At 62.3% G+C, this 922,746-nt stretch carries 799 protein-coding genes, 9 tRNA genes, 9 rRNA genes, 1 other RNA gene, 10 pseudogenes and 4 riboswitches (2 of these 832 running past the window's edge); of the genes and pseudogenes, 317 read left to right on the top strand and 511 right to left on the bottom strand.

Annotated elements, in window-relative coordinates; genetic code table 11:
- The 3 genes in view from HH213_RS16675 to HH213_RS16665 are tightly spaced (at most 47 nt apart) and all read right to left on the bottom strand, a layout consistent with a single transcriptional unit that may run on beyond the window.
- Window positions 1-828, bottom strand: partial view of a DUF979 domain-containing protein gene (locus HH213_RS16675; RefSeq protein WP_169112948.1) — the 5' portion only. 129 nt of this gene lie to the left of the window's left edge; the window shows 828 of its 957 coding nt (coding positions 1-828); it begins with the start codon at window positions 826-828; its stop codon lies off the left edge, out of view.
- The gene (locus HH213_RS16670; protein ID WP_169112947.1) at window positions 825-1,514 is read right to left on the bottom strand and encodes a DUF969 domain-containing protein; all 690 of its coding nucleotides are present in this window, start codon (window positions 1,512-1,514) and stop codon (window positions 825-827) included. Before HH213_RS16670 ends, HH213_RS16675 begins: the two co-directional genes overlap by 4 nt.
- Window positions 1,515-1,561: 47 nt before the next feature.
- Window positions 1,562-3,883, bottom strand: a complete 2,322-nt coding sequence (locus HH213_RS16665) for a TonB-dependent receptor (RefSeq protein WP_110847209.1) — start codon at window positions 3,881-3,883, stop codon at window positions 1,562-1,564.
- A gap of 473 nt (window positions 3,884-4,356) precedes the next feature.
- Here HH213_RS16665 and HH213_RS16660 point away from each other — a divergent pair, with 473 nt between their 5' ends.
- From HH213_RS16660 to HH213_RS16645, 4 genes are all read left to right on the top strand, one after another.
- Window positions 4,357-5,352 (top strand): BMP family lipoprotein, encoded by a 996-nt coding sequence (locus HH213_RS16660; RefSeq protein ID WP_110847210.1) that lies wholly within the window; start codon window positions 4,357-4,359, stop codon window positions 5,350-5,352.
- A 76-nt stretch (window positions 5,353-5,428) separates the two neighbouring features.
- Window positions 5,429-6,958: an ABC transporter ATP-binding protein gene (locus HH213_RS16655; protein ID WP_161043617.1), complete on the top strand. Its 1,530-nt coding sequence runs from the start codon at window positions 5,429-5,431 to the stop codon at window positions 6,956-6,958.
- Window positions 6,955-8,028, top strand: a complete 1,074-nt coding sequence (locus HH213_RS16650; protein ID WP_371875675.1) for an ABC transporter permease — start codon at window positions 6,955-6,957, stop codon at window positions 8,026-8,028. Before HH213_RS16655 ends, HH213_RS16650 begins: the two co-directional genes overlap by 4 nt.
- A gap of 7 nt (window positions 8,029-8,035) precedes the next feature.
- Window positions 8,036-9,007 carry an ABC transporter permease gene (locus tag HH213_RS16645; protein WP_110847213.1) on the top strand — a complete coding sequence of 324 codons (972 nt, stop codon included), beginning with the start codon at window positions 8,036-8,038 and terminating at the stop codon, window positions 9,005-9,007.
- On the opposite strand, the gene HH213_RS16640 is transcribed toward HH213_RS16645, so the two are convergent.
- Window positions 9,004-9,585 (bottom strand): NUDIX domain-containing protein, encoded by a 582-nt coding sequence (locus tag HH213_RS16640; protein WP_169112946.1) that lies wholly within the window; start codon window positions 9,583-9,585, stop codon window positions 9,004-9,006. The genes HH213_RS16645 and HH213_RS16640 overlap by 4 nt on opposite strands.
- 69 nt (window positions 9,586-9,654) lie before the next feature.
- On the opposite strand from HH213_RS16640, the gene HH213_RS16635 reads away from it, so the two are divergent.
- A complete protein-coding gene (locus tag HH213_RS16635) occupies window positions 9,655-10,410 on the top strand; it encodes a DeoR/GlpR family DNA-binding transcription regulator (protein WP_169112945.1) in 756 nt (251 codons plus the stop codon).
- Here the strand turns inward: HH213_RS16635 and HH213_RS16630 are convergent.
- Window positions 10,400-10,771 carry a c-type cytochrome gene (locus tag HH213_RS16630; protein ID WP_110847216.1) on the bottom strand — a complete coding sequence of 124 codons (372 nt, stop codon included), beginning with the start codon at window positions 10,769-10,771 and terminating at the stop codon, window positions 10,400-10,402. The two genes, HH213_RS16635 and HH213_RS16630, sit on opposite strands and share 11 nt — an antisense overlap.
- A 64-nt stretch (window positions 10,772-10,835) precedes the next feature.
- Between HH213_RS16630 and HH213_RS30175 the strand changes: the two genes are divergently transcribed.
- On the top strand, window positions 10,836-11,045 hold the full coding sequence (locus tag HH213_RS30175; RefSeq protein WP_229263032.1) for a hypothetical protein: 210 nt from the start codon (window positions 10,836-10,838) through the stop codon (window positions 11,043-11,045).
- Window positions 10,985-11,746, top strand: coding sequence for a transporter substrate-binding domain-containing protein (locus HH213_RS16625; RefSeq protein ID WP_229263031.1), 762 nt, complete (start codon window positions 10,985-10,987; stop codon window positions 11,744-11,746). The genes HH213_RS30175 and HH213_RS16625 overlap by 61 nt, the downstream gene beginning before the upstream one ends.
- Before the next feature lie 38 nt (window positions 11,747-11,784).
- Here HH213_RS16625 and HH213_RS16620 read toward each other — a convergent pair whose 3' ends face one another.
- From HH213_RS16620 to puuE, 10 genes are all read right to left on the bottom strand, one after another.
- Window positions 11,785-12,849 (bottom strand): S1/P1 nuclease, encoded by a 1,065-nt coding sequence (locus tag HH213_RS16620; RefSeq protein ID WP_169112944.1) that lies wholly within the window; start codon window positions 12,847-12,849, stop codon window positions 11,785-11,787.
- Window positions 12,846-14,069 carry a phospholipase D-like domain-containing protein gene (locus HH213_RS16615; RefSeq protein WP_169115223.1) on the bottom strand — a complete coding sequence of 408 codons (1,224 nt, stop codon included), beginning with the start codon at window positions 14,067-14,069 and terminating at the stop codon, window positions 12,846-12,848. The genes HH213_RS16620 and HH213_RS16615 overlap by 4 nt, the downstream gene beginning before the upstream one ends.
- Window positions 14,069-15,766 (bottom strand): bifunctional metallophosphatase/5'-nucleotidase, encoded by a 1,698-nt coding sequence (locus HH213_RS16610; protein ID WP_169112943.1) that lies wholly within the window; start codon window positions 15,764-15,766, stop codon window positions 14,069-14,071. The genes HH213_RS16615 and HH213_RS16610 overlap by 1 nt, the downstream gene beginning before the upstream one ends.
- 132 nt (window positions 15,767-15,898) lie before the next feature.
- Window positions 15,899-18,292: a TonB-dependent receptor gene (locus tag HH213_RS16605; RefSeq protein WP_169112942.1), complete on the bottom strand. Its 2,394-nt coding sequence runs from the start codon at window positions 18,290-18,292 to the stop codon at window positions 15,899-15,901.
- Window positions 18,293-18,737: 445 nt separating this feature from the next.
- Window positions 18,738-20,174 carry an amidohydrolase family protein gene (locus tag HH213_RS16600; protein WP_169112941.1) on the bottom strand — a complete coding sequence of 479 codons (1,437 nt, stop codon included), beginning with the start codon at window positions 20,172-20,174 and terminating at the stop codon, window positions 18,738-18,740.
- A 12-nt stretch (window positions 20,175-20,186) separates the two neighbouring features.
- Window positions 20,187-21,494: a guanine deaminase gene (guaD, locus tag HH213_RS16595; RefSeq protein ID WP_169112940.1), complete on the bottom strand. Its 1,308-nt coding sequence runs from the start codon at window positions 21,492-21,494 to the stop codon at window positions 20,187-20,189.
- A gap of 30 nt (window positions 21,495-21,524) precedes the next feature.
- A complete protein-coding gene (gene xdhC / locus HH213_RS16590; RefSeq protein WP_169112939.1) occupies window positions 21,525-22,670 on the bottom strand; it encodes a xanthine dehydrogenase accessory protein XdhC in 1,146 nt (381 codons plus the stop codon).
- Window positions 22,670-25,003, bottom strand: coding sequence for a xanthine dehydrogenase molybdopterin binding subunit (xdhB, locus tag HH213_RS16585; protein ID WP_169112938.1), 2,334 nt, complete (start codon window positions 25,001-25,003; stop codon window positions 22,670-22,672). Before xdhB ends, xdhC begins: the two co-directional genes overlap by 1 nt.
- Before the next feature lie 11 nt (window positions 25,004-25,014).
- Entirely contained in the window at window positions 25,015-26,484 is a 1,470-nt protein-coding gene (xdhA, locus tag HH213_RS16580; protein ID WP_169112937.1) for a xanthine dehydrogenase small subunit, read from the bottom strand.
- 7 nt (window positions 26,485-26,491) lie between these two features.
- On the bottom strand, window positions 26,492-27,445 hold the full coding sequence (gene puuE / locus HH213_RS16575) for an allantoinase PuuE (protein ID WP_169112936.1): 954 nt from the start codon (window positions 27,443-27,445) through the stop codon (window positions 26,492-26,494).
- Window positions 27,446-27,555: 110 nt separating this feature from the next.
- Between puuE and uraH the strand changes: the two genes are divergently transcribed.
- Window positions 27,556-27,909: a hydroxyisourate hydrolase gene (uraH, locus tag HH213_RS16570; RefSeq protein ID WP_169112935.1), complete on the top strand. Its 354-nt coding sequence runs from the start codon at window positions 27,556-27,558 to the stop codon at window positions 27,907-27,909.
- Here the strand turns inward: uraH and HH213_RS16565 are convergent, their stop codons facing one another.
- Window positions 27,910-29,802, bottom strand: a complete 1,893-nt coding sequence (locus tag HH213_RS16565) for an alpha/beta hydrolase family protein (RefSeq protein ID WP_169112934.1) — start codon at window positions 29,800-29,802, stop codon at window positions 27,910-27,912. It lies immediately after the preceding gene.
- Window positions 29,803-29,967: 165 nt separating this feature from the next.
- On the opposite strand from HH213_RS16565, the gene HH213_RS16560 reads away from it, so the two are divergent.
- Window positions 29,968-31,461, top strand: a complete 1,494-nt coding sequence (locus HH213_RS16560) for a tetratricopeptide repeat protein (protein ID WP_169112933.1) — start codon at window positions 29,968-29,970, stop codon at window positions 31,459-31,461.
- Window positions 31,452-32,084: a VOC family protein gene (locus HH213_RS16555; RefSeq protein WP_169112932.1), complete on the top strand. Its 633-nt coding sequence runs from the start codon at window positions 31,452-31,454 to the stop codon at window positions 32,082-32,084. Before HH213_RS16560 ends, HH213_RS16555 begins: the two co-directional genes overlap by 10 nt.
- Here the strand turns inward: HH213_RS16555 and HH213_RS16550 are convergent.
- Entirely contained in the window at window positions 32,078-33,409 is a 1,332-nt protein-coding gene (locus HH213_RS16550) for a chloride channel protein (protein ID WP_169112931.1), read from the bottom strand. The genes HH213_RS16555 and HH213_RS16550 overlap by 7 nt on opposite strands.
- A gap of 95 nt (window positions 33,410-33,504) precedes the next feature.
- On the opposite strand from HH213_RS16550, the gene HH213_RS16545 reads away from it, so the two are divergent.
- Window positions 33,505-33,984 carry a MarR family winged helix-turn-helix transcriptional regulator gene (locus tag HH213_RS16545; protein WP_169112930.1) on the top strand — a complete coding sequence of 160 codons (480 nt, stop codon included), beginning with the start codon at window positions 33,505-33,507 and terminating at the stop codon, window positions 33,982-33,984.
- A gap of 2 nt (window positions 33,985-33,986) precedes the next feature.
- Here HH213_RS16545 and HH213_RS16540 read toward each other — a convergent pair whose 3' ends face one another.
- Entirely contained in the window at window positions 33,987-34,628 is a 642-nt protein-coding gene (locus HH213_RS16540; RefSeq protein WP_169112929.1) for an NrsF family protein, read from the bottom strand.
- Entirely contained in the window at window positions 34,625-35,209 is a 585-nt protein-coding gene (locus HH213_RS16535; RefSeq protein ID WP_169112928.1) for a sigma-70 family RNA polymerase sigma factor, read from the bottom strand. Before HH213_RS16535 ends, HH213_RS16540 begins: the two co-directional genes overlap by 4 nt.
- 114 nt (window positions 35,210-35,323) lie before the next feature.
- On the opposite strand from HH213_RS16535, the gene HH213_RS16530 reads away from it, so the two are divergent.
- The 7 genes from HH213_RS16530 to HH213_RS16500 all read left to right on the top strand — a co-directional run bounded on the left by HH213_RS16530 (window position 35,324) and on the right by HH213_RS16500 (window position 41,889).
- The gene (locus HH213_RS16530) at window positions 35,324-35,926 is read left to right on the top strand and encodes a cytochrome b/b6 domain-containing protein (protein ID WP_110847235.1); all 603 of its coding nucleotides are present in this window, start codon (window positions 35,324-35,326) and stop codon (window positions 35,924-35,926) included.
- Window positions 35,927-35,999: 73 nt separating this feature from the next.
- Window positions 36,000-36,731 (top strand): molybdopterin-dependent oxidoreductase, encoded by a 732-nt coding sequence (locus tag HH213_RS16525; RefSeq protein WP_371875715.1) that lies wholly within the window; start codon window positions 36,000-36,002, stop codon window positions 36,729-36,731.
- A 54-nt stretch (window positions 36,732-36,785) separates the two neighbouring features.
- A complete protein-coding gene (locus HH213_RS16520; RefSeq protein WP_169112927.1) occupies window positions 36,786-37,016 on the top strand; it encodes a pentapeptide MXKDX repeat protein in 231 nt (76 codons plus the stop codon).
- Window positions 37,017-37,138: 122 nt separating this feature from the next.
- Entirely contained in the window at window positions 37,139-37,381 is a 243-nt protein-coding gene (locus HH213_RS16515) for a FlxA-like family protein (RefSeq protein ID WP_229263029.1), read from the top strand.
- A gap of 129 nt (window positions 37,382-37,510) precedes the next feature.
- On the top strand, window positions 37,511-38,791 hold the full coding sequence (locus HH213_RS16510) for an HlyC/CorC family transporter (RefSeq protein WP_110847239.1): 1,281 nt from the start codon (window positions 37,511-37,513) through the stop codon (window positions 38,789-38,791).
- 131 nt (window positions 38,792-38,922) lie between these two features.
- A complete protein-coding gene (gene pilB / locus HH213_RS16505) occupies window positions 38,923-40,653 on the top strand; it encodes a type IV-A pilus assembly ATPase PilB (RefSeq protein WP_169112925.1) in 1,731 nt (576 codons plus the stop codon).
- A gap of 12 nt (window positions 40,654-40,665) precedes the next feature.
- Window positions 40,666-41,889 (top strand): type II secretion system F family protein, encoded by a 1,224-nt coding sequence (locus HH213_RS16500; RefSeq protein ID WP_169112924.1) that lies wholly within the window; start codon window positions 40,666-40,668, stop codon window positions 41,887-41,889.
- Here the strand turns inward: HH213_RS16500 and HH213_RS16495 are convergent.
- The gene (locus tag HH213_RS16495) at window positions 41,872-42,651 is read right to left on the bottom strand and encodes a sensor histidine kinase (RefSeq protein ID WP_169112923.1); all 780 of its coding nucleotides are present in this window, start codon (window positions 42,649-42,651) and stop codon (window positions 41,872-41,874) included. The two genes, HH213_RS16500 and HH213_RS16495, sit on opposite strands and share 18 nt — an antisense overlap.
- 155 nt (window positions 42,652-42,806) lie before the next feature.
- On the opposite strand from HH213_RS16495, the gene HH213_RS16490 reads away from it, so the two are divergent.
- From HH213_RS16490 to HH213_RS16475, 4 genes are all read left to right on the top strand, one after another.
- Window positions 42,807-43,679 carry a prepilin peptidase gene (locus HH213_RS16490; RefSeq protein ID WP_169112922.1) on the top strand — a complete coding sequence of 291 codons (873 nt, stop codon included), beginning with the start codon at window positions 42,807-42,809 and terminating at the stop codon, window positions 43,677-43,679.
- Window positions 43,676-44,284 carry a dephospho-CoA kinase gene (gene coaE / locus HH213_RS16485; protein WP_169112921.1) on the top strand — a complete coding sequence of 203 codons (609 nt, stop codon included), beginning with the start codon at window positions 43,676-43,678 and terminating at the stop codon, window positions 44,282-44,284. The genes HH213_RS16490 and coaE overlap by 4 nt, the downstream gene beginning before the upstream one ends.
- Before the next feature lie 101 nt (window positions 44,285-44,385).
- Entirely contained in the window at window positions 44,386-45,141 is a 756-nt protein-coding gene (zapD, locus tag HH213_RS16480; RefSeq protein WP_161056074.1) for a cell division protein ZapD, read from the top strand.
- An 11-nt stretch (window positions 45,142-45,152) separates the two neighbouring features.
- A complete protein-coding gene (locus HH213_RS16475; protein WP_110847246.1) occupies window positions 45,153-45,326 on the top strand; it encodes a DNA gyrase inhibitor YacG in 174 nt (57 codons plus the stop codon).
- Between the two features lie 67 nt (window positions 45,327-45,393).
- Here the strand turns inward: HH213_RS16475 and HH213_RS16470 are convergent, their stop codons facing one another.
- From HH213_RS16470 to argJ, 3 genes are read right to left on the bottom strand one after another with little or no spacing between them, the layout of a single operon-like run.
- Window positions 45,394-45,786: an NUDIX domain-containing protein gene (locus HH213_RS16470; RefSeq protein ID WP_169112920.1), complete on the bottom strand. Its 393-nt coding sequence runs from the start codon at window positions 45,784-45,786 to the stop codon at window positions 45,394-45,396.
- Entirely contained in the window at window positions 45,783-46,652 is an 870-nt protein-coding gene (locus HH213_RS16465) for an ATP-binding protein (RefSeq protein ID WP_169112919.1), read from the bottom strand. The genes HH213_RS16470 and HH213_RS16465 overlap by 4 nt, the downstream gene beginning before the upstream one ends.
- Before the next feature lies 1 nt (window position 46,653).
- Window positions 46,654-47,904: a bifunctional glutamate N-acetyltransferase/amino-acid acetyltransferase ArgJ gene (gene argJ / locus HH213_RS16460; protein ID WP_169112918.1), complete on the bottom strand. Its 1,251-nt coding sequence runs from the start codon at window positions 47,902-47,904 to the stop codon at window positions 46,654-46,656.
- 327 nt (window positions 47,905-48,231) lie between these two features.
- Here argJ and HH213_RS16455 point away from each other — a divergent pair, with 327 nt between their 5' ends.
- From HH213_RS16455 to HH213_RS16445, 3 genes are all read left to right on the top strand, one after another.
- Window positions 48,232-49,449: a porin gene (locus HH213_RS16455; RefSeq protein WP_169112917.1), complete on the top strand. Its 1,218-nt coding sequence runs from the start codon at window positions 48,232-48,234 to the stop codon at window positions 49,447-49,449.
- 15 nt (window positions 49,450-49,464) lie between these two features.
- On the top strand, window positions 49,465-49,872 hold the full coding sequence (locus HH213_RS16450) for a type 2 periplasmic-binding domain-containing protein (RefSeq protein ID WP_110847251.1): 408 nt from the start codon (window positions 49,465-49,467) through the stop codon (window positions 49,870-49,872).
- Between the two features lie 111 nt (window positions 49,873-49,983).
- Entirely contained in the window at window positions 49,984-51,942 is a 1,959-nt protein-coding gene (locus HH213_RS16445; RefSeq protein WP_229263028.1) for an ATP-binding protein, read from the top strand.
- Between the two features lie 15 nt (window positions 51,943-51,957).
- Here HH213_RS16445 and HH213_RS16440 read toward each other — a convergent pair whose 3' ends face one another.
- Window positions 51,958-53,019: a DUF4351 domain-containing protein gene (locus HH213_RS16440; RefSeq protein ID WP_169112915.1), complete on the bottom strand. Its 1,062-nt coding sequence runs from the start codon at window positions 53,017-53,019 to the stop codon at window positions 51,958-51,960.
- A 136-nt stretch (window positions 53,020-53,155) separates the two neighbouring features.
- Here HH213_RS16440 and HH213_RS16435 point away from each other — a divergent pair, with 136 nt between their 5' ends.
- Window positions 53,156-53,578, top strand: coding sequence for a DUF4019 domain-containing protein (locus HH213_RS16435; RefSeq protein WP_169112914.1), 423 nt, complete (start codon window positions 53,156-53,158; stop codon window positions 53,576-53,578).
- 5 nt (window positions 53,579-53,583) lie between these two features.
- Here HH213_RS16435 and HH213_RS16430 read toward each other — a convergent pair whose 3' ends face one another.
- On the bottom strand, window positions 53,584-54,771 hold the full coding sequence (locus HH213_RS16430) for a sensor histidine kinase (protein WP_110847255.1): 1,188 nt from the start codon (window positions 54,769-54,771) through the stop codon (window positions 53,584-53,586).
- A gap of 82 nt (window positions 54,772-54,853) precedes the next feature.
- A complete protein-coding gene (secA, locus tag HH213_RS16425; protein ID WP_169112913.1) occupies window positions 54,854-57,637 on the bottom strand; it encodes a preprotein translocase subunit SecA in 2,784 nt (927 codons plus the stop codon).
- Window positions 57,638-57,860: 223 nt separating this feature from the next.
- Between secA and HH213_RS16420 the strand changes: the two genes are divergently transcribed.
- Entirely contained in the window at window positions 57,861-58,346 is a 486-nt protein-coding gene (locus HH213_RS16420) for a DciA family protein (protein ID WP_229263027.1), read from the top strand.
- A 4-nt stretch (window positions 58,347-58,350) separates the two neighbouring features.
- On the opposite strand, the gene lpxC is transcribed toward HH213_RS16420, so the two are convergent.
- Together lpxC and HH213_RS16410 are read right to left on the bottom strand one after the other, a co-directional pair.
- Window positions 58,351-59,286 carry a UDP-3-O-acyl-N-acetylglucosamine deacetylase gene (gene lpxC / locus HH213_RS16415; RefSeq protein ID WP_110847258.1) on the bottom strand — a complete coding sequence of 312 codons (936 nt, stop codon included), beginning with the start codon at window positions 59,284-59,286 and terminating at the stop codon, window positions 58,351-58,353.
- Between the two features lie 23 nt (window positions 59,287-59,309).
- Window positions 59,310-60,152, bottom strand: coding sequence for a DMT family transporter (locus tag HH213_RS16410; protein WP_169112911.1), 843 nt, complete (start codon window positions 60,150-60,152; stop codon window positions 59,310-59,312).
- 195 nt (window positions 60,153-60,347) lie between these two features.
- Between HH213_RS16410 and HH213_RS16405 the strand changes: the two genes are divergently transcribed.
- Window positions 60,348-61,421, top strand: coding sequence for a fumarylacetoacetate hydrolase family protein (locus tag HH213_RS16405; protein WP_169112910.1), 1,074 nt, complete (start codon window positions 60,348-60,350; stop codon window positions 61,419-61,421).
- Between the two features lie 77 nt (window positions 61,422-61,498).
- Window positions 61,499-61,945: a DUF2628 domain-containing protein gene (locus HH213_RS16400; protein ID WP_169112909.1), complete on the top strand. Its 447-nt coding sequence runs from the start codon at window positions 61,499-61,501 to the stop codon at window positions 61,943-61,945.
- Between the two features lie 28 nt (window positions 61,946-61,973).
- Here HH213_RS16400 and HH213_RS16395 read toward each other — a convergent pair whose 3' ends face one another.
- From HH213_RS16395 to HH213_RS16315, 17 genes are all read right to left on the bottom strand, one after another.
- The gene (locus HH213_RS16395) at window positions 61,974-62,477 is read right to left on the bottom strand and encodes a peroxiredoxin (RefSeq protein ID WP_110847262.1); all 504 of its coding nucleotides are present in this window, start codon (window positions 62,475-62,477) and stop codon (window positions 61,974-61,976) included.
- Window positions 62,478-62,559: 82 nt separating this feature from the next.
- Window positions 62,560-63,786 (bottom strand): cell division protein FtsZ, encoded by a 1,227-nt coding sequence (ftsZ, locus tag HH213_RS16390; RefSeq protein WP_110847263.1) that lies wholly within the window; start codon window positions 63,784-63,786, stop codon window positions 62,560-62,562.
- Between the two features lie 111 nt (window positions 63,787-63,897).
- Window positions 63,898-65,130, bottom strand: coding sequence for a cell division protein FtsA (ftsA, locus tag HH213_RS16385; RefSeq protein WP_110847264.1), 1,233 nt, complete (start codon window positions 65,128-65,130; stop codon window positions 63,898-63,900).
- A gap of 14 nt (window positions 65,131-65,144) precedes the next feature.
- On the bottom strand, window positions 65,145-65,948 hold the full coding sequence (locus HH213_RS16380; protein WP_110847265.1) for a cell division protein FtsQ/DivIB: 804 nt from the start codon (window positions 65,946-65,948) through the stop codon (window positions 65,145-65,147).
- Window positions 65,949-65,955: 7 nt separating this feature from the next.
- The gene (locus tag HH213_RS16375) at window positions 65,956-66,915 is read right to left on the bottom strand and encodes a D-alanine--D-alanine ligase (protein WP_110847266.1); all 960 of its coding nucleotides are present in this window, start codon (window positions 66,913-66,915) and stop codon (window positions 65,956-65,958) included.
- A 3-nt stretch (window positions 66,916-66,918) separates the two neighbouring features.
- Window positions 66,919-68,310, bottom strand: a complete 1,392-nt coding sequence (gene murC / locus HH213_RS16370) for a UDP-N-acetylmuramate--L-alanine ligase (RefSeq protein WP_169112908.1) — start codon at window positions 68,308-68,310, stop codon at window positions 66,919-66,921.
- Entirely contained in the window at window positions 68,307-69,386 is a 1,080-nt protein-coding gene (murG, locus tag HH213_RS16365; RefSeq protein ID WP_169112907.1) for an undecaprenyldiphospho-muramoylpentapeptide beta-N-acetylglucosaminyltransferase, read from the bottom strand. Before murG ends, murC begins: the two co-directional genes overlap by 4 nt.
- The gene (gene ftsW, locus HH213_RS16360) at window positions 69,383-70,603 is read right to left on the bottom strand and encodes a putative lipid II flippase FtsW (RefSeq protein WP_110847269.1); all 1,221 of its coding nucleotides are present in this window, start codon (window positions 70,601-70,603) and stop codon (window positions 69,383-69,385) included. Before ftsW ends, murG begins: the two co-directional genes overlap by 4 nt.
- A complete protein-coding gene (gene murD / locus HH213_RS16355; protein WP_169112906.1) occupies window positions 70,603-72,210 on the bottom strand; it encodes a UDP-N-acetylmuramoyl-L-alanine--D-glutamate ligase in 1,608 nt (535 codons plus the stop codon). Before murD ends, ftsW begins: the two co-directional genes overlap by 1 nt.
- The gene (gene mraY, locus HH213_RS16350) at window positions 72,210-73,379 is read right to left on the bottom strand and encodes a phospho-N-acetylmuramoyl-pentapeptide-transferase (RefSeq protein ID WP_110847271.1); all 1,170 of its coding nucleotides are present in this window, start codon (window positions 73,377-73,379) and stop codon (window positions 72,210-72,212) included. The genes murD and mraY overlap by 1 nt, the downstream gene beginning before the upstream one ends.
- Window positions 73,380-73,381: 2 nt before the next feature.
- Window positions 73,382-74,767: a UDP-N-acetylmuramoyl-tripeptide--D-alanyl-D-alanine ligase gene (locus tag HH213_RS16345; RefSeq protein ID WP_169112905.1), complete on the bottom strand. Its 1,386-nt coding sequence runs from the start codon at window positions 74,765-74,767 to the stop codon at window positions 73,382-73,384.
- Complete coding sequence (locus tag HH213_RS16340) at window positions 74,767-76,326, bottom strand: UDP-N-acetylmuramoyl-L-alanyl-D-glutamate--2,6-diaminopimelate ligase (protein ID WP_169112904.1); 1,560 nt, start codon at window positions 76,324-76,326, stop codon at window positions 74,767-74,769. The genes HH213_RS16345 and HH213_RS16340 overlap by 1 nt, the downstream gene beginning before the upstream one ends.
- Window positions 76,323-78,098, bottom strand: coding sequence for a peptidoglycan D,D-transpeptidase FtsI family protein (locus tag HH213_RS16335; RefSeq protein WP_110847274.1), 1,776 nt, complete (start codon window positions 78,096-78,098; stop codon window positions 76,323-76,325). The genes HH213_RS16340 and HH213_RS16335 overlap by 4 nt, the downstream gene beginning before the upstream one ends.
- Entirely contained in the window at window positions 78,095-78,370 is a 276-nt protein-coding gene (gene ftsL / locus HH213_RS16330; protein WP_110847275.1) for a cell division protein FtsL, read from the bottom strand. The genes HH213_RS16335 and ftsL overlap by 4 nt, the downstream gene beginning before the upstream one ends.
- On the bottom strand, window positions 78,367-79,338 hold the full coding sequence (gene rsmH / locus HH213_RS16325; protein WP_169112903.1) for a 16S rRNA (cytosine(1402)-N(4))-methyltransferase RsmH: 972 nt from the start codon (window positions 79,336-79,338) through the stop codon (window positions 78,367-78,369). The genes ftsL and rsmH overlap by 4 nt, the downstream gene beginning before the upstream one ends.
- 11 nt (window positions 79,339-79,349) lie before the next feature.
- Window positions 79,350-79,778 (bottom strand): division/cell wall cluster transcriptional repressor MraZ, encoded by a 429-nt coding sequence (gene mraZ / locus HH213_RS16320; RefSeq protein ID WP_110847277.1) that lies wholly within the window; start codon window positions 79,776-79,778, stop codon window positions 79,350-79,352.
- A 557-nt stretch (window positions 79,779-80,335) separates the two neighbouring features.
- Window positions 80,336-81,253, bottom strand: coding sequence for a LysR family transcriptional regulator (locus tag HH213_RS16315; RefSeq protein ID WP_169112902.1), 918 nt, complete (start codon window positions 81,251-81,253; stop codon window positions 80,336-80,338).
- Between the two features lie 111 nt (window positions 81,254-81,364).
- Here HH213_RS16315 and HH213_RS16310 point away from each other — a divergent pair, with 111 nt between their 5' ends.
- The gene (locus HH213_RS16310; protein ID WP_169112901.1) at window positions 81,365-82,147 is read left to right on the top strand and encodes an alpha/beta fold hydrolase; all 783 of its coding nucleotides are present in this window, start codon (window positions 81,365-81,367) and stop codon (window positions 82,145-82,147) included.
- Between the two features lies 1 nt (window position 82,148).
- Here the strand turns inward: HH213_RS16310 and glpK are convergent, their stop codons facing one another.
- Complete coding sequence (gene glpK, locus HH213_RS16305; RefSeq protein ID WP_169112900.1) at window positions 82,149-83,633, bottom strand: glycerol kinase GlpK; 1,485 nt, start codon at window positions 83,631-83,633, stop codon at window positions 82,149-82,151.
- Window positions 83,634-83,651: 18 nt separating this feature from the next.
- Window positions 83,652-83,987, bottom strand: an RNA gene (gene rnpB, locus HH213_RS16300) — RNase P RNA component class A.
- 120 nt (window positions 83,988-84,107) lie between these two features.
- Between rnpB and HH213_RS16295 the strand changes: the two genes are divergently transcribed.
- Complete coding sequence (locus HH213_RS16295; RefSeq protein ID WP_169112899.1) at window positions 84,108-85,823, top strand: thiamine pyrophosphate-binding protein; 1,716 nt, start codon at window positions 84,108-84,110, stop codon at window positions 85,821-85,823.
- On the opposite strand, the gene HH213_RS16290 is transcribed toward HH213_RS16295, so the two are convergent.
- Together HH213_RS16290 and HH213_RS16285 are read right to left on the bottom strand one after the other, a co-directional pair.
- Window positions 85,818-86,351, bottom strand: coding sequence for a hypothetical protein (locus HH213_RS16290; RefSeq protein ID WP_110847282.1), 534 nt, complete (start codon window positions 86,349-86,351; stop codon window positions 85,818-85,820). The two genes, HH213_RS16295 and HH213_RS16290, sit on opposite strands and share 6 nt — an antisense overlap.
- Window positions 86,352-86,424: 73 nt before the next feature.
- Window positions 86,425-87,516, bottom strand: coding sequence for a porin (locus HH213_RS16285; RefSeq protein WP_110847283.1), 1,092 nt, complete (start codon window positions 87,514-87,516; stop codon window positions 86,425-86,427).
- A 779-nt stretch (window positions 87,517-88,295) separates the two neighbouring features.
- Between HH213_RS16285 and HH213_RS16280 the strand changes: the two genes are divergently transcribed.
- The 7 genes from HH213_RS16280 to ggt all read left to right on the top strand — a co-directional run bounded on the left by HH213_RS16280 (window position 88,296) and on the right by ggt (window position 95,558).
- Window positions 88,296-89,243 carry a MerR family transcriptional regulator gene (locus HH213_RS16280; RefSeq protein ID WP_169112898.1) on the top strand — a complete coding sequence of 316 codons (948 nt, stop codon included), beginning with the start codon at window positions 88,296-88,298 and terminating at the stop codon, window positions 89,241-89,243.
- A 129-nt stretch (window positions 89,244-89,372) separates the two neighbouring features.
- The gene (ftsY, locus tag HH213_RS16275) at window positions 89,373-90,416 is read left to right on the top strand and encodes a signal recognition particle-docking protein FtsY (RefSeq protein ID WP_110847285.1); all 1,044 of its coding nucleotides are present in this window, start codon (window positions 89,373-89,375) and stop codon (window positions 90,414-90,416) included.
- A gap of 19 nt (window positions 90,417-90,435) precedes the next feature.
- Complete coding sequence (ftsE, locus tag HH213_RS16270) at window positions 90,436-91,092, top strand: cell division ATP-binding protein FtsE (RefSeq protein WP_110847286.1); 657 nt, start codon at window positions 90,436-90,438, stop codon at window positions 91,090-91,092.
- Window positions 91,089-92,009: a permease-like cell division protein FtsX gene (ftsX, locus tag HH213_RS16265; protein WP_110847287.1), complete on the top strand. Its 921-nt coding sequence runs from the start codon at window positions 91,089-91,091 to the stop codon at window positions 92,007-92,009. The genes ftsE and ftsX overlap by 4 nt, the downstream gene beginning before the upstream one ends.
- A 243-nt stretch (window positions 92,010-92,252) precedes the next feature.
- Window positions 92,253-93,140, top strand: coding sequence for an RNA polymerase sigma factor RpoH (gene rpoH, locus HH213_RS16260; RefSeq protein ID WP_371867993.1), 888 nt, complete (start codon window positions 92,253-92,255; stop codon window positions 93,138-93,140).
- Between the two features lie 154 nt (window positions 93,141-93,294).
- The gene (locus HH213_RS16255) at window positions 93,295-93,783 is read left to right on the top strand and encodes a hypothetical protein (RefSeq protein ID WP_169112897.1); all 489 of its coding nucleotides are present in this window, start codon (window positions 93,295-93,297) and stop codon (window positions 93,781-93,783) included.
- A gap of 11 nt (window positions 93,784-93,794) precedes the next feature.
- Window positions 93,795-95,558, top strand: a complete 1,764-nt coding sequence (gene ggt, locus HH213_RS16250; RefSeq protein WP_169112896.1) for a gamma-glutamyltransferase — start codon at window positions 93,795-93,797, stop codon at window positions 95,556-95,558.
- Here ggt and HH213_RS16245 read toward each other — a convergent pair.
- Window positions 95,555-95,818: a hypothetical protein gene (locus HH213_RS16245; protein ID WP_169112895.1), complete on the bottom strand. Its 264-nt coding sequence runs from the start codon at window positions 95,816-95,818 to the stop codon at window positions 95,555-95,557. The two genes, ggt and HH213_RS16245, sit on opposite strands and share 4 nt — an antisense overlap.
- A gap of 90 nt (window positions 95,819-95,908) precedes the next feature.
- Between HH213_RS16245 and lepB the strand changes: the two genes are divergently transcribed.
- From lepB to HH213_RS16220, 5 genes are all read left to right on the top strand, one after another.
- Complete coding sequence (gene lepB, locus HH213_RS16240) at window positions 95,909-96,598, top strand: signal peptidase I (protein ID WP_169112894.1); 690 nt, start codon at window positions 95,909-95,911, stop codon at window positions 96,596-96,598.
- Between the two features lie 58 nt (window positions 96,599-96,656).
- Window positions 96,657-97,397 (top strand): ABC transporter ATP-binding protein, encoded by a 741-nt coding sequence (locus HH213_RS16235; protein WP_169112893.1) that lies wholly within the window; start codon window positions 96,657-96,659, stop codon window positions 97,395-97,397.
- The gene (locus HH213_RS16230) at window positions 97,394-99,742 is read left to right on the top strand and encodes a CPBP family intramembrane glutamic endopeptidase (RefSeq protein ID WP_169112892.1); all 2,349 of its coding nucleotides are present in this window, start codon (window positions 97,394-97,396) and stop codon (window positions 99,740-99,742) included. Before HH213_RS16235 ends, HH213_RS16230 begins: the two co-directional genes overlap by 4 nt.
- Window positions 99,743-99,808: 66 nt before the next feature.
- Window positions 99,809-100,876: a DJ-1/PfpI family protein gene (locus HH213_RS16225; protein WP_169112891.1), complete on the top strand. Its 1,068-nt coding sequence runs from the start codon at window positions 99,809-99,811 to the stop codon at window positions 100,874-100,876.
- Window positions 100,873-101,868: a GlxA family transcriptional regulator gene (locus HH213_RS16220; RefSeq protein ID WP_169112890.1), complete on the top strand. Its 996-nt coding sequence runs from the start codon at window positions 100,873-100,875 to the stop codon at window positions 101,866-101,868. Before HH213_RS16225 ends, HH213_RS16220 begins: the two co-directional genes overlap by 4 nt.
- A 12-nt stretch (window positions 101,869-101,880) precedes the next feature.
- Here the strand turns inward: HH213_RS16220 and HH213_RS16215 are convergent, their stop codons facing one another.
- The gene (locus tag HH213_RS16215) at window positions 101,881-102,273 is read right to left on the bottom strand and encodes a RidA family protein (protein ID WP_110847296.1); all 393 of its coding nucleotides are present in this window, start codon (window positions 102,271-102,273) and stop codon (window positions 101,881-101,883) included.
- A 102-nt stretch (window positions 102,274-102,375) separates the two neighbouring features.
- On the opposite strand from HH213_RS16215, the gene HH213_RS16210 reads away from it, so the two are divergent.
- Window positions 102,376-103,278 (top strand): LysR family transcriptional regulator, encoded by a 903-nt coding sequence (locus HH213_RS16210; RefSeq protein WP_169112889.1) that lies wholly within the window; start codon window positions 102,376-102,378, stop codon window positions 103,276-103,278.
- On the opposite strand, the gene HH213_RS16205 is transcribed toward HH213_RS16210, so the two are convergent.
- A complete protein-coding gene (locus HH213_RS16205) occupies window positions 103,266-104,072 on the bottom strand; it encodes an NAD-dependent epimerase/dehydratase family protein (RefSeq protein ID WP_110847298.1) in 807 nt (268 codons plus the stop codon). The genes HH213_RS16210 and HH213_RS16205 overlap by 13 nt on opposite strands.
- 23 nt (window positions 104,073-104,095) lie before the next feature.
- Window positions 104,096-105,661 (bottom strand): galactarate dehydratase, encoded by a 1,566-nt coding sequence (gene garD, locus HH213_RS16200; protein WP_169112888.1) that lies wholly within the window; start codon window positions 105,659-105,661, stop codon window positions 104,096-104,098.
- 280 nt (window positions 105,662-105,941) lie between these two features.
- Between garD and HH213_RS16195 the strand changes: the two genes are divergently transcribed.
- The 6 genes from HH213_RS16195 (at window position 105,942) to HH213_RS16170 (ending at window position 116,447) form a co-directional block, all read left to right on the top strand.
- Window positions 105,942-106,646: a FadR/GntR family transcriptional regulator gene (locus HH213_RS16195; RefSeq protein ID WP_110847300.1), complete on the top strand. Its 705-nt coding sequence runs from the start codon at window positions 105,942-105,944 to the stop codon at window positions 106,644-106,646.
- 219 nt (window positions 106,647-106,865) lie between these two features.
- Window positions 106,866-109,586: a TonB-dependent receptor plug domain-containing protein gene (locus HH213_RS16190; RefSeq protein WP_110847301.1), complete on the top strand. Its 2,721-nt coding sequence runs from the start codon at window positions 106,866-106,868 to the stop codon at window positions 109,584-109,586.
- A gap of 94 nt (window positions 109,587-109,680) precedes the next feature.
- Window positions 109,681-110,493, top strand: a complete 813-nt coding sequence (locus HH213_RS16185; RefSeq protein WP_169112887.1) for a rhamnogalacturonan acetylesterase — start codon at window positions 109,681-109,683, stop codon at window positions 110,491-110,493.
- Window positions 110,490-113,105, top strand: coding sequence for a pectinesterase family protein (locus HH213_RS16180; RefSeq protein ID WP_229263026.1), 2,616 nt, complete (start codon window positions 110,490-110,492; stop codon window positions 113,103-113,105). The genes HH213_RS16185 and HH213_RS16180 overlap by 4 nt, the downstream gene beginning before the upstream one ends.
- 10 nt (window positions 113,106-113,115) lie before the next feature.
- Window positions 113,116-114,954 (top strand): glycoside hydrolase family 28 protein, encoded by a 1,839-nt coding sequence (locus HH213_RS16175; RefSeq protein ID WP_169112886.1) that lies wholly within the window; start codon window positions 113,116-113,118, stop codon window positions 114,952-114,954.
- Between the two features lie 8 nt (window positions 114,955-114,962).
- Window positions 114,963-116,447: a pectinesterase family protein gene (locus HH213_RS16170; RefSeq protein WP_217363442.1), complete on the top strand. Its 1,485-nt coding sequence runs from the start codon at window positions 114,963-114,965 to the stop codon at window positions 116,445-116,447.
- A gap of 228 nt (window positions 116,448-116,675) precedes the next feature.
- Here the strand turns inward: HH213_RS16170 and HH213_RS16165 are convergent, their stop codons facing one another.
- The 8 genes from HH213_RS16165 to HH213_RS16130 form a co-directional block, all read right to left on the bottom strand.
- Window positions 116,676-116,900 (bottom strand): hypothetical protein, encoded by a 225-nt coding sequence (locus tag HH213_RS16165; protein WP_146235919.1) that lies wholly within the window; start codon window positions 116,898-116,900, stop codon window positions 116,676-116,678.
- Between the two features lie 74 nt (window positions 116,901-116,974).
- Window positions 116,975-118,456: a glycoside hydrolase family 43 protein gene (locus HH213_RS16160; RefSeq protein ID WP_229263025.1), complete on the bottom strand. Its 1,482-nt coding sequence runs from the start codon at window positions 118,454-118,456 to the stop codon at window positions 116,975-116,977.
- A gap of 83 nt (window positions 118,457-118,539) precedes the next feature.
- The gene (locus HH213_RS16155) at window positions 118,540-119,418 is read right to left on the bottom strand and encodes an SMP-30/gluconolactonase/LRE family protein (protein ID WP_169112884.1); all 879 of its coding nucleotides are present in this window, start codon (window positions 119,416-119,418) and stop codon (window positions 118,540-118,542) included.
- A 1-nt stretch (window position 119,419) separates the two neighbouring features.
- Window positions 119,420-120,997 carry an aldehyde dehydrogenase (NADP(+)) gene (locus HH213_RS16150; protein ID WP_169112883.1) on the bottom strand — a complete coding sequence of 526 codons (1,578 nt, stop codon included), beginning with the start codon at window positions 120,995-120,997 and terminating at the stop codon, window positions 119,420-119,422.
- A gap of 76 nt (window positions 120,998-121,073) precedes the next feature.
- Entirely contained in the window at window positions 121,074-121,985 is a 912-nt protein-coding gene (gene kdgD / locus HH213_RS16145) for a 5-dehydro-4-deoxyglucarate dehydratase (RefSeq protein ID WP_169112882.1), read from the bottom strand.
- A 143-nt stretch (window positions 121,986-122,128) separates the two neighbouring features.
- A complete protein-coding gene (locus HH213_RS16140; protein ID WP_110847308.1) occupies window positions 122,129-122,869 on the bottom strand; it encodes a FadR/GntR family transcriptional regulator in 741 nt (246 codons plus the stop codon).
- Window positions 122,870-122,959: 90 nt separating this feature from the next.
- The gene (locus HH213_RS16135) at window positions 122,960-123,778 is read right to left on the bottom strand and encodes an HDOD domain-containing protein (protein WP_169112881.1); all 819 of its coding nucleotides are present in this window, start codon (window positions 123,776-123,778) and stop codon (window positions 122,960-122,962) included.
- Between the two features lie 15 nt (window positions 123,779-123,793).
- Window positions 123,794-125,212, bottom strand: a complete 1,419-nt coding sequence (locus HH213_RS16130) for a DHA2 family efflux MFS transporter permease subunit (protein ID WP_169112880.1) — start codon at window positions 125,210-125,212, stop codon at window positions 123,794-123,796.
- Between the two features lie 211 nt (window positions 125,213-125,423).
- Here HH213_RS16130 and HH213_RS16125 point away from each other — a divergent pair, with 211 nt between their 5' ends.
- Window positions 125,424-126,743, top strand: coding sequence for a porin (locus tag HH213_RS16125; RefSeq protein WP_110847311.1), 1,320 nt, complete (start codon window positions 125,424-125,426; stop codon window positions 126,741-126,743).
- A gap of 142 nt (window positions 126,744-126,885) precedes the next feature.
- Here the strand turns inward: HH213_RS16125 and HH213_RS16120 are convergent, their stop codons facing one another.
- From HH213_RS16120 to HH213_RS16105, 4 genes are all read right to left on the bottom strand, one after another.
- Window positions 126,886-127,467, bottom strand: a complete 582-nt coding sequence (locus HH213_RS16120; protein ID WP_169112879.1) for a TerD family protein — start codon at window positions 127,465-127,467, stop codon at window positions 126,886-126,888.
- A gap of 16 nt (window positions 127,468-127,483) precedes the next feature.
- Entirely contained in the window at window positions 127,484-128,182 is a 699-nt protein-coding gene (locus HH213_RS16115) for a TIGR00266 family protein (protein WP_169112878.1), read from the bottom strand.
- A gap of 24 nt (window positions 128,183-128,206) precedes the next feature.
- Window positions 128,207-128,782, bottom strand: coding sequence for a TerD family protein (locus HH213_RS16110; protein WP_110847314.1), 576 nt, complete (start codon window positions 128,780-128,782; stop codon window positions 128,207-128,209).
- A gap of 83 nt (window positions 128,783-128,865) precedes the next feature.
- The gene (locus HH213_RS16105) at window positions 128,866-129,915 is read right to left on the bottom strand and encodes a DUF475 domain-containing protein (RefSeq protein WP_110847315.1); all 1,050 of its coding nucleotides are present in this window, start codon (window positions 129,913-129,915) and stop codon (window positions 128,866-128,868) included.
- Between the two features lie 100 nt (window positions 129,916-130,015).
- Between HH213_RS16105 and nhaR the strand changes: the two genes are divergently transcribed.
- Together nhaR and HH213_RS16095 are read left to right on the top strand one after the other, a co-directional pair.
- Window positions 130,016-130,918 (top strand): transcriptional activator NhaR, encoded by a 903-nt coding sequence (nhaR, locus tag HH213_RS16100; RefSeq protein ID WP_110847316.1) that lies wholly within the window; start codon window positions 130,016-130,018, stop codon window positions 130,916-130,918.
- Window positions 130,919-130,993: 75 nt separating this feature from the next.
- Window positions 130,994-132,331 (top strand): hemolysin family protein, encoded by a 1,338-nt coding sequence (locus tag HH213_RS16095; protein WP_169112877.1) that lies wholly within the window; start codon window positions 130,994-130,996, stop codon window positions 132,329-132,331.
- A gap of 3 nt (window positions 132,332-132,334) precedes the next feature.
- Here HH213_RS16095 and HH213_RS16090 read toward each other — a convergent pair whose 3' ends face one another.
- The gene (locus HH213_RS16090; protein WP_169112876.1) at window positions 132,335-133,378 is read right to left on the bottom strand and encodes an AI-2E family transporter; all 1,044 of its coding nucleotides are present in this window, start codon (window positions 133,376-133,378) and stop codon (window positions 132,335-132,337) included.
- A gap of 14 nt (window positions 133,379-133,392) precedes the next feature.
- Window positions 133,393-133,989 carry an SCO family protein gene (locus HH213_RS16085; RefSeq protein WP_169112875.1) on the bottom strand — a complete coding sequence of 199 codons (597 nt, stop codon included), beginning with the start codon at window positions 133,987-133,989 and terminating at the stop codon, window positions 133,393-133,395.
- A gap of 73 nt (window positions 133,990-134,062) precedes the next feature.
- Here HH213_RS16085 and HH213_RS16080 point away from each other — a divergent pair, with 73 nt between their 5' ends.
- Window positions 134,063-134,329: a hypothetical protein gene (locus HH213_RS16080; protein WP_146235920.1), complete on the top strand. Its 267-nt coding sequence runs from the start codon at window positions 134,063-134,065 to the stop codon at window positions 134,327-134,329.
- Between the two features lies 1 nt (window position 134,330).
- Window positions 134,331-134,654: a hypothetical protein gene (locus tag HH213_RS16075; RefSeq protein ID WP_169112874.1), complete on the top strand. Its 324-nt coding sequence runs from the start codon at window positions 134,331-134,333 to the stop codon at window positions 134,652-134,654.
- Here the strand turns inward: HH213_RS16075 and cyoE are convergent, their stop codons facing one another.
- Genes cyoE through HH213_RS16055 form a run of 4 tightly spaced genes read right to left on the bottom strand, consistent with a single transcriptional unit; the run spans window position 134,655 to window position 138,059 of the window.
- A complete protein-coding gene (gene cyoE, locus HH213_RS16070) occupies window positions 134,655-135,551 on the bottom strand; it encodes a heme o synthase (RefSeq protein ID WP_110847321.1) in 897 nt (298 codons plus the stop codon).
- Between the two features lie 13 nt (window positions 135,552-135,564).
- Window positions 135,565-136,719 (bottom strand): COX15/CtaA family protein, encoded by a 1,155-nt coding sequence (locus HH213_RS16065; RefSeq protein WP_169112873.1) that lies wholly within the window; start codon window positions 136,717-136,719, stop codon window positions 135,565-135,567.
- A 4-nt stretch (window positions 136,720-136,723) separates the two neighbouring features.
- Window positions 136,724-137,344, bottom strand: a complete 621-nt coding sequence (locus HH213_RS16060) for an SCO family protein (protein WP_110847323.1) — start codon at window positions 137,342-137,344, stop codon at window positions 136,724-136,726.
- Window positions 137,328-138,059, bottom strand: coding sequence for an SURF1 family protein (locus HH213_RS16055; protein WP_169115219.1), 732 nt, complete (start codon window positions 138,057-138,059; stop codon window positions 137,328-137,330). The genes HH213_RS16060 and HH213_RS16055 overlap by 17 nt, the downstream gene beginning before the upstream one ends.
- Before the next feature lie 33 nt (window positions 138,060-138,092).
- Between HH213_RS16055 and HH213_RS16050 the strand changes: the two genes are divergently transcribed.
- Complete coding sequence (locus HH213_RS16050) at window positions 138,093-138,296, top strand: twin transmembrane helix small protein (protein WP_110847324.1); 204 nt, start codon at window positions 138,093-138,095, stop codon at window positions 138,294-138,296.
- Between the two features lie 129 nt (window positions 138,297-138,425).
- On the opposite strand, the gene HH213_RS16045 is transcribed toward HH213_RS16050, so the two are convergent.
- The 7 genes from HH213_RS16045 to HH213_RS16020 form a co-directional block, all read right to left on the bottom strand.
- A complete protein-coding gene (locus HH213_RS16045) occupies window positions 138,426-139,301 on the bottom strand; it encodes a cytochrome c oxidase subunit 3 (protein WP_371875674.1) in 876 nt (291 codons plus the stop codon).
- A gap of 14 nt (window positions 139,302-139,315) precedes the next feature.
- On the bottom strand, window positions 139,316-139,510 hold the full coding sequence (locus tag HH213_RS16040; protein WP_169112872.1) for a DUF2970 domain-containing protein: 195 nt from the start codon (window positions 139,508-139,510) through the stop codon (window positions 139,316-139,318).
- A gap of 1 nt (window position 139,511) precedes the next feature.
- A complete protein-coding gene (locus HH213_RS16035; protein WP_110847326.1) occupies window positions 139,512-140,051 on the bottom strand; it encodes a cytochrome c oxidase assembly protein in 540 nt (179 codons plus the stop codon).
- A gap of 1 nt (window position 140,052) precedes the next feature.
- Window positions 140,053-140,160: a cytochrome oxidase small assembly protein gene (locus HH213_RS29875; RefSeq protein WP_217363440.1), complete on the bottom strand. Its 108-nt coding sequence runs from the start codon at window positions 140,158-140,160 to the stop codon at window positions 140,053-140,055.
- Between the two features lie 2 nt (window positions 140,161-140,162).
- Window positions 140,163-141,752, bottom strand: a complete 1,590-nt coding sequence (gene ctaD, locus HH213_RS16030) for a cytochrome c oxidase subunit I (RefSeq protein WP_169112871.1) — start codon at window positions 141,750-141,752, stop codon at window positions 140,163-140,165.
- 15 nt (window positions 141,753-141,767) lie between these two features.
- The gene (gene coxB, locus HH213_RS16025) at window positions 141,768-142,997 is read right to left on the bottom strand and encodes a cytochrome c oxidase subunit II (RefSeq protein ID WP_110847328.1); all 1,230 of its coding nucleotides are present in this window, start codon (window positions 142,995-142,997) and stop codon (window positions 141,768-141,770) included.
- A gap of 281 nt (window positions 142,998-143,278) precedes the next feature.
- Window positions 143,279-144,202 carry a methyltransferase domain-containing protein gene (locus HH213_RS16020; RefSeq protein WP_169112870.1) on the bottom strand — a complete coding sequence of 308 codons (924 nt, stop codon included), beginning with the start codon at window positions 144,200-144,202 and terminating at the stop codon, window positions 143,279-143,281.
- 96 nt (window positions 144,203-144,298) lie between these two features.
- On the opposite strand from HH213_RS16020, the pseudogene HH213_RS30680 reads away from it, so the two are divergent.
- The 3 genes and pseudogenes from HH213_RS30680 to trmL form a co-directional block, all read left to right on the top strand.
- Window positions 144,299-144,523: pseudogene (locus tag HH213_RS30680) on the top strand (hypothetical protein); the annotation flags it as partial.
- A gap of 44 nt (window positions 144,524-144,567) precedes the next feature.
- Window positions 144,568-145,104, top strand: a complete 537-nt coding sequence (locus HH213_RS16015; RefSeq protein ID WP_371875714.1) for a ComF family protein — start codon at window positions 144,568-144,570, stop codon at window positions 145,102-145,104.
- A 20-nt stretch (window positions 145,105-145,124) separates the two neighbouring features.
- Window positions 145,125-145,595 carry a tRNA (uridine(34)/cytosine(34)/5-carboxymethylaminomethyluridine(34)-2'-O)-methyltransferase TrmL gene (gene trmL / locus HH213_RS16010; protein ID WP_169112869.1) on the top strand — a complete coding sequence of 157 codons (471 nt, stop codon included), beginning with the start codon at window positions 145,125-145,127 and terminating at the stop codon, window positions 145,593-145,595.
- On the opposite strand, the gene HH213_RS16005 is transcribed toward trmL, so the two are convergent.
- Both HH213_RS16005 and HH213_RS16000 read right to left on the bottom strand, forming a co-directional pair.
- Entirely contained in the window at window positions 145,577-146,521 is a 945-nt protein-coding gene (locus tag HH213_RS16005; protein WP_169112868.1) for a DMT family transporter, read from the bottom strand. The two genes, trmL and HH213_RS16005, sit on opposite strands and share 19 nt — an antisense overlap.
- Before the next feature lie 60 nt (window positions 146,522-146,581).
- Window positions 146,582-147,328, bottom strand: coding sequence for a helix-turn-helix domain-containing protein (locus tag HH213_RS16000; protein ID WP_169112867.1), 747 nt, complete (start codon window positions 147,326-147,328; stop codon window positions 146,582-146,584).
- Between the two features lie 188 nt (window positions 147,329-147,516).
- Between HH213_RS16000 and HH213_RS15995 the strand changes: the two genes are divergently transcribed.
- Together HH213_RS15995 and HH213_RS15990 are read left to right on the top strand one after the other, a co-directional pair.
- Entirely contained in the window at window positions 147,517-148,365 is an 849-nt protein-coding gene (locus HH213_RS15995) for a phage tail protein (RefSeq protein ID WP_169112866.1), read from the top strand.
- A 6-nt stretch (window positions 148,366-148,371) separates the two neighbouring features.
- Window positions 148,372-148,791 (top strand): phage tail protein, encoded by a 420-nt coding sequence (locus HH213_RS15990; RefSeq protein WP_169112865.1) that lies wholly within the window; start codon window positions 148,372-148,374, stop codon window positions 148,789-148,791.
- Here HH213_RS15990 and HH213_RS15985 read toward each other — a convergent pair.
- The 4 genes from HH213_RS15985 to HH213_RS15970 are packed head-to-tail and all read right to left on the bottom strand — an operon-like array spanning window position 148,788 to window position 151,818.
- Window positions 148,788-149,861 carry a helix-turn-helix domain-containing protein gene (locus tag HH213_RS15985; RefSeq protein WP_229263024.1) on the bottom strand — a complete coding sequence of 358 codons (1,074 nt, stop codon included), beginning with the start codon at window positions 149,859-149,861 and terminating at the stop codon, window positions 148,788-148,790. The genes HH213_RS15990 and HH213_RS15985 overlap by 4 nt on opposite strands.
- Window positions 149,858-150,148, bottom strand: coding sequence for a hypothetical protein (locus tag HH213_RS15980; protein ID WP_110847335.1), 291 nt, complete (start codon window positions 150,146-150,148; stop codon window positions 149,858-149,860). The genes HH213_RS15985 and HH213_RS15980 overlap by 4 nt, the downstream gene beginning before the upstream one ends.
- Window positions 150,145-150,627 carry a D-glycero-beta-D-manno-heptose 1-phosphate adenylyltransferase gene (gene rfaE2 / locus HH213_RS15975; protein WP_169112864.1) on the bottom strand — a complete coding sequence of 161 codons (483 nt, stop codon included), beginning with the start codon at window positions 150,625-150,627 and terminating at the stop codon, window positions 150,145-150,147. The genes HH213_RS15980 and rfaE2 overlap by 4 nt, the downstream gene beginning before the upstream one ends.
- Before the next feature lie 9 nt (window positions 150,628-150,636).
- The gene (locus HH213_RS15970; RefSeq protein WP_110847337.1) at window positions 150,637-151,818 is read right to left on the bottom strand and encodes a PilT/PilU family type 4a pilus ATPase; all 1,182 of its coding nucleotides are present in this window, start codon (window positions 151,816-151,818) and stop codon (window positions 150,637-150,639) included.
- A 100-nt stretch (window positions 151,819-151,918) separates the two neighbouring features.
- On the opposite strand from HH213_RS15970, the gene HH213_RS15965 reads away from it, so the two are divergent.
- The 3 genes from HH213_RS15965 to HH213_RS15955 all read left to right on the top strand — a co-directional run bounded on the left by HH213_RS15965 (window position 151,919) and on the right by HH213_RS15955 (window position 154,195).
- Complete coding sequence (locus HH213_RS15965; protein ID WP_161057424.1) at window positions 151,919-152,854, top strand: hydrogen peroxide-inducible genes activator; 936 nt, start codon at window positions 151,919-151,921, stop codon at window positions 152,852-152,854.
- Window positions 152,855-152,909: 55 nt separating this feature from the next.
- On the top strand, window positions 152,910-153,764 hold the full coding sequence (gene ubiA / locus HH213_RS15960; protein ID WP_169112863.1) for a 4-hydroxybenzoate octaprenyltransferase: 855 nt from the start codon (window positions 152,910-152,912) through the stop codon (window positions 153,762-153,764).
- 95 nt (window positions 153,765-153,859) lie between these two features.
- Window positions 153,860-154,195, top strand: a complete 336-nt coding sequence (locus HH213_RS15955) for an ElaB/YgaM/YqjD family protein (RefSeq protein WP_110847340.1) — start codon at window positions 153,860-153,862, stop codon at window positions 154,193-154,195.
- Window positions 154,196-154,300: 105 nt separating this feature from the next.
- Here the strand turns inward: HH213_RS15955 and proC are convergent, their stop codons facing one another.
- Together proC and HH213_RS15945 are read right to left on the bottom strand one after the other, a co-directional pair.
- Window positions 154,301-155,122, bottom strand: a complete 822-nt coding sequence (gene proC / locus HH213_RS15950) for a pyrroline-5-carboxylate reductase (protein ID WP_169112862.1) — start codon at window positions 155,120-155,122, stop codon at window positions 154,301-154,303.
- 3 nt (window positions 155,123-155,125) lie between these two features.
- Window positions 155,126-155,839 carry a YggS family pyridoxal phosphate-dependent enzyme gene (locus HH213_RS15945; RefSeq protein WP_169115217.1) on the bottom strand — a complete coding sequence of 238 codons (714 nt, stop codon included), beginning with the start codon at window positions 155,837-155,839 and terminating at the stop codon, window positions 155,126-155,128.
- 60 nt (window positions 155,840-155,899) lie between these two features.
- Between HH213_RS15945 and HH213_RS15940 the strand changes: the two genes are divergently transcribed.
- The 4 genes from HH213_RS15940 (at window position 155,900) to HH213_RS15925 (ending at window position 161,242) form a co-directional block, all read left to right on the top strand.
- Window positions 155,900-156,943, top strand: coding sequence for a type IV pilus twitching motility protein PilT (locus HH213_RS15940; protein ID WP_169112861.1), 1,044 nt, complete (start codon window positions 155,900-155,902; stop codon window positions 156,941-156,943).
- Window positions 156,944-156,955: 12 nt separating this feature from the next.
- Window positions 156,956-158,092, top strand: coding sequence for a PilT/PilU family type 4a pilus ATPase (locus HH213_RS15935; protein ID WP_169112860.1), 1,137 nt, complete (start codon window positions 156,956-156,958; stop codon window positions 158,090-158,092).
- A complete protein-coding gene (locus HH213_RS15930) occupies window positions 158,092-158,577 on the top strand; it encodes a glutathione peroxidase (RefSeq protein WP_169112859.1) in 486 nt (161 codons plus the stop codon). Before HH213_RS15935 ends, HH213_RS15930 begins: the two co-directional genes overlap by 1 nt.
- A 166-nt stretch (window positions 158,578-158,743) precedes the next feature.
- On the top strand, window positions 158,744-161,242 hold the full coding sequence (locus HH213_RS15925; RefSeq protein ID WP_229263023.1) for a putative bifunctional diguanylate cyclase/phosphodiesterase: 2,499 nt from the start codon (window positions 158,744-158,746) through the stop codon (window positions 161,240-161,242).
- On the opposite strand, the gene glcF is transcribed toward HH213_RS15925, so the two are convergent.
- From glcF to HH213_RS15910, 3 genes are read right to left on the bottom strand one after another with little or no spacing between them, the layout of a single operon-like run.
- The gene (gene glcF / locus HH213_RS15920) at window positions 161,234-162,457 is read right to left on the bottom strand and encodes a glycolate oxidase subunit GlcF (RefSeq protein WP_169112858.1); all 1,224 of its coding nucleotides are present in this window, start codon (window positions 162,455-162,457) and stop codon (window positions 161,234-161,236) included. The two genes, HH213_RS15925 and glcF, sit on opposite strands and share 9 nt — an antisense overlap.
- The gene (gene glcE, locus HH213_RS15915; RefSeq protein ID WP_169112857.1) at window positions 162,438-163,505 is read right to left on the bottom strand and encodes a glycolate oxidase subunit GlcE; all 1,068 of its coding nucleotides are present in this window, start codon (window positions 163,503-163,505) and stop codon (window positions 162,438-162,440) included. The genes glcF and glcE overlap by 20 nt, the downstream gene beginning before the upstream one ends.
- Before the next feature lie 2 nt (window positions 163,506-163,507).
- Window positions 163,508-164,986 (bottom strand): FAD-linked oxidase C-terminal domain-containing protein, encoded by a 1,479-nt coding sequence (locus HH213_RS15910; protein WP_169112856.1) that lies wholly within the window; start codon window positions 164,984-164,986, stop codon window positions 163,508-163,510.
- Between the two features lie 99 nt (window positions 164,987-165,085).
- On the opposite strand from HH213_RS15910, the gene HH213_RS15905 reads away from it, so the two are divergent.
- Window positions 165,086-165,640 carry a cob(I)yrinic acid a,c-diamide adenosyltransferase gene (locus HH213_RS15905; RefSeq protein WP_110847349.1) on the top strand — a complete coding sequence of 185 codons (555 nt, stop codon included), beginning with the start codon at window positions 165,086-165,088 and terminating at the stop codon, window positions 165,638-165,640.
- Here the strand turns inward: HH213_RS15905 and HH213_RS15900 are convergent.
- Window positions 165,637-166,377, bottom strand: coding sequence for a M48 family metalloprotease (locus tag HH213_RS15900; RefSeq protein WP_169112855.1), 741 nt, complete (start codon window positions 166,375-166,377; stop codon window positions 165,637-165,639). The genes HH213_RS15905 and HH213_RS15900 overlap by 4 nt on opposite strands.
- 64 nt (window positions 166,378-166,441) lie before the next feature.
- On the bottom strand, window positions 166,442-167,347 hold the full coding sequence (locus HH213_RS15895; protein ID WP_169112854.1) for a LysR family transcriptional regulator: 906 nt from the start codon (window positions 167,345-167,347) through the stop codon (window positions 166,442-166,444).
- 99 nt (window positions 167,348-167,446) lie between these two features.
- Here HH213_RS15895 and HH213_RS15890 point away from each other — a divergent pair, with 99 nt between their 5' ends.
- Window positions 167,447-168,715: an SGNH/GDSL hydrolase family protein gene (locus HH213_RS15890; protein ID WP_169112853.1), complete on the top strand. Its 1,269-nt coding sequence runs from the start codon at window positions 167,447-167,449 to the stop codon at window positions 168,713-168,715.
- Here the strand turns inward: HH213_RS15890 and dxs are convergent.
- From dxs to HH213_RS15875, 3 genes are read right to left on the bottom strand one after another with little or no spacing between them, the layout of a single operon-like run.
- Window positions 168,702-170,573, bottom strand: a complete 1,872-nt coding sequence (dxs, locus tag HH213_RS15885) for a 1-deoxy-D-xylulose-5-phosphate synthase (RefSeq protein ID WP_169112852.1) — start codon at window positions 170,571-170,573, stop codon at window positions 168,702-168,704. The two genes, HH213_RS15890 and dxs, sit on opposite strands and share 14 nt — an antisense overlap.
- Window positions 170,574-171,461 (bottom strand): polyprenyl synthetase family protein, encoded by an 888-nt coding sequence (locus HH213_RS15880; protein WP_110847354.1) that lies wholly within the window; start codon window positions 171,459-171,461, stop codon window positions 170,574-170,576.
- Window positions 171,458-171,721: an exodeoxyribonuclease VII small subunit gene (locus tag HH213_RS15875; RefSeq protein ID WP_110847355.1), complete on the bottom strand. Its 264-nt coding sequence runs from the start codon at window positions 171,719-171,721 to the stop codon at window positions 171,458-171,460. Before HH213_RS15875 ends, HH213_RS15880 begins: the two co-directional genes overlap by 4 nt.
- A gap of 328 nt (window positions 171,722-172,049) precedes the next feature.
- Between HH213_RS15875 and HH213_RS15870 the strand changes: the two genes are divergently transcribed.
- The 3 genes from HH213_RS15870 to HH213_RS15860 are packed head-to-tail and all read left to right on the top strand — an operon-like array spanning window position 172,050 to window position 174,946.
- Entirely contained in the window at window positions 172,050-173,150 is a 1,101-nt protein-coding gene (locus HH213_RS15870; protein WP_169112851.1) for an aromatic ring-hydroxylating oxygenase subunit alpha, read from the top strand.
- Between the two features lie 9 nt (window positions 173,151-173,159).
- Window positions 173,160-174,083: a DMT family transporter gene (locus tag HH213_RS15865; RefSeq protein WP_169112850.1), complete on the top strand. Its 924-nt coding sequence runs from the start codon at window positions 173,160-173,162 to the stop codon at window positions 174,081-174,083.
- 11 nt (window positions 174,084-174,094) lie between these two features.
- On the top strand, window positions 174,095-174,946 hold the full coding sequence (locus HH213_RS15860) for a sulfurtransferase (protein WP_169112849.1): 852 nt from the start codon (window positions 174,095-174,097) through the stop codon (window positions 174,944-174,946).
- 177 nt (window positions 174,947-175,123) lie between these two features.
- On the opposite strand, the gene HH213_RS15855 is transcribed toward HH213_RS15860, so the two are convergent.
- The 5 genes from HH213_RS15855 to polA form a co-directional block, all read right to left on the bottom strand.
- Window positions 175,124-175,312, bottom strand: coding sequence for a hypothetical protein (locus HH213_RS15855; RefSeq protein WP_110847359.1), 189 nt, complete (start codon window positions 175,310-175,312; stop codon window positions 175,124-175,126).
- A gap of 360 nt (window positions 175,313-175,672) precedes the next feature.
- On the bottom strand, window positions 175,673-177,697 hold the full coding sequence (locus tag HH213_RS15850) for a M13 family metallopeptidase (RefSeq protein ID WP_169112848.1): 2,025 nt from the start codon (window positions 177,695-177,697) through the stop codon (window positions 175,673-175,675).
- A gap of 307 nt (window positions 177,698-178,004) precedes the next feature.
- Complete coding sequence (locus HH213_RS15845) at window positions 178,005-178,709, bottom strand: ZIP family metal transporter (protein WP_229263473.1); 705 nt, start codon at window positions 178,707-178,709, stop codon at window positions 178,005-178,007.
- 162 nt (window positions 178,710-178,871) lie between these two features.
- Window positions 178,872-179,756, bottom strand: coding sequence for a dienelactone hydrolase family protein (locus HH213_RS15840; protein ID WP_169112847.1), 885 nt, complete (start codon window positions 179,754-179,756; stop codon window positions 178,872-178,874).
- Between the two features lie 73 nt (window positions 179,757-179,829).
- On the bottom strand, window positions 179,830-182,601 hold the full coding sequence (gene polA, locus HH213_RS15835) for a DNA polymerase I (RefSeq protein ID WP_169112846.1): 2,772 nt from the start codon (window positions 182,599-182,601) through the stop codon (window positions 179,830-179,832).
- Between the two features lie 198 nt (window positions 182,602-182,799).
- Between polA and HH213_RS15830 the strand changes: the two genes are divergently transcribed.
- Genes HH213_RS15830 through HH213_RS15820 form a run of 3 tightly spaced genes read left to right on the top strand, consistent with a single transcriptional unit; the run spans window position 182,800 to window position 184,973 of the window.
- Window positions 182,800-183,207 carry a hypothetical protein gene (locus HH213_RS15830; RefSeq protein WP_169112845.1) on the top strand — a complete coding sequence of 136 codons (408 nt, stop codon included), beginning with the start codon at window positions 182,800-182,802 and terminating at the stop codon, window positions 183,205-183,207.
- A gap of 27 nt (window positions 183,208-183,234) precedes the next feature.
- A complete protein-coding gene (locus HH213_RS15825; protein ID WP_169112844.1) occupies window positions 183,235-184,191 on the top strand; it encodes a homoserine kinase in 957 nt (318 codons plus the stop codon).
- Window positions 184,191-184,973 (top strand): BPSS1780 family membrane protein, encoded by a 783-nt coding sequence (locus tag HH213_RS15820; protein WP_110847367.1) that lies wholly within the window; start codon window positions 184,191-184,193, stop codon window positions 184,971-184,973. Before HH213_RS15825 ends, HH213_RS15820 begins: the two co-directional genes overlap by 1 nt.
- Here HH213_RS15820 and HH213_RS15815 read toward each other — a convergent pair.
- The 11 genes from HH213_RS15815 to thiC all read right to left on the bottom strand — a co-directional run bounded on the left by HH213_RS15815 (window position 184,970) and on the right by thiC (window position 197,504).
- Window positions 184,970-187,270 carry a UvrD-helicase domain-containing protein gene (locus HH213_RS15815; RefSeq protein ID WP_110847368.1) on the bottom strand — a complete coding sequence of 767 codons (2,301 nt, stop codon included), beginning with the start codon at window positions 187,268-187,270 and terminating at the stop codon, window positions 184,970-184,972. The genes HH213_RS15820 and HH213_RS15815 overlap by 4 nt on opposite strands.
- A gap of 33 nt (window positions 187,271-187,303) precedes the next feature.
- The gene (locus HH213_RS30555) at window positions 187,304-189,454 is read right to left on the bottom strand and encodes a M56 family metallopeptidase (RefSeq protein ID WP_169112843.1); all 2,151 of its coding nucleotides are present in this window, start codon (window positions 189,452-189,454) and stop codon (window positions 187,304-187,306) included.
- 124 nt (window positions 189,455-189,578) lie between these two features.
- Entirely contained in the window at window positions 189,579-190,685 is a 1,107-nt protein-coding gene (locus tag HH213_RS15805; protein WP_154356645.1) for an S-(hydroxymethyl)glutathione dehydrogenase/class III alcohol dehydrogenase, read from the bottom strand.
- 36 nt (window positions 190,686-190,721) lie between these two features.
- Window positions 190,722-191,654, bottom strand: a complete 933-nt coding sequence (locus HH213_RS15800) for a Gfo/Idh/MocA family protein (RefSeq protein ID WP_169112842.1) — start codon at window positions 191,652-191,654, stop codon at window positions 190,722-190,724.
- 99 nt (window positions 191,655-191,753) lie between these two features.
- Window positions 191,754-192,206 carry a response regulator gene (locus HH213_RS15795; protein ID WP_110847372.1) on the bottom strand — a complete coding sequence of 151 codons (453 nt, stop codon included), beginning with the start codon at window positions 192,204-192,206 and terminating at the stop codon, window positions 191,754-191,756.
- A 203-nt stretch (window positions 192,207-192,409) separates the two neighbouring features.
- Window positions 192,410-193,042 carry an ANTAR domain-containing response regulator gene (locus tag HH213_RS15790; protein ID WP_110847373.1) on the bottom strand — a complete coding sequence of 211 codons (633 nt, stop codon included), beginning with the start codon at window positions 193,040-193,042 and terminating at the stop codon, window positions 192,410-192,412.
- Window positions 193,043-193,112: 70 nt separating this feature from the next.
- Window positions 193,113-193,730: a thiamine phosphate synthase gene (gene thiE / locus HH213_RS15785; protein ID WP_169112841.1), complete on the bottom strand. Its 618-nt coding sequence runs from the start codon at window positions 193,728-193,730 to the stop codon at window positions 193,113-193,115.
- A gap of 13 nt (window positions 193,731-193,743) precedes the next feature.
- Window positions 193,744-194,625 carry a bifunctional hydroxymethylpyrimidine kinase/phosphomethylpyrimidine kinase gene (thiD, locus tag HH213_RS15780; RefSeq protein WP_229263022.1) on the bottom strand — a complete coding sequence of 294 codons (882 nt, stop codon included), beginning with the start codon at window positions 194,623-194,625 and terminating at the stop codon, window positions 193,744-193,746.
- Window positions 194,622-195,401, bottom strand: a complete 780-nt coding sequence (locus HH213_RS15775) for a thiazole synthase (RefSeq protein ID WP_169112840.1) — start codon at window positions 195,399-195,401, stop codon at window positions 194,622-194,624. The genes thiD and HH213_RS15775 overlap by 4 nt, the downstream gene beginning before the upstream one ends.
- A gap of 12 nt (window positions 195,402-195,413) precedes the next feature.
- Window positions 195,414-195,617 (bottom strand): sulfur carrier protein ThiS, encoded by a 204-nt coding sequence (gene thiS, locus HH213_RS15770; protein WP_169112839.1) that lies wholly within the window; start codon window positions 195,615-195,617, stop codon window positions 195,414-195,416.
- Window positions 195,618-195,620: 3 nt separating this feature from the next.
- Window positions 195,621-197,504: a phosphomethylpyrimidine synthase ThiC gene (gene thiC, locus HH213_RS15765; protein WP_169112838.1), complete on the bottom strand. Its 1,884-nt coding sequence runs from the start codon at window positions 197,502-197,504 to the stop codon at window positions 195,621-195,623.
- Window positions 197,505-197,579: 75 nt separating this feature from the next.
- Window positions 197,580-197,693: riboswitch (TPP riboswitch) on the bottom strand.
- A 93-nt stretch (window positions 197,694-197,786) separates the two neighbouring features.
- On the opposite strand from thiC, the gene HH213_RS15760 reads away from it, so the two are divergent.
- Entirely contained in the window at window positions 197,787-200,825 is a 3,039-nt protein-coding gene (locus HH213_RS15760; RefSeq protein ID WP_169112837.1) for a diguanylate cyclase domain-containing protein, read from the top strand.
- Here the strand turns inward: HH213_RS15760 and HH213_RS15755 are convergent.
- Entirely contained in the window at window positions 200,815-201,633 is an 819-nt protein-coding gene (locus HH213_RS15755; RefSeq protein ID WP_169112836.1) for a crotonase/enoyl-CoA hydratase family protein, read from the bottom strand. The two genes, HH213_RS15760 and HH213_RS15755, sit on opposite strands and share 11 nt — an antisense overlap.
- An 81-nt stretch (window positions 201,634-201,714) precedes the next feature.
- Here HH213_RS15755 and HH213_RS15750 point away from each other — a divergent pair, with 81 nt between their 5' ends.
- Entirely contained in the window at window positions 201,715-202,179 is a 465-nt protein-coding gene (locus tag HH213_RS15750; protein WP_110847380.1) for a (2Fe-2S)-binding protein, read from the top strand.
- A 10-nt stretch (window positions 202,180-202,189) separates the two neighbouring features.
- Window positions 202,190-204,313 (top strand): xanthine dehydrogenase family protein molybdopterin-binding subunit, encoded by a 2,124-nt coding sequence (locus HH213_RS15745; protein WP_169112835.1) that lies wholly within the window; start codon window positions 202,190-202,192, stop codon window positions 204,311-204,313.
- A gap of 151 nt (window positions 204,314-204,464) precedes the next feature.
- Here HH213_RS15745 and HH213_RS15740 read toward each other — a convergent pair whose 3' ends face one another.
- Window positions 204,465-204,998 carry a hypothetical protein gene (locus HH213_RS15740; protein WP_169112834.1) on the bottom strand — a complete coding sequence of 178 codons (534 nt, stop codon included), beginning with the start codon at window positions 204,996-204,998 and terminating at the stop codon, window positions 204,465-204,467.
- Between the two features lie 193 nt (window positions 204,999-205,191).
- Here HH213_RS15740 and HH213_RS15735 point away from each other — a divergent pair, with 193 nt between their 5' ends.
- The 3 genes from HH213_RS15735 to HH213_RS15725 all read left to right on the top strand — a co-directional run bounded on the left by HH213_RS15735 (window position 205,192) and on the right by HH213_RS15725 (window position 209,445).
- Window positions 205,192-207,987, top strand: coding sequence for a valine--tRNA ligase (locus HH213_RS15735; protein ID WP_169112833.1), 2,796 nt, complete (start codon window positions 205,192-205,194; stop codon window positions 207,985-207,987).
- A gap of 118 nt (window positions 207,988-208,105) precedes the next feature.
- On the top strand, window positions 208,106-208,771 hold the full coding sequence (locus HH213_RS15730) for a PEP-CTERM sorting domain-containing protein (protein ID WP_169112832.1): 666 nt from the start codon (window positions 208,106-208,108) through the stop codon (window positions 208,769-208,771).
- Between the two features lie 395 nt (window positions 208,772-209,166).
- Window positions 209,167-209,445 carry a PEP-CTERM sorting domain-containing protein gene (locus HH213_RS15725; RefSeq protein ID WP_169112831.1) on the top strand — a complete coding sequence of 93 codons (279 nt, stop codon included), beginning with the start codon at window positions 209,167-209,169 and terminating at the stop codon, window positions 209,443-209,445.
- Here HH213_RS15725 and HH213_RS15720 read toward each other — a convergent pair.
- The 3 genes from HH213_RS15720 to HH213_RS15710 are packed head-to-tail and all read right to left on the bottom strand — an operon-like array spanning window position 209,412 to window position 211,322.
- Window positions 209,412-210,389: a threo-3-hydroxy-L-aspartate ammonia-lyase gene (locus tag HH213_RS15720; protein WP_169112830.1), complete on the bottom strand. Its 978-nt coding sequence runs from the start codon at window positions 210,387-210,389 to the stop codon at window positions 209,412-209,414. The two genes, HH213_RS15725 and HH213_RS15720, sit on opposite strands and share 34 nt — an antisense overlap.
- Before the next feature lie 18 nt (window positions 210,390-210,407).
- Window positions 210,408-211,034: a helix-turn-helix transcriptional regulator gene (locus tag HH213_RS15715; protein ID WP_169112829.1), complete on the bottom strand. Its 627-nt coding sequence runs from the start codon at window positions 211,032-211,034 to the stop codon at window positions 210,408-210,410.
- Between the two features lie 36 nt (window positions 211,035-211,070).
- Window positions 211,071-211,322: a hypothetical protein gene (locus HH213_RS15710; RefSeq protein ID WP_110847386.1), complete on the bottom strand. Its 252-nt coding sequence runs from the start codon at window positions 211,320-211,322 to the stop codon at window positions 211,071-211,073.
- Between the two features lie 162 nt (window positions 211,323-211,484).
- Here HH213_RS15710 and HH213_RS15705 point away from each other — a divergent pair, with 162 nt between their 5' ends.
- Window positions 211,485-211,925 carry a DUF2147 domain-containing protein gene (locus tag HH213_RS15705; RefSeq protein WP_169112828.1) on the top strand — a complete coding sequence of 147 codons (441 nt, stop codon included), beginning with the start codon at window positions 211,485-211,487 and terminating at the stop codon, window positions 211,923-211,925.
- On the opposite strand, the gene HH213_RS15700 is transcribed toward HH213_RS15705, so the two are convergent.
- Window positions 211,926-212,687: a ThuA domain-containing protein gene (locus HH213_RS15700; RefSeq protein WP_169112827.1), complete on the bottom strand. Its 762-nt coding sequence runs from the start codon at window positions 212,685-212,687 to the stop codon at window positions 211,926-211,928.
- A gap of 67 nt (window positions 212,688-212,754) precedes the next feature.
- Between HH213_RS15700 and HH213_RS15695 the strand changes: the two genes are divergently transcribed.
- Window positions 212,755-213,126: a YbaN family protein gene (locus HH213_RS15695; protein WP_169112826.1), complete on the top strand. Its 372-nt coding sequence runs from the start codon at window positions 212,755-212,757 to the stop codon at window positions 213,124-213,126.
- Here the strand turns inward: HH213_RS15695 and HH213_RS15690 are convergent, their stop codons facing one another.
- From HH213_RS15690 to tyrS, 13 genes are all read right to left on the bottom strand, one after another.
- Window positions 213,127-213,876, bottom strand: a complete 750-nt coding sequence (locus HH213_RS15690; protein ID WP_169112825.1) for an SDR family oxidoreductase — start codon at window positions 213,874-213,876, stop codon at window positions 213,127-213,129. It abuts the gene before it with no gap.
- 89 nt (window positions 213,877-213,965) lie between these two features.
- Window positions 213,966-214,904 carry a LysR family transcriptional regulator gene (locus HH213_RS15685; RefSeq protein WP_169112824.1) on the bottom strand — a complete coding sequence of 313 codons (939 nt, stop codon included), beginning with the start codon at window positions 214,902-214,904 and terminating at the stop codon, window positions 213,966-213,968.
- Window positions 214,897-215,358, bottom strand: coding sequence for a YaiI/YqxD family protein (locus HH213_RS15680; protein WP_110847393.1), 462 nt, complete (start codon window positions 215,356-215,358; stop codon window positions 214,897-214,899). The genes HH213_RS15685 and HH213_RS15680 overlap by 8 nt, the downstream gene beginning before the upstream one ends.
- Entirely contained in the window at window positions 215,358-216,416 is a 1,059-nt protein-coding gene (gene ruvB, locus HH213_RS15675) for a Holliday junction branch migration DNA helicase RuvB (RefSeq protein ID WP_110847394.1), read from the bottom strand. The genes HH213_RS15680 and ruvB overlap by 1 nt, the downstream gene beginning before the upstream one ends.
- 27 nt (window positions 216,417-216,443) lie before the next feature.
- Complete coding sequence (gene ruvA / locus HH213_RS15670; RefSeq protein ID WP_110847395.1) at window positions 216,444-217,022, bottom strand: Holliday junction branch migration protein RuvA; 579 nt, start codon at window positions 217,020-217,022, stop codon at window positions 216,444-216,446.
- A gap of 20 nt (window positions 217,023-217,042) precedes the next feature.
- Window positions 217,043-217,594, bottom strand: a complete 552-nt coding sequence (ruvC, locus tag HH213_RS15665; protein WP_110847396.1) for a crossover junction endodeoxyribonuclease RuvC — start codon at window positions 217,592-217,594, stop codon at window positions 217,043-217,045.
- Window positions 217,595-217,756: 162 nt separating this feature from the next.
- The gene (gene purH, locus HH213_RS15660) at window positions 217,757-219,343 is read right to left on the bottom strand and encodes a bifunctional phosphoribosylaminoimidazolecarboxamide formyltransferase/IMP cyclohydrolase (protein ID WP_169112823.1); all 1,587 of its coding nucleotides are present in this window, start codon (window positions 219,341-219,343) and stop codon (window positions 217,757-217,759) included.
- 84 nt (window positions 219,344-219,427) lie between these two features.
- Window positions 219,428-219,661 (bottom strand): helix-turn-helix domain-containing protein, encoded by a 234-nt coding sequence (locus HH213_RS15655; protein ID WP_072788986.1) that lies wholly within the window; start codon window positions 219,659-219,661, stop codon window positions 219,428-219,430.
- Window positions 219,662-219,771: 110 nt separating this feature from the next.
- Window positions 219,772-220,740 carry a tRNA dihydrouridine synthase DusB gene (gene dusB, locus HH213_RS15650; protein ID WP_229263472.1) on the bottom strand — a complete coding sequence of 323 codons (969 nt, stop codon included), beginning with the start codon at window positions 220,738-220,740 and terminating at the stop codon, window positions 219,772-219,774.
- A gap of 168 nt (window positions 220,741-220,908) precedes the next feature.
- Window positions 220,909-221,559, bottom strand: a complete 651-nt coding sequence (locus HH213_RS15645) for a histidine phosphatase family protein (protein ID WP_169112822.1) — start codon at window positions 221,557-221,559, stop codon at window positions 220,909-220,911.
- A gap of 8 nt (window positions 221,560-221,567) precedes the next feature.
- A complete protein-coding gene (locus tag HH213_RS15640; protein WP_169112821.1) occupies window positions 221,568-222,041 on the bottom strand; it encodes a YbhB/YbcL family Raf kinase inhibitor-like protein in 474 nt (157 codons plus the stop codon).
- A gap of 3 nt (window positions 222,042-222,044) precedes the next feature.
- Window positions 222,045-222,491, bottom strand: a complete 447-nt coding sequence (gene dtd / locus HH213_RS15635) for a D-aminoacyl-tRNA deacylase (protein WP_169112820.1) — start codon at window positions 222,489-222,491, stop codon at window positions 222,045-222,047.
- On the bottom strand, window positions 222,488-223,741 hold the full coding sequence (gene tyrS / locus HH213_RS15630; RefSeq protein ID WP_169112819.1) for a tyrosine--tRNA ligase: 1,254 nt from the start codon (window positions 223,739-223,741) through the stop codon (window positions 222,488-222,490). The genes dtd and tyrS overlap by 4 nt, the downstream gene beginning before the upstream one ends.
- A 157-nt stretch (window positions 223,742-223,898) precedes the next feature.
- Between tyrS and HH213_RS15625 the strand changes: the two genes are divergently transcribed.
- Both HH213_RS15625 and HH213_RS15620 read left to right on the top strand, forming a co-directional pair.
- A complete protein-coding gene (locus HH213_RS15625; RefSeq protein ID WP_110847402.1) occupies window positions 223,899-225,293 on the top strand; it encodes a M23 family metallopeptidase in 1,395 nt (464 codons plus the stop codon).
- Window positions 225,294-225,394: 101 nt separating this feature from the next.
- A complete protein-coding gene (locus HH213_RS15620; RefSeq protein WP_169112818.1) occupies window positions 225,395-226,492 on the top strand; it encodes an anhydro-N-acetylmuramic acid kinase in 1,098 nt (365 codons plus the stop codon).
- A gap of 90 nt (window positions 226,493-226,582) precedes the next feature.
- On the opposite strand, the gene HH213_RS15615 is transcribed toward HH213_RS15620, so the two are convergent.
- Complete coding sequence (locus tag HH213_RS15615) at window positions 226,583-227,491, bottom strand: helix-turn-helix domain-containing protein (RefSeq protein ID WP_229263021.1); 909 nt, start codon at window positions 227,489-227,491, stop codon at window positions 226,583-226,585.
- A gap of 160 nt (window positions 227,492-227,651) precedes the next feature.
- On the opposite strand from HH213_RS15615, the gene HH213_RS15610 reads away from it, so the two are divergent.
- Genes HH213_RS15610 through HH213_RS15550 form a run of 13 tightly spaced genes read left to right on the top strand, consistent with a single transcriptional unit; the run spans window position 227,652 to window position 243,704 of the window.
- On the top strand, window positions 227,652-228,617 hold the full coding sequence (locus HH213_RS15610) for an ABC transporter substrate-binding protein (protein WP_169112817.1): 966 nt from the start codon (window positions 227,652-227,654) through the stop codon (window positions 228,615-228,617).
- Between the two features lie 18 nt (window positions 228,618-228,635).
- Window positions 228,636-229,661, top strand: a complete 1,026-nt coding sequence (locus HH213_RS15605; protein WP_169112816.1) for an amidohydrolase family protein — start codon at window positions 228,636-228,638, stop codon at window positions 229,659-229,661.
- A gap of 1 nt (window position 229,662) precedes the next feature.
- On the top strand, window positions 229,663-230,511 hold the full coding sequence (locus tag HH213_RS15600; protein WP_169112815.1) for an amidohydrolase family protein: 849 nt from the start codon (window positions 229,663-229,665) through the stop codon (window positions 230,509-230,511).
- A gap of 17 nt (window positions 230,512-230,528) precedes the next feature.
- Window positions 230,529-231,827: an MFS transporter gene (locus HH213_RS15595; RefSeq protein WP_169112814.1), complete on the top strand. Its 1,299-nt coding sequence runs from the start codon at window positions 230,529-230,531 to the stop codon at window positions 231,825-231,827.
- Window positions 231,828-231,853: 26 nt separating this feature from the next.
- On the top strand, window positions 231,854-232,840 hold the full coding sequence (locus HH213_RS15590) for a DODA-type extradiol aromatic ring-opening family dioxygenase (RefSeq protein WP_169112813.1): 987 nt from the start codon (window positions 231,854-231,856) through the stop codon (window positions 232,838-232,840).
- Window positions 232,841-232,859: 19 nt separating this feature from the next.
- Window positions 232,860-233,717 carry an HpcH/HpaI aldolase family protein gene (locus HH213_RS15585; protein ID WP_110847409.1) on the top strand — a complete coding sequence of 286 codons (858 nt, stop codon included), beginning with the start codon at window positions 232,860-232,862 and terminating at the stop codon, window positions 233,715-233,717.
- 1 nt (window position 233,718) lies between these two features.
- Complete coding sequence (locus HH213_RS15580) at window positions 233,719-235,347, top strand: acetolactate synthase large subunit (protein ID WP_169112812.1); 1,629 nt, start codon at window positions 233,719-233,721, stop codon at window positions 235,345-235,347.
- 16 nt (window positions 235,348-235,363) lie between these two features.
- Window positions 235,364-236,242 (top strand): substrate-binding domain-containing protein, encoded by an 879-nt coding sequence (locus tag HH213_RS15575; protein WP_169112811.1) that lies wholly within the window; start codon window positions 235,364-235,366, stop codon window positions 236,240-236,242.
- 41 nt (window positions 236,243-236,283) lie between these two features.
- The gene (locus tag HH213_RS15570; RefSeq protein WP_169112810.1) at window positions 236,284-237,849 is read left to right on the top strand and encodes a DUF1302 family protein; all 1,566 of its coding nucleotides are present in this window, start codon (window positions 236,284-236,286) and stop codon (window positions 237,847-237,849) included.
- Window positions 237,850-237,867: 18 nt separating this feature from the next.
- Window positions 237,868-239,208, top strand: a complete 1,341-nt coding sequence (locus tag HH213_RS15565; RefSeq protein ID WP_110847413.1) for a DUF1329 domain-containing protein — start codon at window positions 237,868-237,870, stop codon at window positions 239,206-239,208.
- Between the two features lies 1 nt (window position 239,209).
- A complete protein-coding gene (locus HH213_RS15560; protein WP_229263020.1) occupies window positions 239,210-240,436 on the top strand; it encodes a WD40/YVTN/BNR-like repeat-containing protein in 1,227 nt (408 codons plus the stop codon).
- Window positions 240,433-242,844 (top strand): efflux RND transporter permease subunit, encoded by a 2,412-nt coding sequence (locus HH213_RS15555; protein WP_169112809.1) that lies wholly within the window; start codon window positions 240,433-240,435, stop codon window positions 242,842-242,844. The genes HH213_RS15560 and HH213_RS15555 overlap by 4 nt, the downstream gene beginning before the upstream one ends.
- Entirely contained in the window at window positions 242,841-243,704 is an 864-nt protein-coding gene (locus HH213_RS15550; protein ID WP_169112808.1) for a helix-turn-helix domain-containing protein, read from the top strand. The genes HH213_RS15555 and HH213_RS15550 overlap by 4 nt, the downstream gene beginning before the upstream one ends.
- Here HH213_RS15550 and HH213_RS15545 read toward each other — a convergent pair.
- Entirely contained in the window at window positions 243,701-245,578 is a 1,878-nt protein-coding gene (locus HH213_RS15545) for a TolB family protein (RefSeq protein ID WP_169112807.1), read from the bottom strand. The two genes, HH213_RS15550 and HH213_RS15545, sit on opposite strands and share 4 nt — an antisense overlap.
- A 196-nt stretch (window positions 245,579-245,774) precedes the next feature.
- Here HH213_RS15545 and HH213_RS15540 point away from each other — a divergent pair, with 196 nt between their 5' ends.
- Window positions 245,775-247,013 (top strand): MFS transporter, encoded by a 1,239-nt coding sequence (locus HH213_RS15540; protein WP_169112806.1) that lies wholly within the window; start codon window positions 245,775-245,777, stop codon window positions 247,011-247,013.
- Window positions 247,010-248,176, top strand: coding sequence for a lactonase family protein (locus tag HH213_RS15535; RefSeq protein WP_169112805.1), 1,167 nt, complete (start codon window positions 247,010-247,012; stop codon window positions 248,174-248,176). Before HH213_RS15540 ends, HH213_RS15535 begins: the two co-directional genes overlap by 4 nt.
- Here the strand turns inward: HH213_RS15535 and HH213_RS15530 are convergent.
- On the bottom strand, window positions 248,145-248,810 hold the full coding sequence (locus HH213_RS15530) for a TetR/AcrR family transcriptional regulator (protein ID WP_169112804.1): 666 nt from the start codon (window positions 248,808-248,810) through the stop codon (window positions 248,145-248,147). The genes HH213_RS15535 and HH213_RS15530 overlap by 32 nt on opposite strands.
- Window positions 248,811-248,882: 72 nt before the next feature.
- On the opposite strand from HH213_RS15530, the gene HH213_RS15525 reads away from it, so the two are divergent.
- Both HH213_RS15525 and HH213_RS15520 read left to right on the top strand, forming a co-directional pair.
- Window positions 248,883-250,001: an FAD-dependent oxidoreductase gene (locus HH213_RS15525; protein ID WP_169112803.1), complete on the top strand. Its 1,119-nt coding sequence runs from the start codon at window positions 248,883-248,885 to the stop codon at window positions 249,999-250,001.
- Window positions 250,002-250,226: 225 nt separating this feature from the next.
- Window positions 250,227-250,679 carry a hypothetical protein gene (locus HH213_RS15520; RefSeq protein WP_169112802.1) on the top strand — a complete coding sequence of 151 codons (453 nt, stop codon included), beginning with the start codon at window positions 250,227-250,229 and terminating at the stop codon, window positions 250,677-250,679.
- 95 nt (window positions 250,680-250,774) lie between these two features.
- Here HH213_RS15520 and erpA read toward each other — a convergent pair whose 3' ends face one another.
- The 4 genes from erpA to rplM form a co-directional block, all read right to left on the bottom strand.
- Window positions 250,775-251,125 carry an iron-sulfur cluster insertion protein ErpA gene (gene erpA, locus HH213_RS15515; protein WP_110847420.1) on the bottom strand — a complete coding sequence of 117 codons (351 nt, stop codon included), beginning with the start codon at window positions 251,123-251,125 and terminating at the stop codon, window positions 250,775-250,777.
- 85 nt (window positions 251,126-251,210) lie between these two features.
- Entirely contained in the window at window positions 251,211-252,248 is a 1,038-nt protein-coding gene (gene argC / locus HH213_RS15510) for an N-acetyl-gamma-glutamyl-phosphate reductase (protein ID WP_110847421.1), read from the bottom strand.
- Between the two features lie 149 nt (window positions 252,249-252,397).
- Entirely contained in the window at window positions 252,398-252,790 is a 393-nt protein-coding gene (rpsI, locus tag HH213_RS15505) for a 30S ribosomal protein S9 (protein ID WP_110847422.1), read from the bottom strand.
- Window positions 252,791-252,799: 9 nt separating this feature from the next.
- Window positions 252,800-253,228, bottom strand: a complete 429-nt coding sequence (gene rplM, locus HH213_RS15500; protein ID WP_056157909.1) for a 50S ribosomal protein L13 — start codon at window positions 253,226-253,228, stop codon at window positions 252,800-252,802.
- A 222-nt stretch (window positions 253,229-253,450) separates the two neighbouring features.
- Between rplM and HH213_RS15495 the strand changes: the two genes are divergently transcribed.
- Window positions 253,451-253,876: an OsmC family protein gene (locus HH213_RS15495; protein WP_169112801.1), complete on the top strand. Its 426-nt coding sequence runs from the start codon at window positions 253,451-253,453 to the stop codon at window positions 253,874-253,876.
- Here HH213_RS15495 and cysS read toward each other — a convergent pair.
- The 3 genes from cysS to HH213_RS15480 form a co-directional block, all read right to left on the bottom strand.
- Complete coding sequence (cysS, locus tag HH213_RS15490; RefSeq protein WP_169112800.1) at window positions 253,873-255,243, bottom strand: cysteine--tRNA ligase; 1,371 nt, start codon at window positions 255,241-255,243, stop codon at window positions 253,873-253,875. The genes HH213_RS15495 and cysS overlap by 4 nt on opposite strands.
- 150 nt (window positions 255,244-255,393) lie before the next feature.
- Window positions 255,394-256,035, bottom strand: a complete 642-nt coding sequence (coq7, locus tag HH213_RS15485; RefSeq protein ID WP_110847425.1) for a 2-polyprenyl-3-methyl-6-methoxy-1,4-benzoquinone monooxygenase — start codon at window positions 256,033-256,035, stop codon at window positions 255,394-255,396.
- A 50-nt stretch (window positions 256,036-256,085) separates the two neighbouring features.
- Entirely contained in the window at window positions 256,086-256,520 is a 435-nt protein-coding gene (locus HH213_RS15480) for a hypothetical protein (protein WP_110847426.1), read from the bottom strand.
- Window positions 256,521-256,631: 111 nt separating this feature from the next.
- On the opposite strand from HH213_RS15480, the gene HH213_RS15475 reads away from it, so the two are divergent.
- From HH213_RS15475 to HH213_RS15460, 4 genes are all read left to right on the top strand, one after another.
- Entirely contained in the window at window positions 256,632-257,411 is a 780-nt protein-coding gene (locus tag HH213_RS15475; protein ID WP_169112799.1) for an ABC transporter ATP-binding protein, read from the top strand.
- Between the two features lie 3 nt (window positions 257,412-257,414).
- On the top strand, window positions 257,415-258,611 hold the full coding sequence (locus HH213_RS15470) for an ABC transporter permease (protein WP_110847428.1): 1,197 nt from the start codon (window positions 257,415-257,417) through the stop codon (window positions 258,609-258,611).
- A 180-nt stretch (window positions 258,612-258,791) separates the two neighbouring features.
- On the top strand, window positions 258,792-259,685 hold the full coding sequence (locus HH213_RS15465; protein WP_110847429.1) for an ABC transporter ATP-binding protein: 894 nt from the start codon (window positions 258,792-258,794) through the stop codon (window positions 259,683-259,685).
- Window positions 259,686-259,695: 10 nt separating this feature from the next.
- Window positions 259,696-263,280 carry an ABC transporter permease/M1 family aminopeptidase gene (locus HH213_RS15460; protein WP_169112798.1) on the top strand — a complete coding sequence of 1,195 codons (3,585 nt, stop codon included), beginning with the start codon at window positions 259,696-259,698 and terminating at the stop codon, window positions 263,278-263,280.
- 4 nt (window positions 263,281-263,284) lie between these two features.
- On the opposite strand, the gene HH213_RS15455 is transcribed toward HH213_RS15460, so the two are convergent.
- The 5 genes from HH213_RS15455 to HH213_RS15435 form a co-directional block, all read right to left on the bottom strand.
- A complete protein-coding gene (locus HH213_RS15455; RefSeq protein ID WP_110847431.1) occupies window positions 263,285-264,823 on the bottom strand; it encodes a methyl-accepting chemotaxis protein in 1,539 nt (512 codons plus the stop codon).
- A 137-nt stretch (window positions 264,824-264,960) separates the two neighbouring features.
- Window positions 264,961-265,449, bottom strand: coding sequence for a hypothetical protein (locus HH213_RS15450; protein ID WP_169112797.1), 489 nt, complete (start codon window positions 265,447-265,449; stop codon window positions 264,961-264,963).
- 90 nt (window positions 265,450-265,539) lie between these two features.
- On the bottom strand, window positions 265,540-266,022 hold the full coding sequence (locus HH213_RS15445) for a hypothetical protein (RefSeq protein ID WP_169112796.1): 483 nt from the start codon (window positions 266,020-266,022) through the stop codon (window positions 265,540-265,542).
- Window positions 266,019-267,029, bottom strand: a complete 1,011-nt coding sequence (locus tag HH213_RS15440) for an acyl-CoA desaturase (RefSeq protein WP_174864415.1) — start codon at window positions 267,027-267,029, stop codon at window positions 266,019-266,021. The genes HH213_RS15445 and HH213_RS15440 overlap by 4 nt, the downstream gene beginning before the upstream one ends.
- A gap of 26 nt (window positions 267,030-267,055) precedes the next feature.
- Window positions 267,056-267,376 carry an ArsR/SmtB family transcription factor gene (locus HH213_RS15435; RefSeq protein WP_110847434.1) on the bottom strand — a complete coding sequence of 107 codons (321 nt, stop codon included), beginning with the start codon at window positions 267,374-267,376 and terminating at the stop codon, window positions 267,056-267,058.
- Between the two features lie 180 nt (window positions 267,377-267,556).
- On the opposite strand from HH213_RS15435, the gene HH213_RS15430 reads away from it, so the two are divergent.
- Window positions 267,557-267,736 carry a hypothetical protein gene (locus HH213_RS15430; protein WP_169112795.1) on the top strand — a complete coding sequence of 60 codons (180 nt, stop codon included), beginning with the start codon at window positions 267,557-267,559 and terminating at the stop codon, window positions 267,734-267,736.
- Window positions 267,737-267,769: 33 nt separating this feature from the next.
- Here HH213_RS15430 and HH213_RS15425 read toward each other — a convergent pair whose 3' ends face one another.
- The 4 genes from HH213_RS15425 to HH213_RS15410 form a co-directional block, all read right to left on the bottom strand.
- Window positions 267,770-270,430 (bottom strand): DNA topoisomerase III, encoded by a 2,661-nt coding sequence (locus tag HH213_RS15425; protein WP_169112794.1) that lies wholly within the window; start codon window positions 270,428-270,430, stop codon window positions 267,770-267,772.
- Between the two features lie 187 nt (window positions 270,431-270,617).
- A complete protein-coding gene (locus tag HH213_RS15420; RefSeq protein ID WP_110847437.1) occupies window positions 270,618-271,082 on the bottom strand; it encodes a Smg family protein in 465 nt (154 codons plus the stop codon).
- Between the two features lie 43 nt (window positions 271,083-271,125).
- Window positions 271,126-272,244 carry a DNA-processing protein DprA gene (gene dprA, locus HH213_RS15415; RefSeq protein ID WP_443093321.1) on the bottom strand — a complete coding sequence of 373 codons (1,119 nt, stop codon included), beginning with the start codon at window positions 272,242-272,244 and terminating at the stop codon, window positions 271,126-271,128.
- 8 nt (window positions 272,245-272,252) lie between these two features.
- Window positions 272,253-273,356, bottom strand: a complete 1,104-nt coding sequence (locus tag HH213_RS15410) for a LysM peptidoglycan-binding domain-containing protein (protein ID WP_169112793.1) — start codon at window positions 273,354-273,356, stop codon at window positions 272,253-272,255.
- A 173-nt stretch (window positions 273,357-273,529) separates the two neighbouring features.
- On the opposite strand from HH213_RS15410, the gene def reads away from it, so the two are divergent.
- Both def and fmt read left to right on the top strand, forming a co-directional pair.
- The gene (gene def, locus HH213_RS15405) at window positions 273,530-274,072 is read left to right on the top strand and encodes a peptide deformylase (RefSeq protein ID WP_110847440.1); all 543 of its coding nucleotides are present in this window, start codon (window positions 273,530-273,532) and stop codon (window positions 274,070-274,072) included.
- A gap of 3 nt (window positions 274,073-274,075) precedes the next feature.
- Window positions 274,076-275,026, top strand: a complete 951-nt coding sequence (fmt, locus tag HH213_RS15400) for a methionyl-tRNA formyltransferase (RefSeq protein WP_169112792.1) — start codon at window positions 274,076-274,078, stop codon at window positions 275,024-275,026.
- On the opposite strand, the gene HH213_RS15395 is transcribed toward fmt, so the two are convergent.
- Window positions 275,027-275,383 (bottom strand): helix-turn-helix domain-containing protein, encoded by a 357-nt coding sequence (locus HH213_RS15395; RefSeq protein ID WP_229263019.1) that lies wholly within the window; start codon window positions 275,381-275,383, stop codon window positions 275,027-275,029. It abuts the gene before it with no gap.
- A 118-nt stretch (window positions 275,384-275,501) separates the two neighbouring features.
- Between HH213_RS15395 and HH213_RS15390 the strand changes: the two genes are divergently transcribed.
- The 4 genes from HH213_RS15390 to HH213_RS15375 all read left to right on the top strand — a co-directional run bounded on the left by HH213_RS15390 (window position 275,502) and on the right by HH213_RS15375 (window position 279,199).
- Window positions 275,502-276,140, top strand: coding sequence for an NAD(P)H-dependent oxidoreductase (locus HH213_RS15390; RefSeq protein WP_110847443.1), 639 nt, complete (start codon window positions 275,502-275,504; stop codon window positions 276,138-276,140).
- A gap of 130 nt (window positions 276,141-276,270) precedes the next feature.
- On the top strand, window positions 276,271-277,212 hold the full coding sequence (locus HH213_RS15385) for a hypothetical protein (RefSeq protein WP_169109986.1): 942 nt from the start codon (window positions 276,271-276,273) through the stop codon (window positions 277,210-277,212).
- On the top strand, window positions 277,209-278,507 hold the full coding sequence (locus HH213_RS15380) for a hypothetical protein (RefSeq protein WP_169112791.1): 1,299 nt from the start codon (window positions 277,209-277,211) through the stop codon (window positions 278,505-278,507). Before HH213_RS15385 ends, HH213_RS15380 begins: the two co-directional genes overlap by 4 nt.
- 11 nt (window positions 278,508-278,518) lie before the next feature.
- Complete coding sequence (locus tag HH213_RS15375) at window positions 278,519-279,199, top strand: FkbM family methyltransferase (RefSeq protein WP_169112790.1); 681 nt, start codon at window positions 278,519-278,521, stop codon at window positions 279,197-279,199.
- Here the strand turns inward: HH213_RS15375 and HH213_RS15370 are convergent.
- Window positions 279,189-280,058 carry a DUF2145 domain-containing protein gene (locus HH213_RS15370; RefSeq protein WP_169115201.1) on the bottom strand — a complete coding sequence of 290 codons (870 nt, stop codon included), beginning with the start codon at window positions 280,056-280,058 and terminating at the stop codon, window positions 279,189-279,191. The genes HH213_RS15375 and HH213_RS15370 overlap by 11 nt on opposite strands.
- Window positions 280,059-280,090: 32 nt before the next feature.
- On the bottom strand, window positions 280,091-280,549 hold the full coding sequence (locus HH213_RS15365) for a hypothetical protein (RefSeq protein WP_169112789.1): 459 nt from the start codon (window positions 280,547-280,549) through the stop codon (window positions 280,091-280,093).
- Between the two features lie 47 nt (window positions 280,550-280,596).
- On the opposite strand from HH213_RS15365, the gene HH213_RS15360 reads away from it, so the two are divergent.
- Complete coding sequence (locus tag HH213_RS15360; protein ID WP_110847447.1) at window positions 280,597-281,187, top strand: 2-hydroxychromene-2-carboxylate isomerase; 591 nt, start codon at window positions 280,597-280,599, stop codon at window positions 281,185-281,187.
- Here HH213_RS15360 and HH213_RS15355 read toward each other — a convergent pair.
- Together HH213_RS15355 and HH213_RS15350 are read right to left on the bottom strand one after the other, a co-directional pair.
- A complete protein-coding gene (locus HH213_RS15355) occupies window positions 281,170-281,397 on the bottom strand; it encodes a hypothetical protein (RefSeq protein WP_169112788.1) in 228 nt (75 codons plus the stop codon). The genes HH213_RS15360 and HH213_RS15355 overlap by 18 nt on opposite strands.
- Window positions 281,381-281,653, bottom strand: a complete 273-nt coding sequence (locus tag HH213_RS15350) for a BrnT family toxin (RefSeq protein WP_169112787.1) — start codon at window positions 281,651-281,653, stop codon at window positions 281,381-281,383. Before HH213_RS15350 ends, HH213_RS15355 begins: the two co-directional genes overlap by 17 nt.
- A gap of 239 nt (window positions 281,654-281,892) precedes the next feature.
- Here HH213_RS15350 and metH point away from each other — a divergent pair, with 239 nt between their 5' ends.
- Complete coding sequence (metH, locus tag HH213_RS15345) at window positions 281,893-285,654, top strand: methionine synthase (RefSeq protein WP_169115199.1); 3,762 nt, start codon at window positions 281,893-281,895, stop codon at window positions 285,652-285,654.
- Between the two features lie 40 nt (window positions 285,655-285,694).
- Here metH and HH213_RS15340 read toward each other — a convergent pair whose 3' ends face one another.
- Together HH213_RS15340 and HH213_RS15335 are read right to left on the bottom strand one after the other, a co-directional pair.
- Entirely contained in the window at window positions 285,695-287,029 is a 1,335-nt protein-coding gene (locus HH213_RS15340; protein ID WP_169112786.1) for an ABC transporter permease, read from the bottom strand.
- 11 nt (window positions 287,030-287,040) lie between these two features.
- Entirely contained in the window at window positions 287,041-287,994 is a 954-nt protein-coding gene (locus HH213_RS15335; RefSeq protein WP_229263017.1) for an ABC transporter ATP-binding protein, read from the bottom strand.
- Between the two features lie 119 nt (window positions 287,995-288,113).
- Here HH213_RS15335 and HH213_RS15330 point away from each other — a divergent pair, with 119 nt between their 5' ends.
- A complete protein-coding gene (locus tag HH213_RS15330) occupies window positions 288,114-288,491 on the top strand; it encodes an SPW repeat protein (protein ID WP_110847453.1) in 378 nt (125 codons plus the stop codon).
- Window positions 288,492-288,509: 18 nt separating this feature from the next.
- Here HH213_RS15330 and HH213_RS15325 read toward each other — a convergent pair whose 3' ends face one another.
- The 11 genes from HH213_RS15325 to rsmB form a co-directional block, all read right to left on the bottom strand.
- On the bottom strand, window positions 288,510-289,790 hold the full coding sequence (locus tag HH213_RS15325; RefSeq protein ID WP_169112784.1) for an EAL and HDOD domain-containing protein: 1,281 nt from the start codon (window positions 289,788-289,790) through the stop codon (window positions 288,510-288,512).
- Between the two features lie 80 nt (window positions 289,791-289,870).
- Complete coding sequence (locus tag HH213_RS15320; protein ID WP_169112783.1) at window positions 289,871-290,551, bottom strand: PAAR domain-containing protein; 681 nt, start codon at window positions 290,549-290,551, stop codon at window positions 289,871-289,873.
- Window positions 290,541-291,203, bottom strand: coding sequence for a hypothetical protein (locus HH213_RS15315; RefSeq protein WP_169112782.1), 663 nt, complete (start codon window positions 291,201-291,203; stop codon window positions 290,541-290,543). Before HH213_RS15315 ends, HH213_RS15320 begins: the two co-directional genes overlap by 11 nt.
- Entirely contained in the window at window positions 291,203-291,799 is a 597-nt protein-coding gene (locus HH213_RS15310) for a type VI secretion system amidase effector protein Tae4 (protein ID WP_110847456.1), read from the bottom strand. The genes HH213_RS15315 and HH213_RS15310 overlap by 1 nt, the downstream gene beginning before the upstream one ends.
- A 142-nt stretch (window positions 291,800-291,941) precedes the next feature.
- Complete coding sequence (locus tag HH213_RS15305) at window positions 291,942-292,706, bottom strand: class II glutamine amidotransferase (protein ID WP_169112781.1); 765 nt, start codon at window positions 292,704-292,706, stop codon at window positions 291,942-291,944.
- A gap of 39 nt (window positions 292,707-292,745) precedes the next feature.
- Window positions 292,746-293,003, bottom strand: a complete 258-nt coding sequence (locus HH213_RS15300; RefSeq protein ID WP_110847458.1) for a BTH_I0359 family protein — start codon at window positions 293,001-293,003, stop codon at window positions 292,746-292,748.
- 101 nt (window positions 293,004-293,104) lie between these two features.
- Window positions 293,105-293,524: a GTPase gene (locus HH213_RS15295; RefSeq protein ID WP_229263016.1), complete on the bottom strand. Its 420-nt coding sequence runs from the start codon at window positions 293,522-293,524 to the stop codon at window positions 293,105-293,107.
- A 2-nt stretch (window positions 293,525-293,526) separates the two neighbouring features.
- Window positions 293,527-294,243: a response regulator gene (locus tag HH213_RS15290; RefSeq protein ID WP_110847460.1), complete on the bottom strand. Its 717-nt coding sequence runs from the start codon at window positions 294,241-294,243 to the stop codon at window positions 293,527-293,529.
- Window positions 294,244-294,304: 61 nt separating this feature from the next.
- The gene (locus HH213_RS15285; protein ID WP_110847461.1) at window positions 294,305-296,599 is read right to left on the bottom strand and encodes a sensor histidine kinase; all 2,295 of its coding nucleotides are present in this window, start codon (window positions 296,597-296,599) and stop codon (window positions 294,305-294,307) included.
- Complete coding sequence (locus HH213_RS15280) at window positions 296,600-297,208, bottom strand: DUF4390 domain-containing protein (RefSeq protein ID WP_110847462.1); 609 nt, start codon at window positions 297,206-297,208, stop codon at window positions 296,600-296,602. It lies immediately after the preceding gene.
- Window positions 297,201-298,607 carry a 16S rRNA (cytosine(967)-C(5))-methyltransferase RsmB gene (rsmB, locus tag HH213_RS15275; RefSeq protein WP_169112780.1) on the bottom strand — a complete coding sequence of 469 codons (1,407 nt, stop codon included), beginning with the start codon at window positions 298,605-298,607 and terminating at the stop codon, window positions 297,201-297,203. Before rsmB ends, HH213_RS15280 begins: the two co-directional genes overlap by 8 nt.
- A gap of 126 nt (window positions 298,608-298,733) precedes the next feature.
- Here rsmB and HH213_RS15270 point away from each other — a divergent pair, with 126 nt between their 5' ends.
- The 8 genes from HH213_RS15270 (at window position 298,734) to HH213_RS15235 (ending at window position 305,341) form a co-directional block, all read left to right on the top strand.
- The gene (locus tag HH213_RS15270) at window positions 298,734-299,093 is read left to right on the top strand and encodes a hypothetical protein (protein ID WP_169112779.1); all 360 of its coding nucleotides are present in this window, start codon (window positions 298,734-298,736) and stop codon (window positions 299,091-299,093) included.
- A 116-nt stretch (window positions 299,094-299,209) separates the two neighbouring features.
- A complete protein-coding gene (gene argS, locus HH213_RS15265; RefSeq protein ID WP_110847465.1) occupies window positions 299,210-300,919 on the top strand; it encodes an arginine--tRNA ligase in 1,710 nt (569 codons plus the stop codon).
- Window positions 300,920-300,940: 21 nt separating this feature from the next.
- The gene (locus tag HH213_RS15260) at window positions 300,941-301,630 is read left to right on the top strand and encodes an SPOR domain-containing protein (protein WP_169112778.1); all 690 of its coding nucleotides are present in this window, start codon (window positions 300,941-300,943) and stop codon (window positions 301,628-301,630) included.
- A gap of 11 nt (window positions 301,631-301,641) precedes the next feature.
- Window positions 301,642-302,307 (top strand): thiol:disulfide interchange protein DsbA/DsbL, encoded by a 666-nt coding sequence (locus HH213_RS15255; RefSeq protein WP_110847467.1) that lies wholly within the window; start codon window positions 301,642-301,644, stop codon window positions 302,305-302,307.
- Window positions 302,308-302,309: 2 nt separating this feature from the next.
- Window positions 302,310-303,086, top strand: a complete 777-nt coding sequence (locus HH213_RS15250; RefSeq protein WP_169112777.1) for an SDR family oxidoreductase — start codon at window positions 302,310-302,312, stop codon at window positions 303,084-303,086.
- Complete coding sequence (locus HH213_RS15245) at window positions 303,083-303,895, top strand: biotin--[acetyl-CoA-carboxylase] ligase (RefSeq protein WP_169112776.1); 813 nt, start codon at window positions 303,083-303,085, stop codon at window positions 303,893-303,895. The genes HH213_RS15250 and HH213_RS15245 overlap by 4 nt, the downstream gene beginning before the upstream one ends.
- Complete coding sequence (locus HH213_RS15240) at window positions 303,892-304,644, top strand: type III pantothenate kinase (RefSeq protein WP_169112775.1); 753 nt, start codon at window positions 303,892-303,894, stop codon at window positions 304,642-304,644. The genes HH213_RS15245 and HH213_RS15240 overlap by 4 nt, the downstream gene beginning before the upstream one ends.
- Window positions 304,645-304,654: 10 nt before the next feature.
- A complete protein-coding gene (locus HH213_RS15235) occupies window positions 304,655-305,341 on the top strand; it encodes an SPOR domain-containing protein (protein WP_169112774.1) in 687 nt (228 codons plus the stop codon).
- Between the two features lie 14 nt (window positions 305,342-305,355).
- Here the strand turns inward: HH213_RS15235 and HH213_RS15230 are convergent, their stop codons facing one another.
- The 8 genes from HH213_RS15230 to HH213_RS15195 form a co-directional block, all read right to left on the bottom strand.
- Window positions 305,356-306,504 carry a septal ring lytic transglycosylase RlpA family protein gene (locus tag HH213_RS15230; RefSeq protein ID WP_169112773.1) on the bottom strand — a complete coding sequence of 383 codons (1,149 nt, stop codon included), beginning with the start codon at window positions 306,502-306,504 and terminating at the stop codon, window positions 305,356-305,358.
- Window positions 306,488-308,407: a penicillin-binding protein 2 gene (gene mrdA / locus HH213_RS15225; protein ID WP_169112772.1), complete on the bottom strand. Its 1,920-nt coding sequence runs from the start codon at window positions 308,405-308,407 to the stop codon at window positions 306,488-306,490. The genes HH213_RS15230 and mrdA (HH213_RS15225) overlap by 17 nt, the downstream gene beginning before the upstream one ends.
- Window positions 308,404-309,516 (bottom strand): rod shape-determining protein RodA, encoded by a 1,113-nt coding sequence (gene rodA / locus HH213_RS15220; RefSeq protein WP_110847474.1) that lies wholly within the window; start codon window positions 309,514-309,516, stop codon window positions 308,404-308,406. The genes mrdA (HH213_RS15225) and rodA (HH213_RS15220) overlap by 4 nt, the downstream gene beginning before the upstream one ends.
- Window positions 309,516-310,628: a rod shape-determining protein RodA gene (gene rodA / locus HH213_RS15215; RefSeq protein WP_110847475.1), complete on the bottom strand. Its 1,113-nt coding sequence runs from the start codon at window positions 310,626-310,628 to the stop codon at window positions 309,516-309,518. Before rodA (HH213_RS15215) ends, rodA (HH213_RS15220) begins: the two co-directional genes overlap by 1 nt.
- A 13-nt stretch (window positions 310,629-310,641) precedes the next feature.
- The gene (gene mrdA, locus HH213_RS15210; protein WP_110847476.1) at window positions 310,642-312,690 is read right to left on the bottom strand and encodes a penicillin-binding protein 2; all 2,049 of its coding nucleotides are present in this window, start codon (window positions 312,688-312,690) and stop codon (window positions 310,642-310,644) included.
- A gap of 15 nt (window positions 312,691-312,705) precedes the next feature.
- Window positions 312,706-313,218 (bottom strand): rod shape-determining protein MreD, encoded by a 513-nt coding sequence (gene mreD, locus HH213_RS15205; protein WP_110847477.1) that lies wholly within the window; start codon window positions 313,216-313,218, stop codon window positions 312,706-312,708.
- Window positions 313,215-314,546: a rod shape-determining protein MreC gene (mreC, locus tag HH213_RS15200; protein WP_217363439.1), complete on the bottom strand. Its 1,332-nt coding sequence runs from the start codon at window positions 314,544-314,546 to the stop codon at window positions 313,215-313,217. The genes mreD and mreC overlap by 4 nt, the downstream gene beginning before the upstream one ends.
- Window positions 314,547-314,640: 94 nt before the next feature.
- Window positions 314,641-315,684: a rod shape-determining protein gene (locus HH213_RS15195; RefSeq protein ID WP_072789105.1), complete on the bottom strand. Its 1,044-nt coding sequence runs from the start codon at window positions 315,682-315,684 to the stop codon at window positions 314,641-314,643.
- 255 nt (window positions 315,685-315,939) lie between these two features.
- On the opposite strand from HH213_RS15195, the gene gatC reads away from it, so the two are divergent.
- The 11 genes from gatC to HH213_RS15140 all read left to right on the top strand — a co-directional run bounded on the left by gatC (window position 315,940) and on the right by HH213_RS15140 (window position 324,387).
- The gene (gatC, locus tag HH213_RS15190; protein WP_110847557.1) at window positions 315,940-316,242 is read left to right on the top strand and encodes an Asp-tRNA(Asn)/Glu-tRNA(Gln) amidotransferase subunit GatC; all 303 of its coding nucleotides are present in this window, start codon (window positions 315,940-315,942) and stop codon (window positions 316,240-316,242) included.
- Between the two features lie 102 nt (window positions 316,243-316,344).
- The gene (gene gatA, locus HH213_RS15185; protein WP_169112771.1) at window positions 316,345-317,817 is read left to right on the top strand and encodes an Asp-tRNA(Asn)/Glu-tRNA(Gln) amidotransferase subunit GatA; all 1,473 of its coding nucleotides are present in this window, start codon (window positions 316,345-316,347) and stop codon (window positions 317,815-317,817) included.
- Between the two features lie 22 nt (window positions 317,818-317,839).
- The gene (gene gatB, locus HH213_RS15180; protein ID WP_110847480.1) at window positions 317,840-319,300 is read left to right on the top strand and encodes an Asp-tRNA(Asn)/Glu-tRNA(Gln) amidotransferase subunit GatB; all 1,461 of its coding nucleotides are present in this window, start codon (window positions 317,840-317,842) and stop codon (window positions 319,298-319,300) included.
- A 112-nt stretch (window positions 319,301-319,412) separates the two neighbouring features.
- A complete protein-coding gene (locus HH213_RS15175; RefSeq protein WP_146235924.1) occupies window positions 319,413-319,781 on the top strand; it encodes a hypothetical protein in 369 nt (122 codons plus the stop codon).
- Between the two features lie 83 nt (window positions 319,782-319,864).
- Window positions 319,865-320,260: a DNA-binding protein gene (locus HH213_RS15170; RefSeq protein ID WP_110847482.1), complete on the top strand. Its 396-nt coding sequence runs from the start codon at window positions 319,865-319,867 to the stop codon at window positions 320,258-320,260.
- The gene (locus tag HH213_RS15165; RefSeq protein WP_169112770.1) at window positions 320,257-320,649 is read left to right on the top strand and encodes a hypothetical protein; all 393 of its coding nucleotides are present in this window, start codon (window positions 320,257-320,259) and stop codon (window positions 320,647-320,649) included. The genes HH213_RS15170 and HH213_RS15165 overlap by 4 nt, the downstream gene beginning before the upstream one ends.
- Before the next feature lie 33 nt (window positions 320,650-320,682).
- Window positions 320,683-321,138 carry a MerR family transcriptional regulator gene (locus HH213_RS15160; RefSeq protein ID WP_169112769.1) on the top strand — a complete coding sequence of 152 codons (456 nt, stop codon included), beginning with the start codon at window positions 320,683-320,685 and terminating at the stop codon, window positions 321,136-321,138.
- A complete protein-coding gene (locus HH213_RS15155) occupies window positions 321,089-321,466 on the top strand; it encodes a carboxymuconolactone decarboxylase family protein (protein WP_169112768.1) in 378 nt (125 codons plus the stop codon). The genes HH213_RS15160 and HH213_RS15155 overlap by 50 nt, the downstream gene beginning before the upstream one ends.
- A gap of 58 nt (window positions 321,467-321,524) precedes the next feature.
- Window positions 321,525-321,896, top strand: coding sequence for a BlaI/MecI/CopY family transcriptional regulator (locus tag HH213_RS15150; RefSeq protein WP_161047948.1), 372 nt, complete (start codon window positions 321,525-321,527; stop codon window positions 321,894-321,896).
- A complete protein-coding gene (locus HH213_RS15145) occupies window positions 321,893-323,149 on the top strand; it encodes a M56 family metallopeptidase (RefSeq protein WP_169112767.1) in 1,257 nt (418 codons plus the stop codon). Before HH213_RS15150 ends, HH213_RS15145 begins: the two co-directional genes overlap by 4 nt.
- Complete coding sequence (locus HH213_RS15140; protein WP_169112766.1) at window positions 323,146-324,387, top strand: hypothetical protein; 1,242 nt, start codon at window positions 323,146-323,148, stop codon at window positions 324,385-324,387. Before HH213_RS15145 ends, HH213_RS15140 begins: the two co-directional genes overlap by 4 nt.
- Before the next feature lie 7 nt (window positions 324,388-324,394).
- Here the strand turns inward: HH213_RS15140 and HH213_RS30165 are convergent, their stop codons facing one another.
- The 3 genes from HH213_RS30165 to HH213_RS15125 all read right to left on the bottom strand — a co-directional run bounded on the left by HH213_RS30165 (window position 324,395) and on the right by HH213_RS15125 (window position 326,429).
- Window positions 324,395-324,541, bottom strand: a complete 147-nt coding sequence (locus HH213_RS30165; RefSeq protein WP_229263015.1) for a hypothetical protein — start codon at window positions 324,539-324,541, stop codon at window positions 324,395-324,397.
- A 537-nt stretch (window positions 324,542-325,078) separates the two neighbouring features.
- Entirely contained in the window at window positions 325,079-325,843 is a 765-nt protein-coding gene (locus HH213_RS15130; protein WP_169112765.1) for a MipA/OmpV family protein, read from the bottom strand.
- 7 nt (window positions 325,844-325,850) lie between these two features.
- Window positions 325,851-326,429, bottom strand: coding sequence for a porin family protein (locus tag HH213_RS15125; RefSeq protein ID WP_169112764.1), 579 nt, complete (start codon window positions 326,427-326,429; stop codon window positions 325,851-325,853).
- A 193-nt stretch (window positions 326,430-326,622) separates the two neighbouring features.
- Here HH213_RS15125 and HH213_RS15120 point away from each other — a divergent pair, with 193 nt between their 5' ends.
- Both HH213_RS15120 and HH213_RS15115 read left to right on the top strand, forming a co-directional pair.
- Window positions 326,623-327,300, top strand: coding sequence for a response regulator (locus tag HH213_RS15120; RefSeq protein ID WP_169112763.1), 678 nt, complete (start codon window positions 326,623-326,625; stop codon window positions 327,298-327,300).
- Window positions 327,297-328,613, top strand: a complete 1,317-nt coding sequence (locus tag HH213_RS15115) for an ATP-binding protein (RefSeq protein ID WP_169112762.1) — start codon at window positions 327,297-327,299, stop codon at window positions 328,611-328,613. The genes HH213_RS15120 and HH213_RS15115 overlap by 4 nt, the downstream gene beginning before the upstream one ends.
- Here HH213_RS15115 and HH213_RS15110 read toward each other — a convergent pair.
- From HH213_RS15110 to pyrE, 7 genes are all read right to left on the bottom strand, one after another.
- Window positions 328,589-329,329, bottom strand: coding sequence for a LytR/AlgR family response regulator transcription factor (locus tag HH213_RS15110; RefSeq protein ID WP_169112761.1), 741 nt, complete (start codon window positions 329,327-329,329; stop codon window positions 328,589-328,591). The genes HH213_RS15115 and HH213_RS15110 overlap by 25 nt on opposite strands.
- Window positions 329,326-330,372, bottom strand: a complete 1,047-nt coding sequence (locus HH213_RS15105) for a sensor histidine kinase (RefSeq protein WP_169112760.1) — start codon at window positions 330,370-330,372, stop codon at window positions 329,326-329,328. Before HH213_RS15105 ends, HH213_RS15110 begins: the two co-directional genes overlap by 4 nt.
- Window positions 330,369-330,938 (bottom strand): transcriptional regulator, encoded by a 570-nt coding sequence (locus HH213_RS15100; protein WP_169112759.1) that lies wholly within the window; start codon window positions 330,936-330,938, stop codon window positions 330,369-330,371. The genes HH213_RS15105 and HH213_RS15100 overlap by 4 nt, the downstream gene beginning before the upstream one ends.
- Window positions 330,935-331,495: a transcriptional regulator gene (locus tag HH213_RS15095; protein WP_169112758.1), complete on the bottom strand. Its 561-nt coding sequence runs from the start codon at window positions 331,493-331,495 to the stop codon at window positions 330,935-330,937. The genes HH213_RS15100 and HH213_RS15095 overlap by 4 nt, the downstream gene beginning before the upstream one ends.
- 117 nt (window positions 331,496-331,612) lie before the next feature.
- Entirely contained in the window at window positions 331,613-332,458 is an 846-nt protein-coding gene (locus HH213_RS15090; RefSeq protein ID WP_169112757.1) for an alpha/beta fold hydrolase, read from the bottom strand.
- Between the two features lie 16 nt (window positions 332,459-332,474).
- On the bottom strand, window positions 332,475-332,846 hold the full coding sequence (locus tag HH213_RS15085) for a hypothetical protein (protein ID WP_110847491.1): 372 nt from the start codon (window positions 332,844-332,846) through the stop codon (window positions 332,475-332,477).
- A 74-nt stretch (window positions 332,847-332,920) separates the two neighbouring features.
- On the bottom strand, window positions 332,921-333,595 hold the full coding sequence (pyrE, locus tag HH213_RS15080) for an orotate phosphoribosyltransferase (RefSeq protein WP_110847492.1): 675 nt from the start codon (window positions 333,593-333,595) through the stop codon (window positions 332,921-332,923).
- Window positions 333,596-333,674: 79 nt separating this feature from the next.
- Between pyrE and HH213_RS15075 the strand changes: the two genes are divergently transcribed.
- Window positions 333,675-334,448: an exodeoxyribonuclease III gene (locus HH213_RS15075; protein ID WP_110847493.1), complete on the top strand. Its 774-nt coding sequence runs from the start codon at window positions 333,675-333,677 to the stop codon at window positions 334,446-334,448.
- A 3-nt stretch (window positions 334,449-334,451) separates the two neighbouring features.
- Here HH213_RS15075 and HH213_RS15070 read toward each other — a convergent pair whose 3' ends face one another.
- Entirely contained in the window at window positions 334,452-334,883 is a 432-nt protein-coding gene (locus HH213_RS15070; RefSeq protein WP_169112756.1) for an ester cyclase, read from the bottom strand.
- A 90-nt stretch (window positions 334,884-334,973) separates the two neighbouring features.
- On the opposite strand from HH213_RS15070, the gene HH213_RS15065 reads away from it, so the two are divergent.
- Window positions 334,974-335,918 (top strand): LysR family transcriptional regulator, encoded by a 945-nt coding sequence (locus tag HH213_RS15065; RefSeq protein ID WP_169112755.1) that lies wholly within the window; start codon window positions 334,974-334,976, stop codon window positions 335,916-335,918.
- On the opposite strand, the gene HH213_RS15060 is transcribed toward HH213_RS15065, so the two are convergent.
- The 13 genes from HH213_RS15060 to HH213_RS15000 all read right to left on the bottom strand — a co-directional run bounded on the left by HH213_RS15060 (window position 335,875) and on the right by HH213_RS15000 (window position 348,340).
- The gene (locus HH213_RS15060; protein WP_169112754.1) at window positions 335,875-336,765 is read right to left on the bottom strand and encodes a pseudouridine synthase; all 891 of its coding nucleotides are present in this window, start codon (window positions 336,763-336,765) and stop codon (window positions 335,875-335,877) included. The genes HH213_RS15065 and HH213_RS15060 overlap by 44 nt on opposite strands.
- 1 nt (window position 336,766) lies before the next feature.
- A complete protein-coding gene (locus tag HH213_RS15055) occupies window positions 336,767-337,648 on the bottom strand; it encodes a M48 family metallopeptidase (protein WP_110847497.1) in 882 nt (293 codons plus the stop codon).
- Complete coding sequence (locus HH213_RS15050; RefSeq protein ID WP_110847498.1) at window positions 337,635-338,882, bottom strand: AmpG family muropeptide MFS transporter; 1,248 nt, start codon at window positions 338,880-338,882, stop codon at window positions 337,635-337,637. The genes HH213_RS15055 and HH213_RS15050 overlap by 14 nt, the downstream gene beginning before the upstream one ends.
- A complete protein-coding gene (metW, locus tag HH213_RS15045) occupies window positions 338,882-339,484 on the bottom strand; it encodes a methionine biosynthesis protein MetW (RefSeq protein WP_110847499.1) in 603 nt (200 codons plus the stop codon). Before metW ends, HH213_RS15050 begins: the two co-directional genes overlap by 1 nt.
- Window positions 339,481-340,596 (bottom strand): homoserine O-succinyltransferase MetX, encoded by a 1,116-nt coding sequence (gene metX, locus HH213_RS15040; RefSeq protein ID WP_229263014.1) that lies wholly within the window; start codon window positions 340,594-340,596, stop codon window positions 339,481-339,483. The genes metW and metX overlap by 4 nt, the downstream gene beginning before the upstream one ends.
- A 109-nt stretch (window positions 340,597-340,705) precedes the next feature.
- The gene (ptsP, locus tag HH213_RS15035) at window positions 340,706-342,454 is read right to left on the bottom strand and encodes a phosphoenolpyruvate--protein phosphotransferase (protein WP_169112752.1); all 1,749 of its coding nucleotides are present in this window, start codon (window positions 342,452-342,454) and stop codon (window positions 340,706-340,708) included.
- Window positions 342,455-342,498: 44 nt separating this feature from the next.
- On the bottom strand, window positions 342,499-342,768 hold the full coding sequence (locus HH213_RS15030) for an HPr family phosphocarrier protein (RefSeq protein ID WP_110847502.1): 270 nt from the start codon (window positions 342,766-342,768) through the stop codon (window positions 342,499-342,501).
- Window positions 342,769-342,807: 39 nt separating this feature from the next.
- Entirely contained in the window at window positions 342,808-343,215 is a 408-nt protein-coding gene (locus tag HH213_RS15025; protein ID WP_110847503.1) for a PTS sugar transporter subunit IIA, read from the bottom strand.
- A gap of 47 nt (window positions 343,216-343,262) precedes the next feature.
- Window positions 343,263-344,210 (bottom strand): glutathione synthase, encoded by a 948-nt coding sequence (gene gshB / locus HH213_RS15020; RefSeq protein ID WP_169112751.1) that lies wholly within the window; start codon window positions 344,208-344,210, stop codon window positions 343,263-343,265.
- Window positions 344,211-344,262: 52 nt separating this feature from the next.
- Window positions 344,263-345,564 (bottom strand): glutamate--cysteine ligase, encoded by a 1,302-nt coding sequence (gene gshA / locus HH213_RS15015; protein WP_110847505.1) that lies wholly within the window; start codon window positions 345,562-345,564, stop codon window positions 344,263-344,265.
- 127 nt (window positions 345,565-345,691) lie between these two features.
- Entirely contained in the window at window positions 345,692-347,230 is a 1,539-nt protein-coding gene (locus tag HH213_RS15010) for an ammonium transporter (RefSeq protein ID WP_110847506.1), read from the bottom strand.
- A 13-nt stretch (window positions 347,231-347,243) separates the two neighbouring features.
- On the bottom strand, window positions 347,244-347,582 hold the full coding sequence (locus HH213_RS15005) for a P-II family nitrogen regulator (RefSeq protein WP_090187216.1): 339 nt from the start codon (window positions 347,580-347,582) through the stop codon (window positions 347,244-347,246).
- An 11-nt stretch (window positions 347,583-347,593) separates the two neighbouring features.
- Complete coding sequence (locus HH213_RS15000) at window positions 347,594-348,340, bottom strand: TorF family putative porin (protein ID WP_174864414.1); 747 nt, start codon at window positions 348,338-348,340, stop codon at window positions 347,594-347,596.
- 276 nt (window positions 348,341-348,616) lie between these two features.
- Between HH213_RS15000 and HH213_RS14995 the strand changes: the two genes are divergently transcribed.
- Window positions 348,617-348,856, top strand: a complete 240-nt coding sequence (locus tag HH213_RS14995) for an accessory factor UbiK family protein (protein WP_169112750.1) — start codon at window positions 348,617-348,619, stop codon at window positions 348,854-348,856.
- 52 nt (window positions 348,857-348,908) lie between these two features.
- Here HH213_RS14995 and HH213_RS14990 read toward each other — a convergent pair whose 3' ends face one another.
- Window positions 348,909-350,006 (bottom strand): hypothetical protein, encoded by a 1,098-nt coding sequence (locus HH213_RS14990; protein ID WP_169112749.1) that lies wholly within the window; start codon window positions 350,004-350,006, stop codon window positions 348,909-348,911.
- 129 nt (window positions 350,007-350,135) lie between these two features.
- Between HH213_RS14990 and HH213_RS14985 the strand changes: the two are divergent.
- The 4 genes and pseudogenes from HH213_RS14985 to HH213_RS14970 all read left to right on the top strand — a co-directional run.
- Window positions 350,136-350,807 (top strand): annotated as a pseudogene (locus HH213_RS14985) (magnesium chelatase domain-containing protein); the annotation flags it as partial.
- An 89-nt stretch (window positions 350,808-350,896) separates the two neighbouring features.
- Window positions 350,897-352,717 (top strand): recombinase family protein, encoded by a 1,821-nt coding sequence (locus tag HH213_RS14980; protein ID WP_229263471.1) that lies wholly within the window; start codon window positions 350,897-350,899, stop codon window positions 352,715-352,717.
- A gap of 3 nt (window positions 352,718-352,720) precedes the next feature.
- Window positions 352,721-353,227, top strand: a complete 507-nt coding sequence (locus HH213_RS14975; RefSeq protein ID WP_169112747.1) for a hypothetical protein — start codon at window positions 352,721-352,723, stop codon at window positions 353,225-353,227.
- A 150-nt stretch (window positions 353,228-353,377) separates the two neighbouring features.
- Entirely contained in the window at window positions 353,378-353,722 is a 345-nt protein-coding gene (locus HH213_RS14970) for a hypothetical protein (protein WP_169112746.1), read from the top strand.
- Window positions 353,723-353,906: 184 nt separating this feature from the next.
- On the opposite strand, the gene HH213_RS14965 is transcribed toward HH213_RS14970, so the two are convergent.
- The gene (locus tag HH213_RS14965; protein ID WP_169112745.1) at window positions 353,907-354,626 is read right to left on the bottom strand and encodes a hypothetical protein; all 720 of its coding nucleotides are present in this window, start codon (window positions 354,624-354,626) and stop codon (window positions 353,907-353,909) included.
- Window positions 354,627-354,907: 281 nt separating this feature from the next.
- Here HH213_RS14965 and HH213_RS14960 point away from each other — a divergent pair, with 281 nt between their 5' ends.
- Complete coding sequence (locus HH213_RS14960; protein ID WP_169112744.1) at window positions 354,908-355,912, top strand: DNA-methyltransferase; 1,005 nt, start codon at window positions 354,908-354,910, stop codon at window positions 355,910-355,912.
- Window positions 355,913-355,973: 61 nt separating this feature from the next.
- Here the strand turns inward: HH213_RS14960 and HH213_RS14955 are convergent, their stop codons facing one another.
- Entirely contained in the window at window positions 355,974-357,596 is a 1,623-nt protein-coding gene (locus HH213_RS14955; protein WP_169112743.1) for a UvrD-helicase domain-containing protein, read from the bottom strand.
- Window positions 357,596-359,317 carry an ATP-dependent nuclease gene (locus HH213_RS14950; protein WP_169112742.1) on the bottom strand — a complete coding sequence of 574 codons (1,722 nt, stop codon included), beginning with the start codon at window positions 359,315-359,317 and terminating at the stop codon, window positions 357,596-357,598. Before HH213_RS14950 ends, HH213_RS14955 begins: the two co-directional genes overlap by 1 nt.
- Before the next feature lie 316 nt (window positions 359,318-359,633).
- Here HH213_RS14950 and HH213_RS14945 point away from each other — a divergent pair, with 316 nt between their 5' ends.
- The gene (locus tag HH213_RS14945) at window positions 359,634-360,170 is read left to right on the top strand and encodes a tyrosine-type recombinase/integrase (RefSeq protein ID WP_217363437.1); all 537 of its coding nucleotides are present in this window, start codon (window positions 359,634-359,636) and stop codon (window positions 360,168-360,170) included.
- A 68-nt stretch (window positions 360,171-360,238) separates the two neighbouring features.
- Window positions 360,239-360,970 (top strand): TIGR02391 family protein, encoded by a 732-nt coding sequence (locus tag HH213_RS14940; protein ID WP_169112740.1) that lies wholly within the window; start codon window positions 360,239-360,241, stop codon window positions 360,968-360,970.
- 410 nt (window positions 360,971-361,380) lie between these two features.
- On the opposite strand, the gene HH213_RS14935 is transcribed toward HH213_RS14940, so the two are convergent.
- The 4 genes from HH213_RS14935 to HH213_RS14920 form a co-directional block, all read right to left on the bottom strand.
- Window positions 361,381-363,561, bottom strand: a complete 2,181-nt coding sequence (locus tag HH213_RS14935; RefSeq protein WP_169112739.1) for a plasmid replication protein, CyRepA1 family — start codon at window positions 363,559-363,561, stop codon at window positions 361,381-361,383.
- A complete protein-coding gene (locus HH213_RS14930) occupies window positions 363,561-364,511 on the bottom strand; it encodes a hypothetical protein (RefSeq protein ID WP_169112738.1) in 951 nt (316 codons plus the stop codon). The genes HH213_RS14935 and HH213_RS14930 overlap by 1 nt, the downstream gene beginning before the upstream one ends.
- A 194-nt stretch (window positions 364,512-364,705) precedes the next feature.
- Complete coding sequence (locus HH213_RS14925; protein ID WP_169112737.1) at window positions 364,706-365,197, bottom strand: ribonuclease E inhibitor RraB; 492 nt, start codon at window positions 365,195-365,197, stop codon at window positions 364,706-364,708.
- Between the two features lie 138 nt (window positions 365,198-365,335).
- Window positions 365,336-365,887 (bottom strand): H-NS family nucleoid-associated regulatory protein, encoded by a 552-nt coding sequence (locus HH213_RS14920; RefSeq protein ID WP_169112736.1) that lies wholly within the window; start codon window positions 365,885-365,887, stop codon window positions 365,336-365,338.
- A gap of 503 nt (window positions 365,888-366,390) precedes the next feature.
- Between HH213_RS14920 and HH213_RS14915 the strand changes: the two genes are divergently transcribed.
- Complete coding sequence (locus tag HH213_RS14915) at window positions 366,391-367,164, top strand: hypothetical protein (RefSeq protein WP_169112735.1); 774 nt, start codon at window positions 366,391-366,393, stop codon at window positions 367,162-367,164.
- Window positions 367,165-367,281: 117 nt separating this feature from the next.
- On the opposite strand, the gene HH213_RS14910 is transcribed toward HH213_RS14915, so the two are convergent.
- The 5 genes from HH213_RS14910 to HH213_RS14890 all read right to left on the bottom strand — a co-directional run bounded on the left by HH213_RS14910 (window position 367,282) and on the right by HH213_RS14890 (window position 371,424).
- Window positions 367,282-367,623 carry a hypothetical protein gene (locus HH213_RS14910; RefSeq protein WP_169112734.1) on the bottom strand — a complete coding sequence of 114 codons (342 nt, stop codon included), beginning with the start codon at window positions 367,621-367,623 and terminating at the stop codon, window positions 367,282-367,284.
- Window positions 367,620-367,877, bottom strand: coding sequence for a DNA translocase FtsK (locus HH213_RS14905; protein ID WP_169112733.1), 258 nt, complete (start codon window positions 367,875-367,877; stop codon window positions 367,620-367,622). The genes HH213_RS14910 and HH213_RS14905 overlap by 4 nt, the downstream gene beginning before the upstream one ends.
- A 572-nt stretch (window positions 367,878-368,449) precedes the next feature.
- A complete protein-coding gene (locus HH213_RS14900) occupies window positions 368,450-369,562 on the bottom strand; it encodes a lysozyme inhibitor LprI family protein (protein ID WP_169112732.1) in 1,113 nt (370 codons plus the stop codon).
- 126 nt (window positions 369,563-369,688) lie between these two features.
- Entirely contained in the window at window positions 369,689-371,119 is a 1,431-nt protein-coding gene (locus HH213_RS14895; RefSeq protein WP_169112731.1) for an FG-GAP repeat domain-containing protein, read from the bottom strand.
- A gap of 89 nt (window positions 371,120-371,208) precedes the next feature.
- On the bottom strand, window positions 371,209-371,424 hold the full coding sequence (locus HH213_RS14890) for a helix-turn-helix domain-containing protein (protein WP_169112730.1): 216 nt from the start codon (window positions 371,422-371,424) through the stop codon (window positions 371,209-371,211).
- 202 nt (window positions 371,425-371,626) lie between these two features.
- Here HH213_RS14890 and HH213_RS14885 point away from each other — a divergent pair.
- The 4 genes and pseudogenes from HH213_RS14885 to HH213_RS14870 all read left to right on the top strand — a co-directional run.
- Window positions 371,627-372,493: pseudogene (locus tag HH213_RS14885) on the top strand (YifB family Mg chelatase-like AAA ATPase); the annotation flags it as partial.
- Between the two features lie 675 nt (window positions 372,494-373,168).
- On the top strand, window positions 373,169-374,869 hold the full coding sequence (locus HH213_RS14880) for a M1 family metallopeptidase (RefSeq protein WP_169112728.1): 1,701 nt from the start codon (window positions 373,169-373,171) through the stop codon (window positions 374,867-374,869).
- A gap of 8 nt (window positions 374,870-374,877) precedes the next feature.
- Window positions 374,878-375,363: a hypothetical protein gene (locus tag HH213_RS14875; protein ID WP_169112727.1), complete on the top strand. Its 486-nt coding sequence runs from the start codon at window positions 374,878-374,880 to the stop codon at window positions 375,361-375,363.
- A 141-nt stretch (window positions 375,364-375,504) separates the two neighbouring features.
- Window positions 375,505-375,846, top strand: a complete 342-nt coding sequence (locus tag HH213_RS14870) for a DUF1840 domain-containing protein (protein WP_110847511.1) — start codon at window positions 375,505-375,507, stop codon at window positions 375,844-375,846.
- Here the strand turns inward: HH213_RS14870 and HH213_RS14865 are convergent.
- From HH213_RS14865 to HH213_RS14850, 4 genes are all read right to left on the bottom strand, one after another.
- Window positions 375,843-379,637: a two-component regulator propeller domain-containing protein gene (locus HH213_RS14865; RefSeq protein ID WP_229263013.1), complete on the bottom strand. Its 3,795-nt coding sequence runs from the start codon at window positions 379,635-379,637 to the stop codon at window positions 375,843-375,845. The genes HH213_RS14870 and HH213_RS14865 overlap by 4 nt on opposite strands.
- A 173-nt stretch (window positions 379,638-379,810) precedes the next feature.
- Window positions 379,811-379,923: ribosomal RNA gene (gene rrf, locus HH213_RS14860) — 5S ribosomal RNA — on the bottom strand.
- Window positions 379,924-380,041: 118 nt separating this feature from the next.
- Window positions 380,042-382,914: ribosomal RNA gene (locus HH213_RS14855) — 23S ribosomal RNA — on the bottom strand.
- A 180-nt stretch (window positions 382,915-383,094) separates the two neighbouring features.
- Window positions 383,095-384,625: ribosomal RNA gene (locus HH213_RS14850) — 16S ribosomal RNA — on the bottom strand.
- Together the 16S, 23S and 5S rRNA genes form the textbook arrangement of a ribosomal RNA operon.
- Window positions 384,626-384,979: 354 nt before the next feature.
- On the opposite strand from HH213_RS14850, the gene cobT reads away from it, so the two are divergent.
- The 14 genes from cobT (at window position 384,980) to bluB (ending at window position 398,732) form a co-directional block, all read left to right on the top strand.
- Window positions 384,980-386,005 carry a nicotinate-nucleotide--dimethylbenzimidazole phosphoribosyltransferase gene (gene cobT, locus HH213_RS14845; protein WP_169112725.1) on the top strand — a complete coding sequence of 342 codons (1,026 nt, stop codon included), beginning with the start codon at window positions 384,980-384,982 and terminating at the stop codon, window positions 386,003-386,005.
- A 14-nt stretch (window positions 386,006-386,019) separates the two neighbouring features.
- Entirely contained in the window at window positions 386,020-386,802 is a 783-nt protein-coding gene (locus HH213_RS14840; RefSeq protein WP_169112724.1) for an adenosylcobinamide-GDP ribazoletransferase, read from the top strand.
- Window positions 386,799-387,332 carry a histidine phosphatase family protein gene (locus tag HH213_RS14835; RefSeq protein WP_169112723.1) on the top strand — a complete coding sequence of 178 codons (534 nt, stop codon included), beginning with the start codon at window positions 386,799-386,801 and terminating at the stop codon, window positions 387,330-387,332. Before HH213_RS14840 ends, HH213_RS14835 begins: the two co-directional genes overlap by 4 nt.
- A riboswitch (cobalamin riboswitch) is annotated at window positions 387,327-387,555 on the top strand. It overlaps the preceding gene by 6 nt.
- 73 nt (window positions 387,556-387,628) lie before the next feature.
- Window positions 387,629-389,485 (top strand): TonB-dependent receptor domain-containing protein, encoded by a 1,857-nt coding sequence (locus tag HH213_RS14830; RefSeq protein ID WP_169112722.1) that lies wholly within the window; start codon window positions 387,629-387,631, stop codon window positions 389,483-389,485.
- Window positions 389,486-389,542: 57 nt separating this feature from the next.
- Window positions 389,543-390,565, top strand: coding sequence for a FecCD family ABC transporter permease (locus HH213_RS14825; protein ID WP_169112721.1), 1,023 nt, complete (start codon window positions 389,543-389,545; stop codon window positions 390,563-390,565).
- Window positions 390,565-391,338 (top strand): ABC transporter ATP-binding protein, encoded by a 774-nt coding sequence (locus HH213_RS14820; RefSeq protein ID WP_169115191.1) that lies wholly within the window; start codon window positions 390,565-390,567, stop codon window positions 391,336-391,338. Before HH213_RS14825 ends, HH213_RS14820 begins: the two co-directional genes overlap by 1 nt.
- Window positions 391,335-391,940: a cob(I)yrinic acid a,c-diamide adenosyltransferase gene (gene cobO, locus HH213_RS14815; RefSeq protein WP_110850145.1), complete on the top strand. Its 606-nt coding sequence runs from the start codon at window positions 391,335-391,337 to the stop codon at window positions 391,938-391,940. Before HH213_RS14820 ends, cobO begins: the two co-directional genes overlap by 4 nt.
- Entirely contained in the window at window positions 391,934-393,223 is a 1,290-nt protein-coding gene (locus HH213_RS14810; RefSeq protein ID WP_169112720.1) for a cobyrinic acid a,c-diamide synthase CobB, read from the top strand. Before cobO ends, HH213_RS14810 begins: the two co-directional genes overlap by 7 nt.
- On the top strand, window positions 393,220-393,768 hold the full coding sequence (cobU, locus tag HH213_RS14805; RefSeq protein ID WP_169112719.1) for a bifunctional adenosylcobinamide kinase/adenosylcobinamide-phosphate guanylyltransferase: 549 nt from the start codon (window positions 393,220-393,222) through the stop codon (window positions 393,766-393,768). Before HH213_RS14810 ends, cobU begins: the two co-directional genes overlap by 4 nt.
- Window positions 393,769-393,770: 2 nt before the next feature.
- The gene (gene cbiB / locus HH213_RS14800) at window positions 393,771-394,730 is read left to right on the top strand and encodes an adenosylcobinamide-phosphate synthase CbiB (RefSeq protein ID WP_169112718.1); all 960 of its coding nucleotides are present in this window, start codon (window positions 393,771-393,773) and stop codon (window positions 394,728-394,730) included.
- Window positions 394,723-395,703, top strand: coding sequence for a threonine-phosphate decarboxylase CobD (gene cobD / locus HH213_RS14795; protein ID WP_169112717.1), 981 nt, complete (start codon window positions 394,723-394,725; stop codon window positions 395,701-395,703). The genes cbiB and cobD overlap by 8 nt, the downstream gene beginning before the upstream one ends.
- Window positions 395,700-396,623 carry a cobalamin-binding protein gene (locus tag HH213_RS14790; protein WP_371875704.1) on the top strand — a complete coding sequence of 308 codons (924 nt, stop codon included), beginning with the start codon at window positions 395,700-395,702 and terminating at the stop codon, window positions 396,621-396,623. The genes cobD and HH213_RS14790 overlap by 4 nt, the downstream gene beginning before the upstream one ends.
- 1 nt (window position 396,624) lies before the next feature.
- Entirely contained in the window at window positions 396,625-398,073 is a 1,449-nt protein-coding gene (locus tag HH213_RS14785; RefSeq protein ID WP_169112716.1) for a cobyric acid synthase, read from the top strand.
- The gene (gene bluB / locus HH213_RS14780) at window positions 398,070-398,732 is read left to right on the top strand and encodes a 5,6-dimethylbenzimidazole synthase (RefSeq protein ID WP_110850151.1); all 663 of its coding nucleotides are present in this window, start codon (window positions 398,070-398,072) and stop codon (window positions 398,730-398,732) included. Before HH213_RS14785 ends, bluB begins: the two co-directional genes overlap by 4 nt.
- Here bluB and HH213_RS14775 read toward each other — a convergent pair.
- On the bottom strand, window positions 398,729-400,441 hold the full coding sequence (locus HH213_RS14775; protein WP_169112715.1) for an alkaline phosphatase D family protein: 1,713 nt from the start codon (window positions 400,439-400,441) through the stop codon (window positions 398,729-398,731). The two genes, bluB and HH213_RS14775, sit on opposite strands and share 4 nt — an antisense overlap.
- 94 nt (window positions 400,442-400,535) lie before the next feature.
- Between HH213_RS14775 and HH213_RS14770 the strand changes: the two genes are divergently transcribed.
- The gene (locus HH213_RS14770) at window positions 400,536-401,966 is read left to right on the top strand and encodes a DHA2 family efflux MFS transporter permease subunit (protein ID WP_110850157.1); all 1,431 of its coding nucleotides are present in this window, start codon (window positions 400,536-400,538) and stop codon (window positions 401,964-401,966) included.
- Here HH213_RS14770 and HH213_RS14765 read toward each other — a convergent pair.
- The 7 genes from HH213_RS14765 to HH213_RS14735 form a co-directional block, all read right to left on the bottom strand.
- Entirely contained in the window at window positions 401,926-402,846 is a 921-nt protein-coding gene (locus HH213_RS14765; protein WP_169112714.1) for a phytanoyl-CoA dioxygenase family protein, read from the bottom strand. The two genes, HH213_RS14770 and HH213_RS14765, sit on opposite strands and share 41 nt — an antisense overlap.
- Window positions 402,847-402,913: 67 nt before the next feature.
- Window positions 402,914-404,917 carry a PEP-CTERM sorting domain-containing protein gene (locus tag HH213_RS14760; RefSeq protein WP_169112713.1) on the bottom strand — a complete coding sequence of 668 codons (2,004 nt, stop codon included), beginning with the start codon at window positions 404,915-404,917 and terminating at the stop codon, window positions 402,914-402,916.
- 105 nt (window positions 404,918-405,022) lie between these two features.
- On the bottom strand, window positions 405,023-407,053 hold the full coding sequence (locus tag HH213_RS14755) for an esterase-like activity of phytase family protein (protein WP_169112712.1): 2,031 nt from the start codon (window positions 407,051-407,053) through the stop codon (window positions 405,023-405,025).
- Between the two features lie 116 nt (window positions 407,054-407,169).
- A 5S ribosomal RNA gene (gene rrf, locus HH213_RS14750) occupies window positions 407,170-407,282 on the bottom strand.
- A gap of 118 nt (window positions 407,283-407,400) precedes the next feature.
- Window positions 407,401-410,274: ribosomal RNA gene (locus HH213_RS14745) — 23S ribosomal RNA — on the bottom strand.
- 179 nt (window positions 410,275-410,453) lie between these two features.
- Window positions 410,454-411,984: ribosomal RNA gene (locus HH213_RS14740) — 16S ribosomal RNA — on the bottom strand.
- Between the two features lie 287 nt (window positions 411,985-412,271).
- On the bottom strand, window positions 412,272-413,474 hold the full coding sequence (locus HH213_RS14735) for a YbfB/YjiJ family MFS transporter (protein WP_169112711.1): 1,203 nt from the start codon (window positions 413,472-413,474) through the stop codon (window positions 412,272-412,274).
- An 81-nt stretch (window positions 413,475-413,555) separates the two neighbouring features.
- Between HH213_RS14735 and HH213_RS14730 the strand changes: the two genes are divergently transcribed.
- Complete coding sequence (locus tag HH213_RS14730) at window positions 413,556-414,164, top strand: TetR/AcrR family transcriptional regulator (protein ID WP_169112710.1); 609 nt, start codon at window positions 413,556-413,558, stop codon at window positions 414,162-414,164.
- Here the strand turns inward: HH213_RS14730 and HH213_RS14725 are convergent.
- Window positions 414,151-414,426 carry an SDR family NAD(P)-dependent oxidoreductase gene (locus HH213_RS14725; protein WP_110850170.1) on the bottom strand — a complete coding sequence of 92 codons (276 nt, stop codon included), beginning with the start codon at window positions 414,424-414,426 and terminating at the stop codon, window positions 414,151-414,153. The two genes, HH213_RS14730 and HH213_RS14725, sit on opposite strands and share 14 nt — an antisense overlap.
- A gap of 188 nt (window positions 414,427-414,614) precedes the next feature.
- Between HH213_RS14725 and HH213_RS14720 the strand changes: the two genes are divergently transcribed.
- Window positions 414,615-415,511: an AraC family transcriptional regulator gene (locus HH213_RS14720; protein ID WP_169115189.1), complete on the top strand. Its 897-nt coding sequence runs from the start codon at window positions 414,615-414,617 to the stop codon at window positions 415,509-415,511.
- Here HH213_RS14720 and HH213_RS14715 read toward each other — a convergent pair.
- The 8 genes from HH213_RS14715 to HH213_RS14680 form a co-directional block, all read right to left on the bottom strand.
- Window positions 415,508-416,947, bottom strand: coding sequence for a GTPase domain-containing protein (locus HH213_RS14715; protein ID WP_169112709.1), 1,440 nt, complete (start codon window positions 416,945-416,947; stop codon window positions 415,508-415,510). The genes HH213_RS14720 and HH213_RS14715 overlap by 4 nt on opposite strands.
- A complete protein-coding gene (locus HH213_RS14710) occupies window positions 416,944-418,308 on the bottom strand; it encodes a DUF2868 domain-containing protein (protein WP_169112708.1) in 1,365 nt (454 codons plus the stop codon). Before HH213_RS14710 ends, HH213_RS14715 begins: the two co-directional genes overlap by 4 nt.
- A gap of 64 nt (window positions 418,309-418,372) precedes the next feature.
- Window positions 418,373-418,485: ribosomal RNA gene (gene rrf, locus HH213_RS14705) — 5S ribosomal RNA — on the bottom strand.
- A gap of 116 nt (window positions 418,486-418,601) precedes the next feature.
- Window positions 418,602-421,475 (bottom strand): 23S ribosomal RNA (locus HH213_RS14700).
- Between the two features lie 168 nt (window positions 421,476-421,643).
- A tRNA-Ala gene (locus tag HH213_RS14695) sits at window positions 421,644-421,719 on the bottom strand.
- A gap of 25 nt (window positions 421,720-421,744) precedes the next feature.
- Window positions 421,745-421,821 (bottom strand) — tRNA-Ile (locus HH213_RS14690).
- 81 nt (window positions 421,822-421,902) lie between these two features.
- Window positions 421,903-423,433, bottom strand: a 16S ribosomal RNA gene (locus tag HH213_RS14685).
- A 289-nt stretch (window positions 423,434-423,722) separates the two neighbouring features.
- The gene (locus HH213_RS14680) at window positions 423,723-424,499 is read right to left on the bottom strand and encodes an enoyl-CoA hydratase (RefSeq protein ID WP_110846637.1); all 777 of its coding nucleotides are present in this window, start codon (window positions 424,497-424,499) and stop codon (window positions 423,723-423,725) included.
- 69 nt (window positions 424,500-424,568) lie between these two features.
- Here HH213_RS14680 and HH213_RS14675 point away from each other — a divergent pair, with 69 nt between their 5' ends.
- Together HH213_RS14675 and HH213_RS14670 are read left to right on the top strand one after the other, a co-directional pair.
- Window positions 424,569-425,840, top strand: a complete 1,272-nt coding sequence (locus HH213_RS14675; protein ID WP_169112707.1) for an MFS transporter — start codon at window positions 424,569-424,571, stop codon at window positions 425,838-425,840.
- A 45-nt stretch (window positions 425,841-425,885) separates the two neighbouring features.
- Window positions 425,886-426,323 carry a universal stress protein gene (locus HH213_RS14670; RefSeq protein ID WP_169112706.1) on the top strand — a complete coding sequence of 146 codons (438 nt, stop codon included), beginning with the start codon at window positions 425,886-425,888 and terminating at the stop codon, window positions 426,321-426,323.
- On the opposite strand, the gene mltA is transcribed toward HH213_RS14670, so the two are convergent.
- Window positions 426,320-427,543 carry a murein transglycosylase A gene (gene mltA, locus HH213_RS14665; RefSeq protein WP_169112705.1) on the bottom strand — a complete coding sequence of 408 codons (1,224 nt, stop codon included), beginning with the start codon at window positions 427,541-427,543 and terminating at the stop codon, window positions 426,320-426,322. The two genes, HH213_RS14670 and mltA, sit on opposite strands and share 4 nt — an antisense overlap.
- A gap of 95 nt (window positions 427,544-427,638) precedes the next feature.
- A complete protein-coding gene (gene apaG / locus HH213_RS14660) occupies window positions 427,639-428,013 on the bottom strand; it encodes a Co2+/Mg2+ efflux facilitator ApaG/CorD (protein ID WP_110846633.1) in 375 nt (124 codons plus the stop codon).
- A 158-nt stretch (window positions 428,014-428,171) separates the two neighbouring features.
- On the opposite strand from apaG, the gene rpe reads away from it, so the two are divergent.
- The 7 genes from rpe (at window position 428,172) to trpC (ending at window position 434,304) form a co-directional block, all read left to right on the top strand.
- Window positions 428,172-428,837, top strand: coding sequence for a ribulose-phosphate 3-epimerase (rpe, locus tag HH213_RS14655; RefSeq protein WP_110846632.1), 666 nt, complete (start codon window positions 428,172-428,174; stop codon window positions 428,835-428,837).
- Between the two features lie 2 nt (window positions 428,838-428,839).
- The gene (locus tag HH213_RS14650; RefSeq protein ID WP_169112704.1) at window positions 428,840-429,523 is read left to right on the top strand and encodes a phosphoglycolate phosphatase; all 684 of its coding nucleotides are present in this window, start codon (window positions 428,840-428,842) and stop codon (window positions 429,521-429,523) included.
- A 214-nt stretch (window positions 429,524-429,737) separates the two neighbouring features.
- A complete protein-coding gene (gene trpE, locus HH213_RS14645; protein WP_110846630.1) occupies window positions 429,738-431,234 on the top strand; it encodes an anthranilate synthase component I in 1,497 nt (498 codons plus the stop codon).
- A gap of 1 nt (window position 431,235) precedes the next feature.
- A complete protein-coding gene (locus HH213_RS14640; protein WP_110846629.1) occupies window positions 431,236-431,799 on the top strand; it encodes an anthranilate synthase component II in 564 nt (187 codons plus the stop codon).
- 17 nt (window positions 431,800-431,816) lie between these two features.
- Window positions 431,817-432,854: an anthranilate phosphoribosyltransferase gene (gene trpD / locus HH213_RS14635; RefSeq protein WP_169112703.1), complete on the top strand. Its 1,038-nt coding sequence runs from the start codon at window positions 431,817-431,819 to the stop codon at window positions 432,852-432,854.
- A 2-nt stretch (window positions 432,855-432,856) separates the two neighbouring features.
- A complete protein-coding gene (locus HH213_RS14630) occupies window positions 432,857-433,498 on the top strand; it encodes a LysE family translocator (protein ID WP_169112702.1) in 642 nt (213 codons plus the stop codon).
- Window positions 433,498-434,304: an indole-3-glycerol phosphate synthase TrpC gene (trpC, locus tag HH213_RS14625; RefSeq protein WP_169112701.1), complete on the top strand. Its 807-nt coding sequence runs from the start codon at window positions 433,498-433,500 to the stop codon at window positions 434,302-434,304. Before HH213_RS14630 ends, trpC begins: the two co-directional genes overlap by 1 nt.
- Here the strand turns inward: trpC and HH213_RS14620 are convergent.
- From HH213_RS14620 to HH213_RS14590, 7 genes are all read right to left on the bottom strand, one after another.
- Window positions 434,301-435,473, bottom strand: coding sequence for a GGDEF domain-containing protein (locus HH213_RS14620; RefSeq protein WP_229263435.1), 1,173 nt, complete (start codon window positions 435,471-435,473; stop codon window positions 434,301-434,303). The two genes, trpC and HH213_RS14620, sit on opposite strands and share 4 nt — an antisense overlap.
- A gap of 144 nt (window positions 435,474-435,617) precedes the next feature.
- Window positions 435,618-437,438 (bottom strand): M61 family metallopeptidase, encoded by a 1,821-nt coding sequence (locus HH213_RS14615; protein ID WP_169115188.1) that lies wholly within the window; start codon window positions 437,436-437,438, stop codon window positions 435,618-435,620.
- Entirely contained in the window at window positions 437,438-438,004 is a 567-nt protein-coding gene (locus HH213_RS14610) for a nucleotidyltransferase family protein (RefSeq protein WP_169112700.1), read from the bottom strand. Before HH213_RS14610 ends, HH213_RS14615 begins: the two co-directional genes overlap by 1 nt.
- A gap of 5 nt (window positions 438,005-438,009) precedes the next feature.
- A complete protein-coding gene (locus tag HH213_RS14605) occupies window positions 438,010-440,232 on the bottom strand; it encodes a xanthine dehydrogenase family protein molybdopterin-binding subunit (RefSeq protein ID WP_169112699.1) in 2,223 nt (740 codons plus the stop codon).
- A gap of 10 nt (window positions 440,233-440,242) precedes the next feature.
- Complete coding sequence (locus tag HH213_RS14600; RefSeq protein WP_110846622.1) at window positions 440,243-440,701, bottom strand: (2Fe-2S)-binding protein; 459 nt, start codon at window positions 440,699-440,701, stop codon at window positions 440,243-440,245.
- A gap of 28 nt (window positions 440,702-440,729) precedes the next feature.
- Window positions 440,730-441,458: a DsbC family protein gene (locus HH213_RS14595; RefSeq protein WP_110846621.1), complete on the bottom strand. Its 729-nt coding sequence runs from the start codon at window positions 441,456-441,458 to the stop codon at window positions 440,730-440,732.
- A gap of 21 nt (window positions 441,459-441,479) precedes the next feature.
- A complete protein-coding gene (locus tag HH213_RS14590) occupies window positions 441,480-442,700 on the bottom strand; it encodes an FAD-dependent monooxygenase (protein WP_169112698.1) in 1,221 nt (406 codons plus the stop codon).
- Window positions 442,701-442,777: 77 nt separating this feature from the next.
- Between HH213_RS14590 and HH213_RS14585 the strand changes: the two genes are divergently transcribed.
- Window positions 442,778-442,853 (top strand) — tRNA-Phe (locus tag HH213_RS14585).
- Window positions 442,854-443,113: 260 nt separating this feature from the next.
- Window positions 443,114-443,905, top strand: coding sequence for an FkbM family methyltransferase (locus HH213_RS14580; protein WP_169112697.1), 792 nt, complete (start codon window positions 443,114-443,116; stop codon window positions 443,903-443,905).
- 45 nt (window positions 443,906-443,950) lie between these two features.
- Here HH213_RS14580 and HH213_RS14575 read toward each other — a convergent pair whose 3' ends face one another.
- Both HH213_RS14575 and HH213_RS14570 read right to left on the bottom strand, forming a co-directional pair.
- The gene (locus HH213_RS14575) at window positions 443,951-446,611 is read right to left on the bottom strand and encodes a M1 family metallopeptidase (protein ID WP_169112696.1); all 2,661 of its coding nucleotides are present in this window, start codon (window positions 446,609-446,611) and stop codon (window positions 443,951-443,953) included.
- 132 nt (window positions 446,612-446,743) lie between these two features.
- Entirely contained in the window at window positions 446,744-449,416 is a 2,673-nt protein-coding gene (locus HH213_RS14570; protein WP_169112695.1) for a WD40 repeat domain-containing protein, read from the bottom strand.
- A gap of 173 nt (window positions 449,417-449,589) precedes the next feature.
- Here HH213_RS14570 and trhP point away from each other — a divergent pair, with 173 nt between their 5' ends.
- A complete protein-coding gene (trhP, locus tag HH213_RS14565; RefSeq protein ID WP_169112694.1) occupies window positions 449,590-450,945 on the top strand; it encodes a prephenate-dependent tRNA uridine(34) hydroxylase TrhP in 1,356 nt (451 codons plus the stop codon).
- 83 nt (window positions 450,946-451,028) lie between these two features.
- Window positions 451,029-451,886 (top strand): CAP domain-containing protein, encoded by an 858-nt coding sequence (locus HH213_RS14560; protein ID WP_169112693.1) that lies wholly within the window; start codon window positions 451,029-451,031, stop codon window positions 451,884-451,886.
- 18 nt (window positions 451,887-451,904) lie between these two features.
- Here the strand turns inward: HH213_RS14560 and HH213_RS14555 are convergent, their stop codons facing one another.
- From HH213_RS14555 to HH213_RS14530, 6 genes and pseudogenes are all read right to left on the bottom strand, one after another.
- Window positions 451,905-452,441 carry a DUF2058 domain-containing protein gene (locus HH213_RS14555; RefSeq protein WP_371875703.1) on the bottom strand — a complete coding sequence of 179 codons (537 nt, stop codon included), beginning with the start codon at window positions 452,439-452,441 and terminating at the stop codon, window positions 451,905-451,907.
- A gap of 41 nt (window positions 452,442-452,482) precedes the next feature.
- The gene (locus tag HH213_RS14550; protein ID WP_169112692.1) at window positions 452,483-453,907 is read right to left on the bottom strand and encodes an efflux transporter outer membrane subunit; all 1,425 of its coding nucleotides are present in this window, start codon (window positions 453,905-453,907) and stop codon (window positions 452,483-452,485) included.
- Between the two features lie 13 nt (window positions 453,908-453,920).
- Entirely contained in the window at window positions 453,921-454,799 is an 879-nt protein-coding gene (locus HH213_RS14545) for an efflux RND transporter periplasmic adaptor subunit (RefSeq protein ID WP_169112691.1), read from the bottom strand.
- A 2-nt stretch (window positions 454,800-454,801) separates the two neighbouring features.
- On the bottom strand, window positions 454,802-455,008 hold the full coding sequence (locus HH213_RS14540; RefSeq protein WP_169112690.1) for a DUF1656 domain-containing protein: 207 nt from the start codon (window positions 455,006-455,008) through the stop codon (window positions 454,802-454,804).
- Window positions 455,005-457,064 (bottom strand): annotated as a pseudogene (locus HH213_RS14535) (FUSC family protein). The gene HH213_RS14540 and the pseudogene HH213_RS14535 overlap by 4 nt, the downstream one beginning before the upstream one ends.
- A 74-nt stretch (window positions 457,065-457,138) precedes the next feature.
- Window positions 457,139-457,588 (bottom strand): MarR family winged helix-turn-helix transcriptional regulator, encoded by a 450-nt coding sequence (locus tag HH213_RS14530; protein ID WP_229263434.1) that lies wholly within the window; start codon window positions 457,586-457,588, stop codon window positions 457,139-457,141.
- 117 nt (window positions 457,589-457,705) lie between these two features.
- On the opposite strand from HH213_RS14530, the gene HH213_RS14525 reads away from it, so the two are divergent.
- The gene (locus HH213_RS14525) at window positions 457,706-459,631 is read left to right on the top strand and encodes an alpha/beta hydrolase family protein (RefSeq protein WP_169112689.1); all 1,926 of its coding nucleotides are present in this window, start codon (window positions 457,706-457,708) and stop codon (window positions 459,629-459,631) included.
- Between the two features lie 50 nt (window positions 459,632-459,681).
- Here HH213_RS14525 and HH213_RS14520 read toward each other — a convergent pair whose 3' ends face one another.
- Together HH213_RS14520 and HH213_RS14515 are read right to left on the bottom strand one after the other, a co-directional pair.
- Entirely contained in the window at window positions 459,682-462,462 is a 2,781-nt protein-coding gene (locus HH213_RS14520; protein ID WP_169112688.1) for a M16 family metallopeptidase, read from the bottom strand.
- 114 nt (window positions 462,463-462,576) lie between these two features.
- Window positions 462,577-464,214, bottom strand: a complete 1,638-nt coding sequence (locus HH213_RS14515; RefSeq protein WP_169112687.1) for a M28 family metallopeptidase — start codon at window positions 464,212-464,214, stop codon at window positions 462,577-462,579.
- 142 nt (window positions 464,215-464,356) lie between these two features.
- Between HH213_RS14515 and HH213_RS14510 the strand changes: the two genes are divergently transcribed.
- From HH213_RS14510 to HH213_RS14500, 3 genes are all read left to right on the top strand, one after another.
- Window positions 464,357-465,319 carry a DUF2167 domain-containing protein gene (locus HH213_RS14510; protein ID WP_169112686.1) on the top strand — a complete coding sequence of 321 codons (963 nt, stop codon included), beginning with the start codon at window positions 464,357-464,359 and terminating at the stop codon, window positions 465,317-465,319.
- Window positions 465,320-465,323: 4 nt separating this feature from the next.
- Window positions 465,324-466,037 (top strand): site-2 protease family protein, encoded by a 714-nt coding sequence (locus HH213_RS14505; RefSeq protein WP_169112685.1) that lies wholly within the window; start codon window positions 465,324-465,326, stop codon window positions 466,035-466,037.
- A gap of 61 nt (window positions 466,038-466,098) precedes the next feature.
- A complete protein-coding gene (locus tag HH213_RS14500) occupies window positions 466,099-466,902 on the top strand; it encodes a DNA-formamidopyrimidine glycosylase family protein (protein WP_169112684.1) in 804 nt (267 codons plus the stop codon).
- Here HH213_RS14500 and HH213_RS14495 read toward each other — a convergent pair.
- Both HH213_RS14495 and HH213_RS14490 read right to left on the bottom strand, forming a co-directional pair.
- Window positions 466,844-468,349: a GntP family permease gene (locus tag HH213_RS14495; protein ID WP_169112683.1), complete on the bottom strand. Its 1,506-nt coding sequence runs from the start codon at window positions 468,347-468,349 to the stop codon at window positions 466,844-466,846. The genes HH213_RS14500 and HH213_RS14495 overlap by 59 nt on opposite strands.
- A gap of 132 nt (window positions 468,350-468,481) precedes the next feature.
- Window positions 468,482-470,491 carry an acyltransferase family protein gene (locus tag HH213_RS14490; RefSeq protein ID WP_169112682.1) on the bottom strand — a complete coding sequence of 670 codons (2,010 nt, stop codon included), beginning with the start codon at window positions 470,489-470,491 and terminating at the stop codon, window positions 468,482-468,484.
- A 96-nt stretch (window positions 470,492-470,587) separates the two neighbouring features.
- On the opposite strand from HH213_RS14490, the gene HH213_RS14485 reads away from it, so the two are divergent.
- From HH213_RS14485 to HH213_RS14470, 4 genes are all read left to right on the top strand, one after another.
- Complete coding sequence (locus tag HH213_RS14485) at window positions 470,588-471,754, top strand: TIGR04552 family protein (RefSeq protein WP_169112681.1); 1,167 nt, start codon at window positions 470,588-470,590, stop codon at window positions 471,752-471,754.
- Window positions 471,755-471,826: 72 nt separating this feature from the next.
- A complete protein-coding gene (locus HH213_RS14480) occupies window positions 471,827-472,816 on the top strand; it encodes a hypothetical protein (RefSeq protein WP_169112680.1) in 990 nt (329 codons plus the stop codon).
- Complete coding sequence (locus HH213_RS30460; protein WP_255458414.1) at window positions 472,813-472,944, top strand: hypothetical protein; 132 nt, start codon at window positions 472,813-472,815, stop codon at window positions 472,942-472,944. Before HH213_RS14480 ends, HH213_RS30460 begins: the two co-directional genes overlap by 4 nt.
- Before the next feature lie 469 nt (window positions 472,945-473,413).
- A complete protein-coding gene (locus tag HH213_RS14470; protein WP_229263433.1) occupies window positions 473,414-474,052 on the top strand; it encodes a hypothetical protein in 639 nt (212 codons plus the stop codon).
- 52 nt (window positions 474,053-474,104) lie between these two features.
- Here HH213_RS14470 and pepN read toward each other — a convergent pair whose 3' ends face one another.
- The 3 genes from pepN to HH213_RS14455 form a co-directional block, all read right to left on the bottom strand.
- Complete coding sequence (gene pepN / locus HH213_RS14465; protein ID WP_169112678.1) at window positions 474,105-476,738, bottom strand: aminopeptidase N; 2,634 nt, start codon at window positions 476,736-476,738, stop codon at window positions 474,105-474,107.
- Between the two features lie 85 nt (window positions 476,739-476,823).
- The gene (locus HH213_RS14460; protein ID WP_229263470.1) at window positions 476,824-478,857 is read right to left on the bottom strand and encodes a S9 family peptidase; all 2,034 of its coding nucleotides are present in this window, start codon (window positions 478,855-478,857) and stop codon (window positions 476,824-476,826) included.
- A gap of 164 nt (window positions 478,858-479,021) precedes the next feature.
- A complete protein-coding gene (locus HH213_RS14455) occupies window positions 479,022-479,279 on the bottom strand; it encodes a hypothetical protein (protein ID WP_110889079.1) in 258 nt (85 codons plus the stop codon).
- A gap of 98 nt (window positions 479,280-479,377) precedes the next feature.
- On the opposite strand from HH213_RS14455, the gene HH213_RS14450 reads away from it, so the two are divergent.
- The 3 genes from HH213_RS14450 (at window position 479,378) to HH213_RS14440 (ending at window position 481,648) form a co-directional block, all read left to right on the top strand.
- Window positions 479,378-479,956, top strand: coding sequence for a TetR/AcrR family transcriptional regulator (locus tag HH213_RS14450; protein ID WP_169112676.1), 579 nt, complete (start codon window positions 479,378-479,380; stop codon window positions 479,954-479,956).
- Between the two features lie 65 nt (window positions 479,957-480,021).
- Window positions 480,022-480,732, top strand: coding sequence for an SDR family oxidoreductase (locus HH213_RS14445; RefSeq protein WP_371875702.1), 711 nt, complete (start codon window positions 480,022-480,024; stop codon window positions 480,730-480,732).
- A 352-nt stretch (window positions 480,733-481,084) separates the two neighbouring features.
- Window positions 481,085-481,648 (top strand): hypothetical protein, encoded by a 564-nt coding sequence (locus HH213_RS14440; RefSeq protein WP_110846596.1) that lies wholly within the window; start codon window positions 481,085-481,087, stop codon window positions 481,646-481,648.
- On the opposite strand, the gene HH213_RS14435 is transcribed toward HH213_RS14440, so the two are convergent.
- From HH213_RS14435 to HH213_RS14425, 3 genes are all read right to left on the bottom strand, one after another.
- A complete protein-coding gene (locus HH213_RS14435; protein WP_169112675.1) occupies window positions 481,645-484,431 on the bottom strand; it encodes a TonB-dependent receptor in 2,787 nt (928 codons plus the stop codon). The two genes, HH213_RS14440 and HH213_RS14435, sit on opposite strands and share 4 nt — an antisense overlap.
- A 117-nt stretch (window positions 484,432-484,548) precedes the next feature.
- A complete protein-coding gene (locus HH213_RS14430; protein WP_169112674.1) occupies window positions 484,549-485,745 on the bottom strand; it encodes a glutamate carboxypeptidase in 1,197 nt (398 codons plus the stop codon).
- Entirely contained in the window at window positions 485,742-487,199 is a 1,458-nt protein-coding gene (locus HH213_RS14425; RefSeq protein WP_169112673.1) for a M20 family peptidase, read from the bottom strand. Before HH213_RS14425 ends, HH213_RS14430 begins: the two co-directional genes overlap by 4 nt.
- A gap of 107 nt (window positions 487,200-487,306) precedes the next feature.
- Between HH213_RS14425 and HH213_RS14420 the strand changes: the two genes are divergently transcribed.
- The 4 genes from HH213_RS14420 to HH213_RS14405 all read left to right on the top strand — a co-directional run bounded on the left by HH213_RS14420 (window position 487,307) and on the right by HH213_RS14405 (window position 493,607).
- Window positions 487,307-488,416 carry a GlxA family transcriptional regulator gene (locus HH213_RS14420; protein ID WP_229263432.1) on the top strand — a complete coding sequence of 370 codons (1,110 nt, stop codon included), beginning with the start codon at window positions 487,307-487,309 and terminating at the stop codon, window positions 488,414-488,416.
- Window positions 488,413-489,873 carry an MFS transporter gene (locus tag HH213_RS14415; RefSeq protein WP_169112672.1) on the top strand — a complete coding sequence of 487 codons (1,461 nt, stop codon included), beginning with the start codon at window positions 488,413-488,415 and terminating at the stop codon, window positions 489,871-489,873. Before HH213_RS14420 ends, HH213_RS14415 begins: the two co-directional genes overlap by 4 nt.
- Window positions 489,874-489,945: 72 nt before the next feature.
- Window positions 489,946-492,306 (top strand): S9 family peptidase, encoded by a 2,361-nt coding sequence (locus tag HH213_RS14410; RefSeq protein ID WP_169112671.1) that lies wholly within the window; start codon window positions 489,946-489,948, stop codon window positions 492,304-492,306.
- An 8-nt stretch (window positions 492,307-492,314) separates the two neighbouring features.
- Window positions 492,315-493,607 carry an alpha-amylase family glycosyl hydrolase gene (locus HH213_RS14405; RefSeq protein WP_169112670.1) on the top strand — a complete coding sequence of 431 codons (1,293 nt, stop codon included), beginning with the start codon at window positions 492,315-492,317 and terminating at the stop codon, window positions 493,605-493,607.
- A 99-nt stretch (window positions 493,608-493,706) separates the two neighbouring features.
- Here the strand turns inward: HH213_RS14405 and HH213_RS14400 are convergent, their stop codons facing one another.
- The gene (locus HH213_RS14400) at window positions 493,707-495,107 is read right to left on the bottom strand and encodes a M20/M25/M40 family metallo-hydrolase (protein WP_169112669.1); all 1,401 of its coding nucleotides are present in this window, start codon (window positions 495,105-495,107) and stop codon (window positions 493,707-493,709) included.
- Window positions 495,108-495,229: 122 nt separating this feature from the next.
- On the opposite strand from HH213_RS14400, the gene HH213_RS14395 reads away from it, so the two are divergent.
- Window positions 495,230-495,305: transfer RNA gene (locus HH213_RS14395), tRNA-Phe, on the top strand.
- An 86-nt stretch (window positions 495,306-495,391) separates the two neighbouring features.
- Here HH213_RS14395 and HH213_RS14390 read toward each other — a convergent pair.
- Window positions 495,392-496,486 (bottom strand): serine hydrolase domain-containing protein, encoded by a 1,095-nt coding sequence (locus HH213_RS14390; protein WP_169112668.1) that lies wholly within the window; start codon window positions 496,484-496,486, stop codon window positions 495,392-495,394.
- Window positions 496,487-496,644: 158 nt separating this feature from the next.
- Between HH213_RS14390 and HH213_RS14385 the strand changes: the two genes are divergently transcribed.
- On the top strand, window positions 496,645-497,613 hold the full coding sequence (locus HH213_RS14385) for a DUF4424 family protein (protein ID WP_169112667.1): 969 nt from the start codon (window positions 496,645-496,647) through the stop codon (window positions 497,611-497,613).
- Here HH213_RS14385 and HH213_RS14380 read toward each other — a convergent pair.
- The 3 genes from HH213_RS14380 to HH213_RS14370 form a co-directional block, all read right to left on the bottom strand.
- Window positions 497,610-498,128 carry a hypothetical protein gene (locus HH213_RS14380; protein WP_169112666.1) on the bottom strand — a complete coding sequence of 173 codons (519 nt, stop codon included), beginning with the start codon at window positions 498,126-498,128 and terminating at the stop codon, window positions 497,610-497,612. The two genes, HH213_RS14385 and HH213_RS14380, sit on opposite strands and share 4 nt — an antisense overlap.
- A gap of 90 nt (window positions 498,129-498,218) precedes the next feature.
- Window positions 498,219-499,085 carry a substrate-binding periplasmic protein gene (locus HH213_RS14375; RefSeq protein ID WP_169112665.1) on the bottom strand — a complete coding sequence of 289 codons (867 nt, stop codon included), beginning with the start codon at window positions 499,083-499,085 and terminating at the stop codon, window positions 498,219-498,221.
- 48 nt (window positions 499,086-499,133) lie between these two features.
- Window positions 499,134-499,613: a hypothetical protein gene (locus HH213_RS14370; protein WP_169112664.1), complete on the bottom strand. Its 480-nt coding sequence runs from the start codon at window positions 499,611-499,613 to the stop codon at window positions 499,134-499,136.
- Between the two features lie 206 nt (window positions 499,614-499,819).
- On the opposite strand from HH213_RS14370, the gene HH213_RS14365 reads away from it, so the two are divergent.
- Both HH213_RS14365 and HH213_RS14360 read left to right on the top strand, forming a co-directional pair.
- Window positions 499,820-501,076: a cupin domain-containing protein gene (locus HH213_RS14365; RefSeq protein ID WP_110846584.1), complete on the top strand. Its 1,257-nt coding sequence runs from the start codon at window positions 499,820-499,822 to the stop codon at window positions 501,074-501,076.
- A gap of 83 nt (window positions 501,077-501,159) precedes the next feature.
- Window positions 501,160-502,428, top strand: a complete 1,269-nt coding sequence (locus tag HH213_RS14360) for an Nramp family divalent metal transporter (protein ID WP_169112663.1) — start codon at window positions 501,160-501,162, stop codon at window positions 502,426-502,428.
- Between the two features lie 5 nt (window positions 502,429-502,433).
- Here HH213_RS14360 and HH213_RS14355 read toward each other — a convergent pair whose 3' ends face one another.
- Entirely contained in the window at window positions 502,434-503,348 is a 915-nt protein-coding gene (locus tag HH213_RS14355) for a LysR family transcriptional regulator (protein ID WP_169112662.1), read from the bottom strand.
- A gap of 195 nt (window positions 503,349-503,543) precedes the next feature.
- Here HH213_RS14355 and HH213_RS14350 point away from each other — a divergent pair, with 195 nt between their 5' ends.
- The 4 genes from HH213_RS14350 to HH213_RS14335 all read left to right on the top strand — a co-directional run bounded on the left by HH213_RS14350 (window position 503,544) and on the right by HH213_RS14335 (window position 506,658).
- Window positions 503,544-505,556, top strand: a complete 2,013-nt coding sequence (locus HH213_RS14350; RefSeq protein WP_169112661.1) for a S9 family peptidase — start codon at window positions 503,544-503,546, stop codon at window positions 505,554-505,556.
- 87 nt (window positions 505,557-505,643) lie between these two features.
- On the top strand, window positions 505,644-505,928 hold the full coding sequence (locus HH213_RS14345) for a type II toxin-antitoxin system RelE/ParE family toxin (protein ID WP_169112660.1): 285 nt from the start codon (window positions 505,644-505,646) through the stop codon (window positions 505,926-505,928).
- A gap of 12 nt (window positions 505,929-505,940) precedes the next feature.
- Window positions 505,941-506,207, top strand: a complete 267-nt coding sequence (locus HH213_RS14340; protein WP_110846580.1) for a HigA family addiction module antitoxin — start codon at window positions 505,941-505,943, stop codon at window positions 506,205-506,207.
- A 154-nt stretch (window positions 506,208-506,361) separates the two neighbouring features.
- On the top strand, window positions 506,362-506,658 hold the full coding sequence (locus HH213_RS14335; protein ID WP_169112659.1) for a HigA family addiction module antitoxin: 297 nt from the start codon (window positions 506,362-506,364) through the stop codon (window positions 506,656-506,658).
- Here the strand turns inward: HH213_RS14335 and HH213_RS14330 are convergent.
- Window positions 506,612-507,625 (bottom strand): LacI family DNA-binding transcriptional regulator, encoded by a 1,014-nt coding sequence (locus HH213_RS14330; protein WP_169112658.1) that lies wholly within the window; start codon window positions 507,623-507,625, stop codon window positions 506,612-506,614. The genes HH213_RS14335 and HH213_RS14330 overlap by 47 nt on opposite strands.
- Entirely contained in the window at window positions 507,612-508,427 is an 816-nt protein-coding gene (locus HH213_RS14325) for a polysaccharide deacetylase family protein (protein WP_169112657.1), read from the bottom strand. Before HH213_RS14325 ends, HH213_RS14330 begins: the two co-directional genes overlap by 14 nt.
- 245 nt (window positions 508,428-508,672) lie before the next feature.
- On the opposite strand from HH213_RS14325, the gene HH213_RS14320 reads away from it, so the two are divergent.
- The 5 genes from HH213_RS14320 to HH213_RS14300 all read left to right on the top strand — a co-directional run bounded on the left by HH213_RS14320 (window position 508,673) and on the right by HH213_RS14300 (window position 516,440).
- The gene (locus HH213_RS14320; protein ID WP_229263431.1) at window positions 508,673-511,576 is read left to right on the top strand and encodes a TonB-dependent receptor; all 2,904 of its coding nucleotides are present in this window, start codon (window positions 508,673-508,675) and stop codon (window positions 511,574-511,576) included.
- A gap of 99 nt (window positions 511,577-511,675) precedes the next feature.
- Complete coding sequence (locus HH213_RS14315) at window positions 511,676-513,205, top strand: tryptophan halogenase family protein (protein WP_169112655.1); 1,530 nt, start codon at window positions 511,676-511,678, stop codon at window positions 513,203-513,205.
- Window positions 513,206-513,216: 11 nt separating this feature from the next.
- Entirely contained in the window at window positions 513,217-513,918 is a 702-nt protein-coding gene (locus HH213_RS14310) for a SapC family protein (RefSeq protein ID WP_169112654.1), read from the top strand.
- Window positions 513,902-514,915: a cupin-like domain-containing protein gene (locus HH213_RS14305; protein WP_169112653.1), complete on the top strand. Its 1,014-nt coding sequence runs from the start codon at window positions 513,902-513,904 to the stop codon at window positions 514,913-514,915. Before HH213_RS14310 ends, HH213_RS14305 begins: the two co-directional genes overlap by 17 nt.
- Window positions 514,916-514,925: 10 nt before the next feature.
- Window positions 514,926-516,440 carry a tryptophan halogenase family protein gene (locus HH213_RS14300; protein WP_169112652.1) on the top strand — a complete coding sequence of 505 codons (1,515 nt, stop codon included), beginning with the start codon at window positions 514,926-514,928 and terminating at the stop codon, window positions 516,438-516,440.
- An 85-nt stretch (window positions 516,441-516,525) separates the two neighbouring features.
- Here HH213_RS14300 and HH213_RS14295 read toward each other — a convergent pair whose 3' ends face one another.
- The gene (locus HH213_RS14295) at window positions 516,526-517,416 is read right to left on the bottom strand and encodes a LysR family transcriptional regulator (protein WP_169112651.1); all 891 of its coding nucleotides are present in this window, start codon (window positions 517,414-517,416) and stop codon (window positions 516,526-516,528) included.
- Between the two features lie 109 nt (window positions 517,417-517,525).
- On the opposite strand from HH213_RS14295, the gene HH213_RS14290 reads away from it, so the two are divergent.
- Window positions 517,526-518,269, top strand: a complete 744-nt coding sequence (locus HH213_RS14290) for an SDR family oxidoreductase (protein WP_110846571.1) — start codon at window positions 517,526-517,528, stop codon at window positions 518,267-518,269.
- On the opposite strand, the gene HH213_RS14285 is transcribed toward HH213_RS14290, so the two are convergent.
- Both HH213_RS14285 and HH213_RS14280 read right to left on the bottom strand, forming a co-directional pair.
- Entirely contained in the window at window positions 518,266-519,009 is a 744-nt protein-coding gene (locus HH213_RS14285) for an MGMT family protein (RefSeq protein WP_169112650.1), read from the bottom strand. The genes HH213_RS14290 and HH213_RS14285 overlap by 4 nt on opposite strands.
- 4 nt (window positions 519,010-519,013) lie before the next feature.
- On the bottom strand, window positions 519,014-519,550 hold the full coding sequence (locus tag HH213_RS14280; RefSeq protein ID WP_308494541.1) for a superoxide dismutase family protein: 537 nt from the start codon (window positions 519,548-519,550) through the stop codon (window positions 519,014-519,016).
- A 171-nt stretch (window positions 519,551-519,721) separates the two neighbouring features.
- On the opposite strand from HH213_RS14280, the gene pulA reads away from it, so the two are divergent.
- From pulA to HH213_RS14265, 3 genes are all read left to right on the top strand, one after another.
- Window positions 519,722-522,859, top strand: a complete 3,138-nt coding sequence (pulA, locus tag HH213_RS14275; RefSeq protein WP_169112649.1) for a pullulanase-type alpha-1,6-glucosidase — start codon at window positions 519,722-519,724, stop codon at window positions 522,857-522,859.
- A gap of 75 nt (window positions 522,860-522,934) precedes the next feature.
- Window positions 522,935-523,225, top strand: coding sequence for a PsiF family protein (locus HH213_RS14270; RefSeq protein WP_169112648.1), 291 nt, complete (start codon window positions 522,935-522,937; stop codon window positions 523,223-523,225).
- A 225-nt stretch (window positions 523,226-523,450) separates the two neighbouring features.
- Window positions 523,451-525,904: a chemotaxis protein CheW gene (locus HH213_RS14265; RefSeq protein WP_229263430.1), complete on the top strand. Its 2,454-nt coding sequence runs from the start codon at window positions 523,451-523,453 to the stop codon at window positions 525,902-525,904.
- Between the two features lie 18 nt (window positions 525,905-525,922).
- Here HH213_RS14265 and HH213_RS14260 read toward each other — a convergent pair whose 3' ends face one another.
- Window positions 525,923-527,149: an MFS transporter gene (locus tag HH213_RS14260; protein WP_229263468.1), complete on the bottom strand. Its 1,227-nt coding sequence runs from the start codon at window positions 527,147-527,149 to the stop codon at window positions 525,923-525,925.
- A gap of 225 nt (window positions 527,150-527,374) precedes the next feature.
- Here HH213_RS14260 and HH213_RS14255 point away from each other — a divergent pair, with 225 nt between their 5' ends.
- The 3 genes from HH213_RS14255 (at window position 527,375) to HH213_RS14245 (ending at window position 531,902) form a co-directional block, all read left to right on the top strand.
- Window positions 527,375-528,019: a GIN domain-containing protein gene (locus tag HH213_RS14255; protein WP_169112647.1), complete on the top strand. Its 645-nt coding sequence runs from the start codon at window positions 527,375-527,377 to the stop codon at window positions 528,017-528,019.
- 90 nt (window positions 528,020-528,109) lie between these two features.
- Entirely contained in the window at window positions 528,110-530,377 is a 2,268-nt protein-coding gene (locus tag HH213_RS14250; protein WP_169112646.1) for a putative bifunctional diguanylate cyclase/phosphodiesterase, read from the top strand.
- A 25-nt stretch (window positions 530,378-530,402) separates the two neighbouring features.
- Entirely contained in the window at window positions 530,403-531,902 is a 1,500-nt protein-coding gene (locus HH213_RS14245) for a methyl-accepting chemotaxis protein (RefSeq protein WP_169112645.1), read from the top strand.
- Between the two features lie 8 nt (window positions 531,903-531,910).
- Here the strand turns inward: HH213_RS14245 and HH213_RS14240 are convergent, their stop codons facing one another.
- A complete protein-coding gene (locus tag HH213_RS14240) occupies window positions 531,911-532,777 on the bottom strand; it encodes a GIN domain-containing protein (protein ID WP_169112644.1) in 867 nt (288 codons plus the stop codon).
- 127 nt (window positions 532,778-532,904) lie between these two features.
- Here HH213_RS14240 and HH213_RS14235 point away from each other — a divergent pair, with 127 nt between their 5' ends.
- Together HH213_RS14235 and HH213_RS14230 are read left to right on the top strand one after the other, a co-directional pair.
- Window positions 532,905-533,267 (top strand): nucleotide pyrophosphohydrolase, encoded by a 363-nt coding sequence (locus tag HH213_RS14235; RefSeq protein ID WP_110846563.1) that lies wholly within the window; start codon window positions 532,905-532,907, stop codon window positions 533,265-533,267.
- Window positions 533,267-535,162, top strand: coding sequence for a sensor histidine kinase (locus tag HH213_RS14230; RefSeq protein WP_169112643.1), 1,896 nt, complete (start codon window positions 533,267-533,269; stop codon window positions 535,160-535,162). The genes HH213_RS14235 and HH213_RS14230 overlap by 1 nt, the downstream gene beginning before the upstream one ends.
- 9 nt (window positions 535,163-535,171) lie before the next feature.
- On the opposite strand, the gene HH213_RS14225 is transcribed toward HH213_RS14230, so the two are convergent.
- The 9 genes from HH213_RS14225 to HH213_RS14185 form a co-directional block, all read right to left on the bottom strand.
- Window positions 535,172-537,061 (bottom strand): DUF3857 domain-containing protein, encoded by a 1,890-nt coding sequence (locus tag HH213_RS14225; RefSeq protein ID WP_169112642.1) that lies wholly within the window; start codon window positions 537,059-537,061, stop codon window positions 535,172-535,174.
- A gap of 81 nt (window positions 537,062-537,142) precedes the next feature.
- Window positions 537,143-537,835 carry a hypothetical protein gene (locus tag HH213_RS14220; protein ID WP_169112641.1) on the bottom strand — a complete coding sequence of 231 codons (693 nt, stop codon included), beginning with the start codon at window positions 537,833-537,835 and terminating at the stop codon, window positions 537,143-537,145.
- Window positions 537,832-538,737, bottom strand: coding sequence for an alpha/beta hydrolase (locus HH213_RS14215; protein ID WP_169112640.1), 906 nt, complete (start codon window positions 538,735-538,737; stop codon window positions 537,832-537,834). The genes HH213_RS14220 and HH213_RS14215 overlap by 4 nt, the downstream gene beginning before the upstream one ends.
- A gap of 87 nt (window positions 538,738-538,824) precedes the next feature.
- A complete protein-coding gene (locus HH213_RS14210; RefSeq protein WP_110846558.1) occupies window positions 538,825-541,275 on the bottom strand; it encodes a TonB-dependent receptor plug domain-containing protein in 2,451 nt (816 codons plus the stop codon).
- A gap of 75 nt (window positions 541,276-541,350) precedes the next feature.
- Window positions 541,351-541,863 carry a RidA family protein gene (locus HH213_RS14205; RefSeq protein ID WP_169112639.1) on the bottom strand — a complete coding sequence of 171 codons (513 nt, stop codon included), beginning with the start codon at window positions 541,861-541,863 and terminating at the stop codon, window positions 541,351-541,353.
- A gap of 11 nt (window positions 541,864-541,874) precedes the next feature.
- A complete protein-coding gene (locus HH213_RS14200; protein WP_110846556.1) occupies window positions 541,875-542,288 on the bottom strand; it encodes a c-type cytochrome in 414 nt (137 codons plus the stop codon).
- Window positions 542,285-543,784 (bottom strand): flavin monoamine oxidase family protein, encoded by a 1,500-nt coding sequence (locus HH213_RS14195; protein ID WP_229263467.1) that lies wholly within the window; start codon window positions 543,782-543,784, stop codon window positions 542,285-542,287. Before HH213_RS14195 ends, HH213_RS14200 begins: the two co-directional genes overlap by 4 nt.
- 335 nt (window positions 543,785-544,119) lie before the next feature.
- On the bottom strand, window positions 544,120-545,943 hold the full coding sequence (locus HH213_RS14190) for a TnsB C-terminal domain-containing protein (protein WP_169112637.1): 1,824 nt from the start codon (window positions 545,941-545,943) through the stop codon (window positions 544,120-544,122).
- Window positions 545,944-546,288: 345 nt separating this feature from the next.
- On the bottom strand, window positions 546,289-548,499 hold the full coding sequence (locus HH213_RS14185; RefSeq protein WP_110846554.1) for a DEAD/DEAH box helicase: 2,211 nt from the start codon (window positions 548,497-548,499) through the stop codon (window positions 546,289-546,291).
- Between the two features lie 222 nt (window positions 548,500-548,721).
- Between HH213_RS14185 and HH213_RS14180 the strand changes: the two genes are divergently transcribed.
- The 8 genes from HH213_RS14180 (at window position 548,722) to HH213_RS14145 (ending at window position 554,550) form a co-directional block, all read left to right on the top strand.
- Entirely contained in the window at window positions 548,722-549,192 is a 471-nt protein-coding gene (locus tag HH213_RS14180) for a DUF4844 domain-containing protein (RefSeq protein WP_169112636.1), read from the top strand.
- Window positions 549,193-549,385: 193 nt separating this feature from the next.
- Complete coding sequence (locus tag HH213_RS14175) at window positions 549,386-550,198, top strand: APH(3')-I family aminoglycoside O-phosphotransferase (protein ID WP_169112635.1); 813 nt, start codon at window positions 549,386-549,388, stop codon at window positions 550,196-550,198.
- 398 nt (window positions 550,199-550,596) lie between these two features.
- The gene (locus HH213_RS14170; protein WP_169112634.1) at window positions 550,597-551,001 is read left to right on the top strand and encodes a hypothetical protein; all 405 of its coding nucleotides are present in this window, start codon (window positions 550,597-550,599) and stop codon (window positions 550,999-551,001) included.
- A gap of 44 nt (window positions 551,002-551,045) precedes the next feature.
- Window positions 551,046-551,453 (top strand): hypothetical protein, encoded by a 408-nt coding sequence (locus tag HH213_RS14165; RefSeq protein ID WP_169112633.1) that lies wholly within the window; start codon window positions 551,046-551,048, stop codon window positions 551,451-551,453.
- A 113-nt stretch (window positions 551,454-551,566) separates the two neighbouring features.
- On the top strand, window positions 551,567-552,118 hold the full coding sequence (locus HH213_RS14160) for a hypothetical protein (protein WP_169112632.1): 552 nt from the start codon (window positions 551,567-551,569) through the stop codon (window positions 552,116-552,118).
- Between the two features lie 245 nt (window positions 552,119-552,363).
- A complete protein-coding gene (locus tag HH213_RS14155) occupies window positions 552,364-552,918 on the top strand; it encodes a nucleotidyltransferase family protein (protein ID WP_169112631.1) in 555 nt (184 codons plus the stop codon).
- A 160-nt stretch (window positions 552,919-553,078) separates the two neighbouring features.
- Entirely contained in the window at window positions 553,079-553,579 is a 501-nt protein-coding gene (locus HH213_RS14150; protein ID WP_169112630.1) for a hypothetical protein, read from the top strand.
- 89 nt (window positions 553,580-553,668) lie between these two features.
- Window positions 553,669-554,550 (top strand): AraC family transcriptional regulator, encoded by an 882-nt coding sequence (locus HH213_RS14145; protein WP_169112629.1) that lies wholly within the window; start codon window positions 553,669-553,671, stop codon window positions 554,548-554,550.
- Window positions 554,551-554,570: 20 nt separating this feature from the next.
- Here the strand turns inward: HH213_RS14145 and HH213_RS14140 are convergent, their stop codons facing one another.
- Window positions 554,571-555,065: an OsmC family protein gene (locus HH213_RS14140; protein WP_169112628.1), complete on the bottom strand. Its 495-nt coding sequence runs from the start codon at window positions 555,063-555,065 to the stop codon at window positions 554,571-554,573.
- A 69-nt stretch (window positions 555,066-555,134) separates the two neighbouring features.
- Between HH213_RS14140 and HH213_RS14135 the strand changes: the two genes are divergently transcribed.
- On the top strand, window positions 555,135-556,115 hold the full coding sequence (locus tag HH213_RS14135; RefSeq protein ID WP_169112626.1) for an alpha/beta fold hydrolase: 981 nt from the start codon (window positions 555,135-555,137) through the stop codon (window positions 556,113-556,115).
- Between the two features lie 90 nt (window positions 556,116-556,205).
- Here the strand turns inward: HH213_RS14135 and HH213_RS14130 are convergent, their stop codons facing one another.
- From HH213_RS14130 to HH213_RS14120, 3 genes are all read right to left on the bottom strand, one after another.
- Entirely contained in the window at window positions 556,206-556,436 is a 231-nt protein-coding gene (locus tag HH213_RS14130) for a hypothetical protein (protein ID WP_110846543.1), read from the bottom strand.
- 43 nt (window positions 556,437-556,479) lie between these two features.
- On the bottom strand, window positions 556,480-556,695 hold the full coding sequence (locus tag HH213_RS14125; RefSeq protein ID WP_110846542.1) for a hypothetical protein: 216 nt from the start codon (window positions 556,693-556,695) through the stop codon (window positions 556,480-556,482).
- A 108-nt stretch (window positions 556,696-556,803) separates the two neighbouring features.
- On the bottom strand, window positions 556,804-557,607 hold the full coding sequence (locus HH213_RS14120) for an SDR family oxidoreductase (protein ID WP_110846541.1): 804 nt from the start codon (window positions 557,605-557,607) through the stop codon (window positions 556,804-556,806).
- A 67-nt stretch (window positions 557,608-557,674) separates the two neighbouring features.
- Between HH213_RS14120 and HH213_RS14115 the strand changes: the two genes are divergently transcribed.
- The 3 genes from HH213_RS14115 to HH213_RS14105 all read left to right on the top strand — a co-directional run bounded on the left by HH213_RS14115 (window position 557,675) and on the right by HH213_RS14105 (window position 563,367).
- Window positions 557,675-559,282 (top strand): M28 family peptidase, encoded by a 1,608-nt coding sequence (locus tag HH213_RS14115; RefSeq protein ID WP_169112625.1) that lies wholly within the window; start codon window positions 557,675-557,677, stop codon window positions 559,280-559,282.
- Between the two features lie 68 nt (window positions 559,283-559,350).
- The gene (locus HH213_RS14110) at window positions 559,351-562,596 is read left to right on the top strand and encodes a polymer-forming cytoskeletal protein (protein ID WP_169112624.1); all 3,246 of its coding nucleotides are present in this window, start codon (window positions 559,351-559,353) and stop codon (window positions 562,594-562,596) included.
- Window positions 562,597-562,665: 69 nt separating this feature from the next.
- Window positions 562,666-563,367: a dienelactone hydrolase family protein gene (locus HH213_RS14105; RefSeq protein ID WP_169112623.1), complete on the top strand. Its 702-nt coding sequence runs from the start codon at window positions 562,666-562,668 to the stop codon at window positions 563,365-563,367.
- Between the two features lie 5 nt (window positions 563,368-563,372).
- Here the strand turns inward: HH213_RS14105 and HH213_RS14100 are convergent, their stop codons facing one another.
- Window positions 563,373-563,876 (bottom strand): DUF2306 domain-containing protein, encoded by a 504-nt coding sequence (locus tag HH213_RS14100; RefSeq protein ID WP_161057131.1) that lies wholly within the window; start codon window positions 563,874-563,876, stop codon window positions 563,373-563,375.
- 119 nt (window positions 563,877-563,995) lie between these two features.
- Between HH213_RS14100 and HH213_RS14095 the strand changes: the two genes are divergently transcribed.
- Complete coding sequence (locus HH213_RS14095) at window positions 563,996-564,439, top strand: thioesterase family protein (protein ID WP_110846536.1); 444 nt, start codon at window positions 563,996-563,998, stop codon at window positions 564,437-564,439.
- 6 nt (window positions 564,440-564,445) lie between these two features.
- Here HH213_RS14095 and HH213_RS14090 read toward each other — a convergent pair whose 3' ends face one another.
- Window positions 564,446-564,937 carry a DUF3016 domain-containing protein gene (locus HH213_RS14090; RefSeq protein WP_110846535.1) on the bottom strand — a complete coding sequence of 164 codons (492 nt, stop codon included), beginning with the start codon at window positions 564,935-564,937 and terminating at the stop codon, window positions 564,446-564,448.
- A gap of 249 nt (window positions 564,938-565,186) precedes the next feature.
- Here HH213_RS14090 and HH213_RS14085 point away from each other — a divergent pair, with 249 nt between their 5' ends.
- The 6 genes and pseudogenes from HH213_RS14085 to HH213_RS14060 all read left to right on the top strand — a co-directional run bounded on the left by HH213_RS14085 (window position 565,187) and on the right by HH213_RS14060 (window position 573,909).
- Window positions 565,187-567,115 carry a PhoX family protein gene (locus HH213_RS14085; protein WP_169112621.1) on the top strand — a complete coding sequence of 643 codons (1,929 nt, stop codon included), beginning with the start codon at window positions 565,187-565,189 and terminating at the stop codon, window positions 567,113-567,115.
- 168 nt (window positions 567,116-567,283) lie between these two features.
- Window positions 567,284-568,348, top strand: coding sequence for a PQQ-dependent sugar dehydrogenase (locus tag HH213_RS14080; RefSeq protein ID WP_169112620.1), 1,065 nt, complete (start codon window positions 567,284-567,286; stop codon window positions 568,346-568,348).
- A 111-nt stretch (window positions 568,349-568,459) separates the two neighbouring features.
- Window positions 568,460-568,717 carry a hypothetical protein gene (locus tag HH213_RS14075; RefSeq protein ID WP_169112619.1) on the top strand — a complete coding sequence of 86 codons (258 nt, stop codon included), beginning with the start codon at window positions 568,460-568,462 and terminating at the stop codon, window positions 568,715-568,717.
- Window positions 568,718-568,965: 248 nt separating this feature from the next.
- Window positions 568,966-570,471, top strand: a complete 1,506-nt coding sequence (locus HH213_RS14070) for an HD domain-containing phosphohydrolase (protein WP_169112618.1) — start codon at window positions 568,966-568,968, stop codon at window positions 570,469-570,471.
- Window positions 570,472-570,524: 53 nt separating this feature from the next.
- Window positions 570,525-572,990 (top strand): annotated as a pseudogene (locus tag HH213_RS14065) (TonB-dependent receptor plug domain-containing protein).
- Between the two features lie 13 nt (window positions 572,991-573,003).
- Window positions 573,004-573,909: an SAM hydrolase/SAM-dependent halogenase family protein gene (locus HH213_RS14060; RefSeq protein ID WP_169112616.1), complete on the top strand. Its 906-nt coding sequence runs from the start codon at window positions 573,004-573,006 to the stop codon at window positions 573,907-573,909.
- Window positions 573,910-573,941: 32 nt separating this feature from the next.
- On the opposite strand, the gene HH213_RS14055 is transcribed toward HH213_RS14060, so the two are convergent.
- Entirely contained in the window at window positions 573,942-574,847 is a 906-nt protein-coding gene (locus tag HH213_RS14055) for an AraC family transcriptional regulator (RefSeq protein ID WP_169112615.1), read from the bottom strand.
- A gap of 95 nt (window positions 574,848-574,942) precedes the next feature.
- On the opposite strand from HH213_RS14055, the gene HH213_RS14050 reads away from it, so the two are divergent.
- Window positions 574,943-575,239 carry a hypothetical protein gene (locus tag HH213_RS14050; RefSeq protein WP_217363515.1) on the top strand — a complete coding sequence of 99 codons (297 nt, stop codon included), beginning with the start codon at window positions 574,943-574,945 and terminating at the stop codon, window positions 575,237-575,239.
- A 6-nt stretch (window positions 575,240-575,245) separates the two neighbouring features.
- Here HH213_RS14050 and HH213_RS14045 read toward each other — a convergent pair whose 3' ends face one another.
- The 3 genes from HH213_RS14045 to HH213_RS14035 form a co-directional block, all read right to left on the bottom strand.
- The gene (locus HH213_RS14045) at window positions 575,246-575,821 is read right to left on the bottom strand and encodes a hypothetical protein (protein ID WP_169112613.1); all 576 of its coding nucleotides are present in this window, start codon (window positions 575,819-575,821) and stop codon (window positions 575,246-575,248) included.
- A 78-nt stretch (window positions 575,822-575,899) separates the two neighbouring features.
- On the bottom strand, window positions 575,900-576,277 hold the full coding sequence (locus tag HH213_RS14040) for a nuclear transport factor 2 family protein (RefSeq protein WP_169112612.1): 378 nt from the start codon (window positions 576,275-576,277) through the stop codon (window positions 575,900-575,902).
- A gap of 1 nt (window position 576,278) precedes the next feature.
- A complete protein-coding gene (locus tag HH213_RS14035; RefSeq protein ID WP_110846526.1) occupies window positions 576,279-576,920 on the bottom strand; it encodes a hydrolase in 642 nt (213 codons plus the stop codon).
- A gap of 253 nt (window positions 576,921-577,173) precedes the next feature.
- On the opposite strand from HH213_RS14035, the gene HH213_RS14030 reads away from it, so the two are divergent.
- The gene (locus HH213_RS14030) at window positions 577,174-577,521 is read left to right on the top strand and encodes a helix-turn-helix domain-containing protein (protein WP_169112611.1); all 348 of its coding nucleotides are present in this window, start codon (window positions 577,174-577,176) and stop codon (window positions 577,519-577,521) included.
- Window positions 577,522-577,538: 17 nt separating this feature from the next.
- On the opposite strand, the gene HH213_RS14025 is transcribed toward HH213_RS14030, so the two are convergent.
- Entirely contained in the window at window positions 577,539-579,482 is a 1,944-nt protein-coding gene (locus tag HH213_RS14025) for a GAF domain-containing sensor histidine kinase (protein WP_169112610.1), read from the bottom strand.
- Between the two features lie 79 nt (window positions 579,483-579,561).
- Window positions 579,562-580,050 (bottom strand): hypothetical protein, encoded by a 489-nt coding sequence (locus HH213_RS14020; protein WP_169112609.1) that lies wholly within the window; start codon window positions 580,048-580,050, stop codon window positions 579,562-579,564.
- 564 nt (window positions 580,051-580,614) lie between these two features.
- Between HH213_RS14020 and HH213_RS14015 the strand changes: the two genes are divergently transcribed.
- Entirely contained in the window at window positions 580,615-581,007 is a 393-nt protein-coding gene (locus HH213_RS14015) for a hypothetical protein (protein WP_169112608.1), read from the top strand.
- Window positions 581,008-581,021: 14 nt separating this feature from the next.
- On the opposite strand, the gene HH213_RS14010 is transcribed toward HH213_RS14015, so the two are convergent.
- Both HH213_RS14010 and queC read right to left on the bottom strand, forming a co-directional pair.
- Entirely contained in the window at window positions 581,022-584,087 is a 3,066-nt protein-coding gene (locus HH213_RS14010; protein ID WP_110846521.1) for a sensor domain-containing diguanylate cyclase, read from the bottom strand.
- Window positions 584,088-584,795, bottom strand: coding sequence for a 7-cyano-7-deazaguanine synthase QueC (queC, locus tag HH213_RS14005; protein WP_169112607.1), 708 nt, complete (start codon window positions 584,793-584,795; stop codon window positions 584,088-584,090). It lies immediately after the preceding gene.
- Between the two features lie 193 nt (window positions 584,796-584,988).
- On the opposite strand from queC, the gene HH213_RS14000 reads away from it, so the two are divergent.
- Together HH213_RS14000 and HH213_RS13995 are read left to right on the top strand one after the other, a co-directional pair.
- Window positions 584,989-586,743, top strand: coding sequence for an autotransporter assembly complex protein TamA (locus HH213_RS14000; RefSeq protein WP_229263466.1), 1,755 nt, complete (start codon window positions 584,989-584,991; stop codon window positions 586,741-586,743).
- On the top strand, window positions 586,743-591,272 hold the full coding sequence (locus tag HH213_RS13995; RefSeq protein ID WP_169112604.1) for a translocation/assembly module TamB domain-containing protein: 4,530 nt from the start codon (window positions 586,743-586,745) through the stop codon (window positions 591,270-591,272). The genes HH213_RS14000 and HH213_RS13995 overlap by 1 nt, the downstream gene beginning before the upstream one ends.
- Before the next feature lie 198 nt (window positions 591,273-591,470).
- On the opposite strand, the gene HH213_RS13990 is transcribed toward HH213_RS13995, so the two are convergent.
- Entirely contained in the window at window positions 591,471-593,843 is a 2,373-nt protein-coding gene (locus HH213_RS13990; RefSeq protein ID WP_229263429.1) for an alpha/beta hydrolase family protein, read from the bottom strand.
- A 193-nt stretch (window positions 593,844-594,036) separates the two neighbouring features.
- Between HH213_RS13990 and HH213_RS13985 the strand changes: the two genes are divergently transcribed.
- Window positions 594,037-594,570, top strand: a complete 534-nt coding sequence (locus tag HH213_RS13985) for a CcdC protein domain-containing protein (protein ID WP_110846516.1) — start codon at window positions 594,037-594,039, stop codon at window positions 594,568-594,570.
- A 47-nt stretch (window positions 594,571-594,617) separates the two neighbouring features.
- On the opposite strand, the gene HH213_RS13980 is transcribed toward HH213_RS13985, so the two are convergent.
- The 5 genes from HH213_RS13980 to HH213_RS13960 all read right to left on the bottom strand — a co-directional run bounded on the left by HH213_RS13980 (window position 594,618) and on the right by HH213_RS13960 (window position 601,584).
- Complete coding sequence (locus HH213_RS13980) at window positions 594,618-597,449, bottom strand: ATP-binding protein (protein ID WP_110846515.1); 2,832 nt, start codon at window positions 597,447-597,449, stop codon at window positions 594,618-594,620.
- A 2-nt stretch (window positions 597,450-597,451) separates the two neighbouring features.
- On the bottom strand, window positions 597,452-598,234 hold the full coding sequence (locus HH213_RS13975; protein ID WP_229263428.1) for a hypothetical protein: 783 nt from the start codon (window positions 598,232-598,234) through the stop codon (window positions 597,452-597,454).
- On the bottom strand, window positions 598,227-599,588 hold the full coding sequence (locus tag HH213_RS13970) for a hypothetical protein (RefSeq protein WP_169112603.1): 1,362 nt from the start codon (window positions 599,586-599,588) through the stop codon (window positions 598,227-598,229). The genes HH213_RS13975 and HH213_RS13970 overlap by 8 nt, the downstream gene beginning before the upstream one ends.
- Before the next feature lie 81 nt (window positions 599,589-599,669).
- Entirely contained in the window at window positions 599,670-600,416 is a 747-nt protein-coding gene (locus tag HH213_RS13965; protein WP_110846512.1) for a DUF3108 domain-containing protein, read from the bottom strand.
- A gap of 1 nt (window position 600,417) precedes the next feature.
- Window positions 600,418-601,584 carry a DUF3108 domain-containing protein gene (locus HH213_RS13960; protein WP_169112602.1) on the bottom strand — a complete coding sequence of 389 codons (1,167 nt, stop codon included), beginning with the start codon at window positions 601,582-601,584 and terminating at the stop codon, window positions 600,418-600,420.
- A 121-nt stretch (window positions 601,585-601,705) separates the two neighbouring features.
- Here HH213_RS13960 and HH213_RS13955 point away from each other — a divergent pair, with 121 nt between their 5' ends.
- Window positions 601,706-602,458: a PhaM family polyhydroxyalkanoate granule multifunctional regulatory protein gene (locus HH213_RS13955; RefSeq protein ID WP_169112601.1), complete on the top strand. Its 753-nt coding sequence runs from the start codon at window positions 601,706-601,708 to the stop codon at window positions 602,456-602,458.
- Window positions 602,459-602,464: 6 nt separating this feature from the next.
- On the opposite strand, the gene HH213_RS13950 is transcribed toward HH213_RS13955, so the two are convergent.
- The 7 genes from HH213_RS13950 to HH213_RS13920 all read right to left on the bottom strand — a co-directional run bounded on the left by HH213_RS13950 (window position 602,465) and on the right by HH213_RS13920 (window position 611,089).
- On the bottom strand, window positions 602,465-602,647 hold the full coding sequence (locus tag HH213_RS13950) for a hypothetical protein (RefSeq protein WP_229257936.1): 183 nt from the start codon (window positions 602,645-602,647) through the stop codon (window positions 602,465-602,467).
- Between the two features lie 79 nt (window positions 602,648-602,726).
- Window positions 602,727-604,463, bottom strand: coding sequence for a tetratricopeptide repeat-containing response regulator (locus HH213_RS13945; RefSeq protein ID WP_229263427.1), 1,737 nt, complete (start codon window positions 604,461-604,463; stop codon window positions 602,727-602,729).
- Window positions 604,460-605,170 carry a sensor histidine kinase gene (locus tag HH213_RS13940; protein ID WP_169112600.1) on the bottom strand — a complete coding sequence of 237 codons (711 nt, stop codon included), beginning with the start codon at window positions 605,168-605,170 and terminating at the stop codon, window positions 604,460-604,462. Before HH213_RS13940 ends, HH213_RS13945 begins: the two co-directional genes overlap by 4 nt.
- A gap of 107 nt (window positions 605,171-605,277) precedes the next feature.
- Window positions 605,278-606,969: an FAD-dependent 5-carboxymethylaminomethyl-2-thiouridine(34) oxidoreductase MnmC1 gene (mnmC1, locus tag HH213_RS13935; RefSeq protein WP_169115173.1), complete on the bottom strand. Its 1,692-nt coding sequence runs from the start codon at window positions 606,967-606,969 to the stop codon at window positions 605,278-605,280.
- A 2-nt stretch (window positions 606,970-606,971) separates the two neighbouring features.
- Window positions 606,972-607,532, bottom strand: coding sequence for a DNA-3-methyladenine glycosylase I (locus HH213_RS13930; protein ID WP_169112599.1), 561 nt, complete (start codon window positions 607,530-607,532; stop codon window positions 606,972-606,974).
- 2 nt (window positions 607,533-607,534) lie between these two features.
- Window positions 607,535-610,372: a diguanylate cyclase gene (locus HH213_RS13925; protein WP_169115172.1), complete on the bottom strand. Its 2,838-nt coding sequence runs from the start codon at window positions 610,370-610,372 to the stop codon at window positions 607,535-607,537.
- Between the two features lie 219 nt (window positions 610,373-610,591).
- The gene (locus HH213_RS13920) at window positions 610,592-611,089 is read right to left on the bottom strand and encodes a winged helix-turn-helix transcriptional regulator (RefSeq protein ID WP_110846507.1); all 498 of its coding nucleotides are present in this window, start codon (window positions 611,087-611,089) and stop codon (window positions 610,592-610,594) included.
- 430 nt (window positions 611,090-611,519) lie between these two features.
- Here HH213_RS13920 and HH213_RS13915 point away from each other — a divergent pair, with 430 nt between their 5' ends.
- Complete coding sequence (locus tag HH213_RS13915) at window positions 611,520-611,837, top strand: hypothetical protein (protein WP_169112598.1); 318 nt, start codon at window positions 611,520-611,522, stop codon at window positions 611,835-611,837.
- A 22-nt stretch (window positions 611,838-611,859) separates the two neighbouring features.
- On the opposite strand, the gene HH213_RS13910 is transcribed toward HH213_RS13915, so the two are convergent.
- Genes HH213_RS13910 through HH213_RS13900 form a run of 3 tightly spaced genes read right to left on the bottom strand, consistent with a single transcriptional unit; the run spans window position 611,860 to window position 615,902 of the window.
- Complete coding sequence (locus HH213_RS13910) at window positions 611,860-612,879, bottom strand: Csu type fimbrial protein (RefSeq protein ID WP_169112597.1); 1,020 nt, start codon at window positions 612,877-612,879, stop codon at window positions 611,860-611,862.
- A complete protein-coding gene (locus HH213_RS13905) occupies window positions 612,876-615,155 on the bottom strand; it encodes a fimbria/pilus outer membrane usher protein (RefSeq protein ID WP_229263426.1) in 2,280 nt (759 codons plus the stop codon). The genes HH213_RS13910 and HH213_RS13905 overlap by 4 nt, the downstream gene beginning before the upstream one ends.
- Window positions 615,156-615,209: 54 nt before the next feature.
- Window positions 615,210-615,902: a fimbrial biogenesis chaperone gene (locus tag HH213_RS13900; RefSeq protein WP_229263425.1), complete on the bottom strand. Its 693-nt coding sequence runs from the start codon at window positions 615,900-615,902 to the stop codon at window positions 615,210-615,212.
- Between the two features lie 216 nt (window positions 615,903-616,118).
- On the opposite strand from HH213_RS13900, the gene HH213_RS13895 reads away from it, so the two are divergent.
- Complete coding sequence (locus tag HH213_RS13895; protein WP_161058348.1) at window positions 616,119-616,907, top strand: response regulator transcription factor; 789 nt, start codon at window positions 616,119-616,121, stop codon at window positions 616,905-616,907.
- On the opposite strand, the gene pnuC is transcribed toward HH213_RS13895, so the two are convergent.
- The 4 genes from pnuC to HH213_RS13875 all read right to left on the bottom strand — a co-directional run bounded on the left by pnuC (window position 616,908) and on the right by HH213_RS13875 (window position 621,480).
- Complete coding sequence (gene pnuC, locus HH213_RS13890; protein WP_110846501.1) at window positions 616,908-617,474, bottom strand: nicotinamide riboside transporter PnuC; 567 nt, start codon at window positions 617,472-617,474, stop codon at window positions 616,908-616,910.
- Window positions 617,475-617,540: 66 nt separating this feature from the next.
- Entirely contained in the window at window positions 617,541-619,538 is a 1,998-nt protein-coding gene (locus HH213_RS13885) for a hybrid sensor histidine kinase/response regulator (RefSeq protein WP_169112594.1), read from the bottom strand.
- Window positions 619,539-619,653: 115 nt separating this feature from the next.
- Window positions 619,654-620,763: a catalase family protein gene (locus tag HH213_RS13880; RefSeq protein ID WP_169112593.1), complete on the bottom strand. Its 1,110-nt coding sequence runs from the start codon at window positions 620,761-620,763 to the stop codon at window positions 619,654-619,656.
- Between the two features lie 75 nt (window positions 620,764-620,838).
- Window positions 620,839-621,480, bottom strand: coding sequence for a DJ-1/PfpI family protein (locus HH213_RS13875; RefSeq protein WP_169112592.1), 642 nt, complete (start codon window positions 621,478-621,480; stop codon window positions 620,839-620,841).
- A gap of 136 nt (window positions 621,481-621,616) precedes the next feature.
- Between HH213_RS13875 and HH213_RS13870 the strand changes: the two genes are divergently transcribed.
- Both HH213_RS13870 and HH213_RS13865 read left to right on the top strand, forming a co-directional pair.
- The gene (locus HH213_RS13870; RefSeq protein ID WP_169112591.1) at window positions 621,617-622,678 is read left to right on the top strand and encodes a sensor histidine kinase; all 1,062 of its coding nucleotides are present in this window, start codon (window positions 621,617-621,619) and stop codon (window positions 622,676-622,678) included.
- Window positions 622,675-623,376 (top strand): LytR/AlgR family response regulator transcription factor, encoded by a 702-nt coding sequence (locus HH213_RS13865; RefSeq protein ID WP_217363514.1) that lies wholly within the window; start codon window positions 622,675-622,677, stop codon window positions 623,374-623,376. Before HH213_RS13870 ends, HH213_RS13865 begins: the two co-directional genes overlap by 4 nt.
- On the opposite strand, the gene HH213_RS13860 is transcribed toward HH213_RS13865, so the two are convergent.
- A complete protein-coding gene (locus HH213_RS13860) occupies window positions 623,377-624,456 on the bottom strand; it encodes a HupE/UreJ family protein (RefSeq protein ID WP_169112590.1) in 1,080 nt (359 codons plus the stop codon). It abuts the gene before it with no gap.
- Between the two features lies 1 nt (window position 624,457).
- Complete coding sequence (locus tag HH213_RS13855; protein ID WP_169112589.1) at window positions 624,458-626,407, bottom strand: DUF3500 domain-containing protein; 1,950 nt, start codon at window positions 626,405-626,407, stop codon at window positions 624,458-624,460.
- Here HH213_RS13855 and HH213_RS13850 point away from each other — a divergent pair.
- From HH213_RS13850 to HH213_RS13835, 4 genes are all read left to right on the top strand, one after another.
- A complete protein-coding gene (locus HH213_RS13850) occupies window positions 626,394-626,555 on the top strand; it encodes a hypothetical protein (protein ID WP_169112588.1) in 162 nt (53 codons plus the stop codon). The genes HH213_RS13855 and HH213_RS13850 overlap by 14 nt on opposite strands.
- Before the next feature lie 226 nt (window positions 626,556-626,781).
- Window positions 626,782-628,014 carry an MFS transporter gene (locus tag HH213_RS13845; protein WP_169112587.1) on the top strand — a complete coding sequence of 411 codons (1,233 nt, stop codon included), beginning with the start codon at window positions 626,782-626,784 and terminating at the stop codon, window positions 628,012-628,014.
- A gap of 53 nt (window positions 628,015-628,067) precedes the next feature.
- Window positions 628,068-629,012, top strand: a complete 945-nt coding sequence (locus HH213_RS13840) for a dihydrodipicolinate synthase family protein (protein WP_110846494.1) — start codon at window positions 628,068-628,070, stop codon at window positions 629,010-629,012.
- Window positions 629,009-629,677: a GntR family transcriptional regulator gene (locus HH213_RS13835; protein WP_229263424.1), complete on the top strand. Its 669-nt coding sequence runs from the start codon at window positions 629,009-629,011 to the stop codon at window positions 629,675-629,677. Before HH213_RS13840 ends, HH213_RS13835 begins: the two co-directional genes overlap by 4 nt.
- Window positions 629,678-629,681: 4 nt before the next feature.
- On the opposite strand, the gene HH213_RS13830 is transcribed toward HH213_RS13835, so the two are convergent.
- The 13 genes and pseudogenes from HH213_RS13830 to HH213_RS13770 form a co-directional block, all read right to left on the bottom strand.
- On the bottom strand, window positions 629,682-630,455 hold the full coding sequence (locus HH213_RS13830; protein ID WP_169112586.1) for an enoyl-CoA hydratase: 774 nt from the start codon (window positions 630,453-630,455) through the stop codon (window positions 629,682-629,684).
- 67 nt (window positions 630,456-630,522) lie between these two features.
- Window positions 630,523-631,719 carry an acetyl-CoA C-acyltransferase gene (locus HH213_RS13825; protein ID WP_110846491.1) on the bottom strand — a complete coding sequence of 399 codons (1,197 nt, stop codon included), beginning with the start codon at window positions 631,717-631,719 and terminating at the stop codon, window positions 630,523-630,525.
- Window positions 631,720-631,730: 11 nt separating this feature from the next.
- Window positions 631,731-634,133: a 3-hydroxyacyl-CoA dehydrogenase/enoyl-CoA hydratase family protein gene (locus HH213_RS13820; protein ID WP_169112585.1), complete on the bottom strand. Its 2,403-nt coding sequence runs from the start codon at window positions 634,131-634,133 to the stop codon at window positions 631,731-631,733.
- A 12-nt stretch (window positions 634,134-634,145) separates the two neighbouring features.
- Window positions 634,146-635,935 (bottom strand): annotated as a pseudogene (locus HH213_RS13815) (acyl-CoA dehydrogenase C-terminal domain-containing protein).
- Between the two features lie 37 nt (window positions 635,936-635,972).
- Window positions 635,973-636,596: a TetR/AcrR family transcriptional regulator gene (locus HH213_RS13810; RefSeq protein ID WP_110846488.1), complete on the bottom strand. Its 624-nt coding sequence runs from the start codon at window positions 636,594-636,596 to the stop codon at window positions 635,973-635,975.
- A 260-nt stretch (window positions 636,597-636,856) separates the two neighbouring features.
- Window positions 636,857-637,240 carry an RNA-binding S4 domain-containing protein gene (locus HH213_RS13805; protein WP_110846487.1) on the bottom strand — a complete coding sequence of 128 codons (384 nt, stop codon included), beginning with the start codon at window positions 637,238-637,240 and terminating at the stop codon, window positions 636,857-636,859.
- The gene (gene clsB, locus HH213_RS13800; RefSeq protein WP_110846486.1) at window positions 637,237-638,400 is read right to left on the bottom strand and encodes a cardiolipin synthase ClsB; all 1,164 of its coding nucleotides are present in this window, start codon (window positions 638,398-638,400) and stop codon (window positions 637,237-637,239) included. Before clsB ends, HH213_RS13805 begins: the two co-directional genes overlap by 4 nt.
- Window positions 638,401-638,409: 9 nt before the next feature.
- On the bottom strand, window positions 638,410-639,228 hold the full coding sequence (locus tag HH213_RS13795; RefSeq protein ID WP_110846485.1) for an endonuclease/exonuclease/phosphatase family protein: 819 nt from the start codon (window positions 639,226-639,228) through the stop codon (window positions 638,410-638,412).
- A 64-nt stretch (window positions 639,229-639,292) separates the two neighbouring features.
- Window positions 639,293-641,158 (bottom strand): M10 family metallopeptidase C-terminal domain-containing protein, encoded by a 1,866-nt coding sequence (locus HH213_RS13790; RefSeq protein WP_169112584.1) that lies wholly within the window; start codon window positions 641,156-641,158, stop codon window positions 639,293-639,295.
- Window positions 641,159-641,320: 162 nt separating this feature from the next.
- Window positions 641,321-641,788 (bottom strand): dihydroneopterin triphosphate diphosphatase, encoded by a 468-nt coding sequence (gene nudB, locus HH213_RS13785; RefSeq protein ID WP_169112583.1) that lies wholly within the window; start codon window positions 641,786-641,788, stop codon window positions 641,321-641,323.
- 50 nt (window positions 641,789-641,838) lie between these two features.
- Window positions 641,839-643,638 (bottom strand): aspartate--tRNA ligase, encoded by a 1,800-nt coding sequence (gene aspS / locus HH213_RS13780; RefSeq protein WP_174864458.1) that lies wholly within the window; start codon window positions 643,636-643,638, stop codon window positions 641,839-641,841.
- Window positions 643,639-643,675: 37 nt separating this feature from the next.
- On the bottom strand, window positions 643,676-644,311 hold the full coding sequence (locus HH213_RS13775; RefSeq protein ID WP_110846482.1) for a DUF502 domain-containing protein: 636 nt from the start codon (window positions 644,309-644,311) through the stop codon (window positions 643,676-643,678).
- 29 nt (window positions 644,312-644,340) lie between these two features.
- Window positions 644,341-644,631 carry an FmdB family zinc ribbon protein gene (locus HH213_RS13770; RefSeq protein ID WP_169112582.1) on the bottom strand — a complete coding sequence of 97 codons (291 nt, stop codon included), beginning with the start codon at window positions 644,629-644,631 and terminating at the stop codon, window positions 644,341-644,343.
- Between the two features lie 242 nt (window positions 644,632-644,873).
- Between HH213_RS13770 and HH213_RS13765 the strand changes: the two genes are divergently transcribed.
- The 3 genes from HH213_RS13765 (at window position 644,874) to HH213_RS13755 (ending at window position 645,865) form a co-directional block, all read left to right on the top strand.
- A complete protein-coding gene (locus tag HH213_RS13765; protein ID WP_110846480.1) occupies window positions 644,874-645,080 on the top strand; it encodes a hypothetical protein in 207 nt (68 codons plus the stop codon).
- The gene (locus HH213_RS13760; protein WP_169112581.1) at window positions 645,080-645,418 is read left to right on the top strand and encodes a hypothetical protein; all 339 of its coding nucleotides are present in this window, start codon (window positions 645,080-645,082) and stop codon (window positions 645,416-645,418) included. The genes HH213_RS13765 and HH213_RS13760 overlap by 1 nt, the downstream gene beginning before the upstream one ends.
- 81 nt (window positions 645,419-645,499) lie before the next feature.
- Complete coding sequence (locus HH213_RS13755; protein ID WP_308494540.1) at window positions 645,500-645,865, top strand: YXWGXW repeat-containing protein; 366 nt, start codon at window positions 645,500-645,502, stop codon at window positions 645,863-645,865.
- 6 nt (window positions 645,866-645,871) lie between these two features.
- Here HH213_RS13755 and HH213_RS13750 read toward each other — a convergent pair.
- The 8 genes and pseudogenes from HH213_RS13750 to HH213_RS13715 form a co-directional block, all read right to left on the bottom strand.
- Window positions 645,872-646,464: pseudogene (locus HH213_RS13750) on the bottom strand (methyltransferase domain-containing protein).
- Between the two features lie 5 nt (window positions 646,465-646,469).
- The gene (gene ubiB, locus HH213_RS13745; RefSeq protein WP_169115163.1) at window positions 646,470-648,038 is read right to left on the bottom strand and encodes a ubiquinone biosynthesis regulatory protein kinase UbiB; all 1,569 of its coding nucleotides are present in this window, start codon (window positions 648,036-648,038) and stop codon (window positions 646,470-646,472) included.
- Window positions 648,035-648,643 (bottom strand): ubiquinone biosynthesis accessory factor UbiJ, encoded by a 609-nt coding sequence (locus tag HH213_RS13740; protein WP_169112580.1) that lies wholly within the window; start codon window positions 648,641-648,643, stop codon window positions 648,035-648,037. Before HH213_RS13740 ends, ubiB begins: the two co-directional genes overlap by 4 nt.
- 77 nt (window positions 648,644-648,720) lie before the next feature.
- Entirely contained in the window at window positions 648,721-649,632 is a 912-nt protein-coding gene (locus HH213_RS13735) for a Tim44 domain-containing protein (protein WP_169112579.1), read from the bottom strand.
- 14 nt (window positions 649,633-649,646) lie between these two features.
- Entirely contained in the window at window positions 649,647-650,381 is a 735-nt protein-coding gene (gene ubiE / locus HH213_RS13730; protein ID WP_169112578.1) for a bifunctional demethylmenaquinone methyltransferase/2-methoxy-6-polyprenyl-1,4-benzoquinol methylase UbiE, read from the bottom strand.
- An 86-nt stretch (window positions 650,382-650,467) separates the two neighbouring features.
- Window positions 650,468-651,754, bottom strand: a complete 1,287-nt coding sequence (locus HH213_RS13725) for an alpha/beta hydrolase family protein (RefSeq protein WP_169112577.1) — start codon at window positions 651,752-651,754, stop codon at window positions 650,468-650,470.
- A gap of 8 nt (window positions 651,755-651,762) precedes the next feature.
- Window positions 651,763-653,028 (bottom strand): LLM class flavin-dependent oxidoreductase, encoded by a 1,266-nt coding sequence (locus tag HH213_RS13720; protein WP_169112576.1) that lies wholly within the window; start codon window positions 653,026-653,028, stop codon window positions 651,763-651,765.
- Window positions 653,028-655,262 (bottom strand): TonB-dependent receptor, encoded by a 2,235-nt coding sequence (locus HH213_RS13715; RefSeq protein ID WP_169112575.1) that lies wholly within the window; start codon window positions 655,260-655,262, stop codon window positions 653,028-653,030. The genes HH213_RS13720 and HH213_RS13715 overlap by 1 nt, the downstream gene beginning before the upstream one ends.
- A gap of 210 nt (window positions 655,263-655,472) precedes the next feature.
- Between HH213_RS13715 and HH213_RS13710 the strand changes: the two genes are divergently transcribed.
- The 4 genes from HH213_RS13710 (at window position 655,473) to HH213_RS13695 (ending at window position 658,269) form a co-directional block, all read left to right on the top strand.
- Window positions 655,473-656,525, top strand: a complete 1,053-nt coding sequence (locus HH213_RS13710; RefSeq protein ID WP_169112574.1) for a LacI family DNA-binding transcriptional regulator — start codon at window positions 655,473-655,475, stop codon at window positions 656,523-656,525.
- An 8-nt stretch (window positions 656,526-656,533) separates the two neighbouring features.
- Entirely contained in the window at window positions 656,534-657,439 is a 906-nt protein-coding gene (locus HH213_RS13705) for a sulfonate ABC transporter substrate-binding protein (RefSeq protein WP_169115161.1), read from the top strand.
- Window positions 657,440-657,506: 67 nt separating this feature from the next.
- Window positions 657,507-658,010 carry a PIN domain-containing protein gene (locus HH213_RS13700; protein ID WP_169112573.1) on the top strand — a complete coding sequence of 168 codons (504 nt, stop codon included), beginning with the start codon at window positions 657,507-657,509 and terminating at the stop codon, window positions 658,008-658,010.
- Window positions 657,979-658,269, top strand: a complete 291-nt coding sequence (locus tag HH213_RS13695) for a hypothetical protein (RefSeq protein WP_169112572.1) — start codon at window positions 657,979-657,981, stop codon at window positions 658,267-658,269. The genes HH213_RS13700 and HH213_RS13695 overlap by 32 nt, the downstream gene beginning before the upstream one ends.
- A 3-nt stretch (window positions 658,270-658,272) precedes the next feature.
- On the opposite strand, the gene HH213_RS13690 is transcribed toward HH213_RS13695, so the two are convergent.
- From HH213_RS13690 to HH213_RS13675, 4 genes are all read right to left on the bottom strand, one after another.
- Window positions 658,273-658,725 carry a gamma-butyrobetaine hydroxylase family protein gene (locus tag HH213_RS13690; protein ID WP_169112571.1) on the bottom strand — a complete coding sequence of 151 codons (453 nt, stop codon included), beginning with the start codon at window positions 658,723-658,725 and terminating at the stop codon, window positions 658,273-658,275.
- Window positions 658,722-659,153, bottom strand: coding sequence for an HIT family protein (locus HH213_RS13685; protein ID WP_169112570.1), 432 nt, complete (start codon window positions 659,151-659,153; stop codon window positions 658,722-658,724). Before HH213_RS13685 ends, HH213_RS13690 begins: the two co-directional genes overlap by 4 nt.
- Window positions 659,153-663,169, bottom strand: a complete 4,017-nt coding sequence (locus HH213_RS13680) for a DUF3683 domain-containing protein (RefSeq protein ID WP_169112569.1) — start codon at window positions 663,167-663,169, stop codon at window positions 659,153-659,155. Before HH213_RS13680 ends, HH213_RS13685 begins: the two co-directional genes overlap by 1 nt.
- 234 nt (window positions 663,170-663,403) lie before the next feature.
- The gene (locus tag HH213_RS13675; RefSeq protein ID WP_169112568.1) at window positions 663,404-663,895 is read right to left on the bottom strand and encodes a YqaA family protein; all 492 of its coding nucleotides are present in this window, start codon (window positions 663,893-663,895) and stop codon (window positions 663,404-663,406) included.
- A 168-nt stretch (window positions 663,896-664,063) separates the two neighbouring features.
- On the opposite strand from HH213_RS13675, the gene ilvA reads away from it, so the two are divergent.
- The 8 genes from ilvA to HH213_RS30675 all read left to right on the top strand — a co-directional run bounded on the left by ilvA (window position 664,064) and on the right by HH213_RS30675 (window position 670,824).
- Window positions 664,064-665,599 (top strand): threonine ammonia-lyase, biosynthetic, encoded by a 1,536-nt coding sequence (ilvA, locus tag HH213_RS13670; RefSeq protein ID WP_169112567.1) that lies wholly within the window; start codon window positions 664,064-664,066, stop codon window positions 665,597-665,599.
- Between the two features lie 157 nt (window positions 665,600-665,756).
- Window positions 665,757-666,407: a zinc ribbon domain-containing protein gene (locus HH213_RS13665; RefSeq protein ID WP_169112566.1), complete on the top strand. Its 651-nt coding sequence runs from the start codon at window positions 665,757-665,759 to the stop codon at window positions 666,405-666,407.
- A gap of 59 nt (window positions 666,408-666,466) precedes the next feature.
- Window positions 666,467-667,300, top strand: a complete 834-nt coding sequence (gene queF, locus HH213_RS13660; protein WP_169112565.1) for an NADPH-dependent 7-cyano-7-deazaguanine reductase QueF — start codon at window positions 666,467-666,469, stop codon at window positions 667,298-667,300.
- Window positions 667,301-667,616: 316 nt separating this feature from the next.
- Window positions 667,617-668,099, top strand: coding sequence for a PTS sugar transporter subunit IIA (locus HH213_RS13655; protein ID WP_110846460.1), 483 nt, complete (start codon window positions 667,617-667,619; stop codon window positions 668,097-668,099).
- A gap of 55 nt (window positions 668,100-668,154) precedes the next feature.
- Window positions 668,155-669,090, top strand: coding sequence for an HPr(Ser) kinase/phosphatase (hprK, locus tag HH213_RS13650; protein ID WP_008444515.1), 936 nt, complete (start codon window positions 668,155-668,157; stop codon window positions 669,088-669,090).
- A gap of 224 nt (window positions 669,091-669,314) precedes the next feature.
- A complete protein-coding gene (gene rapZ, locus HH213_RS13645; protein ID WP_110846459.1) occupies window positions 669,315-670,175 on the top strand; it encodes an RNase adapter RapZ in 861 nt (286 codons plus the stop codon).
- A gap of 47 nt (window positions 670,176-670,222) precedes the next feature.
- A complete protein-coding gene (locus tag HH213_RS13640) occupies window positions 670,223-670,525 on the top strand; it encodes a type II toxin-antitoxin system RelE/ParE family toxin (RefSeq protein WP_169112564.1) in 303 nt (100 codons plus the stop codon).
- Window positions 670,507-670,824 carry an addiction module antidote protein gene (locus HH213_RS30675; RefSeq protein WP_371875701.1) on the top strand — a complete coding sequence of 106 codons (318 nt, stop codon included), beginning with the start codon at window positions 670,507-670,509 and terminating at the stop codon, window positions 670,822-670,824. The genes HH213_RS13640 and HH213_RS30675 overlap by 19 nt, the downstream gene beginning before the upstream one ends.
- Here the strand turns inward: HH213_RS30675 and HH213_RS13630 are convergent.
- The 9 genes from HH213_RS13630 to HH213_RS13590 form a co-directional block, all read right to left on the bottom strand.
- Window positions 670,797-671,861 (bottom strand): enoyl-CoA hydratase/isomerase family protein, encoded by a 1,065-nt coding sequence (locus tag HH213_RS13630; RefSeq protein WP_169112562.1) that lies wholly within the window; start codon window positions 671,859-671,861, stop codon window positions 670,797-670,799. The two genes, HH213_RS30675 and HH213_RS13630, sit on opposite strands and share 28 nt — an antisense overlap.
- Before the next feature lie 10 nt (window positions 671,862-671,871).
- Window positions 671,872-672,789 carry an alginate lyase family protein gene (locus HH213_RS13625; RefSeq protein WP_169112561.1) on the bottom strand — a complete coding sequence of 306 codons (918 nt, stop codon included), beginning with the start codon at window positions 672,787-672,789 and terminating at the stop codon, window positions 671,872-671,874.
- Window positions 672,790-672,847: 58 nt separating this feature from the next.
- Window positions 672,848-673,210, bottom strand: a complete 363-nt coding sequence (hpf, locus tag HH213_RS13620) for a ribosome hibernation-promoting factor, HPF/YfiA family (protein ID WP_110846456.1) — start codon at window positions 673,208-673,210, stop codon at window positions 672,848-672,850.
- Window positions 673,211-673,287: 77 nt separating this feature from the next.
- Window positions 673,288-674,760: an RNA polymerase factor sigma-54 gene (locus HH213_RS13615; protein WP_110846455.1), complete on the bottom strand. Its 1,473-nt coding sequence runs from the start codon at window positions 674,758-674,760 to the stop codon at window positions 673,288-673,290.
- Between the two features lie 11 nt (window positions 674,761-674,771).
- Window positions 674,772-675,524 carry an LPS export ABC transporter ATP-binding protein gene (gene lptB, locus HH213_RS13610; protein WP_110846454.1) on the bottom strand — a complete coding sequence of 251 codons (753 nt, stop codon included), beginning with the start codon at window positions 675,522-675,524 and terminating at the stop codon, window positions 674,772-674,774.
- A gap of 1 nt (window position 675,525) precedes the next feature.
- Complete coding sequence (gene lptA / locus HH213_RS13605) at window positions 675,526-676,128, bottom strand: lipopolysaccharide transport periplasmic protein LptA (protein ID WP_308494539.1); 603 nt, start codon at window positions 676,126-676,128, stop codon at window positions 675,526-675,528.
- Window positions 676,129-676,142: 14 nt separating this feature from the next.
- Entirely contained in the window at window positions 676,143-676,736 is a 594-nt protein-coding gene (gene lptC, locus HH213_RS13600; RefSeq protein WP_110846453.1) for an LPS export ABC transporter periplasmic protein LptC, read from the bottom strand.
- A 12-nt stretch (window positions 676,737-676,748) separates the two neighbouring features.
- Window positions 676,749-677,276 (bottom strand): KdsC family phosphatase, encoded by a 528-nt coding sequence (locus tag HH213_RS13595; RefSeq protein ID WP_174864412.1) that lies wholly within the window; start codon window positions 677,274-677,276, stop codon window positions 676,749-676,751.
- On the bottom strand, window positions 677,276-678,265 hold the full coding sequence (locus tag HH213_RS13590; RefSeq protein WP_110846451.1) for a KpsF/GutQ family sugar-phosphate isomerase: 990 nt from the start codon (window positions 678,263-678,265) through the stop codon (window positions 677,276-677,278). The genes HH213_RS13595 and HH213_RS13590 overlap by 1 nt, the downstream gene beginning before the upstream one ends.
- A 126-nt stretch (window positions 678,266-678,391) precedes the next feature.
- On the opposite strand from HH213_RS13590, the gene HH213_RS13585 reads away from it, so the two are divergent.
- Window positions 678,392-680,374: a monovalent cation:proton antiporter family protein gene (locus HH213_RS13585; protein ID WP_169112560.1), complete on the top strand. Its 1,983-nt coding sequence runs from the start codon at window positions 678,392-678,394 to the stop codon at window positions 680,372-680,374.
- An 80-nt stretch (window positions 680,375-680,454) separates the two neighbouring features.
- On the opposite strand, the gene HH213_RS13580 is transcribed toward HH213_RS13585, so the two are convergent.
- The 4 genes from HH213_RS13580 to ychF all read right to left on the bottom strand — a co-directional run bounded on the left by HH213_RS13580 (window position 680,455) and on the right by ychF (window position 685,327).
- Window positions 680,455-681,624, bottom strand: coding sequence for a GGDEF domain-containing protein (locus HH213_RS13580; protein ID WP_169112559.1), 1,170 nt, complete (start codon window positions 681,622-681,624; stop codon window positions 680,455-680,457).
- A 66-nt stretch (window positions 681,625-681,690) separates the two neighbouring features.
- Window positions 681,691-682,542 (bottom strand): MOSC domain-containing protein, encoded by an 852-nt coding sequence (locus HH213_RS13575; RefSeq protein ID WP_169112558.1) that lies wholly within the window; start codon window positions 682,540-682,542, stop codon window positions 681,691-681,693.
- Between the two features lie 4 nt (window positions 682,543-682,546).
- Window positions 682,547-684,166: an NYN domain-containing protein gene (locus HH213_RS13570; protein ID WP_169112557.1), complete on the bottom strand. Its 1,620-nt coding sequence runs from the start codon at window positions 684,164-684,166 to the stop codon at window positions 682,547-682,549.
- Window positions 684,167-684,235: 69 nt separating this feature from the next.
- Window positions 684,236-685,327, bottom strand: a complete 1,092-nt coding sequence (gene ychF / locus HH213_RS13565) for a redox-regulated ATPase YchF (RefSeq protein WP_169112556.1) — start codon at window positions 685,325-685,327, stop codon at window positions 684,236-684,238.
- 162 nt (window positions 685,328-685,489) lie between these two features.
- On the opposite strand from ychF, the gene HH213_RS13560 reads away from it, so the two are divergent.
- On the top strand, window positions 685,490-685,918 hold the full coding sequence (locus tag HH213_RS13560) for an acyl-CoA thioesterase (protein WP_229263465.1): 429 nt from the start codon (window positions 685,490-685,492) through the stop codon (window positions 685,916-685,918).
- Here the strand turns inward: HH213_RS13560 and HH213_RS13555 are convergent.
- Together HH213_RS13555 and HH213_RS13550 are read right to left on the bottom strand one after the other, a co-directional pair.
- The gene (locus HH213_RS13555) at window positions 685,911-686,174 is read right to left on the bottom strand and encodes a transcriptional regulator (protein ID WP_110846444.1); all 264 of its coding nucleotides are present in this window, start codon (window positions 686,172-686,174) and stop codon (window positions 685,911-685,913) included. The two genes, HH213_RS13560 and HH213_RS13555, sit on opposite strands and share 8 nt — an antisense overlap.
- A complete protein-coding gene (locus HH213_RS13550; RefSeq protein ID WP_169112555.1) occupies window positions 686,171-686,491 on the bottom strand; it encodes a type II toxin-antitoxin system RelE/ParE family toxin in 321 nt (106 codons plus the stop codon). Before HH213_RS13550 ends, HH213_RS13555 begins: the two co-directional genes overlap by 4 nt.
- Window positions 686,492-686,621: 130 nt before the next feature.
- Between HH213_RS13550 and HH213_RS13545 the strand changes: the two genes are divergently transcribed.
- The 3 genes from HH213_RS13545 (at window position 686,622) to HH213_RS13535 (ending at window position 693,285) form a co-directional block, all read left to right on the top strand.
- Complete coding sequence (locus HH213_RS13545) at window positions 686,622-688,436, top strand: DUF885 domain-containing protein (protein WP_169112554.1); 1,815 nt, start codon at window positions 686,622-686,624, stop codon at window positions 688,434-688,436.
- Window positions 688,437-688,516: 80 nt separating this feature from the next.
- Window positions 688,517-691,876, top strand: a complete 3,360-nt coding sequence (locus tag HH213_RS13540; protein WP_169112553.1) for a DUF2339 domain-containing protein — start codon at window positions 688,517-688,519, stop codon at window positions 691,874-691,876.
- On the top strand, window positions 691,873-693,285 hold the full coding sequence (locus HH213_RS13535; protein WP_169112552.1) for a DUF3999 family protein: 1,413 nt from the start codon (window positions 691,873-691,875) through the stop codon (window positions 693,283-693,285). Before HH213_RS13540 ends, HH213_RS13535 begins: the two co-directional genes overlap by 4 nt.
- Here HH213_RS13535 and HH213_RS13530 read toward each other — a convergent pair.
- The 8 genes from HH213_RS13530 to HH213_RS13495 all read right to left on the bottom strand — a co-directional run bounded on the left by HH213_RS13530 (window position 693,233) and on the right by HH213_RS13495 (window position 700,453).
- Window positions 693,233-694,510, bottom strand: a complete 1,278-nt coding sequence (locus HH213_RS13530) for an amidohydrolase (RefSeq protein ID WP_169112551.1) — start codon at window positions 694,508-694,510, stop codon at window positions 693,233-693,235. The two genes, HH213_RS13535 and HH213_RS13530, sit on opposite strands and share 53 nt — an antisense overlap.
- A 9-nt stretch (window positions 694,511-694,519) precedes the next feature.
- Entirely contained in the window at window positions 694,520-695,101 is a 582-nt protein-coding gene (pth, locus tag HH213_RS13525; protein ID WP_110846438.1) for an aminoacyl-tRNA hydrolase, read from the bottom strand.
- A gap of 81 nt (window positions 695,102-695,182) precedes the next feature.
- Window positions 695,183-695,788 (bottom strand): 50S ribosomal protein L25/general stress protein Ctc, encoded by a 606-nt coding sequence (locus tag HH213_RS13520; RefSeq protein WP_110846437.1) that lies wholly within the window; start codon window positions 695,786-695,788, stop codon window positions 695,183-695,185.
- Between the two features lie 130 nt (window positions 695,789-695,918).
- Window positions 695,919-696,869: a ribose-phosphate pyrophosphokinase gene (locus HH213_RS13515; RefSeq protein ID WP_110846436.1), complete on the bottom strand. Its 951-nt coding sequence runs from the start codon at window positions 696,867-696,869 to the stop codon at window positions 695,919-695,921.
- Between the two features lie 150 nt (window positions 696,870-697,019).
- Window positions 697,020-697,096 (bottom strand) — tRNA-Gln (locus tag HH213_RS13510).
- Between the two features lie 75 nt (window positions 697,097-697,171).
- Complete coding sequence (gene ispE, locus HH213_RS13505; RefSeq protein WP_169112550.1) at window positions 697,172-698,038, bottom strand: 4-(cytidine 5'-diphospho)-2-C-methyl-D-erythritol kinase; 867 nt, start codon at window positions 698,036-698,038, stop codon at window positions 697,172-697,174.
- Window positions 698,039-698,047: 9 nt separating this feature from the next.
- Complete coding sequence (locus tag HH213_RS13500) at window positions 698,048-698,662, bottom strand: outer membrane lipoprotein LolB (protein ID WP_110846434.1); 615 nt, start codon at window positions 698,660-698,662, stop codon at window positions 698,048-698,050.
- Window positions 698,663-700,453 carry a tetratricopeptide repeat protein gene (locus HH213_RS13495; RefSeq protein ID WP_169112549.1) on the bottom strand — a complete coding sequence of 597 codons (1,791 nt, stop codon included), beginning with the start codon at window positions 700,451-700,453 and terminating at the stop codon, window positions 698,663-698,665.
- 138 nt (window positions 700,454-700,591) lie between these two features.
- Between HH213_RS13495 and mutM the strand changes: the two genes are divergently transcribed.
- Genes mutM through mutY form a run of 3 tightly spaced genes read left to right on the top strand, consistent with a single transcriptional unit; the run spans window position 700,592 to window position 704,514 of the window.
- Window positions 700,592-701,425 carry a bifunctional DNA-formamidopyrimidine glycosylase/DNA-(apurinic or apyrimidinic site) lyase gene (gene mutM / locus HH213_RS13490; RefSeq protein ID WP_169112548.1) on the top strand — a complete coding sequence of 278 codons (834 nt, stop codon included), beginning with the start codon at window positions 700,592-700,594 and terminating at the stop codon, window positions 701,423-701,425.
- A gap of 17 nt (window positions 701,426-701,442) precedes the next feature.
- Window positions 701,443-703,371, top strand: coding sequence for a dynamin family protein (locus tag HH213_RS13485; protein WP_169115155.1), 1,929 nt, complete (start codon window positions 701,443-701,445; stop codon window positions 703,369-703,371).
- A gap of 12 nt (window positions 703,372-703,383) precedes the next feature.
- The gene (gene mutY, locus HH213_RS13480) at window positions 703,384-704,514 is read left to right on the top strand and encodes an A/G-specific adenine glycosylase (protein WP_169112547.1); all 1,131 of its coding nucleotides are present in this window, start codon (window positions 703,384-703,386) and stop codon (window positions 704,512-704,514) included.
- Here the strand turns inward: mutY and HH213_RS13475 are convergent.
- From HH213_RS13475 to HH213_RS13430, 10 genes are all read right to left on the bottom strand, one after another.
- On the bottom strand, window positions 704,511-704,873 hold the full coding sequence (locus HH213_RS13475) for a hypothetical protein (protein ID WP_110846430.1): 363 nt from the start codon (window positions 704,871-704,873) through the stop codon (window positions 704,511-704,513). The genes mutY and HH213_RS13475 overlap by 4 nt on opposite strands.
- A 9-nt stretch (window positions 704,874-704,882) precedes the next feature.
- On the bottom strand, window positions 704,883-705,122 hold the full coding sequence (locus HH213_RS13470) for a hypothetical protein (protein ID WP_110846429.1): 240 nt from the start codon (window positions 705,120-705,122) through the stop codon (window positions 704,883-704,885).
- A gap of 87 nt (window positions 705,123-705,209) precedes the next feature.
- The gene (locus HH213_RS13465) at window positions 705,210-706,346 is read right to left on the bottom strand and encodes a deoxyguanosinetriphosphate triphosphohydrolase (protein ID WP_169112546.1); all 1,137 of its coding nucleotides are present in this window, start codon (window positions 706,344-706,346) and stop codon (window positions 705,210-705,212) included.
- Window positions 706,347-706,349: 3 nt separating this feature from the next.
- Window positions 706,350-707,993, bottom strand: a complete 1,644-nt coding sequence (aroKB, locus tag HH213_RS13460; protein WP_169112545.1) for a bifunctional shikimate kinase/3-dehydroquinate synthase AroKB — start codon at window positions 707,991-707,993, stop codon at window positions 706,350-706,352.
- 12 nt (window positions 707,994-708,005) lie between these two features.
- Window positions 708,006-710,177, bottom strand: coding sequence for a beta strand repeat-containing protein (locus HH213_RS13455; protein WP_169112544.1), 2,172 nt, complete (start codon window positions 710,175-710,177; stop codon window positions 708,006-708,008).
- A 34-nt stretch (window positions 710,178-710,211) separates the two neighbouring features.
- Window positions 710,212-712,407 carry a type IV pilus secretin PilQ gene (locus HH213_RS13450; protein WP_110846425.1) on the bottom strand — a complete coding sequence of 732 codons (2,196 nt, stop codon included), beginning with the start codon at window positions 712,405-712,407 and terminating at the stop codon, window positions 710,212-710,214.
- Complete coding sequence (locus HH213_RS13445; protein WP_110846424.1) at window positions 712,404-712,940, bottom strand: pilus assembly protein PilP; 537 nt, start codon at window positions 712,938-712,940, stop codon at window positions 712,404-712,406. The genes HH213_RS13450 and HH213_RS13445 overlap by 4 nt, the downstream gene beginning before the upstream one ends.
- Window positions 712,937-713,617, bottom strand: coding sequence for a type IV pilus inner membrane component PilO (locus HH213_RS13440; RefSeq protein ID WP_110846423.1), 681 nt, complete (start codon window positions 713,615-713,617; stop codon window positions 712,937-712,939). The genes HH213_RS13445 and HH213_RS13440 overlap by 4 nt, the downstream gene beginning before the upstream one ends.
- Window positions 713,617-714,228, bottom strand: a complete 612-nt coding sequence (locus tag HH213_RS13435; protein WP_110846422.1) for a PilN domain-containing protein — start codon at window positions 714,226-714,228, stop codon at window positions 713,617-713,619. The genes HH213_RS13440 and HH213_RS13435 overlap by 1 nt, the downstream gene beginning before the upstream one ends.
- The gene (locus HH213_RS13430; protein ID WP_169112543.1) at window positions 714,228-715,304 is read right to left on the bottom strand and encodes a pilus assembly protein PilM; all 1,077 of its coding nucleotides are present in this window, start codon (window positions 715,302-715,304) and stop codon (window positions 714,228-714,230) included. Before HH213_RS13430 ends, HH213_RS13435 begins: the two co-directional genes overlap by 1 nt.
- 327 nt (window positions 715,305-715,631) lie before the next feature.
- Between HH213_RS13430 and HH213_RS13425 the strand changes: the two genes are divergently transcribed.
- Window positions 715,632-718,001, top strand: a complete 2,370-nt coding sequence (locus tag HH213_RS13425) for a penicillin-binding protein 1A (RefSeq protein ID WP_110846420.1) — start codon at window positions 715,632-715,634, stop codon at window positions 717,999-718,001.
- On the opposite strand, the gene cyaY is transcribed toward HH213_RS13425, so the two are convergent.
- Window positions 717,998-718,336 (bottom strand): iron donor protein CyaY, encoded by a 339-nt coding sequence (cyaY, locus tag HH213_RS13420; RefSeq protein WP_110846419.1) that lies wholly within the window; start codon window positions 718,334-718,336, stop codon window positions 717,998-718,000. The two genes, HH213_RS13425 and cyaY, sit on opposite strands and share 4 nt — an antisense overlap.
- A gap of 43 nt (window positions 718,337-718,379) precedes the next feature.
- Here cyaY and lptM point away from each other — a divergent pair, with 43 nt between their 5' ends.
- Window positions 718,380-718,559, top strand: coding sequence for an LPS translocon maturation chaperone LptM (gene lptM, locus HH213_RS13415; protein WP_110846418.1), 180 nt, complete (start codon window positions 718,380-718,382; stop codon window positions 718,557-718,559).
- Between the two features lie 5 nt (window positions 718,560-718,564).
- Entirely contained in the window at window positions 718,565-719,842 is a 1,278-nt protein-coding gene (lysA, locus tag HH213_RS13410; RefSeq protein WP_169112542.1) for a diaminopimelate decarboxylase, read from the top strand.
- Between the two features lie 37 nt (window positions 719,843-719,879).
- Here the strand turns inward: lysA and msrQ are convergent, their stop codons facing one another.
- From msrQ to HH213_RS13385, 5 genes are all read right to left on the bottom strand, one after another.
- On the bottom strand, window positions 719,880-720,482 hold the full coding sequence (msrQ, locus tag HH213_RS13405; RefSeq protein ID WP_169112541.1) for a protein-methionine-sulfoxide reductase heme-binding subunit MsrQ: 603 nt from the start codon (window positions 720,480-720,482) through the stop codon (window positions 719,880-719,882).
- Window positions 720,482-721,459 carry a protein-methionine-sulfoxide reductase catalytic subunit MsrP gene (gene msrP, locus HH213_RS13400; RefSeq protein ID WP_169112540.1) on the bottom strand — a complete coding sequence of 326 codons (978 nt, stop codon included), beginning with the start codon at window positions 721,457-721,459 and terminating at the stop codon, window positions 720,482-720,484. The genes msrQ and msrP overlap by 1 nt, the downstream gene beginning before the upstream one ends.
- Window positions 721,460-721,528: 69 nt before the next feature.
- On the bottom strand, window positions 721,529-722,683 hold the full coding sequence (gene ccsB / locus HH213_RS13395; RefSeq protein ID WP_169112539.1) for a c-type cytochrome biogenesis protein CcsB: 1,155 nt from the start codon (window positions 722,681-722,683) through the stop codon (window positions 721,529-721,531).
- Window positions 722,684-722,692: 9 nt separating this feature from the next.
- The gene (locus HH213_RS13390) at window positions 722,693-724,789 is read right to left on the bottom strand and encodes a cytochrome c biogenesis protein ResB (RefSeq protein ID WP_169112538.1); all 2,097 of its coding nucleotides are present in this window, start codon (window positions 724,787-724,789) and stop codon (window positions 722,693-722,695) included.
- A gap of 125 nt (window positions 724,790-724,914) precedes the next feature.
- Window positions 724,915-725,589, bottom strand: coding sequence for a c-type cytochrome (locus HH213_RS13385; protein ID WP_169112537.1), 675 nt, complete (start codon window positions 725,587-725,589; stop codon window positions 724,915-724,917).
- Window positions 725,590-725,737: 148 nt separating this feature from the next.
- Here HH213_RS13385 and yihA point away from each other — a divergent pair, with 148 nt between their 5' ends.
- Window positions 725,738-726,445: a ribosome biogenesis GTP-binding protein YihA/YsxC gene (gene yihA / locus HH213_RS13380; protein WP_110846411.1), complete on the top strand. Its 708-nt coding sequence runs from the start codon at window positions 725,738-725,740 to the stop codon at window positions 726,443-726,445.
- Window positions 726,438-727,454, top strand: coding sequence for a porphobilinogen synthase (hemB, locus tag HH213_RS13375; RefSeq protein ID WP_169112536.1), 1,017 nt, complete (start codon window positions 726,438-726,440; stop codon window positions 727,452-727,454). Before yihA ends, hemB begins: the two co-directional genes overlap by 8 nt.
- A 46-nt stretch (window positions 727,455-727,500) precedes the next feature.
- On the opposite strand, the gene HH213_RS13370 is transcribed toward hemB, so the two are convergent.
- From HH213_RS13370 to HH213_RS13345, 6 genes are all read right to left on the bottom strand, one after another.
- Window positions 727,501-728,412, bottom strand: coding sequence for a hypothetical protein (locus HH213_RS13370; protein ID WP_110846409.1), 912 nt, complete (start codon window positions 728,410-728,412; stop codon window positions 727,501-727,503).
- 147 nt (window positions 728,413-728,559) lie between these two features.
- Window positions 728,560-730,506 carry an FAD/NAD(P)-binding protein gene (locus HH213_RS13365; protein ID WP_169112535.1) on the bottom strand — a complete coding sequence of 649 codons (1,947 nt, stop codon included), beginning with the start codon at window positions 730,504-730,506 and terminating at the stop codon, window positions 728,560-728,562.
- A 69-nt stretch (window positions 730,507-730,575) separates the two neighbouring features.
- Window positions 730,576-733,725 (bottom strand): efflux RND transporter permease subunit, encoded by a 3,150-nt coding sequence (locus HH213_RS13360; protein WP_169112534.1) that lies wholly within the window; start codon window positions 733,723-733,725, stop codon window positions 730,576-730,578.
- Between the two features lie 3 nt (window positions 733,726-733,728).
- The gene (locus HH213_RS13355) at window positions 733,729-734,895 is read right to left on the bottom strand and encodes an efflux RND transporter periplasmic adaptor subunit (RefSeq protein ID WP_169112533.1); all 1,167 of its coding nucleotides are present in this window, start codon (window positions 734,893-734,895) and stop codon (window positions 733,729-733,731) included.
- Window positions 734,896-735,028: 133 nt separating this feature from the next.
- The gene (locus tag HH213_RS13350; protein WP_229263422.1) at window positions 735,029-736,387 is read right to left on the bottom strand and encodes an ATP-binding protein; all 1,359 of its coding nucleotides are present in this window, start codon (window positions 736,385-736,387) and stop codon (window positions 735,029-735,031) included.
- Window positions 736,384-737,112 (bottom strand): response regulator, encoded by a 729-nt coding sequence (locus HH213_RS13345; protein WP_110846404.1) that lies wholly within the window; start codon window positions 737,110-737,112, stop codon window positions 736,384-736,386. Before HH213_RS13345 ends, HH213_RS13350 begins: the two co-directional genes overlap by 4 nt.
- 193 nt (window positions 737,113-737,305) lie before the next feature.
- Between HH213_RS13345 and HH213_RS13340 the strand changes: the two genes are divergently transcribed.
- Window positions 737,306-737,857 carry a Spy/CpxP family protein refolding chaperone gene (locus tag HH213_RS13340; RefSeq protein WP_110846403.1) on the top strand — a complete coding sequence of 184 codons (552 nt, stop codon included), beginning with the start codon at window positions 737,306-737,308 and terminating at the stop codon, window positions 737,855-737,857.
- On the opposite strand, the gene dsbD (HH213_RS13335) is transcribed toward HH213_RS13340, so the two are convergent.
- Window positions 737,858-739,873 (bottom strand): protein-disulfide reductase DsbD, encoded by a 2,016-nt coding sequence (gene dsbD, locus HH213_RS13335; RefSeq protein WP_169112532.1) that lies wholly within the window; start codon window positions 739,871-739,873, stop codon window positions 737,858-737,860.
- A gap of 172 nt (window positions 739,874-740,045) precedes the next feature.
- On the opposite strand from dsbD (HH213_RS13335), the gene HH213_RS13330 reads away from it, so the two are divergent.
- Complete coding sequence (locus HH213_RS13330; RefSeq protein WP_229263421.1) at window positions 740,046-741,662, top strand: M20/M25/M40 family metallo-hydrolase; 1,617 nt, start codon at window positions 740,046-740,048, stop codon at window positions 741,660-741,662.
- A 50-nt stretch (window positions 741,663-741,712) separates the two neighbouring features.
- On the opposite strand, the gene HH213_RS13325 is transcribed toward HH213_RS13330, so the two are convergent.
- From HH213_RS13325 to HH213_RS13160, 34 genes are all read right to left on the bottom strand, one after another.
- Window positions 741,713-742,951: a PepSY-associated TM helix domain-containing protein gene (locus HH213_RS13325; RefSeq protein ID WP_169112531.1), complete on the bottom strand. Its 1,239-nt coding sequence runs from the start codon at window positions 742,949-742,951 to the stop codon at window positions 741,713-741,715.
- 51 nt (window positions 742,952-743,002) lie between these two features.
- On the bottom strand, window positions 743,003-745,168 hold the full coding sequence (locus HH213_RS13320; RefSeq protein ID WP_169112530.1) for a TonB-dependent siderophore receptor: 2,166 nt from the start codon (window positions 745,166-745,168) through the stop codon (window positions 743,003-743,005).
- Window positions 745,169-745,305: 137 nt separating this feature from the next.
- On the bottom strand, window positions 745,306-745,701 hold the full coding sequence (gene rplQ / locus HH213_RS13315; protein WP_110846398.1) for a 50S ribosomal protein L17: 396 nt from the start codon (window positions 745,699-745,701) through the stop codon (window positions 745,306-745,308).
- A 190-nt stretch (window positions 745,702-745,891) separates the two neighbouring features.
- A complete protein-coding gene (locus HH213_RS13310) occupies window positions 745,892-746,869 on the bottom strand; it encodes a DNA-directed RNA polymerase subunit alpha (protein WP_026637581.1) in 978 nt (325 codons plus the stop codon).
- A 110-nt stretch (window positions 746,870-746,979) separates the two neighbouring features.
- Window positions 746,980-747,603 carry a 30S ribosomal protein S4 gene (gene rpsD, locus HH213_RS13305; RefSeq protein ID WP_110846397.1) on the bottom strand — a complete coding sequence of 208 codons (624 nt, stop codon included), beginning with the start codon at window positions 747,601-747,603 and terminating at the stop codon, window positions 746,980-746,982.
- A 190-nt stretch (window positions 747,604-747,793) separates the two neighbouring features.
- Window positions 747,794-748,198, bottom strand: coding sequence for a 30S ribosomal protein S11 (rpsK, locus tag HH213_RS13300; RefSeq protein WP_072786827.1), 405 nt, complete (start codon window positions 748,196-748,198; stop codon window positions 747,794-747,796).
- 14 nt (window positions 748,199-748,212) lie between these two features.
- Window positions 748,213-748,578 carry a 30S ribosomal protein S13 gene (rpsM, locus tag HH213_RS13295; protein WP_090192434.1) on the bottom strand — a complete coding sequence of 122 codons (366 nt, stop codon included), beginning with the start codon at window positions 748,576-748,578 and terminating at the stop codon, window positions 748,213-748,215.
- 27 nt (window positions 748,579-748,605) lie between these two features.
- Window positions 748,606-748,719 carry a 50S ribosomal protein L36 gene (gene rpmJ / locus HH213_RS13290; protein WP_005663407.1) on the bottom strand — a complete coding sequence of 38 codons (114 nt, stop codon included), beginning with the start codon at window positions 748,717-748,719 and terminating at the stop codon, window positions 748,606-748,608.
- A gap of 34 nt (window positions 748,720-748,753) precedes the next feature.
- Complete coding sequence (infA, locus tag HH213_RS13285) at window positions 748,754-748,972, bottom strand: translation initiation factor IF-1 (RefSeq protein WP_005663428.1); 219 nt, start codon at window positions 748,970-748,972, stop codon at window positions 748,754-748,756.
- Window positions 748,973-748,993: 21 nt separating this feature from the next.
- The gene (gene secY / locus HH213_RS13280; RefSeq protein WP_110846396.1) at window positions 748,994-750,328 is read right to left on the bottom strand and encodes a preprotein translocase subunit SecY; all 1,335 of its coding nucleotides are present in this window, start codon (window positions 750,326-750,328) and stop codon (window positions 748,994-748,996) included.
- 30 nt (window positions 750,329-750,358) lie between these two features.
- The gene (gene rplO, locus HH213_RS13275; protein ID WP_110846395.1) at window positions 750,359-750,790 is read right to left on the bottom strand and encodes a 50S ribosomal protein L15; all 432 of its coding nucleotides are present in this window, start codon (window positions 750,788-750,790) and stop codon (window positions 750,359-750,361) included.
- Between the two features lie 27 nt (window positions 750,791-750,817).
- Complete coding sequence (gene rpmD, locus HH213_RS13270; protein WP_110846687.1) at window positions 750,818-751,000, bottom strand: 50S ribosomal protein L30; 183 nt, start codon at window positions 750,998-751,000, stop codon at window positions 750,818-750,820.
- A gap of 10 nt (window positions 751,001-751,010) precedes the next feature.
- Window positions 751,011-751,529, bottom strand: a complete 519-nt coding sequence (gene rpsE / locus HH213_RS13265) for a 30S ribosomal protein S5 (protein WP_072786822.1) — start codon at window positions 751,527-751,529, stop codon at window positions 751,011-751,013.
- 9 nt (window positions 751,530-751,538) lie between these two features.
- On the bottom strand, window positions 751,539-751,901 hold the full coding sequence (gene rplR, locus HH213_RS13260) for a 50S ribosomal protein L18 (protein WP_072786821.1): 363 nt from the start codon (window positions 751,899-751,901) through the stop codon (window positions 751,539-751,541).
- A 13-nt stretch (window positions 751,902-751,914) separates the two neighbouring features.
- Entirely contained in the window at window positions 751,915-752,448 is a 534-nt protein-coding gene (gene rplF, locus HH213_RS13255; protein WP_110846394.1) for a 50S ribosomal protein L6, read from the bottom strand.
- Window positions 752,449-752,458: 10 nt separating this feature from the next.
- The gene (rpsH, locus tag HH213_RS13250; RefSeq protein WP_110846393.1) at window positions 752,459-752,854 is read right to left on the bottom strand and encodes a 30S ribosomal protein S8; all 396 of its coding nucleotides are present in this window, start codon (window positions 752,852-752,854) and stop codon (window positions 752,459-752,461) included.
- 14 nt (window positions 752,855-752,868) lie between these two features.
- Entirely contained in the window at window positions 752,869-753,174 is a 306-nt protein-coding gene (gene rpsN / locus HH213_RS13245; RefSeq protein WP_110846392.1) for a 30S ribosomal protein S14, read from the bottom strand.
- Window positions 753,175-753,180: 6 nt separating this feature from the next.
- Window positions 753,181-753,720 carry a 50S ribosomal protein L5 gene (gene rplE, locus HH213_RS13240; RefSeq protein ID WP_019923483.1) on the bottom strand — a complete coding sequence of 180 codons (540 nt, stop codon included), beginning with the start codon at window positions 753,718-753,720 and terminating at the stop codon, window positions 753,181-753,183.
- A gap of 6 nt (window positions 753,721-753,726) precedes the next feature.
- Window positions 753,727-754,041, bottom strand: a complete 315-nt coding sequence (gene rplX, locus HH213_RS13235; protein WP_056151015.1) for a 50S ribosomal protein L24 — start codon at window positions 754,039-754,041, stop codon at window positions 753,727-753,729.
- A gap of 10 nt (window positions 754,042-754,051) precedes the next feature.
- Window positions 754,052-754,420, bottom strand: a complete 369-nt coding sequence (rplN, locus tag HH213_RS13230; RefSeq protein WP_008444317.1) for a 50S ribosomal protein L14 — start codon at window positions 754,418-754,420, stop codon at window positions 754,052-754,054.
- A gap of 267 nt (window positions 754,421-754,687) precedes the next feature.
- On the bottom strand, window positions 754,688-754,954 hold the full coding sequence (gene rpsQ, locus HH213_RS13225; protein WP_055937633.1) for a 30S ribosomal protein S17: 267 nt from the start codon (window positions 754,952-754,954) through the stop codon (window positions 754,688-754,690).
- Window positions 754,951-755,142, bottom strand: coding sequence for a 50S ribosomal protein L29 (gene rpmC / locus HH213_RS13220; RefSeq protein ID WP_092280170.1), 192 nt, complete (start codon window positions 755,140-755,142; stop codon window positions 754,951-754,953). Before rpmC ends, rpsQ begins: the two co-directional genes overlap by 4 nt.
- A gap of 12 nt (window positions 755,143-755,154) precedes the next feature.
- On the bottom strand, window positions 755,155-755,574 hold the full coding sequence (gene rplP, locus HH213_RS13215) for a 50S ribosomal protein L16 (RefSeq protein ID WP_090192443.1): 420 nt from the start codon (window positions 755,572-755,574) through the stop codon (window positions 755,155-755,157).
- A 2-nt stretch (window positions 755,575-755,576) separates the two neighbouring features.
- Window positions 755,577-756,356 (bottom strand): 30S ribosomal protein S3, encoded by a 780-nt coding sequence (gene rpsC, locus HH213_RS13210; RefSeq protein ID WP_110846391.1) that lies wholly within the window; start codon window positions 756,354-756,356, stop codon window positions 755,577-755,579.
- A gap of 9 nt (window positions 756,357-756,365) precedes the next feature.
- Window positions 756,366-756,698, bottom strand: a complete 333-nt coding sequence (rplV, locus tag HH213_RS13205; protein ID WP_174864456.1) for a 50S ribosomal protein L22 — start codon at window positions 756,696-756,698, stop codon at window positions 756,366-756,368.
- Window positions 756,695-756,970, bottom strand: a complete 276-nt coding sequence (rpsS, locus tag HH213_RS13200) for a 30S ribosomal protein S19 (protein ID WP_050409767.1) — start codon at window positions 756,968-756,970, stop codon at window positions 756,695-756,697. The genes rplV and rpsS overlap by 4 nt, the downstream gene beginning before the upstream one ends.
- A 9-nt stretch (window positions 756,971-756,979) precedes the next feature.
- A complete protein-coding gene (gene rplB, locus HH213_RS13195) occupies window positions 756,980-757,810 on the bottom strand; it encodes a 50S ribosomal protein L2 (protein WP_110846390.1) in 831 nt (276 codons plus the stop codon).
- Window positions 757,810-758,124: a 50S ribosomal protein L23 gene (rplW, locus tag HH213_RS13190; RefSeq protein ID WP_110846389.1), complete on the bottom strand. Its 315-nt coding sequence runs from the start codon at window positions 758,122-758,124 to the stop codon at window positions 757,810-757,812. The genes rplB and rplW overlap by 1 nt, the downstream gene beginning before the upstream one ends.
- Window positions 758,121-758,741, bottom strand: coding sequence for a 50S ribosomal protein L4 (rplD, locus tag HH213_RS13185; protein ID WP_090192447.1), 621 nt, complete (start codon window positions 758,739-758,741; stop codon window positions 758,121-758,123). The genes rplW and rplD overlap by 4 nt, the downstream gene beginning before the upstream one ends.
- 3 nt (window positions 758,742-758,744) lie before the next feature.
- Window positions 758,745-759,401 (bottom strand): 50S ribosomal protein L3, encoded by a 657-nt coding sequence (gene rplC, locus HH213_RS13180; protein ID WP_110846388.1) that lies wholly within the window; start codon window positions 759,399-759,401, stop codon window positions 758,745-758,747.
- Window positions 759,402-759,742: 341 nt separating this feature from the next.
- A complete protein-coding gene (locus HH213_RS13175) occupies window positions 759,743-762,433 on the bottom strand; it encodes a TonB-dependent receptor (RefSeq protein ID WP_169112529.1) in 2,691 nt (896 codons plus the stop codon).
- Window positions 762,434-762,730: 297 nt separating this feature from the next.
- Complete coding sequence (locus HH213_RS13170; protein WP_110846381.1) at window positions 762,731-765,508, bottom strand: TonB-dependent receptor plug domain-containing protein; 2,778 nt, start codon at window positions 765,506-765,508, stop codon at window positions 762,731-762,733.
- A 253-nt stretch (window positions 765,509-765,761) separates the two neighbouring features.
- Entirely contained in the window at window positions 765,762-766,751 is a 990-nt protein-coding gene (locus HH213_RS13165; protein ID WP_169112528.1) for a cupin-like domain-containing protein, read from the bottom strand.
- A 75-nt stretch (window positions 766,752-766,826) separates the two neighbouring features.
- Window positions 766,827-769,817, bottom strand: a complete 2,991-nt coding sequence (locus HH213_RS13160) for a TonB-dependent receptor (RefSeq protein ID WP_169112527.1) — start codon at window positions 769,815-769,817, stop codon at window positions 766,827-766,829.
- A gap of 236 nt (window positions 769,818-770,053) precedes the next feature.
- Between HH213_RS13160 and HH213_RS13155 the strand changes: the two genes are divergently transcribed.
- Window positions 770,054-771,265, top strand: a complete 1,212-nt coding sequence (locus HH213_RS13155) for an ROK family transcriptional regulator (RefSeq protein WP_110846378.1) — start codon at window positions 770,054-770,056, stop codon at window positions 771,263-771,265.
- 13 nt (window positions 771,266-771,278) lie between these two features.
- Here HH213_RS13155 and HH213_RS13150 read toward each other — a convergent pair whose 3' ends face one another.
- From HH213_RS13150 to rpsL, 7 genes are all read right to left on the bottom strand, one after another.
- The gene (locus tag HH213_RS13150) at window positions 771,279-771,992 is read right to left on the bottom strand and encodes a siderophore-interacting protein (protein ID WP_169112526.1); all 714 of its coding nucleotides are present in this window, start codon (window positions 771,990-771,992) and stop codon (window positions 771,279-771,281) included.
- Between the two features lie 32 nt (window positions 771,993-772,024).
- On the bottom strand, window positions 772,025-772,867 hold the full coding sequence (locus HH213_RS13145; RefSeq protein ID WP_169112525.1) for a DUF817 domain-containing protein: 843 nt from the start codon (window positions 772,865-772,867) through the stop codon (window positions 772,025-772,027).
- A gap of 114 nt (window positions 772,868-772,981) precedes the next feature.
- Window positions 772,982-773,299 carry a 30S ribosomal protein S10 gene (gene rpsJ / locus HH213_RS13140; RefSeq protein WP_005663509.1) on the bottom strand — a complete coding sequence of 106 codons (318 nt, stop codon included), beginning with the start codon at window positions 773,297-773,299 and terminating at the stop codon, window positions 772,982-772,984.
- Window positions 773,300-773,426: 127 nt separating this feature from the next.
- Window positions 773,427-774,617 (bottom strand): elongation factor Tu, encoded by a 1,191-nt coding sequence (tuf, locus tag HH213_RS13135; protein WP_110846314.1) that lies wholly within the window; start codon window positions 774,615-774,617, stop codon window positions 773,427-773,429.
- Window positions 774,618-774,688: 71 nt separating this feature from the next.
- A complete protein-coding gene (fusA, locus tag HH213_RS13130; protein ID WP_110846375.1) occupies window positions 774,689-776,794 on the bottom strand; it encodes an elongation factor G in 2,106 nt (701 codons plus the stop codon).
- A gap of 114 nt (window positions 776,795-776,908) precedes the next feature.
- Window positions 776,909-777,379 (bottom strand): 30S ribosomal protein S7, encoded by a 471-nt coding sequence (gene rpsG, locus HH213_RS13125; protein ID WP_110846374.1) that lies wholly within the window; start codon window positions 777,377-777,379, stop codon window positions 776,909-776,911.
- Window positions 777,380-777,485: 106 nt separating this feature from the next.
- On the bottom strand, window positions 777,486-777,869 hold the full coding sequence (gene rpsL / locus HH213_RS13120; protein WP_092281397.1) for a 30S ribosomal protein S12: 384 nt from the start codon (window positions 777,867-777,869) through the stop codon (window positions 777,486-777,488).
- Window positions 777,870-778,164: 295 nt separating this feature from the next.
- Here rpsL and HH213_RS13115 point away from each other — a divergent pair, with 295 nt between their 5' ends.
- Window positions 778,165-780,045 (top strand): phosphoethanolamine transferase, encoded by a 1,881-nt coding sequence (locus tag HH213_RS13115; protein WP_169112524.1) that lies wholly within the window; start codon window positions 778,165-778,167, stop codon window positions 780,043-780,045.
- Complete coding sequence (locus HH213_RS13110) at window positions 780,045-780,797, top strand: carbon-nitrogen hydrolase family protein (protein WP_169112523.1); 753 nt, start codon at window positions 780,045-780,047, stop codon at window positions 780,795-780,797. Before HH213_RS13115 ends, HH213_RS13110 begins: the two co-directional genes overlap by 1 nt.
- Here HH213_RS13110 and HH213_RS13105 read toward each other — a convergent pair.
- The 5 genes from HH213_RS13105 to HH213_RS13085 form a co-directional block, all read right to left on the bottom strand.
- A complete protein-coding gene (locus HH213_RS13105; RefSeq protein WP_169112522.1) occupies window positions 780,728-782,416 on the bottom strand; it encodes a methyl-accepting chemotaxis protein in 1,689 nt (562 codons plus the stop codon). The genes HH213_RS13110 and HH213_RS13105 overlap by 70 nt on opposite strands.
- A 90-nt stretch (window positions 782,417-782,506) precedes the next feature.
- Window positions 782,507-783,955 (bottom strand): TIGR01777 family oxidoreductase, encoded by a 1,449-nt coding sequence (locus HH213_RS13100; protein WP_169112521.1) that lies wholly within the window; start codon window positions 783,953-783,955, stop codon window positions 782,507-782,509.
- Window positions 783,952-784,572: a DUF4166 domain-containing protein gene (locus HH213_RS13095; protein WP_110846369.1), complete on the bottom strand. Its 621-nt coding sequence runs from the start codon at window positions 784,570-784,572 to the stop codon at window positions 783,952-783,954. The genes HH213_RS13100 and HH213_RS13095 overlap by 4 nt, the downstream gene beginning before the upstream one ends.
- A 54-nt stretch (window positions 784,573-784,626) precedes the next feature.
- Window positions 784,627-785,154: a GbsR/MarR family transcriptional regulator gene (locus HH213_RS13090; protein ID WP_110846368.1), complete on the bottom strand. Its 528-nt coding sequence runs from the start codon at window positions 785,152-785,154 to the stop codon at window positions 784,627-784,629.
- A gap of 42 nt (window positions 785,155-785,196) precedes the next feature.
- On the bottom strand, window positions 785,197-786,690 hold the full coding sequence (locus HH213_RS13085) for a MutS-related protein (RefSeq protein WP_169112520.1): 1,494 nt from the start codon (window positions 786,688-786,690) through the stop codon (window positions 785,197-785,199).
- Window positions 786,691-786,904: 214 nt separating this feature from the next.
- On the opposite strand from HH213_RS13085, the gene HH213_RS13080 reads away from it, so the two are divergent.
- The 8 genes from HH213_RS13080 (at window position 786,905) to HH213_RS13045 (ending at window position 797,828) form a co-directional block, all read left to right on the top strand.
- The gene (locus HH213_RS13080; protein WP_169112519.1) at window positions 786,905-788,173 is read left to right on the top strand and encodes an efflux RND transporter periplasmic adaptor subunit; all 1,269 of its coding nucleotides are present in this window, start codon (window positions 786,905-786,907) and stop codon (window positions 788,171-788,173) included.
- Between the two features lie 16 nt (window positions 788,174-788,189).
- Window positions 788,190-788,903: an ABC transporter ATP-binding protein gene (locus HH213_RS13075; protein ID WP_110846365.1), complete on the top strand. Its 714-nt coding sequence runs from the start codon at window positions 788,190-788,192 to the stop codon at window positions 788,901-788,903.
- A 10-nt stretch (window positions 788,904-788,913) separates the two neighbouring features.
- The gene (locus HH213_RS13070; protein WP_110846364.1) at window positions 788,914-790,227 is read left to right on the top strand and encodes an ABC transporter permease; all 1,314 of its coding nucleotides are present in this window, start codon (window positions 788,914-788,916) and stop codon (window positions 790,225-790,227) included.
- Between the two features lie 12 nt (window positions 790,228-790,239).
- Window positions 790,240-791,475, top strand: coding sequence for an ABC transporter permease (locus HH213_RS13065; RefSeq protein ID WP_169112518.1), 1,236 nt, complete (start codon window positions 790,240-790,242; stop codon window positions 791,473-791,475).
- A 50-nt stretch (window positions 791,476-791,525) separates the two neighbouring features.
- A complete protein-coding gene (locus tag HH213_RS13060; protein WP_169112517.1) occupies window positions 791,526-792,902 on the top strand; it encodes a sigma-54-dependent transcriptional regulator in 1,377 nt (458 codons plus the stop codon).
- Between the two features lie 110 nt (window positions 792,903-793,012).
- On the top strand, window positions 793,013-794,338 hold the full coding sequence (locus tag HH213_RS13055) for a sensor histidine kinase (protein ID WP_217363526.1): 1,326 nt from the start codon (window positions 793,013-793,015) through the stop codon (window positions 794,336-794,338).
- A gap of 12 nt (window positions 794,339-794,350) precedes the next feature.
- Window positions 794,351-795,127, top strand: coding sequence for a spermine/spermidine synthase domain-containing protein (locus HH213_RS13050; RefSeq protein WP_110846362.1), 777 nt, complete (start codon window positions 794,351-794,353; stop codon window positions 795,125-795,127).
- Between the two features lie 298 nt (window positions 795,128-795,425).
- Complete coding sequence (locus tag HH213_RS13045) at window positions 795,426-797,828, top strand: TonB-dependent receptor plug domain-containing protein (RefSeq protein ID WP_229263420.1); 2,403 nt, start codon at window positions 795,426-795,428, stop codon at window positions 797,826-797,828.
- Here HH213_RS13045 and pdxR read toward each other — a convergent pair.
- Window positions 797,776-799,308: a MocR-like pyridoxine biosynthesis transcription factor PdxR gene (gene pdxR / locus HH213_RS13040; RefSeq protein ID WP_169112515.1), complete on the bottom strand. Its 1,533-nt coding sequence runs from the start codon at window positions 799,306-799,308 to the stop codon at window positions 797,776-797,778. The two genes, HH213_RS13045 and pdxR, sit on opposite strands and share 53 nt — an antisense overlap.
- Before the next feature lie 83 nt (window positions 799,309-799,391).
- Here pdxR and HH213_RS13035 point away from each other — a divergent pair, with 83 nt between their 5' ends.
- Window positions 799,392-800,030: a pyridoxamine 5'-phosphate oxidase family protein gene (locus tag HH213_RS13035; protein ID WP_169112514.1), complete on the top strand. Its 639-nt coding sequence runs from the start codon at window positions 799,392-799,394 to the stop codon at window positions 800,028-800,030.
- 2 nt (window positions 800,031-800,032) lie between these two features.
- On the opposite strand, the gene HH213_RS13030 is transcribed toward HH213_RS13035, so the two are convergent.
- The 13 genes from HH213_RS13030 to HH213_RS12970 all read right to left on the bottom strand — a co-directional run bounded on the left by HH213_RS13030 (window position 800,033) and on the right by HH213_RS12970 (window position 815,962).
- Window positions 800,033-800,674, bottom strand: coding sequence for a glutathione S-transferase family protein (locus HH213_RS13030; RefSeq protein WP_169112513.1), 642 nt, complete (start codon window positions 800,672-800,674; stop codon window positions 800,033-800,035).
- Window positions 800,675-800,685: 11 nt separating this feature from the next.
- Complete coding sequence (locus HH213_RS13025; RefSeq protein WP_169112512.1) at window positions 800,686-801,513, bottom strand: helix-turn-helix transcriptional regulator; 828 nt, start codon at window positions 801,511-801,513, stop codon at window positions 800,686-800,688.
- 96 nt (window positions 801,514-801,609) lie between these two features.
- Window positions 801,610-802,503, bottom strand: a complete 894-nt coding sequence (locus HH213_RS13020) for a dihydrodipicolinate synthase family protein (protein WP_169112511.1) — start codon at window positions 802,501-802,503, stop codon at window positions 801,610-801,612.
- Window positions 802,504-802,537: 34 nt separating this feature from the next.
- The gene (locus tag HH213_RS13015) at window positions 802,538-804,310 is read right to left on the bottom strand and encodes a hypothetical protein (RefSeq protein ID WP_174864411.1); all 1,773 of its coding nucleotides are present in this window, start codon (window positions 804,308-804,310) and stop codon (window positions 802,538-802,540) included.
- A complete protein-coding gene (locus tag HH213_RS13010) occupies window positions 804,307-806,337 on the bottom strand; it encodes a DUF4175 family protein (RefSeq protein WP_169112510.1) in 2,031 nt (676 codons plus the stop codon). Before HH213_RS13010 ends, HH213_RS13015 begins: the two co-directional genes overlap by 4 nt.
- Window positions 806,321-807,430, bottom strand: coding sequence for a BatA domain-containing protein (locus HH213_RS13005; RefSeq protein ID WP_229263419.1), 1,110 nt, complete (start codon window positions 807,428-807,430; stop codon window positions 806,321-806,323). The genes HH213_RS13010 and HH213_RS13005 overlap by 17 nt, the downstream gene beginning before the upstream one ends.
- Complete coding sequence (locus HH213_RS13000; protein WP_169112509.1) at window positions 807,427-808,341, bottom strand: DUF58 domain-containing protein; 915 nt, start codon at window positions 808,339-808,341, stop codon at window positions 807,427-807,429. The genes HH213_RS13005 and HH213_RS13000 overlap by 4 nt, the downstream gene beginning before the upstream one ends.
- A gap of 7 nt (window positions 808,342-808,348) precedes the next feature.
- Window positions 808,349-809,350 carry an AAA family ATPase gene (locus HH213_RS12995; RefSeq protein ID WP_169112508.1) on the bottom strand — a complete coding sequence of 334 codons (1,002 nt, stop codon included), beginning with the start codon at window positions 809,348-809,350 and terminating at the stop codon, window positions 808,349-808,351.
- A 5-nt stretch (window positions 809,351-809,355) separates the two neighbouring features.
- On the bottom strand, window positions 809,356-809,979 hold the full coding sequence (locus tag HH213_RS12990) for a DUF4159 domain-containing protein (protein ID WP_169112507.1): 624 nt from the start codon (window positions 809,977-809,979) through the stop codon (window positions 809,356-809,358).
- Window positions 809,980-809,987: 8 nt separating this feature from the next.
- A complete protein-coding gene (locus HH213_RS12985; RefSeq protein ID WP_169112506.1) occupies window positions 809,988-811,325 on the bottom strand; it encodes a TldD/PmbA family protein in 1,338 nt (445 codons plus the stop codon).
- Between the two features lie 3 nt (window positions 811,326-811,328).
- Window positions 811,329-812,966 (bottom strand): TldD/PmbA family protein, encoded by a 1,638-nt coding sequence (locus HH213_RS12980; RefSeq protein ID WP_110846350.1) that lies wholly within the window; start codon window positions 812,964-812,966, stop codon window positions 811,329-811,331.
- A gap of 2 nt (window positions 812,967-812,968) precedes the next feature.
- Window positions 812,969-814,306, bottom strand: a complete 1,338-nt coding sequence (locus HH213_RS12975; protein WP_169112505.1) for a TldD/PmbA family protein — start codon at window positions 814,304-814,306, stop codon at window positions 812,969-812,971.
- 18 nt (window positions 814,307-814,324) lie between these two features.
- Window positions 814,325-815,962, bottom strand: a complete 1,638-nt coding sequence (locus HH213_RS12970) for a TldD/PmbA family protein (RefSeq protein ID WP_169112504.1) — start codon at window positions 815,960-815,962, stop codon at window positions 814,325-814,327.
- A gap of 301 nt (window positions 815,963-816,263) precedes the next feature.
- Between HH213_RS12970 and HH213_RS12965 the strand changes: the two genes are divergently transcribed.
- Window positions 816,264-817,076 (top strand): class I SAM-dependent methyltransferase, encoded by an 813-nt coding sequence (locus tag HH213_RS12965; protein ID WP_169112503.1) that lies wholly within the window; start codon window positions 816,264-816,266, stop codon window positions 817,074-817,076.
- On the opposite strand, the gene HH213_RS12960 is transcribed toward HH213_RS12965, so the two are convergent.
- On the bottom strand, window positions 817,073-818,209 hold the full coding sequence (locus HH213_RS12960; protein ID WP_229263418.1) for an NADH-dependent flavin oxidoreductase: 1,137 nt from the start codon (window positions 818,207-818,209) through the stop codon (window positions 817,073-817,075). The two genes, HH213_RS12965 and HH213_RS12960, sit on opposite strands and share 4 nt — an antisense overlap.
- A 36-nt stretch (window positions 818,210-818,245) precedes the next feature.
- Window positions 818,246-819,232, bottom strand: a complete 987-nt coding sequence (locus HH213_RS12955) for an aldo/keto reductase (RefSeq protein WP_169112502.1) — start codon at window positions 819,230-819,232, stop codon at window positions 818,246-818,248.
- Window positions 819,233-819,511: 279 nt separating this feature from the next.
- On the opposite strand from HH213_RS12955, the gene HH213_RS12950 reads away from it, so the two are divergent.
- Window positions 819,512-820,408: a LysR family transcriptional regulator gene (locus HH213_RS12950; RefSeq protein WP_308494538.1), complete on the top strand. Its 897-nt coding sequence runs from the start codon at window positions 819,512-819,514 to the stop codon at window positions 820,406-820,408.
- A 10-nt stretch (window positions 820,409-820,418) separates the two neighbouring features.
- Here HH213_RS12950 and HH213_RS12945 read toward each other — a convergent pair whose 3' ends face one another.
- From HH213_RS12945 to HH213_RS29870, 12 genes and pseudogenes are all read right to left on the bottom strand, one after another.
- Complete coding sequence (locus HH213_RS12945; RefSeq protein WP_169112500.1) at window positions 820,419-821,894, bottom strand: methyl-accepting chemotaxis protein; 1,476 nt, start codon at window positions 821,892-821,894, stop codon at window positions 820,419-820,421.
- A 157-nt stretch (window positions 821,895-822,051) separates the two neighbouring features.
- Window positions 822,052-823,671: a methyl-accepting chemotaxis protein gene (locus tag HH213_RS12940; RefSeq protein WP_169112499.1), complete on the bottom strand. Its 1,620-nt coding sequence runs from the start codon at window positions 823,669-823,671 to the stop codon at window positions 822,052-822,054.
- Window positions 823,672-823,684: 13 nt separating this feature from the next.
- Window positions 823,685-824,932, bottom strand: a complete 1,248-nt coding sequence (locus HH213_RS12935) for an EAL domain-containing response regulator (protein WP_229263417.1) — start codon at window positions 824,930-824,932, stop codon at window positions 823,685-823,687.
- Between the two features lie 8 nt (window positions 824,933-824,940).
- Window positions 824,941-826,026 (bottom strand): protein-glutamate methylesterase/protein-glutamine glutaminase, encoded by a 1,086-nt coding sequence (locus HH213_RS12930; RefSeq protein WP_110846341.1) that lies wholly within the window; start codon window positions 826,024-826,026, stop codon window positions 824,941-824,943.
- A complete protein-coding gene (locus HH213_RS12925) occupies window positions 826,023-826,544 on the bottom strand; it encodes a chemotaxis protein CheD (protein WP_174864410.1) in 522 nt (173 codons plus the stop codon). Before HH213_RS12925 ends, HH213_RS12930 begins: the two co-directional genes overlap by 4 nt.
- Window positions 826,541-827,350 carry a CheR family methyltransferase gene (locus tag HH213_RS12920; protein ID WP_169112497.1) on the bottom strand — a complete coding sequence of 270 codons (810 nt, stop codon included), beginning with the start codon at window positions 827,348-827,350 and terminating at the stop codon, window positions 826,541-826,543. Before HH213_RS12920 ends, HH213_RS12925 begins: the two co-directional genes overlap by 4 nt.
- Before the next feature lie 13 nt (window positions 827,351-827,363).
- Window positions 827,364-827,918, bottom strand: a complete 555-nt coding sequence (locus HH213_RS12915; protein WP_169112496.1) for a chemotaxis protein CheW — start codon at window positions 827,916-827,918, stop codon at window positions 827,364-827,366.
- Between the two features lie 12 nt (window positions 827,919-827,930).
- A complete protein-coding gene (locus HH213_RS12910) occupies window positions 827,931-830,102 on the bottom strand; it encodes a chemotaxis protein CheA (RefSeq protein ID WP_110846338.1) in 2,172 nt (723 codons plus the stop codon).
- Window positions 830,103-830,111: 9 nt separating this feature from the next.
- A complete protein-coding gene (locus tag HH213_RS12905; RefSeq protein ID WP_110846337.1) occupies window positions 830,112-830,408 on the bottom strand; it encodes an STAS domain-containing protein in 297 nt (98 codons plus the stop codon).
- Window positions 830,409-830,437: 29 nt separating this feature from the next.
- Complete coding sequence (locus HH213_RS12900) at window positions 830,438-830,806, bottom strand: response regulator (protein WP_110846336.1); 369 nt, start codon at window positions 830,804-830,806, stop codon at window positions 830,438-830,440.
- Window positions 830,807-830,819: 13 nt separating this feature from the next.
- A complete protein-coding gene (locus HH213_RS12895) occupies window positions 830,820-831,983 on the bottom strand; it encodes a methyl-accepting chemotaxis protein (protein WP_169112495.1) in 1,164 nt (387 codons plus the stop codon).
- A gap of 134 nt (window positions 831,984-832,117) precedes the next feature.
- Window positions 832,118-833,726: pseudogene (locus HH213_RS29870) on the bottom strand (methyl-accepting chemotaxis protein).
- 251 nt (window positions 833,727-833,977) lie between these two features.
- On the opposite strand from HH213_RS29870, the gene HH213_RS12870 reads away from it, so the two are divergent.
- Window positions 833,978-834,598: a Crp/Fnr family transcriptional regulator gene (locus HH213_RS12870; protein WP_229263416.1), complete on the top strand. Its 621-nt coding sequence runs from the start codon at window positions 833,978-833,980 to the stop codon at window positions 834,596-834,598.
- Window positions 834,599-834,644: 46 nt separating this feature from the next.
- Here the strand turns inward: HH213_RS12870 and panD are convergent, their stop codons facing one another.
- Entirely contained in the window at window positions 834,645-835,004 is a 360-nt protein-coding gene (panD, locus tag HH213_RS12865) for an aspartate 1-decarboxylase (protein ID WP_110846333.1), read from the bottom strand.
- Window positions 835,005-835,151: 147 nt separating this feature from the next.
- Here panD and HH213_RS12860 point away from each other — a divergent pair, with 147 nt between their 5' ends.
- On the top strand, window positions 835,152-836,882 hold the full coding sequence (locus HH213_RS12860; protein ID WP_169112492.1) for a GGDEF domain-containing protein: 1,731 nt from the start codon (window positions 835,152-835,154) through the stop codon (window positions 836,880-836,882).
- A 1-nt stretch (window position 836,883) separates the two neighbouring features.
- On the opposite strand, the gene HH213_RS12855 is transcribed toward HH213_RS12860, so the two are convergent.
- Both HH213_RS12855 and HH213_RS12850 read right to left on the bottom strand, forming a co-directional pair.
- A complete protein-coding gene (locus HH213_RS12855; protein ID WP_169112491.1) occupies window positions 836,884-838,497 on the bottom strand; it encodes a serine hydrolase in 1,614 nt (537 codons plus the stop codon).
- Window positions 838,494-840,335 carry a M1 family metallopeptidase gene (locus tag HH213_RS12850; RefSeq protein WP_110846330.1) on the bottom strand — a complete coding sequence of 614 codons (1,842 nt, stop codon included), beginning with the start codon at window positions 840,333-840,335 and terminating at the stop codon, window positions 838,494-838,496. Before HH213_RS12850 ends, HH213_RS12855 begins: the two co-directional genes overlap by 4 nt.
- Window positions 840,336-840,409: 74 nt before the next feature.
- Window positions 840,410-840,593: riboswitch (yybP-ykoY riboswitch) on the top strand.
- Between the two features lie 17 nt (window positions 840,594-840,610).
- Between HH213_RS12850 and HH213_RS12845 the strand changes: the two genes are divergently transcribed.
- Window positions 840,611-841,186 (top strand): TMEM165/GDT1 family protein, encoded by a 576-nt coding sequence (locus HH213_RS12845; protein WP_110846329.1) that lies wholly within the window; start codon window positions 840,611-840,613, stop codon window positions 841,184-841,186.
- Here the strand turns inward: HH213_RS12845 and HH213_RS12840 are convergent.
- Both HH213_RS12840 and HH213_RS12835 read right to left on the bottom strand, forming a co-directional pair.
- Entirely contained in the window at window positions 841,157-849,856 is an 8,700-nt protein-coding gene (locus tag HH213_RS12840; RefSeq protein WP_371875700.1) for a GH36-type glycosyl hydrolase domain-containing protein, read from the bottom strand. The two genes, HH213_RS12845 and HH213_RS12840, sit on opposite strands and share 30 nt — an antisense overlap.
- A gap of 221 nt (window positions 849,857-850,077) precedes the next feature.
- A complete protein-coding gene (locus HH213_RS12835; protein ID WP_169112490.1) occupies window positions 850,078-852,168 on the bottom strand; it encodes an aminotransferase class V-fold PLP-dependent enzyme in 2,091 nt (696 codons plus the stop codon).
- A 99-nt stretch (window positions 852,169-852,267) separates the two neighbouring features.
- Between HH213_RS12835 and HH213_RS12830 the strand changes: the two genes are divergently transcribed.
- The 3 genes from HH213_RS12830 to HH213_RS12820 all read left to right on the top strand — a co-directional run bounded on the left by HH213_RS12830 (window position 852,268) and on the right by HH213_RS12820 (window position 855,860).
- Window positions 852,268-852,744: an Lrp/AsnC family transcriptional regulator gene (locus HH213_RS12830; protein ID WP_110846326.1), complete on the top strand. Its 477-nt coding sequence runs from the start codon at window positions 852,268-852,270 to the stop codon at window positions 852,742-852,744.
- A 49-nt stretch (window positions 852,745-852,793) separates the two neighbouring features.
- Entirely contained in the window at window positions 852,794-853,963 is a 1,170-nt protein-coding gene (locus tag HH213_RS12825) for an HPP family protein (RefSeq protein WP_169112489.1), read from the top strand.
- A gap of 76 nt (window positions 853,964-854,039) precedes the next feature.
- Complete coding sequence (locus tag HH213_RS12820) at window positions 854,040-855,860, top strand: DUF885 domain-containing protein (protein WP_169112488.1); 1,821 nt, start codon at window positions 854,040-854,042, stop codon at window positions 855,858-855,860.
- Window positions 855,861-855,903: 43 nt separating this feature from the next.
- Here HH213_RS12820 and HH213_RS12815 read toward each other — a convergent pair whose 3' ends face one another.
- The gene (locus HH213_RS12815; protein ID WP_169112487.1) at window positions 855,904-856,317 is read right to left on the bottom strand and encodes an acyl-CoA thioesterase; all 414 of its coding nucleotides are present in this window, start codon (window positions 856,315-856,317) and stop codon (window positions 855,904-855,906) included.
- Between the two features lie 169 nt (window positions 856,318-856,486).
- Here HH213_RS12815 and HH213_RS30550 point away from each other — a divergent pair, with 169 nt between their 5' ends.
- Window positions 856,487-857,857 (top strand): sensor histidine kinase, encoded by a 1,371-nt coding sequence (locus HH213_RS30550; RefSeq protein WP_169112486.1) that lies wholly within the window; start codon window positions 856,487-856,489, stop codon window positions 857,855-857,857.
- Here HH213_RS30550 and HH213_RS12805 read toward each other — a convergent pair.
- From HH213_RS12805 to HH213_RS12740, 14 genes are all read right to left on the bottom strand, one after another.
- Window positions 857,842-858,456 carry a helix-turn-helix domain-containing protein gene (locus HH213_RS12805; protein WP_110846321.1) on the bottom strand — a complete coding sequence of 205 codons (615 nt, stop codon included), beginning with the start codon at window positions 858,454-858,456 and terminating at the stop codon, window positions 857,842-857,844. The two genes, HH213_RS30550 and HH213_RS12805, sit on opposite strands and share 16 nt — an antisense overlap.
- A gap of 114 nt (window positions 858,457-858,570) precedes the next feature.
- Window positions 858,571-862,803: a DNA-directed RNA polymerase subunit beta' gene (rpoC, locus tag HH213_RS12800; RefSeq protein WP_110846320.1), complete on the bottom strand. Its 4,233-nt coding sequence runs from the start codon at window positions 862,801-862,803 to the stop codon at window positions 858,571-858,573.
- Window positions 862,804-862,877: 74 nt separating this feature from the next.
- Window positions 862,878-866,987 (bottom strand): DNA-directed RNA polymerase subunit beta, encoded by a 4,110-nt coding sequence (gene rpoB / locus HH213_RS12795; RefSeq protein ID WP_169112485.1) that lies wholly within the window; start codon window positions 866,985-866,987, stop codon window positions 862,878-862,880.
- A 255-nt stretch (window positions 866,988-867,242) separates the two neighbouring features.
- The gene (gene rplL / locus HH213_RS12790) at window positions 867,243-867,617 is read right to left on the bottom strand and encodes a 50S ribosomal protein L7/L12 (protein ID WP_110846318.1); all 375 of its coding nucleotides are present in this window, start codon (window positions 867,615-867,617) and stop codon (window positions 867,243-867,245) included.
- A 94-nt stretch (window positions 867,618-867,711) separates the two neighbouring features.
- Window positions 867,712-868,245: a 50S ribosomal protein L10 gene (gene rplJ / locus HH213_RS12785; RefSeq protein WP_110846680.1), complete on the bottom strand. Its 534-nt coding sequence runs from the start codon at window positions 868,243-868,245 to the stop codon at window positions 867,712-867,714.
- Between the two features lie 252 nt (window positions 868,246-868,497).
- Window positions 868,498-869,196 (bottom strand): 50S ribosomal protein L1, encoded by a 699-nt coding sequence (gene rplA, locus HH213_RS12780; protein ID WP_110846317.1) that lies wholly within the window; start codon window positions 869,194-869,196, stop codon window positions 868,498-868,500.
- Between the two features lie 2 nt (window positions 869,197-869,198).
- Window positions 869,199-869,630, bottom strand: coding sequence for a 50S ribosomal protein L11 (gene rplK, locus HH213_RS12775; protein WP_090192334.1), 432 nt, complete (start codon window positions 869,628-869,630; stop codon window positions 869,199-869,201).
- A 121-nt stretch (window positions 869,631-869,751) separates the two neighbouring features.
- Window positions 869,752-870,369 (bottom strand): transcription termination/antitermination protein NusG, encoded by a 618-nt coding sequence (nusG, locus tag HH213_RS12770; RefSeq protein ID WP_110846316.1) that lies wholly within the window; start codon window positions 870,367-870,369, stop codon window positions 869,752-869,754.
- On the bottom strand, window positions 870,369-870,752 hold the full coding sequence (gene secE, locus HH213_RS12765) for a preprotein translocase subunit SecE (protein ID WP_110846315.1): 384 nt from the start codon (window positions 870,750-870,752) through the stop codon (window positions 870,369-870,371). The genes nusG and secE overlap by 1 nt, the downstream gene beginning before the upstream one ends.
- A 35-nt stretch (window positions 870,753-870,787) precedes the next feature.
- A tRNA-Trp gene (locus HH213_RS12760) sits at window positions 870,788-870,863 on the bottom strand.
- A gap of 64 nt (window positions 870,864-870,927) precedes the next feature.
- A complete protein-coding gene (gene tuf / locus HH213_RS12755; protein WP_110846314.1) occupies window positions 870,928-872,118 on the bottom strand; it encodes an elongation factor Tu in 1,191 nt (396 codons plus the stop codon).
- 85 nt (window positions 872,119-872,203) lie between these two features.
- Window positions 872,204-872,278 (bottom strand) — tRNA-Thr (locus HH213_RS12750).
- Between the two features lie 47 nt (window positions 872,279-872,325).
- Window positions 872,326-872,399: transfer RNA gene (locus HH213_RS12745), tRNA-Gly, on the bottom strand.
- 58 nt (window positions 872,400-872,457) lie between these two features.
- Window positions 872,458-872,542 (bottom strand) — tRNA-Tyr (locus HH213_RS12740).
- A gap of 196 nt (window positions 872,543-872,738) precedes the next feature.
- Between HH213_RS12740 and HH213_RS12735 the strand changes: the two genes are divergently transcribed.
- The gene (locus HH213_RS12735; protein WP_169112484.1) at window positions 872,739-875,993 is read left to right on the top strand and encodes an EAL domain-containing protein; all 3,255 of its coding nucleotides are present in this window, start codon (window positions 872,739-872,741) and stop codon (window positions 875,991-875,993) included.
- Between the two features lie 11 nt (window positions 875,994-876,004).
- Here HH213_RS12735 and HH213_RS12730 read toward each other — a convergent pair whose 3' ends face one another.
- The 3 genes from HH213_RS12730 to HH213_RS12720 all read right to left on the bottom strand — a co-directional run bounded on the left by HH213_RS12730 (window position 876,005) and on the right by HH213_RS12720 (window position 879,956).
- Complete coding sequence (locus HH213_RS12730) at window positions 876,005-877,588, bottom strand: DUF3369 domain-containing protein (RefSeq protein ID WP_169112483.1); 1,584 nt, start codon at window positions 877,586-877,588, stop codon at window positions 876,005-876,007.
- A gap of 78 nt (window positions 877,589-877,666) precedes the next feature.
- Window positions 877,667-878,698, bottom strand: a complete 1,032-nt coding sequence (locus HH213_RS12725) for a J domain-containing protein (protein WP_169112482.1) — start codon at window positions 878,696-878,698, stop codon at window positions 877,667-877,669.
- A gap of 106 nt (window positions 878,699-878,804) precedes the next feature.
- On the bottom strand, window positions 878,805-879,956 hold the full coding sequence (locus HH213_RS12720; protein WP_169112481.1) for a class I SAM-dependent methyltransferase: 1,152 nt from the start codon (window positions 879,954-879,956) through the stop codon (window positions 878,805-878,807).
- A 24-nt stretch (window positions 879,957-879,980) separates the two neighbouring features.
- Between HH213_RS12720 and HH213_RS12715 the strand changes: the two genes are divergently transcribed.
- From HH213_RS12715 to ttcA, 3 genes are read left to right on the top strand one after another with little or no spacing between them, the layout of a single operon-like run.
- The gene (locus HH213_RS12715; protein WP_169112480.1) at window positions 879,981-880,766 is read left to right on the top strand and encodes an SDR family oxidoreductase; all 786 of its coding nucleotides are present in this window, start codon (window positions 879,981-879,983) and stop codon (window positions 880,764-880,766) included.
- 23 nt (window positions 880,767-880,789) lie between these two features.
- Window positions 880,790-881,188, top strand: a complete 399-nt coding sequence (locus HH213_RS12710) for a dihydroneopterin aldolase (protein WP_110846308.1) — start codon at window positions 880,790-880,792, stop codon at window positions 881,186-881,188.
- Window positions 881,185-882,111: a tRNA 2-thiocytidine(32) synthetase TtcA gene (gene ttcA / locus HH213_RS12705; RefSeq protein ID WP_169112479.1), complete on the top strand. Its 927-nt coding sequence runs from the start codon at window positions 881,185-881,187 to the stop codon at window positions 882,109-882,111. Before HH213_RS12710 ends, ttcA begins: the two co-directional genes overlap by 4 nt.
- Window positions 882,112-882,124: 13 nt before the next feature.
- Here the strand turns inward: ttcA and HH213_RS12700 are convergent, their stop codons facing one another.
- From HH213_RS12700 to HH213_RS12685, 4 genes are all read right to left on the bottom strand, one after another.
- Window positions 882,125-882,670 (bottom strand): trimeric intracellular cation channel family protein, encoded by a 546-nt coding sequence (locus tag HH213_RS12700; protein ID WP_229263463.1) that lies wholly within the window; start codon window positions 882,668-882,670, stop codon window positions 882,125-882,127.
- 110 nt (window positions 882,671-882,780) lie between these two features.
- Complete coding sequence (locus HH213_RS12695) at window positions 882,781-884,556, bottom strand: M14 family metallopeptidase (protein ID WP_169112477.1); 1,776 nt, start codon at window positions 884,554-884,556, stop codon at window positions 882,781-882,783.
- Window positions 884,557-884,625: 69 nt separating this feature from the next.
- Window positions 884,626-886,122 carry a S41 family peptidase gene (locus tag HH213_RS12690; protein WP_229263415.1) on the bottom strand — a complete coding sequence of 499 codons (1,497 nt, stop codon included), beginning with the start codon at window positions 886,120-886,122 and terminating at the stop codon, window positions 884,626-884,628.
- 40 nt (window positions 886,123-886,162) lie between these two features.
- Window positions 886,163-887,056 carry a LysR family transcriptional regulator gene (locus HH213_RS12685; RefSeq protein ID WP_308494537.1) on the bottom strand — a complete coding sequence of 298 codons (894 nt, stop codon included), beginning with the start codon at window positions 887,054-887,056 and terminating at the stop codon, window positions 886,163-886,165.
- A gap of 130 nt (window positions 887,057-887,186) precedes the next feature.
- Between HH213_RS12685 and HH213_RS12680 the strand changes: the two genes are divergently transcribed.
- Window positions 887,187-888,386 carry an MFS transporter gene (locus tag HH213_RS12680; protein ID WP_229263414.1) on the top strand — a complete coding sequence of 400 codons (1,200 nt, stop codon included), beginning with the start codon at window positions 887,187-887,189 and terminating at the stop codon, window positions 888,384-888,386.
- Here HH213_RS12680 and HH213_RS12675 read toward each other — a convergent pair.
- The 5 genes and pseudogenes from HH213_RS12675 to hppD form a co-directional block, all read right to left on the bottom strand.
- Window positions 888,383-891,085, bottom strand: coding sequence for a TonB-dependent receptor plug domain-containing protein (locus HH213_RS12675; protein WP_169112474.1), 2,703 nt, complete (start codon window positions 891,083-891,085; stop codon window positions 888,383-888,385). The genes HH213_RS12680 and HH213_RS12675 overlap by 4 nt on opposite strands.
- 117 nt (window positions 891,086-891,202) lie before the next feature.
- Entirely contained in the window at window positions 891,203-893,287 is a 2,085-nt protein-coding gene (locus HH213_RS12670; protein WP_169112473.1) for a prolyl oligopeptidase family serine peptidase, read from the bottom strand.
- Between the two features lie 35 nt (window positions 893,288-893,322).
- Window positions 893,323-895,713 carry an FtsX-like permease family protein gene (locus HH213_RS12665; RefSeq protein WP_169112472.1) on the bottom strand — a complete coding sequence of 797 codons (2,391 nt, stop codon included), beginning with the start codon at window positions 895,711-895,713 and terminating at the stop codon, window positions 893,323-893,325.
- A 178-nt stretch (window positions 895,714-895,891) separates the two neighbouring features.
- On the bottom strand, window positions 895,892-899,467 hold the full coding sequence (locus HH213_RS12660) for an indolepyruvate ferredoxin oxidoreductase family protein (RefSeq protein WP_169112471.1): 3,576 nt from the start codon (window positions 899,465-899,467) through the stop codon (window positions 895,892-895,894).
- A 128-nt stretch (window positions 899,468-899,595) separates the two neighbouring features.
- A pseudogene (hppD, locus tag HH213_RS12655) lies at window positions 899,596-900,716 on the bottom strand (4-hydroxyphenylpyruvate dioxygenase).
- A 126-nt stretch (window positions 900,717-900,842) separates the two neighbouring features.
- Between hppD and HH213_RS12650 the strand changes: the two are divergent.
- Window positions 900,843-901,364, top strand: coding sequence for an Lrp/AsnC family transcriptional regulator (locus HH213_RS12650; RefSeq protein ID WP_110846297.1), 522 nt, complete (start codon window positions 900,843-900,845; stop codon window positions 901,362-901,364).
- On the opposite strand, the gene HH213_RS12645 is transcribed toward HH213_RS12650, so the two are convergent.
- The 12 genes from HH213_RS12645 to HH213_RS12590 all read right to left on the bottom strand — a co-directional run bounded on the left by HH213_RS12645 (window position 901,365) and on the right by HH213_RS12590 (window position 913,893).
- Window positions 901,365-902,117 carry an RNA-binding protein gene (locus tag HH213_RS12645; RefSeq protein WP_229263413.1) on the bottom strand — a complete coding sequence of 251 codons (753 nt, stop codon included), beginning with the start codon at window positions 902,115-902,117 and terminating at the stop codon, window positions 901,365-901,367. It lies immediately after the preceding gene.
- Between the two features lie 21 nt (window positions 902,118-902,138).
- Complete coding sequence (gene dsbD, locus HH213_RS12640; protein ID WP_169112470.1) at window positions 902,139-903,971, bottom strand: protein-disulfide reductase DsbD; 1,833 nt, start codon at window positions 903,969-903,971, stop codon at window positions 902,139-902,141.
- Entirely contained in the window at window positions 903,968-904,867 is a 900-nt protein-coding gene (locus HH213_RS12635) for an FAD:protein FMN transferase (RefSeq protein WP_169112469.1), read from the bottom strand. The genes dsbD (HH213_RS12640) and HH213_RS12635 overlap by 4 nt, the downstream gene beginning before the upstream one ends.
- 2 nt (window positions 904,868-904,869) lie before the next feature.
- Entirely contained in the window at window positions 904,870-906,000 is a 1,131-nt protein-coding gene (locus HH213_RS12630; protein ID WP_169112468.1) for a DUF3570 domain-containing protein, read from the bottom strand.
- Window positions 906,001-906,009: 9 nt separating this feature from the next.
- On the bottom strand, window positions 906,010-906,225 hold the full coding sequence (locus tag HH213_RS12625) for a DUF4266 domain-containing protein (RefSeq protein ID WP_169112467.1): 216 nt from the start codon (window positions 906,223-906,225) through the stop codon (window positions 906,010-906,012).
- Window positions 906,222-906,710, bottom strand: coding sequence for a TlpA family protein disulfide reductase (locus tag HH213_RS12620; protein ID WP_169112466.1), 489 nt, complete (start codon window positions 906,708-906,710; stop codon window positions 906,222-906,224). The genes HH213_RS12625 and HH213_RS12620 overlap by 4 nt, the downstream gene beginning before the upstream one ends.
- Window positions 906,707-908,830 carry a beta strand repeat-containing protein gene (locus tag HH213_RS12615; protein ID WP_169112465.1) on the bottom strand — a complete coding sequence of 708 codons (2,124 nt, stop codon included), beginning with the start codon at window positions 908,828-908,830 and terminating at the stop codon, window positions 906,707-906,709. Before HH213_RS12615 ends, HH213_RS12620 begins: the two co-directional genes overlap by 4 nt.
- A gap of 18 nt (window positions 908,831-908,848) precedes the next feature.
- A complete protein-coding gene (gene mrtJ / locus HH213_RS12610) occupies window positions 908,849-909,121 on the bottom strand; it encodes a JDVT-CTERM system glutamic-type intramembrane protease MrtJ (protein ID WP_229263412.1) in 273 nt (90 codons plus the stop codon).
- Window positions 909,122-909,249: 128 nt separating this feature from the next.
- Window positions 909,250-909,921: a GNAT family N-acetyltransferase gene (locus tag HH213_RS12605; RefSeq protein WP_110846290.1), complete on the bottom strand. Its 672-nt coding sequence runs from the start codon at window positions 909,919-909,921 to the stop codon at window positions 909,250-909,252.
- Window positions 909,918-911,171 carry a multifunctional CCA addition/repair protein gene (locus tag HH213_RS12600; protein ID WP_169112464.1) on the bottom strand — a complete coding sequence of 418 codons (1,254 nt, stop codon included), beginning with the start codon at window positions 911,169-911,171 and terminating at the stop codon, window positions 909,918-909,920. Before HH213_RS12600 ends, HH213_RS12605 begins: the two co-directional genes overlap by 4 nt.
- Window positions 911,172-911,175: 4 nt before the next feature.
- The gene (locus HH213_RS12595) at window positions 911,176-911,895 is read right to left on the bottom strand and encodes a glutathione S-transferase family protein (protein WP_110846288.1); all 720 of its coding nucleotides are present in this window, start codon (window positions 911,893-911,895) and stop codon (window positions 911,176-911,178) included.
- A 24-nt stretch (window positions 911,896-911,919) separates the two neighbouring features.
- Window positions 911,920-913,893 carry a lytic transglycosylase domain-containing protein gene (locus HH213_RS12590; protein WP_169112463.1) on the bottom strand — a complete coding sequence of 658 codons (1,974 nt, stop codon included), beginning with the start codon at window positions 913,891-913,893 and terminating at the stop codon, window positions 911,920-911,922.
- A gap of 31 nt (window positions 913,894-913,924) precedes the next feature.
- On the opposite strand from HH213_RS12590, the gene HH213_RS12585 reads away from it, so the two are divergent.
- A complete protein-coding gene (locus tag HH213_RS12585) occupies window positions 913,925-914,515 on the top strand; it encodes a 5-formyltetrahydrofolate cyclo-ligase (RefSeq protein WP_169112462.1) in 591 nt (196 codons plus the stop codon).
- A 71-nt stretch (window positions 914,516-914,586) separates the two neighbouring features.
- Here HH213_RS12585 and metF read toward each other — a convergent pair whose 3' ends face one another.
- From metF to ahcY, 3 genes are all read right to left on the bottom strand, one after another.
- Window positions 914,587-915,414: a methylenetetrahydrofolate reductase [NAD(P)H] gene (gene metF, locus HH213_RS12580; protein WP_169112461.1), complete on the bottom strand. Its 828-nt coding sequence runs from the start codon at window positions 915,412-915,414 to the stop codon at window positions 914,587-914,589.
- On the bottom strand, window positions 915,407-915,757 hold the full coding sequence (locus tag HH213_RS12575; protein ID WP_110846284.1) for a phage holin family protein: 351 nt from the start codon (window positions 915,755-915,757) through the stop codon (window positions 915,407-915,409). The genes metF and HH213_RS12575 overlap by 8 nt, the downstream gene beginning before the upstream one ends.
- A 109-nt stretch (window positions 915,758-915,866) precedes the next feature.
- Window positions 915,867-917,294: an adenosylhomocysteinase gene (ahcY, locus tag HH213_RS12570; RefSeq protein WP_169112460.1), complete on the bottom strand. Its 1,428-nt coding sequence runs from the start codon at window positions 917,292-917,294 to the stop codon at window positions 915,867-915,869.
- A gap of 28 nt (window positions 917,295-917,322) precedes the next feature.
- Window positions 917,323-917,390, bottom strand: a riboswitch (S-adenosyl-L-homocysteine riboswitch).
- A 115-nt stretch (window positions 917,391-917,505) separates the two neighbouring features.
- Here ahcY and HH213_RS12565 point away from each other — a divergent pair.
- Window positions 917,506-918,024 (top strand): hypothetical protein, encoded by a 519-nt coding sequence (locus HH213_RS12565; protein ID WP_169112459.1) that lies wholly within the window; start codon window positions 917,506-917,508, stop codon window positions 918,022-918,024.
- A 135-nt stretch (window positions 918,025-918,159) separates the two neighbouring features.
- On the opposite strand, the gene metK is transcribed toward HH213_RS12565, so the two are convergent.
- The gene (gene metK / locus HH213_RS12560; RefSeq protein ID WP_110846281.1) at window positions 918,160-919,326 is read right to left on the bottom strand and encodes a methionine adenosyltransferase; all 1,167 of its coding nucleotides are present in this window, start codon (window positions 919,324-919,326) and stop codon (window positions 918,160-918,162) included.
- A gap of 173 nt (window positions 919,327-919,499) precedes the next feature.
- Between metK and HH213_RS12555 the strand changes: the two genes are divergently transcribed.
- From HH213_RS12555 to dapF, 3 genes and pseudogenes are all read left to right on the top strand, one after another.
- Complete coding sequence (locus HH213_RS12555; RefSeq protein WP_169112458.1) at window positions 919,500-920,351, top strand: lysophospholipid acyltransferase family protein; 852 nt, start codon at window positions 919,500-919,502, stop codon at window positions 920,349-920,351.
- Window positions 920,348-921,226: an LpxL/LpxP family acyltransferase gene (locus HH213_RS12550; RefSeq protein ID WP_169112457.1), complete on the top strand. Its 879-nt coding sequence runs from the start codon at window positions 920,348-920,350 to the stop codon at window positions 921,224-921,226. Before HH213_RS12555 ends, HH213_RS12550 begins: the two co-directional genes overlap by 4 nt.
- 7 nt (window positions 921,227-921,233) lie before the next feature.
- A pseudogene (gene dapF / locus HH213_RS12545) lies at window positions 921,234-922,096 on the top strand (diaminopimelate epimerase).
- 5 nt (window positions 922,097-922,101) lie between these two features.
- Here the strand turns inward: dapF and HH213_RS12540 are convergent.
- On the bottom strand, window positions 922,102-922,746 hold the 3' portion of the coding sequence (locus tag HH213_RS12540; RefSeq protein WP_169112456.1) for a tetratricopeptide repeat protein. 795 nt of this gene lie beyond the right edge of the window; the window shows 645 of its 1,440 coding nt (coding positions 796-1,440); the start codon falls outside the window, past its right edge; the stop codon is at window positions 922,102-922,104.

Raw genomic sequence — 922,746 nt, 5'->3', positions numbered from 1 at the left:
ATTGGCCGCCATCGGCGTCATCAAGGTGCCGCAATAAGCGCTGAACATGCCGATCGCCGCCATCACCGCCGGATTGGCGTGATACACGCCGACCAGCACCGGAATCCCCACGCCCCCCGCCATCACCGGAAACGCCGCAAAGCCATTGCCCATGATGATGGTGAACAGCGCCATGCCGATGCAGTACACCGCCACCGCCACCAGCCGCACGTCCATATTGATGTACGACGTGACCACGTGCGCCACCGCCTTGCCCATGCCTGCGTCGGTGAACAATAGCCCAAGCACCGCCAGCATGTGCGGCAGCACCACCGCCCAGCCCAAATGATCGATCAGCCGGCGCGATTCGCGCATCGCCTGCAAGGGCGTGGAGCGCGTCAGCCAGCAGGCCGTGGCCACCGCGAACAGCGAGCCGCAACCCAGGCTGACCAGCGTGATGTTCTTCGGATCGAGCAGGAACAGGCCATCCCACTTCACATCCTTGAACAGCGTCGAGCCGATCACGGTGGTCAGTGGAATCAGCAGCGCCGGTATCAGCAGCTTGTGGCCGAGGCGCTGCGCGCTATCGCGCCGTTGTTCCGCCGTGCGTTCGCCGTAGCGGCCCAGCGTGACGCCGCCGAAACCGGCAATCAGCGCCATCGCCACCATCATCAGTCCCGCCGTCACCGGCGGCAGCTGTTCGCCGGCCAGGTAGACCACCGCGTACAAGGCCCAGAACAAGGCGCTGTTGTAACGGCGCGGATTATGCCGGTCGCGTAGCGCCATCCAGGCCACCATCAGCAGCATCGCCCCCAGCACATAGTAGAAGTATTCGACCTTGAGTATCATGCCGCGCTCCGTGCCAGATACCGGTCCAGACGGTACAGCCGCCACGAATGGATGATGAAGGCGCAGATGGCGGTCGGGATGCCCCATAGCGCCATGTGCAGCGGATCGACTTCCAGCCCTTCGCCGCGCAGGATGGTCTGCATCAGCACAATCGCGCCGAAGGCGACGAAGATATCCTCGCCGAAGAACAGGCCGACGTTGTCGGTGGCGGCGGCCATGGCGCGGATGCGGTAGCGCATCTCCATCGTCACATTCGGATAACGCACCTCGGCGGCGCCTTCCGCCATCGGCGCGATCAGCGGCCGCACCATATTGGGATGGCCGCCGATGCTGGTCAGGCCGAAGGCGGCCGCCAGTTCACGGATCGCCAGATACGCAATCAGCAGCCGGCCGGTGGTGGCGGACTTGATGCGCGCGATCGATGCCTGCGCATGCTCCTTCAAGCCATGCCGCTCCAGCAGGCCGATGGCGGCAATCGGCAGCAGCAAAATCATCGGCAGGTTGCGCGTCTTGACGAAGGCCGCGCCCAGCGTGGCCAGCAACTGCTCGACCGGCATGGCGGCGGCAAAGCCGGTGACAAAGCAAGCGGCGATTACCACCAGCACCGGATGCGCGCGCAGCACGAAGCCGGCGATGATGACGGCCACGCCCAGCAGCGGCCACAAATTAACGACAGTCTGATTCACACCTGGCTCCCAAAGAAAAATCCCCGCACGGAGCGGGGATTCTAACCTTAGAAGTTGACCTTGAAGGTCGCACCGTAGGTGCGCGGCTCGTTCAGCATCCCGGTCAGGTTGTCGAACTCAATTGCGCTCAGCAGTACGATCTTGTTGGTGATGTTGCGGCCGAAGGCTGCCACTTCATACTTGCCATCGCCCCACTTGTAGCCCACGCGCAGGCCGCCTTCGGTCAGCGGCTTGGCGGTGTACTCGGTGGCGGTGTACAGGAAGAAGTTGTACTTGCTGCGGTAAGTCCAGTCGGTCAGCGCATACAGTTCGCCATTCGCCACTTCGGTGCTGTACTTCAGCGTGAAGTTGGCCTGGTGACGCGGCGCGCGCGGCAGGTCATTGCCGTCGATCAGCGAGTAGCCAGGGAAGCCAGGCGCTGGGGCATTGGTCGGGGTGCAACCGAGGCCGGCGTTGTTGGCGACGTTGCCGCAGTACTGCACGCGCACGTTCTTGTCCTTGATCTCGGTATCGTTGAAGCTGTAACCGGCCGAGCCGCTGAAGCCGTAGCCCAGGTTGGCTTGCAGATCGAGCTCGATACCCTGGCCGGTGACTTTGTCGGCGTTGATCAGGCGGTTCATGTTGACGGTGCCGCTACCGGCGGTCAGCTGCTTGTCTTTCACGCGGTACTGGAACACAGCCGCACTCAGGCGGGCGCGGCGGTCGAACAGGTCCTGCTTGACGCCGGCTTCAAACGACAGCGCTTTCTCGGCGCCGGCCTGGGTCGGCACGTCGGTCAGCGCGCTCAGGCGACCCTGCATCGACGGGGCGCGGTAGCCAGTGGCGGCGCGCGCGAACAGGTTGGTGTTCTTGTCCAGCTCATAGGTGCCGCTCAGGTCCCAGCTGACGTTGTGGGTCTTGCTGTTCAGCGTGTTCGGCACGGTCACCAGCGTGTTGGTGGCGTCGAAGTCGGTGCGCGAGGCGAAGAAGTCCTTCTTGTCGTCCGTGTAGCGCAGGCCGCCGCGCACTTTCAGCTTGTCGGAGACAGCGTAGTTCAGCGAGCCGAAGGCTGCCCACGATTTCGATTTCTGGAACTGGCGCGAGTACGCCGGGCTTTGCGGATTGCCTGGCGACAGCGAATCGAAGGCGATACTGTCGATCTGGATCGATTCGTTGAAGTAGAACAGGCCGCCGATCCATTGCAGCGGGCCCTTGTAATTGGACTCGGCGCGCAGCTCTTGGGTGAACTGCTTATGGTTAGGCAGCAAGTCGGCCGTTTCGACTGGGAACGGAATGCGGCCGGGACCATACGGCGGCGCGAACACGGCGCCATAGCCGCCATCGACGTCGGCGCGGCTGTTGAAGTTCAGCTTTTCATAGCCGGTGATCGAGTGGTAGGTGATGTCGCCCAGGTTGTATTTCAGGCGGATGCTGCCGCCCTTGGTTTCCAGTTTCTGGTAGTTGACGCCGTCGGTCGGGTAGGAACCATAGTCGAAGCCGTCGACGATATCGTTGGTGCCCTGCTTGATGATGTTGGCGCGGAACAGCGTGGCGCTGCCGTGATAGTTACGCTGGTGGTAGTTGAACAGCGCGTCGAAGTCCTGGTTCGGCTTGACCAGCGCCTGCAGGCGGAAGGCGTTATCGCCGTAGCCTTCAAAGTCCTGGGTACCCTTGCCGGCGGTCGGATTGGTGTTGTGCACGCGGTCGTCGCGGTGCTGGCTGGTGCCGGAGAAGCGCAGCGCCACGGTGTCGCTGACCGGGAAGTTGAACGCGCCTTCCGCATTCTTGGCCGAGTAGTTGCCGATGCCCAGCGTGACATAGCCTTCCTGCTTGAAGACCGGCTTGGCCGAGTCGAACTTGATCACACCGGCCGGCGAGTTACGGCCGAACAGCGTGCCCTGCGGGCCGCGCAGCACCTCGACCTGGTCGGTATCGAAGATCGGGAAGCCCTTCAGCATGGCGTTTTCCTGGACGATGTCGTCCATCACGTAGCCAACCGGCTGCGAAGCGTTCAGGTCGAAGTCGGTATTGCCCAGGCCGCGGATGTAGAAACGCGGGAAGGCGCGGCCGTAGTCGGACTCGATGTTGAGCGACGGCGTGCGGCCGGACAGCACGCGGATGTCGCCGGCGCCGGCGGTCACCGCGTCCAGCTTGTCGCCCTTGATGGTGGCGATCGACATCGGCACGTCCTTGATGTTTTCCGCGCGGCGCTGGGCGGTCACGATCACCGTTTCCAGCTGGTTGGCGGTGGACGGCGTGGCGCCGGCGACCGGAGTGTCCTGTCCCTCAGCGGCTGCCGTTACTTCGGTGGCCAGGGCCGATTGCAGCGGAAAAGCGCTGGCGATGGCCAGGGCGATCATCGATCGCACTGCGAAACCTTGTTTGCTCATTGTGTCCTGCTCCCTGTTATGTCGTTGTGGTATTTGTTAATTACAAAACATGCTAGCACGGAAAAAAATGCAAGAAACGTACCTTTTGTATGACTTGATTCATATCTATTTTGAATAAATAACCAAGAAAAAATGAATTTGTCGTACATATTCGGGCTGATGCATAGTGGGAAATTGACCGCAGCGCAGGGCAAATAGCGGCTTGCTCTATGAAACAAGGTGATGGACAACGATCTGCCGGGCCCGTTTGTTTTTTCCAGACGGACAAAAAAGCAACAATATAAAAATATTTAATTTGGTGACGGCTGTTGTTGCGGTGCGACATGAAAGCACCATACTGCCAATCTGACAAGCTTTTAGCAAGTTGCTAGCACTTACTGCGTGGAATCAGGGATTTAGAGGAATAAACCGACCGCGATTTGCATCTAACGGCCAATAAAAATATACAATACCGTTCTTCCAGGAGCCTATTCATGAAACTTTCACAACTTAGTTTGACGGTTGCAGCACTGTTTATCGCTGCCAGCGCGTCCGCGGCTGACCCAAAACTGGGCATCGTGTATGACGCAGGCGGCAAGTTCGACAAGTCGTTCAATCAGTCCGCTTTCGAAGGCGCCACGCGCTTCAAAAAAGAGACCAACATCAATTTCATCGAGGTGCAAGCCTCCAGCGATACCCAGGCTGAACAGGTACTGCGCGGCCTCGCCCGCAAAAACCTCGACCTGATCGCCTCGATCGGCTTCGCCCAGCAGGCGGCCGTGCAAAAGGTCGCCAAAGAATTCCCGAAAGTCCGTTTCGTGCTGATCGACGGTGTGGCGCCAGGCGCCAACGTCAACTCCATCACCTTCAAGGAAGAAGAAGGTTCGTACCTGGTGGGTGTGGCTGCGGCCATGGCTTCCAAATCCAAGAAACTGGGCTTCATCGGCGGTGTCGATATCCCGCTGATCCGCACCTTTGCCTGCGGCTACGCGCAAGGCGCGAAAGCCGTCAATCCCAAGGTGGACGTGACCTCGAACATGGTCGGCACCTCCTCGGATTCGTGGAACAACCCGGCCAAGGGCGGCGAATTGGCGCGTTCGCAGTTCGACCGCGGCGTCGACGTAGTGTTTGCCGTGGCCGGCGGTTCGGGCCTGGGCACGCTGCAAACCGCCAAGGAAAAAGGCAAGCTGGCGATCGGCGTCGATTCCAACCAGAACAGCCTGTACCCTGGCTCGATCCTGACCTCGATGGTCAAACGCGTCGACAACGCCGTCTACGATTCCTTCATGCAGATGAAGAACGGCACCTGGAAGGCCGGCGTCACCGCCAAGGGCATCAAGGAAGGCGGCGTCGATTGGGCGCTGGACGAGAACAACCGCAAGCTGATCACGCCGGAAATCGAAAAGCGCGTGCTGGGTGCGCGCAAGGATATTATCGATGGCAAGATCAAGGTCATCGACATCCGCTCGGGCACTGCCTGCCCAGTCTAAAACCTGTTTGAACATTAAACGCGCCGCCGGGGAATTACCCCGCGCGGCGCGTTTTACTTAGATAAAAAACGATCCTATGCAGCCAGCAGTAGAATTTCGCGGCATCTCCAAGCATTTCGGAGCAGTCAAAGCGAACACGGACGTCAACTTCACCATCGCCAAGGGTTCCATCCATGGCCTGGTGGGCGAGAACGGCGCCGGCAAATCGACCCTGATGAGCATCCTGTACGGATATTACCGCGCCGACGGCGGGGAAATCCTGCTCGATGGCCAGGCGCGTCGCATCCACAACAGCCAGGAGGCGATTGCCCTCGGCATCGGCATGGTGCACCAGCACTTCATGCTGGTCGAGAACATGACCGTGCTCGATAACGTGATGCTGGGCAGCGAAGGCGGCGTGCGGCTCAAGGCCAAGCGCGCCAGCGTGGAAGCGGAACTGCGCGAAATCTGCGCCCGCTACCGCCTCGACGTCGATCCGCTGGCCACCATCCACGACCTGTCGGTCGGTGCGCAGCAGCGGGTCGAGATCCTCAAGCAGATCTACCGCAGCGCCAGCATCCTGATCCTGGACGAACCGACCGCCGTGCTGACCGCGCAGGAAACCGCGTCGCTGTTCGAGATCCTGCGCCTGTTCAAGGAACAGGGCAAGACCATCATCCTGATCACCCACAAGCTGCAGGAGATCCTGGACATCACCGACACCGTGACCGTGATGCGCGGTGGCCGCGTGATTGGCGCCGTGCCGACCGCCGGCACCACCAAGGAAGCGCTGGCCAATATGATGGTCGGCCGTCCGATCGAAAACAACCTGCCGCGCGCGCCGTACAACCCTGGCGCGCCGGTGCTGCACGTCGAGAACCTGCAACTGCGCGACGACCAGGACGTCAAGCTGCTGGCCGATATCGGCTTCACGCTGCGCGCCGGCGAGATCGTGGCGATTGCCGGCGTCTCCGGCAACGGCCAGAGCGAATTGATGGAAATCCTGGCCGGCATGCGCGTGCCGACTTCCGGCAAGCTGGCCTTCCTGGGCAAGGACCTGCCGTTCAATGGCCGCTCCGATCCGGACGGCCTGCCGCGCACCTTCCGCGAACTGGGCATCGCCCACGTGCCGGAAGACCGCCTGCGCGACGGCGTGGTGAAGGCCTTCTCGGTCATGCACAACACCATCCTCGGCTATCAGGATAAGCTGAAAAACAAGTGGGGCCTGCTCAACTTCAAAGCCATCGCGGCCCGCTGCGACGCCTTGATGAAGAGCTTCGACGTCCGTCCAAATAACCACGACCTGCGTATCGGCCTGCTCTCCGGCGGCAATCAGCAGAAGGTGGTGATCGCGCGCGAAGTGCTGGCGCAGCCGAAGCTGATGCTGGTCGGCCAGCCGACGCGCGGCGTGGACATCGGCACCATCGAAAGCATCCATGCGCAGCTGCTCAAGCTGCGCGACGAAGGCGTGGCGATCCTGCTGGTCTCCGTGGAGCTGGAAGAAGTGCGCGCGCTGGCGGACCGTATTCTGGTCATGTGCGGCGGCCGCATCACCGGCGAACTGAAAATTGAAGAATTCGACACTACCCGCATCGGCCTGCTGATGGGGGGCGAACACAAATCATGAATAAAGACCTGCCACGCTGGGCAACCGGCTTTGTAATGCCCCTTTTGAACCTGCTGTCGGCACTGTTGGTGACGGCACTGGTCATCCACCTGCTGGGCGAGAGCCCGACCGAATCGCTGGCGATCCTGGTCAACAGCGCCGTGGTCAATCCGGAAGGCTTGAGCTACACGCTGTTCTACGCCTCGACCTTCATCTTCACCGGCCTGGCCGTGTCGATCGCCATGGAAGCGGGCCTGTTCAACATCGGCGCCGAAGGCCAGATGTACTTCGCAGGCCTTGGCCTGACGCTGGCCATGCTGACCTTCGACAGTTCGCTGTCGGCCTGGTTGCTGATCCCGATCGGCATGCTGGGCGCCGCGCTGTTTGGCGCGCTGTGGGCCTTTGTGCCCGGCTATCTGCAAGCGAAACGCGGCAGCCACGTGGTGGTCACCACCATCATGTTCAACTACATCGCCGGCGCCTTGATGAACACCATCATCGTCAAGCTGGTGCCGGCCGGTGAGCAGAATCCGGCCAGCCGCGCGTTTGCCGCCGCCGCCGAGATGCCGCGCCTGAACCAGTGGTTCCCGATCCTCGGCGAGACGCCGCTCAACATCAGCTTCTTCCTGGCCATCATCGCGCTGGTGATTTATGGCGTGGTGGTGTCGCGTTCCTCGTGGGGCTTCAAGCTGCGCGCCACGGGCCTGAACAAACACGCCGCCCACTACGCCGGCATCCGCATCAGCAAGATGATCATCATCGTCATGCTGATCTCTGGCGCGCTGGCCGGCCTGGGTTCGGTCAACTCCATCATGGGCTCGACCCACTACCTGTCGCTGAACTTCGTCGGCGGCGCGGGCTTCATCGGCATCGCGATTGCGCTGATGGGCCGCCAGCATCCGGTCGGCATCTTCCTGTCGGCAGTCCTGTTTGGCGCGCTGACGCAGGGCGGTTTCGACCTGTCGCTGGAAAAGCAGAACATCCCGCCAGAGATGGTGATCCTGGTGCAAGGCCTGATCATCCTGTTCTGCGGCGCGATGGAAAACCTGTACGCGCCGGCCATCGCCAAAATGCTCAAACTGAAGAAGTGAGAACGATATGACTTTTGACGACCTCCATATCGGCAGTATCCTGGTATCGACCGTGCGCAATGCGCCGGTGCTGATTTTCGCCGGCATGGCCGGCCTGTTCGCCGAACGCTCGGGCGTGATCGACATCGGCCTGGAAGGCAAGATTCTGGCCTCGGCCTTCGTCTCGGCCGCCGTCGGTTTCGCCACGCAGAATCCATGGTACGGCGTGATGGCCGGGATCGTGGTGTCGATGCTGCTGGCCAGCCTGCAGGCTTACATCGCCATCACCCAGAAGGGCAACCAACTGGTGGCCGGCATCGCCATCAACATCGCCATGAGCGGCCTGACCTTTGTGGTGGCGCAGTACTTCTTCCAGCAAGGCGGCCGCACGCCGGACCTGGGCTCGGCGCGCCTGTTCGACGTGGTGCTGCCCGGCTCCGCCGCGGTGGAACACATCCCCTTCCTCGGCTGGTTCTACGCCCATCTGATCGGCGGCCACTCGGTGCTGGTGTACCTGGCGTTTGCGCTGGTGCCGCTGGTGCACTGGGTCGTGTATCACAGCCGCTTCGGCCTGCGCCTGCGCGCCTGCGGCGAGAACCCGCATGCGGCCGACGCGGCCGGCGTCAACGTCGAGCGCCAGCGCTACATGGCGATGCTGATCGCCGGTTTCCTGTGCTCGTTCTCGGGCGCCTATCTGTCGATCGTGCAGAGTGGCTTCTTCCTGCGCGATATGTCGGCCGGCGCCGGTTACCTGGCGCTGACCGCCATGGTGTTCGGTAACTGGCGTCCGCTGTACACCTTCCTCGGCTGCCTGATGTTCGGCTTCTTCGGCGCGGTGCAGATCCAGATCGAAGGCGTGGAGCTGCCAGTCATCGGCCGCCTGCCGGGCGCCATGATCCAGATGGTGCCGTACGTGCTGACCGTGATCGTGCTGGCCGGCCTGATGGCCAAGTCGGTGGCGCCGAAAGCGCTGGGCTCACCGTTCGTCAAGTCGCGCTAAGCGGCCAGTAAATGTAAGGCTGCGTATTGCAGCAGCATGATGGTTTTGCCGTCGGCGATCCGGCCGTCGGCGACCATCACCAGGGCCTCCGCCATCGGCAACTCCAGCACTTCGATATCCTCACCCTCCTCCGCAATACCGCCGCCGTCGCCGGTGCGTGACGCCGCATCGTATTCGCCAACGAAGAAGTACAGCCGCTCGGTCACCGAACCGGGACTCATGAAGGCTTCGAACACCTTGCGCACCTCGCTGACGCGGTAGCCGGTTTCCTCTTCCACCTCTGCTTTGATGCGCTCCTCCGGACTGGCATGGTCCAGCAGGCCGGCCGCCGTCTCGATCAGAAAACCGTCGTGTCCATTACCGTAAGTGGGAAAGCGGAACTGGCGCACCAGCAGCACCGTGCGCTGCGCGCGGTTGTACAGCAGGATGGTGGCGCCGTTGCCGCGGTCATAGGTTTCGCGCGTCTGGCGCTGCCAGCTGCCGTCGCGGCGGCGGTAGTCAAAGGTGGTCTTCTTCAGCAGGAACCAGTCGTCGGACAGGGTTTCTACCTGATGGATGCGGATACGGTCTTCGGGCATGGCGATCTCCTGGTTGCGTATTTTTACGATATCATGCAATATCGTGCAACATCAAGAAATTTCACGCATATGCTGACACGCCACCGTAAAGAACTGCTGCTCGCCCGTCTGCGCCAGGATGGGCAGATCGTCGCAAAATCACTGAGCGAGGAATTGGGACTATCGGAAGACACCATCCGCCGCGACCTGCGCGATCTGGCCAGCGAAGGCCTGCTGCAACGCGTGCATGGCGGCGCGCTGCCGGCCTCGCCAGCGATGGGCAATTTCGCCGAACGGCAGCGGATTTCCAGCGACGCCAAGCCGGCCATCGCGCGCGCCGCTGCGGCCATGATCGCGCCGGGACAAGTAGTGTTCATCGATGGCGGCACCACCGCCGTGCAACTGGCGCGCGCACTGCCACGGGATATGCAATGCACGGTGGTGACGCATAGTCCGTCGGTGGCGGTGGAACTGGCAGAACATCCGTTGATTGAAGTGATCCTGATCGGTGGCCGCCTGTTCAAGCACTCGATTGTGGCGATGGGACCATCGGCGCTGGAGGCCATTGCGCAGATCCGCACCGATATCTACTTCATGGGCGTGTGCAGCGTGCATCCGGAGAGCGGCATCAGTACCGGCGATTTCGATGAGGCGGGCGTCAAGCGCGCCATCAGCAATATGGCGCAGCGCACCGTGGTGCTGGCGTCGCCGGAAAAGCTGGACACCGCCTCCCCCTACCAGATCGCGCCGCTGTCGCAGGTCAGCGCCATCGTGGTCAACGACGACGCGCCGGAGGCGCTGCTGGCACGCTACCGCAGCCTGGACATCGACGTCATCAAGGCTTGAAGGTCTTCAGATATGCCATCACATCGGCCAGCTGCTGTTCGTCCTTGATGCCCCAGAAGCGCATGCTGGTTCCGGGCACCACATCGTGCGGCGCGCGCAGATAGGCGGTCAGCGTTTTTTCGTCCCACGTCAGCCCGGACTTCTTCATCGCGTCCGAATACTTGTAATCCTTGGTCGAGGCCGCGCGCCGGCCCACGATGCCATTCAGCTGCGGCCCATAGCCGCCACTGGCAAACGGCCCCACCGCGTGACAAGAAGCGCAACGCTGAAACAGCAACGCGCCACTCTTCGGATTGCCCACCGGCGCGGCGCCGGCGAGGGGCAGCGCAAATAACAATGCAATAAAAATAAATCGGTTCATGCCATTATTATGCACCGCGACGGCAGCGCTTGCCGGTAATGCGCCACAATGTCACACTTCGAGGATGAACCAGCCTTCACGTCCCCAAAAGCGCAATGCATCGTACCTATGGGTAGCTGCTTTGTGGCTGGCGGCCGGTGCATGTGGCGCGGTGACGGAAGTGGTGTATCCGCTGACCAGCCTTGACGATGCGGATAGTCGTTACGAATACGATTGGGCGGTGCTGCGCGTGGCGCTGCAAAAGACCACGCCGCGCTATGGCCGTTTGAACTGAAGCAGTCGACCCAGGCGATGTCGCCGCAGCGCGTGGCGCAAGAGCTGCTGACGCCAGGTGGCCGCATCAACGTCCTCGCACGCGCGACGTCGCCGGAGCTGGAGCGGCAATACATACCGGTGCGCCTGCCCATCGATAAGGGCCTGCTGGGCTACCGTATTTTCCTGGTGCGCTCTGCCGACCTGCCGCGTTTCGCGGCCGTGCACACGCTGGACGATCTGCGCCAGCTCCGCGTGGGGCAAGGCAGGGATTGGGTCGATGTGCCGATCCTGCGCAACGCCGGCTTCACCGTGGTGGAAGGCACCAGCTATAGGGGACTGTTTGCGATGCTGTCGGCCGGGCGCTTCGACTGGTTCTCACGCGGCATCGACGAAGCGCAACGCGAATATATCGAACGCCGCCCGAGCTATCCGGACATGGCGATGGAGCCGGCCTTGCTGCTACAGTATCCGCTGCCGCTGTACTTTTTCACGCGGCGCGACGCCGAAGGCAAGCTGCTGGCGCAGCGCATCAGCGACGGCATGGAGATGATGATCAAGGATGGTTCGCTCAACACCCTGTTCCAGCAGTTCAAGGGCGAGAGCATCAAGGCGGGCGGGCTGACGAAGCGGCGCGTGCTGCACATTAAAAATCCGCACCTGCCACCAGAGACGCCGTTGTCGCGCGGCGAACTCTGGTTCGATCCCGTTAAAGGCAAATAAACCAACGCCGTCATTCCCGCGCAGGCGGGAGCGACGGGTTACGGCCAGATAGCTTTCAGCACGGCGGCCAGATGGTAGCCACCCTGGATCAGCTGCGCCTTAGCGGCGGCCGACGATGGCACCGGATAGTTGTCCGGAATCGCCAGCGGCCACACGTTGTAGACATCACCGTTCTTGCTGGTCTGCTGCGCCATCGGACCCGGCACCACGTCGGCATACGCCAGCTTGGCCACCACCAGCGTCTGATCGGCCCACTCATACGGCCACGTCACGGGATCGCCGCTGTTTGGCGACACCACCGGATTGCCGGCGATGACCATCTGGGCGAACTGCTCCGGCGTGCGCGCACCAATGCGGCGGAAAGCGTAGTTGACCACCGTGGTGTCCCAGTACGAATGGAACGCGCGCGTGGTCTGCGGCGGACGCGCAGGCGTAGCAGGTGCAGGCTTGCTGTCATCCACCGGCGCGGCAGGAATCTGCTGCGTGCTGTTCGCCGTCAGCTTGATATCATCCAGCTGAAGATTATTGCCGCCCTGCGTGGCAAAGGCTTCCTTGTCGTCTAGCTGCTTCTGCGTCGGCAGCACGAAGCCGCCGTTCTTGCCGACGTAGCCCTCGCCCACATGCAGCGGCTGCGCGATATCGCCGGTCAGATGGGTCAGCATCAACAGCGCCTGGCGCGGCGTGAAGTTGTGCGGGTTGGTGGTCGCATTGCCCTTCCCTTGCAGTACGGCGATGCACTGCTTCAGCGTCTGCACGATATCATGGTCGGTGGTGCCGACGCCGTGGTCTTGATAGTGCGACAGCTGGAACGGCACGTCGGTGTAGTGGTATTCGCTGTGCTTCGGATTGGCGGTGGTGTAAGCCACCATCTCCTCCGTTTGCGGGCCGCAGTAAGTACCCTTGACGCAGTCGGCCCACGACGCCACCTTGGCCAGGCTCTCGCCCGGCAGCAGCAAGGCTTGTACCTGCTTCTCGGCGTTGCTGCCGACGATCAGCTGATCGGCAATCGCGCCAACCGCGCGGTGGCCGTCATTGCCCCACGCGTGGGCGTTGACGGAGACGAAGGCGCTGCTGAGCGCCAGTATGCATGCAAGCTTTTTCATTCGGGACTGCCTTTCGCTGGCTTTGGATATTGTTTGTTGATGTCGAGCGCTTGCGCGTACGACGACGACCAGGTCTGCTCATGCAGCGCGGCCAGGCGCTGCGCCATTTTCTCATTCCGCATCACCACTTCCAGATTGCGCGACAAGTCCATGTAGCCGCCGCTCCAGTTGCTGGTGCCGACCCAGGCGATCTGGTTATCGATCACCATGGTCTTGCTGTGGATGACGCGCGCGAACGGAATAAAACCGGTCGACGCCACCGGCAGCGTCACCACGCGGATTTCCACGTTCGGCAGGATCGCCAGGCTTTTCAGGTACACCTGCGCCGGATTTTCCAGGTTCCAGTTGGAGACCATCAGCTTGATCTTGACGCCGCGATTGGCCGCCGAACGCACCGCGTTGTCGATCACCGCATAATAAGGACGCGTGCCTTTCGGGCCGTAGCTCAACGGCGCGTAGTCCAGCAACTGGATGCGCACTTCGCTTTTCGCTTCCGCCAGCAGCGCCGGCAGGCCGGCCTCGGAATTGCCGACGCCCGCCGGGTTGTATTGCTGCGGGCTAGCCAGCAGGAAGGTGTCTTGATGAATGTTCGGCGCCACCGGCGTCGCATTCAACACCGGCACTGGCTTGCCTTGCGAGATCAGCGCCTGCGCATTCCAGTCCTGGTTAAAGATCGCCTGTACTTGCGCCACAACCTTCGGATCGGTGATGCGCAAGCCGGTTTCGTGGATGTGCTCAAACGAGCGCCAGTCGAAATTCTGGCTGCCGATGTAAGCGGTCGCGCCATCCACTACCAGGTACTTGGCGTGAATGATGCCGTTGCCGGTCAGCTTATTCACGTCCAGGATGCGGAAGTCCATATTCGGAATCGCCTTCAGGCGCTCAATGGTCGGCTTCTCCGACAGGCCCACGCCTTTTTGATCCAGCAGGAAGCGGATCTTAACGCCGCGCTTGCCGGCGGCTTCAAGATGCTCCACCACTTTTTCAAACACGCTGCCCGGCTTGATGACGGCGTAGAACTGGCCGATGACGATTTCGCTCTTGGCGTGATCAAACAGCTCGCTCCACACCTGCGCCGGATTGCGCAAGTCATCGCTATGCAGCGGCGTTTCCACCGGCGCGGTCTGCACCAGTTCAAAGCCGGGAATCGAAAACTCCGCGCGGGCCGGCGCAGCCAGCACGCTGGCCGCAACCAGGGCGGAAAGTAAAAGTCGACGCATCATTGTTCCTTTTGTACGTAACGCTTGAGCGGCGCCGCAGCGCCGGCTGGTTTGCCATCCTGTTCACGCCTGGCCAGATACTGGGTCAGCGCGTCGATGTCGCGAATGCTGGTCGGCGCGCGGTTGCTGCCGTTCTTGAAGGCCGGGAAGCCGTCGCCGCCTTCGGCCAGGAAGTTATTGGTCACCACCCGGTACGAGGTGTCCATCTCCAGCTTGGCGCCATTCAGCTTCACGGTGCCCGGCACGATCTTGCTGCCTTCCGGCTTGCTGGCGTCCCATTGATAGGTAAAGCCTTCCGACAGTTGCAGCAAGCCGCGCTTGGCGTCGCGGTCCTCCAGCCACTGCTCTTCCAGCAGTTCGATAATCTGCGACCCGCGCAGGTTCATCGCCACCAGCGTATTACCGAATGGCAGAACCGCCATCGCCTTGCCCAGCGTGACGCGGTTGCCGGCTACCGTCTCCAGATCCTGGCGAATGCCGCCCGGATTCTGCAGCGCGATCTGCGCGCCGTACGGACGGCCCGCCGCAAGCATCGAATCGGCCACCAGATCGCCCAGCGCGGACTCCTCGACGTGATCCTTGGCGCGTTTTACGCTCGGCACGGCGATGACCGCCACCGGACGCGCCAGCGCGGCAGCGCTTTGCTCGCGCGCCTTGTTCAGGTATGCCGTCAGCGCTGGATCGGCCGGCCACGTGCCCGGCACCATCACCTCCTGCCTGGCGCTGACCTCGCGCACGGTGTTGGTTGCGGTGTCCACTTGCAGCGTGATGCGGCCCAGCACATGGCCGCCCATATCGGACTGCGTCACCAGCCGGCCATCCACCTTGCACAGATAGCCCTGGTGCGAGTGACCGCTGATCACCAGACGAATCGCCGGATCGAGGCGCTTGACCACATCGACGATCGGTCCTTTCAGATTGCTGCAATCCTGCTGGTCAAATTTGTCGGTGGTGCGGCCGCCCTGGTGGATCAGCACCACGAACACGCCCACGCCCTGCTTGCGCAGTTCCGGCAGCTGGCGGTTGATGGCGTCCGCTTCGTCGACGAACTCCAGACCGGCGATACCCGAGGCCAGCGCCGACTCGGCGGTCGCGCGCAGCACGGTGCCGATGAAGCCGACCTTCACGCCATGCACGGTCTCGATCTTATACGCCGGCAGCACCGGCTTGCGGGTGCGCATGTCGATCACATTGGCGGCCAGATACTGGAACTGCGCGCCTTGATATGGACCGTCGAATTTGCACGCCTTGTCGGCGCGCGGCGAGGTGCAGCCGCCCTGCTGCTGGCGCAGCAGCTCAATGCGGCCCTGGTCGAATTCATGGTTGCCGACCGACGTCACGCGCAGGCCGAGCAGATTCATGGCGCCGATGGTCGGCTCGTCGGCCCACATCGACGAGATGGCCGGGCTGGCGCCGATCAGGTCACCGGCGCCGACCACCATCAGTTCCGGATCGTCCTTGCGCCAGGCTTGCAGCGCCGCGCCCAGCGTGTCGATGCCGCCGGCCTGGATGGTGCGCTCGCCGCCGCCAGCGGCGCTGTCCCAGACGTATTTGCTGGCTTCCAGATTGCCGTGGAAATCATTCAGCGCCACCAGTTGAACTTCGGTCACGCCCGGTGGCAGCGGCTGGCGCCATGCGCAGCCGGCCAACGCGGCCAGCAAGGCCGCGGTGATGAGGGTAGAGGTATGTGTTTTCATAAGGTGTGCAGCATAGCGTATTCAAGGTTCCGCCAGCAGTATGGAAACATTGCGGATACAAAGAAAAACAGGCCCTTGCGGGCCTGTGTCGTACTCACGATATGGCGGGCCGGAAGCCCGCCACCGGGACGATTAGTAGTCGCCAGAGAAGGTCAGCGACAGGAAGCGTGGTGCGCCAGCATAGTAGTAGATCTTGTTGGCGGTCACACCTGGGTAAGCCAGGGCGTTGGTAGCGGTTGCCGAGGCCGGGTTCAGGTACTGCTTGTTACCCAGATTGCTCACGTTCATGGTGATCTTCGGACGTTTCAGCCAGCCCTGGTTAGGGAAGGTGTAGCCAGCGTCCAGACCCAGCAGGGTGTAGCCGCCAACGTATTCGTCGTTGGTCATGGTGCTGTACTGACGCGCGGTGGTCTTCGCTTTCAGACGGCCGTAGAACGCGCCATCCTGGTACTCGGCGCTGACGCCGACTTTCCATTTAGGCGTCAGCGGGAACTCGTTACCCTTGGTCGCCAGAGGCGCGGCGCCTTTGGTGGTGGCCAGGTTGTCCTGCATTTCCGATTTCGAGTAACCCAGCGAGCCGTAGAACGCCCAGCCGTTGATCGGGGTGTTACCCAGTTCAACTTCGAAGCCGTTGTTACGCACGTTGCCGACGTTGGTGGTGGCCTTGGTGTCGGTTACTGGATCGTACGCGGTTGCCAGACGGTCCTTGAAGTAGATCGAGTACACGTTGAAGGTGGCGATGAAGTTCTTGTCCTGGTGACGGTAGCCGACGTCCAGGTTCCACGAGACTTCTTCTTTCACGTCATTGACGACGGTTGGCACGCCATTGACCAGTGCGACGTTACCGTTGTTTGGCAGGTAGATGAAGTTACCTGGCGCCTTCATGTTCTTGGCCAGCGATGCGTACAGTTGGTCGTCGTTGGTGACCTTGAAGCGCGCGCCCAGTTGCGGCAGGATATCGTCATAGGTACGCACAACGCTGTACTGCTTGCCCGACAGCGGCAGCGAACCTTCGTTGGCGAAGTTGGTGAAGTCGCGCTTGATGTGCGGGGTACGCACGCCGAAGTTCAGGGTCAGGCGGTCATCCATCGCGGTGTAGGTGTCCTGCACGAAAGCCTGGTAGGCGGTCGATACGGTCTTGACGTCGCGGTACACTTGCAGCTTGGTGCCGTCTGGACGGTAGATGTTGTTCGACTGCAGCCACGGATCGTAGGAACCGTCGTTGTTGATGGCGACCATCGGCGAGGTTTGCTCGTGGTTGGCGCGCTCGATCCAGGCGCCGGCCAGCAGCGTGTGGTTGCCCATGGTGTGGGTGATCGCGGCGCTGAAGCCTGGACGGCTGGTGCGGGTGAACGAACCTTCGGCCATCAGGACTTTATCCTTGGTGTCGCCGTCGCCGTTCAAGTCGATCGAACCGGTCTTGACGCCGGTGCCGGCGTCCTTGACGATGGCCACGTTGGCTTCGGTGATCAGCTGCTGCTGGGTGCCGCCGGTGCCGTAGCCGTACCACCAGTACGGGACGAATTTGATGTCGGTGTCTTCGTTCAGACGGAACTTGGCAGTGGCCGAAGCGATCACGTTACGGAACGGGTTCAGCGCCAGGCCGTAGTAAACCGGCGATGGTGCGGTGTCGTTCTGTGCGCCAGCGCCTGGGGTCACGTGGCCAGGGAACTTGGTGGTGTAGTCGTAGAAGTAACCGTTCGTCGCCAACTCCGCCTTGGTCATGCTCAGGAAGTTGTTGTTGATGGCTTCGTTGTACAGAATGGTGCCGTGGATGTAGTTGAAGCGATCCCAGTCGTAGTTGAAGCCGGCGTCGATGTGGTCGCGCTTGGCGCCGCCTTCGCCCTTCCACTTGTCCGCTTCAGCGTGCGAGGCGGAGATGAAGAACTTCGAGCGCTTGTCCGAGAACAGGCCGCTGTCGAAGCGGATGTAGGTTTTGGTCAGGTTCAGCTGGCCCAGGGTCTGCATCACGCGCACGCGTTGCTTGTCTTCCGGATTGCAGGTGGTGATGCCGAAGTTACCGCCGGTCGCGCCAACTTGTGGCGAGTCAACGTCGGTCGAACCTTGGGTCACGGTTTCGGAGCAGGTGTTTTCCTGGTCCACGTACTCTTGTGGGTAGACAGCGAACGAACCCGAGTCATTGACTGGTACGCCGTTGATGGTGGCGCCGATCTGGTCGGAGTTGAAGCCGCGCAGGGTCAGGCCGCCGCCGAACAGGCCGGTTGCGTCGTAGTTGAAGCTGTTCACTGCTGGCAGCATTTCCAGTGCTTCATAAGCATTGCCGGTTGGGCGCTGCTTTTCCAATTCTTCCGCAGTAATCGTCGAACGTGCTTTTGGCGCGTCTTCGGTCACCATCAGGCCCATACCCAGTTTTTTACCGGTGATGACCACTTCGGCCTTGCCTGGAGTAACAGCAGCTGGCTCGGCAGCTTCCTGTGCGAAAGCAGCGCCAGCCGACAGCGCGGCCAGGTGAGCTGCTACGGCGATTACGCTCAAGCGCAAGACCGGAGATTGTTTGGATTGCATTCAAAACCCCTTAGAGTGTTATATAAAAACGTGAGAAAACTTCCGAATTCGATACCGAAGAGCTAATTTTTCTCTGCACAAAGGCGAGAGTGTAATGGCCGAAAATGACACTGGCATGACAACAAAAGTTGCTAATTTGCTCTAACTATCTACCACTATTGCATGTCAAAACAGGCCCCGACAAATACGTTTTTGCTACACCATTGAGTGGAAAAACATATAAATGCGCGCCAAATGCTAATTAATTAGCAAGTTCAGAGGGATGCTGAGGTAGGGAACGGGCGGAATTATAAGAGCATCAGCTGCCGATGAATTTCGTTCATGGCAACTATTAGAGAGAAAACTCTGATGTGTAGCAAAACTGCGACAGAAAAACGCCGCAATTTTGATAAAAAGCAAAGCCGGCGGGACAGGCCGCCGGCTATTTGGAGGGGTTGTAGATCTTTTAACGTTTGGGTTTGGCGTCCGAGCCGGCGATCTCCGCCTCAAATTTGGCGAATTTACCGTCCAGGGCTTTTAAAAGACGTTGTTTATCCGCATCGGCCAGGAAAGAATAGCGAATACTGTCATACGACAGTTTTTTCACTTCCGCGTAATCCGGCTGGTAGCGCGCCGCGTACAGCACATATTCGCCGGATAAATTGTTACGCGAGACGCCAGCGTCGTCTGTGGACAACACATACGGCACGCCATATTTGCGGTACAGCGTCACCGGATGCGCCTGATCCTTGATGCCGAGAATGAAATCGTTGCTGCTCAGGTTGACCTCGACCGCGATCTTCTTATCATGCATTTCTTTCATGATCGTCAGCGGATTGCTCTCGTGGGCGATGTCCATGCCGTGGCCGATGCGGCTGGCGCCGGCCACCTCGATGGCGTCCTTGATGTGGAAGGTCAGGCCTTCCGGCGGCACCATGCCGAGCGACAGCTCACCGGCGTGCAGCGCCAGTTTGACGCTCGGATACTTCGCTTTCAGGAATTTGAACATCTGCATGTGCAGCGCGTAGTCGCGCATCGAGACGTTGACGCTTTCCTGTCCGACAATATTCACGCCGACGATCTTCGGATTCGAGGTCGCCAGCTTGAAGCTGGAGGCGATCTGCGCAAACACCTGCGACGGCGCCAGGAAGCGCAGCGCGAACGGCTGGTAACGCAGCGTGAAGTTGGCGTCGTCGATGCCGGCGCTGACCGTTTCGACGTTTTTCAGATAGGCGCCGATCCAGCCCTGGTAGGGCTGGTCCTGATCCAGTTTGGCGCTCAGCGCGGCAAAATCGGCGTCGCCAACGCCGCCGGCAAGCGCCTTCTTGTCAAAGTCCGCATCCTGCGCGATCGGCGCGATCTCGTAGATGGTTTCGATGTAGCTCAGGTTTTCCTGGATGGCGCGCTGCTTCAGGCGCTGCACGCCGTCCACCGCATTGGTCGACGCCACCGGGTTGAAATAGGCGAAGGTGTCGAAGAACTGGCGGTCCGGCGGCGACTGGATGCCGCTATGGTTGTAGAAGTCCTTGTCCGACCAGCGCTGCAGCAGGTTGGCCAGCACGGTGTTGTCGTTCATGACATCCTGGCCGGACAGGCAGCCGGCGGCAGGCTTGGTCTTCTCGATGGTGTAGCTGGTCTTGTTGACGCAGAAGCCTTCCTTATCCACCCACTCCAGATACTGCTCGGCGTAGATCGCGCCCGAGTAGTGGTGGTGCAGGTCGCCGCCCTTCGGCATCATGGTGAAGAACATCGTCAGTTCGGCCAGTTTCGGCTCCTTGCCCGGTGCGACCAGCGCGGCGAAGTGGCGCTTGGTAGCCTCTTCGTTGGCGTTGGCGGCGTGCGCCTGCGGCATGGCGCACAGCACGGCGGCGGCCAGCGCCAGGGCTTTGAGATTGTTCTTCATGTGTATCCTTAATTAAGTCGTTTCACGGACATGCACCTGGCGGCCCGCCGAATAGGTCGCGGCGATCGCGCGGTCGTCGCCCAGCAACGCCAACGCGAACAGCAGCTCTTCCAGGCTCTCCCTGCGCGCGGTACGGCGCTGCAACAGCGGCGTGGCTTGCGGATCGACGACGATGAAGTCGGCCTCCGCGCCGGCGGTGAAATTGCCGATCGTGCCTTCCAGCTGCATGCTGCGCGCCGCGCCCAGCGTGGCCAGGTAAAACATCCGCAAGGCCGGCAGGTAACTGCCCTTCAAGCGCGCTACTTTATAGGCTTCATTCATCGTTTGCAACATGGAGAACGAAGTGCCGCCGCCGACGTCGGTGGCCAGCGAGAGTAGCACGCCGGCGTCGTCGGCGCGTTCAAAGTCGAACAGGCCGCTGCCGAGGAACAGGTTGGAGGTCGGGCAAATGGCGGCGGCGGACTGGGTTTCGGCCATGCGCTGGCGGTCGCGTTCATTGAGCCAGATGCAGTGGCCATACATGGCGCGCGGACGCATCATGCCGTAGCTGTCGTAGACGTCGATGTAGCTGCGCGAATTGGGAAACAGCTCGCGCACCCACGCGCATTCGGCTTCGTTTTCCGACACGTGGGTCTGGATGAAGGTGTCCGGATAGGCAGTCGCCAGTTCGCCGGCCAGTTGCAGCTGGCGTTCGGTGGAGGTTGGCGCGAAGCGCGGCGTGATGGCGTACAGCGCGCGGCCGCGCTTGTGCCAGCGCTGGATCAGCGTCTCGGTGTCGCGCGCGCCGGATTCGGCGGTGTCGCGCAGGAAGTCGGGGCAGTTCCGATCCATCATCACCTTGCCGGCCACCATGCGCAAGCCGCGCTGTTCGCTGGCGGTGAAGAAGGCGTCCACCGATTGCGGATGCACGGTGCAGTAGACCATGGCGGTGGTGGTGCCGCATCGGAGCAGTTCATCGAGGAAGAACTCGGCCACGTTGGCAGCATGCACGGTGTCCTCGAACTGGCGCTCGGTCGGGAAGGTGTAGGTCTCCAGCCATGGCAGCAAGCCTTCCGCAGGGGACGCGATCATGTCGCTCTGCGGGTAGTGGACGTGGGTGTCGATAAAGCCTGGTATCAGCAGCTTGCCGCTGTAGTCGTGGACCACGGTGTTCGCTGGCAGCGTGGTGTGCAGCGTGGCGTAGTCGCCGGCTGCCTGCACTTTGCCGTCTGCGACGATCAGCAGGCCGTCTTCGTGCCAGTCATGCGATTTATCGCTGAAAGCCGGATCGGCGAGAAAGTGCAGCAAGCTGCCACGGTAGGCTTGCAGGTTGGTGGTCATGATGATCTTTCTTGAATCTGAATGCGTAGTTTAGCTTGCGACGGCCAGTCTTGCTGGCGCGCTGAGGGCGGCGATTTGCTGCTGCTCCCACACCATCAGCAACTGTGCACACACGGAGGCGGCGATGGCGGCGGGGAGTTTGCTGGAGATACCCGCCAGGCCGATGGGACAAACCATGTTGTCGATGCGGTCTTGCGGCAGTCCCCGTGCGGCCATGCGGCGCTCGAACTGCACGCGCTTGGTGTTGGAGCCTATGAGGCCGAACCAGCCGACGTCGTCGCGGGCCAGGATGGTTTCGCACAGCCGCTGGTCCAGCGCGTGGCTGTGGGTCATGACGAGGTAGCTGGCGTTGGCCGGGGCAGCGGCGACTGCGGCTTCCGGCATATCGGTTGCTTCGATAGCGACATTGGAAGGCAGGCTGGCAGGGAACATATCCTCGCGCTCGTCGACCCAGGTGACGGTGCACGGCAACTCGCCCAACATGCGCACGATGGCCGCGCCAACGTGGCCGGCGCCGAACAGCACCAGATGCGCGCGCGGCGCCAGGCAAGGATCGGCCAACCAGCGACGACCGGCCGCATCGCGCAGGATGTGCGTGCCGCGCTCGCGATCCAACGCTGGCGCGGCCGTGCGCACGCATGCCGCCACCACTGCAATATCGCAGCTGATGCCGCTCGTGCCGTCTATGCCACGCTCGATGCGATCGGCGCGGCCGCCCGCAGCGGCGCCGGCAACGATTGCGCTGTCCGCGTCGAGCAGCAGCGCCATAGCCGGGCCGTCGATGGCGCTGAGGCGCCAGTTGTCGTCGCGGCGGCGCTTGCGCAGGCCTGCCAGCACGTCGGCGAGTTCGTCGCCGATCAGCTCAAACGCCAGGTGCACCACGCCGCCGCAGCACTGCCCCAGCGTCGGCCCGAGTGCATAGCGCTCCAGCCGCGCACTGGCGCCCTTTGCCGCCACATCGCTCGCAGCCATGCCTTGGCCGGCCGCGCCTTTCAGCATCTCGCGCGCCAACTCCACCGCGCACATTTCCAGATGCCCGCCGCCGATCGTATCGTGCTGGCCGCGCGCCGTCACCAGCATCTTGGCGCCGGGTTCGCGCGGGCCGGAGCCCTCCACGATCGCCACGGTCACCAGCACTGCCGGTTCCAGTACCTGCGCTGTCAGCCACTCGTTCATTACGAAGCCATTTCCACCGCGGACACCGCCCGCAGAATCTCTTCACTGGTCGCCGGCGCGTTCAACGGCGGATTGACGCGGTGCCCGCCCACAGCGGAAATCGCATCCCGAATCGCAAAGAACACCGAAAACGGCAACAACAACGGCGGCTCGCCAACCGCCTTCGAGCGATGGATACTGTCCTCCACGTTGCCATTGTCGTACAGCTTCACACGAAAATCCTCCGGACAATCGGAGATGCCAGGAATCTTGTATGTGGAAGGCGCATGCGTCATCAACTTGCCCGCCGCATTCCACCACAACTGCTCAGTGGTCAGCCAGCCCATGCCCTGAATGAACGCCCCTTCCACCTGGCCGATATCAATGGCCGGATTCAGCGAACGCCCGGCGTCGTACAACGCATCGGCGCGCAGCAGTTTCCATTCGCCAGTCAGCGTATCGACCACCACCTCCGACACGGCAGCGCCGTAAGCGTAGTAAGAGAACGGATGGCCGTTCATTGTCTTCGGATTCCAGTGCAGGTTCGGCGTCGCATAGAAACCGTCGGACCACAACTGCACCCGCGCCAGATACGCCTTCTGCACCAGCTCCGCAAACAGCACCTTGTGGCCGTTGACGTGCACATGGTTATCGAAGAAGCGCACCGGCTGACCATCGTCATCGCCATATAGCTTGACCGCATACGCCGCCAATCGTTCGCGAATCTGCCGCGCCGCATCCTGCGCCGCCTTGCCATTCAGGTCCGCACCGGTGGACGCTGCCGTCGCCGACGTATTCGCCACCTTGCTGGTGTCGGTCGCCGTGATGCGTACGTGCGACAGGTCCAGGCCCAGTTCATGCGCCACCACCTGCAGCACCTTGGTGTTAATGCCCTGCCCCATCTCCGTGCCGCCATGATTGACCAGCACCGAACCGTCCACGTACACATGCACCAGCGCGCCGGCCTGGTTCAAATGCGTGACGTTGAAGGCGATGCCGAACTTCAGTGGCGTCAGTGCCAGCCCTTTCTTCAGCACCGGGCTGGAAGCGTTGTAAGCCTCGATCGCCTTGCGCCGCGTGCGATACTCGCTGGTCTGTTCCAGCTCCGCCGTCAGCGCCTCGATGACGTTATCGACAATCTCCTGGCCATACGGCGTGAGATTGCGCTCAGTCGTGCCGTAGAAATTCTGGCGGCGAATATCCAATGCATCACGTCCCAGATTGCGCGCGATTTCGTCGATGATGTACTCAATCGCAATCGCCCCCTGCGGGCCGCCGAAACCACGAAACGCCGTATTCGATTGCGTATTGGTCTTGCCGCAGCCGGCGCGGATATCCACGTCCGACAGATAGTAAGTATTATCGAAATGGCAGACCGCCCGCGTCGCCACAGGCCCCGAAAGATCGGCCGAGAAGCCGGCGCGCAAGGTCATATCCACTTTGGCGGCGAGGATCTTGCCGCTGTCGTCGTAGCCCACTTCGTATTCATAGAAGAAGCAATGGCGCTTGCCGGTGACCAGCATGTCATCATCGCGATCCGCACGCAGCTTGACCGGACGGCGCAACTTGGACGCTGCAATGCCGGCCGACGCCGCCCACAACGCCGACTGCGACTCCTTGCCGCCGAAGCCACCTCCCATGCGACGGCACTCCACCTGCACCTTGTGCGAGTGCACGCCGATGGCATGCGCCACCACATGCTGCATTTCGCTCGGGTGCTGCGTCGAGCACTGCACCAGCAGGCCGTTTTCCTCCTTCGGAATCGCATAGGCGATCTGGCCTTCCAGGTAAAACTGTTCCTGGCCGCCGACAAACAGCTGGCCCTTCACCACGCGCGGCGCCATCTCGAAGGCGGTCTGGTAGTCGCCGCGCGTCAGTTGCATCGGCGGCAGCACATACGAGTTGGCGGCCTTGGCTTCCTGCGGCGTGAAAATCGCCGGCAGTTCGTCATAGGCGATTACCGCGCGACGGGCGGCGCGGCGTGCATTGTCGTGCGTATCCGCCACCACGATGAAGATCGGCTGGCCGACATACAGCACTTCGCCGGCCGACAGGATAGGATCGTCATGAATGATCGGTCCGCAGTCGTTGGTGCCGACGATATCGGCCGCCGTGTACACCGCCACCACGCCCGGCGCACTGCGCACCGGCGCCAGATCCATCGCCGTGATGCGCGCATGCGCCTTGGAAGACAAACCCAATGCCGCGTGCAACGTGCCTTGCAACTCGGGGATATCGTCGGTGTAAGTGGCCTGGCCCAACACATGCAGCTCGGCCGATTCGTGCGGACGCGATACGCCCACGGCCTTCCATGCGGATTCCGCGATCGCGGCGGGAGCAACGGGTTGATTCATGACGGCTCCTTTCAGGCGCGGCAAGCGAAAGCGTTGACGGCATCGGCCGCAAGCGGTGCATCGGCGCGCGTCTCCAGCCAGAAGCGGCGCAGCAGGTTCTGCGCCGTCTGCATGCGATAGGTGCTGGACGCGCGCATATCCGACAGCGGTGCAAAATCCTGCGCCAGCTGGTCCATCGCCACGCGCAGATTGGTTTCACTCCAGGTCAGGCCGGTCAGCGACGCCTCGGCACGCGGCGCCCGGCGCGGCGTGCCCGCCATGCCGCCGAACGCAATGCGCGCATCCACCACATTGTCGCCATCCAGCGTGAACGCAAACGCCGCGCACACCGCCGAGATATCCTGGTCGAATCGCTTGGCCAGCTTGTAGGTACGGAATTGCACGTCCGCGCGCGGCAGCGGCACGCGCACGGCGGCGACGAATTCGTCGGCCTGCATATCCTTTTTCTGATAATCGAGATAGAAGGCTTCCAGCGCCAGCACGCGGCGGCCGGACGGACCTTGCAGCACCACTTCGCTGCCCAGCGCAATCATCCACGGCATCGAATCGCCAATCGGCGAACCATTGGCGACATTGCCGCCTAACGTGCCCGCATTCCGGATCGGCAGCGACGCAAAGCGCTGCCACAACTCGCCAAGCTGCGCCGGATACAGCTTGCACAGCGCTTCGTATGCTGCATTGAGCGACACGCCGGCGCCGATTTCCAGCATGCCGTCCTGCTGCTGCACGCGTTGCAGCGCGCTGACGTGGCCGAGATAAATGATATCGCCCAGTTCGCGCATCTGCTTGGTCACCCACAGGCCGATGTCGGTCGATCCGGCCAGCAGCGTCGCTTTCGGATGCGCAGCGCGCAGCGCCACCAGTTCTTCCAGCGTGCGCGGCGCGTGGAACGACTGGCCGCGCGCGGTGTAGGTGGAGCCGGCTTCGCGCTGCAAGGCTTGCAGCTGCTGCGTCAACGCCGCGCGATCGAACGACACTTTCGGCAGTTCGGTCATGCGGTGCGCCGCGTCGATGATCGGGCGATAGCCGGTGCAGCGGCACAGGTTACCGGACAGGCAGTCGTCAATCTCCTTGCGCTGCGCCGGCTGGCCGTCCTTATCCAGGTACATGCCCCACAAGGACATGACGAAGCCCGGCGTACAGAAGCCGCACTGCGAGCCATGACATTCCACCATCGCCTGTTGTACCGGATGCAGCGTTCCATCCGGCTGCTGCATGTCCTCCACCGTGAAAAGCGCCTTGCCGTCCAGCGTAGGCGCGAACTGGATGCAGGAATTCACCGCCTTCATCTCCAGCTGGCCGGCCGCATTCAGGCTGCCGACAACCACCGTGCAAGCGCCGCAATCGCCTTCGGCGCAGCCTTCCTTGGTGCCGGTGCAATGCAGATCCTCGCGCAGATGCTGAAGCACGGTGCGGGTTGGCGCGGCGTCGTGGATCTCCTGCACAGCGCCACGGAAGTAAAAGCGAATCGGTTCGGACATCACAATCTCATTCAGCAAATGGGTGGACCTTGCGCCAGTGTTCGGCGATATCGATACGGCGCGTGATCCAGACCTTGTCGTGGCTCTGCACGTAGTCGAGGAAACGCGCCAGCGCCGCCGCACGCGCCGGCCGGCCGACGATGCGGCAGTGCAGGCCGATGGACAGCATCTTCGGCTGATTCAATCCTTCCGGATCGCCCTCGGCGTACAGCACGTCGAAGGCGTCCTTCAGATAATCGAAGAACTGCGTGCCGGAGTTGAAGCCTTGCGCGGCGGCGAAGCGCATGTCGTTGGTGTCCAGCGTGTACGGCACGATCAGCTGCGGCGCGCTCACTGCCACGCCGTCGCTATTGGTGTAGCCGACCTTCTGCCAGAACGGCAGGTCGTCGCCGTAGTTGTCGGCGTCGTAGCGGAAGCCGCCGTGTTCCATCACCAGCTTGCGCGTCTGCGGCGAATCGCGGCCGGTGTACCAGCCTTGCGGCGCGCTGCCCGTCAGTTCGCGGATGATGTCCACCGCTTCCTTCATGTGCGCGCGCTCGGTGGCTTCGTCCATGTTCTGGTAGGTGATCCAGCGCAGGCCGTGGCAGGCGATTTCGTGGCCAAGTTGCTGGAACGCCGCCACCGCCTCCGGATGGCGTTTCAACGCCATCGACACGCCAAACACCGTCAGCGGCAGCTTGCGTTCCTCGAACATGCGCAGCAAACGCCACAAGCCGGCACGCGAGCCGTACTCGTACAGCGACTCCATGCTCATGTGGCGGTTGCTGAAGGAGGCCGCTCCGATGATCTCGGACAGGAAGGTCTCGGAGCCGGCGTCGCCGTGCAACACATTGTTCTCGCCGCCCTCTTCGTAGTTCAGCACGAACTGCAGGGCCACGCGGGCCTGGTTCGGCCACTGCGCATGCGGCGCTTTCGGGCCGTAGCCGATCATGTCGCGCGGGTAGTTGTCGTAAGTGGTCATGGCGCAGGCAAGTCTATGGGGAATATATCCTTAATCATATATGCCAATGCGCATGGCGGTATATGATTTGTACAATAGATACTCGTCACCTACGGATATAGGACCACACAATGGGCAAACTCAGCACGCACGTTCTCGACATCACCCAAGGCAAGCCGGGCGCCGGCGTCAAGGTGGCTTTATACGCGGTGGGGCCGGAGGGCCGCGAACTATTGAAGTCGGACGTGACCAACGCCGACGGCCGCTGCAGCACGCCGCTGCTGGAGGGTGACGCACTAAAACAGGGCAAATACGAGTTGGTGTTCAGCGCTGGTGCCTATTTCGACGTGCAAGGCGTCACCCTGCCGGAGCCGAAATTTATCGACGAGGTGACGTTGGCCTTTGGCGTTGCCGATGCCAGCCAGAATTACCATGTGCCGCTGGTCGTTTCGCCGTGGGCGTACTCGACCTATCGCGGCAGCTGATCAGCGCTGCTTGCCGAGGTACTTGGCAAAGAAGGTCTCCAGCCGGCGGTAGACTTCCGCCTGGTTTTCGGTGTCGTAGAAACCGTGGCCTTCGTAATCCACGTAGTACCACTCCGGCGGATGGCCAGCTTTTTCCAGCGCCGCCTTCATCAGGAAGGCATGCTCCTTCGGTGCGCGCTTGTCCTTGCCGCCGTGGATCAGCAGCACGCCGGCTTTGATGCTGGCCGCTTGCAGGTTCGGCGAATAGCGGTTCCACTCGGCCTTGTCCTCGCCAAATATGCGCTTGTTCCACGCAATGCGGCGGCTGTTGCCGGCGACCCCGTCCTCAGTCTGCAACAGGCCGACGTCATATACGCCGGCATACCCAACCGCGCACTTGAACAGGTCCGGCTCGCGCGCGGCCAGCATCAGCGCCGAGTAGCCGCCGAAACTGACGCCATAGACGCACATCTTCGAACCATCGACTTCGCCCTGCGCCACCGCCCATTTCACGCCATCGACCAGATCGTTCATGATCTTGCCGCCCCACTCGCGATAGCCCATGCGCTCAAAGCCGAAGCCACGCCCGCCCGAGGCGCGGAAATTCACCTGCAGCACAGCGTAGCCCCGATTGGCCAGGAACTGCGCGTCGCTGTCGAAGTACCAGCTGTCGCGTCTGCCGTAAGGGCCGCCGTGTGGGATCAGGATCAGCGGCGGCTTGTTCGCCGTCTTGAACGCCGGCAGCGTGAGGTAGCCATCAATCGTCACGCCGTCACGCGCCTGGAAGTTGATCGGCTGGCGCGTGGCCATCTGCTCCGGATCGATGTCTTCCATCGACGCGAACAGCATCTCGGCCTTGTTGGCCTTGCGGTTGTATAGATAATAAGCGCCGGGATCGCGATCGCTCACCACCCAGAACAGGACCTGATTCTGGTCCGCCGATTCACTCACCAGACTGACTGTGTGGTCCGGGAATTGGCGCGCCATATCCTGCAGCAAGGGCGTGTCCGGATTACTCGGGTCCAGGTAAGTGATTTTCGGCCGGCCGACGGCGGAATGCACCGCCAGCGGCGTGGAATCGGCGCCGCCAAACTCCAGCGTTCCCACATTGCCCAGCGCGTCCTCGGCCAGCAGTTTGCGGTTGCCGCCCGCCAGGTCTTCGCTGACCACTTTAACGCGGCCGTTATCCTCGGCCTGCCACGCATAAAAGCTGCGGTTGTCAGGCGAAAAGCCGAACGGCGTCAGGCGCGTGTCCTGCTTCTGCAGCGGAAATACTTCCCAGTCCGACGTGGTGTCATTCAGGCGCCACACGCGGGCGTGCCCTTCCTCATCAGTGCCGGTGGCAAAGCGCGGCTTGCCGGCATTGTCGACCACAAACGACGCGCTCGGCGATTTCAGCGTGGTGACCAGCTTGCGAATGCCGGTGCGGGTATCAAAGTCATACAGCGCGCTCTGGTCCAGGTCCCACTGGAAGGTGCCGACCAACAAGTGGTCATTCGCCGCCTTGTAGACGTAGACCGGATAGGCATAGCCATCATCGGGGGCGTAGCGGTTACGGCCGTACTGCGCCACGTTCCAGCCAAACAGATATTGCTGCTGTTTGCCGTCGTAGTCCATGGCCAGCAGTTCACCGGTGGACTGCGGCTGTTCACGGCTGCCCACCTCAATCGCCTTCTGCACCAGCACCCGCTTGTTGCTGACCCAGGTATAGTCGGCCGGCACCTCGAACACCGGCATGCGCACCATGCCCTCCAGCTTCAGATCAGGCAGGCTATAGAAGCTCACCATCGGCACCGTGCGCGCGCCAACCGGCACCCGCACCGTGATCGCCAGATGCTTGCCATCGGGCGACATCACCGGGTTGTAGTACTGGTCCATTTTGGCGAAGCTGGTCACCGGCACCAGGGGCGGCATTGCCTGCCCCAAGGCCATCAAGGGGAACGCGGTGGCAAGCATAAACAGAGGTCGGCGCATGGCGATTTAATGAAGTTGGCATTACTCAAATGCTAACACGCTGAACAATATTGTCAAATTGAAACAATTGGAGAGAATTCACGCATCGGCTAAGATGCGGACACTATGACTGAATCCCTGCTTGCCTCCCTCCTCCAACAAGCCGTCGAACTGCACCAGCAGGGGCGGTTCGAACCGGCGCAAGCCCTGTACCGGCAAGTGCTGGAACTCGATCCGCGCCGCTTCGACGCGCTGCATCTGCTGGGCGTGATCGCCCGCCAGCAGGGTGACGCGGCCGGCGCCATCGAACTGATCTCGCAAGCCATCGCCGTCGACAGCACGCAAGCCAACGCCCATTGCAACCTCGGCGTAGCCTGGCTGGATGCCGGCGACGCCGAACAGGCGCTGGCCAGCCATGAGCGCGCACTGGCACTGAATCAATCCTATGCGCTCGCCTGGAGCAATCGCGGCAACGCGCTGCGCAAACTTGGCCGTCTGGACGAGGCGCTGGACAGCTACCAGCACGCGCTGCGCATCCAGCCAAGCTATGCCGAAGCGCACAGCAACCGCGCCATCGTGCTGCAAGACCTGGGCCGCTATCTTGACGCGCTGGGCGCGGCCGAGGATGCGCTCAATATCAAAGACCGCTACGCCGACGCCTGGCTGGCGCGCGGCAATGCCCTGCACTGCCTGCGCTATCTGCCGGAAGCGGTGGAAAGTTTCGACCGCGCCATCCACCTGCGCCCGGACTGGGCCGAAGCCTACAGCGCGCAAGGCGCATCGCTGCAGCGCCTGGGCGAATTCGAAGCAGCGCTGGATAGCTTTGACCAGGCCCTGAAGCACAAGCCGGACTACGCGCTGGCCCACTACCAACGCGGCAACGCGCTGCGTTCGATGGAGCGGCGCGACGAAGCGATTGCCGCCTACCGCACCGCGCTGGCGCATGGCGACGATCCGCAAACCATCGCCTTCGCGCTGGCTTCGGTCGGCGCAGGCGCAACGCCGGCCACGCTGCCGAACGACTACGTGCGCTCGCTGTTCGACCAGTACGCCAATCACTTCGACCAGCATCTGACTGAAGTGCTGGGCTACCAGACCCCGGCTGTGCTGGACGCGCTGCTGCGCCATGTGGCGCCGGCATCGGAATTGTCCACCGTGGACCTGGGCTGCGGCACCGGCCTGTGCGCGCCCTACCTGCGCGCCTACTCGCGCCGGCTGGATGGCGTCGATCTGTCGCAGCAGATGCTGGACAAGGCGGCCGAGCGCGGCCTGTACGATTCGCTGACTTGTGCCGACCTCACCAGCTACCTGCACGGCCGCGACGCCAGCTGGGATCTGGCGGTGGCGGCCGACGTCTTTGTCTATATCGGCGACCTAGCGCCGGTATTCCGCGCGGTGCATGCGGCGCTGCGTCCTGGCGGCCGCTTCTGCTTCTCGGTCGAAGCCGGCGATGGCGCCGACTATATGCTGCGTCCATCCAACCGCTACGCCCACACGGAAGACTACTTGCGCCGCCTGGCCGCCGACAGCGGCTTCACCGTGCTGGCTACGCAAGCGCTGGATGCACGACAGGAAAACGGCGCGCCGATTGCCGCGCACGCTTTTTTGTTATGCAAATAGACCACATCTTCATTCGCGTATCGCCCGGAGGCGCCGAAGCCGAACTGCTGCGCGCGTTCGGCCTGAGCGAAGGCAGCGGCAACACGCATCCCGGCCAAGGCACGGCCAACCGCCGCTTCTTCTTCGCCAACGCGTTTATTGAATTGCTGTGGATTGCCGATGCGGAGGAAGTCGCCAACGCGCAGACCAGGCCGACCATGCTGCGCGAGCGCCTGTCGGCCGGCGATACCGGCGTGGCCTCGCCGTTCGGCATTTGCTTCCGTCCTGCCGTGCCGTTTGCCACCTGGGATTACGCGCCCGCCTACCTGCCGTCGGGGATGACCATCGGCATCGCCGACGCGCCGCTGTCGGAGCCGATGTGGTTCTCCACCTCGGCCGGCAAGGCGCCGCAACACTTCGCCGATGACCGCCGCCAGCCGCTGGATCATGCCGCCGGACTCGGCAGCATCACCAGTCTGCGTTGCACGATGCCGTCTCTGACCGCCTTCTCGCCAGCAGCGCTGGCCAGCGGCATCCAGTTGGCGCAAGGCGATGCACACCTGCTGGAAATCAGCTTTGACCACACAGCCCGTGGCCTGAGCAAGGACTTCCGCCCCGCCCTGCCGCTCGTCTTCCACTATTGAACGGCGGCCACGGAGGCCGTCGCATTGCTGAGTTGCTGTTGCGCCAGTACGCTGTACAGCGGCGCACTGATGACGCGTGACACGGTACGCGCCACCATCGCGCACGCCATCAGACTCAGCACCATTGAATGGCCGTCGACCATCTCCATTACGATGATGAACGAGGTCAACGGCGCCTGCGTGGCGGCGGCCAGAAAGCCAACCATGCCGAGCGCAATCAGCGCAGTGGCATTCGGTGAATGCAGCAACAACGCAATGTCATTGCCAATCGCCGCACCGATGGCCAGCGACGGCGCGAAGATGCCGGCCGGCACGCCCGACCAGGTGGTCAGCCAGGTGGCGACAAACTTTAACAGCAGGAACAGAGCCGGCAATGTCTCCTGTCCAGCCACCATATCGCGCGTATGGCTGTAGCCGCTGCCGAATGTGGCGCCGCCCGATACGAAGCCGATCACCGCCACCAGCAGCCCGCACACCGCTGCGAACAGCACCGGACGCGCACCACGCAAGCGTGACATGAAATCGCGTCCATTTCCGCTCAGGGAAGCTTGCAGCAGGCGCGAGAACAGGCCGCCAAGCCCGCCGCTGATCACGGCGACCAACAAGCCGGGGAGCAGCAACGACAGATCGATTCCGCTCGCATGAATAATGCCGAAATAGGTGGCGTTGCCATATACCGAGACCGCCATCAAACCCGCCAGCACGATGGCCGACATCAACAGCCCGCTGCTGCGCTGCTCCGGCGTGCGCGACAGCTCTTCAATCGCAAACATGATGCCGGCCAGCGGCGTATTGAATGCGGCTGCAATGCCGGCCGCGCCGCCCGCCACCAGCAAGCCGTGTGCGGTGACGGCGGTGCGCTCGGGCAGCCAGCGGCGCGCCGTCAGCATGATGCCGGCGGCGACCTGCACCGATGGTCCCTCGCGGCCCAGCGACAGGCCGGCCAGCAAGCCCCAGGTCGTCAACGCCACCTTGGCCACGCTCAGCTTGAAGGACACCAGCCTGCCCTGGGCCGGCGCTGACGCGGCGGGGTCCAGCGTGGCCATCACTTGCGGAATGCCCGATCCGGCCGCCGCAGCAAAGTAGCGGCGTGTGACCCAGACGATTGCTGCCGCACACAGCGGCGTCCATACCAGCGTGGCCCAGGGGTAGAGACGCACGACGTCCATGAACAGCCCAAGCGCTTCCTCTCCTAGCCAGGTAAAGGCAACCACCGTCAGGCCGGCGACGCAAGCGGCGGCGACCACAATGGCGCGGGTCGCCCACAGGCGCCAATCGCGAAATTCACGGTTGAAGGACGCGGTGATGTTGTGCTTGGTTTTCATGGGTGGCGGAAAAATACATTTGTACAAATATACTTTGCGCGAAACCGCTCTGTCAATTAAACTCGACGCCAATGTCTTTTTGTTAGTGTCCAGCCATGCATGAGAATCAACTGGACGCAGCGCCATCAACTCGCGTCCTGCGTCAATTCCGCATTGTCTTTAATGCGGTCAAAACCCATTTCCGCAACGTTGAGAAAGCCGCAGGCATCGGCGGCTCACAGCTGTGGGCGCTGAGCGTGATTCAGCAGCATCCGGGAATCGGCGTCAACGGACTGGCCAGCAAGATGGATATTCATCAGACCACCGCCAGCAATCTGGTCAAGACGCTGTTGGGGCAAGGGTTGATTGAACAGGCAAAAAGCAGCAGCGATCGCCGCATGGTGACGATGACGCTGTCGCCCGCCGGGGAGCGCAGTCTGGAAAAGGCGCCGATGCCATTTGCCGGCGTGCTGCCCGATGCGCTGGCGTCCATCGATGCCGCCACCCTGATCCGGCTGGAACACGATCTCGACATCCTGATTGCAGCGCTGGAAGCAGGCAACGCCGGCGCCGACACGCCGCTGTCCGACCTGTAACGCTACCAGGCCAGCACGCGTGGGCCGATCAAGGCGCCGAGCGCGGTCGGGATCAGCATGCCCAACAGATACCAGAAGCCGACAAATACCGGACTCATCTCAGGGCAATGCAGGCAATACACCAAGGCCGCCGTGGCGCCAGCTGCAAACCCTGCGGCCGCGCCAGCCAAACGCAAACGCGTCGGCGCCAGGCCACGCATGACGCGCAGTGCGGCAATGAATAGCGGCATGGACAACAGTGCGATCAGCAAAGGGCAGTAACGCCACGTCGCGCCCCAGAACAGCGGCGTGCGCGCCTCGGGACCGGCTTGCCACAGCAGGATCGCCGCGATGCACCACAACGCCGCCACCGGCGCACCAAGATACAAGGGCAGCGCCGCTATGCGCGCGCCCGGCGCGGCCAGACGCTTCGCCGCCAGCCAGCCAGCCCAAGCCAGCAACAGCGAGAACGACACTTTCAGCCAAAACGCCGGCAAGGCCGCCGCCTGCATCAGATCGCTGCGAACGCCCAGCAACACCAGCATCAGCACCACGCAGGCCAGCAAACCCGCAGACAACGGCAACAGGCTGGCCGTGAGCGGCCGCGGCGCGGGACGCACGTCCGGCCCGCTGGACAACATCATGATCAGGTCATCGGTCTTCATGTCGCTTCTCTTAAAATGGTCGCCAGTGCTTTCAAGCCCCGGTGGACCGAGACCTTGATGGCCGCATCCGACATCTGCAAGCTGTCCGCCGCCTCGCGTACCGACAAACCTTCCAGCTTGGTGAGAATGATTGCATCGCGCTGCTTCTCCGGCAGCAGCGCAAGTAACTTGGTCAGGTCGCGCCGGGCGTCGCCGGCCGCTTCGTCGCTACTGGAAAACAGCGCATGCTCCCCCTCGTCGACGTCGTCCAGCGAGTCGTGCAGGCTGTCCTGCCGGGCATGCCGCCGCAGCCAGTCGATCAGCTTGTAGCGCGCAATCGCGTACACCCAGGATGTCAACGGCACGCCGGTATCGTAGCTGAGGCGCTGATTGTGGATCGCCAATAGCGCCTCCTGTACCAGATCCTCCACCTCGTCCGGCCAGCGGCTCAGGCGCCGCCGCAAAAAGGCGCGCAAATGCGTTGCCGTCGCCTGCAGGAAGCGACGGTATGCCAGGGCGTCACCGGCCGTGCCTTGCGAGAACAAGGCATGCAGGCGTAATTCAGTGCTGCGTAAAGGATCCACCTCAGGTATTCGTTGCATCGCCGCCTTTGGTTACAGCCTGTGGCAAAAAAAATTTGATCACTTCCCTGTAACCGATGCCGGTGCGGCTGCGAACTACCTGTTATCGCCAACGACAATCCCGACCGATTCCGTATGAATGCCATCGCCGCACACAGCACCATCCATCCGCTCTGGCTGCGGCTGACGCATTGGCTCAACGCCACGGCGGTGCTGTTACTCGTCGCCAGTGGCTGGCGCATCTACAACGCCACGCAATTTTTCGACTTCGCCATCCCACGCGGTATCACCCTGGGCGGATGGCTGGGCGGCGCCTTGCAGTGGCATTTCGCCGCCATGTGGCTGCTGTTCGCCAACGGCATCCTGTATTTGCTGATCAACCTGTTCTCCGGTCGCCTGCGGCGTCAATTTTTCCCGATTATGCCACGCCAGGTACTGCGCGACCTCGGCGCCGCCTTGCGCGGAAAACTGGCCCATGCCGATCCGCGCCACTACAACAGCGTGCAACGGCTGGCCTATGTGTTCGTCATGGTCGACAGCGTGGTGCTGGTGCTGTCCGGACTGGTGCTATGGAAGTCGGTGCAATTTCCGCTGTTGCGCGAACTGGTAGGCGGCTATGAGGCGGCGCGGCGCGTGCACTTCTTCGCCATGGCCGGACTGTGCGGCTTCATCGTGGTGCATGTGGTGATGGTGGCGCTGGTACCGCGCACACTGCTGGCCATGCTGCGCGGCCGCTAATCATGAAAAGAGAGACATCCTGATGCAACGCTTTAAGAAACGCCAGATCGAGATTCCCGCCGAGGGCGCCGCCATGCTGGCAGACGCCATCGGCCGCATCGCCCAGCCATCCCGCCGCGCCTTCGTGCAGCGCAGCCTGACGCTTGGCGGCCTGACCCTGCTCACCGGTTGCGCACCCGACAACCAGGAAAGCATCGACGCGGCGCTGACCGGCATCTCGCGCTTTAACGACCGCGTCCAGGGCTTGCTGTTCGATCCCACCCGTCTGGCGCCGACCTATCCCGATTTCATGATCGCCCAGCCTTTCCCGTTCAACGCCTACTACGGCGAAGAGGAAATCCGCGAGGTCGATGGCGATAGCTGGCGGCTCGAGCTCAGCGGCATGATCGCCGACCGTAAGCCATGGACGCTAGCCCAACTGCGCGCCCTGCCCCAGCAGTCGCAAGTCACGCGCCACATCTGCGTCGAAGGCTGGAGCGCGATCGGCAAATGGGGCGGCGTGCCGTTCTCGCATTTCCTCCGCCGCGTCGGCGCGGACCTGAGCGCGAAATATGTCGGCTTCAAATGTGCCGACGACTACTTCACCAGTATCGACATGGCCACCGCCCTGCATCCGCAAACGCTGATGGCGCTGAGCTATAACGACCAGACCCTGCCGCCACGCTATGGCTTTCCGATGAAGCTGCGCATGCCGACCAAGCTGGGATACAAGAATCCGAAACACATCCAAGCCATCTTCGTCACCAATACCTACCCCGGTGGATATTGGGAAGACCAGGGCTATAACTGGTTCGGCGGCAGTTGACCGCCATGCAGTAGCAGTACCCACGTTGTCTCATTTACTCACAAAGGAAACATCATGAACAAAATCACCACCACCCTGATCGTCGCTTGCCTGATGATGTCCGGCGCCGTCTACGCCCAGGACGCGATGAAGAAAGACGAGATGTCCAAGGACGCCATGGCCAAGGACGGCATGAAAAAAGATGCCATGAAAAAGCCGATGCACAAAGACAAAATGGCCAAGGACGAGATGAAAAAGGACGACATGAAGAAGGATGAGATGGCTAAAGACGCGATGAAAAAATAGTGGCTGCGCCCGGCCACCACGCCGGGCACGCCTGAGTATCCGCCATGTCATCAGTCCCGACAGTAGCCGCTTCAGCGACCGCCTCTCCCTCCTATGGCGGAGGGGCGCCGTCCGCCACCAGTTTGCAGGCACAACTGGAGCGTTTTCAAAAACAGTTATCGGACTGCGTCAATTGCGCGTCCGCCAAAACCCCGCAAGGTAAGGCCGATATCCAGGCCATCTCAGCCCGCATCAGCCAGATTGAACAGCGCATCGCGCAGGCGCAAAGTCGCCCCGGCAGCCAGGCTGCCCCGCCGCCCGACGCCACATCGGCGGCCTCGTCCCCAACGACGGGCTATGGCGGCCTGATCGACGTCTTTGCCTGAGACGGCGCTCCCCGCCGCATGGACAAACTTGCATCCAACTCATCATTGACTTAGAATTCAAGACTGTTGCTTTCTGCTGGCGCCTGACCGGTTCGCCACCCTCCCATGCAAGATTCTTTACGGTGACCCTTGGATACCGTGCCCCTTTGGGTGCAATTGCTTGCACTCTTCTTACTGATCCTGTGTTCAGCCTTCTTCGCGATGGCGGAAACCGCTTTGATGGCGGCCAATCGCTATCGCCTGCGCCATGAAGCCAAGCGCGGCAGCCGACGCGCCGCCACCACGCTGTGGCTGCTCGACCGTACCGACAAGCTGCTGTCGCTGGTACTGATCGCCAATACGCTGTTCAACGCCGCCGCCACCGCGCTGGTCACCTCGCTGGCGATCCAGACCTTCGGCCACGACGATAACGTGATCACCGTTTCCACCGGCGTGGTGGCCTTCCTGCTGATTGTGTTCGCCGAGATTTCGCCGAAAGTCATCGGCGCCACCTTCCCGGAAAAAATCGCGCTGCCAACCAGCATGATCCTGAAGCCGCTGATGGCGCTGGCCAAGCCGATGATCTGGTTCGTCAACCTGTTCGTGTCGCAGCTGCTGAAAGTGTTCGGCATCAAGGCCGGCTCGCACGCCCACGATCCGCGCCTGTCGCCGGAAGAGCTGCGCTCGATCGTGCTGGAGGGAGGTAATTTCATCCCCCAAAAGCACAAGAGCATCCTGCTCAACCTGTTCGACCTGGAGACCGTCTCGGTCGAAGACATCATGACGCCGCGCGCGCAGGTCGAGGCGCTCAACCTGGAATTGCCGGTTGAAGAAATCAAGCGTGAGCTGACCACCTGCTACCACAACAAGCTGCCCGTCTACGAAGGCGAGATCAACCGCATCGTCGGCATCCTGCACGTGCGCAAGGCGGTCGCGCTGCTGAACCAGGAAGAAGAGCTGACCATCGAGCACTTCCGCGAACTGCTGACCACGCCCTATTTCATCCCGCAAGACACCCGCTTGTTCACCCAGTTGCAGTACTTCCAGGAGAACAAGGAACGGCTAGGCATCATCGTCGATGAATACGGCGAGGTGCAGGGCCTGGTCACGCTGGACGACATCATCGAAGAAATGATTGGCGAATTCACCACGTCCACGCCGGGCGCTGCCAAGGCCGACAGCTTCGGCTGGGACGGCAACGGCGAATGCCTGCTGGACGGCGCCACCCCGCTGCGCGATGTCAACAAGCGCCTCGGCCTCAGCTTCCCGCTCGACGGTCCCAAGACCTTGAACGGCATGCTGCTGGAACTGTTGCAAGAAATTCCAGACGCGCCAATCAGCATCAAGGTCGACCAGTGCATCATTGAAGTGGTGCAGGTGCACGACCAGGCCATCAAAGTCGTCAAATTGCGACGCCCACCCGGCCACTAGCACCGGTAAAACCACGCAAACGCGTGGGCGGGCGCAACAGAGCGGAGTAAAATCGGTTAAGCGGGCTTTACAAAAATAATGCCTGAGAGCATGATTGTGAGATTGCCTCCTCCAACCTGACCGACGCTTCTATGGCCGCAGTCCTCCCGAACGCAGTGCCAAGCGCCCCGATGCCGGGACTGGCGCGGGCATTGATGCAAGCAGGACGGCTTTCCGCCGTCCAGGCCGAAGCCTTGCAAAAAAAATCAGTCGCGGACAAGCAGGCTTTCATCGACGTGCTGCTGTCCAGCGGCGCGATTGAATCGAAGGCGCTGGCCGCCTTCTGCGCTGAAACCTTCGCCTACCCGCTGCTGGACGTCAATACGCTGAGCGTCGACGCCCTGCCCGCCAAGATCATCGACAACAAGCTGATGCAGACGCAGCGCGTGATCGCGCTGTCCAAGCGCGGCAACAAGATGTCAGTGGCGATTTCCGATCCGACCAACACGCAGGCGCTGGACCAGATCAAGTTCCAGACCGAGTCCACCGTCGAACCGGTGATCGTGGCGCACGACGCGCTGCTGCAACTACTGGCGCGCCTCAACAAGAGCAGCGAACAAAGCATTGCCGACCTGGCCGGCGACGAAGCCGAAATCCAGTTCGCCGAGGAAGAGGAAGTTGCCAGCGCCGCCGCCGACAACGCCGCCAACGAAGTCGAGGACGCGCCGGTGGTGCGCTTCCTCAACAAGATGCTGATGGACGCCGTCAACCTCGGCGCTTCCGACTTGCACTTCGAGCCGTTTGAAAAGTTCTACCGCATCCGCTTCCGCGTCGACGGCGTGCTGATGGAGCATGCGCAGCCGCCGATTTCGATCAAGGAAAAACTGGTCTCGCGCATCAAGGTGCTGGCCAAGCTGGACATCTCGGAAAAGCGCGTGCCGCAGGACGGCCGCATGCGCCTGATCGTCTCGCCGACCAAGACCGTCGACCTGCGCATCTCGACGCTGCCGACGCTGTTCGGCGAAAAGACCGTGATGCGGATTCTCGACGCCACCCAAGCGCAGATGGGCATCGACTCGCTCGGCTACGATCCCGACCAGCGCGAACTGCTGCTGGACGCCATCCAGCGTCCCTACGGCATGGTGCTGGTGACCGGCCCGACCGGCTCCGGCAAGACGGTGTCGCTGTACACCTGCCTCAACATTCTGAACAAGCCTGGCATCAACATCTCCACCGCCGAAGATCCGGCCGAGATCAACCTGCCCGGCGTGAACCAGGTCAATGTCAACGACAAGGCCGGCCTGACTTTCCCGGTGGCGCTGAAGTCCTTCCTGCGCCAGGACCCGGACATCATCATGGTCGGCGAGATCCGCGACCTGGAGACGGCCGACATCGCCATCAAGGCGGCGCAGACCGGGCACATGGTGTTCTCCACGCTGCACACCAACGACGCGCCGTCGACGCTGACTCGGCTGATGAACATGGGCGTGGCGTCGTTCAATATCGCCTCGTCGGTGATCCTGATTACCGCCCAGCGCCTGGCGCGCCGCCTGTGCAGCTGCAAGCAGCCGGTCGACATCACGCCCGAACTGCTGATCAAGGCCGGTTTCAAGCCGGAGGAGCTGGACGGCAGCTGGAAACCCTACGGACCGGTCGGTTGTGAACGCTGCAACGGCGGCGGCTACAAGGGCCGGGTCGGCATCTACCAGATCATGCCGATCACGCCCGCGATCGAAAACTTGATCCTGGCGCACGGCAACGCGATGCAGATCGCCGCGCAGTCGGAGGCGGAAGGCGTCAAGTCGCTGCGCCAGTCCGGGCTGGTCAAGGTCAAGGCCGGCCTCACCAGCCTGGAAGAAGTGCTCGGCTGCACCAACGAATAACGGGACAAGATCATGGCACTATCGCGCAGCGCGGGCAATCAGGTCAAGGAATCGGTCTTCGCCTGGGAAGGCAAGGACAAAACCGGCAAGACCGTGCGCGGCGAACTGCGCGCCGGCGGCGAGGCGGTGGTCAACGTCACGCTGCGCCGCCAGGGCATCATGGTCACCAAGGTCAAGAAGAAGGTGTACCGCTCCGGCAAGAAAGTCACCGACAAGGACATCACGCTGTTCACGCGCCAGCTGGCGACGATGATGAAAGCCGGCGTGCCGCTGCTGCAATCGTTCGACATCGTCGGCAAGGGCCACGGCAATCCGTCGGTGTCCAAGCTGGTGATGGACTTGCGCGCCGATATCGAAACCGGCACCAGCCTCAACCAGGCATTCCGCAAGTTTCCGCTGTATTTCGATCCGCTGTTCTGCAACCTGGTAGGCGCCGGCGAACAGGCCGGCATCCTGGAAGACCTGCTGACGCGGCTGGCGATCTACAAGGAAAAGACGATCGCCATCAAGAGCAAGATCAAGTCGGCGCTGACCTATCCGGTGTCGATCCTGGCGGTGGCCTTCCTGGTCACGGCGGTGATCATGATCTGGGTGGTGCCGGCCTTCAAGGAAGTGTTCACCAGTTTCGGCGCCAACCTGCCGGCGCCGACGCTGTTCGTGATGGCGCTGTCGGAATTCTTCGTCAAATGGTGGTACGTCATCTTCGGCGGCCTGTTCGCCGCCATTTATTTCTTCTTCCGCGCCTGGCAGCGCTCGCTGCAAATGCAGCGCTTCATGGACAAGCTGCTGCTGCGCCTGCCGGTGTTTGGCGAAGTGATCCGCAAAGCCACCATCGCCCGCTGGACCCGTACGCTGTCGACCATGTTTGCGGCCGGCGTACCGCTGGTGGAATCGCTCGACTCGGTCGGCGGCGCGGCCGGCAACGCCGTCTACCTGGACGCCACGCGCAAGATCCAGACCGAAGTGAGCACCGGCACCAGCCTGACGGTAGCGATGCAGAACGCCGACGTGTTCCCCAACATGGTCACGCAGATGGTCTCCATCGGCGAAGAATCCGGCTCGCTGGACGCCATGCTGGGCAAAGTGGCGGACTTCTACGAAGACGAAGTGGACGAGGCCGTGGCCTCGCTGTCGGCGCTGATGGAGCCGGCCATCATGGTTATCCTGGGCGTGCTGATCGGCGGCCTGGTGGTGGCCATGTACCTGCCGATCTTCAAGCTAGGCGCGGTGGTCTGACGGATGCAGCCACGCCGCCAGCCGGTGGCGCCAGCCCAGCTGGCGCGGCGTCTGATAGCACACGGCGCCGGGCACCTTGATCACCAGCTCGGTGCCCTGCTGCGGCAAGGTCAGCACATCGACGGTACCGGACAGCCGCGCAGCCCGCTCGCGCATCGCTGCCAGCCCGGCCAGCAGCGTCGAAGTAGCGGCGCCGTTGTCGCGCACATACACTGAAAAGAACTCGCAGCCGTACACCAGCTCCAGCTCGACACTGCTGGCCTGGGTATGCTGGAACGCGTGGTACAGCGCTTCGCGGGCGATGACGTACAGGTCTTCGCTGCGGTCGCCATTGAGCGGTGTCGACCGGCCACTGACGACCATGCTGAACGGGATGCCGAAATTGTCCTGTAGCGACTGGCCGATGGCCGCCAATGCCTGGCTCAACTTATCGCCATAGACCACCGGCACGCGCAGCGCCAGAATCTGGTGCCGGCCCTCGGCCAACACGTCGTCGGCCTGGTCGAGAATGTTGTCGATGGTGGCGCGCTCGGGGCTGTCGACCGCCAGCCGGTGGCCGACGCCCTGGAAGCGCAAAATCATACCCTGCATGCTTTGCAGCAGCGTGTCGTGCAGACTGGCGGCCACGCGCTCCCGTTCCGCCAGCTGGCGCAGGCGGTCTTCGTAGACGCGCCGCGCGCGCCGCCAACGCAGCAGCCCGGCGACGCCCAGCGCCACACAGGTCAGCAGTAGCCCGAGCAGCAAAATAATAGGTGACGACAAGATTTGCTCCGAGCGTGTAAACGGAGCAACCACCTTGCCATTGAACCAATGTTTTGACTATCTCCCGGACGGGGTAGTGCAATCGAAAAAGCAGCCGCAATGTTGCAGCAATGCTTTACACTGGGCGCCTGATCATTCACGCTTGTTGACGCCCCATGCTGCAATCGACCCTGCTGTTTGCCCCTGCTGGCGACCTGGCCATCAGTCTCATCGCCGGTTTGTTCGGCCTGCTGTTCGGCAGTTTCCTCAACGTCGTGATTCACCGCCTGCCTATCATGATGCAGCGCGAATCGGACAATTATGTGGCGGAAGAAAGCAACAAGCCGCTGCCGCACACCACCCGCTACAACCTGATGGTGCCGCGCTCGGCCTGCCCGCATTGCCAACACCAGATCACCGCCATGGAAAACATCCCGGTGATCAGCTGGCTTGCGCTGCGCGGCAAATGCAGCAACTGCAAGGCGCCGATTTCACCGCGCTACCCACTGGTCGAGTTGATGACCGGCGCGCTGTCGGCGCTGGTGATCTGGCGCTTCGGCAGCGGCTGGTCCGGCCTGGCCGGGCTGCTGTTCCTGTATCTGCTGATCGCCCTCACGTTCATCGACGCCGATACCCAGCTGCTGCCGGACGACCTGACCTATCCGCTGTTGTGGGCCGGCCTGCTGATGAACGTCAACGGCACCTACGTGCCATTGCAGGACGCAGTGATCGGCGCGGCGGTCGGCTATTTGGCGCTGTGGGCGGTGTACTGGCTGTTCAAACTAGCGACCGGCAAGGAAGGCATGGGCTATGGCGACTTCAAGTTGCTGGCCGCGCTCGGCGCGTGGATGGGCTGGAGCATGCTGCCGGCCATTATCCTGCTGTCGTCGGTGGTCGGCGCGGTGGTTGGCATCGGCCTGATCGTGTTTGCCAAGCGCGGCCGCAATAATCCGATTCCGTTCGGCCCCTACCTGGCGGCGGCCGGCCTGATCGCCATGCTGTACGGCGCGCCGCTGACCGCGCTCACCATGGGCATCGTCCATCCATGAGCAGCGTCCCGTTTGCCGTCGGCCTGACCGGCGGCATTGGCAGCGGCAAGAGCACCGTGGCCGACATGTTTGCGGCGCGCGGCGCCACCATCGTCGACACTGACCTCATCGCCCACAGCATGACCGCGCCGCAGGGTCCGGCCATGCCGGCCATCGTCGCCGAATTCGGCGCCGAGTTTGCCGACGCCAGCGGCGCCATGGACCGCGCCCGCATGCGCGAACTGGTGTTCAGCGACGCCGGCGCCAAGACGCGGCTGGAAGCCATCCTGCATCCGCGCATCCGCGACGCCGCGCTGGCGGCCGGCGCGGCCGCCACGGGCGCCTACGTCATCTACGCGGTGCCGCTGCTGATCGAATCGGGGACATGGCGTGCGCGCGTCGCACGCGTGCTGGCGGTAGACTGCGAGGAGCAGGTGCAAATTGCCCGCGTGATGGCGCGTAACAATTTGCCGGAGGCCCAGGTCCGCGCCATCATGGCGGCGCAGGTCAGCCGGACGCAAAGGCTGGCGGCGGCGGATGATGTCATTGTCAATAATGCAGGAATCGCGGAGTTGGAGGCCCAAGTCGAGCGCTTACATGCCTTATATCTGCAAATTCGCTGGTAATTTCGCAGATTAGGGCAATAATGCCTTCGCAACGTTTGTAATTTTGCTTGGCTTGCTTCAAAATCACGAGAATTCAGGTCCATCTATAGAGGGATGTTATTTTGATCGTCTACGAATATCCTTTCAACGAGCGCATCCGCACGTTGCTGCGCCTGGAGGATTTGTACGAGAAATTCAAGTTCTTTGTGCATCAAGAACATCCGATGCAGCACCACGTCGCGCTGTCCACCATCTTCGACATGCTGGAAGTCGCCGGCCGCGCCGATCTGAAATCCGACCTGCTGCAAGAACTGGAGCGCCAGCGCCAAACGCTGCTGGGCTACCGCATGAATCCCAACGTGGCGCCCGAGATGCTGGATGCGATCCTGTCCGAAGTGGACGGCGTCAGCAGCGCATTGGTGGCGGCACAGGGCAAAACTGGCCAGAACGTGCGCGACAACGAGTGGCTGATGAGCATCCGCGGCCGCACCATTATTCCCGGCGGCGCTTGCGAGTTTGATTTGCCGTCGTACTACGCCTGGCAGCAGCGTCCGGCCGAGGCGCGCTTTAACGACATCATTACCTGGTTCACGCCGCTGGCGCCGCTGTTTGATGCGCTGGCATTGGTGCTGCGCCTGCTGCGCGATTCGGGCGGTCCGGTGAAGATGATTGCGGTGGCCGGCAGCTATCAGCAGATGTTGCAGGGCAAGGTATATCAGATGCTGCGCTTGACCTTGGATGCGTCGCAGGGGGCGATTCCGGAGATTTCGGCCAACAAGTATATGTTGTGGGTGCGCTTCACGTCGCAAGGCGGCGACCTGAAACCCAAGCCGCTGGAAGATGATGTACCATTCGAGCTCACGCTTTGTAACTTCTAACGTACGCTCTCATGACCACTGTTGTTGAATGCCCGACCTGTTCCGCCAAAGTTGAGTGGAAACCGGAAAACAAGTATCGCCCGTTCTGCTCGGAACGCTGCAAGAAGATCGACCTCGGCGCCTGGGCTGAGGAAAAGTATGCGATTCCTGCAGCGCCGCCGAAAGACCCGCACGAAGAAGAGTAACCAGACCCGCACACCGGAGCCGGGGTCTGACCCCGCACGGGGTCAGACCCCTTCGTTTTTGCAGGGTTTAGCTGTAGCGCACCTGCTCCAGCCATTCCAGAAGCGGTATCGTCGCCGGCAGCAGCGGCTCCACCCCCACCGCACCCTGCCACGCGAACGCTTGGCCTTCCAGGCTTTGCGGTTCGCCTGACCAGTCGCGGCTGATGTAGAAATGCAGCCGCACGTGCGCGTGCGGATACACGTATTCCACGCCGCACCACTCCTCGGCGCTGTGGATTTGCAAACCCAGTTCCTCGACGAACTCGCGCTTCAACGCCTCCAGTATCGTTTCGCCCGGATCGACTTTACCGCCCGGGAATTCCCAATAGCCGTCGTACGGCTTGCCGGCCGGACGCTGTCCCAGCAGCACATCGCCATTCGGCTTGACCAAAATACCCACCGCCACATCGACCGGCTTCATGCCAGCTTCCCCGCGTAATCCTTGGCGAACTGCCACGCCACGCGGCCCGAGCGCGAACCGCGCTGCAAGGCCCAGCGCAAGGCATCGCCCCGCGCCGCCTCGATCTGCGCCTCGCTGCAGCCCAGCGAGGCCAGCCAGTGGCCGACAATCGCCAGGTAGTCATCCTGCCGGAACGGATAGAACGTCAGCCACAAGCCAAAGCGCTCGGACAGCGAAATCTTCTCCTCCACCGTCTCGCCCGGATGCAGGTCGCCGTTTTCGTCGTGCTTGTACGTCATGTTGTCGGACATGCGCTCCGGCAGCAGGTGACGGCGGTTCGAGGTCGCGTAGATCAGCACATTGTCCGACTGCGCCGAGATGCTGCCATCCAGCGCCACCTTCAGCGCTTTGTAGTCGCTCTCGCCCTCTTCAAACGACAGGTCGTCGCAGAAGATGATGAAACGCTCCGGCCGCGCCGCTACCAGGTCGACGATGTCCGGCAACTCGGCCAGGTCGGCCTTGTCGACCTCGATCAGGCGCAGGCCGTCCTTGGCGAACTGGTTCAGGCATGCCTTGATCAGCGACGACTTGCCGGTACCGCGCGCGCCGGTCAGCAGCACGTTGTTGGCCGGCTTGCCCGCGACGAACTGGCGGGTGTTCTGCTCGATCTGCTCTTTCTGCGGACCGATGTGCTGCAAGTCGTCCAGCGCGATGTTGGACACGAGCGCCACCGCCTGCAGATAGCTCGGGCCGTTGGCGCGTTTGCGCCAGCGGAATGCAAAGCCACGCTCCCACTCAGGCTGCGGCGCAGCCGGCGGCAGGATGGCTTCCACGCGCGCCAGCAGCGCCTCGGCACGCGCGAGGAATTGGTCGAGGGCGGCCGACATCTTACGAGCGGTAGTCGGCGTTGATCGACACGTAATCGTGCGACAGGTCGCAGGTGTACACGGTGGCCGTGGCGGCGCCGCGCGCCAGCTTGACGCGTACCGTGATCTCGCTCTGCTTCATGATGCGCTGACCGTCTTCTTCCTTGTAGTCCGGATTGCGGCCGCCGTTCTTGGCCACCCACACATCGTCCAGGTACAGGTTCAACTTGCTGACGTCGAGGTCGTCGACACCGGCGTAGCCGATCGCGGCCAGGATGCGGCCCAGGTTGGGGTCGGAGGCGAAGAAAGCGGTTTTCACCAGCGGCGAGTGGCCGATCGAATAAGCGATCTTGCGGCACTCTTCTACGTTGGCACCCTCTTCCACGATGATGCTCATGAACTTGGTGGCGCCTTCGCCGTCGCGCACGATGGCTTGCGCCAGGAACAGCGACAGTTCGGTCACGGCGTCGCGCAGCTGCGCGTATTCCGGCTGCTCGACCGAGGTGATCTCCAGCGCGCCGGCACCGGTGGCGATCAGCATGAAGGAATCGTTGGTCGAGGTGTCGCCGTCGATGGTGATGCAGTTGAACGAGTGATCGGCCGCATGCTTGACCAGCTGATCCAGCACCGGCTGCGCCACCTTGGCGTCGAACGCCAGGTAACCCAGCATGGTCGCCATGTTTGGCTTGATCATGCCGGCGCCTTTGGAGATGCCGGTCATGGTGACGGTGTGGCCGCCGATGGTGACGGTGCGCGAGCCGGCTTTCGGCTGGGTGTCCGTGGTCATGATGGCTTCGGCGGCGTTGTACCAGTTGTCGGCCTTCAGGCCGGCGATGGCTTGCGGCAGGCCGGCGATCACTTTGGCGGCCGGCAGCGGCTCCAGGATCACGCCGGTCGAGAACGGCAGGATCTGTGCCGCGTCCACGCCCAGCTGCGCGGCCAGCGCGGCGCAGGTTTCGTTCGCCAGCGACAGGCCCAGCTCGCCGGTGCCGGCGTTGGCGTTGCCGGTGTTGACCAGCAGCGCGGCAATTGGCTTGCCGCTGGCGCCGGAGTTAGCGCTTGCGGCCGCCAGGTGGGCCTTGGAGATCTGCACCGGCGCGGCGCAGAAGCGGTTCAGCGTGAATACGCCGGCCACGGTGGCGGTCGGCGCCAGCTTCATCACCAGCACATCCTTGCGATTCGGCTTCTTGATGCCGGCTTCGGCATAGCCGATTTCAATGCCCGCTACGGGCTTCAGGTCGGCGGCGATGGGCAGGGGGGAATTGACGGCCATATTCGTGATCTCGTGGGTGAAAAGAGGAGCCGCTATTGTAATACCTGATCCGCCGGCCGCGTGGCAGTAACCACCAGTACGCCGATAACAGAACATCAAATTTGTTAAAAAATTACTGGAGAGATATCGTACAACCTGCTGTTTTTACAGGTTTTTTTGCAGAAAAACCACATAAATTTAGTACGATCGTTCGGTTTATCGTTTTCCTCTTTCATGCTTTGAGGAAACTGATTTAAGGTGAGAACCGAATGCCCCATCCCCGCATTGTTCATAAATATAAAGACGGTACCACCGTCACACCGACAATAACCCCCTAGGAATGAACTCATGAAAAAGCAACTTTTAGTAGCTGCCGTACTGGCTGCCACCGCCGCCATGCAGGCGCAAGCTGGCGTAATGGATGACGGCAACCTGAGCATCAGCGGCTTCGGCACCGTGGGCGTGGCCAAGAGCAATACCGACGACGTAAAATTTGCACGCTACAACCAGGCCGACGGCGTCGGCGACAGCACCCGCATCGGCCTCGACACCAACCTCGGCCTGCAAGCCACCTACAAGATCAACGACTGGCTGTCCGGCACCGCGCAGGTGCTGACCCGCAAGGCCACCGAACACAGCTTCACCACTGACCTGACCTGGGCCTTCCTCAAAGCCCGCATCAACGATGAAGTGTCGGTTCGCGTCGGCCGCGTGGTGGTGCCGACCTTCCTGATTTCCGACTACCAGAACGTCGGCTACGCCAACACCATGATGCGTCCGCCGATCGAGATGTACAGCCAGAACCCGATTGAAAACTCGGATGGCGCCGACATCAACTACCAGCACGCCTTTGGCGAGCTGAACTTCACGGCCCAGGCCTTCGCCGGCGTCAGCCGCGGCAAGCTGTTCGTCTCCTCCGGCGCCGGTTCGACCGCCACCTACCGCGCACCAGCCGCCGGTTTGAGCGTGTCGGGCGAATACGGTCCGTTCCTGCTGCGCTTCGCCCATGCGCGCGCGGACATGCACATCAACGACCTGCAACCGATCAACGGCCTGACCACCACGCTCAACAGCGTCGGCTTCAAGCAACTGGCGTCGGACCTGACCTTCACCACCGGCAAGAAGATCGCCTTCACCTCGATCGGCGGCACCATGGACTGGAACAACATCGTGGCCCAGGCCGAGTACGCGCAGCGCCGCGCCAAGGAAGCGGTCTATCTGCCGGACACCAATTCCTGGTACACCATGGTTGGCTACCGCATCGGCAAAGTCCTGCCTTACTACGCCCATGCTTCGGCCAAAGGCGCCGGCAGCTCGGTCACCACGCCGGCCGCGCTGGCCCGCGTGCCAGCCCTGAACACCGCCGTCACCGGCCTGCTGGCGTCGGCCGAGCAAACCTCGGACATCGTCGGCGTGCGTTGGGACTTCGCCAAATCGGTCGCATTGAAAGTGCAGGTCGATCGCGTCAAGCCGAAAGCCAAATCGGGCCTGCTGATCAACGTGCCAGCCGCCGGCTACAACAAAGACGTTACCGTGGTCGCTGCCGGCCTGGACTTCGTATTCTGATCGGGAGACACCATAATGAAAAAATTACTCAGCGTTCTGCTGCTGTCCGCCCTTGGCGCAGCTGCCCTCCCGGCCTCGGCCGAAATCGTCGTCATCGTCAGCAAGCAGAATCCGGCCACGCGCATGTTCTCGGAACAGGCGTCGCAATTCTTCCTCGGCAAATCCAACCTGTTCACGCCGGTGGACCAGGCCGACGGTTCAGCCATCCGTAACGAGTTCTACAAAAAAGTAGCGGACAAGGACGCGGCGCAGGTCAAAGCGCTGTGGTCCAAGCTGGTGTTTACCGGAAAGGCCACGCCGCCGAAGGAATTTCCAAACAGTGCTGACGTCAAGAAAGCAGTTGCTGCCGATCCGAAAGCAATCGGGTATATTGACAAGTCGGCAGTTGACGATACCGTCAAAGTGATTTTGACCCTGCCTTAATCCAGGTCGCCCTGCCAGCCTGCTGCGCCATCCGCGCGGCAGGCGCGTGCGCTCCTGGCCTCGCCAAAAGGAGTGACCGTTTTGAGTTTATCGCTACGCGCGAAGTTTCTGATGCTCAGTGCCGTAGTGCAGGCCCTGGTGGTGGGCCTGCTGATCTGGAACGGCCTGCGGCTGATGAACCATGCGGTCAACAGCAATGCCGAACGCGTCGCCCAGGAATATGCAGTTACCCTCAATCTCTCCCTCGGCCCCTACGCCACGCGCGGACGGCTGCCCGAACTAAATAACTACCTCACCGAAATGTTGTCCGATCCGGACGACAGCTTCCTGCGCTATCTCACCATCCTCGACGAGCACGACAGCCCGATCATCGCTGTCGGCAAGCGCGACCAGCCGTTGCCCCCGCAACTGCGCCAGCCCGGCGCCAACTTCAAAGGCGCGCGCACGCTGATCGACGGCGCCACCCTGCACGCGCGCGCGCCGCTGCTGCTGGCCGACAACCGCATCGGCAGCATCAACTTCGGCCTCAGCACCAAAGACTTGCGCCAGGCGCGCGACGAGGTGCTGGTGCAGAGCTGCGTCATTGCCCTGTTCGGCTTTGCGTTAGGGGTGCTGATGTTCTACATTTTCACTTACGGCATCGGCCGCCGGCTGCAGGCGCTGACCGGGGAATCGCAACAGATGGCGCTGGGCGATTACAGCAAGGCGCTGCCGGTGCATGGCGACGATGAAATCGCTATCTTCACACGCACGCTCAACACCATGAGCGCGGCGCTGCGCGAGCGCATCGCGCAGCTGGAGCAATCGCAGCGGCGGCTGTCGGAATCGGAGGCACGGTTTAAAACGCTGTTTGACATGGCGCCGCTGCCGCTGACCGTGTCCGACCGCGAAGGCCGCATCGTCGCCGCCAACCGCGCCGTGCGGCACACCTTCGGCAGCGCCGCCGACAATATCGTCGGCAAACGCAGCAGCGAAGTGCCGTTCTGGGCCAGCGCGGTCGAGCGCGAACGCATCTGGCAAATCTATCGCACGGAAGGCGCTGTGCAAGGCGCGATTGCCGGCGTGTTGCTGCCCGACGGCAGCGTCGGCAGCGTCGCGATCTGGTCGTCATCACTGACCCAGGATGGCAGCGATGTCATCATCTGGGCGCTGCTGGACCTGACCGAGGAACTGAACGCCAAGCGCGAACTGAAGGATCTCAACGTCTCGCTGGAAAGCCGGGTGCGCGAACGCTCGGCCGCGCTGGAACGCGCCAACGGCGAGCTGAACGCCACGCTGCAAACGCTGCGCCATACGCAGCATGAGCTGCTGTCGTCGGAAAAAATGGCGTCGCTGGGTTCGCTGGTGGCCGGCATCGCGCATGAGCTGAATACGCCGATCGGCAACAGCCTGCTGGCCTCTACCGCGCTGCACGACCGCGTGCTGGACTTTGAACAGCAGGTCAGCGCCGGCAACCTGCGCCGTTCGCAGCTGACCGCGCACCTGGACGAGGTGTGCACCGCCAGCACCTTGATTTCCGGTTCGCTGCACAAGGCGGCCGAGCTGATCGCGTCGTTCAAGCAGATCGCGGTCGACCAGACCAATGACCAGCGGCGCGCGTTCGACCTGCTGGCGGCGGTGCAGGACACCATCGCCACCTACATGCCACGCCTGCGCCGGGTGCCGTGCGAAGTGACGCTGCAGATTCCGGCCGGGCTGGTGCTGGATTCGTATCCGGGCGGCCTGTACCAGATCCTCAACAACCTGATCACCAATGCACTGACGCACGCGTTTGAACAGCGCCACGGCGCCGCCATCACCGTCAGCGCCGAGCGGCTGGAAGGCGACAGCATCGCGCTGGCGTTCAGCGATAACGGCAGCGGCATGAGCGACGACGTGCTCAAGCGCGTATTCGATCCTTTCTTCACCACCAAGATGGGCCAGGGCGGCACCGGGTTGGGCATGAACATCGTCTACAACATCGTCACCGGCGTGCTGGGCGGGCGCATCAGCATTGACTCATCGCTGGGCGCCGGCACCACCATCCGCATGCTGCTGCCGCGCGTGGCGCCGCAGCGGGAGAATAAATAAGTTATCCGGGGTTACTTAGTCGAACACCTGTTTCAGCGATTGCGATTCCGGTAGCGCATCGCTCCAGGCTTCCAATTGCTCCAGCGTGGCTTTAGCCAGCTTGCTCCGCACAGTTTTAGGCAACGCGCCGAAACGGCGTGTGAGCTGCCGCTCAAGCAGCGCCAACGCGCCTTCCTTGCGGCCCAGCGCCAAGCCCTGCTCAATCCCTTGTTCCAAGCCTTGTTCCAGGCCTTGTTCGCGCCCTCTCTCCATGCCTTGCTCAAGGCCTTTCTTCAGGCCTTTGCGCCAGCCTTTGTCGATGAAAGCCTGTTCCAGTGGGCTGATCCATTCCATCTTCCGCTCCTTTTCCAGCTTAAGAAGAGCCCGCCAATAACGCTCCTGATGCAGTTCAGGCAAGGCCATCATCCAGTCGATTACTTTGAACAGCACAATTATGCGCTGTTTGCGCCACCCATGTTGATACAGAAGCTTGGTCAACTGCCACTTGGCTGCATAGAGCTGAGCAGGATCATGCCGGGCCTGCTGCGTGCGCAGGTGGGCCAATGTAATCCAGGCAAACGGATTGTGCGATGCGAGCAATTCCTCAGTACGGGCCGCATAGGACATTAGCTTGGCACTGGCGAAAGAGATACCCATCACCGTGCCAAGCACCTCATTATGGAATGCACGCGGAAGCCAGCGCGGATCGTCATCCGCCAGCAATACCAGGCTGGCGACCGGCTGCGCATATTGCGTGAAAATTCGGTAGTTGTAGTCGAGCACGCGTCGTGCCAGCGTCGCATCGCGCTGTGCCTGCACTTCCACATGGACCAGCACCCACTGTATCCGGCCGTCAAGGAGCGCCACTTCCACCAGCTTGTCAGCCACAAGACCATCTGGCTTGCCGCCAAGATTGATCCCGGCCAGTTCCTTGTCACGGAAGCGCGGCCGCTTGGTCCAATCGATCTCGGCACTCAGCACGGGGAAAAAGAAGCGCATGAAGGCCCGGAAAGCATGCGTCAACGCCGCCTTCCAAGGCGAGTCATAGCGAGCGGATGGGGCGGCGTTTGGCATCCGGCCAGTATCACCGAGCGCCATTGGACCGCCTTGACGCAATACAAAATCCCTGCGAACCCTACAGTTGGGTCGCCATTTTTTGCAGTTCATCGCATGCGGATGACTTGTCCGGGCAATCCAGCTTAGGATGTACTGAGTCCATTTACCCGGAGATTTAATGATGAAGAAAATGTCTTCCCTTGTGCTGGCTGCCATGCTGTTGGCCAGCGGCGGCGTGTTCGCCCAGGGCGCCAAGGAGGTGAGCGATGCGCGTGCCGCTACCGAGCGTTTCATGAAGCTGATGGATGCGGAAGAGTATTCCGCCGCCTGGAACAGCGGCGCCGAAAGCGTGCGCAAGGATATGCCCAAGCTCGCCTGGAACCTGCTGGCCACTACCGTCCATCTGCCGCTCGGCACGCTGAAAGGCCGTAGCTACAAGTCAGCCACCGTCAAGCCGGCCACCATCACCTTTGAGTATGTTGCCGACTACGAGAACAACCACAACGTCCGCGAAAGCGTGACCACTGTGCGCGAGAAGGATGGCGTATGGCGCGTTTCCGGCTACGGCATCCTGGCGGACGACAAGAAGCCGGCCCAGTAAGAGAATTACGCCTGCACCGGGCCGGCGATGCGGGCACGGTAAGTAAAAGTGGTGGCGTTGTCGGTCGAAATCACTTCCAGCACGCCGCCGTGCGAAATGGCGATCTCCGAGGCGATGAACAGACCCAGTCCGAGGCCTTGTCCACCGGTCGCATTGTCCGAACGCCAGAACGGCTTGAACAGCTGCGCCTGCTTCTCCTCCGGAATGGCCGGCCCACTGTTGCGCACCGATAGCTCAAACATGCCGTTGGCTTGCTGCACCTCCACCTGCACCGGCGCCGCCGGGCTGCCGTGGATGATCGCGTTCTTCAACAGATTGGACAACAGCTGCACCAGGCGCGGCGCATCGCAGAACAGCGCAATACCCTGCGGCAGCTCGGCGACAATCTGGCGTTGCGGGAACACGCTTTGCAGCTCAGCAATCGCCTGCTGCAGCGAGGTTTCCAGATGACTCTCGTGGCGCAGGTTGAGCGAGATGCCGCCGCCCATGCGCCCGCGCGCAAAATCAGTAACGTCATCAATCAGCGACGCGATGCGGTGGCTGCTGCGGTGCATGGTGTCCAACAGCGGCTTCAGCGATTCCGGCGCGCGCAGACGCAGGATTTCGGTGCCGTTCATGATGGTGCTCAACGGCGTGCGGATGTCGTGACCCAGCATGGCGATAAACTGCTCGCGCAACTTGGCGGTCTTCATCTCGTCGCTGAGGGCGGCCTGCGCCTCGTCCAGCACCACTTCGCTGGCCAGCTGACGGCTGATCAGGTCGGCAAACAGCATCAGCGTATTGCGCGTGGCTGTCTTGTTGAGCTCGGCTTTCTCCCGGTGCAGTCCGCACAGGGAGCCAAAATATTCGCCGCTGGGGCGGTACAGGGGAATCGAGAAATAGCTCTCGAAACCATAGATCCGGGGCGTATGGTGGTCGCGGTATTGCTCGCTTTCGCTGACCGAATCGATGATGACCGCGCAATGCGTATGTTGCACTTCCTGGCACAGCGTGGTGCTGATATCCAGTTCGCTGCCCGGTTCCAGTCCGTAACCGAGTTTATCCAGCACGGCGCAGGCATGCCACGACGTCGGCGTCACCCGCGCGATGCCGACGAAGCCCAGCCCGGTCAGCTCGGCCACCGCTTCGAGTATCGTCGGCACCGCGCTGATCTTCGCGATCGTCGCGATATCCGCATCCAAAGTCTGCTGCATGACGCGCCTCCGATATCTTGCCAAATAAAAAACCCGTAAAGCTTTTCAGCGTTACGGGTTTATTGTCTAACAGTCCGGCTTGTTACGCCAGCTTGCCGTGGCAGGCTTTGTACTTCTTGCCACTACCGCATGGGCATGGATCGTTGCGGCCGACCTTCAGGCCCAGTTCCATCAGCTGCTCGCCGCTCAGGTTTTGCAGTTCCGGCGGCAGACCGGCGTATTGCGGTGGCGCCAGCAGATCTTCCGGCGCCGCGCTCGGGTCGAAGGCGGCGTGCTGGTAGCTGACGTTTTCCACGTGCGACTGCTGCATCGCCGCTTCCGCCGCGTCGATCTCCTCACGCGACTGGATGCGCACGGTCATGATCAGCTTGACCACTTCGTTCTTGATCATTTCCAGCATCTGGCCGAACAGTTCGAACGCTTCGCGCTTGTATTCCTGCTTCGGATTCTTCTGCGCATAGCCGCGCAGGTGGATACCCTGACGCAGGTGATCCAGCGCCGCCAGATGCTCACGCCAGTGCGAGTCCACCGATTGCAGCATCACATTGCGCTCGAAGCCGCCGAACGATTCCTTGCCGACGATGTCGATCTTCGACTGATACAGCGCATCGGCAGCCGCGATCACGCGTTCCAGGATCTCGTCGTCGTTCAGGTTAGGCTCGGCTTCCACCATCGACACCAGCGGCAAGTCGATCTGCCATTCGGCAGCCAGGGCTGCCTGCAGGCCTTTCAGGTTCCACTGTTCTTCCACCGATTCCGCCGGCACGTATTCGCGCACCAGGTCGGTAAAGGCGCCGTGACGCAGCGACTGGATCAGTTCCGAAATATCGACCGCTTCCAGCAACTCGTTGCGCTGCTGGTAAATCACTTTACGCTGGTCGTTGGCGACGTCATCGTATTCCAGCAGTTGCTTACGGATATCGAAGTTGCGTGCCTCAACCTTGCGCTGTGCGGACTCGATCGAACGGCTGACGATGCCCGCCTCGATCGGTTCGCCTTCTGGCATCTTCAGGCGGTCCATGACGGCGCGCACGCGGTCACCGGCGAAGATGCGCAGAAGCGGATCGTCCAGCGACAGGAAGAAGCGGGACATGCCGGGGTCACCCTGACGGGCGGCACGGCCACGCAGCTGATTGTCGACGCGGCGCGATTCGTGGCGCTCGGTGCCGACGATATGCAGACCGCCAGCGGCCACCACTTGTTCGTGCAGCGCTTGCCAGCCGTCGCGCAGCGCCTGGGCCTGGGCGGCTTTGTCGGCGTCGCTCAGGTCCGGATTGGCTTCGATGAACTGGATTTGTTTTTCAACGTTACCACCCAGCACGATGTCGGTACCACGACCGGCCATGTTGGTGGCGATGGTGATGGCTTTCGGCGAACCGGCCTGGGCGATGATCTCCGCTTCGCGGGCGTGCTGTTTCGCGTTCAGCACATTGTGCGGCAGGCCGGCGCCGGTCAGGATGCTCGACAGCAGTTCCGAATTTTCAATCGAGGTCGTCCCCACCAGCACTGGCTGGCCGCGCTCGTAGCACTCGCGGATTTCCAGCATCATGGCGTTGTATTTTTCCTGCGCCGATTTGTACACCTGGTCCTGGCGGTCCTTGCGGGCGGATGGACGGTTCGGTGGAATCACCACGGTTTCCAGACCATAAATTTCCTGGAATTCGTAGGCTTCGGTATCGGCCGTGCCGGTCATGCCGGACAGCTTGGCGTACATGCGGAAGTAGTTCTGGAAGGTGATCGAGGCCAGCGTCTGGTTCTCGTTCTGGATCTTGACGCCCTCTTTCGCCTCGACTGCCTGGTGCAGACCGTCGGACCAGCGGCGGCCGGTCATCAGACGGCCGGTAAATTCATCGACGATTACCACTTCATTGTTCTGCACCACATAGTGCTGATCCTTGAAGTACAGCGCGTGTGCGCGCAGCGCCGCGTACAGGTGGTGCACCAGCGTGATATTGGCCGAGTCGTACAGCGAAGCGCCTTCCGGCAGCAGACCCATCTGGGTCAGAATGCGCTCGGCCTTTTCATGACCGGCTTCGGTCAGCAGCACCTGGTGGGCTTTTTCGTCCTTGGTGTAATCGCCTGGCACCTCGACCTTGCCCTTGCCGTCCGGGGTTTCTTCGCCGACTTGCAGCGTCAGCAGCTTAGGCAGCTCGTTGATCTTGTAGTACAGGTCGGTGTGGTTTTCAGCCTGGCCGGAAATGATCAGCGGGGTACGGGCTTCATCGATCAGGATCGAGTCGACTTCATCGACGATGCCGAAGTTCAGCACGCGCTGCACGCGGTCCTTGGCGTCGAACACCATGTTATCGCGCAGGTAGTCGAAACCGAATTCGTTGTTGGTGCCGTAGGTGATGTCCGAAGCGTAAGCCTGCTGCTTGGTGGCATGCTCCATCTGCGACAGGTTGATGCCGGTGGTCAGGCCCAGCCAGCTGTACAGCTTGGCCATGGTCTCGGCGTCGCGCTGCGCCAGGTAATCATTGACGGTCACGATGTGCACGCCCTGGCCGGACAGCGCATTCAGGTAGGCCGGCAGGGTCGCGGTCAGGGTCTTGCCCTCACCGGTGCCCATTTCGGCGATTTTGCCGTAATGCAGCACCATACCGCCGATCATCTGCACATCGAAGTGACGCATCTTCATCACGCGCTTGGACGCTTCGCGGCAGACCGCAAAGGCTTCCGGCAGGATCTGGTCCAGCGTCTCGCCATTGGCGATGCGCGCCTTGAAGGCGGGCGTTTTGGCTTGCAGCTCGGCGTCCGACAGTTTTTCCATTGCCGGTTCGAGCGCATTGATCTCGCGTACCGTTTTTTGGTATTGCTTGAGCAGGCGCTGATTGCGGCTGCCGAAAATCTTGGTCAGAAAAGACATGCTTGAGTTCTTGAAAAAACGCCGTTAAAAAAAGCTCTGCGCCTTGACGCACTGAGTTGGACTATGGCAAAAGACGGTGATTTTATCACGCGTCCGGGCGTACATTGGGATATTGGCCTATATAACAATAGCCGCTAGGTGAACAATGTCACAAAATCAACCCGATTTTAACCGCTGGTAAGGATTTTAGGGTGGGTGGGCGATCTGTGATATGTTTCGCCGCATGCGCTTCAACTCCTCCAATATCTCGCTCAAACGCCCCACTGCCGTCGGCGCCACCGACTTCCTGCGCCGCAACGACCGCATGGCGGCGCTGCTGCCGGCTGTCGAACGCATGGCGCGCCTGCAGAAGGATTGCGCCGCCTGCCTGCCCACCATGTTCAAGCACTGCGAAATCCTGGCGTTCGAGGACGGCCAGCTGGTGCTGTCGCTGCCGACCACGGCGCTGGCGGCCAAGCTGAAGCAGCAATTGCCCAAGCTGCAAGACACGCTGGCGCGGCGCGGCTGGCAGGTAGCCGCCGTCAAGCTCAAGGTGCAGATGACCAAGGCGGTCGAAATCAAGGAAAAGATGCGGGCGCTGGAACTGCCGCCGGCGGCGGTGGACGCCTTCGATCAGCTCAGCAGCTCATTGGAAGCCAGTCCGCAGAACAGCCAGCTGATCGACGCCGTCAAGGCCATGGTGGCGCGCCGCCGCGCCGGCGGCGGCTAACAACTTAAGTTAGTGCCCACTCACGCGCCATCTGGCGCACGTAGGATTGCGGCGCGGCGTCGTTGCTGTCGAAGGTGACGATTTCGTAGGCGTCCGGATGCTTGAGCAACTCCAGCAGCAGCTGGTTGTTCAGCGCGTGGCCGGACTTGTGCGCCTCGTAGCTGGCCAGCAACGGATGGCCGACCAGGTACAGGTCGCCAATCGCGTCGAGGATCTTGTGGCGCACGAACTCGTCTTCATAGCGCAGACCATCCGAATTCAGGATGCGGTACTCGTCCATCACAATCGCGTTTTCCAGCGAGCCGCCGCGCGCCAGGCCGATCCCGCGCAGCATTTCCACGTCCTGCATGAAGCCGAAGGTGCGCGCGCGCGCCACGTCGTGCACGTACGAGACATCGCCGAAATCCACATGCGCGCGCTGCTGCGTGCCGTCCACCGCCGGGTGATTGAACTCGATGAAGAAGTCCAGCTTGAAGCCGTCATGCGGCAGCAAACGCGCCCATTTTTCCTTGTCGCCCGTGCCTTCGCGGATTTCCACCGGCTTCAGCACGCGGATGAACTTCTTGGCCGCCGGTTGCTCCAGCACACCCGCCTGTTGCAACAAGAATACGAAGGACGACGCCGAGCCATCCATGATCGGAATTTCTTCGGCGCTGACTTCGATATACAAATTGTCAATCCCGAGCCCGGCGCAGGCCGACATCAGATGCTCGACAGTGGAGACGCGTGCGCCATCCTTGACCAGCACCGAGGCCATGCGGGTATCCCCCACCGCCATCGCGCTCGACGGGAATTCCACGATCGGGTCGAGGTCGACGCGGCGGAACACGATGCCGGTATCCGGCGCGGCCGGGCGCAAGGTCAGTTCGACCTTGGTGCCGGAGTGCAGGCCGACACCCGTGGTGCGGACCAGTTCTTTGATAGTGCGTTGTTTTAACATCAGGCGATTATAGCGAACTGTGGTCAAGGATGCTCGGCTTCAACATGGACCGCTTCGCGCCGCACCAGGTAGACGCCGCTGGCGATGATGATGCCGGCGCCGAGCAGCGTATAGCCGTCCGGCAGCGCCTGCCACAACAGCCAGTCGATCGCCACGCCCCAGGCCAGCGCCGTGTACTCGAACGGCGCCACGATCGACGCCTTGCCGGTGCTAAATGCCTTGGTGATGGCCAGTTGGCCGAAGAAGCCCGACAAGGCCAGCGCCAGCAGTATCCAGCCATGCTCGGCGCGCACCGGCACCCAGCTGTTGTACGACAGCGCCACCGCGCCGACCGCCATCAAGGTCAGCAGCCAGAACATCATAGCCTCGGTACTGTCGGTGCGCGCCAGCACGCGCGCGCTGATGGCCGACACCGCATAGCAGGCCGCCGCCGCCAGAATCGCCAGGCCGCCCAGCGACAGAAAGCCCGTGCCTTCGGGCCGCAGCACCACCAGCACGCCCAGCAGCCCGACCGCGATCGCCACCCACTGCCCGGCCACCACGTGCTCTTTCAGCACCCAGACAGAAAGCGCCGTAATCAGCGCCGGCGCGATGAAGAAGATCGAATACGCCTCGGCCAGCGACAGCGACTTCAGGCCGTAGGCAAAGGTAGTCAGCATGGCGATGCCGAGCACGGCGCGGAACACGTGCATCGGCCAGCGCACGCGCAGCACCGTCTTGAACGCGCCGCGGTACAGCATGTAGCCGCACAGCAGCGGCAGCGAACTGAGCGAACGTAGCGCCGTGACCTGCATGGCGGGATAATGGGCGGACAGCAGCTTCATGCTGGTGTCCATGAAGGAGAACATGGCAACCGCAGTCAGCATCGCGTAGATGCTGTGCAGATTTTCTTGACGACTGGACAGAGGAAGCTCCCGATGGAGAGAACGTCATCATGGCGACGCCCGGAGCCAGCACGGCGCGGGACGCCGTCGCTGCCATTATAGCAAGTGACCTAGCCGGTCATCGGCAGTGGCGTGAGATCGCATACAATCATCCGAAACTCACATCGGGAGACAGGCATGCAGGAAAATCGTCGTAATTTTCTCAAGCTGGGCGCCACCAGTGCAGCGGTGGGCGTGTTGGGGCAGGCGGCTGCGGCCGAGGTCGAGACCGAGGCGCCACAGATCGGCGCCATTGCGCCGCTGGCGGCCAAGCTGGGCCTGCGCCTGGTCACCTTCGCGCCGGGTCAGCATGACAAGCCGCGTGTCGGCGTCGTGTTCGATGACGGCCAGGTGATCGATGTCGGCGCCGAAGCCAAGCGGCAAAAGGTCAAGCTGGCGTTCGATCCCGATTCCATGCTGTCGCTGATCGATAGCGGCGACCCGGGCCTGGTGCAGGTGCATGCACTGGCCGAGCGCGCCGCCCTGCTGCGCATTATGCGTCCCACCGTCAACCACGTGCGCCTGCTGTCGCCGATTCCGCGTCCACGCGCCAACATCTACGCAGTCGGCTGGAATTACCTCGATCATTTTGAGGAAGGCAAAGCGGCGCGCGTCGACCGCGTGGTGAACGAGTACCCGGCCAATCCGGTGTTCTTCACCAAGGGCGTCAACACCATGAACGGCCCGTTCGACACCATCCCCTTCGACGCCAGCAACTCGACGCAGGTGGACTGGGAAGCGGAACTGGCGGTGGTCATTGGCCGTGGCGGACGCAACATCAAAGAAGAGCAGGCGATGAACCACGTGTTCGGCTACGCCGTCTATAACGACACCACCGCCCGCGACGTCCAGCAGAAGCGCCATGGCGGCCAGTGGTTCAAAGGCAAAAGCCTGGACGGTTATGGCCCGATGGGACCATGGATCGTCACAGCGGCCGGCTTGAATCTGGACGACGCGCGCATCATCAGCCGCGTCAACGGCGTGGAAAAGCAGAACGCCAGCTACAAGCAGATGTACTTCAAGATTCCGCGCATCATCGCCGAGTTATCGCGCGGCATGACGCTGGACGCGGGCGACATCATCACCACCGGCACGCCCTCCGGCGTCGGCTTCAGCCGCAAGCCGCCGGAATTCATGAAGCCCGGCGACGTGATGGAAACCGAAGTCACCGGCATCGGCGTCATCCGCAACGTCATCAAGGCGGAAGGCTAGTTTAGTTGCTGCAAATCAAAATTATTCGGTCATACGGATGACATGATGAGCTTCCCTGTTTCCACATGGAGCACGTCATGTCCAATTGTCAGAATTGCGGCGTGGAGAATCTCGCGGCCTTGGTCAACTGTACCGCTTGCGGAACAACCATGCCGCCAGCCGATCTGCCGGACGACATTTCGCAAATATGGCGCATACGCTTTGATTTGATCGAGAAGGCCGGTGGCCCTGGCCTGCCGATGCGTCAGCAACTCAGCTTTGGCGAACACTTCCGCATGACCTGGAATATCTGGGCGTTTCTTTTCGGCCCCTTTTACTTTCTCGTCAAAGGTATGTGGCGCAAAGCGCTCGTCTACTGGCTGCTGGGTTTTGTGCCACTCATGCTGATTGATTTGGCGTCGCCAGACAACGAATTGGGTCCACTGAAATTTGGCGTCAACATCGCAGCAGCGGCATGGTGCATGCTGCGTTCCAACACCGATTACTATCGCAAGCTGGTCTTGAAGGACAACGGCTGGTGGTAAAAAAACGGCGCCATTGGCGCCGTCTTGATTACAGCTGGCCCAACAGGGTTTCAGCGTTCGACACTTCGAACTTGCCGCCCTGTTCGACATTCAATTGCTTGACCACGCCGTCCACTACCAGCAGCGAGTAGCGCTGGGAGCGGGTGCCCATGCCGAACTTGCTGAAGTCGGCGTCCAGGCCCAGTGCTTTCGAGTATGCGGCGTTGCCGTCAGCCATGAAGCGGACGATGCCGGTGGCCTTCTGGTCGCGGCCCCAGGCGCCCATCACGAACGCGTCATTGACCGAGATGCACCAGATTTCATCCACGCCCTTGGCTTTGAATTCTTCCGCATGCTGCACATAACCCGGCACGTGCTGGGCCGAGCAGGTTGGCGTGAACGCGCCTGGCAGGCCGAAGATGGCAATGGTCTTGCCCTTGACCAGGTCCTGCACGTTGAACGTGTTCGGACCCAGCGAGCAGCCTTCGGTTTCGATTTCGATGTATTCGGACAAACTGCCTTCTGGCAATTGGTCGCCGATTTTGATGGTCATGGATGACTCCTTTATCTGTATCAATATAAAAAAAGCCGCACCCGAGGTGCGGCTCTTCCCGGAATAGAACCGGCAGTATGCCTTAATCGGCCTGTTTGCGCAGGAAGGCTGGAATGTCGTAGGTTTCCATGCCGTTCTTCTCCATCGCGCGCACCTGCTCGGAAGCCGATTCGCGACGCCATACCGCCGGCGCCTTCATGCCGTCGAAGGCTGGCGATGCGCCGCCGCCCATGCCGCCGGTGGCGCCCATCGACATACCTTGCGCCGCCGCCGCGCCACCCATGGCAGCCGATGGCATCATCGGGCTGTTGTGGGTGCCGGTACGCAGCATCTGCTGCGGCACCAGTTGCACGTGCTTCTTGGCTTTGCCCAGGCCGGTCGCAACCACGGTCACGCGGATGCTGTCGCCCATGTCGTCGTCGTAGGCGATACCTTGTGCGATCGACGCATCCGGCGCCGCAAACGCGCGCACGGCCGCCATGACTTCCTTGATCTCTTTACCTTTCAGGCCACGCGATGCGGTGACGTTCACCAGCACGCCGCGGGCGCCCGACAGATCGACGCCGTCCAGCAGCGGCGAGGCCACGGCTTGTTCGGCGGCGATGCGCGCGCGGTCCACGCCGGAGGCGGTGGCGGTGCCCATCATGGCCTTGCCCTGCTCGCCCATGATGGTTTTGACGTCGTTGAAGTCGACGTTGATGTGGCCCGGCACGTTGATGATCTCGGCAATACCGGCGACCGCGTTATTCAGCACATCGTCAGCGTGTTGCAGCCATTCGATCAGCGATTCGTCTTCGTAGATCTCTTCCAGCTTTTCGTTGAGGATCACGATCAGCGAGTCGACGTTGGCCGACAGCTGTTCCAGACCTTCATCGGCGATGTCCATGCACTTCTGGCCTTCGTGCGAGAACGGCTTCGACACCACGGCCACGGTCAGCGCGCCCAGCGACTTTGCCACTTCGGCCACGATCGGTGCCGCGCCGGTACCGGTGCCGCCGCCCATGCCGGCAGCGATGAACACCATGTGCGCGCCGCGCAGCGAGTCTTCAATACGCTGGCGCGATTCTTCCGCCAGCTTGCGGCCGACGTCCGGCTTCATGCCTGCACCCAGGCCGGTCTCGCCGATCTGGATGATGTTGTCGGCCTTCGAGGTGGCCAGTGCTTGCGCGTCGGTGTTGGCGGCGATGAACTCGACGCCCGACATGCCCTTGTTGATCATGTGCTGCACCGCATTGCCACCCGCACCGCCAACGCCGACGACCTTGATGACGGTGCCTAAAGCTGCGTTATCGACCATATCGAACTCCATGATGTGACTCCCTATCAGAATGCGGTTTCCAAGCGCCAGTCCTCATAATTGTAGGAGAACTGGAGATTGAAAACTGCGGTTTAATATAAAAAAATTTGTGTGTGCCCTGCCTCAGAAGTTCCCGAGGAACCATTCCTTCATGCGCTGCCAGACTGCCTTTACCGATCCATCCTGCCGCGTGACGATGTGACCACGCAGGTACTGCTTTTTCGCTTCCTGTAACAGGCCAAGCACGGTCGCGTAGCGCGGACTGCGCACCACGTCGGCCAGCTGGCCACGGTAGTCCGGCGTGCCAAGGCGCGCCGGCTTGAGGAATATGTCTTCCGCCATTTCGACCATGCCCGGCATGATCGCGGTGCCGCCGGTCAGCACGATGCCCGAGGACAGCACGCCTTCATAACCCGACTCGCGCACCACCTGGTGCACCATCGCGAACAGCTCTTCGACGCGCGGTTCGATCACCGCCGCCAGCGCCTGGCGCGACAGGTTGCGCGGACCGCGGTCGCCCAGACCCGGCACTTCCAGCGATTCGCCCGGATCGGCCAGCACCTGCTTGGCCACGCCGTAGCGGATCTTGATCTCTTCCGCTTCGGTGGTTGGCGTGCGCAGCGCCATCGCGATGTCGTTGGTGATCTGGTCGCCGGCGATCGGGATCACGGCGGTGTGGCGGATCGCGCCGTCGGAGAACACCGCAACGTCGGTGGTGCCGCCGCCGATGTCGATCAGCACCACGCCCAGTTCCTTCTCGTCGCCGGTCAGCACCGCGTCGGCGGAGGCCATCGGTTGCAGGATCAGGTCCGACACTTCCAGGCCGCAGCGGCGCACGCACTTGACGATGTTCTGCACCGCCGATACCGCGCCCGTGACGATGTGCACTTTGACTTCCAGGCGGATGCCGCTCATGCCGATCGGCTCGCGCACATCTTCCTGGCTGTCGACGATGAACTCTTGCGGCACGGTGTGCAGCAGTTGCTGGTCGGTCGGTATGTTAACCGCCTTTGCCGTTTCAATGACGCGCGCTACGTCGGTCGCCGTCACTTCCTTGTCCTTGATCGCCACCATGCCGCTCGAATTGAAGCTGCGAATATGGCTGCCCGCGATGCCGGCGTAGACATTGCGGATCTTGCAGTCGGCCATCAGCTCCGCTTCTTCCAGCGCGCGCTGGATCGATTCCACGGTCGCTTCGATGTTGACCACCACGCCTTTCTTCAGGCCTCGCGATTCGTGCTGGCCCAGGCCAATCACTTCGTGGCGTCCATCGGCCATCACCTCGGCCACCACGGCCACCACCTTGGAGGTGCCGATATCGAGGCCGACGATCAGGTTTTTCGCGTCTTTAGTCATTTCTTCTCTGCCTGCTAGTTATGCTTGGTGTCCGGTTTTTTCACTAATGGTTTTGGCTTCGCGCCTTCCGCTGGGATCTTCAATCCCTGCGCGCTCAACGCCAAACCGTTCTGGTACCGCATGTCGATCGTTTCTATATTGGGCAGATGCTCCACCAGCTGCGGATAAATGCCCACCAGCCGGTCTACCCTTTCCTTCAACGTGGTGCTGGTCTGTTCCCGTCCCAGCGCCACGCTCATTCCGTTATCCAGCCTCACCGTCCACGCATAGCGGCCCGACAGCGACAGCGCCTGCGGCACCAGCTTGAGCGGCGCGAACCAGTTGCGCAACTCGTCGTACCGCGACAGCACTTCCTTCTCGCTGCCGTCCGGACCATCAAACTCCGGCAGCGCGTGATCCTCTTCCGCCTCGGCCAGGTTGGCGGTGAACACATCGCCCTTGGTCGACAGCAGCCTGCCATCCTCGCCCCAGGTGCCCAACGCCTCATGCTCTTCCAGCGCCACGATCAGCTGGTCAGGCCATTCGCGGCGTACCGTTGCGCGGCGTACCCAGGGCACCGACTCAAACGCCTGGCGTACCGCATCCAGGTTGGTGGTGAAGAAGTTGCCCTTGATCCGACCCAGCGCGTTGTTACGCAGCGTCAGGTGATTCACATGCCGCAAATCGTCCTGCGGCCCGATACTCTCGATACGGATGGTGCGCAGGTTGAACATCGGCCGCTGCGACACCCACCACACGCCGGCTGCTATGCAGGCCAGCAGCGTCATCGCAACGATGCCGCTGGCGGTTGCATTCAAAGCCTTCGCGTCTTGCCACATCTACTGCTTATCCCTTCATCTTCAAACGCGCCGTGCGCAGGATTTCCACGCACAGGTCTTCGTAGCTGATGCCTTCCGCGCGCGCCGCCATCGGCACCAGCGAGTGGCTGGTCATCCCCGGCGAGGTATTCACCTCCAGCAGGAACGGCTTCTGGTCACGCTCGCGCAGCAGCACGTCGACGCGCCCCCAGCCCTCGCAGCCCAGCGCGCGGTAGGCTTCCACCGCGATGCGTTGCATCTCGGCGGTCAGCGCCTCGGGCAGCACGGCCGGGCAGTGATACTTGGTGTCGTCGGTGAAGTACTTGTTCTGATAGTCGTAATTGCCTTCCGGTGCGACGATCTCCACGATCGGCAGCGCGCGTGCAGCGGCGCCGCCACCCAGAATGGCCACCGTAAATTCGCGGCCGGTGACAAATTCCTCCGCCAGCACCGAGTCGTCCAGCGCCGCGGCAATGTCGTATGCGGCCTGGAAGGCGCCGGCTTCGCTGACCTTGGTGATGCCGATGGTCGAACCTTCATGCGGCGGCTTGACGATCAGTGGCAAGCCCAGATCGGCGGCGGTGGCCGCCAGGTCCGATTGCGCGTTCAGCACCGCGTAGCGCGGCGTCGGCAAGCCGGCGTTCAGCCACACGATTTTGGTGGTGATCTTGTCCATGCCCACCGAGCTGGCCATCACGCCGCTGCCGGTGTAGGGAATGCCCAGCAGTTCCAGCGCGCCTTGCAGGCTGCCGTCTTCGCCGTAGCGGCCATGCAGCGCGATGAACACGCGGTCGAACTTTTCCGCCGCCAGTTCGGCCAGCGAACGTTGGCCCGGATCGAAGGCGTGGGCGTCGATGCCCTTGCTCAGCAGCGCCGCCAGCACGCCGGCGCCGGACATATTGGATACTTCACGTTCCGCGGAACGGCCGCCAAACAGCACGCCTACCTTGCCGAATGATTTTGCGTCTTGAAGGTTCAGGGTACTCACGATTCAGACCTTTGGATAATTAGTCAGTTTGGCCGGGACGCCGCTGATCGAGCCTGCGCCCATGGTCATGACGACATCGCCGTCACGCACCACGCCCATGATGGTCTCCGGCATATCGCCGATCACCTCAACAAAAATCGGTTCCGTCTTGCCGCGTGCGCGCAATGCATGCGCCAGCGCGCGGCCATCGGCCGCCACCACCGGCGCTTCGCCGGCGGCATACACCTCGCCCAGCACCAGCACGTCCGGCGCGCCGAGGACTTTGACGAAGTCTTCGAACAGGTCGCGCGTGCGGCTGTAGCGGTGCGGCTGGAACGCCAGCACCAGACGGCGGCCCGGATAGGCGGCGCGCGCGGCGGCCATGGTCACTTCCATTTCCAGCGGATGATGGCCGAAGTCGTCCACCAGCGTGAATGCGCCGCCACCAGGAATGGCCACATCGCCATATTTGGTGAAGCGGCGGCCAACACCGGCAAAGCCAGCCAGGCCGGCTTGCGTGGCGCTGTCCGGGATATTGATCTCGCGCGCGATGGCGATCGCCGAGCAGGCATTCTGCACGTTGTGCATGCCTGGCTGGTTCAGCACCACGTCCAGGTCCGGATAGCCTTCCTGCTTGACGGTGAAGTGCATCTCCACACCGACGGCGCGCGCGTTCACGGCGCGCACTTCCGCATCTTCGGCGAAGCCGTAGGTGGTCACCGGCTTGGTCACCTGCGGCAGGATCGAGCGCACATGCGGATCATCGATGCACATCATGGCGCGACCGTAGAACGGCAGACGGTGCGTGAAGTGGACGAAAGCCTGCTTGAGCTTCTCGAAATCGTGCTCGTAGGTTTCCATGTGATCGGCGTCGATATTCGTGATCACTTCGATCATCGGCGTCAGATTCAGGAACGAAGCGTCCGACTCGTCGGCTTCCGCCACCAGGTATTCGCCGGTGCCCAGTTTGGCGTTGGCGCCGGCGCTGGTCAGGCGGCCGCCAATAACGAAGGTCGGATCGAGACCGCCCGCCGCCAGCACGGACGCCACCAGGCTGGTGGTGGTGGTTTTGCCGTGCGTGCCGGCGATGGCGATGCCGCGCTTCAGGCGCATCAACTCGCCCAGCATCAGCGCGCGCGGGACGATCGGCACTTTACGGCTGCGTGCCGCCACAACTTCCGGGTTGTCCTGCTGTACAGCTGTGGAGGTGACGACGACGTCCGCCTTGCCGATGTTTTCCGCCGCGTGGCCCTGATACACGATCGCGCCCATATCGGCCAGGCGCTGGGTGACAGCGTTACTGCCCAGGTCCGAGCCGGACACGGTGTAGCCCAGCGTGAGCAGCACTTCCGCAATGCCGCTCATGCCGCTGCCGCCGATGCCGACGAAGTGTATGTTCTGTACTTTGTGTTTCACAGCTTATCCAATGCTAATTCTTCCAATACCTGTGCGATTGCTTCATTCGCATCGCGCTTGCCGACCTCGCGCGCCGCCGTGGCCATGGCCAGGCAGGCGGCGCGGGTCAGCGTTTCCAACAGCGTCGCAACTGCTTGCGCGCTCAATTCCGTTTGCGGCATGTGAATCGCCGCCTTCTGTGCCGCCATCCACTGCGCGTTGTCGCGCTGGTGGCTGGTGGTCGAGGCCACGAACGGCACCAGCACGCTGGCCACGCCGGCCGCAGTCAGTTCCGACACCGTGATGGCGCCGGCGCGGCAGATCACCAGATCCGCAACGCTGTAAGCCGCAGCCATATCGTCGATGAAGTCGACCACGTTGGCCGTTACGCCGGCCTGCTGATACGCCGCCCGCAGCGCATCGATATTCTTCTTGCCCGACTGGTGGGTCACCAGCGGACGCTGGCCTTCCGGGATCAGCGCCAGCGCGGCCGGCAAGCTGTCGTTCAGCGCTTTGGCGCCCAGGCTGCCGCCCACCACCAGAATGCGCAACGGACCTTCGCGGCCGGCGAAACGCTCGGCCGGCGTTGCCATGTCCAGGATCTCCTTGCGCACCGGATTACCAGTGACCACTGCTTTACCTGCAGCGCTGCCGAAATTGGCAGGGAAACCAAAGCACACCCGGTCCGCGAACGGCACCAGCGTTTTATTCGACAGCAGCAGCGCCGCGTCGGCGTTCACCAGCACCAGCGGCGTGCCGCGCATGCGCGACATCAGGCCACCCGGCACGGTCACATAACCGCCCATACCCATCACAACGCTCGGCCTGCGGCGGCCGATGAAACTGAAGCAATCCTTGAACGCCTTGACCATCTTCAGCGCGCCGCCCAGCGAGTGCTTGATGCCCTTGCCGCGCATGCCGGTGAAGTGGATGCTGTCCATGGCGATGCCGTGCTTGGGCACCAGGTCCTGCTCCATACCGGTGGAGGTGCCCAGCCAGCTCACTTCCCAGCCGCGCGCGCGCATGGTTTGCGCGATCGCCAGGCCAGGGAAAATATGACCGCCCGTACCGGCCGCCATAATCATCAATCGTTTCATAGTCTGCCACCACGCATCAGAACCCGGTTCTCGTAGTCGATCCGGAGCAGGATCGCGAGTCCGACGCAGTTAATCACAACACCCGTGCCGCCATAGCTCATCAGCGGCAGGGTCAAGCCCTTGGTTGGCAGTAAACCCAGATTCACGCCCATGTTGATAAACGTCTGCACGCCGATCCAGATGCCGATGCCCTTGGCGGTAAGGCCGGCAAAGGTCTGGTCGATGGCGATGGCCTGGCGGCCGATATCGAAGGCGCGCTTGATGATCCAGTAGAACAGCGCGATCACCACCAGCACGCCGGCCAGGCCCAGTTCTTCACCGATCACCGCCAGCAGGAAATCGGTATGCGCTTCCGGCAAATAGTGCAGCTTCTCGACGCTGCCGCCAAGGCCTACGCCGAAAATCTCGCCACGTCCAAAAGCGATCAGCGAGTGCGTCAGCTGATAAGCCTTGTTCATCGCGTTGTCTTCTTCCCACGGATTGAGGTAGGCGAAGTAGCGCTCGCGGCGGAACTTGGACAGCGCGATGATGGAACCGAAGATCACCACCAGCACGGCGCCGATACCGCCGAACCAGATGGCATTGATCCCGCCCAGGAACAGGATGCCCATGGCAATGCAGACGATCACACCGAAAGCGCCGAGGTCCGGCTCCAGCAGCAGCAACAGGCCGACGAAGCCGACCGCCGCCGCCATCGGCATAAAGCCTTTGGTCAGCTTGTGCATGTATTGCTGTTTGCGCACCGTGTAGTCGGCGGCGTATAGCACGGCCACGACCTTCATCAATTCCGAAGGCTGGACGTTAAACACGCGCAGCGACAACCAGCGGCGGCCACCGTTGACCACCACGCCCAGGCCGGGAATCAGCACCGCCACCAATAACACCAGCGTGCCGATGAACAGGTACGGCGCGGCCTTCTGCAAGTCGGCGATGCGGATGCGGAACACGAACAGGCCGGCGATCAGCGACACGGCGATGAACATCGCCTGGCGCTGCAGGAAGTAGGTATTCTGCCAGCGGACATAGTTGGCGAACTTCGGCGAATCCGGCAGCGAGATGGATGCCGAGTACACCATCACCATCCCCAGCAGCATCAGCAACAGGGTGACCCAGACCAGCGGCTGGTCGTACTCCATCATCTTCGACTGCCGCGCGCGGCTATCCATCGGCGATTCGGCCGACTTGGCGCCAAAGCGGAATGGCAGCTGGAGCGGCATCAGATCTCCTGTCCCGCGTCGAGAGCGATGTCACGCACGGTGTCGATGAACACCTGGGCGCGATGCGCGTAGTTCTTGAACATATCCATGCTGGCGCAAGCCGGCGACAGCAGCACGGCGTCGCCGGCTTGCGCCAGTTCGCTGGCGCGCTTGACGGCTTGCGGCAGGTCGGTGCCGCAGTCTTCCAGCGCGACGCCGGTGTTTTGCAGCGCGGCGCGAATCTGCGGCGCGTCGCGGCCGATCAGCAGCACGGCGCGGGCAAACTGCGCGGTCGGGTCGGCCAATGGCGCAAAGTCCTGGCCTTTGCCGTCGCCGCCCATGATGACCACCAGGCGCTGGTTGGCGCCGGTGAAGGCTTTGCCCAGTCCATTCAGTGCGGCCACGGTGGCGCCGACGTTTGTGCCTTTGCTGTCGTCGTAGTATTCAACTTCATTGATGGCGCTGACCAGTTCCACGCGATGCGGCTGGCCGCGATATTCGCGCAGGCCGTGCAGCAGCGGCGCCAGCGGCAGGTCGATGGCGCGGCACAGAGCCAGCGCGGCCAGCGCGTTGGCGGCGTTGTGGACGCCGCGGATTTGCAGCGCGTCGGCCGGCATCAGGTTCTTGACGATGCATTCCACTGGCGGTGGCGGAGGATCGTTCTTTTTGCGCTTCTTCGGTTCGCCCTCTTCTTCGGCCGGAACGGCGGTGGCCAGCCACAGCACGCCGCGCTCGTTGTTCAGGCCAAGGTCGTCGCGCAGGACTGGCGCGTCCGTGCCGAAGGTGACGTTATGGCCGGTGGCGCTGGCCATGCGCATGGTGGTGGCGTCGTCGCGATTCAGGACGCGCACGGTATTGGCGGCAAAGATGCGGTGCTTGGCGGCGGCGTACGATGGCATGTCGCCGTGCCAGTCCAGGTGATCCTGTGTCACGTTCAATACGGTCGCCGCGTCGGCTTCCAGCGTGAAGGTGGTCTGCAGTTGGAAGGACGAGAGTTCGAGTACCCAGACTTCCGGCAGCTGCGTGGTGGGCGATGGCGCGTCGGCAGCAGGCGGAGCGACGGCGTCGTCGGCTGGCGCGGCATCGGATGCGTCCTGGCCGGCCGGGGCGGCCGGCGCTGGCGAGGCGTCCAGCACTTCACGCAGCACGTCCAGCGCAGCGGGGCTGATGTTGCCGGCCACGCGCACGGTCTTGCCGGCGCGCTCGCACAGCTGTCCGACCAGCGTGGTGACAGTGGTCTTGCCATTGGTGCCGGTGATGGCGATGACTTTCGGCGCGTAGCCGCGTTCCGCCTTCAGCGCTTCCAGCGCCTGCGCGAACAGTTCGATCTCGCCCCACACTTCAATGCCGGCGGCAGCGGCGGCCGGCGCAATCTCTTTCAAGTCGCGGCCTGGCGCCAGGCCCGGGCTGACGGTGACGAAGTCCACGCCTTCCAGCAGCGACGCGGCAAATGGGCCGGCGACAAATTCCGCATCCGGCACGGCGGCACGCAAAGCAGGAAGGCGATCCGGCGACTCACGCGTATCGGCCACGCGCACGCGCGCGCCGCTGCGGGCAAGCCACAGCGCCATCGCCAGGCCGGATTCTCCCAGCCCTAAAACCAGTGCGTTTTTGCCGTCGTAAATCATCAGCGCAGTTTCAACGTTGAGAGTCCAACCAGTACCAGAATCATCGTCACAATCCAGAAGCGAACGACGACCTGGGTCTCTTTCCAGCCTTTTTGTTCAAAGTGGTGATGCAGTGGCGCCATCAGGAACACGCGACGGCCGGTGCCATAACGCTTCTTGGTGTACTTGAACCACACCACCTGGATCATCACCGACACCGTCTCCGCAACGAAGATGCCACCCATGATGAACAACACAATCTCCTGACGCACGATCACCGCAATGGTGCCCAGCGCGCCGCCCAGCGCCAACGCGCCGACGTCCCCCATGAACACCTGCGCCGGATGGGTGTTAAACCACAGGAACGCCAGACCAGCACCAGCCAGCGCGCCGCAGAAGATAATCAGTTCGCCCGCGCCAGGAATATGCGGCAGGAACAGATACTTCGAATAGTTGGCGCTACCGGTCAGGTAAGCGAACAGGCCGAGGGCCGAGCCGACCATAATCGTCGGCATGATGGCCAGGCCATCCAGGCCGTCAGTGAAGTTAACGGCGTTGGACGAGCCGACGATGACACAGTAGGTCAACGCGATGAAGCCCCACACGCCCAGCGGATAGCTGATGGTCTTAAAGAACGGCACAATCAAGTCAGCCTTGGGCGGCAGGTCCATCTCGAAGCCGGAACGCACCCAGGCGAAAAACAGCTCGAACACCTGCGAAGTGCTCGGCGCCGACACCGAAAACGCCAGGTACAGCGCGGCGGCGATGCCGACCAGCGACTGCCAGAAGTACTTTTCGCGCGAACGCATGCCTTCCGGGTCCTGGTACACCACCTTCCGGTAGTCATCCACCCAGCCCACCGCGCCGAAGCCCAGCGTGACGATCAGCACAGGCCAGATCAAACGGTTAGACAAATCGCACCATAGCAGCGTGGAAATCGCGATCGACAGCAGGATCAACACACCGCCCATGGTCGGCGTGCCTTGTTTTTTCAGGTGGGTCTGCGGACCATCGGTACGCACGGCCTGGCCATACTTCATCGCGGTCAGCTTGCGGATCACGAACGGACCAGCGGCCAGGCCGATGAACAACGCCGTCGCGGTGGCGAACACCGCGCGGAACGTGATGAAGTTGAACACCCGGAGTAACCCGACGTCCTGCTGGAAAAATTGTGCGAGCCAGAGCAGCATGATTAGTGACTTTCCTTGTTAGCTTGTTGCGACCCAATCAAATGCTGCACGACCCGCTCCATTTTCATGAAACGGGAGCCCTTGATTAATACAGTTGCATCAGGCGATACCGCTGCTTCGACAGCAGCCAGCAAATCGCCAAAGTTTTCAAAATGACGAACACGTGCGCCGTTGATGTGCGCAGCCAGTTCGCCTGTAACCAGCACCGTTTCGATGCCTTTCGTTTGCGCGTACGCGCCGACTTCTTCGTGGAACTCGCGGCCCTGCGTGCCGACTTCGCCCATATCGCCAAGCACCAGAATGCGCGGCGCGGCGGCTTTCGACAGCACGTCGATGGCAGCGCGCACCGAATCCGGATTGGCGTTGTAGGTATCGTCGATGACCACCGCACCATTGGCGGCTTGTTTCTTCTGCAGGCGGCCGCTGACCGGCGCAAAGGTGTCGAGTCCCAGCTTGATCTTTTCCAGCGCGATGCCGGCGGCGTAAGTGCACGCCACCGCAGCCAGCGCATTGCGCACGTTGTGCTCACCGGCCGCTTGCAGGCGCACGAAGAACTGCTGCGTATCGGCCTCGCTTTCGCAGATAGTGATGAACATCTCGCTTTCGAAATCGCTGGCGCGGAAAGTGCAGCTGACTTCCGCTTCCTTGCTCAAGCCGAAGCGCAGCATGCGACGCCCGGCCGACAGCTCTTCCCACACCGGCGTGAACTCGTCGCCATGCGGGAATACCGCGACACCGTCGGTCGGCAGCGCGGCCAGCACGGCGCCGTTTTCGCGCGCGACTGCTTCCACGGTGTGCATGAATTCCTGGTGTTCGCGCTGGGCGTTGTTGACCATGGCAATGTTGGCGCCGGCGATGGCGGCCAGGCGGCCGATTTCGCCCGGATGGTTCATGCCCATCTCGATCACGGCCGAATGCTGGCTGGCGTCCATACGGAACAGCGTCAGTGGCACGCCGATTTCGTTATTCAGGTTGCCGCGCGTGGCCAGGCGGCCTTCTTCGCCGTGTGCTGCCGCCAGGATCGCGGAGATCATCTCCTTGACCGTGGTCTTGCCATTGCTGCCGGTGACGCCGATGACCGGCATGCTGAACTGCTTGCGCCAGTAGTTGGCGATCTGGCCCAGCGCCACCAGCGTATTCGGCACCACGATGGCCGGCAGCGTAAAGCCGTCCGGCAGTTCTTCGACGATGACGGCGGCGACGCCCTTCTCCGCTGCCTGCGGCAGGAAGCTATGAGCGTCGAACACTTCGCCGCGCAGCGCGACGAACAGATTGGCTGCGATGACACTACGGCTGTCGGTGGAGACGCCGTTGAATACAACTTCGCCGTCACCCACAAGGCGGGCGCCGGTCAGGGAAGGCAGAATTTGTGCGAGTGCTGCACGCATTAATTCGTCCTCATCATGGTTAAGCGTGCCGACAGCGCCAGTTGCGCATGATCGGCGTCGGAGAATGGCAGCTTCTTGCCTTTGATTTCCTGGTACGGCTCGTGGCCTTTACCGGCCAGCAGGATCACATCCGGCTTGGCCGCATGCTTGACTGCCGACAGGATGGCGGCGGCGCGGTCATCCAGCGCCTGCACCGTCGATGCCGGATTGTTCTGGTCCATGCCGGCCAAAATCTGTTCGATGATCGAATGCGGATCTTCGCTGCGCGGATTGTCGCTGGTGACCAGCACGTGGTCGGCGGCCTGCGCCAGCTTGCCCATCTGCGGACGCTTGCCCGGATCACGGTCGCCGCCGCAGCCGAACACGCACCACAGCTGGCCGCCGCGGTCGGTGGCCACAGGACGCAGCGCGGCCAGGGTCTTCTCCAGCGCGTCCGGCGTGTGTGCGTAGTCGATGACGATCAGCGGTGCATCATGGCCGCCGACTTGCTGCATGCGGCCCGGCGCCGGCTCCAGTGCTTCCACCGCTTCGATGGCGGCGCGCAGGCCCAGGCCTTTGGCCAGCATCGCGCCCATCACGCCGAGCGCATTGCTGATATTGAAGCCGCCCACCAGATGCGTGCGCACTTGCGCCACGCCCAGCGCGCACTCCAGATGGAATTCGGTGCCGCCGCTGCGGCCTGCGCGCAGCTGGCTGGCGCGCAGTATCAGCACGCCGTCGATGTCCGGACGCGCGGTGCTGTCGTGCAGCGTGTAGCCGATCAATGGAATCTCGCCGGCCAGCGGCGCAGCCTGCGCTTTCAGGTGATCGATGATGCGCACACCCGCTGGATCGTCCAGATTGACGACGGCGGTTTTCAGGCCAGGCCACTGGAAGAGCTTGAGCTTGGCCGCCTCGTAGGCTTCCATGGTGCCGTGGTAGTCCAGGTGGTCGCGCGTCAAGTTGGTGAACAGCGCCACGTCGAAGCGCATGCCCGACAGGCGGCCCTGTTCCAGGCCAATCGACGAGGCTTCAATCGCCAGCGAGGTCGCGCCTTTGTCGCGCAGGTCCGCCAGCGAACGCGCCAGCAGCACCGCGTCCGGCGTTGTGTAGCCGGTGACGTCGTAATCCACTTCACCGCGCGGACGGAACACGCCCACACCCAGCGTGCCAATGACGGCAGCCGGTTCGCCGCCGCGCGACAGGGCCTGGCCCAGCCACACGGCGCTGGAGGTCTTGCCGTTGGTGCCGGTAACGGCCACGGTGAACATGCCGGCATCCGGCTGCGCATAGAAAGCGTGCGCGATGACGCCGGCGTTCTTTTTCAGGTCCTCGACCGTCAGGTAAGGCACGCTCCACTTGTCGTTCCACGCAAAGCCAGCCGGATCGAGCACGATCAGCGCCGCGCCCTGTTCGATGGCGCCGTCGATAAAGCTGCGGCCATCGCCGGCGTCGCCCGGATAGGCAAAGAACACATCGCCCAGCTTGATGCGACGCGAATCCGACGCCAACTGCGCGCCTGGCGCCAGCTTGCGGATTGCGGCTGCAATAGCCAAAGGGTCGAAAGTAGAAGTCGTCACATGTTCCCCTGTGCTGCAGATTCAGGAATGATGATATGGGTCAGGTCCGAGTCCGGCGCCACGTTCTTGGCGCGCAGCGCCTGCGCCGCCAGTGCCGAGAACACCGGACCGGCGACGTCGCCGCCGACGTGCACCGGACCGCCCGGTTCGTCGATCATGACGGCGATGATGAAGCGCGGATTCGACATCGGCGCCATGCCGATGAAGTTACCAATATATTTGGATTGCGAGTAGCGGCCGTTGAGCACCTTCTGCGCGGTACCGGTCTTGCCGCCGACGCGATAGCCCGGCACTTGCGCCTTGACGGCGGAGCCGCCTGGCTGCGTGACCATTTCCAGCATTTCGCGCATTTCAGCGGCGGTCTTCGGGCTGACCACAGGCGTGCCATGCGGCGCCTCGGTCACTTTCTGGAACGACAGCGGAATGATGTCGCCATCGCGGGCGAAGATCATGTAGGCGCGCGCCAGCTGGATCAGCGACACCGAGATACCTTGGCCGAAGCTCATATTGGCTTGCTCGACCACGCGCCACGATTTATACGGACGCACGCGGCCCGCCACCGCACCGGGAAAGCCCCACTTCGGCTGCTGGCCGAAACCGACCTTGGTGAACATCTCCCACATATCCTGTGCCGGCATGCCCAGCGCGATCTTCGACGTGCCGATGTTGGAGGACTTCTGGATGATGGTCTGCACGTCGATCAGATAGTGCGGGTGCGTATCGTGAATGATATGGCCGCCGATCAGCGCCGAACCGGCGCCGGTGTCGAACATGGTATGCGGCGTGATGCGTTTCTCGTCCAGCGCCAGGCCCACGGTGAAAGGCTTCAGCGACGATCCCGGCTCGAAGGTGTCGGTCATCACGCGGTTGCGCAGCTGTTCACCGGTCAGCTTGGAGCGGTCGTTCGGGTTGTAGGTTGGCCAGTTGGCCAGCGCCAGCACTTCGCCGGTGTGCACGTCCAGCACCACGGCCGCACCGGCCTTGGCGTGGAACTTCTCCACCGCGTCCTTCACCTGCGTGAACGCGATGTACTGGATCTTGCTGTCGATCGACAGCGTCAAGTCCTTGCCGTCGTGCGGCTCGCGCACCGACTCGATATCTTCAACGATGTGGCCCAGGCGGTCCTTGATCACGCGACGGCTACCGGTCATGCCTTGCAGGGTTTTCTGCTGCGCCAGTTCCATCGATTCCTGGCCCTGGTCTTCAACGTTGGTGAAGCCCACCACGTGGGTTGTCACTTCGCCCTGCGGGTAGAAGCGCTTGTATTCCTTGCGGGTCTGGATGCCGTCGATATCCAGCTTCGCGATCTGGTCAGACACGTCCTGCTCCACCTGGCGTTTCAGGTAGACGAAGCTGCGGTCCGAGTCGAGTTTTTTCTGCAGCTCGGCGTCGGTCATGTCGAGCAGCTTGGCCAGCTGTTTCAGCTTGGCCGGCGGCGCTTCCTGCACGTCTTCCGGGATCGCCCAGATGGCCTTGACCGGCACCGACGACGCCAGCACCTGGCCGTCGCGGTCAGTGATCTTGCCGCGCGTCGCCGGCAGTTCCAGCGTGTGCATATAGCGGCTGGCGCCCTGCTTTTGCAGGAACTGGGTCGACACGCCCTGCAACCACAATGCGCGCACGCCCAGCGCCACGAAGGCGGCGAACAATACGAACAGCACCACGCGCGAACGCCAGGTCGGCAGACGCACTGCCAGCACTGGGCTCTTGGAGAAGGCCACGCCTTTGGAGGCGGCCACGCGGGAGGTGTTCACATTGTTGGAGCGGCTCATTTTGCTGGCTCCGGCGTCAGGTATTGGGTGCGCGCGGCGGTCAGCTGCGTCATGTTCAGATCGCGGCGCGCGATTTCTTCAATCCGCGCGTGTTTGCCCAGCGTCGACTGGTCCAGCTGGAACTGGGCCCATTCGATGTCCAGCTGGCGCGCCTGCGTCTGCGCGCGTTCCAGCTCGATGAACAGGTGACGCGCCTGGTACTGCGCGTTGACCAGCGACAGGCCGCACGCGACCAGCAACGCCGTCAACACCAGGTTGATCTTACCGCTCATGCAGCCTCCGCATCCGAAGGAATCGGCAGGCGGCGCGCCACGCGCATCACCGCCGAACGGGCGCGCGGATTGGCGTCGACTTCCTCGTCTGACGGCTTGATCTTGGCCAGCAGCTTGAGTTCCGGCTGCGGCAGGTCCACCGCGCGGATCGGCAGGCGGCGGTCGGGCTGCTCGACGTTGGCCTTGGAGGCGAAGAAGCGCTTCACCATGCGGTCTTCCAGCGAGTGGAAGCTGATGATGGCGATGATCGCACCCGGCGCCAGACTAGCGTAGGCCTGGGTCAGACCGACTTCAAGGTCTTCAAGCTCTTTATTGATGAAAATCCGGATAGCTTGAAATGTGCGGGTTGCCGGATCCTTGCCCTTTTCCCGAGTCTTGACCGCGCCTGCCACGATGCCGGCAAGCTGTCGTGTGGTTGAAATTGGCTCGACTGCCCTGCGAGCAACAATCGCCTTTGCAATCTGAAAAGCAAACCGTTCTTCCCCATATTCCTTTATCACCTTTTCCAGTGTCTGTTCGTTTTCAGTGGCGAGCCACTCCGCCGCCGACATACCGCGTGTGGTGTCCATGCGCATGTCGAGCGGGCCGTCGTTGCGGAAACTGAAGCCGCGCGCGGCGTCGTCCACCTGCGGCGACGAGATGCCCAGGTCGAGCAGGATGCCGTCCACCTGATCGACGCCGTTGGCCGCCAGCGACTCGCGCATGGTGGCAAAGCTGTCGTGGACGATGGTGAAGCGCGGGTCGTTGATCTGTTCGGCGGTGGCGATGGCCTGCGGATCCTTGTCGAACGCCACCAGGCGCGCCTTGGCGCCCAGCCTGGACAGGATCAAGCGCGAGTGGCCGCCGCGGCCGAAGGTGCCGTCGACGAACACGCCGTCGGCGCGCGCGCCGGCCAGCGCCAGCGCATCGACTGCTTCGTCTAGCAGCACCGTGCGATGCTGGAATTCAGGCACCGTTGTCGTGGTCATGAAAGGGGGCCTTAGAAGGAGAAATTGGCAAGTACATCAGGGGTGCCGGCCTCCAGGGCCTGCTGCTCTTTTTCCGCCATCTTGGCGGCGTCCCAGATCTCGAAGTGGGAACCCATGCCCATCATCATCACCTCTTTGTCCAGGCCGACGGCGGCGCGGAGTTCGGGCGAAATGAGGATGCGGCCGGCGGTGTCCATTTCCACGTCGGTGGCGTAACCGAGGAAAATGCGTTGCCAGGCGCGCGCTTGCAGGGGCCAGGCGGAGATCTGTTGACGGTGTTGTTCCCACACAGGACGGGGGAACAGCATGACGCAGCCGTCGGGATGGCGCGTCAGGGTGAGGCGGCCTTCACACTGGATCGACAGCGCGTCACGGTGCTTGGCAGGGATGGACATCCTGCCTTTGGCATCGAGATTGATTGCGGACGCGCCTTGAAACACGTGATTACCTTTTGACCTCAGTATGGTTAGCGGAGCATGAAACTATGGCCATTCGTATTTCATCTCCCCTGTCCGCTAAGTCAGGCAAAATTTCCCACAAAAAGACACTTTTTCACACAGATGCCCACTTTAGAGGATGCAAGAATCGTGGTCAAGCGCTTTCAGCCAATCGAAACAGGGATTTTATTAATGAAATTAAGGACTTAGCGCGATTCCTTGAAGCCAGCTAGAAACAAAATAGTTCGATAAATTAAGTACTTATGTAAGGTTGTGAAGGTGACACCTCATCTATACCCATGTGTTTTGGTTAAAAATTATGCGATTAAAAATAGTGATCTAAATGCATAAAGTTGCAAAGCACCAACATTGCGGTAGCAAATAGACAACCAGGGAATGGGCAGGGAAAATACGCGGGATAGAGACGAGAAGCGCATCAACAGCGCGCTCACGCGGAATGAGGGAACCTTCACAAAACACCAGCAACTAACTCAACTTTACTTCATGGCAACAGCGACAGCGCAACTTGTCTATACAAATTTTGCAGCGCATCAACGCTATTATACGCGCTGAAAATCGTCCCAAACAGGGTCGCCGGCAAAGGCGCCGGCCAGGTAATCGACAAAACTGCGCACCTTGGACGGCAAGTGGCGGGCGCTCGGATAAATCGCCTGCACCACCAGTTCTTCGGCAACGCAGCCGGGCAGCAGTTGCACCAGCCGGCCCTCGGCGATGGCGGGGCCGAATGCAAACGTCGGGCCGTAGGCGATGCCCAGGCCTGCCACCGCCATCGACAGCAACAGCTGCATATTGTTGGCTTGGGCGCGCAGCGGCCCGGCGATGGTGTGCACCTGCCGGGCGGCGTTGGTGATGTTCCAGTCGCCGGCGGTGACCGCGCCGCTGAAGGCCAGGCGTGGTGCATCGCGCAGATCGGCCGGGGTTTGTGGCGTGCCATGCAGCGCCAGCCAGGATGGCGCGGCGCAGAACACCATGCGGCACGGCGCCAGCCGGCGCGCCACCAGCTCGGAGTCCGGCAGCCGGCCGATGCGGATGGCGACGTCGATGCCGGCCGTGTGCAGGTCGGTGTACTGGTCGTCCAGGATCACTTCGGCCGTCACCTGGTCGTGCTCGGCCAGAAAGCCCGCTACCAGGTCGCCCATGTGCAAGGCGCCGAAGCTGACCGGGGCGGCGATGCGCAGCCGGCCGCGCAGGGTGGCGGCGTTGTCGCTGGCTTCCTGGTTGGCCTCTTCAAACTCTTCCAGGATACGCTTGCAGCGCGCGTAATAGGCCTGCCCGGCCTCGGTGATGCTCAGGCTGCGCGTGCTGCGCTGGAGCAGACGCACGCCGAGCTCAGCCTCCAGCCCGCCAAGGTATTTGCCCGCCATCGATGCCGACAGGCCGAACTTGCGCCCGGCAGCCACCAGACTGCCCTCTTCTACTGCCGCCACGAAGACGGAGATACACGCAAAACGGTCCACAGCAGCTCCATTCGATCACATTACGATCGATTTATGATAATGACAGGGGGATTATCACGTCATTTGCGCGAATCTACAATGGAGGCCAGTTATCCATCAAGGAGTATCGCCATGCATATCACCGTCAACAATATCCGGCTTCACGTCAGCGAACAAAGCGGCAAAGGGCCCGCGCTGGTCTTCCTGCACTACTGGGGCGGCTCGTCACGCACCTGGCAGGCGGTGATCGACGCCCTGCCAGCCGGCCGCCACACCATTGCGCCCGACCTGCGAGGCTGGGGCGATTCCGACGCGGCAGAGAACAATGCCTACGCCCTGACCGACTTCGCCGCCGACATCGAGCACCTGATTGCTGCGCTGACGCTGAAGCAGTACGTGCTGATCGGGCATTCCATGGGTGGCAAGATCGCCCAGCTGCTGGCGTCACGCCAGCCGCAAGGATTAATGGGATTGGTGCTGGTCGCGCCAGCGCCGCCGACGCCGCTGGCGCTGCCGCCGGAAGCGCGCGCCGCAATGGAAAGCGCCTACAACTCGCCGGAGTCGGTGGGCATGAGCATCGACCACATGCTGACCGCCAAGCCGCTCAGCGCCAGCCAGCGCGAACAAGTGATCGACGACAGCTTGCGCGGCGCCCCGCAAGCGCGCGTCGCGTGGCCCAACTACACGAGCCGCAAGGACATCAGCGATGCGGTACAGAAGATCGCCGTGCCGACCATCGTCATTGCCGGGGAACTGGATAAGGTGGATCCGGTAGAGGTATTACAGGCGGAACTGCTGTCGCGCATTCCGCAAGCGAGGCTGCATGTGCTGCCAGACACCGGCCACCTGTCGCCGCTGGAATCGCCACAGGACGTAGCTGAGGCGATCGACAACTTTGTCGCCTCGCTGGGCTAATTCAGTTTTCCCAATCCTTGGAGCGCTCGACGGCACGCGACCATTTGGCCAGCAATTCCGCGCGGCGGTCGCTGCTCATGGCAGGCTCGAAGCGGCGTTCGCAAATCCATTGCGCACCGATTTCCTCCTGCGTGTCCCAGAAGCCGACCGCCAGGCCGGCCAGATAGGCGGCGCCGAGCGCGGTGGTTTCGGTCACTTTGGGACGCACCACCGGCACGCCCAGCAAGTCGGCCTGGAATTGCATCAGCAGGTCGTTGCGGGCGGCGCCGCCGTCGGCGCGCACTTCGGTCAGCGGCAGTGACGCGTCTTTCTGCATCGCCGCCATCAGCTCGGCGCTCTGGTAGGCGATGGCTTCCAATGCGGCGCGCGCGATATGCGCACGCGTGCTGCCACGGCTCAGGCCGAACAGCGCGCCGCGCGCGTAAGCATCCCAGTGCGGCGCGCCAAGGCCGACGAAAGCCGGCACCATGAATACGCCGTCGCTGTCCGGCACGCTGGCCGCCAGCGCCTCCACCTCTGCCGACGATTTGATGATGCCCAGTCCGTCACGCAGCCACTGCACCGTGGCGCCGCCCATGAAGACGCTGCCTTCCAGCAGATAATCAGTGGCGCCATCGACGCGCCAGCCCACCGTGGTCAACAGGCGATTGTGCGACGCCACCGGGTGGCGTCCCAGATGCATCAGCATGAAGCAGCCGGTGCCGTAGGTGTTCTTGACCATACCCGGCTGATGGCAAGCCTGGCCGAAGGTGGCCGCCTGCTGGTCGCCGGCGATGCCGGCCACCGGTATCGGCGCGCCGAACAGATTGGCATGCGTGTTGCCCACTTCCTCGCTGGAGGAGACGATCTGCGGCAGCACCTGCTCCGGAATATCGAACAGGTGCAGCAGGTCAACATCCCAACGCATCAGGTGGATGTTGAACAGCATGGTGCGCGACGCATTGCTGACGTCGGTCACATGCTGGCCGGTCAGTTTGTATACCAGCCAGCTATCCACCGTTCCAAAAGCCAGCCCGCCCTGGCGCGCCTTTTCGCGCGCGCCGGGAACGTGATCCAGCAGCCACTTCAGCTTGGTGGCGGAGAAGTAGGCATCCAGTTCCAGCCCGGAGATATCAGTGATTTTTTTGGCCTTGCCGTCAGCGCGCAAGGCGTCGCAAATATCGGCCGTGCGGCGGTCCTGCCAGACAATGGCGGGGGCGATCGGTTCGCCGGTCTTGCGATCCCACACCACGGTGGTCTCGCGCTGATTGGTGACGCCGATGGCCAGCACGTCGTGCGCATTGACATGGTGATCGGCCAGCACCTTGCGGGCCACCGCCAGCTGACTCAGCCAGATGTCATGCGGGTCGTGCTCGACCCAGCCGGGATGGGGGAAATGCTGGGGAAATTCCTGCGCTGCGCAGCCACAAATCTGGCCCTGATGGTCAAACAGGATGGCGCGCGAACTGGTCGTACCCTGGTCCAGAGCAAGAATATATTTTTTCATCGCGAAAAAATGGTTGTTAGTTGAAGCAAGCCGATAGGCCGGATTTTGTTACGGCGCAGGCGAACCTGCGCTATGACAGCCATTCCTCTAGGCGCTGGATTACTCCAGCGCTCAAGCTTCCTACCCGCACGCTCCGCGAGCAGCATCATCGCGTGCCTATTTGGAATTGCACCAGGTGGAGGTTACCGCGTTTCACCGTAACTTAATACGCTCGTCTCTGTGGCCCTATTCCTCGCTTTATATCCCGTGAGGGACTTTCAGCGGACGGCCGTTAACCGTCACCCCGCTCTATGGAGTCCGGACCTTCCTCCCGTCAGGCATTACACGCTGACCAGCGGCTGTCTGGCTTGCTTCGGGCGCTATTGTACCAGTCCGCGCCTGCAAATCTGAAATTTGGTGTCGCCATTGCCAAAGCAGCGCGTCCGGCGCCGCCGTAGAATGCCGTGATACCTTCACCGCAAAAGGCTCACCACAATGACGCAACCATCCCGCACCGGCGGCCAGATCCTGGTCGACGCCCTGAAGATCCACGGCGTGGACACCGCCTTCGGCGTCCCCGGCGAAAGCTACCTGGACGTGCTCGACGCCCTGCACGATTCCGACATCCGCTTCATCATCAACCGCCAGGAAGGCGGCGCCGCCTTCATGGCCGATGCCTACGGCAAGATGACCGGCAAGCCAGGCATCTGCTTCGTCACGCGCGGCCCCGGCGCCACCAATGCCTCGATCGGCGTGCATACGGCGTTCCAGGATTCGACGCCGATGATACTGTTCATCGGCCAGGTCGGCAGCGACTTCATCGACCGCGAAGCCTTCCAGGAAATCGACTACCGCCGCATGTACGGCCAGATGGCCAAGTGGGTGACGCAGATCGACCGTGCCGACCGCATGCCGGAATACATCGCGCGCGCCTTCCAGATTGCCACCAGCGGCCGTCCCGGCCCGGTGGTGCTGGCGCTGCCGGAGGATATGCTGACCACCAGGGCCAGCGTGGCCGACACCCGCTGCTACCAGCCGGTGCAAGCCTCGCCGTCCGCCGCGCAGATCGACACCGTGCGCGGCCTGCTGGCCGGCGCCAAAAAACCGCTGCTGCTGTTGGGCGGCGGCGGCTGGAACCAGCAAGCCTGTGCCGACATCCAGCGCTTTGCCGAAGCTAATCAGCTGCCGGTCAGCTGCGCCTTCCGCTTCCAGGATTTGCTGGACAATGAACACCCGCAGTACATCGGCGATGTCGGCATCGGCATCAATCCCAAGCTGGCGGCGCGCGTGCGCGAGGCCGACGTCATCCTCGCCATCGGCCCGCGCCTGGGCGAGATGACCACCAGCGGCTACGCCCTGCTGCAAGCGCCGGTGCCAAGCCAGCGCCTGATCCACGTGCATGCGGATGCCGAGGAACTGGGCAGCGTCTACCAGGCGGAAGTGATGATCAACAGCGGCATGCCGCAGGTGGCGGCGATGCTGGCGGCCATGCAGCCGGTCGATGCCGGCGCCTGGCAACACACGGTGGCCGAAGCGCGCGCCGAGCTGAAAGCGTGGCAGCAGCAGCCGGCCATCTTCAAGGACGGCCAAGCGCCGCTGGACCTGTGGCAGGTGGTGCAACAGATCGACCAGTTGGCGCCGCATGACACCATCATCACCAACGGCGCCGGCAATTACGCCACCTGGGCGCACCGCTTCCACAGCTACGGCGGCATGCGCACGCAGCTGGCGCCGACCAGCGGCGCCATGGGCTACAGCGTGCCGGCCGGCGTGGCGGCCAAGATCATCGATCCGTCGCGCACGGTGATCACCTTTGCCGGCGACGGCGAATACATGATGAACGGCCAGGAACTGGCGACGGCAGTGCAATATCAGGCCGGCGTGATCATCATCGTGTTCAACAACGCCATGTTCGGCACCATCCGCATGCACCAGGAACGCGAGTATCCGGGCCGCGTGTCGGGCACCACACTGCACAATCCGGACTTCGCCGCGCTGTCGGTGGCCTATGGCGGTACGGGTGAAGTGGTGACGAGGACCGAGGAATTCGCACCGGCGCTGGAACGCGCACTGGCGCATACGCGGGAGCACAACCTGCCGGCGCTGATCGAGCTTCGCTACGACGGCAACCTGATCACGCCGGGCGCCACGCTGGAGACCATCCGCCAGCAGGCGGCGGCAGCGCAGGCCGCCAAATCTGCTAAGTCATAAGCCGGCGGTCGTGGTGGAGCCGCTGTCCTGCAGCGGCTTGTCTTCTTCTTTTTCCTTCTGGGGCTTGGGCACAGGGCAGGCACGGCACACGCCGGCCTTGCGGCCGAAGTCCGTCACCAGCGGCAGCCGCATCGGCACCGCCTCATCGCCGCAATAGCCGCCATCCAGCACCAGCGTCTTGCCGCCATCGGCCAGCTTGCCGCTAATGGTGCGTTCGTCTTCGTCCGGCGGGCGCACGGTGAAATACAGCTGCTGGCCGCGCGGATCGATGGTCACGTCGCTGGCCACCACCGGCCAGCTGAGGCCGCCGGCGGTATATTCATACAAAATCGTATCCACTTCGGCAAAGCGCTGCAGCGTGATGCGCTGGCCGCCGAATTCGCCGCTGTCGGCGTGGATGCATAAATCGGAAAACACCAGCATGCCGTAGCGCGGCAGCATGCCGGGCTTCTTGGTTGTCTTAGGGGCGGCCAGCACGGCGCAGGAGGCCAGCAGGATGGCGCCGGCAAACAGGGCACGTCGTGTCATTCTTTATCGCTTTCGGAAATGAACAACGGCTGCACAAGGCAGCCGTTGTTGAGTCTAAACCTGAATAATCAGATTAGAACGAGTGCTTCAGACCCAAGTTGAAGGCCTTGTCGCCCGTACCGGCTTCGGTGTTGTTACCAACGGTGTAGCCTGCGCCGTTTTTGTTTTTGATCTTAGCGTAAGCAACGTAGGTGCTGGTGCGCTTCGACAGAGCGTAGTTGTAACCGATGGCCCACTGGTCAGCGTCACGGTTGAACGACTCTTTGTCGTTCTTACGGATGTACGAAGCCATCACGGTGCCGGCTTCCGACACTGGTGCGGTCAGACCGATCAGAGCGTCCTGGCTGTCAGCGCTTTGAGCGAAGGTGTAACCGAACGCGTTGGTGGTTGCGGTTGCGCTAGCTGCGCCGTTGATTGGAGCCGAACCCTGGCCCTTGTCTTTCGAGAAGGCTGCGAAAACTTTCACAACTTTGAAGTCGTAGTTAGCAGCGACCAGCGAGTTGTGGCCAACACCGGCGGTTTTCAGTACCGTGGTGTCGTTGTTTTTCATGTTGTAAGCAACAGCAACGTTCAGAGGACCGTTGGCGTAACCCAGCGAGCCGCCAACTTGACGGGCAGCCGATGCGTCGCCCTGCTGTTCGCCCAGGCTGTACGAAACAGCGCCGGTGAAGCCGTTCAGGTTAGGGGTTTTGTACACAACAGCGTTCGAGTTGCGGGTCATGTAGCTGGCAACTGGGAACAGGTTTTTAGCGGTACCAGCGTAGCCCATTGCGAATGGATCACCAACGTCGCGCAGGGTTTCGTAGTACGGAGTGTACTGGCGACCCAGGGTCAGCGAACCAGCGGTTTTCGACGACAGGCCAACATAGGCTTCACGATTGAACAGGGTGCTGGTGGTGTTGTCCAGGGTGCCGTCGTCAACTTTAACGCCGGTTTCCAGTTTGAAGATAGCGCTCAGACCGCCGCCCAGATCTTCAGTACCTTTGAAGCCGATACGCGATGCCGAAGCTGCGCCGCTGGTCACTTTGGTGACGTTGCCTTGGGCGCCGCCACGTTCTGCGGTGATGCCAGCATCCAGGATGCCGTAGATGGTGACGTTCGACTGAGCGAATGCTGCGGAGCTGGTTGCTGCCAGTACGGCGATAGCGATAAGGGATTTTTTCATTACGTGTTTCCTTCAGTTGTGTTGCTGTAAAAATAAGCCAGTAGTGCGGCGTGTTCGGTGCTTCACGGCTTGTGCCGTTGTGTGCGTGAGGGCAAACTCCCCAGCTGCCACTGTGCATTCCAATCATGGAACACGTTCACTTGCTGCCGATCAATCTACGCCGGCTATTATCGCAGCGCCCTCATGGGGCGCCGGAGGCGGCACTATACTGATGCCAAGAAACTTCAACAAGTGTAAAACCATTCATACTGAATCGTCTGCATACTTGTCTGTTTTTCAAAGCAGCGGCATTTTACCGCATCGCAATATTTCCTGCCGATCAAGCGAAACAGGCCAGGTTTTCCGCACGATGAACACGGTGTGTACCACTTCTTCGTCGGACCAAGTAAAAATAGCCACATTGCTATTTCTGACGCTATTTTATACTGAACCCCCTGCACACTCCTCTCTACCAAATGGTAATAAGCTAACAATCCCTGACTTTGTTCGGCGGTTTTCTCAAGCAAAATAGGCCACAAACCAACTTTGCTCCTAGTATTACAGCTTTATTTGTGTAGTAAATTTTGTAAAAAGCGCAGGAAGTTGCATGACGTTACCGAATTGTAAGAAATTGCTACCTGTTGTATTCAGGAGACATATCGGTGCAGTTTTTTGCACCAACGCACAATTTTGGTGCATGAAATGGATTCACTTACTGGCAATTTTGCCGCCCGTTCTCATCAAAAACGCAGGTAAAATGCCAAAGCGCACCCCGCCCCCGTGCAGCTTGCCTATATCTGATGACTAATAAAGTTACCCCACAACTCGTACCCAGCAGCATTAGCGACGTCGAACGCGATACCGGCGTCGCCAAGGAAACCCTGCGCGTCTGGGAACGCCGCTACGACTTCCCGCAACCGCTGCGCGATCCCAATGGCGAGCGGGTCTATCCCATCGAACAAGTGCAAAAGCTGCGTCTGGTCAAGCGCCTGCTCGACCTGGGCTTCCGCCCCGGCAAGGTGATTCAGTACAGCACCGACGAATTGCAGGCGTTAACCGGCAAGGCCAGCGGCCAGGGCGACACGCCGCCGGCGCCGGCGCCGGAATTGCAAAGCTACCTGGATTTATGCAAGAGCCATCAGATGGAGGAGCTGCGCCGCCGACTGTCCCAGGCGCTGCTGATGATGGGGCTGAAGCGTTTCGTCATCGAACTGGTGGCGCCGCTGACGACGCTGATCGGCGAAGCCTGGGCCAGCGGCCAGTTGGCGACGTTTGAAGAACACTTATATACAGAGTCGCTGACGGTGGTAATGCGCAGCGCGATCTTTGCCATGCCGCCGGCCAATCACGGCAACTTGAGCGCACCGCGCATTTTGCTGACAACCTTACCGCAGGAGCGTCACGGCCTGGGCTTGCTGATGGCCGAAGCCATGTGCGTGGCCGAAGGCGCGCATTGCATTTCGCTGGGCGTGCAGACGCCGCTGCTCGATATCGTGGAAGCGGCGCGCGCGCAACGGGTGGACATCATTGCGCTGTCGTTCTCGGTGGCGATGAATCCGCGTCAGGCGCTGGATGGCTTGGCTGAGTTGCATACCCGGCTGGCCGGTTGCGCCGACCTGTGGGCGGGTGGCGGCAATACGGCGCTAAAAAAGCGCCGGCCGCCCTATGTGCGAGTGTTTGATCTGGCGGGTCTGGCCGGCGCGATTGCCGAATGGCGCGCGCGTGCCGCAATCTTGGCGGCTGGCTAGTACCCCGCACTCCGATCCGTCGCGGGGTCTGACCCGTACGGGTCAGACCCCTGTGCTTTGGCTGTGCGGGGTGGCGCTCTGGTAAAATAGGCAAATTCCCGTGCTGGCCAGCACCCCATTTACATATCCATGTTCAGCTTCTTCAAGAAAAAACCTGTCGCTCCCGAAGCGCCTGTGGCGCCTGTCGCCGCCCCGGCCGTGGTTTCCGCGACCACTCCCGCCGCCGTTACGCCCGACGTTCCCGACCTGCTGCCGATCGAAGAGCCGGCGGAACGTAAACAATCGTGGATGGCGCGCCTGAAAGCCGGCCTGTCCAAAACCTCCAACAACCTGTCGGTGCTGTTCATCGGCGCCAAGATCGACGACGACCTGTACGACGAGCTGGAAGCGGCGCTGCTGATGTCCGACGCCGGCGTCGACGCCACCGAATACCTGCTCACCGAACTCAAACGCAAAGTCAAGGAAGACAAGCTGCTGGACGCCGCCGCCGTCAAGGCCGCGCTGAAACAGCTGCTGATCGAATTGCTGACGCCGCTGGAGCGCCCGTTCGTGCTGGGCCGCCACACGCCGACCGTGATGATGATCTCCGGCGTCAACGGCGCCGGCAAGACCACCACCATCGGCAAGCTGGCCAAGCACATGCAGACGCACGGCCAGTCGGTGCTGCTGGCCGCCGGCGACACCTTCCGCGCCGCCGCCCGCGAGCAACTGATGGTCTGGGGCCAGCGCAACAACATCACCGTGATCTCGCAAGCCTCGGGCGATCCGGCCGCCGTGTCGTTCGACGCCGTGCAGTCCGGCAAAGCCAAGGGCATGGACGTGGTCATGATCGACACCGCCGGCCGCCTGCCGACCCAGCTGCACCTGATGGAAGAGCTGAAAAAAGTCCAGCGCGTGCTCGGCAAGGGTATGGACGGCGCACCGCACGAAACTCTGCTGGTGATCGACGGCAATACCGGGCAAAATGCGCTGGCGCAGGTGAAGGCCTTCGACGACGCCCTCAAGCTGACCGGCCTGGTGATCACCAAGCTGGACGGCACCGCCAAGGGCGGCGTGCTGGCCGCGATTGCGCGCGTGCGTCCGGTGCCGGTGTACTTCATCGGCGTGGGCGAGAAGATTGAAGACTTGCAGCCGTTTGTGGCTGCCGAATTTGTAGAAGCACTGCTTGGCTAATCCTACTCACCAGACCTCTATGATCGAATTCCGGAACGTCTCTAAACAATACTCCACCGATGTCATGGCGCTACGCGACATCTCCTTCACGGTGGAAAAAGGCGAACTGGTTTTCCTGGCCGGCCCTTCCGGCGCTGGCAAATCCACCCTGATGAAAATGATCGCCGCCATGGAGCGGCCGACTTCCGGCCAGGTCATCGTCAACGGCCAGGACATCAGCCGCATCAAGCCGGTGGCCGTGCCCTTCCTGCGCCGCAACTTGGGTTTGATCTTTCAACAACAGCGGCTGCTGACCGACCGCACCGTGCTGGCCAACGTCATGCTGCCGTTGCTGGTGACCGGCGCCTCCCACACGCAGGCCGAGCAGCGCGCCCGCGCCGCCCTCGATAAAGTCGGCCTCGGCGACCGCGCCAATGCCCAGCCGCTGGCCCTGTCCGGCGGCGAGCAGCAACGGGTATCGATCGCGCGCGCCATTGTCAACCGGCCGCAAGTGATCTTGGCCGACGAACCAACCGCCAATCTTGACCGCGCCAGCGCCAACAAAGTGCTGGATGCGCTGAAAGCCTTCAATTCGGTCGGCGTCACCTGCCTGATCTCCAGCCACGACGAACAGATGCTGGATGCCGCCGCGCGCGTCATCCACCTCAACCGTGGCCAGGTGGGAGAAGCAGCATGACCTACTGGTTCCGCCAACACCGCTATGCCTTATCCGCCGCGCTGGTACACCTGCGCCGTTCGCCGGGCAGCTTCCTGTTCAATATATTAGTCGTGGCGATCGCGCTGGCCCTGCCCTTCATGGGCGTGACGCTGCTGGACAATGTGCGGCCGATGTCGGAAACGCTGTCGGTCGATCCGGAAATCAGCGTCTTCCTGAAGCAGGACACGCCGCGCGACCAGGCCGAAGCGCTGGCCGTGCAGCTGCGCCAGACCGTCAAGGACAAGCAGGCCAAAATCGTCTTCACGCCACGCGAAAAAGCGCTGGATAACCTGAAAGACAAGAACGGCCTGGCCGATGTACTGGCCACGCTCGGCGACAACCCGCTGCCGGACAGCTACGTGCTGAAGCTGGACGCCTTCCGCAACGCCCAGGCCGGTGGCGACGTCGACCAGTTGGCCGAGCAGATCCGCGCGCTGCCGGGTGTCGATACCGTGCAGGTCGACTCGGCTTGGGTCAAGCGCCTGGCCGCGCTGATCAACATCCTGCGCCTGGCGCTGCTGCTGCTGGCGGCCACCTTGGGCACGGTGGTGGTGGCGGTGATCTTCAACACCATCCGCCTGCAGGTGCTGACCCAGCGCGAGGAAATCCTGGTGTCCAAGCTGATCGGCGCCACCGACAGCTTCATCCACCGCCCCTTCTACTACACCGGCGCGCTGCTGGGCCTGGGCGCGGGCGCACTGGCGCTGGGCGCCGTGACGGCGGCATTGCGGCCACTGAACACCGCGATTGCTGAATTTGCAAGGTTGTACGCATCCGAGTTTCAACTGGCGCCGCTGCCGCCGGCGGCCATGGCGGCCCTGCTGGCCCTGTCTGCCACGCTCGGCCTGATCGCCGCCCGCCTCTCGGTCAAGCGCCACACCGCCCGCCTTAACTGACATCCCCAGCCGTTTCGTGCGTCCGCGCACGGAACGCGCCATCCCCCAGGCTTAGGATGTTTTCCATCATTAAGCCCGCCCTAAGATCCATCGCGCATTCTAAACACATCGGGACTCCCGATAGTGTTCTACTATCAGGCCCATTTATTTTGGGTGATTGGCACTCATCGATAGAGAGTGCTAATATATGTCCATCAGAGTACATAAGTGCTCTCAAGCAGTATTCAAGCGAAGGAAACGAAAATGACTATGATGTCCGTGGTACCTGCCAAAAACAGTGCTCTGGGACTCGGGTTTAGTGGCAACCTGGGTAACCTGGATGCTTACATTTCGGCTGTCAATCGCCTGCCGATGCTGACGCATGACGAAGAGATTTCGCTGGCTAAACGCCTCAAAGACCAGGCTGACCTCGGCGCCGCCGAACGGCTGGTGATGTCCCACCTGCGCCTGGTGGTATCGATCGCCCGTGGCTACCTGGGTTATGGCCTGCCGCATGGCGACCTGATCCAGGAAGGCAATATCGGCCTGATGAAAGCGGTCAAACGTTTCGACCCGGATCAGGGTGTGCGTCTGGTGTCGTACGCCATGCACTGGATCAAGGCCGAGATGCATGAATACATTTTGAAGAACTGGCGTCTGGTCAAAGTAGCGACCACCAAGGCCCAGCGCAAGCTGTTCTTCAACCTGCGCAGCCACAAGACCGGCCTGGATGCGATGACGCCTGCCCAGATCGATCAACTGGCCAAGACGCTGGACGTCAAGCGCGAGGAAGTGATCGAAATGGAAACGCGCCTGAGCGGCCGTGACATCGCGCTGGAATCGCCGACCGATGATGAAGATGACAAGTTCGCGCCAATCGCCTACCTGTCGTCGGAAGCCTCCGAGCCGACCCGCGTGCTGGAAGCGGAACAGGTGACGCGTCTGCAATCGGAAGGACTGGAAGAAGCGCTGGGCAAGCTGGACGCCCGTTCGCGCCGCATCATCGAGTCCCGCTGGCTGGCGAACGACGACGGTTCCGGCGCCACGCTGCACACTTTGGCTGCGGAGTTCGGTGTATCGGCCGAACGCATCCGCCAGATCGAAGCCGCTGCGCTGAAAAAAATGAAAGGTGCGCTGGCTGCTTACGTCTAAGCCCGCACAGTAGTCTCCCCAGCTGCCGCCGGCGTTCGCGCCGCGCGGCACTTTTTTTGGCGCCTCCTTGAGCTAGCGCTGACCTCGTGCCGTTCGTGCGCCACGCTCATGGTCTTTTTGCTAAGCTTGCCTTCAATTGAGCAAGAGGTCTACCATGAAAACAACTATATTTCGTCAACTGATCGTGCTGCCATTGCTGGCCGCGATCATGGCCACCCTGTACGCCTGCGGCGCCGCTAACAGCCGCGCCCTTGCCGCGCCTGCGCATTTCACCACCGTCTATGTGCTGCGCCAGGGCGCCAGCGCGACCATCACCGGCGCCGCTGTCGCCAATCCCAGCGCCAGCATCGCCGCCAGCGCGCCGGTGGTGCGACTGGAACGTGTCAACGACAGCCGCTGCCACCCAGGCGCGGTGTGCGTCTGGGCGGGCTACATCAGCTTCAGCTTTGCGCTGCTGCAGCCGGACGGCAGCGCCAGCAACTTCGTCCTGTCCGACAACATGCCCAACGGCACGCCGAGCGTCACGCGCAATGGTTTGACCTTCACACTGGCTGGGTTCCAGCCGCAACAGGTGCCGGCGAAAAATGAGACGCCGCCGGATTATCAGGTAAGCTTAAAGGTGAGCAACATTAACCCACCTTAAAGCTTGCCCACATGACCCTCTCGTCCCGCGCCCGTCCCTTCCGTACCGTTCTCGTTTCCTCCATCATTGTTTCCCTGGCCTTGCCGGCCGCCGCCAAAACGCCGGTGGCCACCGGCACTGGCGGCGCTGTCGCCACCATCAGCGAGCAGGCGTCGCAAGCCGCCATCACCATCCTCAACCAGGGCGGCAATGCGATCGACGCCACGGTGGCGGCGGCCGCCACGCTGGGCGTGACCGATCCGTTCAGCTGCGGCATCGGCGGCGGCGGCTTCATGGTGATTTATCTGGCCAAGGACAAGCGCGTGATTACCATCGACCACCGCGAAACCGCGCCGGCCAGTTTCACGCCGACCGTGTTTCAGAAGGACGGTAAGGAATTGGACTTCGACACCGTAGTGGCCAGCGGCATGTCGGTCGGCGTGCCGGGCACGGTGCGCGGCTGGCATGAAGCGCTGGACCGCTACGGTTCGATGTCGTTCAAGCAGGTGCTGGCGCCGGCCATCGATGTCGCCAGCACGGGCTTCAAGGTCAGCGACAATTTCTCGCATCTGATCGAGGGCAACGAGGCCAAATTCGCCATGTTCCCCGCCACCGCAGCGCTGTATCTGAAGAACGGCAAAGCCCTGCCCGCCGGCAGCACGCTGCGCAATCCAGATCTGGCCAAGGCCTATCGCGAACTGGCCGCCGGCGGCGTCAAGGCCTTCTACAGCGGCAAAATGGCGCGCGCGGTGGTCGATGCAGTCAACGCCCCAGCCACCGCGCCGGGCAAGCAAGTCAGCGCCGGCAAGATGACGCTCTCCGACATGTCCAACTACGAAGCGCGCCTGCGCCAGCCGGTGCACAGCACCTATCGCGGCTACGATTTGTACGGCATGCCGCTGCCGAGCAGCGGCGGCGTGGCGGTGGCCGAGGCGCTGAATATCCTCGAAGGCTACGACCTCAAAGCCATGCCGCGCGCCAAGGCCGAACACCTGTACCTGGAAGCCAGCCGCCTGGCCTTCGCCGACCGCAACGCCTATCTCGCCGATCCCGAATTCATCGACGCACCGGTGGCCGGCCTGCTGAGCAAGGACTACGCCGCGCGCCGCCGTGAGCTGATCAATCCCGAGCAGGCCAGCGTGCAGGCGCCGGCCGGCGATCCGTATCCGTTCCAGAACGACGTCAGCGTGCCGCTGCGGCCCAACGCCAACAAGTTGATTGCGGAAGGCGCGCACACCACCCACCTGACCGTGTCGGACAAGGAAGGCAACATCGTCTCCTACACCTACACGATTGAATCGTGGGGCGGCAGCGGCATCGTGGTGCCAGGCTACGGCTTCCTGCTGAATAACGAGATGACCGACTTCGATTTCTCCGGTCCGGCGCCGAATGTGCCGGAAGCCGGCAAGCGCCCGCGCAGCAGCATGTCGCCGACCATCGCCTTCAAGAACGGCAAGCCGGCGTTCTCGGTCGGCAGTCCGGGCGGCGCCACCATCATCACTACCGTGCTGCAAACCATCTTCAACTACGTCGACCTGGGCATGAGCATGCCGGACGCGGTCAACGCGCCGCGGCTGTCAGAACGCAATGGCATGGCGACCGATGTGGAGCCGGGTTTCACCGGCAGCGCGCAGGCGCAGGCGCTGGAGAAAACCGGCCAGCACTGGAGCAAGACGCCGGAAGAAATCGGCGCCGCCAACGCGCTGGTGTTCAATCCCGACGGCACGGTAACGGCGGTCAGCGAAGGCCATCGCCACGGCGTCGGCAGCGCGCTGGTGCAGAAGACCGCGCACTAGGCCTGCAACGCCATCCACGCCTGCAAGGCGTCGACCGCCAGCTCGCACGCCAACAGGTGGCGCGGGCAGTCGCCGGTACAAAATAACGGCGACGGCGGATCGAGGCGGCTGACCGAGCGCACCAGCGTCGGCAGGTCCGCCAGTCCGCTGCGCCCCTCCTCCGGTTCGCTCATCAGCGCACGCATGCTATTGCCGACCAAGCCAGCCGCGTACTCGCGCACCTCGTCCGACAGCTGGAACGGCAGATCGTAAAGTTGCATGGAAACCCCGCGGCTAAGCCATGATTAAGAATTTGCTCACAATATTAATCCCGGCCACCTGGCAAGAACATCACTCACTTGGGAGAAGACATGAAAAAATGGATGCGCGCCAACAAGGGCTTTTTACTGTTCCTGATGTTGTTCGGGATTTTCCGCACTGCGGTCGCCGACTGGAACCCGATTCCCTCGTCTTCCATGCACCCCAACCTGCTGGAAGGCGACGTGGTGTTCGTCAACCGCCTGGCCTACAACGTCAAGGTGCCGCTGACCGACATCGTCATCCACCCTACTGGCGAACCGCAACGGGGCGACATCGTCACCTTCTCGTCGCCGGTCAACGGCACGCGGCTGATCAAGCGCGTGATTGCGCTGCCGGGCGACCGCGTCGAAATGCGCAACGATGAGCTGATCATCAATGGCCAGGCGGCCGACTACACGGCGCTCGGCCATGGCGTGGAAAACATCCAGGGCGTCGGCGACCTGGCCGCCGTGCAGGTCAGCGAATCCGTCGGCCAGAGCCGCCACGCGATCCAGTTTCTGCCGCAGATCAAGGCGCGCCGCGATTTCGCCGCGCTGGTGGTGCCGCCCGGCGAGTACATGATGTTGGGCGATAACCGCGACAACAGCGCGGACTCGCGCTACATCGGCCTGGTCCCGCGCGCGCTGCTGATCGGCCGCGCCGAACGCGTGCTGGCCTCGGCCGACATCACCGGCAACTGGATGCCGCGCACCGAACGCTTTGGCATGAGCCTCTATCCGAAGCAATCAGCAAAGCAGTAAGCCCCGCGCCAGCAGTGTTATGATGATGTAGTAATTTCATAACATTGCCGGTGTCTTCATGATCGAGTTTCAAGGCCTGTCCAAAGTCTACGGTAGCTTCAACGCCGTCAAACCCCTCACGCTTACCGTGCAGCGCGGCGAAGTGTTCGGCTTCCTCGGCCCCAACGGCGCCGGCAAGACCACCACCATCCGCATGATGATGGGCATCCTGGTGCCGAGCAGCGGCCGGGTGCTGATCGATGGTCTCGATTGCCACGCCGAGCCGGCCGAAGTAAAACGCCGCGTCGGCTATCTGCCCGACACGCCGGTCTTCTACGACTACCTGCGCGGCCGCGAGATCCTGCAATTCGTCGCCGAGATGCATGGCTACCCGCGCGTCGAAGCGGCGGAACGCAGCAACCGCCTGCTGGCGGAATTCGGCCTGACCGAAGCGGGCGAAGACTACGCCGTCAACTACTCGCTGGGCATGAAGAAGCGTCTCGGCCTGGCCTGCGCGCTAATCCACGATCCGGTGGTGCTGATCCTCGATGAGCCGATCAACGGCCTCGATCCGCGCGCCTCGCGCGATGTGCAGGAACGCCTGCTGGCGGCGGCGGCGCGCGGCGTCACCATCTTCGTCTCCACCCACCTGCTGGACATGGCCGAGAAGCTGTGCGACCGCGTCGGCATCATCCATCGCGGCGAACTGGTGGCCACCGGCACGCTGGACCAGATCCGCGCCGAGTCCTCCGCCAGCGGATCGCTGGAAGACGTATTCCTGAAGATCACCGACGAAGCCGTAGAAGAGACGCCGCAATGACCGCGCTGCACACCATCTGGCTGATGACGCGCATGCGCCTGACGCGCCAGCGCAACATGGTGTTCAACAACCTGTTCCGCTTCAAGAAGAAAAAGCCGCGCGACACCAGTGGCGGCAAGCGCAGCAGCCTGTGGGTGCTGACGGCGGTGATGGTGCTGTTCATGTCCTTCTCCTTCGTCAGCGTATCCAACAACGTGGTGCTCAACATGCAGTGCCAGTTGGTGCCCGCCAGTGAATGCCGCTTCATCGACGCCCATGGCGAACATCATACCGAACTGCACGTCGCCGAGGAGGAGCTGGCCACCGCGCCATTCGCGCCGGCGCTGATGAACGGCTTGACGATGGAACTCACCATGCTGCTGTTGATCGCCGTGCTGATGCCGCTGGGGAGCAGGGAGCTGGCGCAGCCGGACTGGGATCTGGAATGGCTGGTGACGATGCCGGTGAAGCGCAGCACACTGCTGTGGGGCCGCGTGTTGGAACGCAGCGCCAGCAACGTCGCCGGCTGGTTCGCGCTGGTGTCGGCGTACAGTGTCATCGCCTGGCACTCCGGCTACGCCTGGAGCGCGCTGCCCATCGCGCTGCTGGCGGCCGCCGTGCTGCTGCCACTGGCATCGATGCTGCACACGCTGGCCGACACCGGCCTGCGCATGTGGCTACCCGCCGCGCAGCTGCGCAACATGCAGGCGATCACGGGCTTGGTCAATCTGCCGCTGATCTACTTCGTCATGGCCCTTGGCATGCCGCAGGCGAATGCGTTTGCAATGGACTGGGCACGCGCGTCTCCGTCGTGGCTGCGTTGGACGCCGCCCGGCATGGTGCTGCAGGCGATCCAGGCGCAGGACGCAACGCAGCTGGCCGCAAGCGTGGCGCTGCTGCTAGCGCAAGTGATGCCGCTGATGTGGGGCGGTATGGCGCTGTTGCGTCATCAGCTGCGCCATGGCGTGGTCAATTCCGGCTCGCGCGAAAGTGTGCGCACCAGCACGCGCACCACGCTACCCAGCGCCGCCCCGCGCGGCATGGCGACGCTGCTGTCCACCGTGCTGTCGCCGATCAAGCGCCGCGAACTGCGCTTGCTGAGCCGCGACCGCAACTTCCTGTTCCAGACCTTGCTGCTGCCGATTATCATCGTCGGCAGCCAGATGATGTTCAACGGTAAACTCAATAGCCTGGCGGAGTTGGGCGATCACCACCTCGTGGCCGCCGCCATCGCCTTTGGCATCGGCGTCTACGTGCTGATGCTGTCGGCATTCCAGACGCTGAACAACGAAGGCCAGGTCCTGTGGCTGATGTACACCGTCCCGCGCTCGCTGGAAAGCGTGTTGAAGGAAAAGGCGCAGCTGTGGGGTGGGTTGACGATGGTGTATCCGGCCGTCGTCCTCGGCATCACCGCGTGGTACACCACGGATTTCGACTGGAGCATGCTGGTGCTGGTGCTGACGGTGTTCATCGGCATTCCGATCTACTCGATGATCGCCGTTTCGCTGGGCGTGTTCGCCTGCGATCCGCTGGCGGTGGATGCGCGCACGCGCGTGCGGCCAACCTACGTCTACCTCTACATGCTGCTGGCCAGCTTCTACACCTGGTCGATCTACAGCAACGTGTGGTCGCAAAAGCTGGTAGTGATGGTGCTGGTGGCGTCGATGGCGCTGGCGCTGTGGCAGAAAGCGCGCGATGCCCTGCCCTACCTGCTCGACCCTGCCGCCGCGCCGCCGGCGCGCGTCTCCGCCGCCGATGGCCTGATCGCCGCCACCGCCTTCTTCATTCTGCAAGGCCTGGCGCTGCTCATCATCGGCAAATCCGATCTGCGCGCCATGACCTTCGCATTCGGTATAGCCGGCGTGGTGATCTATCTGCTGATGCGCTTCGTCTACTGGCGCAACAAGGCGGCCGGCGTGCCGGTCATCGTGCGCGGCATGCACGCCGGCGTATCGCTGCGCAGCGCCGCCGTCGCCGCCGCTGCTGCGTGCGTGGTGGGCGTGCTGTATCTGACGCTGATGCAGCACACGGCGTTGTGGGTCGAACTGATGAAGGATGGGCCGAAGCTGGTCGGCGCGCGCGGCTGGGTTCTCGCGCTGGCCGTGGTGGCCGCGCCGCTGTGCGAGGAATTCATCTTCCGTGGGCTGATCTACGGCGGTCTGCGACGTTCAATGGCAGCGCCGCAAGCAATGCTGATGAGCGCCGCAATCTTCGCGGTGGTCCACCCGCCGGCGTCGATGCTGCCGGTGTTCGTGCTGGGACTCTGCACCGCCTGGGCCTATGAACGCAGCAAGACGCTGCTGGCGCCGATGCTGGTGCACGCTGCCTACAACGCCGTGATCCTGTCGCTGCAATTCTGGTGGTAGCAGCACTGGCAGGAATTGACTGTTTTATGTCATTCCGCAGCACGGGAGCGTGAAGATAATGGCCACATGCGATCATTACTCCTCTCCCTCCTGCTGTTCTGCCGTCTCGCCGTCGCCGGCGATATTCCAACCTATTCCAACCCGCATGCGCGCGCGCAGCCGGTCATCGCCGTGGTCGGCTACAACGGCGGCACCGAGCTGACCGACTTCGCGATTCCCTATGGCGTGCTGGCGCGCTCAGGCGCCGCACAGGTCATCGCCGTCGCCACGCAGCCAGGCCCGATGACGATGAAGCCCGCGCTGCGCATTCAGGCGCAAGACACCATAACCACCTTCGACGCTCGCTTCCCCGACGGCGCCGACTACGTCATCGTGCCGGCCGTCGTCAAGCCAAACGACGCCACGCTGGTGGCCTGGGTGGCGGCGCAAGGCGCCAAGGGCGCCACCATCGTCAGCATCTGCGACGGCGCGCTGGTAGTCGCCAATGCTGGCTTGTTCAAGGGCCGCCGCGCCACTGCGCACTGGGCCACCGGCGATTATCGCCGCGAGCATTATCCCGACACGGAATGGCTGTCCAACGTGCGTTACGTTGCCGACGGCCGCGTCATTTCCAGCGCCGGCGTCAGCGCTGCCATGCCGACCGCACTGGCGCTGGTGGAAGCCATCGCCGGCAACGCGCGCGCCAGCGCCGTGGCCCGCGACATCGGCGTCACCGACTGGAGTACGACGCACAACAGCGACATCTTCCATCCACGGCTGGGCGTCAATCTGGGCGCCTACATCACCGGCTACACCAATCAGTGGTTCCACTCGGCCGAGCGGATCGGCATCACCGTCGCGCCAGGCGTGGATGAAGTCACGCTGGCTTTCACAGCCGACGCGTGGGCGCGTTCCAAGCGCAGCCAGGTCTACACGATTGCCGACTCCACCAGCGCGTTGCCGACGCAGCACGGCCTGACCATCCTGCCCGATTACGCCGCCACCGACGCCGATGCGCCGCCAGCGCTGCCGACAACCGCCGCTGCCCTCCCGGGACAAGCGCTGGACCGCACACTGGAAGAACTGGCGCAGCGCTACGGCCACCGCACCGCCTTCCTGGTCGCGCTGGAACTGGAGTATCCTTCCTACCGATGAAAGCCCACACCACCCTGCGCGTCGTCCTGCTGGCCTATGACGACATGAACCTGCTGGACCTGAGCGGCCCGCTGCAAGCGCTGTCCACCGCCAGCAAGCGCCATAGCGGCAGCGGCACGCCGCTGTACGAAACCATCGTCGCTTCCGCCAGCGGCGGCTTGATCACCACCAGCGCCGGACTGCCGGTGATGACAGTATCCATCGCCGCCGTGGACGGCCAGCCCATCGACACGCTGATCGCGCCAGGCGGCTGCAAGGGCCAGGAATTCCACGCGCCATCGGCGCTGGTCAACTGGATCGCGCAGCAGGCGCCGCGCGTGCGGCGGCTATGCTCCGTGTGCACCGGTGCCTTCCTGCTGGCCGCAGCCGGACAACTGCTAGGCAAGCGCGCCGCCACGCATTGGGAATGGGTGGACCGCTTGCGCAAACTGCATCCGCAAGTCGATATCGACGCCGACAAAATCTTCATCAAGGACGGTGCGGTATGGACCTCGGCCGGCGTCAGCGCCGGCATCGACCTGACCCTGGCGCTGATCGAAGAAGACTACGGCCACCAGGTCGCCATCGAAACCGCGCGGCAGATGGTCATGTTCATCAAGCGTTCCGGCGGCCAGTCGCAATTCAGCGTGCCGCTGGCCGCGCAGTCACAGGAAGGCGGACGTTTTGACGCCCTGCACACCTGGGTGGCCGCTAACCTGCACGAGAACCTTACCGTGGAACGTCTGGCCGAACAAGCCGGCATGACGCCGCGCACCTTCGCCCGCAGTTACGCCAGCCAGCTGGGACGCACACCGGCCAAGATGGTAGAAGCGATGCGGCTGGAAGCCGCCTGCCGCGCATTGGAAAAGACGGCGCTGCCGCTGAAAACCATCGCGTCCAACACAGGCTATGTAGAAGAACAGAATTTGCGGCGCGTGTTTCAGCGCCAGCTGGGTGTCAGCCCCGGACAGTACCGCAGCCGGTTTTCCAGCCACGGCGCAGCTACCGCTTGAGCGGCCAGGCCGTCACGCTTTCAAGGCCGCGATTACCTTGATCTCGAAATCAAAGCCATACAGCCAGGTGACGCCAACGCCGGTCAAGGTTGGATGCGGCGCCTCGCCCCAGAACTCCTGCACAATGGGCCATGCGCGTTCGAACGTGGAAGCCGGATCGACCATGAACACCGTCACGTCGATCACATCGTCAAAGGTCAGGCCAGCCTCCGCCAGGATATCGTTCAGATTCTGAAACGCCAGCCGAACCTGCGCCTCCAGTTCCGGCTCCGGCGAGCCATCCGGCCGGCTGCCCACTTGCCCGGAGACGAACAGCAGGCCATTGGAACGGATCGCCGGCGAATAACGGTTCCGCTCATACAGCGCCTGGCGGCCGGGTGGAAATACAACGTCGCGAACAGTCATGATGAACTCCCTGAATAAGTAACACCACCACTCTACAACCAGGGCGCCGCCCGATAAACACGCAGGACGTACAATGACTGTTTGCGATTTCTACACAATCCCATGGACCGATTCGACACTCTGCTGGCCTTCGTGCGCGTAGTGGAAGCCGGCAGCTTTACCAAGGCCGCGCAGACGCTCCATATGAGCAAAACCACAGTATCGCAATTAGTGCAGCAGCTGGAGGCACGCTTGCAGGTCAAGCTGCTCCACCGCACGACCCGCCAGGTGAAGGTGACGCCGGAAGGCGCGGCCTACTATGAGCGCGTTTCTACTGTACTCGGCGACTTGCAGGATGCGGATGACGTGCTGGCCGGCGAACAGGCGGCGCCGCGCGGGCGCCTGCGCATCGATGTACCCAGCCCTTTCGCGCGACTGATCCTGATGCCGGCGCTGCCCGCGTTCCACCAGCGCTATCCGGAGATCCAGATTGCCATGGGCGTCAGCGACCGCAATGTCGATGTCATCGGCGAGAACGTCGATTGCGTGATCCGCGGCGGCGAGGTCACCGTGCCATCGCTGGTGGCGCGGCATGTGGCCGACCTGCAGCTGGGCGCCTACGCGGCGCCAGCCTATCTGAAGGCGATGGGGACACCAGAACACCCACGTGAACTGGAGGACGAGCCACACCGCATCGTCGGTTTTCTGCGCTCGGCCAGCGGCACCATCGCCGAGATAAAAATACGGCGCGGAGACGAATCGCTGGAACTGAAAGGCCGCTACGTCGTCGCAGCCGACGACGGCAATGCCTACATGGCCGCCGGCGTGGCCGGCATGGGCGTGCTGTGGGCGCCGCGCTACATGGCGGAACCGCACGTAAAAAAAGGCGAGCTGACTCCCCTGTTCGAAGAGTGGCAGCTCGCCCCGATGCCGTTATACCTCGCCTATCCGCAGAACCGTCATCTCAGCGCCAGGCTGCGGGTGTTCATCGCGTGGGTCGAGGAATTGGCACGTCAATCCTTGTAGCGTACTTCGGCCAGCGCAAACGCGCCGCCGTGGTAAGTCACGGATGCATTCTGGTCCGGATACTGGCCGCTGTCCGGGAAGCTGGCGTCAAACTGCGACGAGCTGTCCTTCGGCTTGTAGCCCAGATGCGCCGCCTTGCTGTTGTCCCACCACGCTACATCGTTGTTCGACATGCCGAACAAAATGGTGAAGCCCACGCGCGTCGCGAACAGCGACTGGCGCAATGCTTCCACCAGATCGTCGTAACTCAGCCAGGTGACCATCATGCGGCGGTCCTTCGGTTCCGGGAAGGAGGAGCCGATGCGCAGGCTCACGGTCTCCAGGCCGGTGCGGTCCCAGTAATAGCTGGCCAACTGTTCGCCGAAGCATTTGCTGACGCCATAGAACGAATCGGGACGCGTCGGCGCGGTGGCGTCGATGTAGTCGGTGTTGCGATAGAAGCCCACCGTGTGATTCGAGCTGGCGAACACGATGCGCTTGACGCCCAGCTTGTGCGCCGCCTCGTAGATATTGGCGGTGCCGAGGATGTTCGCGTGCAGGATGTTCTCGAAGGTGTTCTCGGTCGAGATGCCGCCGAAGTGCAGCACCGCCTCCACGCCTTCCATCATCTTCATGACGGCCGCTTTGTCGCCCAGGTCGCAGACGACGATTTCCTCGCCCTCGCGCGCTTCGCCCAGATCGGCGATGTCCGACAGCACCACCACATCAGCCCACGGCTTGATGCGGTCGCGCAGCACTTTACCGAGGCCGCCGGCGGCGCCGGTCAGCAGCAGTCGTTTGAATGGTTTTGCCATGCTTGTCTCCGTTATTTATTTTTTTACGTCACTGGGGCCGGGTTGAACAGCACCAGTGCATTATGCAGCTTCCATTTTTCGGCCCACGTCTCTTTGCCGCTGGCGACGTCCAGCAGCATCTGGAACAGCTCCCAGCCGACATCGGCGATGGTGGCTTCGCCGCTGGCGATGCGGCCGGCGTTGATGTCCATCAGATCATGCCAGCGGTTGGCCAGGTCGTTGCGGGTGGCGACTTTAATCACCGGCACTTCGGCCAGGCCGTACGGCGTGCCGCGGCCGGTGGTGAACACGTGCAGGTTCATGCCGGCCGCCAGTTGCAGCGTGCCGCAAATGAAATCGCTGGCCGGTGTGGCGGCGTAGATCAGGCCTTTCTGCGTCAGCTTCTCGCCTGGCGACAGTACACCCGAAATTGGCGAACTGCCCGACTTGACGATCGAGCCCATGGCTTTTTCGACGATGTTCGACAGGCCGCCCTTCTTGTTGCCCGGCGTGGTGTTGGCGCTACGGTCAACGCCGCCGCGCGTCAGGTAAGCGTCGTACCAGGCCATTTCGCGGATCATGGCCTCGGCCACTTCCGGCGTGGTGGCGCGCGAAGTCAGTTGGTCGATGCCGTCGCGAACTTCGGTCACTTCCGAGAACATCACGGTGGCGCCGGCGCGCACCAGCAAATCGGTGGCAAAGCCCACAGCCGGATTGGCGGTCACGCCGGAGAAGGCATCGCTGCCGCCGCATTGCACGCCCACCACCAGCTCCGAAGCCGGCACGGTTTCGCGCTGGCGCTTGTTCAGCTCCGCCAGGTTTCTCTCGGCCTGCTTCATGATCGAATCGATCATCGACATGAAACCGACGTGCTGCGCATCCTGCAGACAGACCAGGCCAGGATCGGCGCCGCCGGCGTTCTGGATCGGGATCGAACCTTTCGGGAACAAGCGCGTCGGCTGCAGTTTTTCGCAACCGAGGCTGACCACCATGGCCTGGCCGCCGAAGTTCGGGTTCAACGCGATGTTACGGATGGTGCGGATCGGGATCGGCGCGCCCGGCGCGTCAATCGCCACGCCGCAGCCGTAGGTGTGCTCCAGGCCCACCACGTCGTCGACGTTGGGGTACTTCGGCAGCAGCTCGCTCTTGATCCGCTCCACCGCAAATTCCACCACGCCCGACACGCACTGCACGGTGGTGGTGATGGCCAGGATGTTACGCGTGCCGACGCTGCCGTCCGGATTGCGGAATCCCTGGAAGGTGTAGCCTTCCAGCGGGTCCATTGGCGGCGGCTTGATGGTGGCGATCGGCAGGCCTTCCAGCTCGCGCGCGGCCGGCATCTCGACATTGTGTTCGGCCAGCCAGCTGCCGGCCGGCAGGTCCTTCGCGGCGAAACCGATGGTGACGTTGTAGCGGATCACGCGGTCGCCCTTGGCCAGGTCGCGCAGCGCCACCTTGTGGCCTTGCGGGACCGCTTCCAGCAGCGTCAAGCCATTCGGGAACACGGCGCCGGCGGCCAGACCGCCGTCGTTGACGACAATCGCAACGTTATCGTTGTCGTGCATGAGAATGTAGCGCGGCGTATTGGCGGCGCTCGTCGGTGTGGTCATGGGCTTTCCTACGTTGTTTTTTGGTCTCGTAAAGTGGTCTGACCACTTCTGTTATTGGCCGGCCAGCTGGTGGGTTGTGGCCTGCACGCCACAGTCTGGATACCGCATGTTTCCTAGGGTTTTGCCTATTAAACACAGGGGCCGGACGGTCGCTCGATGAATTCAGTATGCCAGTATAAAATAAATTTGGCTAGTCCACATTGCGCATTTGGTCTGACCACCTTAGAATGGCCTGACCAGATGGCAAATCAATAAGCCACGCATACACACGAGACAAGCAATGTTGAAAAAGACCGTTCTTCCTGTCGAGAACTCCGCTCACGAGCCACGCCTCTATCGCGTGGTGGCGGACCGCATCCAGGAACTCATCCGCAATGAACACATCGCCCCCGGCGAACGCCTGCCGTCGGAACGCGACCTGGCCACCAAGCTCAGTGTCAGCCGCGCCTCGCTGCGCGAAGCGCTGATCGCGCTGGAACTGGGCGGCGTGATCGAAGTACGCGGCGGTTCCGGCGTCTACGTCAGCGAGGTGCCCGAGCCGGCCGACAGCGATCTGCCGGAAGCCGGTCCCGGTCCATTTGAAGTGCTGTCCGCGCGCCGCCTGATCGAATCCGAGATCGCCGCCATCGCCGCCCGCGTGGCCACCGACAGCGCCATCGACGCCATCCTGCAAGCGGTGGTGGAGATGGAAAAGAACCACGACAACTATTCCAGCAACGAGCAGGCCGACCGCAACTTCCACCTGGCCATTGCGCGCGCCACCGGCAACAGCGCGCTGGTCGGATCGCTGACCTATTTGTGGGACCAGCGCGGCCGCCTGTGGCACAAGCTGAAAGAACACTTCCAGACCGAGGAACTGCGCCAGGAAACGCTGAAAGACCATCGCCGCATCCTGGAGGCGATTGCCGACCACGATCCGGCGGCGGCGCGCAAAGCCATGCGCGCCCACCTGGAACGCGTGACCCGCACTTTCTCGCGCGGATAACAGAACAGAACCACAACACCCGTAGTAACGCAGGTCCGGCCTCGAAGCCGGCCGCGCAAAAAGTAATCAAGTTATCGACCGGCTTGACCTCGGCCTCCCCTCTGCACCCTGCACAGCGGCCCTCGTCACAGCGGCACGGAGTACGCGAGGTGCTCCACTCACGCAGGCGCTGTTCAGCGCTGCGTATAACTTTATTCAAGAGACGAAGGAGACAACACCATGAAGTCCGAGAAACCGGTCCAGAACCGTTCCGCCCAACCGCGCCTGCTGCTCACCGCAATCAGTCTGGCCGTCCTCACCCTGACCAATACCGCCTACGCCCAGGACGGCGGCGAAGGCCCGATGACCCGCGTCGAAGTGACCGGTTCGAGCATCAAGCGCGTGGCCAATGAAGCCTCGCTGCCCGTCAGCACCATCAAGGCCGAAGACCTGGTCAAGCAAGGCATGACCACCCTCGCCGACGTGATGATGGCGCTGCCGCAATCGGCGTCGCTGGCGCCGTCGAACGCCGGCTCCGGCACCAACATCAATCTGCGCGGCCTGGGCGTGAACCGCACGCTGGTGCTGCTGAACGGCCGCCGCCTGGCCAACGAAGCGATCTCCGACGGCTACGCCAATCTGGACGTGATTCCGATGAGCGCCCTGGCCCGCGTCGAGATCCTGCGCGACGGCGCGTCCTCGATCTACGGCTCCGACGCCATCGGCGGCGTGGTCAACTTCATCACCAAGACCCAGTACGAAGGCCTGCAACTGACGGCGCAAGCCGTGCAGCCTGAGAAAAAAGGCGGCGGCGACGAGCAGCGCGCCACGGTCACCTGGGGCAAAGGCAATCTGCAACGCGACGGCTGGAGCTTCTATGCCACGCTAGACGCGCACCAGCGCACCCGCCTGGGTTCCGAAGACCGCGCCTACCTGAGCACCGCCGCAATGCTGACGGCACTGGGTCGCGCGCCATCGCTCGGCACCGGCGGCAACGCCACGCCGGCCAACTTCACCACGCCGACCAACAAAACCGCACAGAACCCCTATGCGGCCAGTGGCTGCCTGGCGCCGTACTCGATCGTCGGCCAGAAAGGTACCTGCGTACTGGATAACAACGAGTACGGCACGGCGCTGTACGCCAACCAGCAGGTCACCTTCTACACCCGCGCCGCCAAGCAGCTGAGCGAAGACCACGTCATCTCCATCGATTACTCGCGTGGCGAAGAATTCATCCTCGGCACCAAGAACCCGACCAATGCGCTGGCCGTCAATGGCGTCGCCGCCATTCTGCCATCGACCAGCAAATGGTACCCGGGCAAAAGCGGCGGCGTGCCTGCCGTGGCAGGCCTGAACAACGCACCGCTGACCGTGACCTGGGCAGTGGCCGATGGCGGCCTGGCCACCACCAAGGACGTGCAGCTGAACCAGCGCATCGCGGTGGTGGACGAAGGCACCATGGCAGGCTGGGACTACAAGGCCGGCCTGGTGATCGGCGTTTCCGAGCGCAGCAACTACTACTACTCCGGCTACTACAAAGGCCAGGGCCTGCTGGACGGTCTGAAAAACGGCAAGCTGAATCCATTCGGCCTGCAAGACGCCGATGGCGCGGCTTACCTGGACACGATCAGCGTCGACGGCGCCAAAAACCGCTACTCGAAATCGACCTTCACCGGCGTCGACGCCACCGTCAGCCGCGCGCTGATGGAACTGCCGGGCGGTTCGCTGGCACTGGCCGTGGGCGTGGACCTGCACCGTGACACTACCGAAGACACCAAGCTGCCGATCAGCGGCGAAGTCACCTACGCCAACGCCACGCCATCGCATGGCGAAGGTCAGCGTAATGTCGCCGCGCTGTTCGCCGAGATCAACGTGCCGGTCACCAAAACGCTGGAACTGAACGCCGCCGTGCGGGACGACCATTTCAGCGACTTCGGTAACACCATCAATCCGAAAATCAGCTTCCGCTGGGAGCCATCGAAACAGCTGATGTTCCGCGGCTCGGCCAACACCGGCTTCCGCGCACCGACCCTGTTCGACGCCTACGGCTATCGCCTACCTGGCGCCACCGGCCTGACCGCCGCCAAGTGGGATGATCCCGTCCTGTGCCCAGGCGGCACGCCAGGCGTGGCCGGCACCGGCACCGCGCTGCCAGGCTATGTGGCGTCGACCGTCTGCAACACCACGCTGCCTAAACAGACCGGCTCCAACGCCGGCCTGAAACCAGAGAAGTCCAAAGGCTTCACGCTGGGCGTGGTGATGGAACCGGTGAAAAACGCGATGGTTTCGCTGGATTACTGGAACATCAAGATGACCGACATGCTGGCCAACTTGCCAGAACAGGTCTACTTCCTGGACCCGGTCAAATACGCTTCGTACTTCGTGCGTAACGCCGACGGCACCATCAACTACATCAACAACACCATCATGAATCTGGGTGGCCAGAAGGCTGCCGGCGTGGACGTCTCGGGTTCGTACAACTTCCCGAAAACCGCCTACGGCGATTTCAAGGTGGCGATCGATGGCACCTACCTGACCCAGTTCGACAACCAGCTGTATAACGGCAGCCCGTACGTGTCGAACATCGGCCAGTTCGGCCTGGCCAGCAACGGCACCACTTCCAGCTTCCCGATCATCACCTACCGCTGGAAGCACACGCTGAAACTGAATTGGGCTGCGGGTAACTGGAGCAGCCAGCTGACCCAGAACTACAACTCGAAGTACACCGACCAGAATCTGGTGGCCAAGCAGTACTGGCGCAACATCAATTCTTACAAGCTGTGGAACGCAACCACCACGTACAACGGCTTTAAGAATATCCAGGTTACCGCCGGCATCACCAATCTGTTCAACGTGGCGCCACCAGCCACCAACAGCAGCTTGTACACCTATGGTTACCTGAGCAGCGCCGGCAGCGCCATCGGCCGCGCGTACAACGTACGCATGACCTACACTTTCTGATGAGAGCGTGGCTGCATAAACTGAGTCACTCCGCCTGAGTATGGGGCGCCGGACCGCATCACGGCCGGCGCCCTTTTTTTTTTCGGATCGCACCATGAAATTCCTCACCTCCTCCGCCGCAACCTTGTTCCTGCTGGCCGGCGCCGCATACGCCGCCGACGCTCCCGCACCAGCACCAGCACCAGCACCGGCAAAACCAGTCCGCATCATTCTCGTCGGCGACTCCACCATGGCCAACACAAGCGGTTATGGCGACGCCTTCTGCGCGCGCGTCAACCGCGCCAATACCTGTATCAACCTGGCCAAGGGCGGCCGCAGCTCCGGCAGCTTCCGCGCCGAAGGCCGCTGGGACGAAGTGGAAGGCCTGCTGCGCGGCGCCGCCGCCTATCGCGCCACCTATGTGCTGATCCAGTTCGGTCACAACGACCAGCCGGGCAAGCCGGGCCGCTCGACCGACCTGAAAACCGAATTCCCGGTCAACATGACGCGCTACGCGCAGGAAGTCAAAGCGCTGGGCGGCGTGCCGGTGCTGGTCACGCCGCTGACCCGCCGCACCTTCAAGGACGGCGTGCTGGAAAATAATCTGACGCCCTGGGCGGACGTCATCCGCGCCACCGCAGCCGCGCAGCACGTGCCGCTGCTGGACCTCAATGCGGAAAGCTACGCCGCGGTGCAGGCCATGGGCCAGGACGAAGCCGACACGCTGGCGATGGTGCCGCGTCCGGCCGACTACGGCGTCGCGCCGGCCGCCGGCAAGGTGGAAGTGGCAGGCGCCGCCAAGTCGGCATTCGACCGCACCCACGTCGGCGTCAAAGGCTCGGCATACTTCTCGCGCATGGTGATGGATGAACTCAAACGCGCGGTACCGGATCTGGCCGGGCAGTTCAAGCCGGAGAGCGAGCAGTGATAGCGCGCCGCCTCGTTTCCCTCGTTCCCCTCTCGCTACTCGCTGCACTGTGCGCACCAGCGCACGCGCAGGACAGCCGCAAAGTCACCGAACCTGTCGCGCCGCCATCGTGCACTGTGCTGACCGCCGGCCCGGCCGCCGATGCGACAACCAACGATACTGCGCGCATCCAGGCGGCCATCGACCAATGCCCCGCCGGCCGCGCCGTGCGCCTTTCGGGCAGCAACGAGAAGCAGCGCTTTGTCGCCGGTCCGTTGACGCTGCGCAGTGGCGTCAGCCTGCTGGTGGACGCCGGCGCCACACTGCAAGCCAGCAGCAATCCCAAACTGTATGACCGTGGCGCCGGCACCTGCGGCACCATCGACAAGCAAGGACGCGGCTGCAAACCCTTCATCACCATCGACAACGCCAAGGGTAGCGGCATCTATGGTGAAGGCGTCATCGATGGCCAGGGCGGCCGCGTAGTCGACGGCGGCACAGAATCATGGTGGCAACTGGCGCGTCGCGCACAAAAGGAAGACGCCCGCCAGAACGTACCACGCCTGATCGAAATCACCAACGCGCAGAACATCACGCTGCACAAGATCACGCTGCGCAACTCGCCCAACTTCCACGTCACCCTGAACAAGGTGGATGGCTTTACTGCCTGGGGCATGCGCATCGATACGCCGGCCAACGCGCGCAACACCGACGGCATCGATCCTATCTCGTCGCGCAACGTCACTATCGCCTACAGTTATATCCGCACCGGCGATGACAACGTCGCCGTCAAGGCCGGCAACAACGGCCCGACCGAAAATATCTCGATCGTGCATAACCGCTTCTACAGCGGCCATGGCATGTCGATCGGCAGCGAGACCAATGGCGGCGTGCGGCATGTGCTGGTAGATGACCTGAGCATGGACGGCACCACTTCCGGCCTGCGCATCAAGAGCGATGTATCGCGCGGCGGCGTAGTGGACCAGGTCAGCTATCGCAATGTATGCCTGCGCGACGTAAAAACGCCGATCGACATCAGCACCCGCTACGCCAAGGACGCACAGGGCACGCAAATACCGGTGTTCACCAACATCGACTTCGACGATGTGCACAGCGTTTCGCCTGGACGCGTGGTGGTGCAAGGCTACGATGAACAGCGCCCGGTGCAGGCGCACCTGCATGACGTCAGCATCAGCGGCAAAGCCGATCGCAAGATCGAATTCGCCCGCATCACTGGCGATGCGATCGCCAGCGGCGACACCAGCAACTGCGCCAGCCGCTTCGTCCCCTTCCCGGAAAGCGCGGCGGTCAGCACACGTCCGCAGCTGACGCAGGATCAAGCCAGGCAGTTCTCATACGGCGAAGTGCTGAAATACGTCGGTGTGGCCGGCAAGGAAAGCATCGACCCGTGGGATCCGCTCAGCGACCCGCTGGCCAAGGGCGCCGTCTTCACGCCCGACTACATCGTCGACAAAGCGGCCAAGGCAGACGGCGTCCGTACCTTCAACACGGTGCAGGAAGCCGTCAGCCGCGCGGTGCTGGACAGCGCGGGCAAGCGCCTCTACATTCTGTTGAAGCCCGGCGTATATTCCGAGTTGGTCTACGTCCCCGCCTCCGCCGCGCCGATCACTTTGTACGGCGACGGCAAGGACGCGGCGACGACGCGCATCACCGCCAGGCTGGAAGCCTCGATGACCGGCGCCGCCTACGACGCCGTGGCCGGCCCGCAGTTCGCCAAGGCCCCGCCGGCGGTGCAGGCGATGTACGCCACCATCAAGGACCGCACGCAGATCGGCACCTTCGGCACGCAAACCGTGTGGACGCAAAATAACGGCTTCCAGGCGCGCAACCTGACATTTGAAAACGGCTACAACAAAGACACCGGCAACGCCCGCGCCGAAGAACTCCCCAACATCAACAACGTCCACCACCAGGCGCTGGCGCTGAGCGTGGACAGCGCCGACAAGGCGCAGTTTGAAAACATTCGTCTGATCGGCTTCCAGGACACGCTGTATCTGAAGTCGCCGCAAACCGGCAGCACCGTGCGTAGCTTCTTCAACAAATCGTATATCGAAGGCGACGTCGATTTCATCTTCGGCGACAGTACCGCCTATTTCTACCAGACCGAGATCCGTACATTGGGCGACCGTGGCGTGTCCTACACCGCCGCACCGAATACCTATCTGAAGACCAAGTATGGCTTCGTCTTCGACAACTGCCGTTTCACCCACGAGGGCAAGAAGAACGGCGACTTCTATCTGCTGCGCCAGTGGTTCGCCGGGTCGCGCTGCACGCCGTATGCGCCGCTGGCGTTGGACGGCTACCGCTGCACCTATGGTCCCGTCAACGTCTACAAGACGCCAACCGGCACCATCGCGCGCGTCTCGCTCGAAGCCGTCGGAAAAATGGTGGTGCTGAATTCGCGCATCGGCGCGCACATCAACCGTCAGCATCCGTGGGCCGACTGGAACAAGAAAGGCACGATCTCCTTCCGCCCGGCGCAGTACAACTCGGACGACCACTGGAACAACCTGATTAGCGCCGGCATTGATCCCGTCAAGGATCTCGGCTACAGCAAACCGCCTTCGCCGCCAGAGATCTTCCTCGGTGAGTTCAATAATTCAGATGAATAAGGAACACAGCATGACCATCAATAACCAACGCCGCAATTTAATGAAAGCCTTGCCGGCAGCTGGCGTCACGCTCAGCATCCCCGCCGTCGCCGCCACCGCGCCCGATCCGTGGCTGCAGGCGCAAGGCATCATCGATCACGTATCCAAGCCGCTGGTGTTCCGCAAAAAGGACTTCAACATCACCACCTACGGCGCCAAGCCGTGCAAGTTGAGCAAAGTGAAGGCGTGGATCTCGCACGAAGACCAGGAAGACCTGGGCACGCCGGCCGCAGGCGCCACCGACTGCTACGCCGCCATCAAGGCTGCCATCAAAGCCTGCAACGCGGCGGGTGGCGGCCGCGTGCTGATTCCTGCCGGCGACTGGTACTGCGCCGGCCCGATCGTGCTGCTGTCGAATGTGAACGTACATCTGGCCAAAGGCGCGCATGTCTACTTTAGCCAGAATCCGGCGGACTACGCCAAGTATGGCGACATTGACTGCGGCAAGAACGGCAAGCTGACCATCTCGCGCTGGCAGAGTAACGACTGTCTTAACTATTCGCCGCTGGTGTACGCCTACGGCCAGACCAACATCGCCCTTACCGGTGACGACTGGACCTCCATCCTGGATGGTCAAGGCGGCGTGCCGTTCAACGACGCCGGCGACTCTTGGTGGACCTGGAAGGGCAAGCAGAAAACCATCAACTCCATCGGCCAGGGCACCACGCCCAACTTCAAGGCCGGCAAGATGTCGGAGAACACCGTCAATCCGCTCAACGCGGAGTCGCTGGCCACCATTGCGCCAGCGCTGACCGAGGCGGAACGCCTGCTGATTCAAGGTGAAGGCGACAAGTGGCGCGCCGATGCGCAGTACCTGCCGGCGCTGTCGGAAGCCGGCGTGGCGCTGTCCAAGCGTATCTTCGGCGTCGGTCACTATCTGCGCGCGCCGATGATCCAGATTATCGGCTGCACCAACGTCCTGCTGCAAGGGTACAAAGTACAGAACACGCCGTTCTGGCAGCACCACCCGGTCCACTGCCGCAATCTGGTGATCCGCAAGGTGTATATGCACAGCCACGGTCCCAACAGCGACGGCTTCGACCCGGAGGCGTGCGATCACGTGCTGGTGGAAGACTGCACCTTCGACACCGGCGACGATTGCATCGCCATCAAGGCCGGCAAGGATCAGGATACGCAGTACGGTCCTTCGCAGAATATCGTGATTCAGAACTGCATCATGCACAGCGGCCATGGCGGCGTAACGCTGGGCAGCGAGATGGCGGGCGGCATCCAGAACGTGTTTGCGCAAAAGCTGGTGTTTGAAAACGCCAACTGGAAAACCAATCCGCTCAACACGGCGATTCGCATGAAGACCAATATGAATCGCGGCGGCTTCCTGCGCAATTTCTACGTGCGCGATTGCACGGTGCCGAATGGCGTGCAGATTACGCCGTCGTTTTACGCATCGCTGCCAGGTTCGCCGATCCAGTCGAAGACCGTGGCCACGGCGGCTGGCGCCATCGTCACCTTCGATTGCGACTACACGCCGATCAGCGACAACGTCCGCATTCGCCCGCCGATTGTGGATAACATCCAGATTTCCAACGTCAAGGCCAGCAACGTGAGCAAGGACGGCAAGACCGCATCCTGCTTCCAGGCGATTGTGATTCTGGGGCCGGTGGCGTCGGACTATAACGGTCCGCAGCCGATGCCGCCGGTGTTCCCGGTGACAAATGTGTCGATCAGCGATTGCGATTTCGGCACGCCGGTGAATACCGCGTCGCCATGGTTCCTCTTCAACGTCAAGAACATGACGCTGAAGAATGTGACCATTGGCGACAAGGTGCACAACACCGTACTGTCAGCCTGAGAGGTGCGATGATGATTCCGCGCCTGCTCTGCACCCTGGCCTTGATCGCCGCTGCACCGGGCGGCGCGGCAACCACCGTGCTGCCCGCTGCCGGCGCGCGGCAAGTCAATCCCGACACGCATTTGACGCTACGCTTCGACCAGCCGCCGGTGCTGGGCAGCGCGGGCCTGATCCGCATCTACGACACCGCCAGCGGACGGCTGGTGGACACGCTGGATCTCAGCATCCCGGCCGGCCCCACCGAACGCACCAAGTTGCCGGCAGCGCCCTACCTTGCCACGCCCTACGTCTACACCGACGGCCCGCGCGCAACCAATGCCAACACCAAAGCCGGCACACCGTCCGCCGGCGCAGAACCAGGCGATGGCAGCAAATACCAGCTCACCATCATCGGCGGCTTTACGGACGGCTTCCACTTCCTTCCTGTGATCGTACGCGACAAGACCGCGACCATCTACCCGCATAACAACCTGCTCGACTACGGCAAGCGCTATCGCGTGCAGATTGACGACGCGGTGTTCGGCCACGCGATCAAGCCGTGGGAGTTCAGCACCAAGCCACGCGGCCCGGCGGCTGACGCGCAGCGCGTGGTGGTCAGCGCCGACGGCAAGGGCGACTTCAGCACCGTGCAAGGCGCGCTGGATTACGTGCCCGATCATCCAGCGAAACGCGTGACCATTTTCGTGCGCAGTGGCGATTACGAGGAGATCGTCTACTTCCGCAACAAGTCCAACATCACCGTGCAGGGAGAACACCGCGACAAGGTCCGCATTCACTACGCGAACAATGAGGTATTCAATCCCCATCCGGCCAACATCAGCACCAACGAGCAGCCGGGCACCTTCCCGTCGCGTCGTGCGGCGTTCGCGGCGGATAACGTCAAAGGCGTGCACCTGCGCGACCTGACGCTGGAAACCACGCTACAAGGCCAGGCCGAAGGTCTGCTGATCACCGGCTCGGAAAACATCGTCGCCAACACCACCGTCATCGGCTCCGGCGACGCCTTGCAAGTCAACGGCAGCACGTATCTGCCCGACGTCAAAGTGGTCGGTCACGGCGACACGATCCTCGGCCGCGGTCCGGCATTCTTTGAACGCTGCGACATCCAGTCGCGCAACGCCTTCATGTGGATTCGTAATCCGGCCACCAATCACGGCAACGTGTTTGTCGACTGCCGCTTTACCGCGCTTGCCGGACCGACTGAATTGGCGCGCCTGCCGGCCAACAAGGGCAACAACTATCCTTATGCGGAAGCAGTACTGATCAACGCCACGCTGAGCGGCATCAGTCCCGCCGGCTGGGGGCAGATCGACGGCGACGCGGCCAACGTGCGATTCTGGGAATTCAACAGCCGCAATGCGGACGGCACGCCGGTGGATGTCAGCCAACGCAATCCAGCCTCACGCCAGCTGTCGATGGAACGCGATGCCGACACCATCCGTAACTACAGCAACCCAGCGTGGGTACTGGGCGGCTGGGCGCCGCCGCATTGATGCGCTGACGAGCGTCGCATCGCCGCCACCGCAGCGCGTGGGCGTTGGCATATACTGGCCTTACACTCAAGGAGGCCAGTCATGCGATTCCTGCCCGTGCTGTTATTGTCTGCCGCCGCCGCGCAAGCCGCTCCGAATGAGGCGCTCACTGAAGAAGCAGTGATCACTTCTTGGTGCCGCTAGTGAAGTAAAACGAAAAAAGATCGACTTCTTGTTCGCTCGGCGGACTCATCGTACGCCTGTCACCACACCAACAGCGCGCAAGGAATTGTCAGGCATGCGCTGGACCAAACCCAGCGATGAACCATCTCCTTTTTGCTTCTGGTCGTAGGCAATCTTCAGAAGCGAGAATGCCCCCTTCATGGCTCTTGCTTTGCTGATCCCCTGTTCACAAGCAAAAGTATTAAGGAAGTCGTCAATTTCTTCTGGCAGACTCAACGTCATGGTTCGCATGATGCACCTCCGCATGGTGAGGGAAAATTATACTGCGGTGGTGCGCTGCGGTCGTTTGATCCAGGCCAAACGAATCAGGGCGTGACGCGGAAGTAGTCAATGTCGGCGTGGCCGCCGTTGCCGGCGCTGAAGAGCCCCATCTGGGCGCCGACCCAGCGGCCCATCTTGGCGGTGAATTGGGCGCCGATCGGCGTGTACTTCTTGCCGTCCACGCTGTACGAGAATTGCGTGACGCCGCCGGCGATCACCTGCATGCGCAGCCACACCTGCGGCGACGGCAGCTCAACACCCGCCTCCTGCTGCTCGTGGCATTTGACGTCGGCCTGGTAGCAGCTCACCAGCGCCAGCTGGGTGCGGCCGTCGAGACGGCGCGTGCCCAGCCAGGCGTAATCGGCGCCGTACATGACCAGGCCCGCAACGCCGCCTTCGGCCTGGCCGGCAGCATCCAGTTTGGTGTCGACGGTGAAGGTTTCGGCCGGCAGCTTTTGCAGCAGCAGCGACGGCACGTCCCACAAATTACCGTCACGCGGCTGCGCAAACAGGCGCAGCTTGCCGCCATCCAGCGCGTACCACGACGGCTGCCAGTTCGCATTCCACTGCCATTGCAGGCCGAGCGCAGGCCCTTTGAATTCATCACTGGTCGGCGGCGCTGCCACTGCCTGTCCGCTTACCGGCAAGCGATAGCGCAGCACCGGCTGGCCCGCCGTGCCGCCGATGTCTTCACCGATCAGCGGCCAGCCATCGCGCCACGTCATCGGCTGCAGATGCACCACGCGGCCATAGGCGCGCTTGTCCTGGAAGTGGATGAACCAGTCCTCGCCTTGGGGCGTCTGCACCCACGCGCCCTGATGCGGACCGTTGACCGACGAGCCGCCCTGCGCCAGCACGATGCGGTCCTCATACGGCCCGTCGATACGGCGCGAGCGGAACACCGACTGCCAGCCCGTTTCCACACCGCCGGCCGGCGCAAACACGTAGTAGTAGCCGTCACGCTTGTAGAACTTAGGCCCTTCCAGCGTGGTGTACTTCGGCAGCTTGTCGCCGTTGATGATCACCGTGCCCTTGTCGTCGAGCAGGCGGCTGGCGTCCGGCGCCATGCGGCGCAAGGTCAGCACGTTGGCGAAACCGGCGCGACTGCGCGCCCACGCGTGCAGCAGATAGGCCTGGCCGTCATCGTCCCACAGCGGCGTCGGATCGATCAGCCCTTTGCCGGCCGCCAGCAGATGCGGCGCGGTCCACGGACCGGCGAACGACGTCGCCGTGATCACGTAGATGCCGAAATCGGGATCGGGATAGAAAATCCAGAACTTGCCGTCGTGGTAGCGCAGGCTCGGCGCCCACACGCCCTTGCCATGCTGCGGCTTGGCGAAAACCTCCTGCGGCACCAGCTGCGGCAGGGCGTGGCCGACAAGGGTCCAGTTGACCATGTCCGGCGACTGCAACAGCGGCAGTCCCGGCGCGTTATTGAAGCTGGAAGAAACCAGGTAATACGTCTCGCCGACACGGATCGCATCCGGGTCCGAATAGTCGGCGTGGATAATGGGATTCGTGTACACATTTTCGCGCGGCCCGGTCGCGCATGCGGCCAGCAGGGCCGCAAAGAAAAAGGGCAGACACCGCAAAAGTATCCGCCCCATCATCATGCTCCAAACGGCGTTTCGGCAACGCCTTTCACACCTGGACGCAGCAGCGCCACCGCCCCGCCCCACTCCGCATCTTCGGGCTTGCCGGAGACGATGGAGGTGACCAGCAGCGTGTCCAGATCCTTGCCGCCGAAGGCGCACATGGATGGCTTGAGCATCGGCACGTCGATGCGGCGATCCAGCTTGCCGTCCGGCGTGAAGCGCAGCACGCAGCCGCCGTCGTTACCGCAGATCCAGTAGCAGCCATCGGCATCGACCGCCGCGCCGTCCGGACGGCCCGCATAGGTCGTCATATCGGCGAACACGCGGCGATTGCTTGGCACGCCAACGGCGATGTCGTAATCGAAGGCCCACACCATGCGCCGTTGCGGATGCGAATCCGACAGGTACATGATGCGGCCATCCGGCGAAAACGCCGTGCCGTTCTGCGTCAGCAGCTCGGATACGAACGGCGCCGAAATACCGCGCCCCGCATCGTAGCGATACAGCTGCCCGACCGCCTTGGCGGCGCCCATGTCCATGAACATGGTGCCGGCCCAGAAACGGCCCTGACGGTCGCAACGACCGTCATTGAAACGCATGCCTTCACCCAGGCCCGAAGCGGGCGTCGCCAGCTTGAACGCGGACGCGGCTTGCGCCTCGCCCAGCTCCAGGCTGAAGATGCCGGTCTCCATGCCCGCAATCAGGCCGCCGCCGGCCTTGGTCGCCACGCAGGCGGCCATTTCGGCGGTGTCCCAATAGCGGGTGGCGCCGCTGGATGCATCCATGCGCCACACGCGCTTGGCGGGAATATCGACCCAGTACCACGCCGATTCCGCCGCGCTCCACGTCGGGCTTTCGCCCACCGTGCAGGAAACGCCGCTTACGCGCTCCACCTTAGCCGTTCCAGACCAGATCGCCGTTCACCACGCGCGGGATGTTCTGCGGGTTGGCGTCCTGCAGCGATTCCGGCAGCAGGTAGGCTGGCACATCCTGGTACGACACAGGACGCAGGAAGCGATCGATGGCCGAGGCGCCAACCGAGGTCGTACGGCTGTCCGAAGTCGACGGGAACGGGCCGCCGTGCACCATGGCGTACGCCACTTCCACGCCGGTGCCGAAGCCGTTGAACAGGATGCGGCCGACTTTGCGCTCCAGCACCGGCAGCAGCTTGGCGGCCAGCGCCTTGTCGTCGGCGGTAGCGTGAACGGCGCCGGTCAGCTGGCCTTCCAGGTGCTCGGCCACAGCCAGCAGTTCTTCTTCGTTCTCGGCCACCACCAGCAGCGAGGTTGGGCCAAAGATTTCGCCTTCCAGCGCGGTGTCGGTCAGGAAGCGCTTGGCCTCGACCTGGTACAGGAACGCTTGCGCGCCGCATGGCAGGTCGCCGGTCTGGCCGATCGCCACTTGCTTGACGCCATCCACGCCAGCCAGGCCTTTCACGCCGCTGGTGTAGGCTTTGTGTATGCCTGGGGTCAGCATGGTCTGCGACGGCTTGGCGCCGATGGTGCCGGCAGCGGCGTCAACGAATGCTTGCAGCTTGTCGGATTTCAGCGCGATCAGCAGGCCTGGGTTGGTGCAGAACTGGCCGGCGCCCAGCGTCAGCGAATCAGCGAACTGTTGTGGCAGCTTAGGATTGTCCAGCGCGCCTGGCAGCAGGAACACCGGATTGATCGAGCTCATCTCTGCGTACACAGGGATCGGTTCCTTGCGGGCAGCCGCAGTGTGCATCAGCGCGACACCGCCGGCGCGCGAGCCGGTGAAGCCCACGGCCTTGATGGCTGGGTGCGACACCAGGTTCTGGCCGATGGTCTGGCCCGAGCCGATCAGCATCGAGAACACGCCTTCCGGCATATTGCACTCTTCAGCGGCTTTGGCGACCGCCTTGCCGACCAGTTCCGAAGTACCCAAGTGAGCCGAGTGGGCTTTGACGATGACCGGACAGCCGGCTGCCAGTGCCGAGGCGGTATCGCCACCAGCCACCGAGAACGCCAGCGGGAAGTTCGAGGCGCCGAAGACGGCAACCGGGCCCAGGCCGATCTTGCGCAGGCGCAGGTCTGGACGTGGGGCCGGTGCGCGGTCTGGCAGTGCGCTGTCCAGCGTGGCGGATTGGAAGCGGCCTTCGCGCACTACTTTGGCGAACAGGCGCAGTTGGCCGACGGTACGGCCGCGCTCGCCTTCCAGGCGGGCTTGCGGCAGGCCGGTTTCCTGCATCGCGCGCTCGATCAGGGTCGGACCCAGATCCAGGATGCGGTCAGCGATGGTTTCCAGGAACTTGGCGCGCTCTTCCAGGCCGGTGGCGCGGTAGATGTCGAACGCCTTGTCAGCCAGTTCGGCAGCGCGTTGCAGGTCGGCAGCGCCGGCCAGGCCAAACGCTGGTTCGATTTCCACGTTACGCGATGGATCGATGGCCTTGACGGTGCCTTCTTTGCCTTGAACCGCGGTGCGGCCGATAATCATTTCGCCAACTACTTGCATGGTGACTCCTTAATGTGTGAAAAGCGCGGACGAAGCCGCGCTTTGATTTTTGCTTATTGTGCTATAGCTTAGCCGATTACTGCGCGCCCTGCTTGAGCATCAGCTTGTGCAGCATTTCAACTTCTTCGCCCGTCAGGTCGGTCAGCGGTGCGCGCACCGGACCGGCATCGTAGCCCGCCAGCTTGGCGCCGGCCTTGACGATCGACACGGCGTAACCGGCTTTACGGTTGCGGATGTCCAGGTATGGCAGGAAGAATTCGTCGATCATGCGGTTCTGTTCGGCGTGGTTGTCCGACGCCACGGCGTGGTAGAAGTCCATCGCCAGTTTCGGCATGAAGTTGAACACGGCCGAGGAGTACACCGGGGTACCCAGTGCCTTGTAGGCTGCGGCGTAGACTTCCGCGGTTGGCAGGCCGCCCAGGTAGCTGAAGCGGTCGCCCATTTTGCGCCAGATCGACACCATCAGTTCGATGTCGCCGATACCGTCCTTGAAGCCGATCAGGTTAGGGCAACGGTCGGCCAGGATCGCCAGCGAGGTTGGGCTCAGGCGGCAATTGGCGCGGTTGTAGACCACTACGCCCAGGTTGGTGGCTTTGCAGACTTCCGCCACGTGTTCGATCAGGCCATCTTGCGACGCTTCGGTCAGGTAATGCGGCAGCAGCAGCAGGCCTTGCGCGCCGGCTTTCTCGGCTTCTTTAGCGTAGGCAGCGGCCACGCGGGTCGGACCACCGACGCCAGCCAGGATCGGCACCTGGCCACGGCAGGTGTCGACGGCGGTCTTGATGATTTCAGGATATTCCTGTGGGGTCAGCGAGAAGAACTCGCCGGTGCCGCCGGCGGCGAACAGCGCGGTCGCGCCGTATGGGGCCAGCCATTCCAGACGTTTGACATAGGTCGACTTGTTGAAGTTGCCTTCCGCGTCGAAGTCAGTTACAGGGAACGACAGCAGGCCGGAGGAAAGGATTTTTTTCAGGTCATTCGGTTGCATTACAGTCTCCAATATTAACGTCTGGTGAAATGAGGAACGATATCTCGTCGTGTTGTATGACATCGTACAACTAGATCTGGATCGAAGCAAGCGATTTCACGTAAAGCTGTCAATCGCTTGCTGCGCTGTTGCTTATTTCAGTGCTAAGCGCTCACCTCTTGTTGCGCGCGACGCAGGCGCTCGCGGCTGTTGCTGAGGTGGGTGCGCATGGCGGCCCGCGCCGCTTCGGCATCCTTGCGCTGGATGGCATGGTAAATATCGTCATGCTCGCGGTTGACGCGCTCCTGGTAGGCTTTCGGATCATCGTGCGCCAGCTGCTCCGAATCCAGCCGCGCGCGCGGGATGATGGTATTGCCCAAGTCGCTAAGGATGTCGACAAAATAACGGTTGCCGGTGGCCTGCGCGATCAGCAGGTGGAACGCCTTGTCCGATTCCACCGCCACCGCGCGGTTGGGCGCCGAGACGATGCGCTTCAGCGCGGCGTCCATCAGCGTCACCTGCTCGTCGGTGCGGCGGCTGGCGGCCAGCCAGGCGGCTTCGGTCTCCAGGCTGATGCGCAGCTCCAGGATCGACAGCACGTCGCCGATGGTGCGGATGGTGTCGGCGGCAAAGATATTGGTCGGCTGCGGCTCCAGCACAAAGGTGCCGATGCCGTGGCGGGTCTGCACCAGGCCGGCGGCCTGCAGGTGCGAAATGGCTTCGCGCACCACCGTGCGGCTGACGCCGTGCATTTCCATGATGACCGACTCGGTCGGCAGTTTTTCGCCCGGTTTCAGCGTGCCGGCCTGGATGCTGCCGGTGAAGCTCTCCACCACGCCCTGGGCGAGGTTGCGGTGCTTCTTCTTCGGCAATGCGGCGGCGGGGACTGATGCGATCTGATTCATGGCGGTTGAGTTGTTGTATGACGACTATAAGGATACACGGATTGGCGCGTGCATTATATCTACAACATCATTTTTGCCACAAATTAGGGCTTAGACCAGCAGCGCCGCGCTCATCGAGGCGGCTTCGTCGGCCGATTCCAGCAGGATCTGGTCGAGCAGCGCGTTATCATCGATAAAACCGGTCAGCGACGGACTGTCCTGCCCTGCCGCCAACGGCGAGCGCACCGGCGCCAGGCGTTTGGCGATCAGCAAGGTGTCGCGCAGGCCCAGCGGCGGCGGCGTCAGCGTAGCCCCGCGCAGCGACACGATGGCCTGGCTGACCGGCTCGGGAATGCTCATCTTCTTCATCATCTCGCGGGCGATGATTTCCTGCGCCGCGCCCATCCACTCGGCAGGATCGTCCAGCAGGCCGGGAATGTCGTCGGCGCGCGACAGCAAGTAAAAGCCCCCGGCCTCGTGCACGATGCCGGCAAACAGCGCGGTGTCCGGATCGGTGGAGGTCAGCTTGCGGCCGATCACATACGCCAGCGCCGCCACGTGCGCCGTGTGGCGCCACAGCTGATCGGCCTGCCGGCGCAGCTCGGGATCGCGGATGCGGGCGCCGAACTGGCGCACCACCATCGCCGCCGCCATGGTGTACAGGTTGCGGTAGCCGACCCGCTGCACCGCTGCGCGCACGCTGGTCACCGGCGTGCCGCTGCGGTTGAACACCGCCGCATTGGCCAGCGCCACAGTGCGGGCCGCCAGCAGCGGCTCGGCCAGCACCTTGCGGATCACCTCGTCCATCTCGCTATCGGGATCGGCCAGCGCCAGTTGCAGGCGCAGCACGGCGTTGACGCTGGTGGGGAACACCAGCTCGCCGCGTGTGGCTTGCTCGACGATCTGCGAGAAGTCTTTCAGTTTTTCCATGGAAACATTATATCCTTAACGGGCGGCGCCCCTTGCAACTTGCTCGCCGGCGTTGGGGCTAAGACGCAACGCATCGGCCAGACCGAGCAGGCTGACCAGCGCCACCAGCAGGAACGCCAGCCGGTAATCGATGGCCGTCCAGTCGCCGATGCCGAGCTGCTGCGCGCTCCAATGGCCCAGGCGCACGCCGCTCGCACCCAGCGCCACGCCGAGGCCCAGCGCCACCTGGAACGCGGTGCTGAACAAGGTGTTGGCGGCCGCCATACGCTTCTGCGGCACATCGGCGAAGGCTATCGTGTTGAGCGCGCTGAACTGCATCGAACGCGTCAGGCCACCAGCAAACAGCACGGCGGCGATCACCCACACCGGCGTGGCCGGGGTCAGCAAGGCGCAGGCGGCCAGCGTGGTCACATTGGCCAGGCCGTTGACCAGAATCACCGGGCGGAAACCGAAGCGGCGGATGAGAGGCGTGGTGGCCGGCTTCATCATCAGGTTGCCGGCGAAGACGGCGATCACCAGCAGGCCGGAATGGAAGGCGTCCAGGCCGAAGCCCAGCTGGAACATCAGTGGCAGCAAAAACGGCACGGCGCCAATCGCCATGCGGAACAACGAGCCGCCGATGATCGTGATGGAGAACGTTGGTATCGCCAGCGACGACAGGTCGATCAGCGGGTGCGCGGCGCGCTTCAGATGCCAGCCCAAAGCTGCCAGCAACAGCGCGCCGGCGACGAGGCAAGCGCCCGCCTCCCGCCAGTCCGGATGCTGGCCGCCGACCACTTCCGCGCCCCAGGTCAGCAACAGCAAGGCGCTGCCGCTAAGCAGAAAGCCGGGCCAGTCGAACGGCCGTGGCTCGGCGGCGCGCTGGTCGGGAATCAGCCACCACGCCAGCACCAGCGCGATCACGCCCAGCGGCAGGTTCAGATAAAAAATCCAGCGCCACGATGCATAGCTGGTGATGAAGCCGCCGACCGGAGGTCCCAGCACCGGCGCCACCAGCGCCGGCCAGGTCAGCGTGGCGATCACCGAGATCAGTTTTTCCTTCGGCGTGTTGTTCAGCACGACGAGACGGCCGACCGGCACCATCATCGCCCCGCCCACGCCTTGCAGCACGCGCAGCCAGACGAATTCGCTCAGGCTGTTGGCCATGCCGCACAACACCGACGCCAGCGTGAAGATCGCCAGCGCCGCCGCAAACACGCGGCGCGCGCCGAAGCGCTCGGCCACCCAGCCGCTGATCGGAATGAACACGCCCAGCGTCAGCAAGTAGGCGCTGACGCCGATGTTCAACGCCAGCGGCGCCACGCCGAACGAGTGCGCGATATCCGGCACCGCCGTGGTGATCACCGTGCCGTCCAGGTTCTCCATAAAAAACGCGCCGGCCACCAGCAAGGCGATCCACTTGCTGTTGACCGGCGACTGCGTACTGCTTTGCATAAGCCGCCTTTTTTGCCGCATTGAATTCAATGCCCGACATTCTGCCGCATGTGCCGCGTGCGCGCACAACGGCTTGCAAAACGCTAGCGTAGCTTCGCATTTGCAAGTGTGTTATTCCAGCCACGAATTATGCGAACACTCGTGCCATTTTGTCGGGACTGCTATAGAGTCGAGCTACCGAACACAACCAAAAATATCGGAGACAAACCACATGAAGAGAACCGCCGCATCCGCAGCGTGCTTGACTGCACTCGCCTTGTTCGCCGGCCAAGCCGCCGCGCAATCTTCCGTCACCATTTACGGCACGCTCGATGTCGGGCTGGACCGGATCGACAAAAGCCAGGGCAACGTCCAGGGCACCGTATTTGGCGTCAGCGGCACCACGCCCGTTCCCAACAGCATCGCCGCGCCGGCCAGCGTCACCACGCGGCTGAGCCCGTCGCACACGCGCCAGAGCAATATCGGTTTTAAAGGCGTGGAAGATCTGGGCGGCGGCTATCGCGGCCTGTTCGTGCTGGAAGGCGGCATCACCATCGACAACGGCGGCCTTGCCAACGACAACCGTCTGTTCGGCCGCCAGGCGTATGTGGGCCTGACCACGCCGGTAGGCGAAATCAAGGCTGGCCGCCAGGCCAGCCCGATGCTGATCGGCTACTACCTGGTGACACCGGAAGCCCTGGGCAGCACCGACTTCTTCGGCGCCGGCCTGGTGGTTAACACCGTACAGACGTGGCAGGACAATCAGCTCAGCTATGCGATCAAGCAGGGACCGATCACGGCGATCGTCTCCTACGCCACCAACTCCGGCATCGGCACCGGCATCAGCGCCGCACGCGCCACAGCCACCGCCTCGACGCCGGTAGCGACCGGCACCACCGGCCAGATCGTCGGCGGCCAGACCGCTGGCGCGGAAACCGCCAGCGGCCGCGGCAAGACTGCCGGCGCGCTGCTGGCCTACCGCGCAGACAATATCGTCGCGCTGGCGTCCTACCACCGCAACAACTTCGACAACGTGCCGATCGGCGTGGTGTCGGGCACCACGCTGGTGCCGCTGTTCATCGGCGAGAAATTCAGCTCCTACATGGGCGCGGTGAAATACACCATCCCTGGCGTCGGCACCTCGATTGCGATTGGCGGCCACGAAGCCAAGTTCTCGCTGCGCGGCAACACCGATCCGAAAGTGCGCACCTGGACCGCAACGCTCAAGCATCCGATCGGCCTGTTCGACCTGAGCGCGATCTTCCTCGACACCCGCTTCACCAACTACACCGAAGGCAAAGACCGTGGCCTGATGCTGGGCGTGGACTACAACTTCTCCAAGCGCACCGCGGTGTACAGCCGCTTTGGCGGCATCAAGGACAAGCGGGGCAAGACGGTGGTCAGCAGCGCCACGCCATTGCCGCTGGCTGGCGGTCCTGGCGCGATCCTGATCCCGCTGGGCACGCAGGAAGTGCCGCTGTTCTCCGGCGCCGGCCAGAACATCGACGCCCGCACCACCATGTTCAGCGTCGGCCTGCGTCACTCGTTCTAACCCCGAACGAAAGGGTCTGACCCCGTACGGGGTCAGACCCTGGCCGCAGCGGTGTGCGGGTTGCGCCGGTGCCATCTGCAAAAAAAAAGGCGGGGCACTGCCGGTACAGTGCTCCGCCCAAAGCTACAGCCGAGGATGATTATTAGAGGTGGGTCGCGATCTGCGGCAGCAGGTCATCAAAGGTCCGCCCGTTGCCGTTCTCGCCGATGGCATGCATCTTCCACTCGCCGTTATGACGGTAGATCTTGGCCATGATCTGCGCCGAGTGCGGTCCCTGCACCGACAGATTGAAGCGCGCCACTTCCTTGCCGCTCGCCGCATCCAGCAAACGGCAATACGCATTCTCCACCTGCGCAAAGGTCTGGCCGGTGAAGCTGTTCACCGTGAACACCAGGCTCTTGATCTGCGACGGCACCGCGTTCAGGTCGACGTTGATCTGCTCATCATCGCCATCGCCGGCGCCGGTGCGGTTGTCGCCGGTGTGAACCACGCTGCCGTCCTTGCTTTTCAGCTGACGGAAGAAGATCACATCCACCGGACGATGGCCTTCGTCGAACATCACGCACGAAGCGTCCAGGTCGACCGCTTCGGTCTTGGAACCGAAGCCGAGGAAACCCTTGCTCTTGATGGCGTCCCAACCGAGACCCATGGTGACGCGGCCCAGCGCGCCGCCGGCTTCCTTCTCCAGAGAGATTTTCTGGCCCTTGCTTAAATTGACTGTCATGTTGACTCCTTAAATTTTACGATGCCGACTGACGCGTCAGCCAGGCTTGCAGCGAGGCGCTGTTGCGCGAGCAGATCAAAATCTTGCCCTTGCCCGAGAAGCGCAGCACCATGCCTTCCCCGCTGGTCTGGCTGTTCACCAGATTGCTGAGGAAGCCGCTGTTGCCGCCGGTGGTCACCGAGATCTCGTAGCGCAGCGCGCTATCCCAGGCCACCACGTGCGAGTTGTCGATGATGACATCGCGCCCCGGTTCCACCTCCAGCTGCGAGATCGAACCGAAGCCCGACACCACGGCCTGGCCGACGCCGCTGGTTTCGGTGATGAAGAAACCGCCGCTGCCCGCGAACAGCGCGTTGCCCAGGCTTTGTGTGCGCACCTTCAGTTCCACGCCGGAGGTGGCGGCGACAAACGCGCCGTCGCTCAGCATGTACTGCTGGTTGCCGAGATCCAGCGTCTGCATCGCGCCGGGCAGGGTTGGCGACAGCAGGCAATCGCCGTCGCCGCGCACCGCCTCGATGTGCTGCTGGAAGAAGGACTCGCCGTTGGCGAAGCGCCGCATGATGGCCGCGCCGATGCCGCCGGTAACCTTGCCCTTCAAGTCCAGCGCCGCTTCCATCATCACCATGGCGCCCGATTCGCAGTAGATTTTTTCTCCCTGGCGCATCGACACATGCAGAAATGGATCGACGTCGCCGGTGATGGTAAATACAGGCATGATTGCGAGTCCTTTCAGATCAAGTTAAACGCCGACGCCGAACGAGGCGGCCAGCGGACCGAGGCCGCCCTTGAAGCCCTGGCCGACGGCCTTGAACTTCCAGTCGGCGCCATTGCGATACACCTCGCCGAAGATCATCGCCGACTCGGTCGAACCGTCTTCCGACAGGTCGTAGCGGGCGATTTCGGTATTGCTGCCGGCATTGATGGTGCGGATGAACGCCTTCTGCACCTGGCCGAAATTCTGCTTGCGGGCGTCACCCTCGTGGATGGTGACGCAGATCGCGATGCGTTCCACATCGGCCGGCACCTTGGTCAGGTCGATGGTGACGGTTTCGTCGTCGCCATCGCCGGCGCCGGTGCGGTTGTCGCCCGAGTGGGCCACCGACTGGTCGGTCGATTTCAGGTTGTTGTAGAAGATGAAGTCGCTGTCATTGCGGACCTTGCCGTCTACTTTCAGCAGGAAAGCCGAGCCGTCCAGGTCGAAAGCATTGCCGTCGGTGGAACGCACGTCCCAACCCAGGCCGACCGTGACTTTCGACAGGCCAGGGGCCTCCTTGCTCAGATTAACGTTGCCGCCTTTTTGCAGACTGATTGCCATTTTGATGCTCCTTAAATGAAAACCGGACTAGGTACTACAAGGCGGCGGGCCGTTGTCCGTATAAAACGGCCCGCCGGGTTCTGTTACGCCGTGACGGCGATGGTTTCCTGCTTGCGGCGGTGGCGGACTGACGACCACACCGAGGCGGCGATGAACGCGACGCCGATCAAGCCGGTGAAAATTTCTGGTACGTGATACTTCATACTTGCCAACATGATCGCGGCCAGGATACCGATGGCGTAGTGGGCGCCGTGCTCCAGATACAGGAACTTGTCCAGCGTGCCCTTCTTCACCAGGTAAATCGTCATCGAGCGGACAAACATCGCGCCGATCGCCAGGCCCAGCATGATGATCACAACGTCGGTGGTGATCGCAAAGGCGCCGATCACGCCGTCGAAGCTGAACGATGCATCCAGCACTTCCAGGTACAGGAAGCCACCGATACCGCCGCGCTTGACCATGTCGCCGACGTTGCCGCCGCCCTCTTCTTCCTTCTCCAGCAGGCTGCTGATGCCATCGACACCGACATAGATCAGAATGCCCCACAGGCCGGAAATCAGCACCACCAGCTTCTGGCCTTCCGCCACCAGCCCCATACAGCCCATCAGCACGCCGATGGCGATCATTACCGAGATGGATGAGACCTTGCCCAGCGAGCCAAGTTTCTTCTCGAAGTTACCCAGCCAGTGCGTTTCCTTCTCCGAATCCAGCAGGAAATTCAGGAACACCAGCAGCAGGAACATGCCGCCGAAAGCCGCCACTTCCGCGTGGTGATTGGTCAGGTGCGTCGAGTAGGTCTTGGGATCGTTCAGCGCCAGCGTCCACACATCGACGATGCTCATGTCGGCCGCAACCGCCACAATCACCAGCGGAAACACCAGCCGCATGCCGAACACCGCGATGATGATGCCGACGCCGAGGAACAGCTTCTGCCAGTACTCGTCCCAGGTCTTCAACACCGAGGCGTTGACCACCGCGTTGTCGAACGACAGCGAAACTTCCATCGCCGCCAGAATCAGCGCGATACCAAAGGCCGACAACGCGCCGCCCCACCCTGCCAGCTCATAGCCCCACCAGCCTGCCAAGCCAAGGCAGAGAAAGCTGACGAGGAAAGAAATCCTGAAGTGCTTCATCGTTTTCTCTCGTAGTTATTAATCGATGGACGCAGTGTAAAGAAAACCGACGCATTGAAAAATAGAAGATAATTGAAGTATTACTTCGTAAAATCAGAACATGAAAAACAGCGGATTGAATTTCAGACACTTGTATTTCTTCTGGATGGTGGCCAAGGAAGGGGGCGTTACGCGCGCCGCCGAGCGGCTGGGTCTGGCGGTACAGACCATCAGCATGCAGCTGGCGTCGCTGGAGAAATCGGTCGGCAAGCAGCTGCTGGAACCGCAAGGGCGGCGGCTGGTGCCGACCGAGGCGGGCAAGCTGGCGCTCAGCTATTGCGACCAGATCTTCCTGCTGGGCGACCAGTTGCAGGACGCGCTGGAAGAAGCCGAGACCGACAAGATGCGGCTGGCGGTCGGCATCTCCGACTCGCTACCCAAGCTGATCGCCTTCCGCCTGCTGCAGGCGACGCAACAGATGGACACCCGCGTGCGCCTGGTGTGCATGGAAGATGAATTTGAAAATCTGCTGGCGGACCTGGCGCTGGGCAAGCTGGACGTGGTGCTGACCGACCGCACGGTGCGCGCCGGCGGCAGCCTGAAAGTCTTCAGCCACTTGCTGGGCGAAAGCGACATGAAACTGTTTGGCGTGCCGCGCCTGGCGCGCAAATACCGCCGCAACTTCCCGGACAGCCTGCATGGCGCGCCGCTACTGGTTCCCACGCGCAACAACGCGCTGCGCGGCCGCATCGACGCCTGGCTGGTGGAGCGCCAGGTGCGGCCAGAAATCGTCGGCGAGTTCGAGGACAACGCCATGCTGAACACCTTCGGCCGCAACGGCCTGGGGCTGTTCTTCGCGCCATCGGCGCTGGCGCAGGACATCGAAGACCAGTTCGGCGCCGTGCTGGTGGGCGACGCGCCCGAGCTGCGCGAGCACTTTTACGCCATCTCCAACGCCCGAAAAATCACCCATCCGGCCATCGAAGCTATCCTGAATGAGGTGCATAGCGGCTTGTTCGCATGAACATATTTTGCGGTGCACAAGCGCCGAGTCGTTTAAGATGCAGGTTTCAACTACGTAAATTGCCGCTCGGCCCCTATGCAAAACTTCCTGCTTGTCGTTCTCGCTATCTTCCTGGTTGCTTTGAACGGTTTCTTCGTCGCTGCTGAATTCGGCATCGTCACTCTGCGAAAAACGCGTGTCCGCGCCATCGCCAAGACTAAAGGAATACAGGGACGCATCCTCGGCAAAGTACACGGTGAACTGGACGCTTATCTGTCCGCCTGCCAACTGGGCATTACGCTGGCCTCGCTGGGCCTGGGCTGGGTCGGCGAGCCGGCCTTTGCCGGCCTGCTGGAGCCGCTGCTGACCTTGATCGGTATCACCTCGCCCGAACTGGTGCATGGCATTGCCTTCGTGTTCGCCTTCGGCGTGATTTCTTTCCTGCACATTGTGGTCGGCGAACTGGCGCCAAAATCGCTGGCGATCCGCATGCCGGAAGTGGTCGGCCTGTGGAGCGCGATTCCGCTGTATGGTTTCTATTGGGCCATGTACCCGTTCATCTGGGTGCTGAACGCCAGCGCCAATATGGTGCTGGGCCTGGCAGGCCTGTCCGGCAAGGGCGGCCATGACAGCCACTATTCGGTCGATGAGCTGAAGCTGATTCTGCGCACCAGCCAGCCGGGCGAAAAATTCAACCAGGACGAACGCAACATCCTGGCGCACTCGCTGGATTTCAGCGACCTGGCGGTGTCCGACCTGATGCGTCCGATTAATGAAGTGATCAGCCTGCACGCCAGCCGTCCGCTGAACGACAACCTGGCCGCCATGCTGCGCAACCGCTTCAGCCGCTATCCTTACTACGACAAGGATGGCGAAACCGTGCTGGGCGTGGTGCACCTGAAGGATTTGTTCTTCGCCATGCAGTCGGGCCGTCCGGTGACGGACTTGGTGCCGTTCCTGCGTCCGGTCGAGACGATTTCCGCCCGCACACCCGCGCTGGAGCAGTTCCGCCGCTTCCGCGACGGCGCGCCGCACTTTGCGCTAATCGGCGAGAAGGGCAAGCGCCCGGTCGGCTTCATCACGCTGGACAACCTGCTGGGCGCGATGGTCGGCGAGATCCATGACGAATTCCGCCTCAACGAAAACGACTGGCTCAAGCAGCCGGACGGCACGCTGATCGGCAAGGCCAGCCTGCCGATCTTCTCGCTGGAACGCACGCTGGGCATCGATATCGAAAACGAAGAGCTCGGCCTGGAGGAAGTGGAATCGGTCGGCGGCCTGTTGATGCTGAAGCTGGGCGATATCCCGAAACAGGGCCAGCGCATCAGCTTCCGCCACTTCGACATCGTCGCCAAGAAAATGAATGGTCCGCGCATCCTGCTGGTCAAGGTCATCCCCAAGGATGACACCGAAGACAACGCCGACCAGGATTGATGGTCAAGAATGCAGCTGGTCCGCAGTCCAGTTGCGCAGCAGACCCAGGCCCACCGCCAGCAGCGTTGGGCCGATAAACAGGCCGACAAAGCCAAACGCCAGCACCCCGCCCATTACGCCCAGCAGCACCAGAATAAACGGCAAGCTGCTGCCGCGCGAGATCAGCATCGGCTTGACCACGTTGTCGACGCCGCTGATGACAAACATCCCCCAGACGAACATGAAGATGGCCCAGCCGGTGTCGCCATGGTTGAACAGCCAGATGGTGGCGCCGCCCCAGATCAGCGGCGGCCCGACCGGAATCAGCGATAACAGGAAAGTGGCGACCGACAGCAGCGCCACCGCCGGTACGCCGGCAATCAAAAAACCGACCGCCGCGACTGCCGCCTGCGCCAGCGCCGTGCCCAGCAAGCCGTACATGACGCCGCGCACGGTGCGGCTGACGGTATCGACCACGGTGACGCTTTGTTCGCCGATCAGCTTGTCCATGCCGGTCGCCAGCGCCTGCAACATGGCGTGACCGTCGCGGTACAGGAAGAAGCTGACAAACACCGCCAGGCTGACCTGCGCCACGCCCGAACCCAGCACCATGCCGCCGCCCAGCAACAGGCGACGGCCCGGCTCCAGCAGGTTCTTGGCGACGTTGAGCAGCTCTTCGCGGCTGTGCAGCAGCTTGCGCAGGTAGGTATCGACCATCTCGCCCACCAGCGGCACATCCTTCAGCCACAGCGGCGGGTCCAGCGTACCGCTGTCGAGGTTGGCCTTGATCTGGTCGTAGTAGGACGAGGCGTTATCGGCGATATTCCACGTGACCAGCGTCAGCGGCACGATGATCAGCAGGGTCAGGCCGATGCTCATCACTAGCGCGGCGATGGTGCGGCGCTGCTTGAGCCGCGCCAGCAGGCGCTCGTACAGCGGCCAGCTGGAGATGGTGATGGCGGCGGCAAACAGCACCGCCGCCAGGAACGGCCGCAGCACGACCAAACAGCCGATCACCAGCAGGATGACGGCGGCCAGGCGGGTGAAAGGCTGGAAGCGCTGCTGCATGCGGCCTCCGGCGCTCAGGACAACAGCAGTTTCAGGTCATGCACGGTGGTGGAAGTCGGCTGACCGGGACGCAGCAGCAGGCGGATCTTGCCTTGCTTGTCGAACACATAGCTGGCGGCGGTGTGGTCCATCGAATAGCTGCCCGGCGTGGTGCCCGGCACCTTGGCGTACATCACCTTGAATTCCTTGGCGACGGCGGCGGTCTGCTCCGGCGTGCCGTACAGGCCGAGGAAGCGCTTGTCGAACACCGGCACGTACTCGGCCAGCAGCTTTTGCGTATCGCGCTCAGGATCAACGGTAACGAACAGCACCTGCACCTGATCGGCCTGCGGGCCGAGCTGCTTCATGACTTCCGACATTTCGGCCATCGTGGTCGGGCAGACGTCCGGGCACTGGGTATAGCCGAAGAACATGATCACCGCCTTGCCCTTGAAATCGGCCATGGTGCGCGGCTTGCCGTTGTGGTCGGTGAGGGCAAAATCCCTGGCGAACGACGCGCCGGTCAGGTCCGTGCCCTGGAACACCACCTTGGCCGGCGCCTCCGCCTTCTTCTCGCCGCACGCGGCCAACAGGGAAACAGCAATCAAAGCAAAGGCGAGAACTTTTTTCATCGAGATAGGTCTGTAAGTTGAACTTGGTCTGCTGAGGCAGGTCTAACCACATGATAACGCCATGGAGGCCATCATGAACGAAAGCGACGCCAAAGAAAAGATTCGTACCGCAATCCGGCAATCCAAGTACGTTTGGCGGACGCCGATAAGCTTATCCAAAGAAACCCAAATACCTTTAGAAATCGTATTAACGTTACTGGAAACAAGCGGGGCTTTTATGCGAGCCTATAACACCAATACCAGCGGACAGTCGGTCTTTACAACAGCGGAAAAATACATTGCAGATTCAACATGGCGACATCGACTGTTGGATTTATTGGCGAACAAAGTTGGTGTATAACATGGCCTCCATCGATCCGCTCGCAACATGGCAGCTCGTAGCGATTGCCGCCGCTGGAGGCTTTGTCTGGAACATGAGGGATCTTTGGGAGGACGGAAAAAAATCTGCGGACAAGCGTACTTCCAAAGACTTGAGATACTGGACTTTCTTTGTATTCTGGCCATGTGCAGGAGCCGCGCTCGCCTGGCTGTATATTCTTGATGGCTCCACCTTGCGCCCGCTGCTGGCATTCTCTGTGGGACTGAGCATTTCATCCACACTGCAGACCATGGTGGCAAAAGCACCTCCTGTTCCGCCACCGAACAAGGAAGAAAAACAGGAGTGATCAGATTTTGATGTAGTGGTCCACCAGCAGCGCCAGGAACAGCAGGCCGAGGTAGATGATCGACCAGGTGAAGGCTTTGCGGGCGATCAGGTCGGTGTAGTGACGGTAGATTTTCCAGGCGTGATGCAGGAACACGGCGTTCAGGATCACCGCGCTGACCAAGTAGATCAGGCCGCTCATCTGCACCGCGTACGGCAGCAGCGTGGTGGCCGCCAGCGCGATCGAATACAGCCAGACGTGGAACTGCGTGAACTTCATGCCGTGCGTGACTGGCAGCATCGGCAGGCCCGAACGGGCGTAATCGTCGCGGCGATACAGCGCCAGCGCCCAGAAGTGCGGCGGCGTCCAGACGAAGATGATCATCACCAGCAGCCATGCCTCCATCGGCACATCGTTGGCCACCGCCGCCCAGCCCAGCGCCGGCGGCATCGCGCCCGACAGACCGCCGATGACGATATTCTGCGGCGTGGCCGGCTTCAAAATCATGGTGTAGATAATCGCGTAACCGAGGAAAGTGACGAAGGTCAGCCACATGGTTAGCGCATTGACGAAGGTGTACAGCACCCACATGCCGGCGCCCCCGATCACCAGCGCAAAGATGATGGTCTGCGTCACGGTGATGTCGCCCATCACCATCGGCCGGCGCGCGGTGCGAGCCATGCGCGCATCGACCTCGCGCTCCGCCAGGCAGTTGACCGCGAACGCTGCTCCGGTCAGCAACCAGATACCCACCGTCGCATACAGCACCAGCGACAGGCTCGGCAAACCGTTCGGGATGCCGAGGTACATGCCGATGACGGCGCAGAACACCGCCATCATGGTGACGCGGGGTTTGGTCAGCGCCCAGAACTGCGCGGCGAGCGGCGGGTGTTTGGAGGTTACGGTCTGCGTGGTCATGAGGGCAACTTAATCAATGCCGTACCGTCGACGAAGGAGGATGCGCGGCGCCCGAAGCTGCCTTTTTTGCAATGTCGTACTGGTACTTAGCCTTGTAGTTTAACATGGTCAGCAAAAGTACCAGCGCCGCCGCTCCGGCGTTATGCAGCACGGCGATGGTCAACGGGAAACTCAGGTAGATGGTGGCCACCCCGGTGATGATCTGCGCACCCAGCACCAGGGCGATGTTACGGGCGGTTTTATGCAGCACATCGTGCCCCCACGCGCGCCACGCGGCATAGCCCGCCACCAATGCGACGATGAAGCCGAAATTGCGGTGTACCCAGTGGATCGCCGTCAGCGCCGAAAATGGCAGGTAGTGGCCGGCGGCCGTCTTGCCCAGCTCGCGCCACAGCGTGAAGCCGTGCTCGAAGTCCATTTCGGGCACCAGCTTGCCGCCACACAGCGGGAAGTCGGTACAGGCCAAGGTGGCGTAGTTGGTGCTGGTCCAGCCGCCCAGCGCCAGTTGCACCAGCAGCAGCGCAGCCGCCACGCCGGCCAGGATGCGGATGTTGCGCATGGCCGGCGGCGAGGCGCTGACCAGCGTGCGCGGCGCGTTCAGGTGATTCTGGCGGCCGCCGTACCACACCAGCATGGCCAGCAGGCCCATGCCCAGCAGCAGGTGGATGGTGACGATCACCGGTTGCAGCTTCAGCGTCACGGTCCAGGCGCCAAACGCCCCTTGCAGGCAGACGAAGAAGAACAGCGCGGTCGGCAGCCATGGCGCGTATTCGGCCCGGCGATTTTTCAGCCACTGATTCCACGACTGCGCCATCATCGCGACGATCAGCACGCCGATCGTCATCGCCAGGTAGCGGTGGATCATCTCGATCCATGCCTTGAATACGGTCACCGGCCCGGTCGGCATCAGCGCTTCGGCCGCGACGATCTGGTCATGCGCGAGGAAGGGATTGGCGGCGCCGTAGCAGCCCGGCCAGTCAGGGCAGCCGAGGCCGGAATCGGTCAGCCGCGTGAAGGCGCCGAACACGATCAAATCAAACGTCAGGAACACGCTGACCCACACCAGCTTGCGGTACTTGTTGGCGTCCGACGAGGTCCAGACGATAGCGGCCGGCAGCAGCGCGATCAGCAGCGCCGTCACCGCCATTTGTGCGAGAGTGAGATGCATAAACTTAACCTATGGCCGAAGCCTTCAACAATTTCGCGATGTCCTTCTGGACCCGCTTGACCTTCTCCACATCGCTGGACACCGCGCCTTTCGGGAAGCGCATCATCAGGTTGCCCAGCGGGTCGATCAGGTACACATGATCGGACACGCGGTCCTGCGCATTGCCGCCCTCCAGCGGCAGCCACTTGTCCACCACGGCGGCCGGCGCGCGCAGCATGCGGGTGCCGTCGTTCACGCGCAGCAGCATGGTTTCCAGCGGCTCATTATCGGTAATCAGCCACACCCGTTCGATGCGCTCCATCTCTTTGCCCTGCATGGTACGCAGCTGGCGCATCGCAAACAGCTGGTCCTGACAGTCCTGCTGGCAATCGGACGGGCCGACTTTCAACATGATCCACTTGCCCTTGTAATCCTCCAGCCGCGCCGGCTTGCCGTCCAGCGTGGTGCTGGCCATGGACGGAATCGGGTACTGGCGCGGATCGATCAGCGCGCCATAATTGGTAACGCCGCCCTTCGGCTTGATCACGTAATAGGTGAAGTATGACGCAATCAGCGGCGCCGCGCACACTGCCAGCACCAGCAACAGCTTCCAGCGGCCGCGCGATTGATTATTTGCTTTTTCCACGTCTGAATCCGTTCACCACAAAGAAGATAACCGCCATCGCCGACAGTGCGTACCACTGGAAGGCATAGCCCTGATGTTTTTCCACGCCCAGCGACGGCGCCGGCCAGTCGCGCACCAGCTGCGCATCGTCGCCGGCGGGCTGGGCTGGCATGCCCTGCTCCACCACGAACGGCTGCATGGTCAGGCCGCTGTCCTTGGCCACCTGCAGCGGATCGGCGTTTTGCACGATGGCGTTGGGCGTTAGCGGCGGCGTCGTGCCCAGCTCCATCACATGGCCGGCGTTGAGCCGCGCCACGCCCTGCACGGTGACGACGCCGTCCGGTGTGGCGTAGGTCGGCAACTTGTCGCGCACCGCCGGATCGCGCGGCAGCCAGCCGCGCGCCACCAGCACGTGCATGTTCGATCCCGCTATTTTAAACGGCATCAGCAGATAGAATCCGGCCCGGCCCTGGTACGGGCGGTTGTCCAGATACACCGGCCAGTCGCGCACGAACTCGCCGCTGACGGTGATGCGGCGCCAGGCCACGGCGTCGGCTGCCAGCGGCGCGCCGTCCAGCACCAGCGGCACCGCCTCGACGCCCTGCGCCAGCTTGTGCTGCAAGGCGATCTTGTCGTTGGCGCGGCGCTCCTGCCAGTTGCCCAGCTGTATGCCGAGCGCCACGACGAGGACCGTGGCGACGAAAGGAATCAATTTAAAGCGGAACGCCATTACAATGGAACCTCGATCAAATCGCCACTCCCTCATGAAATGAAAATTGCTATTGCCATTGCATTCATGCTGATCCTTGGCAGCCTGGGATCGGCGCTGTTCTTCCTGATGCGCGACAAGGGCCGCAGCAACAACACCGTGCGCTCGCTGGCGGTGCGGGTGGCGCTGTCGATCACGCTATTCCTGCTGATCCTGCTGGCCTACAAGCTCGGCTACATCCAGCCCAAAGGCATCCGCGTTTAACAACCCGCACTGCGGCAGATAGGGGTCTGACCCCGTTCGGGGGTCAGACCCCGCAGCTTGCGCTACGCTTCGGGGCTTAATCAGGCGTAAAAAAAGCCGCACCGTGTGCGGCTTTTGCGGCGTATGCCATTATAACCAGTAGACCACCACGTAGAGGCCCAGCCACACCACGTCGACGAAGTGCCAGTACCAGGCTGCGCCTTCAAACGCGAAGTGGTTCTCCGGCGTGAAATGGCCCTTCAGCACGCGATACAGCACCACCGACAGCATGATCGCCCCCATCGTCACGTGGAAGCCGTGGAAACCGGTCAGCATGAAGAAGGTCGAACCGTAGATGCCCGAGGTCAGCTTCAGGTTCAGTTCGGTGTAGGCATGGTGATACTCATACGCCTGGAAGCCCATGAACACCGCACCTAGCAGAACCGTGGCGAACAGCCAGATCGCCGTCTGCGCGCGATGGCCTGCACGCAGCGCGTGGTGGGCGATGGTCAGGGTTACGCCCGAGGTCAGCAGCAAGGCCGTGTTAATGGTCGGGATCGGGAATGGTCCCATGGTCTGGAACGCCTCCACGGTGCCGGCCGGCGTGGCGCCGCCCCAGGACGGCGCGTAGTCCGGCCAGACGAATTTGCTGTCCAGGTCGCCCAGCCACGGCATCGAGATGCTGCGCGCATAGAACAGTGCGCCGAAGAAGGCACCGAAGAACATCACCTCCGAGAAGATGAACCAGCTCATCGACCAGCGGTAGGAATGGTCGATGCGCTGGCTGTACAAGCCGCCTTCCGATTCCTTGATGGCGTCGCCGAACCAGAAATACAGTACGGTAATCGTGCCGAGGATGCCCAGCAGATTGGCGGCCGGGCCCCATGACGCATCATTGACCCAGGCCGAGGCCCCGATCATGGTCACCAGCATGGACAAGCCGGCCAGCAGCGGCCAGCGCGAGGGACCGGGCACGAAGTAATACGGTGCCGCGGCGCCCTGTGAACTTGTTGAACTCATCTTCATCTCCCCATTTTCACTTATTTAGCGACTACGATTTTGACGATTGTTATCAGTACGCCGATGAACACCGCCACCGCCAGCAAGGCCGCGATGATGATGTGCAGCGGATTTAGTCCCTGCTGGTCGGCGTCGAAATCGCGCTTGCGGCGCAATCCCACGAACGACCACAATACGGCCTTGAGCGAATACAGAAAGCCGGGCTTGTCCGTCATGTCAGTTGGCCGCCGTCTTCACCAGCCCGCCGCCCACCTCGAAGAAGGTGTACGACAGCGTGATGGTTTTCACATCCCTGGGCAGCTTCGGATCGATGTAGAACACCACCGGCATCTGCCGCGCTTCCTTCGGCTTCAGCGTTTGCTGCTTGAAGCAGAAGCACTCCACTTTCATGAAATACGGCATCGCGTTCTGCGGTGCGTAACTCGGGATCGCCTGCGCATTCATCTCGCGCGGCTGGGTGTTGACCACTTCGTACATCACCGTGTTCAGCTCGCCCGGATGCACCGTCATGCTGGCCTGCGTGGGCCGGAAGCGCCATGGCCCCTGCGCATTGCCGTCGAACTCGATGGTGACGTTGCGGCTCTTGTCTACCTGCGTGTTCTGGTCCAGCGCCACTGTGCCGTCCTTTTGCGTCAGTACGTTGATGCCCAACGCTTCGCAGATCTGCCGGTAGAACGGGTTGAGCGCGTAAGCAAAGCCGAACATCACCGTAGCGATGATGATCAGCTTGCCCAGCAGCTTTTTGTTCTCGGTCATGTCAGCTCAGCCAGATGCGCTTGACGAACACTGAAGCGAAGAAGAACGCCGCCAGGCCGAACAGGATCAAGGCGGTGCGCAGGTTATTCGGCTTCTTTTGCCCGTTCATGATTATTTGAACTCAGGCGGGGTTTCAAAGGTATGGAACGGCGCCGGCGACGGCACGGTCCACTCCAGGCCTTCCGCGCCTTCCCATGGCTTGGCTTCGGCTTTCTTGCCGCCACGGATGGTCGGCAGGATCACGAAGAACAGGAAGAACACCTGCGACAGGCCGAAACCGAAGGCGCCGATGGTGGCCACCATGTTGAAGTCGGTGAACTGCGCCGAGTAGTCGGCATAGCGGCGCGGCATGCCGGCCAGGCCCAGGAAGTGCATCGGGAAGAAGGTGATGTTGAAGGTGATCAGCGAAAGCCAGAAGTGGGTCTTGCCCATGGTCTCGTTGTACATGTGGCCGGTCCATTTCGGCGACCAGTAGTAGAAACCGGCGAACAGCGCGAACAGCGAGCCGGCCACCAGCACGTAGTGGAAGTGCGCCACCACGTAGTAGGTGTCCTGCAGCTGGATGTCGATCGGCGTCACAGCCAGGATCAGGCCGGTGAAGCCGCCGATGGTGAACACGAAGATGAAGCCGACCGCGAACAGCATCGGCGTCTCAAACGTCATCGAGCCGCGCCACATGGTGGCGATCCAGTTGAACACTTTCACGCCGGTCGGCACCGCGATCAGCATGGTCGCGTACATGAAGAACAGCTGCGACGTCACCGGCATGCCGGTGGTGAACATGTGGTGGGCCCAGACGATGAACGACAGAATCGCGATCGACGCCGTGGCGTACACCATCGAGGCGTAGCCGAACAGCTGCTTGCGGGCGAACGCCGGCAGGATTTGCGAGACGATGCCGAACGCCGGCAGAATCATGATGTACACCTCGGGGTGGCCGAAGAACCAGAAAATGTGCTGGTACATCACCGGATCGCCACCGGCGGCGGCGTTGAAGAACGAGGTGCCGAAGTGGCGGTCGGTCAGCGTCATGGTGATGGCGCCGGCCAAGACCGGCATCACGGCGATCAGCAGGTAGGCGGTGATCAGCCAGGTCCAGCAGAACATCGGCATCTTCATCAAGGTCATGCCGGGTGCGCGCATGTTGAGGATGGTGACGATGATGTTGATCGAACCCATGATCGACGAGGCGCCCATCAGGTGCATCGCAAAGATGGCCATGTCCATGCCCGGTCCCATTTGCGTCGACAGCGGCGCGTACAGCGTCCAGCCGGCGGCGGTGGCGCCGCCCGGCGCCAGGAACGAGGTGGCCAGCAGGATCGCCGCCGGCGGCAGCAGCCAGAACGAGAAGTTGTTCATGCGCGCAAACGCCATGTCGGAAGCGCCGATTTGCAGCGGGATCATCCAGTTGGCGAAGCCGACGAAGGCCGGCATGATGGCGCCGAACACCATCACCAGACCGTGCATGGTGGTCAGCTGGTTGAAGAATTCAGGCTGGAAGAATTGCAGGCCGGGCTTGAACAGCTCGGTGCGTATCATCAGCGCCAGCACGCCGCCGGACAGCAGCATGATGAACGAGAACCACAGGTACAGCGTACCGATGTCCTTGTGGTTGGTGGCAAACAGCCAGCGCGCCGGACCATGTGGATGGTCGTGCGCATGATCGTGATCGTGGCCGTGATCCAAAGTAGTAGTGCTCATCTGTAACGCTCCTGATTACTTACGTGCAGCCACAACTTCGGCCGGTTGAACGATGTTTTCCTCAGCCTTGTTCGTCCAGCTATTGCGGGTGTAAGTAATGACAGCCGCGATATCCGTATCCGACAATTGCTTCCAAGAAGGCATTTCGACGGGATATTTCCCGCTCTTTTTACCGTGCAACAGCACGCTGATTTGTTCCGCTTTCGGTCCGTTGACCACCGGCGAACCGTCCAGCGCCGGATAGGTCGACGGCAAGCCGCGGCCGTTGGCCTGGTGGCAGGCCACGCAGTTGGTGCTGTAAACTTTTTCGCCCTTGGTTTTCAGCTCGTCGATGGTCCAGGTTTTATTTGGATCATCGGCCAGCGCGGCCATTTCTTTCTTCTTGCCGTCGACCCAGACTTTGTAGTCGGCGTCGCTGACCACCCGCACCACGATCGGCATGAAGGCGTGCTCCTTGCCGCACAGTTCCGAGCAATAGCCGCGGAAGGTGCCGGTGTGCTCGGCCTTGAACCAGGCGTCGCGCACGAAGCCGGGAATCGCATCCTGCTTGACGGCAAACGCCGGAATCGACCACGAGTGGATGACGTCGTTGGCGGTAGTGATCATGCGGATCTTGCGGTGCACCGGCACCACCACCTCGTTGTCGACTTCCATCAGGTAGTTGTCGCCGCGCTTCTCGGTCGGCGCAAAGCCGGGCGCGCCGACCTGGGCGCGCGGCGTCGACAGGTTGGACAGGAAGGAAATCCCCTCGCCCTCGCCTTTCAGGTAATCGTAGCCCCATTTCCACTGCATGCCGGTGACCTTGATGGTGATGTCGGCGTTGGAGGTGTCCTTCATGCCGACCACGGTGCGGGTGGCGGGCAGCGCCATGCCGATCACGATCAGGAACGGCACGATGGTCCAGGCCACCTCGACGGCGGTGGATTCGTGGAAGGTGGCCGGCTTGTGGCCGAGCGACTTGCGGTGCTTGAAGATCGAATAGAACATCACGCCGAACACCGCAATGAAGATGACCAGGCAGACGCCCATCATCCAGTTGTGCAGGTCGTAGACTTCGGTGGCGATGCGGGTGGCGGGAGGTTGCAGGTTCAATTCGCCGGCTATGGGGCCACCGGTACCCCCGGTGGCGGCGCCGTAGGTGCCGGCCGCGGCGCCGGTTGCGGTGTCAGCTGCCCACGCTGTTGCCCCGGCTGCCAGCATGGCCAGCCCGAACATCAACGCTTGAAGTCGCTTCGCATATGTCATGTTTTCCCCAACTGCCCAAGAAATTAAAATATTTTTTTTAACGTCTTGCCGGCTATCGGTGAACTGAACCGGCGACGCTCCTTAAACAACCACCGCATCGTTGGATGCGCGATTCTGCTTAATGCTTCTGCTTAATTCACTGCACGTTCGTATTCGATACCTTGTTTGCCATGGTGGCAAAGTTAGTGATTGATTATATAGAACAAAAACGTAGCACATCAAGCAATAAACTATGGTGTTGCCATACGGCCCTACGCCGCATGGCAACATGAAACCCGCATTCAACGCGGCTTGCGCGGCGGATCGAAGCGGATAATCGCTTCGCCTTTGGAAGTCACCTTCGGCGCCGGCCGGAACGCGTGGCCGTAGATAACCTCGAAGGTCAGGCCCAGTTTGCCGTCGCTGCGGCGGCCTCTTTCCAGCGTGTCCAGCATGCGCTGCCAGGCCGCCTTGCCCATCATGCTGCGGCGCAGCGTGGTGAGCGGGTTGCCGCCCAAAGCGCGCACGTCGGACAACAACGCCAGCGGCGTATCGTAGGTCACGGTGATGGTTTCCATGTCCAGCACCGGGGTCGAAAACCCGGCTTCGACCAGCTGATCACCGAAATCGTGCATGTCAACGAAGGGCAACACGTGCTGCGCCAGGTCGGCTTCGGCAAAAGCGGTGCGCAGTTCGCGCAGCGAATCCGGGCCAAAGCAGGAAAACATCAGCAGGCTATTGACCCGCAACACGCGGCGCCACTCGGCAAACACGCGGTCCGGTTGCGGGTGCCAGTGCAGCGCCAGGTTGGACCAGACCAGGTCCAGCGAGTTCGGTCCCAGCGGCAAGTCGGCAAAATCGCCGCCGACGAGGTCAAGGCCGCTCTTCGACGGCAGCAGCTTGCTCAACAACTGATTGAGCGACGACTGGCGGGCGCCCGGTCCCTGCGCCGCGCGCAGCATCGGCTCGGACGCGTCCAGTCCCAGAATATGGGCGGCGGGATAGGCTTTTTGCAACAACGGCAGATCGGCGCCAGCGCCGCAGCCGGCGTCCAAAACGCGCGAAGGCGCTATTTTAATCAATTCCAGCCGGTCGAACATGCGCGATGATATTTCCCGGCGCAGAAAATCGGCCGGGGCAATACGTTGCGGACGGGAAAACAGCTGACGGACGCGCTCCAGGTCAATCGGTGCGCTCAGTTTCGGGGGATTGGCGGGGACTTGCATGATGATAGGTCGTTGTAGTGCGATAATGTCGGCAGTGTACATGGTTGAACGCCATCGCGACGACGACCGGAGCGGTTTTCAGGGCGGAGGCGTGGCATGAATGACAAGATCGGGGCGGCGGACGGCGATCCGGCGGCCAATCCGGCGCCGGCTGCGAGGCCAGCGGGCGGCGCCAGGCTGCGCGCGCTGCTGCAACGGAGCGCGCACGGTTTGCTGCGTCATCTCCTGCCCAACGCCTGCGCCCTGTGCGGCGGCGACAGCGACGACGCCTTGTGTGGCGGCTGCGAAGCGCAATTCTTCGGCCCGGCCGCCGCCATCGCCCGCTGCCCGCGCTGCGCCAATCCGGTGCCGGCTGACGGTCACCTATGCGGCGCCTGCCTGGCCGCGCCGCCGGCCTTCGACCGCACGCTGGCCGCTGCCGACTATGCTTTGCCGGTCGATCAGCTGGTGCTGCAACTGAAATTCGGCCACCGTCTGGCGCTGGCGCCGCTGTGCGCCCGGCTGCTGCGCGACGCCGTGCTGGCCGGGGTAGCATCGCCTTGCCCGCGCTGCTCTGCTCAGTCCCGCTGGGACCGCGCCGGCTGGCGGGACGCGGCTACAACCAGGCACTGGAAATCGCCCGGCCGCTGGCACGCGGCCTGGGCATCGCGCTGGCGCCGCAACTGCTGCACCGTGTACGCGAAACCGCCGCCCAGAGCAGCGTCGCGCCCGAGCGGCGCCAGCAGAACATCGCCGGCGCCTTCGCGGTGCCGGACGCCGCCCTGGTGGCAGGCCGCCACATCGGCGTCGTCGACGACGTCATGACCAGCGGCCGCACCTTGAATGAAGTGGCGGCAACATTAAAACGCCACGGCGCCGCGCGGGTCAGCAACTTCGTGTTCGCCCGCACGCCGCCGCACTGATATAGCAAAAGGAAAAAAGCATGTTCCACGTCGTCCTGGTTCACCCAGAAATTCCGCCGAACACCGGCAACGTCATCCGCCTGTGCGCCAACACCGGCGCCCAGCTGCACCTGATTGAACCGCTGGGCTTCCCGCTGGAAGACTCCAAGCTCAAGCGCGCCGGCCTGGACTACCACGAATACGCCCGCATGAAGGTGCACGAAGACTGGGACGCCTTCCTGGCCGAGGTCCAGCCCGACCCCGCGCGCATGTACGCCATGACCACGCACGGCTCGTCGCCGTTCGCCCAAGCCAGGTTCCAGCCGGGCGACGTGTTCGTGTTCGGCTCGGAAACCGCCGGCCTGCCGCCAGCGCTGCGCGAAACCTTCCCGCCGGCGCAACGCATCCGCCTGCCGATGCGGCCCGACAACCGCAGCATGAACCTGTCCAACACTGTCGCCGTGGTCGTCTTCGAAGCCTGGCGTCAGAACGGCTACGCCGGCGGCGCCTGAAGCGCACCGGCCGGCGGACGCGCATGCATCCACACTGAGCAGGCGACGCCGGCGATCAACAGCACGATGGCCAGCAGTTCCAGCGGACGCGGCATCTGGTGCTGGTAGAGGAAGCCGTACAACAGACCGAACAAGGTTTCAAACAGCAGCAGTTGACCCGACAGCGTGACCGGCACGCGCCGGCTGGCGAGGTTCCACAGCTGGTTGCCGATCACCGATGCGCCCAGCGCGACGATCGTCACCACGCTCCAGAAACGCAGCCAGTCGCGCCCCGCCGCACCGTCGCCGCCAAACGCCATTACCAGCGTCCCCAGGGCCAGCGCCACCACGCCGGTGCTCAGACCGTACAGGCCCGACCACTCGGCGCCGCTGAACTGCGGATTGCGCTTGAGGAAGCGGGCGTTGTCCACCGCGTACCACGTCCAGCACAGCAACGCGCCAAACGCGCACAGCATGCCCAGCGCCACCGTGGCCCACGGCTGCGACCCGCCCTGGGCGTGGGTGAACACGTCCACATTGATGCAGGCGATGCCCGCCACCACCAGCGTCAGCGGCCACGCCAGTTGACGCAGCGGCAACGCGCCATGGTCGCGCCGTCCCAGCAAGGTCACGCTCAACGGCAGCAGGCCGATAATCAGCGACGCCGCCGCCACGCCCGCCAACTGCACGCCGGTCGACAGCAGCAGGTAGTAGACGACGTTGCCGGCCAGCGCGTGGCGCAGCAGCACGGCGCACTCGGCGCGCGTCACGCGGCGCAGCAGGCCGTTCAGGCGCGGCAATAGCAGTAACAAGGTAATCAGCCCATAGGCCAGGTAGCGCCCCAGCGCCAATTCCATCGGCGAAAATTCCGCCAGCCAGCGCGGCATCACAAAAATCATGCCCCAAAAGGCTCCGGCCGCCAGGCCGCATAACACGCCATACCACATACAGTTCTCCTTTTCCGGGAACCATTGTGGCGGCGCGCGGCGCGCAAGGATTGTGTGGGACTAGCGGATTTTTGTCTGGTTCTGCTTGCGGTACGCCAGCGGCGTGATGTCCATCGCGCGCCGCATGGCGTGCGTCAGCGCGCTCTGGTCGGCGTAGCCGGCCAGCGTGGCCAGCTGTGCAATCGGTAGCGACGACTCCACCAGCTGGCGACACACAAAGCGCAGCCGCATCGCGTTCAGCCAGGCTTGCGGCGTGGTGTCGAGTTCTTCGCGGAACACGCGGTGCAGGCTGCTCACGCTCATGCATGCCACCCGCGCCATGCTGTCGGTCTGCCACGGCTGGCCGGGCGCCGCTTCGAACTGCGTCAACGCCGCTTGCAGGCGCGAGGCCGGACGCAGTGGCTGGCTGGTTAACGCTTCCAGCAGCAACGGCGTCCAATGCGTCAGCACGGCGGTGCTGGCCGTGCCTTGCGCGTGCATCATGCCCATGAAGTCGATCAGCTTGCCGGCGGCAGCGCCGATCGGCGCATACGGACGCTCGGCCAGCCGCCCCGCCGTGTCGGGCGGCACGGTGGCGAGGTCGAAATCCAGGATCAGCGACTGGTTAGGCTCCCGCGAAAACTGCGTGTGCACCAGCCCCGGCGCAATGAAGCCGGCGCGCAGCGGATGCACCACGTCGCCGACGCCGTTGATGTCCAGCGTCAGCTTGCCCTTGAGCGGCAACACCATTTGGGCGAAGTCGTGCGCGTCCGAGAATGGCGCGGCGTAGCTGCGCACATCGATTTCACTGGCGGTAAGAGTAGGCATGCCAGCAGTCTAATACAGGCGGCATCGTCGCCGGCAAATCCGCGCGATTCTAGGCGCGTGGCCGCGTCGCCATCGGCACCCTGTCTCACTTTTACGGAAATACAACCTTATCCGAAAAAAAACTTTCCGTGGATTGACGTCGTCGGGCGCCCTGCCTAATCTGCCCGGGTAATTTATCGGAGAGCAGCATGTCCCTACCCTACGTTGGCCAGATTGTCATGACCGGTTTCGGCTTTACACCCCGGAATTTCGCGCCGTGCAATGGCCAGTGCCTGTCGATCCGGCAGCACCCGGAATTATTCCAGGCGATCGGCACCCTGTACGGCGGTGACGGCGTGCGCGACTTCGCCGTGCCCAACCTGCAAGGTGCTACGCCGGTCGGTGCCGGCCGGTCGGCTGATCCGGACTGGACGCCGACGCCTTACGCGCTCAACGAACGCGGCGGCGCCGAACTCGCGCCGTTGGGCCAGCACCGGCATGCCGCCGCCCAGGCCTCATCAGCCAGCGCAGCGGTTACAGTCGCGGCGCACGCCTTCAGCCATGCCAACCTGCAGCCATCACTCGTGGTCAACTTCTGCATCGCGCTGCACGGCGCCGACTCGCCGATGATCGGCGAGATTCGTATGCTGGCCTTCGCCGCCGCGCCGCAAGGCTGGCTGCCGTGCGACGGCAGCCTCCATCAGATCGAGCACCATGAAGAATTGTTCATGCTGCTCGGCGCTACCTACGGCGGCGATGGCGCCACCACCTTCGCCGTGCCGGACTTGCGCGGCCGCGTGCCGGTGCATCAGGGGCTGGGCGACGGCCACGGCGCCCAGCGCCACGTGGTGGGCGACGATGGCGGCCGGGAGGCGCCGGCATTGCATCCGCAGGCCTCACCGGCGCAGTGCCATGCCGCTGCGGGCGGCGCCAGCGACACCGATGCCGGCCACAGCTTGCCGGTCGCCGCCGGCGCGCCGCAGGGCAATCGGATGCCCACCCTCACCGCGTCATTTTGCATTGCCGCGCGGGGCGCTTTCCCGTCGCGCGCGGCGTAGGAGCAGATGGTGGGCATTCCATTTATCGGCGAAATCCAGATTTTCGGTTTTGGCGCCGCGCCGCCTGACTGGACCTTGTGCGATGGCAGGCTGATCGACGCCAAGGCCTATCCCGAGCTGTATGCGCTGATCGGCGCCACCTATGGCGGCAACGGCACCACACACTTCCGCCTGCCGAACCTGGCCGGCCGCGCGGTCTGCGGCCACGGCGTCGGCAGCGGCCTGACGCCGCGCCAGCCGGGCGACAGTTTCGGCGTCAACAGCAACAGCCCGGCAACCACGCCGGCGCCTTACCACTGCGCCGCGCCGTCGGGGCACAATGCCCTGCATGCCACGGCCGGCGGCGCCACGCCGCCCGACAAGCGCCAGCCGTACGTGGCGCTGACTTTCTACATTGCGTTGCGCGGCAGGATGCCGGCGTTCTAGCGCTGGCCCAGTTCGCGCAGCAGCGCCTGCATGCGGAACTCCTGCGGCGTCATGCCGTAGCAGCGGCGGAAGGCGCGGATGAAGTCGGACGCGCTGCTGAAGCACAGCCCATAAGCGATCTCGGTCACCACCACCTTGGGCGAGCGGACCAGCTCATTAGCGGCCTCCCGCAATCGACAATGGCGGATGTAGGCGCCCAGCCCGCCTTCGTGCGTGAACATGCGGTACAGCGTCGGCCGCGGAATGGCAAACTGGCGCAGGACACTGTCCGGCGTCAGCGTGTCCTCACCGAGATTGGCCTGGATATAGCGCTGGATCTGGCTGCGCAGCGCCGCGTGGGCGGCGGCGCGCGCACCTTCCGCCAGCCGCGCCTGCTTGCCGAAGGCGGCGATGATCAGCTGCACGCAGGTGCGGATCACCTGCGCCGCCTCGGCGTCGGACAGTTGCGGCAACTGCCGGCACAGCGTCACCACCTGGTCCAGAATCAGCCGCGTCAGCGGCGTGGTGTAGGTCACCACCCGCCCGTGGAGGGCCGGCGCGTCGAGGATTTCCGCCTCCACCGTGGCGCGCGGCACAAAGAACGCCAGCGCCCGCGCGCGGCCGGGCCGCATCATCTGCATCGGCTGGCCCATGTCCAGCGCAAGGATGCCGGGCCTGAACTGTTCCGCCTTGCGCTGTTGCGGGCCGGTAACGGTTTCGATCACGCCATCCACCGCCACATGGAATACATAGTCGCGCACCGCATCGCGCGAGATGCGCGCGTTGGTGCGGCGCTGGCAAACCGGATCGGTGCGGCTGTCGAGGAACACCAGGTCCTTCAACACATAGGTGTCCAGCTCGCCGAAAAAACCGCTCGCCACCTGGCCGCGCGTGACCGGCACTTCCAGGGTACGGCCAACATAGTCGCTCCACGCCAGCGCCTGCAAGTTGCGCGCCTCGGCGCCGACGGTGAAATGCTGGCGCAACATCTGCGGCGCGACATCAGCCGACCTGCCGCCGTCCGGCAACACATAACGCTGTTCACGCGCGGCGATGCGCTGCGCGACGACGTCGGTGTAACCGTTGCTCACGCCCGCCAGCGCTGCACCCAGCGCATCAGGAACAGCAAGCCGGCGCCGAGCACGCCCACCATCAGCGTGATGCCGGCCAGCAGCGCGGCCGGCTGGCGGAAGCCGAACACGTCGGCACCGAACGCCAGCGCCACCGTGGTCATCAACTGCGCCGGATACAGATAGCGCAGCGGACTGAACGCGCGGGCGTCGCCACGCCGCCAGTAGCGCAGCGCCAGCGCGAACGCCGGCCCCCACAGCACGCCGAGAAACACCAGCGTGGCGAAGGCGATCAGCAACAATCTCATGGCTGGTGGGTACGTACTTTGGTCAGCAGCTTAGTGGTCGAGCGGTCATGCTCGAAATCGATGGCCACCGCCTGGCCGCCGTAGGCCAGCACCGCCTGACCCTCGGGAATCGCATCCATCTGGTAATCGCCGCCCTTGGCGTAGATTTCCGGACGCGCCTGCTGTACCACTTGCAGCGCGGTGTCTTCGTCAAACTCCACCACCAGGCTGACCGACTCCAGCGCGGCCAGCACCGCCATGCGGTCGGCGGCGGTGTTGAGCGGCCGGTCGTCGCCCTTGCCCAGACGTTTGACGGAGGCGTCAGTATTGGCCGCCACCACCAGCGAGGCGCCCAGCGCGCGCGCCTGCGCCAGGTAGGTGACGTGGCCGCGGTGCAGGATGTCGAATACGCCGTTGGTCAGCACCACCGGCTTGGGCAGCGCCGCCACGCGGGCCGCCAGTTGTTCGCGGGAGCAGATCTTGTCTTCAAATTGAGGCATGGTTGGTTTCTAGGTTTTGGATTCGTCGTCTGGTGCTGCGTCTTGTTCGATGCTCAGCGCGCCAAAGGCGCCGCCGCCCTCGCCCGGTTCGGCGCGGCCGCCGTGCAGCTTGATCTGCAGGCGCAGGCCATTGGCCGAGTCGGCATTGCGCAGCGCCTCTTCGTAGGCAATATAGCCTTTATTATAAAGTTCATACAGCGCCTGGTCGAAGGTGCACATGCCCAGCTCGCGCGATTTCTGCATGATCTCCTTGATGCTCTGGAAATTCCCTTTGAAAATCATCTCGGCGATGGTCGGCGTGTTGAGCAGGATTTCAATCGCCGCCTTGCGGCCCTTGCCGTCTTCGGTGCGGATCAGCCGCTGTGAAACGATGGCGCGCAGGTTGGACGACAAATCCATCAGCAGCTGGTTGCGCCGCTCTTCCGGGAAGAAATTGATGATACGGTCCATGGTCTGGTTGGCGTTGTTGGCGTGCAGCGTGCCCAGGCACAGGTGGCCGGTCTCGGCGAAGGCGATCGCGTGCTCCATGGTTTCGGTGTCGCGGATCTCGCCGATCAGGATCACGTCCGGCGCCTGGCGCAGCGTGTTCTTCAGCGCGTTGTGCCACGACAGCGTATCAACGCCGACCTCGCGGTGTGTGACCAGGCAGCCCTTGTTCTTGTGCACGTACTCGACCGGGTCTTCCACCGTGATGATGTGGCCGGCCGAATTCGCGTTGCGGTAATCGATCATCGCCGCCAGCGTGGTCGACTTGCCGGAACCGGTGCCACCCACCACCAGTACCAGCCCGCGCTTGGTCATGACGATGTCCTTCAGCACCTCCGGCAGTTCCAGCTTTTCCAGCGTCGGGATCTCGGAAGCGATGGTACGGATCACCATGCCCACATTCTGTTGCTGCACGAAGACGTTGACGCGGAACCGGCACACCTCCGGCAGCGAGATGGCAAAATTGCATTCCAGCTCAGTCTCGAACTCGCGCTGCTGCTTGTCGTTCATGATCGACAACGCCAGCGCGCGCGTCACGCTGCCGGTCAGCTTCTGCTGGCTCAACGGCTTCATCGCCCCTTGCGCCTTGATACTGGGCGGGAAGTCGGCGGCGATAAACAAGTCCGAACCGCCGGTGTGGTGCATCACCTTCAGCAGCTTGTGCAGATAGGCTTGGGCTTCTTCAGGACCAAATGTTGAGGACATATATCGCCTTTCGGATTGTCGCAGCATTATATTCCGCTACAATAGCTCAACTTGGCGTTCCTTTATTGCATCCCAGCATCGCCTGTGTTCAAATAACTTCATGACACTGACCGAACTGAAATACATTGTCGCCGTCGCAAGGGCGAAGCACTTCGGACATGCGGCCGAGGCCTGTTACGTTGCCCAGCCGACGTTGTCGGTCGCCATCAAGAAACTCGAAGACGAATTGGGCGTGGTCCTGTTTGAACGGGGCGGCGCCGAAATCTCGGTCACGCCGCTGGGCGCGCAGATCGTCGCGCAGGCCGAGCGCGTGCTCGAACAAACCGCCGCCATCAAGGAACTCGCCAAGCAGAACAAGGATCCGCTGGCCGGACCGTTGCGCCTGGGCGTGATCTACACCATCGGCCCCTACCTGCTGCCGCCGCTGGTCAAAGGCATGATCGACAAAGTGCCGCAGATGCCGCTGATCCTGCAGGAAAACTTCACCGTCAAGCTGCTGGAGATGCTGCGCCAGGGCGAGCTGGACGCCGCCATCATGGCGCTGCCGCTGCCGGAACACGGTATGGCCATGCAAGTGTTGTATGACGAGCCATTCGTGGTGGCGATGCCGGCCGCGCACCCGTGGACCAAGCGCAAGCTAATCCCCGCCGACGACCTCAAGACCGAAAACATGCTGCTGCTTGGTAACGGACACTGCTTCCGCGACCAGGTACTGGAAGTATGTCCCGAGATGGCGCGTTTCTCTGCGCCGGGCAATGGCATGCAGCGCACCTTTGAAGGGTCGTCGCTGGAAACCATCCGTCACATGGTGGCCAGCGGCATCGGCCTGACCGTGCTGCCGCGCGCCTCGGTGCCGGACATGGACACCAAGGAAGGCATGTTGCAGTTCCGCCCGTTCGAGGAACCGGCGCCGTCGCGCCGCGTGGTTATCGTGTGGCGCAAAAGCTTCACCCGCAAGGCCGCCATCGACGCCGTCTGCGACGTGGTGGCATCTTGCAACCTGCCGGGCATTACCACCCTCTGCTCCGACGCATGACACCGGGCTCCAGGATTTGCGATAATCACCGCTTTCCTGTTACCCGAAGTGACATATGAACAAGCTGGGCCTCTACCTTCGTCTGATCCGCATGGACAAACCGATCGGCACCGTGCTGCTGCTGTGGCCGACGCTGATTGCGATGTGGCTGGCCAGCGGCGGCGTGCCGGACTGGCACTTGCTGCTGATCTTCATCCTCGGCACCTTCCTGATGCGCTCGGCCGGCTGCGCCATCAACGACTACGCCGACCAGGACATCGACAAGTTTGTCAAACGCACCGCCCAGCGTCCCATCACCAGCGGCCGCGTCAGCGGCAAGGAAGCGGTGGCGATTGCCGTGGGGCTGACGCTGGTGGCCTTCTGCCTGATCCTGCCGCTGAATGCGCTGACCAAGCAGCTGTCGGTGGTGGCGGCGATTCTGGCCGGCACCTATCCCTACTTCAAACGCTTCTTCGCGATTCCGCAGGCTTACCTCGGCATCGCCTTCGGCTTCGGCATCCCGATGGCGTTCGCGGCGATCCAGAACAACGTACCGCCGGTGGCCTGGCTGCTGTTGGTCGGCAACGTGTTCTGGACCCTGGCCTACGACACCGAATACGCCATGGTCGACCGCGACGACGACCTGAAGATCGGCATCAAGACCTCGGCGATCACCTTCGGCCGCTACGACGTCGCCATCATCATGCTCTGCTACGCGCTGCACCTGGCGATTCTGCTGCTGTGCGGCTGGCAGCTGGGCCTGCGCCTGTGGTTTGTTGCCGGGCTGGCGGTGGCGGCCGGCATGGCCTGCTACCACTACACGCTGATCCGCAACCGCGAACGCGATCCCTGCTTCTACGCTTTCCGCCACAACAACTGGCTGGGCGGCGCGGTGTTTGCCGGGGTGGCGCTGGATTACGCGCTGCGCTAGCGTTCGCTTCGCCAATTGAGCGCGCGCAAAGTGGTGACTTGACCGATACTTACACTGGTTCTCTTTTCCCACCAGTGCATACTAACGAGGTCACCATGAGTCAGAACGACATTACCGACATCCAGGCCGCAGGCGCCAATACCCGCGACAAACTGATAGACGGCCTGAAAAGTTCCATCAATGACGCCGAAAAATGGCTGGAAGACAGCGCGGACGACGTCAGCGAAGCCGCCTCCGCCGCCCGCATCCGCTTCGACGACACGCTGCGCACCGCCATCAGCGACCTGCGCAAACTGGAAGACAGCATCCTGGCCCACAGCCGCGACGCCGCCGACAGCGTCAACGTCTACGTGCGCGACAATCCATGGAAAGCCGTCACCGTCGGCGCCACCATCGGCCTGCTCCTTGGCGTGCTGATCAGCCGTAAATAAACTTGCAGGCGTAACTTGCTTCTGCGGCGCTTCCACGCCGGAGAAGACCAGCACGGCGGCCGGCAGCCGGGCGCCGTGGACGTGGATAGCGGAGACCGACTGCGATCACGCAGAACCCAGCTCGTCGCCAAGCTCCTTGCCGCGGGCGGCGGCCGCTTTCATGGCGGTGATGATGGACGCTTTGATGCCGCTGTTTTCCATGCTGGTCAGCGCGGCGTAAGTGGTGCCGCCTTTCGACGTGACCCGTTCACGCAGCAGCGATACAGGTTCGCTCGATTGCAACGCCAGCTGGGCCGCGCCGGTAAAGGTGGCCAGCGCCAATTGCTTGCCCTGCTCCGCGCTCAGGCCCATTTCCTCGGACGCCTGCTGCATCGCCTCGATGAAGTAGAACACGTAGGCGGGGCCGCTGCCCGATACCGCCGTCACCGCATCGATCTTGCTTTCGTCATCCAGCCACACGGTCGGGCCGACTGCGCGCAGGATGTCGTCGGCGGCCTTGGTCTGCTCGGCGCTGACGCCCGGCATGGCCACCATGCCGGTGATGCCCTTGCCGATCAGCGCCGGCGTGTTCGGCATGCAGCGCACGATGGCGGCATGGCCGCCCAGCCAGCGCGACAGGTCGGCGCCACGGATGCCGGCCGCGATCGACACGATCAGCGGCGGCCGCACCGCATCGATGAACGGCAGCAGCTGCGCCGCCACTTCGCGCATGCTTTGCGGTTTGACCGCCAGCACGATCACATCCGCCGCGCCGACCACCGCATCGGTTCCCGAAGCCGTGGTCACGCCATACTGCTTGTGCAGCCGCGCCAGCGCGTCCGCGTTCGGGTCCACAACGTGGATGTTGGCGCCGGCGGTCAGTTTATTCGCCAGGCCGGCGATCAGGGCAGCAGCCATATTGCCGCCGCCGATAAATGCAATTTTCATGATTCAAGCCTTGTTATATTGGCGCGCGCCAAAAATAGCACTGCCCACGCGCACGATGGTGGCGCCCTCGACAATCGCCGCCCGCAGGTCGGCCGACATGCCCATCGACAGTGTGTCCAGCGCCAGCCCGTCGGCGCGCAATTGGTCGTAGAGAGTCCGCAGCTGGGCGAAGGCCGCGCGCTGCTGGTCGAAGTCGTCGGTCGGCTCGGGGATCGCCATCAGGCCGCGCAAGGTCAGATTGGGCAGCGCGGCGACCTTGTCGGCCAGCGCCGCCACCTCTTGCGGGGCGACGCCGCTCTTGCTGGCCTCGCCGCTGATATTCACTTGCAAGCAAATCTGCAGCGGCGCCAGCGAGGCCGGCCGCTGTTCGGACAGCCGCTGCGCGATCTTTTCGCGCTCGACCGTGTGGACCCAGGCGAAGTTTTCGGCAATTGGCCGCGTCTTGTTGCTCTGGATCGGGCCGATGAAATGCCACTCCAGCGCCGGCCCGGCTTCGCCCAACGCCTGCTGCACGGCCTGGATCTTGTCCACGCCCTCCTGCAGATAGTTCTCGCCGAACGCGCGCTGGCCGGCGTCAACCGCCTCCAGCACCGCCTCCGGCCCAAACGTCTTGGACACCGCCAGCAGCCGCACGGCGTCCGGCAAACGGCCCGATTCTTGGGCAGTGGCAACAATTGTCGCGGTGATGGCTTGCAAGTTCTGGCGGATCAGGGACATAATCATCGAGTAAAAATCGTTAAGACACGCCACATGGACGTCTGGGCACAGGGATTATAAATGGACATCTCCGAACTACTCGCATTCTCCGTCAAGAACAAGGCTTCGGACTTGCACCTGTCCGCCGGGCTGCCGCCGATGATACGCGTGCACGGCGACGTGCGCCGCATCAACCTGCCGCCGCTGGAGCACAAGGACGTGCACGGCATGATCTATGACATCATGAACGACTCGCAGCGCAAGGCCTACGAGGAAATGCTGGAGGTCGACTTCTCGTTCGCGATTCCCGGCCTGGCGCGTTTCCGCGTCAACGCCTACAACCAGGAGCGCGGGGCGTCGGCGGTATTGCGCACCATTCCGTCCAAGATCCTCAGCCTGGAAGACTTGAACGCGCCGAAGATCTTCGCCGAGTTCGCGCTGAAACCGCGCGGGCTGGTGCTGGTGACCGGGCCGACCGGCTCGGGCAAGTCGACCACGCTGGCGGCCATGGTCAACCACCTCAACGAAAACGAATACGGCCACATTCTGACCATCGAAGACCCGATCGAGTTCGTGCACGAATCCAAGAAATGCCTGATCAACCAGCGCGAAGTGGGACCGCACACGCTGTCGTTCAACAACGCGCTGCGCTCGGCGTTGCGGGAAGACCCGGACTGCATCCTGGTCGGCGAGCTGCGCGACCTGGAAACCATCCGCCTGGCCTTGTCGGCGGCGGAGACCGGCCACCTGGTGTTCGGCACGCTGCACACCTCGTCGGCGGCCAAGACCATCGACCGTATTGTCGACGTGTTCCCGGCCGATGAAAAGGAAATGGTGCGCGCCATGCTGTCGGAATCGCTGCAGGCCGTGATTTCGCAGACCCTGCTGAAAACCAAGGACGGCACCGGCCGCGTGGCGGCGCACGAAATCATGGTGGCGACGCCGGCCATCCGCAACCTGATCCGCGAAGCCAAAGTGGCGCAAATGTACTCGGCGATCCAGACCGGCAGCAGCGTCGGCATGCAGACGCTGGACCAGAACCTGACCGATCTGGTCCGCCGCAACATCATCAGTGGCGCCGCCGCCCGCAGCGCCGCCAAGTCGCCCGACAACTTCCCCGGTTAAAGAAAGCACAGAATGGAACGCGATCAGGCCTCAAAATTCATGTTCGACTTGCTGCGCCTGATGTTGGCCAAGAAGGGCTCGGACCTGTTCATCACCGCCGGCTTCCCGCCGGCCGTCAAGATCGACGGCAAGATGACACCGGTGTCGGCGCAGCCGCTCACCGCCGCCCACACGCTCGATCTGGCCCGTTCCATCATGAACGACAAGCAGGCCGCCGGCTTCGAGCTGACCAAGGAAGCCAACTTCGCCATCAGCCCCGGCGACATCGGCCGCTTCCGCGTCTCCGCCTTCGTGCAGATGGGCGCGGTCGGGATGGTGCTGCGGACCATTAACTCCGACATCCCCAAGCTGGAGGAACTCGGCCTGCCCGAAGTGCTGAAGGATGTGGTGATGTCCAAGCGCGGCCTGGTGATCATGGTCGGCGCCACCGGTTCCGGCAAGTCGACCACCTTGGCCGCCATGGTCGGCTACCGCAATGAACACAGCTACGGCCACATCATCACCATCGAAGATCCGGTCGAGTTCGTTCATCCGCACAAGAACTGCATCGTCACCCAGCGCGAAGTTGGTGTCGATACCGACGACTGGGCGGTGGCGCTGAAGAACACGCTGCGCCAGGCGCCGGACGTGATCCAGATCGGCGAAATCCGCGACCGCGAGACCATGGACCACGCCATCGCCTTCGCCGAAACCGGCCACCTGTGCCTGGCCACCTTGCACGCCAACAGCGCCAACCAGGCGCTCGACCGCATCATCAACTTCTTCCCCGAGGAACGCCGCCAGCAGCTGTTGATGGATTTGTCGCTGAACCTGAAAGGCATGATTTCGCAACGCCTGATTCCAAAGAAGGAATCGAAGGGCCGCGCGGTGGCCATCGAAATCATGCTGAACTCGCCGCTGATCTCGGACCTGATCTTCAAGGGCGAGGTGCACGAGATCAAGGAGCTGATGAAGAAGTCGCGCGAGCTGGGCATGCAGACCTTCGACCAGTCGCTGTTCGACCTGCACGAAGCCGACCTGATCACCTACGAGGACGCGCTGCGCAACGCCGACTCCGTCAACGACCTGCGCCTGACCATCAAGCTGGAAGGCAAGGCCGCAAAGAACCGCGACCTGTCGGCCGGCACTGAACATTTGGGACTCATTTAATGAACACGATTTTCGATATTTCCGCCGACAGCCTGAACGGCCAGCCGGTCGACCTGGGCCAGTACAAGGGCAAGGTACTGCTGATCGTCAACACCGCCAGCAAGTGCGGCTTCACGCCGCAGTACAAGGGGCTGGAAGCGGTGTACCAGCAATTCAAGGACAAAGGCGTTGAAGTGCTGGGCTTCCCGTGCAACCAGTTCGGCGCGCAGGAACCGGGCGCGGCCGACGAGATCGGCGCCTTCTGCGAAAAGAACTACGGCGTCACCTTCCCGCTGTTCGCCAAGATCGACGTCAACGGCGAGCATGCCCACCCGCTGTTCCAGAAACTCAAGAAAGACGCGCCCGGCATCCTGGGCACCGAAGGCATCAAGTGGAATTTCACAAAATTTCTGATCCGCAAGGACGGCACTGTCTACAACCGCTACGCCCCGGCCACCAAGCCGGAAGAGCTGATCGCCGACATTGAAAAGCTGTTGGCTGAGTGATCTCGACAACAAAATGTCCAGTACAAAGGTTAAATGCCGAAAACGTTTTCCGAAAAACGTGTCAGCGCTTAACTTTTAGGTAATAATGAATTTTGGTCATTTCGTGTTGAATCCGTCGTCTATGTCCTTCATGGGAAAAATCCTGTCACCCTGGCTGCGGATGGGGATGTACTCCAGGCTGTTCCTGCCCATCTTCCTGATCATCGCGATGGTGGTGGGCATACGGTATCACCTGATGCTGGAGTCCGAGACCACCTATGCCAACGCCCGCTATCAGCATGATGCCGATGAGCTGGCCGCGCATTTGAGCAAGGCGCTGCTGCCTGCGCTGGCGGCGCCCGACCGCGCCGGCATGGATGCGACCTTGTCCTCGGCGCTGCTGCTCAACGCCGACCTCGACGCCGCGCGGCTCGACTATGCCGGCGGCCATCTGGAAGCGCTGCGCAGCGCGCATGCGGCGCCCGAATATCCGGGCTGGTTCACGCGGCTCAGCCCTATCGTCCATAACAGCCGCACGCTGGCCGTCGGCGACGCCACGCTGACGCTGGATTTCGAACCGGTCGAGCCGCTCAACGGCGTCTGGCGCAATGTCCATCAGCAGGCCGTGATCTCGGCGCTGAACGTGACCATTATCTACGCCCTGCTGGGCATCATTATCTTCGCCAACAAGCGCATGCTGCGCCGCCTGGCCGACGCCACCAACCGCTTCCAGGCCGGCGACCACGATGTACGCCTGCCGGTGCGCGGCACGCTGGAGGGACGCATGCTGGCCTCCACCTTCAACAACATGGCGCAGCGTGTGCAGGCGCTGGTGCACAAGCTACAGCAAAGCCAGAATGACCTGAGCGCGCAGCTGACCCGCACCCTGCTGGCGCAGCAGCAGCTGCAAGTGGAGAAAGACCGCATCGAAGTCACGCTGGCGTCGATCGGCGACGCCGTCATCACCACCGATTTGCACGGCAAGATCGACACCATCAACGAAGTGGCGCAGCAACTGACCGGCTGGCCGGAGTCGCGCGCGCGCGGCATGGAGCTGCATCAGGTGTTTGTATTGGCGAATAACTTCGGCCAGCATTCGCTGCTGAAGGCGATGAAACAGATTTACGCCGGCGGCGAAGTGGTCAAGGTCGGCAATCAGAGCCTGCGCAACCGCGCCGGCCAGACCAGCACCGTGGAATACACCGCCAACGCCATCCGCACGCCGCAAGGCGAGGTGCAAGGCTCGGTACTGGTGTTCCGCGACGTGACCGAACGCCGCCAGCTGATGCAGCAGATTTCGTGGCAGAGCAATCACGATATTTTGACGGGCCTGCCCAACCGCGCCGCGCTGGCGCTGCGTTTCGAGCAGGAAGTGCAGCGCGCGCGCGAGCATAACTATCTGCTGGCCGTGTGCCTGTTCGACCTCGATCACTTCCAGCACGTGAACCAGACCATGGGCCAGGCGGTGGGCGACGAGGTACTGAAGCAGGCCGCCAGCCGCCTGCATGACTTTGCCGGCCAGCGTCACTACGTGGCGCGCCTGGGCGGCGACGAATTCGTGCTGCTGCTGCCGGAACTGAACGATCGCGCCGCCATCGACTACGCCATGAGCAAACTGATGGCAGCACTGGCGCGCGATTACGTCTGTAGCGGCAAGGCTGTCAGCATGTCTGCCAGTGTCGGCATCGCGGTCTACACCGGCAATGACATCAGCGCCGATAACCTGCTGCGGCATGCCGACCAGGCGCTGTACCAGGCCAAAATCACGGGCCGCAACCGCCATCACTTCTTCGACGCCGACCTCGATGAGCAGGTCCGCACCCACCACAACCGCCGCACCGAAGTGCGGGCGGCGGTACACGATAATGAACTGGTGCTGTTCTATCAGCCCAAGCTGGACATGCGCAAGGGCCGCATCGTCGGCATGGAGGCGCTGCTGCGCTGGCAGCATCCACTGCGCGGCATCATCGCGCCGGGCGACTTCCTGCCGATTGTGGAGCACAGCGATGTGATTGTCGATATCGGCGAATGGGTGCTGCGCGAGGCGCTGCGCCAGCTGGAGTCGTGGCGTTCGTTCGATGCGGACTGGGTGATCAGCGTGAATATCGCGGCGCGCCACTTCCAGCGTCACGATTTCGTCGAGCGGCTGACCGACATCCTGGCCGAGTTCCCGGACGTGCCGCCGCATATGCTGGAGCTGGAGATTCTGGAATCGTCCGCGCTGAGCGACATCGCCCACGTGCGCAGCATCATGCTGGCGTGTCAGGCGCTGGGCATCAGCTTTGCGCTGGATGATTTCGGCACCGGCTATTCGTCAATGTCCTACCTGAAGCGGCTGCCGGCCGATGTGCTGAAGATCGACCAGAGCTTCGTGCGCAATATGCTGGTGGACCGGGACGACCTGCACCTGGTCAGCGCGGTGATCGGGCTGGCGCGCTCGTTCGGGCTGGGCGTGATTGCGGAAGGTGTGGAGACCATCGAGCATGGCGCCATGCTGATGCGCCTCGGCTGCGATCTGGTACAGGGCTACGGCATCGCACGGCCGATGCCGGCGGATGATGTGCTGGCGTGGGTCGGCAGCTTCGACAAGGCTGCGCCGGTGTGGCAGGCAGCGGCCAGCCTGCCGCCGATTGTTAGCCTGCATGGCGAGCCGGCTGGTGGCACCTCGCAACTGGTATTAATTTAAGGCGCGGTCGAGCAGTTCTATCCAGTGCATCACCGGCTTGTCGGTGCCGGATTGCAGATGTGCGCTGCAACCGACGTTGGCGGAGACGATGGTATCCGCGCCGGTGTCATGCAGGTTGGCGAGCTTGCGGTCGCGCAGTTGTAGCGAGAGCTCCGGCTGCAACAGCGAGTAGCTGCCGGCCGAGCCGCAGCACAAATGGCTGTCCGCACACAGCATCACATCAACGCCCACCGCGCGCAATACACCTTCGACCTTGCCACGAATCTGCTGGCCGTGCTGCAGCGTGCAAGGCGGATGATAGGCTACGCGCCCCGCAGCACTCTTCGCCCGCCGCGCCAGTTCCGGTTCGAACTGCGGCATGATCTCGCTCAGGTCGCGCGTCAACGCCGAGATGCGCTGCGCCTTGTCCGCATACGCCGGATCATGCGCCAGCAGATGGCCATACTCCTTCACCGTCACGCCGCAGCCCGATGCGGTCATCACAATCGCTTCGACCGCACCGGATTGCGCATACGGCCACCACGCATCGATATTACGGCGCATATCATCCAGCGCCGCCTCCTGCTGATTCATATGATGGCGCAGCGCGCCACAGCATCCAGCCCTCGGCGCCACGATCAACTGCACGCCCAGCGCGTCGAGCACGCGCGCGGTGGCGGCATTGATATTCGGCGCCATGGCCGGCTGCGCACAGCCCTCCAGCACCAGCATCTTGCGCGCATGCTCACGCGCCGGCCACACGCCGGCAGGCTGCTGGCGCGGCACTTTATCCTGCATCGCCGGCGACAGCAACGGCCGTAAAACCTGCCCCGCCCGCAATGCCGTCTTGAAGACCGCCTTGCGCGCCAAGCCCTCCACCAGCACCTTGCGCTTGACCCGCTCCGCCAATGGACGCTGCACCCGCTCCTCCACCACCTTGCGTCCGATATCCAGCAGCCGTCCATACTTCACACCAGACGGACAGGTGGTCTCGCAATTGCGACAAGTGAGACAGCGGTCCAGATGCAGCTGCGTCTTGGCAGTCACAGGCTCACCTTCCAGCACCTGTTTGATCAGGTAGATGCGACCGCGCGGCCCATCCAGTTCATCTCCCAGCAACTGATACGTCGGACACGTCGCCGTGCAAAATCCGCAATGCACGCAAGCGCGGAGAATCGCATCGGCCTCTTCGCCCTCGCGCGTACGCTTGATGAAATCAGCGAGATTGGTTTGCATACATACGCCCTGGATTGAAGATCCCAGCAGGATCGAACGACTGCTTCAAACGTTCATGAATCTTTGCGATTGCCGGCGCCAGCGGATGGAAAACGCCAACCCCCTTGTCGCCGCCTCGGAACAAGGTGGCATGGCCACCCGAAGCAGCAACCGTGCGGCGTATGCTGTCCGCATCCGCATCATCCGCCTTGAGCCAGCGCTGCGAACCACCCCACTCGATCAGCTGCTCACCGCGCAGGATAATCGCACTGGCATGCGACGGCACCGACATGCGCCACAAGCTACCGCCGTTAAAATAAGCGTGCGTCTGATCGCGCAACGATGCCCAGAAGTTCGACGCATCCGCGTCTGCAATTGGCTGTCCGCCCAGCCGACGCTGCGCCGCCTCTACCGCCGCATCTGCGCCGGACAGGCGCAAGGTCAACACACCCCGATGCCAGCAACTAGCCGATATCGGCAACGGCTGCCCGGCCCATTCGTTCAGACGCGCGAGCGCATCGATCTCCGCCATCTCAAACCGCAGACTGGCTTCGCGCAGCGGCACCGGCAATACCTTCAGCGAAACCTCCAGGATCAGGCCCAAGGTGCCCAGCGACCCGGCCAGCAGACGCGAAACGTCGTAGCCCGCCACGTTCTTCATCACCTGTCCACCGAAGCGCAGCACCTCGCCACGGCCATCCATCAACACCGCTCCAAGCACAAAATCGCGCACCGCACCAGCACTGGCGCGGCGCGGGCCGGACAGCGCACTGGCCACCACACCGCCAATGGTGGATTCCGGACCAAAGCGCGGCGGCTCAAACGCCAGCATCTGATGGTGCTGCGCCAGCAGCGTCTCAATCTCCGCAAGCGGCGTGCCGCAGCGCGCCGTGATCACCAGTTCCGTCGGCTCATACGAGATGATGCCGCTATTGGCGCGCGTATCCAGTACCTCGCCGTCGAGCGCCTGCCCATACCAATCCTTGGTGCCGCCGCCGCGCAAACGCAATGGCGTACTGGCAGCGCTGGCGGCACGAATACGGTCGAAAAAAACGGTGTAGTCAGTCATCGTCAAAAGCGTGGAAGGTGGGCAAACGGCAGCGCGCCGCCGCTGACGCGCATACGGCCGAATTCAGCGCAGCGGTGCAACGTCGGAATCGCCTTGTCCGGATTGAGCAGGCCGGCCGGATCGAAGCTGCGCTTCACCGAGAAAAATGCCTCCAGCTCCGAAGGCGTGAACTGCACGCACATCGAATCGATCTTCTCGATGCCGACACCATGCTCGCCGGTGATGGTGCCGCCCACTGCCACGCACAACGCGAGAATCTCCGCGCCAAAGGCTTCGGCGCGCTGGAACTCGTCCGGGATGTTCGCATTAAACAGAATCAGCGGATGCAGATTGCCATCGCCCGCGTGGAACACGTTCGCGCAGCGCAGGCCATACTTGATTTCCATCGCCGCAATGCCGGCCAACACCTCGCCCAGACGCTTGCGCGGGATGGTGCCATCCATGCAGTAATAGTCAGGCGAGATGCGGCCTGCGGCGGGAAAAGCGTTCTTGCGGCCGGACCAGAATTTGAGCCGCTCCGCCTCCGACTGCGACACCGCAATCGCAATCGCGCCGGCGTCATTCAGCACCGCCGACATGCGCGTGATGTCCTCTTCCACTTCCTCGATGGTGCCATCGGCCTCGCACAGCAGGATGGCGGCGGCATCGGTGTCATACCCGGCCTTGACGAACGGCTCGACCATGCGCGACGACGTCTGGTCCATCATCTCCAGGCCGGCGGGAATGATGCCGGCGGCGATCAGCGCCGCCACCGCGTGGCACCCCTTGACCACCTCATCGAATGACGCCATGATCACGCGCGCGGTAGCCGGCTTGGGCACCAGCTTCACCGTCACCTCGGTAACAATCCCCAGCATGCCCTCGGAACCGATGAACACCGACAGCAGATCCAGCCCCGGCGCATCGAGCGCGCCGCTGCCGAGTTCCACCACATCGCCCTCGATGGTCACCACGCGCACGCGCAGCACGTTGTGCACCGTCAGACCGTACTTCAAACAGTGCACACCGCCCGAATTCTCTGCCACATTGCCGCCGATAGTGCAGGCGATCTGCGACGACGGATCAGGCGCGTAATACAACCCATACTGCGCCGCCGCTTCCGAAATCGCCAGATTGCGCACGCCCGGCTGTACCACTGCGGTACGCGACGTCGCATCCATGCGCACGATCCGGTTCATTCGAGCGGTCGACAACACCACACCCTCGGCAATCGGCATGGCGCCGCCGGACAAACCGGTGCCGGCGCCACGCGGCACAATCGGCACGTTCAAGTCATGGCACACCTTGAGCACTGCAACAATCTGCGCTTCGCTATCCGGCAATACGACGATCATCGGCAGCTGCCGATAAGCGGCCAGGCCGTCGCACTCATAGGGACGCGTATCCTCCGGCGCCGACAGCACGGCACGCGCCGGCAGCACATGCTGCAACGCCGCAGCCACCTCCGCCCGCCGCCCGCCAGGATCAGTAACAGTGTTCATTGGTGCTCACGCCTGAAAACACAGATACACGATTGTAAGCACAAATCAGAGGCCCGTTGTTGTATTCTTCGGTGCATAACCAATCAGAGGCTGAACATTATGGGTAACCGACTTTCTAAAATCGCCACGCGTACCGGTGACGGCGGCACGACTGGCCTTGGCGACGGCAGCCGCACCGACAAGGACAGCATCCGCATTATCGCCATCGGCGAGGTGGATGAGCTGAATTCGCATCTGGGGCTGCTGCTGTGCGAGGACATGCCAGCCGATCTGCGCGAGGAGCTGATCACCATCCAGCACGATCTGTTCGACCTGGGCGGGGAGCTGTGCATTCCGGGCTATCAGATGATCAAGGAAGCGCATGTCGAGCGGCTGGATGTGCTGCTGGCGAAGTACAACGCCACGCTGCCGCCGCTGACGGAATTCATCCTGCCGGCCGGATCGCGCGCATCGTCGCAGGCGCATGTGTGCCGGACCGTGTGCCGCCGTGCGGAACGCAGCATCGTCACGCTGGGCAAGGCCGAGACCATCCACGAACATCCGCGCCAGTATGTGAACCGCTTGTCGGACCTGCTGTTCGTGCTGTCGCGCGTGTTGAACCGCTACGCCGGCGGCAGCGACGTGCTGTGGCAGCACGAACGCAAGCGCGATTAATCCCCAAACAGCCGCGCCATGCCGCGTGCCATACTGAGACGCGAAGCGTTGGCAGGATAGGCGCCGGAGATCAGCGCGGACTGCTCCCCTTCCGCCAGCTTGCGATAGAAGCTGACGATGTCTTCCGCCGACCAGCCGGCGCGGTGCGCCAGCACCATGCCGAGGTGGTCGGCCTCGGATTCCTGCAAGCTCGATAGCTTCGACAAGCGGATTTGCAGCGACAGGTCGCTATCCAGCCGCGCCATCACCACGTCCAGTGGCACGGCCGGCAGACGATTCACCAGCATCGCCTCCGAAAAGGTTTCGCGATGATGTTCGGCCACCGCGTGCGCCACTTCATGCGCCAGCAGCGTCGCCAGCTCGCCGTCGGTCAGCGCCAGCTGGTGCACGAAGCCGCTGCCGACCAGGATCTTCCCGCCCGCCATGCAGATCGCATCCACTTCGGTATCGCTGGTGGTGTGGACTTCCCACTGCCATTGCGCCGCTTCCGGTTTCAATTCGATAGCCACACGTATCAGTTCGGCGCTGATGTAGCGCAGGCGCGCCAGCAGCGCGCGATCTTCATCCAGCTTGCCGGCCGCCGCCAGATCGACTGTGCGGTCGATATAGCGTTCCTCCATGCCGGCATCCACTTCCGCCGCGCTGTACAGTAGCTCCTGCGCGCGGCCGGATTCCGGCACTTGCGCCTGCGCGGTGCAGGCTAGCAGCAGTAACAAGGTTGCGCAAGCGGTTTTCATGTCATCCTCTGATATAAACTGTTTATATCAATATAGGACAGCTTACCCGCTACGCAAGGAAATTTCAGGAAGCGTTGTATCCCGGCAGCAGAGCGATTTGTTCTGCGAGATAGTCCAGCAGCAATCGTGCCCGCAATGGCTGGTAGCGGCGCGACGGCGACAGCAGGTGCAGCGGCTGCTCTTGCCCATGCCATCGAGGCAGCACGCGCACCAATGCGTCACTGTCCAGCAAGTCCTGCACCAGCCATAGCGGGCACAGACCAATGCCGCCGCCGGCTGCCAGCGCTTCACGGATAGCCAGTGCATGATTGACGCGATAACGCCCCCGCGTCGGCACGGTTTCGGTATGTTCGCCGTTGTACAATGTGAGCAGATCGCCATCAGCCAGCCAGGCGAAACGGATATAGTCGTGGCGCGCCAGATCCTGCGGCTGCTTTGGTTTGCCGTGCGCACGCAGATAGTCCGGCGACGCCACCAGCTGGCGCGGCGAGCTTCCGGCCAGCCGCGCAATCGCGTCAGGCGGCAGTTCGCGCCCCTGGCGGACGGCGATGTCGACGCCTTCCTTGACCAGATCGACCATGCGGTCATCGAGTATCAGTTCGATGTCAACTTGCGGATGCCGCGCCAGGAAAGGCGCCAGCATGGCGTTGAGGCAGAATTGCCCAAACGCTGCCGGCGCATTCACGCGGATCAGACCCGCCGGCGTTTCGGTCTGGCCGCGCGCTTCCGCTACCGCTTCCTGATATTCGGCCAGCACGCCGAGCGCGCGCTGGTAGAAGCGCATGCCTTGCGGCGTGGCTTGCAAGCTGGTGGTGCTGCGTTCCAGCAGCCGCACGCCCAGTTCCCGCTCCAGCGCAGCGACTATTTTGCTGACGGTTGGCTGTGTTGTGCCTTCCTCGCGGGCGACGGCGGACAGGCTGCCCAATTCAACGGCGCGCACAAAGCAGCGTAGCGAACGGATGGTATCCATCTGATCCTCATTCGATATTTGAATGAAGTATAGTCACAATTGCCATCTTCTGGGCTTGAATGGAATGTCCTATCGTGGGCTTTTCGACAGGAGAGCATCATGAAGCGATACCTTGCAGCTGCCACGCTGGCAGCCATCATCACTACGCCGCAGGCGGCGGAAAACTGGCTGGCGACCTGGCAGGCCAGTCCTCATGCGGTCTGGGAGGCCAGCGAGTTTGCGCTGCCGTCCGGGGTGCCGGCGGTGCTGGAGCGGCAGACGGTGCGCGAGACGGCGCGCATCAGCATCGGCGGTTCGCGGCTGCGCGTGGTGCTGTCGAACCGCTATGGCACGCAGCCGCTCGTGGTGGGCGAGGTGCGTGTTGGACGCGCCGGAGAGACCATGCGGCCGCTGACTTTCGGCGGTCAGGTCAGCCTGGTGATTCCGCCCGGCGCCCCTGCCCTTAGCGATGCGCTGGAGATGCCGGTGGCGGCGTTGGAAAAACTTGCCGTCAGCGTGTATCTGCCGGAGCATACGCCGTTGGCGACCTTTCACTGGGGAGCGCAGCAGACAGGCGTGATTGTGGATGGCAATCGCACTGCCGACGCCACGCTGGCGGGTGCCCAGCCATTGCACGGCCGCGCGCTGCTCAGCGGTATCTGGGTGGCGGCGCCTGCCGAAGCTGAGACGGCGACGGCAGCGGCGTCGGAGGCGATGGCGACGGGGGCGATGGCAACGGCGGCGGCGAGACCGGCTGCGGGCGTGGTCGCCGCATTTGGCGACTCAATCACTGATGGTAATGGCTCCACGCCGGACCAGGACCATCGATGGCCAGACTACCTCGCCGCGCGCCTCAGCCCCGGCGGTGTGGCGGTAGTCAACGCCGGCATTTCAGGCGCGCGCCTGCTGGGCGACCGCATGGGCGTCAACGCGGCGGCGCGCTTCGAGCTAGACGTGCTGTCGCAGCCCGGCGTCCGCACCGCGATTGTGCTGATGGGGACTAACGACATCGGCTGGCCGCAATCCATCTTCGCCCCGCATGAAGCGCCGATGACGTTAAACCGCATGATCGCCGCCTACCGCCAACTGATCGCCCAGGCCCGCGCGCGCCAGGTGCGCATTATCGGCGCCACGCTGCCGCCGTTTGAAGGCACAGCCATCGACGGCTACTACACGCCAGCCAAGGACGCGCTGCGCCGGCAGGTCAATCAATGGATCAGGGAGAGCGCGGAATTCGACGCGGTGGCCGATATGGATGCGCTGCTGCGTGACCCGCAGCAGCCGTCACGCATGCAACCGCGCTACGACAGCGGCGACCACCTGCACCCCGGCGATGCGGGATACGAGGCGATGGCCGCCGAAGTAGCGCGTGTGCTTAGCCGTTATTAACGACCAGGCGCGGCTCGTCGCTCAGGTAACGCTGCTTGATCGAAGCGGTGATGCCGGCGGCGTCCAGGCCCACGCTGGACAGCAGCTTGGCCGGGTCGCCGTGGTCGATGAACTTGTCCGGCAGGCCAAGCATCAGCACCGGCTTGACAATGCCTTCCGCCGCCAGCGCTTCCGCCACGGCAGCACCGGCGCCGCCCATGATGCAGCCCTCTTCCACCGTCACGAAGTAATCGTGATCGGCGGCCAGCTGCTTGACCAGTTCCACGTCCAGCGGCTTGACGAAGCGCATATTGGCCACGGTGGCGTTCAGCGTGTCGCCGGCGGCCATGGACGGTGCCACCATCGAGCCAAACGCCAGGATCGCGATTTTCTGGCCAGTGCGCTTGATTTCGCCCTTGCCGATTTCAATCGTGGTCAGTTCAGGCTTGATCGCCGCGCCGATGCCGGCGCCGCGCGGATAGCGGATCGCTGCCGGACCGTTGTACTGGTAGCCGGTGGTCAGCATCTGGCGGCATTCGTTTTCGTCCGACGCCGCCATCACTACCATGTTCGGGATGCAGCGCAGGTAAGCCAGATCGTAGTTACCGGCGTGGGTGGCGCCGTCCGCACCGACCAGGCCTGCACGGTCCAGCGCAAAGGTCACGTCCAGGTTTTGCAGCGCCACGTCGTGGATCAACTGATCGTAGGCGCGTTGCAGGAAGGTCGAGTAGATCGCCACCACCGGCTTGAGGCCTTCGCAAGCCAGGCCGCCGGCAAAGGTCACCGAATGCTGCTCGGCGATGCCGACGTCGAAGTAACGGTCCGGATACTCATGGTTGAAGCGCACCATGCCCGAGCCTTCGCGCATGGCCGGCGTGATGCCGACGAGTTTCTTGTCGACGGCGGCCATGTCGCACAGCCAGTCGCCAAATACTTCAGTGTAGGTTTTCTTGGCCGGCGCGGCGGCCGGCTTGATGCCTTCAGCCGGATTGAACTTGCCGGTGCCGTGATACAGGATAGGCTCGGCCTCGGCCAGCTTGTAGCCCTGGCCCTTCTTGGTCACCACGTGCAGGAACTGTGGGCCTTTCAGGTGCTTGATGTTTTGCAGCGTCGGGATCAGCGAGTCCAGGTCATGGCCGTCGATCGGGCCGATGTAGTTAAAGCCGAATTCCTCGAACATCGTGGCCGGAACCACCATGCCCTTCGCATGTTCTTCCAGCTTCTTGGCCAGTTCCAGCACGGGGCCAGGCAGCACCGACTTGCCGACGTTCTTGGCGGCGGCGTAGAACTGACCGGACATCAAACGCGCCAGATAGCGATTCAGCGCGCCGACCGGCGGCGAGATCGACATATCGTTATCGTTCAGGATCACCAGCAGATTGACGTCGTCCTGCACACCGGCGTTGTTCAGCGCCTCGAACGCCATACCGGCCGTCATCGAACCGTCGCCGATCACCGCGATCGCGTGGCGATGTTCGCCCTTGATCTTGGCCGCCTGCGCCATCCCCAGCGCCGCCGAGATGGAGGTCGACGAGTGCGCGGTGCCGAAGGTGTCGTATTCCGATTCGTCGCGTTTCGGGAAGCCCGAGATGCCGTCCAACTGGCGCAGCGTGTGCATGCGGTCGCGGCGGCCGGTCAGGATCTTGTGCGAGTAGGTCTGGTGGCCCACGTCCCAGACGATGCGGTCATGCGGCGTGTTGAACACGTAGTGCAGCGCTACCGTCAGTTCCACCGTACCGAGATTGGACGACAGATGGCCGCCGGTCTTGGATACGGAATCGAGCAGGTAGGCGCGCAGTTCATGCGCCAGCGGCGTCAGTTGGCTGTACGGCAGTTTGCGTACATCGGCCGGGGAATCTATTTTTTCGAGCAAGTTCATTTATGCCTTCCGCTGCACGATCAGGTCCGCGAGTTCGCGTAATCGCAAAGCTTTTTCTCCAAACGGCGCGAGCGCTGCGTGCGCGTCGAGCCGCAATTTTTCCGCCAGTGCGCGCGACGGTTCCAGACCTAAAATGGAAACGTAGGTCGGCTTGTTATCGGCGGCATCCTTGCCGGCGGTCTTGCCCAGCGTGGCCGAATCGGCCGTCGCGTCGAGTACATCGTCCACCACCTGGAACGCCAGGCCGATGGCGCGCGCATACACATTCAGCGCACTCAATTCTTCGTCCGACAAATCCTTGCCGGCCAAGGCGCCCAGCACCACCGACGCGCGCAGCAAGGCGCCGGTCTTCAGCTGGTGCATGCGTTCCAGCTGCTCCAGCGTCAGGCTGACGCCGACGCTGTCCAGATCAATCGCCTGGCCGCCGCACATGCCGGCCGAACCGGAGGCCTCGCCGAGCAGGCGCACCATCGCCAGCACGCGCGCCGGCGGAATCTGGTCCGCTGCCGACAGCACCATGAAGGCTTGCGACTGCAAGGCGTCGCCGACCAGCAGCGCGGTGGCTTCGTCGTAGGCGATGTGCACGGTCGGTTTGCCGCGACGCAGTTCATCGTCGTCCATGCAAGGCATGTCGTCGTGCACCAGCGAGTAGGCATGGATCATTTCGACGGCGGCAGCGGCGCGGCTCAGGGTCGCCGAATCGGCGCCGAACAGCGCACCGGCCGCGTACACCAGCAGCGGACGCACCCGCTTGCCGCCACCCAGCAGCGCATAGCGCATCGCCGCGTGCAATTTGGTTGGGATCACATCGGAAGAAGGCAGGAACCCGGATAAATCGTTTTCCGATCCGGCCTGCACGGTTTTCATCCAGTCGTCAAAGGCGCTCATTGTTCGCCCTCGCCGGTGACGACGAAGGGTTTCAGCATCTCGCCTTCCAGCACTTTGACCTGGGATTCCACTTTTTCCAGCTGGGCGGCGCAGAACTGCACCAGCGCCGAGCCGCGCGCGTAGGCGGCCACCGAAGCTTCCAGCGGCAGTTGGCCTGCCTCCATTTGCGCGACCAGCTGCGCCAGTTCCGCCATCGCTTCTTCAAACGAAGCGGGAGCGAGGGCGGCGGCGGTCGCGTCGGCAGTTAATTTCTTAGACATAGTCACTCAGTTATCTTTGGCATGCTTGGCACACGTGAGGCCCGCGCAGTGTAACCCGGTATTTTAGAACAAACCATCTTATCAGGTGGAACATTAGCGGGCCATGCAGCGGCGACTCTGGATTTTATCGCAATCGTCCCCATTTGCCTTGCAAGCATGCAGTTATTGCAATTTTTTGCACAATAAACGAGCACAGCACACTGTTAGTCGAGCGCAAAACACGGTATAATCGCCGGTTCCGTCCTAAATACCACCTCAACGCATTCGTATGCGGGTCTTTACGGATTCTGTCTCTTCTTGGTTTGAACATTAATTAAGGGGGGTTTGGATGTCCGATCTGGGTACCCACGCCAAGCTAGCGCGGCCAACTGCGCAACTTCCGGTAAGCGTCTATTTTGACGAATCGCTACTGCAGCGAGAAATGCAGCAACTGTTTAAAGCCGGTCCGCGTTATGTCGGACATGAGCTGATGGTGCCGAACGCCGGCGACTACGCCACCCTCGCCGCCGAGAATGAAGGCCGTATGCTGGTGCGTAACGCCGACGGCATCGAACTGGTGTCCAATGTCTGCCGTCACCGGCAGGCGCTGATGCTCAACGGCCGTGGCAATACGAACAACATCGTCTGCCCGTTGCACCGCTGGACCTACGACCTCAAGGGAGAGCTGATCGGCGCGCCGCACTTCCCCGAGACGCCGTGCCTGAACCTGCCCAAGACCCCGTTGCAAAACTGGAATGGCCTGCTGTTCGAGCAAAACGGCTACAACGTCATGGACGCGCTGAATGGCCTGTCGGTCACCAAGGACCTCGATTTCAGCGGCTATATGCTGGACCATGTGGAAGTGCACCACTGCGACTACAACTGGAAGACTTTCATCGAAGTCTACCTGGAGGATTACCACGTCGAGCCCTTCCATCCCGGCCTGGGCAGCTTCGTCACCTGTGACGACCTGCGCTGGGATTTCGGCCGCGAGTACAGTGTGCAGACGGTGGGCGTGCACAAGGGCCTGCAAAAGTCCGGCTCGGAAGTCTACAAGCACTGGCAGGAACAGGTGCTGAAGTTCCGTGGCGGTGAGCCGCCACCGTATGGCGCCATCTGGCTGACCCTGTATCCGAACATCATGGTCGAATGGTATCCGCACGTGCTGATCGTCTCGACCCTGTGGCCGGAAGGCCCGAACCGCACCAAGAACGTGGTGGAATTCTACTATCCGGAAGAAATCGTGCTGTTCGAGCGCGAATTCATCGAAGCCGAGCGCGCCGCCTACATGGAAACCTGCATCGAGGACGACGAAATCGGCCAACGCATGGACGCCGGCCGCAAGATCCTGATGGAGCGCGGCGAGACGGACGGCGGGCCGTACCAGTCACCGATGGAAGACGGCATGCAACACTTCCACGAGTGGTACCAACGCAAAATGGACTTATAAGGTTTTACGATGCAGTCACTTTGGATGTTGTTTGCGAGTTTTATGTTTGCGGTCATGGGGGTTTGCGTCAAGCTGGCTTCCGCAGAGTTCTCAACATCCGAATTGGTCATGTACCGGGGCGTGGTCGGCGTGATCACCCTCGGCACCATCATCACCTTGCGCGGCGAAACCTTCCGCACCGCCATGCCGGGCGCCCACGTGTGGCGCGGCCTGATCGGCGTCACTTCGCTGTGGCTGTGGTATTACTCGATCGGCCAGCTGCCGCTGGCCACCGCCATGACGCTCAACTACATGTCGCCGATCTGGATCGCCGTCTGGCTGTTCGCCATGGGCTGGTGGCACGCCAAGGGCGACATCAAATGGCCGCTGATGGTGGCCGTGGGGCTGAGCTTTGTCGGCGTCACCCTGCTGCTGCGTCCCGCCTTCAACGCCAACCAGCTGACGCCGGCGCTGATCGCGCTCGGGTCCAGCGTGATTACCGCCACCGCCTACATGCAGGTCCGCAAAATGGGCCTGGCCGGCGAGCCGGAAAACCGCGTGGTGTTCTATTTCACCGTCATGAACCTGGCGGCCGGCATCGTCGGCGTGTTCCTGACCGGTGGCAGCGACGGCCCGGTATGGCATCCGATTTCAAGTGTACGCAGCGGCCTGCTGCTGCTGGCCATCGGCGTGTGCGCCACCAGCGCGCAGATCGCCATGACGCGTGCCTACCGCCTCGGCAACACGCTGGTGGTAGCGAATCTGCAGTACACCGGCATCGTGTTTTCCAGCGTCTGGGGCGTGTTTATCTTCGGCGACGTGTTCGACTGGCATAGCTGGGCGGGCATCGGCATCATTCTCGCGTCAGGCATGGCCGCAACGTTCTACAATACCCGCAGCACCGACAAAGGCAAGGCTATTGCCGATACCGACCCCATCGCCAGCGAAGTATAAGGAAACCGTTCATGCACACCACCCTGATCGACGCCGCCACCCTGTCCCAACATCTGGACGACCCGAAATGGGTCATCCTCGATTGTCGCCACGACCTGATGCATCCGAACGCGGGCTTCGACAGCTTCGCCATCGGCCACATCGCCGGCGCACAGTTTGCCAACGTGGACACGGATTTGTCGGGCGCAAAGATTGGGGCGGACGGCAAATTCCAGGGCCGTCACCCGCTGCCGGGCCGCGCCGCCCTGATCGAAACGCTGCGCGGCTGGGGCATCGACGACGACACGCAAGTGGTCGCCTACGACGCGCACGGCGGCATGTTCGCGGCGCGCCTGTGGTGGCTGCTTCGCTGGGTCGGTCATCCGGCGGTGGCAGTGCTGGATGGTGGACTGGTGGCGTGGCAAGCGGCCGGCCAGCCGATGGTGACGCACGCCGAACGCCGCACGCCGGGCACAATCAGCGAGCGCGATTCGTTGGTTTCGACGGTGAGCGTGGATGACGTGGTGACCAACCTCTCGACGCAGACACGCACCGTGGTCGACGCCCGCGCCGCCGACCGCTATCGCGGCGAGAACGAAACTATCGACCCGGTCGGCGGCCACATCCCCGGCGCCAAGAACCGCTTCTTCAAAGACAACCTGACCGCCGATGGCCGCTTCAAGGACGCCGCGCAGTTGAAGGCCGAGTTTGCGCCGCTGTTCGCCAGCGCGCCAGAGGCCATCATGCAATGCGGCTCCGGCGTCACCGCCTGTCACAACCTGCTGGCCCTGGAAGTCGCCGGTATGCCGGGTGCGGCGCTGTATCCGGGGTCGTGGAGCGAGTGGGTGGGTGATGCCAGCCGACCGGTTGCGACCGGCAATTAAGATTGACGCCGTTGCCGCATCCAGCGCAAAACCAAGATTTCGCTCTGCGTTAATATGGGCCAGGGTTTGCTCTAAAGAGTGCTGGGCCTTGGCTGACCAGCGCACTGCCAGCTTACACAGCATACGCCCGGCTATTGCGGGCGCAAAGCGTGGACGACTAAGGGGGCGCAAGGTGCGCTATCGGCTGGCGATCTTAGCAATGAGCCAGCGGGCGGCGGCCGTTGTGGTGTAGAGGGCGATGCCGCCGACAAACAGGATCGCGCCGATGGTTTGGCTGCCACCCATGAAGGCCATGACGCCAATCAGGGCGAAGAAATCGCCAAAAACCATCCCGGCACTACGTTTGGTGCTTGTGATGTGTGACATAGCGTGGTCTCCAACACTCCATGTTGATTAGCATACCACCGCCCGCGGCTAAGCTTTGCGCTTTTGGCGCGCCCATCGTGTAATACGAATTTCAGATTTAGTCACACGATAGTCGATGACATGACCAGTTTTGGGAATGGGAAAGCGCCTCACGCCGCGCCTGGCTAAGCTGCGTCAAGGCAGCCATGCGATCCAGGCGAGCCAGATCCTCGGGGCTGAGTGCCGCGAGTGATTCAGCTTGCTTGTTTTGTCTGGCGTTCATCTGGCCATCATACTCCGAGTGACTATGATGGCGAGATATACACAATTGAGACGCCGCAAAACCCAATACAACAGGCCAAGGCGTCTCAACTTGCATCATTACCACATGATCACGCGCTGCTCAGGCGGCAGGTACATCGGGTCGCCCGGCTTGATGCCGAACGCTTCGTAGAAGCCTGGCTGGTTCATCACGGTGCCTTTGGCGCGGAATTCGCCTGGCGAGTGCGGGTCGCTCTTGATCTGGGCGATGGCCGCTTCCGGACGCAGCTTGGCGCGCCATTTCTGCGCGAAGCCGATGTACAGGCGCTGCTCACCCGTCAGGCCGTCGATCACCGGCGATGGCTTGCCGCCCAGCGAACGCTGGTAGGCTTTCAGCGTCAGCGACAAACCGGAGTTGTCGCCGATGTTTTCACCCAGCGTCAATTCACCGTTGATGAAGTAACCCGGCACCGGGCTGTACGAACCGTACTGCTTGACCAGGCCGGCAGCGCGCGCCTTGAAGGCGGCGCGGTCGTCGGCGGTCCACCAGTTGCGCAGGCGGCCTTTGGCGTCGTACTGGCTGCCCGAGTCGTCGAACGCGTGGCTGATTTCGTGGCCGAAGGTGATGCCCAGCAGGCCGTAGTTGACCGCGTCTTCCGCTTTGACGTTGAAGAACGGCGGCTGCAAGATCGCGGCCGGAATCGTGATCGCGTTCAGCGACGGGTTGTAGCTGGCGTTGACGGTTTGCGGCGTCATCGACCACTCTTCGCGGTCGACCGGCTTGCCCAGTTTGTCCAGGTTGCGTTGGCGAGCCCAGGCGCGCGAGGCGCGGACGTTGGCGATCAGATCGTTCGGCTGGGTTTTCAGCGCGCTGTAATCGCGCCATTTATCCGGGTAGGCGATGTTCGGACGCAGCGCGGCCAGCTTGGCTTGCGCTTCTTTCTTGGTCTCCGGGCCCATCCAGTCCAGCTTGTCGATGCCTTCCTTGAACGAGGCGACGAAGTTGTTGAACATGGCCATCACACGCGGCTTGGTTTCCGGCGCCAGGTAGGTTTTCACGTACAGCTTGCCGACCGCGTCGCTGAGCGCGCTGTCGGTGAAGCGCAGCGCCAGTTGCCATTGCGGTTCGCTTTGCGGCACACCGCGCAGCACGGTGCCTTCAAAGGCGAAGCGTTCCTTGACGGTGTCGCTGTCCAGGTAGGACGCGTAGCTTTCGATGATGCGCCAGTTGAAGTAGCTCTTCCATGCATCCAGCGGTACATCGGCCACGACTTCGGAGAAGCCGGTCAGGAAGCTTGGCTGACGCACCACGGCCGACGAGGCTTTCGGCGACATGCCGCTGGCGGCAAAGTAGGCCTTCCAGTCGAACGCCGGCGCCAGTTCGCTGAATTTGTCAAAGTCGACGCGGTTGTACGATTTGACCGGATCGCGCATCTGCACGCGGGTCCATTGCACCTTCGCCAGACGGGTCTCGATGTCGAGCACCTGCGCGGCGTGGGCGGCGGCATCCTTGTCGCCGCTCTTCGCCAGCAGCGTGGCGATGTGTTGCTGGTACTTGTCGCGCGCGCCTTTCAGTTTGGCGTCGTCATCCTTCAGGTAGTAGTCGCGGTCCGGCAGGCCCAGGCCGGACTGGCCGACGTTGAGCGTGTACTGCTCGGGATCCTGGGCATCGACCGATACTCCCGCCGAGAACGGCGTCTGGATGCTGTTGCGTTGCAGGTAGGCGAACAGCGCCGGCAGATCCTTCTTGTCTTTGACAGCCGCGACGTGCGCCAGGTCGCCGTGCAGCGGCTTGAAGCCGGCCGCATTGCGCGCCTTCTCATTCATGAAACTGGTGTACAGGTCCGCAATCTTGTGCGTCTCGCTGCCGGCCTTGCCGGGATTTTTCACGGCGGCGTCGATGACCGAACGCAGCTGGCCTTGCGCGGTTTCGCGCAGTTCAATGTAGGTGCCCCAGGTCGATTTATCGGCCGGGATTTCGGTGTTGCGGGTCCAGATCCCGTTAACGTAGCCGTAGAAGTCATCCTGCGGACGCACTGCCGAGTCCAGCGTTTTCAGGTCGATGCCGGATGTTTGCTGAGCATGCGATGGGGAGGATAGGAAGAATAAGGCGCAGCAGGCAGCGCTGACAAGCGTACGGTTCACGAGGAATTCCTTTAATTGTAGTGAGAGTCGCGGCGCATGGACCTTGCGGCCATGCAGCGGATGATTATAGCGTTCCATTGCACATAGGTAATGCTGCAAGGCAGCGTATTGTGGTAAAGACGCTGCACTTGCTGAAACGTTGATTTACAATTTTCCGGCCGCCGCCGCAGGTGGGTGTCCGACTCTCCAGTAAGCCGGCCCCGCACGGGGTCCCGCCGCCCGGGACGGCTGCTGACCAGCGATACATTCTGTTACACATTGATGACTGCCGCACCTCACCAGATGACGGTGGCCCGCCCAAGTCTGCTTAGTGGTGGGTGCCGATCAGGAACACGACAATGGCGACACCGGCCGCGATCAGCAGCACTTGTGGCACCGTCTCGCGCAGGGTGGCGCGGCGCTGCATTTGCGGCATCAGGTCGCTGAGCGCAATGTAGATGAAGCCGGATGAAGCGAACACCAGTACATAGGGGATCAGGCTGCTGGCGCGGTCCAGCGTGTAATAGCCCAGCAGGCCACCGGCAATCGCCAACAAGCTGCACAGCAGGTTGTACACATAGGCGCGGGTGCGCGAGAAGCCAGCGTTGAGCAGCACGATGAAGTCGCCGATTTCCTGCGGAATCTCGTGGGCGATAATCGCCAGCCCGGTCACCAGGCCCAGTTCCGGATTGGCCAGGAAGGCCGCCGCGATCAGGATGCCGTCGGTGAAGTTGTGCATGCCGTCGCCGACCAGGATCATCCAGCCGGCCTTGCCAGCTTCGTGCTTGTCATGGCCGTGGTGGTGGTGGTGACCGTCGTGCTCGTGATGATGCGAGTGGCGTAGGATCGCCAGCTTCTCCAGCAGGAAGAACGCCAGCAGCCCGCCCAGCAGCGTGGCGAACAAGCTGCGCGCGCTGGCCTGCGACTCGAACGCTTCCGGCAACGCATGCAGCAGCGACGTCGACAGCATGATGCCGACCGACAGGCTGACCATGCGCTCGACCACCTTGGACAGCAAGGTAAACGAGAACACGGCCGCCGCAGTGATGCTCACTACGCCAGCCAGTGTGGTTGCCAATAAGATGGAGATAAGTACGGGATCGATGTTATAGCCTCTGATGCTTGGGCGGTGCGCGCTGTCGCGCAGGCCGGGGCGTTATTTTACTCCCCAGCATGCTTTTTTGCTTAAAACCGCTCAAACGACACCGTTTTGCTTGAACCAAGCCAGTGTGCGGCCCCAACCGTCCTTGGCGTCGGCTTCGACGTAGCTCGGCCGGTAGTCGGCGTGGAAGGCGTGGCCGGAGTTGGGGTAGATGATGAAGGTCGACTTGTTCGGCCCCTTGGCCAGCGCTGCTTTCATCACGGTGATCGACTCCTGCGAGATGCCGGTATCCTTGGCGCCGTACAGGCCCAGCACCGGCACCGTCAGAGTGCCAGCAACATCGACCGGGTGCCTGGGAAAGTTGGCGTTGCTGTCCCCCATCAGCCGGCCGTACCAGGCCACGCCGGCCTTGATCGATGGGTTGTGCGCGGCGTACAGCCAGGTGATGCGGCCACCCCAGCAGAAGCCGGTGATGGCGATTTTGTCGGCATTACCGCCGCTTACCTTGGCCCAGGCCACAACCGCGTCGAGGTCGGTCAACACTTGCGCGTCCGGCGTTTTGGCGATGATGTCGCGTTGCAGGTCGGCGATGGAGGCGACCTTGGTCGGGTCCCCCTGGCGAACGAACAGATCCGGCGCCAGCGCCAGATAGCCTTGCTTGGCAAACCGGCGGGCGACGTCGGCGATATGCTCGTGCACGCCGAAGATTTCCGAGATCACCAGCACCACCGGCAGGTTGGTCTTGCCTTCCGGCTGGGCGCGGTAGACCGGCACATCCTGGCCGCCGATATTGAGAACGATGGTGCCGGCGGTCAGGCCAACCGTGTCGGTCTTGATGACGTTTTGCGCCATCACCGGCAGCGTGGCGGCGGCAAAGCCGGTGCCCAGCGCGGTCTTCAGGAAGCCGCGGCGATCGACGCCGTCCGACAGCCTGGTTTTAGTCAGCAAACTCTCTGCATCACGCGTCAAATCGTCCATCAGCATCCTCCATAGTTAGCCCCAGCACAGCAAGGGTCTGACCCGGCACGGGTCCGACCCTGAACTGCCGGGTTTAGTGTGCTTCATCCCAGTTGCTGCCAACCCCTACTTCAGCGATCAGCGGTACCTTCAATTGCGCCACGCCGGCCATCAGCTCCGGCAGTTTCTGCTTGATCAGTTCCAGCTCGGCGTCCGGCACTTCCAACACCAGTTCATCGTGCACCTGCATGATCATGCGCGTGCCCAGCTTCTCGGTTTCCAGCCAGTTCTGCACCGCGATCATGGCCAGCTTGATCAGGTCGGCGGCCGTGCCCTGCATCGGCGCGTTAATTGCCGCGCGTTCGGCGCCCTGGCGGCGCGGGCCGTTCGGCGAATTGATCTCCGGCAGCCACAGGCGGCGGCCGAACACCGTCTCCACATAACCGCGCGCCTTGGCCTGCAGGCGCGTGTCGTCCATGTACTGCTTGACGCCCGAGAAGCGCGCAAAGTAACGCTCGATGTAGCTCTGCGCCGCACCGCGCTCGATGCCCAGGTTGCTGGCCAGGCCGAACGCGCTCATGCCGTAAATCAGGCCGAAGTTAATCACCTTGGCGTAGCGGCGCTGTTCGTTTTCCACCGACTCCGGCGCGACGCCGAAAATTTCGGCGGCGGTGGCGCGGTGAATGTCCACGCCCTCGGCGAACGCGCGCAGCATGTTTTCGTCTTCCGAAATGTGCGCCATGATGCGCAGTTCGATCTGCGAATAGTCGGCCGACACAATGTGCGAGCCGGCCGGCGCCACAAACGCCTCGCGGATGCGGCGGCCTTCCTTGGTGCGGATCGGAATGTTTTGCAGATTCGGATCGTTGGACGCCAGGCGTCCCGTCACCGCCACCGCCTGTGCGTAATTGGTATGCACGCGGCCGGTCTGCGCGTTGATGCCCTTCGGCAGCTTGTCGGTGTAGGTCGATTTCAGCTTGGACAGGCTGCGGTATTCCAGCAGCACTTTCGGCAGCGGATAATCCTCGGCCAGCTTTTGCAGCACTTCCTCGTCGGTCGATGGCGCGCCGCTCGGGGTTTTCTTGACCACCGGCAGCTTCAGCTTCTCGAAGAAAATCTCGCCGATCTGCTTCGGCGAGCCGAGGTTGAACGGCTGCTCGGCCAGCTCATGCGCCTTGGCTTCCAGCTCGACGATGCGCGCACCGAGTTCGTTCGACTGCTGCGCCAGCAGCGCGGCGTCGATCTGCACGCCGTTGCGCTCGATCTTTTGCAGCACCACCGCCGTCGGCAGTTCGATGTTGCGGTAGATGAAGTTCAGCTTCTCGTCCTTCTCCACCTCGCCGATCATGTTCTGGTGCAGGCGCAGCGTGATGTCGGCGTCTTCCGCCGCGTACTCGGTGGCGCGGTCAATCGCCACCTGGTCGAAGGTGATCATGTTGACGCCCTTGCCGCACACGTCCACGAACGGAATCGTGGTGTGGTTAAGGTGGCGCAGCGCCAGGCTGTCCATGTCGTGCGTGCGGTGCGATTCAAACACATACGATTCCAGCAGCGTATCGTGATGGATGCCTTGCAGCGACACGCCATGGTTGGCGAAGATGTGACTGTCGTACTTGAGGTTCTGGCCGACCTTGAGCTTGCTGGCGTCTTCCAGCCACGGCTTGAGCTTGGCCAGCACATGCTCGCGCTCCAGTTGCGCCGGCACGCCCTGGTAGGCGTGCGCCACCGGGATGTAGCAGGCCTCGCCCGGCTTGACCGACAGCGAAATGCCGACCAGCTGCGCCGTCATCGGTTCCAGCGAAGTGGTTTCGGTATCGACCGCGGTCAGGTCGGCGGCATGGATGCGGGCGATCCACTGGTCAAGCTGCGCGTCGGTGCTGACCGTTTCGTAAGTGGCGATGACCGGTTCGGCGAACAGGTCGCCATTCATGGAGGCTGCGCCGCCGACCGGCGCGTCCAGCGACACTTTCACGGTCGAGGCCGGCGCGCCGGCCGGCGTGCTGGCCGCCACGCCCAGTTCGCGCAGCAGCGTCTTGAAGCCGTATTTGCCGAAGAAGGCCAGCAGCGATTCCTTGTCTTCCTCGCGCGCGACCAGCGATTCACTGATCGACACCATGTGGCCGGTCAGGTCGCAGTCCAGCTTGACGGTAATCAGTTCGCGGCCCTTCGGCAGCCATGCCAGCGCATCGCGCAGGTTCTGGCCGACGGCGCCGGTGATCTTGTCGGCGTTGGCGATCACGCCATCCAGCGAATCGTAGGCGCTCAGCCATTTCAGCGCCGTCTTCGGCCCGCACTTGCTCACGCCCGGCACGTTGTCGACGGTGTCGCCGATCAGGGTCAGGTAATCGATGATGCGGTTCGGCGGCACGCCGAACTTGGCCAGCACGCCAGCCTCGTCCATCTTCTCGTTGGTCATGGTGTTGATCAGCATGACCTTGTCGTTGACCAGCTGCGCCAGATCCTTGTCGCCGGTGGACACCACCACGTTCATGCCCGCCTTGGCCGCCTCGTACGACAGCGTGCCGATGACGTCGTCGGCCTCCACGCCCTCGACCATCAGGATCGGCCAGCCCATGGCCTTGACCGCCTCGTGGATCGGCTCGATCTGCAGGCGCAGGTCGTCCGGCATCGAGGCGCGCGTGGCCTTGTATTCCGGATACATATCGTCGCGGAAAGTCTTGCCCTTGGCGTCGAATACGCAGGCGATGTAGGCGGCCGGATAGTCCGCGCGCAGGCGGCGCAGCATATTGACCATGCCGTGCATGGCGCCGGTCGGGTGGCCGTCGGCGCTGCGCAGGTCGGGCAGCGCATGGAAAGCGCGATAAAGATAGCTGGAGCCGTCTACTAACAACAGGGTATTTTGCATAGGTACTAAGTGAGGATGCTTGGGCGTGAATGCAACATTATCGCAGGTTTTGACCGGCGTCCGGCAGCGCAGCAAAGTTTAAAAATTGGCAATTACCCCGCCTCCCCCGAAGGGAAAGCACAGCGATGGGTGTCTGTTTGTTACAATGGATCATACATAAAAATTCCGCAGCCATCTCTCTGCTAAAGGCGACCCATCATGAAGCGCACTTCCCTCCTCTGGCCTGCCCTGCTGCTGACGCTCAGCGCCCACACGGCATTTGCGCAGTCGACGCCGAGCCAGGCGCCGCCAAAAATGGAAAAACTGGAAGAAGTGACCGAAGATCCGGTCACCATCAGCGCCAAGCCGGCGGAAACCAAGATTACCGAACGCCGCGATAACAGCGGCAATGTGGTCGAAGCCACCGTCAAAAGCGGTCCCAGCACTTATATCCTGCGTCCCAACCACCCGGTCGGCACCTCCGTGCCGGGCGACGCCATGAGCGGCGCCCCGCGCGGCGCGCAATGGACGCTGTTCGAATTCGACCTCGGCAAGAAAAAGAAAGCACCGGAAGACGACGCCGCGTCGGACAACAATCCACCGCCACAACCGCCTCCGGCCAAATAAACCACCACGGAACTACATACTTTTCACATGGCAGTCTTTACCCCGGTAGCGCTGGACGATGTCGCCCAGTGGATCACCCAATTTCCGCTCGGCAAAGCGCTTGAGCTCAAAGGCATCAGTTCCGGCATTGAAAACAGCAATTTCTTCCTGACGACAGAGCACGGTGAGTATGTACTCACCATCTTCGAAAACCTGTCGTTTGAACAACTGCCGTTCTACCTCAACCTGATGCGCCACCTGGCCGAGCGCGGCGTGCTGGTGCCGGCCCCGGTAGCCAATGACAAAGGCGAGTTGATCGTCGCCCTGCACGGCAAGCCGGCTTCCATCGTCAGCAAGCTGGAGGGCCGTTCGCAAATGGACCCGCAGCCGGTGCATTGCGCCGCCGTCGGCGCCATGCTGGCCAAAATGCATCTGGCCGGCCAGGATTACGCCTTGCAGCAGCCCAACCTGCGCGGTCTGGCCTGGTGGCACGCCACCACACCGGAAGTGCTGCCCTTCATCCCCGACCAGCAAGCGCACCTGCTGCGGGCCGAAGTGCACTTCCAGGACGCTTTCGCCGCCTGCGACATCTACAAGCAGCTGCAAACCGGCCCGGTCCACGCCGACCTGTTCCGCAACAACGTGATGTTTGACGGCGAGCGCCTGACCGGCTTCTTCGATTTCTACTTCGCCGGCTGCGACACCTGGCTGTTCGACGTCGCCGTCACCGTCAATGACTGGTGCATCGACCTCGACACTGGCGTGCTGGACACCGCACGCGTGCGCGCCCTGCTGGACGCTTACCACGCCGTGCGGCCGTTCACCGCCGCCGAGCACACCGCCTGGCAGCCGATGCTGCGGGCCGGCGCGCTGCGCTTCTGGCTGTCGCGCCTGTATGATTTCTACCGTCCGCGCGAAGCCGAAATGCTGACGCCGCACGATCCCGGTCACTTTGAGCGCATCCTGCGCGAACGCATCGCCACCCCGGCGCCAGGACTGTTCTGATGGAAAAACTTCCCGCACGCGCAGGCTGGCAATGGGTCAAACAGGGCCTGCACCTGTTCCGCCAACAGCCCGGTGGACTGATGGCGCTGCTGTTCATCTGCATGTTCTCGTCGTTCTTCATCCTGCTGCTGCCAGTGTTGGGGCAGATCGTCTGGTGCGTGATGATGCCGCTGTTCAGCATCGCCCTGCTGCAGGGCTGCGCCGAGGTCGACCAGGGCCGGCGCGCCATGCCGCACCTGCTGCTGGTGGGCGTGCAGTCGCCGATGCGCAAGCAGCTGTTGCTGCTCGGCGGCATCAACTGCGTGCTGATGGTATTGGCGATGGTGGCGATCTACAGCCTGTCCGGCGACGCCATCAACGCCTTGCGCGAAGCGCAGGCCAAGGGCGCGATCAAGCCGGACGATGTGGAAGGTCTGTTCAGCGGCATGCTGGCCGGATCGGCCATCTACATCATCGGCTGGCTGCTGATGTCGTTGACGGCGCCGCTGGTTTTCTGGCAGAAGATGGCACTGACCAAGGCGTTGTTCTTCAGCGTGGTCGGCGTGCTGCGTGGCATCAAGGCGTTCGTGGTCGCCGTGATCGCGCTGCACCTGATGTACTTCGTCGGCGTGCAGCTGGTGGTGCTGGTGCTGGGCATATCGAGCCTGACCGTGGCCGCCATCTTCACGCTGTTCCTGATCTCGCTGGTGCTGGTGCATTGCATGCTGTATGCCGCCTACAAGCAGATATTCGGCACGCCTCCGGCGCTGCCGGAGGTGATCGACCTGAACAAGCCGCTCTAGATTTTCTCCAGCTTGGCGATGCTCAGGTCCAGCACTTTCATGCCGGCGCTGCCGAAGTTGATCTGAGCGCGGGCGTTATTGCCGCTGCCTTCGATATTCACGATCACGCCCTCGCCGAACTTGGCGTGGGCCACCGATTGGCCCAGCCGCCAGCCGGTGCTGGCCGCCAGCGCCTTGCTGGAAATTTGCTGCGCCAGCGCCTTGTCCGAACCCACCAACGGCGCTTCGTCCCAGGCCGACTTCTTGGCGCCGAACCAGTTCGGCTGCACCTTCGGCGTCAGCCACTTCAGCGACTCTTCCGGCAACTCTTCAAAGAAGCGCGACTTCATGTTGTAGCGGGTCTGGCCGTGCAACATGCGGGTCTGCGCGAAGCTCAGGTACAGACGCTCGCGCGCGCGCGTGATCGCCACGTACATCAGGCGGCGTTCCTCTTCCACGCCGTCGTGCTCGCGCGAACTGCTCTCGTGCGGGAACAAGCCCTCTTCCAGACCGGTGATGAAGACATTGTTGAACTCCAGCCCCTTGGCCGAGTGCACCGTCATCATCTGCACCGCTTCCTGGCTAGCGGCGGCCTGGTTGTCGCCGGCCTCCAGCGAGGCGTGCGACAGGAAGGCCGACAGCGGCGACATTACGGTCGACAGCGGCGCATCCGCATCCAGGATCTCGATACCATCCTGGTTGATGATGGCGTCGCCAGCCTGCGCCTGCGACTGCGGGCCCAGATGCGCCGGCGAGCCCTGGCCGTAGCCCTCTTCCGACAGGAACTGGGTGGCGGCGCTGACCATCTGCTCCAAGTTTTCGATGCGGTCGGCGCCTTCTTTTTCGGTGGCGTAGTGAGTAAGCAGCGTGGATTGTTCCAGTACGATGCGCACCAGTTCCGGCAAGGCCATCTGCTGCGTTTCAAAGCGCACGCCTTCGATCAGTTTGACGAAGCCTGACAGCGACGTGCCCGCCTTGCCGGTGATGTACGGCACGGCGGCGTACAGCGAGATGCGGTACTGCTCGGCAGCGGCCTGCAGCGTCTCCAGCGTGCGGGCGCCGATCCCGCGCGTGGGGAAATTCACCACGCGCAAGAAGGCCGAATCGTTGTGCGGGTTGTCCATCAATTGCAGATACGCGATGGCGTGCTTGACCTCGGCGCGTTGGAAGTAACGCAGGCCGCCGTACACATGGTACGGAATGCCGGCCGAGAACAGCGCATGCTCGATCACGCGCGACTGCGCATTGGAGCGGTACAGCACGGCGATCTCGCTACGCGATGCGCCGTCATGGATCAGGTTCTTGGTTTCTTCGATAATCCACGATGCTTCGGACAGGTCTGAATTGGCTTCGTAGACGCGCACCTGCTCGCCGTGGCCGGCGTCGGTGCGCAGATTCTTGCCCAGGCGCTTGCTGTTATTGGCGATCAGGATGTTGGCCGCGTCCAGAATGTGGCCGTGCGAGCGGTAATTCTGCTCCAGCTTGATCAAATTCTTGACGTTGAACTCGCGCTCGAACGCGCTCATATTGCCGACGTTGGCGCCACGGAACGCATAAATCGACTGGTCATCGTCGCCGACGGCAAACACCACGCCGCCACGCTGGGTGCCGTGACCCGCCAGCAGCTTCAACCACTTGTACTGCAGATCATTGGTATCCTGAAACTCATCGACCAGAATGTGCTGGAAGCGCTGCTGATAATGTTCGCGCAACGGCTGGTTGCGCAGCAGCAGTTCATAGGTGCGCAGCAACAGTTCGGCGAAATCGACCACGCCTTCGCGCTGGCATTGATCGTCGTACAGCTGGTACAGCTCGACCTTCTTGCGCTCGTCGGCGTTGTAGGGATCGATCTTGTCGGCGCGCAGGCCCTGGTCCTTGGCGCCGTTGATGAAGTACATGATCTCCTTCGGCGGAAACTTCTCGTCATCGACGTTATTGGCCTTCAACAGGCGCTTGATGGCCGACAGCTGATCCTGCGAATCGAGGATCTGGAAGGTCTGCGGCAAGGCGGCGTCGCGATGGTGGGTGCGTAGCAGGCGGTTGCACAGGCCATGGAAGGTGCCGATCCACATGCCGCGCGTATTAATCGGCAACATGGCGGACAGACGGGTCAGCATCTCCTTGGCGGCCTTATTGGTAAAGGTCACGGCCAGGATACCGGAGGGCGACACTTGACCGGTCTGGACCAGCCAGGCGATACGGGTGGTCAGGACACGGGTTTTACCGGAACCGGCGCCCGCCAGGATCAGGGCGCTCTGCGCGGGCAAGGTGACAGCGGCGAGCTGTTCCTCGTTAAGGTTGTGGAGAAGATTTTGCATCCCGTGATTATACCGGGATGCAAAATTCGCAGTTCAAGCGGATGGTGCGGGAACGGCTTTGCCGTTTTGCAGGGATTCCTGCATCAGCGCTTGCATCGCGCGTTCGGCTTCGCGCACCGCGTCGGCATGCTTGGCGCTGAGCTCACCCATACGCGCACTCAGTTCACCCATCGGACGGCTGGCGGCGGTCATTTGGTCATGCAGCGCTTTCATCGGCCCTTCCTGTTCATGCAGCTTGCTCATTTTTGCGTTCAGTTCGCTCTGGCGCTCGGCCATCTGCTTTTGCAGCGGCGCCAGTTGCGCCTGCAGGAGCGCTTGCTGCGCTTGCAACGCACGTAGCTTTTCCGGGGTGCGGTCGTAGGCCATATCGCGCGCGGCGTCCTCAACGCGGCGGGAAATTTTTTCCTGGGCGCGCGCCAGCCGCTCGATTTCGCGCCGCTCACCATCCGCGTTGCGCACAGCCTGCTTGCCGATCTCAGCGCCCATAGCGCCGATTTGCTCGCCAATCGCGCTCATGATCTTCCCTTGCGCATCCATTTTCTTGCCCTGCTCCTCCAACTGGCTGCCGATGCGGTTAACCGGCATCCAGACTTCGTCCAGACGGGCCAGCATGGCGGGATCTTTGAGCACATAGGTTTTGTCGCCATCACGGAACCAGAGGAAATCGCTTTTCATCGTGGCCCGCAACTGCGCCACTTTGCGAATTTCCGCAGTGCTGGCCGCCACGGTCATGCTGTCGCTGCCGGCATGCACGATTGCGTAGGCGCTACGCTCTCCCTTCGGAGGCCGTGAACGCACCTCATCGCTCTTGATCCGCAGCACGCCTGTGTCTCCCGCCAGGCTGACCTTGGCGCCAATCACGCCCAGCAATGGCGATGGGGCGGCCGGAGCGGCGGGAGCGGCCGGAGCCGCCGGGGCGGCTGGGGCGGCTGGTGCGGCTGGCGCAGCTGGTGCGGCGGGAGCAGCCGGGGCGGCTGGTGCGATTTCTTCGGTCACCGACTCTACTGCCGCCACTGGCGCCACCGCTGCAACCGGGGCGACCGGAGAAACTTGCGCCACTAGCTCGGGTGCATCAGGTGCGTCAGGCGCATCCGGCACATCCGCGATAGCCGCCACGGCAGGCGTGGCAGGCGATTCCGCTTCCATCGGCGCGGCTGATGGTGCTGGCGCTGCCGGCGGAGGTGGGGCGGCGTGGGCATAGAACATGGCGCCGGCCGCCAGCAGGCCAGCCAGCGGCATGGCGATTTTCCAGCTGACCGGTTCAACATCGGGACGCAGCAGGCGTTTGATACGAGACATGAGATTTCCTCCGTGAGCCGCATGGGCTAATTGGGTGGTGTCGAACTGAAAGCGATCCAGTTGCGACAAGGCTTGCGCCAGCCTTTGCGGCTGGCCGAGCATACCCACGGCCAGGTCGTCGGCGATTTGTTCCCGCTCGATCCGTATCCTGCGCGATAGTGCCCAAACACTAGGGTGATAGAACAGCCCGATCTCAATCGTGCTTTGTATGAGGTTGACCAGGTAATCGTGCCGCTTGATGTGCGCCAGCTCGTGCGCCAGCAGCGCTTCCAGCAGATCGGCCGGCATGCCGGTGATCAGCGCGGTCGGCACCAGCACGATCGGCTTCCAGCAGCCGGCCGTGATCGGGCTGTCCAGCTTGTCGGCGACGCCCAGTCGTACGTGAAAATCGATGTCGAAACGGCGCGCCAGCTCGGACAAGCGGCGCTGCCAGTAAGGATCGGTGGTGTATTCACCCGGACGCGTGCGGTCCGCCACCCACTTGAGTCCGATAGCAAGGCGCAGCGCCATCAAGGCCGCGCCCGCCAGCCACAAGCCGACCACCCACGGCAGTTGCCGGCGTAACAGGTCTTTCAGACTGTCCAGCGCGCTATCGCTGATCAGGGCGCCGGCGCTATCGGTCGCGCCGGACACGGCCACGGTCTGCGCCGCGCCAAAACCGCCGCTGGCCTGCAGGTCGCTCAGTTGGAGAATGATGCTCGACAGCGGCAGCGCGGCACACAACAACATGCCGCCGCAGGCCACGGCGTAACGCGTCTGCGGACGCGCCTTGCGCAGCAGGTGCATGGCCAGCGTGACGGCCCAGCCGATCAGTAGCCCCTGCCAGATAAAATGCAGCAGTGCCCAGCCCACGGCGGACACGATAGCTGGCAGCAGGCTATTCATCGCCGCTGCCCGCCGAGAAATTGAGATTGAGATCCATGCCGCCCTCCGAGTCGATGGATGTAGAATAAATTATCTAGATTGCGAAGTCTAGAACTTTTTTTCTACATCCATCGGGGCACAGCTTTTAGTAGAGCACCACCGAGCGGATCGACTCGCCGCTCTTCATCAGGTCGAAGCCCTGGTTGATGTCTTCCAGCTTCAGGCGATGGGTGATCAGGTCGTCGATATTGAGTTTGCCTTCCATATACCAGTCGACGATCTTCGGCACATCGGTGCGGCCACGGGCGCCGCCGAAGGCCGAGCCCTTCCACTCACGGCCGGTCACCAGCTGGAACGGACGGGTAGAGATTTCCTGGCCGGCCGCCGCCACGCCGATGATGATCGACTTGCCCCAACCTTTGTGGCAGCACTCCAGCGCCTGGCGCATCAAGGTCGTATTGCCGACGCACTCAAAGCTGTAGTCGGCGCCGCCGTCGGTGAGCTGAATGATGTGGTCGACCACGTTTTCCACTTCGTTCGGGTTGATGAAGTGGGTCATGCCGAACTTGCGCGCCATTTCCTGGCGCGCCGGATTGATATCGACGCCGATGATTTTGTCCGCGCCAACCATCTTGGCGGCCTGGATCACGTTCAGGCCGATGCCGCCGAGACCGAACACCACCACATTCGCGCCCGCTTCCACCTTGGCGGTGAACAGCACGGCGCCGACGCCGGTGGTGACGCCGCAACCGATGTAGCAGACTTTATCGAACGGCGCGTCTTCGCGGATCTTGGCCAGCGCGATTTCCGGCACCACGATGTAGTTGGAGAAGGTCGACGTGCCCATGTAGTGATAGATCGGCTTGCCGTCGATGGAGAAGCGGCTGGTGGCGTCCGGCATCAGGCCGCGGCCTTGCGTGGAGCGGATCGACTGGCACAGGTTGGTCTTTTGCGACAGGCAGAATTTGCACTGGCGGCATTCCGGCGTGTACAGCGGAATGACGTGGTCATCTTTTTTCAGCGATTTGACGCCCGGACCGACGTCCACCACAATGCCGGCGCCTTCATGGCCCAGGATGGCGGGAAAAATCCCTTCCGGATCGGCGCCGGACAGGGTGTAGTAATCGGTGTGGCAGATGCCGGTGGCCTTGATTTCCACCAGCACTTCGCCTTCGCGCGGGCCGCCCAGTTCGACTTCTTCAATCGTCAGGGGCTTGCCCGCTTGCCAGGCAACGGCTGCTTTGGTTTTCATGATGTTCCTTTCGCGTTGGAACATCATGATAACAAATCAGTCGTGGAAAGCGTCCACCACTTTACGCTGGCCCAGCATGAACGCGTCGGCCACGTGACGCAGCGGCGCCACGTCCACGTCGGACTTGCCGGCGCGGATGAGTTCAGCGAAGCGCTGGTACAGCGACGGATATTCGGCTTCCTTGGCCAGCGTCTGCTCTTCGCCGTTGATCCACAGGCGCGAGCCGCCGTCGGCAAGGCGCACTTCTCCTTTTGCCGTGGTGACGATGATGTCCCAGCTTTGCTTGCCGGTCTGGCGCCAGTCGAACTCTGCGTGCACCTTGACGCCGTCGGCATCCTGGAAGTGCAGGTCGGCGCCGATCGGCGCGTCGCGGTTTTCCGGGAATTCCAGGGCGGCCTTGGTCAGGAACACGGCCGACGGCAGGATTTCGGTGACGATCGACAGCGCGTTGATGCCCGGATCGAACACGCCCAGGCCGCCCGCTTGCCAGATCCAGTCCTGGTTCGGGTGCCACTGGCGCACGTCTTCTTTCCAGATGACGTGCATCGCGGTCGGCTTTTCCCCGGCCAGATAGGTCTTGGCCGGCTGCACGCCCGGTGCATAGCGCGAGTGCCAGCTGGCGAACAGGCTGACGCCCTGCGCGGCGGCGAACGCTTCCAGGTCGGCCACTTCCGACAGCGTGGCGCCCGGCGGTTTTTCCAGGAACACGTGCTTGCCGGCGGCCAGCGCGGTGCGCGCGGCGGCGTAGCGGTATTGCGGCGGCATGCACAGCGACACGGCCTCGATCGATGGATCGGCCGCCAGCATGGCTTCGATGGTCGGGAAGCTTGGTACGTTGTCGATGGTATTGTTGCGGCTGGCCGTCGCGACCAGCGCGTAGTCGGCAGCTTGTCCGGTGATGGCTGGCAAGTGCTGGTCGTAAACGATCTTGCCGACGCCGACGATGGCGAGTTTGATAGGTGACGTCATCTGGGTATCCTGATTGAGTGAACCGGCAGACTATCATCTCAGCCAGTCACGCAACAAGGTCAGGACGACGTCATCCTGTATTTATTATCAATAACGCGATTATTGGGGTTCAACCGGCATCGCAGGGCCGATGCCCAGCAGGTCGGACACGGTGCGCCACAGCTGGCGCGGCGAGGTCCACGGCTTGGGCAGGAAGGCGCTGCCGGCGTTGTGGTGTTCCGGATGGCGCGCCGAGTACATCAGTACCCGCGTGTCGGGCTGGTGCACACGCACCTCGGCCAGCAGGTCGACGCCGTCGCCGTCCGGCAGGTCCGGGTCGAGCACCACCAGCGCGAACTTTTCGCTGTGCAGCAGCGTCAGCGCGGCGGCCAGCGTCGGCACATGGGTGACCTGGGTTTCAGGCACCAGCAGCGCGGTCAGCACCAGCGCGGCGTCGTGGTCGCTGTCGACATGCAGCACGCGCGGTGCGGCGGCAAAGATGGAAAAACCGATGGCGCCGCCCGTCTCTTCGGTAAACGGACGATAGGTACTTGTAGGGTGATCGTTGGTCATGGCTGTCTCCGCTTGGTAAGCTAAATGCAAGCTCGGCGGAGTTGGGCCGAAGAAATCAGATGTGGCGCAGGATGAGGCGACCAGTGAAACGACGGGCGCGAATAGGGCCCTGCCGCTGCTGAGGCGGGCGGATGGGTTATCCGCCGCTCAGACCATAGTGTATAACAAAAGTACCGCAGGGCAAGAAAAATTACCCTGAGCGTCTACTTTTTGAGACGGCTGTTGAATGCAGCATGCAAGCTGTTGAGGGTCTCTTCGGCCGCCAGCAGCTGGTCCGCCACCTCGTTGACCTTGCGCCGGTTGGAGCGGGCGTGGTCGCGCAGCACCTCAAAGGCGGTGTTGCGGTCGGTCTGGAATTTGCACATCAGCAGGCCCACCGCCAGGCTGGTTTCGCGGCCGGCGGCCAGCGCCGCATTCAGGTTGAGCTCGGTACGGCGCAGCTGACGGATCTCGTCGGCGCGCGCCAGACCCGCGGCAAACGCCGGCATCAGCTGCTTTTCATCAACCGGCTTGACCAGGAAGCCGACCGCGCCATACGAGGCGGCCTGCTTGCCGGCGTCGGCATCGCCGCGTCCGGACAGGAACATGAACGGCACCGAACTGGTGGCGTGCAGCTGTTTGGCCAGTTCCAGGCCATTCATACCGGGCATATGGATGTCCAGCAGCGCCAGGTCGGGCTCGCGCTGGGCGATGGCTTGCAGGGCTTGTTCCGCAGAAGAGGCTTTGGCGACGTCATAACCGGCGTGGCCCAGGACTTCGCCAAGGAAGTCGAGCAGCAGAGGATCGTCGTCGACAATGAGGATCAGACGCTTAGGATTGGCGGAAGTTAAAGGCATAGGGGCGGCTACCTCAGGCAATTGTGACGATTCCATTATAAAGCGGAAAACCGTCCGCACTCCAAGCGTTTTATTGCTGGACGAAAAGCGTATGAAACTGGCCGACTGCCTGCGCCACACTTTCAGCTTGATAGACGCTGCTGATGGCGGCCACCATATTGGCGCCACGGGCCACCAGCGGAGCGGCGTTTTGCGGGGTCATGCCGCCGATGACCACGGTCGGTACGCGGATCAGTTCGCGGGCCTGGTCGAGGATGGCCGGCTGGGTGGTGACCGCGTATTGCTTGACCCGCGACGGGTAAAAGCCGCCAAAGGCGACGTAGCTGGCGCCGGCGTCCTGCGCGTGCAGCGCGCGCGGCATGTCGCCGTAGCAGGAAGCGCCGATGATTTTTTGCTGGCCCAGGCGGTTGCGGATCGCGGCGACTTCGGCATCGGTGCCGCCGAGGTGGACGCCGTCGGCATCCAGCTGTTCGCATAATTCCACGAAGTCGTTGACGATGAAGGGCACGTTGTGGCGGCGGCACAGCGCCAGCAATGCGGCGGCCTGTTCGGCGCGCTGGTCGGGGCCGGCTTCCTTGTGCCGGTATTGCAGCAGCGCGATAGGGGCGGCTTGCAGCGCCTGTTCGGTCAATTGCAGCAGGCGGTCGGTGTCGTCCCAGTTGGGGGTGACGAGGTAGAGTCCTTGCATGGTGATTTCCTGATTATCGTAAGGGGATGCGCTGACCGGGGGCGATGGCGTAGGCATCGCGCAGCGCGTGGTAGACATAATGCTGGGCATGTTCCAGCGCCACGGCGGTGGGCAGGCCCAGCGCGAGCTGCCCGGCGATGGCGGACGCCAACGTGCAGCCGCTGCCGTGAAAGGCGCCGTCAATGCGCGGCCAGCGCCATGTGCGATGCTGCGTGCCGGCGTGGCCGGGCGCCAGCGCCGTCGGCCCGCCGGCGGAGTCGTCGCCCAGACGGCTGGACGCATCGGCCGCGCCGGGGCCGTACCAGCGGTTGATGACCTCATCGCCATCGCCATGGCCCCCGGTGATCAAAATGTGGCGGCAGCCGCGCGCGCGCAGGGCTTGCGCTTGCGCGTCGGGCTGGTTGGCGTCGCTGAGGGCTTGCGCTTCCGGGGCGTTGGGCGTCAGCACGGTGGTCAGTGGCAGCAGTGGCGCCAGCGCCTGCACCGCGTCGTCACGCGACAGCAGGTCGCCATGACCGCTGGCCAGCACCGGGTCCACCACCACCGGCAGTTCCGGGCGCGGCATCGTATCGCCACGCGCGCGCAGCCACACGATGAACTCCGCAATCGCCTGCGCGTTGGCGGCGCTACCGGTGATGCCGATCTTGATCGCGCTGATCGCCATCTTGCCGGCCAGGGCCTGCGCCTGCCGTAACACCAGCTCCGCCGCCACCGGCTGCACGTGGTACACACGGTCGTTGTCCTGCACGGTGAGCGCCGTGCAGACCGTGAGCCCATGCACACCCTGCCCTGCCATCGCCTGCGCGTCCGCCGTCAATCCGGCGCCGCCGGACGGATCGAGCCCGGCAAACACCAGCACACAGGGACGCGCATCGACGCCACTCATGCCACTCATGCCAGTCGGCCCGCCATCGGCGATGACGGCGACGCCGCAAACTTGCGCGCGATCCGCCCCGCCAGATAAGCCTCCCGGCCCGCCTGCACGCCCAGCTTCATGGCGCGCGCCATGCGCACCGGGTCCTGCGCGCCGGCGATGGCGGTGTTCATCAGCACCCCATCGCAACCCAGCTCCATCGCAATCGCCGCATCCGACGCCGTGCCGACGCCGGCATCCACCAGCACCGGCACCTTGGCCTGCTCAATGATCAGCGACAGATTCCACGGATTCAGAATGCCCATGCCGGAGCCGATCAGCGAGGCCAGCGGCATCACCGCCACGCAGCCGAGATCCTCCAGCATGCGCGCCTGGATTGGATCGTCGCTGCAATACACCATCACATCGAAGCCGTCTTTGACCAGCTCCTCCGCCGCCACCAGCGTTTCAGGCATATTGGGGAACAGGGTCTTCTCGTCACCCAGTACCTCCAGCTTCACCAGCTTATGCCCGTTCAGCAGCTCGCGCGCCATTTGCAGCGTGTAGATTGCGTCCCTGGCGTTGTAGCAGCCCGCCGTATTCGGCAGGATGGTGTACTGCGACGGCGGCAGCACATCCAGCAACGACGGCACCTTCGGGTCCTGGCCGATATTTACGCGGCGGATCGCCACCGTGATAATTTCCGCCTCGGCGGCGTCGGTCGCCTCGCGGGTCTGTTGCAAATCCTTGTACTTGCCGCTGCCCACCAGCAGCCGCGATTGATACGCCTTACCGGCAATCGTCAACACATCACTCATCTCAATCTCCATTTAGCCGCCACCGATAGCGCGCACGATATCCACTTTGTCCTGCGCTTGCAGTACCCACGCCGCCCATTGCTGGCGCGGCACCACGTTGCGGTTGACCGCCAGCGCCAGCGCCTGGCCGCTCAGGGCCAGCGCATCGATCAATTGATCCAGCGTCTGCTGCGGCGGCACGCGATGCGGCGCGCCGTTCAATTCAATCTCGATCATGATTCACGCCTTGGTGTACAGCTCTGCGCCGTTCTTGATGAACTCCACCGCTTTCACCTGCATGCCGTTCTCCGCATACGCGCGCACCTCCTGCGTGATCTTCATCGAACAGAAATGCGGTCCGCACATCGAACAGAAATGCGCCACCTTGGCGGAATCCTTGGGCAAGGTCTCGTCATGGAATTCGCGCGCCTTGTCGGGGTCGAGGCCCAGATTGAACTGGTCGTCCCAGCGGAATTCAAAGCGCGCCTTGGACAGCGCGTTGTCGCGAATTTGCGCGCCCGGATGGCCCTTGGCCAGATCGGCCGCATGCGCCGCGATCTTGTACGTGATGATGCCGTCCTTGACGTCGTTCTTGTCCGGCAGTCCCAGATGCTCCTTCGGCGTCACGTAACACAGCATGGCCGTGCCGTACCAGCCGATTTGCGCCGCGCCGATGCCGGAAGTGATGTGGTCATAGCCCGGCGCAATATCGGTGGTCAGCGGCCCCAGAGTGTAGAACGGCGCTTCGTGGCACTGTTCCAGCTGCAGGTCCATATTCTCTTTGATCAGCTGCATCGGTACGTGGCCCGGACCTTCGATCATCACCTGCACGTCGTGCTTCCAGGCGATCTGCGTCAGTTCGCCGAGCGTTTTCAACTCGCCCAGCTGGGCCTCGTCGTTGGCGTCGTAGATCGAGCCGGGACGCAGGCCGTCGCCCAGCGAGAACGAGACGTCATACGCCTTCATGATCTCGCAGATGTCTTCAAAGTGCGTGTACAGGAACGATTCCTTGTGATGCGCCAGGCACCACTTGGCCATGATCGAACCGCCGCGCGAGACGATGCCCGTCATGCGCTTGGCCGTCAGCGGCACATAGCGCAGCAGCACGCCGGCGTGGATGGTGAAGTAGTCGACACCCTGCTCCGCCTGTTCGATCAAGGTGTCGCGGAAAATCTCCCAGGTCAGGTCTTCGGCCTTGCCGTTGACCTTTTCCAGCGCCTGATAAATCGGCACCGTGCCGATAGGGACCGGCGAATTACGGATGATCCATTCGCGCGTTTCGTGAATATGCTTGCCGGTCGACAGATCCATCACCGTATCGCCGCCCCAACGGATCGACCAGGTCATCTTCTCGACTTCCTCGCCGATCGACGACGTCACCGCCGAGTTGCCGATATTGGCGTTGATCTTGACCAGGAAATTGCGGCCGATGATCATCGGCTCCACTTCCGGGTGGTTGATGTTGGCCGGGATGATGGCGCGGCCACGGGCGATTTCCGAGCGCACGAATTCGGCCGTGATCTCATCGGGGATGCTGGCGCCGTAGTTCTGGCCCGGATGCTGGCGGCCCATCAGCTCCGCCAACCGCTGGCCCATCGGGCCGGAGGTTTTCAGGCTCTCGATGTACTCCTTGCGGCGCAGGTTTTCACGGATGGCGACAAACTCCATCTCCGGCGTGATGATGCCCTGGCGCGCGTAGTGCATCTGCGTGACGTTTTTGCCTGCGCGCGCGCGGCGCGGCTGGCGGTGCAGGTTGAAGCGCAGTTCCGCCAGCGCCGGATCAGCCAGGCGCGCCTTGCCGTACACGGAAGTCGGACCATCCAGCTGCTCGGTATCGTCGCGCTCCAGTATCCACGGCAGGCGTGGCGTTTCGGCCAGGCCGGAGCGGATGTCGATCTGCGCGGCCGGATCGGTGTATGGGCCGGAGGTGTCGTAGACGGTCACCGGCGGATTGGCCTCGAAGCCGAACGAGGCCGGCGTATCCGCCTGCGTGATCTCGCGCATCGGCACGCGGATGTCGGCCCGGCTGCCTTGCACATAGATTTTGCGGGAATGGGGAAGTGGCTGTATCGCTGCCTCGTCCACCGTGGCGGTGGCGGACACGAATTTCAGGTTGGCGTTCATTTGGCTCCTTTGTTGGGCTACAGGAGCCAGCAAAGGAGGTGGGACAACGGCGCGCGCATCAACATACGGGTGGCGGCACGGCATCCTGAGCTTCCCTTCGCTGGCATTATCCAGATCAGGTTCGGAGGGTATTTCTCACCCGCGCCGCGCACCTTCAGTTCGCGCGCCGCAGGACCCCTAGCGTTTGCCACCAATGCGGTGGCGCGACGATTATAACCATCTCCGGCGGAAAGTGGCAAAAATCCGACAGGCGTCCCGCTGGCGCTCAGGTATAGTGTGCTCATGCCACAAAGCAACGTCCACCCGTCCCCCGCCCGCCTGTCGCGCGCCGCCGCCGCGCTGTGTCTGATGCTAAGCCTGCTGGCGCCGGCCCATGCCGGCAACGACGAGCGCTGGACCGGCCTCAGCCATACCTCCTTCAAGCACACCGTCCATGCCGACCTCAGCAGCGGGCTGTGCTTCGCCCAGGACCGCCAGGGCTTTCTGTGGATCGGCACCCAGGCCGGCCTGACCCGCTGGGACGGCAACCGTCATGTCAAATACGTGGCCGACGCGCGCGAGGACGCGCTGCCCGACAGCTTCATCATGAGTCTGCACGTCGACAGTCAGGGCCGGCTGTGGGCCGGCATGAGCTCCGGCGGGCTGGCCCGCTATGATCCCGATCATGACAAATTCATCCGCTATCGTGCCAGCCCGAGCGGCCTGCGCGATCCGCGCGTGGCGGCCATGGCCGACGACGGCCAGGGTGGCCTGTGGATCGCCACCGGCAGCGGCCTCGACCACTTGGCCGCCGACGGCCGCTTCGACCGCCTGGGCGACAGCTTGGGCGCCGCCACACTGCCCGAGGGCGGCATCGACACGCTGCTGCGCGACGCCGACGGCGTGCTGTGGGCCGGCACCCGGCGCGGCCTGTTCCTCTTGCGCCAGGGATTGCCGGTGCAACAGGTGACGCTGGGCGGCAAAGCCAACCTGCCGGTCAACAGCCTGTTGCGCGATAGCACCGACCGGCTGTGGATCGGCAGCCGCACCAGCGGCGCCTACCTGCTGGCGGCCGGCGCGGCCAACGCCACGCCGGTGCTGGAAAGCGGCGCCCAGCCGACACTGCAAAACGAACGGGTGGCGGCCATTGTCGAAGCCACGCCCGACGAAATCTGGTTCGGCACCAATGGCGCCAACGGCGGCATCGTGGTGCTCGATGTGCCGCACCACACCACGCGCCGCATCCACCACCGCAGCGACACCCCGGACAGCCTGGCCGACAACGACGTGCTGACCATGTTCCGCGAACGCAGCGGCATCATCTACGCCGCCAATATGGCCGGCATCAGCCAGCACGCGCCGCAGCCGGCTGCGGTGGCCACCATCCGCCACCTGGCCCCGGGCCGCAGCGGCGTACTCAGCGTGCCAAGCGTGATGAACGCGCCGGACGGCAAGCTGTGGCTCAGTCTGATCAGCGGCGGCGTCGAACTGATCGATCCGTATCGCGGCTACAGCGGCCAGCTGGCGGGCAGCCATGGCCTGCCGCCGGGCCGCGTGCTGACTACTGCGGCCGGCCCCGACGGCGAAACCTATATCGGCACCCAGCACGGCCTGTTCCGCGCCAGCGCTGACGGCCGCAGCGTGCAGCGCGTGGCGCTGCCGCAGCGGCGCGACGAGGAAGAAGTGTGGAACCTGACGGTAACCGGCCGCACGCTGTGGATGGGCGGCCTGGACGGCCTGTGGGCGCTCGACCTGCCGGCCGGCGGCGGCACGCCGCGCCTGCTGCGCCACGAAGGCAAGAGCCTGGGCGATCCGCGCGTCACCGTCATCCTGCCGGCCGGCGACGATGTCTGGGTCGGCACCCGCACCGGGCTGGCGCGGCTGGGGCCGGACGTGGTGGAAATCATGCCGGCCGACCTCGGCACGCCGGACCGGCTGCCGCCCGGCTACGTGTCGTCGCTGCTGCTGGATGCGCAGGGCCGGCTGTGGCTGTCAAACTTCGGCACCGGCGTGGTCATTCTCGAACGCACCGACGCCGACGGCCGCCGCCGCTTCCGCCGGATCGGCATGCAGCAGGGTCTGCCCGACAGCGGCGCCAATAAGCTGCTGCAAGACCGCCAGGGCATGATCTGGGCCAGCACCGACGCCGGCCTGGCGCGCATCGATCCGCGCTCGCTGACGGTGCAGCCGCTCGGCCCCGGCGAAGGCGTGCAGGTGCCGATGTACTGGACCAATTCCGGCACCGTCACGACCGAGGGCGAACTGGTGTTCGGCGGCCTGTCCGGCCTGACCGTGGTGCGGCCGCAGGCGCTGTCCGGCTGGCATTACAAGCCGCCGATGGTGGTCACCCGCATCCTGCTCAACGACAGGGAAATGCCGGTCGGCCCCTACAACGCCGGCCTCGGCGGCAAGGCCGCGCCGATCACCGTTACCACCGCCGCGCGCGAACGTGGCTTCTCGGTCGAATTCGCCGCGCTGGACTATTCGGCGCCGGAGCGCAACCGTTACGCCTACCAGCTCAAAGGCTTCGACTCGCACTGGGTCGAGACCGAGGCCACCTCGCGTCGCGCCAGCTACAACAACCTGCCGCCGGGCGACTATGTGCTGCTGTTGCGCGGCTCCAACCGCAACGGCGACTGGGCCGCACCGCTCGAAGTGCCGGTGCGGGTGCTGCCGGCCTGGCACCAGCGGCCGGAAGCGCGGCTGGCGCTGCTGGCGCTGGCGCTGCTGGCGGGCGCCGGTCTGGTGCAGACCCGCACCGCCTATCTGCGGCGTCGCCAGCGCGAACTGGAAGCCATGGTCGAGACGCGCACCGCCGAACTGCGCGCCACCCAGGCACAGCTGGAAACGCTGGCCTACGGCGATCCGCTGACCGGCCTGGCCAACCGCCGCCTGTTCAACGACGAACTGCGCCATCTGGTGGCGCAGGCCGAACGGGGCGGCGGCGCCTTCACGCTGTTGCTGGTCGACCTCGACCGCTTCAAGCCGGTCAACGACACCCACGGCCACGATGCTGGCGACGCCTTGCTGGCCGCCGCCGCCGACCGCCTGTGCGCCGCCGTGCGCGAAGCCGACCGGCCATTCCGCCTGGGCGGCGATGAGTTCGCCGTGCTGCTGGCCCATACCGGTGACGGCGCCACGCTGGAACCGGTGTGTGCGCGCATTCTCGCCAACCTGGCCCTGCCGTTGTCGTATGGCGAGGCCACCATCGAAATCAGCGCCAGCATCGGCGCCGCCATCTACCGCGACGGCGAAAGCCACGAGCAGCTCTACAAGCGCGCCGACCTCGCCCTGTACCAGGCCAAGGCGGCCGGTCGCGACACCTGGCGCCTCAGTCCTTGAAGGTAGGCACGGATTTGCTCATGCCGGCCATCATGGCCGCCTGCAGATCGGATGACATCAGCATGGCGGCATTCCATGTGGCGACGTAGTTGAGGCCGTCCGCGATGGTGTGGTCGCGGGCGTAGCTGATCATCTCCTTGACGCCGCGCACCGACAGCGGCGACTTGGCGGCGATCTGCTCGGCGATTTCCCGCACGCCGGCCCGCAGCGCGTCCGGCGACTCGAACACGCGGTTGACCAGCCGCATCTCCCTGGCTTCGGCGGCGTCGAATTTGCGCGCGGTGTAGGCCAGTTCGCGTGCCATGCCCTCGCCGATCAGACGCGGCAAGCGTTGCAGCGTACCCACATCGGCCACCATGCCGATATCGATTTCCTTGATGGTGAACCAGGCGTCGGCCGCGCAGTAGCGCATGTCGGCGCAGCAGATCAGATCGATGCCGCCGCCGACGCACGCGCCATGCACGGCCGCCAGCACCGGCTTGCGGCAGCGCTCCAGGCTGGTCAGCGTGTCCTGCAAATCGAGGATCACGCGGCGCAGGTTTTCGCGCGTGCGGCCGTCGCACTCGTCGCGCACCTGGGCGCCGACGCCCAGCATCATCTGCAAATCGATGCCGGCGGTGAAGGCCTTGCCCTCGCCTTCCAGGATGGCGACGCGGATCGCCGGCGTCTCGTCGACGTAGCGGAAGGCCGTACGAATGTCATGCCACATGGCAAGGTTCATCGCGTTCAGCTTGTCCGGGCGGTTGAGGCGGATGGTGGCGATGGCGCCGTCCACAAGCAGGCTGACGGCTTCTAAAACTGGGATCATGCAAGTCTCCTTTTTGTCGTTGAAATACGTTATATTGATCTTCGCGGCATGAATATTCCTAATCATAACGAGGAGATAGGCATGGCAACACAGTTCAAGCTTAACGGCAAAGAAGTCAGTGTGCAGGCCGAAGCGGATACCCCACTGCTGTGGGTGATCCGCGACGAAATCGGCCTGACCGGCACCAAGTTCGGATGTGGCCTGGCGCTGTGCGGCGCCTGCACCGTCCACCTCGACGGCCAACCGATCCGCTCCTGCCAGACGCCGGTCTCGGTAGTCGCCGGCAAAAAAGTCGCCACCATCGAATCGCTGTCCAAAGATAACTCCCACCCGCTGCAAAAAGCCTGGATCGCCCACGACGTGCCGCAATGCGGCTACTGCCAGTCCGGCCAGCTGATGAGCGCGGCCGCGCTGCTCAGCACCAACAAGCATCCCAGCGATACCGACATCGACAACGCCATGAGCGGCAATATCTGCCGATGTGGCACCTACAACCGCATCCGCGCCGCCATCCACACCGCCGCCGCAGAAATGCGCAAGGCATAAGGAGACGGCCATGACGACCAATCGCAGGGAATTCCTGAAAACCACCGCCGTGGTCGGCGGCGGACTGACGCTGGGCGTGTTCTTGCCCGCGCAACTGGACCAGGCCGTGGCGGCCGGCACGCTGCACACGCCCAACGCCTGGGTCCACATCGCCGACGACAACACCATCACGCTGCTGTCGGCCCGTTCCGAAATGGGCCAGGGCGTGTACACCTCAATGCCGATGCTGATCGCCGAAGAGCTGGGGGTGGACATCCGCAAGATCAAGGTGGAGATCGCGCCGGTGGCGCCGGTCTACACCAACGCCCTGCTCGGCGCGCAAATCACCGGCGGCTCGACCTCGGTGCGCGACGGCTGGGACAAGCTGCGCATCGCCGGCGCCCAGGTGCGCACCATGCTGGTCAATGCGGCGGCGGCCAGGTGGAATGTCGACGCCGCGCAACTGCGCGCGGCCGACGGCAAGGTCACCGGTCCCGGCGGCCGCAGCGCCACCTATGGCGAGCTGGCCGAGGCGGCCTCCAAGCTGCCGGTGCCGAAAAAAGTAACGCTGAAGGAAGCCAAAAACTTCAAGGTCATCGGCAAGCCCACCAAGCGATTGGACACGGCTTACAAGGTCAACGGCACCGCCGAGTACGGCATCGACGTCAAGCTGCCCGGCATGGTGTATGCGTCGCTGGAGCAGTGTCCGGTCATCGGCGGCAAGCCGACCAGCTTCGACGCCGCCAAGGCCAAGGCCATGCCCGGCGTGACCGCCGTGGTGCAGATCCGCGACGGCGTGGCGGTGGTGGCCGATACCTGGTGGCATGCGAAGAAAGCGCGCGAAGCGCTGGCGGTGCAATGGGACGAAGGCGCGGTGGCGCGCATCGACAACGCTTCGATGCAGGACGGCATCCGCAACGCCAAGGACGCCACCATCCCGATCAAGAAAACCGGTGACGCCAAGGCGGCGCTGAACAGCGCCAGCAAAAAGCTCAGCGCCGAATACTGGTCGCCGCTGCTCGCGCACGCGACCATGGAGCCGCAGAATTTCACCGCTTCGTACAAGGATGGCAAATGCCTGGTGATCGGGCCGGCGCAATTCCAGCAAGGCACGCAGGGCAATGTCGCCACCGCCATCGGCCTCAAGCCGGAAGACGTGACGGTGAAAACCACTTTCCTCGGCGGCGGTTTCGGCCGGCGGCTGGAATATGACTTCGCCGTGCAGGCGGCCGAAATCTCCAAGGCGGTCGGCAAGCCGGTCAAGCTGCTGTGGACGCGCGAGGACGACACCACGCACGACTTCTACCGGCCGATGGCGCTGCACCGCATGGCCGGCGGCCTGGACGCCAACGGCAAGCCGGTGGCGCTGACCTTGCAGCTGACCTCGCAATCGATCTCGCAACGCGCCTTCGGCCTGCCCAAGGGTACGCTGGACCCGTTCATGGCCGAAGCGGCGGTGGTTGGCTACGATATTCCCAACATGACGCAGGAACTGATCGAACACGACAGCGGCCTGCGGGTCGGCTACTGGCGCTCGGTCAGTCACGCGCTAAATGCGTTTGCCAACGAAAGCTTCATCGACGAGATGGCGGCCGCCGCCGGCAAAGATCCGTACCAGTTCCGCCTGGCGCTGTTGGACAAGCAGCCGCGCTTTGCCAAGGTGCTGAAGCTGGCGGCGGACAAATCCGGCTGGGGCAAGCCGCTGCCGAAAGGCCACTATCGCGGCATCGCACTGATGGAGGGCTACGACACGTATATGGCGCAGGTGGCCGAGATTTCGGTCGACAAGGACCACGCCATCAAGGTGCATCACGTGTGGGTGGCGGCCGATCTTGGTCAGATGATCAATCCGGACACGGTGGAGGCGCAGCTCCAGTCCAGCATCGCGTTCGGACTATCGTCGGCACTGGGGGCGGAAATCACGCTGGACAAGGGACGCGTGCAGCAGACCAACTTCCACGACTATCCGGTGCTGCGCATGAACGAGATGCCGAAGATCGACGTCACGCTGGTGCCCAGCACCGAGAAGCCGGGCGGCATCGGCGAACCGGCGACCGCGCTGATCGTCCCGGCCGTCGCCAACGCCCTGTTCGCCGCCACCGGCAAACGCGTGCGCCAGCTGCCGTTATCCGCACAACACATCCAGTCCGCCTGATGTGGCCTGCCTCAAAAGGTACTGAAAGTGGTAGCGACGGCAATGGCGACTACGCCGATAATGACAGCTAAAACTCGCAACCGCTCGACCCAAGAGGCAATCTTGACGGAGTCTAAAGAAATTTCTTTTCTATTACGCTTAAAGATCGATGTCATTTCCCACCATCCTTTAGTTTTAAGCATGTCCCTGCGTTTGCTAATGCAGGGACCTGTTGTTTTTTACGGGCTTCCACCGTCGACGCATGAATCAGTGTGAAGCTTGCACCAGCGATCAAGGTGACAATAATTGAGTAGACGACTTGTTTGTTTTGAAATTTTCTACTATCTGCAGCAGCGCTCGAAGCGTTCGACCGATCTTGCTTTGAGTTAACGCTTTCGTTATACACCCAGGTAACAAGGGAGCCTCCCGTAATCACCAATATCAACAGCCATAATACTGGTCCCCATGGGAACATCGACGCAGTTGGACCGGCCAGATCTCGATATTCTGACGCCTCCGACAAAGCTGATGCACAAAAGGCTACCGCCACCCAATATAGCTGACCATCCGCTAAGGAACGCCACATCATTTTCAGCCATAGTGACGACCACGGTGTGAGCAGCAATATCAATGCAATAAGCGTGGCTGCCAAAGCTGGCACACCTAAATTGACCAAAACCCACGCGGCAAGTTCCCAATTCACCATAATTTTCAGTCTCCAAGAAAACGCCGACTTTCCTGCATTGCTACACGAGCATGCTAACGCTGGGAAAGTTGTTCGGTTGTGACGAAAACCAAACCGCTACGGTTTGCATATTGATAATTTTCCAGCAGACGCGGCTCAATGCTGTGCCGCGTCATTTATAATGGCTGTTTCGCCCAATTTAATTAGCCATATCATGGAATTAGCCAAGTCTTTCGAGCCTGCCGACATTGAACAGTTCTGGCGTAGCGAGTGGGAAGCGCGCGGTTACTACACCGCCACCCTCGACGCCGGCAAACCTTCTTTCAGCATCCAGCTGCCGCCGCCGAACGTCACCGGCACCTTGCACATGGGCCATGCATTCAATCAGACCATCATGGATGGCCTGACCCGCTACCATCGCATGCTCGGCCATAACACCGCCTGGATTCCGGGCACCGACCACGCCGGTATCGCCACCCAGATCGTGGTGGAACGCCAGCTGGACGCGCAGAAAATCTCGCGCCACGACCTCGGCCGCGAAGAGTTCATCAAGAAGGTCTGGGAGTGGAAAGAGAAATCCGGTTCCACCATCACCGGCCAGATGCGCCGCCTGGGCGCCTCGCCGGACTGGCAGCGCGAATACTTCACCATGGACGAGACGCGCTCGAAAGTGGTGACCGACGTCTTCGTGCGCCTGCACGAGCAAGGCCTGATCTACCGCGGCAAACGCCTGGTCAACTGGGATCCGGTGCTGGGCACCGCCGTCTCCGACCTGGAAGTGGTGTCGGAAGAGGAAGACGGCTCGATGTGGTACATCCAGTATCCGCTGGCCGATGGCAGCGGTCACCTGACCGTGGCCACTACCCGTCCTGAAACCATGCTGGGCGACGTCGCCGTGGCGGTCGATCCAACCGACGAGCGCTATCAGGCGCTGGTCGGCAAGATGCTGAAGCTGCCGCTGGTCGGCCGCGAAATCCCGATCATCGCCGACGAATACGTCGACAAAGCCTTCGGCACCGGTTGCGTGAAGATCACCCCGGCGCACGATTTCAACGACTACGCCGTCGGCCAGCGCCACAAGCTGGCGATGCCATCGATCCTGACGCTGGAAGCAAAAATCGTCGACGACGCGCCGGAAGCCTATCGCGGCCTGGACCGCTTCGCGGCCCGCAAACAAATCGTCGCCGACCTGGAAGCGCAGGGTCTGCTGGAACAAGTCAAACCGCACAAGCTGATGGTGCCGCGCGGCGACCGTACCGGTGTCGTCATCGAGCCGATGCTGACCGACCAGTGGTTCGTCGCCATGAGCAAGCCGGCGCCGGAAGGCACGTTCTTCCCGGGCAAATCGATCGCCGAAACGGCGCTGGAAAAAGTCGCCAGCGGCGACATCAAGTTCGTCCCTGAAAACTGGAGCAACACTTACAACCAGTGGCTCAACAACATCCAGGACTGGTGCATCTCGCGTCAACTGTGGTGGGGCCACCAGATCCCGGCCTGGTACGACGACAACGGCAATATCTACGTCGCCAAGACCGAAGCGGAAGCCGTCGCCAAGGCCGCCGCGCAAGGCGTCACCACGCCGCTGCGCCGCGACAACGACGTGCTGGACACCTGGTTCTCGTCCGCGCTGGTGCCGTTCTCGACGCTCGGCTGGCCGGAAGAAACCCCGGACCTGAAAGCCTTCCTGCCATCGTCGGTACTGGTGACCGGCTTCGACATCATCTTCTTCTGGGTGGCACGCATGGTGATGTTCACCCTGCATTTCACCGGCAAGGTGCCGTTCGAGACCGTCTACGTGCACGGCCTGGTGCGCGACTCGCAGGGCCAGAAAATGTCCAAGTCCAAGGGCAACACGCTGGACCCGATCGACCTGATCGACGGCATCGGCATCGACGCGCTGGTGGAGAAACGCACCACCGGCCTGATGAACCCGAAAGCGGCCGAGAAGATCGCCAAGGCCACCCGCAAGGAATTCCCGGAAGGCATCGCCGCCTACGGCACCGACGCGGTGCGCTTCACGATGGCCTCGTACGCCTCGCTGGGTCGCAACATCAACTTCGACCTGGGCCGCGCCGAAGGCTACCGCAACTTCTGCAACAAGCTGTGGAACGCCACCCGGTTCGTGATGATGAACACCGAAGGCAAAGACTGCTCGGCGTCCGAAGCCGACCTGTCGAACGCCGACAAGTGGATCATCTCGCTGCTGCAAAAAGCCGAACTGGACGTGGCCAAGGGCTTTGCCGACTACCGCTTCGACAACATCGCCTCGACCATCTACAAGTTCGTCTGGGACGAGTATTGCGACTGGTATCTGGAAGTGGCCAAGGTGCAGGTGCAAAACGGCACCGAAGGCCAGCAACGCGCCACCCGCCACACGCTGCTGCGCGTGCTGGAAGTGGTGCTGCGCCTGGCCCATCCAGTGATTCCGTTCGTCACCGAAGCGCTGTGGCAAGCCGTTGCGCCGCTGGCCGGCAAGACCGGTGATTCGATCATGATGCAGCCGTACCCGATCGCCAACACCGCCAACATCGACGAGTCGGCCGAGGCGTGGATGCAACAGCTGAAAGCGCTGATCGATGCGACCCGTAACCTGCGCGGCGAAATGCAACTGGCGCCGTCGCTGCGCGTGCCGCTGATCGTCGAGCCGGGCAGCGCCGCCGACAAGGACGCGCTGGCGCTGTGCGCACCCTACATCCAGGCGCTGGGCAAGCTGGCCGAAGTGCAGATCGTTGACGCGCTGCCGGATTCGCCGGCCGCCGTGGCGGTAGTTGGCACGACCAAGCTGATGCTGAAAGTGGAGATCGACGTCAAAGCCGAGCGTGAGCGCCTGAGCAAGGAGATCACCCGTCTGGAAGGCGAGATCAACAAGGCCAACGGCAAGCTGTCGAACGAAAGCTTCGTGGCCCGCGCGCCGGCCGAAGTGGTGGCGCAAGAGAAGGAACGCGTCGCCAACTTCACCGCCACGCTGGACAAGATGCGCGAGCAGATCGCCAAGCTGCCTGCAGCGTAAGTTTCTGGCCTGATCGCCGACCAGCCGCCCGGTTCACGCCGGGCGGTTTTTTCATTTTGCCATTTGATAAAACCTCAATTAAATGCTTTAATGCCACTTTAAATTAAAGCAGGTTCATATGAAAAAATACTTCGCAGGGTTGGCCAGCGCGCTGGTATTGGCAGCAACAGCGCACGCAGAGCAGGTGACGTACAACTATTCCGGCTACGTCAGCGCCATCTACAAATACGATCACAGCCAGCCTTGGCCGATGAACGTCAGCTCGGTGCTGACGGATGACGGGACGGTGACGACCTATCTGGACTTTCATGGCCAGATCAGCTACGACACCAGCACGCCCATGCAAGCCGGTCCGGAATGGGGACCGACCTATAGCGGCGCCTCACCATTAACTAGCGCCAGTCTCAGTTTCGACAACAGCAGCGTGAGCTACCAGTCGGCAGCCAACTCGTCAGAACTGCAGATCATCTACAAGAACCCCTACCTGTCCGACCAGTTCCGTGTGGTCACTGCAGCAGGCGACCGCACACTGGAGTTCAACTTCACTGCCGACAATGAGCACGTGCTGAACGGCAGCCGCATTCCCGGCTACCTAAATCAGTTCACCAGCCTCAACGGCTTCTACTTCGGCGGCAGCACGCAAGACGGCAACACCTTCACCGCTTTCGGCGCGATCACCTCGCTGGATCGCGTGAGTGCCGTGCCAGAGCCGGAAACCTGGGGCATGCTGGTGGCCGGCCTGGCCCTGATCGGCTGGCGCCAGCGCCGCAAGCAACGCTGCTGATCATTGCTGCTGCTCGTTTGACTTCCACCCACGGTGGACTAGTATGGTATGGGCGAACGCCCCACCGAGGAGAAGCAAATGAAGAAGCTCAGTGTTTTATTGGCCGGCTCGCTGTCGGCAGGACTCTCGGTGGGTGATGTCCTGCATGGCAGCTTCACACTGGGACGTCGACGCCCTTAAGCTACAGCAGTCCGTCCGGCAGCGGCACGGTCAACACATATGACGCCGCCGCAGGGAAAAACGCGTTCACCGCGACCTTTGGCAACAATCCTTACACGCTGAATGCCGCCAATGCCAGTTACGGATTCACCACCCAGAACCAGGCGCTAGGCCCGTGGCAGGACGCCGTGTATTGGGGCGTCAGCAGCGATCTCAACACGGGCGGCTCGGAAAGCTTGGGGCTGGTAGTTGCCGATCCATCCGCCACTGCGTTGACCTACAACCACATTCCCGATTCATTGACGCCGTTCCCCCAGGGCACATTCCGCTACTATTACAGCACCGGCATGGCCCCGCACGCCCTCTGGCTGACGGCCGCCGGCGCCATTACGTCCGTGACCTTGGTGAGTTCGGTGCCGGAACCGGCCACTTACACGATGATGGCGGCCGGCCTCGGCCTGCTGGCCTGGCGACGTCAACGTCAAATCGGCGTGATAGCCAGCAGTTCGGCATAGCGGGCGATATCGACGTTGCCACCGCTGATGATGATGCCAACGCGCTTGCCTTGCAGTTGCTCCTTCATCGCGCGTGCGGCGGCCAGGCCCAGCACGCCGGTCGGCTCCACAACCATCTTCATGCGCTCGGCGAAGAAGCGCATTTCAGCGCGCAGCTGTTCGTCGCTGGCAGTCAGGATGTCATCCACGTCGCGCTGGATAATCGGGAAAGTCAGGTTGCCCAGGTGCTGGGTCTGCGCGCCATCGGCAATCGTCTTCGGCGTCTCGATGTGCACGATGCTGCCGCTGCGGAAAGATTGCTGACCATCGTTGCCCGCCTCCGGCTCCACACCAAACAGCTTGGCCGACGGCGACAAGGCCCGCGTCGACAGCGCCGTGCCGCTCAGCAGGCCGCCACCGCCCAGCGGCGCGAACACATAATCCAGCCGTCCCGCTTCCTCGAACAACTCCTTGGCCGCCGTGCCCTGTCCGGCAATCACGTCCGGATGGTCATACGGCGGAATCAGGGTCAGGCCATGCCTGGCGGCCAGGTCGCGGCCGATCTGTTCGCGGTCTTCCGTGTAGCGGTCGTAAATCACCACTTGCGCGCCGTAGCCGCGCGTGGCGGCCACCTTGGCGGCCGGCGCATCATGCGGCATGACGATGGTGGCCGGAATCCCCAGCAGCTTGGCCGACAAGGCAATCGCCTGCGCGTGATTGCCCGACGAGAACGCCACCACGCCGGCCTTGCGCTGCTCCGGCGTGAACCTGGCCAGCGAGTTATAGCCGCCACGGAATTTGAACGCGCCCATGCGTTGGAAGTTTTCGCACTTGAAGAAAATCTCCGCACCCAGCTCGGCATTGGCGGTGCTGGAGGTCAGCACCGGCGTGCGGTGCGCGACGCCGGCAATGCGCTCGGACGCGGCAACCACGTCTTCAAAGGTAGGCAGTTTCTGTTCGCTCATGATGGTTCCTGTGGTGATTTAGCGTGCGTCGTTGTAGACGGTGGCGCGGGAGACGTTGAGATAGGCGGCGACGATGTCCATCGCCCGCCGCACATCGCTGAGGCCCGCTTCTTTCAGCTCGCGCATCAGCGCCTTGCGCTCGTCGGCTTTCAGTGCGCGCGGCGTGGTGCCGAGCCGCGCGGCAAACTGGTCGATGCGCTGGCGGATGGCGTCGGCGCCGGCCGGCGCCATGGTTTCGCTGACGGCCATCGCCGTGTCCACGCTGCCGAATTGCGTCAGCATGCTGTTGAGGCTGCGGAAAACGGTCAGGTCCACATTCAGGCACAGCGCGGCGATGTACTGGCCATCGCTGTCCTTGATGCCGACCGAGGTGCTCTTGGCCAGCCGGCCATCGGGGAATGTGTTGGGATAGTTGGCAATGACCTGCTCGAAGGCCGGATCGGCTGCGCGCGCCAAGCCGAGCTCGGTGGCGGGTTCGCCGACTTCGCGGCCGGACAGGTTGTTGTGGATCGCCAGGATGGCGTGCTCCGGCTGGGTCAGGTCATGCAGCACCACTTCGCAAAACGGCGCCAGCGTCTTTCCAAGGCCCTCGGCCACCTGCTGCATTTGCGCAAGCAGGTTTTGATGTTCAGATGTTTTCGTCATCTGAACATATTATCTCATTTTAGACTTTTCGTGTAATCACGGTCCGGGTTGCCGTTCCTCGACGTTTTCACGTGGTTCTTTTTGCATCACACCGCTGGTGGACTGGCGGCTGTCGGTGCTGTTGCCGCCGAGTGCAGGCGTTGGGTGGCGCTCGGGGCCGCTGTCCCGCTTGGGCGGCGCGCCTTTGTCGATGCCGGCGCCGCTGGTGGCGCCCTCGGTACCAGAGGGGCTGCCGGCGATGCCGTCGACAGCGCCGGGGCCGCCGATTGATTGATCATGCTGAGTCATGGCAATTCTCCTTGAAATGGTGCCCCATGCTAGCGGCGCCAGCCGGCCATCGCCATCGGCGCGCGCCGCACCGGTGTGTAGGAAATTGGATGAGAGCCTCTAATTAGCACGGTCGGTCAGTTCGTATAATGGACCCACACAATAACTATTTGGAGACCAAAAATGAAATTCCTCGCCCTCCTCGCCGCAGCTGCGCTGAGCATCTCCCCGGCCTTTGCCGACAACACCTCGCCGGTCGGCCTTTGGAAAAACATCGACGACGTCAGCGGTAAGCCCAAGGCGCTGATCCGCATCACGGAAACCAACGGCGTCCTGCAAGGTAAGATCGAACAACTATTCCGCGAGCCCAACGAAGACCCGGCGCCAAAATGCGATAAATGCGACGACGCCCGTAAGGACCAGCCGGTGCTGGGCATGACCATCCTGTCCGGCCTGAAGAAAGACGGCGATGAATACGCCGGCGGCGAAATCCTCGACCCGAACAACGGCAAGGTCTACAAGAGTAAAATGCACCTGACCGACGGCGGCAAGAAACTCAGCGTGCGCGGCTACATCGGCGTGCCGATGCTGGGCCGCTCGCAAGTCTGGGTACGCCAGGAGTAATTACTGCTTGATCCCCTTGCCGGTGGCAGTCCACCAGATGCCGCCCATCAGGTGGGCCAGGTATTGCGGGTCCTTGTACATATTGCCATCGTGCCCCAGCGCCGTGACGAACACACGGCTCTGGTCGACGTAGTGATACCAGCTGACCGGATGCTCCTTGCCCATGCCGTGTGACACTTGCCCCGGCCAGATCTTGGTCGGGTCGTAGCTGGTCTCGTCGACGTTCAGCACCGGGTTGATCTTGATCTTGTACGGATCGTCAAACACATACCATTCATCGCTCCAGATCCAGTGATCCGGCAGGCCGAATGTGGCGGGGAATTTTTTATCGACCACGTCGGCCACGCCGGTTTGCAGCATGGGATGCGTGCCGACATGGCGGCCGATCAGCTTTTCAAACCACGGCCAGGTGTTGGGCGGAATGATCAGCGAGCGATGTACCAGCATGGCGTTACCACCGTGCTGTATGTACGCCTCAAACTTCTTGCGACGCGCCTCGTTCAGTTCTTCCGGCGGCGTGTTGAGGAACATCACGGCGGCGTACTGGGTCAGATCGCCATCGAAGACTTCCGGCTTGTTGGTGTAGGTCATCTCGAAGGCGTGCAGCTTGCCTAGCTTTTCCAGACTGTCGCGCGCTACCGGGATGTATTCGTAGTGGTACTTGCTCGACATGGCCAGCACCAGGATTTTGTACTGGGTGTCGGCGTGGGCGCCGGCCATCATTGTTAAACCAGCCACCAAGGCCAGCAAGCGTTGCGTCATCGTCCCCTCCTTAAGTTAGCGCTATCATTTTGTCATAGTCTAACGCAAGGTGATACGATTTGGCCAAATGAAAATAATTCTCAACGTTGTCGGCATCCTGGCGGTGATCCTGGGCGTACTCGGCATCTTCCTGCCCCTGTTACCGACCACGCCATTCCTATTACTGGCCTCGGCCTGCTTCGTGCGCGCATCGCCGCGCATGCACAACTGGCTGCAAACCAACCCGGTGTTCGGCAAATACCTGCGCAATTATGAGAACGGCCACGGCATTCCGCTACGCGGCAAGATCTGGGTGCTGGTCTTCATGTGGGGTTCGATGAGCTATTCGGTCTGGCGCACCGACATGCTGTGGGTGCGCCTGCTGATCGTGCTGATCGGCGCCTGCGTGACCATCTACCTGACCCGCTTCGTGCCGACCATGCGCATCGACAAGAAGTGATTACGTAGCCTGCCTGGTCGGCATGACGACCACCTGCTGCAGGTTCACGTGCTTCGGCTGTGCCGCCAGGAAAGCGACGACTTCCGCCACGTCCTGCGGCTGCAGGAATTCCATGCTTCGCGCCGCTCCGGCGAGCCAGTCCTTGGCGCCCTGAAAGGTCCAATGGCCTTGCAGCTCAGTCTCGGTAATGCCCGGCTCGATCAGCGACACGCGAATATCCTTCGGTCCCAGCTCCGCGCGCAGGTGGCGACTCAGGTGGCTGACATAGGCCTTGGTGCCGCTATAGACCGCAAAGTACGGATAGATATTCTGCGCGGCGATCGACGAGGTGTTGATCAGATCCACCGTCGCGCCCTGCTCCGCGCTCTTGACCAGTTGCGGCACGAAGGCCGAGATCACGCGCATCACGCCGGTCACGTTCAAGTCGATCTGGTGTTGCCACACATCCGTTTCACGTGCCTCGATCGCGCCCGGCAGCATCACGCCGGCATTGTTGAAGACCAGATTGGCGGGACCGTAAGCCTGCTCGACCGCCGCCGCTGCCGCGTCCACCGACGCCTGGTCGGTGACGTCGACCATCAGCGCCAGCGCCTCGCCGCCGGCCGCGCGAATCTCGCTCACCGCTTGTTCCAATACGTCCTTTCGACGCGCCAACAACGCCACTTTGGCGCCGCGCGTGGCCAGAAGTTTGGCGGTGAAAAGGCCAATGCCGCTTGAGGCGCCGGTAATGACAGCTACACGATTTTTCATGATGCGTTCTCCTGTTGGGTTGAAAGACAGGGAACTATAGAAAATTAATCGCAACCGAAGTAGTCGCAATAAACCGTTTCAGTAGCAACTTAAAGTTGATATCGCTTCATCTCGGCGGCGGGCAGGTAGAACTGCTCATTGTCCTGCAGCGGTGCCACCACAAAGTCGATGAAGCGCCGCACCCTGCCCGGCATGTCGGTTCGCTGCGGAAAGTACAGGTAAAACCCCATGCGCTCGCTGAGATGTTCGGTCAGCAGCGGTTGCAGCTGGCCGGCGCGGATGGCGGCGCTGGCGTTGATGCTGTCGATCTGGCCGATGCCGATGCCGGCCAACACGGCGTGCATTTCGGTCTCGGGATCGTTGCTGAGCAGGACCGGCTGCACGTGGTGGAACACCGTCTCGCCATCGATCTCGAATTCCCAGGCCATGGCCCGTCCGCTGCCAGGCTGGCGATAGGCGGTGCAGCGGTGCGCCGCCAATTCTTCCAGGCTGCGCGGCGCGCCGTGGCGCTGCAAATAGTCCGGTGAAGCGCAGACGATTTGCTGGACCGGAAACAGCCGCCGGCTGACGATCTGCGCCTCCGGCGCATTGCCGCCACGGAAGCCGACGTCGATGCGGTCATGCACCAGATCGCTGAAGGCGTCATCCTGGATCAGATCGATCTGGATGCCAGGATAGGCCAACTGAAACTCGGCCAGCAGCGGCATCAGAATGCGGCGTCCCATGGAGCCGGAGGCGGCCACACGGATCAGTCCTTCATCCTCGCGCGCGGCGCTGCGGGCCCGCGCCAGCGCGCCAACCACGCCATCCAGGCTGGGCTTGATCGACTCCAGCAAACGCTGGCCCTCTTCGGTCAGCGTGCTGTTGCGCGTGGTGCGGTGAAACAGGCGCACGCCGAGGTGCTGCTCAAACTGGCGGATGGTTTTGCTGACGGCCTGCGGCGTGGTGCCCTGCGCTTCGGCGACCTTGTTGAAGCTGCCCAGTTCGGCAGCGCGGATAAAGGTCGAGATGGCGCGCAGTTCATCCATTGCTGCTGCGTTTGTGCTTGGCCAGATGGCGGTCGAGGCTGTTGGCGAAACTCTGCCGGTCGGCCTGACTGAAGGCGGCCGGGCCGCCGGTATCCACGCCGCTGCCGCGCAGCTCATCCATGAAGGCGCGCATGGTCAGCATCTGCGCGATATTGTCGTTGGTGTAGAACTCGCCGCGCGGATTGAGCGCGTAGCCGCCCTTCTTCAGCACGTCCGAGGCCAGCGGGATGTCGCCGGTGACCACCAGGTCGCCGGGCTCCAGCAAGCGCACAATCTCCTGGTCCGCCACATCAGCGCCGGACGGGACTTGCACCGAGCGGATGAAACGCGACGGCGGCACCCGCAGCAACTGGTTGGCCACCAGCGTCACCTGCATCTGCATGCGGTCGGCCACGCGGTACAGGATTTCCTTGATGACGGCGGGACAGGCGTCGGCGTCGACCCAGATCTGCATTACAGATCGCTCCACAGTTCGCCATTCGGATTGGTGCGCGGCGGGCTCATGCCGAAATGCTTGTAGGCGGCCGGCGTCGCGACCCGGCCGCGTGGCGTACGCTGCAGGAAGCCTTGCTGGATCAGGTACGGTTCCAGCACGTCTTCGATGGTGTCGGCCGCTTCGCCGATGGCCGCCGCCAGGTTGCCGATGCCGACCGGGCCGCCGCCGAATTTGTACAGCACCGCTTCCAGCAGCTTGCGGTCCATGACGTCGAAGCCGACCGTGTCGACATCCAGCATCACCAGCGCGGCGTCGGCCACGGTCTTGGTGATCTCGCCGTTGCCCTTGACCTCGGCGTAGTCGCGCACGCGGCGCAGCAGGCGGTTGGCGATCCGCGGCGTGCCGCGCGCGCGGCGAGCGATTTCGCGGGCGCCGTCTTCGTCGATGTGGGCCTTCAGCAGCGCGGCGCTGCGGCTGACGATCTTGGTCAGTTCATCGGTGGTATAGAACTCCAGCCGGGCGACGATGCCGAAGCGGTCGCGCAGCGGGTTGGTCAGCATGCCGGCGCGGGTGGTGGCGCCGACCAGCGTGAACGGTTGCAGGTCGAGCTTGACCGAGCGCGCGGCCGGGCCTTCGCCGATCATGATGTCGATCTGGTAGTCCTCCAGCGCCGGGTACAGGATCTCTTCCACCACCGGCGACAGGCGGTGGATTTCGTCGATAAACAGGACGTCGTTGGCTTCCAGGTTGGTCAGGATGGCGGCCAGGTCGCCGGGGCGTTCCAGCACCGGGCCGGAGGTCTGGCGCAGGTTGACGCCCATCTCGCGGGCGATGATGTTGGCCAGCGTGGTTTTACCCAGGCCTGGCGGCCCGAACAGCAGCGTATGGTCGAGCGCCTCCTTACGATTGCGGGCGGCGGAGATGAAGATCTCCAGCTGGTCGCGGATCTTGGACTGCCCGACATATTCATCGAGATGCTTGGGCCGCAGCGCGCGTTCGATCGCCTCTTCATTTGGCGAAGACGGCGCAGCATCGATAATGCGCTGTTCGGTAAAACTGTCGGTCTGTATGCTCATACAGGTATTTTACCCTGCATTGGGCGATCAGCCCTTCGACAGCGCCTTCAACGCCTGCTTGATGCCGTCGGAGACGGTGGCGCCGGCGGGGACGGTTTTGAGTGCCAGCAAGGCTTCCTTGTCGGAGTAGCCCAGCGCCAGCAGCGCGTTGAGGATGTCGGATTTCGCGTCGGGCACAGCGGCGACGCCACCGGCGCCGATGTCCGCACCCAGCTTGCCCTTCAGCTCCAGCAGCAGCCGCTCGGCGGTTTTCTTGCCGATGCCAGGCACTTTGACAAGGCGCCCCGCTTCCTGCAACGTCACCGCCTGCGACAAATCGGCGATCGACATGCCGGACAAAATCGACAGCGCCGTGCGCGCGCCAACGCCGGTGATCTTGATCAGCTGGCGGAACACGGCGCGCTCCTCGGCATTGCCGAAGCCAAACAGCAGATGCGCATCCTCGCGGATCGCCTGGTGCGTGAACAGCACCACTTTCTCGCCGACGCCCGGGAGGTTGTAGAAAGTGCTCATCGGCACATCGACTTCATAGCCGACGCCACCTACGTCCACCAGCAATTGCGGCGGATTTTTTTCGAGCAGAATACCGGAGAGACGACCAATCATGAGTGAGACCTTAGAAAATTTTAGCCAACCAGCCGGCCGCGCCGCATGCGCAGCCCGGCCAGCGGGCCGTTGGCGGTGGTGTTGGTGGCGCCGGCGATCAGCGTCAGCGTTTCGCGGCTGTGGGCGTGGCAAATGGCGATACCGAGCGCATCGGCGGCATCGGTGCCTGGCAGGCCGGGCAATTTCAGCAGACGCGCGACCATGTCCTGCATCTGCGCCTTGACCGCGCGGCCTGTGCCAACCACCGCTTGTTTGATTTGTGTCGGCGAATACTCGGCCACGCTCAGCTCGGCTGATACCAGCGCGCAGATTGCCGCGCCGCGGGCCTGGCCCAGCAGCAGCGTCGATTGCGGGTTGACGTTGACGAATACCTGTTCGATGGCGGCGCAGTCCGGGGAATAAGTGCGCGCGACTTCACCCACGCCGTCCAGGATCACCTTGAGCCGCGCCGGCAAACCGCCCTCGCCGCTCTTGATGGTGCCGGAGGCAATGTAGAGCAGCTTGCTGCCCTGCTTGTGGATGACGCCAAAGCCGGTGGTGCGCAAGCCGGGGTCGATGCCGAGAATTATCATTAGGGGATTGTATGCAGTAAAGAAAAAGCCCGCAAGCAATGCGGGCTTTCTAGCGCGAATGAGGTTGCCGCAACGTGGTCACAGCGAGGCGTCGCCGTCGAAGACAGTGCGAATGCACGGCGAGACGGCGCAACGAAGCTGTGGCCGCTTTGCGGCGACCGATTAATGGCGGAAGTGACGGGTGCCGGTGTACACCATCACCACGCCGCGCTCGTCGGCGGCGTCGATCACTTCCTGGTCGCGCATCGAGCCACCTGGGTGGATCACGCAGGTCGCGCCGGCGTCAACCACCACATCCAGGCCGTCGCGGAACGGGAAGAAGGCGTCCGACGCCACCACCGAACCGGCCAGCGACAAGCCAGCATTCTGCGCCTTGATCGAAGCGATACGGGCCGAGTCGATACGGCTCATCTGACCGGCGCCCACACCCAGCGTCATGTTATTGCCACAGAAGACGATGGCGTTCGATTTGACGTACTTGGCCACGCGCCATGCAAACATCATGTCCTGCAGTTCCTGCTGGGTAGGCTGCTTCTTGCTGACCACCTTGACGTCGGCCAGCAGCACGTTCTTCGAATCCGCCGACTGCACCAGCAGGCCGCCGCCAACGCGCTTGAAGTCCATCGCGTTGACGCCGTTGCCCAATGGGATTTCCAGCAGACGCACATTCTGCTTGGCCGACAGGATCTGCTTGGCTTCGTCGGTGAACGACGGCGCGATCAGCACTTCCACGAACAGCTTGGCCAGCTCGGTCGCGGCGGCCGCGTCCACATCGACGTTGAAGGCGATGATGCCGCCAAACGCCGACGTCGGATCGGTCTGCAGCGCGCGCTTGTAGGCTTCGACGGCATTGCTGCCGAGCGCCACGCCGCACGGATTGGCGTGCTTGACGATGACGCAGGCGGCCGACTGGTCGAAGCCGCCCATGCTCTTGACGCATTCCCACGCCGCATCGGCGTCGGCGATGTTGTTGAACGATAGTTCCTTGCCTTGCAGCTGCTTGTAGTTGGCCAGCGCGCCGTCGGTCTTGATGACGTCGCGGTAGAACGCCGCCGACTGGTGCGGATTCTCGCCATAGCGCATGTCCTGCACTTTTTCAAACGCCACGTTCAGCTTGGCTGGATAGGCGCTGCGGCTGCCGTGCGAACGGGTCGCGTCCAGGCTGGTCAGGTAGTTGGCGATGGCGCCGTCGTACTGCGCGGTGTGCGAGTAGACCTTGGTGGCCAGCGTGAAGCGGGTCTCGTAGCTGACGTAGCCTGGGGCATTGTCGGTGGTCTTCATTTCCGCCAGCACCACGCCGTAGTCGGCCGGGTCGCAGATCACCACCACGTCCTTGTGGTTCTTGGCGGCGGAACGCAGCATGGCCGGGCCGCCGATGTCGATGTTCTCGATGGCGTCGTCCAGCGTGCAGTCATCCTTGGCGACCGTGGCCTGGAACGGGTACAGGTTGACCACCACCATGTCGATGGTTGGAATGCTGTGCTCTTCCAGCTTGGCCACGTGGTCCGGGAAATCGCGACGGGCCAGGATGCCGCCGTGCACTTTCGGGTGCAGCGTCTTGACGCGGCCGTCCAGCATCTCCGGGAAACCGGTGTAGTCGGCCACTTCGGTCACGGCGACGCCGTTGTCGGCCAGCAGTTTGGCGGTGCCGCCGGTCGACAGGATGTTGACACCCATGGCGGACAGCGCGCGGGCGAAGTCCAACACACCGGTTTTGTCGGAGACGGAGATGAGAGCTTGTTTAATCATGGCGATGAAAGGCGAGGTGGTTAAATATTCGGTCAGCAACAGCGGCTGTCCCCAGCCACTTCATGCCGGATAGAACGGGCGCTTTTACAGCAGGCCGTGTTCCTGTAATTTCTTGCGCAAGGTATTGCGGTTGATGCCCAGCATCTGCGCGGCATGCGACTGATTGCCGTCGGCCCGCGTCATGACCACTTCCAGTATCGGTTTCTCGACGGTCAGCACGACCATGTCGTAGATGTTCGAAGCCTGCTGCTCGCCCAGGTCGGCGAAGTATTCTTCGAGACTCTTCTGGACTACTTCCTGGATACTTTCTTTGCTCATTTTCTTGTCGTTCGGCTAATTAATCTATAACGCTGGCAAATCGCCCGGCTTATGGCTGGAAACGTTTGCCCTTCTGATGATGTGACTTTTTTGTACTCTCTCGCCGCCGTTCAGGCGGCCTGCAAATCTTCAGCGAGGCGGTATTGTAACCGTTCGCCGTACCGCCATTGCGATTCGAAGAATTGGTCGACGGCAAGTAACTGTTCGTCGACGGATTCCAGCAGGTTCATTTTCTGACGGAACTCCTCGCCGCCCTGCAGGTCGCGCACATACCAGCCGATGTGCTTGCGCGCGGTGCGCACGCCGAGGTAGTCGCCGTAGAAGGCGTAGTGGCCGCGCAGGTGCTCGTCCATCAGCGCCCGCACCTCGTCCACCAGCGGCGCCGGCAGATGCTGGCCGGTGCGCAGGTAATAATCGATCTCGCGGAAGATCCACGGCCGGCCCTGCGCCGCGCGGCCGACCATGACGGCGTCGGCGCCGGTGTAGTCCAGCACGAATTTGGCCTTCTCCGGCGAGGTGATGTCGCCGTTGGCCACCACCGGGATTGAAACCGATTTCTTGACCGCCGCGATCATGTCGTACTCGGCGTCACCTTTGTAGCCGTCGGCGCGGGTGCGGCCATGCAGGGTCAGCATGGCGATACCGGCGTCCTCGGCGATGCGGGCAATGTTCAGCGCGTTCTTGTTGTCGCGGTCCCAGCCGGTGCGGAACTTCAGCGTGACCGGCACATCCACCGCGCCGACCACCGCATCGACGATGCGCTTGACCAGTTCTTCGTCCTGCAACAGGGCCGAGCCGCACCAGGCGTTGCACACCTTCTTGACCGGGCAGCCCATATTGATATCGATGATCTGCGCGCCGCGCTCGACGTTGAAGCGCGCGCAATCGGCCAGATCCTTGGGATCGGCGCCGGCGATCTGCACCGCTTTCGGCTCCATCTCGCCGGTGTGGTCGGTGCGGCGGGAACTCTTTTCCGTCGCCCACAGGCGCGGGTTGGAGGCCGCCATTTCAGACACCGCATAGCCCGCGCCCAGCTCCTTGCACAGCTGGCGGAAAGGACGATCCGTCACGCCCGCCATGGGAGCGACAAAAACGTTGTTACGCAGTAGATGAGGGCCGATTTGCACTGACGATACCTGAATGTCGGGAGAGGGAACCGTCTATTTTAACCGAAGGTCTGCTCAAATAATAAGCACTATTTTTTATGTATTCGGCAAATGTGCAGCCTGGCCGTTATGAAGCATGAACTAAATAACATCGTCCATGGCGGCCGGCGCAAGGTGGTCCACCTCGCCCCAGCTAGTGAGTACCAACTTGCCGTCGGCGACGTCGAAGCGGTTAATGCTGGCGTTTTTGACCTGGAAGTCGCGCGGACTGTCGAGCTGGATGCCGCGCGCTTCGCGGTAGGCGCACTCCAGCACGCCGCCGTGCGCCACCACCGCCACGGTCTGGCCCGGATGGCGCGCGGCCACCCCGCGCAGCGCGGCGATCACGCGGTCGTAAAACTGGCGGAAGCTTTCCGCCATGCGGTCGCCGTGCGGCATCATGGCGTCGATATCGCGCGACTGCCACAGCTGGAAGTCGGCCGGATATTCGTCCTGTATGTCCTGGTACAGCATGCCTTCGAACACGCCGTAGGCACGTTCGCGTAGCTGCGCATCGCTGCTCGGCGTGATGCCGGCATGATGCGCGGCTACCGCCTGGGCTGTCTGCATGGCGCGCTGCAAGTCGCTGCTGAGTACGGCGTCCAGCTTTTCTGCGGCCAGCGCGCGGCCCAGCGCCGCAGCCTGGCGTTCGCCCTCCTCGTTCAGCGGGATGTCGATATGGCCTTGCAGGCGGCGCACGGCGTTCCAGGCCGTCTCGCCGTGGCGGATCAGCAGAATGGTGGTGTGAGTCATTAGTAGGCTTATTTGTTAGGATATGCGCCGATCAGCTGCGCTTCATCGATGATATGGCCGTAAATGGCGCGCAACACGTCGGCGCAGCAGAAGCTGGCCGGCAGTTCCAGCCGGGGCACGTCCAGCGCGTAGATGCGGAAAATATAGTGGCGGGCGGCGTCCGGCAACGGGCCGGGGCCGTCATAGCCGGGACGGCCGTTGTCGCTCAGCCCCTGGCGCAGCGGCACGCCGTCCAGCACGGTTTCGGCATTGCCGGGCAGCGCGCCGGCGGCCAGCGACAACATTGTCGGCGGCAGGTTCACCACGCTCCAGTGACAAAAATCGCCATCCGGCCTGTCCGCAGCCAGGCACAGCACCACAAACGAGGCGGTACCGGCCGGCACGTCGCGCCAGCGCAGTTGCGGGTGGCGGTTGCCGCCCCCGGCTGCGTGCACCGCCGGCATCGCGGCGCGGTTGCGGAAACTGTCGCTGGAAAGCTTCATTGCCTATTTCGCGTTGGTTTGCAGCCAGAAGGTTACCGGGCCATCGTTGGTCAGCGACACTTTCATGTCGGCGCCGAATTGGCCGGCTTCCACCTTGGCGTGCTTCCCGCGCGCCTGTTCGACAAAGTAACTAAATAAACCCAAGCCATCGGCAGGCGCCGCAGCCGGCGTGAACGACGGCCGCGTGCCGGACTTGGTGTCGGCCGCCAACGTGAATTGCGGCACCAGCAGCAGACCGCCGGCGATATCGGTCACGCTACGGTTCATCTTGCCAGCATCGTCGCCGAACACGCGGTAAGCCAGCAGCTTGGTCAGCAAGGCGTCCGCGTCCTTTTCGGTATCGTTGCGCTCGGCGCACACCAGCACCAGCAAGCCGGCGTCGATGGCGCCGATGGTCGCGCCATCGACCACCACGCTGGCACTGCTGACGCGTTGCAGCAGCGCGATCATGCCGACAAGGTCACGCGCGCAAACTTGCGCTTGCCGACTTGCAGCACGAAAGTGCCGGCTTGCAGCTGCAAGGTTTTGTCGCTGATCACGGTACCGTCAACGCGCACGCCGCCCTGCTCGACCATGCGCATCGCTTCCGAGGTCGACGCGCACAGGTTGGCCTGCTTCAACAACTGGGCCACACCCAGCGGCGCGCCGCCCAGCGCCACCTCCGGAATGTCGTCCGGGATGCCGCCTTTCGAGCGGTTGACGAAGTCGGCCAGCGCATCTTCGGCGGCCTGCTGCGAGTGGAAACGTGCGACGATTTCCTGTGCGATGGCGACTTTGGCGTCACGCGGATTGCCGCCGGCGGCCACGGCAGCCTTCAGCGCAGCCACATCGGCGATCGAGCGGAACGACAGCAAGTCGAAGTATTTCCACATCATCTCGTCGGAAACACTCATGATCTTGGCGAACATGGTGTTGCCCGGCTCGGTGATGCCGATGTAGTTGTTCTTCGATTTCGACATTTTTTCAACGCCGTCCAAACCTTCCAGCAGAGGCATGGTCAAAATACATTGAGGCTCCTGACCATAGTCCTTTTGCAGTTCGCGGCCGACCAGCAGGTTGAATTTCTGGTCGGTGCCGCCCAGTTCCAGGTCGGACTTCAGCGCCACCGAGTCGTAGCCTTGCATCAGCGGGTACAGGAATTCGTGCACGGCAATCGGCGTGCCATTTTTAAAGCGTTTGGTGAAATCGTCGCGCTCCATCATGCGCGCCACCGTGTAGCGCGAGGCCAGTTGAATCATGCCGCGCGCACCCAGCGGGTCGCACCATTCGGAGTTGTAGCGGATTTCGGTCTTGGCCGGGTCCAGCACCAGCGAGGCTTGCTTAAAGTAAGTCATCGCGTTTTGCTCGACCTGTTCCTTGGTCAGCGGCGGACGGGTGGCGTTACGGCCGGACGGATCACCGATCATCGAGGTGAAGTCGCCGATCAGGAAGATCACTTGATGGCCGAGGTCTTGCAGCTGGCGCATTTTGTTCAGCACCACGGTGTGGCCTAAATGCAGGTCGGGCGCGGTTGGATCCAGGCCCAGCTTAATGCGCAGCGGCACACCGCTTTGTTCCGAGCGCGCCAGCTTTTGGGCGAACTCACTTTCAATCAGCAACTCGTCGACACCGCGTTTGGTGATGGCGAGCGCCTCCAGGACGTTGTCAGTCAAAGGCAACGCTTTAGAGGGAGCCGACGGTATCGAAGAAGAAGTAGTCATGATTTTTTTACGGTTTTTTCAGAAAAAGGTAGTCAGGCGCAGGAGTTTGCTATAATCCCCGATCCATCAATCTTGCCGCACGAAAACGAACAAAATAGATAATTAGAAGAAATAAAACGTTCCTGAATAGTTCAAGCGGCAAATTTTAACTGATTGCATGAACCAAATACATAAATTCACAAGCTCACGCTTGTTCGGTCTGCTAGGTTCTACGCGCAAGGCGCGCATCATCAGCGCGTCTGCATTGTTTCTCGCAGTATGTGCTTTTGGTGCGGCAGGCGTAGCGCCGCTCGCGCCTGACGCGTCGGATCTGCCCGTGAAAACTGTTCAGGAAGCGGTTGTGGTTCCTGACCTGAGCGCACAGATCAATAGCCTGGAACAACAGTCTTCTAACGCGCACTTCGTGCACGAAGAGAAAATTCGCGCCGGCGACACGCTGGCCACCTTGTTGACCCGCCTGGGCGTGGACGACGATGCAGCCGAGAACTTTATCAAAAAAGATAAGGTTGCCAAAGGCGTGATGCAGCTCAAGACCGGCAAGCGCGTACAAGCGCAGACCGACGACGAGGGCAACCTGCAGTGGCTGCGCGCCACCGTGGTGGACGGCAAAGACGATCCAGTCACCAACATCAAGATCACCCGCCAGGGCAACGGCTTCGTTGCCAGCGCCGAGCCAGCCAAGCTGGAACGCCGCGTCGAAATGCACGCGCGTAACATTACCTCGACCCTGTACGCGGCAACCGACTCCAGCGAAGATGGCGCCAAGCTGCCGGACAATATCGTCAAGCAAATCATTGAGATGTTCTCCACCAACGTCGACTTCCGCGGCGACCTGAAGCGCGGCGACAGCTTTAACGTGGTGTACGAGACGTTCTGGCAGGATGGCGAGTTCGTGCGCGCCGGTCGTGTGCTGGCGGGCGAACTGACCAATAAAGGCACGACCTATCAATCGGTGTGGTTTGAAGATCCGCAAAGCAAGCAAGGCGGCGGTTACTACAGCTACGACGGCAAATCCCTGAAAAAAGCGTTCCTGAAATCGCCGGTGGAGTTTTCGCGTATTTCGTCCGGTTTCGCGATGCGCGTGCATCCGCTGTCCGGCCAATGGAAACAGCACAAGGGCATCGACTTCCCGGCGCCGACTGGCACCCCGATCCGCGCAGCGGGCGACGGCGTGGTTGATTTCGCCGGCACCCAGAACGGCTACGGCAATTTCGTCGTGCTTAAGCACTGGAGCAACTACACCACCGCTTACGCCCACATGAGCCGCTTTGCACCAGGCCTGAAAAAAGGCGCGCGCGTCAGCCAGGGCGACATCATCGGCTACGTCGGCACTACCGGCTGGTCGACCGGCGCTCACCTGCATTACGAATTCCGCGTCGCTGGCGAAGCCAAAGACCCGGGCAAAATGAACGTGCAGGCCCAGGCGCCGTTGACGGCGTCCGAAATGAGCCGCTTCAAAGTCTATTCCAACGACATGATGCACCGCTTCGCGTTGCTGCGCCCGGCCGGATCAGGCGGCGGTACCCGCATGGCGTCAGTCGCCGCCAAATAAGCTTTCTGAAACAGGCCGCCTAGCGGCCTGTTTTTTTATTATCATGCGCTGTTGAGCACGTTTCTTCCGTGCGCTAAACCACACAGATCGCGAGGCAGGTAATGACGTTGTATATCGGTTTAATGTCGGGCACCAGCCTGGACGGCGTGGACGGCGCGCTGGCGCAGTTTGACGGCGATGCCACCACCACGGTGGCGGCGGCCTACATCGCCTTCCCGCCGCTGCTGCGGGCCGAGCTGATGGCGCTGCAAGCCAGCGGCGACAATGAGATCGAACGCGAGGCGATGGCCGCCAACCAGCTGGCGCAGTATTACGCCCAGTGCGTGGCCGAGCTGCTGCGCGTCTCGGGCCGCGCGCCGCAAGATGTGCGCGCGGTGGCGGTGCATGGCCAGACCATCCGCCATCGTCCCGAGCTGGGTTTTACGCGCCAGACCAACAACCCTGCCCTGCTGGCCGAGCTGTGCGGCATTGATGTGATTGCGGATTTCCGCAGCCGCGACGTCGCCGCCGGCGGCCAGGGCGCGCCGCTGGTGCCGGCCTTCCACCAGGCTTTGTTTGGCAAGGAGGGCCAGCCGCGCGTGGTGGCGAATATCGGCGGCATTTCCAATATCAGCGTACTGAGCGGCGATGGCCGCGTGGTCGGCTTCGATACCGGTCCCGGCAATGTACTGATGGATGGCTGGATCCACCGTCACCGCCGCCAGGAATACGACGCCGACGGCGCGTGGGCGGCCAGCGGCAAGGTGGTGCCGGCCTTGCTGGACGAACTGCTGAAAGAGCCGTATCTGGCGCGTCCGGCGCCGAAGAGCACCGGCCGCGAGCTGTTCCATCTGGCATGGCTGGATGCGCGCCTGGCAGCGCACACGGCGGCCGCGCCGGAAGACGTGCAGCGCACGCTGACCGAATACACGGCCGTCACGCTGGCGGATGCCATCAAGGCCTATGGCGGCGGCGCGGATGCGGTCTATATCTGCGGCGGCGGCGCCTACAACAGCGTGCTGATGCAGGCGCTGGGAGCAGCCTTGGGCAATCAGGTGATGGTGGCGTCGACGCAGGCGCTGGGCGTGGCGCCCAACTGTGTGGAAGCGCTGGCGTTCGCGTGGCTGGGCTACCGCTTCATGGAACGGCTGGCCGGCAACCTGCCGGCCGTCACCGGCGCCAAGGGCGAACGCGTTCTCGGCGCACTCTACCCGCGCTGATTAAGCCGCGCAGTCACCCCAAAAGGTCAGGGTCTGACCCCGCACGGGGTCAGACCCTTGTGCGTCGCCGTTCGGGGTAAACGGTTCCCGCTAAGAACGGCGCGCGACAATCCGGAACTGGCTTGGCGTCTGCCCCACTTCCTTGCGGAAGAAGCGCGTGAAATACGCCGCGTCGGTGAAGCCCAGCCAGTACGCAATCTGCTCCATCGCCATATCGCCGAAGATCAGGTTGCGCTTGGCCTCGGTAATCAGCCGCGCATGGATCATCTTGGTCGGACTCTGCCCCGCCGCCGCCGCGCACGCCGCCCGCAACTGCACCAGCGACACCCCCATCATCGATGCGTAATTCTGCAATTGCAGATTCTCGCGGTAATGCTGATCGATCAGCTCACGGAAGCGGTCGGCCAGCCGCACCTCGCTGCCGCTGGCGACCTTGCTTTCCAGCTCCTCCATGTGCGCGCCGCGCACCAGCATCAGCAGCAGTGACGTCAGCAGCGCCTCGGTGCCGACCACATGGCCGATGGTCTTGGCAGCCACTTCATGCGACAGCTTGCTGATCACATTGAAGAACTCCTCCGCCGACTCCGCCGCATACGACAGCGGGATCACGCGCGGCGACGCCCACAGCTTGATGAAGTCCTGCAGCTTGCTGTTGATCTGCTGCAGATACGACACCTCGATGGTGACCACCCAGCGGTCCACGTCCACCTCGTAGTCCAGCCCGTGCACCGATTCATTCGGCAGCAGCAGCGCGCACGGCGCCTCGAACGGCACGCTATGCCCTTCCAGATTCATCACGCCGCGGCCGTTGCGCACGAAGATCACCTGCCCGTAGTGCGGGTGTGCGTGCGGCTCGGTGCGCCATCGGCCACGTTCGGTCACGTGGCCGATGTTGACGAACCAGTTGTCCTTTTCCTCCGGATTCTCGACATACAGCCGCACCTTGGGCACGGTCGTCAGTCGGGGTTTGCCGTTGGCATCGCGTTGATACTTTGTCATCGCATTTGAAGTCATTGTCGCCTCCTGTGCTGCACTATAGCCCCCGCTTTTGGCAGTAGCAATACGTGCGTACAAAAGTGCCAGCGAATGTAATTTTTGTGTAGAGACGCGCGCCGGCCCAACTTCTATTCTTGCTCCATCAAATCAAAGGAGAATGAAGTTGGCCACCAAAGTGAAGCTCAAGATCGCCATCGCCGATCATCCCCACACCATCGCCATCAAGAACGGTTCGATTCCGATCGAGGGCGTGGAAGCGGAGTTCGTCACCGTCAAACCGCAGATCGGCGCCTTCCGCCGCATGGTGCGCGATGTCGAATTCGATGTCTGCGAACTGGCGCCCACCACCTACATCATCGCCCGCGCCTACGGTGCGCCGTTTGTCGCACTGCCGATCTTCGTCGTGCGCCGCTTCCACCACGGCGGCCTGCTGGTGCGGCCGGACGCCAACATCAACCACCCAAAAGACCTGGAAGGCAAGCAAGTCGGCGTGCGCGCCTACTCGGTCACCACCGGCGTCTGGAACCGCCAGGTGCTGATCGACGAATTCGGCCTCGACGCCTCCAAGGTCACCTGGGTGGTCGACGATGAAGAACACGTCACCCAACTCAAGCTGCCGGCCAACGTCATCCACGCCGCCGCCGACACCTCGCTGGCCGACATGATGGCCAAGGGCGAACTGGTGGCCGGCCTGGAAGGCGCGGCAGGCATTGGCCGCACCGGCGCGCCGACCGGCGGCTGGCAGGAAGTGGAAGCCGACTATCCGGACCTGCTGCCCAACGCCGCCGAAATCGAAAAGGAATACTACGCCCGCACCGGCGTCTATCCGATGCACGGCACCATCGTGGTCAAGGACTCGGTGCTGGCCGAGCATCCGTGGATCGCGCAGTCGCTCTACAAAGCCTTCGACCAGGCCAAGCAGGAATGGCTGGCCAAGCTGGACTCGGGCGAAATCACCGACAAGAAATACCAGGCGCTGCAAGAAATCGTCGGCCACGACCCGCTGCCCTACGGCATTGCCGACAACCTGAAGACCATCGAGACGCTGGAAGCGACCGCCTTCAAGCAGGGCCTGACGCCGCGCCGCATGGCGCTGCACGAACTGTTCGTCGATCCGAACGCGATCTAACAATAAAACGGAGACACCATGATCATCGATTGCCACGGTCACTTTACGACCGTCCCCAAATCCTTCCGCGACTTCCGCGCCAAGCAGGTGGAGTTCGCCAACGATCCGGCCAACGGCCCGTCGCGCGCCGAAGCCTTCGTTTCGGATGAGCAGATCCGCGAAGCGGTCGGCGGCGGCCAGCTGAAGCTGCAACAGGAGCGCGGCGGCGACCTGACGCTGTTCTCGCCGATTGCCGGCTTGATGAGCCACCACCTCGGCAACGAGCGCACCAGCATCGAGTGGGCGGAGATTTCCAACGACCTGGTGCACCGCGTCACCCAAATGTACCCGGACAATTTCGCGCCCGTGTGCCAGCTGCCGCAATCGCCGCTGGCGCCGCCAAAGAACAGCGTGCCCGAGCTGCGCCGCTGCGTGGAGGAACTGGGCTTCGTCGGCTGCAACCTGAATCCCGATCCGACCGGCGGCTACTGGACCGGCACCCCGGTCACCGACCGCGAGTGGTATCCGCTGTACGAAGCGCTGTGCGACCTCGACGTGCCGGCCATGATCCACGTGGCCGCCTCGTGCAATCCGTGCTTCCACGGTACCGGCGCCCACTACCTGAACGCCGACACCTCGGTTTTCATGCAGATCCTGCAATCGAACCTGTTCAAGGACTTCCCGACGCTGCGCCTGATCATTCCGCATGGCGGCGGCGCCGTGCCCTACCACTGGGGCCGCTACCGCGGCATGTCGCTGGAGATGATGGAGCGGCCGCTGGAAGGCCTGCTCGACAACCTCTTCTTCGACACCTGCGTCTACCACCAGCCCGGCGTCGAGCTGCTGACCAAGGTGATCCCGGCCGACAACGTGCTGTTCGGCTCCGAAATGATCGGCGCCGTGCGCGGCAAGGATCCCTGCACCGGCCACTACTTCGACGACACCAGGCGCTACGTCGATGGCATCGCCGCGCTGAGCGATGAAGACCGCTACAAGATTTTCGAAGGCAACGCGCGCCGCGTGTTCCCGCGCCTGGATCAACGCCTGAAAGCACAAGGTAAATAATATGACTGCCATCGTAGACATCCACCCGCACATCATCTCGGACGACGAGCAGGCTTATCCACCGGCGCCGCTGTTTGGCAAGCGCTCCGACTGGTCGCAGGAACGCCCCAGCACGGTCGAAGCGCTGATCGCCGCCATGGACGCAGCCGGCGTCGCCAAGGCCGCCGTGGTGCACTCGTCGACCACCTACGGCTTCGACAACAGCTACGTGGTCGACGGTTGCAACAAATACCCGGACCGCCTGGTCGCGGTCGGCTCGGTTGACGTGTTGCAGGAAGACGCACCGCAACGCATCCGCGAGTGGCACGCGCGCGGTTTGCAAGGCCTGCGCCTGTTCACCGGCGGCAGCACCAAGGAATTCGATCCGAGCGAACTGGACGATCCGCGCTCGTTCCCGGCGTGGGAGCTGTGCGCCGAGCTGAATCTACCGATGTGCATCCAGACCGGCCCGGTCGGCCTGCCACAAGTGACCGCGCTGGCCAAGCGCTTCCCGAGCGTCAAGATCATCCTCGACCACCTGGGTCGCCCGGACGTGCTCGATGGCGCGCCGTACGCCAACGCCCAATCGATGTTCGACCTTGCGCCGCTGGACAACATCTACTTCAAGCTGACGCCGCGCATCTTCGGCGACGTCAAGAAGGAGAAAGCCAGCGCCGCCACCTTCTTCCCGGCGGTGGTGCAAGCGTTCGGCGCGCAGCGGCTGGCATGGGGCTCCAACTTCCCGACGTCGCCCGGCACGCTGGCCGAGATCCTCGCCACCGCGCAGCACGGGCTGGCCTCGCTGAGCGACGACGACCGCGCCTGGATCTTTGAAAAGACTGCCAAACAGCTGTATCCAAGCCTGGCCTGAGCGCCGAGAAAGAATATATGGAGACGAACAAACACGGCGCAGCCAGCCGCTGGACCATACTCGGGCTGCTGGCACTGGGCGTGCTGATTTCCTTCATCGACCGCACCAGTATTTCTTCGGCGCTGGCGGACCACAACTTCGTGCGCGAGTTCGCGTTGTCGAGCGTGGACCGCGGCTGGATCAACGCCGCCTTCTTCTGGTCCTACGGCCTGTTCCAGATCCCGATGGGCGTGGTGGCCGACCGTTACGGCGTCAAGTGGCCGTATGCGATCTGCTTTGCCGCCTGGTGCCTGGCGACGGCGGCGATGGGGGCGGTGACGGCCCTGTCCGCGCTGGTGATCATGCGCCTGATCATCGGCGCCACCGAAGCGATTGTGATCCCGGCCAGCTACCGCTGGATCCGCAACAACTTCGACGAGAGCCAGAACGGCCTGGCGGTCGGCCTGCTGGCGATGGGCAACAAGTTCGGCCCGGCCATCGGTGCGCCGGTCGGCGCCTGGCTGATCGTCAACTACTCGTGGAATGTGATGTTCGTCGCCACCGGCATCGTCGGCCTGCTGTGGCTGGTGCCCTGGCTGGGACTGGTCCGCAACGACTTTCCGAACAAGGAGCAACTGGCCACGGCCAGGCGCAAGGCGTCGTCGGTGACCTTCACCTCCATCCTGTCCAGCCCGGTCGTGTGGGGCGGCATGATCACCAACTTCTGCTACGGCTACTTCACCTTCTACTGCATGAGCTGGATGCCGGCCTACCTGGTCGAGCAGCGCGGCCTGTCGCTGGCCAAGTCGGGGCTGTACACCTTCTTCAGCTTTGCCGGCATCGCCATCGTCGCCGCCATTGCCGGCTGGGCGGCCGACCGCGTGATCGCCAGCGGCCGCAACGCCGTCACCGTGCGCAAGGCCTTCATCATCGCCGGCTTCATCGGCGGCTGCACCGTGCTGCTGGGCGCCTATGCGGACACGCTGGAAATGGCGCTGTTCTGGAACGTGCTGTCGCTGTCGCTGCTGGGCCTGGCCACCGCCAACAACCTGGCGCTGTCGCGGCTAACGCTGATTCCCAAGCAGGCGATCGGCGCCGTCACCGGCGTGCAGCAGGTCGCCACCAGCCTGGCCGGCGGTGTGGCCGCCAGCTTGTCGGGCTGGCTGCTGCACATCAGCGGCAGCTATGACCTGCCGATGATGGTGATCTTCGTCTTCCTGATCATCGGCGCCGTCGCCACCGCCGTGCTGTTCCGGCCCGAGTGGGCGCCGAAAGTGACCGAACCCACCGCACCGGCCAACGCCCCCGCAGAAGGCGCGCGCAAAAGCGCGGCCTGACCAATAAAACCAACAGAGGAATACCCATGGCAAAAATCGTATTCGGCATGGCTGTACCGCACAGCGGCATGCTGGGCCAGAAACCGGAAGACTGGCTGACCAACGGTGAACGCGACCGCAACAATCCGGAACTGTGGTTCCGCAACCGCACCTGGACTTATCCGGAACTGGAAGCGCACCGCGAGGCCGCGTTTGAAAAATACCTGACCATCGAGGAACGCACCGCGCGCGCCGCCCGCTGCCGCGCCGCGCTCGACAAAATGGCCGAGGCCTACCGCGCCGCCAAGATCGACATCGCCATCATCCTCGGCAAGGACCAGAAGGAAATCTTCCTCGACTTCTCGCCGTCGATCGCGATTTATAGCGGCGCGGAAGTGCACAACGGCCCACCGCAGCGCTCGGTGTACGCGCCGGATCACCACGTCACTCACCCGTGCCATCCGGCGCTGGCCAAGCACCTGATCGACGCCTTCCAGCAACAAGGCTTCGACCTGACCGACCTGTTCAAGTGGCCGGACAACGTCTGGATGAAACCGCTGCCGGACTATCCGGTGGCGCCGCACGCCTACAGCTTCGTGTACCACCAGATCATGGACGACAACCCGCCGCCGCACGTGCCGGTGATCATGAACTGCTTCTACCCGCCGACCCAGCCGTCGATGGCGCGCTGCATCGAGTTCGGCCGCGTGCTGCGCGATGCGATCAAGGCCTGGCCACAGGATGTGCGGGTCGGTATCTTCGCCTCCGGCGGCCTGTCGCACTTCGTCAACGATGAAGAGTTCGACCACCAGGTCATGAAGATGCTGGGCGAATACGACTACGACGGCCTGGCCGCCATCCCGGACGGCTACTACCAGTCCGGCACTTCCGAAATCAAGCTGTACGTGAGCGTCATGAAAGCGGTCGAGGAAACCGGCGCCGAGATGACCGTGGTCGATTACGTCCCCTGCTGGCGCACCGCCGCCGGCACCGGCGAAGGCATGGGCTTCATGTACTGGAACGCAGAACAATAACTTTATCAACGAGGACATCATGAGCAATACCCGCCTGAACGGCATCATCCGCGCCTGGGAACAGGGCAAAGTCGCATTCACCGCGTTTTCGAAAATCGACAAGCAGTCCGCCATCGACATGAGCGACGCACCGTACGACGGCATCGTGTTCGAAATGGAGCACAACCCATATGACGTGTCGGCGCTGGGCGACTCGCTGCAATATCTGCTGAACCGCAAGCAGATCGCCACCGCCGGCTCGCTGGCGCCGCAGGTCACGCCGCTGGCGCGCATTCCGGCCAATGGCGTCGAGATGAACCAGTCGTTCGCCAAGCAGGTACTGGATCGCGGCGTGTACGGCGTCATCACGCCGCACGTGGCGACGGTGGAACAAGCCTATAACGCGGTGGCCTCGTGCCGCTATGCGCGGCCGAAGCAGGCGCCGCTGTACGAGCCGAAAGGCGTGCGCGGCGACGGCCCGATGAATGCCTCGCGCTACTGGGGTCTGACGCAGCAGGAATACTACGCCAAGGCCGACGTCTGGCCACTCGCGCCACAGGGCGAGATTTTGTGCGGCCTGATGATCGAATCGACGCAGGCGATCGGCAACCTGGACGATATGCTGGCCAACGTGCCCGGCATCGGCTTCGTGCTGATCGGCGAAGGCGACCTGTCGCAGGAGCTGGGCCTGGCGCGCCAGTACGATCACCCGGAAGTGCTGGCGGCGATGGCGCAGATCGTGGCGACCTGCCACAAGCATGGCGTCAAGGTCGGCAATCCGCACGTCACCGCCGGCAACTACGAACGGCTGCTGAAGGAAGGCTACAGCTTCCTGATGTCGGCGCCGCAGCGCAGCTATGGCGTGATCGGCAAGGCGCGCGAAATGGCGGGGTACTGAGATGAACGGCGCCGAGAGCCTGGTCAAGACCCTGACCGAACAGGGAGTCGATATCTGCTTCGCCAATCCTGGCACGTCGGAGATGCACTTCCTGAAGGCGCTGGAAAACCCGCGCATGCGCAGCGTGCTGTGCCTGTTTGAAGGCGTATGCACCGGCGCTGCCGATGGCTACTACCGCATGAAGGGCACGCCGGCATCGACCTTGCTGCACCTTGGCCCCGGCCTGGCGAACGGACTGGCCAACATTCACAACGCCAAGCGCGCCTCGTCCGGCATGGTGAATATCGTCGGCGAGCATTCGGCGGCGCACCTGAAATACGATCCGCCGCTGATGTCCGATATCGAAGGGCTGGCGCGGCCACTGAGCCATTGGGTGCGGCGCGTCGAGTCGCCGCACTCGGTGGCGTGGGACGTCAGCACCGCAATTGCCAAGGCCAGCGAGCATCCCGGCCAGATCGCCACCCTGCTGCTGCCGGGCGACGCGTCATGGCAGGAAGCCAGCGCACAAGCCGCGCCACCGCGTGCATCCGGCGCGGGCCGCGCCGATGCGACTGGCGCGGCGGCAGGCGTCGGCGGCGCTGATGGCATCGCCGCAGCCGAAGGACTGGCGCCGCAAATCAAGCGCCCGGAACCGGCGCGCATCGACGCCATCGCCAAAGTGCTGCGCTCCGGCGAACCAACGCTGGTGATCCTGGCCAACCGCGCCACCCGTGGCCGCGCGGTCGAGCTGGCGGGCAAGCTGAAAGCTGCCACCGGCTGCCGCCTGGCGACGCAGTTCTTCACCTCCCGCATCGAACGCGGCGCCGGCCGCGTCACGCTGGAGCGCATCCCGTACGCGGTGCCGCAGGCGCTGGAATTCCTCAAAGGCTTCAAGCACATCATCACGCTGGAGACCACCGAACCGATCGCCTTCTTCAGCTATCCGGACAAGCCATCCTTGCTGAAAGCCCCCGGCACCGTGGTCCACACGCTGAGCGAAGCCGATGAAGACAGCGCCGCTGCCCTCGACATGCTGCTGGACGCACTGGACGCCAACACGGCCCAAGCCATGCTGCAACCACGCGCCGAGGCCGTGATCCCGCAAGGCGCGCTGACTCCGGCCAGCATCGCCGCCGCGCTGGCCGCCGCACTGCCGGAACACTGCATCCTGGTCGACGAATCGCTGACCACCGGCCGCGAAACCATGGGGCTGACGGTCGGCGCCGCGCCGCACGACCTGATCAACAACATGGGCGGCTCGATCGGCTACGGCACGCCGGTCGCCACCGGCGCCGCGCTGGCCTGTCCGGACCGACGTGTGTTCTGCATGGTCGGCGACGGCAGCGCCATGTACACCATCCAGTCGCTGTGGACGCAAGCACGCGAAGGGCTCAACGTCACCACCATCATCTTCGCCAACAACAGCTACGCCATCCTCAAGGCCGAATACGCCAACATGGGCGCCGGCGCACCCGGCCCCAAGGCGCTGGCCATGATCGACATCGACAAGCCGCGCATCGACTGGCTGGCGATGGCCACCAGCATGGGCGTGCCGTCGGTCGCTGTCGACAGCGCCGAGGGCTTCTACAGAGCCATGGCCAACTCCGCCCGCGAACAAGGCCCGACGCTGATCGAAGTCCGCCTGTATTAATCCACAAGGAACCGTTATGACTACCGTACTGCGCACCAACCTGTCCGAATACAAAGTCACCAAGGCGCTGCTCGATGGCCGCGTCCACTCCGACATCGTGCAACTGGATTTCTGCGGCCCGACGCCGGCGCACAATGGCTTCAAGGCCATGGTGCGCGAAAACAAATTCGACGCCGGCGAACTGGCCATCGTCACCTTTCTGCAAGCCAAAGCCTACGGCAAGCCGTACGTGCTGCTGCCGGCGCCGATTTCGGGCCGCTTTCAGCACCACTGCGCCGGCTTCAATATCGACTTCGGCCACCTCGATCCGAAGGACATCGAAGGCCGCGAAGTGGGCGTGCGCACCTACACGCAGACCACGGCGTTGTGGATACGCGGCATCCTGCGCCACGAATACGGCGTCGACCTCGACAAAGTCCTGTGGCGCACGCTGGGCGACGGCCACCTGGCCGAGTACACCGATCCATCCAACTGCCAGCGCCTGCCGGCCGGCTCGTCGATCCCGGACCTGATGATGCGCGGCGAACTGGCCGCCGCCCTGCTCGGCGAAGACATGCCGAAAGACGAACGCGTGCGCACGCTGGTGCCGGACGCCCACAACGCCGCCTTGAAATGGTTCGAGCGCGAGGGCGTGGTGCCGGTCAACCACTTCTTCGTGGTGCACGCCGACGTCTCGAAGAAGAATCCCGACGTGGTGCGCGAAATCTACCGCATGTTGATCGCCGGCCGCCAGCAGGCCGAGGGCGGCGTGCCGGCTATCTTCCCGCCGATCGGGCTGGAGGCCAACCGCAAGGGCATCCAGCTGGCGATCGACTGGGCCCTCGATCAAAAGATTATCCCGCGGCGCCTGTCGGTCGACGAACTGTTCGACGACATCACCGGCAGCCTCGGATAAAACAGCAGTACCCGTTTAAAAACTACAACAACGGAGACAACATGAAGAAGTTAGCAATTGCAGCCGCCATCGCCACGACGATGAGCGGCGGCGCCCACGCCACCGACCTCAATCCCGGTGGCGAGTGGCAAATCCGCTGGGACAACACGCTGAAATACAGCGCCGGCGCGCGGGTGGAATCCGCCAACCCGCTGCTGACCACCGGCGCCGCCAAGGTCAACAACGACGACGGCGACCGCAACTTCAGCACCGGGCTGATTTCCAGCCGCTACGACATCCTGTCGGAGTTTGACGCGCAGAAGGATGGCTTCGGCATCCGCCTGAGCGCGGCGGCCTGGTATGACTCGGTGTACAACCAGAACACCTCCAACAGCTCGACCGCCACCACCAACAACGTCAGCGTCGGCGCCAACCGCTTTGCGCCGGAGACCGCGCGCATCGCCGGCCGCAACGCCGAGATGCTGGACTGGTTTGTATTCGGTAAAAGCCAGATCGGCGACACCACGCTGTCGTACCGCCTCGGCCAGCACTCGCTGATCTGGGGCACCACGCTGTTCTTCGGCATGAATGGCATCGCCAAAGGCATGGCGCCGATCGACCTGTACAAGCTGTCGATTCCCGGCACGCAGGCCAAGGAAACCACCATCCCGGTGCCCCAGCTGTCCAGCACGCTGCAACTGACCAACGACACCAGCATCGAAGGCTATGTGCAGTTCAAGTACCGCCCTACCCGTTTGCATCCGGCCGGCAGCTACCTGAGCTCGACCGACATGCTGGGCGACGGCGCAGAGTCGATCTGGGCCGGTCCGCTCAAGCTGCGCAACGCCGGCCTGGCCAAGGGCGACTTGCCGAACAACGTCGGCTTCGCGCTCAACACCCGCAGCGAATTGCTGGACGCCGACCTGGGCTTTTACGCCATCCGCTACAACGACACCTCGACGCAAGTGGTGACGCAGGCGGCCACCCGCACCTACTACCTGGCCGTGCCGAACGGCGTCAAGTCGTTCGGCGCCAGCATCTCGCGCCTGGTGGGCATCGCCAACATCGGCCTGGAAGCGTCAATACGCGACGGTCAGGCGCTCAACGCCAAGCAGGGCACGGTGGTGCTGCCGGTCGGCCAGACGGCTGCCTGGCTGAACGACCACACACCGTATCCGACCGGCCGCACCGCGCACCTCAATCTATCCACCACCATCGTCAGCGGCGCCGCTGCTGGCTGGGACGGCCTGAGCGTGGTGGGCGAACTATCGGCCAATCACATCAACAGCGTGCAGGACAATCCGGAGAAGGTCGATACCGCGCTGAACAAGACCGCCTGGGGCGGCCGCATCGTGGTCACGCCGACCTGGTACCAGGTACTGTCCGGCCTCGACGTCAGCGTGCCGCTGAATGTCGGCTGGGCCTTCAAAGGCCGGTCGGTGATCGACACCGCGTTCCCGTTCTCGGGCAGCCCGGACCACGGCGGCGAAATCGCCGTCGGCATTACCGGCACCTACCTGACCAAGTACATCGCCAACCTGACTTTTATCAATTATCGCGGCAAGGCCACCAGCCAGCCCTTGCTGGACCGCGACTATGTGCGCTTCAGCGTGCAAACCAGCTTCTGATCAAGTGGAGACATCGAGATGAACAAAAATATTCGCAAGCTGATGGCCGCCGGCCTCGCCACCATCGTCGCCGGCGCGTTCGCGCAAGCGCCCAACCTGAAATCCGGCGCGCTGACGCCGCTCGGCGCCGAGCGCGCCGCCAACAAGGACGGCAGCATTCCGGCCTGGGACGGCAAGCCGGTCGACACCAAGCCTGGCGCCGACAACAAGCGCCCGGACCCGTATGCCAGCGAGAAGCCGCTGCTGCAAATCACCAGCGCCAACGTGGCGCAGTACGCCGACAAGCTGAGCGACGGCACCAAGGCGCTGCTGGCCAAGTGGCCGGGCATGCGCATCGACGTCTATCCGTCGCATCGCAGCGCCGTGTTTTCGCAGGCGATCTACGATGCGGTGGCGGCCAACGCCACGCGCGCCAAGCTGACCAACGGCGGCCTGACGGTGGAAGGCGCGTATGGCGGCATCCCCTTCCCGGTGCCGAAGAATGGGCATGAGGCGCTGTGGAATCACATGCTGAGCTATCGCGGCCAGCTGACCGTGTTCACCGCCGATAAATACGTGATGACGGCCAACGGCGACCGCGTGCTGACCAACCGTCAGCGCACCAGCCTGGCCTATCCCTACTACGATCCGAAGGGCAAGCCGGATGGCTTCAGCGGCGAGTGGGCGCGGGCACGGCTGGACGTGACCGAGCCGCCGGCCAACGCCGGCCAGGCGCTGATGACCATCGATTATGTTGACAACTACAGCAAGCCAAAAGACGGCTGGCAGTATGTGCCGGGACAGCGCCGCGTGCGCAAGTCGCCTTCGCTGGTGTACGACACGCCGGATGCGTCGGCGGCCGGGCTGGCCAATTTTGATGACGTCAATCTGTTCATCGGTGCGCAGGACCGCTATGAAGTCAAGTTGATCGGCAAGAAGGAGATCTACATCCCGTATAACAACAACGGCTTGTTCCGCAAGCCGGTCAATGCGGTAATCGGCAAGGGCACGTTGAATCCGGACGCGGTGCGCTGGGAGTTGCATCGCGTGTGGGTGCTGGAGGCGTCACTGGCCAATGGCAAGCGCAACGTCGCCGCCAAGCGCCGGTTGTATCTGGATGAGGATACCTGGCAGGCGGTGCTGGCCGATACCTGGGACGCACAGGGCAAGCTGTGGAAGACTGGCCAGGCGTTCACGCTGGTGGCGGGCGACGAGCCGTCGGCCAGCACCTTGAGCTATACGTGGTTCGACCTGCTGACCGGCGGCTGGGTGTATGCGGCGGCCATCAACGAGACGGGCGGCGTGTCATATCAGGATTACGACGCCAAGCAGTTGGCCAAGTTCACCTCCAGCGCGCTGGCCAGCGGCGGCGTACGCTGATATGAAGCCGCTTCGCATCATGCTGCGGCGCCACGCCGCAATCGTGCTGGCGGCCCTGGCCGCCCTCGCCGCCGACGCCCTGCTGGTCGGCGCCGAAGCGGCGTTGCCTGTCGCCGCTGCGGCTAGCATCTTGCCCGCCAGCGCCGGCGCGGCCGACTCGGTGGCGAAATTACCGGCGGCGCTGGGGCGGCCGGCGCTGAAGGTGGCGCGACCGGAGCTGGCCAACCTGCTGGCGATCGCGCGCAGCGGCAACCGCCTGGTGGCAGCCGGTGAGCGCGGCCTCATCATCTACTCCGACGACTCCGGCCAACACTGGACACAGGCGCAAGTGCCGGTCAGCGTCTCACTGACCGCCCTGCGCTTCGCCAGCCAGCGTGACGGCTGGGCGGTCGGCAACATGGGCATCGTCCTGCACAGCACCGACGGCGGCGCCAGCTGGCAGCGCGTGTTCGACGGCCAGCAAGCCGCCGCGCTGGCCGAACAAGCCGCCCAGCAAGCCTGGGACGCCGTCAAGCCCGATCCCAACAACGCCGACCATCCATTGAACCTGCTACTGGCAGACGCCCGGCGTCTGGTCGACGAAGGCGCCGACAAGCCCTTCCTCGACCTGCGCCTGCACGCCGACGGCTCGCTGCTGGTCGTCGGCGCCTATGGCCTGGCCTACACCACCAGTGACGGCGGCAAAACCTGGCAGGCGCAAATGAAGAACCTGCCGAATCCCAACGGCGCCACCTACTACGGCATCGCCGAACGCCAGCAGGAGCAATACCTGTTTGGCGAACAAGGCGTATTGCTGCGCGCTGATACGCCGGACGCCGCATTCGCCGCCCAAACCTCGCCCGCCAGCGGCAGCCTGTTCGGCGGCCTGGCGACCAGGCAAGGCACGCTGATGCTGTTTGGCCTGCGCGGGAAAGTCTACCGCAGCGCCCAGCCCGGCGTACCGTGGACCGAAGTGCAGACACCGGTTGACGCCGCGCTGATCACCGGCCTGCAGCTAGCCGACGACACCGTGCTGCTGCTCGGCTCCGCCGGCCAGATCGTCGCCAGCAAGGATCAGGGCCAGAGCTTCATCAACCTGGGGCTGAAGACGCGCTTCCCGTTCACCGGTGCCGCTGTCGCTCCGGACGGCACGCTGATCGTCACCGGCACCCGCGGCCTGCTGCGCCTGCCCGCCGCCAGCCTGACCGCCGCCGTCCCGGCCACCTCTTCTAAAGCTGCACAGCCATGAATACCAAGCCTCACGACCACGCTCCCTTCGATCCCCACTCCGGCAACCGCCTGGAACGCCTCGTCTTCGGCTACCGCAAAGCCTTGCTGGCGTTCTGCCTGCTGGTCACCGTGCTGCTCGGCTGGCAGGCCAGCCACATCGTCCCCAACGCCAGCTTCGACGGCATGCTGCCGATGAACCACCCCTACCTGCAAAACTACCTGGCCGAGCGCAAGAAGCTGGTCTCGCAAGCCAACAGCCTGCGCATCGTGGTCGAGCACAAAGGCAACGGCAGCATCCTCGACCCGCATTACCTCGATACCCTGCGCCACCTCAACGACGACGTTTTCCTGCTGCCCGGCGTGGTGCGCGGCCAACTGAAATCGCTGTGGACGCCATCGACGCGCTGGACCGCCGTCACCGAGCACGGCTTTGAAGGCGGCACCGTCATCCCCGACGATTACGACGGCTCCGCCGCCGCGCTGGCCCGCGTGCGCCTCAATATCGAACGCTCCGGCGAGGTCGGCCAGCTGGTGGCGCGCGACTTCCAGTCCAGCGCGCTGCTGGTGCCGCTGGCCGAACGCGACGAGAACGGCAAGGAGCTCGACTACGCCGCGCTGTCGCAAGCGCTGGAACAGCTGCGCGCCAGATACCATTCCGACAGCATCGAACTGCACATTACCGGCTTCGCCAAAGTCGCCGGCGACCTGCTCGACGGCCTGACCCAGGTGCTGGCCTTCTTCGGCCTGGCCGCCGCCATCGTCACCGCCATCGTCTACTGGTACACCCGCTGCATCCGCAGCACCCTGCTGGTGGTGACCTGCTCGCTGGTGGCGGTGGTCTGGCAACTCGGCCTGCTGCCGCTGCTGGGCTACACGCTCGACCCGTACGCGGTACTGGTGCCGTTCCTGGTGTTCGCCATCGGCATGAGCCACGGCGCGCAAAAGATGAACGGTATCATGCAGGACATCGGCCGCGGCATGGACCGGCTGGTGGCGGCCCGCTTCACTTTCCGCCGCCTGTTCATGGCCGGTTTCACCGCGCTGGCCTGCGACGCGGTCGGCTTCGCCGTGCTGATGATGCTCGATATCCAGGCCATCCGCCGCCTGGCCGTCACCGCCAGCCTGGGCGTGGCCATCCTTGTTATCACCAACCTGATCCTGCTGCCGGTGCTGCTCAGCTACACCGGCGTCAGCGCCAGGGCGGCCCGCCGCGCCGCCCGCGCCGACCAGCAGATCGGCGATGGCCGCACGCTGTGGACTTTCCTATGCAAATTTACCGAACCACGCTGGGCCGTCGCCACCATCGGCGTCGCCGTCGCCCTAGGCGGCTACGGCCTGTACGCCAGCCGCCTGCTGCAAGTGGGCGACCTCGACGCCGGCGCGCCGGAGCTGCGGCCGCAATCACGCTACAACCTCGACAACAGCTACCTCACCCAGCACTACAGCACCAGCAGCGACGTGCTGGTGATCATGGTGCGCACGCCGGTGCAAGGGGCGATGAAGCTGTCGGTGCTGGAGCGGGTCGACGATCTGGAGTGGCGGCTGCGGCAGATGGACGGCGTGGAAACCACGCAGTCGGTGGCCTCGCTGGCGCGCCAGACGGCGGTCGGCATGAACGAAGGCAACCCGCGCTGGTACGAGCTGCAACCGAATCAGGCCGCGCTCAACACCGCCAGCTCTCGTGCGCCGCGCAGCCTGGTCAACGCGGACTTTTCGCTGTTGCAGTTGCAGGTCTACCTGACCGACCACAAGGCCGCCACGCTGCGCCGCGTCAGCGCCGCGGTGGAAGCCTTCGCCAAGGAGAACGATGGTCCCGATGCGCAATTCCTGCTGGCCGCTGGCAACGCCGGCTTTGAAGCGGCCACCAACGCCGTGGTGGAGAAGTCCAATCACGAAATGCTGTTGCTGGTGTACGCCGCCGTGCTGGTGCTGGCCTACGTGACCTTCCGCGACTGGCGCGCGGTGGCCTGCGCCATCCTGCCGCTGATGCTGACCTCGATACTGGCGGAAGCGCTGATGGTGTGGCTCAACATCGGCCTCAAGGTGGCGACGTTGCCGGTGGTGGCGCTCGGCGTCGGCATCGGCATCGATTACGCGCTGTACGTGCTGAGCATCATGCTGCAGCAGATGCGGCTCGGCCTGCCGCTGGCGCCGGCCTATCACTGCGCGCTGCTGTTCACCGGCCGCGTGGTGATGCTGACCGGCGTGACGCTGGCGCTCGGCGTGGCGACCTGGGCGCTGTCGCCGATCAAGTTCCAGGCGGATATGGGCGTGCTGCTGGCCTTCATGTTCATCGTCAATATGATCGGTGCGCTGGTGCTGCTGCCGGCGCTGGCGCGCTTTCTGCTCAAGCCGCCGGCGCAGCAAGTGCAGGCAGAACAGGCCGCGCCGGCGCCGCCATTGAAACGCGCCGCGTCATCGATATGACACCGGTCCCGCGACTGCGGCTGTACGTCGAACACCACCAGGATGAAAACTGGTTCGTGCACGTCGGCCACGTCGCCAATAGCGGCCGCTGGCAGATCGAACCCCATACGCATCCGGAATACGGCCAGCTGATCTTTGTGCGCGAGGGACGCGGCGTCATCACGCTCGAAGGCCAGCGCCTGCCGTTCGCCGGCCCCTGCGCGCTGCTGCTGCCGACCGACTGCGTGCACGGCCTCGACTACGAGGTCGACCTGGACCGCTGGGTGGTCACCATCGAAGTCAGCTACCTGGCGCAGATCAACGCCCGCCTGCCGGAGTTGACCCAACTGTGGTCCGGCCCGCGCCTGGTGTCGCTGTCCTATGCGCCGGAGGTGGAGCGCGAGTCCTATCAATTGATACGCCGGCTGGAGCAGGAAATGCTGGCCAGCGCCATCGGCCGCGCGGCCGCGCTGGAAGCGCTGCTGACCTTGCTACTGTTGACGCTGATCCGCGCCATGCCCAACGGCCAGTTCGAACCCTGCAGCGCCAACCCGGCCAATGTGCGCCAGGCCGAACGCTTCCGCGAGCTGGTGAATCAACATCATGGGAAGAACCTGCGGCTGCATGACTATGCCGCGCTGATGGCGCTATCGGTGGCGCAGTTGCGCGCCGCTTGTGCTGCGGCGCTGGGACAGAGTCCGACCAAAATCATTCATTCGCGGATCGTCACCGAAGCCAAGCGCAGCCTGATCTTCAGCGATCTGCCGGTGGAGCAGATCGCCTTCCGGCTGGGCTTTGACGACGCCGCCTATTTCACCCGCTTCTTCCGCCGCGAAGTCGGGCAGACACCCAGCCAGTTCCGCACCAGCGCCAAGAATTAATTGGCGGGCAAATACAGCGGCATCGAATCTTCCCACTTGCTGTCGGTCAGGATGCGCTTGTTGCTGCCGTCGGCGTTCATCACGTAGATCTGGCCGTACTGCTGGAAGGTTTGCTCGTACAGCGCCGCCTCGTCGCGGAAGCCGTGCTGCGAACCGCTCCACAGGATGCGGCCGTCGGCCGACCAGACCGCGTGGCCGTCGCTCGATTCGTGGTCGGTGGCACGGAACAGGCCGTTGCCGTCGGGCTGAATGGTGTAGACGTCGTAGTTGCCGTCCTCGGCGCGGCGGCGGGTGAACACGATGCGCTTGCCGTCCGGCGACCAGCCCGGCAGGTTGTCCAGGCCATCGGTCAGGGTGCGGATCTTGCGCGTGTCCAGGTTGAGGATGCGCAAGCCCTTTTCCTTGTCGCTCCAGACCCGGTATACCAGTTCCTTGCCGTCGTGCGAATAGCTGGGGAAGCCCGAGTGCAGCGTGCCGTCGGTCAGTTGCTCGGCGCCGGTGCCGTCGCGGCGGACCCGCCACAGCGCGGCCGTCATGGTGTTGCGTTCGGCAAACCAGTAGCCGAGGCCGAAGGCGATCCACTCGCCATCCGGCGACCAGCACGGCTGGAAGGCGCCGGCCAGGCCCATGCGCACCTTGCTGACATCCAGGCCATGGCCTTCGGATTCGAACACCTTGCGCTTGTCCGAGCCGTCGGCGCGCATGATCCAGATCGAGCTGTTGCCGGTCTGCTTGTCGGTGTAGGCGATCCAGCCGTCGCGCGACATCAGCGGGTAGACGTCGACATGGCGATAATCGTAGTCCGGGTCCCAGCTGAACAAGGGTTTCATCAGCGGCCGCACCGGCTTGAAGGCGACTTTTTCGTAGATCACCGACTTGCCGTCCGGCGTCCAGGTTGGCGAGCGCAACATGGCCTGCCTGAGCGGCGCGCGCTGCGAGGTGTAGGCCAGGCCTTCGTTCGGACCGTACTTGATCAGGTAGCCGATTTCGGTGGCGCTCAGGTACTGCGGCTGCAATTTCAAATCGGTGCCGCTGGTGTGCTCGATGCGGTCCTTGCCGGTCGCCACGTCCACCGAGACGATCTGCGAATACGCCTTGCCGATGTAGTTAGGGCGGCGCGCACCCCAGGTGGCTTCCACCGTCATTTCGTAGAACACGATGCGCTTGCCGTCCGGCGACCATTGCGGCGAACCGAGGCAATAGCCCTTCTTCGCCACCACCTGGCGCAAGCCGCTGCCGTCGGGGCGGATCAGGTAGATGCTGAGCTCTTGCGTGTGCTCCCAGCCCTGGCCGCCGTCGTGGCCGGTCCATTCGGTATCGCGGTCGCTCGACAGCGCGATCCACTTGCCGTCCGGCGACCAGCTGGGACGGAAATAGCCATCCGGCTTGCCGGCCTTGCCCTGCACCTGGCCGATGCCGGTGAGTTGCTTCAGTTTGCCGCTGGCCATGTCACGCACCCAGATGTTGGCGCGGTAGCCGTTGGCGGTGGAGACGAAGGCCAGCGTCTTGCCGTCCGGCGACAGCACGCCGGCGTCTTCCATCGAATCGGTGGCGACCATGGCTTCGATGCCGCTGCCGTCGGCGCGCGCGCGGTACAGGTCGGACTGGCCGTCGCCACGCCGTTCGGAGGTAAAGGTCAGCCAGCCGCTGGGCGACAGCGTGGCGTTGTAATCGAAGGCCGACTCGGCCAGCAGCTTGCGTTCATTGCCGCCGTCGAGGTTGGCGATGTACAGTTCGGACACCGAGGGGGCGATGCGGTTCATCAGCATCACGCCTTTCTTCTTCATTTCCGCCGCCTTGGCAACCAGGGCCATTGGCAGCTGCGCCGCCACGGCGGCCGTGCCAAACAGGCGAAGGACTTTTCTGCGATCCATGTGTGCTCCTGAATAATTGTTGTTAGATCGGACACCCTGCCGACCATAGCACACAGTATGGTGACAAGATCGGCGCAAGTCCTTAAACAAAAGTGAAAATCGCTGGTACTTTTGTGCAGGCGTTGGCGTGCAAAAGTACCGGCGAATGTCATTTTTATGCCGTGACGGCGGCCGCGACCTGTTCTATTCTGGCAGCATGAGCATTCTTTTCGCGCTGCCCGCCGCCTTGCGGCGCTACCTGGTCGCCCGCTTTCTCGGCGTCTTCGGCAATAACATGATCGCCGTCGCGCTGGGCTGGCAAATCTACGACCTGACCGGCAGCGCCTGGTACCTGGGGCTGGTGGGACTGGTGCAGTTCCTGCCGGCGCTGGCGCTGACGGTGCCGTCCGGCCTGCTGGTCGATCGCGCCGACCGCAACCATGTGTTCGCCGCCAGCCTGGCCTTGCAGTGCGTGGCGGCGGCCACGCTGGCGTGGGGCAGCACGGCCGGCTGGGTCGGGCCGCAGGCGATTCTGGCGGTGTGCGTGCTGATCGGCGTGGCGCGCTCGCTACAGATGCCGGCGCAGCAGGCGCTGATTCCGGCGCTGGTGCCGGTGCGCGAGTTGCCGCAGGCGCTGGCCGTCAACGCCTCGATTAACAAGCTGGCGATGGTGGCCGGACCGGCGCTGGGCGGCGTGCTGTATGTCGGCGGCCCCGGCGTGGCGTATGGCGTGTGCGCGGCCATGTTCCTGCTCTCGGTCGGGCTGGCGCTGCGGGTGAAGGCGCCGTCGCCGCCGCGCTCGCAGGAGACGATGAGCTGGGGCGCGATGTTTGCCGGCTTCGTCTTCATTCGCCACAATCCGGCCGTGCTGGGCGCCATGTCGCTCGACCTGTTTGCCACGCTGCTGGGCGGCGGCACGGCGCTGCTGCCGATCTACGCGCGCGACATCCTGCACACCGGCGCCTGGGGCCTGGGTCTGCTGCGCGCGGCGCCGGCCGTCGGCGGCCTGCTGATGACAGCGTTGATGACGCGCTGGCCGATGGAGCATCACATCGGCCGCCGCATGTACGCCGCGGTATTCATCTACGGCCTGACGACGATGGTGTTTTCCGTCTGCACCAGCCTGCCCGCAGCGCTGCTGGTGTTGGCCGTGATGGGTGCGGCCGATATCGTCAGCACCGTGCTGCGCCATTCGGTGGTGCAGGTGGAAACCGATGACGCGCTGCGCGGCCGCGTCGGCGCGGTGCATGCGACCAGCATTTCCGCCAGCAACCAGCTGGGCCAGTTCCGCGCCGGCGTTGCGGCGGAATGGTGGGGGCCGGTCGGCGCGGTGCTGGTGGGCGGCGCGGCGACACTGCTGATTACCGCACTGTGGATGCGCTGGTTCCCGGCGCTGCTGCAGCGCGACCGGCTATTCCGGCCGACCATTCCTGTTCACCTTGGAGCGAAACAATGAAGCATTGGCTGGCGGCGATGGTAATGGCGTTGAGCGGTGGGCTGGCGCATGCCGATCTGGTGTATGTGGGATCGCAGGGCCAGCAGTTGCGGGCGTTGCGCTTCGATGCGGCCAGCGGCAAGCTGGAGGTGATCGGCACGGTGGCCGAGGGCTTGCGGCCGACCTGGACGGTGGCGCATCCGCAATTGGCGGTGCTGTATGCGGTGGACGACCAGCCGGGCCAGGATGGCGCTGTGGTGGCGTTTGCCATCAACCATGCCAGCGGCGCGCTGAGCCGGCTGAATACGGCGCCCAGCGGCGGCGCGGGCGTGACCTACCTGTGGCTGGATGCGCCATCGGCCACGCTGCTGGCGGCCAACTTTGGCGGCGGCTCGGCGTCCAGTATCGCTGTGCAGGAGGATGGCAGTCTGGGAGCGCTGGTTAGCACCATCAAGGCCAGCGGCAGCGGCCCGCATCGCCGCCAGGCCGCGCCGCATGCGCACAGCGCGGCCGTCGATCCATCCGGCCGCTATGCGCTGGTGCCCGACCTCGGCGCCGACCGCGTGTTCATTTATGCGCTCGACCGCGCCACGCACGCGCTGACGACCTTGCCGCCTGCCGTGCCCCAGCCGGCGCAGCACGCGCCGCCCTCGCCGCCGGCCGGCGAAGCGACGCGCGCCTACGCGGCGCCGCCGGGCAGCGGCCCGCGCCATCTGGTGTTCAGCGCTGACGGCCGCAGCGTCTGGTTGCTGAACGAGCTAAGCGCCGAAGTCACCACACTGCGCTGGGACGCGCAGCAAGCGACCCTGTCGCCGGTCCAGACACTGGCCACCAGCAGCGCAGAATTCACCGGCACGCGCAGCGGCGCCGAAATCGTCCGCAGCCCAGATGGCCGTTTCATCTACGTGGAAGACCGCGGCGAACGCACGCTGGTGACTTATCGCGTCAACCCCGCAAACGGCGAACTGAGCTTCGTGCAACGCATCGCCAGCGGCGGCGAAATGCCCTGGTCCATGGCGATCCATCCATCCGGACGCTGGCTGCTGGTCGCACACCAGCGCAGCGGCACGGTGAACGTATTCAGCATCGATCCCGCCAGCGGACTGCTGATCAACACCGGCATCGCCGCCGAAGCGCCGACGGCGGTCAGCATCACGTTTGTGCCGTCATCCCCCGCAGAATAAGGTCGATGCCGACGAGGAAATCAGCACGGTCATCGTGCTCGCGCAACTGCGCCGCGATGCTGCGCGTGAATGGATACGCATCGGGATCCAGCGCCGACCACACGCCGGCCACTTGCGCCAGAATCGCCTCGCGGTCGCCGCCCAGTTCCTTGCCGAGCTGCGCATTGGCCGCGTTCTGGCCGCTGACACCGAGGATGTAGCTCAGCAGCGCACACACCGCGGCAAACTGCCCAGCCTGCGCCACGCCCATCGCCCTGACCTGCTGGCCCAAACGCTCCAGCAGACGCACAATCGGCGACTGCCACGGCGCGCGCGCCAGTGCCGAGCCGATCCACGGATGGGCGTCAATCGCATCGAACATGCCGAGCGCCACGGCGCGGATCACGTCCTGCGGCGCCGCCTCCGCCACCGGCAGATCCAGCGTCCGGGCGACCAGCGCATCGCAGGCGGCGGTCATCAAGTCGTTCTTGTTGGCGACGTGCCAGTAAATGGCGCCGGCGCCGGTGGCCAATTCCTCGGCCAGCGCGCGGAACGTCAAGCCGCTTTCGCCGCGACTGTCCAGCAGACTGATCGATGCTTCAATAATGCGCTCGCGCGTCAACGCCTGTTCGCGGCGGGGGGTGTTTTTTGCCATGGCCGCTATCTTGACATATCTGGCCGCCTGCCGCAAAATCCCTGTGGAACAACGTTCCATTAACAGATAAACATGACAACGACCTCTATCGCCATCATCGGCGCCGGCCTCGGCGGATTGACGCTGGCCCGCGTGCTGCACGTTCACGGCATCGCCGCGACCATCTACGAAGCAGAAGTCTCGGCCCAGGCGCGTGCGCAAGGCGGCATGCTCGACATTCACGATTTCAACGGCCAGCTGGCCATCAAGGCGGCCGGTCTGTTTGAGGAATTCCATGCGCTGATCCATCCCGGCGGCCAAGCCACGCGCGTGCTGGGACACGACGGCGCGGTATTGTTTGAGCAACTCGACGACGGCAGCGGCGGCCGGCCCGAAGTGCAGCGCGGCGAACTGCGCCGCATTCTGCTGGAATCGCTGCCGGCGGGCGCGGTACAGTGGGGACGCAAGCTGACGCAGGTAACGCCGCTCGGCGACGGCCGCCATCAGCTGACGTTCGCCGACGGCACGGTGGTGACCTGCGGCTTGGTGGTTGGCGCGGACGGCGCCTGGTCCAAGGTCCGCCCCCTGCTGTCGGACGCCAAACCGACCTACGCCGGCATCTCGCTGATCGAGACCTGGCTGCGCGACAGCGACCGCCGCCATCCGGCCAGTGCAGCGGCGGTCGGCGATGGCGCGCTGTTTGCCGTCGCGCCGGGCAAAGGCATCCTCGCGCACCGCGAACCGGAGGGCGTCCTGCACGCCTATATCGCGCTCAACAAACCCGAGACATGGCTGGAAGACGCCTGCGCCGACCCGGCCACGGCTTCCGCCCGCATTGCCGCCGAATTCGACGGCTGGGCGCCAGCGCTGACCGCGCTGATCACCGACAGCGACACGCCGCCCGTGCTGCGCGTGATCCGCGAATTGCCGGCAGACCACCGCTGGCAGCGCGTGCCGGGCGTCACCCTGGTCGGCGACGCCGCCCATCTGATGGCCCCGTCCGGCGAAGGCGCCAACCTCGCCATGCTGGACGGCGCCGAACTGGCCCAGTCTATCGCCGCGCACGCCGGCAACGTCGAAGCAGCCTTGGCCGCCTACGAGCAAGCGCTCTTCCCCCGCAGCGCCCAAGCCGCCGCCGAAGCGGCCGACCTGCACGAGATCCTCTACGGCCCCGACGCCCCGCACAGCCTGGTCAAGATGTTCAGCCAATAAGGCAACGGCGTCTGGGGGGCCTAAAATCAGAACTCAGTCTAAAACCGTCTATTTCGCTATAAAGCGGTCTAGTAAAGTCTAAAACTGCGTGATCAAAGTCTAAACACGTCTATAAATTTGGCCAACAAGTCTAAACCGGTCTTTTTTTCGAGGCCGAAAGTCTAAACCGAACCATAATCCCGTTCTGAGGTCCAACCTTTAGACTCGTTTCGAAAGGACTTCATCATGACGCACGTACCGATGGCCGAAGTACACCTGCCGCTCAGCACTTTTCTGGAGCTGGAATTTCATCTACTGGAGACACGACCAGGCGTAAAAACAGGCGCCTTCGTGACAGAACTTGTTCAGCGTTGGCTGACGGTAGAAACCGAACGACTGGCGCTACGCAGGAGTGGCCCGCCTATGCACGGATTTCAATGGAAGAATGTTTTTCTTCCAGATGGAACCCGACTACGGACCGACTATCAACACTCCCAGGAATTTGCCAAAGTTACCCATAACCGCATACGCATGGACGACGGCAGATCTTTGACGCCCTCGATGTTCGCCAATCGGCACACGAAAGGCCGCAATGGATGGCGTTTTATCTGGCTCCGTTTTCCGGGTGAGGACTACTGGGTTCGCGCTGCAGATTATAGGCGACATGTTGAGAAACAGAAACAATCTCAGTCAGTCTAATCTTTGCCCAAGCAGAATAAAACCTAGATCGCTTTAGACTTCAGACCTGAAAAAAGGCAGCCCGCAGGCTGCCTTTTGGCGGGTAAAGCTAAAACTTATACCGAGAACGACGAACCGCAACCGCAGGTCGAGGTAGCGCTCGGGTTTTTGATGACGAACTGCGCGCCTTCCAGGTCATCCTTGTAGTCGATTTCCGCGCCGACCAGGTACTGGTAGCTCATCGAATCGATCAACAGCTGGACGCCATTCTTGACCATGGTGGTGTCATCTTCATTGACAATTTCGTCGAAGGTGAAGCCGTACTGGAAACCGGAGCAGCCGCCGCCCTGCACGAATACGCGCAGTTTCAAGTCGGGATTGCCTTCCTCTTCGATCAATTGGGCGACCTTATCAGCAGCGCTATCGGTGAAAACGATAGGTGCTGGCATTTCGGCAACAGCGTTCATTTCTAACTCCTACGAGAAAACAATTAGGGTCCATTATAGACCCTGAAGATAAGTTCTGCTGCGGACCCCGCAAAAACAGCGGGTTTTAAGGCAACAGGGCAATCTGCATCAAGCCGGTGGTCTCTTCCAGACCAAACATCAGGTTCATACACTGCACCGCCTGGCCGGACGCGCCCTTGACCAGATTGTCCTGCACCACCAGCACGATCACGGTGTTGCCGTTGTCCGGACGGTGCAAGGCCAGACGCAGCATGTTCGAACCACGGGTCGAGCGGGTTTCAGGATGCGAGCCGAATGGCATGACATCGACGAAGGCGCTGTCCTTATATTGGTCTTCAAACAGTTTCTGCAAGTCTTCGTTGCTGATGTCCTTGGTCAGGCGCGCGTACAGCGTCGAGTGCATGCCACGAATCATCGGCACCAGGTGCGGCGTGAAGATCAGGCTGACCTTGTCCGACGTGAAACGTTGCAGCTGGGCCGAGGTTTCCGGCGTGTGGCGGTGGCCAGCCACGCCGTAGGCCTTGAAGTTGTCCGACGATTCCGAGAACAGCGTGCCGATTTCCGCCTTGCGGCCGGCGCCCGATACGCCCGACTTGCAGTCGGCGATCAGCGAACCGGCATCGACCAGGCCGTTCTTCAGCAGCGGGTAGTAGCCCAGCTGCATGGTGGTCGGGTAGCAGCCTGGATTGGCGACCAGGTTGGCTTTTTTGATGTCTTCGCGGTTCAGTTCGGCCAAGCCGTAGGCTGCATGTTCCAGCAGGTCCGGGCAGGTGTGCTCGATCTTGTACCATTTTTCAAACACGGCCTTTTCCTGGATGCGGAAATCGGCCGCCAGGTCGATCACCTTGACGCCGGCTTTCAGCAGCGCCGGCGCCTGGGCCATGGCGACGCCGTGCGGGGTGGCGAAGAACACCACGTCGCACTGGGTCAGGTCGGCGTTGTCCGGCGACGAGAATTTCAGGTTCACGCGGCCGCGCAACGATGGGAACATATCAGCGACTGGCAAGCCGTCCTCTTTGCGCGAGGTGATTGCCGTCAGTTCCACATCCGGGTGGACTGCCAACAAACGCAGCAGTTCTACCCCGGTGTATCCGGTGCCGCCGACGATGCCAACTTTGATCATTGTTCTTCCTTAATTTGAGTGTGAGGTGCCATTTTATCAGGCAACGGCGACAACCGTATGACCGTAGCCAGATGGAAAAAAAGCCGCCCGACACAAGGCCGGCGGCTTTTTCGGTGATGCGCCGCAAGCAGCGCACCAGAGCGTAAGAATTAACGCTTCGAGAATTGTTTTGCGCGACGTGCTTTGCGCAGACCAACTTTTTTACGTTCAACTTCACGTGCATCGCGGGTCACGAAGCCGGCGCGTGCCAGATCGCCCTTCAGCGTTGCATCGTAGTCGATCAGGGCGCGGGTGATACCGTGGCGCACTGCACCTGCCTGGCCGGACTCGCCGCCGCCGTGCACGTTGACTTTGATGTCAAAGCGCTCAACGTTGCCGGTCAGTTCCAGAGGTTGACGAATAACCATCAGGCCGGTTTCGCGCGAGAAGTATTCCGCTGCTGGCTTGCCGTTAACGATGATTTGGCCAGTGCCCGTTTTGATGAAAACGCGAGCCACTGCACTCTTGCGACGGCCGGTGCCGTAGTTGTAGTTACCGATCATGTCAGTTCCTTAGATTTCGAGTGCTTTAGGTTGCTGGGCAGCGTGCGGGTGCGAACCTTCGGCGTACACTTTCAGCTTCTTGATCATTGCGTAGCCCAGTGGGCCTTTTGGCAGCATGCCCTTGACGGCTTTTTCCAGAGCGCGACCTGGGAAACGCTGTTGCATTTTCAGGAAGTTGGTCTCGTAGATGCCACCTGGGTAGCCCGAGTGACGGTAGTAGGTCTTCTCGGTTGCTTTGGTGCCGGTCACGCGCAGTTTGCCTGCGTTGATGATGACGATGAAATCGCCGGTATCGACGTGAGGGGTGAACTCAGGTTTGTGCTTGCCGCGCAGTCGGAGTGCCACTTCGCTGGCAACACGTCCGAGGACTTTGTCCGTCGCGTCAATCACGAACCAGTCGCGCTGGACTTCATGTCCTTTAGCGGAAAAAGTTTTCATGTGATGACTTTCTGTATATAGAAATTACCGCTCATATGGTGGTTCCGCCATTGCTTCAGCGGACTCGGCCTTTTTATTTACTTTCCTGAGCGAATGGAAAGCCGACAACTATAACCGCTTGCGGGGTCTGGCGTCAAGCCCCATCTACTGCGCAAGCCGCACAAACACAGGGTTTGCGCGCTCCATTACAATGTGGACAAAGTTTTTCTTACGGAGAATGCAATGGAATGCAAAGTTAGCTGGAATGGCCCGTCGGGCATGAGTTTCCTGGCCCAGACCGGCTCGGGCCACCTGGTGACGATGGACGGCGCACCCGAAGGCGGCGGCCACAACCTGGCGCCGCGGCCGATGGAACTGGTGCTGCTGGGCACCGGCGGCTGCACCGCCTATGACGTGGTGTTGATCCTGAAAAAAGGCCGCGCCGACATTCGCGGCTGCGAATGCGTGCTGAAAGCCGAGCGCGCCGACAGCGAGCCGAAAGTGTTCACCAAGATCAACTTCCACTTCGTCGTCACCGGCAAGGGCCTGAAGCCCGAGCAGGTGGAACGCGCCATCACGCTGTCGCACGACAAATACTGCTCGGCCTCCATCATGCTGGGCAAGACCGCCGAAATCACCCACTCGTTCGAGATCGTCGAAGCCGCCTAACGCTGCACGCTGGCGCCGGCCGGCGTGTCGCGCACGGTGAAGCCGGCGGATTCGATTGCCTGGCGCAGCGTGTCGGCGTCGGCCCAGCGTTTTTCCTGGCGGGCCTGGTCGCGGGCCGTGACCAATGCCTGCACCGCGTCCGGCACTTCCAGCAATGCCGGCGTCCACTCCGCCAGACCGAATCCCAGCACCTGATCCAGCCACCGCAGCGTGGCTTTTTGCGTTGCGGGCGGCAGCTCGGATTTCAGCAGTTCCCACATCAACGCCAGCGCGCGCGGCGTGTTCAGGTCTTGATTCAGTTCGGCCTGCATGGCTTGCTGGTAGCCGGCGTCCGGTTGGCCGCCATCCGGCAGGCGGCGCCAGGCCAGTCGCAGGCGGCCGAGCGCAGTTTGCGCCGCGTCCAGCGCCGCCCAGGAGAACGTCAGCGGCGAACGGTAGTGCGCCGACAGCACCAGATAACGATACGCCAGCGGGTCGAAGCCGCGCTCCACCAGCGTGTCCAGCCGCAGGAATTCGCCGGCCGACTTCGACATCTTGTCGCCGCCATCCACGTTCAGGAAGGCGCCGTGCAGCCAGTAGCGCGCCGGCGGATGGGCGTGGCACGCCTCGTGCTGCGCGATCTCGTTGCTGTGGTGGACCGGGATGTGGTCCTCGCCGCCGATGTGGATGTCGAACAGCGCGCCGAGATACTTGGTCGACATCGCCGAGCATTCGATATGCCAGCCGGGGAAACCGCGGCCCCACGGGCTGTCCCATTCCATCTGGCGCTGCTGCGCACCGCTGAATTTCCACAGCGCGAAATCGGTGACGGTGCGCTTGTCGCGCAGGTCGACGCGGTGGCCCGACTGCAGCCCGCCGATATCCAGCCGCGCCAGGTGGCCGTAGCGTTCCAGTTTTTGCGTGTCGAAATAAATGCCGTCGGCGGTGCGGTAGGTAAAGCCATTGCGCTCGATATCGGCGATGAAGTCGATCTGCTCCTGGATGTGCTCGGTCGCGCGTGCCCACACGGCCGGCGCCAGGATGTGCAGCGCGGCGATGTCCTGCTGGAAGGCGCGCGTGTAAAACGCGGCGATTTCCCATGCCGACTGGCTGGTGCGGCGACTGCCCTTCTCCATCTTGTCCTCGCCGGTATCGGCATCCGAAGTCAGGTGGCCGACATCGGTCACGCAGATCACGTGATTGACCGCATAGCCGTTCAGCGCCAGCACGCGGCGCAGCAGGTCGCCGAACAGATAGGTGCGCAGGTTGCCGATGTGGGCATAGTCGTAGACCGTCGGGCCGCAGGCGTACAAGCCCGCCGCACCGGTTTGCAAAGGAACGAAAGGACGCAAACGCCGTTCGTAAGTGTCGTAGAACATCAACTCCATGGCCGCTCCAAAAAGAAAAAGGCCACAGGAGCAAACTCGCTGTGGCCTTTAGAAAACTGTAGATGTGCAAATACGATCAGCAGGCTTCTATGGCCTGCGGGAACACGCTCCGAATCGGGATGGTTGCTTGATCATGCTGCGATATTAGCATCAAACGTAGTAAGCGGTGGTGGTCATCACTTTGCCCATCACCGCCATCACGCCCTGCACCGGCGCCGGCACATTGACCGCGCCAAGACGCTGGGCGGCGGCGCCATGTTCGATTTCGTCGAGGCGCATCTGGTCGACAATCGCGCGCGACTTGGCGTCCTGCGGCGGCAGCTTGTCCAGATGGCTGGCCAGATGCGCTTCCACCTGGCGTTCGGTTTCCACCACAAAGCCCAGGCTGCGCGCATCGCCCAGCACCGCCGCCACCGTGCCCAGCGCGTAGGCGCCGCCGTAGAACAGCGGATTGAGCACGCTGATGTGCGAGTTCAGTTCGCCCAGCCGTTGCGCGGTCCAGGCCAGATGGTCTTCTTCCTCGCGGCTGGAATGCTCGAACTGTTCGCGGATCGCCGCCGTGCGGGCAAAGCGCGCCTGGGCGTTGTACAGCGCCTGCGCGCACACTTCGCCGACATGGTTGACGCGCATCAGGCCGGCCGCATGGCGGCGTTCCGCCTCGCTCATTTCCGCATCCGCCGCGCGCGCCGCCGGGCTCGGTCGCGATGCCGAGGCAACGCCGGCAATGACGCGCAGCGCCTTGTCGGCGCCGGCAATGAATCGGTCCAGGGGATGGTGGTGATAGGCGGCCATAAACGAACTCGTGTCTGCGATGGAAAATCCCATTATAAGGGAGCGCCTGTTTATTTTGCGTCTGCCGCCTCACGTAGCTGCCGCTGGCGCTCGATGTAGTCGGCCACCGGCCCGCGCACGTCGATCTTCGAGATGTCCTTGGCCACGCCCAGGTTCAGGCCCAGCAGGAAGGGAATATTTTCCACCGGCACCTCATCGCAATGCTCGGCGAAAGCTTTCAGGAAGCGCTTGGACTCGACCACCCGCACCACTTTCTCGCCGCTCATGTATTGCAGCACGCTGGTGATGCTGTGGCCGCGGCCGATGGCGTGGTAGATGAAGCGGTTGAAATCGGCATCCAGCTCGGCGAAGTCCAGCGTTTCCTTGGTCATCAGGCCGGCCAAGTAATACAGGCCCAGCGCCACGCGGAAGAAACCGGTGGACTCTTCGCGGTCGACGCCGTACTGCATCACCGCCAGGATTTTTTCCTTTAGTTGAGGACTCATTTTTCGCTCCGCTCCTATGTGCGACTATAGCAAGAGTTCTCTACAATCAGTAGCTTGCGCATAAGAATTTTTGCATGCTATTCTTGAAACTTTTAACCTGGGACCAGTCCGATGATCGAGGTATGCCACCTGGCCAAACGCTTTCGCCTGCCATCGCGCGGCAGCAAGTCACCGGCCGCGCGCGATCCGCGCGATCACGACGGCTGGTTCCACGCCGTGCGCGACGTCAGCTTCCGCTGCGCGCCGGGCGAGGTGCTGGGCCTGCTCGGACCGAACGGCGCCGGCAAGACCACCACGCTGCGCATGCTGTCGAGCGCGCTCAAGCCGGACGGCGGCAGCATCCACGCCAACGGTATCGACCTGCTGGCCGACCCGCTGGCGGCGCGCCAGCACATTGGTTTCCTGTCCGGCTCGACCGGTTTGTACGGCCGCCTGACCGCGCGCGAAAACGTCGAATACTTCGGCCGCCTGCACGGCATGCAACCGGCCCACCTGAAGCGCCGCTGCGATGAACTGTTCGACCTGCTGCAAATGCACGAGTTCGGCAACAAGCGGGCCGATCAGCTGTCCACCGGCATGAAGCAGAAATGTTCGATCGCCCGTACGGTTGTGCACGAGCCGCACATCGTTATCCTCGACGAACCGACCACCGGCCTGGACGTAATGTCGGCCAAGATCCTGCTGGATTTTATCGCCAGCTACAAGGCGCTGCGCGTCCCGCTGATTTTCTCCACCCATCACCTGCACGAAGTGGAAAAGCTGTGCGACCGGGTGTGCATCATCAACCATGGCAAGACCGCCTTCCACGGCAGCATGGACGAGCTGCGCCAGCAAGGCGGCAGCGCCGATCTGTACGATGCCTTCGTCGGCGTCATCCACCAGGGAGCCTGAGCCGTGTGGACCATCTACCTCAAGGAATTGCTGGAACTGGTGCGCGACCGCCGCACCTTCATCTTCACCGTGTTCATTCCGGTGTTCGGCATGCCGCTGATTTTCTCCGGCTTCGGCTACCTGTCGTCGACGCTGTTCAAGCAGGCCAGCACGGCCGAGATGACGTATGCCGTCTTCGGCAAGGAACATGCGCCGCAGCTGGCCGAACGCTTCGCCCGCGAAAAAGGCTTCCATGAAATCGTGCTGGCCAGCCAGGACGACATCAAGCCCGCCATTGGCGCCGAGCGCATCAAGTTCGCGCTGGTGATCCCGGCCGGCCTGACCGGCCAGCTGGCGGCACAGCAGCAGGGCAAGATCGAACTGCATTACAACAGCGCCGCCACGGTCGACGTCACCCGCAAGCGCGTGCTGGCGGTGCTGAGCGCAGAGAACGGCGCCTTGCGCCAGCAGGCCATGGCGCGCTTCAATCTCAGCAAGGAACAGCTGGCCTACACGCTCGATCCGATCCAGCTGGAAGACCACTCCACCGCCGACAAGCGCGAACAAATGGGCGCGGTGATCGGCGGCATGCTGCCCTACATCCTGCTGATGGTGTGCCTGATGGCGGCGATGTATCCGGCGATCGACACCGGCGCCGGCGAGAAGGAGCGCGGCACGCTGGAAACCCTGCTGCTGGCGCCGGTCTCGCGCAGCGCCATCGTGCTGGCCAAGTTTTTGATGCTGTTCACCGTCGGCCTGACCTCGGCGCTGCTGATGATCGTCAGCGTGGGCGTGCTGATCCACTTCTTCGGCGGCCTGGTCGGCAGCGACCTGGTGCAGATGCTGCACGCCATCGGCCCGCTCGACCTGGCGATGGTGGCGCTGATGCTGGTGCCGACCGCCGCCATCTTCGCCGCCATCCTGCTGTCGATCTCGATCTATGCCAAAAGCTACAAGGAAGCGGCCGGCATGATCTCGCCGCTGATCATCGTGACCATCCTGCCAACCCTGGTGGCGCTGCTGCCGGGTGTCGAGCTGAACTGGCGCTGGGCCATGGTGCCACTGACCAACGTGGCGCTGGCGATGAAGGAACTGGTCAAGGGCACCATGGACTACCGCATGTTCTCGGTGATCCTGCTGTCCACTGCGCTGACCGCCGGCCTACTGCTGGCCCTGTGCCGCTGGTGGTTCAACCGCGAGCAGGTGTTATTCAGAAACTAAGTTGCCACGACCGCAAGTTGTCTATTCAACCACCGAACTCAGCTTGCGGCCTGTGCCGCCGATTTTGCACTCTGGCGCAGCATAATGCGGCCCATCGCAATGGCGCCCCCCTGTGTGGATCAAATTCAATACAATGCCATCATGTGAAAAGTGGTTGTTCGCGCAGAATCAGGAGTTAGTATGGAATTAAGCATCAGCAATTTGTCCAAGACCTACGCCAATGGCGTGGTCGCACTGGACAAGATCTCGCTCACCATCCCCACCGGGATGTTCGGCTTGCTCGGCCCGAATGGCGCCGGCAAGTCGACGCTGATGCGCACCCTGGCCACCTTGCAGGAATGCGATTCCGGCTCGGTGTTCTTCGGCGACCTCGACGTGCTGGACGAGAAAGACGAACTGCGCCGCCAGCTGGGCTACCTGCCGCAGGACTTCGGCGTCTACCCGAAAGTCACCGCCTACGAGATGCTGGACCACTTCGCCGTGCTCAAAGGCCTGAGCAACCGCCACCGCCGGCGCGAGGTGGTCGATGGTCTGTTGCAACAAACAAATCTTTTTGAAGTGCGCCACCAGCGCCTCGGCGGTTTCTCGGGCGGCATGCGGCAGCGCTTCGGCATCGCCCAGGCGCTGCTGGGCGACCCGAAACTGATCATCGTCGACGAACCGACCGCCGGCCTCGACCCGCAGGAACGGGTACGCTTCCACAACTTGCTGTCCGACATCGGCGAAGACAAGACCGTGATCCTGTCGACGCACATCGTGTCGGACGTGGCCGACCTGTGCGCCAACATGGCCATCATCAACAAAGGCCATCTGCTGCTGTGCGGGCCAACCCAGGAACTGATCCACGAAGTGAGCGACAAGATCTGGGCCCGCTTCATCAACAAAAGCGACCTGCAATCGTTCCAGCTGCGCCACCCGGTGATCTCGTCGCGCCTGCTGTCGGGCCGTACGCTGATCCACGTCTACAGCGACGACGATCCGGGCGACGGCTTCGAGGAAGCCATCGGCGACCTGGAAGATGTCTATTTCGCCACCATCGCCGGCCGCCACCGCGCCGCGAACAGCTGCGATTAAGGACGGTCTCATGCTTGCCATCGCCCTCTTCGAAGCGCGACAGCGCCTCAAGCTGCCATCGACCTGGGTTTATTTCCTCGGCTTCCTGGCCTTGTCCATGCTGTGGATGGCCGCCGCCGGCGGCTTCTTCAAGGGCGCCTCGATCACCTTCGGCAGCCAGCTGATCGACTCGCCGCGCTCGCTGATGTTCACCACCAGCTTCCTCGGCTCGCTGGGCGTGGTGGTGATCGCCGCCATGATGGGCCGCTCGGTGCAGCAGGATTTTGAATACGGCATGCAGCACTTCTTCTTCAGCGCGCCGATCCGCAAGCACCAGTACATGTTCGGCCGCTTCCTCGGCGCCTACCTGACGCTGGCGGTGATCTTCACCAGCATCGTGCTGGGCGCCTGGCTGGGCAGCTTCATCCCCGGCATCGATCCCGAGCGGCTGGCCCATCCGCCAGCGCTGGCCTACGTGATCCCCTACCTGATCGTCATCCTGCCGAATATCTTCATCTTCGGCGCCGTGTTCTTCATCCTCGCCGCGCTGACGCGGCGCATGCTGCCGGTTTACATCGCCAGCGTGGTGATGCTGGTCGGTTACATGGTGGCGCCCGGTCTGGCGCGCGACCTCGACTACAAAACCTTCGCCGCCCTGATCGACCCGTTCGGCACCACCGCCGTGATTCGCCTGACCGAATACTGGCCCATCATCGAACGCAATACGCGCATGGTGTGGCCGGAAGATGTCTATCTGCTGAACCGCGTGATCTGGGCCTCGGCCGCGCTGCTGGGCCTGCTGATGGGCTACTGGCGCTTCCACTTCATCGCCACCAGCGATAGCGGCCACAGCCGCGCCAGCAGCACCGGCGAAGGCGAAATGCCACAGCAGCTGTCGCAGACCTCGGCCAACACGCAGGAAGCGCCGGACTTCCAGGCCCGCAGCCTGGGCTGGCTGCTGCTCAAGAGCAGCTGGCTCAACCTGCGCGAAACCACCAAGAACATCTACTTCCTGGTGATCGTGCTGGCCGGCGTGCTGATGATGCTGGCCTCGGCGCTGGACCTCGGCTCGATGTACGGCACCAACACCTACCCGGTCACCTACCAGGTGCTGGAAGTGGTCAGCGAAACCTTCGCCCTGTTCATGATGGTGATCACCACCTTCTACGCGGGCGAACTGATCTGGCGCGAACGCGAGGCCCACATGGCGCAGATGCTGGACGCGCTGCCGGTGCCGAGCTGGCTGCCGCTGCTGTCCAAGCTGTTCGCGCTGATCGGCCTGCAGGCGCTGCTGCTGTTCATCGTCATGCTGAGCGGCATGGCGGTGCAGATCTGCCAGGGCTACTTCCTGCTGGAGCCGGGCCTGTACCTGCGCCATCTGTTCCTGATCCTGCTGCCCGGCTACGCGCTGACGGCGGTGCTGGCGATCGCGCTGCAAGTGATCATCAACCAGCGCTACATCGCCTACTTCGCGATGATCGTCTACTACATCATCAGCGTCACGGCCGGCACGGTAGGTCTGGACAATCCGCTGCTCATCTACGGCAACATGCCGGGCCTGACCTACTCGGCCATGAACGGCTACGGCCACTTCCTGCTGCGCGAACGCTGGTACGAAGCCTACTGGGCCGGCGCGGCGTTGCTGCTGGTGGTGGCCTCGCTGCTGTTCTGGGCGCGCGGCACCAACGACGGCTGGCGCCAGCGCCTGCAACTGGCGCGCCATGCGCTGAGCATGCCGGTACTGGCCAGCATCACCATCGGCGTGCTGATCTTCGCCGGCGCCGGCGGCGTGCTGTTCTACAACCAGCACATCGCCAACGACTACAAACCGGCCTACCGCAAGGAAAGCGACAAGGCCGACTACGAACGCCGGTACAAGCAATACGCGGTGATCCCGCAGCCGCGCATCAACGACGTCAAGCTGAACGTCGACATCTGGCCGGCGCAGCGCACGCTCAACGTCAAAGGCCGCTACGTATTGCAGAACAAGGGCACACAGCCGGTTAGCGACATCATCGTCTCGCAGGACAACGCCACCACGCTGTACCGGGTACGCTTCGACCAGCCGGTGCGCAACGGCCTGCAAGACCGCGCGCTGGGCTTCTACACCTACAAGCTGAGCAAGCCGCTGGCGCCGGGCGCGCTGCTGGCGATGGAATTCGAACTCAGCTACGAACCGCGCGGCATCCTCGGCCTCGGCCAGGACACCCCGGTGATCGCCAACGGCACCTTCTTCAACAACGGCATCATGCCGCACATCGGCTACCAGCAGGACTGGGAACTGAACGATGCGCGCGACCGCAAGAAACACCAGCTGGCGGCGCGCGAACGCATGCTGCCGCGCAACGATGCGGGCGGACTGGCCAACAACTTCGCCGGCAACGACGCCGACTGGATCAACTTCGACGCCACCGTCAGCACCAGCGCCGACCAGACCGCGATTGCGCCGGGCACCCTGATCAAGGACTGGGGCAGCAAGGGCCGCCGCTACTTCCACTACAAGATGGAACAGCCGATCCTCAATATGTACGCCTTCCAGTCGGCGCGCTATCTGGTCAAGCGCGACTGGTGGCAGGACGTCGGCATCGAGCTGTACTACCATCCCGGCCACGAGTACAACCTGGAGCGCATGGACAAGGGCATCAAGGAATCGCTCGACTACTACACCAAAAATTTCGGACCGTACCAGCACAAGCTGGTGCGCATCGTCGAATTCCCGCGCTATGCGCAGTTTGCGCAATCGTATCCGAACACCATCCCGTATTCAGAATCGGTGGGCTTCATCGCCAAGGTCAACGACAAAAATCCGAAAGACATCGACTACCCGTTCTACATCACCGCGCATGAAGTGGCGCATCAGTGGTGGGGCCATCAGCTAGTGGCCGGCAACACCCGCGGCAGCAGCGTGCTGAGCGAAACGCTGGCCGAGTACTCGGCGCTGATGGTGATGAAGAAAAGCTTCGGTCCCAGCAAGATGCGGCGCTTCCTGCACTATGACCTGGAGCAGTATCTGATGGGCCGCGCGCTGGAGCGCAAGAAGGAACTGCCGCTGGCGGAGAATGAAAACCAGAACTACATCCAGTACCGCAAGGGCAGCCTGGCGATGTATCAGTTGCAGGACATCCTGGGCGAGGCCAAGGTCAACGCCGCGCTGAAGGAGATGCTGGCGCAATACGGCCGCAAGACGGGGCCGTATCCGGGCGTGGACGTGCTGGTAGCGGCGCTGCGCCAGATCACGCCGCCCGACCAGGCTTACCTGATCGACGACCTGTTCAACCACATCGTGCTGTATGAAAACCATGCCGTATCCGCCACCGCGCGCAAGCTCAGCGATGGCAAATATGAAGTCAGCTTCACGGTCAACGCGGCCAAGGTACGGGCCGGCGAACAGGGCGAGGAAAAAGACGCGGCGTTGAAAGACTGGATCGACATCGGCGTCGACGACAAGGATGGCAACAGCCTGCTGCGCGAGCGCAAGCTGATCGACCAGAAAGAGAACCGCTACACGGTGATCGTCAGCGGCCGCCCGGCCAAAGCCGGCATCGACCCCGACAACAAACTCATCGACCGCAAGCCCGACGACAACATGATCAACGTCGAGCTGCAAGCGCAATAAACAATTAACGCAGCTTGAAGACGGCGACCACGGCGGTCAGCGCATCGGCTTGATCGTGCAGCGAGGCTGCTGCTGCGGCGGCTTCTTCCACCAGCGCGGCGTTTTGCTGCGTGACCTGGTCCATCTGGCCGATCGCCTGATTGACCTGCTCGATGCCGCTGCTCTGCTCCAGCGTAGCCGAGGTGATCTCGCCCATGATGTCGGTCACGCGTTGAATGCTGTCCACCACGTCGGTCATGGTGCTACCGGCTTGCGACACCAGCATGCTGCCGGCATCCACCTTGTCCAGTGAATCGTCGATCAGCGTCTTGATTTCCTTGGCCGCCGCCGCACTGCGCTGCGCCAGGTTGCGCACTTCCGACGCCACCACCGCGAAACCACGGCCCTGCTCGCCCGCACGCGCCGCTTCTACTGCCGCGTTCAAGGCCAAAATATTGGTCTGGAAGGCGATGCCATCGATCACGCTGATGATGTCGGCAATCTTGCGTGAGGAGCCGTTGATCGCATCCATGGTGCTGACCACCTGCGCCACCACGCCGCCGCCGCGCTGCGCCACTTCCGACGCTTTCACGGCCAGCTGGTTGGCCTGGCGCGCGTTGTCGGCATTTTGCTTGACGGTGGCGGTCAGTTCTTCCATCGACGAGGCGGTCTCTTCCAGGCTGGAGGCCTGCTCTTCGGTGCGGCCCGACAGATCCAGGTTGCCGGCGGCGATCTGGTTGGAGGCGGTCGAGATGCTCTCGGTACCGTTGCGCACTTCGGTGACGATGCTGATCAGGCCATCATTCATCTTCTGCAACGATTGCAGCAGGCGGCCCGTTTCGTCGCTGCTGTTGACTTCGATATGCGAGGTCAGATCGCGGTGCGCCACGGCTTCGGCAATTTCGACGGCCTGGCCCAGCGGCACGGTGATGCCGCGCGTCAAACGCCAGGCGCAGAAGACCCCCAGCGCCAGCACCACCAGCCCGAAGATGGCCATGAAGGTGCGGTTGGTTTCATACAACGCCTCGATGCGCTCGGCCTCGCCGTCCATGCTCTTGCGCTGATGCTCCAGCAAACCGCCCAGCGAACCCAGGTAGGCTTTGCCGTAAGGGATGAAGCGCTGCTCCAGCTCTTCGGCCGCCTCGTCCAGCTTGCCTTCCTTTTTCAGCGCCACGATCTTGTCGCGCGAGGCCACGTACAGCTTGCGGTTGGCGGTCATGTCCTTGTACATCGCCTTCTCATCGTCGCCTTCCAGCAGCGGCTCGACCTTTTGCTGCAGGCTGTTGATCTCGGCCGTGGACAGCTTGGTGTCTTCCGCAAAGAACGGGCCCAGCGACGGGTCCGTGCTCTTCGAGATGGCCGAGGTGCGGCGCACGCTGGTGTGGATCAAACGATACCAGTCGCTGATCATGCGCTCCTTCGCCAGCGGCTGCTGCATCATGTCGCGCGTGGCCGTGGCCACCGAATGCATATGGCGAATGCCGATCACCGTCATCAGGATCATCATTGCCAATACCAAGCCGAAGCCCGCCGCCAGGCGCGTGCCAATTTTTAAATTATTCATGAGTACCGTGCCGTAATGGCAATGTTGAAAAACAAAGAAGATTGCTACTATTGAAACCGCGATTCAGGCAGTAGAAAATGGATTGCCCTAAAGAATCAATAGTTTAGCACGGCAATTAATTTAATGCCTAGGTGTGACTACGCTGTGACGTGCAGCGTACTGACAATGCCCATGTCGAACGAACTGGAGATGACGGTGCCGGCCAGATTGGGATTGGTTTTGAGCAGGTCCGCCCAGTTGGCGGAGGCTTGATCGGACAGACCGTCGCTGGCCGTGCCGCTGCCGGAGTAGACGCCGGCGGCGGTGCTGCTGGTGGCCAGCGTCGACACGATGCCCTGATCTTGCGCCAACTGCGCGCTGTCGGCGGTGTCGACCTGGCTGCCGTCTACCGGCACGCTGACCGCTTCTGCCTGCGTGCCCGCTTGTGTCAAGCTGCTCAGCAAACCGCTGGCTGAATACACCGTTGCGCCAGTCGCGCCGCCCAGCGACGCCACCACGGCCGACTGCGCCGACAAGCTGACCGCTTGCGACGACAAGGCCGCAGCCGCCGTCGAATTCTGGCCGACCGTCGGCACATACGGCTGATAAGCCGCATTGGAGGTGACGGTGTTGAGAGCGAGGGTCATGATGGATTCAATATAGTGGCTTGTGCGGCCGCGCGCAAGCGTTAAAAAGCCGGAGCGCCTGGTGGCGTCCGGCTTTGATCACCATGACAATCAGATCTTGTTGGCGTCGTGATCACGTTTCGCGGTGTCGATGTGACGGTCGACTTTATCCTCCTGACGCGCCACCTGGGTAGCGTGCTTGTCCACGGCGTGATGCGCGATCACTTTCTGGTCGTGGTGGATTTCCTGCTTTTGCTGCTTGATGGCCACCTGCTCGTTGCGGCGCGCCTGCTCCAGCTGGGCGGCGCCGGCCAGATTGCCCTGCTTCAGATCCTGATGCTCGGCATGGGCCAGCGCCTTGCTTTCCTGCTTCTCGGCGTGCAGCTGCTGCTTGCCGGCGGCCACTTCGTCCTTCTTCACAGCGATCACGGCGTTGTCGTGTTTGATCTCGCGGGTGTCTTGATGAATTTGTTTGGAATCCTGACGGATCTGCGCATTGTCGTGCTGAACCTGGGCCACAGGCGTCTGCGCGAAGGCGGCGGCGCTGATCATCGAAAACAGGCCGGCGGTAAGCATCAGGGTGTTGGTTTTCATGGCGTGATTCCTTTACTGTGGGTTGGCAGACCGCTGTTGATCAGCGCTCTTGTACCTTCAACGCACCCAGCGCTGCCAAGGACGACCTGACTTTCGTAAGAAAAGTTACCAGTTGTATCCTCGGCCGCGCACAGCTCCGGACGCGCAGCAAGGTCGCCCGGCAGCTTGACGCCCCAGACCAAGCCGCAGCGGCGCAGCACAACCAGTACCCACCAGCCGGGGTCCCACTCCCCCAACCGCAGTCCCAGGCGTGCCGATCCTGGGAAGGCATGATGATTGTTGTGCCAGCATTCGCCCATGGTCAGCAATGAAGTCAGGCGGAGATTGCGGCCTTGCACAGCCGCGCCACGCACCACATAACGCATCTCGCCATGATTGTGAGCGTAGTAGCCTATCAGCCAATGACCAAATACTCCGGCCGTTACCCGCGCGCAGGTGCCGAAAACGACATACGACCAACCGCCCAGATAAAACAGGAGCAGCGCAACGGGCAGCTGCTGCAGCATCCAGGTGCGTTCAAGAAAACGGTAGAAGCGGTCATCCGCGATCTGCGCTTCGATATGAGTCACCGGCGGATTCGCGAGATGCAGTTCGCAGTGCAGCTGCCACCATGCATCCCGCCATATCGAGCGGCCATGACGCAAATAGTCGTGGCACTGCGGCAAACGCTGCGCATAGTCACGCAACTCATGCTGGCGAAGCAAACTCAACGGCCCAGCCAAACCAACCTGTACGCCCAGATAAACCAGCGCATATTCGAGCAGCTTCGGGCACTGGAAGCTGTTGTGGATCAACTTGCGATGGCTTCCCAGTGAATGGCCAAACAACAGCACTGTTGCAGTGGTCATCAGGAAGACGACACATGCCACCCAGCTGAACGTCAGCCAGCCGCCGATGAGGGCCGTACCCGCCATCGCAATCAACCACAACGACTTCCGCGGCGCATAGCGCACTTCACCGACAACCACATCAGAGGGCGCGATGACCCGGACACGGTGCTGCTCCATCTAAGACCTCCTTGAAGGATTTCTTGCTAGGTCGTTTTCTTTTTCTTGCTGAGTGCTTTTGATTCGCGTTTCAATGGCCGTCCCACTGGACATACTTCAAAGGCATAGGAGGTCAGCGTATTGACCAGGCTATCGCCGTTCAGCTTATAAAGCACAAACTGCCCACGGCGTTCACTGGTCACCAGCCCTGCATTTTCCAATATCGACAAATGGCGTGAGATAGCCGGCGCGCTCATTTCAAAGCGTGCGGCCAGATCGGAAGTCGACAACTCCGCCTCCGACAAATACGCCAGAATCTGTCGCCTTGGCTTGGACGCCAAAGCCTCGAATACCCGATCCAGTTCCATAATTTACTTATTAACGAATGAGTTAATATTTAAATCCCATTTAACCGTCGAGTCAACATAAAAAACACTGAGCTTTACCTTGTACTAAAATCAGGACACGGTTGCTTCTTCGCGCGTACCGGTGCCGAGGCGGCAGACAAAAATAAACCTTTACCACTGCGAGATAGGGCGCAGGCGGCGTTGCGGTCGGATCAGCTATTCACGCTCGATAGCGTGGCGACGCCGGCCGACACGCGGCGCGCGCTGGAGACGGTGGACAAGCTGGCAGAACTGCACGAGGCGCACAAGAAAATGTTTGCCACCTTCGTGACGGCGGCCATGCAGCAGCTGACGGCGGCGCTGCAACAGCTCACGCCATAAAAAAAACGGGACACTTGCGTGTCCCGTTCTGTTTTACTCCGCAGTCGCAGCGGCTTTTTTAGGCGCTGCTTTTTTTGCGGCTGGTTTCTTCGCCGCTGGCTTTTTGACTGCCGCAGCCTTTTTGACCGCCGCCGCCTTTTTCACCGGTGCTTTTTTCTCTTCCGACGCGCCGTCTTCAGTAGCCGCCGCAGCCGCCTTGCCTTTGGCCGGCGTTTTGGCTTTGCGCTCTTCGAACTCGAAGCTGATCTTGCCGTCCTTGCCCTTCACCAGGAAGGCCTTGAACGGACGGCGGGTGCGCTGCGAGATAAAGCCCGGCAGCAGGTCGGTCTTGCCATCGTTGAGCAACTTGGCCATTTGCTCCGGCAGGATTTCCTGTTGCAGGATGATGCGGCCGCTGCGGAAATCACACGCCTTCGGCTTGGCGACGGTGGCTTCGCACACATAGGCCAGGCCCATCTCGTACACATTGCCGTTGCACTTGGGGCACGGGCCCAGCGGCGTCTGGCCGGTGAAGTCGACCGGTTCCGAATCTTCCGAATCGTCGTTCTGGCCGAAGTCGAACTCCAGCTTGTAGTTCTTGATGTCCTCGTCCTTGACGATGCGCAGGATGGCGGCGAACGGACGGCCCATCTTCGAGCGGAAACCTTGCAGCGGGCCGATGGTGCGGTCGCGCAGCAGCTGTTCCACTTCGGCGATTTCAAACTGGCGGCCGCCCGGCGTTTTGCTCATCGAGAATTCGCAATGGGTGCAGGCGAAGCGGCGATAGTTTTCCTTGACCACGTGCGCGCAGTTCGGGCACGGCGCGGTCAGCGTGGCGTAGTCGCCCGGAATCGTGTCGTTGTTGTATTCCTTGGCGCGCTTGACGATCACTTGCGTCATCTGCGCGATCTCACGCATGAATTCTTCGCGCGAGATCTTGCCCTTCTCCATCTGCGACAGCTTGTATTCCCACTCGCCGGTCAGCTCCGGCGCGGTCAGCTCGTTGACGCCCAGGCCACGCAGCAGCGTCATCAGCTGGAATGCTTTGGCGGTTGGCATCAGCTCGCGGCCTTCGCGCAGCAGATACTTCTCGGAGATCAGACCTTCAATGGTGGCGGCGCGCGTCGCTGGCGTGCCTAGGCCCTTGCCGGCCATCGCATCGCGCAGTTCGTCGTCTTCCACCAGCTTGCCGGCGCCTTCCATGGCCGACAGCAGCGTCGCCTCGGTGTAGCGCGCTGGCGGCTTGGTCACCAGGCCGTTGGCGTCGACCTTGTCGGTCAACACCTTCTCGCCCTTGGCCACCGCCACCAGCGTCTTGTTGTTGGGAGCGTCCTTGTCGCCGTCGTCGGCTTCCTTGCCGTAAATCGCCAACCAGCCCGGATTGGTCATGACCTTGCCTTCAGTCTTGAAGGTGTGGCCCGACACTTCGGTATAGCGGGTGGTGACCTGGAATTCGGCCGCCGGGAAGAACACCGCCATGAAGCGGCGCGTCACCAGGTCGTACAGCTTCTGTTCCGGTTCGGACAAATTCTTCGGCGCGATGGTGGTCGGGATGATCGCAAAGTGATCCGAAATCTTGGTGTTGTCGAAGATGCGCTTGTTCGGCTTGACCCAGCCCTTGTCCAGGATCTGCTTGGCGAACTGGTGGTAATTATTATTCTCTTTGACCGAGTCCAGCGTCTGCTTGACGGTGTCCAGATAATCTTCCGGCAGGTGGCGCGAATCGGTACGCGGGTAGGTCAGCACCTTGTGCTTTTCGTACAGCGCCTGGGCCAGGCCCAGCGTGTTCTTGGCCGAGAAGCCGAAACGCGAGTTGGCCTCACGTTGCAGGCTGGTCAGGTCGAACAGGCCCGGCGCCATCGAGGTGGTCGGCTTGGATTCTTCGGTGACGTTGCCCTGCTTGCCGCGCACGGCGACCGCGATGGAGTCGGCCGCAGCCTTGCTCCACAGGCGCTCGGCGCGTTTCTCCGGATCGTTCTCGTCCTTCTTGAACTTGGTGTCCAGCCAGCGGCCTTCGTAGACGCCGGCGGCGCACACGAACTCGGCGCGCACTTCCCAGAAGTCGCGCGAGACGAATTTCTTGATCTTTTCTTCGCGCTCGACCACGATCGACAGGGTCGGCGTCTGCACGCGGCCGACGGTGGTCAGGTAAAAGCCGCCCTCTTTCGAGTTGAACGCGGTCATGGCGCGGGTGCCGTTGATGCCGATCAGCCAGTCCGCCTCGGAACGGCAGCGGGCGGCGTCGGCCAGCGGCAGCATGTCTTCGTCGCTGCGCAGATGGGTGAAGCCGTCGCGGATCGCGCCCGGCGTCATCGATTGCAGCCACAGCCGCTTGACCGGCTGCTTGGCCTTGGCGTTCTGCGCGATCAGGCGGAAGATCAGTTCACCTTCGCGCCCCGCGTCACATGCGTTGATCAGGGTGGTGACGTCTTTACGCTTGATCAGCTTGTTCAGCACCTTGAGGCGCGCTTCGGTCTTGGCGATCGGGTTCAGCGCGAAATACGGCGGAATCATCGGCAGATGGGCGAAGCTCCACTTGCCGCGCTTGACGTCGTGTTCTTCCGGGACGGCAATTTCCAGCAGGTGACCAACGGCGGAGGACAACACGTACTCGTCGGATTCAAAGTACTCATCGTGCTTGGTGAAGCCGCCCAGCGTCTTCGCGATGTCATTCGCGACAGACGGTTTCTCGGCGATGATGAGGGTTTTGCTCATATTTAGTATCTCGTTTGTAACACTTGAGGGGAGGACAGATGCGCATCATACATGGATCGCGCAGCAATCTGCACGTTTGCGTCACAGTCTTATCAAAGCGCAAATAATAAGCGGATTGCCGCAAGAACCGCAAGCATGCCGCGCCGGCGCAGCCAATTGTTGCACGAAAGTATTTATTTGAGGGGAATTAATGCAGCAGGCGCGGGGCCTGGTCTTCGTCGGAACCGAACAGGTCGTCGAACATCAGCGCGTCCGGCTCCTTGCCTTGGCTCCAGAGCAACATCAGCACGATGACCTTGAGTTTGCCCAGCGAGACCGGCATTTCTTCCAGCGCCAGCGCGCGCTCGATGACGATTTCACGTTGCAGCGGCGACAACACCTTGGCCGATTCGAGGAACTGGATGAAACCGATGGCGGCGCCGCCCAGCGCGTCCTGCTCTTCCTCGACGTAGAAGCGGGTGCCGGTGGAGGCCGCCGTCAGCGCCTGCTCGACGCCGGCGATGGCGTTGAGGTCGGTCAGCCACACCAGCGCCTCGGAAATCTCGACATCATCGAAACCGACGGCTGACAGCTTCTTCGCCAATGCGGCCGGCTCCGGGCACGCATCGGGCCGGTAATAAGTTTCGTAGAGATAGACAAGGACGTCGAACATGGCTCTACTCTATCAGTTAACACGAATCGGAGACAAGTGCTGTTCAGCCACGTAGCCTTTGAAACATGCCGCCCGGCAAGCGTTCCAGCAGTCCGGCCAACTCCAGCGCCAGCAACTGCCCCTGCAATTCGCCGGCCGGCTGGCCCAGATGCAGCGCCAGCACGTCGGCCTGGACCGGATCGTCGCCCATCGCCAGCAACACCCGGTCGACGAAACTGTCGTCCAGCGCGGGCCGGGCGCCGGCCTCGCCGTCGGCCAGCATCTGCATCGCCTGCAACACATCGGCGGCGGTTTCCACCAGCTTGGCGCCTTCGCGTATCAGTTGGTGGCAGCCTTTGGACAGTGTCGCATGAATCGAACCGGGCACCGCATACACATCGCGGCCCTGCCCGACCGCCAGTTCGGCGGTGATCAGCGAGCCGGACTTGGCGGCCGCCTCCACCACCAGCACCCCGCGCGCCAGCCCACTGATGATGCGGTTGCGGCGCGGGAAGCTGTCGCGCGACGGCGGCGTGCCGAGCGCATATTCGCTGACGATACAGCCCTCCTCGGCGATGCGCCGCGCCAGCGCGCCGTTGCGGGCCGGATAGATACGGTCGGCGCCGGTGCCGAGCACGGCGATGGTGCTGCCGGGGCCGTTCAAGCCGCCGACGTGGGCCGCCGCGTCGATGCCCAGCGCCAGGCCGGAGACGATGGTCAGGCCAGCCTCGGACAGCGCCTGCGCCATGTGCTCGGCGTTCAGCAGCCCCTGGCGGCTGGCGTTGCGCGAACCCACCACCGCCACCGAGCGCTGCGGCAACAGCTCAACGCGACCCTTGACGAACAGCAGCAACGGCGCGCCGACGATGTTGCGCAAATATTCAGGATAGGCGGGATGGTCGAGCGGCAGCAGATAGTTGCCCGGCTGCGCCTGCCAAGCCAGCATGGCGTCCAGCTGGGCGCCGAGACCGGCCGGCGGCGGCGCCAGCAAGGCGCCGGCCTGGTGCGGCTTGACGATTTCCAGCAGTTTGGCCCGGCTGGCGGCAAAGATGGCGGCCGGCGTCTCGAAGTATTCCAGCAGGCTGTGCGCGGTCAGCAGGCCGACGCCGTCGGTCTGTTGCAGACGCAGCCAGTCGGCCAGCGCTGGCGGCGTCATTTCGGCAAGGGAATCCGTGGCTTGCACGGCGCAGCTTACTCCGGCGACTTGGCGACATCGCCGATCTGCACTGGCGCCGTCACCTGCATGATCAAGCCATAGGAAATATGCTTGAACGTGCGGAAGATAAACAAGCTGCCCACTTCCTCATCCGGCAGCTTGACCTGCTGCTCGCGCCCGAACCAGCCCTTCTTGGCCGTGGAATCGCTGACAGTTGCTCCCGCATGGTACAGCTGCAGCACGGCGCCGACATCGAGTCCGTCAAGCTTTCCGCGATTAATGCTGACAATCTGATTCTGACCGGCGTGGGTGACGCCGCCGTACACCGACACCACGCGCGACTCGACCGGCTGGGCCGGTGGGTGCGGTACATAATTCCGCACCGGCATCGGCGGCACGGCGCGCAGCTGGTCGCCCTTGCCAATTTCCTGGGTGGCGGTGGTGACCGTGAAGGTGTGCACGTCGCTGCCGGCGCCCGGCTTGGCCTCGGTCTGCAATTTGACCGTGCCTAAATAAAAGGCTTCGTAGCCGATGATCTGCTTGCTGACAGGATCTTTCAGCGGCGCGCCCGGACGGAATACCTGGAACGCGCTATTGCCGCCCAGCTCGCCGCGCACATAGGCTTTGTCGTCCTTGCCCAAGAACACATGCCCCTCCTGCGTGGCGACGATGCGCGGCGCGCCTTTCAATTCGTCATCTTCGATAATCAGCGGCTGGGTCAGGAACGGTTCGATCACGCCCGGCGGAATCGACGGCACGGCATCCACGCCCAGGCCGTCGGTGCGCACGCGCGGACGCAGGCGCTCGGCGGCAGGGTCGTTGACGCCGCTGTTGGCGGCAATCGGCTGCCCCAGCCGCAAGCGGCCGGCGGCGCGGTCGAACCAGATGATCTGGCCCGGATAAATCCAGTGTGGATTGGCGATGTCGTCGCGGTTCATGTCCCAGACGGTGGGCCAGCACCAGGGTTTTTGCAGGAACGTACCGGCAATATCCCACAGGGTGTCCCCCTTGACCACCACGTGCTGGTCGGGGGCGTCGGCGCGGAATTCGCAGGTCAGCGGCGCCGCCGAAGCGGTGGCGGCGGCAAAAACCAGCACCGCAACCACAAGGCGGCTACCGACTGTGCTAAAATTTTTCATTAATAGATCCAGTAAGTGCGCCACGGGTGCACGGCAGCAAAGCAGTAAAGCTTGCTAAATTGAATCAAATTCTGCCCATAAAACCCTGAACTAGCAAGCGAAACCGCGCTCCCATCATGCGTCGCGCGCTTGCTGCATTAGCAGGGAAATCACATAGTTTTCACTTCGTTATCATGGCTATTTTAAATATTCTGCGTTACCCCGATCCACGCCTGCACAAAGTTGCAGTGCCGGTTACCGTTTTTGACGAGCGTCTGGCCAAGCTGGTCGCCGACATGGCCGAAACCATGTACGACGCGCCCGGCATCGGCCTGGCCGCGTCGCAGGTCGACGTTCACGAGCAAGTCGTGGTGATCGACATCAGCGAAGAAAAGAACGCGCTGACCGCCTTCATCAATCCGGAAATCCTGTGGGCCAGCGATGACAAGGAAGTCTACGAAGAAGGCTGCCTGTCGGTGCCGGGCGTGTACGACGGCGTTGAGCGGCCGACCAAGGTCAAGGTGCGCGCCTTCGACGTCAAGGGCCAGCCGTTTGAAGTCGACGCCGATGGCCTGCTGGCCGTCTGCATTCAGCACGAGATGGACCACCTGCTGGGTAAGGTGTTCGTCGAATACCTGTCGCCGCTGAAGCGCAACCGCATCAAGGCCAAGCTGCAGAAGGAAGAACGCGGCATGCAGCGTGAAGCCCAGCTGCGCGCCCAGGGCCGTCGCTACTAAGCCATGAAAGTCATCTTCGCGGGTACGCCCGAATTTGCCGCCACGGCCCTGCAAGCGCTGCACGAGGCGGGCTTTGAAATCCCGCTGGTGCTGACTCAGCCGGACCGCCCTGCCGGCCGCGGCATGCAATTGCAGCCCTCGGCCGTCAAGCAATACGCGGTCACGCACGGCATTGAAGTGCTGCAGCCGCTGTCGCTGCGCATGGACAGCAAGGACCCGCAGCGCGCCGAGGAAGCCCTGGCCGCGCACCAGCGCCTGCTATCGACGCCGTATGACGTGATGGTGGTGGCCGCCTACGGCCTGATCCTGCCGCGCAGCACGCTGGACATCAAGCCCTGCCTCAATATCCACGGCTCGCTGCTGCCGCGCTGGCGTGGCGCCGCGCCCATCCATCGCGCCATCGAAGCGGGCGATACGGAGACCGGCATCACCATCATGGAGATGGAGGAAGGCCTGGATACCGGCCCGATGCTGCTGATTGAAAAAGTGGCCATCGAAGACAGCGACACCACCGGCAGCCTGCACGACAAGCTGGCGGCGCTGGGCGGCAAGATGATTGTCGAGGCGCTCAACAAATACCAGCACCAGCAGCTGGAAGCGGTGGTGCAGCCGGAACAAGGCGTCAACTACGCCAGCAAGATCAGCAAGGAAGAAGCGGCGCTGGACTTCGCGCAATCCGCCGTCGAGATCGGCCGCAAGATCCGCGCCTTCAATCCCTTCCCGGGTGCGCATGGCACGGTCAACGGCGTGGTGGTCAAGCTGTGGGGTGCGGAAGTGGTGGAAGGCAGCGGCGCCGCCGGCCAGGTGCTGTCGGCCGATGCGCAGCATGGCATCGTGGTCGCCTGCGGCCAGGGTGCATTGCGCCTGACCTCGCTGCAAAAACCGGGCGGCAAGCGCTTGCCTGCCGCCGAGTTCATCAAGGGCTTCCCATTGGAAGGCCTGAGTTTCAGCTAGTCAGTTCACCGTCTGATTGCCAGGGCACGGATTGTCGCTCTGGTAGTTGTCCAGATTGGCGCGCAGGATCAGCAGCGATTGCCGCCGCCGTTCCAGCGCCGCCTGCTGTTCCTCGATCTCCCGCAACAGAATGGCCGATTGCTGCATGGTCTTTTCGATCGAGCATTTGCCGTTTTCATCCAGCATGTCGCGAATCACATCCAGCGAAAAGCCCAGCTTCTTCGCGCCCTGGATCAGCTTCAGGCGATCTGGTGCATTGCTGGCATATTGACGGTAGCCGGACGCCGTGCGCGAGATCGGCGCCAGCAATCCCTGCTCTTCGTAAAACCGTATCGCCGAGGCAGCCATGCCTGACATTCGGGAAAGTTCACCGATTTTCATTTTTCGCTTGACCCTCAAGTTGACTTGAAACTTATTATAAGGTGGTCCGCCTCAGCCTGCTTAGGCAGGCCATATAACCTCCAGGAGTATCGATATGACCGACGTAATCAACCACCTGAACTGGCGCTACGCCACCAAGAGCTACGACGCTGCCCAAAAGCTGGACGACGAGAAGCTGAATCACATCCTGGAAGCGATCCGCCTGGCGCCGACCTCCAGCGGCCTGCAGCCGTTTGAAGTGTTCGTGGTGAAAAACCCGGACCTGCGCGCCAAGATCCGCGAAGTGGCGTGGGGCCAGGCGCAAGTGACCGACGCTTCGCACCTGCTGGTGTTCGCGGCCTGGGACAATATCACCCCGGAGCGCATCGACGCCGCCTTCGACTACACCAACGAGGTGCGCGGTTTCGTCAACGAAGGCTGGGAAGCCTATCGCAAGCAGCTGCACGGCATTATTGCCGCACGCACCGAGCAAGCCAACTTTGACGCCGCCGCGCGCCAGGCTTACATCGGCCTGGGCATCGCGCTGGTGGCCGCCGCCGAACAAGGCGTCGACAGCACGCCGATGGAAGGTTTCGATCCGGCCGCCGTCGACCAGATCCTGGGCCTGAAAGAGCGTCACCTGCGCAGCGTGGTGATCCTGCCGGTGGGCTACCGCAAGGCCGAGAGCGACTGGCTGGTCAACCTGAAAAAAGTGCGCCGTCCGCGCGACAAGTTCGTCACCGAACTGAACTAATCGTTGGGCACACGGCGGAAGAATATTCCGCCGTTGTTTGGCGCTCATCAAATCTTCACGCCATTTAAATAGACCCCCTTTATTTTCCTGCCTAGACTCGATCCTCAACCATAGGAATCGAGGAGGCATCATGGACGCTCACAAAGGTGGCACGCGGAAACAACTAGCGCTGCAACGGCGCCTTGATGCCCTGTTCCGCGCGCTGGCATCGGACTTTCTGCTGCGCGAACAGTTCATCACCGACCCGGCCCAGATCGCATCGGAATACATCAATGGCAAGCGCATCGCGCCGGACAAAGCCGCTGCGATGAACTACCTGATTTACTCCTGCCTGGCCAACAACTACCTGATCTCCTGGCTGCGGGATTACGCCATGCGCAGCGATGGCCAAGAGCCCATCACGCAGCAGCGCTTTGTGCGGGATTTTTCCGCCGCCGTGGTCGAGCAACGCGCGCCGCATGTCGTGTCCGCGCTGGCGCATTTTGCGCTGCATGACACCGCGCGCATCCAGCTCGACGACAACTGGCTGCAAGTGATCTTCGGCCGCTGGCACCATTTCGGTGAAGAAGGCACGGACGATGCCACCGACAGCACCGGCACCGACAGCACCGACAGCACTGACGCTACCGACAGCACCGACAGCACCGATAGCACAGACAGCACCGGCACCGACGCGACCGACGCCACCGGTACGGACGCTACCGGTACCGACACCACTGGTACCGACAACACCGGCACCGATACGACGGGCACGGATGCTACCGGAACGGACGCCACCGATGCCACCGACGCCACCGGCACCGACCTGAACTCCACGCTGACCGCCGTCACGTGGAAAACCTACATCACCGACACCACCGACAAGACCCATCCGAGCACCACGCCGTTCACGCATACCGGCATGACACGTTCGCCGATCACCACCGCCACCACGCTCAACACCGAACGCTTCCTGGGCACCAGCCACGTCATCATCACGCTGGAAGCGCTGACCAGCTACGCCCGCCACCTGATACGCTCCGGCGCACTGGAAGACTTCTGGTCCGAGCAAGGCCCGGGCGAACGGCCATGAGCCTGGCCGACCTGCTCCCCGCCGCTGCCACGCCGGCCGACAACGCCTTGCCGGCGGCCCGACGCCGTCGGCTGCTCACGTTACTAAGCAACGGCGAGATCAACGCCGCACAAGCGCTCTGGCAACAGGAAATGGCCGCCGGCGATTCCGCCTACCACTGGGCCCAGTCCGCGCTGGAGCGCGCGATGCAACAAGGCGACTTCATCTTGATGGGCGAGCTAGGCAAGCTGCTGGCCTACCGCTGGCGCAGCCCATGGCATCCCGAGCGCCGCTCTGCCGGGCAAGCCCTGCCCCGCGTCCCGCGCGACATCCTCACCGTCAGCAAGCTGCGCCACGACGCCGGCCAGTTCGGCTATCTGCGCCAACTGGGGCTGTTGGACGCCACATTCGACGCCACCATCAACATCTACCGCCACCTCGCCGACCGCATGGCGGCCGCCGGCCAAACGGAAGCACGCAAAGAAATGAGCGACGCCGAACGCGCACTGATCGGCAACACCTACAACCGCATCGTCCACGTGCCGGAAGTGGGCCGTGTGGAGCGCGCACTATCGCCCAGCTGGAATCCGCGCGACATCGAAGCGCGCTTTCTCGAACATGGCGAGGGCCTGGTGGTCATCGACGATTTTTTAACGCCGCCAGCACTGGAAGGCTTGCACCGCTTCGCCATGCAAGCAACGGTGTGGACCGGCATCCGCTACGCCTTCGGCCGCTTCGGCGCATTTTTCCAGGACGGCTTTAATTGCCCGCTGCTGCTACAGGTCGCCGAGGAGTTGCAGGCGGCACTGCCGCGTGTCATTACATCGCGCTACCCGCTGCGCCAAATCTGGGGCTTCAAGAATGCCGAAGACCTGCCGGCCGACGTGAACCTGCACGCCGACTTCGCCGCCGTCAACGTCAATTTCTGGCTGACGCCTGACGACTGCAACCTGTCCCCCGACACCGGCGGCATGAAGGTCTACGACGTTGACGCGCCGCTAGCGTGGGACTTCCACACCTACAACGGCCGCACCGACATCATCAAAGCCTTCCTGCGCGAGAACCGGGCGCGGGCGACCTACATTCCGTATCGCCGCAATCGCTGCGTGCTGTTCAATTCCGACCTGTTCCACGGCACCCACGAAGTACATTTCAAACCGGGATTCGAACATCACCGCATCAATGTCACGATGCTGTATGGCCAGCGGGAACACGATCAACTGCACCGCAGCCTCAGCAGCCGCCCCGACCTGGAAACGCGCTGGGGCCGGCACAACAGCGCATGGCGCTCCCCCGCCTTCGGCCGCCATCGCTGACAGGTGCGCCTATGTCGTCCCAGTTCGGCCAGGACCGCCTGGTGCTGCAATTACTCAACGGCCAGCGCGACGGATTCTTCCTTGACACCGGCGCCGCTGATGGCATCCGCAGCAGCAACACAGTCTTGCTGGAGCGCGAATTCGGCTGGCGCGGCCTGTGCGTCGAGCCCAACGACGGGTTTTACCAAAAGCTGATCCATACGCGCCGCTGCATGTGCCTGCATGCCTGCCTGTACGACCGCGAGACCGACCTGCCCTTCCTCGAAGCGGCCGGCACCTTGGGCGGCCTGTTCAATGAATTCGGTCCGGAACAACTGGCATACGCCGTCAGAACCCAGCGCCTGCCACTGGACGCCGACGGTTTGCCGCCCCTCGTCAGCAAGCGCACCATGACGCTCGCCACCGCGCTGGCACTGGCCAAGGCGCCGCCAGTGATCGACTACTGGAGTCTGGACACCGAGGGCACTGAGCTGTTATTGCTGAAGAGTTTCCCATTCGATAGCCACACGTTCAACGTCATTACCGTCGAACACAATCACCAGCCGACGCGGCAGGCGATTCGCCGCTTTCTGGAAGCGCGTGGCTTCATCCATGTGACAGCGTGGTTTATTGATGATTGCTACATCCGCGCATCGGCGTTCCCCGGCCGGCATGTAAGCAGTGTGGTGTGGCGACGACGCTTCAGTCAGTGAGCGATACAACGCGGTCGCCGTCGCCGGCCTTGCAGCCATCGGCGATTGGCGTCCAGCCGCGATGGATGACGATCTGCTTGTCGTCATGGCAGATCTCCACGCGTTCGCTTTGCGGAAAGCGGTCGCGCGCAAACGTCTCCACCGTGCTGGGCAGGCTGATATGCAGCTGAAGCGCGGCGCGGTCTTCATCCGGGTGATCGTCCAGATGCAGCAGCGGCACGAAATACGACGCCAGCATCAGCCAGCGTGAGCCGACCTCGACCGGCTGCGGCGCATAGTTCTGCTCACGCAACCACTGCTGCGCGCGTTCGCGTAAATCGTCGCCATCCGGCAGATCGCCCCAGCCGGCGGCCAGCATTTCGATCAGCCATTGATTGCAGTTCTGGTATTGCAGGCCGTAAGCGTAGGCGTTGGCGCTGTACTGCGCGAAGAGCAGGTGCAAGGCACGCGAGGTATCTAGCAAGGCCGGCCTCAGCGCGAGTACCGCCTGCGGCGGCAGGCGCACAATGCTGACATAGCCCAGTTGCGGATCGTCGGTGCCCATAGCGAAGCCGGCCAGGCCCTGATCGTAGATGCGCGGACGGCCCTCATCGCAGGCGTAATACAGCTGGCGCGCCGACCACGCGCCCTGCTCCGAACGCCAGGCCACCGCGCCATGCGAATAGCGGATGTGAAAGCGCGACAGGTCGAGGCCGGAACGGCTGACCAGCGCCACGCCGTTGTCGGTGGCGGCCAGCTCGTCGCGCAGCACGGCGGCGAAGCGCAGCAGGCGGTCCTGCTCGGCCGCGCTCAGCTCATGCGAACGGTCGCAGAAGCGGCCGGACGAAGCCTGCGCCTGACCAGCCGTGGCGGCGGCCATCAACAGGCCCAGCGCCAGCGTGCGGACGAGTCTCAAAGGCTCAGCGGACGCGACGCCAGTTCGCCATACCACTCATCGGCCAGCACCAGATAGAACGGCTGGCGATTATCGGCGCGGCCGAATTCGATGCCGTACACGCGGTTATGCGCATACATCGTATCGCCGACGGCCAGCTGCTGCTTGTCGAAGGTGGTGTGCGGCAAGTCGAGTACGATGCGCTGGTCGGGATCGTCGGCCTGCAGCGTGACGCGGGTGCGCTCGGCGCGGCCGGGCGTGGCGGCGATTTCGATAATGCGGTAATCGGCGTCCGCCGTCCGGTGGCCTTTGTTGTTCGAGCTGTTGCTGGAACCGGCCAGCGAATCGGACACGCTGCCGCTGGAGGCCGAACTCGCGCTCGACGCCGACGACGCCAGACTATCCGCTTGCGCATTCAGCGCCAGCCCCAGCGCGCCGACGGCGCACAGCAATCGCATGGTCAAAGTGATATTCATCTACACTTCCTAAACTGTGCAAATCAGGAAGTATAAAGGAGACTGCTATGTCCGCATCTGAAATCACCTGCTGGTTCGATTTTGCCAGCAATTACAGCTACCTCAGCGTGCTGCGACTGGCGCGGCAAAAAGACGTGATCGTGCAATGGAAGCCGTTCCTGCTGGGGCCGATCTTCCAGGCGCAGGGCTGGGACAACTCGCCGTTTGTGCTGCAAAAGGACAAGGGCGATTACGTGTGGAAGGACATGCCGCGCGAATGCGCCAAGTATGGGCTGCCGTGGCGCCAGCCGTCCGAGTTTCCACGCCGCTCGCTGCTGGCGGCGCGCGTGGCGTTGCTGGGCGAGCATCAGCCGTGGATGGCGGAATTTTGCGCGCGCGTCATGCTGGCCAATTTTGAGCATGACGAAGACATCGGCAACCCGGAGGTGATCGCCGCCATCCTCACCGGCATCGGCCTCGACGCCGCAGCCTTGCTGACCGCCGCCCAGTCCGACGACAACAAAGCCCGCCTGCGCGCCCGCAACGACGAAGCCCAGGCCCTGCACCTGTTCGGCGCCCCCACCTTCTTCGTCGGCACCGAAATGTACTGGGGCAACGACCGCCTGGCCGACGCGCTAGCCTTAGCCAAGTGCCGCTAGTCTCGCCTGATAGCGCTGCATATAGATGCGCAACACCTGACTAATCCGCTTCGAACGCTCTGGCTCAGGAAGGGTGGACCTAAACCATTCGTAGATATCGCTATCAACAACCACACTGTTCTTTTCAACCAATGGTCCAAGTCTTCGTGCCTTCGCAAAGAATTCTTCACCCAGTTCAGGAATATCACTCAAATCAATATCCTCGTCCATATCGCTTCTCCTCAGACTTTGACGCTTTGCGGACCGAGATAATTCTCGTCGTGTCAGCTTCCCGATTTACAAATACCACCGCCAGCAATCGCGAACCTAAAAAGCCAATGGCTACATAGCGATCTTCCCCCAATGGCCCCTCAACGTCGAAATAAACTACCGGAAGGCCATCAAATACCTCTTTTGCCTCATCAAAGCTCACACCATGCTTCTTAATGTTGCTTTGGTTCTTGCGTTCGTCCCATACAAATTTCATGGCCGCTCCGTCTCAGTATAGAGCGCGATTTGGCGCACACTGTTGGATGGTGCGCTGCCTGCGGAGAGCCACTGTTGAGGTGAATCAGATAGACGAAACAGCAGATTGTTGCGGCGATGCCGCTGTTGGCTGAAGCATATTCAGGGATGCCGTATAATCTTAGACCGCCCTCAGCCTTCCGGCGCGCCTCCCCACGACCTTAGAGATATTAAATGAATAACAACGTGTCCCGTCCCGTCATGTCCAAGACCGATGCCCAGCTGCGCGCCATTCTCGCCCGCCGCATCATGATCCTCGACGGCGCGATGGGCACCATCATCCAGCAGTACAAACTGGATGAAACCGCCTACCGCGGCGGCCCGCAAGGCCAGTTCATCGACTTCGCCGCGCCGGAAGGCTCCGGTGCGCGCGAACTGTTCGTCAAGGGTAACAACGAGCTGCTGACGCTGACCCAGCCGCACGTGATCCAGGAAATCCACGAGCGCTATCTGGCCGGCGGCGCCGACCTGATCGAGACCAACACCTTCGGCGCCACCTGGATCGCGCAGGACGACTATTACATGGGCCACCTGGCCTACGAAATGAACGTGGCCGCCGCCAAGCTGGCGCGCGCCGCCACCGCCAAGTACAGCACGCCGGACAAGCCGCGCTTCGTCGCCGGCGCGCTCGGCCCGACGCCGAAGACCGCGTCGATCTCGCCCGACGTCAACGACCCGGCAGCCCGCAACATCACTTTCGACCAGCTGGTGGATGCGTATTACGAACAGACCAAGGGCCTGATCGAAGGCGGCGTCGACCTGCTGCTGGTGGAAACCATCTTCGACACGCTGAACTGCAAGGCCGCACTGTTCGCCATCGAAAAATTCTACGCAGAGCATCCGGCGCAGGAGCGCCTGCCGCTGATGATCTCCGGCACCGTGACCGACGCCTCCGGCCGCATCCTGTCCGGCCAGACCGTGCCGGCGTTCTGGAACTCGGTGCGCCACGCCAAGCCGCTGACCATCGGCCTCAACTGCGCACTGGGCGCGGCGCTGATGCGTCCGTACGCCGAAGAGCTGTCGCAGATCGCCGACACCTTCGTCTGCATCTACCCCAACGCCGGCCTGCCCAACCCGATGAGCGACACCGGCTTCGACGAGCTGCCGGCCGACACCTCGGCGTTGCTGAAAGATTTCGCCGAAGCCGGCTTCGTCAACATCGCCGGCGGCTGCTGCGGCACCACGCCGGACCACATCAAGGCCATCGGCGAGATCCTGTCGACCGTCGAGCCGCGCAGCCTGCCGCAGGTGCCGGTGGCGCAGCGCCTGTCGGGCCTGGAGCCGTTCACGATTGACGACAGCTCGCTGTTCGTCAACGTTGGCGAACGCACCAACGTCACCGGCTCCAAAGCCTTCGCCCGCATGATCCTCAACGAGCAATACGACGAGGCATTGAGCGTGGCGCGTCAGCAAGTGGAAAACGGCGCCCAGGTAATCGACATCAACATGGACGAGGCGATGCTGGATTCGCAAGCGGCGATGACCCGCTTCCTCAACCTGATCGCCTCGGAACCGGACATCTCGCGCGTGCCGATCATGATCGACTCGTCCAAATGGTCGGTGATCGAAGCCGGCCTCAAATGCGTGCAGGGCAAGTCCATCGTCAACTCCATCTCGATGAAGGAAGGCGAAGAGGAATTCATCCGCCAGGCCAAGCTGTGCCTGGCTTACGGCGCCGCCGTCATCGTCATGGCCTTCGATGAAAAAGGCCAGGCCGACACCTTCGAACGCAAGATCGAAATCTGCGAGCGCGCCTACCGGTTGCTGGTCGACACCGTCGGCTTCCCGCCGGAAGACATCATCTTCGACCCGAACATTTTCGCCATCGCCACCGGCATCGAAGAGCACAACAACTACGCGGTCGACTTCATCAACGCCACCCGCTGGATCAAAGAAAACCTGCCGCACGCGAAGATTTCCGGCGGCGTCTCCAACGTCTCGTTCTCGTTCCGCGGCAACGACCCGGCGCGTGAAGCGATCCACACCGTGTTCCTGTACCACGCCATCAAGGCCGGCATGACCATGGGCATCGTCAACGCCGGCATGGTCGGCGTCTACGACGACCTGCCGGCCGAACTGCGCGAACGCGTCGAGGACGTGGTGTTGAACCGCCGCGACGACGCCACCGAACGCATGATCGAAATCGCCGGCACGCTGAAAGCCGGCGCCGGCAAGCAGGACGCCGCCAACCTGGAATGGCGCAACGCCCCGGTCGAAAAGCGCCTGGCGCACGCGCTGGTGCACGGCATCACCCAGTGGATCACCGAAGATACCGAAGAAATGCGCGCCGCCGTGGCCGCCAAGGGCGGCCGCCCGATCCACGTGATCGAAGGTCCGCTGATGGACGGCATGAACATCGTCGGCGACCTGTTCGGCCAGGGCAAGATGTTCCTGCCGCAGGTGGTCAAGTCGGCGCGCGTGATGAAGCAGGCCGTGGCACACCTGATTCCGTACATCGAAGAAGAAAAGCTGGCGGAAGAAAAACGCACCGGCATCGTCGCCAAGCCGAAGGGCAAGATCGTCATCGCCACCGTCAAGGGCGATGTGCACGACATCGGCAAGAACATCGTGTCGGTGGTCCTGCAATGCAATAACTTTGAAGTAGTCAACATGGGCGTCATGGTGCCGGCCTCCGAGATCCTGGCGCGCGCCAAGGTAGAGAATGCCGACATCATCGGCCTGTCCGGCCTGATCACGCCGTCGCTGGAAGAAATGGCCCACGTGGCCAAGGAAATGCAGCGCGACGAACACTTCCGCATGCTGAAGATTCCGCTGCTGATCGGCGGCGCCACCACCAGCCGCGCCCACACGGCGGTCAAGATCGCCCACAACTACGACGGTCCGGTGGTGTATGTGCCGGATGCGTCGCGTTCGGTATCGGTGGCGCAATCGCTGCTGACGCCGGAATCGCGCGACCAGTACATCACCGATCTGGAACAGGATTACGAGCGCATCCGTGAACAGCACGCCAACAAGAAGGCGCTGCCGATCCTGTCGCTGGCCGACGCCCGCGCCAACAAGATGAAATTGGCGTTTGCCCCGGTCAAGCCGAAGTTCATCGGCCGCCGCGAATTTAAAAACGTCGACCTCGGCACCATCGCCAGATACATCGACTGGGGCCCGTTCTTCCAGACCTGGGACCTGGCCGGTCCCTTCCCTGCCATCCTGACCGACGAGGTGGTGGGCGAGGCGGCCAGCAAGGTCTACGAGGAAGGCCAGGCCATGCTGAAGAAACTGATCGACGGCCGCTGGCTGACCGCCAATGGCGTCATCTCGCTGCTGCCGGCCAACACCGTCAACGACGACGATATCGAAATCTATACCGACGATACCCGCTCGACCGTGGACTTCACCTATTACGGCCTGCGCCAGCAAGGCGTCAAGCCGGTGGTCGATGGCGTGCAGCGTCCGAACCAGTGCCTGGCTGACTTCATCGCGCCGAAGGCCAGCGGCATCAAGGATTACATCGGCATGTTTGCCGTCACTGCCGGCCTCGGCATCGAGAAGTACGAGAAGCGCTTTGAAGACGCGCACGACGATTACTCGTCGATCATGCTGAAGTCGCTGGCCGACCGTCTGGCCGAGGCGTTTGCCGAGTACCTGCACGAGCGCGTGCGGACCGATCTGTGGGGTTATGCGGCCGACGAAAAGCTCAGCAATGAGGAGATGATCGGCGAGAAGTATGTCGGCATCCGTCCGGCGCCGGGCTACCCGGCCTGTCCGGAACACACCGTCAAGCGCGAGATGTTCAACACCATGCAGGCCGAAGAAATCGGCATGGTGCTGACCGATTCGTACGCCATGTATCCGGGTGCGGCGGTGTCCGGTTTCTACTTCGCCCACCCGGAGTCGAAATACTTCGTGGTCGGCAAAATCGGCGAGGACCAGCTCAACGACATGGTCAAACGCCGTGGCGTCGACAAGGCCGAGCTGGAGCGCTGGCTGGCGCCCAACCTGTCGTAACCGTCAACCATCATTCCGGCATCAGCCGGAATGACGGGCACTAGCGGCGCTGGTCTTTCAGGAATTTCCACACCGCCAGCGCGCCGAACACGGCGGCAAAGCCCAGCTGCACCGCCATCGCCGGCGCGGCGCCGTCCAGCCCCAGGCCGCGCCAGGTGACGGCGTCCAGGCCATCCACCGCCCAGCGGGTCGGCACCACCAAGGTGGCGGTCTGCATCCATTGCGGGAACACGAACGACGGCACCCAGGCGCCGCCCAGCATCACCAGGATCAGCGTGGCAAAGGTGGCGATGCCGCGCGCCGCTTCCGGCGTCTTGCCGAAGGCGGCGATCAGCAGTCCGAAGGCGGCCGTCATCAGGCCGAAGCAAATCGCCATGCCGATGAAGCCGGGCACGCTGGTGATCTGCACCTTGAAGATCAGTACCGCGCACACGAACATGGCGACCATCAGGCCGGTAGCGATGATGGCGCCAGCGACGGCGCGGCCCAGGATGATGGTCGACAGCGATACCGGCGCGGCTAGCAAGCGGCTCCAGATGCCCTGACGCTGCTCCAGCAGGATGCTGATGCCGAGATTAATCCCCATGAACAGGATGAACTGCACGCCCATGCCGGCGAACGAGTGCGCGTAGCCGTTGTACTTGGGGCCGCTGCTCAGCGCTTCTTCTTGCGTGGTGTACGGCATGGTCATACCGCCAGGCGCTGCGGCGGCGTCCGCTACGGCGCTAGCAGCGCTGTCACCAGCGGCAGCCGGCGCGGTTTGCGCGGCTCGTGCCGCGGCGCGCTGGTCCTGGAACTTCTTCAGGCTGACGAGAAAATCACCCAGCTGCGCCTGCTCGGGGCTGCGGCTGGCAGCGGCCGGCAACTCGGCCAGATACTTGTCGGTGGCCTGGGTGTTCTTGCCGCTCATGACGGATGCGCTGGTCACCTGCATCACCTGCTGCGTCAGCAAACCCTTGACCATCGCCAGCACCGTCGATTGCGACGGGTCGTAATACAGCGGCAGCTGCGGCTTGTCGCGGCCGCTGAACAGCGCCGCCGACGCCTGCTCGCCAAAGCCGGCCGGGATTACCACCGCCACCGGCAGCTTGCCGCTGCGAACCTTAGCCTGCGCCTCATCCTGACTCAACTCCACCACGTTGAGCACCTTGTCCGCCTTCAGGCCGGCGGCGATTTTCTGGCTTTGCTCGGACTTGTCCTGCACCACCAGGCCGAGATCGATCTTGCTGGTGCTGTCGCCGCCGCCATCGCCTCCGAACAGCGAACCGAAGAACGCCGCCAGCACCACCGGCATCAGCAGGTGCAGCATCAGCGCACGCTTGTCTTTCAGGTAGAGAATCAGATCCTTGCGGATCAGGGCTATCAATGCAGTCATGTGGTGTTCTCTCAGTCGCGCAGGCTGCGGCCGGTCAGGTTGAGGAAGATGTTTTCCAGCGAAGTGCGGGCGGTGGCAAAATGCAGCAGCGCATGGCCCTGCCCGTCCAGCCAGGCCAGCACCGGCGCCGCCTGTGACGCTGCCGCCAGGCCGATGTTCAACGTGGCGCCGCTGCGTTCGACGGTGGTCACGCCGTCCAGCGCCTGCACGCCGGCCAGCAGCGCCGCCGATGGCTCATTGGCCAGCTCCACTGCCAGCGCCGCCTGTGCCGGCAGGCGGTGGTACAGCGCGGCCGGGGTTTCATCGGCCAGCACCTTGCCGTGGTCGATAATCACGATATGGTCGGCCAGCCGCTCCACTTCTTCCATGTAGTGGCTGGTGTAGATCAGCGAGTGGCCTTGCGCCTGCAAGGCTTCCAGCGTGTCAAAGATGGCGTTGCGGCTTTGCGGATCGACGCCGACGGTCGGCTCGTCGAGGATCAGCAGCTGCGGCTCGTGCAGCAGCGCGGCGGCGATGTTGAGACGGCGCTTCATGCCGCCGGAGAAAGTAGCGGGCGCGTCTGCCGCGCGGTCGGCCAGGTTGACCAGCGCCAGCACCTGATCGCAGCGCTGCTTCAACTGCTTGCCCTTCAGCCCGTACAGCGCGCCGAACAGCTTGAGGTTTTCCAGCGCCGACAAATCCTCATACAGCGCCAGATCCTGCGGCACGAAACCGATCTTGCGCTTGGCAGCGCTGGCGCCCTGCCCGATGACGTCGCCATCGAGCACGATGCGGCCGGCGTCGGCGCGCAGCAGGCCGCAGATCATGCCAACCGTGGTCGACTTGCCGGCGCCGTTGGGACCGATCAGGCCGACGGTCTGGCCGCGCTGCACCTTGAACGACACCTCATCGACGGCCTTGCGCGCGCCGTAGGACTTCGAAATTTGCTCCACGCTCAATAACACCGTCACCTCCGTGCTGTTCAATTTGACTTGCAGGATAGCGTTGCCATGACAAATTGGCAAGCCGCGATGAACTTTTACCGGCTGCGGGCGGACTAAGTAAGACGCCGCCATCCGGCGGCCTGACTACTCTGGGAGGCAATATGGCAAACAATCCATCCGTCAAACGCTGGCAAGACCAGTTGATCCTGCTGCTGGGCCTGTGGTTTTTCATCACGCCTTGGGTGTTTGGCTATCCGATTCCGTCCGTGCAGGCGTGGACGGCGTTTATCTCGGGCGCGGTGATCGCGTTGCTGGCGGCGTTTGATCTGTACAAGACCTACTTCTGGGCGGTGGTGCTGAATCTGCTGGTGGGGATCTGGGTGGCGGTGTCGCCATGGGTGCTGCGCCTGGCGGACAACCGCGAGCTGATGTGGAACGCGCTGGTGGTGGGCATTGCGGTGGCGGTGCTGGCGCTGTGGGAAATGCGCACCGATCCGGAATTGGTGAAGCACTGGCCGGGCGCAGGCCATGCGACCTGACCCGGCGCACGTGGTGTGCTACAGCGCGTAGCGCACCACGTTGTCGCTCCATTCGAACGCGGCCATTTCCAGCTCCACCAGCTCGTCGGTGGACATGGCGAGGTCGCGCAGCGTCGGCACGATGTGGTTATCCATTTCCTCGATCCGTTCAATGCATTCCACCAGCTTCAGCAGGTCGCCATAGAAACCGCCCCGATGCAGCAACGCATCGCGCACCTCGTCGCCGACCGGAATCTGCTCCAGGATCTCTTCCATCTGGATGCCGAACAGCGTATCCATCAGCGACATGATGCCGACCGTGAACGCAATATCGGCCACCTCGCGCTGGTTGTGGCGCAGCTTGCCGGCCAACAGTTCCAGCAGGCGGCCGCGCGTGGTGGCCAGCATCAACAGCGGCGTCATGCTGTGGCCGCGCTTGCTCGGTTCGGCGTACAGCATGATTTGCAGCCAGCGCTGCAACTGCCGGCGGCCGAGAATGGTCACGGCCTGGCTCAGCGAATCGATGCGCTGGCGCGCGCCGACCGCCGGTGTGTTAACCAGCCGCAGCAGGTTCAGGGCCAACGACACGTCGCGCTTGATGGCGCGTTCGATTTCCTGATTGTCGGCGTCGGACGTGACCAGCGTCATCAGCTCCATCACCGCCAGCTGCGACGGCGACAGCTTCTTGCCGCTCATGATCACCGGCTTGGAGAAATAATAGCCCTGGAAGTAGTCAAAACCCAGGTCCAGGCAATTCTTGAATTCCTCGCGCGTTTCTACTTTCTCCGCCACCAGCTTTTTCTTCTCCTGGCGGAAGCGTGGCGCCAGCTTGGACAGCGTCGACAGCGGAATATTGCGCATGTCCATCTTGACGTAGTCGACCAGCGGCAGCAGCGCCAGCACGTCCTCGTTTTCGCCGGTCACATCGTCCAGCGCAAAGCGGAAGCCGTGACTGGCCAGTTCACGGATGCGCCCAAGGATCTCCGGCGTGGCCGGCATGGTGTTGACGATTTCCAGCACCACCTTCTCGCGCGGCAGAAAGGAAAAGATATCGCTCATCAACACGCTAGCGTCGACATTGACGAAGCCCAGCGCGTCGCCGATGGTTTTTTCCATGCCCAGTTGCGAGGCATGGGCGATCACGGCCGCGGTGGCGCTCAGGTCGTCGGTGATGTTGGCGGGCCCCACTGGAGCGTTGCGGAACAGCAACTCATAGCCGAACAGGGCTTGGTTACGGTCCAGAATAGGCTGGCGCCCCAGGTAAAACTCGCGCACGCGCAAGCTCCGGGGACCGCTGTCATGTAGGGTGAGATCGATCATCGCGGGTCCAAAATCAAAAGACGGTCTGTTGCACGTTCCATTTTGACAGTAATAAACCGCGATGTCTTGGGGAATTTACATCATGCGCTGGCTGAAATATCCACCGTTTTGCCGGAAAACACGTTTTTGAAGACGGCCGTGCCATCCGCCGCCACCGTGCCCTTGGCCTTGAGCATGGGCACGCCGGTCGCCACGTCGCTGCCGTCGTCATTGGCGATATCGACCTCGACGCTGTCGCCGGCGGCATAGTTTTCGGTTTCCACGTGCAGGTTGAGATCGACGTAAAACCGCGACTTGCGCGACACCGGCTGCAGGTCGTCGCCATACGACCAGTACAGGCGCGTCACTTTCTTTTCCTTTTCGGCCGGCTGGTCGGCGCTCACGGCCGCGACAGCCGCTGCCACTGCAGCAGTCGCAGCAGCAGCCACCACCGGCGCCGCCGCTTCCGTTGCCGCCGCTGCTGCCGCCGTACCACCGCCGCCTGCGCCACCGCCGGCGTTTTCCACCACGTCAGTGAACTGGCTGGCGATCAGCACCGCCCCGCACGAAGTTTTCATGCCAGCCACCGCCACGCCCTTGCCGTACAGCGTAGTGGTTACCACGCCTTCGACGATGGTGTGCGTGCCGGGACATTTAGGACACGACACCTTGTGACCGATAAACGCCACCGGTTTGCCATGGCAAATGTCGGACGGCGAGCCCTCCACCACCGTGCCGTGGTGGCTGGTCTTGTCGCCCTGACGAATGATTTCACCTGCCATGCGATGTCTCCATCTTGAACGGCGAAGTGGGGTCTTCCGGGCAGTCCAGCCAGGACTTGCCGCCGCCCTTGGGCTTCAGCATGCCCGACTGCCCACCCGGGCAAGCCTGCGCGATAGTCGGCAAGTCAAACTGACGCAGCACGCGGTTGCGCCGATCGAGTTGCAATCCCTTGCCACCGACAAAAAGGCTGTCGTGGCAATCGGCGTCGGTGCAATACACCGTGCAGTCCTGGCACACGCTGGCGCTCTCGTCCATGAACGACATGCAGTTGTCGTAGATTGCGGGAATCGCCACCTTGAAATCGCGCACATCGAAATAACCGCACTTGCCGCCATCGACAAAGCGCCCCAGATGGCCGCGCGGCTTGGGATAATCGAAGTCGGTGGCATAATAAATTCCCGGCACCACCACCCTGCCGCGCCGGTCCACCGCCACCATCTCCAACGTCTCGGCGATCCGGATCACCGCATGGCCGCTGTGGTCGAACGCGATCTTGGCCAGATGCGCCGGCTTGACCTGGCGCTGCTGGCCGCTGCCGGCGAAACAGGCGGCGTCCCAGTCGCCCTGCTGCGCGGTGGGCGGGCAGGATTCGGCGGCGCTGCAGGAGACCGTCATCAGCGCCACGAGCAGCGCGGCAAACACAGCCTTCATTACTTCAGCTCCCAGAACTTGACCCGCACCGTCTGGATCAGGCGCGTGCGCTCCGGATTCACCTGCGTCAGCCAGAAATAGAAATCGTTGTTGCTCGGGTCGTTATGGCCGTCGGCGTAGGCCAGCGTCTTGGCGCTCCCGTCCCACAGCGTGAAGTGGCCGGAGGCGTCGCCCCAGCCGCTGACCTCGAACGCGACGATGCCGTTCTTGCCGGCCAGCTTGGTGTCGATGAAGGCCTGCCCTTGCTTGACGCGTTCCTTGAACTGGATGGTCAGCTCGGCATCGTTCGTCAGCAGCGTCTTGGGAATCACGGTCAGACCGAGTTCCTCATCGGCGCCCTTGAAGCGGCGCGCCAGTTCGGCCTTCAGGTCGGTCACCCGCAGCCAGTACCAGTAGCCATCGCCACCCTGGATGCTGGCGCCGGCGCCGGCCGCTTTCGGCAGCTTCAGGCCGCTGCGGTTAAGCCCGTACGACATGCGCACCGCGCAGGTGTTTTCATAGCCGGGCTGGGCGTACAGTTTGACAAACTTGCCGCCGATCTGGCTGTCGTACAGCGTCTGCGTGCTCACGCTGCTGGCGGGATAATTCTTCTGCATGTCCGCCCACGATGGCCGATGCGGGACCACTGTGGCGGTGGCGCTTCCGGATGTGGCGGTAATGGGCACAAAAAACCTCGACGACGCTGTAAATTAATATAAATCTTATCTGATTTATACCGGGTGCGGCGTACGGTTGAGTTTATTGTGGGCAACCGTCGATAAACAGTTTCAGTTCGCCCGGCAGGAAGGCGGTCCACTGCTCGTTGGTGGTCAGCGGCTGGGTGACGATGATGGCGACGCGGTCGTTGGGGGTAGTCACCTGGGCGAAATCCACGCTGACATCCTCGTCCGACAACTTGGCGGTCTCGAACGGATGCTGGCGTACCAGGTAGAACAGATTGGTCGAACAATGCGCGAACAGCTCGCCGCCCGACGACAGCATCATATTGAAGGTGCCGTGCGTGGCGATCTCGTGCACCAGCGAACTGAGCATGGAACGCAGTTCATCGAGCGGCGGCCGCTGGTCGCCGAAGCGCGCGCGCAGCTGTTGCAGGATGTAGCAGAAGGCCCGTTCGCTGTCGGTGGTGCCAACCGGGCGGAAGGCGCCATTCAGTAGCGGCTCGAATTCCTTCAGGTCGCCATTGTGGGCAAACACCCAGTACTGCCCCCACAGCTCGCGCACGAACGGGTGGCAATTTTCCAGCATCACCTGGCCTTGCGTGGCCTTGCGGATGTGGGCGATGACATTGGTGGATTTGATCGGGTAACGCTTGATCAACTCGGCAATCGGAGAAGCAACCGCCGCCTGGTGATCGACGAAATGGCGTACGCCGGCGCCCTCAAAGAAGGCGATGCCCCAGCCGTCGTGGTGGGTATCTGTTTGGCCGCCACGCATGGCGAAGCCGGTAAAGCTGAACACAATGTCGGTCGGGACATTGCAATTCATTCCGAGGAGTTGGCACATGGCGTGATTATAACCACGCCATGTACCGGCCGGCCCTTTTTAATGCAGTAACACGGGCTGGCTCATCAACTCATCGTAACTGCCTAAAAACTCGTCGATTTCGGCCATCGTCGGTTCCCCGGCGATCAGCTCGTTGACGTCGCGGCGGAAGCTTTTCGCCAGTTCGCCGGCGATGAAGATTTCCCGCTTGCCGCCTTTGTCGACAATTTCATAGCCGCCGAAACGCAACGCGTCCAGGTTGCGGTCGACGCCGAATTCGACAACACTGTATTGCTCGCTGTTGTAGATGAGGTTCATTTTGCTTCCTTTCTCAAGGGGGCGAAACACCTGCGTTTCCGCCTTCAACACCCAATTGGGGTCGAAAACGGGCCAATTCAAGGCCAATCAGCGGGCTGGGATTAGGCCGCGATGTCGTCTTGCAGTTCCAGCAAGGCCCCGTAGGGCGCCTCGGACAACCAGGAACGCAATTGTTCCAGGTGCTCGGCAGAGGCCAGACTGATGTATAACCGCGCGGGGGGACGGCGCAGCACACGGTTTAATGTTACTCGCAAAATCAGATTGCCGCTGCAATGCAGGCAGCCTGGAGCGATACGCAACACTTGCGGCACGGTATCAAAGGGAACCGGGCCTTCCGTGGGATCAAAGGATAACGCCGAACCGCCGTCCGACAAACCCTCCAGAATGATGGTGCTGGCCCCTTCCTTAGGCAGGAGGGCGGCAATGGCGGCCTCGCGCGCGCCGGCGCGCGGACCGGTGACCAGCCAGGTCGGCACCGGCTGCCGGGGATGGATGGCAGCGGTGTCGGCGGTGACGCTCACAATCAGGCGTTTTTCTTGGCCAGCTTGCCCGGCTCGACGCCCAGCTGCTTGAGCTTGCGGTACAGGTGGGTGCGTTCGAGGCCAGTTTTCTCGGCCACGCGCGTCATGCTGCCGCCTTCGCGGCCCAGATGGTGCTCGAAGTACATGCGCTCGAAGGCGTCCCGCGCCTCGCGCAGCGGCAGGTCGAACGACAGGTTGAACATATGGTTGTCGGCGCCGGCCACGGTGGCGCCGCCGCGCACGGAAATCGCCGCCGCCGGGTTTTGCACCGCGAAACCGCCTAGCGCCGGCGTCTCTTCCGGCTGCGCCGCCACCACCGGACGCGGCGCCAGGGCCGGCGCCCGCACGGTTTCCTGGGCCCGGGTCAGGCCGGCCTGCACCGCCTTCAGCAGCTTTTGCAGCGCGATCGGCTTTTCCAGGAAGTTCAGCGCGCCGATGCGGGTCGCCTCGACCGCCGTATCGATGGTTGCATGGCCCGACATCATGATCACCGGCATGGTCAGCAAACCGTCGCGCTGCCATTCCTTGAGCAGCGTGACGCCATCGGTATCCGGCATCCAGATATCGAGCAGCACCAGGTCCGGCGCACCCTGGGCGCGCGCTTCGCGGGCCTGCTGGGCGTTTTCCGCCAGTTGTATTGCATGTCCTTCGTCGCTCAAGATTTCCGAGAGCAACTCGCGGATACCCATTTCATCGTCAACTACCAGAATGTTTGCCATCTTCCCTTGCCTTCCTCATTTCGCCGTCTTGCGACGGCAATGATTTTTGTACTCGTAGCCGTTAGCTATTTTGCGACGCCGGTGCTAACTTTAACAGCAAAATCAACACCGACGCGCCACTTCTATCGCCATGGTTCTGGATATCGATCCGTCCGCCATGTTCTTCGATAATTTTTTTGACCATCGCCAGGCCCAGCCCGGTGCCGCGCGCCTTCGACGTCACGTACGGCTCGAACGCCCGCGCCAGGATTTTCGGTGCGAAACCGGGGCCGTTGTCGCTGATCGCCAGCCGCACCGCCGTGCGCGTGCTGCCGTCCGCGCCCTGATAATGAATGGCTTCGGTGATCACGTCAATGCGCGCCTGCGGTGCGCCGCCCGCCAGTTCCGCCATGGCGTCCTGGGCGTTCTGCAGCAGGTTGTGAATCACCTGACGCAGCTGGGTGGCATCGCCCATCACCAGCGGCAGGCCGGGCGCCAGCTGCGGATGGATGATGTCGTTGCCCTCGCCGCTGATATACAGGTGCAGGATCTCGTCGATCAGCGCGTTCAGGTCCAGCGGCCCCAGCACCGCCGGCGGCGTGCGCGCGTAATCGCGGAAGTCGTCCACCATGCGCTTCATCGCCGCCACCTGGTTGACGATGGTGGTGGTGCCCTTGTTGAGCAGCTCGGCATCCTGCGGCATCAGCTTGTCTTCCAGCTTCATCTGCATGCGCTCGGCCGACAGCTGGATCGGCGTTAGCGGGTTCTTGATCTCGTGCGCCAGCCGGCGCGCCACCTCGCCCCAGGCGATCGAGCGCTGGGCCGAAATCACGTCCGAGATATCGTCGAACACCACCAGATAGCCGCTACCACCCTCGACCGGCAGGCGCGAACCGCGCGTCAGCAGCGTCAAATCATTGCCCTCGACCCCGGCCGACTGGCGCGGCACTTCGATCTGCCGCTGCCAGTGTAACCGCGTCAGGTTGCGGCCGGCGGCCGATTGCGCATTTTGGCTGGCAAACGCGGCCACGATGGCGCCGCCGAATTCCTGCAGGCCGTCGATATCGTCCAGCCGCTGGCCGATCATGGTCACGCCGGCCTGCTGCAAAATGCGCTCGACCGAGTCGTTGCAGCTGATCAGGTGGAATTCATGGTCCAGCACCATCACGCCGGCCGACATATTGGCCAGCACCGACTCCAGGTGGGCCTTGGCGTTCTGCACCGCCGCGCGGTTGCGCTCGACGGCGCTGCGGGCGTCCGACAGTTGCCGCGTCATGGTGTTGAACGACTGCGTCAATGTGCCTAGCTCGTCCGAAGTGGCGACGATCGGCCGCGGCGACAGATCGCCCTCGGCCACCGCGCGCGTGCCCTCGGCCAGCAGCAGCAGCGGCTGCGCCAGGTCGCTGGCGATCAGGAAGGCGCTGGCGATGGCGCCGAATACCGCCAACAGCAAGGTCAGCGTCAGCGTCACCAGGTACATCTTGCGCAGACCGTCGCGGGCGTCGAAGCGCTCCTTGTAGTCGGCATAGGCGCGACGGATGGTTTCGCCATCGGCCGCCAGTGCCGCCGGCGCCAGCTGGATCAGTTGCAGATAGCGCGGCGCCAGGTGGGTGCCGTTGGGCTGGATAAAATCGGGAATCGGCACCAGTACCCGCAGCCGCAGCTGGTTGACCGGCTCGGCCGGCACCACCGGCGCGCTGACCAGGTCGCTGTGCAGCTCGTTGCCGCCTTCGGCCGCGCCGTAGCGCTCTTCCTTCTTGACCGTGGCCATCATTTCGCGGGTCGGCAGGTCGGCGCTCAGGTTGCCGACCCGGCTGGCGCGGGCGCTGACCACCAGGCCGCCGTCGGCATCGACAATGATGGCGTTCTGCATACCGGTCTGCTCCTTGACCAGCGTCGCCAGCGTGCCGCGCTCGGAACCGAACGGCCGCAAGGCCAGCTGTTCGGCGGTGTGGCTGGCGGTGGCGCCCAGCTCGCCGATGGCGCGGTCCAGCCCTGCCCGGCTGAGGTTGATGCCGGACTTCAGCGCCTCTTCCACCGGCACGTTGAACCACGATTCAATCGAATGGGAAACGAACTGCACCGAAACCAGGAAGATCACCAGCCCCGGCAGCACGCCGATGGCGGCGAACAGCAGCACCAGCCGGGTCATCAGCTTGGAGCCGAACTTGCCGGCCTTGTAGCGCGAATACAGGCGGAACAGCGACACCACCACCAGCAGCAGCAGGCCGACCGCCACCGCCGCGTTCAGGCCCAGCAGCCAGGCATAGGAGCGGTCGAAAAAGCCGGAATTGTCGGAGGCCGTGGCCAGCAGGAACAGCAGGATGCTGACGATGGCGCCGCCAACCACCGATAAATACCGCAGGGCCCGTTTCACTTACTCAGCCTTGTACTGGAAGGTTTTCTTGTCCGACGCCAGGCGCCATTCACTATTATTGAGGGCATTGACCTTGAGCGGCTTCGGCACATAGTTGGGGTCCAGCCCCATGCTCAGCTTGACGGTATAGCTTTCGCCGACCTTCAGGGCGCCGCGCGGCGCTACCAGCCAGCGGTTGGGACGGCGGATCAGGAACAGGGCGTCTTCCAGCGACGAGAAACTCTGGTGCACGCTGCCGCTGACGGCGACGTTGTACTGGCGCGTCAGCACGTTGTACGACAGGCTGACGGTCTGGCGCGCGGTGATGGCTTTTTCGTCAAACCAGTACCAGCGCGGGCGGGTGAATTCAATTTCCGTGTAGAAATAAAGAGTCTTGCCGTACTGCAGCGCGTCTTCCATCTCGTGGCTCAGTTCGAAGCCATAGGTGGCCGACAGACGGTAGCCGTCCTCGGTGGCCTCGACCAGTGCGCGGCGGATTTCCACGCCTTCGGCGGCGTGTGCCGGCTGCGGCAGGATCGCCAGCAGCGCAAGCGTCAGCAGCAAGGGAGCAAGCAGAAATCGAAACAATCGTCGCGTCACGTGGGGGCCGGTACTCAAGAGGTTACGCATTTTTCTGGAACAACGCGTAAAACAAACCATCGTGATCCTGCCCGGAGCCACCGGCGGGGAGCAATTGACCGGGCGCATCCAGTCGTACCGCCTGATGTCGTACAGCAAAAGCGGCCGCCTGCGCCTCGGATTCCTGCGGCCACAAGGAACATGTCACGAATAGCAATTTACCACCCGGTGCCAGCATCTGCCAAAGATTGTCGAGGATTTTGCCGGAAAGTGTTGCAAGTTGGAGCGTGTCGGCCTTGCGGCGCAGCCAGCGAATATCCGGATGGCGGCGCACGATGCCGGAGGCGGTGCACGGCACGTCGGCCAGGATGCGGTCGTACGGCTGGCCATCCCACCAGTCTTTATTCTGGGCATCGGCGGCCTGCAAGGTAGCCTTCAGTTGCAAACGTTGCAAGTTCTCGCCGACCCGCGCCAGGCGCTTGGCATCGGCGTCCAGCGCGGTGACGTCGGCGTCGGCCAGTTCCAGGATGTGGCAGGTCTTGCCGCCTGGCGCGGCGCAGGCGTCCAGCACGCGCATGCCGTCTTGCACGTCCAGCAGCGGCGCCGCCAGCTGGGCGCCGGCGTCCTGCACCGACACTTCGCCGTCGGCAAAGCCGGGAATCAGCTGCACGCCGACCGCCTTGTCCAGCCGCACCGCGTAAGGGCCGATCTGGTTGGCGCCGATGCCGGCGGCCGCCAGCCTGGCCAGGTATTGTTCTACCGTGCTCTGGCGGGCGTTGACGCGCAGCGTCAGCGGCGGCGCGCTGTTGCCGGTGGCCAGGATGGCTTGCCATTGCTGCGGCCAGGCGGTCTTGGCGGCGTCGATCCACCATTGCGGATAATTCCATTTTGCTACCGGTTGCAGCAGCACCGCGTCCAGCAGCGCCTGGCGCTCGCGCAGGAAGCGGCGCAGCACGGCGTTGACCATGCCTTTGGCGCGGGCGGTGTCTGGATGCGACTCGGCGGCGGTCACGGTCTGGTCGACCACGGTGAAATCTTCGTAGGGGCGCGGCTCATCGGGCGACGCCAGCAGCGCCAGCGCGCACGACAGCAGGGCCGACACCAGCGGCTCCGGCGCCTTGGGCGCCATGAGGCCCACCAGCGCCTCGCTCTGCCCCAGCTGGCGCATGGCGCGGTAGCTGATGTCCTGCATCGCGCCGCGCGCCTGCGGCGTGATTTCCGGCAGTCGTCCCCATACCTGGCCCAGCGCCAGCGGCAGGTTGGTGCCGGTGCGAACCTGGGCGATGGCGTTGGCGGCGCCCATCAGGCTGTAGGCCAGGGCGTCGGGCTTGAGGCTGGTCTGGAAGTGGGTCTGCAACGCCGGTTTCAGCTCCCGCGCATGACTGGCGCGCATTTTGGGCGCGGCCGGCTTGGCGGCAGACTTCAAGGAGAGCGTTGGACGCTTGTTCATATGTTAATTCCAGAGTGGGGCGACGGCCGTGATCGCGCAGTATACATTAGCGCCAGACGCAAGGCGACAGCGGGATGCCTTAATTTCGGTCAAACGTACCGCTGCCGGCGGGCGTATGATCGGCGGATGGCGACGCAACCAAAACCCGAACCATCCACTGACGATGCGGTCCTGACAAGACCAGGCGGTGTGGAGGCGCAACTGACAGACGTGAAAACACGCCTGTCAGAAGTGATAACACGCCTGACTAGCGTGGAAACACGGCTGGGCGTTGTGGAAGTGGATCTTGCAGTCGTCAAATCCAACTATGCGACCAAAGAAGACATTGCGAGGTTGCATGAAACGATCACTGCAGGCGACCACAACCTGGAGATCAAGATGGCGCAAATGGAGACGCGGCTGATCAAATGGTTTATCGGCACCGCCGTCACGTTGTCCGCCGTGGTCGGCACGATCGCCTTTTCCGTGGCAAGGTTTATTCATTAGCAACACCTTGCTGCCTCACACTCCGCCCGTCAGGCCGGTCAACACAGTATAATTACCGCTGTTTGGCCGGCGCCGCTGCGCCCGCCGTTTCCACTATCTGATGAATTTTTAAGCGCATGCTAGCCCAACAAAAACAAGATATCACGGCCCTGTTCCAGGCCGCCCTCGCCCCGATCCTGGCCGGCACCGACGTCACTGCCAACGTAGTGCTGGAGCGCCCGCGCGATCCGTCGCACGGCGACGTCGCCTGCAACATCGCCATGCAATTGGCCAAGCAGCTGAAAATGAACCCGCGCGAACTGGCCACCAAACTGGTTGACGCGCTGCTGGCCGATCCGGCCCGTCAAGGCCTGATCGACAGCGCCGACATCGCCGGCCCCGGCTTCATCAACCTGCGCGTCAGCGCCGCCGCCAAGCAGGCCGTGGTCAAGACCGTGCTGGCGCAGGGCGCGCAGTTCGGCGCCGCCCAGGCCGGCAGCGGCAAAAAAGTCATCATCGAATTCGTCTCCGCCAACCCGACCGGCCCGCTGCACGTGGGCCACGGCCGTCAGGCGGCGCTGGGTGATGCGCTGTCGTCGCTGTTCGTCTCACAAGGTTACGACGTCACCCGCGAGTTCTACTACAACGACGCCGGCGTGCAGATCCAGACCCTGGCCAACTCGGTGCAGGCACGCCTGCGCGGCCACAAGCCGGGCGACGCCGCCTGGCCGGAATCGGCCTACAACGGCGACTACATCGCCGACATCGCCGCCGACTTCCTGCTCAAGAAAACCGTCTCGGCCTCCGACGGTTCGCCGGCCACCGCCTCGGGCGACATCGACGACATCGAATCGATCCGCGCCTTCGCCGTGACCTACCTGCGCAATGAGCAGGACATCGACCTGCAAGCCTTCGGCGTCAAGTTCGACAACTACTACCTCGAATCCTCGCTGTACGCCGACGGCAAAGTCGACGCCGCCGTCGAGATGCTCAACAACTCCGGCAAGACCTACGAAGAAGAAGGCGCGCTGTGGCTGCGCACCGAAGACTACGGCGACGACAAGAACCGTGTGATGCGCAAGAAGGACGGCACCTACACCTACTTCGTGCCGGACGTGGCCTACCACATCGTCAAATTCCAGCGCGGCTTTAACCAGGCCATCAACGTCCAGGGCTCCGACCACCACGGCACCATCGCCCGCGTGCGCGCCGGCCTGCAGGCCGTCAACCTGGGCATCCCGCAAGGATTCCCGGACTACGTGCTGCACAAGATGGTCACCGTGATGAAGGGCGGCGAAGAGGTGAAGATCTCCAAGCGCGCCGGCTCCTACGTTACCGTGCGTGACCTGATCGAATGGTCGGGCGGCGGCGACATCACCAAAGGCCGCGACGCCGTGCGCTTCTTCCTGATTTCACGCAAAGCCGACACCGAATTCGTGTTCGACGTCGACGTCGCGCTGAAAACCTCGGACGAGAATCCGGTCTACTACGTGCAGTACGCCCACGCGCGTATCTGCCGCATGCTGGAACAGTGGACTGGTAACGAAGCCGATCTGGCCAACGTCGACCTGTCGCCGCTGACCGCGCCGACCGAAGCGACGCTGCTGGCGACGCTGGCCGCGTATCCGGAAACGCTGGCGCGCGCGCAGGCGGAACTGGGGCCGCACCAGATCGCGTTCTACCTGCGCGACCTGGCCGCCAACCTGCACAGCTTCTACTTCGCCGAGCGCGTGCTGGTCGACGACGAAGCGCTGAAGGCGGCGCGTATCGCGCTGATGGTCGCTACCCGCCAGGTGCTGCGCAACGGCCTGGCGCTGATCGGCGTCTCGGCTCCCAATAAAATGTAATTGCGAAGGACATCCCGCACAATGAATTTCCGTTCCGGCTTCACGCCACGTTTGCAACAGCAGGGCAACACCTTCATCGGCATCGTCATCGGCCTGGTCATCGGCCTGAGTATCGCGGTGGTGGTGGCGCTCATGATCACCAAGGGCTCGACGCCGTTCACGGACAAAGGCCATCCAAGCAAAGCAACGGAACCGACTGCGGGACAAGTCGCCGATCCTAACAAGCCTATGTACGGCAACAAGGACGCGGCGCGCGAAGCGGCCAAGGACCTGGCCAAGGATCAGCAACCGGCAGCGCCGGCCGCCCCTGCTCCGGCGCCAGCCGCGCCGGCGCCGCATGCGGCCGACCAGCTGCAAGCCGTGGTCGACAAGATTCAGGGCACGCCGGCCAAACCGGCCGCGCCTAACGCCGCCAACGTGGCGCCACAGCCGGCCGCCAAAGCTGCCGCCGCTGCCGATGCCGGTGGTGACGACAAATTCATCTACTACCTGCAAGCCGGCGCCTTCCGCGAAGTGGCCGACGCCGAAAACACCCGCGCCAAACTGGCCTTGCTGGGTTTTGAAGCCAACATCTCGGACCGTTCCACCGACACCGGCGTGTTGCACCGCGTGCGCATCGGCCCTTACAACCAGGTGGAAGCGATGAACAAGGCACGTAGCAAACTGTCCGAAAGCGGCGTCGATGTCGCCGTCGTACGTAACCAGAAATAAGAGGAGTAACAATGCGATTCCTGAAGTTCATCCTGACCGCAGTCACCCTGAGCGCCGTGGCGTTGACCGCATCCGCTTCGCCAACCGATCCAAAACTCGGCGCCGAATACAAAGTGCTGCCCACCCCGCAGCCGGTGGACACCGGCAAGAAAGTCGAAGTCATCGAATTCTTCGACTACGCGTGCCCGCACTGCGCCGGCTTTGACGCCCCGCTCAACGCCTGGGTGAAAAAACAGGGCGACAACATCGTCTTCAAACGCGTGCACATCGGCCGCCAGGGCACCGACCAGCCGCAGGAAAAAATGTTCTACACGCTGCAAGCCATGGGCGTGCTGACGCCGGAGCTGCACGCGAAGGCCTTCAACGAAATCCACGTCAACCACAATCGCCTGAACCGCGATGAGCAGGTGTTCGACTTCGTCGCCAAACAGGGCGTGGACAAGCAGAAGTTCATCGACACCTATCGCGGCTTCGGCGTCGCCGGCCACCTGCGCAAGGCGCTGTCGATGATGGACGCCTACAACGTCGAGTTCTGGCCCTACCTGGTGGTGGACGGCAAATACATCACCGCGCCGTCGATGGCCGATGCCAACGCCGCCAGCGAAGAGCAACTGAATCAGGCCGCAACGCAAGTGCTGGACGTGCTGGTCGCCAAAGCCAAAGCAGAGAAGAAGTAAGCATGACGCCTTTGCGCGTCTTCATCACCGGCGCGTCCAGCGGCCTTGGCGCCGCGCTGGCCCGCCAGTACGCGGCGCAAGGCGCCACCCTGGGCCTGCTGGCCCGGCGTGGCGACAGTCTCGCCGCCTTGATCGCCTCCCTCCCCCATGCAGAACGCCACCGCGCCTACGCGGTGGATGTGCGCGACCATGCCGCCATTAACGAAGCAGCACAGGCTTTCCTCGCGCACGCCAGCGGCGTCGACGTGGTGATCGCCAACGCCGGCATATCAGTCGGCACGCTGACTGAATATGCGGAAGACATTGCGGTCTTCGCCGACATCATCGCCACCAACGTAGTGGCCACCGCCGCTACCTTCGCGCCGTTCATCGCCACCATGCGCGCGCAAGCTACGCCGGGCCGGCTGGTCGGCATCGGCAGCGTGGCCGGCATACGCGGCCTGCCCGGCGCCGAAGCGTACAGCGCCTCCAAGGCCGCCGTCATCAGCTACTGCGAATCGCTGCGGCTGGAGATGAAGCCACACGGCATCCGCGTGGTCACCCTGTGCCCCGGCTACATCGACACGCCGATGACGCAGGTGAATCCGTATCCGATGCCGTTCCTGATGGCGCCCGAAAAATTCGCCGCGCGCGCCGCGCAGGTCATCGCCGCCGGCGACAGCTACGCCGTGATTCCGTGGCAGATGGGCGTCGTCGCCAAAGTGCTGCGCATGCTGCCCAACACCGTCTACGACTGGGCCTTCAGCAAAGCGCCGCACAAACCCCGCAAAGCATCATGAACAATTTGTCCTCCGCCGCCATCACCGCGCATTGCGCCACCTCCGCCACCCATGTGGCGATCGAAGTGGTGGCCGAAACCGGCTCCACCAACGCCGACCTGCTGGCGCGTATCGGCACGTTGGGTACCTTGCCAGGCCCGCTGCTGCGCATCGCCGAAAACCAGACTGCGGGCCGTGGCCGCGCCGGCCGTTCGTGGCTGTCCAAGCCGGGCGCCGCGTTGATGTTTTCGCTGGCCTGGCCGTTCAAAGGCCCGCTGCACAAGATGTCCGGCCTGCCGATGGCAGTCGGCGTGGCGCTGGCCGAAACCATCGCCTCGCTCGGCGTGCCGGTGCAAATCAAATGGCCGAACGACCTGCTGCGCGACGGCGCCAAGCTGGCCGGCATCCTGGTCGAAACCCAGAAGACCGACGACGCCATCTGGGCCGTCATCGGCTGCGGCATCAACCTGCTGATGCCGGACGAACTGGAAGCGCAGATCGGCCGCGAAGTGGCCAGCGCGCCATGGCTGGCGCAAATGGACCGCAACCAGTTGATGGCCGCCCTGCTCAGCCGCCTGGCCGCCGTGCTGGCGGAATTTGACGATACCGGCTTCGCCCCATTTGTCGAGCGCTGGAACGCGCTGCACGCCTGGCAGGGCAAGGACGTGGTGTTGCTGGACGACGGCGCCGTGCTGCAGCAGGGCCGCGCCGCGGGCGTCGACGACATCGGCCGCCTGCTGCTGGACACCGATGCCGGCCGCGTGGAAATCCTTTCCGGCGATGTATCGCTGCGCTTAATCGGAACTCAACTGAGCGGAATACAACCATGATGTTATTGATCGACGCCGGCAACACCCGCGTCAAATGGGCGCTGGCCGATGCCGGCGCAGAACTGGGCGCGTGGATCACCCACGGCGCCGCCACCCACGCCGACATGCCGCTGCTGGAGCTGGCCTGGTGCGAAGCCGCCGCCACCTATGGCGTCAGCCGCATCCTGATCGCCAACGTGGCCGGCAACGCGCTGCGCGTGCAGGTGGAATATGTGCTGCAACGCTGCCTGCCGGATGTGCAGCCGGAATGGTTTGAATCGCTGCCGGCGCTGGCCGGCATCACCAACGGCTATCGCAATCCGGCGCAACTGGGCTGCGACCGTTTCGCCGCCGCTATCGCCGGCCACCGGCTGGCGCCGGGCATGCCGGTCATCGTGGTCAACTGCGGCACCGCCACCACCATCGACGCCGTCACGGCGGACGGCGTGTTCCTCGGCGGGATGATCCTGCCGGGACTGGGCCTGATGGCCAGCGCGCTGGCGCGCAACACCGCGCAGTTGCCGCAGATCGCGCAAGACGGTAAGCTGCCGGAGGGATTCGCCGACAATACCGACGACGCCATCCTGAGCGGCATCCTGGCCGCGCAGAGCGGCGCCATCGAACATGCCTGTGCCGCGCACCAGGCGGCGCAGTGCATCATCTCCGGCGGCGCCGCGCCCTACATTGCGCCAATGCTCAAAGTACCGTACCGTATCGTCGAAAACATTGTGCTGATTGGCTTGCATGCCACCACCGGCAGCGCTGAATAAGGAACGTCTTGTGCTGAAGTTTATTTTCTGGTCCCTGCTTGCCGTGAACGCCGCGCTGTTTGCGTATGGACGCGGCTATCTGGGTCACTTCAGCGGCAACGAGCATGAACCGGAGCGCCTGCTCAATCAGCTCAACGCCGGCAAGCTGGCCATCATCTCGGCCGACCAGGCCAACAAGGCCGTCGCCAGCACCGCCGCTGCGGTGAACGACGCCAAGCCGGCGCCGGCGCCAGTGCAGGCCTGCGTGGAAATCGCCAGCTTCGTGCTGGCCGACGCGCGCCGCTTCGAAGCGCAGCTGGCGACGCTGGACCTGGGCGACCGCCAGTCGCGCCACAACCTGCCGGGCACCGAGGTATCGAGCTATATCGTTTATATTCCGTCTCAGGGCAACAAGGAAGGCGCTGACAAGAAAGCCGGCGAACTGCGCTCGCTCGGCGTCACCAACTACTACGTCATCTCCGACAACTCGCCGCTGCGCTGGGGGATTTCGCTGGGTGTGTTCAAGACCGATAACGCGGCGCAGAACCAGCTGGCGGCGCTGATGAAGCAAGGCGTACGTACCGCACGCGTGGCGCCGCGCTTGAGCGGCAGCAAGCTGCTGGCTTTCCAGTTCCGCGATGTGGATGCGGACCTGAAAGCCAAACTGGAAAAGATCCGCACCGGCTTCCCGAACGCGGAAGTCCACAACTGCAAATAGATCAGCGCTGCTGGTTATCGTTGAACCACAATAGGCTTGATGCCCAGTGACGGCGGCAGCCCTTGTGCCGCCTGCAGCGCTTCCTGGCGAGTCGCGAACGGACCGCCATACAGGCGATACACCGATCCGCTCTGTACCACGTCCAGTCCATTCAATTTTCCGGCCAGCTTGCCGCGTATTACCTCGGCGTTTTCCGCACGCGAGTAAGCGCCCAGCTGCAAGTAGAAACCGCCCGCCACCGCCGGCGCGGCATCGGCGTTAGGCGCGCGCTCGGTCAACATCAGCGACTCGATGTCTTTCGGCGCAGCGCTCACCGGCACCGGCGAACCGCCCGGCGCGGACGGCGTCAGCACCAGCGGCGTATCGATCATCTTGGCGGTCACGCTCGGCGTCGGCGCCACCGGCGCGGATGGTTGCTGCGTCGATGGTAACGAGGTCTTGGCGGTTGGCGTCAGGCGCGGCTTGGTACTGCCGGACAGACCTTCGCGCGTGGCCAGTATGCGGTCGACTTCTTCCGGCAGGATGCGCTCAATCTTCAGTTCATGACTGCCCTTGCCCAGCAGGCCAAGCTTCAGCGCCGCCGTGTACGAGACGTCGATGGCGCGGCTGGCGTGGAACGGCCCACGATCGTTAATCCTCACAATCACCGCCGCGCCGCTGACCATATTGGTCAAGCGCGCGTAAGAAGGAATCGGTAGCGTCGGATGCGCAGCCGTCATCTTGTACATATCGTACAGTTCACCGGACGACGTGCGCTGGCCATGGAATTTCTTGCCGTACCAGCTGCCGACACCAATCTGAGTGAACGGCTGATCGTCGGTGATCGGCGTATAGGTTTTGCCAAAGACGACGTAAGGACGGTTGGAGCGCGGCAGCAGCGGGTCGTTACGAACGTCGGCATCCGGCGTATCCATCAGATTGGGTGGCGGCGCGTCGCCTGGGCCATCGTCCTGATAGTAGCCGCCGCGTCCCGAGTTCGCCGGCGGCAGCACCGGCAGCGTCGGATCGGGCTTGGTGGTGGACGGCGCCTTGATCACCGGGCCTTGCGACTGCACTGGGCGTGGCGTGCGCTCGGTCGCCACCGGCGCCGTGCCGCAGCCGACCAGCACCAGCGCGGATGCCATCGCCGTCAGATGCAGGAGATGGTTACGTTGCAGGCGCATCGCCGTTCTCCGTATCTTGTTTTTCCACTTTGTTCTTGTCCTTCTCCGCCGGACGTTTGCCCAGCAGGTAATAATCCAGCGCTTTGCGCGCGATCGGCGCGGCGGCTTCGCCACCATGCCCCGCGTTTTCCACCACCATGGCCAGCACGATGCGCGGCTTGTCCACCGGCGCAAAAGCGGTGAACAGCGCATTGTCGCGCAGGCGTTCGGCCAGTCTGGCGGCGTTGTACTTCTCGCCTTTTTTAATCGTGATGACCTGCGCGGTGCCGGTCTTGCCGCCCACTGTGTAGCCGGCGTTGGCAAATACGCGATACGCCGTGCCACCCGGCTCGCTGGTCACACCCACCATCGCGTTCTTGATAAAGTCGATGTTTTCCTGCTTGAGCGGAATCCGATAGCTCTGCTGCGCCACCGTCAACTTGCGGGCGTGGGTCGTGCTGTCTTCAACGATCTTCACCAGGTGCGGCTTCATCACCACGCCATTGTTTGCCAGATTGGCCACGGCGTGCGCGATCTGTAACGGCGTGTAAGCATTCAGGCCCGAACCATTGCTGACCGAGATAGTATCACCACCGACCCAGCGTCCCGCCGCACCTTTGAAGCGCCTGGCCTTCCACTCCGGCGATGGCAGCGCGCCGGTCTTTTCGTTATCGAGGTCGATGCCGGTCTGCTGGCCAAAGCCAAACGGCTGCATGAAGTCGTGGATGGCGTTGATGCCCATGTCATGACCGAGCGAGTAGTAGTAGGTATTGCAGGACACGATGATGGACTTGCGCATGTCGACCGAGCCATGCCCGCCCGCCACGTCGTCGTTAAAGCGATGCCCACCCAGCATGAAGTAACCAGGATCATAGGTCACCTGCGACGGCGTGCGCTTGCCCAGTTCCAGCGCCGCCAGCGCCATGAATGGTTTAAAGGTGGAACCCGGCGCGTAGGTGCCGGACAGCGGGCGGTTGACCATCGGTTTGTCCGCCGAGGTATTCAATTCGTCCCAGCTTTGCGTGTCGATGCCGTCCACAAACAGGTTCGGATCGTAGCCGGGCCGCGAGACGAAGGCCAGCACGTCGCCGGTTTCCGGCTCAATCGCCACCAGTGCGCCGCGACGGTCGCCGAAAGCTTCCTCCACGATTTTTTGCAGTTCGATGTCGATCGACAGTATCAGGTTGCTGCCCGCCTTGGCCGGCGTGCGCGACAAGGTGCGCACGGCGCGGCCGCCGGACGTCTTCTCCACTTCCTCGAAGCCGGCCTGGCCATGTAATAGCTTCTCGTAGCTTTTCTCCAGCCCCTCTTTGCCGATATGGTCGGTGCCGCGATAGTTGGCGGCATCGTCGCTGTCGTCCAGCGCATCGGCTTCGGCACGGCTTACGCGGCCGATGTAGCCGATGACGTGCGAAGCGCTTTCGCCCAGCGGATATTGACGGAACAGGCGCGCCTGCACTTCGACGCCGGGAAAGCGGAAGTGCTGCGCACTGAAGCGGGCGACTTCTTCGTCGGTGAGGTGGGTGCGTAGCGGCACGCTCTCAAAACCTTTGGAGTCGTCCATCAGCTTCTTGAAGCGGCGGCGGTCTTTGACCTCAACCTCCACCAGCTTGGACAGCTCGGCAATAGTGTCATCCAGCGGCGCTTCCAGCTTGGACGGCGTAATCTCCAGCGTATAGGCCGAGTAGTTGCGCGCCAGGACCACGCCGTTGCGGTCCAAAATCAGACCACGATTCGGCACTATTGGCAGCAGCGAAATGCGGTTCTCTTCCGCCTTCACGGCGAAGTCATTGTGCTTGACGATCTGCAGCCAGACGAAGCGCGCCAGCAACAGCACGAAGCACAGGAATACCAGCCCGCCCAGCGTTGTCACGCGCAGGCGGAACTCGCGCATCTCGACTTCGGTGTCTTTGAACTCGGTCATCCCCTGACCTCTCGGCTATGGCGCTGGATGCTCATCAAAATGCCGCCGCCCAGGCCGAGCGTCATCAGCGCGGTGCCGCCGTAACTCATGAACGGCAGCGGCACGCCCACCACCGGGATGATGCCGCTCACCATGCCCATGTTGACGAAGGCGTAGGTAAAGTAAATCATGGTGATGGCGCCGGCCAGCAGGCGCGTGAACAGCGTCGGCGCGTTCAGTGTGATGCTCAAGCCACGCCAGATCAGCAGCAGGTACAGCACCATCAGCACCAGAATCCCGAGCAGTCCAAACTCCTCGGAAAACACAGCGAAAATAAAGTCGGTGGTGCGTTCGGGGATGAATTCCAGGTGAGCCTGGGTGCCGTGGGTCCAGCCCTTGCCGGTCACGCCGCCGGAGCCGATGGCGATCATCGACTGGATGATATGGAAGCCCTTGCCCAGCGGGTCGTGATAGGGATCGATCAGCGTCAGCACGCGGTCGCGCTGGTAATCGTGCATGAAAGTCCACAGCACCGGCAACGACGCCGCGCCAGCGGCGAACAAGGCGCCCAGCGCTTTCCACGACAGGCCGCCGAGGAAGATCACGCAGGCGCCGGCCATGGTCACCAGCATCGCCGTGCCCAGATCCGGCTGGCGCGCAATCAGGCCGGCCGGTATCGCCAGCAGCACGGCGGCCATGACGTAAGTGCGCCAACTGACATGGCCTTGCTCGCGCTGGAAGAACCAGGCCAGCATCAGCGGCATGGCGATCTTCATCAATTCGGACGGCTGGATCTGCGTGCCGACATACAGCCAACGGCGCGAGCCGCCCTTGATCACGCCAAACAGCGCCACCGCCACCAGCAGCGCCACGCCGATCACGTAGGCCGGCACGGCCAGCCGCATCATCATCTGCGGCGGGATGTTCGCCACGAACCACAGCACCAGCACCGCAGCCGCGATATTGCGCAGCTGGTCCCACACCTTGCCGGGAATGGCGATGCCGGCCGAGTACAACGTGACCAGGCCGACCGACAGCAGCGCCACGATGATCAACGCCAGCGGCGCATCAAACACCATCACGTAGGGCCGCAGGCGCTGCCACCACGGACGTCCGCCCGCAAGGCCCATCAGGTCTGCACCAGTTTGCGGTGCCGCTGTATGCTCATCAAGATGCCGCCGCCCAGGCCCAGCGTCAGCAGCGCAGTGCCGCCGTAGCTCATGAACGGCAGCGGCACGCCCACCACCGGCAGGATGCCGCTGACCATGCCCATGTTGACGAAGGCGTAGGTGAAGTAAATCATGGTGATCGCGCCGGCCAGCAGGCGGGTAAAGAAGTTGGGCGCGTTCCCGGCGATCATCAGGCCACGGCCGATCAGCAGCAGATACAGCACCATCAGGATCAGGTTACCGACCAGGCCAAACTCCTCCGAGTACACGGCGAAGATAAAGTCGGTGGTGCGCTCCGGGATGAATTCTAGGTGGGCCTGCGTGCCATGGGTCCAGCCCTTGCCGGTAATGCCGCCCGAGCCCACCGCGATGGTGGACTGGATGATGTGGAAGCCTTTGCCCAGCGGATCGGTGGTGGGATCGATCAGCGTCATCACGCGTTCGCGCTGGTAGTCGTGCAGCACCGACCAGATAATCGGCAGCGCCGCCGCCCCGGCCACGATCAGCCCAATCAACGCCTTCCACGCCAGGCCCGCCAAAAAGATCACGCAGAAGCCGGCCGCCACTACCAGCAGCGCCGTGCCCAGGTCAGGCTGGCGGACGATCAGGCCGACCGGCACCGCCAACAGCAGCGCGGCAATCGCATACGATTGCCAGGTCAGGTGGCCGGAGCGGCTCTGGAAGAACCACGCCAGCATCAGCGGCATGACGATCTTCATGAATTCGGACGGCTGGATGTCGATGCCGACGTGCAGCCAGCGCCGCGCCCCCAGCTTGATGGTGCCGAACAGCGCCACGCACACCAGCAGGAACACGCCGATGGCGTAGGCCGGCACCGCGATCCGCATCATCATCTGCGGCGAAATATTCGCCACCACCCACATGATGAAGAACGACAGGAAGATGTTGCGCACCTGGTCTTCCATTTTACCGGGGATGCCGATGCTGGCCGAGTACAGCGTCACCAGGCTGACCGTCAGCAGCATCATGATGATAATGGTCAGCGGGCCGTCGAAGACGGTGAAGTATGGTCGCATTCGACGCCACAGCGAACGTCTCTCATGGATGCGCATGATGTACTGGTCCTTATTGTTTCTTGCGCGCCGGCGCGAGCGGCTGCGGCGCCGGCGTGGCGGCTGGCGTTGGCGGCGGTGCTGGAGTCGGCGCCGGCTCACGGCGCGATTCGGCAGCGGCAGCTGCGGCTTCGGCAGCCTCCGGATCTTCGATCGGCACGATTTCGGCCGCGTCTTCCTTCGGCACCTTGGTAGTTTCCTTGTCGGTCGGGCGCTTGCCCAGCAGGTAGAAGTCGAGCGCCTTGCGGGCGATCGGCGCGGCGATCTCCGCACCCCAGCCGGCATTTTCCACCACCATGGCGATGACGATCTTCGGCTTGTCGGCCGGCGCAAACGCGGTGTACAGCGCGTTGTCGCGCAGGCGTTCGGCCAGCGCCGACTTGTTGTACTTCTCATTGGCCTTGATGCCCACCACCTGCGCGGTACCGGTCTTGCCGCCCGAGGTATAGCCGGCGTTGGTGAAGGCGCGGAACGCGGTGCCCCCTGCTTCGCTGTTCACGCCCACCATCGCGCTCTTGATGATGTCGATGTTTTCCTGCTTCAGCGGAATGCGGTAGCTTTCCTTCGGCACGGTCAGCTTGCGCGCGCGGGTGGCGCCGTCTTCCACGATCTTGACCAGGTGCGGCTTCATCACCACGCCGTCGTTGGCCAGGTTGGCCATGGCGTGGGCGATCTGCAGCGGCGTGTACGAGTTGTAGCCCGAACCGTTGCTGACCGAGATGGTGTCACCGCCGACCCAGCGTCCGGCGTTGCCCTTGAAGCGGCTGCGCTTCCATTCCTTGGACGGCAGCACGCCGGTCTTTTCGTTATCGAGGTCGATGCCGGTCTTCTGGCCAAAGCCGAACGGCTGCATGAACGTGGTGATGGCGTCGATCCCCATGTCGTTACCCAGCTGGTAGTAGTAGGTATTGCAGGACACGATGATCGAGCGGCGCAGATCGACGTTACCGTGGCCGCCGACTTTATCGTCGCGGAATTTGTGGCCGCCGAGGTAGAAGAAGCCAGGATCGGGATACGCGGTGGCTGGATTGCGCTTGCCCAGTTCCAGCGCGGCCAGCGCCATGAAAGGTTTGAAGGTGGAACCCGGCGCATAGGTGCCGGACAGCGGCCGGTTGACCATAGGCCGGTCCAGCGAGGTATTCAGGTCGTTCCAGCTTTGCGCGTCGATGCCGTCGACGAACAAATTGGGGTCATAACCAGGGCGCGAGACGTAGGCCAGGATGTCGCCGGTCTCCGGCTCGATGGCGACGAACGCGCCGCGCCATTCGCCAAAGGCTTCCTCCACCACCTTTTGCAGTTCGATGTCGATCGACAGGATCAGGTTATTGCCCGGCGTGGCGGGCGTGCGCGACAGCGTGCGGATGGCGCGGCCGCCAGCCGACACTTCCACTTCCTCGTAACCAGTCTGGCCATGGAGCTGCTTCTCGTAGCTCTTTTCCAGGCCCTCTTTGCCGATATGGTCGGTGCCCTTGTAGTTAGGGCCGTCGTCGGTGCCCTCGATGGCCTTGACCTCGGACTGGTTGATGCGGCCGATGAAGCCGATCACGTGGGAAGCGGTTTCGCCCAGCGGGTACTGGCGGAACAGGCGCGCCTGGACTTCCACGCCGGGGAAGCGGAAGCGCTGGGCGCTGAAGCGGGCCACTTCTTCTTCGGTCAGGCGGGTGCGCAGCGGCACGCTCTCGAAGCCCTTCGATTCGTCCAGCAGCTTCTTGAAGCGCTTGCGGTCCTTGATGTCGACGCTGACCAGTTTCGACAGCTCGTCGATGGTTTCGTCCAGCGTGCCGGCCAGCTTGGACGGCGTGATCTCCAGCGTGAAGGCCGAGTAGTTGCGCGCCAGGACCGCGCCGTTGCGGTCCAAAATCAGGCCGCGGTTCGGCACGATGGGAACGATGGCGATGCGGTTCTCTTCGGCCTTGACGGCGAAATCGCTGTATTTGACGATCTGCAGCCAGACAAAGCGCAGCAGCAGCAACGCGAAGCAGAAGAACACCATCCCGCCCAGCACCGTCAGGCGCAGGCGGAACTGCTGGAGTTCGCGCTGGTTGTCCTTAATTTCAGTCATGCCGGAACCGCTGCGTCAGATGGGGCGCGTGTGATCGCGGTCGACCGCGCGGCGCTGCGGCGCCAGCAGCATCCAGGTGACCACTGGCCACAGGACGACGGCGATCATGCTTTCAACGAAGTAGAACCAGCCCGGCGTTTTGCCGGACACGCAGAAGCGCACCAGCAGCTGCACCGTTTGCGCCATCACCAGCAGCGGGAAGACGTGGATGGCCTGGGTCCAGATCGGGAACCACAGCACCCGGCGATGCAGCATGATGGCGAAGTAGGACAACAGCGTGTAGGCCAGCGCGTTCTCGCCCAGCAGGGTGGAGTCGTGGACGTCCATCATCAGGCCGAGGAAGAAGGCGGTGCCGATGCCGACCTTGCGCGGCTGGTGCACGCCCCAGAACACCAGCAGCAGCGCGACGAAGTCCGGCACGCCGACGAACTGGCCCCATGGCAGGAGATTCAGCAGGAAAGCGCAGAACAGGCTGAAGGCGATAAATATCGGGCTGACCGGCAGCAGGATGTAGTGCGGACGATTCATCGTGCCGGCTCCTTAGGTTGGGTAGCGGCAGCCGGCGTGACGGTGCGGGCGGCGGCAGGCGCTGTCGCGCGCGCAGCAGCTGGCGTGGCGGTCGTATTCGCCGGCGCCGCAGCTGGACGCGCTCCCGCCGCAGCAGGCGCGGTCGCCGTTGTGCCGGCGGGCGACATGGCTGCGGCGCGCTGCGCGCCTTGTGCAGCGGCGTTGGCAGGCGCACCGGCTGGCGTAGCGCCGGTGCCGGCGGCTGGCGATGCAGCAGCGGGCGCCGTGCCTGGCGCGGTGGCGTCGGCGGCGGGAGCGACAACAGGTTTCGGTGGCGGCATGACCGGGAACAGCCCTGCTGCGCCGTTTGGCGCCGGCGTGGCCGCAGCGGCGCCATTGGCACCTGCGGCAGCCGGCTGGCCCTCGCCCTCTTTCGGCGCGTCTTTGATCGGCGCCATCTTGTTATTGTGTTTGCGCGGTGCGCGTTCGACTTCTTCCGGCGGCCGCGCAGGCATGTCCGGCGTCGACATCAGAATCAGCAGCTGCGTGTTGTTGGTGATGCCCGCCAGCGGCTGGCAGATCACGCCGCCGAACGAACCGCCGGCGCTGTTTTCCACCTGCGTCACGCGCGCCACCGCCAGCCCGGCCGGATACACACCATCCAGGCCCGAAGTGACAACGACATCGCCCACCTGAATATCCGCATTCGGTGCGGTAAACCGCAATTCCAGATTGCCCGACTTGCCACGCCCATAGGCCACGGAGCGCAAGCCATTGCGCAGCAGCTGCACCGGAATCGCCTGCTCCTTATCGGACAGCAGCGTCACTTCCGAAGTAAAAGGGAACACGCGCGTGACCTGACCGACCACGCCCTGGTTATCGATCACCGGCAGGCCAAGCGCCACATCATGATGGGTACCGCGATCGAGAATGATCTTGCGGCTGTTGGCGTCGCGCGCGTCGTACAACACCTCGGCCAGTTGCGACTTGACCGGCAGGCGCTCACGCGCGTCCATCAGCTTGCGCAGCTGGGCGTTTTCCGCCGACTGCAGGCGCGCCTGCTGCAAGGCCTGCGAATTGACGATCTGCTGCGTCTTCAATTCGCGTACCTGCTTTTCCAGCGACGACAAAGTAGAGAAATAATCACCGACGCCGTAGATGGCGTCGCGCGGCAGCAAGGCCACCTTCTGCACCGGCGACAGCACCGCGCCGGCATAGTAACGCACTGTTTCCAGACTGCGCATGTGCGAGTCGACCAGCAGCAGTGCAATCGATATGCACGCGAACACCGTCATCTTGACCCGCGCCGAAGCGCCTTGCTTGAAAAGTGGCGGAGGACTGTATTCCATGACTTCCAAATAATCCGGCGCGCGCGCGCCAACGAGACTGTCAACTCACCGTAAAGCACCGGGGCCGCTTTGTGGCGGCCCCGTTTTATTCAGATCATTCGTAGGAGAAGATCGAGCCCAGTTGGTCCATGCGCTCCAGCGCCATGCCCGAACCGCGCACCACGCAGGTCAGCGGATCTTCCGCCACCAGCACCGGCAGGCCGGTTTCTTCCATCAGCAGGCGATCCAGATCGCGCAGCAGCGCGCCACCACCGGTCAGCATCATGCCTTTTTCGGCGATGTCGGCGCCCAGTTCCGGCGGGGTCTGTTCCAGCGCGTTCTTCACGGCCGACACGATGTTGTTCAGCGGGTCGGTCAGCGCTTCCAGGATCTCGTTGGACGAAATCGTGAACGAACGCGGGATGCCTTCGGACAGGTTGCGGCCCTTGACTTCCATTTCCTTGACTTCCGAACCCGGGAAGGCCGAACCGATGGCCTTCTTGATCGCTTCCGCAGTCTGTTCGCCGATCAGCATGCCGTAATTACGACGGATGTAGTTGACGATGGCTTCGTCGAACTTGTCGCCGCCCACGCGCACCGAACCTTTGTAGACCATGCCGCCCAGCGAGATGATGCCCACCTCGGTGGTGCCGCCGCCGATGTCGACCACCATCGAGCCGGTGGCGTCCGAGACCGGCAGGCCGGCGCCGATTGCGGCGGCCATCGGCTCTTCAATCAGGTACACCTGCGAGGCGCCGGCGCCCAGCGCCGATTCGCGGATCGCGCGGCGCTCCACCTGGGTCGAGCCGCACGGCACGCAAATGATGATGCGCGGCGAAGGACGGAAGAATTTGGAGTCGTGCACCATGCGGATGAACTGCTTCAGCATCTGTTCGGTGACGGTGAAGTCGGCGATTACGCCGTCTTTCATCGGGCGGATCGCCTCGATATTGCCAGGCACCTTGCCCAGCATTTGTTTTGCTTCTTTACCAACTGCCTGGATCGTTTTCTTGCCGTTTGGGCCGCCTTCCTGGCGGATGGCGACAACCGAAGGTTCATCAAGGACGATGCCTTGGCCGCGAACGTAGATCAGGGTATTGGCCGTGCCCAAGTCAATGGCCAGGTCGGAGGAAATGTAACGACGTAAAAAACCAAACATTAAAGTGTCCTGTGGCGCTACCGGTGTGCGCGTAATCCGTTGAGTAAAAAATTCTGTCCGAAATGCGGCGGCAGCAATCATTCAGCGCCGACAACGCATCAACCCGCCATTCTACCTTATAATTTGACTGCGATTTATCCAAAATCCACCCAAAAGTGTGGTGCCAGAGACCGCGAATTAGGCGGCATTCGCCGGTGGTTGCTGGCGAATAGGCAGAATTTCAAGTTTTTTATCAATATCACAATTAACCGCGCCATGTCCCTGACCCTATCCGACGTAACCCGCATTGCCAAACTGGCCCAACTTGAGATGAGCGAAGCGCAAAGCGCCACCGCGCTGGAGCAGCTGAACGGCATCTTTGCGCTGGCCGAACAGATGCAGGCGGTCGACACCGACGGCGTCGCGCCGCTGAGCCATCCGCTGGCCGCCCACATGAACAACATCGCGCTGCGCCTGCGCGACGACGTCGCCAACGAACCAAATCGCCGCGACGCCTATCAAACGGTCGCCCCCAAGACCCAGGACGGTTTGTACCTGGTGCCGAAAGTGATCGACTGACACGATGTCGTTCCCGCCTGCGCGGGAATCCATGCTGAGCCAGCGTTCTATGGGTCCCCGCTTCCGCAGGGACGACGCTGTAACGAATGAAACTGAAACGCCATGCACACCAAAACCATTAAAGAGCTGTCCGCCCTCCTGCAAAGCAAAGCGGTGTCCGCCACCGAAGTGGCCACCCACTTCCTCGACCGCATCGAGCAGAGCGACCTGAACGCCTTCCTGCACGTCGACCGCGCGCTGACCCTGGCGCAAGCGGCCGAAGCCGATGCCCGCATCGCCGCCGGCACCGCCACTCCGCTGACCGGCGTGCCGATCGCCCACAAGGATATCTTCGTCACCACCGGCTGGCGTTCGACCGCCGGCTCCAAGATGCTGGCCAATTACGTCAGCCCATTCGACGCCACCGTGGTGGAGAAGTTCCGCGCGGCCGGCATGGTCACGCTGGGCAAGCTCAATTGCGACGAATTCGCCATGGGCTCGGCCAATGAGAACTCGGCCTTCGGCGCGGTGAAAAATCCGTGGGACAAAACCGCCGTACCGGGCGGCTCGTCGGGCGGTTCGGCCGCCGCCGTGGCCGCGCGCCTGGCGCCGGGCGTCACCGGTACCGACACCGGCGGCTCGATCCGTCAGCCGGCCGCCTTCTGCGGCATCACCGGCATCAAGCCGACCTACGGCCGCGTATCGCGCTTCGGCATGATCGCCTTCGCCTCGTCGCTGGACCAGGGCGGCCCGATGGCGCAAACCGCCGAAGACTGCGCGCTGCTGCTCAACGCCATGGCCGGCTTCGACGAACGTGACTCGACCTCGCTGACGCCGGAACTGGGCGGCGTGGACGAAGACTTCACCCGCGAACTGGGCCAGCCGCTGACTGGCCTGCGCATCGGCGTGCCGAAGGAATACTTTGGCGAGGGCCTGGCCAAGGACGTGGAAGACGCCGTGCGCGCCGCGCTGGCCAAGTACGTGGAGCTGGGCGCGACTCTGGTGGATATCTCGCTGCCGAATACCGCGCTGTCGATCCCGGCCTACTACATGATCGCTCCGGCGGAAGCCTCGTCCAACCTGTCGCGCTTTGACGGTGTGCGTTTCGGCCACCGCGCCGACGGCTACAAGGACCTGCAGGACATGTACCGCAAGACCCGCGCCGAAGGCTTTGGCGCCGAAGTCAAACGCCGCATCATGGTCGGCACCTATGTGCTGTGCCACGGCTACTACGACGCCTACTACCTGAAGGCGCAAAAAATCCGCCGCCTGATCGCGCAGGATTTCGAGAAGGTGCTGAACGGCCCGGACGCCGTGTGCGACGTCATCATGGGACCAGTAGCGCCAACCGTGGCCTGGGATCTGGGCGACAAGTCGGACGATCCGGTGGCCGCCTACCTGGCCGACATCTACACGCTGTCGACCAGCCTGGCCGGTCTGCCTGGCATGTCGATTCCAGTGGGCTTCGGCGCCAAGAACCGACCGGTCGGCCTGCAGATCATCGGCAAGCACTTTGGTGAAGCCAAGCTGCTCAACGTGGCCCACGCCTACCAGCAAGCCACCGACTGGCACACCCGCGCTCCGGCCGGCATTTAAGAACACGAATAGCGAGAATCATATGGAATGGGAAGTCGTCATCGGTATTGAGAACCACGTACAGCTCACTACCGCATCAAAAATCTTCAGCGGCTCGCCGACCACGTTCGGCGCCGAGCCTAACACGCAAGCCAGCCCGGTCGACCTGGCGCTGCCTGGCGTGCTGCCGGTCATGAACAAGCAGGCGGTGGATCGCGCGATCCGCTTCGGCCTGGCGGTTGGCGCCAAGATCGCGCCGGCCTCGATCTTCGCCCGCAAAAACTACTTCTACCCGGACCTGCCGAAGGGCTACCAGATCAGCCAATTCGAAGACCCGGTGGTCATCGGCGGCGCGGTCACCTTCGGCTACGAGAAGGACGGCGAATTCGTCACCAAGACCGTCAACCTGACGCGCGCGCACCTGGAAGAAGACGCCGGCAAATCGCTGCACGAAGACTATGCCGGCATGTCGGGCATCGACCTGAATCGCGCCGGCACGCCGCTGCTGGAGATCGTCTCGGAGCCGGAACTGCGCAGCGCCGCGGAAGCAGTCGCCTACTGCAAGGCGCTGCACTCGCTGGTGATGTGGCTGGGTGTCTGCGACGGCAATATGCAGGAAGGCTCGTTCCGTTGCGATATCAACGTGTCCGTGCGTCCGAAAGGCCAGACCGAATTCGGCACCCGCTGCGAAATCAAAAACCTGAACTCGTTCCGCTTCATCGAAGAAGCTGTGCACGTGGAAGTGCGCCGCCAGATCGAGCTGATTGAAGACGGCGGCAAAGTGGTGCAAGCCACCCGCCTGTACGATCCGGACCGCAAAGAGACACGCGAAATGCGCAGCAAGGAAGACGCCCAGGATTACCGCTACTTCCCTGATCCGGACCTGCCGCCGCTGGTCATCTCCAACGCCTGGATCGAGCAAGTCAAAGGCGCGATGCCGGAACTGCCGGCCGCCATGCGCGCGCGCTTCGTCAGCGAATACGCGCTGCCGGAATATGACTCGCTGGTGCTGACCCAGTCGAAAGCCATGGCCAACTACTTCGTCGCCGTGGTGGACGCCGCCGGCAAGGACAACGCCAAGGCCGCCGCCAACTGGCTGATGGGCGACGTCGCCTCGACCGTAAACCGCGAAGGCGTGGACATCGCCGACGCGCCGGTCAAGCCGGCGCAACTGGCGCTGATGATCAAGCGGATCGCCGACGGCACCATCAACAACAAGACCGCCAAGGAACTGTTTGGCGATATGTGGGCGGCCAAATCGGACGACGACAATCTGGTCGACGCACTGATCGAATCGAAAGGCTTGAAGCAGATCTCCGACACCGGCGCGCTGGAAGCCATCGTCGACGAGGTACTGGCCAACAACGCCAAGTCGGTCGAACAATACCGCGCTGGTAAAGAAGCGGCGATCAACGCGCTGATTGGCCAGGCGATGAAAGCGTCGCGCGGCAAAGCCAACCCGGCGCAATTGACCGAACTGCTGAAAGCAAAGCTGGCCGGCTAAGCTAAAAGCCTTCGAAACATCCCCACCAGGCGTCAGCCTCGTGGGGATTTTTTTGCGTGGTTTTACATCGGCATGGCGGCGCGGCGCAACGCGACAGGCGCATAATGACAGCATGCGTACTCCCCTACTTCTCTTGCTGATCGCCGGCGCCGCCATGGCCGATCCGGTGGACATCGACAAGCTCAAAAAAGACCTGGGCAAAATCGACCGCGAACTGCGCGACGCGCCGGCGGTACCGGACTTCGGCAACGACAAGCCTTTCGGCCGCGTGATCACCGAAATCGCCGACGCCTACGTCGGCACCGGCGAAGACTCGCGCGGCGTCTACGAATCGCCGGACGGCACCACCTACTACACCGAAACCATCCGCGGCAAAACCTCCTGCTCGATGACCGGCGCGGTCGGCAACCCCGCCGGCAAAAGCGGCGGCGCCAGCAAGATCGACTGCCCCTCCTCGATGGCCAATTTCAAGAAGTATTGATACAGATCAGTCAGATCCCAGTGCACGCTTGGTGAGGCAGCTTGCCGGGAACAGAATGAGCGGTAGCCCAACAGGAGGCTTTCGTGCTGACGATTTCCGATCTGGAAGAAATATCCGCCGCCCGTTTGCAGGACGCGCAGGTACTATGCGCCGCCGGCCGTTTTGACGGCGCATATTACCTGGCAGGATACTCCGTGGAGCTGGCCCTCAAATCCCGGATTTGCAAAACCTTGAACTGGATGGATTTTCCAGCAACAAACAAAGAATTTGAACGTTTTCGCTCATTCAAGGTCCATGATCTTGAGGTGTTGCTGAAATTGAGCGGACTGGAGGCCACTGTTAAAGACAAGCACCTTGCGGAGTGGGGAACCGTCAAAGCCTGGCAGCCCGAGGTGCGCTACCGCCAAGTCGGCTTTGCCGATGAGATTGCAACAGCAGCCATGCTGGATGCCGTCTTATCGCTAATGGGGGAGCTATGAAAAATTTCGTTGAAAAAATGAAGCAAATTGAATTGGAAATTTCAAATGAGCACGGGCCATTTGAATTGTTTGCACTGTTTCGGCCAGATACCACGCTCAGGTTGTGGGATGTGCTCGTCTCAGCAAAATGGATGGGCCGGAGTGATCTGGACTCCATGCGCATTGTTGCAAAGCCCATGAACAAAGTATTTGCTGCACAGGAAATCATCCAGTTCTCAGGGATTGTGATTATCCCCGCCGATGACGAAGGCTTACGAAAATTCCAGGCCGAAGTACAGATCGAACACGGCCTCAGGGAATTCCGCAACGTCACCTTCTTCGACGTGCCTATCTTGCACGCCTACGTCATCACATCGCACAATACCTCGCCAGCAAACGCTTTCGCTTGACTTGGAGCGCGCTCTAACTTTTAGGATGTCCCCATGGAATCACATCTCAGCATCGACGAAGTTGCCAAACGCACCGGCTTGACAGCCTACACGCTGCGCTACTACGAGCGTATCGGCCTGATCGCGCCGGTCACCCGCGCGGCCGGTGGCCAGCGGCGCTACGCAGCTTCCGACATGGACTGGATTGCTTTCCTGCTGCGGTTGCGAACGACGCATATGCCAATCGGCAAAATGCAGACCTTCGCCCATCTCCGCGGCGCCGGGGACGCCACCGTACCGGCCCGTCGCCAGCTGTTGGAAGAGCACCTGACCGAGGTGCTCGCCGACATCGAAGCGATGCGCCAATCTGCGCAAGCCTTGCAGGAAAAGATCGCGCATTACCACAGGCTGGAACAATCCCGGGCGTCGCCTTCACCCTCTACTACTGAAGGAAATGCTGATGAACACCTCCAACCAACGCTACCAGCGCGGCCTCGAAAAACTGCGTGAAATCGACGGCGACGCCGGCCAGCGCGTGATCGACAGCCTGCAGGACATCGCGCCCGATTTTGCCCGCTACCTGATCGAGTTCCCGTTCGGCGATATCTACTCCCGCCCCGGACTCGATCTGAAAAGCCGCGAAATCGCCGTGGTCGCCGCACTGACCGCCATGGGCAACGCCGCACCGCAACTCAAGGTGCACCTGCAGGCCGCGCTGAATGTCGGCGTCAGCCGCGAAGAAATCGTCGAAACCATCATGCAGATGGCCGTCTACGCCGGCTTCCCCGCCGCCCTCAACAGCCTGGCGGCGGCGCGCGAGGTGTTCGCCCAAAATTAAAGTATACAAAGTTGTCTATAACGGCTAATCTACGATCATCGATTGATCTGGAGAAGCCATGAGCATCCCGAAACCTACCGCCGGCGAACTGGAATTGCTGCAAGCTTTGTGGCCGCTCGGCGCGGCCACCGCCAAGCAGGTGCACGAGGCCATGTTGGCCGACAAGCCGGACCTGGCCTACGGCACCGTGCTGCGCCTGATGCAGATCATGCACACCAAGGGCATCCTGACCCGCGACGAAAGCCAGCGCTCGCATATCTACGCGCCGGCACAGGCGCAGGACACGCTGCAAAGCAGCCTGCTCAAGGACCTGATGCAGAAAGCGTTCGCCGGCTCGGCCAAGGCGCTGGTGCTGGCCGCGCTGCGCAGCGGCATCTCCAAAAAGGAACGCGACGAGATCGAAAAAATGTTGAAGGACTCGGACAAATGAGCGCCTTCATCCTCGCCCTCGGCCTGACGCTGATGCACTTCCTGTGGCAGGGCCTGCTGATCGGCGGCGCCACCGCCATCGTCCTCACGCTGCTGCGCAACAGCCGCGCCGAATACCGCTACCTGGCGGGCTGCTGCGCGCTGCTGACCTGCCTCGGCTGGCCGGCGCTGGACCTGTGGCAGCGCCTGAGCGGCGACACCGCGCCGGCCAGCGTCAGTTTCCAGGGCCTGCAGTGGGCCACCGGCATCGCCAGCGAAGACACCTGGTTCGACCTGCACACCTCGGTACGCGGCATCGTCAGCCTGTGGGCACTGTGCGCCGCCGTGCTGGCGCTGCGCATGGCCACCGGCCTGCTGTGGATCGGCCGCGCCAGCCGCCAGCCCGCCAATCATCCGGAGCAGCAGCGCTGGGAAGCCGAACTGGCGCGCATGGCGCGGCGCTTCGGCATCCAGCGCGCGATCGGCCTGCGCGTGGTCGACACGCTGGCCAGCCCGATCACCGCCGGCTGGTGGCGGCCGGTGGTGCTGGTGCCGGCGGCGCTCATCAGCGGCATGCCGCCCGAGCTGCTGCAAGCCTTGCTGGCGCACGAAATGGCGCACATCAAGCGCCACGATTACCTGATTAACCTGCTGCAGAACGTGATCGAAACGCTGCTGTTTTACCACCCGGCCGTCTGGTGGATTTCACGCAGCATCCGGATCGAACGCGAACTGATTGCAGACGATGTCGCTGCAAGGCAGCTGGGCGAACCGCGGCGCCTGGCCCTTGCCTTATCGGAACTGGAGCGGCTCCGGTTCTCCCATCATCAACTGGCCCAAGCGGCCAATGGAGGAGATTTAGTCATGCGTATTCAACACCTGCTGCGCCCTGCCCCGCAGTCCCTGAACTGGAAAACCGCGATCGCCATGCTGGGCGTGGCCGTGGCCTGCGTGTCGGTCTATGCGGAGGCCACGGCCGCCGACAAGAGCGCATCGAGCGACCGTTCGGCAATCGTCGATTTCAAGACCTGCGCCAAACCGGTCTGGCCGGCAGAGGCGCTGGCCGCCGAACATACCGGCACCGTTCAACTGAACTTCCTGGTCGGCACCAACGGCAAGGTCAAAGAGTCCAAGGTTGACCGCTCCAGTGGCCACGCGGACCTGGATGACGCGGCCCGCACCGGCATCGAGAAATGCCAGTTCCGCCCGGCGATCAAAGGTGGCAAGGCAATCGAGAAGTGGCAGAAGATGCAGTACGTGTGGACGCTTGAATGAGATATGCAATCAGTTTGACCTTGCTGGTGGCGGCACTGCAAAACGCCACCGCCGGCGTGGATCCGGAAGTCGATCTGCGCAAGGCCGAACTGGCGGTGAAAGATACCCGCGCCGTGCTGCTTCAGCCTGCGCTGGCGCCGGCCGATGCCGCCAAGGCCAGACAGAAACTGCTCGGCCAGCTGCAACAGCTGGGCAATCAGCGCTCGTTTGTCGGCGATGACAGCGGCGCCATGGCCGCTTTCGACGAAGTGACCATGGCCCGGCCGGTCGTCACTGCCAGCACAGACGATTTCGCGCGGCTGGCCAGCGCGCAGGAGGAAGACGCCATCAGCGCCATCGTCCGCGAAGCCGGCAAGCACCATGTGGTGATCCTGAACGAAGCGCATCACGCTCCACTGCATCGCGCCTTCGCCATGCGGCTGGCACGGGAGCTACGCCGCATCGGCTACAGCTGGCTGGCCTGCGAAACATTCGAGGAGACGCCCTTCAACAAAGGCTACCTCGCGCTATCGGATGGCTACTACTCGCGCGAGCCGGCGTTCGGCAATTTTCTGCGTGACGCCAAGGCGGATGAATGGCAGCTGGTGCAATACGAGCCGTTCGATCTGCTGGAAACCGGCGGTAACTCGGACGAACAAAGAGAGCGGCGCGAACGCGGCCAGGCACACAATCTGATGACCCGCATATTTTCCCAGCATCCGACCGCCAAAGTCTTCATCTATGTCGGCTACGGACACCTGAGGGAAAAGCCGCGTGTGGGCGACGGCAGCGGTATTCCTTTGATGGCGGCGCAACTCGGTCACATGACCGGCCTCGATCCGCTCACCATCGACCAGACCACGATGATGGCGCACACCGATCCGGCCGCCGAACATCCGCTGTACGCGACAGCCGTCAGGCAGCCACACCGCGCGCCATTCGTGCTGCGCGCACAGGACGGCGGCTACGAAGTGTTTGGCGGGTACCGCTCGGCCGTCGACATGCAGGTGTTCCATCCAAGGTATGGCGTGGATGCGGACAGCGGCCGGTCGGCCTGGTTGCGCACACTGGCGGGTTTCCGGGCGACCGAAGTACCGGCCGCCATGCGCGACGTCATCACGCCGTCTTACGTCTACGCTTACCCGAAAGGCTCGCCTGACGACGCGGTGCCGGTGGATGTGGTGCGGCTGAAGCCCGGCGCACCGCTGCCGAAGCTGATGCTGCCGGACGGCCAATTCCGCTTCGTCATCCAGCAGTAACACGGCCTCACTCCAATATCGCCGCAATCGCCAGCGGCGTGCTGCTGGTGACGATTTGCCCGGCCTCGGGCAGCGCCGCAAAGCGATAGGCAAACACGCGGAAGCCTTGCACCACGTCGCCGCCGAAGGCAGGGCCTTCCTTCGCCGCCAGCAAGCTGACCGCGCCGCCCCCGCATCGAACCGCACCTGCGCCACATCGCCCTTCGAATAAGAGAACTGCACGCCGGCGCAGCGCTTGTCGCCGGCCATGCCCGAGTAACGCAGGTAGGCCAGCAGCTGCTCGCAGGCGGTGCGCAGATCGGCCGCCGCGTACATGCCGTCGGGCCGCGTCACAATCGAGACCCATGGCCGCGCCGTCACCTGTCCGGGCTTGCGGTTGACCACCAGCTCGGCGTTGTCGTCATAAGCGGCCTTGGAGAACGGGAATACCGCCCGGCCCAATGCATCCAGCGCCAGCACCACCTGCGCCGTCTTGCCGTTGAGCGTCAGGCGCAAGCCGTCCAGCGGTACATGCTGGTCGCGCGGCAGCAGACGCAAATGATTTTGCAGGAACTGTTTGGGTTTGCCGTACTTTTCAAACCAGATCATTTGCCGATAGGCGTCGCGATACGCGATCCAGTCCGCATCTGCCTGCGCGCAGGCGCACGCCGGCAGCAAGGCGAGACAGAACAGGAGCGCAGTCCGCAGCATGTCAGAACCGGTAGGCCAGGCCGCTGGACCAGAGCAGGATATTGCGCCGCTCCACCACCGGACTGGCGGCCGCCTGGCTTCCCAGCCGTGCCGCCGTCAGCGAGCTGGTAACCAGCCACTTGCTGCTCAATTCCCAGTTCCAGTTGACGCCTGTGGTGACGGCATCCACGCCAGCGGAAGGACGGTAGTCGCGCACTCCGCCCAGATCGCGGCGTACGGCAAAGCGTTCGCGCATCACCGCGCCATCCGCCAGCGACACGCCGGCCGATACCGACAGCGTGTGATGCGGCGCCAACGCGCTCCAGCTTTTCTGCACGCCCGCCTCGGCGCGCACGCCGCCGGCGCTGGTGTCGTACACCACGCTGGAGCGCAAGCGCATGTCGTTGCCCAGATAGAGATTGAAAAAGCCGCCGCCATCGGGAGAATCGCTGATCGCCTGGGTGCCGCGCAGGCGCCGGGTTTCGTTGGGCGAACGCGAATTGCTCAGCGCGAGCAGCGGCCCATATTCCACGCCTGCCGCATTGGCCAGATCGATGCCTGCCACGCCGCTGGCGGAAATGAACACGCCGTTGCTCCAGCGCGCCTGCAACAGCAACCGCAGCGCAGACGGCCGGTCTTCGCCAGCGGCTGCCGCGCTGCGGCCCGCCAGCGCCAGCCCCACATACATATCCCGGCTGCCGTCCGGCATCATCGGCGTGCTGCCATCGTCAGCGGCCGCCAGGCCACACAGTGACAGTGTCAGGATAAAGGGCAAGCGCTTGTTCATGTTTTCCTTAAAAGCCGAAACGCACGCCGAGCGATGCTTTATCCATCGACGCGGAGAGCCCTTCCTGTTTGAGTTTATCCGTATGTTCCAGCTCCAGCTGCAGCGCAATGTCCTTGGCCAGCGCATACGACAAGCCAACGCCCGCATACAGCCCGGTCTTGCGCGCGGTTTCCTGCGGCGGCGCATTTCTGCCGGAGATCGCGGCCCGGAAGCGTCCCTGCGCCACGCCCACCTTGCCGTACACCGCCCACTCCTCGCTCAGCTGCCAGGTGTTCCGCACCGCCACGTACCCCATGCGAGTGCGCGTCTTGAGCTGATAGCCCGGATCCAGATCAAACGCCTGCTGACCGCCGATTCCGCGATAACCCGCCTCCATCGCCCACGACGGCGATAGCACATAGCCGACAAACAGGCCGACCGCCGGATTACGCTGGCTACCATCGCGCTGCTGACGCCCGCCGTCACCGTCGTAACTGATATGGCCCTTGTCGGACGGCGTCAGCGTGGCGCCGAAGTACACATCCTCGGCGCGCGCCAGCGAACTTGCGGAGAGGACCATCAGGGTACTGCACAAGAATTTGTTCATGTTGGATTCCGGTTGAAGTGAGAGCCTTCCATGCTACGGAGGCACGCATCCGGAATCCGCCGCGCTGTGTCGCTGAATTGTCTTCAATTTGTAGGCCGCATTTGTATAAAAAGTGTACGCAGTTGTACCTGATTGTCGAAAATACCACTTCCGCCGCGCGCTCCACTACAATAGGCGCCAAACAGGAGATGCGATGCAGCGTGTAATGCTGGTGGAAGACGATGCGCGGTTGGCCGCGCTGGTCAAGGAATACCTTGACGGCTACGACTACCGGGTCGACGTGGTCGGCCGCGGCGATCTGGCGCTGGACCGGTTCCGCGACACCCAGCCCGATATCGTTATCCTCGACCTGACCCTGCCCGGTGTCGACGGCCTGGTGGTGTGCCGCCAGCTGCGCCAGCTAAGCGCCGTGCCGATCCTGATTCTTACCGCGCGTGAAGACAGCTTCGACGAAGTCTCCGGCCTGGAGCAAGGCGCCGACGATTACATCAACAAGCCGGTACAGCCACGCGTGCTGCTGGCGCGCCTGCGCGCATTGCAGCGGCGCGGCGCCGGCGCCGCCAGCAGCGATATCGTCATCGGCCAGCTGCGCGTCTCGCGCGTCAACCGCGCCGTTCACTGGCGCGGCGTGGAGGTGGCGATGAACAGCGCCGAGTTCAAACTGTTCCTGATTTTGGCCGATGCTTCAGGCAAGGTCATGTCGCGTAACGACATCCTGGTCAAAATGCGCGGCATCGAATTCGATGGCCTCGACCGCAGCATCGACAACTGCATCTCGCGCCTGCGCCGCAAGTTTGGCGACGGCGGCACGGAGCGCATCAAGACCGTCTGGGGCGAAGGCTATCTATTCAGCCCCTCGGCCTGGGAATGAACCGCATCTTCCGGCGCTTCGTGGTGCTGGTGCTGCTGGCCATCACGCTGGCCAGCGGCGTGATCTACCTCACCTTCCGCCTGCTGTTCGGCGACCCGCTGGAAGGCATCGCGCGCCGCCAGTCCGCCGGCCAGATCTTTCTGCTGGAGCAGTACATCGACCAGGCCCCCGCCGATGAATGGCTGCCGCGCCTGAACCGCGTGCGCGAAGTCTCTCACACCACACTGGAACTGCAACCGCTGCCTGCGGTGCTGGCCTCCCTGCCCTTGGACAGGCGCGAGGCGCTGCGACGTGGCGAGGTGGTGATGGACGTCGCCGACAAAGCTTTCTACCGCCGCGTCGACACCAGCGGCATGCGCTATATCGGCAGCGAGCAGGATGTGATCCATGTCCGGCGTCTGCCCATCGATATCGGCGAAGCATTGCAGATGGAAGCCATACGGCTGGTGGTGATCGCGCTGTTCCTGCTGGTGCCGATCGGCTGGTGGACGCGCGGGCACTGGCGCGGACTGCAAGCCCTGTCCAAGGTGGCCGACGATTTCGGCCAGGGCGACCTGGCGGCGCGCGCCCGCGTTGACCAAAGCGCCAGCATCGCGCCGCTGGCGGCGCGTATTAACGACATGGCCGAGCGTATCGGCGCATTGCTGGAGTCGCGCAAGCACCTGCTGCATTCGGTGTCGCACGAACTGCGCACGCCAATTGCCCGGCTGGAGTTCGGCCTGGAACTGCTGGGCGAACGCCATGCCGACGAAGACCCGGCGTTGCAACGGCGGGTGGAGGCAATGCAGGCCGATGTCGGCGAATTGAAAGCGCTGGTCAACGAACTGCTGGAGCTGACCCGTATCGATGCGGTGCAATCCATGCCGCAGCAGGCGTTCGCGCTGGCGCCGCTGCTGCGCGGATGCGCGTTGCCACCGTCGGCATTCGATTTCAGCACCACCATTGCGGACGACCTCGGCGAAGTATGCGGGGACAAGCGTTTGCTGGAACGCGCCGTCAACAACCTGCTCGGCAACGCCGCCAAATATGCCCGCTCGCGCGTGACGCTGCATGCCACGCGCCATACACGCGAGATGCAGCTAAATATCGTCATCGAAGACGATGGCCCCGGCATTCCACCGGAAGCGCGCACGCAGGTGTTCGAGCCGTTCTATCGCCTGTCACGCGAGCAGGATCATGCGGCCGGCGGTTACGGCCTGGGACTGGCGATCGCCGCTCAGGCGGTGCGTCTGCACGGCGGCGTCATCAGCATCGACACCTCGCCGCTGGGCGGGGCGCGCTTCACGATTCACATCCCCTTGAACCGGTGCTGAAAGCGCTGGCTCACCGGCAGCCGGGAAGCGTGGCCGCGCAGGTTGAGCCACACTGCGCCGTCGGCGTCCCGGCTCACCGCCGCAATCCGCTTGACCGCCACCACGTAGCCGCGATGGATCTGCCAGAAGCCTGCATCCTCCAGCTGCTCGGCCAATTCCTTGAGCGGCGTGCGCAGGTGCGCTTCCATCTGGTCGGTCACCACGCGCGTGTGCTTGAACTCCGAACCGAAGTAAATCACCTCGCTTAAATCGATGAAGTGAATGGTGTTGCCGACGCTGGCCTGCAACCACGCCGGCGGCGCCTTCTTCGGCGCCAGTTGCTGCACCAGCCGCGCCAGATCCGGCGGTGGTGTGCCGAGCCGCGCGCGCAAGCGCTCGATGGCGCGCGCCAGCCGCACCGCGTCCACAGGCTTGAGCAGATAATCGACCGCGCCTTCGTCAAATGCCGCCAGCGCATGCTCCTGGTAGGCGCTGACAAATACCACGTGAATGCGCGAGCCAAACGTGCGCGCCACTTCCAGCCCGCTCAGGCCCGGCATGCGGATATCGAGGAAAGCGATGTCCGGCGCCAATTCGCGCGCCATGTGCAGGGCTTGCACGCCATCGTTCGCCACGCCGACCACTTGCGCCTCCGGCCATAGCGCGGCCAGCGTGGCGCGCAATTCGGCCTGCAGCAGCGGCTCGTCGTCGGCGATCAGGATGCGCGGCGCCGTCATGCGGCCACCGGCAAGGTTAGTTCGGCGGCGGTCCAGCCGTCCGCGCCCATTCTCAGGCGCAGGCTGGCGGCCGGGCCATACAGCGCTTCCAGCCGCTGGCGCACATTGCGCAGGCCAACGCCGCTGCCCAGCACCGCCTGGCCGTTGCCGACGCCGGCACCGTTGTCGCGCACCGCGACCGTCACACCGCCAGCCGTGCGCTGCGCCAGCACGGTGACGGTGACTGCGCCGGCATGCGGTTCGACGCCGTGCTGCACGGCGTTTTCCACCAGCGGCATCAGCATCAGCGGCGGCAGCGCCAGGTCGCGCACATCGTCGGCGCAGGCGATCTGCACGCTCAGGCGCTCGCCGTAGCGGATCGCCATCAGTTCAAGATAGTGGCCGGCCAGTTCGCATTCGCGGCCCAGCGTCGACATCGGGCTGCGCAGGTCGGGCAAGGCGCTGCGCAGGTAGGCGATCAGATGGTCCAGCATATCGACCGCGCGGGCGGGATCATGCCGCACCAAGTAACGCGTGTTGGCCAGCGTGTTGTACAAAAAGTGCGGTTCGATCTGCGCCTGCAAGGCCTTCAGGTCCGACGCCAGCGCCGCCTGCGACAACTGGGCGATATGCAAAGTGCGCGCGCGGTGCTGCGCCATCCACAGTGGCAGCACCAGGAGCAGCAGCGCCAGCAGCGCTTCCATCCCCATGGCCTGTAACTCATTCAGCGGATCGATGCCTATCCACGACAGGCCAAGGCGATAAATCGCGCCGGACGCCATCACGCCGGAGGGCAGCAGCAAAAATAGCGCGGCCCACAAGGCGGTCCAGGAGCGGGCGGCGCGCTGCCGCTGCATCAGCAACAACAGCGCCGCGCTCACGCCCAAGGGCAACAGCAAGGCGGCAAACAGCGCCAGCCAGGTGTATGCGCGCAGCGCCACGGCGAGCAGCGCCATGACCGCGATCAGCGCCGCGCTCAACGCAAACTGGCGGCGCGAACTGGCGGCCACGCGCACCAGCGCCTGCGAGGCGCCGTCCATGTCTGCGCTATGCCACGCCATCATAAGGTCGGTTTCTCCGGCAGCCTGGCATACGGCATAACATCCACCGGCACGTCCTTGCTGACCACTTCAAACGACAATTCATCGATCCACACCTGGCCGCTGCCGGCGTTGTTGACGCCAAAGGCGATGGTGGTGCCATCGGCCGGCACGTCCAGCGTCACACTGCGCACCTGCCACGCCGTGGTGCCGCGGATCTGCTGGTCGCTGCTGTTGTAGAACGCCGCGTGCGAGCGCTGCTCCGCCTGCACCTGCATCCACAAGCCGGCCCCGTTGCTGACGTTGCGGGTCTTGATCATGGCGCGAAAACGCACCCGCTGACCGAGGTAGCGCTGCGCGGAAATCACCTGCATCAGCGAACCATATCCCTTGTCCTCGCCCTGTGCGTAGCGCAGGAACTTGGCGCCCTTGCCGCTGCTGGTTTCCACATTGTCGATACCGGCTTCATAGGACGTCGCATGGTCGCCGGAGACGAACCACGGCGGCGGCAACTTGCCGACCGATTCCGCAGCCACCACCCACAACGAGGTCGCCGCCAGCGCGACGACAATAACGTGTAATGGCTTCATAGCGATGGCGTATCCGAAGGCGGGCGGCGACCCGGCAAGAAATCGACAGGCACATCCTGGCCGACCACTTCCAGCGACAGCTGATCGATCCAGACCTGGCCTCGGCCGCCGTCGATCACGCCGATGTTCAGAGTGGCAGCGTCGCCCGGTATATCCAGCGTCACGCTGCGCAACTGCCAGTCGTTGGTGCCGGCGATCGGCTTGTCCTGGCTGTTATAAAACGCCGACGCGTGGCGCTCATCGGGACGCAGGGCACTCATCAACAAGCCGGCCCATTGGGTCACGTCGCGCGTCTTGATCATCGCCTGGAAGCGCACCCGCTTGCCTTGGTAGGATTTCGCGGAAATCGTCTGACCCAACATGCCGAACGACGAGCCGTCGCCCTCCACGTAGCGGATAAAGCGCGCCGGCTGACCGCTGATGGTTTCGGCGCTGTCGACGCCGATCTGGTACGACTTGGCGCCGGTACCGGTCAGGTACCAATTTTCAAGCGGGTTGGCGGCATTGGCCAGGCCAACAGCGGCCAGTAGCACAGCGATCAGCAAGGGGCGTTTCATTGTCAGTCTCCAAGGGCATGACGGATTGTCATGCAGCTACTGTGCCGTGTCCAGTGCCGGCGCGGGGCGGCATGCGACAAGCGCGGGCGAATGCCGACAAAAGCGGCTACGGCCGGATTAACGGTCGATCCACGCCAGGATGTCGGCGTAGATCTGCCCGCGATTGAGCTCGTTGAAGTTTTCGTGGAAGTTGCGCGGGTGGCGCTGATAGGTCAGCAGGTGCGCCGGCACCGAGTGCAGCATGGCCTCGGCCGCGTCGGCGTCGGCCAGATGGTCGTCGCCGGCCACCACGGCAAACAGCGGCTGCGTCCAGCCCGGCATGCGCGCGGCCAGTCCCTGCTGGGCGTTGGTCAGCGCGTTGCCGAAGCGGACCGTGATTTCGGTGGCGCGCACGCCGTCGCGTTCATCGTCGTAATGGCGGGCGGTGATGGCGCTGTCGTGGGTCAGCAAATGGGTCAGCGAGGCCAGCGGCACTTTCATGCGCGGCGCCAGCGCGCCCAGCACGCCGGCCAGCGCCAGCAAGAGCGGCGACACCTTGATCGCATTCACGTAATACGGCGAGGACAGGATGACGCCTTTGATGGCGGCGTCGTCGCGGAAGTGGCCCAGCGCCAGGTGGGTGGCGATCAGCGCCCCCATCGAGTGGCCCATCACGTAGATCGGCAAGCCCGGATACTGCTGCTTGACCCAGGCCAGGAACAGCACGGTGTCGTCGAGGAATACCTGAAAGCCGGGAATGTCGACCCGGCGCGCATCATGATGGCCGCACAGGTCGTAGGCCACGGTCGCGATGCCCTGCTGGCGGAACCAGCGCGCCGGGGTGCAGTAATCGCCGCCGTGCGCCATGCCGCCGTGGATCGCCAGGATCACCGCGCGCGGCGCCAACGGTTCCCACACGTGCACCCGGCGCGATTGCCCGTGGGCGGCGCTGAAGTAGGTCAGCCGGTCTTCGGCAAAACGCATCGCCAGCGTCACGCGGTTAGGCCGTGATGCTGAGGTTGATGCCCATCTCGACCAGCATGCCCATATCCGCCAGCGACAGGTCCAGCGGCGCTGTGGCCGCACCCGCTTCGCACGGGAAGGAAATGCGCAATTCGGCGGCGACGTCGGCGCGCTCGAAGTGGATCCCGCGCGCCTGGCACTCGTTCAGGTAAAAACGGATCTGCTTGAGCAGCTCGGTCGGATTCTGCTCGGTGCCGATGGCAACGTAAAAGCCGGAATCGATGCGCGCGCGCCCGGCCGGCGTGACATCGCCCTTCTGCCAGTCGCCGTGCGGTTCGCTCGGCAGGCCGTCGCGGACGTCTGCCAAGCCTTCGGGGTCGCCGTGTACCTTGAGTGTTGCGATATTCATGGTCTACCTTTTATTGGTCTCCTACGTCAATAAGGTTACACCATAGAAATATCAAAGTCTAGCAACATAGTCAATCATGCAATGCCATAACGGCTGCGGTAGGCCGCCACCGCTTCTTTGTGCTGAGCCAGTTGCGGATCGGCGCCAGCACCGTTGAGGAAACCGAACAAATCGTCCAGGTTGCCGATCGAAATCACCGGGATGCCGTATTTCTGGGTCACTTCCTGCACTGCCGACAGTTCGGAAATCTGGCCGTCCTTGCCGCCGCGCTCCATGCGGTCCAGCGCGATCAGCACGGCGCATGGCTCGGCGCCAGCGGCGCGTATCATTTCCACCGATTCGCGCACCGAGGTACCGGCCGAAATCACGTCGTCAATGATCACGACCTTGCCTTGCAGCTTGGCGCCGACGATGGTGCCGCCCTCGCCGTGGTCCTTGGCTTCCTTGCGGTTATAGGCGAACGAAGTGTTGCGGCCCTTGCCGGCCAGCGCCACGGCAGTAGCCGACGCCAGCGTAATGCCCTTGTAGGCCGGGCCGAACAGCATGTCGAACTCGACGCCGGAATCGATCAGCGTCTGCGCATAGAACTGCGCGACCTGCGCCAGCGTGGCGCCGTCATGGAACAGGCCGGCGTTGAAGAAGTACGGCGACTGGCGGCCGGCCTTGGTGGTGAACTCGCCGAAGCGCAGCACGCCCGCCTGGACCGAGAACGCGATAAATTCCTGACGTAAATTAGTTGCAGTAGCCATCGTAATGCCTCATTTCTGTAAAGTGCCGGTATTTTACCGCTACACTAACGCCTTCCGTACTTTCTGCTCCGAATCTTCTATGCCAAAAATCATCTCCGCCAACCTGAACGGCATCCGTTCGGCTTCGTCCAAAGGCTTTTTCACCTGGCTGGCCAAGCAGGACGCCGACTTCGTCTGCGTGCAGGAACTCAAGGCGCAAGCGCCGGACATGACGCCGGAATTCCTCAATCCGGGCGGCTACCATGGCCACTTCCACTATGCCGAGAAAAAAGGCTATTCCGGCACCGGCGTCTACAGCAAGATCGAGCCGGACCGCGTGGTGATCGGCTTCGGCTCGCCGGAGTTTGACGCCGAAGGCCGCTACGTGCGCTGCGACTTCGGCCGGCTGACCGTGATTTCGGTGTACTGCCCGTCCGGCTCGTCCGGTCCGGAGCGCCAGGAAGCCAAGTTCCGCTTCATGGACCTGTTCATGGTGCACTTGCAGCAGCTGCACGCCGAAGGCCGCGAGATCGTCATCTGCGGCGACTGGAACATCGCCCACAAGGAAATCGACCTGAAGAACTGGAAGGGCAACAAGAAGAACTCCGGCTTCCTGCCGGAAGAGCGCGAGTGGATGACACGCCTGTTCGACGAAGTCGGTTACGTCGACGTCCATCGCGGCCTCGATCCGCGCGAAGAGCAATACACCTGGTGGAGCAACCGCGGCCAGGCGTATGCGAAGAACGTCGGCTGGCGAATCGACTACCATGTGGCGACCCCAGGCATTGCCGCCAAGGCCACCACGGTCGCTGTCTACAAAGACGAGAAATTCTCCGACCACGCGCCGCTGACCATCGAGTACGGCGCGCTGTAAACCTTACGGTTGCGGCGGGAACTGGCCAAGTTGCTGGAACACGCCGAACCAGTCTTCCATATGCCAGGTCGTGGTGAGCCGTCCCTCCACGACCTTGTGAAACTCGTGCAGGCGGAAACTGACCTGCTTGCCGGTCGGCGCAATGCCGAACAGCGTGCCCTGGTGCGTGCCGGTGATTTCGGCGCGCACGGCAACCTTGCCGGGCTCCTGCACCACATCGTGAATAGCGATCTGCACATCCGGGAAGGCGGCGACAAATTCGCGGATGATGGCCTTGATGCCCTCCGGCCCGGGTTGCTGGCCTGGCGCCAGCGGAATGTCGTCCCAATCCGGCGCCAGCACGGCGTCGACCAGGTCTGGATTTTTGTCGTTGAAGGCGCGGTACAGGGTTTCCACGGCGATGCGTTCGGCGCGCAGTTGTTCGGTGGTGCTCATAGTTTGCTCCATTGATTTGAGAAAACACGAGTTTGCGCGCCGAGGTAAAATCAGTCCAACAAATAAACTGTATGGATATCTATTTGTCTTATGGATTTTAAAGGCATCGATTTGAACCTGCTGGTCGCCTTCGACGCGCTGATGAGCGAGCGCAACGTTACGCGCGCGGCGACGCAGGTCGGCGTCAGCCAGCCGGCCATGAGCGCCGCCCTGTCCCGCTTACGCACACTGCTCGGCGATCCCCTCTTCCTGCGGAGCGCCGATGGCCTGCTGCCGACCCAACGCGCGCGTGACCTGGCGGAGCCGGTTGCGCAAGCTCTACGGCACATCGAAGCAGCGATGCTGGAGAAGCCGGCCTTTGATGCGGCCAACGCCGCGCTGACCTTCAACCTGGGACTGCCGGATTACCCCAGCTTCGTCCTGCTGCCCACCCTGCTGCAAGCGCTACAAGAGCAAGCCCCAGGCATTACGTTGAACGTGCACGCGGTAAACGGCCGCGATGTCGCCGTCGAACTGCTTGATGCGGGCGCGATCGACGCCGCCGTCGGCGTGCCGCCCACCAATGCCGATGGCCGCATCAAGGCGCGTCCACTGCTGCGCGACGAGTTTGTCACGGTCGTGGCGCATGATCACCCGGCAGGCCAACACGGCATGGATCTGGACACCTATCTGTCGCTGACGCACGTGCTGGTGTCGCCTGAGGGACATTTGTACGGCCTGGTCGACCAGGCGCTGGCGCAGCAGGGCCGGCACCGCAAGCTGGCGCTGACGCTGCCGCATATGTTCGCGGTGCCCGCCGTGATCGCGCAGACCCGCATGACCGCCACCATCCTCAAACGCGTGGCGCTGCACGCGCAGGCCAGTCACCCGCTAAAGCTATTCCCGCCGCCGCTGGCGCTGCCGGAAATCGTCTTCGACCTGATGTGGCATCGCCGCAGCGATACGCATCCCGCGCAGTCGTGGCTACGTGAATTTATCGCGACGCAGGCGGCTACAAGCTGCGCTGAGAACGGAACTCGCGCCAGTCGCCGCTGAGCGGATCGATGAAGCTGATGGCGCGCGCCAGCAGTTGCAGGGGTTGCGACACGTCGTCCTGCTTGCACGGCAGCGCCACCGGATAGAAGGCGTCGTTGACGATCGGGATGCCGAGCGACGACAGGTGCACGCGCAACTGGTGCTGGCGGCCGGTGTGCGGATGCAGGCGGTACAGAGTCAGTTCGCCGCGATGCTCGATCACGTCGATCAGCGTTTCCGAATTCGGCTCGCCCTCGGCCTCTTTCATGACGAAGAATTTATCGCCCTCCACCATGCGGCTGCGGTAGGTAAAGGGGAACTGCACCTCGTGCAGGCGCGGCGCCAGCGCTTCGTATTCCTTGTCGATCACGCGCTTCTGGAACATCGACTGATAGACGCCGCGGCTGGCCGCATTGCGCGAGAAGATCACCACGCCGGCCGTCTCGCGGTCGAGCCGGTGGATCGGCACCAGGTCTTCCTCGCCCAGCGTTTTGCGCAGCCGTACCAGCAGCGTCTCGTGCAGGAAGCGGCCGGATGGAATCACCGGCAGGAAGTGCGGCTTGTCGACCACCACCAGGTGTTCGTCGATGTGCAGGATCTCTTCCTGGAACGGAATTGGCGTCTCCGGCTCGTCCAGCTCGCGGTAGTAGAAAATGCGCAAGCCGCGCTTGAAACGGCTGGTCGGCTGGAGCAGCTGGCCATCGCCATCCACCACATCGCCGCGCGCCATGCGTTCGCGCCACGCGGCTTCCGAGACATCGGGAAAACGCTCGATCAGGAAGCGGATCAGGTCCGGCCAGTCGCCCTCGGGCAGATACAGATAGCTGGGCGCGACACCGTCGCGCATCGGCAGTGGATAACGCGACATATCAGGTACGTGGCAAGGCGATGGTGTGGTACGCCGGCAGATTATTCGGGTCGATACCCTTGGCACGGGCGTACACCGGCAGCACCAGGTGCATATTCTTGTTCATGTCCTCGATGCGCTGGCTGCCGCTCGGGTGAGTCGACAGGAAAGGCAGCGGCTGGCCCTTGCTGACGGCGCCCATCTTCTGCCACAGCGCGATGCCGGCGCGCGGATCGAAGCCGGCGCGCGCGGCCAGGTCCATGCCGACCAGATCTGCCTCGCTCTCATCGCCGCGCGAATACGTCAGCGCCGCGCCCTTGGCGGCGATGCCGGCCGCAGCATCGCCCAGGCGCGGATCGACGCCGAAGTAGGCGGAGCCCAAAGCGCCAAGGATGCGCGCGCCGACGTTGGTCACGGTATTCTTGCCGGCCTGCTCACGTGCGTGTTCGCGCAGCGCGTGCGCGATCTCGTGGCCCATCACCATCGCCACTTCGTCGTCGGTCAGATTGAGTTTGGTCAGGATGCCGTTGTAGAAGGCGATGCGGCCACCCGGCATGCAGAAGGCGTTGACGGTGTCGGAGCGCAGCAGGTTCACCTGCCAGTCCCATTTGGCGGCATCCGGATTCCAGCGCGTGGTGAAAGGAATCAGCCGCTTGGCGATGGCCCGCAGCCGGATCAGCTGCGGATTACGGTCGGTGGCAACAGCGTCCTTTTTATGCGCCTCGTTCAGCATTTGATCGTACTGCAATTTGGACTGCTGGTCGAACTGGCGCGAATCGCCGCCAAGCCCGCGCAGGCGCGACATGCTCGTCACGGGAATACCATCGTTTTGCGCGTGCAGCGACAGCACGCTGGTACAGAGCACCAGCGCCAGCAAGGCATTCTTCAATTCAGGTTTTTTCATGACCACTGTTCCACGGAGCGATTTTCGGCAACATCATCATCGCAGGAAACGCGAGGATAAAGCACACGATAAAGAACCAGAACCACCCGGTTTCAGCAACAATATACCCCACCGACGAGTTGATGAATGTGCGCGGCACCGCAGCCAGGCTGGAAAACAGCGCGTACTGCGTCGCCGTGTAGCGTGGGTCCGTCGCGCGCGACATGAACGCCACCAGCGCCGCCGCGCCAAGCCCCGGACTGGCAAACGCTTCGAAACCGTAGACGGCGCTCAGCAGCAAAGGATCGGAACCGACCTGGGCCAGCCAGGCGAAGCCAAGGATGGCGAGCGCCTGCAACACGCCGAACACCCACAACGCACGGTTGATACCCAGTTTAATCATCCAGATGCCACCCACCGCGCCGCCGGCCAGCGCCGCCCACCAGCCGGTGGCGTTGGCGGCCAGGCCGATCTGCTTGGTGGTGAAGCCGGTATCGAGGAAGAATTTGGTCGACAGCGCGGTGCTCATGGTGTCGCCGATTTTGTACAGCAGGATAAAAGCGATGATGAACAGCGCCTGCTTCCAGCCATCGCGCAGTACGAACTCGCGGAACGGCATTACTACCGCTTCCTGCAGATTTTTCGGCGGCGAGCCGTACAACGTCGGTTCCTTGGCCAGCAAGGTACATACGAAACCCGGCAGCATGAAGGCCGCCACGGTCCAGAACACGATTTGCCATGGCTGGCTGTCCGCCATCACCAGTCCCAGCGCGCTCGGGATCAGGCTGGACGCCTTGTAGGCATTGACGATAATCGCCGCACCCAGACCCTGCTCCTCCTCGGCCAGGATCTCGCGCCGGTAAGCGTCGATCACCACGTCCTGGCTGGCCGACATGAAGGCGATCAGGAACACCGCCACCACGATCACCGACAGTTCCAGCTTGGGATCGAGCATGCCCATGCCGCCGATGAACAGGAACAGCGCCAGCTGCGTCAGCGCCATCCAGCCGCGCCGCCGGCCCAGAGGCAGCACGGTGTAGCGGTCCATCAGCGGCGCCCACAGGAACTTGAAGGTGTACGGGAACATGGCCAGACCGAACAGCCCCAACGCCTTGACGTCCAGCCCGGCCTTGGCCAGCCAGGCTTGCATCAGGTAGATCAGCGTGTACAGCGGCAGCCCGGAGCTGAAGCCCAGGAACAGGATGGAGACGGTGCGTCCGTTGATGTAGCTGTACCAGGGCCTAGTGTCGGTCATTATTTTTTTCGTAGTCGGAAGACGGCAAGATCGCCGCGCAGGTTCGGCAGGAATGATACCCGCTTGCCCTCCGCCAGCGCTACACATTCGATCACTTCCAGCCCGCATTCTTGCGCCAGGTCGCGGAAGTCGGTGATGGTGGCGCAGCGTACGTTGGGCGTGTCGTACCACTCGTACGGCAGCGACTCCGACACCGGCATGCGCCCCTTCAGCAAGGCCACGCGGTGCGGCCAGTAGGCGAAGTTGGGGAACGAGACGATCGCCTCCTTGCCGACGCGGACGATATCGCGTAGCAGCGCTTCCACATGCTTCATCATCTGCAGCGACGACAGGCACAGCACCGTATCGAAGGAATTATCGCCGAACAGCCCGAGGCCGTTCTCCATATCCTGCTGCACCACCTGCACGCCGCGCTGGGTCGATGCCAGCACCTTGTCGTCGGCGATCTCGATGCCGTAGCCGCTGCACTGCTTGTCGCTTTGCAGGTAATCCATCATCACGCCGTCGCCGCAGCCGACGTCCAGCACGTGCGCCTTGTTGTCCACCCAGTGGGCGATAAACGCCAGGTCGGGCCGCGCTGCGCTCAGTTCATTGAAGTTCATACCGTTCCCTCGATCTCTTTCCACACCTGGCCGTAGTAGGCGCGCACCATGTTCATGTAACGCGCGTCTTCCAGCAGGAAGGCGTCATGGCCATGCGGCGCATCGATTTCCGCATAGGTGACCTGGCGACGGTTGCTCACCAGCGCCTGCACGATCTCGCGGCTGCGCTCCGGCGAGAAGCGCCAGTCGGTGGTGAACGAAGCCAGGAAGAACCTGGCCTTGGTCGACGCCAGCGTTGTCGCCAGGTCGCCGCCATGCTTGCGGGCCGGATCGAAGTAATCCAGCGCCTTGGTGATCAGCAGGTAGGTGTTGGCGTCGAAGTATTCGGAGAACTTGTCGCCCTGGTAGCGCAGGTAGGACTCGATTTCGAAATCGACGCCGAAGCCGAATTTGTAGTCGCCGCTTTCGGCAATATCACGCAGCTTGCGGCCGAACTTCTCGGCCATGTCGTCGTCCGACAGATAGGTGATGTGGCCAACCATGCGCGCCACGCGCAGGCCGTTTTTCGGCACCACGCCATGCGCGTAGAAATCGCCGCCATGGTAATCCGGATCGGACAGGATGGCCTGGCGGGCGACGTCATTGAAGGCGATGTTCTGCGCCGACAGCTTGGCGGTCGAGGCGATCACCACGCAGTGGCGCAAGCGTTCCGGGTACATGATGGACCAGGCCAGCGCCTGCATGCCGCCCAGCGAACCGCCCATGACGGCGGCGAATTGCTGGATGCCCAGCTGGTCGGCCAGGCGTGCCTGCGCCGACACCCAGTCTTCCACCGTCACCACCGGGAAGGCGGCGCCGTAAGGTTTGCCGGTGGCCGGATTGGTGTGCATCGGGCCAGTGGAGCCGAAGCAGGAGCCGAGGTTGTTAATCCCGATCACGAAGAACTTGTCGGTGTCGAGCGGCTTGCCCGGGCCGACCATATTGTCCCACCAGCCGGTGCTTTTCGGCTTGCCTTCATACTCGCCGGCGACGTGGTGCGAGGCGTTCAGCGCGTGGCACACCAGTACCGCGTTGGAATGGTCGGCATTGAGCGTGCCATAGGTTTCGTACATCAGCATATAGTCGCGCAGCGACGCGCCGCTTTGCAGGAGCAAGGGCTCGGCAAAATGCATGGTTTGCGGCTTAACGTATCCGAGGGATGACATTGTTTTGATTGTAGTTTGGGGGCGGCCCCACGGGCCATCTATCAGGGCGGGACCGCGAATGGTGGGTCCCGCCAGTTCACATCAACTGTAATTGTTCGACCGCGTCTGCAATCACGTTGGGTTCCATCGAGCGCATGATCTTGCGGGTTTGCGGCAAGATGCGCGCAAGATCGCTGTTCAGGATTTCCTGCTTGACCGACAGCAGTTGGGCCGGATGCATCGAAAACTCGCGCAATCCCATGCCCAGCAGCAGACGCGTCAATTTGACATCGCCCGCCATTTCGCCGCACACGGCGACGTCGATCCCGGCTTTATGCCCGGCCGCAATCGTCATCGAGATCAATTGCAGCACAGCCGGATGCAGCGGATTGTAAAGGTGTGCGACTTCATAATCAACCCGGTCGATCGCCAGCGTGTACTGGATCAGGTCATTGGTGCCGATCGACAGGAAGTCCATGCGCTTGACGAACATCGGCAGCGCCAGGGCCGCCGCCGGAATTTCGATCATGGCGCCGACATCGACCTCGTCGTCGAACTTGACGCCCTGCTCGCGCAGTTCGGCCTTGGCCTGGGCAATCATCGCCAGCGACTGGTCGATCTCGAAGGCGTGCGCCAGCATCGGAATCAGAATGCGCACCTTGCCGAACGCCGACGCGCGCAAAATCGCCCGCAGCTGGGTCAGGAAAATCTGCGGCTCGGCCAGGCAGTAGCGGATCGCCCGCAGGCCCAGCGCCGGGTTCAATGCGGTCTGCTCGCTCTGGTCGAGCGGCTTGTCGGCGCCGATGTCCAGCGTGCGGATGGTGACCGGCCGCCCCTTCATGGCGGTGACCGCTTTCTTGTACTGCTCGAACTGCTCTTCTTCCGACGGGATCTTGTTGTTGCGGCCCATGAACAGGAATTCGGAGCGGAACAGGCCCACGCCATTGGCGCCGGCTTCCAGCGCGGCCGGGCAATCGTCCGGCAGCTCGATATTGGCCAGCAGCGTGATCTCGGTGCCGTCCTTAGTGATGGCCGGGGTCTTCTTCAGCTTCTGCAGCTTCTTACGCGCGCGGGCGGCGGCGCCCTGGCGTTCGCGGTACTGGTTCAGGATCAGCGCGCTCGGATTGGCGATCACCACGCCGGCTTCGCCGTCGATGATCAGCCAGTCGTCCTGCTCGATCAGGGTCGAGGCGCCGGACATGCCGACCGCCGCCGGAATATCCAGCGAGCGGGCGACAATGGCCGTGTGCGAGTTCTGGCCGCCGACGTCGGTAACGAAACCGATGAAGGAGCGGTCGCGGAACTGCAGCATGTCGGCCGGCGAAATATCGTGGGCCACGATGATCATCTGCGGCTGGTATTCATCGTCGCCGGTCGGCGCCGGCTCGGGCAGCGAGCGCTCGGTGCCGAGCAGCACCTTCAGCACCCGTTCGGCCACCTGCTGAATATCGGCCTTGCGCTCGCGCAGGTAGGGATCTTCGATTTCGTCAAACTGCGCCGACAGCTCATCGATCTGGGTCAGCAGCGCCCATTCGGCGTTATAGTGGCGGGCGCGGATGATGTCCAGCGGCGCTTCCGAAATCATCGGATCGGACAGGATCAGCGCATGCACATCGATGAACGCGCCCAGCTCGGTGGGGGCGTCCTTGGGCAGTTCATTCCACAGCGTTTGCAGTTCCTTGTGGACGGCGGCCAGCGCCTGCTGCAAGCGGGAGACTTCGGCCTCGACCTGCTCCTCGGCCACCAGGTAGTGCTTGACGTCCAGCGCCGCCGGCGCCATCAGGTGTGCGCGGCCGATCGCGATGCCGCGCGACACCGGAATGCCATGCAAGGTGAACGAGGCCATCGGCGGGCCTGCGGGGAAACGGGGTCGGCTGCGCTCCGCCCCCATTACTCGCCTTCGCCGAACTTGTCGTTGACCAGCGCGCTCAAGGCGGCGACGCAATCGGCTTCATCGTCGCCGTCGGCTTCCAGCAGCACCTTGGCGCCCTTGCCGGCGGCCAGCATCATCACGCCCATGATGGACTTGGCGTTGATACGGCGGGCGTTGCGGGTCAGCCAGACATCGCTTTTGTATTTTGCTGCCAGTTGGGTAAATTTGGCGGAGGCGCGCGCATGCAAACCAAGCTTGTTAATAATTTCGAGTTCTTGCTGAATCATTTTTGTTTTGTCTCAATCAATGCGCATTGCAAAAAATCGTCAGGTTTCCCCGACGCGGATCCGGTTGTCGACGCGCACGGCTCCACTTTGCGCGCCGGCCAGGGCCATCTCGACCACCACATCCAGCGTGTCGCGGCGGTAGGTGATGGCGCGCAGCAGCATCGGCAAACTGATGCCTGCAATCACCTCCACCCGGCCCGCGTCGGCCAGCCGGTTGCAGCAGTTGGCGGGGGTGCCACCTTTGACGTCGGTGATCACCAGCACGCCATCGCCATCGTCGAGACGCTTGATGGCCGCCGCCGCCAGGTCCTGGACTTCGCCGAGGTCCTGGTCGGCGATCACATCGATCGCTTCCAGGTGCTCGGTGGGACCACGGAACACGTGGGCGCAAGCCGCAAGAAAGGCTTGCCCCAGTGGCGCGTGCGTCATAAGTAGTATGCCTACCATATTGTTAAACCGCCAGTCAGGATTAGAATTTTCTTGTCACCGGAGACTTATTTCCCCGCTGCCGCCGCTTCCACCGCATCGATGAAAGTGGCCGCCACCGGGAAGCCGGCCTGCTGGGTAATCTCCTGGAAGCAGGTCGGGCTGGTGACGTTTACTTCCGTCAGGAAATCACCGATAACATCTAATCCTACCAGTAACAGGCCGCGGGCGGCCAGAATCGGTCCCAGCGCATTGGCGATTTCAAAGTCCCGCTCGGTCAGCGGCTGCGCCACGCCGATGCCGCCGGCCGCCAGATTGCCGCGCACTTCGCCGTTTTGCGGGATGCGCGCCAGCGAGAACGGCACCGGTTTGCCGTTGATCACCAGGATGCGCTTGTCGCCCTTGTCGATGGCCGGAATGAAGCGCTGGGCCATGATGGTGTACTTGCCGTTGCCGGTCAGCGTCTCGATGACCGAGCCCAGGTTCATGCCGTCGGCACCGATGCGGAAGATGCCGGCGCCGCCCATGCCGTCCAGCGGCTTGAGGATGATGTCGCCGTGCTGCTTCTGGAAGGCGCGGATGCGCGCTTCGTCGCCGGTCACCAGCGTCGGCGAGGTGAATTCGCTGAACTGGGTGATGGCGACCTTTTCATTGTGGTCGCGGATGGCGGACGGCTTGTTGAACACCTTGGCGCCCTGCTTCTCGGCCAGCTCCAGCAGGTAGGTGCTGTAGACGTATTCCATGTCGAACGGCGGATCCTTGCGCTGCAGGATGGCGTCGAACTCGCCGAGATTGGTTTCCACCGGATCGGCGGCGCGGTACCAGTCTTTCGGATCGCCGGTAAAGCTGATGCGCTGCACGCGCGCCGTGACCACGCCCTGCTCGACCGCCATGTCTTTCTGCTGGAAGGCGTACACCTCATGGCCGCGCTGGTTCGCCTCCACCATCATGGCGTAGGTGGAATCCTTGTAGGTCTTGAAGGTCGACAGCGGATCGGCGAGGAAAGCGATTTTCATGGGTGCATCCAGTAGAGTTAATGCCTGATTTTAGCCGAGATCCGCAAACCGCTCAGTAGACCTCCGGATTCGGGTCGGTGCGTTCCATTTCGAGCGACGCCGCCAGCAGCGCCAGCCGCGCCACCACGCCGTACACATAGAAGCGGTTCGGCGCCGCCGTGCCCGGCTTAGCCTTAAGGTCCGGCACCGCGTGCTGCTGCGCGAACGCCAGCGGCACGTACTGAGAACCGGGCGCGTTCAGGTTCTGGTCGATCCCCTTCTCGGCGTGGATGCGGTAGAAGCCACCCACCACATAACGGTCGATCATGTACACCACCGGCTCGGCCACCGCCTCGCGGATGCTCTCGAACGTCGGCACGCCTTCCTGGATGATGAAGTCGGTCACTTCCTTGCCATCCTTGATGACGATCATCTTGTCGCGCTGGGCCTGGGTCAGGTCCTTGATCTCGCTGGAATCCTTGATGGTCAGGATGCTGGTGCCGTAGGTGCCGGCGTCCGGCTTGACGATCACGAAGGGCTTCTGCTCCTTCATGCCGTATTCCTTGTACTTCTTCTTGATCTTGGCCAGCAGCGTGTCGATGTTTGCGGCCAGGCAGTCGTAGCCCTCGCCGGTGCGGAAATTGACGGCGTCGCACTTGGCGTGCAGCGGGTTCAGCATCCACGGATCGACGCCGATCAGCTTGCCGAACTTCTTACACACCTCGTCATAGGCGTTCAGGTGATTGCTCTTGCGGCGCAGCGCCCAGCCGGCGTGCAGCGGCGGCAGCAGGCTCTGCTCGTGGATGTTCTGCAGGATCTCCGGAATGCCGGCCGACAGGTCGTTATTCAGCAGAATCGTGCATGGATCGAAGTCTTTCAGGCCGACGCGGCGGCCGTTCGGCGAGCGCACCAGCGGCTCGACCACCAGCATATTGCCATCCGGCAGAGCGATCGGCGTCGGCGCGGTGACCTCCGGCGACAGCGAACCGAGCCGCACATGCAGGCCGGTCTGGCGGAAAATCTGCATCAGCCGGGCCACGTTCTGCCAGTAGGTCGGGTGGCGCTGCGTCACTTCGGGGATCAGCAACAGGTTGCGCGCGTCCGGGCAATACTTGTCGATCGCGGCCATGGCGGCCTGCACCGACAACGGCAGCATCTCGGTGGCCAGCATATTGAAGCCGCCGGGGAACAGGTTGGTATCCACCGGCGCCAGCTTGTAGCCGGCATTCCTCATATCAACCGAGCAATAAAACGGCGGCGTATGCTCCTGCCATTCCAGGCGGAACCAGCGTTCGATTGCGGGAGTGGCGGCCAGGATTTTTTCTTCCAGGTCGAGCAGTGGTCCGCTCAGGGCCGTGACGAGGTGGGGAACCATGTTATTACTTCCTTATTACCGTGCGGACTATGCCAAATGAGGGCAAAAACATCATTTTAAAGGCTGGAAATAAAAAAAGCGCCCCGCAGGGCGCTTTTTGATGAAAACTTGTTAATTAAGAATGGGTTTAGGAGTGATATGCCGACTCGCCGTGGGTGGTGATGTCCAGACCTTCGCGTTCTTCTTCTTCCGGAACGCGCAGACCGATAACGATGTCCACCAGCTTGTAAGCGATGATCGACACGATGCCGGACCACAGGATGGTCACGCCGACGCCGGTCGCCTGCACGATCACTTGCGACGAGATCGAGTAGTCAGCCGATGCCTTGTTGGCAACATAGTCGAATACGCCCTGGCCGCCCAGCGACGGTGCAGCGAACACACCGGTCAGGATCGCGCCCAGGATACCGCCGACGCCGTGCACGCCGAACACGTCCAGCGAGTCATCGGCGCCCAGCAGGCGTTTCAGGCCGTTCACGCCCCACAGGCAGACCACGCCAGCCAGCAGGCCGATGATCAGTGCGCCCATTGGACCGACGAAACCGCAGGCCGGGGTGATGGCGACCAGACCTGCCACCGCACCCGAAGCACCGCCCAGCATCGATGGTTTGCCTTTGAAAATCCATTCGGCGAAGACCCAGGCCACGGTCGCGGCGGCGGTTGCCAGCAGGGTGTTGATGAACGCCAGGCCGGCGATGTCAGCAGCTTCCAGCGCCGAGCCGGCGTTGAAACCGAACCAGCCCACCCACAGCAGCGAGGCGCCGATCATGGTCATGGTGACCGAGTGCGGGGCCATCGATTCGCGGCCGTAGCCGACGCGTTTGCCGATCATGAAAGCACCGACCAGGCCGGCAACTGCGGCGTTGATGTGCACCACGGTGCCGCCGGCGAAGTCGAGCGCGCCTTTCTGGAACAGGAAGCCGCCTTTGGCGGTTTCCGACGCCAGCGTGGCGGCGTCCTTGATCGCGTCCGGGCCGGTCCAGAACCAGACCATGTGCGCCATTGGCAGGTAAGCGAAGGTGAACCAGATCACGATGAACGCCAGCACGGCGGTGAACTTGGCGCGCTCGGCGAAGGCGCCGATGATCAGGCCGCAGGTGATGGCGGCGAAAGTACCCTGGAACGCCACGTACACGAACTCGGGAATGACGACGCCTTTGCTGAAGGTGGCGGCGTAGGCGAACGTGCCTTTGACCGGATCCCAGATATTGTTCAGGAAGGTGCGGTCATGCAGGTTGCCGAAGAACGCATTGCCTTCGGTGAACGCCAGCGAGTAACCGTAGATGCACCACAGCACGATGATCAGCGCGAACACCATGAATACTTGCATCAGCACCGACAGCATGTTCTTGGAACGGACCAGGCCGCCGTAGAACAGCGCCAGGCCAGGAATCGTCATCAGGATCACCAGCAGCGTCGAGACCATCATCCAGGCGGTGTCGCCCTTCTGCGGGGTCGGTGCGGCGGCGGCTGGCGCGGCAGCAGCTGGCGCGGCTTCAGCCGGTGCGGCAGCGGCAGGCGCTGGTGCGGCGGCCGGTGCTGGCGCCGAGGCGGCAGCCGCAGCGACAGGCGCATCCGCCGGTTTGGCGTCCTGGGCGTGCACAGGTGCGGCCAATGCAAACAGGATGGAGACCCCAGCCAGCACGCTTGTTATAGTTTTCTTCATTCTCATCATCCTCTTAGAGAGCTTCGTTGCCGGTTTCACCGGTACGAATGCGGATCACTTGTTCCAGGTTGGTCACGAAGATTTTGCCGTCACCAATCTTGCCGGTGCGGGCAGCGCCTTCAATCGCTTCAATGGCCTGCTCGACGACCGCGTCGTCGACTGCCGCTTCGATCTTGGTCTTCGGCAGGAAGTCCACGACATATTCGGCACCGCGATACAGCTCGGTGTGGCCCTTCTGGCGACCGAAGCCTTTCACTTCGGTCACGGTAATGCCCTGCACGTTAATCGCCGACAGGGCTTCACGCACCTCGTCAAGCTTGAACGGCTTGATAATGGCGGTAATCATTTTCATACTGGCCTCGCTTAGAAGGTTTTGGAAATGGTCAGGATGGCGCCGGTTTTACCCAGGTTCTTCCCGTTTCCGACGTATGCATTCGTGTCGGCACGGACCGCCGCCAATGCCACACTAAATACGCCGAAATCTTTGGTCAGGCCTACCTTGTAGTCGGTGTAGCTGGAGGCGCCGTTATTTTTTACATTCTGGTGGCCGACGTGCAGATTCAACGTGTAGCCATCGGAGATTTCCTGGTTCAGCTGGGCATCGACATAGCCCGAATTCTTGGAGTCGGCAAAGCCGAACAGATTGGTGGTCGACTGCGAATACTTGATCGACGCCGGGCCGAACGACAGCTGGCCGTACAGCTCGAAGGTATTGGCGCTCGGATGCAGCTTGTTGGACGGGTAAAAGTAGTACAGGCCGCCGACGTCGTAGCTGATCGAATCGGTGATGGCGCCGCGCTTGCCGGCGTAGATATCCCACTCGACGCTGCCGTCGCCGCCGCCGTCCTTGATCCATTTGATGCTCGACAGCCAGGTGCCGACGTACAGACCGGTCGGGTTGTTCACGTAATCTGCGCCGCCTTGTAAGGCCGGGTCGAGATGCGTTTGCGATACGCCGCGGTAGCGGTAATCGTTGACAACGGCAGCGTTAAAGCTGACTTCGTTATCTGGTTTTGCTTCAGGAGCGGGTGTCGCTTCTTCGGCGCGCGCCATGGACGCGAATGCTAAGGTCAACGCAGCAATCAGGGTAAAGTTCTGGGCCATTTTCATAATTGTTTTTCCTAGTGAGTTGAACTTGATTAGCAGTTGCGGTTTAAAATCCTTGTTAAGCGAAGCGATGAAAGCATTCATGGCTTCTTTAGCAGAATGTGTGCCAGCTAATGTTGTTCAGCAAACAGGTGGCGTATCATGGTTGATAATGGCCCCGCTCACCCCAAAGTGAGAATGCTGACGAGCGGCCAGCGGGATTTCGGCGGTTTCGCACCACATTGACGCCGAGTCGCACCGTGATGGTGCAACGACAGACCCACTAGATCAAGGAATATTATGGATATGAACACTTTTTTTAATGACTTGCAAAACAAGATCAGCCAAGCCATCGAAAATTCACCAGCAAAGGACATTGAGAAGAACGTCAAGTCCATGATGACGCAAGGTTTTTCCAAGCTGGACCTGGTGACCCGCGAGGAATTCGACATCCAGACCCAGGTGCTGGCCAAGACCCGCGCCAAGCTGGAAGCGCTGGAAAGCCGCCTGGCCGAGCTGGAAGGCAAGGCCAACCCCTAAATGCAGACGGTAAGCCCCGCTGGCGGCCCAGCGCCGCGGGGGCTGCTGCGCCTTATTTTTTACTGGCGGGCTTGAAGTAAATTTTTTGACGAATATCGTCCTGTCTGAAATACACCGGTTCCCCCGGCGACTCACCCAGTAGGGAGACGTAAAAGCGGTCTCCTATATCGAGCTGCATTGAAAGTTGCAGCGAGCAGTCATCCACACCAAATCCCAAGCGTTTGGCTATGCTGTCCGCAGGTTTGCTTTTCAAGCAAATTTGAACTGGCAAGCCGCCGCCAACATGAAATACACGTAAGGCCGCACCGCCTACCTTGCTAGTCATTTGCGGCAGGATGACAGAGCTGATTGTCCAGGTCGCAGCAAGGAATAATGCGACCCGCATGGCGGGAATCGTCTCTCGCTTATAGTACGGCGGCTGGAGAATGGCGCCACTTCCGCCTTTTGAAATTGGTATCGAAACCAGTGCATGAATGGGAGAAAACACCAGCAGGGTCACTAACCCGCCGAGCCAGGATGGCCACTGCCCGGTTTCAGGAAACATCATGCCGAAAACGATGATCGTCAGCAGATACGCCAGTGCTGACATGGCAATCTGGCCGAAGGTTGCGAAAAAATACGGCAAGCGTTTGTCTTCGAATCTTCCAAGGATTCTAGGAGTAAAGAATACCCAGCCAGCGGAGACCGCGGTAAGAAGTAAGCCGAGTACCCTCACCTCCCATCGCTTACCGATGATACCGGTGATAAGCAGCAAGCCCGCCAATGCGAGCGCCATCGGAATCCATGTACACCGAAGGTAGCGTTTAAGACGGTGGCGCCCCATCGCAGTGGGCTGGTCAAACGCTTTAAAGTACCCGCCGGTGAAGTCGAAGTCGTCCACCGTCATTGCAGGAATCAGCATCCCGGCAATGACAATAAAAGACGCAACCAATGATGTTAGCCCTACGATTAATAAAGTGGTCGGCAAGACGTTCAGCTCAAGCGGAAACGGGATGCCGGTTTGCATGGTAAAAGCAAGCAGATAAATAAATCCGCAGCAAGCTCCGATTAGACCGGCGATTTTCCCAGCCTTTAACAGAAAGTCATGCAGCCTGCTCAGCCAATCAGCAAATTCGCTTTGCGCGGGAACCGCAGCGTCAATAGTCGCCATTCACTCCTCCAATTGTAGTAAAAGATAAATGTTGTCACAGAAAATACTAGATGGTTTGGCCTAGCGCAAGCTAGCCGGCCGGGGGCCGGATTACGCTGGCGGTTGGTTCTTCTCGTCCAGCCCCCGGTCATGTCTATCCTTGCCATACTGAAAAGCCGCGCCCTGGCCGGCATGGAGGCGCAGGAAGTCAGCGTCGAAGTGCATCTGGCGAACGGGCTGCCGGCCTTCACCATCGTCGGCCTGGCGGATACCGAAGTCAAAGAAGCCAAGGACCGGGTCCGCGCCGCCATCCAGAATGGCGGCTTTGAATTTCCCGCCCAACGCATCACCGTCAACCTGGCGCCCGCCGACCTGCCCAAGGAATCCGGCCGTTTCGACCTGCCGATCGCGCTCGGCATCCTGGCTGCTTCCAAGCAAATTCCCTCGCGCCGCCTGCATCAGTATGAATTTGCCGGCGAGCTGTCGCTGTCCGGCGAACTGCGCGCTATCCGCGGCGCCCTGGCGATGTCGCTGGCCACCCGCCGCGACGGCGGCTGCCTGGCGTTCATCCTGCCCATGGCCAATGCAGACGAAGCGGCGCTGGTATCGAACGCCGCCATTTATCCCGCCGCATCGCTGCTGGAAGTCTGCCGCCACTTTGCCGGCAAATCGGTAGAAACCATGTTGTCGCGCCATGAGACCGCACCGGTGGTGCTGCCGCAAGAATATCCCGACTTCGCCGACGTCAAAGGACAACTGTTCGTCAAGCGCGCGCTGGAAGTGGCGGCGGCCGGCAATCATTCTGTGCTAACCATCGGGCCAATTAACCCCACCAAAATAGGGCCATATGGGACATATTGTTTTACTCTTATGTTATATTAAACCCTGTTAAAAACCTGTCTTACCTCGTTGTGTCCAGTCCACCAAAAGCATACTCCTACATCCGTTTTTCCACCCCTGAACAGCAGAATGGCGACTCATTCCGACGTCAAGCTGAATTGTCCTTGGCCTATGCCGAGACTCACGGCCTCATCCTTGACGAACGCCTTACCTACCGCGATCTAGGTGTTTCCGCCTTCGACAAATCGAATATCCGCGATGGCCAACTCGGCGCCTTCTTAAAAGCGGTTGAGTCAGGCATAGTACCTGTCGGCTCATATTTGCTCGTCGAATCGCTCGACCGTATATCCAGAGCGAAGATTACTGACGCACTAGAAATCTTCATGCGGATCATCAATCAGGGGATCAAACTGGTCACCTTGGCCGACGGCATGGAATACAGCAAAGAGAAAGCGGATAAGCAGTTCACCGATATCATCATATCTATCGCGATCATGTCCCGCGCCCACGAAGAATCGCTGATGAAGAGTAAGCGAATCAAAGAGGCATGGGCCAATAAACGCGCAAACGCCGACAAGGTTAAGCTGACAGCATCAGCGCCGGGGTGGCTCGAGCTGAACGATACTCGCAGTGAATACATCGCCGTGCCACACAAGACGAAATTGGTTCAGGACATTTTCGATTGGACGCGTAACGGCATTGGAGCTGCAACCATTGCAAAGCGTTTAAACGAAAATGGCGTGCCGACGTTCGGAGCGCGAGCTAAGAATATGTGGCATGTTTCTTACATCAAGAAAATTCTGAGTAACCGAGCAGTGCTTGGCGAGTTTCAGCCTCACATCGTAGTGGACGGGAAGCGTGTGCCTGAAGGTGAGCCATTCCTGAATTATTATCCGCGCATCATTTCCGATGAGGTGTTTTTGCTCGCGTCGTCCGCCGTGCAGTCACGAAAAACGGGAAGCGCTGGTCGAAAAGGTGTGGGATTATCGAATTTATTCTCTGGCCTTTTGCGGTGCGGATACTGCCAAGGCCCAATGGTTTACCTGAACAAGGGGCATAACGGACCTCGCAGCAAATTACTTGTTTGTTCCCATGCAAAAGGCGGCAAAGATTGCCTCTACGTGCCGTGGGAGTATCCGTACTTCGAGAAAAGCGTACTGACCTACTGTCAAGGATTAGACGTTGAACATTTCCTCCAGCTAGACGACGCCGCCACATCAAAAATCACGGCACTAGCTGAACAGATCACACTGCTCAAAGCATCCATCGAAGATATTTCGAAGAAGGAAGCGAACATCATGACGGCCATCGAGTCCGGCCTCATGGTTCAACAATTTGAGGCACGCGCTCGCCAGCTCGAACAGCAACGAACGCACGTCGAAGCTGAATTGCGAACTGTGCAAAATAGGTATGAACGAGCAGCAAGCGCAAAAATCGATATTGCGTCGGTACGTGCAACCATTGACGATCTCGTGACCCGGATGAGCGAACTATCTGGCGATGAGTTGTACGACTTGCGTTCGGAACTCAGTCAGCAAGTGAAACGAATAGTGGGAAGGATTGCGATGTATCCCGGTGGTTATATCGACAAAACCAAATTCGTCGCGGCATATAGAAAGCACTTACTCTCCAAGGGACATACGCAGGAAGAGGTTACTGAACGTATCGCGGTTGAATTGAAAACGACGCCAAATCCTGACGAACGATTCTTCACCATGATTTCACGCACAGCCTCCATAAGGATGATCAAGCCGAACAACGAAAATCCTGAAATACTTCACTTCGAAACACCGGGTACGGATATTACGGCCAACGTCCATACGCAGGCTGAAAACATCGGCGTACTCGGACAGGTACTTGAAAATCGAGCTAAAGCAATTTCTCCGAGCTAACTGATGGAACCACTCAAATCGTTCGAAACGCTGACAGAGGCTGATGGCCGCTGGGCATTCTTTCGGGTAAGTCTTCCGAAGCTCTATCAGATCGTAGAAGAGATGACGCTAAGCGAGGACGTCCCAGAGCGCGTACTGGTTCAGTTTCAGCAAGCACAGCATCTGCTGATCTATTCCCATTTGCAGTTCTCATTGTTATCCGTGGCTCTTACACAGGCTTTGATCGCGGTAGAGTTTGCACTGATGACGCGATGGAAAAACGATACTACGCGGCCACCGAGCAAGTACAAATCGGAGCCTGGCCTCAAGAAACTGCTTGAATTTGCCTTTGAGAAAGATTGGCTACAAGGCTTCGACGAAGGACTGATCACATTGATACCGGAACTCCGCAATGCGTCTGCACATGGGGAATACAGTTTGACGCCGATAGATACGCTGGATCTAGCTCAACTGTGCGGCCAACTCATCCAGAAGCTGTTTCCGTCACCGGTGATAACTCCAGACCTCTAGTATTTACTGATTAGAGGAAAGGGTTATCACCGGCCAGAAGTCTGGCAAGCGAAGCAAAAAAGTGCCAAAAAGCAATAAACCAATGTACGATTTTGAAAATGCTGGATAAAATTCTATTGTCGATTTGACAAATAAGACAGGAGATTTTTTATGAATGCCACTGCTGACAAAAAACCAACCCTCAGTCTGGATAAAAAGACCGGGCAAGCCGACGCCGCAGGCGACGCGGCGCAAGGCGCTGCGTCCTCGCAGCAAAAAGACGCGGCAGCAGAACTGCGTGAAGCGATCAAAGCCCTCGATACCCAGCGAAACGAACTGGTCAAAAGCACTATCGAAAACATCAAGCCGGGTAAGCCTTTGGACTTGGCTGCTGTGCGTGAAATCAACAAGATCGAGACGAAGAAAAACCGCCTGATCGTTTCGCGCTTTGCCGCGCTATTGAAGAAGAATCCGGGTGAAGTGCAAGCGATCGTTCACCAGATCATCGAAATCTAATCGCGACTATACCTGCAAGGGCGGCGATACGAATGCGCCGCCGGCTGCAACTTTCCGATTAGAAAGAGGCGATAAAAAACTGTCGAGCCAACTCGACTCTAATACATCCGCGAGACTTGCCCAAAAAAGCACAAGTTCGCGTAAGGATAGATGCGAAACATTAAGTCCGCATCGCCTACAAAATCTAGGATTTCTTGCGGCTGACTTTAGAAACAGTCATGCGCTTCGCTTGATCGTCGGCACGCAGCCAGCTAGCTGCTACATTGAAGTCGTCTGTCCAAAACTCATTAGCTGTCTTTGCAACAGGCTGAATGGTAGCCATTTCATTGGGTGACTTCCCTTCGATCAGCCATCGCCCAACCGTGTACATATACCGATTCCACTGACCAGTTGACGGCTGCATGGATACCGCTAGGATATCGAACTCTCCATAGCGGTATGGCCGTGTTTTCTCATCGCCGTCGTTCCCAGTTCTCGTTTTTTGTGTCTCCGTTACGAAGACCTCGCCCTCCATGCCAAAAGCGGCTCCCGATCTCACAACTGGAGCCCCCTTTGCACTTCGTTGCAACTTAACTTGAACAGTGACTGGGCCAGCTGCATCCTCCAATTTGTAGTCGTAAGCGAAGTTGCCTTCAGGTGTCACATCAACCCATCCCTGATTCTTCAATGGCTCAACTGCATTCGTGCGGAATGCAGCATCAGCAATCACTCCGCGAAGCATACGCCGAGTCAGTTCTGGAGCAGTATGTACTGCTTCTAAAATCATCTCTGCAGGAGCACCAATCACATTTTCAAACTCATGGATCACACGGCCCTCTCGTAAATCGCTGAAAAGAGCATCCTTTTCAGCGTCCGAAAATCCGCTAATAAGCTCGCGAACTTGTTGTAACTTTGTACTATCCATTCAGTTTTCTCCACGCGGCCGCCCAGGAGCACTTGGCTCAAAGGCAAGCACTTCTGATCGGTTTACGAATAGACGCCCCCCTACGCTTAAGGTACGCAAACGCCCCGTACTGACTAGATGAGCAATAGCCTGTCGAGTTACATTGCGAAGCCGCGCTGCGTCGGCTTGAGTGATCCAGTCTGCGAGATCTAGCTCAAGAGGCGAATAATTGTTTGACGTTGTCAAGGTATTTTTGAGATATAATTGCCAGTAAACTACATGATAGCACTTGCCTCTCCCCAATGAATATCCCTGCTGATCTCGCTACGACCGTATCTCTCGACGCACAAGCGCAACATCCAGAACTGCTCTTGCCTAACTCGCACCCGTTTTATCGTACTAGCGCGGGCGCCGCGTACCTTGGTGACTCATTGGAAACCTTGCGTGCACTTCCGGATAATTCTGTAAATCTCGTCTTTACATCGCCTCCGTACGCACTCCATTTCAAGAAAGAATATGGGAATGCTAGTAAGGCTGACTATGTCGAGTGGTTTCTTCCGTTCGCTCGGGAAATAATGCGTGTCTTGGCTGATGACGGCAGCTTTGTTTTGAACATTGGCGGAAGCTGGAATCCCGGCTCTCCAACCCGATCTCTTTATCATTACAAACTTATGATTGCTCTTGTGGAAGAAATCGGCTTCCACCTTGCCCAAGAATGCTATTGGTACAACCCAGCAAAGATGCCGGTTCCCGCTGAATGGGTCACTGTCCGCCGCGTTAGAATTAAGGACTCAGTCGAACACGTGTGGTGGCTTTCGAAGACTCCGTTCCCGAAGGCAAACAATCGAAAGGTTCTACGTCCTTACGGCGCAGACATGCTCAGGCTGGCGAAAAAGGGGGTCAAAACGACAACCCGTCCGTCGGGTCATGCAATCAATGCGTCCTTTGACAAAATATCCGCCGGCGGCTCTATTCCGTCAAACGTGCTGGAAGACGAGATTGCAAACGAAATGCTAATCGCGGGGAATAATGCAGCCAATGATCCTTACACTAAAATGTGCAAGGAAACCGATAGCAAGATTCATCCTGCCCGATTCCCCGCAGTTCTGCCGGAATTTTTTATTAAACTGCTGACTGATGAAGGTGAGCTGGTACTTGATCCATTCGCAGGCTCTAATACAACTGGCGCAGTCGCCGAAAAGCTGGGAAGGACATGGATTGGCTCTGAGTTAATTGAAGAATATCTCGAAGCTAGTAAATTCCGTTTCTCTGCTACAGAACCAGCTCACCCAGCCATTGCTCCTTAATTTTTGATACCTAGCCTCATAATGCTGTTAGTCAAAAAATTTTTCATTTACAGATCGGTCTCTATTGAAAGAGTCCTTGAAGACCTGGCCGATCATAAAACTGAGATGGATTGCCAGCTTTGTTCTCGTTAGAGAAGTTCAATCTTCGCGTCGACGTTAAAAGTACGCATGCTTCTTGAGCCCTAGTCACCCCTACGTAGTGCAAATTGAGGCACTCCTGCTCATTTTCATATATAACATCGAAGTTACCTTGGAGAAAAACACGTCTTGGCAGAACCCAGTCATAGAGATCCAAATGAAATACAATTTTGAACTCTAATCCTTTTGACTTATGCAAGGTCATTACTTGAACCTCATCGTCCTTAATTGGTTCAAAATACCTTAAGTCATCCGCACTAGCCAAAACATCAGAGAGATTGTTAGAAACAGATTGGGCAGGCTTACCCAAAAACAAGTTCTCAGCTGCAATAGCCGCCGCCTCAGAAAAAATATCCAATCCACATTTTCGACAATTTTGTATTGATTTTCTCAAAATTGGAAGATAATCTCTTTTTACTCGCCGCCTCAAGAATTCATCAATTATTGACTGCACTGTTATTCTGTTATCGAATCGGAAATTCAAAAGCGCACCAAAGAAATTTGACATTAAAGATGGCGTACGGGTCAAGTCGTTATCGCCAAAAAGCCTTGATGGACAGGTCAATTGATTAGCTGCAATTGCTGCTGTATTGGAGTTCCTAACTAAAATCCCAACCTCACGGTTATGAACTACTCCAAAGGATTTTTTCATATCAGGAAGGACCTGATTGATCCACTGCACAGCTTCTATTTGAGTGCCGGTTACACTTCTCCTATAAACCCTTATATCATCTACTGGCAACAAGACGCATTGATCGTTTAACAGGCGATTCGCATAGTTCACGATCGAGGGATGGCATCTATGATTAATAGTTAAACTGAGATGCTTATAACCGCTACCAGCTTCACATAAAGCTTTAATGTACTTAGGGTCACGATGCGAAAAAGAGAATATTGATTGATCTACATCTCCTACGGCGACGGAGACAATACCTAAACTCTTAAATCGTACGAAAAGTTCATGTTGTGGATTACCAGAATCTTGATATTCGTCAATGAAAAGTGCTGAATATCTTGACTTAAGATATCTCCTGCAAGCCTCGGAATTATCTAAAATATAAACAGCAAGGACGCCTATTGTTTCCATAACAAGCACCCCGCCAAGATAAAGCTTAATCAATCTATCCAGCAGCAATCCGACGTCGTCCACCGCAAGCTCTTTTATTGAAACATCATCGAACACTTCTTTACCAGCGTCGCTTAATGATTCAAAAAACTTGACCTCTATTTCCTGAGGGGTCTTATCAGATAAATGCCCCAAAAATGGAATTACGATTTCGGAAGCCGAAAAAGAATCTATAGTTCCGAAAAACGACTTTTTGGTATCGATGCCGTCAGCACTACACCTCCTCTTTAACTCTGCACTTGCTTTTTTGGTATAAGATATAGCTGCGACTCCCTTATAGTCAGGAAGTAAAGGTAATATCGCTCTAACCTTTTCGGCTACAACGGCTGTTTTGCCGCTACCCGGGCAAGCAGTGATTACCATGTGGTCGTGGTAATTCAAAACTGCCTGTTGTTCTACGGTGGGAATAAATTTTTTCATTACAGCACCGCAATCGCTTTAGCAACGCAATAGTGCAGAGGTCGAGCTAACTCCCCAGTACCTATTTTTTCCAAGGAGGCCGAGTGTTGAGATAAAAACTCTCTCATACGAACCGCTTTCTGATCTTGCAAATAGCTTATAGCATCAGCTAAATTAGGCCCCTTGAATGTTGTCAACTCTAACGGCAATTCAATCCCGAGGTCGGTTTCTAAGTCGATTTTTGACAAAAATAGACCGTCTGGATTAACTAAGTCAGATACCAATTTCCACGTACCATCGTTGATACTGCTTTGGGAATCATAAGGCATAGGCTTATGTTCAATTTTTGGCTTCCCTATTAAAGACAAACACCTATTAAACCCTGCGAGCTGACGTTTCATGATCGGAGAAGCTCTCGGGCCAGTGGAGATATTTGAAATATCATTATCCGTACGCAAGACCCAAGGAATTTCCATTGCGTTTAAAATTTTCGAATAAACCTCAAATTGAACACCATCCACCGAAAGTATAGAAATGTTAAAATAATCAAGATCGATCTTTAGCTTCTTGGCTAATGTTCTATAAAACAAAAGTTCGGATGGTCCCTCTACAAGGAAAACCACGCTGGCGAAGAATGCTTCTGCCGGTAGGATACTAATACGGTAACCCATATCATCCCATGCAGCATCTATACAATCTGAACATCCGCCACTAGCCGCAAAGGTAGAAGCATTTTTTGTCAGCAGTCTAATTATTGAATCAGGCGAGAAGTTCGATGCAATTTGAGGAGAATGCGTAGTTACGATAGATTGCCCAGGAAGCTTCTCTCCTAAATAAGATGCAAGCTTGCGTTGCTGATGCGGATGAAGATGTGCTTCGGGCTCTTCAACGCAGTAGATAACCACCTCATTTTCGCTATCGTGCTCCCTGACACTCTTTGCCTTCCATAAGGCAAGCAATATTTGATTATTACGCCCATCCCCACCCAGCATCATACGTGCACCATTCGAACTCGCAGCTAACTCCAATTTCTCCACAAACTGCTCTACTTCTATAGCTCCTGTGTCGAGTTGAACAGAATAAGGGGAATTATGATAGGCCATAGCCTTAAGTTCTGCGTTTACATCACTTGTCGCAGCAGCCACATAATTCAGTTTTCTGATTCTCTTATTGATGCCCAACAAGGATGCGCTCACGCGCGACAAAACGGAATTATCTGCCTTTTCTTCATCTTCACTACGCTTCTCTTGAGAAAGGCGCAAAAGGTGTTTTTTTTCGCTTTGAATAAATTTAGCCAGATCTCGTTGAGAATTTACATATTTTAAATTCAAGTGCTTAAGATAATATCTAGAATTTACCTCTTCTAGATTTTCAAGATCTCTGCCAATGTAAAGCTTGTAGTCCAACGCGTCCTTAGTGGCGCTATAGCAAAAATATGTTTCACCATCGTCACTGACTTTTCCCACTAGCTGTGACAAAACAGCATCTTCCTTAACATCACTAAATTTAATTGTTATTTTTAGTTCTTTATCAGTTGTACCATCTGCATTGATATGAAAATCAAGCTCCGAGGGCTCAATGTCTAGTTCGGAAAGACTCTTATCCAATAAGAGACGAAGGGCATACGTGAAATTAGTTTTTCCCACGTCGTTTCCGCCGATTATTAAAGTCTTACGATTTAACTTTATATCTGCATTTTTAAAGTTTCGATAGCCCTGAAGAGTAACAGTATCAATGTGCATAATTTTCTCAGAAGTATTGGCGGCATTATCCTACTGGAGGTAAGCCACATTAGCATAAAAGCTTGTCACTACGCAATTTCAGTATCCATCTATCAATTACTTCCTGTTTGCAAGTGAATGAGATAATGTTTACGAAATGCAATTAGTAAACATTGTGGCCACCGGTGCCACTCTTGCGATGTACGAAGCTCAAAGGGCTGGATAGAATGGTTTAAAAGTATTGCATTTTGACAATACCTAAACATTCTGAGGTGAACCTATGAGGGAAGGTCAAGCACGTGTGCTTAGCGAACGGGAATTCTCCCGCGTAGTCAACATGGTCAAGAAGAAGGCGCACGCCAAGCGAAACGTCGCACTGCTCTACTGTTCATTTGGCCTCGGCCTACGTGCGAAGGAAATGGCCGCGCTCAAGATCAAGCATGTGCTCGGCATCGATGGCAGTATACTGGACGAAATCAACCTCACCGGAAACATGACGAAAGGCAGCAAGCAGCGCCATGCCTACCTGACCAATCCTCGTGTGATCGCTGCCATCCGCGATTTTATCGACGACCGACAAGAACGCGAAGGCATCCTGTTCAACATTGAAGCGCCACTGTTCAAGTCGCAGAAAGGCAGCTCGTTTACGCCGAACAGCTTGCAGCAGCTATTCCACCGCATGTATCAGGACGCGAAGTTGCAGGGCGCGTCAAGTCACAGCGGTAGACGCTCGTTCGCAACACGGCTCATAGAGCGTGGTGTGGACATCAAGGCCGTATCTACGTTGCTTGGGCATGCGAGCGTGTCGATGACTTCGAAATACATTCAAGACAATCCTGTGCGGCTCAAGCAAATCTGCACCGAATTGTTCTAGCGGTGGGAAAATGTATTCCATCCCATAGTGTGCTGTCGCAGTTACTTTTACATCGGAGTTAAAATAACATGGCTAACCTAACCTCATTAATTCCAGATGTCGATGTGCTTCTCGCACTGGCCCCAGAGGAGCTAGCTGAAGTCATCCTCCAACTCGCTCAAGAACGCAACCAGAATAATGTAATTCACCAGCAAGCCATCGCGTCAGATATAACCGGCCATCCAGCTACAAACGATGGATACCCTCAGCATCGTCGAAGCGAAGCAGAATTGGCATTGGCCGAGGCGTGGAACTGGCTAATAATGCATGGCCTTCTTGTGCCGCAACCGGGCATAAATGCAAATAACGGCTGGATGCTATTGAGTCGCCGTGCTCAGGCCATTTTAGCAAGCGCGAGCTTCAAAACTTACGCCCGCAGCGTTGGGTTCCCGAAGTCTTTGCTACATCCTCAAATTGCTGATGAGGTTTGGTTGGATATTGTTCGCGGCGACTTAGAGACGGCTGTCTTCAAGGGATTCCGAGCTGTTGAAATCGCGGTACGGGATGCAGGGCATTTTGCAGACACCGATGTTGGTACTGCATTAATGCGCAAAGCCTTCGATAAGGTTACGGGACCTCTCTCCGACCTAAACCAGCCGGAGGCAGAACGAGAGGCACTTGCGCACTTCTTCGCTGGTGCAATAGGATCATATAAGAATCCGCATTCACATCGTACAGTTACGATAAACGATGCCACGGAAGCGCAGGAAATGGTTGTACTTGCCAGCCATCTTCTTCGTATCGTTGACAGCAGGCGCTAATTTCGCGCCATAGTTTTTGGGCCGACCGCATAAAACGACCGTGGCGCATCAACCGCCACTCGACTGATATATTTCTTCATCGCCCGGCCCTGACGCCACTGAGAGGCTATAAACAAGCGGTACATATTTGCACAGGCCCGGCCTCAGTTGCGAGCCGCGCCTTCGGAAAAACCTATACAAAATAGGCCATCGCCCAGCCAGAATTCGAGGTGTACAAATTTGCAGCCGCCGCCGATATGATGAAGTACACAACACACTACTCTATCCATCGAAAACATATGCAAAATTGTACAGCCCTCTCGCCGAAGCCAGCCTCTGACCCGGTACATTTTTGCACCATCGCCAGTAAGGTTGAGTCCACAAGCACACTACTCTATTCACTGAAAACATATGCAAAAATGTACACCTCCTTAACCTTCGAGTAGGTCTGGATATAAACTGAAGTCCACCGCCCCTGCCAGCTCAGCCACCTGTTCATAGTCAATACAGTAGATGCTGGAAGTCACTCCATTTTCCATTACCCGTTTTTGCTTGATCGCGACGCCCAAGTGCTTCATCATCACGTTGAAGACCTTCACCTTAGCCTCTGGAGCATCTGGGCTCTTGAAGCGAGTACCGAGAAAGCTGTTCAACGCTTGCAGATTGTTCGTGGCGTATAAAGCGCCACGATCAATTTGCGCTTCAGTAATTTGCCATTGAAGTTCATCAAGCTGTTCATTCCGCTGCTTCGATACTGCACGCCCCTGCCGTGACTTGCCAGAGATTCCGACCATCGCTGCGGTGTACTCGTCCTCCACACGTTTGTATTGCGCGGCCTTCCTCAACACCTTCACTGGATCTACCGCCACAGCATGCATTGCACCCAACAGCAAGTCCCGCCGTCGCGTGTTATGGCGATAATCTGGAAAGGCCCGGTTCGTCCACTTGCTCTCGCGCTCGATGCGGTCATATTGCAGTGCATCGCTACGCGACTGTTCGAGTAGTTTCACGTCGCGAAGGACGTTACGAAGCTTCTTCGAATCGTAGTCGATAACCTGTTGCAATGTGAGGTCGCTGGCACTCTTCAACCCGAGGAAATCAGCGATCAATGCCTTCTTCAATGAATGCTTTTCGGTGCGGGTCAGCTTTGTTTGCGGAACCTCACGAAGCTCATTCACCTGCTCAACCGACAGCGTTGGCGCTTCGAGAATCACCCGGTATTTCTTCTTGCCGTCAGGGTTCGCAGCGATCTTCAACATTTCAGCACCGGCCTGCTTGACGCCTTCATCCACTGGGACCAACTCCACAGTCCACCCTTCTCCCTGCTTCAAACCGATGAACTGTTTCTGACGGTTGTGACGCCATTGCTGTTCGCACCAAGTCAGTCTCGTCACGAAGTCCAGGTAGAGCAACTCTCCTTCATTCAGCTCCGCATCGGTCATGTTCAAGCTGAGGTTACGTGTTTCAAGTTCACGGGCTGCTGGCCCCTTGCGGATTGCATCTTCAGACGGCAAGCCATCACGCTTGTCGTCGTGAATCCAGACCTTCACGTACTTGGGTGAGCGAACGCGGCTGATAGCTTGGTCGCAGTCCTGAAACGTGTAAACCTTGGCGTCGAACAGCCCATAAACGGCGTCGAACCATTTAACGTCAATGCTTACGCCAGTGCTCAAGGTGGAGGTAGCAATCAGTACCTGATATTTCTTCGATTCGTTATTGGGGTCATCGAAGAAGGCCTTGTGATTACGCTCGTCATTGGTATCGCCGTTCAACGACAGAACCTTCACCGGGTTACCATCTTTGTCGAGAACGAACTGCAACAAGGACTTCAATTTCGTAGCCAGACCCAGCTTCCCGACCGGCACGTACACGCGCTCACCAGCCTCGATAGCTGCGATCATTTCAGCAATCAGGTGATCACGGTCCTCATACAATTCGATGGTACGATCAGTCTTCCACTCGTTAATGATAGTTCGTGTTGCGCTCGTGTCGAACTGGCCCATCAGCTTCGCGATAAGATCAACAGTAAGCTCGCCGGTCATGTCGGCATCAAGGCAGATCACTTGTTTAGCTTCGCGGAGCAAGCGAACCAAAATTTTAAAAATGAGGTTCCGCTTCAGCTCCGTCGTCTCGGCTAAGAAGTGACGTAACACCTGTTCCACTTCATCGAGCACCAGTACATCGTAGCTGTGGTGGGACTGGATAAAATCCGAGCTGTCCATGCTGACTGCGTAACGATCTGTCGGTGAACGCTCGTCCAGATAACACTGAAGTCCGAGAGCACGCGCAAGCATGCGCTCCAACGAGCGACGATGGCCGAGCTGCAAAATACGCCAGGCCGCCGGCAGCGAGTTAAGGTACTGCACAAGCCACTGTGTCTTGCCAGTTCCCTTCGGAGATTTTACGAAGAGCACTTTTGCCTGACTAAGTTCATTACTCATGTGAGCGATGGGAACACCGAGATAGCGGTCGTTTAAATAGATAGCGCCCGCGTACTTCTCTTCCTTCAGCTCAGGAGGCGGCTCGTGCGCCTTCTTCAAATTCTGCACGAGCGCAAGCAGTTTGCCAGTGCCGAGTGGTTCGGCACCGTTACCGGACGGAGCGATCACCATTACACACCTCCTTCACGCTGTTTTTTCTTCGCGAGGATTTGGGCAATACCATCAACGATGCCATCACTCTTCGCACGCTCCATGTAAACCGTGCCGCACCTCTTGCAAACCAAGAATGGCGTACCGCGTGCGGTGATGTTGACGAACTCGCTCGGCTCTGGATCGGTATGAAATGGACAGCGCACGTTAGAAATTTTGCGAGTGATATCCCGCACGGCGATATGGCCATTAGCCGTTTCGATCACACCGCCCGGCAGGAGCTTGCGCAACCGGCCCTGCCTATTGAACGGATTCACTGCTGCGATCTTCGGCACTACAACAGGCGTTGGCATGTCGCGAAACATGCGCCAGTCCAGAAACGGTCCTTTATGGTGCCAGCTTTGCGCAAGGTGACGATGTTCTTCACGCACCGCAGGCAAGATGAACATGCGACCAATATCCGCAGTCGAGGGATCAGCACCCAAGTCAGTTGCCCATGCCTTGATGACTTCCGCCAATTGCTCGAAATCGGCAACCGACATTGATGTAGCGAGCGGCAACACGATACGTGCTTTGTCTTTGCCTTCTTCGCGATGATTGAGCGTCGTATAGCCTACATGTTCCCACTTGCTGAAGATTTTGATGAGTTGATCCAGCGGACTGCCGCCGTCGTAATCGAGGACGAGCATGGTCATTTCGACCAAATTTTCTTTTATGCGGCGTACATGCGTGCGGCTAAAAAATTTCAGCGGCTTGCCGTCGGCGTCGTTGCCTTTAACTACAGTTGGGTCGGCCACGTCTTTGTAGGCCCAAGGAGAAAAGAGCGGCAGGTTAGATTTATGGCTGAGTGCGCTCGCGTGCGGCGCAGTCAACATGGCCTCGATTTCGGGCCACGACCTATATGTGGTTTTGGCCTGAATGTCGGCCATCGCGTGAAATAAGGTGAAGCCCATAGGCTGAGTGCTGTGCATGAAAACTCCGTTGCAGATGTTGTGCGGAATCGTCTAGCGTTGATTCCGCTTCGCTATTAAAGTCGAGTTACCAATTCGACTGAGGCACGCAACAACTATCCAGATATCATTTCGATGGAGGTAACTACGCGAAGCGGCGATACCTGGAGAGTTGTCTTATGCGCTCAGTCTATTTATATACGCCGAACGGTCAACTACGATTGTTTAGCGCCTTGCTGCTCTGTGACCAATGGGCAATTATCAAAGCCATCTTCCGTTTCAAATTCCAAGAATGTTCCCCATCCGTCATATTGGCCGCCAGCCCTTCGCGAAGCGCGATTGATTGGAATGGTGTGCGAAATAACTGCGCTCAAATTTGCGCAGCCGATGTGCTCGAAGCTGATGCAAACCTTAGAGTCTTTCGCCCGGTTGAGGCCAATGACGGTATAGCCTTGGGCCAGCACCCACTTATGAAATTGAGCGATATTTCCTTTGGTCGGGATGTATACGAAATGCTCTATTGGCCTACTAACATGGAGTTGATCGCCGTTCTTCTCTAACATCTTCACCACAGCTAAGTCTCCGAGAACCCGACGCAATGTCTTGCGATCAGTACCCATTTTGCTTTCGCGTAAAGTGTCCTTAGCAACCTCGATGTCTTGATCAGACAAAGTGATTTTCTTGACGATTTTTGTGACGTTATTCATGATTTTCCTAATATTTTTTGCGTGACTGTGCCTCATCAAAAAAGATGACATGCACGATTAACTCAGACGAAGATTGAGCGTGGTTTGCCAGAGAGCTATGGAAACCAAGCACTCATTGGGTAACCAATTGCAGGGGAGTTAGCTAGCCATTGCTGACGGCATCGCAGCTGCAGTAATCTGCTGCGCAGCATTCACGACCAACTCGTCAACCACCGCCGGTGAGGCGACGTCTTCTGCGAAGTCTGCGGTGTCGGCGACATCAGGAGCGGCAATAACGGATGGCTCGACGGCTGAAGTTGCAGATTCAACCGGGGACGGCACGGATTTGGCGACCGGCGGGAACTTGGTGTTGGTCGCATGGTAGATGCGGAAATCATCCGTCTTCTTTTTCTTGCTTAAGAAGCTGGGGCGTTTCCCTTTGCCGTCCCACTCTTCTCCAGTCGTGGGATCGCGGAAGAAATAGTCGAGGCTGTAGTCTTTATCGACAATAGCCTGTTTGTCTTTTGATGGCGGAAAAGCTTCTACCTTTGTGATACCAAACGTTTTGATCAACTCGCGCACTTGGGCGATGAATAAGGGACGATCAACATACAGATCTTCTTGGTTCTTTTTCGCCAATGCTTCAAGCTCCGCTTTTTTGGCGAGCAGATCAGCAACATTGGAGGACGTAGGGATATTGAGTGCGAACATGAGGTAACTGCCTTTTCAGATTTAATGGTTAGGTTAAAAATGAAATTCCTTCGACAGACAGCGAGCAGCGCGAAGACGCGCAAACACGAGTCATACGATATTAATCGGATGATCGGTTGGGTAGCAGCCTGTGAATTTGCAGAGACGCGAGACGGAGGTAAGCCGTCTAAGAGACTCTGTCAGATTCGCAGGCGAACTCCCACATCCAAAATACCGAATGAAAGAATTTCAGCCTGCCCCTTCCATCAAACTGAGTGATGGTGCCGCTCTGTGTCGGCCGTGTTACCCACGAGGCGCGGAGAGTGTCCGCAAAATCTGGCAGCGTAGTTGGGTTGAAGTACTTAACGCTGACTACACAATAGCGGAAAGCAACAATCCGCGTCAAGGATAAAACACATGTCACCCGAAAATTTCACGTTTGCCTCCACGTCGCTTTGATGCGCGGCTGATAAATATCTGCATCCAGAATCATCACCGCCACTGGAGGCGAAGCGGAGCACTACATGAACATCAACAGCAATATGCCCACGAACACGGCAAGAGACGAAATCAACGAATCCACAAGCGCGACAAGAACACCAATCGGCCTTCTTGCCCAGCAGTGGCTGGCGAAGTACCTACCACCGAAAATCCCCTTGGGCTTGGCAATCAAGTCGCAGTTACAGCATTGGGAACCTCAAACCAACTACGTGATCCGAAGCACTTACACCACCGACACCGACGCAATAATCCTTACCTTGGCGCAGCAGTTCGCCAGTAGCGGCGGACACGTCATTTGGGTCGGTGTCACTGATGACTTGTGTCGCATATCCGAACAGCTCATGTTCAAGATCGCTGGCCTCGAACTAGCTGTGGCAGGCACCAGTGTTCAACTCGACGCCATCGCACAATGCAAGCTGATGTATGCACATGAGCAGATCGGCAAACTGTGGATTGACTTCTGCAACCTCGATGACTGCGGCGATGAAGAAGTGGAACAGGAATTTCTGGCGTCGGTATCGTCCTTCAAGCCAACGCTAATCGTCGTCGATGAGTCGATCTTCGATGATGCGGCGCTCACCCCATTTGAAGCTCTAGTTCGCCAAACTCATGCTTTGCGCATGGTCGAGGAACTGCGCGACACCAATCCGATGGGTAGCGTGCTTTGGCACTTGCTGATAGCGAGCGTAGACGGAAGTACTGAGCAGTTGCCATTGCTAGCGAAGTCGTATCCGACCGTCTACCTGACCATTTCAGGGACATCAGTAGCTGAACCAGACCTTGATCTATCAACCTAAGCGCCTGCGATCCCAGGAAGGCTTCTGATTAGCCTTCGATGTTGGCGTAGACGCGGCATCGGCCTGATGGATAAGGCCTGTGGGCAGGCTACTTGTCTAGACTGGCATTAGCCAAGGTCATGTAGCGAAAAAGACATAGAAGCGACTCCAGACAAGACAGATACCGTCCTCGGCTTTCTGCCTGTCGGAGAACGTACCGTCCGGCAGCTCGGGCTTCGGCGGGACGCTGATCATCGCCAGCGCCTGACGAACTTCCAGATGCTCCTCAGCTGACACTCCGGCCTTGAGATTTTCGCTGGCCTGCTTCGAGTTCAACATATCGAGGGCGCTCTTCGACATGATGCTGATGCCGAAGATCGTAAGCCGATCATTGCTCCAACTGATGATGTGCGCACCGACCGTGCGATTGTAAAAACGACGGCTGGCAAAAAGTACTCGATCCATGACGGTGATTTTCATGGCGGCCCTCGCGTCACATTGTCCACACGCACGTATTCTGCCGTGAGGGTTCGGACATTGTCGGCGTTAAGCTCAGTGACGATGCCGGCTTGCTCTAACTGCGCCATGATGTTCAGTGCATGACGATAGCCGATTCTCAAGTGGCGCTGCATCAACGATACCGATACCTCACGCTGGGTGATGAATACTGCCTTCGCCAGCTCGACCAACATGCGGTCACCACGATCAACAAGCTTGTCCAGCTTCGCGTTCATCGAAACAGCAGGCCAATCTGGTTGCCACTGCCGACGCGACGGCCATGCCACTCGAAGGTATATTTCGAAGTCGCACAGTAGTAGCCTAGTGGCCTTCCTTCTGAGGAGTACGCGACGATGTTGCCGTTGGACCGAGTTTCGGTGAAACCAACCCGGCGGCCATCGCCATCAAACAACGATACGCTTGCCATCACAGTCTAAGCAATTAGTTTCGATCATGCTCAGTCTTGAACTGATTAGATGTATCAGGATCGATTGGAACTCCGTATTCTGTAACTGCAAATTTTTTCTCGGGATACCAATCTAAATCAGCCGTTTTAACTTCGCCAGCGAACCTGTACGTTACGCGAAAGAGCCTTCTATACTCCACATCCTTCAAGCAGGCGATGCCTGCTGGATAAAGCGAATAGTAGCTCTGACATGATCGGTCTGTAGGCTGTAGAACCTGACCGACCTTTATACGTTCTGCGAACTCGGCGGCATGCGCGGCCATTGCGTAGAAGTGCATGAGCAAATAGCATGTGGCTGCGCACGTCCGAATTATGCCCTTGCTGGGCCTGATCAAAAGTAAATTATTGACCATTGAAGCACAGGCTGGTGATATTCGAGGTTGATATCGAAAGCTGAGAAGCAGCCGTATCTAGCGCCGATGGAAGTAGTCCGATGCTTGATGTCGGGTCATTTCTTCTTGCGCTCTCTATGTCGTTCTGCATTGAACCTCTGTACTGGCTATAGAAATCTTCTACAGCAGCTTCGCAGGAGGGATTGCGCGACATGGCACCTGAACTTTTTGCCCTGTGTACGATTGCGACGAAACGATTTACCTCGTTTTCGTAACGTGAGCCGCGTCTATTGCCGCCACCCGAACCAGATCGATTTTCTTGTTCGACGCGTTTCGCCTGTCGTTCGGCCTCCTTTTGTTCTTTTACGCTGGTATCGTATGCGATACGCTCTGGAGTTCTCGTGAAGCTCGACAACCATGCTACTGGAATCAAGTAGATCAGCATTAGGCCTAAGATGCGTTTTCTCGTTGGCGTTGTTATCCATCTTGCGGCTAACGATGGGCGAACCATTCCGACAATCAATGCAAGCATGCCAATCGAAAACAAGACCTGGAATAAATCGGTGAGGCCGATGCCGGGATCTTTCGGAGACGTTGGAGCCGGTTCTTCGGCAGATGCTGGCATCGGTGGCGCTGCGACCGTTGGGCTGACTTTAGCTTTTGGGGATGGCGGCGGTGTGACTGTTACCGGCTGCTTACTGGGAAGTTCCGCGCTGTCACTTTTCAATGGAATACTGGCTGCTACATCGGTGGCCTCCGGCTGATCTTGAGCACCAGTTGGTGCTACGTTCAGTGCCGGAATGGTGTTTGTAGGCGGAGCAGATTTTCCGTCAAGCTGGGCTATCCGCGCAGAGTACGCATCCTTCAAACAGGTCGCATCCTGGCATTTGTTACGTACTGTCGTGATCCATGCACGCTGCACCGCCTTGACGCTATCAACATCGGCGGCGGAACTGATCGTTTTTTTGTAGGACTGGCTCAACTGAGTGTCGAGATCAGAAAGTTGAGCATCCGTGCAGATTCTTTTCTCAATTGCTGTTGAAGCCATCGCGCAATCGAAGCTGGCGGCGCTGGCATCGAGTCCTATCAATGCGATCAGGGTAGTAAAAAATATTCGTTTCACTGCAACCTCGTTCTATTCGTTGTGCATCCAGAACCGTCAATAGCAATGGCCTGTTGCCCGCGCTTCTTTCGACGGCAGAAAAATACCCATGTCCACAGAGGGCGGACACGGGCACGAGCAAGTAAGTTACTGAGGTACGGTCACGTTGAAGAAAGCATTCTCACTGACCAGATTTCCGTTGACGGGCACCATCCATGCAAACCACGGCGCCGGGAAGTTCAAATACTTTCCGGGATACCAGCCGGTATGCGAGTAAATTAGGGACCCAGTGCCTGACGTTAAATCGACCTTCTGAATCGCAGTGCCGCCGTACGATGGCTCAGATAGCACACGAAGAATGTAGGCGGTATTTTTTTGCACAACCACGTCCATCACAGTCTCAAATCCCTTCGCTACTGGAAGGATCATCTTGCTCCCGTTGACAAAGTTGCCGGTGCTGTCACCAGATATCAACACGGTACCGGTGCCTCCTGCTGCCGCGCCGGATGTGTCAACATAGGATTCAGTTCCTCCAGCAAAGAGGGTATATTTTTTCGTCACGTCATCCTGCAATAGTTCAACAGTCCAGAAGGCCGTTTTGTATTCGAATTCTGGACGATCCGCGCGGCTGTAATCTACGGTGAAGCCCCCCTTGCCATCACCCATCAGGAAGTAGATTGGTGTCTTTCCACCCTGGCCCTTCATGTCGGCCACCACGATATCGACGTTACCATCACCGTTCACATCAGCAGCAGATGCGCTATGCGCGTATCCGCTGAAGGGCAGCAGGACATTTTTGTATGTGCCGTCTGCCTGACTGAGGAGAAGGCGATAGTTCTCGCCAGCATATGGAGCCACATCAAGTCCAGAGCATGTAGCAAACACATCAGGTAGGCCATCGTTGTTGAAATCTACGATGACTAATTTTCGGGGCAAGGTGCAACCGGACGTATCACTCAGCAGACCCGATGTCTTATCAACCCAATTGCCGCTGGCATCTTTCTTAAAGAAATGCACTTTACCTTGGACCGACGGGGGCCATGAGCCATCAAGCGGATCGTGTTCAGTGAACGCAACCAGCGATAGGGAACCGTCCTGGAAGAAGTCAGCAAACGCATAACCGCTCTGTATGCCTTCGTTGAACGTCGGATCGACTACGGGCAAAGTTTGAGCCGTGATAGCAAGATTCTTGGCGTTCAAATATGATGATTTCTGAACTGGAATCGGAACGATCAACGACACCGATTGGTTGGCAGTGCCGCCAGCGCCAGTGCAGGTCAGCGTGTACGTTCCCGAACCGGCAGCAGTTGGCGTCTGTGCTGACGTGCCCGAGATAGCCTGCGTACCAGCCCATGCGCCGGATGCTGTACATGACGTTGCGTTCGTCGATGACCATGTGAGTGTGGCCGACGATCCTAACGTGATCTTAGGCTGGCTCATCGCCAATGTGACCGTTGGCGCTGGTGTCGTCGGCGCGGTCGGATTGACTGGCGTTGATGTTAATGGTGTTCCACCACCTCCGCCCCCACAGCCTGCAAGTGCGAACGCGATAAATCCGGTGACAATGTATTTCTTCATGTAGCTACCTCCACTGCGCTCTCTGAGCGTGCCAATAATTTAGCTTCGGCAGTGAAGGTCTAACGGCGCGTTTTGTCAGTGTGTGAGCACTAAATCATCGGATGATCCTTAGCAATACGCGCCTTGTACTCTCCGATGAACTGAAGTAAGTCGAGGCTAAGAGCATCCGCTATCGCAACGAACTCTGGAAAATCCAAGCGTCGTTCACCGCGCTCATACTTCGAAACAAAAGATTGTGTCTTTTGGAGTTTGTCGGCCAGATCAGCCTGTAACATTCCGCTGGACATACGCGCTTCGACCAACATTTGCCGAAACACCTTTGAGTTTGGGTCGTGAATAGGATTAGCCATTCACATAGGATGAAACCCATCTCCGAATATCCCATAACCTACTATGGAATATTATATTAACACAGAGAAACGCTTTCCTTTAAGCAGCCGTTCATTTTTCACAATGTTGAGACATACCGCTGGTGTCACGTCATGAGCAGACAAAGGCTCAATTGGACACAATGTCCTGATGGTGGGGCCGCCGGGCGCGGGCAAGACCATGCTGGCCTCGCGCTTCGCCGGCCTGCTGCCGGAAATGAGCGACGAGGAAGCGCTGGAGTCCGCCGCCGTGCAGTCGCTGACGGGCGGCTTCCGCATCGAGCAATGGAAGCACCGGCCCTTTCGCGCGCCGCATCACACTTCTTCCGGTCCGGCATTAGTGGGCGGAGGCAGCGTGCCGCGTCCGGGCGAGATTTCGCTGGCCCATCGCGGCGTGCTGTTTCTCGACGAGCTCCCCGAATTTAACCGACACGTCCTGGACGTATTGCGTGAGCCAATGGAGTCGGGCCGCATCACGATTTCGCGGGCGGCGCGGCAGGCGGATTTCCCTGCCCACTTCCAGCTGATTGCGGCGATGAATCCCTGCCCCTGCGGATACACCGGTCACGCCAGCGTCGCCTGCCGGTGCACACCGGATATCATCCTGCGCTATCAAAACCGGATCTCCAGCCCGCTGCTTGACCGCATCGACATTCAAATTGAAGTCGCCTCGGTTTCGCCTGAAACCCTTGCGGCCGCAGCAGATGGCGAACCCTCCGCAGCGATTGCCGCGCGAGTACAGGCAGCCACCACGCTACAACTGAATCGCCAAGGCAAGCGCAACCAATACCTGACGCCGCGCGAGATCGACCACTACTGCAAACTCGACCGCCTCAGCAAATCCAAGCTCAAGCAAAGCATGGAATCCTTCCATTGGTCGGGCCGGGCCTACCACCGCATCCTGCGCGTAGCACGCACCATCGCCGACCTGGCAAAAAGCGACCGCATCGAGGAACCACATATGAGCGAAGCGATCCAATATCGACGCGCCCTGCTCAAAGACTAGCCTCAAAGGAGAAGCATCATGCCGTCCACGACTTTCCTTAGCAGCGCAGAAGCGGCCTACATCGCAGGACTCAGCGAACCTGTCATCCATAGCGCAGTAGCAAACCACGTGGTCTCTGAACCATTGATCCGCCAAGGATCCGAATGACACATCTCCCGGCTCGCTGAGACGGTCGTCGGTTCGCTTGCGGACGGCTTGCCCTTGGCGGAGCTCAACGAATCGTATGCCTTGCTGACGGAAGATTTAGTCGAGTCAGCTCAAATCTATACGCAAACGCATCCGACGCAAGAAAGAGCCCGACGCATGTCCGAGACACATCCGGATTGGAAAGTAACCAGCATCACTCAGGTTCATCTATCAGAAAATGAGTGGCGCCTGTTCCTCGACGAGTGTCTGTCCCCAAGCCTGGTGGGCATGGCAATTGACGCCGGTTTTGAGGCAACGTGCTCGAGAGATCGAGGGCTCCTGGGAGCAAAGCGCAGCGAACCGATCTGACTAACCAGGTATTGGAAGTATTCGAGCAAGAACGCAGAGTAATCACATTGATCAGCTACGATCTATGCACGCCAAGCGGCTAACGCCAATATAAAAAGTGGCTCGGGCACTGTATCTACATACCAAGTCTTGCCAGCTTGCTGCTATATTTGCTCGCAGCTCACTCACTCCAGGACCACGATGACCCGTTTGCCTCTGTATCTCGCCGCCAGCGCCGTGCTGGCCGGCTGTGCCACGACCCAAGTGCCGCCCACCGATTTCACGTCCAACTCCGGCAGCCCGCGCGCGCCCGAACAGCTGGCGGTGACGTTTGAAAAAGTCGATCTGGCGCTGCGCGTCGATCCGGCCACCAAGAGCATTCGCGGCGACGCCGCCCTGATCTTCCTGCTGAAAGAACCGCTGACCCGCATCGCCGTCGAACTCGACCGCAACCTGCCAATCGACAGCGCCAGCGTCGACGGCGTCACGCTGGCGCCCGCCGCCATCAGCAATCCCGACGGCCGCCTGTACCTGACGCTGCCGACACCGCTGCAAGCCGGCGCCCGCACCACCGTGCGCATCCAGTACCACGGTGTGCCGCACGTCGCGAAACACGCGCCGTGGGACGGCGCCTTCACCTGGAGCCAGACCAAGGACGGCCAGCCGTGGATCGCCACCACCGTCGAAGGCGAAGGCTGCGATATGTTCTGGCCCTGCATCGACCACCCGATGGGCAAGCCGCAGCTGATCGATCTGCACATCACCGTGCCGTCGCCGCTGGTGGTGGCCGGTAACGGCGTGGCCACCGGCATGGAAGAGAAAGACGGCTGGCGCACCTACAACTGGCGCGCCAAGAACCCCAGCACCTACGGCGTCGCCCTCAACATCGGCCCGTACGAGATGCTGTCCGGCGACTACGCCAGCCGCTTCGGCAACACCATTCCGCTGCGCATGTGGTACCTGAAGGGCCACGATGAGGACGCCAAAGGCCTGTTCGCCGAGTTCACGCCGATGCTGGATTTCTTTGAATACCGCGTCGGTCCGTACCCGTTCGGCGACGAGAAAATGGGCGTGGTCGAAACCCCGCACCTGGGCATGGAGCACCAGACCATCAACGCCTACGGCAACGGCTACGCCAAGTCCGCCTACGGCTACGACTGGCTGCTGCACCACGAGCTGTCGCACGAATGGTTCGGCAACCAGATGACCAATGCCGACTGGGACGATATGTGGCTGCATGAAGGCTTCGGTTCCTACATGCAGCCGCTGTATCTGGAATCGCTACGCGGTGAACGCGACTTCCAGGCCGAGCTGTTCAACTTCCGTAAGTCGCTGTCGAACAAGGCGCCGGTGGTCAGCGGCAAGACCCAGCGCATCGAGGACATCTACGAAGAGGCGCGCGGCGGCCCCGGCAACGACATCTACACCAAGGGCGCGCTGATTCTGCACACGCTGCGCAACCTGATCGGCGACGATGCCTTCTTCACCGCCACCCGCCGCATGGTGTACGGCACCGCCACGCCAACGCCGGGCAACTTCCAGCCACGCTGGAGCAGCACCAAGGAATTCGTCCAGTTCAGCAACGAAGCCAGCGGCCGCGACCTGAACTGGTTCTTCGACGCCTACCTCTACCACGCCGCGCTGCCGGAACTGGTGGAGGAACGCAGCGGCGACAAGCTGACGCTGCGCTGGAAGCTGAAAGATGGCGGCGCCTTCCCGATGCCGATCGAAGTGCGCGTCAACCAGCGCATCGAAAAGCTGCCGATGAGCGATGGCGTCTGCGTGGTCACCGTGCCGCCGCACGCCATGGTAACCATCGACCCGATGTCGCGCGTGCTGCGCCAGCAGCCATGGATCGACGCCTGGAAGGCCGCTGACGAGAAGAAGAAGTCCAAGCGATGAGGACGCGCATGCCGACACTGTTACTGGCGCTGCTGACGGCCGTCACCTTGTCGGCATGCAGTCCGAAGTACGACTGGCGCGACTACCGCAGCGCCGACGCGCCGTACAGCGTGCTGTTCCCCGGCAAGCCGGCGACGCAGACCCGCCCCATCCACCTCGACCAGTTGCCGGTCAGCATGACCATGACCGCCGCCAACATCGACGGCGTGGTGTTCGCCGTCGGCAGCTCGCAACTGGCCGACGCCGCCCAGGCGCCGACCGCTCTGGCGGCGATGCAGAGCGCCATGGTCAACAACATCGGCGGTATCATCACCAGCAGCAAGCCGCTCGCCAACGGCGCGGTGGAAGTGGATGCCAGCGGCAAGACCATGCGCCTGATCGGCCGTTTCATCGCCAAAGACCGCCGGGTTTACCAAATCGTCATCATTGGCGCACCGCAAAAAATCGAGGCCGAGCAGGCTGAAACATTCTTCACTTCCCTTAAATTCCTCTGAAAACCGAAGTATTCGCTTAGGGAATCCTTAATCGGGGTGCGGTAGCGCCTAAACAGGGGTCGCAAAGTGTTGTAAAGTTTCAGTTATGTATTAAAGTCTTAGCTAACGGACGTGCCGTTGCCGAACCAGGAAAGTGCCGCTATGTTAATTGCATTCAAATCAAAATCCAGCCCGGAAGTATTGATGTACCAGGAACACGCACAGCGCATCCTGGACCTGTTGCATAAGAATCCTACCCGTGGCGTGATCACCGCAGCCGAAGCCGCGCAGGCGCTGTCGGTACTGGAACATGAAGTGGCCGAAACCCGGCTGCACCCGGAAAACGACGTCGAGCACGACGCCCACGCCCACGAACAGGAAGAAGGCGAAACCAAGGAACATGCGGCATCGCAACGGGTCGGTTTCTCCGCCCGCGCTTACCCGCTGCTGGAAATGCTGCGTACCGCCAAGGCGGAAAACGAGCACATCATCTGGGGCATTTAATCCCCCGCCAGGGACGCCTTCAACGGTAAATCCATCGTGAAGCGCGTCCCGACGCCCACCGCACTGTCCACCCGTATCGAACCATCCAGTAGCGACGTCACGATGTTGTAGGTGATGCTCAGGCCCAGTCCGTTTCCGCCCTGCCCCAGCTTGGTGGTAAAGAACGGATCGAAGATGCGCGCCTGATGCTCCGTCGAAATCCCTCTGCCGTCATCCTCGAACACGATGCGCACCCGGTCGGCGCCCAGTTGCACCGCCCACATGCGCATGACGCCCCCCTCGCGGTCCTCAAACGCATGCAGCAGCGCGTTATTGATCAGATTGATGACCACCTGGCCGTACGGACCGGGGAAGCTGTCCAGCACGATATCTTCCGGCATCTCTACCGTAATCTGGTGCCCCGCCTTGCGCACCTGGTTCTTCATCGTCATGACGATCTCATTGCTGGCCTGATGCAGATTGAACAGGCGCCGCTTGGCGCTGGCCTGGTCCACCGCCACCTGCTTGAAACTGTTGACCAGCTCGGCCGCACTGCGCAGGCTGCGCATCAGCAGCGTCGACGCCTCGCGCGAGGCGTCAAGGAAACTGCGCAGGTCGGAGCGGCGCAGCGTATTGCCGTTGTTGAGCAGCTCCATCTCGCTGGTCTTGTCTTCCAGCGTGCTGGCGATCACCAGGCTGTTGCCGATCGGCGTATTGAGCTCGTGCGCGACGCCCGCCACCAGCGAACCCAGCGCCGCCAGCTTCTCGCGCTCGACCAGTTGCTGCTGGGCGTCGCGCAGCTGGCGGTAGGAATCGGCATTCGCAAACGCCACCGCCACGTAGGAGGCCAGCGTGGTCAGCATGTCGAGGTCGATGCGCTGGTACGCATGGGTGCGATAACTGTGCACGGTGATCACGCCGCGCACCTGGCCGCCGACCGAGATCGGCACATAGATCAGCGAGCGCGGCTCGGTCGGCAAGGTGCCGTCTTCCAGCGTGCCCATGTCTTCGGCGCCGGACACCAGGTCCAGGCTGCCGATATAGCGGCCGTACTCCTGCTCCAGATCGTTGATGAAGACTTCCTGATTATGCTGGATGCACCAGACCGCCAGCTGGTTCGGCTCGCGCATGCTGCGGGTGTACGGCGTGTAGCGCTTGCCGCGCTCCATCGCGAACGGATACTCGATCACCTCCTGCTGCGGCCGGTAAATGCCGATGCCGAACACGCTGGCGTCCATCAGCGCATGCACCTGCTGGTACAGCAGCGACATGATGGCCTCGCTGTCGAGGTTGGCGGTAATGCGGCGGCCGATGTCCGACAGCAGCGAAATATTGCGGTGCGCCAGCTCGACGTTTTCCTTCTCGCGCTCGATCGACTCCTTCTGCCGGACCAGCTCGTGCGTGCGGCTGTCGACCTCCTGCGCCAGCTCCTGCTTCTGCCGCACCAGCAGGCGGATGCGGATGCGGAACAACAGGTAAGCGCTCCCCAGCACCAGGCACACGGCCAGGATGCGGAACCACCAGGTCTTCCACACCGGCGGCGCGATCGTCACCGTCACCGATGCCGGCGCAGCGCTCCACACGCCATCCTTGTTGGCGGCCTTGACGCGGAACACATATTGGCCGGGATCGAGATTGGTATAGGTGGCGAAGCGCTTGCCGGCGTCGGCCGTCACCCAGCCGGGATCGAAGCCCTCCAGCTGGTAGGCGTAGCGGTTGCGCTGCGGGTCCGCATAGTGCATGCCGGCAAACTCGAACGAGAACACCGCATCGCGGTACGACAGCGACAGCGCCTTCAGGCTGCCGAGCGGCCCGCGCCCCACGGCGGCGGCCGGCAGCGGCGTGCTGAGGATCGATTGATTGAAGATGGAAAAGTCGGTGATGGCCACCTGCGGCGGTTCGGGATTGTCATGAATCTGCGCCGGCTGGAACGCCGTCACGCCCTCCAGTCCACCGAAGTACAGTGTGCCATCCGGCGCGCGGTAGCCTGAACCGACGAAATACGAGCCGTCGATCAAGCCATCGCGCGCCACGTAATTCCTGAACAGGCCGGTCTCCGGATTGAACTGCGAGATCCCCGCCGTCGTGCTGATCCACAAGCGGCCTTGATGGTCCGGCAAGATCGCACCGATCGGATCGTAGGAGCGGCCATTGGCCGGTGGATAGACCCGGAAGCTGAGTTTGCCATTGGCGCCCATCTGCGCCATGTTCAGACCGGCAGCGGTGCCGATCCACATCCGCTGCTGCGGGTCCTGATACAGATAGTAGACGCGGTTGTGACTCAGGCTGTCGGACTTGGTCGCATGGTGGCGATAGCGCTCGAACTTGCCGCTGCTGCGGTCCAGACGGTCCAGGCCGTTCTCGGTGCCAACCCACAGATTGCCCTGCGGGTCTTCCAGCAGCGCATACACGCGGCCGGACAATTTTTCGGCGTCATCCGTGTCGGACAGATACGTCTGCACCGCCAGCGTTTGCGGATCGATGCGATACAAGGCCGAGCGCGACCCCACCCAAATCATGCCGTCCTTGGTCACCATGATGCGCTGGATCGCCCGCGCCTGCGGATCGTCACTCAGCGGCAAGGCGTGGAAATCGTTACCGCCGGCATCGCGCCAGAACAAGCCGCTCGGCGAACCCAGCCACAAACGGCCGCTCTGGTCGGTGGCCAGCGCTCCCAACGCATCCGGCGGGAGCGATCCCGGTCGCTGGTCGGCATTCGACGTCAGCGTGGCCGTACCTCGTGCCGGGTCCAGCAGGACCAGCCCCTGCGCCAACCCCAGCCACAGCTTGCCATCCGGTGCGCCGGCGATGGCGCGCACCTTGTTGCCGCCGATGCCAGGCAATACGCCGCCCCGTTCGGTGTAGCGCTCGAAACCGCCGCTGTTGAGGTCGACGCGATCGACGCCGCCGTACCAGTTGCCGACCCACAGCGTGCCGGTGCGATCCTGGTACAGCGAGCTGACCTGGGTGTCGCTAATGCCGTAACGGTTCAGATTGTCGCGCGGGTAGCGATAGAAATGGCCGCTGGCCGGATCGCGCCGGCGCAGGCCGTCGCTAAACGTGCCCAGCCATAAAGTGCCGTCGCTGTCGTGCATCAGCTTGGTCATGCGCTGTTGCGCCAGCTCGGCCGGGATTTCGACCGCCAGCCGTTCGGCCGACCGGCCGCTCACACGCCATGCCTGCACACCCTTGAGCGTGCCCGCCCACAACACGCCGTCCGGCCCGATCGACAGCGACATAAAGCTGTTTTCCGGCCGGTTTTCCTGGGTCCCGAAGTGAAGAAACTGCGTGCTACCGGCCGGCAGCAACTCCAGGCCTCGGGCTGTGCCCAGCCACAAATTGCCATGCCCGTCGCTGGCCATCGTCGCTACGCGGTCATCGTTAATGCTGTCCTGATCGCCATCGGCGTGGCGCAGCGTTTGCAGCTTGCCACTGGCCATGTCGAGGTGCTGCAAGCCCTCAAACGTTCCCAGCCATAAGCCCTGTTTGCCATCGCTGACAATATTGCTCACCGCCGCCTTGGACAGCACATGGGTAAACACCTGCGTGGCAGGATCGTAGCGGTCGAGCCCGCTCCTGCTGCCGATCCATAAGCGGCCGGCGGCGTCTTCATACAAGGCCTGAATGTAGTTATCCTGCAGACTCTGGGGATTGGTGGGATCGTTTTTGAAAGCGGTGATGCGGTAACCGTCAAACCGGTTTAGTCCGGCCTGGGTGCCTAGCCACATATAGCCCTGGCGGTCTTGCACCATGCTGGTGACCGACTCCTGCGTCAGCCCCTGCTCCACCCCCAGATGCTCGAAACGCAGCATGAGCGGGGCCGCGCGGGCTACCGTCAACAGCGCCAGCAACAGCAAAGCACAGACACAACGCATTACATGAGGCATAAGATGGGGTTGCATACCAGATATCGACCCATTTTAATGCACAAAAGCAAAAAAGCCCCAACCAGTTTTATACCGGAAGGGGCTTTTTCTAATAACTAGCTTGACGATAACCTACTTTCACACTGGTTGCAGCACTATCATCGGCGTAGAGTCGTTTCACGGTCCTGTTCGGGATGGGAAGGGGTGGGACCGACTTACTATGGTCATCAAGCTTTGACTTGTGTGCTCTGCAGCCAACGGCTGCACAGCGAATCTGGGAGAAGTAAAGTTTAGTTGTTGGGGTAGCACCACTCATCATCAGAGTAAATGCGCATAACCGTCAAGGTTATAGGGACAAGCCGTACGGGCAATTAGTATCAGTTAGCTTAATGCATTACTGCACTTCCACACCTGACCTATCAACGTCCTGGTCTCGAACGACCCTTCAAAGAGCTCAAGGCTCTGGGAAATCTCATCTTAAGGCAAGTTTCCCGCTTAGATGCTTTCAGCGGTTATCTCTTCCAGACTTAGCTACCCGGCAATGCCACTGGCGTGACAACCGGTACACCAGAGGTCTGTCCACTCCGGTCCTCTCGTACTAGGAGCAGCCCCCTTCAAATTTCCAACGCCCACGGCAGATAGGGACCAAACTGTCTCACGACGTTTTAAACCCAGCTCACGTACCACTTTAAATGGCGAACAGCCATACCCTTGGGACCGGCTACAGCCCCAGGATGTGATGAGCCGACATCGAGGTGCCAAACTCCCCCGTCGATATGAACTCTTGGGAGGAATCAGCCTGTTATCCCCAGAGTACCTTTTATCCGTTGAGCGATGGCCCTTCCATACAGAACCACCGGATCACTATGTCCTACTTTCGTACCTGCTCGACTTGTCAGTCTCGCAGTTAAGCACGCTTATGCCATTGCACTATCATCACGATGTCCGACCGTAATTAGCGTACCTTCGAACTCCTCCGTTACACTTTAGGAGGAGACCGCCCCAGTCAAACTGCCTACCATGCACTGTCCCCGATCCGGATAACGGACCAAGGTTAGAACCTCAAACAAACCAGGGTGGTATTTCAAGGTTGGCTCCACAGAAACTGGCGTTCCTGCTTCAAAGCCTCCCACCTATCCTACACAGATTGGTTCAAAGTCCAATGCAAAGCTACAGTAAAGGTTCATGGGGTCTTTCCGTCTAGCCGCGGGTAGATTGCATCATCACAAACATTTCAACTTCGCTGAGTCTCGGGAGGAGACAGTGTGGCCATCGTTACGCCATTCGTGCAGGTCGGAACTTACCCGACAAGGAATTTCGCTACCTTAGGACCGTTATAGTTACGGCCGCCGTTTACTGGGACTTCAATCAAGAGCTTGCACCCCATCATTTAATCTTCCAGCACCGGGCAGGCGTCACACCCTATACGTCCACTTTCGTGTTTGCAGAGTGCTGTGTTTTTATTAAACAGTCGCAGCCACCAGTTTATTGCAACCCGTTCGCCCTACTGAAGTAAATCAGCCAAGCTACAAGGGCGTACCTTTTCCCGAAGTTACGGTACCAATTTGCCGAGTTCCTTCTCCCGAGTTCTCTCAAGCGCCTTAGAATACTCATCTCGCCCACCTGTGTCGGTTTGCGGTACGGTCTCGTATGACTGAAGCTTAGAGGCTTTTCTTGGAACCACTTCCGATTGCTACGTGCACAAGTGCACTCGTCCCACTCCCTTGAATTACGCGCCCGGATTTGCCTAAGCGCCTTCTATGAAGCAGAAACTGACTATTCCAACAGTCAGACAACCTTCCGCGATCCGTCCCCCCATCGCATCATACGACGGTGCAGGAATATTAACCTGCTTCCCATCAGCTACGCATCTCTGCCTCGCCTTAGGGGCCGACTCACCCTGCTCCGATGAACGTTGAACAGGAAACCTTGGGCTTACGGCGTGGGGGCTTTTCACCCCCATTATCGCTACTCATGTCAGCATTCGCACTTCTGATACCTCCAGCATCCTTTACAAGACACCTTCGCAGGCTTACAGAACGCTCTCCTACCATATGCTAAAAGCATATCCGCAGCTTCGGTGACTGGCTTAGCCCCGTTACATCTTCCGCGCAGGACGACTCGATCAGTGAGCTATTACGCTTTCTTTAAATGATGGCTGCTTCTAAGCCAACATCCTGACTGTTTTAGCCTTCCCACTTCGTTTTCCACTTAGCCAATCTTTGGGACCTTAGCTGGCGGTCTGGGTTGTTTCCCTCTTGACGCCGGACGTTAGCACCCGACGTCTGTCTCCCAAGCTCGCACTCATCGGTATTCGGAGTTTGCAATGGTTTGGTAAGTCGCGATGACCCCTAGCCATAACAGTGCTCTACCCCCGATGGTGATACTTGAGGCACTACCTAAATAGTTTTCGGAGAGAACCAGCTATTTCCAAGTTTGTTTAGCCTTTCACCCCTACCCACAGCTCATCCCCTAATTTTTCAACATTAGTGGGTTCGGACCTCCAGTGCGTGTTACCGCACCTTCATCCTGGCCATGAGTAGATCACTTGGTTTCGGGTCTACACCCAGCGACTATCGCCCTGTTCGGACTCGATTTCTCTACGGCTTCCCTATTCGGTTAACCTTGCCACTGAATGTAAGTCGCTGACCCATTATACAAAAGGTACGCAGTCACGGAACAAGTCCGCTCCTACTGTTTGTATGCACACGGTTTCAGGATCTATTTCACTCCCCTCCCGGGGTTCTTTTCGCCTTTCCCTCACGGTACTGGTTCACTATCGGTCGATTACGAGTATTTAGCCTTGGAGGATGGTCCCCCCATATTCAGACAGGATTTCTCGTGTCCCGCCCTACTTGTCGCACGCTTAGTACCACCGGTCTGATTTCATGTACGGGGCTATCACCCGCTGTGGCTGCCATTTCCAGAGCATTCCATTATCAGTCCGACTATCACGTGCAGGCTCTTCCCATTTCGCTCGCCACTACTTTGGGAATCTCGGTTGATTTCTTTTCCTGCAGCTACTTAGATGTTTCAGTTCGCCGCGTTCGCTTCACACACCTATGTATTCAGTGAGTGATGACCCAAAGGGCCGGGTTTCCCCATTCGGAAATCTGCGGATCAAAGCTTGTTTGCTAGCTCCCCGCAGCTTATCGCAAGCTACTACGTCCTTCATCGCCTGTAATCGCCAAGGCATCCACCATGTGCACTTATTCACTTGTCCCTATAACCTTGACGGCTATAGTTCTTAGCATTTACTACTTTGTGATGATGAGTTTTACTACCCAGGCATGTATCTGTCGACACACACCTAATAAAACTTTACTTCTTCCAGATTGTTAAAGAACGATACAGCAGATAAGTGTGAGCACTTGGCATGTTCCGAAGAACCTGCAAACTCTAGAAAGGAGGTGATCCAGCCGCACCTTCCGATACGGCTACCTTGTTACGACTTCACCCCAGTCACGAATCCTACCGTGGTAAGCGCCCTCCTTACGGTTAAGCTACCTACTTCTGGTAAAACCCGCTCCCATGGTGTGACGGGCGGTGTGTACAAGACCCGGGAACGTATTCACCGCGACATGCTGATCCGCGATTACTAGCGATTCCAACTTCATGCAGTCGAGTTGCAGACTACAATCCGGACTACGATACACTTTCTGCGATTAGCTCCCCCTCGCGGGTTGGCGGCGCTCTGTATGTACCATTGTATGACGTGTGAAGCCCTACCCATAAGGGCCATGAGGACTTGACGTCATCCCCACCTTCCTCCGGTTTGTCACCGGCAGTCTCATTAGAGTGCTCTTTCGTAGCAACTAATGACAAGGGTTGCGCTCGTTGCGGGACTTAACCCAACATCTCACGACACGAGCTGACGACAGCCATGCAGCACCTGTGTAATGGTTCCCTTTCGGGCACTCTCCAATCTCTCGGAGATTCCATCCATGTCAAGGGTAGGTAAGGTTTTTCGCGTTGCATCGAATTAATCCACATCATCCACCGCTTGTGCGGGTCCCCGTCAATTCCTTTGAGTTTTAATCTTGCGACCGTACTCCCCAGGCGGTCTACTTCACGCGTTAGCTGCGTTACCAAGTCAATTAAGACCCGACAACTAGTAGACATCGTTTAGGGCGTGGACTACCAGGGTATCTAATCCTGTTTGCTCCCCACGCTTTCGTGCATGAGCGTCAGTTTTGACCCAGGGGGCTGCCTTCGCCATCGGTGTTCCTCCACATATCTACGCATTTCACTGCTACACGTGGAATTCTACCCCCCTCTGCCAAACTCTAGCCTTGCAGTCACCATCGCCATTCCCAGGTTGAGCCCGGGGATTTCACGACAGTCTTACAAAACCGCCTGCGCACGCTTTACGCCCAGTAATTCCGATTAACGCTTGCACCCTACGTATTACCGCGGCTGCTGGCACGTAGTTAGCCGGTGCTTATTCTTCAGGTACCGTCATGAGGCCTAGATATTAGCCAGACCCTTTTCTTCCCTGACAAAAGAGCTTTACAACCCGAAGGCCTTCTTCACTCACGCGGCATTGCTGGATCAGGCTTGCGCCCATTGTCCAAAATTCCCCACTGCTGCCTCCCGTAGGAGTCTGGACCGTGTCTCAGTTCCAGTGTGGCTGGTCGTCCTCTCAGACCAGCTACTGATCGATGCCTTGGTAGGCTTTTACCCTACCAACTAGCTAATCAGATATCGGCCGCTCCAGGAGCATGAGGTCTTGCGAGCCCCCACTTTCATCCTTAGATCGTATGCGGTATTAGCGTAACTTTCGCTACGTTATCCCCCACTCCAGGGTACGTTCCGATATATTACTCACCCGTTCGCCACTCGCCACCAGAGCAAGCTCCGTGCTGCCGTTCGACTTGCATGTGTAAGGCATGCCGCCAGCGTTCAATCTGAGCCAGGATCAAACTCTTTAGTTTAATCTCTGTTTGTGACCACTGCTGGTCACTGGTTCGCTCTTCTCAAAAATACTGACAGTATTTCTACTGAATATTTCTTTGTTGAGCATTTAATGCTTTTTGTTGCAGCACCAAATGCCCACACTTATCGACTGTAAATTTTTAAAGATCATTCTGTACTGCGTGCTAACAAAGCGTTTTGTTTGTCAGCGAAGAGGCAAGATTATGAGGCGTTTCGTACATCTCGTCAAGCTCTTCTTTTCCTCACTCAACGCTGCATTTGCATGTGTTGTTTCGTGAGGGACAGAATCATAACAAGGGCCGGCCAGTCTGGCAAGGGTAGAATACGAAATTCTTCGATTCATATGCAGCCTCATGTCCATCTCCCCTACTCATAACGAAGCACTCGCCGCCCAACTCGACCGCGCTATTAATAACAAGACCAAGCCGCTGGGCAGCCTGGGCGTGCTGGAGGCACTGGCCAGGCAAATCGGCCTGATCCAGAACACCCGCGACATCGCACTGACCAAGCCTTCTATATTGGTGTTCGCCGCCGACCACGGTGTGGTGGCAGAAGGCATCTCCGCCTACCCGCAGGACGTGACCTGGCAAATGGTCGAGAACTTCCTGGCGCGCGGCGCCGCCATCAATGTGTTTGCCACCCAGAACCATTGCGAGCTGCGCGTCATCGACGCCGGCGTCAATCACGACTTCGGCCCACGCGACGGCCTGACCGACCGCAAGCTGGCGCACGGCACCCGCAACTTCGCCAACGAACCGGCGATGAGCCGCGATCTGTGCCAGACCGCGCTGGCGGCCGGCATGGCGCTGGCGTCAGAACTGGAAGGCAATGTGGTCGGCTTCGGCGAAATGGGCATCGGTAACACCACCGCCGCCGCTGCGCTGATGCACAAGTTGACCGGCATCCCGGTAGCGCAATGCGTCGGCGCCGGCACCGGCCTGTCGGCCGACGGCATCCTGCATAAACAACGCGTGATCGAGGCGGCAGTCGACAGGCACGCTCACGCCACCGAGGCGCTAGACGTGTTGGCCACTTTCGGCGGGCTGGAAATCGCCATGATGGCCGGCGCCATGCTGAAGGCGGCGGAACTGCGCAAGATCCTGCTGATCGACGGCTTTATCGTCACCAGCGCGCTGCTGGTCGCCGCCCGCATGCATCCCGCGATCCTGGACTACTGCGTGTTCGCCCACTGCTCCGACGAAAACGGCCACAAACAAATGCTCGACGCGCTGGGCGCCAAACCGCTGCTGAACCTCGGCCTGCGCCTCGGCGAAGGCACCGGCTGCGCGCTGGCGCTGCCGCTGCTGCACGCCGCCGTCAACTTCCTGAACCAGATGGCCACCTTCGAGTCGGCCCAGGTCAGCGAAAAGTCCGAGTAAGGCCGATACACAGCATGCACCAGCTACGCCTGTTCTTCACCGCGCTGCAGTTCTTTACCCGCCTGCCGATTCCACGCTGGGTGGGTTTCGATCCTGCGTGGCTCAACCAGGCCTCGCGCTATTTCCCGCTGGTTGGCCTGGTGGTGGCGCTGATCACTGGCGCGGCGTACGCGGTGGCTGCGTGGTTCCTGCCGGCCCCGGTGGCGGTGGTCATCTCCACCGCCGTCGGCATCTATGCCACCGGTGCCTTCCACGAAGACGGCTTTGCCGATATGTGCGACGGCTTCGGTGGCGGCATGACGCCGGAGCGCGTGCTGGAGATCATGAAGGATTCGCGCATCGGCGCGTATGGCGCCATCGGCACTATTTGCATGCTGGGCCTCAAGCTGGTGACGCTGTCCATGCTGCCGCCGCTGGCCGTCATCGGTGCGTTACTGGTGGCGCATCCCCTTTCGCGCCTGATGGCGACCTCGCTGATCTGGCGTCTCGACTACGCGCGCGCCGAAGGCAAGGCCAAGCCGCTGGCGCAAAAAATGCGCGGCACCGAATTCCTGATCGCCGCCATCACGTCCATCGTGGCGGCGCTGGTAGTCATTGAGTTGCGCTGGCTGCCGCCGGCCGCGCTGGTCAGCGGCGTGATTGTCGCCGCCATCGCCACCTGGTGGCTGGCGCGCAAATGCGTGCGCCGCATCGGTGGCTACACGGGCGACTGCCTCGGCGCAGTCCAGCAAGTCACTGAAGTTATGTTCTACCTGTGCGCGCTGGCCAGCTTCCAGCATGGCGCGCTGCCGGTATGAAGCTGATATTGGTCCGCCACCCGCAGCCGCTGGTGGCGCCGGGCTTCTGCTACGGCAGCACCGACCTCGCCATCGCGCCGGGCCAGCTGGAACAGACACTGGCCGCGCTCCAGCTGCCAGCCGGCCTGCCTATCTACTCAAGTCCCCTGCGCCGCTGCGCCGAACTGGCCGCGCGCCTGACGCCCACGCCACACTACGACAGCCGCCTGGTGGAGATGCACTTCGGCGCATGGGAGATGCAGCCATGGGACAGCATCCCGCGCGCCGACATCGACGCCTGGGCCGCCGACATGGTCCACTACCATCCCGGCGGCGGCGAAAGCGTGCTGCAAATGGCCGAACGGATCAGCGCCTTCTATAGAGACGTGCAGCGCCAGCACGCCCAGGCCATCATCATCTGCCACGCCGGCGCCATGCGTTTGCTGAGCGCCTGCCACGCCGGACTTCCCCCTGCGGCGATGGGGCTGCAAGCCGCGCAAGCCGCCCATCAAATTGCTTACGGCGCCACGTTGACCCTGAACCCCGTATAATGTCCGGGTTTTGGTGCTCGCGTGCCTGTCCAGGCGCGCAGTTAAACGGGAAACACGAAGCGATACAAAAACGCTAACGTGTGCTGCCCCCGCAACGGTAAACAAGTGTCGCAATCTTTGTTCAGCGCGACAAACCTCCTCCAGCAACCACTGTGCTACGGCATGGGAAGGTGAGGCGGTGCCACTTGTCAGCCCGGATACCGGCCAAACCAGGTGGAAGCGACGTCAATGCCGCGCTTCTGTTCACAATTGGCCCACGGGGACGTCGGCCAGTTGGCATTAATAGAAAACATATCATGACCCTTCGTATTTCCCGTCCTGCGACCCTGACGTCGCTGGCATTCGCCATGGCCGCCTGCTATGCGCACGCTGAACCAGTTACCGCCACCGACGCCGTTGTCGTCACCGCCACCCGCACGCCACAGCCGCTGGCCAACGTCATCAGCGACACCATCACCATCGGCCCTGAGCAGATCGCCGCAGCCGGCGCCGGTTCTATCGTCGACCTGCTGCAACGCCAGCGCGGCATCGAGATCGCCCGCAACGGCGGGGCCGGCACCGCATCCAGCGTCTACATCCGCGGCGCCAACAGCAATCAGAACATCGTACTGGTCGACGGCGTGCGTATCGGCTCCTCGACCACCGGCGCCGCTAACTGGAGCGCGATTCCGCTGACCGCCATCGACCATATCGAAATCGTCTACGGCCCACTGAGCTCCCTGTACGGCGCCGACGCCATCGGCGGCGTGATCCAGATCTTCACCAAGAAAGGCCAAGGCGCGCCGACACTGACGGCCTTCGCAGGCTACGGCAGCGACAAGACGCGCGAAGCCGACGCCACGCTGTCCGGCGCCACCGGCGGTGAGCATAGCTTCACCTACGCCATCAGCGCGGGTAAGGAAAAATCGGACGGCTTCTCGGCCACGCGTCCAGGCATCACCTCGTACAACGCGGACCGCGACGGCTACGACAAGGAAAACGTTTCCGGCCAGTTCGGCGTGCAGATCGCCCCAGGCTACGAAACCGGCGCGCTGTTCTTGCACAGCAAACTCGAATCGCAGTACGACAGCGGCGCTTCCGCCTACGATGTGCGCAGCAAGGCAGAATTGGAAACCGCCGCCGTCTATGGCAAGGCCAAGTTCCTGCCGAACGTCGACACCCTGCTGCAATATTCGGAAAGCCGGGACAAGGGCCAAAACTGGAGCAGCGCCGCCGCAGCCGGTTACTCGCGCATCGACACCAAGCAGACCGACATCACGCTGCAAAACGACGTGCGCATCGGCGCCGACGTGCTGCAACTGCTGTACGATCACCGCAAGGAAGAAGTATCGACCAACGGCGACACTGCGCTGAACCGCGACCGCACCACCAACGCGTGGGCCGCTTCCTACAACGCGCGCCGTGGCGCCAGCCTGCTGAACGCCAGCATCCGCCGCGATAACTCGGTGTACGGCTCGAAAAACACCGGCTCGATCGGCTACGGCTACGACATCACCTCGCAGCTGCGCGCCACCGCCAGCTACGGCACCAGCTTCCGCGCGCCGACCTACAACGAGTTGTATTACTCGGGCTACGGCAATCCAGCCAACAAGCCGGAACAGGGCAAGAATGCGGAACTCGGCCTGCGCTGGGATGACGGCGTCAATGCAGTCAGCGCCAGCTACTATCACAACCGGTTGACCGACCTGCTGGTCAGCACCACACCTTGCCCCTACGCCGGCTACAAATCCAGCTGCGTCTACAACGTCAACGAGGCGCTGCTGGAAGGCGTGACCATCGCCGGCGCGACCCGCGTGGCGGGCGTCAACCTGGCCGCCAACCTTGACCTGCAAGATCCAAAGGACGAGACCAGCGGCAAGCGCCTGGCGCGTCGCGCCAAAAAGCACGGCAACGTGACCGCCGACTACAGCATCGGCGCGCTGAAGACCGGCGTGGAGCTGGAATTCTCCGGCGACCGCTTTGACGATGCGGCCAACAAGAATCGCCTGGGCGGCTACGGTCTGGTGAATCTGTACGCCACCTACAGCTTCACGCGTGACTGGTCGGCGCTGGTCCGCTGGAACAACATCGGCGACAAGCAATACGATCTGGCGCGCTTCTACGTCACACCGGGTTCCAAGGTGTTTGCCGGACTGCGTTACGGCTACAAATAATGGTGTAACCTGCCGGGGTTGAATTCCCGTCCCGGCAGTTCTTTTTGAAAGCAGTGCATGCATTCTTTCTCCCGCAATCTGCAACAGCGCGCCGCCATCACCATGGCCGGCCTGCTGCTGTTCGCGTTTGCCGGCCTGATTTTTTCGGGCATGACCGGTTCGGTCCCTATTCCGTTTTCCGATATTCCCGCAGCGCTCAATGAGCTGCTGCATGGCCAGACCGCCTCGCTGGCGGCCACGCTGCTCGACCTGCGCCTTAGCCGCGCGGTGTCCGCTTTCGTCACCGGCGCCGCGCTCTCGCTGGCCGGCGCGATGATGCAGGCGCTGTTGCGCAACCCGCTGGCCGATCCCTATGTCCTTGGCTTGTCCGCCGGCGCCTCGGTCGGCGCGCTGGCCGCGCTGCTGTTCATGTGCGCCGCCTGGATGGTGGATGCCGCCGCATTCGGCGGCGCCGTCGCCGTCTCGATGATGCTGTATGTGCTGGCCCGGCGCGACCTGCGCGGCGGCACGGCGGCGGAAGGCGGCACCGCGCTGCTGCTGTTGACCGGCGCGATTCTGTCCTCCGCCTGCATGGCGATGGTGACGCTGATGCTGTCCATCGCGCCGGAGAGCCGCCTGCGCGGCATGGTGTTCTGGATCATCGGCGACCTGTCTGGCACGCAGATGCGCTGGATGCCATGGGTGGTGCTGATCGCCTCCCTGGCCTTCGCCCTGCGCAACGCGCGCGCCATGAACGTGATGGCGCTGCACGCGGAAGCCGCCGCCACGCTGGGCATCCGCGTCGGCGCGCTGCGCAAAGGCCTGTTCTTCGTCTCCGGCCTACTGACCGCCAGCGCCGTCACCAGCGCCGGCAGCATCGGCTTCGTTGGCCTGATCGTGCCGCACGCCTGCCGCTTTGCGGTCGGTCCCGATCACCGCATATTGATCCCGGCCGCCACCATCGGCGGCGGCACCTTCCTGATGCTGGCCGATACCTTGGCCCGCACCGCCATCGCGCCGCAGCAGCTGCCGGTCGGCGTGGTGACCGCGCTGATCGGCGCGCCGGTGTTCCTGTACCAACTGCACCGCCTGCGCAAATGATGATCAGCACCCACCAACTTTCACTGAGCGCCGGCCAGCGCCAGCTGGTCAAGGATCTCGACTGGCAGGTGCGCGAAGGCGAATGCTGGAGCATTATCGGCCGCAATGGCGCCGGCAAGAGCACCTTGATGCGCGCGCTGGCGGGGCTGCGTCCGCCGGAAGCCGGTCACGTGTCGCTAAACGGCCGTCCGCTGGCCGAATGGCCGCTGGAAGAACTAGCGCGCCAGCGCGCCTTCCTGGCGCAGAGCCGCAGCGACGCCTTTTCCTACAGCGTGATCGAAACTGTATTGTCGGCGCGCCATCCGTATCACGGCAACCGCTACTGGGAAGATAGCGACGATCACGCCATCGCCATCCAATCGCTGGAAGCGATGGAAGTTGCCGAACTGAAGTCGCGCGACGTGCGTACGCTGTCCGGCGGCGAACGCCAGCGGGTAGCGATTGCCGCCATGCTGGCGCAGGACACGCCGCTGCTGCTGCTGGACGAACCGGCCAACGCGCTCGATCTGGCGCACCAGGTCAGCGTAATGAGCATCCTCGCGCGCCTGTGCCGCGAACAAGGCAAGACCGCCGTCATGATCGGTCATGACCTGACGCTGGCGCACAGCGTTTCCACCCACGCGCTGCTGCTGAAGGGTGACGGCCGCTGGCTGTCCGGCACACGAGAAGATGTGATGCAGGCCGGCCTGCTCGGCGACTATCTCGGCCACCCTATCGAAGCTATCCAGCACGGCAAGCGCACGATATTCATCCCCAAAGAGGAAACCCAATGAGCGACGACATCAACGAACGCCATCGCGTGCGCATGGAACGCAAGAAGGCGATCATCGACGCCAAAATCGCCGCCGCCGACAAACAGATCGGCATCATCATCGTCAACACCGGCAACGGCAAGGGAAAAAGCTCCAGCGCCTTCGGCATGGCCATCCGCGCCATGGGCCACGGCATGAAGGTCGGCGTGGTGCAGTTCATCAAAGGCGCTTTGCAGACTGGCGAGGAACGCTTCCTGCGCCGCTTCCCGGAGGAGATCAGCTTTCACGCCATGGGCGAAGGCTACACCTGGGAGACGCAGAACCGCGAACGCGATATCGACAAGGCGCTGCTGGCGTGGGAACAGGCGAAACTATTCCTCGCCGATCCCGAAATCGGCCTGGTGGTGTTCGATGAGCTGAACATCGCCCTCAAATACAAATACCTGGACGTCGATACCGTCATCAACGACCTGCTGGCGCGTCCAGCATTACAGCACGTGGTCATCACCGGCCGTGGCGCGCCACCGGAACTCATCGAGATCGCCGACACCGTCACCGAAATGGCAGTGGTGAAGCACGCCTTCAAGGCAGGCATCGGCGCGCAGGCGGGGACCGAATGGTAAAGGCACTGCTGATCGCCGCCGTCTCTTCGGGACAAGGCAAGACCACCGTCACGGCCGCACTGGCGCGCAAGCTGGTCCGGCTAGGCAAGCGCGTACGCGTGTTCAAATGCGGCCCGGATTTCATCGACCCGATGCTGCTGGAACGCGCCAGCGGCGCACCGGTGCGTTCGCTCGACCTGTGGATGGTTGGCCAGGAACTGTGCAGCCAGCAGCTGTCGCAAGCAGCCGTTGAGGCAGACGTGATCCTGATCGAAGGCGTCATGGGTTTATATGACGGCACGCCCTCTTCCGCCGACCTGGCGCGCGCCTTCGGCGTGCCGGTAATGGCGGTGATCGACGCCGGCTCGATGGCGCAAACCGCCGGAGCGCTGGTGCACGGCCTGCGCGACTACGGTCCAGTGGAGATGGCCGGCGTGATCGCTAACCGCATCGCCAGCGAAGGCCACGCCAAGATGGTGGCCACCTCGCTGCGCGACATTCCGCTGTTCGCCACGCTACCCAAACAAACGCGCTCGCTGCCGGAACGCCATCTGGGCCTGGTGCTGCCAGGTGAAGTCAATGATATCGACCAATTACTGGACAACCTGGCCGACCAACTGGCGTTTGACGAAACCGCGTGGAACCAGCTGCGTGAGGTGGACATCGCCCCGGCGCCCGCCGGCGAAGCGCTGCCTGCAACGCTGGCCGGCAAAACCGTCGCCATCGCGCGTGATGCGGCTTTCATGTTCCTGTATCCGGCCAATGTCGACATGCTGCGCGCGCTCGGCGCGACGCTGACCTTCTTCTCGCCGCTGGCCAACGAGCCGGTGCCGGCGCAAGCCGATGCGGTTTATCTGCCCGGCGGTTATCCTGAATTACATGCGGAACAGCTGTCGCAAGCCGCCGCATGGCAGGCCTCGATCCGCGCCGCCCATGCAGCCGGCACGCCCATCGTCGCCGAATGCGGCGGCATGATGGCGCTGGCCGATACGCTGGCCGACCAAGCCGGCGCAGTATGGAATATGGCCGGCCTGCTGCCCGGCGCTGTGGCAATGCAGCCACGTTTGGCCGGTCTCGGATCGCAAGGCCTGCCGACGCCACAGGGCGTCCTGCGCGGTCACACTTTTCACTACTCCAAACTGGAGACCAAAGTGGAGCCAGCGGCGTACACTGTCAAACATCCCTCCGCTATACAGGGCGAAGCCTGGTATCGCGTTGGATCGCTGACGGCTTCGTATTTCCACGCCTATTTCCCATCCAATCCGGCGGCAGTCGCCGCCTTGTTCTTGAGGAGTGAGACATGACACGTACACTGGTTCTGGGCGGTGCGCGCTCGGGCAAAAGCGCCTACGCAGAGCGCCTGGCCGCCGAATCGGGCAAGGAAGTGGTTTACATCGCCACCGCCACCGCAGGCGATAGCGAAATGGCGTCGCGCATCGCGCACCACCGCGCCGGCCGTCCCGCCGAATGGATCACCGTCGAAGAGCCGCTGGCACTCGGCAACCAGCTGCTGCGCTGGTCCTCGCCGGAACGGCTGATCATGGTGGATTGCCTGACGCTCTGGCTCAGCAACCTGCTGTTCAGCGGCGGCCAGGAATATCCGGACGTCGGCGCGATCGCGCTGCCCGCCCTGTTCCACGAACAGCAGGACATGCTGGCCAGCGCGCTGACCAAGTGCGCCAGCGACGTGGTGCTGGTGTCGAACGAAGTTGGCCTGGGCATCATGCCGATGGGCGCCGTGTCGCGCTGCTTCATGGACGAGCAGGGTCGCCTGAACCAGTCCGTCGCCGCCATCTGCGACCGCGCGGTGTTCGTCGCCGCCGGCCTGCCGCTGGTCTTAAAAGGATAACTGTGCTGAGTGGATTGAGTTTTTCCACCATCGCGCTGTTGATGGTGGTGGGCGTGCTACTGGATTTATGGTGGGGCGAAGTGCGCCGCTGGCATCCGCTGGTTGGTTTCGGCAATTGGGCCATCGCGCTGGAGCGCCGCCTGAACAAAAACGACCAGCGCTTCGCGCGCGGCGTACTGGCCTGGATGCTGGCCGTGCTGCCGCTCACCGCACTGGCCGCGCTGCTGGTGTGGGTGATTGCCCTGCCGCCGGCGCAAGCCGCCGCTCACGTCATGATGCTCTACTTCTGCCTCGGCATGCGCAGCCTGCGCGACCATAATCTGCCAATCGCCGACGCGCTGGCGCGGCACGACCTGCCGAATGCGCGCCGTCTCACCTCCTACATTGTCAGCCGCGATACCACCAGCGCCAGCGAAGTGGAACTGACCAAGGCCAGCGCCGAATCGCTACTGGAGAACGGCAACGACGCCGTATTCGGCACGCTGTTCTGGTTTATCGTCGCCGGCGGTCCGGGCGCGGTGCTGTTCCGCATGGCGAATACGCTGGATGCGATGTGGGGCTATCGCACGCCGCGCTTCCTGCAATTCGGCTGCGCCGCCGCGCGCATCGACGATGCACTCAATTACATTCCCGCGCGCTTGACGGCACTATCTTATGTGCTGCTGGCGCCTGGTCTGCAAGGCAAGCGCCGCGCATGGCAGTGCTGGCGCGCGCAAGCGCCGACCTGGGATAGCCCGAACGCCGGCCCGGTGATGTCCAGCGGCGCCGGCGCGCTGGGCGTGCAGCTGGGCGGTGCGGCGATTTATCACGGCGAACTTGAACACCGTCCGACGCTGGGCGACGGTCCGCCCGCAGTCGGCGCGGACATCAACCGCGCCTGGCAACTGGTGGCCCGTACCACGGCGCTGTGGCTGGCCGTTGCCTGCACTGCTGCGATACTGATGGAGTACGCACATGCTTGAACACGGCGGCAATCTGCGCGACGCCGCGAAGCGCTTCGGCCGCGATGACTGGGTCGATCTGTCGACCGGCATCAATCCGCGCTGGTATCCCGCGCCGCAGGTAGCCGGCAATGCGTGGCACCGGCTGCCGGAACCTGATCCGGCGCTGCTCACAGCGGCGGAAGCTTTCTACGGCGCGTCGCAGATGCTGCCGGTGGCCGGCACACAGGCGGCGATACAGGCGCTGCCTCGCCTGCGTGCGCCATCACGGGTGGCAGTCAGCGCACCATCCTACGCCGAACACGCCCATCACTGGGCCGGCCACGGACACACCATGACGCTGACGCCATACGACGAGCTGCCGGCGGCCGTCGCGCAGCATGACGTACTGGTGGTCGTCAATCCAAACAATCCCACCGGCGCGGTAGTGCCGGCGGTGCAGCTGCTGGAATGGGCCGACCAATTGGCCGCGCGCGGCGGCTGGCTGGTGGTGGACGAAGCGTTTGGCGATACGGCGCAAGAAAACAGCGTGGCGGCCCACACGGCGCGGCCAGGGCTGATCGTACTGCGCTCCGTCGGCAAGTTTTTCGGACTGGCCGGCATCCGGCTCGGCTTCGTCGCCGCGCATGAAGATCTCCTGCGCGACCTGGCCGACCTGCTGGGACCATGGACCATCAGCGGCCCGGCGCAACAGATCGCCCATGCGGCGCTGAGCGACAAGGCATGGCAGGCCGCCACCCGCGCAGAACTGCACGCCAACGGCGAACGCCTGCGCGCGCTGCTGGCCGCACATGGCGTCCAGTCCAGCGGCACGCCGCTATTCCAGTGGTGGGCCGAAGCGCAGCCGGAAGCGTTCTGGCAGCACATGGCGCAACGCGGTATCTGGGTACGACTCTTTACACAAGCGGCACGCGGCATCCGCCTCGGCCTGCCGCCGGACGAAGCAGGCTGGCAGCGCCTGCACGCAGCACTCAACGAATGGAGCAAACGATGAACACCAACCCGACCAAGCAACGCAGCACGGCCTCGCTGGCGATGCGCATGGCTTCCGCCGCGCTGCTTGCCGCGACTGTGGGTGTCGCTGCCTCCGCGGCACCGATCACCGTGCGCGATGATGACGGCAACGTCGTCACGCTGCAAAAGCCGGCGCAGCGCGTGATCGCCATGGCGCCGCATGTGACAGAGCTCCTGTTCGCTGCCGGCGCGGGCGACAAGATCGTCGGCGCCGTCACCTACAGCGACTACCCGGAAGCCGCCAAGAAAATCCCGCGTGTCGGCGACAACCGCCTGATCGACATGGAACGCGTGGCCGCCATGAAGCCAGACCTGATCGTGATCTGGATGCACGGCGGTTTTGAGCGCCAGATCGAGGGCCTGCGCAAACTGGGTGTGCCGCTATTCCATAGCGAGCCGACCAAACTGGAAGGCATCGCCGACAATGTTGAGCGGCTCGGCCAGTTGATGGGCACCGACAGCGTCGCCAACGCCACCGCCGCCGACATCCGCCAGCAATTCGCCACGCTGACCAAGCAGTATTCCAACCGCCCGCCGGTGCGCCTGTTCTATCAAGTGTGGGACAAGCCGCTGTACACGCTGAACGGCAAATCCATCGTCAGCGACTCGATCCGCCTGTGCGGCGGCGTCAACATCTTCGCCGACCAGAAAGTCACCGCGCCGGTGGTCAGCATCGAATCGGTACTGCAAGCAAATCCGGAAGCCATCATCGGCACCAGCGAAAAAGACTACGGCAGCGTCGATCTGTGGAAGCCATACGGCACGCTGCTGGCGGTCCAGAAGAACAACCTGTTCCGGCTGGACGGCGATCAGCTGAACCGCGCCGGCCCGCGCATGTTGGCCGGCACCAAAGCCCTGTGTGAAAAAATCGACGAAGCCCGCCAGCATCGCAAGAATTGATATGAGCTTCCCCTACTCCACCCTGATGATCCAGGGGACCACCTCGGACGCCGGCAAAAGCACGGTCGTGGCGGCGCTATGCCGCCTGCTCAAACGCCGAGGCGTGCGCGTGGTACCGTTCAAGCCGCAGAACATGGCGCTCAACAGCGCCGTCACAGCGGACGGCGGCGAAATCGGCCGCGCGCAAGCGCTGCAAGCCATCGCCGCCGGCCTGGCGCCGCACACCGATATGAATCCGATCCTGCTCAAACCATCGAGCGACATCGGCGCGCAAGTCATCATCCACGGCAAAGTACGGGCCGAGATGAACGCCCGCGATTATCACCAATACAAAACCGTCGCCATGCAGGCGGTGCTCGAATCGCATGAGCGCCTGCTGCAGCAATACGACTGCGTGATGGTGGAAGGCGCCGGCAGCCCGGCCGAAATCAACCTGCGCGACCGCGACATCGCCAACATGGGCTTCGCCGAAAAGGTCGACTGCCCGGTGATACTGGTGGCGGACATCGACCGTGGCGGCGTGTTCGCCCACATTGTCGGCACGCTTTCCTGCCTGTCGGAGAGCGAACGGCGGCGCACCATCGGCTTCGTCATCAACCGCTTCCGCGGCGACATCAAGCTGCTGGAACCTGGCCTGGATTGGCTGGAGCAGCAAACCGGCAAGCCGGTGCTGGCGGTGCTGCCCTACCTGCATGGCCTGTTCCTCGACGCCGAAGACGCCGTGCAGCCGGTGCAAGCCTCGCGCGGCGCGTTCCGCGTGGCGGTCCCCAGCATGCCGCGCATGAGCAACCACACCGACTTCGACGCGCTGCGCGCCCACCCGGACGTCGACCTGCACTTCGTGCGCGAAGGCCAGCCGATACCGCAAGCTGACCTGATCATCCTCCCCGGCAGCAAGAACACGCGCGGCGACCTGGCCTGGCTGCGCGCGCAAGGCTGGGAGGCGCACATCCAGCGCCACCTGCGCTACGGCGGCAAGGTGATCGGCGTCTGCGGCGGCTTCCAGATGCTGGGCCGCGAAGTCACCGATCCGCTGGGCATGGAAGGCAAGGCCGGCGTGTCACCGGCACTCGGCCTGCTCGACATGGCCACCGAAATGAGTCCGGAAAAGCGGCTGATGCAGGTACAGGGCGTATGCGCTTTCGGCGACACCCAGGCGCCGGTTATTGGCTATGAAATCCACATGGGCGTTTCTACCGGCGGCGCGTTAGCCACGCCGGCCTTCTTCATCGACGGCCGGCCGGAAGGCGCGCTGTCGGCGGACGGCCAGATCCTCGGTACTTATCTGCACGGCCTGTTCGACACACCGCAAGCCATCAGCGCCCTGCTGCAATGGGCCGGCCTCAATTCGGACAACACCGTGGACACCTCGGCCCTGCGCGAAGCCAGCCTGGATCGCATCGCCGACGCCACGCAGCCACTTCTCGATGCACTGATCGCACTCAAATGAATCCGCACGCCTACAGCGACGCCGAAGTCTCCGGCGTCTACCGCGCCATCCGCGAACGCCGCGATGTGCGCCACTTCAAACCAGGGCCGCTGGAACCGGGCCAGCTGGAACGCTTCCTCGGCGCCGCCCACCATGGCCCCAGCGTCGGCTACATGCAGCCATGGCGCTTCGTCCGCATTACCGATGCAGCGCTGCGCGCCCGCATCCACCAGCATGTGAACGAAGAGCGTATCAAGACCGCTGAAGCGCTGGGGCAGCGCGCCGACGATTTCATGAAGCTCAAGGTGGAAGGCATACTCGATTGTGCGGAAGTGCTGGTGGTGGGCCTGATCGACAAGCGCGATCAATACATCTTCGGCCGTCGCACCATGCCGGAGATGGATCTCGCATCGGCCGCCTGCGCGCTACAAAACTTCTGGCTGGCCGCCCGCGCGGAAGGCATCGGCGCCGGCTGGGTGTCGATGTTCGATCCACAGCGGCTGCGCGACATCGTCGGCATGCCGGAAGGCAGCCAGCCGATCGCCGTGCTGTGCGTCGGCCAGGTGCACGAGTTCTACACCGCGCCGATGCTGGAACTGGAAAAATGGGACCAGCGCCGCCCGCTCACCGAGATCCTGTTCGAAAACCGCTGGGACAACACAGCGGCTTCATCTACCTAAGCGCCCTGGCATTCCTCGATGCGGCGGTTGCCCGGCCCCGGCAGCACGCGCAGGCTGCGCTCCGTCGCCGCCGTGTACTCATGCTTGAACACCGTATCGACAAAGCGCCAGTCGCAGCGGACCTGCTCATGGCTGGCGGTGACAATCATGTAGCCGCGCTTGCTGGTCTGCGCGTAGTACAGCGGTTCGATCAGCTCCACCATCATGTTCGCCACGTCTTCCGGATCGCGGTCCGGGTACGCGCCCTCCATCCCCGGCGATGACACCGATGCCGTCGCAAACTCCACGCCCACCTGCTTGCCCTGCGCGTCGTGCAGATCGCTGGCCCAGGCATTGTGCGTATCGCCGGCCAATACCACCAGGTTCTTGCGGTGCTTCTGCATCATCTCGAATACATGTTCGCGGTCGGCCTGATAACCATCCCAGGAATCCAGATAGCACGGCAAGGTAGATCCGGACAACCAGCGCTGCTGCCTGGCGTCGATGCAGGACGGATCGGCAGCCGCGCGCTTTTTCAACGCCGCATAGTCGGAGCGATTGCATTCGCCCATCACCACGGCGGTCGGATACTCCATACGCGCCATCAGCACCTGCTGTCCCAGCATCTGCCAGCGCGCAGTGGAGCGGTTGACTTGCCCTTCCAGCCAGGCCATCTGCTCATGGCCGAGCATCTGGCGGCGTGGCGAACAGACATCCTGCTTGTACTTCTCCACATCGAAATGTTTGTGTTCGTCGTAGTAGGACGACATCATCAGCTGCTGATCGCGCGCGATCAATCGCGTATCCAGCATGTGCAGCGAGACGATGCCGCCGAAATCGAACGAACGATAAATCTTGTCTGGCGCCTCCATGTCCGGCACGCGGATCGGCATCCACTCGTGGTACGCCGTCAGCGCCGCCTGTTTCCGCAGCGCGAACGGTCCGTATTTGCTGGTCTTGTGATCGACCGAGCCATCGCGCCAGGTGTCGTCGGCGAACTCGTGATCGTCCCACACGGCGATAAAGGGCATGGCAGCATGCACCGCCTGCAGGTCGGGATCGGAACGGTACTGCGCATAGCGGCGGCGATAATCCTCCAGCCGCAGCAGCAGTTCGCGCGGCTCGGACAGACGTCCCAGCGTCTCCGCATTGCCGCAGGCGTAGCCGGTACTTTCGTATTCGTAGATGTAGTCGCCGATATGCAGCGCGGCGTCGACGTCGTTCTGGCGCGCCGCGTCGGCATAGACGTTGAAATACCCGGCCGGATAATTCGAGCACGAGAACACCGCCAGCTTGACCTGGCGCGCATCGCCACGCGGCAGCGTCTTGGTGCGGCCCACCACCGACTTGTCGCCATCCACCGCAAACTGATAATAGTAGACGTGCCCCGGCAGCAGCCCGGCCGCATCCACCTTCACCGTATAGTCCTGCTGCGCGGACGTGAACACACTGCCATGCGCGATCACCTGCTGCATGGACGCATCTGTCGCCATCTGCCAGCGCACGGCGATGTCGCCCGCATGTGCCGGTGTCACGCGGGTCCACAGGATCACACGGTCGCGCAAAGGATCGCCGCTCGCCACGCCATGCCGGAAGCCGGCCGCCACGCCATCGGCCATGCCGGAGGCAGTGCTGGTGCAGCCGCCCAGGCCCGCCGCGCCAACGCCCAACAGCGCGGTGGACGCGGCCATCTGGCGGATAAAAGTGCGGCGTGGTGGCTTGATCTCCATGTCTACTCCCAAAGGGTCTGGCGATGTTCGCAACTTACCCGCCAATCGTGACGCCCTTATGACGACGGTGTTTGTTTTGTGTGACAATCACACCATGAACGCCATCGCCACCGCCTCCGCCAAGCGCTACCTGCCCTGGGTCGTCGCTACTACCCTCTTCATGGAGCAGCTGGACTCCACCGTCGTCAACACTGCCATCCCCGCGATGGCGGCTAGCCTGAATGTCACGCCACTGAGCCTGAAGGCGGTGGTCACCAGCTACATTCTCAGTCTGGCGGTGTCGATTCCCGTCAGCGGCTGGATGGCGGACCGCTTCGGCACGCGCCGCGTGTTCATGACCGCGATTGCCATTTTTACTATCGCTTCGGTGCTGTGCGGCCTGTCGGTCAACTCACCGATGCTGGTGGCGTCACGGCTGCTGCAAGGCTTTGGCGCGGCGATGATGATGCCGGTCGGGCGCCTGACCATCGTCCGCACCTTCCCCAAGAACGAGCTGCTGGCGGCGATGAACTTCGTCATCATCCCGGCGCTGATCGGTCCATTGCTCGGCCCCACCATCGGTGGCCTGATCGTGCACTGGATGACGTGGCGTGACATCTTCTTCATCAATGTGCCGGTGGCGCTGGTGGCGCTGTTCCTCGCAAACAAACACATGCCCGACTACCGCGAAGACAATCCGCGGCCGCTGGATTTCGTTGGACTGGTTTTATTCGGCACCGGTATCGCGCTGCTGTCATGGCTGCTGGAAGTGTTCGGCGAACATAAGCTGGACGTGACCTCCGCCTCTGTGCTGCTGTTTATCTCCTGTGCGCTGCTGGCAGCTTACGTGTGGCATGCGCAGGATGCGGAATTCCCCTTGCTGCGACTGGCCTTGTTCAAGATCCGCACCTTCCGCGTATCGGTGGCCGGCGGCTTCGTCACGCGCATCGGCGTCGGCGGCCTGCCTTTCCTGCTGCCGCTGCTGTATCAATTGGGCCTCGGCCTGCCGGCCTGGCAATCGGGCTTGCTGATGATGCCGTCCGCTGCGGCGGCCATGGGCATGAAGGCGATCGCGTCACGGGTGCTGGGGCGCTTCGGCTACCGCCAGGTGCTGACGGTGAACACGCTGCTGATCGGCGTCACCATCAGCATGTTCACCTTTGTGCAGCAAGGCACGCCGTTGTACGTGATTGTAGCGATCAGCCTGTGCCTGGGCTTCTTCAATTCGCTGCAATTCTCCAGCATGAACACCATCGCCTACGCCGATGTGGATGGCACCAATTCCAGCATGGCCAGCACCATCGCCAGCTCGATGCAGCAGCTGTCGGCCAGCTTTGGCCTGGCCGCCGGCTCGCTGATCACCGGCTGGTTCCTCGGCGATCTGCCGCAGTCCAATCGCGTGGCGCTGACTTCCGCGCTGCATCACGCCTTCCTGGCATTGGCTGTACTGACGGTGCTGTCGTCGTTCACCTTCTGGACCTTGCGCAAGACCGACGGCGAAGCCATCAGCCATGCCAAGCAGAGGGACGAAGAATCAGGCGATTGACGTAGGGGTCCAATTCCAGCGGCCCTTGATAGCGCTCCGGCGCGTAGCGGTAGGCGTAACTCGGTAGCAGCGAATACTGGATTTGTAGCATCAGGCGCGGTTGCAAGGCCGGCGCCGCACCCTTGTGGATACCGGCGGTGTCCACCGCGAAGCAGAAGCCGCGCGTGCCGGTGGCGATCAGCAGCATGTCGGCGCTGTGGGCGTTGGAGATCTCGCTGTCGCTGTAGAAGCGCAGCCGCATCGGCGCCTGTGTCAGGTGGCTGCCGTGCAGATAGACGTGCGGCCCGGCGCCGTCATCCACATCGGTCAGGTAGACCAGCACTTTCAGATAGCGCCAATCCTCGGAATCGCGGTGGAAGGCTTGCAAGGCGCTGTCGTCACCCGGCACCGGAAACGACCAGCGCAAACCCAGCGCGGAAATGGTCGGCTTGCACTCCATGTAGCGCGCAGCCAAACCCAGCAGCGGTGGGCTATTCGCCAAGGCCAAAATATGCGGACATGCAATCACATCGCGCAAATGATAATCCGCCACGCGCACCCCTTCCGCGCGCTGGGCCAGCGTGAAGCCGGGACGCTCGCGGTCGCGATCGGTCAAGAGCTTGTCGCTGAGCCAGGCGCGGATTTCATCGCACTGCATGCCATCCAGCAGATTGCCGAGCGGCGCGTATCCGCTATGCCGCAAGTCGGCCAGCGCCACCTCTTCGGCCGGCGTGGCAGCGTACAACTCCTTGCCGGCACCTTGGCGCATCCGCACCGCACCGCTCAGCGCGCGCACCACCAGCCGGCGCAGCGTGGGATAGGTCACGATGCGCTGACTGTAATACAACAAACTTTGGAGCGGGGCAAAACGGCGGCCGGGTTTCAGCTGCGCATATTCCATTCGGCTTTCCTCACAGGGTCATCCCTGAGAAGGTAGCAATCTGGCGGCCAGCCCGCCTTGATATCGGCTAAACCTTGGTGCGGCGGCGACGCGACATCACGCCCATCAGCCCCAGGCCGGCACACAGCATGGCGTAGGTGCCTGGCTCCGGCACGGCGGCCAGCACCGTGGTGTAAGTGCCATCGTAGGCGTAGGTCGCGCCGGCACCGTTGATTTGGGTAGCGCCCAGCAAGGCGAGGAAGCCGGCGTCGGCCGAATAATCGCCCAGCAGGCGGAAGGCGTAGATGCCCGAGGCCGCTTCGGTGAAGCTCAGCGTCTTGCCGCTGACAATCGCGCCCAGGCCGCCAAAGGTCAGCGACGAGCCGCCCAGCAGCACCGACGAATCGCCGGTCAGCGACAGTCTGGCAAAGGTCTGGCCTTGCGTGCCGGCGTTGGTCAGGCGCAGCGTGCCGCCATTCAGCGCGAGCGCGCTGTTAGCGGACAGCCGCTGTGCGCCATCCAGCGTCAGCACGCCGCCGCTCAGCTGCGTGGTGCCGCTGTAGCTGCTGACACCGGAGAACGTCACATTGCCGCTCTGGATTTCCACCTTGCTGAAATTGCTGATCGCGCCGGCGTAGGCAAAGCTTTTGCCGGCGCCGGCAGTGATGGTCAGCGTATTCTGGCTGCCGCTGCCGCCGTTGATGCTGCCGCTAACGGCGCCGCCGGTAATCGTCACGCTGTTCTTGCCGCTGCCCAGTTCGATCGCCTTGCCGCTGCTGGCACCGTTAATGATGCCGCCGCTCACGATGACCGTATTGTCGGCATTACCGAGGATGGCGGCATTGAGCGCGCCGCCGCCGAAGATCGATGCGCCGCTGTTGTTGTAGATCGTCACCGTGTGGCCGCTGGCCAAGCCCACCACCACGATGCCCGAATCGCTCTGGCCACGGATCACGCCGCCGCTGAGGTTGGCGATGGTGGCGTCGGCATACAAGCCTTCACGTCCGCCGGCAGCGAGGTCGTTGCCGGCCAGGGTAATGCCGCGTCCCACCGCATTGGTGTTGCCGGCGCTGACCAGGCCTTCGATCAGGCCCGAATTGCTGATGCGGCCACCGCCCACGCTGATGCCTTCGCTGAACGCCATGCCGTCGGCCACCGCACTGAAGGCGTTGATCGAACGGATGGTGCCGCCGTTGGTGATGTCGACCACGCCGTCCACATCAATGCCGTCGCCATCGCCGGTAATGCCCTGGCCGGTGATGGTGCCGTTGTTGACGATGAGGGCCAGCTGCTTGCTGTTGAAGCCGTCTATATTGATGCCGGAACCGTTCAGGCCGCTGATGGTGGCGCCGGCGCTGTTGCTCACGTTGAGCGCGAAGGCGGTGGCAGTATCCAGCTGGGCGCCGGTAATACCGTGCCGGCCGCCTTCGATCAAGCCGCCCGACAGATTAAATACCTGCAAGCCGGAGGCGTTTTGCGCATCGATGGCGTCGCTGCCTTTGCCGTCGGACTTGGTGATGTTGGACTGGATCTTGCCGCTGTTGTTGACCACGCCGTTGACGCCGGTACGCACCGCATCGGCGTCGGTGGCCTTAAGTAGGCCGCCGGCCAGGTTGTTGATCACGTTGGCCCCACTGGTAATGGTGCCGAAGTCCACCGCCTGCGCGCCGCCGGCGCTGGCATTCAGCGAAATCATCGAACCGGAATTGTTCAGGGTGACGCCGGCCTTGGCCTTGTTCATCTGAATCACATCGGCGTCGGCGGTCTGCATCAGCGCGCCGGCGGCGTTGTTGATGGTCAGGTTCTTGACGCCGGTGTTGTCGCGGATCGCGCGGCCGGTGCCGGTCTGCAGGATGGTGCCGAAGTTGTTCAGCGTGGCGTTATCACCTGTAATGGTGATGGCGACTTTGTCGTCGCCATTGGTCAGCGAACTGCCTGCCGAGATCGTGCCCTTGTCGCCAGTGCTCAGCGTTTGCAGGGTCTTGCTGGCGCCGTTGACGGTGAAGTCGGCCGCAGCCGCCATCCCCATCGGCAAGGCTGCAAGCAGCAGGAATTGAATGGCAGAGGCAGATTTCGGCAGTGCGATTGACATGGTGGCGTCCCGTTGGAGTTATGAGCAAACGTGCAATATCCCATAGAGTTATTACAAGCTTGTGACAACTATGTGACGGGACGCCTCCCGCGCCGCGTTTAAAACTTAGAACGTCGTCAGCGCCTTGCCGAACTTGATCAGCCACAGGCGGCTTGGACGCTCCGCATCCGTGCCGCGCGCCACGCGAATGCTGTTGGCGGCATTGCAGCCAGCCGCGCTGCTGGTGATGATGACGCCGTTCGCATCGATATTGCACTTGGTGACATCGGCATCTTCAATCGCTTTGCCGCTGGCATCGAACACCTTGGTCTTCATGCCGAAGTCGTTATCGTTGGCCAGTGCCAGGGTGTTGCCGTCAACAATGGTCAGACCTTCGGCTTTCTCCGCCAGCCAGCCGATAGCGTTCAGATCCAGCAACAGGGTTTTCTTCAGCGTGGTCACGGCTTTCCAGTCTGCACCGTTGACGGCTACGCCGCCCATGCTGCTCTTCTCCAGGTCGGACGTGGTGACGTTGAAGCCGGCCGCCGCGATATCGGTCGCTGCGCCGATCTCCACCAGCATCAGCTTGTTGAACACTTTGCCGCTCGGCGCCGCGCCCTGCTCGATCACGATGAACTTGCCGTTGCCCAGCGCGACCACGTCGCCCAGTTTGGCATTGCCGGTACGGCCATCCTGGTAATCGGCGCCGTCCAGCGGATAGGCGTACATCTTGCCGGCCTTGCCACTGGTTGGATCGAACTCGGTCCAGCGGGTGAAGCGCGCATAGCGTTCGATCAGCTCGCTTTTGCCGGTGACGGTATAAGTGGTGCTGCCGTCGGTCAGCGGGCTTTGCAGGAAGCCGTGCAGCTTGTCGGTACTGGTGTCCAGCGCCAGGCCTTCCATGCCGCGGTTGGCGCGGCGTTTCAGGAAGATGTCCGGCAGGCCGCTGCCTGGTGCGTATTTGTTCAGAATGATGCCGGTGGCCGGATCGATTTTGACGATGAACGGGCCGTACTCATCCGATACCCACAGCACGTTACGCTTCTTATCGACGACGATAGCTTCCGTATCGAGGCCGTTAGGATCAAACGTGGCTTTGCTGTTGGGGTTGTATTTCATCTCGTCCATCACTGGCAGTTCGGCTGAATTACCGACTGTGCCAGGTGGAATCGCCAGGCCGGAAGTCTTCACGGTGGCCGATGCCTTGATCGGCGTGGACGACGTCAGTACCGCGCCGCTCTTGCCGACTGTGATGACGCCGAACGCTGGCGCAAAGCTCGGCGACGGGAAGATCTTTGCGCCAGTGACGCCGGAGCCGTTCAGCGATGGCAGGTTAGGACCATCGCCATTCGGGCCGCGGTCGGTCAGGCCGTAGAACTCCAGGTCACCATTAGCGTTGGTGCCCTTGAACGCCAGCGAAGACCCGTACGATGGCAGGAAGCCCAGCGGGAATTCTTCCTTAACCTTGGCGTTGGCGCCTTCGTATGGAATGTAATAGCTGGCGGCCGCCTGCATCTGGTAGCGGGTAACGGTCACCGCGACCGCGCCCAGTGGCGTGGTCTGGCTGAAGCTTTCGTTGACCGGCGCGCCCAGCTTGGAGGCCAGCGTGTCTTCAAAGTGTTCGCGCACCAGCGCGCGGCGGGTGTCGTCAATGGTGCGAGCGGCGTACTTGGCGCCGGCGGCGGCCAGGTTGGCGTTCATCGCGGTGTTGAAGACATCGGCGGCGGCGGTAAAGTCGGCGGTCTTGGCGGCCAGTGCGGTTTTCACGTCGGCGTTCAGCTTGATGCCGTTGGATGGATCGCTGTCGTCATCCAGCAATTGCAACGCCAGCAGGCGGTTGATGACTTTGACGTTCTTGATGTCGGTGGTGCCGGCCAGTTCCAGCGGCGTGATGCTCGGCGCGCACAGTGCGCTGCCCAGGTTGATGCCGCCGACGCTGAAGGTGACGGTATCGCCAGCGTAGCAGGTATATTCGCCCTTGGCATTGGTGGCGGCCTTGGCGGAGGCACCGGAGACATAGTCCAGGTTCTCTACCGTGTTGTCCAGAAAGACGCCGGTGATCGATGGTTTAGCGGCCGGTTGGCTGCTGCTATCGCTGCCACCGCAGCCTGCCAGGACGGAAAATACGGCAAGCGACACCAAGGAGAATTTTTTCATGCTGATCTCTACTCTAATTATAAGATCAGCAAGCTTATCCACATCGTGTTACATAGCGATGACAGACGCGAAAAAGCCCCGACCGGATCACCGGAGGGGGCTTCTTCTAATAACTAGCTTGACGATAACCTACTTTCACACTGGTTGCAGCACTATCATCGGCGTAGAGTCGTTTCACGGTCCTGTTCGGGATGGGAAGGGGTGGGACCGACTTACTATGGTCATCAAGCTTTGACTTGTGTGCTCTGCAGCCAACGGCTGCACAGCGAATCTGGGAGAAGTAAAGTTTAGTTGTTGGGGTAGCACCACTCATCATCAGAGTAAATGCGTATAACCGTCAAGGTTATAGGGACAAGCCGTACGGGCAATTAGTATCAGTTAGCTTAATGCATTACTGCACTTCCACACCTGACCTATCAACGTCCTGGTCTCGAACGACCCTTCAAAGAGCTCAAGGCTCTGGGAAATCTCATCTTAAGGCAAGTTTCCCGCTTAGATGCTTTCAGCGGTTATCTCTTCCAGACTTAGCTACCCGGCAATGCCACTGGCGTGACAACCGGTACACCAGAGGTCTGTCCACTCCGGTCCTCTCGTACTAGGAGCAGCCCCCTTCAAATTTCCAACGCCCACGGCAGATAGGGACCAAACTGTCTCACGACGTTTTAAACCCAGCTCACGTACCACTTTAAATGGCGAACAGCCATACCCTTGGGACCGGCTACAGCCCCAGGATGTGATGAGCCGACATCGAGGTGCCAAACTCCCCCGTCGATATGAACTCTTGGGAGGAATCAGCCTGTTATCCCCAGAGTACCTTTTATCCGTTGAGCGATGGCCCTTCCATACAGAACCACCGGATCACTATGTCCTACTTTCGTACCTGCTCGACTTGTCAGTCTCGCAGTTAAGCACGCTTATGCCATTGCACTATCATCACGATGTCCGACCGTAATTAGCGTACCTTCGAACTCCTCCGTTACACTTTAGGAGGAGACCGCCCCAGTCAAACTGCCTACCATGCACTGTCCCCGATCCGGATAACGGACCAAGGTTAGAACCTCAAACAAACCAGGGTGGTATTTCAAGGTTGGCTCCACAGAAACTGGCGTTCCTGCTTCAAAGCCTCCCACCTATCCTACACAGATTGGTTCAAAGTCCAATGCAAAGCTACAGTAAAGGTTCATGGGGTCTTTCCGTCTAGCCGCGGGTAGATTGCATCATCACAAACATTTCAACTTCGCTGAGTCTCGGGAGGAGACAGTGTGGCCATCGTTACGCCATTCGTGCAGGTCGGAACTTACCCGACAAGGAATTTCGCTACCTTAGGACCGTTATAGTTACGGCCGCCGTTTACTGGGACTTCAATCAAGAGCTTGCACCCCATCATTTAATCTTCCAGCACCGGGCAGGCGTCACACCCTATACGTCCACTTTCGTGTTTGCAGAGTGCTGTGTTTTTATTAAACAGTCGCAGCCACCAGTTTATTGCAACCCGTTCGCCCTACTGAAGTAAATCAGCCAAGCTACAAGGGCGTACCTTTTCCCGAAGTTACGGTACCAATTTGCCGAGTTCCTTCTCCCGAGTTCTCTCAAGCGCCTTAGAATACTCATCTCGCCCACCTGTGTCGGTTTGCGGTACGGTCTCGTATGACTGAAGCTTAGAGGCTTTTCTTGGAACCACTTCCGATTGCTACGTGCACAAGTGCACTCGTCCCACTCCCTTGAATTACGCGCCCGGATTTGCCTAAGCGCCTTCTATGAAGCAGAAACTGACTATTCCAACAGTCAGACAACCTTCCGCGATCCGTCCCCCCATCGCATCATACGACGGTGCAGGAATATTAACCTGCTTCCCATCAGCTACGCATCTCTGCCTCGCCTTAGGGGCCGACTCACCCTGCTCCGATGAACGTTGAACAGGAAACCTTGGGCTTACGGCGTGGGGGCTTTTCACCCCCATTATCGCTACTCATGTCAGCATTCGCACTTCTGATACCTCCAGCATCCTTTACAAGACACCTTCGCAGGCTTACAGAACGCTCTCCTACCATATGCTAAAAGCATATCCGCAGCTTCGGTGACTGGCTTAGCCCCGTTACATCTTCCGCGCAGGACGACTCGATCAGTGAGCTATTACGCTTTCTTTAAATGATGGCTGCTTCTAAGCCAACATCCTGACTGTTTTAGCCTTCCCACTTCGTTTTCCACTTAGCCAATCTTTGGGACCTTAGCTGGCGGTCTGGGTTGTTTCCCTCTTGACGCCGGACGTTAGCACCCGACGTCTGTCTCCCAAGCTCGCACTCATCGGTATTCGGAGTTTGCAATGGTTTGGTAAGTCGCGATGACCCCCTAGCCATAACAGTGCTCTACCCCCGATGGTGATACTTGAGGCACTACCTAAATAGTTTTCGGAGAGAACCAGCTATTTCCAAGTTTGTTTAGCCTTTCACCCCTACCCACAGCTCATCCCCTAATTTTTCAACATTAGTGGGTTCGGACCTCCAGTGCGTGTTACCGCACCTTCATCCTGGCCATGAGTAGATCACTTGGTTTCGGGTCTACACCCAGCGACTATCGCCCTGTTCGGACTCGATTTCTCTACGGCTTCCCTATTCGGTTAACCTTGCCACTGAATGTAAGTCGCTGACCCATTATACAAAAGGTACGCAGTCACGGAACAAGTCCGCTCCTACTGTTTGTATGCACACGGTTTCAGGATCTATTTCACTCCCCTCCCGGGGTTCTTTTCGCCTTTCCCTCACGGTACTGGTTCACTATCGGTCGATTACGAGTATTTAGCCTTGGAGGATGGTCCCCCCATATTCAGACAGGATTTCTCGTGTCCCGCCCTACTTGTCGCACGCTTAGTACCACCGGTCTGATTTCATGTACGGGGCTATCACCCGCTATGGCTGCCATTTCCAGAGCATTCCATTATCAGTCCGACTATCACGTGCAGGCTCTTCCCATTTCGCTCGCCACTACTTTGGGAATCTCGGTTGATTTCTTTTCCTGCAGCTACTTAGATGTTTCAGTTCGCCGCGTTCGCTTCACACACCTATGTATTCAGTGAGTGATGACCTAAAAGGCCGGGTTTCCCCATTCGGAAATCTGCGGATCAAAGCTTGTTTGCTAGCTCCCCGCAGCTTATCGCAAGCTACTACGTCCTTCATCGCCTGTAATCGCCAAGGCATCCACCATGTGCACTTATTCACTTGTCCCTATAACCTTGACGGCTATAGTTCAAGCATTTACTACTTTGTGATGATGAGTTTTACTACCCAGGCATGTATCTGTCGACACACGCCTAATAAAACTTTACTTCTTCCAGATTGTTAAAGAACGATACAGCAGATAAGTGTGAGCACTTGGCATGTTCCGAAGAACCTGCAAACTCTAGAAAGGAGGTGATCCAGCCGCACCTTCCGATACGGCTACCTTGTTACGACTTCACCCCAGTCACGAATCCTACCGTGGTAAGCGCCCTCCTTACGGTTAAGCTACCTACTTCTGGTAAAACCCGCTCCCATGGTGTGACGGGCGGTGTGTACAAGACCCGGGAACGTATTCACCGCGACATGCTGATCCGCGATTACTAGCGATTCCAACTTCATGCAGTCGAGTTGCAGACTACAATCCGGACTACGATACACTTTCTGCGATTAGCTCCCCCTCGCGGGTTGGCGGCGCTCTGTATGTACCATTGTATGACGTGTGAAGCCCTACCCATAAGGGCCATGAGGACTTGACGTCATCCCCACCTTCCTCCGGTTTGTCACCGGCAGTCTCATTAGAGTGCTCTTTCGTAGCAACTAATGACAAGGGTTGCGCTCGTTGCGGGACTTAACCCAACATCTCACGACACGAGCTGACGACAGCCATGCAGCACCTGTGTAATGGTTCCCTTTCGGGCACTCTCCAATCTCTCGGAGATTCCATCCATGTCAAGGGTAGGTAAGGTTTTTCGCGTTGCATCGAATTAATCCACATCATCCACCGCTTGTGCGGGTCCCCGTCAATTCCTTTGAGTTTTAATCTTGCGACCGTACTCCCCAGGCGGTCTACTTCACGCGTTAGCTGCGTTACCAAGTCAATTAAGACCCGACAACTAGTAGACATCGTTTAGGGCGTGGACTACCAGGGTATCTAATCCTGTTTGCTCCCCACGCTTTCGTGCATGAGCGTCAGTTTTGACCCAGGGGGCTGCCTTCGCCATCGGTGTTCCTCCACATATCTACGCATTTCACTGCTACACGTGGAATTCTACCCCCCTCTGCCAAACTCTAGCCTTGCAGTCACCATCGCCATTCCCAGGTTGAGCCCGGGGATTTCACGACAGTCTTACAAAACCGCCTGCGCACGCTTTACGCCCAGTAATTCCGATTAACGCTTGCACCCTACGTATTACCGCGGCTGCTGGCACGTAGTTAGCCGGTGCTTATTCTTCAGGTACCGTCATGAGGCCTAGATATTAGCCAGACCCTTTTCTTCCCTGACAAAAGAGCTTTACAACCCGAAGGCCTTCTTCACTCACGCGGCATTGCTGGATCAGGCTTGCGCCCATTGTCCAAAATTCCCCACTGCTGCCTCCCGTAGGAGTCTGGACCGTGTCTCAGTTCCAGTGTGGCTGGTCGTCCTCTCAGACCAGCTACTGATCGATGCCTTGGTAGGCTTTTACCCTACCAACTAGCTAATCAGATATCGGCCGCTCCAGGAGCATGAGGTCTTGCGAGCCCCCACTTTCATCCTTAGATCGTATGCGGTATTAGCGTAACTTTCGCTACGTTATCCCCCACTCCAGGGTACGTTCCGATATATTACTCACCCGTTCGCCACTCGCCACCAGAGCAAGCTCCGTGCTGCCGTTCGACTTGCATGTGTAAGGCATGCCGCCAGCGTTCAATCTGAGCCAGGATCAAACTCTTTAGTTTAATCTCTGTTTGTGACCACTGCTGGTCACTGGTTCGCTCTTCTCAAAAATACTGACAGTATTTCTACTGAATATTTCTTTGTTGAGCATTTAATGCTTTTTGTTGCAGCACCAAATGCCCACACTTATCGACTGTAAATTTTTAAAGATCATTCTGTGTTACTGGCTGAAGAAGCGTTTTGTTCATCAGCGAAGAAGGAAGAGTATGAAGCATTTACTGCATTTCGTCAACCTTCTTTTTTCTCGCTTCACTCTGCATTTGCATGCGTTGTTCTGCGAGGGACAGAATCATAACAAGGCAGTCCTGGGTTTGGCAAGGGCTTTTTTGACGCCGTCCGCCAGCAGGGCGATCACCAGTGCCCCGGCGCCGATGCCCATCAACAGGCGGTGGTTACCGCCGCTGTGTGCAAACACATAGGAATAGGTATAACCGGCCAGCGCCTGGAACAACGCAAACACGGTAGTGGCCTTGCTCCACACTACGTTCTGCGCATGCGCATCGCCCTCCAGGATGCGCTGCACCCGGCTCAGCGTAATCGGCACAATCCCGGGCGGGAAGGAACCGATCACCAGCGTAGCCGCCAGCAGCACCATGTGATCGGTCGAAAACATCATCAGCCCAATCGCGCCGAGTTGCAGCCAGATCGTCAGGTGACTGGTCGGCGCAGGCCCGATACGATCGGACAGCGCGCCATACGCCATCGGCCCGGCAATCGCGCCGACGCCATACACAATCCAGAACAGCGCCGCAGTGTGCGTGCCCCAGCCGAGGCCGCGCGCCACGTAATCCACCAGGAACACCATCATCGGCACCAGTCCTACCGCCATCAGCGCATATTGCAGATACAGCAGATTCAAGTCGAAGCGCACCGCCGCCTGCGCCGCAGCACTCGGCGCGCCGACCGGCACCGGCGTGTGCACCGCATGCGGCCAGCATGCCCAGCTGGCGAAGCTCAGCAACAGCGACAACACACCCAGCCCGAGCCACGTTGCCCGCATGCCCAGATCCAGCAGCAACGGCACCACAGTGCCGGACGCCGCAATGCCCAGGCCGATGCCGAGGAAGATGGCGCCACTCGCCATCCCCTTGCGATGCGCCGGCACATGTGGCAGCACCGTCATCGCCGCCAGCACCATGATAATGCCGCCGGAAATGCCCGACATCAGCCGCCAGCCGAAGAACCACGTCACCGACAGCGGAAACGCGCAGGCGAAAAACGCTGCCGACGCCAGCAGCATCATGGCGCGCAAGGTACGGCGCGCACCATAGCGGCGCGCCAGCGGCCGCCCCATCAAGGCGCCGATCAGATAGCCGACCAGATTGGCGGCGCCAAGGTAAATCACATCCTTGGCGGCAAACCAGTGCGCCTCGATCATCGGCGGTATCAGCGGCGTATAGGCAAAGCGCGCCAGGCCGATGCCCACCAGGCTGGCGCACAGGCCGGCAAAAATGGCACGCGCGGTGGCGCCCCGATTTTCTACGGTATCCATCAAAAATCCTTCAAAGCTGCAATCATGTTTGACAGCATAGTCAAACTTGACACCGCTGTCAAACATCTTGATAATGCCCCCATGGCAGGCATAAGACAATTTGACGAAGACCAGGCGCTGGAACGGGCAATGCACGTATTCTGGCGTCAGGGCTATGGCGCGACCTCCATGCCGGATCTGGCGAAAGCTACCGGCGTGCAGCGCGGCTCCCTCTACCACGCCTATGGCGACAAACAGAGTATCTTCCTGCTGGCGTTCGCGCGCTATCAGCGCCATTATCTGGACATGGTGCGCGAGCGCATGCAGTTGCCGGATCCGGAAGCCGCGCTGCGCGCCTACTTTGCGTATGTGATCAGTTCGATGTCCGAGCCGGTGCCGCAACTGGACGACATGCCGTCGTCGCGCACGCGCGGCTGCCTGACGACCAAGATCGCCACCGACGAAACCGCCATGGACGAGCCGGTACGCAACGCCCTGCGCGGCATGCTGGAAGGATTAGGAGAAGTATTGGAAGCGCGGCTGTCGCAACCGGACGCCCGTGAGCGCCTGACCTTATCGCCGCAAGACGCGGCCCGCCTGCTGGTGACTTTCACGCGCGGCAATGTTGTGATGGAGCGCATCTACCATGGCCCGCAACAACTGCAGGCCACGGCAGACAGCCTGATTCAGATCTTGTTCAAACGTTGTTGATGACCACGTCGACGCGCTTGTGGACATCATGCGCAAACGCCAGGAATTCACGCATTTCCTCCGGCTGATTGACGTCCAGCGCGAACCATTCGGCCGAGCCGCCGGCCTTGCGGATTTCCGCCACCAGCGCGTGCAGCTTGCTGGAACGGCGCGCGCCCAGCACCACGTGATGTCCCTCGCCCGCCAGCTGACGCGCGGTGGCCGGACCGCATCCCCGGCTGGCGCCGGCGATCAAAATAACTTTGCGATGAGTTTCCGTCATGATGCATCCTCCCCAGGCCATTAACACAGGCTGCATCTTACGGAGGAACGGCCATGCTGCAAATGCACATGGCTATGCAGTTCTTGCCTAATCCTATAGATCGCGCCATCAACGGTAGCGGCGGGACCAGGAATCATGGATCATTCCTATTCCAGACCGCATACAAGAGGAGTAGAAGCGTGGACCGCATGATCGCCCTGCACACCCAGATGGCGCGCACCGATGGCTATACCGAAACGTTGGTAGATGACGTACGCCTGACTCGCTCCACGCAAAGCACCACCAAATCGCCGGTGATGTACGAGCCGTGCATCGCCATTGCCATACAGGGCCGCAAGCGCACCTACTTCGGCAACGAGACGATGCAGTTCGACGCCGACCATTACCTGGTGGTGGCGGTGCCGATGCCGTTCACCGCCACCACCGAGGCGTCGCCGGAGCATCCGTTTCTCGGCATCTCGATCCGCGTCGACCGCACCACGTTGGCCGACCTGATGTTTGCCATCGACCAGAGCGATACCGAAGTGCCGGCCATGCCGAAAGGGATGATGGTCACGCGCATGGACGAGCGCCTGCGCGACACCGTGCTGCGCCTGCTCGAAGCGCTGAACTCGCCGCTGGAAGCGCGCGTACTGGGACCGGGCATCGTGCGTGAAATCTGCTACCGCGCACTGATGGGCGAGCAAGGCGCGGCAATGCGCGCGGCACTCACCAGCCAGGGGCAGTTCGGCCGCATCGCCAAGGCCTTGCGCCGCATCCACGCCGACTATGCGGCCGACATCGACGTCGGCATGCTGGCGGCGGAAGCCAGCATGAGCGTGCCGGCCTTTCACGTTCACTTCAAGTCGGTCACGCATTGTTCGCCGATCCAGTATCTGAAATCGGCGCGCCTGCTGCAAGCGCGGCTGCTGATGGCGCGCAACGACATGACGGCACAGGCTGCGTCGGCGCAAGTCGGCTATGAAAGCCCGTCGCAATTCAGCCGTGAATTCAAACGCTACTTTGGCCGCAGCCCGAGTGAAGAAGCGCATGCCGTGCGGCGCCTGCTCAACGTACAGCCGGTGGAAGCGGCGCGGTTGATCTAAGCGCGCGGCGCCAGGCCGGGATAGAGCTGCGCCAGCGTCGCCGATACCATCTTTTTCATCAACGGTTGCAGCACGGTGGGTGCATGGCGCGCCTGTTTCCACACGGCGGCCAGCTCGGCCTGATGCTGCGTCACCACCTGCTCGACCGCGCTTTGCCAGAACGCCGGCGCTTCGCCATCAACAAAGCTGCCGCGCCCCCGGCCGAAATGCGCCACCGCCAGATAGCGCAGGATGCCGGCCACCACCAGTGTCTGCATGAACGCATCGGTGAATTGCATCGTCGCCTGATGACGGTCGGTGCTGGAATTGAACCCCCATGCGGCACCGGCAAACGTCAGCGCGCCAGCCAGGCCACCGAGCAAGGCGCCACCGCCCAGCGTCAGACCACCCGCCAGCAGGTCCGCCGACAAACCGGTCGCCGCGCCGGAAATCATTGCGCCCAGCAGGCCGGCTTGCGCCTTGTCGATCGGTGCCCGCACGGCGAAATGCTCGCGCACCTGCTCGCTGATTTGCGCCACGTTGGCCGGGTCCAGCTGATGCAGTATCAGCAGCTCACGCGTCGTCTCGGTGGTGCGTCGATTGAGGCGCGCGACCAGTTGGCCCATCGCCTGGTCCTGCCGCTGCTGCGCGGCATTGCGGCCGATACCGACCACTTTCAACGCGGACTTGAGCATGCCCGCGCCCTCTTCCGGCATGGCCTCGCTGTCGAGCACGGCGGCCAATAATTGCGTGGCCAGCAGCTCCATCGATTGCTCGTAACGGTCGGCGTTGCGCGCTTCCCATACACTGAACAGGCGCGCGTAGGCAGGCTGCAATTCCGACGGCAGCAACTTGGCCAGCGCGTCATAAAACACCCGCTCATGCACCCAGCTGCGGGCGAAGGCATCGAGCGCCAACAGGTCGCGCACGGCAGGATATTGGCGCAGATGATCGCGCCAGCGTGCTTGCTCCAGCTGCTCTTCCGCTAGCGGACGCGGACGGCCGGTCTGGTTCAGCAATACGACCACCGGCTTGCCCAGCCAATCAAGAATCTTCATCTCGGCCGGCACGTAACCGGCGTCCTGCGGATCTTCGGACGAATTCACCAGATACAGTACGATGTCGGCGGAGTCACGCGCGGCGCGCAGCGCTTGCTGGCTCAGCCAGAACGGCCGGTCGCGATAGCGGTCCAGCACTTCGCGCAGGAACCAGCCAATCGGGTTGCCGGCCTGCGCCAGGCGCTTTTGCAAACGCACCGAATCGCCGAAACCGGGCGTATCCCACAGCTGCAACACATCGCCTTGCGGCGTGGTCAGCAAGGTATGCGGCTCGGAGTGGACGGTGACGTGAGCAGCATCGCGTACCTCGCCGACATCCACGCCCATCAGCGTGCGCGCCAAGGTGGTCTTGCCGTTGTTGGTGTGCGAGATCAGTGCCAGTTGAATGGTATTGCTCATGCCGGCGCCTGCAGATTAACGACCGTGGCAGCGGTTCGATGGAAACGGCAGAACTCCTGCCACAAGGCGATGCGTTCGGCCAGACGCTCCGGCCCCATGCGCTCCAGATAAGCGGATTCGTCCAGCAGCACGGTCACGCCGCGCGGCACAGCGCTGGTCAGCGCATCGAGGAAAGCGCCGTGGTTTTCCTGCTCAGGTGTTGCACTCAGATTAAACAACGCTGCGGTTGCGGCGGCCTCGGTATCGTCGCTCACTTGTGGCATTTCGCCGTAGGCGGTCGATGGCCGCAACATCAGGCGGCCCTGCTCGCCAAACATTTCACTGGCGATCTTCTGCAGGCGGCGGTGGCGTTGCTCGTCGACGGTAAAGCTGTACGGCAGCACTCGCAGCGTGCCGCCTTGCGCCATGCCCATTGCATCGTTCAGCTTGCGGAAGTAAGGCTGTTCCAGATCGAGCGGGAAGTGACGCGCCAGCCGTGCCGCGCGCCATTGCGCGAACGCCGCCAGCAGCAAGCGCGGCAATACAACCAGCAGCACGATGGTGGCGGCATACAGGTGAACCCAGCGCGCGCCGCCGCCCGCCGCCGTCGTATTGGGGAAGCGCAGCGCGTCAATCTCCGCCAGCGTGAAACCTTGCAGGTGGAATAGCGAGACGGCCGGCGCAAACAGGATGGTCAGCAGATTATGAACCTGCTCCGCGTCGAGGAAGGTGCTTTCCCAGCCGGCGGCATATTGCGACAGCAGGCCGCGCGCGTACAACGAAAGCAGCGCGCCAGTGGCAAACATGGCCGCGCTCAGATGAATGGTGCGACTGAGGCGAGCGGACGTCAACTTGGCACTCAGCTGCGACCAGTCGGTGGCGAAATTCACCAACGCAGTGGACAACACCGCCGGCAATTTACGCGGTGGCTTCAGGCGACGCGGCACGCGTGGTTTCGATGGAATAAACAGCCAGATCAGCAAGCCCAGGTAGACCAGCAGATTCCACGCAATGATCAACAGCAGCGGCGCCGACAATAAATCGACACGATGCGGATCGGTGATGCGGTCGAGACCGGCGCCAAGCAACAGGCCGATGACCGGCAAGGCCCAGCCCAGCGCACGCAACGGCGCCCGCTGTTGCAGGAAGCCGGCAAATGCCGGATGGCGTTCGGCCAGGCGCTTGAGGATTTGTTCGGCGCGCTGTTGGAGGAAATCGTCGCCGGTGGCTTCCGACTTGCGGTCCGCCGCCCGCCACTGCGCCAGCTCGCGCGCACTGCGGCTGGCATACAGGCGATCATCGTCGCTGAGGATCTCCTTGTTTTGATCGGTGGTCTCGATGGCGCGGACCAGCACGACGTCTCTTGCAGTATGTTCATTCATGCAAAGAGTATAAACGCGAAAAAGCCCCGACCGGATCACCGGAGGGGGCTTCTTCTAATAACTAGCTTGACGATAACCTACTTTCACACTGGTTGCAGCACTATCATCGGCGTAGAGTCGTTTCACGGTCCTGTTCGGGATGGGAAGGGGTGGGACCGACTTACTATGGTCATCAAGCTTTGACTTGTGTGCTGTGCAGCCAACGGCTGCACAGCGAATCTGGGAGAAGTAAAGTTTTGTGTTGGGTAGCACCACTCATCATCAGAGTAAATGCGTATAACCGTCAAGGTTATAGGGACAAGCCGTACGGGCAATTAGTATCAGTTAGCTTAATGCATTACTGCACTTCCACACCTGACCTATCAACGTCCTGGTCTCGAACGACCCTTCAAAGAGCTCAAGGCTCTGGGAAATCTCATCTTAAGGCAAGTTTCCCGCTTAGATGCTTTCAGCGGTTATCTCTTCCAGACTTAGCTACCCGGCAATGCCACTGGCGTGACAACCGGTACACCAGAGGTCTGTCCACTCCGGTCCTCTCGTACTAGGAGCAGCCCCCTTCAAATTTCCAACGCCCACGGCAGATAGGGACCAAACTGTCTCACGACGTTTTAAACCCAGCTCACGTACCACTTTAAATGGCGAACAGCCATACCCTTGGGACCGGCTACAGCCCCAGGATGTGATGAGCCGACATCGAGGTGCCAAACTCCCCCGTCGATATGAACTCTTGGGAGGAATCAGCCTGTTATCCCCAGAGTACCTTTTATCCGTTGAGCGATGGCCCTTCCATACAGAACCACCGGATCACTATGTCCTACTTTCGTACCTGCTCGACTTGTCAGTCTCGCAGTTAAGCACGCTTATGCCATTGCACTATCATCACGATGTCCGACCGTAATTAGCGTACCTTCGAACTCCTCCGTTACACTTTAGGAGGAGACCGCCCCAGTCAAACTGCCTACCATGCACTGTCCCCGATCCGGATAACGGACCAAGGTTAGAACCTCAAACAAACCAGGGTGGTATTTCAAGGTTGGCTCCATAGAGACTGGCGTCCCTACTTCAAAGCCTCCCACCTATCCTACACAGATTGGTTCAAAGTCCAATGCAAAGCTACAGTAAAGGTTCATGGGGTCTTTCCGTCTAGCCGCGGGTAGATTGCATCATCACAAACATTTCAACTTCGCTGAGTCTCGGGAGGAGACAGTGTGGCCATCGTTACGCCATTCGTGCAGGTCGGAACTTACCCGACAAGGAATTTCGCTACCTTAGGACCGTTATAGTTACGGCCGCCGTTTACTGGGACTTCAATCAAGAGCTTGCACCCCATCATTTAATCTTCCAGCACCGGGCAGGCGTCACACCCTATACGTCCACTTTCGTGTTTGCAGAGTGCTGTGTTTTTATTAAACAGTCGCAGCCACCAGTTTATTGCAACCCGTTCGCCCTACTGAAGTAAATCAGCCAAGCTACAAGGGCGTACCTTTTCCCGAAGTTACGGTACCAATTTGCCGAGTTCCTTCTCCCGAGTTCTCTCAAGCGCCTTAGAATACTCATCTCGCCCACCTGTGTCGGTTTGCGGTACGGTCTCGTATGACTGAAGCTTAGAGGCTTTTCTTGGAACCACTTCCGATTGCTACGTGTACAAGTACACTCGTCCCACTCCCTTGAATTACGTGCCCGGATTTGCCTAAGCACCTTCTATGAAGCAGAAACTGACTATTCCAACAGTCAGACAACCTTCCGCGATCCGTCCCCCCATCGCATCATACGACGGTGCAGGAATATTAACCTGCTTCCCATCAGCTACGCATCTCTGCCTCGCCTTAGGGGCCGACTCACCCTGCTCCGATGAACGTTGAACAGGAAACCTTGGGCTTACGGCGTGGGGGCTTTTCACCCCCATTATCGCTACTCATGTCAGCATTCGCACTTCTGATACCTCCAGCATCCTTTACAAGACACCTTCGCAGGCTTACAGAACGCTCTCCTACCATATGCTAAAAGCATATCCGCAGCTTCGGTGACTGGCTTAGCCCCGTTACATCTTCCGCGCAGGACGACTCGATCAGTGAGCTATTACGCTTTCTTTAAATGATGGCTGCTTCTAAGCCAACATCCTGACTGTTTTAGCCTTCCCACTTCGTTTTCCACTTAGCCAATCTTTGGGACCTTAGCTGGCGGTCTGGGTTGTTTCCCTCTTGACGCCGGACGTTAGCACCCGACGTCTGTCTCCCAAGCTCGCACTCATCGGTATTCGGAGTTTGCAATGGTTTGGTAAGTCGCGATGACCCCCTAGCCATAACAGTGCTCTACCCCCGATGGTGATACTTGAGGCACTACCTAAATAGTTTTCGGAGAGAACCAGCTATTTCCAAGTTTGTTTAGCCTTTCACCCCTACCCACAGCTCATCCCCTAATTTTTCAACATTAGTGGGTTCGGACCTCCAGTGCGTGTTACCGCACCTTCATCCTGGCCATGAGTAGATCACTTGGTTTCGGGTCTACACCCAGCGACTATCGCCCTGTTCGGACTCGATTTCTCTACGGCTTCCCTATTCGGTTAACCTTGCCACTGAATGTAAGTCGCTGACCCATTATACAAAAGGTACGCAGTCACGGAACAAGTCCGCTCCTACTGTTTGTATGCACACGGTTTCAGGATCTATTTCACTCCCCTCCCGGGGTTCTTTTCGCCTTTCCCTCACGGTACTGGTTCACTATCGGTCGATTACGAGTATTTAGCCTTGGAGGATGGTCCCCCCATATTCAGACAGGATTTCTCGTGTCCCGCCCTACTTGTCGCACGCTTAGTACCACCGGTCTGATTTCATGTACGGGGCTATCACCCGCTATGGCTGCCATTTCCAGAGCATTCCATTATCAGTCCGACTATCACGTGCAGGCTCTTCCCATTTCGCTCGCCACTACTTTGGGAATCTCGGTTGATTTCTTTTCCTGCAGCTACTTAGATGTTTCAGTTCGCCGCGTTCGCTTCACACACCTATGTATTCAGTGAGTGATGACCTAAAAGGCCGGGTTTCCCCATTCGGAAATCTGCGGATCAAAGCTTGTTTGCTAGCTCCCCGCAGCTTATCGCAAGCTACTACGTCCTTCATCGCCTGTAATCGCCAAGGCATCCACCATGTGCACTTATTCACTTGTCCCTATAACCTTGACGGCTATAGTTCTAAGCATTTACTACTTTGTGATGATGAGTTTTACTACCCAGGCGTGTATCTGTCGACACACACCTAATAAAACTTTACTTCTTCCAGATTGTTAAAGAACGATACTGCTTTTACCTAAGCATCTCTTGCTTACGTAAAAACAGGTGGTGGAGGATGACGGGATCGAACCGACGACCCCCTGCTTGCAAAGCAGGTGCTCTCCCAGCTGAGCTAATCCCCCTATGGGTACCACGAATACAGGCAACTGGTAGGGCTGGTTGGACTCGAACCAACGACCCCCGCGTTATCAACACGGTGCTCTAACCAGCTGAGCTACAGCCCCAATATTTGCTGTTCTTTTATTGTCTACAGTCGATAAGTGTGAGCGCTTGAAAGTGATTCCGAAGAATCCTGCAAACTCTAGAAAGGAGGTGATCCAGCCGCACCTTCCGATACGGCTACCTTGTTACGACTTCACCCCAGTCACGAATCCTACCGTGGTAAGCGCCCTCCTTACGGTTAAGCTACCTACTTCTGGTAAAACCCGCTCCCATGGTGTGACGGGCGGTGTGTACAAGACCCGGGAACGTATTCACCGCGACATGCTGATCCGCGATTACTAGCGATTCCAACTTCATGCAGTCGAGTTGCAGACTACAATCCGGACTACGATACACTTTCTGCGATTAGCTCCCCCTCGCGGGTTGGCGGCGCTCTGTATGTACCATTGTATGACGTGTGAAGCCCTACCCATAAGGGCCATGAGGACTTGACGTCATCCCCACCTTCCTCCGGTTTGTCACCGGCAGTCTCATTAGAGTGCTCTTTCGTAGCAACTAATGACAAGGGTTGCGCTCGTTGCGGGACTTAACCCAACATCTCACGACACGAGCTGACGACAGCCATGCAGCACCTGTGTAATGGTTCCCTTTCGGGCACTCCTCAATCTCTCGAAGATTCCATCCATGTCAAGGGTAGGTAAGGTTTTTCGCGTTGCATCGAATTAATCCACATCATCCACCGCTTGTGCGGGTCCCCGTCAATTCCTTTGAGTTTTAATCTTGCGACCGTACTCCCCAGGCGGTCTACTTCACGCGTTAGCTGCGTTACCAAGTCAATTAAGACCCGACAACTAGTAGACATCGTTTAGGGCGTGGACTACCAGGGTATCTAATCCTGTTTGCTCCCCACGCTTTCGTGCATGAGCGTCAGTTTTGACCCAGGGGGCTGCCTTCGCCATCGGTGTTCCTCCACATATCTACGCATTTCACTGCTACACGTGGAATTCTACCCCCCTCTGCCAAACTCTAGCCTTGCAGTCACCATCGCCATTCCCAGGTTGAGCCCGGGGATTTCACGACAGTCTTACAAAACCGCCTGCGCACGCTTTACGCCCAGTAATTCCGATTAACGCTTGCACCCTACGTATTACCGCGGCTGCTGGCACGTAGTTAGCCGGTGCTTATTCTTCAGGTACCGTCATGAGGCCTAGATATTAGCCAGACCCTTTTCTTCCCTGACAAAAGAGCTTTACAACCCGAAGGCCTTCTTCACTCACGCGGCATTGCTGGATCAGGCTTGCGCCCATTGTCCAAAATTCCCCACTGCTGCCTCCCGTAGGAGTCTGGACCGTGTCTCAGTTCCAGTGTGGCTGGTCGTCCTCTCAGACCAGCTACTGATCGATGCCTTGGTAGGCTTTTACCCTACCAACTAGCTAATCAGATATCGGCCGCTCCAGGAGCATGAGGTCTTGCGATCCCCCACTTTCATCCTTAGATCGTATGCGGTATTAGCGTAACTTTCGCTACGTTATCCCCCACTCCAGGGTACGTTCCGATATATTACTCACCCGTTCGCCACTCGCCACCAGAGCAAGCTCCGTGCTGCCGTTCGACTTGCATGTGTAAGGCATGCCGCCAGCGTTCAATCTGAGCCAGGATCAAACTCTTTAGTTTAATCTCTGTTTTAGCCATTGCTGGCTTGGTTCGCTCTTCTCAAAAATACTGACAGTATTTCTACTGAATATTTCTTTGTTGAGCATTTAATGCTTTTTGTTGCAGCATCAAACGCCCACATTTATCGACTGTAAATTTTTAAAGATCATTCTGTACTGCATGCTGACAAAGCGTTTTGTCTGTCAGCGAAGAAGGAAGAGTATGAAGCGTTTGCAGCATTTCGTCAACCTTCTTTTTTCCCGCTTAACTCAGCATTTACATGCGTTGCCTTGCGAGGGACCGAATCATATCAAAGCCCCTCGAAGTTTGGCAAGCGCTTTTCCAAGAAAGCTTTCATGCCCTCTTTTTGCGCCGGCGTGCCGAAGCCGGACTGGAACAACTGGCGCTCATACGCAACACCTTGCGACAGCGTGGTTTCGAAGGCGCGGTTGACCGCATCCTTGATCTGCATGGCCACCGAAGTCGGCATGGCGGCGATCTGTTTGGCGGCGGTCAGCACTTCTTCCAGCAGCTTATCGGCCGGCACCACGCGTGACACCAGGCCGATCCGTTCGGCTTCGGCAGCATCAATGGTACGGGCGGTCAGCAGCAGGTCCATGGCCTTGGCCTTGCCAATGGCGCGCGGCAGGCGCTGGGTGCCGCCGGCGCCCGGCGTCACGCCGACCTTGATTTCCGGCTGGCCGAACTTGGCGTTGTCCGCCGCGATCAGAAAGTCGCACATCATCGCCAGCTCGCAGCCGCCGCCCAGCGCGTAGCCGGCCACGGCGCCCACCACCGGCTTGCGGATGCGCAGGATGTGTTCCCAGTTGCGGCCTATATAGTTGTCACGATGCGTGTCCGGGTAGGTGTAGTCCACCATGGCGGCGATGTCGGCGCCGGCGGCAAACGCTTTCTCGCTGCCGGTCAGCACGATGCAGCCGATGGCCGGGTCGGCGTCGAACTTATATAGGGCGTCGCCCAGCTCGTTCATCATATTGTCGTTGAGCGCATTCAGCGCTTTTGGACGGTTCAGACGGATCAAGGCTACTTTGTCGTGCACTTCGACGATCAGGTCTTCATATGCCATGCGTTCCTCCAGGTGGAAAATTTACCGGCCGATTGTAGCGCCTATCTCCGCCGCTGGTATGATTGATATTTGGCAACCCGCATTCAAGAGCCTCCCATTCTTAACGCCCTCCGCAACGACGAATTACTGCGCAACGGCGATTTCCGCCGCTACTGGTCGAGCGCCATCCTGAATGGCTTCGGCAGCTATATCAGCGGACTGGCGCTGCCGCTGTGCGCGGTGCTGCTATTAAAAGCCTCGCCGGCGCAGATGGGCATGATGGGCGCGGCAGCGGCGCTGCCGTTTGCGCTGCTGGCCCTGCCCGCCGGCGTTTTCCTCGACCGCAGCCGCAAACTGCCGATCCTGCTGACCAGCAAGGCGATCCAGGCTACCTCGCTGGCCAGCATTCCGCTGGCATGGTGGCTGGGGCTGCTGACGGTGGAGTGGATGTATGCGGCGTCATTCATCACCGGCGCCTGCGCCGTGGTGGGCGGCGGCGCCGAGCAGGTGTTCCTGACCAATATGATCGGCCGCGACAAGCTGACCGACGCCCAATCCAAGTTCACCGCCACCGATTCCATCGCCCGCCTGGTGGCGCCCGGTTTTGCCGGCCTGCTGATCCAGTGGCTGACCGCACCCTACGCCGTGCTGCTGAACGCCATCGGCTTTCTGGTCTCGATCGGGCTGCTGCGCAAGCTGAAGGCCAATGATCCCAAGCCGCCGCCGTCCAACAAGCATCCGCTGCGCGACATCCAGGATGGCATTCTGTTCATCTGGCGCCATCCGCTGCTGCGCAAGCTGGCCTGGGCGGCAGGCTGCTGGCATATGCTGTTTTATGGCTTCGTGGCGTTGCACGTGATTTTCGCCACCCGCGAACTGGGCATGAGCGCCGGCATGCTGGGGGCGGCGCAGATGGTCGGCGGTATCGGCGTGCTGGCCAGCTCCCTGCTATTGAAGCCCTTGACCCGGCGCTATGGCGCCACCGGCGCGATGCTGGCCGGCATGGGCCTGTGCACGGTGGCCTACATCGTCACGCCGCTGATTCCGGCCAATCTGTTCGGCTATCCGCTGGCCAGTGCCGCCGTTTGCGCCGCCATGTCGTTTTTTCTCGATTGCGGTGTGATACTGTTCCTGCTGCCCTACACCACGCTGCGCCAGCAGGTCACGCCGGACGCCTACCTCGGCCGTATGATGTCGACCATGCGCTTTCTGACCGGCGCGATTGCGCCGCTCGGTGCGCTGGCCGGCGGCTACCTCGGCGAACATTTCAGCATCCGCACCGGTCTGGCCTGCGTGGCGGCCGGCGCCATCGTGCTGATGCTGGTGCTGGCGCTGTCGCCACCCGTGCGCCAGAAAAGCTGACTAGCCAGTAGGCTGACTCTATTGATCAATTGACAGGAGTTAGCCATGTTCAAATCCATTCTGCTGCCGACGGACGGCTCCGAGCTGTCCGACAAAGCCACCGCGATTGCGGTGGAATTCGCCCGCCTGCACCAGTCGCGCATCACAGCGCTGACGGTAATCCAGCCGCTGCTGCTGCCAGCGCTGGGCGACAGCGGTGCCGTGGCCGACGCCGGCCAGTACGAAATCCAGATGCAGGACGCCGCCCGCGCTCACATCGAGCGGGTGGCGGCGGCCGCCAATGCGGCCGGCATTCCATTTGAGGGAGTGATTGCGGTATCGCCCAATCCCTATGAAGAGATTGTGGCCGCCGCCGAAAAGTACGGCTGCGACCTGATCATGATGGCGTCGCACGGCCGCAGCGGCCTGAGCAAGCTGCTGATGGGCAGCGAAACCCAGAGCGTGCTGTCGCACACCACGCTGCCCGTGCTGGTATTGCGTTAAAACTTCTTCGGCAGCAGCACCCAGACGCTGCCGCGCTGCTTCATACGGCCCGCATTCTCGGCCGCCTCGGCGCCGAAGCCGAAGAAGTAGTCGACCCGGATCGCGCCACGGATGGCGCCGCCCGTGTCCTGCGCCATCACCAGCCGCTGCAGCGGAATATCGCTGTTCGGCTGGGTGGTGGACAGGAATACCGGCGCCCCCTGCGGCAGCTGGGTGGCGTCGATGGCCACGGAGCGTTGCGGCGTCAGCGGCACGCCCAGCGAACCTTTCGGCCCCACTTTCGGGTCCGGCAGGCGCTCTTCCTTGAAGAACACATAGCTCGGATTCGCATTGAACAGTTCCTGCATGCGGGTCGGATGGCCGGCGATCCACGCCTTGATGCCCTGCGCCGAAGCCTGCTCCAGCGTCAGCTCGCCCTTCTCCACCAGATACTTGCCGATCGATTTATATGGCTGGCCATTCTGGTCGGCGTACGCCACGCGCACCGTCTCGCCGGTGTCGCTCAACTGCACCCGCCCCGAACCCTGCACCTGCAGGAAGAACGATTCCACCGGATCGTCCACCCACAGCAGCTCCTTGCCGCTGAAATTGGCCGATTCGATCTCGGCGCGGGTGGAATACGGCACCACCTTCTTGCCCACCAGCTTGCCGCGCAGGCGCATGCCCTTCAGCTCCGGATAGACGCTGGCCAGGTCGATGGTCAGCATATCGTCCGGCACCTTGTACAGCGGTGTCTGGTAAGGGCCGCCCTTCTTACGGGCGCCGTGCAGCAGCGGCTCGTAGTAGCCGGTGATCAGGCCGTCGGTGGCGCCGTCGGCCGCGATCACCTGGTTCGGCTCCATGAAGGCTTCAAAGAAGGTGCGAATGGCTTTTTCGTCGTTGCCGTTGACGGTGCGGGCCACGGTGCACGGCTCCTTCCACAGCGCCTGCCTGATCAGCACCGAGCATGAGGAGGTGAACGCCGGCCAGGCGGCGCGCAGGTCGTCGCGCTCCCATCCCGGCAACTGCGCGAAGGTCGCCGGCACCATTTGCAGCGCGCCGGGCTTGGCCGGTTCGGCCGGCGGCGTTGGCGGCACCGGCGCGACGGGCGGCACTGGCACGAACACCGGCGGCGTCGGCTGGGCCGGCTTTTCAGGCGGCAGCGGAGTGGAAGTACAAGCGGCCAGCGCCAGCGCGACGGCGCTCAGCGAAACGGGTAGACTACGACGTGGAGATAACATAAAGGCTAACTATGTGGGTATTAATGGTGGAAGCGGGCGTGGCGTTTTTCCTGCTGGTGTTCATCGTCTGGTGGACGATGAAAGGCAAGAAGTGATCAATGCAGCGTGCGCGGCAGCGACAGCACGAATTCCGGGATCTTGACTTCGAACTGGTGACCATCCTCGGCCACGCAGAAATATTCGCCGACCATCGAACCCTGCGTGGTTTGCAGCGCGGAGCCGCTGGTGTATTCGAACACTTCGCCGGGCTGCAGCAGTGGCTGATGGCCGACCACGCCCAGTCCGCGCACTTCTTCCACATGGTTGTTGGCGTCCGTGATCACCCAATGGCGCGAGATCAGCTGCGCCGCCACCGTGCCGGTGTTTTTGATCGTAATCGAGTACGTAAACACAAAATTAGTGCGTTCCGGGTCCGACTGGTCCGGCAGGTACTGGGTTCTGACCGACACGGTAAATTCATAAGTGGGCATCAACATTCCTCTAAAAAGCAAGCTTGGCGATCATATATCACCAAGCATCCATTGCACCGCAAATCCGCCCTGTATGCAAGGACGGCGCAGCTGAAAACAGGCGCAATGGCGTGGAGCAGCGTAAAATAACGCATCTTTTTCAATGCCAGCCTAAAGCCATGACCACTTTCCGCATCGCTCCCAGCATCCTGTCCGCCGACTTCGCCCGCCTGGGTGAAGAAGTACGCAACGTCGTAACGGCAGGCGCCGACATGATCCACTTTGACGTGATGGACAACCATTATGTTCCCAACCTGACCATCGGCCCGCTGGTGTGCCAGGCGATCCGTCCGCACGTGGAAGTGCCGATCGATGTGCACCTGATGGTCAAGCCGGTCGACCGCATCATTCCCGACTTCGCCAAGGCCGGCGCCAACATCATCACCTTCCACCCGGAAGCGTCGGACCACATTGACCGCTCGCTGCAACTGATCCGCGACCACGGCTGCAAGGCCGGCCTGGTGTTCAACCCGGCCACCCCGCTGAGCTACCTGGAACACGTGATGGACAAGATCGACATGATCCTGATCATGTCGGTCAACCCGGGCTTCGGCGGCCAGTCCTTCATTCCGCACGCGCTGAAGAAAATCGCTGAAGCGCGCCGCCTGATCGACGACTCCGGCCGCGACATCCTGCTGGAAGTCGACGGTGGCATCAAGATCGACAACATCGCCGCCGCCGCTGCCGCCGGCGCCGACACCTTCGTGGCCGGTTCCGCCATCTTCGGCCAGCCGGACTACAAGGCCGTGATCGACGCCATGCGCGCCAACCTGGCCAAGGCATAAGGATGAGCGTACTGGCAGACGTGCGCGCCGCAATCATTGACCTCGACGGCACCATGCTGGACACGATCCCCGACTTCCACGTCGCGATCAACGGCATGCGCGCGGAACTGGGCCTGGGCCCGATCACGCAGCAGCAAATCGCGCTGATGGTCGGCAAAGGCTCGGAAAACCTGATCCGCGCCGTCCTGGCGCTGGATTGGGACGCCGACCGCATCGAGGCGGCCTTTGCGCCAGCGATGGACGCCTACCAGCGCCACTACCTGAGCATCAACGGCAACCACAGCGTGCTGTATCCGGACGTGATCGCCGGCCTGACCGCCATGCAGGCCCAAGGCTTGCGTCTGGCCTGCGTGACCAACAAGCCAATCGCCTTCACCACGCCGCTGCTGAAGCAGAAAGGCCTGGACGGCTTTTTCGAGGTGGTCTACGGCGGCGACTCGCTGCCGCGCAAAAAGCCGGACCCGCTGCCGCTGCAAACCGTGTGCGCCGACTTTGACCTGCCGCCGTCGCAGGTGGTGGCCATCGGCGACTCGTCCAACGACGCCCAGGCCGCGCGCGCCGCCGGCTGCCCGGTGCTGACCGTGCCATATGGTTATAACCACGGAGAGTCTATACACGACATCGATTCCGATGGTATAGTTAATACGCTGCTAGAAGCGGCAAGCCTGATCCGTTCGCATAATTAACCGTTAGCTGAACCAAACCTGACCGAAATGTCTCTCACCAAAAAACACACCGTCAACCAAACAGGCTCGATTGAGGCCTGGCTTTGGCGACGCTGGCAATCCTGGCAAAACTAAGCCGAATTGATTGCTGTCGTCCGCATTCCCATGCGCGACAGGTTTTTTGAACACACCACCGCTGGCACACCTCCTTATTCCGGCGGCATGGAGAGAAGATATGACCGAACTCGAATTCAAATCGTTGGCCACCGACGGCTATAACCGCATCCCATTGATCGCGGAAGCCTTCGCCGACCTCGAAACCCCGCTCACGCTGTACCTCAAACTGGCGCAAACCCAGAACGCCGGCAAGAACACCTTCCTGCTGGAGTCGGTGGTGGGCGGTGAGCGTTTCGGCCGCTACTCCTTCATCGGCCTGCCGGCCACCACGCTGCTACGCACCTTCGGCAACCGCACCGAGATCGTCAAGAACGGCGCGGTGATCGAGACCCACGAAGGCAATCCGCTGGACTTCATCGAAACCTATCAGAAGCGCTTTAAAGTGGCGATCCGTCCCGGCATGCCGCGCTTCTGCGGCGGCCTGGCGGGCTACTTCGGCTATGACACCGTGCGCCACATCGAGAAAACCCTGGCCAACGGCGCGCAGAAGGATGACCTGGGCCTGCCCGACATCCAGCTGATGGTGACCGAGGAACTGGCCGTCATCGATAACCTGAGCGGCAAGCTGTATCTGATCGTGTACGCCGACACCACGCAGCCGGAGTCGTATTCCAAGGCGAAGCAACGCCTGAAAGACCTGCGCGTGATGCTGCGCCGTGGCGTCGAAGCGCCGGTGACCAGCGCCTCGGTACGCACCGAAGCCGTGCGCGAATTCGCCAAAGAGGATTACCTGAAAGCGGTGGCCCGCGCCCATGAATACGTGCTGGCCGGCGACTTGATGCAGGTGCAGATCGGCCAGCGCATTCGCAAGCCGTATGTCGATTCGCCACTCAGCCTGTACCGCGCGCTGCGCTCGCTGAACCCATCGCCGTATATGTACTTCTACAATTTCGGCGACATGCAAATCGTCGGCGCCTCGCCGGAGATTTTGGTCCGCAACGAAACCGCGCCGGACGGCGAGAAAAAAGTCACGCTGCGTCCTATCGCCGGCACCCGCCCGCGCGGCGCCACACCGGAACGCGACGCCGAACTGGCCAAGGAACTGCTGGCCGATCAAAAGGAAATCGCCGAACACGTGATGCTGATCGACCTGGCGCGCAATGACCTGGGCCGTATTTCGGAAATCGGCAGCGTCAAGGTGACCGACCGCCTGATCATCGAAAAATACTCGCATGTGCAGCACATCGTCTCCAACGTCGAGGGCAAGCTGAAAGACGGCCTGTCCAACCTGGACGTGCTGCGCGCCACTTTCCCTGCCGGCACGCTGACCGGCGCGCCAAAAGTGCGGGCGATGGAAGTCATCGACGAACTGGAAATCTCCAAGCGCGGCATCTACGGCGGCGCCTGCGGCTACCTGTCGTTTGGCGGCGAGATGGACGTGGCGATCGCGATCCGCACCGGCGTGATCAAGGACGGCAACCTGTACGTGCAGGCCGCCGCCGGCATCGTCGCCGACTCGATCGCCGAAATGGAATGGCAGGAAACTGAACACAAGGCGCGTGCTGTGCTACGCGCCGCCGAGCAAGTGCAAGATGGTCTGGACGGGGAGTTCTAACATGCTGCTGATGATCGACAATTACGACTCCTTCACCTACAACATCGTGCAGTATTTCGGCGAACTGGGTGAAGACGTGCGCGTCTACCGCAATGATGAAATCACGATTGCGGAGATCGAGGCGCTGAATCCGGACCACATCTGCATTTCCCCGGGTCCGAAAGACCCGTCGCAAGCAGGTATCTCCATCGAGGTGCTCAAGCACTTCGCCGGCAAGAAGCCGATCCTGGGCGTGTGCCTTGGCCACCAGGCCATCGGCGAAGCGTTCGGCGGCAAGGTAATCCGCGCCAAGCAGGTCATGCATGGCAAAACTTCTTTAATCGCGCATACGGGTGTGGGCGTCTTCAAGGACCTCCCTTCTCCCTTCACAGTGATCCGGTATCACTCGTTGGCCATCGAGCGCAGCTCGCTGCCGTCCTGCCTGGAAGTGACGGCATGGACCGACGACGGTGAAATCATGGGCGTACGACACAAGGAATACGACATCGAGGGCGTGCAGTTCCACCCCGAGTCGATTCTGTCGGAACACGGCCACCAACTGTTGAAGAACTTCCTCGTCCGCTGATTAAAGAAGGAAAAGCCATGCCTATCACCCACCAAGAAGCGCTGGTGCGCTGCATCGAACACCGCGAGATTTTCCACGACGAGATGCTGCACCTGTTCCGCCAGATTATGTCCGGCGAAATGTCGCCGACCATGATCGCGGCCCTGACCATGGGCCTGCGCGTGAAAAAAGAAACCATCGGCGAAATCGCCGCCGCCGCGCAAGTGATGCGCGAGTTCTCCACCAAGGTACCGATGGCCGACACCACCGGCCTGCTGGACATTGTCGGCACCGGCGGCGATGGCGCGCATACTTTCAACATCTCCACCACCGCGATGTTTGTCGCGGCGGCGGCCGGCGCGCGCGTGGCCAAGCATGGCGGCCGCAGTGTGTCGTCATCGTCGGGCAGCGCCGACGTGATCGAATCACTGGGCGCCAACATCAACCTGAAGCCGGAGCAGATTGCGCAATCGATCGCGCAGACCGGCATCGGCTTCATGTTCGCGCCTAACCACCACGCGGCCATGAAGCATGTGGCGCCTGTGCGCAAGGAACTGGGCGTGCGCTCGATCTTCAATATTCTGGGACCGCTGACCAATCCGGCCGGCGCGCCGAATATTCTGATGGGCGTATTCCACGCCGACCTGGTAGGTATTCAGGTGCGCGTGCTGCAACGCCTCGGCGCGCAGCACGCCATCGTGGTGTATGGCAAAGACAATATGGATGAAGTGTCGCTGGGCGCCTCCACCCTGGTCGGTGAGCTGGTGAACGGCGAAATCCGCGAGTACGAAATTCACCCGGAGGATTTCGGCATGCAGATGATCGCCAGCCGCAACCTGAAGGTGGCCGATGCGGCGGAATCGAAGCAGCGCATGATGGAAGCGCTGCGCGGCGAAGCCGGTCCGGCCTACGATATCGTGGCGCTCAACGCCGGCACCGCGCTGTATGCGGCCGGTGTGGCCAGTTCGATCGAGGATGGCCTCAAACGCGCGCGCTTTGCGATCACTTCCGGCGCGGCGCTGCGCAAGATCGATCAATTCGTCACCGTCACGCAAACGCTCGGCAAGGATAACTGAGCATGTTCGGCATCCATGACCTGACGCTGTTTATCATCTCGGGCCTGCTGCTGAATATCATGCCCGGTCCCGATTCGCTGCTGATCATGACGCGCAGCGCGACACAAGGCTGGCGCGCCGGATCGGCCGCCACGCTGGGCATCGGCGCCGGCACCATGGTGCATGTGCTGGCTGCAGCACTGGGCTTGTCGGCGCTGCTGTCGACGTCCGCCGCCGCGTTCACGGTAGTGAAGTGGATCGGTGCGGCGTACATCGTCTACATGGGCATCGGCATGCTGCGCGCCAGGCTGCGCGGCGAGGAGACGTCAGCACAGGCGCCAGCGGTGCAGCCGCTCGCATGGCGCAAGATCTTCCTGCAAGGCTTTCTGACCAATGTGCTGAACCCTAAAGTGGCGCTGTTCTTCCTGGCGTTCGTGCCACAATTTATCGCGGCCGATTCCAGCAACAAGCCGCTGGCCTTCATCCTCCTCGGCGCAATTTTTAATTTTAATGGCATGCTGTATTGCCACGGCTTGGCCCTATTCACCGCCTTTGCCAGCACGCGCCTGAACATCAAGCCGCGCGTGTCGCTGTGGCTGAACCGCACCATGGGTGGCCTGTTCCTGGCCCTCGGCGTGCGCCTTGCACTCTCGGAGCAACATTAATGTCTGACATTTTGAACAAAATCCTGGCGGTGAAAGCCGACGAAGTGGCAGCCGCCAAAAAATACCGCAGCTTCGCCAGCCTGCGCGACGAGGTGGAATCCAACGCCGACCTGCGCGCCGGCCTGCGAGGCTTTGAAGCCAGCCTGCGCGCCAAGATCGCAGCAGGCCACGCCGGCGTCATCACCGAAATCAAAAAAGCCTCGCCGTCGAAAGGCGTGCTGCGCGCCGACTTCCGTCCGGCGGACATCGCCGCCACCTACGAAGCCAATGGCGCCGCCGCGCTGTCGGTGCTGACCGACGAGCAGTTCTTCCAGGGTTCCGTGGCCTACCTGCAGCAGGCGCGTGCCGCCTGCGCGCTGCCGGTGCTGCGCAAGGACTTCATGGTCGACGTCTACCAGATCTACGAAGCACGGGCGATGGGCGCCGACGCGATCCTGCTGATCGTGTCCGCGCTGGATCACCGCCTGATGGCGGAAATGGAAGCCGTGGCCCACGAACTGGGCATGGACGTGCTGGTGGAAACCCACGACGGCGACGAACTGACCGCCGCGCTGAAGCTGAAAACCGCGCTGGTGGGCGTCAACAACCGCAATCTGCGCACCTTCGAGGTCTCGCTTGAGAACACCCTCGTCCTGCTGGACCGCATGCCGCCGGAAAAACTGGTGATCACCGAATCTGGCATTCTGGCGCCGGCCGACGTGCAGCGCATGCGCGCCGCCAATGTGCACGCCTTCCTGGTCGGCGAAGCCTTCATGCGCGCGCAAGACCCAGGCGCCGAGCTGGCGCGCCTGTTTGAGATGAATTAAGCCCTGGCTGCGGCCCGCAGCGGCTGCACCACTTCCGCCGCGACCTCGTAACGGTTACGGCCTCTTTCCTTAGCGCAATACAACGCCTTGTCGGCGCGGATCAGCAGATTATCCAGGCTTTCGTCCGCGCTGGTCTGGCAGGCCACGCCGATGCTGACCGTGTACGGCGGCACGCCCGGACGGACGGTGCACAGCGCCGATTGGATGCGCTCGGTGATGTGCAGCGCACGATCCAGTCCGGTAGCAGGCAACAGCACGACGAATTCCTCGCCACCGAAACGCGCCACGTGGTCCGACACGCGCAAGGCCTTGCCTATCACTTGGGCCACATCGACCAATACCCGGTCGCCGACAGCGTGGCCATGGTTATCGTTAATCCGCTTGAAGTAATCGATGTCGATATTTAGCATCGTCAGGAATGTTTTTTCCCGGCGCATCAAGGCATGTTCTTTGGCGTAAATATCCGCAAAGCCACGGCGATTTAATGTCTGGGTTAATGGGTCCAGCGTCGAGCGGCGCTCCAGCGTAATTTGCAGGCGACGCGTGCAGACCGTCATAAAACCTACCGTCATCATCAATGTCATGAAATGCGCTGTAGCCAGATAAAGACTGGCGAATGTCCCGGCGCCAAGCAGATTAACATCGCTATTACTGGTTACCGCCAATACGCCGCGCATGCCGACCATAATTGATTCTATCGTCATCAAGATGACGAAAAACCACATGGAAAAATGATAATCGCCGCGCTTTAATATGACGTAGATGGCGCGCGCATGCAATATAAATACGATGACGGAAGAAAACGCGACGCGAATGCTGAAACTTGGCGAAACCCACAGCCAATATGCGAGCAATACAGCGATTAATATCCAGCTTACATGAAACAACCACCACGATGGCCGCGTCTCGTAAAACCGCTCAGTCCCAATCATCATTAATCCCAATCCCCAAGTCATTACTATATTGGAGAATAAGAGCACGCTATCGGATTTGCCGTGCAGTGCGAACAGCACGACGCCGGTCACCAGTAATACCAGCGCCAGCGCCCAGTCGCGCAAGCCGTGGATTTCCTTGGGGAAGTTCAAATATGCCGAGTACAGCACGACGCTCATGGCGGCAGCCATCAACGTTGCCATCAGCAGTATGGTGTTAGGGTCGGGCAAACTCATGTGCGGGGATTCTAAACCACAAATCCGCATGAATGGAAATTTCGCCCGAGTCACGCCGGAACTTGGCGAGTACATGCCAAAAACTGGCATGGAATGAGCGAAAAAAAGGCCGCATCGGTGGATGCGGCCATTTGCAGCGTTGTGTTAGCGGCTAGCGCTCGGGCGTAACGGGCCGACCGATTTTTTACCGGCAGCTTCCAGCGTCAGGGTAATGCCTGGCACCCGGTCACCTTGCAGCGTCAAATCGAAGCGCATTAATTCATCACGGCGGAAGGCGTGCACCTCCACTGTTTCGCCGACTGCATAACGGGACAGCAGCGTATCCAGATTAGTCGCAGTTACGCGCAAGCCATCGACGGCAATCAGAATATCGCCAGCCGACAATCCAGCCTGCTGGGCAGCGCCATTCTCATGCACGGCCGATAGTTTGCAATCATTGCCGTCCTTGCCCAGATTGGCGTCAAAACTCGGCTTGGACGATTTACGCTCGTCGTTATATTTAACGCCGAATGGCGCCAGCAATTTAGCCAACGGCAAATCTTCCGTACCGCGAATATATTTATCGAAGAATGGCTTGAAGCGGCCACCGCTGATTTCATCGAATAAGGCTTCCGCTTCCGCCGGCGTGACGCCACGGCCGCCACCAGTATAAAAGTCACGACCATAACGCTGCCACAAAGCGCGCATCACATCATCCAGCGATTTCTCGCCGCCGGTTTTAGCACGAATACTCAAATCGAGCGCCAAACCAATCAGCGAACCCTTGGTGTAATAACTGACGATTGCATTCGGCGCATTTTCATCCTGGCGATAATATTTACCCCAGGCGTCGAAACTGGAATCGGCCACACTTTGTTTGGTACGACCGGCACCGCGCAATACGCTGCCCACGGTTTTACCCAGCAATTTGAAATACGCCGGCTCACCGATAATCCCGGCGCGCACCAGCATCAAATCGTCGTAATAACTGGTAAAGCCTTCAAACAGCCACAGCAGCGGCGAATAATTCTCGACTTGCAGGTTGTACGGCGCAAACGCGGCTGGCTTGATGCGCTTGACGTTCCAGGTGTGGAAGTACTCGTGACTGCACAGGCCCAGGTATTGCAGGTAGCCGTCGCTGATGTCCTTGCCCTTGGCCGCCGTGGTCGGCAGGTCGCCCCGGTTGCAGATCAGCGCGGTCGAGGCGCGGTGTTCCAGGCCGCCGTAACCGTCGCCCACCGCCATCGTCATGAAGACGTAGCGGTCCATCGGCGCTTTTTTGGTTTTCGGCTCGAAGAAGGCGATCTGCGTTTCGCAGATTTTTTTCAGATCGGCGCTCAGGCGCGCCAGGTCCAGGTTCGGCACGCGGCCGGTGATGACGATGTCGTGCGGGATGCCATGCGCCTTGAACGTGGCCAGCGCAAAGTCGCCCTGCTCCACCGGATGGTCGATCAGCTCATCGTAGCTGGACGCGATATACGTGCCATAACCATAACGTTTCGCTTTCAGCTCGGGCAGCGAGGTGGCCACGCGCCAGCCGGCGGCGGCTTCATCGGCCGGACGCTGGATGTCCACCACGTGCGGCAGCTCTTCCTGGCCCAGCACACGCAGGAAGGTGCTGGTGCCGTTGAAGAAGCCATGGTTCTGGTCCAGATGCGCGGCGCGCACCGACAGATCCCAGGCGTAGACTTCATAGTGAACGGTCAGCGCGGCGCCGCGATCGGCCAGCGGCGCGGCCTGCCACGAATGCTTATCCAGCTTGGTCAACTCGACCGGCTCGCCCTTCGATTCGGCGCGGATGCGGACGATATTGCGCGAAAACTCGCGGATCATATAGCTGCCCGGTATCCACGCAGGCAGCGCGAAAATCTGGCCGCCTTCGGCCGGCGCGGCCACCGTCACCGAGACGTGGAACAAGTGCGCCGCCAGATCATGGCCGACGATGGTATAGGCGATAGCCGGAAGGGTTTTGCTCGGTTTTTTCATCATAAGTCCTGTTTTGTGTCGATGTCGCGCACCACGCCTTCGTCATCGACCACCACTTCGCTCACTGCATGGCTCTTTAAAATTGCGCGCGCGCCCTGGTCGCCTTCCAGCGCCAGCAGCAACGGCAAATGATAGGAACTAAAGGCGACCGGATTACCGCGCCGCCCTTCATACACCGGCGCTGCAATGCGCGCGCCGTGTTCTATTGTAGCGGCCAATGCGCGCATGGTGTCTGGCCTTACGAAGGGCATGTCGCCCAGGCCAATGAGCCACCCTTCGGCGCCCTTGGTAAATTCGATGGCGGTAATCAGGGATTCGGCCATGCCCAGGTCGGCGTCGGCGCACACGCGCACCTCGCAACCGAGACGGCCCAGCAGCGCGGCGACCTTGTCGTCGCCCTCGCGCACCACCGCCAGCACGCGCGGGAGCGCGGCCAGCATATTCCTGGCGCTGGCGGCGACGACGGTCTCACCATCGGCCAGCGTTTGCAGCAGTTTGTTTTCTATGCCGGACGGGTCGAAACGTCGACCGCGTCCGGCTGCCAGCAGAATGCCGGTTAAGGCCATCCGGTTCAGGCGCTCGCCAGATCGAACGGCAGTTTGCGCAGGCGCTTGCCGGTCAATTTGAACAAAGCGTTGGCGAAGGCCGGCGCCAGCGGCGGCAGGCCCGGTTCACCCATGCCGGTTGGCGGATCGTTCGACGGCACGATGTGCACATCGATCACCGGCATGTCCGTCATGCGCGCCACGGTGTAGTCGCTGAAATTCTGCTGCTCGACCACGCCGTCCTTCAGCGTGATGGCAGCGCCGGACAAGGTCATGCCCAGGCCCATCAGCGCCGCGCCCTGGATCTGCGCTTCGATGGTCAGAGGATTGACCGCCGTGTTGCAGTGGACGCCCGCCGTCACCTTGTGCAGCTTCGGCGTGCCGTTCTTAACGGACGCCACCACCACGTAGGCGATCACGGTGTTGAACGATTCATGCACCGCCACGCCATACGCCTGGCCCTTCGGCAAAGCCTTCTTGCCGTAGCCGGATTTGGCCACCGCCAAGTCCAGTGCGGCGATGTGGCGCTTGCCCTTCTCGCCCACCAGCTTTTTGCGATACGCCACCGGATCCATCTTGGCCGCGTGCGCAGCTTCGTCGATCAGGGTCTCCATCACAAATGCGGTGTGGGTCGAGCCGACGGAACGCCACCACAGCACCGGCACGTTGGCCTTGACGGTGTGCGCGCTCAGGTTCAGCGGCACTTCGTACGGTTCACCCATGCCTTCGACCATGGTCGAGTCGACGCCGTTCTTGACCATCATCGGCTCAAACGGCGTGCCGCTGGTGATCGACTGGCCGACGATGACGTGGTCCCACGCCACGATCTCGCCCTTGGCATCGATGCCGATGTCGGCACGGTGCACGTGCGACGGACGGTAGTAACCACCCTTGATGTCGTCCTCACGGCTCCAGATCACCTTGATCGGTTCCTTATGGCCGGCGGCCTGCCATACCTTGGCGATATTGACCGCTTCCACCAGATAGTCAGAAGTCGGCACCGCGCGGCGGCCGAAGCCACCACCGGCCATCATCGTGTTCAGCACCACCTGCTCCGGTTTCAGGCCGGCGGTGGCGGCAATCGCGCCCTGGTCGACGGTCTGGAACTGCGAGCCGGCCCACACCGTGCAGCCATCTTTGCGCAGGTCGACCACGCAGTTCAGCGGCTCCATCGGCGCGTGCGCCAGGTATGGGAACTCGTAGACAGCGGAGATTTTCTTCGCCGCGCCAGCCAGCTTGGAGGTGTCGGCGGTGCGCACCGGCGAGCCGGCCTTCTGCGCCAGCGCCTTGTACTCGGCTACCTGCTTCTCGCTGCTGACCTTATCAACGCCGCTGGTATCCCAGTCGATGGCCAGCGCATCGCGCGCGCTCTTGGCCGGCCAGTAGCCGTCGGCGATCACCACCACGCCGCTGCCGCCACGGTCGGTCTTCACTTCCAGCACATCGATCACGCCCTTGATGGCCTTGGCCTTGCTGGCGTCGAACTTGGCGACCTTGGCGCCGAATACCGGCGGCCGCGCCACGACAGCGACCTTGCTGTCCGGCGCCTTGAAGTCCATGCCGAACTGCTGCTTGCCGGTCGATTTGGCGCGCGCATCCAGCCGCTTGGTCGGCTTACCGATCAGCGTGAAGTCCTTCGGATCTTTCAGCGTCACGGTGGCCGGCACCGGCTGCTTCATGGCCGCATCGGCCAGCGAACCGTAAGTGGCCTTCTGACCGGCAGGGCCGATCAACGTGCCCTTGACGGTCTTGATCTGCGCCGCCGGCACCTTCCACTGCTCGGCCGCCGCCGCGATCAGCATCTGGCGCGCCTTGGCGCCGATTTCGCGGTACTGCGTGTACGAGTGGGCGATACTGCCCGAGCCGCCGGTGATCTGGATGCCGAATGCAGGATCTTTATATTGATCGCCGGCCGGCGCCAGCGCGCCGCGCACTTGCGACCAGTCGGCGTCCAGCTCTTCCGCGATCAGCATCGGCAGCGAGGTTTGCACGCCCTGGCCGAACTCCAGGCGGTTGACCTGCACCGTCACCGTGTTATCCGGCGCGATGTGCAGGAAGGCGTTCGGTTCGTAGACCTTGGCCGGCGCCTGCTGCGCGTTGGCCCAGCGGCCCGCGCCTGGCATGAAGAAGCCCAGTACCAGTCCACCGCCGGCGACAGCGCCGGCTTTCATGAAGCCGCGGCGCGACACGCCGGCCGCCGTTGCGGAACCGCTTACCATCGTGCCTTGATTTAACCATTCGATACGCATGTTGGTCTCCTCAGGCAATCGCTTTGGCAGCGTCTTTGATGGCAACGCGGATGCGCTGATAGGTGCCACATCGGCAGATATTGCCGGCCATGGCGTTGTCGATCTCGGCGTCCGACGGATTCTTGTTAGTGCGCAGCAGTGCGGTGGCGCTCATGATCTGGCCACTCTGGCAGTAGCCGCATTGCGGCACGTCGATCTTGACCCATGCGTCCTGCACGGCCTTGCCGACCTTGTCGGCTTCCATCGCTTCGATGGTGGTGATCTTCTGGCCCTCGGCCGCGGAAATCGGCGTCACGCACGAGCGGATCGCCTGGCCGCCCAGGTGCACGGTGCAGGCGCCGCACAGCGCCATGCCGCAACCGAACTTGGTGCCGGTCATGTTGAGGTTATCGCGCAAGGCCCACAGAATGGGCGTCGATGGATCTGCGTCCACCTGTACATCCTTGCCGTTGATGTTCAAAGTGATCATGTGAATCTCCCTGGTTGGACTACTACGGTTACTGCTTAACTTTGCTGAATTTTTCTTCCAGCGACTTGGCGTCGATCGCGCCAGGGATGCGCGAACCATCAGCGAAGAAGATCGCCGGCGTGCCCTGGATGCCAAGCTTGTGGCCCAGCTCCACCACCTCGTCGTTCGGCGCTTCGCACTTGGCGTCCGCCGCCGGCGCGGCTTTGCCGCTCACCATCCAGTCGTCCCAGGCTTTGCTGCGGTCCGGCGAGCACCAGATATTCTTCGACTTGACGAAAGAATCATCCGACAGGATGTTGTACATGAAGGTGTAGATGGTGACGTTGTCGGTTTCCTTCAGCGTGGTCTGGCGCAGACGCTTGCAGTAGCCGCAGTTAGGATCCTCGAACACCGCGATCACGCGCGAGCCGTCGCCCTTGACGGTCTTGATGGCTTTATCCAGCGGCAGGTCGGAGAACTTGATCTTGGTGATATCGTCAATGCGCTCGCGCGTCAGGTCGGCGCCGGTGGACAAGTTGAAAATATGACCATTGATCAGATACGTGGCCGTCTTGTCGGTGTACAGAATGTCATTGCCGATGCGGACTTCATACAGGCCGCTGTATGGCGTCTCGGTGACCGAATCAACCTTGACGTTGACGCCCAGGCGCGGTTCGATCAGCTTCTTGATCGCTTCGGTGCTCGGCGGGGTCTGCGCGCCAACACAGGATGCCATCAACACCGACAACGACAGCAAAACGGACTTACTCTTTCTCATAACTTCTCCGGTAACGACTGACTACTTGCCCATCGCGTGAGAGATCAGGCGACGCTTCAGCACAGGTAATTTATCCAACAAGTTTAATCCGAAATTACGAACCACGCGCAGGGGCTCGATATCGGTCTCGAACAGGCGCGCCAGACCATCGGTGGTCACCTGCATCAACAGCACGTCTTCCTTGCGCGCGCGCGCGTAGCGGGCCAGCACGCGGTCGTCGCCGATGCCGCGCTGCGGCTCGCGCTCGGACAGGGTCTTGATCAGCTGCGCCACATCGCCAAAGCCCAGGTTCATGCCATGGCCGGCCAGCGGATGCACCACGTGGGCGGCATCGCCGATCAGCGCCACGCGCGGCGCCGTCATCGCGTGCGGACGGATCAGGCGCAGCGGGAAGTCGCGCACCAGCTCCGGTTGCAGCGGCGTCAGGGCGCCCAGCTTCTCGCGCGCGAACACCGCCAGACGGTCGGCGATCTGCTGCGCCGACTCGGCGCGCAAGGTATCGGCCAGCTGCTCCGGCGCCGACCACACCAGCGATACTTTATTTCCCGGCAGCGGCAGCAAGGCGACGATGCCCTCTGCGCCGGTGAACCACTGATGGGCGGCGCCATAGTGCGGCAGTTCGCAGGCAAAGTTGGACACCACGGCGCGCTGGTTATAGCTGCGGTAATCGAGGCCGATATCGCACTGGCCGCGCACCCACGACTGCGCACCGTCGGCGCCAACCACCAGCGCCGCGCGGATGCTGGTGCCGTCGTCCAGCAGCACGCTAGCGCTGTGAGCGTCGCGCAGCAGACCGGTGGCGCGGCCGGTGGCCGTCTTCACGTTCTGGGCGAAGCGGAGCGCGGCGTCCAGCGCCTGATTCAGGTTGCGGTCTTCCAGTATCCAGGTCAGCGCATTGGTGTGGGCGCCGTAGGCGTCGAACGCCAGCCCGCCGGCGTGCGGGCCGTCGCCGTGGACGATCATCGCATCGACCGGCGCCACCCGCGTGTGGTCCAGCGCATCCCAGACTTTAAGCGACGACAGCAGATGATGCGCGGTGTGATTCAGCGCATAAACGCGCGCGTCCCAGCCCGGATCGGCCGCCGCTGGCGCCGGCGGCGGCGAAGGCGGCCCCAGCAACGTCACACCCAGGCCGGCCTGGGCCAGGCCCAGCGCCGCGGTCTTGGCAATCGCGCCATTGCCAACTATGCAAATATCACTTTCGATCACGCGCAGCGCCGCGGAGGGGGTGGGCTTATTCATCCGGCCATTATAGCGTTTGTGATGAATGGAATTTGGCCCTTGCACTTTTCCGGCGGGATGCTATAATTCTGCTCCTTGGCCTGGTAGCTCAGTTGGTAGAGCAGAGGATTGAAAATCCTTGTGTCGGTGGTTCGATTCCGCCCCGGGCCACCAAGAATATAAAAAACGCCACCTTCGGGTGGCGTTTTTGTTTGCGCCGCTACTTTCGTAAGCCACTTTCAACCCTCCTCCTCCGTAGACGCCAGACCGCATAGCAGTCTTCATCCTGCGCGACCCCGGTTTGATAGACAGATCACATTGCCCCTCGCAAATGATTTCATCAAGACAAGCGCGCCATGAGCAAGGCGACACACTTATGCTACATTGCAACTTATAGAAGCTGTCTGGAAAATCAAGGGCTAGGATCCATCAACATGAAAAATTTGCGACCAATCGCTTTTGTATTAGCGAGCACCAACCACGGCTCCATGCTGGTGAACCGCCACGACTATCGCATCGTGCCAGGTGGCGGCTATGGCGTCGGATACCAATTGTTAAACTCATCGGCATTTGATCCACAAGAAATTGATTTTGCCGTGAAGCTCCTGATGACCCGAAGGGAGAATTTCGGCGACGGTGTCGTCGCGATCGACTGCGGCGCCAACATTGGCGTGCATACCATCGAGTGGGCGCAGGCCATGCACGGCTGGGGCGAGGTCATCGCTTTCGAGGCGCAGGAGCGCATTTATTATGCATTGGCAGGAAATATCGCACTGAATAACTGCTTTAATGCCAAGGCAATTTTTGCCGCAGTTGGCGCTAGCGCGGGTGAGATATCGGTTCCCCAGCCAAATTATTTTTTGCCTTCCAGCTTTGGCAGTTTGGAAATCAGAAAAACCGACACGACTGAATTTATCGGTCAAAAAATCGATTATGCAGAGGAAAATTGCGTACGAACGCAAATGATGTCTATCGATCAGCTCAACCTTAAGCGATTGGACTTCATCAAAATAGATATCGAAGGCATGGAGATGGAAGCGTTGATGGGCGCCGAACAATCGATCAGCAAATACAAGCCGCAATTGATGATTGAAAAGATCAAATCCAATGAGGAAGAAATTCGCGCATTCCTGGAAAAACTGCAGTACAAAATTTTCCCATTAGGCATTAATTTAATCGCGGTACACAAGGACGATCCTGTGGCCGAACAGATCAAGGTCAGTTAAATGGCCCGACGCCAACCCATACAGGTTGGCGTCCGGCGCCACCCCTCAGTTAGCCGCCACCTTGGGCGCGATCGCGGCGTCGGCCGCCTTGCGCATCAAGGCCTGTTCGGCGTGCTTGAAGCGGGCGCTTTCCATGCCGCGCGCCAGTTGCGGCGCCAGTTCGGCCGGCACCTTCTGCTTGATCCAGGCTTCCAGCTCATCCGGTGGCAGCGCGCGCCAGAACAGCTCGGGAACGTATTGGGCCAGGTACAGCGGACCAAAAGGCGCAAACGGCGACATCAGCGCATCCGCATTGGTAGTGAAACTGCTCCACGCCAGCTGTGGATGCTCGTCCGTCAGCCTGGCCAGCAGCGCCATGCGCACCGTCCCGGCCTGCTTGGGAATCTCATCCGACATGACGATGGCCACCGCCTGCTTGGCCAAGGCCGGATCGCGCACCGCCATCAACGCCTGATAATAGCGCCGGATCTCGGTTTCGTTCTTCGCGCTGCGGGCAATCGCGTGCAGCTGCTCGAACTCGGCCGGCGTGGCCCCCAGCGCGACGATCGTCAACACCGTGGCCTGGTCTTCGGCCGCGATGCTGCCGCGATCAGCCACGAAGCCGGCGAAACGCTTGCGCGCTTCGGCGATCACTTCGGCGTCGCCCCAAGCGCCCAGTTCCGTCAACACCGCGCGGCGTAGTTTGACCACGCCGGGCGTGTCGTCCGCCCGCGCATCCCAGCCCAGCTGGCGCGACAGCGGCTTGATCAGGTCGCGCGCATAGGTGCTGAACGCGCCATGGCCCGGCGCGCCGCGCTCATACGATTCGATGGTCGCCAGCACGCCGGTGATCTGTTCCCACGACCGCTGGTTCTGCACCGTGCCCATGGCCGAGGCCAGCGCCAGGTAGCTGCCCAGCGGCGCCGCGCCCGCTTCGGCCAGCGCCCACTGGTCGTCCAGCATGGCGATGCGGTCGCCATCGGTCATCTTGGTGAAGTCGCGGGTATTGCGCGCCAGCGTGGCCTGGTCGTAGGCGACGCGGTAGTAACCGACCGCGTTGGCGTTGATGGTCAGTGTGTCGGCGCAGTTGCCGGCGTCGATTTTCTGGCCGTCGCTGGTGAACAGCACGGCCTTGGCCGCGCCGCTGCCGCTGCGCACCTGCAACGGCACCTGCCAGTGGCCCTTGCCCGTTCCCAGTCCTTGCAGCAGGAAGCGTTGCTGCGTCAGCGTGACAGTGCGCTTGCCATCGGCGCCGCAACTGGCGGCCACCGACACCAGCGGGAATCCCGGCTGGGTGGTCCACGAGGTGGCGATCGCGCTGACTTTGTCCCCTTTACCGCCCTTGCCGCCCGCCGTGTCGAGCGCGCGCCACAGGTCGCCGCCCAGCGTGTTGGAATAGGCGTGCTGCTTCATATAGCTGCGGATGCCCTGGCGGAAGCGGTCCGGTCCCATATGGTTTTCCAGCATGCGCAGCACCGCCTGGCCCTTGCTGTAGGTGATGGCCGGATCGAAGGCGCTGCTGGCCTCCAGTTCGTTGACCACATGCTGCACGATCGGATGCACGCTGGCCTGGGCGTCGGCGGTCATCGCCTCTTCCTTGGTGCCGTCCTCGCGCTCCCACCAGTGCCAGCTTGGATTGCGCAGGTCGGTTTCGCGCGCCGCCATCCACGAGGCGAAGCTTTCGTTGAGCCACAGGTCATCCCACCAGCCCATGGTCACCAGGTCGCCGAACCACTGGTGCGCCATTTCGTGCGCCTGGATCGAGAACACGCCCTGGCGGTTGGCCAGCGTGCTCGACGGCGTGATCAGCAGCGCCTGGTCGTTGTAGGTGATCGCGCCCCAGTTTTCCATCGCGCCGCTGAAGCCGCCCGGCACCGCGATCGAGGTCAGCTTGGGCAGCGGATACTTGACGCCGAAATAATCGTTGTAATCGTCGAGGATCTGCTGCGCCGCCGCCAGCGCCGCACGGCCGCCCTCTTCCTGGCCCTTGACCGCCACCACGTTAAAGTGCGTGCCGTTGTGGTCGGCGCTGATCTCGGCCAGGTCGCCGGCCGAGAATTCCACCAGGTAGGACGCCATCTTCGGCGTCGCCGCAAAGCTGGTGGTGGCCAGTTCGCCGCTGACCTTGCGCGTGGTCTGCGGCATGTTGGAATACACCGCCCACTTGGCCGGCACCGTCACGGTCAGCTTGTAGACCGCGCGGAAGGCCGGCTCATCCCAGCACGGGAACATGCGGCGCGCGTCGGTGGCTTCGAACTGGGTGCTGAGCATTTCGCCCTGCACGCCATCCGGCGTTTTGTATTGTTGGGCAAACAGGCCGACCGCCTTGGTTTCGATCTGGCCGGTGTAGTCAAAGCTGAGCGTATGGCGGCCTTTGCGCGCCGGGGCGTTGAGGGTCACGGTGGTCAGCTGCTTGTCGTCGCTGGAGTCGACGCTCTTGACCGGTTTGCCGTCCAGCAGCACATTGCTGAGCTTTTGATTCAGCGAATTGAACTGGATGGTGGCGGTGGCTTCCTTGAAGTCGAGCAGGATGGTTTCGTTGCCGGCGATCTTGCGCGCGGCCGCATCCGGCGTCAGGGCGATGCTGTATTCCAGCGGCACCACGTTCTTGGGCAGGCGGCCGGGGGCGGTCGCGAAGTTAAAGACGGCCGGGGCGGCATCGCGCGCCAGGACCGGAATAGACGGGAAAGCCAACGCCAACGCCAAACTCAACACACCTGCACGCATATTGCTCTCCTGAAGGAAGCCGGCGGCTTGCCGGCCATGATCGAAATGACAATCAGGAAATATACACTGGTTTGGGGCAAGCAGATGACATAAATGGCGGCGCCAGCACTGTAGCGCCGCCATCACCCTTGCTTAATGCGAGGCCGGCAACACCAGGCGGCGCATGGCTGCAGCCTGACGACCACCTTGCAGCGCCGGGATCGGCGCCACGATCAGGCGCGCATCGCCCAGGAAGAACAAGGTCTTGCCATCGGGGCTGATCGTACCCAGCGCGCGCGTATCGCACTCGTAAGTGTTGACCGCGCAAGTCGGATAATCCGCCAGCTCGAAGTAACCCAGCAGCGGCAAGTCGGTGCTGGTGACCATGCGCGTGCTGCTGTCAAACACATAGACGCGCGGCTTGCTGGTGGCTCCGACGTACAGACCACTGCTGTCGTACGCCATCACATACAAGCGCTTGCCATCCGGCGAGAACACCGGCGTGCGGCCGTAATACGTGTTATCCGGGATGACCACCTGGCCGATGATGTTGAGATCGCGGTCCCACACCTTGTAAGTGCCTTCCGCAAAGCGCTCACCGTGCAGGCTTTGCGCGCTCTCGAACCAATGGCCCAGACCGCTCGGCGCCTGTTGCGCCACCTGGTCGCGGCTATCCAGCGAGATGATCGGCGGCAACGGTGTATAGCTGGCCGATTGCACGATATTGATGCGCGAGCCGTCGCCCGACACCGACGCCCAGCCAAAGGCATACGGACCGCCTATATTGCCGAAGCTCTTGCTGACCAGATCAAAATACGCCATGTAGCCGCCATCGTCCTGCACGCCGGAAGCGCCGGAGAACAGCACTTTGCCATCATTGCGCACCGCCATCCGTGGCAGGGCGTTCAGCGTTTCGCCATACACGCTGCCAGCTTTGAAGCTGCCTTGTTCGGCCAGCGTGCCCGGATCGAACAGCTTGATCTGGCCGCTGGTCACCGTCACGATCAGGCTCTTGCCATCCGGTGAAAGCGCCACCTCGTCGGCACTGGAGACCGGTACGCTGGTGGCATTCCAGTTGGTGCCGCTCTTACCGAAGCGCATCAGCGAACCCAGCGTCTTGTTGACGGTGAACAGCGCCTGCCGCTCGGGGTCGAACACCAGGCCGCCCTTGTTGCCTTGCGCCGCTACCGCCGCGTAGGCCAAGGCCGGTTGCGATACCGTCTTCAGCGTGACGCTGCCGGAGCTGGCGCCCATGCTGTTGGACAGCGCCACCGTGGCATCGCCCTGCGCCGCCGGCAGGCTCAGTTCAAACTGCGTGTCATTGACGCGCACAATTTGCGCGGGCTTAGTGCCTGTCACCTGCAGCACCTGATTCAGATTGGTAATCGCGTCGAAGCCGCGGCCGCGCACGATGTAATTGCCCGCCTCGCCAGCCAGGCGGGTATGCGGACTGATGTAACTGACTTCCGGCAGCCGCTTGTCCAGCGTGACGGTGAACTTGGTGCCGGCGGCTTTGCCGCTGGCCAGGCTCAAGGTAATGTCGGCCGTGTAGGTGCGGAAATTGGCCAGCTTCAGCATTTGCGCCACATTCACCGACACCCCCAGCTTATCGGTGCGCAGCGAACCGCTGGTGCGCGACAGCTGCAGCCAGGGCGTATTGCTGCTGGCCTGCCAGCCTTGCACCGGCAGGTTCGGCATGTCGATGCTGATCTGTCCGCTCAAGGTGGCAGGCGTGCTGGCCGCATCGACCGTCAGGGTCGAGCTGCCGGTGACGTTCCAATCCGCCGCCACCACGTTCAGGCTGACGGGCACCGACACCGGCAGCAGGTCGTTGCCGCCGCTCAGCACCAGGTCGGCCAGATAGGCGCCGGGACGCAGACTGGCGGCCGAAGCGACCACGCTGACGGCGCCGCCGACGCCCGGCGTCACGGTCAGCCAGCCCGAATCGCCCGTACGGTATTGCACACTGGTGCTTAAGCCCTGTGCCCAGTTCGGCAGCGTCACCTTCAGTTGCTGGCCGCTGCTGGCATAGCCGGCCGGCGCCGAGAACGCCAGGCTGGTGCGGTCCGGGGTGATGCTGCTGACCGAGGAAGGATCGGCCGTGACGCGATAAGTCACCGGAATGGTGGTCGCGCGGCTGCCCGCGCTGACCGTCACCAGCCCGTTGAAAATGCCGGGCCCCTTCGACGCGGCGATCACCGTCATGCCGCTGGAGGTGATATTCGCAACCCGCAGCCAGGTGGCATTGGTCGTCGCGGAAAAACTGCTCACGCCGCTCGGCAACTGCACCGTCACTGGCGTGGAGGCCGAGGCGCCGGTAAGCGAGCTGAGGTCGACACTGCCCGGGGTGACCTTCAAGCCCTTGCCGACACTGACGGTATAGGCAACGTTGACCGGCGAGCCTTTGAAGTGCTGGTTGCATTGCGTATCGGCGCACATCGACAGCTTCAGCGTGCCGGAATACTCGCCGGCCGGCAGCTGCATTTTCGGATAAACAAAGAACTGCGCCTGCGGCCCAATGATGCGGGCTTCCACATGATCGATGGCAGTGCCCAGGTCCTCGCCGCCAAAATAGGCGGTGGTCGGCACATTGCTACCACTGCCCGTGCCCATAATGATCTGCGACGGGATCACGCTGCCTTCATCGCCGCTAAACCGCAACTGGGTCCGATCGATGCTCACTGAAAATCCGGGAGCCGGATCAATGGTCGAACCGCCGCCTGACGAGCCGCCGCCACTGCCGCCGCCGCCACCGCATGCGACCAGCAGCGACGACAAGCCAATTGCAGCTAGATAGCGCAGCTGATTGATTTTATAGATTAACAATATGTTCTCTTGGGAAATTTAAAAAAAAAGCAATTTTATCCCAGGATTGTAAATCTATGTAAAGAGACATGAGACCGGTATCATCCCACGTTTGCTCGGCAAGGCATTTTTTGATCTGGCGCAAAGCTTGGACTGGACAGCATCACTAGAATCCACCACTTTGCCCGCCGTCTATGCTCAAAGCTCCCGAACTTCTTTTGCCCGCCGGCTCGCTCGACAAGATGCACGCCGCCTTCGATTTCGGCGCCGACGCCGTCTACGCCGGCCAGCCGCGCTACAGCCTGCGCGTGCGCAACAACGACTTCTCCACCCTGCCGACGCTGCAGCAGGGTATCGAAGGCGCCCACGCACGCGGCAAGCAGTTCTTCGTCGCCAGCAATATCTTCGCCCACAACGCCAAGCTCAAAACTTATCTGCGCGACATGGAACCGGTGATCGCCATGAAGCCGGACGCGCTGATCATGGCCGATCCCGGCCTGATCATGATGGTGCGCGACAAATGGCCGGAAGTGCCGGTGCACCTGTCGGTACAGGCCAACGCCGTCAACTGGGCCGACGTCAAGTTCTGGCACCGCATGGGACTGACGCGGGTGATACTGTCGCGCGAACTGTCGCTCGATGAAATCGAGGAGATCCGCCAGCAGTGTCCGGAGATGGAGCTGGAAGTATTTGTGCACGGCGCGCTGTGTATCGCCTACTCCGGCCGCTGCCTGCTGTCCGGCTACTTCAACCATCGCGATCCCAACCAGGGCACGTGCACCAATTCCTGCCGCTGGGACTACAAGGTGCAGCACGCCGCCGAGGACGCCACCGGCGACTTTGCCCAGGTGATTCCGCTGCAATTTCAGAAAGCCTTGCAGGAAGCCGAACAGCGGCCGTTCTCGTCGCTGCACCAGCAGCCGCGCCATGCGCTGGCCGATCAGGCCTATCTGATCGAGGAAGCCGAACGCCCGGGCCAGCTGATGCCGATCATGGAAGATGAACACGGCACCTACATCATGAACTCCAAGGACTTGCGCGCGGTCGAGCATATCGAGCGGCTGGTGAAAATCGGCGTCGACTCGCTGAAGGTGGAAGGCCGCACCAAGTCGCTGTACTACGCGGCGCGCACGGCGCAGGTGTACCGCCGGGCCATCGACGACGCCGTGGCCGGGCGGCCGTTCAATATCGACCTGCTGGGCCAGTTGCAAGGGCTGGCCAACCGCGGCTACACGGACGGCTTCTACCAGCGCCACCACACCCAGTCCAACCAGAACTATATGCGCGGCGCGTCCGAAGCCCACCGCAGCCAGTACATCGGCGACGTCTTGAGCGTGGAAGACGGCTGGGCACGGGTGGAAGTGAAGAACCGTTTCTCGGTCGGCGACCGGCTGGAGGTGATCCACCCGCAAGGCAACCGCGACATCGAAGTGAACCGCATGCTGGACGACCACGGTGCTGACATCCGTGTGGCGCCCGGCAGCGGTCACTTCGTCCGCATTGCGCTGGACGCCGCGCTGGACCGGGCGTTGCTGGCACGCTACCTGTGAGCGCCGGTATCGCCGGCGCGAGGCTTGCCGGCGGGACTTAAATATGTCACCATGGCAATATGAGTTACTCACTGAGAACTATATTGCTAACCCTGCCGTTCTGGTGCGGCGCCCTCTTCGCGGCCGACGCTGCGGCGGCGCAGACGGACGGCGAGCTCCTGACCGCGCTGGTTAACGCCTACCGCGCGGCGCCCGGCGCCTGTCACGCCGCCCCGGCGCAGCCGGCGCCGCCATTGACGCAGCCGCCGGCGCTGGCAGCGGTGCGGCTGGCGCCGGGCGTCATCCTGACGGCCGCGCTGGAGCGCGCCGGTTATGCCAACGACAAGGCGGATGCCATTACGATCAGCGGCGCCCGTACGCCGCAGGACGCCATGGACCTGCTTCAGCGGGAGTTCTGTAACACCCTGCTCGACACCCTCTACACCGACATCGGCAGCACGCACGACGGCGCCGAATGGACCGTGGTACTGGCCCGCGCCGCCGCGCCGCTGCCGTCCACCAGCTGGCCGGACTGGCATGACGCCGGCCAGGCGATCCTGCGGGAAGTGAACGCGGCGCGCGCCAGCGGCCACGATTGCGGCGGCCAGCTGATGCCGCCGGCGCCGCCGCTGCTGTGGAACGCGCAACTGGGCGACACCGCGCTGGGCCACAGCAGCGACATGGCGCAGAAGCGCTATTTCAATCACACGGGCGCAGACGGCGGCAACGTCGGCGACCGCTCGCGCCGCGCTGGCTATAGCTGGAAACGCATCGGCGAGAACATCGCCTTCGGCATCAACTCCCCGCAGGCAGCGGTGGCCGGCTGGCTGGCCAGCCCTGGCCATTGCGCCAACATCATGAATCCTGGCTTCACAGAGATGGGCGCGGCGTACGCCGTCACGCCCGAGAAGCAGGCCGGCCTGACTTACTGGACGCAGGTGTTCGGCAAACCGCGCTCGTAGCGCTTACCGCACCGCCGCTTACCACATCAGATCATCAGGGATCTTGAAGGCGGCGTACGGATCGTCCTCTTCCACCTCGGTGCTGACTTGCTTGACGCGCACCACGATGCCGGGATTGCGCTCGGCGATCTTGTCGGCGATCACGCGCGGCACCAGTTCATAGCCGCCGCCCTCGCCGACGATCACCAGCCGACCCGCCACCAGATGTTCGCGCACCGCCGGCGTCACGTAGATCCGCTCAATCTTGGTGCCGAAAGTGAAGTTGTAGGCGATATCGGCGTGGTTGCCCTTGCTCTGCTTATTCTGCTGCACCATCTGCGTGATCTGCGCGGCGATGGCTTTCTGCTGTGCGGCGGCGTCACGCTCGGCGTTGGCCAGGCGCGCCTTTTCCGCATTCGCGCGTTGCAGCTCCTGCGCTGCCAGCTTGGTCTCGTCCACGCTCTCGACACCGGCGCGGCGATTGTCCTTCTGCTGCTTGCTCTTATTCTGATTGGCGACTTTGACTTTGCTCTTGTCGACCAAGCCGGCTTTTAATAACTGATCCGCCAGTCCCATGATGCTCACTCCTTTTCAACGAAGGCGATAGCATACCATTACTACTGCTGCTGCCAGCCGCCGCCCAGCGCCAGAAACAGCGCGATCTGGTCAGTCGCCAGCGTGGCGTCGGACGCGGCCCAGGCGGCGTCGGTGGCGGCCAGCGTACGGTCGGCGTCCAGCACCGACAGGAAATCGGTGCGGCCATACTGGTACAAGCGATGCGATTGCTCGGACGCCAGCGCACTTTCGTCGCGCGCGGTCTTCAGCGCGGCGTTGCGGTCCAGTTCACGCGCATAGACGGTCATCGCGCTTTCCACTTCCTTCAGCGCGTTGAGCACCGTGCCGTCGAACTTGGCCAAAGCGCCGTCGGTGCCCGCTTCCGCCTGGGCGATGCGGCTGCGCGCGGAACCGCTGTCCGGCAGCGTCCACGAAATCAGCGGGCCGAGGCTCCAGCGCGTAGCGTTGGCGGCGCCGAAATGATCCAGCAGGCCGGTGCTGCCGACCGAAGCGCCCAGGCTGATGCTCGGATACAGGTCGGCCGTCGCCACGCCGATGCGCGCGGTGGCGCCGGCCAGCGTGCGTTCGGCCTGGCGGATGTCCGGACGGCGGCGCAGCAGTGCCGCGCCATCACCGACCGGAATCTGCGTCGTCAGGCGCGGTGCGGCCTGGCACTGCAGCAGGTGCATATTCATTTCCTGCGGCGTCTGGCCGGTCAGCGCGGCCAGACGGTAATGCGCGACGCGGTGCTGCGCCGCCAGCGGCGGCAACGCCGCCTGCAACTGCGCCAGCTGGCTGCGGGCACGGGCGCCATCGATGGCGGTGCCGCGGCCGGCGCGGGTGCGTTCGTCGGTCAGCGCGACAAACTTCTGCTGCAAGTCGACCGCCTGCTGGGCCACGGCCATCTGCCGCACGGCCGAACAGGCGTCGGCGTAGGCGCGCGCGGTGTCGGCGGCGACGGTCACGCGCACCAGGTCCACGCCAGCTTGCGCGGCCTGGGTGTCGGCGTTGGCCGCTTCCACCGCGCGGGCGATTTTGCCGAACATATCGGTCTGGTACGACACGCGCACGCCGACGTCGTAGTTGAATTTATCCGGCAGCGCTTTCGGCGAACCAATCGGCACGCCCGACGAGCGGCCCACGCCCGGCGCGGCGCTGATGCTGACTTCCGGCTTGCGCTCTTCTTCCGCCTGATCCAGCACGGCGCGGGTGCGCGCCAGATTGGCGGCGGCCACCCGCAGGTCGGTGTTGGCGGCGAAGGCTTGCTGTATCAGCTTATCCAGCACCGGATCGTCGTACAAGCGCCACCAGTGATCCGGCAGCGGCGCCGATTTGTAGGCTGCTTCCGCCGTGCCGAGGAACGGTGCGGCGGCTTGCGGACGTTTGATCACGGCCTGCTCCGGCACCTTGTAATTGGGGCCGACGGTGCCGCAAGCGGCCAGCGCGGCGACCAAGGCCATGCCGCTTAATATTTTCAGTGAGTTCATGCTGTCCTCCGCATTACGAACGTTTGTTCTGCACGTCGACCGTCACGGTCTGGCCGACGACCAAGCGCGCGCCGGCCGGCAAGGCGTCCAGCTTGATGCGCACCGGGATGCGCTGCGCCAGACGCACCCAGTTAAAGGTCGGGTTGACGCTGGACAGAAGGTTGGACGACGTGCTGCGATCGCGATCCGCCACGCCGCCGGACAGGCTTTCCACATGGCCCTTGAGACGCAGCGATTCGCCCATCGGCAGCACCACCACGGCGTCGCCGATCTGGATCGCCGGCAGCTTGGTCTCTTCGAAATAGCCTTCGACGTAGTAGGAATCGCTGTCGATCAGCGCCAGCACGGCGCGGCCGGCGCTGACGTAAGAGCCGGTGCGCAAGTCCAGATTGGAGACGGTGCCGTTCACCGGCGACACCACGCGGGTGCGTTGCAGATTCAGCTTGGCCACATCGCGGGCCACCACCGCCTGCGCCAGCGCGGCACGCAACTGGTCGACGCGCGACGAGCCCTGCTCACGCGTTTCCGCCGACACCAGGTCGCGCAGATCGTTGTTGCGGCGCGATTCCTTCAGCGCCTGATCCAGCGTGGCGCGTTGCGCCTGTTCGGCGGCTTCGGCCTGACGCAGCGCCAGTTCAAAGCGCGCGCGGTCGACTTCAAACAGCACGTCGCCGATTTTCACCTGCTGGTTGTCGTGCACCAGCACATTGGTGACCTGACCGGTGACGTCCGGCGCCACCTGCACCACGTCCGCTTTCACGCGGCCGTCGCGGGTCCACGGTTCCACTTCGTAGTGCTGCCACAGGCGCCATCCCAGTACGCACGCCACGGCCACCGCGGCCATCGTCACAATAAACCGGCCCACGGCCAGCAAAGGAGTTTTGAGGTTCATGTTTAGCCCCGATTCGTTAATAGCATGGAGAAGCTGCCCAGCAAGATGAAGAACAGCGCAAATTCAAACAGCGCGGGATGCCATACCATTCGGTAGAAGCCAACCCGCATCAGCAGCCGGCCCAGCACGCGCGTGCACACCAGCGCGAGGATGGACAACAGCAGTAAAGTGGGTACGTATAGTCCGTACAGACTCAATTCAGCAATCACGATGCGATCTCCGGTTGATAGGCGGCCGCGCGCGGGAACAGGTCGCGCCGCATGCTGGCCAGTGCAGCCGCCGCTTGCGAACGCGCCGCGCCGATGCCGCCGTCGGCGCCTGCCGCTGCATCAGCCGCTGCTTCGGCCGCACCATTCGCGGCCGCCGCGCACACCGCGCGCAGCGTGCCGTCCAGTCGCTCCAGCAAAGCCGCCGGCGCCTGGCCGTGGCCGATCGCGCTGCTGCCGAAGTAGCGTCCCAGTTTCTGCATCAGCGGTTGCAGCGTCACCCCGGCTTGTTCCAGCGGCTGGCGCAGGCCGCACAACTGCGCCACATGCAGGCCGACGCGCAGTTCACGCAAGCCGTCGACCGCCACCGCGCGCGCTTCCGGCGTCGGATGGGCGATGGCCAGGCGCGGCATCAGCAGGCCGATACGGTCGACCATGCGCGCCGAAATTTTGAGCAGCGGTTCGCGCGCGCTGGCCTGTGCCATTTGCGCGACTTCGCGGCGCGCGGTGCGCAGCATGCGCTGCGCCATCCAGTCGCCCCCACCGTGCGTACCAGGCTGGTGACGACGGCGGCGGCGATATAGCCGAACAGCTGCGCCACCATGCTGTTCAGGAAGCCGGGAATATCCAGCGTGCCGGTGTCCTGCAGCGACAAGGTGCCGGCCACGCCGATCAGGAAAGCCAGCGCGGCGCCGGCCGTGGCGGGACGCGGCATGTATGCGCCGCCGATCAGGAACACCGGCGCGATCACCAGCACCAGCATTTCGTAGCTGTGCACCGCCGGCAGTACGAACAGGATGTAGGCGGCGGCGACCGGCATCGAAATCAACGTCCATTTCAGGAACGCCAGGATGGCCGGCGTCGGGTTGTCCTGCGTGGCGAAGAAGCAGCACAGTACCCCCGCCATCATCGGTGCGGCGGCGCCGGAGGGCCACGCGGTAACGATCCAGAACCCGCAGCACAGCAAAATGGTCAGCACCGCTGCCAGGGCGGAACGCAGCGCCATGCCATGGTCGCGGTGCAGCACCGACGGCGTCACGTGCGGCGTATATTGGGAAGCGCCGCCGGCCATGACGGCGCCGACGTTGCTGCGCAATTCCAGGCCGTCTTCGCAGGCTTCGATCAGCGCGTCGAGACGTTGCGCTAGATTGAGGCGCAGGATCTCGCTCCAGCTGGCATTGGCCGACAGCGACGGCTGCAACTGCGCCAGCGCCGCCCGCAATTGCGCGGCGCGCGCCGGATCGGCGCTGCGGCCGGCCGCCACCCAGGCGGCGATATCGTCCAGCAGCGCGGTCCACGGCGCCAGGCTTTGCGGATCGACTTCGCGCAGCGTGGTGAGGCGGTCTTCCACCGCCAGCAGCAGCGGCACCATCACGGTCAGGCGGTCGTGCAGGCCATGCACCATGCCGGCGGTCCAGCGCAGGTGCGAGGTGTCGAACGGCAGGTGGGTCGACATCACGCGCATCTCGCTGATTTCGCCGGCCAGCGCCAGCCGCGTATGCACGGCCTGCACCGCCTGCGCGGCGGGCGCGTTCTGCGCAGCATCGGAGCCAGCGCCGGGCTTCAGCACGTCGCCCATCCAGCGCTGCGCATCGCCGATGGCGCGGTCCAGCCGCGCCAGCAGCACCGGGCCCACGCCCTGCGGCAGCAGCAGCGAATGCACCACGGTGGCGGACAAGATGCCGATGGTGATCTCCTCCACCCGCGCCAGGCCGGTGTCGAAGATGGCTGACGGGTCGCTCACGGCGGGAAAGCCGATCAGCCCCGCCGTGTAACCGGCCAGCATGAAGATGTAGGAGCGCGGCGTGCGGTCCAGCAGCGACAGGTACAGGCACAGGCCCACCCAGCACGCCAGCGCCAGCGACAGCAGCTCCGGCGCATTGGCCATGCGCGGCACCATGACGATGGTGGCGGTGCTGCCGATCAGCGTGCCGCACACGCGGAACAGCGCCTTGGAGCGCACCGCGCCGGAGAACGGGCTGGCGACGATATACGCCGTCATCATCGCCCAGAACGGACGTGGCAGGCCGGCCGCCAGCGAGACGTACAGCGCCAGCATCGAGGCGATAAAGCATTTCAGCGAGAACAGCATCTCGCTCCCTTTTGGCATGTGCATGATGGCTGCCCCGCTGCTTAACCCGCGCTGCGTTCGGCCAGCACCTGGTCGAGCTGCACCAGCACGCGCACGGTGGTTTCGATGTCGGCCTGCGGCATGTCCTTGAACAGGTCGCGGCGGAATGGCGCCAGCGCTTTTTCCAGGCGCTCGGCGATGGTCTTGCCGGCGCTGGTCAGGGTCAGCGTCTTGGCGCGGCGGTCGCTGGGATCGTCCTGGCGCAGCACCAGCCCGGCCGCCACCAGCTGGTCGATGATGCGCACCAGCGACGGCGGTTCGATGCCGACGGCGTCCGCCACCTGACCGGGCCGCACGCCGTCGCCCAGGCGCGAAATCATCAGCACCGGCCAGGCGCTGGCGTGCGACAGCTCAAAGTCCGCCGTCAGCGCGTCGGCCGCGCTCTTGTAGGCACGCGCCACGTGGATCAGCGTGTGGGTCAGGGACATCAGGGTTTTGTCGTAGGCGGTCATGGGCGACTCGTTCAAATATACTTAGGATACTAAATATTAGCATCAAACGGAAATCTTTGCTGGGCAGGGGCCGGAATCTGCGCTATCGTTGTCTTTTTAAATATCTTTTTTACCACCATGAAGCTGATTGCCATTCTGCTGGCCGCTGCGACGGCGGCAGCGGCGCAGGCCGCGCCCATCCCCATCGAGCAGTTCTTCCAGAAGCCGCAGATGACCGGCGCCAGCATCTCGCCCGACGGCCGCCATGTCGTGTTGCGCATGCAGTCGCCGGCCGGCCGCAGCATGCTGAAAGTGGTCGATACCGACAGCCACGCGCAGACCGTGGTGGCGGCCTACCGCAATGCCGATGTCGAAACTTTCTTCTGGCTGAACGACCAGCGGCTGGCCTACACCGTGATCAACGTCGATCACGGCGGCGACATCGGCCAGACCGGCCTGTACGCGGTAGACCGTGACGGCAAGGCATTCACGGTGCTGTCGCCCACCATCGTGCCGCAACGCTCGTTTGCCGACAGCGACTACGCCAACAACGCCTACCTGTCCCGCCCCACCATCAACGGTTTCCCGCCCCGCAAGGGCGACGTCATGTTCGCGATAGCGCGCTTCCCCGACTATGAAGTGCTGATGCGGCTGAATACCCGCTCGGGCGGCCGCCCGCTCGACGTGCGGGCGCCACGCAGCACCCACCTCTGGCTGGTGGACCCGCAGGGCGAGGTGCGGGTGGCGGTCGCGCGGCGCCGCGGCAAGGACGTGGTGTACCACCTGGCAGACGATAACTGGCGCGAGGTGGCCAGCTTCGATCCGCTGTCGCCGGAAGCCTTCCAGCCCAAGCTCTACGTCGACGGCCAGCTGTATGTGCAGGCCTACAACGGCAACGACGAGGCATCGATCTACCGCTTCGACCTGGAGAAAAAGGCGCTGGACCCCAAGCCGCTGATCATCGTGCCGGGCTACGACGCCGACGGCTACTTCCAGATCAGCGACAGCAAGATGCTGGGCTTCCGCGTCAATACCGATAGCGAAAACACGGTATGGTTCGACGCCGGCATGAAGACGATGCAGCAGGAACTCGATGCGCTGCTGCCCAACACCATCAATACGCTGAGCTACGGCGGCCATAGCGAAACGCCGTTTGTGCTGGTGGATGCCCATAGCGATGTGCAGGATCATATCTACCTGCTGTACAACCGCGACACCAAAAAGCTGCTGCGCCTCGGCGACGCCCATGCGGACCTGAAGCCGGAGCAGATGGCGCCGATGGCGATGGCGCGCTACCCGGCGCGCGATGGCTTGCAGATTCCGGTTTACTTCACAGTGCCGGAACCGGCGCTCAAGCGCCAGCGCCCGACGGTGGTGCTGGTCGGCGATCCGCAATGGAAGCGCAATGCCAATTGGGCGTGGAATGAAGAGGTGCAGTTTCTGGCGTCGCGCGGCTATGTGGTACTGCAACCGCAGCCGCGCGGCACCAGCGGCTTTGGCCGCGCCTTCGAAGCGGCCGGCGACAAGCAGTGGGGCCGCGCGATCCAGGACGATATCGCCGATGCGGTCAAGTGGTCGGAGGCGCAGGGCTATACCGATCCGGCGCGGGTATGCATCGCCGGCACTGGCTACGGCGGTTATGCGGCGATGATGGGATTGATACGCGATCCGGCGCTGTTCAAGTGCGGCATCAGCTGGTCGGGCATGACGGATATCGGCGCCATGTTCGATCGGGACTGGAAGGATGTGGCGGAGTCGCGAGGGCTGGCACGGCTGGAGGCGCGGGTGGGCGATCCGAAACTGGATGCGGCGCAGTTCCGCGCAACCTCGCCGCTGCATAATGCGGCGCGCATCACGCAGCCGGTGCTGCTGGCGTATGGCAAGGACGATGCGCGCGTGCCGTTCCACGAAGGCCGCAAGTTCCGCGATGCGCTGGCAGCGACCAACCAGCAGGTCGAGTGGCTGGAGTACACGCCCAACGTGGAGGACTGGAAGACCCAGGCCAACCGCATCGACCTGTGGCGCCACATCGAGGCCTTCCTGGCCAAACATATCGGCCCATAAAAAACGCCGGCGCGGCGCACGGGCGCCGGCCGGCGTGTCAGCGAAGATGCTTACGGCAGCGGCTTGCCGTCGACGTCGATCTTGCGCACTTCGCCGATATTCAGCGAACGCACGCCCGCCTCCACCTTGCTCAGATCACCCACCACCAGCCATACCAGCCGGTTCGGCGTGATGGCCTGCGCCGCCAGCGCGTTGGCCTTGTCCGGCGTCAGCGCCAGCACGCGGCCGGTGAAGGTGTCATAGTAGTTCTCCGGCAGCTTGTAGCGGATGATCTTGCCGTAGGCGCCCGCCAGCTGGCCGGCGGTTTCGAACGATCCCGGCAAACCGAGCGTCTCGTTGGTCTGCGCGTCGGACAGTTCGGCCGCGGTGATCGGCTTGGCGCCGGCGATGTTGGCATACTCCTGCTGCAGCTCCTGCAACGACTCCTTGGTCTTGTCGGTCTGCACCGGCGAAGAACTCAGATACAGGCGCTGGCCGGCGGCCGCACGCAGGCCGGCGTTGACGCCGTACGACCAGTGCTTGTCCTCGCGCAGGTTCATATTGATGCGCGAGCTGAAGGTGCCGCCAAAGACGTCGTTGATCACGTCCAGTTCCACGTCATCCGGCGCATTGCTGGCCGACGCCAGCTGCACGCCATAGATCACGCTTTGCTGCGCGCCCGGCTTGTCCAGCAAATAGACCAGCGGTTTGGCTGTCGGCGTTACCGTGGCGATCTCCTTCTTCGGCGCGGCGCCGGCTTTCCAGCCGCCGAACGCCTTCTCCAGCAGCGGCGTCACCTCGGCCAGCGTGGTGTCGCCCACCACCAGCAGTGTGGCGTTGTTCGGCTTGAACCAGGCTTGGTGGTAGCTGGCCACGTCGTCGCGCGTCAGGCCGCCCACCGTCGCTTCGCTGCCGCTGCCGCTGATCGGTCCCGCGTAGGCGTGGCCGGCGCCGTACACCAGCGATGGCAGCAAACGCAGGCCCATTTCGGACGGCGACGATTTCTCGCGCGCGATGTTGGCCAGGCGGATCTGCTTCTGGCGATCCAGCTCTTTCTGCGCGAAGGCCGGATGCTGGATCACGTCCGCATATACATCCAGCGCCTTCGGCAGCGTCGCCTTCAGCGTGTTGAGGTTGACGTTGGCGCTGTCCAGCCCCGTGCCGACCGAGAACTCGGCGCCCAGCGACTCAAACGCGGCGCTGATGTCAGCCGCGCTGCGCGTGGTGGTGCCCTCTTCCAGCAGGCGGCCGGTCAGGCTGGCCAGTCCCCGGGTTTTCTCGCTGTCCGACGCAAAGCCGGCATCGATGATCAGCGAGAAGTTCACCAGCTGCGCCGTGTGGCGTTCCGCCAGCACCACCTTCAGGCCATTCGACAGCGTGGCCTTCTGCATCGCCGGCAGCTTCAGTTGCTCAGGCTTGCCCAGCGCCGGCGGCTGGCTGCGATCCAGCTTGGCGGTAGTGGTCAGGTTGGTCGGATAGGGCTGCACGTCCAGCACGTAGTCGCCATCGGACACCCAGGTCTGCAAGGCCTGTTTGACCTGCGCCGGCGTGGCCGCCTTGATCGCCTTCAGGTAGTCCTTGTAGCACTCCGGATTGCCGGTGTAGGTGGTGCAGCTGGCCAGCAGGTCGCTCTTGCCGCCAAAGCCGCCGATGCGCTCGACGACGCGGGTGTACTGCGCCAGGATCGCGGTCTTGGCCAGTTCCAGTTCCGCTGCGGTGGGACCGGACTTGACCAGCGCCTGCAGCTCCTCGTCGCCGGCGCGTTCCAACTTGGCGCTGTCGGCGCCGGGGCGCGCAGTCAGCACCACGTAAAACTGTCCGGCGATTTCCGACGAGCTGTTAAAGGCGCTGGCGTCGGTCGCCAACTGGTCCTGGTACACCAGCCGCTTATAGAAGCGCGAGGTCTTGCCGCCGCCCAGCACCTTGGCCGCCAGGTCCAGCAGCGGTTCGGTGGCCGTGTGGCTGCCCGGGACATTCCACACGCGGTAGATGCGCGCCTGCGGCACGCGGTCCTGCACCGTGCCGCGATGGGTGCCGGTGCGCTTGGCGATCCACTCCTGCTGCTTGGCCAGCGGCGGGCCGGCCGGGATGTCGCCGTAATACTTCTCGACTTTTTCACGCGCCTGTTCCGGCGTGATGTCGCCGGCCAGCACCAGCGTCACGTTGTTCGGACCGTAGTTAGTCTTGAACCAGTCCTGCACATCGGTCATCGACGCCGCATCCAGGTCCGCCATCGAGCCGATCGTGGTCCACGAATACGGGTGGCCGACCGGCCAGGTGTTCTCCGCCAGCAGCTGGCGCGTCACGCCGTACGGGCGGTTCTCGCCCAGGCGCTTCTCGTTCTGCACCACGCCGCGTTGCAGGTCCAGCTTCTTCTGATCGAGCACGCCGAGCAAATGGCCCATGCGGTCGCTCTCGGCGAACAGCACGTAGTCCAGCATCGAGGTCGGCACGTTCTGGAAGTAGTTGGTGCGGTCGCCGTTGGTGGTGCCATTCAGGTCGGTGGCGCCGATGCGTTCCAGCGCGTTGATGTAGGTCTGGTTGAAGTTCTCGCTGCCGCTGAACATCAAGTGCTCGAACAGGTGGGCAAAGCCGGTCTTGCCGGGCTTTTCGTTCTTGGAGCCGACGTGGTACCAGGTGTTGATCGCCACCACCGGCGTCTTGTGGTCTTCATGTACCAGCAAGGTCAGGCCGTTTTTCAGCACGAATTTGGTGTACGGGATGTCGGGAATCGCGATGTCGCTTTTGGCGACAGGCTTGGTGGTGTCGGCGGCATACGCGGCGCCGGTGGCACCGGCGGATAGCAGCGCAATGGCGGCCGCGAGGACGGTGCGGCGCAAGGACGTGGTCATGCGGTATCTCCCAAAGAAGTGGACCTGTAAAAAAAATGGGCGCCTGCGTTGTAGCAGGCGCCCGGCCATTCTATTAAGGTTTAGATAAGTTTGCCCAGCTTTTTTTGCATACGCTTATTTGCGTTCCTTTGCAGTGGCGTCGCGCGCGGCGCGGAACTCGGCGTCCTGCGACCAGTTCGGCCAGGCCTTGGAGTCGGCCAGGTCGCGGCCCAGCGCATACAGCAGGCCCAGGTCGTGCGCCATGCTGGCGAAGGTCCAGTCGGCGTGCCACTCGTCGGACGGCTGGTGGTAGTTGTTGGTGTTGTAGTCCGCTTCCAGCTTTTCGCCGGCGGCCAGGCCGCCCTCCACCAGGTCGTCGCCCGAGCCGTACGAGATGGCCGGCACGCCGCGCTTGGCGAACGGGAAGTGGTCCGAGCGGAAGAAGTGGCCGGCTTCCGGTTTCGGGTCCGGCTTGTATACCAGGTTCCAGTCTTTGGCCTTGGCGATCAGCTGGTCCAGCAGATCCAGCTTGGCGCTGCCGGAGATGGTGAAGTTGCGCGTCAGGCCGTGCGGGCTGAGGGCGTCCATATTGATCACGCCGACCGTGGTGGCCAGCGGGTACAGCGGGTTGGCCGCGTAGTATTCGGAACCCAGCAGGCCCTTCTCTTCGGCGGTGACGGCCAGGAAGGCCACGGTGCGCTGCGGCGCCGGCGCCTTGCCGTAGGCGCGCGCCAGTTCCAGCAGCGCGGCAATGCCGGTGCCGTTGTCGACCGCGCCGTTGTAGATCTTGTCGCCCTTGGCGTCTGGCAGGCCCACGCCCAGGTGGTCCCAGTGACCGCTGTAGATCACGGTTTCCTTCGGCCGCTGGACGCCGACCACGCGCGCCGCCACGTTCTTCGATACGATCACCTGCGCGTCCACCGCGTAGTGGGCCGACAGCGTGACGTCCTTCAGCTGCACCGGCTTGAAGTCGCGCGTCTGCGCCTGCTTCTTGAGCGCCTCGAAATCCAGGCCGCCGCGCTTGAACAGGTCGACCGCCAGGTCGCGCTGGATCCAGGCTTCCATCGGCGCGTGCGCCTCGGCCGGCTTCTTGCGCACGATGTCGTACATGACGTTGGTGTTGGAGTTCTTGACCGTGTTCCAGCCATACGAGGCTGGCGCGGTCTCGTGCACGATGATGGTGCCCAGCGCGCCGCGGCGTGCCATCTCTTCATACTTGTAGGTCCAGCGGCCATAGTAGGTCATGGCCTTGCCGCCGAAATCGCCCTGGCCGGTTTCGAAGTCGGGGTCGTTAATCAGCACCACCGCCAGCTTGCCCTTCAGGTCCTGGCCCTTGAAGTCGTCCCACTGGCGCTCCGGCGCGGTGACACCGTAACCGACGAACACCAGCGGCGCGTTCTTGATGTCGACCAGTTTGGCGCCGTTCATGGCGGCGCGCACCGCCAGGTCGTCGCCCTGGCGCAGCGGCTGCACGCTCTTGCCGTCGTTGACGCTCAGCGTCACCGGGCCCTTGATTTCAAAACGGCCCAGCGGCACGTCCTGGGTCCAGCTGCGCTGGCCCTTGACCACGTCGCCGCCCGGCTGCAGGCCGGCGGCCTTGAATTGTTCGATCAGGTAGGCGACGGTCTTGGTTTCGCCGGCGGTGTGCGGGCCGCGGCCTTCAAATGCGTCGGACGACAGCACTTTGACGTCCTGCGACAGGCGTTTGGCGTCGATCTCGGGACCATTGGCGGCGTGCACGCCAAAGGCGACCAGCAACGACAGGGCAAGCATGGTTTTTTTCAATCTGGGCTCCCTCAAGGGTGGTACATGAATCGGCAATACTGCCACGAATAAATGTTGGCGACAATGTCATAAGTAATTACCAAATCCGCAAGTTTCCTGTAGGATACTGCTTTTATGACAAGGAGTTTTCATGCGCCGTCTTCTCACCACCCTGCTCTGCCTGAGCCTGGCTGCCACGCTGCCGGCGCAGGCGGCCGAACCTGCCGCTTCAGCCGCTTCTCCCGCTTCTGCTTCAGCGCCGCAAGTCTCGGCCCAGCAGTTCCTCGCCTCGCTGAATTTCCGCGAGGGCAAAATCAAGCTGCCCGGCGAGATCGCCACCATGGACCTGCCGGCCAGCTTCCGCTACCTCGATCCGGCCGACACGGAAAAACTGATCACCGACGGCTGGGGCAATCCGCCCGGCGCCAAAACGCTGGGCATGATCGTGCCGGCCGACGTCAATCCGCTCAGCGAAGCGGGCTGGGGCGTAGTGGTCACCTACGACAAGGACGGCCACGTCAAGGACGACGACGCCGACAAGATCAACTACACCGACCTGCTGAAGGATATGCAGGAAGGCATGGCCGAGAACAACAAGGCACGCCAGGAACAGGGTTATGCGCCGATGTCGCTGGTCGGCTGGGCCGAGCAGCCCAGCTACGACAAGGGCCAGCACAAGCTGTACTGGGCCAAGGAACTGCATACCGACGGCAGCAAGGAAAACGGCTTGAACTACAACATCCGCGTGCTGGGCCGCGAAGGCGTGCTGGTGCTCAACGCCGTGTCCGGCATGGAGCAGATCGCCCAGGTCAAGCAGGAGATGAAGAAGGTCACCGCCTTCACCGAGTTCACGCCGGGCAACCGCTACACCGATTTCAACGCCAGCACCGACAAGGTGGCCGAGTACGGCCTGGCGGCGCTGGTGGCGGGCGGCGTCGCGGCCAAGCTGGGCTTCTTCGGCAAGATCTTCGCGCTGCTGCTGGCGTTCAAGAAGGTCTTGCTGCTGGGCGTAGCGGCGGCGGGCAGCTGGATCTACAAGCTGCTGGGCCGCAAGAAGGACGCCAAGGCAACGGAGCAGGCTGCCGCCCCGGTCGACCTGAGCAAGCCGGAGTAAGCCCATGGGCAAGTTGATCATCTGGCTGCTGGCGGCCGGCAAGATGGGCAAGCTGCTGATGACCTGCGGCACCATGCTGCTGTCGATCGTGGCGTATAGCTGGATCTATGGCTGGCGCTACGCGGTCGGTTTCGTGGCGCTGATTTTCGTCCACGAGATGGGCCATTACGCGGCGGCGCGCCAGCGCGGGCTGGAGGTCGGCGCGCCCACCTTTATCCCCTTCGTCGGCGCCTGGATCGCGCTCAAGCAGCTGCCGCATGATGTCGAAACCGAAGCCTACATCGGCTTTGCCGGGCCGCTGGCCGGCACGCTGGCGTCGGTGGCCTGCTACTTCCTGGCCCGCGACCAGGACAGCAGCCTGCTGCTGGCGCTGGCCTATGCCGGCTGCATGATCAACCTGTTCAACCTGATTCCTATCTCGCCGCTGGATGGCGGCCGCATCACGGCCATCCTCTCGCCCAAGGTGTGGCTGGCCGGCGTGCCGCTGCTGGCGGCGCTGTTCTTCTATCATCCGAGCCCGATGCTGATCCTGGTGGCGGTGCTGGCCTACCCGCAGCTGAAGGAAGCCATCTGGGGCGATCCCGCCAAGGACGCCAGCTACTACACGGTGCCGCGCGACACCCGCATCAACTATGGCGTGATGTACCTGGGCCTGGTGGCCTTCCTGGCGATGATGAGCTACAGCATCCACAATCTGCTGGACGGCTCGGTGAGCTAACGTACAGTCCGGCCGCAGCGGCGCGGCGACACTGGAGGCCCGTAGCCAGTGGAGACAGCGCATGCCCGAAGGACCGTCAATTGTGATCTTGCGTGAAGCGGCCGAGGGCTTTGCCGGCCGCACCATCACGCGCGCCAGCGGCAACAGCAAGGGCGTCGATTTCGCCGCGCTGGAGGGGCAGCCGATTCTGGCGTTGCGCAGCTGGGGCAAGCATTTCCTGATCCAGCTGCCGACCCTGGCCCTGCGCATCCATTTGCTGATGTTCGGCAGCTACCGCATCAACGAGCGCAAGGACGCCGTGCCACGCCTGAGCCTCGGCTTCGACGACGGCGACGAGTTCAATTTCTACACCTGCTCGGTCAAGACGCTGCCGCCGGATCTGGACGCGCAGTATGACTGGCGCGTGGATGTGATGGCGGACCAGTGGGACCCCAAGGTGGTGCTGAAAAAGCTGCGCGCCGAGCCGGACATGCTGGTGTGCGATGCCGCGCTGGACCAGGAGATTTTTTCCGGCGCCGGCAACATCTTCAAGAACGAGGTGCTGTTCCGCATCCGCGTCCACCCGCTGTCTACGGTCGGCGCGCTGTCGGCCGCCAAGCAGCGCGAGTTCGTCGCCGAGATGCGCGCCTATGCCTTCGATTTCCTGCGCTGGAAGAAAGCCTTCGTGCTCAAGCAGCATTGGCAGGCGCACACCAAGCGCATCTGCCCGCGCTGCGATATCCCGTTCCACAAGGCGCATCTGGGCAAGACCAAACGCCGCAGTTTTTTCTGCACCCGCTGCCAGAAGCAGTATCCGCCCGCTGCAGTTACACCAGTCCGGTCAGGTAGTAGACCGCGATCACAAAAAACACTGCCAGCGTCTTGATGACGGTGATGCCGAAGATGTCGCGGTAGGATTGCCGGTGCGTCAGGCCGGTGACGGCCAGCAGCGTGATGACGGCGCCGTTGTGCGGCAAGGTGTCCATGCCGCCACTGGCCATCGCCACCACGCGGTGCATCACTTCCAGCGGGATGTGCGCGGCGTCGGCGGCCTTGATGAACTGGTCCGACATGGCGGCCAGCGCGATGCTCATGCCACCCGAGGCGGAGCCGGTGATGCCAGCCAGCGCGGTCACCGAGACGGCGGCGTTGACCAGCGGATTCGGCACGCTGCGCAGCGCTTCGCTGACCGACAGAAAGCCCGGCAGCGCGGCGATCACCCCGCCGAAGCCATATTCGGACGCGGTGTTCATGGCCGCCAGCAGCGCGCCGCCGACGGCGGCCTTGGTGCCGTCGGCGAAAGTGAGGCGAATACGCTGGAAAGCGGTGGCGATGGTCAGCAGAATGCCCAGCAGCAGCGCACCTTCCACCGCCCAGATGCCGGTCACGGATTTGACGGTCAGCGTGATCGGCGCGTGCAGGCCGGGCAAGGCGTCGGCCGTGAGGGCGTAGTTGTCACCGTACCAGCCGGGGATCAGTTTGGTCAGCACGAAGTTGGCGACGCCGACCAGCACCAGCGGCGCCACCGACAGCAGCGGATGCGGCAGGCCGGCGCGCGCGGCGGCGCCAGAGTTGGCACCAGCGCCGGCGGCAGGTGTTGGCACGGCGGTGGTCGCGGCCGACGCGGCAGCCGATGCGCTGGCGACGCCAGCGGCAGCTACCGGCACGGCGGTGGTGGTGGCCGACGTGGCGGCCTCATAGCCCTCCCCCGTCGCCATCGCCGCGCGGCGGCGCCACTCGAGGAAGGCCAGGCCGGCGGCCAGCGTGACGATCGAGCCGATCACGCCCAGCCACGGCGCGGCCCAGCCGGTGGTCTTGAAGAACGTGGTGGGAATGATGTTCTGGATCTGCGGCGTGCCCGGCAAGGTATCCATGGTGAACGAAAACGCCCCCAGCGCAATCGCGCCCGGCATCAGCCGCTTGGGGATATTGCTCTGCTTGTACAACTCGGCCGCAAATGGGTAGACGGCAAACACCACCACAAACAGCGACACGCCGCCATACGTCAGCAGCGCGCACACCAGCACGATGACGGCGTTGGCGCGCGTGCGGCCGATGTACTTGATGGCCGCCACCACGATCGATTCCGAAAAGCCCGACAGCTCAATCAGCTTGCCGAACACCGCCCCCAGCAAGAACACCGGGAAGTACAGCTTCATGAAGCCAACCATCTTGTCCATGAAGATGCCGCTGAACACCGGCGCCACCGCGCCCGGATCGGTCAGCAGCACCGCGCCCAGCGCGGCCACTGGGGCAAACAGGATCACGCTGTAGCCGCGATACGCGGCCAGCATCAGGAACGCCAGCGCGGCAAGAACGATCAGGAAGGACATGCGGACTCCGGGACGTGGTCAGATGCCGGCTACTGTAGCACTTCTGGCAACCTTACGCATCCGCCGCAAGTCCAGCCGCGCGTGGCGGCTGGCGTGGCGGGCAGCGTAGCAGCGCCCGGCCGCCGCCGGCGCTCAGCGCGCCGTCACCGGCTCCGTCGCGCCCAGGATGGCTGCCAGTTCGCCCGGATGGCGCTGCCGGTAGGCGCGGTAGTACAGCGCGCCGCCGCCCTTTCCCAGATGGCCGGGGTCGTTGTGGGCGTACAGGCCCGTGCCGCCCAGTTCGGCGTGGCATTCGGTGGCGTCGCACGCCACGTCGTAGGTGTGGATGGTGGCGCTGCGCGGGAAACGCGCCCGCATGTCGTCCAGGATGGCGGCGATGCCGCGGTAGCGGTCGTCGGCGGCGGCGCGCGGATAGCTGCAGCGGTCGGCCGCGCGGCCCGGCAGGTAGACGCGGTTGGACACGCAGTCTTCCAGCGCGGCCGGCAGTACCGGGATGTCGTCGAGGAAGATCACGCGCTTGCCGGCCGCCTCCAGCTTGCCGATGGTGGCGGCCAGCTCGGTGTTGATCTGCTGCGGCATGAAGCCGTGCAGATTGGGCTTGCCGTCGTTGGCGTGGTTGGCGTACAAGTCCCACACCGCCGCCATGAACACGATGCTGATGTCCTTTTGCGCCAGCACATGGGCCAGCACTTGCTGGTCGTGGCGGCGGCATTCCTCGGCGTGGCGCTGGAAGCCAGGCTCGCCGGCGCGCGCGGGACTGTTTTCAATCGGCGCGCACATGGTGAAGGTCATGTCGTGGATCGCCAGCCCGTGTTCCTTGCCCAGCTGGTCCATGAAGTCGATCAGGTGGTAGGCGTGGCTGTCGCCGAGGAAGGCGGCCTTGCGGCGGGCGCCGGCATCGCCCAGCGTGCACTGGTCGGCCGGCGTGACGCCGTCCTTGCTCCAGCACAGTTTGGCGCGCGGGTCCTGGAACACGGTGTTGCCGCTGTCGCGGAAGTCTTGCTGGTAGCGTTCCGGGTAGAAGCGCAGGAAGCTGTTGCTCTGCTTGGCCATCAGCAGCAGCGCCACGCACGCCAGCACCGGTAGCACGAACAGCAGCAGCGCGGTTTTCTTCGGCGGCCACGGCGCGCGCCGCAGCGGATTTTCCACCACGTAGTGGGTGGCCACCGCCAGCAGCAGCGAGACGCCGAGGGCGGCGCTCATCGCCGCCGCCGAGTTCAGGCCGAGGCGGTTGAAGGCGTAGATCACCGGCCAGTGCCACAAATACAGCACGTACGAAATCTGTCCGCCGAACACGCTGCCGCGATTGGCCAGCAGCCACTGGCCGCCGCGCGCGCCCTGTACGCCGGCGATCACCAGCACCGCACCGACGCACGGCCACAGCGCGGCCAGACCCGGCATCGCGGTCTGCGCGGTGTAGCGCACGCCGCACCAGACGATGAGGGCCAGGCCGGCCAGCAGCAGCGCGTCATACCCATAGCTGCGCGCGCGCAACGGCCGCGCATGCAACAACAGCGCCAGCAGGATGCCGCACAGGAATTCAAACACCCGCCCTTGCAGGTAGAAATACGCGCCTGGCAGCGTGTGGCTGACGCTGTACCACGAGTACGCCAGCGCCGCACTCCACAGCGCGCCAAACAGCGCCAGCCGCGCCGGCGCGCGCAGCTTGCGGGTGGCGATCAGCAGCAGCGGCACGACCAGGTAGAACTGTTCTTCCACCGACAGCGACCACGTATGCAGCAGCGGCTGCTTGTCGGCTTGCAGATCGAAGTAGCCGGTCTGCTTGGCCAGGTAGACATTGGAATAAAACAGCGCGACGAAGCCGATATTCTTGATCAGCGCCAGGTTGTTGTCGGGGAAGTTGTACAGCAGGCCGAAGCCCAGCGTGGCGGCCATCACCAGGTATAGCGCCGGCGCCAGCCGCTTTAGCCGGCGGGTGTAGAAATCGCGCAGGCGGAAACGCTGCTGGTCCTGGTCGGTGAGGATCGAGCGGCACACCACGTAGCCGGAGATGACGAAAAACACGTCGACGCCGATGTAGCCGCCGGCCATCCAGCTGAACTTGGCGTGGCACAGCAGCACGAGAATGACGGCCAGGGCGCGCAGCCCATCCACACCGGGTAAGTAGCTAGAACGTGTCATCAAAAGCTTTGCGGCGAAGCGCGGAAAAGGCGCTATTATAGTTCTAACGGACAACCTGTTGCTATAAAAGTAATCCGGTGCGAGGAGACGCACGCCATGACTGAATTACATGCCACGCTGAAGAGCGCGGGCAAGCTGTCGCTGAACTGGAGCTATCTGGACGCCATCGCCAACGGCAAGTCGGCGATCGACCTCGGCGCGCTGGCCTTGCGCAACCTGCACGACGCCCGCCAGTTCGTGCGCGAATACGGTTTCGACCTCGACCAGCCGGCGGCGGTGACGCTGATCCGCCGCGCCCATGCGGAGGCGGTCGATTTCATCCGCGCCACCTTTCTGACGCCAGAGCAGGCCAGCCTGATCCCGCCCGAGGTGGCGACGCCGGACGATCCGCTCAATCTGCTGGTGTATGCCTCGCTGCGCGGCCAGCAGGTCGATGTGCGGCGCATGTGGGCCTGCGTGGTGCTGAAGGTAATGCACGGCATCTTCTACATCGACAACAACCTGAAGCTGCGCCACTTCCATGCCATTCGCGCCCAGGTGTTTGGCACGCTGGACGAAGTGATCCGCCAGCAGGGCGAGCAGCACTACCTGACCGACGGCGAAGTCTGCCTGCCGCTGCTGCACTACGACCGCAAGGACAACAAGGGCCGCAACAGCATCCTGCTCAAGCTGCTGCAAAAGGCCGCGTATCTGGCCGCCGATATCTTTGATCATCTGGGTGTGCGGCTGGTGTTTGCCACCCGCGCCGAATGCCTGCTGGCCCTGCGCACCCTGCAGCGCGCACATGTGCTGTCGGTCACCAATGTCGATGCCGAGCGCAGCCGCAACACGCTGCTGGACCTGGACGCGGCCAAGCAGGTGTTTTGCAAATACCGCGCGCAGCTGGAGCGCGCCGACCACTATCCGCTGGACCTGCTGCGGCAAATGGATACGGAACTGGCCGAAATCGCCCAGCCGCAGACGCGCTGCGACAATCCGCACAGCGGCAGTGGCTTCAACAGCATCCAGGTCACGGTGCGCAAAATGATTCACGTCCAGCAGCTGGATGCGGCGCCGGAGCAGGACTACGACGTCGGCTTTTTCTTCGAATACGAAATCCAGCTGATGGACGAAGCCAGTTACCAGCGCAGCCTGAGCGGCCCCGCCAGCCACGCCGCCTACAAACAGCGCCAGGTCGACACCGCCCGCACCCGCGTCTTCGGCCGCGACCTGCTGCGCTGGATCGAGCACCAACCGCCCGTCGAGGCGCCGCCAGCATCCTGACGCCGCCAGCGGTGCGCCGTCGCTGGCGGCAATGCTTTACGCTTTTGCCTCATGCGTACCCTGACTTTTCTGATGGCTTTCTTGCTGGCCGGCAGCGCCGCCGCCCAAACCGCCGCGCCCAGCGTCACCGTGGCCGCCACGCGCGACCCGGTCGACAAGTCCTATCGCAAAATGCTGGCGGGTATGGACATCTTCGAACGCAACCACGCACTGGCGCCGCAAGCCACGCTGCGCTTCCAGCTGCTGCCGCGCCTGCCCACCACGCAACTGGACGGCATCACCCTGCGCGTCGCCGGCGACACCGTCTCGCTGCCGGTTGCCGTCGCCGCCGACCACACCTTCACGCTGGAACGCAACGCCCAGGCCCGGCAGGAAGACGCCGCCCTGATCGCCAGCCGCAAGACCAGCACCCTCACCTGGCGCGCCCAGGTCCGCAGCCCCAACGTCCCGGACGGCATGCGCCGCCTCGGCGACCTGCGGCTGGAATGCATGGTCGGCGTCGAAGCCGGCCTGCTGTCCAACAACGCCCAGGTCTTTGCCTGGCTGGGCGAGCTGTTCACCAGTCCCGACCGCGTCTGCAACAGCCCGGAAGGCAACTACCTGTTCTTTGCGGAACGGCCGGTCTTCGCCATCACACTAAAGGACGGCAACCGCAGCGCCACCCTGCCCTTGCGCGCCCTGTACGCCGGCGGCACGCAAACGCCGTCGACCCTGCCGTACTGCGACTGCCAGGTGCTGCTGGACCGCAGCTACTACGCCCCCATCTGGGACCGCAGCTGGTCCGACGACACCCTGCTCGCCTTCGACGACATGGACGGTCCGCCGGGCCCCGACGACACCGCCATCGCCGCCGACCACAACACCACCGCCCAGATGCGCGCCCGCCTTGGCCCGGCGCACACCATCAACTTTGACAGCGGCTACCAGATCTGGCGTTACACTTACCCACCAGCGCGCAACGGCGGGCAGCCGGCCGAATTCACCATCCTGTTCGGCCCCGACAGCGTCGCACGCAAGGCGCGCCTGCGCGAACCCACACTTGAATCAGGACCGAAGCCATGACCAAACTGTCCCACACCCTGCGCCTGGCCGCCGCCAGCCTGCTGATCCTCACCGCCTGTGCCGGCGCCCGCCCGACCGCACCAGCAGCATCCACCCCGGCGCCCGCAAGCCCGACCGCCGCGCTGTGACAGCAAGTCCAGTCCGCCAACAGCAACCTCAGTTGCGACAACGACAGCCAGTGCCACAGCATCGGCGTCGGCGCCAAGTCCTGCGGCGGCCCGGAAAACTATCTCGCCTGGTCCAGCAAAAGCAACGACGGCGCCAAGCTCAAATCGCTGGTCGAGCTACACTCCGCCGCCCGCCGCGCCGACAACAACCGCGACGCCACCATGTCCACCTGCATCGCCACCAGCGACCCAGGCGCCACCTGCCGCGCCGGCACCTGCGTCCTCACCGCCCACGACATCGCCCCGCCACCGGGAAAATAATTCCGCCTCTATACATACAGGGGGTGCCCTCCCCGCCCCCTGTGGATTTCATTCTATTTTCCCTTCTATTCCGCTTCTGCTTTTTCTATTTTCTTCTGCAATTGAACTTTGCAGAAAATTACCGATCTAAATAGAAGAAAATAGAAGGGGAAATAGAATGAAATCCACAATGAGTCTGCACATAGAGACCGATACCCTACTCCGCCTCATCGCGCATCTAAAATTGCGCGGCGGCACGCAAGACATCTCACAAACCATCAACAGCGCCATCGAACTGTGGCTCGGCGAGCAAGCCAGACTGGCCAAAGGCTGCGATCCCGCCAACGTGCGCGGCTACCAGTGGAAGTCATTATTCCTTCCCGAAGGCACAGAGCTGCACTCCTGGAGCTACGGCGATCACAACTACGCCCGCGTGGTAGGCGACGACATCATCCACAAAGGAAGGCCAGTCACGCCCAACCAGTTCGCCCAATCCTTCGCCCGCACCACCCGCAACGCCTGGACCGACCTGAGCATCAAACGTCCTGAAGACAAACAATTCAGGAAAGCCCATCTGCTGCGCAAAGAAGTGGAGCGGCAACAATCCCAGCCTCAGCCAGCCGGCACCAGCACCGCCGCGGCGCTCTCCGACACCTCCGCGCTGGCCTTGCTGACCGCTTTGCAAGCGCAGCTAGTAGCCTCCCGCCCGCCGCCCGCTGCGACACCTGCACCGCCAGCCCCGCCACGCGACCCCACGCCCGGCCAAGGCTGGAACTTGCCGGAGCGCCGCAAGATGCGCTTCCGCATTGAAGACGTCGCATTTGAATAAAAAAAAGCCAGCCGAAGAACGGCTGGCTTTCAGGCGCAACAACGAACGCGGATCAGTGCGCCGTCATCGCCTGCTTGATGGCGACGCAGCGCGCATCTTCCTGACGCGTCACCAGCAGCGCGCGGCGCGTGCCATTCGACAGCTCCGGCAACTTGGCAATCGCCGCATCCAGACGCTGCACGCTGGCTGGCGTGCACGTCGCCGGAATCATCGACGCCGCATACGCGCGCATGTAGACCGGACCAGCCGCCTTGTCCACCGCACCCAGCGTATCCAGACGCTGCTGCGCGGTCAACTCATTGAGCGCGCTTTGCTCGGGCGGATACATGCTGCCCATCGCCGTGCGCACCTTGGAGAACGGCAGCTTGGTCTGCAGATCGGCAATCGTCGTCGCCCACTCCGTCTTGACCTTGCCTTCGGGACGCACCACGGTCGCCGCAATCGCCGCCTGCTGGCCGCTATCGGACTTGTCACGCGCCTGCTCGGCCACCACCAGCGCCTCGCTGCCTGGATACGCCATGCGGCTCAGGCGGCGGATGATCTCCCAGCGCACATCCTGCGACACGTTCAGCCCCTTGACCACCAGCTTGCCGTTCAGGATATCAGCCAGCTGACGCAAAGCCGCCGGGCTGGAAGCCAGCCCCACATAGGTCGAGAACCAGCGGCGCTGGAAGTTGCTGTCGGTGGCCGACCTGGTCGCCGCAAACGCCATCTGCTCCAGCTGCACGCCCACCTTGGTCTGGTACGCCGACGGTCCCTGCGCTTCCAGATAGCCCTTCGACGCGCGCACCTTGTCGACGATATTGCCCAGCAGCGTGTAATCCTTCTCGGCCGGCGCATTGGCCAGCGCGGTTTTCAGGAAGTCGTTCAACGGCAACTGCGCCGAGCGCACGCCATCCCACAAGCTCTGCCACAACATCGAGCGCAGCAGCGGATCCTCCACCTTGCTCAGGCTGGACTGCGCCGTCGCAAACGATTTTTTATCCAGCTGCACCTGCGCAAAGCCCCAGTCCTGGTAGTTCGGATACACCAGGTCCGGACACGCCGCGCCCTTCAGCTCCGGCACCTCGGTCGCCGCACCCTTGTAGGTAATCGCCACATTCTTGCTCAGGCTCAGACCATGCGCCGTCAGATTGAACAGGCCCACCTGCACGCGCTGCTCGCGCAACGTCGGCAACTCCTGGCTCGGCGCGCTCTGACGCAGCGTGAAGGCGCTGACCTTGCCGCCGGTGCAGCTGAAATCGGCCGCGATGGTATTCACGCCCGGCTCATACAGCCACTCCTTGGTCCAGCCGCTCAAATCGCGGCCGGCCGCTTCACCCAGGCTGCCGATGAAGTTGTCCAGCGTCGCATTCTGATACTGGTACTTGACCAGATAGTTATGCACGCCCTTGCGGAACACCTCTTCGCCCAGCAGGTGACGCAACTGCTTCAGCGTTGACGCGCCTTTCGAGTAAGTGATGGCATCGATGTTATCGAACGCATTCGCGGTCGACGGTACCGGCGTCTCGATCGCGTGCGTGGTCACGCGCTGATCCTGCACATACGCCGCCTGCTTGCCGCCCGAATAAAAGGCCTGCCACGAATTGCTAAATTCGGTCGACTCGGCCGTCGCCAGCGTGCCCATAAAGGACGCGAAGCTCTCGTTCAGCCACAAGCCATTCCACCACTTCATGGTCACCAGATCGCCAAACCACTGGTGCGCCATCTCGTGCATGATGACGCCGGCCAGCGATTCCTTCTGCGCCGTGGTCATCTCTTCCTTGTGCAGGAAGCTGCCTTCGCCGAAGGTGATCGCGGCGGCGTTTTCCATCGCGCCATACAGGAAGTCAGGCACCAGCAGCTGGTCATACTTCTCGAACTGATACGGCACGCCGAAGTACTGATCGAAGAAGCCCAGGCCGGCCTTGGTGTACTTGAACCAGTCCTGAGGCGACACCTGCGACGCCACCGACTGCCGCGCGAACAAACGCATCGGATACTTGCCGCTGTTGTCTTCCCAGACCTTGTACGGACCGGCGTGCATCGAGAAGTTATACGGGCTCAGTTTTTTCGAGCGTGGGAAGGTCCACAGCTTGCCGCCATCGGCATCCTTGACGCTGGTCTCGCGCATGGTGGACGACACCACCCAGTCGGCCGGCGTGCTGACGGTGACCTGATACGTACCCTTCAGATCCGGCTGATCGAACACCGGGAACATCTGGTGCGCCGCCGCCGGCTCGAAGTGCGAATAGGTGTAGACCCGGCCATCGACCGGATCGACCATGCGGTGCAGGCCCTCGCCGTTGGTGCTGTGCAGACGGCTGTAGGCGATGGTGACGGTATTGCGGCCGGCGACCAGATCGGCGGCGGCCAGCGTGACAAACCACTGATTGTATTGCGGCGTTACGGCCTTGCCGTTGACGGTCAGGCTGGCGATGGTGGCCTTGTCCAGATCGATGGTCAGCGGCTGCGACGCATCGTTCAGATCGAAGCTCAGCGTGGTGGTGCCGCTGAAGCTTTCCTTGCCGGTCAGCGCGAACGCCAGCGTGTAGTCGACATTGCTGACGCGCGCCGAACGGGCGGCGGCGTCGGTCTGCGACAGGTAAGCATTTTCCGCGCGCGGCGCGTTATCGGCTGCATGCGCAGCGGTTTGTACCGCGCCAAACGCCAGTGCCACCGAAGCGGCGATCAGATACTTTTTCATTGACTCTCCCGAAATCGTCGTCGCTCCCGCGCAAGCGGGAGCCCATACTCAGCATGGATTCCCGCGTGCGCGGGAATGACGTTGGTTATTTTTTCTTGGTATAGGTGTCCAGCCAGTCGATCACCGTGTGATGCCACAGTACCGAGTTGGCCGGCTTCAGCACCCAGTGGTTCTCATCCGGGAAGAACAGCAACTTGCTCGGAATGCCACGGCGCTGCAGCGCAGTGAACGCGCCCAGACCCTGCGTGGTCGGAATCCGGAAGTCCATATCGCCCTGGACCACCAGCATCGGCGTTTTCCAGTTCTTCACCTTCAGCGCCGGGTTGAATTTCTCGTGCAGCTCCGGCACATCGTAATACGCGCCGCCGTTTTCCCACTCGGTGAACCAGATCTCTTCGGTCGAGTAAGCCATGCCGCGCGCATCGAACACGCCGTCATGATTGACGATGCACTTGAAGCCATCCGACCAGTTACCCTGGATCCAGTTCATCATGAAGCCGCCGTACGACGCGCCCAGCGCGCAGCTGTTCTCGCGGTCCAGCCATGGATATTTCGCCACCGCCGCCGCCAGACCTTTTTGCAAATCTTCCAGCGGCTTGCCGCCCCAGTCGCCGCTGATCGAATCGGTGAACTTCTGGCCGTAGCCGGTCGAACCGTGGAAATCGATAAACACCGTCGCATAACCGGCGCCCGCATACACCTGCGGATTCCAGCGATAGCTCCATGAGTTGCCGAAGCTGCCCTGCGGGCCGCCGTGCACCAGGAAGGCGATCGGATATTTCTGGCCCGGCTGCGCATTCCACGGCTTCATCACGTGACCATACACGGTCTCGCCATTGGCGCCGGTGAACGAGAACTGCTCGTACTCGCCGAACTTGACATCGGCCAGCGCCGCTTCGTTCAAATGGGTCAGCTGGTCAGCCTTTTCGCCGGCCGCCGCACCGCCACCCAGCTTGAACTTGAACAGCTGCGCCCCGGCCGACAGATTGGCCTGCGCCATCACGATCGTATCGCGCGCCACGTCGAAGCCGGCCACATAGCCCTTGCCGGTCAGCGCCGTCACCTTGCCGCTGGCGGCATCAATCGAGAACAGGCGGTGTTGGCCGACATCATCGGCGGTGGCCAGGATGGCCTTGCTGTCCGGGGTCCAGCGGTAGTCCGCAATCGAGCGGTCCCAGCTGTCTGCCACAGTGCGCTTCTTGCCGGTCGCCACATCGATCAGCACCAGATGGAAGCGGTCGGCCTCGAAGGTCGGCTTGTCCATCGCCACATAGGCCAGCGTCTTGCCGTCCGGCGAATAAATCGCCTTGGCGTCCCACGCCTGGTTGTCGGCCGTCAGATTTTTGGTCTCGCCGCCAGCCGCTGGCACCGTATAGACATCGAAGTTGGTTGACCAGGCCTCGGTACGGCCGGCGATGCGGGCCGAGAAGGCCACCGTCTTGCCGTCCGGGCTGAAGTGATATTCGTCATGGTCGCCGAACGGCTTGGACGGCACATCGCCATCCAGCTTACCGGTCAGGCTGACCGGCTGCGCGCTGACCTTGCCAGTGGCATCGATCGGCGCCGAGTACAGCACATTGTTGCGGCCATCGGCCCAGGTATCCCAGTGGCGCACGAACAGCTTGTCGAACACCTTGCCGCTGGCCTTGACCTTGGCCTGCTCGTCCAGGCGTTGTTTGGTGCATGCCAGGTCGGCGCAATCGCGGAACACGGCCATGCTGAACAGCAAACGGTCGCCCTGCGGCGACAAGCGGAAATTATCGACGTCCAGCGGCAGATCGGTGACCTTGCTGGCTTCGCCGCCGCCCAGCGGCAGACGCCACACCTGCGACGAACCGGAACGGCCCGACAGGAAATAAATCGCCTCGCCGTTCGGCGCCCATTCCGGGTCCGCGCTGCTGGCGGCGGCCTGGGTCAGGCGCACGGGCGCCGCCTGCGGGTGGCGCAGGTCGAGCAGATACAGCTGGGTATTGCCGCGGTTCTTGTCGAGGTCGGTGGTGCGCACGGTGTAGACCACGCGGGTGGCGTCCGGCGACAGCACCGGGTTGCCGACCCGCTCCATCTTGACCATGTCTTCGACAGTGAAACCGCGCGGCGCGGCCATCGCACTGGACGCCATGGCGGCGCCCAGCAGCAGCAAGGGAATCTCATTCGATCTCTCCGATGTTATAAAAAATATACCAGCTTGTGGCCGGGCATCGGGAATCATACCAAGAGCGCCGCTTGCTGCGACATATCCTCAGGAAATTGTTACTTTACGCTACTTACAGCGTGCCGCCGGAGTTAGCGGCGGCTGGCCGGATCGACAGGCATGGTAAAGCGGCGCTGGTCCAGCAACTGCTCCGCATTGGCGTTCTGCACGTCCGGATTGGTGGAGCAGTCACGGCGCTTGATCGAACTGCCGGTCGGCGCATCGTCATAATTGGATTTGCACTTGACCGCCGCCGTACTCGGCGCCGCCGGATCCACCGCCACCTCGGGCTGCGACGCGCACGCCGCCAGCACCATCAGACACACACCGCTCAACAAAACTGCCTTCATCACCGCTCCTCCAAATAAAGTAACTAACTTTCATATACTATCAGTTTCATAGAAAAAAAACCGTTGACTTTATTAAGACGACCGGTCATATTACATACATGGCCAAAGCAAACGTTAAAGAGCAAATCCTCACCACCAGCGTCACCCTGCTGCATAGCAAAGGGTTCAACGCCACCAGCGTGCAAGACATCACCGACGCTGCCGGGGTGCCGAAAGGCTCGTTCTACAACCACTTCACCAGCAAGGAAGCGCTGGGGATGGAAGTATTACAACGTTACCTGGCCGCCGTGGCCGACCTCGGCGCCGTGCTGCACGACCGCGCGCTGCCACCGCAAGCCCGGCTGCGCCAGTATTTTGACAACATGATCGCCGGCAACGCCGCCAACGACTTCCACAGCGGCTGCCTGCTGGGCAATTTCAGCACCGAATTGTCCAACCAGATTCCGGCCATCCGCAGCGCCATGCAGCACGCCTTTGCCGCCGGCGCAGAGACCCTGGCGGAAGTCATCGCCGAAGGCCAGCAGGACGGCAGTATCGGCAACAAAATGCCGGCAGCCGAGCTGGCCGCCTTCATCAACGACGCCTGGCAAGGCGCGGTATTACACGCCAAAGCCGAGCAAAGCCGCACCCCGCTGGACCGTTTTGCCCGCATGGTATTGAGCAATATCTTGTCGTGATTTTTTTTCGGCCATTTTAAGATGACCGGTCATATTGTAGCTACTTAAACCACTCGAAAGGAACCATGATGAACCTCAAAGACTCCGTTGTCCTCGTTACTGGCGCCAACCGTGGCCTGGGCAAAGCCCTGGCCGAAGCCGCCGTCAAAGCCGGCGCCCGCAAAGTCTACGCCGCCGCCCGCAAACCGGAAACCGTGGACATCGCCGGCGCCACCCCGATCAAGCTGGACGTGACCAACGCCGCCGACATCGCCGCCGCCGTGCAAGCCATCCCCGACCTGACCATCCTGATTAATAACGCCGGCATCCACGTGGTGGGCGGCGTGATCCGCGCCGACGCCACCGAAGCCGCCCGCGCCGAACTGGAAGCCAACTTCTTCGGTCCCCTGGCGCTGAGCAACGCCTTCGCCCCGGTACTGGGCCGCAACGGCGGCGGCGCCATCATCAACATCCTGTCAGCGCTGAGCTGGGCCAGCTTCCCGACCACCGGCACCTACAGCGCCTCGAAAGCCGCCGCCTGGGCCCTGACCAACGGCCTGCGCGGCGAACTGGCCGCCCAGAACACGCAAGTGGTCGGCGCCCACATGGGCTACATGGACACCGACATGACGGCCGACGTCGACGCCCCGAAATCCAAGCCAGCCGACATCGCCAGCGCCATCTTCACCGCGCTGGAAGCCGGCGCCGACGAAGCGCTGACCGACGACGTGTCGAAACAAGTACGCGCCAGCTTCGCCGCCCCACGCGCCTTCTACCTCGGCGCCCCACGCGCCTGAGCGATGTCGCAATGCAGCATTGAGGTTGCGGCCAAAAGCGGCCGCAACCGATAGAAAAAATTATTGTAACGTGCAAGAAATGGCGTATTTTCGCGTGACGAAACCGGGCATAATCTACCACGCAGCCAGGTGAAAAGCGCGCGTTGCAAGCCGGCTTGACGTGTGCGCAATTCGTTTTCCCCGCCGGTAATGCTTCGCTTTGTATTGCCTCACAACCAGTTGTGAACAATTGTAAATCGGCGTTGTATGAGCCTGTTTATCACGCTAAGGTAGCAGCTTGAACCTCGGGCGTGTCGGCTCCTCTGCGACGACCTCCGCGCAGCCGACGTCACACGGAACCACGGGAAACGCTATGCTTACTGCCACCTATGTCTTGTTGACACTCTCCATCGAACAAAAGAAAGAACGCCACTTCATCTCGCGGCTGCTGCAGTACGTGCAGACCATCGCCCGCCGTCCACAGGAAATCGACCCTGTGTTCATCGAATCCCAGCTCAAGGAACTGACCAGCTTCGCCGAATCGCGTCACCAGCGCAAAGTGGAAGCCTGCCTGATGCCGGCCGTGCGCGCCGCTGAACCGAATTGCGCGCCGCTGATGAACGACCTCGAATCGCTGAGCAAGCGCGGCAGCGCGATGCTCAACGCCGTCTACCGCTGCCTGCGCCGCGCCATGCGCCGCAGCGCCTCGCAGGGCAATTTCCTGTGCAAGACCATCGACCTGTATTGCCAGAACCTGCTCAAGCGCCTCGACAAGGAAGAGCAGGAACTGCTGCCGCTGGCGCAAAAAGTCATCTCCAGCGAGGAGTGGTTTGAAATCGGCAGCAAATTCCTGGCGCAGGACGACGACAACGCCGCCTCGCGCCCGGAACTGCGGCCGGTCCGTAGCCGCATCTATCCCAGCGGCGCCGCCGTTTAACGGAAGGCGTAGCTGGCGTTGACGTAGACGAAGCGCCCGCGCGGATCATAAGTGCTGACGTCATAGCCATACTGGAACTGCGCCGCCACCGGCACAAAGGTCTGCGGCTGGCGGTCGAACAGATTGCGCACGCCGAGCGTCAGCGTGGTGTTCTTCAGCCCGCGCCACGTCAGGTTGGCGTCGTAGGTCGCCATCGCTCCCATGAACACCCGCTGCCCCAGCAAATCATGCGCGGCCTCGTAACGCGCGCGGTAGTTCTGGATCAGCGTGGTGGCCAGCGCGCCCTGGGTCCAGGTCGCGTTCAGCGTGTGCTTCCAGCGCAGCACCACGCCGCCGGCATCGGCGCCGATCACCGGCGTGCCCTTGCTGTCGACCAGCGTCCCCACCTTGTGCGACAGCACCCCGCCCGGACTGGTCTGGTCGAACTTGTCCATATACGTGCCGTTCAGCGCCACATCCAGCTTGCCGGGGCCGAAGGCCTGGCGGCCGCTGATGAACACGTCCGCGCCCTGCACCGTGGCGTTGCCGGTATTGGCCAGCACCGTCTTGACCAGATCGATATCGTTGCCGTTCAGGACCACCAGATTGGCATACGCCGGATCGCCAGCGCGGTAGCGCGACACCACCTCCTGCGCCGACGGCGTCGCCAGGATGTCGGTGATCTTGATGCGGAACCAGTCCACGCCCGCGTTCAGCCAGCTGGCCGGCGACCACACCACGCCCACCGACGCCTGGCGCGATTCCTCCGGCTTCAGGTTCGGATTGCCGCCGGTGACGCCATTCACCTGTAATGAACTCTGGCCGGTTTTCGGATCGCTGAACGCCACCGTGGTACCGACCACCTGCGGCGTCCACAGATCGCTCAGCGTCGGCGCGCGGAAGCCGCTGCCGAGCGAGCCGCGTAACAGCAGGCTGCGCACCGGCTGCCAGCGCAGGCTGGCCTTGTAATTGGTCGACGCACCGACATCGTTGTAATGGTCGTTGCGCAGCGCCAGATTGGCCTCCACGCTGCTCAGCAGCGGCGCATTGATCTCGCCGAACACCGAACGGATGGTGCGGCTGCGGTCCACCGCGGCCAATGCGCCGCCCGCCCCGCCGACGTCACCGCTCAGAATCGCCGCGCTGGGCGAAATCTTGTAGCTCTCATGCCGCGCCTGGACGCCGGCCGCATACTGTACCGCGCGGCCATCGAGCTTGAACAGATCACCGGTGATCTTGCTGTCGATCAGATCACTGTCCGACCAGCCGTCGATGGTCTTGCCGGTGTACTGCGCCGTCTTCAGCTTCTCCGCCAGCGCGCCGGTCTGCACGCCGCCCGGCGCCCACGGATTCCAGTTATTGGCCGGATCGTTGATGATCTTCGCATACTCCACCTGCAGGAAGTACCCGGACGGCAGCGATCCCGACACCTTGCTGCGGTTGGAGGTCAACGCCACTTCGTAATCCTGTCCCCACACCGTGCCGCGCGCGCCGCCGACGAAGCGCGACTGCGTCGCCACATCACGCGACTGGCGCGGCCCGAAATCGAACACGCGGCTGGTAATCGCCAGCGGTTGGCCAATGATCGACGTAAAGCCCTGCGCCGTCAGATAAGGCACCACAATCGACTGATACACCGGATTGCTCGGATAAAGGATCAGCGACGGATCGACCTTCTGTTGGACGAACGCGCTATCCGCCACCAGGAAGCTGCGCCGCTCAGGACTGGTCTGGATGGTGTTGGTCACCACACTACGCGACAGCAGCGCATCGGCAAACAGCTGGTGGTCTTCATTGATCTTGAAAGTCAGATTACCGGTCAGATTGCCCAGTTCACGCGCCGGAATCAGATTGGTGGCCGAGGCGCTGTCATACGCGCAGTAAGGCGCGCCCTTGCTGCTCGGCGTCGGATTCTGGAACATCTGGATATCCGCGCACTTGCCCTGCGCCGCCAGCGGATTGCCGTAGCCGGTCGCCGGCGACGCGCCAAAGCCCGCGCCACGGTCATTCGGATACGCACCCGGAATCACCACGCCCTCGATATTGCCCTGCCCCGTCGCGCCGGACACGTAATACGGCATATTGTTACCCGACTTGGCGTAATCGCGGTCACGCCCGAACAGCGCCTTCTCCTTCTCCCACGACGCCGACACCACCGCGCTGTAGCCATCGCGCTCCAGGTTACCCAGGCCGCCGGTCACCGACGCCTTGTTATTCTGCCCGCCGCCATGCGTGGTCGGCGAACCCGTGCCGCCACTGACCTCAATGCCCTCAAAACTCTTCGATAAAATGAAGTTGACCACACCGGCCACCGCATCGCTGCCATACACGCCGGACGCGCCATCCTTCAGCACCTCGATGCGCTCGATCGCCGCCAGCGGAATCACATTGACGTTGACCGTGGCCCCGCCGCCGCCCGCAAATGCCGCCAGCCGGCGGCCATTGACCAGCACCAGCGTGCGCTGCGCACCCAGCCCGCGCAGCGAAATCGACGACAGCCCGAACGTGCCGCTCGACGCCCCGGCCGCATTCGAGGTCGCGCCGGCCGACGACAGCGACGCGATCGACGCCAGCAGCCCCTCCGTGCTGGTGGCGCCGATGCGCTGGATATCCTGCTTGCTAATCATCTGCACCGGCAGCGCGGTTTCCGAATCGGCGCGCTTGACCGACGAACCGGTCACCTCCACGCGCTGCATCTTCTCGCCGTCCTCCTGCGCGGTGGCTGGCGCGATCACCACCGTCGCCGCCAGCCCGCCGGCGAACATCATGCGCAATGCCTGCGCCAATACAGTTTCCTTCATCATGCCTACTCCCTTTGATTGATTTTTTTTAGAATGCAGCAGTCCCCGCCGGGCGGCTTGGAGGCCGTCCGGTACGTGGCTGCTGTTGGTGGTACTGAGTGGTGAAGCCTTACTGAGAATTTACCGAGAGGCGCCTGCTTCCTGCATCATGCGGCTGAGCAGATACAGTCGCGGCACAATCGAATCGATGGTGATGTATTCATCCTTGCCATGCACGCCATCGCCGGCCAGGCCAAACGCCTCCAGTACAATGGCCTTGCCGGATCGGCTGGCGTAGCCGGCGTCGGTGCCGCCGCCGGTGCCGGGATACAGCGCCAGCTTGCGGTCGATCTCACCGTAAATGGCCTGCGCCCTGGCCGCCCACGCGCGCGCCGCATCGGTAGCGATGAACGGCGGCCGTCCCTGCTCGATCGCCACCGTGGTGACGGTATCCGCCACCAGCGGCTTGGCCACCTTCTCGCTGAGTGCCTGCTGCAAGCGCTGCGCACCATCGGCCGCGCTCAAGCGCACGTCACCCTGCGCGGTAGCGCTGGCGGGAATCTGATTGGTCACCAGGCCGGCATTGGCGCGCGTCCAGTTCAGCTGCGCGCCGGGCACATTGATATCCTGCGTTTGCAGCAGCTGGTGCGACAGCTCGATCAGCGCATTGCGGCCAACCTTCGGCGCCACGCCAGCATGCGCGGCGCGGCCCTGCACCGTCATGGTCGCGGTGGCGATGCCGCTGGCGCTCAGCAGAATGCCCTCCATCTGTGCGCCATTCGGCTCGCAGGAAAACACAAAATCATGCTGCGCCGCCTGCGTGGCGATCCACTCGCCGGACGCGCGCGAACCGACTTCCTCATCCGGATTAAAGATCACGGTCAGCTGCGCATAGTCGCGCCAGCCGCGCGCATGCAGCATTTCGATGGTGTGCAGAATCAGCGCGATGCCGCTTTTGTCGTCGGCAATGCCGGGACCATACACGCGGTTGCCGTCCACGTGATACTGCTGCGTGGCCAGGATGCCCGGCTGGTACACCGTATCCATATGCGCGATCAGCATCAGCCGCTTGCTGCCCTTGCCGGTGAAGCGGCCGGTGACGATACCATCCTTGCGCTCCACCGCCGCACCCAGCGCCGTCAGCCGCCGCGCGCTGACATCGGCCACGCGCGCCACGCCGGCCGTATCGCTGCTGCCCGATTCGATCAGTACCAGCTCCTTGAGCGTCGCCAGCAACGGGGCCTGCTGTGTGCGCGCCGCCTCCAGCAAGCCCTGATCGGCCGCCATCGCACCATGCAGAACGCCACCCAACACCACCGCGAGTATCAGCTTCTTCATTTACCGTTCCTGGCCAGTTGCACATAGAAGCGGACCGCTTCCAGATAGTTATCGATGCCGATGCGTTCATTGGTGCCGTGGAAGCGCGGCAGATCATCCGGCCCGGCGCGCACCGGCGAGAAACGGTACAGATGCTCGCTCACATCCTTGTAATGGCGCGAATCGGTGGCGCCGATCACAATCCCCGGCGCCACCGCTGCATCGCTGAACACCTCGCGAATGGTGCGGTTGATCAGCGCGTACTGCGCCGACTCGATCGGCGAAATACGCGACGGCTCGGACGCCCCAGCATCCAGCTGCGCATGCACCGCATCGTTATTGACGGCCTGCTTGACGTGCTCCATCACGCCGCCCACCGTATCGCCGGGACGAATGCGGAAATTGACCACCGCATCGGCGCGGCCCGGCAGCACATTGTCCTTGTTCCCCGCATGGACCACCGTCAGCGCGGTGGTGGTGCGCAGCATGGCGTTGGTGCCGGCCGCCTGCTCCAGCTGCTTCTTCACCACAGGCCCGAACAGCCACAGGTTGGATAGCGCCACCCGGTTCATGCCGTGCATCTCCGGTGCGATGGTGTCGAAAGCATCGCGCGCCACGCCACTTAATTCGGCCGGCATCTGGTGATGCTCCAGGTCTGTCAGCGCGGCGCTCATCATGCCGATCGCGGTCCGCTGCGGCGGCATCGACGAATGGCCCGGCGCCGTGGTCACTTGCAGATTCACGCTGGCATAGCCCTTCTCCGCCACCCCGATCAGCGCCACCGGCTTGCTGACGCCGGCCATGATGCCCTCGGTGACCAGCATGCCCTCATCCAGCACATAGTCCAGCTGCACGCCGCGCGACTTCAGCAGCCGCGCAATCTCCACAGCGCCGCGACGGCCGCCGACTTCCTCGTCCGCGCCAAAGCCGAAATAAATCGTGGCGCGCGGCTGATAGCCCGACGCCAGCAAATACTCCACCGCCTCCATCTGCGCCACCAGGCTGCCTTTGTCATCCCACGAGCCGCGGCCCCATACAAAGCCGTCCTTCACCACACCGTCGAACGGCGGCTGCTGCCAGTTGGCTTCCGTACCCGGCGCCACCGGCACCACATCCTGGTGCGCCAGCCACATCACCGGCTTGGCCTGCGCATCGCTGCCCTGCCACGTGAACAGCATGCTGTGGCCGATCATCTCGCGCTTCAGCGCCGCATGCATGCGCGGGAACGCCTGCGCCAGGTATGCCTGCATGCGCTCAAACTCCTCTGCATTGACATCGCCGGACGCCGCATCGGAAATTGTGCGGAACTTCAGCGCACCGGCCAGCCGCGCCGCCACGGCATCGCGCTCCAGCGCCAGCGGCGCGGCCGGCGTCACCGTAAGTTGGCGCGACGTCAGCCGCCAGGTATTCCACGCCACCGCCGCGACAATCACAGCGATAGCCATAAGTGCGGCATACAAAAGTCGCTTCAACATAAAATGAAAATCCATGTAAAAAAGTGCGCCAGATTGGTGCGCAACGCGACCTTGCGTTGCCCTTTTCGGACACTGTTGTTTTGATTTCTTGCGAACGATTCTAAAGCTTGCCTAAGCAATATCGTGCAGCTAATATCGCCAATATGCAGACCAATCCCGCCACCGACCTCGCACCACTTGACGTGCAGCTGCTATGGCTACCGGAAGCGATGCCGGGTAATTTATTTGCCGCCATCGATGTGCTGAATGTGGCGGCAGGGATACTACAACTGCGCAAACCCCACTTGCCGGCGCCGCTGACGTGGCGTGTGATCACCCCACCCGGCATCCCATCACCGCTCAACGCCGACGCCATGGCCGGCATGCAGAAACTGGCGCCGCAAGCACTGCCGCCGAACCGCACGCTGATCGTGGTGCCCGGCCTGGCCGCGCGCAACGCGCCACACCTGGGCGACATCGCCGAGCGCCATCCCGACGTGCTGCAACTGCTGCACGACCACGCGCTGCACGGCGGCCTGATTGCCGCCTGCTTCACCGGCATGGTGTTCCCGGCGCGTCTAGGCTTGCTGACCGGCGCCCCGTGCGCGCCGCCTTGGGCCTATCAATCGTGGATGAAACTGCACTTCCCCGAAGGCGACTTCGACACCGACGAACCGATGTCCTTCCACGAACGCGTATCGACTTGCGTCGCGCCCGGCCTGCAAACCGAATTCATCGCCGCCCTGCTGGGCCGCCTGCTCGACCCCGACCTGATGGAAGGCTGCCTGCAAGTGCTGCAATACCAGCAGCGCCGCCAGCAGATCACCTCCGAACTAAGCGGCGTATGGCTGACGCCCACTTCCGACAGCCCGGTGTACCGCGCCACCCAATGGCTGCAAACCAATCTGGAACAGCCGTACAACCTGCAGGCGCTGGCCGAAGCCGCCGCCACCAGCGAACGCACGCTGCTGCGCCACTTCCGCCAGGCGGTCGGCATGACGCCGCTGGAGTATCTGCACAAGCTGCGCGTGGAGCGCGCCAAGGTGATGATGGAAGTCTCGCTGCACAACTTCCACACCATCGCCTCCGCCTGCGGCTATGCGGACGCCGGCTCGTTCCGCCGCCTGTTCCAGCAGGCCACCGGAATGAATCCCAGCGTCTACCGCGAACGCTTCACGCTGCGCGCGCGCCGGCCGCATTGGAAGGTTGAACAAAAATCGCAAGAGGCACTCACATGAGCCACGGCGCCAAAATCCTGCACCTGCGCGGCGCTGCCGGCATGAACGCCATCTACCGCAAAGTCAGCTGGCGCCTGCTGCCGTTGCTGATGCTGTGCTACGCGGTGGCCTACCTGGACCGCGTCAACGTCAGCTACGCCAAGCTGCAAATGGGCGCCGACCTCGATTTCAGCAACCAGACCTACGCCTGGGGCGTGGGCATCTTCTTCATCGGCTACTGTCTGTGCGAGATCCCCAGCAACCTGCTGCTGGAAAAAATCGGCGCCCGCAAAACGCTGCTGCGCATCATGCTGTGCTGGGGCGTGACCGCCGCTGCCGGCGCCTTCGTGCGCGAGCCGGTCGAGTTTTACGTAATCCGTTTCCTGCTTGGCGTGTTTGAAGCCGGCTTCTTCCCCGGCGTGATTCTCTACCTGACCTACTGGTATCCGGCGGCGCGGCGCGCGCGCGTGATCGCCCTCTTCGCCTCGGCCGCGCTGCTGGCCGGCGTCGCTGCCGGACCGCTGTGCGGCGCCACGCTGCAATACATGCACCAATATGGCGGCCTGCAAGGCTGGCAATGGCTGCTGGTGCTGCAAGGCCTGCCGGCCGTGCTGCTCGGCGTTTTCGCCTACGTCTACCTCGACGACAAGCCGGAAGACGCGCGCTGGCTGTCATCGTTTGAACAGCAGATGATCGAACAGGATCTGGAGCGCGACGAAGCGATGCTCAACGCCGCCACCGGCGACGACGGCCATGCCCACGCCCCGTACGCGCAGGACGCCCGCAACAGCGCCGCGAGCATCAGCGCCTCGGACGATACCGACGCCGAGCCGCCATCCGCCTTCGTCACCATTTGGTCGCTGCTGCGCCAGCCCACCATCGCGCTGCTGGCCGTGACCAACCTGCTGCTGATGGGCGCCAGCTACGCACTGATCTTCTGGTCGCCGACGCTGATGCAGCGCTGGGGCGCCGGCAGCCATATGCAGCTTGGCCTGCTGGCCGCCATCCCCAACCTGGCCGGCGTGATCGGCATGATCCTGATCGGCTACGACTCCGACCGCCGGCGCGAACGGCGCGGCCACTTCATCGCCTGCATGGTGCTAGCGGCCGGTGGCCTCGGACTGGCTATCGCGGCCGACAATCGCCTCACCTGGTCGCTGGCCGGCCTCACGCTGGCCTCGATGGGCATCGCCGCCGCCTCGCCGCTGCTGATCTCTATCGTCACCGGCATGTTGAATCGGCGCCGCGCCGCCACCGGCATTGCGCTGATCGGCAGCTTTGGCCTGCTGGGCGGCGCTTTCGGCCCACCGCTCAGTGAACGCCTGCTGGCCTGGGGCGACAGCGCTGCCATGCTGGCCGCGCTAATCGTCCTGTATCTGGCGGCCGGCGCCATCCTGCTGCTGGCATTGCGCTTCGCACCGCGCCACGGCGATCCGAACACCGGTCGTGGCCAAACCGACAAGATGGCCCGCAGCTAGCGCATGGGCTAGAATCTGGGAGGCGCTGCGATCCGGCGCTCCCGTTCACCCAACCTACAAGCGAAACTATCGATGCGTTTTGTATTGCCACTTCTGGCCACCGCCATTGCGGCCCACGCCGCTGCCGTCAACGCTGCACCAACGCCCATCACCCTCGATCAAGCCATGGCCAATCCGGACTGGATCGGCAACCCGGTGGAATCCGCCTGGTGGGGCTGGGACAGCCGCCAGGTCTACTTCAAGCAAAAACGCAACGCCTCCGCCCCGCGCGACACCTACCAGATCGCCGGCAGCGCCGCCAAGCTGGTGGAAGAAAAACAGCTGGCCAACCTCGATAGCGCCGACCCGGTCTACAACCGCGAACGCACCCGCGCCGTCCTGCTGCGCAACGGCGACCTGTTTGAACGCGACCTGAAAACCGGTGCGCTGACGCAGATCGTGCGCGGCACCACGGCGGCCTCCGACGCCCAATACGCCGCCGATGGCAACCACGTGCAGTTCCGCGTGGGCAGCGACTGGTTCAGCTGGAGCCGCAGCGAACGCCTGGTGTCGCCGGTGGCGCTGCTGCGCACCGCCAAAGACCCGGACGCCGCCCCCGACGCCGACTTCCGCCGCGACATGCAACTGCGCCTCATCACCACGCTGGCGCAACTGAAGAAGGACAAGGACGACACCCGCGACCAGCGCAACACCGACCGCGCCGCCGACGCCACCCGCGCGCCGCTGCCGATCTACCTGGGCGACAAGGTCACCATCGAAACCAGCTCGCTGTCGCCGGACGGCCGCTACATGCTGGTGGTCACCGCCGCCAAGGATGGCGACAAGCGCCGCATCGGCAAACTGCCGAAATACGTCACCGAATCCGGCTACGAAGAAACCGACGAAGAGCGCAAGCGCGTCAGCGAAGCCGGCCCGCTGGCGCATCAACTGAAACTGATTGAAGTCGCCACCCGCAAAGTGACCGAGCTGTCGTTGGACGACCTGCCTGGCATCAAGGAAGATCCGCTGGCCGCGATGCGCGTCGCACAGAAACTCGATCCGATCAAAGGCAACCGCGCCGTGCGTTTCGAGGGCCGCGAAGACTCGATCCGCTGGAGCGCCAACGGCGCGCGCGTGGCCGTACTGGCGCAAGCCATCGACAACAAGGATCGCTGGATCGCCGCCGTCGACCTCGGCGCCGCCAGGCTGCAACCGCTGCACCGCCTGAGCGACGCCGCCTGGGTCAACAACCGCGGCAACGACTTTGGCTGGCAGCCGGACAACAGCACGCTGTGGTACGAATCGGAAGAAAGCGGCTACGCGCACCTGTACCTGCGCACCGCCGACGGCAAGGCGCGCGCGCTCACCTCGGGCAAATGGGAAGAGTCCAATGTCACCTGGTCGGGCGACGGCCAGACCGCCTACTTCATGTGCAATCCGAAACTGCCTGGCACCTATGAGGTCTGCTCGACCAACACCAAAGACGGCGCGCTGAAGGAGCTGACGTCGCTGGGCGGCGTGGAGAGCTTCGCACTGTCGCCGGACGGCCGCAAGCTGCTGGTGCGCTACTCCACCGCCTACATGCCGACGCAGATCGGCACCGTCAGCAGCAGCGGCGGCGCCGTCACCCAGCTGACCGACACCCGCACCGCCGACTACAAGGCGCGTGAATGGATCGAGCCGCAAATCGTGCCGGTGCCATCGACCCACGGCGCCGATCCGGTATGGGCCAAGCTGTATCGCCCGGCCACGCTGGAAGCGGGCAAAAAATATCCGGTCGTGATGTTCGTGCACGGCGCCGGCTACCTGCAAAACGTCACCAAGCGCTACCCGGTCTACTTCCGCGAGCAGATGTTCCACAACCTGCTGGTGCAGAAGGGTTACATCGTGATCGACATGGACTACCGCGCCTCGCTCGGCTATGGCCGCAACTGGCGCACCGCGATCTACCGCCAGATGGGCCATCCGGAACTGGAAGACTACGTCGATGGCTTGAACTGGATGGTGGCCAATCAGCAGGGCGACGTCAAAAACGTCGGCATCTACGGCGGCAGCTACGGCGGCTTCATGACCTTCATGGCGCTGCTGCGCGCACCGGACCAGTTCAAATCCGGCGCGGCGCTGCGTCCCGTCACCGACTGGACCACCTACAACCATGAATACACCGCCAACATCCTGAACACCCCGGAGCTGGACCCGGAAGCGTACAAGGTATCGTCGCCGATCGAATATGCCGATAAACTGAAAGGCAACCTGCTGATCGCCCACGGCATGATCGACGATAACGTCTTCTTCCAGGACTCGGTGCGCATGGCCCAGCGCTTCATCGAACTGAAAAAGGCCAACTGGGAACTGGCGCCGTATCCGCTGGAGCGTCACGGCTTCGTGCATCCGGAATCGTGGTACGACGAATACCGCCGCATCTATGAACTGTTTGAACGCACGCTGAAATAAGGACATCTATGAAAAAGCTTGCCGCCTCGCTGATCCTGGCGACGTTATTCACCGCCGCCCACGCCGAGCCGAAACACCCGGCGTGGTCACGCAGCTCCAATGTGTATGAAGTCAACCCGCGCCAGTTCAGCAAGGAAGGCACGCTGAACGCGGTCACCGCCAGCCTGCCGCGCCTCAAGCAGATGGGCGTGGACATCGTCTGGCTGATGCCGATCCACCCGATTGGCCAGAAGAACCACAAGGGCACGCTGGGCAGCTACTATGCGGTGCAGGACTACAGCGCCGTCAACCCGGACTACGGCACCATCGACGACCTGCGCAAGCTGGTCAAGCAGGCGCACGCGCTGGGCATGCACGTCATCATCGACTGGGTGGGCAACCACACGGCGTGGGACAACCCGTGGGTGACGCAGCACCCGGACTGGTTCAAGAAAAACGACAAGGGTGAAATCTACTCGGTCACCTTCAAGAACGAAGCCGGCGGCACCGAAGAGTGGAGCGACGTCGTGGGCCTCGACTACGACAACAAGGAACTGTGGAAGGGCATGACCGACGCCATGGCCTTCTGGGTCAAGGACGTGGGCATCGACGGCTTCCGCTGCGACGCCGCCGGCCTGGTGCCGACCGCCTTCTGGGACCAGGCGCGCGCGCAGCTGGACAAGATCAAGCCGGTGTTCATGCTGGCCGAATGGAACGAACCGGCGCTGCACGACAAAGCCTTCGACGCCAGCTACGACTGGCCGCTAAATAGCATCATGAAGAAGATCGGCAAGGGCGAAGCCGGGGCCGCCGAGCTGCGCGACTACGTCACCAACCCGCCGAAAGCCTACCCGCGCGATGCCTATCGTCTGCAGTTCACCAACAACCACGACATCAACTCGTGGGAAGGTGCGGACAAGGATTTGTATGGCCCGGCGTGGGGCGCGATGACGGTGCTGAGCTACACGCTGCCCGGCATCCCGCTGGTCTACAACGGCCAGGAATCGAGGCTGGACAAGAAGCTGGAGTTCTTCGAGAAAGATCCGATCGACTGGAAGAACTATGAGCTGGAAGGCTTCTTCGCCGGTCTCAACGCGCTGAAGAAACAGAACCCGGCGCTGTGGAGCGGCACAGCCGGCGGCGCGGTGCAGTTGCTGGATGTCGGCAACCCGCAGGTGTTTGCCTTCAAGCGCCAGCAAGGCGCCAACCATGTGCGCGTGATCGTCAACCCGACCGCCCAGCCGCAGAAGTACAAAGTGCCCGGCGAACCGGGCCAGTCCACGCTGAAGCCGTGGCGCTGGCGCATCGTCGTACCAGAGTAACCCAAAAACGAAAGGGTCTGACCCCGTACGGGGTCAGACCCTGGCCGCAGCGCTGTGCGGGTTGCAGCAGTGCCGCGCACAGCGCAATCAAACACCACCCTATTCCGTCGCCAGCCGCTTGCCGAGGCGGTACAGGTATTCCTGGCCATCGTACAGCGACTTCACGCGAATGTGCTCATTCAAACCATGCGCACCGCTGCCTTCCGGACCATGGAACATGCCGCTGACGCCATACGTCCAGATGCCGGCATTGTTGAGGAAACGGCCATCGGTGCCGCCGGTCGACATGGTCGGCACCACCGGCACGCCCGGCCACATGGCGTTACTGATATCTTCCACCGCCGCCATCAGCACCGGCGTCATGGGCGGCATCGGGCCATCCACGCCATCACCGATGCGGGTGATCTTGATCTTGTCATCGGCCACCACGCGCTGCAAGGTCGCCTGCACCTCGGCGATCGGCTCGCCCGGCAGAATGCGGCAATTGACCGTGGCCCGCGCCCGCTGCGGCAGCGCATTATCGGCGTGGCCGGCATCGACCTTGGTCGCCACGCAGGTGGTGCGCACGGTGGAATTGTGGACGGGGCTCACTGCATACAAACGCTCCAGCGCCGCCTGGTCCGGCGGATCTTGCAGGATCGCCTTCATGTCCTGCGCCACCTGGCCCTTCTCAATCGTCGACATGCGCTCGTAGTACGCGCGCGTGACCGGCGACAGCTTGAACGGGAACGAGAACTGCCCCAGCCGCGACAAACCATCGGCCAGATGATAAATCGCGTTGTCCTTGAACGGCGCAGAACTGTGGCCGCCGGGATTGGTCACCTCCAGCTGGAAGCTCTGGTAGATTTTTTCGCCAGCCTGGATGCCGTGGCGCACCGGCTTGCCGTCCTTGTCCAGCAGACCGCCGCCGCCTTCGTTCAGCGCGATCTCGGCGTCGATCAGCGCACGGTGATGGTTGACCAGGTATTCGGCGCCGTCAAACTGGGACGGCACCAGCTCCTCATCGCAGGTCAGCGCCAGGATAATGTCGCGCTTCAGCGGCAGCTTCTCTTTTTTGTAGAGCAGCATATTGTTGACGAAGGCGGCGGCCATCGCCTTGTCGTCCGACGAACCGCGCGCGTAAAACATGCCGTTTTCCTCGACCAGCTTGAACGGATCGCGCTCCCAGTCCTCGCGCTTGGCCTCGACCACGTCGATATGGGCCAGCAGCAGCAGCGGTTTCTTGCTGCCGTCGCCCTTCAGGCGCGCGATCAGATTGCCTTTTTGCGGGCCGCCGGGCGGGATGATCATCTGCAGTTCGTTGTCCTTGAAGCCGCCGGCTTTGAGGCGCCTGGCCATCTTCTGCGCGGCCACGGTACAGGAGCCAACCGAATTGGTGGTATTGGTCTCCACCAGCTCCTGGTAAATCGACCGCATCTGCTGCTGAACCGGCGTCAACGCCGCCCCGTGCGCCGCGCCCGCCGCCGCCAACACCGCCAACCACCAAGCCGCCTTGTTCATATCGTCCCTGTCTGATGAGATTGTCTAATTGACTAAATTTATCCCTCCACCATATTGCTGTCAATAAAATGGATTCAGCCCCTTGCCAAACCCGGCAGCTGGTCGCTATAATTGCGGCCCTTGGCCTGGTAGCTCAGTTGGTAGAGCAGAGGATTGAAAATCCTTGTGTCGGTGGTTCGATTCCGCCCCGGGCCACCAAGAATTCAAAAAAGCGCCACCTTCGGGTGGCGTTTTTTTTGTTCCCCAGCGTCACACCTTGTCGGACAGCACAGCCCCCGACAAGCCTACCGAGATTTGTAAAGCCTGGCTATCTGCGGGATGAAACGTTGGGGATTCGCTCCGGCGAGATTGGTGAGTACGATGATGGCCAGTTGTTCATCCGGATAAACGATGAATGCCGCACGCGCGCCGCCTATCCCCGCCACTTGCCGATCCGGCGCGGCATGTAGTACCGGCCATCCCGCGCCCCAGTCTCCGTCAGCACCGCTGTTCAGTTTTTCAGGTGTCCACATATTGTCGACATTAGCTGCACTGATGAACTTACCGCTCGACAGCGCCATAATCCAGCGCGCGACTTCATCGGCAGTGGTCTGCATTCCACCGCCAGCCCAAAGGCTGTAAGGAATCTCGTAGATCCAATGGGACAAGCGGTTGTCGTCGCCGCTGGCCATGGTGCCGCGCGGCGAGTGGCTGTAGATCGTCGCCGCATTGGTAACGAGGTCATAGCTGTCGCCGAACGTTGACAAGGGCATCTTTGCCGGTGCGAACTGGTTCTTTGCAAGATACTGCTCGTACGGAATTTTTGCTTGCTTGGCGATGATCTGCGCCAGCAGTCCATAGTTCGTTTGATTGTAGGCAAACCTGTCACCAACCGGTGCATCCATCGGCAAGGCCTTCACTGCCTTCCAGGCATCACGTTCACTCGCCCCGGCAATCAGACCTTTCTGGTCGACGATATCGGGGAGGCCGGACGTGTGCCCCAGTAGTTGGCGAAGGCGAATTCCCCGCCAACTCTCAGGCAGGTCATCCAGATAGCGTGAGACCGGGGCGTTAAGATCGACCAGCCCGGCTTCGGCCAACTGCATCATGGCGACGCCCGTAAACGCTTTTGTCGCGGAGTTGATGGGAAACAGCGTCACAGGCGTGACCGGCACGCTATTCTCTACATTGGCCAAGCCATAGCTTTCCGATAAGACAAGCTGACCGTCTTTGATAACGGCAATCTGCAAACCAGGAATGCGCAGTTCCTTCATGGTCTGCTGTATCAATTGGCTCGCCGATCGGTTGGCGTCATTTACTGGCGCTGCCGACGCGCCAGGGCAAAGAAACCAAGCCGCAGCACAGGCGCTCGATATGAAGAGATATTTCTTAAACTGCATGAATCCTCCCTGGTTGAGCTTGCGAGTGATCTGAGCAGCACAACACAGCACGCTGCAGTTCAATTGAACGGCATTGTCGGAACTCTTAGGTATATTGTCAACTTTTTACTTTTTCCTAAAAAGCACCGTTTATGAAATCTGCCCTCGCAGCCGTCCTGATGCTCCCCCTCCTCGCCAGCGCCAATGACGGTATTGGCGGCGTCAGTGCGGGTGGCATTGTGTTCCGCAAGACCGACGCCATCGCCATGAAGAAGGAAGTGCTCACCGTCAGCCACCGCTTGATCAGCGTTGACTATGAATTCCTCAACGAGGCGGCGCAGGATGTGGAGGAGACCATCATCTTCCCGCTGCCCGCCTATCCGGCCGCGCAGCAGCCCAACGATACGTACTACGGCCAGCCCAACGGCTTCTCAATCAAGGTGGACGGCAAGCCGGTCGGCTTCCGCACCGTGGTGCAAGCGCTGCTGGACAAGAGAGACGTCACCGAACAACTGCACAAGCTCGGCCTGACCGACGCACAAATCGCCTATCACCCGTCCTTCAGCCCGCCCACCAAGGAGCAGCCGTTCACCACCCAGCAGCGCCAGCAGCTCACCAAGCTCAAGCTGATCGCCGAAGGACCGGATGGCGAGATGGCGCCGGCGTGGCAGATCCAGGTCAACTATGTGTGGCAGCAGAAGTTCCCCGCCAATAAGGTGGTGCGCGTGCATCACGAGTATCGCCCCTTTATCTCGGCCGGTCCCGGCGAATCGGGCATGGATGACGAGACCGCCAAGCTGTATTGCGCCGACGCCGCCTTTCTGAAAAGCTGGCACAAGCTGGCCAAGCGCAACAACGATCCCACCGGCAGTTATCTGAGCGCAGCCAAGGTCTCGTACATCCTCAAGACCGGCAATACCTGGAAACACGGCATCGAGGACTTCACGCTGAACGTGGTCAAGACCGCGCCAGCCCAGCTGGTCAGCCTGTGCTTCCCCGGCGCCTTCAAGAAGACCGACGCCAAGACCTACCAGGTCCACCTGAGCAACTTCCAGCCGGCCCAGGATCTGGACGTCTACTTCGGCAATGTCGAGCCGTCAGACGATGCCAACAACGGCGTGATGCCGGTGTTGGACAAAGGCCGCTAGCGCCTGCGTGCGGCCAGGTAGCGCTGGTAGCCGGCCGCCAGCAACATGAAGAACGCCGTGTGCGCCACGGCAAACCACACCATGCCAGTCAGCCGCAAGTGGGCGCTGCCGGCGACGCCCTCGCCGCTGTACGGCAGGATGACGAAGGCGTTCAGCAGCCAGACCAGCAGCGCATACAACAACCCTTTGCGCCAGAATGCGCCAGGCAGGCGCGGCTCCAGGATCATGGTGTAGATCAGCGCCATGCCGAGGCCCACCACAAAATGAAAGCCGCCCTGGAACACGGCGCTGTTGACACTCGGCCCGCCCAGCGTGCGCCAGGCAGTGGCAACGCCGATCCAGTCCAGCACCGGTCCTGCCAGCGGCGCAATCAGCCGCAGCAGGCCGCCCTTGGCGGTCTGCACGGAGAACAGGTCGGCTGCCCTCAGCAGCAGCATATTGATGGTAATCGCCACCGCGCCGACGTAAAGCGCGCCAGCAAGCCGCTGCCCTGGCATTGAATATTGAGAAGTCATGTTGGATCTCACCGCACTGGAAAGACCCAGTATAGAAATCCCGGTCTGACGAAAACATGACGCGGCGATGACATCTTCGACCGACGCCCGCTATGGCCGCCCCGGGTGGTACCACAGTGCGCGCCGGCCAAGCGGCGTGGCGGCCGACAGCAGCGGATTGCGCAACTCAAACACGCGACGCGCACCCAGCGTCGAGCGCGCCGTCATCTCGCCGAAGTATTCCTGAAACAGCCGAACATAGCTGCCGTCGGCCAGCATGCTTTCCAGTCCGCGCTGGATGGACGCCGCCAGTGCAGTATTGGATTTTTTAACGAAGAAGTAGAACGCGCTCGGATAATGCAGCGCCAGTCCCGGCGCCACCATCAGTCCCTGCTGGGCGAAAGCGGCCGCCTCGTGCCAGACCTCAAACACGGCGCGCGGAAAATAATCGACCCGCCCGGACTCCAGCATCTTGAACATGCCGGCGTAGTCGGACGCCGTCTGCACCTTGTAGTGGTTGGCGCGCAGGATATCGGTGTCGGGCCAGTCGTGTCCTTGCAGCGCGTCCAGCGCCTGCAGCTCGGCGGCCTGGCGGATGGCGCCGAAGCGCGCGGCGTCGCTGCGGCGTATCAGCAGCAGGCGCCAGCCGATCAGGCCCATGTCGAGCGGAATCCGCACCGGCAGCAAATCGCGCTCGCGCGTCTGCGACGTCATGGTCCACAGCACATCGACCACGCGGCCCGCCTGCAACTCGGCCAGCGCGCGGTTTTGCCGCATCATGACGGCGGTCGGTTGCAGCGCGTAGTCATGGCCGGAGCGCGCCAGCGCCATGCGCAGCAGGCGCACCGGATAGTGCTCGGCGCCGGTGCCATGCCCTTCCGCTTCCGATTGCGGATGCCGCACCAGCGTGGCGCCGCGCGCCGGCGTGATGCCCAGCGCCAGCGCGCTGCCCAGAATGAATCGTCTACGGTCGAACATGACCGGATATTAACTTAAAAGCAATTCAACGTAAAATGACGAAATGTATCAACCATGGCGCGCCGCCAGCTTGGCGCGCAGCTCCTTGATTTCGGCGGCGTAGTTGTCGCGCGCGGTGACCGCGCCCACCAGTTCCATCTCGGCCGTCAGGCGGGCGTCCGACAATGCCGCCGCGGCCGCCACGTTGCGCTCGATCTGCGCGCGCAGGTCGGCCAGTTGCGCATCCTTGCCTTCAATGGCCAGCTGATCCTTGGCCTTGCCGACCAGCGCGTCGGTGGCGATGCTGCGCGCGTTGCGCAGCTCGGCCATCAGCTGTTGAATCTCCTCGTCGCGCTCGTCGGCCAGCGCCTTGGCCTGGTCGCGCGCGGCGGCGGTGTCGGCCAGTTCGGTGCGGGCCGTCTGCAATGCCTCTTCGGTGCGCGCCAGCGTCTCGCGCGGCCCGGCCACAGCCGCTTCCGCCGCCTGCTGCACCCAATCGCCCAGCGCGCTGACGATGGCTTCGGGAATCTCCAGTTTTGCTGCGGTCATTGCGGGCTCCAGTCAGGTGAGAATTCATACAATACCGCAGGCATTGCCATCGGGCAAGCTTATGGCGCCGGCCTTGGCCATCCTGCCAACACTATCAACAACGCTTATGACGGCGCCAAAGAATTTCTGAATATTCATTGTAGGGAGCGGCACCTACTATGACCTGACCGGGTGCATTCCGACATCCAGATATCAGGAGAACCAACATGACTGACTTGAAACGCCGCAGCGTCCTGGCCAATGCCGCCGCCGGCGCCGTCGCCCTGGGCGCCACCGCCGCCGTCAAAGCCGCTGAATTCGGCAACCCAGACCGTCCGCTGCAAGGAGCAATCAACTCCAGCGCCATCGCCAACGCCGAGCCCGGCCCGAAAAATACCATCCTGCGCGACCAGATGCCGTCGTTCACCAATCCGCCGCCGACCGACGTTGGCGGCATGGCGATTCCATGGGCCTCATTCAACCTGGCGCACAAGCGTATCCAGGACGGCGGTTGGGCCCGCGAAGTCACCACCAAGGCCTTCCCGATTTCCAAGGACATCGCCGGCGTCAACATGCGCCTCGGCCCTGGCGGTGTGCGCGAGCTGCACTGGCACCAGCAGGCGGAGTGGGCCATCATGGTCAGCGGCGAGGTGCGCATCACCACCATCGACAGCCTGGGCCGCGCCGAAGTGGCCGACGTCAAGACCGGCGACCTGTGGTACTTCCCGCCCGGCCTCCCGCATTCGCTGCAAGGCCTGGGCGCCGATGGCGGCGAGTTCGTACTGGCCTTCGACAACGGCGCCGCCGGCGAGTTCAACACGCTGATGGTGTCCGAATGGCTGGCCCACACGCCGCCGGACATCCTGGCGCAAAACTTCGGCATCCCGGCCGACAAGTTCAAGAACATCCCGCTGGAGCAGTTGTGGATTTACCAGGGTGCCCCGGCCGGCCCGCTGGCTGCGGCCCAGGCGTATTCCGCCTCGTCGGCCGGCCGTCCCGACCATCCATTCATCTTCCGCACCGGCGCCATGGCGCCGACGCTGCGCCAGCCCGGCGGCGAGGTGAAGATTATCGACACCCGCAACTTCCCCATCTCCAAGACGGTGGCGGCGGCGCTGGTCACGCTGCGTCCGGGCGGCCTGCGCGAGATGCACTGGCATCCGGATGCCGATGAATGGCAATACTTCATCCAGGGCAAGGGCAGCATGACGGTATTCAACGCCGGCCCGGCGGCGCAGACGGTCGACTTCAACCCCGGCGACGTCGGCTATGTCGAGAAAAACCTCGGCCACTACGTCAAGAACACCGGCAGCACCGACTTGGTGTTCCTGGAACTGTTCAAGTCGGATCACTTCTCGGAAGTCACGCTGTCGCAATGGCTGGCCAACACGCCGCGTCAATTGGTCAAAGAGCACCTGCGGGTGGACGACGCCACGCTCGACGTGATCCACAAGCTGAAGGACCGCCGCGACGTGCTGGCCTGAAGCCCCGGCACCACCCGCCCACCGCCGCGCCCATATCAGCGAGCGCGGCGGACTGAACCACGCTACCGCAGGAGAGCCGCCCCATGTTTGCCGCCATCGATAGCAAGGCCACTGTCGCCGCCATGCGCGACAGTCTCGACCACCCACAGCGCGGCGCGCGCGGCCTGCTGGCGTTTGCCGGCCCGGCGGTGATCGCCTCGGTGGCCTACATGGACCCTGGCAACTTCGCCACCAACATCCAGGCCGGCTCTACCTATGGCTATCAACTGCTGTGGGTGGTGCTGCTGGCCAGCCTGGTGTCGATGCTGTTCCAGGCCATGTCGGCCAAGCTCGGCATCGTCACCGGCCGCAGCCTGGCCGAGCTGTGCCGCGATGAGTTCCCGCGCCCGGTGGTGATCGCCATGTGGCTGGGCTCGGAAGTGGCGGCGATGGCCACCGACCTGGCCGAATTCATGGGCGGCGCGCTCGGCATCTCGCTACTGTTCCATATCGCGCTGGGCTGGGCACTGATGATCACCGGCATCGTCACCTACGCCATCCTGTCGCTCGACCAGGCCGGCTTCCGGCCGCTCGAAATCGTCATCGGCGCGCTGGTCGCCGTGATCGGTCTCAGCTATCTGGCTGAGATGATCATCACGCCGCCGGACTGGCACGCGGCGCTGTTCCACAGTGTGGTGCCCGAGCTGCACGGCAAGGACGCGCTGATGCTGGCGGTCGGCATCGTCGGCGCCACCATCATGCCGCACTCGATCTACCTGCATTCCGGCCTGACGCAGAACCGCGCGCCGGCCCGCAACGATGAACAGCGCCTGCGCCTGGTGCGCTTTTCCAACCGCGAAGTGATGCTTGCGCTGGGCGTGGCCGGACTGGTCAACATGGCCATGGTGGCGATGGCCGCCAGCGCCTTCAGCAGGAGCGCGCCCGGCATCACCGACATCACCGTGGCCTATCACACGCTGACACCGGTGCTGGGCGCTGGCGCCGCGCTGCTGTTCCTGATCTCGCTGCTGGCGTCTGGCATTTCCAGTTCGGTGGTGGGCACCATGGCCGGCCAGAACATCATGCAGGGCTTTGTCGGCTTCCACATTCCGATGCTGGCGCGGCGCCTGATCACCATGGTGCCGGCGGTGCTGGTGTGCCTGACCGCCAATCCGATGAGCGCCATGATCGACAGCCAGATCGTGCTCAGCATCGTGCTGCCGGTGCCGCTGATCGCGCTGGTGGTGCTGTCATCGCGCCGCTCAATCATGGGCCGCTTTGCCGCCGGCCGCAAGCTGACCTGCATGGCGGTGCTCGCCACCGCCGCCATCATCGGCCTCAACCTCGCGCTGCTGTGGCAGGCGCTGGCATGATGTGCTTACAGCACCGCCAATGGCGCCAGCCGCAGCGCCGCCTCGTCCAGCAAAAACTGGCGGAAGCCGCGCGCCACCGACGGCAACGGCCGGTCGCCACAATGCACCACATGCCACTGGCGCTTGACCGGCAAGCCCTGCACCGCCAGCACTGTCAGCAGGCCGGCGCGCACATCGGCCTGCACCTCCTGCGCCGACAGCAGGCTGACGCCCATGCCGGCGATCACCGATTGCTTGATCGCCTCGCTGCACCCCAGCTCCATGAAGCGCGGCGGATTGGACAGGCTGAGGAAGATGTCGTCGGCCACGATGCGGGTGTCGGTGCCGCTCTCGCGCACCAGCAGGCATTCGCTGGCGATGCGCGCCACCGGAATCTCGCGCTCGGCGGCCAGCGGATGCATGGGCGACGCCACCAGCACGAACGGATTGGCGGCAAACGGTTCTGCGGCCAGGCTGGGCAGGGACGGCGCGCGCACCATCACCGCCAGGTCCAGCTGGTCGGCGCGCAGCATGGACAGCAGTTGCTCGCGCGGCCGCACCTGCATCTCCAGCTGGAGCCCGGCATGCTGCTGGAGAAAGGCGTTGATCATGTGCGGGAAGAAACGGCTGCCGGACGTGATCAGGCCGACCCGCAGGCGCTGCACGGCGCCAGTCATCAGGTCGGCCAGCGACTGCTCGGCGGCGTTCAGGTCCGCCAGAATCACCTGGCAGTGGCGCAGCACCAGCGAGCCGCCTTCGGTCAGCGCGATGCGCTTGCCGCTATGTTGAAATAGCGGCAAGCCCGCCAGCCCCTCCATCTGCTTGATCTGCATCGACACGGCCGGCTGGGTCAGGTGCAAGTCTTCCGCCGCGCGCGAAAAACTCAGGTTGCGCGCCACACTTTCAAAGATTTTAATCTGGCGTAGTGTTATGTGTTTCATGGGTGGATCAGTCTCCTTCTGCAGCCAGTGTAGGCAGCTTTGAATTGAGCGGCCCCTCCCGCTTGGTTAGCGATGGACCACTCATTCCAGCTATTAGACCATTCATCGCAGCAGGCTGCAGGCTGTCGCCCCGCTGTGGCGCGGGCGTGTTAAATTGCTATGCTTGGTCTTCCATCCACTGACGATGAGGTATCCATGATCCGCTACGCCCTGCCTGCCCTGCTCCTGGCCAGTGTCTTGCCAGTTTATGCCCAGTCTCCCGCCGCCGATGTGCCGCTGATCGAACGCGGCAAGATTTTTGGCAACCCCAGCAAAACCGCCGCCAAGATCAGCCCGGACGGCAAGTGGCTGTCGTGGATCGCGCCGCGCGACGGCGTACTCAATGTGTGGGTCGCGCCGGCCGACAAACTGTCCGACGCCAGGCCGCTGACCGACGAAAAAAACCGGCCGATCCGCAACAGCTTCTGGTCGCCGGATTCCAACGTGGTGCTGTTCATCCAGGACAAGGGCGGCGACGAGAACTTCCTGCTGTACGGCGTCAACGTCGCCAGCGGCAAGCAAACCAACTACACACCGTTTGAAAAGACCCGCGTGCAAGTGCTGCAGATCAGCAGCAAGATCAAGGACCGCATCTTGGTCGGCGTCAACAACCGCGATCCCCGCTGGCACGATGTCTACAGCCTTGAGCTGGCCAGCGGCAAGCTGACGCTGGTGCAGCAGAACGCCGGCTACGGCGGCTTCGTGGCCGACGACAACCTCAAGCTGCGCATCGCCCAGAAAGCCCGTGACGATGGCGGCGCCACCTACTACCGCATCAGCGACGGCAAGATCGATACCACGCCACTGGCCGAGGTCAGCCTGGAAGATTCGCAGACCACCGGCCCCGGCGCCTTCACGGCGGACGGCAAGACGCTGTACTGGATCGATTCGCGCAACCGCAACACCGCCGCGCTGGTGGCGCAGGATGTCGCCAGCGGCAAGGCCACCGTAATTGCCGAAGACACCCGCGCCGACATCGGCCAGCCGCTGTTCGACGAACGCACAGGCCGCGTGCAGGCCTACACCGTCAACTACCTGAAGCAGGAATACATCCCGGTCGACAACAGCATCAAGGAAGACCTGGCGTTCCTGAAGAAAAATACCAAGGGCCAGTTCGCCGTCACCTCGCGCACCGAGGCCGAGGACAAATGGCTGGTGGCGGTCGATCCCGTCACCGCGCCGGCCTCGACCTGGCTGTACGACCGCAAGGCCAAGAAGCTGACCCAGCTCTACGTCAGCCGGCCGGAGCTGGACGGCGCGCCGCTGGCGGCTATGCATCCGCAGGAGATCAAGTCGCGCGATGGGCTGACGCTGGTGTCCTACCTGACCTTACCGAAATCGGTGGACGCCAACGGCAGCGGCAAGGCCAGCAAGCCGGTGCCGATGGTGCTGCTAGTACACGGCGGGCCGTGGGCGCGCGACGGCTTCGGCTATAACGGCTACCACCAGTGGCTGGCCAACCGCGGCTACGCGGTACTGTCGGTGAACTACCGCGGCTCGACCGGCTTCGGCAAGAAATTTATCTCGGCCGGCGACCTGCAATGGGGCCGCAAGATGCATGACGACTTGATTGATGCGGTGGACTGGGCGGTCAAGAACGGCGTCACCACCGCAGACAAAGTGGCCATCATGGGCGGCTCGTATGGCGGCTACGCCACGCTGGCCGGACTGACGTTCACGCCGACCACCTTTGCCTGCGGGGTCGACATCGTCGGCCCGTCCAACCTGTTCACGCTGCTGCAAACCATCCCACCATATTGGGAAGCGGGCAAGCAGCAGTTCTACAAGCGCATGGGCGACCCGACTACCGACGCCGGCAAGGCCCTGCTGAAGGAACGTTCGCCGCTCAACTTCGCCGCCGATATCCAGCGGCCGCTGCTGATCGGCCAGGGCGCCAACGACCCGCGCGTCAACGTGCGCGAGTCGGAACAGATTGTGGCGGCGATGGCGGCCAAGAATATTCCGGTGACGTATGTCGAGTTTCCGGATGAAGGCCACGGCTTTGCGCGGCCGGTCAACAACATCGCCTTCAACGCCGTGACCGAAAACTTCCTGGCCAAATGCCTGAGCGGCCGCGCCGAACCGATCGGCGGCGCCCTCAAAGCCTCGACGGCCCAGGTCAAACACGGCGCCGAATTCGCCCCCGGCCTGGCGGACGCCATCAAATAAGACCATCACCCTTGTGCTGCCTCAGTAGCTGACTGAGGCACGCACGATACGCTGGCGGTATTCCCCCGCCGCCAGCGATGGTCGACAATGCCGATACAGTCCTTTAAATGCAGAGACACGGAAAAAGTGTTTAACAACCTTGCTGTGCCGAGGTTCGCTCAGTTTCGGTCCGCGCTTGAACGAAAGCTGCGGCAACTGAATATTGCGAACGACCTTGATGACTTAAGAGTTCCAACGGGAAATCGCCTCGAAGCGCTGGCCGGTACACGCCAAGGACAACATAGTATCCGCATCAATAAGCGCTACAGGATTTGCTTCGTGTGGACCGCCGCTGGACCGTCTGAAGTCGAGTTGGTGGATTATCACAGCTAGAAGGAGGTAAGCATGCTTGAAGATAAAATGCGCCCGATTCATCCAGGCGAAATCCTGCGCGAGGATTTCATGGTGCCGTTAAAGATGAAGCCTGTAGCGTTTGCCAATATGCTCGACTTGCCGGTTGCCGTAGTCGCCGAAGTGCTTGGCGAGAAACGCAGCGTGTCCACCGAAATTGCTACGCATATCGTGCAGCATTTTGGCGGACACGTGGATTTTTGGCTGCGCCTTCAGCAAAACTACGACGACAAGATCGCCCAAGGCAACCACGGCATCTAATTCGCTCCCCGGCCTGGCGGACGCCATCAAGTAAGACCATCACCCTTGTGTTCCTCAGTAGCTGACTGAGGCACGCACGATACGCTGGCGGTATTCCCCGCCGCCAGCGATGGTCGACAATGCCGATACAGTCCTTTCAAACGCGGAGGTCAGCATGCTCGAAAACAAAATGCGTCCCGTTCACCCCGGCGAAATACTGCGGGAAGACTTTCTTGTGCCGTTGAAGATGAAGCCGGCAGCGCTGGCCAAGGCGCTCGACTTGCCACCGTCACTCATCGCCGACATCATCAACGAAAAACGCGACGTCACCGCAGAAATTGCATTGCGGGTTACGCAGCATTTTGGCGGCGACGTGCAATCCTGGCTCAATCTACAGGCCAGCTACGACAAGAAAATCGCACGGCTCAAGCCTGGCCAGCCCTTGCCAGCGACGCCCGCAGCGTCATTGTGACGGGGTAGTTGCGGGTGACGGGGCGTTGCAGGTCGTAGCAGCGGTTCAGCAGGTCGCTGACGCCGTTCTGCGTCATCTCGCGCCACGGCATGTGCACCGTGCTCAGACGCGGTGCGGAGAACTCAGCGCTGGGCGTGTCGTCGTAGCCGATGACGGAAATCTCGTGCGGCACGCGAATGCCTGCTTCCTGGAAGTACGACAGCGCACCCGCCGCCATCTCGTCGTTGGCGCAAAACATCGCGGTGCAGCGTCGCCCCGACTCCACCAACTCTTTCGCCGCCGACCAGCCGCCTGCCGGCGAGAAGTCTTTCTCCACCGCCCACATGGCAGCCGTGTCGATGCCGGCCGCCGTCAACTCGACCTTGAACGCCTCGACCCGCGCCACGTTATCCGGCAAGCTGGCCGGACCGGACACCAGCGCGATCTCGCGGTGACCATGATCGAGCAAGGTCCGCGCCGCGATCTTGCCGCCCAGCTTGTGATCGACGGTGAAGCACTGCCCGGAGATGCTGTCGAAATAATGATTCAGCACCACCATCGGCTTGGGACGGGGACCCAGCACGCTCAGGTCTTCCTCCTGCAACACGTTGGTCATCAGGATCAGCCCATCGCAACCACGCTCGACCAGAAACGCCAGCCCTTCGATGGCCTGCTGGCGCGCACCGCCCAGCCCGGCGCCGAACGCCACCACCATGTGCAAGCCGGCCGCGCGCAATTCGTTGTCGATGATTTGCAGGATAGGCGTGTAAAACGTCCCGCTCAGCACCGGAATGTACACGCCGACCATCTTGCTATTGCCGGACAACAGCGTGCGCGCCGCATGCGACGGCCGGAAGCCCAGCTGGTCGATGGCGGCCCGCACCTTGACCAAGGTGGCCGGCGACACCGAACCCTTGCCGCTCACCACCCGCGATGCCGTGCCCAGCCCTACACCCGCCAGGCGGGCTACGTCTTTAATGGTCGCCACGTTGAGTCTTCACATAAGTCATGATGTTCAGGAAAGTATCGGTCCAGTAGCGCTGCCGGTTGGCCGCAAGGTACTGTACCAGTTCCTCGTGCGCAGCGGCACTCGTCGTCAGATAGTCGCCACCGACGCCGTGAAAGGTGAAATTGACCATGGTTCCCTTCGCCGCCGCTTGCTGCACAATCGCAATCAGCTGCTGGCCGCTCAGGCCTTCCGGCGCATACACGCCCACCGCCGACGGATTCAGCGTGGCCATCGACGGCGTCACCGCCTCGCCTCCCACCTTGATGGCGACAAACGCCGGCGCCACCGTTTTCAGGTAATCGGCGCCGGCCGCCAGCGTATCGCCGCACGGCACGGTGTAAGTGCGTTCGCGCTTGCTGTCGATCGCATACAGCATGGTATTGCCCAGCATGACCTGATCCTGCATCTGCGCCACGCTGGTGGTGTCGAGGTCGCGCTGCGGCTGCACCCAGTCGTGGCCCGGCGCGCGCCGCGAGCATTGGTGGAACAGGCTGTGATTGCCCAGCTCGTGACCATTGCGGGCCGCCGTGCGCCATTCCGCCATCCGTTTGTCCACCGCCGGATTGGACAGCTGCAGATAAAAACTGCCCTTCAGCCCGGCGCGGTCCAACGCCGGAATGGCGATATCCAGCTGCGAATCGAGGGCGTCGTCATACGCTAAGCTGACCGCCGCCTGGGCACCGTGCGGCCATTGGAAAGGTACTCCATTTTGCGCCGCAACAACGCCCGTCAAGACACTCATCCACGCTGCCGCCAGCACCTGCAAAGTCGTTATTTTCATCAAAAGTGTCTCTTTTTGGAAACGTTCCCAGATCATGTTGCACGCCTTATCTTCCTATGTCAACCAAAACGGGTGCACAATTTTAAGGCATGCCAAATTGACTTTGAATTTCGATCAATGCTATATTCGCCATGTTAGTTGGAAAGGTTTCCAAGAACACGGTAAAAAGTAGCAGGCAGGCGGTTGATAAAAACACAGAAAACACAGGAGATGACATGCATTATCCGAAGGCACGACAAACATTGATGAGCCTGGCAGTAGCCAGCGCATGCGCGGCCGCTGCCGTGCCAGCCATGGCGCAAGACGCCCCGGTCAAAGCGGCGGAAGCAACGGATGTTCAGAGCGTCGTCGTGACCGGCCTGCGCCAGTCACTGATTTCGTCGATGAACCTGAAACGCAATTCCGACGGTATCGTCGACGGCATCGTCGCCGAAGACATCGGCAAGTTCCCGGACACGAACCTGGCCGAGTCGCTGCAACGCATCTCCGGCGTCTCGATCGACCGCTCGATCGGCGAAGGCTCGAAGATCACCGTGCGCGGTGTCGGTCCCGACTTCAATCTGGTGCTGCTGAACGGCCGCCAGATGCCGACCTCCAACCTGGGCGACCTGAACGGCCGCGCCTTCGACTTCGCCAACCTGGCGTCGGAAGCCATCTCGCAGATCCAGGTCTACAAGACCAGCCGCGCGGAAAACGCCACCGGCGGCATCGGCGCCACCGTCAACGTCATGACCGCCAAGCCGTTCGACCGTCCTGGCATGCACGCCAGCATCGGCGCCAAGGCGGTGTACGACACTTCCAACGACAACCTGCCGTCCGACGTGCAAGCCAGCCGCTCGCTGACGCCGGAAGTCTCGGGCCTGTACTCCAATACCTTCGCCAACAACACGATTGGCGTGGCGCTGACCGGCAGCTACCAGGAACGCAACCTGGGCTATAACACCGCCGCCGTCTCCAACGGCTGGAAAGGCCCGTACGCCGGCAACACCGGCCCGCTGATCGGCGCCGGCAACCAGGTCACCAACGCCCCTGGCGCGACCGACCTGTACTCGCTGCCGCAAAACCTGAACTACAACTTCAACGGCGTCAAACGCCAGCGCACCAACGCCCAGCTGACCTTGCAGTACAAGCCGGTCGATTCGCTGGTCACCACGCTGGACTACACCTACTCGGAAAACAAGATCCAGACCAAGCGCAACGACATCTCGGCCTGGTTCAACTTCGGCCCGTCGGCCAGCTCGTGGACCAAGGGTTCGCCGACCAGCCCAACCAGCTGGACCGAGTTCGTCTCCGGCAGCGACATCGCCATGGGCGCCGCCGACTTCGCCACCAAGACGCAGAACAAATCGCTGGGCTTCAACGCCGTCTGGAAAGCCACCAACACCCTGCGCTTCGAGCTGGATACCCACCATTCGACCGCCGAGTCCGGCGCCGACAGCCCGTTCGGTTCCAGCAACACGCTGGGTACCGCCAGCTTCAGCCGCGGCACCACCACGGTCGACTTCAGCAAGGACTTCCCGGTGCTGAGCATCCAGGGCGCCGACTTCGTCAAGGCCGGCCAGCAAGTCACCGGCTCGGTGTTCACCAACTCGTACATGAAGGGTGAAGTCGACCAGACCCAGGTCAAGGGTGCATGGAAAGTGCTGGAAGCGTCCGAGCTGAAATTCGGCGGCAGCTTCAACAAGGTCGAGAATCGTTCGGCCTTCTCCAACCAGCAGCGCGACACCTGGGGCGGCGCCACCAGCCCGGCCGACTACCCAAGCAGCGTCTGGCACCCGAACTCGATCGGCCAGTACTTCGACCAGATCAACGGCAGCGCCAACCCGAACCTGTTCAACCAGTTCTACACCTTTAACTTCGCCCAGGTGCGCCAGATCGCCGCTACCGCGTCCGGCCTGCCGGCGCTGTACATGCCGAAGAGCACCTTCGACAACGACGCCCGCACGCAGGAAAAATCCAAGTCGGCCTTCGTCCAGTTCAATACCGACTGGGATACCAAGTTCCCGATCCGCACCGCCATCGGCGTGCGCTACGAGAAGACCGATGTCATCTCGACCGCGCTGGTACCGGCCGCGACCGCCATCAGCTGGGTCTCGCAGAACGAGTTCCCGATCACCTTCGGCGCCCCGACCTTCACCACGCTGGGCGGTTCCTACCACAACGTGCTGCCGAGCTTCGACTCCGACATCGAGCTGACGCCAACCCAGAAACTGCGCTTCAGCGCCGGCGAAACCATCGGCCGTCCACGCTACGACCAGATCCAGGGCGGCCAGACGCTGAACTCGCTGGTACGGACCGACGGCGGCACCGGCTCGCAAGGCAACCCGGCGCTGAAACCGGTCAAGTCCAAGAATCTGGACCTGTCTTACGAGTGGTACTACGGCAAGCAGAACTTCTTCTCGGTCGGCTACTTCAAGAAAGACCTGGAAAACTACGCCGGCCAATCGCAGATCGACGCCACCCCGTTCAACCTGCACACGCCGGTGGGCGGTGCGTTGTGGAACGAGGCGCTGTCGGCCGGCAAGTGCCTGGCGTCGGATACCACCTGCATCCGCAACTACATCTTCACCAACCACCCGACCGCGCCGGGCGTCACCGCGCCGGGCGTGAACGGCAACGTCAACGGCACCATCGTCGGCCAGCCTAGCGATCCGGTTGCCAACTTCCGCATCACCTCCTTCTCCAACCAGAAGAAGGCCAGCCTCAGCGGCGTCGAGCTGAACTTGCAGCACATGTTCGGCGACAGCGGCTTCGGCGTGTCGACCAACTACACCTATGTGCATTCGGGCCTGCGCTACGACAACAACAAGGTGGGCGAGCAGTTTGCGCTGGTCGGCTTGTCGAACTCGTCGAACGTGGTCGGTATCTATGAGGACAAAAAGTTCACCGCGCGCGTGGCCTACAACTGGCGTGGCGAGTTCCTGTCGTCGACCTTCGACGGCTCCGGTCCTAACCCGCAGTATGTGGAAGCGTACGGTCAGGTCGACATCAGCCTGGGCTACAACTACAACGACAAGCTGAGCTTCCAGATCGAGGGCATCAACGTCGGCAACTCGATCCAGCGCGTGCATAGCCGTACCCAGAACCAGCTGGAATCGGTGACGCAAGCCGGCCCACGTTACATGGTCGGCGCGCGCTACAAGTTCTAACTCACTGTTGTAACTTCACCACGAAAAGCCGCTGCGGATCAGCTTAACCCGCAGCGGCTTTTCAGTTACACTTCCTGCAACTCACTGACAAGGCAAGCTATGCTGCAACGCATCGTGATCGTCGGCGGTGGTTCAGCCGGCTGGCTCACGGCCGGCCTGCTCGCAGCCGAACACCGCGCCGCCCATGGCGGCCTGCACATCACCCTGATCGAATCGCCGGACGTGCCGCCCATCGGCGTCGGCGAAGGCACCTGGCCCAGCATGCGCGACACGCTGCGCCGCATCGGCGTTTCCGAATCCGATTTCTTCCGCGAGTGCGACGCCGCCTTCAAGCAAGGCTCGCGCTTCAACCGCTGGACCACTGGTAGCGACGACGCCTACTTCCACCCGTTCTCGCTGCCGCAAGGCCATGGCGAGGTCAACCTGCCCGAGCAATGGCTGGCGCAGCATCCGCACATCCCGTTTGCCGACCTGGTCAGCTTCCAGCCGCACCTGTGCGTGGCGGGCCGCGCGCCGAAACAGGTGGTGACGCCCGAATACGCCTCGGTGGCCAACTACGGCTACCACCTGGACGCCGGCAAGTTCGGCGTGTTCCTGCGCAAGCACTGCCTGGAAAAGCTCGGCGTGCACTACGTGCCGGACCACGTCACCGCCGTCAATGCGCATGAAAATGGCGACATCGCCTCGCTGCAAACCGTCCAGCACGGCGCTGTTGAAGGCGAGCTGTTCATCGACTGCACCGGCATGCAATCGCTGCTGCTGGGCCAGCACTACGGCATCCCGCTGATCAGCCAGAAGCACGTGCTGTACAACGACTCGGCGCTGGCGGTGCAGATCCGCTACCCGGCTGAAGACTATCCGATCGCCTCGCAGACCTCGTCCACCGCGCAGAGCGCCGGCTGGATCTGGGACATCGGCCTGCCGACCCGGCGCGGCGTCGGCCACGTCTACGCCAGCGGCTACATCAGCGATGACCAGGCCGAAGCCGAATTGCGCGCCTACATCGTGCAGACCGGCGGCCCGCACGACATCCCGCAGCCGCGCAAGCTGACCTTCAATCCCGGCTACCGCGAAAAATTCTGGCACCGCAACTGCGTCGCCATCGGCCTGTCGGCCGGCTTCATCGAGCCGTTGGAAGCGTCGGCGCTGGCCATCGTCGAAATGTCGGCCGCCATGGTCAGCGACGACCTGCCGGCCACGCGCGAAGCGATGGACATCGTCGCCAGCCGCTTCAACGAAGCCTTTCGCTACCGCTGGGAACGGGTGATCGACTTCCTCAAGCTGCACTACGTGCTGAGCCAGCGGCGCGACTCGGCCTACTGGCGCGACAACACCTCCGAAGTGCCGCAACGCCTGGCCGAGCTGTTGACTTTGTGGCGTCACCGGGCGCCGTCGCGCAGCGATTTCAACCGCATTGAGGAAGTCTTTCCGGCCGCCAGCTATCAGTACATCCTGTACGGCATGGGCTTCCGCAGCGACTTCAGTCGCGCGCCGAAACCGCACGAGGCCGCACAATCTGACGCCTACTTCCAGGAAGCTGCTACATTAACGAGAAAAATGTTGCACGGGCTGCCGGACAACCGGTCGCTGATTAACCATATCAAGCTTCACGGCTTGCAAAAAATATAGAACGAGACACTATGCCTAACCCGGTTTTACTCAACAATATCGATCACAAGGATCTGCGCGTCATCACCCGCCGCGGCGCCGCCTATGGCGACCAGCTGATGGCCGTGCCCACCTTCCCGTCGGAATTCCGCGACGTGCAAGCCTGCTACCCGATCGTCTTCCACAAGACCACGGACGGCCTCGGCTTCGAACCGCTTGCGCTGTTCGGCTTCCAGGACGGCGAAAACCTCTTCCTCAAAGACGAGCGCTGGGATGCACCGTATATCCCGATGATGGTCGAGCGCCAGCCCTTCCTGATCGGCATTAACGGCACCGAGCTGATGCTCAATGTCGACCTCGACCACCCGCGCGTCAACCGCAGCGAAGGCGAGGAAGTATTCAAGCCGCACGGCGGCACCACCGACTACCTCGACCGCGCCAACTCGCTGCTGTTCGCCATCCACGAAGGCATGCAGGGCTTGCCTGGTTTCTTGCAGGCGCTGCTTGATAACGCGTTATTGGAAAGCTTTACACTCGATGTCCAGCTGGACGACGGTTCGCAGAACCGCCTGATCGGTTTCTACACCATCAACGAAGACCGCCTGCAAACTTTGGGGGGCGACGCCATCGTCAAGCTGCACCAGGCCGGCCACCTGCAGGCGATTTACCTGATCCTGGCGTCGCTGTCCAACTTCCGCATGCTGATCGACCGCAAGAATGCCACCCTCGCCTGAACCCATCCGCGAGATCGCCGGCCTGGGCCCGGCCGATCTCACTGACGCGATCCTGACCTCGACCCAGCCGCTGGTGCTGCGCGGCCTGGCCGCCAGCTGGCCGATGGTGGGCGCCGCGCGGGAAGGCGACCGTGCCGGCCTCGACTACCTGCGCCAGCACTACCAGGACGCCACCGTCGGCGCCATGCTGGGCGGCGCCGACGCCGGCGGCCGCTTCTTCTACAACGACAGCGTGGACGGCTTCAACTTCCAGCCGGTGCACGCCAAGCTGAGCGGAGTGCTGGAGGAAATCGAGAACAAGCTGGCGCTGGACCCGGCGCCGACCATCTACGTCGGCTCGACCACCATCGACACCTGCCTGCCCGGCTTCCGCCAGCATAACGATCTCGACCTCGGCCAGCGCGACGCCCTGGCCAGCATCTGGATCGGCAACCGCACCCGCATCGCCGCCCACTACGACCTGCCGGACAATGTGGCGGTGGTGGCGGCCGGCCGTCGCCGCTTCACGCTGTTCCCGCCGGAGCAATTGCCCAACCTATACGTCGGCCCGATCGATTTCACGCCGGCCGGCCAGGCCATCAGCCTGGTCGATTTCCACCAGCCGGACTTCGACAAGTTCCCCAAATTCGCCGACGCGCTGCGCCACGCGCAAAGCGCCGAACTGGAAGCGGGCGACGCCATTTTCATCCCCAGCATGTGGTGGCATCACATTGAAGCGCTGTCGCCGTTCAATGTGCTGGTCAACTACTGGTGGCGGCAGTCGCCCGAGTACATGGACACGCCGACCAACGCCCTGATGGCCGCTTTCCTCACCATGCGCGACCTGCCGTTAGAGCAGCGCAAGGCGTGGCAGGAAATTTTCCGTCATTACATCTTCGAAGCCGACACAGAAACGGCTGCCCACATTCCGGCACACGCGCGCGGCGTGTTGTCGCCACTGACAGCCGATGGTGCGCGCGCGCTGCGGGGGCATTTGCTTAAAAAATTAAATCGCTAGAGGAGACACCATGCGAGATCCAAACAATCGCCAGCCGGTGCGCCGGGTGGTCATCTGCGGCGGCGGCACCGCCGGCTGGATGGCCGCCACCGGCATCGCCAAAGTGCTGGGCAAGCAGCTCGACATCAAACTGATCGAGTCGGAAGAAATCGGCACCGTCGGCGTCGGCGAGGCCACCATTCCGACCTTGACCAACTTCCACAACGTGCTGGAGATCAACGAGCAGGAATTCATGGCCGAAACCCAGGCCACCTTCAAGCTCGGCATCAGCTTTGAAAGCTGGCGCAACCTCAAGGAAGACTACATCCACTCGTTCGGCACCACCGGCATCGACCACTGGACCGCCGGCTTCCAGCACTTCTGGCACAAGGGCGTGCAGCGCGGCCTGGCCGGCGACTTCGGCGACTACTGCCTGGAACTCAAGGCGTCGAAGGAAAACCGCTTCGCCCACCTGCCCAACAACGGCATGAACTACGCCTACCACCTGGACGCCAGCCGCTACGCCAAGTTCCTGCGCCGCCTGAGCGAACCGCGCGGTGTGCAGCGCATCGAAGGCAAGATCGTCCGCTATACCAAGCACGACAACGGCGACGTGCGCTCGGTGGTGCTGGCCTCGGGCCAGGAAATCGAAGGCGACTTCTTTATCGACTGCACCGGCTTCCGCGCGCTGCTGATCGGCGAGGCGATGGACGAACCGGTCGAGGAATGGTCGCAATGGCTGTTCTGCGACCGCGCCATCGCAGTCCAGACCACGGCGATTGCCGACGCCGTGCCGCTGACGCGCTCCATGGCGCACCAGGCCGGCTGGCAGTGGCGCATTCCGCTGCAACACCGGGTCGGCAACGGCATCGTCTATTCGAGCCGCTATCTGGATGAAGACACCGCGCGCAGGCAGCTGCTGGCCAACGTCGAGGGCAAGACGCTGATCGAGCCGCGCGTGATCAAGTTCCAGCCGTGCCAGCGGCGTAATACGTGGAAAGGCAATGTGGTGGCGATCGGCCTGTCGAGCGGCTTCCTGGAGCCGATCGAATCGACCAGCATCCACCTGATCCAGCGCAGCGTGATCCGCCTGATGCAGATGTTCCCGTCCGACGGCATCCAGCAGGCCGACATCGACGAGTACAACAACCAGTGCAACAGCGAGATCAACCACATCCGCGACTTCATCATCCTGCACTACCACGCCAACAACCGCACCGATTCGCAGTTCTGGATCGACGCGCGCGAGATGAAGATACCGGCCTCGCTGCAGCACCGCATCGACCTGTTCCGCGAAACCGGCCGCGTGTTCCGCGTGCCGAACGAACTGTTCGCGGAAAACTCGTGGATCCAGGTGATGATCGGCCAGGGCATCATGCCGAAGTCGCACCACTCGACGGCCGACCTGATGGGCGACGAAGAACTGAAAGCCTTCCTCGGCAACATCAAGAGCCGCATCGACCGCACCGTGGTGCAGCTGCCGACCCACCAGGCCTATGTGCAGCGCTACTGCGGCCGTCCGGACGAAGGCGCGAAAGCCGCCTGACCCCGTGCGCCTTGAGGGGAACGCAGGCGCTACCACTTAGGGGTCTGACCCCACATGGGGTCAGACCCCACCTGGCAGTGCGGGTCTAAGAAGCGAGCCGCGCCACCAGCTGGTCGAACACCAGCCGGATGCGGGCCGGCACCGGCCCGCGCTGCGGCCGGTACACATAAATGTCCCAAGGTTCGGGCTGGTGCTTCTGCAGCACCGGCACCAGCCGCCCGCTGGCGATGTGCGGGTCGGCCATAAATCCGGGCAGTTGGCCGAAGCCCATCCCAGCCATGACCGCATCGAACTCGGCCTCGGAATCGCTGCTGAGAAAACGCGGATTCAAAGGCGATATGTGCTGGCCGCCAGCGAAATACCATGGCCACGCCTTGCCGGTGCTATGGTCGCGCAACGAGGTGGTCGGCAGGTCGTGCAGCTGCTCGATGCTTTTCGGCTTGCCGTGCCGCGCAATCAACTCCGGCGTGCCCACCGTGCGGAACGGCTGCGGCGCCACGCTGCGCGCCACGTAGCGGCTGTCGCGCATCGAGCCGAAGCGCACGCCGATATCGATGCGGTCGTCCACCACATCGGCGTGAGTATCGCTGAACTGCACGTCGAAGCGCAGCAGCGGATGGTCCCCGCTCAGCGCGCTCAGCAACGGCAGCATCAGCATGCGGCCCAGCGCCACCGGCGCGGTCAGCCGCACCAGTCCTTCCATCTGCGCCGTTGCCGCTTCGGCCGGCGGCTGGAACAGCGCATCGACCCGCTGCACGCTGTCGCGCGCCTGCGCCGCCAGATGTTCGCCGTAGGTGGTGATCTGGATGCCGCGCGTATTCCGATGGAATAGCAACTCACCCTGCGCCGCCTCCAGGTCCTGCACCGCGCGCGTGACCGCCTGGGGCGAAATCCGCAACCGCACCGCAGCCTCCTTGAAGCTGCGCGCCTCCGCCGCCGCCACGAAGATGCGCAGCATTTCCAATCGATTCAGCATAATTTTGACAATTCCAGAAAATGGAATTCTCAAATCATATCATTTCCATTTATTTGCATAGTCGGACTTCCTATACTTGCTTCATCAACCAACCACAAGGAGTTACGACATGAGCACCAACATCGAAAACAAAGTTGTTGTCATCACCGGCGCCAGCAGCGGCCTGGGCGAAGCGACCGCCCGTCACCTGGCGGCGCGCGGCGCTTCGGTCGTGCTCGGCGCGCGCCGCGCTGATCAACTGGAAAAAATCGCTGCCGACATCCGCGCCGCCGGCGGCAAGGCCGAAGTGCTGGCCACCGACGTCACCAAAAAAGAACAGGTACAGGCGCTGATCGACACCGCGGTGCGCGTGTTCGGCCGCGTGGACGTGCTGATCAACAATGCCGGCCTGATGTCGATCGCCCCGCTGGATGAAGTCAAAGTCGACGAGTGGGACCGCATGATCGACATCAACGTCAAAGGTGTGCTGTACGGGATCGCCGCGGCGCTGCCACAATTCCGCAAGCAAAACAGCGGCCACTTCATCAACATCGCCTCGGTGGCCGGCGTGAAAGTATTCAGCCCGGGCGGCACCGTGTACAGCGGCACCAAGTTTGCGGTGCGGGCGATTTCCGAAGGTCTGCGCCATGAAGTCGGCGGCTCGATCCGCACCACCACCATCGAACCGGGCGCGGTGGATTCGGAACTGAAGCACGGCAGCTCGCATGAGCAAAGCTCGCAGTTCGTCAAAGAGTTCTACAAGCTGGCCATCCCGGCCGACTCGGTAGCGCGCGCGATTGCCTACGCCATCGAGCAGCCGGCCGACGTCGACATCAACGAAATCGTGCTGCGTCCGACCGTGCAGGAGTTCTAAACGGCTTCACCGCGCCACAGGTAACGGGACAGGTCAACTGCGGCGGCGCCGTGGTTGACCACGCCCTCTGCCTGTAGCTGTGCAGCCTGCTCCGGCAGGAAGTTCAGCAGCTCGCCACGGGCGTTGACGATGCGGTGCACCGGCAACGCGTTGCTGCGCTTGATGTAGCCCGGCAGCACCCGCACAAAACCCTCGGCCACGCCAATGGCGACCGCTACATCGCTGTAGCGCACCACCCGCCCAGGTGGAATGGTCGGCACAAAATCCACGAATTTTTGATAGGAAGATTGCGGCAGCGGCGGATACCGGCCGTCGACCAGCGTTACCGCATCGCCGATGCGCAGCACGCCGCCAGCCTCGATTACGCCCAGCACGCCACGACGCCGCAGCAGTTGGCGCAGGTTGGGCACAACATGGCTGATGCGCCAGCAGGCCTCGCAAAACATCGTCAATCGGATCTCGACGCCGGAAGACGTCAGCAACGCCGTACCCGGCCGGAACAGTTCCGGCTGGTCGCTCGCGATCACGATATTTTCGCCCAGCGCGCCTGGCGCAATCTCCAGCGCCCGCAACTCGCTGGCCAGCGTGACCAGCACCTGCCGAGGGCTGAGCCGATTGGCATGCGCATCGCCATCGATGCCCAGGCCCGCCTCGCACAACATCGCCTCGTCCTGCCCCAACGCCCGCGGCGGCTGGCCGCGCGCGGGCTTCAGGTACAGACGTTCGATGCGACTGCTCACGCAGTTATTTGCCGGCCACCACCACGCCGCACGCCAGACGCTTGCCGGAGTTGCCGGTTGGCTGGGTGACGAAATCGTCCGGATCGGCATGCACGATCAGGCCACGGCCGACGATGCTGTTGGCGGCGCCGGCGTCCAGCGAAATCTGGCCGGTCGGCACGCTCAGGTGCAGCGAAGCCTTGCCGCTGGCGTCGGCGGTGATGTTGCCGAAGTCGCCGCCGTGGTGGGCCGTGTTTTGCGGGCCACCATGCTGATGGTTGCCCGGATTGAAGTGGCCGCCGGCGCTGGTGCCGTCCGGCGCGCTGCAATCGCCTTTCTCATGCAAATGGAAGCCGTGCACACCCGGCGTCAGGCCGGCGATATCGGCGTCGATCCGCAACTGGTCGCCCTGCTGCGTGAAGCGCACCGAGCCGGAAGTGGCGCTGCCGACAGTCGGTTTCAAAACAACGTCAGCGGTGGAATCGGCAGCTTGCGCCAGGCCGGCGGCGGCAAGCGCCAGGCTCAGCGTCAGCAGGCGGGCGGTCAAAGAAGTACGCATCATCAGGGTCTCCGTAAAGATGGTCGAAAAGGCTATTGTGCATGGCTTGTGCCAGACGCGCCACACTCGATACAAATATTTATCATTTGTACTTTTTTGAAGTAGTAATATTACAAACCCATCCAGTCCACAGACGATTGGAGGCAAAAACCCACTACAACAACGGAGACAAGCATGAAACTTAACTGTAGTTTAGTTTCACAGCTGAAACGCGCCCTGATACTGGGCACGTTCGGCACCCTGGCCGCCTGTGGCGGCGGCAACGATACCGCCAGCACCACCGCCACGCCGCAACTCCTGGCTGCCCGTACGGTTCAGGGCGGCACCATGGCAGTGACCGCCGCAACCAGCCCGGTCGCAGCCGGCGCGATCCGCATGCACTACCACCGCGCCCAGAACGACACCGCCCAGTGGGGCGTCTACTCGTGGGACGGTCCGGTCACGCCCAGCTCGGCCTGGATCACCGACCGCTTCATGATGACGCAGAGCGACAGCTTCGGCGGCTACGTCGACATCCCGGTCAACACCACCAAATCGGCGATCTGGTTCCTGGTCACCGACGGCAGCGGCAACAAGAACTGCGGCAGCGACCAGTCCGCTGCCTTCAACAGCAACATCGCCACCGTCGGTCAGGAAGTCTGGATGCTGGAAGGCGACTGCACCGTCTACCCCAGCCAGCCGGCCGTCAGCTACGGCAACCTCAACAGCGCCAGCGCGCACTGGCTCACCGCCACCACGCTGGCCTGGCCCGGCGCCCCGGTCACCGGCGCCAGCTACAAGCTGTACTACGCCGCCAACGGCGGCCTCGGCTCCAATGTCGATGGCGTCACCGGCGCCGACGGCAGCATCGCGCTGACCAGCGCCAGCGCCCTGCCCTCGGCGTTGCAGCAGAAATATCCGCACCTGGCCAGCGCCACCGCCCTGGCCATGACGTCGGCCGACGCCGCCACCATCGCGGCCAAGGCCAGCAGCCAGTTCGCCATCGCCCAATTCGACGCGGCAGGCAAGCTGGTGCTGGTGACGTCGCTACAAATGAGCGGCATGTTGGACAGCGTGTTTGCCGGCGCCGCCGCCAACGCCACGCTCGGCGTCAGCTTCGAGCGCAACGGCGCGCCGACCTTCCGCGTGTGGGCGCCGACCGCCAAATCGGTCAGCCTCAACCTGTATCCCGACGCCAGCAGCGCCAGCACCGTCACGCGTGCAATGACCAGGAACGCCGTCAGCGGCGTGTGGAGCTACACCGCGCCGGACGCCAGCTGGGTCAACCGCTACTACTACACCTACAACGTGCAGGTGCTGTCGCGCTGGGCCGGCAACACAGTGGTCAGCAACACCGTCACCGATCCCTACTCATTCAGCCTGAACGCCAACAGCCAGCGCAGCTTCGTCGCCAACCTGGACAGTCGCACGCTGAAGCCGGACGGCTGGGACCACCACCGCGTGCCGCGCCTCGACTACCCGACCGACATCGCGCTGTACGAACTGCACATCCGCGACTTCAGCATCAGCGACACCACGGTGCCGGCCGCGCACCGCGGCAAATACCTGGCCTTCACCGACGAGCGCTCGAACGGCATGCGCCACCTGCGCGACATGCAGCAGGCCGGCCTGACCCACGTGCACCTGCTGCCGACCTTCGACATCGCCAGCATCAACGAAACCGGCTGCACCACGCCGACCGTGCCCAACGCCGCGGCCAACGCGCCCGACCAGCAGGCGGCGGTGGAAGCCACGCGCGGCACCGATTGCTTCAACTGGGGCTACGATCCGGTCCACTACACGGCGCCGGAAGGCAGCTACTCGTCCAACGCCAACGACGGCGCGGTGCGCGTGCGCGAATTCCGCGCCATGGTGCAGGGCCTGCATGAGCAAGGGCTGCGGGTGGTGATGGACGTGGTCTACAACCACACCAGCGCCTCGCAGCAAAGCCCGCTATCGATCCTGGACAAGATCGTGCCGACCTACTACTACCGCCTGAACGCCGGCGGCGGCATCACCAACGACAGCTGCTGCGCCGACACCGCCGCCGAAAACGCCATGATGGCCAAGCTGATGATCGACTCCACCAGCACCTGGGCGCGCGACTACCAGGTCGACGGCTTCCGCTTCGACATCATGGGCTTCACGCCGCTGGCGGTGATGAAGCAGCTGCAAACCGCTGTCAACAAAGCGGCCGGGCGCGACATCTACCTGTACGGCGAAGCGTGGAACTTCGGCACCGTCGGCAACGACGCCCGCTTCGTGCAGGCGCGCCAGGCCAATATGTACGGCAGCGGCATCGGCTCGTTCAACGACCGCATCCGCGACACCATGCGCGGCGGCGGCTGCTGCGACACCGGCGATGCGCTGATCTCGCAGCAAGGCCTGGTCAACGGCGTCTACAGCGATCCGAACGCGCAGTCGACGCAGACCAAGGACGACCTGCTGCGCCTGGGCGACCTGGCCAAGGTGGCGCTGTCCGGCACGCTGCGCGACTACAGTTTCACCGACCGCACCGGCGCCGTGCGCAAGAACTCGGAGATCGACTACTTCGGCCAGCAGGCCGGCTTTGCGGCGCAACCGTCGGAGACCATCAACTACATCGAAGCGCACGACAACCAGACGCTGTTCGACATCAATGCCCTGCGCCTGCCGCAGAACACCAGCCTGGCCGACCGCGTGCGCGCGCAGAACCTGGGCGCCGCGTTCACCGTGCTGTCGCAGGGCGTGCCCTTCCTGCACGCGGGCCAGGAAATCCTGCGCTCCAAATCGCTGGACCGCGACAGCTACGACGCGGGCGACTGGTTCAACAAGCTCGATTACAGCTACCAGTCGAACAACTTCGGCGTCGGCCTGCCGCTAGCGGCGGTCAACCAGGCCAGCTGGCCGCTGATGTCGCCGGTGCTGGCCAATCCGCTGATCAAGCCGGACACCGGCGCCATCATCAGCGCGCGCAACAACATGAACGACCTGCTGGCGATCCGCCAGGACAGCAGCCTGTTCCGCCTGCGCACAGCCAAGGACGTCGCCGAGCGCCTGCGCTTCCACAACACCGGTCCGGCGCAGGTGCCAGGCGTGATCGTCATGAGCATCGACGGCCAGCATCCGCGCCGTTACGACGACGCCAAATACAAATCGGTGGTCACGCTGTTCAACGTCACCAGGACGGCGCAGACCGTCACGGTGCCGGAACTGGCCGGCCGCCAGCTGAAAGTACACAAGGTGCAGCGCAAATCCAGCAGCGACACGCTGGCCCGCAGCGCCACCTACAACAACGCCAGCGGCAGCTTCACCATTCCTCCACGCACGACGGTGGTATTCGTGGACGACTAGCAATGCCATTTGGACATTGCGCTGGAATGTCAGTATAGTCACTCGTACCACCACGTTTCACTTGCGAGGACTTCAATGAAAAAACTATTTGTAGCCGGTCTGATGCTGTCCCTGAGCGGCGCTGTATTCGCGGCCGAGCCGACGGCGCAGCAGAACAAGATGAAAACCTGTAATGCGGACGCGACCGGCAAAAAGGGGGATGAGCGCAAAGCCTTCATGAAGGAATGCCTGAGCGCCAAGCCGGCCGCTGCCGAAGCGCCAAAGCTGACCCAGCAAGAGAAAATGAAAAAATGTAATGTCGACGCCACCGGTAAAAAAGGCGATGACCGCAAGGCTTTCATGAAGGAATGCCTGAGCAACAAGTAGACTGCAGGACCCCGCACAGCGCTGCGGCCAGGGTCTGACCCCGTACGGGGTCAGACCCTTTTGTTTGGGCTTTAATTACCGTGTTGGCACACTAATTGCTCTACGAATACTTTTTGTGTTCAAGCCGACGTAATGACCAATTACCTTAAAGCTGACGCGGACATATTCCTACCCCATATGCCCGATGTCGCCCGCTGTGAACTCTCGCTGCGGGAACTGAATCAGATGTGGCGACTTATCGAGTCGTCCGCCAAGATGAACTGCCCGGCCGAAGCCCGCCTGCTGCTGCCGGCCATGGTGGCCACGCGCACCGGTTTTGCGCATCTGGAACAAGCGCTGGTGGCCAATTTGGTGCAGGAGAAAGTGCGCCATGTGCTGGCCGAACTCGGCACCCAGGCACGGTATGCGATCGACATCCTGGTGCGCAACCTGTTCGAGCGCACCGCCGATGTCGGCTTCCTCGCCACCGACGCCGATTTGTGCCGCTTCGTCGCCGGCCTTGACGACGACAAGGAGGCCGCCCGCCAGCGCCTGCACGACTACCGCGACAAATACACCGTCTACGACGAAATCCTGCTGCTGGACCTGGACGGCCGCGTGCTGGTGCAAGCCGACCCGGCCACCTCGGTGACGCACAGCCGCGACCCGCTGCTGCAACAGTCGCTGGACGCCAAGGGCTATGTCGAAACCTTCCGCGCCACCGACCTGCGTCCCGGCAAATCGCGCGCGCTGGTCTACTCGCACCGCATGCTGCATCCGGACACCGGCGAACCGGCGGGCGTGCTGTGCCTGTGCTTCAATTTCGAGCAGGAGATGGACGCCATCTTCGCCGCCTACCGCGACCCGTCGCAGCGCGCCAACATGCTGCTGCTGGACGCGCAAGACCATGTGATCAGCAGCGCCGATCCGCTGTGGATACCGCCCGGCGTGCGCGTACCCACCAACGCCGACGGCCAGCCGCAACTGCTGATGTTCGGCGGCCGCGAATACCTGGTGCGCACCTTCTGCTCGGACGGCTACCAGGGCTACCCTGGCCCGGCCGGTTGGAAAGCGCAGCTCATGATCCCGGTCGATCTGGCATTCCGCACCAGCGGCGGCCAGTCGCTGGCCGAGGTCGATCCGGCGCTGATGCAAGGCCTGCTGTCGCATGCGCAGGCATTCAGCCCGTCCCTGCACGAGCTGATGAGCTCCGTCACCCGCACCACCCGCACCATCGAGCGCATCGTCTGGAATGGCAAGGTCACCAGCGCCGCCAACGACCAGGTCAACGCCGACGGCAGCCACTCGGGCGGTATCAACAAACTCAACACGGTGCTCGACCAGATCACCGAAACGGGCGAGCGCAGCGACGCGCTGTTCTCGCACTCGATTCAGGACCTGTACCAGACCGTGCTGGCCTCCAGCATCAGCGAAGCCGAACTGACGTCGCAACTGCTGGTCGATATGCTGGACCGCAACCTGTACGAACGCGCCAACGATTGCCGCTGGTGGGCCTTGTCGGCGCAGCTGCGGCGCGGGCTGGCGCAGCCGTCCGATGCGCAGACCAAGGCCATCGCCGACGTGCTGGCCTATATCAACAGCCTGTACACCGTGTACGCGCGCCTGTTCGTCTACGACCGGGGCGGCCGCATCATCGCCAGCACCGGCGGCGACGAGATTGTCGGCCAGTACATCAGCGGCGACACCCTGGGCCGCGTGGCGGCGCTGCGCAGCGAACTGGATCATTACCCGGAGAGCTTCGGCCCGTCGGCCTTCTATGGCGGCGACGCCACCTACATCTACCATGCGGCGATCCGCCATCCGGAGCAAAGCGGCACCGTGGTCGGTGGCATCGGCATCGTGTTCGACGCCAGGCCGGAGCTGCTCAACATGCTGCACAGCGGCGTCGCCAGCCGCGCCAATATGCGGGCCTACTTCGTCACGCCGCAGGGCCAGATCCTGTCCAGCACCGACGCCGCCTGCGCCCCGGGCGATGTGCTGCAACTGGATACCGGCCTCTTGGCGCAAGCCGATGCCGGCAACGGCGCCAGCATCTCGCGCATCATGCAGCACGACGGCCAGTACGTGATTGCCGCCTGCACCCGCAGCGCCGGCTACCGCGAATTCCGCGCCGTCGACGGCATCGAGCAACCGGTGATTGCGGTGCTGCTGCAAGCCTTCGGCCCGGTGCGCCACGAGCTGCCGGCGCGCGCCGCCGTGCGCATCGAGCGCCTGCGCGACACCGGTCCCGACTTCGCCATCTTCTACGCCGGCCGCACGCTGATGGCCTTGCGCGCCACGCAGATCCAGGAAGCGGTGCCGTTCGCCAAAGTGCAGCGCACCACCAGCGCCGGCGTAGGTACCACGGCTGCTGCCCGCATGGGCATGCTGGACGTGCCGCTAGCCGGCGGCCAGAAGCACTTCGTCTGGGTGTTCGACCTGGCGCTGCTGGCCACCGGCAAAGCCGGCACGGTCACCGACAACAGCCAGGTAATGCTGGTGCACAGCGGCGCGACGGTCATCGGCCTGCTGGTGGACGACCTGCACTCGGTGCAGCAATTCGACAGCGCCGACATGACCGAGTCGCCGTTCAGCAGCGGCGAGATGGCGCTGGCGCCGCGCCTGATCAAGGCCAACCAGGGCAATGTGCTGATCCAGGAGATCGACATCGAGCGGCTGATGGCGCGCCTGCGCGGCTGATGGTGAACTGATCTTCAGTTATGCGCCGGCCACGTGCAGAAGCCGGCGCTCCTGGCGGCGATACAGCACCAGCGTGGCGAACAGGCCGCACGCCGCGGCCAGCGTCATCCACCATCCCGGCGCGCTTTTATCGCCGGTGTAGGCGATCAGGCCGGTGGCGATGGCCGGCGTGAAGCCGCCGAACAGCGCCGTCGCCAGGCTGTAGGCCAGCGAGAAGCCGACCGTGCGCACGTCTTCCGGCATCACCTCGGCCAGCGCCACCACCATGGCGCCGTTGTAGCTGGCGTACAGGAAGGACAGCCACAATTCCACCTCCAGCATGCGGCCGAAGCTCGGCGCCTGTACCAGCCAGTGCAGCGCCGGATACGCGGTCAGAATCGTCAGCACGGTCACGCCCAGCAGCAGCGGACGGCGGCCGATGCGGTCCGACAGCGCCCCCATCACCGGCAGCCAGATGAAGTTGGAGATGCCGATCAGCGCCGTCACCACCAGCGCGTCGGTGCTGCTCAGGTGCAGCACGCTCTTGCCGAAGGTCGGCGTGTAGACCGTAATCAGGTAGAACGACACGGTGGTCATCGACACCAGCATCATGCCGCACAGGACCAGGCCCCAGTTGCTGACCATCGAGCGGAAGATTTCATGCAGTTCCGGCCGCCGCTTGCGGGCCTGAAAGGCGGCCGTCTCCTGCAACGAGCGGCGCAGGAAGAACAGCACCGGCACGATCATGCAGCCGACGAAGAACGGAATGCGCCAGCCCCAGGCGCTGATCTCGGCCGGCGCCATCAGCGCGTTCAAGGCGAAGCCCAGCGCCGCCGCCACCACCACCGCCACCTGCTGGCTAGCCGACTGCCAGCTGACATAAAAACCCTTGTTGCCCGGCGTCGCCATCTCCGACAGGTAGATCGACACGCCGCCCAGTTCCACGCCGGCCGAAAAGCCCTGCAGCAGCCGGCCAACCAGCACCAGCGCCGGCGCCAGGTAGCCGATGCTGGCGTAGCCGGGCACGCAGGCGATCAACAGCGTGCCGGCGGCCATCAGCGCCAGCGTCACGATCAGCCCCTTGCGGCGGCCGACGCGGTCGACATAGGCGCCCAGCAGGATGGCGCCGAGCGGACGCATCAAAAAGCCGGCGCCAAACGTCATAAAGGTCAGCATCAGCGACGCCACGCCGTCGCTGGCCGGGAAAAACGCGGCGGCGATGGCGTTGGCGTAAAAGCCGAACAGGAAGAAATCGAACATTTCCATGAAATTGCCGCTGACCACGCGGATCACGGTGCCGGTTTGAGATGCCACATCGTCCTCGCTAAAAGCAGCGGCACACGGCCGCGTCCGCCTCACTATAGAGGAAATAGTCGCCGGCAAACAACACAGCCCCCATTTTCGGCAGTTCGTCACAAAACTTTCGGCAGAGGCAAACAAGTTCAGTAAAATCAACCATGTCGAATTAAACAACTTTACCGAGGAATTATCATGCGCCGTACCGCTGCCGCCGTCCTGATCCCCGCCCTGTTCACCTTGAGTGCGTTGAGCGCCACCCAGGCGCAGGCGGCCGATTCCACCCGCGCGCTGCCGTCGTTCATCGCCATCAACGCCAAGGGCGCGTTTGCCATGACGGTGGAAGTGGGCAAGGCGCAGTCGGTGCTGATCAGCGGCGAGGACAAATTCGTCTCCAACCTGAAAACCGAAGTGATCGACAATGAACTGCAGATCACCTTGCCGGAGAAGGTATACAAGGGCACGCTGAAAGACCCGCGCATCACCATCACGCTGCCGGCGCTAAGCCGCGTCAAGGTGGAAGGCGCCGGCGAAACCCTGCTCAACAAGGTCAATACCGACCGCCTGGACATCAGCTACCAGGGCGCCGGCCGGCTGGCCGCCAACGGCAAGGTCAAATACCTGCGCGTCAACGCGCGCGGCGTCGGCGAAGTCGATACCAGCAAACTGCTGGCCGAGCGCGTGGACGTCAGCTTTGAAGGCATCGGCAATGTGAGCGTTTATGCCACAGACCTGCTGAATGCCGTGGCCAAGGGCATCGGCGAACTGACTTACTACGGCCATCCGAAGACCGTTAACAAGTCGGTGTCCGGTATCGGCAACGTCAAGGCCGGCGACTAAGTGACGGAGTAAGTTGCTCGGTGACACCGGTAGCGAATGCGGGTACTATCAGTTTAATAAGAACCGCAACGCATCCGGGAGACTCGCTTCGTGGCTGTGGCAAACGACATCGCACACTGGCGCGCACAGATCTTTGCCAAGCTGCTGCTGGTGGTGTTTGTGCTCGGATTATTCACGGCGATTCCCAGCGCACTGCTGGCCGCCAGCGAGGGCATGTGGTCGATCGCCGTCGTGGATGTTGTGGCGCTGCTGTGGATCGGCGCCATCTGGCGCTGGCGCAGCCTGCCCTACACGGCGCGCGTGGTCAATTTCCTCGGCGTCGCCATCGTGGTCGGCATCGCCCTGCTGTTCAAGGTGGGACCGGTCAGCCAGATCTACCTGATGGCGGTGCCGGTGCTGGCGGCGCTGCTGCTTGGACTGCGCCCGGCGCTGGTCATGCTGGTCCTGACCGCGCTGATCGTCATGGTGCTGGGCTTTAACGACAACGCCAACCTGCACCTCGCCGGCCTGCCGGACAACGGCTTCCTGCGCGCCGCCATCATCTCCCTCAACTTCAGCTTCATGACGGCGATCCTCACGCTGTCGTGCGCGGTGCTGCTGCAGCACCTGGAACGCTCGTTCGACAAGCTGTCCGACCTCAACGCCGAACTGCGCCTGACCTCCGCCGCCGTGGCGCGCCTGAACGACATGGTACTGATCGCCCAGGTGGGACAGGACCACGACCAGCACATCATCTTCGTCAACGAAGCGTTTGAGCGCCGCACCGGCTACCGCCGCGACGAAGTGATCGGCCGCGACCTGCGCCTGCTGCGCGGTCCCGATACCGATCCGGCGGTGGTCGACACCATCGAACGCGCCATGGCGCGCAGCGAAACCGTGCGCGCCGAACTGCTCAACTACACCAAGACCGGCAACGCGTACTGGGTGGAGACGGAACTGGTGCCGTTCGCCGACGAAGGCGGCGTTAACACCCACTGGGTGGCGGTGGAGCGCGACATCACCGAGCGCAAAAAATCGCAGGACGACATCCACCGCCTGGCCTTCTTCGACGTGCTCACCGGCCTGCCCAACCGCCGCCTGCTGATGGACCGCATCGACAAGCTGCTGGCCAGCTCCGAGCGCGGCGCCACTTATAGCGCAGTCATGTTCATCGACCTCGATCGCTTCAAGACCATCAACGACGCGCGCGGCCACGCCATCGGCGACGCCCTGCTGTGCAACGCCGCCGCGCGCCTGAGCAAATTGATGCGCAAGGCCGATACCGTGGCGCGCATCGGCGGCGACGAATTCGTGGTGCTGCTCGGCCACCTGTCGCACGAACTGCCCGGCGCCACCCACGCGGCGCAGACGGTGGCGGAAAAAATCCGTAACACCATCGGCCAGGATCTCGACATCGAAGGCCAGACCTACAACTCCACCGCCAGCATCGGCGTCACCATGCTGCCACGGCCCGGCGCCCCCGGCCAGACCGCGCAAGACCTGCTGCGCGAAGCCGATACCGCCATGTACCGCGCCAAGTCCAATGGCCGCAACGGCATCGCCTTCTTCGAGATGGCGATGCAAGCCGAAGTCGAACACCGCCTGACGCTGGAGCACGACCTGGCCGCCGCGCTGGCCAACGGCGAATTGCAGATGCATGTGCAGGCGCAGGTCGACCGCCACGGCCGCGCGGTCGGCGGAGAACTGCTGATGCGCTGGCCGCTGGCGGATGGCAGCATGATCCCGCCCTCGGTCTTCATCCCGGTGGCAGAGGAATCGGGCCTGATCGTCGAACTGGGTGCGTGGGCCTTGCGCCAGGCCTGCCACGCCGTGCTGGAATTGCAGGTGGCCGGACTGGCGATGCCGCTGTCGGTCAACGTCAGTCCGACCCAATTCCGCCAGGTTGATTTTGTCGAGCAGGTGCAGCGGGTGCTGGCCGATACCGGCGCGCCGGCCGCGCTGCTGGTGCTGGAAGTGACCGAAGGCCTGTTGATCGACAAAATGGACGACACCATCGCCCGCATGCACCGGCTGACCGAAATGGGCCTGCGCTTTTCGATCGACGATTTCGGCACCGGCTATTCCAGCATGGCGTACCTGAAGAAGATGCCGCTGTATGAGCTGAAGATCGACCGCAGCTTCATCATGGACACGCCGGAAGACGCTAGCAGCCGCGCGCTGGTGCAATCGATCCTGGCGATGGCCGGCCATCTCGGCCTGCGCGTGGTGGCCGAGGGCGTGGAAACGCAGGCCCAGGCCGATTTCCTGAGCGCCCACGATTGCGCCTGCATGCAAGGCTACCTGTACGCGCGGCCGATGCCGCTGGCGTCATTCATCACAAGTTTACAAAGCAGTACGGTCGTGGCAGCCGTCGTCTAGCCACCTACTATAAATGGGGGATGCAATGAAACTGAGTGTTGCGCAAAAAATGGGACTGCTGGCCGCAGCCGCGTTGACGGGCATCGTGCTGATGGCCGGTTTGAGCCAGTACCAGATGGAAGAGGTCTACGACGCCGCCAATTACTCCACCATCAACACCGTGCCCAGCCTGGTGGTGATCGACAAACTGCGCGACAGCTTTTTACGCATGCGCATCCGCGTCAACCAGCATGTGCTCAACACCGATGACAAGAAATTCCCGGAACTGGACAACGGCATCACCGAGATGCGCAAGCTGGTCGACGACAGCATGAAGAAATACGAGCCGCTGCTGGCCGACGACAAGGACAAGGCCATCCTCGACAAGGAAAAAGCCTCGTGGGCCAGGATCCAGCCGCAGATCGAGGCGGTGCTGACCGAATCGCGCAACAACCACAATGACAAGGCGCGCATTGCACTGGAGGCGGCGCGGCCGGAGATCCAGGTGATGCAGGCGCTGCTCGACAACCACTTCGACTACAACGTCGAACTGGGACAGCAAGGCGCGGAACGCGGCGCGGCGGCTAAGAAGGCGGCGGCGCGCACCTCCATCTTCATCGCCGCCGGCACGCTGGTGGTGGTGGCGCTGATCAGCGTCCTGATCGCGCGCGCATTGCTCAAGCAACTGGGCGGCGAACCGGATTACGCCGCCGACATCGTCAACCGCGTGGCCAACGGCGACCTGACCGTCACGGTGCAGATCAAGCAAGGCGACACCACCAGCCTGCTGGCGGCGATGCACAGCATGGTCGGCAACCTGTCGCGGGTAGTGGGAGAAGTCAACGACGGCGCCGAGGCCCTGGCCAGCGCCTCGGAAGAAGTCAGCGCGACGGCGCAGTCGCTGTCGCAGGGAGCCAGCGAACAGGCGGCGGCAGCGGAGGAATCCAGCGCCGCCATCGAGCAGATGTCGGCCTCCATCGCGCAGAACACCGAGAACGCCAAGGTCACCGACGGCATGGCCGGCAAGGCCGCGCAGGAAGCGGGAGAAGGCGGCGCGGCGGTGCGCTCCACCGTGACGGCGATGCGCGAGATCGCCAAGAAAATCGGCATCATCGACGATATCGCCTACCAGACCAACCTGCTGGCGCTGAACGCGGCGATCGAGGCGGCGCGCGCGGGCGAACATGGCAAGGGCTTTGCCGTGGTGGCGGCCGAGGTACGCAAGCTGGCGGAACGCAGCCAGGTGGCGGCGCAGGAAATCGAACAGGTGGCGTCGGGCAGCGTGAGCCTGGCCGAGAAGGCCGGCGCGTTGCTGGACACCATGCTGCCGAATATCAAACGCACTTCGGACCTGGTGCAGGAGATTACGGCGGCGTCGGAGGAGCAGTCGGCTGGCGCAGGGCAGATCAATTCCGCCATGAGCCAGTTAAGCCAGACCACGCAAATGAACGCCTCCAGCTCCGAGCAACTGGCCGCCACCGCCGAGGAGATGAGCGGTCAAGCCGAGCAGCTGCAAAGTTCGATGGCGTTCTTCAAGGTGCGTTAGATCAGCTGTTAATTCACGACGGTGACGTGCTTGCCGCTGACATTGCGCTGGGCCGGATTGCCGTACACCGTCACGCCGCCGGAGCCGTTGGAGTAGGCCACCACAGACTGCGTGACGGTGGCCGAAATGCCGCCGGAGCCATTGCTGTTCAGGTCCGCGCTCTGGCTGGTCAGGCTGGCCAGGTCGGCGCTGCCGGAGCCGTTCAGGCGCACCGTGACATTGCGCACGCTGCCGCTGGCGTTGGCGCCGCCGGAACCGCGCAGATCCAGGTTTAGCGACTCGCCATTGATGCGGCCCAGGTCCAGTCGTCCGGAACCATTCAGGCGGGCGACGGTGGAACCGCTGTCCAGGCCCGAGGCATTCAGTCCGCCGGAACCGTTCAGGCGCGCATCGAGCCGCTCGACGTTACCGCTCAGGCGCACCGAGCGCGAACCGTTCAGCGCCAGTTCCAGCGGCGTGCCATTCAGGCCGCTGACCACCATCGAGCCCGAACCGTTGGCCGACAGGTGACGCAGCGCCGGCGTGCTGTAGGTGATGCGGATTGGATTGCTGGTGCGGATATTCCCTTCGATCCAGACGCGCAGCGTGCCGCCGCTGGCATCGGTGCGGATCAGCGGCAGGATATTGCTGTCGCCTTCCAGTTGCAGGCCGGTGGCCTGCCCCACGCGCACGTCGACCTGCATCGGACCATTGACGTCGAAGCCATCCAGCGTCGCGACCTGGCGGTTTTCCACCACGACCTTGCCATCGCCCTGCACCGCGTTGCCGCCATACGCCGATTTGTACGACATGCCGCCATCGCCATCCGGCACCACGATAACGGCGCAGCCGGCGAGGATGGCGAGGGAAGCGAGAGCGATGACAGTGCGGCGCATGATGGGTGTCCTTAAAATAGTAAAGTGTTGCCACTATAGCCAGCGGCCCCGCCGCCCAACCCGCAGATGCGATAAACGGTCGAAAAAGAGGGATGAAACGCAGAATCGGCGGTGTACCATAGCGGTCATGACAACCGCCAACCTGCCCGACCTGCATGACCTGCGCGAGCGCACGCGCCAATTCGCCCAAGCCCGCGACTGGGAACAGTTCCACACGCCCAAAAACCTGGCCATGGCGCTGTCGGTGGAGGTAGCCGAGCTGGCCGAGCATTTCCAGTGGCTGCAAACCGGCGCCGCCACCGAACTGGATGACGGCAAGCGCACCGCCATCCGCCACGAGCTGGCCGACGTGCTGCTCTACCTGGTGCAGCTGGCGGACAAGATGCAAGTCGATTTGCACGCCGCCGCCGTCGAGAAAATGGCGCTCAACGCCATCAAATATCCAGCCGACACCGTGCGCGGCGACGCCCGCAAATACAACGAATACTGATGCGGCGCGTACTGGATATCGCCGCTGCGACGTTAGCCTGTGCGCTGATGCTGCTGGCCGCACCGGCCAGCGCCGAGCCGCAGTCCGCGCCGCAGCACCTAGCTGCGGCTAGCTGGCTGGTGACTACGACCGACCGCTATACCGCACCACCGGCCAGCATCGACAGCGCCAACCTGCCCGGCCCATGGCATCCACTGACACTCCCGTCAACCCTGCCGCGCGGCGACCGCCGCGCCGACGACATCGACACCACCTGGATCCGGGTTACGGTGCCGGCAAGCGCGCAGACCAGCGGACCGCTGGCGATCTACGGCGCCCGCGTCACGGTGGAAGGCACGATCGCGGTCTACGTCAACGGCCGGCTGGCGCACCGCGCGCAGCAGCAAGGCCCATTGTGGGACAGCCCGTTCACACCCTTGTGGATCACGCTGGACTCCGACACCGATGCCGCCCCGGTGCGCGAAATCCTGGTGCGGCTGGAGCATCAGGCGCATAGCCGGGTGGCACTGTCCTCGCTATGGTTCGGCGCCAGCGACGCGCTGCATAGCCGCTACTACACGCGCCTGTGGTTACAGCGCGAGCTGCCGGCCACGCTCAATGCCGCCTTCCTGCTGGTCGGCCTGTTCTCGCTGGCGGTGTGGCTGATCCGCCGCCACAAGTACGAGTACCTGCTGTTCTTCTACCTGGCCGCAGCGTCGTTTGTCGGCCACCTGCACTACTATCTCAGCCTGCCGGTCACCGGCGGCTGGTTCGCCTGGCTCACCGCCAACGCCCTGTTCTGGCTGGTGACGGTGCTGCACCTGTTCCTGCGCAAGCTGCATGGCCGCCCGCTGGTCTGGCTGACGCGCGTGCTGGTCGGCGTCAGCGCCGCCATCACCGTGCTGTCGATGCCGTTGGTGGCGATCCTGCCGGTGTATCCGTCCACCTCTGTGCTGGTGCCGCTGGTGTACGCGGTGGTGGTGGTCATGGCGGCCACGGTCTGCATCGTCGCCGCCGCGTGTTCATGGCGCCGGTCGCGTGAAGGCCTGCTGCTGGCGGCGGGCCTGGGCCTGTGCACGCTGCTGGGCGTGCCCGATTGGCTGATGCACAACCACGTCGCCAGCGCCGAGGGCTGGTTCACCGGCGCCTACACCAATGCCGTCACCTTCTGCATGTTCGGCATACTGATGGCGCGCCGCTACGTCAACGCCATTCGCGGCATGGAGAACAGTAACGCCAGCCTGGAACAGCGGCTGCAAAAATGCGAAGCGGAACTGGAAATCATCCACAGTCAGCTGCGCGAAGCCGCCAACCGCCAGACCATCAGCGACGAGCGCCAGCGGCTGATGCAGGACATGCACGACGGCCTGGGATCGTCGCTGATCAACGCTATCCGCTCGGTCGACCAGACCGACATCAGCACGCAAAAGATTTCGCAGATCCTGAAAGACTGCCTGGATGACCTGAAGCTGACCATCGACTCGATGGAGCCGATCGAAGCCGACCTGCTGATGTTATTGGGTTCCTTGCGCTTCCGGCTGGAGCCACGGCTGGAAGGCACCGGCATCACGCTGCGCTGGGAAATCCGCGACCTGCCGCCGCTGCCATGGCTGGAACCGGGCAGCGCGCTGAGCATCCTGCGCATCATCCAGGAGAGCATCGCCAACATCCTGCGCCACACGCCGGCGACCGAAATCCGTCTCAGCACCCGGCACGACGTCGAGGGCGATGGCGTACAGGTGACCGTCAGCGACAACGGCGGCGGCTTCGACCTGGCCGCCACGCTGCAATCGCCGGGCGGGCGCGGCATCCGCAATCAGCAGCGGCGCGCCCGCAGCGTCAACGGCCGCGTGGACTGGGCGTGCGATGGCAGCGGCACCCGCTTCACGTTATGGCTGCCGCTGACGCGCGCCTGAGCCGGCAGCTCAGTTGGCACCCACCGCCGGACTGGCCGCTTCCGGCACCTGCAAGATGAACTGGCTGCGCAGGTCGCGCACCATTTTCTTGATATCGGCCTGCATCGCCAGATAGTCTTCCGGCGTGCACACGCGGGTGCCATCCTTCCCGCTCTTCAAGGCGCGCTTGATCAACAGCTTGCCGTCCACCTGGCGGAACTCGGCGCTGTACTGGAAGTATGGGCTGGCCAGATGCACATCCGGCGGCACCGCCAGCAGCGTGGCATTGGCGGGGAACTCGTAGCTCGCATCTTCCTCATAATCGTTTTCCGGACACAGATAGGGCTGGGTGCGGGTAGCCTCGTTAGTCAGGCCGAGCACCTGCTGCGCCAGTCCCACATACAGGCTGCTGTACGCCGGCACGCCGACCGGACCTGGCAAATAGACCCAGTTGTCGCCGCTGCCCTTCAGGCTAAAGCGATAGCCCTTGCCGCTGGCCGCATCACTCAGGTCGCCCAGCACCACCTCGCCGCGGCCCTTGATGGTGGCGGACTTCAGCAACTCTTCAACAAAGCGCACCTGATCGGCCTTGCCCCAGTTGCGATGTTCGTTGCGCACCGCCTCTTCCCACGCACCCAGCTGGTCGCGCGTGAAGTTGAATGTGGCCGAACCATCGGCCGCAATCTTCACCGTGTAGTGGTTCTTGATCTTGATCAGCTGTGTTACCGGGGTGTGCCCCATTTGGCCGCTGCGGGTCAGGATCACCTGCTTGTCCAGATCATCCCCCGGCAGATAGCCGGCGGCGATGCTCTCCGCCGTCGAATCGAGATACAGGTCCAGCTTCGGGATGTAGGTGATGACGTGATTGAACTGCCCCAGTTGCGCCACCGGCGCCAGCTTGAACGACCAACCCAGGTTAATCAGCGCCGGCGTGCTGTCGATGCCGACCGCGCGCAGCATCGCTTCCATCAGCACCACGTGATCCTTGCAGTCGCCATAGCGGTTGTCCAGTATCGACTCTGCGCTGTGCGGCTCCAGGCCGCCGTTGCCGATGTAGACCGCAACATAGCGCACGTTCTTGCGCACCCAGTTATCGATGGCCATGGCCTGCGCGCGCGGATCGCTCAACCCTTTTACCACTTCGCGCGCCTTGGCGGCAATGCGCGCCGTCACCGCCGCCGCCGGCGCTGCGGTACGGTCGTAGGCCAGGCCGATTTCACCGTAGCTGTTGAAGGTCGAGACGATCAGATGGCGGCCATAGTCGGCGTAGGCGATTGATCCAGCCTCGATGCGCGGCGTCGGCGCCTGCACGTAGTCCCAGCGGTAGACAGTGCGGCCGTCGTGCTGCTGCGGCGCGCTGGCTTTGAAGCCGGGATCGTCCGCCTTCAGCGTCATCCCGGCCGGCATGTCGTAGATCAGCGTCAGTTGCTCGGTGCGGCGGAACAGCGGATAGGTGATGTCGCTGAACTGACCCGGAAAATAGGCACTGCGACGCGTCTTGCGGGTCTTCGAATACAGCTTGTCGCCCACCGCCACATCGGCGTAGATCACGCTTTTGACCTGCATGTCCTGGAACATGGCCGCGCCGTTGTAGGCTGGCTCATTTTGCAGCTTGATCTGCTCCGGCAGCACCGGGATGCGGCGGCCGTCCGGCTTCTCGGTGTAGGCTTCAATGACCTCCACATCTTCCAGTGTGCGGTTGAAATGGAAGCGGCGCTGCGCCTGGTGCTCCACGGCGCGCTGCTCGTTAATCTGCACCAGCTCTTCAAAATCCTGGACGTAGCTGCCGTCGCGCTGCACCACAAAGGTCTGCTGGTTCTTCAGCGTGGTCACCGAGGTATCGATGCCATCATCGGCGGCCAGCGCAGGTTGAGACAGCAGCGCAGCGGCGCACAGCAGGGCAAGCAATTTCAATTTCATGGACAAAGTCAGAAGGATGCAAGAGCGTGCATTCTTGGCATCCTTTGTTTTTTTGTCAAATTACCGCTAGGTTAGGTAGCGCTAGAACGGGATCGGACACGGCGCCGCTTTCGGCTGGCCGAAGCCGACCTGGCCGCTCTTGGCGGAGCCGATGGCGCTGTTCTTGTCGGCGTAGTACAAGCAGTAGTCCCCCAGTGCGGTGGTCACGCGGTAGATGCGGTTTGGATCGTTGGGTGGGCTGATCAACTCTATGCGCGCAGGCTCAAACCACTTGGGCTTGACCGCCGCATGCGCGGCCGCGATGCCCTTGGCCAGCCGCGCATTGGTGGAATTCGCCGGCGCGCTAAAGGCTTGCGGATTTTCCGCGCGCAGCTGGCGGTCGATGTCACCGATGGATTTCAGCGCCTGCTGCATGACATCGGGCGGCAGCTTGCCCGGCGCGGGCGATTCGGCGAACAGTGCGTGGTCGTCACGCGGCGGCTCGGCGGCGGCGGGCGGTGCGGCGGCGGCAGAATCCTGCGTGGCGGCGACCGGCGCCGGCTCCCCCTGCGCCGGCAGGCGCGCTACCGGCGGCGCCATTACCGGCTGCCGCGTCGCTGCTCGCTGAGGAGGCGCGGTTCGCTCCTGCGGCCTTGGCGCCACAGGCGTCAGCCAATGGATCCATATCCGCTCATCGTACCCAACGCGCTGCGCCAGCGGACGCGTCAACGCCCACAGCAACGCCAGATGCAGCAGGAGGACAAACGCGATATTGACCGCGCGCCCTTGGCTCATCGAGGCGCCAGCCCCAATGCCTTGCGGATGTGCGTCGAGACGATGCGCCATGCCGGCGACGTCGCAGCCACCTCATCGTAGTGACTGCCGCCGGGCAGCGACACCACTTCCGCCGCATCGCCGGCAGCCTGCGCGCGGCGCGCATAATCCTGGCCCACGCGCAGCGGCGAGATGTTATCGTGCTCGCCGTGAATCAGCACCGTGCGCACGCCGACCGGCAGCAACTCCGCCGGCGACGTATCGCTGAAAATATCAGGGCGTTCGGCGCTGGCCGCGCCGGCCAGTTGCACCATATCGCGGTCACAGCTGGACTTGATCAGCGCCTGCTCGTTGCGCAAGTCGGCCAGGCCGCCAAGGCTGATCACCACCGGCACCGGCAGCGGATCGGCCGTGTACAAAGGACTGCTGCGCGGCAGTCGCGCCCGCGCCGCGGCCCACTGTGCCAGATGGCCGCCGGCCGAGTGCCCAACGAGCACCACGCGCGACAGATCGAGCTTGTGCTCCGCAGCCAGCAGGCGCAGTCGGTCCATGGCCGTGGCGACGTCGTGATACATGCCCGGATAGCCTCCGCCCTCCTCGTCGTAGCGGCGGTACTCCACATTCCACACCGCGATGCCCTGCCCGGCCAGATCGCCGGCCATATTGCGCATCTGCGTGATGCCGCCGAATTCCTTGGTCCAGCAGCCGCCATGGATGATCACTGCGACCGGAAACGGGCCGTCGCCATGCGGCTGGAACAGCTCCGCAAACTGCGACGGCGCCGCACCATACGCCACATGGCGCGTCGGCGCCGGGCCGCTCAGCGCCAGGTAATCCTGCAAGGTCATGGGCGCCGCAACAGCACCGCCCACACTGCCGGCCAGCGCCGCCGCCAGCAAAGTTCTATCGATCTTTTTCAACATGCACGCAATCCTCCAACGAGAGCCGCCATGCTACACCAAAAAAAAGGGCCGCCCCGAAGGACGACCCCAAAGCAACTAAGCCCCCGCTTAGAACTTGTAGTTGGCGCGCGCGTAGTAGTAGCCGCCATTGATGCCGAACGGCGAGAAGCTTGGCAGAACGGTCACGGCGCCGTTGTCGTTGTTGCCGCGCTGCTCCGCCAGCATTCCCGGATTGATACCATTCGGGTAGGTGTTGAACAGGTTATTGGCGCCCACCGCCAGCGACCAGGCGCTGTTCAACTTGTAGCCCACTTCCAGATCGGTGATGGCCTTGGTGGCGATCTTGGTCAGGTAGTAGTTGCTGGAACCGTCCGGGTGCTGCCATTCGGACGATTTGCCGTAAATCGCTTCGCGCAGATTGACGGTCCAGTTACCGATCTTCCACAGCGCGCCGAGGTTGAGACGCATTTTCGGCGATGCGGTTTCCAGATCGGAGATCGCGGTCCTGTCGAGCAAGGTCTGTGGCAGCAGCTGCGCCGGCACCTGATTGATCTTGATCACTTCGACCTTGTTGTAGTTGGCCGCGATCGACCAGTCCACCGAGCCCGCCGTACCATAACGCTCATTGAGCGTGGTGACGAATTCCACACCGCGGCTGCGGGTGTTGACCGCGTTCGAGAAGATGTTGATGCCGGTGGTGGTCACCGACGAATCGAGCACGTTGCCGTTGGCCTTGATGGCTGCCACGACGGCTGGCGACACCACGTCCGCACCGGAACCGTTCAACGCACCACTACCGACGATGCGGTCGCGGATGGTGATCTGGTAGGCGTCCAGCGTCATCGACAGGTTCGACGCCGGATTCAATACCAGCCCGACGCTGAAGTTGGTCGAACGCTCAGGCTTCAGCCCATCGACGCCCACCAGTTTGGCGCCAGCCGAATTCGGCGCCAGCTGGACGAAGGCCGAACCCGGCGAGACGTTGGTGGCCGAGTAGTACGACTCGGCCAGCGTCGGCGCCCGGAAACCGTTGGACACGGTACCGCGCAACGCCACCACCGGCGAGAAATCGTAGCGGGTGGTGAACTTGCCCACCTTGGCGTTACCGAAATCGCTGAAGTGTTCATAGCGCGCCGCCAGATCCAGCGTCAGATCGGCGATCGGATTGCCGGCGAAGTCCAGATAGGCCGCCTTGTTGGTGCGACGATGGCTGCCGGCGTCGGTCAGCGAGAAGCCCGGATACGACTGCGAACCTTCCTTGTAGCGCGACGCTTCGTCGCCGGCTTCGATTTCGTATTTGTCGATGCGGTGCTCGATACCACCGGCGATGTTGAGCGGCTTGGCCCAGCCGATGTCGAATTCCTTCGACGCTTCCAGCGTGGTGGTCAGCTGGCTGGCGATGAAGGCGCCGGCGCTGAACACGGTCGGCGTGAAGCCGGTGTCGTTAAACAGCGAGACGTTGCCCGAATCGGCCACGCCGATGCGCGCCTTGTCGCGGCCATAGGTCGAGCTCAGGTCGATGTTCCAGCCTGCGGCCTTGGTCTTGTAACCACCGGTGAAGGCGAAGTCCTCTTCCTTCATGGTTTCCTTCGGCGAGAAGCCGGTCGGATAGATCTTCGGCAGGCGGCTCGGCAGGCGGTAGTTCTCGTACGCGCGCGCTTCCTTGCGGCCGGCGGTGGCAAACGCATACAACTGGCTGTCCGGCGATATATCCCAGCCAAAGTTGGCGGCGACCACGCTCAGGTGATACTGTGCGTCGCCCTGGATCTTGTTGACGTGCGGGTAGCCCGGCTCCTGGAACATGCCGGGGTACAGCGCGACGTTGGCCGGATCGACCACGCGTGGATCGATGCCGCCACGGTCGCTGTAGCCGTGGTATTTGGATTCCGCGGTGAGGCTGAGGAAAGCGTCCTGGAACGGCTCGACGCCGATGTTGGCGCTGCCGTCCAGGGTGCGGCCGCCGCCATCGGAGTAGCCGCCGCCGTTGGCGGTGGCGGTGCCGCCGTGGTTATTCGATTTGAGGATGATGTTGATCACGCCGGCAATCGCGTCGGAGCCATACTGCGCGGCCGCACCATCCTGCAACACCTCGATGTGGTCGATGGCGGATACCGGAATGTAGTTCAGATCAGCCGCCGCGCCGCCCTGGTAAGGTCCACCCAGAACGGCAAGGTTGGCGGTGCCGTGGCGGCGCTTGCCGTTGATGAGCACCAGCGTGTTGTTCGGGCTCAGGCCGCGCAGGCGCGCCGACAGCGTCAGATTGGCAGCGTCGCCGCCGAAAGCCTGCGCCGTGAAGGACGGCAGATTCTGCGCCAGCGCCTGGATCAGGTCGGGCTGGCCGGTGCGCGCCAGCGAGGCCGAATCCAGCACCTGGATCGGCGAAGCACTGTTTTCGACCTTGATGCCGCTCGAGCGCGTGCCCGTCACGATCACCGCCCCGACGTTAGGCGAGGCCGCATCGGCCGGTGCGGCGACAGTATCGTCTTCAGCGGCGTAGACGCTAAATGCCAGGGTGGACAACACGGCTGCGACGCCGATCTTCAGTGTGGCCTTATGCATATTTTTAATTCCCCATTTTTGACTAAAAGCGAAAGTAAGACCCGAAAACACAACTGCCCGATTTGCTACAACTGTTTATTTTTTGGCGGCGACCACTTCGATCTCCACCAGCCAGCCCGGATTGCTCAGGCCCGCCACCTGCACCACGGCGCGCGCCGGCAGGTTGAGCTGAGGGGATGGCTGCGCACTGGCGCCGAAATATTGGGTATAGGCTTCCATGAAGCCCTTGGTGTCAGCCTTGCCGCCCTTGGCCGGATCGCCGACCAGGAACACCTGCATCTTCACCACGTCGGACATCTCCAGCCTCATGCCCTGCAGGATTTCCTTGATCTTCTTCAGCACCGACTCCGACTGCGCCTTGGTGTCGCCGAAGGATTCCAGCGAATCGGCCGGCGCATCCTTGTTGACCACCGCCGGTACCTGGCCGCTGATGAAATGGATGGTGGCGGTCGGCGGAATCGACACCGCCAGCGCAATCGGGAAGTCGGAATTGGGAATCTTGTGACGCACGATGTCGGCCTTCGGCGCGGCGGCGTGCGCGCTGCCGAAAGCGGCGCAGATCAACAGGGTGACGATGGTCTTTTTCATGAATGGCTCTTTCAGTGTTTATTGGACATGGCGGAATTGCCAAACGGGTCGACGCCCAGCGTGGTGCGCAGCGATGCGACCTGCTCTGCGTTCAGGCCATCGGCCTTGTTGCCCCAGCTGGAGCGCACGAAGGTCAGCACGGTGGCGATATCGCTGTCGCTCAATGAGTCGCTGAAGTCCGGCATGCCGCCGCGCCCTTTCAGCAGCACGGAAGCGACCTCGTTGCCCGGGCCTTGTGCGAACTTGCTGCCGGCCAGCGCCGGGAAGGCGCCGGGAATGCCTTTGCCGGTGGCCTGATGGCAGGCGGCGCAGTTTTTCAGGAACAGCGCCTTGCCGTCGGTCTCCTGCGCCCGCGACGGCGACGATGCAGCCGCCGCAATCGTCGCGATGATCGCCAGTGCAGCCTTGATCAAGGTATCTTTCATGCGCTGGCCCTTTCATGGATCTGGGCGATCTGCTGCCATGCCGATTCAATGGCGCCGGCCTGCCAGCCGGTCAGATAGCTCAGGTGCTCGCCGGCCAGCAGGATACGGCCCTCGCCCGCCACCAGCGTTGGATATGCGGCGGCGCGGGTCTTGTCGGTCCACTCGGCCCAGCCGCCCAGGTTGTACTGCACGCGGTGCCACGCCACCGAGAACGAGGTCTCGAAGTTCTCCGTGTATTGCGGGAAGATCTTCTGGCCCGCCGCCAGCGCAAACTCGGCGCGCTCCTTGAGCGACAGCGCACTGGTTTCGATCGCGGCAGTCTGGTACTGGTAATAACCCAGCAGCACGCCCTTCTTCTTCTGGAAGCCGTACGACGGCACCGAGATCTGGTTGATGCCTTTTACGTCGGTCATGATGTGACCACCGTAGATATGGTCGTCCTCTTCCCAGAAGCGGCGCTTCATCTGCAGGCCGATCTTGCCCACCGGCGCGTACGCCACGGTGGCGACGGCCTTCTTGAATTTGTCCGGAAAATCGGTATCGATCTGGCGCAGCACCGACAGCGGGATGGCGCACAGGCAGTAGTCAGCGCTGATGGAGCTGACCTTGTTGGTGCCGGTGTCCTTGTAGGTCACCGTCACACCCTTGTCGTTCTGACGAATGGTTTGTACTTCCGACTTGTAGCGGATGTTTTTGCCGACGCGTTTTTCAAACGCCTTGGCGATAGCGTCCATGCCGCCGACCGGCTGGAACATGGTGTTCTGCATCGGGAAATCCTGCACCGCGCTGTAGACGTTGCCCAGCTTCGACGCCAGCAGATCCTTGAAGCCCAGCGGATCGGACAGCGTGCCCGGACCAGGATTCAGGCCGGCGCCAGGATTGACTGCATAGCCACGGCCGCTGCGGCCCTTGTATTGCAGATCGTTGGCGGTCAGCGCGCCTTCGTGCTGCAGGTAGTCCAGCAGCAGGCGCTGGTCATCGGGGCTCAGTTCCTGGTCCAGCTGATGGTTCTTGACCGACTTGGCCAGCAGCTCCGACACGTGGCCGCGCATATCGGCCTTGACTTCCTTCAGGCGCACGCGTTTGCCGGCGAACGGGCCGGCGTTCTCGGAATAGACGTAAGCGTGGTCGTTTTCGTTGACCATCACTTCCAGCGGCACCTCGAACAGCTTGGTGTAATGCAGCGTCGACTGATGGTGCAGCGGAATGCGCCATGGTCCGTGATTGATGTAATGGCCGTCGTCAAACGCGCAAGTCTGTTTTTCGCCACCCAGTTCGGTCAGGCTGAAACCCTTGCGCGCCGTCTGGCAACGGCCGCCGGCGAAGGCGCGCGCCTCCAGGATCTGCACCTTGTAGCCCAGCTTCTCCAGTTCAAAGGCCGCCGTCATGCCGGCCAGGCCGGCGCCGAGGATCAGCACCTTCTTGCCCTTGCCGCTGCCGCTCAGGGCCGGCGGCGCGGAAGCGGTGGAGGCAATCCCCATGCCCCAGGCGTCCATGGTGGTCAACAGCAGTCCCGTGCCACCCACAACGGCGGCACGATACAGGAAATCCCTCCTCGTAAATGAGCTAAACGATTTAAATTGTTTTACCGTTTTACTGTCCATCTGCATCCTCACCGGTCTACTGAAAAAACCCTTGGGCGACTTGCTAACCCATAGTTCCTATCTAGCAAACGGCGTGCCACCAAGTAGTCAAAAAATAAACATCTTTCGGCTAACAGGTTTTATTGCAGATAACTGGATAAACGATATAAAACAATGTTCATACTTTATTCACGTGAAAAAAATGCACTGCACCTTTACGATGCAGTGCACGCTGGCTGTGGCACAGATCAGCCGACCAGGCTGACGTATCCCTGCGTAGTGCTACGTAGCGCAGCTGCGGGCATGGCGGTCTGCGTGCGCGGCAACAGTGCAATTTCCGCCGTCGACAGATGCTGGTGCGCGACGCTGGCATCGGTCAGGTGGCAGGCATGGAATTGCATCGGCGCAGCTGCGTCCAGCAAATAAACCATGTCCATATTGGCCGGATCGTAAGCCACCCGCACCTGCCACTCCCCGCGTTGACGCGCGCGCTCGAACCAGCGCTCGTTGACGGCGCGCGTGCAGGTGTACACGCTGTCATGCAGCGTGATGCCATCCGCCGTCACCGTAGCTTGCGCCACCGGCATCAGGCTGCAGCGGATCAGGTGCTCGGGATAGATCTTCAAGCCACCGCCGCGATGCTCCACGCCCCAGTCCCACAAGCGGCGCGGCGTTGCGCCGTCCGCGTGCGCCAGTTGCTGGCGGTTGTTGTAGTACAGGACGCAGTCGATGACGATGCGGGTGAACTGGTTCAGATCCAGCACGCCATCCAGCCGGCATGGTGCGCCGTGCAGATTCGGCGCCAGCAGACGGAAACGCTTTTCCAGCACGCCGCGCCAGTCATCCACGCCATGTTCGGCCGCCACGCAGCGCAGGTTGAAGTTGTTGAGCAGCGTGTCGCCGTTCCAGCCCAGCGTCAGCGCGGCGTTGGCAAACAGCGTTTCCGGTAGATGGCGACACGGCCACTGCTCGGCCTCGATGCGGCGGCCGTGCTGCTGGGCGTAGCGCTGCTTGTCGGCGCCGCAGTGGGCCAGCGCCAGCATGGCGTGCGGCCACTGCACCTCGCCCATGCCGATGTAGACGCCGCACACCATGCGGCTGAAGGCATCCGTCACCACATATATCAGCGGCCGGCCGATGACCTGCTGGCGGTCGGCGCGCGACACCAGCTGCACCTCGGCGCGCACCGCATCCAGATAGAAGCCGGCGCCGGGACGGCCCTGCAATGGCACCGCCAGCGGCGGCTGCATGGCCTGCTCCTGCGCGCCGGCCGCCATATCGGACGGCTGGCGGCGCGCCACTTCCGGCGGCCGGTCGTCGTCGTGATCGAGCCAGTAATTGAACTGGCCGAAGGTCGGTACTTCCTGCTGCATCGCCGCCGTGGCCTGCACCCGGCCCGAGTCGGTGTCGATGCGGCGTTCGATGAAGAAGTCGGCCAGCATCTGCTGGTAGGCGCCCAGCCGCGAGAACTTGGCATTGGCGGCCGCGTAGCGGGCCGTGGCGACGCGGAAGATGCGGCGGATGTCCTCGTCCGCATTCAGGCCCGGACCGGCGTCTGCGCCGTTTTTACGCGGCCTGCCGCGCTTGACGCCCGCCGACGACTGCCGCACCTTGCCGCGGCCGCCGGAATTGCCGTAATCCGGCAGCAGCGCATTGGGGGTCTGCCCGCGCTGCCAGTAACGGCGCAGGTAGCGGTAAATGGTGGGATGCGACACCTGGTGCTGGGCGGTGGCCTGGGCAATTAACTGACCGCGCTGGCGCGCTTCGTAGATGGCCGGCTCCTGCGCCACCAGCGCCTCGATGATCTCCCAGGCGCGGGCACGCAGTTGCAGGTGCTTGGGTGGCAGCAGCTCCTGGCTGACCACCATCAGGTAAGGGTCGGCCGGCAGCACGCTGACGTGGCCGGCCCGGAGGTCGGCGTGCAGCGCCGATAGCTGGATCATCTCCACGTCCGCCGAGTGCGCCGCCACGTCGAATACGTAGACGTGGCTTTGCTCGGGAGCGATCCACAAGATACGGACGGTGCGCGGCGACGGATGCGTATAGTGCAGCAGGTCGTTGCGCAGTAGCATTAGCGCTCCCGGAACGAAGAGCTGAACGGCCGGCTATCGACGTAAATCGAATGCAGCCCTCCGGCAGCCGAATTCCGCATTGCCTGCGGCTTGATCGCGTCTACAAAGGTAGTCCACAGCTTCCTGAATGAAGTCATTTGCCACGCTCCCACGCTTAACGTCTCCAGGTTGAAGGCGCTGATACTGCCGCCGCTTATCACGATTGTGCTATCACATATGCAATAAGCGGGCCAGCCGGGCTTGCTCTATGAGAGCGAGTCTGCGGACAATTCAGCAAGCTTGGTTTTGGTGCAATGCAGCACCAGCGTGGGGAATAAAAAAAGGGGCCTTGCGGCCCCGTGGTGATTAGTACTTCTTCTTCGGCTTGGCGCCGGGCGCCGGCTTCTTCGGCGGCGTGTGCTTGACCGATTCCGGCGGCATGCGGTCGATCTGGCTGATCTTCAGCTGTGCGCCGCCGACCCAGACCTTGCCCAGGCTGCGGAACATGTCTTCAGGCATGCCATCTGGCAACTCCAGCATGCTGTGGTCCTCAAAGATCTCGATACGGCCGATGTACTTGGCTTCCAGACCGGTCTCGTTGGCGATGGCGCCGACGATGTTGGCTGGCGTGATCTCGTTATTGCGGCCCACTTCCACGCGGAAAGCACTCATCGGCACCGTTTGCTTGCCTGGCTTTTCCTTTTTCTTCTTGGCTGGCGCGTCTTCCACCAGCTCGTCGGCCGTCACGCGGGCAGCTTTTTCCAGCGGCGAACCGGACGACACTGGCGCCGGCGCCGCCACTGGCTTGATGGCGCGTGGCTTGGCCGGGGCCGGTGCAGCGGCTGGCGCCGGCGCGCCCTGGCCGTCGACGCTGATGCGCAGCGCCTGGCCGGCCACACGGATACCGCCCATCATTTCCAGTGATTCGCGGCTCAGCGTATCGGGCATGTCCAGCACCGTGTAGTCGTCGAAGATCTCGATGCGGCCGATGTTCTTCGAATCGATGCCACCTTCGTTGGCGATGGCGCCGACGATATTGCCCGGCTTGACGCCGTGCTGGTAGCCGACTTCAATGCGGTAGGTACGCATGCCCGGCTCGGAGTCGCGCGCGATGCGTTCCTTTTTCGGGAAACGCTCGCTGCGGTCGCCACGCTCGGCACGGTCGCCGAAACGGTCGCCGCGCTCAGGGCGGTCGAACGAGGCCGACGCCGGACGGGCCGGACGCTCTTCCCACTCGGTCTTCTGCTTCTTGTCCAGCAGCAGCGGCACATCGCCGCGCGCCAGCTTGGCCAGCGCCGCAGCGATTTCCACCGCCGGAATGTTGTACTCCTGCTCGTAGTCCTCGATCAGCGACTGGAACAGCTCCAGGCCGCCTTCAGCCAGCGTCTCGGTGATCTGCTGCTTAAACTTGGCGATACGCACATCGTTCACCGCCTGGATGGTTGGCAATTCCAGCTGGTCGATCGGTTGGCGGGTCGAGCGCTCGATCATCTTCAGCAGGCCTTTTTCGCGTGGCGTGATGAACAGGATCGCCTCGCCGCTACGGCCGGCGCGGCCGGTGCGGCCGATACGGTGAGTATAGCTTTCCGGATCGTGCGGCACGTCGTAGTTGACCACGTGCGAAATACGCTCCACGTCCAGGCCGCGGGCGGCCACGTCGGTCGCCACCAGGATATCGATCTTGCCGTCCTTGAGCATCTGCACGGTGCGCTCACGCTGCGCCTGCTGGATGTCGCCGTTGATGGCGGCGGCCGAGAAACCGCGTGCTTGCAGCTTCTGCGCCAGTTCCTCGGTGCCCAGCTTGGTACGCGAGAAAATAATCATGCCGTCGAAATTCTCGGCTTCCAGGATGCGGGTCAGCGCGTCCAGCTTGTGCATGCCGGACACCAGCCAGTAACGCTGGCGGATGTTCTCGTTGGTGCCAGTCTTGGCGGCAACGGTCACTTCCTTCGGCTCATGCAGGTAGGTATTGGCGATGCGGCGGATGGCCGACGGCATGGTGGCCGAGAACAGCGCGGTCTGGCGCGACTCCGGCGTTTCTTGCAGGATGCGCTCGACGTCGTCGATAAAGCCCATGCGCAGCATTTCGTCGGCTTCGTCCAGCACCAGCGTTTTCAGCTTGGACAGGTCGAGCGAACCCTTGTCCAGGTGATCGATCACGCGGCCGGGGGTACCGACCACCACGTGCACGCCGCGGCGCAGCGCCGACAGCTGGGGACCGTAGCTCTGGCCGCCGTAGATCGGCAGCACGTGGAAGCCGGGAATATGCTTGGCGTAGGTCTGGAACGCCTCGGCGACCTGGATCGCCAGTTCGCGGGTCGGCGCCAGCACCAGCGCTTGCGGCGTGGTCTGTTTGATATCGATGCGCGCCAGGATCGGCAGCGCAAAGGCGGCGGTTTTACCGGTGCCGGTCTGGGCCTGGCCCAGCACGTCGCGGTTGTCCAGCAGCAGCGGAATGGTCGCGGCCTGGATCGGCGACGGCGACTCGTAACCGACGTCGTTCAACGCCTGCAGCAGCGGCGCGCCGAGGTTGAGTTCCGAGAAAAGGGTAATGGGGGATACTGGAGATGCAGACATGGCGTCACTCAAAAAATTGTTCGAATCGCCTAATTGCGAAAGAAATTGATGCGTAGTTTACTCTGTCTGGCGTGCACTAGCTGGTTTTTACGTGAAATCGGGGTGGAATCGCGACTTTTCGGGGACTTTCCGGGCCGTGTGCACCGGCATGGTGACAATTCACGGATTTTGGCGACAGGCAAGCTGCTATCCTGATGTCATTCAACCAATAGCGGAGCAGAAGTGTTTATCAAAGTACTGGCCGGAGCAGCGGCCCTCGTGGCGGCGATCGTCATTGCCGGGGTTTCGGGCCTTCTGTTTTATGTGTGGCCGACCGGTTTCCATGACCAGCAATTAGCGATCACGCCGGAAGTGCTCCAGCGTTTGCGTAGTTTGAAATCAGAGCATAAATTCGGCCCCGATCACGCCACCTTCTATCCTGGGGCGATGCATGAAAGCGAACGGTTAATGGCGCAGGCATCCGTAGACTCGACCATCGAGTCGCTGATTGCCGAACTGCCTGCGCGACCACAACGCTCCACGGTGCTGCGGACCATCAAACACACCCTGGCTAGTCCGGGGACGTCCGAGTCCGAGGAGCGCGACCAGATGCTGACGTACTTCACCAAAGTGATGGCTGTTTGTGGCGTGGAGAGTTCCGACGAACTATTCAACGTCTGGCGCTACGGATTCCCTTACGGTTGGCTCATCTAAACAAGGTAAAGGTATGGACAAGCAGACTGCTGCGGAACTGATACAAGAAGTGCTGAAGCTGACCGCACAGCTCAACGTGATTATCCACAAGATCCAGGACACCAACCTTGAGCGGCTTCGGCCTTAACTCTCACCGCAAAGGCAAGGGTCCATACGGCCAGATGCGGACGAAAGCTTAGGAGGTCATCAAGTAATGGATTTGAATCGCGAACAAACTTGCGGCGTAGTATCCGCACCATTGGAAATCGCTGCCATGCTGACCGGGTATGAATGGCTCTGCAATACGGTTGGTGAGTCCGGCGGTACCGTTTATCGACTCCGTAGCAAGGAAGGTGCCTCGGATTTATATTTGAAGTACGGTAGAGATGCCGTCGCCGATGAGATCAGCACTGAAATGGAAAGACTAAACTGGCTGGCTCGATACATGACTGTGCCGGCAGTCGTCCATTTCACCCGTACGCCAGATGAGGCATGGCTATTGATGACGGCAGTGCCAGGAACAACCGCTTACCAAGTTCTTCAGGCACATCCTGATTATCAACTTGCCCTCGTGGACGCAATTGCAAGGTTCTTGCGTCAACTACATGCAATTCCAGTGAACGAATGTCCGTTCAACAGCGGCCATGCCTACCGGCTCAGCTGTGCACGAGCGCGCATCGATGCCGGTTTGGTCGACGAGGGTGATTTTGATGAGGAGCGCGATGGCTGGACGGCCGAACAGGTCTGGGAGGCGATGCAACGGCTGCTACCACTCACGCCCGACCCTGTCGTTACGCATGGGGACTTTTCACTCGACAACCTACTCATCAAAGATGGCGAGGTGATCGGCTGTATCGATACCGGGCGGGTCGGTATCGCTGATCGCTACCAAGACCTCGCCATTTTGTTGAACTGCCTCACAGAGTTCGATGCCGCGCTTCAAGAGAGGTTCCTGAAGCAATACGGAATTGATGAACCGGACCAGGACAAGCTGCAATTCCATTTGTTGCTGGACGAGCTATTCTGAAACGGTGGTTACTCAGACGTTCATTTACATTTATGAGCGGCCGAGTTAGGCCAATAGCTGACATTCATGAAATGCGTCTCACCGCCTTTAATTTTATTTTTCAAAAAATAAAAACATGATTCGAACAATTTTTATCCTTGCGGTCGCCATTCTTGCAACGCACTTGGCCATGGATATCTTGGGATATCGCAACTTCAGAATTATGCAGGATTGGCATATTAACCAGATGTGGAGTTTCAAAGAAAGCGCCATATATTTCGTCGTATTTTTTATATTTTCACTTGGTGCCTCGCACCTGTGCAGAAAAAAGCCAAAAACGTGAGTCGAAAATCGGCCACAAGCGGCCACTCGAACTGCCAGAAGCTGACGGAGAATTTAACATTGAATTTGGAGCGTAAATGCAGATAGCAATCAAGATCGGTAAATGTTGTTTGCTTCTACTGATCGGGATGTCGATTGCTATCCTATGGGTGTATTGCCACGGATTTTTGCCTCATGAGCTTTATGGCGGCAAGGCGATCAATCCCGATGCTGAACGGCTTGGTGGCATGATTACGCTTGCGGGCCTCTTTGCAGCCCCAGCTTGGCCAATTAACCGATTGTTTCCAGCTCGCACGGTTTTAGCTTCTGCGATAGTTGGGTGGATACCCTTGGCGTTATCTTTGGTTCTTGCATACCAAACAAACACGGCGTTAAAGGGCGCACTCTCAATAAAGCTGGCGACTGTGGAAGGCGTGCTATGCTGGTTCGTAATTATCTTAGGTGCTTGGACTGTTAGAACAATATCGAAACCTATTTTGTAGAACAGTCCAAGTTCGGCCAATAGCAGTCACACGAAGTCCATAAAATGAAAACGAGGAAATTTTTCCATTTAACCAAGGTCAAATGTTTCTTTGTATGCTTGTTAATGTACCTTGTATCACTTTCGATGAATGGTATGTATGCAAATGGAGTTGCCACTGCTGGGCTGAATATCTTATTGCTTGGTTGGCTTGGGATTATCGATGGGGTGGTGGCTTGGTACGCTAATCCTTGTCTGCTTTTGTCATTCGTGTTGCTGCTCAAATTCCCTGACGCCTCGGGAAAGTTTGCTCTTTTAGGCTTCTGTTTGGGAGCGAGTGCATTGAGTATTCAACACATGGTCGTGGATGAAAGTGGGAATCAAGTAGCGGTGACTCTAGGCGCAGCTTATTATCTTTGGTTAGCCTGCTTTCCAGTCGCGTATCTCGCTTCAGTCAGCGAGCTTGGTGGATGATTGACGGATTGCGGGCACAACCGGCCCTTTGCGAGAAAGCGTGCAGACAGAAAGTGATTTTCTCGACTGTTTTTTGCAGCTGATCTAATTATATTTGGCGTGTTTCACAAACTATGCGATTTTCCCCTTTATCTATCGTAAATTCGGCACTCGTGTTCGTCTTAGGTTTAAGCCTTTATCTCTTGGGGCAATTTCTACAGATGCGTGGAGACCTAGCAGAGACAACAAGGCGCCTCAAACAGATTGAGGTCGCGGTGCAAAAACGAGAAAATGCAGATACGCTAGTGGCTCAGGAATGTGCGGAGCTGGGACTAGGCGGTTCCCCCGTTCAACCCTGTCATACCACACTTCATCATCTGGCCCTGACACCTCAACGCTATCAAGGCAATTGGGTGACTGTTCAAGGAATATATGCGTCTGGATTCGAACATTCTGCTATATATCCGATGCCATCCGAGCCTGGGGAGACGTGGCAAATCCTTGATAAACACTCAGCACTTTGGGTCCAGCTTGGTCTTCCTGATACAAACAGCAGGCCAGTAGTTTCTGTCACAGGTCGTTTTGAGCGCGGTCCGGCTGGACACATGGGAGATTATTTTGGTGAGCTCATCGAAGCGAAACTGCTGTCTACCAGTGAGCAGTGGAAAAAATCAACCTCCCAGTAATATACCAATCATTTGCTTCGAGAAGGTGATTACGCTCAATTTCCCTCCTAATGCTCCACAGCGCAAATCAGCAAAATCTGAGCGCCAAAAAAATATATAAACGCTGATCGGCAGCTTTGGGACGCAAGCTGCCGGTCACCGGGCTTAGGACCAAGCTCATTTATTCTAGCGAGCGATAGTCGGTGAATCCTAAATCCGTCATCCTTCCGTAGTTCATCCCTTTTTGCTGGAATATTTTCAACGCTATGCAAGATCGATTTCGCACCGATGTACTGAAAAACTACAACAATCGCACGATCCTCGATCGCTGGGATGACCTGGCACTTGCTGATGGCTGGCTGGTTGCCGGGTGCTTGTTTCAGACGGTATGGAATCTTCAGACCAACCGCGCGCCGGAGGCCGATATCAAGGACTACGACCTGTTTTATTTCGATAGTGCCGACCTGAGTCAGGACGCAGAGCGGAACGTGCAGGCGCGCGTGGATGACATCCTCGCCGACCTCGACGTATCAGTCGAGGTGTCGAACCAGGCACGCGTCCACACTTGGTATGAGTCGTACTTCGGTCATCCGTACCCGGCATTGCGTAACGCCCGCGATGGAATAGACCGCTTCCTCATGCCAGCCACCTGCGTTGGCATTAGCCCGGAATCGGTCTATGCACCAAACGGTTTTGACATGCTTTATCAAGGTCTGCTCACCGCAAACCCGTTGACGCCATACAGCGATCTCTTCGAGACCAAGGCCGCGTCATATCGCAGTCGCTGGCCGTGGCTTCGCGTCGCTGGGCAGCCTGTATAAGGGTATAGGCGATGGAGGCGTACAACTTGCTGCTGTCGCGATTATGGCCAATGTCGGTGATCGAGAAACGGCCGTACCGCTACGCTTAATATGTCGCTCATGCGATAAACAATTTTTTGCTGTTGTTCGTGGTTCCTCTTGTTATATCGAGTTCAGATCAATGAATATTATTCTCTTGCTGTCTTCACTTGTCCTGAGCATGGCCTCATCGCTGTGTAGCGCCGAGGTTCCTACCTACAACGCTCAGCAACCGCAAAGGGATGGCGTCGTTCTTGTTGGCATGGAGTGCCACCACCGTAATCTCACGCTTGAGATTGGCCTGTTCTTTCCTGCCAATCCGCCGACTAAGCGCATGGATTTGTGGAATATTTCCGATCTGGTGAAGTTCAACCCGACGACCTACAACCTGGAAAAAGTGGAGACGGTGGAAAGACGATGCAACGTCGGCCGCAATCACTACAAGATCCAATTCGAAGGCATTCCAGGGGCAAGCAACGCGATGTGGATGTGTGGCGCAGCCACGGGCGTTCACGCCAGCGTCTGGCGCAACGATAAGCTGGTCTTTGATGAAGACCTGAACAAATGCAGCCGCGACGACTACATTCAGCAAGTCCGTTTCAAAGACGGCGTTGATGTCCCGGAAGTAGACAGACACAGCTAAATTGAATCGATCAGAACCGCAAGATTGGTCGAGTAGGTCGTGCCGTCAAATGCGAAACTGGCGCTGCTACGAAAAACATGACAACGGTAATGACAACGGCGATTCAAAAACATCAGGCGCGAATGCAGCGGGTACGCGATTACATCGATGAGCATCTCCATGACGATCTGAACCTGGATTTGCTGTGCAGTGTTGCGACCTACTCCAAATATCATTTCCACCGGCAGTTCACGGCGACCTTCGGGTTGTCAGTCCACCGCTATATTCTGCTTGCCCGCATGAAGCGCGCTTCATACCGGCTGGCCTATCGAGATACGCAAAGCATCACGGATATCGCGATGGATGCCGGGTATGACGCGCCGGATGCCTTCGCCCGCTCTTTCCGGCAGCGGTTTGGACAATCGCCGTCGGCGTTCCGGAAGTCTCCCGATTGGGAACCGTGGCATTCCGCGTTTACACCTCTCGACGATGCAAGGAACAAACTCATGCAAACGACTTTTACCACTGCTGACGTAACGATACGCGATGTCCCTCCCACGCCAGTCGCGATGCTGGAACATCGAGGTCATCCAGCAACACTCGGCGCCACCATCCAGCGTTTTATCGCGTGGCGCCGCGCATTTAATTTGCATCCCAAAACTAGCCCGACCTTTAATGTTTGGCGCTCCGAGCGACGCCCCGAATCGCCGGCTGACTACAGCGTTGACCTTTGTGTCGGCGTGCCTCCGCGGTTCGAGGTCAGCGGCGGGGAGATGAAAGCCAGTCAGATTCCAGGCGGGCGTTGCGCAGTGCTGCGCGTCGTCGGCAATACCGACAATCTGGAGCATGCCGCGCTTTACCTTTATCGCGATTGGCTTCCCGCCAGCGGCGAGGAGGCGGGCGACTTTCCTCTTTACTGTCAGCGGCTGAGCTTATTCCCGGAGGTACCAGAGCACGAAGCGGTTGCTGAGCTGTTCCTGCCGCTGAAATAGCATGGTCGGACTGGCCTCGCCTAGCGCGTCACGGCGACGTCAAGATTATCTGACGCACCGATCACCGGCTCACACACAACCGGGAAGTTGAGCGAGTTGGCGATGAAGCACTGCTCGTGCGCGTCGTGATGCAGGCGGGCTGCCAGTTCAATATCGTTGCCGTTGCGGATGGTGACGCGCGGGCGCAGCACGATGCGGGTGAAGTGGCCTTTGACACCTTCCACCATCGTACCTTCGGCATGGTCTTCGTACGCCGTCACGACAATCCCGGCCTCGGCGCACAGGTGCAGATACCACAGCTTGTGGCATGCCGACGTCGACGCCACCAGCAGATCCTCCGGATTCCAGCGCTTGCTGTCGCCTCGAAACGCCGGGTCGGCCGAACCGGCAATCGCCGGCTTGTCGCCAGCGCTGATGGTGTGGTCGCGCCCGTAAGCCTGGTAGCTCGACGTGCCACTGCCCTGGTTGCCGGTCCATTCCACGGTCACGTGATAGGTATGTTGGCGTGTTGTCATTTCGACTGGTTCCTCATATTGGCGGAGCTTCGATTATAGTAAGTGTTTTGCTTGCCCGGAGTTTCTCCCATGCGCATCCTGATCACCGCTGCCCTGCTTGCCGGCTCGGCGTCCGCCGCTACTTACGGCCCGCAACTGGAAGGGTTCAACTACCCGCATCCGGTGCAGAAATACAGCTTCACGTCGCAGGGCGTCAAGCTGGAGATGGCGTATATGGATGTGGCGCCGACCGCTGCCGCCAACGGCAAGACCGCCGTCCTCCTGCACGGCAAAAATTTCTGCGGCGCGACCTGGGAGCAGACCATCACCGAGCTGACCAAGGTCGGCTACCGCGTGGTGGCGCCGGACCAGATCGGCTTTTGCGCGTCGAGCAAGCCGGAACATTATCAGTACACCTTCCAGCAGTTGGCCGCCAACACCGATGCGCTGCTGAAGAATATTGGCATCAAGCAGGCGATCTTCATCGGCCACTCCACCGGCGGCATGCTGGCCACACGTTATGCGCTGATGTATCCGGATGCGGTGGCGCGGCTGGTGCTGGTCAACCCGATCGGGCTGGAAGACTGGAAGGCGCTGGGCGTGCCCGGTCCAAGCGTCGATCAATGGTATGCGCGTGAGCAGAAGCTGTCGGCTGACAGCGTGCGCGCCTACGAACGCGCCACCTACTACGGCGGCACCTGGAAGCCGGAATACGAAAAATGGGTGGACATGCTGGCCGGCCTGAACGCCGGCCCGGGCCACAAACTGGTGGCGTGGAATTCGGCGCTGATCTACGACATGATTTTCACGCAGCCGGTGGTGTACGAATTTCCGCTGCTGAAGGTACCGACCACGCTGCTGATCGGTGACGCCGACACTACCGCCATCGCCAAGGATGTGGCGCCGCCGGAAGTAAAAGTGAAAATTGGCCACTACAACGTATTGGGCAAGGAGACGGTGAAGAAAATTCCAGGCGCCCGGCTGGTGGAGTTCAAGGGCATGGGACACGCGCCACAGATGGAAGACCCGGTGGCCTTCCATCGCACGCTGTTGGAGGAACTGAATCGCTAAACGCAGAGAAGACGGAGTTGGAATCCGTCTTCTCTCTTGCACCGCCCAGGCCCGATGGGTCCGGGGCGGTACGTCAAGCGCGAGGCTGAATTACTTGCTGGCGGCTGGCGCCGAAGCTGCGGGTGCCGACGCTTCTGCCGAAGCAGCCGCTTTTTCTTTCTTGTGATGCTTGGCTTTCTTGGCGACTGGCGCCGAAGCGGCAGGAGCCGAGGCAGCCGGGGTCGAAGCAGCGGCGGTAGCCGAAGCGGCTGGTGCTGGAGCTTGGGCGAAAGCAGCGGAAGCGAACAGGCCGGCGATCAGGGTAGCGATTACTTTTTTCATGATTCAGTCCTCTTTAATTTATACGGTTTATATCGTTAATTAATTACTTGCTTGCTGCTGGTGCGGCTGCTGCAGCTGCTGGTGCTTCAGCCGTTTTGGATTCTTTAGCCTTGTGATGCACTTTTTTCTTGGCGACTGGCTTGACGTCGGTTTTTTCCACTTGCTTGGCTTCTGGAGCGGCGGCAGGCGTGGCAGGAGCTTGTGCGAATGCTGCGGTTGCGAACAGGCCGGCGATCAGACTAGCGATAACTTTGGACATGATTGATTTCCTTTTCGGAGTTTTCGGCATCAGGACAATTCCTGTGTCGCATGAGCAGAAAACGCGACCCAAGATCACCCAGTTGACGACCATTACAATTGCTTACAATCATGGTTTTACGTCGTCCTTCAACGCCGCCAGCGCCATCTTCTCCACCAGCCCCGGCGCGATCAATTTCAGCCACCGTCCCAGCTTGCCCTTGGCAGACATCACCACCTCGCGCTGACGCAATTGCATGCCATCGATGATCAGCGCCGCGCACTCCTCCACCGACATCGCCTTGTCTTCTTTCAGGCTGCTGCTGCCCAGCTGACCACCGGCCGCGTTAAAGCCGCGATGCCGGATCTGCGTCGCCACCACGCCGGGATAGGCCGTCGTCACGCTGACGCCGGCCGGCTTCAGCTCCGCCCTTAGCGCTTCGAAAAAGCCGCCCATGGCAAACTTGGTGGCGCTGTAGGCCGTGCGTCCCGGCACGCCGATCAGCCCCGCCAGCGACGACACCGCAACGATGCGTCCGCGCGACTGCGTCAGGTACGGCAGCGCCGCATGCGTGCACCACACGCTGCCCCACAAATTAATCCGCATCAGTTCTTCATACCAGGCCAGGTCGGATACTTCGACAAACAGCGCATGCGCCGAGCGGCCGGCGTTGTTGATCAGCGCATCGATCACGCCGAAGCGCGCCACGGCGGCGCCGATCAGCGCCACGCACTGCGCCTGCACCGACACGTCAGTCGGCACCACCAGCGTCTGCGCGCCGAACGCCGCACACTGCGCCGCCACCTGATCCAATGCGGCGGCGTTGCGTGCCGCCAGCACCAGCGCCACACCGGCGCCCTGTTTGCGCGCCAGTTGCCGGGCGATTTCCGCGCCGATGCCGTCCGAGGCGCCGGTGATGATGATGGTGTTCATAGGTCTCCTTGTTGTGATGGGATATACAGTAAGATTACCGCTTTCCGCATCACACTATGGAGTAAACATGCGTCGTTCCCTGATCGCCTTGGCCACCGGCCTGGCCCTGCAAGCCCACGCCCAGCAAGCGGTTGTCGCCGAAGCGCCGCTGCGCGCTCACCTGTCCTTCCTGGCCGACGATTTGTTTGAAGGCCGCGGCACTGGCCAGCGTGGTGGCGATCTCGCCGTGCGCTATCTGGAGACGCAGGCCGCCGTCATCGGCCTCAAGCCGCTGGCCGACGGCACCTACCGCCAGGCCGTGAAGATGGAAGGCAGCAAGCTGCTGCCGTCTAGCTTTGTGCGCTTCACCGCCGACGGCGGCAAGATCCTGACGCCGGCCAACGGCAGCGAAATCGTCTATGGCACCTTCGGCGGCAAGGAAGAAGTCACCATCGATGCGCCGCTGGTATTCGTCGGCTACGGTGCGGTCGCCCCGGAAGAAAAGTGGGACGACTACAAGGGCATCGACATGAAGGGCAAGATCCTGGTCATGATGGTCAACGATCCGCAGCCGACCGCCGAGGAACCGAACCGCTTCGCCGGCAAGGCCTACACCTACTACGGCCGCTGGCTGTACAAGTTTGAAGAAGCGGTGCGCCAGGGCGCGGCCGGCGCGCTGCTGATCCACACCACGCCGTCCGCCTCCTACGCCTGGAGCGTGCCGGCCACCAGTTTCAGTCACGAGCGTTTCCACCTGGCCGGCAGCGGCAATCCGATCGAAGGCTGGGTGCAGGAAGACACGGCGCGCGCGCTGTTCGCCGCCGGCGGCTTTGACCTCGACAAGCTGCGCGCCGACGCCGAGCGCCGCGACTTCCGCCCGGTCGACCTGAAGGTCAAGCTGCACGCGGATTTGAAAAGCAAGATCCGCCAGATCGAACAATTCAACGTGGTCGGCATCGTGCCCGGCGCCGACGCCAAGCTGAAATCGGAAGCGGTGGTCTACTCAGCCCACTGGGATCACCTGGGCATCGACGACGCCGCCAAGGGCGACCATATCTGGAACGGCGCCATCGACAACGCCTCCGGCGTAGCCGCGCTGCTGGCGATGGCGCAGGAAGCCGTCAAGCATCCGGCCAAGCGCACCCAGGTGTTCCTGTGGCCGGCGGCCGAGGAGACCGGCCTGCTGGGCAGCGCCGCCTACGTCAAGAATCCGGCCTGGCCGCTGGACAAGACCACGGCCGACCTCAACCTCGACAGCATGAACTTTGTCGGCAAGACGCGCGACATCGGCGTCGCTGGCGCCGAGCGCAGCAGCCTGTACGAGGCGGCCGGCGTGGTGGCCCGGAAGATGGGCCTGACACTGGCGCCGGCCATTCCGGACCTGTCGGGCGCCTACTTCCGCGCCGACCATTTCAACTTTGCCAAGGCCGGCATCCCGGCCTTCAACGTCGGCTCGGCGGTGTTCTCGGGCGACGGCTACTTCGACTTCGTCAAGGACCAGGAAAAGTCGCGCGCGCGCCTGGTAGCTTTTAAACAGGATTACCACCAGCCGTCGGATGAATACCACGCCGACTGGGATCTGTCCGGCATGGTGCAGCAGGCGCAGTTCACGCTGAATCTGGGCTACGAAGTGGCCAATACGCCCAAAATGCAAACCTGGAAGGCCGGCGACGCCTTCGCCAAGGTTAAACGTTAAAAAACTGCCACACGGAAACTCCTCGTGTCCGCCTATAATTCAGGCAGCGCGTACAACCGGGGAAATTCGTGTGGCTTAATGTTTTGATCATGTTGCGGCGCGGCCGCTGGGGTATGGCGGCAGCCGCCTTGCTGCTGGCCGGCGCCGCCTCGGCAGCCAACGTCAACTTCAATGGCGGCGGCGGGACGGTGGCGGGTTGCACGCTGAGCGGCACCACGTACACCTGCGCTACGCTGCCGCTGGGGCCCAACGACACGGCAGTCATCCATAGCGGCTACACGGTGGTGATCAACACCGACGTGTCGCTGGCCTACGCGCAGGGCTTGTCGATGAGCGGCAGTGCCGTGCTGCAGGTAAAAGGCAATCTCGACCTGTCCGCGTCCAGCGGTCTGAACGTCAGCGGCGGCACCTTGGCCACCAGCGGCAACTTCAAGCTGGGCGCCAGCGCCCAGAGCATCACCGCCAACGTCACCGCCGCCACGGTCACCACCGCCGGCGCCTCGACCTACATCGGCGGCACCGTCACCACCACCGGCGACATCAACCTCGGCTCCAGCACCACCATTACCGGTGCAGTCACCACCACCGGCACCGGCTCGCTGACCACGGGCTCCAGTACCACGCTGGGACCGGTGACGGTCAAGGGCAGCGTCAACCTCAGCTCCAGCAACACCATCAACGGCGCGGTCAGCGCCACCAGCATCACCACCAATTCCAGCGTCACCATCAACGGCTCGATCACGCTGCCTAAAAACAGCAGCGGCGTGGCCGATCTCGGCTCGGGCATCAAGGTCAACGGCAGCATCACCGCCTACACGGTCCAGACCAATTCGCCGGCCACGCTGAATGGCGACGTCAATGCCAGCAATTCGTTCACGCTCGGTTCGGGCAGCTCGGTCACCGGCAACATTATCTCCCCGGTGGTGACGCTGAATGCCTCCAACATCACCGTCAAGGGCGACATCACCGCCACCACCTCGCTCGACATGGGCAGCGGCACCGCCATCACCGGCAAGGTCGGCACCGGGACGCTGACCATGCGTGCGTCCAACGCCATCATCAACGGCAACACCACCGTCACCGGCGACGTGGATATGGGGTCGGGCACCACCATCAACGGCGACCTGTCGGCGCGCAATGTAACAACGCGCGCCAGCAATGCCGTCATCAACGGCAACGCGGCGGTCAATGCGATCTACATCGACTGGGGCAACAGCGTCAGCAAGACCATCACCTGCACCGGCCCTGGCGCCTCGGGCTGCAGCTGCGTGACCAGGGCCGATTCGAGTTACAAGCCGACCTGCGGTCCGCCGGCCGCCAGCGCGCCGCACCACTTTCAGATTACCCACAGTGGCTCCGGCCTGACCTGCCAGCCGTCCGCCGTGACGGTGCGCGCCTGCGCCGACGCCGCGTGCAGCACGGTGTACACAGGCAACGCGCAAACCACGCTGACGCCGAACGGCGGCACCGTCACCGTCAGCGGCGACACTGCGGCCTCCGTCAGCTATCCGACGCCGGCCACGGTCACGCTGTCGGCCGGCGCCGGCACCACCTGCATCAACTCGGGCGGCAGTAACACCAGTTGCGACATGGTGTTTGCCAGCAGCGGCCTGCAGCTGAGCGCGCCGGACCACGTGTCGATGAGCGGCGCCAAGCTGACCGTGCAGGCGCTCAAGTCCGGCCCCAACAACGCCTACTGCGTGCCGCTGACACAGGGGCCGACCAAGATCAACTTCAGCTGCGGCTATCTCGACCCGGCCAGCGGCAACCAGTCGCTGACGCTGGGCAGCACCGGCGTCGCCTGCAATGGCGGCGCCACGCCGGTCGACGTTACCCTCGACAACACCGGCCTGGGCACGCTGGCGCTACAGTATCCGGATGTCGGCCTGATGAGCGTGAACGCCAACTACACCGCTAGCAGCGGCACCGGCGCCAATGGCAGCACCAGCTTTACCGCCGCGCCGGCGAAGTTTCTGATCGTCGCCACCGCCGACCCGCAAACCCCGGTGGTCACCATGGCCGACTCCGCCTTCGCCCGCGCCGGCGATACGTTCCGCCTCAAGGTCACGGCACAGAATGCGGCCGGCGGCACCACCGAAAACTTTGGCCTGGAAAAATCGGCGGAGACCATCAGCATGAGCACCCTCCTGCTCAAGCTGCCGAGCGACGGCGACAATCCCCAACTCGGCAAGGCGCAAGGCGTGTTCGATGCGATTGTCAAGGGCGTCGCCAACAGCAAGACCGACAGCACCGGCCAGTGGCTGTTCAACGAAACCGGCGTCGTGACGATCAACGCCACGCTGGCCAACAGCAGCGGCTTCTACATGCGCAAGACCGCCCTGACCGGCTTCCGCACCACCGGCACGCTCGACCTGCGCTTTGCGCCGCACCACTTCGACGTGGTGCTGCTGGCCGGCGCGCCGATGGATTGCGCCAACGTCGGCGGCTACAGCAATCCCTGCGCCGCAGACACCAGCACCGGCGTGCGCAGCTTTGTGTATTCAAAGCAGCCGTTCGGGGTGCAGGTTAAGGCTTACAAGGATGCCACCAACCTGTCGAAAAACTACCGCCTCAAAACCGTCGCGGCGGACACCGACAGCATCGTGCGCCCGATCACGCTGTCGCCGGCCAAGGCGGCGGGCGGCGCCGCCAGTAGCGACTTCGTGGCCTTCACCTCCGGGCAATTCCCGTTCGGGTTTACCGGAGGGCTGGGCACGCTGAGCGGCACGTCGCCGGCGCTGACCTTCATCGCGGCCCAGGCGCCGCCGGTCCCGCCCAACACCACCGTCACGACCAGCCCGCCAACCACCATCTACCTGCGCGCCGTCGACACCTACAACGCCAGCTCGGCGCGCGCCGGTGCCGTCGAGCCGCCGCTCACCGTGGTCAGCGGCCGCATGATGCTGTCCAACGCCTTCGGCCCGGCCAACACCAACTTGCCGGTCGAGGCCCAGGCAAGGTATTACTCCAGCGCATCCGGTGCTTGGCTACTCAATCCCGCCTTCCCTGGCACCCCGGCCTCCGGCAGCGTGACACTGGCCACGGACAGCGCCACCTTCTCGACATGCACCGGCAGCGTGCTCTGTACCAGTCTGCAACTCTTGCTGTCTGCCCCTCCCGCGGCGGCCACCACCCTGAGCTTCAAAAGCGGCAAGGGCATGTTTACCGTGGCGGCGCCAAAAGCAACCGGCAAAGCCAAGATCAAACTCAACCCGGGCTTGTTTCCATATTTGCCAATGTACGACGAAGGCAACCTGACCTTCGGCGTGTCCCGCTCCGGTCCGGTGATCTACACCCGCGAGGTGTACAACTGAGCGGCGCTGCAAGGCCGCGCAAAACGGGGTACGATGGCCGTTTTCTGAACCAGACCAACCAAGGACATCATGGAAACCAATTCCCAGTGGATCGATATTGAAACAGCCGACGGCAAGTTCGGCGCCTACCTGTCGCTGCCGCGCGGCGGCAAGGGACCCGGCATCGTGCTGCTGCAGGAAATTTTCGGCGTCAACCAGCACATCCGCAACGTCGCCGACCAGTACGCTGCCGACGGCTACGTGGTCATCACGCCGGACCTGTTCTGGCGCCATGGCGCCCGCATCGAGCTGGGCTACGACGAAGCCGGCTGGAAGCGCGCTGTTGAACTGATGCAGGCGACCGACTTCGCCACCGCCCAGCAAGACATCGCTGCCACGCTGAAAGTGCTGCGCGGCCTGGACGCGGTCGGCAGCGCCAAAGTCGCCTCGTTGGGCTACTGCTTCGGCGGCCGCCTGTCGTATCACACCGCCGCCAACGGCCTGGTGGATGCGGCCGTGGCCTACTACGGCGGCGGCATCCAGAATTCGCTGGACCGCGCGCCGGAAATCAAGGTGCCGCTGCTGATGCACTTCGGCGCCGCCGACAGCCACATCCCGCAGGAAGCCGTGAAGAGCATTGCCGAAGCCTTCGACAGCAACGAGCAGGTCGAGATCCACGTCTACGAAGGCGCCGAGCACGGCTTCAACTGCAACCACCGCGACTCCTACCAGCAGCGCGCCAGCGCGCAGGCGCACGGCCACTCGCTGGTGTTCCTGGGCGAACTGCTGTAATCGTTTTAAGCAGCCGCCAGGCCGGTTGCGGCGCCCTTCTTCAGGCGCCGCAACTGCAGCACCACGCCGATCAGGAACAGCAGGAACATGATGCCGGTGATGGTCTTCAGTTCCGGCGCCTCGGCGCTCGACAGCAACGGTGCACCCAACGGCAGACGGGTGGTGGTTTCCGTCACCGCCGGAATCATGTGGAATAAAAATGTCAGCGAGTAGCTGACCGTCGACACGGCGGCCGATTTGGCGCCGAACTTGCGCTGGTCCGCCAGCCAGGCCAGGCCCAGCACCACCAGGGTGATAATGCCCAGCACATGCGGCTTGCCGAAGCCGCCATGCTGGAAGATGCCGAAGCCGGTCAGGCAAGTGAAAACGGTGGTCCAGATATAAGTCCGGCCCAGCGTGCTGTTGGCTACAATGCCTTTGTAGCGCACGAAGGAAATCAGCGCGGCAAACACCGCCACCAGGCTGATCAGGGTGTGAATGACACCGAGGTAAGTTAAACCGTAGATCATGGCGTGTCCCTTTCAAAGTTGACAACCCTGATCGTACACACAAAAAACGCTCCCCTCTTACCTCTAAAGGGTGAGCCGGCGCGTAAGAATCACCGCGTCCTATTCAAGGAAACACCGTCATGGCCCGCCTCAAACTGGATTTTCCAGACCACCTGTTCCTGTTCTCCACCCAGCTGACCGTGCGCGCCACCGACATCAACGGCGCCAACCATCTGGGCAATGATTCGATGATCTCGATGATTTCGGAAGCCCGCGCGCGCTTCCTGTTCGAATACGGCGTGCAGGAGACCGGGCCGGACGGCGTCGGCATCATCGTCACCGACCTGGCTACCACCTACAAGGCGGAGGCGCACGCACGCGACCAGCTGGTGTTCGATGTGGGCGTGATGGATTTCAACCAGTACGGCGGCGACATCGTGTTCCGCGTCAGCCGGCCGAAGGACAGCAAACTGGTGGCGCTGGCCAAATATGGTTTTGTCTTCTTCAATTACAACAGCGGCCAGGTGACGCCGATGCCGCCGGCGTTCCTGGCCAAATTTCCCAAGGTGAACCGGCTCGACTGAGCCGGCTTATTTCGTCGCCACCTTCGGCACAATCGCCTTGGTGAACCAGTCATCCAGCATCTGCTTCTCGTAGCGCAGCGGATCGCTGTCGAAATAGCTGGAACGGCTCTGCTGGTAATTCATGTTGGCGATATTGTCATCGCCGCTGCGCAGCACCTGGCCGTCCTTCTCCAAGGTATAGCGCAGATGCATGCGCGGCCAGTCGGCGCCGCCGTTCAGCACGCGGATCTCGTCGCCATTGCGGCGCGGGTACATGCGGCCGGCCAGGTCGATATCCAGCACATCGATCTTCAGGTTCTCGCCCGGCGGCAGCTTTTTCTCCAGCGTGGCGAAATAATCGGTGAACTGCTTGAGCACACGATCACGGTCATAGGCGCCGCGCGCCAGATCGGTATAGTCGTCCGGCTTGGTGTAAGTGACGGTCACTTCGGCCAGGGCGGCGCTGGAGGCCAGCAACGCCACGACGGCGGCCAGCACGGTTCGGGTCATTGGGCGCATTTTGCCTCTCCTTGCATAGTTGATGCAGTCAATATAGACCTTTTCCCCGCCGCACGCCCGCGCTGAATAAGTTTGTTACCAATCGCCAGCCATGACTGCCTGCGTGACAGCATGTATCGCTTTGTATCGTAATGTCACAGTCCTGTCATACCAAATCGTTAAGATTGCCGCCGTCGAAGCCCAGCCACTGCTTCGCATGATGCCAGCCAGGCACATGGATCGGCCACAAACTACAACAGGGTATTTACCATGACCGAGCAACTTGATTCCTCCCGTCGCAGCCTCCTCAAATTCCTGTCCGGCGCGCCACTGCTGCCGTTGGCTGGTGGCAGCGCCACCGCCGCCCTGCTGGCCGCTTGCGGTGGCGGCGACACCGCCGCGCCGGCGCCGCAACTGATGTCGGTGAGCTTCTCCGGCATGGCCGCGCCTACACTGGCCGACGCGCCAAAAATGGCCACCACCACGGTCGCCTCGGCCATGCAGGCGCTGTACTCGGACGGCAAGACCGTGCCGTACGGTCTGGCCTATCAGACCTTCTTCATCACCGGCGCGCAAGTGCCGAACGGCAGCGGCGGCACTACCCTGGCCGGCGGTTACTGGGACATCAACAACAAGCCGATCCTGGACAAGACCGATGCCAACTCGCGCCAGTTCTTCTCCGACGCGCCGGACGGCACCTCGCTGCTGAAGCTGGCATCGACCACCGTGTCCGGCATCAAGGGCAATGCCGTGTTCGCCGTCGTGCAGTTTGAATACACCACCCGCAACGTCAAGGGCGACTCGGTGTACGGCATGCTGCCGTCGCCGATTGCCGTGCTGACGCTGGACCAGGACAAAACCACCGGCGCGCTGACGCTGGTGAAATACCACAACGTCGACACCAGCCCGGCCAACGGTCTGTGGATCACCTGCGGCGCCAGCCGTTCGCCATGGAACACCCACCTGTCGAGCGAAGAATACGAGCCGGATGCGACCGTCATCGGCACCAACACCCAGTTCGCCAACTTCAGCACCAACCTGTACGGCGACGCCACCAAGGCCAACCCGTATCACTACGGCCACCTGCCCGAAATCACCGTCAACCCGGACGGCACCGGCAGCTGCAAGAAGCACTACTGCCTCGGCCGCATCTCGCACGAGCTGGTGCAGGTCATGCCGGACGAGCGCACCACGCTGATGGGCGACGACGCCACCAACGGCGGCCTGTTCATGTTTGTAGCCGACAAGGCCAAAGACCTGTCCAGCGGCACGCTGTACGTCGCCAAGTGGAACCAGAAAACCACCGACAACGGCGGCTCGGCCACGCTGTCGTGGATCAAGCTGGGCAGCGCCACTTCGGCCGACATCAAGGCCCTGGCCGACCAGTTGAAAGCAGCCGACATCATGGACGTGAAAACCGCCGACCCGTTGGATGCGTCGTACACCAAGATCCCGTTCAACGGCAAATTCAACTGGATCAAGATCGTGCCGGGCAAAGAGAAGGCGGCGGCGTTCCTGGAAACCCACCGCTATGCCGCGTTCAAGGGCGGCAGCATGGGCTTTACCAAAATGGAAGGCACCACCGTCAACGCCAAGGACAAGATCGCGTACTCGGCGATTGCCGCGATCGGCTCGGCCATGACCAACGGCTCGGGTGGCATCTCGATCAAGGGCCCAAGCGCCGGCGCCGTCTACGCGCTGAACATGAAGGCCGGCCAGGTGGATGACACCGGCGCCGCCATCAACAGCGAATGGGTGCCGGTCGACATGGCAGCCGTACCGGCGCTGCTGTCGGAAGATCTGAAAACCGCCGACGCGCTGGGCAACCTGGCCAATCCGGACAAGGTGGCCAACCCGGACAACATCAAGTTCTCCGAGAAGCTGCGCACGCTGTTTATCGGCGAAGACAGCGGCACCCACGTCAACAATTTCCTGTGGGCGTACAACGTCGACACCAAGGCGCTGACGCGCATCCTGTCGACGCCGTCGGGCGCCGAATCGACCGGCCTGCATGCCGTGGACGACATCAACGGCTTCGCTTACATCATGAGCAACTTCCAGCACGCCGGCGACTGGGAGTCGGCGCTGCACAGCAAAGTGCAAGCCACGCTCGACCCGCTGATCCGCGCCAACTACCGCGACCGCTACGGCGCGGCAGTCGGCTACCTGACCGGCTTCCCGGGCCTGACCTTCAGCTGATCCCTCCGGCGTTCGCGGCAACTGCGCAACCCGCACACCGCTGGCGCCAGGGTCTGACCCCATACGGGGTCAGACCCTTCCGTTTTGGGGTAACCGCAAGCTACCGTGCGGCGCTTGCCGGCCGATGCGGCCGATAATACCCAGATAGCTCGCCCACGGAGAACTATCATGTTGAAACACGCTTGCGCCGCCCTCCTCGCATTCAACATTGCCGGCTGCGGTGGCAATTCCGGTTCCGGCAGCGCGACAACGCCGTTGCCGCCGACCACGCCAACCACGCCCTCCGGCGCCCCCACCGTACTGGCCACCGGCCTGCAAATCCCTTGGTCCATCGCCTTTTACGGCACCACCCCGCTGATCAGCGAGCGCGGCACAGCACGCATCCAGGCGATAGGCGCGAATGGCGCGCTGACCGCCATTGCCACCATCAATGGCGTGAGCGGCACTGGCGAAGGCGGCCTGCTCGGCATCGCCGTACGTGACGGCTACCTGTACGCCTACTTCAGCGCCGGCACCGAGAACCGCATCGAACGCTATCCGCTGACCGGCTCCGGCACCACCACCCGCCTTGGCGCAGCGCAAACACTCCTGACCGGCATCCCATCCGGCAGCAACCACAACGGCGGACGCATCGCCTTCGGCCCGGACGGCATGCTGTACGCCGCCACCGGCGATGCCGGCACCACCAGCCGCTCACAGGATCTCAACTCGCTGGGCGGCAAAATCCTGCGCCTGACGCCGGACGGCCGCGTGCCCGCCGACAACCCCTTCGTCGGCTCCTACGTCTACAGCTACGGCCACCGCAACGTACAGGGAATGGCGTGGGCCAGCGATGGCGCCATGTACGCATCCGAGTTCGGCCAGAACACCTGGGACGAACTCAACCTGATCAAAGCCGGCGGCAACTACGGCTGGCCTACGGTAGAAGGCAAAGCCGGCAACAGCCTGTACATCGATCCGCTTCAGCAATGGGCGACCGCCGACGCCAGCCCGAGCGGCATCGCCATCAGCGGCGGCAACATCTACATCGCCAACCTGCGCGGCGAACGGCTGCGCAAAGTGCCGATCGCTGCACCCGGCACGTCATTAGACTTCTACGTCCAACAATACGGCCGGCTGCGCGACGTCACCGTCGCCCCCGATGGCAGGCTCTACATCATCACCAACAACACCGACGGCCGCGGCACGCCCAAAGCCGGTGACGACCGCTTGTTAAGCGCTCCCCTGCTCTAGCTTACCCACCCGCGATCGGGCGGCGGCAATGCGCAACCAAACACGTCTCGGGCGTCACCGCTTTGCCGGCTGCAGTAGCATATCGCCATCAGCCGCCAGCGAGGAGCGACCATGCCAACGAAAAACGTAGACGGATACCAGATTGACTTCACCGCCGAGGCCCTGCCCGGCACCGACCAGTGGGGCGCCTTCGTGGCGATCTTCGTGCCGTCCGACAATCCCATGCATATGGACGAGGTGTATCCCAAGCAGCGGGTGGTGGCCGACGTGCCCTGCGCCAGCGAAGCGGAGGCGCAATCACAGGCCGAACAAGCCGCTGCGACGATTCTCGACCAATTGCGCGCACCGCAAAAACTTGCTGACGACTAGCATCCCCACCACACTTTGCAAAAATCTTTGTTTTTCGATAGTAATATTGCTAAAAACGAAGTATTGTTGTGTGTGCACTTCAGCGCTAAAAGTGCCATGCTGCACTGCAGTTATGTATCGTAGCGTACAGTAGCGCCGCCAAGGTGTTGTGCAGAGCAACGGGAATATTTATTGCCTGTTGTTAATGGCTGTGGGTCAGACTACAATCGGGTGTCATTCAGCTGAAACAATTTGCGGAATCTGTTCATATGTCTTTTCTGTCATCTGCCTCGCCCAAGTTAGCACCATGGAAAGTCCTGTTGGTTGATGATGAACCGGACATCCATGACATCACCAAACTGACGCTGAGCCGCTTCCGTCTCGACGGCCGCGCGCTGAGCTTCGTCCACGCCTACAGCGGCGCCGAAGCCAAGGAAGTGCTGGCGCGCGAGTCCGACATCGCGCTGGTGTTCCTCGACGTCGTGATGGAAAAGGAGGACAGCGGCCTGGAAGTGGCGCGCTGGATGCGCGAAGACCTGGACAACCAGTTCACCCGCATCGTGCTGCGCACCGGCCAGCCCGGCCAGGCGCCGGAAGAACGCGTGATCGTCAACTACGACATCAACGACTACAAAGAAAAAACCGAACTGGACCGCACCAAGCTGTTCACCACCACCTTCGCCGCGCTGCGCGCCTACCGCGACATCATGAAGGTGGAGGAAGCCCACCGCGCCCAGATCAATTATCGCGAAGGCCTGGAACGCGTGATCGCCGCCTCCTCGCACATCTTCCGCCAGCGCAATCTGAAAGACTTCGCCAACGGCCTGCTGCAACAGGTGGTGGCCCTGCTGCGCCTGGAACACAGCATGCTGCTGCGCCTGCGTGGTGCTACCGCGATCAGCGGCGAGAACGATTACGAAATCCTGGCCAAGATCGGCGATGAAGATGGCACCCTGCTGTCGCCGGAAGTGCTGGCGCAGATCGACGCCGCCAAGAGCAACCAGATTTCGCGCGTGGAAGGCGACACCTACATCGGCTACTTCCCCAACGCCAGCGGCAAGGCGTCGCTGCTGGTGCTCAAGGGCGTGGCGGAAATTTCGGAAATCGACACCAAGCTGCTGGAAGTATTCTGCTCCGGCGTCGCCATCGCCTTCGACAACATCCTGCTGAGCCAGGAAATCACCGATACCCAGGCCGAGCTGATCATGCGTCTCGGCGACGTCGTCGAATCGCGCTCCAACGAAGCCGGCAACCACGTGCGCCGTATGTCCGAGGTGTGCTACCTGCTGGCGCAGGAAGCCGGCCTGCCGGACGACGAAGTGGCGGTATTGCGGCACGCCGCGCCGATGCACGACATCGGCAAGATCGCCACGCCGGACGCGGTGCTGCTCAAGCCGGGCAAGCTGGATGCGGCCGAGTGGGAAATCATGAAGCAGCACCCGGCCGTCGGCCTGTCGATCCTGGATGGTTCACAGCGCCCGATCCTGAAGGCGGCCGCCGTCATCGCCCACCAGCACCACGAGAAATACGACGGCAGCGGCTATCCGCAAGGCCTGAAGGGCGAAGACATCCACCTGTACGCGCGCATCGTCGCCGTGGCCGACGTGTTCGACGCGCTGATGCACAAGCGCTGCTACAAGGAAGCCTGGCCGATCGAAAAAGTCATCGAGCACCTGCGCGAAGTAGCCGGCCATCACCTCGATCCGAAGTACGTCGATCTGCTGATCAAGAACATCGACCGCGCGCTGGCGATCAATGAACGCTTGCCAGATTGAATAAGCATATTAGCAATCGTTCGTAGGGACTGGATTTGCTAGCCCGTAAGATCATGGTCTGCTTTTCAGACCAGGATCTTACGATGCACAAGAATGTCCTCCCACCGCTGCTGCTGCTCGCCGAACTGCTGGCCGCGCTGCCGTCCGCCCAAGCCCAAGATACCGCCGCCATCGATCAAGTGACCGTGGTCGGCTCGCGCGCGCGCAACCGCACCGTGTTCGATTCCGCCGTGCCGATCGACCGCTTCGGCGCGCGCGAGGTGGAGAACGCCTTGTCCAGCGGCGAAGTCGGCGCCGCCCTGCAAGCGCTGTCGCCGTCGATCAACTTCCCGCGCATTGAATCCAGCGGCGCTTCCGACTCGGTGCGCGGCGTGCAGCTGCGCGGCCTGGCGCCGGACCAGGTGCTGGTGCTGATCAACGGCAAACGCCGTCACGCCAGCGCCGTACTGGACACCGAAAGCAGCTTTGCCGGCACCGTGCCGGTCGACATCAACGCGATTCCGCCGGGCGCCATCGACCACATCGAAATCCTGCGCGATGGCGCCGGCGCGCAATACGGCAGCGATGCCGTGGCCGGCGTCATCAACATCGTGCTCAAGCAGCAGCGCACCGGCGGCTCGGCTTCGGTCAGCTACCGCGCCAACCACACCGACTTCCAGCCGACCGACCAGAAGAAGACCGACGGCCAGACCAAAATCGTCAACGCCGACTATGGCGTGCCGCTGGGCGACGCCGGCTTCTTCCGCTTCGGCGCCGAGAGCCGCAGCCGCAATCCGACCCAGCGCGCCGGCTTCAGCGACGCCGGCTGGACCTCGTGGAATTACACGCCGGCCGACCAGGCCTTGGACGGCAAGGTGGTATTCAAATCCGGCGACGCGCAATCGCTCAACAACTACCTGTTCTACAACGCCCTGCTGGCGGTCAGCGACGGCGTCGACCTGTACTCCTTCGCCACCGCCAACAAGCGCAAGTCGGACGGCAGCGCCTACTTCCGCTATCCGGGCGATCCGTCGAATGTGGAAGCGGTCTACCCGCAAGGCTATCGCCCGGTGACGCATGGCGACGCCATCGACCTCAGCGTGGTAGCCGGCGTGCGCATTGCCAGCGGCGGCTGGAACTGGGATCTGAGCGCGCGTCACGGTAGCAACATCTTCCACTACGACGTCAACAACTCGCTCAACGCCTCGCTCGGCGCGCAGAGTCCGACCAGCTTCCACCTGGCTACGTTTGATTACCGCCAGAACGCGCTGAACGCCGACGTCACGCGCGAACTGGACTGGGGCGTGCCGGTCAACCTGGCGGTCGGCGCGGAATTCAGCCGCGAAACCTACGTTAGCTCACCGGGCGATGCCGCCTCGTACGCTGCCGGTCCGTTCACCGATGCGCCGCCCGGCGCGCAAGCCGGTCCCGGCCTGCGTCCGCAAGACGTGTTTGACGGTAGCCGCAACCTGCGCTCGGTCTACGCCGACATCGAGAGCGACCTCACCAAACAACTGCTGGTGGGTGCGGCCGCGCGCTATTCGGACTACAGCGACTTCGGCAACGCCAGCACCGGCAAGCTGTCGGCGCGCTACAAGTTCACCGACGATTTCCTGCTGCGCGGCTCCGTGTCGAACAGCTTCCGCGCACCGGCGCTGGTGCAGACCGGCTTCCGCTTCTCCACGCTCAACTTCAACAGCGACGGCACCGGCCTGCAAACCGCGTCGCTGCTGCCGGCCAGCGATCCCCTGGCGCGCGCCTTCGGCGCCCAGAATCTGAAACCGTAGAAATCGACCAACCTGTCGCTGGGCCTGGCGTGGAAGCCGGCGCGCAACACCAGCTTCACGCTGGACGGCTACCGCATCAAGATCAAGGATCGCATCACCCGCACCAGCGACCTGCAAAGTGACGCCGCCATCGCCTACCTGGCCGGCATCGGCCGCAGCGACATCCAGTCGGTGGCCTACCTGGCCAACCTGCTGGATACCACCACCACCGGCCTGGACGCGGTGCTGAACCACGACCTGTCCTTCGCCGGCGGCAAACTGGACCTGAACGCCGCCCTCAACCTCAACAAGACGCGCATCGATATGGTGCACCAAAGCTCGGCCGCGTTGGCGAAGATCGATCCCGACCTGACCGTGCTGACCAACGAAAGCCTGTTCCGCATACGCAACGCCTCGCCGAAGAACAAGCTGGTGCTGAGCGCCGACTGGCAAGCCGCGCAATGGAGCCTGCTGGCGCGTGCCACCCGCTTCGGCGCGCTGAAGGATTTTTCGTATGACGACGAAGCACCCGTGGAAGACGGCGTCCACATCCAGCGCTTCGCCGCCGTCTGGACGCTGGACCTGGAAGCGCAATACAAACTGACCAAACAGCTGACGCTGGCGGTCGGCGCCGACAACCTGCTCGACCGCTATCCGCAGCGCGTGCGCGAAACCAACAACGCCACCTATGGCGGCGCCCTGCCCTACAACTTCATCAACCCCATCGGCGTGAATGGCGCATACTTCTACGGCCGCCTGCGCTACACCTTCTGACCCAAAGGACACCATGAAAAAAATCCTCCTCGCCCTCTGCCTGAGCGCCGCATTCTGTGCGCCGGCCTTCGCCGCCAAGAACGCGCTGGTGCTGCAAACCGACTTCGGCACCTCTGATGGCGCCGTCTCCGCCATGCACGGCGTGGCTTACGGTGTCGACCCGAACCTGACGGTGGCCGACCTGACCCACAATATTCCCGACTACGACATCTGGGTCGGCGGCTACCGCCTGTTCCAGACCGCGAACTACTGGCCGCAAGGCACGGTGTTCGTCTCGGTGATCGATCCGGGCGTGGGCACCACGCGCAAGTCGGTGGTGTTGAAAACCAAGGAAGGCCGCTACTTCATCGGCCCGGACAACGGCCAGTTCACGCTGATCGCCGAGCGCGACGGCGTGGCCGAACTGCGCGAGATCGACGAGAAGGTCAACCGCCGCGCCGGTTCGGGCGAGTCCTACACCTTCCACGGCCGTGACGTGTACGCGTATGTAGGCGCGCGGCTGGCGTCGGGCACCATCAGTTACGAGCAGGTTGGCCCGTCGCTGCCGGTCGAATCGGTGATCAAGATCCCGTATCAGAAAGCCGCCCTGAGCGACGGCAAGCTGCGCGGCATCATCCCGGTGCTGGACATCAAATACGGCAACGTCTGGACCAATGTGCCGAAAGCGCTGTTTGACCAGCTGGGCGTCAAGGAACACGAGCCTGTGCAGGTGCGCTTCTTCCACAACAAGAAGCTGGTGAACACCGTGGTGGCGCCGTATGAGCACACGTTTGGCGGCGTCGCCAAGGGCAAGCCGCTGGTCTACCTGAACAGCCTGCTGGACGTGGCGGTCGCGCTGAACCAGGGCAGCTATGCGGAGAAAAACAAAATCGACTCCGGCGTCGATTGGGAAGTGGAAATCTCCAAAGCCAAAAAATAAGCGCTGCCGATAGGGTCTGGGGCCGTACGGGATCAGCCCCTGGCTGTCACGGCCTGGGGATCGCGCAGGCGTTCGATATCGCGCTGCGGCGGCAGGCCGTACATGCGGCTGTAGTCGCGGCTGAAGTGGGACGGGCTCTGGTAGCCCACTTCGTAGCCTGCCGTGCCGACATCGCGGTGCTCCAGCGCGATCAGGCGGCGCGCTTCATGCAGGCGCAGCTGCTTTTGATATTGCATCGGCGTCATGCCGGTAATCGCCTTGAAGTGCTGGTGCAGCGATGACGCGCTCATGTTGGCCTGCGCCGCCAGCGTCTCCACCAGCAGCGGTTCGCGGAAGTTGGCGCGCAGCCAGCTGACGGCGGTAGCGACCTTGTTGCCGGGTGTATCGGCCTGGGCGATATGCATCAGCTGCGGCCCGCACGGGCCGGTCAGCAGGTAATACAAAATCTCTTGTTCAATCAGCGGCGCCAGCGCCGGGATCGCTTCCGGCGTGTCCAGCAGACGCACCAGCCGCAGCACGGCGTCCAGCAGCGCATCGCTGGCGCGGTTGACGGTCACGCTCAAGCCGCGCGCGGCAGCCAGCGCCGACGGCGGCATGCTGATGCGGCCCATCAGCTCCTTCAGCTTGGTGGTGTCGATGATGATGCCGACGCCCAGGTGCGGCTGCTCCGGCGTGGCCAGCGTGACGCACGACGCCACCGGCACGTCCATCGCCACCAGCAGGAAGTCACCGACGCCGTAGCGCATCACGTGTTCGCCGATGGTCAGCGTCTTCTCGCCCTGCGCCACCAGCGCAAAGCACGGCTGCTGAGAAGTATGCACCGGCACCGTCCGCCCCGAGCGGCGGCCGAAGAACAAGGTGTCGATGGCGCTCGAACGCTGGCCATCGTCATCGGCGTGGCGGGCAATCAGCGTGGCTAATTCGGCAAAGCGGTTCATTTGGAGGATTCGGCATCAGGCTAAGAGGATGGCGCTACCGGCGCCGGCAGCATTCGCCGTAGGATACAGCATCTCAACCACGGATGCAGATGACCATGACGCTCGCTATCGAAATCACTACTTTCCAGCTCAACGGCTGCACCTGCCAGGAGTTCATCGCCGCCAATGCCGAACTCGACATCTGGCTGGCGCGCCAGCCGGGCTTCCAGTCGCGCACCATGGCCGAACAAAAAGATGGCACCATCGTCGACATGCTGTGCTGGGATTCGGTGGCGCAAGGCACAGCGTCCATGCACCGCCTGATGGATGAGCTGCGCGACTCGCCGGTGCACGGCATGATCGATCAGGACACGGTGTCATGGTCGATCGCGCCGGTCAGGCACCGGGTGTAGATCAGCTTATAGCTGGCCTTCCTGTTTCTTGACGATCTTTTCCAGCGTGGCGCGCAGCGATTTGAGAGCGACCGTCGCGCTTTCCACCAGCTTGCTGTCTGCCGCGCCCTGCTGATCTCCGCTCAGCGAAGGCAGCTGGAACGCGTCGGCATCGGCCGATGCCTGCTGCGCGGCGTAGGCGCTGCGTCCCTCCGCGTAGCCATCGTCGGCGGTGGCGGAATCGGCGCTGTCTTCCGCCGGCGTGGCGGCCACATCCGGCACGCTGCTGTCGGCTGGGGTACGCAATACGCCCGCCGCCTGTTTCAGCTGGCTGGCCAGCTGTTTCAATTGTTGCAACATCGCTTTAGCGTCTTTGCCGCCGAACATCGCCAACATCTTCTTCAGCATCTCGATCTGCTTCTTGATCTCGTCGATACGCATGCGCGCCGCCGCTTTCTGATCCAGATCGGCCCGGCGTGACAGGCCATCGATGGTGGCCGCGTTTTTTTTGGCCGTCTCCATTTTCTTCTGCAGCAGGTTCTGATAAGCGTCACTACCAGCATCGACGCTGACAGAGGGGCGGTAGGCGGATATGGCAAGCATGGCGGTTCTCACAAAGGGCTGGTCAACTTAAACAGGCGACGAGACCAGCCGTTTTGTTAAACCGCGTTCACATCGGCTCTATGGCGCAGCGGGATCAAGGAACACGAACAGCGACTGGATACGTCCATCGCTGATCTGCACCAGATCCATGCCGGTGATGGCCGCCGGGCCGCCGGGAGGCCCCAGCCGCCACGATAAACGGCCCATGCCATGGTGACCGACTGCCGGCCCCACGGCGCTGAAGACGAAATCCGCCGGCAACCTGCCCAGCAGCCGGCTGACGGCGGCGTCGATCGCGGCATGCCCCTGCACCGCCGCGTCCGGCTCATACAGCATGGCGTCTTCGGCATACAAGCGCTTGATGGCCTGAACGCGCTGGATCACGTCGCGATTGCCGAACACCTCGGTCGGGTTAGCCTGCATCAAGCCGTCGTAATCGATGGAATCGGTCGCCATATCAGTGCCCGCCGCCGCTGGCCAGCAGTTGCAATTCCCACGCCAGGGCGACCGCGCTACCGCCGCCATGTTCAAGGATGATGCCGCCGACGCCGCCGGCCGTCTCCTCGCGCGCCCAGTCGCGCTGCCATTCGCCCAGCACCGCCATCCAAGTGATCGGCACGGCGCCGGCCGCGACCATGCGGCGCACCGCCATCTCATGCGCCTCCAGCGTCACGCCGCCAGACGCGTCGGTGACCACAAACACGTCGTAGCCTTCGGCCAGCGCCTGGATCGCCGGCATCGCCAGGCAGATCTCGGTGTACAGCGCGGCCAGCACCAGCTGCTTGCGGCCACTCTTCTTGACCACCTCAGTCACGTTCGGATCTTGCCAGGTGTTGATGAAAGTGCGGTCAATCGGCTTCTGCTCCGGAAACACGTCCTGCAAGCCTTTGATGATGTGGCCGCCACGCTCCGCCAGCACCGTCGATAGGATGGTCGGCACGCCGAACAGCTTGGCCGTTTTCGCCAGCCCGACCACGTTGTTGATGATCATGCTCGGCTCATGGCTGTGCAGGTTGGTGAACTGGAACGGTTGGTGATCGATGAGAACGAGGATGCTGTCTTCGGGCCGTAACAGCGCTGCGAGTCCGGTCTTGCTCATGTGTCTGTCCTTTGGTTTGCCACGCGGCGGGGATGCGCGTTGAGCCAAAACGATAGCAACCTGGGGGTGGCGCGACAATGACGGTTCCTGCGCTTGATAGTCCGATCCTGCTGTTGGCCCTTACTGCTTAAGGCAAGGGTGCGGCTGGCCCATGATGTGAGTAGAATGATTTGAGCTAACCCGGGCGCTTCGCCCATCCGGAAGGAACGCCATTTTTACGCAGCCCGCCACGATACCTGCTTTGCCTGAGCACATGCCGCACGCGTTCGGCGCGCTGGCGCCGTGGCAACTGCGGCGGGTAACCGCGTATCTGGCAGCGAATCTGCCGCAGCGGGTGGAGCTGGCAACGCTGGCGGCGCTGGTGAATCTGTCCCAGGCCCACTTCAGCCGGGCGTTCAAGGCCGCCACCGGACTGGCCCCCTACCAGTGGCAGCTCGACGCGCGTATCCGGCGCGCGCAAGCCATGCTGATTTACACGGACGCGCCGCTCAGCGAGATCGCCGTGGCCACCGGCTTTGCTGATGCCGCGCATTTCGGCCGCGCGTTCCGCAAACTGTCGGGCCACACGCCAGGCGACTGGCGACGCCACCGCAAGCATTAGCCAGCGGCGGCGGGCACTTACTTGCGCTTGACCTTGGGGAAACGCAGCTTGTAGTGCAGCCCCATGCCCGGCGCGCTGACCACCTTGACCGTGCCGCCCAGGGCGCCGGTCACCAGGTTGTACAGGATGTGCGCGCCAAGCCCGCTGCCGCCGGAGCCGCGCTTGGTGGTGAAGAACGGATCGAACAGCTGCCCCAGCGTGGCGCTGTCCATGCCGACGCCGTCGTCGCTGTAGTCGAATTCGACATTGTCGCCCTCCACCTTGCCGGTGATCTTGATCTTGCCCGGCTGCCCTTCCTCAAAACCGTGCACCAGCGAGTTGACCACCATATTGGTGACGATCTGCGAAATCGCGCCAGGAAAGCTGGCCATGTTGATCTGCTCGTCGCAATTGATCTCGATCTGGATCGGCTTGCCCTTCAGCTTGGGCTGCAAGGACAGCAGCACCTCGTCCAGGTATTTGCGCAGGTTGAAGCTGCGGATATCGTCCGACGACTGGTCGACCGCCACCTGCTTGAAGCTGCGCACCAGCGCCGCCGCCCGCTGGGTGTTGGTGGTCATGATTTTCAGCGACTGGTCGATGATGTCGAAGAACTGGTTCAGGCCGTCTTCGTCCAGCACGCCGTTGGCCATGTCTTCGCGGGTCAGCTTCAGCTCTTCCACCAGGTGGCTGGTGGCGGTGACGCAAATGCCCAGCGGCGTATTAATCTCGTGCGCCACGCCAGCCACCAGACGTCCCAGCGAGGCCAGCTTCTCCTGCCGCACCAGTTCGCCCTGCGCATCCTTCAGCGAGGTCAGCGCGCTTTCCAGCGCCGCGTTTTGCTGCTCCAGCGTTTCTTTGGCATGGCGGATCTGGCGATCGGCCTGCATGCGGGCAATCGCCACCGCCACGTGGCTGGCCATGAAAGCCAGAATATCGAGATCATTCTGGGTGTACTGCACCTTGTCGTCGTAGCTCTGGACGACGATCACGCCATAGGCCTGGTCGCCCAGCAGCATCGGCGCCCCCATCCAGCTGGAAATCTCGACATTGCCCAGCGGATGCTCCATCTCGCCAGTGTCCACCAGCGCCTGGAAGCCGATGCGGTCCAGCAGCATCGCCTGCTTGCGCTGCAAGATGTACGAGGACATGCCGACGCCATAGTCAAAGCGCTTGACCGGCGCATGCTCATCCTTTTCATCGACAAAATACGGAATGCTGATTTCCTGCGTGTCCGGGTGATACAGCGCCATCAGGAAGTTCTTGGCCGGCACCAGCTGGCTGATGATTTCGTGCAGCTGATGGTTGAGGCGGCTGCCGCCGGTGGCGGTGGCCGACAGGTTGGCCAGCTCGTACAGCGCGCGCTGGATGTTTTCCGCGCGGCGGCGCTCGGCCACCTCGTGCTGCATCTGCACCGTGCGCTCCTGCACCGCGCGTTCCAGCCGATCCATGCTCTGCAAGCCCTGCAAGGCGCTGGAAACGTGGTTGGCGATCAGCTTGAACAGCGCCTGGTCTTCCTCGTTGAACGTGTGCTGCTTGTCGTAGCTCTGGATCACCACCGCGCCCAGCACCTGGTGGTTCTGGTCCAGCAGCGGACTGCCCATCCAGTGCTCGGCGATGGTGCCGATGCCGAAGCCGGCGTTGTCCTGGCGCTTGGAGACGTGCTCGGCCGCCGTCATGACGATCGGCTCGCGGCTCAGGATCACCGCCGCCGTCGGCGACTCGCCCGGCACCAGCTCGAACAGCTCGTCGCGGCTGGGCGCCTCGTCGACTTCATCGACAAAATAGACGAAGCGCACCTGGTTGGCCGGTCCCTCATGGTCGCTGAGCGCCACGAAGAAGTTGGCCGCGTACATGATGCGGCCCAGCGCCGCATGGACCGCCTGCAGGAATTCACTGATATCGGTGCAGCTGCTGGACTTCTGTCCGATTTCCAGCAGCATGGTTTGAACGGCTTCCAGCCGGGTAAGACGACTTTCCATCAGGTTTCCTATGTTGGGTACATGCACATAGGAAATACTAGCAGGACTGCCTGCTCCGGGCCAGCGCCATCGGCGGCGATCAGGGCTTTTTGTAGCCGTTTTCGATCCAGGTCGACGCGCTGGCAACGCTGAGCTTGAAAGTCGGGGCGACGCGCACCCGCGCCAGCTCTTCCCCGTACTGGTCGAAGGCGGTCAGCGTGGCGTACGGATCGTCCTCGTCCGGCGTGATGTCCAGGCACACCTTGAACTGGCCGTCATCGGTATTGACGAATACATTCTTGTGCAACTGGGCGTGCAACTGCTGCTCGTGGCGGCGGATCACCTCGTTGGCGGTCTTGACCAGCGTGTTGAAGGCGTTGACGTCCAGCGGCTTGGGATTCTTCTTGTCGCGGCCCATGGTCCAGGGACCGACCAGCGCCGGCTCCGGCTCGCCGTCCTTGATCATCGCCACCGCCCAGCCGTCATCATCGTCGTTCTTGATCACGCGCGCGGTCCAGCCATTGCCTTGCCACAAGCGGTCTTGCTGCACCAGGGCGTCGTCGTCGGAATCGGGGAAATCATTAGGCATGGTCGGGCTCGGCGAAAAGAGATGGGGGCCGAATGATACAACAATAGGAAAAGCCCGCCGAGGCGGGCTTTCATGATGCGCGCATGATGCTTAAACGACAATCCTAACAAGTCATGCAAGGCGCCCGTTCCGCGATGGGCGGCTTGGGCGGCGCGATGCGCGGATCGATGGCCGGCTCCGGCATGTGATAGCTGAACGGGTTGATGATAATCGGCGGTATCGTGGGGGGTGCCGATGGCGGGCCTTTCGGGCCTCCGCCGGACAAACGCGTAGCGCTGCGCTGGCGCCGTGTGCATCGGGGTGCGGAAGGGATCGATTGCCCTTCGCTCATTGCTAGCCAAGCCATGTTCCTGCCCTCCTTGTGCAAGTGAGATGTTCAGTTTAGACCAACATATCTTTAAATCAAGGCGCAATTCCAATTAACTGACCGCTCGGCGCCCCGCCCACGCGTTCCATCCCGTCAATTCGCCGGTCTGTCGCAATCCGGTGGCCGGCGCGGGGCGACGCCGGTACAGTTCAACCATGCCAAACGGCACTGAACAACATCAACAGATGAGGTACGCCATGAACACCAACGCTAAAAAACTGATCTTCGCCGCCGTGATCTTCCTGCTGGCCGTTGCGGCCTGCCAATCGATGTTTGGTGACGGCATGCATGTCAACATCGATGGCGACGAAATCGATGGCCCGCTGGGCGCGGTACTGGGCGTATTCTTCGGCGGCGCCGGGCTGCTGCTGGCCGGCCTGATCATGACCTGCGTGGCGATCTTCCTATGCCTGCTGTTTGCCGGCCTCGGCATCATGGCGGTGGTGGGCGTGGCGCTGGCGGCGGTGATCGTGGTGGCCTGTGTGTCGCCCCTGCTGCTGCCGCTGCTGGTGCCGATCGGCCTGTACTGGCTGTTCGTCAGCCGCCCACGCAAACAACGCCGCCTGGCAACCATGCAACAAGCAATCTGATTGAAGGCCGCGTGTTAGTCCAAGTTTAAACCGGAAGCGGCCGGGACCTGATGCCCCGGCCGATCCGCCTCCTCATCCATCTGCTCCACCCGATTACGTCCAGCCCGCTTGGCCCGGTACAGCGCCTGGTCGGCACGAATCAAGGCCTGATCCCCGCCCGGCGTTTTGCCCCCCATCGCAGCGATCCCGATACTGACGGTGATGTTCAGCGTCACGCCATCATCCAGCCGCATCGGCGTCTGTTCCACCCGCAGCCGCAGCCGCTCGGCAAACACCGCCGCCGCCGTTAGCTCGGTCCCCGGCAACAACAGCGCAAACTCCTCGCCGCCAATCCGCCCCAGCATATCGATCTTGCGCTGACCTTCACACATCAGGTCGGCCAACTGACGCAGCACGGCGTCGCCGGCCGCGTGGCCGTACTCATCGTTGATGCGCTTGAAGTGGTCGATGTCGAGCAGCAGCACTGCGGCGCTGTCGCCAATCTCGCGTTGCAGCCGCCCCTCTTCTTCCTGCAAGCGCCCCATGAATTCGCGCCGGTTTGGCAGGCCGGTAAGGAAATCGGTGGTGGCCAGCACGCGCAACTCGTCGTCCATGCGGCGCCGCTCGGTGATGTCCAGCGTCGAGACGATGACGAAGTCCAGGCTGTGCGTGTGGCCCGGCATGACCAGCAGCGTCAGTTCGTTCAGGCGCGCCACGCCGTCCAGCCGCTCGAAGCTGCCCTCGCAGGCGAAAAAGTGCTGGCCCTGCGCCAGTGCGGTCACGGCGCGGGCAAAGTTCGGCATGGCGGCGGCGTCGAAATTCTGCGCCAGCGTCAGCGCGCCGATGTCCTTGCGGCCCGGCGGCGCCGCCACCTGTTCCAGCGCGGCCGCGTTCACGTCAAGGATGCGCACCAGCGACGCCAGCCGCCGCAGCTGGCTGGGATTGGCCTGCAAATAGGCTGCCAGATCCTCGATGCCAGATAGTTCCAGCTCGGCCAGCGCGCCGCGCACCGCAGACCAGTCCTGCTCCCACAGCGCCACCGGCGCATGGTCATACAGGCTGCGGAAGCGCGCCTCGCCGATGCGCAAGGCTTCCGCCGCCTGCGCCTGTTCGATGGCGATGCCAGCCAGCCGCGCGCCCTGCTCGATCAGCGCGATATTGGCCAGGCTAGGCAGGCGCGCTTCGCGGTGGTAGATGGCAAAGGTGCCCAGCACCGAACCGCTGGTGCTGATGATGGGATCGGACCAGCATGAGCCCAGGTGCGCCTGCAACGCCAGGTCGCGGTAGTCACCCCACGATGGCGCCAGCCGAATATCCTCGACGATCACCCGGCTGCGCGTGCGTACCGCCAGACCGCAGGCGCCGACGCCATCGCGGATCGCCATGCCGTGGATGGCGGCGTTGTAGAAGCCTGGCAGACTCGGGGCGGCGCCGACCAGCAGATGCTCGCCGCTGTCATCGAGCAGCAGGATGCTGCACATCATGTCCTCGTTGTCCGCCTCCACGCCCAAAACCACGCTTTCCAGAATAGTCTGCAGCGGCGCGCCGGTAGCCAGCAGTTCCAGCACATGGCGGCGGGTCTGCTCGCGGCGTTCGATCTGGGTGCGCTCGGTGATGTCGCGGAAGGACCAGATGCGCGCCGGCTCGCTGCCCAGTTGCAAGCCGCGCGTGTGCTTCTCGATCACGCGGCCGTCCTTCAGGTGTAGCACGTCGTGTTCCTCTTCCAGCCCGGCGCCGCGCTGCACGCCCGGCAGCGTCAGTTGTTCCGGCTCATCCAGCCGCAGGCCGCAGTCAGGATGGCGCAGTTGCGCGCACATGTGCGCCATCAGCACCGCGCCGTCATTTTGCCAGTCCAGATGTTCCGGCACGTTCCACAATTCGCGGAAGCGGCGGTTGGAGTTGAGCACCGCGCCTTTCAGGTTGTCGACCAGGATGCCGTCGATGGTCGAGTCCAGGATGCTGCGCAACATGGCCTGGCTGCGCTGCGCGCTGTCGGCCATCACCATCAGCGTGGCCTGGCCTTCCTTCAGTTCATCGGCCAGTGCGCGGCTGCGTTGCATGGCGGCGCGGGCACGCACGCGGCCGCGCGCCAGCAGCCAGGTCAGGCAAGCCAGCAAACTGCTGAGCGCCACGCCGAGCGCGCCGATCACTTGGGCTTTGTCGGTACGCGCCGTGCCGGCGCCGGGTTGGGTGGCGATGCGTAGCGTCCAGCGATGGTTGGCGATGCTGATTTGCTGGCGCGTGACGCGTGTCGTGTCGCGCGCCAGCGGCACGCTGTCGTACATCAGCGCTTCCGGAGTGATGACGCCGCCGTCGTAGATTTCCACATCCAGCGCGGCGGCGCGCGGGCCGCCCAGCCCCGCCATCAAATCGCCAACGCGAAACGGCGCAAACACCCAGCCGCTGATGGCGCTGCGGCGTTGCGCCAGCGTGGCGATCGGCTGCGGATGGTTATACACGGGCAGCACCACCAGGAAGCCCGCTTGCGCCGGCTCACCCACTTCCTGCACCAGCCGGATCTTGGCGCTCATGGCCGGCTGGCCGGAATCGCGCGCCTGTTCCAGCGCGGTGCGGCGATGCTCCTCGGACCCCGTGTCGTAGCCGAAGGCGTGGCGGTTGTTGTCGTTGAACGGCTCCAGGTAGACAATCGGCGCGTACCAGTCGCGCTCACCCGGCGGGAAGATGCGGTAATCGGGAAAACCCTGGCGCCGCACCAGCGCCTCATGCGCTTCGCGCTGCTGCGGTCCGATCAGCTTCATGTAGCCGACGCCGTGCACGCCGGGGAAGTGGCGGTTGAGATCCTGGCCGGTGAGATAGGTGCGGAATTCGTCGCGGTCGACATCCTGCGAACTGGCGAACAGCCCCTGCACGCCATACAGCGCCTGCACATAGGTTTGCATGCGCTGGTCCAGATTATTGACCAGCTCCCGCACGCGGCCGTCGAAATCGGCCTGCGCATCCTGCTCGGCATCGGCCAGCGCGCCATGCCATAGCACAGCAGTCACGCCCAGACAGCCGCTCAGCACCAGCGCAGGCAGGACGCTCGGCGAGAGCAGTCCCTGCAGCAACCGGCGCAGCCTTGCCTGGGCGTCGGCCCGCATTTACACCTCGGTGCCCACGAACTGGTGATAGCCACGGGCGCGCAGCGCGCAGGCCGGACAGGTGCCACAGCCGTAACCCCAATCGTGCAGGGCGCCGCGCTCACCCAGGTAGCAGGTGTGGGTGCCTTCACGGATCAGGTTCACCAGCGCCTGGCCGCCCAGTTCCTGGGCCAGTTCCCAGGTCTGCTTTTTGTCGCGCCACATCAGTGGCGTTTCCAGCTTGATGCGGGTGTCCATGCCCAGGTTGAGCGCCACTTGCAGCGCCTTCATGGTGTCGTCGCGGCAGTCCGGATAGCCGGAGAAGTCGGTCTCGCACATGCCGCCCACCAGCACCGTCAGGCCGCGGCGATAGGCCACGGTGGCGGCTACCGTCATGAACAGCAGGTTGCGGCCGGGGACAAAGGTATTCGGCAGACCGTTGGCCTGGGTTTCAATCGCGATATCGTGGGTCATCGCGGTTTGCGAAATGGCTGAGATCAGCGACAGGTCGATCATGTGGTCTTCGCCCAGCCTGGCGTTCCAGTCGGCCGACTGCTCGCGCAGGCTTTGCAGCAGCGCGGGACGGACCGTCAGCTCGACGGCGTGGCGCTGGCCGTAATCGAAACCGATGGTTTCAACACGGGCGTAGTGTTTCAGGGCCCAGGCCAGGCAGGTGGTGGAGTCTTGACCTCCGCTAAACAGGACCAGGGCGGAATCGGTAGGCAGCATAGTTCTTTCCAGATGAAGCAATCTTATAAGTACGCCATCTTTCAGGGCAATCCGGTAACATACTCACTAGCGTACACCCAGATGGAGTCTCATGTTACCGGCATCGCCAGCAAAAAAACGGACAGGATCACGAATTTTGGCACAAGTTGTGACAAAAGGGTCCGCCTGCCTCACTGCGGCCCTGCTGTCCGTGATGGCGCAGGCGGCCGAAGGCCTGAAATACGAGGTCCGCATCGACGCTCCCGGCGACGTACGCGACCTGCTCGAACATAATCTGGACCTGGTGCGTTTTCGCGGCAACGACCGCATCGACCGCGAACAGCTGCAACGGCTGGTGCGGGTGGCGCCGGAACAGATCCGCACGCTGGTGGCAACCAATGGTTACTATTCGCCGGTGGTCAGCGCCACCATGGATCGCGAAGCGGCCGGCACGCCGGTGGTGCAGGTAAAGGTGGTGCCGGGAGAACCGGTGCGCGTGGGCGAGGTGGATCTGAGCCTGCAAGGCTTTGTCCCCAATCCCGAGCAGCCGGCCGACAAGCAGTTTGACGTCAATACGCTGAAAGCCACCTGGCCGCTGAACAAAGGCATGATCTTCCGCCAGGATGAATGGGAATCGGCCAAGCGGGCGATTTTGCGTTCGGTGGTGCAGACACGCTATCCGCGCGCGCAACTGGTGGAAAGCCAGGCCACAGTAGACCCGGAATCGCACCAGGCCAACCTGCGGGTGGCGATCGACAGCGGGCCGGAACTGCGCTTCGGTGAATTGCGCATCGAAGGCCTAAAGCGCTACCCGGACAAGGTGGTGCGCAACCTGAATCAAATCAATCCCGGAGACTACTACAGCGAAGCGGCGCTGCAATCCTACCAATCGCGCTTGCAGGACACGGGTTACTTCGCCAGCGTGGAAGTCAGCGCCGACACCAGCGCAGTGCTCACCGAGCAGCTCGACGCCGCCGCCATGACGCCGGAGCAGAACGCCAGCGCCGCCATGGCGCCGTTGCCGCTGCTGGTGCGCGTGGTGGAGAACAAACGCAAGAACGTCAGCGCGGGTATCGGTTATTCGACCAACACCGGTAACCGGACCTCGCTGACCTATGACGATCTGGCGATATTCGGCCTGCGCATGAAAAGCGCGCTGACGCTGGAAACCAAGAAGCAGACCGCCACCACCAATTTCTACTTCCCGGTCACGCCGGAAGGCTATAACGACAGTATCGGCGCCTCGTTTGAGCGCAGCGATATTTCCGGCGAGGTGACCAGCGTGGCCAGCATCGCCGGCAAGCGCACCTGGGGCACGCCGCTGCTGGAACGCTCGCTGACGCTGGAGCTGCTGACCGAGACCAAGACCATCGGCGGCATCCCGTCGAGCCAGAGCAAGAGTTTGCCGCTGACGTACGGCGTCACCTGGCGCAAGCTGGATAACCTGCTGTTCCCGACCAAGGGCTATGCACTGAATGCGCAGGTGGGCGGCGCGCTGCTGCCGATCCTGACCGACGAGGCGTTTGTGCGCGGCTATGCGCGCGGCGTGTTGTACATGCCGCTGAGCGTGAACACCAACGCCGTCTTCCGGGGCGAACTCGGTGCGCTCGGTTCGCGCGATAAGACCGGCGTGCCGGCCGTGTATCAGTTCCGTGCCGGCGGCGACCAGTCGGTGCGCGGCTATGGCTATCAGGAGCTGGGCGTGCCGGTGGATGGCGCGATTACCGGCGGCCGTTACCTGGCCACGGCCAGCGCGGAGTACCAGTACTGGTTCAAGCCGCAGTATGGCGCGGCGGTGTTCTACGATGCGGGTAATGCTGGCGATACGTTCAGCGCCCTGCATCCAAAGTCCGGCTATGGCGTGGGTGCGCGCTGGAAGAGCCCTGTGGGGCCGATCAATGTCGATGCCGCATATGGACACGCGGTTCATAAATATCGTTTGCACTTCTCGCTGGGATTCACTTTCTGATGGCTGACCAAGACAATACTTCTCACGACAACGCTGCGCCGGCTACCAAGCCGCGTCGCTGGCCGCGCCGCCTGGCGATCGGCTTTGGCGTGCTGGTGGTGCTGCTGGTTGGCGCGTTCTGGCTGCTGGGCCGCGAGTCGACCTTGCAGCAGCTGGTGCAGCGGATCTCCACCGCCAGCGGCGGGCAGATTGCAGTGACGGGCGTGAGCGGCTCGCTGTATCACCGCATGCACATCGATAAGCTGGTATATCGCAGCAAAGGCAGCGTGGTGACGGCGGAGCAGATTGATATCAACTGGTCGCCGTTGCAGTATTTTTCCGAGGGGCTGACCATCAGTGAGCTGCATGCGCGCAGCCTGGTGGTGCAGAGTAGCGGGCCTTCCGATCCATCGACAATGCCGGACACACTGGCGTCGCCGATCAAGCTGAGTATCTCGGATGGACGGCTGGACAAGCTGACACTGACCAGCGAGACCGGCAGCAATGTCATCGACAACCTGCGCTTCCAGCTGGAGGGCGACAAGCAGGCGTGGCGTTTGCAGAACGCTTCCGCACACACCGCGTTCGGCGACATCAAGGCCGATGCGACCATCGCCGGCGCCAGGCCGTTCGCATTGCAAGGCAAGGCGACGCTGGTTTACGGCGGCCCGGCGCCGGCCGGACCGGCGCCGGCGAATGGCGCTGCCGCAACGAGCGGCATGCCGGCTGGCGGTGCCAAGCTGGCAGTGCAAGCCGGCGGCGATCTGGCGCTGCTCCAGTTGAAGGTCCAGGGCGCGGCCAACGGTGCAAGTGGCGATGCGGCGCTGACACTGGCGCCGTTTGATCCCATCATCCTGCGCGCCATTGACCTCAATGGCCGCGACCTCGATCCCGCCGGCTTCAACGCCGAATGGCCGCAAGCGAAGTTCGGCCTCAAACTGACCGCCGCCATCGCCAAGGACCAAAAACTCTCCGGCCAGTTCGCACTGGTCAACCAAGGCAAGGCCGCGCCGCTGGATCAGAAAGGCCTTCCCTTGCAAGCCTTCAGCGGACGCCTGGACGGCACCCTCACCTCCTCCCTGCTGGACAACGTGCTGCTGGACCTCGGCGCCGCCGGCAAATTCACCGGCGGTGGCAAAGTAGACCGCAGCGGCCCGGACGCCGGCATTGACGCCGCCAACTTCAAGCTGCACACCGACCGCTTCGACCTGAAAGACATCCACACCAGCATCAACAAAACCGCCATCGCCGGCGATATCGCCCTCACCAGCACACCGAAGAAGCAAGCGCTGACCGCCAACATGGCCGACAAAGGTCTGCGCCTCGACCTGCAAGCCTCGCTGGCCGACGCGCTGCTGCAAGTGCATCAAGTCCGTCTGCAGGCCAAGAAAGGCAGCATCACCGCCACCGGCCAGGCCAGCCTGAAAGACAAACAACCATTCAGCGCCAAGCTGACCGCCGACCACTTCGATCCGTCCGCGCTCGGTACCGGCTACCCAATCGCCGACCTGAATGCCGACATCAATGCCAAAGGCGACCTGTCGCCGGCATGGCAAGTAGCGGCCGCGTTCCAGATCAAGGCCAGCAAGTTGATGGGCCAGACGCTGACCGGCAACGGCAAACTGAATGCAGACGCTAAACACATTAGCGGCGTTGACGCGCATTTGGCCATGGCGCAGAACACGGCAGACGTCAGCGGCAACTTCGGCGCACCGGGCGAGCAACTGAAGTGGAAGATCGACGCGCGCCAGTTGTCTGCGGTGAGTAGCGATCTGCTGGGCGCCATCACCGCCAGCGGCGTGGTCACCGGCAGCATGGAAGCGCCGCGTAGCAGCTTTGAAGCAGATGCCAAAGGTCTGGCCCTGGCTTCGGCTACGGTCAAGCGGCCAAGCGACAGCCTGATACACGCGGCCGGCGACGTGGCCGTGGTCAAGGGCACGCCGGAGCTGAAACTGACGGGCACCGTGCAGCGTTTTAATCCGCTGTCGTTTGGTGCGGCGCAGGCGGGCTCCGTCAACGCCACCTTTAGCGGCGATGCACGCCTGTCCAGCGACTGGCGCGCCGGCTTGAATCTGACCTTGCAGCCGTCAACGTTTGCCAATGCACCGCTGTCCGGCTACGCCAAACTGACGGCGTCCAAGGGTAGCATCAGCAACGCGGATGTCGACCTGCATCTGGCCACCAACAGCTTGCAAGCCAAAGGCGGCTTTGGCAGCGCGCTCGATAAGCTGGAATGGAAGCTCGACGCGCCGCAACTCGGTTCGCTCGGGCCGCAGTTCGGCGGCGTGCTGCATGCGAACGGCACGCTGTCCGGCACCGCCGCGCGGCCGGCGCTGGCGCTCACGCTGGACGGCAGCAATCTGCGTGCGCCGGGCCAGCAGCAAGTCGGCAGCATTCGCGGCAGCGCCACGCTGGGCAATACGATTGCCATGGCCAGCGGCGCGCCGGCCACCACCACCGCCAAACGCGGCGCAGTGGCGCGCGGCGGCGCGGCGGCGGAGGCCATGGCCGACGTGCCGCTGATCAGCGATATCGAGATTACCCGCTACGTTTCGCCCGCCATTTCGCTCGACAAGGCGCGGCTGCAAACCAGCGGCACGCGCTCCGCCCACATCATCCAGCTGAGCGCCGCCAACCCGGACTTCGACGCCGCCCTGCGCGTTAAAGGCGGCTGGGCCAACGACACCTGGACTGGCGCCATCGACACGCTACAAAACAAAGGCCGCTTCGCCCTGACGCTGGCCGCCCCGGCGCCGCTGAAGCTCACCGCGCCGGCAGATACCGGCGTCGCCGGCCTGCTCAAGCCCGAACAGATCGCGCTGACCGGCGCCACCATCAAACTCCCGGCCGGCACCATCCGGATCGACAACCTGGAAAAAGCCGGCAATACATGGCACAGCAAAGGCCAGGCGGCCGGCGTGCCGGTCAACTACCTGGCGCAGCTGTCCGACGCCTGGCGCGACAACGTCCGCAGCAGCATGACCATCGGCGCCGAGTGGGGCCTGGACCTGCAAGCCGCCAGCCGCACGCTGGCCGGCATGGTCCACGTCTATCGCGAACAGGGCGACCTGACTATCATCGGCGCCGACCTGCCGCAGGCGCTCGGCCTGCGCACGCTGGACGCCCGCGCCGATGTCAAGGACGGCACGCTGCGCGTGCAACTCAACGTCGACGGCACCCGCGCCGGCCAGGCCAAGCTGGATGGCAGCGCCCAACTGCGCGAAGGCCGCCTGGCCGACGACAGTACCTTCACCCTGGCCGGCAGCGCCAATATGGGCTCCCTCGCCTGGCTGGCGCCACTGGCAGGCCAACCGGGTCTGGAAATCGACGGCACCTTCAAGATGGCCGTCAACGGCAGCGGCACCATCGGCGCGCCGCAGCTGAGCGGCGACATCACCGGCGACAAGCTGGTGGTCAACTGGCTCGATCAAGGCATCAAGCTGCGCAACGGCCAGTTGCAGGCGCGCCTGACCGGCGACCAGCTGCAACTGCAAAAGCTGGCCTTCGACGGCAACCAGGGCCGCGCGCAGGCGGATGGCTGGATACGCTACGCCGCCAACGAAGCCACCATGCAGCTCAAACTGACAGCCGACAAACTGGAAGTGCTGTCGCGTCCCGACCGCATCCTGGTGGTCAGTGGCACCAGCACCTTGACGCGCGACGCCAAACGCTTCCAGCTGGACGGCAAATTCCGCGCCGACCGCGCCAACATCGAACTGGCCGGCGCCGACACGCCGACGCTGAGCGACGACGTGGTCATCGTCGGCAAAGGCGCGGCACCGATCAAGAAGGAACAAGGCCTGCCGCTGAATATCGACGTCGAAGCGGACCTCGGCAACGACTTCAATCTGCAGGGCAAAGGGCTGGATGCACAATTGGCAGGATCGCTGCGGATCCGCGTGGCGGACCGCCGGCCGCCGCGCGTCACCGGCAGCATTCGCGTCGCCAGCGGGACGTATGCGGCGTATGGGCAAAAACTGGTGATCGATCGCGGCGTGATCAATTTCACCGGCGCCTACGATAATCCGGGCCTCAACATCCTCGCCGTGCGCCGTGGACCGGAAGGTGAAGCGCTGAGTGAGACCAACGTGGAAGCGGGCGTGGAAGTGCGCGGCACGGCGCTGGCGCCGCAGGCCAAGCTGGTCTCCACGCCGAGCGTGTCAGACAGCGACAAGCTGGCGTGGCTGGTACTAGGCCACGGCATCGACAGCACGCAGGGCAACGACATGGCGCTGCTCGGCACCGCCGCCGGCGCGCTGTTTGGCGGCTCGGGACAAGGCAAGCTGGCCAAGTCGCTGGGCGTGGATGAATTGGGCGTCGGTCAGGCGGCCGGCAGCACGTCGGCAGGCGCGGCGACCGGCTTGCAGAATACCGTGGTCACGGTCGGCAAGCGCATCTCGTCGCGCGCCTACCTGAGTTTTGAACAGGGTGCGAGTACGGCCACCAGCCTGGTCAAAATCAAATACAAACTCAATCCGCGCATTACGCTGCAGTTCCAGACCGGTACCAACAACGCGCTGGACGTGCTGTACACCTGGGCGTTTGACTAAGTCGGATTGTGGTCGGGGACAGGATCGTCCTGCGGCACCGGATGCGGAGCATGCGGCGGAGCAGGATCGTCCACTGGGACGGGGTCGGGGGCGCGGTGGAATAATTTCATGGTCGTAACTCCTGGGGGCGAGATGGTGGCGCCCATTCTACCCCGAGGCTTCGCTTTGGGGTCAGACCCCGTACGGGGTCTGACCCTTCTACCGGGGTTGTGCGTTTTTGACGTATTTCTCCAGCCAGGCATTGGTTTCGTACAGCATGTGCAGGATCGATTCCCGCGCGCGGTAGGCGTGCGATTCGTTCGGCAGCATCACCAGCCGCGCCGTCCCGCCCAGTCCTTTGATGGCCTGGAACATGCGCTCGCTCTGGATCGGGAAGGTGCCCGAATTGCTGTCCTCCGCGCCGTGAATCAGCAGCATCGCATCCTTGATCTTGTCAGCGCTGTTAAATGGCGACATGGCCTGGTACACCGCCGGCGCCTGCCAGTACGGCCTTTCCTCCGACTGAAAACCAAACGGCGTCAGAGTGCGGTTGTAGGCGCCGCTGCGCGCGATCCCGGCGCGGAACAAGCGCGTATGCGCCAGCAGATTGCCGGTCATGAACGCGCCATATGAATGGCCGCCGACCGCAATCCGGTGCCGGTCCGCCACGCCGCGCCGCACCACCTCCTCCACCGCCGCCTGAGCCGAGGCCACCAGCTGCGGCAGATAGGTATCGTTTGGCTCCTCGTCGCCACTGCCCACGATCGGGAACGACGGATTATCCAGCACCGCGTACCCCATCGCCAGGAAGGCCGCCGGCCCCCAGTAGCTGACGGCGTTGAATCGGTACGGCGATCCGGTGGTCTGGCTGGCCGCGCCGGCTGACTTGAACTCCTGCGGATAAGCCCACATCAGCATCGGCAGCGGACCGTCGCGCGCCGCGTCGTACTCCGGCGGCAGCATCAGCGTCGCGGTCAGCTCCACGCCATCTTCGCGCGCGTAGCGAATCTGCTCCTTCTGCACATCCTTCAATTGCGGCGTTGGGTGCGGATAGCTGGTCAGCGCGGTCAGTTGCTCGCCTTCCGGCTTGGTCAGGTCGCGCAGGTAATAATTCGGCCGCTCGGTCGGCGATTCGCGCGTGGTGAGCAGCAGCGTGCCGTCGTCATTCAGCACTGCCGCGACGTTTTCAAAATACGGTGCGGCGCTCTGGAACAGGCGCTCCTTGTGACGCGTGGTCAGGCTCAGACGATCGAGGAATGGCCGGTCGCCTTCCGGCGTAGCGCCGGCGCCGTCCAGCAGCACCGTGGTGCCGGGGCCGATCAGCAAACGCGGGAAGCCATTCGCATCGGCGCGCATCACCGGCGAGCCGGGACTGTTGTAGCGGTCCTCGTATGAGCCGGAATAAATCAGCTCCGGCGGCGTCGATAAATGCGCCGGCTCGATCATCCACTGCTTGTAATCGCGCGTCTTGTGCCAGCGCTCATTGATCAGCGCCACATCGTCGCGTCCCCAGGCGATGCCGGCGTAACGCATGGTCAGCCGCGCCAGCACCTTGGGCGGTGCGCGGAACGGCGCCGCCTGCAACAGCACCAGGTCGCGGATGCCATCGACTACCTCGCGCGCCGGATCGCCGCCATCCTGCGCCTCGGCCCACGCCAGGCTGGCCGGCGCATCGGCGCGCCACGACACATGGCGCACGCCGTCGGACACCGCGTCGTTCCCCGGCGGCAGCCCCTCTTCCAGCGGCAGGTTGGCCACCGTGTGCACCACATCGCCATGCAAGTCGCGCACCTCGATCCGTTCGCCGAAACTGGACACCGGCACGATGTACGAATACGGCCGCGTGATGCTCTGCGTCAGAATGTACTCGCCGCTCGGCGACAACGAAGTGCGCGAGAACTGCCCCGGTGCGCCGACCAGCCGCGCCTTGCCATGCAAGTCGATGATGGCCATCTGCACCGTGACGTAATACTCAAACAGGCGCGCGTCGTCCTCGCTCTTCAGCAGATCCTGATAGGTGCGCAGCTGGCGCACATGGCCGTCCGAGGTCGAGTCCTGCTCGATCGGCCCGGACGGAATGCCGCTGCCCACCGGCGCCTTGCCCACGCCGGCCGGACGCCAATGCACCAGCAACCCGCTGCTGTCCGGCAGCCAGTTGAAGCCGCGCGTGAGCACCGTCGACAAAGGCTGCGGCGACAGCTTGCGCGCCTTGCCTTCGGCCAGATCCACCACCCACAGCTCCACCGCGCCGCGCTCGCCCTTCAGCGAGACATGGGTGAACGCCAGGTGGCGCTGGTCCGGCGACCAGCTCAGGTCCGACACGCGCAGGCCGCGCGGCAGCCCGCCAATGCGGCGCTCCTTGCGCGTGGCCACGTCCAGCAAGGCCAGGTCGGTGCCGAACGAGAAACGGGACGAAGAACAGGTGCGCGGATTAATCCGCAGGCCGGCCAGCTTCAGCTCCGGCTGCGCCACTTCGGCAATGCCGGGCAGCGGCGGCGTTTGCACCACGGCGACGATGTCGCGCCGGGGACTGAGACTGAGGCCGGGCGAACGGGCCGCATCGACAATGGCTTGCAAGGCAGCAGGCGGCAAGCGATATCCCCCTCCTGGGCGCCCTCCCGAGCAAATGCGGGCGGCGAAGCGGCCATCAGCCCCGGATGCGGCGGCAGCACGGATAAAGGTTTGTTCATGGGCGTCCTTTCAGTCCAGTTTGCGTATGCTAGCCTTGATTGCCGATCCGTGCCGTACAATCACAGTTTTTCAGATTTTCGGATTCGGACAGATTATGGAAATGACCACAATCGTATTGCTGCTGCTGGTGCCGCTGGCGGTATGGCGTATTTACTCGCGTCTCAAGATCGTCCTGGGTCGTACCAAGTCCGAACTGTGGCGCCACTACGCCACGCTGGCCGTCATGGCTTTCATGCTGCTGGCGGTCGCGGTGCAAATCTTCGGCAACTGGATCGCCATGGCCGCGCTGCTGGCCGGTGCGCTGGTCGGCGCCTTCCTCGGCCAGCGCAACTTCAAGATGAGCCGCCTGGAGAATCGCCCCGATGGCTTTTTCTACACGCAGAATCGCAAGCTTGCCCTGCTGGTCATTATGCTGTTCATCAGCCGATTGATCTACCGCTTATTTGAGGCCTATCTGCACATGCACAATGGCCTGCCGCTGGAAGCTGACTTCCTGGGCAATCCGCTCACGGCGTGGCTGTTTGGACTGCTGGGCGGCTTCTACGGCCTGTATGCATGGCGGCTGGTGGAATGGCGCCGCGCGCAAAAGCCGGTGCCACGCCCGATTGACATCTTCGACATCAAATAAAAAAGGGCCGCGACAAGGCGGCCCTTCCGGAATACTTCCCTTCCCTATCAAGCGGCTTTCGCCGCTTCCTCCTTACGGCGTTGCAGCACGAAGATCGGCTGCGCCCACTCGGTATCCTTTTTCTTCTTGCTCGTGATGAGCGTCAGTTCCGAAGGATCGTAGACGTCGGTGTTGTGCGTCAGCGGGGTCGTCATCAGGTACTGGGCGTCGGTATTCTTCAGGAACTCGCCGACCAGCTGGATGTTACGGATATCCAGGTGGGCAAACGGTTCGTCGATAAACACGAAGCCGCCGGAGCCCTCTTCCGATTTCAGCAAGCCAATCAGCAGCACCAGCGATTTCATCACCTGCTGGCCGCCCGACGCTTCACCGTCGTTCATGCCAATCACGCCCTTGCCGTCGAACTTGAAGCGCACGTGCAGGCCGGCCTGCGCCAGTTGCACGTCGTCGTTCTCCAGCCGCACCGGATCGGCGCTTACCTCGATGCCGGCCAGCTGGCCCAGCTCCTTGATATTGGCCGCATAGGTCTTGACGGTGTAGCGCAGCCGCTCGATGTAGGCGCCGCGCGCATTGCCGGTGGCCTCGATCGCGCGGTTGTTCTGGTAGCGGCGCTCTTCGGTTTCCGACTGGCGCGAATGCAGCTGGTCGTTCAGGCGCTGGTACTGGTCGATGACGGTTGCATCCAGTTCCCAGTCGCTGCGCGCCAGGCTAGCTTCCAGGCTGTGCACCCGCAGGTTGACCTGGTGCGCGTTCTGGTGGTCCTTGACCAGCGCGGCGCGGCGCGCGGGACGACGCCAGGCTTGCGGCAGATGGCGCCAGGCCTTGCGCAGCACCAGCAACGCCTTGGCGTGTTCGGTGCGCTGCTCCAGCACGCGCTTGTGATTGAGACGCATGCCGGCTTCCGACTCCGACAAGGCGAAGCGCGCGTTCTGCCAGGTAGTGTCGGCGCGGGTGCGCGTGACCACGGCGGTCTTGATCAGGTTTTGCAGTTCGCCCAGACGGGCGCCGACTTCGCTGCGCTCGGCGCGCAGCGGTACGGCGTTGCGCGCCGCTTCGTCGAATTCCTCGGCGCGCGCGCCCAGTTCCTTGGCCGCGTCCACGCCGGCCAGGCGGGTTTTCAGCGAACTGATTTCGGTCGCCAGCTTGGACACCAGCAGCGTCAGTTGATCTTCCTGTGCCTCCAGCGCCGGCAGCGATTTCTGGATCGCTTCCATACGCTGCGTGCGGCCGGCGGAGCCGAAGCGGTAACGCGAGACTTCCACGAACAGCGAGCGGCCACCGCGGCGTTCGCGGTGATACGCGTCCGGCGTGATCCACTCTTCGTGGCTGCCCAGCTTTGCGCCGATGTCCACGCTGTCCACGCGGGTAATGCGCGACAGCTGTTCCACCAGCCACGCCGGCACCTTGGCCGAGAACTTTACCACCGACATCAGCGTGTCGTCATTGACCACCGGCGCATGCACCAGGTCCGGCACGATGAAGTGGCGATAGCGTTCCTTCTCCGCCAGGCGGTACGCGGCGGCGGCGTCCGACGATTTATCCAGCAGCACCACGGAGGCATAGCCACCCAGCACGCCTTCGATCGCACCCTGCCACTTGGCGTCGGTCACCTCGACGATGTCCGACAGCATGGCGTGGCTGATGCCGGCGTCGTTCAGCGCGCGGCGCATGGTGCGCTGCACTTCCGGCTCCGGCATGGCGGTCTTGCCTTGCAGCGCGGAGATGGTCGACAGCTCACCGGCGATCTTCGACGCTACCGCATCGCGCGCGGTGCGCTGGCGCGCCAGTTCGATCTCTTTCTCTTGCAGCGTCTTGGCCACTTCAGCCAGGTCCGAACCGGAGTCCGATGCCAGCTTTTCCAGGCGCGCCTTCTGTTCCAGCAGGCTTTCCAGCGGCTTGAGTTTGCCGTTGATGTGCGTCAGGCGGGTTTGCAGCGAGGTCGATTCCTGCTCCAGCACCGTCTCGTGGCTTTGCGCGTCCGACAGCGCCTTGGCTTGCGCCGCCAGCAGGTTGCGCTTGTCGGCCAGCTGCGAATCGGCCTGCAGCAGCGGCTTGCGCGCTTCGCGCAGCTGGCGGCTCAGGTTAGCGTGCTTCTCGCGCGCTTCGTGATACTCCAGCGACGGCAGCACTTCCTCTTGCAGGTTGCGGCGTTCCTTGTTCAGGTCTTCCCACTGGTGGTAATTGGCCACGCGCAGGCGCAGGCCTTCCAGGTTGGTGCGGGAGGCTTCCAGCTCCGCTTCGAAGCGTTTCAGCTCCGTCTCGGTGTCGCGCTGGTGGCGCTTGGCTTCGTCGTAAGCGTCCAGCACTTCCTTGTCGCCGAATACCTGGAACACCAGGTCCAGCAACTGGCGCGGTGCGTATTCGCACAGCTTGTCGGTTTCGCCCTGCTCAAGCGCCAGTACCTTGGCCATGGCCGGCGACAGCCCAGCTGCGGCCAGGCGCTTGCGGTAATTCTCCACGCCGAGCCAATCGCTGCCCGGCTCGCCGATATCTTCGATCTGCACGTTACCGGGACGCATAAGGTACTGGCGCTTCCAGTCGCCGCCGTTCTTCTGGATTTGGCAAAACAGCGTGACTTCGTCGTCGCTGAAGAAGCCCGAGCTGCGGAACGGACGGTTGGACAGCTGGCGTCCCATCGGCTTGTTGTCCACCACGGCGCGCAGCCACGCGGTCTGCTGGCCGCTGTGGCGCGCGTAGTGCTTGTAGGTGCGGCCCATCGAGCAATCGAGGCCGAACAGCGTGCGCAGTGCATCCAGCAAGGTGGTCTTGCCGGAACCGTTCTGGCCCGCGATGGTGATGATCTTGGCGTCCAGCGGGATATTCTTGATGCGTTGCCAGTAATCCCAGTGGACCAGTTCTAGCGATTTAATATGAAACATGCTTAGTCCTTGGCTGGAGTGTCGTCGTCAATCGGAGCGGGCGGCGGCGGCGCTTCGAAGGCAGGCAGGATGTCGTCTTCCGCTTCGGCGAATGCCGGCGCCGGCTCCTCGTCGTTGGCGGCCAGCGGCGGCGCGCTGCGCGGCACCGGAATGATCTGCGGCGGCGAGCGTTTGAACACGTCGGCCAGCGCGCCGTTGACGATGCGCTCTTTCAGCACGTCGGTATCCATCAGCAGGTCCAGCAGCGGGCCTTCGACGATCACGTCGCCGCGCCGTTCGATGAAGCCCAGTTTCGACAGGATGCCGAGGTTCATGTCCAGGCGCGTCTTCTTGCCCAGCTTATCGCCGAAGTCGGCCAGCAGCGCCTTGTAGGCGATGCCGATCGAGGTGTCTTCCGCGCGTGGCAGCGGCTTCTCGGTGCCGAACATATCGTTCTGGTCATCTTCCGCGTGCTGGTGGGTCTCCTGGCGTTCGCGCTTGGGCAGGATGATCTGCGCCCACAGCACCACCAGCAGCGCCACGCCATCGCGCGACAAGCCGAAGTTATTGTTTTGCCAGACATCCTTGGCGCCGAAAATTTTCGGCTCCATATTGCGGTGCAGGGCCAGCGTCACGTGGTCGGCATACACGTTGTCGAGCAGCTTGAGGCCAACCGCCAGCAGGCGGCCGTCGACCTCTTTGCGGAACTGTTCATCCGACAGCACGCGCTTGACCAGTTTATCGTCGCGGCGCAGGGTCTGGTGCGACAGCAGGCGCGCGATCAGGATTTGGGAATCGTCATTCATCAGACTTGTCGCCTTCCGGATTCAAAGACAGTGAGAGGGAGGCAAGGGAAATCGCTGCGACTTCGAGGTCGGGCAGCTGGACCATTTCATCTTGTGGCGAGAACGTCACCGGCAGGCGCGCCAGCGCCGCCGTGGCGCCTTGCAGGCGGGCCTCGTCGGCGTCCCCCAGCAGCGGCAGCAGCGATGCGCGGTACGAGGCCACGGCGAACGACGCCGGCAGCAGCGACTCGTGCGCCTGGATGGCTTTCGGCGACTCTTCGGCGATGCTCGGGAAATTGCCCAGCGCCGCAAAGTCGGACAGGCGCGCCAGCCAGTCGTCCAGCTCCTGCTGCATGGCAGGGCCGTCGCTGATGGTGGTCGGCGCATCCTCGCCGGACGGCAGGCCATTGGATACGGTGGTGTTGATGCGGTCGGCCATTAATTCAGTTTCTGCTACGTCGATCATTTCTGCGGGCGTGATGAACAGCGGGACCACCGGCTGGTCGATGGCGTCGATGGCCAGCGAGGCCAGGTCGTCATGCAGCAGCAGCCAGCGCTTGATGTCGGTGGTGGACAGGCCGGACTGGCCCAGATGCACCCGCTGGCGCTCGATCTGGTTCAGGGCGCGCGAGAACATGCCCTGCATGTTCAGCAGCGCCGATTGCGCGCGGCCGATGGCCTGCGCGGCCTTGTGGGTGGCGCTGTCGGCGTTTTCGTCGGTCAGAATGGCGCGCAGGATCTCCGAGCCCTTCTCGACCCAGTCGCACGCCATATGCCACTTGGCCTGCGAGGCGCGCAGGCGGAATTCGGAACCTGACGCAATCGCGTCCGAAAACTCCTCGGTCAGTTCCATCAGGCGGCCCAGCAGGTGGTTCAACTGGTCGACAGTGACGCCGCCCATCACCTGGGCGCCGGCCACCTGCGACAGCAGGAAGCCCATTTCGGCGTTGTCGTCTTCTTCCTTGCCCAGGGCGAGCAAGGCGTCGATCGCCGACAGTACATTGCGCGCCATCGGCGTCACGCGGTACACCGCCTGCTGCGCGTCCCATGCCAGCAGCTGGTTGGTGCGCAGGCGCATCAGCACCGTCTCCAGCGACTCGGGCAGCAGGTACGCCAGGCGGGTATTGATGTCGGCGCGGGTGAAGCTGGTGGACGCGGTATCGGCGGCCAGCTCGCGCAGCACCAGCAGGCGTACCAGCACGCCATCGAAACCGCCATGGAACAGCGCTGTAAACACCTGCAGCAGCGGCTGCGCGCGTTTCAGGTGGTAGACCTGCTCAATCTCGTCGGCGGAAATGTGCGGCTGGAAGTGGGCCTGCAAGCTGTCTTGCACTTGCGGGTCCGATGCGGCTTCACTAGTTGTAGGTTCGATCATTCTTTGCCATTCTGTGCACCCCGCCATTGTATTTTTTACAAATAAACCTCATTGTCGCGGGGGCGTCAGTATAGCAGGAGCCTACTTCTTCACGACCTTTTCCAGTGTCTGGTCGACGAAGTCGCCGTCATTGTCGTTAAAGCGCACCCGCACCGGGTACCAGTCCATCGACGGCGCCAGCCACAGGTCGACCTGCTGGCCCTTGGCATCCGGCGGCGGCGCCTTCACCAGGTGGACCGCGCTAACCTCGCCGGCCCCGGTCTGCACGTTTTCGGTGCCGACCACTTTGAAGCTCCACTGCTCGGCGTCGCGGCGGCCAGCCACGAACATGTGCCATTCGCTGCCGGTTTTGAATTTGTCCGGCGCGGCGCGGCCCAGCGCGGCCAGCTGCCATTGCGCGCTGCTGCGATCCTGTTCGCCCCCGAGTATCGGATAGGTGACGTCGCTTTCAGTAAATGCAATGGCCTTGGCGTCGCGCTTGAAAGTAGTGGTGTACGGGTCCTTGCGCATGCGCTTCTCGTAGAAGCTGGCCGGCGCCAGGCCGTAGTCGTCGATCGCGCCTTCGCTGCGGTTCTCGACCACCTTGCCGAAGATGGCGGCATGGCTCTCGGTGTTGATCGAGTATTTGCCGTCGCCGGCGCGCCACTGCACGGTGGCGGTGCCGTTCAGCGACAGGCCGCTCTGCTTGACCTTCAGGTTGTAGCTCAGGTCCGCCGACGGCGGCACGCTGGTCGGGCGCTTGACGCTCGGATGTTCGCCGTTAGGTGCGGCTGCGTGTGCAGCGTAGGCCAGCAACAGCGCGGCGCAAAGGGTGGTGATCTTTTTCATACTATTTACCTGTCTGTGTCATCTTGATGTCGGAGACGGTCTGCGTGTTCACAGCGCCGTTACCTTCGGTTACGCGAATCTGCATCGGGTACCAGTTGATGCCCGGCGCCAGCCAGATTTCCAGCCTGGACGAATACGAGCCGGGTTTCGCCGGCCGGCTCAAATGCCATGTCACGATCTTGCCGGTCTTGGTGTCCAGTTCTTCTTCGCCCACCAGCTGGAAGCGGTTGATGGTGGCGTCCCTGGAATCGGCGACCTGGATATCGATATCACTGCCAAACTGGTTGACGTCAGCCCGGCCGATGCCGCCCAGCTGGAACGGCACCGTGACCTGGTCCTGCGCGCCCACCATCAGCGGGAAGCTGGCTTCCGACGACGAAAACGTGATGGTGCCGGCGTCGCGGTTGAAATGGGTCGCGGTTTCGGCACGGCGCGCACGCTTCTCCGTCGACTTGAGCGGGGCGATGCCGTAATCGTCGATCTCCCCTTCGCTGCGGGACGTCAGCAAATTCAGACGCGTGACGATCAAGCTCAGACCCGCCTGCACCGATGCCTGATAGTGGCCGCCATCAGTATGCCACGTCATCGTCGCGGAGCCTGTCCATTTGGTGCCGTCGGGGTCGACCCGGTCCAGCGCCATCTCAAACACCGCGGGCGGCGGCAGGTTGACCTTGTAGCGCCGCATGCCCAGGCGCGGCGACGCCTCCGGCTTGGCCTCGGCCGGCGTGTCGCCCGGCGCCACCGCTGGCGGCGGCGTACCGGTTTGCGCCTGCGCGGCGCCGGCCTGCGGGTCGGCCACCGCAATCGGCGGCTCGGCAGCCAGCAACGACGACACGTCCTGCTCAGCAGGCGCAGTGGCCGCCAGCGGCGCCGGTTCGGGCAGCGGCTCGGCGGCCGGCCGTGGTCTCGGCTTCGGCAGCCGGACCGCCGGCTTGGGCGTTTTCTGCGCCAGCGGCGTGATCTCGGGCGGCGGCGGCGTCTCTACCCGCTTGGGCAGCGCCAGCCGCAATTGCGCCGTCATCAGCGACGGCTTCAGCTCCGACGCCCGGTGCGTCTGCGCGCTCAGGCGCCCTCCCACCCAGTCAATCGCGGCAAAGTGCAGCGCCACAGTGGCCGCACACAAAACCAGTACGCGCCGGTGTCGGGTAAGGAAGGAAACGATCGTCATGGCCGCTAGTTTAAACGGGATCGCAGTTCTCGGCAGTGCTGGCGCAGAAATGTTGCCAAAACCTTTTGAATGCCTAACCAATATCTGCTACGCTAGCCGCTCAACCTACAGGAGGATAGCCATGGTCCACTCGCAAATGCCGAACATTCCCGGCGCCGGCGTCATGAACGATACGCTGGATTTTGTCAAAAACCTGTGGGGCAGCATGAGCGTGCCGGGTCTGACCGCACCCACGCTGTCGGTCGAAGAACTGGACAAGAAAGTCAACGACCTGAAAGCCGTCGAGAGCTGGCTCAATCTGAATCTGAGCATGCTGCGCGGGAGCATACAGGCGTTGGAAGTCCAGCGCGACACCATCGCCACGCTCAAATCGGTCGGCGCCAGCCTGGCTTCCGCCGTTAACACTGGCGTGAGCGACAAGTCGATCTTCGACGCCAATCCTTACGCCTCCGCCTTCTTCCACCATGCGCGCGAAGCAGACAAGGCGCAGGCCACGCAGCCATCGCCGCAGCCTGCACCTGCACCTGCACCGACGCCAGCGCCGGAAGCCAAGGTGGAAACGCCCAAGCCGGCCAGCGGTGGCGCTGCTGCGGCCCAGCCTAACGCCTGGTGGAATCTGTTACAGGATCAGTTCAAGCAAGCCGTGTCCACGGCCATGGCGTCGGAATCGATGATGACCGATGCCGCCGTCAAATTCGCCGCAGCCGCAGCTGCGGGCGCCAAGCCGGCGGAGAGCAAGCCTGCCGCCAGCGCGGCATCGGCAGCGCCGGTCAAACCGGCTGAGGTGAAAAAACCTGCCGCCAAAAAGCCGACGCTCAAAAAAGCTGTCGCTAAATCGGCTAAACCGGCCAAGCCGGGCGACGATCAGCCGTAAGGAAAATTACGCCAGCCGCTGGATGCGGATGGCGTCGATCAGGCCATCGGCCTGACGTTCCACTTTCTCGATATCGATCAGGCCTTCCTCTTCGAGCAGCTTGGCGCTGTCGTGGGCGGCCTGGAAGCTCTCCAGGGTATCGCCCTTGGCGGCGACCGGGCGAACCCAGGCCACACTACCTACTTTCATTTTTTTGTAAACTTCCTTGGCGATGTCGCGCATATTTTTTGTGCCCTTATTTGCTCTCAAAATTGAGTGTCATGTTGGTTTAACTACTGGTAAATCGGGTGCTCTCCGGCACCGGTCCATTGGCGGCTTCGTACTCGCTGGCCGCAGCCGCAGCTACCACGCCGGACACCGGCGCCAGCATCGCCAGCTGTTCCATCAGCTGCGCAAAACGCTGCTGTCCCGGCGCGATGGCGTCCACGTGCATCAACACACCGATCGCCTCGTCGGCCAGCCCGCGCTCGTAACCATTCTGCTGTAACGCCGAGATGATGATCTGTGCGGAGTTGAACAGGATGCGCATATTGTGCGGCAGCGCGCGGCGCGCCGTGCGCATCCAGTCGATGGCTTCCGCCAGCTTGCCGGTTTTCCAAAGCAGCACGCCGCGGTTCATCATCTCCGCCGCTTCCATGCGCGCTTCCTTGATCAGTTCCGCACCCTCGTCGCTCATGCGCGCGCGGTCGAAGATCTTCTGCACGTCGTCCAGCAGCACCGTGTTGTCGTGGTTATTGCGCGTCACGTATTGCAGCAGGTGGACCGGCGCTTCCTTGACGCCGACCGCAAACAGCAAGGTCGCCATATCCAGGCAGGTCTCGGTGTCCGGCCGCTGGCGCACATCGTCGGCCAGCATCGCTTCCAGCTCGTCGCCGGACTTGCGCGCGCGCCGGAAATCGCCGCTCTCGTGATACACCAGTCCCTCGGTGATTTTGGCGCGCAGCGTCACCTGGTCGCCGCCGAACTGGTGGACCGCCGCGTTGAGCAGGCGGATGGCTTCCTTGGTATCGTTCTTCTGCCCGCACACGCGCGCCAGGCCGAGATACGCATCGACTGTCTTCCGCACCGAGAACTCGCCGATCTCGATGCACTTGCGGAAGGCCTTCTCCGCCACCGGAATATTCCCCAGCTTGAGCGCCGTCTGCCCCAGCGAACGCTGACGCGGCACCGAATTGGGCGACAGCTTGGCCGCTTTTTGCAGCACGTCGAACGACTCTTCGGTTTTGCCTTGCAACTGGAACGACTGCGCCAGCTGGTCGAAGGCGTCGATGTAAAAACGATTATCGGCAATCACCGCCTGGAACATCATGCGCGCCGCTTCCAGATCGCCGGCGGCCATGCGGATTTTCCCCAGGCCGCAACGCGCCCAGTTGTAGTCGCGGTCTTGCAGCACCTGCTCGTAGACCACGCCCGCCTGTTCGGTCTCGCCGGCTTTCAGCAGCAGCGTGGCCTTCATGCGCAGCAGGTCGATGGCGTGCAGTGGATGATGCGCCACCTGGTCCTGGCACAGCTTCGCAGCACGCAGGTAATCCTTGTCTGCAAAGGCTTGGTCGATTTCGCTGAAGACCTGCTTCTTGATCCACACCCGGTTCAGGCGCGTCAACAGCACGCCTTCGGTGATCGGCTTGATGATGTAGGCGTCCGGCTGGTGTTCGGCCGCGCCCATCACCGACTCCACGCTTTTTTCGGCGGACACCATCAGCCACACGCTGGACGGCAACATCAGGTTGCGGATGCGCGCCTCTTCCAGCACCTGCTGACCGTTCTTGCCGTCGCCGAGATTGTAATCGCACAGCACCACGTCATACCGGGTTTTGGACAACAGCACCATGGCCTCGCCGCCGCTGGAGGCCTGGTCGATATGTTTGGCGCCGAGGTTGCGTAAAGACTCGCGCAGCAGTTGGCGAATGCCGACGAAATCGTCGATGATCAGGTAACGCTTCTCCGCCCAGTCGATGCCGCCGTCGGCGGTGGTATTGGCGCTAAAGACTTCGCTGCTCATCATGGCAACCGCAAGACGAAACAGCCGCCGCCCAAGGCGCCGCCGTTTTCCAGGGCGATGCTGCCGCTGCGCTGGCGGTGCTTGTGCATCTTCGCCACTTCGCTGGAAAAGTACAGACCCAGGCCGCTGCTATTGCTTAAGAAGTTAATCGCCGCCTTGGCGCTGGCGCCCGATTCCAGCATATTCGCCGGGAAGCCGACGCCGTTGTCTTCCACCCGCAGTTCCAGGTAGTCGCCATCGACGGCGATGGTCAGGCGGATGCGGTCGCGCGTGTAGCGCACGGCGTTGTTGATGGCGTGGACCAGCACCCCGATGACCAGGTCTTCATCCAGCGTCCAGATGGCGTCCTGCGGGTAGTCGACTTCAAACGCGATGCCGCGCGATTGCAGCAGCATGTGCGCCTGGCCGGCCACCAGTTCCACCAGCTCGCGCATGCTGCGCGGCGCCGGGTCGAAGGGATAGCCTGGTTTGCCGACATCCTTGTATAACGCCAGTAACTGGATCAGGTTATCGTTGAGGCGCTTGGTCTGGTACAGCATCTGCGCCATCTGGCCGTATTCCGGCGCGGCGCTGGACTGGTGTGCGGACAGCAGGTTCTCCAGCGTGCCACTCAGGACGCTGATCGAATTTTTCATGTCATGCACGGTGGACGCGAGGAACATGAACAGCTCCGGTGAGCCTTCTTGCTGCTGCGATGCTTGTTCATCCATTTGCAGGATCTCCATGGACGGCGGTGTTCAGGGGCCGATTATAGCCTGAGGCCTGTCGTGCCGCCAACGCGTTCGGTTTGCGTAAGCGCAACAGCGACGTGGCCCGGCTACTGCGCGCGGCGGCGTTGCTTGAGCAGGAAGCGGCCGGGATCGAGGGCGTCGATCAGTGTGTTCTCCAGCGGCGGCGGCGTATTTTCCAGTTGGCAGACCAGCAGTTCCGCCATCAGCGGGGCCCAGATCAGGCCTCGCGATGCGTAGCCAAGCAGGCAATGCAGGCCGGGATGGCGCGGCACGTCGGACAGGCATTCCAGCCGGCCGGCGTTCGCGTAGTCGGGCAGCGCGCCGGCCAGCGGCAGCCGGTCCGGCGCGGCCACTCGGAAGCCCACGCGGCCGGCCAGCGGCGCGGTGTGCGCCAATGCCGCCACGGCGTCGCCAGGGATGATTTCGGCCAGCCGGGCCAGATTCTCCTGCTGGCTGCTGGCGCGCAGCGCCGGATCGTCGTCGTTGTCGTAGGTGGCGCCGGCGCAGACGACGCCGTCCGACGGTGGCGTGACGTAGGCTTCGCGGCAGACCACCAGCGGTAATATCGGCGGCAGCAGCGGCAGCAGCGGCGGCACGGCGGCGGCTTCGACCTGCAAGTGGGTAACCTGCCCGCGCAACCTGGCCAGCGGCAGCTCCGCTGCCTGTGCGATCTGGCCAGCCCCGGCGCCGCTGGCCAGGATCACGGTCGGCGCTTGCGCGATCAGCGCGTCGTCTGCGCCACGCACCTGCCATTGGTCGTCAACGCGCAGCAGGTCCAGCGCTTCGGTGTGGAACACGCGTTGCAGGCGTTCGCCGCACGACGCCAGCATCGCCTCGCACAGCGACGATGGCCGCGCCCAGCCGCCTTGCGCAAACAGCCAGCCGCCATGCGGGGTCGGCGCGCCGATCAAGGCGCTGGCTTCTCGGGCATCGGCCCAGCGCGCGTATTGTGGTGGATAGTTCCATTGCGTTAGCGCGTCCTGCTGCACTTTCGCGTGACGTTCATCGCGCGCCAGTTGCAGCACGCCGCAATCGGCGCCCAGGAACGCTGTGCCCACGCCGCCCATGCGGCGCCATTCGCGCAGCGCAAACAGGTAGGCGGCGCGGCTCAGGCGCGTGGGGATGTTGTCGTCTTTGGAGAGCAGCGGCATGAAGATGCCGGCCAGGTTGCCGGATGCCTCCTGCGCCGGCTGCGCATGGCGTTCGATCAGCGTCACCTGCCAGCCGCGCGCACACAAACGCTGCGCGGCCGACGAACCGGCCAAGCCAGCGCCAATGATCACCGCGCGCCGCACCGGCACATCTTGCGCAGCAGGCTGCGGTTTACGGCTACGGTAGACGGCCGCGATATCCGGCGCGGCGCAAGCATCGTCAGCGATGCGGCACACAAAGCCCGCCGCCGTCAGCGCCCACACCAGCGCCTCGTCGGCGGCGCGGGCATGCAGCGTGGCGCCTTGCACCGCCAGCTTGGCCAGCGTGCGCGCCCATGCCGGCGCTATATCCGGCGACAGGTGAAACGCGTTCACGCGCGCCGCAATCTGCGGCAGCACAGCATCCACCGCGCCCACCAGCAGATCGAGCGTCACCTCGTCATTCAAAATCACGCGATGAAAGCCCGGCACATTCAACGGCCACGCATCGCGCAGCTGCGCGTCGTCCACCGCAGCCGCCGGCGGCAATGCAGCGGCAAGCGCAATGTAGTGCAAACGTCCGCCCTGCGCGCGCGCTGCCGCAAACCGCTCGCCACGGCCAAACTCGGTGTCGAGCACGACCCGCATCGTCACTTGCGCGCTTTGCGGCAGAAGCAATCCGGCGCATGGTCATCGACCATGCCGATACCCTGCATATACGCATACATAATCGTCGAACCGACAAACTTGAAGCCCAGCTTGGCCAGATCCTTCGACAGACGATCCGACAGCTCGGTCTTGGCCGGACGCGGCCCCTCGCCACGCACAATCGGTTTGCCGCCGACGTAAGACCACAGCAGCTTATCCAGGCTGCTGCCGCTGTCGAGCAAGCGCAGATACGCCTGCGCATTGGTGATGGCCGCCGCCACCTTCAGCCGGTTGCGCACGATGCCGGCGTTGCCCAGCAACTCCGCCACCTTGTCCGGGCCATACGCGGCGATCTTGTGCGCATCCCACTGGTCAAAAGCGGCGCGATAGTTCTCGCGCTTGTTGAGGATGGTCTCCCAGCTCAAGCCCGCCTGCGCACCTTCCAGATTGAGCATCTCGAACAGGCGCCGCTCGTCGTGGCACGGCACGCCCCATTCAGTGTCGTGATATGCCAGATACAGGGGATTGGCCGGATTGGCCCAGCTACAACGTTGTTTATCCATGCTCAGTTCAACTCCAAATCGCTCGACAAGCCGATGCGGCGACGTTCGCCAACCAGCACCAGCGGCCCGGTCAGATTGGACACCAGCCGCACCTCGCCATCCGTCACGGCCTGATCGAGTTGTTGCATCAGGCGCGGGAAGACGCCGTCGGCGCGCGTGGCGTCGGTGCTGTACAGCGCCGCCCAGGCATTGCGGCCGGAACGCTTGGCGATGTACAGGCCCTGGTCGGCCAGTTCCACCACCTGCGACCACGACAGCAAGCGCGGCTGCGACGGCAGGAACGGAAAACAGGCAAAGCCGATCGAGCAGGTCTTGGACAAGCGCACGCCGTCCGGCAAAGTGAAATCGCGCTCGGCGACGGCGCGCCGCATGCGTTCGGCCACACCCGGCGCCTCGTCGCGGTGGGTGGCGCGCGCCAGCACCAGGAATTCCTCGCCGCCCCAGCGAATCACGTAATCCGATTCGCGGAACACTTCGCGCAGCCGCTCCTGCATCTGCACCAGGATCGAATCGCCGGCCGCGTGGCCGTAGCGGTCGTTGACTTCCTTGAAGTGGTCGAGATCGACCATGAAGAACACCAGGTCCTTGGCCGCATGCAGGTCGCACTCGTTCAGTTCGCGGTGCAGGCCGGCGTCGTAGCCGCGCAAGCTCATGGCGACGTCGGCGTCGACGTTTTGCAGGAAGAAGCGGCGGTTGCGCAGCCCGGTCAGCTGGTCGGTCAGGCTGACTTCCTCCAGCGCCTGGTAGGCCTGCTCCAGCTCCAGGTTCTTGTCCAGCAGCTGTTCCTGGGTGGCGGCCACCTGGCGGTAGGCGCTGGCGTTGTCGAGCGCGATGGCGCCGTAGGCACACAGCGTGCGGAAGATCAGCCGTTCGCGTTCGCCATACGCGCGCGCCAGCAGCGACTGCACCGTCATCACGCCCAGCACCCGCTCGCCCACGCGCAGCGGCGCAAACAGCAGGCTCTGGGTCGGCAGCGTGCCGGGGATCAGGTTGGGCGTGACATCTTCGTCGTCCAGCTCGACCAGGATTTCGCGCCGTTCGCGCAGACAACGCGCGGTATTGGCGTTCGGATCATCGGCGGCGATGCGCACGCGCGGCAGCGGCTTGTCCGCTTCAATGCCGAATTCGCACACCAGCGAGGCGCCGTCCGGCTGCAGCAGGAAGATCGAAAAGTGGGTCGCATCCAGCAAGCCATGCACGTGGCGGTCCAGCGCGCGGAACACCGCCGCCGCATCCAGGTGGGCAGTGATTTCCTGGCCGATGGCGCTCAGGTGTTCCAATGTGGCGCTGATCTGTTGCAGCACTTCGGCGCGCTGCGCCTCGGCCGCCGCCAGCTGGCGATGATGCTCGCCCTCGGTCTGCGCCCGTTCGGTCTGGTACTGCACCTGCATGGCGATGGCGCGGTTGGTGGCTTCCTTGCTGTGGGTCTGGTCGCGCGCGGTGTTGGCGCGCAGCGCGATGGTATAGGCGCGCTGGTAGTCGCCGATGGCGGCGTACTCGCGCGCCGCCGCGTCCAGCAGCGCACCCGGCACCGTGTAGCCTTCGATGGTGGCCGCGATTTCCAGCGCCAGCTGCAGATAATGCAGCACGGCGTTGGGCGCCTCCATCGGTTCCGGGCCCGGCAGCGGATGGCGGGCGTGGATGTCGGCCAGCACGTTGAGGGTGGCGATCTGGCTCGATGCATCGCCATGGTCGCGCGCCAGCGCCAGCGCGGCCTGGGCGGCGGCCAGCGCATCGTCGGCGCGCGCCAGGTAGGACAGCGCATGCGCCTGGCCGCGCCGCGCGCTGCTCTGGAAATCGTTCTGGCACAGGGCGTCGCCGCGTGCGGCCAGGCGGGTAAAACTTTCCAGCGCGGCCGCATAGTTGCCGAGGTCGAGCGCCAAATCTCCCTGGTATTCCAGCGCCACCGCGTAGGCGCGCGAACCGGACAGCGGCGCCAGCGTGTTCAGCGCTTCACGCAGCAGGCTTTGCGCGGCGTCGCGCTGGCCCAGCTGGCGCAACGTTTCGGCGGTCTGCATCAGGCACATGCCGATGCTGAGCGGCCAGCCGGCCGGCCGCGCCAGGTCCAGCCCGCGCTGCATCCATTCCAGCGCCGACTCGTGCGCGTTGAGGCTGGTGAAGCCGTTGCCGATATTCGTGGCGACGATGATGGCGCGACGGATCTGGCCGCTGGCCAGCGCGTTCTCAAAACTCAGCATCAGGTGGCCGATGGCGCGGCCGTATTCGCTGCGCTGGAAGGCGCAGGTGCCGAAGAAGTCGCTGATCCAGCCGGCCGCGATCGGCGCCACGCCGTGCAGATCCGTGCTGAAGCGGTCGCGCCAGCGCTGCTGCGCGGCCGGGCCGTCGCTGAAGGCGTCGCAGATGCCGGAGGCGGCGTCGATGATATCGATGCGCATCGGGTCGGCCGCCACGCGGGCGGCAGCGGCGGCCTGGCGCAACCAGTCGTCGCCATCGGCGCTTAAGCCACGGTCGTTGCTGGCCCAGGCCATGACCCAGCAGGCGTCGGCGCGGCAGGCAGCGGCGGCGGCCGGCAAGCTGTCGGCAGCTTGATCACATAGTAATAGTGCCTGTTCGGCATAATGGAAGGCGGTGTCGAGGTCGCCGCGCAGCCAGGCCGGCTCGGCGGTGATCAGGTGCAGGCGCGCCCGTTGCACCAGGGCGGCGTCCGACGGCAGCAGCGCCAGCAGCGGGACAATCTCGGTGGCCAGTTGCTGCGCGCGTGCAGGGTCCCGCTGGCGCAGATGCCAGGCCAGCGCCATCAGCAGCTTTGAGCGTTCCGCACCTTGCACATCAGGCAAGGCCGTTTCCCACTGCGCCAGCTCGTCGTCGAGCGCAAACATGTCCACCAAATTAACTTTCCTCTACTGTATTGCAACAGCGCGCCGTTACGCTGATTACCGCATTATTCCACAGTTTGCAGCCCCTCCCGTATGCCCCCTTTAAGTGCCTGATATCTAGGCGTTTTTGGTTCCGACCGGAAACTAGTTTAGTGAAAGCAACACAATTACCAATAAAAAAAGCGGCGCCGCAGCGCCGCCTGGGCCGGACCGCCCGGCTGACTAGGCGCGGCCGGGCTGGTTAATCTGGATCAGCCGCGAACGCATGACGTCGGTGGCAGCCGGGCCCGGCGCGAACATATAGTCCTCGTCGTTGATGGCCAGGCCGCTGTTGGCGTCCACCAGCACCTGGTCGGCCGGTTTGCCGGTTTCGCGGCTCACCACCAGCAGCGTAGCCCCTTCCGGCGCCAGGTGATCGTTGCCCCAAGCAACGAACGCCAGCAGGACCGGTTTGAAATCGCGGCCAGCCTTGGTCAGCACATATTCATAGCGCGGCGGCCGCGCGCTGTACTGGCGACGTTCCATCAGTCCGCCCTCCACCAGGCCGGCCAGACGGCGCGTCAACATATTCGGCGCGATTTTCAGGCTCTTCTCAAATTCATCAAAGCGGGTCAAGCCGTAGAAGGCGTCACGCAGGATCAGGATGCTCCACCATTCCCCTACTTTGCCAAGGCTGCGGGCGATCGGGCAAGGCATGCTACCAAAGTCGGTATGTTTCATGTTTGCTACTCCTCTATGTCAGGTGATCAACAAAATGCGTTAACAAGAACGCCTTCAGACTGAGCGACTTGCATGTTGGATGCAAGAAAGTGTGACTTTTTTAGGTGATGCAACTGCTGTGACAATGTGTGTATTTTTGCGCTTCAATTTCGTCTCCTTTTCTACCCTGATTTTTAACTACTTTCCTCTATGAAAAAACCTCGTTTTCCCGCCTGTTTTTGTCCCTCCACGATCAGCTGAAAAACCACACTCAAAACTCTCCAAAAATCACTTTATTTCCACACGTCAATTTCACGCTAGAATGTGAACATTAGAGAGATTGTTCTTTCAGGATAAAATTCTTCCTGTAGATCAACATCTCAACCTTGTTGGCTACCCTGATACCGTAGCCATCGACCAAGGCTGCGCACCCCAACAACGTGTGTGATAAATGAAAACTTTTACTAAAGCTCTCGCCATCGTCCTGTTCAGCCTGCCACTGATTGCCAGTGCCGCCGGCAAAACTGCGACCGCCAGCATGGCAGTGAGCTTTGAGGTGAAAGAAGCCTGCACTGTGCAAACCAGCGCCGCTGCCGCCACCGCCGCCACGAACAACACCAAAGCCGCGCCAACCGTCGCCTGCCAGCTCAAAACCCCTTACCAGATGACCCGCAACACCGCCCAGGCCGCCAGCGTCAACAGCAGCGCCGCGCAAGCCACCGCCCTCCGCCAGGAATCCGGCGCCGGCGAATGGACCATCACCTTCTGATCTGCCCCCGTCTCCGCGACCGTCAGAACCACACGGTCGCCACCACCGTATCCTTGTAATCCCCCGGCGACGGCGTCGTCTGCGCCGGCACTAGTCCAAACACGGTCTGGCTCTTGGTTGTGCCATCGCCCGTTCCGCCCATCACCACCGTCCCGCCGCTGCCGTCGCCCAGACTGGCGCCATCGAGCGCGCTGGAAATCTGATACGACACCAGCTCACTCGCTGACGTTTTGAGCATCTTGCGCGCGCTAACGGTGTTGCCGGGCGTGGTGCCGGCCGAAAACGTGATGCGGTAGGCAGTGTTCTTGCTGCAACGCGCCGTCAGCGTCGACGTGGTGCGGATCGCGCTGGTCAACAGACTGCTATTGGGGAATACCAGATTGCCGACGTTGATATCGCAATCGTTGATGACATTTGCGCTGACCTGGAACGGCATCGCCACCGTGGTGCCGAGCACGCAGTTGCCGGCGCCGCTCAGGAAAAAGATGAAGCGCATCATCACATTGCTGCCGCCGAAGTTGGATACCAGGCTCAAGTTGTCGGGCCCCACGTCCATCGCCGCCAGCGTGGCGTCCGCGTTCAGCTTGCCGTACAGGTTGACGTCCTGCGTCAGCGAGCCGATCACGTTGTCGCTCTTGGTCAGCGTAAACTGGATCACATTGGCCGACGTATCGGTGCCGCTCCAGCCGCCCCATACCTTGGCGGCCGAGTAGCTGGCGTCGGTGTACAGGTTGTAGTTGACGCGCTTGCTGCCGTTGGACAACTGGCGCGGCACCGTGGCGGTGGTGCTGGCGTTGCCCGAGCCGTCGCCCAGATACAGGCACACCGTGGCGTTGGGGAACAACAGTCCGGCCAGGGCACTGGTCCAGGTACAGGTGACCTTGAAGTTGGCGTTGGCGTAGGCGTCGGCGCTGGTGATCGAGCTGACGGATGGGAAGACAATATTGGTCTGGGCTACCGTGCAGCCATCGGCGCGCGCCTGGCCGCAGACCAGCATCAGCAACAATCCCAGCCACAGCAGGCAACGGCGCGCGGACATCATGGCGCGCTCCGGCAGACAAACGGACCCATGGTCGACAACGCATTGCCCTTGACCGGCGTGTAGCTGAACTCGGCCACGCAGCGCACCCCGTCTACTGTGGCTTGCAGGTGATTCAGCGGTTCCAGATGGTCGATGAAGGCGACGCCGTCGAAACCGACCAGCGTGACGGCGCCGCTTTCCACGTGCAGCACCGTGGTGCCGGCCGGCAGCGGCTTGCCGGCCGCGTCATGCAGGATCACGCTGGCCGCCTCGTAGGTTTCAACCGGGAAGCGCACCAGCACCCCGGACAGGCGCGCCGGCACCACGGTCTGGGTAGTGCTGGCCACGCGCGCATCCAGCGGCAAGTGGGTGGTGTCGATGCCGACCTGGTTTTGCAGATACGGCGTCAGATTCGGCACCAGCATGTAGCCGCTGCTGCTGGTCTTGCCGATCACCTGGTTTTCCTGCAATACCGGTACGCCGCCGACGCCGTCGGTCGACACCAGTCCGAAGCCGGCGCCGACCTGGCGCGCCGCATGCACGCTGCCATCCATCAGCACCACCGCGCCGGCCACGTCCAGCGAGCTGCTGCGGTTGCCGCCGGTATCCAGCGTGTAGGCCGTCACCTGGCCGTAGTTGCCAAGGTAGGTGCCTTGCGCCTGGTGCACCGCCGTGCCATTGTTGCTGGCCGATTGCAGCCCCCAGCCGAAGCCGCCGCTGTAGTCGGCCGAGCGCGACAGCGTGGTGGTGGTGCCGCGCACGCCATTCTGGCGGCTACGGCTGACGGTGGCCGAGATGCGGTCGGCGAAGCTGCCGCTGATGCTGAAGAACACGCCGCGCGACTTTTCATCGCGGAAATCGCGGAAGGCGCTGACGCTCAGGTACATGCCCCAGCCCAGTCCGACAGAATAGTTGAGTGCGGCAATCCGCGCCGGCGGCGACAGCGGCGCCCGCACATTGACCAGGCTCAGGCCCACGCCCTGGCCGCCGAACAGCGCCATGGAGAAATTGAAGCGGTCGGTGGCGCGCACCACCGGAATGCCTTCCACCGAGCCGAGGTCGCTGTATTGCGCCAGCACCCGCTGCGATTGCAGGTCGACGCTGAAGCGCGGGCTCAGATATTGATAGCCCACTGCGGCCTGGGCGCCGCGCCGGCTGTGGTCGCCGTTGCCGCCGGCGCTGGCCGCCAGCGAACCGCTGACCACGCCCGACTGGCCGACACGCCACAGCATGCCGGCGCCGCCATTGATCACGCCGCGCCCGGCCTCGCCGTGCGCCTCCAGCGTCAGGTTGTCGCTCAGACCGCGCCGCAGCGAGCCGACGGCGGCCGGCGTGCGGGCGTAATCGAACGAGCGCGTGCCGTAACCGCGCCGTATCAGCCCCAGCTCGGCCGAGTAATCGGTCAGGCCCTCGGCCAGCATGCGGGTATCCACATATAGCGGCACCGTGGTGCTGATGGCGCGGCCGGCGGCGTCGCGCGTGACCAGCGTGGCCTGGCCGGCGCCGTTGATGCCGGCCACCTGGTTGATGATGAACGGGCCGGACGGCACGGCGGTGTCGACCTGACGCACGCCGTCCACATACAGGCTGACCGCCGTCGGCACCACTGCCGAGCCGCCCAGCGACGCCGACGGGAAGGTCAGCAGATCCGGCCGCAGGTCGAAGCTGCGGCGCCACTGCACGCCGGCCATGCGCAGCGACCGCGACCAGTTGAGCGACGACGAAATGAAATCGCCGGCCTGCCAGGTTTCCAGCGTGTCCGGATCGGAATGCACCCAGGCGGTATCGAAGCGCACGTACTGGCGCAGCTGGTTGCTGTAATTAAATACGCCGGTGCTGCTCAAGACGCCGTTGGTGTTGAAGTAGCGTAACTCGTGGCTGACCGAGGTGCTGCGGTTCTGTCCCAGCTGGGTGTAGGCGTCGTAATTGATCACCGCGCCCGGCGTCACCGTGGCCACGCCCGGCTTGCGCACCGTGCGCGCCGAAACCGAGACCGGCGCCCGCAGCACATCGTCGACGCGCAGCGCCAGCGCCTGGCGTGCCGGGTCATAGGTATAGCTCAGGCCTTTGACCTGGTCGAGGTCGAACTCGTCCTGGCCCTCGACTCCGAACAGTTTGGGGTCGAGTTCCAGGTCGCGCAGATTCTGCACGCTGCTACGCAGCCCCGAACTCTTGCCCCGGGTGAAACGCAGTACCAGTCCGGTCGATTCACCGTTCAAGCTTACCTCCAGAAAAAGCTCTTCATATTGCGGCGGCGGCGCCGGCACCGTCTGCGCCAGCACGCTGCCCATGCTCATGACCAACCACCATGTCAACAGCCACCACCAGGCCAGCCGGCGCCGCATCCCGGGTCAGTCCACCCTGACCACGGTACTGGCGCTGGTCGGACGGGAATTGATGTTGGCCTTGACTGCCAACGTCCCGTTCAGATCGGCATCGCCAGACGTGGGGAGGCGCCACTCGCGCACCCTGCCCGCCAGCACATAACCAAACAGGCCGGAGGCAATTTCGAATTGCTTGCCGGCGGCGTTGCTCAGTTCCAGCGCGCCGATCTGTGCGCGCTGGGTGCCGCTGTTGCGGACTCGCAACATCCAAAAACCATCTTTCTTGAACACGCTCCAGGCCAGCACCGGCGCCGCCCGTTCATCGGCCGGCAGCACGAACATCGGCACGGAATAGCGCAGGCGAATGTCGACCCCGCTGGCCGGGCCATCGTCCTTGGGGATCTCGTCGATCAGGATGCGGTAAGTCAGCTCGCTGGCTGGCAATTGCTCGCTGCGCCGGACCAGCCGGATAATCTGGCTGCTTTTCGGTCCGATCTGGATGATGGGCGGGCTGGCCACCACGTCTTGCGTCGGGGTCAGCACATCGTCGCCGTCTTTTTGTTCCCACAGATACACGCGCACCTGGCCGTACACCGGTGCCTCGCCCAGATTCTGTAAATTAATGCCGGTGGCGCCCTGGCCCACGCGCAGATTGATCATCACCGGCGAAATTTGCAGATTGGCCGCCGCCACCGGCAACGCCAGCAGGCAAGCAGTCATCCATCCCAGTATCCGTGCGCGCATCCCAGTCATCCCACCTCCGGTTGCTTACTATCAACTCTGGATCCAATTATTGGCTATCTAAAAAAAACCTGCTTTTGTTGGACGCGACAAGTGTTTTGCAAGCGTAGAAAACTATCAAAAATATTTAAAAGATAGGCATAATACGCAACAGGGAGTGATAAAACTTTATCAACCAAATCTCCGAGGTCAGCAATGCAGAGCACCCTCGAAAGCACCCGCAGCAAGATCCTCATCGTGGACGACTCCGCGTTTGAGCAGCGCATGCTGGCGGATTTACTGAGCGAACTGCCGTATAAGGTCTCGGTGGCTTTCAACGGCTTGCAGGGCTACCAGCTGGCACTGGCCAACCGCCCCGACCTGATCCTGCTCGATGTGCGCATGCCGAATATGGACGGCTACACCGCCTGCCGGCTGCTGAAGGCCAATCCGGTCACGCAGGATATTCCGGTGATTTTCCTCAGCGGCGCCGATGCCGACGACGACCGCATCCTCGGCCTGTCGATCGGCGGCGTCGATTTCGTCTCCAAGCCGTTTTCGCCGGGTGAGCTGGCGGCGCGCATCCAGGTGCACCTGAACCTGGCCAGGCGTCAGCATGCGCCGGTGCCCGCCCCCGGCACGCAGGAAGCCGCCGAGCCGGAACCGGAGAGCGAACCGGACGCGGTGCTGGTCAATGCCGTCAAGCGCCTGATCGCCGACAACCTGGCGGCGCTGCCGGGACTGGCGGAAATCGCCCGTAGCGTCGGCACCTACCGCGAAAAGCTGTCGCAGGTGTTCCGCGAACAGACCGGCATGACGGTATTCGGCTTTATCCGCGAGGAACGCATTCGCCGTGGGGAAGAATTATTGAAGGATACCGATATCGACGTGCAGGACATCGCCCTGCTGATCGGTTTTAACAACGCCGGCAATTTCGCCACCGCCTTCCGTGAGCGCATGGGCGTCACGCCGACCGCCTATCGCCAGGCGATCCACAAGAAATAATTAAGCCAGCTGCGCCCGCATCTGGCGGCGCCAGAAGAACCACGACGCCAGCGCATTGATCCAGTAGCCGGCGTACAGCACCGCCGTCAGATACAGGCCGCGGCTGGCGTACAGCGGCACCGACACGGTATTGACCAGCAGCCATACCGGCCAGGTCTCGACCCGCCGCCCCATCAGCAACAGCTGCGCCACCACGCTGAACATCAGCACCGCCGAATCGATGAAGGGGGCGTAGGCGTTGGTATAGGCCTGCAACATCAGGCCGTAGGCGGCCGTGGCCAGCAAGCTGATCGCCGCCATCCAGCCCAAGGCGCGGGCGCCGGTATGGGCGATCGGCAGCGGCGCACCACCGGCGCCGCGCAGCCATTGCAGCCAGCCGATCAGGCAGGTGACGATGAAGAACAGCTGCAGCGCCACGTCGGCGTACAGGTTGACGCTGTAGAACAGCACGGCAAACATGACGCAGCCGACCACACCCAGCCACCACGAATGAATATTGTTGCGCCCCGATAGCACGATGGAAACGGCCATGACGGCGTTGGCGGCGATTTCCAGCGGTGAGATCAACAGCACTCCTTGCAGGGTTGAGGGGCGCTGCCATTCTCGTCCACCCTGCCTGGGAACGCAATAGCCTCAGGCCAACGATAGCTGCAATTCGGCGATATTGATCGGCTTGACCAGATGAGCGGCAAAGCCGGCCTGGCGGCTGCGCGTCTTGTCGTTCTCCTGGCCGTAGCCGGATAGCGCCAATAGCTTCAGTCCGGCGCCGTCCGGCAAGCGACGCAGATGGCCGGCCAGCTCGAAGCCATCCATGCCCGGCAGGCCGATGTCGAGAATCGCCACCTGCGGCATGCTGGCCGCCGCCAGCGCAATCGCCTGCGCCGGATCGTACGCCACCGTCGGCTGGTAGCCCAGCGCGTCCAGCAGCTCGGCCAGCGAGTCGGCAGCGTCCTGGTTATCGTCCACCACCAGCACCCGCAGGCCGGTGTTCTGCTCCGGCGACGCCGCTTCCGGCGCGACGATGCTACCGGCTGGCGCGACCGTATCCGCCACCACCGAATCGGGCAGCGTGATGGTGAAGGTGCTGCCGCGTCCCTCGCCGGCGCTGTAGGCGCTGACTTCGCCGCCGTGCATCTGCACCAGGTTGCGCACCAGCGCCAGCCCGATGCCGAGGCCGCCCTTGGCGCGGTCCAACTGGCGGTTGCCCTGCACGAACAGGTCGAAGATATGCGGCAGCAGCTGCGGCGAAATGCCGTTGCCGTCGTCGGTGACCTGGATCTGCACCGTGCCGCCCTTGATCCGGGTGGCCAGCGTGACGTGGCCGCCGGCCGGCGTGTAGCGCGCCGCATTGCTCAGCAGGTTGGACACCACCTGCGCCAGCCGCGCCGGATCGCCATGCCAGCGCACCGTCGGCACATCCACCAGCAGCTGGTGTTGCCGTTGCTCCAGCAGCGGACTGGCCATTTCGATGGCCTTGTTCAGCACATCGGCCAGCGGCACCGTGTCCTTGCGCAGCTCGACCTTGCCGCTGGCGATGCGCGACACGTCCAGCAAATCATCCACCAGCCGCACCAGATGGTCGACCTGACGCTGGATTACCGCCTGCTCCTGCCCGGTGTCGCCGGCCTGGCCGCGCAGCTTCATCAGCTTGAGCGCGGTGACGATCGGCGCCAGCGGATTGCGCAGCTCGTGGCCCAGCATGGCCAGGAATTCATCCTTGATGCGCGACGACAGATTGAGGTCGCTGTTCAGGCGTTCGCTTTCGGCCATGGCGTGGGCCAGCGCGCGGTCGCTTTGCAGACGGCTCAGCGTGGCGCACACGGTGGCGGTGAACTGCTCCAGGAACTGGCGGTAGGCGCAGTCCATCGGCAGGCGCGGCGACACCTGGAACACTAGCGCCAGCTGGTCGCACAACTGCAACTCGGCGGCGCGGATCACCACCAGCTCAGGACTGCCGCGGAACGCTGCGGCCGCCGCGCCGGACAGCAGCGTGACGTCCAGCAGGTCGCCCGGATTATCGCTCGCCGCCTGAGTGACGGCGGCGTGCACATCATCGTCGCTGCGGCAGCCGAGCAGGCGGCGCGCCAGCAGGTCCAGCGCATGGCGGCGGCGCTCGGCCAGCACCTGCGCGGTGGTCTCGGTGCACACCACCAGCACCCCGCCCACCTGGTCCTGCTCGTCGAATACCGGCGTGTAGGTGTAGCTCCAGAACACATCCTCGATGTGGCCGTTGCGCCAGATCGGCACCAGGTTGTCGGCATACCAGCGCGCCTCGCCGCCGTCGCGCACCGCCTCGATCTGCGGGCCGATGATGTGCCAGATCTCCGGCCAGCACCGGCGGCCGGCCTGCCCCAGGGCGGCCGGATGCTTGCCCTCGCCGAAACAGGGCACATAGGCGTCGTTATATATTTGCGTCAGCTGCTCGCCCCACCACAGGAACATCGGCGTTACCGAATGCAACACGACGCTGACGGCGGTGCGCAGCGAGCCGGGCCAGCCGGCGATGGGACCCAGCGGCGTTTCTTCCCAGGGGTTAGCGCGCACCAGGTCGCGCATGGGCGTGCCGGCGCCGATAAAGCGCGGCAGGGGCTCCTGCGAATCAGGTAACGACGTGAGGGAATGAGCCAGCATAGTAACTTCCGAACCAGAAAGCGAGATAGTAGCAACTGTACGGTACGGTGGCGCACAATAGGCGCCGCCGACCGGCTACATCGCTTTCTGGTCCGGGCGCCGACGGCGCCGACGCTTAGTGTTCGCGCCAGTGGTCAAGATTTTGTGGCTCGGCCACTACCGCGCCGTTGCGTTCGGCGCGGAAGCGCGCCGAGGCGGCATACACGGCGCGCCGCACGCGCATGATGGAACCGATCGGCCGGTGGTCGGCAATGCAGTGCCACGGATTGAACTGCATGCCGTCATCCACCAGCACCGACAGCCCATGAGTCCAGCCGGCTTGCGGTTCGGCCTTGATGCGCGCCACCGGCACCCACGGCGCCTCCCATTCCACGGTTGAATCTTCAATCGGCATGGCCGACAGGTCGGTGCACAGCTGCACGCGCAGTTCCCATTCGGCGCTGTGTTCGGTCATGAAATCGACCACCGCCGCCCGCAGGCCGTTCGGTTTATGCTCCAGGTCCACCGGCTGGTCCTTCAGCGCCTGCAATTCCGGCGACACCGGCGCCAGCGACAATTTGGCCATATAGCGGCCATACAGGACGGGCGCGCCAGTGAAAAACGTCTCGCCCAGGATATGGGTTTCCGGATGCCCGCCCAGGCCCTTGATCGCAGCGCTCTCGCCACCGACCGCTTCGACCACTTTCTCGACACCGCGCAAGGCGGCCGATAGCGCCTTCTTCAGCCCCGGCGCTTTATCTGTAGTAGCCGCCAGCAACTTGACGTTGCCAAGGAACTGCTTGGCGGTGGCCGACTGGAAGGTGGGGCCGTTGACCATGACAAAATCCTGCGTGACGTCGCCAACGCCGTCATGCAAGCGCGCGCCCGGCACGCCGATGACTTTGACGGCCATGCCGCGCGGCGTCGACACCTTGTCGTCCAAAAAATCGCCGGGCGTGGTCGACAGCCGCATCACCACCGGCCAGGCGCCGCCCGGATGGCCAAACAGCCCCTGGGCGTAATCGGGTGGCAGATTGTCGAGCACCCGCAGCTCCCCGCGCAGCAGGCCATGGCTCTTGGCGTGCACGCCGCGCGGTGCGTGGCCGATATCCTTGTCGACCGTATCGGCGATGCCATGCATCGCCTCGGTCAGGCCGGCGATGGTCTTGGCTTCGTCCTCCTCCGGTACTTCATAGGAGGGATCGTAAGGCAATGGTTGCTGCAAATGGCGGGTAGGGAAATCCATGGTGTTCCTCGGCTGTTGGCTACCGCTATCATCCGCCCTGCCGCTGCGCGCGTCTGTGGTATGCCACACGCTGGCCTAATGGCCGGCATACTCGAGAAACTTTGCCGTCCGCTGTGCTTGCTGGTCGCCAAAATAGTGAGCGACGATATGCAGCGCCAGGTCGATGCCGGAGGTCAGGCCGCCGGCCGTGTAGGTATGCGCGTCCGCCTGCACAAAGCGCACTTCCCGCACCAGCTGGACGTCTGGATAGGTTTTGTGGAAGATGTCCGCATAGTCGTGGTGCGTGGTGGCCGATTTGCCGTTCAATAGACCGGCATGCGCCAGCTCAAACGCGCCGGTGCAGATGGACAGCATGGTCTTTTGCGCGCTGTGCTGCTGCTTGAGCCACTCGCGCAGTTCCGGGCCGCCGGCCTGCGCGCCGACCACCACGATGTCCGGCGCGGGCGCGTCGTCAAAACTGTAGTCGGGCGTGATCAGCAGGCCGGGCGCGCCGCTGCCGCTGGTGCGCAGCGGCGTCCTGGATGCGGCTACCGTGTACAGCACGAACGGCATCGAGCCGGTGCTATCGTCCAGCATCGTGTCCTGGAATACTTCCCACGGACCGGCGATGTCCATCACATTGGCGCCTTCGCTCAGCACAAAAGCTACCTTGATGGTTGCGGCGTCGGCGTTGGCCAGCGCCAGCATGGCCAGCAGACAGGCGATCAGATATTTCATTGCATTTTCCCAGAGATGTGAAGAGAGCCTCAGTGTCGCCGGAGAGGCTCTCCTCCGGCCAGCACGCCGGCTGCACGGCGCCGGCATTTCGCTGCATTGTTTGCCCGGACGCGCCATTCTCGTTTATCGTGAGCGCATGACTACTCTCCCTACACGCGCCTGGATCGCGGCGGTCTGGTTTGGCCTGGCGCTGTTCGACGCCACGCAGAACGTCTTCCTGATGCGCACCGCCGGCATGCATCACGCGTGGACGGCGCTATTCTTCTTCCGCTTTTTCTACTGGCTGGTGTTGGCGCTGGTGACGCCGGCCGTGCTGCAACAAGGCATACGCTTCGCCAGCAACCATCGTGCCGGCTGGCGTACATGGATTATTCATCTTGCCGCGTGCCTGATGGTCGGCGTGATCAGCGCCGTGTGGACGGCGACGCTGGAGTCCACGCTGAATCCGTGGATGGTGTCCGACACGCCGCCATGGCTGGTCCTGTGGTACCAGCACTTCGTCGGCGGCGTGCTGGCGGATGTGGTGATTTACGCCACCGTGTTCGCCATCGGCTACGGCCTGCATGCGCGCGAGCGGCTGCTGCTGGAACAGGCGGAGCGCATCAAGGCGCAACTGGATGGTTTGCGACGGCAAATCGAACCGCACTTCCTGTTCAACACCCTGAACACCGTCACCGGTCTGGTACGCGAACAGCGTAACGACGCCGCCGTCGACACCCTCGCCGGCCTCAGTGAACTGCTGCGCCGCATGCTGGACGACTCCGGCCGCAACCTGATCTCGCTGGGCGAAGAACTGGCCTTCCTCGACAAATACTTCGCCATCCAGAAGATGCGCTTCGGCGAACGCCTGCAATACAGCGTGCAGGCGCCGCCATCGCTAATGTCCGCCAGCATACCGAGCCTGCTGCTGCAACCGCTGGTGGAGAATGGCTTCAAACACGGCCTGGCGCACCGCGCACAAGGCGGCGCGATAAGGCTATCCGTCAACGCCGCCGGCGAGATGCTGGACATCGTCATCTACAACGACGGCCCCACAATACCATCGGACGCAGCGCCGGCCCGCGCGGGCATCGGTTGGAACAATGTCCGCGAACGCCTGCGCGGCTTGTACGGCGAACGCCACACGCTGGAGATGCGCAACCGCGATGGTGGCGTTGAAGTCCGCATTGCAATTCCATTGAGCGGCGTTACCGCATGAAGCTGCGCGCTATCATTGTCGACGACGAAGCGCCGGCCCGCGCCAACCTCAAGGCGCTGCTGCGCAAGCAGGCCGACATCGAACTCATAGCCGAATGCGATTCCGGCAGCGCCGCGCTGACCGCGATCCGCAGCATGCGGCCGGACCTGCTATTCCTAGACATCCAGATGCCGGAATGCGACGGCTTCGATGTGCTGGAGATGCTGGGTGGCGGCGCGCCTCCCGCCGTCATCTTCGTCACCGCCTACGACCAGCACGCGCTGCGTGCCTTTGACGTGGGTGCGCTCGATTACTTGCTCAAGCCATTCAGCGATGAGCGCTTCAAGACAGCGCTGATGCGCGCGCGGGAACGCCTGCCGCGCGCGCAGACGGCCCCGGCACGCTTGGTGCTTAAGCAAGCCGGCCAAGTGCTGTTCCTTCCGGTCGCCGACATTGACTGGATCGGCGCGGCCGACTACTACGCCTCGCTGCACATCGGCGCGCAAACGCATCTGCTCCGCCGCAGCATCGCGGAACTGGCGCAGGATCTGGACCCGGCCACCTTCTGCCGCATCCACCGCTCCACCATTATCAACCTGGCCAAATTGCAGTCGATTGAACTGGGCGAAGACGGCGAACAGAAAGTAGTGCTGTCCAGCGGCGCGCGCCTGCGCGTCAGCCGCAGCTACCGCAAGGCGCTGATGGAAAAGGTGACGTGATCACACGCGCTGCGACATCCACACAATGGCCATCACCGCCGACATCAGCGCGGCGGCCTGCCGCACCATGCGATACGACGGACGGCGCGCCAGCAGGATCAGCAACGGTGCGGCGATCAGGATCACGACCATCTGCATCGCTTCGATGCCAAGATTGAAGGCCAGCACGCCAGTCACCAGGCGCGCGCCGCTCAGTTGCAGTTCGCGGATGGCCGATGCGAATGCCAGGCCGTGCACCAGTCCAAAGCCGAAGGCGATCCAGCCTTCGCGGCGCGGGAAGATCGGCCGCCACGCATGCACCGCCGAGAACAGGATCGACACGGCGATGGCAAACTCCACTGGCTGCTCCGGCAGCCTTACCGTGCCCCATGCACCCAGCATCAGCGTGACCGAGTGGCCCAGCGTGAACGCGGTCACCACCTTCAGCAAATAAACCAGTAGATGGCGCGCGCCGCCGAAGCCGGCCCACTTGCCATCCTTGACCAGCAATGCCGCCGGCAGCAAAAGCGTCAGCAGAAACAACAAGTGATCCGTGCCTTCGGCGATGTGCTGGACGCCAAGCCGGAACAAGTCCGTACTGCCGCTCCACCAGCGCGGATCGGCGCCCTGCACCTGCAGGCTGCGCTGCCCGTAGTGCAAGGTGCCCAGCACCCTTGAAGGTTCGCCCGGCGCGCTGCGCAGCGCCACCACGGTGAGGTGGCTTTGCACCTGATGCGAGATGGCGTCGTTGGCAAACGTGAAGCGGTCCAGCGGCGCGCCGGCCGGTGGACGCAGCGTCATCGTCGCCACCACGTCGGCCGGCCGCTGCGACATCAGCCAGCGCACCTGCTCGATCTTCACAACCCACGCCCGCCCGTCCGGCGCGACCGGGCGAATGTGCGCGGCCAGATAGGCCGCCATCTGCGCCTCGCTCGCATGCGCGGCGCCGGGCAGCGCCAGCGCCAGTTCTTCCAGCGGCAACACCAGTTCCGCGCGGATGCCGCCCGGCCGACTCTCCAGCAGCACCTCCGACTGCGGCGAGGGATGCGCGCCCGCCGCCATCGCCCACATCAGCGAGCAGGCCGCGATCAGGCGCTTCATCTTAGAAGCTGCCGCCATAGTCGTTGGTCTTGTCGCGCCAGATGGTGTGGTAGTGCACGTCGGTGCCATACACGATGCCCTGCTGGACCACGAACTCGATCCATACGCGTGGACCGTCGATGCGGATGTAGGAATGCTGCGCCTCCAGCGGCGACGCCACCGAATTAGGATAGGCGCTGAAGTCGGCCTTGACGCCGTTTTGGCCGACGCCGTAGCCGACGTAGGTATTGGCCAGCGCGTCATCCGCCAAATAGGCGCCCAGCAGCGTGCTGGCCACGTCGGAGGCTTGCGTATTCACCCACGCCTCGATCGCCGTCCGCACATACGACTGCTGTTTGGCGTTCATCGCCGAGTACTGCACGCCACGGCCGCTGGTCGGGTACACCAGCGATTTGAAATTGCCGTCGCTGTTACCGGAAGCGCCCATGATCACATCGGTGAAGGTGCCGGTCAGCTTGGCCGCCGCCGAGGTGCTGCTGTCGGCATAAATGGCTTCGGCCAGGTTGTAGACGGCGGCACGCTGCTTCTCCATCGGCGCATGCGCCTTGCCGGCGCTGGCGGCATTGCTGGTGACGGTAACCGTGCCGTCGGTGGCGACGGTCCAGTTGGGTGGTTCGACGCCGACGAAATTCGGCGTCGCACTGACCTTGCCGGTGTTATAGGTGATGTTGTAAGCCAGATGATGGCCGGCGATCTGCAAGATCCATGGCGAGGTGGCGGACGGCGTGCCGACGAAAGCGATCGAGTACAAATCAGTGCCGTAGTCCAGCGTCAAACCGCCGCTGCCGGCGCCGCCGATACCACCAGCTCCCGGATCGGTGCCGGTCGGCGGCACACCCGTACCATCGGCAGGCGGCGTGAAGGTGCCATCCGGCGGTGTAGTGCCGGTGCCCGGCATGCCAGTCCCGCCTCCGCCCGTCCCTGCACCGCCGCCCGCCGCCATGCCGCCGGCCAGCACCTGGTCCGCCGCGCGCAATTCGTTCAGCAGCGTGATGCCGGTCGCACTGAGCGCCTTGGCGATGACCACGTTGGCGGCGGCCAGCTGCGCTGCGGTCAGCGTGGTCGTATTCAGGCGCAGGCCGTGGCGCGCGCCCGGCAAATTGGTCCACTGATTGGCGTTGGCCAGCGCGTAATCGAACAGCACCGTGGTGGACGACGTGGCCGATGTGGCGACGGTCTTCTGATCCGTCGACAACGTGGCGAGGAAGGCATTGGCCGCATTGACCACGGCCGGTGTATTGGCGCCGGCGCTGATCACATTCACCTTCAGCGCGACGCTGGTGCTGGTTGCGGCGCCGGCAGTATTGGTCACCGTGACCTTGTAGTCGCCGGCGCTGTTGGCGTTGGTGGTATTGATCTTGTAGAGACGATCGGTGGCGCCGGCAATCGCCATGCCATTGCGGTACCACTGGTACGACAGGCTGACGCCATTTGCCGCCACCCACAAGGTCGCGCTGGCGCCGGCGTTGACGGTCTGCGCCACCGGCTGCACATTAATGGCCGGCGCCGTCACCGACGACGACACCGCGATCACCGCCGCCGTGGACGTGACGGTGCCGGCGGTATTGGTCACCGCCACCGTGTAGCTGCCCGCCGCCGATGCGGCGTAAGTCGGATGCGTCGCGCCATCGATGGCGGCGCCGTCCTTGTACCACTGATAGCCCATCTCCAGGCCATCCGCCGTAACGGACAGGGTCTGGCTGGTGCCGGTCAGGATGGTGGCGGCGGTCGGCTGCGCGGTGATCACCGGCGCGCTGCTGACGGTAATCACCGCATTGGCGCTGGTGACCGAGCCGTCGGACGAGGTCACCACCACATAGTAGGTGCCGGCATCGCTGGCGGTGTAGGTGGCGGCGGTGGCGCCGCTGATCGCCGCGCCGGCCAGATACCACTGATACGTCAGGCTGCTGCCGCTGGCCACCACCGACAACACGCTGTTGGAGCCTGCCACGATCGTCGCCGACGCCGGCTGCTGGGTGATCGAAGGCGCGTTGGCGCTGGTGGCCGCCGTCGTCGTCGACGACGAGGAAGAGGAAGAGGAAGACGAATCCGAACCGCCGCTGCACGCCGATAGCAGCAGCGACAGCGAAGTGGCGTAGACGGCAAGCGCCCGGCGGGATGTAGGCATGGTGACTGGCTCCAAAATGAAAGAATGCCAACTCTATCCACCCAGCACGGGGCGTAGGGCTGACTTATTTCCGTTTTTCCCCGATTTACGCTGTTTAACAGTTGGCCGTTGCATCACCGCGACGAGGGCCGCGTCAGCGGCGGCGCGCCAAACATGCTATCGTTGACGGTTTTTCCTGACGTTTTCGCCCCCTCTTCATGCACTCCGAACCGATTTCCGACACTCCCCTCATCATCGCGCCACGCGGCGCCGGCATGGCCAACCTGGCGCTGGCCATTGGCGGCCTGGCCATCGGCACTGGCGAATTCGCCTCCATGACCATCCTGCCGGTGGTGGCCGGCGACCTGCACGCCAGCCTGCCCGACATGGGCCATATGATCAGCGCCTACGCGCTGGGCGTGGTGTTCGGCGCGCCGCTGATCACCATCTTCCTGGCGCGCATGCCGCGCCGCGCGATGCTGATCATGCTGATGTCGCTGTACGCGGTGGGCAACCTGCTGAGCGCTGCGGCGCCGGGCTATGCTTCCCTGATCCTGGCGCGCTTTGTCGCCGGCATTCCGCACGGCGCCTACTTCGGCGTGGCGGCGCTGGTGGCAGCATCGATGGCGGTGCCGGAGAAGCGCGCGCAGGCGGTGTCGCGCGTGCTAATGGGATTAACCATCGCCAACATCTTCGGCGTGCCGCTGGCGACCTGGTTGAGCCAGGGCTTCGGCTGGCGCTCGACCTTCCTGGTGGTCGGCCTGCTGGGCGTGACCACAGCGCTGATGGTGCGCCGCTACGTGCCGTGGATCGCGCCCGGCGACGCCAGCCCGCAGCGCGAACTGGGCGTGTTCCGCCGCCTGCAGGTGTGGGTAACGCTGCTGATGGTGTCGGTCGGCTTTGGCGGCCTGTTCGCGGTCTATACCTACGTCACGCCGACCTTGTTGGAAGTGACCAAGGTGTCGCAGGCGCTGGTGCCGCTGCTGCTGGCCATGATGGGCGTCGGCATGACGGTGGGGAACGTGGTGGGCGGCTGGTTCGCCGACCGCTCGCGCCTGTGGACCATCTTCGGCGCGCTGGTGTGGAATGCGGCGGCGCTGACGGCCTTCTATTACACCAGCAGCAATGTGTGGGCGGTGGCCTTGAACCTGTTCGCCATCGGCTGCGGCATCGCCGTCTGCCCCGCTGTGCAGACGCGCCTGATGGATGTGGCGGGCGATGCGCAGACCGTGGCGGCAGCGCTCAACCACTCGGCCTTCAACTGCGCCAACGCCGCCGGCGCCTGGTGCGGCGGACTGGCCATCGCGCATGGCATGAGCCTGCAATCGACCGGCCCGGTGGGCGCGCTGCTGGCCTTGGGCGGCATCGTCGTGCTGGGCGTATCGGTGTGGCTGGAACGTCGTCCAGCCCGGTCGGCCCGACTGCATATTGTATACAATATCCAAAAATGACGATATGATGGCTGCCGACGCTTTCCCATCCAACGCAGCCAGAAGGAAACACCATGAGTGACAATATTTTCACCGGCACCATCCCGGCCCTGATGACGCCTTGCACCGCAGACCGCCTGCCCGACTACGACGCGCTGGTGCGCAAGGCGCGCGAACTGATCGCCGCCGGCATGAGCGCGGTGGTGTATTGCGGTTCGATGGGCGACTGGCCGCTGCTGACCGAAGCGCAGCGCCAGGAAGGCGTCGCCCGGCTGGCGGCCGCCGGCGTGCCGGTGATTGTCGGCACCGGCGCGGTCAACTCCAGGGAAGCGGTGTCGCACGCGGCGCATGCGGCCAAGGTCGGCGCCAAGGGCTTGATGGTGATTCCTCGTCTGCTGTCGCGCGGCTCGTCGCCGGCGGCGCAGAAAGCGCACTTCTCGGCCATTCTGGCAGCCGCGCCGACGCTGCCGGCGGTGATCTACAACAGCCCATACTACGGCTTCGCCACCCGCGCCGACCTGTTCTTCGAACTGCGCGCCAAGCACCCGAACCTGATCGGCTTCAAGGAATTCGGCGGCGCTGCCGACCTGCGTTATGCGGCCGAGCACATCACCAGCCAGGACGATAACGTTACGCTGATGGTCGGCGTCGATACCCAGGTGTTCCATGGCTTCGTCAACTGCGGCGCGACCGGCGCCATCACCGGCATCGGCAACGCGCTGCCGCGTGAGGTACTGCATCTGGTCGCCCTGTCACGCAAGGCGGCCGCGGGCGATGCCGTGGCGCGCCGTCAGGCACGCGAACTGGAAGCGGCGCTGCTGGTGCTGTCGTCGTTCGACGAAGGCACCGACCTGGTGCTGTTCTACAAATACCTGATGGTGCTGAACGGCGACACCGAGTACACGCTGCACTTCAACGAAACCGATGCATTGAGCGCCAGCCAGCGCCGCTACGCCGACACCCAGTACGCGCTGTTCCGCACCTGGTACGCGGCGTGGTCGAAGGAAGTGGCCGCGTGAAGGGATTTGCCGTCACCACGGTAGCGGAGCAGGCGGCTGACGCGCTGCGCCGCAAGATCATGTCGGGCGAACTGCCGGAAGGCTTTTCGCTGCGGCAGGACGCCCTTGCCACCGAGTTCGGCATCAGCCGGATTCCGGTGCGCGAGGCGCTGGTGCAGCTGGAAGGCGAAGGCCTGGTTACCATCGTGCCGCACAAGGGCGCCGTGGTGTCCGGCCTGTCCATTGATGAGATCAGCGAGCTGTTCATGTTGCGCAGCCTGCTGGAGCCGCTGCTGCTGAAGAAGTCAGCTCCCCGGCTGACGGCGGAAGATTACGCCCAACTCGACGCCATCCTGGCCGAGTACAAGGCGGAACTGCATGCCCAGCACACCACCCGCTGGGGCGAGCTCAATACGCGTTTGCACGCGGTGCTGCTGTCGCGCGCGCAACAGCCGCGCACGGCGGCCATCGTCGCCACGCTGCTGCAACAGACCGACCGCTACACGCGCATGCAACTGTCCCTGAGCGCCGACAGCATCAAGCAAGCACAGCAGGAACACGAAGAACTGGTAGGCCTCTGCCGCACCGGCGACGTCCGCGGCGGCGCCGCGCTGCTGAAGCGCCACATCGAGCACGCCTGCAAAGACCTCGAACAATTCATCCTGTCGCGGCGGCGCGCGTCTTGACCTATCAAGCGAACTGGGTGAAATCCGGTTTGCGCTTCTGGAAGAAGGCCATGAAGGCTTCTTTCGCTTCCGGGGCCGACAGCATGGCGCCGAAGTGGGTATTTTCGGCGGCGATGGCGTCGCTCACCGGCGCTTTGCGGGCGGCTTTCATCAATTCTTTGGTGACGCGGATCGAGCTGGCTGGCAATGCCACCAGCTTGGCGGCCTGGCCTTCGGCAAACGCGCGCAGTTCGGCCCCCGGCAGCACTTTCGAAATCAAGCCCATCTCCAGCGCTTCCTGCGCGCCAAAGGCTTCGCCCAGCATCAGCTTTTCAGCCGCGCGCGGGTAGCCGGCGATTTGCGTCAGCAGCAGGCTGGAACCGAATTCCGGACACAGGCCCAGCTGCACAAACGGCATCGAGAATTTGGCGTTGTCGGCCGCGTAGACCAGGTCGCAATGCATCAGCAGCGTGGTGCCGATACCGACCGCATTGCCGGCCACCGCTGCCACCACTGGCTTGGTGGCGCCGCTCAGCGCCATCATGAATTTGTAGACGGAACGGTCTTCAATCGCGCCGCCGGCGGGGGCGGTTTTCATGAAGTCTTCGAGGTCGTTGCCGGCGGTGAAAATGTCGGCTTTGCCGATCAGCAGGATGGCGCGTACGGCGGTGTCGGTTTCGGCGGCGGTCAGCGCGTCGGCCATGGTTTGATACATGGCGGCGGTGATGGCGTTCTTGCGCTCAGGACGGTTGAACTCCAGCGTCAGGATGCCGTTTTCAATGCTGCTTAAAATTTCCATATCTGTCTCCAAAATGAAAGGGCGCTGGGTATACACCTCAGCGCCCTTTGTTATTGCGATGGCGTGATTACACGCGTTCGATGATGCCGGCTGCGCCCATACCCGCGCCTACGCACATGGTGACCATGCCGTATTTCAGGTTGTTGCGGCGTAGTGCGTGCACCACGGTGGCGGCACGGATTGCACCCGTCGCGCCCAGCGGGTGACCCAGCGCAATCGCGCCGCCCATCGGGTTGACCTTGGCCGGGTCCAGGCCCAGGTCGCGGATCACGGCCAGCGCTTGCGCGGCAAACGCTTCATTCAGCTCGATCCAGTCCAGCTGGTCCTGGGTGATGCCGGCGGCTTTCAGTGCATCCGGAATCGCAAACTTAGGACCGATGCCCATGATTTCCGGCGGCACGCCTTTGACGGCGAACGAAGAGAACTTGGCCAGCGGGGTCAGGTTGTGCTCGCGCAGGATCTTCTCGGAGACCACCAGCAGCGCACCGGCGCCATCCGACATCTGCGAGCTGTTACCGGCGGTAACCGAACCTTTGGCGGCAAACACTGGCTTCAGCTTGCCCAGGGTTTCCATGCTGGTCTCTGGACGCGCGCCTTCGTCGGTATCGACGGTGCGGGTCTTGACCTTGATTTCGCCGGTGGCCAGGTCTGGCGTGCGGGTGATGATTTCCACCGGGGTGGTCTCATCCTTGAAGAAGCCGGCCTGCTGCGCGGCGACGGCGCGGCGGTGCGATTCCACCGAGAACGCGTCCTGGTCTTCGCGCGACACTTTCCATTGCTCGGCCACTTTTTCAGCGGTCAGGCCCATGCCGTATGCCATGCCGACGTTTTCGTCGGTGAACATATTCAGGTTCATCGATGGGTGGTGCCCCATCATCGGCACCATCGACATCGACTCGACGCCGCCGGCCAGCATGACATCGCATTCGCCAACGCGGATGCGGTCAGCCGCCATGGCCAGGGCGGTGATGCCCGACGCGCAGTAACGGTTGATGGTGACGCCGCCGACGGTCTTCGGCAGGCCGGCCAGCAGCACCGATTGACGGGCGATGTTGAAGCCCTGCTCCGCTTCCGGGAACGAGCAGCCGATGATGGCGTCGGTGATCAGCGCCGGATCCAGGCCAGGCGCCTGGGCCAGTGCCGACTGGATCACGCGCACCAGCAGGTCGTCGGGGCGGGTTTTGTTGAACATGCCGCGCGGCGCTTTGCCGATCGGGGTGCGGGTCGCGGCGACGATGTATGCGTCTTGAACTTGTTTGCTCATTGTCTTATTCCTTAGTTGCGGACTGGCTTGCCGGTTTGCAGCATGCCCATGATGCGCTCTTGGGTTTTCGGATGGTTCAGCAGCTCCAGGAAGGCTTTGCGTTCCATGTCCAGCAGCCACTGTTCGTTCACGAACGAACCCTGATCGATATCGCCACCACTGACGATTTGCGCGATCATGTCGCCCAGCTTGAAGTCGTGCGCGGAGATGAAGCCGCCGTCACGCATGTTGACCAGTTGCGCCTTGATGGTGCCCCAGCCGTAACGGCCGGTGACCTGGATCGGCGCCTTCAGCGGCGCGCGGTAGCCCTTGTCGAACATGGCGCGCGCTTCGGTCTTGGCCACGTACAGCAGTTCGTACGGGTTGAAGACGATGACGTCGTCTTCTTTCAGGTAGCCCATCGCCTGCGCTTCCAGTGCCGATTTCGACACGTTGGCGGTGGCCGCGTTGGTGAAGCCGGTTTTCAGGAATTGCAGAATGTCGGTGCCCTTGGCTTCCTTGTAGGCGCGCGCCGCCGCCTCTTTCAGGCCGCCGCCGGCAGGAATCAGGCCCACACCCACTTCCACCAGGCCGATGTACGACTCGATCGACGCCACGCGTTTCGATGCGTGCAGCGCCATTTCGCAGCCGCCGCCCAGGGCGATGCCGGCTACCGCCGCCACCACTGGCACGTTGGAATACTTCATCGCCATGAAGGTGTCTTGCAGTTCCTTGATGATCGGGTCGACTGCCTTGGCGCCGCCGCTCATGAAGGCTGGCAGAGCCGATTGCAGGTCGGCGCCGGCCGAGAACGCGCCGCCGTCGGCTGCGTCCGCGCTCCAGATCACCAGGCCCTTGAAGTTCTTCTCGGCTTCCGCCAGTGCTTTCTTGAAGCCGGCGATGACGCCTGGGCTGATCACGTGCAGCTTGGTTTTCAGCGAGATCACCAGCACTTCGTCGCCCGAGTGCCACAGGCGCACGTCGTCGTCTTCGAATACCGTGGTGCCGGCTTTGCGGCCGTCGATTTCGCCCGAACCCAACACTGGTGCGCGGAATTCCTGGCGCTTGTAGACCGCCAGTTCCGAACGCGGCACGAACGATTTCGACACTGCCGACCACGAACCGTCAGGGGTGTGGACGCCGCCTTTTTCAGCGACCGGACCTTCAAATACCCAGGCTGGCAGCGGTGCGTTGCACAGTGCGTGGCCGGCGTCGATGTCTTCCTTGACCCACTGGGCGACCTGCGTCCAGCCCGATGCCTGCCAGGTTTCGAACGGACCGACGGTCCAGCCGAAGCCCCAACGCATGGCGAAGTCGATGTCGCGCGCGTTGTCGGCGATGCTTTCCAGATGCACGGCGATGTAGTGGAAGGCGTCGCGGAAGATCGCCCACAGGAACTGCGCCTGTGGATTGGTCGATTCGCGCATCGCTTTCATCTTCTTGACCGGATCTTTTTCCTTCAGGATGCGGGCCACGATGTCGGCTGCCTTGGCGCCGCCGGCGACGTATTCACCGGTCGCGAAGTCCAGGCGTTGAATTTCCTTGCCTACTTTTTTGTAAAAACCGGCGCCGGTCTTCTGACCCAGCGCGCCTTTTTCCACCAGCTTGGCCAGCACCGCCGGAGTTTTGTAGACGGCGGCGAACGGATCGTTCGGCAGGTAGTCCTGCATGGTCTTGATCACATGGCCCATGGTGTCCAGGCCGACCACGTCTGCAGTGCGGAAGGTACCCGACTTGGCGCGGCCCAGCTTGGCGCCGGTCAGGTCATCGACTACGTCCACCGACAGGCCGAATTTTTCAGCTTCGTGCACGATGGCCAGGATGCCGAACACGCCGACGCGGTTGGCGATGAAGTTTGGCGTATCCTTGGCGCGGACCACGCCCTTGCCCAGGGTCGAGGTCAGGAAGCCTTCCAGCTGGTCGGCGATTTCCGGCTTGGTGAACTCGGTCGGGATGATTTCCACCAAGTGCATATAGCGCGGCGGATTGAAGAAGTGCACGCCGCAGTAGCGCGATTTCAGGTCCGCGTCAAAGCCTTCGGACAGCTTGGTGATCGACAGGCCCGAGGTGTTCGAGGCGAAGATGGCGTTTGGCGCGATGTGCGGCGCGACCTTTTTGTACAGGTCGTGCTTCCAGTCCATGCGCTCGGCAATGGCTTCGATGATCAGGTCGCACTCGGCCAGCTTGGCCAGGTCGTCTTCGTAGTTGGCTACTTCGATCAGCGCGGCGTGGTCCTTGTTGCCCAGCGGCGCCGGCGACAGTTTTTTCAGGCCTTCGATGGCTTTCAGCACGATGCCGTTCTTCGGCGTGCCTTCTTTACCAGGCAAATCAAACAGCACCACAGGCACTTTGGCGTTGATGCAATGGGCGGCGATTTGCGCACCCATCACGCCGGCGCCCAGCACGGCTACTTTTTTCACGATGAAATTGGTCATTGTCGTTTCCTCTTAGAACAGGTCGGCGTCGAGTGCCATCAGGTTGGCGGAGCCCGAACGCGCCTGACGGATCAGGGTTGCGGTTTCTGGTTGCAGGCGGGCGAAGTAGAAGCGCGCGGTCGCCAGCTTGGCTTTGTAGAAGGTATCGGTGCTGTCCTGTTTTTCCAGCGCGATCTTCGCCATTTGCGCGAAGAAGTAGCTGTACACCAGGTGGCCGACAACGCGCAGGTAAGGCACGGCGGCGGCGCCCACTTCATCGGCGTTCTGGAACGCCTTCATGCCGATTTCCATGGTCAGCTTGGTGACTTTGTCGCCCAGCTCGCCCAGTGGGGTGATGAATTCGCTCAGGTTTTCGTCCAGGCCATTTTCTTCGACGAACGCCTTGATTTTCTCACCGAACTTGCGCAGCTTGGCGCCGTTGTCGCCCAGGATCTTGCGGCCCAGCAGGTCCAGCGACTGGATGGTGTTGGTGCCTTCGTAGATCAGGTTAATGCGGGCGTCGCGCACGTACTGCTCCATGCCCCATTCCGAGATGTAGCCGTGGCCGCCGAACACTTGCATCGCTTCCGAGGTGGCGATCCAGGCGTTGTCGGTGATGAAGGCCTTGACGATCGGGGTCAGCAGCGCGACTTCGTCGGCGGCTTCCTTGCGCACATCTTCGTCAGGGTGGTGCAGTTCGCGGTCGATCTGCAGCGCCACGTAGGAGGTGAAAGCGCGCGCGCCTTCCGCGTAAGCGCGGCCGGTCAGCAGCATGCGGCGCACGTCGGCGTGGACGATGATCGGGTCGGCCGGCAGGTCCGGACGCTTGACGCCGGTCAGCGAACGCATCTGGGTGCGGTCCTTGGCGTAGATCACGGCGTTCTGGTAAGCGATCTCGGTCAGGCCCAGCGACTGCATGCCAACGCCCAGGCGGGCGGCGTTCATGAACACGAACATGGCGTTCAGGCCCTTGTTTGGCTGGCCGATGATCCAGCCCTTGGCGCCGTCCAGGTTCATCTGGCAGGTCGAGTTGCCGTGGATGCCCATTTTTTCTTCGATGGCGCCGCAGGTGATCGGATTGCGTTCGCCAACCGTGCCGTCTTCTTTCGGCAGGAACTTCGGCACCAGGAACAGCGAAATGCCTTTCGAGCCTTCCGGTGCATCCGGCACGCGGGCCAGCACCAGGTGCAGGATGTTTTCCGACATGTCGTGTTCGCCGGCCGAGATGAAGATCTTGTTGCCGGTGATCAGCCACGAGCCATCTTCCTGTGGCAGCGCTTTCGAGCGCAGCATGCCCAGGTCGGTGCCGCAGTGTGGTTCGGTCAGGCACATGGTGCCGGTCCATTCGCCCGACACCAGTTTCGGCAGGTAGACTTCTTTCTGCTGCGCGGTGCCGTGTTCTTTCAGGCACTCGTAGGCGCCGTGCGACAGGCCCGGGTACATGGTCCAGGCCTGGTTGGCCGAGTTCAGCATTTCGTAGAACGAATTGTTCAGCACCACTGGCAGGCCCTGGCCGCCGTATTCAGGATCGCAGGCCAGTGCCGCCCAGCCGCCTTCCACGTACTGCTTGTACGCTTCCTTGAAGCCCTTCGGGTGGTCACGGTGTGGGTGGCGGCGTCGTGCTTGCAGCCTTCGCGGTCACCGGAGTGGTTCAGCGGGAACAGCACGCCGGCGGTGAACTTGCCGCCTTCTTCCAGCACCTGGTTGATGATGTCGGCATCGACTTCGCTGTAGTCCGGCAATGCTTTCAGTTCATCTTCCACTTTCAGGAACTCGTGCAGAACGAATTGCATATCCCGGATTGGCGCGACGTATTGACCCATTTTTTTCTCCTGATGACTACTGTAGTGTTTGAATTAATTAATTGGCGTTTGCAACCACCGCTGCCGGCGACTGCGGATTGCGATACGTTTCGATCAGGCGCTCAAAGCCCCTGCCCGCGCGTTCCAAGCTGCCCGGAATGCGCAGGAAGCGGCCGTCGTGGTGCAGGGCCAGGATCAGGCCGTACATCTCGTAGACCAGCTGCTGCGGGTCGATGCCCTCTTGCAGGTCGCCGGTCTCGATACACTGCTTCACGCAGCGCAGCAGCGCGCCCTGCCAGGCGCCGACCATGGCCATCAACTCTTCGCGGATCGGGCCGGGCCGGTCGTCATACTCGACCGCGCCGCTGATGTAGATGCAGCCCGACGCCACTTCGACGCTGACCCGCTTGACCCAGCGCGCAAACATCGCTTGCAGGCGCTGGATGCCGCGTGGCTCTTTCACGCTCGGGAAGAACACTTCCTGTTCGAAACGGTGGTGATACAGCTTCAGCACTTCCAACTGCAAGTCTTCACGCGAGCCGAAATGCGCGAACACGCCGGATTTGCTCATGTTCATCTTATCCGCGAGCAATCCGATGGTCAGACCTTCCAGACCATCGCGGCTGGCCAGGTCGAGCGCCACGTCCAGGATTGCCGCGCGGGTTAACTCGCCTTTGCGCATAAATTTAGTTGAGGTATTAATAAGATTGCATCCCAGGGTAAAAAGGCGTTTGAGAGAAACGAATATTCTGCTCTACTTAAATTTACTCTGTGTGAAAAGAATTGCGAACGCTCGTACTATTATCCACTTGGGGTGAATGTCAAACAGTACCTTTAGAGGTGGGGTTCTATTACTGCGGTGCAGCAATAACCCCGCAAGGCGATCACTTGCGGGGTCGGACCCCGGATTGGGTCAGACCCCTTGTCGCTTGGGGGTAGAAGTTATTGCGATTCGCCAACTTTGCCCTGCTGGCGGCGGTCGCGTTTGGTCGGACGGCCTTTGAAACCCGCGGTCGGCTCGCGGAACAGGCGGCGGTTCTCGGCCACCGCCGCGCGCCGCGCGACGCTGACTTCGGTTTCTTCATACAGGTTGCGGGCGATGGTGGCCGGGCCGCGCACATCGGACAAGCCCATCACATCGACTTCCCACTGATCGGAGCCGTTGTCAATTTCCAGCACGTCGCCCAGCTTGACCGTGCGCGCCGGCTTGACGCGGTCGCCATTGACGGTCACCTTGTTGCGGTCCACCGCATCGCACGCCAGCGAGCGGGTCTTGAAGAAGCGCGCCGCCCACAGCCATTTATCCAGTCGTACACCTTCACTCACGCGTATTTCCCCACAGCGAACACCCGCATTATCAATTTGTAGAACACAAACGCCACCTCGTAGCCGATCCGCTTCACATGGCCGACGTGCGCGAAGTCATCATAGGTGATGACCTTGCCGTCGGCAACCGCCGCCTCGATGCGCTGGCGCAGCGCCTGCGCAAACACCGCATCCTTGATCACCACATTGGCTTCCTGGTTCAGGAACAGGCTCAGCCCGTCTACATTGCTGGAACCGACCGTGGCCCAGTCGTCATCGATGACGGCAACCTTGGCGTGCAACTGCGTCTTGTGATATTCCACCACTTTGACGCCGGCGGCAAGCAGCTTCGGGTAGAAGGAATGCGCCACCGCATCCTGCAGCCAGATCTCGCCGACGCCGATCAGCAGCACCACCTCGACGCCGCGTTCGGCGGCCGACGTCAAGGCGCGGCGCAACTTGCGGCTCGGCGCGAAATACGGATTGGCCAGCAGCACGCTCTTGCGCGCCTGCCCCAGCGCCTTCAGGTAGGCGCGCTGGATGGTGTGGCGGTTGCGCAGGTTGTCGCGCACCACAAAGCCGGCCTGCACCGCATGCTCGGCGGCGATTTTTTCGACCTTGCGCATGTCGCGGTACAGGCCGATGCGCTTGATCAGGCCCAGCTTGCCCAGGCGGCGCCATTGCGTCACCGCCTCGGCCTGGATGTCGGCCACCAGCGGGCCACGCACCTGCACCGCGAAATCCCAGCGCGGCGCCGACAGCGCCTTGCTGTGATCGTAATCGCAGAACATATCGTCATTGATGTTGATGCCGCCGACGTAAGCCACCTGGCGGTCGACCACGCAGATCTTGCGGTGGGTGCGGGTGACGCCGCGCAGGAACCACGGATTGAACATGCGGTGCTCGACGCCCTGGGCCACCAGCTGCGCATGCATGCTGTTGACCTGGCGGCGGCCGGTGCCCCACCAGTCGGTAATCATGCGCACCTGCACGCCGCGCTGGGCGGCGCGGATCAGCGCGGCCTGCACGCTCAGGCCGGTGTCGTCGCCGGCGAAGATATAGGTTTCGAAATAGACTTCATACTGCGCTGCGTCGATGGCGCCGATCAGCGCCGGGAAGAAATCGGTCCCGGTATGCAGCAGCGTAACGTCGTTATCGGCGATGAAATTTACAGGGCGCATGGTGTGCGCTCAAGCCAGCGTCAGCGAGGCGACGATGGGAGCGTGGTCTGACAGCTTGGCCCACAGACTACCATGCATTACCTCGGCCGTCTCCACCCGGAAGCCGCGCACGTAGATGCGGTCCAGGCGGAAGAACGGCAGCGCGGACGGGAAGGTGCGGGCCGGGTTGACGCTGCTCTTGCGGCGCAGCTTGCGCATGATTTCGCCCAGCGCACTGTTGGCGCCTTCGATCTCGTCGAACGCCTCGACCACGCCCAGCGCGTTGCGCAGTTCGGTGCTGAGGGTGTTGCGCCAGTCGTTGAAGTCGCCGGCGATGACCACCGGTTCGCCATGCGGCGCAGTTTCCTTGACGGCGGCGATCAGCGCCTGGGTCTGGCGCCGGCGGCCGCTTTCAAACAGTCCCAGGTGGACCACATAGCAATGCACCGGGCCGCGTGGCGTGTCCAGCATACAGTGCAGGATGCCGCGCTGCTCATAGGCGTGGTCGGAGACGTCGCGGTTGGCCTGGCTGGCGATCGGGAAAGCGCTCAGCAGCGCGTTGCCATGGTGGCCGTGGTCGTAGATGGCGTTCATGCCGTAGGCGGCGTGCAGGTGGCGCGATTCGCCGGCGAAATATTCATGCTGCGCCGCAGCGGGCCAGTGCTTGTGGCCCAGGTGTTCGGCGCCGTATTTGGCGGCCTTGAGGTCGTGCTTGCCCTGCACTTCCTGCAAAAAAACCACATCGGCGTCAAACATGCCGATGGCTTGTTTCAAGGCCATCACGCGCGGTTCCGCGCGTATGCTGGAAACGCCCTTGTGGATGTTGTAGGTAGCGACTCGGATCTTCATGCGACTTATTTTACCCCCGAGACCGCATTCGGGGGTGCGCCGCCGCACGTTCACTTTAACTGACCTAGGCCAGCATCAGGCCGTGGTCGATATGCTGGACGCCGATCAGCTGCGCCAGCGCGGTGCCGCCCTGCGCCAGGCTCGACATCTGCGCCACCGTGCTGATGACGGTACTTTCATAAGCCAGGATGCTGGAATTCTGGTCAACCCGGTCCAATAACGCGCGCGCCGTGGCTGCGGCGGCGTCGCCCGCATAGCCCCCCACCTCGGCCGGTGTGTCCAGCAGCGCGGTGAAGTTGGCGGCCACCGTGACGCGGTTGGCGACCAGCGCAGCATCGACCTGCCCTTGTGCGGTTTTGTTGGCTTCAGCGCCGGCCGCGATATTCAATGCCGCCCAGCCACGCACCAGGTTACCGTTATCCAATTCTCCGGTCCAATAATTCAAGCCGTCCAGGTCGGGCGTGCGGCCCAGCAAGTGGGCGTAAATGGCGGTCACGAAATCGCGGTTGGTGCCATGGTATAGCGTCGCCGATTCCGCGCTGTTGCCGAAGCTGTCGATCAGCGACTTGACAGTAGCATTGGTCGCATAGGCGGCCACAAAGTCGGTGGTGTTGGTTGGCACGTTGGCGCCGTTGAACTGCGACACCATATTGGCCAGGCCGGTGGCGTCGGCTGGGCGGCCGAAATACGCCACGTAGAATTTTTCCGCCAGCGCCGTGTACTGCGCCTGCAACGGATCTTCCGCCAGACTGTTCAGGTTCAGCGCCATGCTGGCATTGGCGAACGACAGGCGCTCGATGTTGGTCAGCGTGTCGGTCTGCGACGGATTGCTTTGCAGCGTGACCAGGTAGCCGGTGCTGGTGGCCGCCAGCGCGTAGCTGCTGAAGTTGCCGGTGTAGACCGCAGTGTCGATGCCGTCACCGCCGTCAATGCTGTTGGCGCCGCCGTTACCCTGCAAATGGTTGGCCACCGCGTTGCCGATCAGCGTATCGTTGCCGCTGCCGCCGATCGCGTTTTCGATCGTCACGCCGTAGGCGATGCCCAGGTTGTTGGTGCCGTCATAGGTGGTGGTCGGCGGCGCGGTATTCCAGACGACGCCGGCCGGCGACTGTTCCGCCACCATGCGCAGCGACGAATAATGACCGGCCTGCAAATCGATCACGCTGCCGACGGTAAAGTTGGCGATCGAAATGGTGTCGTTGCCGCCGGCATCCCAGATGGTGTGCAGGAATGGCGTGGCCGGATCGAAGGTGTAGGTATTGTTACCCGTGTTGTAGCCGGTGTTGGCGCCGTACAGATACTGGATGGCGGCGATGTCGTTGACCATCGGCGAATCCGGCACGATGTTGTACGACTTCCAGCTGTAGCCGGCCGACGTGCGGCTGAAGTCCACCCACACGCTGTTGGGCGCGTCGTCGTAGGCCATGATGGAATACTCGCGGTTGGCGTGCGCCAGGTCGACGTCGCCATCCTCGAACGGGTGTTTCAGGCCCAGCGCATGTCCCAGTTCATGCACCAGCGACATATAGTTGTACGAGCCTACCGACCAGTCGGTGCTGGTGGTCGAGGTGCTGATCCAGACATCGCCGCCGGACGGCGTGTTGGCGGTCGGGAAATACGCCCAGCCCCAGGCTTGGCCGCCGTCGCTGCTGCTTTGCGTGGCCGAGGTGAAGCCCAGGCGGATATCGCCGACCGAGGTGCTGGTTTCCGCCACCAGCACCGGATTGATATTGGCCACATTGGCCCAGGCCTGCAGTGCGCCGGTGGCTGCGGCCTGCTGCGTCGCATCCAGGCCGTAGTGCTGGGCAGCGCTGGCTTCATTGTCGGGTGAATAGCGGCCGCCGCCGGCGCCGCTGTAGACGGCATTGGCGTTGGTGGTCCACGGGAAGCTGTAGGTCACCGTGGTCGGTCCGGCCGTCGTCGTCCCCACTTGCTGCCGCTAATCAAGGCATCGATCGACAGATTGCCGCTATTGAGCACGGAGCCGACAGGGCTGGAAGAGGTAGGACTGGCCATGATACCTTCTAGAACGTAAAGTTTCTTTAGATCTATTGATTGTAGTCAATGATCTTGAGGCTTGCCAGAAAATACGTCAGCCGGCGCCAAAATCCCGCAGCTGCTGTGGCAGCAGCAAGACAGCTTCGGCGTTGGAGGACGAGAAGCATTTGTCGGCCGCCTCCAGGTACGGCAGCCAGACGTAATTCAGATGCTCGCGCGGGCTGAGCGTGATGGCAATATTGCGCGGCACTTCGACGCTGAACACGTGCTCGGTATTTTGCGTGACACCGGGCGCGTAGCGGTGGCGCCACACCGGGTAAATCTCGTACACATTCGACAAGCGCCAGTCGCGCAGCGCGATGCGCTCGCCGTCGGCGACGATGCCGGTTTCCTCGAACAGCTCGCGCGCGGCGGTCTGCAGCAACGGCTCGTCCGGCGCGTCCAGCGAACCGGTCACCGATTGCCAGTAGCCCGGCTTGTCGGCGCGCTCGATCAGCAGCACGTGCAGGTCGGCGGTGTGGATCACCACCAGCACGGATTCGGGTATCTTGTAAGGCTTCATAAACGCGCTAAAAGAAAAGGCGCCGCAGCGCCTTTTCCAGATGAGACAGATTAGCCGGCCACTTTCGGCTCGACCGCACGCAGACGGATATGCAGTTCTTTGAGCTGCTTCTCGTCCACTTCCGACGGCGCGTGGGTCAGCAGATCCTGCGCGCGCTGGGTTTTCGGGAAGGCGATGACGTCGCGGATCGAGTCCGACTTGGTCATCAGCGTCACGATACGGTCCAGGCCGAATGCCAGGCCACCGTGCGGCGGCGCGCCGTATTGCAGCGCATCCAGCAGGAAGCCGAACTTCAGGCGCGCTTCGTCGGCGTCGATCTTCAGTGCGCGGAACACTTTCGACTGTACGTCTTCGCGGTGGATACGGATCGAACCGCCGCCCAGTTCCCAGCCGTTCAGCACCATGTCGTAGGCCTTGGCGATGCAGGCGCCCGGATTGGTTTCCAGCCAGTCTTCGTGGCCGTCTTTCGGCGCGGTGAACGGGTGGTGGGTCGCGGTCCAGCGGTCGCCTTCTTCGTCATATTCGAACATCGGGAAGTCGATCACCCACAGCGGCGCCCAGACGTCGTCGAACAGGCCGGCGGCCTTGCCGAATTCCGAGTGGCCGATCTTGACGCGCAGCGCGCCAATGGCATCGTTCACCACTTTGGCTTTGTCCGCGCCGAAGAAGATCAGGTCGCCGTCTTCGGCGCCGGTCAGTTCCAGAATGGTGGCCAGGGTGGCGTCGTCGATCGATTTGACGATCGGCGATTGCAGACCGTCACGGCCTTTGGCTTTCTCGTTGACCTTGATGTACGCCAGGCCGCGCGCACCGTAGATGGCGACGAACTGGGTGTAGGCATCGATTTCCGAACGCGGCATCGAACCGCCTTTCGGCACGCGCAGGCCGACCACGCGGCCGTTCGGCAGGTTGGCGGCGCTGTTGAAGATCTTGAATTCGACGTTCTTGACAACCTCAGTCAGTTCGGTGAATTTCAGCTTGACGCGCATGTCCGGCTTGTCCGAACCGTAGCTGCCCATGGCTTCGGCGAAGTCCATCACCGGGAACGGGTTCGGCAGGTCGACGTCCATGGTGTTCTTGAACGTTTTGCGGATCATGTCTTCGAACAGATCGCGGATTTCCTGTTCGGTCAGGAACGAGGTTTCGCAGTCGATCTGGGTGAATTCCGGCTGGCGGTCGGCGCGCAGGTCTTCGTCGCGGAAGCACTTGGTGATCTGGTAGTAACGGTCGAAGTTGGCCACCATCAGCAGCTGCTTGAACAGCTGTGGCGACTGCGGCAGCGCGAAGAAGCTGCCGGCGTTGACGCGCGACGGCACCAGGTAGTCGCGCGCGCCTTCCGGGGTCGACTTGGTCAGCATCGGGGTTTCGATGTCGATGAAGCCCAGCTCGTCCAGGTACTTACGCACTTCCATCGTGACCTTGTAGCGCAGGCGCAGGTTGTTCTGCATCTGTGGACGACGCAGGTCCAGCACGCGGTGGGTCAGGCGGGTGGTTTCCGACAGGTTGTCGTCGTCCAGCTGGAACGGCACGGCCACCGAGGCGTTCAGCACTTCCAGTTGCGAGCACACCACTTCGATCTTGCCCGATTTCAGGTTGCTGTTGACGGTGCCAGCCAGACGGTCCTTGACCACACCGGTCACGCGCAGGCAGAACTCGTTACGCACGGATTCGGCGGCCTTGAATACTTCAGCCTGTTCCGGATTGCATACGATCTGCACCAGGCCTTCGCGGTCGCGCAGGTCGATGAAGATCACCCCGCCGTGGTCGCGGCGACGGTGTACCCAGCCGCACAGGCTGACGGTTTGGCCAAGCAGCGCTTCAGTGGTGAGGCCGCAGTAGTGAGTACGCATTGAGGACATGTTTATTTCTCGGTTCAGGTTAAGTTACTCAGTTAATCTTGGTTTCAGTGTCTGGCAGGACGATGGTTCTCGGCGCGTCTTCCGGCGCCACCACGCCCATCGAGACGATGTACTTCAGGGCCGCATCGACACTCATGTCGAGTTCGACCACATCCTTCTTGGCCATCATCAGGAAAAAGCCCGAGGTCGGATTCGGCGTGGTCGGGATGTACACGCTGACGTACTCGCCCACCAGGTGGTTCTTGACGTCTCCGCCCGGCGTGCCGGTCAGGAAGGCGATGGTCCACGAATTCTGGTGCGGATACGGAATCAGCACCGCCTTGCGGAAGGCGTTGCCGGACGACGAGAACAGCGTGTCCGACACCTGCTTGACACTCGAATACAGCGAGCTGACCACCGGAATCCGGGTCAGCAGTTTTTCCCACAGCTTGACCACGTAGTTGCCGACCAGGTTGTTGGTCAGCAGGCCGGTCAGGAACACGATGACGATGGTCAGCAAAGTGCCCAGGCCAGGAATGTCGAAGCCGACCAAGGTGCGCGGCTGCCAGCGTTCCGGCACGAACAGCAGCGACTGGTCCATGGTGCTGATCACCAGGTTCAGCACCCAGGCGGTAATCGCCAGTGGCACCAGGATCAGCAGGCCGGTAATGAAATATTTACGCATCGAGGTCCTTCTGTGTGGATGGGAGAGCTTCAGGTGTCGCCGGTGCCGCCTGTCTTGGCCGGCGCGGGCGCCGGGGCCGGTGCTGGCGCAGCACTCTCCGACGTCGACGCCGGCGCGGTGCCGGTGGCCGGCGGCGTGCCGCCTCGGAAATCGGTCACATACCAGCCGGAACCCTTCAACTGGAAACCGGCTGCGGTGACTTGCTTTTTAAACGACTCTTTACCGCACGACGGGCAAACCGTCAGCTGCGGGTCGGAAATCTTCTGCAAGACGTCCTTGGCAAAACCGCAGGCTTCGCAGCGGTACGCGTAGATCGGCATCTCTTACTCCGCAAAAATCATCAAAACCCTGAATTATAAAGCCTTTTGCCCGCCATCTGACTGTTTCCTGTCGCCAAGCTCCCACCGGTAATCGTTTTCATAGCAAAAATCTATTCGCTTATTGGTTGAGGGCATGTTTTAATACTTGCCTACAAGCGCTGATTTCCCAATCCCTGAATCGTCGCCTCGTTAGCCGTCCCGGACTTACGACGCTCCAACTCTTTGATTCTTTGGGAAATACCATGAAAAAAACGCTGTACGCCGGCCTTCTGGCTGCTTGCCTTTCCGCTCCTGCTTTTGCCGCTTCCAACAAATTTGTCGCCCAGGCGCCGGATGAACCGATGCATCGCCGCGCCGTGCTGTTGTGCATGGCGGTAATGGTCGGCCTGCAATCTTTGCGCTACATGCCCAAACTGCCTGCCCGCCGGACCGTTAAAACTGGCGATTGATGCGCCGCGCGATTTTCCTGCTGGGCGGCGCGCTGCTGGCGGCCGGCCAGGCGTCAGCCATGCGCGCGCATGATTATCTGGATGAACAGCGCGGCCCGGTGACCTTGGCATCCGACCATTTTACGTTCAGCATCAACCTCGAACCGCCGCTGGACACCGCCGCCGTGCTCGCGCCCGCCAGCGACGAGCAGCTGCATGCGTCGGCACAGGCTGCGCCGGTGCAGCTCGCCAGTCCCGTGCCGGAACCGTCCGGCTGGGCGATGCTGGCCTGCGGTGGACTGATGCTATTGCTGATACCACACAAGCGGGACGATTCGGCGTACGCCATTCGCCGCTGAGCGGATATGCGTGGACGCGCACAGACAAGCGTCGCCGATCTCTTTATAACGGTAACCACACCTTACAAAGAGGAGCTCAACATGATGAAGAAACTTTTGCTTGCTGCCGCCATTGCGGCTTCCGCCGGTACGTTTACCCTGCCAGCCTCGGCTGCCGTGATCGTGGTGCAGACTGCGCCGCCAGCGCCGCGCGATGAAGTTGTTCCTCCGCCACGCCACGGCTATGTGTGGGCGCCCGGCTACTGGGACTGGCGCAACAACCGCCACGTGTGGACCAAAGGCCACTGGGAACGCGAGCGCCGCGGCTATGTCTATCATCAGCCAACCTGGGCTGAGCGTAATGGTCACTGGGAAATGACGCGCGGCAGCTGGGCCCGCGGCGACAGCGATCATGACGGCGTGCCGAACAGCCGTGACGACCATCCAAACAATCCGCGCCGTAATTAAGCCGCGTTAGCGTCGCCGCCACACCATCCAGCGCTCCTTGCCGGCGAACACCGGGATGGAGTCGCTGACGGCGTCGTCGGCGACGCACTCGAAATCCGCGCGCAGCAGCTGCTCCAGCTGCGCGCGCTGGATGCCGAACGGCGGCCCCTTGGCCGCCTCATCAAAGAAGAAATACCCTGCCAGCAGCGCCCCGGCGCCAGCAGCTGTGCCCAGCGCGCCGCCACCTGCGGCCACATGGCGCGCGGCATCGCGCATAGAAATGCCCGTTCGTAGATCAATTGCAGCGGCGCCGCCGGCTGCCAGGCAAAGAAATCCGCCTCCACTACCCGCGCCGCATGCTCGCCGGCAGCCAGCTTGCCTTGCGCTACCGCAGCGGGCGAGAAATCGATGGCGGTGGCATCCCAACCCTGCCCGGCCAGGAAGGCCAGTTCATAAGCCGAGCCGCAGCCAGGAATCAGCGTGGTCAGCGGCGAGTTGGCGGCGACGAAATCCTGTAACGCTTGCGGCACGCCGCCCTTGTCCCATGGCGTGAAATGGCGCTCGAAGCGCTCATCCCAGAACGCCGGCGACAACGGATCACGCTGCTGGAAGTCCGCCATGGCGCTTACAGCAGATGGTGGAAGCGCTGATACAGATGGAAGCCGGCCACGCCCAGCGCAAACGCGCCGGCGAAGTAGATCACCAGGCTCAGCAGACGGTTGGTGCGCTGCTGTTCGTTGATCAGCACCTTGATCAGCTCGGTGTTGTCGTTCGGCCGTTCAGCATGCCGTTCCAGCGCCTGATGCGCCAGACGCGGCAGTTGCGGGAAGATGTGGGCGTAGCGCGGCGCCTCGGCTTTCAGGCGCTGCAGGAAGCCTTTCCAGCCGACCTGCTCGCCCATCCAGTTTTCCAGATAGGGTTTGGCGGTCTTCCACAGGTCCAGGTCGGGATCGAGCTGGCGGCCCAGTCCCTCGATATTCAGCAGCGTCTTTTGCAGCAGCACCAGTTGCGGCTGCACTTCAACGTTGAAGCGGCGCGAGGTCTGGAACAAACGCAGCAGGATCTGGCCGAACGAGATGTCCTTCAACGGCCGGTCGAAGATCGGCTCGCAGCAGGCGCGCACCGCCGATTCCAGTTCGTCGACACGGGTTTCTTTCGGCGCCCAGCCGGATTCGATGTGCGCCTCGGCCACGCGCTTGTAATCGCGGCGGAAGAAGGCCAGGAAGTTCTGCGACAGGTAATCCTTGTCGTAATCGGTCAGCGTGCCGACGATGCCGAAGTCCAGCGCGATATAGCGGCCGAAGGTCTCCGGTTCGATCGACACCAGGATGTTACCCGGATGCATGTCCGCGTGGAAGAAACCGTCGCGGAATACCTGCGTGAAGAAGATTTCCACGCCGTCGCTGGACAGCTTTTTCAGGTCGACGCCGGCGGCGGCCAGACGGTCGATCTGCGACACCGGAATGCCGTGCATGCGCTCCATCACGATCACGCTCGGCGAGCAGTAATCCCAGTGCATCTCCGGCACCAGCAGCAGTTGCGAATCGGCGAAGTTGCGGCGCAGCTGGCTGGCGTTGGCGGCTTCGCGCATCAGATCCAGCTCGTCGTGCAGGTATTTGTCGAACTCGGCGACTACCTCTTTCGGCTTCAGGCGCTTGCTGTCGGCCCAGACGTTGCCGATCCACTCGGCGGCGATGTGCATCAGCGCCACGTCCTCGTCGATGGATTTCTTCATGCCCGGACGCAGCACCTTGACCGCCACCTGACGGCCATCCTTGAGCGTGGCGAAGTGCACTTGCGCGATCGAGGCCGAGGCCACCGGCGTGCGTTCAAAGGTCGCAAACAATTGGTCCGGATGGGCGCCCAGCGATTTCTGGATTTGCGCCACGGCCAGGTCGGAGTCGAACGGCGGCACCCGGTCTTGCAGGCGCGACAGTTCGATCACCAGGTCGGCCGGGATCAGGTCGCTGCGGGTCGACAGCACCTGGCCGAATTTGACGAAGATCGGGCCCAGCTCTTCCAGCGCCATGCGCAGCCGCACGCCGCGCGGCGACGACAGGTCGCGCCAGAAAAACGCGGTGTCGATGAATTTGGCGATGCGCGGCTTTTTCAAGCCGGAGATGGCGATTTCATCGAGGCCGTAACGTACCGATACCCGCAGAATTTTCAGCAGGCGCAAGAATTTCTGCATTATTGTGATCCCAGTTTCTGTTCCAGTTTGGCGAGGCGCTTGGCGGTGCGTTCGACATCGTCGCGCAGGCGGTTAACCTCGGCCGAGAAAGCTTCTACCGTGTGCGGCCGCACCAGCACCTGTTTTTCGTCGAGCAGGAATTCGGCGACGTTTTCGGCCAGCTTCTGATGGCCGGCCTTAACCGCTTCAAACGCGGCCTTGGCGCCGGAGACGGCGCGCACGGCGATGATCGGGCCGACCACTTTTTCCAGGTCGTGCTCGGCTTCCCAGCGCAGCGATTTGCTCAGGCTGGAGATGGCGTTGGCGAATTCAGCGTCGCCTTCGATCTGCACGTAGGAGAAGGCGCGCTCGCGGTTTTGCGCGATCAACGGCAGGTCGGACAGCTTGACGCGGATGGTGACGCGGGCCGGCTCGTCGGTGGGCGCGGGCTCCAGATAGCCGTCGGCGGTCACGCGCAGGCGCAGCGCGACGCTGCCGGCGTCGATGCTGGCGGTCTTACCGGCGTGACGCAGCAACTCCTGGCGCGCCCATGGCTCCTGCGCCAGCAAGTGGTTGATGGCGGCGCTGGCGGGCGCTGCGGAGAAACTGCCTGGATTCAATGAAATCATGTTCTAGCCGTTGAAAACAAAACCGCCCGATGAGGGCGGCCTTGATCTTACCAGTTTTACCGGCACAGCCGGGTTGATTACGCCAGTTGCTGGATACCAGCCAGCAGCCAACCGCTGGAGCCGTTGATCGGCTTGGCCAGGTTCCACACCTCGTGGTACGGCTCGGCCAGCGCATCCGGCGCCGGCTTGATCATGCCGGTGAACTTGACGCTGGCCAGATACTCGGTGTCGGTGGTCTCGATGCCCAGCAGTTCGGCATCGATGCTGACCACATCGGTGTAGTCGGCCACGGTGCGCTCGCTGATCTGCATCTTCATCTCGGCAAACACTTCCGGCGTGGTGAACTCGCGGATATCGGCCACATCGCCTTTATCCCACGCTGCTTGCAGGCGAATGAAATTGCTCTTGGCAACGCGCAGGAAGGTCGCCTGGTCGAAGTCACCCGGCACGCCCCACTGCTGGTGCGCAGGCTGCACTGGTACTGGTGCAGCGGCTGGCTGCAGACGCGAACCGATATCCGGCGTCGCCGAACCACCTTGCGGCGGCATCGAATACACATTCTGGTTGCCGCCAAACGCCGCCGGCGCAGCGGCCGGTTGCGATTTGCCGCGAATCAGGCGGAAGATGAAGAACACGACACCCGCCAGCAGCGCCAGCATGATGATCGAGCCGATTGCGCCACCCAGCGCGCCGCCCAGACCGAAGTGCGAGAACAAGGCGCCCAGGCCCAGCCCCAGCAGCGCGCCGCCGAGAATGCCCTTCCAAGGGCTAGGTTTTGGTGCGGCCACCGGCGTCGTGCCCGGCGCCGGCGCAGGCTGGGCCTGGCGTGGCGCTTGCTGCGGTGCAGGTTGAGCAGGCATGCGGTTGACGTTCTGCGACTGGCGGCCAAACGAACGGCCACCGCCGGCAGGACGAGCGATCGCCTCGCTCAGCATCGACATGGCGGACACGGCGATTACCGCGCCGATCAGGATTTTTTTCAAGTTCATGGTCACTCCAGTCATCACATTTTGATACCGGTGTGTAAAGCGGCCACACCTGCCGTCAAGTTGTAATACGTTACGCGTTCCAGGCCCGCTTCTTCCATCATGGTTTTCAGCGTTTCCTGGTCCGGGTGCATGCGGATCGACTCCGCGAGGTAGCGATAGCTTTCCGCATCGCCGGCGATCTTCTGGCCCATCCACGGCAGCACCTTGAACGAGTAGATGTCGTAGGGCTTTTGCAGCGGCTCGGCCACTTTCGAGAATTCCAGCACCAGCAGCTTGCCGCCTGGCTTCAGCACGCGGCGCATTTCCTTCAGCGCCTGGGCTTTGTGCGTCATGTTGCGCAGGCCGAAGGCGACGCTGACGCGGTCGAAATAGTTGTCCGGGAAAGGCAGTTTCTCGGCATCGCACAATAAGGTGGGGGTCATCAGGCCGCGATTCAAGAGGCGGTCGCGGCCAACGCGCAGCATCGACTCGTTGATGTCGGTCAGCCAGACTTCGCCGGTGGGGCCGGCCTGCTTGGCGAACACCTTGGCCAGGTCGCCGGTACCGCCGGCGATATCCAGGCATTTGAAGCCCGGACGCACAGCCGCGTTAGCGATGGTGAAAATCTTCCAGACGCGGTGCAGGCCAGCCGACATGACGTCGTTCATGATGTCGTACTTGGCGGCGACAGAATGGAAAACCTTGGCGACTTCGCGGACTTTATCTTCTTCCGCGACGGTCTTGTAACCGAAGTGAGTGGTATTGGTCATGGTATGCAGGCCTGTTAGTTTGCCAGCATTATACAAGCTGACAGCCTTACAGGCGCCTTAAGAACATGATCAAGCTGACAACTCGCTCATTGCGCTGGCAGATGGCGCCACTCCAGACCGAGCGCGGTACGTTTGGCGAAGCCCTTCCACAGGCCGGGATCGGGCTTGGCGGTGCCGTCGGCTTGCAACGGCGGCAGGTCGAGGTAGGATTGGAACGGCTGCTGTTTCAGCTGGATGCCGAGGAAAGCCGTGACAAAGTGCTGGTTGATGTTGTTGATACGGCGGCTGTCCCACACCGGCTCGGAATAGGCCATGAAGTCGTCGAAATTGCTCCATGCGGCCGGCGACGGCGGATTCGGCGCCGAGTTGTGGCGGCCGCCAACGTAGGTCAGCAGGTAGCGGTTGGCGTGCACCGTGCCCTCGAACAGTTTAAGCACGCCGTCCTTGTAGCCGGCCACGTCATCCTGGTCGCCGCTGATGAACAGCGTCGGCGTGCGCACGCCGGCCAGCCCGGCTGCGTCCCACACCTGGTTGGCAGCGCCCCACGGCGCGAAGGCCACGACGGCCTTGATGCGCGCGTCGCGCTGCGCTTCGTATTGCTGGTTGCCCTGCTGGTTGATCGCCAGGCTGCCGCCAGGGACGTACGCCACCGCCGACGCGCTGATGCCGGCGCCGACCGCGTTCAGCGCGCCGTAGCCGCCCATCGAGTAGCCAATCAGGGCGGTATTGTCGGCGTCCACCACACCGGCCAGGAAGTTGCCGCTGCCCGGCTTGGCCCAGGCGGCGACGGTGTCCAGCACGAACAGGTCGTCCAGCCGGCGGTTCAGCAGCGTGCTCGGGAAACCGGCTTTGTCGGCGCGCGTGGATTCGAGATGATCGATGGCGACGACGACATAACCTTTCGACGCCAGGTTCTCGGTCAGGTAACTCATTTGCAGGCGCGAGCCGGGATAGCCGTGCGAGACGATCACCAGCGGGTAGCGCCCGCCCTGCCCTGCGGCTGGCGCGGCGTCGCGCGCGGCGCGGCCGTTGAACTGGAACGGCGTATTCGGCCGCTTCGGATCATTGGCGCCGGCGCCCAGCACGTCGGTATAGACGGTGTGCTCCTTCTGTCCGGCCGCCAGCCGCGCCGGATACCACACCTCCAGCGTTAGCTTGCGGCTATAGCGTGGATTCGGCTGCCCGGCCGTCGCATGCAGGATATCGAGTTGGTCCTTGTGTTCCGCCACCAGCGTGCGCACGCCCACTTGCAGCGGACCGCGTGCCGCCAGTTCCGGCGCATCGGGACGGAAATCGCCGTAGTATTCCTGCGCGCCGACCTGCGCCGCCGCCAAAGCGACCGCCAACACCAACATCCTGCTTACTGCTTTCATGCCTGCTCCTATAAACCCAAATGCGAACGCAAGGTGCTGCCTGCGTACGACGTGCGGAACAAGCCGCGCCGCTGCAACTCAGGAATCACCAGCTCCAGAAAATCATCCAATCCACCCGGCAGCGCCGGCGCCATGAAGTTAAAGCCGTCGGCCGCGCCCTGCGCAAACCATTCCTGCATGCGGTCCGCCACCAGCTCCGGCGTGCCGACCACGGTGAAGTGACCGCGTCCGCCGGCGATACGTTCGTACAGCTGGCGTATGGTCAGGTTCTCGCCCTGCGCCAGATCGGTCAGCAACTGCTGGCGGCTGCGCTGGCCGTCCTGCGTCTGCGGCAGCTCGGGCAGCGGGCCATCCAGCGGATAGCCGGACAAATCGAAATTGCCGATCATCCGTCCCAGCAGCGCCAGCCCGGCCTTCGGCTCGATCAGCGACTGCAATTGCGCGAACTTGGCATCGGCTTCTTCTTGCGTGCGGCCGACCACCGCAAACAATCCGGGCATGACCTTGACCGCGTCCGGACTGCGGCCCTTGGCGATCACGCGGTCCTTGATATCGCGGTAAAACGCCTGCGCCTTGGCCAGCGTGGGCTGCGCGGTGAACACCACCTCCGCCGTCCCCGCCGCCAGATCGCGCCCGGTCTCCGAGCCGCCGGCCTGCACCACCACCGGCCGTCCCTGCGGACTAGGCGCCACATTCAGCGGCCCCGCCACGGCGAAATGGTCGCCGCGATGATTCAGCGTATGCAGTTTGGCCGGGTCGTAAGGCAGCGTGCCGCGTTTGTCGTTGACGAACGCACCGGGCCCCCAACTATTCCACAGTCCTGTGACAACTTGATGAAATTCCCGCGCCCGCGCATAGCGGTCGGCGTGCGCCACGTGCTGGTCGCGGCCAAAGTTGGCCGCTTCCGCCGCGTTGTCCGACGTGACCAGATTCCAGCCCGCGCGTCCATCCGATAAAAGATCCAGCGACGCGAACTGCCGCGCCACCGTGTAAGGCTCGTTGTAGGTGGTGGTGGCGGTGCCGATCAAGCCGATGTTCTCGGTCGATGCGGCCAGTGCCGACAACAGCGTCAAAGGTTCCAGCGACGGCGCGCCAGTCAGCGCCACGCTGTCGGCGAAGAACACTGCATCCAGGCAGGCCCGCTCCGCGCTGCGCACCTGTTCGCGAAACACCTTGAATGGATTGGATTCCAGATCGGTATCCGGATGCCGCCACGCCGCGACGTGGTGGCCATAACGCATCATGAACGCGGCGATGCTCATCTGCTTAGCCATCAGAACTCCTTGCGGGCGGTGATGCCGAAGTAGCGCTCATCGTCACGCGGCACAGCGCGGGTTACGTAGCCGGTCGAGGTGACCAGGTTGGTGGCGTACGATTTGTTGGCCAGGTTCTTGCCCACCAGCGCAATGCGCCAGCCGCCCACCGGCGACGACAGCGCAATGCCGGCGTTGACAATGCCATACGCGCCCTGGATCGCATCGGCCGACTGGAACAAGTCGTACTGCGTCTTGGCCTGATACGTGTAGTCGGCCGAGAAGTCGACAATGAAGCCGTTCTGCAGCGGCAGCGCGTAGTTGGCGCGGGTGAAGGACTTCCACTTCGGCGAGAACGGCAGCGGCTGGCCATTCAGGTTGCACGACGCGGCCGCAGCGGCCGGGCAGTTGAAGCTGTCGATCTTCGCATCGGTGTAAGCCAGCGACTGGGTCAGCGTCAGCTCGCGGGTAGGACGCGCGTTCAGGTCCAGCTCCACGCCCTTGGTCGAGACATCGCCTGCATTGATCAGGCGCGTGACGACGGCGCCGGCCACGGTGTCGTAGAAGTTGGCCTGGTAGTTGGAATACTTGGTGTCGAAGATGGCGATGTTGGCGGTCAGCTTGCGGTCGAAGGCGCTGGCTTTCAGGCCCAGTTCAAACGAATCCGAAGTCTCCGGTTTCAGCGCCAGCGTGTCGCGGCTCAGCATATTGAAGAAGACGTTGTAGGCTGGTCCCTTGTAACCGCGCGAGTACGTCGCGTAGGTATTAATGTCGCGGGCGATGTCGTATTGCAGGCCGAGGCGACCCGAGTAGCCATCCTTGCTGGTGGAACCGGTGCTTTGCGTGGCTGGTTGTACGCCGGCGAAGGCGACGGTCTGCGTCGAGGTGCGCGCATGGTCGTAGGACAGGTCATCGCGGGTCCAGCGGGCGCCGGCGATGGCGCGCCAGTCGGAAGCGAAGTTCAGCGTGCTCTCGCCGAATAGCGAGTAGCTGTCGTTCTTCACGCCGTAATCCGCGCGTCCCGAGTTGATCGCGGCGCCATTGTTGACGATGCGCTGATACACCTCGCGGTCCTTGCCGTGCAGGTAGTAGGCGCCGACCACGTATTCCGCAAACTGCTCTTTCGGCGAAGCGACGCGCAGCTCTTGCGACGCCTGTTTGAATTCCACCGTGCCGATGTCGCGCGTGGCCGGGAAAGCCGCCGTGATGCGCGCCACTTCAGCCGCATTGCCGATCGCCGATGTGCTGGTGTACTGGGTATTGTCCCAGTCGCGCACCGCCGTAATGGAGGTCAGCGTGTAGCCGTTGAAGCGATAGTCCACTTGCGCCGACAGGCCTTTGTTCTTGTCGCGGATATCGCTAGGAATGTCGGTGTTGACCTGGCGGTTCTCTGCGCCGGCCACCACCGGCGCGATGCCGGCGTTGAAGGCGGCCGCCGTCGATTTGTAGGCGGTGAAGGTCGGCGACGACGTCGAGCGCAGGTAGTCGGCGATCAGCGCGATATCCAGATCCCTGGTCGGCGTGATGTCGACGCGGGCACGCACGCCTTTGCGGTCGTAGCCATTCAGCTTGCCGCCGCCCGCATGGACGTTGTTGATGTTGCCGTCATAGTCCGCATACAGGCCGGTGACCGAAGCGCTGACCACGCCCGGCTGGATGGCGCCGGAGACGCCTGCGCGCACGCGCTTCTCATTACCTTCGTACCAGGAAGCGTCGACAAAGCCGGTGGTCTCCTGCGTCGATTTGCGGCCGATTACATTCAGCACGCCGGACGAAGCGTTCTTGCCGAACAGCGTGCCTTGCGGTCCGCGCAGGATTTCAATGTGTTCGATGTCCAGCAGATCCAGCGTGGCCTGGCCCGGACGCGCATACACCACGCCGTCGATCACGGTCGACACGGTCGGCTCGACGCCCGGCGAGGTGGAGATGGTACCGATACCACGCACGAAGATGGTGGAGTCCTTGTTGCCGCCCTGCTGGCGGAAGGTTACGCTCGGCACTTCCTGCACGATGGTGTCAATGCTGGTGCGGTTGGCGTTGTTCAGCGCATCGCCATCCAGCACGCTGACGGCGACCGGCACCGATTGCAGCGAGGCGTTGCGGCGCGTGGCGTTGACCGTCACGCTGGGCACGGAGGCGCTGTCGTCGCGGCCCTTGAGCGGCGTTGGATCGGTTTCCTCGGCGCCGGCATACGCCGTCGCCACCAGCAAAGCGCCGATGGTCAGCGCGCCAAAAATTTTCTTATTGCTCTTCATGCTGTGATCCCTTGATTTGAAAGCGCGCCTTGCGCCGCTTGTGTCTTATTCGGAAAACCTGCTTTGATCGGTGAAGAACCAGCTTAGTGTGCGACAGCTGCTTCGCTACAATTCAGTGGTACCGGTACCCTTTTTTTAGTGTCGTGGCGAGCCGGTTTGAAGTCAAAGAATTAAAAAAATCATCGATATGTCTTTTCGGAATATGCGTCAATGAGCGAACCAATAGCACCACGAAAACGGCGAGGATCGGGTCGCGCCACCATTCACGACGTGGCCCGGCTGGCGAAGGTCGGATCGATTACCGTGTCGCGCTATTTCAGCGAACCGGGACGGGTGGCGTCCGAACGCAGCGCACGCATTGCCGCGGCGGTGAAGGAACTGGGCTACGTGCCGAACCTGGCGGCGGGCGGACTGGCGTCGTCGCGCGCGCGCATTGTCGGCATGGTGATCCCCAATATCTCCGGGCCGATTTTCGCCAACACCATCCAGACCTTCAGCGATACGCTCAACCGTCACGGCTACCAGCTGCTGCTGGCTTCCAGCTACTTCTCGGCAAAGCAGGAAGAGAGCGCGGTGCGTGCTTTCCTTGGCTGGAATCCGGCCGCGCTGGCGGTGGTGGGACGCTTTCACAACCGCGCCACCGAGAAGCTGCTGACGACGGCCGGCATTCCGGTGGTAGAGACGTGGGACTACCAGCCGCGCCGCAAGCCGATCCAGGTCGGCTACTCCAACAACGTGGTGGGCGAGCAGGCGGCGCGCTATTTGTATGGCAAAGGCTATCGCCGCATCGCTTTCGTACAGAACAGCCTTGCGGGGGACTTGAGCGCGGTGGACCGCAGCGATGGCTATGCGGCGGTGATGCGCGAGCATGGGCTGGAGCCGATCATTTACGCGCCAACGGCGGAGGCGCCGTTTGACGCCGGCAAGCAGGCCATAGAGGCGCTGGTGATTTCGCCCGCGCGCCGCGCGCGGCCGGTCGAGGCGATCATCTTCGCCAACGACAACCTGGCGGCGGGTGCCTTGCTGGCGGGGCAGCGCGCGGGGCTGAAGATTCCGCAGCAGTGCGCGATTGTCGGCTTTGGCGATTACGCTTTCTCGCCGCTGCTGCTGCCTAGCCTGACCACCATCCGTCCGCCGGGGCGGGAGATCGGCGAAATCGCTGCACTGCGCATTCTTGAACAACTGGGCGTGCTGCCCTCCTCGGCCCAGGATTCGCGTCTGAACCTGCTGGCCTGCGAATTGATAGAGCGCGAGAGCGCATAAGGAAAATGATGAAGAAATGGATTTGCTTGTTGCTGGCCCTTCCGCTGTTTACGCAGGCTGCGGAGATCAAGATCGGCTTTCAGAAAAGCGCCGGCTTGCTCAGCATGATGAAGACGCAAGGCGCATCGCTGCCCGGCCACACGATCAAATGGATCGAGTTCCCGGCGGGGCCGCAGATGCTGGAGGCCCTCAACGCCGGTAGCATCGATTTCGGCAGCACCGGCGCGCCGCCGCCGATCTTTGCGCAGGCTGGCGGCGTCGATCTGCTGTATGTGGGCGCCGAGCCGGCGCCGGTCAACAGCGAGGCGATTATCGTGCCGAAGGATTCCAGGCTGCGCACCGTGGCGGAGTTGAAAGGTAAACGCGTGGCGTTCCAGAAGGGCTCCGGCTCGCACTTCCTGCTGGCCTCCGCGTTGCAGAAGGCGGGTTTGAAGATTAGCGACATCACGCCGATCTTCCTGTCGCCATCCGATGCGCGGGCGGCGTTTGTCAGTGGCGGGATTGATGCGTGGGTGGTGTGGGATCCGTATCTGGCATCGGCGCAAAAGGCCTATCAGGCGCGCGTGCTGGCCGACTACACCGGCCTGCCGCTGGCCAACGGCTTCTATCTGGCCTCGCGCAAATTTGCCGAGCAGTCGCCGCAACTGGTGTCGGCCTTGCTGGAGCACGTCAAGGCCACCGGCAAGTGGGCGAGTGAGCACCAGAAGGAAGTCAGCACGCTGCTCACGCAGCAGACCGGCGTGCCGGCCGATATCGTGGCCACATGGATGGGCCGTTCGCGCTTCGGCGCGACGCCGGTAACGCCGGACATCGTCGCCAACCAGCAGCGCGTGGCCGACCTGTTCTACCAGCAGAAGCTGATCCCCAAAGCCGTCAACATCGCCAGCCACGTATGGATCTGGCAACCGAAGTAAGTTTGATGCAGTTAAAACCCTCGCCCGCCGAGCCGCCTACGCTGGCAGCTCAGCCAGCGAGGGCATCATGCAAACCGTCTATCTTGAAACATCAATCATCTGTCATCTGACAGACCCGCCGAGCCCCAATCCCATCACCCGCGCGTGCCAACAGCTAACGCAACTCTGGTGGCACACCCGTTGCGACCCAGCGTACACGTTTGTATCAGACTATATCTACAATGAAATCAACGCCAGTGATCCACTGCGCGTGGTCCAGCGAACTCGGGCAATACAGCATTTGGTTCGACATCCTGCTCACGCAAGAATGGAAAGTATCTGGGAACTTCTGGTTGGTGGGGGCGGTCTAAGCGCAAAGGCAGCAACAGCAGCAGAACATGTTGCTTGCGCGGCATTCTACAACTGCGAGATATTGCTCACCTGGGACTGCGCCAACATTGCAAACGCCCGCAAACTGAAGCTGATGCGAATGTTGCTTAACAACGGTGAGCATACATTTCCGGAACTGGTAACGCCTTTTGAATTAATGGAGAACAGCTATGAAACTGTGTGGCGTCGAAATTCCCCCTGACATCTATATCCCCGATATTGACCCTGAGAGCAAGGCAGAGCTTGATGAATTGCACGAGACTATTATTCTCGAAAGAGAGCAACGAAAGCTGCGCCTTGCGGAATCGCCTATCGCCGACATCATCGCAAAGACGAAAACCGCGCCGCTTCCACCCGACGCAGACAAACCGCTAACTTTTCAGGTCGAAAAGCTGCGGCTGCTGTCACCGTGGGCACGGGCGAGGATTTTGTATGTGATGCGTGATCAAGTCACGTCGTAAGGATCAGGACTTGCAGCCGCAGCTGCCGCTGCCGCAACCGCCGCCGCTGCTTTTCGCTGCGCTTGATGGGCCGGTCAGGGACAGGCCGGTTTCGCGGCCGCTGTCGCCTTCAAAGCCGGAGGCGTGCAGGCGGTCCATATAGGCGTCCCACAGCGCAGCCTTCTCGTTGCCCAGCTTGTACAGGTATTCCCAGGTGAAGATGCCGGTGTTGTGGCCATCCGAGAAGGTCGGCTGCACCGCGTAGTTGCCCACTGGCTCGATGCCGGCGATGTTCACTTCACGCTTGCCGACTTGTAGCACTTCCTGGCCGGGACCATGTCCCATCACCTCGGCCGACGGCGAATATACGCGCAGCAGCTCGAACGGAATCGCAAACGATTTGCCATCGTCAAAATCGATATCCAGCACGCGGGATTTGTTGTGGACCGTCAGGCCGGTAGGGACAGGTTTGCTCATGATGCTTTCACTTTCTCAACAATAGCGGCGCGCAATGCCGGCAACAGCGCGCGACGCGCGGCCAGCACTTCCACCGGCGACGTACGCTCCGCCACAGCCCAGGTCGGGTTAGGGAAATGCGCATCGTCGCGGTAACGCGGGATAACGTGCCAATGCACGTGCGGCGTCATATTACCAAAACTGGCCAGATTAATTTTTTCCGGCGCAAAAACGGCCCGTTGCGCCGACTCCACCGCCCACACCACGTTCATGATGTGCGTGCGGTCTGCCGACGGCAAATCGGTCATTTCCTTGACGTGGGCATTCCATACCACGCGCGTAAAGCCAGGATACTCGGGCTCATCCACCGCGATCACCGACACGCGGTCGTCGGCCCAGATCAGCGCATTGCCCGGCGCTGCCAGTAGCTTGCACAGATCACAGGCCATTACACCAGCACCCGCTCAATGCCGCCGTCGTTGGCGCGTTTTACATAGTCCGCCATCCAGTTCTCGCCCAACAGGTGCTTGGCGATCTCCACCACGATGTAGTCGGCGGTGGTGCCGGCGTCTTCGCTGTAGCGCGACACGCCGCCCAGGCAAGCCGGGCAGCTGGTCAGGATCTTGACTTCGCCGTCGAAACCATCGGCGCGCAGTTTATCCGCGCCCTTGATGACCTCTTCTTCCTTGCGGAAGCGCACCTGCGTCGAAATATCCGGACGCGCCACCATCAAGGTGCCCGAATCGCCGCAGCAGCGGTCGTTCTTCTCGATCTTGACGTTGTCATGCGTCTGGATCAGCGAATTGACGGTCTTGGTGGCTTCCTGCAGCTTCATCGGCGTGTGGCATGGTTCGTGGTACATATAGCGCGTACCGGTCACGCCTTCCAGCTTGACGCCCTTCTCGTTCAGATATTCGTGGATGTCCATGATGCGGCAGCCGGGGAAGATCTTGTCGAACTCATAGGTCGCCAGCTGGTCGTAGCAAGTGCCGCACGACACCAGCACGGTCTTGATGTCCAGATAATTGAGCGTATTGGCCATGCGGTGGAACAGCACGCGGTTATCGGTCATCATTTTGTCGGCCTTGTCGTACTGGCCCGAGCCGCGCTGCGGATAACCGCAGCACAGATAACCTGGCGGCAGCACGGTCTGCACGCCGACTTCCCACAGCATTGCCTGGGTAGCCAGGCCCACTTGCGAGAACAGCCGCTCCGAGCCGCAGCCCGGGAAGTAGAACACCGCTTCCGTATCGGCATTGGTGGCCTTGGGATTGCGGATGATCGGGATCACCTTGTCGTCTTCAATGTCCAGCAGTGCGCGCGCGGTTTTCTTCGGCAGGTTGCCCGGCATCTTCTTGTTGATGAAGTGGATCACCTGTTCGCGCACCTTCGGCTTGCCGACGGTCGGTGGCGGCGCCTTGGTCTGTTTCTTGGCGAATTTCTTCAGCAAGTCATTGCCCAGGCGCTGCGCCTTGTAACCGATGCCAATCATCGCCGCGCGGGTGGCGTTGATGGTGGCCGGGTCGGTGGCGTTCAGGTAGAACATCGCCGCCGCCTTGCCCGGATTGAAGGTCTTCTTGTCCATCTTGCGCAGCAGGTTGCGCATATTCATCGACACGTCACCGAAGTCGATGTCGACCGGACATGGCGTCACGCACTTGTGGCAAACGGTGCAGTGATCCGCCACGTCTTCAAATTCTTCCCAGTGCTTGATCGAAATGCCGCGACGGGTCTGCTCTTCGTACAGGAAGGCTTCGATCAATGACGACGTCGCCAGGATCTTGTCGCGCGGCGAGTACAGCAGGTTGGCGCGCGGCACGTGGGTCGAGCACACCGGCTTGCACTTGCCGCAGCGCAGGCAGTCCTTGATGCTGCTGGCGATCTCGCCGATATCGCTCTGCTGCATGATCAGCGATTCGTGGCCCATCAGGCCGAACGACGGCGTGTAGGCGTTGCGGAGGTCGGCTTCCATGCCGTCCAGGTTCAGCAGCTTGCCCTTGTTGAAGCGGCCTTCCGGATCGACGCGCAGCTTGTAGTCGCGGAATGGACCGATTTCCTCTTCGTTGAGGAACTCCAGCTTGGTGATGCCGATACCGTGCTCGCCCGAGATCACGCCATTCAGCGAACGGGCCAGCGTCATGATGCGCGCCACGGCCTGGTGCGCCAGTTGCAGCATCTCGTAATGATCCGAGTTGACCGGCAAGTTGGTGTGCACATTGCCGTCGCCGGCGTGCATGTGCAGCGCCACGAACACGCGGCCGCGCAGCACGCGCTTGTGGATCGCGGTGGCTTCGTCGAGGATCAGCTTGTACGCGGCGCCGTTGAAGATCTGGCGCAGCTGCGCGCGGATTTCCTGCTTCCACGTGACGCGAATGGTACGGTCCTGCACCACGTCGAACAGCGTGGCGTCCGGCTGCGTTTTCAGGCGTTCTGCAAACACCGGCAGCAGGCGGTCCATGCCGTGGGCGGCCAGCTCGGCGGTGATCGTCACCAGCGGCTGGTCCAGTGCCGCCAGCAGATAGGTCCAGCGGCCGTGCACTTGCGCCAGCAGCGCTTGCGCTTGCTGTTGACGGTCGCCCAGCATTTCGGCGTCGCCGACGCTGTCGTCGGCATCGTCGCTCTTGCCAATCGGCAGATTACCGGCGGCGAAGAAGGCTTGCAGCTCATCGACCAGCTGCAGCTTGTTCTTGATCGACAGCTCGATGTTGATGCGCTCGATGCCGTCGGTGTATTCGCCCATGCGATTCAGCGGAATCACCACGTCTTCATTGATCTTGAACGCGTTGGTGTGCTTGGCGATGGCGGCGGTGCGGGCGCGGTCCAGCCAGAACTTCTTGCGCGATTCCGGGCTGACGGCAACAAAGCCTTCGCCGACGCGGGTATTGGCCAGCCGCACCACTTCCGACGCGGCCAGCGCCACGGCGTTTTCATCGTCGCCGACGATGTCGCCGAACAGCGCCATCTTCGGCAGCACGCCGCGTTTCGATTTGGTGGCGTAGCCGACCGCGCGCAGATAGCGCTCGTCCAGATGCTCCAGGCCGGCTAGGCGCAACGTGGCGAACTCGGCGCCTTTGGCCGGCAGGCCGTCCAGGTAATCCTTGATTTCGACGATCGACGGAATCGCGTCGCGCGCCTGGCCGAAGAACTCCAGGCAGACGGTGCGCGCGAACTTCGGCATCTTGTGCAGAATCCAGCGGCCGGACGTAATCAAACCGTCGCAACCCTCTTTCTGAATGCCCGGCAGGCCGGCCAGGAATTTATCGGTAACGTCCTTGCCCAAGCCTTCCTTGCGGAACACGCTGCCCTTGATTTCCAGGATTTCGGTCTTGAACGGCGCGCCTTTGGCTTCGCCGCGCGCGGTCGGATGGGTCCACTCCAGCTGGAAGCGGGCCAGCGGCGTGTCGTGGATCTTCGACAGGTTGTGGTCGAGGCGCGTGACTTCCAGCCAGTCGCCATTCGGATCGACCATGCGCCACGAGGCCAGGTTGTCGAGCGCCGTGCCCCACAGCACGGCCTTCTTGCCGCCCGCGTTCATGGCGATGTTGCCGCCAATGGTGGACGCGTGCGCCGAGGTCGGATCGACCGCGAACACAAAACCGGCCTTCTCGGCCGCTTCGGAGACTTTATTGGTGATGACGCCGGCGCCGGTGTAGATGGTGGCGTACTCTTTGTCCAGGCCCGGCAGCACTTTCATTTCCACCGCGCCGATGTTGAGCAGCTTCTCGGTGTTGATGACGGCCGACATCGGCGTCAGCGGAATCGCGCCGCCGGTGTAGCCGGTGCCGCCGCCGCGCGGGATGATGGTCAGCCCCAGTTCGATACAGCCTTTGACCAGGCCGGCCATTTCTTCTTCGGTGTCCGGCGTCAGCACCACGAACGGATACTCGACACGCCAGTCGGTCGCATCGGTCACGTGGCTGATGCGCTTCATGCCGTCGAAGCAGATGTTGTGCTTGACGGTGTAGCGGCCCAGCACCTTGTAGGTGCGCTTGCGCAGATCGTAGACTTGCTTGAATTCTTCGCCGAAATCGGCTACCGCTTTGCCGGCGGCGCGCAGCAGCTTGGCGACGTTGGCGCTGCGCATGCGCGCGGCTTCGTCGGTCTGGGCTTCGCTGTCGTCGATGGTCAAGCGGCGCTTGTCCACCTCGGCCAGACGGTGGTGCAGCGCATCGATCAGTTCCTGGCGGCGCTTCGGGTTATCCAGCATATCGTCTTGCAGATATGGATTGCGGCGCACCGCCCAGATATCGCCCAGCACCTCGTACAGCATGCGCGCCGAGCGGCCGGTCTGGCGCGCACCGCGCAGCGTATCCAGCAGCGACCACGATTCCTCGCCCAGCAGCCGGATGACGATCTCGCGATCGGAAAACGACGTGTAGTTATAAGGAATTTCCCGGAGGCGGCTAGCCTCTGGACCGTGGGGCGTCTCCGCCAGCAAAGCTTGGATTTGTGCAGGGGCGTTCATTATGCGATTTGGCTCGATGTGACTCGTAAACAGCAACCGGGAGGATCATTCTAGCCTATTGCGGCGCACCACGCGGGAACAGCCTTAGGCGGCCGAGGGACTCTGGGCAGCGTCAAAACCCGGCAAATATTCGAAAAATCCACGCTATGGCGGCAATAAAATGCCTCGACTGCGAATCAAACTGAATCAAATTTATGCATAAGCTTATGCCGCAAGAGGATAACTTGCACCAAATTAGCCCAGCATTTGTCCGATCCGGTGCCACACGCCGTCCGGCACGTACAACAGCAGCGTGGTCATGGTGAGGTAGCGCAGCAGCTTGCCGATCGCCATGTACGCCACGCTGGGCCAGAACGGCAGCCGCAGCCAGCCGGCCAAGGTGCACAGCGGATCGCCGATGCCGGGCAGCCAGGCCAGCAGCATGGTCTTGGCGCCGTAGCGCTCCAGCCAGTGAAACCAGCGGCTTTTACGTTCTTTTGCAAAGCTCTGCTTGGCCTGCCAGCCAATGTAGTAATCGATGGCGCCGCCCAGCGTGTTGCCGACGGTGGCGACCGCGATCACACTCCAGAACAGTTCCGGATTGGCCTTGATGACGGCAAACACTGCCGGCTCCGAGCCCAGCGGCACCAGCGTCGCCGAGACCAGGCTGATGATGAACACCGACGTCAGCCCCACTTCCGGCGCGGCCAGCACGTGCAGCAACCAGGCAATTGCAGATTCGATCATCGGTTTGTTGGGGATACGGGAAAGGTGCCATTATAATGATCCGCACACCGCACGATTGAACAGTCCGGTCCCAGCCCACCCCGCCAGGACCCGCGCCCCTGCTTCACCCGGTCACCCGCCGGATAGTTAGCATTGCAGCCTCCCTCCGAATCACTTTGCTTGCAGACCATGACGACCGACTATCTGAAGAAAATCCTGACCGCCCGCGTCTACGACGTGGCTGATGAAACCCCGCTGGAACTCGCGCCGACCCTGTCGCAGCGTTTCGAGAACCGAATTTACTTCAAGCGCGAGGACATGCAGAGCGTGTTCAGCTTCAAGATTCGCGGCGCCTACAACAAGATGGCCCACTTGAGCGACGCGCAACGCAAGCGCGGCGTAATTTGCGCCTCGGCCGGCAACCACGCCCAGGGCGTGGCGCTGTCGGCCGCCAAGCTCGGCTGCCGCGCGCTGATCGTGATGCCGACCACCACGCCGCAAGTCAAAATCGACGCCGTCAAGACGCGCGGCGGCGGCGACGTCGAGGTGGTGCTGCACGGCGAGTCCTACACCGATGCCTACAACCACGCGCTGACGCTGGAAAAGGAACAGGCGCTGACCTTCGTCCATCCGTTCGATGATCCCGATGTGATCGCCGGCCAGGGCACCATCGGCATGGAAATCCTGCGCCAGCATTCCGGCCCGATCCACGCCATCTTCGTCGCCATCGGCGGCGGCGGACTGATCTCCGGCGTGGCCGCCTACGTCAAGGCGATCCGGCCCGATATCAAGATCATCGGCGTGCAAACCCTCGATTCCGACGCCATGGCGCGCAGCATCAAGGCCGGCGAACGGGTGACGCTGACCGATGTCGGCCTGTTCTCGGACGGCACCGCAGTGCGCCTGGTGGGCGAGGAAACTTTCCGCCTGACCCAGCTCTACGTCGACGACATCATCATCGTCGACACCGACGCCATCAGCGCCGCCATCAAGGACGTGTTCACCGACACCCGCAGCATTCTGGAGCCGGCCGGCGCGCTGGCCATCGCCGGCGCCAAGGCCTATGTCGAGCGCGCCGCGCTGACCAAGGACCCAATCAAGAATGAAACCCTGATCACCATCGCCTGCGGCGCCAACATGAATTTCGACCGGCTGCGCTTCGTTGCCGAGCGCGCCGAACTGGGCGAAGCGCGCGAGGCGCTGTTTGCCGTCACGCTGCCGGAGCAGCGCGGCAGCTTCAAGCGCCTGTGCCAGCTGGTCGGCGCGCGCAACGTCACCGAATTCACCTACCGCATCAGCGACAAGGATGATGCGCATGTGTTCTGCGGCGTGCAAATCGCCGACCGCAACGAATCCGGTGCGCTGGCCCGCCGCTTCGAGGAGCACGGCTTCAAGGCGCTGGACCTGACCCACGACGAGCTGGCCAAGACCCACTTGCGCCACTTGGTCGGCGGCAAGAGTTCGCTGGCCGACAACGAGTTGCTGTACCGCTTCGAGTTTCCGGAACGTCCGGGCGCGCTGATGCGCTTCCTCGACTCGATGGCGCCGAACTGGAATATCTCGCTGTGCCATTACCGCAGCCAAGGCGGCGACGTCGGCCGCATCGTCATCGGCCTGCAGGTGCCGCCGGACGAGATGAGCGATTTCGCCCAGTTCCTGGCGACGCTGGGCTACCGTTATTGGGATGAAAGCGCCAATCCGGTCTACAAGCTGTTCCTCGGCTGACCCCGCAACCTTCAGTGGCGAAATGCGCTTTGCCGCTGAGGGGTCTGACCCCGGACGGGGTCAGACCCCGCCTGGCGTTGGGGTATGCGCACGGTTGAAAACAGCTCCCCCGCAAACTTAATATAATTGCATTTTATTATGCTATGGTGGGGGAGCCATGTCGACCGAAATGCAGTTTTCCAGCAACTACGCTGATCTCAGCAATTCCTCCGGCGTCGACGCCGGCTTCCAGTTCGAGTTTTACTGCCAGCGCTGCAACGACCGCTGGCGCACCCGTTTCGATCCCTACCGCAGCGGCCAGGCCTCCGGCTGGATGCAGAAAGGCGCAGGCCTGTTCGGCGGCCTGCTGGGCAGCGCCAGCAGCGTGCTCAACGGCGTGGCAGAAGCCGGCTGGCACAGCGCCCGCGACGACGCCTTCACCAAGGCCGTGGCCGACGGCAAGGCCCACTTCAACCGCTGCGGCGATTGCCACCGCTACGTGTGCAGCCCGTGCTTCGACACCGCCAACGGCCTGTGCTTCAATTGCGCACCCAACGTCAACGTCGCCATTACCCAGGCCCGCGCCCAGGGCGAAGTCGAGGCCGCGCGCGAAGCCGCCAACGTCGAAGGCCGCACGCGCGGCGCCCAGCGCCCGGTCACGCAGGCGATGCAGCTGGTGTGCACGCAGTGCCATACCGAAACCCATGGCGCCAAGTTTTGCCCCGAGTGCGGCCACAAGACCGCGCAGCAGGTGGCGTGCAGCCATTGCTCGACCATGCTCGAACCCGGCACCAAGTTTTGCACCGAATGCGGCCAGCGGCAGACCTAGCAGCACGCGTAACAACAGCGCGTTACAATGCGGCTTACTCCATCTTGATTCCACGCACCATGACCAATTCCGCCGACCAGTCCCCGCTGGGGAAAACTTCCGCCTACCGCACCGACTACGCGCCGGAGCTGCTGTTCCCGATTCCGCGCCAGGGCAAGCGCGACGAGCTGGGCTTGTCGGGCACCATGCCGTTCTTCGGCGTCGATATCTGGAACGCCTACGAAATCTCGTGGCTGAACCAGCGCGGCAAGCCGCAGGTGGCGATTGCCCGCATCACCTTCCCGTCCGATTCGCCCAACATCATCGAATCGAAATCGTTCAAGCTGTACCTGAACTCGTTCAACCAGACCAAACTGGATAACGTGGCTGCACTGAAAATCCTGCTGCAGCAAGACTTGTCCGATGCGGCCGGCGCCAGCGTGCACGTCACGCTGACCCAGCCGGAAGAATTCGGCATGATCGGCATGGGCGAACTGGACGGCCTGCTGCTGGACCGGCTCGACATCGATGTCGACAATTACAGCCCGTCGCCGGAGTTGCTGAAGGCCGCGCTGGACGAAGAACCGGTGGAAGAAAAACTCGTCTCGCACCTGCTGAAATCGAACTGCCTGGTGACCGGCCAGCCGGACTGGGCCAGCGTACAGATCCACTACAGCGGCCCACAGATCGAACAGGAAAGCCTGCTGAAATACCTGATCGGCTTCCGCGAGCACAACGAATTCCACGAGCAGTGCGTCGAGCGCATCTTTGTCGACATCCTGCGCCAGTGCCAGCCGCAGCAACTGGCCGTGTACGCGCGCTACACCCGTCGCGGCGGGCTGGACATCAATCCCTGGCGCAGCAACTTCAGCACCGCGCAGAAGCCGCCCAACCTGCGCGGCGCCCGCCAGTAATCAGCCAGGCAGCGTGAAATCAGGCGTATGATGTGATCTATAACGCCTGTTGCCACGCTGTTTAATTTGCTCTGGCGCGAAAACGACAAAAAACGGCAAAACGCCTCCGCCTCTGGCGAAAAACCGGCATTTTTCCGGATTTGTAAGCAGAAATAGCGATTCATTACTTTGGTGCATTTTTACCAGTGGATGGCAGGCGCCGTGACGGGCGCAAACGCAACGTCGCGGCAATCGATTTCATGTTACATGGCGCCGAAACCAGCCTATAATTCCGCTCGCATGCCACCCTTGTGCGGTGCAACATTACATTCGTACTATGAATAACCTGAGCAAAATACTCTCTCTGGAGAACGTGCTGCTGGATTTGGAAGTCTCCAGTAAAAAGCGCGCTTTCGAGCAAGCTGGCCTGATCTTTGAAAACAACTGCGGCATCGCCCGCTCTACCGTCTCGGACAATCTGTTCGCGCGGGAGCGGCTCGGCTCGACGGGCCTGGGCCATGGCGTCGCCGTGCCGCATGGCCGCATCAAGGGCATGAAGAGCCTGAAGACGCCGCTGGCCGCCTTCGTGCGCCTGGCCGAGCCGATTCCGTTCGAGTCGCCGGACGGCAAGCCAGTCAACCTGCTGTTCTTCCTGCTGATTCCGGACCATGTGACCCAGCAGCATCTGGAGATCCTGTCCGAGATCGCCGAGATGTTCTCGGACGACGCCTTCCGCGTGGCGCTGAGCACGGACAACGATCCGAAATCGGTCCATTCGCGCATCATCAACTGGCTGCCCAGCCTGCAAGCCGCTGGCTGACGTCGGACAATAGGTTAAACTAAGGACAGTTCAACCTATTCGATAAAGACGCCCCATGCTGCAAACTCCGCTGACGATACAAAGGCTTTACGACGACAATCGCGAGAGTTTGCAGCTCGGCTGGTTCGCCGGTTTTCCTGGCGGCGAGCGCCTGATCTCCGGCGACGTCGCCTCGGCCGCCGACCAGGTTGGCCACTTGAACACCATCCACCCGGGACGCATCCAGGTCTTCGGGCATCAGGAAATCAACTATTACCAGCGGCTGAAGTCGCTGACGCGCGCGCACGTCATCGGCGAGCTGATCGCTGGCGGCCCGCCGGCGCTGATCATCGCCCAAGGGCTGGAAACGCCGCCCGATATTCTTGCCATCTGCGACGAGAAAAACATCCCGCTGTTCTCGACGCCACTGCCGGCGGCGCAGGTGATCGACTTCCTGCGCGTGTACCTGTCCAAGAAGCTGGCGCAGCGCATCATCATGCATGGCGTGTTCATGGACGTGCTGGGCGTGGGCGTGCTGATCACCGGCGACTCCGGCCTCGGCAAGAGCGAGTTGGGCCTGGAGCTGATTTCGCGTTCGCACGGGCTGGTGGCCGATGATGCGGTCGAGTTCTCGCGCATCGCACCAAACATGATCGAAGGCCGCTGCCCAGCGCTGCTGCAGAATCTGCTGGAAGTGCGCGGGCTGGGCCTGCTGGACATCAAGGCCATCTTCGGCGAGACGGCGGTGCGCCGCAAGATGCGGCTGAAGCTGATCGTGCACCTGGTGCGCCGTGGCGCGGCCGACGAGGAAGTCGAACGCCTGCCTTTCCAGTTCCCGACCGAAGACGTGCTGGGCTTGCCGATACGCAAGGTGGTGATCCCGGTGGCTGCCGGCCGAAACATCGCGGTGCTGCTGGAGGCCGCCGTGCGCAACACCATCCTACAACTACGCGGTATCGATACGCTGCAAGAATTCATGGAACGCCAGAGACAGGCGATGAGTGGCGACTAAGGAGATGCGCCTTGCAAGGCGCATCCGTTTCGCAGGCGCGGGGCGATGCCCCACGAAGTCCCTGCTGCACCGCCAGAGACAGGCGATGAGTGGCGACTAAGGAGATGCGCCTTGCAAAGCGCATCCGTTTCGCAGGCGCGGGGCGATGCCCCACGAAGTCCCTGCTGCACCGCCAGAGACAGGCAATGAGCGGCGACTAGCCTGCGATGGTATCATCGGGGACTATGCGCATCGTCCTCATTACTGGTATCTCCGGTTCCGGCAAATCCGTGGCCCTCAACGTCCTGGAAGACACAGGACACTATTGCGTCGACAACCTGCCGCCCGCCCTGCTGTCCCAGCTGGTCAAGACCCTGACCGAAGAGGGCTTGCAGGCGCTGGCCGTGGCGGTAGACGCGCGCAGTGCCGAGTCACTGGCCTCGCTGCCGGGTGATGTACAGCGCCTGCGCGAGGACGGCCACGACGTCAAGGTCATGTTCCTGACCGCCAACACCCACTCGCTGGTGGCGCGCTTTTCCGAAACGCGCCGTAGCCATCCGCTGTCGCACGAACTGCGTCCGGGTCAGAACCCAACCGCGCGCCGCACGCTGATCGAATGCATCATGGAAGAGCGCGAGCGGCTGTCGGCCATCGAACAGCTGGGCCATGTGCTCGACACATCCGAGCTGAGCGCCAACAAACTGCGCGCCTGGGTCAAGGACCTGGTGCTGACCGAACATGCGCCGCTGACGTTGTTCTTTGAATCGTTCGCCTTCAAGCTGGGCGTGCCGATGGATGCGGATTTCGTATTCGACGTGCGCGCGCTGCCGAATCCCTACTACGACCTGGCGCTGCGGCCACTGACCGGCCGCGATGCACCGGTGATCGACTTCCTCGACGCCCAGCCGAGCGCCGGCGAGATGCTGAACGATATCCGCGCGTTTGTGGAGAAATGGCTGCCGTCCTTCAAGACCGACAACCGCAGCTACCTGACCGTGGCGCTGGGCTGCACCGGCGGCCAGCACCGCTCCGTCTACATGGCCGAAAAGCTGGCCGCCTACTTCAGCGCCAACGAGCGCGTCGTCCTGCGCCACCGCGAACAGTAAAGATCCATGTCAAAACGCCGTCGTAGTGACTAAACTACGATGGTGGGATGACAGAGATCATCCAAACCAAGACGTTTCAGCGATGGTTTAATAAGCTGAAAGACTCTCGTTCCAGAGCGGCTATCGCTGAGCGCATTATGCGACTGGCGCAGGGTTTCGCCCACGATGTAAAGCCCGTTGATGAAGGCATAAGCGAACTTCGAGTCCACTTAGGGCCGGGCTACCGCATTTATTTTCTGCAACAGAGAAACGCTTTGGTGGTTCTTCTCTGTGGCGGAGATAAAGGCTCACAAAAACGAGACATACAGACTGCAAAGCGACTTGCTCAACAATGGAGGGAAAAGCAATGACTGAGACTTTTCACCCTTTCGATCCCGCCGAAGCTCTTAATAGTGCTGAGAGTATTCGTTTTTTCTTGGTCGCCGCTTTTGAAGTAGCAGATCCGGACTACACCACAGCTGTATTGCAACTTGTGGCACGCGCTAAAGGCCTCGCGGAACTAGCTGACACTCACGGTTACTCGCGAGAGCAAATCTCAACGGCTCTCAGCTCCCCGGACAATCTGACGTCTCCCCTCACACTTGCCGTCCTTGATCAACTCGGTTTGGAACTGCCTTCGTATCATAATCTTCGCAGCGGGTGGGCGTAGTCTGGCCAGACTGGCTGGAAGAAGCGTTGCACCATCTCTGATGTGACTTCCGCCAGGGTGGCGGGTTGCCATTGCGGGGCGTTGTCTTTGTCGATCACCAGCGCGCGCACGCCTTCGATCACTTCGCCGTTTTCAAAGTTGTGGCGCACCAGCGTGCGTTCCATGCGCAGGCAGCCGGCCACATCCAGTGCGGCGCCGCGCTTGATCAGCTCGTGCGTGACGGACATCATCAACGGCGAGCGCGTCGTCATCACTTGCAGTGTCTTCGCCGCGAATTCGCTGCTGTCGGCTTGCAGCGAGGCGATGATGGCGGGCACGGAGCCGGCGCTGAAGTGCTGGTCGATGGCGGCGCGGTCGGCAGCCAGTGCACTGGCGCCGGCGTCATGCGCGGCGGCGTAGGTGGCGATGGCGTCGCGCAATTGGGCGCCTGGCGTGGCAGCCAGCAGCTTCTCCAGTTCGGCACGGTCCGCCAGCGGCGCGTAGTGGTCGGCCAGGCCGGCGTACAGCGCGTCGGCGGCGTTGATCGTTACACCCGTCACGCCCAGGTAGTACCCCAGCGCTCCCGGCGCACGCGACAGGAAATAGCTGCCGCCCACGTCCGGAAACAGGCCGATGTTCACTTCCGGCATCGCCATCTTGGTCTTGTCGGTGACGATGCGCACGCCGCCCTGCGCGATGCCCATGCCGCCGCCCATCACCACGCCGTCCATCAAGGCGATGTAGGGCTTGGGATAAAAATGGACTAAATGATTTAGCGAATATTCCTCGGTAAAGAAATCTTCCAGCAGCGCACTGCCGCCCTGCGGCGTTGCGCGGCCGACGTCATGGAAAAAGCGGATGTCGCCACCCGCGCAGAACGCTTTCTCGCTGCTGCTGCGCACCAGCACGGCGGCGACGCTGTCGTCATCGCGCCAGCAACGCAGCGCGCGCGTGATCGCGCGCACCATCTCCAGCGACAAAGAGTTGAGGGCCTTGGGCCGGTCCAGCACGATCAAGCCGGTGCCGTTGCTAACACTGGTGTGGATATATTCGCTCATGCGAACTATTCTACTTCAGATGCTCCAGCGGGTTGGGCACGTCCAGCGCGCCACCCAGACGCGGCTGCCACAGCGGCTTCCCGGCGGCGGGCGCGGCCTTGCCCTCGTGGCGGTTGTACACCAGCGTCACCTCGCGGCTGCCGACCGGTTCCTGCTCCACGCCGGTGATGCGCGCGATACCGGAAGGATCGGCCGATGCCGCCACGGTAAAGTTCACCACCTTGTCCAGCCGCGCATCGTGCAGGTCCAGAATCGAAGCCATCATCACCAGCGGCGTGACGGCAAACACGTGATAGTGCAAGGCCTTGCCAGCGCGCTCCATCTCGGCCGGCAGCGAACCGTCCGCCGCCACCTGCGACATCGCATGCGCAAACACCTTGCGGCCCCAGTCGAGGTAGCGGACATCGCCGGTGACGCCGCCTACCGCAGTCACCGCCAGACCTTCCCAATAGTAGTGATTGTTGCGGCCGCCCTTCTTGGTGTCCGAATGCGCCATGGTGGCGTTGGCCAGGGCCTTGAACCAGCTTTCGATGACGGCGCGCTGCACCGGCGTCGCCTGTGTCTGCACGCGTGCGTAATTCAGCGCCAAGCCGCCCAGCGTCCACTTGCGTACGTAGTAGGCCTGTTCGCTGGACAGCTTGCCCAGCATAGCCTTCTGCTCACCCCAGCTGGCCAGCCAGGACACCGCACAGGCCGCATCGCCGCCGGCATTGGCATCCTTGGCCACATGCGCCAGGAAATCTTCGATCGGCTTGGTGTTGGCGATATTTTTGGCGCGCAGGACCGGATCGATCACCGAGTGATGCGCATCCGAGTAATAGCTGTTGGCGTCGATGTCGATGCGGGCCGGCGGCGGTGTATCGCACGCGGCAGCGGCAACGTGACCGGCCAGCGCCAGCACGAAGAATGAAGTTAAACGTTTAACCATATGTCTCCAATAAAGGGCGCTCTGGGCGCCCTTTGTTTGTCATGCTGTGGTCGCTTAATCAGGCGGCGGCAGCGGTTTCGTAGCTGTCCGGATCGGGCATGTGCTTGATCGCATCGCGATCATGGCCCTGGACTTTGGCTTTGTATTTCATGACCTGCCGATCCAGCTTATCGATCAGCGTATCGATGGCGGCGTACAGGTCTTGCGACAGGCTCTCCACGTAGACGGTCTTGCCGGACATACGCAGGTTGATTTCAGCCTTCTGGCGTTTCTCTTTCTCTTTAAGGTTATCTACGGTCAGGATGACAGCAATATCAATCACTTGATCAAAGTGGCGGGTGACCCGCTCCAGCTTGTTCTGTACGTACTCGCGAATCGCTGCGGTCACTTCGAGATGATGTCCACTGATGGTGAGATTCATACACACTCCTAAAGATAATGTCGCTGCTTACGGTTAGTGCGCTGCCCTTTGCTGCCGGGCGCACAGGAACCAAGTAACTACAAAGACTTGCGGAGACTGACTGGCGGGATCTTGAGAGCTTCGCGATATTTGGCAACAGTGCGTCGCGCAATCACCATGCCCTGTTCTCCCAGCATGTCCGCAATCTTACTGTCGGATAAAGGATTTTTCGGGTCTTCAGCTCCTGTCAATTGCACGATCAAAGCGCGTATCGCCGTCGAACTTGCTTCCCCGCCAGCTTCGGTGGCGACATGGCTACCAAAGAAATATTTCAACTCAAACATGCCGTGCGGGGTCAGCATATATTTTTGAGTTGTTACGCGAGAAATTGTGCTCTCGTGTAAACCCAGTGTATCAGCAATTTCGCGAAGCACAAGGGGGCGCATGGCGACCGCGCCGTGCGAGAAAAAGTTCTTTTGTCTTTCTACTATCGCCTGTGCCACGCGCAGGATCGTGTCGAAACGCTGCCGCATATTCTTGATCAGCCACTTGGCCTCCTGCAGCTGCGCGCCCATCGCGCCTTCACCCTTGCCCTGCTTGAGCAGGTTGGCGTACATGGCGTTGACGCGCAGGCGCGGCATGACGTCGTTGTTCAGGCTGACCTGCCAGCCGTTGCGCGACTTCTTGACGATCACGTCCGGCACCACGTAGTCAGACACGTCCGATGCGAACGCCGCGCCCGGGTGCGGATTGCACTGGCGGATCACGGTCTGTGCTTCGCGCAGATCTTCGTCATCGCACAGCAGCGCTTTTTTCAGCTTGTTGAAATCGCGCTGCGCAAACCAGGTCAGATGGTTTTCCACGATGGCCAGCGCCATGCGCCGGGTCACCAACGGCACGCCGGGCAAGCGCTTGATTTGGATCGCCAGGCACTCGGCCGCATTGCGCGCGCCGACCCCCATCGGATCGAAGCTTTGCAGCAGCTTCAGCGCGGTCTGCAATTCCTCGATCTCGACTTCCAGTTCTTCCGGCAGGCGCGCGTGGATCTCTTCCAGCGCTTCTTCCAGGTAGCCGTTTTCGTCGAGCGCGTCGATGATCAGTTCGACCAGCGCGCGGTCGCGCATTTCCAGCACCGTCACGCGCATCTGTTCCATCAGATGGTCGCGCAGCGTGCAGTGATGCGCTTCCAGCTGCGGCCGCGCATCCTCGTCGTCGCTGTTCTTGCTGCGGCCGGCGTCTCCCCAGTCGATGTCGGCGTCGGGCGTGGTGCTTTCGGTGTCGGCGCCGGGCGCCTCGTAATTGTCGGCTTCGGCCGCCGGCGCCTCGCCTGGCGGGCCTTCGGCGGGCGCGTCACCGGCCGGCGCCTGTTGGTTGATGGCGCCATCGCCCAGCAGGCGCAGCGAGTGATCCAGCGGGTCGTCAAGACGCTCCAGCAGCGGGTTATCGGTCAGCAGCTGTTCTAGTTCCTGGTGCAGCTCCAGCGTCGACAATTGCAGCAGCCGGATCGACTGCTGCAACTGTGGCGTCAACGCGAGATGCTGCGACGTGCGCAGTTGCAAAGACTGTTTCATGAGGCTGGGATTTACATTCTGAAGTGTTCACCCAGGTAGACGCGACGCACCGATTCATTGGCGATGATGTCGTCCGGACGGCCTGATGCCAGCACCGAGCCCTGGTTGATGATATATGCGCGGTCGCAGATGCCCAGCGTCTCGCGCACATTGTGATCGGTAATGAGGACGCCGATATTGCGTTCCTTGAGGAAGCGCACGATGCGCTGGATCTCAATCACGGCAATCGGGTCGACCCCGGCGAAAGGTTCATCGAGCAGCACAAAGCGCGGGTTAGTCGCCAGCGCGCGGGCGATCTCCACCCGGCGGCGTTCGCCACCGGACAGCGACAGCGCCTGGTTCTCGCGCAACTTCTCGATTTGCAAATCGGCCAGCAGGGTATTCAGCCGTTCTTCAATTTCAGCCTTGGATAAAGACTTGCCGTCCACTTTTTGAATTTCGAGGACAGCGCGAATATTTTCTTCCACCGTCAGCTTGCGGAACACCGACGCTTCTTGCGGCAGGTACGACAAGCCCATCGCCGCGCGCCGGTGGATCGGCAGCGACGAGATATCGACGCCGCTGATGTCGATGCTGCCGGCGTCCGACGGCACCAGGCCGACGATCATGTAGAACGAGGTGGTCTTGCCGGCGCCGTTCGGGCCCAGCAGGCCGACCACTTCGCCGCACTCGACCTGCAACGACACGTCATGCACCACCTGGCGCTTGCCGTAGGTCTTTTGCAGGCCTTTGACGATCAGGGTGCTACCGCAGGATGATTCCATCTTATTTCCCCGCCGCAGGCTGCGTGGTGGGCGCGGGCGCCGCAGCCGGTACCGGCTGCTTGTTGGCCGGCTGGATCACCATGGTGCTCTGGCCGCCGCCCACTTTGCTGTCGCCGCTCGGCGTGTTCTTGACCGCGAAGAATTCCTTGCGGCTGTCGTAGGAAATGAATTCGCCGTCGACCTGACTGGCCACTTTCGGGCCTTCCAGCTTCTTGATCTCGGCCTTGGCGAACAGCTTGACCAGCTCGGTCTTGCCGTCATATTCGATGCGGTCGGCCTTGCCTTCGACCCACTGGTCGCCGGCGCCGTCCAGCTTCTGGCGGAAGATCGCCTGCACGCCCGGACCGCTGGTCAGCACCACGTACTGGTAGCCTTCCGGATCTTCGGTCACCACCGCCTTCGGCGATTTCATCAGCAGCGTGCCGCGGGTCAGCACCACGTTGCCGGTGAAGGTCTTGATCTGCTTGACGTCATCGGCGTCCAGCTGGTCGAAGGTGATCTGGGTCGGCTTGCTGGAGTCGGCTTTTTCCGCGTAGGTCGCGCCGGCGGCGGCCAGCAGCAGCGTGGCCGCCAGCATCAGTTTGCTCATCTTGAATGCGTTCATGTCTCTGGTTTCCTTCAATGTGCCGCGCGCGGCGGCATCGTAATCGTTCCGCGGCCGCCCAGCTTGATCTGGCGGGTCGCGTTGTTGGCCGTCATGCCGGTGCCGGTGGCGGTCGAGCGCCCGGAGAGCATGTCGACCGCGGCGTCGGTCTCCATCCGTTCTTCGTCCGGATACACCGTCAGCGTACTGGTCTTCAGGCGCAGTTCCTGCGCCAGCTGCGTGGCCGGCCTTACCACATCCACATTACCATTCAGCTTGACGCGTGTATTGCCCTGATCGACATTGGCGGTGTCGGCATGGATATTCATCGGCGGCTGCTCGCCGCCCAGGCTGTGCACATACGGCTTGTCGATCAGCGACGAATCGTCGGTCGGGTGGTGGGTCAGCTTGTCGCCGGAAATGATGTAGGCCGGCTGGCCCTTCTCGTTCATGCGCACCAGGCTGAAACGGTCGATGATGTAATCCGGTTCATCGCGGAACTTGTCGGCCTGCGCCTGCTGGCTGGCCTGGTCCACCACCTGCACCAGCCAGAAGCTGCCGAAGGCGACAAACACGCCGACCATCATGATCACCGTCAGTTGCCAGCGATGGGCTGTTCTTTTACGCATGACTGTCCTCGTCTAAACCAGGAATTGTGCCATCACGCGCTCGTAACTGCCTTGCGCATGCATCAACAGTTCGCACACTTCGCGCACCGCGCCACGGCCGCCATGGGCCACGGTAGTGTGATGTGCACGCTCCAGCACTTCCTTGCGGCCGTTCGGCACCGCCACCGCAAAGCCGACCCGCGTGAGGATCGGCAAGTCCACCACATCGTCGCCGATGAAGCCGACCTGCTCGGCGGTGAGGCCGGTCTTTTCCAGCAGCGCGTTGAACGGCGTCAGCTTGTCGTGGCCGCCCTGGTGCAGGTGCTTGATGCCGAGATCGGCCGCGCGCTTGATCACCTGCGGCGAGGTGCGCGCGCTGATGATGGCGGTATCGATGCCGGCTTCCTGAATCAGCTTGATACCCAGGCCGTCGTGCACGTTAAAGGTCTTCAGCGCTTCGCCCTCGGCGCCATAGTGCAGGCTGCCGTCGGTCAGCACACCGTCGACGTCGAAGATCATCAGCTTGACGCGCGCAGCGCGCTCCAGATAGGTCATCGTCATCAGATCACCTTGGCGCGGGTCAGGTCATGGATGTGCAGCGCGCCGACCAGTTTGCCGTCGGCATCGGTCACCAGCATCTGGTTGATGCGGAACTGCTCCATCACGGCCACGGCGTCTACCGCCATTTTCTCAGGCGAGATGCTGCGCGGGTTGGCGTGCATCACATCGCCGATCACCACCTTGGTAAAGTCCTGCACTTTTTCAATCATGCGGCGCAGGTCGCCGTCGGTGAACACGCCGACCGGCCTGCCGTCGGCATCGACCACGGCGGTCATGCCCATGCCCTTCTGGGTGATTTCCAGCAGCGCCTCGGTCAGCTTGACGTCGGCCATCACGCGCGGCACCGCATCGCCGCTGCGCATCACGTCCTTGACGTGGGTCAGCAGACGGCGGCCCAGCGCGCCGCCCGGATGCGAGCGGGCAAAATCTTCTTCCTTGAAACCGCGCAGGTCCAGCAGCGCCACGGCCAGGGCGTCGCCCAGCGCCAGCGTGACGGTGGTCGAGGTGGTCGGCGCCAGATTCATCGGGCAGGCTTCCTTGGCCACGGCCACGTTCAAATGCACGTCGGCGATGGTGGCCAGGCTGGAGCCCGGCTTGCCGGTCATGGCGATGACCTTGCTGCCCATGCGTTTGACCACCGGCAGGATAGTCATCAGTTCCGAGCTCTCGCCGGAATAGGAAATGGCAATAAAGGTATCGTCGCGGGTGACCATGCCGAGGTCGCCGTGCGCGGCTTCGGCCGGGTGCACGAACAGCGCCGGCGTGCCGGTCGAGGCCAGCGTGGCGGCGATCTTGCGCGCGATGTGGCCGGACTTGCCGATACCGGACACGACCACGCGGCCGGTGCAGTTCAGCAGCAGGGAAATGGCCTGCACCACGCTGTCGTCCTGTTCCAGGCGGGCGTTCAGGGCATTGATGGCGTCCGCTTCGTTTTGCAGGGTATCTCGGGCAAGACGCAGTGCCGTTTTTGCATCAAAAACTTTCAGCATTGTTTTTTCATGGGTTACACTCATGCCCAAGTATAGCCGAATTGAGAAAGCAAAAAACTTGCCAGTCACAACATAACGCGCAAAGCACACTGCAAACAACGAACTTTATTTACTGGCGATGTTGAAATGACGTTTTCACCCCTCGAATTAACATTGTTGCTTTTGGGAAGTGCCGTGCTCGGCGTGGTGGCTTTCCGCATGATGCACCTGCCGCCGATGCTCGGCTACCTGACAGTCGGCATCCTGATCGGCCCCCACGCGCTGGGGCTTGCCGAGCAAAGCGAAACCACCCACGGTCTGGCCGAGTTCGGCGTGGTGTTCCTGATGTTCTCGATCGGCCTGGAATTCTCCCTCCCCAAACTGAAGGCCATGCGCGGCATTGTATTCGGGCTGGGCATGGCACAGGTGGTGCTGACCGTCATCGCCACCATGATTTTCGGCTGGACGCTGGCCACGCAACTGCCGCCGCATCTGCACATCAGCTGGCAGGCCTCGTTTGCGCTGGGCGGCGCGCTGGCCATGTCGTCCACCGCCATCGTCTCCAAAATGCTGACCGAGCGGCTGGAACTCGAAAGCGAACACGGCCGCAAGATCATCGGCATACTGCTGTTCCAGGATCTGGCGGTGGTGCCGCTGCTGATCCTGATTCCGTCGCTGGGCGAGCGCCCCGAGGCGCTGGCCGAAACGCTCGGCTGGGCCAGCCTGAAGGCGGTGGTGGTGCTGGCCCTGCTGTTCGTGGTCGGCCACAAGGTCACGCGGCGCTGGTTCACCATCGTGGTCAAGCGCCGCTCGCAGGAACTGTTCATGTTGAACCTGCTGCTGGTGACCCTGAGCGCGGCCTGGATCACCGAGCGCGCCGGCCTGTCGCTGGCCCTCGGCGCGTTTGTGGCCGGCATGCTGATCTCCGAGACCGAATACAAGCACCAGGTGGAAGAAGACATCAAACCGTTCCGCGACGTGCTGCTGGGACTGTTCTTCATCACCATCGGCATGCTGCTCAACCTGCGCATGGTGCTGGAAAACTGGTGGCTGGTGCTGTTGCTGCTGTGCGCACCGGTGGTGCTGAAGTTTGCGCTGATCGCCGGCCTGGCCAAGCTGTTCGGCTCGTCGGACGGGGTGTCGATGCGGGTCGGACTGGCGCTGGCGCAGGCCGGCGAGTTCGGCTTCGTGCTGCTGAACCTGGCCTCCGATCATCACCTGATGGACTCGTACCTGGTGCAGGTGGTGCTGGCGTCGATGGTGTTGTCGATGCTGATTGCGCCGTTCCTCATCGCGCAGTCGGACAAGATCGTCATGAAGTTCTCCAGCAATGAGTGGATGATGCAGTCGCTGCAACTGACCAAGATCGCCAGCCGGGCGATGTCGACCAACAAGCATGTGATCGTGTGCGGTTTCGGCCGCAGCGGCCAGCGCCTGGCGACCTTGCTGGCGGAAGAAAAGATCGACTACCACGCGCTGGACATGGACCCGGAGCGGGTGCAGGAAGCGCAAAGCGCCGGCGCCCACGTTTCCTACGGCGATGCAGGCCGGCGCGAGAGTCTGGTGGCGGCCGGCATCTACCGCGCCAGCGCGGTGGTGATTTCGTATGCCGATACACCTTCGGCGCTGCGTGTGCTGCACCAGGTGAACGAGCTGACGCCGTCGTTGCCGGTGATCGTGCGCTCGCATGACGATACCGATCTGGACCGGCTGAAGGCGGCCGGCGCGGCCGAGGTGGTGCCGGAAGTGATGGAAGGCAGCCTTATGCTGGCATCGCACGCGCTGGTGATGCTGGGCGTGCCGCTGCGGCGCGTGGTGCACCGGGTGCAGGCGGCGCGCGAGGAGCGCTATGCGTCGCTGCGCGGCTACTTCCCGGGCATGACGGACGTGGAAGAGGAAACCGACCCGGAGCGCTTGCACTCGGTCACGCTGGCTGGTAGTGCCGGCGCGGTGGGCCGGTCGCTGGGATCGGTGGATGTGGAGAGTTGCGGCGCTGCCGTGACCAGCATCCGGCGCGGTAAAGGTGGATTGGAAGTATCGCCGGAGACCGTACTGCAGGCGGGTGACGTGGTGGTACTGCGCGGCGGCGCCGACGCCGTCAACCGCGCCGAGCAGCGCCTGCTGCGCTGAACCCCGCAGGGCCAGGCGGGGTCTGCCCCCGCACGGGGTCAGACCCAGCGGTAGCGCAACGGTTGGGGGAGACCCAGCAATCACTCAGCCGGGTAGCTGACCACGCGGTTACGGCCGCCTTCCTTGGCGTCGTACAGCAGCGAATCGGCGCGCTCGATCAGCTGGCGGGCGATCGCCACCGGCTCGCCTTCCGCCGTGCCCACTTCCAGGCAGGCCACGCCGACCGACACCGTCACCGACAGTTGCAATTCCGGCGACAGCGTAATCATGCTGCCCGCCACGCTGGCGCGAATACGTTCGGCAACGAAGGCGGCGCTTTCCAGATTGGCGTCGATCAGCAGCACGACGAATTCCTCGCCGCCAAACCGCGCCAGCGCGTCCGACGTGCGCAATTCGTTCTTGATGCGTCCCGCCACCTCCCGCAGCACTTCGTCGCCGCCGCCGTGGCCGACGGTGTCGTTGACGCGCTTGAAGTGGTCGATATCGATGTACATGAAGGAAATCGGATACTGCTGGCGACGCGCGCGGGCGATCTCTTCCAGCAAGCGCCGGTCGACGTAGCGGCGGTTGTAGACGCCGGTCAGCGAATCGGTCAGCCCGATGTACTTCAGCATCTCATTGCTGATGACGTTTTCCAGGCAGATGGCGATAATCGACGCCATGTGCTCGATGAAGTCGGTGCCCAGGCTGGGCGTAAACCGGGTCGGATCGCAGCTGCCTAGGTTAAGGCTGCCGATGATGCGCTTGTTGCGCAGCAGCGGCACCTGCGCCACGCTTTGCAAACCAGCCGGCGCATTGGGGAACGACGGCGCATGGCGCAGCTTGTCGTACATGCCCAGCACCGGCTTGGGGATCGGCGAATAGGTCGTGCGGCGGCCTAGGTCGAAGCCCAGCGCGTCCAGCGTTTCGACAAAAATCAGGCCGGGGAAATCTTCAAACACCACATCCAGCTTCAGCATCACGGTGCGGATATCGGCGTCTTCATCGATCAGCGTCAGCGTCACGCTGTCGAGCTCGGAGATGACGGGCAGCACGCGGAAGATAGTGCCCACCAGTTCGGGAAAATTGCCGGCGCCAACGATTTCCAGGTCAAACGCCTGGTGGCGCGTCATGATCGAATGGTTACGTTCGGCCTGTTCCAGCAGATAGGCCATGCGGGCGCGCAGAGCCCGGTTTTCGGCCGCCAGATCGTGTGCCGGTGCGGCATGCTCTGTCTGAGGCGGAAGTTTCCCGGTTGCGGTGTGCGTCATAAATGGCCTTTTTTGCGTACTCCGTCACCTTACGCCAAGTTGCGGCGCTTGGGAATGCCTGGAGTGTCAAAACGCCAATGGAACTTCAATTTCTTGTCCGACTCGCACAATTTGATCCTCTCCGGCAATCAAAATGGCGTTCATGCCGAAGCACAGCGCGCCTTCCACCTCCGGCTTGGCGCGGTAGCTTTGCATGATGTCCATCGGGTCGGGACCGACCTCGCCGGTGGCCTGGTCGACCGACGGCATCGGGCAGCGCGGGCACGGCTTGACCGGTTTGAGCACCACCTCGCCGAGTTGGTAGCTTTCCGCGTAGTCTTCCTCGAAGGCGTCGATGCCGTCGATAACCAGGTTGGGACGGAAGCGGTTCATCGGCAGCGCATTGCGGCCGGCCGCCACCAGTTTCTGGTTCAGGTCGTCCAGCGAGGCCGAGCCGGCCACCAGGATCGGATAGCCGTCGGAGAACATGGTGGTGGTCTGCACGCCGTTGGTCCACTTGGTGCTGACCGCGCGTTCGGCGTTGGCGTGGAAGCGCACCAGTCGGCACGGCACGCCAATCGCCTTGGTGAACCATTCGGCGGTCAGCGCGTCGCAGTCGTAGGCCAGCACGGTGTCTTCCCAGATGTGCGTGGTCAGCGACGGTGCGCCGGCCGGATCCTGCAGGCCGAGGGGAATTTCCAGCCGCAGCATGCCGGGCGCGCGCAGTTCCAGCGTGGTGGCCTTGATCGTCGGCGTAATCAGCGCCATGCGCGGATATTCACGCTGGGTCAGGCAGGCGCCGTTGCTGTCCACCACCATCCATTCACGATCGTAGATCTGCTCGGTCATCAGACCGAGGCTGGTCAACGTCACTTCCTGCAACGATATGCCGGCGCAGGATTTGATCGGATACAGCGTGATGGCGGACAACGTCGGCATCGGCTTACTCCTCGCTGGCAGGCGCCGCTTTCGGCGGACGCGGTGCGCGCGGTGCAGCCGGCTTGCGGGCGGCTGCCGGTTTGGCGGCTGGCTTGGCCTTCGGCTTGGCTTTGGCCGGTTTGGCGGCGGCCTCGCTAGCGGCTTCGGCTGGCACAGGGGCCGGCGTTGGCGCTGGTGCAGCGACAGGCACGCTGACCGGCGCCTCAGCGACGGCAACCGACGCGTCAGCCTTCGGCTTGGCGGCGTTTTGCTTGCCTTGGTTAGGCTTGCGCTGATTCTGTCGACCTTGATTGCGCTGGCCTGCCGGGCGCTGCGACGGCTCGGCGTCAACGGGCGCAGGCGCTGGCTCCGGCGCCGCTGATGCGGCCTCTGGTGCCGGTGCTGGTGCAGCTTCCTGCACCGCCTCCGCGACGTTGCTGCCGTCGGCATCGCCATGGCCTTTTTTGGCAGCGTTCTTCACCTTGCGAGCTGGCGGCTTGGCGCCATTGCGCTTTTTCGGCACGGAAGTGTCGGCCACCGGCAGTTCAACGGCAGCTTCCAGCACCACTGGCGCGATGTCGGCTTGTTCCACCACTTCCGGCGCGGCAATCACGATCGCCTCGCCATCGACTGGCGACTGTCCATTGTTGTGACGCGGCTGCTGCGTCTGGCGCTGGGCCTGACGTTCGGCAAAGCGCTCCGCCGCAGTGCGGCCGCGATTGCGGCTGCGACGCGACTCCTGGCCGCCCTCGTTGGCTGGCGCGGCGACTGGCGTCGTGCCCTCTTCCGTTGCGGCGGATTCGCTGGACGGCTGCGAACCACCGTTAGCGCGATACACATACGCACCGGATTTTTCATCGCGGCCAAACTCCAGATAACCGCGCGCCTTGCATTCCTCGATCAGGTTGCCGAAGGTGCGGAAACCGTAATACGACTCGCTGAAATCCGGCTTGCGGCGCTTGATCGCCTCCTTCAGCACGGACGCCCAGATCTTGCCGCTGTCGCCACGCTCCAGCACCAGCGCCTCGAAGGTGTTGACGGCGATTTCCACCGCCTGGTTGCGGCGCTTGTCCATCTCCTCGCGGCGCGAGCGTTCTTCTTCCGGGGTTCGCTTGACCTGCGGCTTGCTGTCGGTGGCGCCGCTGCTTTCGCGCTTGGCGCGGCGGCTCTCGCGCACCAGGTCGTCATAGAAGATGAACTCATCGCAGTTGGCCACCAGCAGGTCCGACGTCGATTGCTTGACGCCGACGCCGATCACCTTCTTGGCGTTCTCGCGCAGCTTGGACACCAGCGGCGAAAAATCGGAATCGCCGGAAATGATGACGAAGGTGTCGACGTGCGACTTGGTGTAGCACAAGTCCAGCGCATCAACCACCATGCGGATGTCGGCCGAATTCTTGCCGGACTGGCGCACGTGCGGGATTTCGATCAGCTCGAAGTTCGCTTCGTGCATCGGCGCCTTGAAGGCCTTGTAACGGTCCCAGTCGCAATAAGCTTTCTTGACCACGATGCTGCCTTTGAGCAGCAAGCGCTCCAGCACCGGCTTGATATCGAACTTGTCGTAGTTAGCGTCGCGCACGCCGAGCGCCACGTTCTCAAAATCGCAGAACAGCGCCATGCTGACGTTTTCGTTGGAGGATGCCATGAGGGAGTATAGGTAGAGTGTGTCTGGATCGGCCAGGCGCTGGGGCCCGGCCGCTGAGGAGTAAAACGGTTAGACGTTGAACAGGAAGTTCAGTACGTCGCCATCTTTTACTACATATTCCTTGCCTTCGGCGCGCATCTTGCCGGCTTCCTTGGCGCCGCCCTCACCCTTGTACTGGATGTAGTCGTCGTAGGCGATGGTTTGCGCGCGGATGAAGCCGCGTTCGAAGTCGGTGTGGATCACGCCGGCCGCTTGAGGCGCGGTGTCGCCCACGTGGATGGTCCAGGCGCGCACTTCCTTCACACCAGCGGTGAAGTAGGTTTGCAGACCCAGCAGCTTGTAGGCGGCGCGGATCAGGCGGTCCAGACCCGGTTCTTCCATGCCCATGTCGGCCAGGAAGGCGCTCTTGTCGGCGTCGTCCAGGTCGGCGATCTCGGCTTCGATCGACGCGCAGATGGCGACGATCGGCGCGTTCTGGGTGGCGGCGTAGGCGGTCAGCTGGTCCAGAAGCGGGTTGTTGGTGAAGCCGGTGTCGGACACGTTGGCCACGTACATGGCTGGCTTGGCGGTGATCAGGCACAGCGGCTTGATCAGGGCCAGCTCGTCAGCGTCCAGGCCCATGGCGCGCACCGGCTTGGCTTCGTTCAGGTGCGGCACGATGCGTTCCATGATGGCCAGCAGCTTGGCGGCGTCCTTGTCACCCGAACGGGCTTTCTTGTTTTCGCGGTGGATGGCTTTTTCCACGGTGCCCAGGTCGGCCAGCGCCAGCTCGGTCTGGATCACTTCGATGTCGTCCAGCGGGCTGACCTTGCCGGCCACGTGGATCACATTGTCGTCCTCGAAGCAGCGCACCACGTTGACGATAGCGTCGGTTTCGCGGATGTGCGACAGGAACTGGTTGCCCAGGCCTTCGCCTTGCGACGCGCCCGCCACCAGGCCGGCGATGTCGACGAATTCGACGATGGCGTTGACCATGCGTTCCGGCTTGACGATGTCGGCCAGCGCGGCCATGCGCGGATCCGGCACTTCGACCACGCCGACGTTCGGCTCGATGGTGCAGAACGGATAGTTTTCAGCCGGGATGCCGGCCTTGGTCAGGGCGTTGAACAGGGTGGACTTGCCGACGTTAGGCAGGCCGACGATGCCGCATTGGAGACTCATGAAAAACCTTTAAATTATCAATATGGCCGGCGAGCGGCTGGTGAAAACAGCCGCAGGGGGCGTTTTTGGGTATTCTTGCTGTTTCTAAGCTGATGACAGCGTTCAAGGGTCCATTGTACCTCCCTTGCCCGCACTCTTCAAAAAACAGGAGACAGCATGACGATGCGCGACGCCGGCCGGGACCAGTTCCGCCACTTCCTCACCATCCCGACCCGCTGGATGGACAATGATATCTATGGCCATGTTAACAACGTTGTCTATTATTCTTATTTTGATACGGCGGTGAACCAGTTCCTGATCGAGGCTGGAGTGTTGGATATCCACAAAGGCGAGGTGGTGGGTTTCGTGGTGGACAGCGGCTGCGCCTACTTTGCGCCGATTGCCTTCCCTGACGCGGTGCACGCCGGCATTCGCGTGGCCAAGCTCGGCAACTCCAGCGTGCGCTACGAAATCGCGCTGTACCGCAACAACGACCCGCTACCAGCCGCCGCCGGCCACTTCGTCCACGTCTACGTCGAACGCGCCAGCAACCGCTCAGTGCCGATTCCCGAGCCGGTGCGTGAGGTATTGGCCAATTTGAGCGTCACTTAACTGCTTGCTGTTCAGGCAGAAGCGCGCAATGGAGCGCTTCACGGTTAACGCCTGCGCGCTCGGCCAACTCATCCAATCCATCGTCATATGCTGCAGCGATTGCGCGCAGCATAATAAGTCCGCCACTTCGCCCGGACGCATCATCCAACGCCTTCATGGCAATTTGTAAATAAGCCGTTGCAAGCCCCGGGTCTGATTTCAATTCTTCGATCTCACGCTCGTCATGGGATACGCTGTTGTTCAGCTTACGGCTCATAATTGCGCCTCCTTCCAGTTCCGCCAATGCGTTTTCGCTTGAACGATGTCTGATATTTGCGTCTTTTTAGTACCGCCACTCAGCAATAGGACTATTAGAGCGCCGTGTCTACCAAAGTACACTCGATAGCCCGGACCAAGATGGATGCGCAATTCTGTCACGCCACCGCCCACAGCGCGACAGTTTCCGGCCTCTAGCTGACGCAATCTTGCACGTATGCGCGCTTGGGCGGACACATCTTTCAAACCGATTAACCAGTCAGAAAACGGCTCTTGGCCATGATCTGTCCGATATCGAATCAGCTCCATAGTTCGCATCTCATTTTAGCTTTTAAACTGTCACAAGATAGCTCTTGTGACGCGTGACCTTGTTGTGCTTACGCAGAGCTATTGGCAGAGCCTTGTTTGGTGCTAGACTCTTTCGCCATCACCCATCTCAGGAAAAACTATGTCTCGTCTGCGTACTTCCGTTCTGCTTGCCAGCCTGATGCTGGCGGGCGTGTATACCTTGCCGGTGCAGGCGAAGAGCACGGCGGCGGTGGTCAAGGCCAGCCAGGCGCAGAAGCAGCTGGCGAAGATCGCGGCGGCGTTCCATACGGCGCGCTGCAAGTTCGATCCGCTGCTGTTCGGCACCGCCAACGGCGATAGCCGCTATGACGATCAAATCGGCCTGGCGATTTCGCCCAAGGTGCGCGCCGCCCAGTTCACGCTGTACCGCACGATGCAAAAGCAGTTGATGGCTGTCCATCGCGATCAGCTTGGCGCGCAGGATCAGCTGACCTACGATCTGCTGAGCTATGAACTCAACAACGCGTTGCAGCTGGAGTCCTTCCCCGACCATCTGCTGCCGCTGAACCAGTTCGACAATGTTCCCAGCACGCTGGCCAACTACGCCGGCGGCACCGGTTCGCAACCGCTGGAGACGGTCAAGCAATACCAGGCCTATCTGAGCCGCCTGAACCAGTTGCCGGCATGGATAGACCAGGCTATCGCCAACATGAAGGAAGGCATGCGCAGCGGCATCGTGCAGCCGAAGGCGATCACGGTCGCCATGCTGCCGCAGTTCCAGAACCTGCGCGCCGCCACGCCGGAAGCCAGCATCTACTATTCGCCGGTGACGCGTTTCCCGGCCAGCTTCTCCGACGCCGATAAAAAGCAGCTCACCGCCGCCTACCTGAAGGCAGTAAGTAGCGGCATCGCGCCGGCGCTGACACGCCTGGTCAACTTCCTGCAAAACGAATACCTGCCAGCCAGCCGCAACAGTACGGGCTGGAGCGCGATGCCGAACGGCGCGGCCTGGTACGCGGCCCACATCAAGGACAGCACCAACCTGCCGCTGACGCCGGACGAGGTGCACGCGCTGGGCCTGAAGGAAGTGGCGCGCATTCAGCAGCAGTTGACCGTGCTCGGTCCCAAGCTGGGTTATGACGGCCCGGAGAAGCAGTTGCCGCAATGGGTCGGCGCACAGACCAAGTTCAACATCTTCACCACCGACGAGCAGGTGCTGGACGCCTACCGCGCCATCTACGCACAAGTGCAGGCCAAGCTGCCGACCTACTTCAGCCTGATTCCGAAAGCGAAGCTGGAACTGCATCTGGAGCCCGAGCTGACGCGCGCCACCGCCTCCGACCACTACACGCCGCCGGCCGCCGACGGTTCGCATCCCGGCGTGTTCTGGCCGGTGGTCAACGATCCGAAGAAGTACAGCCGCGTCGATATGGTCAGCCTGTTCCTGCACGAAGGCGTGCCGGGCCACCATCTGCACGCGGCGCTGTTGAAGGAGTTGGACCTGCCGGACTTCCGCAAGTTCAGCACCGAGAACCAGAACAGCGCGGCCTACACCGAAGGCTGGGCCTTGTATTCGGAAACGCTGGGCAAGGAGCTGGGCCTGTACGACGATCCGGTGGCCTACTACGGCCATCTGAATGCGGAGATGCTGCGCGCCGCGCGGCTGGTGGTGGATACCGGCATGCACGCCAAGGGCTGGTCGCGTGAGCAGGCAATCAGCTATCTGGCCGAGACGCTGGGCTGGCCGGAGGCACGTGCGCGCAACCAGATCGAGCGTTACATGGTGTGGCCGGGGCAGGCGCTGAGCTACAAGATCGGTTCGCTGAAGATTCTGGAATTGCGGGCGCGTGCGCAGCAGGCGCTGGGCGACAAGTTCAGCTATCAGAAATTCCACGAGGTGGTGATTGGCGACGGCACACTGCCGCTGCCAATCCTGGAACAGCGCGTTGATCGCTGGATTACCAGCACAAAATAGGCGCGCGCGTATTGACGGGTTCGATTGAGACAATATTGCCAATATGATACATTGCAATATTGTCACGAGGGAGCCTGTCGATGGAATTCCTTTTGTTTATCTTTGGCGTATTCACGCTGAGTGTAGCCTGGCGGGCGCGTAGCGAGGCGCGTCAGGCGAAGAAGCTGGCGGCTGATCTTCAGCGCCAGCTGGCCGAGTTGCGGGAGACGGTGGTGGCGGCAGTAGTTCGACCGCAAACCGCGAGGGCGGATGCCAGTGCGCCCGCAGCGGCGCCTGCCGCGTCCTACGCGCAGAGCTGGGCTGCCAAGTCGCCTACACCGCCGCCAGCAACCGAACCAGTTGCGCCGCCGCGCGCCGCTCCACCTGCCACAGCCGCCGATATCGCCGCTTTCGATCCGACCACGCCATTGCGTGCCGCGCAGCCGGCCGTGGCTGCCGCATCTGCCGACGTGGCAGGCTCTGCCACTTTCGAATCTGCCGCGGCGTTGCGCTCCACGCTGTCTGACGCTCAAGCCGACACTGGCACGACCGCGAACGCTGCTAGCGCCGGCGCCGGTACCGACGCATCCGCATCCTCGACCGCACCATCGCGCCCTGCCCCACCGCCAAGCCAACCACCCAAATGGCTGCTGGCCGCCAAAGCCTGGCTATTTGGCGGCAACCTGGTTGCCAAGCTGGGCTTGCTGATCCTGTTCATCGGCGTCAGCTTCCTGCTCAAGTACACCGCCGCCCGCGTCAGCGTGCCAATTGAGTTGCGCCTGGCCGGCATCGTGCTGGCCGACATCGCGCTGCTGGCCTGGGGCTGGCGTATCCGCCTGAGCCGTCCCGCCATCAGCCTACCGGTGCAAGGCGCCGCGCTCGGCGTGCTGATGCTGGTCACCTTCGGCGCCTTTCGCCTTTACCATCTGATCCCCGGCGGCATGGCCTTCGCGCTGCTGCTGGTACTGACCGTCTTCACCTGCCTGCTGGCCGTGCTGCAAGACGCGATGTGGCTGGCCATCTTCGGCATCGTCGGCGGCTTTGCGGCGCCGATCATGGCCTCCAGCGGTGGCGGCAGCCACATCGGCCTGTTCAGCTACTACGCGCTGCTGAATGCCGGCGTGCTGTATCTGGCGCTGTACCGCTCGTGGCGGCCGCTTAATCTGCTGGGCTTCTTCTTCACTTTCGCTATCGCCACCGCGTGGGGCGTGCTGCGATACACGCCGGAGAATTACCTGTCGGTGCAGTTGTTCCTGCTGCTGTTCTTCGCCTTCTATGTCTCGATCCCGCTGGCGTATGCGCGCCAGCAGGCGGTCAAGCTGAAAAGCTATGTCGACGGCACGCTGGTGTTCGGCACGCCGATGCTGGGCTTCGGCTTGCAGTTCAGCCTGGTGAAGGACATGCCGTTCGGCATCGCCTTCTCGGCGCTGGCGCTGGGCCTGTTCTACATCGGCCTGACCACCGTGCTGCGCCGCCGTCCAACGCTGGCGCTGCTGTCGGACGCCTTCCTGGCGCTGGGCGTGGTGTTCGGCACGCTGGCGATTCCCTTCGCGCTCGACGGCCGCTGGACGTCCGCTGCGTGGGCGCTGGAAGGCGCCGGCATCGTCTGGATCGGCCTGCGCCAGAAACAAAAACTGGCGTGGATGTTCGGCCTGCTGGTGCAAGCCGGTGCCTGGGTTTCGTTCTTCGGCACCGTCACCGGCCTGTCGGCGGAGAAGGCGATGGAATCCAATGTCTGGCTCGGCTTCCTGCTGCTCGCCATCACTGCCTTCCTGATGGCGACCCGCTTCCGCGCGCAGGACGAACGCAGCAATAAGCTGTTCACCCTGCTGGCGTCGGCGTTCCTGGCGTTCGCCTCGGTCTGGCTGATCGCCGGCGCGTGGACCGAAATCTTCCTGCGCACCGACGGCGTGGCGCAGGCCAACCTACTGGTGATCAGCGCGTTGCTGGCAGCCATGGTGCTGTACTTCATCGCCAGCAAGATGCAATGGCGGCTGGCCAGCGCGCTCGCTTTGGTGGCGCAAGGCGTGGCTGGCATCATGCTGGCCACGCTGGCGATACAGCAATGGGACTGGGGCAATATCTCGCCGAGCCTGTTCGACAAGCCAGTCCTCGGCGCGCTGCTGATTTGCGCCGGCGCGCTGTTCAGTAGCTGGTCACTGATGCGCAACGATGGCGCCACACCGGGTACCGTCAACTTCGCGCTGTCGCGCATCACCATGCTGTGGGGCGGCCTGTGGTGGTACATCATGACCGCACCCGATCTGGCCGGCTGGCTGGCCGTGCGCTATGTGCTGCTCGGCCAGGACACCTGGTACGGCGCCGATGTGATGGCCATGGCCGTCTACGGCATGCTGGTGGCCGCCAGCGCCATTCCGGCCACGCTCCTGGCGCGCCGCCTGCAATGGCCGTCGCTGCGCATGCTGGCGACGCCGGCCTGGATCGGATTGGCCGTCACCACCGCCGGTCTGCTGGCGCGGCTCTACCTCGATGCACACCTGCCGCGCGCCTCGCTGTGGCTGGCCTACGCCGCGCTGTGGCTGGCCAACGAATGGATGCTGCGCGCATGGCCGGCCAACGGCTGGCCGCTCGGCGCAGTGCCGCTGCGCCTGCTGCACACTTTGCGCACCGGCGGCCTGTGGCTGATGATCTGGCCAGTCGCCGCAATCTGGATCACACGCTGGCTAAACGGCGCCGACAGCGCCGAAGCGCAACTGCTGGCCGAGGCCGGATGGGAAACCAGCGCCAGCTGGGCACGCTTTATTCCAGCCTGGTTGATGATGGGCGCCATCGGCTGGCTGATGCAACGTAGCCGCCGCGATGCCTGGCCCACCGCGCCGATCAGCGCCTGGTATCAACGCTGGCTGATACCGCTGGCCTGCGGCTGGGCCTTGCTGCTGGTGGCGGTGTGGAACCTGTCGCAGAACGGCGCCATGGCGCCCCTGCCCTACATACCGCTGATCAATCCATTGGACCTGACCACCTGCTTCGCGCTGCTGCTGGCCTGGAGCTGCTACCGCCTGCTGCAACAAGCGCCGGCGGCCGAAGTTCCACGCAAGCCGCTGCTGGAAAAATGGCCACTGGCGCTGGCCGGCGCCTTGGTTGCCTATGGCTGGTTCAACCTGGCGCTGCTGCGCACGGTATCGAACTACATGGACATCCCGTATGATTTCAACGCCATGTTCGCGTCGCAATTCGTGCAGGCCATGCTGTCGCTGGTGTGGAGCATCACCGCGCTATTGCTGATGCGCTTTGCGGCGCGCCGCAACCTGCGCAGCGTCTGGATCGCCGGCGCGGCGCTGCTGGCACTGGTGGTGGCCAAGCTGTTCCTGGTGGACTTGTCGAATGTCGGCGGTGTCGAACGCATCGTCTCCTTCCTCGGCGTTGGCGCACTGATGGTCGGCATCGGCTACCTGGCGCCCTACCCCACGCAAACCGAACCCAAAGCGGAGACCGCATGAAGAAAATCCTGATCGCCACCTGTGCCGGCATGCTGGTAACCGCCGCGTCCGCCAGCGACACACCGCAGGACTACACCCACGTGCTGCCACTGACCACCAGCGCCAGACAAGGCGTGCTGCAACTGCGCCTGCCGAAGGACGTCTACCTGCACGCGCGTTCGCCGATGCTGGACGACCTGCGCGTGTTTGACGCCAGTGGCACGCTGCAACCGTTCGCGCTGCGCACGCCCGGCGCCGAGGCGCGCATCAGCCACCGCGACCGGCCGCTGACGATCTTTCCGCTGACCAGCGCGGCCGGCCCGGCTTCGCGGCTGGATCTGGACGTCAGCACCACCACCGATGGCCGGCTGGTCTCGGTCAAGCTCAAGCCCGAAGCCGGCGCCGCCACGACTAGCGCGTCGCAACTGGCCGCGTTGGTGCTGGATTTGGGTAAAGACGCGGCCAGCCTGCCGGTCGATGCGCTACGTTTCACGCTACCCGCCGGCACGCAGGAATACAGCGCCCAGGTCTGGCTGGAAACCAGCAACGACATGAAGCAGTGGGACACCGTCGGCGCGGCCGAGCTGAACTGGCTGGTCAACAAGGATGCGCAAACGCTGTCCAACGATCGCCTGGCCTTCGACGCCCGCAGCTTCCGCTACGCGCGCCTGAGCTGGCGCAGCGGCACACCGTTGCAATTCGCCAGCATCACCGCCGAGCAGCCTACGCAGATCAGCACCGCGCTGCCGGCCGATCAATTGCTGATCCAGCCCACCGCCGGCAGGCAGGCGCAAGATCTGCTGTACGCCACGCCGCCCGCCATCGCGCCACTCAAGGCCGGCTTGCAGTTCAGCGACAACAACGCGGTGCTGGCCGGCACGCTGGGCGTCTACCGCGAATTGCCGGCGCGCCAGGCGGGACAAGGCGCCACCTGGCGTTTCGATCCGCTGGTCAGCTCCACCTTCTACCGCATCCTGCAAGGCGACCAGGTGCGCAGCTCAGGTGACGTCGACGTGCCGCCGGTGCATGCCACGCAGTGGGTGTTGCGCACCAGCGTACCGTCGCCGCTCAAGCCGGCGCTACGCCTGAACTGGCAGCCGGCCACGCTGGTGTTCCTCGCCAGCGGCAACGCGCCGTACACGCTGGCGGTCGGACGCGCGAGCGCCACGCCGGTGGCGCGCGACCTGTCACAAGTCGCGCCCGGCTTCTCGGATGCGGAAGTTCAGAAATTGGAACAGGTCAGCGCCGGCCCGGCCGTGCAGCAACAGGGCAGCGGCGTACAGGACGCCAGCAGCGCGTTGGAAGCGGCCACCGCCGCCCAGCGCCGCCTGATCCTGCTGTGGGGCGTGCTGCTGCTGGGCGTGGCCGTGCTGGGCTTTATGGTTTGGCGACTGGTGCGCTCATCACGTTCAACACCGCCAGCGTCATAGCCTGGGCGGCCGTCTTGATCGACGGCTCCGGCACCGGCGCGTAGTACGGCGAGTGGTTGAAGGCGACCGGCTTGCCGCCGTGCTCGGCCTCAGCCACGACTTTCGGGTCGTACACGCCGGTGAAGAAGAACATGCTCGGCACGCCCTGGTTGACGTATTGCGAGAAGTCCTCGCTGGCCGTCATGGCCGGCATGCGCGAGACGTTGGCGTCGCCGAAGGCTTTCTTTAGCACGCCTTCAGTGCGCGTCACCAGCGCGTCGTCGTTCTCGATGGCGACGCCGCCGGGGATCAGTTGCACATCCGGCGCCGGCGCGTCGGCCATGGCGGACGAGGCATTGGCGACGCGGCGCACGCCGGCCAAAATCTTCTCGCGCACCGCCGGGCTGTAGCTGCGGATGGTGCCGCGCACTTTCACCGTATCCGGAATGATGTTGCCGACCGTGCCGCCGTTGATGGCGCCGATGGTGACCACACCGAATTCCTTCGGATCTTTTTCACGGCTGATGACGGTCTGCACATCGACCACGAAACGCGCGGCGATGGTGATCGGATCGAGCGCCTTATCCGGCGCCGAGCCGTGACCGCCGCGGCCCTTGAAGGTAATCTCGATCGCATCCGAATTCGACGACACCGCGCCGCTGTTGTAGCCGATGGTGCCGTAGGCCAGTGGCCAGCTGTGCAGCGCGAACGCGTAGTCCGGCTTGCCGAAGCGCTTGAACAGGCCGTCGTCCAGCATGGCCTTGGCGCCGGCCACAGTTTCCTCGGCCGGCTGGCCGATGAACATCAGCGTGCCCTTCCACTGCGCCTTGAGCGCCACCAAGGTACGCGCCGTGGCCAGCCAAGCCGTCATGTGGACGTCGTGGCCGCAGCTGTGGGCCGCGCCGTTGGTGCTGGCGTATGGCAGGCCAGATTTCTCATCCATCGGCAAGCCGTCCAGCTCGGTGCGCACCAGCACCAGCGGGCCGGGGCCATTCTTGTAGATCGCCACCACGCCGGTCTTGCCGACTTTTTCCGTGACCTCAAAACCGATCTTGCGCATTTCGGCCGCCAGCCTGGCGGCGGTGCGCTCTTCATGGAAGGCGATTTCCGGATGCGCGTGCAGGTCCTTGTAAATCGCATCCAGTTGCGGATACATGCCGTTGATCAGGGCGCCGGCATCCTGGGTTTGAGCGTGGACTTGCGCGGCCGTGGCGGCCAGTAGTGCAACGATCGGTAAGAGTTTCATCGGATCCTTTTAGTCGGTGTGCAACTTCATGGTGGCGTTGGGGAATTCCCCTTTGACGATCTGCGGCATCACCAGCAACGATTTGTCGATGGCGCGTTCGATCAGGTCCTGGTCTTCGCGGCGCGGGCGGTGCAGCACAAAATCGGCCACCTGCTGCGCCAGGTTCAGCGTGCGCGGATGGCCGATGCCGAGGCGCAGCCGCCAGTAATCCTGCGTGCCGAGCGCGGCGGTGATGTCTTTCAGGCCGTTGTGGCCGCCGGCCGATCCGCCCTTCTTCAGGCGGGCGATGCCGGGCATCAGGTCCAGCTCGTCGTGGACCACCAGCACTTCGTCGGCGTTGATCTTGAAGAAGCGGCACAGCGCGCCGACCGACTGGCCGGAGCGGTTCATATAGGTCAGCGGCTCCAGCAGATACACCTCCTGGCCGGCGATGACCGCCTTGGCATACATGGCGTTGTACTTGCTCTCACGCTGCAGGCGCGCGCCGCTGTCGTTGGCGAGATTGTCCACCAGCCAGAAGCCGGCGTTGTGGCGGGTTTGTTCGTATTCAGGGCCGGGATTGCCGAGGCCAACGATAAGACGGATAGGCATGACATGTAGCGTTAAAGGTAATACGTGATTATGGACGAAAAAAAACCCGCCAGCGGCGGGTTTCTCAGGAAGCGGCAAGAATTACTTCTTGGCTTCTTCGGTGGTAGCAGCAGCTTCAGCAGCAACGTGGCCAGCTGGTACCGATGCGGTAGCGATGGTCAGGTTGTTGCCGTGGGTGACAGCGGTCACGCCTTTTGGCAGGGTCAGGTCAGCAACGTGAACCGAGTGGCCAACGTCCACGTTCGACAGGTCAACGGTGATGAACTCTGGCAGGTCGCCTGGCAGGCATTCGATGTCCAGCTCGTTAGCAACGTGGCTGATGGTCGCGCCGTGCAGTTTCACTGCTGGCGATACGTCAGCGTTAGCGAAGTGCAGAGCCACTTTCACGTGGATTTTTTTGCTGGAATCAACGCGCTGGAAGTCAGCGTGCAGAACCAGTTGTTTGAACGCGTGCATCTGGAAGTCGCGCAGCAGCACTTTTTGTGCTTTGCCGTCGATTTCCAGGTCCAGGATCGACGAGTGGAACACTTCTTTTTTCAGCGCGTGGTACAGCGCGTTGTGGTCCAGCGAGATCGCGATCGGGGCTTCGGTGCCACCGTAGATGATGCCAGGGGTTTGGCCCGAATTGCGCAGGCGGCGGCTCGCTCCGGAACCTTGCAATTCGCGTTTGAATGCAACAACTTTCATGTGTAACTCCAATAATAGGACTTGCGCCCTGTGTGATGAAGCGCCCCGCGACCAGGCGCGCTTCGGGAAAAACGGCGCCCCCGGTAAAAAACCGGGGGCGCCGCCTCAAAACTGATGCTGTATTGTTCGCTTAGTCGACGAACAGGGAGATCACGGAATCGCCCTTGATGATGCGTTTGAAGGTCTCTGCCAGCAGTGGTGCGCAGGTCAGTTGACGAATCTTGGTGCATTGCTTGGCCGCTTCCGACAGCGGAATCGTGTCGGTCACCACTAGTTCGTCCAGCGACGAATTGTTGATGCGGTCGATCGCTGGACCGGACAGCACGGCGTGGGTGCAATACGCCACCACTTTCTTGGCGCCGCGCTCTTTGAGCACTTCCGCAGCCTTGACCAGGGTACCGGCGGTATCAACCATGTCATCCATGATCACGCAGTTACGGCCTTCGACGTCACCGATGATGTTCATTACTTCGGACACGTTGGCTTTCGGACGGCGCTTGTCGATGATGGCCAGGTCGCAGCCCAGGCGTTTTGCCAGGGCGCGGGCACGGACCACACCGCCGACGTCCGGCGACACGACCAGCAGGTCTTCGTTGTTCTTCTTCTGCAGGTCGCCCAGCAGGATTGGCGAAGCGTAAATATTGTCAACCGGGATGTCGAAGAAGCCCTGGATCTGGTCTGCGTGCAGATCCATGATCAGAACGCGCTCGACGCCGGCTTCTTCCAGCATATTGGCAACCACTTTGGCCGAGATCGCAACGCGCGCCGAACGTGGGCGGCGGTCTTGACGGGCGTAACCAAAGTAAGGAATCGCGGCAGTGATGCGGCCGGCCGATGCGCGTTTCAGCGCGTCCACCATCAGAATCAGTTCCATCAGGTTGTCGTTGGTTGGCTGGCAAGTCGATTGCAGCACGAAGACGTCTTTACCGCGGACGTTTTCGTTAATTTCAACCATGACTTCACCGTCCGAGAATTTCGAGACGTTTGCTTTGCCGAGGGGGATGCCGAGATTTTTTGCGACTCCCTCTGCCAACGCAGGATTAGCGTTGCCGGTAAAAACCATCAGGTTTTCGTAAGCCATTGGGATTCCAGAGAAGTTGTAGAAAATTCTTTGAGGAGCCAGCGCGAGCCGCGCCGCACTGAACTAAATGGAATGAGGCGCATCGTGCGCCTCACTTTTTGCTCTATCTGGCCGGAGACTAGTGCCTCGACGGATCCAGATACAAACGAATGGCAGGGGAACAAGGATTCGAACCTTGGTATGCTGGAATCAAAATCCAGTGCCTTAACCAGCTTGGCGATTCCCCTACGCAACTTGCTGCTTGTCGCTACAGGCCAGTATTATACAGCCATTTCAGCGATTCGCAAAATCTTTTTTCCGCTTCACAACTTCGCGATGATTGGATGCTGTTGCAGCGCTCGCGCTTTCCAGGCTCTCCACTTGGCAGGCACTTTTGCAAGTACCGCGTCGGCGTCCGCCTCGGTTGCTACCGCACTGAACACACATGCACCGGAGCCAGTCATCCTGGCATCACCGTAAGCACCGAGCCATTCTACCGCTTCTGCTACCGGCGGGAATAACTTCGTTGCTACCTGTTGCAAGTCGTTCCTTCCAAACCCCGCTGCTCTGGAGTGGCTGGAAAAGTCCGCTATATTAACGAGCGGCGTGTCCCTTGTCAAATGTTCTGAGCCAAAAATTGCAGCGGTCGGCACCATCACGCCCGGTTCGATAACCACATACCAACATTGCGGCGCCGTCACCGGCTGCAATGCCTCGCCCACGCCTTCGGCGAACGCGGTTTCGCCAAAGATAAAGAACGGAATGTCGGCGCCCAGCGGCAGCCCCAGATCCATCAGTTCCTGCTTGCTCAGGCCGGCGCTCCACAGCTTGTTCAGCGCCATCAGCGTGGTGGCCGCATCGGACGAACCGCCGCCGACGCCGCCGCCCATCGGCAGCACCTTGTCGATGGCGATATCGACGCCGCGCGGCAAGGCACCCGTGCGGCGCTGCACTTCCGCCTGCAGCAGCCGGGCGGCACGGATGATCAGGTCGCTCTGTTCCGGCACGCCGGGCAAGTCGGTCACGCGGCGCAGCGTCGTGTCGTCGCGCAGCGTGAAGTGCAGCGTGTCGCCGTGGTCGATCAGCTGGAACACGGTTTGCAGCAGGTGGTAGCCGTCGGCGCGGCGGCCATTCACGTGCAAGAACAGATTGAGCTTGGCCGGAGCCGGGCAGTTTCTTAATTCGGTCATGCCAGCATTTTACTGGTCGGGCGCATCGATGAAAATGCGGATATTCATGTCATCCACCGCCTGCCCCAGCGCGATGCGGGTGGCGTAGATCAGCTTAGGCCTGGGCACGGCGGCTTTTTCATCTTGCCAGTCGACGTATTCCAGCTTCCAACCGTCGCGCGTGATGACGGTGTCGTTGGCCGGCGAGGCGGTGAACGGCTTGCCGTCGCTGTCGGTGGCGTAGCCTTGCAGCCAGTAGCGCAGGCCGGAGACCGGCAGCGTCCAGCCCAGCGCTTTCTGGGTCAGTGCATCCACAGTGGGCGCGGTCTGCGGCGGCGCCTTGTCACCCTGGGTCAGCGTGGCTGAATGCGGCGTGACCTTGATCACGGCGATCATCTGCCCCAGCGGCGAGGTCAGGCTGACATTGACGTTGTCCTTGTCCTGCTGCCAGTCGTACTTGCCAGTCATCGATTCCTTCTTGCCGTCGCGGCTGAAGTTGATGGTCAGACGGCCGGTCAGCTCGGTCTTGTCGCTATACGGCGCGACCACGGCGGTGGAACGCGGGCCAGTGGTGGCGCAGCCGGCGACGGCAGCCGACAGGGCCACTGCCAACAGCAGCGGCCGGATGAACGATGGTGTAGTCATTTATAAGCTTTGGTTGAGGCGCGCCAGCGTACTCTTGAGCGCGTCGTTTTTCGGATCTTTGGCTTGCGCTTCTTTCCACATCTTCTGGGCGGCGCCGACGTCGCCCTTGGCGAACAGCACCTCGCCCAGGTGGACGGCGATTTCCGGATCGTTGCGTAGCGCGTAGGCGCGGCGCAGCAGCGCTTCCGCTTCGTCCAGATTGCCCATGCGGAACTGCACCCAGCCCATGCTGTCCATGATGAACGGATCGCCGGGCGCCATCTTCATCGCCTTGTCGACCAGCGCGTAGGCTTCCGGCAGGCGCTCGTTGCGTTCGGCCAGCGAATAGCCCAGCGCGTTGTAGGCGTGCTGGTTGTCGGGCGCGGCGATCATCACCTGGCGTAAAGCTTTTTCCATCAGCACGGTATTGCCGACCTTTTCGGCCACCAGCGCAAAGTCGTATAGCAGGTCGGGATTGTCGGGATAGCGCTTGAGGGCGTTTTCCAGCACCTGATAGGCGGCGCGGTGGTCGCCGGCGTCGCGCAGCAGCTGGGCGTCGGTCTGGAATACTTGCGCCTGGTCGTTGGGGTCGGCCGGCGTCAGTTCGGCCAGCTGCTTGCGGGCCTCGTCGATATTGCCTTTGCGGGCGGTCAGCACCGCCATTTTCATGCGCGCGGCCAGGTAGACTTTTTCGTCGCTGCCCTCGACCTTCTCCAGCCAGCTATAGGCGAGGTCAATATCGCCGCGCTGCTCGGCGATCTGGGACAGGATCACCAGCACCTTGGACGGATCGCGCTCGTCGTTCGGATGCTCAGCCAGGGTGGTCACGAAGCGGGTAAAGTATTTCTCCGCGTCCGGCAGATTGTCGGCCTGCATCGACGTCACGCCCAGCGCGTACAGCGTGGCGATGTTGTCCGGCTGGTCTTTCAGCAGCATCAGGAATTGCTTGCGCGCCTCGTCGTACTGCTTGTTGTCGACCAGAATGCGGGCGTAGGCGGCGCGCACCTCGGTCGATTTCGGATACTTGTCGAGGAAGCCGGTCAGCGTTTTCATCGCGGCGTCGATATCGCCCGACACCTGGGCGCTGGTCAGGATGGCCAGTTCGGAATCCGGCTTGATGGCCAGCGCCTTGGCCGACTCGGCGCGGGCGCGCGCCATGTCGTTGATGCCGAACGCGCCTTGCGACAGGATCAAATGCGATTCCAGCGTATCGTCGTATGGCAGCAGCACGCGTTCCTGCAGCGAGAAGGCGGCGGTCTTGTCCTTGGCGCGCAGCAGGTATTGCTGCATCTGGAACATCACCAGCGGACGCGCGGCCGGCTTGGCTTTTTTCAGGCGGTCCTCGAACGCCGCCTCCGCTTCGCCCAGATCGTCGCCGGTCACGGCAAAGCCGAGGAAGAACTGCGCGGCTTCATCGGAATCCGGCGCCAGGTTGCGCCACAGGCGGATGGCCGACATCGCCTCGCCGTTCTGCTTGGCGGTCAGCGCCATTTCCACCGCACGGCGCGCCAGGCGCGGATCGCGGGTCTGCTGGGCCAGCGCCATCATGGTGATGTATGGGCCTTGCCACTGCCCTTTCTTGAATTCCAACTCGGCCTTGGTGATGCGGAACAGCAGGTCGCTGGTCAGATCGTTATTCGGCAGCGCTTCCGGCGCTGGTGCTGGTACTTCGGCCTCGGCCGGCGCGGCGGCGTCCGCAGCAGCGGCCTCGGCAGGCTGCGGCGTGGCGGCGGGCTGGTCCTGCTGGTGCGGCGCGACAGCGCACGCCGACAGCAAGGCGGACAGGGTTACAATGGCGAAAGCGTTTTTCAAGGGCAGATCCTGGCAAGTCAGCAAAGTACGGTCAGATTTTACGCCGTTCGCAGTACGGGCGGAGTTTGACTAGTGTAACCAAATATTCCGTTACAGCCAGACGTTGCCTCCCATTATTTCCTCAGCCAGTTGAGATAGATGCCAGAATTACCAGAAGTCGAAGTGACACGGCGCGGCGTCGCGCCCCATATCGAAGACCGGGTGGTGCGCGAGGTGGTGCTGCGCCGCGAAGGTCTGCGCTGGCCGTTCCCGGCCGCCCTGCCCCAGCTGCTGGCGGGTCGCAAGGTGCTGCGCACCGGGCGCCGCGGCAAGTATCTGCTGATCCATTTCGAACATGGCACGCTGATCATCCACCTCGGCATGTCCGGCCACCTGCGCATCATGGACCCCGGCATTGAGCCGGAGAAGCACGATCACTTCGATTTGCAGGTGGAAGGCCCGAACGGCCCGCAGGTGCTGCGTATGAAAGACCCGCGCCGCTTTGGCGCGGTGCTGTGGCACGACGCCGCCGACGGCGAACTGGAACACCATGTGCTGCTGCGCGAACTGGGCGTGGAGCCGCTGGAATCGGGCTTCAGCGGCAAACTGCTGTACGATCAGACCCGTCAGCGCAGCGCGCCGGTCAAGCAGGTGCTGCTGGCCGGCGATATCGTGGTCGGTGTCGGCAATATTTATGCATCGGAAAGCTTGTTCCGTGCCGGCATCAATCCGAAGACGCCGGCCAAGCGTATCAGCCTGGCGCGCTACGAGAAGCTGGCGCAGGCGGTGCGCGAGATCCTGGCCGAAGCCATCGTCCAGGGCGGCAGTACGCTGCGCGACTTCATCAGCGTCAACGGGCAGTCCGGCTATTTCCAGCAGACTTATTTCGTCTATGATCGGACTGGCGTGCCCTGCCGTGTTTGCACGGCGCCGATACGCCATATCAAGCAGGGCCAGCGTTCCACGTTCTATTGTGTGAATTGCCAAAAATAAATAAGGGCACACCGATGATGGTCAGGGATTTCGAACAGTACAGCGCCTGGCGGCAAGGCGTGGTCACCGCACTGAAGAATTATCAGGCGTGGGTGGCCGGCGCGTCCCTGACCGACGCCGCCACCGATCAGCGCGTCAGCCGCACGCTGGCGCGGCTGGCCGACGACCAGTTGTCGGTGGCCTTCGTCGCCGAATTCTCGCGCGGCAAGTCGGAGCTGATCAACGCCATCTTCTTTGCCGAATATGGCCAGCGCATCCTGCCGTCGGCGGCCGGCCGCACCACCATGTGCCCGACCGAGCTGCTGTGGAATCCCACCCTGGCGCCGTCGATCCGCCTGCTGCCGATCGAGACCCGGGCCGACAACCTGTCGACCAGCGATTACCGCGAGCAGCCTGCGGCCTGGACGGTGCTGCCGCTGAACCTGGACGCCGGCGCGGAAATGCACGAAGCCTTCAAGCAGGTCAGCAAGACGCGCTATGTGCCGGTGGAAGAAGCCAAGCGCTACGGCCTGTACGACGAAGACGATCCGGACATGCCGGCTACGTTGGACGAGAACGGCTGGGTGGAAATTTCGCTGTGGCGCCACGCCATCATCAACTTCCCGCACCCGCTGCTCAAGCAGGGCCTGGTGATCCTCGACACGCCCGGCCTGAACGCCATCGGCACCGAGCCGGAACTGACGCTGAACCTGATTCCGAACGCGCACGCGGTGCTGTTCATCCTGGCCGCCGACACCGGCGTGACCAAAAGCGATATCGAAGTCTGGCGCAACCACATCGGCGCCGGGGCCGGCCGGCTGGTGGTGCTGAACAAGATCGACAGCATGTGGGACGAACTGCGCAGCGAGGACGACATCAACGCCGAGATCGCCCGCCAGCAGGCCAATGTGGCGCACATGCTGTCGCTGGAGCCGCGCCAGGTGTTTCCGGTGTCGGCGCAGAAAGCGCTGGTGGGCAAGATCAACCATGACGTCGAGTTGCAGGCGCGCAGCCGGCTGCACGCGCTGGAAGGCGCGCTGTTCAACGAGCTGATCCCGGCGAAGAAGGACATCGTGCGCAAGCAACTGATGGAGGAATTGCAGGCGCTGAGTACGGCGCAGATGGCCATGCTGCAGGCGCGCAGCCGCGGCATCGTCGAGCAGCTGCACGAGCTGCGCAGCCTGCGCGGCAAGAACCAGAATGTGATCTCACACATGATGCGCCGCATCGATGTGGAGAAGAAGGAATTCGACGCCAGCCTGTTCAAGCTACAGGCCACGCGCGCGGTGTTCACGCGGCTGTCTACCGAGCTGTACACCTGCATGGGCATGGACATCGTGCGCGACGATATCGAACTGGTGCGCCAGGAGATGCAGCGCAGCCGCTTCTTCACCGGCGTGCGCGAGGCGGTGCGCGGGTATTTTGAACGCACCCGCGCCAACCTCGACGCCGCCGAGCGCAAGACGCTGGAAATCAGCGAGATGATGGGCGTGATGTACCGCCGCTTCTCGACCGAGCACGGCTTGACGCTGGCGCTGCCGATGCCGTTCTCGCTGGACCGTTACCGCGATGAGCTGGCCAGCATCGAGGCGATTTATTACAAGACCTTCGGCACGGCGACGCTGCTGACCACCAGCCGCGTGACCTTGATGGAAAAGTTCTTCGACACCATCGCCTCGCGCGTGCGCGGCTGCTTCCGCTCCGCCAACAACGATGCGGAAGCGTGGCTGAAGGTCATCATGGCGCCGCTGGAGGCGCAGATCCGGCAGCACAAGGATCAGCTGAAACACAGGCTGGGCTCGATCCAGCGCATCCACGATGCGACCGACAGCCTGGAACAGAAAATTGATGCGTTCGAGCGTAGCCAGCAGGAGCTGGAAGCGCAGAAGACGCGTCTGAACGAACTGGCGAATGCGATCGGCATCGCCATCAATGCGGAATTTGTGGCGCTAGACGCCGCAGCCTGATTTAGGAACAGAATGAAAGTTGTAGCAGTAGAGAATTTTGCAGATCCCAGTTTCTCGGTCGATCTGATCGACTGGCAAAAAGTGCATGGACGCCATGTGCTGCCCTGGCAAAACACCCGCGATGCGTATTTGATCTGGCTGTCGGAGATCATGTTGCAGCAGACCCAGGTGTCGGCGGTGCTGGGTTATTACGCGCGTTTCCTGGAGCGCTTTCCGACGCTGCGCGATCTGGCGGCGGCGCCGGTGGAGGATGTGATGGCGCAGTGGAGCGGACTGGGCTACTACACGCGGGCGCGCAATCTGCACAAGTGCGCGCAGCGCGTGGTGGCCGAGTACGACGGCGTGTTCCCGTCCGACCCGCTGCTGCTGGCGGAATTGCCGGGCATCGGCCGTTCGACGGCGGCGGCGATCGCGGCGTTTTCCAGCGGCCGGCGCGCGGCCATCATGGACGGCAACGTCAAGCGCGTGTTTGCGCGGGTGTTCGGCATCGATACCTATCCGGGCGAGAAGAAGACCGAGCAAGCCATGTGGTTGCGCGCCGAGGCGCTGTTACCGGAGGTGGGCATCGAGTCGTACACGCAGGGTTTGATGGACATGGGCGCGACCTTGTGCACGCGCAGCAGTCCGTCATGCGAACGCTGTCCGATGCAGCCGCGCTGCGTGGCCTTTGCCACCAACCGCACCAGGGATCTGCCGGTGCGCAAGCCGAAGAAGGCGACGCCGGAAAAGCAGGCGGAGATGCTGGCGATTATCGATAACGGCCAGGTGCTGCTGGAGCAGCGGCCGCCGACCGGCATCTGGGGCGGGCTGCTGTCGCTGCCGGAACTGGAGGGGCATGTGGCGGCGGACGACGATGAGATCGCGCCGCCCAATGATGAAGCATTGTTGCGGGTGGTGGCCAAGTTTGGCGAGATGGAATCGTGTGATCGCCTGTCGACGGTGACGCATGTGTTCACGCACTACAAGCTGCACATCGCGCCGTACCGCGTGACGCTGGCGCGGCGTTTCCCGATGGCTGCCGAGTCAGGCCACGTCTGGCTGGACGCCGCCCACATCGCCGACGCCGCGTTGCCGGCGCCGATCAAGAAGCTGCTGCTGGAACTGCTGGGCGACCGCCGCGACGCGCAGCAGCGGATGTTCTAGAGATATTTTATCGCTGCGATAAACATCGCAGCGACGCTAATCTGCGAGGCGAACATCCACTTCAGTAAAGTGGCGGTCGCACTGTCGATTCGCGCATCGAGCCTGGCGTAACCGACATCTATCTTGGTGTTAAGCTCGGCATAGCCGACATCTATCTTGCTGTTGAGTTGAGCAAAGCCGACATCCATCTTGCCGACGAGCTCAGCCTGCACAAGGTCAATCTTGGCGTTGACCTTGGCGAATCCCACGCCCATTTCTTCTCGCAACGCGGAAAATTCATCCCGGCGCACGTAGTTGGACTGGATGACGGCGACATCGGTTTCCAATGTGCCGCCCCGTTCACTAATCTGCTCGCTCATGATGCACCTCTACGAAAGATAGCGGGCGATCGCCAGCGAAATCGTCGCATTGGCGATGATGATCCCAACAAACCACTTGATAAGGCGGGCTTCCATGGTGGCGATCTTGGTTTCGAGTTTGGCGATCTCAACGTGGGTGCTGGCGATCGCCGTGTGGACTTTGCCGAACTGCACAGCCACCTCTTCCCGAAACGCCATCAGCTCGACCTTGGTGGCGCAGTATTTTTCGATTTGGTCCTGCAGCTCCATGACGGCTCCCAACGAAGTACAGCGTACTTCATCATCGGCCGCGCAAGGGTTCAGGTCAAGCTGAACACCTGCGCTGCTTGAGGCAGATCAGAGCTCGTCCAGCGAGAACAGCCGGCGGTGTTCGCGGATGGCATAGCGGTCGGTCATACCGGCGATGTAGTCGGCGATCTTGCGCGCCTGCTTGTTCACATCGCCCGACTTGTCCTGGTAATCCGGCGGCAACAGCACCGGTTCGGCCATGAACGACTCGAACAATTCACGCACGATGCGGCTGGCTTTCACCCGCATGCGGTTGACCTTGTAATGACGGTAGAGATTGGCGTACAGGAAGCGCTTCAGTTCGGTCGCGTCCTTGCGCATGCCTTCGGAAAAACGAATCAGCGGCGGCGCCGCGCGCACGTCGTCGATATGCTGCGGTGCGAACTCGGCAATGCGCGCGCTGGAGGTCTCGATCAAGTCATCGGCCAGCGCCGTGATCAGGCGGCGCAAGGTTTCATAAATCGCGCGCCGGCCCGACAGGCCGGGAAACGCCAGCTGCACATCGCGCCACAGCCTTGCAAAGAAGTCCACCTGCTCCAGCTGATCGATCGAAATCAGGCCGGACCGCAGGCCGTCGTCGATGTCATGGCTGTTGTAAGCGATCTCGTCCGCAAGATTGGTCAGCTGCGCTTCCAGCGACGGCTGCTGGCGGTCGATGAAGCGCTGCGCCACCGGCCCGAGCAACTTGGCATTGTTCAGCGAACAGTGCTTGAGGATGCCCTCGCGGGTTTCAAACATCAGGTTCAGACCGTCATAAGCGCCGTAGTGCTCTTCCAGCTCATCGACCACGCGCAGGCTTTGCAGATTGTGCTCGAAGCCGCCGTAATCGTGCATGCACTCGTTGAGCACATCCTGGCCGACATGGCCGAACGGCGTGTGGCCAAGGTCATGCGCCAGCGAAATCGCTTCCACCAGATCCTCGTTCAGCCGCAGGTTGCGCGCCAGCGAACGGCCGATCTGCGCCACCTCCAGGCTGTGGGTCAGCCGGGTGCGGAACAGGTCGCCTTCGTGGTTGAGGAATACCTGGGTCTTGTACTCCAGCCGGCGGAACGCCGACGAGTGGATGATACGGTCGCGGTCGCGCTGAAACTGGCTGCGCGAGGCGTGCGCAGTTTCCGGATAGCGGCGGCCGATGCCGCCTTCCGAATGGGCTGCGTAGGGGGCGAGATATTCTTCCGGCGACATGATTTAAACGCAAGCCGCCAGCGTCGCCAGCAGCAATTCCTGCGGCGCGTTGCTGATCTTCGAACCACCGAGCGGATTCATCAGAATAAACTTGATGGCGCCGCCCTCATTCTTCTTGTCCACTTCCATCGCTTCCAGCCATTTGTCGACGCCCAGGTCGGGCGCCTTGACCGGCAGGCCGGCGGCCGCCACCAGCGCGCGCACGCGCTCGACCGGGGCCGCGTCGATCAGGCCCATGCGATGCGACAGATCGGCCGCCATCACCATGCCGCAACCGACCGCCTCGCCGTGCAGCCAGGCGCCGTAGCCCATGCCGGCTTCGATGGCGTGGCCGAAGGTATGGCCGAAATTCAAAATCGCGCGCAGGCCGCCTTCGCGTTCATCCTGGCGCACCACGTCGGCCTTGATCTCGCACGAACGGGCGATCGCGTAGGCCAGCGCACCCTTGTCGCGCGCCATCAGCTTGCCGATGTTGGCTTCGATCCACTCGAAGAACGCCAGGTCGATCACGGCGCCGTACTTGATCACTTCCGCCAGGCCGGCCGACAGTTCACGCTCCGGCAGGGTTTCCAGCGTGGCGGTATCGGCGATCACCGCGCGCGGCTGGTAGAACGCGCCAATCATGTTCTTGCCGAGCGGGTGGTTGATGCCGGTCTTGCCGCCCACCGAGGAATCGACTTGCGACAGCAAGGTGGTCGGCATCTGAATGAAATCGACGCCGCGCATATAGCTGGCGGCCGCATAACCGGTCAGGTCGCCGATGACGCCGCCGCCGAGGGCGACCAGCGTGGTCTTGCGGTCGGCCTTGCTTTGCAGCAGGGCGTCGAAGATCTGCATCAGGCTGGCCCAGTTCTTGAACTCTTCACCATCGGGCAAAATCACCGACGTCACGTCCTTGCCGGCGGCGCGCAAGCCGCTTTCGACGCGCGCCAGGTACAGCGGCGCGACGGTGGTATTGCTGACGATGGCAACCTTGTTGCCGTGCACATGGCGCGCCAGCAGCGTGCTGTCGTCCAGCAGTGACGGGCCGATGGAAATCGGGTAGCTGCGCTCGCCCAGTTCCACGTTTAACAGGATGTTGGATTGTTCGTTCATCGATGGTTCGGCTTGGGTGACGCAGTTGGGCGAGGCCTCGCAGGCCATAGTATCCAGCTGGGTCAGGATGGTCTGAACCATCGATTGTACGTTAGGACGGCCGGTATCGATGACCAAATCAGCAATTTCCGTGTACAAAGGATCACGCACCGCCATCAATTCTTCGAGTTTTTTGCGCGGATCGGCGGTTTGCAGCAGCGGCCGGTTCTTGTCGTGCGCGGTGCGTTGCAGGATGCTGTTGACGCTGGCACGCAGGTAGACCACGGTGCCGCGCGCCTGCAACAGAGCCCGGCTGTCGGCGTTGAGCACCGCGCCGCCGCCGGTGGCCAGCACCAGCCCTTGCTGGCCGCACAGGTCGCGGATGACGTCCGCCTCGCGCCGGCGGAAACTGGCTTCGCCCTCGATTTCAAAGATCCACGGGATCGAGGCGCCGGTGCGCGCCTCGATTTCGTGGTCAGAATCAATAAACTTCAGCCCCAGCTTGCGAGCCAGGATGCGGCCGATGGTGGTCTTTCCTGCCCCCATCAGGCCGACTAAAAACACATTTTGCATGCACGGTCCAGGTTATTGCGGGTTACTGCACGTCGTCGACACCCCGTAAGGACTGGTCGCGCCGGGCGGGCGGACGTTTTGTGAAGAATAATCGCCGCTCAATCCTATCAAGTGTACCAGAGAGGTGTAGCGCGACTCCGTGCCTTGGGTGGCTCCCTGTATGGTGAGGTTGACATCCAGCCAGTACACGCGGTCGCGCGGGTACACCAGTGAGACGGTGGCGCGGCCGGTGCTGTCGGTGGTTACGGTCGGCGTCACGGTGACCGGAATGCCCGGATCGAGCACGCCATTGCCATTAAAATCTTCGCCGGCGTCGAGGATGCCGTTGTTGTTGAGGTCCTCGTTGGCGCAGGCGGTGCGCGACACCGGCTCCCATGGACCGGTCGGCGCGGTGTAGGCCAACGCCCCCTTGTAGTAGAAGGTCGGCAGCACCGCTGCGGTCAGATTCACGTTGCGCACCGCATTACCGGTGGCGTCGGTGACGATCACCACGTAGTCCATCTGGTAGGTGGTGCTGCTTGGCGTCAGCACGGTGTTGCCGGTGCCGGCGCTGATGAACAGCGATTTCTGCGCCACGGTCAGGGTGGCGGTGGCGGCCGCGTTGGAGCCGCCGATCAGGCGCGCCTGGATGCGCACGCCGCCGGTCGGAGTCACGGAACTGCCGGCAATGAAGTTGGTGCTGGCGGCGCCATCGGCGCCGGTGGTCGCCACCGACGGCTCGGTCAGCTTGCCGCCGCTCGGGTCGCTCAGGATGGAGAACGACACGGTTGCGTTCTTGACCAGATTGTTTTGCGCGGTGCCATCGCGCACCACTGCGCGCAAGGTCGCCTGTTCACTGGTGCTGCCGGCGGCGTTGGTGCCGATGATGGCCGGATCGACTTGCAGCGTGATGGTCGACACGCTCGTCACCGGTGCATAGAATTCCAGCACGGTCTGGGTGGTCTGGCCGCCGGCGTTGGCGGTCAGCGTGGCCACGCCCGGACCGGTGGCGTTGACGTACGCGGTGGCGGCGCCGCCCGACAAGCCGAGCGCGCCACTCAGCGCCGCCGAGCAGGAGGCGTTGCTGTACACCGTGCCGCGCGAGGTGCTGATCGTCACGCTGCTGCCCGGCGCATTGGTCACCGCAACCTGCTGGCAACCGCCGATGGCGGCCGAGGCTTCGACGTTGCCACTGCCGTCGAGCACGCGCACGGCAAAGGTCGAGGAATTGATGGTGATGCCAGTCGAGGCCAGTTCGCCCATGGCCTTGACGCTGACCACGTCGGCCGTGCCGCCGCTGGCCGTGTAGCTCAACACCAGCTGACCGCCGGAATTGGTGACGGCGCTACCGCCATCCTTGACGGTCAGCGAGTTGGCGTTGGAACTGTACGTGACCGGCTTGCCGACCAGCGGATTGCCGGCCGAATCCACCAGCTTGACGGTGACGTCGGTGCTGGCGCCAACGCTAATGCTCGGCGCGGCGCTAAGGGTCAGCACATTGCCGCTGACGCGCACCACGATCGGCGTGGCGGCCGCGCCGGTGACGCTGGCGCTGACCTTGATGTCGCGCGAGGTGGCGTCGCCGCCGATGCCCAGCGTGCCGGTGACCACACCCTGCGCGTTGGTAACCGCGTTGGTCACGCTCAGGCTGCCGGAATCGGATTTCAGGCTCACGGTGATGTTCGGCACAACGTTATTGTTGGCGTCGCGCACCAGTGCGGTCACGGTAACGTCCTTGGTGCCGCCGGACGGCAGTGTGCCGGAGTCGGCAGTCAGCGTCAGCGTCGGGACGGCGTTAACCACCTGCACCGTGATGGCGCTGGACTTGGCATTGCCGGCGCTGGCGGTAATGGTGATCGTACGCAGCGACGAGTCGCCCTTGACGCTGAGTTTTTCAACCACTTGGCCGGAGGTATTGGTGGTGCGGTTGGTGCTGGTAATCGTGCCCGAGCTGGTACTGAAGCTGACCGTCTCGCCAACCAGCGCATTGCCGCCGCTGTCCTTGACGATGGCCGTCAGCGTGACTTCCGTGCCGTCCAGGCCGGACGAAGCGATGGTGGTGGCGTCCGCCGTCAGCGTCACGCTGGCAGCCTTGGACGGCGCCACGCCGCTACTGTTGGTGCCGGGCGAACCGCCGCCGCCGCCGCAAGCGGCCAGCAAGCCTGCGCAGGCAAGCGATGCCAGCCATCCGGTGAATTTATTCATGACACATCCCATTAACGTTGATGAAGTGAATTAATCAGCGCGTGGACGGCAGCTTCTCCGCCACGATTTTTGGTGTGATAAACACCAGCAGCTCCGTCTTGTCATTGGTGCGGGTGTTGCTGCGGAACAGATAGCCCAGCACCGGCACGTCGCCCAGCAGCGGGACTTTGTCGGTGGTGCTGCGCTCGGTCAACTGGTAGATGCCGCCCAACACCACGGTGCCGCCGTTGTCGACCATCACCTGGGTCTTGACGTGCTTGGTGTCGATGGCGAAGCCGGAACGGGTTTCCTGGCCGACGCTGTCCTTGTTGACGTCGACGTCGATGACGACGTTGCCGTCCGGTGTGATCTGCGGCGTCACTTCCAGCCGCAGGTTGGCCTTGCGGAACTGGATCGAGGTGGCGCCGCTGCTGGTGGCTACCTGGTACGGCAGTTCGATGCCCTGCTCGATCAGCGCCACCGACTTGTCGGACGTGATCACGCGCGGGCTGGAAATAATCTTGCCGGTGCCATCTTCTTCCAGCGCGGACAGTTCCAGGTTGAGGAAGCGGTTGGCGGCCGACGAGAACAGACTGACCGCCAGGCTGCCGGCTTGCGCGCCGTTGATGCTGGACGCCGGCAAGTTGACGAACTGGCTATTGGCGTAGCTGCTGGTGCTGACCGCCACCTGGCCGGTGGTTTCGCCGACGCCTGTGATGTTGCCGCCGATGCCGATGCGGGTATTGCTGTTGCCGATCTGGTAGCCCGAATCGCCGCCGCGCTGAGTGCGCAGGTCGGTGAAGCCTAGCTTGGCGCCGAGGTTGCGGGTGAAGGTGTCGCTGGCTTCGACGATGCGGGCCTCGATCAGCACCTGCTTGGTGGCGACGTCGGTCTTGGCAATCAGCCGGCGCACATCTTCCAGCTTGGATGGAATGTCGGTGACGAACACCTGGTTGGTGCGCGGCTCGATGATGGCGCTGCCGCGCTTGGACAGGATGCGGTTCTTGCTGTCGGCGCCGCCATCCAGCCCGAACACCAGCTTGAACGCTTCCGCCTTCTGGTAATTCAGCTGGAAGATTTCCGACTTCAGCGGTTCCAGGTCGGCGATCTGGGCTTTCTGCTCCAGCTCCAGCTTTTCCTTGGTCAGCAATTCTTCCTTGGGCGCGATCCACAGCACGTTGCCGTTCTTGCGCATGTCGAGGCCCTTGGCTTGCAGGATCACGTCCAGCGCCTGGTCCCACGGTACTTCCTTCAGGCGCAAGGTCAGGTTGCCGGCCACGCTGTCGCTGGTGATGATGTTGAGGCCGGAGATATCGGCAATCGCCTGCAGCGCCGCGCGCACTTCCACGTTCTGGAAATTGAACGACAGCTTCTCGCCGCGATAGCCTTGCGAACCCTGCGTCAGCTTGTTCGGATCTTCCTTGATCGGCTTGATATCGACCACCAGTTGGGTGTCGCTCTGGTAGACGGTCTGTTCCCACAGGCCGCGCGCCTCGATGGTCAGGCGCGTGTTTTCGCCCTGCGGCACGGTGGTGATCTGCCACACCGGGGTGCCGAAGTCGCCCACATCCAGCTTGCGGCGCAGCGTGTCCGGCACGCCGGTCTTGAGGAAATCGACGACGACGCCGGTCGGCGTCTGGCGCACGTCGACCGCAACCTGGTTGTTGGGCAAGTCGACCACCACCCGGCCTTCGCCGTTGGCGCCGCGCCGGAAGTCCAGATCGCGCAGTGCCTGCTTGCCGGCCGGGGCGGCGGGCTTGGCGACCGGCAGGCCGGCACTATCCACCGCGGTGGCGACGCCGCCGGAACCGTCAATGGTCAGGATGATGGCGTTGCCGTCGATGGCAGTGGCGTAATTGAGCGAGCGCTTGAGGTTGAATACCAGGCGCGAGCGTTCGCCGGCCTGCACCAGGTTCACGCCGCGCAGGTCGCCCTGGTTCAGTTCCAGCACATTCTTGCCGGTGGCGTTGATGGTGGCGCCGAAGTCGAGCGCGATCCGCGCCGGATTGGAAATAGCGAAGTTGAGCGGCAGCTTGTCCGGCGCGCGCCGCAGCGCGATCTTGACGACCACATTGGCGCCCTGCTGGCGGGCGGTAATTGCTTCGATGGCGTTGCCGGCAGTGGCGCTGAGGCCAGCCCCGGCCGCATCGGCGGTCTGCGCCTGCGCCAGGCCGGCAAGTTGCAGGGTCAGCGCCATGGCTGCCCAAGTGGCGGCGGCCAGGACGCGGCGGGCCGTGAGATGAGCGTTCATTTGGCGTTCTCCTTGCTTTCCTGCAGTTCCAACCGGGACTGGCGCTCGACCCAGTCGCCAGTGGCGTCCTGGACGATTTCCTTGATGGTGACGGTGTTGTCGCTGATGCCGGTGATGCGGCCGTAGTTCTCGCCCAGATGCTGGCCCACCACCACCTGATGCACGGCGCGGTCGACTTGCAGCACGGCGTGCACCACGCCTTTTTTCTCGATGGTGCCGACCATCTTGATGGTGTCGAGCGGATAGCTCTCCAATAATTCCTTGCGGCGCTCCATGTCCGGCTTGATGCCGCCACCACCAGTGGCACCCATCTTGGCCAGCTCGGCCAGCAGCTTGTTGGGGTTGAATGGATCGATATCGTCCTTGCGCGCGTAGGCGAACGGCACGAACACCTTGGGCTCGGCCAGCGGCGGCACGCGCACCTGGGTTTGGGCGTCGATCTGCTTCATCCAGGTGCGCACTTCCTGCACGTCGCTGTCGCCGCAGCCGGCCAACAGCACCATCGCCATCAACATGGAAAGGAGTAGCTTCATGATGGCTTGGCCGCTTTCTTTTTCTTGTCGGCGGCGGCTTTACGCTGCGCGGCCACCTCTTCCGGATCGAGATAGCGGAAGGTCTTGGCCACCGCCTCCAGCGTCAGCACGCCATCCTTGCCGGTGCTGAGCGCCAGGTTGTTGAGCGTGACGATGCGCGGCAGGTTGGCGATGTCGCCGGTAAAGGCGCCGATGTCGTGGTAGTTGCCGGTGATCTTGATATCGATCGGCAGCTCGGCGTAGTAATCCTTGATCACCACCTGCTGCGGCTTGAACAGGTCAAACTGCAAGCCGCGCCCGGCGCCGGCCTGGTTGATGTCGGTCAGCAGCGCGGCCATCTCGGCCTTGCTCGGCAACTGCTTCTGCAAGCGCTCGACGTACTGGTCGACCTGGGCTTTTTGCGCCCGCAGCGCCTCCAGGTTGATCGCCTGCGCGGTCTTGATCTTGTACTCGTCGCGCAGCCGGGTCTCCGTCATCAGCCCGGCGTCCTGCTCGTCGAACTGCGAACTCCAGTAGCCAAAGTAGCCGGCCACGCACACCGCCGCCGTCACGCCGATGGCGCACAGCACGCGCGGCGCCACCGGCCACTGGCCCGGATGGCGGCCCTGGAGGTCGCGGAACTGGTCGGCCAGGTCGGCAAACCACGCGCTGAGATTGATATTGAGCTTGGCGGCCATCAGGTGCGCTCCTGCGGCTTGGCCTTGGCGCCATCCGCCGGCTTGTCCTTGTCGCGCGGACGCTTGATGAAGACGTTGAGATTGAACTCCACCACTTTCTTGGCGGTCTTGCCCTGGCCGAGGCCGGTGGATTTCACTTCGATCAGGTCCGGCCGCTCCAGCCACGGCGAGGCGCCGGCCAGATTGCGCAGCAGTTCCGAGACGCGCTCCTGCGACTGCGCATAACCGTTGACGGCCACCTTCTGACCATCCTGCCGGAACGACTTGAGGTAGACGCCGGCCGGCGTCTGGCTGACCAGTTCATCCAGCAGGTAGACCGGCTGGTTGCGGTCGCCTTGCAAATCCTCCACCGCCTGCTGGCGCGCCTTCAGCGCTTCGATGTCCTGCTTCAGCGTGGCGATTTCGGCGATTTTTTTGTCGAGTCCCGTGATCGCGGTTTTCAGTTCCTGGTTGCGGGCGTCCTGGATCGAAATGGCGCGCGCGTTGTAGGCGCCGACCACCAGCACGATGCCGATGCCGATCACGCCGCCGAGCGCCAGCAGCGCGAAGAAGGCTTGCTTCTTCTGCTTGCGTTTCTCTTCGCGGTGCGGCAGCAGGTTTATGCGTATCATCAGCCGAACCTCCGCAGGGCCAGACCGCAGGCCACCAGGTAGGCCGGCGCGTCCAGCCGCAGCTGCGCCTCACGCACCGACGAACCGATCTGCATGCCCTTGAACGGCGAGATCACCGAACTGGCGATGCGGGTGCGGCTGGCCACCAGGTCCAGCAGCCCCGGAATCAGCGCGCAGCCGCCGGCCAGATATAGCTGGTCGACCTTGGTGTAGGGGGTGGAGGTGTAGAAGAACTGGACCGCGCGCGTGACTTCCAGCGCGGCGCTTTCCAGGAATGGCGTCAGTAGTTCGGCGTGGTAGTTGTCCGGCAGGTCGCCGATTTTCTTGCGCGCCTCGGCTTCTTCAAACGACAGGCCGTAGCTGCGCACAATGTCCTGGGTCAGCGTGTTGCCGCCGAACGGCTGCTCGCGCTCGTAGACGGTGACGCCGTCCAGCATCACGGAAATATGCGTGACTTGGGCGCCGATCTGGAACAGCGCGATCACCTGACCGATGCCGGCGTCCGGCAGCTGCGTCACCACGCGGTCCAACGCGGCGCGGGCGGCGTAGGATTCGATGTCCATCACGGTAGCCTTGAGGCCGGACGCTTCGGCAATCGCCACCCGGTCCTCGACCTTTTCACGGCGCGACGCGGCCAGCATGACTTCGATATCGTCGGTGGAATTGGCGGCCGGACCGATCACGTCGAAATCCAGGCTGACTTCGTCCAGCGCAAACGGAATGTACTGACTCGCTTCGGATTCGACCTGCACTTCCAGCTGGTCTTCCGACATGCCGGCCGGCAGGATGATTTTCTTGGTGATGACGGAAGCCGGCGGCATGCCCAACGCCGCATGGCGGGCGCGCGTGCCGCTCTTCTTCCAGACCCGGCGCACCGCTTCCACCACCTGGTCCATGTTCTCGATATTGCCGTCGGTGACGGCGTTGCGCGGCAGCGGCTCGGCGGCGTAGCGCTCCAGCTTGATGTCACCCTTGGCGCCGTGCGCCAGCTCCACCAGCCGCACGCTGGAGGTGCTGATGTCGATGCCCACCAGCGGCGGATTGCCCTGCCCCAGCAAGGCCTTGAGGTCGATCATACGAGGCCTCCGGCGCCATGGCTGGCGCCTGCACGGCTGTGCATACGAACGTGCTGTCGAGCAGTCTGCATAAGGAACTCGTTTGAAAACCAGCGTTTAGAAGGCATATATCAGCCCGTACATTAAATCGAGGCTATTTAAGTGTAAAGGTATTTCTACTGTGCACAATTGACCGGGTGTGAGGGTTTCGCCACACTTATTTTTGCCCACATGGCAGCAAAAACAACTCAGTTGTTTTGTTGCTCACGAAGAAATATTCCTGTCGTATGGAACGGCCCCGCCGCTCGCTTATAATGGGCCGCACAAATAACTAAGAGATCGCACTGCATGGCTTCTTCCAACTCGGCACCGCCACCAACCAACCCGCCTGACCAAAATGGCAAGCAAACGCGCAAGGCGCCGTCGCGCTCGTCACGCTTCTTCCTGCTGGCCGGACTGTCCGTGCTCGGCCTGGGCGTCACGGGCGTGCTGCTGGTGGTGTTCGGCCTGGCGATGGCCTATCCCAACCTGCCCGAGCTCGACACGCTGACCGACTACCGGCCGAAGATGCCGCTGCGGATCTTCTCCGCCGATAATGTGCTGATCGGCGAATTCGGCGAAGAGCGCCGCAACCTGGTGCGCATCAAGGACATCCCGGACGTCATGAAGAAGGCGGTGCTGGCCATCGAGGACGACCGCTTCTATGAACACGGCGGCGTCGATTACACCGGCATCCTGCGCGCCGGCCTGCACAACGCCATCGGCAGCGGCGGCAAGCAAGGCGCCTCGACCATCACCCAGCAGGTGGCGCGCAACTTCTTCCTGTCCAGCGAACAGACTATCAAGCGCAAAGTCTACGAGATGCTGCTGGCGTGGAAGATCGAGAAGAACCTCAGCAAGGACCAGATTCTGGAGGTCTATATGAACCAGATCTACCTGGGCCAGCGCGCCTATGGCTTCTCGTCGGCCGCACAAATCTATTTCGGCAAAAACCTGCGCGACATTAGCATCGCCGAAGCGGCCATGCTGGCCGGCCTGCCGAAAGCGCCGTCGGCTTACAACCCGGTCGTCAATCCAAAGCGCGCACGCACCCGCCAACAGTACATCCTGCAGCGCATGCATGAGTTGGGTTACATCAGCGACAAGCAGTACGAGACCGCCAAGGCCGAAGAGCTGAAGGTCAAGACCGACAGCAGCGAGTTCGGCGTGCACGCCGAGTACGTGGCCGAACTGGCGCGCCAGCTGGTGTACGAACAGTTCAAGGAAGATACCTATACCCGCGGCCTGAACGTGTTTACCACCATCACCAAGGCCGACCAGGACGCCGCCTACCTGGCGCTGCGCAAGGGCGTGATGGACTACGAGCGCCGCCATGCCTACCGCGGTCCGGAAGCGTACATCGACATCCCGGCCAAGAAGGAAGAAGCCGACGACGCCATCGAGACCGTGCTGGCCGAGCATCCGGACAACGACGACCTGATCGCCGCCGTGGTGCTGTCGGCCACGCCGCAGCTGATTACCGCCGTGACCGCTTCGGGCGATGAAATCAAGATCAGCGGCGCCGGCCTGGAACAGGGCCGCTCGTGGCTGTCGGATAAAAACCCGCCGAACAAGCGCATCCGCCGTGGCGCGGTGATCCGCGTGCTGCAGGAGGGCAAAGACTGGCTGGTGGCGCAGATGCCGGAAATCGAATCGGCTTTTGTTGCGGCCAGCACGCAAGACGGCGCGATCAAGGCCATGGTGGGCGGCTTCGACTACAACCGCAACAAGTTCAACCACGTGACCCAGGCCTGGCGTCAGCCGGGCTCGTCGTTCAAGCCGTTCATCTATTCGGCCTCGCTGGAGCGCGGCCTGTCGCCGGCCACCATCATCAATGATGCGCCGATTTCGTTCGACGCCGGCCAGACCGGCGGCCAGGCGTGGGAGCCGAAGAACTACGACGGCAAGTACGAAGGGCCGATGACCATGCGCAAGGGCCTGACCAAGTCCAAGAACATGATCTCGATCCGCATCCTGCACCGCATCGGCGCCAAGTACGGCCAGGAATACGCAACCCGCTTCGGCTTTGACGCCGACAAGAACCCGCCTTATCTGACCTTGGCCCTGGGCGCCGGCAACGTCACGCCGCTGCAGATGGCCGGCGCGTATGCGGTGTTCGCCAACGGCGGCTACAAGGTCAGCCCTTACCTGATCTCCAAGGTGACCGATGCCGACGGCAAGATTTTGTCGCAGGCGCATCCGGACCAGGCCGGCGACGAGAAGAACCGCGTGATCGACGAGCGCAACGCCTTCCTGATGGATTCGATGCTGAAGGACGTGGTGCGCTTCGGCACGGCGGCCAAGGCCAATGTGCTGGGCCGGCGCGACATCGCCGGCAAGACCGGCACCACCAATGATTCGATCGACGCCTGGTTCGCCGGCTACCAGCCCAAGCTGGTGGGCATCGCCTGGATCGGCTACGACCAGCCTAAGAACCTGGGCAACCGCGAAACCGGCGGTGGCCTGGCGCTGCCGATCTGGATCAGCTACATGCAAAAAGCGCTGAAGAGCATTCCGATCGAGGAACGTGCGGTGCCGGACGGCGTGATGCTGGTGGGGGATGAGTATTACTATACGGAGAATCCGCCGGGCACCGGGGTCAACAACCTCGATGCGCCGGGGCATGGCACCCCGGCCGAGGAAAAGGCCAAGGATGCCGTGAAGAACGAGCTGTTTTAAGCGTCAGGCGTCAGCACCACTGGCGCGCCGCCCTGCTTCGAGACTTCCTCGGACAGGGTGGCAAACAGCTCGGAGCCGTCGCGGGTATTGAGCCACTTGCCGTCTTTTTGCTTATAGTGGTAGCCGCCGGAACGCGAGGCCACCCACAGCTCGGACATCGCCGCCTGGCTGTTGACGATGATCTTGGAACCGTTGTCGATAAACTCAATCTCCAGCACGTTGCCGCTGCGGCTGCATTCGACATCGGTCATGTCGGCATCGTTTAAACGGTCCAGCGCGGCCTCAATGGCGTTGAGGGTGGCTTCGGCTTGCGCCAGGAATTCTGATTCGCCCATGCTACACTCCAGTATCTGCATCTAAATAATCCATGATTCTATCGTGAAGTCCACTTTCCGTTTGATTATCGGCACATCTATCCTGTGCCTGACCACCTTGCTGAGCGCCTGCGGCCAACCCGGCCCGCTGTACCTGCCCAAGCCTCCTGCAGCCAAGCCCACCGCCAAGAGCGGCGCCGTTGCGCCTACCACCTCGCCGGTGCCTCCCGCGCCTCAACAATAAAGTCTATGTCGCAATTTTCGTATAAAGACGGCGTCCTGCACGCCGAAGGCGCGTCGCTAACCGCCATCGCTGAACAGTTCGGCACGCCGACCTATGTGTATTCGAAGGCCGCGTTGCTGTCCAACTTCGCCGCCTACGCCGACGCCTGCGCCGGCCGCGACGCGCTGGTGTGCTACGCCATGAAGGCCAACTCCAACCTGGCCATCCTCGACCTGCTGGCGCGCCAGGGCGCGGGCTTTGACATTGTCTCCGGCGGCGAACTACTGCGCGTGCTGGCGGCCGGTGGCGATCCTGGCAAGGTGATTTTCTCCGGCGTCGGCAAGAGCGTGGACGAAATGCGCCTGGCGCTGTCGCACGACATCCTGTGCTTCAACGTCGAATCGATCCCCGAGCTGCACCGCCTGAACGAGGTGGCCGGATCGATGGGCAAGAAGGCGCGCATCTCGCTGCGCGTGAATCCGAACGTCGACGCCAAGACCCACCCGTATATTGCGACCGGCCTGAAAGCCAACAAGTTCGGCGTGGCGTTCGACGATGCGCTGGACACCTACCGCACCGCCGCCAAGCTGCCGCACCTGGACGTGTCGGGCATCGACTGCCACATCGGCTCGCAACTGCTGGACGACGCGCCGCTGCTGGAAGCGCTGGACCGCTTGATCGAGCTGATCGACCAGCTGGGCGCCGAAGGCATCGAACTGCACCACCTGGACATGGGCGGCGGCATCGGCATCGACTACCGCGATGCGGACGACGCAGCGCCGGTGCCGGTTGGCACCTACCTGGGCCGCGTCTTTGCGCGCATCGACGCCTGGCGCGCCGAGCGTCACAACGGCAAGCCGATCAAGGTGATCTTCGAACCAGGCCGTTCGATCGTCGGCGACACCGGCGTGCTGCTGACCAAGGTCGAGTTCCTCAAGCATGGCGAAGAGAAGAACTTCTGCATCGTCGACGCGGCGATGAACGACATGGCGCGTCCAGCGCTGTACCAGGCCTGGATGGATATGCAGCCGGTGGTGCAAGGCAGCGCCGCCGCCGCCGAATTTGATGTGGTGGGACCGATCTGCGAATCCGGCGACTGGCTGGCGCGCGACCGTTCGCTGGCGGTGGCAGCCGGCGACCTGCTGGTGATGCACACCGCTGGCGCCTACGGCATGACCATGGCTTCCAACTACAACACCCGCGGCCGCGCGGCCGAGGTGATCGTCGACGGCGACACTGTCCATCTGGTGCGCCAGCGGGAGAAGCCGGAAGACTTGTACGCGCTGGAATCGGTGATCAAGTAAGCCACCAAAGCCGCCCGCACCCGCCGGCGGCTTTTTTTTACTGCGCCGCTTTGCGCGCCGCCCACCAGACGCGCATCAGCAGCAGCGTGCCGATGATGGCGATGAACAGGATCGGCTGGGCGAAGTTGTGCTTGCCGGCTTTCATCCACCAGAAGTGCAGCAGCGCCAGCGGAGCGATCACGTAGATCAGCCGGTGCAGCCACTGCCAGCGCTTGCCGCCCAGGCGCTTGATCATGCCGTTGGTGCTGGTCAAGGCCAGCGGAATCAGCAGCACGAAGGCGATGAAGCCGACCGTGATGAACGGCCGCTTCAGCACGTCCTTCCACATCTCGGCCAGATCAAAGAAATGGTCGAACCACAAAAAGGTCATGAAGTGCAGGAAGCCGTAGAAGAAGGTGTACAGCCCCACCATGCGGCGCAGCTTGATCAGCCAGTTCCATCCGCTCAGCTTGCGCAGCGGCGTCACCGCCAGCGTGATGGTCAGGAAGTACAAGGTCCAGTCGCCGGTGCCGCGCGTGATGAATTCGAGCGGGTCGACCAGTTGCCCGGTCAGCGTCAGATACGCCATGCGCGCCAGGGGAATCAGCGCCGCGACAAACACGGCGCCCTTGAGCCAGCTGATTTGTTTCGTGGTCGGCATCAGTAGAATTTTTTCAGGTCCATGCCCGCGTACAGCGGGGCCACATCGTTATAGCCGTTGAACATCAGCGTCTTGCGCTTGCGCGACAGGAAGCCGTCTTCGCCGATGCGGCGCTCGGACGCCTGCGACCAGCGCGGGTGATCCACATCCGGATTCACGTTCGAGTAGAAGCCGTACTCATTCGCCGCCGACAGATTCCACGAGGTGCGCGGCTGGTCTTTGACGAAGCGGATCTTGACGATCGACTTGGCCGATTTGAAGCCGTACTTCCACGGCAGCACCATGCGCACCGGCGCGCCGTTCTGGTTCGGCAGCACTTCGCCATACATGCCGAAGGCCAGCAGCGCCAGCGGGTGATTGGCCTCGTCGATGCGCAAGCCTTCGGTGTACGGCCATTGCAGCACGCGGCTGCCCACGCCCGGCATCTGCTTCTTGTCAGCCAATGAGACGAATTCTACATACTTGGCGTTACCGGTGGGCTCTACCTTTTTGATGAGCTCGGAGAGCGAGTAGCCGATCCACGGGATCACCATCGACCAGCCTTCGACGCAGCGCAGGCGGTAGACGCGCTCTTCCATCGGCGCCAATTTCAGCAGCGCATCGATGTCCAGCGTCATCGGCTTCTTGACTTCGCCTTCGATGGAGATGGTCCACGGCCGCGTCTTCAGCGTGCCGGCGTACATCGCCGGTTCGCTCTTGTCGGTGCCGAATTCGTAGAAGTTGTTGTAGGTAGTGGCGTCTTTGTACGGCGTCTGCTTGTCGAGCACCGAATAGGCCGGATTGAGCTTGGCGGCCAGCTTGGCGCCAGTGCCCTGCGCAAACGCTTCGCGCTGCGCCATTTCGAGCAGCGCCGCACCGCCGACCGCGCCCATGGCGATCTGCTTCATGAAGCTGCGGCGCGATTCGTACAGCGTGCGCGGCGTGATTTCAGAGGAAAACGGCAGGTCTATGCCATTCGGGGAACGCTTGATCAACATGGTGGACTCCGGAAGCGGTGTGAGGCTCAACCTTACACCAAACTCCCGGAATCAAACTTAAACTTCCGTTTACAACTTGCCGTAAGAGTGCAGACCGGACAGGAACATGTTGACGCCCAGGAAAGCAAAGGTCGTCACCAGCAGGCCCACCAGCGCCCACCACGCCGCCGGACGGCCGCGCAGGCCGGTCATCAGGCGCATATGCAGCCAAGCCGCGTAGTTGAGCCAGACGATCAGCGCCCAGGTCTCTTTCGGATCCCACGACCAGTAGCCGCCCCACGCTTCGGCCGCCCACAGCGCGCCGAGAATGGTGGCGATGGTGAAGAAGGCGAAACCGGCCGAGATGGCCTTGTACATGACGTCATCCAGCACTTCTTCCGACGGCAGGCGGTCGTTCAGGTAGCCCGAGGTTTTCAGCAGGTAGGCCGCGGCCACCATGGCGGCCAGCGCGAAGTTGCCGTAGCCAATGAAGTTGGCCGGGACGTGGATTTTCATCCACCAGCTTTGCAGCGCCGGCAGCAGCGGCTGGATGTCGGCGGCGTTGCGCGAGGTGGTGTACCACATCAGGAAGCCGATCGCGGCCGAGATCACCAGCAGCACGAACGGGCCCATCTGGCGGGTGGCGTAGCGCTGTTCGAAGTACAGGTAGAACATCGCGGTGATCAGCGAGAACAGGATGAACACTTCGTACAGGTTGGAGACCGGAATGTGGCCGACGTCGGCGCCGATCAGGTAGGACTCGTACCAGCGCACCATCATCGCAGTCCAGCCCAGCACCACGGCGGCCCAGCACAGCTTGGAGCCGATGCTGGAGGCGGCGGCCGAGCGGCCGATGAAGCCGATCCAGTAGAACACGGTGGCGATGACGAACATCACGCTCATCCACAACACCGCCGACTGGCTCGACAACATCATGCGCAGCCAGAATTTTTTGGTGCCGTTATCGAGGTCGCCGGCGTACATCGAAATCGCCCACAGCGACAGCAGCGCGATCAGCGGCATCAGCCAGCGCACCGCCTTCCAGTGCCAGCCCAGCGTGGCGAACACCGGCACAGCTGCCAGCAGGATCACCTGCTCGTAATAATTCATGAACGCGCCGTAGCGGCTCAGGCCGAACAGCGCGCCGGCCAGCAGCGCCAGCGCGAACAGCCAGTCGGCCACCGTGAGGCGCTTGAAATAGCCTGGCGCCTGCTGATAGGTTTGCTGGGATTGGGTCATTTCCATGGTTTGCTCCTATGCTGCCGACTGCGGCAGTTTTTCCTTCAGTATTTCAAATTCGCGTTCAAAATCCAGCGTCTTGCGTTGGGTGCTCATGGCCATCAGCGCGTCGCTGGCGCCGTTGGCGCCGTCCTTGATCCAGATCCACAGGCGGCGTTCGCGGATGTAGAACATGGCGAACACCCCCAGCACCAGGAACAGGCAGCCGAGATAGACAACATTCTTGCCCGGCGAGCGGGTCACCTGGAACACCGAGGCCTTGATTTCGTTGTAGTCGTCCAGTTGCAGGTAGACCGGGGCGCCGTAGAAGAACGCATCCGACAGCGCGTTGGTGGCCAGTTGCAGGAAACGGGCGTGGATTTCGTCTTCGCTCACCGGCGGCAGCTGGTCCTTGGCGCGCGCGACTTGCCACAGGTCCCACAGGCTGCCGTTGAGGATCTTCATGAAGACATCGGCGGCCTTCTCCTGCTCGGCGGCCGGGACTTTTTCCAGGAACTGCGAAATGGCCATGAAGCCGGCCGCCTTGTCGCTGCCGGCAAAGATGCCCAGGCTCTTGTCGGCCGAGGCCTGCAACTGCGCGCGCAGGGCGTCGCCGGCGGCGGAATTGGGCGTGGCGCGTGCGGCGTAACGCTGGGCGGCGGCGGCGCGCAAGGCCGGATCTTGCAGCGCGGCGCGCAGGCGCATCCATTCGGTCACGCTGTGGCCGTCGTCGGCCGGAATGCGCAGGTAGCTGAAGTTGTCCGACGGATTGGCGCGTACGCCGGCCAGGAACACGGTGGCGCCGTCGACCGTGACCGGCTGCATGTAGTTCTGGTATTCGCGCGCCTGGCCGGTCTTGTCGCGCAGCTTGTAGCTGACGCTCGGACCGACGTTTTTCAGGTTCTTGTTGACGGCGTTCTTGCCGGCCGAGCCGGTGTGCTTGTCCAGGCTTTGCGCCAGTTCTTCTTCCAGGCTCTTGCCCTGCTTGACGGCGCGCGGGTCATCGGTCGGGCCGACGTTTTCCACGTTGAACGGACGGAAGCCCGACCATTCGACCGTGGTGTCCTTGGTCAGCGGCGTGGTGCCGCCGACTTCGCCGGCGATCTCGAACCGCTCGGCGCCGTTGCCGGTCATCGGGAAGCCGCTCAGTTTAAGCTTGCTGCCGCCGTCTTCAAAGCTGGACTGGTAAATCGACACGCCGTTGAAGGTCAGCGGGTGATTGACTTCGATGGTGCCCTTGACCGTTTCGCCGGTCTGGTTGTCGCGCACTTCGACGTCGCTGGCGAACAGCTTGGGCATGCCGGTGCTGTAGAAATCGATGGTGAATTTTTTCAGGCTGATGGTGAACGGCAGTTCCTGGATCAGCACGCCGTCCGGACGGGCCAGGATGGCGGTATTGCTGTTCTGTCCTTCCGGAATCATGGTGTTGCCACGGAAGGTGGGATTGCCGACGCCGAGACGGTGCTGCGGCGGCACTTGCGAAATCAGGCCGCTGCCGTTGAACGGCGTCTTGCCGAAGAACCATTCCTGCATGCGGACCGGTACGTCCGAATCGAGCAGCCCGCCGATACAGATGATGACGATCGACGCGTGGGCGAAAATGTAGCCGAACTTGTTGGCGGCGCCCTGCTTGGCCGCCACCAGCGTGCCGTTATCCTTTTCCACCAGCTTGACCTGATAGCCGGCGTCCTTCAGCCGCGCGGCGCTCTGCTGCGCCAGCGCCGCGCGTGACAGCGGCGCCTGCCATTGCATCTTGTGGTGGAAGTTCAGCAGCGACTGTTCGCGCACGTTCTCGCGCCAGCTGCGCATGTCCTTCATCATCTTTGGTGCATTGCGCACGATGCACAGCGTGGTCGAGGTAACCAGCGCCGTCATCAGCAGCAGGAACCACCAGGCCGAGTACACGGTGTACAGGCCGATCTTGCGGAAGATCTCGTACCAGAACGGGCCGAACTGGTTGATGTAATTGCTCGACGCCTCGCCCTGCTTCATCACGGTGCCGATGACGGCGGCGATCGCAATCATCGCCAGCAAGGCGATGGCAAAGCGCATGGAAGAAATCAGTTCAACGATTTCGCCAATGATGGGGCGGCGGGTTTTCAGCTCGATGCCGGTGGTGCTAGGGCTAGTCATGCAAGTTCTGCTTCTTTAATAAAAGTGGTCAGGCGGCAGCATACCAACAAAAAGGGCGGCATGCTTACGCTGCCGCCCTCATCTTTTGGGTGAGTCCGCACCGGAAAGATGCGGATACGTCAACTTTATTTCAGGCCTGCTACGTAATCGGAAACGGCCTTCATCTCTTCATCCGACATGCGCTTGGCAATCGCTTCCATTTCGACGCTCTTGCGGGCGCCGCTCTTGAACAGGCCCAGCTCGGTGAACGCATAGTCCTGGTGCTGGCCGGCGAGGCGCGGATACTGGACCGGAATGCCGGCGCCGCTGGCGCCGTGACAGCTGGCGCAGGCCGGCACGCTCTTCTCGGCGAGGCCGCCGCGATAAATCTTCTTGCCCATTTCGACCGTGTCCTTGTTCTTGGCGGCGCCTGCGGTAGGCTTCTGGGTCACCAGCCAGGCGGCGATGTTGTGCTTTTCTTCATCGGTCAGCATCTTGGCGTAGGTCGTCATCACCGGTTGATTCCGTTGCGCCGTCGTAAAGTTCACCAGTTGCTTGTAAAGATAACCTTCGTGCTGGCCGGCCAGCTTGGGATTGACGGCAATGGTGGAATTGCCTCCGGCGCCGTGACACGACACGCAGGCCGGCAGGCCGCGGGCGGCGTCGCCGTCGGAAAACAGGGTGGCGCCTTTGGCAGCATCGATCTTGGGTGGGGCAGGCGGGGCGGGCTTTTTGTCTTCGGCGTGGGCCGTGGCCGAAACGGCCAGCAAGGCAACAAGCAGGGATTTTACAATCGGTGAAAACAGATTCACACTATTCATTCAAGCACCCTAGGAGGAGTCTAAAAAGTTTTAAACCAGGGATGTCCACAGAGGCGCTAATACCTGCCAGGGGGCACCGGGTATCTACTCATTGTACAATAGCTTAAAAAATTCCCTGCTTTAACCTGTTGCTTTTTCCCCAATCCCCATGTCCAAACTCTGGCAAGCCCGCTTCTTTACGACCGTTAACCAATTACGCGACCTCCCCAACACCCAGGTGCCGGAGATCGCTTTTGCTGGTCGCTCCAATGCTGGTAAATCCACTGCCATCAATATTTTGTGCAACCAGAAGGGTCTGGCGTTCGCCTCCAAGACCCCTGGCCGTACCCAGCACATCAACTATTTCTCCATCGGTGGCGCGCACGTGGCGCAGCACCGCAAGGACCCGACCATCGTCGAGGAGATCGAAGCGCTGCTGGTCGACTTGCCCGGCTACGGCTACGCGGAAGTGTCCGGCTCGGCCAAGCTTCACTGGCAGCGCCTGCTGGGCGACTACGTGCAGCGCCGCGAGCAGCTGGCCGCGCTGGTCCTGATCATGGATTCGCGCCGCCCGTTCACCGACCTCGACGTGCAGATGCTGGAATGGTTCGCCCCGACGGGCAAGCCGATCCATTGCATTCTGACCAAAGTGGACAAACTTAACCGTAACGACTCGATCAACGTGCTGCGCCAGGCGAAAGCCAAGCTCGACAGCTACGTCGACGAAGACGGCGAAGGCTTCCCCTTCACCGTGCAACTGTTCTCCGCGCAGAACCGCATCGGCATCGATGAAGCCAACGACAAGATTCTTGAACTGGCGGGGCTGCTGGAGGACGAAGAATCCACCCCAGATTTAGGAAGCGATAGCAATGAGTAAAGCAGCAGCTGCAGCAGCCCAATTTCCTGCCATCCGCATGCGCCGCATGCGCCGTGATCCATTCTCGCGCGCGTTGATGCGCGAAAACGTCGTCACCCCGGCCGACCTGATCTACCCGGTGTTCATCCTGGAAGGCACGCACCAGCGCGAGGCGGTCGCGTCGATGCCGGGCGTGGAGCGCGTGTCGGTGGACCTGCTGCTGAAGGTGGCGGAAGAATGCGTGTCGCTGGGCATCCCGGTGCTGGCACTGTTCCCGGTCATCGATGCGTCGAAAAAAACCGAAGATGGCGTCGAAGCCACCAATCCGGACGGCCTGGTGCCGCGCGCGGTACGCGCCTTGAAGCAAGCCTTCCCTGAGCTGGGCATCCTGACCGACGTCGCGCTCGACCCGTACACCAGCCATGGCCAGGACGGCCTGATCGACGAAAACGGCTACGTCATCAACGACATCACCACCGACATGCTAATCCGCCAGGCGCTGTGCCACGCGGAAGCCGGCGTTGACGTGGTGGCGCCGTCCGACATGATGGACGGCCGCATCGGCGCGATCCGCGCGGCGCTGGAAGCGGGCGGCCACATCCACACCCGCATCATGGCCTACTCGGCCAAGTATGCTTCGGCGTTCTACGGCCCGTTCCGCGACGCGGTCGGCTCGTCGGCCAACCTGGGCAAGGGCGACAAGAACCAGTACCAGATGGACCCGGCCAACAGCGACGAAGCACTGCGCGAAGTGGGCCTGGACCTGGCCGAAGGCGCCGACATGGTGATGGTCAAGCCGGGCATGCCCTACCTGGACATCGTGCGCCGCGTGAAAGATGAATTCAAGGTGCCGACCTTTGCCTACCAGGTGAGCGGCGAATACGCGATGCTCAAGGCGGCCGCACAAAACGGCTGGCTGGACCACGACAAGGTGATGATGGAATCGATGCTGGCGTTCAAGCGCGCCGGCGCCGACGCCGTGCTGACCTACTTCGCGCTGGACGTCGCGCGCAAGCTGCAAGGCAAATAAGCACGCTGCAAGCATGAAAAAAGCCGGGTTAGCCCGGCTTTTTTATTTATCGCGATGCCCCGCGCGTATATTCGGGGAACATTTCCTTCATCAGGAAAGCCGACAGTTCTTTCTCGTCTTCCTTGCGCGCGCTCAGGTTGACTACTTTGCCCAGGCGGCGCGATTCCCACTGGAAGTCGCCCGGCTTCTCTTTGCGGATGATCTTGATCATTTCCTTGACCACCGCCGTCTCGATATCCTGCTCGGCGCCCTGCTCGACGTGAATCTGCTGCAGCCAGTTGCGCTTGAAGTTGGTGTTCCAGCCGCGGAACTTGACTTCGGCACTGTGGAAGCTCTTGTCGACCTGGAACACGCCGCCGGTATCGTCACGGTCGGCGCCGCTGCTCTGGCCGGCGCCGTTGGCGCGCGCGATGTTGGCCAGCGCCACCCGCTTGGCGCGGTCCGATTCGCTCTCGGCAGCCGGCGCCGGTGGCGCAGGCGGATTTAGCGATTCACGCGCGGCGCGCTTCTTGGCGATCATTTCCGACATGTCCTCGACCGGCGGCGGCGTCATCGTCGCCTGCACCGGCGGCACGAAGGTTTCCAGCTTGGGCTTGGTCGCGACCGGCGCTTCCTTGGTCACCACCGGCTGCTTGCGCGGCGGCGGCGGCTTGGTGGCCGGCTTGGAGGGCGCCGGAGACGGCTTGGTGATCGGCTTCGGCACCACTTTTTCCATCGGCTGGATGTAGACCATGTGGCCGCCCTTCGGCGGCGCCGACTTGGTCGGCTTGGGCGACGGCACCAACAGGTAGTACAGCACGCCAGCCAGGTGCAACGCGATCGAGATCGCGATGCCGATGCGCTTGTTTTTGGACTTGCGGTCCCACGTGGCAAAGCTATCCTGCGCCGACGGCAGCCGTTGGCCGCAAGTCTCGCAGTATTCCGAATGCGCGGAGAGGATATGGGAGTCGTGGTGCAAGATACAAACCTTGTGGAACGCAGAAGTCGTCAAAATGGGGCCATAGTGCCAGAGTCCCGCTCTTTTGGGAACCGCTCCAAATGCCATGTAGGGCACCAGACTGTCTACTTTACAAGTTTCGGCTCTTGATGGGTGTTACCGTATGTATCAATTGCTTTGCAAAGTGTCATGTTTTTGAGCATGCGCCGCCGACCGTTTATGCGGATTGCGACGCTGGTTTGCCGTCATTTTAGCGGCCAGCGCCATGACGCATTGTTCGGCATCCCACACCTGGCGGGACCTCAGCTGCGGGCGCGGCAAGGCATGCGTGTAGTAGTGCGCGCCTTCGGTCAGGTAGCCCAAGGCCCAGATGTTGGCGAGCGCGGCACCGGCGGCGTCCAGCGGCTGGCCGGCGCGGTTGAGGTCGATGCCGCCGGGGTGGAACATGCCGTTGTAGTACGGCCGGACCAGGCCGCGTTTTAACATATTACGGATCAGTAAGGATGTGTCGGTTTCCGGCACAAACGGCTCCAACCTTGCTATGACGACCACGTCGACCGGGTGTTGCACGGCGCCGCCGCTGAATTTGGTGGTGAGCAGGTAGGTGGATTCGGTTTCGTCGATGTCGACGCGGCTGCCGGGGCCGGCTTGCAGGGTGATGACGCCGGCGTCCAGCAGCGCCAGCAGTTCTTCGTTGCGGCGCAGCGGCGGGCCGAAGGCGGCGCGGTTGATGGCGGGATGGTAGACGTTGAGGAATTTGCGGTGCGAGGCCGGCGTCAGGCCGCCGTGCTCGATGGCCGACTGCAAGGTGGCGCGCACGTCGCGCAGGACGTCGGTGGCGGCTTTGGTGGGACTGGCAAGGTTGCCGCGACGCGCCTCGGCCAAGTCGGCTTGCAGCCAGTCGCGGAAATAGCTGCGGAACTCGGCCAGCGAGGCGAATTGGCGCTCGTGCAACGGGAATAGCAGTTCGGCCAGCAAGGCGTCCTGGTCCAGTTCGGCGGCGGCGTGGACCGGCGGCGACACGGGGGCGACCCCGCCCTGGTCAGCGGCGGACGCGGCGCGGTTCGGGGCGGCTGTGGCTGCGGCTGCGGCGCGGTAGGCATCGGCGATTTCGCGTTTCAGCAGTGGCAGCAGTTCGCGGTCGAAGTCCAGCTGACTGCTGCCGCGCGCGATCAGGGCCTGGCGGCGCAGCGCCTCCACCGCGTCCACCGTGAAGTGGCGCGCCTGATGGCGGCCGTCCAGCCCCTTCTGGTTGACGCCCCGCGCCGCGTACGGCAAGCAGTTGCGCGAGCACAGCGTCAACTGCGGCTCGCGCCCGGACGGCAGATAGCGCAAGCCCTCGGGTCCTGCCACAAACTCGCCGCCCCGCCCCACCGTCAGCTCGGCGATCACATCGTGCGCACTCAGCCCCAGCCCTTGGATCGCCACCCGCGCATCGGCGCTGATGCGCGACAGCTGTTCCATCGGATACACCTGCCGCACAAAGCCCAGCCGGCTGTTGTAGCGCGCATGGTCCTGCGCAAACTTGCCCAGCCTCGCATCCAGATCACTGGGCAGGTTGCTGCCATGCCCGGTGGTGAGGAACACAAAATCGCTGGTGACCACATACCCGCTGTCCAGCTCGATCACGCTGCTGCCATCCGGCCGCTGCGACAAGTCCACCGCCCGCTGCCGGTGATGCGTGACCACCACGCCGGCCGGCAGCGCCGCCGCCAGCTGCTGGTAGACCCACGCCAGGTATTCGCCCAGCAAACTGCGCGGTAGATAGTCCGCCTCGCCGATGTCATGCCCGCCACTGCCTCCCAGACGGTAGTAGCGGTCGCCTACGCGCCGATAGCCCATCTGCCTGGCCCATACCGTTAGCGACGGCGTGGCGCACACTGGGGCGTGTCTGACGGCCCCAGCGGCCGGAAACATGGTGACCTGGCTAGCCAGCGTGTTGATCAGCAAATGCTGCGGCTGGCGCGCGACGTGCACGCCCGGTCCGCATTCGCCGGGTTCGATCAAAATCAGGTCAAGGAGAAGCTGGCGGTGAAGCGCCAGCGCGGCCAGGCGTTCAAATACGCTGAGCCCGCGCGGGCCCATGCCGATGATGGTGATGCTGGTGCGTTTCATCCGATCGCCTCTTTGTCCGGGCCAAAAGCCCATGATAAAGAGACGATCTTTACATCAACTTGTCACCGCTCAATGCTTGTTCACGGCCTTCAGCGGAACGGCATGCACCGCTTCGCGTTCGGCTGGCGGAATGGCTGCGTCGGCGGCGATCTCATGGTCCAGCATCGGGCCGGTGCCGCTGTACTTGTCGAGGAACAGGTAAATCACCGGCGTGATGTACAGCGTGATCACTTGCGAGAAGATCAGGCCGCCCACCACGGCCAGGCCCAGTGGCTGGCGCAGCTCGGCGCCGGCGCCCAGGCCCAGCGCGATCGGCAGCGCGCCCATCAGCGCCGCCATGGTGGTCATCATGATCGGACGGAAGCGCAGGATACAGGCCTGGCGGATCGCCACGGCCGGCGTCAGCCCCTCATTGCGCTGCGCGTGCAGCGCGAAGTCGATCATCATGATGGCGTTCTTCTTGACGATACCGATCAGCATCAGGATGCCGATGATGGCGATCATGGTCAGGTCCAGGTTGAACAGGCGCAGCGTCAGCAGCGCACCGACCGCCGCCGACGGCAGGCCGGCCAGAATCGTCAGCGGGTGGATGTAGCTCTCGTACAGAACGCCCAGCAGCACGTAGATCACGCCCAGCGCGGCAATGATCAAGATCAGCTGGCTACCCTGCGAACTCTGGAACACCGCCGCGTCGCCGCCGTAGTTGGTGATGATCGATGGCGGCAGGCGCATGTCGGCCGCCCACTGGTCGATCTTGGCGGTGGCTACGCCCAGCGGCACGTCCGGCGCCAGGTTGAACGACAACGTAATCGCCTGCAACTGGCCCTGGTGGTTGACGGCGGTCGGGCCGATGGTGCGCTCGACGGTGGCAAAGCTGGACAGCTGCACCAGCTGGCCGGTCTTGTTGCGCACCGAAATCTTGGTCAGCGCGCTATCGAACTGGCGGTCAGCGTCGGCCGCTTCCAGGATCACGTAGTAGCTGGCGGCCGGCGAGTAAATCGTCGACACCTGGCGTTCACCGAAGGCCAGGTACAGCGCGGTGCGGACATCGCCGATCGCCACGCCGAGGTTGTTGGCCTTGTCGCGGTCGATCTTCAGCGACGCTTGCAGCCCCTTGTTCTGCGAATCGCTGGTGACGTCGCGGAAGTCCGAATCGGCGCGCATGCGGTCCATGTATTTTTCCGCCCAGTCATTCAGCGCGCCAGGACTGACCGATTGCAGCGTGTACTGGTAGCGCGACTTGGACTGGCGTCCGCCCAGCTGCAAGTTCTGCACCGGACTCAGGTAGACGGCGATGCCCGGCACCTGTTTGGTGGCCTTGCGCAGGCTGTCCAACACTTCTGGCATGCGCTTGCGTTCGCCGCGCGGCTTGAGCACCAGGAACATGCGGCCGGTGTTGCCGCCGCCGACGAAGGACGTCACATCCTGCACGTTGGGATCGGCCTTGATGACGGCCGCGACTTTTTCCTGCAAGTCCATCAGCGAGGACGACGAGATATCTTCCGAGGCCTCGGTGTTGACGCGGATCTGGCCCAGGTCTTCCTCCGGGAAGAAGCCTTTCGGCGTGGTGACGTACAACAGCGCCGTTAGCGCAAAAGTGCCGAACGCGGCGGCCAGCACGATGTAGCGGTGATGCAGCGCGACATCCAGCGTGCGGGCGTAGAAGTCGCGCAGCGCGCCGAAACCGGCTTCGAACCAGCGGCCGATGAAGTTGCCTTTGTCGTGCTCCGGATCGATGGCGTCGGCCGGCAGCAGGCGGCTGGCCAGCATCGGCACCAGCATCAGCGACACCGCCGCCGACACCAGCACCGACAGCGCCACCACCACGGCGAATTCGTGGAACATCAGGCCGATCACGCCCGGCATGAAGAAGATCGGAATAAACACCGCCACCAGCGACACGGAAATCGAGATGATGGTGAAGCCCATCTCCTTGGCACCGATCAGCGACGCTTCCAGCGGCCGCTTGCCCATCTCGATGTGACGGACGATGTTTTCCAGCACCACGATGGCGTCATCGACCACCAAGCCGACCGCCAGCGTAATGCCAAGCAGCGAGACATTGTCCAGCGAGTAGCCGAAGGCGTACAGCAAGGCCAGCGCACCCAGCAGCGAAATCGGCATGGTGATCGCCGGAATGAAGGTCGCAGCGGCGCGGCGCAGGAACAGGAAGATCACCATCACCACCAGGCCGATGGTCAGCAGCAGCGTCAGGTTGACGTCGTGAATCGCTTCGCGGATCGACACCGAACGGTCGTTGACCAGGTTGATGTTGATCGAGGCTGGCAGCTGCGCCTTGAACTGCGGCAGCAGGCGGCGCACGCCGTCCACCACCTGGACGGTGTTGGCGTCCGGCTGGCGCTGCACCAGCAGCACGATCGAACGTTCGCCGTTGTAGCTACCGGCCGCCTTGGTCGACTGGAAGCTGTCCTGCACGTCAGCCACGTCCTTGAGGCGCACCGGCTGGCCGTTGCGCTGGGCGATGATCAGCTCGGCGTAGTCGGCCGCCTTCATCAGTTGGGCGTTGCCGGTGATGGTCAGCGTCTGGCTCGGGCCGTCGAGAATACCCAGCGGCGTGTTGGCGTTGGCGGATTTGATCGCCTGCTGCAACTCGTCGAGCGTCAGGTTGCGCGCGTTCATCAGGTCGGACTTGGCGCGCACGCGCACGGCGAAACGTTTCTGGCCGTTGACGGTCACCTGCGCCACGCCGGGCAGCGTGGACAGCGATGGCGCGATCAGGTTTTCGGCGTAGTCATTCAGCTCGGATAGCGTCAGCGAGGGCGAGTTCATGGTCATGAACAGCACCGGCGCGTCGGCCGGATTGACCTTGCGGTACGACGGCAAATCCGTCATTTCGATCGGCAACTGGCGTTGCGCGCGCAGCAGCGCCGCCTGGACGTCGACCGCCGCTTCGTTGACGTTGATGCTCGGGTCAAACTCCAGGGTCAGCGAGGAATTGCCCAGCGTGTTGGTCGAGGTAATGAGGCTGAGGCCGGCGATGGTGGAGAACTGCTTCTCCAGCGGCAGCGCCACCGACGACGCCATGGTGTCCGGCGACGCGCCCGGCAGGTCGGCCGACACATTAATCACCGGCGTGTTGTAACTCGGCAGCGCCGCCACCGGAATGTAGAAGTACGACAGCACGCCCGCCAGGATCAGGGTGGCCGACAACAGCACCACCATCACTGGACGACGGATGCACAACTCGGAAAGGTTCATCGCTTAGCCCTTCTGCTTGCTATCATCAACCTTGGCGTCGGCCGGCTTGTCAGCCGCGGCGACGCGGACTTTGCCGCCCGGCCGCAGGTTTTGCTTGCCGTCGACAATCACTTGTTCGTCGCCAGTCAGACCGGAGACGGCGGCGCTTTCTCCAAACGCATACAGGCGCTTGATGTTGACCACCTTGGCGGATTGGTCCTTGTCCACCGCGTAGACGAAGGTGCCGCGGGTGTTGCTAATGATAGCGTTTTGCGGAATCACCGTCGCGCCTTTGAGCACGTGCGAAATCAGCTTGGTGTTGACGTACTGGCCCGGCCACAGCGCGGTATCCCTATTGTCGAACTGGGCCTTGACGCGGATCACGCCGGCCACCGGATCGACCGTGTTGTCAATGAAGCTGAGCTTGCCATTGACGGCCAGCGTCGAGTTATCCAGTGTTACCTGCACCGGCACCGCCCCCTCGCGCTGCGCTGCCATCAGGCCGCTCAGCGAGGTTTCCGGCAAGGTGAAGGCGACCGTGATCGGGTCCAGCTGAGTGACCGAGGTCAGCAGCGTAGTCATCTGCACCACGCTGCCCGGATAGACGTTGATGGCGCCGACCCGGCCGTTCATCGGTGCGCGGATCGCGGTGTAGCTGGCGTCCACATTGGCGCCGCGCACGGCGGCTATGTCGGCCTGCAACACGGCGCGGGCGGAATCGACCTGGCTCTTGAGCGTGTCGACGGCGCCCTGGGCAATGAATTTCTGCGCCAGCAAGTCCATCGAGCGTTTGTACTGGCGCTCGTAGTCGGCCAGCGCGGCGCGGTCGCGTTCGACCTGGGCTTGCGCCTTGTCGAGATTGGCGCGCTCGGTGCGGTCGTCCAGCGTGAACATCAATTCGCCGGATTTGACGAACTGGCCTTCCTTGATGTGCACCTTGGCGATGGTGCTGGTGGTTTGCGGATGCAGGTCGACCGTGCTGATCGGCGTTACCGTGCCGTTCGCTTGCAGCACCACCGGCACGTCCTGGCGCTTCGGCGCGATGATGCTGACGGTGGTCGGGCCTTGCGGGCCGTTACCGTTCAGCTTGTTACCGGAAGCCGGCTGCTCGCTGTGATGCGTCATATACCAGATGCCGCCACCGACTACTACGATTGCTCCGACCAGAAACGCCAAGGAAGATTTTTTCATTTTTAATAATAATTTTCACGTCGAAAAACATTGCCGCCAAGCATAAGGCGGAATATTGTCGCATAGTATCTACTAGAAAAACTGCACCAGTATTACCGCAGGACGCTTTTTTCTGCGTTCTGCGGCGTGTTGGTTAGTTGCCGACGTAATACTCGGGCAGTACCAGCGTTACTTCCAGTCCGCCGTCCTTGTGGTTGGCCAGCGTGACATTGGCGCCGTGCTGCTCGGCGATATTGCGGGCAATGGTCAGTCCCAGACCAGTGCCGCCGGACTCGCGCGAACGCGAGGTTTCGATACGGTAAAACGGTTCAAACACGCGCGCCATCTGCTCCGGCGCAATGCCTGGCCCGCCATCGCGGATGCTGATGCGCGACGACCCCGCCAGCCGCTCCACCGTCACATTGGCGTACTGGCCGTACTTGACGGCGTTATCGATCAGGTTGACCAAGCAGCGGCGGATCGCCAGCGGCCGTCCCATCAGCGCCATCGCCGCGCGGCCGCGCAGGGCGACCTGCTGGCCGGTGTCGGTGGCGTCGCTGCACACGCTGTCGAGCAGCGCGTCGAGGTCCAGCGCCTGCATGGTTTCGGTCGAGTCCATGCTGCGCGCCAGGTCCAGCCCTTCCTTGACCATTTGCTGCATGGCCGACAGGTCGTCGATCAGGCGCTGCTGCAGTTCCTTGTCGCCGACCTTTTCCAGGCGCAGGCGCAGGCGCGTGAGTGGAGTCTGCAAGTCGTGGGTGATGGCGGCCAGCATTTGCGTGCGCTGGGTGATGTGCTGGCGGATGCGCGCCTGCATGGCGTTGAAGGCGGCGCTGGCCTGGCGAATCTCGGCGGCGCCGCTCAGCACCACTTGCGGGTGGTTGATGTCGTTGCCCAGGTCTTTTGCGGCCTGCGCCAGCTGCTTCAGCGGACGCATCGACATGCGCGCCACCAGGTAAGCCAGGAAGGCGATGCTCAGCAGGAAAGGCAGCAGCGACACCAGCTCGCTGTTGGTGGAGGCGGCCGGCGGCGCGCGCGGCGGCAGCACCGACAGCTTGAGCACCTGGCCGTCATGCAGGTAGATGTTGATGGCTTCGCAGGTGCCCTTCCACTGGCTGGAGGCGAAGATGCTAGTGGTCTGGCGCGGCTGGTCGCAGGCGGCCAGGTGTTCGGCCAGCGGCCCCAGCTTGAAGCCGCCGCCCAGACGCTGTTGCAGCGCGGTCGAGAATTCGGTTGGCGCCAGCGTTTGCGCCTGGGGCGTGTCGCTCAGCTCCAGCCGCACGGTGCCGCGCGCGGCCGCCACCAGAAAGGTCGGGCGGGCGCTGTCGGGCATGGCGTCGGCCGTGGTGATCAGTTGCTCGGCCCGCTCCAGCGCGTGGAAGTCGCGGTAGCGCTCCAGCGCGCGCGAACGTTCGTTGACGGCCAGCCACTGGGTCAGCGCCGCCGACGCCACGATGCCCAACAGCAGCACCAGAAACACGCGCCCGGTCATCGACCCGAGGAAGGCTTTCACGCTTGCGGCTCCACGGCAACCTGTCCGGCCAGCACGTAACCGCCGTTGCGGACGGTCTTGATGATTTGCGGCATGCGCGCGTCTTCGCCCAGCTTCTGGCGCAGGCGGCTGATCTGGATGTCGATCGAACGGTCGAATGGGTCGGCGTCGCGGCCCTGCGTCAGGTTCAGCAGCTGGTCGCGGTTGAGCACGCGGTTCGGATGTTCAAGGAAGACCTTGAGCAGGCGGAACTCGGCGCCCGACAGCATGATGACGATGCCGTCCGGATTGAGCAGGTGGCGCGCGGTCAGGTCCAGCGTCCAGCCGGAGAATTTCATCTGCTGCGCCTTGTCGGTGCCGGAGCCGACCGGCATGGCGTTGCTGCGGCGCAGGACGCTGCGGATGCGCGCCAGCAGTTCGCGCGGCTCGAACGGTTTTGGCAGGTAGTCGTCGGCGCCCATTTCCAGGCCGAGGATGCGGTCCAGCGGTTCGTTGCGGGCGGTCAGCATGATGACCGGCAGCGTCGAGTGCGCGCGCAGCTTGCGGCACAGCGTCAGGCCGTCGTCGCCGGGCAGGTTCAAGTCCAGCACCACCAGTTCCGGACGGGCTTCGTCCAGCAGCTTCCACATGGCGGTGCCATCGGCCGCGCACAAGGCGCGATACCCGTTTGATTCGAGGTAATCCGCCAGCAAGGTGCGGATGTCGCGATCGTCGTCAACGATCAAAATTGTAGATGTCGGTTCCATGCGCCCATTATCCATGCAAGACCATATACCAATTGTATCGTCTTGTATAAGTCCGTAGGGGGTCGTTGGAGGGGAAACATCTGGATACAAAAACTTCGGGCAGAGAAACGTAAGCGCAACCTTAGGCGACCAAGATGACACCAAGCGCGAAAACAACGCGAATTATTTAACTCTCAACCATGAAGGAACGACCATGAACATCTTACGCAAAAGCATATTGATCGGTTTCACCGTACTGGGCATGGCCGCAGCGCAGGCCCAGGAAGCCAAGCCGGCGCCGAAGCAGCACGACGCCCATCCGAGCAAGGAACAGATGCAGGCCAAAATGGCCGATATGTACGCCAAGCGCCAGGCGCGCCTGCATGATCTGCTGAAGCTGACCGCGCAACAGGAATCGGCCTGGGCCAACTATCAGTCGGCGATCAAACCGCCAGCGTTTGACGGCAAGCGTCCGGAACACAAGCCATTCGACAAGCTGACCGCACCGGAACGCCTGACGCTGGCACTGGACATGACCAAGAAACGTGAAGCATTCCTGGAAACCCGCGTGAAAGCAGTCACCGCTTTCTACGGCCAATTGAACCCTGCGCAGCAGACGCTGTTCGATGAGCACGGCTTGGGTGGCGAACGTGGTGGCCGTCATGGACACTGGGGTCACGGTGGTCACCATGGCCAGCGCGGCGGCTGGGGCCATGGCGGCGAGCAGCACGAAGGCTGGGGCGGTCCACGCCCACAGCGTGGTTGATTAATTTAGTGCGGACAGGGATGCGGTGAATTTCGCCGCATCCTGGAAGCCGATCACGCGCGCGTTGGGGATTTCCTTGCCCTGCTTGTCGAACAGGATGATGCCCGGCGGGCCGAACAGGCCGAAGCGTTTCAGCATAGCTTTATCGTCGTCGTCGTTGGCCGTCACGTCCACCTGCAGCAGCACGGTGTTGGCCAGCTTGGCGCGCACGGCCGGATCGACGAAGGTCAGTTTTTCCATCTCCTTGCAGGACACGCACCAGTCGGCATAGAAGTCCAGGATGGCGGTTTTGCCGCCGGTTTGCGCGAGGATGACGTCCAATTGCTGCACGTTCTTGACGCGCTGGAAGGCCAGCGGCGTGTCGTGACCCTTGCCGGTCAGGTGCGCGAGCGGCGCCAGCGGTTCGCGGCCACCGCTGACTACGCCCACTAGCTGCGCGACACCCAGCACCACTACCACCACCGCCAGGGACTTAGCGACCCATTTACCGCTGTTCAGCAGCAGATACATACCGTAGCCGACCAACAGCGCGGCCCAGCCCATCATTTGCACAGCGCCCGGCAGCACCGGCGACACCAGCCACCAGCCGACCGCCAGCATCAGCACGCCAAAGAAGCGTTTGACCGAGTCCATCCACATGCCGGCTTTCGGCAGCAGCGTGCCAGCCGATACGCCCACCAGGATCAGCGGCACGCTCATGCCAACCGCCATCGCAAACAGCGCGCTGCCGCCAATGACGACGTCACGCGACTGGCTGATGTAGACCAGCGCAGCGGCCAATGGCGCCGCCACGCACGGGCCGACGATCAGCGCGGAAATCGCGCCCATGACAAACACGCCGGCCAGCTTGCCGGACGACTGGCGATTGGAGACGGTGCTCAGCTTGCTTTGCAGCGCGGCCGGGACTTGAAGCTCGTAGAAACCGAACATCGACAGCGACAGCAGCGCCATCAGCAGGGCAAACGCGCCCAGCACCCAAGGATTCTGCAAGGTGCTGGCCAGACCTTCGCCAGCCAGGCCGGCAGCCACGCCCAGCGCGGTGTAGACCAGCGCCATGCCTAGCGCGTAGGTAACCGACAGCGCCAGTGCGCGGCTGCGGGTGGTGTTCTCGCCTTCGCCGACGATGATGGAGGACAGGATCGGCACCATCGGCAGCACGCACGGCGTGAACGACAGGCCCAGGCCCAGCAGCGCAAACAACGGCAGGATGACCAGCAGCTTGCCGCTCTTCAGCGCGGCTTCCAGATGGCCGGCGTCGTTGACGGGGGCGACAGGCGCGGCCGCTTGCGGCGCAGGCGCCGGCGGTACGATGTCGACTGCGGTTGGATTTGGAATGGTGTAGATCTTGACGCCAGGGCCGGCAGTGGCAGGCTTGCCGCCGTCAACGCCGAGGTTGACCGCGCCCTGCCCTGCGGCGCCTGCGCTGGCAGCAGCGGTGCCGGTGGCGGCGTCCGCCGCAGTCGGCGTTGCGGTCGCGGTGGTCAGGGCGCGCTGCGTGGCGGCGCTGGCCGGCGCTGCAGCCGAGGTGGCCGCCAAGGTCGCTGCCGAAGTGGCGCCTGCCGTGGTCGTCGCTGCTGCGGCCGGCAAGGGCACCGAGCCGCTGCCAGTCAGCGACGCCTTGTAATCCTGCGGCGCATAGCACAGCCCTTTTTCCGAGCATCCCTGGCCGCCGGCTAGCAGCGTGAACGCTCCGGCGGCGTTGACGGGAATGGTGATGGTCACGCTCTTGCGATACGTTTCTACATCTTTTGCAAACGTCTCGTCATAGTGGACTTTGCCGGGCGGGATCTGCGGTGCGCCAAGCTGCGCCCCGGCGGCGCTGAACTTGAAGCGCTCGCGGTACATGTAATAGCCATCGGCAATTTGGAAGGTCACCGCAACGGTATGCCCATCCACCATGCGCGCAGAAAACTTGAACGCCTCCGACGGATCGAGGAAATCTTCAGCACGGGCAGGCTGCATCAGCAGCGCGATCAGCGCCAGAAGGGGCGCGACAAAGCGGACAAAAGGGGACATAAAACCTTCTCTCAGGGGCACTGTTCATTGGAGCAACAGCATAGTACACCGCTGACGTTTTTCACGTCTGAACGCAGCCTTAAAACATTGCACTATGCGAAACTAGCTCTTTCCCTACGCATTGGAGTACTTCATGTCCCCTCTCCGCCCCCTGTTGTGGTCCGCGCTCGCCATGAGCGCCCTGCCCGCACTGGCACAAGCCCCGGCTCAGGCCCTGAACGCCATCACCGAGCAAGACCTGCTGGGTCACATCCGCACTTTGGCCTCGGAGGAGTTTGAGGGCCGTGCGCCCGGCACGCCGGGAGAAGCGAATTCCGTCGCCTACATCCAGAGCGAATTCCGCCGGCTGGGTCTCCAAGCCGGCAACCCGGACGGTAGCTGGGTGCAAGCGGTGCCGATGCGCGGCCAGAAGCCGACGCCTAGTTTCAGCTACACCGTCAACGGCCGCAAAGTAGCGCTGAATTTCCCCAACGACTATGTTGCGCATTCGACCAGTCAGCCGGCCATGGTCAACGTCAACAATTCGGAAATCGTCTTTGTCGGCTACGGCGTGCAGGCGCCGGAATACGGCTGGGACGATTACAAGGGCGTGGACGTGCACGGCAAGACCATCCTGATGCTGATCAACGACCCGGCCATTCCCGATCCTAACAATCCGGCCGAGCTGGACCCGAATATGTTCAAGGGCAAGGCCATGACCTATTACGGCCGCTGGACCTACAAATACGAGATCGCCGCCAAGCTGGGTGCGGCCGCCGCCATTATCATTCACGAAACAATCCCGGCCGCCTATCCGTGGGACGTGGTGCGCAGCGGCGGCAACGCCGAGCAGTTCAGCCTGCTGCGCCAAGGCGATGACCCTGACGCACCGCCGGTGCCGGGATGGATCCAGCTAGATAAAGCCAAAGCGCTGATGGCCGCCGGCGGCTACGATTTCGACACGCTGAAAAAACAGGCGCTGACCAAAGACTTCCATCCGGTCAGCCTGAAAGCCACGGCTGATTTTCATATCGAAAATAGCGCCCGTACGATTACCTCCAATAATGTGGTGGCGAAAATCGAAGGCAGCGATCCCAAGCTGAAAGACGAATATGTCATTTACAGCGCGCACTGGGATCATTTGGGCGTGGATGGCGCGAGCGGAAAAATTTATTATGGTGCGCTGGATAACGCTTCCGGTGTAGCAGCACTGCTGGAATTAGCGAAAGCCTATAAAGCTTTGCCGGAGGCGCCGAAACGTTCGATTCTGTTTATTGCCACCACTGCCGAAGAACGTGGTTTGCTCGGCGCAAAATATTACGCCAGCAATCCCCTTTATCCTTTAAAAAATACGGTCGCCAATATTAATATCGACGGCATCAATGCCTGGGGCAAAACAGCGCAAATTGAAAACGTCACGTCCGGCCATTCCAGCATTGATGGGTTGCTGGAGCAATATGCAAAAACCCAAGGCCGTTTAATGGAGAAAGACTCGCGTCCGGAATTAGGAAGTTTTTATCGAGCCGACCAGCTGGAATTCGCCCGGGCCGGGGTGCCGGTTCTGTACACCAAAGCGCGCAGCGGCTATTTGAATAAGCCAGCTGATTACGCGACGAAAGTCGTTAATAATTATTTCACGCACGACTATCATCAGGTAACGGACGGGGTGCGTAACGATTGGGACTTTAGCGGCGGCGTGCAGGATATCCAATTACTGTTCCAGGTCGGCCTGGCAATCGCCCAAGGCGCCACGCCAACCTGGAATGCCGGATCCGAATTCAAGGCAGCTGGCGACCGCCGTTTGAAGTAGTTCACGCCGGAAACTGACTTGATCATGCCAATTTCCGGCATGATCAAGCATCAGGCTTCCACGAGATCACCGTTGCGGCGCTCCGCCGTCACAGCGCGGGACACGCGTTTTCGCCACCAGATGATGACGCCAGTCACGCTCAGCATCGCCACCACGATTCCCATGAAGGAAATCAGAATGCGGCCCGGCAGGCCGAGGATGCGGCCGGAGTGGAGCGGGAACTGTGCTTGGACGAAGATATCCGCCGCCGTGCCTTTCCATGGCAGACGCTCGCCCAGTAGCTTGCCGGCGCCGTCGTAATATAAATACGCCGGACCTACACCACCGGAACCGTGATCGTCGCCGGGTTTATAAAAGCTGACGCCATAGACATCGAATGCATTGGTATAAAACACGCTGCCTACCGGCTCCGACCAATTACGCTGTTTCGCCTCTTTCGCCGCCGTTTCAATGACTGCTGCATATTCGACTTTTGGCGTAAACGGCTTGTGAATATCGGCCATGGGACGCGTATCAAACGGCGTTGGCGTAACTTTGGATATTTTGCTCATCACCGGATAAAATATTTCGCTGTACAGATTCAGGGAAAATGCGGTGAAGGACAAAATAATCAACAACGCCCACGTCCATAAACTGAAGGCGCGATGCAAATCGAAATTCAATTTATTGCTACCGCCTTTCCAGCGGACTTTCCAGGCCGGTTTCCAGCGCTGGCCCCAAGATTTGGCGGCATTCCTGCGGCGCAGCGGCAAGGTCAAATAAAAACCAACAAAACTATCCACCACCCAAATCATGGCGATGCCGCCCATCAGCCATAAACCCCATCGGTCGATGCCCCACATTTCCGGAATATGCAGCGTGTAATGCAGGCGATATAAGAAGGAAACGAAAGTCTCCTTGGTAATCGGCCAGACCGCGCCCCATTCGCGCTTGCCCAATTCAGTGCCGCTAACCGGGTCCACAAACACCTGATTGAAACCGGGCTGGTAGAGTTTCTGCGTCACCGGGTCGACGCGCGGCGACACGCCAAAGGCAATCGCCTCGCCCTTCTCTACCTGGATCGGCATGAAGGAGACCTGGATCTGCGGATAACGCGCCTCAACTTGCTGCGCCAGGGCCAGCGCCGATTGTGACGTGCCCGGCGTGTGGGCCTCCATCAGGTGTGGATTGAGCAGGTCGTCCAGCTCGTGATCCCACGAAATGATGGCGCCGGTGAAGCCGCTAATAAACAAAAAGCCCGCTGTGAGCAGGCCGGCATAGCGGTGTACTAAGGTCCAAAAGCCTCGCATGGTGGCTATCCTCATAAAAAACCGGGACCGCGAAGGCCCCGGCTGACAAGATTAGAACTTGTATTTCAAGGTCAGCGACGTGGTGCGCGGTGCGGCGTAGGTAATCGCGCCGTACGCGGCAAACATGCCGAAGTGCTTTTTGTCGGTCACGTTGTTGACGTTCAGCTGGGCCGACAGGTTTTTGCTGATGTCATACCGCGCCATCAGGTTGACCAGCGTGAAGGCATCCTGCGCGATCACGCCGCCATTGGTGGCGAAGCCCGGCGCGCCGGGATCGACGGTGTAGGTACGACCTTCATAGTTGACGCCGCCGCCGACGGTCAGCTTGCTCAGTTCACCCGGCAGGTTGTAGGTGGTGAATACACGGAACAGTTTGCGCGGGTAGATGCTGTTGAAGTCGGCGCCGGTAGCGTCTTGGGCGCGGAAGATGCTGTAACCGGCGCTGACGTTCCAGCCGCGCGCCAGTTCGCCGTTGACTTCCATCTCCACGCCACGGCTGGTGGCGCCGTCGGAGCCGACATAGTAAGGCTCAGGCAGGCCGCCATTGTGCGAGGTGGTGCCGGCCGCTTGCGCCAGGTTGTCCTGCTTGATATGGAACAGCGCCAGCGAGGCGTTCACGCGGCCATCCAGGAACTCGCCCTTGATGCCGGTCTCGGCCGCTTTGCCGCGAATCGGATCGAGCGCGATGCCGTTGATGTCCTTTTCCTGCTGCGGCTGGAAAATGCTGGTGTAGCTGGCGTACAGCGAGTAGGTGTTGTTGAGGTCGTAGACCAGGCCGGCATATGGCGTGATTTCGTTGTCGTTCTTCACGTCATACGCGGCGCTGCCAATGACCTGGCCGGTGCGCTGGTAATTGGTCACGCGGGCGCCGACGATCAGTTTCAGCGGATCGGCCAGCGAGAAGCGCGCCACGCCGTACACGGCTTCCTGCTTGGTCACGCTTTGCTCGTAGAAGGTGGCCGCGCCCCAGGTTGGCTCCGGATAGGCGGCGCCGTTCCAGTTGTTGTAGTTGCCGAGGTCGGCCAGGGTGCCTTCCGGCCGGCGGTCCGAGGTGAAGTCCGCCTTGGAGTACATATAGCCGAACGCCGCTTCATGCTTGCGGCCGGCCAGGTCAAACGCGCCGGAGAGCTGCAGATTGGCGTTGGTTTGCTTGGTGCGGGTCAGGTAGGCGCCGGCGAACGGGAACAGGCCCTCGCCGGTGGTGGCGTCAGGGTAGCCGTACAGGTACAGCAGTTGCGAATCGCCGCGACGGTCGCCGCGCGTCAGACTGGCATCGAGCTTCCAGCCGTTGTCGAAGGTGTGGCGCAGGTTGGCGAAGGCGTTGTTGTACGAGTTGTCCCAGCGGGTCCAGCCGGCCGCTGCCGTCTTGGAGACGTCCCAGTTGGTCTGGTTGCCGTTGGTGTACCAGTACGACAGGCCGCCCCACATCGGGCCCTTGACGTTGTTTTCCTGGCGGCTGAAGCCGACGTCCAGCACGGTAAACGGCGTCAGGTCGGCTTCCACGGTGGCGTAGATGGTCTTGCTCTTGTTGCTCAGCAGGTCGACCCAGCTGTCGGCGTCGGTGTACTCGCCCACCACGCGGGCGCGCACCGACCCGTCCTTGGTCAGCGGGGTCGAGACGTCGGCCTGGGCGCGGCGCGTGTTCCAGTTGCCGATGCCGATCTCGGCCGAACCGGTCAGTTCTTTCGAGGTGGCGCGCTTGCGCACCAGGTTGATGGCGGCCGAGGGATTGCCGGCACCGGTCATCAGGCCGGTGGCGCCACGCACCACTTCCACCCGGTCGTAGATGGCCAGGCTGCTGGCGACTTCGCCCGAGGACCACGATTGTTCCCAGGTGGTCGGTACGCCGTCGATCTGCAGGTTGTCGATGTCGAAGCCGCGCGCGGTGAAGCCGGCGCGGTTGGTTTCATACTGGTTGACCGAGATGCCGACCACGTTGTTGACGACGTCGGTGACGGTCTGCAAACCCTGGTCTTCGATGCGCTGCTGGGTCACCACGCTGACCGATTGCGGCGTGTCGCGCAGCGACAGGTCGAGCGGCGTGCCGCCCTTGGCCTTGCCGACGGTGTACGAGGTGTCGCCGAGCTTTTGCGACGATACCTGCACGGTCGGCATCACGGCGGCGCCGTCGTCGCCACCCGTTTGCGCCTGCGCCAGCAGCGGCAGGGCCAAGCCGACCAGTACCGCCAGACGCTTCATCTTGAATTGCTTATCCATCACTTCCCCGTGTTGACATTTTTATCGAAACAGGAATGATAACGATTCTCATTTCAAAGTCAACCGTTTGAGATGTAAAAGGACGAAAAAAAAGCCAGGCAGAGCCTGGCTTTTCAGTCTTACTTGCAACCGGCAGATTACTCAGCGGTTGGTGCGTCTTCGATCGCGGTGACTTCTGGACGGTCCAGCAGCTCAACGTAAGCCATTGGAGCGTTGTCGCCAACGCGGAAACCCATTTTCAGGATGCGCAGGTAGCCGCCGTTACGTGCAGCGTAACGTGGGCCCAGTTCCGAGAACAGTTTGCCTACGATTTCGCGGTCGCGCAGACGGGCAAATGCCAGACGCTTGTTAGCCAGGGTGTCGGTCTTGCCCAGGGTCAGGATCGGCTCAACAACGCGGCGCAGCTCTTTAGCTTTTGGCAGCGTGGTTTTGATGGCTTCATGACGCAGCAGGGAAACGGTCATGTTGCGCAGCATTGCCAGACGGTGGGACGAGGTACGGTTCAGTTTACGGAGGCCGTGACGGTGACGCATGGTACTTCCTTTCGATGATGTTTAAATCCGAGTTCTTCGATCGCTCACATGAGCGCGGACCGGTTTTAGTGATAACGCTCCAGCAACATGCCAGAGCGGTACTGCAACCCCGTCATCCCAGCGCAAGCCGGGACCATGCCGAGCATGCTCAGCATGGGCTCCCGCTTGCGCGGGAGCGACGGTGGCAAAATTACTTCTCCAGACCAGCAGGCGGCCAGTTTTCCAGCTTCATGCCCAGGGTCAGACCACGGGAAGCCAGGACTTCCTTGATCTCGTTCAGCGACTTGCGGCCCAGATTCGGGGTCTTCAGCAGTTCGTTTTCCGAACGCTGGATCAGGTCGCCGATGTAGTAGATGTTTTCTGCTTTCAGGCAGTTGGCCGAACGCACGGTCAGTTCCAGATCGTCCACTGGACGCAGCAGGATCGGATCGACCAGCGGTGCGCGCGAAGGTGCTTCAGCAGCAGCTTCGGTGCCTTCCAGCGCGGCGAACACGTTCAGTTGATCGACCAGCACGCGGGCCGATTGACGGATCGCTTCTTCCGGCGAAATCACGCCGTTGGTTTCGATGTTGATGATCAGCTTGTCCAGGTCGGTACGCTGTTCCACACGGGCCGATTCCACGAAGTACGACACACGGCGCACTGGCGAGAACGACGCGTCCAGAATGATGCGGCCAATGGTCTTGTTGGTGTCTTCCGACAGGCGACGCACGTTACCTGGCACATAGCCACGGCCTTTTTCGACCTTGATCTGCATGTCCAGTTTGCCGCCGGCGGTCAGGTGCGCAATCACGTGGTCCGGGTTGATCAGTTCCACATCGTGTGGCAGATCGATGTCCGAAGCCAGCACGGCGCCTTCGCCTTCTTTCTTCAGGGTCAGGGTGACGGAGTCACGGTTGTGCACTTTGAACACAACGCCCTTCAGGTTCAGCAGCAGGTCAACCACGTCTTCTTGCACGCCGTCCAGCGACGAATACTCGTGCACCACGCCAGCGATGGTCACTTCGGTCGGCGCGTAGCCCACCATTGACGACAACAGCACGCGACGGAGCGCGTTGCCCAGGGTGTGGCCGTAGCCGCGTTCGAATGGCTCCATCACAACTTTAGCGTGACCGGCGCCCAGCGCTTCTACATCGATAATACGTGGTTTCAACAAACTGTTTTGCATGAAATGTCCTCTTCAATACCCTCGGCGCGTTAAGCCGATAAGGCTGATGGCATTAGTGAAAACGCCCGCTCTAGTGAGCGGGCGGGTTTTGGTGCTACTTAGGCTACAGATTAACGCGAGTACAGTTCGACGATCAGCGATTCGTTGACGTCGTTAGCGATTTCGTTACGCTCTGGCAGGGACTTGAAGGTGCCTTCCATTTTCTTGGCGTCAACCGACACCCAGGCTGGCATGCCGACTTGTTCAGCCAGCGACAGCGCTTCAACGATACGCACTTGTTTCTTGGCTTTTTCGCGCACAGCAACGACGTCGCCGACTTTGACCGAGTACGAAGCGATGTTCACCACTTGGCCGTTCACGGTGAACGCTTTGTGGGATACCAGCTGACGTGCTTCAGCGCGGGTCGAGCCGAAGCCCATGCGGTAGGCGACGTTGTCCAGACGGGCTTCCAGCAGCTTCAGCAGGGTTTCGCCGGTGTTGCCTTTGCGGCGGTCGGCTTCTGCGAAGTAGCGACGGAACTGACGTTCCAGCACGCCGTACATACGTTTGACTTTTTGTTTTTCGCGCAGCTGGTTGCCGTAGTCCGAGGTGCGAGCGCCCGACTTAACGCCGTGCTGACCTGGTTTGACATCCAGTTTGCATTTGCTGTCCAGCGAGCGACGTGCGCTCTTCAGGAACAGATCAGTGCCTTCACGGCGGGACAGTTTTGCTTTAGGTCCGATATAACGTGCCACGGTATTTCCTTTTTTAAATAATGACGTTCCAACCGCAAGGGCTGAACGCTAGTCTGGTCTGCGGGTGAGCCAGACGTGGCTTAAGTCCGCCGCAAGCGGCAGACGACAATAGCCGGGCAGTATAACCGTTACCGGTTGCCTGCACCAGCTGAATTGTGTAACAGCGTAGCCGACCAGGTCGGCTAGGCCATTAGATACGACGACGCTTTGGAGGGCGGCAGCCGTTGTGCGGTACTGGCGTCACGTCCTGGATCTCGGTGATCTTGATGCCCAGGTTGTTCAGCGCGCGCACAGCCGATTCACGGCCTGGGCCTGGGCCCTTGATACGCACTTCCAGGTTCTTCACGCCGCATTCGATCGCGACTTTACCAGCGGCTTCAGCAGCAACCTGCGCTGCGAACGGGGTCGATTTACGCGAACCCTTGAAGCCAGCACCACCGGAGGTCGCCCACGACAGTGCATTGCCCTGACGGTCGGTGATGGTGATGATGGTATTGTTGAAGGAAGCGTGAACGTGCGCGATACCTTCCGCGACGTTCTTCTTGACCTTCTTGCGTACGCGCGCTGCTGCTGCGCTGCTTTGTTGCTTAGCCATGTGATTTCCCTAGATTATTTCTTGAGCGATTGAGCGGCTTTGCGCGGGCCCTTGCGGGTACGTGCATTGGTGCGGGTGCGTTGACCGCGGACCGGCAGGCCCTTACGGTGACGCATACCACGGTAGCAACCCAGATCCATCAAACGCTTGATGTTCATGGACAGTTCGCGACGCAGATCGCCTTCGACGATGAATTTACCGACTTCATCGCGCAGCTTTTCCAGTTCGCTGTCGTCCAGATCTTTGACCTTTTTATTGGTCGCGATACCCGTTTGCGCGCAGATGAACTTCGCGCGTGGGCGGCCTACACCGTAGATGGCCGTCAGGCCGATAACGGTGTGCTGGTGATTTGGGATATTAACCCCTGCAATACGTGCCATTCGTTATTCCTCGATAAATAACGGTTATTAACCTTGACGCTGTTTATGACGTGGTTCGACGCAGATTACGCGAACAACGCCTTTGCGCTTGATGATCTTGCAGTTGCGGCAGATCCGCTTGACTGAGGCGTTAACTTTCATTATGAACTCTCTTCTAAGGTTCGATTATCTAAATTTACTTGGTCCGGAACACGATGCGGGCGCGGGACAGGTCGTAAGGTGTCAGTTCGACCGTCACCTTATCGCCAGGCAGGATGCGGATATAGTTCATCCGCATTTTACCTGAAATATGTCCCAGCACCACGTGCCCGTTTTCCAGCTTTACTCGAAATGTTGCATTAGGGAGATTTTCTAGGATCTCGCCCTGCATCTGTATGACGTCGTCTTTTGCCATTCGGTATGTTTGAAACCGCGCTTATCGCGTCGGAATTCCGCCTTTGAAGTTTGCTTTGCGCAGCAGCGATTCATATTGCTGCGACATCACGTAGTTTTGTACTTGCGCCATGAAATCCATGGTAACAACCACAATAATCAACAACGAAGTACCGCCAAAATAGAATGGTACTTTCCACTCGGCTTGCATGAATTCCGGCAACAAACACACCAAAGTGATGTAGATGGCGCCAGCCAGTGTCAATCGCGTCAGGATCTTGTCGATGTAACGGGCAGTCTGCTCACCGGGACGAATCCCTGGCACAAAGGCCCCGCTCTTCTTCAAGTTATCCGCTGTTTCCTTGCTGTTGAAGACCAGCGCTGTATAGAAGAAACAGAAAAACACGATCGCAATGGCGTACAACAGTGCGTGGATGGGCTCGCCTGGCCCCATCGATGCTGCCAAATCTTTCAGGAACCGGACCGCCGGGTTGGCCGTATCGGCGCCCGTGGTAAACCAGCCCACGATCGTTGCCGGGAACAAGATAATCGACGAAGCGAAGATCGGTGGGATCACGCCGGCCATATTCAACTTCAATGGCAGGTGCGACGTTTGTCCACCGTAAATCTTGTTACCCACCTGGCGTTTCGCATAGTTGACCAGAATCTTGCGTTGGCCACGTTCCACAAACACCACCAGGAACGTCACCGCCACCACCAAAATCATGATGATGATCGCCGACAAGGCACCGATCGAACCGTTGCTCACCGACTGGCCGAGGCCACCCAGTGCGCCCGGCAGACCGGCCGCGATACCAGCGAAAATGATGATCGAGATGCCATTACCGAGACCACGCTCGGTAATTTGCTCGCCCAACCACATCACGAACATGGTGCCGGTCAACAGCGTCACGACCGTCACGAAACGGAATGCATAGCCTGGATCCAGCACCAGACCAGCTTGCGACTCCAAGGCAACCGCAATGCCCAACGCCTGGAACCCCGCCAGCAACACCGTGAAATACCGGGTGTACTGGGTGATCTTGCGTCGGCCAGCTTCGCCTTCCTTCTTCAACGCTTCCATCTGCGGCGAGACGATCGACACCAACTGCATGATGATCGAGGCCGAGATGTACGGCGTGATACCCAGCGCAAACACCGTAAAGCGCGCGAGAGCGCCACCACTGAACATGTTCAACATGCCCAGGATGCCACCCTCTTGCGACTTGAACAGCGCGGCTAATTGTACCGGATCGATCCCGGGGACCGGGATGTGAGCGCCGATACGATAAACCACCAATGCGCCAAGCAGGAACCAGAGCCGGCCCCAGGGGAAACCAGCTGCTGCACTTTTAGCCAATTGTGGATTAGTCGCCAATTTTCGCTCCGATCAAGCTGTTCGCGGGGCTCAGGCTACCGAGCCGCCGGCTGCTTCGATGGCGGCTTTCGCGCCAGCGGTCACTTTCAGGCCTTTGAGGTTCACCGCTTTGGTGATCTCGCCGGACAGAATGACGCGCACATCACGTGCCAGCACGCTCAGTACGCCAGCTTGTTTCAGCACCAGGATGTCGACATCGCCGACCGCCAGCTGGTTCAGGTCGGACAGACGCACTTCAGCTTTGAAGGTGGCGTTGAGCGACTTGAAACCGCGCTTAGGCAGACGACGTTGCAGAGGCATCTGACCGCCTTCGAAGCCGACTTTGTGGAAGCCGCCCGAACGCGATTTCTGACCCTTGTGGCCACGACCTGCGGTTTTACCCAGGCCAGAGCCGATACCGCGGCCGACGCGACGCTTGTAGTGCTTAGCGCCATCGGCTGGTTGAATGGTATTCAGTTCCATGATTTCTCCGTGAGTAAGCCCTAAGGCTTACGCAACTACTTTAACGAGATACGACACTTTGTTGATCATGCCGCGTACGGATGGGGTGTCTTGCAGCTCGGAAACCGAGTTGACGCGACGCAGGCCCAGACCGCGAACGGTGGCACGGTGATCTTGACGAGTGCCAATCAGGCCCTTGACCAGTTGTACTTTGACGGTTTTCGTAGTCATGTCGTTCACCTTAACCCAGGATCTCTTCTACCGACTTGCCGCGTTTCGCAGCGATGTCAGCAGGAGTGCTCAGTTTAGCCAGGCCGTCCAGCGTGGCGCGAACCAGGTTGTACGGGTTGCTCGAACCGGTCGATTTCGCGACCACGTCGGTAACACCCATGACTTCGAAGATTGCGCGCATCGCGCCGCCCGCAATAACGCCGGTACCTGGTTTCGCAGGCGACATCATTACTTTCGAGGCGCCGTGGCGACCCAGGACGGTGTGGTGCAGCGTGCCGTTTTTCAGCGGTACTTTGATCAGGTTGCGACGGGCTTCTTCCATTGCCTTCTGCACACCAACCGGTACCTCTTTCGACTTGCCCTTGCCCATGCCGATGCGGCCATCGCCGTCACCTACTACGGTCAGCGCGGCGAAGCCCATGATACGACCACCCTTGACCACTTTGGTCACGCGGTTGATCGCGATCATTTTTTCGCGCATGCCGTCGTCCGGCTTGTCGCTTGCCATTTTTGCTTGCATTTTTGCCATGATCGTTCCTTAGAACTTCAGACCGGCTTCACGCGCGGCTTCTGCCAGCGCCTTCACACGGCCGTGATAACGGAAACCGGAACGGTCGAAGGCGACTTCGGTGATACCGGCTTTCAGTGCTTTTTCTGCTACGCGCTTGCCCACCAGTGCGGCGGCAGCGGCGTTGCCGCCCTTGCCCGATTGGCCGGCCAGTTCAGCGCGTACTTCCGCTTCAACGGTCGATGCCGAAACCAGTACTTTGGCTTCCGGGCTGATCAGGTTCGCATAAATGTGCAGGTTAGTGCGGTGCACCGACAGGCGGTTCACTTTCAGTTGTGCGATCTTGATCCGGGTTTGACGTCCGCGACGCAGACGAGATTCTTTTTTATCCATCGTCAGCCCCTAATTACTTCTTCTTAGTTTCTTTGATCTTAACCACTTCGTCCGAATAACGGACGCCCTTGCCTTTGTAAGGCTCCGGAGCGCGGTAAGCACGAACTTCTGCAGCAACCTGACCCACCTTTTGACGATCGATGCCTTTGATGACGATCTCGGTCGGGGTGGCGGTGGTCACGGTCACGCCTTCTGGCATGGCGTGCACGACCGGGTGCGAGAAACCCAGCGACAGGTTCAGCTTGTCGCCAGCGGCCTGGGCTTTGTAGCCCACGCCAACCAGGTTCAGCTTTTTCTCGAAGCCCTTGGTCACACCGTTCACCATGTTGTTGACCAGTGCGCGCAGCGTACCGGACATGGCGTTGGCTTCGCGGCTGTCGTTCGACGGCTCAAAGCTCAGGGTACCAGCGTTGTTTTCTACTTTAACCAGGCCATTCAGGTTCTGGGTCAGGACGCCCAGCGGGCCCTTGACGGTGATCGCTTGTGCGGAGATGGCGACATCAGCGCCAGCTGGCACAGCGATTGGCATTTTAGCTACTCGGGACATGTCTTACTCCTTAGGCCACGTAGCAAATCACTTCGCCGCCGACACCGGTTGCGCGTGCTTTACGGTCGGTCATGACGCCTTGTGGGGTCGATACAATCGCCACACCCAGACCATTCATTACCGAAGGGATCTCGTCTTTGCCTTTGTACACGCGCAGACCCGGACGGGACACGCGCTCCAGGCGCTCGATGACGGGACGGCCGACATAATATTTCAAACCGATTTTCAGTTCCGACTTGCCGCCATCTACAGCGACTGCGAAATCTTCAATGTAACCCTCGTCCTTGAGGACGTTGGCAATCGCAATTTTGACTTTCGACGATGGCATGGCCACGGTCGTTTTTTGCACGCCCTGGGCGTTACGAATGCGGGTCAGCATATCGGCGATAGGATCGCTCATACTCATTGCTTATTCTCCTATTACCAGCTAGCTTTAGTCATACCCGGAATCTCACCACGCATGGCGAATTCACGGAGCTTGATACGGCCCAGACCGAATTTACGGAAGGTGCCGCGTGGACGACCAGTGATCGCGCAGCGGTTACGCTGGCGGGTCGGAGCCGAGTTACGTGGCAGCGCTTGCAGCTTCAGGCGCGCTTCGTAACGTTCTTCTTCCGATTTCGACTGGTCATCGATGATGGCCTTGAGCGCGGCGCGTTTGCCGGCGAATTTGTTCGCCAGGGCCACGCGTTTTGCTTCACGGTTAATCAGTGCGAGTTTTGCCATGATCTCTTAGTTCCTGAACGGGAATTTGAAGGCGGCGAGCAGAGCTTTCGCTTCGTCGTCGGTCTTAGCGGTGGTGGTGATCGAAATGTTCATACCACGCAGCGCATCGATCTTGTCGTACTCGATTTCCGGGAAGATGATCTGCTCTTTCACACCGATGTTGTAGTTGCCACGACCATCGAACGAGCGGCCATTCACACCGCGGAAGTCACGCACGCGCGGCAGGGCCACGGTGATGAAGCGGTCGAGGAACTCGTACATGCGGGCGCCACGCAGGGTGACCATGGTACCGATCGGGTAGCCTTCACGGATCTTGAAGCCCGCAATTGCCTTACGCGATTTGGTGGTCACTGGTTTCTGACCGGCGATCTTGGTCAGGTCGCCGACAGCGTGCTCCAGCACTTTCTTGTCAGCAATCGCTTCACCGACACCCATGTTCAGGGTGATCTTGGTCAGACGTGGTACTTCCATCACCGACTTGTAGCCGAATTTCTCGGTCAGGTCAGCGACGACTTTTTCTTTATAGAACTCTTGGAGACGTGCCATGATTTCTTAAGCCTTCACTACTTCGCCGGACGATTTGAAGACGCGGACTTTTTTGCCGTCGACATCTTTGAAACCTACCCGGTCTGCCTTGCCAGTCGCTGCATTGAACAATGCAACGTTGGACACGTGAATCGGCATAGTCTTGTCGACGATACCACCTTGAACGCCAGTCATTGGGTTCGGCTTGGTCGCTTTTTTAGCAACGTTGACGCCTTCAACCACAACGTGTTCTGCGTCTACGCGACGCGAAACGACACCGCGTTTGCCCTTGTCTTTACCGGCCAGAACGATGACTTCGTCGTTTTTACGAATCTTATCCATTGCTGACTCCTTACAGTACTTCAGGTGCCAGGGACACGATCTTCATGAACTTTTCAGTGCGCAGCTCGCGCGTCACTGGTCCGAAGATACGGGTACCGATCGGTTCCAGCTTGGCGTTCAACAGAACGGCGGCATTGCCGTCGAACTTCACCAGGGAACCGTCTTGGCGGCGAACACCTTTAGCGGTGCGCACTACCACGGCGTTATAAATTTCACCTTTTTTGACACGGCCGCGTGGCGCAGCAACCTTAACGGTTACCTTGATCACGTCGCCAATGCCAGCATAACGGCGCTTGGAACCGCCCAACACCTTGATGCACATGACTTCCTTGGCACCGGTGTTGTCGGCTACTTCGAGCCGGCTTTCAGTTTGAATCATAATATTCTCTTTCCCAACTTAAGCCGAAGAATCCACACAATGCGGACCTAACGGTCAGTCTTGGTCCCGCCAATGAGACCTGCTGGCCTCACTGCTTGGGTGCTTGACCTTCGTACTGCATACTGACCGCACGGTTCAGCGTCTGTGGCCAGACACTTTGCGGCGTTACATGAACGAAGCCCACGAGTATTACATACAACTCGCGGGCTTGCAAGAACTAATTGAAAAATGCCGTCCAGACCGAAGTCTGGCCGGCATACGCTTCAATTAAACGATTTGTGCGGCTTGCACCACACGGGTCACGGTCCATGCCTTCGTTTTGGAGATCGGACGACCTTCCACGATTTCCACCGTGTCACCGGCTTTCACCTGGTTGGTCTCGTCGTGGGCGTGGTACTTTGCCGAACGGACGATGATCTTGCCATACAGAGGGTGTTTCACGTGACGTTCGATCAGAACGGTAACGGTCTTGTCCATCTTGTCGGACACAACTTTACCGATCAGCGTACGCTTCAGCTTTACTTGCTCGGTCATTTTGCTTCCTTCGTGTTCAATACCGTTTTTACGCGTGCGATATCGCGACGTACCTTTTTGAGCTGCGAAGTGTTGCTCAGCTGTTGCGTCGCGGTTTGCATACGCAGGCCGAATTGTGCCTTCAACAGGTCATTCAGCTCTTTTTGCAGAGCTACCTGGTCTTTGCCGCGGAGTTCAGATGCTTTCATAGTTCACTCCTGTTATTGACCAACTTGACGGACCACAAACGTGGTCGCCAGTGGCAGTTTGGCAGCGGCCAGGCGGAATGCTTCGCGCGCCAGTTCTTCGCCTACGCCATCCATTTCGTACAGGACTTTGCCCGGACGGATTTCAGCGACGTAGTACTCTGGATTACCTTTACCGTTACCCATACGGACTTCGGCCGGCTTGTTCGAGATCGGTTTGTCCGGGAACACGCGGATCCAGATACGACCGCCACGTTTGATGTGACGGGTCATGGCGCGACGTGCTGCCTCGATTTGGCGGGCCGTGATACGACCACGGGCCACTGCCTTCAGACCGAATTCGCCGAACGACACATTGGTGCCGGCGCTGTGCGAAATGCCGGTGTTACGGCCTTTCTGCTCTTTACGATACTTTCTGCGTGCTGGTTGCAGCATGATTATTCTCCTGCTTTCTCGGCTGGCTTGGCAGCGCGGCGGGCGCCACCAGCACCGGCTGGACGCGGACGGCCAGCTGGTTTGCCGTCTTCACGACGTGGGCCACGTGGCTTTTTCTCGTCCGGCGGGGTATCGATGACAGGTGCATCGCCGTTTGGCGCGCGGTCACCTTTGTATACCCACACCTTGACACCGATAATGCCGTAGGTGGTCGAAGCTTCCGAAGTGCCGTAGTCGATGTCAGCGCGCAGGGTGTGCAGTGGCACACGGCCTTCGCGATACCATTCGGTACGGGCGATCTCGATGCCGTTCAGACGACCCGAGGACATGATCTTGATGCCCAGGGCGCCCAGACGCATGGCGTTCTGCATCGCGCGTTTCATGGCGCGGCGGAACATGATGCGTTTTTCCAGCTGTTGCGCGATCGAATCAGCGATCAGTTGCGAATCGATTTCCGGCTTGCGGATTTCTTCGATATTGACGTGCACCGGCACGCCCATGATCTTCGCCAGCGCCGACTTCAGTACTTCGATGTCTTCGCCTTTTTTACCGATAACCACACCTGGACGCGAGCTGTAGATGGTGAAACGCGCGTTCTTGGCTGGACGCTCGATGACGATGCGGCCGACCGAAGCGTTCTTCAGCTTGGTTTTCAGGTAAGCACGTGCTTTCAAGTCTTCGTTCAGCATGGCGGCAAAGTTGCCATTGCCAGCATACCAACGCGAAGCCCAGTTACGGGTAACCGCCAGGCGGAAACCAGTTGGATGAATTTTCTGACCCATCTTGGCTCCTTAGTTGCCTACGGTCACATAAATGTGACACGATTGTTTCGAGATACGATCGCCACGACCTTTTGCACGCGCGGTGAAGCGCTTCAGGATCGGACCCTTTTCAACGTAGATCGTTTTCACGAACAGTTCGTCGATGTCGGCACCATCGTTGTGCTCGGCGTTGGCGATAGCCGACTCCAGCACTTTCTTGATGATGGTGGCGCCTTTTTTCGGGCTGAACTGCAGAATGTTCAGCGCGGCGTCAACTTTCTTGCCACGGATCAGGTCAGCAACCAGACGGCCCTTTTGGTCCGACAGGCGCACGCCTTTGAGGATAGCTTTGGTTTCCATTATTTCTTCGCCTTCTTGTCAGCGGCATGGCCTTTGAACGTGCGGGTCAGCGCGAATTCGCCGAGCTTGTGACCAACCATGTTCTCGGAGACATACACTGGCACGTGCAGCTTGCCGTTGTGCACAGCGATCGTCAGGCCGATGAAGTCCGGCATGATGGTCGAGCGACGGGACCAGGTTTTGATTGGCTTTTTGTCTTTGGTCGCTTGCGCGGCTTCGACTTTTTTCACCAGGTGGGCGTCACAGAACGGCCCTTTTTTCAATGAACGAGTCATGATTTATCCTTATTTCTTGCCGCGGCGCGAGACGATCATCGAAGAAGTACGCTTGTTGCTGCGAGTCTTCTTACCCTTGGTCTGTTGGCCCCATGGCGAAACAGGGTGACGACCAGCTGCGGTTTTACCTTCACCACCACCGTGCGGGTGATCGACCGGGTTCATGACCACACCGCGAACGGTAGGACGAACACCGCGCCAGCGCATCGCACCAGCTTTACCGATTTTACGCAGGCTGTGTTCGGCATTGCCGACTTCGCCCACGGTAGCACGGCACTCGATGTGCACGCGACGGACTTCGCCCGAACGCAGACGCACTTGCGCGTAGGTACCTTCACGGGCCATCAGCACGACGCCGGCGCCGGCGGTACGGGCCATCTGGGCACCCTTACCTGGCAGCATTTCGACGCAGTTCATCACGGTACCGACTGGGATGTTGCGGATCGGCAGGCAGTTGCCCGACTTGATCGGCGCTTCCGAACCGGTCATGACGCTGTCGCCGACGGCCATGCCTTTGGTGGCGATGATGTAGGTGCGGGCGCCATCGGCGTAGCACAGCAGCGCGATGTGCGCGGTGCGGTTTGGATCGTATTCGATACGTTCCACTTTCGCCGGGATGCCATCCTTGCTGTTACGCTTGAAGTCGATCACGCGGTAGTGCTGCTTGTGACCACCACCGATGTGACGGGTGGTGATGTGACCGTTGTTGTTACGGCCAGCAGTTTTCGATTTTTTCTCAACCAGGGCTGCGAACGGACGACCTTTGAACAGGTCGGAGTTCACAACTTTCACCATGCCGCGACGGCCTGGGGAGGTTGGCTTCATCTTAACGAGTGCCATTATTTAGCCTCCTCGGTGAAATTGATTTCCTGGCCTGGTTTCAGGCACACGAAAGCACGCTTGGTGTGGTTGCGGCGGCCGATATGGGCGCCCGAACGCTTTTGCTTGCCTTCGCGGTTGACGGTTTGCACCGAAGCCACTTCGACTTTGAACAGCAGTTCAACGGCAGCCTTGATTTCTGGCTTGGTCGCGTCGGTGGTGACACGGAACACGATCTGCTCGTTCTTTTCCGCGACCATGGTGGCCTTTTCGGAAATCACTGGAGCAACCAGTACCTTCAGCAGGCGTTCTTCGCTAAATTTCAATGCGCTCATGCCAGCATCTCCTCAATCTTGGCCAATGCAGCTTTGGTGACCACGATCTTCTTGTAGAACACCAGGGACATTGGATCTGCGTGACGTGGCTCAACGACCAGAACGTTCGGCAGATTGCGCGAAGCCAGTTCCAGGTTTTCGTTGGCAACATCGGTGATGATCAGTACCGAATCAAAGCCCATGCCGGTCAGCTTTTGCGACAGCAGCTTGGTTTTTGGTGCTTCGATCGCGAAATCTTCGACCACAACCAGGCGCTCTTCGCGGGCCAGTTGCGACAGGATCGAGCAGATACCAGCGCGGTACATCTTCTTGTTCACTTTGTGGGTGAAGTTCTCGTCAGGCGAGTTCGGGAAGATGCGACCACCGCCGCGCCACAGTGGCGACGACGACATACCAGCACGCGCGCGGCCGGTGCCTTTTTGGCGCCATGGCTTCTTGGTCGTGTGGTGGACTTCTTCACGGTCTTTTTGTTTACGGTTGCCGCTGCGCGCATTGGCTTGGTAAGCAACGACGATCTGGTGGATCAGGGCTTCGTTGTAGTCACGGCCGAAGACGGTATCGGCGGCAGCAACGTTAGAGGCGGCTTGACCTTGGGCGTTCAAGAGCTTGAGTTCCATCGTTTAAGCTCCCTTCTTTGCTTTAACTTTGACAGCAGGCGAAACCACAACCTGGCCGTTTTTGGCGCCAGGGATCGCACCTTTGACCAGCAGCAGCTGGCGGTCGGCATCGATACGGGCGATTTCGAGGTTCTGCACGGTCGTGGTGACATCACCCATGTGACCGGTCATGCGTTTACCAGGGAACACGCGGCCTGGATCTTGCGCCATACCAATCGAACCTGGAACGTTGTGCGAACGCGAGTTACCGTGGGTAGCACGGCCCGAAGCAAAGTTGTGACGCTTGATGGTACCGGCGTAGCCTTTACCAATCGACACACCTTGAACGTCGACTTTTTGACCAACTTCGAACAGGGAAACGGCGACAACTTCGCCAGCTTTCAGTTCGGCGGCTTTAGCAGCGTCAACGCGGAACTCTTTCAACAGAGTACCAGCTTCAACACCCGCTTTAGCGTGGTGACCCGCAACAGCTTTGGTCACGCGGGAAGCGCGACGTTGACCATATGCGACCTGAACCGCGGTATAACCATCAGTTTCAGGGGTTTTGATTTGCGCAACACGGTTGTTCGATACGTCAACCACGGTGACTGGGATCGAGTCCCCGTCATCGGTGAAGATACGCATCATACCAACCTTGCGACCGAGGAGGCCAAGGCTCATTTTTTCTCCAATTCCCACCTACGATTGGGCGGGGATATGTTGAACTACTAAAATTAGTACGGACCAATAAAAAGTCGAATCCATACCGAAGCCGGCTAGTGTAGCGTGATTTGGGGCTTGACGCAACAACTTAGTACGAGGTATGTCAGTTTTTCCGCAGCATTTCGGCGGCAAGTCGGCCGGACACGTCGAAAGCCAGCCTTGGTGCGGGCTGGCGGCCGATTTGAAGGGTAGAAATGGCCGTCCATTGGCTTGCGCTTGCGTACCGCCGGCCGGCGCATACGCGCAAAAAAAAGCCGCCGCAACGGCAGGCGCGGCGGCGGCTTCACGGTGCAGACAGATCAGAACGCGTAACGGGCGTTCACGTAGGCATAACGGCCGACGGCGTCCGACAAGCCCTGCACATAGGTGTTGACGTAGGCGCTGTTGGCGTACACCAGGCCTTTGTCGAACACGTTGTTGACGCCCATGTTCAGCGTCAGCTTGGCATTCGCCTTCAGCGTGTAGTTCAGGTCCCATACCGTGTACGAACCGATGCGCGCATTGGTCACGGCCGGGTCCTGCTCATAGGTCGGGTCGCCGATGTTCAGCGTGCCGGCCGCGGTGCGCGCGGTCATGGCGAACTCGCTGACGCCATACTCATACGACGTGCGGAACGAGTTGTTCCAGCGCGGATGGTAGACGCCGCCCAGACGGCTGGTCGCTTCCTCGCCCGGCGCAATGCTCTGGTCGTATTTCAGCGTGTGGTTGTTGACTTCGCGGAAATGCAGCTTGCCGTAGTTGCCCAGCGCCAGGTCGTACCGCACATCCAGGTCGAAGCCGGAGATGATGGTCTTGCCAACGTTGCTGAACGGCGTGGTCACGCTGTTGATGCGGCCCTTGTTCAGGCCCGGATGGGCCGCTTCCAGCGCGGCATTGCGCGGGTCGCGGCCGATCAGCGCGGCGAAGCCGGGGATGATGTCCTCGTTATCGACAATGTACTGCGCGTCCAGCGCCTGGATGGTGTCGCGCTGGTGGATGCCATACCAGTCCAGCGACGCCACCAGGTCCTTGACCGGTTGCAGCACGATGCCGGCCGAGTAATTGCTGGCTTTTTCCGCCTTCAGGTTCGGATTGCCTTTCAGGTAGTCTTTCGGGCTGTACGAACATTGCGCGCCGACATAGCCGAGCGGGCCGCAACGGGCCCAGTCGGCCACCGTGGTGTAGGCGGTGGTGATCGAGCCGATCTCCGGCAAGGTCGGCGCCTTGAACGAGGTGGTGGCCGAACCGCGCAGCAGCACCTTGTCGCTCGGACGCCAGGCCAGCGCCAGCTTCGGATTCCAGGTGGTGCCGAAGTCGCTGTAGTGGTCGCCGCGCAGCGCCACCTGGGCATCCAGGTTGGCCAGCACCGGCACCGCCAGTTCGCCGTAGACCGAGTACAGATTGCGCGAGGCCTTGCTGCTGGTGGCGCCGTAGTTGACCACGTTGCCCAGTTCGGTTTGCGGATCGGCGACGTCGTCGATCGACTCGTGGCTGCCCTGCGCACCCCAGGCGAAGCCGACCGGGCGACCCTGCCAGCTGAACAGCTCGGCCGTGCTCATCTTCCACTCGGCCACGCCCAGTTCGGAGGTGGCGTTGTGGTGCATGGTGTACATCATCGGCGACACCACGCTCAGCGGGTTGGCCGGGTTGAACGGGTCATAGCCACCGGTGCCGGCGACGCCCTGCGTGAGCAGCTGGTCGGACACGTCCTTCAGCAGCGCGTTGGTGGTGTTGTCCTTCAGCTTGCTGTGATTGAGGTTGAGCGCAAACTCGCTGTCCCAGCCCTGGACCTTGCCCCGCCAGCCGGTCACCACGCGCACGGTGTTGTTGGTGATGGTCTCGACCTGATGGCCCGCTTCGGTGATCGAATGGAACACCTGCAGGCGGTCGCCAGGGGTGAAGCCGTAGGTGTCGTCCGTCGGTCCAGGCAAGCCCAGCACGCCCGGATTGGTGGTGCCGTCGGTCGGCACCAGCGTGGCGCTGTCAAAGATCGGATAGCCCTGCTGGTAGGTCGACTTGTTGTGGTTCAGGCCCAGTTCCAGGAACAGTTCGTCGCCGCCGTTGAGGCGTTTGGTGACGATGGTCGAGATGCCGGCGCGCGACAGCGACGGCGTCAGCTGGGTGGTCGGGGTGGTGAAGCAGACCTGGTCGCCGGTGCCTTCGGCAATCCCGACCGTGCCCTGACAGCCGGGGATGGCGTAGCCCGGCTCGCCGTTATCGTAGTCGCGCACATAGCCCTGGAACTGGCTGGTGGTGCGGCCGTCGGTGCCGCCGTACTTGCGGTAGTCCGGCACCGCGAAGGCGTCGTGCTTATTGCTGCGCAAGGAATTACGGCGCATCAGGTCGATCGTCATCAGGACGTTGTAGCCGTCCTTGTCGATGTCGCCCCAGCCCTTGGTCAGGCTGGCGTCGCCGCTGCTACCGTCGCCCTTGACGTTGGCGCCCAGGTTGGCGCTGGCTTCCATGCCCTGATAGTTGCTGCGGGTCTTGAAGTTGATCACGCCGGCCACCGCATCGGAGCCGTAAATCGCCGAGGCGCCGTCGCGCAGAATCTCGACCGACTCCAGCGCTGCCAGCGGAATGTTGTTGAGGTCGACGAAGCTGTTTTCGGCGCCGTTGGCGAAGCCGTAGTTGGCCAGGCGGCGGCCGTTCAACAGGATCAGCGTGTACTTGGCGTCCAAGCCGCGCAGCGACACCGAACTGGCGCCGCCGGCAAACGAGTTGTAGCTGTTGCCGTCGAGTGCGACGCTGACCGAAGGCAGCTTGGCCAGCAGCTCAACCACCGTCGAGGCGCCGCTCTTGTCGATCTGCGCGCGGTTGATGACCTCGACCGGGGTCGCCCCTTCGCCGGCGATGCGGGCGATGTTGGAACCGGTGATGATCACCTTCGGCGGATCGGCTGGCGCGTCGCCGGCCGTTTGCGCATGGGTGTTGGAGGTGAATAATGTTGCGCCCGCCAGCAGGCTCAATGCCAGGCGAACGGAACGAACGGACTGCTTTTCTTTATGCATGTTGAATGGCTCCCGATTTGCACGGCCGTGGTCGGCCGCATGACAAAGCCCTGCGACTGGTTCTCAGCTGCGGGGTCATTTCAGTCTGGCATGGGGCATTCAAACTTTACAAAACAAACATTGTTGCGATTGTATCTGGCATATACAAATGGGACCTTTTACAACACAAAAACCAGCTTTCACAGAGGGAAATCGGCTACATGGTTTCTTTTGTCGCGCATAAAAAAAATGCCGCGCAGTTTGCACTGAGCGGCATTCGAAGGCATCACCCGGCAATGCCGGGCAAGCACAACTACATTAGAAGAACTTGTAGCTGGCGGTCAGGCCAATGCGGCGGAACTGTGGCTGGTAGCCATCACGCCATTGGACCGGTGCATCTTTCGACAGCAGGTTGTCGATGTACAGGGCCAGCGTGGTGTTCTTGATCGCCGAGTAGGTCAGGTTGTAGTCGACCGTGGTGTTGCTGCCAACGTGGCCGCAGGTGTCGACGTAAGCCGCTGCAACGTTGTTGGTGGCGCAGTAGGTCGGCGACGACAGGCTGTTGTTGCTATAGCCGCTGGTGTAGTTCAGCGTCATGCCATGGTCGAACGCGCCGGTCTTCAGGCTGCCGCGCAGCTTGGTGTTCAGACGGCCACCCAGGTCGTAGGTACCGGCCATGTTGGTGTCATACGCGTTGTCGGTCTGGCTGAACTGCTGATATTTCCACAGGTAGGTACCTTCCAGCTTCAGGCGAACCTGGCCCAGGGCGGTGTTGAAACGACCCGATGCGTCGAAGTCGAAGCCCGAAGCACGGGTCTTGCCGCTGTTGACGTATGGGTTGTACAGCAGGCCAATGGCGCCAACGCCGCCGAAGTTCAGCGTGTTACCTGGTACGTACTTGTTAACCAGCGAGTAGAACAGGTTGTCCGACGCGCTGTTGTCCACACGGACCAGCTGACCAGCTGGCAGGCTGGCTTCGCCGCGCAGGATGTCCGAGGTCGCGCGGGTGCCGATTTCGTCCTTGCGTTCGATGTGGAAGTAATCCAGCGCCAAGTTCCAGTTCTTGATCGGTTCCCACACCGCACCGGCGGTGATCGAACGCGAGGTTTCTGGTTTCAGGTCTTTGTTGGCGGACACGAAGGTCGGGATACCGGCCAGGCAGTCGGCGTTTTGCAGCGTATTGCCCTGCGCCTTGTCGGCTGCGGTGGCGCCCGGGGCAGTCTGGATCAGCTTGTTCAGCGCGCTGGCGGTCGAGCAACGGCGTGGATCGCTGATGCTGGTGGCGAACGAGCTACGGCCCAGGCCGTTACCGGTTTCAACGATGTTCGGTGCGCGGAAGCCGCCCGAGACGGTGGCGCGCAGCAGCAGGCTGTCGGTGGCGTTGATGCGCAGGCCCAGTTTCGGCGAGTAGTGCACGTCGCTGTTGGTCGACTTGTCGGCACGCACGGCCGCGCTCAGTTCAACACGCTTAATCACCGGAATGGTGGCTTCGGTGAACAGTGCATAGTGGTCCATGTTGTCGTTGACTTGCAGACCGGCGATACCGATCAGGTCACCGCGCAGCACGTTGTCCGAGCTCGACATTTCATAGTGTTCGCGACGGATGTCGGTACCGAACGCGACGTTCAGCGGACCGGCCGGCAGTTGCGCTACTTCGCCCGATACGGTGGCGTTGGCGAACGAGGTGCGCGATTTGCCGATGGTGGTACGGATCGGGAACATCGAGTCCAGCAGCGTGTAGCTGTTCTGGCCGCCGAACTTGTAGGTGCCGTTGACGATGGCGTTGGTGTAGCCGGTGGCGCTGGCGGCGCGGGTGGCCTTGGTCGCTTCCGAGTTCATGTAGCCCACTGCCGATTTCCAGTCCCAGCCAGCGACATCGCCGGCCAGGCTCAGCATGACGCGCGACTGTTCCGATTCGGTGCGGTTGAAGTTGAAGCCATTGCCGGTGTCGGCAAAGCGGGCGCGGAATTCAACCGGCGTGCTGTACGGATTGTTCGGATGGCCGACTGGCAGTTTCGGATAGAAGAACGGGCCCACCATCTTGCCATCGATCGCGTTGTACCAGGTGCTCGACGAGGTGGTCGGCTGCACGGCGAACGGCGCGACGATGTAATCGTTGCTGGCGGCGGCGTTGGTGATTTCCAGGTTGGCGTCAATCGACTTGCCAATACGGAAGTGGGTGTTGCTGGCCAGCGCGTAACGCTTGGCGTTGGTGGTCAGGCCGGTGACGGGCAAGATGTCGTATTTGCACAGCTTGTCTTTTGGATCGATCGCATTCGCCGGGCAGCCTGGCGCCGCCACGTAGTTGTTGGCGTTCAGGTACAGGTTACCGGTTGGCGAGTAGACGCTCGGCGCATCCCAGGTCGAGCGGCCCGGGGTCAGGCGGTGCCAGTCCGGGTAGTTGCTCTGCAGGTCGCCGGTGCTGTAGCCGTCGCTCTTGTAGCCTTCGTACGTCAGGTAGGTATTGAAACCGTTGGTGTCGATGTCGCCCCAGCCGATGATGCCGGAAATGCTGCGGTTACGCTGGTCCTTGAATTTTTCCGATTCTTTGTAGTTGGCGGTCAGTTTCGCGCCTTCGAAGTCTTTCAGCAGGATGATGTTGATCACGCCGGCGATGGCGTCGGAACCGTAGATGGCCGATGCGCCGTCTTTCAGGATCTCGATGTGGTCGATGGCGCCAGCTGGAATCGCGTCCAGGTTGGTGAAGTTTTGCTGGGCGCCGTCGGCCAGGCCGTATTCGGCGATGCGCTGGCCGTTGACCAGGATCAGGGTCGCCACTTTGCCCAGGCCGCGCAGGCCAACGCCCGACGAACCGGTCGCGAAGCTGCCCGAGCTGCTCGATGCCGAGCTGATGTCGGTGCTGACTGCGGACGACGAATTCAGAATGCCCAGGGCAGTGGTCTGGCCGGTACGCGCGATGTCTTCGCGGGTCAGGATCTGCACCGAGCCTGCCGCTTCGGCTTCAGTACGCTTGATGCTGGAACCGGTGATGGTGACGCGTTGCAGTTTGGTGTCGTCAGCGGCTGGTGCTTCTTGCGCGATCGAATATTGCGAAAATGCTACGCCCAACGCCATCGCAATGGCGCTTTTTTTCATGGTGTGTTTCAAGACTACTCCCTGAAGTGATGAAAAATACTTTTAATTCGCTTCTTGGCGCAGCTGTTCTATGACAGATGTCACCTTCACGTTGTGTGTAACAATTTCGCACAATATTGCCGGTGTCACAAAGCAAAAATGTGCAAAAGTGGTGCATTTGTTAACGAATTGGCGTGTTTTTGTTGTTTTCTGGTATCACCAACAGCCGGATATACCGTATCCATAAAGCAATAGCCCCGAATTAAAAACGGGATTAGCGACTCAGCAGCCGTAGTAACTGCGCGCGCAGCGCCCGGGCGCCGTCGGCGTCTAGCGGCGCTTCGCGGTCATCGCTAGCAAATACGTAGTGATCGAATTGCTGTTGCCAGGCAGCACGCTGGGCCGGCGGCAAATCGCGCAAGCTCATCAATCCCAGCAACAAGGTGTTGAACGGCGTATCCATCCAGTCCGGCGACTGCCGCCACCAGTAATTGACCAGAATATTAAACGGCGTCAGCCCTTCCACGTGGTGCCACCACATGCTGGGCAGGAACAAAGCGTCGCCCGCCTCCAGCTCGGCCGACTGGGCCTGCGCCAGCGCGGCGGCAAAGCGCGGGTAGCGCGCCAGATCGGGCTGGTGCAGGTCGACCAGGCTGACCGACTGCCCCGCCGGCGTGAAGTCCAGCGGGCCGACGTACAGGTTGGCCAGCTGCTCGGGCGGAAACAGCGTGAAGCGGCGGCGGCCGGCCGCGACGCAGGCCAGGTTGTCCGGCACGTCGTAGTGGGCCGGAATGCGGGTGCGGTTGCCGATCCAGATGCTGGCCAGGGGATCGCGGGCGCCGAAGTTGACATCGTTTTCAGCGCGCAGGCCCGGCAGACAGGTGTCAATGCTGGTCGAACCGACATACAGGGTGGGCGGCGCCGGATGGTCGAGGTGGGCGCGCAACGCGTCCAGTACCTGGTCGAAGCGCACCATCTGCGAGTTGAAGTTGAAGCCGCTCAGGTCGTCGTTATAGAAGATCCGCCCCCCCGTCTCCGGCGGCGCATGGGTGGCCAGTACAGTGGCGTCGCGGTAGAAACGGCGCAGGTAAGCGTCGGCCGCCAGCGGCGAACGGCGTGCGGCCTGCACCAGCGGCCAGTCGGCCACCAGGCCGCGCAGCACCAGCGGCACCGGCGAATGCAGGATTTCGTCCGGCAGCGGCTGGCTGGGGTCGGCGCGCAGCTGGCGACTGTGCTGGCAATCTATTTCGGCAATCGGTTTCATGCTGGACGGGTTGGACTCTCATGAAAAAAGGCCGCCTGGACAACGGCGGCCTGTGGCACGGTCAGACGCTACCGATCAGAACTTGTAGCGCGCGCCCAGCATGTAACGCGGTCCGGCTTGCGTCACGTTCAGGGTCGAGGCTTCGGTGCGGCCGAACTGACGCTGGGTGGCGTTGGTCAGGTTGATCACCTCGGCCTGGAAGCTCAGGTTCTGGTTGTAATTGTAGCCAATGCTGACGTCGGTCTGGCCATATTTGTCGGTGTACACCGGCGCCGCGCGGCCGCCGCCATCCACCGTCGCTGCCAGGAACTTGTCGCGCCAGTTGTAGGCCACCCGCACCGACCACTTGCTGTCCTCGTAGATGCCGACCACGTTGGCCGAATTGCTGAGGCCGAGAATCGCGAACTGGTCGTTGGTGTTGGCGTTGTCGTACTTGGTTGGCGAGGTCACATACGTATAGTTGGCCTGCACCCCGAACCCGCTGTGGCCGAACATATGCTGCACGTTCAGCTCGGCACCCTTGACGGTGGCCGATTTCTGGTTGGCATAGGTGGTGGTCAGGAAGTTCATCAGCGGATCGGTCGGCAGGCCCGTGATGTTGCCGTTCAGGTTGCCGTCCGATTTGACGCCGGTCATCTGCACACCCGGCTGGCCGTTGTAGTTGCCGAGGATGTAGTTGCGGATGCAGTTGGTGTCCGCCGTGCTGCAACCCGACGCCAGCGCCGCGTTGTAATAGGCGCCGCCCACCGGCGTGTGCAGATTGTACAGGTTCTGCGACACCACGGTCTGGCCCGCATAGTTATCCATCTGCTTGTGGAAGCCGGCCAGAGACAGCACGCTCTGCTGGTCGTAATACCATTCCCACGACAGATCCAGATTCTTCGACTTGACCGGTTTCAGCGCCGGATTGCCGACCGAGGCGGTACCGCCGGTGAAGACGTTGCCGATGGTGCCCAGCGTCAGGCCGCCTTGCAGCTGGTCGTAGCGCGGCCGGCCGATGGTGGCGCCGGCGCTGGCGCGCAGCTTCATGTCGGAACGCAGGTCGAAGTCGAGATTCAGGCTTGGCAGCACGTTGGTGTACTTGGCGTCCTGGGTGCTGTACGAGTTGCCGGCAAAGGTGATCGGCAATTCATTCTGCGACACCCACACCACCGCCGTGCCGGGCAAGACCTGGGCCACCGAGGTGACCTTGGTGCGCTCCAGCCGCACGCCGATCGACGAGTGGAAGGGAATCTTGCTATCCCAGTCGGTATTGAAGGACAGGTAGCCGGAGGTGGTTTTCTCTTTCAGCTCGCGGTCGGTGTCGGCGCTGGCGAAGTTCGGCAGGTAGCCGGCGGCATTGCCGGTGACCTGAGCGGTCAGCGCGCGCAGCTTGGCGAAGTCGAAGGTATACAAGGAACCGAACAGTTCCGGCGCGTCGTGGCCGCCCAGCTGGTTGAAGAACGAGCCCAGCGGATTGGCCTGGAAGATGCCGGCCGGATAATCCGACGCCTTGGTGGCGCCGCCCCAGGTGTTGTTCTGCACGTTGGAGAAGGTCGAGCGGTTGGTCGAATCGGTGTAGCTGGCGCCGAAGCTCAGGTCCGACGACTCCATCAGTTTCAGGTTGCCTTTGGCCTGCGCCTGGTTGATGGTGGCTTTCTGCCAGCTGTTGTGGAACCACGAGCCGGCCGCCTGGATCGGCTGGTTGGCCAGATCGGCCGCCGGCATGCTCAGCACCGGCAGCTCGTGGGTGAAGTCGATCTTGGTGGTGCCGCGGCTGAAGCTGGCGTTGGACAGGTTGTTCTCGCTGCCGAACGGGCTGTCTGCGCCGGACTCGGCGGTGGAGTGGTGCGCATCGAACTCGACCCGCAGTTCCGACGACGCCTTCCACAGCGCGTTGAAACCGATCGACTGGTTCTTGGTCTTGGTGGCATAGTCGCCGCCGACCACCGAGATATCCTGCGGCGTCTGGTACACCTCTTGATAGGTCAGCGGCGAAACCACATGGCCGCTCGGCCACGTGCTGGTCGAGGTCGGCGTCTGGCCGAACCACACGCTCAGTTCGTTACGGCGGGTGTGGATCTTTTGTTCCGAATAGGTCAGGTCGAGCGTGGTGGTCAGCTCTTTGACCGGGCGGAATTGCAGCACCAGCTGGCCGTTGGTGCGCTCGCGCTCGATAGCGTTGACGCCGTAGCCGAAGTTCTGCGGAATCGAGTACAGGTCGGTCTGGCCGGGACGGTTGGTGATGTTCTGCGAACCAGGCTGGCCCGGTTGCGGCAGCGTCACGCCGGCGGTGGTGTCGGAACCCAGGTACGGCCCCTGGTAGCCGTTGGCCAGGCCGGCGCGGTTGAAGCCGGAATCGCGCTTCTGGTAGCTGGCGCTGACCGCCACGCCGAAGCGGCCGTCGGCGCTGGTGTTGCTGTAGATGCCGGACACTTCAGGGGTGACGCTGTCGCCCTTCAGCATGCCAGGCAGGTGGTCGTTGGAGGTGTCCTTGACGGCCTTGGCGCCAATGCTGGCGCGCATGCCCGGATTGTCCAGCGGACGCGCGGTCATCACATTGATTGTGGCGCCGATGCCGCCGCTCGGGGTGTCGGCGCGGCCGGTCTTGTACACCTGCAGCTGCGAAATCGCTTCCGACGCCAGGTTGGAGAAGTCGAACGAGCGGCCCGACAAATCGCTCAGGTCGGTGGTCGGCATCTGGCGGCCATTCAACAGCACCAGATTGAAGTCCGGACCCAGGCCGCGCACGGTGACCTTCTGGCCTTCACCGTTGCTGCGGTCGATCGACACGCCGGAAATCCGTTGCAGCGATTCGGCCAGATTGGTGTCGGGGAATTTACCGATGTCATCGGCGACGATGCCGTCGACGATACCATCGGAATTGCGCTTCATGTTCAGCGTCGATTGCAGACTGGCGCGGATGCCGGTCACCACCACTGTCGGTGCGTTGGTGGTGCTGTCGGTGGGGCTGGCGGCTTCCTGCGCCTGGGCGATCGACAAGGTGGCGCAGGCGCCAGCGACTGCCAGACTAATCAGGCGGCGTTGGACCGGCAGCCTTGAAAACGTTTTCAAAGTTCGTTGCATTTTGTCTCCTTATTTATGATTTATGCCGGGGGCGCAACATCGACCGGCACCTGCCTGAATTAGTTCATTGATGTGACAAATTCGGCAACTTAAGAATAGGAGAAACGCTTCCATTCGTCAATTACGGCGCTTCATCTCGGGTGTTTTTCGCTGTTACGTAACGGCGTAATGTTGTAATAATGTGCTAACGGCAGGCACGGTGTATCATCGCTCGACATTCCCTTGGAACAGGACCCATGATCGTCGCCGGTGACCAGCAATTACTGAAACAAATCAATCGCATGGCCCTGGTGCGCCAGCTGTGCAGTGAGCCCGGCATGTCGCGCGCCGGGCTGTCGGAAACCGTGGGCCTGACCAAATCCACCGTCAGCCTGCTGGTGCGCGAACTGATGGACGAAGGCTGGCTGACCGAAAGCGCCTTGCGCGCCACCGGCGCCCTGGGACGGCGCGCCACCCCGTTGCACCTCGACGGTGAACGGCTGGCCCTGCTGGGCGCCGACCTCGGCATTGACGCGCTGCGCATCGTCGCCACCAACCTGCTGGGCGAGGTGCTGGCCGCGCGCGAACTGCCTTACGCCGATGCGGCCGACGCCGATGCCTGCATTACCCAGACCGCGCAGGCGCTGGTCGCGCTGAGCGGCAGCGCCGAGCTGGCCGGACGCACCATGCTGGGCGCCGGCGTCGGCCTGGCCGGCGCGGTGGACGACGCCACCGGCGTGCTGCATGTCGCGCCCCACCTGGGCTGGCGCAATGTCGACGTCATCGGCTTGCTGCGCGCCGGACTGGCCGGTTCGGCGCTGGCCGGGTTGCCGCTGTTCGCCCAAAACGAAGCCAATGTGGCGGCGCTGGCCGAGGTGGAATTCTCCGGCCAGCACGGCGCCGATCCGCTGATTTATGTAAGTATTGGTTACGGCGTGGGCGCCGGCATCATCGTCGACGGCCGCCTGCTGACCGGCCTGTATGGATTCGCCGGCGAAGTCGGCCACACCATCCTGCAACAGGGCGGACCACCCTGCTCCTGCGGCCGGCGCGGCTGCGCCGATGCGCTGATCGGCCTGCAGGCCATGCTCGACACCGTCTACGGCAAACCGGCGCCCTCGACACCGGCCCAGCTGCAACAACTGTTCAGCGCCGCCGACGCCGGCGACGGCCCGGCGCTGCAAGCGGTGGAGGCCGCCGGCCGTCATCTGGGCGTGCTGCTCAATAATTTGTGGGTGGCGTTCGATCCGATGTGCATCGTACTGGGCGGTGCCGCGCTGCGGCTGGGCGACCACCTGGTCACGCCGGCGCGGCAGGTGCTGCACGACTACGCCAGCGCCACCTCGCTGACGGCGCCGGTGATCCGCACGCCGCAGTTCGGCGCCAACACCATCGCCATCGGCGGCGCCGCCATGGCGCGCCACTACCTGATGCGGCCGTTCGCCGAGCACGGCCTGGGCACTGCCTGAGCACCCTGCCCTGTCAGTCCATGCCGCTTTTGCCGGTGGCCCAATAAGCTTTGCTGTGCCGCGGTGCGGCCGGCCCCGGCTGGCGCCGCAGCAAGCGCGTCAGATGCTGGATGGTGCTGGCTTTGCCGGTCAACACGATCTCGGCTTCCGGTTGCGCCTGCAGCATCGCCAGCAGCTGGTTTCCCAGCCCGGCGATGTGCGCGTCGTCGCGGTGACGCGCACACAGCTGCGCATGCTGCAAGCCCAGCATGGCCAGCACCCCGGCGTTGTCCGCCGGTGCGTTCATCTCCAACAGTATCTGTGCTGGCGTCAGCGCCGCCGCCAGGCCGACCGAGGTTTCATCGCCAAAGAAAATCAGCGACGGTTGCGGCTCGGCCAGGCGGACCGATTTGCGCGGGCCGAATACCACGCAACTGTCGCCCTGGCGCAGCGCGCGCGCCCATTGCGTGCCGGGACCATCCGCATGCAGGAAAATCAGGATGCGCAGGCGGCCGTTGTCGGCATCCCAGTCCAGCGGCGTATAGGTGCGCTGCACCCAGCCGCCCAACTGAATCTGGATCTTGTCGCCGGCAGTCCATGACGCGTTGCGCAAGGCATCGCCGCCCAGCGTGAGCAGGCGATACGGTCCGATGTTCTCGATCTCCACCACCCGCGCGGGGCGGGTGAAGAGTTTTTGCACTGCCGATTCAAACAGGCCGGCGCGCCTGGTGGGGAATGTGTTGTCCATGCCTGTGCAGACGGGACAAGCGCGCGGATATTTTATTCCGGCACGTGGATGCGGGCCTTGATGTGCTTGAGGTGGGCGACGATGGTGAAGGTCATCACCACCAGCAGCGACCACGAACTCCATTTGCTGACGTGCACCGCCGACCACGCCCCCAGCTGGTTGGGATAGCGCCACACGCCCCAGAACGTGCTGATGTTTTCCGCCAGCCAGATGAAAAAGCCGATCAGCACGAAGGACAGCAGCAACGGCATTTGCCGGTTACGGTCGAGCGGCTTGAACACCACCGTGGTGCGGGCGTAAAGGCCCAGCGCGCAGGCCGCCAGATACCAGCGGAAATCGCCGATGTAGTGATGGGTGAAGAAATTGGCATAGATCAGCAGCGCGATCGTCACCGCCATCCAGTACGGCGGATGGTGGCGGATGCGCAGGTCGAACAGGCGCCAGGCCTGGATCACATAGCTGCCCACCGCCGCGTACATAAACCCGGAAAACAGCGGCACGCCAAACAGCTTGGTGTAGGCAAAGTCCGGATAGCTCCACGACTGGATGCTGCCCGAGACCTTGAACGCTTCCAGCGCAAATCCGACCAGGTGGAACAGGCACACCGCCTTCAGTTCATCCCAGGTTTCCAGCCGGGCCCACAACATCCAGACCTGGATGGCGATGGCGGCCAGCAGCAGCACGTCGTAGCGCGGCAGGCCGAACAGCCCGGCGCGCGGCACCAGCAGCACGCTGGCGAAGAACAGCGCCACGAACAGACAGGCGCGGGCGTTCTTGATGCCGAAGTAGAGGAATTCCAGCAGAAAGCGCTGCCAGCCGCGCAGGCCGTGGCGGGTGGTGGCAGTCAGCAGATGGGTGTCGAGGATGGCCAGCATGGCGTCAGACTCTAGCGGTTTCAGCCGTAAAAAACAATGGGGCCGGACGTTTGCACGTCCGGCCCCATCATCAGCTGGCAGTGGCGCTAGGCAGCGCCGCCGGCTTCAAGACGATTATTGCAGTTTGATTTCGACATCAACGCCAGCTGGCAGGTCCAGCTTCATCAGTGCGTCAACGGTCTTGTCGGTTGGGTCGACGATGTCCATCAGGCGCTGGTGGGTACGGATCTCGAACTGGTCGCGCGAGGTCTTGTTGACGTGTGGCGAACGCAGAACGTCGAAACGTTGAATGCGGGTTGGCAGTGGGACTGGGCCTTTGACAACGGCGCCGGTGCGCTTAGCGGTGTCAACGATTTCCAGTGCGGACTGGTCGATCAGCTTGTAGTCGAAAGCTTTCAGACGGATACGGATTTTTTGGTTTGGTGCGGACATGATAATTCCTCAAAAGAGCGAACTGGCAACTTTGTAGCGCCAGCAATTTTAAAAAGAACGAAGTTTCATACAACTGGGCCGATATGGTATCACACCCTATCGGCCCAGTTTCAATCCGGACTAAAAATTAGGCCAGGATTTTTGCAACCACACCGGCGCCGACGGTACGGCCGCCTTCGCGGATTGCGAAGCGCAGACCTTCTTCCATCGCGATCGGGTTGATCAGCTTGACGGTGATCGACACGTTATCGCCTGGCATAACCATTTCTTTGTCCTGTGGCAGTTCGATCGAACCGGTCACGTCAGTCGTACGGAAGTAGAACTGTGGACGATAGTTGTTGAAGAACGGGGTATGACGACCGCCTTCGTCTTTCGACAGCACGTAGATCTCGCCGGTGAAGTGGTTGTGCGGCTTGATCGAGCCTGGTTTTGCCAGAACTTGACCACGTTGCACGTCTTCACGCTTGGTGCCGCGCAGCAGCAGACCAACGTTGTCGCCTGCTTGACCCTGGTCCAGCAGTTTGCGGAACATTTCCACGCCGGTGCAGGTGGTTTTGACGGTGTCAACGATACCGACGATTTCGATCTCTTCGCCGACTTTGATGATACCGCGCTCAACACGACCGGTTACCACGGTGCCGCGACCCGAGATCGAGAACACGTCTTCCACTGGCATCAGGAAGGCGCCATCGACTGCGCGCTCTGGCGTAGGGATGTAGCTGTCCAGTGCATCGGCCAGGGCCATGATGGCTTGCTCGCCCAGTGGGCCGGTGTCGCCGTCCAGTGCTTTACGTGCCGAACCTTTGATGATTGGCAGGTCGTCGCCTGGGAACTCGTATTTCGAAAGCAACTCACGCACTTCCATTTCAACCAGTTCCAGCAGCTCTTCGTCATCCACCAGATCGCATTTGTTCAGGAACACGACGATATATGGCACGCCAACCTGACGGGCCAGCAGGATGTGCTCACGGGTCTGTGGCATTGGGCCGTCAGCTGCGGAGCAAACCAGGATCGCGCCGTCCATCTGCGCAGCACCGGTAATCATGTTTTTGATGTAGTCGGCGTGGCCTGGGCAGTCAACGTGAGCGTAGTGACGTGCGGCGGTTTCGTACTCAACGTGAGCGGTGTTGATGGTAATACCGCGTGCTTTTTCTTCTGGAGCAGCATCGATCTGGTCGTAAGCTTTGGCTTCGCCGCCGAATTTCTTCGACAGAACGGTAGCGATTGCTGCGGTCAGGGTGGTTTTGCCGTGGTCGACGTGACCGATGGTGCCTACGTTGACGTGCGGTTTAGTCCGCTCGAACTTTTCTTTTGCCATTTTGATTCTTCCTCAGAACAAAGTTTTAAATGTGCGGCCGGATGATCTACCCGGCCGCAAAAATTACAGAATTACTTAGCTTTCGCGGTAACGATAGCGTCGATAACGTGCTTAGGCGCCTCGGAGTAGTGCTTGAACTCCATGGTGTAAGTCGCACGACCTTGCGTTGCGGAACGCAGGGTGGTCGAGTAACCGAACATTTCCGACAGCGGTACTTCGGCTTTGATGATCTTGCCGCCGCCGCCTGGGATTTCGTCCATGCCTTGCACCATACCGCGGCGGGACGACAGATCGCCCATCACGGTACCGGCGTAGTCTTCCGGCGTTTCGACTTCCACAGCCATCATTGGTTCCAGGATGACTGGGCTGGCGCGACGGCAAGCTTCTTTGAATGCCATCGAACCGGCCATGCGGAATGCATTTTCGTTCGAGTCAACATCGTGGTACGAACCGAAGGTCAGGGTGACTTTGACGTCAACCACTGGGTAGCCAGCCAGAACACCGGTGTTCAGGGTTTCGCGCACACCTTTTTCAACCGCAGGGATGAATTCGCGTGGAATCACACCGCCTTTGATCGCGTCGATGAACTCGAAGCCTTTGCCTTGTTCCTGTGGTTCCAGGGTCAGCACGGCGTGACCGTATTGACCACGACCACCGGACTGCTTGACGAACTTGCCTTCCACATCGCTGACCGATTTGCGGACGGTTTCGCGGTATGCAACCTGTGGTTTGCCCACGGTGGCTTCCACGCCGAATTCGCGCTTCATACGGTCAACGATAATTTCCAGGTGCAGCTCGCCCATACCACCGATGATGGTCTGGCCCGACTCTTCGTCGGTCTTCACGCGGAACGACGGATCTTCCTGTGCCAGGCGGTTCAGCGCCAGGCCCATTTTTTCCTGGTCGGCCTTGGTTTTTGGTTCCACAGCCTGTTGAATCACCGGCTCTGGGAACACCATGCGTTCCAGCACGATGATCGACGCTGGATCGCACAGGGTTTCGCCGGTGGTCACGTCTTTCAGACCCACTGCCGCGGCGATGTCGCCGGCGCGCACTTCTTTGATCTCTTCGCGCTGGTTAGCGTGCATCTGCAGAATACGACCCAGACGCTCTTTACGACCTTTGACCGAGTTGTACACGGTGTCGCCGGCATTGATCACGCCCGAGTACACGCGGAAGAAGGCCAGTTGGCCGACGAACGGGTCGGTCATGATCTTGAACGCCAGCGCCGAGAACTTCTCGTCGTCCGATGCTTTACGGGTCGCTGGCTCTTCGTCGTCGTCGGTGCCTTTAACGTCGGCGATGTCGATCGGCGATGGCAGGTACTCGATGACGGCGTCCAACATGGCTTGTACGCCCTTGTTTTTGAACGCGGTGCCGCACAGCATAGGAACGATTTCGGAAGCGATGGTGCGATCACGCAGCGCTTTCTTGATCTCGGCTTCGGTCAGGTCGCCTTCTTCCAGGTACTTGTTCATCAGCTCTTCGTTGGCTTCAGCAGCGGCTTCAACCATCTTCTCGCGCCACTCGGCAGCCGAATCAGCCAGCTCGGCAGGGATATCGACGTAGTCGAATTTCATGCCTTGCGAAGCGTCGTCCCACAGGATCGCTTTCATCTTGACCAGATCGATCACGCCTTTGAAGTTGTCTTCGGCGCCGATTGGGATCTGGATCAGGACTGGGTTGGCCTTCAGGCGTGCGCGCATTTGCTCGTACACTTTGAAGAAGTTCGCGCCGGTGCGGTCCATCTTGTTGACGAAGGCCAGACGTGGCACTTTGTACTTGTTAGCCTGACGCCATACGGTTTCCGACTGTGGCTGAACACCGCCCACTGCGCAGTAAACCATGCAAGCGCCATCCAGCACGCGCATCGAACGTTCCACTTCAATGGTGAAGTCAACGTGGCCTGGGGTGTCGATGATGTTGATGTGGTGTTCTGGGAAGTTGTTCGCCATGCCTTTCCAGAAGCACGTGGTCGCAGCCGAGGTAATGGTAATACCGCGTTCCTGCTCCTGCTCCATCCAGTCCATGGTGGCGGCGCCATCGTGAACTTCACCGATCTTGTGGTTCACGCCCGTGTAGAACAGAACGCGTTCGGTGGTGGTGGTCTTACCTGCATCGATGTGAGCGGAGATACCGATGTTGCGGTAGCGCTCGATGGGGGTCTTGCGGGCCATAATTAATCCTAAATCTTTGAATGGACAAAACCGAGCGCCATTTTTTGGAGAAAAAATGAGCCCGGCCTCGAACAACAGATGACAGCCAGATCACGCAGGACCTGGCCGATTTTATTAGAAGCGGAAGTGCGAGAACGCCTTGTTCGCTTCAGCCATGCGGTGAACTTCGTCACGCTTCTTCATCGCACCGCCACGGCCTTCGGCGGCTTCCATCAGCTCACCCGCCAGACGCTGTGGCATCGATTTTTCGCTGCGCTTGTTGGCAGCTTCACGCAGCCAACGCATCGACAGCGCCATACGACGCACTGGGCGGACTTCAACCGGCACCTGGTAGTTGGCACCACCAACGCGACGGGATTTCACTTCAACCAGCGGCTTGGCGTTGTTGATCGCGGTAGCGAACACTTCCAGCGGGTCTTTACCGGATTTCTCCGAGATGTGCTCGAAAGCACCGTAAATGATGTTTTCTGCGACCGATTTTTTACCGGACAGCATCAGAACGTTCACGAATTTGGCGACATCGGTGTTGCCGAATTTTGGATCCGGCAGGATCTCGCGCTTGGGTACTTCACGACGACGTGGCATGTCATTTCCTTTTCTCTTCAGTTGAGTGCCTTACGGTCACTCGCGGCGGCCATCATAGCCAGCCACTTACTCGGTCTCGCGACCGGCTCAACTCAATTAATAATGATTACTTCTTAGCTTGCTTGGCGCGCTTGGCACCGTATTTCGAGCGAGCTTGTTTACGGTCTTTAACGCCCTGGGTATCCAGTGCACCGCGAACCATGTGGTAACGCACACCTGGCAAGTCTTTTACACGACCGCCGCGCAGCAGAACAACGCTGTGCTCTTGCAGATTGTGGCCTTCACCGCCGATGTACGAAATGACTTCGAAACCGTTGGTCAGACGCACTTTGGCAACTTTACGCAGTGCCGAGTTAGGCTTCTTAGGAGTGGTGGTATACACACGGGTGCACACGCCACGTTTTTGCGGGCTGTTTTCCAGCGCCGGCGATTTGCTCTTCACGACCAGTTTGGTGCGTGGTTGGCGAATCAGTTGATTGATGGTTGGCATCGTTCTAAACCCAACTAAATAACAACATTAACAACCCGGTCAAAATGCCGGGGACAAAAAACCTTCTCTCGATCTATTGGGCCAAAGGAGGCGCAAACAGCCACTCTCATGGAGCAGCCGGATTCAACGTATACGATGTGCAGAATAAATTGAGAACTCGCGAGTATAGACGTGAACGGTAGCTCAGTCAATCAATTTCGCGGCGGATGGCGGCTTGCAGCGGGAAAGCAGCCACTAGCAGAAAGGTCTGAAAACACTTGATAATAGCAAATAATTCCCATCCTGCTAGCCCTCAATGCGATTCCTGTTGCGCCCCGCCCCGCTGTTCGTGCTGACCAGTTACCTGCTGCTGACGCTGGTGCCCTGCGTGCCCCTGCTGCTGGGCCGGCAAGTGCCGGAACTGGGCCATGTGCTGCTGGTGGAGTTGCTGGCCTGGCTGGTGGTGTGGGGCGTGGCCGGCCGGCCGGCGTGGTTCCACTGGTTGCTGATCCCGGCCTTCCTGGCGCTGCCGACCGAGATTTACTTATTCATTTATTACGGCCAGGGCATCTCCACCCACCACCTGGGCATCATCGCCGAGACCAGCCCCAAAGAGGCGATGGAATTCCTCGGCCGCAAAGTGTGGCTGATGGCGGCCGTGCTGCTGGGCGTGATCGCCTGGTGGATCGCGGTGCAGGTGGCGGCCCGCCGCAGCCCGGCACTGAACTGGCGCGGCGCCAGCCGCAAGACCGTGCTGGGTATATTAATAGCGCTGGCGGCACTGGCGCTGTACGGCCGCGAATTCGGCGTGCATGCCGCGCCGCTGGCGCACAGCAGCGCCAGCGCGTCGGCGTCAGCGTCGGCTTCAGCTTCCGAGTCCGCCGCCAGCGAGGAAGACGCATCGGAAGAAGTCAGCGATCCGGAACGGGCGGCCATCGCCGGCGAACATCGGCTGGACTGGAAACTCGGCCCGCTGCCATGGCGGATGCGCTCGCTGCTGACATTCAACGACTTTGCCTCGTCGTGGCCGTTCGGCCTGACCGCGCGCGGTATCGACTTCTGGAAAGAGCGCGAATACCTGGCCGACCTGGGCCAGCGCAGCCGCAACTTCAGCTTCCACGCGCACCAGCCGAGCAAGAACGACACGCCGGAAATCGTCATCATGGTGATTGGCGAATCGTCGCGCTACGACCGCTGGGGCATCAACGGCTACCAACGCGACACCACCCCGCTGCTGAGCAAGGAAGCCAACCTGGTCACGCTGCCGGACGTGATCACCGCCGTCTCGGCGACACGGCTGTCGGTGCCGGTGATCATCTCGCGCAAGCCGGCCACACAAAGCCTGAAGGACGGCTTCTCGGAAAAATCCTTCCTCACCGCCTATAAAGAGGCCGGCTTCAAGACTTTCTGGCTGTCGAACCAGATCTCGTTCGGCCAGTTCGACACGCCGGTGTCGGTGTTTGCCAAGGAAGCCGACGTGATCCAGTTCATGAACCTGGGCGGCTTTACCAACAACTCCAACTTCGACCAGATTTTGCTGGAGCCGCTGCAGCACGCCATCGCCGACCCGGCGCCGAAGAAACTGATCGTGCTGCACACGCTGGGCAATCACTGGAACTACAGCCAGCGCTATCCGAAGGACTTCGACAAATGGCAGCCGTCGCTGTTCGGCATCGACAAGCCGGTGTACACCGACCTGAAGATCAAGCCACAGCTCAACAACAGCTACGATAACTCCATCCTCTACACCGACTGGTTCCTGTCGCAGGTGATCCACCAGCTGAAGGACACGCAGCAGCTGACCTCGATGGTCTACGTGGCCGACCACGGCCAGACGCTGTACGACGGCACGTGCAAGCTGGCCTTCCACGGCCACAACACCCAATATGAATTCCACGTGCCGGCCATCGTCTGGTACTCGGACGCATACAAGGAGCGCTATCCGGACAAGGTCAGCCAGCTGCTCAAACACCGCAAGGCGCGGCTGGCCACCGAGAACATCTTCCACACGCTGCTGGACCTGGGCGACATCGCGTACGACGATGAAAAACTGGAGTGGAGCTTCCTCAACCAGCAATTCAAGCAGCACAAGCGCTACGTGGACAGCTACGGCTGGACCAACTACGACAATGCCGATTTCAAAGGCGACTGCCGCGAAGTGATCGACAAAAGCAAGCCCATCAAACAGGATAAATAATGCGCATCGCCGCTGCACAGACGCCCTCGGTAGCGGGTGACCTCGCCACCAACCTCGCCACCCACCTGCGCTTCATCGCCGCCGCCCATGCGGAATGCGTGCAGTTGCTGGTGTTCCCGGAACTGTCATTGTGCGGCTACGAACTGCCGCTGCTGCGCGAGTGCGCACTGTCGCCGCACGATGCGCGCCTGGCGCAGCTGCGCGCCGCAGCGGTCAACACCGGCATGACCATCATCGTCGGCGCCCCGCTGATCGACGACGGCGCCGCGCAGCCCTGCATCGCCAGCATCACCTTCCGGCCGGACAGCAGCGCCACCACCTACCGCAAGCAATACCTGCACGCGGGCGAAGACGTCCACGTCCAGCCAGGTCCGCGCGGCGCGCAAGCCCACGTGCTGCACGGCCAGCGCTACGTCGAAGCCATCTGCGCCGACACCACCCATCCGGAACACGCGCGCGCAGCAGCCGACGCCGGCGCCACCCTGTACGTGGCCGGCGTGCTGATTTCCAACGGGGGATACGAGGCCGACGCGGCGCTGCTGCGCCGCTACGCGGAAGAGCACCGCATGACCGTGCTGATGGCCAACCACGGCGCCCCATCCGGCGGCTACACATGCGCCGGCAAAAGCGCCATCTGGGCGCCGGGCGGCACCCTGATCGCCCAAGCCGAAGGCCCGGGCGACTACCTGGTCATCGCGGAAGAAAACAACGGCTGGCACGGCCGCACCTTGCCGGTCAAGACGGCGGCCTGAACCAGCCGCCGGAAAAGATCAGCGCAGCGCCAGCTGGGTGCCGGGCGGCGGGTGGCGCCGACCGCGCTTTCGTTGATCTTGAAGACGCTGACAGTCAGCTGCAATTCGCTGGCCTGGTCTTGCAGCGACTGCGTGGCGGCGGCGGCTTCTTCCACCAGCGCGGCATTCTGCTGCGTCACCGTATCCATCTGCGCCACGGCCTGATTGACCTGGTCGATGCCCTCGCTCTGCTCGCGGCTGGCGACGGCGATTTCGCCGACGATCTGCGTCACCTGATGCACATTGCCCACCAGCGTGGTCATGGTGGTGCCGGCCTGCTCGACCAGATTGGTGCCCAACTGGATCTTCTGCACCGAGTCGTCGATCAGCACCTTGATCTCCTTGGCGGCGGCCGCCGAACGCTGCGCCAGATTGCGCACCTCGGTCGCCACCACCGCGAAGCCGCGGCCCTGTTCACCGGCACGCGCCGCTTCCACCGCCGCGTTCAGCGCCAGAATGTTGGTCTGGAAGGCGATGCCGTCAATTACGCCGGTAATATCGACAATCTTGCGTGACGCGTCGTTGATGGCGTTCATGGTGCTGACCACTTGCGTCATCACTTCGCCGCCCTGCGCCGCCGTGTTGGACGCGCCCTCCACTAGCGTGCGCGCGTGCTGCGCATTCTCCGAATTCTGCTTGACGGTGCTGGTCAGTTCCTCGATCGAGGCCGCCGTCTCTTCCAGCGAACTGGCCTGCGTCTCGGTGCGCGACGACAGTTCCATATTGCCGGCTGCCAGTTCCTGCGAACCGGTGTTGATGATGTCCGCGCCATGCCGCACGCGCGACACGGTCGACAGCAGGTCGCCCTGCATGCGCTGGATCGCCTTCAGCAGGCGCTGGATTTCGTTGTCGCCATCGGCTTCGATATTGGCGGTCAGGTCGCCGCTGGCCACGCGGTCCAGCTGATCGACCGCGCCGGCCAGCGGCACCAGCACCGTCGAGCGCAGCATCAGGTGCGTGCCGAACACCACGCCCAGCGCGATCAGCAGGCCCAGCACAACCAGCCACATCACAATCGAATATTCGCTGGCGCGCTTTTCGGTCAGCGCGGTGATCTGCTCATCGCCCAGCTTCTGGAATTTCTCCAGCGCGGCCGAGAAGGCGGCGCCCACCGGCGTCAACTCCTTTGAATTGATGGTTGAATATGTGCCCGGATCATCCTTTGCCAGCGCGTCCGAGGCGCGGTCCAGCACCGCCGACAGCTTGCGGCCCGAGTCCACCAGCTCTTTTTTCAGTTGCGTGTCCTGGCCTGGAAACTCGGGCGCTTTCTCGAACTTGTCGAGGAAGTCCAGCGTGCGCTGGTAGGATTTCTTGGCGTTGGTCAGGGCGGAATCGCGGGTCGCCTTGTCGTCGCCCTCTTTTAGCGCCGCATAGCCGCGCGTCAGTGCCGAGCGCGTGCGGGTGGTGTCTTTGTAGGCGTCGTTGATGGTGATGATCTGACTGGAAATGGTGTGCACTTCCACGATCGACCGATTGGATTGCTGCAAGGCGACGATGCCCAGCGCGGCCCCCGCCAGCAACATTGCCGTAAACAGAACTAATACGCCAAGCAAGCTTGCTCGCACTGTGACCTTATTCATCCCGCCTCCAAATTTGATATTTCTAACTAGAAACACTATACCAAATTTTGAAGTTCTCTGACCTTTGAAATAACTATCCAAAAGTACTGCTTACAACAGATTGCCCAAGGCCTGCCGCAGTTGCGGATAGCTGAAAACGAAGCCACTGTCGAGCAAGCGCAGCGGCGCCACGCGCTGCCCTTCGAGCAGCAGATCGGCCTGTTCGCCCAAGGCCAGCCGCATCGGCCAGCCCGGCGTCGGCATCCCGTATGGACGATGCAACACCGACGCCGCCACGCGGTTGAACTGCGCCTGCGTCAGGCTCTCCGGCGCGGTGAAGTTGTAGCTGCCGCTGCCGCCGCTGCGGCATAGATGGGCCATGGCGCCAATCAGGTCATCCACATGGATCCACGACAGCCATTGCGTGCCGCCGCCAAGCGGACCACCCAGCCCCAGCTTGACCGGCAACAGCATCATCGGCAGCGCGCCCTGCGTGCCCAGCACCAGGCCGAAGCGCATACAGGCCACCCGAACGCCATGCGCTGCGGCGCCGCCAGCGGCCTGCTCCCATTCGCGGCACAGGTCAGACATGAACATCGGCTGCGGCCCACTTTGTTCCGTCAGCACGGTGGCGTCGCCGCGCGGCTGCACGCCGTAATAACCGATCGCCGACGCCGACAGCAACAACGCCGGCTTGTGTTCGGCGGCGCCGATCCAGCGCACCACGGCGTCGGTCAGGCCGATGCGGCTTTGGCGCAGCACCGCACGCCGTTTGGCGCTCCAACGCCAGCCAAGAATGCGCGCGCCGGCCAGGTTGATCACCACATCGAAGCGTCTTGTCGACGGCAACTGCGCCATGCTGGCGACGCACTCGACGCGGCCGTCGAACAGCCACGCCGCCTGGCGCGGCTGCCGTGTCAGCACGGCGACGCGATGCCCATCGCGCAGCAAGGCGCGGACCAGACGCTGGCCGATAAAGCCGGTGGCGCCGGTCACCAGGAAACTGCGCTCGCCCTCGGCAAAGCTCGCCTGCGGCACGCCCGCAACACGCTGCGCCATGCGGCCGATGCTGCGCGCAGCCCAGGCGTCGCGCAGGCCGGACACGCCGACGCCGACGCCGCATAGCGCCAGGAACACGCCCAGCGCCCCGTGCGGCTCCCACACCAGCGCGGTAGGCAAGGCCAGCATGGCGGGCGTGTCTAACGCCAGCAGCGCGATGAAGGCGCCGCCGTTCATCGCCAGCACCGTATGGGTGACGCGCTCGGTCGCCGGCAGCAGGCGGGTACGGTCCTCGACCACGAAATCCCACAGCGTCAGCACGATTTCGACGCTGAACACCAGCAGCAGCACCACCGCCCACCAGCCATGAAAGGCCCATGACGACAAGCCGATGAACAAGGCGCTGTAGATCAGCGCGCGCGCGGCGTGAATCGACAGCTCGCGCCGCGCGGTGGCGCGGCCGGGCAACGCCTCGGTCAGTTCATGATGGTAAAGCGTGTCGAAGGCGCCGAGACATCCCTGCGCTGCCATCAGCTGCAACGCCAGTGTGTGGGTATTCATACCGTCACCTCCCTGAAGATTCCTGCTTGCGTAAAAGTCGTGCCAAACAGCGCATGGCGGATCTCGATGCGGATGTCGAACTGGTTGGCGCTGTTGTTGCGATGGCGGAGAAAGGTCTTGCCCGGCGTGAGCACGTCCGGCAAGGGAATGCGTACCCCGAACAGCTGCCAGAAATAGCCATCGCTTTCGAAATGCAGGTTACCGTCGCGGACATCCAGCACCAGCTTCATGCCCAGTCCCATGCCGACATACTCCAGCACTTCTCCCTTCGGGCTCTCCGCCATGTAGGAAGTGAACATCACCGGCTTGCGCGCGTGCAGACGATAGGTGCGCTGCTTGAAAATCCACGCGCAGTTGTGGCGGGAGTAGACCTGGATATCGACCGGGAAATCCGCATCGTTATATGGCATCAGCGCGCCTTTAACGAACGGCATGCTGAGGTAGCCCAATAACCGGCCCACGCGCGAACAACTCAGCTCCGACAATGTGCCGGTGTAGTGCAGTGGCTTGCCCGGCAGCGGATTCTTGTCGAAACGCGCCTGGATATCCGGATGCAGCTTGCCCCAGGTGGGTCCGAGGATTTTCTTGAACAGCTCACCTTCGGAAGGGATCATCATGGTCGGCGCCGTCGTCTGTGATTTCTGTATAAACAGAAATTATGAGTGAAATTTTTAGTCGCTACCGATCAGGCGCGCCACCTTGCCGCCCATTTTCAGGAAGCGCTGCATGGTGGCCGGTGGCAGGTGCTTGTAATCGTCATACGTGGCAGTGAGCATTTCGAGGAACGCCAGTACCTGCTCCATTTTGACCTTGGTGGCCGGCTCCAGCAGCGGGTCATCTTCCGCCTCCGCGGCGCAGGCGCGCAGCACGGTCAGCGTCGGATCAATCTCGCGCTTCTTGCGCTCTTCCACGATGACGCGGAAGATGGCCCACACATCCTGCAAGGCCAGGAAATGGTCGCGCCGGTCGCCCGCCATATGGGTGATGCGCACCAGCCCCCAGCTTTGCAGCTCCTTCAGGCTATTGCTGACATTCGAACGCGCCACATTCAGCGTCTCGGCGATCTGCTCGGCATTGAGCGGCTGGTTGACCAGGAATAGCAGCGCATGAATCTGCGACACGGTCCGGTTCACGCCCCAGCGCGCGCCCATCTCGCCCCAGTGGAGGATATATTTCTGGATGGTCGGCGAAAGGTCCATGATTTCTCTAATTTCTGTCAACGCAGAAATATTAGACCTCGTTCAACCCAAAGTCAAAGACTTTTCAGCCGGATGCGCCATGTAGTCGCTGAGCCAGGCGTGGATGCGATCAGCTTTGGTGGTGATGGCGCTGTCGAAGCCGCGCGCTGTCAGCAGGGCGATGCCGTTGGTGGCTTGCAGCAGGCCGGGCTTGAGCTGCCAGCGCCCGTCCTCGCGGCTGACGCACCACGGTCGCAAACTGTCGGCCAGCAGCGACGCCAATACCAGATGGTGCGACGCCACCACCACCCGTCCCTGCTGTGCCAGCGTGTGCAGCACCGCGCCGGCCGCCGATACCGATTCCAGGTAGTTCGTGCCGCGGAAGATTTCGTCGATCAGGAAGATGGCGCGCCGCTGCGCCGCCACCGCCAGCAGTTCCTGCCCGCGCCGCAGTTCGGCCATATAGAAGCTCTCGCCGTTATCCATCGCATCGTCGTTCTGCATGCTGGTGTACACCGGCTGCAGCGGCGTGACCGCGCGCGTCGCGTAGCAGAAGCCGAAGGCGCGCGCGGTGATCAGATTCAGTCCTATCGTGCGCAGCAAGGTGCTCTTGCCGATGCCGTTCTGGCCCGAGATGAAGACGCCCTGCCGCGCCATGCCGAACGTCAGCGCCGCCGCATCGGCCAGCAACGGATGCACCACGTCGTCCAGCGCCACCTCGTCGCCTTGCTCCGCCCAGCAGAACGCCGGCGCCTGCGACAGATGGCGCGCCAGCGCCAGATCCGCCTCCAGCGCCGCCACCCGCGCAAAGCTGGAGCGCAGGAAGTCGATGTGCTCACGCACCACCTCGCGGCTGCGGAAGTAGTGCCGCACATTTTCCAGGAACATCCAGTCGGCGTAGTCGCGCGCGCCCGGCAGATAGGCCAGCAGCGAGCGGCCAAGGCCCCGGTTCAGGCGCGACGCCTCGGCGCCGTCATCGCGCAATGGCGCCGTCGCCGGGTCGTCGATCTGCGCCAGCAACCCGTGCGCGCGCAGCATCTGCTGCATGGCGTTGAGGATGCTGGTCCACTCCTGTACCGCATCATGATAGCCCGCCTGGATCCCGCACAGCGACAGGAACAGCGCCAGCGTCACAAGCCACATCCACAACCAGTTCATGCCCAGCGCCAGCCCGACCGACACCAAGAAGGCCCACGGCAACCAGCCCAGCACCGGCACCCAGCGCGGCGTTACCGGCAGCGGCGCGCCAAACACGGTCTCGCTGATCTCGCGGTCAGCCTGGCGCAGACCGGTGCTGGCGGACGTCAAGCGCGTCCGCAGTCCATCGTCCGCCACCAGCGCGCGGACGCGGACGGCTGCTGCGGACGCGTCCTCCTCCACATGCAGCCGCCGGTGCAGTTCCTGCTGGCCGAAGATGCTGGTCTCGCGCGCCAGCTGCGCGCTGTAATCCGGCAGCAGCAGGTCGTCCCAGGTCGCGCTGTCCAGCAGGGTGTCCGCATCGGACAGGGTACGGCGGTAGAGCGCGACATCGCTCGGCACAAACGGGTAATCGGTCATGAAAGGCTTATCAGTTGGCAACACTGCGCCAGATTGAGCACAATTGCCAGATTTTCAAGTCCGGCCGGACAACGCGGACATCACGGACGTTTCCGGACGCTGCCGGACGCCACCGGACAGCGGACACGCCACTAACTATCTCATAAAAATCAATAACTTATATGCTGGCACACTTTCTGCATAAGGTTGCCTATCCATACACCATACGACCATCATGATACGTGACACCTCCTCCCAAGACGCCGTGATTGCCGCCCCCAAAGGCCAGACCACCAAGCGCCGCCTGATCATTGCCGCCGCTAGTGTGGTGGTGCTGGCGGTGGGCTGGTATTTGTTCCACAACTGGCGCAACACCGACCACTCGGTCAACATCTCACGCCTGCGCATCGCCGAAGTGGGCCGTGGCACGTTGATCCGCGACGCCGCCGTCAACGGCCGCATCGTCGCCGCCGTCAGCCCGACGCTGTACGCGCCGTCGCTGGCCACCGTCACGCTGCAGACCCACGCCGGCGACACCGTCAAAAAGGGCGACGTGCTGGCCGTACTGGAATCGCCCGACCTGTCCGACGCGCTGAAGAAGGAGCAAGCGGCCTACGCCCAGATCGAAGCCGACGTGGCGCGCCAGCGCATCCTGGCCCGCAAACAGAAGCTGCTGGCGCAGCGCGACGCCGACACCGCCGAAATCGACCGTCTGTCGGCGCAGCGCACGCTGGAACGCTACGACGCCGTCTCCAACGAAGGCATCATCGCCAAGATCGAATACCAGAAGGCCAAGGACGCGCTGAACTCCGCCGCCATCCGCGCCAAGCACGCCGACCAGGCCTCGGCGCTGGAAAGCGACAACGTGGCGCTGGAACTGGAGTCCAAGATCAAGCAGCTGGAGCAGCAACGCAGCACGCTGTCCAACGCCCAGCGACGCGTCGATGAACTGACGGTGCGGGCGCCGGTCGACGGCTTCATCGGCACGCTGTCGGTCGCCAACCGCAGCGTGGTGCCGGCCAACACGCCGCTGATGACGCTGGTCGACCTGTCGCGCCTCGAAGTCGAGCTGGAAGTGCCGGAGACCTATGTGTCCGACCTGGGTCTGGGCATGACGGCGGAAGTCAACTACGGCACCGGCACCGCCAACGGCAAGCTGTCGGCGCTGTCGCCGGAAGTGGTGAAGAACCAGGTGCTGGCGCGGGTGCGGTTCAACGGCGAACAGCCGGCCGGCCTGCGCCAGAGCCAGCGCATCACCGCGCGCCTGCTGATCGACGAGAAGCACGACGCGCTGATGGTGCAGCGCGGCCCGTTCGTCGAATCGGAAGGCGGCCGCTATGCCTACGTGGTGCGCGACGGCGTCGCCATCCGCACCCCGATCAAGCTGGGCGCCACCAGCGTCTCCGCCGTGGAAATTCTCGGCGGCCTGAAACCAGGCGACAAGATTGTGATCTCCGGTACCGAAACCTTTGAGAACGCCGAACGCGTCTCGATCAATAACTAAACTCTGAGAGGCTCCTATGCTGCGCATGAAAAACCTGAGCAAAGTGTATCGCACCCACATGATCGAAACCCACGCGCTGCGCGGCTTCGAGATCGACGTCAAGCAAGGCGAGTTCGTCACCGTTACCGGGCCGTCCGGCTCGGGCAAGACCAGCTTCCTCAACATCGCCGGCCTGCTGGAGGAATTTACCGACGGCGAATATGTGCTGGACGGCGTCAACGTGCGCGGCATGGACGACAACGCCCGCTCGCGCCTGCGCAATGAAAAGCTGGGCTTCATCTTCCAGGGCTTCAACCTGATTCCCGACCTGTCGCTGTTCGATAACGTCGACGTGCCGCTGCGCTATCGCGGCTTCAACGCCGCCGAGCGCAAGGAGCGCATCGAGGACGCGCTGGCCAAGGTCGGCCTGGCCTCGCGCATGAAGCACTATCCGGCCGAACTGTCCGGCGGCCAGCAGCAGCGGGTGGCCATCGCCCGCGCGCTGGCCGGTTCGCCCAAACTGCTGCTGGCCGATGAACCGACCGGTAACCTGGATACGCAGATGGCGCGCGGCGTGATGGAGCTGCTGGAAGAAATCAACGCCGCCGGCACCACCATCCTGATGGTGACCCACGATCCGGAACTGGCGGTGCGCACCCAGCGCAATGTCCACATCATCGACGGCCAGGTGTCCGACCTGGTGCGCAAGTCGCCGTCGCTGAGCACCGTCGGCCACGCCGCCCAAGCGTAAGGAGCGCAGCATGTTCCAATACTACTTCCTGCTGGGGCTACGTAGCCTGCGCCGCAATCCCGCCCTGACCGCACTGATGGTGCTGACGCTGGCCATCGGCGTGGCGGCCAGCGTGTCGACGCTGACCATCCTGCACGTCATGTCCGGCAACCCGATTCCGGCCAAGAGCGAGCGCCTGTTCGTGCCGCAGTTCGACAACGGCCCGCTTGAAAGCTACAAGGTCGGCGACAAGCCGAATGACGAACAAATGAGCTACCGCGACGCCGTCAATTTCATGAACAGCAAGGCGGGCGAACGCCGCACCGCGCTGTTTGGCGTCGGCCTGCCGCTGGAGCCGGAACGCAAGGACCTGGGGGTCTTTGTGGTGCGCGGCATCGCCACCGGCGGCGATTACTTCAATATGTTTGAAGCGCCCTTCCTGCACGGCCAGGGCTGGGCGCCGGATGCCGACCAGCGCGGCGCCGACGTGGTTGTCCTCAGCCGCAAGCTGTCGGAAAAACTGTATGGCGACGCCGATCCGGTGGGTCGCCGCGTGCGCATGGGCGGCTTCGATTACCAGATCGTCGGTGTGCTCGACACGTGGAACGTGATCCCGCGCTACCAGCACCTGATCGGCCCCGAAACCGCCTTCGGCGACGAGGAGGATATGTACATTCCCTTCACCACCGCCATCAATCACCAGGTGGAGCGCAATGGCAGCACCGGCTGCCAGGGCAATGTGGAACCGGGCTTCCAGGGCTTCCTGGATTCGGAATGTACCTGGATCCAGGTATGGTTTGAAACCGCCACGCCGGGCGACCGCGCGGCACTGCAAAGCTATCTGGATAGCTACGCCGCCGAACAGCGCAAGCTGGGCCGCCTGAAACGCAATACGCCGAACAAGCTGTATGACGTCATGGAGTGGCTGGAATTCCAGAAGGTCGTCGACAACGACAACAAGCTGGCCGTGTGGCTGTCGTTCGGCTTCCTGCTGCTTTGCCTGGTCAACACCATCGGCCTGCTGCTGGCCAAGTTCTCGGTGCGCGCCTCCGAAGTCGGCATCCGCCGCGCGCTGGGCGCCTCGCGCCGCGAGATTTTCACCCAATTCCTGATCGAGACCACGGTGGTCGGCCTGGTCGGCGGCCTGCTTGGGCTGCTGCTGGCGGTCGGCGCGCTGGCGCTGATCGCACTGCAGTCGAAGGCACTGGCAACGGTGGCGCAGATGGACTGGATCATGCTGCTGACCACCTTCGTGCTGGCGGTGCTGGCGGCGGTACTGGCCGGCCTGCTGCCGACCTGGCGCGCCTGCCAGGTCACGCCGGCACTGCAACTCAAATCCCAATAAGCGAGGCTACTCATGGAAATCCGTCCTATCCTGTCCGCGCTGCTGCGCAATAAAACCGGGCCGATACTGGTCGCGGTGCAGGTGGCCCTGAGCCTGGCCATCCTGTCCAACGCCATCTACATTGTGAAGGACCGCCAGGCCGTGTCGGCGCGCGCCAGCGGCGTCGCCAACGAAGGCGAGGTGTTCTCCGTCCAGGTACGCCGCCTCAAGGCGCTGCCACACGAAGCCAGCCTGGCCAGCCAGCGCGCCGAAATCGCCACCATCCGGGCCGTGGCCGGCGTGACCTCGGTGGCCCAGGTCAGCCAGACCCCGCTGAGCCGTTCCGGCAACACCACCGGCCTGGCCACCGACTACAAGCAGGTCACTGCGGTAGCGCTGGGCTCCACCTACCAGGCCGCCGAATCGCTGGTGAAAACCTGGGGGCTACAACTGACCGAAGGGCGCGATTTCCTGCCAGGTGAACTGCTGGAAATCGATGCCAACACCAGCAAGGAATACCCCAAGGTGGCCATCATCACCCGCGTGCTCGGTGAGAAACTGTGGCCCGGCGCCACCAGCTTCGTCGGCAAACAAATGCTCAACGGGACCGGCAGCGAGGCTAATCCGATGCGCGTTGTCGGCGTGGTCGACAAACTGCAAACGCCAAGTGCCCAAATCGGCGCCAAAGGCGAGCAGTCCTTTATCATACCGGCCCGCACCACGGGCGACGCCGGCTACGGCTACACGGTGCGCGCCGAGCCGGGCCAACTGGACCGGGTGCTCAAGGAAACCGAAGCCGCGCTGCGTGCCGCCTCGCCGGAGCCAATCATCGTCAAGACCAAGACGCTGACGGAATATCGCAAGCTGCGCTATCGCGCCGATCTGGCGCTGGCGTGGATGCTGGTGACGGTCAGCGTGCTGCTGTTGCTGATCACCGCCAGCGGCATCGTCGGCATGGCCAGCCTGTGGGTCACGCAGCGCCGCAAACAGATCGGCGTGCGCCGCGCACTCGGTGCGCGCCGGATCGACATCCTGCGCTACTTCATCACCGAGAACGTACTGATTACGAGTGCCGGCGTCGCCGCCGGCGTGCTGCTGGCACTGGGGCTGAACCAGCTGTTGGTCAGCAAGCTGGAAATGGCGCGTCTGCCGGCCAGCTACCTGCTGATCGGTTCCGGCGTATTCCTGGCGCTGGGCGTGCTGGCCGTCTACGGCCCGGCGTGGCGCGCTGCCAGCATCTCGCCGGCCACCGCCACCCGCACCGCGTAATGACGGCAACCAAGGTGCAAGGCATGCCGCGACAATGTTATGCTTGCGGCATGCCTACTGTACTCATCATCGACGATAACGCCGCCGTTTCGGTGGCCCTGGAAGTGCTGTTTTCGCTGCACGACATCGAGGCGCTGCGCGCCGCCTCGCCCGAAGCCGGCCTGGCGCTGCTGGAGCAGCACAGCATCGACCTGGTTTTACAGGACATGAACTTCAGCGCCGACACCACTTCCGGCGAGGAAGGCACGGCGCTGTTCCGCGCCATCCGCGCGCGCCATCCGGACCTGCCGGTGATCCTGCTGACCGCGTGGACCCACCTGAATGCAGCGGTGGACCTGATCAAGGCCGGCGCCGCCGACTATCTGGCCAAGCCGTGGGACGACAACAAGCTGATCGCCACCGTCAACAACCTGATCGAACTGGGACAGGCCAAGCGCGCCCTGCAGCAGCGCGTGCAGGCCGACCTGCGCCAGCGGCGCGAACTGGAACACGGCCATGACCTGCGCGGCATGGTCTTCCAGGACCAGGCCACCGAACGCGTGATCCATCTGGCCTGCCAGGTGGCGCGCGCCGACGTGCCGGTGCTGATCTCCGGCCCCAATGGCACCGGCAAGGAGCGCATCGCCGAAATTATCCAGGCCAATTCCGCCGTGCGCGGCGGCCCGTTCGTGGTGCTCAACTGTGGCGCGATTCCGTCCGAGCTGATTGAGGCGGAACTGTTCGGCGCCGACGCCGGCGCCTACACCGGCGCCTCCAAGGCGCGCGAGGGCAAGTTTGAAGCGGCCGACGGCGGCACGCTGTTCCTCGATGAAATCGGCAATCTGCCGCTGGCCGGACAAATGAAACTGCTGCGGGTGCTGGAAACCGGCCGCTTCGAGCGCCTCGGCTCCAACCGCGAACGCCAGGTCAAGGTACGCGTGATCAGCGCCACCAATGCCGACCTGCAGGCCATGATCAAGGCCGGCACCTTCCGCGAAGATCTGTTCTATCGCCTCAACGTGATCGAACTGCGGCTGCCGCCGCTGGCGGCGCGGCCGCTGGACATCCTGCCGCTGGCGATGCACTTCCTCGGCGCCGGCAAACAACTGCATCCCGATGCGCAGGCAGCGCTGCTGGCGCATGCGTGGCCGGGCAATGTGCGCGAACTGAAAAACGTCATGATGCGCGCCGGCCTGCTGGCCAGCGGCGATGTGATCAAGGTGGCGGATCTGGGCCTGCCGCCGGCATCGGCTACGGCAGCGCTGTCGGCAGCCGCCGGCACAGCATCGGCCAGCCTTGATGAAGGCAACCGTGAGCCGGACCGTGACGCCATCAGCCTGGCGCTGAGCCGCGCCGGCGGCGTGGTAGCGCAAGCGGCGGCGGAACTGGGCCTGTCACGCCAGGCGCTGTACCGCCGCATGGAACGGCTGGGCATCGTGCGGCCGTGACCGAACAACGCGACAACGCCGATCGCGACGCCGACGCCGCAACCGAGAATGCGGCCGACGCGCCGGCGCGTCCCAGCAAAGCCGCCGGCGAGCCGCAACCACGGCGCGGTCTGCGCCTCTCGCTGCTCACCCGCTGGACCGCGTTAGTCGGTACACTGCTCACCGTCGGCATCCTGATCGCGCTGGAACTGACCCGCATCTTCCCCGACAATTCCAGCCTGGTGCTGGCGATCTGCCTGCTGTGCGTCCTGCCCATCTCCATCATCACCATCCGCGCGGAGCTGGAGCGCATGCTGTCGCTATTCCGCGCGCTGACCGGCACCGTCACCAGCTACCAGGACGGCGACTTCTCCTTCAGCCTGCACTGGCCGCAAAACGATGAGCTGAGCGATCTGGTGGCGGCCCACAACGCGCTCGGCGAAGTGCTGCGCAAACAACGCCTTGACCTGGTCCAGCGCGAACTGCTGCTGGACACCATGGTGCAGAACACGCCGGTCGCCATGCTGCTGGTCAGCGACGCCGGCCCTATCGTCTACGCCAACATCGCCGCGCGCCAGCTGCTGAACCAGGGCCGCCGGCTGGAAGGCCACCAGCTCGAAGATATCCTGGCCCACGCCTCGCCGGCACTGCTGGAAGCACTCGCACGCGGCGGCGATGGCCTGTTCACCACCAAGGCCACTGGCGCCAATACCGACATCGACGAAGAAGACGTCTACCACCTGGCCCGCCGCAGCTTCAAACTGAATGGCCGCAAGCACGAACTGCTGCTGCTGCGCCAACTGACGATGGAGCTGCGCCGCCAGGAAGTCCAGACGTGGAAAAAAGTCATCCGCGTCATCAGCCACGAACTGAATAACTCGCTGGCGCCACTGACCTCGCTGGCGCACTCCGGCGCGGAGCTGGTGCGGCGCGGCCAGACCGAACGCCTGCCGCAAATCCTGGGCACCATCGAAGAGCGCACGCGCCACTTGGAAAACTTCATCCTCGGCTATGCGCGCTTCGCCAAGCTGCCGACGCCACGGCTGGAAACCCAGCACTGGCAAGGCTTCCTGACACAGCTGAGTGAGCAGGTGATCTTCAAGCAGATCGGCGAAGCGCCGGCCGAACCGTGCGCCTTCGATCCCGCCCAGCTGGAACAAGCCTTACTGAACCTGCTGAAGAACGCCCACGAATCGGGCTCGCCGGCCGATGAAGTAGGCCTGGAAGTGCGCCGCCTGCACGACGCCGTCCGCATCGATGTGCTGGACCGTGGCCCCGGCATGAGCGACGCGGTGCTGACCAACGCGCTGGTGCCGTTCTACTCCACCAAACGCAGCGGCACCGGCCTCGGTCTGGCGCTGGCGCGCGAGATCGCCGAAGCCCACGGCGGCCGCATCACCCTCACCAACCGCGAAGGCGGCGGCCTGACGGTCACCATCATTTTGCCGCTGGCCTGATAAACTAGCGGGATGTCCAAGTCTTCATCCCCCTCCCCGCGCTTCGACCAGCCCGGCCACCCGCCCGCCACCGTCACCGAATTCCAGGGCGTGCGCAGCCTGCATCTTGGCACCTCCTGGGTCCAGGGCGCCATGCGCATCGCCAAGCCAGACAACATCGAACTGGAATACATCCAGATGATGATGATGTGGTTACTCTTCAACGAGAACCCGCAGCACATCGTGCAACTGGGTCTGGGCAGCGCCGCGCTGACCAAGTTCTGCTACCGCCGCCTGCCGCAGGCGCGCGTGACCGCCATCGAACTCAATCCCAACGTCATCGCCATGTGCCAGGCGCAGTTTGCCCTGCCGTCCAACGACGAACGGCTGGACGTGCGCGAAATGAACGCCATGGATTTTGTGCTCGATCCGGCCAACCGCAACACCGTCGACATCCTGCAAGTGGACCTGTACGACGAAGAAGCGCGCGGCCCGGTGCTCGACTCGCCGGAGTTCTACCAGGGCTGCGCCGACGTGCTGCGCGACGGCGGCATCATGACCACCAACGTCTTCGGCGACGACTTCTCCAACTACGACAAGAACCTGCAAACGATGGAAATGGTGTTCGACGCCGTGGTGTGGCTGCCGGAAGTGCACGATGCGAACATCGTCGTCATCGCCTTCAAGAATGCGCCATCGCTGGATTTCAGCGTGCTGTATGAGCGCGCCGGCGAAATCAAGAAAACCCTCAACCTGCCGGCCAAGTCATGGGTCAACGGCCTGAAAGAGTGGATGCGCGACCAGCAATAGGCAGCGCCGTTTTCCGTCTATCGATATGCAAGCGCATCATACCGATGCGCGCGCGCCACACTTTTGCACCTGCATTGCGCAGACACGTGCCGGGTCGCCGGCCAGCTTACGATACATTACGTTACAGTGCACGAAGTATGTGCAAATGTGCATAATTCGCAACATTGTGGTGCGTGCCGCGTTGTCGTTTCCCGACTCCTCCCATTAGTATTTTTCCAACGGCCTTACCCCCGCGGGCCGTCTTCAAAAAATACCACGAGAGAGAACAATGACAAGAGCTCCGCAATTCAAACGCACCATGCTTGCTAGCGCTATCCTGCTGCTGGCGGCACAAACCGCCACCGCGCAAACGTCTACCGACAGCGGCGCCAAGGCAGACGAACAAACCGTGGTGGTACTGGGCTCGCGCTCCGTGGCCAAAACGGCGCTGGACACCTCGTCGCCGGTTGGCCTGATCGGCCTCAAAGACCTGCAAACGGCCGGCCCGCTGGAACTGGGCAAGCTGCTGCAAACGCTGGACCCGTCGTTCAACTTCTCCAGCACCTTCATCAGCGACGGCACGGACTCGATCCGCCCGGCCACCCTGCGTTCGCTGGGACCGGACCAGGTGCTGGTGCTGATCAACGGCAAACGCCGCCACCAGCAGGCGCTGGTCAACGTGCAGCAGACCATTGGCCGAGGCTCGGCCGGTACCGACATCAACGCCATTCCGCTCGGCGCCATCCACCACATCGAAGTGCTACGCGATGGCGCGGCGGCCCAATACGGCTCAGATGCGATTGCAGGCGTGATCAACATCGTCCTCAAATCCAACACCGGCGAGACGTCGCTCAGCGGCCAGCTGGGCACCACGTCCGAAGGTGACGGCGACCTGTATTCGGCCAGCGCCAACCGCGGCTTCGCACTGGGCGAAAACGGCGGCTACATCAACCTGACACTGGAAGGCCGCAAGCGCGGCGAAACCAACCGCGCCGGACCCGATTCATTGCGCGTCAATCCTCCGCGCGTGACGCAGCACATCGGCGACAGCAACACCAAGGACGGCTACTTGTGGTGGAACGGCGCGCTGCCGATCGACAAGGAGAGCGAGATCTACGCCTTCGGCGGCGTCTCCAAGCGCAAGAGCGATTCGTATGGCTTCTTCCGTTCCGCCGGCGACGACCGCACCGTACCGGCCGTATATCCAAACGGCTTCCTGCCGGCGATCAGCACCGACATCAAGGACGCCTCGTTCGCTTTTGGCTACCGCCACGACCTGCCGCGCGACTGGAAGGCCGACATCAGCATCAACTACGGCCAGAGCGAACTGGCGTTCCACGAGTCCAACAGCTTGAACGTCTCCTACTGGTACGAGCCGAAACCGGGCGGCGGCATCTACGCCGACTCGCCGCGCGAAGCCGATACCGGCACGCTGAAGTTCTCGCAGCTGACCTTCAACGCCGACGTCAAAGGCCCGGTCACACTGGGGAACACCGTCGTCTCGCTGGCCACCGGCTTCGAGTACCGCCAGGACAACTACCAGATCATCGCCGGCGACCCGGTCTCCTACCAGTACGGCCGCACCAACAATCCGGCCATCGCCATCACCACGCCAAGCGGCGCCACCGCTGCCGCCGGCATCCAGGGCTTCCCTGGCTACACGCCGGGAACGGCGGTGGATTCGGGCCGTCACAACATCGCCCTGTTCCTCGACGCCGAGACCAAGCCGGTCGACACGCTGACGCTGGGCGGCGCGGTGCGCTACGAAAAATACTCGGACTTCGGCAGCACCGTCACCGGCAAGCTGAGTGGCCGCTTCGACCCGACCAAGGAAGTGGGCTTCCGCGCCAGCCTGTCCACTGGCTTCCGCGCACCGAGCGTGCAGCAGGAGTTCTACAGCTCCGTCTCCACCAACCTGAATAACGGCGTACTGACCGAAACCCTGACCGCGCGCCAGGGCAGCACCGTGACCCAGGCCTTCGGCATCAAGCCACTGAAAGAGGAAACCTCCACCAACGGCAGCATGGGCGTGGTGCTGCGTCCAGTAAAAAACTTCTCGCTGACGGCCGACGTATACGAGATCAAGATCAAGGACCGCATCGTGTTCTCCAGCGAGATCGCACCGGAAGCCGGCGGCGGTCCGATCGCCAACATCCTCAAGCCGCTGGGCGTAGGCCAGGCGCAGTTCTTCACCAATGCAGTGGACACCCGTACCCGTGGCCTCGACGTGGTTGCCGAGAACACCACCAAGTTTGATGCGTCCACGCTGGTGCTGTCCGGCCAACTGGGCTTCAACAAGACGGAGGTGACCAAGCGCCATTCCACTTCCACGGTGCTGAGCGGCGAGAAGCTGTTCGACCAGTCGCAAGTCACGCTGATCGAACATGGCCAGCCGCGCAAACACCATGTGGTGGCGGCCGACTACACCATCGGCCCCTGGAACCTGAACACCCGCGCCAACTACTATGGTCCGGTGGAAGCGTCCAACTTCAGCCCTCTGCAGAAATGGGATGCACGCTGGCTGGTGGATGCGACGGTGCGTTATGGCTTCAGCAAGCGCACCTTCCTCAGCGCAGGCGTCAACAACGCCTTCAACCAGCTGCCTAACCTGTGGGCCAACGGCGGCGACTTCCCGAAACTGGGCTTCACCCGCTGCTGGGAAACCTGCCCTATCGGCGTGAACGGCCGCTCGTTCTACGTGCGGGCGGATACGGCGTTTTAAACGTCTTGGAGCAGTTGGCGGCATACGCCGCAAGGTGCACCAGCGCCGCCAACTGCTTCACCAATCCTTCCATCTGCTCGGCCGGCACTTGTGCGTAGCCGAGCATCAGTCCCTTCCAGCCCGAGTCACCCTGCGTGTCATGCGCGCTCAGCGCGTTGACGGCAATGCCGCGCTCCAGCGCCTGCGCCACAATGGCTTCGTCATCGACGGCAGCATCGTTGAAGCGCAATGACAGATGCATGCCGGCCGTGCCGCCGTGCACCGTCGCCACCGATCCCAGATGCTGTCGCAGCGCCGCCACCAGCGCATCACGCCGCTGCCGGTAAAGCCGCCGCATGCGCCGCAGGTGTAGCGCAAACTGGCCGCTACGCAGGAACTCGGCCAGCGCCAGCTGCTCGGCAACGCGCCCGCGCGCCGACGACTGTTCGCGCATCTGCAAAAACGCATCGGCTAGCGACGCCGGCACCACCACAAAACCGATGCGCAGCGACGGGAACATGGTCTTGCTGAAGGTACCGAGATAGACCACCGGCGCATCCGCCGCAAGACCCTGCATGGCGTGCAGCGGCGCGCCATCATGCCGGAACTCGCTGTCGTAATCGTCCTCAATGATCAGGGCGCCCGCCGCGCGCGCTGACTCGATCAACGCCAGCCGCCGGCGCAAGCTTAATACACTGCCCACCGGATACTGGTGCGACGGCGTGGTGTAGATCAGGCGCGGTGGCCGCAGCAGCCAGTCCTCCGCCATGGGCGACATGCCATCGTCATCGACATCAATGCCGGACACCGCGAGGCCGGCGCCACGCGCAGCGGCCAGTGCGCCGCCGTAGCCGGGATTCTCGATCCACATCGTGTCGCCGATGTCGGCCAGCGCGTGCATGCAAATATCCAGGCTGCTCTGCGTGCCGTCCGTAATGAACACTTGCGCGGCTTCGCACACCACGCCGCGCGAGGCGCGCAGGTGATCGGCAATCGCCTCCCGCAGCTGCGGTTCTCCGGCCGCCTCACCATAGTTCAGCTGCTCCACGGTTATCCTACGCAGTGCGCGTTCCATCATGCGCCGCCAAAGCGCCATCGGGAACTGCTCCAGCGCCGGCACGCCGGGCACAAAGGCGCCCATGCGGTCCACCGGTCCCGGCACCGCGCGCAGATTCCGCACGCGCTGCGACAAGCCGGCATGCTGCACAGCGGCCGCGCGTCTGGTCGGCTTGCGTTCGGCCGCCAGCGCAGCGACTACCGTGCCGCGCCGGTCCGTCACCACAAAGCCTTCGCTAGCCAGCTGCTCATACGCGTACAGCACCGTATTGCGCGCCACGCCCAATTCCTCTGCCAGCGCGCGCGAGGCGGCCAGCCGCGCGCCGGCAGCCAGCGTCCCGTTGCGAATCGCCGAACGCAGACATTCGTGCAGCATGCGCTGACGCGGCCAGCCGTGATCGCGATGCTGTTCCGTGTAGTCGTTGATCAACAAGGCAAGATCCATCCGTGGCTCCATCAAAATAGTCATGCATGGCTCTACTGATGGAGCCAGGGTTTCATTATATTGGTATTTTTATGAGGAGAATCATGAACGAAGCACCGACCGACCGCACCCGCATCCGCCGCATTGCCACCAACGGCCACTACGACGCCGCCACGCTGCACGCCATCATTGACGACGCCTACCTTTGCCACATCGCCTTCGGCGATGCCAAAGGCGCGCATTGCATCCCCACGGCCTGCTGGCGCGAAGGCGACTACTTGTACATCCACGGTTCCAACGGCAGCCGCATGCTGAAGCGCCTGATGGACGGCGAATGCTGCGTGACCATCACGCATCTGGACGGTCTGGTGCTGGCGCGATCGGCGTTCAATCATTCGATGAACTACCGCTCCGCCATGATCTACGGACGCTTTGAAGTGGTTAAGGCAGACGGCGCGCGGCATGCGATGGAAGCCTTCATGGAAAAGCTGGTGCCAGGCCGGCAGGCAGAAATCCGTCCCGGCTCTGACAAGGAATACGCCGCCACCACCGTCATGCGCATCCCGCTGACAGAAGCGGCCTGCAAAATCCGCAGCGGCCTGCCGGGCGACGATGAAGAAGACCTGAGCTGGCCGGCATGGGCCGGCGTTCTGCCCTTCTCCCGCACCCATCAGGCACCGATCACCGATCCCGCCTGCACACTCCCGGCGCCGGAATACGTGCGGCGCTGGCAGCAGGGCTGACGTCAGTCCAGCATCGGCGTCAGGTCCGGATCGCTCTTGCTCATGGCATGGCGATACGCAGGTCGCGCGCCGATGCGCTGCAAATACGCCCGAATGTGCGGATACGGCGCCAGGTCAAACGGCTGGAACAGACGCATGGTTGTGAGTGAGAAAACCGTCATGATGTCTGCTGCGGAGAACTCGCTGCCGGCAAGGTATGCTGCTTCTCCCAGCCGCTCTTCCATCAGCAGCAGCACACGATCCATGCGTGCCTGCACGGCAGCCAACGCCGGATGGTCGGCAGGCAGACCGGTACGCCGCATGAACAGCACCCTGCCGATCGCTGGTTGCAGGTTCCCGTTCGCGAAGTGGAACCAGTAAAGAAAGTCCGCATAGTGCGGGTGCTCCAGCCCAGGCTTGAGTCGCCCGCCGCCATGCTTGACGATGATGTACTCGACGATGGCGGCCGATTCCGCCAGCATCAAGCCGCCTTCCTCGATCACCGGCGCGGCGCCGAGCGGATGCAGCGCCTTCAGCTCCGGAGGCGACAGCATCGTCACCGGATCGCGCGTGTAATGTTGAATCTCATACGGCACCTCCAGTTCTTCGCAGAGCCAGACGACGCGTTCGGATTGGGCATGGCCGAGGTGATGGATTTTGATCATGGCAGCTGCTTTCATAATGTGCGCTCGTGGCCCCGCACCGCCGTCGGCGCAAAGCCGAAACGCTGGCGAAACCGTACAGCAAAGCGCGATGGAGATTCATAGCCCACGGAGAGCGCGATGTGGGAGACGGGCTGCGTGGTGGCCTGCAGCAGCGTGAGTGCCGTCGCCATGCGGGTGTCCACTAACAGTTCTGTCAGCGAGTTGCCTTCGGCGGCAAGGCGGCGACGCAGCGTGGCCTGCGACACGGCCAGCTCAATGGCCACGCGACCGGCACTCCAGTCCTGTTGTGGACGGGCGCCGATCAGCGCGCGCACCTTGCATGAGATGTTGGCGGCAGCCGGCGGCGCGGACAACGCAACACCTGCCTCCAGTAGCCAGTGCATCACCTCCAGCAGCCGCTGACGCGCTACTGCTGCGGGCAGGCTGTGTACCAATGCCTGGGTGGCGCGACCGAATGCATCGGTTAGTCCATCTGCAACCTTCGTCACCGCGCGTGCCGAAACGGCTTTACCGACAGCCTCGCCGCGATAAAACGGATCATCCAGCAGCACTGGATCGAACACCAGCCAGCGCGCCTCGTAATGGTCGCCCTCGTGCACAGCGTTGGTGAAGTCAACGGTCTGGCCACCGCCAAGAACCAGCGCCTCACCTGGACGCGCACGCACGCTGAGTCCCTGCGAGGTACGCACCGTCTTGACGCCCCGGTCGACCAGGACCAGCGCCGGCTGCTGCACGTGAACGCGCAGTATCTCCAGCTCGCGTCCCTGTAGCACATGCGCGGCAGCGCCCACGCCCGGTATGGCGTGGATGTAGCGGTCTGCATTGGAAGGAGCTTGCATATGAGCGTCCGTTAGTGGGAACACACATAGTGTAGCCGCCGCGTGGCGCCGCGTCTGTGCCGTATCAGTCGGATTCGGTGCCGATCCGCTCAAACGTTATTGAAGCTCCAGCGATGCGATCAGCTCCGCAAGATGTGCGCGGTCAGGGCCTTGGATTGCCTTCAGCGGAAGCGGCAGGCAGGGTGACTTCACCAGTCCGAGTAACTCGGCAGCGGCGGCCATCACGCGCAGGCTTCCCCCCTGCCTCGCGACTAAATCCCACAATGGACACAGGCGCTCCAGCAGCTGACTGGCCTCCTGCGCATCACCACGTTGCGCCGCGCGCGTGATCTCCAGCAGCGCGCGCGGAAACAGGCCGCCCCAGGCCGAGTACCAGACCTCGCAGCCAGCATTCAAGCCGATGGCGCCAAACCAGTCGCCGCTGACGCCGATCGACACATGCGCGGGAATCAATGCACGCAGACGATCGACACGCGCCTTGGCCTCCTGCGGGTCAAGAGGCATGCCGGGGATTTTGATAGAACGGACATTCGGCAGTTGCGCGATGCGACCATGGAGTTCATCGCTGAACTGGAAATTGGTGGTGCCGGGATTATCGTAGACGCACAGGGGAATCGACAGATTGCGCGTTACTGCTTCGAAGTGGCTATACACCTCTTCGGCGGAGAGCTTGTTGTACGACACAGGCGCCAACAGGACCGCGCTGGCGCCGGCTTTTTGCGCGTCTTCCGCCAGCAGCAATACATCGCGCGTGCGCAGCGCGCCGACGCCGATCATGACCGGCACAGTACCCGCGCTTTCCACCGCAATGTGCGCAACCCGCGCGCGCTCTTCGCGCGAGAGGTACGCATAGCTGCCCGAAGAACCAAGCGCACCGATGGAATCGACGCCGGCGTCAGCCAGGCGACGGACCAGACCTGCGTAGGCGACGGTATCGATACCGTCTTCGTTCATGGGCGTTAGTGGGAATGCACTGAGTCCGGTAAACATGGCGACAACTCCGTCGTGGCTGGGGTGCCGGATATCATAACCTATCGCCAGCGCCGCCGATGTGCCGCTGCTCACGCCACCAAAGAGCAAGCAGCACTAGCGCAAACAGCACGCCAGCCGCCCGCGCACCTGGCCAGCTAGCGCCATCCGCGACGCCAGCGACAGCCGAGACTTGGCCTGCGTCGACGGCCGTCGCGGTGGCCAAAGCCATGGCGTTGGCAGCGCCGCTCCGCGTAGTTGCAGTGGCAGTGGCCGTCGTGGCGGCGGTGTCTTCGCCGGTGGGTGTTGGCGCGGAGCGGGCGGCGTACTGCATGGTTGCGTCGCGGCGCAGCGCCTTCTGCCACGCGGGCCAATCGCCGGAGGCGTAGACGTATTCCACGCCCTGCTCCGTCATGCCCGCCGCGCTGAATTTCACCCAGCCAGCCTTCTGCGGCCAAAACGCCGCACACACAGCATCCGCCTTGTCCACGCGCGCAGCCAGCGCCATCGCCGCATAGCCTTCGGCCGTCAGCACCGTCCCGGTCTTCACACCTTGCGCACACACCTCACTACGCAATCCCGGCACTGGCAGAGGATCGTTCATCTGCCAAACCGCTTTTTGCGCGTCATCCAACGCAATCAAATCCATTGCCGATTGCCACCACAGCGCCAACGCCTGCGGCGCACTAATCGCATACTTATGCCAGTCTGCCACGCCTACCCACACCACGCGTCCCTGACCAACACCACGCTGCCACAACCACGGCTGCTTGCGAGCATCCCGCGCCAGAACAGACCACGGCGCCGCGACACTCTCCGAAGGATTCAATTGCGCCGGCGGCAGCGATAGCACACCAAACTGCCGCACGTCCTCTTTCTCCGTCGTTGGCGACTGCGGACGCAGCGACAAGCCAAACTCCCGCTGCCACATGCCCGCATCCGAAGCATTCCCGCCCAGGACCACCAGCGGCACGCCCTTACCGGCCTGCGCCAGCAAAGCCGCACGCGCCGCAGCGCTCAAATGTTCAACATACGCCGCATCGATAAACACCGCATTGGCTGCCACCAGAGGCACGCGCGCAGTCTCGCTGCGCGTGATCGACTTGCCCAGAGTGACATTCCAATCCAATACCGCACCGCCATCGGACAGCAACTGATTCAATGCCCGCGCATCAAACGACGGCGCATCGAAACGGCCCTGAATCTGCAACGGCACGGCATCCTTCACCTGCAATGGAATCGGTCCCTGCGCAATTGTCTTGCCGTTCTTGTCGAGCAGGCGGGCTTGCAGCACCATGACCTCCGCCACCGGCGGCAACCACTGCACGGACAGCTGCGGCTCCGCCGCCAGACCGGAATCCGCCAGTACCTGCTTGTTCTCAGCCAGTAGCTGCAAGCGCCACTGCGCCGGCGCCGATGAACGCCGCACAGTCAGCGTAAAGATACGGCCCAGCGACATCGAACGCGGAAAATCTAGCCATAACAACTCCGCCGCCGCCGGCTTCCATTGCAGCGGACGCGCTGGCAAATCGCGCCACTCTGCCTCGCGCACGCCATCGCCACTCAGCACAATGCCGGATGCAGCCGGGATCGCAGACAGATCGGACGCGCTGATGCGTCCAGCCTCCGTGCTGACGGCCAACGGTGCCGCAGCGCCTGCAGGCAAGCGCACATCCGCAATCGCCACCGCCAGCGCGATGCCGGCCACGCCAGCCAACGCTGCGTCGATCCAGCGGCGCGTGCGGCCATACAGCACGGCGCTGATCAAGCCAGCAGCCAGCGCTACCAAGGGCGGCGCAATATTCGCCAAGTCGGTAGAAATAATCATTTAACCTGCTCCTTGCCACTCCACGCCTGACGGAAGGACGTATCCGCCGAAGGGCGTGCTTGCAGCAGTACCGGCGCATCGGTCAGCGTACCGCGCAACCATGCGCGCAACTCGGCACGGCATGGAACACACCCATCCTGTACATCCTGCACGGCGCGCTGCGCGCTCAACTTCTGTTCCTGATCGGTGATGCGAGAGGTAATCGCCTCACGCGCGGCCTTGGTCCACAGCGCGGGCAACGTGCCATCCCGCGACAACGCTTGCACCAGATCGCGCACTTCGGCCGGCACGGTGTCGCTGGCCTCACCTTGTGCGCGCTTGTAGCTCATGGCGCCGACGATGTCGCCAGTCATGCGCTTCTCTTCCTTCAATGCGGGCGGCACAAAGGCGGTGCGGTGCAGGTAGACGCGTTCTGCGGCCTGCAATTCCTTGATGGCGTCCAGCGCCTTATACTCCGGCGGAAGCGCGGTCTTGGGCGAGACGGCGCGCAGCGACTTCTCCGCGTCCCACATCGCGGACAGTGCTCGTTTAAGGACCGCTTTGGTCTGTGGGTCGAAGATAGTGGCGTTGTCCTCGACGTCGTGCGCGTGGCCGAATTCCTTCATGACGCTGATTTCGCTGCCGACTTTTTCCTGGCCGTGATGTTCGTGCTCATGTTCCTCGTCGCCGAACAGGCTGGATTCTTCGCCGAGGAATTGGCCGTAGCGCAGGCGCAGCGCGGCCTGGTCGGCGGCGATGCCTTCGCTGCGCGAGCGTTGCGTGGCGGCGGACATGCCGGGATTGGCTTTCAGGTCGGCGACCAGTTGTTCGGTGTCGATGATGATCTGGCGCTGGCTGCGCAAGTTTTCCGGTTTGCTCATGGATGGCAACGCGGTGGAGTCCAGGCTTTCGGCTTCCGGTCCTGGCAGGCGCAGCGTGTAGGTTGGCGATTGTGCGGTATGCGGGTTCTCCAGCGCGTTGTCGGTGGCGCGGACGAAGAAGTAGAGTTCATCGCCCGGCTCCATGCCGAGTTCCGCCAGCGTCCATTGTTTTTTCCAGCTGCGCGATTTGGGATCGCTGGATTGCGGCAGCGGGACTTCCTTGTCGCTGAAGCGGATGTTTTCGCCGCTGCCTCGCGCGAGGGTCATGTGCAGGCTGGCGCGGACGATGGCGTAGTCGTCGCGGGCGCTGATGGAGATTTGTACCGACTTGGCGTCTTTTTGCAGTAGGTGGATCAGTTGTGTCGGTTCGATGATGGTGACTTGCGGTGCCTGGTCCGGCGTGACGCGGATGTTGTAGCGGGTGGTAGATGTTCCCCGCACGCGCCAGAACAGCGAGTCTTCAACGCGGAGTTTTGCGCAGTCTTTGCCGATGGCGAGGGTGTGGCCATCGCCTAGTTCGACGGCGGGTTCGGCGCCGGCGGCATTGCGAACACACCATCGGACGTCGGTGTATTGCGGGATCTGGATGTCGCGCGCACCTGTCTCGAAAGGCTTGACGCCGGTGTAGGCTGGCGGTGTGACGCTGAGGTATACCTCGCCGTCAATGATTGGTTTATTGGCGTGGATGGCCGCTGCTGGCTTTGTTTGCGTTGGTGCTGTCTGGCCTTGCCATGCGATGGCTACTCCAGTGGCGAGGACGGCAAGCAGCAGCGGCCAGATAGAGAAGCGCGCCTGGCTGCGGGCAATGCGCTGGTAGTCGGCGTCTGTGAGCACGCTGGCGAGGCGGGCTTGCAGGCGTTGTTGCTGGAGTTTGGCGATAGGCGATTTTGCGTCGCTTGTCAGGAGTTCGCTGCTGTCTTCCAGTGAGGGGACGGCAGCGTTGAGCCAAGATTGCCATTGCGCGGCGATGCGTTGCTTCCAGCGGTAGCCGTCGGCGATGGCACAAATTCCCCAGAGGGTGATGGCTGCTGCCATGGCGATGCGGGTGGTGGACAGCATCCAGCTGGCCAATAGCATTGGCAAGAGTGCGGCCAGCCATTGCGGGCTGCGGCGACGCAAGATGGCGGTCCAGAGGCGGCGGCGCAGGTAGTCAGTTTCGCCGTGCATGCGTGAGGGTCCGTTCGAGGATGAAAAGCGCCAGCAGGGCCAAAGCGAGCCAGTAGGCTGACTTGGCGTTGGTGATGGCGGGCAGCGCGCTGCGGGCGGCGCTAAAGGTTTGGGATGGCGTGGCGTAGGCTGGCGCCGGTGCGGCGGACAGCAGCTGCCAGGCTTCGTACAGCGCGCGAGCAGTGTCTGCATCGCGTGGTGGGAATGCGTCCGACGTCCACAGACGGCCGCGCGGTGAATCGACGTAGCGCAGCTGGATACCGTTAATCGTCAGCTTGGTCGCGGATGCTAACTCGGTGAAGCCGGCGGCGGCAGCGGGAGCGATCCACCAGTGCGGGCCGCGCCAGTTAGCGGCCGGTGAGGTCGCTGGCGTGTCCCACACAATCAGCGTCGTTCCAGCGTCTGGTTCGGCGGTGAATTGGTGGCGCGTGGCTGCGTTGCCGGCGACGTCGAAGGCGGCGAACAGTGATTGCCATGCTGGCAAGCGAGCGGCTGGTGCGGTCAGCACAATGTGGTGCGTCGTTGCGGTCTGCGGCGAAGCAGGTGCCCCAGGCGGCGTCACACGTGCGGCGGGCGTGGACGGCGCGACCGGGATGACCGGCGCGTTGGCGGTGCGCAGTTCTAGCTGGTGGCTGAATTGCGGCACGCGGGCCGGCATGGCGATTTGATCGGCGCGTGCGACGATAAGCAGTCGTGCTGTCGGACGCCAATTGCGCTCATTGGCGCGCAACCATGCCAGCGGATTTGGCGGCAGGTCGATACGCGCGGAGGTGTTGAAGCCTGCTGCGGCGATTTGCTGTTCGGCCCAGGTCTTGTCTGCGCCGGCATCAATCATCACCGTGTCGCCGCGCCACGGGAATATGGTGGCAGCCAGCCACGCGATCAATGTCACCAACAGCAGGCAGCGCACCAGCAACAACAACTTGTCGCGCCACTGCCAGACACGCAACTGTTCCGGCGCCGCCGGTGGCAGGAAGCGCGCAGTAGCCAGCGGCTCGGCTTTCAGTCGCTGGCGCTTCTGGCGATGCCACCAAACCGGCAACAGCAGTAGCGGCAACGCCAGCCACCACCAAGGATAAGAACTCAAGATCATCTGGCCCGCGCTCCCGCCAGCTGCAACCAGCTGCGCAAGACGCCACTCAATGGCTGTTCGATGCGCGCCTCGTAGTGGACGATGTTATGTTGACGACAGCTTGCCGCCACGCTGCCGAAATGCGCGCGGCTTTGCTGCTTGTAGTGTTCGCGGTCGGCGTTGCTCATGCGGTGCAGGCCATCGTCGCGCTCCGGATCGCGGTAGCCGGCGCCGGATTTGAAACTGGCGTCCACCTCCGCCTGCGTGCGCAGCGTGAGCAGGCGCACGTCGTGGCGCATATTCCGCAAACGGAGCAAGGCCTCGCTGAGCGGCGACGGCCAGTCGAGGAAATCGCTGGCGGCGAAGATCATGCCCGGCGCGCGCGCGAAGTGCAGGCTGGCGCGCAGCGTTTCGGCTGATGGCAGCTCGCCCTGCGGCGTCGCCTTGTTCAGCGCAGCCAGCACGCGCTGGAGCTGGCGCGGCCCACGCGCAGCCGGCATGTAGTCAACCTTGCCCCCGCTGCACACCACCAGCCCGAAAGCGTCACCCTGGCGCTGCGCAATAGCGGCCACACAGGCCAGCACGGTGCGTGCAAACCACAGCTTGTCGATACCATTTATCTCGCGGCTCGGCTCCGCCATCGATGCCGTGGCATCGAGCCAGAGCCAGACTGCGACATGGCTGTCGCGCTCCGCCTCGCGGACGAAATAGCGGTCGGCGCGCGCCAGCAGCTTCCAGTCCACCCGGCGCCATTCGTCGCCGGGGGCGTAGGCGCGATATTCGGAGAACTCGACACCGGCGCCGCGCTCGCGGCCAATATGGATGCCATGGCCCAGCCCCGCCAGCACGTGGCGGATCACCAGATCCAGATCCCTGGTCTGGGCCAGCATGGCGGTCATTGCGCCAGCGGGCTGCGTTGCGGTCGATTGCATCGGCAGCTTAGTCCGGGCGAATATGTTCGCGCAGCGCTTGCAGGATCTCGGCGATTGCCACCCCATCCGCCTCCGCCTCGAAGTTGCGCAGCACGCGGTGCGCCAGCACCGGCAGCAGCATCTCGGCGATGTCCTCACGTGTGACGGCCAGGCGGCCCTGCATCAGCGCGCGCGCCTTGGAGGCCAGTACCAGCGCCTGGCCGGCGCGCGGTCCGGCGCCCCAGGCGATATGCTTCTTCACCGCCGGCACCGTGGTCAGCGCCGGCCGCGTCGCTCGCACCAGCCGCGTGGCATACGCCAACAGGTGCTCGCCGATCTCGATATCACGCACCAGTTGCTGAAGGCGCAGCAGCGTGGAGACATCCATCACCGGCTCGGCGTCTTTCAGGCCTGCCTGCGTGGTGGCCGATACCATCGCGATTTCCTCGGCCTCGGTCGGATACACGACATCGATGCGCAGCAGGAAGCGGTCCAGCTGCGCCTCCGGCAGCGGATACGTGCCGGCCTGCTCGATCGGATTCTGCGTCGCCAGCACAAAGAACGGCTTGGGCAGCTTGTGCGTCTGCCCGGCGAAGGTGACGGAGCGCTCCTGCATCGCTTCCAGCAAAGCAGATTGCGTCTTAGGCGGCGCGCGGTTGATTTCATCCGCCAGCAGCACTTGCGTGAACACGGGACCTTGCTGGAAGCGGAACTCGCGCTTGCGCGTCGCATGGTCTTCTTCCAGGATCTCGGTGCCGACGATATCCGACGGCATCAGGTCCGGCGTGAACTGCACGCGATGGAAGTCCAGCTCCGTCGCCTGCGACAGCGACTTGACCAGCAGCGTCTTGCCCAGTCCCGGCACACCCTCCACCAGCGCATGGCCGCCCGCCAGCAGGCAGATGATCAGCGAATCGATCACGTTTTCCTGGCCGATGATCACGCGCGCCATGCTGGCCTTGAGCGCCTTCACCTTGGCGGTCAGCGCGCCGATTTCATTTTCGCTCCAGGCGATTGCACCATCAGCCATAATAACTACGCTCCCAACGCATATTGAATGATATTGACCGCAAAGCGGGTATTGTCGACCGCGAGAAAGCGCTTGTTGCGGAAGTCGTAATCCCACTCGCAGCCGTAGTCCTTGTTGCTGTACAAAAGCCGCACGCGGCCGCCGACTTCAACCGCTTTCAGATAGTCGTGAACAAGATCGTCGCCCCAGCCGTTCAGCTCCACGCCGGTGTTCGGCGGACCGTCTTCAAACTTGAAGAAGCTCGAATAGATCGCATGATTGTTGGGGATCTTGTGCAGCGCCTTCGGCCCGAAGATGCGGCCGATTTCAGCCTCAAACGATTTCGCAAACAGCCCGTCGATATCGTGGTTGCAGTCGTCCACGAAGAGAAAGCCGCCGCCCTTGATGTAGCGTTCCAGGTTCTTGCGCTCGGCCGCCGTAAACTGCACCAGCTTGTGCCCGGCGAAATAGCAAAACGGCGCCTCCAGCATCTTCGGATCGGACAGCGCTACGATGCGCTCAACGGGATCGACCCGCAAGGTGGTGTACTCCACCAGCGAGTTAAGCACGTTGCTGGGCATGCGGACATCCACATCCCAGTCGCCCGACTCGTAAGTCAGGCGGGTGAAATAAAAATCGTACGAGGCCACAGCCGTCCTTACACCGCGTCCGACAGGGACGTGAAGTTAAAGTCGCGCACCTTCATCGGCGGAATCAGCATCTGATAGCGTACCTCGTCGCCGCCGATGACCACCGGCTTGCCCAGTTCATCGATATTGTTCAGCATCGACACCGGGCTTTCATTAAAGCGGAAGTTCTTCACCGGATGCTTGATCTTGCCGTTCTCGATGTAGAACGTGCCGTCGCGCGTCAAGCCGGTCAGCAGCAAGGACTGCGGATCGACCATGCGGATATACCAGGTGCGCGTGACCAGTATCCCCTTTTTTGTCGACGCAATCAGCTCCTCGGTCGACTTGCCGCCGCCAGCCATGATCATGTTGCCATGACGGCCGGTGGCACGCTGTCCCTGTTTCTCGGCCCAGTAGCGCGTATAGTCCAGCGAGGCGATCTTGCCGCCCTTGACCACGTCCGCGCGCTCGCGCGCCAGCATCGCCTGGCCATCCCATGGCAGCACCGGCACGTCTGGGTTCCAAGGATCGGCCCAGATATTGACCTGCTCATCGAACAGCTTCTCACCCAGGCGATTGCCGCCGCCCTTCTTCGACAGGAAGCTGCGGCCTTCGTCCGCCTGGCGCGCATCGAAGGCGCCGAACATGCGGCCGATGATTTCCGACGTCGCCGCCGGCTCCAGAATCACCGTGTAGCGGCCCGGCTCCAGCGCTTTCGCGTCGACCGATTTCAACGCTTTCTCGATGGCGATCTCGGACGCTTCGCGGGCGTCGAACTTGCGCGCGTCGTTGGCGGAACGCGTCACCCAGCCGGAGCCACGACCATCTTCGGTGCGCGTGGTGACGGTAAAGCCCAGATTACTCAAGGTCTGGTAGCCGAACACGCCGTTGGAGTTGGCCACTGTTTCAAAACCGGTGGTGTCGCTGAAAAAGCCTGCCGCCACCAGTCCCTGCTTGCGCGCCGAATTGATGCTGAGCGCCGCCACTTCGGCGCGGTACTCGGGATCGATGGCCGCCGTGGCCTCGCTAAAGGTAACGGACGATTTGTAATCCTGCTTCTTCACCGCCGGCTGGAACTCCGGATTTTCCGGCGCCAGGCGCGCCACGTCTTCGGCGCGGCGGATTACCTTTTCCAGCGACTTGTCGTCAAACTCGTTGATCGAGGCCGTGCCCTGGCGCTTGCCGAAGGCGACGCTCACCGTCAGCTGCGTGTTCTCCGCCAGGCCTGCCGTCGATACCGCATTGCGCGCATAGCGGATGTTACCGTTGCGCGAGCCGCTGATCTGCACCCGGCACTCGTCCGCCTTGGACAGTGACATCAGCTTGTCGCAAACGCGTTTCGCTTCTTCCTGATTCAGCATCTTCATCTGTTATCCAATCTTGCGAGCGGTGTTGATTACGTTGATGCCGTTGAAGCGCGTCGTCGGCGAACCATGCGACACGGCGCTCACCTGGCTAGGCTGGCCTTTGCCATCGAAGAACGAGCCGCCCATGCGCCAGTCGCGTTCATCGCACAGCGCGGTGCAGGCGTTCCAAAATTCCTGGGTGTTCGACTGATAGGCCACGTCCTCCAGCTGGTTGACGATTTTGCCGTTCTTGATTTCGAAGTACAGCTGGCCGCCAAACTGGAAGTTGTAGCGTTGCTGGTCGATCGAGTACGAACCGCGACCCAGGATATAAATGCCCTTCTTGACGTCCTTGACCATTTCGTCGGGCGTCAGCTGCTTCTTGCCCGCTTCCAGCGACACGTTGGGCATGCGCTGGAACTGCACGCTGCTCCAGCTATCGGCATACGAGCAGCCCTGCGATTCCTTCTCGCCGATGATGGCGGCCTGGTCGCGCGTGGCCTGGTAGTTGACCAGAATGCCGTTGCGGATCAAATCCCAGCGTTTGGAGGCGACGCCTTCATCGTCGTAACCGACCAGGCCCAGTGAACCCGGCGTGGTCTTGTCGGCGACGATGTTGACCAGCTCCGAGCCATACTTGAAGTTCTTCGACTTCCACTTGTCCAGCGTAGCGAAGCTGGTGCCTGCGTAATTGGCCTCGTAGCCCAGCACGCGATCCAGTTCGGTGGCATGGCCGACCGATTCGTGAATGGTCAGGAACAGGTGTTCCGGCGACAGCACCAAATCGTACTTGCCCGGATCGACCGTCTTCGCAGTCAGCTTTTCGCGTGCCTGGCGGCCCGCCGCGCGCGCATCTTCAATCAGATCGTAAGCACCCTTGTACAGCGTGGTGACGCCACCTGCAGCCTTGACGCGGTTCTCCGCTTTGCAGTCGAAGAATTCAAAGCCCATGCTGGCCGGCGAAGACAGGCCGTCGCGCGTGCGGAACTTGCCGCTGGTTTTATCGACGGCGGTGGCGGTAAACGGCGACCACAGACGATGGATGTCCTGGTCGATATACGAGCCGTCGGTGGATGCAAAATACTTCTGCTGATTCACCTGGAACAGATTGGCCGCCATGAAGCTGGCGCCGGCATCCAGCCCGGCCTTGTTCGCGGCCAGCAGCATGTCCGCCTTGTCCTTGATCGGCACCGCGCGCCAGTCCTTCTTGAACGGCGTAGCCCACGCCACTTCACCCACGCCCTTAACCGGCGCCAGCACCACCGGCTCGGTTTGCAGCTTGGCGTTGGCCTTGGCGATGGCGACCGCCTGGCGCGCCGCGTCGGCCACCGAGTCCAGTGTCATCACGTTGGTCGAGCAAAAGCCATAAGCGCCGCCGGCGATCACGCGCACGCCAACGCCGGACGATTCGGTGTTGACGATATTTTCCACGTTCAGGTCACGCGTGGTGATGAACTGGTTCAGATAGCGGCCGATGCGCACGTCGCAGTACGAGGCACCGGCCTTGGTCGCGGCGTTCATTGCGGCGTCGGCCAGCGACTTCTTGAACTGCACAGCCATGGGGTTGAGCAGCTCTTCGGCTGCAATCGCGTTACCGAAGACCGGCACCAGCAGGCTGCCGCCAGCGACGGCGCCTACTTTCAGGAATGAACGTCGCTCCATGATTACACCGCGTCCGACAAAGAGGTGAAGTTGAAGTCACGGACCTTCATCGCCGGAATCAGCAACTGATACTGCCACTCATCGCCCGAGAGAATCTCCGGTTTGCCGATTTCATCGATGTTGTTCAACATCGACACTGGGCTTTCATTGAAGCGGAAGTTCTTGATCGGATGCTTGATCTTGCCGTTCTCGATGTAGAACGTGCCGTCGCGCGTCAGGCCGGTCAGCAGCACCGACTGCGGGTCCACCATGCGGATATACCAGGTACGCGTAACCAGGATGCCCTTCTTGGTATTGGCGATCAGCTCTTCGGTCGACTTGTTGGTGCCGGCCATGATGATATTGCCCGGCGTGCCGATGGCGCGCTTGCCCTGCTTCTTGGCCCAATACTGCGAGTAATCCAGGTTGGCGATGCGGCCGTTCTTGATGATGTCCTGGCGTTCGCGCGCCAGCATGCTGCCGGTATCCCACGGCAGCACGGCGACATCCTTGTCCCACGGATCGGCCCACACATTGACCTGCTCATCGAACAGCTTCTCGCCCATGCGATTGCCGCCGCCCTTTTTCGACAGAAAGCTGCGGCCTTCGTCGGCCGAACGCGCATCGAAGGAATTGAACATATACGCCAGCACGTCGGAAGTGGCGGCCGGCTCCAGGATCACCGTGTAGCGGCCCGGCTCCAGCGCCTTGGCATCCACCGAACGCAACGCCTTTTCAATGGCGACATCCGATGCAGCGCGCGCATCGAACTTGCTGGCATCGCCCACGCTGCGCTTGACCCAGCCGGAACCGCGGCCGTCTTCGGTGCGCACCGTCAGCGTGAAGTCCAGGCCCGTGTCGGTCTGGTAGCCGAACACGCCGTTGGAGTTGGCGATGGAAGTGAACTGCGCGCCGTCGGTGAAGAAGCCCGCCGCCACCAGCTTGTTCTTGCGCGAATTCTCGATACTGTAAGCCGCCACCTGCGCGCGGAACTCAGGATCGATGTCGGCGGTCTTCTGGAAGAAGGTCTGCGACGCCTTGTACTCTTGCTTGGTCGGCGTCGGCATGAACTCCGGATTTTCCGGCGCCAGGCGCGCCAGGTCTTCCGCGCGGCGCACGGCTTTTTCCAGCGACTTGTCGTCGAACTCATTGACGGAAGCCGTGCCCTGTTTTTTGCCGAAGGCGACGGACACCACCAGCTGCGTGTCCTCAATCAGGCCCGCGGTGGAAACGGCGTTGCGCGCATAGCGGATATTGCCCTTGCGGCTGCCGTTGATGGTGATCTCGCACTGATCGGCCTTGGTCAGCGCCAGCAGTTTGTCGCTGATACGCTTGGTCTCTTCTTGACTCAGGAATTTCATCTTGTCTCTCTCCAGGACTTAGCCGATCTTGCGGGCGGTGTTGATCACGTTAATGCCGTTGAAGCGCGTCGTCGCCGCGCCGTGCGACACGATGGACACTTGCGGTGGCTGGCCCTTGCCGTCGAAGAAGGAGCCGCCCATGCGCCAATCGCGCTCGTCGCAGATGCCCACGCAGGCGTTCCAGAACTCCTGGGTGTTGGACTGGTAGGCCACGTCTTCCAGCTGCTGGCCGATCTTGCCGTTCTTGATTTCGTAGAACAGCTGGCCGCCAAACTGGAAATTGTAGCGCTGCTGGTCGATCGAGAACGAGCCATCGCCGACGATGTAGATGCCCTTCTTGACGTCCTTGATCATGTCGTCCGGCGTCTGCTTCCTGGCGCCGGCCTTGAGCGACACGTTCGGCATGCGCTGGAACTGCACATTGGCCCAGTTGTCCGCATACGAGCAGCCGTGCGATTCCTTCTCGCCGATGATGTGGGCCTGGTCGCGCGTGGCCTGGTAGTTGACCAGGATGCCGTCCTTGATGATGTCCCAGTTCTTGCACTTGACGCCTTCGTCGTCGTAACCGACCGCGCCGAGCGAACCTGGTGTAGTCTTGTCGGCGACGATGTTGACCAGGTCCGAACCGTACTTGAATTTCTTAGACTGCCATTTGTCCAGCGTGGCGAAGCTGGTGCCTGCGTAATTGGCCTCGTAGCCCAGCACGCGATCCAGCTCGGTCGGGTGGCCGACGGATTCGTGAATGGTCAGCCACAGGTGTTCCGGCGACAGCACCAGATCGTATTTGCCCGGCTCCACCGACTTGGCTTTCAGCTTGGCCTTGGCCTGCTTGCCGGCCAGGCGCGCGTCTTCGATGATGTCGTAGGACTTGGTGTACAGCGTGGTCACGCCGCCGGCCGCCTGCAGCTTGTGCTCGGGCCGCGCGTCCAGGTATTCGTAACCCATGCCGACCGGCGCCGACAGGCCCTGGCGCGAACGGAACTTGTTCTCTTTCTGGTCGACGGCGGTGGCGAAGAACGGCACCCACAAACGGTGCACGTCCTGGTCGATGTAGGAGCCGTCGGTCGATGCGAAGTACTTCTGCTGGTTCACCTGGAACAGCAAGGACTGCATGAAGCTGGCGCCGCCGTCCATGCCGGCCTTGTTGGCGGCGATCAGCAGCTCGGCCTTTTCCTTGATCGGCACCGTGCGCCAATCCTTGGTGATCGGGGTGGCCCACGCCACTTCGCCCACGCCTTTTACCGGCGCCAGGATCAGCGGTTCGGTTTGCAGCTTGGCATTGGCCTTGGCGATGGCGACCGCCTGGCGCGCGGCGGCTGCCACGCCGTCCGGCGTCATGTCGTTGGTGGCGGCAAAGCCATAGGCGCCGCCGGAGATTACGCGCACGCCGACGCCGGCCGACTCGGTGTTGGTGACGTTTTCCACATTCAGGTCACGGGTGGTAATGAACTGATTCAGGTAGCGGCCCACGCGCACGTCGCAGTAGGAAGCGCCGGCCTGGGTGGCGGCCGTCATCGCGGTATCGGCCAGGGCTTTTTTGAACTTCACATCCACTTGCGTCAGCAGTTCTTCGGCAGCGATGGCGCGGCCAAAGCTGGGCAACAGCATCGTGCCCAGCGCCAGACTACTGATATTGAGGAAAGCACGTCGTTCCATAGTATCTCCAACATTGTTGTGGGCCAGCCGCCCATTTGGCAAAATATCCGTCGCCTGTTCTAGTGATTTGCCAATATTAGCGGCGGATTAAGAACACGGATTGCAAAATGTATGCCATCGACAAGTGTTGTGCAAGTGTCTGTTTTATTTGTGTGGCATCCATGACGAAGTGTCCGGCATGTGTCCGCCGAGTGTCCGCGACTGTCCGCGCACCGGGGCGGTGCGGACGCGCCTTTTCGCTTGACCTGTTTGAGTGCTTGGCCGATGATCGCGCTCACCACCACACATCAGGAGACTGTGCATGAAACGATTTATCCTGGCGGCTATCGCCACCATGACGCTGGTCGGCGCCAACAGCGCCGCACTGGCCGACGACGCACTGAAGGCCGCCATCGCCGCCCCAACGCGCACGCCGGACAACGTCAAGCGCGATGTCTATCGCCATCCGTACGAGACGCTGAGCTTCTTCGGCATCAAGCCGACCATGACGGTGGTGGAACTGGCGCCGGGCGGCGGCTGGTACACCGAGATCCTGGCGCCGTACCTGCGCGATCACGGAAAACTGATCACCGGCGGCAATGACCTGGCCTCGCCCAACGAAGGTGAACGTCGTGGCGCAGAGCGCTTCATGGCGCGCCTGAACGCCAAGCCGGAGGCATACAACAAGGTGGCGATTGGCGTGTTCTCGCCGGGCCGCAAATACGAGCTGGCGGCGCCGAACAGCGTGGACATGGTGCTGACCTTCCGTAATATCCATAACTGGATCGAGCTGGGTCCGGACAAGATGAAGGATTTGTTCGGCAACCTGTACACGGTGCTGAAACCGGGCGGTGTGCTGGGTGTGGAAGAGCATCGCCTGCCGGCGTCGAAAACGCAGGATGCGACGGCCAGCAGCGGTTATATGCACGAGCAGTATGTGATCAAGCTGGCGGAAGCGGCGGGCTTCAAGCTGGCCGGCCGTTCGGAAGTCAACGCCAACCCGAAGGACACCGCCGACCACAAAGGCGGCGTGTGGGCGCTGCCGCCGACCTATGCCAACAAGGACGAGGACCGCGCCAAGTATCAGGCCATCGGCGAGAGCGACCGCATGACGCTTAAATTCGTCAAGCCTTAAGCGGCACTATCCGGGGCAACCACCTCGAACCAGCCGGGCGTCGCATTGATGACGCCCCATAGTTTGCCAGGGATGCTGGTGCGCGCCACATCGTCAGCGGAGATGGTCGTGCGAACATCAGCATCCCGTCCGGCGCGGGCATGCGACACCCACTCCGGATCGATAACCAAACCCTGTCCCACAGCGACCAGCGCCAGGCCCATATCGAGCGCGCTGGCAGCTTGTGCGGGCGTCTTGACGCGGCCCGCCGCCATCAGCGGCACGCGGCCGTCTATGTGAGCACGCAATATGCTGACGATCGTCCCACGATGCTCGCCGGTCGACGGCTGCTGGTCTAACGCACTGCCAAGCGAGGCATGGATATAGCTTGCGCCGGCGTCAATCAGGCGCGTGATCAACTGTAGCGAATCATCCAGCGTCAGGCCGCCTTGGACCTCCTCTTCCACCGAAATGCGATAGCCGAGTGCAAACGGCCGGTCTGCATGTTCGGCGATGGTGCGCCGGACGGCTGCCACAATCGCCAGCGGAAACCGCATGCGATTTTCCAGCGAGCCACCCCACTCATCGGTGCGGCGATTCGAACGCGGCGAGAAGAAATTCTGGATCAGGAATCCGTGCGCACCATGCAATTCGACGCCATCAAAGCCAGCCATGATGGCGCGCCGCGTGGCATCGGCGAATGCCTCTACGATATCCGGTATTTCTTCGCCATCTAGCGCTCTTGGCATGATGGCCGATGCGAACGGACCGCCGTCACCAGCAACAGCACTGGCAGCCACCACGTCGGTGACCAGCGCCGGCAAAGTCTTGACGCCGGCGTGGAAGATTTGCAGGATAGCCGGTGCGCCGCCACTTTTGGCGGCACGCGCCAGTTTGCGCAGGCTCGGAATGTAGCGGTCGTCGTGCGCGGCAAATTCGCCAGTAAAACCGACACCATTTTCCTGGACGTGCGTGCAGCCAATGATCACCAGGCCAACGTCCTGCGCCCGGCGGCGATAGTAGGCCTCCTCCTCATCGGAGACCGTGCCATCGTCGTTGCCGGCCCAGGTGGTCATCGGCGCCATCACGATGCGGTTGCGCACAACCAGACCTGGGAGGAGCGTCATCGGCTCAAATAATGTACTGTATTTCACGGAGCTTCACTTTCATTAAGGGCTGGTGGGAGCAAATCAAATCGTGTAGTCGATCTGGCTCATGTGTGCTTCACCCATGCGGTCGCCGAAGACCGGGTATTTACCCAGCATGGTGTCGATCGCCTGGACATCGGCGGCGGTCAGCTGCACGCGCCGGGCGCCGAGGTTTTCCAGCAGATGCGCCTCGCTGCGCGTGCCGGGAATCGGTACGATGTTCGGAGCTTTGGCCAACAGCCAGGCCAGCGCCACCTGGGATGGCGTAGCGCCTTTTTGTGCCGCGTAACCCTTGAGCCATTCAATGAGTGGCAAGTTGAGTTTCAAGAATTCTTTTGAAAAGCGCGGGAACCCGGCGCGGAAGTCGGTCTTGGGATCGAACTGCGTGCCGGCGTCGATCTTCCCGGTCAGGAACCCGGCACCAACCGGCGACCACGGCACGAAACCGATGCCCAGTTCCTTGCAGGTATCCAGCACGCCGTTCAATTCGACGTTGCGCGTCCACAGCGAATACTCCGACTGCACGGCGGATACTGCTTGCACCGCGTGCGCGCGGCGGATGGTTGTGGCGCTGGCTTCGGACAGGCCAAAGTGCAGCACCTTGCCCTGCCGGATCAGCTCCTTGAGGGCGCCTGCCACTTCTTCAATGGGCAGCGCCGGATCGACACGGTGCTGGTAATACAGATCGATGCGGTCGGTACGCAGGCGCTTGAGCGATTCCTCAACCACTTTCCGGATATGCGCCGGACGGCTGTTAAGCGCAATCGTACCGTCGATCGCGAAGCCAAACTTGGTTGCGATCTGCACCTTGTCGCGGAAGGGCGCCAGCGCTTCGCCAACGAATTCTTCGCTGAGATACGGTCCATAGACCTCCGCCGTATCAAAGAAGGTGACGCCATTCTCATAGGCGGTGCGGATCGTCTTGATAGCCTGCTCCTTGGGCACCGGCGCGTTGTAATTCCCCGCAAACGTCATGCAGCCGGCGCCGATCTCGGACACCTTCATGGTGCCCAAAGTACGTTGTTTCATTTCTTGTCCTCGCAATGATTGAGTGGTGTGATTGCCTGGTGCCCGCGCCGCGCCAAGCGTGGGCGCAACGGCCGCAGACGCTCCCAGCACGGCTGCGTGCCGTATGAACGCGCGCCGTCCAGCAGTGTGCGGCGTCATGCCAGAATATTCGTCCTGTGCTGTCATGGATCTCGTCCTTATCAAGTACACGGCTCCAATGTAACCGCGCACGATAGATATGATTAGATGCGATAATCCTCTTGCGCTTATAGGCGGAGGTTATAAATGGTAAAAGAGAGCATGGATGACCTGGGAGCGTTCCTGCTGGTGGCGACGCAACGTAGCTTTACGCGCGCGGCGGCACAGCTGGGCATTTCACAGCCGGCATTGAGTGCAAAAATCACGGGGCTGGAAGCCCGGCTCGGGGTACGGTTGCTGACGCGTTCAACGCGCAGCGTCGCCACCACCGAGGCAGGCGAAAGACTGTTCAAGTCGATCGGTCCGCACTTCGACGGCATCGCATCCGGGTTAAATGCGTTGAGTGAACTGCGCGACAAACCGGTGGGCAGCGTGCGGATTACTTCGGTCGAACATGCGTCGCAGACCATACTGCTGCCGGCGCTGGCGCCGCTGCTTGCTGACTACCCGGATATCACGGTGGAGATCATCAACGACTACAGTCTGGCCGACATTGTGGCGGACCGGTTCGATGCCGGGGTACGCCTGGGCGAACAGGTCGCGCAGGATATGATTGCCGTGCGTATTGGGTCGGACTTCAAGCAATGCGTGGTCGGGTCGCCGGCATACTTCAAAAAGTACGGCAAGCCCAAGGCGCCGCACGAATTGACCGAACATCGCTGCATCGCATTGCGCCTGCCCACCTCCGGCGGTGTGTGGTCATGGCCATTTGTCAAAGAGGGACGCGAAATCAAGGTTCGACCCGGCGCGCAGCTCGCGTTCAACACGATCGCTCTGCAACTGGACAGCTGTCTGGCGGGGCTGGGGCTGGGCTACCTGCCCGACGATGTGGTGAAGGAGCATATCGCGGCGGGCAGGCTACAACGGGTGTTGGCCGAATGGTCGGCGCCGATGTCAGGGTACCACCTCTACTATCCAAGCCGGCGCCAGCCGACGGCGGCATTTTCGCTGGTGGTTGCAGCGTTGAGTCTGCGTGGACGCAAGCCCGGAGGACGCTAGTAAACGCGATTCAAAAACGCGTGAACTTGGTTTCGTCCGGCGCGCTGTCGGCGCCCAGCCCGACCGGGCGTGCCGGCCGTGCGCTGGCGGCGGTCTTCAGCACCGCTGGCCGACGCAGGGCCACGCGCGGCGCGTCGTCCACCGCGTACTGCTTGAATACCGCCATCAGGCGCCGCAACTGGTCCGACTGCGCGCTCATCTCTTCCGCCGTCGCCGCCAGCTCTTCCGAACTGGCCGCGTTCACCTGCGTGGTCTCACTCAGCTGAATCACCGCGCCATTAATCTGCCGCACGCCGGACGACTGCTCTTCCGACGCCGCCGTAATTTCCTGCACCAGCTCCGAGGTCTTGCGGATATTCGGCGCCAGCTGATCGAACATCTCGCCGGCCTGCTCCGCCAGTTTGACGCTGTCCGCCGCCACCGCGCTGATCTCTTGCGCCGCCACCTGGCTACGCTCGGCCAATTTGCGCACCTCGGCCGCCACCACCGCAAACCCCTTGCCATGCTCGCCGGCGCGCGCCGCTTCAATCGCCGCGTTCAGCGCCAGCAAATTGGTCTGGTAAGCGATATCGTCGATGATGCCGATCTTGCCGGCGATTTGCTTCATGGCCGAAGCGGTGGCTTTCACCACCTCGCCGCCGCGCGCCGCTTCCACCGCCGCCTGCGTGGCGATGCCGTCGGTGATCTTGGCGTTCTCGGTATTCTGCGCGATCGACGCCGTCATCTGCTCGATGGAAGCGCTGGTCTCTTCCACGCCCGCCGCCTGCTCGCTGGCCGCCTGCGACAAGGACTGCGCCGTCGCGCTGACCTCCTGCGATGCGCTCGACAATCCGGCCACCACGGTCTGCACATCGCGCACAATCGACGACAGGCTGCGCGCCAGCCACACCGCCAGCACGCAACCGAGAATCGCGATCACCACATCCACCGCCAATATCATCTGCTTGGCGGAGTTGGTGACGTCCGTCATGGCCGCCGACTCCTTCTGGGTCTCGGCGTCGTTCACCTTTAACAGCTTGCGAAAGGCGGCGGCGATGGCTTCGTCCGCACCCTTGATGTTCTTGTCCATCTCCAGGGCTGTCATGCCCTTCTCGTGCATCGCTTCCAGCTGGGCCATGCTGTGGTCATAGGCCTTGACGCCGTCCTGCACCTCCCCCAGCAATGCCTGCTCTTCCGCCGACAGCGCACTGGCGGCGCGATACGCTGCCATCTCTTTTTCGATCACCGCCAGCTCGGTGCGGAACTGCGCGTTACTGTCGGGACCACGGAGGATATAATTTTTGAAGTGACGCACCGCGCGACCGTGCGCCGTCACCGCTTCCAGTACGGCGTTCTTGCGCGCCAGCGTGACGTTTTCAAAGTCGGTCCAGTGGTCGTGCAGGGACGTCAGTTTGCTGAAGGCGATCACGCCCATCAGCACCACCAACACAACAACAAGTCCAAACCCGGCATGCAGCCGGGTCTCCATTTTCATCTGCTTGAACATGGGCGGGTACTCCTTGGAGAGACGGGATCACGATTCATTGTGAACCAATATTGACCGCTAATTCTCACCAAAACTAACGGTGCGGCATTCCAGCGTCAGAACTTCACGAAGTTTGTCTCATCGGGGTCGCTCATCTCCGGCATGCGGCGGCTGGAGGCTACGCCAAGCGGCTGGCGGCCGGCGCGGCGCGGCTTGGGGTGACGACCGGCGCGCGCACCGGCCGCTTGCCGCCAGCCAGCTTGAAGAACGACATGGCCTGTTGCAGCTGCTCCGCCTGCGCGCTCATCTCTTCCGCCGTCGCCGCCAGCTGCTCGGAGCTGGATGCGTTCTGCTGCGTGGTCTGGCTCAGCTGCGTCACGGCAGAGTTAATCTGACCGACGCCGGCCGACTGCTCTTCCGATGCCGCCGTAATCTCCTGCACCAGGTCCGAGGTGCGGCGAATGTTCGGCACCATCTCGTCCAGCAGGTGGCCGGCCTTTTCCGCCAGCTCCACGCTGCTGGACGCCACCTGTTCGATTTCCTGCGCCGCCACCTGGCTGCGCTCCGCCAGCTTGCGCACCTCGGCCGCCACCACGGCAAAGCCCTTGCCATGTTCGCCGGCACGCGCCGCCTCGATGGCCGCGTTGAGCGCCAGCAGATTGGTTTGATAAGCGATATCGTCGATGATGCTGATCTTCTTGGCGATCTGCTGCATCGCCGCCACGGTGGACTTGACCGCCGCGCCACCCTCCGCCGCTTCCAGCGCGGCCTTGCTGGCGATGCTGTCGGTGACCTTGGCGTTTTCGGTGTTCTGCGAAATGGAAGCCGTCATCTGCTCGACCGAGGCGCTGGTCTCCTCGGTACCCGCCGCCTGTTCGCTGGCGGCCTGCGACAGGGACTGCGCCGTGGCGCTGACTTCTTCCGATGCCGACGCCAGCGCCTCGGCGCCGTTGTTCACTTCCTGCACCACGCCGGACAGCTTGTCGATCATGCCTTTCATCGCCGCCAGCAGGCTGCTGGTGTCGCCGGCTTTGAGCAGCACCTCCGCACTCAGGTCGCCATCGGCCACCTGCCGCACAATGTCCGCCGCATACGACGGATCGCCGCCCAGCTGCTTCATGATGCCGCGCAGGATTACCAGGCCCAAGGCCACCAGCAGCGCCAGCGCCACCACGGAGGCGGTGGTCATGCGCGATGCGGCGGAGGCCGATGCGGCGTCGGCTTCCTTCACCGCCTCGTCGCCATAACGGACGTTCAGTTCCACCAGCTTATCCAGATTGGTTTCCAGCTCGTGGAAGGCGGCGCGGTTGTCGATCAGGTTGTTATGCAGCGCGACGAACAAGTCCTTGCGCCTGGCCGGTTCGGCGCCCTGGATCTGCGTCAGCACGCTGCCGAATTCCGCGTCCTTGTTCTTCCACGTCTCCCAGGCCTTGACGAAGGTCTTCCATACCGTAGCTTCCTCCGGCGACTGCGGCAACGCATCGTAGATCTTCCAGGCCTGGTCGATCTGTGTGAAAATCTCCGCGCGGCGCTTGATCTGCTGCGCGATCTCCGCCGTGTTTTCAGGGTAGGATGCAACCGCTTCCGCCGCGCGGTTGGAGGAACGAATGCCGGTCTTGCCCTCATTGATGACCATCAGCGCCTGCACCGATGGCATGCGGTTCCGGCCAATTTCCGCCAGCATCTCGCCTTCTTTTTTCAGCCCCTGGAAGGCGATCACCACCACCAACAACAACGCCAGCACTGCCACAGCAATCAGCGCCAGGATCTTGGTCCTGACTGTCAATTTCGCCAACATGAGCTTCTCCTTGTTATTCCATCCCCGCCAGCGCGCGCAAGCGGCGCCGGTCCTGTCGCATCCATCCCACTAAATCCTCCGCCGGCATGGGTTTGGCCAGCAGATAGCCCTGCGCCAGATCGCAACCGAGATCGCGCAGCAGCTTCCAGTCTTCCACCGTTTCCACCCCTTCCGCCACCGTGGCCACGCCCAGGCTCTGGCCCAGATCGAGCGCGCTTTTCAACACCAGCAGGCGGTTCGGCCATTGCGTCGCACCGTTGACGAAGGCGCGGTCGATTTTCAGCTCGGTGAACGGGCAGCGCGCAAACTGCTGCATCGATGAATAGCCGATGCCGAAATCGTCCATCGCCAGCCCAAAGCCCATCAGCCGCAAGCGGCCCATATTGGTCAGCGCCTGCGACAGCTGGCGCATCACGCTGGTCTCGGTCACCTCCCACACCAGCGACGCCGGCGCCACGCCGGACTGCATCACCAGCGCCGTCAGGCGATCGATGAAGGCACGGTCGGACAGGTTGTCGGCCGACAGGTTGACCGACACCGACAACGGCGGCAGGCCGGCCTGCTGCCAGTGCAGCATGTACTGCAACACCTGCTGCACCAGCGCCAGCGTAAAATCGGCCATCAGCGGATGGCCTTCCAGCGTGTCGATGAAGTAGGCCGGCGACAGCAACCCGCGCTGCGGATGCTGCCAGCGCGCCAGCGCTTCCACGCCTTTCAGCTGGCCGCTCTGCATGGCGATCTTGGGCTGGAACCAGGGCAGGAATTCCTTGCGCTCCAGCGCCTGTGCCAATTCTTCCAGCGAAGCCTGAGCCGGCGGCGGTGGCACGGCGGGGCGGCAATCGCTGCTGCGGTCATTGACCTTGGACAGCAGCTGCGTCAGGGAGTCCAGCTGCACCGGTTTAAGCAAGGTGCCCAGCAGGCCGATGGAGGCGTCTTCGCAGGCCATGTTTTCAATGATCTCCAGCAGACGCGGATCGCGCGCGCTGACCACGATCAGGTTATCCGCCAGATCGCGTTCGCGCAGCTGGCAGGTCAGTTCGATGCCGTCCATGCCGGGCATTTCCAGATCGGTCAGCACCAGGAAAATGCGGTCGTGCCGTTCGCGCTCCAGCAGCTGCAAGGCTTCGTTGCCGTCGGCCGCTTCGAAGATGTCGCCAAACTCCAGTTGCTTCAGCAGGCCGACCAGATAACCGCGTTGCACGGCGCTATCCTCGACCACCAGCACGCGGCGGCCGGCCCAGGGAGCGGAAGTGGTTGGCATGTTCATGTTCAGTATTGAAGCTGCTGCAGGATTTCGCGGTAGATCGCGTTGAGCGGCACCGACTTCTCGACGCCGCCGCGCTTCACCGCTTCCTTCGGCATGCCATACACCACGCAGCTGGCCTCGTCCTGCGCCACCGTGCGCGCGCCGGCCTTGAGCATCTCCAGCATGCCGGCCGCGCCGTCGTCGCCCATGCCGGTCATGATCACGCCCAGCGCATTGGCGCCGGCCGCGCGCGCGGCGGAGCGGAACAGCACATCCACCGATGGCCGGTGGCGATTGACCAGCGGCCCATCCACCACCTCCACAAAATACTGCGCGCCCGTGCGCCGCAACAGCATATGCTTGCCGCCCGGCGCAATCAGCACCTGTCCTTGCAGCACGCGGTCATTGTTCTCCGCCTCCTTCACCCGCACCTCGCACACGCTGTCCAGCCGTGCCGCAAACGCCGCCGTGAACTTCTCCGGCATATGCTGCACCACCACGATGCCAGGCGAGACGCGTGGCAGCGCCGTCAGCACCTCTTCCAGCGCCTGCGTGCCGCCGGTGGAAGTGCCGATGGCCACCACCCGTTCGGTGGTGGCGGTCATCGGCCGCGCATCGGTAGGCGGCAGGATGGCGTCCGCATTCAGCTTGACGGTGACCGGCGGTGGTGGCGCCGAAGCCAGCGCGCGCGGCGCCAGCTTGCCCACATGGGCGCCGGCGGCGGCGCGCACGGCGGACACCAGTTCGTCGGCGCTGTCATGCAAGAACTGCTTCAGGTCCAGACGCGGCTTGGTGATGATGGCGACCGCGCCGGCAGTCAGCGCTTCCACCGAGGTCTGCGCGCCCTTCTCCGTCAACGTCGAGCAGATCACCACCGGCGTCGGATGTTCGGTCATCAGCTTGCGCAGGAAGGTGATGCCGTCCATCTTGGGCATCTCCACGTCCAGCACGATCACGTCCGGCCACTGCACCTTCATGCGCTCAATCGCCAATAGCGGATTGGCCACCGCATGGGTGACGGTGATGCCGGGCGCCGCGTTCAGCAGGCCGCTCAGCACCTGCCGCACCACGGCGGAATCGTCGACGATCATGACCTTGATTTCACTCATGCCTGATTCCTTGCTCCTGCGTTGCCCCATCCGGGTTCCGGCGGAACCTGGCGGCTCAGCACCTCGCCGTTACGGATGGTGAAGATGAGTTGACGATGCCCCTCGCCGAACAGGCTTTCGGACACCACTTGTATGCCATGCTGCTGCAGCATGCTGCGCGCGTAATCGCCGTTCTGCATGCCGATATCCTTGACCCTGGCGCGGCGCGGGAACATCGCGCCGCCGCCGAAGATTTTGCCCTGGCACTGGATCAGCGGCACGCCCTGCTGCGCCATGCCGTCCGCCATCAGCTGCATGGCGTCGGCGCCATACAACCCCGGCTTGTCGTTCGGCCGGTCGCTGTTGCGGCGCCCGTGGCCCGGCAGCAGGAAATGCGACATGGCGCCAATACGCAGCGCCGGATGCCACAGCGTGATCGACACGCACGACCCCAGCAAAGTGCGCACCCGATACTGCCCGTCGCCGACGAAGTAATCGCCCGGCATCAGGAAGATATCGATCAACTTGGCGTCGTTCATGGCTTGCGATAAATCGACGGTGCGACTGCGGTTAAGGTGTCGTTGATGTCGTTCAGCGTTTCCGAGTGGCCGATCAGAAAGTAGCCGCCCGGCCGCAATTGCGCCAGCAAGCGCGCCACCACCTGGCGCTTGGTCTCCAGGCTAAAGTAGATCATCACATTGCGCAGGAAGATCACGTCGAAGGTGCCAAGGCGCGGCAGTGGCGCATTCAGGTTGAGATGCTGGAACTGCACGCGCTGCCGCAGCGGACGTTCGATCAGCATCGTGCCTTCTTCCGTGCCCTGGCCTTTGAGGCAGAAGCGCTTCAGGTAGTGCTGCGGCATCTGCGACGCCCGCTCCATCGGATAATGGCCGCTGCGCGCGCGCTGCAACACGCGGGTGCTGATGTCGGTGCCCAGCACTTCCCAGGCGCCATCCACGCCCATCACGTCGGCCAGCACCATGGCGATACTGTACGGCTCCTCGCCGCTGGAACTGGCTGCGCTCCACACACGCAGTGCACGGCTTTTTTCCTGTGCTTCCTGCGCCACGTCCCGCAGCAGCGCGAAGTGTTTGGGCTCGCGGAAAAAGTAAGTCTCGTTAGTGGTCAGCAGATCGACCGCTACCTGCAATTCGGCTGGCTGTGAGCGGCTTTCCAGCAGGCGCAGATAGTCGCTGTAGCTATTGAGCTGGTAATGCGCCAGTCGCTTGGCCAGACGGCCGCTGACCAGCGCCTGCTTACCATCGGACATGGTGATTCCGGCGGCGTCGAAGATAAAGCGCTGGAATTGCAGGAACTCGCGCTCGGTGATCATCGCCACGGTCATGATGCACCGCGATTCACGCCTGGGCGGCAGCGGTGCTGCGCGCCAGGTCAACGATCTCTTCGCCCGACAGCACGCGCTCGATGTCGAGCAGGATCACAAAACGGCCACTGTGCTTGCCCATGCCGGCGATGAAGTCGGGCCGGATGCGGGTGCCGAACGACGGCGCCGGTTCGATATCCGTTGCAGCGATTTCCACCACGGCGTTGACAGCGTCCACCAGCATGCCCAGCACCTGCTTCTCTTCCCCGCCAGCTTCCACGATGACGATGCAGCTACGCTTGCCAATCACGCTAGGCGGACGGCCGAAGCGCGCCGACAGGTCCATCACCGGCACCACCGCGCCACGCAGGTTGATCACGCCGCGCACACATTCCGGCATCATCGGCACCGTCGCCAGGCTGCCGTATTCGATGATCTCCTTGATGTGCAGGATGCCGACCGCGTACTGCTCATCGCCCAGCATGAAGGTCAGGAACTGGCTTGGCAGCGCGGCTTCGGTTTGCAGCGCGGCGACGGCGCTGCTGCCGTAGCTGGCCACGCTGGAAGAGGATTGGTTTGCAGCGTTCATCTGAAGGTTCTCCTATGCGGCCAGTGCCGCCACGGCGCCCTTGGCGCCGACGACATGCATCAGGGCCGCCACGTCCAGGATCAAGGCCACTTCGCCGCTGCCCAGGATGGTGGAGCCGCTGATGCATTTCACTTCGCTGAACAGGGGGCTCAAGGGCTTGATCACGGTCTGGAATTCGCCCAGCAGCGTATCCACAACCAAACCGGCGCGCTGGTTGCCGAACTTGAGTACCACGATGCTCTCGCGCCGCGTGGCCGCGCCGTCGATGCGGAACACCTGACGCAGGCGCACCAGCGGCAGCACCTGGCCGCGCAAATTGGTGTAGTCCTGTCCCGGCTCGGTGGCGTACTCAATGCACTCTTCGATCATGTCCAACGGGATGACGAAGACCGACGACCCCACCTGCACCAGGAAGCCATCGATGATGGCCAGCGTCAGCGGCAAACGCACCGTCACCGTGGTGCCCTGCCCTTCCTTGCTGCCGACGTCCACGCTGCCGCGCAGCGCCTGGATATTGCGCTTGACCACATCCATGCCGACGCCGCGCCCGGACAGGTTGGTGATCTTCTCCGCCGTCGAGAAGCCGGCTTCAAAAATCAGGTTGTAGATTTCGCTGTCGGTCAGCTTGCGTTCCGGGTCCACCAGTCCGCGCTCGATGGCCTTGGCCAGGATCTTCTCCTTGCGCAGGCCGCCGCCGTCGTCACTGACCTCAATCACGATGCTGCCCGATTCGTGGAAGGCATTCAGCTTGATCATGCCCTTGGCAGGTTTGCCGGCGGCCACCCGCACCTCGGCTGGCTCGATGCCGTGGTCCATGGCGTTGCGTACCAGGTGCATCAGCGGATCGCCGATTTTCTCGACGACGGTTTTGTCCAGCTCCGAATCCTCGCCGTCGACGATCAGACCGATGTCCTTGCCCAGTTCCCGCGCCACGTCATGCACCACGCGCTGGAAACGGTTGAAGGTGGCGCCGATCTTCACCATGCGCAGTTCCAGCGCGGCGTCGCGCACGTCCTCCACCAGGCCGGTGAGCGTCGAGGTGCACTCCAGTAGTTCGGTGTTTTGTATGCGCTGGCCTATCAGGTTGGCGCGCGCGCCGGCGATAATCAGTTCGCCCACCAGGTCGATCAGCCGATCCAGCTTGTCGGAATCGACGCGGATCGAGCGGCTCTCCTGCGCCTTCTGTTCGCTGACCTGTTTCTGCTTGGCCAGCGCGGCTTCCACCACCACCGGCGGCACATTGCCGCCGTCGACCAGGATGCTGCCCAGTTGCTGCGCCGGCGCGCTATCCTGCTTGCCGGACTGCTGTTGCAGCGCCTCTTCCAGTTCATGCGCGGTGACGCTGCCGCAGCGGACCAGGATCTCGCCCAGCCGCGCGGCGCGCTCCGGCAACGAGCGTATCAGGTTGACGTATTCCGACACCTTGCTGTTGGGCGGGATAATGCGGATCTCGCAATCGTCCTGCACAAATTCAAATACGCCGGCGATGGCTTCGCGATCGGCCGTGCTGTCAAAGGCGATTTCAAAACCCAGATAGCACAGTTCCGCATCCATTTCGTCGGCGGACGGCAGCGCGTCCGGGATGGTGGCGATGCCGACGATGCGTCCCAGCTTGCCCAGGTAGCGCAGGAAGGCGATGGGGTCCATGCCGTTTTGCAGCACCACGCGGCCGAAGCGCAGCGAGATGTGCCAGTAGTCGCTGTCCCCACGCTCGCTGTCGATGCGTTCGACGCTGGGCTCCGCATTCACCGTCAAGTGGGCCGCCACCGCCGCCGATGATGCCGTCGCCTCGCCGTCCATGTGGCGGCGCAGTTGCTGTTGCAGCATCTCGCCTTCCGGCGCGGTATCGGGGTTCTGCTCATGCTGGCCGGCGGCCAGTCCGTTGATCATGCCGGACAGGTAATCGCAGCAGGACAGCAGCAGCACCACCATCTCGTCGTTGAGCGTCACGCTGCCGTCGCGCACCTTGTCCAGCAGGCTTTCCACCACGTGCGTGAAGGCGACAATATGATCAAGGCTGAACAGCCCCGCCGAGCCCTTGATGGTGTGCGCAGCGCGGAAGATGGCGTTGATCGCTTCGTCCTGGTCGCCGGCCAGGTCCACATTCAGCAGAGCGTTCTCCATCTCCTCCAGCAGCTCGCGGCTTTCGGCGATAAAGGTCTGTAGCGCGTCGTCCAGGTTCATGGCGTCCCCTCAAGCGTGTATCAGCACGGCGTCGCCGAAGAAGGCGACCAGGTCCAGCATCTCAATAATTTCCACCACGGCGGGGCTGTGCTGCAGCAGCCGCAGTTCGCGCTGCTCCGCCGCCGCGGTCTGCTTGGCCAGCATCAGCACTTGCAGGCCGGCGGTATCCAGTTCGATCACGCCGGACAAATCGATTTCCAGCACGCGCGTCTTGCGCAGCGCTTCCAGCACGCTGACTTTCAGATCGGCGGCGCGGTAGATCGTCAGTTCGCCGTCCAGGGAAATCCGGGTAACGTCGTCCGCCATCGCAGCCTCCGTCCAGTTAGCTCAATCGATTATGGCAGTACCAGCTTGGCCACGGCGCCCAGCAGCACTTCCGGTTTGAACGGCTTGACCACCCACGCCCTGGCGCCTGCGGCCTTGCCCTCTTCCTTCTTGCTCTCTTGCGACTCGGTGGTCAGCATGATCACCGGCGTGAATTTATAGTTGGGCAGCTGCTTGAACTGCTTGACGAAGGTGATGCCGTCCATATTTGGCATGTTCACGTCGCACACCACCAGATGGATTTTCTGCCCGGTGCATTTGGACAGCGCATCAACGCCGTCGCGTCCCTCGATTACTTCGTATCCCGCGCCTTTCAGCGCAATGCCCACCACCTGCCGCAGCGAAGCTGAATCATCGACCACCATAATGGTTTTTGCCATGTCTTATCTATCCTCAGAAAAAAGTAACTTCATCGGCGTCCGTTGCGGCAGGCGCCGCCAGTCTGGCGCCGCTGTGCACCGCGTGTTCTTCCGCCATCGCGTAGGTCTTCTGCAGTTCGCGCAGCAGCACGTCCGGGTCGAGCGCATCTAGCACGCCGCTGGCTTCGTAGGCGGCCCGGTGCTCGCGCAGCACCGCCGGCAAGCGCTCCATGTTCTCGCGCACGTGCGACATCACCTGGCTGACGCGGTCCTGGAACTGCAGCTGCACCAGCGCCTCGCCCACTTCGCCCTGGATGCCGACGCTCTCCTGCTTGAGCAGTTCGGACGACTGCACCAGCGCGTCCGTCATCTGGCGGAATTCGTTAAGCACCGCCTCGATCATGCCCTCGGCCGACTGCATCGATTTGTCTTCCGCCTCGCTGGATTGTTCGGCGGCCTGGCTGGCGGCCAGGATGGCGCTGCTGATCAGGCCCACGCGGTTGGTGATTTCCTTGCCGGTTTCGGCCGAGCGCATCGACAGCATGCGCACCTCGGTGGCCACCACCGCGAAGCCGGCGCCGGCCGGACCGGCACGCGCCGCTTCGATCGCCGCATTGAGCGCCAGCAGATTGGTTTGCGCGGCGATGCTGGCCACACCCTCGGCCATGCCGCGCAGCTCGCGCGTGAAGCGTTCCAGATCCTTGATTTGTCCCAGCATGGCGTGCTTGGACGCCATCGCCGATTTCATCGACGTCACCACCGAGCCGAGTTGCGTTTCGCTGTGCGCAAACACCTCGGTCATTGAACTGCCGCTCTGGTTGGCGGCGCCGGATACGTGCAGCGCGTTGTCCAGTTTGTCGACGATGCTGGAGAAGCGCGACGCCAGGTCGGACACCGCTTCCTCCATCTGCGTACGGGAGTTTTCGATATGCCGGCACCACACCGGCAGCACCGCGTCACCGAAGTGCTCGCGGCTTGCAAGATAGTTGTCGATCATCGGGTTGTCGCCGGTGGCGGCGCTGGCACTGAAGCCGGTGTCGCGCGTCAGCCAGGCGGCGGCGCCCAGCAACAGCACGGCCCAGATCAACGTGAACCAGCCCCAGGCGCTCCATCCGGCCACAACCGTGCCCAAGGCGCCGGCGGCGGCTAGGCCAAGCGGTACTATTGTTTTGCTAGTGACACCGGTTGAGTTCTTCACTGGACCTCACCTCGCTTCGGAGCGGGGCGCCGCTGGATCGGCGCCTCCGGAAGTCCCACTGTAGCGCAGAAACCCGCGCACGCGCCATCACGCGATGGTGAATGCTATTGCTGTTGCACCGATACAACCCAGTGTCAGCTTGCCAGCAGCGGCCGTGCTGCGCTGCGCAAGACGGCGCGCTGCGGCGCAGCATCGAGCTTGAAGATGCTGACCGCGTCGGCCAGCTGCGCGGCCTGTTCCTGCATGGCGCCGGCCGCCGCTGCGGCCTGCTCCACCAGCGCGGCGTTCTGCTGCGTCACATGGTCCATCTGCGAGATGGCGACGTTGATCTGTTCGATGCCGTGGGTCTGCTCGACGCTGGCGTTGCTGATCTCGGCCATGATGGCAGTCACGCGCTGGATGCTGCTGACCACCTGCTCCATGGTGCTGCCGGCCTGGCCCACCAGCCGGGTGCCGGTTTCCACCTTGCCGACCGAATCGTCGATCAGCGTCTTGATTTCCTTGGCGGCGGCGGCCGAGCGCTGCGCCAGATTGCGCACTTCGGAAGCCACCACGGCAAAGCCGCGTCCCTGCTCGCCGGCGCGCGCCGCTTCCACCGCCGCGTTCAAGGCCAGGATGTTGGTCTGGAACGCGATGCCATCGATCACGCCGATGATGTCGACAATCTTCTTCGACGATTGATCGATGGAAGCCATGGTCTGCACCACGTCCGACACCTCGGCACCGCCGCGCTGCGCCACCTCGGCCGCGCTGGGCAGCCAGCTGGTTGGCCTGACGGGCGTTCTCGGCATTCTGCTTGACGGTGCTGGTCAGCTCTTCCATCGACGACGCGGTTTCCTCCAGCGCGCTGGCCTGTTCCTCGGTGCGCGACGACAGGTCCAGATTGCCGGCGGCGATCTCCGTCGACGCGGTGGTGATCGTCTCCGTCCCGTTGCGCACATCGCCGACGATGCGCACCAGGCTGGCCGACATGCGCTGCAGCGCGTGCAGCAGCTTGCCCGTTTCATCCTTGCTGTAATCGTCGTGCGCGCCATGGCGATGGTCGACCAGGTCGCCCTCAGCCACCGATTCGGCCAGCGCCACCGCTTCATTGATCGGCCGCGTGATGCCGCTGGTCAGCCACCAGGCGAAGGCCACGCCAAACGCCACCACCAGGATCGCCAGCATCACCAGCAGGTTGCGGCTCTGCGCCGCCACCTCGTCGATGCGGGACGCGGCGGCGTCGATTTCCTTGCGCTGGTGGTCGAGGATGTTTTGCAGCTTGCCTTCATAAGTCTTGGCGGCCGGCAGATAGACCTGCTCCAGCAGGCGCGTGGCTTCGGCGTCGTTGCCGGCGCTCTTGGCCTTCATCACGTTGTCGCGCGAACTGACGTAGAGCTTGCGCATCTCCACCAGTTCTTCCATCAGCTTCTTGTCGCGCTCGTCGGTCAGCGCTTCGATCTGCTTGACCAGGCTGGAGGCGAAGTTGACGCCTTCCTTGGCCTCGTCCGCAAAGAAGGTGGCCAGCGACGGATCGGCGCTCTTGGCGATGGCGGTGGTGCGGCGGATGCCGGCAAAGACCGTGCGGTACCAGTCGGAAATCAGGCGTTCCTTGGCCAGCGGTGTTTGCATCATGTCGCGGGTGGCGGAGGCCACGCCTTGCAGGCGGTAAATGCCGAGACCGGTGTTCAGGATCAGTACGGCAAGGATGATGGCAAAGCCCAAGGCAAGGCGGCGGCCTATGCTGAGGTCACTGATTTTCATGCGGAGTCTCCACTGGAAAATTATGGTTCTATCGTAGCGCTATAGTAACTCCGAAATCATGAATAAAAGCAACTTCTTCAACTGTTTGAAGTTTGAAATAAATTTTTAATTTCCATTCTAATTTGCAACAAATCTTGTGTCATGGACTGGGAAAAGGTTTACACTTTCGGATTAACTTGTACAGCCGTTTACATCGTTGGCTTTAAAGACAACCTTGTCGACTGTTCCCACGCCACTCCCAAACAACTGAGATGAGCAACGCATTCCTAGAACACCGCGCTAAATACCGCGAAGTCGTGTCACGCCGTTACGGCGTGACCCCAGAACTGTACGACGAAGCCTCGCGCCAGCTGGCGCCGCTGGCTGTCCCTTTCAGCATGCGCAAGGGCGAATACCTGCAACGCATCGGCACGCCGGCGCAGTATGTGCACTGGCTGCACAGCGGCGTCACGCGTACCGGCTTCATTACCGAGGCCGGCAACGAAGTCACGCAGCACTTCCAGACCGACGGCGAGTCGGTCGGCGCCCATGACGATCTGTTGCGTTCGTGCGAATCGGAACCGGCATTGAATTTTGTGGTGGCGGAGACGGCCATACATGGCTATCGGCTGGACTGGTCGGAAATCAGCGCGCTGTATAAACGCAACAGCGACATGCGCGATTACTACCTGGGCGCAGCCCAGCGCAGCATCATCGACCAGAGCCGCCGGCTGTACCTGAACGCCTCGCCGGCGCAGGGCCGCCTGAATGCCTTCCGCCGCGAGTATCCGGGGCTGGAGCAACGCATTTCGCAGAAGGTGGTGGCGTCGTTCCTGGGCATTACGCCGCAGTACATGTCGCAGCTATTGCGGCTGGACGGCAGCAAGCGGTAATAAAAAAGGCGCTCCACGGAGCGCCTTTTCATTTACTGCCTTTTATTTATTTCTTGATGCTTTTGATTTTGTTGTTTTCATCCACAAACACCAGCTTCGGCACGTGGGTTTCGATTTCCTGGTCGGTCATCGGACCATAGGTGCAAATGATTAGCAGGTCGCCCAGCTGCGCCTTGCGGGCGGCGGCGCCGTTCAGCGAAATCTCACCACTGCCGCGCTTGCCAGGAATGGCGTAGGTGGCGAAACGCTCACCGTTGTTGACGTTATACAGTTCGATCTGCTCGTTGACTTTGATATCGGCGGCTTCCAGCAGGTCCACGTCGATACCGCAGGAACCTTCGTAGTTCAGGTCGGCCTGGGTCACCGTTACGCGGTGCAGCTTGGAGCGCAGCATAATACGTTGCATAGAATTCTTTCCCTCGATAGTAAGCGTTCAACCTTGCCATCCTGTCCAGGCAGGGGCAGCGACGCGAGGGCGGCATTGTACCATTCCTCACCATTGCAAGTCGCTTTGTGGCATATTGTTTACTTGTAAACGTATTCAACTATTTTCATGAAGCTGACCCGCCTGCTCTCGCTGTCCACCGCCGTTTTGGCGTTGCTGGTATGCGGCATGCTGGGCCACATCACCCGCAACGCCTGGCTGCGCTATGACGCCACCGACGCCGGCCTGCAAGCGCTGCGGCTGACGCGCGCCGCCATGGTGGCGGCGGAAAAACTGTCGTTTGAGCGCGGCCCGGTTAACGCCGTGCTGGGAGAACGTGTTACTGCCGATCCGGCGCGGCGCGAACGTCTGCAGCGCGGCCGCGCCGCCACCGACCTGGCGCTACTGCAGCTGGAGCGCGAACTGCTGGCCGATGACGGCAACCGTCCAGCCGCCGGCAGCGTGCCACGGCGGGTGGTGCTGACGCCGCTGCGTGCGGCGCTGGCGGCGGCGCGCCACAGCGTCGACCAGGTGGCCGCCCTGCCGCCGGCCGAACGCACGCCGGAACAACTGAAGCAAGCCATCGAGCAGATGTTCGGGCTGGTGCCACTGGCGCTGGACGCCGTCACCAGCTACACGCAGGCCTCCGAACTGGCGTACCCGCGCATCACGCGGGCGCTGATCAAGGCGCGCTACGCGGTCGAACTGCGCGAGTACGCCGGCCGCCTCGGCTCCCTGCTGACCGTGCCGCTGGCCACGCGTCAGGCGCTGACGCCGGCCGAGTACACGCGGCTGCAAATGCTGCGCGGCCGCATCGCCCAGCTGCGCCAGCAAGTGCAGGCGACCGACAGCGGCGGCAACCTGGCCATCGTGACGCAGCGCGTGGACGACATCTACTTCGGCGAAGGCCTGCAACTGGTGACCGACATCGAACAGGCCAGCCGCGCCGGCCGCGCCTACGAGCTCGATACCGCGCAACTGGCGCAGCGCTACGTGCCGACCATGACGCCGATCCTGGCGCTGCGCGACGAACTGCTGCAGGAAGCCGAGACGCAGGCGCAAAACGACCATGAGCACGCGCGCCGCGAACTGTGGATCGCCACCCTGTCCGGCATCGCCATCCTGCTGTCGCTCACGCTGTTGCTGCTGATCGTGCGGCGGCGCGTGATCGTGCCGCTGCTGCGCGCCACCCGCGCGGTGATTCGATTGGGGAATGGCGACTACTCGCGCGACTCTGGCGGCTCGCAGCGCGCCGACGAAATCGGCGACATGCTGCGCGCGCTGGCCACGCTGCGCACTAACAGCATCGAGCGCCAGCAGCTGGAACTGGAGCGCCAAAGCCTGATCGACGAACTGCGGCTACGCGCCAACACCGACTACCTGACCGGCATCCTGAATCGGCGCGCGTTTGTCGCCGCCAGCAACCAGCGGCTGCAACGCGCGCGCGACTGCCGGGAAACGCTGGCGGTGCTGCTGTTTGATATCGATCACTTCAAGGCGGTCAACGACGCCCACGGCCACGAAGCCGGCGACCAGGTGCTGATACGGATAGCGGCGCTGGTGCGCGATGAATTGCGCGACGGCGAAATCCTGGCGCGCCATGGCGGCGAAGAGTTTGTGGTGATGCCGGCCTACTGCCAGCTGGAACAGGCTTGCGCGCTGGCCGAGCGTCTGCGGCTCGCCATCGCCTCGGCGCCATTGACGCTGGCCGATGGCCAGCTGCTGCGGGTGACGGCCAGCTTCGGCGTCGCCAGCGCCACTGGACCTGCGGCGGCGCTGGACGATCTGCTGCATGCGGCCGACCTGGCGCTGTACAGCGCCAAGCGCAAAGGCCGCAACCGCGTGGAGAGCGCGGCTTAGATTATTTCTTCGCCGTCTTCACCGGGGTAAAGGTCAGATCGCGGAAGTCGTAGCTGAAGTCCGTTTCGGTGGAAATCGGCGCCATCTTCATGCGCTCGATGCTGCCGTCCGGATTCAGCGCAAACGTCACATAGGCGTCGGCGTTGAAGTTGCGTTCCTTCCAGCGCACGATGAAGGTGTCGTGCTGGAAGTGCTCCAGTTCCCCGCTCAGGTCCGGCGTGCGCTCGAAACGCATGATGCGCTTGCCGCCCTCCTCGTGGATGCTGGCCTTGCCGTACCATGCATCCTCATACTCGCCGTCGTAGGCCGCCAGCGGCAGCGACGGTTTCGAGGCGGCCGCGCGCGCCTTGTGCTCTTTGCCCTGACGCTCCAGTTCCTCCTTGTGCGCGGCCGCTTCCTGGTCGGCGTACAGCCCGATCCAGTCGGTCTTCACCGGCACATCCAGGAACGTGTCCAGTATCGTGTAGTACAGCGAGGCCATGGCCGGGCTGTTCTCCGCATTGGTCAGGATGGCGATGCCCAGCTCTTGGTCCGGCACCATCAGCACCGTCGAATAAAAGCCTTGCAACGCGCCGCCGTGCATGGCGATTTTGTGCCCCCTGTAGTCGCGCAGCTGGAAGCCCAGGCCATACGACAGGAAGTTGGGCTTGGTGGCCGCCAGCGCCGGCTTCGGATCCCTGATCGGCATCGGCGTCTGCTCGCTCCACAATTCGGCGACCTGTTTGGCGCTGATCAGTTGCTTGCCGTCTGGCGTCTTGCCCTGTTTGAGCAGGAGGTTCATCCAGCGCGCGATGTCTTCGGCGCTGGTGTTAATGCCCACCGCGCCGACCGCATTCGGCACCGGCATCGGCTTCACCACCGAGATCTTGTCGTGGATCTTGCTGTGCGGCGCCGAGTAGTCACTGGTGGCCAGCATGTCGGCCACGCTGGTCTTGGTGTCGCTCATGCCCAGCGGCGTCAGGATGCGCTCCTGCACCGCCTCGCCCCACGGCTTGCCGGTCTTGGCGGCGATGATCTTGCCGGCCACGATGTACAGCAGGTTGTCATAGGCGTAGCTGGCGCGGAAGCTGGTGGCCGGCTTGACGTAACGCAGCCGCTCGATGATTTCGTCGGTGCTGAACTGGGTGCTTGGCCACCACAGCAAATCGCCGGCGCCGAGACCGAGGCCGCTGCGATGGGTCAGCAGGTCGCGCACCGTCATCTGGCCGGTGACGTACGAGTCGTACATCTGAAAGCCCGGCAGGTGCTTGGTGACCGGATCGTTCCAGGCGATCTTGCCTTCATCGACCAGCATCGCCAGCGTGGCGGCGGTGAAGGCCTTGGAATTGGAAGCCACTTCAAACAGCGTCTTGCCGTCCACCGGCGTTGGATCGCCCAGCTTGCGCACGCCGAAGCCCTGGGCCACCACCACCTTGCCATCCTTGACGATGGCAATCGCCATGCCCGGCACCTGGAAAGTCTTCAGCGCGCGGCTGACGTCATCGCCCAGCGACGCCGTCACTGCGGCGGTAGTATCGGGCGCCGTCACCGGCGCCGCCATAACAGGCGCGCCGGACAGCGCGCCCCACACCGCCAGCGTCAGCGCAGCGGTTGCAAAAGGTCGGATCATCTTCATTGCTTTTTAAATGCCTTGTCGACGGAGGTCTGGGTGACCGGATGATAGTGCGAACGCGCCTTGGCGTACACGCCCTTGGCCCAGTCTTTCTCGTTAGGGTTCTTCAGCAACGCGGTGTACAGCGGCACCACAAACTTCTGGCGGCCGACGCTCATCAGGAATTTATTCAACGGCTCGCGCACGTTGTAACCGGCATGCACCGACGCCAGGAAGAAGCGGAAGGCGATTTCGTTGTTGCCGGTTTTACCCAGGCCGAAGGTCTGGTCCAGCTCCTGCATCTGCGCTGCCGTGGCCTTGCCGTCGATATCGTTCAGGAAGTGCATCCACTCCAGCGCGATCCAGTTTTTGGCCGGCAGGTCGGCAGTCGGGAATTCGCCTTTCAGCCACGCGGTGCGCTGCGTATCCAGCGCGGCCAGGCGTGGCGAGGCGGCGCGCTTGGCGCTGGCCGGAATGCCGGGACCATACAGCCACTCATCCAGCTCGGATTGCGACATAATTTCCGGATGCGCGTCCAGCAGGTTTTTCTTCAGGTAGTCGACAAATTCGCCGGTGGTGGCGGACTGGAAGGCATGCTGGTCGAACCAGCCGCGCAGGAAGGGATCGAACACGTCGCGGCCGGCGCGCTGCTCCAGGGTGCGCAGCAACCACGCGCCTTTCGGATATACCAGGCCAGTGTCGGTATAGCTGGCGGCGCTGGTGTCCGGATCGCGCGATATCAAAGCCTGCTTGGCGGCCGGGATGCCGGCCAGCGACGCAATCGCTTCTTCCTGCTCCACTTGCAGGTTCATCTCCGCCACTTCTTCGCCGTACAGTTTTTCCACGATGCGGGTGGTGACGTAGGTGGTGAAGCCTTCGTTAAGCCAGAAGTGCTTCCACGAGGCGTTGGTCACCAGGTTGCCGGACCACGAGTGCGCCAGTTCGTGCGCGATCAGGTCGACCAGGCTCTTGTCGCCCGCGATCATGGTCGGCGTGACGAACGTCAGGCGCGGATTTTCCATGCCGCCGATCGGGAACGATGGCGGCAGCACGATCATGTCGTAACGCTCCCACCGGTACGGGCCATACAGGCCTTCAGCGGCGGCGATCATTTTTTCGGTGTCGGCCATTTCACTGGCGGCAGCTTCGATGCGCTGCGGCTCGGCGTACACCGCCGAACGCGGACCGACGTTGCGCACGTCGATCTCGCCGATGGCGATGGCCAGCAGGTAGGATGGAATCGGCTGCGTCATCTTGAACTTCCAGCCGCCGGCGCCGGTGGCTTGCTGGTCGTTCTCGGCGCTCATCACCACGCGCATGCCGGACGGCGCTTCCACGCGGGCGCTGTAGGTGAAGCGCACCGCCGGCGTGTCCTGCACCGGCGCCCACGAACGGGCGTTGATGGTTTCCGATTGGCTGAACATGAACGGACGCTTGCCGGACATGGTCTGCTCAGGCGTCAGCCATTGCAGCGCGGTGGCCGACGGCGCGGTGCGGTAGTAGATGCGCACTTTCTGCGGCTGGAACGGAAGGGCGATGCGCAGCGCGCGGCCCTTCTCCACATCCAGCTTGTCGAGCATGAAGGAGGCGGCGGTCCAGCGGCCATCGGCGGCCAGCACCTGCACCTTGGCGATGTTGAGTTCATTGGTATCCAGCACCAGCGTGCGGGCCGACTTGTCGATCCAGTTGAGCGACAGTTCGGCGTAGCCGGACAGGATCTTGTGGCTGAAATCCGCTTTCAGGTCCAGGTGCAGATCGGTGGTGCGGACCTGGTCGTAGCGGGCATAGCTCAACGGATCGGCGTGAGCGGAGAGCGACATGCATGCGGTCAGCACGAGTGCGGCAATGGTCTTCTTGATCATGTGGCGATACTTTCAATGTTATCTTCAGCGCGAAGCAGAATACCATAGGCATGTTTCTGCCATGTGTTAAAATCCGCGCCGTTAGTGGGGAGTAGTCGGCTTGCGCCGCCCGGTGCAAGAACCTGTGTCAACATAATCGGTCCGCAGACCGTGGCGCAGGTGGCCGTGCAAATAGCACCGGCTTGGCGAGACCATGATCCTTGGGGCGGCCGTGATGGGCCGGAGCCGCGCCTGGATCATTGGTTAACCGTTCCGGCCCGCGTACCTTACTCATCATGGAAGCATTCTTCGTCTCTACCGGCATTGTCGCCCTCGCAGAAATCGGCGACAAAACCCAGCTCCTCGCTTTTGTACTCGCCGCCAGGTTCCGCCGTCCCCTGCCTATCGTTGCCGCGATCCTGGTCGCGACCATCGCCAACCACGCCTTCGCCGCCGCCATCGGCACCTGGATCACCAGCATGCTGGGACCGGAGTTGCTACGCTGGGTGCTGGGCGCGTCCTTCCTCGCGATGGCCGCATGGACGCTGGTGCCGGACAAGCTGGATGAGGAAGACGCCAAGCTGGCGAAATACGGCGTGTTCCTGACCACGCTGATCGCCTTCTTCCTGGCCGAAATGGGCGACAAGACGCAGGTGGCCACCGTGGCGCTAGCGGCCCGCTACCACAGCATGGTTGCCGTGGTATGCGGCACCACGCTGGGCATGATGCTGGCCAACGTCCCTGCGGTCTACTTCGGCGACAGGATCGCCAACAAGATCTCGCTCAAGCTGGTTCACGGCATCGCTGCCGTGATCTTCGCGGTGCTGGGCGTGGCGACGCTGTTAGGCGCCGGCGCCTCCCTGGGCGTTTAACATCGCAGTGGCCGGCGGCGCTCCCGCCGGCACCAGCAACTCAACGCGGTGCGTGCGGCCGCTGTCCTGCAACGCGATCAAGCCATCGGGCTGCGGCACGCCGTCCACCGACATGATCGGCGCGGAGGTCGCGCCTTTGTTGACGCGGATCTCGTAGGTGGCGCTGGCGTAGCGATACGTCAGCGTGAACGTGGTCCAGTTCTCCGGCATGCGCGGCTCCAGCTTCAGATGGTTGGCCGTGCGCGTGAGGCCCAGCAGCGACTCCAGTATCAAACGATACATCCAGCCGGACGAACCGGTGTACCAACTCCAGCCGCCACGTCCCACATGCGGCGCCACAGCGTACACGTCGGCCGTCACCACATACGGTTCCACCTTGTAGATCGCGGTGTCTTCCGGCGTGCGACCGTGCATGACCGGATTGATCATGCGCGCCAGTTCCCATGCCCGTTCGTTGTCGCCCAGGCGCGCGAAGGCCATCGCGGTCCAGATTGCGGCGTGGGTGTACTGACCGCCGTTTTCGCGCACGCCCGGCACGTAGCCGCGGATATAGCCCGGATTCGGCCCGGCCTTGTCGAACGGCGGATCGAGCAGCTGGATGATGCCCGAATCGCGGCGCACCAGTCGCTGGTTGACCTGCTCCATCGCCCCGCGCACCCGCACCGGATCGGCGGAGCCGGACAGCACGCCCCAGCTTTGCGAAATCGAATCGATCTGGCATTCCTCGTTGGTGTGGGAACCGAGCGGCGTACCGTCGTCGAAGTAGGCGCGGCGATACCATTCGCCGTCCCATGCATTCTGCTCGACGTTGGCGGCGACGCGGCGCGCCTGTTCGCGGCACTCGGCGGCGAACGCCGTATCGTTGCGCATATCGGCCACCTCGGCGAAGCGTTTCAGCACTTCGCACAGGAAGAAGGCCAACCACACGCTCTCCCCTTTGCCATGCTCGCCGACTTTATCCATGCCGTCGTTCCAGTCGCAGGAACCGATCAGCGGCAAGCCATTGACGCCGAAGCGCAAGCCGTTGCGGATCGCGCGCTGGCAGTGATCGTACAGCGTGCCCTGCTCGCTGGAGCGGGCCGGCATGTCGTAGTACGAATCCTCTTCCGGCTTGACCGCGCGGCCTTCCAGATATGGCGCCATCTCATCGAGGATGCTCATGTCCCCGGTGCTGGCGACATAGCGCCAGGCGCCCAGCGGCAGCCACAGATAATCGTCCGAGCAGTGCGTGCGCACGCCACGGTCCGACGGCGGATGCCACCAGTGCTGCACATCGCCTTCCAGGAACTGGTGGGCCGCGCACAGCATCAGCTGATCGCGCAGCAGTTGCGGCTGGGTGTGAATGGTGGCCATCGCATCCTGCAGCTGGTCGCGGAAGCCGAACGCGCCGCCCGACTGGTAGTAGCCGCTGCGTGCCCAGATGCGGCAAGCGATGGTCTGGTACATCAGCCAACCGTTGGCGATGACGTCCAGCTCCGGCTCCGGCGTTTCGATGCGCACGGCGCCCAGCGTTTTCTCCCAATGCGCATGCACCGCGCGCAGCGCTTCGTGCGCCGCTTCGGCACTGCGGTGTTTCTGTACCAGGCTGCTGGCGTCGGCGTTGCGGCGGCCGGCCACACCCAGCACAAACACGATCTCGCGCTCCTGGCCAGGCAGCAGGTCGAATGGCGCCTGAATCGCTGCACAGGCATCCAGCCCGGCGCCGATCTTGCCGGACAGGCGAGAACGGCGCAGCGCAGCCGGTGCCGCCAGCGTGCCGTTACGGCCCATGAACTCCGTGCGGTCGGCGGTGATGCTGCGCAGCGTAGCGTCGCAATTGAAGAAGGCCACGCGGCCGCTGAACTCCGTGTTGTACGGGTTCTTGGCGAACAGCGCACCGCTGACCGGATCGGCCTCGGTGACGATGTGCATGCCCGACTTGGAGCGCATATCGCCCAGCACCCATTCCACGTAACCGAAGGCCGACAGGCGGCGCTGCACCAGCGAGTCGTTGCGCACTTTCAGCACCGTGTACTTGATCGGCGCGTCGAGCGCGACGAAGGTGGTCATCTCGGTGTAGATGCCGGCCTCGATATGTTCAAACACGCTGTAGCCGAAGCCGTGGCGCGTAATGTAGTCGCCATTGCCGCGCGCCGGCAGCGCCGTCGGCGACCAGAACTGGCCGCTCTGTTCATCGCGCAGGTAGAACGCTTCGCCGCTGCTGTCGCTGACCGGATCGTTGTCCCACGGCGTGATGCGGTATTCATGCGCGTTCTCGTGCCAGGTGTAGGCCTGGCCGCTTTCCGAGATCACGGTGCCGAACTGCGGATTGGCCAGCACGTTGGACCACGGCGCCGGCGTACGCTGGGCGTTGCTGGTGGTGATCACGTACTCGCGGCCGTCCGGGGTAAAGCCGCCGGTGCCGTTTTCCAGGATCAGGCCACGCGCCGGATGGGTGACCGGACCGGCGTCCGCGTACTCGCCGCGATTGTCCGCCAGCAGTGGCGGCATGCGCAGCGTCGGCGGCGTCGGCCGCTTGATCTGTTCAGCCAGCGAACCGCGCGAGTCACTGATGATGACGCGCGCCACCGACTGCATCAGCACCCGGTCTTCGTTCGGAATCTGGTCCATCAGGCGCACGAAAATGCCGCCCGGACGGTCGATCGCCTGGGCGTCGATGCCGGACGCGATCAGGCCCATGATCTGGTCGTGCAGCGCTTGGCGGTAGCCGGATTGGTCTTCGTACCAGATCACCAGATCGACCACCAGCCCTTTCAGGCGCCAGTAGGCGTGCGCCTGCACCATCTGGCGCGCCAGTTCGATGTTGGACGGATCTTTAATCTGCATCAGCACGATCGGCAGGTCGCCGGAAATCGCGTACGCCCACAGGCCGGACTGACCGCGCTGATTCTTGATCAGCGTCGCCGCTTCAGCGCGCAGGCCGGCGTTCGGGTAGATCACCGAATTGGCCAGGCGGCCGTACAGCTGGCCGTCCGCTTCGCTGGCGTTCAGCTGGCGCAGCACGACCTGGCTGTGAGTCCACGCCAGCTCGAACACCCGATCGGCCAGATGGCGGTCCTGGTATTTGTCGATCAGGTGCAGCGCGACGTCGCGCTGCTCGGTCATGCCGGTGACGATGTCCACTGTCGCAAACTGGTCCGGCTTGAGCGTGATGGTGTAGCGGATCGCCACCACCGGATCGAGCACCGAACCCTCGCCGCCGCTGAGCGGCCCTTTGTTCAGCATCGCGCTCGGCGCGGCCATGGTGTTGCCGCGGCCGATGAAGCGCGAGCGGTCGGTTTCGTACGAGACGTTGACCACCGGCGCATCGTGCACCATCATCGAGTGCATCATCCATGGCGGCGTCTCGTGCGCGCCGCGCGGACGGCGCGTGCACAGGATGGCGCGTTCCTGCGGCAGGATTTCGGTCTGCACAAACAGCTTGCTGAAGGCCGGGTGGGCGTTGTCGGCGGCGGCCGGCGCCATCACCACTTCGGCGTAGCTGGTCACCTCGATGGTGCGCACGCGGTCCGACTTGTTGGTGATGCGGGTACGACGCAATTCGATATCGTCTTCCGGCGACACCACGATTTCCGTGTACAGGTCGATGTGACGATCGGAGCGGCGGAACTCGGCGCGGCCTTCGGAGAAGATCACTTCATGCTTGCGCGGCTCGACCAGCGTAGGTTGATAAGTGGTGGACCAGAACTCGCCGTCCTCCACATCGCGCACGTAGCAGAAGTTGCCCCAGTTGTCGCGCGTGCTGTCTTCGCGCCAGCGCGTCACGGCCAGGTCTTTCCAGCGGCTGTAGCTGCCGCCGGAGTTGGTGACCATGACGTGATAGCGGCCGTTGGACAGCAGCTGGGTTTCCGGCACCGGCGTCGAATGCTGCGTCAGCACGCGCATCGGCATCGACTGCTCCGGCGCGGTGGTGCGGATCGCCGCCATCTCGGTGGTGTTGGAGTAGAACGCGCCGACCTGCGGGCTGCGTTCCTGCAGCACCAGCAGCGTCGATTGCAGCAGCGGATCGGATTCGAAACGGCGCTGCATCGGCCGGTCGTGCAGCAGGTAGCTGAGCGACAGGAAGCCCATGCCCTGGTGGTGGACCATGAACGAACGGATCACCGCCGCGCTCTGGCCGCGCGGCAGGCGCGACGCCGTGTAGTCGATCGCTTCGTAGAAGCCGTAGCGGCCCATATAGCCCAGTTCCGCCATCTTCTGCAAGTTGGCGCACGAGGCTTCCGGCTGCACCATCAGGCCCATCATGCTGGCGTATGGCGCGATCACCAGATCGTCGGCCAGGCCGCGCTTCAGGCCCAGGCCCGGCACGCCGAAGGCGCGGTACTGGTAATTCAGGCTGGCGTCCACCGTGTTGTAGCCGGATTCGGAAATCCCCCACGGCACGTTGCGCTGCTTGCCGTAGTCGATCTGCGCGTCGATCACGGAATTGTAGGTCTGGTCCAGCAGCGTGCTTGGATAGTTCGGCATCACCAGCAGCGGCATCAGGTACTCGAACATCGAGCCGCTCCACGACAGCAGCACCGGCTTGCCGGCGACGATGCACAGCTGGCGGCCGAGCGCGAACCAGTGCTCTTGCGGCAGCTGGCCCTGAGCGATGGCGACAAAGCTGGCCAGTCGTACTTCCGACGCCAGCAGATCGTAGTAGCTGGCGTCCAGGCGGCGGTCGCTGACGTTGTAGCCGATCGCCAGCAGGTTGGTGGTCGGGTTGAACAGGAAGCCATATTCCATCTGGGCGAAAGCGCCGCAGCGCAGCGCCAGGTCGGCCAGCGCGCGCATGCGCTCATGCGCAGCGGTGCTGCCTTGCTCGAACAGTGCGGCCAGGCGTTGCTGGCGATCGCGTTCGTCCGGCGCCAGGTCGTTGATGGCGATGGAAGCGGTGGAACGCGCCAGCGCCGCCAGTTCGCGCAAGGTCGGCATGCGGGTCATGCTGGTGTCGAAGATGGCGTCCGGCGACAGCGCGGCCCATGGCGTCAACGCGGCCAGTTCGTCCAGCGCGGCGCGGCATTGCTGCACCAGCGATTCGGCCCACATGGCGGCGGCTTCGCTGTGAGTGACGGCGTGCGGATGGAATTCGTCCGCTGCGGCGCTGACGCGCGTCAGCCAGCCATACAGCTCTTGCAGGTTGCCGGCGTCCGGCGCCGGCGTCAGTGCGGCCAGCAGCGCGTCGATTGCATCGGCGGCCACGGCGGAGGTGATGGCCGCGCCGGTGGCCGTAGCGCCGGCCGCAATGCCGGCATCGGCCAGCGTCTCTTGCAGCACGCGGGCGGTGGTGGCGATGCCGTCAACGATTTGCTTGCCGAGCACAGGCTCGTCATACAGGCCGGTCAGGCCCGGCGCCATGGTCAGCAGGTGGCCGGCCAGGTTGCCGCTGTCCACCGTCGAGACGTACATCGGATGCAGCGGCTTGAGCGTCAGCGTGTCGTACCAGTTGTAGAAGTGGCCCTGGTGACGCTCCAGCTGGTCCATGGTGTCCAGCGTATTGGCGGTGCGCGCCATCAGCTGGCTGACAGTGATGTAGCCGAAATCGGTGGCGGTCAGGTTGGCCAGCAGCGCCATGCCGATGTTGGTCGGCGAGGTGCGGTGCGCAATCACCTGTACCGGATGCTCCTGCATATTATCCGGCGGCAGCCAGTTGTCTTCCTGGCCGACGAAGCGCTCGAAATACGCCCAGGTGCGGCGCGCCAGCTTGTTGAGGAACAGCGTCTGTTCGGCCGACAGCTGCGCCGCCTTGCGTTCGATCGGACGGCTGATCCAGTCGGCGATGGCCGGCGCCACCAGCCACGCCAGCAGGAACAGCGATGCCGGCGGCAGGCTGGATGGATGCCATCCCAGCAGCGCGCCGCCGACGAACAGCGACAGCACCGGCGCGAACCACATGGTGCGCCAGGTGCTGACCGTGCCGTCGGCCTGGCGCGCCAGGGTGGAGGCGCGCCATTCCAGCAGCTTGCGGTGCGAGACGAAGGAGCGCCACAGGCTGCGCAGGATCGCGTCCACGCTAAAGTAAGCTTCGTATGGCAGGAAGGCCAGCATCAGGATCGCATGCGAGAAATGCAGCCCGCTGCGGCGCAATGAGGCGCGGATATGCTGGCTCCACAAGGTGTCGCGCGGACGGCGGCACAGGTCATATACCATGCTGACCAGCGGAGGCAGGAAGATCACGGTCAGCACGGCGCCGGTCCACATCCATGGATCGGGCAACCAGCGCCACGCGGTGATCAGCGACAGCACCAGCGCCGGCGCGGTCAGGCTGCGGCGCAGGTTATCGAACAGCTTCCAGCGCGACAGCAGCGACAGCGGATTGCGTTCGCGCTTGCCGCGGCCGCTCGGCACGCGGCCGGCCAGCCAGCCGATCAACTGCCAGTCGCCGCGTATCCAGCGCTGGCGGCGGCTGACGTCATCGCCGTATTGGGCTGGATAGGCTTCGTACAGCTGCGCGTCGCTCAGCAGGCCAGCGCGGATGTAGCAGCCTTCCAGCAAATCGTGGCTGAGGATCTTGTTTTCCGGCAGGCGGCCGCCCAGCACTTGCTGGAACACGTCGATATCGTAGATGCCCTTGCCGATGAAGGAGCCCTCAAAGAACACATCCTGATAGACGTCCGACACGGTGCGGGTATACGGGTCGATGCCCGGTTCGCCGCCGCACAGTTTTTCGTAGCGCGAAGCGTTCTCGCTCGGCAGCGCCACCGCCACGCGCGGTTGCAGGATGCCATAGCCTTCGGTCACGCGACCACGCTGCAGGTCGACGCGCGGACGGTTCAGCGGGTGCTGCATGGTGGCGATGAATTCCTTGGCCGCGTCGCGCGGCAGCTGGGTGTCGGTGTCCAGCGTGATCACGTAACGGATGCTTTCCAGCTCCGTGGTGTCGCCCACCACCAGCGAGAATTTGTCGCGCGCGCCGCCACGCAGGAAGGCGTTCAGGTCTTCCAGCTTGCCGCGCTTGCGCTCATAGCCCATCCACACGCCTTCCTGCGGATTCCACATGCGCGGACGGTGCAGCAGCAGGAACGGCGCGTGCGGCGAACCGTTGGCATACTTGTGATTCAGGTGCGCGGTGCAGCGCTTCATCTGCTCGGTCAGCGCGTCGTCGTTCGGCATCTTCTCGGAACGGGCGTCGGCGAAGTCGGTCAGCAGGCAAAACGTCAGGTTGGGATCGCGATTGGCGAGGAAGCGCACTTCCATCTGCTCGAACAGATCGTCAATGTTTTCCTTGCTGTAGACCAGCGTCGGCACCACTACGACGGCGCGCGCGTCGGACGGGATGCCGTCCTTGAAGTCCATGCGCGGCAAAGGCCGTGGATGGGTAACCAGCGTGGCCACCCAGTTCACCAGGTTCAGCGCCAGATGGCTGCTGCCCAGCAGCGCCAGCACGCCCAGCGCGAACAGCACAAAGCCATGCACACCGTAGAACGATGCGCGCTCCAGCAGCAGCGCGGTCGACACCAGCGAAATGGCGGCGATGGCGCCGAGGTAGGAGGTCAGCGGCGAGGCGCTGGATGTCTGCTGCATCGCCTCGTTCCACGGCCGGCGCATCTGCGTTTGTTTTTCCAGCGCGGCCAGGCCGCCGCCGATCAGGTAGAAGCCGACGTGGCCATGGCGCGAATCGCCGGTGCCATGATGCGCCATGGCCAGCGCCAGGGCCTGCTGCGCCACTTCTTCTTCGGTGAAGCGCGAGCGCTTGGCGATTTTTTCAATCGAATGGCGATACTGGTCGCGCGTGGCGAATTCCATTTTGCCGTAGATGTCGGCCGGGTCCTGGCGCAGGGTTTGTTCGACCTTGCTCATGGTCTCGACAAACTCCTGCCAGTCCATGGTGCCGAGGAAGCGCAGGCTGCCGATGCTGTTGGCGATGGAGACCTGCTCCGCCGCCTGCTGCTGGATCTCGGTCTGGATCTGCTGTTCGATGGTCTGGCCGATTTCCGCCAGGCGGTGCGTGATCCACGTCAGCGCCAGCGTCAGCGCCGGGCTTTGTCCTTGCAGGCGGCGCGCCAGTTCGGCCACGAAGGCGCTGGTGATCGGCGGATTGGAGCGCGCCATGTCGGCCACCATCAGGATCAGGCCGCTCGGATTCTTGTCGGCGATCTCGGTCATCTGATCGGCCCAGGTGTTGGCCAGGTCGCGCTGGGCGCGGTTGTCGGCCACGCGCGCGGCCACGCGGCGCAGGTTCTCGATCAGCGCCAGGCGCAGCATGATCGGGATCGCCCACAGTTCGCCCAGCTTGAGGGTGGCGACTTCCTGGTAGGCGTCGACAAAGCGGCACAGCGATTCCGGATCGACGCGGCCGTCGCCGTGCGAAATGATCTCCAGCGCGATCTTGTAGACGCGCGGGCAGCCATCCGGCGCGCCCTTGCCCAGGCGCGGCAATTCCTTGCTGTAATCCTTGGGCAGGTGGCGGCGGGCGATGCGGATCTGTTCTTCGATCAGATAGAAATTATCCAGCAGCCATTCCGACGCTGGCGTGATCTGGCGCCCGGCCTTGATGGCGGCGGTCAGTTCATCGCAGGTGGAATCGATGACGGCGGCGTTTTCCGTCAGGCGCGACAGCAAGCGGTCGCGGCCGCCGCGCTTGCTCAGCTCATGATGCTGGGCCAGCGTTTTGCCGTGCGCGGCCATTTGGGCGGCACTGAAGAGTTCCGCGCGCAGCGGCAGGTCTTCGTCATCGTCTTCGGACACCAGGGAGCCGGACTGTGATTCTCGGAAACCCAGGGTCATCTCGGGCAGGATAGGATTGGACTTGTTCAACTTGGACCTCGCTTCGACGCGGCGAATGGAAAATTATGGGCCAAGCAATCGTACGGTGGCGCACGGAAGGGGACTGTACGGTGACGTACATAACAGGGTGAGCAAAAAAAAAGGACCGCTTGCGCGGCCCCTGCAAAAGGAGGAAAGTTGACTCAGGCTGCCAGCGGCAGCGGCGTCGCCAGCGCCAGTCCGCCGTTGAGGCTGTACGCGTGGCGATGTCCCAAGCGGCGCAGGCACAGCGCCGCCATCATGCTGCGGTTGCCGCTGCGGCAGAAAAACACCAGCGGCGCCTGCTCCGCACCCAGCCATGCACTGGCGTACTCGGCCAGGCGGCTCAGCGGCACGCTCAAGGCCATGCGCCCGGCCGGCAGCGGCGCGATGGTCGCGGCAAATTCATACGGCTCACGCACATCCACCAGGCACGCATCCGGATGCGCCGCCAGGAAGGCATCCAGCGCGCTGCCGTCGAGTTGCGCATCGGCAGCGATGATTGCCGACGGTTCAGCATTCATGCTGGCGCAGAATTGATTCTGTTCATCCCGCGTCGGGCACAGCAGCGTGCGCTCGCTGATAATTTCATGCAAAGCCTGTTGCGCCGGACGGGCGCTGAAGGCGAAGCGCACCGCAGCAGCCGGCAGCCGCGCCTCGTCCGCCGAGCCCAGCAGATAAGCGCGCAGTTCGTTGCCGGTGCCGCAGGGCACGCAGGCCAGCACTTGCGCGCCGAGCGTGATGGCGGTGGCGCCGGCGCCATTGTCCAGCGCGATAGCAGTGGCGTTTTGCGGCCAGCCATAAGCGTCGGCCTCGGCCGCGCGGTTGAAGTGGCGGCCCAGCGCCTCGACCAGCATGGCGCGGCCGGCATTCGGCAGCGTGCTGACCACGGCTTGCACCTGGTAGTTCTGGCAGCGCACGTACGCTTCGATGCGCGCAGTGTGCTCCGGCAACGGATCGATGACGATGCAGCTGCGGCTGGCGGCGTCCAGCACCATCCAGCTGCACGCGCCTTCCACGCCCAGTTGCAGCAAGCCGTCGTGCGGCACGGCGGTGCGGTCGGACGGGATTAGGCAGCTGGCGCGCAGCGCCGCGCCGCAGCGCTCGATGCGGGTGCAGGCGGCGGCAATGGTGGCCTCATCGGTCAACGGGCCGAACGACATGCGAATGGCGCCGGCGCTGCGCCACAGCGGGAAGCCCATCGCGTCCAGCACGTAACTAGGCGCGGCCTTGGACGAGGAGCAGGCGCTGCCGGCGCTGACGCGTACATCGGCGGCGTCGAACACATCCATCAGCTCGCGGCTCGACAAGCCGGGGACGGAGAAGTTCAGCGTGGTCGGCAAGGCTGTGTCGAACGGATGGTTGAACACCACGCCCGGCAAGGCGGTGCGCAGGCTGTCCGCCAGGCGCGCGCGGAAGTTGCATAGCTCGGCCTGGCTGCGGAAGGTATCGCCCCGCTCCAGTGCGCCCAGCACAGCGCCCAGCGCGGCGATGCCAGCCATGTTCTCGGTGCCCGAGCGCTGTCCGGCTTCCTGGCCGCCCCCCTGTATCAGCGCGGTGAACGGCGTGCCGGCGCGCACGTACAGCATGCCGATGCCTTTCGGCGCATTCAGTTTATGACCGGAGAACGGCGCGTAATCGATGCGGGTAGACGACAGATCCAGCTTGAGCTTGCCCAATCCCTGGACGCAGTCCACCAGCCAGTAAGCCTTGCTGCCGGTTTGCAGCAGCACCGCCTCGATGCCGGCCAGATCGGAGATGACGCCGGTTTCATTGTTGGCGGCCATGGTGCACACCATCGCGGCTTGGGCGGCGATGTCGCGCAGCGCGCTCAGGCTGTGCGCGCCGTTGTGATCGACCGGCAGCTTGTGCAGCGTCAGGTTCAGGCCCAGCAGGCGATTCCAGTGGGCCAGGCTTTCCGGCACGGCCTTGTGCTCGGTGGCGCCGTAGACCAGCAGCGTGCCGATGGCCTTGCCAGCGTCCTTGCGCTCACGCAGCGCCACCAGCGACGACAGCACGGCGGTCTGGATCCCCTCCGTGGCGCCGCTGTTGAACATCAGGCGGCCGTTGCCGACGCCCAGCAGGCGCACCGCGCAGGCACGCGCTGCATCGAGGATGACCTTGGCCTTCAGGCCGGTCGCGTGGGTGCTGCTGGGATTGCCGTAGCGCTGGCCCATGGCGTCGGTGGCAGCGGCAATCGCGGCGGGCAGAACAACGCTGGTGGCGTTGCTGTCGAGGTAGATTTCAGTAGTCATCCATATAGCTTACGCAGTTATGCCGAAATAAACGTACCAAAATGCTGCGCTCAGGCATAAGATGGAGAGGTTACATGCTCTCTTTTCCCGATAAATAGAATGAATCAACTTGACCGCTTTGACTACGCCATCCTCGACGCCCTGCAACGGGACGGCACGCTGTCCGTTGCCCAGCTCAGCGAACAAATAGGTTTGTCCTCCACGCCCTGCTGGAAACGGCTGCGCCGGCTGGAGGAGGAAGGGTATATCGAGAACCGCGTGGCCATCATCAACCGCAACAAGGTCGGCCTGCCGGTGACGGTGTTTGTCAGCGTGCGCACCACCCAGCACGATGAGAAATGGTTCGCCCGCTTTGCCGCTGCGGTGGCGGCATTGCCGGAAGTGCAGGAGTTTCACCGCATGAGCGGCGACGTCGATTACCTGCTGAAGGTGGTGACGATCGACATCGCCGGCTATGACCGTTTTTACAAGAAGCTGATCAAGTCCGTGCAGCTGACCGGGGTGTCGTCGGCGTTCTCGATGGAACAGATCAAGATCACCACCTCGCTGCCGCTGGGGCTGGTCTCGCACCAATAAAGTGCAATCATGAGATAATGCTTCATGTTAAATACTTGATTTAAAGCCAATGCGCGCCTTCTTTGAAAGCTGGCTGCCCAGCGCCCCTACCGCCAACCGCCGCGAACAGCTGCGCGCCTCCTTCGGCGCCCTGTGCGGCATCTTGCTGACCGCCCTGCTCAGTCAGCTGCTGCTGCAATCGACCCACGCGGCCACATTCCTGGTCGCACCGATCGGCGCCTCGTCGGTGCTGCTGTTTGCCTTGCCGGCCAGTCCGCTGGCGCAGCCGTGGTCGGTGATCGGCGGTAACGTCGTCAGCGGGCTGGTCGGCGTGGCCTGCGTGCACTGGTTCGGCGACATCCTGCCGCTGCCCTTGCTGGCCGGGCTGGCCTGCGGCGGCGCGATTGCCGCCATGTTCGTCGCGCGCTGCCTGCATCCGCCCGGCGGCGCGGTGGCGCTGACTGCGGTGATCGGCGGCTCGGTGGTGCAGGCGGCCGGCTATGAATTCGTGCTGATGACGGTGCTGGCCGATTCGGTGCTGTTAGTGCTGATGGCCGTCACCTATAACAACCTGACCGGGCGCAGCTATCCGCACGTGCAACACGCGCACGTCAATCCGCACGCCACCAGAGATGCGGTGCCCACCGTGCGGCTGGGCTTCAAGCCGGAGGATCTGGACGCGGTGCTGCAACAACATAATCAAGTGCTGGACATCAGCCGCGACGATCTGGAGTCGCTGTTCATGCAGACCGAGCAGCGTGCCTACCAGCGCCGCTTCGGCATCATCAGCTGCGCCGACATCATGTCGCGCGATATCGTCAGCGCCGAGTTCGGCACCGGACTGGACGATGCGTGGCAGCAGATGCGCGCGCACCGCGTGACTTGCCTGCCGGTGCTAAACCGCGCGCGACGGGTGATCGGCATCGTCACCCAGACCGATTTCCTCGACCATGGCGGGCTGGACGACTACCGCAGCATTCGCCAGCAACTGCGCCGATTCCTGCGTAAAAGCGGCGTCACCCACACCGAAAAAGCCGAAGTGGTCGGCCAGATCATGACCCAGCATCCGACCACCGCGCGGACCGATACGCCGATCGTCGACCTGGTGCCGCTGATGGCGGACTCGGGTTTCCACCACATCCCGATCATCGATCATGAGCAGCGATTTGTCGGCATCATCACCCAATCGGATCTGGTGGCGGCGCTGTACGAGAGCCGTTTCGCGGAAGCGGCGGCTTGATACAAAATTAGTTTCCTGCGGCTGGGGCAATAGCTTATGCTATCGGCCAACTTTGTCCATCCCAAGGATTCCGATCATGACGTATCGCCGCACCCTGTTCGCCCTCGCCCCTTTCGCCGCCGCTATCGCGCTTGCCTTCGCGCCGATGAGCCCTGTGTATGCCGCCGCCCCGGCCGGCAAGGTCAGCGCCGAAGTGGCCGCCTCGGCCAACAAGGCGGTGCTGGCAATCGCCGACGAATACTATGACGCGGTCGCCCGCTTCGAGCCGATCGGCGCCACCGAGAATGGCGATAACCGTTTCGACAACCAGCTGGGCCTGAGCATTGCGCCGGCCAAGCGCGCCGCGCAGTTCAAGCTGTACCGCAAGTTCCTGCAACGCCTGCAAGCCATCAAGCCTTACCAGCTGGATGTGAAAGCGCGCATCAATTACGACATCCTGCAATACGAGCTGACCGGCCTGATCGCCATGGAGCGCTTCCCGGAGCAACTGCTGCCGCTGAACCAGATGGACAGCGTGCCGGTGACGCTGGCCAACTACGCAGGCGGCGAAGCGTCGCAGCCGATCGGCACCGTCAAGGAATACGATGCCTACCTGAGCCGCGTGTCGCAGCTGCCGGCGTGGATCGACCAGGCCATCGCCAATATGCGTGAAGGCATCAAGAAAGGCGTGACGCAGCCGAAGGCCATCATGATTTCGGCGCTGCCGCAGTTCCAGCAGCTGGTGAGCGCGGCGCCCGAAGCCAGTATTTATTACACGCCGATCACCAAGCTGCCGGCCGCCTTCTCCGATGCCGACAAGCAGCGCCTGACCGCCGCCTACCGCAAGACCATCAACGACAAAGTGATGCCGGCACTGGTGCGCCTGTCCACCTTCCTGGAAAAAGAATACGTGCCGGCCTGCCGCACCTCGACCGGACTCGGCGCGCTGCCGGATGGCGCCGCCTGGTATCAGGCCCGTGTCGCCAACGCGACGACAACCACGCTCAAACCGGACGAAATCCATGCCATCGGCCTGAAAGAAGTGGCGCGCATCCAGGCGCAGTTTGCCGTGCTGGGTCCGAAGCTGGGCTACGACGGTCCAGCCGCCGGCCTGCCGGTGTGGGTGGCGGCGCAGCCGAAGTTCTTCCCGTTCAAGACCGAGCAGGAAGTACAGGCCGTGTATCACAAGCTGAACGACGTGCTGGACACCAAGCTACCGCTGATGTTCACCTTGCAGCCAAAAGCCAAGCTGGACCTGCGCCTGGAGCCTGAACTGAGCCGCGCCACCGCTTCCGACCACTACACCGCGCCGGCCGGCGACGGTTCGCGTCCGGGCGTGTTCTGGTCGGTAGTCAACGATCCGACCAAGTACGGCAGCACCGGCATGACCACGCTGTTCCTGCACGAAGGCAAGCCTGGCCACCACTTCCATATCGCCCTGATGCAGGAACTGAACCTGCCGAACTTCCGCAAATACGGCGGCAACAACGCCTTCACCGAAGGCTGGGCGCTGTACGCGGAAACGCTGGGCAAGGAGATGGGCCTGTTCGATGATCCTGCGCAATACTTCGGCCACCTGAACGACGAGATGCTGCGCGCCGTGCGGCTGGTGGTGGATACCGGTATGCATGCGCAAGGCTGGACCCGCGAGCAAAGCATCCAGTACATGAAAGACACGCTGGGTTATGACGTGGTCGCCAAGACCGAGACCGAGCGCTACATGGCGTGGCCGGGCCAGGCGCTGGGCTACAAGGTCGGTTCGCTGAAGATTCAGGAGCTGCGCCAACGCGCGCAGGCCGCCCTCGGCGACAAGTTCAGCCCGCCTGAATTCCACGCCGTGGTGCTGGGCGACGGCACGCTGCCGCTGGCCTTGCTGGAAGACAAAGTGAACCACTGGATTGCCACGAAACAGCAGTAAAGCTGGTCACCCACAGGCGGGCCAAGCGGCCCGCCCATCTATCTTACTTCACGTAGCGCTTGATGCTGGCGATAATCGGCTCAGGCAAGGCCGTGATCTGCTTGGCATGGTTGGCAAACACGATCTGCTGGCGTCCGACGGAGATCGGCCTGCCCTCGGCGTAGAAGCGAAACTCCAGCCAAAATGAGCACTTCTTGACGTCATACGCGTTCAACTCGCAAGAAATTTCCTGGAACGGGAAGCTTTCCTGCAGATAGTCCTGCTCTGCGTGCTTGGTGATGAACACGCCCTCTTTTTGCAGCATGTCGCGCGATATGCACTCGTAGAACCACTTTTCGCGGCAGATGCCCTGCCACTCAAAATAGCGCGCAAAGTAGGTGTTGCCGTAGGCGTTGGAATCCTTCAGGTAAATCGTCAGCGAGTGGGTAAAGGTCTCGGCGGAAACTTGCATCAACATGATGTCACTCCTTAATGAATAGTTGGTTACCCGGCAACCGGGCAATCCCACTAGGCGGGAGTTGGCGTGGCGGAAGTTTGATCTGCCGCAAAGGCTGTGGTGATAATCAAGCGAGGCGCTGCGGTCCGCGCAATACTTGGCGTTCGGTTCACTCATCATGGACAGCGCTATGCACTCCGTTCTGCCTGCCGTCGTTTCCATCCTGTTCCTGTGCTACGGCGCCTACGTATTGCACTCGCGCGGCGTCAGCCGCATCAGCCTGACCTTCTTCCTGCTGTGCGTGACCACCTTTTGCTGGCAGTCGACCTGGGCCATCCTGTTCCAGCTGCACGACGAGCATGAAGCGTTCTCTCTGGCCAAGCTGGGCTATCTACTGATCCTGTTCCTGCCGACCACGCTGTACCACTTCATCGCGGAACTCACCAACCAGCGTGGCGAACGGCGCTGGGTGGCGTTGTCATACGGCGTGGCGGGCCTGCTCGGTGTGCTGCTGCTGACCACTGACTGGATGATTTCCGGGCTGTATCCGTATTTCTTCGGCTTCTATCCGAAAGCCGGCCCGCTGCATCCGCTGCACCTGCTCCAGACCGTGCTGGTGGTCGGCCGTGGGCTGTGGCTGCTGTACCGGCGCCAGCGGCTGGCGGTGTCCACCGAGAAGACCCGGCTGCGCTACTGCCTGGTCAGCCTGCTGATCTACTTCTTCGCCGCAGTCGACTACCTGTGTAACTACGGCGTGGCCTTCTATCCGCCCGGTGTGCTGTTTGTCGCCACCAGCCTCGGCCTGATCGCCCAGGCCATGGTGCGCCATAACCTGCTGGCCGATCCGCTGGAAGTGGCGGCCACCATCGCCCACGAAATGCGCACGCCGCTGGCGACCATCCGCAACCAGTCGCGCATGTTGGCCAAGTGCCTGCCGGACCTGCTGGCCGGTTACCAGATGGCGGTGGAGCATCAGCATATCCGGCCGACGCTGCCGGCGGCGCAGTTGCAATACTTATATCAACTGAACCAGCACATCGAGGCGGAGATCCGCCGCTCCAATTTCATCGTCGACATGATGCTGGCCTCGGCACGCGCCGGCACGCTGAATCCCACCGACTTCGCCGACCACTCGGTGAAGAAATGCGTCGACGAGGCGCTGGCCAGTTATCCGTTTGAAAGCACGATGCGCGAGAAAGTCAGCGTACGCGGCAGCAACGACTTCACCTTTTTCGGTTCGGACGTGCTGCTGGTCTACGTGCTGTATAACCTGTTCAAGAATGCGCTGCACGCCATCAAGGTGGCTGGGCGGGGCGAGGTGGAGATTACGCTGGCGGACCGGCAGCTACTGGTCACCGATACCGGCTCGGGTATTCCGGACGATGTGTTGCCGCATGTATTCGAGCCGTTTTACAGCACCGGCGGTACGGGAATAGGATTGGCGTTTTGCCAGAAAGTGATTACCGCATTTGGCGGCAGTATTCACTGTGAATCGCAGGCCGGTAGATATACCCGCTTTTCATTATGGTTTCCGCAGCGGATTAACTACCCGGTTAATTGAGCGATGTCTTCACCGCTGACTTTATCCAGATCCGTTTCATCGCCCAAAACATAAATCTTTTGGCCGCTTAAAACATCCAGAATAAATGGCTGCTGTTCGCGCAGGCGACGTTTAAAATCGGGAATGGAATACAGGTTGGGATTAATCTTGCGGCGCAATAAACGTTCGGCCACCGGCAGGCGGGATAATAATTCACCGTAACTGGTGTTATCGCCGATCAGCAATAACTCCACCGGCGTATCCATATTCTCCTGCTCCTTGGCGGTGGCGCCGTACACAAACGCCACGTTCAGCACATGCTGCAGCGGCGCCAGAGCGGAGTTCAGCACGCTGACCAGGCCGAAGGTTTTCTTCACCAGGCCACTGAGTTCGCCGAACACGATGCAGTCCTTGTTCGGCTTGAAGCGGCGCACATTGCCGATCCGCTCCGACACGATCACGCCCGACTCATGCAGCCGCTTCAACTCGCGCTGCGCCGACGCGCTGCCCAAGCCGGTCAAGCGCATGATCTCATTCAAGTGGAATCCTTGATTGACACGTACAAACAGCAAGCCCAGCAGTTTTTGCTGGGCGGGAGTGAAGAGGGCTTGAGCAATCATAGCCAAATCTTAGCATGAACGTACTACCGTCTGGCATGCATATAGCGGGACGCCACAAGCATAGGCGAAAAAAAACGGCACCCGAAGGTGCCGTTTTTGTTGGTGCTTAGAAGATTACGCTTCGTCGCTGTGTGGGGCAACCGCTTCGATTGCTTCCACATCACCACCGGACATGGCTGCCTTCTCGGAAGCCAGCAGCGCCTGGCGCTCTTCGACTTCCCACGCTTCTTTTTCCTTGCGAGCGCGGTGGAAGGCCAGACCGGTACCGCCTGGAATCAGACGACCCACGATCACGTTTTCTTTCAGGCCACGCAGACCATCGCGTTTGCCCATGATCGCTGCTTCGGTCAGCACGCGGGTGGTTTCCTGGAACGATGCGGCCGAGATGAACGAATCGGTCGACAGCGATGCCTTGGTAATACCCAGCAGAACGTTCTCGTAAGTTGCAGGGATCTTATTCTCTGCATTGACGCGATCATTCTCATCCAGCAGTTCCGAACGCTCAACTTGCTCGCCAACGATGTAGTTGGTGTCGCCAGCATTCACGATCTGAACACGACGCAGCATCTGACGCACAATGACTTCAATGTGCTTGTCATTAATCTTCACGCCTTGCAGACGATAAACGTCCTGCACTTCGTCAACGATATAACGTGCCAGCGCTTCGATACCCAGCAGACGCAGAATATCTTGTGGATCGGCTGGGCCGTCAACAATCATCTCGCCTTTATTCACCACCTGGCCGTCGTGAACCAGCACTTGTTTATCCTTGGTAATCAGGAATTCGTGCTTGTTACCGTCCATGTCGGTAATTTCCAGACGCTGCTTACCTTTGGTTTCTTTACCGAAGGCCACAGTACCGGTCACTTCCGCCAGCATGCCGGCGTCTTTTGGCGAGCGTGCTTCGAACAGCTCGGCAACGCGCGGCAGACCACCGGTAATGTCACGGGTTTTCTGCGATTCGGTCGGGATACGTGCCAGCACTTCACCCACCGATACTGCCTGGCCGTCTTTCACCATGATCAGCGCGCCGACCTGGAAGCCAATCGCCACCGCGTGTTCGGTGCCGGCGATCTTAACTTCGTTGCCATCTTCGTTCAACAGTTTGACCTGTGGACGCAGCGTTTTGGTCAACGAACCGCGACGTTTCGCATCGATCACCACCAGCGTTGCCAGACCGGTCACTTCGTCCACCTGACGGGCCACGGTCACGCCTTCTTCGACGTTCTCGAAACGCACCGTACCGGCGTACTCGGTAATGATCGGACGGGTCAGCGGATCCCAAGTTGCCAGTGCGGTACCGGCCTTGATGACCATGCCATCCTTGACGATCAGGGTGGCGCCGTACGGCACTTTGTGACGCTCACGCTCACGACCGTGGTCGTCAGTGATCAGCACTTCGCCCGAACGGGAAATGACGATTTGCGCGCCCTTGCCGTTGGTGACGTAACGCATGGTCGAGGTGAAACGAATCACACCGTTCGACTTGGCTTCAACCGACGAGGCCACTGCTGCACGCGATGCCGCACCACCAATGTGGAAGGTACGCATGGTCAGCTGGGTACCCGGCTCACCAATCGACTGCGCTGCCACCACACCGACTGCTTCGCCGGAGTTGACCAGCATGCCGCGGCCCAGGTCGCGACCGTAGCACATGGCGCACAGGCCGAAACGGGTATCGCAGGTCAGCGGGGTGCGAACTTTGACTTCGTCGATGCCCAGACGCTCGATCTCTTCGACCATGTCTTCGTCCAGCAGCGTGTTGGCTGGGTACAGCGTCGCCTGGGTTTCAGGGTTGACGATGTCGGTGCCGGCCACGCGGCCCAGAATACGATCGCGCAGGGCTTCGATGACTTCACCGCCCTCAACCATCGCCTTCATCACGGTACCGTTGCTGGTGCCGCAATCATCTTCGATCACGACCAGATCCTGGGTGACGTCGACCAGACGACGGGTCAGGTAACCCGAGTTTGCCGTTTTCAGTGCCGTATCGGCCAGACCTTTACGAGCGCCGTGGGTCGAAATGAAGTACTGCAACACGTTCAGACCTTCGCGGAAGTTCGCGGTAATCGGCGTTTCGATAATCGAACCATCCGGTTTCGCCATCAGACCACGCATACCCGCCAGCTGGCGAATCTGGGCAGCCGAGCCACGCGCGCCCGAGTCGGCCATCATGTAAATCGCGTTGAACGATTCCTGGGTCGACTTGGTGCCGTCACGCTTGATGACGTCTTCCACTTTCAGCTGGTCCATCATGGCCTTGCCGACTTCATCCGAGGTTTTGCCCCAGATGTCGACGACCTTGTTGTAACGCTCGCCGGCGGTCACCAGACCCGAAGCGTACTGCTGCTCGATCTGTTTGACTTCGGACTCTGCAGCCGAAATCAGGGTGACTTTTTGTGGCGGTACCAGCATGTCGTCCACGCAGATCGAAATACCGGCGCGGGTTGCCAGGCGGAAGCCCGACTGCATCAGTTGGTCAGCAAACACGACCGTCGCGCGCAGACCGCACTTACGGAACGAGGTGTTGATCAGCTTGGAAATTTCTTTCTTTTTCAGCGCGCGATTCAGCACCGAGAAAGGCAGACCTTTCGGCAGGATTTCCGACAGGATGGCGCGGCCAACCGTGGTTTCGTAGCGGGTCACGGTACGGACGAACTCGCCCGTTTCGAGATCTTTTGGATTCTCGACGATACGCACCGTGATACGGGTGGTCAGCTCCACTTCCTTGTTGTCGTAGGCACGGATGACTTCCGACACGTCCGGGAACAGCATGCCTTCGTTTTTCGCATTGATCGCTTCGCGGGTCGCGTAGTACAGACCCAGCACGATATCCTGCGACGGAACGATCGACGGTTCGCCGTTCGATGGGAACAGAATGTTGTTCGATGCCAGCATCAGCGTACGGGCTTCCATCTGTGCTTCGATCGACAGCGGCACGTGAACTGCCATCTGGTCACCGTCGAAGTCGGCGTTGAATGCCGCGCAGACCAGTGGGTGCAGCTGGATTGCTTTACCTTCGATCAGGACCGGCTCGAAAGCCTGGATGCCCAGCCGGTGCAGGGTTGGTGCACGGTTCAGCATGATCGGGTGTTCGCGGATCACGTCTTCCAGGATGTCCCAAACCACCGGCTCTTGGATTTCAACCAGTTTCTTCGCTGCCTTGATGGTCGTAGCCAGACCCATCAGTTCCAGCTTGTTGAAGATGAATGGCTTGAACAGTTCCAGCGCCATCAGTTTCGGCAGACCGCACTGGTGCAGTTTCAGCTGTGGACCCACCACGATGACCGAACGGCCCGAGTAGTCGACGCGCTTACCCAGCAAGTTCTGACGGAAGCGGCCGCCCTTACCTTTGATCATCTCAGCCAGCGATTTCAGCGGACGCTTGTTGGCGCCGGTCATCGCTTTACCGCGACGGCCGTTGTCCAGCAGCGAATCGACTGCTTCTTGCAGCATGCGCTTTTCGTTGCGCGTGATGATCTCTGGAGCGCGCAGCTCCATCAGGCGTTTCAGACGGTTGTTACGGTTGATCACGCGGCGATACAGATCGTTCAGATCCGAGGTCGCGAAACGGCCGCCGTCCAGTGGCACCAGTGGACGCAGTTCCGGTGGCAGCACCGGCAGCACTTCCATGATCATCCACTCAGGCTTGATGCCCGAACGCTGGAACGCTTCCAGCACTTTCAGACGCTTGGCGTATTTCTTGATCTTCGCTTCGGACTTCGATTCCTTCAGTTCCACGCGCAGGGTCTCGGCATCGCGGTGGATGTCGATCGAGCGCAGCAGTTCACGGATACCTTCGGCGCCCATGAAGGCGGTGAAGTCGTCGCCATACTCTTCGTACTTGGCGGCGTAGTCGTCTTCCGACATGATCTGGCACTTCTTCAGCGGGGTCATGCCTGGATCGGTCACGACATAAGCTTCGAAGTACAGCACGCGTTCGATATCGCGCAGCGTCATGTCCAGCACCATACCCAGACGCGACGGCAGCGATTTCAGGAACCAGATGTGCGCGGTTGGCGACGCCAGTTCGATGTGGCCCATGCGCTCGCGGCGCACTTTGGCCAGCGTCACTTCGACGCCGCATTTTTCGCAGATCACGCCGCGGTGTTTCAGGCGTTTGTACTTGCCGCACAGGCATTCGTAGTCTTTGATCGGGCCAAAGATCTTGGCGCAGAACAGACCATCGCGCTCAGGCTTGAAGGTACGATAGTTGATGGTTTCCGGCTTTTTAACTTCGCCGTAGGACCACGAACGGATTTTTTCAGGCGAAGCGAGACCGATTTTGATCGCGTCAAAAGTCTCGTTCGTCTGTACTTGCTTGAATAGATCGAGCAGTGCTTTCATGTATCACTCCAGGTAGTGATGAATTCTTTAAACTGCCCCGCCGGCGAAGGCCGACGGGGCTGCGCGCTTGTGACTTAGTTGCGTTCCAGGTCGATATCGATACCCAGGGAACGGATCTCTTTCACCAGCACGTTGAACGATTCAGGCATACCGGCGTCGATCACGTGGTCACCTTTGACCAGGTTTTCGTACACTTTGGTACGGCCGTTCACGTCATCCGACTTCACAGTCAGCATCTCTTGCAGCACGTACGATGCGCCGTACGCTTCCAGTGCCCACACCTCCATCTCACCGAAACGCTGACCACCGAACTGGGCTTTACCGCCCAGTGGCTGCTGCGTTACCAGCGAGTATGGACCGGTCGAACGCGCGTGCATCTTGTCGTCCACCAAGTGGTGCAGTTTCAGCATGTGCATCACGCCGACGGTGACCTTGCGCTCGAACGCTTCGCCGGTACGGCCGTCATACATGGTGACCTGATTCTTCGATGGCGTCATGCCCAGATTGCGGGCGATGTCGTCAGGATAAGCCAGGTCCAGCATGCGGCGGATTTCCGACTCGTGCGCACCGTCGAACACCGGGGTCGCGAACGGCACACCGCGTTTCAGGTTGTGCGCCAGCTTCATGATCTCTTCGTCGTCGAAGTTGTCCAGATCTTCCGGACGGCCGGTTTCGTTGTAGACCGTGGTCAGATACTTGCGCATCTCGGCGACCTTGATCTGTTGCGCCAGCATTTCGCCGATGCGGATACCCAGGCCTTTTGCTGCCCAGCCCAAGTGGGTTTCCAGAATCTGACCCACGTTCATGCGCGATGGCACGCCCAGCGGGTTCAGCACCACGTCGGCCGGGGTACCGTCCGCCATGTAAGGCATGTCTTCCACTGGCACGATACGCGAGACCACACCCTTGTTACCGTGACGGCCCGCCATCTTGTCGCCCGACTGCAGGCGGCGTTTGACGGCCAGGTAAACCTTGACCATCTTCTGCACGCCAGGTTGCAGCTCATCGCCCTGGGTCAGTTTCTTGCGCTTCTCTTCGAAGGCCAGATCGAACTGGTGACGCTTCTCATTGATCGACTCTTTGATTGCTTCCAGCGCGGTCGCCGATGCGTCTTCCGATGGACGGATGTCGAACCAGTGGTACTTGTCCAGATCGTCCAGGTATTCCTTGGTGATCTTGGCGCCTTTGGCCAGCTTCTTCGGACCGCCGTTGACCACTTGGCCAATCAGCATTTTTTCCAGACGCTGGAAGGCATCGCCTTCCACAATACGCATCTGGTCGTTCAGGTCCAGGCGGAAGCGCTTCAGTTCATCGTCGATGATCTGCTGGGCGCGTTTGTCGCGCACGATGCCCTCGCGGGTGAACACCTGGACGTCGATCACGGTGCCGACCATGCCCGAAGGCACGCGCAGCGAGGTGTCTTTTACGTCCGACGCTTTTTCACCGAAGATGGCGCGCAGCAGCTTCTCTTCCGGGGTCAGCTGGGTTTCGCCCTTCGGCGTCACTTTACCGACCAGCGTATCGCCGGCTTGCACTTCAGCACCGATGTACACGATACCGGATTCATCCAGACGCGCCAGCTGGTTCTCAGCCAGGTTCGAGATGTCGCGGGTGATTTCTTCCGCGCCCAGTTTGGTATCGCGTGCCACCACGCTCAGCTCTTCGATGTGGATCGAGGTGTAACGGTCGTCTTTTACAACGTTTTCCGAGATCAGGATCGAATCTTCGAAGTTCAGACCATTCCAAGGCATGAAGGCCACGGTCATGTTCTGGCCCAGCGCCAGCTCGCCCAGGTCGGTCGAGGCGCCGTCGGCGATCACGTCGTGCTTGGCGACGCGGTCACCAACCTGCACGATTGGACGCTGGTTGATGTTGGTGTTCTGGTTGGAACGGGTGTACTTGATCAGGTTGTAGATGTCGACACCGACTTCGCCTGCGGTCGCTTCGTCGTCGTTGACGCGAATCACCACACGGCCGGCATCGATGTAGTCCACCACGCCGCCACGCACCGCTTGCACGGTGGTGCCGGAGTCGACTGCCACGGTACGTTCGATACCGGTACCGACCAGCGCCTTTTCAGGACGCAGGCAAGGCACAGCCTGACGCTGCATGTTGGCGCCCATCAGTGCACGGTTCGCATCATCGTGTTCCAGGAATGGAATCAGCGATGCTGCCACCGACACGATCTGACCTGGCGCCACGTCCATGTACTGGACGCGCTCCGGCGACACCAGAATGGTCTCGCCCGCTTCACGCGACGATACCAGCTCGTCGACCAGCTGACCGCTTTCATTGATCTTGGCATTCGCCTGAGCAATGATGTAACGGCCTTCTTCAATCGCCGACAGGTAATCGATCTGGTCGGTAATCTTGGAGTCCACCACCTTGCGGTATGGGGTTTCCAGGAAGCCGTATTCATTCAGGCGGGCGTACAGTGCCAGCGAGTTGATCAGACCGATGTTCGGGCCTTCAGGCGTTTCAATCGGGCACACGCGGCCGTAGTGGGTCGGGTGCACGTCGCGCACCTCGAAGCCGGCACGTTCGCGGGTCAGACCGCCAGGGCCCAGGGCGGACACGCGGCGTTTGTGCGTGATTTCCGACAGCGGGTTGGTCTGGTCCATAAACTGCGACAGCTGCGACGAACCGAAGAATTCACGGATCGCGGCCGAAATCGGCTTGCTGTTGATCAGGTCGTGCGGCATCAGGTTGTCCGCTTCGGCCTGGCCGAGGCGTTCCTTGACGGCGCGCTCAACGCGCACCAGGCCGGCGCGGAACTGGTTCTCGGCCAGTTCGCCGACGCAACGTACGCGACGGTTACCCAGGTGATCGATATCGTCGACTTCGCCGCGGCCATTGCGCAGTTCCACCAGGATCTTGATCACGGCCAGCACGTCTTCGTTCGACAGCGTCATGGCGCCGGTCAGTTCGTCACGGCCGATACGGCGGTTGAACTTCATGCGGCCGACCGCCGACAGGTCGTAACGGTCCGGGCTGTAGAACAGGCCGTTGAACAGCGCTTCGACCGAATCTTCGGTCGGCGGTTCGCCAGGACGCATCATGCGGTAGATGGCGATCCGGGCAGCGGTCTGGTCGGCGGTGTCGTCGATGCGCAGCGTTTGCGAGATATAGCCACCCTGGTCCAGATCGTTGGTGTACAGGGTCTGGATGTCGGTCACGTTGCTGTCGCGCAGGCGGTTCAGCACTTCGTCGGTCAGCTCATCGTTGGCGTTGGCAATGACTTCGCCGGTGTCGCCGTCAACGATGTTCTTGGCCAGCACGCGGCCCAGCAGGTAGTCTTCCGGAACCGAAATGTGCTTCAGGCCGGCAGCGTCGATGTCGCGTACATGCTTGGCATTGATACGCTTGTCTTTCATGACGATGGTCTTGCCAGTCTTCGGATCGACGATGTCGAAGCGCGCGACTTCGCCGCGCAGACGTTCGGCGACGAATTCCATCTCGGCGCCTTCGGAGCGCAGGTGGAAGTTGTCGAACACGAAGAAGTTGGCCAGGATCTGTTCCGGCGACATGCCGATGGCCTTCAGCAGAATGCTGACGGGCATCTTGCGGCGACGGTCGACGCGGAAGTACAGGATGTCTTTCGGATCGAACTCGAAGTCCAGCCACGAACCGCGGTAAGGAATGATACGGGCCGAGAACAGCAGTTTGCCGGACGAGTGAGTCTTGCCGCGGTCGTGTTCAAAGAACACGCCCGGGGAGCGATGCAGCTGCGAAACGATAACGCGCTCGGTACCGTTGATGACGAACGAACCGGTGGAGGTCATCAGGGGCAGTTCGCCCATGTAGACTTCCTGTTCCTTCATCTCTTTGACGACCGGCTTGGTCGGCGATTCCTTGTCCAGGATCACCAGACGCACCTTGGCGCGCAGCGGCGACGCGAACGTCAGGCCACGCAGTTGGCATTCCTTGACGTCAAAGGCAGGATCGCCCAGCACGTACGACAGGAATTCGAGCCGCGCAAAACCATTGTGCGACACGATAGGGAAAATCGAGGTAAAGGCCGACTGCAGGCCGTCGTTCTTGCGGGCCGATGCGCTAACATCTTCTTGCAAGAAACTGTGGTAGGACTCGAGCTGGGTAGCCAGCAGGAACGGAACGTTGTGAACGTTGGCGCGCTTCGCGAATGATTTGCGAATGCGTTTCTTCTCAGTAAATGAGTAGTGCATGGACACTCCGTGAGTGACAGAAAGGGAAAAAATTTCAGGTTTAGCCTGTGTGGCTTAGGCAGTCTGTCACACAGACGAAACCTGAAACTTCTACCATTTCCAGCTGATTCAATTGGGACTGCAACGCCGGGAAAACGCTACAAATACGACACAGACGACAAAGGAGCCAAAGCCGGATATTCCCTCTTTAACAAGGGAAGTCCGCAGCTTTGGCTCGTGGCGCTAACACAAACTGTTAGCAACCGGTACAGCTGATTACTTCAGTTCGGCCTTGGCGCCAGCTTCTTCCAGCTTTTTCTTAGCGGCTTCAGCGTCAGCTTTCGACAGGGCTTCTTTTACGGTTTTTGGTGCGCCATCGACCACGTCTTTGGCTTCTTTCAGGCCCAGACCGGTGATTTCGCGAACTGCTTTAATTACGCCAACTTTGTTCGCGCCGACTTCGGTCAGAACAACGTTGAATTCGGTTTGCTCTTCAGCAGCCGAAGCAGCAGCGCCGCCGCCAGCAGCAGGAGCAGCCATTGCAGCAGCCGATACGCCGAATTTTTCTTCGAAAGCTTTGACCAGGTCGTTCAGGTCCATTACGGACATTTCGCTCACTGCGTTCAGGATGTCGTCTTTGCTAATTGCCATTTGAAACTCCAATAATTTTTTGATTCGTTAATACATCAGAATGCTACTTGATAAAAAACCCGCGCCGGCGCCAGGGCCGGCACGCAACGGCCTATTAGGCTGCTGGGGCTTCTTCTGCTGCAACTTCTGCAACAGGAGCGCCTTCGGATTTTTTCGCTGCCAGAGCAGCCAGACCACGTGCAAAGCCCGACACCGGAGCCAGCATAACGCCCAACAGCTGCGAGATGAGGACTTCACGGCTAGGAATGCTCGCCAACGCGGTAACAGCGGACTTGTCCAGCTGTTTGCCTGCGTAGTTACCGGCAGTGATGACCAGTTTGTCGTTGGTTTTAGCGAAGTCGTTGATGACTTTAGCTGCTGCAACGGCATCGTCCGAGATCGAATAGATCAGCGGACCGGTCATGCTGTCTGCCAGGGCGGCAAATTGCGTGCCTTCGACGGCGCGACGAGCGAGGGTGTTTTTCAACACTCGCAGGTACACGCCTTGAGCGCGCGCTTTGGCACGGAGTTGCGTCAAGTGAGCAACCTGGATGCCACGATACTCGGCCACGACGATAGTTTGCGCAGTTGCTACTTTTGCGGAAACTTCGGCGACAACGGCCTTTTTGTCATTCAGATTGAGACCCACGGTCAATCTCCTTAAATGATCGCCGGCGAAATTGCCGGCCATCGGTTCGAACAACGGCGTCCGAGGTTAGGAGTCCAATGGACTGCAAAACTTGATCGGGAACACCATCTGCGTTGGGTGAAACATTCAATTAACCGGATGCCTACCTGATGCACCTGGCCCAACGGTCTTTGATTGCGGCTGCTGCCGAAACAGCAGCCATCCCAAAGAACTGCCTCATGCCCGAGGGCACAAGGACTTAATACTTAAAACTTAGGCAGCAGCCAGGGTAGCCTGGTCAACACGGACGCCAGCGCCCATGGTCGACGACAGCGAAACCTTGCGCAGGTACACGCCTTTCGACGAGGCTGGCTTGGCTTTGTTCAGCGCGTCGATCAGGGCAACCAGGTTGCTCTTCAGATCAGCGTCAGCGAACGATTTGCGGCCGATGGTCGCGTGGATGATACCGGCTTTGTCGGTACGGTACTGAACCTGGCCGGCTTTCGCGTTTTTCACGGCGGTAGCGACGTCAGGGGTAACGGTGCCGACTTTCGGGTTAGGCATCAGGCCGCGTGGGCCCAGGATCTGACCCAGGGTACCAACGATACGCATGGTGTCTGGCGAAGCGATGACGATATCGAAAGGCATGTCGCCGGCTTTGACGCGCTCGGCCAGGTCTTCCATACCGACGACGTCGGCGCCAGCGGCTTTAGCAGCTTCGGCTTTGTCGCCCGAAGCGAACACAGCTACGCGAACGGTTTTGCCGGTGCCAGCTGGCAGCACGACGGAACCACGCACAACCTGGTCCGATTTCTTCGGATCCACGCCCAGTTGGACCGACACGTCGATCGATTCATTGAACTTGGCGGTAGCCAGTTCTTTGATCAGAGCAACAGCGTTGTCGAACGAGTAGTTCTTGGTGGTATCCACTTTAGCTTTGATAGCTTTTGCGCGTTTGGACAGTTTTGCCATGATTACACACCTTCCACGGTAATGCCCATCGAACGTGCGGAACCAGCGATGGTGCGTACAGCAGCATCCAGGTCGGCAGCGGTCAGATCAGGGGTTTTCAGTTTCGCGATTTCTTCGGCCTGGGCGCGGGTCAGCTTACCGACTTTGTCGGTATGTGGCTTCGGCGAACCTTTGGTGATGCCCGAATGTTTCTTGATCAGGAAGGTCGCTGGTGGCGTCTTCATGACGAAGGTGAACGATTTGTCGGCGAAAGCGGTGATCACGACTGGGATCGGCATGCCTGGTTCCATACCTTGGGTCTGCGCGTTGAACGCTTTGCAGAATTCCATGATGTTCAGACCGCGCTGACCCAGCGCTGGGCCGATCGGTGGGGATGGGTTTGCTTTACCAGCTGGCACTTGCAGCTTGATAAAACCAATGATTTTCTTTGCCATGATGGCTCCTATCTTGGATATGAGTAGTAGCGCCCCACACTGCGTATGCTGCAGGGCGGGGCTCCTCTTTTGCCAGATGCACTAGGGTTTTGACACCGTCGCCCGCTCTGGCGAACGGTATTTAGACTTTTTCGACCTGGCCGAATTCGAGTTCGACTGGTGTGGCGCGGCCAAAAATGGTGACCGAGACGCGCACTTTCGATTTCTCGTAGTTGACTTCCTCGACATTGCCGTTGAAGTCGGTGAACGGACCATCCTTGATGCGGACTTGCTCGCCCACTTCGTACAGCACCTTCGGCCGTGGCTTCTCGACGCCTTCTTGCATCTGCTGCATGATCTTGTCGATCTCGCGCGCCGGGATCGGCGTCGGCTTGTTCGATTTGCCGCCGATGAAGCCGGTCACTTTGCTGGTGTTTTTCACCAGGTGCCAGGTTTCGTCGGTCATTTCCATCTCGACCAGCACGTAGCCAGGGAAGAAACGACGCTCGGTGACCGATTTCTGGCCATTGCGCACTTCGACCACTTCTTCGGTCGGCACCAGGATCTGGCCAAACTGTTCTTGCATGCCGGCGCGTTCAACGCGCTCGGTCAGCGCGCGCTGCACGCTTTTTTCCATGCCGGAGTACGCATGCACAACGTACCAGCGCTTGTTGCTTACTGGTACGCTGACGGGCGCCGCTTCTTGAGCGGCTTCGACCGGGATTTCACCGGTCGCATCATCTTGCACGTTTTCGCTCATTATTTTCGTATGCCCAGAATGACGTCGTACAACAGGAATTCCAAGGTCTTATCCGTGCCCCACAGGAACACTGCCATCACCAGCACAAAGGCAAACACGATGCCCGTGATCTGGGTCGCCTCGCGACGGGTCGGCCACACGACCTTCTTCGTCTCGCGGACGGCTTCTTTGGCAAAATTCAGGAAATCACGGCCAGTCGACGAAGTCCACAAGATCAAAACGGCAAAAGCCAAACCAGCCACAAGTGCGCCTGCGCGTACCAGAGCTGGTTTGTCCGACAGGTAATAGAACCCTATCACGCCCACGATTGCAATGGCGATCGCCAGTACAACCTTAATCTTGTCATTCGACGTGCTGACGGTCTGCACGGATTGATTAGACATTTATATTTACTTTCGGTGCCCTGCACCAGATTCGGTGGCAGGGGCGGAGGGCCTCGAACCCCCAACCTTCGGTTTTGGAGACCGACGCTCTGCCAATTGAGCTACGCCCCTACATAAAACTACAAAGGATCGCGATTATACCACCCGGACACCCGGGTGGCAATCTCATATCCTATTAGGCCAGGATCTTGGCAACGACGCCTGCGCCTACGGTACGGCCACCTTCGCGGATTGCGAAGCGCAGACCTTCTTCCATCGCGATCGGGTTGATCAGCTTGACGGTGATCGACACGTTATCGCCTGGCATAACCATTTCTTTGTCCTGTGGCAGTTCGATCGAACCGGTCACGTCAGTCGTACGGAAGTAGAACTGTGGACGATAGTTGTTGAAGAACGGAGTGTGACGACCGCCTTCGTCTTTCGACAGCACGTAGATCTCGCCGGTGAAGTGGTTGTGCGGCTTGATCGAGCCTGGTTTTGCCAGAACTTGACCACGTTGCACGTCTTCACGCTTGGTGCCGCGCAGCAGCAGACCAACGTTGTCGCCTGCTTGACCCTGGTCCAGCAGTTTGCGGAACATTTCCACGCCGGTGCAGGTGGTTTTGACGGTGTCAACGATACCGACGATTTCGATCTCTTCGCCGACTTTGATGATACCGCGCTCAACACGACCGGTTACCACGGTGCCGCGACCCGAGATCGAGAACACGTCCTCCACTGGCATCAGGAAGGCGCCATCGACTGCGCGCTCTGGCGTAGGGATGTAGCTGTCCAGTGCATCGGCCAGGGCCATGATGGCTTGCTCGCCCAGTGGGCCGGTGTCGCCGTCCAGTGCTTTACGTGCCGAACCTTTGATGATTGGCAGGTCGTCGCCTGGGAACTCGTATTTCGAAAGCAACTCACGCACTTCCATTTCAACCAGTTCCAGCAGCTCTTCGTCATCCACCAGGTCGCATTTGTTCAGGAACACGACGATGTATGGCACGCCAACCTGACGGGCCAGCAGGATGTGCTCGCGGGTCTGTGGCATTGGGCCGTCAGCGGCGGAGCAAACCAGGATCGCGCCGTCCATCTGCGCTGCACCGGTAATCATGTTTTTGATGTAGTCGGCGTGGCCTGGGCAGTCAACGTGAGCGTAGTGACGTGCGGCGGTTTCGTACTCGACGTGTGCGGTGTTGATGGTAATGCCGCGTGCTTTTTCTTCTGGTGCTGCATCGATCTGGTCGTAAGCTTTAGCTTCGCCGCCGAATTTTTTCGACAGAACGGTAGCGATCGCAGCGGTCAGGGTGGTCTTGCCGTGGTCGACGTGGCCGATGGTGCCGACGTTAACGTGCGGCTTGGTCCGCTCGAATTTCTCTTTTGCCATTTTAGACTCCTAACGATTTGTGTGATTGGCAGGGAACCCTGCCCGACTGTCTTGATAGTGCTGCCGTACTGCGTACTGCGAATTCTGGTGCCCTTTACGTGGATTGAACACGTGGCCTCTCCCTTACCAAGGGAGTGCTCTACCACTGAGCTAAAAGGGCTTGTTTGAACTACTTTTTGGTGTTTGCACACCAGACTGCAACAACACTGGAGCGGGTGAAGGGAATCGAACCCTCGTCATAAGCTTGGAAGGCTTCAGCTCTACCATTGAGCTACACCCGCGAGGTATTGGTTCAATTCATTTCACTTTACTGCGCCACTCAGTCTTCTTGCAAAAACTTGGTGGAGGGGACTGGATTCGAACCAGTGTACTCTGAGAGAACGGATTTACAGTCCGTCGCCTTTAACCACTCGGCCACCCCTCCGCGAGGAACCGCAGAGTATGAAGCAATTTTCGCAAACCGTCAACGCTTTTTTCACCTCATCGGTGCAGTGTTCACAGTTCGTCTGCTTCGGGGCGAGATTTTAAACTCCCCAACTGCAAAAGTGCAAGTGTTGTTTTTATGTTGCATGTTTTCCTATACAATCGATTGAACCAATGAGACTCCTGGAGCCCTGCGTTTGAACAATCGAAGCGGCCGCTGGCCTACCCTGCTGTTCGCCAATCTGGCCCTGTGGGTCGTATATTTCCTCACTGGCCGCCTGGGCCTGCTGCTGGCGCTGCCGCCCGGCTACGCCTCCCCCATCTTCCTGCCCGCCGGAATCGCCCTGGCCGCCTGCGTGGTCGGCGGCGCCCGCCTGCTGCCGGGCGTGGCGCTCGGCTCGCTGGCGGTCAACCTGGTCTACCCCTCGCTCAGCGCCACCGGCATCACCAGCGCCGACGTGCTGGGCGCCTGCGCGCCGGCGGTCGGCGCCGCCCTGCAGGCGTGGGCCGGCAGCACCCTGTTCGGCCGCTACATCGACCAGACCATCGGCTCCGGCCGCGACGTGGTGCGCTTCATCCTGCTGGCGGCGTGCGTCACGCTGGTGTCGAGCACCATCTCGGTGTCCGGCCTGATGGCGATGGGCATCCTGCAACGCGACACCGTCACCACCGACTGGCTGGCGTGGTGGATGGGCGACACCATCGGCATCCTGTTGGCGGCGCCGCTGACCTGGATCGTCATCGGCCGCCCGCGCGCGCTGTGGGCGCGGCGCCGCCTGCTGGTGGGGCTGCCGCTGGTGCTGTCGGCCGCCGCCTTCATCGCCATCTACCTGCAGGCCGACCGCTGGGAAAACAACCAGCAGATGCAGACCTTCCGCCTGAAGGCGCAGCAGACCGGCGACCTGCTGCAAGCGCAATTCAGCGAGCACGAGCGCTTCATCTACGCCATGGCCAAGGCCCTCAACGACCCGCGCCGCAGCATCAACGCCGAAGACTTCGGCAACCTGGCGCACGGCTACCTCGACCAGCGCCCCGAACTGATGTCGATGGCCTGGCTGACGCCGGTGGCCGGCAGTGAACGCAACGCCTTCGAAGCGTGGGCGCGCCAGCACGTCGCCCCCGACTACGCCATCCGCGAACGCAACCCGGCCGGCGATTTCCTGGTGTCCAACCAGCGCGAGCGCTACTTCGTCTCCACCTTCATCGAACCAGAATTCAGCCGCGTCTATCTCGGCCTCGACTTCCTGCACGACCCGCAACGCCGCGCCGCGCTGGAACGCGCCATCCAGTCCGGCCAGCCGACCGCCACCGCGCCGCTGCAACTGATCCCCGGCGCGCGCAGCACCGGCCTGCTGCTGCTGCAAACCGTCTACCCGCCCAGCAGCCACCGGCAAGCAGTCGGCTCGCTGCTGATCTCGATGCAGTTCGACGCCTACCTGAATCAGGCGCTGAAACGCTCCGAGTTCCCCTACTTCCTGCTGCGCTTTGAAGACACCGACGACGACGGCCCGCACCGCCTGGTGCAGGACACGCTGCAACGCCAACTGCAGCCGGGCGACTTCCAGCGCCAGCTGCATTTCGGCGGCCGCATCTACGAACTGACGCTGGCGCCGACCCCGGCCTACCTGCAACAGCAGCGCGGCTGGCAAAGCTGGACCGTGCTGACCTGCGGCCTGCTGCTGACCGGCCTGCTGGGCACCTTGATGATGCTGATCAGCGGCGAACGCGCCCGCATCCAGGCCGAAGTGAAAGACTCCACCTCGCGCCTGCGCCAGCGCGAAGCGCGCCTGCAAGCGATTCTGAACAAGGCGGCCGACGCCATCCTCACCATCGACAGCAACGGCGCGCTGATGTCGGCCAACGCCGCCGCCGGCCGCCTGTTCGGCTACGCCCCCGAGAAGATGGCCACGTTGCCGCTGGACAAGCTGATTCCGGTCGGCGTTGGCGAAGCGGCGGGCCTCGACGCGACCGGCCTGCTGCGCATGATCGCCTGCGGCGTCACCCACGAATACGAACTGCCCGGCTGGCGCAGCGATGGCAGCGAATTCCCGCTGGCGATGTCGGTGTCGGAAGTGGAACTGCCGGACGAGCACCTGTTCGTTGCCATTCTGCACGACCTGACCGAACAGCACCTGGCGCAGGAACGCATCCACCGCCTGGCCCACCACGATACGCTGACCGGGCTGGCCAACCGCCTGTCGCTGAATCTGCGGCTGGAGCAGTTGCTGGCGCAGACGCGCCGCAGCGGCGGCATGGCGGCGGTACTGTTCATCGACCTCGACCACTTCAAGAAAATCAACGACACCCACGGCCACGAAACCGGGGACATGCTGCTGATCGCCGTCTCGCAGCGGCTGCAGGAACTGCTGCGCGAAGTCGACACCATCGCCCGCCTGGGCGGCGACGAATTCATTGTCGTCACCGACGGCGCGATCACGCCGGACGAGGCCTCCAACATCGCCGTGCGCATCGTCGACGCCCTGACCGCGCCGTACCACCTGAACGGCAAGACCGTGCACAGCGGCGCCAGCGTCGGCGTCGCCATGTTCCCGACCGACGGCGAAGACGCCGGCACCCTGATGCGCCACGCCGACACCGCCATGTACGCCGCCAAGAGCGAGGGACGCGGCAACTTCCAGTTCTTCTCGGAAGAAATGAACAGCGCCACCCACGAGCGCCTGATGCTGGAAAACCGCCTGTGGCAGGCGCTGGAGCAGAACGAATTCGAACTATACCTGCAACCGCAGATCGAACTGGCGACGCAGCGCATCATCGGCGCCGAAGCGCTGCTGCGCTGGCACCATCCGGAGCTGGGCATGGTGGGACCGGACCGCTTCATCCCGATCGCCGAGGAATCCGGCCTGATCATTCCGCTGGGCGACTGGGTGCTGCAACGCGCCTGCACGCTACTGCACGCGTGGCGGGCGCCGGGGCTGTCGCATCTGCGGCTGGCGGTCAATCTGTCGGCGCGCCAGTGCCATGGGCCGGGCCTGCTGCCGCACCTGGACCGCATGCTGCACAGCCACGGCATCGACCCGGCCTTGCTGGAATTGGAAATCACCGAATCGGCGGCGATGCAGGACCCGGAACGCAGCCGCGCGCTGCTGATCGAACTGCGTTCGCGCGGCATCAAGGTCGCGATTGACGACTTCGGTACCGGTTACTCATCGCTGAGCTACCTGAAGCTGTTTGAGATCGACCGCATCAAGATCGACCGCGGTTTCGTGAAGGATATCGAGAGCGACCCGAACGACGCCGTCATCGTCGCCGCCACCATTGCGCTGGCGCACTCGCTAGGACTGGAAGTGATTGCCGAAGGCGTAGAAACCGAAGCCCAGCGCGACTTCCTGCGCGCCAAGCAATGCGACGAAGCCCAGGGCTACCTGTTCGCCCGCCCGATGCCGGTCGCGCAATTCGAAGCCATGGTCCGCACCGCCGAAATCCCCGCCTAAATCCGGGGATTTTATTCTGGGGTGCGGCCGACGCTGGGGTCGCGCTCGATCATGTCCAGCAGCGCGGCCACCACTTCCGGATCGAACTGCTTGCCGGCGCGCTCCTTGATGTAGTTGACCGCTTCGGTATGCGGCCACGGCTCCTTGTACGGGCGCTCGTGCAGCAGCGAGTCGAACACATCCACCACCGCCACGATCCGCGCCGCGATCGGGATCGCCCGCTCCTTCAGCTGATTCGGATAGCCGTTGCCATCCCAATGCTCGTGGTGGCCGCCGGCGATCTGCGCGCCATATGTCAGGTAGCTGACGCCGTCGACCATTTTGGACGCCCGCTCCAGGATGGTCTGCCCCACCGCCGCGTGCTGCTGCATCTCGCTGCGCTCTTCCGGCGTGTGGATGCCGGGCTTGAGCAGGATGTGATCCGGCGTCGCCACCTTGCCGACGTCGTGCAGGATCGACGCCAGGCCAATCATTTCCAGCAGCTGCGGCGTCACCTCGTCCGGATAGGCGCCGCGCGCCTGCAGCCGCTGCGCCAGCGACGACGACAGCAGTTGCACCCGCCGCACATGGCCGCCGGTGCCCTTGTCGCGGAACTCGGCCAGGTCGGCCAGCGCCACCACGGTGGCTTCCTGCGCCTTGCGCAGCTGGCCGAACATATACAGGTTGTCGAACGCGGCGGCAATCCGCTGGCAGAACACTTCCAGCAGATCGCGCTGGATCTGCGCCAGCGGCCACGGCGGCGTGACCGAAATCGCCACCTCGCGGTTTTCCTGCGTATGGATGAACAGCACGTTGGCGGGATGCTCGAACTGCGATTTTTTCTCGGCAAACGCCTTGGCGATGGTCGGCCACAGCGGATGGCCGGTCGGCATCAGCTCGGCCTCGTTGAGCGCGGAATAGTGGCCGGTGGCGGCCACCACGGTGGTGACGCCGGTGTCGCCCTGCATCAGGCACAGCACGCCGTCGGAGCCGACGTCCAGAATCGCGCTCACCTGGTTCAGCACGCCCGAGGCGAACTCGCGCAGCGAATGGATCTGGTACAGATTGGTGGCGCCGGCCAGGATCTTGCCCAGCCCGATGCGGCTGCGCTCCAGCATGTTCAGGCTTTCGTACGCGCGCAGCGCCGAAATCACCGTGGTGAACAGCTTCTGCGTGGTCAGCTCGGTCTTGGCCTTGTAGTCGTTGATGTCGTATTCGATGATCACGCGCTGCTCGGGCGCCTGGCCCGGCTGGCCGGTGCGCAGCACCACCCGCACGATGGCGTTGTGCAGCTCTTCGCGGATGCGCCGCGCCAGGATCAGGCCGGCGTCGTCGGTTTCCATCACCACGTCCAGCAGCACCAGCGCGATGTCCGGCGTGTCGCGCAGGATTTCGAACGCTTCGCGCCCGCTGTAGGCGGAAAACAGTTCCAGCTCGCGGCCCTTGAAGCTGACATTGCGCAGCGCCAGCCGGGTGACGGCATGGACGTCGACATCGTCATCAACGATCAGCACGCGCCACAAACGCTGGTCCGGGGCGCCGAGACCGCTGGCTGGAAGCTCGTCTTCGTCTTCGTCGATCAGCCAGTTGTCGTCTGCGGCGTTGGAATCGGTCATACGCAATCTCCTGTTGTTACCTTCAGGATAATCAGATTCCCACCCTGTGACAACTCTTATCGAAGCTGCATTGCCGCACTAGTTGCTGACGGGTGACGCCCCTGCTTCCACGCTGGCGGCCGCCGTGCGGCTGGCCGCGCCGCACGCGCCCGGATTGGCGGCGGCATCCAGGTTCTGGTAGCGGATTTCGTACTTGCCGTTGGCCAGCTTGTCGACCAGCAGCTTGTCGTGCGCCTGCACATAGGCGTAGCGCACATTCGAGCGACGGTCGAGGTCGTAGACCTTGATGAACACCGCCGAGCCGTTGCTGGCGTTGTCCAGCATCAGCTGCATATCGTCGCCGCGGTTGCCAACCGGGAAACCTTCCATATAGCCGGAACGGGACGGCCACGGTTCGCCGTTGGGCGCGAGCAGGGTTTGGGTCGGGGTTTCGCTGTCGCACTCGGCGCCGGCGCCCGGTAACACCACCTGCGAGGCGGTCACCACCTTGATCGGCGCCGTCTTGCCCGCATGCGCATCGGCCAGCCGCACGGTGGCCCAGGCATCGGACTCTTCGCTGCGGCTGTCGGCACGCGCCTCGCGCGCGCCGCGGCGCGCCGCCGTCTCGGGCGTGGCGGCATTGGCGTTGATGCCGCCCTTGCCGCCCCATGCACTGCTGAGGCTGCCCATCAGCTGCGGCTCGGCCACCATGGTGGCGCCGCCGATCCAGCCCAGCGCCAGGCAGGCCGCCAGTCCGGCCCAGGTGCGCCAGCCGGGCCGGCGGCCGCGCTTGACCACGGTGTCGTTGACGTGTTCCGGATGCCAGTTGGCGTCGTGCTTATGCTTGTCGCCTCGGGGACCGTGGCCGTCTTCGTGGCGGGTGCTTTCCAGCCACTCGATTTCCCATTCCTCCGAGGTGATCCACTCGTCATGCTCCTTGCGGCGCTGGGCGTCGGACAGGGTCTCGTAGGCGCTGTTGAGGATGGCCATGATGCGGGCAGCCTTCTCATCCCCCGGGTTCTTATCCGGATGGTATTTTTGGCTGAGCGCTTTGTAGGCGGCACGTATGACCTCCTGCGGCGCCATACGCGACACTTTCAGGTTGTCATAGTGGGTGTGAATCTTGGCCATAGCTGGAAATCGACGCAGAATCAATCATCATAGCCCATCTTAGCGCATGCAACCCGCAGAGCAGACAATGAATTGGCTTGCTTTTCCATCCAATGTGCTTTTTTGTCTACAGCCGGTGAGTGCGGTCCTGCAGGACAATCGCTTCCGGTAATTCTACGCCTTTGCCGACCACCAGCACCTTGAACAGCTCGCCCATTTCCGCCGGCGACACCAGCTTTTGCATGGCCCGCGCCTGCGGCAGATACGCCATCGCATCGGCCGGATCGGTGCGCAGCAGCAATTCGCCGATGCCGGCGCCGAGCAGGAAGCCGGACTGGTTGAGGTAGCCCAGCACGTCGATGCCGGCCTCCTGCGCCGCCAGCGCCATCGCCGTGAAATCAACGTGGGCGGTGATGTCCTGAAGGCCCGGATAGTAGAACGGGTCCGGATGCGCATGGTGGCGGTAATGGCACATCAGGGTGCCGGTCACACGCTGGTCGAAGTAATACTCGTGCGCCGGGAAGCCGTAGTCGAACAGGAAGGCGGCGTTGGCCTTGCCCTGGTCCAGCATGCGCGCCAGCGTCGCCATGAAGCCGCACGCCACGCCGTGCAGCTCGGTCACATAGCCGGCTGGCAGCAATTCGTGTTCCGGGATCTGGCGCGCCACCTGCGCCAGCAGCGCCGGACTGGCCGGCGTTTCCAGATACTGGAAGCGGCCGTCGGCCACCGTCACCTGCAAGGCCTGCCAACCATCCGGATGCTTGATCACCAGCTCGACCGGCATCGCATCCAGCACTTCGTTGCCGAATACAACGCCGTCGAACGCGGCCGGCAAGGCGTCCAGCCACACCACCTGCGGGAAATCGCGCAGCTTGTCCTGCTGGCGCCCGCGCAGTTCGCCGGACAGCTCGACAATATAATACGCGTCCACTTTGACGCCGGCGGCGCGCAGCTCGCTCAGGATGTCGAACGCCAGCTTGCCGGTGCCGGCGCCGAATTCGAGGATGTTCGGCGCGCTTTGGGCGATAATAGCGGCTGCAACCCGCGCCAGCGCTGCGCCGAACAAGGGCGACAGCTCGGGAGCGGTTGTAAAATCGCCATCTTTTCCCAGCTTGGCGGAACCGCCGCTGTAATAGCCCAGGCCGGGCGCATACAGCGCCAGTTCCATATAGCGGGCGAAGGAAATGGCGCCGCCATTGTGCTCAATGTCGGCGGCGATCAGCTGCTGCAGGGCGTGGGACGCGGCCAGCGCGTCGCTAGAAGGTACGGGTAAGGACATCCCGGCATTATATCCAGTTCAAACATGATGACAGCACAGGACAATTCAACTGCCGCGCCACGCGTGGCCCTGGTCACCGGCGCCGGACGCCGCATCGGCCGCGCCATCGCGCTCGGGCTGGCGCGCGCCGGCTGGGACGTGGCGGTGCATTACCGCGCCTCGGCCAGCGAAGCGGCCGCCGTCGCCGCCGAGATCATCGCGCTGGGCCGCCGCGCCGTGGCGCTGCAATGCGACCTGGCCGACGAGGCGGCGGTGCGCCAACTGCTGCCGCGCGCGGCGGCGGCGCTGGGCGGCGTGCAGTGCGTGGTCAACAACGCCTCGCTGTTCGACTACGACAGCGCCGACGACTTCAGCTACGCCCGGCTCGACGCCCACATGCACGCCAACGTCGCCGCGCCGATCCTGCTGGCGCAGGCGCTGCACGCGGCCACGCCGGAAGGCGCCCAGGCCGCCGTCATCAATCTGCTGGACCAGAAGCTGTACAATCTCAATCCTGATTTTTTGTCGTACACCCTGTCCAAGGCTGCGCTGCACACCGCCACCACCATGCTGGCGCAGCAACTGGCGCCGAAACTGCGGGTGGTCGGCATCGCGCCGGGCATCACCATGGTGTCCGGCGACCAGACCGAAGCCGGTTTCGCCAACGCGCACCAGCAAACGCCGCTGGGCCGTTCCAGCACGCCGGACGACATCGCCGACAGCGTGGTCTACGCCGCCTCGGCGCGCGCGCTGACCGGCGCCACGTTGCTGGTCGACGGCGGCCAGCACTTGCAGCCGCTGCCGCGCGACGTCATGTTTTTGGCCAAATAAATTTAATCGAAAAAAGGTTCCCCATGCTGTCCGCCCTGATTCACCCGCAACTGAACGACTGCCGCCGCCTGTTCCTGCGCAACTACGAAGTCATGATCAACATCGGCGTCTACGAGTTCGAGAAAAAAGGCGAGCAGCGTCTGCTGATCAACGTCGACCTGTACATCCCGCTGGCGCTGTCGTCGCCCACCCACGACCAGCTGGACGAAGTGGTCGACTACGACTTCATCCGCGACACCATCGCCAAGCGCATGGCGCGCGGCCACGTGCAGCTGCAGGAAACCCTGTGCGACGACATCGTCCGCGCGATGCTGGAACACCCGAGCGTGCGCGCGGCGCGCGTCTCCACCATGAAGCCCGACGTCTATCCGGATTGCGAAGGCGTTGGCGTTGAAGTATTCAAGATCAAGGAAGCAGCATGAACGCCGTTATCGACGACAAGGACACGCTCAGTGTGAAGAGCGCTGAAAAAATCGCCCACGAAAACAACAAGCTGCACAAGCGTTTGTGCCGCCTGGTCGGTCAGGCCATCGGCGACTTCAACATGATTGAAGACGGCGACAAGGTCATGGTCTGCCTGTCCGGCGGCAAGGACTCGTACGCCCTGCTCGACATCCTGATGACGCTGCGCGAGCGCGCGCCGATCAACTTCGAGCTCGTCGCCGTCAACCTCGACCAGAAACAGCCGAACTTCCCGGCCGATATCCTGCCGGCCTACCTGGACAAGCTGGGCGTGGCGTACCACATCGAAAACCAGGACACCTACAGCATCGTCAAGCGCCTGATCCCGGAAGGCAAGACCACCTGCTCGCTGTGCTCGCGCCTGCGCCGCGGCATCCTGTACCGCGTGGCCGATGAACTGGGCTGCAACAAGATCGCGCTGGGCCACCACCGCGACGACATCCTGGAAACCTTCTTCCTGAATATGTTCTTCGGCGGGAAAATCAAAGGCATGCCGGCCAAGCTGGTGTCGGACGACGGCAAGCACATGGTGATCCGTCCGCTGGCGTACGTGAAGGAAGAAGACACCGAGCGCTACGCCGCGGTCAAAGGCTTCCCGATCATCCCGTGCGACCTGTGCGGCTCGCAGGAAAACCTGCAGCGCAAGCAGATCAAGAACATGCTGCGCGAATGGGAGAAAAAGCATCCGGGCCGCGTGGAAAACATCTTCTCGTCGATGGCGACGGTCGTGCCGTCGCACCTGCTGGACCGCGACCTGTTCGGCTTCAAGGACATCAAAGCCGACGGCCTGGCCAATCCGCTGGGCGACATCGCCTTCGACGAAGAGCCGTGCTCGACGCCAAGCACCATGCCTGGCATCATTTCGCTGCAACGCGAAGACTGACCTTCGACGGCGACTAGCGCTCCTTGAGCACCGGCAGCGTCAGCGCCAGCCGGATCGCCAGCAGCCGCACGCAGAAGCCGACCGTCAGCGCCACCAGCGTCGCCACATGCTGGTCGACGCCGAGGTGCAGCTGACCCATGTAAAGCGCGCCGGTCAGCAGCGCCACGGTGGCGTACAGGTCGCGCTTGAGCACCAGCGGCACCTGGTTGCACAGGATGTCGCGCAGCAGGCCGCCGGCGATACCGGTAATCATGCCCATCAGGATCACCACCGACACATGCGCGCCGGTGGTGGCGGCGACGTCGCAGCCGATGATGGAAAACGCCACCAGTCCCATTGCGTCCAGCAGCAGGAAGGCCGATTCGAAGCGCGCCAGCCAGCGCGCCATCAGCGCCGCCACCATCGCCGCGCCGACCGTGATGGCCAGGTACTGCGGATGCGCCACCCAGCCCAGCGGATAGTGCCCGAGCAGCACGTCGCGGATCGAACCGCCGCCCAGCGCCGTCACGGTGCCGACCAGCGCCAGCCCGAACAAGTCCATCTTGCGGCGCATCGCCATCAAGGCGCCGGACGCCGCTTCGGCCGATATGGCCACCAGATAAATAATATAAAGCACACGCCACCTCAAATCAAAGAGGCGGCATTATGCCTTAGCAGCCCCGCCGGCGATCAGTATTTCTGTGCGGTGCGCAGCACTGGATACAGGTTGTAGCGCTCATCCCACGAGGCGTGGCGTTTGGCAAAGAACTCCAATCGCTTCTGCGGACTCTTTTCGAAGTCAGGCTCGGTGTCCAGCTTCTTCTGGAATTCCGCGCGCAGCGCCGGATCGGCGTCCAGCTGGTCGCGCGCCACTTCCTCGGCCACGTATTCCTCCATGTACTCCTTGCGCTCGAAGGCGTTATTGAATTCGCCCCAGGCCAGCAGGCCATCGGCGCCGCGCGGCTCCAGCATGGTCATCACCAGCCGCGCCTTCGGCTGCGCGATCGGCACGAACAGCGAACCCTTGGTCAGCGCGCGGCGTTCGCGGCCCCAGTCACCTTCCACCGCCAGCGTTTGGTGCCCCTCGAACGACTGCGCGCCGAACTTGGTCTTGGTGGCGCGGAAGGTCTCCACCTCGGCCGCCATCTGGTCGTCCTTGATCACCTTGAACTCGATGCCGTGCTGTTTCAGCTTGGCGCCGACCCACGCGGCCTGCGCCAGCGGCACGATGTAGCCGCCCTGCGGCGCCTTGATCCACAGGTCCGGCACCACTTCGTCGCGCAGCGGCACGGTCCACATCTGCGGCTTGCTCTCATCGTAGCGGGTCCACAGACCACCGGACACCACCGAATGTTCGCGCGTGTATTCATAGCCGGCGAACTGGATGGTCTTGGTGTTGAAGGTGGTGCGATAGCTGAGCGGGAACTCGCCGCCGCCCATCGCCACCGCACGCGCGTCGGCGTCACGGGTCAGCTTCTGCCACTCCTGGCCATGCTGCGCCACCTGCGACAGCAGCGAGACGATGGTGTTGTGGGTGATGCGCACGCGGGTCGGATAGTCTTTCCACGAATGGGTTTCCACCAGCATGGCGAAGCGGTTACGCATCGGGAAATAGCCGGTCGAGAAGCGCGGTGTCGACATGCTGTCGACAAAGCCGGAGGCCGGATCGTCTTCCTTGGCGAAGGAGATGTAATACGGTTTCGGGTCCGAGCCTTGCGCCTTCAGGTCCGCCATTACATTGTTCTGCAAGGCGGCGCCGGCCACTTTCAGCGCCTCGTCGCCGCCGTGCACCGGCTCCACCTGGATCGACACGTCCGGCTGGAACTTGGCGCCGTCGGTCACGTGCAGGTCGACGTAGGCCAGCGGATCCCAGGCGTTGACCAGCGCCAGCATGGCCTGCATTTCCGGCGCATCGGCTTTGACGTAGTCGCGATTCAGGTTGTAGTTCTGCGCCGTGACGCGCCAGCCCATTTCCACCGGGCCGCGCTGGTTCGGGCGGTTGTTCTTGCCAAAGCGCTCATGGCCATCGACGTTGAACACCGGGACGAACAACAGCACCTGCTTGTCCAGCGCACCCGGCGCCACTTTGCCTTCGAGCGCTTCGCGCAGCGCCAGGAAGCCGGCGTCCTTGCCGTCGATTTCTCCGGCGTGGATGCCGCCCTGGATCAGCATGACCGGCACGCCTTTCTTCTTCGCCTGCTCGGCGGTCAGCGCGCCGGTGCGGGTGACGGCCAGCGCCAGCATCGGCCGGCCTTCCGGCGTGCGGCCGAATTCAAAGCAGCGCACCTGTTTCGGGTAGGCTTTCTGGAACTGCGCGCACAGCGCGATCACTTCATCATAACGGCCGGTGCTTTGGAAGCCGGAGCGTTCGGAGATGGTGGTCAGCGGTGCGGTGACGGGAGCAGGCGCGGCGAAGGCCAGCGTGGAGGTGGCGGCAAAGGCAAGCAGTATGGCGGAACGAATCATGGAGAGGCTTCCAGCGAGGTTGATCGACCGATGCCTGTGCCGGCATCGGATGCGAGAAAATTATAGTGCTTAGCGCAGGCGTATCGCAATCTGCTTTCCTTGCGGTCGTTCCACCTGCAACGGACTGCTCTTCAGACTACGGTTGCGCAACGGCGTGGCCGGACACACGCCAGTGGCGCGGTAGTTCAGCGCCGCCGCCAGCATGCCTTCCGAAGTGTCGCCCATTTCGTGCGCCAGATCGTCGTCCACTTTGCAGGTCGGCGCAAAGCCATCGGCGTAGTCGCCAAAGCCCTTGTTGTTCGCGCCCTGCATCTCAATCGAAAAATAAGTGGTGCCGCAGTTGGGTGTCGGCGTAAACGCGTATGGTTTGCCACAGGTCTCGCCGCCGATCAGCGTGACCTCGATATCAGCACCTCGCAAGCCGTTGACCAGCGACTCGCTGGCCGAACAAGTGGCCGGCGTTGTCAGCACCGTGACCCGCTTCAGCCCCAGGTAGGGCAGCGCCGAACCGCGCGCCATCAATTTGGGCGACAGGCCAGCCGCTGTCGCGTCGAAAAGCTGCGGCGACAGCACCCGCTGTTTGTCGTTGCGATGCAGCTGCTCGAAGACTTTGCCCCTGGTGGTGTCCGGACCGGCGATCATATATGCCAATTCGGCGGCCAGTACCAGATAGCCGCCGCCGTTGTAGCGCATGTCAAGCACCAGATCGGACACGCCGGCGCTCTTGAAGCGGGTGAAGGCGTCCACCAACTGACTCTCCGCCACCGCATTGTGATCATGGAATTGCACATAGCCGACGGTGCCGCTGGCAGACGCCAGCAACTTGAAGTTCTGCACCGGCGCCGCCGTCACCTTGGCGGCGGTCAGCGTAACCGGCTGCGAGACGCCGCCACGCGATAACACAAATGGGTAACTGTCACCAGCCTTGGCAGGCGCAAGGGCGGCGTTAATGGCGGCCACACCCTCGGTGGAGGTGTCCTGCATATCGACCCCATTCACCGACAGTAGCGCGTCGCCGCGGCGCAGGCCCGCCGACTCGGCCGGCGACCCCGGTTCCACCATCGCCACCGCCCACACCCGCGGCAGCACACCGCTGGCGGTGTGCGACCAGGTGACGCCATAGCCCAGCTCCACGCCGGCGCCGCTCATCGCTTCCCACACGTCGGTGGGATAGGTGAAATGGAAGCGGTCCTTGGCCCGGCCGGAAGGTGTGACGGCAGTCGTCTTCAAGACAGAGAAATAATCAAGCGGCGTCTTGTAATCCGCCATGTTCAGCTTCGGCAGCTCGGTGTACCACAGATAGACTTCGTCGACATACGAGTACACCCAGTGCAGCTCATCGTTCAGCGTACCTTGGGTCTGGCCTGTCGCTGGATGCTCGCAATGGTTGTACAGCGTGTACCAGTCAGGCAGCGTGATCACCGGTGGAGAGACAGGTGGCGTGACTGGTGGCGGCTCCACCACCACTGGCGGCGTCACAGGCGGCGGTGGCTCGGCCGGTGGCGTGACGGTAACGGGGGGCGGCGGCGACGCCCCGCCGCCGCAGGCGCTCAACACTGCCGCCATGACGGCGCAAGACAAAACAGTTAGAAATCTCATCCGCGCATTATGACTGCAAATCGGCGTCCTGGCGCACCTGCTCCGCCAGCCATTCGGCAAAAACCCGCAAACGCGGCGACGCCATGCGCCCCTGCGGATACAGCAGCGACACCGGCATCGGCGTCGGCGGCGTGGCGGCCAGCACTTCGATCAGCGTGCCGCTGGTCAGATGCGCGCGCACCTGATACCGCGCCACCTGCGCCAGTCCCATGCCCTGCAGTACACAGCTGATACTGGCCTCGGCATCGTTGACGGCGATGGCGCTGCGCACCTCGGTGGTGACCACGCGGCCGTCAACCATGAAGTCCCAATCGAACGGCCGCCCGGTGCGGCCGGAAAAGTGCGACACGCAGCGATGCTCGCCCAGATCGGTCCATGCCTGCGGCACGCCGTGCTGCTGCAAATACGACGGCGCGGCGCAGGTGACAAAACGCATGCTGCCCAGCGGCCGGCCGATCATCGCCGAATCCTGCAAGGCGCCGATGCGCAGCGCGCAGTCGGCGCCCTCCTCGGTCAGGTCGCGCACGCGGTCGCTCAGGCTGACCACCAGGTCGATCTCCGGATAGCGGCGGCAGAAGGCGGCGATATGCGGCATCACCACATTGCGGCCGAAAGTACCGGGCAATTCGACCCGCAGCTTGCCACGTGGGGGACCGGCGCCCTGGCCACGATAGGTACTCTCAGCGTCCTCTACCGCCTGTAGAATTTCCAGACACTTGCGGAAGTAGTCGGCGCCGTCCGGCGTCAGCGACAGGCGGCGCGTGGTCCGCTGCAGCAGCTGGGTGCCGAGAAAGGCTTCCAGCTTCTTGATGGTGGCCGTCAGCGCGGCGCGCGGCAGGTCCAGCGTCTCGGCGGCCTTGGTGTAGCTATTGGCCTCGACGATGCGGACAAAGGTTTGCATCGCTTTTAACCGGTCCATTGTTCACCTTATTGTTCACATTATGTGAAAAGTATAGGTGCATTATGCCCTAATTATCTTTGCTCAGCTTTTGCCTAGAATGGGTTCATCGCACTCTCACTGGAGCAACATTATGGATAACAAAGATATCAGTCCCGGCATGGTCACCCTGCTGGCGACCGCCACTGGCCTGATCGTGGCCAGCCTGTATTACGCCCAAACCCTGGTCGGCCCGATCAGCGCCTCGACCGGCCTGTCGCCGGAAGCGGCCGGCCTGATCGTCACGCTGACGCAGATCGGCTACTGTATCGGCCTGCTGTTCATCGTGCCGCTGGGCGATCTGCTGGAAAATCGCCGCCTGATCTTCACCGGCCTGCTGTTCACCTCGGCCATGCTGGTGCTGGCCGCGATCAGCAGCAGCGCGTGGATGTTCCTGACGGCGGCGCTGGGCATCGGCCTCGGTTCGGTGGCGGCGCAGATCATCGTACCGTTTGCCGCCCACCTGTCGAAGGAATCCACACGCGGCGTCACCGTCGGCAAAGTGGTCAGCGGCCTGCTGCTGGGGATCATGCTGTCGCGTCCTGCGGCCAGCCTGATCGCCGACGCCACCAGCTGGCACGTGGTGTTCGGCGGCGCTGCCGTCATGGTGCTGATCGTCGCCTTCGTGCTGCGCGCCAAACTGCCGGTGCGCACGCCACAACACCACATCACCTATCCAAAGCTGATGTCGTCGCTGTGGCACCTGTTCCTGCAAACGCCGGTACTGCGTCGCCGCGCTGCGTACCACGCCGGCCTGTTTGGTTCGTTCAGCCTGTTCTGGACCGTGACCCCGCTGATGCTGTCGGGCCCACAGTTCCACCTGTCGCAGACCGGTATCGCCATCTTTGCACTGGTGGGCATGGCTGGCGCAGTCGCCTCGCCGATCGCCGGCAAGCTGGCCGACCAAGGCCACACGCTGATGGCTACCGCCGCCGCGCTGGCACTGGGTGTGATTGGATTTGTGCTGCCGCTGGTGGTGCCAGGTTCGCGCAACGTCGCACTGGCAGTGCTGGTGATCGCATCGATCGTGCTGGATATGGGCGTGGCGGCCAACCTGGTGCTGGGCCAACGCGCCATCTTCTCGCTGGGTGCGGAAGTGCGCAGCCGTTTGAATGGCGTCTACTTCGCGCTGTTCTTCGCCGGTGGCGCCGCCGGTTCGGCGCTGGGTGGCTGGATGTTCGCCACCCACGGCTGGACTGCCGCGCTGCTGACCGGTGCAGCCTTCAACGGCGCGGCGCTGCTGTACTGGGTGACCGAGTATATCGGCCACACCAGCCAGCAAAAGGCCGCTTAGCCGCCGAAGTGGTAATTCAGCTCGACCCAGCCTTGACGGCCGACCGGGCTGTAATTACCGACCGGGTAGTAAGGCCAGCCCGCGCTGTTATCGGCCTTGACCTGGTTGAACAAGTTATTCACCGCCACCGACAAGGTGGCGCGTTCATTCAGGCGGTACACCACGCTGGCGTTGACCAGCATGGTCGGCGTCAGGAAGGCGTCGCCGGCGGCGTTGGGCACTTTGCCGTAGCGCTGGAAGAACAGGGTGTTCGACCATTTGCCGGCATTCCAGGTGACGCTGGCATTGAGCTTGTCGCGCCAGTCGTAGTTGGTCAGGTCTGCTAGATCGTCCTTCAGCGGATCGCCGGCGAACTGGCGCGAATGCTTGTTGAGCGTCTTCGAGTAGTTCACCTTGGTGAGGAAGCTGCCGTGGTCCTTGGTACGGAACACGTACTTGCCGGCGACGTCGATGCCATCCACGCTGGTCGACGCGGCATTGATCGGATTGACCAGGATCTGCTTGATCTCACCCGGACGGTTCAGCGCATTGTCCGGGAAGCGGATCACGCGCGAAATCGCATCGGCGCACGTCGGCGAGGTCAGGTCGCCAGCGATGCGGCAAGCCGCTTCGTCACGCAGCAGCGTATCGTCGCTCAGATTGGTAACCAGATCGCTGATCTTGATATTCCAGTAGTCGACCGAGACATCGAAGTCCGCGCTCGGCGACCACACAATCCCCAGGCCAGTCGAACGGCCCTTCTCCGAACGCAGATCCTTGCTGCCGCTCTGCACATAGTCGGCGCCCGGCGAGACGTTGGCGAACTCGCAGTCGGCGATCGCCTGGCCGCTCTTGGCGCAACGGTAGTAGTCGGTGGTGGACGAGTAATAGCCCGTGCCACGCGCCTTGTAGATGTAATTCATATCCGGCGCGCGGAAACTGGTGGCGTAGTTACCGCGTACCAGCAGCTGCTGGACCGGACGCCATTCGATACCGCCGGCGTAGGTGAACTTGCCGTCATTTCGGCCTGCGAAGCTGTAACGGTCATAGCGGCCGGCCAGCGTGGCGTCCACCGTCTTGATCACCGGGATGCTGGCTTCGCCGCCCAACGCATAGCGCTTGCGGGTGCCGGCGGTAACGTCGGAACCGGTGGCGACGTTGAAATAGCCTTGATTGATGCGGGCATCCGGCACATTGGAAAAACCCTGCTTGCCGAATTCCGCCACCGTCGCCACCTTGACCGGACCGGCCGGCAGGTTGAATAGCTCACCGTTGGCGGTCAGGCTCACGGTATTGGTCCACGACTTGTCATCGCTGTTCGAGGTGCCGTTGATGCTGTCGAATTCCGCCGGCGTCAGACGCTTGGTCAGGCGCGCCGGATCGGGCGCGTAGATCGCCACGCCGTCCGCATTCACGCCCAACTGCGGGCCGAGGAAGAAGCTGTCGATATTCGCCAGCGCGCGCGGACGATGGTCCTGGCTCTTGTACAGCGATGCCGTATAACCCGCTTCATAATTCCACGTGGTGCCCGGAATATCGCCCTTGATGCCGAACGACAGGGAACTGGCCTGGTCATCCCAGGTACGGTTGTAGCGTTGCACGCCGCCCATCTCTTCCGGCGAAATGTAGCGGCTCCAAGCCTCGTAGGCGTTGGTGTTCTGATTCCAGAAATAGCTGTCGGTCAGCGAACGCGAAGTCCACGACGGGCCGCGCGTATTCTGCGTGCTGCGGTTCTGGCCGAACAGCGCTTCCGCATACAGCGTGGTGGTCGGCGACAGCGCGTAATTGGCGCTGCCGAAGACATTCTGGCTGCTGTTCTTGGTCTGCGTGGTCCAGTAGGTCGGGCCGACTTTCGGGCTGGCGCAATAGCTGCCGGTCTTGCTGGCGTAACTGGCGGTGCTGCCGCCAAACAGATCGCCGAGCGACGAGCAGGTATCGCCCAGATCGACATACTTGCCGGTGCTTATATTCTTGCGCGACAGGACAGAAGTCGGCGCCACGCCGGTCTTGGCGGCCATGAAATCGCGGTCGGCGCTCCACAGCGGATCGCGTTCCGTCAGCTCCACGCTGAACACCGTATTCAGTTTATCGAAGCTCTTGCCGCCGGTGAGTTGCAGGCGCTTGTCGCCGGCGCCACCGCGCGATGTGCCGCCGGCTTTCACATTCACGTCCAGGCCTTCAAACTGTTTTTTCAGGATGATGTTGACCACGCCGGCAATCGCATCTGAGCCATAGACAGCGGAAGCGCCGCCGCTCAGGATTTCGATGCGGTCCACCACGCCCGACGGAATGTTCGCCAGGTTGGTAAAGTTCACCGTGCCGTCATAGGCGGTTGGGAAGTCGGCCATGCGGCGGCCGTTCAGCAGCACCAGCGTGTGGTTCGGACCGAGGCCGCGCAGGCTGATGGCGTTGGCCGAAGGCGTGAACGTATTGCCGTAATCGGCGCCTTGGGTAAAGCCGCTGTTCTGCGTCTGGTTGCTCAGCGCGTCGAAGACATTGCGGTAGCCTTGCTTCTCGATGTCGGCGGCGGTGATCACGGTGACGGCCGACGGCCCCTCGGTACCGGCACGCGGAATGCGCGAACCGGTGATGACCACTGCTGGTGGCGTGGTCGCCGCCGGTTCCTGCGTCTGCGCCTGCGCCACGGTATGGCCCGCAACGCCGGCAACCAGCGCGATAACGCCAGCCGCCAGCGGCTTCAAGTTACATTTTGTTTGCATTGTAAATATTTCAGGACTGAAAAGGTCGACACCTTAGCAAAACCAAAACTATTACTGAACGAATGTTTTCTTACATGCTTATACGATAATCTGAATAAAGTTGTTTCATGTTGTTGATTATTTAAGCTGCTCCAGCAGGAAGCTGTAGGTCACCGCCCACAGTTGCACCTCCTGCGCGATGGACGCAGCAGCGGCGTGGCCGCCCTCGGTGTTCTCCCAGTACAGCACGTCGTGCCCCTGCTGCTGCATCCTGGCGGCCATCTTGCGCGCGTGCCCCGGGTGGACGCGATCGTCGCTGGTCGAGGTGATGAACAGAACGCGCGGGTAGTGCTGGTCCTCCCGCACATTCTGGTACGGCGAGTATTTGCCAATGTAGGCCCACTGTTCCGGATCGTCCGGGTCGCCGTACTCGGCGATCCACGAGGCGCCGGCCAGCAGCTTGCTGAAGCGTCTCATGTCCAGCAGCGGCGCGCCGCAGACCACGGCGTTGAACAGGTCCGGACGCTGGGTCAGCGCGGCGCCCACCAGCAGGCCACCGTTGCTGCGGCCGGAGATGCCCAGATGGCGCGGACTGGTGATCTTGCGGGCGATCAGATCCTCCGCCACGGCCAGGAAATCGTCGAACGCGCGCTGGCGGTTTTGCTTGACCGCCGCCTGATGCCACGCCGGACCGAATTCGCCGCCGCCACGGATATTCGCCAGCACATACACGCCGCCATGCTTGAGCCACGTATCGCCCATCGGGCCTAGATAGTAAGGCTTCATCGGCAGCTGGAAGCCGCCGTAGGCGTTCAGCAGCGTGGGATTGCTGCCGTCCATCGGCGCGCGCTTGTCCATCACCACGAAGTACGGCACCCGCGTGCCATCTTTCGACACGGCGTGGAACTGCTGAACGGTATAAGGCTCGCCGTCGAAAAACGCCGGCATCGACTTGAGCATGGTGCGTTGATCGCTACCGACGCGCGCCAGGTAAGTGGTAGTTGGATGCAGGAAGTCGGTCACCTTCAGGATGTAATCGTCGGACGCCAGCGCATCGAGCGCGGTCGCGCTCAACTGGCCGAACGCCGGCGCGTCAACTTTGCGCTGACGCCATTGGCCGTTGAGCAGACGCGCCTCCACCAGCCGGTTGCGGACGTTATCCAGCACGTTCAACAGCAGCGCGCCGCGCGTGACGGTGACGCCGTCCAGCGAACTGGCCGGCGTGGGCGTGAACAGCACTGCGAAATGTCGTTCGCCACGCATGAAGCGGCGCAGGTCCGTGGCCAGCAGCACGCCTTCCGGATAATGGACGCCATTCACATCCCAATCGGAATTAAGCTGGATAATCAGTTGACCGTCCAGCGTATAGGTCTGGGCGTCGGCCGGCACGGCTACCTTGGTCAGCTTGCCGCCCTCGCGCAGGAATAACTCGCTGCTGTAGAAGTTGACCGTGCGCGTGACGAATTGATACGCGTGACCTGGCGTGAATTTCTTCTCGGCCGACACGCGCATGTCGTCCGTTTTTCCTTCATACAGCGTGCGCGCGGCGCTCAGCGGCGTGCCGCGCTTCCATTCCTTGACGACGCGCGCGTACCCGGATGTGGTGGTCGAGCCGGGGCCGAAGTCGGTAGCGACCAGCAGCGTATCGCGGTCTATCCACGCCACGTCGGTCTTGGCCTCGGGCAGCGTGAAACCATCGTCGACGAAGCGGCGCGTGGCCATGTCGAATTCGCGCACCACGTGGGCATCACCGCCGCCGCGCGACAGCAACACCAGGCAGCGTTCCGCCTTCGGCGCCAGGCAGACGACGTCGTGCCACACCCATTTTTCATTTTCGGTGGCGGCCAACTGATCGAGATCGAGTACGGTTTCCCATGCCGGCGCGGCGCGACGGTACTGCGCCATTGTCGCCCGCCGCCACACGCCGCGCTGATGGCTGGCGTCCACCCAGAAGTTGTAGAGGAAGCCACCGTGCATGGTGACGTCGGGCAGGCGCGCGCTGGAGTTCAACATGGTTTGCACGCTTTGCTGGATTTCCTTGTATTCGGGCCGCGCCTGCAACTCGCTCAACGAGGCTGCGTTGTGCGCGGCCACCCACTCCATTGGCTTGGCGCCGTGAACTTCTTCCAGCCACAAATAAGGGTCGGTCTCCTGCGCGCGCGCGTGTCCCAGCAACGCCAGGCCGATCAGCGCGGCGCTGGCGATTTTTTGATACAGATGCATGTGATGTACTCCGGATTGGACAGTCAGAAAAAAAATCAATCGTGTAACGCCAGCGACGGCGACATGCGCAGCGCGGCCAGCGTGTGGCGGGCAGTGGCCAGCAATGCCAGCAACAGCGCCAGTGCCACAGCGGCGGCCAGCGGCCACACGCCCATCGGCGCCCGCTCCGCGTAGCCGGCCAGGTAGCGCTGGATCGCCAGCCAGGCCAGCGGCAGTCCGATTAAGGCGCCGGCGGCGACAGGCATGGAAAATTCGCGCACCATCAGCAACGCGATGTCGATACGCCCCGCGCCATGCAGCTTGCGCAGCACGATCTCGCGCCGGCGCCGCTGCACACTGTAGGCCGACAGCACGTAGATGCCGAAGCCCGCCAGGGCGATCGCGATCGCGCTGGCGGCGGCAAGGATGCGCATCAGGCGCGCATCATCGGCGTAGCGTTCGGCCAGCACCGCTTGCTGCGTCTTGATCTCCATGATGTCGTTCGGGAAGTGGCGGCGCCACAGCGGCGCGATATTGTCATAGGAAGCTTGCAGGCTGTCGCCGGTGCGAATGCTCAGCACCGGTTCCGGCCGCACCAGGTACACCACGGCGCGCGACGGCGCGCGCACGCCCTGGAAGCGGATCTCCGGCGCGATGCCGATGATGCGGTAATCCGTCGTCACCAGTTTGCCGACCGCCTCCTGCGGCGTCGCATAGCCCAGCGCCAGCGCGCCGGCGGCGTTGACCATCACCCGGCCGGACTGCAGATTGTCGACAGCGTCGCGCCGGGCATCGAAAGTCTCGCCATACACTGCGTGCAGCCGGTGCACCTCGAACCATTCGGGGCTGACGTATTTGGCCTCCATCGAGACGTCGTGGCCGTCCTTGCCGCGCAGGCGGTTGGTGCTCCTGGCGCCCTCGCGCCCCACCGCTTCCGAAATAGCGGCCACGCCTTCAATCCCCGGCAGACGCCGCAGCTGTTCCACAAAGCCGGCATTGAGCGGCGTATCCCGCGCATAGGACGGCAACGGCAGCACCAGCAGATACGCCGGATCGAAGCCCGGCGAAGCGTGGCTGGCGAAATACGTTTGCCAGCTCACCGCCAGCGCCATCGCGCTCAAGGCCATCGCACTGGAAAATTGCGCAATCGTCAGCACGCGCCGGATCCACAGGCCGGCGATGATTTCGGTATTGCCGCGTCCCGCCAGCGCGGGACCGGGCAGCGCGTGATGCGCCAGCCATGCTGGATAGGCGCCGGCGCACACATCGGTGCAGACGGCGAACGCCAGCGCGACCGCGCAGGCACGCCAGGTGAAGATGCCGTCCAGCGGGCGGTTGACCAGGTCCGAAAACACCGGCAGCAGCAGCCATGCCAGTATCAACCCGGCGCCGGCCGCCAGCACCGTGGTCAGTACCGCCTCGCTGAGGAATTGCCGCGCCAGCCGCCACGCGCCGGCCCCCAGCAGCTTGCTGATGCCGATTTCGCGCTGGCGCCGCAGCGTGCGCACCGTCGCCAGGTTGACATAGTTGATCGTCGCCAGCAGCAGAATCAGCAAGCCGCCGGCCGCCAGGCTATACACGCTGCTGCGTTGACCATAATGTTCTGCGGTGTGGCCTGCAGCCAGATCTGCGTCAAAATACGCATCACGCAGCGGCAGCAGTCCGATGTCGGATACCTTGCCGCCATTGAGCATGCCGGCGGCGACGGAGCGCATCTGCTGCGTCAATGGCGAGCGGTCGCTGGCCTGCTGGAGCAGCGCGGTGAGCGCCACACTCGACGCGCCGGGCTTGAGCTTCAGATACAGGCCGGCCCGGGTCCAGTTGGTCATGGCCGTCTCGCGCTCACGCCATGCGCTGCTGTTGGTCCCCGCCAGCGCTTCATACAGCTGGGTGCTGTTGGCCGGCGGATCGGGCAACAGCGCCCGCACCTGCAACACGGCGCCACCCACATCGACCGTTCGACCCAGCACAGTGTCGCCGCCGAACAGCTTGCGCGCACCGCTGACGGTCAAGGCGAGGCCGTCGACCTGCGTCAGCGCGGCCGACAGGTCGCCTTCCAGCGCGGCTACCGCGAACATGGACTGGAACGCAGCATCGACTATTTGCAGGTTGACCGCCCGCAGTTCGCTGCCAACACGCAGCGGCACATCGATCTGCTTGGCGATGCTAGCCTGCGCGACCATCCCGCTGGCCAGCGCCACATCGCGCAGTGGCAGGAAGGCAATCGCCTCCCACTCGGGGCGCGGGAAGATATTGATGCGCTGCTTGACCAGCACCAGACGATCGTTATCCGGGATGGTGCTGTTGTAGTTGAGGCAGAACGCCACATAGCCGAACAATAAAAAACAGGCGGCAAAGCCGATCGCCAGCCCGCCGGTGACGACAAGCGAATATGCAGGGTGTTGCAGCAGCAGGCGCCAGCCAATCCTGAAATCGCGCAAAATCATGGTGTTTCGATTATTTTTGAGTGCATGCCGGCTTTACTGCAAAAGCCATGCCATGACCCGAAACTGCGGCCTGGCCGCGCTTGGACGACACAACGGCCGTATTCGAACACTAGCACTGTTCAGAAATGAACAGATAAAAAAAAGCGGCCCGCAGGGCCGCCAATTGCTGTCCGGAGAATCAGGCAGCGTGTGTTTCCGTCATACCGCCCACGCGATGCAGCTCCACCGTTACCGGCTTGCCGAAGCTGGCCAGTAGCGCGGCCTCCTTCTGCTTGGCCGCCGCCAGGTGGCGCTCCTTCACGTGGCCGTAACCGCGGATGTCTTCCGGGATGCTGGCGATGGCGACGGCTTGCGTCAGGTTCTCGGCCGTCAACTTGGGCAGCAGGCCGGCCACCGTGTCGCGGTACTCGCCGATCAGCGCGCGCTCCATTTTGCGTTCTGCCGTATAGCCGAAAATATCCAACGCCGTGCCGCGCAGGCCTTTAAACTTGGCCAGCACGCCGAACGCCTTCATCATCCATGGGCCGAATTCTTTCTTGATCAAGTGGCCCTGCGCGTCATGCTTGGCCATCAGCGGCGGCGCCAGGTGGAATTTCAGCTTGATGTCGCCCTCGAACATGCCGGCGATTTTCTGCTGGAAGGCGCCGTCGGTGTACAGGCGGGCGACTTCGTATTCGTCCTTGTAGGCCATCAGCTTATAGTAGTAGCGGGCGACGGCTTCGGCCAGGCGGGTGCTCTTGCCCAGCTTTGCCTCTTCCGCGCGAACCTGATCGACAAACGATTTATACTGTTTAGCATAATTCGCATCCTGATACGCGGTCAGCAGTTCCACACGCTTGGCGATGATGTCGTCCAGCGTCTGGATGCGTTTGAACTCGATCACCTTGGCCGGTGCGGTCAGCTTGGTCACCGACGCCAGGTCATGCGCGGCGGTGCGGCCCCAGTTAAAGGCGGCTTTGTTGAAAGCGACCGATACGCCGTTCAGTTCAATCGCCTTGATCAGCGACGCTTCGCTCAGCGGCACAAAGCCTTTCTGGAAGGCGTAGCCGAGCATGAACATATTGGTGGCGATGGAGTCGCCCATCAGCGCGGTGGCGATCTGGCCGGCATCGACGAAATCGACGTTGTCGTTGCCGCAGGCGCGGATGATTTCGCCACGCGAGCCGGCATCAGGGAACTGCCAGTCCGGATTCTTGACGAAAGCGGCGGTTGAGGAACCGGTCGAGTTGATCATCGCATGCGTGCGGCCTTCGCCCATGCGCGACAAGGCGTCGCGCGACGCGGTGACGATCAGGTCGCAGCCGATCACCAGATCGGCGCTGCCCGTGCCAACGCGGGTCGAATGCAGGTCGCTCTGATGATCCGCCAGGCGTACGTGCGACATCACCGGACCGCCCTTTTGCGCCAGGCCGCTCATATCCAGCACAATCGCACCTTTGTTTTCGACGTGCGCCGCCATGGCCAGGATCTGGCCGACGGTCACCACACCGGTACCGCCGATACCGGTGATCAGGATGCCGAACGGCGTCTCGGTCGACGGCAACACCGGCATAGGCAGCACCACGGCCGGGCCTTCGCCCACTGCGGCCTTCTTCGGCTTCTTCAGCGCACCGCCTTCCACCGTCACAAAGCTCGGGCAGAAACCGGTGGTGCAGGAGAAGTCCTTGTTGCACGACGATTGATTGATCTGGCGCTTGCGGCCCAGGTCCGTCTCCAGCGGCTCCACCGACAGGCAGTTGGACTGCACTGAGCAGTCGCCGCAGCCTTCGCACACCGCCTCGTTGATGACGGCGCGCTTGGCTGGATCCGGATATTCGTTACGCTTCCGGCGGCGGCGCTTCTCGGACGCGCAGGTCTGGTCGTAAATCATGGCCGACACGCCCGGCTTGTCGCGCAGTTCGCGCTGCACGTCCATCAATTCGCTGCGATGGCGCACGGTGACGCCTTCCGCCCATTTGTAATCGGCCGGGTATTTTTCTGGTTCGTCGGTGACGACGATAATCGGCGTCACGCCTTCCGCCGCGATCTGGCGCGAGATCATGCCCGGATCGAGCGGACCGTCGAACTGCTGGCCGCCGGTCATCGCCACTGCATCGTTGAACAAAATCTTGTAGGTGATATTGACCTTGGCCGCCACTGCCGCGCGGATCGCCAATATCCCCGAGTGGAAGTAAGTGCCATCACCCAGGTTGGTGAATACGTGCTTCTCGTTGGTGAACGGCGCCTGCCCGACCCACGTTACACCCTCCGCACCCATGTGGGTAAAGGTCGAGGTCTCGCGGTCCATCCACAACACCATGTAGTGACAGCCGATGCCGGCCAGCGCGCGCGAACCTTCCGGCACCTTGGTCGAGGAGTTGTGCGGGCAACCGGAGCAGAAGTACGGCGTGCGGTCAGTCTGCGGATTGGACTTGGTCGGCAGCGTTTTCAGCGCCAGCTCTTTCGCTTCCAGGTAGGCCACGCGTTCCTGCACGCGCTTGGCCACAGGATGGCCGGCGCAGTAGTGGGCGATGCGCGACGCGATGGCACGCGCGATCTGCGCCGGATTCAGTTCATAGGTCGCCGGCAGCAGCCAGTCGCCGTGGCCGGTCTTGCCCTTGTTGCTCCATTCGCCGGTGTCGTCGAACTTGCCGACCACGCGCGGACGTTCGCCGTCCGGCAGGTTGTACAGCTCTTCCTTCAGCGCGTATTCGAGGATCTGACGCTTCTCTTCCACTACCAGGATCTCGTCCAGGCCCTTGGCGAATTCGTGCACGCCGTCCGCTTCCAGCGGCCAGGTCATGCCGATCTTGTACAGGCGGATGCCGATGTCGGCGGCTGCTTGTTCATCGATGCCCAGGTCGGCCAGCGCCTGGCGCGTGTCCAGGTAGGATTTGCCGGCGGTGATGATGCCAATCTTCGGCTTCGGCGAATCCCAGATGATCTTGTTCAGCTTATTGGCGCGGCAGTACGCCAGCGCGGCGTACCACTTGTAGCTGTTCATGCGCACTTCCATATCCAGCACGGTGTCCGGCCAGCGGATATTCAAACCGCCTTCCGGCAGGTCGAAGTCGGTCGGCAGCTGGATCTGCACGCGGTCCGGATCGAAGTCCACCACAGCGCCGGATTCGATGATGTCGGTCACGCACTTCATCGACACCCACAGGCCGGTGTAGCGGCTCATTGCCCATGCGTGCAGGCCGTAGTCGATGTACTCCTGCACCGAGGCAGGGTACAGCACCGGAATGCCGCAGGCGTTGAGGATGTGGTCCGACTGGTGCGCGGTGGAAGACGACTTGGCCGCGTGGTCATCGCCGGCCAGTACCAGCACGCCGCCATGCTTGGCCGAGCCGGCGTTGTTGGCGTGCTTGAAGACATCGCCGCAGCGGTCCACGCCGGGGCCTTTGCCGTACCACATGGAGAAGACGCCGTCGTATTTGGCGTCCTTGAAAAGATTGGTTTGCTGCGTGCCCCAGACGGCGGTCGCCGCCAGGTCTTCGTTCATCCCGGGATGGAATTTGACGTGGTGCGCGTCGAGGTATTTTTTGGCTTTCACCGCCGTCATGTCGACGCTGGTGACCGGCGATCCGCGATAGCCGGTGATGTAGCCTGCAGTATTAAGGCCTGCCTTGAGGTCGCGCTCACGCTGCATCATCGGCAGGCGTATCAGCGCTTGCGTGCCGGTCATGAAGGCGCGGCCGCGTTCCAGGGTCCATTTATCGTCCAGCGTAATGTCGGCCGGATCCAACTGCAAACCCTTGTGAGGTGCATTCATTGTCTTGTCTCCAATATTCTCGAATCTGCGCGGCAGTGCCGGGTAGGCTCTGCCGCGTTCGCGCCGGTGCTCTGTCTATGTGCTTTGCTACCGGCTGTTTTACTACGCTATCCTTACTACTCTACTCTTTATGCAGTGGCCTTGCTTGGGTCCTGCAGTACGCCGCGCTTGATCTGATCCAGCTCGATCGACTCGAACAGCGCGCGGAAGTTTCCCTCGCCGAAGCCCTGATCGCCCTTGCGCTGGATGATCTCGTAGAAGATCGGGCCGATCACGTTCTGCGTGAAGATTTGCAGCAGCAGTTCGCGCTCGGTCTCGTTGCTCTGGCCATCGATCAGGATGCGCAGGCGGCGCAGGTCTTCCAGGCGCTCGCCGTGGTTCGGCAGCCGGCGGTTCACCAGCTCATAATACGTCTCGATGGTGTCCTGGAAGGCGATGCCGGTCTTCTTCATGCCTTCGATCGACGAGTAGATATCGTCGGTGCCCAGCGCGATGTGCTGGATGCCTTCGCCATGGTACTCGTCCAGGTACTCGGCGATCTGCGATTTGTCGTCCGACGATTCATTGATCGGAATCCGCACCTTGCCGCATGGGGAAGTCATGGCTTTCGACTTCAGGCCGGTCAGCTTGCCCTCGATGTCGAAGTAGCGCACTTCACGGAAGTTGAACATCTTCTCGTAGAAGTCCGCCCATTCCTTCATGCGGCCGCGGTGGACGTTGTTGGTCAGGTGGTCGATATAGGTCAGGCCATGGCCGACCGGATTGGCTTGCGCGCCAGGAATGGCGACGAAGTCCACATCGTAGATGCTGATGTCACCGATCGCGCCTTGCTGAGCATCGGCGTTCTTGCCGCGCCAGCGGTCCACCAGATAGATCAGCGAATCGCCCACGCCCTTGATGGCCGGGATGTTCAGTTCCATCGGGCCGGTCTTGTTATCGAAGCCCCAAGCGCCCTTTTCCAGCATGGACTTGTAGGCAAACGCCGCATCCTGCACGCGGATGCCGATGGCGCACACTGATGGACCATGATGGCGCGCGAAGCGCTGCGCAAACGAGTCCTTCTCGGCGTTGATGATGAAGTTGATCTCTCCCTGCCGGTACAGGGTGACGTCCTTGTGGCGGTGGCGGGCGATGGCGGTAAAGCCCATGCTCTCGAACAGCGCGCCGAGGGCTTTGGGATCGGGGCGGCGTATTCGACGAATTCAAAACCGTCGGTGCCCATTGGGTTGTCCCATGGCTGGAATTGCATGCGTGTCTCCTTATTCGAATAGCGCACAGTATAGATCCGCTTCGGAAGCAGTAAATTGCAAACAGTTCCCACGCCGGCCCGGTTTGAGCAATAATATTGCCTTAATTTGTAATTTATGAGGTATTTATGACCAAAATCGCGCTAGACAAAACCGATCGCAAGATTCTTTCTATATTGCAATCGGACGGCCGGCTGTCGAACCAGGACGTGGCCGAGCTGGTGGCGCTGTCGCCCTCGCCCTGCCTGCGCCGCATCAAGCGCCTGGAGGAAGCCGGCGTGATTCGCCAGTACGTGGCGCTGCTGGACCCGGACAAGATCGGCCTGGGCCTGCTGGCCTATGTGAACGTGCGGCTGGAGAAGCACAGCGAAGCGGCGGCCCACAGCAACGCGCGCGCGCTGGGTGCCGCCAACGCGCCGCCATCGCCGCGCGCCGACTTTGCCGAATCCGTGGCGCAGTGGCCGGAAGTGGTGGCCTGCTATGCGATGACGGGCGAAATGGACTACCTGCTGCGCGTGCACGTGGAAGACATGGACCACTTCTCGCGCTTCATGATGGCGACGCTGCTGCGCCACCCGGCGGTGCTGGATGTGAAGTCGTCCTTCGCGCTTCAGCGCATCAAGGACACTACCGCGCTGCCGCTGGTTTAATCACCAGAGTTTAGCCAGCGGCAGCGTCACGCCGCCGAACAGCGACCAGTCCTGCGAGGCGGACGTCAGTCCGCGCGCCACGCCAAAGTCGAACACCAGCCGCTTGCTTGGGCTGTACGATGCGGCCACCAGCAGCTGCGCGGTGTTCAGCGTGTTTTCGCGATGGGTGCCGGACAGCTCGCCGATGGCCTGCCATTTGTCGGAGATCGGCGTGGAGAAGGCGCTGGCCCAGCCGACCTGCGTGCGGCCGGTGCCGGCGTCATAGGCGCCGAGGCGCGTGGCGTTCAGGTTGACGTCCATGTGGACAGGGCCCATGTCACGGCTGAAGATGCCGTTGATACTGTAGTCGCTCTTGCCGCTGCCGATGGTGTCCTTCGCTGTCGGCGCCTTGGCCCCCAGCTCCAGGCCGAATGCGGTGGCATCATCGATGATGAAGGCGCGCTTTAGTACAAACGTGGTGTCGCCGAAGCCGCGCTGGCGCGGGCTGCTGTCTTCCCGCGACGAGACGAAGGACTCTCCCTCAATCAGCACGCCCCATTGTTCGTTGAACGCCAGCTTGAAAGTGTACGGCAGGCTGTCACGCCGGCTGTCGCTGGACTTGGCGCTCAGGAAGCCGGTTTCAAATTCCAGCTGGCCGGGCGTCGGCAACTGCGCCGGCGTGGACACCGATGGGCGGTACGGCAGGACAGCATCGTCCTGCGCATAGAGTGGCGCCATCACGGCGCACAAGGTGAGGAATACGAGCGGTTTCATGCCGCGTATTCTACCTGCGATTCAGGAATCGATATGCCGCGCCAGGTGCTGGACGAACTGCTCGGCGGCCAGGAAGCCGATCACGCGGCTGTCCGGCACTTCCTTGCCACCCTTGAACAGGATGATGCCCGGTGGGCCGAACAGACCGAAGCGCTTCATCAGCGCCTTGTCGTCGGCGTTGTTGGCGGTGACGTCGACCTGGATCAGCTTCACCTGTTTCAGCTTGCCCATCACCTCCGGCCTGGAGAAGGTGAAGCGCTCCATCTCCTTGCAGGACACGCACCAGTCGGCGTAGAAGTCCAGCATCACCGGCGTGCTGCTGCCGGCCAGCACCTGATCCAGTTCGGCGCTGGTCTTGATGCGGCTGAAGTGCACCTCGCCACCCTCGCCCGCCGCCGGTTTGTCGGCGCGGGCGATGCTCAGGTGACCGAGTGGTTGCAGCACATCACGGCCGGCGCTGGCGGCGCCGGTCAGCTCAAACAGGCCAACCAGCAGAAAGGCCAGGCCCAATGTCTTGCCGACGTAGGCGCGCAGTTCGGCGCCTTTTTGCAATGGTTCGAATACGTGCAAGAATACGGCGCACAGCAAGGAGTACAAGCCCCACATGGCCATGTTGACGGTCACGCTGAACACCGGCGACACCATCCAGATGGCGACCGCGATCAGCAGCAGGCCGAAGACTTTCTTCACGCCGTTCATCCATGCGCCGGCGCGCGGCAGCAGACTGCCGGCCGAAACGCCGGTCAGCAGCAGCGGCACGCTCATGCCGGCCGCCATCGAGAACAGCGCCCAGCCACCGGTCCAGACGTTGCGCGTCTGACTGATGTAGAGCAGCGCACCGGCCAGGGGACCGGCCACGCATGGGCCGACGATCAGTGCCGACAAGGCGCCCATCACGAATACGCCAGCGAAACGGCCGCCGCTCATGCCGTTGCTCTTTTCATTCAGGCGGCTTTGCAGGCTGCTCGGCAGTTGTAACTGGTAGACGTCGAACATCGACAGCGCGAGCAGCACCAGCAGCGCGCCAAAAGTCAGTAGCACCCATGGCTTTTGCAGCGCGCCGGCCAGGCCTTCGCCAGCCAGGCCGGCCGCCACGCCGAGCGAGGTGTAGATGAGCGCCATGCCGAGCGAATACGCCAGCGCCAGTGTAAATCCCCGGCCGCGCGAGACCGCGCCTTCGCCGACGATGATCGACGACAGGATCGGCACCATCGGCAGCACGCACGGCGTGAACGACAGCAGCAGGCCGAAGGCCAGGAAGGCCAGGCCGATGCGCCATACGCTGCCGCTTTGCAGCGTACGCTGGGCCAGCGAGCTGTCGTCCTCGTGCGGCGCGGCTGGCGGCGTGACGTTGGCGGCGGCGGCCGTGGTTGCGGTGGTCTGCGCGATGGTCTGCGCGGCGGCCGGCGGCGACACTGCCGCGTCAGCAACCGTCTTCAGCTTGCCCGGCGCAGCCGGATCTACATGAAAGCTCTGCGACGCCGGCGAGTAGCACAAGCCCGCATCCGCGCAGCCCTGATAGCCGACTTGCAGCGTAAATGGCGCACTACCCGTCACCGGCAGATCGACCACCAGCTTGTTCTGGTAAGTCTCCATCTCCTTATTGAAATTGGTATCGAACTTGCGCAAGCCAGCCGGCAGCACTGGCACGCCCACGCCGCCGTCAAAGCTCAAGCGGTCGCGATACAGGTGATACTCGGGCGCGATCACCCACGTCAGCCGCACCGTATGCGCATCGACCAACTCCCCCTGCAACTGGAACGCCTGTTCAGGCTCCAGAAAATCCCCAGCGCGCGACCAGGCGCTGAACAGCACCAACACCAATGCCATGAAGGCCTTCATCCACTTATTCATATCAGATCCCTATACAACATCTGCCCTTCGTCATCGACTGCCAGATAGGCCATGTCGGACGCATTGAGAAAATCCAGACCATCGCGCTGCTTCAGCATGGCGATGGTGGAACAGCTGCCCGCCGCCACCGCCACCGGCGCCAATACGCTGACCGAGCGCCAGTACCGCACCGGCATGCCATCGCGCGGATCGAGAATGTGGCAATAGCGCTGCCCATCCAGTTCAAAAAACCGCTCGTAATCGCCGCTGGTCGCCAGCGCACCTTCGCTGACGTTGATTGTGGCCAGCACGCCCTCCGCCTCGCGCGGGTCCTGGATGCCGATGGACCAAGGCCTGCCATCCATGCGCGGCCCGATAAAACGCATATCGCCACCCAGGTTCACGTAGCCATGCCGCACGCCGGCTTGCATCAGCAAGGTCGCCGCGCGGTCGGCCGCATACTCCTTGCCGAATCCGCCGAAATCGATCTCCATGCCGGCCAGCCGCAGGTAGACTTCGAGCACGCCGCACTCCACCTGATGCCACCCGACCAGCGCCAGCAAAGGTTCCAGCACCGCCGCCGACGGCACGCGCGGCTGGCGAAAATCCCATGCCTTGCGCAGCACGCCGGAAGTGATGTCGAATAGCCCGCCACTAGCGCTGAACAGCGCAGCGGCGTAGCTGAACAACTCGGCCGTCTCGTGATCCACCGCCACCGCCTTACGGCCGGCTTCCGCATTGATGCGCGAGACAATGCTGTCCGGCCGGTAGCGCGAATATTTATGCTCGATGCGCCGCACTTCATCGACCGCCTGATGCATCAGCCGCTCGGCGCTGTCGCCATCTTCCGCCGCCAGACGGATCTCGCAGCGGCTGCCCATGGCGTCGAACAGAATGCGGTGGATCGCGTCGACCATGTCTACCACTGCCGGTTAATCGCGATCTGCACGGTCTGCGCGCGGAACGCATCCAGTCCCGGACTACCCTGGTGGAACAAGCGCCAGCTGCCGCGCTGCTGGTAGGCCGAGACCTTGGCGTCGACCGACCAGAGCTTGTCAATCTGCTTGCTGGCCTTGAGCCCCAGCGTGACCGCGCCGAAGCCGGACAGGCGCTGGTCCGCCGACATATAGCCGGTGCCGTTGTACCCCGGCGGGAACGGCGCCCCTAGCTTACTGTCGTACACCGGGTCGTAATAGAAGCTGGCGGCGCTCTGCGTGTACAGGCGCACCTCTGGCGTCAGCGTCCAGCCATCCGACAGCGGCTGCACGTACTCGGCGCCGAGCGTATGGCCACGTATGCCGAAGCTGTCGCGGTAGTAGCGGTAGCTCAGCCGGGTGGTGCCGTCGGTGGCGGCGATGTGGTGGTTCCAGCGCGCCAGCAGCGTGGTCTCCGAGCGGCTGCGCGGGCGGTTGTCGAACGCCTTGTACGGATCGGAGAAGTAGCCGCTGCCATCGTCGTAGCCGAGCGTCAGCTGCGCCACATCGTTCGCCGTCAGCACCTGTGTCACGCCCAGCAGGAAGTTGGTGGTGCGCTTGCGCTCATTGGTGACGATGTGGTTGACCGGATCGATCTTGTCATCGGAATGACCGATGCCGGCGCTCCAGGTGGTGTTGCGGTCTTCGCTCTCGTAACTGCCCTGCAGCGACAACGCGCGCGACACATAATCATGCTCGGTCGAATACGCCGCGCCCACCGTCACGCTGCCGCGCTCCAGATAGCGGGTCAGCGCCATATCGCCGGCCTTGCGGTCATCGCTCATGCGCGAGGCGCCGGAAACCGCCGTGTGATAGCGCGGCGAAGCGCCCGACACGTCATCCTTCACCAGCGTGCCGCTGACGCTCCACACGCCCGCCACCGGCGTCATGATCGACACCGATGGCGCATGCACGCGGATGCGGTCCAGGCCCGACTGGCTGTCCTGATAATCCAGGTAGCCGACGCTGATGACGCCATTGGTCGGCGGCGCCTCGGCGTGCGCCTGCACGCCCGGCAGCATCAATGCCGCCGACAGGATGGATACGGCCATGCCGCTCTCTTTGTTGATCGTCATGGGTCGTCCTTAATTACAGCCGCAACCACCGCCACCCACACCCGCGCCGCCGGACGAGGCTTCGCGGCTGGTGTAGATATGGGTGTCGTAGCGGTTGAACAGGCTGCCGTCCTTGAAGGTCATCTCGCTGCGGGCCAGCGTGCCCTTCTCCCACGGCTGCACATTGCCGATCGAGGCGCAGCCGCCCAACACAGCCAATGCTGCCAAAGCCAGTGCGATTTTCATTTGACGCCTCCCAGCGCGGATTGGATTTTGCTTTCCAGTTCGGCGCGGTCGGCCTCGCGGAAGCCGGAATGCTCCAGCAGCACCTTGCCGTCCGGGCCTATCAGCACGCTGCTCGGCATGCCTTTGATGCCGTAGCTGCGCGGCGTCGCGCCCTGCGGATCGAAAGCGATGGCAAAGCGCGCCGGCATGGCGGTCAGGAACTGGCGCGCGTCGTCGCTCTTGGCGTCGACGTTGACGCCGACGATCTGCAAGCCCTTGGCGCCGTACTTGGCCTGCATGTCGTTCATCCATGGGAACGACTGGCGGCATGGGCCGCACCACGAGGCCCAGAAGTCCACGTACACCACTTTGCCCTGTAGCTTGGCCAGCTTGACCGCGCCATCCAGGCCAGGCAGGTCGAACTGCGGCGCCGGGGCGCCCTTGTCCAGCGCCTGGGCCGAGGACGCGGCCAGCAAGGCGGCCAGCATCATGATCTTCAGTTTCATTTGGCACCTCCATTGCGGCTGCGACGACGCCAGCCGATCACGACCAGCGACAGCACCAGCAGCGCGACCAGCGTTGGATCGGTCACGTCCTGCGAAGCGGAGCAACCGCCACCACCGTGATTGGACGGCGCCGCATTCGGCGTCGACGCAGCGCCTTGGCCGCTCAACGCGATATTCCAGGTGGTGCTGCCAGACTGGATGGCCACGCTGCCGTTGCTGGCACCGGCGTTGGTCGGCGTGTAGCTCACCACCAGGTCGCACGAGGCGCCAGGCTGCAAGGTGACCGGGAAGGCGGTGCAGCCGGTGCTGTCCGCCACCGCAGCGAACGGACCGCTGAAGGTTGCGCCGGACAGCGTGACGGCGGCAGCACCGCTATTGGTCAGCGTGAATCGGCGCGTTGGGGCGGTGCCGCCGATGACGACCGAACCAAAGTCAAAGCTTTGTGGACTGATGCCCAGCGACGGCGTGGTCACCACTACTGCGACACCATTGCCGTTCAGCGTCAGGTGTAATTGTGCACCGCTGTCAGTCACCAGCAGCAGGTCAGCGCTGCGGGCGCCGGCCGCAGTCGGCTTGAAGGCGGTGGTGATGGTGCAAGTGGCGCCGGAGCTGACCGATACATTGGCGGCGCAAGTGCCGCCGACCACGAAGTCGCCCGGATTAGTGCCGCCCAGCGTCAGCGTGGCGATCTTCAGCGCGGCGTTGCCGCTATTGCCCAGCGTGGTGGTGTGGTCAGCTGCGCTGCTGCCGACTTGCGTGTCTGCGAAGGCAATCGGACCGGTTTCCGACAGCGCAGGCTTTGCGGTCGCTTGTGTGGTGCCGGTGCCGGTGATGCCGACTTGCAGCGCCGGTGCGTTCGATGCTACTGCCAGCGCGGCGGTCACTGCGCCTTCCGTGGTCGGCGTAAAGCTTACGGTGGCGGCGCAACTCGCGCCGACTGCCAGCGTCGTGCCGCAAGTGCTGCCGCTCAGCTTCACAGCGGTGGAACCGGTCACGCCGACGCTACCGATGCTCAGTGCCACATTGCCGGTGTTGGCCAGCGTGATCGTTTGCGTAGCAGCCGCCGCGCCGATGGTCTGCGAGCCGAAAGCCACGGCGGATGGCGTGGCGCTCAACGCCGGTGCAGGTGCTGCGGCGGTGCCGGTCAAGCTGACCGTCACCGTGCCGCCGCCATTCGAGGCATTGGACGCCAGCGTCAGGCTGGCGGCAATCGCGCCTGCACTGGTCGGCGCGGCCTGCACGGTCACCGTGCAGCTGCTACCCGCTGCTACCGACGTGCCCACTGCGCAAGTACCGGCACGCGTGATGATGGATGCACTGGCGCCGCTGACGCTGATGGCGCTGAAGTTCAACGCCGCCTGGCCGCTGTTGTTAACAGTGATGCTCGACACTGCCGACGGGATGCCGGTCAGCAGCTTGCCGAAATCGACGCTGCTAGCCGACAGTCCGATGGTCGCCTGTGGTGTCGCATTGCCGGTGCCGTTCAGCGACACGGTGCTGCTGCCGCCGGTGGCGTTATGGGTGATGATCAGCGTGGCTGCGCGCGCGCCGGCCGCCGTTGGCGTGAAGGTCGCCTGCACGGTGCAGTTTGCGCCCGCCGCGATCGACGCGCCATTGGCGCAGCTGCCGCCACCCAGTGCGAAATCGCCTGCCGCCGCGCCGCCGATGGAAATGGTGCCGATATTTAGCGCGGCGTTGCCGCTATTGGTCAGCGTGGCCGACAACGGCGCGCTGGCCTGGCCGATATTGGCGCCGCTGAAGGTCAGCGTTGTCGGCGCCAGCGAAGCAGCCGGCGCCGCCGTCACATTCGGGTTACCGATGAACGCCGCCAGGTCGGCAAGTTCCGCCGCCGAGAATTTGCCGTTGAACAGACTACCCATGCCGCCCAGATTGGCGGCGAACGCATTGGAGATCACCGACGGCTGGTTGGCCGCAGCGAGAATGCCGTTGACGTTATTGGCAGGCGTGGGGCCATGGCAGGAAGCGCAGGTGGCGCCGCCGCTTACTGGCCCATTCAGGTACAGGCTCTTGCCGTTCAAGGCGTCCGCTGCCTGCGCCGCCTGCCCTACAAGGCCAAACAGCAGGACGGCCGACGCCACCCGCGCTATCAATCGATTCATACCACTCTCCAGTTGAAGTTATAGACCGCAGACTGAAATGGCAAAAGCGTTCATGGCACTGTGGGCGACGGCGCACCAGCGCCAGCTGCGGGTTCGCTGGTACAGCAGCGCCAGCACCAGCCCGGGCACGATCACCGCCAGCGCATGCAGCCAGCCGGCACGCAGGTGCAGCAGGCCGAAGGTCGCCGCCGACACCAGCACCGGCGGCGCCACTGCCTGCGGCGCGCGCCGCATCAACCACTCCTGCAAGCCCGCGCGCACCACCACCTCCTCCAGCACGGGGGATAGCACGAGCAGCAGCAGGAGCTGCCGTCCATAGAACTCGGAGATCGTCCACACGGAATGTCAAACCTTTGCTTGCACATCTAGTCTGACCGTGTATTCCGGTCAACGTGGCGAAGGTTCTAAGAAAGGAGGATTTATTTTTTGCCGATCAAGCGGCCCAACCACTTGGTGGCGATGCGCTTGTTGGCCTTGAAGGTGTAATCCAGCATGGCAAACTGTTCGTGCAGGGCTTCCTGCAGCATGCTGGATGGATCGGCCGGCAGCAGCTTGAGATACGCATCCGCCTCGCCATAGTCCCGATGGATTTCCATGCCGGCTTTTTTGGCGATGTGCATCATGGTCTTGTTGGACGACAGGCAGTGCATGTAGAGCGTGTCGACATCGTTGTTGCGGCAGTGGATAGCGGCGCGCTCAAACAGCCGTGAGCCGACCCCCAGCCCGCGCGCCGAGCGGCTGACCGAGACGCCAAATTCCGCCACCCGTTCCTTGTCGGTGACGGTACTCGTTTCATCGCGCGGCGCAAACGCCAGATGGCCGACCGCCACCAGGCGGAACACGCGGTTATGCACACCGAATACCATATCACGCGAGAAGTCGATGCCGTTGACGTAGTTGGTCAACTGTTCGTCCGGCAGCACGGAACCAAAGCGCAGCAGGCGGTCGCTGTCTTCCAGCTCCAGGAAATGCCGCAGCATGCGGCGGCGGTCCCGCTCGCGCAGTTCCTTCACCAGCACAGTGGGACGTCTGCCGTTCCGGTGCTTGCCCCAGCGGCGCAGCGGATTCTGGAACAGGTCGGAGGAATTCATTCAGGCGACTCGTCTTCGTCCGCCAGTTTGAGCGCCTGCTTGACGGCGCTGACGCGCGCCTTGTGCACGCGCTCCGGAATGCGCTGCGGCTGATCGACGAAAGCTTGCGCAATCTCGCCAGCGTTGACGCCGCGCGCCGCCGCCATCGCGGCTTCCAGATGCGCCATCTGCGGGAACGGCGCATCGGCATAGCTGCCGCTGGCGCCGATGCGGCCGCGCGAGTCGCACTCGGTGGCTTGCAGCAGCTGCACGAAGCGCGCCGGCTTGCGGAACGCGTCACAACGCTCCAGCAGCTTGACGATGGTGTTGGCGCGCAGTTGCAGCGCGCGGCCCACGTTGCCGTGTTCACGCGCCGTCATCACCGCCAGGTCGCGGCATTCGGTGGGCACGCGCAGGCGCTTGCAGACCTGCTCCACCAGTTTGACGCCCAGCTCCTCGTGGCCGTGATGCGAAGGCCATTTGTCGGACGGCGTCACGCCCTTGCCCAGGTCGTGCATCATGCTGGCGAAGCGCACCGGCAGTTCGCGCTCCAGCGAAGCGGCGCAGTCCAGCACTTGCAGCACATGGATGCCGGTGTCGATCTCGGGATGCCATTTCTCCGGCTGCGGCACGCCCCACAACACGTCCAGCTCCGGCAGGATGCGCGCCAGCGCGCCGCAATCGCGCAGCACTTCCAGCATGCGCGACGGCTTGGCTTCCATCAGCCCGCGCGACAGTTCCTGCCACACGCGTTCCGGCACCAGCGCATCGACTTCGCCCTGCGCCACCATCTGCTTCATCAACTCATTGGTTTCCGGCGCCACGGTGAAATCGCTGAAGCGCGCGGCAAAGCGCGCCAGGCGCAGGATGCGCACCGGGTCTTCGGCAAACGCGTCCGACACATGACGGAACACGCGCATTTCGATATCGCGCTGGCCGCCATAGGGATCGGTGAGTGTGCCGTCGTCGGCTTTGGCAATCGCGTTGATGGTCAGGTCGCGCCGCACCAGGTCTTCTTCCAGCGAGACGTCGGCCGAGGTATGGAACACAAAACCCTTGTAACCCGGCGCGGTTTTGCGCTCGGTGCGCGCCAGCGCATATTCTTCCTGCGTCTGTGGATGCAGGAACACCGGGAAGTCCTTGCCGACCGGGCGGAAGCCCTTGGCGATCATCTCGTCCGGTGTGGCGCCGACCACCACGTGGTCATGATCCTTGACCGGCAAACCAAGCAGCGCATCGCGCACCGCGCCGCCGACTACATAAGTACGCATATTCTCAGTCCGGCATGTCGGCGTCGTGCTTGGGCGCCGTTTCGGTTTCGGCCAGCGCCTCGCTGACCCAGCGCGCCACTGCGGGATGGGCCAGCACGCGCTGGCAGTAGGCGTCCAGCGCCGGCGCCAGCGTCACGCCGTAGGTGCGGAAGCGCAGCACCACCGGCGCGTAGTAAGCATCGGCCAGCGAGAAATCGCCGAACAGGAACTGGTGATGGCCGAAGCGCGACAGGCACTCTTCCCAGATTTCGCTGATACGGCCAATGTCGGCCTGCGTGCCCGGCGTGCGGCCCTTGCCGGGGAAGCTGGCACGGATGTTCATCGACATCGAATTCCGCAGGTCGCTGAAGCCGGCGTGCATCTCGGCGCATACCGAGCGCGCCATGGCGCGCGCCGCCACGTCCTGCGGCCACAGATGCAGTTCCTGGAACTGCTCGGCCAGATATTCGCAGATCGCCAGGCTATCCCAGATGGTCATCTCGTCGCCGGCCAGCAGCACCGGCACGCGACCGGACGCCGAATAGCTGCAAATCCGGTTGGCGGTGTCGTCGCGGTCCAGCAGCACGCGCACTTCCTGGAATGGAATGCCGAAGGCGGTCATCGCCACCCATGGCCGCATCGACCACGAGGAATAGTTCTTGTTGCCGATGACGAGCGTCAGGCCGGGCTGGCGCGCGGCATCGAGAGCTTGCGACAGGCCTGGATCGAGTTGGGTAGTCTGCATGGGATACGTCCTGGTTGTAAACGGTCAGCGCGGCGTGAAACTGGTTTCCTGTTCTTCCTGCAGCGTGTAGCCCTTCGGCTGCACATTGCCGAGGCGCGCCTTCAGCGATTGCGGACGCCCTTCAAACAGCGCCGCATAGTAGGTCGAATTCGACATCACATTCTTGACGTAAGTGCGCGTCTCTGAATACGGAATCGACTCGATGAAGATGGTGCTGTCCATCGGCTTGGTCAGCGCCGCACGCCAGGTGCGCAGGCGTCCCGGCCCGGCGTTGTAGGCGGCGGTGGCCAGCACCTCGTTGCCGTCCATATTCCCCAGCACCATATTGAGGTAATTCGTGCCCAGCATGATGTTGTAACGCACATCGCTCAGCATGTCCTGCGCGAAGTCGGTCAGGCCGATCTTCTTGGCGACCCAGCGGCCGGTGGACGGCATCACCTGCATCAGTCCCGAAGCGCCGACGTGCGACTGCGCATCCATGATGAAGCGCGACTCCTGGCGGATCAGGCCATACACCCAGGCCTTGTCCAGGCCCAGCGTCTGCGTGGCTGGATGCATGACGTCATTGTGCGGCGACGGGAAACGCTGCGTGTAGTCGACCTGGATGCGTGTGCGCTCCGAGGTGTTGACCATGCGGTCGAGGATATTGTTCTGGCGCGCGAATTCGGCGGCGGCCAGGTGTTCGCGCTCGCTCATGCCGCGCAGGCCCCAGTTCCATTCGCGCGTGCCTTCAAAGCGCAGGCGCATGTTGAAGAACTTCAGCGCGCGCTGGAAATTGGGATTGGCGGCGATCGGCGCGATCTCGGCGGCGGTGATCGGCGCGCCAGCCGGCGGAATCGTAATCAACTTGCCTGATTCCTCCAGCGCCAGCTGGCCATAATAATTCGACTGGTCCGAGATGCTGCGGAACAGCTGCAGCGCTTCGCCGGTCGGCTGGCTGGTGACGCCGTCGCGCGCCATCATGGCGCGGCCCAACCAGTAGACCCAGGTCGGCTCGTTGCGCAGGGACGCCGGCATGACGCGGATATTGTTCTCCACCTGGCGCCAGTCGCCGTTGCGCAGCGCGATGCGGGTCTTCCACTGGATCTGGTCGATCGACAGCGGCGCGCCGTTGCTGCGCCGCCAGTAGTCGGTGGTTTCCGGCGCCAGCGTGTAAGACGATTGCAGCGCAATCGCGGCCCAGCCTTGCTGCTGCTCCTGCGCCGTCATCTTCGGCGTGGCCTTGTTCAGCGCCAGCGTGGCCAGCTTGATGCTGGTCTTGGCCAGGCGGCCGATGGCGACAATGTAAATCTGATGTTCCACTTTGCTCGGACCCATGCCCTTGGCCACGGCCAGCGTCGGCAGGTCGACCGCCTGCACCGCGCTCTTTTCCGGGCCGTCTAGCAGCGCGACGATACGGCGCGCCTGGCCGGTGGCGTTAAATTCGCCGGACAGGCGCAGTTGCGCGTACAGGTCTTCGGTGTTGAACTGGCCGTTCTGGTACAGCGTCGCGATCAGGTCCGCGCACGGCTGGCCGTACGCAGACGGCGCGGTCAGCAAGGCGCGTGCTTCGTCGGCCACTTTCTGGCCCTTGAGCGCGCGCGAGATCAGCGCGTAGCATTTGACCTGGGTGTCGTCGTTGAGCACAAACAGCGGATACTGTTCGTCGAAGGTGGCCCAGTCGCGCTTGCGGCCCAGTTCCAGCAGCCAGTCGTTGCGCAGGCGGTCGACGATGGCCTGGCCCTGATAGCGCTGGAAGAAATCGCGCACGTCGGCCGATGGAGCATCCTTCAAATGGGATTTCAGCCGATAATAATCGACGTAAGACGGAATGGAGTAGCTGGTCAGGCGGGCGGCGTAGAAATCCGCTTTGCTGGCGTCATCCTGGCGCACAGCGTCGCGCAGCAGCAGGAAGGAATCGTCTTCCCTGCGGCTATCTGCGCTGGTGTCGTCGGCATGGGCAAACGAGGTAAAGGCAACGACGACCGCGCCGGCAATCCATTTCGAAACAGAAATCAATGTGCAACTCTCTATAAGTCTTGAACCAAATATGACCAGCGACCCTAGAATACCACGCAGCGCGTCCGGATCACCAGCCCGGAAGGCGGATTTGAGGAAGCAGCTGCTGACCGCGCGGCGCGCCCTGGACCCGGCCACGCGGGCGGCCTGGGACCGGGCGATTGGCGATCATGTCATCGACTGGTGGAAGGCGGCGCGGCCGGCGGCGCTGGGCGTGTACTGGCCGCTGCGCGACGAGCCGGATCTGCAGCCGGCGTATGCGGAACTGGCGCGCCTGGGGGCGCGGCTGCTGCTGCCGGTGGTGGTGCAAAAGGATGCGGCGCTGGAGTTTGCCGAATGGCGTATCGGCGAGGAGATGGTGAAGGACCAGATGGGGGTTGCGGTGCCGGCCGATCTGCGCTTGCAGGCGGCCTATCCGCCGGCGCTGCTGGTGCCTTGCCTGGGCTTTAACCCGCAAGGTTATCGATTAGGCTATGGCGGCGGATTCTACGACCGCACGCTGGCGCGGCAGCCCCGCCCCCGCACGGTAGGGATTACATACAGCTGCCTTGAAGTTCAATTTTCCGGAGACGCACACGATGTCGCCCTGGACAGCATGCTCACGGAGGCCGGCGGCCTGTAACCCGCACGGCGGCCAGAGGGGGTCTGACCCCGTACGGGGTCAGACCCCTCGTCGGCGGTGTGCGGGGCGGCTCAGACCAGCCGTTGCCACAGCGCGGTGGTCGCCGCGGCCTGGTTCATGCTGTAGAAGTGCAGGCCCGGCGCGCCGCCTTGCAGCAGGCGTTCGCACAGGCCCGTCACCACGTCCAGCCCAAACGCCTTGATCGACGCGCTGTCGTCGCCGAAGCTGGCCAGCTTGAGCCGCACCCAGCGCGGGATCTCGGCACCGCACATATCCGAGAAACGCATCAGCTGCGTGTAGTTCGTGATCGGCATGATGCCCGCCACCACTGGCACGTCGATGCCCAGCTTGCGGGTCTGCTCGACGAACTGGAAATACGCGTCCGCATTGTAGAAATACTGCGTGATCGCCGAATTGGCGCCGGCCTTGATCTTGCGCTCGAACGCCAGCAAGTCATCCTGCGGCGACTTGGCCTGCGGGTGCACTTCCGGATAGGCCGCCACCTCGATGTGGAACCAGTCGCCGGTCTCCTGGCGGATGAACTCCACCAGCTCATTGGCGTAACGGAATTCGCCCGCCGCGCCGTAGCCGCTCGGCAGGTCGCCGCGCAGCGCCACGATGCGCTTGATGTTGTGCGACTTGAATTCGGCCAGGATCGCGCGGATCGACTCGCGCGTGCCGCCTACGCACGACAGGTGCGGCGCGGCCTGTTCGCCGGCGGCCAGGATCTCGACCACGGTGTCCAGCGTGCCGCGCTGGGTGCTGCCGCCGGCGCCGAAGGTCACGGAAAAATATTTAGGATTCAGCTCGGACAGCTTGGCGCGCGTGACGCGCAGCTTGTCCGCGCCTTCCGCCGTTTTCGGCGGAAAAAATTCGATACTGAAATTCGGATTATCCATCTGAGTTCTTCAAAAGTAAGGTAGACAGAGCCCAGGAAATAATGCTGTACAACACAGCGCCACCGACGGCGGACAGGAAGCTGTCCACATGGAAGCCATCCACCCATTGCGCCACCAGCCAGAACATGAAGCCGTTGATGATGAAGATGAACAGGCCCAGCGACACCAGCGTCACAGGCAGCGTCAGCAGGAGCAATACCGGTCGTATCAGCGTATTGACCAGGCCCAGTACAAGAGCCGCGACGAGGGCTGCGCCTATGCTTGTGACATCGACGGAATGCATCAGGTAGGGAACTGCCAGCAAGGCAATTGCATTGATTAACCAGGTAAGGACCAAACGCATAAGAAGTTCTCGCTGCAAGAGCCGTCATTCCGGCGCAGGCCGGAATCCATAGAACGCCGGGCAGGATGCTCAGCATGGATTCCGGCTTTACGCCGGAATGACGTCGATATTAATAACGGTAGTGTTCTGGCTTGTACGGACCTTCTTGCGTCACGCCGATGTAGTCGGCCTGCTCCTGGGTCAGCACGGTCAGTTGCGCATTCAGTTTTTTCAACTGCAGGCGCGCCACTTTTTCATCCAGGTGCTTCGGCAGCACGTACACGCCGACCGGATACTTGTCGGTGTTGGCGTACAGCTCGATCTGGGCGATGGTCTGGTTGGCGAACGACGACGACATCACGTACGACGGGTGACCGGTACCGCAACCCAGGTTGACCAGGCGGCCTTCAGCCAGCAGGATGATGCGCTTGCCCGATGGGAAGATCACGTGATCCACTTGCGGCTTAATGTTTTCCCAGGTGTATTTCTTCAGCGCAGCAACGTCGATCTCGTTGTCGAAGTGACCGATGTTGCAGACGATGGCCTGGTCCTTCATGGCCAGCATGTGCTGCTCGGTCAGGATGTGATAGTTGCCGGTGCAGGTGACGAAGATGTCGCCGTGTTCGGCGGCGTAATCCATGGTCACCACGCGGTAGCCTTCCATCGCGGCCTGCAGTGCGCAGATCGGATCGATCTCGGTCACCCAGACTTGCGCCGACAACGCGCGCATCGCTTGCGCCGAACCCTTGCCGACATCACCGTAACCGGCGATGACGGCGACCTTACCGGCGATCATCACGTCGGTGGCGCGCTTGATGCCATCGACCAGCGATTCGCGGCAGCCGTACAGGTTGTCGAATTTCGATTTGGTGACGGAGTCGTTGACGTTGATGGCCGGGAAGGCCAGCTTGCCTTCCTTGTGCATCTGGTACAGGCGATGCACGCCGGTGGTGGTCTCTTCGGTCACGCCCAGGATGTGCGGCAGACGCTTGGAGTACCAGGCCGGGTCCTTGGCCAGGTGGGCCTTGATGGCGTTGAACAGGCAGATTTCTTCTTCCGAGCCTGGCGCGGCCAGCACCGAGATGTCTTTTTCCGCGCGCGCGCCGAGGTGCAGCAGCAGCGTGGCGTCGCCGCCGTCGTCGAGGATCATATTCGAGTAGACCGGGTTGCCGGCGGCGTCGTTTGGCCATTCGAAGATGCGGTGGGTGTAGTCCCAGTATTCGTCCAGGGTTTCGCCCTTGATGGCGAACACCGGCGTGCCGTTGGCGGCGATGGCGGCGGCGGCGTGGTCCTGGGTCGAGTAGATATTGCACGAAGCCCAGCGCACTTCGGCGCCCAGCGCTTCCAGCGTCTGGATCAGCACGGCGGTCTGGATGGTCATGTGCAGCGAACCGGTGATGCGGGCGCCTTTCAGCGTCTGGGCGGCGGCGAATTCCTCGCGGATCGCCATCAGGCCAGGCATTTCAGTTTCGGCAATCTTGATTTCTTTGTTGCCCCATGGCGCCAGCGAGATATCGGCGACCAGGTAGTCTTGAGCGGTTTTGAGTACGGCGTTCATCACGCCCTCCTTTCATGTGTTGAAAAAAGTAACGTGAGCGCGGTTTGGATCTCCGAGCCTGGCGAAAGCTAGTTCGTCGCAGCGCTCCTCGGAACGTGCATTTTAGCATCGTTAGCCGGCGATGGCGACAACAATCCGCCCGTTTGCGCCAACGCAGAGGGGCGACAGCGCCACCGTCCTATAGTGTGCTCTTTTGCCCGCGAATTCCATTATGGACATAGATCCACGCGATGCCGTTTGGGATGAGACCCACGACTTACTGTACAACACACGCTATACCGCAGGCATTGAGCAGGCGTTGCTGGCACGCTGGACTTGGTTGGACAGCATCACAAAAATTGCCGTCGCAATCTCATCGGGCGGAGGCGCGTTGGCTGGTCTCGTATTCTGGAAGAACAGCGACTATACTTTTCTATGGCCGGTTTTTACTTCTGCCAGTGCGCTGCTTGCAATCGTTTCAAGGCAACTCTCCGTCGCAGAAAAAATCAACCGTCACGCGACTGCCGCGACGAGTTTGACGTTACTGGCTGTCAATATCGAAAGTTTGATCGTGCGGATGAAGGTCAATGCCGTATTTTCCATCACCGAATTTGAGAAAAAATTACTCGGATTGCGCGACAAATACGGCAGCGAATACAGTAAGTTGCAACACGATCTACTGCTGACAGAAAAAATACGCACCAACGTACAAGAAAAGCTCAACATAGCAATCAACACTTCGCAACGCTGAGAAGGAGCGATCATGAACGATGATTTCCGGCGCAGGTATTTGCCGCCAAAACCACCACCACCACCACCGGCTCGGCCCAAATAAAAACGCCCCGGAGTCCGGGGCGTTGTCACTGCTGGCTACTGCCGAGGCTGCTTATTTCAGGCCGGCGGCAGCGCGCAGGATCGCGGCTTTGTCGGTGCGCTCCCACGAGAATTCCGGCTCTTCGCGGCCGAAGTGGCCGTAAGCGGCGGTCTTGGCGTAGATCGGACGCAGCAGGTCCAGCATCTGCACGATGCCTTTCGGACGCAGGTCGAAGTGCTCCTGCACCAGCTGGGCGATTTTCTCGTCCGGGATCACGCCGGTGCCTTCGGTGTACACGGTGATGTTGATCGGACGCGCCACGCCGATCGCGTACGACACCTGCACCTGGCACTGACGCGCCAGACCAGCCGCCACCACGTTCTTGGCCACGTAACGGGCGGCATACGCTGCCGAACGGTCGACCTTCGATGGATCCTTGCCCGAGAACGCGCCACCGCCGTGTGGCGAAGCGCCGCCGTAGGTGTCAACGATAATCTTGCGACCGGTCAGGCCGCAGTCACCCTGCGGGCCGCCGATGACGAAACGGCCGGTCGGGTTGACCAGGTATTTGGTGTCTTGCAGCCACTCTTTCGGCAGCACCGGCTTGATGATCTCTTCGATCACCGCTTCTTCAATCTGCTTGTGCAGCATTTCCGGCGCGTGCTGGGTCGACAGCACCACGGTATCCACCGCCACCGGGCGGCCATTCACATAACGCAGCGTGACTTGCGACTTGGCATCCGGACGCAGCCATGGCAGACGGCCATCCTTGCGCAGCTGCGACTGGCGCTCGACCAGGCGGTGGGCGTAGTGGATCGCGGCTGGCATCAGCTCGGCGGTTTCGTCGCAGGCGTAGCCGAACATCAGGCCCTGGTCGCCAGCACCTTGGTCCAGGTCCAGGCCGGCGCCTTCGTCAACGCCCTGGGCGATGTCCGGCGACTGCTTGTCGTAGGCCACCAGCACGGCGCAACCGCGGTAGTCGATACCGTAGTCGGTATTGTCGTAGCCGATGCGTTTGATGGTTTCGCGGGCAACCTGGATGTAGTCGACGTTGGCGTGGGTGGTGATTTCACCGGCCAGCACGACCAGACCGGTGTTGCACAGCGTTTCGGCTGCGACACGGGCTTTCGGGTCCTGGGCCAGGATCGCGTCGAGGATGGCGTCGGAAATTTGGTCGGCGACCTTGTCCGGGTGACCTTCCGAGACGGATTCCGAAGTGAAAAGATAATCATTAGACATCGCAAGCTCCTGATATGGTGTGAATAATACGGTCGCATACCAACACGGCTTGCGACGCTTTAGCGATATTTATATCCCGCGTCGCAAGTTGTCATTAACTCAGCGGTTACTGCTTAACGTGGTATTTTACGCTTTTTTAAAAAAGCTTGCTTTCGATACAGGGCAATTTTCCGATGCTGGTTCCATTTTTCCGTTTTTTGTCGATCTTTCCTCTCTCCGCGCTGCATGCGGCCGGCGCCGCGCTGGGCTGGCTGGTGTACTGGGTGTCGCCATCCTACCGCCACCGCCTGCGCGACAACCTGGCCCAGGCCGGCTTCAGCCAGCACCTGCACGCCGCCGTCGCCGAAGCCGGCAAAAGCATGTTCGAGCTGCCCTTCATCTGGTGCGCCGATCCGGCCCGCGTGTCGCGCCACGCCACGTTGGAAAACTGGGCGCTGGTGCAAACCGAGCTCGACGCTGGTCGCGGCATCGTCTTCATGACGCCGCACCTGGGCTGCTTTGAGATTGTGGCCCAGGAAATCGCCCTGCGCACCGAGCTGATGGTGATGTACCGTCCCCCCAAAAAAGCGGCGCTCAAGCCCTTGATCGAAGGCGCGCGCGCGCGCAAGAATCTGCTGCTGGCGCCGGCCACCATGTCCGGCGTGCGCATGCTGGCCAAGTTCCTCAAGAAAGGCCAGCCGGTCGGCGTGCTGCCCGACCAGGTGCCGCAGGAAGGCGAAGGCGTGTGGGCCACTTTCTTCGGCCGCAACGCCTACAGCATGACCCTGCCGGCCAAGCTGGCCCTGCTGGGCAACGCCACCGTCATCATCACCTACGCCGAGCGCCTGCCGGCCGGGCGCGGCTATGTGGTACGCTTCGTGCCCTTTGACGGCACCCTGGACGGCGACAGCGCCGCCCAGGCGCAAGCGATCAATCACGCCATGGAGCGCCTGATCGCCCGCAATCCGTCGCAATATTACTGGAGCTATAACCGCTACAAGGTGCCGCACGGCGTCGCCGCACCGGTGGCGGGAGAACACGCATGAAACTGACATTGGGATTGATGTGGCTGCTGCACTGGCTGCCGCTGCCGCTGCTGGGACGCTTTGGCGCCGCCATCGGCAGCCTGTTGTTTGCGACGCTGCGTTCGCGCCGTCATATCGCGCTGACCAATCTGCGCCTGACCATGCCGGAACTGAGCGAGGCCGAGCGGGTCGATATCGCCCGCCGCCACTTTCAGGCCTACTCGCGCAGCGTGTGGGAACGGGCGATTTTGTGGTGGGCGCCGGAAGCGCGCCTCAAGCGCCTGATCCAGATCGAGCCCAACGGCGTAATCCCGGTGGCCGAGATGACCAGCAAGCCAACCATCCTGCTGTGCCCGCACTTCGTCTGCCTGGACGTGGCCGGCGCCGCCATCGCCATGGAAGCGTCCGCCTCATCGATGTACGTGACGCAGAAGAACGCCGCCTTCGACCAGGTGCTGCGCGCCGGCCGTGCCCGCTTCAAGCCGGTCAAGCTGTTCACCCGCCAGGACGGCATCAAGCCCATCCTGCGCGCGCTGCGCGACAAGCTGCCCTACTTCATGTTGCCGGACATGGATTTCGGCGAGAAGGATGCCGAGTTCGTGCCCTTCTTCGGCATCCAGGCCGCCACGCTGACCGCCACCGCCCGCATTGCCGCCACCACCGGCGCCCAGGTGATGCCGGTGATCGCCACCTTCCTGCCGAATTATCAGGGATGGCGTGTCAAATTCTATCCAGTGTGGGACAATTATCCGGGCGAGGATATGGTGGCCGCCACCCGCCGCATGAATCAGTTCATCGAGGAACGCGTGCGCGAATCCCCGGCCGAATATTTCTGGACCCACAAACGCTTCAAGACCCGCCCGAACGGCGAGCCTTCGCTGTACAGCAAAAAATAAGCTACCCATGAAACTCAAATTCACCAAAATGCACGGCGCCGGCAATGACTTCGTCGTCATCGACGGCGTCACCCAGCAGATCGACTTCACGCCGGCGCAGTGGCGCTTGCTGGGCGACCGCCGCTTCGGCGTCGGCGCCGACCAGATCCTGCTGGTGGAAAAGCCGACCGATGCCGGTTGCGATTTCCGCTATCGCATCTTCAACGCCGACGGCGGCGAAGTGGAGCAATGCGGCAACGGCTCGCGCGCCTTCGTCAAGTTCGTGTCGGAAAAGGGGCTGACCGACAAGCAATCGATCACCGTGCAGACCAAGGCCGGCGTGATCGTGCCGCGGCTGGAAGCCAACGGCAGCATCACGGTCGACATGGGGCGCCTGTGCTAGAGCCGGGCCGCGTGCCGTTCGACACGGAAGGCCTGCACGGCGAAAAACAGGGTGACGATACGCTGTGGCCGCTGGTGCTGGAACTGGGGGGCACGCGCGAGAGCGTACTGATTTCGGCGGTATCGATGGGCAATCCGCATGCGGTACAGGTAGTGGACGATGTGGAGACGGCGCCGGTGGAACTGACCGGTCCGCTGATCGAGCATCACGCCCGCTTCCCGAACCGCGTCAACGCCGGCTTCATGCAGGTGCTGAGCCGCCAGCATGTGAAGCTGCGCGTGTTTGAACGCGGCGTCGGCGAGACGCTGGCGTGCGGCACTGGCGCCTGTGCGGCGGCCGTGGCCGGCATCCGGCGCGGCCTGCTGGACAGCCCGGTGCGCGTCGATGCGCGCGGCGGCCAGTTGTCGATCAGCTGGGCCGGCGAAGGCCAGCCAGTATTCCTGACCGGTCCAGCCGTGACGGTGTTCGAAGGCGAAATCGAAATCTAAGGCATCTAGGCTGCCATCAAATCATCCGGCAGCCAGGTCTTGAGCCGGTACAGGCGCTGGCGGTAATTGCCTTCCAGCCCGTCCGGCCCGCTGTCGATCGACTCGAACAGGCGCACGATGCGGTCCAGCGCCTGCCGCTCGCGCGCCGTGCGCAGCAGCACCAGCCGGCGCTTGCTGCGGCCATAGCTGGCGCGGATATCCACCACCAGGCAATGGCCATGATCGGCCGCTTTCACATCCAGCAGCAACGCTTCCGCCCGGCTCAGGCCGAACAGCGCGGCCAACTCCAGCCGCGCCGCCAGCAGCGGCTGACTCTCCGACAATTCCCGCGTTAAACAGGTGATGGCACTGGTCATCCAGTCTAGTTCCTTGGGCGCAGCCGCCACCCGCGCCAGCGCCGCTTCCGCCTCCGGACAACCTTGGGACGCCGCCTTTTGCAGCCAGTAGGCCGCGCGCACATCGCTGTGCTGGTCGGTGCGGCGGTTGCGCCAGGCGTACATGCCGCATTCCAGCTGGGCGGCGCAATGCCCCATGTCGGCGGCGCGTTCCAGATAGCCTTGTGCTTCGGCCACGCAGCGCTGCGAAAACTCCGGTTTCAGATAGATGCGCGACAACGCGAACCACGCCTCCGCCAGGCCTTGTTCGCCGGC

The organism is Duganella dendranthematis, assembly GCF_012849375.1.
In the GTDB taxonomy this organism is placed as follows: domain Bacteria; phylum Pseudomonadota; class Gammaproteobacteria; order Burkholderiales; family Burkholderiaceae_D; genus Rugamonas; species Rugamonas dendranthematis.
Note: the sequence above shows the minus strand (reverse complement) of the source record. Positions and strands in the feature narration are given on the sequence as shown.

Excerpts from the sequence above, each read along its gene's own strand:
- HH213_RS14410 (WP_169112671.1), top strand. The coding sequence starts at position 489,946 with ATGCGTTTTGTATTGCCACTTCTGGCCACCGCCATTGCGGCCCACGCC.
- HH213_RS14230 (WP_169112643.1), top strand. The coding sequence starts at position 533,267 with ATGCGGCGCGTACTGGATATCGCCGCTGCGACGTTAGCCTGTGCGCTG.
- HH213_RS14975 (WP_169112747.1), top strand. The coding sequence starts at position 352,721 with ATGGAACCACTCAAATCGTTCGAAACGCTGACAGAGGCTGATGGCCGC.
- ruvA (WP_110847395.1), bottom strand. The coding sequence starts at position 217,022 with ATGATTGGTCGTCTCTCCGGTATTCTGCTCGAAAAAAATCCGCCGCAA.
- HH213_RS12985 (WP_169112506.1), bottom strand. The coding sequence starts at position 811,325 with ATGAAGATGCTGAATCAGGAAGAAGCGAAACGCGTTTGCGACAAGCTG.
- HH213_RS16235 (WP_169112893.1), top strand. The coding sequence starts at position 96,657 with ATGATCGAGTTTCAAGGCCTGTCCAAAGTCTACGGTAGCTTCAACGCC.
- HH213_RS16605 (WP_169112942.1), bottom strand. The coding sequence starts at position 18,292 with ATGCAATCCAAACAATCTCCGGTCTTGCGCTTGAGCGTAATCGCCGTA.
- xdhC (WP_169112939.1), bottom strand. The coding sequence starts at position 22,670 with ATGAACGAGTGGCTGACAGCGCAGGTACTGGAACCGGCAGTGCTGGTG.
- HH213_RS16125 (WP_110847311.1), top strand. The coding sequence starts at position 125,424 with ATGAAGAGAACCGCCGCATCCGCAGCGTGCTTGACTGCACTCGCCTTG.
- HH213_RS14630 (WP_169112702.1), top strand. The coding sequence starts at position 432,857 with ATGTTCGGCATCCATGACCTGACGCTGTTTATCATCTCGGGCCTGCTG.
- rsmB (WP_169112780.1), bottom strand. The coding sequence starts at position 298,607 with ATGAACAAGCGTCCAACGCTCTCCTTGAAGTCTGCCGCCAAGCCGGCC.
- HH213_RS14265 (WP_229263430.1), top strand. The coding sequence starts at position 523,451 with ATGTGGCGACTTATCGAGTCGTCCGCCAAGATGAACTGCCCGGCCGAA.
- HH213_RS13365 (WP_169112535.1), bottom strand. The coding sequence starts at position 730,506 with ATGAAACGCACCAGCATCACCATCATCGGCATGGGCCCGCGCGGGCTC.
- mreD (WP_110847477.1), bottom strand. The coding sequence starts at position 313,218 with ATGAATCGTCCGCACTACATCCTGCTGCCGGTCAGCCCGATATTTATC.
- HH213_RS14305 (WP_169112653.1), top strand. The coding sequence starts at position 513,902 with ATGCCACCCTCGCCTGAACCCATCCGCGAGATCGCCGGCCTGGGCCCG.
- HH213_RS15375 (WP_169112790.1), top strand. The coding sequence starts at position 278,519 with ATGTCGTCCCAGTTCGGCCAGGACCGCCTGGTGCTGCAATTACTCAAC.
- HH213_RS14770 (WP_110850157.1), top strand. The coding sequence starts at position 400,536 with ATGAACGCCATCGCCACCGCCTCCGCCAAGCGCTACCTGCCCTGGGTC.
- HH213_RS15715 (WP_169112829.1), bottom strand. The coding sequence starts at position 211,034 with ATGACGAAAACATCTGAACATCAAAACCTGCTTGCGCAAATGCAGCAG.
- HH213_RS14950 (WP_169112742.1), bottom strand. The coding sequence starts at position 359,317 with ATGCACATTGATACTGTTACTCTTCAGGGCTATCGAAACTTTAAAAAT.
- HH213_RS15090 (WP_169112757.1), bottom strand. The coding sequence starts at position 332,458 with ATGCGTTTTGCCGAAGACCGGCTGACCTACTTCAGCGCCGCCCACGGG.
- HH213_RS15755 (WP_169112836.1), bottom strand. The coding sequence starts at position 201,633 with ATGATCCCAGTTTTAGAAGCCGTCAGCCTGCTTGTGGACGGCGCCATC.
- HH213_RS15870 (WP_169112851.1), top strand. The coding sequence starts at position 172,050 with ATGTCCGATCTGGGTACCCACGCCAAGCTAGCGCGGCCAACTGCGCAA.
- HH213_RS15775 (WP_169112840.1), bottom strand. The coding sequence starts at position 195,401 with ATGAGTGATGTGTTGACGATTGCCGGTAAGGCGTATCAATCGCGGCTG.
- HH213_RS16455 (WP_169112917.1), top strand. The coding sequence starts at position 48,232 with ATGAAAAAGCAACTTTTAGTAGCTGCCGTACTGGCTGCCACCGCCGCC.
- infA (WP_005663428.1), bottom strand. The coding sequence starts at position 748,972 with ATGGCAAAAGACGACGTCATACAGATGCAGGGCGAGATCCTAGAAAAT.
- HH213_RS15340 (WP_169112786.1), bottom strand. The coding sequence starts at position 287,029 with ATGACTGCATTGATAGCCCTGATCCGCAAGGATCTGATTCTCTACCTG.
- HH213_RS15540 (WP_169112806.1), top strand. The coding sequence starts at position 245,775 with ATGAGCATTCTTTTCGCGCTGCCCGCCGCCTTGCGGCGCTACCTGGTC.
- rpsJ (WP_005663509.1), bottom strand. The coding sequence starts at position 773,299 with ATGTCCGCACCAAACCAAAAAATCCGTATCCGTCTGAAAGCTTTCGAC.
- pyrE (WP_110847492.1), bottom strand. The coding sequence starts at position 333,595 with ATGGCTACTGCAACTAATTTACGTCAGGAATTTATCGCGTTCTCGGTC.
- HH213_RS14895 (WP_169112731.1), bottom strand. The coding sequence starts at position 371,119 with ATGAAGAAATACATTGTCACCGGATTTATCGCGTTCGCACTTGCAGGC.
- HH213_RS12630 (WP_169112468.1), bottom strand. The coding sequence starts at position 906,000 with ATGACGATCAACAAAGAGAGCGGCATGGCCGTATCCATCCTGTCGGCG.
- bluB (WP_110850151.1), top strand. The coding sequence starts at position 398,070 with ATGAATCCGCACGCCTACAGCGACGCCGAAGTCTCCGGCGTCTACCGC.
- HH213_RS15425 (WP_169112794.1), bottom strand. The coding sequence starts at position 270,430 with ATGAGCAAAACCCTCATCATCGCCGAGAAACCGTCTGTCGCGAATGAC.
- HH213_RS15325 (WP_169112784.1), bottom strand. The coding sequence starts at position 289,790 with ATGATCGATCTCACCCTACATGACAGCGGTCCCCGGAGCTTGCGCGTG.
- HH213_RS14185 (WP_110846554.1), bottom strand. The coding sequence starts at position 548,499 with ATGTCTGCATCTCCAGTATCCCCCATTACCCTTTTCTCGGAACTCAAC.
- HH213_RS14080 (WP_169112620.1), top strand. The coding sequence starts at position 567,284 with ATGTTGAAACACGCTTGCGCCGCCCTCCTCGCATTCAACATTGCCGGC.
- HH213_RS13520 (WP_110846437.1), bottom strand. The coding sequence starts at position 695,788 with ATGAAAGTTGTTGCATTCAAACGCGAATTGCAAGGTTCCGGAGCGAGC.
- HH213_RS13075 (WP_110846365.1), top strand. The coding sequence starts at position 788,190 with ATGCTGCGCATGAAAAACCTGAGCAAAGTGTATCGCACCCACATGATC.
- HH213_RS16450 (WP_110847251.1), top strand. The coding sequence starts at position 49,465 with ATGAAAAAATTACTCAGCGTTCTGCTGCTGTCCGCCCTTGGCGCAGCT.
- HH213_RS13765 (WP_110846480.1), top strand. The coding sequence starts at position 644,874 with ATGAAAAAAACGCTGTACGCCGGCCTTCTGGCTGCTTGCCTTTCCGCT.
- HH213_RS16440 (WP_169112915.1), bottom strand. The coding sequence starts at position 53,019 with ATGGCGCTCGGTGATACTGGCCGGATGCCAAACGCCGCCCCATCCGCT.
- HH213_RS12685 (WP_308494537.1), bottom strand. The coding sequence starts at position 887,056 with ATGCAAACCTTTGTCCGCATCGTCGAGGCCAATAGCTACACCAAGGCC.
- HH213_RS12920 (WP_169112497.1), bottom strand. The coding sequence starts at position 827,350 with ATGACCGTGGCGATGATCACCGAGCGCGAGTTCCTGCAATTCCAGCGC.
- HH213_RS15990 (WP_169112865.1), top strand. The coding sequence starts at position 148,372 with ATGGTGGGCATTCCATTTATCGGCGAAATCCAGATTTTCGGTTTTGGC.
- HH213_RS13025 (WP_169112512.1), bottom strand. The coding sequence starts at position 801,513 with ATGCAAGCTCCTTCCAATGCAGACCGCTACATCCACGCCATACCGGGC.
- HH213_RS15685 (WP_169112824.1), bottom strand. The coding sequence starts at position 214,904 with ATGGATGAACTGCGCGCCATCTCGACCTTTATCCGCGCTGCCGAACTG.
- HH213_RS16645 (WP_110847213.1), top strand. The coding sequence starts at position 8,036 with ATGACTTTTGACGACCTCCATATCGGCAGTATCCTGGTATCGACCGTG.
- HH213_RS15245 (WP_169112776.1), top strand. The coding sequence starts at position 303,083 with ATGAACAATTTGTCCTCCGCCGCCATCACCGCGCATTGCGCCACCTCC.
- HH213_RS13910 (WP_169112597.1), bottom strand. The coding sequence starts at position 612,879 with ATGATGTCCGCGCGCCGTTGCCTGCTGTGGCTGGGATTGTTGCTGATG.
- HH213_RS14760 (WP_169112713.1), bottom strand. The coding sequence starts at position 404,917 with ATGTCAATCGCACTGCCGAAATCTGCCTCTGCCATTCAATTCCTGCTG.
- HH213_RS14245 (WP_169112645.1), top strand. The coding sequence starts at position 530,403 with ATGAAACTGAGTGTTGCGCAAAAAATGGGACTGCTGGCCGCAGCCGCG.
- HH213_RS16655 (WP_161043617.1), top strand. The coding sequence starts at position 5,429 with ATGCAGCCAGCAGTAGAATTTCGCGGCATCTCCAAGCATTTCGGAGCA.
- HH213_RS14210 (WP_110846558.1), bottom strand. The coding sequence starts at position 541,275 with ATGCATAAGGCCACACTGAAGATCGGCGTCGCAGCCGTGTTGTCCACC.
- HH213_RS14520 (WP_169112688.1), bottom strand. The coding sequence starts at position 462,462 with ATGACCACGTCCTTGCGCCGCACCGTCCTCGCGGCCGCCATTGCGCTG.
- gshA (WP_110847505.1), bottom strand. The coding sequence starts at position 345,564 with ATGGTTCCCCACCTCGTCACGGCCCTGAGCGGACCACTGCTCGACCTG.
- HH213_RS13755 (WP_308494540.1), top strand. The coding sequence starts at position 645,500 with ATGATGAAGAAACTTTTGCTTGCTGCCGCCATTGCGGCTTCCGCCGGT.
- HH213_RS12675 (WP_169112474.1), bottom strand. The coding sequence starts at position 891,085 with ATGCAAACAAAATGTAACTTGAAGCCGCTGGCGGCTGGCGTTATCGCG.
- HH213_RS16445 (WP_229263028.1), top strand. The coding sequence starts at position 49,984 with ATGCTCAGTGCCGTAGTGCAGGCCCTGGTGGTGGGCCTGCTGATCTGG.
- HH213_RS14360 (WP_169112663.1), top strand. The coding sequence starts at position 501,160 with ATGTTTGCCGCCATCGATAGCAAGGCCACTGTCGCCGCCATGCGCGAC.
- HH213_RS13945 (WP_229263427.1), bottom strand. The coding sequence starts at position 604,463 with ATGATGAGCAGCGAAGTCTTTAGCGCCAATACCACCGCCGACGGCGGC.
- HH213_RS14580 (WP_169112697.1), top strand. The coding sequence starts at position 443,114 with ATGAAAAATTTGCGACCAATCGCTTTTGTATTAGCGAGCACCAACCAC.
- metK (WP_110846281.1), bottom strand. The coding sequence starts at position 919,326 with ATGTCTAATGATTATCTTTTCACTTCGGAATCCGTCTCGGAAGGTCAC.
- HH213_RS12965 (WP_169112503.1), top strand. The coding sequence starts at position 816,264 with ATGAAACGATTTATCCTGGCGGCTATCGCCACCATGACGCTGGTCGGC.
- HH213_RS13715 (WP_169112575.1), bottom strand. The coding sequence starts at position 655,262 with ATGAAGAGCAATAAGAAAATTTTTGGCGCGCTGACCATCGGCGCTTTG.
- HH213_RS14160 (WP_169112632.1), top strand. The coding sequence starts at position 551,567 with ATGCGATTTTCCCCTTTATCTATCGTAAATTCGGCACTCGTGTTCGTC.
- queC (WP_169112607.1), bottom strand. The coding sequence starts at position 584,795 with ATGCTGCCTACCGATTCCGCCCTGGTCCTGTTTAGCGGAGGTCAAGAC.
- HH213_RS16040 (WP_169112872.1), bottom strand. The coding sequence starts at position 139,510 with ATGACGGACAAGCCCGGCTTTCTGTATTCGCTCAAGGCCGTATTGTGG.
- fusA (WP_110846375.1), bottom strand. The coding sequence starts at position 776,794 with ATGGCCCGCAAGACCCCCATCGAGCGCTACCGCAACATCGGTATCTCC.
- ttcA (WP_169112479.1), top strand. The coding sequence starts at position 881,185 with ATGAACGCCGTTATCGACGACAAGGACACGCTCAGTGTGAAGAGCGCT.
- dxs (WP_169112852.1), bottom strand. The coding sequence starts at position 170,573 with ATGAACTTGCTCGAAAAAATAGATTCCCCGGCCGATGTACGCAAACTG.
- HH213_RS15880 (WP_110847354.1), bottom strand. The coding sequence starts at position 171,461 with ATGAGCGCCTTTGACGACTGGATGAAAACCGTGCAGGCCGGATCGGAA.
- HH213_RS13760 (WP_169112581.1), top strand. The coding sequence starts at position 645,080 with ATGCGCCGCGCGATTTTCCTGCTGGGCGGCGCGCTGCTGGCGGCCGGC.
- HH213_RS12605 (WP_110846290.1), bottom strand. The coding sequence starts at position 909,921 with ATGAATTCCTCCGACCTGTTCCAGAATCCGCTGCGCCGCTGGGGCAAG.
- HH213_RS15615 (WP_229263021.1), bottom strand. The coding sequence starts at position 227,491 with ATGACAAAGTATCAACGCGATGCCAACGGCAAACCCCGACTGACGACC.
- rfaE2 (WP_169112864.1), bottom strand. The coding sequence starts at position 150,627 with ATGCCTCAATTTGAAGACAAGATCTGCTCCCGCGAACAACTGGCGGCC.
- xdhA (WP_169112937.1), bottom strand. The coding sequence starts at position 26,484 with ATGTCCGAACCGATTCGCTTTTACTTCCGTGGCGCTGTGCAGGAGATC.
- HH213_RS15940 (WP_169112861.1), top strand. The coding sequence starts at position 155,900 with ATGGACATCTCCGAACTACTCGCATTCTCCGTCAAGAACAAGGCTTCG.
- HH213_RS13065 (WP_169112518.1), top strand. The coding sequence starts at position 790,240 with ATGGAAATCCGTCCTATCCTGTCCGCGCTGCTGCGCAATAAAACCGGG.
- HH213_RS13575 (WP_169112558.1), bottom strand. The coding sequence starts at position 682,542 with ATGCCGACGTTGTCCGCCATCACGCTGTATCCGATCAAATCCTGCGCC.
- HH213_RS13640 (WP_169112564.1), top strand. The coding sequence starts at position 670,223 with ATGACAGAGATCATCCAAACCAAGACGTTTCAGCGATGGTTTAATAAG.
- HH213_RS13920 (WP_110846507.1), bottom strand. The coding sequence starts at position 611,089 with ATGAAACATACCGACTTTGGTAGCATGCCTTGCCCGATCGCCCGCAGC.
- HH213_RS14165 (WP_169112633.1), top strand. The coding sequence starts at position 551,046 with ATGAAAACGAGGAAATTTTTCCATTTAACCAAGGTCAAATGTTTCTTT.
- HH213_RS14035 (WP_110846526.1), bottom strand. The coding sequence starts at position 576,920 with ATGAGCAAGACCGGACTCGCAGCGCTGTTACGGCCCGAAGACAGCATC.
- gatA (WP_169112771.1), top strand. The coding sequence starts at position 316,345 with ATGCACACCAAAACCATTAAAGAGCTGTCCGCCCTCCTGCAAAGCAAA.
- HH213_RS15155 (WP_169112768.1), top strand. The coding sequence starts at position 321,089 with ATGAACACCTCCAACCAACGCTACCAGCGCGGCCTCGAAAAACTGCGT.
- HH213_RS15075 (WP_110847493.1), top strand. The coding sequence starts at position 333,675 with ATGCCAAAAATCATCTCCGCCAACCTGAACGGCATCCGTTCGGCTTCG.
- HH213_RS15895 (WP_169112854.1), bottom strand. The coding sequence starts at position 167,347 with ATGGATACCATCCGTTCGCTACGCTGCTTTGTGCGCGCCGTTGAATTG.
- HH213_RS15720 (WP_169112830.1), bottom strand. The coding sequence starts at position 210,389 with ATGAGCGAACAGAAACTGCCTACCTTTGAAGACGTGGTTGCCGCGTCC.
- cyoE (WP_110847321.1), bottom strand. The coding sequence starts at position 135,551 with ATGACCACGCAGACCGTAACCTCCAAACACCCGCCGCTCGCCGCGCAG.
- HH213_RS13775 (WP_110846482.1), bottom strand. The coding sequence starts at position 644,311 with ATGCGTAAATATTTCATTACCGGCCTGCTGATCCTGGTGCCACTGGCG.
- xdhB (WP_169112938.1), bottom strand. The coding sequence starts at position 25,003 with ATGAATCAACCCGTTGCTCCCGCCGCGATCGCGGAATCCGCATGGAAG.
- HH213_RS15110 (WP_169112761.1), bottom strand. The coding sequence starts at position 329,329 with ATGACGGCGCCGCGCATCCTGATCGCCGACGACGAGCCGCTGCTGCAG.
- HH213_RS13090 (WP_110846368.1), bottom strand. The coding sequence starts at position 785,154 with ATGGACCTTTCGCCGACCATCCAGAAATATATCCTCCACTGGGGCGAG.
- HH213_RS14235 (WP_110846563.1), top strand. The coding sequence starts at position 532,905 with ATGACAACCGCCAACCTGCCCGACCTGCATGACCTGCGCGAGCGCACG.
- HH213_RS14550 (WP_169112692.1), bottom strand. The coding sequence starts at position 453,907 with ATGAACTCACTGAAAATATTAAGCGGCATGGCCTTGGTCGCCGCGCTG.
- HH213_RS15435 (WP_110847434.1), bottom strand. The coding sequence starts at position 267,376 with ATGGAACTGGATCGGGTATTCGAGGCTTTGGCGTCCAAGCCAAGGCGA.
- HH213_RS14010 (WP_110846521.1), bottom strand. The coding sequence starts at position 584,087 with ATGCGGGCCGACGCCCAGGCAAGGCTGCGCCGGTTGCTGCAGGGACTG.
- HH213_RS13345 (WP_110846404.1), bottom strand. The coding sequence starts at position 737,112 with ATGGAACCGACATCTACAATTTTGATCGTTGACGACGATCGCGACATC.
- erpA (WP_110847420.1), bottom strand. The coding sequence starts at position 251,125 with ATGAACGCTGTTGCCGAAATGCCAGCACCTATCGTTTTCACCGATAGC.
- HH213_RS16285 (WP_110847283.1), bottom strand. The coding sequence starts at position 87,516 with ATGAAAAAATCCCTTATCGCTATCGCCGTACTGGCAGCAACCAGCTCC.
- HH213_RS16110 (WP_110847314.1), bottom strand. The coding sequence starts at position 128,782 with ATGGCAATCAGTCTGCAAAAAGGCGGCAACGTTAATCTGAGCAAGGAG.
- HH213_RS13160 (WP_169112527.1), bottom strand. The coding sequence starts at position 769,817 with ATGCAACGAACTTTGAAAACGTTTTCAAGGCTGCCGGTCCAACGCCGC.
- argJ (WP_169112918.1), bottom strand. The coding sequence starts at position 47,904 with ATGGCCGTCAATTCCCCCCTGCCCATCGCCGCCGACCTGAAGCCCGTA.
- HH213_RS12955 (WP_169112502.1), bottom strand. The coding sequence starts at position 819,232 with ATGAAACAACGTACTTTGGGCACCATGAAGGTGTCCGAGATCGGCGCC.
- lptB (WP_110846454.1), bottom strand. The coding sequence starts at position 675,524 with ATGGAATCATCCTGCGGTAGCACCCTGATCGTCAAAGGCCTGCAAAAG.
- HH213_RS13060 (WP_169112517.1), top strand. The coding sequence starts at position 791,526 with ATGCCTACTGTACTCATCATCGACGATAACGCCGCCGTTTCGGTGGCC.
- HH213_RS14075 (WP_169112619.1), top strand. The coding sequence starts at position 568,460 with ATGCCAACGAAAAACGTAGACGGATACCAGATTGACTTCACCGCCGAG.
- HH213_RS13535 (WP_169112552.1), top strand. The coding sequence starts at position 691,873 with ATGAAGAAAATCCTGATCGCCACCTGTGCCGGCATGCTGGTAACCGCC.
- thiS (WP_169112839.1), bottom strand. The coding sequence starts at position 195,617 with ATGATCGAGATTGAATTGAACGGCGCGCCGCATCGCGTGCCGCCGCAG.
- HH213_RS15495 (WP_169112801.1), top strand. The coding sequence starts at position 253,451 with ATGGAATGCAAAGTTAGCTGGAATGGCCCGTCGGGCATGAGTTTCCTG.
- HH213_RS15260 (WP_169112778.1), top strand. The coding sequence starts at position 300,941 with ATGAATTTCCGTTCCGGCTTCACGCCACGTTTGCAACAGCAGGGCAAC.
- gatC (WP_110847557.1), top strand. The coding sequence starts at position 315,940 with ATGTCCCTGACCCTATCCGACGTAACCCGCATTGCCAAACTGGCCCAA.
- coxB (WP_110847328.1), bottom strand. The coding sequence starts at position 142,997 with ATGACATATGCGAAGCGACTTCAAGCGTTGATGTTCGGGCTGGCCATG.
- secA (WP_169112913.1), bottom strand. The coding sequence starts at position 57,637 with ATGTCTTTTCTGACCAAGATTTTCGGCAGCCGCAATCAGCGCCTGCTC.
- HH213_RS14385 (WP_169112667.1), top strand. The coding sequence starts at position 496,645 with ATGCTCCCCCTCCTCGCCAGCGCCAATGACGGTATTGGCGGCGTCAGT.
- HH213_RS16045 (WP_371875674.1), bottom strand. The coding sequence starts at position 139,301 with ATGAAGATGAGTTCAACAAGTTCACAGGGCGCCGCGGCACCGTATTAC.
- HH213_RS16080 (WP_146235920.1), top strand. The coding sequence starts at position 134,063 with ATGAACGAAAGCGACGCCAAAGAAAAGATTCGTACCGCAATCCGGCAA.
- HH213_RS15860 (WP_169112849.1), top strand. The coding sequence starts at position 174,095 with ATGCACACCACCCTGATCGACGCCGCCACCCTGTCCCAACATCTGGAC.
- HH213_RS13000 (WP_169112509.1), bottom strand. The coding sequence starts at position 808,341 with ATGCAATCGACCGCAACGCAGCCCGCTGGCGCAATGACCGCCATGCTG.
- HH213_RS15735 (WP_169112833.1), top strand. The coding sequence starts at position 205,192 with ATGGAATTAGCCAAGTCTTTCGAGCCTGCCGACATTGAACAGTTCTGG.
- rplK (WP_090192334.1), bottom strand. The coding sequence starts at position 869,630 with ATGGCAAAGAAAATCATTGGTTTTATCAAGCTGCAAGTGCCAGCTGGT.
- lpxC (WP_110847258.1), bottom strand. The coding sequence starts at position 59,286 with ATGTTAAAACAACGCACTATCAAAGAACTGGTCCGCACCACGGGTGTC.
- HH213_RS13810 (WP_110846488.1), bottom strand. The coding sequence starts at position 636,596 with ATGCGCAAAGGCGAGTTAACCCGCGCGGCAATCCTGGACGTGGCGCTC.
- HH213_RS14600 (WP_110846622.1), bottom strand. The coding sequence starts at position 440,701 with ATGATCACTTTGAACATCAACGGCAAGGATGTACAGGTGGACGCAGAT.
- HH213_RS16380 (WP_110847265.1), bottom strand. The coding sequence starts at position 65,948 with ATGTGGCAAGACGCGAAGGCTTTGAATGCAACCGCCAGCGGCATCGTT.
- cobU (WP_169112719.1), top strand. The coding sequence starts at position 393,220 with ATGACACGTACACTGGTTCTGGGCGGTGCGCGCTCGGGCAAAAGCGCC.
- HH213_RS13385 (WP_169112537.1), bottom strand. The coding sequence starts at position 725,589 with ATGAATAGTGTGAATCTGTTTTCACCGATTGTAAAATCCCTGCTTGTT.
- HH213_RS14400 (WP_169112669.1), bottom strand. The coding sequence starts at position 495,107 with ATGAACAAGGCGGCTTGGTGGTTGGCGGTGTTGGCGGCGGCGGGCGCG.
- nusG (WP_110846316.1), bottom strand. The coding sequence starts at position 870,369 with ATGAGCGAAAACGTGCAAGATGATGCGACCGGTGAAATCCCGGTCGAA.
- HH213_RS16420 (WP_229263027.1), top strand. The coding sequence starts at position 57,861 with ATGCGCTTCAACTCCTCCAATATCTCGCTCAAACGCCCCACTGCCGTC.
- lepB (WP_169112894.1), top strand. The coding sequence starts at position 95,909 with ATGAAAAAATGGATGCGCGCCAACAAGGGCTTTTTACTGTTCCTGATG.
- HH213_RS16335 (WP_110847274.1), bottom strand. The coding sequence starts at position 78,098 with ATGAGCCGCTCCAACAATGTGAACACCTCCCGCGTGGCCGCCTCCAAA.
- HH213_RS15385 (WP_169109986.1), top strand. The coding sequence starts at position 276,271 with ATGGACGCTCACAAAGGTGGCACGCGGAAACAACTAGCGCTGCAACGG.
- HH213_RS12680 (WP_229263414.1), top strand. The coding sequence starts at position 887,187 with ATGGATAACAAAGATATCAGTCCCGGCATGGTCACCCTGCTGGCGACC.
- HH213_RS13030 (WP_169112513.1), bottom strand. The coding sequence starts at position 800,674 with ATGATCAAAATCCATCACCTCGGCCATGCCCAATCCGAACGCGTCGTC.
- argC (WP_110847421.1), bottom strand. The coding sequence starts at position 252,248 with ATGATCAAAGTTGGCATCGTCGGCGGCACCGGATACACCGGGGTAGAA.
- HH213_RS14505 (WP_169112685.1), top strand. The coding sequence starts at position 465,324 with ATGGGCAAGTTGATCATCTGGCTGCTGGCGGCCGGCAAGATGGGCAAG.
- HH213_RS14820 (WP_169115191.1), top strand. The coding sequence starts at position 390,565 with ATGATCAGCACCCACCAACTTTCACTGAGCGCCGGCCAGCGCCAGCTG.
- rpsK (WP_072786827.1), bottom strand. The coding sequence starts at position 748,198 with ATGGCTAAGCAACAAAGCAGCGCAGCAGCAGCGCGCGTACGCAAGAAG.
- mreC (WP_217363439.1), bottom strand. The coding sequence starts at position 314,546 with ATGGAATACAGTCCTCCGCCACTTTTCAAGCAAGGCGCTTCGGCGCGG.
- HH213_RS13540 (WP_169112553.1), top strand. The coding sequence starts at position 688,517 with ATGGAATTCCTTTTGTTTATCTTTGGCGTATTCACGCTGAGTGTAGCC.
- hprK (WP_008444515.1), top strand. The coding sequence starts at position 668,155 with ATGCTGCAAACTCCGCTGACGATACAAAGGCTTTACGACGACAATCGC.
- HH213_RS15460 (WP_169112798.1), top strand. The coding sequence starts at position 259,696 with ATGCTTGCCATCGCCCTCTTCGAAGCGCGACAGCGCCTCAAGCTGCCA.
- HH213_RS14490 (WP_169112682.1), bottom strand. The coding sequence starts at position 470,491 with ATGACACGTTCTAGCTACTTACCCGGTGTGGATGGGCTGCGCGCCCTG.
- rplB (WP_110846390.1), bottom strand. The coding sequence starts at position 757,810 with ATGGCACTCGTTAAGATGAAGCCAACCTCCCCAGGCCGTCGCGGCATG.
- cobO (WP_110850145.1), top strand. The coding sequence starts at position 391,335 with ATGAGCGACGACATCAACGAACGCCATCGCGTGCGCATGGAACGCAAG.
- HH213_RS15065 (WP_169112755.1), top strand. The coding sequence starts at position 334,974 with ATGGATTTTAAAGGCATCGATTTGAACCTGCTGGTCGCCTTCGACGCG.
- rplX (WP_056151015.1), bottom strand. The coding sequence starts at position 754,041 with ATGGATAAGATTCGTAAAAACGACGAAGTCATCGTTCTGGCCGGTAAA.
- HH213_RS12670 (WP_169112473.1), bottom strand. The coding sequence starts at position 893,287 with ATGCATCTGTATCAAAAAATCGCCAGCGCCGCGCTGATCGGCCTGGCG.
- mraY (WP_110847271.1), bottom strand. The coding sequence starts at position 73,379 with ATGCTGCTCTGGCTCGCACAATTTTTCCAGCAGGACGTCGGGTTACTC.
- HH213_RS14495 (WP_169112683.1), bottom strand. The coding sequence starts at position 468,349 with ATGTCCTTCCTGATCGTTCTTGCCGCGCTGGCGTTCCTGATGCTGGCC.
- HH213_RS15925 (WP_229263023.1), top strand. The coding sequence starts at position 158,744 with ATGTACTCCAGGCTGTTCCTGCCCATCTTCCTGATCATCGCGATGGTG.
- HH213_RS30555 (WP_169112843.1), bottom strand. The coding sequence starts at position 189,454 with ATGAATAGCCTGCTGCCAGCTATCGTGTCCGCCGTGGGCTGGGCACTG.
- HH213_RS15280 (WP_110847462.1), bottom strand. The coding sequence starts at position 297,208 with ATGCGTAACCTCTTGAGTACCGGCCCCCACGTGACGCGACGATTGTTT.
- HH213_RS16550 (WP_169112931.1), bottom strand. The coding sequence starts at position 33,409 with ATGAAAACCAAGCACAACATCACCGCGTCCTTCAACCGTGAATTTCGC.
- HH213_RS16035 (WP_110847326.1), bottom strand. The coding sequence starts at position 140,051 with ATGACCGAGAACAAAAAGCTGCTGGGCAAGCTGATCATCATCGCTACG.
- HH213_RS16195 (WP_110847300.1), top strand. The coding sequence starts at position 105,942 with ATGTTGAAAAAGACCGTTCTTCCTGTCGAGAACTCCGCTCACGAGCCA.
- metW (WP_110847499.1), bottom strand. The coding sequence starts at position 339,484 with ATGAACTTCAATGAACTGAGCGCAGCGCGGCCCGACCTGGCGTTTATC.
- HH213_RS14345 (WP_169112660.1), top strand. The coding sequence starts at position 505,644 with ATGCCGATACAGTCCTTTAAATGCAGAGACACGGAAAAAGTGTTTAAC.
- HH213_RS15320 (WP_169112783.1), bottom strand. The coding sequence starts at position 290,551 with ATGGCAGGTGAAATCATTCGTCAGGGCGACAAGACCAGCCACCACGGC.
- rpsM (WP_090192434.1), bottom strand. The coding sequence starts at position 748,578 with ATGGCACGTATTGCAGGGGTTAATATCCCAAATCACCAGCACACCGTT.
- HH213_RS13455 (WP_169112544.1), bottom strand. The coding sequence starts at position 710,177 with ATGAATAAATTCACCGGATGGCTGGCATCGCTTGCCTGCGCAGGCTTG.
- HH213_RS14220 (WP_169112641.1), bottom strand. The coding sequence starts at position 537,835 with ATGAGCCAAGGGCGCGCGGTCAATATCGCGTTTGTCCTCCTGCTGCAT.
- HH213_RS14970 (WP_169112746.1), top strand. The coding sequence starts at position 353,378 with ATGAATGCCACTGCTGACAAAAAACCAACCCTCAGTCTGGATAAAAAG.
- HH213_RS13580 (WP_169112559.1), bottom strand. The coding sequence starts at position 681,624 with ATGACGCACACCGCAACCGGGAAACTTCCGCCTCAGACAGAGCATGCC.
- HH213_RS13545 (WP_169112554.1), top strand. The coding sequence starts at position 686,622 with ATGTCTCGTCTGCGTACTTCCGTTCTGCTTGCCAGCCTGATGCTGGCG.
- HH213_RS15730 (WP_169112832.1), top strand. The coding sequence starts at position 208,106 with ATGAAAAAATACTTCGCAGGGTTGGCCAGCGCGCTGGTATTGGCAGCA.
- HH213_RS12935 (WP_229263417.1), bottom strand. The coding sequence starts at position 824,932 with ATGCCAACCACTTCCGCTCCCTGGGCCGGCCGCCGCGTGCTGGTGGTC.
- HH213_RS15795 (WP_110847372.1), bottom strand. The coding sequence starts at position 192,206 with ATGACCAACGATCACCCTACAAGTACCTATCGTCCGTTTACCGAAGAG.
- HH213_RS15115 (WP_169112762.1), top strand. The coding sequence starts at position 327,297 with ATGAACCGCATCTTCCGGCGCTTCGTGGTGCTGGTGCTGCTGGCCATC.
- HH213_RS14120 (WP_110846541.1), bottom strand. The coding sequence starts at position 557,607 with ATGAACACCATCATCATCACCGGCGCCTCGGACGGCATCGGCGCGGAA.
- coq7 (WP_110847425.1), bottom strand. The coding sequence starts at position 256,035 with ATGGCCGCCTATCACCACCATCCCCTGGACCGATTCATTGCCGGCGCC.
- HH213_RS13515 (WP_110846436.1), bottom strand. The coding sequence starts at position 696,869 with ATGGCTTACGAAAACCTGATGGTTTTTACCGGCAACGCTAATCCTGCG.
- HH213_RS16520 (WP_169112927.1), top strand. The coding sequence starts at position 36,786 with ATGAACAAAATCACCACCACCCTGATCGTCGCTTGCCTGATGATGTCC.
- HH213_RS15445 (WP_169112796.1), bottom strand. The coding sequence starts at position 266,022 with ATGAAAACCAACACCCTGATGCTTACCGCCGGCCTGTTTTCGATGATC.
- HH213_RS14280 (WP_308494541.1), bottom strand. The coding sequence starts at position 519,550 with ATGATGCGTACTTCTTTGACCGCCCGCCTGCTGACGCTGAGCCTGGCG.
- HH213_RS15815 (WP_110847368.1), bottom strand. The coding sequence starts at position 187,270 with ATGCAAAATCTTCTCCACAACCTTAACGAGGAACAGCTCGCCGCTGTC.
- HH213_RS15655 (WP_072788986.1), bottom strand. The coding sequence starts at position 219,661 with ATGAGCAAAGAAAGTATCCAGGAAGTAGTCCAGAAGAGTCTCGAAGAA.
- HH213_RS12910 (WP_110846338.1), bottom strand. The coding sequence starts at position 830,102 with ATGAACCTGGACGACGCGCTACAGACCTTTATCGCCGAAAGCCGCGAG.
- panD (WP_110846333.1), bottom strand. The coding sequence starts at position 835,004 with ATGCAACGTATTATGCTGCGCTCCAAGCTGCACCGCGTAACGGTGACC.
- HH213_RS14605 (WP_169112699.1), bottom strand. The coding sequence starts at position 440,232 with ATGCGTATCGAATGGTTAAATCAAGGCACGATGGTAAGCGGTTCCGCA.
- HH213_RS14145 (WP_169112629.1), top strand. The coding sequence starts at position 553,669 with ATGACAACGGCGATTCAAAAACATCAGGCGCGAATGCAGCGGGTACGC.
- thiC (WP_169112838.1), bottom strand. The coding sequence starts at position 197,504 with ATGAACGCCAACCTGAAATTCGTGTCCGCCACCGCCACGGTGGACGAG.
- HH213_RS14310 (WP_169112654.1), top strand. The coding sequence starts at position 513,217 with ATGCCTAACCCGGTTTTACTCAACAATATCGATCACAAGGATCTGCGC.
- HH213_RS12585 (WP_169112462.1), top strand. The coding sequence starts at position 913,925 with ATGACCAGCGACCCTAGAATACCACGCAGCGCGTCCGGATCACCAGCC.
- HH213_RS12980 (WP_110846350.1), bottom strand. The coding sequence starts at position 812,966 with ATGGAGCGACGTTCATTCCTGAAAGTAGGCGCCGTCGCTGGCGGCAGC.
- HH213_RS13625 (WP_169112561.1), bottom strand. The coding sequence starts at position 672,789 with ATGGTTAAACGTTTAACTTCATTCTTCGTGCTGGCGCTGGCCGGTCAC.
- HH213_RS14325 (WP_169112657.1), bottom strand. The coding sequence starts at position 508,427 with ATGAAAATAACGACTTTGCAGGTGCTGGCGGCAGCGTGGATGAGTGTC.
- HH213_RS15570 (WP_169112810.1), top strand. The coding sequence starts at position 236,284 with ATGAAGAAGTTAGCAATTGCAGCCGCCATCGCCACGACGATGAGCGGC.
- HH213_RS13820 (WP_169112585.1), bottom strand. The coding sequence starts at position 634,133 with ATGACCAATTTCATCGTGAAAAAAGTAGCCGTGCTGGGCGCCGGCGTG.
- yihA (WP_110846411.1), top strand. The coding sequence starts at position 725,738 with ATGTCCAAACTCTGGCAAGCCCGCTTCTTTACGACCGTTAACCAATTA.
- HH213_RS13425 (WP_110846420.1), top strand. The coding sequence starts at position 715,632 with ATGGCTTCTTCCAACTCGGCACCGCCACCAACCAACCCGCCTGACCAA.
- HH213_RS16290 (WP_110847282.1), bottom strand. The coding sequence starts at position 86,351 with ATGACACGACGTGCCCTGTTTGCCGGCGCCATCCTGCTGGCCTCCTGC.
- HH213_RS16400 (WP_169112909.1), top strand. The coding sequence starts at position 61,499 with ATGTCCAATTGTCAGAATTGCGGCGTGGAGAATCTCGCGGCCTTGGTC.
- dsbD (WP_169112470.1), bottom strand. The coding sequence starts at position 903,971 with ATGAATAAGTGGATGAAGGCCTTCATGGCATTGGTGTTGGTGCTGTTC.
- HH213_RS13665 (WP_169112566.1), top strand. The coding sequence starts at position 665,757 with ATGTCGACCGAAATGCAGTTTTCCAGCAACTACGCTGATCTCAGCAAT.
- HH213_RS15935 (WP_169112860.1), top strand. The coding sequence starts at position 156,956 with ATGGAACGCGATCAGGCCTCAAAATTCATGTTCGACTTGCTGCGCCTG.
- HH213_RS14440 (WP_110846596.1), top strand. The coding sequence starts at position 481,085 with ATGCTTACTGCCACCTATGTCTTGTTGACACTCTCCATCGAACAAAAG.
- HH213_RS14450 (WP_169112676.1), top strand. The coding sequence starts at position 479,378 with ATGGCCAAAGCAAACGTTAAAGAGCAAATCCTCACCACCAGCGTCACC.
- HH213_RS13015 (WP_174864411.1), bottom strand. The coding sequence starts at position 804,310 with ATGATTATTTCTACCGACTTGGCGAATATTGCGCCGCCCTTGGTAGCG.
- HH213_RS12820 (WP_169112488.1), top strand. The coding sequence starts at position 854,040 with ATGACGTATCGCCGCACCCTGTTCGCCCTCGCCCCTTTCGCCGCCGCT.
- dusB (WP_229263472.1), bottom strand. The coding sequence starts at position 220,740 with ATGGCGGGCGTGACGGATCGTCCTTTCCGCCAGCTGTGCAAGGAGCTG.
- murD (WP_169112906.1), bottom strand. The coding sequence starts at position 72,210 with ATGATTTACGACGGCAAAAACGCACTGGTTTTAGGGCTGGGAGAATCC.
- hpf (WP_110846456.1), bottom strand. The coding sequence starts at position 673,210 with ATGAATCTCACCATCAGTGGACATCATCTCGAAGTGACCGCAGCGATT.
- HH213_RS15930 (WP_169112859.1), top strand. The coding sequence starts at position 158,092 with ATGAACACGATTTTCGATATTTCCGCCGACAGCCTGAACGGCCAGCCG.
- HH213_RS16120 (WP_169112879.1), bottom strand. The coding sequence starts at position 127,467 with ATGACAGTCAATTTAAGCAAGGGCCAGAAAATCTCTCTGGAGAAGGAA.
- HH213_RS14195 (WP_229263467.1), bottom strand. The coding sequence starts at position 543,784 with ATGGACGCCTGGGGCATGGGGATTGCCTCCACCGCTTCCGCGCCGCCG.
- HH213_RS13530 (WP_169112551.1), bottom strand. The coding sequence starts at position 694,510 with ATGAAACTCTTACCGATCGTTGCACTACTGGCCGCCACGGCCGCGCAA.
- HH213_RS14380 (WP_169112666.1), bottom strand. The coding sequence starts at position 498,128 with ATGACTTCTCAATATTCAATGCCAGGGCAGCGGCTTGCTGGCGCGCTT.
- HH213_RS13980 (WP_110846515.1), bottom strand. The coding sequence starts at position 597,449 with ATGTTTCATATTAAATCGCTAGAACTGGTCCACTGGGATTACTGGCAA.
- HH213_RS14155 (WP_169112631.1), top strand. The coding sequence starts at position 552,364 with ATGCAAGATCGATTTCGCACCGATGTACTGAAAAACTACAACAATCGC.
- HH213_RS14090 (WP_110846535.1), bottom strand. The coding sequence starts at position 564,937 with ATGCGCCCAATGACCCGAACCGTGCTGGCCGCCGTCGTGGCGTTGCTG.
- HH213_RS14350 (WP_169112661.1), top strand. The coding sequence starts at position 503,544 with ATGATCCGCTACGCCCTGCCTGCCCTGCTCCTGGCCAGTGTCTTGCCA.
- HH213_RS15095 (WP_169112758.1), bottom strand. The coding sequence starts at position 331,495 with ATGAAACGCCCCTTGCTGATCGCTGTGCTACTGGCCGCTGTTGGCCTG.
- aspS (WP_174864458.1), bottom strand. The coding sequence starts at position 643,638 with ATGCGTACTCACTACTGCGGCCTCACCACTGAAGCGCTGCTTGGCCAA.
- HH213_RS14620 (WP_229263435.1), bottom strand. The coding sequence starts at position 435,473 with ATGAGTTTGCCCGACCCTAACACCATACTGCTGATGGCAACGTTGATG.
- msrQ (WP_169112541.1), bottom strand. The coding sequence starts at position 720,482 with ATGCCGACCACGAAACAAATCAGCTGGCTCAAGGGCGCCGTGTTTGTC.
- HH213_RS16005 (WP_169112868.1), bottom strand. The coding sequence starts at position 146,521 with ATGTGGTATGGCGTGTTATGCGGCCTGGCGGCCGGAGCCTTTTGGGGC.
- HH213_RS13145 (WP_169112525.1), bottom strand. The coding sequence starts at position 772,867 with ATGCTGGCCATCCTCGACACCCATCTGCTGACTGCCACCACCCGCCAC.
- cyaY (WP_110846419.1), bottom strand. The coding sequence starts at position 718,336 with ATGGGCGAATCAGAATTCCTGGCGCAAGCCGAAGCCACCCTCAACGCC.
- HH213_RS14775 (WP_169112715.1), bottom strand. The coding sequence starts at position 400,441 with ATGGAGATCAAGCCACCACGCCGCACTTTTATCCGCCAGATGGCCGCG.
- HH213_RS13875 (WP_169112592.1), bottom strand. The coding sequence starts at position 621,480 with ATGAAATATCTGATCGCCTGTCTGCTGGCCATGCTGGCGCTGGCCAAC.
- gshB (WP_169112751.1), bottom strand. The coding sequence starts at position 344,210 with ATGAAAATCGCTTTCCTCGCCGATCCGCTGTCGACCTTCAAGACCTAC.
- HH213_RS14425 (WP_169112673.1), bottom strand. The coding sequence starts at position 487,199 with ATGTTGAAGCGACTTTTGTATGCCGCACTTATGGCTATCGCTGTGATT.
- HH213_RS16620 (WP_169112944.1), bottom strand. The coding sequence starts at position 12,849 with ATGAAAAAGCTTGCATGCATACTGGCGCTCAGCAGCGCCTTCGTCTCC.
- rplE (WP_019923483.1), bottom strand. The coding sequence starts at position 753,720 with ATGGCACGTCTCCAAGAGTTCTATAAAGAAAAAGTCGTCGCTGACCTG.
- lptC (WP_110846453.1), bottom strand. The coding sequence starts at position 676,736 with ATGCGTAAAAGAACAGCCCATCGCTGGCAACTGACGGTGATCATGATG.
- HH213_RS15945 (WP_169115217.1), bottom strand. The coding sequence starts at position 155,839 with ATGTCCCTGATCCGCCAGAACTTGCAAGCCATCACCGCGACAATTGTT.
- HH213_RS14735 (WP_169112711.1), bottom strand. The coding sequence starts at position 413,474 with ATGGATACCGTAGAAAATCGGGGCGCCACCGCGCGTGCCATTTTTGCC.
- HH213_RS16255 (WP_169112897.1), top strand. The coding sequence starts at position 93,295 with ATGAAAACAACTATATTTCGTCAACTGATCGTGCTGCCATTGCTGGCC.
- HH213_RS15695 (WP_169112826.1), top strand. The coding sequence starts at position 212,755 with ATGAAAATAATTCTCAACGTTGTCGGCATCCTGGCGGTGATCCTGGGC.
- HH213_RS15525 (WP_169112803.1), top strand. The coding sequence starts at position 248,883 with ATGACAACGACCTCTATCGCCATCATCGGCGCCGGCCTCGGCGGATTG.
- HH213_RS16190 (WP_110847301.1), top strand. The coding sequence starts at position 106,866 with ATGAAGTCCGAGAAACCGGTCCAGAACCGTTCCGCCCAACCGCGCCTG.
- HH213_RS13050 (WP_110846362.1), top strand. The coding sequence starts at position 794,351 with ATGTCCAAGTCTTCATCCCCCTCCCCGCGCTTCGACCAGCCCGGCCAC.
- HH213_RS14935 (WP_169112739.1), bottom strand. The coding sequence starts at position 363,561 with ATGGTGATCGCTCCGTCCGGTAACGGTGCCGAACCACTCGGCACTGGC.
- HH213_RS13925 (WP_169115172.1), bottom strand. The coding sequence starts at position 610,372 with ATGTTTGCGCTCGACGACGAGCTGGCGCAGTGGGAAACGGCCTTGCCT.
- HH213_RS15905 (WP_110847349.1), top strand. The coding sequence starts at position 165,086 with ATGGGTAACCGACTTTCTAAAATCGCCACGCGTACCGGTGACGGCGGC.
- ispE (WP_169112550.1), bottom strand. The coding sequence starts at position 698,038 with ATGACCGAATTAAGAAACTGCCCGGCTCCGGCCAAGCTCAATCTGTTC.
- HH213_RS16165 (WP_146235919.1), bottom strand. The coding sequence starts at position 116,900 with ATGCGAACCATGACGTTGAGTCTGCCAGAAGAAATTGACGACTTCCTT.
- apaG (WP_110846633.1), bottom strand. The coding sequence starts at position 428,013 with ATGCCCACTTATGAATTTACCGTGTCGGTCAGAACCCAGTACCTGCCG.
- HH213_RS14370 (WP_169112664.1), bottom strand. The coding sequence starts at position 499,613 with ATGACCGCAGCAAAACTGGAGATTCCCGAAGCCATCGTCAGCGCGCTG.
- pepN (WP_169112678.1), bottom strand. The coding sequence starts at position 476,738 with ATGAAAAAGTATCTGATCGCCGCTTCGGTGGCACTGGCGTTTGGCGCG.
- lysA (WP_169112542.1), top strand. The coding sequence starts at position 718,565 with ATGTCGCAATTTTCGTATAAAGACGGCGTCCTGCACGCCGAAGGCGCG.
- HH213_RS12690 (WP_229263415.1), bottom strand. The coding sequence starts at position 886,122 with ATGGCGGCAGTGTTGAGCGCCTGCGGCGGCGGGGCGTCGCCGCCGCCC.
- HH213_RS12710 (WP_110846308.1), top strand. The coding sequence starts at position 880,790 with ATGCTGTCCGCCCTGATTCACCCGCAACTGAACGACTGCCGCCGCCTG.
- HH213_RS15175 (WP_146235924.1), top strand. The coding sequence starts at position 319,413 with ATGCGTACTCCCCTACTTCTCTTGCTGATCGCCGGCGCCGCCATGGCC.
- HH213_RS14940 (WP_169112740.1), top strand. The coding sequence starts at position 360,239 with ATGGCTAACCTAACCTCATTAATTCCAGATGTCGATGTGCTTCTCGCA.
- HH213_RS13680 (WP_169112569.1), bottom strand. The coding sequence starts at position 663,169 with ATGAACGCCCCTGCACAAATCCAAGCTTTGCTGGCGGAGACGCCCCAC.
- HH213_RS14170 (WP_169112634.1), top strand. The coding sequence starts at position 550,597 with ATGCAGATAGCAATCAAGATCGGTAAATGTTGTTTGCTTCTACTGATC.
- HH213_RS16555 (WP_169112932.1), top strand. The coding sequence starts at position 31,452 with ATGCAAATAGACCACATCTTCATTCGCGTATCGCCCGGAGGCGCCGAA.
- rapZ (WP_110846459.1), top strand. The coding sequence starts at position 669,315 with ATGCGCATCGTCCTCATTACTGGTATCTCCGGTTCCGGCAAATCCGTG.
- HH213_RS15605 (WP_169112816.1), top strand. The coding sequence starts at position 228,636 with ATGATCATCGATTGCCACGGTCACTTTACGACCGTCCCCAAATCCTTC.
- HH213_RS12850 (WP_110846330.1), bottom strand. The coding sequence starts at position 840,335 with ATGATCAAGAAGACCATTGCCGCACTCGTGCTGACCGCATGCATGTCG.
- mutY (WP_169112547.1), top strand. The coding sequence starts at position 703,384 with ATGAAAGTTGTAGCAGTAGAGAATTTTGCAGATCCCAGTTTCTCGGTC.
- HH213_RS14720 (WP_169115189.1), top strand. The coding sequence starts at position 414,615 with ATGATCGCCCTGCACACCCAGATGGCGCGCACCGATGGCTATACCGAA.
- HH213_RS13960 (WP_169112602.1), bottom strand. The coding sequence starts at position 601,584 with ATGACGATCGTTTCCTTCCTTACCCGACACCGGCGCGTACTGGTTTTG.
- HH213_RS16000 (WP_169112867.1), bottom strand. The coding sequence starts at position 147,328 with ATGCCTACTCTTACCGCCAGTGAAATCGATGTGCGCAGCTACGCCGCG.
- HH213_RS13325 (WP_169112531.1), bottom strand. The coding sequence starts at position 742,951 with ATGCGAGGCTTTTGGACCTTAGTACACCGCTATGCCGGCCTGCTCACA.
- HH213_RS13175 (WP_169112529.1), bottom strand. The coding sequence starts at position 762,433 with ATGCATAAAGAAAAGCAGTCCGTTCGTTCCGTTCGCCTGGCATTGAGC.
- HH213_RS14140 (WP_169112628.1), bottom strand. The coding sequence starts at position 555,065 with ATGACAACACGCCAACATACCTATCACGTGACCGTGGAATGGACCGGC.
- HH213_RS12635 (WP_169112469.1), bottom strand. The coding sequence starts at position 904,867 with ATGGTCGACGCGATCCACCGCATTCTGTTCGACGCCATGGGCAGCCGC.
- HH213_RS15140 (WP_169112766.1), top strand. The coding sequence starts at position 323,146 with ATGAGATATGCAATCAGTTTGACCTTGCTGGTGGCGGCACTGCAAAAC.
- HH213_RS16230 (WP_169112892.1), top strand. The coding sequence starts at position 97,394 with ATGACCGCGCTGCACACCATCTGGCTGATGACGCGCATGCGCCTGACG.
- HH213_RS14480 (WP_169112680.1), top strand. The coding sequence starts at position 471,827 with ATGGCTTTCTTGCTGGCCGGCAGCGCCGCCGCCCAAACCGCCGCGCCC.
- def (WP_110847440.1), top strand. The coding sequence starts at position 273,530 with ATGGCTATTTTAAATATTCTGCGTTACCCCGATCCACGCCTGCACAAA.
- HH213_RS15890 (WP_169112853.1), top strand. The coding sequence starts at position 167,447 with ATGAAGCGATACCTTGCAGCTGCCACGCTGGCAGCCATCATCACTACG.
- rplD (WP_090192447.1), bottom strand. The coding sequence starts at position 758,741 with ATGGAACTCAAGCTCTTGAACGCCCAAGGTCAAGCCGCCTCTAACGTT.
- HH213_RS15420 (WP_110847437.1), bottom strand. The coding sequence starts at position 271,082 with ATGTTCGACGTCCTTGTCTATCTCTACGAAACTTATTACCGGCCCGAT.
- HH213_RS12925 (WP_174864410.1), bottom strand. The coding sequence starts at position 826,544 with ATGAACGACGCCAAGTTGATCGATATCTTCCTGATGCCGGGCGATTAC.
- HH213_RS16635 (WP_169112945.1), top strand. The coding sequence starts at position 9,655 with ATGCTGACACGCCACCGTAAAGAACTGCTGCTCGCCCGTCTGCGCCAG.
- rplC (WP_110846388.1), bottom strand. The coding sequence starts at position 759,401 with ATGAGCCTTGGCCTCCTCGGTCGCAAGGTTGGTATGATGCGTATCTTC.
- HH213_RS13970 (WP_169112603.1), bottom strand. The coding sequence starts at position 599,588 with ATGATCGAACCTACAACTAGTGAAGCCGCATCGGACCCGCAAGTGCAA.
- HH213_RS15875 (WP_110847355.1), bottom strand. The coding sequence starts at position 171,721 with ATGTCTAAGAAATTAACTGCCGACGCGACCGCCGCCGCCCTCGCTCCC.
- glpK (WP_169112900.1), bottom strand. The coding sequence starts at position 83,633 with ATGAAAAAATATATTCTTGCTCTGGACCAGGGTACGACCAGTTCGCGC.
- HH213_RS12715 (WP_169112480.1), top strand. The coding sequence starts at position 879,981 with ATGATGACAGCACAGGACAATTCAACTGCCGCGCCACGCGTGGCCCTG.
- HH213_RS15160 (WP_169112769.1), top strand. The coding sequence starts at position 320,683 with ATGGAATCACATCTCAGCATCGACGAAGTTGCCAAACGCACCGGCTTG.
- HH213_RS12835 (WP_169112490.1), bottom strand. The coding sequence starts at position 852,168 with ATGACTACTGAAATCTACCTCGACAGCAACGCCACCAGCGTTGTTCTG.
- HH213_RS13845 (WP_169112587.1), top strand. The coding sequence starts at position 626,782 with ATGCACTCCGAACCGATTTCCGACACTCCCCTCATCATCGCGCCACGC.
- HH213_RS13940 (WP_169112600.1), bottom strand. The coding sequence starts at position 605,170 with ATGGATGAACAAGCATCGCAGCAGCAAGAAGGCTCACCGGAGCTGTTC.
- HH213_RS15710 (WP_110847386.1), bottom strand. The coding sequence starts at position 211,322 with ATGACTCAGCATGATCAATCAATCGGCGGCCCCGGCGCTGTCGACGGC.
- HH213_RS14095 (WP_110846536.1), top strand. The coding sequence starts at position 563,996 with ATGGCCCGCCTCAAACTGGATTTTCCAGACCACCTGTTCCTGTTCTCC.
- rpsG (WP_110846374.1), bottom strand. The coding sequence starts at position 777,379 with ATGCCACGTCGTCGTGAAGTACCCAAGCGCGAGATCCTGCCGGATCCA.
- HH213_RS13340 (WP_110846403.1), top strand. The coding sequence starts at position 737,306 with ATGAACATCTTACGCAAAAGCATATTGATCGGTTTCACCGTACTGGGC.
- HH213_RS14115 (WP_169112625.1), top strand. The coding sequence starts at position 557,675 with ATGCGTCGTTCCCTGATCGCCTTGGCCACCGGCCTGGCCCTGCAAGCC.
- HH213_RS12575 (WP_110846284.1), bottom strand. The coding sequence starts at position 915,757 with ATGCGTTTGGTCCTTACCTGGTTAATCAATGCAATTGCCTTGCTGGCA.
- tyrS (WP_169112819.1), bottom strand. The coding sequence starts at position 223,741 with ATGACTACTTCTTCTTCGATACCGTCGGCTCCCTCTAAAGCGTTGCCT.
- HH213_RS14610 (WP_169112700.1), bottom strand. The coding sequence starts at position 438,004 with ATGGCCTTAACCGGCATTCTGCTGGCAGCCGGACGCGGTCGACGTTTC.
- HH213_RS15520 (WP_169112802.1), top strand. The coding sequence starts at position 250,227 with ATGACGCACGTACCGATGGCCGAAGTACACCTGCCGCTCAGCACTTTT.
- rpoC (WP_110846320.1), bottom strand. The coding sequence starts at position 862,803 with ATGAAAGCACTGCTCGATCTATTCAAGCAAGTACAGACGAACGAGACT.
- HH213_RS13770 (WP_169112582.1), bottom strand. The coding sequence starts at position 644,631 with ATGCCGATCTACGCGTACCGCTGCGAAGCCTGCGGTTTTGCCAAGGAC.
- HH213_RS15100 (WP_169112759.1), bottom strand. The coding sequence starts at position 330,938 with ATGAAGCCATTACACGTTATTGTCGTCGCGCTGGCGGCGACCTCGTTG.
- HH213_RS13710 (WP_169112574.1), top strand. The coding sequence starts at position 655,473 with ATGAGCGAACCAATAGCACCACGAAAACGGCGAGGATCGGGTCGCGCC.
- HH213_RS12665 (WP_169112472.1), bottom strand. The coding sequence starts at position 895,713 with ATGATTTTGCGCGATTTCAGGATTGGCTGGCGCCTGCTGCTGCAACAC.
- HH213_RS13735 (WP_169112579.1), bottom strand. The coding sequence starts at position 649,632 with ATGAACTTGAAAAAAATCCTGATCGGCGCGGTAATCGCCGTGTCCGCC.
- HH213_RS14875 (WP_169112727.1), top strand. The coding sequence starts at position 374,878 with ATGCCGACACTGTTACTGGCGCTGCTGACGGCCGTCACCTTGTCGGCA.
- rpsQ (WP_055937633.1), bottom strand. The coding sequence starts at position 754,954 with ATGACCGAGCAAGTAAAGCTGAAGCGTACGCTGATCGGTAAAGTTGTG.
- HH213_RS15360 (WP_110847447.1), top strand. The coding sequence starts at position 280,597 with ATGTCCGCATCTGAAATCACCTGCTGGTTCGATTTTGCCAGCAATTAC.
- HH213_RS15575 (WP_169112811.1), top strand. The coding sequence starts at position 235,364 with ATGACTACCGTACTGCGCACCAACCTGTCCGAATACAAAGTCACCAAG.
- HH213_RS16085 (WP_169112875.1), bottom strand. The coding sequence starts at position 133,989 with ATGAAAAAAGTTCTCGCCTTTGCTTTGATTGCTGTTTCCCTGTTGGCC.
- HH213_RS16560 (WP_169112933.1), top strand. The coding sequence starts at position 29,968 with ATGACTGAATCCCTGCTTGCCTCCCTCCTCCAACAAGCCGTCGAACTG.
- HH213_RS13390 (WP_169112538.1), bottom strand. The coding sequence starts at position 724,789 with ATGACTAGCCCTAGCACCACCGGCATCGAGCTGAAAACCCGCCGCCCC.
- ftsX (WP_110847287.1), top strand. The coding sequence starts at position 91,089 with ATGACCTACTGGTTCCGCCAACACCGCTATGCCTTATCCGCCGCGCTG.
- HH213_RS15145 (WP_169112767.1), top strand. The coding sequence starts at position 321,893 with ATGAGCGCCTTCATCCTCGCCCTCGGCCTGACGCTGATGCACTTCCTG.
- cobD (WP_169112717.1), top strand. The coding sequence starts at position 394,723 with ATGCTTGAACACGGCGGCAATCTGCGCGACGCCGCGAAGCGCTTCGGC.
- HH213_RS16545 (WP_169112930.1), top strand. The coding sequence starts at position 33,505 with ATGCATGAGAATCAACTGGACGCAGCGCCATCAACTCGCGTCCTGCGT.
- HH213_RS15955 (WP_110847340.1), top strand. The coding sequence starts at position 153,860 with ATGAGTCAGAACGACATTACCGACATCCAGGCCGCAGGCGCCAATACC.
- HH213_RS16090 (WP_169112876.1), bottom strand. The coding sequence starts at position 133,378 with ATGCAGCAGCGCTTCCAGCCTTTCACCCGCCTGGCCGCCGTCATCCTG.
- HH213_RS13840 (WP_110846494.1), top strand. The coding sequence starts at position 628,068 with ATGAGTGACAATATTTTCACCGGCACCATCCCGGCCCTGATGACGCCT.
- HH213_RS13435 (WP_110846422.1), bottom strand. The coding sequence starts at position 714,228 with ATGATACGCATAAACCTGCTGCCGCACCGCGAAGAGAAACGCAAGCAG.
- HH213_RS14715 (WP_169112709.1), bottom strand. The coding sequence starts at position 416,947 with ATGAGCAATACCATTCAACTGGCACTGATCTCGCACACCAACAACGGC.
- HH213_RS15865 (WP_169112850.1), top strand. The coding sequence starts at position 173,160 with ATGCAGTCACTTTGGATGTTGTTTGCGAGTTTTATGTTTGCGGTCATG.
- HH213_RS15600 (WP_169112815.1), top strand. The coding sequence starts at position 229,663 with ATGACTGCCATCGTAGACATCCACCCGCACATCATCTCGGACGACGAG.
- dtd (WP_169112820.1), bottom strand. The coding sequence starts at position 222,491 with ATGATCGCGCTGCTGCAACGCGTCAGCAGTGCCAGCGTGGTGGTCGAT.
- tuf (WP_110846314.1), bottom strand. The coding sequence starts at position 774,617 with ATGGCAAAAGAAAAGTTCGAGCGGACTAAACCGCACGTCAACGTAGGC.
- HH213_RS15690 (WP_169112825.1), bottom strand. The coding sequence starts at position 213,876 with ATGAAAAATCGTGTAGCTGTCATTACCGGCGCCTCAAGCGGCATTGGC.
- trpE (WP_110846630.1), top strand. The coding sequence starts at position 429,738 with ATGACCGAACTCGAATTCAAATCGTTGGCCACCGACGGCTATAACCGC.
- HH213_RS13655 (WP_110846460.1), top strand. The coding sequence starts at position 667,617 with ATGAATAACCTGAGCAAAATACTCTCTCTGGAGAACGTGCTGCTGGAT.
- HH213_RS16295 (WP_169112899.1), top strand. The coding sequence starts at position 84,108 with ATGACGCAACCATCCCGCACCGGCGGCCAGATCCTGGTCGACGCCCTG.
- HH213_RS15640 (WP_169112821.1), bottom strand. The coding sequence starts at position 222,041 with ATGAAGCTTTCCAGCGACAGTTTCCGCAACCGCGCCGCGATGCCGGCG.
- HH213_RS16470 (WP_169112920.1), bottom strand. The coding sequence starts at position 45,786 with ATGAAGCCGGTCGATGTGGCGGTGGGTATTTTGGTCAAGCCGAATGGC.
- HH213_RS15230 (WP_169112773.1), bottom strand. The coding sequence starts at position 306,504 with ATGCGCCTGCAACGTAACCATCTCCTGCATCTGACGGCGATGGCATCC.
- HH213_RS13950 (WP_229257936.1), bottom strand. The coding sequence starts at position 602,647 with ATGAAAGTAGGTAGTGTGGCCTGGGTTCGCCCGGTCGCCGCCAAGGGC.
- ilvA (WP_169112567.1), top strand. The coding sequence starts at position 664,064 with ATGACGACCGACTATCTGAAGAAAATCCTGACCGCCCGCGTCTACGAC.
- ftsW (WP_110847269.1), bottom strand. The coding sequence starts at position 70,603 with ATGCCGCTCCAGCTGCCATTCCGCTTTGGCGCCAAGTCGGCCGAATCG.
- HH213_RS13860 (WP_169112590.1), bottom strand. The coding sequence starts at position 624,456 with ATGAAGCGCCTGATCGCGGCCTGCTCGCTGATGTGGGCGATGGCGGCG.
- rplP (WP_090192443.1), bottom strand. The coding sequence starts at position 755,574 with ATGCTGCAACCAGCACGCAGAAAGTATCGTAAAGAGCAGAAAGGCCGT.
- HH213_RS14365 (WP_110846584.1), top strand. The coding sequence starts at position 499,820 with ATGACTGACTTGAAACGCCGCAGCGTCCTGGCCAATGCCGCCGCCGGC.
- HH213_RS12720 (WP_169112481.1), bottom strand. The coding sequence starts at position 879,956 with ATGTCCTTACCCGTACCTTCTAGCGACGCGCTGGCCGCGTCCCACGCC.
- HH213_RS13500 (WP_110846434.1), bottom strand. The coding sequence starts at position 698,662 with ATGACTACACCATCGTTCATCCGGCCGCTGCTGTTGGCAGTGGCCCTG.
- HH213_RS13115 (WP_169112524.1), top strand. The coding sequence starts at position 778,165 with ATGCGATTCCTGTTGCGCCCCGCCCCGCTGTTCGTGCTGACCAGTTAC.
- HH213_RS14015 (WP_169112608.1), top strand. The coding sequence starts at position 580,615 with ATGAACACCAACGCTAAAAAACTGATCTTCGCCGCCGTGATCTTCCTG.
- HH213_RS16615 (WP_169115223.1), bottom strand. The coding sequence starts at position 14,069 with ATGCGTCGACTTTTACTTTCCGCCCTGGTTGCGGCCAGCGTGCTGGCT.
- HH213_RS15085 (WP_110847491.1), bottom strand. The coding sequence starts at position 332,846 with ATGAATATCGCAACACTCAAGGTACACGGCGACCCCGAAGGCTTGGCA.
- HH213_RS14670 (WP_169112706.1), top strand. The coding sequence starts at position 425,886 with ATGTTCAAATCCATTCTGCTGCCGACGGACGGCTCCGAGCTGTCCGAC.
- rplN (WP_008444317.1), bottom strand. The coding sequence starts at position 754,420 with ATGATTCAAACTGAAAGCCGGCTCGAAGTAGCCGACAACACCGGTGCC.
- HH213_RS15550 (WP_169112808.1), top strand. The coding sequence starts at position 242,841 with ATGACACCGGTCCCGCGACTGCGGCTGTACGTCGAACACCACCAGGAT.
- HH213_RS13675 (WP_169112568.1), bottom strand. The coding sequence starts at position 663,895 with ATGATCGAATCTGCAATTGCCTGGTTGCTGCACGTGCTGGCCGCGCCG.
- HH213_RS13705 (WP_169115161.1), top strand. The coding sequence starts at position 656,534 with ATGAAGAAATGGATTTGCTTGTTGCTGGCCCTTCCGCTGTTTACGCAG.
- HH213_RS14925 (WP_169112737.1), bottom strand. The coding sequence starts at position 365,197 with ATGAATAACGTCACAAAAATCGTCAAGAAAATCACTTTGTCTGATCAA.
- HH213_RS15980 (WP_110847335.1), bottom strand. The coding sequence starts at position 150,148 with ATGAGATTGTTGCTGATCGCCTTCGCCACGCTGGTGTTTCTCGGCGTG.
- HH213_RS15050 (WP_110847498.1), bottom strand. The coding sequence starts at position 338,882 with ATGACCGACACTAGGCCCTGGTACAGCTACATCAACGGACGCACCGTC.
- HH213_RS13550 (WP_169112555.1), bottom strand. The coding sequence starts at position 686,491 with ATGCGAACTATGGAGCTGATTCGATATCGGACAGATCATGGCCAAGAG.
- HH213_RS15455 (WP_110847431.1), bottom strand. The coding sequence starts at position 264,823 with ATGAATAATTTAAAAATTGGCACGCGCCTGGCGGCGGGCTTCGGCTTG.
- HH213_RS14205 (WP_169112639.1), bottom strand. The coding sequence starts at position 541,863 with ATGAAAAAGACCATCGTCACCCTGTTGATCTGCGCCGCTTTCGGCAGC.
- HH213_RS14270 (WP_169112648.1), top strand. The coding sequence starts at position 522,935 with ATGAAAAAACTATTTGTAGCCGGTCTGATGCTGTCCCTGAGCGGCGCT.
- HH213_RS15450 (WP_169112797.1), bottom strand. The coding sequence starts at position 265,449 with ATGACCCTCGCTCTCAACACCGTCACCTCCAATGCGGCTTATCAGCCG.
- HH213_RS14930 (WP_169112738.1), bottom strand. The coding sequence starts at position 364,511 with ATGCACAGCACTCAGCCTATGGGCTTCACCTTATTTCACGCGATGGCC.
- HH213_RS14085 (WP_169112621.1), top strand. The coding sequence starts at position 565,187 with ATGACCGAGCAACTTGATTCCTCCCGTCGCAGCCTCCTCAAATTCCTG.
- HH213_RS15195 (WP_072789105.1), bottom strand. The coding sequence starts at position 315,684 with ATGTTTGGTTTTTTACGTCGTTACATTTCCTCCGACCTGGCCATTGAC.
- HH213_RS30175 (WP_229263032.1), top strand. The coding sequence starts at position 10,836 with ATGAACCAGCCTTCACGTCCCCAAAAGCGCAATGCATCGTACCTATGG.
- HH213_RS14680 (WP_110846637.1), bottom strand. The coding sequence starts at position 424,499 with ATGGCATATGAAGACCTGATCGTCGAAGTGCACGACAAAGTAGCCTTG.
- HH213_RS16535 (WP_169112928.1), bottom strand. The coding sequence starts at position 35,209 with ATGCAACGAATACCTGAGGTGGATCCTTTACGCAGCACTGAATTACGC.
- rpmJ (WP_005663407.1), bottom strand. The coding sequence starts at position 748,719 with ATGAAAGTTAACGCCTCAGTCAAGCGGATCTGCCGCAACTGCAAGATC.
- HH213_RS14995 (WP_169112750.1), top strand. The coding sequence starts at position 348,617 with ATGGATATGAACACTTTTTTTAATGACTTGCAAAACAAGATCAGCCAA.
- HH213_RS13885 (WP_169112594.1), bottom strand. The coding sequence starts at position 619,538 with ATGCTGGCTCATTCCCTCACGTCGTTACCTGATTCGCAGGAGCCCCTG.
- HH213_RS13020 (WP_169112511.1), bottom strand. The coding sequence starts at position 802,503 with ATGTTTACCGGACTCAGTGCATTCCCACTAACGCCCATGAACGAAGAC.
- rpsN (WP_110846392.1), bottom strand. The coding sequence starts at position 753,174 with ATGGCAAAACTCGCACTGATTAACCGTGAAGCAAAACGCGTGGCCCTG.
- metX (WP_229263014.1), bottom strand. The coding sequence starts at position 340,596 with ATGCATTTTGCCGAGCCCTTGCTCCTGCAAAGCGGCGCGTCGCTGCGC.
- HH213_RS14050 (WP_217363515.1), top strand. The coding sequence starts at position 574,943 with ATGACGCTCGCTATCGAAATCACTACTTTCCAGCTCAACGGCTGCACC.
- HH213_RS12695 (WP_169112477.1), bottom strand. The coding sequence starts at position 884,556 with ATGATTCGTTCCGCCATACTGCTTGCCTTTGCCGCCACCTCCACGCTG.
- hemB (WP_169112536.1), top strand. The coding sequence starts at position 726,438 with ATGAGTAAAGCAGCAGCTGCAGCAGCCCAATTTCCTGCCATCCGCATG.
- HH213_RS13355 (WP_169112533.1), bottom strand. The coding sequence starts at position 734,895 with ATGAAAAAATCTTCCTTGGCGTTTCTGGTCGGAGCAATCGTAGTAGTC.
- HH213_RS12855 (WP_169112491.1), bottom strand. The coding sequence starts at position 838,497 with ATGAAGATGATCCGACCTTTTGCAACCGCTGCGCTGACGCTGGCGGTG.
- HH213_RS14190 (WP_169112637.1), bottom strand. The coding sequence starts at position 545,943 with ATGCTACTGCGCAACGACCTGCTGCACTATACGCATCCGTCGCCGCGC.
- HH213_RS13695 (WP_169112572.1), top strand. The coding sequence starts at position 657,979 with ATGAAACTGTGTGGCGTCGAAATTCCCCCTGACATCTATATCCCCGAT.
- HH213_RS13320 (WP_169112530.1), bottom strand. The coding sequence starts at position 745,168 with ATGGATAAGCAATTCAAGATGAAGCGTCTGGCGGTACTGGTCGGCTTG.
- HH213_RS16205 (WP_110847298.1), bottom strand. The coding sequence starts at position 104,072 with ATGGCAAAACCATTCAAACGACTGCTGCTGACCGGCGCCGCCGGCGGC.
- HH213_RS14025 (WP_169112610.1), bottom strand. The coding sequence starts at position 579,482 with ATGGAAAGTCGTCTTACCCGGCTGGAAGCCGTTCAAACCATGCTGCTG.
- mrdA (WP_110847476.1), bottom strand. The coding sequence starts at position 312,690 with ATGACTGAAATTAAGGACAACCAGCGCGAACTCCAGCAGTTCCGCCTG.
- HH213_RS15535 (WP_169112805.1), top strand. The coding sequence starts at position 247,010 with ATGAAGCATTGGCTGGCGGCGATGGTAATGGCGTTGAGCGGTGGGCTG.
- HH213_RS13975 (WP_229263428.1), bottom strand. The coding sequence starts at position 598,234 with ATGAATGACGATTCCCAAATCCTGATCGCGCGCCTGCTGTCGCACCAG.
- HH213_RS16150 (WP_169112883.1), bottom strand. The coding sequence starts at position 120,997 with ATGCAAGTAGTTGGCGAAATGATTATCGGCCGCACCGCGGTTCAAGGC.
- HH213_RS12830 (WP_110846326.1), top strand. The coding sequence starts at position 852,268 with ATGAATCAACTTGACCGCTTTGACTACGCCATCCTCGACGCCCTGCAA.
- murG (WP_169112907.1), bottom strand. The coding sequence starts at position 69,386 with ATGAAACGATTGATGATTATGGCGGCCGGTACGGGCGGTCATATTTTC.
- rpsC (WP_110846391.1), bottom strand. The coding sequence starts at position 756,356 with ATGGGTCAGAAAATTCATCCAACTGGTTTCCGCCTGGCGGTTACCCGT.
- rplQ (WP_110846398.1), bottom strand. The coding sequence starts at position 745,701 with ATGCGTCACCGTCACGGCCTCCGTAAACTGAACCGTACCTCGTCCCAC.
- HH213_RS13895 (WP_161058348.1), top strand. The coding sequence starts at position 616,119 with ATGCAGAGCACCCTCGAAAGCACCCGCAGCAAGATCCTCATCGTGGAC.
- HH213_RS13795 (WP_110846485.1), bottom strand. The coding sequence starts at position 639,228 with ATGAAGATCCGAGTCGCTACCTACAACATCCACAAGGGCGTTTCCAGC.
- HH213_RS12550 (WP_169112457.1), top strand. The coding sequence starts at position 920,348 with ATGAAACTGACATTGGGATTGATGTGGCTGCTGCACTGGCTGCCGCTG.
- HH213_RS15760 (WP_169112837.1), top strand. The coding sequence starts at position 197,787 with ATGCCACAAAGCAACGTCCACCCGTCCCCCGCCCGCCTGTCGCGCGCC.
- HH213_RS12650 (WP_110846297.1), top strand. The coding sequence starts at position 900,843 with ATGACCAAAATCGCGCTAGACAAAACCGATCGCAAGATTCTTTCTATA.
- HH213_RS15790 (WP_110847373.1), bottom strand. The coding sequence starts at position 193,042 with ATGCCTTTAACTTCCGCCAATCCTAAGCGTCTGATCCTCATTGTCGAC.
- HH213_RS14590 (WP_169112698.1), bottom strand. The coding sequence starts at position 442,700 with ATGAATAAGCCCACCCCCTCCGCGGCGCTGCGCGTGATCGAAAGTGAT.
- HH213_RS13955 (WP_169112601.1), top strand. The coding sequence starts at position 601,706 with ATGGTCCACTCGCAAATGCCGAACATTCCCGGCGCCGGCGTCATGAAC.
- HH213_RS16075 (WP_169112874.1), top strand. The coding sequence starts at position 134,331 with ATGGCCTCCATCGATCCGCTCGCAACATGGCAGCTCGTAGCGATTGCC.
- HH213_RS15965 (WP_161057424.1), top strand. The coding sequence starts at position 151,919 with ATGACACTGACCGAACTGAAATACATTGTCGCCGTCGCAAGGGCGAAG.
- HH213_RS12615 (WP_169112465.1), bottom strand. The coding sequence starts at position 908,830 with ATGAATCGATTGATAGCGCGGGTGGCGTCGGCCGTCCTGCTGTTTGGC.
- HH213_RS14515 (WP_169112687.1), bottom strand. The coding sequence starts at position 464,214 with ATGCTTGCCCTGTCGTTGCTGGTCGCCTTTGGCGTGCACGCCGCCAAT.
- HH213_RS15855 (WP_110847359.1), bottom strand. The coding sequence starts at position 175,312 with ATGTCACACATCACAAGCACCAAACGTAGTGCCGGGATGGTTTTTGGC.
- HH213_RS16225 (WP_169112891.1), top strand. The coding sequence starts at position 99,809 with ATGCGATCATTACTCCTCTCCCTCCTGCTGTTCTGCCGTCTCGCCGTC.
- HH213_RS13725 (WP_169112577.1), bottom strand. The coding sequence starts at position 651,754 with ATGAAAGCAGTAAGCAGGATGTTGGTGTTGGCGGTCGCTTTGGCGGCG.
- ftsZ (WP_110847263.1), bottom strand. The coding sequence starts at position 63,786 with ATGGAGTTCGATATGGTCGATAACGCAGCTTTAGGCACCGTCATCAAG.
- HH213_RS14070 (WP_169112618.1), top strand. The coding sequence starts at position 568,966 with ATGTCTTTTCTGTCATCTGCCTCGCCCAAGTTAGCACCATGGAAAGTC.
- HH213_RS15645 (WP_169112822.1), bottom strand. The coding sequence starts at position 221,559 with ATGACTCACACCACCATTCTGCTGATCCGCCACGGCGAGACGGCCTGG.
- HH213_RS30550 (WP_169112486.1), top strand. The coding sequence starts at position 856,487 with ATGCACTCCGTTCTGCCTGCCGTCGTTTCCATCCTGTTCCTGTGCTAC.
- thiD (WP_229263022.1), bottom strand. The coding sequence starts at position 194,625 with ATGAGTGGCATGAGTGGCGTCGATGCGCGTCCCTGTGTGCTGGTGTTT.
- HH213_RS16650 (WP_371875675.1), top strand. The coding sequence starts at position 6,955 with ATGAATAAAGACCTGCCACGCTGGGCAACCGGCTTTGTAATGCCCCTT.
- HH213_RS14000 (WP_229263466.1), top strand. The coding sequence starts at position 584,989 with ATGGCGCAGGCGGCCGAAGGCCTGAAATACGAGGTCCGCATCGACGCT.
- HH213_RS16280 (WP_169112898.1), top strand. The coding sequence starts at position 88,296 with ATGACTAATAAAGTTACCCCACAACTCGTACCCAGCAGCATTAGCGAC.
- HH213_RS15900 (WP_169112855.1), bottom strand. The coding sequence starts at position 166,377 with ATGAAAACCGCTTGCGCAACCTTGTTACTGCTGCTAGCCTGCACCGCG.
- HH213_RS14730 (WP_169112710.1), top strand. The coding sequence starts at position 413,556 with ATGGCAGGCATAAGACAATTTGACGAAGACCAGGCGCTGGAACGGGCA.
- glcF (WP_169112858.1), bottom strand. The coding sequence starts at position 162,457 with ATGCAAACCAATCTCGCTGATTTCATCAAGCGTACGCGCGAGGGCGAA.
- HH213_RS15395 (WP_229263019.1), bottom strand. The coding sequence starts at position 275,383 with ATGTCAGGCATGGCTGCCTCGGCGATACGGTTTTACGAAGAGCAGGGA.
- HH213_RS12725 (WP_169112482.1), bottom strand. The coding sequence starts at position 878,698 with ATGGCCAAGATTCACACCCACTATGACAACCTGAAAGTGTCGCGTATG.
- metH (WP_169115199.1), top strand. The coding sequence starts at position 281,893 with ATGTCCAAGACCGATGCCCAGCTGCGCGCCATTCTCGCCCGCCGCATC.
- HH213_RS16105 (WP_110847315.1), bottom strand. The coding sequence starts at position 129,915 with ATGAAGCACTTCAGGATTTCTTTCCTCGTCAGCTTTCTCTGCCTTGGC.
- HH213_RS14315 (WP_169112655.1), top strand. The coding sequence starts at position 511,676 with ATGCTGCAACGCATCGTGATCGTCGGCGGTGGTTCAGCCGGCTGGCTC.
- HH213_RS16500 (WP_169112924.1), top strand. The coding sequence starts at position 40,666 with ATGGCACTATCGCGCAGCGCGGGCAATCAGGTCAAGGAATCGGTCTTC.
- pdxR (WP_169112515.1), bottom strand. The coding sequence starts at position 799,308 with ATGGATCTTGCCTTGTTGATCAACGACTACACGGAACAGCATCGCGAT.
- HH213_RS15700 (WP_169112827.1), bottom strand. The coding sequence starts at position 212,687 with ATGACGCAACGCTTGCTGGCCTTGGTGGCTGGTTTAACAATGATGGCC.
- HH213_RS14040 (WP_169112612.1), bottom strand. The coding sequence starts at position 576,277 with ATGGCGACCGATTCCATCGATTACGACGGCTTGATGCAGGCTAACCCG.
- HH213_RS16475 (WP_110847246.1), top strand. The coding sequence starts at position 45,153 with ATGACCACTGTTGTTGAATGCCCGACCTGTTCCGCCAAAGTTGAGTGG.
- HH213_RS16525 (WP_371875715.1), top strand. The coding sequence starts at position 36,000 with ATGCTGGCAGACGCCATCGGCCGCATCGCCCAGCCATCCCGCCGCGCC.
- HH213_RS16130 (WP_169112880.1), bottom strand. The coding sequence starts at position 125,212 with ATGCAAAGCAGTACGCAGTCGCCGGTCAACAGCAAGTGGATCGCCTTG.
- HH213_RS14650 (WP_169112704.1), top strand. The coding sequence starts at position 428,840 with ATGAGCGTACTGGCAGACGTGCGCGCCGCAATCATTGACCTCGACGGC.
- HH213_RS15010 (WP_110847506.1), bottom strand. The coding sequence starts at position 347,230 with ATGAAGAAAACTATAACAAGCGTGCTGGCTGGGGTCTCCATCCTGTTT.
- HH213_RS14135 (WP_169112626.1), top strand. The coding sequence starts at position 555,135 with ATGCGCATCCTGATCACCGCTGCCCTGCTTGCCGGCTCGGCGTCCGCC.
- HH213_RS13165 (WP_169112528.1), bottom strand. The coding sequence starts at position 766,751 with ATGAAACCGATTGCCGAAATAGATTGCCAGCACAGTCGCCAGCTGCGC.
- rpsH (WP_110846393.1), bottom strand. The coding sequence starts at position 752,854 with ATGAGTATGAGCGATCCTATCGCCGATATGCTGACCCGCATTCGTAAC.
- HH213_RS15750 (WP_110847380.1), top strand. The coding sequence starts at position 201,715 with ATGGCAACACAGTTCAAGCTTAACGGCAAAGAAGTCAGTGTGCAGGCC.
- HH213_RS12900 (WP_110846336.1), bottom strand. The coding sequence starts at position 830,806 with ATGGCAAAAACCATTATGGTGGTCGATGATTCAGCTTCGCTGCGGCAG.
- HH213_RS14225 (WP_169112642.1), bottom strand. The coding sequence starts at position 537,061 with ATGAAATTGAAATTGCTTGCCCTGCTGTGCGCCGCTGCGCTGCTGTCT.
- HH213_RS13465 (WP_169112546.1), bottom strand. The coding sequence starts at position 706,346 with ATGTCGCCGGAAGAATATCTCGCCCCCTACGCAGCCCATTCGGAAGGC.
- HH213_RS16410 (WP_169112911.1), bottom strand. The coding sequence starts at position 60,152 with ATGCTGACTGCGGTTGCCATGTTCTCCTTCATGGACACCAGCATGAAG.
- HH213_RS14710 (WP_169112708.1), bottom strand. The coding sequence starts at position 418,308 with ATGAATGAACATACTGCAAGAGACGTCGTGCTGGTCCGCGCCATCGAG.
- HH213_RS15970 (WP_110847337.1), bottom strand. The coding sequence starts at position 151,818 with ATGTCCTCAACATTTGGTCCTGAAGAAGCCCAAGCCTATCTGCACAAG.
- HH213_RS16465 (WP_169112919.1), bottom strand. The coding sequence starts at position 46,652 with ATGTCGGCCGCCCTCGACCAATTCCTCGCGCGTGCCGAGGCGCTGCTG.
- clsB (WP_110846486.1), bottom strand. The coding sequence starts at position 638,400 with ATGCGCCCTGTAAATTTCATCGCCGATAACGACGTTACGCTGCTGCAT.
- msrP (WP_169112540.1), bottom strand. The coding sequence starts at position 721,459 with ATGTTGATCAAGCGTTCCCCGAATGGCATAGACCTGCCGTTTTCCTCT.
- rpmC (WP_092280170.1), bottom strand. The coding sequence starts at position 755,142 with ATGAAAGCATCTGAACTCCGCGGCAAAGACCAGGTAGCTCTGCAAAAA.
- HH213_RS12645 (WP_229263413.1), bottom strand. The coding sequence starts at position 902,117 with ATGAAACCGCTCGTATTCCTCACCTTGTGCGCCGTGATGGCGCCACTC.
- HH213_RS16660 (WP_110847210.1), top strand. The coding sequence starts at position 4,357 with ATGAAACTTTCACAACTTAGTTTGACGGTTGCAGCACTGTTTATCGCT.
- HH213_RS12730 (WP_169112483.1), bottom strand. The coding sequence starts at position 877,588 with ATGACCGATTCCAACGCCGCAGACGACAACTGGCTGATCGACGAAGAC.
- puuE (WP_169112936.1), bottom strand. The coding sequence starts at position 27,445 with ATGACCACTTACGACAACTACCCGCGCGACATGATCGGCTACGGCCCG.
- HH213_RS13615 (WP_110846455.1), bottom strand. The coding sequence starts at position 674,760 with ATGAAACAGTCTTTGCAACTGCGCACGTCGCAGCATCTCGCGTTGACG.
- HH213_RS14055 (WP_169112615.1), bottom strand. The coding sequence starts at position 574,847 with ATGAACCGCTTTGCCGAATTAGCCACGCTGATTGCCCGCCACGCCGAT.
- HH213_RS13005 (WP_229263419.1), bottom strand. The coding sequence starts at position 807,430 with ATGATCTTGAGTTCTTATCCTTGGTGGTGGCTGGCGTTGCCGCTACTG.
- HH213_RS14990 (WP_169112749.1), bottom strand. The coding sequence starts at position 350,006 with ATGGCGACTATTGACGCTGCGGTTCCCGCGCAAAGCGAATTTGCTGAT.
- HH213_RS15805 (WP_154356645.1), bottom strand. The coding sequence starts at position 190,685 with ATGAAAACCAAAGCAGCCGTTGCCTGGCAAGCGGGCAAGCCCCTGACG.
- HH213_RS15390 (WP_110847443.1), top strand. The coding sequence starts at position 275,502 with ATGACCGACGTAATCAACCACCTGAACTGGCGCTACGCCACCAAGAGC.
- HH213_RS14355 (WP_169112662.1), bottom strand. The coding sequence starts at position 503,348 with ATGAAACACATAACACTACGCCAGATTAAAATCTTTGAAAGTGTGGCG.
- HH213_RS14445 (WP_371875702.1), top strand. The coding sequence starts at position 480,022 with ATGATGAACCTCAAAGACTCCGTTGTCCTCGTTACTGGCGCCAACCGT.
- HH213_RS13590 (WP_110846451.1), bottom strand. The coding sequence starts at position 678,265 with ATGCTGAAAGTTTTTGATGCAAAAACGGCACTGCGTCTTGCCCGAGAT.
- HH213_RS13570 (WP_169112557.1), bottom strand. The coding sequence starts at position 684,166 with ATGGCATCCTCCAACGAAAACGTCAGCATGGCGCTGTTCTGCGATTTT.
- HH213_RS15840 (WP_169112847.1), bottom strand. The coding sequence starts at position 179,756 with ATGGACGATTTGACGCGTGATGCAGAGAGTTTGCTGACTAAAACCAGG.
- kdgD (WP_169112882.1), bottom strand. The coding sequence starts at position 121,985 with ATGCAACCGAATGACCTGAAAAAAATCCTTTCCTCCGGCCTGCTGTCG.
- HH213_RS16135 (WP_169112881.1), bottom strand. The coding sequence starts at position 123,778 with ATGGAAAAACTGAAAGACTTCTCGCAGATCGTCGAGCAAGCCACACGC.
- HH213_RS13070 (WP_110846364.1), top strand. The coding sequence starts at position 788,914 with ATGTTCCAATACTACTTCCTGCTGGGGCTACGTAGCCTGCGCCGCAAT.
- HH213_RS12600 (WP_169112464.1), bottom strand. The coding sequence starts at position 911,171 with ATGCGTACTTATGTAGTCGGCGGCGCGGTGCGCGATGCGCTGCTTGGT.
- rpoH (WP_371867993.1), top strand. The coding sequence starts at position 92,253 with ATGACTATGATGTCCGTGGTACCTGCCAAAAACAGTGCTCTGGGACTC.
- mnmC1 (WP_169115173.1), bottom strand. The coding sequence starts at position 606,969 with ATGCGGGTCGTGCTCGACACCGAGTTTGGCCGTGGCGAGCGGTTTGCG.
- HH213_RS13995 (WP_169112604.1), top strand. The coding sequence starts at position 586,743 with ATGGCTGACCAAGACAATACTTCTCACGACAACGCTGCGCCGGCTACC.
- HH213_RS13080 (WP_169112519.1), top strand. The coding sequence starts at position 786,905 with ATGATACGTGACACCTCCTCCCAAGACGCCGTGATTGCCGCCCCCAAA.
- HH213_RS15310 (WP_110847456.1), bottom strand. The coding sequence starts at position 291,799 with ATGCAGAAGAATTATCCCGCCAGCAGCGTGAGCACGCAGACGCTGTAC.
- HH213_RS15745 (WP_169112835.1), top strand. The coding sequence starts at position 202,190 with ATGACGACCAATCGCAGGGAATTCCTGAAAACCACCGCCGTGGTCGGC.
- HH213_RS15270 (WP_169112779.1), top strand. The coding sequence starts at position 298,734 with ATGGCGACGCAACCAAAACCCGAACCATCCACTGACGATGCGGTCCTG.
- HH213_RS12940 (WP_169112499.1), bottom strand. The coding sequence starts at position 823,671 with ATGTTGGCGAAATTGACAGTCAGGACCAAGATCCTGGCGCTGATTGCT.
- HH213_RS13085 (WP_169112520.1), bottom strand. The coding sequence starts at position 786,690 with ATGACCGATTACCCGTTTGTGCCGAGCGATGTCGCGCTCTACCGCCGT.
- ubiA (WP_169112863.1), top strand. The coding sequence starts at position 152,910 with ATGAACAAGCTGGGCCTCTACCTTCGTCTGATCCGCATGGACAAACCG.
- HH213_RS14100 (WP_161057131.1), bottom strand. The coding sequence starts at position 563,876 with ATGATCTACGGTTTAACTTACCTCGGTGTCATTCACACCCTGATCAGC.
- HH213_RS14375 (WP_169112665.1), bottom strand. The coding sequence starts at position 499,085 with ATGTTCGACCGTAGACGATTCATTCTGGGCAGCGCGCTGGCGCTGGGC.
- rpmD (WP_110846687.1), bottom strand. The coding sequence starts at position 751,000 with ATGACTACGAAAACCGTCAAAGTACAACTGGTCAAGGGCCTGATTGGC.
- HH213_RS14320 (WP_229263431.1), top strand. The coding sequence starts at position 508,673 with ATGAGCCTGGCAGTAGCCAGCGCATGCGCGGCCGCTGCCGTGCCAGCC.
- HH213_RS15005 (WP_090187216.1), bottom strand. The coding sequence starts at position 347,582 with ATGAAAATGATTACCGCCATTATCAAGCCGTTCAAGCTTGACGAGGTG.
- coaE (WP_169112921.1), top strand. The coding sequence starts at position 43,676 with ATGAGCAGCGTCCCGTTTGCCGTCGGCCTGACCGGCGGCATTGGCAGC.
- HH213_RS14870 (WP_110847511.1), top strand. The coding sequence starts at position 375,505 with ATGTTAATTGCATTCAAATCAAAATCCAGCCCGGAAGTATTGATGTAC.
- rplW (WP_110846389.1), bottom strand. The coding sequence starts at position 758,124 with ATGAGCGCATTGAAATTTAGCGAAGAACGCCTGCTGAAGGTACTGGTT.
- pth (WP_110846438.1), bottom strand. The coding sequence starts at position 695,101 with ATGCCTATCCGTCTTATCGTTGGCCTCGGCAATCCCGGCCCTGAATAC.
- rpoB (WP_169112485.1), bottom strand. The coding sequence starts at position 866,987 with ATGCACTACTCATTTACTGAGAAGAAACGCATTCGCAAATCATTCGCG.
- HH213_RS15995 (WP_169112866.1), top strand. The coding sequence starts at position 147,517 with ATGTCCCTACCCTACGTTGGCCAGATTGTCATGACCGGTTTCGGCTTT.
- HH213_RS12995 (WP_169112508.1), bottom strand. The coding sequence starts at position 809,350 with ATGGCTGATGGTGCAATCGCCTGGAGCGAAAATGAAATCGGCGCGCTG.
- ychF (WP_169112556.1), bottom strand. The coding sequence starts at position 685,327 with ATGAGTCTCCAATGCGGCATCGTCGGCCTGCCTAACGTCGGCAAGTCC.
- HH213_RS13330 (WP_229263421.1), top strand. The coding sequence starts at position 740,046 with ATGAGCGCCCTGCCCGCACTGGCACAAGCCCCGGCTCAGGCCCTGAAC.
- HH213_RS14240 (WP_169112644.1), bottom strand. The coding sequence starts at position 532,777 with ATGCGCCGCACTGTCATCGCTCTCGCTTCCCTCGCCATCCTCGCCGGC.
- HH213_RS15250 (WP_169112777.1), top strand. The coding sequence starts at position 302,310 with ATGACGCCTTTGCGCGTCTTCATCACCGGCGCGTCCAGCGGCCTTGGC.
- HH213_RS12805 (WP_110846321.1), bottom strand. The coding sequence starts at position 858,456 with ATGATTGCTCAAGCCCTCTTCACTCCCGCCCAGCAAAAACTGCTGGGC.
- HH213_RS15475 (WP_169112799.1), top strand. The coding sequence starts at position 256,632 with ATGATCGAGGTATGCCACCTGGCCAAACGCTTTCGCCTGCCATCGCGC.
- HH213_RS13865 (WP_217363514.1), top strand. The coding sequence starts at position 622,675 with ATGAAGCTGCGCGCTATCATTGTCGACGACGAAGCGCCGGCCCGCGCC.
- HH213_RS13700 (WP_169112573.1), top strand. The coding sequence starts at position 657,507 with ATGCAAACCGTCTATCTTGAAACATCAATCATCTGTCATCTGACAGAC.
- HH213_RS15705 (WP_169112828.1), top strand. The coding sequence starts at position 211,485 with ATGAAATTCCTCGCCCTCCTCGCCGCAGCTGCGCTGAGCATCTCCCCG.
- HH213_RS16640 (WP_169112946.1), bottom strand. The coding sequence starts at position 9,585 with ATGCCCGAAGACCGTATCCGCATCCATCAGGTAGAAACCCTGTCCGAC.
- rpsL (WP_092281397.1), bottom strand. The coding sequence starts at position 777,869 with ATGCCAACCATCAATCAACTGATTCGCCAACCACGCACCAAACTGGTC.
- HH213_RS16140 (WP_110847308.1), bottom strand. The coding sequence starts at position 122,869 with ATGAATCAGATCGCATCAGTCCCCGCCGCCGCATTGCCGAAGAAGAAG.
- HH213_RS14865 (WP_229263013.1), bottom strand. The coding sequence starts at position 379,637 with ATGCTGCGTTTCGAGCATCTGGGGGTGGAGCAGGGGCTGACGCAGGAG.
- nhaR (WP_110847316.1), top strand. The coding sequence starts at position 130,016 with ATGAAAAACAGCGGATTGAATTTCAGACACTTGTATTTCTTCTGGATG.
- gatB (WP_110847480.1), top strand. The coding sequence starts at position 317,840 with ATGGAATGGGAAGTCGTCATCGGTATTGAGAACCACGTACAGCTCACT.
- HH213_RS13555 (WP_110846444.1), bottom strand. The coding sequence starts at position 686,174 with ATGAGCCGTAAGCTGAACAACAGCGTATCCCATGACGAGCGTGAGATC.
- HH213_RS12700 (WP_229263463.1), bottom strand. The coding sequence starts at position 882,670 with ATGGCGATGCGCCGCAAGATGGACTTGTTCGGGCTGGCGCTGGTCGGC.
- HH213_RS12815 (WP_169112487.1), bottom strand. The coding sequence starts at position 856,317 with ATGTTGATGCAAGTTTCCGCCGAGACCTTTACCCACTCGCTGACGATT.
- HH213_RS14405 (WP_169112670.1), top strand. The coding sequence starts at position 492,315 with ATGAAAAAGCTTGCCGCCTCGCTGATCCTGGCGACGTTATTCACCGCC.
- trpC (WP_169112701.1), top strand. The coding sequence starts at position 433,498 with ATGTCTGACATTTTGAACAAAATCCTGGCGGTGAAAGCCGACGAAGTG.
- HH213_RS16210 (WP_169112889.1), top strand. The coding sequence starts at position 102,376 with ATGGACCGATTCGACACTCTGCTGGCCTTCGTGCGCGTAGTGGAAGCC.
- HH213_RS14500 (WP_169112684.1), top strand. The coding sequence starts at position 466,099 with ATGCCCGAAGGACCGTCAATTGTGATCTTGCGTGAAGCGGCCGAGGGC.
- HH213_RS15130 (WP_169112765.1), bottom strand. The coding sequence starts at position 325,843 with ATGAACAAGCGCTTGCCCTTTATCCTGACACTGTCACTGTGTGGCCTG.
- HH213_RS14045 (WP_169112613.1), bottom strand. The coding sequence starts at position 575,821 with ATGCTTGCCATATCCGCCTACCGCCCCTCTGTCAGCGTCGATGCTGGT.
- aroKB (WP_169112545.1), bottom strand. The coding sequence starts at position 707,993 with ATGCAAAATGTGTTTTTAGTCGGCCTGATGGGGGCAGGAAAGACCACC.
- HH213_RS15305 (WP_169112781.1), bottom strand. The coding sequence starts at position 292,706 with ATGTGCCAACTCCTCGGAATGAATTGCAATGTCCCGACCGACATTGTG.
- HH213_RS16050 (WP_110847324.1), top strand. The coding sequence starts at position 138,093 with ATGAAAATTGCTATTGCCATTGCATTCATGCTGATCCTTGGCAGCCTG.
- tuf (WP_110846314.1), bottom strand. The coding sequence starts at position 872,118 with ATGGCAAAAGAGAAATTCGAGCGGACCAAGCCGCACGTTAACGTCGGC.
- rplA (WP_110846317.1), bottom strand. The coding sequence starts at position 869,196 with ATGGCAAAACTGTCCAAACGCGCAAAAGCTATCAAAGCTAAAGTGGAT.
- HH213_RS14470 (WP_229263433.1), top strand. The coding sequence starts at position 473,414 with ATGAGTCTGCACATAGAGACCGATACCCTACTCCGCCTCATCGCGCAT.
- HH213_RS14835 (WP_169112723.1), top strand. The coding sequence starts at position 386,799 with ATGAAGCTGATATTGGTCCGCCACCCGCAGCCGCTGGTGGCGCCGGGC.
- HH213_RS12970 (WP_169112504.1), bottom strand. The coding sequence starts at position 815,962 with ATGGAACGACGTGCTTTCCTCAATATCAGTAGTCTGGCGCTGGGCACG.
- HH213_RS15480 (WP_110847426.1), bottom strand. The coding sequence starts at position 256,520 with ATGAGTCCTCAACTAAAGGAAAAAATCCTGGCGGTGATGCAGTACGGC.
- HH213_RS14200 (WP_110846556.1), bottom strand. The coding sequence starts at position 542,288 with ATGAAAGATACCTTGATCAAGGCTGCACTGGCGATCATCGCGACGATT.
- HH213_RS12660 (WP_169112471.1), bottom strand. The coding sequence starts at position 899,467 with ATGAATGCACCTCACAAGGGTTTGCAGTTGGATCCGGCCGACATTACG.
- HH213_RS14215 (WP_169112640.1), bottom strand. The coding sequence starts at position 538,737 with ATGTTGAAAAAGATCGATAGAACTTTGCTGGCGGCGGCGCTGGCCGGC.
- HH213_RS13825 (WP_110846491.1), bottom strand. The coding sequence starts at position 631,719 with ATGAGCAAACAAGTTCAAGACGCATACATCGTCGCCGCGACCCGCACC.
- HH213_RS12905 (WP_110846337.1), bottom strand. The coding sequence starts at position 830,408 with ATGGCGGACGACGTTACCCGGATTTCCCTGGACGGCGAACTGACGATC.
- HH213_RS12555 (WP_169112458.1), top strand. The coding sequence starts at position 919,500 with ATGCTGGTTCCATTTTTCCGTTTTTTGTCGATCTTTCCTCTCTCCGCG.
- HH213_RS14615 (WP_169115188.1), bottom strand. The coding sequence starts at position 437,438 with ATGAAAAAACCGAGCAAAACCCTTCCGGCTATCGCCTATACCATCGTC.
- HH213_RS14910 (WP_169112734.1), bottom strand. The coding sequence starts at position 367,623 with ATGAAAATCACCGTCATGGATCGAGTACTTTTTGCCAGCCGTCGTTTT.
- HH213_RS15545 (WP_169112807.1), bottom strand. The coding sequence starts at position 245,578 with ATGGATCGCAGAAAAGTCCTTCGCCTGTTTGGCACGGCCGCCGTGGCG.
- HH213_RS12860 (WP_169112492.1), top strand. The coding sequence starts at position 835,152 with ATGAAGCTGACCCGCCTGCTCTCGCTGTCCACCGCCGTTTTGGCGTTG.
- HH213_RS15585 (WP_110847409.1), top strand. The coding sequence starts at position 232,860 with ATGAGCAATACCCGCCTGAACGGCATCATCCGCGCCTGGGAACAGGGC.
- HH213_RS16600 (WP_169112941.1), bottom strand. The coding sequence starts at position 20,174 with ATGAAGAACAATCTCAAAGCCCTGGCGCTGGCCGCCGCCGTGCTGTGC.
- HH213_RS14810 (WP_169112720.1), top strand. The coding sequence starts at position 391,934 with ATGGTAAAGGCACTGCTGATCGCCGCCGTCTCTTCGGGACAAGGCAAG.
- HH213_RS14435 (WP_169112675.1), bottom strand. The coding sequence starts at position 484,431 with ATGATGAAGGAAACTGTATTGGCGCAGGCATTGCGCATGATGTTCGCC.
- HH213_RS14430 (WP_169112674.1), bottom strand. The coding sequence starts at position 485,745 with ATGAAGAAGCTGATACTCGCGGTGGTGTTGGGTGGCGTTCTGCATGGT.
- HH213_RS15365 (WP_169112789.1), bottom strand. The coding sequence starts at position 280,549 with ATGAATATCACTTTGACCATGCGATTGCTGTGCGCCGTCGGCGCGCTG.
- HH213_RS15025 (WP_110847503.1), bottom strand. The coding sequence starts at position 343,215 with ATGGTAGGCATACTACTTATGACGCACGCGCCACTGGGGCAAGCCTTT.
- HH213_RS15410 (WP_169112793.1), bottom strand. The coding sequence starts at position 273,356 with ATGAAAAATTTTAGCACAGTCGGTAGCCGCCTTGTGGTTGCGGTGCTG.
- HH213_RS16435 (WP_169112914.1), top strand. The coding sequence starts at position 53,156 with ATGATGAAGAAAATGTCTTCCCTTGTGCTGGCTGCCATGCTGTTGGCC.
- HH213_RS15150 (WP_161047948.1), top strand. The coding sequence starts at position 321,525 with ATGAGCATCCCGAAACCTACCGCCGGCGAACTGGAATTGCTGCAAGCT.
- ctaD (WP_169112871.1), bottom strand. The coding sequence starts at position 141,752 with ATGAGCACTACTACTTTGGATCACGGCCACGATCACGATCATGCGCAC.
- HH213_RS13870 (WP_169112591.1), top strand. The coding sequence starts at position 621,617 with ATGACTACTCTCCCTACACGCGCCTGGATCGCGGCGGTCTGGTTTGGC.
- HH213_RS15625 (WP_110847402.1), top strand. The coding sequence starts at position 223,899 with ATGAACCAAATACATAAATTCACAAGCTCACGCTTGTTCGGTCTGCTA.
- HH213_RS14545 (WP_169112691.1), bottom strand. The coding sequence starts at position 454,799 with ATGAACCTCAAAACTCCTTTGCTGGCCGTGGGCCGGTTTATTGTGACG.
- HH213_RS16310 (WP_169112901.1), top strand. The coding sequence starts at position 81,365 with ATGCATATCACCGTCAACAATATCCGGCTTCACGTCAGCGAACAAAGC.
- HH213_RS14920 (WP_169112736.1), bottom strand. The coding sequence starts at position 365,887 with ATGTTCGCACTCAATATCCCTACGTCCTCCAATGTTGCTGATCTGCTC.
- HH213_RS16565 (WP_169112934.1), bottom strand. The coding sequence starts at position 29,802 with ATGCCGCCCCTGGTGCCGGTGACCAGCTTCGCCAAAATGGACCAGTAC.
- HH213_RS16215 (WP_110847296.1), bottom strand. The coding sequence starts at position 102,273 with ATGACTGTTCGCGACGTTGTATTTCCACCCGGCCGCCAGGCGCTGTAT.
- mrdA (WP_169112772.1), bottom strand. The coding sequence starts at position 308,407 with ATGACCGAGTTCAAAGACACCGAAGTCGAGATGCGCGAGTTCCGCCTG.
- HH213_RS16540 (WP_169112929.1), bottom strand. The coding sequence starts at position 34,628 with ATGAAGACCGATGACCTGATCATGATGTTGTCCAGCGGGCCGGACGTG.
- polA (WP_169112846.1), bottom strand. The coding sequence starts at position 182,601 with ATGCAAAATACCCTGTTGTTAGTAGACGGCTCCAGCTATCTTTATCGC.
- HH213_RS14555 (WP_371875703.1), bottom strand. The coding sequence starts at position 452,441 with ATGGGACTGGCGGATCAGTTATTAAAAGCCGGCTTGGTCGACAAGAGC.
- HH213_RS16610 (WP_169112943.1), bottom strand. The coding sequence starts at position 15,766 with ATGAAAACACATACCTCTACCCTCATCACCGCGGCCTTGCTGGCCGCG.
- HH213_RS14725 (WP_110850170.1), bottom strand. The coding sequence starts at position 414,426 with ATGACGGAAACTCATCGCAAAGTTATTTTGATCGCCGGCGCCAGCCGG.
- ruvC (WP_110847396.1), bottom strand. The coding sequence starts at position 217,594 with ATGATAATTCTCGGCATCGACCCCGGCTTGCGCACCACCGGCTTTGGC.
- cysS (WP_169112800.1), bottom strand. The coding sequence starts at position 255,243 with ATGGAGTTGATGTTCTACGACACTTACGAACGGCGTTTGCGTCCTTTC.
- HH213_RS16065 (WP_169112873.1), bottom strand. The coding sequence starts at position 136,719 with ATGCATCTCACTCTCGCACAAATGGCGGTGACGGCGCTGCTGATCGCG.
- rpsS (WP_050409767.1), bottom strand. The coding sequence starts at position 756,970 with ATGACTCGTTCATTGAAAAAAGGGCCGTTCTGTGACGCCCACCTGGTG.
- ftsL (WP_110847275.1), bottom strand. The coding sequence starts at position 78,370 with ATGAGCGGTAAGATCAACCTGGTGTTGACGGCGTTGCTGGTCGCGTGC.
- HH213_RS16170 (WP_217363442.1), top strand. The coding sequence starts at position 114,963 with ATGATGATTCCGCGCCTGCTCTGCACCCTGGCCTTGATCGCCGCTGCA.
- ptsP (WP_169112752.1), bottom strand. The coding sequence starts at position 342,454 with ATGGCCTCGTTCACCTTGCATGGCATTCCGGTGTCGCGCGGCATCGCG.
- HH213_RS16430 (WP_110847255.1), bottom strand. The coding sequence starts at position 54,771 with ATGCAGCAGACTTTGGATGCGGATATCGCGACGATCGCGAAGATCAGC.
- trmL (WP_169112869.1), top strand. The coding sequence starts at position 145,125 with ATGTTCCACGTCGTCCTGGTTCACCCAGAAATTCCGCCGAACACCGGC.
- HH213_RS15060 (WP_169112754.1), bottom strand. The coding sequence starts at position 336,765 with ATGTCGCGTTATCCACTGCCGATGCGCGACGGTGTCGCGCCCAGCTAT.
- HH213_RS14255 (WP_169112647.1), top strand. The coding sequence starts at position 527,375 with ATGCGCCGTACCGCTGCCGCCGTCCTGATCCCCGCCCTGTTCACCTTG.
- HH213_RS14415 (WP_169112672.1), top strand. The coding sequence starts at position 488,413 with ATGAGCCACGGCGCCAAAATCCTGCACCTGCGCGGCGCTGCCGGCATG.
- ahcY (WP_169112460.1), bottom strand. The coding sequence starts at position 917,294 with ATGAACGCCGTACTCAAAACCGCTCAAGACTACCTGGTCGCCGATATC.
- ubiE (WP_169112578.1), bottom strand. The coding sequence starts at position 650,381 with ATGACCAATACCACTCACTTCGGTTACAAGACCGTCGCGGAAGAAGAT.
- HH213_RS13035 (WP_169112514.1), top strand. The coding sequence starts at position 799,392 with ATGAACGAAGCACCGACCGACCGCACCCGCATCCGCCGCATTGCCACC.
- HH213_RS14880 (WP_169112728.1), top strand. The coding sequence starts at position 373,169 with ATGACCCGTTTGCCTCTGTATCTCGCCGCCAGCGCCGTGCTGGCCGGC.
- rodA (WP_110847475.1), bottom strand. The coding sequence starts at position 310,628 with ATGCGCATCCATGAGAGACGTTCGCTGTGGCGTCGAATGCGACCATAC.
- HH213_RS12625 (WP_169112467.1), bottom strand. The coding sequence starts at position 906,225 with ATGAAAATCGCACTGGCTTTGGCAGCATTGGCTGTGTTGGGCGGCTGC.
- HH213_RS13585 (WP_169112560.1), top strand. The coding sequence starts at position 678,392 with ATGACGTTTTCACCCCTCGAATTAACATTGTTGCTTTTGGGAAGTGCC.
- garD (WP_169112888.1), bottom strand. The coding sequence starts at position 105,661 with ATGACCACACCGACGAGCGCCGCCAATACGCCGCGCTACATTCTCATG.
- dsbD (WP_169112532.1), bottom strand. The coding sequence starts at position 739,873 with ATGTCCCCTTTTGTCCGCTTTGTCGCGCCCCTTCTGGCGCTGATCGCG.
- purH (WP_169112823.1), bottom strand. The coding sequence starts at position 219,343 with ATGATTAAACAAGCTCTCATCTCCGTCTCCGACAAAACCGGTGTGTTG.
- HH213_RS15825 (WP_169112844.1), top strand. The coding sequence starts at position 183,235 with ATGGCAGTCTTTACCCCGGTAGCGCTGGACGATGTCGCCCAGTGGATC.
- HH213_RS12825 (WP_169112489.1), top strand. The coding sequence starts at position 852,794 with ATGCGCGCCTTCTTTGAAAGCTGGCTGCCCAGCGCCCCTACCGCCAAC.
- HH213_RS16095 (WP_169112877.1), top strand. The coding sequence starts at position 130,994 with ATGCAAAACTTCCTGCTTGTCGTTCTCGCTATCTTCCTGGTTGCTTTG.
- HH213_RS14530 (WP_229263434.1), bottom strand. The coding sequence starts at position 457,588 with ATGACCGCCTACGACAAAACCCTGATGTCCCTGACCCACACGCTGATC.
- HH213_RS13900 (WP_229263425.1), bottom strand. The coding sequence starts at position 615,902 with ATGACTGCTTGCCTGCTGGCGTTGCCGGTGGCGGCGGCCAATCTGCAA.
- HH213_RS14510 (WP_169112686.1), top strand. The coding sequence starts at position 464,357 with ATGCGCCGTCTTCTCACCACCCTGCTCTGCCTGAGCCTGGCTGCCACG.
- ftsA (WP_110847264.1), bottom strand. The coding sequence starts at position 65,130 with ATGACTAAAGACGCGAAAAACCTGATCGTCGGCCTCGATATCGGCACC.
- HH213_RS15125 (WP_169112764.1), bottom strand. The coding sequence starts at position 326,429 with ATGAACAAATTCTTGTGCAGTACCCTGATGGTCCTCTCCGCAAGTTCG.
- HH213_RS15620 (WP_169112818.1), top strand. The coding sequence starts at position 225,395 with ATGACGTTGTATATCGGTTTAATGTCGGGCACCAGCCTGGACGGCGTG.
- HH213_RS13630 (WP_169112562.1), bottom strand. The coding sequence starts at position 671,861 with ATGAGCGAATATATCCACACCAGTGTTAGCAACGGCACCGGCTTGATC.
- rpsE (WP_072786822.1), bottom strand. The coding sequence starts at position 751,529 with ATGGCAAAAATGCAAGCAAAAATGGCAAGCGACAAGCCGGACGACGGC.
- HH213_RS12870 (WP_229263416.1), top strand. The coding sequence starts at position 833,978 with ATGAGCAACGCATTCCTAGAACACCGCGCTAAATACCGCGAAGTCGTG.
- HH213_RS14945 (WP_217363437.1), top strand. The coding sequence starts at position 359,634 with ATGGTCAAGAAGAAGGCGCACGCCAAGCGAAACGTCGCACTGCTCTAC.
- HH213_RS13880 (WP_169112593.1), bottom strand. The coding sequence starts at position 620,763 with ATGGATTTCCCTACCCGCCATTTGCAGCAACCATTGCCTTACGATCCC.
- rpsI (WP_110847422.1), bottom strand. The coding sequence starts at position 252,790 with ATGATCGGTAACTACAACTACGGCACCGGCCGTCGCAAGAGTGCAGTG.
- HH213_RS13905 (WP_229263426.1), bottom strand. The coding sequence starts at position 615,155 with ATGAGCATGGGCAGCGTGCTGGCGCAGACGGTGCCGGCGCCGCCGCCG.
- HH213_RS13100 (WP_169112521.1), bottom strand. The coding sequence starts at position 783,955 with ATGAATACCCACACACTGGCGTTGCAGCTGATGGCAGCGCAGGGATGT.
- HH213_RS13045 (WP_229263420.1), top strand. The coding sequence starts at position 795,426 with ATGCTTGCTAGCGCTATCCTGCTGCTGGCGGCACAAACCGCCACCGCG.
- HH213_RS14955 (WP_169112743.1), bottom strand. The coding sequence starts at position 357,596 with ATGAAAAAATTTATTCCCACCGTAGAACAACAGGCAGTTTTGAATTAC.
- HH213_RS15315 (WP_169112782.1), bottom strand. The coding sequence starts at position 291,203 with ATGAAGGCTGTGTTTGCCGCGCTGCTCGTGGCGCTGATGACGGTCTCC.
- HH213_RS12565 (WP_169112459.1), top strand. The coding sequence starts at position 917,506 with ATGGACATAGATCCACGCGATGCCGTTTGGGATGAGACCCACGACTTA.
- rplL (WP_110846318.1), bottom strand. The coding sequence starts at position 867,617 with ATGGCAATTAGCAAAGACGACATCCTGAACGCAGTGAGCGAAATGTCC.
- ggt (WP_169112896.1), top strand. The coding sequence starts at position 93,795 with ATGACCCTCTCGTCCCGCGCCCGTCCCTTCCGTACCGTTCTCGTTTCC.
- HH213_RS14295 (WP_169112651.1), bottom strand. The coding sequence starts at position 517,416 with ATGCTGAATCGATTGGAAATGCTGCGCATCTTCGTGGCGGCGGCGGAG.
- HH213_RS14485 (WP_169112681.1), top strand. The coding sequence starts at position 470,588 with ATGACTGAATTACATGCCACGCTGAAGAGCGCGGGCAAGCTGTCGCTG.
- HH213_RS14595 (WP_110846621.1), bottom strand. The coding sequence starts at position 441,458 with ATGAGAAAGAGTAAGTCCGTTTTGCTGTCGTTGTCGGTGTTGATGGCA.
- lptA (WP_308494539.1), bottom strand. The coding sequence starts at position 676,128 with ATGAACGCATTCAAGATGAGCAAACTGATGCTGGCGGCCACGCTGCTG.
- HH213_RS15380 (WP_169112791.1), top strand. The coding sequence starts at position 277,209 with ATGAGCCTGGCCGACCTGCTCCCCGCCGCTGCCACGCCGGCCGACAAC.
- HH213_RS16220 (WP_169112890.1), top strand. The coding sequence starts at position 100,873 with ATGAAAGCCCACACCACCCTGCGCGTCGTCCTGCTGGCCTATGACGAC.
- HH213_RS15120 (WP_169112763.1), top strand. The coding sequence starts at position 326,623 with ATGCAGCGTGTAATGCTGGTGGAAGACGATGCGCGGTTGGCCGCGCTG.
- HH213_RS15530 (WP_169112804.1), bottom strand. The coding sequence starts at position 248,810 with ATGGCAAAAAACACCCCCCGCCGCGAACAGGCGTTGACGCGCGAGCGC.
- HH213_RS14340 (WP_110846580.1), top strand. The coding sequence starts at position 505,941 with ATGCTTGAAGATAAAATGCGCCCGATTCATCCAGGCGAAATCCTGCGC.
- HH213_RS14150 (WP_169112630.1), top strand. The coding sequence starts at position 553,079 with ATGAATATTATTCTCTTGCTGTCTTCACTTGTCCTGAGCATGGCCTCA.
- HH213_RS13740 (WP_169112580.1), bottom strand. The coding sequence starts at position 648,643 with ATGATTTCATTGAATCCAGGCAGTTTCTCCGCAGCGCCCGCCAGCGCC.
- HH213_RS16490 (WP_169112922.1), top strand. The coding sequence starts at position 42,807 with ATGCTGCAATCGACCCTGCTGTTTGCCCCTGCTGGCGACCTGGCCATC.
- HH213_RS14915 (WP_169112735.1), top strand. The coding sequence starts at position 366,391 with ATGAACATCAACAGCAATATGCCCACGAACACGGCAAGAGACGAAATC.
- HH213_RS15560 (WP_229263020.1), top strand. The coding sequence starts at position 239,210 with ATGAAGCCGCTTCGCATCATGCTGCGGCGCCACGCCGCAATCGTGCTG.
- trpD (WP_169112703.1), top strand. The coding sequence starts at position 431,817 with ATGCCTATCACCCACCAAGAAGCGCTGGTGCGCTGCATCGAACACCGC.
- HH213_RS13485 (WP_169115155.1), top strand. The coding sequence starts at position 701,443 with ATGGTCAGGGATTTCGAACAGTACAGCGCCTGGCGGCAAGGCGTGGTC.
- HH213_RS13010 (WP_169112510.1), bottom strand. The coding sequence starts at position 806,337 with ATGCACGGCGAAACTGACTACCTGCGCCGCCGCCTCTGGACCGCCATC.
- HH213_RS13155 (WP_110846378.1), top strand. The coding sequence starts at position 770,054 with ATGATCGTCGCCGGTGACCAGCAATTACTGAAACAAATCAATCGCATG.
- HH213_RS14060 (WP_169112616.1), top strand. The coding sequence starts at position 573,004 with ATGAAAAAAATCCTCCTCGCCCTCTGCCTGAGCGCCGCATTCTGTGCG.
- HH213_RS15355 (WP_169112788.1), bottom strand. The coding sequence starts at position 281,397 with ATGGACGAGGATATTGATTTGAGTGATATTCCTGAACTGGGTGAAGAA.
- HH213_RS14260 (WP_229263468.1), bottom strand. The coding sequence starts at position 527,149 with ATGGAAATGTTCGATTTCTTCCTGTTCGGCTTTTACGCCAACGCCATC.
- HH213_RS13445 (WP_110846424.1), bottom strand. The coding sequence starts at position 712,940 with ATGAAGCTACTCCTTTCCATGTTGATGGCGATGGTGCTGTTGGCCGGC.
- HH213_RS13095 (WP_110846369.1), bottom strand. The coding sequence starts at position 784,572 with ATGATGATCCCTTCCGAAGGTGAGCTGTTCAAGAAAATCCTCGGACCC.
- uraH (WP_169112935.1), top strand. The coding sequence starts at position 27,556 with ATGGGCAAACTCAGCACGCACGTTCTCGACATCACCCAAGGCAAGCCG.
- rplM (WP_056157909.1), bottom strand. The coding sequence starts at position 253,228 with ATGAAAACTTTTTCCGCTAAAGGACATGAAGTCCAGCGCGACTGGTTC.
- HH213_RS16115 (WP_169112878.1), bottom strand. The coding sequence starts at position 128,182 with ATGCCTGTATTTACCATCACCGGCGACGTCGATCCATTTCTGCATGTG.
- HH213_RS13720 (WP_169112576.1), bottom strand. The coding sequence starts at position 653,028 with ATGGCTAAGCAGATGAGCATCGCCGCGTTCATGATGCGTTATGGCCAC.
- HH213_RS14840 (WP_169112724.1), top strand. The coding sequence starts at position 386,020 with ATGCACCAGCTACGCCTGTTCTTCACCGCGCTGCAGTTCTTTACCCGC.
- HH213_RS13965 (WP_110846512.1), bottom strand. The coding sequence starts at position 600,416 with ATGAAAAAGATCACCACCCTTTGCGCCGCGCTGTTGCTGGCCTACGCT.
- HH213_RS14965 (WP_169112745.1), bottom strand. The coding sequence starts at position 354,626 with ATGGATAGTACAAAGTTACAACAAGTTCGCGAGCTTATTAGCGGATTT.
- HH213_RS15255 (WP_110847467.1), top strand. The coding sequence starts at position 301,642 with ATGCGATTCCTGAAGTTCATCCTGACCGCAGTCACCCTGAGCGCCGTG.
- HH213_RS14125 (WP_110846542.1), bottom strand. The coding sequence starts at position 556,695 with ATGTCCAAAGTTATCGCTAGTCTGATCGCCGGCCTGTTCGCAACCGCA.
- HH213_RS13830 (WP_169112586.1), bottom strand. The coding sequence starts at position 630,455 with ATGGAAATTTTAAGCAGCATTGAAAACGGCATCCTGACGCTGGAGTTC.
- HH213_RS15440 (WP_174864415.1), bottom strand. The coding sequence starts at position 267,029 with ATGGAGCAGCACCGTGTCCGGGTCATCGCGCCCTCTGATGTGGTTGTC.
- rplF (WP_110846394.1), bottom strand. The coding sequence starts at position 752,448 with ATGTCCCGAGTAGCTAAAATGCCAATCGCTGTGCCAGCTGGCGCTGAT.
- HH213_RS13430 (WP_169112543.1), bottom strand. The coding sequence starts at position 715,304 with ATGATCGACCTCAAGGCCTTGCTGGGGCAGGGCAATCCGCCGCTGGTG.
- HH213_RS15555 (WP_169112809.1), top strand. The coding sequence starts at position 240,433 with ATGAATACCAAGCCTCACGACCACGCTCCCTTCGATCCCCACTCCGGC.
- HH213_RS14890 (WP_169112730.1), bottom strand. The coding sequence starts at position 371,424 with ATGTTGGTCGAAGCGCGTATGTCCAGCGGAATGTTACAGGCTGATCTG.
- HH213_RS15105 (WP_169112760.1), bottom strand. The coding sequence starts at position 330,372 with ATGATGGCGTGGCATAGCGCAGACATGGACGGCGCCTCGCAGGCGCTG.
- HH213_RS13560 (WP_229263465.1), top strand. The coding sequence starts at position 685,490 with ATGCGCGACGCCGGCCGGGACCAGTTCCGCCACTTCCTCACCATCCCG.
- HH213_RS13595 (WP_174864412.1), bottom strand. The coding sequence starts at position 677,276 with ATGACGATGACCTATCTGGAGCGCGCTGCGCGCGTCAAGCTGATGATC.
- HH213_RS13450 (WP_110846425.1), bottom strand. The coding sequence starts at position 712,407 with ATGAACGCTCATCTCACGGCCCGCCGCGTCCTGGCCGCCGCCACTTGG.
- HH213_RS15350 (WP_169112787.1), bottom strand. The coding sequence starts at position 281,653 with ATGAAATTTGTATGGGACGAACGCAAGAACCAAAGCAACATTAAGAAG.
- HH213_RS15330 (WP_110847453.1), top strand. The coding sequence starts at position 288,114 with ATGGCAAACAATCCATCCGTCAAACGCTGGCAAGACCAGTTGATCCTG.
- HH213_RS15030 (WP_110847502.1), bottom strand. The coding sequence starts at position 342,768 with ATGATTCAGCAAGAACTCGAAATTATTAACAAGCTTGGTTTGCATGCG.
- proC (WP_169112862.1), bottom strand. The coding sequence starts at position 155,122 with ATGAAAATTGCATTTATCGGCGGCGGCAATATGGCTGCTGCCCTGATC.
- HH213_RS13915 (WP_169112598.1), top strand. The coding sequence starts at position 611,520 with ATGAAAACTTTTACTAAAGCTCTCGCCATCGTCCTGTTCAGCCTGCCA.
- HH213_RS14290 (WP_110846571.1), top strand. The coding sequence starts at position 517,526 with ATGAGCACCAACATCGAAAACAAAGTTGTTGTCATCACCGGCGCCAGC.
- HH213_RS13110 (WP_169112523.1), top strand. The coding sequence starts at position 780,045 with ATGCGCATCGCCGCTGCACAGACGCCCTCGGTAGCGGGTGACCTCGCC.
- glcE (WP_169112857.1), bottom strand. The coding sequence starts at position 163,505 with ATGACTGACTACACCGTTTTTTTCGACCGTATTCGTGCCGCCAGCGCT.
- HH213_RS14335 (WP_169112659.1), top strand. The coding sequence starts at position 506,362 with ATGCTCGAAAACAAAATGCGTCCCGTTCACCCCGGCGAAATACTGCGG.
- rodA (WP_110847474.1), bottom strand. The coding sequence starts at position 309,516 with ATGGGCCTTGCGGGCGGACGTCCGTGGTGGCAGCGCCTGCGGCCCTAC.
- HH213_RS14640 (WP_110846629.1), top strand. The coding sequence starts at position 431,236 with ATGCTGCTGATGATCGACAATTACGACTCCTTCACCTACAACATCGTG.
- ruvB (WP_110847394.1), bottom strand. The coding sequence starts at position 216,416 with ATGAGCATACAGACCGACAGTTTTACCGAACAGCGCATTATCGATGCT.
- HH213_RS14905 (WP_169112733.1), bottom strand. The coding sequence starts at position 367,877 with ATGAACGCGAAGCTGGACAAGCTTGTTGATCGTGGTGACCGCATGTTG.
- HH213_RS13310 (WP_026637581.1), bottom strand. The coding sequence starts at position 746,869 with ATGCAAAACAGTTTGTTGAAACCACGTATTATCGATGTAGAAGCGCTG.
- HH213_RS14830 (WP_169112722.1), top strand. The coding sequence starts at position 387,629 with ATGACCCTTCGTATTTCCCGTCCTGCGACCCTGACGTCGCTGGCATTC.
- HH213_RS30675 (WP_371875701.1), top strand. The coding sequence starts at position 670,507 with ATGGAGGGAAAAGCAATGACTGAGACTTTTCACCCTTTCGATCCCGCC.
- HH213_RS13475 (WP_110846430.1), bottom strand. The coding sequence starts at position 704,873 with ATGAGCGAGCAGATTAGTGAACGGGGCGGCACATTGGAAACCGATGTC.
- HH213_RS12845 (WP_110846329.1), top strand. The coding sequence starts at position 840,611 with ATGGAAGCATTCTTCGTCTCTACCGGCATTGTCGCCCTCGCAGAAATC.
- HH213_RS14825 (WP_169112721.1), top strand. The coding sequence starts at position 389,543 with ATGCATTCTTTCTCCCGCAATCTGCAACAGCGCGCCGCCATCACCATG.
- HH213_RS14755 (WP_169112712.1), bottom strand. The coding sequence starts at position 407,053 with ATGAAAAAATTCTCCTTGGTGTCGCTTGCCGTATTTTCCGTCCTGGCA.
- HH213_RS14105 (WP_169112623.1), top strand. The coding sequence starts at position 562,666 with ATGGAAACCAATTCCCAGTGGATCGATATTGAAACAGCCGACGGCAAG.
- HH213_RS14130 (WP_110846543.1), bottom strand. The coding sequence starts at position 556,436 with ATGAAAAAAGTAATCGCTACCCTGATCGCCGGCCTGTTCGCTTCCGCT.
- HH213_RS16015 (WP_371875714.1), top strand. The coding sequence starts at position 144,568 with ATGCGGCGCCTGCCTGGCCGCGCCGCCGGCCTTCGACCGCACGCTGGC.
- HH213_RS30460 (WP_255458414.1), top strand. The coding sequence starts at position 472,813 with ATGACCAAACTGTCCCACACCCTGCGCCTGGCCGCCGCCAGCCTGCTG.
- mutM (WP_169112548.1), top strand. The coding sequence starts at position 700,592 with ATGCCAGAATTACCAGAAGTCGAAGTGACACGGCGCGGCGTCGCGCCC.
- HH213_RS13690 (WP_169112571.1), bottom strand. The coding sequence starts at position 658,725 with ATGAGCAAACCTGTCCCTACCGGCCTGACGGTCCACAACAAATCCCGC.
- HH213_RS15000 (WP_174864414.1), bottom strand. The coding sequence starts at position 348,340 with ATGAAAATGGCCCAGAACTTTACCCTGATTGCTGCGTTGACCTTAGCA.
- HH213_RS16175 (WP_169112886.1), top strand. The coding sequence starts at position 113,116 with ATGACCATCAATAACCAACGCCGCAATTTAATGAAAGCCTTGCCGGCA.
- HH213_RS15590 (WP_169112813.1), top strand. The coding sequence starts at position 231,854 with ATGGCAAAAATCGTATTCGGCATGGCTGTACCGCACAGCGGCATGCTG.
- HH213_RS16395 (WP_110847262.1), bottom strand. The coding sequence starts at position 62,477 with ATGACCATCAAAATCGGCGACCAATTGCCAGAAGGCAGTTTGTCCGAA.
- HH213_RS13150 (WP_169112526.1), bottom strand. The coding sequence starts at position 771,992 with ATGGACAACACATTCCCCACCAGGCGCGCCGGCCTGTTTGAATCGGCA.
- HH213_RS15165 (WP_169112770.1), top strand. The coding sequence starts at position 320,257 with ATGAAAAATTTCGTTGAAAAAATGAAGCAAATTGAATTGGAAATTTCA.
- HH213_RS12620 (WP_169112466.1), bottom strand. The coding sequence starts at position 906,710 with ATGAAACTGAAGATCATGATGCTGGCCGCCTTGCTGGCCGCGTCCTCG.
- HH213_RS14455 (WP_110889079.1), bottom strand. The coding sequence starts at position 479,279 with ATGAAGGCAGTTTTGTTGAGCGGTGTGTGTCTGATGGTGCTGGCGGCG.
- HH213_RS15290 (WP_110847460.1), bottom strand. The coding sequence starts at position 294,243 with ATGGCAAACATTCTGGTAGTTGACGATGAAATGGGTATCCGCGAGTTG.
- HH213_RS13685 (WP_169112570.1), bottom strand. The coding sequence starts at position 659,153 with ATGGCCTGTGATCTGTGCAAGCTACTGGCAGCGCCGGGCAATGCGCTG.
- HH213_RS15800 (WP_169112842.1), bottom strand. The coding sequence starts at position 191,654 with ATGACGTCACCTATCAAACTCGCCATCGTCGGCGTCGGCAAGATCGTT.
- HH213_RS16185 (WP_169112887.1), top strand. The coding sequence starts at position 109,681 with ATGAAATTCCTCACCTCCTCCGCCGCAACCTTGTTCCTGCTGGCCGGC.
- HH213_RS12595 (WP_110846288.1), bottom strand. The coding sequence starts at position 911,895 with ATGCAGACTACCCAACTCGATCCAGGCCTGTCGCAAGCTCTCGATGCC.
- HH213_RS13985 (WP_110846516.1), top strand. The coding sequence starts at position 594,037 with ATGGAAATGACCACAATCGTATTGCTGCTGCTGGTGCCGCTGGCGGTA.
- pulA (WP_169112649.1), top strand. The coding sequence starts at position 519,722 with ATGAAACTTAACTGTAGTTTAGTTTCACAGCTGAAACGCGCCCTGATA.
- HH213_RS14300 (WP_169112652.1), top strand. The coding sequence starts at position 514,926 with ATGCGAGATCCAAACAATCGCCAGCCGGTGCGCCGGGTGGTCATCTGC.
- HH213_RS14460 (WP_229263470.1), bottom strand. The coding sequence starts at position 478,857 with ATGGCGTCCAGTGCGATGGCCGCGCCGCGCGGTTTCACTGTCGAAGAC.
- mltA (WP_169112705.1), bottom strand. The coding sequence starts at position 427,543 with ATGTTATCTCCACGTCGTAGTCTACCCGTTTCGCTGAGCGCCGTCGCG.
- HH213_RS15070 (WP_169112756.1), bottom strand. The coding sequence starts at position 334,883 with ATGAGCACCACCGAACAACTGCGCGCCGAACGCATCGCCGTGGAAACC.
- HH213_RS12945 (WP_169112500.1), bottom strand. The coding sequence starts at position 821,894 with ATGTTCAAGCAGATGAAAATGGAGACCCGGCTGCATGCCGGGTTTGGA.
- HH213_RS16630 (WP_110847216.1), bottom strand. The coding sequence starts at position 10,771 with ATGAACCGATTTATTTTTATTGCATTGTTATTTGCGCTGCCCCTCGCC.
- HH213_RS15300 (WP_110847458.1), bottom strand. The coding sequence starts at position 293,003 with ATGAACCTCATCTACAACAGCGAGCAATACAGTGTTGTCGAATTCGGC.
- rplR (WP_072786821.1), bottom strand. The coding sequence starts at position 751,901 with ATGGATAAAAAAGAATCTCGTCTGCGTCGCGGACGTCAAACCCGGATC.
- HH213_RS15910 (WP_169112856.1), bottom strand. The coding sequence starts at position 164,986 with ATGAACACTGTTACTGATCCTGGCGGGCGGCGGGCGGAGGTGGCTGCG.
- guaD (WP_169112940.1), bottom strand. The coding sequence starts at position 21,494 with ATGACCACCAACCTGCAAGCCTACCGTGGCAGCTTGCTGCACTTTCTC.
- secE (WP_110846315.1), bottom strand. The coding sequence starts at position 870,752 with ATGTCTAATCAATCCGTGCAGACCGTCAGCACGTCGAATGACAAGATT.
- HH213_RS14790 (WP_371875704.1), top strand. The coding sequence starts at position 395,700 with ATGAACACCAACCCGACCAAGCAACGCAGCACGGCCTCGCTGGCGATG.
- HH213_RS15820 (WP_110847367.1), top strand. The coding sequence starts at position 184,191 with ATGGAAAAACTTCCCGCACGCGCAGGCTGGCAATGGGTCAAACAGGGC.
- HH213_RS13105 (WP_169112522.1), bottom strand. The coding sequence starts at position 782,416 with ATGAATAAGGTCACAGTGCGAGCAAGCTTGCTTGGCGTATTAGTTCTG.
- HH213_RS15595 (WP_169112814.1), top strand. The coding sequence starts at position 230,529 with ATGGAGACGAACAAACACGGCGCAGCCAGCCGCTGGACCATACTCGGG.
- HH213_RS16245 (WP_169112895.1), bottom strand. The coding sequence starts at position 95,818 with ATGCAACTTTACGATCTGCCGTTCCAGCTGTCGGACGAGGTGCGCGAG.
- HH213_RS15740 (WP_169112834.1), bottom strand. The coding sequence starts at position 204,998 with ATGGTGAATTGGGAACTTGCCGCGTGGGTTTTGGTCAATTTAGGTGTG.
- rsmH (WP_169112903.1), bottom strand. The coding sequence starts at position 79,338 with ATGACCACGACAACGGTGCCTGAATTCCAGCATCGCACGGTGCTGCTA.
- argS (WP_110847465.1), top strand. The coding sequence starts at position 299,210 with ATGCTAGCCCAACAAAAACAAGATATCACGGCCCTGTTCCAGGCCGCC.
- HH213_RS13170 (WP_110846381.1), bottom strand. The coding sequence starts at position 765,508 with ATGAAAAAAAGCGCCATTGCGATGGCGTTGGGCGTAGCATTTTCGCAA.
- HH213_RS14030 (WP_169112611.1), top strand. The coding sequence starts at position 577,174 with ATGCCGCACGCGTTCGGCGCGCTGGCGCCGTGGCAACTGCGGCGGGTA.
- rpe (WP_110846632.1), top strand. The coding sequence starts at position 428,172 with ATGACCACTTTCCGCATCGCTCCCAGCATCCTGTCCGCCGACTTCGCC.
- HH213_RS15465 (WP_110847429.1), top strand. The coding sequence starts at position 258,792 with ATGGAATTAAGCATCAGCAATTTGTCCAAGACCTACGCCAATGGCGTG.
- HH213_RS14525 (WP_169112689.1), top strand. The coding sequence starts at position 457,706 with ATGAAGCTGATTGCCATTCTGCTGGCCGCTGCGACGGCGGCAGCGGCG.
- HH213_RS14765 (WP_169112714.1), bottom strand. The coding sequence starts at position 402,846 with ATGGAATATGCGCAGCTGAAACCCGGCCGCCGTTTTGCCCCGCTCCAA.
- cobT (WP_169112725.1), top strand. The coding sequence starts at position 384,980 with ATGTCCATCTCCCCTACTCATAACGAAGCACTCGCCGCCCAACTCGAC.
- HH213_RS12915 (WP_169112496.1), bottom strand. The coding sequence starts at position 827,918 with ATGAACGCTGCAAACCAATCCTCTTCCAGCGTGGCCAGCTACGGCAGC.
- HH213_RS14575 (WP_169112696.1), bottom strand. The coding sequence starts at position 446,611 with ATGCGTGCAGGTGTGTTGAGTTTGGCGTTGGCGTTGGCTTTCCCGTCT.
- HH213_RS16530 (WP_110847235.1), top strand. The coding sequence starts at position 35,324 with ATGAATGCCATCGCCGCACACAGCACCATCCATCCGCTCTGGCTGCGG.
- HH213_RS13470 (WP_110846429.1), bottom strand. The coding sequence starts at position 705,122 with ATGGAGCTGCAGGACCAAATCGAAAAATACTGCGCCACCAAGGTCGAG.
- HH213_RS15680 (WP_110847393.1), bottom strand. The coding sequence starts at position 215,358 with ATGCAGATCTGGGTCGACGCCGACGCCTGTCCCGCCGTCATCAAGGAA.
- HH213_RS15830 (WP_169112845.1), top strand. The coding sequence starts at position 182,800 with ATGAAGCGCACTTCCCTCCTCTGGCCTGCCCTGCTGCTGACGCTCAGC.
- HH213_RS14175 (WP_169112635.1), top strand. The coding sequence starts at position 549,386 with ATGGATTTGAATCGCGAACAAACTTGCGGCGTAGTATCCGCACCATTG.
- thiE (WP_169112841.1), bottom strand. The coding sequence starts at position 193,730 with ATGCAAGGACTCTACCTCGTCACCCCCAACTGGGACGACACCGACCGC.
- HH213_RS15055 (WP_110847497.1), bottom strand. The coding sequence starts at position 337,648 with ATGAAAAAACCTGAATTGAAGAATGCCTTGCTGGCGCTGGTGCTCTGT.
- ftsY (WP_110847285.1), top strand. The coding sequence starts at position 89,373 with ATGTTCAGCTTCTTCAAGAAAAAACCTGTCGCTCCCGAAGCGCCTGTG.
- HH213_RS14390 (WP_169112668.1), bottom strand. The coding sequence starts at position 496,486 with ATGCAGTTTAAGAAATATCTCTTCATATCGAGCGCCTGTGCTGCGGCT.
- ccsB (WP_169112539.1), bottom strand. The coding sequence starts at position 722,683 with ATGGAAATGACCCAATCCCAGCAAACCTATCAGCAGGCGCCAGGCTAT.
- HH213_RS14020 (WP_169112609.1), bottom strand. The coding sequence starts at position 580,050 with ATGCCTAATGATTTCCCCGATTCCGACGACGACGCCCTGGTGCAGCAA.
- fmt (WP_169112792.1), top strand. The coding sequence starts at position 274,076 with ATGAAAGTCATCTTCGCGGGTACGCCCGAATTTGCCGCCACGGCCCTG.
- rplO (WP_110846395.1), bottom strand. The coding sequence starts at position 750,790 with ATGGAACTGAATACCATTCAACCAGCCGATGGCGCTAAGCACTACAAG.
- HH213_RS12950 (WP_308494538.1), top strand. The coding sequence starts at position 819,512 with ATGGATGACCTGGGAGCGTTCCTGCTGGTGGCGACGCAACGTAGCTTT.
- HH213_RS15370 (WP_169115201.1), bottom strand. The coding sequence starts at position 280,058 with ATGGCCGCCGCCACGGCTGGTCAGGCGCAGGCTTCGTCCGGCCGCTTC.
- HH213_RS13930 (WP_169112599.1), bottom strand. The coding sequence starts at position 607,532 with ATGGATAAACAACGTTGTAGCTGGGCCAATCCGGCCAATCCCCTGTAT.
- HH213_RS29875 (WP_217363440.1), bottom strand. The coding sequence starts at position 140,160 with ATGAACGGGCAAAAGAAGCCGAATAACCTGCGCACCGCCTTGATCCTG.
- HH213_RS15580 (WP_169112812.1), top strand. The coding sequence starts at position 233,719 with ATGAACGGCGCCGAGAGCCTGGTCAAGACCCTGACCGAACAGGGAGTC.
- HH213_RS14960 (WP_169112744.1), top strand. The coding sequence starts at position 354,908 with ATGAATATCCCTGCTGATCTCGCTACGACCGTATCTCTCGACGCACAA.
- pilB (WP_169112925.1), top strand. The coding sequence starts at position 38,923 with ATGGCCGCAGTCCTCCCGAACGCAGTGCCAAGCGCCCCGATGCCGGGA.
- HH213_RS12975 (WP_169112505.1), bottom strand. The coding sequence starts at position 814,306 with ATGAAATTCCTGAGTCAAGAAGAGACCAAGCGTATCAGCGACAAACTG.
- queF (WP_169112565.1), top strand. The coding sequence starts at position 666,467 with ATGACCAATTCCGCCGACCAGTCCCCGCTGGGGAAAACTTCCGCCTAC.
- trhP (WP_169112694.1), top strand. The coding sequence starts at position 449,590 with ATGCTCAAAGCTCCCGAACTTCTTTTGCCCGCCGGCTCGCTCGACAAG.
- HH213_RS16665 (WP_110847209.1), bottom strand. The coding sequence starts at position 3,883 with ATGAGCAAACAAGGTTTCGCAGTGCGATCGATGATCGCCCTGGCCATC.
- metF (WP_169112461.1), bottom strand. The coding sequence starts at position 915,414 with ATGGATAATCCGAATTTCAGTATCGAATTTTTTCCGCCGAAAACGGCG.
- HH213_RS16345 (WP_169112905.1), bottom strand. The coding sequence starts at position 74,767 with ATGCGTGCAGCACTCGCACAAATTCTGCCTTCCCTGACCGGCGCCCGC.
- HH213_RS14785 (WP_169112716.1), top strand. The coding sequence starts at position 396,625 with ATGAGCTTCCCCTACTCCACCCTGATGATCCAGGGGACCACCTCGGAC.
- ftsE (WP_110847286.1), top strand. The coding sequence starts at position 90,436 with ATGATCGAATTCCGGAACGTCTCTAAACAATACTCCACCGATGTCATG.
- HH213_RS13360 (WP_169112534.1), bottom strand. The coding sequence starts at position 733,725 with ATGAACCTTTCCGAGTTGTGCATCCGTCGTCCAGTGATGGTGGTGCTG.
- HH213_RS15240 (WP_169112775.1), top strand. The coding sequence starts at position 303,892 with ATGATGTTATTGATCGACGCCGGCAACACCCGCGTCAAATGGGCGCTG.
- HH213_RS12930 (WP_110846341.1), bottom strand. The coding sequence starts at position 826,026 with ATGAGTGAAATCAAGGTCATGATCGTCGACGATTCCGCCGTGGTGCGG.
- HH213_RS13440 (WP_110846423.1), bottom strand. The coding sequence starts at position 713,617 with ATGGCCGCCAAGCTCAATATCAATCTCAGCGCGTGGTTTGCCGACCTG.
- HH213_RS15565 (WP_110847413.1), top strand. The coding sequence starts at position 237,868 with ATGAACAAAAATATTCGCAAGCTGATGGCCGCCGGCCTCGCCACCATC.
- HH213_RS16020 (WP_169112870.1), bottom strand. The coding sequence starts at position 144,202 with ATGCAAGTCCCCGCCAATCCCCCGAAACTGAGCGCACCGATTGACCTG.
- nudB (WP_169112583.1), bottom strand. The coding sequence starts at position 641,788 with ATGAAGCCTTACAAGATACCCGAATCCGTGCTGGTGGTGATCCACACC.
- HH213_RS16405 (WP_169112910.1), top strand. The coding sequence starts at position 60,348 with ATGCAGGAAAATCGTCGTAATTTTCTCAAGCTGGGCGCCACCAGTGCA.